The organism is Enterobacter mori, from assembly GCF_025244905.1.
In the GTDB taxonomy this organism is placed as follows: domain Bacteria; phylum Pseudomonadota; class Gammaproteobacteria; order Enterobacterales; family Enterobacteriaceae; genus Enterobacter; species Enterobacter mori_A.
On the sequence record NZ_CP104285.1, the window covers coordinates 1839230 to 2761975 of the forward strand.

843 protein-coding genes, 4 tRNA genes, 1 other RNA gene, 18 pseudogenes, 1 riboswitch and 2 other annotated features (2 of these 869 only partly in view) are annotated in these 922746 nt (G+C 55.0%); of the genes and pseudogenes, 421 read left to right on the forward strand and 445 right to left on the reverse strand.

The features are described 5' to 3' along the window. The 3 genes in view from mnmA to rluE are tightly spaced (at most 40 nt apart) and all read right to left on the reverse strand, a layout consistent with a single transcriptional unit that may run on beyond the window. A protein-coding gene (mnmA, locus tag N2K86_RS08725) for a tRNA 2-thiouridine(34) synthase MnmA (protein WP_260661178.1) crosses the window boundary here: on the reverse strand, nt 1-1004 show its 5' portion. It extends 109 nt beyond the left edge of the window; 1004 of the gene's 1113 nt are visible here — the first part of the coding sequence; it begins with the start codon at nt 1002-1004; its stop codon lies beyond the left edge, outside the window. Nucleotides 1005-1044: 40 nt separating this feature from the next. Then, nucleotides 1045-1518, reverse strand: a complete 474-nt coding sequence (locus tag N2K86_RS08730) for an NUDIX hydrolase (protein WP_260661179.1) — start codon at nt 1516-1518, stop codon at nt 1045-1047. A 9-nt stretch (nt 1519-1527) separates the two neighbouring features. Beyond that, complete coding sequence (gene rluE / locus N2K86_RS08735) at nt 1528-2181, reverse strand: 23S rRNA pseudouridine(2457) synthase RluE (RefSeq protein ID WP_260661180.1); 654 nt, start codon at nt 2179-2181, stop codon at nt 1528-1530. Between the two features lie 117 nt (nt 2182-2298). Between rluE and icd the strand changes: the two genes are divergently transcribed. The 4 genes from icd (at nt 2299) to N2K86_RS08755 (ending at nt 6256) form a co-directional block, all read left to right on the forward strand. After that, on the forward strand, nt 2299-3549 hold the full coding sequence (gene icd / locus N2K86_RS08740; protein ID WP_260661181.1) for an NADP-dependent isocitrate dehydrogenase: 1251 nt from the start codon (nt 2299-2301) through the stop codon (nt 3547-3549). A 134-nt stretch (nt 3550-3683) separates the two neighbouring features. Then, on the forward strand, nt 3684-3929 hold the full coding sequence (locus N2K86_RS08745) for a YmjA family protein (protein ID WP_260661182.1): 246 nt from the start codon (nt 3684-3686) through the stop codon (nt 3927-3929). A 305-nt stretch (nt 3930-4234) separates the two neighbouring features. Continuing rightward, nucleotides 4235-5707: a sensor domain-containing diguanylate cyclase gene (locus N2K86_RS08750; RefSeq protein ID WP_260661183.1), complete on the forward strand. Its 1473-nt coding sequence runs from the start codon at nt 4235-4237 to the stop codon at nt 5705-5707. A gap of 300 nt (nt 5708-6007) precedes the next feature. Then, nucleotides 6008-6256, forward strand: a complete 249-nt coding sequence (locus N2K86_RS08755; RefSeq protein WP_010430025.1) for a GlsB/YeaQ/YmgE family stress response membrane protein — start codon at nt 6008-6010, stop codon at nt 6254-6256. 61 nt (nt 6257-6317) lie between these two features. Here N2K86_RS08755 and N2K86_RS08760 read toward each other — a convergent pair. The 4 genes from N2K86_RS08760 to N2K86_RS08770 form a co-directional block, all read right to left on the reverse strand. Next, nucleotides 6318-7675 (reverse strand): IS3 family transposase gene (locus N2K86_RS08760; protein WP_260661141.1). Its coding sequence is split into 2 segments (ribosomal slippage): nt 6318-7213 and nt 7213-7675, totalling 1359 coding nucleotides; the frame shifts between segments, so codons are not numbered across the junction. Nucleotides 7676-7754: 79 nt separating this feature from the next. Next, nucleotides 7755-7829 carry a protein YoaJ gene (gene yoaJ / locus N2K86_RS22640; protein WP_214597912.1) on the reverse strand — a complete coding sequence of 25 codons (75 nt, stop codon included), beginning with the start codon at nt 7827-7829 and terminating at the stop codon, nt 7755-7757. Then, nucleotides 7830-7928 carry a YoaK family small membrane protein gene (locus N2K86_RS08765; RefSeq protein ID WP_010430030.1) on the reverse strand — a complete coding sequence of 33 codons (99 nt, stop codon included), beginning with the start codon at nt 7926-7928 and terminating at the stop codon, nt 7830-7832. Between the two features lie 45 nt (nt 7929-7973). Then, a complete protein-coding gene (locus N2K86_RS08770; protein WP_260661650.1) occupies nt 7974-9002 on the reverse strand; it encodes a sensor domain-containing diguanylate cyclase in 1029 nt (342 codons plus the stop codon). A 307-nt stretch (nt 9003-9309) separates the two neighbouring features. Between N2K86_RS08770 and N2K86_RS08775 the strand changes: the two genes are divergently transcribed. Both N2K86_RS08775 and N2K86_RS08780 read left to right on the forward strand, forming a co-directional pair. Next, on the forward strand, nt 9310-9564 hold the full coding sequence (locus N2K86_RS08775) for a putative hemolysin (protein WP_260661651.1): 255 nt from the start codon (nt 9310-9312) through the stop codon (nt 9562-9564). An 80-nt stretch (nt 9565-9644) separates the two neighbouring features. After that, nucleotides 9645-9950, forward strand: coding sequence for a hypothetical protein (locus N2K86_RS08780; protein WP_260661184.1), 306 nt, complete (start codon nt 9645-9647; stop codon nt 9948-9950). Here N2K86_RS08780 and N2K86_RS08785 read toward each other — a convergent pair whose 3' ends face one another. Further along, nucleotides 9951-10295: a DUF488 domain-containing protein gene (locus tag N2K86_RS08785; protein ID WP_260661185.1), complete on the reverse strand. Its 345-nt coding sequence runs from the start codon at nt 10293-10295 to the stop codon at nt 9951-9953. A gap of 101 nt (nt 10296-10396) precedes the next feature. Here N2K86_RS08785 and N2K86_RS08790 point away from each other — a divergent pair, with 101 nt between their 5' ends. Beyond that, nucleotides 10397-11104: a CTP synthase C-terminal region-related (seleno)protein gene (locus N2K86_RS08790; RefSeq protein WP_260661186.1), complete on the forward strand. Its 708-nt coding sequence runs from the start codon at nt 10397-10399 to the stop codon at nt 11102-11104. A 33-nt stretch (nt 11105-11137) separates the two neighbouring features. On the opposite strand, the gene N2K86_RS08795 is transcribed toward N2K86_RS08790, so the two are convergent. Continuing rightward, a complete protein-coding gene (locus N2K86_RS08795) occupies nt 11138-12325 on the reverse strand; it encodes a CynX/NimT family MFS transporter (protein WP_260661187.1) in 1188 nt (395 codons plus the stop codon). A gap of 99 nt (nt 12326-12424) precedes the next feature. Between N2K86_RS08795 and N2K86_RS08800 the strand changes: the two genes are divergently transcribed. Continuing rightward, nucleotides 12425-13216 (forward strand): AraC family transcriptional regulator, encoded by a 792-nt coding sequence (locus tag N2K86_RS08800; RefSeq protein ID WP_260661188.1) that lies wholly within the window; start codon nt 12425-12427, stop codon nt 13214-13216. Here N2K86_RS08800 and N2K86_RS08805 read toward each other — a convergent pair. Continuing rightward, nucleotides 13200-13646: a DUF441 domain-containing protein gene (locus tag N2K86_RS08805; protein WP_003857881.1), complete on the reverse strand. Its 447-nt coding sequence runs from the start codon at nt 13644-13646 to the stop codon at nt 13200-13202. The two genes, N2K86_RS08800 and N2K86_RS08805, sit on opposite strands and share 17 nt — an antisense overlap. 144 nt (nt 13647-13790) lie before the next feature. Here N2K86_RS08805 and yoaI point away from each other — a divergent pair, with 144 nt between their 5' ends. Further along, the gene (gene yoaI, locus N2K86_RS08810) at nt 13791-13895 is read left to right on the forward strand and encodes a small membrane protein YoaI (protein WP_260661189.1); all 105 of its coding nucleotides are present in this window, start codon (nt 13791-13793) and stop codon (nt 13893-13895) included. Nucleotides 13896-13916: 21 nt separating this feature from the next. Here the strand turns inward: yoaI and N2K86_RS08815 are convergent, their stop codons facing one another. From N2K86_RS08815 to yeaG, 3 genes are all read right to left on the reverse strand, one after another. Next, nucleotides 13917-14417 carry a YbaK/prolyl-tRNA synthetase associated domain-containing protein gene (locus N2K86_RS08815; RefSeq protein ID WP_042719249.1) on the reverse strand — a complete coding sequence of 167 codons (501 nt, stop codon included), beginning with the start codon at nt 14415-14417 and terminating at the stop codon, nt 13917-13919. A gap of 99 nt (nt 14418-14516) precedes the next feature. Continuing rightward, the gene (locus N2K86_RS08820; protein WP_028012767.1) at nt 14517-15800 is read right to left on the reverse strand and encodes a YeaH/YhbH family protein; all 1284 of its coding nucleotides are present in this window, start codon (nt 15798-15800) and stop codon (nt 14517-14519) included. A 73-nt stretch (nt 15801-15873) separates the two neighbouring features. Further along, nucleotides 15874-17808, reverse strand: coding sequence for a protein kinase YeaG (yeaG, locus tag N2K86_RS08825; RefSeq protein ID WP_260661190.1), 1935 nt, complete (start codon nt 17806-17808; stop codon nt 15874-15876). Between the two features lie 433 nt (nt 17809-18241). On the opposite strand from yeaG, the gene N2K86_RS08830 reads away from it, so the two are divergent. Further along, nucleotides 18242-18988 (forward strand): MipA/OmpV family protein, encoded by a 747-nt coding sequence (locus N2K86_RS08830; RefSeq protein ID WP_260661191.1) that lies wholly within the window; start codon nt 18242-18244, stop codon nt 18986-18988. 78 nt (nt 18989-19066) lie between these two features. Here N2K86_RS08830 and N2K86_RS08835 read toward each other — a convergent pair whose 3' ends face one another. Together N2K86_RS08835 and gapA are read right to left on the reverse strand one after the other, a co-directional pair. Continuing rightward, entirely contained in the window at nt 19067-19951 is an 885-nt protein-coding gene (locus N2K86_RS08835; protein ID WP_260661192.1) for a D-hexose-6-phosphate mutarotase, read from the reverse strand. A gap of 74 nt (nt 19952-20025) precedes the next feature. Further along, nucleotides 20026-21021 (reverse strand): glyceraldehyde-3-phosphate dehydrogenase, encoded by a 996-nt coding sequence (gene gapA / locus N2K86_RS08840; RefSeq protein ID WP_010430074.1) that lies wholly within the window; start codon nt 21019-21021, stop codon nt 20026-20028. 341 nt (nt 21022-21362) lie between these two features. On the opposite strand from gapA, the gene msrB reads away from it, so the two are divergent. Both msrB and N2K86_RS08850 read left to right on the forward strand, forming a co-directional pair. Continuing rightward, entirely contained in the window at nt 21363-21776 is a 414-nt protein-coding gene (msrB, locus tag N2K86_RS08845; RefSeq protein ID WP_010430078.1) for a peptide-methionine (R)-S-oxide reductase MsrB, read from the forward strand. A gap of 41 nt (nt 21777-21817) precedes the next feature. Continuing rightward, nucleotides 21818-22096 carry a YeaC family protein gene (locus tag N2K86_RS08850; RefSeq protein ID WP_260661193.1) on the forward strand — a complete coding sequence of 93 codons (279 nt, stop codon included), beginning with the start codon at nt 21818-21820 and terminating at the stop codon, nt 22094-22096. Nucleotides 22097-22155: 59 nt separating this feature from the next. On the opposite strand, the gene N2K86_RS08855 is transcribed toward N2K86_RS08850, so the two are convergent. The 4 genes from N2K86_RS08855 to sppA all read right to left on the reverse strand — a co-directional run bounded on the left by N2K86_RS08855 (nt 22156) and on the right by sppA (nt 27217). Beyond that, nucleotides 22156-23412, reverse strand: coding sequence for a glycoside hydrolase family 18 protein (locus tag N2K86_RS08855; RefSeq protein WP_260661194.1), 1257 nt, complete (start codon nt 23410-23412; stop codon nt 22156-22158). Between the two features lie 218 nt (nt 23413-23630). Next, nucleotides 23631-24272 (reverse strand): bifunctional nicotinamidase/pyrazinamidase, encoded by a 642-nt coding sequence (gene pncA / locus N2K86_RS08860; protein WP_260661195.1) that lies wholly within the window; start codon nt 24270-24272, stop codon nt 23631-23633. A gap of 9 nt (nt 24273-24281) precedes the next feature. Next, nucleotides 24282-25298 (reverse strand): asparaginase, encoded by a 1017-nt coding sequence (ansA, locus tag N2K86_RS08865; protein WP_010430087.1) that lies wholly within the window; start codon nt 25296-25298, stop codon nt 24282-24284. A gap of 62 nt (nt 25299-25360) precedes the next feature. Then, nucleotides 25361-27217, reverse strand: coding sequence for a signal peptide peptidase SppA (gene sppA / locus N2K86_RS08870; protein WP_260661197.1), 1857 nt, complete (start codon nt 27215-27217; stop codon nt 25361-25363). Between the two features lie 167 nt (nt 27218-27384). On the opposite strand from sppA, the gene N2K86_RS08875 reads away from it, so the two are divergent. The 3 genes from N2K86_RS08875 to N2K86_RS08885 all read left to right on the forward strand — a co-directional run bounded on the left by N2K86_RS08875 (nt 27385) and on the right by N2K86_RS08885 (nt 31014). Further along, nucleotides 27385-27936, forward strand: a complete 552-nt coding sequence (locus N2K86_RS08875; protein WP_260661198.1) for an NAD(P)H nitroreductase — start codon at nt 27385-27387, stop codon at nt 27934-27936. A gap of 116 nt (nt 27937-28052) precedes the next feature. Beyond that, on the forward strand, nt 28053-29096 hold the full coding sequence (gene selD / locus N2K86_RS08880) for a selenide, water dikinase SelD (RefSeq protein WP_260661199.1): 1044 nt from the start codon (nt 28053-28055) through the stop codon (nt 29094-29096). Between the two features lie 4 nt (nt 29097-29100). Next, nucleotides 29101-31014, forward strand: coding sequence for a DNA topoisomerase III (locus N2K86_RS08885; RefSeq protein WP_260661200.1), 1914 nt, complete (start codon nt 29101-29103; stop codon nt 31012-31014). A gap of 739 nt (nt 31015-31753) precedes the next feature. Here the strand turns inward: N2K86_RS08885 and gdhA are convergent. Continuing rightward, nucleotides 31754-33097 carry an NADP-specific glutamate dehydrogenase gene (gene gdhA, locus N2K86_RS08890; RefSeq protein ID WP_260661201.1) on the reverse strand — a complete coding sequence of 448 codons (1344 nt, stop codon included), beginning with the start codon at nt 33095-33097 and terminating at the stop codon, nt 31754-31756. A 228-nt stretch (nt 33098-33325) separates the two neighbouring features. Between gdhA and N2K86_RS08895 the strand changes: the two genes are divergently transcribed. Then, nucleotides 33326-33598, forward strand: coding sequence for a YnjH family protein (locus N2K86_RS08895; protein ID WP_260661202.1), 273 nt, complete (start codon nt 33326-33328; stop codon nt 33596-33598). Here the strand turns inward: N2K86_RS08895 and N2K86_RS08900 are convergent. Further along, the gene (locus N2K86_RS08900) at nt 33558-33974 is read right to left on the reverse strand and encodes a pyrimidine (deoxy)nucleoside triphosphate diphosphatase (RefSeq protein WP_313771642.1); all 417 of its coding nucleotides are present in this window, start codon (nt 33972-33974) and stop codon (nt 33558-33560) included. The two genes, N2K86_RS08895 and N2K86_RS08900, sit on opposite strands and share 41 nt — an antisense overlap. Before the next feature lie 75 nt (nt 33975-34049). Between N2K86_RS08900 and N2K86_RS08905 the strand changes: the two genes are divergently transcribed. Further along, nucleotides 34050-34619 carry a carboxymuconolactone decarboxylase family protein gene (locus tag N2K86_RS08905; RefSeq protein WP_260661203.1) on the forward strand — a complete coding sequence of 190 codons (570 nt, stop codon included), beginning with the start codon at nt 34050-34052 and terminating at the stop codon, nt 34617-34619. After that, nucleotides 34612-35229 carry a CDP-alcohol phosphatidyltransferase family protein gene (locus N2K86_RS08910; RefSeq protein ID WP_260661204.1) on the forward strand — a complete coding sequence of 206 codons (618 nt, stop codon included), beginning with the start codon at nt 34612-34614 and terminating at the stop codon, nt 35227-35229. Before N2K86_RS08905 ends, N2K86_RS08910 begins: the two co-directional genes overlap by 8 nt. Here N2K86_RS08910 and N2K86_RS08915 read toward each other — a convergent pair. The 6 genes from N2K86_RS08915 to xthA form a co-directional block, all read right to left on the reverse strand. Next, a complete protein-coding gene (locus N2K86_RS08915; RefSeq protein WP_260661205.1) occupies nt 35226-36533 on the reverse strand; it encodes a sulfurtransferase in 1308 nt (435 codons plus the stop codon). The two genes, N2K86_RS08910 and N2K86_RS08915, sit on opposite strands and share 4 nt — an antisense overlap. A 73-nt stretch (nt 36534-36606) precedes the next feature. Continuing rightward, nucleotides 36607-37227, reverse strand: a complete 621-nt coding sequence (locus tag N2K86_RS08920; protein WP_260661206.1) for an ATP-binding cassette domain-containing protein — start codon at nt 37225-37227, stop codon at nt 36607-36609. Continuing rightward, a complete protein-coding gene (locus tag N2K86_RS08925) occupies nt 37227-38762 on the reverse strand; it encodes a thiamine ABC transporter permease (RefSeq protein WP_260661207.1) in 1536 nt (511 codons plus the stop codon). The genes N2K86_RS08920 and N2K86_RS08925 overlap by 1 nt, the downstream gene beginning before the upstream one ends. Then, nucleotides 38735-39895, reverse strand: a complete 1161-nt coding sequence (locus N2K86_RS08930; RefSeq protein ID WP_260661653.1) for an ABC transporter substrate-binding protein — start codon at nt 39893-39895, stop codon at nt 38735-38737. The genes N2K86_RS08925 and N2K86_RS08930 overlap by 28 nt, the downstream gene beginning before the upstream one ends. A gap of 15 nt (nt 39896-39910) precedes the next feature. Then, on the reverse strand, nt 39911-40594 hold the full coding sequence (locus tag N2K86_RS08935; protein ID WP_260661208.1) for a TVP38/TMEM64 family protein: 684 nt from the start codon (nt 40592-40594) through the stop codon (nt 39911-39913). Between the two features lie 6 nt (nt 40595-40600). Beyond that, nucleotides 40601-41407, reverse strand: coding sequence for an exodeoxyribonuclease III (gene xthA, locus N2K86_RS08940; protein WP_126543766.1), 807 nt, complete (start codon nt 41405-41407; stop codon nt 40601-40603). 433 nt (nt 41408-41840) lie between these two features. On the opposite strand from xthA, the gene astC reads away from it, so the two are divergent. From astC to ves, 7 genes are all read left to right on the forward strand, one after another. Next, nucleotides 41841-43061 (forward strand): succinylornithine/acetylornithine transaminase, encoded by a 1221-nt coding sequence (astC, locus tag N2K86_RS08945; protein ID WP_260661209.1) that lies wholly within the window; start codon nt 41841-41843, stop codon nt 43059-43061. Beyond that, nucleotides 43058-44092, forward strand: a complete 1035-nt coding sequence (gene astA / locus N2K86_RS08950) for an arginine N-succinyltransferase (protein WP_100166975.1) — start codon at nt 43058-43060, stop codon at nt 44090-44092. The genes astC and astA overlap by 4 nt, the downstream gene beginning before the upstream one ends. Then, complete coding sequence (gene astD, locus N2K86_RS08955) at nt 44089-45576, forward strand: succinylglutamate-semialdehyde dehydrogenase (RefSeq protein ID WP_260661210.1); 1488 nt, start codon at nt 44089-44091, stop codon at nt 45574-45576. The genes astA and astD overlap by 4 nt, the downstream gene beginning before the upstream one ends. Further along, complete coding sequence (astB, locus tag N2K86_RS08960; RefSeq protein WP_260661211.1) at nt 45563-46888, forward strand: N-succinylarginine dihydrolase; 1326 nt, start codon at nt 45563-45565, stop codon at nt 46886-46888. Before astD ends, astB begins: the two co-directional genes overlap by 14 nt. A 9-nt stretch (nt 46889-46897) precedes the next feature. Then, nucleotides 46898-47863 (forward strand): succinylglutamate desuccinylase, encoded by a 966-nt coding sequence (astE, locus tag N2K86_RS08965; RefSeq protein ID WP_260661212.1) that lies wholly within the window; start codon nt 46898-46900, stop codon nt 47861-47863. Nucleotides 47864-48192: 329 nt separating this feature from the next. Continuing rightward, nucleotides 48193-48687 carry an ATP-independent periplasmic protein-refolding chaperone Spy gene (gene spy / locus N2K86_RS08970; RefSeq protein WP_010430133.1) on the forward strand — a complete coding sequence of 165 codons (495 nt, stop codon included), beginning with the start codon at nt 48193-48195 and terminating at the stop codon, nt 48685-48687. 261 nt (nt 48688-48948) lie between these two features. After that, nucleotides 48949-49506: an environmental stress-induced protein Ves gene (ves, locus tag N2K86_RS08975; protein ID WP_108416801.1), complete on the forward strand. Its 558-nt coding sequence runs from the start codon at nt 48949-48951 to the stop codon at nt 49504-49506. On the opposite strand, the gene cho is transcribed toward ves, so the two are convergent. Together cho and nadE are read right to left on the reverse strand one after the other, a co-directional pair. Further along, a complete protein-coding gene (gene cho, locus N2K86_RS08980; protein WP_260661213.1) occupies nt 49484-50362 on the reverse strand; it encodes an excinuclease Cho in 879 nt (292 codons plus the stop codon). The two genes, ves and cho, sit on opposite strands and share 23 nt — an antisense overlap. Before the next feature lie 180 nt (nt 50363-50542). Then, a complete protein-coding gene (gene nadE / locus N2K86_RS08985) occupies nt 50543-51367 on the reverse strand; it encodes an ammonia-dependent NAD(+) synthetase (protein WP_260661214.1) in 825 nt (274 codons plus the stop codon). Between the two features lie 221 nt (nt 51368-51588). Here nadE and osmE point away from each other — a divergent pair, with 221 nt between their 5' ends. The 7 genes and pseudogenes from osmE to chbG all read left to right on the forward strand — a co-directional run bounded on the left by osmE (nt 51589) and on the right by chbG (nt 57444). Further along, complete coding sequence (gene osmE, locus N2K86_RS08990; RefSeq protein WP_010430142.1) at nt 51589-51933, forward strand: osmotically-inducible lipoprotein OsmE; 345 nt, start codon at nt 51589-51591, stop codon at nt 51931-51933. A gap of 281 nt (nt 51934-52214) precedes the next feature. Further along, nucleotides 52215-52532 carry a PTS N,N'-diacetylchitobiose transporter subunit IIB gene (chbB, locus tag N2K86_RS08995; RefSeq protein ID WP_010430144.1) on the forward strand — a complete coding sequence of 106 codons (318 nt, stop codon included), beginning with the start codon at nt 52215-52217 and terminating at the stop codon, nt 52530-52532. Between the two features lie 80 nt (nt 52533-52612). Next, complete coding sequence (gene chbC, locus N2K86_RS09000; RefSeq protein ID WP_260661215.1) at nt 52613-53971, forward strand: PTS N,N'-diacetylchitobiose transporter subunit IIC; 1359 nt, start codon at nt 52613-52615, stop codon at nt 53969-53971. A gap of 47 nt (nt 53972-54018) precedes the next feature. After that, nucleotides 54019-54366 (forward strand): PTS N,N'-diacetylchitobiose transporter subunit IIA, encoded by a 348-nt coding sequence (gene chbA, locus N2K86_RS09005; protein WP_010430147.1) that lies wholly within the window; start codon nt 54019-54021, stop codon nt 54364-54366. Nucleotides 54367-54377: 11 nt separating this feature from the next. Continuing rightward, a pseudogene (chbR, locus tag N2K86_RS09010) lies at nt 54378-55217 on the forward strand (transcriptional regulator ChbR); the annotation flags it as partial. A gap of 110 nt (nt 55218-55327) precedes the next feature. Further along, a complete protein-coding gene (locus N2K86_RS09015) occupies nt 55328-56683 on the forward strand; it encodes a 6-phospho-beta-glucosidase (RefSeq protein WP_089599100.1) in 1356 nt (451 codons plus the stop codon). A gap of 11 nt (nt 56684-56694) precedes the next feature. Next, nucleotides 56695-57444, forward strand: a complete 750-nt coding sequence (gene chbG / locus N2K86_RS09020; RefSeq protein WP_260661216.1) for a chitin disaccharide deacetylase — start codon at nt 56695-56697, stop codon at nt 57442-57444. Nucleotides 57445-57533: 89 nt separating this feature from the next. On the opposite strand, the gene katE is transcribed toward chbG, so the two are convergent. Next, nucleotides 57534-59783 carry a catalase HPII gene (gene katE, locus N2K86_RS09025; protein ID WP_260661217.1) on the reverse strand — a complete coding sequence of 750 codons (2250 nt, stop codon included), beginning with the start codon at nt 59781-59783 and terminating at the stop codon, nt 57534-57536. Nucleotides 59784-59986: 203 nt separating this feature from the next. On the opposite strand from katE, the gene cedA reads away from it, so the two are divergent. Further along, complete coding sequence (cedA, locus tag N2K86_RS09030; protein ID WP_010426120.1) at nt 59987-60226, forward strand: cell division activator CedA; 240 nt, start codon at nt 59987-59989, stop codon at nt 60224-60226. A gap of 75 nt (nt 60227-60301) precedes the next feature. Continuing rightward, nucleotides 60302-61659 (forward strand): IS3 family transposase gene (locus tag N2K86_RS09035; RefSeq protein WP_260661141.1). Its coding sequence is split into 2 segments (ribosomal slippage): nt 60302-60764 and nt 60764-61659, totalling 1359 coding nucleotides; the frame shifts between segments, so codons are not numbered across the junction. A 59-nt stretch (nt 61660-61718) separates the two neighbouring features. Here the strand turns inward: N2K86_RS09035 and tcyP are convergent. From tcyP to hxpB, 4 genes are all read right to left on the reverse strand, one after another. Then, nucleotides 61719-63110, reverse strand: coding sequence for a cystine/sulfocysteine:cation symporter (tcyP, locus tag N2K86_RS09040; protein ID WP_260661218.1), 1392 nt, complete (start codon nt 63108-63110; stop codon nt 61719-61721). Between the two features lie 127 nt (nt 63111-63237). After that, nucleotides 63238-63828: a metal-dependent hydrolase gene (locus N2K86_RS09045; protein ID WP_120158863.1), complete on the reverse strand. Its 591-nt coding sequence runs from the start codon at nt 63826-63828 to the stop codon at nt 63238-63240. Between the two features lie 94 nt (nt 63829-63922). Continuing rightward, the gene (gene kduD, locus N2K86_RS09050; RefSeq protein ID WP_010426114.1) at nt 63923-64684 is read right to left on the reverse strand and encodes a 2-dehydro-3-deoxy-D-gluconate 5-dehydrogenase KduD; all 762 of its coding nucleotides are present in this window, start codon (nt 64682-64684) and stop codon (nt 63923-63925) included. A 129-nt stretch (nt 64685-64813) separates the two neighbouring features. After that, nucleotides 64814-65485, reverse strand: a complete 672-nt coding sequence (gene hxpB, locus N2K86_RS09055) for a hexitol phosphatase HxpB (protein WP_260661220.1) — start codon at nt 65483-65485, stop codon at nt 64814-64816. A gap of 148 nt (nt 65486-65633) precedes the next feature. Here hxpB and N2K86_RS09060 point away from each other — a divergent pair, with 148 nt between their 5' ends. Further along, nucleotides 65634-66170, forward strand: coding sequence for a YniB family protein (locus N2K86_RS09060; protein WP_126543781.1), 537 nt, complete (start codon nt 65634-65636; stop codon nt 66168-66170). A 29-nt stretch (nt 66171-66199) separates the two neighbouring features. Here the strand turns inward: N2K86_RS09060 and N2K86_RS09065 are convergent, their stop codons facing one another. The 3 genes from N2K86_RS09065 to pfkB all read right to left on the reverse strand — a co-directional run bounded on the left by N2K86_RS09065 (nt 66200) and on the right by pfkB (nt 68494). After that, nucleotides 66200-67060: a fructosamine kinase family protein gene (locus N2K86_RS09065; protein ID WP_260661221.1), complete on the reverse strand. Its 861-nt coding sequence runs from the start codon at nt 67058-67060 to the stop codon at nt 66200-66202. Between the two features lie 105 nt (nt 67061-67165). Next, nucleotides 67166-67456 carry a type V toxin-antitoxin system endoribonuclease antitoxin GhoS gene (gene ghoS / locus N2K86_RS09070; RefSeq protein ID WP_108416807.1) on the reverse strand — a complete coding sequence of 97 codons (291 nt, stop codon included), beginning with the start codon at nt 67454-67456 and terminating at the stop codon, nt 67166-67168. A 105-nt stretch (nt 67457-67561) separates the two neighbouring features. Beyond that, the gene (pfkB, locus tag N2K86_RS09075; protein WP_260661654.1) at nt 67562-68494 is read right to left on the reverse strand and encodes a 6-phosphofructokinase II; all 933 of its coding nucleotides are present in this window, start codon (nt 68492-68494) and stop codon (nt 67562-67564) included. A gap of 295 nt (nt 68495-68789) precedes the next feature. Between pfkB and N2K86_RS09080 the strand changes: the two genes are divergently transcribed. Both N2K86_RS09080 and N2K86_RS09085 read left to right on the forward strand, forming a co-directional pair. Then, complete coding sequence (locus N2K86_RS09080; RefSeq protein ID WP_260661222.1) at nt 68790-69548, forward strand: DUF481 domain-containing protein; 759 nt, start codon at nt 68790-68792, stop codon at nt 69546-69548. A gap of 263 nt (nt 69549-69811) precedes the next feature. Next, nucleotides 69812-70012 (forward strand): hypothetical protein, encoded by a 201-nt coding sequence (locus N2K86_RS09085; protein ID WP_211446061.1) that lies wholly within the window; start codon nt 69812-69814, stop codon nt 70010-70012. A gap of 137 nt (nt 70013-70149) precedes the next feature. Here N2K86_RS09085 and yniD read toward each other — a convergent pair whose 3' ends face one another. Both yniD and yncL read right to left on the reverse strand, forming a co-directional pair. Beyond that, the gene (gene yniD, locus N2K86_RS09090) at nt 70150-70257 is read right to left on the reverse strand and encodes a small membrane protein YniD (RefSeq protein ID WP_010426102.1); all 108 of its coding nucleotides are present in this window, start codon (nt 70255-70257) and stop codon (nt 70150-70152) included. A gap of 99 nt (nt 70258-70356) precedes the next feature. Then, nucleotides 70357-70449 carry a stress response membrane protein YncL gene (yncL, locus tag N2K86_RS09095; protein WP_260661223.1) on the reverse strand — a complete coding sequence of 31 codons (93 nt, stop codon included), beginning with the start codon at nt 70447-70449 and terminating at the stop codon, nt 70357-70359. 322 nt (nt 70450-70771) lie between these two features. On the opposite strand from yncL, the gene thrS reads away from it, so the two are divergent. The 14 genes from thrS to selO all read left to right on the forward strand — a co-directional run bounded on the left by thrS (nt 70772) and on the right by selO (nt 83417). Beyond that, nucleotides 70772-72700: a threonine--tRNA ligase gene (gene thrS / locus N2K86_RS09100; RefSeq protein ID WP_126543786.1), complete on the forward strand. Its 1929-nt coding sequence runs from the start codon at nt 70772-70774 to the stop codon at nt 72698-72700. Between the two features lie 3 nt (nt 72701-72703). After that, nucleotides 72704-73246 carry a translation initiation factor IF-3 gene (infC, locus tag N2K86_RS09105; protein WP_014069901.1) on the forward strand — a complete coding sequence of 181 codons (543 nt, stop codon included), beginning with the start codon at nt 72704-72706 and terminating at the stop codon, nt 73244-73246. Between the two features lie 97 nt (nt 73247-73343). Then, nucleotides 73344-73541, forward strand: coding sequence for a 50S ribosomal protein L35 (rpmI, locus tag N2K86_RS09110; protein ID WP_003030583.1), 198 nt, complete (start codon nt 73344-73346; stop codon nt 73539-73541). A gap of 51 nt (nt 73542-73592) precedes the next feature. Beyond that, nucleotides 73593-73949, forward strand: a complete 357-nt coding sequence (gene rplT, locus N2K86_RS09115) for a 50S ribosomal protein L20 (RefSeq protein ID WP_000124850.1) — start codon at nt 73593-73595, stop codon at nt 73947-73949. 117 nt (nt 73950-74066) lie between these two features. Then, nucleotides 74067-74191: a sequence feature (Phe leader region), on the forward strand. Beyond that, complete coding sequence (gene pheM / locus N2K86_RS09120; protein WP_001386830.1) at nt 74072-74116, forward strand: pheST operon leader peptide PheM; 45 nt, start codon at nt 74072-74074, stop codon at nt 74114-74116. Its footprint overlaps the feature before it by 45 nt. Before the next feature lie 62 nt (nt 74192-74253). After that, a complete protein-coding gene (pheS, locus tag N2K86_RS09125) occupies nt 74254-75237 on the forward strand; it encodes a phenylalanine--tRNA ligase subunit alpha (protein WP_032650942.1) in 984 nt (327 codons plus the stop codon). A 15-nt stretch (nt 75238-75252) separates the two neighbouring features. Beyond that, a complete protein-coding gene (gene pheT, locus N2K86_RS09130) occupies nt 75253-77640 on the forward strand; it encodes a phenylalanine--tRNA ligase subunit beta (protein WP_260661228.1) in 2388 nt (795 codons plus the stop codon). Between the two features lie 4 nt (nt 77641-77644). Next, complete coding sequence (ihfA, locus tag N2K86_RS09135; RefSeq protein ID WP_003857805.1) at nt 77645-77944, forward strand: integration host factor subunit alpha; 300 nt, start codon at nt 77645-77647, stop codon at nt 77942-77944. A 103-nt stretch (nt 77945-78047) separates the two neighbouring features. Next, a complete protein-coding gene (gene btuC / locus N2K86_RS09140; protein WP_260661229.1) occupies nt 78048-79028 on the forward strand; it encodes a vitamin B12 ABC transporter permease BtuC in 981 nt (326 codons plus the stop codon). A 33-nt stretch (nt 79029-79061) separates the two neighbouring features. Beyond that, nucleotides 79062-79613 carry a glutathione peroxidase gene (locus N2K86_RS09145; RefSeq protein ID WP_260661230.1) on the forward strand — a complete coding sequence of 184 codons (552 nt, stop codon included), beginning with the start codon at nt 79062-79064 and terminating at the stop codon, nt 79611-79613. Then, complete coding sequence (gene btuD / locus N2K86_RS09150; protein ID WP_260661231.1) at nt 79613-80368, forward strand: vitamin B12 ABC transporter ATP-binding protein BtuD; 756 nt, start codon at nt 79613-79615, stop codon at nt 80366-80368. The genes N2K86_RS09145 and btuD overlap by 1 nt, the downstream gene beginning before the upstream one ends. A gap of 73 nt (nt 80369-80441) precedes the next feature. Then, on the forward strand, nt 80442-80906 hold the full coding sequence (locus N2K86_RS09155; protein ID WP_108416813.1) for a C40 family peptidase: 465 nt from the start codon (nt 80442-80444) through the stop codon (nt 80904-80906). A gap of 293 nt (nt 80907-81199) precedes the next feature. After that, a complete protein-coding gene (locus tag N2K86_RS09160; RefSeq protein WP_042714871.1) occupies nt 81200-81910 on the forward strand; it encodes an EAL domain-containing protein in 711 nt (236 codons plus the stop codon). A 64-nt stretch (nt 81911-81974) separates the two neighbouring features. Continuing rightward, complete coding sequence (selO, locus tag N2K86_RS09165; protein WP_260661233.1) at nt 81975-83417, forward strand: protein adenylyltransferase SelO; 1443 nt, start codon at nt 81975-81977, stop codon at nt 83415-83417. On the opposite strand, the gene N2K86_RS09170 is transcribed toward selO, so the two are convergent. The 8 genes from N2K86_RS09170 to ppsR form a co-directional block, all read right to left on the reverse strand. Then, nucleotides 83414-84193 carry a heme ABC transporter ATP-binding protein gene (locus N2K86_RS09170; RefSeq protein WP_260661235.1) on the reverse strand — a complete coding sequence of 260 codons (780 nt, stop codon included), beginning with the start codon at nt 84191-84193 and terminating at the stop codon, nt 83414-83416. The genes selO and N2K86_RS09170 overlap by 4 nt on opposite strands. Beyond that, nucleotides 84186-85178, reverse strand: a complete 993-nt coding sequence (locus tag N2K86_RS09175) for a FecCD family ABC transporter permease (protein WP_260661236.1) — start codon at nt 85176-85178, stop codon at nt 84186-84188. The genes N2K86_RS09170 and N2K86_RS09175 overlap by 8 nt, the downstream gene beginning before the upstream one ends. Then, nucleotides 85178-85999 (reverse strand): heme/hemin ABC transporter substrate-binding protein, encoded by an 822-nt coding sequence (locus tag N2K86_RS09180; RefSeq protein WP_260661237.1) that lies wholly within the window; start codon nt 85997-85999, stop codon nt 85178-85180. The genes N2K86_RS09175 and N2K86_RS09180 overlap by 1 nt, the downstream gene beginning before the upstream one ends. Next, nucleotides 85996-87024: a hematinate-forming heme oxygenase ChuS gene (gene chuS, locus N2K86_RS09185; RefSeq protein ID WP_260661238.1), complete on the reverse strand. Its 1029-nt coding sequence runs from the start codon at nt 87022-87024 to the stop codon at nt 85996-85998. The genes N2K86_RS09180 and chuS overlap by 4 nt, the downstream gene beginning before the upstream one ends. Nucleotides 87025-87047: 23 nt before the next feature. Beyond that, nucleotides 87048-89033, reverse strand: coding sequence for a TonB-dependent hemoglobin/transferrin/lactoferrin family receptor (locus tag N2K86_RS09190; protein WP_260661239.1), 1986 nt, complete (start codon nt 89031-89033; stop codon nt 87048-87050). A 76-nt stretch (nt 89034-89109) separates the two neighbouring features. Beyond that, nucleotides 89110-89298, reverse strand: a complete 189-nt coding sequence (gene hemP / locus N2K86_RS09195) for a hemin uptake protein HemP (RefSeq protein ID WP_010426061.1) — start codon at nt 89296-89298, stop codon at nt 89110-89112. 208 nt (nt 89299-89506) lie between these two features. Beyond that, nucleotides 89507-90553 (reverse strand): 3-deoxy-7-phosphoheptulonate synthase AroH, encoded by a 1047-nt coding sequence (aroH, locus tag N2K86_RS09200; protein ID WP_260661240.1) that lies wholly within the window; start codon nt 90551-90553, stop codon nt 89507-89509. A gap of 152 nt (nt 90554-90705) precedes the next feature. Beyond that, nucleotides 90706-91539, reverse strand: coding sequence for a posphoenolpyruvate synthetase regulatory kinase/phosphorylase PpsR (gene ppsR / locus N2K86_RS09205; RefSeq protein WP_152084326.1), 834 nt, complete (start codon nt 91537-91539; stop codon nt 90706-90708). 335 nt (nt 91540-91874) lie between these two features. Between ppsR and ppsA the strand changes: the two genes are divergently transcribed. The 3 genes from ppsA to N2K86_RS09220 all read left to right on the forward strand — a co-directional run bounded on the left by ppsA (nt 91875) and on the right by N2K86_RS09220 (nt 98265). After that, nucleotides 91875-94253 carry a phosphoenolpyruvate synthase gene (gene ppsA / locus N2K86_RS09210; RefSeq protein WP_260661242.1) on the forward strand — a complete coding sequence of 793 codons (2379 nt, stop codon included), beginning with the start codon at nt 91875-91877 and terminating at the stop codon, nt 94251-94253. 232 nt (nt 94254-94485) lie between these two features. Next, complete coding sequence (locus N2K86_RS09215) at nt 94486-95886, forward strand: MFS transporter (protein ID WP_260661244.1); 1401 nt, start codon at nt 94486-94488, stop codon at nt 95884-95886. 3 nt (nt 95887-95889) lie between these two features. Further along, the gene (locus tag N2K86_RS09220; RefSeq protein ID WP_260661246.1) at nt 95890-98265 is read left to right on the forward strand and encodes a glycoside hydrolase family 3 N-terminal domain-containing protein; all 2376 of its coding nucleotides are present in this window, start codon (nt 95890-95892) and stop codon (nt 98263-98265) included. Between the two features lie 5 nt (nt 98266-98270). On the opposite strand, the gene rprA is transcribed toward N2K86_RS09220, so the two are convergent. Then, nucleotides 98271-98378, reverse strand: an RNA gene (gene rprA, locus N2K86_RS09225) — antisense sRNA RprA. Between the two features lie 209 nt (nt 98379-98587). Further along, the gene (gene ydiK, locus N2K86_RS09230) at nt 98588-99703 is read right to left on the reverse strand and encodes an AI-2E family transporter YdiK (RefSeq protein WP_221549758.1); all 1116 of its coding nucleotides are present in this window, start codon (nt 99701-99703) and stop codon (nt 98588-98590) included. 199 nt (nt 99704-99902) lie between these two features. On the opposite strand from ydiK, the gene ydiJ reads away from it, so the two are divergent. The 3 genes from ydiJ (at nt 99903) to N2K86_RS09245 (ending at nt 103647) form a co-directional block, all read left to right on the forward strand. Next, nucleotides 99903-102959 carry a D-2-hydroxyglutarate dehydrogenase YdiJ gene (gene ydiJ / locus N2K86_RS09235; RefSeq protein ID WP_260661248.1) on the forward strand — a complete coding sequence of 1019 codons (3057 nt, stop codon included), beginning with the start codon at nt 99903-99905 and terminating at the stop codon, nt 102957-102959. Beyond that, entirely contained in the window at nt 102956-103366 is a 411-nt protein-coding gene (gene menI / locus N2K86_RS09240; protein WP_260661249.1) for a 1,4-dihydroxy-2-naphthoyl-CoA hydrolase, read from the forward strand. Before ydiJ ends, menI begins: the two co-directional genes overlap by 4 nt. Before the next feature lie 86 nt (nt 103367-103452). Further along, entirely contained in the window at nt 103453-103647 is a 195-nt protein-coding gene (locus tag N2K86_RS09245) for a YdiH family protein (RefSeq protein ID WP_010430192.1), read from the forward strand. A 46-nt stretch (nt 103648-103693) separates the two neighbouring features. Here the strand turns inward: N2K86_RS09245 and N2K86_RS09250 are convergent, their stop codons facing one another. Both N2K86_RS09250 and N2K86_RS09255 read right to left on the reverse strand, forming a co-directional pair. Continuing rightward, a complete protein-coding gene (locus tag N2K86_RS09250; RefSeq protein WP_260661252.1) occupies nt 103694-104320 on the reverse strand; it encodes a helix-turn-helix domain-containing protein in 627 nt (208 codons plus the stop codon). 78 nt (nt 104321-104398) lie between these two features. Beyond that, nucleotides 104399-105058, reverse strand: a complete 660-nt coding sequence (locus N2K86_RS09255; RefSeq protein ID WP_260661253.1) for a helix-turn-helix domain-containing protein — start codon at nt 105056-105058, stop codon at nt 104399-104401. Between the two features lie 433 nt (nt 105059-105491). Here N2K86_RS09255 and N2K86_RS09260 point away from each other — a divergent pair, with 433 nt between their 5' ends. From N2K86_RS09260 to fliB, 7 genes are all read left to right on the forward strand, one after another. Beyond that, on the forward strand, nt 105492-106022 hold the full coding sequence (locus N2K86_RS09260; RefSeq protein WP_260661254.1) for a fimbrial protein: 531 nt from the start codon (nt 105492-105494) through the stop codon (nt 106020-106022). Nucleotides 106023-106081: 59 nt separating this feature from the next. Continuing rightward, the gene (locus tag N2K86_RS09265; protein WP_260661255.1) at nt 106082-106759 is read left to right on the forward strand and encodes a fimbrial biogenesis chaperone; all 678 of its coding nucleotides are present in this window, start codon (nt 106082-106084) and stop codon (nt 106757-106759) included. 28 nt (nt 106760-106787) lie between these two features. Further along, on the forward strand, nt 106788-109331 hold the full coding sequence (locus N2K86_RS09270; RefSeq protein ID WP_260661256.1) for a fimbria/pilus outer membrane usher protein: 2544 nt from the start codon (nt 106788-106790) through the stop codon (nt 109329-109331). A 1-nt stretch (nt 109332) separates the two neighbouring features. Continuing rightward, nucleotides 109333-110283 carry a fimbrial protein gene (locus N2K86_RS09275; RefSeq protein ID WP_260661257.1) on the forward strand — a complete coding sequence of 317 codons (951 nt, stop codon included), beginning with the start codon at nt 109333-109335 and terminating at the stop codon, nt 110281-110283. A 10-nt stretch (nt 110284-110293) separates the two neighbouring features. After that, a complete protein-coding gene (locus N2K86_RS09280; protein ID WP_260661655.1) occupies nt 110294-110806 on the forward strand; it encodes a fimbrial protein in 513 nt (170 codons plus the stop codon). Nucleotides 110807-110845: 39 nt separating this feature from the next. Beyond that, the gene (locus tag N2K86_RS09285; protein ID WP_260661258.1) at nt 110846-111487 is read left to right on the forward strand and encodes a helix-turn-helix transcriptional regulator; all 642 of its coding nucleotides are present in this window, start codon (nt 110846-110848) and stop codon (nt 111485-111487) included. Nucleotides 111488-111590: 103 nt separating this feature from the next. Next, nucleotides 111591-112808, forward strand: coding sequence for a flagellin lysine-N-methylase (fliB, locus tag N2K86_RS09290; protein ID WP_260661260.1), 1218 nt, complete (start codon nt 111591-111593; stop codon nt 112806-112808). A gap of 41 nt (nt 112809-112849) precedes the next feature. Here fliB and fdhF read toward each other — a convergent pair whose 3' ends face one another. From fdhF to ycgZ, 4 genes are all read right to left on the reverse strand, one after another. Continuing rightward, nucleotides 112850-115000 (reverse strand): formate dehydrogenase subunit alpha, encoded by a 2151-nt coding sequence (gene fdhF / locus N2K86_RS09295; RefSeq protein ID WP_260661262.1) that lies wholly within the window; start codon nt 114998-115000, stop codon nt 112850-112852. A gap of 188 nt (nt 115001-115188) precedes the next feature. Further along, nucleotides 115189-115467: a biofilm development regulator YmgB/AriR family protein gene (locus tag N2K86_RS09300; protein ID WP_010430215.1), complete on the reverse strand. Its 279-nt coding sequence runs from the start codon at nt 115465-115467 to the stop codon at nt 115189-115191. 29 nt (nt 115468-115496) lie between these two features. Beyond that, complete coding sequence (locus tag N2K86_RS09305; protein ID WP_260661263.1) at nt 115497-115817, reverse strand: hypothetical protein; 321 nt, start codon at nt 115815-115817, stop codon at nt 115497-115499. Between the two features lie 4 nt (nt 115818-115821). Next, on the reverse strand, nt 115822-116061 hold the full coding sequence (gene ycgZ / locus N2K86_RS09310) for a regulatory protein YcgZ (RefSeq protein ID WP_260661264.1): 240 nt from the start codon (nt 116059-116061) through the stop codon (nt 115822-115824). 341 nt (nt 116062-116402) lie between these two features. Here ycgZ and N2K86_RS09315 point away from each other — a divergent pair, with 341 nt between their 5' ends. The 9 genes from N2K86_RS09315 (at nt 116403) to ldtE (ending at nt 125479) form a co-directional block, all read left to right on the forward strand. Beyond that, a complete protein-coding gene (locus N2K86_RS09315) occupies nt 116403-117623 on the forward strand; it encodes a diguanylate phosphodiesterase (protein WP_260661265.1) in 1221 nt (406 codons plus the stop codon). A 185-nt stretch (nt 117624-117808) separates the two neighbouring features. Beyond that, nucleotides 117809-118537 carry a MerR family transcriptional regulator gene (locus tag N2K86_RS09320; RefSeq protein WP_126815380.1) on the forward strand — a complete coding sequence of 243 codons (729 nt, stop codon included), beginning with the start codon at nt 117809-117811 and terminating at the stop codon, nt 118535-118537. A gap of 313 nt (nt 118538-118850) precedes the next feature. Next, the gene (gene sufA / locus N2K86_RS09325) at nt 118851-119219 is read left to right on the forward strand and encodes a Fe-S cluster assembly scaffold SufA (RefSeq protein ID WP_260661266.1); all 369 of its coding nucleotides are present in this window, start codon (nt 118851-118853) and stop codon (nt 119217-119219) included. Between the two features lie 8 nt (nt 119220-119227). Further along, entirely contained in the window at nt 119228-120718 is a 1491-nt protein-coding gene (sufB, locus tag N2K86_RS09330; RefSeq protein WP_260661267.1) for a Fe-S cluster assembly protein SufB, read from the forward strand. Between the two features lie 9 nt (nt 120719-120727). Next, entirely contained in the window at nt 120728-121474 is a 747-nt protein-coding gene (gene sufC, locus N2K86_RS09335) for a Fe-S cluster assembly ATPase SufC (RefSeq protein WP_010430234.1), read from the forward strand. Beyond that, complete coding sequence (gene sufD, locus N2K86_RS09340; RefSeq protein WP_260661268.1) at nt 121449-122720, forward strand: Fe-S cluster assembly protein SufD; 1272 nt, start codon at nt 121449-121451, stop codon at nt 122718-122720. Before sufC ends, sufD begins: the two co-directional genes overlap by 26 nt. Further along, the gene (sufS, locus tag N2K86_RS09345) at nt 122717-123937 is read left to right on the forward strand and encodes a cysteine desulfurase SufS (protein ID WP_260661269.1); all 1221 of its coding nucleotides are present in this window, start codon (nt 122717-122719) and stop codon (nt 123935-123937) included. The genes sufD and sufS overlap by 4 nt, the downstream gene beginning before the upstream one ends. A 14-nt stretch (nt 123938-123951) precedes the next feature. Continuing rightward, nucleotides 123952-124368 carry a cysteine desulfuration protein SufE gene (sufE, locus tag N2K86_RS09350; protein WP_100166932.1) on the forward strand — a complete coding sequence of 139 codons (417 nt, stop codon included), beginning with the start codon at nt 123952-123954 and terminating at the stop codon, nt 124366-124368. Between the two features lie 97 nt (nt 124369-124465). Then, nucleotides 124466-125479, forward strand: a complete 1014-nt coding sequence (gene ldtE / locus N2K86_RS09355) for a L,D-transpeptidase LdtE (RefSeq protein WP_260661270.1) — start codon at nt 124466-124468, stop codon at nt 125477-125479. Nucleotides 125480-125539: 60 nt separating this feature from the next. Here the strand turns inward: ldtE and lpp are convergent, their stop codons facing one another. The 5 genes from lpp to N2K86_RS09375 all read right to left on the reverse strand — a co-directional run bounded on the left by lpp (nt 125540) and on the right by N2K86_RS09375 (nt 130405). Next, nucleotides 125540-125776, reverse strand: a complete 237-nt coding sequence (lpp, locus tag N2K86_RS09360) for a murein lipoprotein Lpp (RefSeq protein WP_010430241.1) — start codon at nt 125774-125776, stop codon at nt 125540-125542. A 311-nt stretch (nt 125777-126087) separates the two neighbouring features. Beyond that, nucleotides 126088-127500, reverse strand: a complete 1413-nt coding sequence (pykF, locus tag N2K86_RS09365) for a pyruvate kinase PykF (protein WP_120158826.1) — start codon at nt 127498-127500, stop codon at nt 126088-126090. Between the two features lie 7 nt (nt 127501-127507). Next, nucleotides 127508-127804: a protein YnhH gene (gene ynhH / locus N2K86_RS22685; protein WP_419716694.1), complete on the reverse strand. Its 297-nt coding sequence runs from the start codon at nt 127802-127804 to the stop codon at nt 127508-127510. Between the two features lie 73 nt (nt 127805-127877). Next, entirely contained in the window at nt 127878-129023 is a 1146-nt protein-coding gene (locus tag N2K86_RS09370; RefSeq protein WP_260661656.1) for a trans-sulfuration enzyme family protein, read from the reverse strand. A gap of 11 nt (nt 129024-129034) precedes the next feature. Continuing rightward, nucleotides 129035-130405, reverse strand: a complete 1371-nt coding sequence (locus N2K86_RS09375) for a pyridoxal-phosphate dependent enzyme (protein WP_260661271.1) — start codon at nt 130403-130405, stop codon at nt 129035-129037. Between the two features lie 400 nt (nt 130406-130805). Here N2K86_RS09375 and N2K86_RS09380 point away from each other — a divergent pair, with 400 nt between their 5' ends. From N2K86_RS09380 to fumD, 4 genes are all read left to right on the forward strand, one after another. Next, nucleotides 130806-131828: a methionine ABC transporter ATP-binding protein gene (locus N2K86_RS09380; RefSeq protein WP_089599778.1), complete on the forward strand. Its 1023-nt coding sequence runs from the start codon at nt 130806-130808 to the stop codon at nt 131826-131828. Further along, nucleotides 131821-132489 carry a methionine ABC transporter permease gene (locus N2K86_RS09385; protein WP_163329006.1) on the forward strand — a complete coding sequence of 223 codons (669 nt, stop codon included), beginning with the start codon at nt 131821-131823 and terminating at the stop codon, nt 132487-132489. Before N2K86_RS09380 ends, N2K86_RS09385 begins: the two co-directional genes overlap by 8 nt. Before the next feature lie 28 nt (nt 132490-132517). Further along, nucleotides 132518-133330: a MetQ/NlpA family ABC transporter substrate-binding protein gene (locus tag N2K86_RS09390; protein ID WP_010430254.1), complete on the forward strand. Its 813-nt coding sequence runs from the start codon at nt 132518-132520 to the stop codon at nt 133328-133330. Nucleotides 133331-133438: 108 nt separating this feature from the next. Continuing rightward, on the forward strand, nt 133439-133648 hold the full coding sequence (fumD, locus tag N2K86_RS09395; protein ID WP_008500615.1) for a fumarate hydratase FumD: 210 nt from the start codon (nt 133439-133441) through the stop codon (nt 133646-133648). On the opposite strand, the gene N2K86_RS09400 is transcribed toward fumD, so the two are convergent. From N2K86_RS09400 to N2K86_RS09415, 4 genes are read right to left on the reverse strand one after another with little or no spacing between them, the layout of a single operon-like run. Beyond that, complete coding sequence (locus N2K86_RS09400; RefSeq protein ID WP_260661272.1) at nt 133629-134315, reverse strand: amino acid ABC transporter permease; 687 nt, start codon at nt 134313-134315, stop codon at nt 133629-133631. The two genes, fumD and N2K86_RS09400, sit on opposite strands and share 20 nt — an antisense overlap. Beyond that, complete coding sequence (locus N2K86_RS09405) at nt 134299-135045, reverse strand: amino acid ABC transporter permease (protein ID WP_260661273.1); 747 nt, start codon at nt 135043-135045, stop codon at nt 134299-134301. The genes N2K86_RS09400 and N2K86_RS09405 overlap by 17 nt, the downstream gene beginning before the upstream one ends. After that, a complete protein-coding gene (locus N2K86_RS09410; protein WP_260661274.1) occupies nt 135045-135860 on the reverse strand; it encodes an amino acid ABC transporter ATP-binding protein in 816 nt (271 codons plus the stop codon). The genes N2K86_RS09405 and N2K86_RS09410 overlap by 1 nt, the downstream gene beginning before the upstream one ends. Nucleotide 135861: 1 nt before the next feature. Then, nucleotides 135862-136692: an ABC transporter substrate-binding protein gene (locus N2K86_RS09415; protein ID WP_260661657.1), complete on the reverse strand. Its 831-nt coding sequence runs from the start codon at nt 136690-136692 to the stop codon at nt 135862-135864. A 247-nt stretch (nt 136693-136939) separates the two neighbouring features. Here N2K86_RS09415 and N2K86_RS09420 point away from each other — a divergent pair, with 247 nt between their 5' ends. The 4 genes from N2K86_RS09420 to N2K86_RS09435 all read left to right on the forward strand — a co-directional run bounded on the left by N2K86_RS09420 (nt 136940) and on the right by N2K86_RS09435 (nt 139717). Next, the gene (locus N2K86_RS09420) at nt 136940-137107 is read left to right on the forward strand and encodes a hypothetical protein (RefSeq protein ID WP_185805585.1); all 168 of its coding nucleotides are present in this window, start codon (nt 136940-136942) and stop codon (nt 137105-137107) included. 106 nt (nt 137108-137213) lie between these two features. Continuing rightward, entirely contained in the window at nt 137214-138539 is a 1326-nt protein-coding gene (locus tag N2K86_RS09425; RefSeq protein WP_260661275.1) for a sensor histidine kinase, read from the forward strand. Further along, nucleotides 138532-139143: a response regulator transcription factor gene (locus N2K86_RS09430; RefSeq protein WP_260661276.1), complete on the forward strand. Its 612-nt coding sequence runs from the start codon at nt 138532-138534 to the stop codon at nt 139141-139143. The genes N2K86_RS09425 and N2K86_RS09430 overlap by 8 nt, the downstream gene beginning before the upstream one ends. 94 nt (nt 139144-139237) lie before the next feature. Beyond that, on the forward strand, nt 139238-139717 hold the full coding sequence (locus tag N2K86_RS09435; protein ID WP_260661277.1) for a GlcG/HbpS family heme-binding protein: 480 nt from the start codon (nt 139238-139240) through the stop codon (nt 139715-139717). Between the two features lie 36 nt (nt 139718-139753). On the opposite strand, the gene N2K86_RS09440 is transcribed toward N2K86_RS09435, so the two are convergent. Continuing rightward, on the reverse strand, nt 139754-139894 hold the full coding sequence (locus tag N2K86_RS09440; protein ID WP_010430278.1) for a hypothetical protein: 141 nt from the start codon (nt 139892-139894) through the stop codon (nt 139754-139756). A 125-nt stretch (nt 139895-140019) separates the two neighbouring features. Here N2K86_RS09440 and N2K86_RS09445 point away from each other — a divergent pair, with 125 nt between their 5' ends. Then, nucleotides 140020-140802 carry an MBL fold metallo-hydrolase gene (locus tag N2K86_RS09445; RefSeq protein WP_260661278.1) on the forward strand — a complete coding sequence of 261 codons (783 nt, stop codon included), beginning with the start codon at nt 140020-140022 and terminating at the stop codon, nt 140800-140802. Nucleotides 140803-140874: 72 nt separating this feature from the next. Then, a complete protein-coding gene (locus N2K86_RS09450; RefSeq protein ID WP_010430283.1) occupies nt 140875-141510 on the forward strand; it encodes a carbonic anhydrase in 636 nt (211 codons plus the stop codon). A gap of 28 nt (nt 141511-141538) precedes the next feature. Here N2K86_RS09450 and N2K86_RS09455 read toward each other — a convergent pair whose 3' ends face one another. The 4 genes from N2K86_RS09455 to mdtK form a co-directional block, all read right to left on the reverse strand. Continuing rightward, complete coding sequence (locus N2K86_RS09455; RefSeq protein WP_260661279.1) at nt 141539-143134, reverse strand: FAD-NAD(P)-binding protein; 1596 nt, start codon at nt 143132-143134, stop codon at nt 141539-141541. Between the two features lie 118 nt (nt 143135-143252). Beyond that, a tRNA-Val gene (locus N2K86_RS09460) sits at nt 143253-143329 on the reverse strand. Between the two features lie 4 nt (nt 143330-143333). Then, nucleotides 143334-143410, reverse strand: a tRNA-Val gene (locus tag N2K86_RS09465). A 153-nt stretch (nt 143411-143563) separates the two neighbouring features. Further along, nucleotides 143564-144937, reverse strand: a complete 1374-nt coding sequence (gene mdtK / locus N2K86_RS09470) for an MdtK family multidrug efflux MATE transporter (protein ID WP_260661280.1) — start codon at nt 144935-144937, stop codon at nt 143564-143566. A 227-nt stretch (nt 144938-145164) separates the two neighbouring features. On the opposite strand from mdtK, the gene N2K86_RS09475 reads away from it, so the two are divergent. Next, nucleotides 145165-145806 (forward strand): riboflavin synthase, encoded by a 642-nt coding sequence (locus N2K86_RS09475; RefSeq protein WP_010430291.1) that lies wholly within the window; start codon nt 145165-145167, stop codon nt 145804-145806. Between the two features lie 30 nt (nt 145807-145836). Here N2K86_RS09475 and cfa read toward each other — a convergent pair whose 3' ends face one another. Together cfa and punC are read right to left on the reverse strand one after the other, a co-directional pair. Next, nucleotides 145837-146985 carry a cyclopropane fatty acyl phospholipid synthase gene (gene cfa, locus N2K86_RS09480; protein ID WP_260661281.1) on the reverse strand — a complete coding sequence of 383 codons (1149 nt, stop codon included), beginning with the start codon at nt 146983-146985 and terminating at the stop codon, nt 145837-145839. 299 nt (nt 146986-147284) lie between these two features. After that, nucleotides 147285-148484: a purine nucleoside transporter PunC gene (punC, locus tag N2K86_RS09485; RefSeq protein ID WP_260661282.1), complete on the reverse strand. Its 1200-nt coding sequence runs from the start codon at nt 148482-148484 to the stop codon at nt 147285-147287. Nucleotides 148485-148598: 114 nt separating this feature from the next. Between punC and punR the strand changes: the two genes are divergently transcribed. Further along, nucleotides 148599-149510 carry a DNA-binding transcriptional activator PunR gene (gene punR, locus N2K86_RS09490; protein WP_260661283.1) on the forward strand — a complete coding sequence of 304 codons (912 nt, stop codon included), beginning with the start codon at nt 148599-148601 and terminating at the stop codon, nt 149508-149510. A gap of 18 nt (nt 149511-149528) precedes the next feature. On the opposite strand, the gene purR is transcribed toward punR, so the two are convergent. Then, the gene (purR, locus tag N2K86_RS09495; RefSeq protein WP_010430302.1) at nt 149529-150554 is read right to left on the reverse strand and encodes an HTH-type transcriptional repressor PurR; all 1026 of its coding nucleotides are present in this window, start codon (nt 150552-150554) and stop codon (nt 149529-149531) included. Between the two features lie 297 nt (nt 150555-150851). On the opposite strand from purR, the gene cydH reads away from it, so the two are divergent. Both cydH and N2K86_RS09505 read left to right on the forward strand, forming a co-directional pair. Further along, complete coding sequence (gene cydH / locus N2K86_RS09500; protein ID WP_042717882.1) at nt 150852-150941, forward strand: cytochrome bd-I oxidase subunit CydH; 90 nt, start codon at nt 150852-150854, stop codon at nt 150939-150941. 165 nt (nt 150942-151106) lie between these two features. Beyond that, nucleotides 151107-152273, forward strand: a complete 1167-nt coding sequence (locus tag N2K86_RS09505) for an MFS transporter (RefSeq protein WP_010430305.1) — start codon at nt 151107-151109, stop codon at nt 152271-152273. A gap of 36 nt (nt 152274-152309) precedes the next feature. Here N2K86_RS09505 and sodB read toward each other — a convergent pair whose 3' ends face one another. Together sodB and N2K86_RS09515 are read right to left on the reverse strand one after the other, a co-directional pair. Continuing rightward, nucleotides 152310-152891 carry a superoxide dismutase [Fe] gene (sodB, locus tag N2K86_RS09510; protein WP_260661284.1) on the reverse strand — a complete coding sequence of 194 codons (582 nt, stop codon included), beginning with the start codon at nt 152889-152891 and terminating at the stop codon, nt 152310-152312. A gap of 123 nt (nt 152892-153014) precedes the next feature. Next, nucleotides 153015-153788 carry a C40 family peptidase gene (locus N2K86_RS09515; RefSeq protein ID WP_260661285.1) on the reverse strand — a complete coding sequence of 258 codons (774 nt, stop codon included), beginning with the start codon at nt 153786-153788 and terminating at the stop codon, nt 153015-153017. Between the two features lie 338 nt (nt 153789-154126). Between N2K86_RS09515 and grxD the strand changes: the two genes are divergently transcribed. Continuing rightward, the gene (grxD, locus tag N2K86_RS09520; RefSeq protein ID WP_010430312.1) at nt 154127-154474 is read left to right on the forward strand and encodes a monothiol glutaredoxin 4; all 348 of its coding nucleotides are present in this window, start codon (nt 154127-154129) and stop codon (nt 154472-154474) included. A gap of 75 nt (nt 154475-154549) precedes the next feature. On the opposite strand, the gene rnt is transcribed toward grxD, so the two are convergent. From rnt to eptA, 5 genes are all read right to left on the reverse strand, one after another. Further along, on the reverse strand, nt 154550-155209 hold the full coding sequence (rnt, locus tag N2K86_RS09525; RefSeq protein ID WP_260661286.1) for a ribonuclease T: 660 nt from the start codon (nt 155207-155209) through the stop codon (nt 154550-154552). A gap of 96 nt (nt 155210-155305) precedes the next feature. Further along, on the reverse strand, nt 155306-155713 hold the full coding sequence (gene gloA, locus N2K86_RS09530; RefSeq protein ID WP_260661287.1) for a lactoylglutathione lyase: 408 nt from the start codon (nt 155711-155713) through the stop codon (nt 155306-155308). Between the two features lie 99 nt (nt 155714-155812). Continuing rightward, nucleotides 155813-156910, reverse strand: a complete 1098-nt coding sequence (locus N2K86_RS09535; protein ID WP_010430318.1) for an alkene reductase — start codon at nt 156908-156910, stop codon at nt 155813-155815. Nucleotides 156911-156963: 53 nt separating this feature from the next. Then, complete coding sequence (locus N2K86_RS09540) at nt 156964-157563, reverse strand: TetR/AcrR family transcriptional regulator (protein ID WP_260661288.1); 600 nt, start codon at nt 157561-157563, stop codon at nt 156964-156966. A gap of 41 nt (nt 157564-157604) precedes the next feature. Then, entirely contained in the window at nt 157605-159230 is a 1626-nt protein-coding gene (gene eptA / locus N2K86_RS09545; RefSeq protein WP_260661658.1) for a phosphoethanolamine transferase EptA, read from the reverse strand. Between the two features lie 148 nt (nt 159231-159378). On the opposite strand from eptA, the gene N2K86_RS09550 reads away from it, so the two are divergent. The 3 genes from N2K86_RS09550 to sodC all read left to right on the forward strand — a co-directional run bounded on the left by N2K86_RS09550 (nt 159379) and on the right by sodC (nt 161162). Beyond that, a complete protein-coding gene (locus tag N2K86_RS09550) occupies nt 159379-159618 on the forward strand; it encodes a DUF1289 domain-containing protein (RefSeq protein WP_010430327.1) in 240 nt (79 codons plus the stop codon). A 48-nt stretch (nt 159619-159666) separates the two neighbouring features. Then, nucleotides 159667-160563 carry an aldo/keto reductase gene (locus N2K86_RS09555; protein WP_260661289.1) on the forward strand — a complete coding sequence of 299 codons (897 nt, stop codon included), beginning with the start codon at nt 159667-159669 and terminating at the stop codon, nt 160561-160563. Between the two features lie 80 nt (nt 160564-160643). Beyond that, complete coding sequence (gene sodC, locus N2K86_RS09560) at nt 160644-161162, forward strand: superoxide dismutase [Cu-Zn] SodC (RefSeq protein WP_094917650.1); 519 nt, start codon at nt 160644-160646, stop codon at nt 161160-161162. On the opposite strand, the gene N2K86_RS09565 is transcribed toward sodC, so the two are convergent. From N2K86_RS09565 to N2K86_RS09575, 3 genes are read right to left on the reverse strand one after another with little or no spacing between them, the layout of a single operon-like run. Beyond that, nucleotides 161141-163174: an FUSC family protein gene (locus N2K86_RS09565; protein WP_260661290.1), complete on the reverse strand. Its 2034-nt coding sequence runs from the start codon at nt 163172-163174 to the stop codon at nt 161141-161143. The genes sodC and N2K86_RS09565 overlap by 22 nt on opposite strands. Then, complete coding sequence (locus tag N2K86_RS09570; RefSeq protein ID WP_260661291.1) at nt 163174-164034, reverse strand: efflux RND transporter periplasmic adaptor subunit; 861 nt, start codon at nt 164032-164034, stop codon at nt 163174-163176. The genes N2K86_RS09565 and N2K86_RS09570 overlap by 1 nt, the downstream gene beginning before the upstream one ends. Before the next feature lie 2 nt (nt 164035-164036). Then, on the reverse strand, nt 164037-164273 hold the full coding sequence (locus N2K86_RS09575) for a DUF1656 domain-containing protein (RefSeq protein WP_260661293.1): 237 nt from the start codon (nt 164271-164273) through the stop codon (nt 164037-164039). A gap of 186 nt (nt 164274-164459) precedes the next feature. Here N2K86_RS09575 and slyA point away from each other — a divergent pair, with 186 nt between their 5' ends. Continuing rightward, the gene (slyA, locus tag N2K86_RS09580) at nt 164460-164900 is read left to right on the forward strand and encodes a transcriptional regulator SlyA (RefSeq protein WP_029485052.1); all 441 of its coding nucleotides are present in this window, start codon (nt 164460-164462) and stop codon (nt 164898-164900) included. Nucleotides 164901-164941: 41 nt separating this feature from the next. Here the strand turns inward: slyA and N2K86_RS09585 are convergent, their stop codons facing one another. Together N2K86_RS09585 and slyB are read right to left on the reverse strand one after the other, a co-directional pair. Beyond that, complete coding sequence (locus tag N2K86_RS09585) at nt 164942-166303, reverse strand: sensor domain-containing diguanylate cyclase (protein WP_260661295.1); 1362 nt, start codon at nt 166301-166303, stop codon at nt 164942-164944. 197 nt (nt 166304-166500) lie between these two features. Continuing rightward, the gene (gene slyB / locus N2K86_RS09590; protein WP_216356911.1) at nt 166501-166968 is read right to left on the reverse strand and encodes an outer membrane lipoprotein SlyB; all 468 of its coding nucleotides are present in this window, start codon (nt 166966-166968) and stop codon (nt 166501-166503) included. A gap of 254 nt (nt 166969-167222) precedes the next feature. Between slyB and anmK the strand changes: the two genes are divergently transcribed. From anmK to pdxY, 5 genes are all read left to right on the forward strand, one after another. Beyond that, nucleotides 167223-168347: an anhydro-N-acetylmuramic acid kinase gene (anmK, locus tag N2K86_RS09595; RefSeq protein WP_260661296.1), complete on the forward strand. Its 1125-nt coding sequence runs from the start codon at nt 167223-167225 to the stop codon at nt 168345-168347. Between the two features lie 93 nt (nt 168348-168440). Further along, nucleotides 168441-168764, forward strand: a complete 324-nt coding sequence (gene mliC / locus N2K86_RS09600) for a C-type lysozyme inhibitor (protein ID WP_221549803.1) — start codon at nt 168441-168443, stop codon at nt 168762-168764. Between the two features lie 57 nt (nt 168765-168821). Continuing rightward, nucleotides 168822-169478 (forward strand): pyridoxamine 5'-phosphate oxidase, encoded by a 657-nt coding sequence (pdxH, locus tag N2K86_RS09605; RefSeq protein ID WP_003857601.1) that lies wholly within the window; start codon nt 168822-168824, stop codon nt 169476-169478. 125 nt (nt 169479-169603) lie between these two features. After that, nucleotides 169604-170878 (forward strand): tyrosine--tRNA ligase, encoded by a 1275-nt coding sequence (gene tyrS, locus N2K86_RS09610; protein ID WP_121423496.1) that lies wholly within the window; start codon nt 169604-169606, stop codon nt 170876-170878. Nucleotides 170879-170943: 65 nt separating this feature from the next. After that, nucleotides 170944-171804: a pyridoxal kinase PdxY gene (gene pdxY / locus N2K86_RS09615; protein WP_260661298.1), complete on the forward strand. Its 861-nt coding sequence runs from the start codon at nt 170944-170946 to the stop codon at nt 171802-171804. A 60-nt stretch (nt 171805-171864) separates the two neighbouring features. Here pdxY and gstA read toward each other — a convergent pair whose 3' ends face one another. The 12 genes from gstA to blr form a co-directional block, all read right to left on the reverse strand. Beyond that, on the reverse strand, nt 171865-172470 hold the full coding sequence (gene gstA, locus N2K86_RS09620) for a glutathione transferase GstA (RefSeq protein ID WP_260661299.1): 606 nt from the start codon (nt 172468-172470) through the stop codon (nt 171865-171867). Between the two features lie 109 nt (nt 172471-172579). Beyond that, nucleotides 172580-174088, reverse strand: coding sequence for a dipeptide/tripeptide permease DtpA (gene dtpA, locus N2K86_RS09625; RefSeq protein ID WP_260661300.1), 1509 nt, complete (start codon nt 174086-174088; stop codon nt 172580-172582). Nucleotides 174089-174700: 612 nt separating this feature from the next. Further along, nucleotides 174701-175336: an endonuclease III gene (nth, locus tag N2K86_RS09630; RefSeq protein ID WP_008500570.1), complete on the reverse strand. Its 636-nt coding sequence runs from the start codon at nt 175334-175336 to the stop codon at nt 174701-174703. After that, a complete protein-coding gene (locus tag N2K86_RS09635) occupies nt 175333-176019 on the reverse strand; it encodes an electron transport complex subunit E (RefSeq protein ID WP_260661301.1) in 687 nt (228 codons plus the stop codon). Before N2K86_RS09635 ends, nth begins: the two co-directional genes overlap by 4 nt. Before the next feature lie 2 nt (nt 176020-176021). Next, nucleotides 176022-176642, reverse strand: a complete 621-nt coding sequence (gene rsxG, locus N2K86_RS09640) for an electron transport complex subunit RsxG (protein ID WP_260661302.1) — start codon at nt 176640-176642, stop codon at nt 176022-176024. A gap of 10 nt (nt 176643-176652) precedes the next feature. Continuing rightward, nucleotides 176653-177705, reverse strand: a complete 1053-nt coding sequence (gene rsxD, locus N2K86_RS09645) for an electron transport complex subunit RsxD (protein WP_260661304.1) — start codon at nt 177703-177705, stop codon at nt 176653-176655. After that, nucleotides 177706-179727: an electron transport complex subunit RsxC gene (rsxC, locus tag N2K86_RS09650; RefSeq protein ID WP_260661306.1), complete on the reverse strand. Its 2022-nt coding sequence runs from the start codon at nt 179725-179727 to the stop codon at nt 177706-177708. Continuing rightward, complete coding sequence (gene rsxB, locus N2K86_RS09655; protein ID WP_042716342.1) at nt 179720-180298, reverse strand: electron transport complex subunit RsxB; 579 nt, start codon at nt 180296-180298, stop codon at nt 179720-179722. The genes rsxC and rsxB overlap by 8 nt, the downstream gene beginning before the upstream one ends. Continuing rightward, nucleotides 180298-180879 carry an electron transport complex subunit RsxA gene (gene rsxA, locus N2K86_RS09660; RefSeq protein WP_010430378.1) on the reverse strand — a complete coding sequence of 194 codons (582 nt, stop codon included), beginning with the start codon at nt 180877-180879 and terminating at the stop codon, nt 180298-180300. The genes rsxB and rsxA overlap by 1 nt, the downstream gene beginning before the upstream one ends. A 76-nt stretch (nt 180880-180955) precedes the next feature. Continuing rightward, nucleotides 180956-181396 (reverse strand): DUF2569 domain-containing protein, encoded by a 441-nt coding sequence (locus N2K86_RS09665; RefSeq protein ID WP_260661307.1) that lies wholly within the window; start codon nt 181394-181396, stop codon nt 180956-180958. Nucleotides 181397-181481: 85 nt separating this feature from the next. After that, nucleotides 181482-181697, reverse strand: coding sequence for a transcription modulator YdgT (gene ydgT, locus N2K86_RS09670; RefSeq protein WP_108416867.1), 216 nt, complete (start codon nt 181695-181697; stop codon nt 181482-181484). 221 nt (nt 181698-181918) lie between these two features. Continuing rightward, the gene (gene blr, locus N2K86_RS09675) at nt 181919-182044 is read right to left on the reverse strand and encodes a division septum protein Blr (protein WP_168112406.1); all 126 of its coding nucleotides are present in this window, start codon (nt 182042-182044) and stop codon (nt 181919-181921) included. Between the two features lie 241 nt (nt 182045-182285). Here blr and N2K86_RS09680 point away from each other — a divergent pair, with 241 nt between their 5' ends. Next, a complete protein-coding gene (locus N2K86_RS09680; RefSeq protein ID WP_260661308.1) occupies nt 182286-183326 on the forward strand; it encodes an oxidoreductase in 1041 nt (346 codons plus the stop codon). 53 nt (nt 183327-183379) lie between these two features. Here the strand turns inward: N2K86_RS09680 and add are convergent, their stop codons facing one another. The 3 genes from add to malX form a co-directional block, all read right to left on the reverse strand. After that, a complete protein-coding gene (gene add, locus N2K86_RS09685; RefSeq protein WP_260661309.1) occupies nt 183380-184381 on the reverse strand; it encodes an adenosine deaminase in 1002 nt (333 codons plus the stop codon). 96 nt (nt 184382-184477) lie between these two features. Next, on the reverse strand, nt 184478-185650 hold the full coding sequence (locus N2K86_RS09690) for a MalY/PatB family protein (protein ID WP_260661310.1): 1173 nt from the start codon (nt 185648-185650) through the stop codon (nt 184478-184480). Nucleotides 185651-185698: 48 nt separating this feature from the next. Further along, complete coding sequence (gene malX, locus N2K86_RS09695) at nt 185699-187291, reverse strand: maltose/glucose-specific PTS transporter subunit IIBC (RefSeq protein WP_260661311.1); 1593 nt, start codon at nt 187289-187291, stop codon at nt 185699-185701. A 178-nt stretch (nt 187292-187469) separates the two neighbouring features. Between malX and N2K86_RS09700 the strand changes: the two genes are divergently transcribed. Continuing rightward, entirely contained in the window at nt 187470-188498 is a 1029-nt protein-coding gene (locus tag N2K86_RS09700; protein WP_260661312.1) for a Mal regulon transcriptional regulator MalI, read from the forward strand. Nucleotides 188499-188623: 125 nt separating this feature from the next. Here N2K86_RS09700 and N2K86_RS09705 read toward each other — a convergent pair whose 3' ends face one another. Together N2K86_RS09705 and manA are read right to left on the reverse strand one after the other, a co-directional pair. Further along, nucleotides 188624-190138 (reverse strand): YdgA family protein, encoded by a 1515-nt coding sequence (locus N2K86_RS09705; protein ID WP_260661313.1) that lies wholly within the window; start codon nt 190136-190138, stop codon nt 188624-188626. A 99-nt stretch (nt 190139-190237) separates the two neighbouring features. Beyond that, entirely contained in the window at nt 190238-191413 is a 1176-nt protein-coding gene (gene manA, locus N2K86_RS09710) for a mannose-6-phosphate isomerase (RefSeq protein WP_260661314.1), read from the reverse strand. Between the two features lie 199 nt (nt 191414-191612). Between manA and fumA the strand changes: the two genes are divergently transcribed. Then, nucleotides 191613-193259 (forward strand): class I fumarate hydratase FumA, encoded by a 1647-nt coding sequence (fumA, locus tag N2K86_RS09715; protein WP_260661316.1) that lies wholly within the window; start codon nt 191613-191615, stop codon nt 193257-193259. A gap of 183 nt (nt 193260-193442) precedes the next feature. Further along, nucleotides 193443-194837: a class II fumarate hydratase gene (gene fumC / locus N2K86_RS09720; protein WP_260661317.1), complete on the forward strand. Its 1395-nt coding sequence runs from the start codon at nt 193443-193445 to the stop codon at nt 194835-194837. On the opposite strand, the gene tus is transcribed toward fumC, so the two are convergent. The 4 genes from tus to rstA all read right to left on the reverse strand — a co-directional run bounded on the left by tus (nt 194838) and on the right by rstA (nt 198840). After that, the gene (tus, locus tag N2K86_RS09725; RefSeq protein WP_260661318.1) at nt 194838-195767 is read right to left on the reverse strand and encodes a DNA replication terminus site-binding protein; all 930 of its coding nucleotides are present in this window, start codon (nt 195765-195767) and stop codon (nt 194838-194840) included. A 73-nt stretch (nt 195768-195840) separates the two neighbouring features. Further along, nucleotides 195841-197139: a two-component system sensor histidine kinase RstB gene (gene rstB / locus N2K86_RS09730; protein ID WP_260661319.1), complete on the reverse strand. Its 1299-nt coding sequence runs from the start codon at nt 197137-197139 to the stop codon at nt 195841-195843. A 166-nt stretch (nt 197140-197305) separates the two neighbouring features. Then, nucleotides 197306-197701, reverse strand: coding sequence for an anti-adapter protein IraM (iraM, locus tag N2K86_RS09735; protein ID WP_313771645.1), 396 nt, complete (start codon nt 197699-197701; stop codon nt 197306-197308). A gap of 422 nt (nt 197702-198123) precedes the next feature. Continuing rightward, nucleotides 198124-198840: a two-component system response regulator RstA gene (rstA, locus tag N2K86_RS09740; protein WP_260661321.1), complete on the reverse strand. Its 717-nt coding sequence runs from the start codon at nt 198838-198840 to the stop codon at nt 198124-198126. Nucleotides 198841-198968: 128 nt separating this feature from the next. Between rstA and N2K86_RS09745 the strand changes: the two genes are divergently transcribed. After that, entirely contained in the window at nt 198969-199304 is a 336-nt protein-coding gene (locus N2K86_RS09745) for a GlpM family protein (protein WP_089599552.1), read from the forward strand. Here N2K86_RS09745 and folM read toward each other — a convergent pair. From folM to ydgH, 3 genes are all read right to left on the reverse strand, one after another. Next, nucleotides 199301-200023, reverse strand: coding sequence for a dihydromonapterin reductase (folM, locus tag N2K86_RS09750; RefSeq protein WP_260661322.1), 723 nt, complete (start codon nt 200021-200023; stop codon nt 199301-199303). The two genes, N2K86_RS09745 and folM, sit on opposite strands and share 4 nt — an antisense overlap. A gap of 39 nt (nt 200024-200062) precedes the next feature. Further along, a complete protein-coding gene (locus N2K86_RS09755) occupies nt 200063-201445 on the reverse strand; it encodes an amino acid permease (protein WP_260661323.1) in 1383 nt (460 codons plus the stop codon). A gap of 185 nt (nt 201446-201630) precedes the next feature. Beyond that, on the reverse strand, nt 201631-202575 hold the full coding sequence (ydgH, locus tag N2K86_RS09760; protein ID WP_010430434.1) for a DUF1471 family protein YdgH: 945 nt from the start codon (nt 202573-202575) through the stop codon (nt 201631-201633). A 535-nt stretch (nt 202576-203110) separates the two neighbouring features. On the opposite strand from ydgH, the gene pntA reads away from it, so the two are divergent. Beyond that, the gene (pntA, locus tag N2K86_RS09765; protein ID WP_260661324.1) at nt 203111-204640 is read left to right on the forward strand and encodes a Re/Si-specific NAD(P)(+) transhydrogenase subunit alpha; all 1530 of its coding nucleotides are present in this window, start codon (nt 203111-203113) and stop codon (nt 204638-204640) included. A 10-nt stretch (nt 204641-204650) separates the two neighbouring features. Then, a complete protein-coding gene (pntB, locus tag N2K86_RS09770; RefSeq protein ID WP_024909329.1) occupies nt 204651-206039 on the forward strand; it encodes a Re/Si-specific NAD(P)(+) transhydrogenase subunit beta in 1389 nt (462 codons plus the stop codon). A gap of 122 nt (nt 206040-206161) precedes the next feature. Here the strand turns inward: pntB and uspE are convergent, their stop codons facing one another. The 6 genes from uspE to N2K86_RS09800 all read right to left on the reverse strand — a co-directional run bounded on the left by uspE (nt 206162) and on the right by N2K86_RS09800 (nt 213328). Continuing rightward, nucleotides 206162-207112 carry a universal stress protein UspE gene (gene uspE, locus N2K86_RS09775; RefSeq protein ID WP_260661325.1) on the reverse strand — a complete coding sequence of 317 codons (951 nt, stop codon included), beginning with the start codon at nt 207110-207112 and terminating at the stop codon, nt 206162-206164. 430 nt (nt 207113-207542) lie between these two features. Next, nucleotides 207543-208295: a fumarate/nitrate reduction transcriptional regulator Fnr gene (gene fnr / locus N2K86_RS09780; RefSeq protein ID WP_006174991.1), complete on the reverse strand. Its 753-nt coding sequence runs from the start codon at nt 208293-208295 to the stop codon at nt 207543-207545. A gap of 183 nt (nt 208296-208478) precedes the next feature. Then, nucleotides 208479-208994, reverse strand: coding sequence for a methylated-DNA--[protein]-cysteine S-methyltransferase (gene ogt, locus N2K86_RS09785; protein WP_260661329.1), 516 nt, complete (start codon nt 208992-208994; stop codon nt 208479-208481). A 10-nt stretch (nt 208995-209004) separates the two neighbouring features. Continuing rightward, nucleotides 209005-210531 carry a p-aminobenzoyl-glutamate transporter gene (abgT, locus tag N2K86_RS09790; RefSeq protein ID WP_260661332.1) on the reverse strand — a complete coding sequence of 509 codons (1527 nt, stop codon included), beginning with the start codon at nt 210529-210531 and terminating at the stop codon, nt 209005-209007. A 41-nt stretch (nt 210532-210572) separates the two neighbouring features. Beyond that, nucleotides 210573-212018: a M20 family metallopeptidase gene (locus N2K86_RS09795; protein ID WP_260661333.1), complete on the reverse strand. Its 1446-nt coding sequence runs from the start codon at nt 212016-212018 to the stop codon at nt 210573-210575. Beyond that, the gene (locus N2K86_RS09800; RefSeq protein ID WP_260661334.1) at nt 212018-213328 is read right to left on the reverse strand and encodes a M20 family metallo-hydrolase; all 1311 of its coding nucleotides are present in this window, start codon (nt 213326-213328) and stop codon (nt 212018-212020) included. The genes N2K86_RS09795 and N2K86_RS09800 overlap by 1 nt, the downstream gene beginning before the upstream one ends. Before the next feature lie 175 nt (nt 213329-213503). On the opposite strand from N2K86_RS09800, the gene N2K86_RS09805 reads away from it, so the two are divergent. Both N2K86_RS09805 and smrA read left to right on the forward strand, forming a co-directional pair. Next, a complete protein-coding gene (locus N2K86_RS09805; protein ID WP_260661335.1) occupies nt 213504-214415 on the forward strand; it encodes a LysR family transcriptional regulator in 912 nt (303 codons plus the stop codon). A 356-nt stretch (nt 214416-214771) separates the two neighbouring features. Beyond that, nucleotides 214772-215335 (forward strand): DNA endonuclease SmrA, encoded by a 564-nt coding sequence (smrA, locus tag N2K86_RS09810; protein WP_089598704.1) that lies wholly within the window; start codon nt 214772-214774, stop codon nt 215333-215335. 9 nt (nt 215336-215344) lie between these two features. Here smrA and tcp read toward each other — a convergent pair whose 3' ends face one another. Beyond that, entirely contained in the window at nt 215345-217003 is a 1659-nt protein-coding gene (tcp, locus tag N2K86_RS09815) for a methyl-accepting chemotaxis citrate transducer (protein ID WP_260661338.1), read from the reverse strand. 143 nt (nt 217004-217146) lie between these two features. On the opposite strand from tcp, the gene N2K86_RS09820 reads away from it, so the two are divergent. Further along, entirely contained in the window at nt 217147-218013 is an 867-nt protein-coding gene (locus N2K86_RS09820) for an aldo/keto reductase family oxidoreductase (protein ID WP_260661339.1), read from the forward strand. 38 nt (nt 218014-218051) lie between these two features. Here N2K86_RS09820 and N2K86_RS09825 read toward each other — a convergent pair whose 3' ends face one another. Next, nucleotides 218052-218261 carry a hypothetical protein gene (locus N2K86_RS09825; RefSeq protein ID WP_174339430.1) on the reverse strand — a complete coding sequence of 70 codons (210 nt, stop codon included), beginning with the start codon at nt 218259-218261 and terminating at the stop codon, nt 218052-218054. A 212-nt stretch (nt 218262-218473) separates the two neighbouring features. Between N2K86_RS09825 and N2K86_RS09830 the strand changes: the two genes are divergently transcribed. The 3 genes from N2K86_RS09830 (at nt 218474) to umuC (ending at nt 221811) form a co-directional block, all read left to right on the forward strand. Continuing rightward, nucleotides 218474-219997 carry an EAL domain-containing protein gene (locus tag N2K86_RS09830; protein WP_260661340.1) on the forward strand — a complete coding sequence of 508 codons (1524 nt, stop codon included), beginning with the start codon at nt 218474-218476 and terminating at the stop codon, nt 219995-219997. A 133-nt stretch (nt 219998-220130) separates the two neighbouring features. After that, a complete protein-coding gene (umuD, locus tag N2K86_RS09835; protein WP_260661341.1) occupies nt 220131-220565 on the forward strand; it encodes a translesion error-prone DNA polymerase V autoproteolytic subunit in 435 nt (144 codons plus the stop codon). After that, nucleotides 220549-221811: a translesion error-prone DNA polymerase V subunit UmuC gene (umuC, locus tag N2K86_RS09840; RefSeq protein WP_260661342.1), complete on the forward strand. Its 1263-nt coding sequence runs from the start codon at nt 220549-220551 to the stop codon at nt 221809-221811. The genes umuD and umuC overlap by 17 nt, the downstream gene beginning before the upstream one ends. 7 nt (nt 221812-221818) lie before the next feature. Here the strand turns inward: umuC and N2K86_RS09845 are convergent, their stop codons facing one another. Continuing rightward, nucleotides 221819-222715: a LysR family transcriptional regulator gene (locus N2K86_RS09845; RefSeq protein ID WP_260661343.1), complete on the reverse strand. Its 897-nt coding sequence runs from the start codon at nt 222713-222715 to the stop codon at nt 221819-221821. 97 nt (nt 222716-222812) lie between these two features. On the opposite strand from N2K86_RS09845, the gene N2K86_RS09850 reads away from it, so the two are divergent. Then, nucleotides 222813-223868 carry an SDR family oxidoreductase gene (locus N2K86_RS09850; RefSeq protein ID WP_260661344.1) on the forward strand — a complete coding sequence of 352 codons (1056 nt, stop codon included), beginning with the start codon at nt 222813-222815 and terminating at the stop codon, nt 223866-223868. A gap of 75 nt (nt 223869-223943) precedes the next feature. Then, nucleotides 223944-224390, forward strand: coding sequence for a hypothetical protein (locus N2K86_RS09855; protein ID WP_260661345.1), 447 nt, complete (start codon nt 223944-223946; stop codon nt 224388-224390). A gap of 66 nt (nt 224391-224456) precedes the next feature. Here the strand turns inward: N2K86_RS09855 and N2K86_RS09860 are convergent. Further along, nucleotides 224457-224606: pseudogene (locus N2K86_RS09860) on the reverse strand (NAD(P)H-dependent flavin oxidoreductase); the annotation flags it as partial. Between the two features lie 4 nt (nt 224607-224610). On the opposite strand from N2K86_RS09860, the pseudogene N2K86_RS09865 reads away from it, so the two are divergent. After that, nucleotides 224611-225066, forward strand: a pseudogene (locus tag N2K86_RS09865) (LysR substrate-binding domain-containing protein); the annotation flags it as partial. 65 nt (nt 225067-225131) lie between these two features. Here the strand turns inward: N2K86_RS09865 and yajD are convergent. Beyond that, the gene (gene yajD / locus N2K86_RS09870; RefSeq protein ID WP_006808895.1) at nt 225132-225479 is read right to left on the reverse strand and encodes an HNH nuclease YajD; all 348 of its coding nucleotides are present in this window, start codon (nt 225477-225479) and stop codon (nt 225132-225134) included. 178 nt (nt 225480-225657) lie between these two features. Between yajD and N2K86_RS09875 the strand changes: the two genes are divergently transcribed. After that, nucleotides 225658-226680: an LLM class flavin-dependent oxidoreductase gene (locus N2K86_RS09875; RefSeq protein WP_260661347.1), complete on the forward strand. Its 1023-nt coding sequence runs from the start codon at nt 225658-225660 to the stop codon at nt 226678-226680. A gap of 63 nt (nt 226681-226743) precedes the next feature. Here N2K86_RS09875 and N2K86_RS09880 read toward each other — a convergent pair whose 3' ends face one another. Continuing rightward, on the reverse strand, nt 226744-227778 hold the full coding sequence (locus N2K86_RS09880) for an AI-2E family transporter (protein ID WP_100166815.1): 1035 nt from the start codon (nt 227776-227778) through the stop codon (nt 226744-226746). A 132-nt stretch (nt 227779-227910) separates the two neighbouring features. On the opposite strand from N2K86_RS09880, the gene N2K86_RS22690 reads away from it, so the two are divergent. The 3 genes from N2K86_RS22690 (at nt 227911) to mdtI (ending at nt 228878) form a co-directional block, all read left to right on the forward strand. Then, entirely contained in the window at nt 227911-228081 is a 171-nt protein-coding gene (locus tag N2K86_RS22690; RefSeq protein ID WP_085928911.1) for a protein YdgV, read from the forward strand. 118 nt (nt 228082-228199) lie between these two features. After that, complete coding sequence (gene mdtJ / locus N2K86_RS09885) at nt 228200-228562, forward strand: multidrug/spermidine efflux SMR transporter subunit MdtJ (RefSeq protein ID WP_260661348.1); 363 nt, start codon at nt 228200-228202, stop codon at nt 228560-228562. Beyond that, a complete protein-coding gene (gene mdtI, locus N2K86_RS09890) occupies nt 228549-228878 on the forward strand; it encodes a multidrug/spermidine efflux SMR transporter subunit MdtI (RefSeq protein ID WP_010430539.1) in 330 nt (109 codons plus the stop codon). Before mdtJ ends, mdtI begins: the two co-directional genes overlap by 14 nt. 20 nt (nt 228879-228898) lie before the next feature. On the opposite strand, the gene N2K86_RS09895 is transcribed toward mdtI, so the two are convergent. The 4 genes from N2K86_RS09895 to N2K86_RS09910 form a co-directional block, all read right to left on the reverse strand. Continuing rightward, complete coding sequence (locus tag N2K86_RS09895) at nt 228899-229720, reverse strand: trypsin-like serine peptidase (RefSeq protein ID WP_260661349.1); 822 nt, start codon at nt 229718-229720, stop codon at nt 228899-228901. 275 nt (nt 229721-229995) lie between these two features. Then, nucleotides 229996-230313, reverse strand: a complete 318-nt coding sequence (gene asr / locus N2K86_RS09900; protein WP_260661659.1) for an acid resistance repetitive basic protein Asr — start codon at nt 230311-230313, stop codon at nt 229996-229998. 148 nt (nt 230314-230461) lie between these two features. After that, on the reverse strand, nt 230462-231946 hold the full coding sequence (locus tag N2K86_RS09905) for a carboxypeptidase M32 (protein WP_260661350.1): 1485 nt from the start codon (nt 231944-231946) through the stop codon (nt 230462-230464). Between the two features lie 74 nt (nt 231947-232020). Continuing rightward, nucleotides 232021-233274, reverse strand: coding sequence for an MFS transporter (locus N2K86_RS09910; protein ID WP_260661351.1), 1254 nt, complete (start codon nt 233272-233274; stop codon nt 232021-232023). A 121-nt stretch (nt 233275-233395) separates the two neighbouring features. On the opposite strand from N2K86_RS09910, the gene N2K86_RS09915 reads away from it, so the two are divergent. From N2K86_RS09915 to bioD, 3 genes are all read left to right on the forward strand, one after another. Further along, on the forward strand, nt 233396-234301 hold the full coding sequence (locus tag N2K86_RS09915) for a LysR family transcriptional regulator (protein ID WP_260661352.1): 906 nt from the start codon (nt 233396-233398) through the stop codon (nt 234299-234301). 121 nt (nt 234302-234422) lie between these two features. Continuing rightward, nucleotides 234423-235643 carry a sugar metabolism global transcriptional regulator Mlc gene (gene mlc, locus N2K86_RS09920; RefSeq protein ID WP_260661353.1) on the forward strand — a complete coding sequence of 407 codons (1221 nt, stop codon included), beginning with the start codon at nt 234423-234425 and terminating at the stop codon, nt 235641-235643. A 130-nt stretch (nt 235644-235773) separates the two neighbouring features. Then, nucleotides 235774-236469: a dethiobiotin synthase gene (gene bioD / locus N2K86_RS09925; RefSeq protein WP_260661354.1), complete on the forward strand. Its 696-nt coding sequence runs from the start codon at nt 235774-235776 to the stop codon at nt 236467-236469. Here the strand turns inward: bioD and clcB are convergent. Then, nucleotides 236404-237714: a voltage-gated ClC-type chloride channel ClcB gene (gene clcB, locus N2K86_RS09930; protein WP_260661355.1), complete on the reverse strand. Its 1311-nt coding sequence runs from the start codon at nt 237712-237714 to the stop codon at nt 236404-236406. The two genes, bioD and clcB, sit on opposite strands and share 66 nt — an antisense overlap. A 166-nt stretch (nt 237715-237880) precedes the next feature. Here clcB and N2K86_RS09935 point away from each other — a divergent pair, with 166 nt between their 5' ends. After that, nucleotides 237881-242653, forward strand: coding sequence for an RHS repeat-associated core domain-containing protein (locus N2K86_RS09935; protein WP_260661356.1), 4773 nt, complete (start codon nt 237881-237883; stop codon nt 242651-242653). Between the two features lie 621 nt (nt 242654-243274). On the opposite strand, the gene N2K86_RS09940 is transcribed toward N2K86_RS09935, so the two are convergent. Further along, complete coding sequence (locus N2K86_RS09940) at nt 243275-243493, reverse strand: hypothetical protein (protein WP_260661357.1); 219 nt, start codon at nt 243491-243493, stop codon at nt 243275-243277. Between the two features lie 258 nt (nt 243494-243751). On the opposite strand from N2K86_RS09940, the pseudogene N2K86_RS22695 reads away from it, so the two are divergent. From N2K86_RS22695 to N2K86_RS22650, 4 genes and pseudogenes are all read left to right on the forward strand, one after another. Then, nucleotides 243752-243808, forward strand: a pseudogene (locus tag N2K86_RS22695) (RHS domain-containing protein); the annotation flags it as partial. Nucleotides 243809-243877: 69 nt separating this feature from the next. After that, nucleotides 243878-244440 (forward strand): annotated as a pseudogene (locus tag N2K86_RS22645) (RHS repeat-associated core domain-containing protein); the annotation flags it as partial. Beyond that, entirely contained in the window at nt 244427-244807 is a 381-nt protein-coding gene (locus N2K86_RS09950; RefSeq protein WP_260661358.1) for a hypothetical protein, read from the forward strand. The pseudogene N2K86_RS22645 and the gene N2K86_RS09950, both read left to right, overlap by 14 nt. Nucleotides 244808-245703: 896 nt before the next feature. Next, entirely contained in the window at nt 245704-245853 is a 150-nt protein-coding gene (locus tag N2K86_RS22650) for an RHS domain-containing protein (protein WP_407065282.1), read from the forward strand. A 9-nt stretch (nt 245854-245862) separates the two neighbouring features. Here N2K86_RS22650 and osmV read toward each other — a convergent pair whose 3' ends face one another. From osmV to N2K86_RS09980, 6 genes are all read right to left on the reverse strand, one after another. After that, nucleotides 245863-247008, reverse strand: a complete 1146-nt coding sequence (gene osmV, locus N2K86_RS09955) for an osmoprotectant ABC transporter ATP-binding protein OsmV (protein ID WP_260661359.1) — start codon at nt 247006-247008, stop codon at nt 245863-245865. Then, nucleotides 247008-247655, reverse strand: coding sequence for an osmoprotectant ABC transporter permease OsmW (gene osmW, locus N2K86_RS09960; protein WP_023311514.1), 648 nt, complete (start codon nt 247653-247655; stop codon nt 247008-247010). The genes osmV and osmW overlap by 1 nt, the downstream gene beginning before the upstream one ends. A gap of 8 nt (nt 247656-247663) precedes the next feature. Beyond that, complete coding sequence (gene osmX / locus N2K86_RS09965) at nt 247664-248563, reverse strand: osmoprotectant ABC transporter substrate-binding protein OsmX (RefSeq protein ID WP_407065279.1); 900 nt, start codon at nt 248561-248563, stop codon at nt 247664-247666. Between the two features lie 18 nt (nt 248564-248581). Beyond that, nucleotides 248582-249292 carry an osmoprotectant ABC transporter permease OsmY gene (osmY, locus tag N2K86_RS09970; protein ID WP_260661360.1) on the reverse strand — a complete coding sequence of 237 codons (711 nt, stop codon included), beginning with the start codon at nt 249290-249292 and terminating at the stop codon, nt 248582-248584. 275 nt (nt 249293-249567) lie between these two features. Beyond that, nucleotides 249568-250305 carry a YoaK family protein gene (locus N2K86_RS09975; RefSeq protein WP_260661661.1) on the reverse strand — a complete coding sequence of 246 codons (738 nt, stop codon included), beginning with the start codon at nt 250303-250305 and terminating at the stop codon, nt 249568-249570. A gap of 159 nt (nt 250306-250464) precedes the next feature. Next, nucleotides 250465-251088: a glutathione S-transferase family protein gene (locus N2K86_RS09980; protein ID WP_260661361.1), complete on the reverse strand. Its 624-nt coding sequence runs from the start codon at nt 251086-251088 to the stop codon at nt 250465-250467. A gap of 427 nt (nt 251089-251515) precedes the next feature. On the opposite strand from N2K86_RS09980, the gene N2K86_RS09985 reads away from it, so the two are divergent. Both N2K86_RS09985 and N2K86_RS09990 read left to right on the forward strand, forming a co-directional pair. After that, nucleotides 251516-251971: a hypothetical protein gene (locus N2K86_RS09985; RefSeq protein ID WP_260661362.1), complete on the forward strand. Its 456-nt coding sequence runs from the start codon at nt 251516-251518 to the stop codon at nt 251969-251971. Nucleotides 251972-252274: 303 nt separating this feature from the next. Then, nucleotides 252275-253075, forward strand: a complete 801-nt coding sequence (locus N2K86_RS09990) for a Cof-type HAD-IIB family hydrolase (RefSeq protein ID WP_260661363.1) — start codon at nt 252275-252277, stop codon at nt 253073-253075. Nucleotides 253076-253127: 52 nt separating this feature from the next. On the opposite strand, the gene N2K86_RS09995 is transcribed toward N2K86_RS09990, so the two are convergent. Then, nucleotides 253128-253892, reverse strand: a complete 765-nt coding sequence (locus N2K86_RS09995) for a DeoR/GlpR family DNA-binding transcription regulator (RefSeq protein ID WP_260661364.1) — start codon at nt 253890-253892, stop codon at nt 253128-253130. A 149-nt stretch (nt 253893-254041) separates the two neighbouring features. Between N2K86_RS09995 and N2K86_RS10000 the strand changes: the two genes are divergently transcribed. From N2K86_RS10000 to N2K86_RS10020, 5 genes are all read left to right on the forward strand, one after another. Beyond that, a complete protein-coding gene (locus N2K86_RS10000) occupies nt 254042-254407 on the forward strand; it encodes a hypothetical protein (protein WP_260661365.1) in 366 nt (121 codons plus the stop codon). 74 nt (nt 254408-254481) lie between these two features. Continuing rightward, nucleotides 254482-254595: a hypothetical protein gene (locus tag N2K86_RS10005; protein WP_313771646.1), complete on the forward strand. Its 114-nt coding sequence runs from the start codon at nt 254482-254484 to the stop codon at nt 254593-254595. Nucleotides 254596-254609: 14 nt separating this feature from the next. Continuing rightward, complete coding sequence (locus N2K86_RS10010; protein WP_260661366.1) at nt 254610-255134, forward strand: phosphoribosyltransferase; 525 nt, start codon at nt 254610-254612, stop codon at nt 255132-255134. Nucleotides 255135-255336: 202 nt separating this feature from the next. Next, a complete protein-coding gene (locus N2K86_RS10015; protein WP_260661368.1) occupies nt 255337-255768 on the forward strand; it encodes a hypothetical protein in 432 nt (143 codons plus the stop codon). A 274-nt stretch (nt 255769-256042) separates the two neighbouring features. Next, nucleotides 256043-256390 carry a DUF6404 family protein gene (locus N2K86_RS10020; protein WP_260661369.1) on the forward strand — a complete coding sequence of 116 codons (348 nt, stop codon included), beginning with the start codon at nt 256043-256045 and terminating at the stop codon, nt 256388-256390. A gap of 157 nt (nt 256391-256547) precedes the next feature. On the opposite strand, the gene N2K86_RS10025 is transcribed toward N2K86_RS10020, so the two are convergent. Next, nucleotides 256548-257207 (reverse strand): DsbA family protein, encoded by a 660-nt coding sequence (locus N2K86_RS10025; protein WP_260661370.1) that lies wholly within the window; start codon nt 257205-257207, stop codon nt 256548-256550. 118 nt (nt 257208-257325) lie between these two features. Beyond that, nucleotides 257326-257652 carry a gamma-glutamylcyclotransferase family protein gene (locus N2K86_RS10030; protein WP_260661371.1) on the reverse strand — a complete coding sequence of 109 codons (327 nt, stop codon included), beginning with the start codon at nt 257650-257652 and terminating at the stop codon, nt 257326-257328. A gap of 118 nt (nt 257653-257770) precedes the next feature. Here N2K86_RS10030 and gcvA point away from each other — a divergent pair, with 118 nt between their 5' ends. Continuing rightward, complete coding sequence (gene gcvA / locus N2K86_RS10035; RefSeq protein WP_260661662.1) at nt 257771-258670, forward strand: transcriptional regulator GcvA; 900 nt, start codon at nt 257771-257773, stop codon at nt 258668-258670. Between the two features lie 83 nt (nt 258671-258753). Here the strand turns inward: gcvA and N2K86_RS10040 are convergent, their stop codons facing one another. Then, nucleotides 258754-259068: a YebG family protein gene (locus N2K86_RS10040; protein WP_260661372.1), complete on the reverse strand. Its 315-nt coding sequence runs from the start codon at nt 259066-259068 to the stop codon at nt 258754-258756. Nucleotides 259069-259138: 70 nt separating this feature from the next. Beyond that, a complete protein-coding gene (locus N2K86_RS10045; protein WP_260661373.1) occupies nt 259139-259492 on the reverse strand; it encodes a helix-turn-helix domain-containing protein in 354 nt (117 codons plus the stop codon). Between the two features lie 336 nt (nt 259493-259828). On the opposite strand from N2K86_RS10045, the gene N2K86_RS10050 reads away from it, so the two are divergent. Further along, nucleotides 259829-261004: an efflux RND transporter periplasmic adaptor subunit gene (locus tag N2K86_RS10050; RefSeq protein ID WP_260661374.1), complete on the forward strand. Its 1176-nt coding sequence runs from the start codon at nt 259829-259831 to the stop codon at nt 261002-261004. Between the two features lie 23 nt (nt 261005-261027). Further along, the gene (gene oqxB / locus N2K86_RS10055) at nt 261028-264186 is read left to right on the forward strand and encodes a multidrug efflux RND transporter permease subunit OqxB (protein WP_260661375.1); all 3159 of its coding nucleotides are present in this window, start codon (nt 261028-261030) and stop codon (nt 264184-264186) included. A gap of 59 nt (nt 264187-264245) precedes the next feature. Here oqxB and N2K86_RS10060 read toward each other — a convergent pair whose 3' ends face one another. The 4 genes and pseudogenes from N2K86_RS10060 to N2K86_RS10080 form a co-directional block, all read right to left on the reverse strand. Beyond that, the gene (locus N2K86_RS10060; protein ID WP_260661376.1) at nt 264246-264725 is read right to left on the reverse strand and encodes an RrF2 family transcriptional regulator; all 480 of its coding nucleotides are present in this window, start codon (nt 264723-264725) and stop codon (nt 264246-264248) included. 208 nt (nt 264726-264933) lie between these two features. Next, nucleotides 264934-265160 (reverse strand): annotated as a pseudogene (locus N2K86_RS10065) (histidine kinase dimerization/phospho-acceptor domain-containing protein); the annotation flags it as partial. Then, nucleotides 265151-265382 (reverse strand): annotated as a pseudogene (locus N2K86_RS10070) (winged helix-turn-helix domain-containing protein); the annotation flags it as partial. The pseudogenes N2K86_RS10065 and N2K86_RS10070, both read right to left, overlap by 10 nt. Nucleotides 265383-265532: 150 nt before the next feature. Next, nucleotides 265533-266327, reverse strand: a complete 795-nt coding sequence (locus N2K86_RS10080; RefSeq protein WP_260661377.1) for an AraC family transcriptional regulator — start codon at nt 266325-266327, stop codon at nt 265533-265535. A 102-nt stretch (nt 266328-266429) separates the two neighbouring features. On the opposite strand from N2K86_RS10080, the gene N2K86_RS10085 reads away from it, so the two are divergent. Then, nucleotides 266430-267557: an MFS transporter gene (locus tag N2K86_RS10085; protein ID WP_260661378.1), complete on the forward strand. Its 1128-nt coding sequence runs from the start codon at nt 266430-266432 to the stop codon at nt 267555-267557. A 313-nt stretch (nt 267558-267870) separates the two neighbouring features. Here the strand turns inward: N2K86_RS10085 and N2K86_RS10090 are convergent, their stop codons facing one another. Then, nucleotides 267871-268278 carry a cell envelope integrity TolA C-terminal domain-containing protein gene (locus N2K86_RS10090; protein ID WP_260661379.1) on the reverse strand — a complete coding sequence of 136 codons (408 nt, stop codon included), beginning with the start codon at nt 268276-268278 and terminating at the stop codon, nt 267871-267873. Nucleotides 268279-268463: 185 nt separating this feature from the next. Between N2K86_RS10090 and N2K86_RS10095 the strand changes: the two genes are divergently transcribed. Beyond that, nucleotides 268464-270179, forward strand: a complete 1716-nt coding sequence (locus N2K86_RS10095; protein ID WP_260661380.1) for a SulP family inorganic anion transporter — start codon at nt 268464-268466, stop codon at nt 270177-270179. A 51-nt stretch (nt 270180-270230) separates the two neighbouring features. Here N2K86_RS10095 and dmsD read toward each other — a convergent pair whose 3' ends face one another. The 4 genes from dmsD to N2K86_RS10115 all read right to left on the reverse strand — a co-directional run bounded on the left by dmsD (nt 270231) and on the right by N2K86_RS10115 (nt 274762). Beyond that, on the reverse strand, nt 270231-270845 hold the full coding sequence (dmsD, locus tag N2K86_RS10100; protein ID WP_260661381.1) for a Tat proofreading chaperone DmsD: 615 nt from the start codon (nt 270843-270845) through the stop codon (nt 270231-270233). Between the two features lie 94 nt (nt 270846-270939). Next, nucleotides 270940-273378, reverse strand: a complete 2439-nt coding sequence (gene ynfE, locus N2K86_RS10105; protein ID WP_260661382.1) for a selenate/tellurate reductase subunit YnfE — start codon at nt 273376-273378, stop codon at nt 270940-270942. Nucleotides 273379-273511: 133 nt separating this feature from the next. Next, nucleotides 273512-273805, reverse strand: a complete 294-nt coding sequence (locus tag N2K86_RS10110; protein WP_260661383.1) for a DUF1161 domain-containing protein — start codon at nt 273803-273805, stop codon at nt 273512-273514. A gap of 102 nt (nt 273806-273907) precedes the next feature. Beyond that, on the reverse strand, nt 273908-274762 hold the full coding sequence (locus N2K86_RS10115) for a benzoate transporter (RefSeq protein WP_260661384.1): 855 nt from the start codon (nt 274760-274762) through the stop codon (nt 273908-273910). Between the two features lie 192 nt (nt 274763-274954). Here N2K86_RS10115 and N2K86_RS10120 point away from each other — a divergent pair, with 192 nt between their 5' ends. Beyond that, nucleotides 274955-275665 (forward strand): YnfC family lipoprotein, encoded by a 711-nt coding sequence (locus N2K86_RS10120; protein ID WP_260661385.1) that lies wholly within the window; start codon nt 274955-274957, stop codon nt 275663-275665. Between the two features lie 179 nt (nt 275666-275844). Here N2K86_RS10120 and speG read toward each other — a convergent pair whose 3' ends face one another. Further along, nucleotides 275845-276405, reverse strand: coding sequence for a spermidine N1-acetyltransferase (speG, locus tag N2K86_RS10125; RefSeq protein ID WP_042714685.1), 561 nt, complete (start codon nt 276403-276405; stop codon nt 275845-275847). Next, nucleotides 276405-276743, reverse strand: coding sequence for a DUF1283 family protein (locus tag N2K86_RS10130; RefSeq protein WP_260661386.1), 339 nt, complete (start codon nt 276741-276743; stop codon nt 276405-276407). Before N2K86_RS10130 ends, speG begins: the two co-directional genes overlap by 1 nt. A 152-nt stretch (nt 276744-276895) precedes the next feature. On the opposite strand from N2K86_RS10130, the gene N2K86_RS10135 reads away from it, so the two are divergent. The 5 genes from N2K86_RS10135 (at nt 276896) to N2K86_RS10155 (ending at nt 282723) form a co-directional block, all read left to right on the forward strand. Further along, nucleotides 276896-277222 carry a YnfA family protein gene (locus N2K86_RS10135; RefSeq protein ID WP_260661387.1) on the forward strand — a complete coding sequence of 109 codons (327 nt, stop codon included), beginning with the start codon at nt 276896-276898 and terminating at the stop codon, nt 277220-277222. 111 nt (nt 277223-277333) lie between these two features. Further along, on the forward strand, nt 277334-278548 hold the full coding sequence (gene manD / locus N2K86_RS10140; RefSeq protein ID WP_260661388.1) for a D-mannonate dehydratase ManD: 1215 nt from the start codon (nt 277334-277336) through the stop codon (nt 278546-278548). Between the two features lie 14 nt (nt 278549-278562). Next, nucleotides 278563-279582: a Zn-dependent oxidoreductase gene (locus N2K86_RS10145; protein ID WP_260661389.1), complete on the forward strand. Its 1020-nt coding sequence runs from the start codon at nt 278563-278565 to the stop codon at nt 279580-279582. A gap of 73 nt (nt 279583-279655) precedes the next feature. Continuing rightward, nucleotides 279656-281035, forward strand: a complete 1380-nt coding sequence (locus N2K86_RS10150) for an MFS transporter (protein ID WP_260661390.1) — start codon at nt 279656-279658, stop codon at nt 281033-281035. 224 nt (nt 281036-281259) lie between these two features. Continuing rightward, nucleotides 281260-282723, forward strand: a complete 1464-nt coding sequence (locus N2K86_RS10155; protein WP_260661391.1) for a mannitol dehydrogenase family protein — start codon at nt 281260-281262, stop codon at nt 282721-282723. 42 nt (nt 282724-282765) lie between these two features. Here N2K86_RS10155 and ydfZ read toward each other — a convergent pair whose 3' ends face one another. Then, on the reverse strand, nt 282766-282969 hold the full coding sequence (gene ydfZ / locus N2K86_RS10160) for a putative selenium delivery protein YdfZ (RefSeq protein ID WP_010430680.1): 204 nt from the start codon (nt 282967-282969) through the stop codon (nt 282766-282768). A gap of 288 nt (nt 282970-283257) precedes the next feature. On the opposite strand from ydfZ, the gene N2K86_RS10165 reads away from it, so the two are divergent. Then, the gene (locus N2K86_RS10165) at nt 283258-283689 is read left to right on the forward strand and encodes a universal stress protein (protein WP_260661392.1); all 432 of its coding nucleotides are present in this window, start codon (nt 283258-283260) and stop codon (nt 283687-283689) included. A 34-nt stretch (nt 283690-283723) separates the two neighbouring features. On the opposite strand, the gene N2K86_RS10170 is transcribed toward N2K86_RS10165, so the two are convergent. Beyond that, complete coding sequence (locus N2K86_RS10170) at nt 283724-284410, reverse strand: GntR family transcriptional regulator (RefSeq protein WP_260661393.1); 687 nt, start codon at nt 284408-284410, stop codon at nt 283724-283726. Between the two features lie 91 nt (nt 284411-284501). After that, entirely contained in the window at nt 284502-285248 is a 747-nt protein-coding gene (gene ydfG, locus N2K86_RS10175) for a bifunctional NADP-dependent 3-hydroxy acid dehydrogenase/3-hydroxypropionate dehydrogenase YdfG (RefSeq protein ID WP_211445753.1), read from the reverse strand. A 143-nt stretch (nt 285249-285391) separates the two neighbouring features. Here ydfG and dcp point away from each other — a divergent pair, with 143 nt between their 5' ends. Further along, nucleotides 285392-287425, forward strand: a complete 2034-nt coding sequence (gene dcp, locus N2K86_RS10180) for a peptidyl-dipeptidase Dcp (RefSeq protein ID WP_260661395.1) — start codon at nt 285392-285394, stop codon at nt 287423-287425. Nucleotides 287426-287513: 88 nt separating this feature from the next. Here the strand turns inward: dcp and uspF are convergent, their stop codons facing one another. Further along, the gene (uspF, locus tag N2K86_RS10185) at nt 287514-287948 is read right to left on the reverse strand and encodes a universal stress protein UspF (RefSeq protein ID WP_260661396.1); all 435 of its coding nucleotides are present in this window, start codon (nt 287946-287948) and stop codon (nt 287514-287516) included. A 256-nt stretch (nt 287949-288204) separates the two neighbouring features. After that, complete coding sequence (locus N2K86_RS10190) at nt 288205-288876, reverse strand: MgtC family protein (RefSeq protein ID WP_260661397.1); 672 nt, start codon at nt 288874-288876, stop codon at nt 288205-288207. 455 nt (nt 288877-289331) lie between these two features. Between N2K86_RS10190 and N2K86_RS10195 the strand changes: the two genes are divergently transcribed. Beyond that, nucleotides 289332-289460, forward strand: a complete 129-nt coding sequence (locus N2K86_RS10195; RefSeq protein ID WP_260661755.1) for a hypothetical protein — start codon at nt 289332-289334, stop codon at nt 289458-289460. Between the two features lie 18 nt (nt 289461-289478). Here the strand turns inward: N2K86_RS10195 and N2K86_RS10200 are convergent, their stop codons facing one another. Continuing rightward, nucleotides 289479-290468 (reverse strand): 2-hydroxyacid dehydrogenase, encoded by a 990-nt coding sequence (locus N2K86_RS10200; RefSeq protein WP_260661398.1) that lies wholly within the window; start codon nt 290466-290468, stop codon nt 289479-289481. A 210-nt stretch (nt 290469-290678) separates the two neighbouring features. Between N2K86_RS10200 and N2K86_RS10205 the strand changes: the two genes are divergently transcribed. The 3 genes from N2K86_RS10205 to N2K86_RS10215 are packed head-to-tail and all read left to right on the forward strand — an operon-like array spanning nt 290679 to nt 293834. Then, complete coding sequence (locus N2K86_RS10205) at nt 290679-293318, forward strand: YdbH family protein (RefSeq protein ID WP_260661399.1); 2640 nt, start codon at nt 290679-290681, stop codon at nt 293316-293318. Beyond that, entirely contained in the window at nt 293315-293506 is a 192-nt protein-coding gene (locus tag N2K86_RS10210) for a YnbE family lipoprotein (RefSeq protein WP_010430706.1), read from the forward strand. Before N2K86_RS10205 ends, N2K86_RS10210 begins: the two co-directional genes overlap by 4 nt. A 7-nt stretch (nt 293507-293513) precedes the next feature. Next, complete coding sequence (locus N2K86_RS10215; protein ID WP_260661400.1) at nt 293514-293834, forward strand: YdbL family protein; 321 nt, start codon at nt 293514-293516, stop codon at nt 293832-293834. Here N2K86_RS10215 and feaR read toward each other — a convergent pair whose 3' ends face one another. Beyond that, the gene (feaR, locus tag N2K86_RS10220) at nt 293835-294743 is read right to left on the reverse strand and encodes a transcriptional regulator FeaR (RefSeq protein WP_260661401.1); all 909 of its coding nucleotides are present in this window, start codon (nt 294741-294743) and stop codon (nt 293835-293837) included. It abuts the gene before it with no gap. Nucleotides 294744-294984: 241 nt separating this feature from the next. Between feaR and N2K86_RS10225 the strand changes: the two genes are divergently transcribed. Beyond that, nucleotides 294985-296484 (forward strand): aldehyde dehydrogenase family protein, encoded by a 1500-nt coding sequence (locus tag N2K86_RS10225; RefSeq protein WP_260661402.1) that lies wholly within the window; start codon nt 294985-294987, stop codon nt 296482-296484. A gap of 82 nt (nt 296485-296566) precedes the next feature. Here N2K86_RS10225 and N2K86_RS10230 read toward each other — a convergent pair whose 3' ends face one another. From N2K86_RS10230 to paaZ, 4 genes are all read right to left on the reverse strand, one after another. After that, complete coding sequence (locus N2K86_RS10230) at nt 296567-297673, reverse strand: GGDEF domain-containing protein (protein ID WP_260661403.1); 1107 nt, start codon at nt 297671-297673, stop codon at nt 296567-296569. A 73-nt stretch (nt 297674-297746) separates the two neighbouring features. After that, a complete protein-coding gene (locus tag N2K86_RS10235) occupies nt 297747-299720 on the reverse strand; it encodes an alkyl/aryl-sulfatase (RefSeq protein WP_260661404.1) in 1974 nt (657 codons plus the stop codon). A gap of 168 nt (nt 299721-299888) precedes the next feature. Continuing rightward, nucleotides 299889-302165, reverse strand: a complete 2277-nt coding sequence (gene tynA / locus N2K86_RS10240) for a primary-amine oxidase (RefSeq protein ID WP_260661405.1) — start codon at nt 302163-302165, stop codon at nt 299889-299891. A 202-nt stretch (nt 302166-302367) separates the two neighbouring features. Continuing rightward, a complete protein-coding gene (paaZ, locus tag N2K86_RS10245) occupies nt 302368-304410 on the reverse strand; it encodes a phenylacetic acid degradation bifunctional protein PaaZ (protein ID WP_260661406.1) in 2043 nt (680 codons plus the stop codon). A 284-nt stretch (nt 304411-304694) separates the two neighbouring features. On the opposite strand from paaZ, the gene paaA reads away from it, so the two are divergent. The 15 genes from paaA to N2K86_RS10320 all read left to right on the forward strand — a co-directional run bounded on the left by paaA (nt 304695) and on the right by N2K86_RS10320 (nt 317318). Further along, the gene (gene paaA, locus N2K86_RS10250) at nt 304695-305624 is read left to right on the forward strand and encodes a 1,2-phenylacetyl-CoA epoxidase subunit PaaA (RefSeq protein ID WP_260661407.1); all 930 of its coding nucleotides are present in this window, start codon (nt 304695-304697) and stop codon (nt 305622-305624) included. 12 nt (nt 305625-305636) lie between these two features. Beyond that, nucleotides 305637-305924 (forward strand): 1,2-phenylacetyl-CoA epoxidase subunit PaaB, encoded by a 288-nt coding sequence (gene paaB, locus N2K86_RS10255; RefSeq protein WP_003857353.1) that lies wholly within the window; start codon nt 305637-305639, stop codon nt 305922-305924. Nucleotides 305925-305932: 8 nt separating this feature from the next. Continuing rightward, nucleotides 305933-306679 carry a 1,2-phenylacetyl-CoA epoxidase subunit PaaC gene (gene paaC, locus N2K86_RS10260; RefSeq protein ID WP_260661409.1) on the forward strand — a complete coding sequence of 249 codons (747 nt, stop codon included), beginning with the start codon at nt 305933-305935 and terminating at the stop codon, nt 306677-306679. A gap of 11 nt (nt 306680-306690) precedes the next feature. Then, nucleotides 306691-307188, forward strand: a complete 498-nt coding sequence (gene paaD, locus N2K86_RS10265) for a 1,2-phenylacetyl-CoA epoxidase subunit PaaD (RefSeq protein WP_260661410.1) — start codon at nt 306691-306693, stop codon at nt 307186-307188. Between the two features lie 7 nt (nt 307189-307195). Next, nucleotides 307196-308266 carry a 1,2-phenylacetyl-CoA epoxidase subunit PaaE gene (gene paaE, locus N2K86_RS10270; RefSeq protein WP_260661411.1) on the forward strand — a complete coding sequence of 357 codons (1071 nt, stop codon included), beginning with the start codon at nt 307196-307198 and terminating at the stop codon, nt 308264-308266. Beyond that, nucleotides 308263-309030, forward strand: a complete 768-nt coding sequence (paaF, locus tag N2K86_RS10275) for a 2,3-dehydroadipyl-CoA hydratase PaaF (protein WP_260661412.1) — start codon at nt 308263-308265, stop codon at nt 309028-309030. The genes paaE and paaF overlap by 4 nt, the downstream gene beginning before the upstream one ends. Next, nucleotides 309030-309818 carry a 2-(1,2-epoxy-1,2-dihydrophenyl)acetyl-CoA isomerase PaaG gene (gene paaG, locus N2K86_RS10280; RefSeq protein ID WP_260661664.1) on the forward strand — a complete coding sequence of 263 codons (789 nt, stop codon included), beginning with the start codon at nt 309030-309032 and terminating at the stop codon, nt 309816-309818. The genes paaF and paaG overlap by 1 nt, the downstream gene beginning before the upstream one ends. Before the next feature lies 1 nt (nt 309819). Beyond that, nucleotides 309820-311244: a 3-hydroxyacyl-CoA dehydrogenase PaaH gene (gene paaH / locus N2K86_RS10285; protein ID WP_260661413.1), complete on the forward strand. Its 1425-nt coding sequence runs from the start codon at nt 309820-309822 to the stop codon at nt 311242-311244. After that, nucleotides 311234-311662: a hydroxyphenylacetyl-CoA thioesterase PaaI gene (paaI, locus tag N2K86_RS10290; protein WP_260661414.1), complete on the forward strand. Its 429-nt coding sequence runs from the start codon at nt 311234-311236 to the stop codon at nt 311660-311662. The genes paaH and paaI overlap by 11 nt, the downstream gene beginning before the upstream one ends. Next, nucleotides 311655-312860 (forward strand): 3-oxoadipyl-CoA thiolase, encoded by a 1206-nt coding sequence (pcaF, locus tag N2K86_RS10295; RefSeq protein ID WP_260661415.1) that lies wholly within the window; start codon nt 311655-311657, stop codon nt 312858-312860. The genes paaI and pcaF overlap by 8 nt, the downstream gene beginning before the upstream one ends. A gap of 27 nt (nt 312861-312887) precedes the next feature. Continuing rightward, nucleotides 312888-314204, forward strand: coding sequence for a phenylacetate--CoA ligase PaaK (paaK, locus tag N2K86_RS10300; RefSeq protein WP_260661416.1), 1317 nt, complete (start codon nt 312888-312890; stop codon nt 314202-314204). 191 nt (nt 314205-314395) lie between these two features. Further along, the gene (gene paaX / locus N2K86_RS10305; protein ID WP_260661417.1) at nt 314396-315331 is read left to right on the forward strand and encodes a phenylacetic acid degradation operon negative regulatory protein PaaX; all 936 of its coding nucleotides are present in this window, start codon (nt 314396-314398) and stop codon (nt 315329-315331) included. Nucleotides 315332-315340: 9 nt separating this feature from the next. Then, a complete protein-coding gene (gene paaY, locus N2K86_RS10310; protein WP_260661418.1) occupies nt 315341-315937 on the forward strand; it encodes a phenylacetic acid degradation protein PaaY in 597 nt (198 codons plus the stop codon). 102 nt (nt 315938-316039) lie between these two features. Continuing rightward, on the forward strand, nt 316040-316783 hold the full coding sequence (locus tag N2K86_RS10315) for an SDR family oxidoreductase (protein ID WP_260661419.1): 744 nt from the start codon (nt 316040-316042) through the stop codon (nt 316781-316783). Nucleotides 316784-316835: 52 nt separating this feature from the next. Next, the gene (locus tag N2K86_RS10320; protein ID WP_248206010.1) at nt 316836-317318 is read left to right on the forward strand and encodes a glutathione peroxidase; all 483 of its coding nucleotides are present in this window, start codon (nt 316836-316838) and stop codon (nt 317316-317318) included. Between the two features lie 152 nt (nt 317319-317470). Here N2K86_RS10320 and N2K86_RS10325 read toward each other — a convergent pair whose 3' ends face one another. From N2K86_RS10325 to N2K86_RS10340, 4 genes are all read right to left on the reverse strand, one after another. Further along, nucleotides 317471-317998 (reverse strand): hypothetical protein, encoded by a 528-nt coding sequence (locus N2K86_RS10325; RefSeq protein WP_260661421.1) that lies wholly within the window; start codon nt 317996-317998, stop codon nt 317471-317473. Nucleotides 317999-318438: 440 nt separating this feature from the next. Further along, on the reverse strand, nt 318439-319353 hold the full coding sequence (locus tag N2K86_RS10330) for an omptin family outer membrane protease (protein ID WP_407065283.1): 915 nt from the start codon (nt 319351-319353) through the stop codon (nt 318439-318441). A gap of 269 nt (nt 319354-319622) precedes the next feature. Then, nucleotides 319623-320060 (reverse strand): VOC family protein, encoded by a 438-nt coding sequence (locus tag N2K86_RS10335; RefSeq protein ID WP_260661422.1) that lies wholly within the window; start codon nt 320058-320060, stop codon nt 319623-319625. An 82-nt stretch (nt 320061-320142) separates the two neighbouring features. Then, nucleotides 320143-321300 carry an MFS transporter gene (locus tag N2K86_RS10340; protein ID WP_260661423.1) on the reverse strand — a complete coding sequence of 386 codons (1158 nt, stop codon included), beginning with the start codon at nt 321298-321300 and terminating at the stop codon, nt 320143-320145. Nucleotides 321301-321433: 133 nt separating this feature from the next. Here N2K86_RS10340 and N2K86_RS10345 point away from each other — a divergent pair, with 133 nt between their 5' ends. Together N2K86_RS10345 and N2K86_RS10350 are read left to right on the forward strand one after the other, a co-directional pair. Continuing rightward, nucleotides 321434-321973 carry a MarR family winged helix-turn-helix transcriptional regulator gene (locus N2K86_RS10345; protein WP_260661424.1) on the forward strand — a complete coding sequence of 180 codons (540 nt, stop codon included), beginning with the start codon at nt 321434-321436 and terminating at the stop codon, nt 321971-321973. A 20-nt stretch (nt 321974-321993) separates the two neighbouring features. Next, nucleotides 321994-322920 carry a LysR substrate-binding domain-containing protein gene (locus N2K86_RS10350; protein WP_260661425.1) on the forward strand — a complete coding sequence of 309 codons (927 nt, stop codon included), beginning with the start codon at nt 321994-321996 and terminating at the stop codon, nt 322918-322920. Between the two features lie 46 nt (nt 322921-322966). On the opposite strand, the gene N2K86_RS10355 is transcribed toward N2K86_RS10350, so the two are convergent. The 7 genes from N2K86_RS10355 to N2K86_RS10385 all read right to left on the reverse strand — a co-directional run bounded on the left by N2K86_RS10355 (nt 322967) and on the right by N2K86_RS10385 (nt 330702). After that, nucleotides 322967-323437, reverse strand: coding sequence for a hypothetical protein (locus N2K86_RS10355; RefSeq protein WP_260661426.1), 471 nt, complete (start codon nt 323435-323437; stop codon nt 322967-322969). Nucleotides 323438-323619: 182 nt separating this feature from the next. Then, the gene (locus tag N2K86_RS10360) at nt 323620-324216 is read right to left on the reverse strand and encodes an NAD(P)H-dependent oxidoreductase (RefSeq protein WP_260661427.1); all 597 of its coding nucleotides are present in this window, start codon (nt 324214-324216) and stop codon (nt 323620-323622) included. Nucleotides 324217-324290: 74 nt separating this feature from the next. Further along, entirely contained in the window at nt 324291-324884 is a 594-nt protein-coding gene (locus N2K86_RS10365; protein ID WP_260661428.1) for a TetR/AcrR family transcriptional regulator, read from the reverse strand. Nucleotides 324885-324918: 34 nt separating this feature from the next. Beyond that, nucleotides 324919-328008: an efflux RND transporter permease subunit gene (locus N2K86_RS10370; RefSeq protein WP_260661429.1), complete on the reverse strand. Its 3090-nt coding sequence runs from the start codon at nt 328006-328008 to the stop codon at nt 324919-324921. Next, nucleotides 328005-329102 carry an efflux RND transporter periplasmic adaptor subunit gene (locus tag N2K86_RS10375; protein ID WP_260661430.1) on the reverse strand — a complete coding sequence of 366 codons (1098 nt, stop codon included), beginning with the start codon at nt 329100-329102 and terminating at the stop codon, nt 328005-328007. The genes N2K86_RS10370 and N2K86_RS10375 overlap by 4 nt, the downstream gene beginning before the upstream one ends. A 75-nt stretch (nt 329103-329177) precedes the next feature. Further along, nucleotides 329178-329792: a TetR/AcrR family transcriptional regulator gene (locus N2K86_RS10380; RefSeq protein WP_260661431.1), complete on the reverse strand. Its 615-nt coding sequence runs from the start codon at nt 329790-329792 to the stop codon at nt 329178-329180. Between the two features lie 442 nt (nt 329793-330234). Beyond that, the gene (locus N2K86_RS10385; RefSeq protein ID WP_260661432.1) at nt 330235-330702 is read right to left on the reverse strand and encodes a nuclear transport factor 2 family protein; all 468 of its coding nucleotides are present in this window, start codon (nt 330700-330702) and stop codon (nt 330235-330237) included. A 103-nt stretch (nt 330703-330805) separates the two neighbouring features. Here N2K86_RS10385 and N2K86_RS10390 point away from each other — a divergent pair, with 103 nt between their 5' ends. Further along, on the forward strand, nt 330806-331384 hold the full coding sequence (locus N2K86_RS10390) for a TetR/AcrR family transcriptional regulator (protein WP_260661433.1): 579 nt from the start codon (nt 330806-330808) through the stop codon (nt 331382-331384). A gap of 50 nt (nt 331385-331434) precedes the next feature. Here N2K86_RS10390 and N2K86_RS10395 read toward each other — a convergent pair whose 3' ends face one another. Next, nucleotides 331435-332214: an SDR family oxidoreductase gene (locus tag N2K86_RS10395; protein ID WP_260661434.1), complete on the reverse strand. Its 780-nt coding sequence runs from the start codon at nt 332212-332214 to the stop codon at nt 331435-331437. Nucleotides 332215-332304: 90 nt separating this feature from the next. On the opposite strand from N2K86_RS10395, the gene N2K86_RS10400 reads away from it, so the two are divergent. Continuing rightward, nucleotides 332305-332643, forward strand: coding sequence for a winged helix-turn-helix transcriptional regulator (locus N2K86_RS10400; protein WP_260661435.1), 339 nt, complete (start codon nt 332305-332307; stop codon nt 332641-332643). A 68-nt stretch (nt 332644-332711) separates the two neighbouring features. Here N2K86_RS10400 and N2K86_RS10405 read toward each other — a convergent pair whose 3' ends face one another. Both N2K86_RS10405 and N2K86_RS10410 read right to left on the reverse strand, forming a co-directional pair. After that, entirely contained in the window at nt 332712-333497 is a 786-nt protein-coding gene (locus tag N2K86_RS10405; protein ID WP_260661436.1) for a hypothetical protein, read from the reverse strand. 1 nt (nt 333498) lies between these two features. Continuing rightward, entirely contained in the window at nt 333499-333696 is a 198-nt protein-coding gene (locus N2K86_RS10410) for a hypothetical protein (protein ID WP_260661437.1), read from the reverse strand. Nucleotides 333697-333953: 257 nt separating this feature from the next. Between N2K86_RS10410 and N2K86_RS10415 the strand changes: the two genes are divergently transcribed. Genes N2K86_RS10415 through N2K86_RS10450 form a run of 8 tightly spaced genes read left to right on the forward strand, consistent with a single transcriptional unit; the run spans nt 333954 to nt 339828 of the window. Then, a complete protein-coding gene (locus N2K86_RS10415) occupies nt 333954-334388 on the forward strand; it encodes a nuclear transport factor 2 family protein (protein ID WP_260661438.1) in 435 nt (144 codons plus the stop codon). Beyond that, entirely contained in the window at nt 334385-335104 is a 720-nt protein-coding gene (locus tag N2K86_RS10420; RefSeq protein WP_260661439.1) for an SDR family NAD(P)-dependent oxidoreductase, read from the forward strand. The genes N2K86_RS10415 and N2K86_RS10420 overlap by 4 nt, the downstream gene beginning before the upstream one ends. Then, on the forward strand, nt 335101-336360 hold the full coding sequence (locus N2K86_RS10425; protein ID WP_260661440.1) for an NAD(P)/FAD-dependent oxidoreductase: 1260 nt from the start codon (nt 335101-335103) through the stop codon (nt 336358-336360). The genes N2K86_RS10420 and N2K86_RS10425 overlap by 4 nt, the downstream gene beginning before the upstream one ends. Nucleotide 336361: 1 nt before the next feature. Continuing rightward, nucleotides 336362-337084, forward strand: a complete 723-nt coding sequence (locus N2K86_RS10430) for a DUF1365 domain-containing protein (protein ID WP_260661441.1) — start codon at nt 336362-336364, stop codon at nt 337082-337084. Beyond that, a complete protein-coding gene (locus N2K86_RS10435; protein WP_260661442.1) occupies nt 337081-338301 on the forward strand; it encodes an SAM-dependent methyltransferase in 1221 nt (406 codons plus the stop codon). Before N2K86_RS10430 ends, N2K86_RS10435 begins: the two co-directional genes overlap by 4 nt. Then, entirely contained in the window at nt 338298-338783 is a 486-nt protein-coding gene (locus N2K86_RS10440; RefSeq protein WP_260661443.1) for a DUF2878 domain-containing protein, read from the forward strand. Before N2K86_RS10435 ends, N2K86_RS10440 begins: the two co-directional genes overlap by 4 nt. After that, nucleotides 338780-339304 carry a hypothetical protein gene (locus tag N2K86_RS10445; protein WP_260661444.1) on the forward strand — a complete coding sequence of 175 codons (525 nt, stop codon included), beginning with the start codon at nt 338780-338782 and terminating at the stop codon, nt 339302-339304. The genes N2K86_RS10440 and N2K86_RS10445 overlap by 4 nt, the downstream gene beginning before the upstream one ends. Further along, on the forward strand, nt 339301-339828 hold the full coding sequence (locus N2K86_RS10450; protein ID WP_260661445.1) for a DUF3833 domain-containing protein: 528 nt from the start codon (nt 339301-339303) through the stop codon (nt 339826-339828). Before N2K86_RS10445 ends, N2K86_RS10450 begins: the two co-directional genes overlap by 4 nt. 2 nt (nt 339829-339830) lie before the next feature. On the opposite strand, the gene N2K86_RS10455 is transcribed toward N2K86_RS10450, so the two are convergent. Both N2K86_RS10455 and N2K86_RS10460 read right to left on the reverse strand, forming a co-directional pair. Beyond that, entirely contained in the window at nt 339831-340289 is a 459-nt protein-coding gene (locus tag N2K86_RS10455; RefSeq protein WP_260661446.1) for a DMT family transporter, read from the reverse strand. 4 nt (nt 340290-340293) lie between these two features. Continuing rightward, a complete protein-coding gene (locus tag N2K86_RS10460; protein ID WP_260661447.1) occupies nt 340294-340728 on the reverse strand; it encodes a DMT family transporter in 435 nt (144 codons plus the stop codon). A gap of 99 nt (nt 340729-340827) precedes the next feature. Between N2K86_RS10460 and N2K86_RS10465 the strand changes: the two genes are divergently transcribed. Next, nucleotides 340828-341760, forward strand: coding sequence for a LysR family transcriptional regulator (locus N2K86_RS10465; protein WP_260661448.1), 933 nt, complete (start codon nt 340828-340830; stop codon nt 341758-341760). 68 nt (nt 341761-341828) lie between these two features. Beyond that, nucleotides 341829-342773, forward strand: a complete 945-nt coding sequence (locus N2K86_RS10470; protein WP_238459688.1) for a LysR family transcriptional regulator — start codon at nt 341829-341831, stop codon at nt 342771-342773. Here the strand turns inward: N2K86_RS10470 and N2K86_RS10475 are convergent. Continuing rightward, nucleotides 342770-343828: an ABC transporter substrate-binding protein gene (locus N2K86_RS10475; RefSeq protein WP_260661449.1), complete on the reverse strand. Its 1059-nt coding sequence runs from the start codon at nt 343826-343828 to the stop codon at nt 342770-342772. The two genes, N2K86_RS10470 and N2K86_RS10475, sit on opposite strands and share 4 nt — an antisense overlap. Nucleotides 343829-344049: 221 nt before the next feature. Here N2K86_RS10475 and N2K86_RS10480 point away from each other — a divergent pair, with 221 nt between their 5' ends. Genes N2K86_RS10480 through N2K86_RS10490 form a run of 3 tightly spaced genes read left to right on the forward strand, consistent with a single transcriptional unit; the run spans nt 344050 to nt 348169 of the window. Further along, nucleotides 344050-345618: an ABC transporter permease gene (locus N2K86_RS10480; protein ID WP_260661450.1), complete on the forward strand. Its 1569-nt coding sequence runs from the start codon at nt 344050-344052 to the stop codon at nt 345616-345618. Continuing rightward, nucleotides 345615-346358, forward strand: coding sequence for an ABC transporter ATP-binding protein (locus N2K86_RS10485; RefSeq protein WP_260661451.1), 744 nt, complete (start codon nt 345615-345617; stop codon nt 346356-346358). Before N2K86_RS10480 ends, N2K86_RS10485 begins: the two co-directional genes overlap by 4 nt. A gap of 23 nt (nt 346359-346381) precedes the next feature. Further along, nucleotides 346382-348169, forward strand: coding sequence for an aryl-sulfate sulfotransferase (locus N2K86_RS10490; protein WP_260661452.1), 1788 nt, complete (start codon nt 346382-346384; stop codon nt 348167-348169). 42 nt (nt 348170-348211) lie between these two features. On the opposite strand, the gene N2K86_RS10495 is transcribed toward N2K86_RS10490, so the two are convergent. Together N2K86_RS10495 and N2K86_RS10500 are read right to left on the reverse strand one after the other, a co-directional pair. Then, complete coding sequence (locus tag N2K86_RS10495) at nt 348212-349243, reverse strand: methionine synthase (RefSeq protein WP_260661453.1); 1032 nt, start codon at nt 349241-349243, stop codon at nt 348212-348214. Nucleotides 349244-349269: 26 nt separating this feature from the next. Then, entirely contained in the window at nt 349270-350244 is a 975-nt protein-coding gene (locus N2K86_RS10500; RefSeq protein ID WP_260661454.1) for a DUF1852 domain-containing protein, read from the reverse strand. Between the two features lie 171 nt (nt 350245-350415). On the opposite strand from N2K86_RS10500, the gene N2K86_RS10505 reads away from it, so the two are divergent. Next, complete coding sequence (locus N2K86_RS10505) at nt 350416-350955, forward strand: DUF2058 domain-containing protein (RefSeq protein ID WP_260661455.1); 540 nt, start codon at nt 350416-350418, stop codon at nt 350953-350955. Nucleotides 350956-350962: 7 nt separating this feature from the next. Here the strand turns inward: N2K86_RS10505 and N2K86_RS10510 are convergent, their stop codons facing one another. Then, complete coding sequence (locus N2K86_RS10510) at nt 350963-351649, reverse strand: RluA family pseudouridine synthase (protein WP_260661456.1); 687 nt, start codon at nt 351647-351649, stop codon at nt 350963-350965. 89 nt (nt 351650-351738) lie between these two features. Then, nucleotides 351739-352344 (reverse strand): FMN-dependent NADH-azoreductase, encoded by a 606-nt coding sequence (gene azoR, locus N2K86_RS10515; protein ID WP_260661457.1) that lies wholly within the window; start codon nt 352342-352344, stop codon nt 351739-351741. Nucleotides 352345-352549: 205 nt separating this feature from the next. On the opposite strand from azoR, the gene hrpA reads away from it, so the two are divergent. Continuing rightward, the gene (gene hrpA, locus N2K86_RS10520; protein ID WP_260661458.1) at nt 352550-356452 is read left to right on the forward strand and encodes an ATP-dependent RNA helicase HrpA; all 3903 of its coding nucleotides are present in this window, start codon (nt 352550-352552) and stop codon (nt 356450-356452) included. 86 nt (nt 356453-356538) lie between these two features. Here the strand turns inward: hrpA and N2K86_RS10525 are convergent, their stop codons facing one another. From N2K86_RS10525 to N2K86_RS10545, 5 genes are all read right to left on the reverse strand, one after another. Next, nucleotides 356539-357198 carry an O-methyltransferase gene (locus tag N2K86_RS10525; RefSeq protein ID WP_260661459.1) on the reverse strand — a complete coding sequence of 220 codons (660 nt, stop codon included), beginning with the start codon at nt 357196-357198 and terminating at the stop codon, nt 356539-356541. A 98-nt stretch (nt 357199-357296) separates the two neighbouring features. Continuing rightward, complete coding sequence (locus N2K86_RS10530; protein ID WP_260661460.1) at nt 357297-358676, reverse strand: efflux transporter outer membrane subunit; 1380 nt, start codon at nt 358674-358676, stop codon at nt 357297-357299. Continuing rightward, on the reverse strand, nt 358673-359755 hold the full coding sequence (locus N2K86_RS10535) for an HlyD family secretion protein (RefSeq protein ID WP_108417011.1): 1083 nt from the start codon (nt 359753-359755) through the stop codon (nt 358673-358675). Before N2K86_RS10535 ends, N2K86_RS10530 begins: the two co-directional genes overlap by 4 nt. 22 nt (nt 359756-359777) lie before the next feature. Next, a complete protein-coding gene (locus N2K86_RS10540; protein WP_260661461.1) occupies nt 359778-361430 on the reverse strand; it encodes an MFS transporter in 1653 nt (550 codons plus the stop codon). A gap of 156 nt (nt 361431-361586) precedes the next feature. Next, on the reverse strand, nt 361587-362906 hold the full coding sequence (locus N2K86_RS10545; protein WP_260661462.1) for an MFS transporter: 1320 nt from the start codon (nt 362904-362906) through the stop codon (nt 361587-361589). Nucleotides 362907-363298: 392 nt separating this feature from the next. Here N2K86_RS10545 and N2K86_RS10550 point away from each other — a divergent pair, with 392 nt between their 5' ends. Together N2K86_RS10550 and aldA are read left to right on the forward strand one after the other, a co-directional pair. Continuing rightward, the gene (locus tag N2K86_RS10550; RefSeq protein WP_260661463.1) at nt 363299-364090 is read left to right on the forward strand and encodes a YdcF family protein; all 792 of its coding nucleotides are present in this window, start codon (nt 363299-363301) and stop codon (nt 364088-364090) included. Nucleotides 364091-364288: 198 nt separating this feature from the next. Continuing rightward, nucleotides 364289-365728, forward strand: coding sequence for an aldehyde dehydrogenase (gene aldA / locus N2K86_RS10555; RefSeq protein WP_260661464.1), 1440 nt, complete (start codon nt 364289-364291; stop codon nt 365726-365728). Between the two features lie 37 nt (nt 365729-365765). On the opposite strand, the gene gap (N2K86_RS10560) is transcribed toward aldA, so the two are convergent. Beyond that, nucleotides 365766-366767: a type I glyceraldehyde-3-phosphate dehydrogenase gene (gene gap, locus N2K86_RS10560; protein ID WP_260661465.1), complete on the reverse strand. Its 1002-nt coding sequence runs from the start codon at nt 366765-366767 to the stop codon at nt 365766-365768. A 189-nt stretch (nt 366768-366956) separates the two neighbouring features. On the opposite strand from gap (N2K86_RS10560), the gene cybB reads away from it, so the two are divergent. Further along, a complete protein-coding gene (gene cybB / locus N2K86_RS10565) occupies nt 366957-367487 on the forward strand; it encodes a cytochrome b561 (protein ID WP_260661466.1) in 531 nt (176 codons plus the stop codon). Nucleotides 367488-367563: 76 nt separating this feature from the next. Here cybB and N2K86_RS10570 read toward each other — a convergent pair whose 3' ends face one another. Together N2K86_RS10570 and N2K86_RS10575 are read right to left on the reverse strand one after the other, a co-directional pair. Next, the gene (locus N2K86_RS10570; protein ID WP_260661467.1) at nt 367564-368631 is read right to left on the reverse strand and encodes an oxidoreductase; all 1068 of its coding nucleotides are present in this window, start codon (nt 368629-368631) and stop codon (nt 367564-367566) included. Between the two features lie 13 nt (nt 368632-368644). Further along, nucleotides 368645-369388, reverse strand: a complete 744-nt coding sequence (locus N2K86_RS10575) for a DeoR/GlpR family DNA-binding transcription regulator (RefSeq protein ID WP_023311644.1) — start codon at nt 369386-369388, stop codon at nt 368645-368647. Nucleotides 369389-370126: 738 nt separating this feature from the next. Between N2K86_RS10575 and N2K86_RS10580 the strand changes: the two genes are divergently transcribed. The 4 genes from N2K86_RS10580 (at nt 370127) to N2K86_RS10595 (ending at nt 396710) form a co-directional block, all read left to right on the forward strand. Further along, nucleotides 370127-371464: a TolC family outer membrane protein gene (locus tag N2K86_RS10580; protein ID WP_260661468.1), complete on the forward strand. Its 1338-nt coding sequence runs from the start codon at nt 370127-370129 to the stop codon at nt 371462-371464. A gap of 120 nt (nt 371465-371584) precedes the next feature. Continuing rightward, nucleotides 371585-393181 (forward strand): Ig-like domain-containing protein, encoded by a 21597-nt coding sequence (locus tag N2K86_RS10585; RefSeq protein WP_260661469.1) that lies wholly within the window; start codon nt 371585-371587, stop codon nt 393179-393181. Between the two features lie 176 nt (nt 393182-393357). Beyond that, nucleotides 393358-395538 (forward strand): type I secretion system permease/ATPase, encoded by a 2181-nt coding sequence (locus tag N2K86_RS10590; protein ID WP_260661470.1) that lies wholly within the window; start codon nt 393358-393360, stop codon nt 395536-395538. Then, nucleotides 395535-396710 (forward strand): HlyD family type I secretion periplasmic adaptor subunit, encoded by a 1176-nt coding sequence (locus N2K86_RS10595; protein ID WP_260661471.1) that lies wholly within the window; start codon nt 395535-395537, stop codon nt 396708-396710. The genes N2K86_RS10590 and N2K86_RS10595 overlap by 4 nt, the downstream gene beginning before the upstream one ends. Before the next feature lie 35 nt (nt 396711-396745). On the opposite strand, the gene N2K86_RS10600 is transcribed toward N2K86_RS10595, so the two are convergent. Continuing rightward, nucleotides 396746-397630 carry a MarR family transcriptional regulator gene (locus tag N2K86_RS10600; RefSeq protein ID WP_260661665.1) on the reverse strand — a complete coding sequence of 295 codons (885 nt, stop codon included), beginning with the start codon at nt 397628-397630 and terminating at the stop codon, nt 396746-396748. A gap of 289 nt (nt 397631-397919) precedes the next feature. On the opposite strand from N2K86_RS10600, the gene N2K86_RS10605 reads away from it, so the two are divergent. Beyond that, entirely contained in the window at nt 397920-399383 is a 1464-nt protein-coding gene (locus N2K86_RS10605; RefSeq protein WP_260661472.1) for an EAL domain-containing protein, read from the forward strand. A gap of 25 nt (nt 399384-399408) precedes the next feature. On the opposite strand, the gene N2K86_RS10610 is transcribed toward N2K86_RS10605, so the two are convergent. Beyond that, complete coding sequence (locus N2K86_RS10610) at nt 399409-399681, reverse strand: DUF883 family protein (RefSeq protein WP_010430933.1); 273 nt, start codon at nt 399679-399681, stop codon at nt 399409-399411. A 134-nt stretch (nt 399682-399815) separates the two neighbouring features. Further along, complete coding sequence (locus tag N2K86_RS10615; RefSeq protein ID WP_260661473.1) at nt 399816-400292, reverse strand: GNAT family N-acetyltransferase; 477 nt, start codon at nt 400290-400292, stop codon at nt 399816-399818. A gap of 89 nt (nt 400293-400381) precedes the next feature. On the opposite strand from N2K86_RS10615, the gene N2K86_RS10620 reads away from it, so the two are divergent. After that, the gene (locus N2K86_RS10620) at nt 400382-401320 is read left to right on the forward strand and encodes a LysR family transcriptional regulator (protein WP_260661474.1); all 939 of its coding nucleotides are present in this window, start codon (nt 400382-400384) and stop codon (nt 401318-401320) included. Nucleotides 401321-401552: 232 nt separating this feature from the next. Here N2K86_RS10620 and N2K86_RS10625 read toward each other — a convergent pair. Beyond that, nucleotides 401553-401670: pseudogene (locus tag N2K86_RS10625) on the reverse strand (ATP cone domain-containing protein); the annotation flags it as partial. 185 nt (nt 401671-401855) lie between these two features. Next, entirely contained in the window at nt 401856-402113 is a 258-nt protein-coding gene (locus tag N2K86_RS10630; protein WP_260661475.1) for a hypothetical protein, read from the reverse strand. A 227-nt stretch (nt 402114-402340) separates the two neighbouring features. Here N2K86_RS10630 and N2K86_RS10635 point away from each other — a divergent pair, with 227 nt between their 5' ends. From N2K86_RS10635 to N2K86_RS10645, 3 genes are all read left to right on the forward strand, one after another. Continuing rightward, on the forward strand, nt 402341-402616 hold the full coding sequence (locus N2K86_RS10635; protein WP_003857256.1) for a metal/formaldehyde-sensitive transcriptional repressor: 276 nt from the start codon (nt 402341-402343) through the stop codon (nt 402614-402616). 30 nt (nt 402617-402646) lie between these two features. Further along, nucleotides 402647-403765 (forward strand): S-(hydroxymethyl)glutathione dehydrogenase/class III alcohol dehydrogenase, encoded by a 1119-nt coding sequence (locus tag N2K86_RS10640; protein ID WP_260661476.1) that lies wholly within the window; start codon nt 402647-402649, stop codon nt 403763-403765. A gap of 285 nt (nt 403766-404050) precedes the next feature. Continuing rightward, nucleotides 404051-405748 carry a methyl-accepting chemotaxis protein gene (locus N2K86_RS10645; protein WP_260661477.1) on the forward strand — a complete coding sequence of 566 codons (1698 nt, stop codon included), beginning with the start codon at nt 404051-404053 and terminating at the stop codon, nt 405746-405748. Nucleotides 405749-405868: 120 nt separating this feature from the next. On the opposite strand, the gene N2K86_RS10650 is transcribed toward N2K86_RS10645, so the two are convergent. Next, the gene (locus N2K86_RS10650) at nt 405869-408253 is read right to left on the reverse strand and encodes a glucose/quinate/shikimate family membrane-bound PQQ-dependent dehydrogenase (RefSeq protein ID WP_260661478.1); all 2385 of its coding nucleotides are present in this window, start codon (nt 408251-408253) and stop codon (nt 405869-405871) included. A gap of 261 nt (nt 408254-408514) precedes the next feature. Then, nucleotides 408515-409438, reverse strand: coding sequence for a LysR substrate-binding domain-containing protein (locus N2K86_RS10655; protein ID WP_260661479.1), 924 nt, complete (start codon nt 409436-409438; stop codon nt 408515-408517). 227 nt (nt 409439-409665) lie between these two features. On the opposite strand from N2K86_RS10655, the gene hglS reads away from it, so the two are divergent. Both hglS and N2K86_RS10665 read left to right on the forward strand, forming a co-directional pair. After that, nucleotides 409666-411009 (forward strand): 2-oxoadipate dioxygenase/decarboxylase HglS, encoded by a 1344-nt coding sequence (hglS, locus tag N2K86_RS10660; protein ID WP_260661480.1) that lies wholly within the window; start codon nt 409666-409668, stop codon nt 411007-411009. Nucleotides 411010-411051: 42 nt separating this feature from the next. Continuing rightward, nucleotides 411052-412557 carry a carboxylesterase/lipase family protein gene (locus N2K86_RS10665; protein WP_260661483.1) on the forward strand — a complete coding sequence of 502 codons (1506 nt, stop codon included), beginning with the start codon at nt 411052-411054 and terminating at the stop codon, nt 412555-412557. Here the strand turns inward: N2K86_RS10665 and N2K86_RS10670 are convergent. Further along, on the reverse strand, nt 412544-413386 hold the full coding sequence (locus N2K86_RS10670; protein ID WP_260661485.1) for a LysR family transcriptional regulator: 843 nt from the start codon (nt 413384-413386) through the stop codon (nt 412544-412546). The two genes, N2K86_RS10665 and N2K86_RS10670, sit on opposite strands and share 14 nt — an antisense overlap. Before the next feature lie 113 nt (nt 413387-413499). On the opposite strand from N2K86_RS10670, the gene N2K86_RS10675 reads away from it, so the two are divergent. From N2K86_RS10675 to rimL, 4 genes are all read left to right on the forward strand, one after another. Continuing rightward, a complete protein-coding gene (locus N2K86_RS10675; protein ID WP_260661486.1) occupies nt 413500-414669 on the forward strand; it encodes a pyridoxal phosphate-dependent aminotransferase in 1170 nt (389 codons plus the stop codon). A gap of 31 nt (nt 414670-414700) precedes the next feature. After that, complete coding sequence (locus N2K86_RS10680) at nt 414701-415474, forward strand: ABC transporter substrate-binding protein (protein WP_260661487.1); 774 nt, start codon at nt 414701-414703, stop codon at nt 415472-415474. Nucleotides 415475-415716: 242 nt separating this feature from the next. Then, nucleotides 415717-417372, forward strand: a complete 1656-nt coding sequence (locus N2K86_RS10685; RefSeq protein WP_260661488.1) for a glucan biosynthesis protein D — start codon at nt 415717-415719, stop codon at nt 417370-417372. A gap of 94 nt (nt 417373-417466) precedes the next feature. Continuing rightward, nucleotides 417467-418006, forward strand: coding sequence for a 50S ribosomal protein L7/L12-serine acetyltransferase (rimL, locus tag N2K86_RS10690; RefSeq protein ID WP_260661489.1), 540 nt, complete (start codon nt 417467-417469; stop codon nt 418004-418006). On the opposite strand, the gene ydcK is transcribed toward rimL, so the two are convergent. Next, complete coding sequence (gene ydcK / locus N2K86_RS10695) at nt 418001-418981, reverse strand: YdcK family protein (RefSeq protein ID WP_260661490.1); 981 nt, start codon at nt 418979-418981, stop codon at nt 418001-418003. The two genes, rimL and ydcK, sit on opposite strands and share 6 nt — an antisense overlap. 122 nt (nt 418982-419103) lie before the next feature. Here ydcK and tehA point away from each other — a divergent pair, with 122 nt between their 5' ends. Both tehA and tehB read left to right on the forward strand, forming a co-directional pair. Beyond that, nucleotides 419104-420096 (forward strand): dicarboxylate transporter/tellurite-resistance protein TehA, encoded by a 993-nt coding sequence (tehA, locus tag N2K86_RS10700; protein WP_260661491.1) that lies wholly within the window; start codon nt 419104-419106, stop codon nt 420094-420096. Continuing rightward, nucleotides 420096-420689 carry a tellurite resistance methyltransferase TehB gene (gene tehB / locus N2K86_RS10705; RefSeq protein ID WP_260661492.1) on the forward strand — a complete coding sequence of 198 codons (594 nt, stop codon included), beginning with the start codon at nt 420096-420098 and terminating at the stop codon, nt 420687-420689. The genes tehA and tehB overlap by 1 nt, the downstream gene beginning before the upstream one ends. Here the strand turns inward: tehB and pepT are convergent. Beyond that, complete coding sequence (gene pepT / locus N2K86_RS10710; protein ID WP_260661493.1) at nt 420686-421915, reverse strand: peptidase T; 1230 nt, start codon at nt 421913-421915, stop codon at nt 420686-420688. The genes tehB and pepT overlap by 4 nt on opposite strands. Before the next feature lie 111 nt (nt 421916-422026). Between pepT and N2K86_RS10715 the strand changes: the two genes are divergently transcribed. Beyond that, on the forward strand, nt 422027-423622 hold the full coding sequence (locus tag N2K86_RS10715; protein WP_260661666.1) for an ABC transporter substrate-binding protein: 1596 nt from the start codon (nt 422027-422029) through the stop codon (nt 423620-423622). A 135-nt stretch (nt 423623-423757) separates the two neighbouring features. Beyond that, on the forward strand, nt 423758-424432 hold the full coding sequence (locus tag N2K86_RS10720; RefSeq protein WP_260661494.1) for a DUF3313 domain-containing protein: 675 nt from the start codon (nt 423758-423760) through the stop codon (nt 424430-424432). Nucleotides 424433-424464: 32 nt separating this feature from the next. On the opposite strand, the gene N2K86_RS10725 is transcribed toward N2K86_RS10720, so the two are convergent. Then, nucleotides 424465-425361 (reverse strand): DMT family transporter, encoded by an 897-nt coding sequence (locus N2K86_RS10725; protein WP_260661495.1) that lies wholly within the window; start codon nt 425359-425361, stop codon nt 424465-424467. Nucleotides 425362-425534: 173 nt separating this feature from the next. Here N2K86_RS10725 and N2K86_RS10730 point away from each other — a divergent pair, with 173 nt between their 5' ends. Beyond that, nucleotides 425535-426407: an AraC family transcriptional regulator gene (locus N2K86_RS10730; protein WP_260661496.1), complete on the forward strand. Its 873-nt coding sequence runs from the start codon at nt 425535-425537 to the stop codon at nt 426405-426407. On the opposite strand, the gene N2K86_RS10735 is transcribed toward N2K86_RS10730, so the two are convergent. Then, nucleotides 426387-427553, reverse strand: a complete 1167-nt coding sequence (locus N2K86_RS10735; protein ID WP_260661497.1) for a benzoate/H(+) symporter BenE family transporter — start codon at nt 427551-427553, stop codon at nt 426387-426389. The two genes, N2K86_RS10730 and N2K86_RS10735, sit on opposite strands and share 21 nt — an antisense overlap. A gap of 94 nt (nt 427554-427647) precedes the next feature. On the opposite strand from N2K86_RS10735, the gene N2K86_RS10740 reads away from it, so the two are divergent. Next, nucleotides 427648-428175 carry a helix-turn-helix domain-containing protein gene (locus N2K86_RS10740; protein WP_260661498.1) on the forward strand — a complete coding sequence of 176 codons (528 nt, stop codon included), beginning with the start codon at nt 427648-427650 and terminating at the stop codon, nt 428173-428175. Nucleotides 428176-428255: 80 nt separating this feature from the next. Then, nucleotides 428256-430220: a peptidase U32 family protein gene (locus tag N2K86_RS10745; RefSeq protein WP_260661499.1), complete on the forward strand. Its 1965-nt coding sequence runs from the start codon at nt 428256-428258 to the stop codon at nt 430218-430220. Here N2K86_RS10745 and N2K86_RS10750 read toward each other — a convergent pair whose 3' ends face one another. Continuing rightward, a complete protein-coding gene (locus tag N2K86_RS10750) occupies nt 430221-430451 on the reverse strand; it encodes a YncJ family protein (RefSeq protein WP_260661500.1) in 231 nt (76 codons plus the stop codon). Nucleotides 430452-430747: 296 nt separating this feature from the next. Between N2K86_RS10750 and N2K86_RS10755 the strand changes: the two genes are divergently transcribed. After that, nucleotides 430748-431110 (forward strand): hypothetical protein, encoded by a 363-nt coding sequence (locus tag N2K86_RS10755; RefSeq protein WP_260661501.1) that lies wholly within the window; start codon nt 430748-430750, stop codon nt 431108-431110. A gap of 151 nt (nt 431111-431261) precedes the next feature. Here N2K86_RS10755 and ftrA read toward each other — a convergent pair whose 3' ends face one another. Next, nucleotides 431262-432260 (reverse strand): transcriptional regulator FtrA, encoded by a 999-nt coding sequence (gene ftrA / locus N2K86_RS10760; protein WP_260661502.1) that lies wholly within the window; start codon nt 432258-432260, stop codon nt 431262-431264. A 73-nt stretch (nt 432261-432333) separates the two neighbouring features. On the opposite strand from ftrA, the gene N2K86_RS10765 reads away from it, so the two are divergent. The 8 genes from N2K86_RS10765 to zinT all read left to right on the forward strand — a co-directional run bounded on the left by N2K86_RS10765 (nt 432334) and on the right by zinT (nt 440345). Then, nucleotides 432334-432747, forward strand: coding sequence for a rhodanese-like domain-containing protein (locus N2K86_RS10765; RefSeq protein WP_182402188.1), 414 nt, complete (start codon nt 432334-432336; stop codon nt 432745-432747). Between the two features lie 155 nt (nt 432748-432902). Further along, the gene (locus N2K86_RS10770; RefSeq protein WP_260661503.1) at nt 432903-434006 is read left to right on the forward strand and encodes a cobalamin-independent methionine synthase II family protein; all 1104 of its coding nucleotides are present in this window, start codon (nt 432903-432905) and stop codon (nt 434004-434006) included. Between the two features lie 199 nt (nt 434007-434205). Next, a complete protein-coding gene (gene urtA, locus N2K86_RS10775) occupies nt 434206-435477 on the forward strand; it encodes an urea ABC transporter substrate-binding protein (protein ID WP_260661504.1) in 1272 nt (423 codons plus the stop codon). Nucleotides 435478-435501: 24 nt separating this feature from the next. Then, a complete protein-coding gene (gene urtB, locus N2K86_RS10780; protein WP_260661505.1) occupies nt 435502-437076 on the forward strand; it encodes an urea ABC transporter permease subunit UrtB in 1575 nt (524 codons plus the stop codon). Continuing rightward, nucleotides 437076-438149 (forward strand): urea ABC transporter permease subunit UrtC, encoded by a 1074-nt coding sequence (gene urtC, locus N2K86_RS10785; protein ID WP_260661506.1) that lies wholly within the window; start codon nt 437076-437078, stop codon nt 438147-438149. The genes urtB and urtC overlap by 1 nt, the downstream gene beginning before the upstream one ends. Beyond that, nucleotides 438149-438946: an urea ABC transporter ATP-binding protein UrtD gene (urtD, locus tag N2K86_RS10790; protein ID WP_260661509.1), complete on the forward strand. Its 798-nt coding sequence runs from the start codon at nt 438149-438151 to the stop codon at nt 438944-438946. Before urtC ends, urtD begins: the two co-directional genes overlap by 1 nt. A 9-nt stretch (nt 438947-438955) precedes the next feature. Further along, nucleotides 438956-439654, forward strand: coding sequence for an urea ABC transporter ATP-binding subunit UrtE (urtE, locus tag N2K86_RS10795; RefSeq protein ID WP_260661510.1), 699 nt, complete (start codon nt 438956-438958; stop codon nt 439652-439654). A 52-nt stretch (nt 439655-439706) separates the two neighbouring features. Beyond that, nucleotides 439707-440345 (forward strand): metal-binding protein ZinT, encoded by a 639-nt coding sequence (zinT, locus tag N2K86_RS10800; protein WP_260661511.1) that lies wholly within the window; start codon nt 439707-439709, stop codon nt 440343-440345. Nucleotides 440346-440390: 45 nt separating this feature from the next. On the opposite strand, the gene ydeE is transcribed toward zinT, so the two are convergent. Then, a complete protein-coding gene (gene ydeE / locus N2K86_RS10805; protein WP_260661512.1) occupies nt 440391-441584 on the reverse strand; it encodes an efflux MFS transporter YdeE in 1194 nt (397 codons plus the stop codon). Between the two features lie 193 nt (nt 441585-441777). On the opposite strand from ydeE, the gene eamA reads away from it, so the two are divergent. After that, nucleotides 441778-442677: an O-acetylserine/cysteine exporter gene (eamA, locus tag N2K86_RS10810; RefSeq protein WP_260661513.1), complete on the forward strand. Its 900-nt coding sequence runs from the start codon at nt 441778-441780 to the stop codon at nt 442675-442677. 37 nt (nt 442678-442714) lie between these two features. Here eamA and marB read toward each other — a convergent pair whose 3' ends face one another. The 3 genes from marB to marR are packed head-to-tail and all read right to left on the reverse strand — an operon-like array spanning nt 442715 to nt 443800. After that, nucleotides 442715-442933, reverse strand: coding sequence for a multiple antibiotic resistance protein MarB (gene marB, locus N2K86_RS10815; protein WP_010431092.1), 219 nt, complete (start codon nt 442931-442933; stop codon nt 442715-442717). Nucleotides 442934-442964: 31 nt separating this feature from the next. Next, complete coding sequence (marA, locus tag N2K86_RS10820) at nt 442965-443345, reverse strand: MDR efflux pump AcrAB transcriptional activator MarA (protein ID WP_001303241.1); 381 nt, start codon at nt 443343-443345, stop codon at nt 442965-442967. Nucleotides 443346-443365: 20 nt separating this feature from the next. Further along, complete coding sequence (gene marR, locus N2K86_RS10825; RefSeq protein ID WP_010431103.1) at nt 443366-443800, reverse strand: multiple antibiotic resistance transcriptional regulator MarR; 435 nt, start codon at nt 443798-443800, stop codon at nt 443366-443368. A 256-nt stretch (nt 443801-444056) separates the two neighbouring features. On the opposite strand from marR, the gene N2K86_RS10830 reads away from it, so the two are divergent. Then, nucleotides 444057-444722, forward strand: coding sequence for a MarC family NAAT transporter (locus N2K86_RS10830; protein ID WP_260661514.1), 666 nt, complete (start codon nt 444057-444059; stop codon nt 444720-444722). An 83-nt stretch (nt 444723-444805) separates the two neighbouring features. Here the strand turns inward: N2K86_RS10830 and N2K86_RS10835 are convergent, their stop codons facing one another. Beyond that, a complete protein-coding gene (locus N2K86_RS10835; RefSeq protein ID WP_260661515.1) occupies nt 444806-446002 on the reverse strand; it encodes a sugar transporter in 1197 nt (398 codons plus the stop codon). Nucleotides 446003-446173: 171 nt separating this feature from the next. Between N2K86_RS10835 and N2K86_RS10840 the strand changes: the two genes are divergently transcribed. The 3 genes from N2K86_RS10840 (at nt 446174) to N2K86_RS10850 (ending at nt 448346) form a co-directional block, all read left to right on the forward strand. Further along, nucleotides 446174-446962, forward strand: a complete 789-nt coding sequence (locus N2K86_RS10840) for a PhzF family phenazine biosynthesis protein (protein WP_260661516.1) — start codon at nt 446174-446176, stop codon at nt 446960-446962. Between the two features lie 17 nt (nt 446963-446979). Next, nucleotides 446980-447771 carry a PhzF family phenazine biosynthesis protein gene (locus N2K86_RS10845; RefSeq protein ID WP_260661517.1) on the forward strand — a complete coding sequence of 264 codons (792 nt, stop codon included), beginning with the start codon at nt 446980-446982 and terminating at the stop codon, nt 447769-447771. A gap of 92 nt (nt 447772-447863) precedes the next feature. Next, nucleotides 447864-448346 carry a GNAT family N-acetyltransferase gene (locus N2K86_RS10850; protein ID WP_260661518.1) on the forward strand — a complete coding sequence of 161 codons (483 nt, stop codon included), beginning with the start codon at nt 447864-447866 and terminating at the stop codon, nt 448344-448346. On the opposite strand, the gene ptrR is transcribed toward N2K86_RS10850, so the two are convergent. Next, nucleotides 448300-449178: a putrescine utilization regulator PtrR gene (ptrR, locus tag N2K86_RS10855; RefSeq protein ID WP_260661519.1), complete on the reverse strand. Its 879-nt coding sequence runs from the start codon at nt 449176-449178 to the stop codon at nt 448300-448302. The genes N2K86_RS10850 and ptrR overlap by 47 nt on opposite strands. 99 nt (nt 449179-449277) lie before the next feature. On the opposite strand from ptrR, the gene sad reads away from it, so the two are divergent. From sad to N2K86_RS10900, 9 genes are all read left to right on the forward strand, one after another. Further along, nucleotides 449278-450666, forward strand: coding sequence for a succinate-semialdehyde dehydrogenase (gene sad, locus N2K86_RS10860; protein ID WP_260661520.1), 1389 nt, complete (start codon nt 449278-449280; stop codon nt 450664-450666). Nucleotides 450667-450801: 135 nt separating this feature from the next. Continuing rightward, complete coding sequence (locus N2K86_RS10865; RefSeq protein WP_260661521.1) at nt 450802-452391, forward strand: methyl-accepting chemotaxis protein; 1590 nt, start codon at nt 450802-450804, stop codon at nt 452389-452391. Between the two features lie 62 nt (nt 452392-452453). Continuing rightward, the gene (glsB, locus tag N2K86_RS10870; RefSeq protein ID WP_260661522.1) at nt 452454-453380 is read left to right on the forward strand and encodes a glutaminase B; all 927 of its coding nucleotides are present in this window, start codon (nt 452454-452456) and stop codon (nt 453378-453380) included. Further along, nucleotides 453380-453736: a DUF4186 domain-containing protein gene (locus N2K86_RS10875; RefSeq protein ID WP_260661523.1), complete on the forward strand. Its 357-nt coding sequence runs from the start codon at nt 453380-453382 to the stop codon at nt 453734-453736. The genes glsB and N2K86_RS10875 overlap by 1 nt, the downstream gene beginning before the upstream one ends. 204 nt (nt 453737-453940) lie before the next feature. Next, entirely contained in the window at nt 453941-454933 is a 993-nt protein-coding gene (locus tag N2K86_RS10880) for a sensor domain-containing diguanylate cyclase (RefSeq protein WP_260661524.1), read from the forward strand. Nucleotides 454934-454986: 53 nt separating this feature from the next. Further along, nucleotides 454987-455952, forward strand: a complete 966-nt coding sequence (locus N2K86_RS10885; protein ID WP_260661525.1) for a sensor domain-containing diguanylate cyclase — start codon at nt 454987-454989, stop codon at nt 455950-455952. A gap of 77 nt (nt 455953-456029) precedes the next feature. Further along, a complete protein-coding gene (locus N2K86_RS10890; RefSeq protein WP_260661526.1) occupies nt 456030-456557 on the forward strand; it encodes a GNAT family N-acetyltransferase in 528 nt (175 codons plus the stop codon). 116 nt (nt 456558-456673) lie between these two features. Further along, a complete protein-coding gene (locus N2K86_RS10895; RefSeq protein ID WP_260661528.1) occupies nt 456674-458125 on the forward strand; it encodes a tagaturonate reductase in 1452 nt (483 codons plus the stop codon). Nucleotides 458126-458326: 201 nt separating this feature from the next. Next, the gene (locus N2K86_RS10900; RefSeq protein WP_260661529.1) at nt 458327-459241 is read left to right on the forward strand and encodes a bestrophin family protein; all 915 of its coding nucleotides are present in this window, start codon (nt 458327-458329) and stop codon (nt 459239-459241) included. On the opposite strand, the gene N2K86_RS10905 is transcribed toward N2K86_RS10900, so the two are convergent. Next, on the reverse strand, nt 459229-459777 hold the full coding sequence (locus N2K86_RS10905) for a GNAT family N-acetyltransferase (protein ID WP_260661530.1): 549 nt from the start codon (nt 459775-459777) through the stop codon (nt 459229-459231). The two genes, N2K86_RS10900 and N2K86_RS10905, sit on opposite strands and share 13 nt — an antisense overlap. Before the next feature lie 138 nt (nt 459778-459915). Here N2K86_RS10905 and N2K86_RS10910 point away from each other — a divergent pair, with 138 nt between their 5' ends. The 7 genes from N2K86_RS10910 to N2K86_RS10940 all read left to right on the forward strand — a co-directional run bounded on the left by N2K86_RS10910 (nt 459916) and on the right by N2K86_RS10940 (nt 465981). Further along, nucleotides 459916-460503 (forward strand): hypothetical protein, encoded by a 588-nt coding sequence (locus N2K86_RS10910; RefSeq protein ID WP_260661531.1) that lies wholly within the window; start codon nt 459916-459918, stop codon nt 460501-460503. Nucleotides 460504-460511: 8 nt separating this feature from the next. Then, nucleotides 460512-460982 carry a GNAT family N-acetyltransferase gene (locus N2K86_RS10915; RefSeq protein ID WP_260661532.1) on the forward strand — a complete coding sequence of 157 codons (471 nt, stop codon included), beginning with the start codon at nt 460512-460514 and terminating at the stop codon, nt 460980-460982. Between the two features lie 12 nt (nt 460983-460994). Continuing rightward, the gene (locus N2K86_RS10920; protein ID WP_260661533.1) at nt 460995-461435 is read left to right on the forward strand and encodes a GNAT family N-acetyltransferase; all 441 of its coding nucleotides are present in this window, start codon (nt 460995-460997) and stop codon (nt 461433-461435) included. 145 nt (nt 461436-461580) lie between these two features. Further along, complete coding sequence (locus N2K86_RS10925) at nt 461581-462576, forward strand: alpha/beta fold hydrolase (RefSeq protein ID WP_260661534.1); 996 nt, start codon at nt 461581-461583, stop codon at nt 462574-462576. A 44-nt stretch (nt 462577-462620) separates the two neighbouring features. After that, complete coding sequence (locus N2K86_RS10930; RefSeq protein WP_042718094.1) at nt 462621-463361, forward strand: response regulator; 741 nt, start codon at nt 462621-462623, stop codon at nt 463359-463361. After that, complete coding sequence (locus N2K86_RS10935) at nt 463358-464653, forward strand: sensor histidine kinase (RefSeq protein WP_260661535.1); 1296 nt, start codon at nt 463358-463360, stop codon at nt 464651-464653. The genes N2K86_RS10930 and N2K86_RS10935 overlap by 4 nt, the downstream gene beginning before the upstream one ends. A gap of 137 nt (nt 464654-464790) precedes the next feature. After that, nucleotides 464791-465981, forward strand: coding sequence for a cytochrome c biogenesis protein/redoxin (locus N2K86_RS10940; RefSeq protein WP_260661536.1), 1191 nt, complete (start codon nt 464791-464793; stop codon nt 465979-465981). An 8-nt stretch (nt 465982-465989) separates the two neighbouring features. Here N2K86_RS10940 and tam read toward each other — a convergent pair whose 3' ends face one another. Both tam and N2K86_RS10950 read right to left on the reverse strand, forming a co-directional pair. After that, nucleotides 465990-466748: a trans-aconitate 2-methyltransferase gene (gene tam, locus N2K86_RS10945; RefSeq protein ID WP_260661537.1), complete on the reverse strand. Its 759-nt coding sequence runs from the start codon at nt 466746-466748 to the stop codon at nt 465990-465992. A gap of 83 nt (nt 466749-466831) precedes the next feature. Then, complete coding sequence (locus N2K86_RS10950; protein WP_260661538.1) at nt 466832-467416, reverse strand: GDP-mannose pyrophosphatase; 585 nt, start codon at nt 467414-467416, stop codon at nt 466832-466834. Nucleotides 467417-467502: 86 nt separating this feature from the next. Between N2K86_RS10950 and N2K86_RS10955 the strand changes: the two genes are divergently transcribed. Continuing rightward, nucleotides 467503-468276 carry a DeoR/GlpR family DNA-binding transcription regulator gene (locus tag N2K86_RS10955; RefSeq protein WP_260661667.1) on the forward strand — a complete coding sequence of 258 codons (774 nt, stop codon included), beginning with the start codon at nt 467503-467505 and terminating at the stop codon, nt 468274-468276. A gap of 100 nt (nt 468277-468376) precedes the next feature. After that, on the forward strand, nt 468377-469669 hold the full coding sequence (locus N2K86_RS10960; protein WP_260661539.1) for a glycoside hydrolase family 28 protein: 1293 nt from the start codon (nt 468377-468379) through the stop codon (nt 469667-469669). An 11-nt stretch (nt 469670-469680) separates the two neighbouring features. Here the strand turns inward: N2K86_RS10960 and N2K86_RS10965 are convergent, their stop codons facing one another. The 4 genes from N2K86_RS10965 to N2K86_RS10980 form a co-directional block, all read right to left on the reverse strand. Continuing rightward, nucleotides 469681-470043 carry a DUF4406 domain-containing protein gene (locus tag N2K86_RS10965; protein WP_010431180.1) on the reverse strand — a complete coding sequence of 121 codons (363 nt, stop codon included), beginning with the start codon at nt 470041-470043 and terminating at the stop codon, nt 469681-469683. Nucleotides 470044-470175: 132 nt separating this feature from the next. After that, entirely contained in the window at nt 470176-470556 is a 381-nt protein-coding gene (locus N2K86_RS10970) for a VOC family protein (protein WP_260661541.1), read from the reverse strand. 227 nt (nt 470557-470783) lie between these two features. Continuing rightward, on the reverse strand, nt 470784-471089 hold the full coding sequence (locus N2K86_RS10975; protein WP_260661542.1) for an OsmC family protein: 306 nt from the start codon (nt 471087-471089) through the stop codon (nt 470784-470786). 45 nt (nt 471090-471134) lie between these two features. Continuing rightward, nucleotides 471135-471911 (reverse strand): SDR family NAD(P)-dependent oxidoreductase, encoded by a 777-nt coding sequence (locus N2K86_RS10980; protein WP_087053304.1) that lies wholly within the window; start codon nt 471909-471911, stop codon nt 471135-471137. 175 nt (nt 471912-472086) lie between these two features. Between N2K86_RS10980 and N2K86_RS10985 the strand changes: the two genes are divergently transcribed. The 4 genes from N2K86_RS10985 to N2K86_RS11000 all read left to right on the forward strand — a co-directional run bounded on the left by N2K86_RS10985 (nt 472087) and on the right by N2K86_RS11000 (nt 474902). Then, the gene (locus N2K86_RS10985; protein WP_087053305.1) at nt 472087-473001 is read left to right on the forward strand and encodes a LysR substrate-binding domain-containing protein; all 915 of its coding nucleotides are present in this window, start codon (nt 472087-472089) and stop codon (nt 472999-473001) included. Between the two features lie 220 nt (nt 473002-473221). After that, entirely contained in the window at nt 473222-473566 is a 345-nt protein-coding gene (locus N2K86_RS10990; protein WP_007712977.1) for a carboxymuconolactone decarboxylase family protein, read from the forward strand. Nucleotides 473567-473598: 32 nt separating this feature from the next. Then, nucleotides 473599-474285: a cupin domain-containing protein gene (locus N2K86_RS10995; RefSeq protein ID WP_260661543.1), complete on the forward strand. Its 687-nt coding sequence runs from the start codon at nt 473599-473601 to the stop codon at nt 474283-474285. Next, nucleotides 474285-474902, forward strand: coding sequence for a flavin monoamine oxidase family protein (locus N2K86_RS11000; protein ID WP_260661544.1), 618 nt, complete (start codon nt 474285-474287; stop codon nt 474900-474902). The genes N2K86_RS10995 and N2K86_RS11000 overlap by 1 nt, the downstream gene beginning before the upstream one ends. 47 nt (nt 474903-474949) lie before the next feature. Here N2K86_RS11000 and N2K86_RS11005 read toward each other — a convergent pair whose 3' ends face one another. Then, a complete protein-coding gene (locus N2K86_RS11005; protein WP_260661545.1) occupies nt 474950-476188 on the reverse strand; it encodes an FAD-dependent monooxygenase in 1239 nt (412 codons plus the stop codon). Nucleotides 476189-476898: 710 nt separating this feature from the next. Here N2K86_RS11005 and fhuA point away from each other — a divergent pair. Genes fhuA through fhuB form a run of 4 tightly spaced genes read left to right on the forward strand, consistent with a single transcriptional unit; the run spans nt 476899 to nt 482790 of the window. Then, the gene (gene fhuA / locus N2K86_RS11010; protein WP_260661547.1) at nt 476899-479103 is read left to right on the forward strand and encodes a ferrichrome porin FhuA; all 2205 of its coding nucleotides are present in this window, start codon (nt 476899-476901) and stop codon (nt 479101-479103) included. A 36-nt stretch (nt 479104-479139) separates the two neighbouring features. After that, nucleotides 479140-479937 carry an ATP-binding cassette domain-containing protein gene (locus N2K86_RS11015; protein WP_407065284.1) on the forward strand — a complete coding sequence of 266 codons (798 nt, stop codon included), beginning with the start codon at nt 479140-479142 and terminating at the stop codon, nt 479935-479937. Further along, nucleotides 479927-480844, forward strand: coding sequence for a Fe(3+)-hydroxamate ABC transporter substrate-binding protein FhuD (gene fhuD / locus N2K86_RS11020; RefSeq protein ID WP_260661548.1), 918 nt, complete (start codon nt 479927-479929; stop codon nt 480842-480844). Before N2K86_RS11015 ends, fhuD begins: the two co-directional genes overlap by 11 nt. Next, nucleotides 480841-482790, forward strand: a complete 1950-nt coding sequence (fhuB, locus tag N2K86_RS11025; protein ID WP_260661549.1) for a Fe(3+)-hydroxamate ABC transporter permease FhuB — start codon at nt 480841-480843, stop codon at nt 482788-482790. The genes fhuD and fhuB overlap by 4 nt, the downstream gene beginning before the upstream one ends. Here the strand turns inward: fhuB and N2K86_RS11030 are convergent. Further along, complete coding sequence (locus tag N2K86_RS11030; RefSeq protein WP_077945297.1) at nt 482773-483564, reverse strand: AraC family transcriptional regulator; 792 nt, start codon at nt 483562-483564, stop codon at nt 482773-482775. The genes fhuB and N2K86_RS11030 overlap by 18 nt on opposite strands. An 86-nt stretch (nt 483565-483650) precedes the next feature. Between N2K86_RS11030 and N2K86_RS11035 the strand changes: the two genes are divergently transcribed. Further along, nucleotides 483651-484838 carry an MFS transporter gene (locus tag N2K86_RS11035; RefSeq protein ID WP_260661550.1) on the forward strand — a complete coding sequence of 396 codons (1188 nt, stop codon included), beginning with the start codon at nt 483651-483653 and terminating at the stop codon, nt 484836-484838. A 100-nt stretch (nt 484839-484938) separates the two neighbouring features. After that, nucleotides 484939-486144 carry an MFS transporter gene (locus N2K86_RS11040; RefSeq protein ID WP_260661551.1) on the forward strand — a complete coding sequence of 402 codons (1206 nt, stop codon included), beginning with the start codon at nt 484939-484941 and terminating at the stop codon, nt 486142-486144. Between the two features lie 51 nt (nt 486145-486195). Here N2K86_RS11040 and N2K86_RS11045 read toward each other — a convergent pair whose 3' ends face one another. Further along, the gene (locus N2K86_RS11045; protein WP_260661552.1) at nt 486196-486561 is read right to left on the reverse strand and encodes a transcriptional repressor; all 366 of its coding nucleotides are present in this window, start codon (nt 486559-486561) and stop codon (nt 486196-486198) included. Between the two features lie 88 nt (nt 486562-486649). On the opposite strand from N2K86_RS11045, the gene N2K86_RS11050 reads away from it, so the two are divergent. Then, on the forward strand, nt 486650-487042 hold the full coding sequence (locus N2K86_RS11050; protein WP_260661553.1) for a transcriptional repressor: 393 nt from the start codon (nt 486650-486652) through the stop codon (nt 487040-487042). A gap of 182 nt (nt 487043-487224) precedes the next feature. Here the strand turns inward: N2K86_RS11050 and N2K86_RS11055 are convergent, their stop codons facing one another. The 7 genes from N2K86_RS11055 to N2K86_RS11085 all read right to left on the reverse strand — a co-directional run bounded on the left by N2K86_RS11055 (nt 487225) and on the right by N2K86_RS11085 (nt 496620). Beyond that, nucleotides 487225-487452 (reverse strand): helix-turn-helix domain-containing protein, encoded by a 228-nt coding sequence (locus N2K86_RS11055; protein ID WP_260661554.1) that lies wholly within the window; start codon nt 487450-487452, stop codon nt 487225-487227. Between the two features lie 74 nt (nt 487453-487526). Beyond that, complete coding sequence (locus N2K86_RS11060; RefSeq protein WP_260661555.1) at nt 487527-488459, reverse strand: PTS transporter subunit EIIC; 933 nt, start codon at nt 488457-488459, stop codon at nt 487527-487529. Between the two features lie 606 nt (nt 488460-489065). Next, nucleotides 489066-490370, reverse strand: a complete 1305-nt coding sequence (gene yjjJ, locus N2K86_RS11065) for a type II toxin-antitoxin system HipA family toxin YjjJ (RefSeq protein WP_260661557.1) — start codon at nt 490368-490370, stop codon at nt 489066-489068. Nucleotides 490371-490414: 44 nt separating this feature from the next. Then, nucleotides 490415-493591 carry a Cu(+)/Ag(+) efflux RND transporter permease subunit SilA gene (gene silA, locus N2K86_RS11070; RefSeq protein ID WP_260661668.1) on the reverse strand — a complete coding sequence of 1059 codons (3177 nt, stop codon included), beginning with the start codon at nt 493589-493591 and terminating at the stop codon, nt 490415-490417. A gap of 10 nt (nt 493592-493601) precedes the next feature. After that, on the reverse strand, nt 493602-494852 hold the full coding sequence (locus N2K86_RS11075; protein WP_260661559.1) for an efflux RND transporter periplasmic adaptor subunit: 1251 nt from the start codon (nt 494850-494852) through the stop codon (nt 493602-493604). An 11-nt stretch (nt 494853-494863) separates the two neighbouring features. After that, complete coding sequence (gene cusF, locus N2K86_RS11080) at nt 494864-495205, reverse strand: cation efflux system protein CusF (protein ID WP_260661561.1); 342 nt, start codon at nt 495203-495205, stop codon at nt 494864-494866. A gap of 29 nt (nt 495206-495234) precedes the next feature. After that, complete coding sequence (locus N2K86_RS11085; RefSeq protein ID WP_260661562.1) at nt 495235-496620, reverse strand: efflux transporter outer membrane subunit; 1386 nt, start codon at nt 496618-496620, stop codon at nt 495235-495237. A 190-nt stretch (nt 496621-496810) separates the two neighbouring features. Between N2K86_RS11085 and N2K86_RS11090 the strand changes: the two genes are divergently transcribed. Both N2K86_RS11090 and N2K86_RS11095 read left to right on the forward strand, forming a co-directional pair. Then, the gene (locus N2K86_RS11090; RefSeq protein WP_260661563.1) at nt 496811-497494 is read left to right on the forward strand and encodes a copper/silver response regulator transcription factor; all 684 of its coding nucleotides are present in this window, start codon (nt 496811-496813) and stop codon (nt 497492-497494) included. Beyond that, nucleotides 497484-498941 (forward strand): Cu(+)/Ag(+) sensor histidine kinase, encoded by a 1458-nt coding sequence (locus N2K86_RS11095; RefSeq protein ID WP_260661564.1) that lies wholly within the window; start codon nt 497484-497486, stop codon nt 498939-498941. The genes N2K86_RS11090 and N2K86_RS11095 overlap by 11 nt, the downstream gene beginning before the upstream one ends. Nucleotides 498942-498944: 3 nt before the next feature. On the opposite strand, the gene N2K86_RS11100 is transcribed toward N2K86_RS11095, so the two are convergent. Beyond that, nucleotides 498945-499850 carry a LysR family transcriptional regulator gene (locus tag N2K86_RS11100; RefSeq protein WP_260661565.1) on the reverse strand — a complete coding sequence of 302 codons (906 nt, stop codon included), beginning with the start codon at nt 499848-499850 and terminating at the stop codon, nt 498945-498947. Between the two features lie 117 nt (nt 499851-499967). Here N2K86_RS11100 and N2K86_RS11105 point away from each other — a divergent pair, with 117 nt between their 5' ends. Then, nucleotides 499968-501353 carry an MFS transporter gene (locus tag N2K86_RS11105; RefSeq protein WP_260661566.1) on the forward strand — a complete coding sequence of 462 codons (1386 nt, stop codon included), beginning with the start codon at nt 499968-499970 and terminating at the stop codon, nt 501351-501353. A 104-nt stretch (nt 501354-501457) separates the two neighbouring features. On the opposite strand, the gene N2K86_RS11110 is transcribed toward N2K86_RS11105, so the two are convergent. From N2K86_RS11110 to N2K86_RS11120, 3 genes are read right to left on the reverse strand one after another with little or no spacing between them, the layout of a single operon-like run. Beyond that, nucleotides 501458-502453, reverse strand: coding sequence for a DUF2891 domain-containing protein (locus N2K86_RS11110; protein ID WP_260661569.1), 996 nt, complete (start codon nt 502451-502453; stop codon nt 501458-501460). Nucleotides 502454-502462: 9 nt separating this feature from the next. After that, nucleotides 502463-503449, reverse strand: a complete 987-nt coding sequence (locus N2K86_RS11115) for a DUF979 domain-containing protein (RefSeq protein WP_100166635.1) — start codon at nt 503447-503449, stop codon at nt 502463-502465. Further along, on the reverse strand, nt 503446-504168 hold the full coding sequence (locus N2K86_RS11120; protein ID WP_260661570.1) for a DUF969 domain-containing protein: 723 nt from the start codon (nt 504166-504168) through the stop codon (nt 503446-503448). Before N2K86_RS11120 ends, N2K86_RS11115 begins: the two co-directional genes overlap by 4 nt. Nucleotides 504169-504369: 201 nt before the next feature. Here N2K86_RS11120 and N2K86_RS11125 point away from each other — a divergent pair, with 201 nt between their 5' ends. Beyond that, entirely contained in the window at nt 504370-504915 is a 546-nt protein-coding gene (locus N2K86_RS11125) for a winged helix DNA-binding protein (RefSeq protein ID WP_260661571.1), read from the forward strand. 1 nt (nt 504916) lies between these two features. Here N2K86_RS11125 and glgX read toward each other — a convergent pair whose 3' ends face one another. The 3 genes from glgX to treZ are packed head-to-tail and all read right to left on the reverse strand — an operon-like array spanning nt 504917 to nt 511260. Then, the gene (gene glgX, locus N2K86_RS11130) at nt 504917-506992 is read right to left on the reverse strand and encodes a glycogen debranching protein GlgX (protein WP_260661572.1); all 2076 of its coding nucleotides are present in this window, start codon (nt 506990-506992) and stop codon (nt 504917-504919) included. Between the two features lie 15 nt (nt 506993-507007). Then, the gene (gene treY, locus N2K86_RS11135; protein ID WP_260661573.1) at nt 507008-509476 is read right to left on the reverse strand and encodes a malto-oligosyltrehalose synthase; all 2469 of its coding nucleotides are present in this window, start codon (nt 509474-509476) and stop codon (nt 507008-507010) included. Next, nucleotides 509473-511260, reverse strand: a complete 1788-nt coding sequence (treZ, locus tag N2K86_RS11140; RefSeq protein ID WP_260661574.1) for a malto-oligosyltrehalose trehalohydrolase — start codon at nt 511258-511260, stop codon at nt 509473-509475. The genes treY and treZ overlap by 4 nt, the downstream gene beginning before the upstream one ends. Nucleotides 511261-511391: 131 nt before the next feature. Between treZ and N2K86_RS11145 the strand changes: the two genes are divergently transcribed. The 4 genes and pseudogenes from N2K86_RS11145 to N2K86_RS11160 all read left to right on the forward strand — a co-directional run bounded on the left by N2K86_RS11145 (nt 511392) and on the right by N2K86_RS11160 (nt 514242). Beyond that, the gene (locus N2K86_RS11145) at nt 511392-511919 is read left to right on the forward strand and encodes a GNAT family N-acetyltransferase (protein ID WP_260661575.1); all 528 of its coding nucleotides are present in this window, start codon (nt 511392-511394) and stop codon (nt 511917-511919) included. A 120-nt stretch (nt 511920-512039) separates the two neighbouring features. Further along, nucleotides 512040-512201, forward strand: a pseudogene (locus N2K86_RS11150) (5'-nucleotidase); the annotation flags it as partial. Nucleotides 512202-512342: 141 nt separating this feature from the next. After that, entirely contained in the window at nt 512343-513329 is a 987-nt protein-coding gene (locus tag N2K86_RS11155; protein ID WP_260661576.1) for an MBL fold metallo-hydrolase, read from the forward strand. A 1-nt stretch (nt 513330) separates the two neighbouring features. After that, entirely contained in the window at nt 513331-514242 is a 912-nt protein-coding gene (locus N2K86_RS11160) for a LysR family transcriptional regulator (RefSeq protein ID WP_260661577.1), read from the forward strand. Here the strand turns inward: N2K86_RS11160 and N2K86_RS11165 are convergent. After that, nucleotides 514233-515117 (reverse strand): LysR substrate-binding domain-containing protein, encoded by an 885-nt coding sequence (locus N2K86_RS11165; protein WP_260661578.1) that lies wholly within the window; start codon nt 515115-515117, stop codon nt 514233-514235. The genes N2K86_RS11160 and N2K86_RS11165 overlap by 10 nt on opposite strands. Before the next feature lie 112 nt (nt 515118-515229). On the opposite strand from N2K86_RS11165, the gene N2K86_RS11170 reads away from it, so the two are divergent. The 3 genes from N2K86_RS11170 (at nt 515230) to N2K86_RS11180 (ending at nt 518432) form a co-directional block, all read left to right on the forward strand. Continuing rightward, nucleotides 515230-516717, forward strand: coding sequence for a UbiD family decarboxylase (locus N2K86_RS11170; protein WP_260661579.1), 1488 nt, complete (start codon nt 515230-515232; stop codon nt 516715-516717). A gap of 127 nt (nt 516718-516844) precedes the next feature. Next, nucleotides 516845-517132 (forward strand): VF530 family DNA-binding protein, encoded by a 288-nt coding sequence (locus N2K86_RS11175; RefSeq protein ID WP_221550101.1) that lies wholly within the window; start codon nt 516845-516847, stop codon nt 517130-517132. A gap of 7 nt (nt 517133-517139) precedes the next feature. Continuing rightward, nucleotides 517140-518432 (forward strand): glycoside hydrolase family 10 protein, encoded by a 1293-nt coding sequence (locus N2K86_RS11180; RefSeq protein WP_260661581.1) that lies wholly within the window; start codon nt 517140-517142, stop codon nt 518430-518432. 44 nt (nt 518433-518476) lie between these two features. Here the strand turns inward: N2K86_RS11180 and dsbG are convergent, their stop codons facing one another. Genes dsbG through N2K86_RS11195 form a run of 3 tightly spaced genes read right to left on the reverse strand, consistent with a single transcriptional unit; the run spans nt 518477 to nt 520274 of the window. After that, nucleotides 518477-519253, reverse strand: a complete 777-nt coding sequence (dsbG, locus tag N2K86_RS11185; protein ID WP_260661582.1) for a thiol:disulfide interchange protein DsbG — start codon at nt 519251-519253, stop codon at nt 518477-518479. Between the two features lie 41 nt (nt 519254-519294). Next, nucleotides 519295-519855: an RNA polymerase sigma factor gene (locus N2K86_RS11190; RefSeq protein ID WP_260661669.1), complete on the reverse strand. Its 561-nt coding sequence runs from the start codon at nt 519853-519855 to the stop codon at nt 519295-519297. A 5-nt stretch (nt 519856-519860) separates the two neighbouring features. Beyond that, a complete protein-coding gene (locus N2K86_RS11195) occupies nt 519861-520274 on the reverse strand; it encodes a hypothetical protein (RefSeq protein WP_260661583.1) in 414 nt (137 codons plus the stop codon). A 467-nt stretch (nt 520275-520741) separates the two neighbouring features. Here N2K86_RS11195 and N2K86_RS11200 point away from each other — a divergent pair, with 467 nt between their 5' ends. Next, a complete protein-coding gene (locus N2K86_RS11200; RefSeq protein ID WP_260661584.1) occupies nt 520742-520921 on the forward strand; it encodes a hypothetical protein in 180 nt (59 codons plus the stop codon). Nucleotides 520922-520951: 30 nt separating this feature from the next. Here N2K86_RS11200 and N2K86_RS11205 read toward each other — a convergent pair whose 3' ends face one another. The 8 genes from N2K86_RS11205 to N2K86_RS11240 all read right to left on the reverse strand — a co-directional run bounded on the left by N2K86_RS11205 (nt 520952) and on the right by N2K86_RS11240 (nt 531945). Then, nucleotides 520952-522502, reverse strand: a complete 1551-nt coding sequence (locus tag N2K86_RS11205) for a methyl-accepting chemotaxis protein (RefSeq protein WP_260661586.1) — start codon at nt 522500-522502, stop codon at nt 520952-520954. A gap of 98 nt (nt 522503-522600) precedes the next feature. Beyond that, nucleotides 522601-523617 (reverse strand): LacI family DNA-binding transcriptional regulator, encoded by a 1017-nt coding sequence (locus tag N2K86_RS11210; protein ID WP_260661587.1) that lies wholly within the window; start codon nt 523615-523617, stop codon nt 522601-522603. A 28-nt stretch (nt 523618-523645) separates the two neighbouring features. Then, nucleotides 523646-525052, reverse strand: a complete 1407-nt coding sequence (locus N2K86_RS11215; RefSeq protein ID WP_260661588.1) for a sucrose-6-phosphate hydrolase — start codon at nt 525050-525052, stop codon at nt 523646-523648. Further along, nucleotides 525052-526422, reverse strand: coding sequence for a sucrose-specific PTS transporter subunit IIBC (locus N2K86_RS11220; RefSeq protein WP_260661589.1), 1371 nt, complete (start codon nt 526420-526422; stop codon nt 525052-525054). Before N2K86_RS11220 ends, N2K86_RS11215 begins: the two co-directional genes overlap by 1 nt. A gap of 67 nt (nt 526423-526489) precedes the next feature. After that, nucleotides 526490-528007 (reverse strand): carbohydrate porin, encoded by a 1518-nt coding sequence (locus N2K86_RS11225; protein WP_260661590.1) that lies wholly within the window; start codon nt 528005-528007, stop codon nt 526490-526492. A gap of 172 nt (nt 528008-528179) precedes the next feature. Then, complete coding sequence (locus N2K86_RS11230; protein ID WP_260661591.1) at nt 528180-529070, reverse strand: aminoimidazole riboside kinase; 891 nt, start codon at nt 529068-529070, stop codon at nt 528180-528182. Nucleotides 529071-529170: 100 nt separating this feature from the next. Continuing rightward, nucleotides 529171-530382, reverse strand: a complete 1212-nt coding sequence (locus N2K86_RS11235) for a diguanylate phosphodiesterase (RefSeq protein ID WP_260661592.1) — start codon at nt 530380-530382, stop codon at nt 529171-529173. Between the two features lie 87 nt (nt 530383-530469). Continuing rightward, complete coding sequence (locus N2K86_RS11240) at nt 530470-531945, reverse strand: alpha/beta hydrolase (RefSeq protein WP_260661593.1); 1476 nt, start codon at nt 531943-531945, stop codon at nt 530470-530472. Between the two features lie 267 nt (nt 531946-532212). Between N2K86_RS11240 and N2K86_RS11245 the strand changes: the two genes are divergently transcribed. From N2K86_RS11245 to N2K86_RS11275, 7 genes are read left to right on the forward strand one after another with little or no spacing between them, the layout of a single operon-like run. Further along, nucleotides 532213-533067 (forward strand): MurR/RpiR family transcriptional regulator, encoded by an 855-nt coding sequence (locus N2K86_RS11245; RefSeq protein ID WP_260661594.1) that lies wholly within the window; start codon nt 532213-532215, stop codon nt 533065-533067. A gap of 12 nt (nt 533068-533079) precedes the next feature. Then, on the forward strand, nt 533080-533655 hold the full coding sequence (ddpX, locus tag N2K86_RS11250) for a D-alanyl-D-alanine dipeptidase (protein WP_260661595.1): 576 nt from the start codon (nt 533080-533082) through the stop codon (nt 533653-533655). 15 nt (nt 533656-533670) lie between these two features. Next, nucleotides 533671-535203: an ABC transporter substrate-binding protein gene (locus N2K86_RS11255; RefSeq protein ID WP_260661596.1), complete on the forward strand. Its 1533-nt coding sequence runs from the start codon at nt 533671-533673 to the stop codon at nt 535201-535203. A gap of 23 nt (nt 535204-535226) precedes the next feature. Continuing rightward, nucleotides 535227-536249: an ABC transporter permease gene (locus tag N2K86_RS11260; RefSeq protein ID WP_260661597.1), complete on the forward strand. Its 1023-nt coding sequence runs from the start codon at nt 535227-535229 to the stop codon at nt 536247-536249. Further along, the gene (gene ddpC, locus N2K86_RS11265; protein ID WP_260661598.1) at nt 536246-537139 is read left to right on the forward strand and encodes a D,D-dipeptide ABC transporter permease; all 894 of its coding nucleotides are present in this window, start codon (nt 536246-536248) and stop codon (nt 537137-537139) included. The genes N2K86_RS11260 and ddpC overlap by 4 nt, the downstream gene beginning before the upstream one ends. Next, nucleotides 537139-538125 carry an ABC transporter ATP-binding protein gene (locus N2K86_RS11270; RefSeq protein WP_260661599.1) on the forward strand — a complete coding sequence of 329 codons (987 nt, stop codon included), beginning with the start codon at nt 537139-537141 and terminating at the stop codon, nt 538123-538125. The genes ddpC and N2K86_RS11270 overlap by 1 nt, the downstream gene beginning before the upstream one ends. Beyond that, the gene (locus N2K86_RS11275) at nt 538118-539047 is read left to right on the forward strand and encodes an ABC transporter ATP-binding protein (RefSeq protein WP_260661600.1); all 930 of its coding nucleotides are present in this window, start codon (nt 538118-538120) and stop codon (nt 539045-539047) included. Before N2K86_RS11270 ends, N2K86_RS11275 begins: the two co-directional genes overlap by 8 nt. Here the strand turns inward: N2K86_RS11275 and N2K86_RS11280 are convergent. After that, complete coding sequence (locus N2K86_RS11280) at nt 539044-539793, reverse strand: SDR family oxidoreductase (RefSeq protein ID WP_260661601.1); 750 nt, start codon at nt 539791-539793, stop codon at nt 539044-539046. The genes N2K86_RS11275 and N2K86_RS11280 overlap by 4 nt on opposite strands. A gap of 117 nt (nt 539794-539910) precedes the next feature. On the opposite strand from N2K86_RS11280, the gene N2K86_RS11285 reads away from it, so the two are divergent. Continuing rightward, a complete protein-coding gene (locus tag N2K86_RS11285) occupies nt 539911-540816 on the forward strand; it encodes a LysR family transcriptional regulator (RefSeq protein WP_260661602.1) in 906 nt (301 codons plus the stop codon). 24 nt (nt 540817-540840) lie between these two features. Here the strand turns inward: N2K86_RS11285 and N2K86_RS11290 are convergent, their stop codons facing one another. Further along, entirely contained in the window at nt 540841-541269 is a 429-nt protein-coding gene (locus N2K86_RS11290) for an OsmC family protein (protein ID WP_108417415.1), read from the reverse strand. A gap of 115 nt (nt 541270-541384) precedes the next feature. On the opposite strand from N2K86_RS11290, the gene N2K86_RS11295 reads away from it, so the two are divergent. Then, complete coding sequence (locus N2K86_RS11295; RefSeq protein WP_260661603.1) at nt 541385-542344, forward strand: hypothetical protein; 960 nt, start codon at nt 541385-541387, stop codon at nt 542342-542344. Here the strand turns inward: N2K86_RS11295 and N2K86_RS11300 are convergent, their stop codons facing one another. Next, nucleotides 542345-543241: a LysR family transcriptional regulator gene (locus N2K86_RS11300; protein ID WP_260661604.1), complete on the reverse strand. Its 897-nt coding sequence runs from the start codon at nt 543239-543241 to the stop codon at nt 542345-542347. 111 nt (nt 543242-543352) lie between these two features. Here N2K86_RS11300 and N2K86_RS11305 point away from each other — a divergent pair, with 111 nt between their 5' ends. The 6 genes from N2K86_RS11305 (at nt 543353) to adhP (ending at nt 550029) form a co-directional block, all read left to right on the forward strand. After that, nucleotides 543353-544204, forward strand: a complete 852-nt coding sequence (locus tag N2K86_RS11305) for a Vmh family MBL fold metallo-hydrolase (RefSeq protein WP_260661605.1) — start codon at nt 543353-543355, stop codon at nt 544202-544204. Nucleotides 544205-544434: 230 nt separating this feature from the next. After that, nucleotides 544435-544650: a biofilm-dependent modulation protein gene (bdm, locus tag N2K86_RS11310; RefSeq protein WP_260661606.1), complete on the forward strand. Its 216-nt coding sequence runs from the start codon at nt 544435-544437 to the stop codon at nt 544648-544650. A gap of 95 nt (nt 544651-544745) precedes the next feature. Next, complete coding sequence (gene sra, locus N2K86_RS11315) at nt 544746-544883, forward strand: stationary-phase-induced ribosome-associated protein (protein ID WP_008501714.1); 138 nt, start codon at nt 544746-544748, stop codon at nt 544881-544883. Nucleotides 544884-545059: 176 nt separating this feature from the next. Further along, on the forward strand, nt 545060-546757 hold the full coding sequence (locus N2K86_RS11320) for an NAD-dependent malic enzyme (protein ID WP_028013235.1): 1698 nt from the start codon (nt 545060-545062) through the stop codon (nt 546755-546757). 350 nt (nt 546758-547107) lie between these two features. Then, entirely contained in the window at nt 547108-548820 is a 1713-nt protein-coding gene (locus N2K86_RS11325) for an ABC-F family ATP-binding cassette domain-containing protein (RefSeq protein ID WP_260661607.1), read from the forward strand. Between the two features lie 198 nt (nt 548821-549018). Beyond that, nucleotides 549019-550029, forward strand: coding sequence for an alcohol dehydrogenase AdhP (gene adhP, locus N2K86_RS11330; protein ID WP_260661608.1), 1011 nt, complete (start codon nt 549019-549021; stop codon nt 550027-550029). Nucleotides 550030-550078: 49 nt separating this feature from the next. Here adhP and N2K86_RS11335 read toward each other — a convergent pair whose 3' ends face one another. Beyond that, nucleotides 550079-551326 carry a hypothetical protein gene (locus tag N2K86_RS11335; RefSeq protein ID WP_260661609.1) on the reverse strand — a complete coding sequence of 416 codons (1248 nt, stop codon included), beginning with the start codon at nt 551324-551326 and terminating at the stop codon, nt 550079-550081. A 164-nt stretch (nt 551327-551490) separates the two neighbouring features. Between N2K86_RS11335 and N2K86_RS11340 the strand changes: the two genes are divergently transcribed. Genes N2K86_RS11340 through N2K86_RS11365 form a run of 6 tightly spaced genes read left to right on the forward strand, consistent with a single transcriptional unit; the run spans nt 551491 to nt 558605 of the window. Continuing rightward, nucleotides 551491-553110, forward strand: coding sequence for a TIGR04028 family ABC transporter substrate-binding protein (locus tag N2K86_RS11340; protein ID WP_260661610.1), 1620 nt, complete (start codon nt 551491-551493; stop codon nt 553108-553110). A gap of 10 nt (nt 553111-553120) precedes the next feature. After that, complete coding sequence (locus N2K86_RS11345) at nt 553121-554065, forward strand: ABC transporter permease (protein ID WP_260661611.1); 945 nt, start codon at nt 553121-553123, stop codon at nt 554063-554065. Further along, nucleotides 554062-554913: an ABC transporter permease gene (locus N2K86_RS11350; protein WP_260661612.1), complete on the forward strand. Its 852-nt coding sequence runs from the start codon at nt 554062-554064 to the stop codon at nt 554911-554913. The genes N2K86_RS11345 and N2K86_RS11350 overlap by 4 nt, the downstream gene beginning before the upstream one ends. Then, on the forward strand, nt 554910-556517 hold the full coding sequence (locus N2K86_RS11355) for a dipeptide ABC transporter ATP-binding protein (RefSeq protein ID WP_260658652.1): 1608 nt from the start codon (nt 554910-554912) through the stop codon (nt 556515-556517). Before N2K86_RS11350 ends, N2K86_RS11355 begins: the two co-directional genes overlap by 4 nt. Next, a complete protein-coding gene (locus tag N2K86_RS11360; protein WP_260658653.1) occupies nt 556514-557503 on the forward strand; it encodes a putative FMN-dependent luciferase-like monooxygenase in 990 nt (329 codons plus the stop codon). Before N2K86_RS11355 ends, N2K86_RS11360 begins: the two co-directional genes overlap by 4 nt. Before the next feature lie 10 nt (nt 557504-557513). After that, the gene (locus N2K86_RS11365; RefSeq protein WP_260658654.1) at nt 557514-558605 is read left to right on the forward strand and encodes an alkylhydroperoxidase domain protein; all 1092 of its coding nucleotides are present in this window, start codon (nt 557514-557516) and stop codon (nt 558603-558605) included. Between the two features lie 5 nt (nt 558606-558610). On the opposite strand, the gene araJ is transcribed toward N2K86_RS11365, so the two are convergent. Further along, complete coding sequence (gene araJ, locus N2K86_RS11370) at nt 558611-559786, reverse strand: MFS transporter AraJ (RefSeq protein WP_260658655.1); 1176 nt, start codon at nt 559784-559786, stop codon at nt 558611-558613. Between the two features lie 167 nt (nt 559787-559953). On the opposite strand from araJ, the gene ppk2 reads away from it, so the two are divergent. Then, nucleotides 559954-560772 carry a polyphosphate kinase 2 gene (gene ppk2 / locus N2K86_RS11375; RefSeq protein WP_260658656.1) on the forward strand — a complete coding sequence of 273 codons (819 nt, stop codon included), beginning with the start codon at nt 559954-559956 and terminating at the stop codon, nt 560770-560772. A gap of 59 nt (nt 560773-560831) precedes the next feature. On the opposite strand, the gene fdnI is transcribed toward ppk2, so the two are convergent. From fdnI to fdnG, 3 genes are read right to left on the reverse strand one after another with little or no spacing between them, the layout of a single operon-like run. Then, nucleotides 560832-561488 carry a formate dehydrogenase-N subunit gamma gene (gene fdnI / locus N2K86_RS11380; RefSeq protein WP_108417402.1) on the reverse strand — a complete coding sequence of 219 codons (657 nt, stop codon included), beginning with the start codon at nt 561486-561488 and terminating at the stop codon, nt 560832-560834. Then, nucleotides 561481-562368 (reverse strand): formate dehydrogenase subunit beta, encoded by an 888-nt coding sequence (gene fdxH, locus N2K86_RS11385; RefSeq protein WP_260658657.1) that lies wholly within the window; start codon nt 562366-562368, stop codon nt 561481-561483. Before fdxH ends, fdnI begins: the two co-directional genes overlap by 8 nt. Before the next feature lie 11 nt (nt 562369-562379). Beyond that, on the reverse strand, nt 562380-565427 hold the full coding sequence (fdnG, locus tag N2K86_RS11390) for a formate dehydrogenase-N subunit alpha (RefSeq protein ID WP_260658658.1): 3048 nt from the start codon (nt 565425-565427) through the stop codon (nt 562380-562382). Nucleotides 565428-565648: 221 nt separating this feature from the next. Here fdnG and yddG point away from each other — a divergent pair, with 221 nt between their 5' ends. Both yddG and ompC (N2K86_RS11400) read left to right on the forward strand, forming a co-directional pair. Continuing rightward, complete coding sequence (gene yddG / locus N2K86_RS11395) at nt 565649-566527, forward strand: aromatic amino acid DMT transporter YddG (RefSeq protein WP_260658659.1); 879 nt, start codon at nt 565649-565651, stop codon at nt 566525-566527. A gap of 626 nt (nt 566528-567153) precedes the next feature. After that, complete coding sequence (ompC, locus tag N2K86_RS11400; protein WP_260658660.1) at nt 567154-568227, forward strand: porin OmpC; 1074 nt, start codon at nt 567154-567156, stop codon at nt 568225-568227. Between the two features lie 43 nt (nt 568228-568270). Here ompC (N2K86_RS11400) and N2K86_RS11405 read toward each other — a convergent pair whose 3' ends face one another. Further along, nucleotides 568271-569215, reverse strand: a complete 945-nt coding sequence (locus N2K86_RS11405; RefSeq protein WP_260658661.1) for a LysR substrate-binding domain-containing protein — start codon at nt 569213-569215, stop codon at nt 568271-568273. Nucleotides 569216-569386: 171 nt separating this feature from the next. Here N2K86_RS11405 and N2K86_RS11410 point away from each other — a divergent pair, with 171 nt between their 5' ends. Genes N2K86_RS11410 through N2K86_RS11440 form a run of 7 tightly spaced genes read left to right on the forward strand, consistent with a single transcriptional unit; the run spans nt 569387 to nt 575837 of the window. Beyond that, a complete protein-coding gene (locus N2K86_RS11410; protein ID WP_260658662.1) occupies nt 569387-570337 on the forward strand; it encodes a branched-chain amino acid ABC transporter permease in 951 nt (316 codons plus the stop codon). An 8-nt stretch (nt 570338-570345) separates the two neighbouring features. Continuing rightward, nucleotides 570346-571452 (forward strand): branched-chain amino acid ABC transporter permease, encoded by a 1107-nt coding sequence (locus N2K86_RS11415; RefSeq protein ID WP_260658663.1) that lies wholly within the window; start codon nt 570346-570348, stop codon nt 571450-571452. After that, a complete protein-coding gene (locus N2K86_RS11420; protein WP_260658664.1) occupies nt 571449-572216 on the forward strand; it encodes an ABC transporter ATP-binding protein in 768 nt (255 codons plus the stop codon). The genes N2K86_RS11415 and N2K86_RS11420 overlap by 4 nt, the downstream gene beginning before the upstream one ends. Beyond that, on the forward strand, nt 572209-572928 hold the full coding sequence (locus tag N2K86_RS11425; protein WP_260658665.1) for an ABC transporter ATP-binding protein: 720 nt from the start codon (nt 572209-572211) through the stop codon (nt 572926-572928). The genes N2K86_RS11420 and N2K86_RS11425 overlap by 8 nt, the downstream gene beginning before the upstream one ends. Before the next feature lie 27 nt (nt 572929-572955). Continuing rightward, nucleotides 572956-574113: a branched-chain amino acid ABC transporter substrate-binding protein gene (locus N2K86_RS11430; protein ID WP_260658666.1), complete on the forward strand. Its 1158-nt coding sequence runs from the start codon at nt 572956-572958 to the stop codon at nt 574111-574113. 18 nt (nt 574114-574131) lie between these two features. After that, nucleotides 574132-574614 (forward strand): L-2-amino-thiazoline-4-carboxylic acid hydrolase, encoded by a 483-nt coding sequence (locus N2K86_RS11435; RefSeq protein WP_260658667.1) that lies wholly within the window; start codon nt 574132-574134, stop codon nt 574612-574614. Beyond that, the gene (locus N2K86_RS11440) at nt 574611-575837 is read left to right on the forward strand and encodes a Zn-dependent hydrolase (protein ID WP_260658668.1); all 1227 of its coding nucleotides are present in this window, start codon (nt 574611-574613) and stop codon (nt 575835-575837) included. Before N2K86_RS11435 ends, N2K86_RS11440 begins: the two co-directional genes overlap by 4 nt. A gap of 75 nt (nt 575838-575912) precedes the next feature. Here the strand turns inward: N2K86_RS11440 and N2K86_RS11445 are convergent, their stop codons facing one another. Beyond that, entirely contained in the window at nt 575913-577400 is a 1488-nt protein-coding gene (locus N2K86_RS11445; RefSeq protein WP_260658669.1) for an MFS transporter, read from the reverse strand. 116 nt (nt 577401-577516) lie between these two features. Here N2K86_RS11445 and N2K86_RS11450 point away from each other — a divergent pair, with 116 nt between their 5' ends. The 6 genes from N2K86_RS11450 (at nt 577517) to narI (N2K86_RS11475) (ending at nt 586405) form a co-directional block, all read left to right on the forward strand. Continuing rightward, a complete protein-coding gene (locus tag N2K86_RS11450; protein WP_260658670.1) occupies nt 577517-578092 on the forward strand; it encodes a TetR family transcriptional regulator in 576 nt (191 codons plus the stop codon). Between the two features lie 206 nt (nt 578093-578298). Continuing rightward, nucleotides 578299-579684 carry a NarK family nitrate/nitrite MFS transporter gene (locus tag N2K86_RS11455; RefSeq protein WP_260658671.1) on the forward strand — a complete coding sequence of 462 codons (1386 nt, stop codon included), beginning with the start codon at nt 578299-578301 and terminating at the stop codon, nt 579682-579684. 67 nt (nt 579685-579751) lie between these two features. Beyond that, a complete protein-coding gene (locus N2K86_RS11460; RefSeq protein WP_260658672.1) occupies nt 579752-583492 on the forward strand; it encodes a nitrate reductase subunit alpha in 3741 nt (1246 codons plus the stop codon). Next, nucleotides 583489-585033 carry a nitrate reductase subunit beta gene (gene narH / locus N2K86_RS11465; RefSeq protein ID WP_260658673.1) on the forward strand — a complete coding sequence of 515 codons (1545 nt, stop codon included), beginning with the start codon at nt 583489-583491 and terminating at the stop codon, nt 585031-585033. The genes N2K86_RS11460 and narH (N2K86_RS11465) overlap by 4 nt, the downstream gene beginning before the upstream one ends. Next, nucleotides 585033-585728: a nitrate reductase molybdenum cofactor assembly chaperone gene (gene narW, locus N2K86_RS11470; protein WP_260658674.1), complete on the forward strand. Its 696-nt coding sequence runs from the start codon at nt 585033-585035 to the stop codon at nt 585726-585728. The genes narH (N2K86_RS11465) and narW overlap by 1 nt, the downstream gene beginning before the upstream one ends. After that, complete coding sequence (gene narI / locus N2K86_RS11475; protein ID WP_260658675.1) at nt 585725-586405, forward strand: respiratory nitrate reductase subunit gamma; 681 nt, start codon at nt 585725-585727, stop codon at nt 586403-586405. The genes narW and narI (N2K86_RS11475) overlap by 4 nt, the downstream gene beginning before the upstream one ends. A gap of 84 nt (nt 586406-586489) precedes the next feature. Here narI (N2K86_RS11475) and nhoA read toward each other — a convergent pair whose 3' ends face one another. Then, a complete protein-coding gene (nhoA, locus tag N2K86_RS11480; protein WP_260658676.1) occupies nt 586490-587335 on the reverse strand; it encodes an N-hydroxyarylamine O-acetyltransferase in 846 nt (281 codons plus the stop codon). A gap of 108 nt (nt 587336-587443) precedes the next feature. On the opposite strand from nhoA, the gene N2K86_RS11485 reads away from it, so the two are divergent. Beyond that, nucleotides 587444-588016 carry a flavin reductase family protein gene (locus tag N2K86_RS11485; protein ID WP_260658677.1) on the forward strand — a complete coding sequence of 191 codons (573 nt, stop codon included), beginning with the start codon at nt 587444-587446 and terminating at the stop codon, nt 588014-588016. A 35-nt stretch (nt 588017-588051) separates the two neighbouring features. On the opposite strand, the gene fusA is transcribed toward N2K86_RS11485, so the two are convergent. After that, on the reverse strand, nt 588052-590151 hold the full coding sequence (fusA, locus tag N2K86_RS11490; RefSeq protein WP_260658678.1) for an elongation factor G: 2100 nt from the start codon (nt 590149-590151) through the stop codon (nt 588052-588054). Nucleotides 590152-590312: 161 nt separating this feature from the next. Between fusA and N2K86_RS11495 the strand changes: the two genes are divergently transcribed. After that, the gene (locus tag N2K86_RS11495) at nt 590313-590612 is read left to right on the forward strand and encodes an ArsR/SmtB family transcription factor (protein WP_260658679.1); all 300 of its coding nucleotides are present in this window, start codon (nt 590313-590315) and stop codon (nt 590610-590612) included. On the opposite strand, the gene N2K86_RS11500 is transcribed toward N2K86_RS11495, so the two are convergent. Continuing rightward, nucleotides 590605-591246, reverse strand: a complete 642-nt coding sequence (locus tag N2K86_RS11500) for a helix-turn-helix domain-containing protein (RefSeq protein WP_260658680.1) — start codon at nt 591244-591246, stop codon at nt 590605-590607. The genes N2K86_RS11495 and N2K86_RS11500 overlap by 8 nt on opposite strands. A gap of 121 nt (nt 591247-591367) precedes the next feature. Further along, nucleotides 591368-592696, reverse strand: coding sequence for a 2-hydroxycarboxylate transporter family protein (locus tag N2K86_RS11505; protein ID WP_260658681.1), 1329 nt, complete (start codon nt 592694-592696; stop codon nt 591368-591370). Nucleotides 592697-593076: 380 nt separating this feature from the next. Here N2K86_RS11505 and N2K86_RS11510 point away from each other — a divergent pair, with 380 nt between their 5' ends. Continuing rightward, nucleotides 593077-594762, forward strand: coding sequence for an NAD-dependent malic enzyme (locus N2K86_RS11510; protein ID WP_260658682.1), 1686 nt, complete (start codon nt 593077-593079; stop codon nt 594760-594762). Nucleotides 594763-594801: 39 nt separating this feature from the next. Here N2K86_RS11510 and pptA read toward each other — a convergent pair whose 3' ends face one another. From pptA to N2K86_RS11560, 10 genes and pseudogenes are all read right to left on the reverse strand, one after another. Beyond that, entirely contained in the window at nt 594802-595032 is a 231-nt protein-coding gene (pptA, locus tag N2K86_RS11515; protein ID WP_260658683.1) for a tautomerase PptA, read from the reverse strand. Nucleotides 595033-595069: 37 nt separating this feature from the next. Further along, a complete protein-coding gene (locus tag N2K86_RS11520) occupies nt 595070-595687 on the reverse strand; it encodes a glutathione S-transferase family protein (protein ID WP_260658684.1) in 618 nt (205 codons plus the stop codon). A gap of 166 nt (nt 595688-595853) precedes the next feature. After that, nucleotides 595854-596741, reverse strand: coding sequence for an ABC transporter substrate-binding protein (locus N2K86_RS11525; protein ID WP_260658685.1), 888 nt, complete (start codon nt 596739-596741; stop codon nt 595854-595856). 9 nt (nt 596742-596750) lie between these two features. Continuing rightward, complete coding sequence (locus tag N2K86_RS11530; RefSeq protein ID WP_260658686.1) at nt 596751-597524, reverse strand: amino acid ABC transporter ATP-binding protein; 774 nt, start codon at nt 597522-597524, stop codon at nt 596751-596753. After that, nucleotides 597508-598434 carry an amino acid ABC transporter permease gene (locus N2K86_RS11535; protein WP_260658687.1) on the reverse strand — a complete coding sequence of 309 codons (927 nt, stop codon included), beginning with the start codon at nt 598432-598434 and terminating at the stop codon, nt 597508-597510. The genes N2K86_RS11530 and N2K86_RS11535 overlap by 17 nt, the downstream gene beginning before the upstream one ends. A 9-nt stretch (nt 598435-598443) precedes the next feature. Further along, a complete protein-coding gene (locus N2K86_RS11540) occupies nt 598444-598953 on the reverse strand; it encodes a GNAT family N-acetyltransferase (protein WP_260658688.1) in 510 nt (169 codons plus the stop codon). 9 nt (nt 598954-598962) lie between these two features. Beyond that, nucleotides 598963-601226 (reverse strand): annotated as a pseudogene (locus tag N2K86_RS11545) (NtaA/DmoA family FMN-dependent monooxygenase). Nucleotides 601227-601242: 16 nt separating this feature from the next. Then, nucleotides 601243-602364, reverse strand: a complete 1122-nt coding sequence (locus N2K86_RS11550; RefSeq protein ID WP_260658689.1) for an amidohydrolase — start codon at nt 602362-602364, stop codon at nt 601243-601245. Beyond that, entirely contained in the window at nt 602361-603362 is a 1002-nt protein-coding gene (locus N2K86_RS11555) for an LLM class flavin-dependent oxidoreductase (RefSeq protein WP_260658690.1), read from the reverse strand. The genes N2K86_RS11550 and N2K86_RS11555 overlap by 4 nt, the downstream gene beginning before the upstream one ends. Nucleotides 603363-603472: 110 nt before the next feature. Continuing rightward, nucleotides 603473-604012, reverse strand: coding sequence for an adenylate kinase (locus N2K86_RS11560; RefSeq protein WP_260658691.1), 540 nt, complete (start codon nt 604010-604012; stop codon nt 603473-603475). A 417-nt stretch (nt 604013-604429) separates the two neighbouring features. On the opposite strand from N2K86_RS11560, the gene ansP reads away from it, so the two are divergent. Next, nucleotides 604430-605926 carry an L-asparagine permease gene (gene ansP, locus N2K86_RS11565; protein ID WP_260658692.1) on the forward strand — a complete coding sequence of 499 codons (1497 nt, stop codon included), beginning with the start codon at nt 604430-604432 and terminating at the stop codon, nt 605924-605926. 91 nt (nt 605927-606017) lie between these two features. Here ansP and yncE read toward each other — a convergent pair whose 3' ends face one another. After that, on the reverse strand, nt 606018-607079 hold the full coding sequence (gene yncE, locus N2K86_RS11570) for a 7-bladed beta-propeller protein YncE (RefSeq protein ID WP_260658693.1): 1062 nt from the start codon (nt 607077-607079) through the stop codon (nt 606018-606020). Between the two features lie 242 nt (nt 607080-607321). On the opposite strand from yncE, the gene pqqU reads away from it, so the two are divergent. Continuing rightward, on the forward strand, nt 607322-609436 hold the full coding sequence (gene pqqU, locus N2K86_RS11575) for a TonB-dependent receptor PqqU (RefSeq protein ID WP_260658694.1): 2115 nt from the start codon (nt 607322-607324) through the stop codon (nt 609434-609436). Between the two features lie 120 nt (nt 609437-609556). Here pqqU and N2K86_RS11580 read toward each other — a convergent pair whose 3' ends face one another. The 3 genes from N2K86_RS11580 to N2K86_RS11590 form a co-directional block, all read right to left on the reverse strand. Further along, the gene (locus N2K86_RS11580; protein WP_260658695.1) at nt 609557-610225 is read right to left on the reverse strand and encodes a GntR family transcriptional regulator; all 669 of its coding nucleotides are present in this window, start codon (nt 610223-610225) and stop codon (nt 609557-609559) included. Between the two features lie 253 nt (nt 610226-610478). After that, a complete protein-coding gene (locus N2K86_RS11585) occupies nt 610479-611519 on the reverse strand; it encodes an NADP-dependent oxidoreductase (RefSeq protein WP_260658696.1) in 1041 nt (346 codons plus the stop codon). A gap of 66 nt (nt 611520-611585) precedes the next feature. After that, nucleotides 611586-612161 (reverse strand): helix-turn-helix domain-containing protein, encoded by a 576-nt coding sequence (locus tag N2K86_RS11590; RefSeq protein ID WP_260658697.1) that lies wholly within the window; start codon nt 612159-612161, stop codon nt 611586-611588. A 151-nt stretch (nt 612162-612312) separates the two neighbouring features. On the opposite strand from N2K86_RS11590, the gene N2K86_RS11595 reads away from it, so the two are divergent. Then, entirely contained in the window at nt 612313-612831 is a 519-nt protein-coding gene (locus N2K86_RS11595; protein WP_260658698.1) for a GNAT family N-acetyltransferase, read from the forward strand. Then, nucleotides 612828-613277: a DMT family transporter gene (locus N2K86_RS11600; RefSeq protein ID WP_260658699.1), complete on the forward strand. Its 450-nt coding sequence runs from the start codon at nt 612828-612830 to the stop codon at nt 613275-613277. Before N2K86_RS11595 ends, N2K86_RS11600 begins: the two co-directional genes overlap by 4 nt. 3 nt (nt 613278-613280) lie before the next feature. On the opposite strand, the gene N2K86_RS11605 is transcribed toward N2K86_RS11600, so the two are convergent. Both N2K86_RS11605 and N2K86_RS11610 read right to left on the reverse strand, forming a co-directional pair. After that, entirely contained in the window at nt 613281-613514 is a 234-nt protein-coding gene (locus N2K86_RS11605) for a YdcY family protein (protein ID WP_010431507.1), read from the reverse strand. 95 nt (nt 613515-613609) lie between these two features. After that, entirely contained in the window at nt 613610-615208 is a 1599-nt protein-coding gene (locus N2K86_RS11610) for an ABC transporter substrate-binding protein (protein ID WP_260658700.1), read from the reverse strand. Between the two features lie 281 nt (nt 615209-615489). On the opposite strand from N2K86_RS11610, the gene N2K86_RS11615 reads away from it, so the two are divergent. The 3 genes from N2K86_RS11615 to N2K86_RS11625 are packed head-to-tail and all read left to right on the forward strand — an operon-like array spanning nt 615490 to nt 621981. Continuing rightward, nucleotides 615490-616824 carry an SrfA family protein gene (locus N2K86_RS11615; RefSeq protein ID WP_260658701.1) on the forward strand — a complete coding sequence of 445 codons (1335 nt, stop codon included), beginning with the start codon at nt 615490-615492 and terminating at the stop codon, nt 616822-616824. A 4-nt stretch (nt 616825-616828) separates the two neighbouring features. Then, nucleotides 616829-619810 (forward strand): virulence factor SrfB, encoded by a 2982-nt coding sequence (locus tag N2K86_RS11620; protein ID WP_260658702.1) that lies wholly within the window; start codon nt 616829-616831, stop codon nt 619808-619810. Continuing rightward, nucleotides 619807-621981 carry a virulence factor SrfC family protein gene (locus N2K86_RS11625; protein ID WP_260658703.1) on the forward strand — a complete coding sequence of 725 codons (2175 nt, stop codon included), beginning with the start codon at nt 619807-619809 and terminating at the stop codon, nt 621979-621981. The genes N2K86_RS11620 and N2K86_RS11625 overlap by 4 nt, the downstream gene beginning before the upstream one ends. A gap of 120 nt (nt 621982-622101) precedes the next feature. Here the strand turns inward: N2K86_RS11625 and N2K86_RS11630 are convergent, their stop codons facing one another. Together N2K86_RS11630 and N2K86_RS11635 are read right to left on the reverse strand one after the other, a co-directional pair. After that, nucleotides 622102-622857: an alpha/beta fold hydrolase gene (locus N2K86_RS11630; protein ID WP_260658704.1), complete on the reverse strand. Its 756-nt coding sequence runs from the start codon at nt 622855-622857 to the stop codon at nt 622102-622104. Between the two features lie 86 nt (nt 622858-622943). Further along, nucleotides 622944-623117, reverse strand: coding sequence for a GhoT/OrtT family toxin (locus N2K86_RS11635; RefSeq protein WP_003856960.1), 174 nt, complete (start codon nt 623115-623117; stop codon nt 622944-622946). A 244-nt stretch (nt 623118-623361) separates the two neighbouring features. On the opposite strand from N2K86_RS11635, the gene N2K86_RS11640 reads away from it, so the two are divergent. The 3 genes from N2K86_RS11640 to N2K86_RS11650 are packed head-to-tail and all read left to right on the forward strand — an operon-like array spanning nt 623362 to nt 624256. Continuing rightward, nucleotides 623362-623688, forward strand: coding sequence for a DUF1971 domain-containing protein (locus N2K86_RS11640; RefSeq protein ID WP_260658705.1), 327 nt, complete (start codon nt 623362-623364; stop codon nt 623686-623688). Between the two features lie 27 nt (nt 623689-623715). Then, entirely contained in the window at nt 623716-624069 is a 354-nt protein-coding gene (locus N2K86_RS11645; protein ID WP_028013302.1) for a DUF1971 domain-containing protein, read from the forward strand. 4 nt (nt 624070-624073) lie between these two features. Then, nucleotides 624074-624256 carry a DUF1869 domain-containing protein gene (locus N2K86_RS11650; RefSeq protein ID WP_003856955.1) on the forward strand — a complete coding sequence of 61 codons (183 nt, stop codon included), beginning with the start codon at nt 624074-624076 and terminating at the stop codon, nt 624254-624256. Nucleotides 624257-624293: 37 nt separating this feature from the next. Here N2K86_RS11650 and patD read toward each other — a convergent pair whose 3' ends face one another. The 7 genes from patD to ymcF form a co-directional block, all read right to left on the reverse strand. Next, entirely contained in the window at nt 624294-625718 is a 1425-nt protein-coding gene (patD, locus tag N2K86_RS11655; protein ID WP_260658706.1) for an aminobutyraldehyde dehydrogenase, read from the reverse strand. Nucleotides 625719-625742: 24 nt separating this feature from the next. Then, nucleotides 625743-626549, reverse strand: coding sequence for an ABC transporter permease (locus tag N2K86_RS11660; protein WP_260658707.1), 807 nt, complete (start codon nt 626547-626549; stop codon nt 625743-625745). Next, nucleotides 626539-627477, reverse strand: a complete 939-nt coding sequence (locus tag N2K86_RS11665) for an ABC transporter permease (protein ID WP_407065285.1) — start codon at nt 627475-627477, stop codon at nt 626539-626541. The genes N2K86_RS11660 and N2K86_RS11665 overlap by 11 nt, the downstream gene beginning before the upstream one ends. 7 nt (nt 627478-627484) lie before the next feature. Then, nucleotides 627485-628498, reverse strand: a complete 1014-nt coding sequence (locus N2K86_RS11670) for an ABC transporter ATP-binding protein (protein WP_260658709.1) — start codon at nt 628496-628498, stop codon at nt 627485-627487. A gap of 17 nt (nt 628499-628515) precedes the next feature. Continuing rightward, nucleotides 628516-629661: a putative ABC transporter substrate-binding protein YdcS gene (ydcS, locus tag N2K86_RS11675; RefSeq protein WP_260658710.1), complete on the reverse strand. Its 1146-nt coding sequence runs from the start codon at nt 629659-629661 to the stop codon at nt 628516-628518. A 272-nt stretch (nt 629662-629933) separates the two neighbouring features. After that, on the reverse strand, nt 629934-631343 hold the full coding sequence (locus N2K86_RS11680) for an aminotransferase-like domain-containing protein (RefSeq protein ID WP_260658711.1): 1410 nt from the start codon (nt 631341-631343) through the stop codon (nt 629934-629936). Nucleotides 631344-631425: 82 nt separating this feature from the next. Continuing rightward, nucleotides 631426-631614, reverse strand: a complete 189-nt coding sequence (gene ymcF / locus N2K86_RS11685) for a cold shock small protein YmcF (RefSeq protein ID WP_260658712.1) — start codon at nt 631612-631614, stop codon at nt 631426-631428. A 393-nt stretch (nt 631615-632007) separates the two neighbouring features. Here ymcF and N2K86_RS11690 point away from each other — a divergent pair, with 393 nt between their 5' ends. From N2K86_RS11690 to hslJ, 4 genes are all read left to right on the forward strand, one after another. Further along, nucleotides 632008-633408: a cytochrome ubiquinol oxidase subunit I gene (locus tag N2K86_RS11690; RefSeq protein WP_260658713.1), complete on the forward strand. Its 1401-nt coding sequence runs from the start codon at nt 632008-632010 to the stop codon at nt 633406-633408. Next, the gene (gene cydB, locus N2K86_RS11695) at nt 633408-634418 is read left to right on the forward strand and encodes a cytochrome d ubiquinol oxidase subunit II (RefSeq protein WP_260658714.1); all 1011 of its coding nucleotides are present in this window, start codon (nt 633408-633410) and stop codon (nt 634416-634418) included. The genes N2K86_RS11690 and cydB overlap by 1 nt, the downstream gene beginning before the upstream one ends. Beyond that, the gene (locus tag N2K86_RS11700) at nt 634418-634546 is read left to right on the forward strand and encodes a DUF2474 domain-containing protein (protein WP_042713512.1); all 129 of its coding nucleotides are present in this window, start codon (nt 634418-634420) and stop codon (nt 634544-634546) included. The genes cydB and N2K86_RS11700 overlap by 1 nt, the downstream gene beginning before the upstream one ends. A gap of 126 nt (nt 634547-634672) precedes the next feature. Then, a complete protein-coding gene (gene hslJ, locus N2K86_RS11705) occupies nt 634673-635110 on the forward strand; it encodes a heat shock protein HslJ (protein WP_260658715.1) in 438 nt (145 codons plus the stop codon). Here hslJ and N2K86_RS11710 read toward each other — a convergent pair whose 3' ends face one another. Then, a complete protein-coding gene (locus tag N2K86_RS11710) occupies nt 635111-635377 on the reverse strand; it encodes a putative hemolysin (RefSeq protein ID WP_010431552.1) in 267 nt (88 codons plus the stop codon). It abuts the gene before it with no gap. 270 nt (nt 635378-635647) lie between these two features. Here N2K86_RS11710 and nifJ point away from each other — a divergent pair, with 270 nt between their 5' ends. After that, on the forward strand, nt 635648-639172 hold the full coding sequence (gene nifJ, locus N2K86_RS11715; protein WP_260658716.1) for a pyruvate:ferredoxin (flavodoxin) oxidoreductase: 3525 nt from the start codon (nt 635648-635650) through the stop codon (nt 639170-639172). A gap of 389 nt (nt 639173-639561) precedes the next feature. Beyond that, nucleotides 639562-640671, forward strand: coding sequence for a porin OmpC (ompC, locus tag N2K86_RS11720; RefSeq protein ID WP_260658717.1), 1110 nt, complete (start codon nt 639562-639564; stop codon nt 640669-640671). A gap of 39 nt (nt 640672-640710) precedes the next feature. On the opposite strand, the gene N2K86_RS11725 is transcribed toward ompC (N2K86_RS11720), so the two are convergent. Then, a complete protein-coding gene (locus N2K86_RS11725; protein WP_260658718.1) occupies nt 640711-640908 on the reverse strand; it encodes a hypothetical protein in 198 nt (65 codons plus the stop codon). 75 nt (nt 640909-640983) lie between these two features. After that, entirely contained in the window at nt 640984-641319 is a 336-nt protein-coding gene (locus tag N2K86_RS11730; protein ID WP_260658719.1) for a DUF1294 domain-containing protein, read from the reverse strand. 135 nt (nt 641320-641454) lie between these two features. Between N2K86_RS11730 and N2K86_RS11735 the strand changes: the two are divergent. Then, nucleotides 641455-641556: pseudogene (locus N2K86_RS11735) on the forward strand (site-specific integrase); the annotation flags it as partial. Nucleotides 641557-641585: 29 nt separating this feature from the next. Continuing rightward, nucleotides 641586-642521, forward strand: a complete 936-nt coding sequence (gene ttcA, locus N2K86_RS11740; protein WP_260658720.1) for a tRNA 2-thiocytidine(32) synthetase TtcA — start codon at nt 641586-641588, stop codon at nt 642519-642521. 41 nt (nt 642522-642562) lie between these two features. On the opposite strand, the gene dbpA is transcribed toward ttcA, so the two are convergent. From dbpA to N2K86_RS11760, 4 genes are all read right to left on the reverse strand, one after another. Then, complete coding sequence (gene dbpA / locus N2K86_RS11745) at nt 642563-643936, reverse strand: ATP-dependent RNA helicase DbpA (RefSeq protein ID WP_108417754.1); 1374 nt, start codon at nt 643934-643936, stop codon at nt 642563-642565. Between the two features lie 27 nt (nt 643937-643963). Further along, nucleotides 643964-644119, reverse strand: coding sequence for a proline-rich small protein YnaL (ynaL, locus tag N2K86_RS11750; RefSeq protein WP_269475491.1), 156 nt, complete (start codon nt 644117-644119; stop codon nt 643964-643966). Between the two features lie 301 nt (nt 644120-644420). Then, nucleotides 644421-645404 carry a zinc transporter ZntB gene (gene zntB / locus N2K86_RS11755; RefSeq protein WP_260658721.1) on the reverse strand — a complete coding sequence of 328 codons (984 nt, stop codon included), beginning with the start codon at nt 645402-645404 and terminating at the stop codon, nt 644421-644423. Between the two features lie 142 nt (nt 645405-645546). Further along, on the reverse strand, nt 645547-646683 hold the full coding sequence (locus tag N2K86_RS11760; RefSeq protein ID WP_260658722.1) for a methyl-accepting chemotaxis protein: 1137 nt from the start codon (nt 646681-646683) through the stop codon (nt 645547-645549). Nucleotides 646684-647043: 360 nt separating this feature from the next. On the opposite strand from N2K86_RS11760, the gene N2K86_RS11765 reads away from it, so the two are divergent. The 3 genes from N2K86_RS11765 (at nt 647044) to N2K86_RS11775 (ending at nt 650714) form a co-directional block, all read left to right on the forward strand. Next, entirely contained in the window at nt 647044-649173 is a 2130-nt protein-coding gene (locus tag N2K86_RS11765) for a putative bifunctional diguanylate cyclase/phosphodiesterase (protein ID WP_260658723.1), read from the forward strand. A gap of 92 nt (nt 649174-649265) precedes the next feature. Continuing rightward, entirely contained in the window at nt 649266-650498 is a 1233-nt protein-coding gene (locus N2K86_RS11770) for a GGDEF domain-containing protein (protein WP_260658724.1), read from the forward strand. Between the two features lie 75 nt (nt 650499-650573). After that, the gene (locus tag N2K86_RS11775) at nt 650574-650714 is read left to right on the forward strand and encodes an Ecr family regulatory small membrane protein (protein WP_260658725.1); all 141 of its coding nucleotides are present in this window, start codon (nt 650574-650576) and stop codon (nt 650712-650714) included. Between the two features lie 73 nt (nt 650715-650787). Here N2K86_RS11775 and N2K86_RS11780 read toward each other — a convergent pair whose 3' ends face one another. Continuing rightward, a complete protein-coding gene (locus N2K86_RS11780; RefSeq protein ID WP_260658726.1) occupies nt 650788-652404 on the reverse strand; it encodes a peptide ABC transporter substrate-binding protein in 1617 nt (538 codons plus the stop codon). Between the two features lie 185 nt (nt 652405-652589). Between N2K86_RS11780 and mpaA the strand changes: the two genes are divergently transcribed. Beyond that, entirely contained in the window at nt 652590-653303 is a 714-nt protein-coding gene (gene mpaA, locus N2K86_RS11785) for a murein tripeptide amidase MpaA (protein ID WP_260658727.1), read from the forward strand. Here mpaA and ycjG read toward each other — a convergent pair. After that, complete coding sequence (ycjG, locus tag N2K86_RS11790; protein WP_260658728.1) at nt 653294-654259, reverse strand: L-Ala-D/L-Glu epimerase; 966 nt, start codon at nt 654257-654259, stop codon at nt 653294-653296. The two genes, mpaA and ycjG, sit on opposite strands and share 10 nt — an antisense overlap. 107 nt (nt 654260-654366) lie before the next feature. On the opposite strand from ycjG, the gene tpx reads away from it, so the two are divergent. Further along, nucleotides 654367-654873 (forward strand): thiol peroxidase, encoded by a 507-nt coding sequence (gene tpx, locus N2K86_RS11795; RefSeq protein ID WP_109081325.1) that lies wholly within the window; start codon nt 654367-654369, stop codon nt 654871-654873. A gap of 283 nt (nt 654874-655156) precedes the next feature. Then, nucleotides 655157-656365: an aldose 1-epimerase family protein gene (locus N2K86_RS11800; RefSeq protein WP_260658729.1), complete on the forward strand. Its 1209-nt coding sequence runs from the start codon at nt 655157-655159 to the stop codon at nt 656363-656365. Nucleotides 656366-656403: 38 nt separating this feature from the next. Here the strand turns inward: N2K86_RS11800 and tyrR are convergent, their stop codons facing one another. The 3 genes from tyrR to N2K86_RS11815 form a co-directional block, all read right to left on the reverse strand. Next, on the reverse strand, nt 656404-657945 hold the full coding sequence (gene tyrR, locus N2K86_RS11805; RefSeq protein WP_260658730.1) for a transcriptional regulator TyrR: 1542 nt from the start codon (nt 657943-657945) through the stop codon (nt 656404-656406). A gap of 113 nt (nt 657946-658058) precedes the next feature. Continuing rightward, complete coding sequence (locus tag N2K86_RS11810; RefSeq protein ID WP_260658731.1) at nt 658059-659111, reverse strand: YcjF family protein; 1053 nt, start codon at nt 659109-659111, stop codon at nt 658059-658061. Then, nucleotides 659108-660505, reverse strand: a complete 1398-nt coding sequence (locus N2K86_RS11815) for a YcjX family protein (RefSeq protein WP_238460112.1) — start codon at nt 660503-660505, stop codon at nt 659108-659110. The genes N2K86_RS11810 and N2K86_RS11815 overlap by 4 nt, the downstream gene beginning before the upstream one ends. Nucleotides 660506-660658: 153 nt before the next feature. Here N2K86_RS11815 and N2K86_RS11820 point away from each other — a divergent pair, with 153 nt between their 5' ends. Further along, nucleotides 660659-661669, forward strand: coding sequence for a LacI family DNA-binding transcriptional regulator (locus N2K86_RS11820; protein WP_260658732.1), 1011 nt, complete (start codon nt 660659-660661; stop codon nt 661667-661669). A gap of 34 nt (nt 661670-661703) precedes the next feature. Here N2K86_RS11820 and N2K86_RS11825 read toward each other — a convergent pair whose 3' ends face one another. The 15 genes from N2K86_RS11825 to pspA form a co-directional block, all read right to left on the reverse strand. Then, entirely contained in the window at nt 661704-662618 is a 915-nt protein-coding gene (locus tag N2K86_RS11825) for an OmpG family monomeric porin (protein WP_260658733.1), read from the reverse strand. Nucleotides 662619-662684: 66 nt separating this feature from the next. Beyond that, nucleotides 662685-663767, reverse strand: coding sequence for an ABC transporter ATP-binding protein (locus N2K86_RS11830; RefSeq protein ID WP_260658734.1), 1083 nt, complete (start codon nt 663765-663767; stop codon nt 662685-662687). A 2-nt stretch (nt 663768-663769) separates the two neighbouring features. Further along, nucleotides 663770-664447 (reverse strand): beta-phosphoglucomutase, encoded by a 678-nt coding sequence (gene pgmB / locus N2K86_RS11835; protein ID WP_260658735.1) that lies wholly within the window; start codon nt 664445-664447, stop codon nt 663770-663772. After that, the gene (locus N2K86_RS11840; protein ID WP_260658736.1) at nt 664437-666719 is read right to left on the reverse strand and encodes a glycoside hydrolase family 65 protein; all 2283 of its coding nucleotides are present in this window, start codon (nt 666717-666719) and stop codon (nt 664437-664439) included. Before N2K86_RS11840 ends, pgmB begins: the two co-directional genes overlap by 11 nt. Then, complete coding sequence (locus N2K86_RS11845; RefSeq protein WP_260658737.1) at nt 666713-667771, reverse strand: Gfo/Idh/MocA family protein; 1059 nt, start codon at nt 667769-667771, stop codon at nt 666713-666715. The genes N2K86_RS11840 and N2K86_RS11845 overlap by 7 nt, the downstream gene beginning before the upstream one ends. Before the next feature lie 11 nt (nt 667772-667782). Then, nucleotides 667783-668571, reverse strand: coding sequence for a sugar phosphate isomerase/epimerase family protein (locus tag N2K86_RS11850; RefSeq protein ID WP_260658738.1), 789 nt, complete (start codon nt 668569-668571; stop codon nt 667783-667785). Nucleotides 668572-668588: 17 nt separating this feature from the next. Then, complete coding sequence (locus N2K86_RS11855) at nt 668589-669641, reverse strand: zinc-dependent alcohol dehydrogenase (RefSeq protein ID WP_260658739.1); 1053 nt, start codon at nt 669639-669641, stop codon at nt 668589-668591. A 28-nt stretch (nt 669642-669669) separates the two neighbouring features. After that, the gene (locus tag N2K86_RS11860) at nt 669670-670512 is read right to left on the reverse strand and encodes a carbohydrate ABC transporter permease (protein ID WP_003856865.1); all 843 of its coding nucleotides are present in this window, start codon (nt 670510-670512) and stop codon (nt 669670-669672) included. Continuing rightward, nucleotides 670499-671380, reverse strand: a complete 882-nt coding sequence (locus tag N2K86_RS11865; protein WP_089600651.1) for a carbohydrate ABC transporter permease — start codon at nt 671378-671380, stop codon at nt 670499-670501. Before N2K86_RS11865 ends, N2K86_RS11860 begins: the two co-directional genes overlap by 14 nt. Before the next feature lie 21 nt (nt 671381-671401). Then, nucleotides 671402-672694, reverse strand: a complete 1293-nt coding sequence (locus tag N2K86_RS11870; protein WP_260658740.1) for an ABC transporter substrate-binding protein — start codon at nt 672692-672694, stop codon at nt 671402-671404. Nucleotides 672695-672708: 14 nt separating this feature from the next. Further along, the gene (locus tag N2K86_RS11875; protein WP_260658741.1) at nt 672709-674406 is read right to left on the reverse strand and encodes a sugar phosphorylase; all 1698 of its coding nucleotides are present in this window, start codon (nt 674404-674406) and stop codon (nt 672709-672711) included. A gap of 200 nt (nt 674407-674606) precedes the next feature. After that, nucleotides 674607-674828, reverse strand: coding sequence for a phage shock protein PspD (gene pspD / locus N2K86_RS11880; RefSeq protein WP_010431696.1), 222 nt, complete (start codon nt 674826-674828; stop codon nt 674607-674609). Nucleotides 674829-674840: 12 nt separating this feature from the next. Beyond that, nucleotides 674841-675200: an envelope stress response membrane protein PspC gene (gene pspC, locus N2K86_RS11885; RefSeq protein ID WP_260658742.1), complete on the reverse strand. Its 360-nt coding sequence runs from the start codon at nt 675198-675200 to the stop codon at nt 674841-674843. Beyond that, nucleotides 675200-675424, reverse strand: a complete 225-nt coding sequence (gene pspB, locus N2K86_RS11890; RefSeq protein WP_260658743.1) for an envelope stress response membrane protein PspB — start codon at nt 675422-675424, stop codon at nt 675200-675202. Before pspB ends, pspC begins: the two co-directional genes overlap by 1 nt. A 49-nt stretch (nt 675425-675473) precedes the next feature. Next, complete coding sequence (gene pspA, locus N2K86_RS11895) at nt 675474-676142, reverse strand: phage shock protein PspA (RefSeq protein WP_260658744.1); 669 nt, start codon at nt 676140-676142, stop codon at nt 675474-675476. Nucleotides 676143-676308: 166 nt separating this feature from the next. On the opposite strand from pspA, the gene pspF reads away from it, so the two are divergent. The 10 genes from pspF (at nt 676309) to pdeR (ending at nt 689038) form a co-directional block, all read left to right on the forward strand. Further along, nucleotides 676309-677286, forward strand: coding sequence for a phage shock protein operon transcriptional activator (gene pspF, locus N2K86_RS11900; RefSeq protein ID WP_260658745.1), 978 nt, complete (start codon nt 676309-676311; stop codon nt 677284-677286). 88 nt (nt 677287-677374) lie between these two features. Beyond that, entirely contained in the window at nt 677375-679015 is a 1641-nt protein-coding gene (gene sapA / locus N2K86_RS11905; RefSeq protein ID WP_260658746.1) for an ABC transporter substrate-binding protein SapA, read from the forward strand. Further along, on the forward strand, nt 679012-679977 hold the full coding sequence (sapB, locus tag N2K86_RS11910; protein ID WP_260658747.1) for a putrescine export ABC transporter permease SapB: 966 nt from the start codon (nt 679012-679014) through the stop codon (nt 679975-679977). Before sapA ends, sapB begins: the two co-directional genes overlap by 4 nt. Next, the gene (gene sapC / locus N2K86_RS11915) at nt 679964-680854 is read left to right on the forward strand and encodes a putrescine export ABC transporter permease SapC (RefSeq protein ID WP_089600639.1); all 891 of its coding nucleotides are present in this window, start codon (nt 679964-679966) and stop codon (nt 680852-680854) included. The genes sapB and sapC overlap by 14 nt, the downstream gene beginning before the upstream one ends. Continuing rightward, nucleotides 680854-681846 carry a putrescine export ABC transporter ATP-binding protein SapD gene (gene sapD / locus N2K86_RS11920; protein ID WP_260658748.1) on the forward strand — a complete coding sequence of 331 codons (993 nt, stop codon included), beginning with the start codon at nt 680854-680856 and terminating at the stop codon, nt 681844-681846. The genes sapC and sapD overlap by 1 nt, the downstream gene beginning before the upstream one ends. Nucleotide 681847: 1 nt before the next feature. Next, on the forward strand, nt 681848-682654 hold the full coding sequence (gene sapF, locus N2K86_RS11925; protein ID WP_089600634.1) for a putrescine export ABC transporter ATP-binding protein SapF: 807 nt from the start codon (nt 681848-681850) through the stop codon (nt 682652-682654). 124 nt (nt 682655-682778) lie between these two features. After that, nucleotides 682779-683567, forward strand: a complete 789-nt coding sequence (gene fabI / locus N2K86_RS11930) for an enoyl-ACP reductase FabI (protein ID WP_126546018.1) — start codon at nt 682779-682781, stop codon at nt 683565-683567. A 156-nt stretch (nt 683568-683723) separates the two neighbouring features. Then, nucleotides 683724-684710, forward strand: a complete 987-nt coding sequence (locus N2K86_RS11935; protein WP_260658749.1) for a CMD domain-containing protein — start codon at nt 683724-683726, stop codon at nt 684708-684710. Nucleotides 684711-684798: 88 nt separating this feature from the next. Further along, nucleotides 684799-686733, forward strand: coding sequence for an exoribonuclease II (locus tag N2K86_RS11940; RefSeq protein WP_260658750.1), 1935 nt, complete (start codon nt 684799-684801; stop codon nt 686731-686733). A 316-nt stretch (nt 686734-687049) separates the two neighbouring features. Further along, nucleotides 687050-689038 (forward strand): cyclic di-GMP phosphodiesterase, encoded by a 1989-nt coding sequence (pdeR, locus tag N2K86_RS11945; RefSeq protein WP_260658751.1) that lies wholly within the window; start codon nt 687050-687052, stop codon nt 689036-689038. On the opposite strand, the gene N2K86_RS11950 is transcribed toward pdeR, so the two are convergent. Continuing rightward, nucleotides 689035-689904, reverse strand: coding sequence for a crotonase/enoyl-CoA hydratase family protein (locus tag N2K86_RS11950; protein WP_260658752.1), 870 nt, complete (start codon nt 689902-689904; stop codon nt 689035-689037). The genes pdeR and N2K86_RS11950 overlap by 4 nt on opposite strands. Nucleotides 689905-690096: 192 nt before the next feature. On the opposite strand from N2K86_RS11950, the gene N2K86_RS11955 reads away from it, so the two are divergent. The 3 genes from N2K86_RS11955 to osmB all read left to right on the forward strand — a co-directional run bounded on the left by N2K86_RS11955 (nt 690097) and on the right by osmB (nt 691556). Then, a complete protein-coding gene (locus N2K86_RS11955) occupies nt 690097-690279 on the forward strand; it encodes a YciZ family protein (protein ID WP_010431733.1) in 183 nt (60 codons plus the stop codon). Nucleotides 690280-690321: 42 nt separating this feature from the next. Then, nucleotides 690322-691074, forward strand: a complete 753-nt coding sequence (gene yciT, locus N2K86_RS11960; protein WP_260658753.1) for a DNA-binding transcriptional regulator YciT — start codon at nt 690322-690324, stop codon at nt 691072-691074. Between the two features lie 263 nt (nt 691075-691337). Next, the gene (gene osmB / locus N2K86_RS11965; RefSeq protein ID WP_010431738.1) at nt 691338-691556 is read left to right on the forward strand and encodes an osmotically-inducible lipoprotein OsmB; all 219 of its coding nucleotides are present in this window, start codon (nt 691338-691340) and stop codon (nt 691554-691556) included. Nucleotides 691557-691658: 102 nt separating this feature from the next. Here osmB and yciH read toward each other — a convergent pair whose 3' ends face one another. The 5 genes from yciH to pgpB form a co-directional block, all read right to left on the reverse strand. Continuing rightward, nucleotides 691659-691985, reverse strand: coding sequence for a stress response translation initiation inhibitor YciH (gene yciH, locus N2K86_RS11970; RefSeq protein WP_260658754.1), 327 nt, complete (start codon nt 691983-691985; stop codon nt 691659-691661). Then, nucleotides 691985-692722, reverse strand: coding sequence for an orotidine-5'-phosphate decarboxylase (pyrF, locus tag N2K86_RS11975; protein ID WP_260658755.1), 738 nt, complete (start codon nt 692720-692722; stop codon nt 691985-691987). The genes yciH and pyrF overlap by 1 nt, the downstream gene beginning before the upstream one ends. A 186-nt stretch (nt 692723-692908) precedes the next feature. Then, nucleotides 692909-694078, reverse strand: a complete 1170-nt coding sequence (gene lapB, locus N2K86_RS11980) for a lipopolysaccharide assembly protein LapB (RefSeq protein WP_211445439.1) — start codon at nt 694076-694078, stop codon at nt 692909-692911. Between the two features lie 6 nt (nt 694079-694084). After that, nucleotides 694085-694393: a LapA family protein gene (locus tag N2K86_RS11985; protein ID WP_010431755.1), complete on the reverse strand. Its 309-nt coding sequence runs from the start codon at nt 694391-694393 to the stop codon at nt 694085-694087. A 148-nt stretch (nt 694394-694541) separates the two neighbouring features. After that, a complete protein-coding gene (gene pgpB / locus N2K86_RS11990; protein ID WP_100166145.1) occupies nt 694542-695309 on the reverse strand; it encodes a phosphatidylglycerophosphatase B in 768 nt (255 codons plus the stop codon). Between the two features lie 197 nt (nt 695310-695506). Between pgpB and ribA the strand changes: the two genes are divergently transcribed. After that, nucleotides 695507-696097 carry a GTP cyclohydrolase II gene (gene ribA, locus N2K86_RS11995; RefSeq protein WP_013096372.1) on the forward strand — a complete coding sequence of 197 codons (591 nt, stop codon included), beginning with the start codon at nt 695507-695509 and terminating at the stop codon, nt 696095-696097. 36 nt (nt 696098-696133) lie between these two features. Here the strand turns inward: ribA and acnA are convergent, their stop codons facing one another. The 5 genes from acnA to topA all read right to left on the reverse strand — a co-directional run bounded on the left by acnA (nt 696134) and on the right by topA (nt 703620). Further along, entirely contained in the window at nt 696134-698809 is a 2676-nt protein-coding gene (gene acnA / locus N2K86_RS12000; RefSeq protein ID WP_260658756.1) for an aconitate hydratase AcnA, read from the reverse strand. 163 nt (nt 698810-698972) lie between these two features. After that, on the reverse strand, nt 698973-699071 hold the full coding sequence (gene ymiC, locus N2K86_RS12005; protein ID WP_260661670.1) for a small membrane protein YmiC: 99 nt from the start codon (nt 699069-699071) through the stop codon (nt 698973-698975). Nucleotides 699072-699382: 311 nt separating this feature from the next. Beyond that, complete coding sequence (locus N2K86_RS12010; protein WP_213327741.1) at nt 699383-699523, reverse strand: YmiA family putative membrane protein; 141 nt, start codon at nt 699521-699523, stop codon at nt 699383-699385. A 336-nt stretch (nt 699524-699859) separates the two neighbouring features. Then, nucleotides 699860-700834: an HTH-type transcriptional regulator CysB gene (cysB, locus tag N2K86_RS12015; protein WP_010431770.1), complete on the reverse strand. Its 975-nt coding sequence runs from the start codon at nt 700832-700834 to the stop codon at nt 699860-699862. Between the two features lie 188 nt (nt 700835-701022). Beyond that, entirely contained in the window at nt 701023-703620 is a 2598-nt protein-coding gene (topA, locus tag N2K86_RS12020) for a type I DNA topoisomerase (protein WP_100166143.1), read from the reverse strand. A gap of 399 nt (nt 703621-704019) precedes the next feature. On the opposite strand from topA, the gene N2K86_RS12025 reads away from it, so the two are divergent. After that, the gene (locus tag N2K86_RS12025) at nt 704020-704271 is read left to right on the forward strand and encodes a YciN family protein (protein ID WP_010431772.1); all 252 of its coding nucleotides are present in this window, start codon (nt 704020-704022) and stop codon (nt 704269-704271) included. A gap of 34 nt (nt 704272-704305) precedes the next feature. Here the strand turns inward: N2K86_RS12025 and sohB are convergent, their stop codons facing one another. Next, the gene (sohB, locus tag N2K86_RS12030; protein ID WP_260658757.1) at nt 704306-705352 is read right to left on the reverse strand and encodes a protease SohB; all 1047 of its coding nucleotides are present in this window, start codon (nt 705350-705352) and stop codon (nt 704306-704308) included. Between the two features lie 252 nt (nt 705353-705604). Between sohB and N2K86_RS12035 the strand changes: the two genes are divergently transcribed. Further along, complete coding sequence (locus N2K86_RS12035) at nt 705605-706366, forward strand: YciK family oxidoreductase (protein ID WP_126546007.1); 762 nt, start codon at nt 705605-705607, stop codon at nt 706364-706366. After that, nucleotides 706363-706953 (forward strand): cob(I)yrinic acid a,c-diamide adenosyltransferase, encoded by a 591-nt coding sequence (cobO, locus tag N2K86_RS12040; RefSeq protein WP_260658758.1) that lies wholly within the window; start codon nt 706363-706365, stop codon nt 706951-706953. Before N2K86_RS12035 ends, cobO begins: the two co-directional genes overlap by 4 nt. Before the next feature lie 35 nt (nt 706954-706988). Here the strand turns inward: cobO and rluB are convergent, their stop codons facing one another. From rluB to rnm, 3 genes are all read right to left on the reverse strand, one after another. Further along, nucleotides 706989-707864 carry a 23S rRNA pseudouridine(2605) synthase RluB gene (gene rluB / locus N2K86_RS12045; protein ID WP_008502809.1) on the reverse strand — a complete coding sequence of 292 codons (876 nt, stop codon included), beginning with the start codon at nt 707862-707864 and terminating at the stop codon, nt 706989-706991. Nucleotides 707865-707960: 96 nt separating this feature from the next. Beyond that, complete coding sequence (locus N2K86_RS12050) at nt 707961-708581, reverse strand: L-threonylcarbamoyladenylate synthase (RefSeq protein ID WP_003856793.1); 621 nt, start codon at nt 708579-708581, stop codon at nt 707961-707963. Continuing rightward, the gene (gene rnm, locus N2K86_RS12055) at nt 708578-709459 is read right to left on the reverse strand and encodes an RNase RNM (protein WP_260658759.1); all 882 of its coding nucleotides are present in this window, start codon (nt 709457-709459) and stop codon (nt 708578-708580) included. The genes N2K86_RS12050 and rnm overlap by 4 nt, the downstream gene beginning before the upstream one ends. A gap of 139 nt (nt 709460-709598) precedes the next feature. On the opposite strand from rnm, the gene trpL reads away from it, so the two are divergent. The 8 genes from trpL to yedF all read left to right on the forward strand — a co-directional run bounded on the left by trpL (nt 709599) and on the right by yedF (nt 717880). Beyond that, complete coding sequence (trpL, locus tag N2K86_RS22655; protein ID WP_106993556.1) at nt 709599-709643, forward strand: trp operon leader peptide; 45 nt, start codon at nt 709599-709601, stop codon at nt 709641-709643. Next, nucleotides 709620-709713: a sequence feature (Trp leader region), on the forward strand. Its footprint overlaps the gene before it by 24 nt. A 23-nt stretch (nt 709714-709736) precedes the next feature. Next, complete coding sequence (locus N2K86_RS12060) at nt 709737-711299, forward strand: anthranilate synthase component 1 (protein WP_260658760.1); 1563 nt, start codon at nt 709737-709739, stop codon at nt 711297-711299. Next, the gene (gene trpD / locus N2K86_RS12065) at nt 711299-712894 is read left to right on the forward strand and encodes a bifunctional anthranilate synthase glutamate amidotransferase component TrpG/anthranilate phosphoribosyltransferase TrpD (protein ID WP_260658761.1); all 1596 of its coding nucleotides are present in this window, start codon (nt 711299-711301) and stop codon (nt 712892-712894) included. The genes N2K86_RS12060 and trpD overlap by 1 nt, the downstream gene beginning before the upstream one ends. A 3-nt stretch (nt 712895-712897) precedes the next feature. After that, entirely contained in the window at nt 712898-714256 is a 1359-nt protein-coding gene (trpCF, locus tag N2K86_RS12070; RefSeq protein ID WP_260658762.1) for a bifunctional indole-3-glycerol-phosphate synthase TrpC/phosphoribosylanthranilate isomerase TrpF, read from the forward strand. Nucleotides 714257-714266: 10 nt separating this feature from the next. Next, the gene (trpB, locus tag N2K86_RS12075) at nt 714267-715460 is read left to right on the forward strand and encodes a tryptophan synthase subunit beta (RefSeq protein ID WP_260658763.1); all 1194 of its coding nucleotides are present in this window, start codon (nt 714267-714269) and stop codon (nt 715458-715460) included. Beyond that, nucleotides 715460-716269, forward strand: coding sequence for a tryptophan synthase subunit alpha (gene trpA, locus N2K86_RS12080; RefSeq protein WP_260658764.1), 810 nt, complete (start codon nt 715460-715462; stop codon nt 716267-716269). Before trpB ends, trpA begins: the two co-directional genes overlap by 1 nt. Before the next feature lie 169 nt (nt 716270-716438). Continuing rightward, on the forward strand, nt 716439-717650 hold the full coding sequence (yedE, locus tag N2K86_RS12085; protein ID WP_260658765.1) for a selenium metabolism membrane protein YedE/FdhT: 1212 nt from the start codon (nt 716439-716441) through the stop codon (nt 717648-717650). Then, on the forward strand, nt 717647-717880 hold the full coding sequence (gene yedF / locus N2K86_RS12090; RefSeq protein WP_003856774.1) for a sulfurtransferase-like selenium metabolism protein YedF: 234 nt from the start codon (nt 717647-717649) through the stop codon (nt 717878-717880). Before yedE ends, yedF begins: the two co-directional genes overlap by 4 nt. A gap of 43 nt (nt 717881-717923) precedes the next feature. Here the strand turns inward: yedF and ompW are convergent, their stop codons facing one another. Continuing rightward, nucleotides 717924-718556 carry an outer membrane protein OmpW gene (gene ompW / locus N2K86_RS12095; protein ID WP_260658766.1) on the reverse strand — a complete coding sequence of 211 codons (633 nt, stop codon included), beginning with the start codon at nt 718554-718556 and terminating at the stop codon, nt 717924-717926. Nucleotides 718557-718739: 183 nt separating this feature from the next. Here ompW and N2K86_RS12100 point away from each other — a divergent pair. From N2K86_RS12100 to yciA, 5 genes and pseudogenes are all read left to right on the forward strand, one after another. Continuing rightward, nucleotides 718740-718829: pseudogene (locus N2K86_RS12100) on the forward strand (YkgJ family cysteine cluster protein); the annotation flags it as partial. Between the two features lie 25 nt (nt 718830-718854). Then, nucleotides 718855-719598 (forward strand): YciC family protein, encoded by a 744-nt coding sequence (locus N2K86_RS12105; protein ID WP_260658767.1) that lies wholly within the window; start codon nt 718855-718857, stop codon nt 719596-719598. 13 nt (nt 719599-719611) lie between these two features. Continuing rightward, on the forward strand, nt 719612-720151 hold the full coding sequence (locus N2K86_RS12110; RefSeq protein ID WP_260658768.1) for a septation protein A: 540 nt from the start codon (nt 719612-719614) through the stop codon (nt 720149-720151). Between the two features lie 180 nt (nt 720152-720331). Further along, nucleotides 720332-722518 carry a TonB-dependent siderophore receptor gene (locus tag N2K86_RS12115; RefSeq protein WP_260658769.1) on the forward strand — a complete coding sequence of 729 codons (2187 nt, stop codon included), beginning with the start codon at nt 720332-720334 and terminating at the stop codon, nt 722516-722518. A 98-nt stretch (nt 722519-722616) separates the two neighbouring features. After that, nucleotides 722617-723012 carry an acyl-CoA thioester hydrolase YciA gene (gene yciA, locus N2K86_RS12120; RefSeq protein WP_119937706.1) on the forward strand — a complete coding sequence of 132 codons (396 nt, stop codon included), beginning with the start codon at nt 722617-722619 and terminating at the stop codon, nt 723010-723012. Nucleotides 723013-723050: 38 nt separating this feature from the next. On the opposite strand, the gene tonB is transcribed toward yciA, so the two are convergent. Next, nucleotides 723051-723773 (reverse strand): TonB system transport protein TonB, encoded by a 723-nt coding sequence (gene tonB, locus N2K86_RS12125; RefSeq protein ID WP_260661671.1) that lies wholly within the window; start codon nt 723771-723773, stop codon nt 723051-723053. Between the two features lie 221 nt (nt 723774-723994). Here tonB and N2K86_RS12130 point away from each other — a divergent pair, with 221 nt between their 5' ends. Then, a complete protein-coding gene (locus N2K86_RS12130) occupies nt 723995-724291 on the forward strand; it encodes a YciI family protein (RefSeq protein ID WP_089600585.1) in 297 nt (98 codons plus the stop codon). Nucleotides 724292-724330: 39 nt separating this feature from the next. On the opposite strand, the gene N2K86_RS12135 is transcribed toward N2K86_RS12130, so the two are convergent. The 4 genes from N2K86_RS12135 to N2K86_RS12150 form a co-directional block, all read right to left on the reverse strand. Further along, on the reverse strand, nt 724331-725284 hold the full coding sequence (locus N2K86_RS12135) for a bifunctional helix-turn-helix transcriptional regulator/GNAT family N-acetyltransferase (protein ID WP_260658770.1): 954 nt from the start codon (nt 725282-725284) through the stop codon (nt 724331-724333). Nucleotides 725285-725375: 91 nt separating this feature from the next. Further along, nucleotides 725376-726011 (reverse strand): leucine efflux protein LeuE, encoded by a 636-nt coding sequence (leuE, locus tag N2K86_RS12140; protein ID WP_260658771.1) that lies wholly within the window; start codon nt 726009-726011, stop codon nt 725376-725378. A gap of 69 nt (nt 726012-726080) precedes the next feature. Next, nucleotides 726081-726491: an Exc2 family lipoprotein gene (locus N2K86_RS12145; RefSeq protein WP_260658772.1), complete on the reverse strand. Its 411-nt coding sequence runs from the start codon at nt 726489-726491 to the stop codon at nt 726081-726083. Nucleotides 726492-726618: 127 nt separating this feature from the next. Next, the gene (locus N2K86_RS12150) at nt 726619-726792 is read right to left on the reverse strand and encodes a YciY family protein (RefSeq protein ID WP_017384232.1); all 174 of its coding nucleotides are present in this window, start codon (nt 726790-726792) and stop codon (nt 726619-726621) included. Between the two features lie 143 nt (nt 726793-726935). Here N2K86_RS12150 and cls point away from each other — a divergent pair, with 143 nt between their 5' ends. Together cls and N2K86_RS12160 are read left to right on the forward strand one after the other, a co-directional pair. Further along, a complete protein-coding gene (cls, locus tag N2K86_RS12155; protein WP_089599052.1) occupies nt 726936-728396 on the forward strand; it encodes a cardiolipin synthase in 1461 nt (486 codons plus the stop codon). 33 nt (nt 728397-728429) lie between these two features. Beyond that, on the forward strand, nt 728430-728759 hold the full coding sequence (locus N2K86_RS12160) for an HI1450 family dsDNA-mimic protein (protein ID WP_003856748.1): 330 nt from the start codon (nt 728430-728432) through the stop codon (nt 728757-728759). 31 nt (nt 728760-728790) lie between these two features. Here N2K86_RS12160 and N2K86_RS12165 read toward each other — a convergent pair whose 3' ends face one another. The 7 genes from N2K86_RS12165 to N2K86_RS12195 form a co-directional block, all read right to left on the reverse strand. Then, the gene (locus N2K86_RS12165; RefSeq protein ID WP_260658773.1) at nt 728791-729660 is read right to left on the reverse strand and encodes an ion transporter; all 870 of its coding nucleotides are present in this window, start codon (nt 729658-729660) and stop codon (nt 728791-728793) included. A gap of 14 nt (nt 729661-729674) precedes the next feature. Then, the gene (oppF, locus tag N2K86_RS12170) at nt 729675-730679 is read right to left on the reverse strand and encodes a murein tripeptide/oligopeptide ABC transporter ATP binding protein OppF (RefSeq protein WP_248191015.1); all 1005 of its coding nucleotides are present in this window, start codon (nt 730677-730679) and stop codon (nt 729675-729677) included. Beyond that, nucleotides 730676-731689: an ABC transporter ATP-binding protein gene (locus N2K86_RS12175; RefSeq protein ID WP_260658774.1), complete on the reverse strand. Its 1014-nt coding sequence runs from the start codon at nt 731687-731689 to the stop codon at nt 730676-730678. The genes oppF and N2K86_RS12175 overlap by 4 nt, the downstream gene beginning before the upstream one ends. Before the next feature lie 11 nt (nt 731690-731700). Continuing rightward, on the reverse strand, nt 731701-732609 hold the full coding sequence (oppC, locus tag N2K86_RS12180; protein WP_047348245.1) for an oligopeptide ABC transporter permease OppC: 909 nt from the start codon (nt 732607-732609) through the stop codon (nt 731701-731703). A gap of 12 nt (nt 732610-732621) precedes the next feature. Further along, entirely contained in the window at nt 732622-733542 is a 921-nt protein-coding gene (gene oppB / locus N2K86_RS12185; protein ID WP_089599049.1) for an oligopeptide ABC transporter permease OppB, read from the reverse strand. Between the two features lie 84 nt (nt 733543-733626). Further along, complete coding sequence (gene oppA / locus N2K86_RS12190; protein WP_010433002.1) at nt 733627-735255, reverse strand: oligopeptide ABC transporter substrate-binding protein OppA; 1629 nt, start codon at nt 735253-735255, stop codon at nt 733627-733629. A 769-nt stretch (nt 735256-736024) separates the two neighbouring features. Next, nucleotides 736025-736672, reverse strand: coding sequence for a YchE family NAAT transporter (locus tag N2K86_RS12195; RefSeq protein WP_010433000.1), 648 nt, complete (start codon nt 736670-736672; stop codon nt 736025-736027). Nucleotides 736673-737150: 478 nt separating this feature from the next. Between N2K86_RS12195 and adhE the strand changes: the two genes are divergently transcribed. Then, nucleotides 737151-739829: a bifunctional acetaldehyde-CoA/alcohol dehydrogenase gene (adhE, locus tag N2K86_RS12200; RefSeq protein ID WP_100166115.1), complete on the forward strand. Its 2679-nt coding sequence runs from the start codon at nt 737151-737153 to the stop codon at nt 739827-739829. 75 nt (nt 739830-739904) lie between these two features. On the opposite strand, the gene tdk is transcribed toward adhE, so the two are convergent. Continuing rightward, a complete protein-coding gene (tdk, locus tag N2K86_RS12205) occupies nt 739905-740519 on the reverse strand; it encodes a thymidine kinase (protein WP_100166114.1) in 615 nt (204 codons plus the stop codon). A 550-nt stretch (nt 740520-741069) separates the two neighbouring features. Here tdk and hns point away from each other — a divergent pair. After that, on the forward strand, nt 741070-741483 hold the full coding sequence (gene hns / locus N2K86_RS12210; RefSeq protein WP_003856724.1) for a histone-like nucleoid-structuring protein H-NS: 414 nt from the start codon (nt 741070-741072) through the stop codon (nt 741481-741483). A gap of 205 nt (nt 741484-741688) precedes the next feature. Here hns and galU read toward each other — a convergent pair whose 3' ends face one another. The 3 genes from galU to rssA form a co-directional block, all read right to left on the reverse strand. Beyond that, the gene (galU, locus tag N2K86_RS12215) at nt 741689-742597 is read right to left on the reverse strand and encodes a UTP--glucose-1-phosphate uridylyltransferase GalU (RefSeq protein ID WP_010432990.1); all 909 of its coding nucleotides are present in this window, start codon (nt 742595-742597) and stop codon (nt 741689-741691) included. A gap of 199 nt (nt 742598-742796) precedes the next feature. Beyond that, on the reverse strand, nt 742797-743810 hold the full coding sequence (rssB, locus tag N2K86_RS12220; RefSeq protein WP_042716774.1) for a two-component system response regulator RssB: 1014 nt from the start codon (nt 743808-743810) through the stop codon (nt 742797-742799). Nucleotides 743811-743902: 92 nt separating this feature from the next. Next, on the reverse strand, nt 743903-744805 hold the full coding sequence (gene rssA, locus N2K86_RS12225; protein WP_260658775.1) for a patatin-like phospholipase RssA: 903 nt from the start codon (nt 744803-744805) through the stop codon (nt 743903-743905). Between the two features lie 114 nt (nt 744806-744919). Here rssA and N2K86_RS12230 point away from each other — a divergent pair, with 114 nt between their 5' ends. From N2K86_RS12230 to N2K86_RS12245, 4 genes are all read left to right on the forward strand, one after another. Continuing rightward, nucleotides 744920-745378, forward strand: coding sequence for a YchJ family protein (locus N2K86_RS12230; RefSeq protein WP_071985429.1), 459 nt, complete (start codon nt 744920-744922; stop codon nt 745376-745378). A gap of 48 nt (nt 745379-745426) precedes the next feature. After that, nucleotides 745427-746269, forward strand: coding sequence for a formyltetrahydrofolate deformylase (gene purU, locus N2K86_RS12235; protein WP_023312104.1), 843 nt, complete (start codon nt 745427-745429; stop codon nt 746267-746269). Between the two features lie 157 nt (nt 746270-746426). Next, nucleotides 746427-746511, forward strand: a tRNA-Tyr gene (locus N2K86_RS12240). A 35-nt stretch (nt 746512-746546) separates the two neighbouring features. Then, nucleotides 746547-746631 (forward strand) — tRNA-Tyr (locus N2K86_RS12245). A gap of 76 nt (nt 746632-746707) precedes the next feature. Here the strand turns inward: N2K86_RS12245 and N2K86_RS12250 are convergent. Then, entirely contained in the window at nt 746708-747151 is a 444-nt protein-coding gene (locus N2K86_RS12250) for an Lrp/AsnC family transcriptional regulator (protein ID WP_260658776.1), read from the reverse strand. Between the two features lie 107 nt (nt 747152-747258). Between N2K86_RS12250 and N2K86_RS12255 the strand changes: the two genes are divergently transcribed. Beyond that, nucleotides 747259-748155: a DMT family transporter gene (locus N2K86_RS12255; protein ID WP_260658777.1), complete on the forward strand. Its 897-nt coding sequence runs from the start codon at nt 747259-747261 to the stop codon at nt 748153-748155. On the opposite strand, the gene narI (N2K86_RS12260) is transcribed toward N2K86_RS12255, so the two are convergent. From narI (N2K86_RS12260) to N2K86_RS12280, 5 genes are all read right to left on the reverse strand, one after another. After that, the gene (gene narI, locus N2K86_RS12260; protein ID WP_010432973.1) at nt 748152-748829 is read right to left on the reverse strand and encodes a respiratory nitrate reductase subunit gamma; all 678 of its coding nucleotides are present in this window, start codon (nt 748827-748829) and stop codon (nt 748152-748154) included. The two genes, N2K86_RS12255 and narI (N2K86_RS12260), sit on opposite strands and share 4 nt — an antisense overlap. Continuing rightward, a complete protein-coding gene (gene narJ / locus N2K86_RS12265) occupies nt 748829-749539 on the reverse strand; it encodes a nitrate reductase molybdenum cofactor assembly chaperone (RefSeq protein WP_260658778.1) in 711 nt (236 codons plus the stop codon). Before narJ ends, narI (N2K86_RS12260) begins: the two co-directional genes overlap by 1 nt. Further along, complete coding sequence (gene narH / locus N2K86_RS12270; RefSeq protein WP_108417808.1) at nt 749536-751071, reverse strand: nitrate reductase subunit beta; 1536 nt, start codon at nt 751069-751071, stop codon at nt 749536-749538. Before narH (N2K86_RS12270) ends, narJ begins: the two co-directional genes overlap by 4 nt. Then, complete coding sequence (locus N2K86_RS12275) at nt 751068-754811, reverse strand: nitrate reductase subunit alpha (protein WP_260658779.1); 3744 nt, start codon at nt 754809-754811, stop codon at nt 751068-751070. Before N2K86_RS12275 ends, narH (N2K86_RS12270) begins: the two co-directional genes overlap by 4 nt. A gap of 381 nt (nt 754812-755192) precedes the next feature. Next, on the reverse strand, nt 755193-756590 hold the full coding sequence (locus N2K86_RS12280) for a NarK family nitrate/nitrite MFS transporter (protein ID WP_260658780.1): 1398 nt from the start codon (nt 756588-756590) through the stop codon (nt 755193-755195). Between the two features lie 309 nt (nt 756591-756899). On the opposite strand from N2K86_RS12280, the gene narX reads away from it, so the two are divergent. Further along, nucleotides 756900-758696 carry a nitrate/nitrite two-component system sensor histidine kinase NarX gene (narX, locus tag N2K86_RS12285; RefSeq protein ID WP_260658781.1) on the forward strand — a complete coding sequence of 599 codons (1797 nt, stop codon included), beginning with the start codon at nt 756900-756902 and terminating at the stop codon, nt 758694-758696. Next, the gene (gene narL, locus N2K86_RS12290; RefSeq protein WP_028018756.1) at nt 758689-759339 is read left to right on the forward strand and encodes a two-component system response regulator NarL; all 651 of its coding nucleotides are present in this window, start codon (nt 758689-758691) and stop codon (nt 759337-759339) included. Before narX ends, narL begins: the two co-directional genes overlap by 8 nt. Nucleotide 759340: 1 nt before the next feature. Here narL and N2K86_RS12295 read toward each other — a convergent pair whose 3' ends face one another. From N2K86_RS12295 to nasR, 7 genes are all read right to left on the reverse strand, one after another. Next, on the reverse strand, nt 759341-760747 hold the full coding sequence (locus N2K86_RS12295; protein WP_260658782.1) for a YchO/YchP family invasin: 1407 nt from the start codon (nt 760745-760747) through the stop codon (nt 759341-759343). Nucleotides 760748-760822: 75 nt separating this feature from the next. Then, on the reverse strand, nt 760823-763321 hold the full coding sequence (locus N2K86_RS12300) for a nitrate reductase (protein WP_260658783.1): 2499 nt from the start codon (nt 763319-763321) through the stop codon (nt 760823-760825). Further along, nucleotides 763318-767304, reverse strand: a complete 3987-nt coding sequence (gene nirB / locus N2K86_RS12305; protein WP_260658784.1) for a nitrite reductase large subunit NirB — start codon at nt 767302-767304, stop codon at nt 763318-763320. Before nirB ends, N2K86_RS12300 begins: the two co-directional genes overlap by 4 nt. Nucleotides 767305-767317: 13 nt before the next feature. Beyond that, complete coding sequence (locus tag N2K86_RS12310) at nt 767318-768106, reverse strand: ABC transporter ATP-binding protein (RefSeq protein ID WP_042715167.1); 789 nt, start codon at nt 768104-768106, stop codon at nt 767318-767320. Between the two features lie 9 nt (nt 768107-768115). Next, nucleotides 768116-768994, reverse strand: a complete 879-nt coding sequence (ntrB, locus tag N2K86_RS12315; RefSeq protein ID WP_260658785.1) for a nitrate ABC transporter permease — start codon at nt 768992-768994, stop codon at nt 768116-768118. Nucleotides 768995-768996: 2 nt separating this feature from the next. After that, nucleotides 768997-770244, reverse strand: coding sequence for a CmpA/NrtA family ABC transporter substrate-binding protein (locus N2K86_RS12320; RefSeq protein WP_260658786.1), 1248 nt, complete (start codon nt 770242-770244; stop codon nt 768997-768999). Nucleotides 770245-770472: 228 nt separating this feature from the next. Then, the gene (gene nasR, locus N2K86_RS12325; RefSeq protein ID WP_260658787.1) at nt 770473-771657 is read right to left on the reverse strand and encodes a nitrate regulatory protein NasR; all 1185 of its coding nucleotides are present in this window, start codon (nt 771655-771657) and stop codon (nt 770473-770475) included. Between the two features lie 73 nt (nt 771658-771730). Here nasR and N2K86_RS12330 point away from each other — a divergent pair, with 73 nt between their 5' ends. The 3 genes from N2K86_RS12330 (at nt 771731) to N2K86_RS12340 (ending at nt 774409) form a co-directional block, all read left to right on the forward strand. Further along, nucleotides 771731-772084, forward strand: coding sequence for a DsrE/DsrF/TusD sulfur relay family protein (locus N2K86_RS12330; RefSeq protein WP_260658788.1), 354 nt, complete (start codon nt 771731-771733; stop codon nt 772082-772084). A gap of 106 nt (nt 772085-772190) precedes the next feature. Further along, nucleotides 772191-773975 carry a methyl-accepting chemotaxis protein gene (locus N2K86_RS12335; RefSeq protein ID WP_260658789.1) on the forward strand — a complete coding sequence of 595 codons (1785 nt, stop codon included), beginning with the start codon at nt 772191-772193 and terminating at the stop codon, nt 773973-773975. 194 nt (nt 773976-774169) lie between these two features. Next, nucleotides 774170-774409 carry a DUF1883 domain-containing protein gene (locus N2K86_RS12340; RefSeq protein WP_260658790.1) on the forward strand — a complete coding sequence of 80 codons (240 nt, stop codon included), beginning with the start codon at nt 774170-774172 and terminating at the stop codon, nt 774407-774409. A 30-nt stretch (nt 774410-774439) separates the two neighbouring features. Here the strand turns inward: N2K86_RS12340 and N2K86_RS12345 are convergent, their stop codons facing one another. Both N2K86_RS12345 and chaB read right to left on the reverse strand, forming a co-directional pair. After that, nucleotides 774440-775135: a gamma-glutamylcyclotransferase gene (locus N2K86_RS12345; RefSeq protein WP_260658791.1), complete on the reverse strand. Its 696-nt coding sequence runs from the start codon at nt 775133-775135 to the stop codon at nt 774440-774442. Nucleotides 775136-775312: 177 nt separating this feature from the next. Beyond that, on the reverse strand, nt 775313-775543 hold the full coding sequence (gene chaB / locus N2K86_RS12350; protein ID WP_032680829.1) for a putative cation transport regulator ChaB: 231 nt from the start codon (nt 775541-775543) through the stop codon (nt 775313-775315). Between the two features lie 270 nt (nt 775544-775813). Here chaB and chaA point away from each other — a divergent pair, with 270 nt between their 5' ends. After that, on the forward strand, nt 775814-776914 hold the full coding sequence (gene chaA, locus N2K86_RS12355; protein ID WP_010432924.1) for a sodium-potassium/proton antiporter ChaA: 1101 nt from the start codon (nt 775814-775816) through the stop codon (nt 776912-776914). A gap of 115 nt (nt 776915-777029) precedes the next feature. Here the strand turns inward: chaA and kdsA are convergent, their stop codons facing one another. From kdsA to hemA, 6 genes and pseudogenes are all read right to left on the reverse strand, one after another. Further along, entirely contained in the window at nt 777030-777884 is an 855-nt protein-coding gene (gene kdsA / locus N2K86_RS12360; protein WP_029741601.1) for a 3-deoxy-8-phosphooctulonate synthase, read from the reverse strand. A gap of 36 nt (nt 777885-777920) precedes the next feature. Further along, nucleotides 777921-778730, reverse strand: a complete 810-nt coding sequence (sirB1, locus tag N2K86_RS12365) for an invasion regulator SirB1 (protein ID WP_089599489.1) — start codon at nt 778728-778730, stop codon at nt 777921-777923. Between the two features lie 14 nt (nt 778731-778744). Then, a pseudogene (locus tag N2K86_RS12370) lies at nt 778745-778888 on the reverse strand (siroheme synthase); the annotation flags it as partial. Then, nucleotides 778864-779694, reverse strand: coding sequence for a peptide chain release factor N(5)-glutamine methyltransferase (prmC, locus tag N2K86_RS12375; RefSeq protein ID WP_260658792.1), 831 nt, complete (start codon nt 779692-779694; stop codon nt 778864-778866). The gene prmC and the pseudogene N2K86_RS12370, both read right to left, overlap by 25 nt. Next, on the reverse strand, nt 779694-780776 hold the full coding sequence (gene prfA / locus N2K86_RS12380) for a peptide chain release factor 1 (protein ID WP_100166092.1): 1083 nt from the start codon (nt 780774-780776) through the stop codon (nt 779694-779696). The genes prmC and prfA overlap by 1 nt, the downstream gene beginning before the upstream one ends. A gap of 41 nt (nt 780777-780817) precedes the next feature. Next, nucleotides 780818-782074 carry a glutamyl-tRNA reductase gene (hemA, locus tag N2K86_RS12385; protein ID WP_010432912.1) on the reverse strand — a complete coding sequence of 419 codons (1257 nt, stop codon included), beginning with the start codon at nt 782072-782074 and terminating at the stop codon, nt 780818-780820. 201 nt (nt 782075-782275) lie between these two features. Between hemA and lolB the strand changes: the two genes are divergently transcribed. The 4 genes from lolB (at nt 782276) to dauA (ending at nt 786630) form a co-directional block, all read left to right on the forward strand. After that, nucleotides 782276-782887 carry a lipoprotein insertase outer membrane protein LolB gene (gene lolB / locus N2K86_RS12390; protein WP_010432909.1) on the forward strand — a complete coding sequence of 204 codons (612 nt, stop codon included), beginning with the start codon at nt 782276-782278 and terminating at the stop codon, nt 782885-782887. Further along, a complete protein-coding gene (gene ispE / locus N2K86_RS12395; protein ID WP_260658793.1) occupies nt 782884-783753 on the forward strand; it encodes a 4-(cytidine 5'-diphospho)-2-C-methyl-D-erythritol kinase in 870 nt (289 codons plus the stop codon). The genes lolB and ispE overlap by 4 nt, the downstream gene beginning before the upstream one ends. 125 nt (nt 783754-783878) lie before the next feature. Further along, the gene (prs, locus tag N2K86_RS12400; RefSeq protein WP_003856663.1) at nt 783879-784826 is read left to right on the forward strand and encodes a ribose-phosphate diphosphokinase; all 948 of its coding nucleotides are present in this window, start codon (nt 783879-783881) and stop codon (nt 784824-784826) included. 124 nt (nt 784827-784950) lie between these two features. Further along, nucleotides 784951-786630, forward strand: coding sequence for a C4-dicarboxylic acid transporter DauA (gene dauA, locus N2K86_RS12405; RefSeq protein ID WP_260658794.1), 1680 nt, complete (start codon nt 784951-784953; stop codon nt 786628-786630). Here dauA and N2K86_RS12410 read toward each other — a convergent pair. Continuing rightward, nucleotides 786616-787674, reverse strand: coding sequence for a MerR family transcriptional regulator (locus N2K86_RS12410; RefSeq protein ID WP_260658795.1), 1059 nt, complete (start codon nt 787672-787674; stop codon nt 786616-786618). The genes dauA and N2K86_RS12410 overlap by 15 nt on opposite strands. Before the next feature lie 119 nt (nt 787675-787793). After that, complete coding sequence (gene ychH / locus N2K86_RS12415) at nt 787794-788069, reverse strand: stress-induced protein YchH (RefSeq protein ID WP_028013466.1); 276 nt, start codon at nt 788067-788069, stop codon at nt 787794-787796. Nucleotides 788070-788343: 274 nt separating this feature from the next. Between ychH and pth the strand changes: the two genes are divergently transcribed. Together pth and ychF are read left to right on the forward strand one after the other, a co-directional pair. Continuing rightward, complete coding sequence (pth, locus tag N2K86_RS12420) at nt 788344-788928, forward strand: aminoacyl-tRNA hydrolase (protein ID WP_260658796.1); 585 nt, start codon at nt 788344-788346, stop codon at nt 788926-788928. A 126-nt stretch (nt 788929-789054) separates the two neighbouring features. Further along, entirely contained in the window at nt 789055-790149 is a 1095-nt protein-coding gene (gene ychF / locus N2K86_RS12425; RefSeq protein WP_010432886.1) for a redox-regulated ATPase YchF, read from the forward strand. 57 nt (nt 790150-790206) lie between these two features. Here the strand turns inward: ychF and N2K86_RS12430 are convergent, their stop codons facing one another. The 4 genes and pseudogenes from N2K86_RS12430 to N2K86_RS12450 all read right to left on the reverse strand — a co-directional run. After that, nucleotides 790207-790680, reverse strand: a complete 474-nt coding sequence (locus N2K86_RS12430; RefSeq protein ID WP_260658797.1) for a hypothetical protein — start codon at nt 790678-790680, stop codon at nt 790207-790209. Continuing rightward, nucleotides 790677-792021, reverse strand: a pseudogene (locus N2K86_RS22660) (RHS repeat domain-containing protein); the annotation flags it as partial. The pseudogene N2K86_RS22660 and the gene N2K86_RS12430, both read right to left, overlap by 4 nt. A gap of 657 nt (nt 792022-792678) precedes the next feature. Then, complete coding sequence (locus N2K86_RS12445; RefSeq protein ID WP_260658798.1) at nt 792679-793155, reverse strand: hypothetical protein; 477 nt, start codon at nt 793153-793155, stop codon at nt 792679-792681. Further along, nucleotides 793152-794294 (reverse strand): annotated as a pseudogene (locus tag N2K86_RS12450) (RHS repeat domain-containing protein); the annotation flags it as partial. The pseudogene N2K86_RS12450 and the gene N2K86_RS12445, both read right to left, overlap by 4 nt. 4 nt (nt 794295-794298) lie before the next feature. Between N2K86_RS12450 and N2K86_RS12455 the strand changes: the two are divergent. Then, nucleotides 794299-794691 (forward strand): annotated as a pseudogene (locus tag N2K86_RS12455) (DUF933 domain-containing protein); the annotation flags it as partial. 60 nt (nt 794692-794751) lie between these two features. Here the strand turns inward: N2K86_RS12455 and N2K86_RS12460 are convergent. The 33 genes and pseudogenes from N2K86_RS12460 to N2K86_RS12620 form a co-directional block, all read right to left on the reverse strand. Next, nucleotides 794752-795177, reverse strand: coding sequence for a hypothetical protein (locus N2K86_RS12460; RefSeq protein WP_260658799.1), 426 nt, complete (start codon nt 795175-795177; stop codon nt 794752-794754). Nucleotides 795178-795191: 14 nt separating this feature from the next. Further along, nucleotides 795192-796046, reverse strand: a pseudogene (locus N2K86_RS12465) (RHS repeat-associated core domain-containing protein); the annotation flags it as partial. A 306-nt stretch (nt 796047-796352) separates the two neighbouring features. Further along, nucleotides 796353-796802, reverse strand: coding sequence for a competence protein ComJ (comJ, locus tag N2K86_RS12470; protein WP_260658800.1), 450 nt, complete (start codon nt 796800-796802; stop codon nt 796353-796355). Then, nucleotides 796802-801145, reverse strand: coding sequence for an RHS repeat-associated core domain-containing protein (locus tag N2K86_RS12475; protein WP_260658801.1), 4344 nt, complete (start codon nt 801143-801145; stop codon nt 796802-796804). The genes comJ and N2K86_RS12475 overlap by 1 nt, the downstream gene beginning before the upstream one ends. A gap of 3 nt (nt 801146-801148) precedes the next feature. Next, on the reverse strand, nt 801149-801589 hold the full coding sequence (locus tag N2K86_RS12480; protein ID WP_260658802.1) for a DUF1795 domain-containing protein: 441 nt from the start codon (nt 801587-801589) through the stop codon (nt 801149-801151). Nucleotides 801590-801663: 74 nt separating this feature from the next. After that, nucleotides 801664-803586: a type VI secretion system Vgr family protein gene (locus N2K86_RS12485; RefSeq protein WP_260658803.1), complete on the reverse strand. Its 1923-nt coding sequence runs from the start codon at nt 803584-803586 to the stop codon at nt 801664-801666. Between the two features lie 74 nt (nt 803587-803660). Continuing rightward, a complete protein-coding gene (locus N2K86_RS12490; protein WP_260658804.1) occupies nt 803661-804116 on the reverse strand; it encodes a hypothetical protein in 456 nt (151 codons plus the stop codon). Then, nucleotides 804113-804841, reverse strand: a complete 729-nt coding sequence (locus tag N2K86_RS12495) for an ankyrin repeat domain-containing protein (protein WP_260661672.1) — start codon at nt 804839-804841, stop codon at nt 804113-804115. The genes N2K86_RS12490 and N2K86_RS12495 overlap by 4 nt, the downstream gene beginning before the upstream one ends. Nucleotides 804842-804882: 41 nt before the next feature. After that, on the reverse strand, nt 804883-806301 hold the full coding sequence (locus tag N2K86_RS12500) for a phospholipase (protein ID WP_260658805.1): 1419 nt from the start codon (nt 806299-806301) through the stop codon (nt 804883-804885). A gap of 25 nt (nt 806302-806326) precedes the next feature. Next, the gene (locus N2K86_RS12505; protein WP_260658806.1) at nt 806327-807754 is read right to left on the reverse strand and encodes a serine/threonine protein kinase; all 1428 of its coding nucleotides are present in this window, start codon (nt 807752-807754) and stop codon (nt 806327-806329) included. Nucleotides 807755-807778: 24 nt separating this feature from the next. Beyond that, nucleotides 807779-810394, reverse strand: coding sequence for a type VI secretion system ATPase TssH (tssH, locus tag N2K86_RS12510; RefSeq protein ID WP_260658807.1), 2616 nt, complete (start codon nt 810392-810394; stop codon nt 807779-807781). Nucleotides 810395-810432: 38 nt separating this feature from the next. Next, the gene (tssG, locus tag N2K86_RS12515; protein ID WP_260658808.1) at nt 810433-811473 is read right to left on the reverse strand and encodes a type VI secretion system baseplate subunit TssG; all 1041 of its coding nucleotides are present in this window, start codon (nt 811471-811473) and stop codon (nt 810433-810435) included. Beyond that, nucleotides 811470-813341 (reverse strand): type VI secretion system baseplate subunit TssF, encoded by a 1872-nt coding sequence (tssF, locus tag N2K86_RS12520; RefSeq protein WP_260658809.1) that lies wholly within the window; start codon nt 813339-813341, stop codon nt 811470-811472. Before tssF ends, tssG begins: the two co-directional genes overlap by 4 nt. Nucleotides 813342-813343: 2 nt before the next feature. Beyond that, a complete protein-coding gene (gene tssE / locus N2K86_RS12525; protein WP_010432861.1) occupies nt 813344-813907 on the reverse strand; it encodes a type VI secretion system baseplate subunit TssE in 564 nt (187 codons plus the stop codon). Continuing rightward, complete coding sequence (locus tag N2K86_RS12530) at nt 813900-814712, reverse strand: type VI secretion system accessory protein TagJ (RefSeq protein WP_260658810.1); 813 nt, start codon at nt 814710-814712, stop codon at nt 813900-813902. Before N2K86_RS12530 ends, tssE begins: the two co-directional genes overlap by 8 nt. Before the next feature lie 9 nt (nt 814713-814721). Then, nucleotides 814722-815708, reverse strand: coding sequence for a hypothetical protein (locus N2K86_RS12535; RefSeq protein WP_260658811.1), 987 nt, complete (start codon nt 815706-815708; stop codon nt 814722-814724). 16 nt (nt 815709-815724) lie between these two features. Next, nucleotides 815725-816522 (reverse strand): PP2C family protein-serine/threonine phosphatase, encoded by a 798-nt coding sequence (locus N2K86_RS12540; protein WP_260658812.1) that lies wholly within the window; start codon nt 816520-816522, stop codon nt 815725-815727. Continuing rightward, on the reverse strand, nt 816519-818282 hold the full coding sequence (tagH, locus tag N2K86_RS12545; RefSeq protein ID WP_260658813.1) for a type VI secretion system-associated FHA domain protein TagH: 1764 nt from the start codon (nt 818280-818282) through the stop codon (nt 816519-816521). Before tagH ends, N2K86_RS12540 begins: the two co-directional genes overlap by 4 nt. An 82-nt stretch (nt 818283-818364) precedes the next feature. Beyond that, on the reverse strand, nt 818365-818772 hold the full coding sequence (locus N2K86_RS12550; RefSeq protein WP_407065230.1) for a putative T6SS immunity periplasmic lipoprotein: 408 nt from the start codon (nt 818770-818772) through the stop codon (nt 818365-818367). Next, nucleotides 818763-819305 carry a hypothetical protein gene (locus N2K86_RS12555; RefSeq protein ID WP_260658815.1) on the reverse strand — a complete coding sequence of 181 codons (543 nt, stop codon included), beginning with the start codon at nt 819303-819305 and terminating at the stop codon, nt 818763-818765. Before N2K86_RS12555 ends, N2K86_RS12550 begins: the two co-directional genes overlap by 10 nt. A gap of 57 nt (nt 819306-819362) precedes the next feature. Continuing rightward, complete coding sequence (locus N2K86_RS12560) at nt 819363-819845, reverse strand: Hcp family type VI secretion system effector (RefSeq protein WP_010432842.1); 483 nt, start codon at nt 819843-819845, stop codon at nt 819363-819365. A 180-nt stretch (nt 819846-820025) separates the two neighbouring features. Then, a complete protein-coding gene (locus tag N2K86_RS12565) occupies nt 820026-820451 on the reverse strand; it encodes a type VI secretion system amidase immunity protein Tai4 (RefSeq protein ID WP_260658816.1) in 426 nt (141 codons plus the stop codon). Between the two features lie 27 nt (nt 820452-820478). Beyond that, the gene (locus N2K86_RS12570; protein ID WP_260658817.1) at nt 820479-820973 is read right to left on the reverse strand and encodes a type VI secretion system amidase effector protein Tae4; all 495 of its coding nucleotides are present in this window, start codon (nt 820971-820973) and stop codon (nt 820479-820481) included. Continuing rightward, nucleotides 820970-821374 carry a Rap1a/Tai family immunity protein gene (locus N2K86_RS12575; RefSeq protein WP_260658818.1) on the reverse strand — a complete coding sequence of 135 codons (405 nt, stop codon included), beginning with the start codon at nt 821372-821374 and terminating at the stop codon, nt 820970-820972. The genes N2K86_RS12570 and N2K86_RS12575 overlap by 4 nt, the downstream gene beginning before the upstream one ends. 348 nt (nt 821375-821722) lie before the next feature. Further along, a complete protein-coding gene (tssC, locus tag N2K86_RS12580) occupies nt 821723-823222 on the reverse strand; it encodes a type VI secretion system contractile sheath large subunit (RefSeq protein WP_028018712.1) in 1500 nt (499 codons plus the stop codon). A gap of 3 nt (nt 823223-823225) precedes the next feature. Beyond that, nucleotides 823226-823750, reverse strand: a complete 525-nt coding sequence (tssB, locus tag N2K86_RS12585) for a type VI secretion system contractile sheath small subunit (RefSeq protein ID WP_010432827.1) — start codon at nt 823748-823750, stop codon at nt 823226-823228. A gap of 75 nt (nt 823751-823825) precedes the next feature. Next, nucleotides 823826-824842 (reverse strand): type VI secretion system protein TssA, encoded by a 1017-nt coding sequence (tssA, locus tag N2K86_RS12590; RefSeq protein ID WP_260658819.1) that lies wholly within the window; start codon nt 824840-824842, stop codon nt 823826-823828. Between the two features lie 11 nt (nt 824843-824853). Next, a complete protein-coding gene (gene tagF / locus N2K86_RS12595; RefSeq protein WP_010432823.1) occupies nt 824854-825570 on the reverse strand; it encodes a type VI secretion system-associated protein TagF in 717 nt (238 codons plus the stop codon). Between the two features lie 16 nt (nt 825571-825586). Then, complete coding sequence (gene tssM, locus N2K86_RS12600) at nt 825587-829207, reverse strand: type VI secretion system membrane subunit TssM (RefSeq protein WP_260658820.1); 3621 nt, start codon at nt 829205-829207, stop codon at nt 825587-825589. Between the two features lie 2 nt (nt 829208-829209). Beyond that, complete coding sequence (locus N2K86_RS12605; RefSeq protein WP_221550356.1) at nt 829210-830448, reverse strand: DotU family type VI secretion system protein; 1239 nt, start codon at nt 830446-830448, stop codon at nt 829210-829212. 17 nt (nt 830449-830465) lie between these two features. Beyond that, nucleotides 830466-831809 (reverse strand): type VI secretion system baseplate subunit TssK, encoded by a 1344-nt coding sequence (gene tssK / locus N2K86_RS12610; RefSeq protein ID WP_260658821.1) that lies wholly within the window; start codon nt 831807-831809, stop codon nt 830466-830468. Nucleotides 831810-831837: 28 nt separating this feature from the next. Then, nucleotides 831838-832341: a type VI secretion system lipoprotein TssJ gene (tssJ, locus tag N2K86_RS12615; RefSeq protein ID WP_260658822.1), complete on the reverse strand. Its 504-nt coding sequence runs from the start codon at nt 832339-832341 to the stop codon at nt 831838-831840. A 24-nt stretch (nt 832342-832365) separates the two neighbouring features. Next, the gene (locus N2K86_RS12620) at nt 832366-832860 is read right to left on the reverse strand and encodes an SH3 domain-containing protein (protein ID WP_260658823.1); all 495 of its coding nucleotides are present in this window, start codon (nt 832858-832860) and stop codon (nt 832366-832368) included. 1004 nt (nt 832861-833864) lie between these two features. On the opposite strand from N2K86_RS12620, the gene N2K86_RS12625 reads away from it, so the two are divergent. Together N2K86_RS12625 and N2K86_RS12630 are read left to right on the forward strand one after the other, a co-directional pair. Beyond that, on the forward strand, nt 833865-836153 hold the full coding sequence (locus tag N2K86_RS12625; RefSeq protein ID WP_260658824.1) for an FdhF/YdeP family oxidoreductase: 2289 nt from the start codon (nt 833865-833867) through the stop codon (nt 836151-836153). 22 nt (nt 836154-836175) lie between these two features. Beyond that, nucleotides 836176-837081, forward strand: a complete 906-nt coding sequence (locus N2K86_RS12630; RefSeq protein ID WP_260661673.1) for a LysR family transcriptional regulator — start codon at nt 836176-836178, stop codon at nt 837079-837081. A gap of 56 nt (nt 837082-837137) precedes the next feature. Here N2K86_RS12630 and rdrB read toward each other — a convergent pair whose 3' ends face one another. The 4 genes from rdrB to N2K86_RS12650 form a co-directional block, all read right to left on the reverse strand. After that, nucleotides 837138-839681: an antiviral RADAR system adenosine deaminase RdrB gene (gene rdrB, locus N2K86_RS12635; protein WP_260658825.1), complete on the reverse strand. Its 2544-nt coding sequence runs from the start codon at nt 839679-839681 to the stop codon at nt 837138-837140. Nucleotides 839682-839689: 8 nt separating this feature from the next. After that, a complete protein-coding gene (gene rdrA, locus N2K86_RS12640) occupies nt 839690-842227 on the reverse strand; it encodes an antiviral RADAR system adenosine triphosphatase RdrA (RefSeq protein ID WP_260658826.1) in 2538 nt (845 codons plus the stop codon). Between the two features lie 158 nt (nt 842228-842385). Then, entirely contained in the window at nt 842386-843156 is a 771-nt protein-coding gene (locus tag N2K86_RS12645; RefSeq protein WP_260658827.1) for a phosphate/phosphite/phosphonate ABC transporter substrate-binding protein, read from the reverse strand. Next, the gene (locus N2K86_RS12650) at nt 843149-844105 is read right to left on the reverse strand and encodes a fatty acid desaturase (protein ID WP_260658828.1); all 957 of its coding nucleotides are present in this window, start codon (nt 844103-844105) and stop codon (nt 843149-843151) included. Before N2K86_RS12650 ends, N2K86_RS12645 begins: the two co-directional genes overlap by 8 nt. A 154-nt stretch (nt 844106-844259) precedes the next feature. Between N2K86_RS12650 and N2K86_RS12655 the strand changes: the two genes are divergently transcribed. Further along, nucleotides 844260-845240 carry a GlxA family transcriptional regulator gene (locus N2K86_RS12655; protein WP_260658829.1) on the forward strand — a complete coding sequence of 327 codons (981 nt, stop codon included), beginning with the start codon at nt 844260-844262 and terminating at the stop codon, nt 845238-845240. A gap of 78 nt (nt 845241-845318) precedes the next feature. Then, a complete protein-coding gene (gap, locus tag N2K86_RS12660; RefSeq protein ID WP_260658830.1) occupies nt 845319-846329 on the forward strand; it encodes a type I glyceraldehyde-3-phosphate dehydrogenase in 1011 nt (336 codons plus the stop codon). Nucleotides 846330-846369: 40 nt separating this feature from the next. On the opposite strand, the gene N2K86_RS12665 is transcribed toward gap (N2K86_RS12660), so the two are convergent. Beyond that, nucleotides 846370-847557: an MFS transporter gene (locus tag N2K86_RS12665; RefSeq protein ID WP_260658831.1), complete on the reverse strand. Its 1188-nt coding sequence runs from the start codon at nt 847555-847557 to the stop codon at nt 846370-846372. 115 nt (nt 847558-847672) lie between these two features. Between N2K86_RS12665 and N2K86_RS12670 the strand changes: the two genes are divergently transcribed. The 3 genes from N2K86_RS12670 (at nt 847673) to N2K86_RS12680 (ending at nt 851753) form a co-directional block, all read left to right on the forward strand. After that, complete coding sequence (locus tag N2K86_RS12670; RefSeq protein WP_260658832.1) at nt 847673-848629, forward strand: AraC family transcriptional regulator; 957 nt, start codon at nt 847673-847675, stop codon at nt 848627-848629. Nucleotides 848630-848731: 102 nt separating this feature from the next. Continuing rightward, complete coding sequence (locus tag N2K86_RS12675; RefSeq protein ID WP_260658833.1) at nt 848732-850417, forward strand: alpha,alpha-trehalase; 1686 nt, start codon at nt 848732-848734, stop codon at nt 850415-850417. 310 nt (nt 850418-850727) lie between these two features. Beyond that, nucleotides 850728-851753 carry an IS110 family transposase gene (locus tag N2K86_RS12680; protein ID WP_260658834.1) on the forward strand — a complete coding sequence of 342 codons (1026 nt, stop codon included), beginning with the start codon at nt 850728-850730 and terminating at the stop codon, nt 851751-851753. Nucleotides 851754-852317: 564 nt separating this feature from the next. Here the strand turns inward: N2K86_RS12680 and N2K86_RS12685 are convergent. Both N2K86_RS12685 and N2K86_RS12690 read right to left on the reverse strand, forming a co-directional pair. Next, entirely contained in the window at nt 852318-854420 is a 2103-nt protein-coding gene (locus N2K86_RS12685) for a TonB-dependent siderophore receptor (protein WP_260658835.1), read from the reverse strand. 116 nt (nt 854421-854536) lie between these two features. Further along, on the reverse strand, nt 854537-854791 hold the full coding sequence (locus N2K86_RS12690) for a GlsB/YeaQ/YmgE family stress response membrane protein (RefSeq protein WP_010432765.1): 255 nt from the start codon (nt 854789-854791) through the stop codon (nt 854537-854539). A gap of 206 nt (nt 854792-854997) precedes the next feature. Here N2K86_RS12690 and ycgR point away from each other — a divergent pair, with 206 nt between their 5' ends. Continuing rightward, nucleotides 854998-855729: a flagellar brake protein YcgR gene (gene ycgR / locus N2K86_RS12695; RefSeq protein WP_260658836.1), complete on the forward strand. Its 732-nt coding sequence runs from the start codon at nt 854998-855000 to the stop codon at nt 855727-855729. A 36-nt stretch (nt 855730-855765) separates the two neighbouring features. On the opposite strand, the gene emtA is transcribed toward ycgR, so the two are convergent. Next, nucleotides 855766-856377 carry a membrane-bound lytic murein transglycosylase EmtA gene (gene emtA / locus N2K86_RS12700; RefSeq protein WP_260658837.1) on the reverse strand — a complete coding sequence of 204 codons (612 nt, stop codon included), beginning with the start codon at nt 856375-856377 and terminating at the stop codon, nt 855766-855768. Nucleotides 856378-856484: 107 nt separating this feature from the next. On the opposite strand from emtA, the gene ldcA reads away from it, so the two are divergent. Further along, entirely contained in the window at nt 856485-857399 is a 915-nt protein-coding gene (ldcA, locus tag N2K86_RS12705; protein ID WP_260658838.1) for a muramoyltetrapeptide carboxypeptidase, read from the forward strand. A 139-nt stretch (nt 857400-857538) separates the two neighbouring features. Beyond that, nucleotides 857539-859164: pseudogene (locus tag N2K86_RS12710) on the forward strand (potassium/proton antiporter); the annotation flags it as partial. A 162-nt stretch (nt 859165-859326) separates the two neighbouring features. Here N2K86_RS12710 and dadX read toward each other — a convergent pair. Beyond that, nucleotides 859327-860397, reverse strand: coding sequence for a catabolic alanine racemase DadX (gene dadX, locus N2K86_RS12715; protein WP_260658840.1), 1071 nt, complete (start codon nt 860395-860397; stop codon nt 859327-859329). A gap of 9 nt (nt 860398-860406) precedes the next feature. Continuing rightward, nucleotides 860407-861705, reverse strand: a complete 1299-nt coding sequence (locus N2K86_RS12720) for a D-amino acid dehydrogenase (protein WP_100166050.1) — start codon at nt 861703-861705, stop codon at nt 860407-860409. 322 nt (nt 861706-862027) lie between these two features. Here N2K86_RS12720 and N2K86_RS12725 point away from each other — a divergent pair, with 322 nt between their 5' ends. After that, nucleotides 862028-863560 (forward strand): SpoVR family protein, encoded by a 1533-nt coding sequence (locus tag N2K86_RS12725; RefSeq protein WP_089601462.1) that lies wholly within the window; start codon nt 862028-862030, stop codon nt 863558-863560. 97 nt (nt 863561-863657) lie between these two features. On the opposite strand, the gene fadR is transcribed toward N2K86_RS12725, so the two are convergent. After that, entirely contained in the window at nt 863658-864377 is a 720-nt protein-coding gene (gene fadR, locus N2K86_RS12730; RefSeq protein WP_010432738.1) for a fatty acid metabolism transcriptional regulator FadR, read from the reverse strand. Nucleotides 864378-864579: 202 nt separating this feature from the next. Between fadR and nhaB the strand changes: the two genes are divergently transcribed. Further along, nucleotides 864580-866118 (forward strand): Na(+)/H(+) antiporter NhaB, encoded by a 1539-nt coding sequence (gene nhaB / locus N2K86_RS12735; RefSeq protein WP_260658841.1) that lies wholly within the window; start codon nt 864580-864582, stop codon nt 866116-866118. Nucleotides 866119-866261: 143 nt separating this feature from the next. Continuing rightward, the gene (gene dsbB / locus N2K86_RS12740; protein WP_260658842.1) at nt 866262-866792 is read left to right on the forward strand and encodes a disulfide bond formation protein DsbB; all 531 of its coding nucleotides are present in this window, start codon (nt 866262-866264) and stop codon (nt 866790-866792) included. A gap of 115 nt (nt 866793-866907) precedes the next feature. Here dsbB and N2K86_RS12745 read toward each other — a convergent pair whose 3' ends face one another. The 3 genes from N2K86_RS12745 to N2K86_RS12755 form a co-directional block, all read right to left on the reverse strand. Then, a complete protein-coding gene (locus tag N2K86_RS12745; protein ID WP_260658843.1) occupies nt 866908-867348 on the reverse strand; it encodes a YcgN family cysteine cluster protein in 441 nt (146 codons plus the stop codon). 93 nt (nt 867349-867441) lie between these two features. After that, on the reverse strand, nt 867442-868101 hold the full coding sequence (locus tag N2K86_RS12750; protein WP_260658844.1) for a fumarylacetoacetate hydrolase family protein: 660 nt from the start codon (nt 868099-868101) through the stop codon (nt 867442-867444). A 47-nt stretch (nt 868102-868148) separates the two neighbouring features. Continuing rightward, complete coding sequence (locus N2K86_RS12755; protein ID WP_089598219.1) at nt 868149-868424, reverse strand: YcgL domain-containing protein; 276 nt, start codon at nt 868422-868424, stop codon at nt 868149-868151. 123 nt (nt 868425-868547) lie between these two features. Between N2K86_RS12755 and minC the strand changes: the two genes are divergently transcribed. The 3 genes from minC to minE are packed head-to-tail and all read left to right on the forward strand — an operon-like array spanning nt 868548 to nt 870361. After that, nucleotides 868548-869255, forward strand: a complete 708-nt coding sequence (minC, locus tag N2K86_RS12760; protein WP_010432720.1) for a septum site-determining protein MinC — start codon at nt 868548-868550, stop codon at nt 869253-869255. Between the two features lie 23 nt (nt 869256-869278). Next, nucleotides 869279-870091, forward strand: coding sequence for a septum site-determining protein MinD (gene minD / locus N2K86_RS12765; protein WP_253377603.1), 813 nt, complete (start codon nt 869279-869281; stop codon nt 870089-870091). Between the two features lie 3 nt (nt 870092-870094). Beyond that, nucleotides 870095-870361: a cell division topological specificity factor MinE gene (minE, locus tag N2K86_RS12770; protein WP_003859937.1), complete on the forward strand. Its 267-nt coding sequence runs from the start codon at nt 870095-870097 to the stop codon at nt 870359-870361. A gap of 84 nt (nt 870362-870445) precedes the next feature. Here the strand turns inward: minE and rnd are convergent, their stop codons facing one another. The 5 genes from rnd to N2K86_RS12795 all read right to left on the reverse strand — a co-directional run bounded on the left by rnd (nt 870446) and on the right by N2K86_RS12795 (nt 876825). After that, nucleotides 870446-871561 carry a ribonuclease D gene (rnd, locus tag N2K86_RS12775; RefSeq protein ID WP_260661674.1) on the reverse strand — a complete coding sequence of 372 codons (1116 nt, stop codon included), beginning with the start codon at nt 871559-871561 and terminating at the stop codon, nt 870446-870448. 83 nt (nt 871562-871644) lie between these two features. Further along, entirely contained in the window at nt 871645-873330 is a 1686-nt protein-coding gene (gene fadD / locus N2K86_RS12780) for a long-chain-fatty-acid--CoA ligase FadD (RefSeq protein ID WP_126816329.1), read from the reverse strand. 203 nt (nt 873331-873533) lie between these two features. Next, on the reverse strand, nt 873534-874115 hold the full coding sequence (locus N2K86_RS12785; RefSeq protein ID WP_260658845.1) for a Slp family lipoprotein: 582 nt from the start codon (nt 874113-874115) through the stop codon (nt 873534-873536). 37 nt (nt 874116-874152) lie between these two features. Then, nucleotides 874153-874848, reverse strand: coding sequence for a tRNA (adenosine(37)-N6)-threonylcarbamoyltransferase complex dimerization subunit type 1 TsaB (gene tsaB / locus N2K86_RS12790; RefSeq protein WP_260658846.1), 696 nt, complete (start codon nt 874846-874848; stop codon nt 874153-874155). Between the two features lie 66 nt (nt 874849-874914). Then, on the reverse strand, nt 874915-876825 hold the full coding sequence (locus tag N2K86_RS12795) for an ATP-dependent DNA helicase (protein WP_260658847.1): 1911 nt from the start codon (nt 876823-876825) through the stop codon (nt 874915-874917). Nucleotides 876826-876958: 133 nt separating this feature from the next. Between N2K86_RS12795 and N2K86_RS12800 the strand changes: the two genes are divergently transcribed. Then, nucleotides 876959-877303 carry a RidA family protein gene (locus N2K86_RS12800; RefSeq protein WP_008500498.1) on the forward strand — a complete coding sequence of 115 codons (345 nt, stop codon included), beginning with the start codon at nt 876959-876961 and terminating at the stop codon, nt 877301-877303. 5 nt (nt 877304-877308) lie between these two features. Here the strand turns inward: N2K86_RS12800 and N2K86_RS12805 are convergent, their stop codons facing one another. Then, entirely contained in the window at nt 877309-877491 is a 183-nt protein-coding gene (locus N2K86_RS12805; RefSeq protein ID WP_025756884.1) for a YoaH family protein, read from the reverse strand. 61 nt (nt 877492-877552) lie between these two features. Here N2K86_RS12805 and pabB point away from each other — a divergent pair, with 61 nt between their 5' ends. From pabB to N2K86_RS12825, 4 genes are all read left to right on the forward strand, one after another. Next, nucleotides 877553-878881 (forward strand): aminodeoxychorismate synthase component 1, encoded by a 1329-nt coding sequence (pabB, locus tag N2K86_RS12810; RefSeq protein WP_260658848.1) that lies wholly within the window; start codon nt 877553-877555, stop codon nt 878879-878881. 3 nt (nt 878882-878884) lie between these two features. Then, entirely contained in the window at nt 878885-879463 is a 579-nt protein-coding gene (locus tag N2K86_RS12815) for a CoA pyrophosphatase (protein ID WP_108417604.1), read from the forward strand. A gap of 184 nt (nt 879464-879647) precedes the next feature. Further along, nucleotides 879648-881012: an L-serine ammonia-lyase gene (sdaA, locus tag N2K86_RS12820; protein ID WP_260658850.1), complete on the forward strand. Its 1365-nt coding sequence runs from the start codon at nt 879648-879650 to the stop codon at nt 881010-881012. 130 nt (nt 881013-881142) lie between these two features. Further along, complete coding sequence (locus N2K86_RS12825) at nt 881143-882741, forward strand: EAL domain-containing protein (protein WP_260658851.1); 1599 nt, start codon at nt 881143-881145, stop codon at nt 882739-882741. A gap of 6 nt (nt 882742-882747) precedes the next feature. Here N2K86_RS12825 and yoaE read toward each other — a convergent pair whose 3' ends face one another. Both yoaE and N2K86_RS22665 read right to left on the reverse strand, forming a co-directional pair. After that, a complete protein-coding gene (gene yoaE, locus N2K86_RS12830; RefSeq protein ID WP_260658852.1) occupies nt 882748-884310 on the reverse strand; it encodes a CNNM family cation transport protein YoaE in 1563 nt (520 codons plus the stop codon). Beyond that, the gene (locus N2K86_RS22665) at nt 884298-884507 is read right to left on the reverse strand and encodes a protein YoaL (protein ID WP_407065231.1); all 210 of its coding nucleotides are present in this window, start codon (nt 884505-884507) and stop codon (nt 884298-884300) included. Before N2K86_RS22665 ends, yoaE begins: the two co-directional genes overlap by 13 nt. A gap of 264 nt (nt 884508-884771) precedes the next feature. On the opposite strand from N2K86_RS22665, the gene manX reads away from it, so the two are divergent. From manX to mntP, 5 genes are all read left to right on the forward strand, one after another. Next, nucleotides 884772-885734: a PTS mannose transporter subunit IIAB gene (manX, locus tag N2K86_RS12835; protein ID WP_010432678.1), complete on the forward strand. Its 963-nt coding sequence runs from the start codon at nt 884772-884774 to the stop codon at nt 885732-885734. 47 nt (nt 885735-885781) lie between these two features. Further along, nucleotides 885782-886582, forward strand: a complete 801-nt coding sequence (gene manY, locus N2K86_RS12840) for a PTS mannose transporter subunit IIC (protein ID WP_008500490.1) — start codon at nt 885782-885784, stop codon at nt 886580-886582. Nucleotides 886583-886594: 12 nt separating this feature from the next. Then, a complete protein-coding gene (locus tag N2K86_RS12845; protein ID WP_023324862.1) occupies nt 886595-887446 on the forward strand; it encodes a PTS mannose transporter subunit IID in 852 nt (283 codons plus the stop codon). Nucleotides 887447-887516: 70 nt separating this feature from the next. Next, nucleotides 887517-887975 carry a DUF986 family protein gene (locus N2K86_RS12850; RefSeq protein WP_260658853.1) on the forward strand — a complete coding sequence of 153 codons (459 nt, stop codon included), beginning with the start codon at nt 887517-887519 and terminating at the stop codon, nt 887973-887975. Between the two features lie 197 nt (nt 887976-888172). Then, nucleotides 888173-888363: riboswitch (yybP-ykoY riboswitch) on the forward strand. Nucleotides 888364-888372: 9 nt separating this feature from the next. Further along, nucleotides 888373-888939, forward strand: a complete 567-nt coding sequence (mntP, locus tag N2K86_RS12855) for a manganese efflux pump MntP (RefSeq protein WP_221550384.1) — start codon at nt 888373-888375, stop codon at nt 888937-888939. Here mntP and rlmA read toward each other — a convergent pair. From rlmA to mgrB, 7 genes are all read right to left on the reverse strand, one after another. After that, entirely contained in the window at nt 888936-889751 is an 816-nt protein-coding gene (rlmA, locus tag N2K86_RS12860) for a 23S rRNA (guanine(745)-N(1))-methyltransferase (protein ID WP_260658854.1), read from the reverse strand. The genes mntP and rlmA overlap by 4 nt on opposite strands. 68 nt (nt 889752-889819) lie before the next feature. Continuing rightward, a complete protein-coding gene (gene ftsI / locus N2K86_RS12865; protein ID WP_407065232.1) occupies nt 889820-891520 on the reverse strand; it encodes a peptidoglycan glycosyltransferase FtsI in 1701 nt (566 codons plus the stop codon). A gap of 236 nt (nt 891521-891756) precedes the next feature. Further along, nucleotides 891757-891966, reverse strand: a complete 210-nt coding sequence (gene cspE, locus N2K86_RS12870) for a transcription antiterminator/RNA stability regulator CspE (RefSeq protein ID WP_001062678.1) — start codon at nt 891964-891966, stop codon at nt 891757-891759. Between the two features lie 12 nt (nt 891967-891978). After that, on the reverse strand, nt 891979-892122 hold the full coding sequence (locus N2K86_RS12875; RefSeq protein ID WP_052302290.1) for a DUF2627 domain-containing protein: 144 nt from the start codon (nt 892120-892122) through the stop codon (nt 891979-891981). Between the two features lie 526 nt (nt 892123-892648). Beyond that, nucleotides 892649-893638: an MBL fold metallo-hydrolase gene (locus tag N2K86_RS12880; protein WP_260658856.1), complete on the reverse strand. Its 990-nt coding sequence runs from the start codon at nt 893636-893638 to the stop codon at nt 892649-892651. Nucleotides 893639-893666: 28 nt separating this feature from the next. Next, nucleotides 893667-893957, reverse strand: coding sequence for a YebO family protein (locus N2K86_RS12885; RefSeq protein ID WP_010432660.1), 291 nt, complete (start codon nt 893955-893957; stop codon nt 893667-893669). A gap of 74 nt (nt 893958-894031) precedes the next feature. After that, nucleotides 894032-894175, reverse strand: coding sequence for a PhoP/PhoQ regulator MgrB (mgrB, locus tag N2K86_RS12890; RefSeq protein WP_221550389.1), 144 nt, complete (start codon nt 894173-894175; stop codon nt 894032-894034). 159 nt (nt 894176-894334) lie between these two features. Between mgrB and N2K86_RS12895 the strand changes: the two genes are divergently transcribed. Next, on the forward strand, nt 894335-894574 hold the full coding sequence (locus N2K86_RS12895; RefSeq protein ID WP_029485125.1) for a YobH family protein: 240 nt from the start codon (nt 894335-894337) through the stop codon (nt 894572-894574). Between the two features lie 63 nt (nt 894575-894637). On the opposite strand, the gene kdgR is transcribed toward N2K86_RS12895, so the two are convergent. Then, on the reverse strand, nt 894638-895429 hold the full coding sequence (gene kdgR / locus N2K86_RS12900) for a DNA-binding transcriptional regulator KdgR (protein WP_010432655.1): 792 nt from the start codon (nt 895427-895429) through the stop codon (nt 894638-894640). Between the two features lie 178 nt (nt 895430-895607). Between kdgR and N2K86_RS12905 the strand changes: the two genes are divergently transcribed. Beyond that, a complete protein-coding gene (locus N2K86_RS12905) occupies nt 895608-896981 on the forward strand; it encodes an MFS transporter (protein WP_260658857.1) in 1374 nt (457 codons plus the stop codon). Nucleotides 896982-897032: 51 nt separating this feature from the next. On the opposite strand, the gene htpX is transcribed toward N2K86_RS12905, so the two are convergent. From htpX to N2K86_RS12925, 4 genes are all read right to left on the reverse strand, one after another. Continuing rightward, nucleotides 897033-897914 (reverse strand): protease HtpX, encoded by an 882-nt coding sequence (htpX, locus tag N2K86_RS12910; RefSeq protein WP_260658858.1) that lies wholly within the window; start codon nt 897912-897914, stop codon nt 897033-897035. 192 nt (nt 897915-898106) lie between these two features. Further along, entirely contained in the window at nt 898107-900155 is a 2049-nt protein-coding gene (gene prc, locus N2K86_RS12915; RefSeq protein WP_260658859.1) for a carboxy terminal-processing peptidase, read from the reverse strand. Nucleotides 900156-900174: 19 nt separating this feature from the next. After that, complete coding sequence (gene proQ, locus N2K86_RS12920) at nt 900175-900861, reverse strand: RNA chaperone ProQ (RefSeq protein ID WP_260658860.1); 687 nt, start codon at nt 900859-900861, stop codon at nt 900175-900177. Between the two features lie 96 nt (nt 900862-900957). Continuing rightward, nucleotides 900958-901455: a GAF domain-containing protein gene (locus tag N2K86_RS12925; RefSeq protein ID WP_010432639.1), complete on the reverse strand. Its 498-nt coding sequence runs from the start codon at nt 901453-901455 to the stop codon at nt 900958-900960. Between the two features lie 132 nt (nt 901456-901587). Between N2K86_RS12925 and yebS the strand changes: the two genes are divergently transcribed. The 4 genes from yebS (at nt 901588) to N2K86_RS12945 (ending at nt 907337) form a co-directional block, all read left to right on the forward strand. Further along, a complete protein-coding gene (yebS, locus tag N2K86_RS12930; RefSeq protein WP_260658861.1) occupies nt 901588-902871 on the forward strand; it encodes a membrane integrity lipid transport subunit YebS in 1284 nt (427 codons plus the stop codon). After that, the gene (locus N2K86_RS12935; protein ID WP_260658862.1) at nt 902840-905473 is read left to right on the forward strand and encodes a PqiB family protein; all 2634 of its coding nucleotides are present in this window, start codon (nt 902840-902842) and stop codon (nt 905471-905473) included. The genes yebS and N2K86_RS12935 overlap by 32 nt, the downstream gene beginning before the upstream one ends. A 77-nt stretch (nt 905474-905550) precedes the next feature. Continuing rightward, nucleotides 905551-906993, forward strand: coding sequence for a 16S rRNA (cytosine(1407)-C(5))-methyltransferase RsmF (rsmF, locus tag N2K86_RS12940; RefSeq protein ID WP_260658863.1), 1443 nt, complete (start codon nt 905551-905553; stop codon nt 906991-906993). A 104-nt stretch (nt 906994-907097) separates the two neighbouring features. Further along, nucleotides 907098-907337 carry a YebV family protein gene (locus N2K86_RS12945; protein ID WP_042717979.1) on the forward strand — a complete coding sequence of 80 codons (240 nt, stop codon included), beginning with the start codon at nt 907098-907100 and terminating at the stop codon, nt 907335-907337. Between the two features lie 34 nt (nt 907338-907371). Here N2K86_RS12945 and pphA read toward each other — a convergent pair whose 3' ends face one another. After that, nucleotides 907372-908010, reverse strand: a complete 639-nt coding sequence (gene pphA, locus N2K86_RS12950) for a protein-serine/threonine phosphatase (RefSeq protein ID WP_260658864.1) — start codon at nt 908008-908010, stop codon at nt 907372-907374. 167 nt (nt 908011-908177) lie between these two features. Here pphA and N2K86_RS12955 point away from each other — a divergent pair, with 167 nt between their 5' ends. Beyond that, on the forward strand, nt 908178-909119 hold the full coding sequence (locus N2K86_RS12955; RefSeq protein ID WP_260658865.1) for a VirK/YbjX family protein: 942 nt from the start codon (nt 908178-908180) through the stop codon (nt 909117-909119). Between the two features lie 405 nt (nt 909120-909524). Here the strand turns inward: N2K86_RS12955 and N2K86_RS12960 are convergent, their stop codons facing one another. From N2K86_RS12960 to yobA, 3 genes are read right to left on the reverse strand one after another with little or no spacing between them, the layout of a single operon-like run. Then, a complete protein-coding gene (locus tag N2K86_RS12960) occupies nt 909525-909863 on the reverse strand; it encodes a YebY family protein (protein WP_010432621.1) in 339 nt (112 codons plus the stop codon). A 16-nt stretch (nt 909864-909879) separates the two neighbouring features. Beyond that, a complete protein-coding gene (gene copD / locus N2K86_RS12965; RefSeq protein WP_260658866.1) occupies nt 909880-910749 on the reverse strand; it encodes a copper homeostasis membrane protein CopD in 870 nt (289 codons plus the stop codon). A 1-nt stretch (nt 910750) separates the two neighbouring features. Further along, nucleotides 910751-911122: a CopC domain-containing protein YobA gene (gene yobA, locus N2K86_RS12970; RefSeq protein ID WP_260661675.1), complete on the reverse strand. Its 372-nt coding sequence runs from the start codon at nt 911120-911122 to the stop codon at nt 910751-910753. 137 nt (nt 911123-911259) lie between these two features. On the opposite strand from yobA, the gene N2K86_RS12975 reads away from it, so the two are divergent. From N2K86_RS12975 to exoX, 3 genes are all read left to right on the forward strand, one after another. Further along, nucleotides 911260-911490: a DNA polymerase III subunit theta gene (locus N2K86_RS12975; protein WP_010432616.1), complete on the forward strand. Its 231-nt coding sequence runs from the start codon at nt 911260-911262 to the stop codon at nt 911488-911490. Between the two features lie 110 nt (nt 911491-911600). Further along, nucleotides 911601-912251, forward strand: a complete 651-nt coding sequence (locus N2K86_RS12980) for a carbon-nitrogen hydrolase family protein (protein WP_260658867.1) — start codon at nt 911601-911603, stop codon at nt 912249-912251. A gap of 24 nt (nt 912252-912275) precedes the next feature. Then, complete coding sequence (exoX, locus tag N2K86_RS12985) at nt 912276-912938, forward strand: exodeoxyribonuclease X (RefSeq protein ID WP_260658868.1); 663 nt, start codon at nt 912276-912278, stop codon at nt 912936-912938. Here exoX and ptrB read toward each other — a convergent pair. Both ptrB and N2K86_RS12995 read right to left on the reverse strand, forming a co-directional pair. Next, entirely contained in the window at nt 912935-914995 is a 2061-nt protein-coding gene (gene ptrB, locus N2K86_RS12990) for an oligopeptidase B (protein WP_260658869.1), read from the reverse strand. The two genes, exoX and ptrB, sit on opposite strands and share 4 nt — an antisense overlap. 83 nt (nt 914996-915078) lie before the next feature. After that, entirely contained in the window at nt 915079-915732 is a 654-nt protein-coding gene (locus N2K86_RS12995) for a tellurite resistance TerB family protein (RefSeq protein ID WP_260658870.1), read from the reverse strand. A gap of 171 nt (nt 915733-915903) precedes the next feature. Between N2K86_RS12995 and purT the strand changes: the two genes are divergently transcribed. Continuing rightward, nucleotides 915904-917082, forward strand: coding sequence for a formate-dependent phosphoribosylglycinamide formyltransferase (gene purT / locus N2K86_RS13000; protein ID WP_260658871.1), 1179 nt, complete (start codon nt 915904-915906; stop codon nt 917080-917082). A gap of 41 nt (nt 917083-917123) precedes the next feature. Here the strand turns inward: purT and kdgA are convergent, their stop codons facing one another. The 3 genes from kdgA to zwf all read right to left on the reverse strand — a co-directional run bounded on the left by kdgA (nt 917124) and on the right by zwf (nt 921326). After that, on the reverse strand, nt 917124-917765 hold the full coding sequence (kdgA, locus tag N2K86_RS13005; RefSeq protein ID WP_006811025.1) for a bifunctional 4-hydroxy-2-oxoglutarate aldolase/2-dehydro-3-deoxy-phosphogluconate aldolase: 642 nt from the start codon (nt 917763-917765) through the stop codon (nt 917124-917126). A 39-nt stretch (nt 917766-917804) separates the two neighbouring features. Then, nucleotides 917805-919616 (reverse strand): phosphogluconate dehydratase, encoded by a 1812-nt coding sequence (gene edd / locus N2K86_RS13010; RefSeq protein WP_260658872.1) that lies wholly within the window; start codon nt 919614-919616, stop codon nt 917805-917807. A 234-nt stretch (nt 919617-919850) separates the two neighbouring features. After that, nucleotides 919851-921326 carry a glucose-6-phosphate dehydrogenase gene (zwf, locus tag N2K86_RS13015; protein WP_089598193.1) on the reverse strand — a complete coding sequence of 492 codons (1476 nt, stop codon included), beginning with the start codon at nt 921324-921326 and terminating at the stop codon, nt 919851-919853. 357 nt (nt 921327-921683) lie between these two features. Here zwf and N2K86_RS13020 point away from each other — a divergent pair, with 357 nt between their 5' ends. Next, nucleotides 921684-922553: a MurR/RpiR family transcriptional regulator gene (locus N2K86_RS13020; protein WP_260658873.1), complete on the forward strand. Its 870-nt coding sequence runs from the start codon at nt 921684-921686 to the stop codon at nt 922551-922553. 114 nt (nt 922554-922667) lie between these two features. Next, nucleotides 922668-922746 carry the start of a pyruvate kinase gene (pyk, locus tag N2K86_RS13025; RefSeq protein WP_010432595.1) on the forward strand. Its footprint extends 1364 nt past the window's final position, so the window shows 79 of its 1443 coding nt (coding positions 1-79); it begins with the start codon at nt 922668-922670; the stop codon falls past the right edge of the window.

The following is a 922746-nucleotide window of genomic DNA, read 5'->3' on the forward strand; positions in this document are numbered from 1 at the left end:
TCGAAACGTACGTCAATGCGATCGTCATCCAGTGCGGTTACGGTGCAAGGGATGTCTGTCTGGCGGTAGCGCGTTTTCACCGTGCAGCGGAGCGTGCCTTTCAATGGTTCGCGATCGACCCAGTGCAGCTGCTGCGCGATAAGCCCAACGGACATCAGACGCGGATGGTCGTGACCCTGAGCAACAACCAGAATATTGTTTTCGACATCTTTGTCGACAACGTACCACGGATCTTCGCTGCCATCTTTGGTCCCGCCGATACCCAGACCTTTACGCTGGCCGAGCGTGTGGTACATCAGACCCTGATGCTGACCAATTTCATCGCCATCAACGGTGACAATTTTGCCCGGCTGTGCGGGCAGGTAGCGACCCAGGAATTCACGGAATTTACGCTCGCCGATGAAGCAGATGCCGGTGGAGTCTTTTTTCTTCGCGGTGATCAGGTCCAGCTCTTCGGCGATTTTACGCACTTCTGGCTTTTCCAGCTCGCCGACCGGGAACAGACTTTGGGCAATCTGTTCGTGGCTCAGCGTGTAAAGGAAGTAGCTCTGGTCTTTATTGCCGTCCAGACCGCGCAGAAGCTGGCTTTTGCCATTCACATCTGCGCGACGCACGTAGTGACCGGTCGCAATGTAGTCTGCGCCCAAATCTTCTGCGGCGAATTCCAGGAAGGCTTTGAATTTGATCTCTTTGTTGCAGAGAATATCGGGGTTCGGCGTGCGGCCCGCTTTGTACTCTTCCAGGAACAGTTCAAAGACGTTGTCCCAGTATTCCGCAGCAAAGTTAACGGTGTGCAGTTCAATGCCGAGCTTGTCACACACGGCCTGCGCATCGGCGAGATCCGCAGCGGCAGTGCAATATTCCTCACCATCATCTTCCTCCCAGTTCTTCATGAACAGGCCCTCCACCTTATAGCCCTGTTGCTGTAACAGGTAGGCGGAAACGGAGGAATCGACACCGCCGGACATGCCGACGATCACTTTTTTCTGGCTATTATCTGACATGGAATACTCACGACATTGAACTTCAAGGCGGCGTATTCTATCACGCCCCCCCACCGTTGACACCCTCTGTAAACGGCCAGTTAAATTCTCCGATGACATCCAGCGGCAGGCGCCCCGCAGACTGCCAGCAGCGGATGCTTTCCGCAACCAGCGGCGAGCGCAGGTTTGGCGCGTTCAGGATCTCGTCGGCGGTCACCCACAGGCAGCGATCGATATCGTCATCGTGCGGTTCAGTGGCGCACGTTTCGCTAAGCTCAACGGTGAATAAAAAACGCAGGAATGGGGTGCTATCGGGCGCAATCCACTGATGCATACGGATGAAGTGCTGGGGCTCAGCGTGAATGCCGGTCTCTTCCCACAGCTCGCGTTTCGCTGCCTGCAGAAGGGTTTCATTGGCTTCAAGATGTCCGGCAGGTTGATTCCACAGCGCTTTGCCGTTGATGCTCTCTTCAACAACAAGGAATTTGCCCCGGGCGTGAACCACACAGGCGACCGTAACATGAGGTTTGAACATCGTTTCTCCTTAAGGGACAGCGTCCCGCCATTCGCCGTTCGCCAGTGAATCCAGCGTGTAGCTGCCCATGGCGTAGCGAATCAGACGCAGGGTTGGGAAGCCAACGAGTGCCGTCATCCGGCGAACCTGACGGTTGCGGCCTTCGTAAAGGGTGATTTTAAGCCAGCTTGTCGGAATGGATTTACGTTCACGAATCGGCGGGTTGCGCGGCCATAGCCATTCCGGCTCATTCACGCGCTCAATACCCGCGGGCAGGGTGGGACCGTCATTTAACGTCACGCCGCTGCGCAACGTCGCCAGCGTCGCTTCATCCGGTTCGCCTTCCACCTGCACAAAGTAAATTTTCCCGGTACGTTTACCCGGTTGAGTGAGCTTTGCCTGCAAGGCGCCGTTGTTGGTTAAGACCAGTAGCCCTTCGCTGTCGCGGTCGAGTCGCCCGGCGGCGTAGACGCCCTGAACGGGAATGTAGTCCTTCAGCGTGCTGCGCCCGGCCTCGTCGGTGAACTGTGGCAAAACATCGTAGGGTTTATTGAACAGAATCACCCGCGTCGGCTGGGTTTCTTGTGGTCTTCTGGTGGCTTGTCGCGAGCTGAATCGCTCAACCCGGTGTTTTGTAAAAGAAGTTTTCTTCATGGTATTTTCAGGCGTTATCAATTGCCGCATTATAGCCTAATAACGAAGACCTTTCATGGCGTCGGACATTCAGGTACTATCGAAGGGCTCATTACAATTTATTAACATAAGATCAGTAACAACCAGAAGCGCTCGAAGGAGAGGTTAATGGAAAGCAAAGTAGTTGTTCCGGCGGAAGGTAAAAAGATCACCCTGCAAAACGGCAAGATTAACGTTCCTCACAATCCGATTATCCCGTTCATTGAAGGCGACGGTATCGGTATAGACGTTACCCCGGCAATGCTGAAAGTGGTTGATGCCGCTGTTGAGAAAGCCTACAAAGGCGAGCGTAAAATTTCCTGGATGGAAATTTACACCGGTGAGAAATCTACTCAAGTTTATGGCCAGGATGTCTGGCTGCCAGCAGAAACGCTGGACCTGATCCGCGACTACCGCGTTGCTATTAAAGGCCCACTGACGACGCCAGTTGGCGGCGGTATCCGTTCCCTGAACGTGGCACTGCGTCAGGAGCTGGACCTGTACGTGTGTCTGCGTCCGGTTCGTTACTATCAGGGCACCCCAAGCCCGGTTAAGCACCCTGAACTGACCGACATGGTTATCTTCCGCGAAAACTCAGAAGACATCTACGCAGGTATCGAATGGAAAGCGGACTCTGCTGACGCAGAAAAAGTGATTAAATTCCTGCGCGAAGAGATGGGCGTGAAGAAAATTCGTTTCCCTGAACATTGCGGTATCGGCATCAAACCATGCTCAGAAGACGGTACCAAGCGTCTGGTGCGTGCGGCCATCGAATACGCGATCACCAACGACCGTGACTCTGTGACCCTGGTTCACAAAGGCAACATCATGAAGTTCACCGAAGGCGCGTTCAAAGACTGGGGCTACCAGTTGGCGACCGAAGAGTTCGGCGGTGAGCTGATCGACGGCGGCCCATGGCAGAAGATCAAGAACCCTAACACCGGAAAAGAGATCATCATCAAAGATGTGATCGCCGATGCGTTCCTGCAGCAGATCCTGCTGCGTCCTGCTGAATACGACGTAATCGCCTGTATGAACCTGAATGGTGACTACATCTCTGACGCCCTGGCAGCGCAGGTTGGCGGTATCGGTATCGCCCCAGGCGCGAACATCGGTGACGAGTGCGCCCTGTTCGAAGCGACCCACGGTACTGCGCCTAAATACGCAGGCCAGGACAAAGTGAACCCAGGCTCTATCATCCTGTCCGCAGAGATGATGCTGCGTCATATGGAATGGTTCGAAGCCGCAGACCTGATCGTTAAAGGTATGGAAGGCGCGATTAACGCCAAAACCGTCACCTATGACTTCGAACGTCTGATGGAAGGCGCTAAGCTGCTGAAATGTTCAGAGTTTGGCGACGCGATTATCGCGAACATGTAATCCAGATTCTGGGTTAAACAAGAGCGGGGGCCTGAGGGTTCCCGTTTTTTTTGCCTTTGCGACGTTGACTCCAGGCTTTGGTCAGGGGATATACTCGCTACAATCCTCTTTAACTGTCAGACTCAAGAATGATTATGAACAACGAAACCCCACTTAAATTTTATGACATCGTCGATGAATACTCGACGGAAGCGGCTGAAGCTGTAAGCGAATCTGAGCGTGACGGCCTGGCTCAGTATTTCCAGCTGTTGCTTACCCGTTTGGCAAATAACGAAGAGATCAGCGAAGAAGCCCAGCAAGAGATGGCCAGCACAGCAGGGATCCGCACGATGCGGATAGATGATGTTGCGAACTTCCTTAACCAGTGGGGCAACGAGTAACGCCGGGGTGCTGTCTGAATGAGGGTTGCATGCCAACGTCATCTATTAATGTTTTAATGTCGGAAGATATTAATTCCCGATAATTAACTTCCTGAATATGCATACGGGCTAACGCATTTTTAATGCGTTAGCCAGTTATCAATGCCTCAGGAATTTTATTCCGTGAATACTTCCAGCTTAAAACCAATACTGGTGGTTTCATTTGCATGGCTTAAGTACAATTTATTTTCCTCTTATACTGACCTTTGTTACAGTGACAAGAGTTGTCAGCCAGGGATATCAGGCGTGATAAGGTGGATTAGCTCGTGCATGTGAAAAACGCGTTTAACACAACAACCATTACCGTCATCATCGTCTCACTGATTATTTCGCTGTCGCTTGTCGTTCAGATCGCCACGTCCAGACAGCAATCAATTCAACAAATTAATACCAGCGTTGCCAACCTCAGCCATACCCTTGATGTGTACACTGAGGGGATTATGCGCCAAAGTGAAATGTTGATTACCACTGTTTCTGACATGATTGAAATTTATGGCATGACGCCGCAGCAGGCTGTGAATATTCAGCGGATAATAACAAATCAGGATGATTTACTTTCTCAGATAAATAATGTCGTCGTTTACGATGCGAAAGGGGATATCTTCACGGCATTGCATGAGGGGTTTTCCGGTTCCCGTAAAGGGGCAGACAGGCCATTTTTTGTGTATCACCAAGAAAATAAAAGTCCGCAGATTTTTATTGGTCAACCTGTGGTGAGCAGAACAAACGGTAAATGGGTGATTACCATCAGTCGACGCCTGGAAACGCACTCGGGGGCCTTTAACGGGGTTGTTGTGGTTACGCTGGGTATCGAAAACTTTCTTGCGCTATACGGACAGATTAACATTGGTCATTCCGGGGTTATTGGTTTAACGACGCAAACAGGTGTATTACTGGTTCGGCACCCTTTTAAAAATAACTATATTGGCGCGATTGTTTCTGACTCCCCCCTCTTTAAGGAGTATCTCAAGGTACAGAATGCCGGGATAGCCAGTTCCGTCTCGCGGTTTGATAAAATCGAACGCATCTACGCGTTTGAGAAAAACAGACGCTACGGTTTGGTGACGACCGTGGCGGTCAGCAAGGAGGAGGCGCTTTCTCCCTGGCGCAAGCAGGCCATTCAGCTCGCCGTTGTAATTGTTATTTTAACCGCCGTGCTGATCGTGGCTTCCTACTTTTTGTATGTAGACTTATCCAGAAAAAACCGGGTTAACAAAGAGCTTCAGATCATTGCCTCCGAAGATGCATTGACCGGGCTTTTCAATCGCCGCGCATTTGATGAAAAGATCCTGTCTGAAATTGCGCGCTGTGCGGCTGACAATTCGCCGATTTCAGTGCTGATTGTGGATGCCGATTTCTTCAAAAAATACAATGACAACTATGGGCACCCGGAAGGGGATCGCTGTCTTAGCCTTCTGGGAGATTGCCTCAGGAAAAGCCTTACCCGGGACAACCAAATTGTGGCGAGATACGGCGGCGAGGAATTTGCGCTCATCTTGCCTGACACCGATATCGAGGAGGCGTGTCGCCTTGGCAAATCGATTATTCGCAATGTCTGTTCCCTGAATATTGAACACGATTTCAGCCCCTTTGGGCGGGTAACGGTAAGCGTAGGGGTCTCCACCGCGCGTGCCGTGGAAATTGCAGGCAGCCAGCAGAACATTATTATCGCTGCCGATCGTGCGCTCTATCAGGCAAAACGGGCCGGACGAAACCAGCATGCCTTTATTGCAGTATGATGTATCTGTCTTGCAGGCAAAAAAAAGCCCACTCAAGAGTGGGCAAGAAATACTGGAAGCAATGTGAGCAATGTCGTACTGAATACCTGAGCATTTCACTCAACTATTCAGTATTGAGAAAGATAATCTTTCTCAACAAAAGATGCAACCCCACACTTCATGTGGAACGGCTTTTTTTATAGGTCAGATTTTACTCAATCAAACCCTGTGATGCTTATCACAAATTTCCTTTCTTAAATCCTGTGCTATCCTTTTCTGTGTCGTTGATTTAATGACAAAAACCATACAGAGAGGAAAGCTATGGGAATTTTATCCTGGATTATCTTTGGGCTGATTGCGGGGATCCTGGCGAAGTGGATTATGCCAGGCAAAGATGGTGGTGGGTTCTTCGTAACCGTAATACTGGGGATCGTGGGTGCAGTCGTTGGCGGCTGGATCAGTACCCTGTTCGGGTTTGGCAAAGTAGATGGCTTCAATTTTGGCAGCTTTGCCGTCGCGGTGATTGGTGCCCTGGTGGTTCTGTTTATCTACAGAAAAATCAAAAGCTAGCTCTGTTATTTGCTAAAAAAGGCTGCCAGATTGAAGTGAACCCCATATATTGGACACTTTCTTAACTGGCGGCTGACATAGCCTGAGTTCGGTATTGTACTGGACTCAGGCCGTTTAGTTTTAGCTTGATTCGTTCGTTGTTGTAATAATGGATGTACTCTTCCACTACTTTTCGTAGATGGTCCGTATTTTCATACTCTTCGTGGTACCAACATTCTGTCTTCAACAGACCAAAAAAGTTTTCTATCACTGCATTGTCCAGACAGTTTCCTTTGCGCGACATGCTTTGCTCTATACCTTTAACCTTAAGCTTTTCCTGATACCGTGCCATCTGATATTGCCAGCCCTGATCAGAGTGCAGTATCGGTCTTTCATCTGGCTTTAGCCGCTGTATGGCCTTGCTGAGCATGTTGTCGACCAGGTTCATTCCCGGATGCGTCGTCATATGCCAGGCTATTATCTCGCTGTTATACAGATCCAGCACTGGTGACAAATATAGCTTTGTCCCTTTTACGTTGAACTCGGTCACGTCTGTAACCCATTTCTGGTTTGGACTGCTGGCCTTAAAATTACGAGACAGGATGTTTGGTGCGATTTTACCGTAGGTACCTTTGTATGACTGATACTTCTTGCTTCTCAGGCATGAGGCCAGCCCCATCTTACGCATCAGTTTTCGTACTGTTTTATGATTTATGCCGTAGCCTTCATTGCGCAACGCCAGGGTAATGCGGCGGTAACCATATCGTCCTTTATGATAATGAAACAGTGCGGCTATTCTTTGCTGTTCGCCCTCATAGCGCTCTCCACTGTCCTCCGCCCTAACGTGCCAGTAGTAAGTGCTGCGAGGCAATCCTGCTATATGAAGCAGCATCCTCAGGTTATGGTTTTGCCTCAATTCGGTAATTATTTTTGCTTTGTCTTCTGCTTTTCCCGAATCAAGGCCTGAAGCTTTTTTAGGTAGGCATTTTCCGCCCTCAAGTATTCAAGCTCTTCTTCAACGCTCTGAAACGCTGGAGGGGAATTTTTAAGTTTTTTATCTGACGTTTCGTTCTTACCAGACTTCACCGGACGCCCTCTGGGTTTATCTTGTAAGGCAATAACACCGCCTTCACGGTAAAGGCGCTCCCACTTGCTGACAGTATAAGCGGTTGCGATGCAAAACTCCGCCGCAGCTTTCCGGGATGACTTGTTATGTTGCTGCATCCAGAGCACAACAGACTCTTTGAACTCAGCAGAGTAAGCTCTGGTAGGAATGGAAAAACCGTTCACCCCGTTCACTTTCCAGTGTTCAGTCCAGCGTCTGACCGCTCCGTGATCGACGCCGAACAGCCTGGCCGTTTTCTTTGCACCGTCACCACTGTTCAGATAGTGGAGAACAACTTGTTGCTTGAATTCAGATGAATATTTTTTTCTGCCCATTGAAACGCAAAACCCCTAATCGTTGGATGTCCAACTTTCGGGGTTCACTTCAAGATGGCGGCCTTTTTACATTGGAGGTTTACCACCAGCCGAACTGTGAACCTGCTACTGCCACGATTGCCACAACCAACATAATGAGGGTAGTTTTTCTCATTTATGCCCCCGGCGCAGCGTAACCGCCAATGAAAAACCAGGCCAAAAAAATCACCGCCGTTATAAAAATAACAACCGGGAAGAGGATCCCTATTCGCATGCCATCACCTTTATCGTTTTACGTAACGCCGTAGAGTGTACGGGGTTAATCTATCGTGAGAAAGCGTGTTTTGCTTTTTCCTTTTTTGTCTTGATACATCGCCATATCTGCCGCCTGTAACGCGCTGTCCGCATCGGTACTGGCGGGATCAACTTCCACGATGCCCAGACTCGCACCCGGATACACAATATGAACCTGACCGAGCCAGTATTCACCCGCAATGCGAGCGCTAAGCTGGGTTTTCAGCAGATTAATTTGCGTCCTTTCGGCTTCTTCTGTGCTTTGACTCAGACAGGCTACCAGAAACTCATCGCCGCCTAATCTTCCGACGATCTCGTCCTCGGTCTGTTCGTCAGTGAGTCGCTTGCCCACTTCGATCAGGAATCGATCGCCCGTCTCATGCCCGAAGCGATCGTTAATCAGTTTGAAATCATCCAAATCGATAAACGCAATAATGGCGTTGCGTTTAAGGTGTTTAGCTAAGGAAAACAGGGTGGTGAGATTCTCGAAAATCGCCCGACGGTTGGGTAACCCTGTGAGAGCATCGGTATAAGAGTGGGCGATAAGGGCTGCATTGGCTTCGCGAAGCTGGGCCACCAGAGATTCTTTCTGAATGTACTGTGCAATTAAACCGGCAAACAGCTTCAGCACTTGTTCACCGCGCTCGCTAAGCTGCTTCTTCTCCGTGCTGGTCGCGCACAGGGTCCCATAAATCGAACCATCAGCCAGGTGAATAGGGATACTCATGTAGGTTGTAATTCCAAGCGCTTTTGCGGCTTCGCACTCAGGCCAGCGACCCGCCACGTCGTTGCTGAACAGCGTATCGCTGTCTATCGCACGCTTGCACAGGGTGTCCCCCCACGAAACGCTCAGCCCTTCAGGGATCTGCATCTGCTTACTGTTGCGGGCATAAAGAATATGCTGCAACCGCGCGTTGATATCCACCTTTGTCAGGTAGGTGGATTCCATTTCGGTCACAATTTCCAGCATCTCCAGCAGCTGGCGTACAAGACTTTCTAAGGATTGCTCGGTGGCGAGTGTTTCAGAAACACGGGCAAGGATGATATCCGACATGACGTGGGTTGACTCCCATACAGAAGACGTCTGCATCTGCATGTTATGCTGAAATTTTCCAATTTCGACATAGTAAAACATGAATATAACAAATTTTATACATTCTCCGGGACGATTCTGGAGACAAAAAGGCCCCGGTGCAGAGACCGGGGCAAAGACATCTTGATTACGGAATGATGTTCTCTGGTCATATCGAGAACACGCAACACTGTAAGGGTAAAAAGTGCAGTTACGATGGAGAAATCATGGAGAAAACCCTCCTGACCCGTTACCCTGACGTTTTCAGGACGCTTTAAGGATCGCGATGATGAAATATCTGTTACTGGCGCTGGCGTTACCGCTCGCGGCATGCACAACAAAAGCCACTCAACCTGACGCCCCAATGCCGCCGCAGGCGGTAGGTATGGCGAACCCGGCCTCCGTTTACTGCCTGGAGAAAGGTGGCGAACAGATCCCGGTGCAAAGTCCGCAGGGGGTGCGTACCGAGTGCAAACTGCCTGGCGGTGAAGTGATTGATGAATGGGACCTCTACCGTCGCGACCACCCGCAACCTGCCAGGTGACAGCGGGCTACTGTCTGCGATACACTTCTCTTTAGGATTATTCTTAGCCAGTTTCTGGCGATATTGACCGCGAGAGAAGTATGTTTCAGTTAAAGCCGGGCAGCCTGGCGATAATCATTGGCGCGCGTACGCCAGCTGGCCGCCGCAATGTTGGAAAATCGGTGGAGCTGTTTGGTCTTTGCCAGCCAGGTCAGCGTTTTGTTAATCCAGTAAACGGCGTGATGACGCAGCTGCCTGCAACGGCGGATCGTGCGCTGTGGCTGGTGACGGGAGATATCTATGCGTTTGATAATCAGCATGGTTTTGCGTTTGTCCGTCCGGAACATCTGCTGCCGCTGACGCCGGACGAAACATCGCAGACCTGTGATGAACTGACGATCGGTTGATTACAGATGGCGCAGCCAGTCAGCCAAAACCAGGGCATGATTTTGCGCCGTGTCTTTAGCGCCGTAGAGCAGAGTTAAGGTCTGCGTGTTTGCCAGAGCTGCCAGACGCTGGCCTTCGTCCTTATGCTGCGCCAGCTCTTCCCGATACGCCTTACTGAAGGCAGTAAAATCAATCGTTTCGCTATGAAATGCTTTGCGCAATTCGTTTGAAGGCGTGAGCGTTTTACACCATTCATCATACGCGAGGTCTGTTTTTTTCACCCCGCGTGGCCACAACCGGTCTACCAGAACCCGATAACCATCCTCCTGACTGGCCCGATCGTACAGGCGCTTGCACTGAATCATATTTCACCCCTCCCAATTTAAGGTATTGTGATAATTGCAGAAGATCGGTAGTCTGAGGTTCCTTATGTTATCTGATAATACTTTGGCATAAGGACTCCCTCATGGAACACCTCCCGGTTAAAACGACGCTGCGCATTGCTCTTGTTGGCGATTATAACGCTAATGTGGTTGCGCATCAGGCGATCCCACTGGCTATTGACGATGCCGCTGCTGTACTGGATCTCACCGCAGATTATGACTGGCTTGCAACAACGGAGCTGACCAGTCCGGAAGACCTGGTAGGCTATGATGCCATCTGGCTGGTGCCTGCAAGTCCCTATAAGAACACCGAGGCGGCCTTCATCGCCGCACGCTACGCCCGTGAAAACAGCATTCCCTTCCTTGGGACCTGCGGTGGGTTCCAGCACGCATTGATTGAGTACGCGCGCAATGTGCTGGGCTGGAGTGATGCGGCTCACGCCGAAACGGACACCGAAGGGACGATGGTGATTGCGCCGCTGGCCTGCTCGCTGGTGGAAAAAACCGATGCCGTTGAACTGCGCAACAATACGCTTATCGCGAAAGCCTACGGAAAGCCGGAAATTGTAGAGGGTTATCACTGCAACTATGGCGTGTCGCCAGAATTTGCACAGCAACTGGAGAGTGGTGATATGCGCGTGACGGGCTGGGACGAACAGGGCGACATTCGCGCAGCCGAACTGGTTACGCACCCGTTCTTTGTGATCACCTTATTCCAGCATGAACGTGCAGCGCTTGAAGGGCGTCCGGTGGTGCTGGTGCAGGCGATGCTGCGCGCGGCACGCGGATAATGCAAGGGCAGACTATCGGGTCTGCCCTTGTTATTAGCGGGGTGTGATCTCCCGGTCACGCCCGGCAAGCACGCCGCAAACCGCCATCACCGCCGCGGCCAGCGCGCAGGCCATCAGTGGAATGCGCCAGTCTCCGGCAGTGTCGTGAATTTTCCCCATCAGCGGTGGTCCGCAGGCGGCCAGCAGATAACCAATCGACTGCGCCATACCGGATAACGCCGCCGCCTGGTGTGCAGAGCTGGCGCGCAGACCGATGAAGGTCAGGCCGAGGATCATGGTCGCACCCGAGCCAAAGCCAAACACCAGCGTCCATATTACCGCCATGTCAGGCGCAAACCAGAACCCCGCCGCGCTCACCGCGCACATCAGTGCCACGATACCGGCGATCCCGCGCTGATCTTTCAGGCGATGGAGGAGCAGTGGGACAACAAGACCCGGCACGGCGGTGGCCAGCTGTAGCAGGCCGTGCATCGAGCCTGCCTGTGTTTCACTGTAGCCATGACTGAGTAAAATCGCTGGCAGCCAGCCGATGATCACATAGTAAATCAGCGAGTTGATTCCCAGAAACAGCGTCACCTGCCAGGCAAGGGCAGAGCGCCAGATGGCGCGATTGTGCAACGCGCCTGCGCCGGTCACGGTGGCAGCAGGAGTCTGACGCCACTGCGGCAGCCACAGCAGCAGGGCGACCAGCGGGAAGATCATCAGCATCAGCAGCGCGCCGTGCCAGCCCGCATCACCCAGCGCCAGGGGAACAATTAGCGCAGAGCCTAACGCAGCAGACGCCCCCATTGTCAGGGAATAAGCCCCGGTGAGCTTAGCCACCTGTCCCGGGAAGTCGCGCTTGATTAACCCCGGTAACAGCACATTGCCCAGTGCGATACCACAGCCAATGACCGCCGTACCGATAAACAGCAGAGAGGCCGAAGGCAGGGAACGCACGCCAATTCCGGCGCAAATCAGCAGCAGGGCGAGAAACAGGCTGCGCTCAATACCGATACGGCGGGCGACACCTGCGGCGAGGGGGGAGATTAACGCAAATGCCAGCAGAGGCAGCGTGGTGAGCAAACCGGTTTGTGCGGTGGTTAAGCCGTAGTCCTGACGGATGGTGTCAAGCAGCGGCGCCGCTCCGGTAAAGGTGACGCGAAGCGTGGTGGCAATCATCAGGATGCCTGCAATCAGCAACGCGCCGTGTTTTCCTGACGTTCGAATAGCTGTAGTCATTATGTTCTCATACGTTCAAGCGAGCGCACACAATACCGATTTTCAGCGTGGTTGAAATCAAGCTAAAATGACAGTTTATCGCTAATATCGGACAACTTTATGATAGGTCTTGGGCTGGATGGCTACGATCCGGATAGCCAGCACGACCCTGCGGTGGCATTTCGCATCCGCGTGGTGGCTGAAGAACAGCATATTCCGCTGCATCATCACCGTAAGGGTCAGCTGATCCTGGCGCTGGGAGGCGCGATCACCTGCGATGTGGAAAACGCTATGCTGATGGTGCCCCCGCAGTATGCCGTATGGGTTCCGGGGCAAATGCCGCACAGCAATAAGGCCACGCCAGGTGCACAGCTGTGCTTTTTGTTTATTGAACCCGGCGCCGTCAGTTTGCCCGATCGCTGTTGCACCCTGAAAATCTCCCCGCTGGTGCGGGAGCTTATTTTGTCGCTGGCGGATAGATCGCGTGAAGAGTTGCTCCTTGCCGCCACATCGCGGCTGGTGGCGGTGCTATTTGATGAGCTGCCGCGTCAGCGTCAGGAGCATTTGCAGCTGCCCGTCTCACCACACCCCAAAATTCGCCTGATGAGCGAGAAGATGGCTGAAGAGCCTGCTGCATGGCAAACGCTGGCGCAGTGGGCGAGTCACTTCGCCATGAGCGAGCGCAACCTGGCGCGGCTGGTCGTAAAAGAGACGGGGTTAAGCTTCAGGCGCTGGCGACACCAGCTGCAGTTGATTGTCGCCCTGCAGTGGCTGATTGGTGGGAACTCCGTGCAGCAGGTGGCACAGTCACTGGGGTATGACTCCACCACCGCCTTTATTACCATGTTTAAGAAAGGGTTGGGGCAGACGCCTGCACGCTATATTGCCAGCCTGACTACGACTTCCCAATAAACAGTGAAACCAGCCCGGCGGCAATCAGCGGTCCCACCGGCACGCCGCGGAACAGGGCGACGCCGAGCACGGTGCCTACCAGCAGGCCCGCCACCAGCGAGGGCTGGCTGCTCATCAACGTAACGCCGCGTCCACCCAGCCACGAGACAAAAACACCCACCGCGATCGCCACCAGCGATTTCCAGTTCACGAAGGAATGCAGCAGCGTCGAGGCGGGAAGCGTGCCGCTGGCGATCGGGGCCATCACGCCGATGGTCAAAATGATAATCCCGATGGTGAGGCCTTGTTTTTCTATCCACGGGAAAAAGGTATTGAGCGGGGTCACGCGAACAATAATCAGCACCAGAATCGAGATGGCGACCGTGGTGTTATGGCTGACAAAGCCGAGCGCGGCGAGTGCCAGCAGAATGAGCAGAGTAGGGTCAAACATAGGGGATCCTTGCCAAAATAATTAACCTGCTTACAGTACGCGCAAACGCGGCGCAGGGCAGTTTTAAAAAGATTTTATTACTGTCATAACCTTGTCATTTACGCGGATTAAAACGGAGGCAGATATCGCAAAAGGGTCGCCATCATGAACGATCACATGTTTGTTGAAACGCTGATTATCTCCTCATCATTTTTCGCGATTGCCGTGATTCTCGTCGTCTCCGTGCTGTTCCTGGAAAGAAAAGGCTGACGGGGGCGCCAGCCGTCGCGATTACGCTTTATGGAAGGTTACCAGCTCTGGACGGGCAATACGCAGGTAATCCTGGGTATCCATAATGACGGATTTCTCCAGCAGGCCAGCGTTAAACGCGATTTCGTCGAAACGCTCGAACAGCAGCGGGTCGGCCACCAGCGCCAGGTCAGGATGGAAGCTAAAGGGCGGGATAGCGCCGAAAACGCAGGCGGTCAGGGTATCGACTTCTGCCGGGCTGGCGAGCGAGGCTTTAAGCCCGCCAAAATGGCTGGCAAGCTGGCTCAGGTCGGCCTGTAGGTCGGCGGCCAGGATCGCCAGAACGTGTTTTTTTACGCCGTTGCCTTTCACTTTGCACACCAGCGCTTTCGCGCCTTGTCTCAGATCGGTTCCGCGAATTTCACTTACCGCTTCACATTTCCCCACCGCCTCGTGCTCCATCACCCGAAACCGTGCACCCTGCTCGGTAAGTAAGGTAATCAGTTGCTGGTGAGTTGCCGTCCCAATAACATCTTCAGACATAACGATTTTCCCGGTAATGAACCCATTTTCAGCTTGCTACATTATCACGGGATGAACGGGGTCGAAAGAAAACAGCCAGCGAATTCGCTGGCTGCTGGGTTATGCATTGCTGGTGGCAGACTGCTTGTGGAACAGTTCCCGGAATACCGGATAGATATCATCCTGATCGCGGATATGCTGCATGGCAAAGTTATCGAACATCGACTGCAGATGCTCATACTCCCGCCACAGGGTCTGGTGCGCGCGGCGGGTGATTTCGATATAGCTGTAGTAACGCACGACGGGCAGAATTTTCTTCGCCAGAATTTCATGACACAGCGGTGAGTCGTCGGCCCAGTTATCACCATCCGACGCCTGCGCGGCATAGATGTTCCACTGCGCCGGGTCATAACGCTCTTTCACCACTTCATCCATCAGCTTCAGGGCGCTCGACACTATGGTCCCACCGGTCTCCTGCGAGTAGAAGAACTCGTGTTCGTCCACCTCTTTCGCCTGAGTGTGGTGGCGGATATAGACCACTTCCACGTTCTTATAGGTTCTGCTCAGGAACAGGTAGAGCAGAATATAAAAACGCTTCGCCATATCTTTGGTGGCCTGGTCCATTGAACCAGAAACGTCCATCAGACAGAACATTACCGCCTGGCTGGATGGCTCTGGACGTTTTTCGTAGTTCTTGTAACGCAGGTCAAACGTGTCAATAAACGGCACGCGGTCGATTTTTGCCCGTAGCTCGGCAATCTCTTTGCGCAGGCGCTCCTCTTCCAGCAGTTGCGCTGGTTCCGTGTTTTCCACGACCTTCAGGCTGCTTTCCAGTTCGCGCAGTTCACGTCGTTTACCGGCCGTCATCGCCGTCCGTCTCGCCAGTGAGTTCTGCAGCGAACGCACGACGCTGATATTGGCGGGCACGCCGTTTGCGGTATAACCCGCGCGATGGGTTTTGTATTCGTTAAGCTGGCGGTGCTGGTTCTTTTTCAGATTCGGCAGGGCCAAATCCTCAAACAGCAGGTCGAGATATTCATCTTTCGAAATCTGAAAGACAAATTCATCCTGACCTTCGCCGTCCTGGCTGGCTTGTCCCTGACCGCTTCCAGAACCGCCGCCACCGCCTTGTGGACGCTCGATGCGGTCATTCTGAACAAAGTGATCGTTACCTGGATGGACGCGATGGCGCAGACCGCCTCGCCCCTGATGAAACATCGGTTCGCTGATGTCATCAGTGGGGATGGAGACAGACTCGCCGCTGTCTACGTCAGTCACCGAGCGTTTGTTGATGGCCTCGGAGATCGACTGTTTAATTTGCGCTTTATAACGACGCAAGAAGCGCTGGCGGTTCACCGTGCTCTTGTTTTTGCCGTTAAGACGCCGGTCAATAAACCAGGTCATATACCCCCCGTACTGCATTTGCCAACTTGCATTTTGTAGGCCCGGTAAACGTTAACGCTACCGGGCACTTGTTTTAAGACGATTTGCGCACGCGCAGGTACCATTCGCAGAGCAGGCGAACCTGTTTGCGGGTATAGCCTTTCTCCATCATACGGTCGACAAAATCGTCGTGCTTTTTCTGCTCGTCGGTTGAGGTTTTGGCGTTAAATGAAATAACCGGCAACAGCTCTTCGGTATTGGAGAACATTTTTTTCTCAATGACCGTGCGCAGTTTTTCGTAGCTGGTCCAGTTCGGGTTACGCCCGTTGTTGTGCGCTCTGGCGCGCAGGACGAAGTTGACAATCTCATTACGGAAGTCTTTCGGGTTGCTGATACCGGCAGGCTTCTCGATTTTTTCCAGCTCCGCGTTCAGGGATTCACGGTCGAACAGCTGGCCGGTATCCGGGTCGCGGTATTCCTGATCCTGGATCCAGAAGTCAGCATAGGTAACGTAACGGTCGAAAATGTTCTGCCCGTATTCTGAATAGGATTCCAGATAGGCCGTCTGGATCTCTTTGCCAATGAACTCGGCGTATTTCGGGATCAGGTAGCCTTTCAGGAACTCAAGGTAGCGCTCAGACTGCTCCTGCGGGAACTGCTCGCGCTCGATTTGCTGCTCAAGGACGTAGAACAGATGCACCGGGTTAGCCGCCACTTCCGCATGGTCGAAGTTAAAGACGCGGGAGAGGATCTTAAACGCGAAACGCGTGGACAGACCGTTCATCCCCTCGTCGACGCCAGCGTAATCGCGGTACTCCTGATACGACTTCGCTTTCGGGTCGGTGTCCTTCAGGCTTTCACCATCATAGACGCGCATTTTCGAGTAGATGCTGGAGTTTTCCGGCTCTTTCAGGCGCGACAGAATGGAGAAGCGAGACAGCGTTTCCAGCGTTCCCGGTGCGCAAGGGGCGTGCACCAGCTCACTGTGGTTAAGCAGTTTCTCGTAAATTTTGATCTCTTCCGAGATCCGCAGGCAATAAGGCACTTTGACAATGTAAACACGGTCGAGGAACGCCTCATTGTTTTTGTTATTACGGAAGGTGACCCACTCTGATTCGTTGGAGTGCGCCAGAATGATGCCGTTAAACGGCAGGGCGGAAATACCTTCCGTCCCGTTGTAGTTCCCTTCCTGGGTAGCGGTCAGCAGCGGATGCAGCACTTTAATCGGTGCTTTAAACATCTCGACGAACTCCATAATTCCCTGGTTTGCGCGGCACAGGGCGCCGGAGTAGCCATAGGCATCCGGGTCGTTTTGCGCGTGATGTTCCAGCTTACGGATATCGACTTTACCGACCAGGGCCGAAATATCCTGGTTGTTCTCGTCGCCGGGCTCCGTTTTGGCGATAGCGATCTGTTCCAGAATTGACGGCCAGACTTTGACGACGCGGAATTTGGTAATATCGCCACCAAACTCGTGCAGGCGTTTTGCCGCCCACGGTGACATAATCGTGCCGAGATAGCGGTGCGGGATGCCAAACTCTTTATCAAGGATCTGCGCATCTTCCTGCGGATTAAACAGGCACAGCGGATGGTCATTGACCGGGCTGCGTTCCCCGTTGGCACTCAGCACGTAAATCGGCACGCGCTGCATCAGTGCTTTCAGGCGCTCAGCAAGCGACGATTTACCGCCACCCACAGGCCCCAGCAAATAGAGGATCTGCTTCTTCTCTTCCAGGCCCTGAGCAGCATGCTTCAGGTAGGAGACGATCTGCTCGATGGCATCTTCCATGCCATAGAACTCTTCAAACGCCGGATATCGGGCGACTACCCGATTCGAAAAGAGACGGGAAAGCCGTGGCTCCAGGGCAGTATCAACCATGTTAGGCTCACCAATAGCCATCAATAGCCGTTCTGCCGCATTGGCATAGGCACTGCGATCTTGCCGACAAATGGTAAGAAACTCCTGCAGTGTGAACTCTTCGTCCTTGGCAGCTTCGTAGCGCTGGCGATAGTGATCGAATATATTCATGGCATGCCGTCCTTTCGTTTTTTAGCACAGGATAAGAGCCGTTCGTATGAGTAGTGGAGGCTCCCGGAAGAGAATTTCTCGCACCTCACTGCCAGAGCAGCAACCTGTGTGCCAGGTCAGACGCTAAGAAGTGCGGGGGTATGCAGCAAAATCTCTTCTTAAATTAAAGCGTAGATGGCATTTGCAAAACTTGCATGCTGAGAAAATCTAATTTCAATGACATATCAATAACTCATCCAAAAATTCCCACGTGCGTAATAAGGCGAAGCCGCGTTTTTCATTCAGGGTTCACATAAATGAAAGCAGCCTGTCATCTGAAAAGTAAAAAATAACGGGTTAATCAGACTCATTAGTCAGCAAAAAATTTTGGGATGAACGGGAATGGCGGTTACACTTCACCCGCTGATTATTTGACTACAGGAAAGAATGGATTGTGACCAAACTCAAACTTCTGGCATTGGGCATCCTTGCCGCTACCGCAGTGAACACCGCACAGGCAGAAAGTCAGTGGACTGTTGGCGCGGGCGCGGGTGTCATTAACAGCCCGTACAAACAGTATGACCGCGACGTGTATCCCGTTCCCGTTGTCACCTATGAAGGCGATAACTTCTGGTTCCGAGGCCTGGGCGGCGGCTACTATCTGTGGAACGATACGGCTGACAAACTGTCGATCATGGCGTATTACGACCCGACGCACTTCAAGCCAGGCGACAGCGACAGTAACGCGCTTCGCCAGCTGGACAAGCGCAGAAGCTCGCTGATGGCGGGTCTTTCTTACGTACATAATACCCAGTATGGCTTCCTGCGTACTGCGCTGGCTGCGGATACGCTCGACAACAGCAACGGCTTTATCTGGGATCTGGCGTGGCTTTATCGGTACACCAACGGCGCGCTGACGCTGACGCCGGGCATTGGTGTGCAGTACAGCAGCGAGAACTACAACGACTACTACTACGGCGTTTCTAAAGCTGAATCTCGCCGTAGCGGTTTGAAAAGCTACAGCGCGGATGATGGCTGGGATCCGTACCTGGAGCTGACCGCGAGCTATAACTTCCTGGGTGACTGGAATGTTTACGGTACAGGCCGTTACACCCGCCTGAGTGATGAAATCAAAGATAGCCCGATGGTCGACAAATCCTGGTCAGGCATCTTCTCTGTGGGTGTGACCTACAAGTTCTGAGTGTGCATCATTAGCGTGCATTCAGTGCATCAAAACGGGGCGCTTGCGCCCCGTTTGCTTTTCTGTGGTGCAGGGCGATTATCGCTTAACAATGCTAATCGTCTGCCCTAAACGAGACGGTTTTTCTTCGCTCGCTTTCTGCGGCGTGGTCACGCATGCTGTTTCCACACAGACGAATGTTTTGTAACCGTCATCGGGAATGTCGGCCATGCTGACAGACAATGCCGGACCTGGGTTCCAGCCCACCACATTGCTGTGATGATGATGAACTACCTCAATGCCGCGGTTCAGGGCACCATCGTGGATCACGCTGCAGGCTTCGGGGTGGAGAAAAACGCGGTCGGTACGATCAGGGAAATCCTGAACGCCGTCGCTCAGTTTGCCTTCTTTCGCGTTATCAACTTTGTCGATAAAGGTATCGCCGAGGCCGCTCACCTTCACTGCGTTGATATCACCCACGTTGAAGTAGGTGTGCAGGGCTGCCGTCGTTTCAAATTCGCCGTGGGCTTCCAGCTCAATTTCGCAGGTTTTCGCCAGCTTGAAGCGGGCGTACAGGGTAAAATCGTGCGGCCACAGGGCGCGAGTTTCATCGTTTGCCTGCAGTTCAAAGGTCAGTACCGCGCCGTTATCATCTTCGTTGTGTGCTTTCAGCGTCCACTGTTGATTACGGGCGAATCCGTGAGACGGTAAACCCGGCTGCGCGGAAGGACCGAACCACGGCCAGCAGATGGGTACGCCGCCGCGGATCGCTGCCCCTTTTTGGAACGAGGTCGCATCGCTCAGCCATAAGCCTTCCACTTCTCCTTCCGGTTTCCAGGAGAGCAGGTGAGCGCCGTTCAGCGCCACGGACGCTTTGACGCGCGGATGGTCAACGACGATAACGTCGGCACCGTCAATCTGACGGCGGGAGAGCACAGGGGTAAGTTGTTCGACTACCGGAAGTGCAAAAATTTTATTAATCATTAAGCAATCCTCTGTCTTAAAACAATAAAAAAGGCGACCGAAGTCGCCTTTTTGGATCAAACACTCATCTCAACTTATTTGGAGATGTGAGCGATCAGGTCCAGTACTTTGTTAGAGTAGCCGGTTTCGTTGTCGTACCAGGAAACCAGTTTAACGAAGTTGTCGTTCAGTGCGATACCTGCTTTAGCATCGAACACGGAAGTGCACACTTCGCCGTTGAAATCGGTAGATACAACGTCGTCTTCGGTGTAGCCCAGAACGCCTTTCATTGCGCCTTCGGAAGCAGCTTTGATTGCTTTCTTAATTTCTTCATAAGAAGCCGCTTTTTCCAGACGAACGGTCAGGTCAACCACGGATACGTTAGGGGTTGGAACGCGGAACGCCATACCAGTCAGTTTACCGTTCAGCTCTGGCAGTACAACGCCTACAGCTTTAGCAGCACCGGTAGAAGATGGGATGATGTTCTGAGCTGCGCCACGGCCGCCGCGCCAGTCTTTGTGAGACGGGCCATCAACAGTTTTCTGAGTAGCGGTAGTTGCGTGAACGGTGGTCATCAGGCCTTCAACGATACCGAAGTTGTCGTTGATAACTTTAGCCAGTGGTGCCAGGCAGTTGGTGGTGCAGGATGCGTTGGAAACGATGTCCTGGCCAGCGTATTTTTCGAAGTTAGCACCACGAACGAACATTGGGGTGTTGTCTTTGGAAGGACCAGTCAGAACAACTTTCTTCGCACCAGCGGTGATGTGTTTACGTGCGGTTTCGTCGGTCAGGAAGATACCGGTAGCTTCAGCTACAACGTCAACACCAATTTCGTTCCATTTCAGGTTAGCTGGGTCTTTCTCAGCAGTAACGCGGATGGTTTTACCGTTAACAACCAGGTGGCCGTCTTTCACTTCAACGGTGCCGTCGAAACGACCGTGAGTTGAGTCGTACTTCAGCATGTACGCCATGTATTCAGCGTCCAGGAGATCGTTGATACCAACGATTTCGATGTCAGAACGTTTCTGAGCAGCACGGAAAACAATACGGCCGATACGGCCAAAACCGTTGATACCTACTTTGATAGTCATATATTCCACCAGCTATTTGTTAGTGAATAAAAGGTTGCCTGTAAAATTACAAAAACCTTACGCAGCGTCAAGCGGAATCGTGTCAATCATTGCGACAAATCAATCCTGTGACTAACGTTTGTGCGACTGACTCGCCTCACTTTCCCTTTGAGCTAGCAACCACATGGGGGCTGCGCCCGGAATTTTAAAGGCCTCGCAGGATTAAAATGTGAAATAGATCACAATTGCCTGACCGCCTTTTCGCGACACATAAGTTTAGAACAAAAGTGCACGCAAGGGTGTTAATGTTTTGTTAGAATTCGGGTCAGAAGATGTCTGTTTCTACAGCGAGATGTAAGCATATGTCGAACCAACGTAACCCCGACGATTTGAAAAAAAACCTCACAGAAATGCAGTTTTACGTGACGCAGAACCACGGAACGGAACCGCCATTTACCGGGCGTTTACTGCACAACAAGCGAGACGGTGTCTATCACTGCCTGGTGTGCGATGCGCCGCTGTTTAATTCCCAAACAAAATATGATTCAGGCTGTGGCTGGCCGAGCTTTTACGAGCCGGTGAGTGATGACGCGATCCGCTATCTGACGGACTCATCGCACGGCATGGTACGCACTGAAATTCGTTGCGGAAACTGTGATGCGCACCTCGGGCATGTCTTCCCGGATGGGCCTCAGCCAACGGGTGAGCGTTTTTGCGTGAATTCAGCCTCGTTAAGCTTCACTGATGACGAAAATGGCGACCACACTAAAGGTTGAAAAATCGATTCAGCAAATTATTCCTTTAAAAGGGAGACATCATGAATATTGATGACATGATTAGCGGTATGACGCCGGAGGTTTATCAGCGTCTGGTGACGGCCGTTGAGCTGGGAAAATGGCCTGATGGTGTGGCGCTCACCCCGGAGCAAAAAGAGAACAGCCTGCAACTGGTGATGTTATGGCAGGCGCGCAATAACACCGACGCGCAGCACATGACCATCGACACCAAAGGCCAGATGGTGATGAAGAGCAAGCGCGAGTTAAAAGAAGACTTTGGCATCACGCCGAAGCCGATTGCGACGATCAAAATGCAATAACGGTGCAGGTTGATGCCCTCACCCAACCCTCTCCCACAGGGAGAGGGTTGGGTGACATACTACTTATGTGGGATCCCGAGCGACTCCGCCAGCTGCTTCGCTAGCTGATTGTTGTCATCAGCCCCGTACTCCCAGAACATCGCTCCTGCCAGACCTTTCTCTTTGATGTAGTCCGCTTTGATCGCCACAGAACGCGGGTTCTCGTAGGAAATCGCAAACAGCGCCTTCCCGTCGGCAGAATTCACCGACAGCCACGGCACCTTCGCCTGGTCGTCCCAGTGCTCGGTAAAGCGCTTCTGCGGATCGTTCAGCAGTTTTTTGACGATATCGTTGTACTTCACGTAGGTATCTTTGGTCAGGTCATAGCCGAGTGACTTGAACAACCCGATCTCCTGAGGCCCGAAGTAGGGTTGTGTCACCGGATTTTTTTGCGCATCGGGTTTGCTCCAGTCTATGCCCGGTTCAACCGCGCGTTTCGGTACGCGACCGTAAAAACCGATCCCAAGGTTCATCTGCTTCGGCTTTAGTCCGGCTGCCAGATAGTTGTTCACCACAAAATCGACGCTGTATTTATCGGCGGCAGCCACTGTCGGCCAGGCGCTGGAGTCATACAGGTTTGCGTTGAAATACTGGGTGCCGTACGCCATGTCGTAGGTCATCAGGTTGATGTAGTCGAGCAGCGGGGCGATGGCTTTGACATCCACCCAGCTTTTCGGACTTTCCGCATTCGCGCCCACCGCAATGGTGACCAGTTTTTTCTGCCCGAACGCCTCACGCATCTCTTTCAGCAGGGCGGTGAAGTTATCCCGGTCGGCAGGCGTGCTGGCAACCAGCCCCCAGGCGCCGTTGACCGGATACTCCCAGTCGAGATCGATCCCGTCCAGGCCGTATTTGTCGACGATCTCCTGCGCGGAGCGGATAAACACCGCGCGCGTCTCTTTGGTTGCCGCTGCGCCAGAGAAGCCACGAGCGCCCCAGCCACCGACAGAAAGCAGCACTTTGAGGTTCGGGTTTTGTTTACGCAGGGTCGGGATGAGGGCCAGGTCGGCGGCGACTTTTGGCGATAGCCAGATCTGATGCAGCTTTGCCGGATCTTTTAGCGCAGCGTTGGTTTCGTCTTTCTCATTGTTGTAAACAAGACCAAACGAGTAGTTCAGGTGGGTGATCTGGCGAACGTCGAGCTTATTGATATCGCCACCCGGTCCGGCGGTGACATCGCCACCCCCGTTAAAGTAGCCCACGGACATCAGGGTACTGGCGGAGGCAACGGACGCGCAAAGCAGGGGTAATGCTGCCAGCAAGGGCAAACGTTTCATACAAGTTCCTCTTTGACTGAATAAAAATAACCACACCACGGAAAAGGCGTGGCGAAAAAACAACCTGAAGAGAATAGCATTGCCGCTTCGCTGGGGATGCGAGGGAGTTCACTTTATGGGGATCGGAGGGGGTGTTTTGCCGGGGGGCGGCTGCGCCTTACCCGGCCTATGGGGAAAGGTAGGCCGGGTAAGCGTCAGCGCCACCCGGCTAAAAAGGCTTACGCCTGCGTCTCCAGCCAGTCTTCCAGCGTATACAGCGTCGCGCCTTCCGCAGCCATGTCCATAAACGCCTGGGCGCTGTCCTGCGGTTGAATGTTCACCCCGCGGCAGCCGTCGGTGATGACGCTGACGGTGTAGCCAAGCTGAAGCGCGTCCAGCACGGTGAACTTCACGCAGTAATCCGTGGCCAGCCCCAGCACAATCAGCTCCGTGATTTCATGGTGACGTAACCACGCGTCCAGCGCCGTTTTCTGGCGATGCCCGTTATCATAAAACGCGCTATAGCTGTCGATAGTCGGGTTTTCGCCTTTGTGGAACACCGCATCGATGGCTTTCTGATTCAGGAGCGGATGCAGCTCCGCGCCTTCCGTCTGCTGTACGCAGTGATCTGGCCAGAAGGTTTGCGCCAGCCCGTCGAGTTCACCCTGGGTGAAGGGCTCGACGTTGTGCTGGCTGGCAAAGCTGCCGTGGTTCGCCGGGTGCCAGTCCTGGCTTGCGACAACTGCTTCACCACGGGCTTTGCACCAGTCAATCAGCGTGTTGGCCACGTCAACGGTGCTGTCACCTTCGGCGACGGCCAGCGCGCCGCCCGCGCAGAAATCATTTTGCAAATCGACCAGTAACAGAGCGCGTTGCTTCATGTGGCCTCCTTATTCGTCCGGGGTCAGTTCGCCGCGCAGGTTTTGCATCATCGCGCTGCGAATGGACTGGATGTCCAGATCCTGGCTCAGTAAATAGTGAAGTTTAGTCAGCGTTGCCTCAACGGTCATATCGAAGCCGCTGATAACACCCGCATGTGCCAGCGCGTTGCCGGTGGCGTAGCCGCCCATGTTGACCTTTCCGGACATACACTGGGTCAGGTTCACTACCACGATCCCGCGCTCGCTGGCCTCCTGTAACTCTTTCAGGAACTCGCCGTTCTGCGGGGCGTTACCGACGCCGTAGGAGCGCAAGATCAGCGCTTTCACCGGCTGTCGCAGGAAGTTGCGCACCACGTCGGCGGAGATCCCCGGGTAAATCGTCACCACGCCAATCGGCTGCGGGGTGATCGGATGCACAATCAGCTCGCCGGCGGTGTTCGGCGCAGGCGGGGTGCCCAGACGACGGATATGAATACCGGCCTCCAGCAGCGGCTGCAGGTTAGGCGAGGCGAAAGCGTCGAAACCGTCGGCATGGGCTTTGGTGGTGCGGTTACCGCGGTACAGACGGTTGTTGAAGAACAACGACACTTCGTTAATCGGGTAATTGGCCGCCACGTAAAGGGAATTCAGCAGGTTGATCTGCCCGTCCGAGCGCAGCTCCGCCAGCGGGATTTGCGAGCCGGTGACGATAACCGGCTTGCCCAGATTCTCCAGCATGAAGGAGAGCGCGGAAGCGGTAAACGCCATAGTGTCGGTGCCGTGCAGGATCACAAAGCCGTCGTACTGGTCGTAATGAGCTTTAATGTCATCCGCGATGTGCTGCCAGTCTTCCGGCGTCATGTCGGAGGAGTCCATCAGCGGCTCGTATTCGTGGATGGTAAAGTCAGGCATTTCCGGGCGGTGGAATTCAGGCATCAGTGCAAGCTGACGCTGCAGGTGGCCGGAGACAGGAATATAGCCGTTTTCAGAGCGCTGCATCCCGATGGTACCGCCAGTGTAGGCTACATAAATCGATTTCTTCTGCATGGGTGTGAGTTCTTGTTCTTCAAAAGAAAAAATCCCCTCTTCACGGGAAGAGGGGACGGTTTTTAACGGACGTTCGCGCAGGTCAGGCAAAACGCGTAACGACTTTGTGGATCGTTAAAGGCCGCGAGTTTATCGCTTTCAGCTTTCATCGCTTTCGCGGCCGTGGCGACAGGGGCAGGCAGGTAAGCCTGCAGCGCCTCAGGCAGCATGGCGCGAACGGAGACAGACATGCTGTCCATCACCATATCGAAGAACGACGGCTCGTCCTGATAATACTCAACGTGCCACTGCTTGAGCTTCGCCAGTTCGGCCGCTTTCTTAACGGCGTCGTCAAAGTCACCCAGGCTGTCCACCAGTCCGTTGTTCTTCGCGTCCTGCCCGGTCCAGACGTGGCCCTGAGCAATCTGGTCAATCTGTTCTGGCGTCTTTTTACGCGAGTCGGCAACCAGCGTAAGGAAGCGTTTATAGCCGTTCTCAATGCTGAGCTGCATCATCTCAGAGACTTCAGGCGGCAGAGATTTCGTCACAGATACATCCGCCAGCGGAGAAGTAGAAACGCCATCGGTATGAACGCCCAGATAGTCCAGACTGTTTTCTACGGTGTTGATCACCCCGAAGATGCCGATGGAGCCGGTCAATGTGCTTGGGTTGGCGACAATATAGTTCGCTGGCGTCGAGATCCAATACCCGCCCGATGCAGCCATTCCGCCCATCGACACCACCACCGGTTTGCCAGCGGCGCGAGCAGCGGCCAGTTCCGCGCGGATCACTTCAGATGCGCTAACGCTGCCGCCAGGGCTGTTTACGCGCAGAACAATCGCTTTCACTTTCGGGTCAAGGCGGGCATCGCGGATTTGCGACGCGGTGGTGTCGCCTCCAACGTTACCCGGCGTTTCCTCACCGTCCATGATGGCACCATTAGCGAAGACCACCGCGACGCTTTCACCGGTGTCATCCGGTTTTTTCGCTGCATAGTCATACATGCTGATGGCGCTGAAGTTTTTATCCTCTTTGCTCCAGCCAAACTGTTTGGTCAGCGCTTTTTCGACATCTGCGCTTGAGCCCAGCGCATCAACGAGCTTGTTGTCGAGTGCATATTTCGCGGTATCGCCGTCGACCTTCCGCAGTCCATCCAGCATGCCGCGAGCGCCCGGGAAGACCTGTTCAGCGGTAATCTGACGGTTTGCGGCAATGGTGCCAAGATAGTTCTGCCACAGTTCGCCAATCCAGCGGCTGTCCGCTTCACGGGCGGCAGGGGACATATCGTCACGGATAAACGGCTCGACGGCAGATTTATAGGTGCCGACGCGGAAGACGTGGGTAGTGACTTTCAGCTTGTCGAGCAGCGACTTGTAATACAGCCCGTTGGTGGCAAAACCATGAAGGTCGACCGTACCCTGCGGCGAGAGCCAAATTTTATTGGCAAAGCTCGCCAGATAATATTGCCCCTGGCTGTAGCTGTCGCCCACGGCAATTACCGGCTTGCCGCTGTCGCGGAACTCGCGCAGCGCTTTACCGATGTACTGCATGGAAGGCTGATCGGCACCGGCGAAATCTTTCAGATCCAGTACGATCCCGGTGATGTTACGGTCTTCTTTGGCCTGTCGAATGGTATCGACGATATCGAACAGCGAGTTTTCCTGCAGACGGTCGGATGTTGCGCCGAACAGCTGGCGGCCAATCACGCCCAGACGGTTGCTGGTGGAAGGCTTATCAACAATGACGCCCGTAATATTGAGCAACAGCGCCCCACGCGTCGAATGTTGAGCCTGGTTGGCGTTGCTGATGTGCATCCAGACGCCTACGCAAACCAGAACCAGGAGGATGAAAAAGATGTTCATCACCAGGTTGCGGACGAAGTTGAGCAGTCGCCACGTCCATTTAAAGAAACCGGCAAAGATTCGCCAAAGGGTTCGCATGTATTCTCCCTAACCAGAAAATGACTGTTTCCGTCGCCACGGGACGGTAATGTTGGGTTATCGTAATGACCCAACCGCCACTTGTCAGCAGGAATCGCCTGGCACGCTGTAACAAAATCTGCCGTCGTGTTAATTTTGTGAGTAAATTTCAAGAAAGGAGTTAACCAATGGATGCACTTGAACTGCTTGTTAACCGCCGTAGCGCGTCGCGTCTGGCCGAGCCTGCTCCTGCGGGCGAGCAGCTGGAAAACATTCTGCGTGCGGGCCTGCGCGCGCCGGATCATGGCACACTGCAGCCCTGGCACTTCTTTGTGATTGAAGCCGAAGGGCGCGACCGCTTCAGTGCGTTGCTGGAAAAAGGCGCGGTTGCCGCAGGCCAGGATGAGAAAGGGATTGATAAAGCCCGCAGTGCGCCATTCCGCGCACCGATGATCATCGCTGTCGTGGCGAAATGTCAGGCCGACCATAAGGTGCCGGTCTGGGAGCAGGAGATGTCCGCAGGCTGCGCGGTGATGGCGATGCAAATGGCCGCCGTCGCGCAGGGCTTCAATGGCATCTGGCGCACCGGGCCGTTGACCGAAAGTCCGGTAGTGCGTGATGGCTTCGCCTGTGGCGAGCACGATAAAATTGTCGGCTTCCTCTATCTTGGCACGCCGCAGCTTAAAGCCTCCAGCACCATCAGCGTGCCGGACACTACGCCTTTCGTCAGCCGTTTCTGATAACCCGCGCTAAACTGTCTGGATTCTGAGCATCCGCCGCAGAATTCAGACAGTCATACTTACCTCTTTATGGAATGAGCGCTACCATAGCGCGATTGAGATGACAGGAGACGTCCATGAGCGAGCAAACCATTCGTTTAACGCAATACAGCCACGGAGCCGGTTGCGGTTGTAAAATTTCCCCGAAAGTGCTGGAGACTATCCTGCACAGTGAACAGGCGAAGTTTGTCGACCCGAACCTGCTTGTCGGTAACGAAACGCGTGACGATGCAGCGGTTTATGACTTAGGTAACGGCACCAGCATTATCAGCACCACTGACTTCTTTATGCCGATTGTTGACAACCCGTTCGACTTCGGGCGCATTGCGGCCACTAACGCCATCAGCGATATCTTCGCGATGGGCGGTAAGCCGATCATGGCGATCGCCATTCTGGGCTGGCCAATAAACACCATTCCACCAGAAGTTGCCCGCGATGTGATTGAGGGCGGTCGCTTTGCCTGTCAGCAGGCGGGTATTGCCCTGGCCGGTGGTCACTCTATCGATGCGCCGGAACCGATCTTCGGCCTGGCCGTTACGGGCGTGGTGCCGACCGAGCGTGTGAAGCGCAACAGTACCGCGCAGGCGGGCTGCAAACTGTTCCTCACCAAGCCGCTGGGCATTGGCGTTCTCACCACAGCCGAGAAAAAATCCCTGCTGAAACCGGAGCATAAAGGTCTGGCGACGGAAGTGATGTGCCAGATGAACCTCGCGGGTGCTGCCTTTGCCAATATTGACGGCGTGAAGGCGATGACCGACGTGACCGGTTTTGGTCTGCTGGGGCACCTGAGTGAGGTCTGCCAGGGCGCTGGCGTGCAGGCGCAGGTCTGGTATCAGGACGTGCCGAAGCTGCCGGGCGTGGAAGAGTACATTGCTCAGGGCGCCGTTCCGGGCGGTACCCAGCGCAACTTCGCCAGCTACGGTCATCTTATGGGCGAAATGCCAGAAGAATGGCGCAACCTGCTGTGCGATCCGCAAACCTCCGGCGGCCTGCTGCTGGCGGTCACGCCGGAATCCGAAGCCGAGGTCCAGGCGACGGCCGCCGAGTTCGGCATTACCCTGACGGCGATCGGCGAGCTGGTGACCGCGCGCGGTGGCCGACCGATGATTGAGATCCGTTAATTCGATGCGGTTGTTTATTGCCGAAAAGCCGAGCCTGGCCCGTGCCATTGCCGATGTGCTGCCTAAGCCGCATCGCAAAGGCGACGGCTTTATCGAATGCGGTAACGGGCAGGTGGTCACCTGGTGTATCGGTCACCTGCTTGAGCAGGCGCAGCCGGACGTCTACGACAGCCGCTACGCCCGCTGGAACCTGAACGATCTGCCCATCGTGCCGGAAAAATGGCGCCTGCAGCCCCGGCCTTCGGTCACCAAACAGCTCAATGTGATCAAGCGCTTCCTGCATGAAGCGGCTGAAATTGTGCATGCGGGTGACCCGGACCGGGAAGGGCAGCTGCTGGTCGATGAAGTGCTGGACTACCTGGAGCTGGCGCCGGAAAAGCGCCAGCAGGTGCAGCGCTGTTTAATTAACGACCTCAACCCGCAGGCCGTCGAGCGGGCAATCTCGCGCCTGCGCGCCAACAGCGAGTTTATTCCGCTGTGCGTTTCCGCGCTGGCGCGTGCGCGTGCGGACTGGCTGTACGGTATCAACATGACCCGCGCGTATACCATTCTTGGGCGTAACGCGGGCTATCAAGGTGTGCTCTCCGTGGGCCGCGTGCAGACGCCGGTGCTGGGGCTGGTGGTACGCCGTGATGAAGAGATTGAAAACTTCGTCGCCAAAGATTTCTTTGAAGTGAAAGCGCATATCGTCACCCCAAAAGACGAGCGCTTTACCGCCGTCTGGCAGCCGAGCGACGCCTGCGAGTCATACCAGGATGAAGAGGGGCGTCTGCTCCATCGTCCGCTGGCCGATCACGTGGTTAATCGCATTACCGGGCAGCCCGCAATCGTCACCAGCTATAACGATAAACGGGAATCAGAACCCGCGCCGCTGCCGTTTTCGCTTTCTGCACTTCAGATTGAGGCGGCCAAAAAGTTTGGCCTGAGCGCGCAGAACGTGCTGGATATCTGCCAGAAGCTCTACGAAACCCATAAGCTCATCACCTATCCGCGTTCGGACAGCCGCTATCTGCCGGAGGAACACTTTGCCGGACGCCACTCGGTGATGAACGCCATCGGCGTGCACGCGCCGGATCTGCTCCCGCAACCGGCGGTAAACCCGGACACGCATAACCGCTGCTGGGATGATAAAAAGGTGGATGCCCACCATGCGATTATCCCAACGGCGCGCGCCAGCAGCGTCAATCTGACCGAGAACGAAGCGAAGGTGTACAACCTGGTTGCCCGTCAGTACCTGATGCAGTTCTGCCCGGACGCGGCGTTCCGCAAATGCGTCATTGAGCTTGAGATCGCCAAAGGCAAGTTTGTCGCCAAAGCGCGTTTCCTCGCGGAAGCGGGCTGGCGCACGCTGCTCGGTAACAAAGAGCGCGACGAGGAGAACGACGGCACGCCGCTGCCGGTGGTCGCTAAAGATGACGAACTGTTGTGCGAGAAGGGCGAGGTGGTTGAGCGTCAGACCCAGCCGCCGCGCCATTTCACCGACGCGACGCTGCTTTCCGCGATGACCGGCATCGCCCGGTTCGTGCAGGATAAAGATCTGAAGAAGATCCTCCGCGCCACTGACGGTTTGGGTACGGAAGCGACGCGTGCAGGGATTATCGAGCTGCTTTTCAAGCGTGGTTTTCTCGAGAAAAAAGGGCGCTATATCCATTCGACAGAGCCGGGCCGGGCACTGATTCATTCGCTGCCGGAGCTGGCCGCGAGGCCGGACATGACGGCGCACTGGGAGTCGATACTGACGCAAATTAGCGAAAAGCAGTGCCGCTATCAGGACTTTATGCAGCCGCTGGTCGGGACGCTTTATCAGCTGATCGATCAGGCGCGCAGCACGCCGGTGAAGACGTTCAGAGGGATGGTGGCTCCCGGCGGTGGGGCGAAGAAACCGTTCAAAAAGAAAAAGAGCGCGGCAGCCTCTTAAACCGTAGGCCGGGTAAGGCGAAGCCGCCACCCGACGAAAAGCCGCTCTGCGGCCTGAAAAAAGCCCGGTGGCGCTAATGCTTACCGGGCCTACAGGGCGAGAACGCAGCGATAGCTTAAATCACACCCTGCCCAATCATCGCATCCGCCACCTTCACAAATCCGGCGATATTCGCCCCATCTCGAGGCTGGCGGTCGCCACGCCTTAAATCGTAGGCCGGGTAAGGCGAAGCCGCCACCCGGCGAAAAGCCGCTCTGCGGCCTGAAAAAAGCCCGGTGGCGCTAACGCTTACCGGGCCTACAGGGCGAGAACGCAGCGATAGCTTAAATCACACCCTGCCCAATCATCGCATCCGCCACCTTCACAAACCCGGCGATATTCGCCCCATCTCGAGGCCGGCGGTCGCCACGCCTTAAACCGTAGGCCGGGTAAGGCGAAGCCGCCACCCGGCGAAAAGCCGCTCTGCGGCCTGAAAAAAGCCCGGTGGCGCTAACGCTTACCGGGCCTACAGGGCGAGAACGCAGCGATAGCTTAAATCACACCCTGCCCAATCATCGCATCCGCCACCTTCACAAACCCGGCGATATTCGCCCCATCTCGAGGCCGGCGGTCGCCACGCCTTAAACCGTAGGCCGGGTAAGGCGAAGCCGCCACCCGACGAAAAGCCGCTCTGCGGCCTGAAAAAAGCCCGGTGGCGCTAATGCTTACCGGGCCTACAGGGCGAGAACGCAGCGATAGCTTAAATCACACCCTGCCCAATCATCGCATCCGCCACCTTCACGAACCCGGCGATATTCGCCCCGCGCACGTAGTTGGTTTGCGATGCTTCACCGCCGTACTCCACGCAGGCATGGTGAATATCCAGCATGATGTGGTGCAGGCGCGCATCCACTTTCTCTGCCTTCCAGCCGAGACGCGCGGCGTTTTGCGCCATCTCCAGGCCGGAGGTCGCTACGCCGCCCGCGTTTGCGGCCTTGCCCGGCGCAAATAGCACGCCCGCGTCAAGGAACAGATCCGTCGCGTCGATGGTGGTCGGCATATTCGCCCCTTCCGCCACCGCTTTCACGCCGTTGCTAATCAACGTACGCGCAGCCTCGACGTCCAGTTCGTTCTGCGTGGCGCACGGCAGGGCGATATCCACCGGCACGCCCCACGGCTGTTTGCCTTCCAGATAGGTCAGGCCAAACTCGCGGGCATAATCCGCCACGCGGCCATCGCGGCTGGCTTTGATTTCACACAGGCGCGCCAGTTTCTCTGCCGTGAAGCCCGCTTCATCCACCACCGTACCGCTGGAGTCAGAGGCGGTTACTACGCGCGCGCCAAACTGCATCGCTTTCTCAATCGCGTACTGCGCCACGTTACCGGAGCCGGACACCGCGACGCGCATCCCTTCAAAACCCAAGCCGTGACGCTTGAGCATGGCCTCGGTGAAGTAAACCAGACCGTATCCGGTCGCTTCCGGGCGGATCAGACTCCCGCCAAACGACAGTCCCTTGCCGGTAAAGACGCAGGCGCTGTTGTTGGAGAGCTTTTTCATCATCCCCGCCATAAAGCCTACTTCTCGCCCGCCGACGCCGATATCACCGGCAGGCACGTCGGTGTCAGGACCAAGATGACGCCAGAGTTCGGTCATCAGCGCCTGGCAGAAGCGCATCACTTCGCCTTCGCTTTTGCCTTTCGGATCGAAATCGCTGCCGCCTTTCCCGCCGCCCATCGGGAGCGTGGTGAGGGCGTTTTTAAAGGTCTGCTCGAAGCCGAGGAACTTCAGAATCGACAGGTTTACGGACGGATGGAAGCGCATGCCGCCCTTAAACGGGCCTATGGCAGAGTTAAACTGTACGCGCCATGCACGATTGACCTGCACCTGATTGCGATCGTCAACCCATGTCACGCGGAACTGAATAACGCGTTCTGGCTCGACAAGGCGTTCAAGCAGAGACATTTGACGGTAGCGCGGATTTTGTTCAAGGAAGGGCCACAGGGTGGTCATGACTTCACGAACGGCCTGCGCGAACTCGCTTTGGTGCGGGTCACGCTGCTGAACATGGGCAAGGAAACTTTCCAGAGAGCGTGTCTGATCCATAGATATAAGAGCCTCTTATATTAATTTATGTATGTTGCTTATGCGATTTGTGTTGTTTTTTTGACTATACCACCCGTACCGCTTTGTGAGGCAAGCAGAAATGTATGCCGAAAGGGAAATTCATGAGAGAGGGTGAGTCATAACTAAAAGCGATGACGAGATAAATTAAAGGTTCTGCTCAGGTTTACCGTTATAGTCAATATCAGGACACAACAGGAAGACAAGTCGATGAACCGTTACGTGATGATCGCGTTATGTTTGATGTTTACCGCTGGTGCCCAGGCGGACCGCATTCGCCCGGATGTGGAAGTGAATGTGCCGCCAGAGGTTTTTAGCTCCAGCGGCCAGCGCGCGCAGCCGTGCAATCAGTGCTGCATTTATCAGGATCAAAACTATTCTGAAGGGGCGGTGGTAAAAGCGGACGGTGTTTTACTGCAGTGCCAGCGTGATGAACGCACCATTAGCACGAATCCGCTGGTCTGGCGTCGCGTAAAAGAATAAAGGCCTCCAGCAGCGGAATATCCGCCGGGGCTAAGTCGTAGGCGAACGCCTCTTCCGGCGTACACCATACCAGCTCGCTGTGGTAGTGCGCCGTGAGCTCTCCACTGAAGACGGGAACATGCCAGGCGTGCAGGTTGATTAACCGCTGCGACACTTCGCGCTGGTGGCTTGCCACGTAGTGCGCAGGCTGAGCCTCAATGCCCAACTCCTCACGCAGTTCGCGGATCAGCGCCTCGGGCTGGGTTTCACCGGCTTCCACCTTCCCGCCTGCCAATTCCCACATTCCCGGCTGGTCGGCATGGGCAGGGCGTTGTGCCAGTAAAATGTTGTCGTCTTTTTCGATAATGGCGGCAACGACATCGAGTGTTTTCAGCATGGTCGTCAATAATTGTTAGCAAAAAAAGACATATTATCGTGCCCTTTCTCAGAGTCCAGCTATCAGGAGAATCAGGTGAAAAAGACCACCACCTGGGTTGCCCCCATCGAATCCCTTCCCGCCAGCCTTAAACCGATTGCCGCCATGCAGAAAAAACATTTTGGCGCGGTGCTTAATCCCACTCGCTGGTGGGGGCGGATGCCGCGTCTGTTCTGGCTGGTGGCGCTGTTTGTCGGTTATCTGGAGCGCCGCAAGGCACGTCTTTCGCCGGTGCTGCGTTCACTGCTGATGACCCGTGTGTCGCAGTTATGTCACTGCGCATTTTGTATTGATGCCAATAGCCTGCGGCTTGCCGAGCGAGCGGGCGCACTGGATAAAGCTCAGGCGGTGAGCCACTGGCGCGAAAGCGATATATTCAGTGACGAGGAATGCGCTGCGCTGGCGTACGCCGAAGCCGTCAGCGCCACGCCGCCTCAGGTGGATGACGTCGTCAAAGCGCAGTTGAAGCGCCACTTTACAGACGACGCGATTACCGAAATGACGGCGTTGATTGCGTTTCAAAACCTCTCGGCACGTTTTAATGCCGCGCTCGACATTCCTGCTCAGGGGCTATGCGCTAGCTTTAAAGAGAATCCCCATGCTTGATAAACATCTGCATCCTCGCCTGAAACCTCTCCTTAACCAGCTCGTGGCCGTGCTGGATAAACCGTTTATTACCCCTGATGGCCTCACGTTAACAGGATTTGCCGTCGGCGTGCTGGCGCTCCCGTTTCTTGCGCTCGGCTGGTATGTTGCTGCGCTGGTCGCTATCGTATTCAACCGCCTTCTGGATGGACTGGACGGTGCGCTGGCGCGCCGAAGAGGATTAACCGATGCGGGCGGGTTTCTGGATATCGCGCTCGATTTTCTGTTCTACGCGCTGGTCCCATTTGGCTTTGCTCTGGCTGCACCCGCCGAGAATGCGCTGGCCGCCGCCTGGCTGTTGTTCGCGTTTATCGGCACCGGCAGCAGTTTTCTGGCGTTTGCGGCACTGGCGGCGAAACACGATATCGACAACCCCGGCTATGCGCACAAGTCGTTTTATTACATCGGTGGGCTAACGGAAGGGACGGAAACCATCGCGCTGTTCTTACTGTGCTGCCTGTTTCCGGCGCACTTTACGCTGTTTGCGTGGATATTCGGCGCGTTGTGCTGGCTGACCACCACAACGCGCATCTGGAGCGGCTATGTGACGCTGAAGTCACTCAACGCTTAGAGGGTACTCTCAGGCCCGCGCTTGCCGGTAGAGACCGGGTTTTGCGGATGACTGCTCCATTCGTACCAGCCGCCGTCATAGACGGCGACGTTCTTCCAGCCCATCGCGCGGGCGTACATAAAGCTTTCTGACGCCCGCCAGCCGGTGCCGCAGTAAAACGCGACGTGCTGCTCAGGCTGGATGTGCCAGGTCTTCCACATAGCGGCTATATCATCGGCGCTGCGCATGGTGCCATCCGGGTTATGGAAATCTTCCATGTGGGTCGCGTCGCTGCCCGCGTGACCCCAGCGCGCTCCGGCAATTTCACCTTTGGGCTTGATGTAGCTGTAGCCGCTGGTTTCACCGATGAACTCCGGCCACGAACGGATGCTGACCAGCGAGGCATCCTGACGGTGCAGCATGCCGCGCGCCTGCTCCATATCCACCATCAGCTGCGGCTGGCCGGGGATCGGTGCACCGAAATCCGGGGCGGGCTTCACGTTTGCGGGCATACCGCGCTCAACCGGCAGGTTGGCCTCTGACCACGCTTTCCAGCCACCGTCGAGAATGCGAACATCCTTCACGCCCGCATACAGCATGATTTGCGCCACGCGCGCGGCGGCGTAAACGTCACGACCATACAGAATAACGGTTGTATCGTGACGGATCCCGTGCTTCGCCAGCACCGCTTTCAGCGCATCGTCAGAGACCTTATTCCACAGCGGCTCGCTTTCCACCTCGTTGGTGTCGATGTAACCCGCGCCGGGGATATGGTTCAGCAGGTAAAACTTCGGTGCGCCCCAGGCGGCTTCAATCACTTTCCAGTCGCCAGCCGGGGCGGCGGCGACCGGTTTGCCTTGTTGCAACTGGTGGATCCACTGAGGGTAGACGAGTTGTTCAAAGTGCGGCAGGCGCTGTAGGCGGTCGGGTGTTTGCAGGGCATCGCTGAGAAGCGACACATGCGCGTATCCGGCCTTCTCCAGACGGGCTTTAACGGCCTGGTTGTCGGCATCGCGACCGTAAAGGGCAAGGGGTGTGGATGGGGTAAGCTGATGCTGTTTTATCCACGCGCCAATCTGCTCGTCGCTCATGGCGCTAAGCCAGGAGGCCGCCAGGTTGAGCGCGGCGGGTTCATGCCCGGAGGGGCCGCTGAGCGTTTGTGGCCAGCCGTTATAGAACGCGCTGGCGCGAGTGTCGATGGCTTTGCCCTGTTGTGCCTGCAGTTCGGCCAGCGTAAGCGAAGAGGACATATCAGCCGCCACGGCGGAGAGTGAGGCGAGGCCGCAAAGCAGGGCCAGCGCGGTCAGTTGAGAAACACGTTTCATCGATAAACCTGACGTCAGTAAAAGAGGGGGGCATTGTCGTCTCTCCCGGATACGAAAACATTGCGTTAGCACATTATTGCCAGCGAGAAATCTCGATCACCTCGCCAGCGGGTGGAATGTCTTCTTCATCATGCGTGACCAGCACCGCTGGAATATTACGTTCCCGGATGACGTCAAACACCCACGCCCGAAACGAGGCGCGAAGCGCTTTATCGAGGCGGCTGAACGGTTCATCAAGCAATAACGCCTGCGGCTCCGCAAGCAGGGCGCGCAGCAGGCTGACCCGGGCGCGTTCTCCGCCGGAAAGCATAGCAGGGTCGCTGGCAGAATGATTTGCCAGCCCGGCAGAACGGAGCGCCTGCTCAACGTGTTCCCGACGCGCCTCGCCTTTAATGCGGGACGGGAGGGCGAGCATCAGGTTTTGCCCGACGCTGAAGTGGTCAAACAGCAGGGCGTCCTGAAAGAGGATCCCTAAACCGCGCGTTTCCACGGGCAAAGTGTCACAGCGGCGTTCATCAAGCCACAGTTCCCCCTGCGCTTTAAAATCAGAAGATAATGCTCCAACCATCCAGGAGAAAAGTGTGGATTTTCCGCTACCGGACGGCCCCATCAGGGTGACTACCTCCCCGCGCGGTACACAAAAATTGACCTGCCGGAAAAGCGGTTCAATGGTGAGATTTTGCACCTTTAACATTAACGTAATCCTCGACGGTAGCGGCCTGCCAGCCTGGATAACAGGGCGGCGATGCTAAAAACGATGCCCGTTACCAGCAGTAACCCCAGCGCGCGGGTAGCCAGGACAGGAACACTTCCTCCACTGCTGAGCGCCACCGTTTCAGTGGTAAGCGTGGCGAAACGTCCGGCCCCTAGCCACAGCGTGGGCATATATTGGGCCATGCTCACCGAAAACCCGGTGGCAAAAGCCAGTAATGCCGGGCGTACCAGTAGCGGGCATTTTACCATCCCAAATATTTTCATCCGTCCCCAGCCAAGCGTTCTGGCGGTGAGGAACAGTCGGGGATCCAGCTTTTGCCAGGCAGGTTGCAGCACCAGCAACGTCCAGGGTAGCACCCACAGCAGGTGCCCCCAGATCACGGCAGCGAACTGCCCGTCAATGCCCAGCGTGAGCGCAATGGCGTATTGCCCGGAGACAAGGGGCAGTGCGGGCAACGCGAGCGGCAGCCAGACCCACAGCGCGCCTCGTCGGGGCCCCCATTCGAGCCAGAGAAAACTCAGCCCAAGCGCCAGCACGCCAGAGAGCAGTCCCAGCGTAAGGCTGGTGATTAACGGGGAAAACGCGGCCTCTTCAGGGCGCGCTAAACCGAGCAGCACGATGGCGCAGAGGATCCCACATCCCGGTAGCCACCAGGCGAGCGATCTTTCCGGTAACGCCAGGGACGCGCGGCGCCTGACGCCGGAGAGGTCCGGCAAGGTGCGTCGCCAGACCTTCCAGATGCCGAAGCCTACTCCGGCCAGCAGAGCCAGAATCAGGAGTAAGAGAAGGCAAACGAGCGCTCCCTGCGCCTGCTGCTGCGCATCCCCCTGGCTGAGCCACTGCCAGGCCAGCACTGCCAGCGTGGGAGGATTACCCGGACCGAGAATAATGGCCACATCCACCACAGACAGCGACCAGGCCAGCACGGCCAGCATCACGGCACCCAGTGCGGGGGCAAGGGTCGGCAGGACCAGCCAGCGCAGGCGCTGAAGGCGTCCGTAACCCAGGGTACGCAAAACCACATCCTTCTGCGCCAGCTGCGCTTCAGGCAGTGCGGCATAGAGTGCCCACAGGACAAACGCGCTCTCTTTGACCGCGAGCGTCAGCCCAAGCCCGATGCCATAGCGATCGAGCTGCGGTGAGCAGAAGGTGCAGACCTGGTAAAACAGCCCTCCTTCAGCAAACAGGAGTAACGCGCTGGTGGCGAAAGCGACGTGGGGCACCGCCAGCATCCAGGGTAGCCGCGAGCACAGGCGACGCCAATGCACGCCGGGCCACAGCAGGGTAATAAAAGCCAGGGCGATTACCAGCGAACCCAGTGTTGCAATCAGCGTTGAGACCAGCGTAGCGGCAAACGCCTGCGGCAACTGGGGATCGTCAGCCAGCGCCTGCCAGCTCTCGAGCGACAGCGCCGGGGTAAACAGCATAGCGACGGCAGGAAGCAGCGGGAGATAAATCACCGCCATTGCCAGCCAGATCGCCCCGCTTAGCGGGTGCCGTAGCGGCGAAGCCATTCCTGCTCCAGCGCGTTAACCCAGGCGGCGTGCGGTTCAGGAAGCACTGCCGGTAACGCTTCTGGCATGTGGCTGAGAAGCTGTTTCGCCTCATCGGCGGGAAGTGTCCCCGCGTCCAGCACGCTCGGGTCACCCCACACGGCCGGGTCGGCTTTGCGGATCTGTGCGTGCGGTGAAAGCAGGAAGTTTGCCACCACTTTCGCCCCCGCACTGGCGCGGGCATTCGCCGGAATGGCGACAAAATGGACGTTACCGATCGTGCCGTTCTTAAACCCGAAGCTATAGCTGTCGGCAGGGAGTTCACCGCTGGCGACCTTTTGCCGGGCATGCGCCGGGTTAAAGGTCAGCGACAGAGCCAGGTTGCCGTTGGCGAGCAGGGCATCCATGCGCGCGGGCGAGGGAGGAAAATCTTGCCCTTTACGCCACAGAAAAGGATGCAGCGTGTCGAGATAGCGCCACAGCGGCGCGGTAACCTGCGGGAAGGTATCATCCGGCGCTTTTTTTAACGCGTCAGGCTGCGTGGTGAGCGTCAGAAGCAGCTGTTCCAGGAACGCGGTGCCGGTAAAGTCAGGCGGGCGCGGATAAGTGACGTTGCCCGGATGCTGCTGCGCCCAGGCCAGCAAAGACTGAGGGCTATCTGGCGGCGCAGGCATGCTTGCTTTACGGGCGATAAAAGTCAGCTGCGCGCCGCCCCACGGCGATTCTGCTCCCTCGGTTGGGATGGCAAAATCCTCCGTAACCGGCTTACGGGTATCAACGTATCGCCAGTTCGGCAACTGCTGTGCCCATCCGGTTTGCAGCAAACCCGCCTCTTTTAGGGTGCGAAAATTTTCCCCGTTAACCCAGAGTAAATCGACCGAGCCGTTGTGGTTTCGCCCTACGGCATGTTCCGTCTGGATGCGTTTTACCGCATCGGCGGCATCCGCCAGACGAACAACCCTGAGGTCTATCGCGTAGTGCGTTTTCATTTCGCCGCTAACCCAGTCCAGATAGCGGTTAACCGCCGGATCGCCACCCCAGGCATTAAACCAGACGGTCTGGCCTTTTGCCTGTTGTTGAAGGGATTGCCAGCTGTCTGCAGAAAAGGCTGGCGTCGCCAGCAGCAGGCTTGTCAGAAACGCGCAAAAACGCACACGGCGCATAATGCCTCACTTTTTGAACGAAGAGGTGTAACGGGAAAAGAGCCAGCGGGTGGCCAGCGGGAATAACCCCAGTAGTGTAAAGGCGAACAGCAGGCCCGGCGACAAAATATCGCGTAGCGATGTCACTCTTCCAAGCTCGCGTCCGGCGTTGAGAAAGACAACCGTTGCAGGCAGCATGGCGACCTGACTTACCCACCAGTAGCGACGCACCGTGATACGGGTCAGCCCCATCAGCAAATTTACCAGGAAAAACGGAAACAGCGGCATCAGGCGAAGGGCAAAAAGGTACCCCGCGCCGTCACGCGCCATCCCGGCATTGACCGTTTTCATCTGTGGCGTAAAACGCCGTTGCACTCCGTCGCGAAGCAGATAACGGCTGGCGAGCATTGCCAGCGTGGCGCCGAGCGTAGACGCAAACGACACCAGCAGTACGCCTTCCCACAAGCTGAAAAGTGCACCACCCAGCAGCGTCAGGATGGCTGCGCCAGGGATCGACAGGGCGCTTATCACGACATAGATGACAAAATAGGTGAGCGCACTTCGCAGGGGGGCCAGTTCGACCTGCGTGAGCAACGTCTGATGGTGCGTTTTTATCACCTCGAGGGATAGCGTACCCGGTGGCAGGAGGATGAGCGCCAGCGCAAAGGCGCCCAGAAGGGCGCACAGGAAAAGTGTTTTTTGAATGTTCACACAGGGTTACAGCTTGAATTTCGCCCATACCGGCGCGTGGTCAGACGGTTTTTCCATGCTACGAATATCGTAGTCAATACCGGTTTCGATGCAGCGTTCGGCCAGCGGCGAGCTGGCCAGCAGCAGGTCGATGCGCAGGCCACGGTTGTCATCAAAGCCCTTTGAGCGATAGTCAAACCACGAGAAGCGATCCTGCGTGTCCGGGTTGGCGGTACGGAAGGTATCCACCAGGCCCCAGTCCAGCAGGCGCTGCATCCACTCGCGCTCTTCCGGCAGGAAGGAACATTTGCCGGTACGCAGCCAGCGTTTGCGGCTGTCTTCACCGATGCCAATATCCAGATCGGTCGGGCTGATGTTCACATCACCCATAATCAGCACCGGATTGTCTTTGTTCAGTTCGGTGGTCAGATAATCCTGCAGATCCTGATAAAACTTGGCTTTGGCCGGGAATTTGGTCGGGTGGTCGCGGCTTTCGCCCTGGGGAAAGTAACCATTGATCACGGTGATGTTCCCCAGCGGGGAAGGCAGCTCCGCCATGATGATGCGGCGTTGTGCTTCTTCGTCATCGCCGGGAAACCCACGGCGCACGGAAACTGGCGTCTCTTTGGTCAACAGCGCAACGCCGTAATGGCCTTTCTGCCCATGATAAAAGACGTTGTAACCGAGTTTCGCCACCTCTTCGAGGGGGAACATGTCGTCGTGAACCTTGGTCTCCTGCAGGCCGATCACATCCGGCTGATGTTGCTCAACAATGGCTTCAAGCTGATGAGGACGGGCGCGCAGGCCGTTGATATTAAAAGAGACAAATTTCATAATCGCTGCCAGTGCAAGGTGAATAGTGCATGGATGGTAGCAGAAATTGTGTCGTCTGTTATCCGCTTCGCCCAATTACTGCGACAGATAATGCCAACGGTGCAATTTTTGCACCATTCTGACGCGCCTTGCCCCCAAACAGAGCGTAAATGGCCAATAAATTTCGCGAGCGATCACAATTCCAGAATTATATTTGGCCTGTGCATACTCTTTCTGATTTTCATGCGGCAAAGCGCCGCCTGTCGTAAAAATATTCACTTTTTATGCAATAACAGTGAATAACTCCATATCGTAACCTGTTGATATTCTGTCCCGCTATCCCGTTTATGCATTTTTATCGCTGGCTGGCACGAAGCGTGCAATCTACATTCACAGTGCAAACACCCAATTATTTAACATTCAAATAACTTTTTATTTACCGGATGAGGTCGCTATGTCTCTGTCAATTACGCGTGAAAATTTCGATGAATGGATGATGCCGGTTTACGCTCCGGCGGCTTTTATTCCGGTACGTGGGGAAGGCTCGCGCCTGTGGGATCAGCAGGGCAAAGAGTATATCGACTTTGCGGGGGGGATTGCGGTGAACGCGCTGGGCCATGCGCACCCGGCGCTGCGTCAGGCGCTGAATGACCAGGCTGCGAAGTTCTGGCATACCGGTAACGGCTTTACCAACGAACCCGCGCTGCGCCTGGCGAAAAAACTGATCGACGCGACCTTTGCCGAAAAAGTCTTTTTCTGTAACTCGGGGGCGGAAGCCAACGAAGCGGCGCTGAAGCTGGCGCGCAAATATGCCCACGACAAATTTGGTACCCATAAGAGCGGGATTGTGGCGTTTAAGAATGCTTTTCACGGGCGCACGCTGTTTACCGTCAGCGCAGGGGGGCAGCCTTCTTACTCTCAGGACTTTGCGCCGCTGCCACCGGATATCCGTCACGCCATCTATAACGATCTGCAGTCCGCCAGCGAGCTGATTGACGACACGACCTGCGCGGTGATCGTCGAGCCAATGCAGGGCGAGGGCGGCGTGCTTCCGGCGCAAAAAGCCTTCCTGCAGGGGCTGCGCGAGCTGTGCGATCGTCATAACGCGGTGCTGATTTTCGATGAAGTGCAGACCGGCGTGGGCCGCACCGGTGAACTGTATGCCTATATGCACTACGGCGTTACCCCGGACGTGCTCTCTACCGCCAAAGCGTTGGGCGGCGGCTTCCCGATTGGGGCAATGCTGACCACCGATAAATTTGCCAGCGTGATGACCGTGGGTACCCATGGCACCACCTACGGCGGCAACCCGCTGGCTACCGCCGTCGCCGGGCAGGTTCTCGACATCATTAACACCCCTGAGGTGCTGAAAGGCGTTAAGCAGCGTCACGACTGGTTTGTTGAGCGTCTGAATGCCATCAACAGCAAATTGGGGCTGTTTAAAGAAATTCGCGGTCTGGGGCTGTTAATCGGCTGCGAACTCACGCCGGAGTTTGCCGGAAAAGCTAAACTTATTTCACAGGAAGCGGCAAAAGTGGGCGTGATGGTGCTGATTGCCGGTGCCAACGTGGTGCGGTTTGCCCCTGCGCTGATCGTCAGCGAAGAAGAGGTGAGAACCGGCTTAGACCGTTTTGCGCTGGCCTGTGAACAGGTGAAATCCGGGGTGTCATCATGATGGTCATCCGTCCCGTTGAGCGCGGCGATCTCGCCGGGCTCATGCAGCTTGCCGGTAAGACAGGAGGCGGGCTGACCTCGCTTCCTGCCGATGAAAAAACGCTGTCGGCGCGCATTGAGCGCGCCCTGCATACCTGGCAGGGGACGTTGCCAAAAAGCGAACAGGGCTATGTGTTCGTGCTGGAAGAGACCGACACGGGCACCGTGGCCGGGATCTGCGCCATTGAAGTGGCCGTCGGGCTTAACGACCCGTGGTACAACTACCGCGTCGGCACCATGGTTCACGCCTCGAAAGAGCTGAACGTCTATAACGCGCTGCCCACGCTGTTTCTCTGTAATGACCACACGGGCGCCAGCGAGCTCTGCACGCTGTTCCTCGACCCGGCGTGGCGCAAAGAGGGCAACGGCTATCTGCTCTCCAAATCGCGCTTTATGTTTATGGCCGCCTTCCGCGATCGCTTTAACGAAAAAGTGGTCGCCGAGATGCGCGGCGTGATTGATGAGACAGGCTACTCACCGTTCTGGGAGAGCCTGGGCGAGCGCTTCTTCTCGATGGAGTTCAGCCGGGCGGATTATCTCTGCGGCACAGGCCAGAAAGCCTTTATTGCCGAACTGATGCCAAAACATCCTATCTATACCCATTTCCTCACCCCGGAAGCGCAGGCTGTGATTGGCGAAGTGCATCCGCAGACCGCGCCCGCCCGCGCGGTGCTCGAGAAAGAGGGGTTCCGCTACCGTAACTACGTCGACATCTTCGACGGCGGCCCAACGCTCGAGTGTGACATCGACCGCGTGCGCGCCATTCGTAAAAGCCGTCTGGTGACGGTCTCCGAAGGACAACCCGCGCCGGGCGAGTGGCCAGCCTGTCTGGTCTCCAACGAAAATTACAATAATTTCCGCGCCATGCTGGTACGTACGGACCCTAAATGTGAGCGTCTGGTACTGACGGCGGCACAGCTGGATGCGTTGAAATGTAACGCGGGCGACACGGTTCGCCTGGTGCGTCTCTGCCCTGAGGAGAAAACAGCATGACTTTATGGATTAACGGTGACTGGGTAACGGGTGAAGGCGACCTGCGGGTAAAAACGAATCCGGTCGGCCAGGCGGTGCTCTGGAAAGGAAATGATGCCAGTGCCGTGCAGGTAGAACAGGCGGGCCAGGCTGCTCGCTGCGCGTTTCCGGCATGGGCAAAACAGCCCTTCGCCGTGCGCCAGGCGATTGTGGAAAAATTTGCCGGGCTGCTGGAGGCGAACAAGACCGAACTGACGCGCATCATTGCGTCCGAAACCAGTAAACCGCGCTGGGAAGCGACCACCGAAGTGAAGGCGATGATCAACAAAATCGCCATTTCGGTGAAGGCCTACCACACCCGCACCGGTGAACAGCATACCGAGATGCCGGACGGCGCGGCCACGCTGCGCCACCGTCCGCACGGCGTGCTGGCGGTATTTGGCCCGTACAACTTCCCGGGGCATCTGCCGAATGGCCATATTGTGCCCGCGCTACTGGCGGGCAATACCGTGATTTTCAAACCGAGTGAACTCACGCCATTAACCGGCGAGGCGGTGGTTAAGCTGTGGGAACAGGCCGGTCTGCCGCCGGGCGTGCTGAACCTGGTGCAGGGCGGGCGCGAAACCGGTCAGGCGCTGAGCGCATTGAGCGATATCGACGGCCTGCTGTTTACCGGCAGCGCCGGGACGGGCTATCAGCTGCACCGCCAGCTGGCAGGGCAGCCGGAGAAAATTCTGGCACTGGAAATGGGCGGCAACAACCCGCTTATTGTCGAAGATCCTGATGATATCGACGCCGCGGTGCACCTGACGATTCAGTCCGCCTTTATTACCGCCGGACAGCGCTGCACCTGCGCCCGCCGCCTGCTGGTCAAGCGGGGCGAGCAGGGAGATACCTTCCTGAAACGTCTGGTAGAGGTGAGCGCACGTCTGGTGCCTGCCGCATGGGATGCCGACCCGCAGCCGTTTATTGGCGGGCTGATTTCCGAACAGGCTGCGCTGAACGTGCTGAAAGCCTGGCAGGAGCACGTCGCACGCGGCGCGAAAACCCTGCTGGAGCCGAAGCAGGTCCAGACAGGTACCTCGCTGCTGACGCCGGGCATTATTGAGATGAGCGGCGCGAGCAACGTGCCGGATGAAGAGGTCTTTGGCCCGCTGCTGTGCGTCTGGCGCTATGACGATTTCGATGCCGCCATTGAAATGGCGAATAACACCCGCTACGGCCTGTCGAGCGGGCTGATTTCGCCGCATCGCGAGAAGTTTGAACAACTGCTGCTGGAAGCGCGCGCCGGGATTGTGAACTGGAATAAACCGCTGACCGGGGCCGCGAGCACTGCGCCGTTCGGCGGCGTGGGGGCGTCAGGCAACCATCGCGCCAGTGCCTGGTATGCCGCGGATTACTGCGCGTGGCCGATGGCGAGCCTGGAAACTCCGGCGCTGACGCTGCCGGAGACGCTCAACCCGGGGCTGGATTTCACGAAGGGAGACGCCCATGAAAGCGCGTGAAGTGAACTTTGACGGGCTGGTGGGGCTGACGCACCACTATGCCGGTCTCTCTTTTGGGAATGAAGCCTCGACGAAGCACCGCTTTCAGGTCTCGAACCCGAAGCTGGCGGCAAAGCAGGGGCTGCTAAAAATGAAGGCGCTGGCGGATGCCGGTTTCCCGCAGGCGGTGATCCCGCCGCAGGAGCGCCCTAACGTGGCTGTCCTGCGTCAGCTCGGTTTTAGCGGTACGGATGAGCAGGTGGTCGAAAAAGCGGGTACGCAGACGCCGCACCTGCTCTCTGCCGCGAGCTCCGCGTCGTCAATGTGGGTGGCAAACGCGGCGACCGTCGCGCCGTCAGCCGATACGCTGGATGGTAAAGTCCATCTGACCGTGGCGAACCTGAATAACAAATTTCACCGCGCCACCGAAGCTGAAACCACCGATCGCGTGTTGCGCGCCATTTTCCAGAATGACGCCCATTTTGAGGTGCATCAGGCCCTGCCGCAGGTGGCGATGTTTGGCGACGAAGGCGCGGCCAACCACAACCGGCTGGGCGGTGATTATGGCGATCCCGCCGTGCAGTTGTTTATCTACGGGCGGGAAGAGGGCGGTCACAACGCGCCAGCGCGCTATCCTGCACGCCAGACGCTGGCGGCGAGCCAGGCGGTTGCCCGGCTGAACCAGGTCAATCCATCCCAGGTGGTTTTTGCCCAGCAAAACCCGCAGGTGATCGACCAGGGCGTATTCCATAACGACGTGATTGCTGTCTCCAACCGTCAGGTACTGTTCTGCCATGAACAGGCGTTTGCGCATCAGGAGAGGCTGCTTGCCACGCTGCATGAGCGCGTACCCGGTTTTACGCCGATTCAGGTACCCACACAGGCGGTGAGCGTGCAAGATGCGGTAGAAACCTACCTCTTCAACAGCCAGCTGCTGAGCCGTGATGATGGCAGCATGACGCTGGTGCTGCCGCAGGAGTCCTGTAACCACCAGGGCGTGTGGCGTTATTTGAGCGAACTGGTGAAAGCCGATAACCCGATTGACGAACTGCGCGTCTTTGACCTGCGTGAAAGCATGGCCAACGGCGGCGGACCAGCCTGTTTACGTCTGCGCGTGGTGTTAACGCAGGACGAAATGCGGGCGGTAAATCCGTCGGTCATGATGAACGATACGCTCTTTACGCAGCTGAACGACTGGGTAGATCGTTACTATCGGGATCGCTTAACCCAGGCCGATCTGGTTGACCCACAGCTTCTGCGCGAAGGACGCGAGGCGCTGGATGCGTTATCGACAATCCTGCAGCTGGGATCGGTTTATCCGTTCCAGCGCTAAGGGGATGATATGGAAAATTTACTGGCGCTGACGCTGGCAGACGAAACGCCCGCACAGAGTGAGGGCGATGGCCCCTCATTCCACTGGCGTTGGCTGGGACGGGGCGTACTTGAATTGACGCCGTTCGCGCAAAGCGACGTATCGCTTCTGCTGTCGAGCGGTATTCACGGCAACGAAACCGCACCCGTTGAGATTGTTGACCTGCTGCTGCGCGCGTTGTACCGGGGAGAGATTAGGCTTACGTGTCGCGTGCTGGTGGTGTTTGGCAATCCGCCAGCGCTGGCGCAAAACAAACGTTACCTGGTGAGTGATATCAACCGGATGTTTGGGGGCCGCTGGTCACAGTTCCCCCCGAGCGATGAAACGGCGCGCGCGCAGTGGCTGGAGAGTGTGGTGACGACGTTTTTTGCCACCGAAGGGGGAACGCGCTGGCACCTCGACCTGCATACGGCTATCCGTGCCTCTTATCATGTGCGTTTTGGCGTACTGCCGCAGCGCAATCAGCCGTGGGATGAAACCTTTCTGAGCTGGCTGGGGGATGCGGGGCTGGAAGCCCTGGTTTTCCATCAGTCTCCGGGCGGCACGTTTACCCATTTTACGTGTGAAAACTTCGGCGCGCTGGCCTGCACGCTGGAGCTGGGAAAAGCGCTGCCTTTTGGGGAAAACGATCTGACGCGCTTTGCTCCGACGCACTCTGCGCTTCGGGCGCTGCTCGGCGGCACCGCACCGGAGCAGGCGAAGGAGCCCGTCGTGCGTTATCGGGTCGTGCAGCAGATCACCCGTCGCAGCGATGCTTTCCTTCTCCATATGGCGGCCCATACGCTGAACTTCACGCCGTTCCGTAAAGGGGTACTGCTGGCAGAAGACGGTGACGAGCGATACGAGGTACAGAGAGCCACAGAGTATGTTTTATTCCCCAATCCGTCAGTGGCATTTGGTCTGCGAGCCGGACTGATGCTGGAAAAAATAGCCTGATCTTTTCCCCTCTTGAAGCGAGAGGGGAAATTATTTTCTTAGCAATGAAGGCGGTTATATCTTTTTTACAGAATATTCCTGGGTAATTGCTTTATTAATACACATCACTTCGTTATACTCCTGTATAATCCCTTTAAAATCAGCTTATTGAATATTTATGTTTCACCTCTCCATGTTTTATCCTTAATTCCTCCACATTTGGCGAAAAATTGTTTTTTACACTTTCATTGTTTTACCGTTGCTCTGACTAATTGACGATAAACCCCGTAAAGTTAATATCGTCAACACGGCATAGCGCCGAAGAATAACTGAAAGTAAGGAAATACATTATGCGTAAGTTAACTGCACTGTTTGTTGCCTCTACCCTGGCTCTGGGCGCTACCAGCATGGCGTTCGCCGCCGATACCGCCACCACGACCGCCGCGCCAACTGAAGGCAAAATGATGATGCATCATAAAGGCAAGCCGGGTATGCACCACGAGATGATGATGTTTAAAGACCTGAATCTGACCGACGCGCAGAAACAGCAGGTTCGTGACATTATGAAAAGCCAGCGTGACCAGATGAAACGTCCTCCGCTGGAAGAGCGCCGCGCGATGCATGACATCATTGCCAGCGACAGCTTCGATAAAGCGAAAGCGGAAGCGCAGATCGACAAAATGGCCGAGCAGCATAAAGCCCGCATGCTTGCCCACATGGAAACCCAGAATAAGATCTACAACATTCTGACCCCGGAACAGAAAAAACAGTTTAATGCCAATTTTGAGAAGCGTCTGACAGAACGTCCGGCGCCGGAAGGTAAAATGCCAGCACCAACCGAATAATCGGTTTACCCTCTTAAGACCGCCGGGATCCTGTTCACATAAGCAAAAACGCTGTGGACAGGACCGGCGGTTTTTTCTTTCTGCCCACCTCTTGCCTGCCACCGCCAGCGCGGTATTCTCCTGTAGTCGCGTCAGAGATTTACTAAGGTTTGCCCACTCTGCTGCCGATAATACGTCTGTAGATTTCCAACGATAATAAACAAGACAGCAATGACAGCAATGTCGTTGCCCTGGCGCAGGTTGCGCCCCTCAGGAGTGGTGATGGAGTTCTTTGATATCCGTAAGATGCCGGTCAGTCTCTGGCGTAATGGCGCTGGCGAAACACGCGAAATATGTTGTTTTCCTCCCGCGACGCGTGATTTTTACTGGCGCGCCAGCATTGCCTCTATAGCCAGCAATGGCGAATTCTCGTCGTTTCCCGGCGTCGACCGGGTGATCACCCTGCTGGAAGGGGGAGAAGTCACGCTGGATGCCGGTCAGGCATTTTTCCATACGCTGAAACATCACCAGCCCTACAGTTTTGCCGGCGATCTGCCGGTAAAAGCGCTGCTGACGGATGGGCAGATGTCGATGGATTTTAATATTATGACGCGGCGGGATTGCTGCCAGGCGAAGGTTCGCGTCGCGGATCGGACCTTCACCACCTATGGCTCCCGCGGCGGCGTGATATTTGTGTTAAGCGGGGCATGGCAGCTTGGTGAAAAATTGCTGACGGCGGATCAGGGAGCCAGTTGGGAGGAGGGCACGCATACCCTCCGGTTGCTGGAATCTACAGGAACGCTGTTGTTCAGTGAAATTACGTGGCTGCCAGGTCATTAAGCGAAATGATCTCGTACTTGCCGGTTAACACGGGTTTACAGAGTATTTTGTAGCCGTCGTGGTCGAACCCGGCGGGGGTACGCAGCAGGGTTGTGGCGTCTTGCAAGGTATCAACGGCGCCCAGCCAAAGCCAGTTGTGAACGATGTGATACTGCGTCATCAATTCACCCACTTCCTTCAGGGCAACGGCGCCCTCCCATGGCCAGCATTTGACGCTGATGGCCGCCAGCCCGGCGAGCAGTCGGGCGTTATGTTCCTCGACGCTCTCTTTCCCACAGCAGGCACCCGCGCAGCGTTTCAGCGCCGAGCGGAAACAGGCGCGACCGCGCGTAGTGCCCTCTAACCCTAAAAGGCTGTAGCAAAGCTGTAAATCGTCGGCGAGCGCCTGCAAAGCCTGCAGTGCCGCACGTTTATTGGCGAACAGGCCATAGAGGTTCGGCTCATGGGAAAAATCTACGTCACGGGCGTACACAACCTGCGGTTTGCCGTTGTTGATCTGCAGGGAACAGAGCTGGCGATTGCGGCGCAGGCGCTTATTGAACAGCGGCTGCTGCTCTTTTATCAATCGGGCTTCCAGCAGCAGCGCGCCCATTTCACCCGCTGTCGGAAACCAGGTGATGCGTCTCGACTGGCGGAGCATGGCGGCTTCATCCGGCGTACGCAGATGGGATAATACACGGCTGCGAATATTCACGCTCTTGCCGATGTAGAGCGGCAGGGTGTCGCTTTCGCCGTGAAAGATGTACACACCCGGCTGTTTAGGCAACGCCTCAAGCCAGGGGCGAAGATGCTCGGGATATTCATAAATTGCCGCCGCTTCAAACTCAAGACGCGGGGCGGATTGACGCCTGCTCACATACTGCTCCATATACTGTTCAGGTATACAGTGTAGCAGGAGTGTGGTGGTTAAAAAAGAGCCGGGTGGCGGCTGCCACTCACCCGGCGATGACGAGCGGCCTGATGCCCTCACCCCACCCCTCTCCCACGGAGAGGGCGCAAACACTAAAAAACGGTAACCTGGGTTACCGTTTTGCTTTTATTTCCAGAAGTCGTCAAACACCGTAATTGGCGTATGGCGCTTGTGCTCGGTTTTCAAATACCAGCCTTCGATAATTTTCGCGGTACCTTCATCCAGCGTTTTGCCTTCCAGATAGTCATCAATGTTGTCATAGGTGACGCCAAGGGCGGCTTCATCCGGCAGGGAAGGGCGATCGTCCTCCAGATCCGCTGTCGGCGCTTTCTTGTACAGATGCTCCGGGCAGCCCAGCGCGGCAAGCAGCTGCTTACCCTGACGCTTGTTCAGACGGAAGATCGGGTTAATGTCGGTGCCGCCATCGCCATATTTGGTGAAGAAACCAGTGATTGCTTCTGCCGCATGGTCGGTACCGACTACGACGCCTTTGGTCATCCCGGCGATGCTGTACTGCGCTTTCATGCGCTCGCGTGCTTTCTCGTTGCCGCGAACAAAATCGCTCAGCTCAATGCCCGCTTCGCGCAGCGCCTGCTCGCTTGCCAGAACCGAGCCCTTAATATTAACGGTGAGCACGCGGTCAGGCTGAATGAAGGCAATCGCATCCTGGCAATCCTGTTCGTCCGCCTGTACGCCATAAGGCAGACGCACGGCGATAAACTGCAGCGTCTCATCGCCCGTCTCTTCGCGAAGCTCTGAGATCGCCATCTGGCAGAGTTTACCGGTCAGAGTTGAGTCCTGCCCGCCACTGATGCCCAGCACCAGGGATTTCAGGAAAGCGTGCTTTTTTAAGTACGATTTTAAAAAATCCACGCTGCGGCGGATCTCATCATTTGCATCTATCGAAGGCTTCGCGCCTAACGCCTGAATAATCTCTTGTTGCAGAGTCATCACGCTCTCCATAAACAGAATGTGTTAACTGTTAAAACTAACCCTTTGGGCGTAAAACGACAAGGATCACAGTTTCGAGTGCGCTAAATTGCGGCACTTTAGCAGCTTATCGTTGTTTTATTAGAATTTTCCGAAATTCGTCTGGCGTAACTCGCAAAGTTGAACAATAGTATTTTTTATCCCATGCTTAGATAACACGCTGATAAACAAGAGGACGGAATATGAACAAGAACGTAGCAGGAATTTTAAGCGCAGCGGCGGTACTGACTATGCTGGCAGGGTGTACGGCTTACGATCGCACCAAGGATCAGTTTACCCAGCCCGTCGTAAAAGACGTCAAAAAAGGGATGACACGTTCGCAGGTTGCCGCAATTGCAGGTAAACCATCTTCTGAAGTCACCATGATTCATGCTAAGGGAACCTGTCAGACCTATATCCTGGGTCAACGTGATGGTAAGGCTGAGACCTACTTTGTCGCCCTGGATGATACCGGTCATGTGATTAACTCCGGTTATCAGACCTGTGCAGAATACGACACCGATCCACAGGCCCCTAAGGCGCAGTAACCGCGCTTGCCTGAGGATGTTAACTAACCGGCCTGTAGGCCGGTTTTTTTATGCATACGCAAATCTTATTTCTTTGCGCGAATTATTTGCCCGAAATGTGAAGAGAGTCAACAAGCCAGGTCAATGAGAGACAATTTAGGCCTGTCCAGAATTATCCCCCCTCTGTACCATTACGTATACTCACTCCAACGATAAACAACAGTCAGCACACTACCTGTCAGCCAGGAGAGCGAGTCGAGTGATAGCGCGACGGCAGGTAGTCATACAAGAGGGAAATTACGATGGAAAAGAAACATATCTACCTGTTCTGCTCAGCGGGCATGTCAACCTCGCTGCTGGTGTCAAAGATGCGTGCGCAGGCTGAAAAGTATGAAGTCCCTGTGGTGATCGAAGCGTTCCCGGAAACGCTGGCGGGCGAAAAAGGTCAGACAGCAGATGTCATTTTACTGGGGCCACAAATCGCTTATATGTTGCCAGAAATTCAGCGTTTGCTCCCACATAAACCGGTCGAAGTCATCGACTCGGGGCTGTACGGTAAGATTGATGGTTTAGGTGTATTAAAAGCTGCTGTTGCAGCCATTAAAAAAGCTGCTAATTAATTATTTATTTTTCCCGTCAAAGAGTTATTTCACACACAATACGCCGTAACCTGCGTTACGGCATTTAAGGGTATTTTCCTATGAGTAAAGTCATTGCTTCACTTGAAAAGGTACTCCTTCCTTTTGCTGTTAAAATAGGAAAGCAGCCTCACGTTAATGCCATCAAAAACGGCTTTATTAAATTAATGCCGTTGACGCTGGCCGGGGCAATGTTCGTTTTAATTAACAACGTTTTTCTGAGCTTTGGTGAAGGTTCCTTCTTTTATTCATTAGGAATTCGGTTAGACGCTTCCACGATTGAAACCCTTAATGGTCTTAAAGCCATCGGCGGCAACGTATACAACGGTACGTTGGGTATTATGTCGCTGATGGCGCCTTTCTTTATCGGAATGGCGCTGGCAGAAGAGCGTAAAGTGGATCCACTGGCCGCAGGTTTACTCTCTGTCGCAGCATTTATGACGGTGACCCCTTACAGCGTCGGCGAGGCTTATGCGGTCGGCGCTAACTGGCTGGGTGGCGCAAATATCATTTCGGGTATTGTTATCGGTCTGGTCGTTGCGGAAATGTTCACGTTCATTATTCGCCGCAACTGGGTTATCCGTCTGCCGGATAGCGTACCGGCATCGGTATCTCGTTCATTTTCCGCGTTGATTCCAGGCTTCATTATTCTCTCCATTATGGGGATTATCGCCTGGGCGCTCTCTCACTGGGGCACAAACTTCCACCAGATCATTATGGACTCTATCTCTACGCCGCTGGCGTCAATGGGTGGAGTGGTGGGTTGGGCGTATGTCATCTTTACCTCCCTGCTGTGGTTCTTCGGCGTGCATGGTTCACTGGCACTGGCGGCGCTGGACAGCGGTATCATGACCCCGTGGGCACTGGAAAACGTTGCGCTTTATCAGCAGTACGGCTCCGTTGATGCGGCGCTGGCAGCCGGTAAAACCTTCCATGTGTGGGCGAAGCCAATGCTCGACTCCTATATCTTCCTGGGGGGGACCGGGGCGACGTTGGGTCTGATCATCGCGGTCTTTATTGTCTCTCGTCGTGCCGATCATCGTCAGGTTGCGAAGCTGGCGCTGCCGTCAGGCATCTTCCAGATTAACGAACCGATTCTGTTTGGTCTGCCAATCATCATGAACCCGGTGATGTTCATTCCATTCATCCTGGTGCAACCGCTGCTGGCGGCAATCACCCTGACCGCGTACTACCTGGGCATTATCCCGCCGGTGACCAACATTGCACCCTGGACCATGCCAGCCGGTCTGGGCGCGTTCTTTAACACCAACGGTAGCGTCGCGGCCTTCCTGCTGGCGATATTCAACCTCGGGATGGCAACCCTGCTTTACATGCCATTCGTGGCAATAGCGAACAAAGCGGCAACCGTTATCGATGAAGAAGAGAGCGAAGAGGATATCGCCCTCGCACTGAAATTCTAAAATTGCACGGCGCGGGGCAACCCGCGCCAGCTAAAAGGAGATTAACGATGTTAGATTTGGATAGTATTGTCGCAGACGAAACCGTAGAAAACGATCTGGAAGAAGTAGTGATGGGGCTTATCATCAACTCTGGACAGGCCCGTAGCCTGGCGTATGCCGCGCTGAAGCAGGCCAAACAGGGTGATTTCGCCGCAGCAAAAACCATGATGGACCAGTCCCGTCTTGCACTGAATGAAGCGCATCTGGTGCAGACGAAGCTCATCGAAGGCGACCAGGGCGAAGGGAAAATGAAGGTGAGCCTGGTGCTGGTCCACGCGCAGGATCATCTCATGACCTCCATGCTGGCGCGCGAGCTGGTGGCAGAGTTAATCGAGCTTCACGAGAAGATGCAGTAAGTCAGGTCAGGCAGCAGGAGGTCAGCACGATGGAAATTAAAACCGCATTTGAGCAGCAGCTGTTTAATGGCAAGAATTTTCACGTGGTGATTTACAACAAGACGGAGAGCGCCAGTGGTCTGCACCAGCATGACTACTACGAGTTCACAATTGTTCTGACCGGCCGCTACTACCAGGAGATCAACGGTAAGCGTGTGTTACTGGAGCGCGGAGATTTTGTCTTCCTGCCGATGGGGTCCTATCACCAGAGCTTTTACGAGTTTGGTGCCACACGCATTCTGAACGTGGGTGTCAGCAGACGCTTCTTTGAGAAACATTATCTTCCGCTGGTACCGTTCTGCTTCGTGGCGTCACAGGTCTATCGCGTCAAAAACGAGTTCATGACCTGGATTGAAACGGTTATCGCCTCGCTTAACTTCCGCGACAATGAGTTCGACGAGTTTATTGAAACCGTGACGTTTTATGTGATGAACCGCCTTCGCCATCATCGCGAAGAACAGCAGCAGGTGAGCGACGATATCCCCCAATGGCTGCGGGGCACCATTGAAATGATGCATGATAAATGTCAATTCAGCGACAATGCCCTGGAAAATATGGTGGCACTTTCCGGTAAATCGCAGGAGTATCTCACTCGTGCGACGCAGCGTTATTATCGTAAAACGCCTGTGCAAATCATTAATGAAATCCGGATTAACTTTGCCAAGAAACAGTTGGAAATCACCAATTACTCTGTCACCGATATTGCTTATGAGTCAGGTTACAGTAGTCCCAGTCTGTTTATTAAAACGTTTAAGAAGTTTACTTCGTTTACACCAAACAGTTACCGCAAAAATTTGACGGTAATTAATTAATACCCGGCGATTTTATTCGCCACGAATATTGACGTAATTGCTTGCCCAAATAGCGGGAAGAGAACGCTATACCTTGCAGGCGGTTAACCTGATACGCTAAGGGAGATATTATGCAACAGAAATTAAAAGTCGTAACCATTGGTGGCGGCAGCAGCTATACCCCGGAATTACTGGAAGGTTTCCTGAAACGTTATCATGAATTACCGGTCAGCGAATTATGGCTGGTGGATGTAGAAGAAGGTCAGGAAAAGCTGAATATTATTTTCGACCTGTGTAAACGTATGGTTGAGAAAGCCGGTGTGCCATTGACCGTACATAAAACGCTGGATCGCCGTCTGGCGCTGAAAGATGCTGATTTCGTCACCACCCAGCTGCGCGTTGGCCAGCTGAAAGCACGCGAGCTGGATGAGCGTATTCCGCTGAGCCACGGCTACCTGGGCCAGGAAACCAACGGTGCGGGCGGTCTGTTTAAAGGCCTGCGTACCATTCCGGTGATTTTCGACATCATCAAAGACGTGGAAGAGATTTGCCCGAATGCGTGGGTGATTAACTTCACCAACCCGGCGGGAATGGTGACTGAGGCAGTCTATCGCCACACCGGTTTCAAACGCTTTATCGGCGTCTGTAATATCCCGATTGGCATGAAGATGTTTATCCGCGACGTGCTGGCACTGACCGACAACGACGAGCTCTCCATCGATCTGTTCGGCCTGAACCACATGGTCTTTATCAAGGATGTGATTGTTAACGGCACGTCGCGCTTTGCCGAACTGCTCGACGGTGTGGCTTCGGGTCGACTGACTGCGGCCTCGGTGAAAAACATCTTCGATCTGCCGTTCAGCGAAGGCCTGATCCGCTCCCTGAACCTGCTGCCGTGTTCGTATCTGCTCTACTATTTCAAGCAGAAAGAGATGCTGGCTATCGAAATGGGCGAGTACTATAAAGGCGGCGCGCGTGCGCAGGTGGTACAAAAAGTTGAGAAGCAGCTGTTTGATTTGTATAAAGATCCAAATCTTAACGTTAAACCGAAAGAGCTGGAGCAGCGCGGCGGGGCATACTATTCCGATGCGGCCTGCGAGGTGATCAACGCCATTTACAACGACAAGCAGGCTGAGCACTACGTCAACGTGCCGCATCATGGCCACATTGATAATATCCCGGCTGACTGGGCCGTTGAGATGACCTGCATTCTGGGTCGCGATGGCGCGAAACCGCACCCGCGCATTACCCACTTTGACGACAAAGTGATGGGCCTGATCCACACCATTAAAGGCTTTGAGGTAGCAGCAAGCAATGCGGCGTTGAGCGGTGAACTGAATGATGTGCTTCTGGCCCTGAACCTCAGTCCGCTGGTGCACTCCGATCGTGACGCTGAGCAGCTCGCGAGTGAGATGATCCTGGCGCATGAAAAATGGCTGCCAAACTTTGCTGCAACGGTTGAGAAACTGAAGTTCACCCACCGTTAAGAGGATGTACGATGGAAAACCTGCTGATCGTAAACGCCGATGATTTTGGCCTGTCGAAAGGGCAGAACTACGGGATCATTGAAGCATGTCGTCGGGGTGTGGTGAGTTCAACCACGGCGTTGATTAACGGCGAGGCAGTTGAACATGCGGCTCAGCTAAGTCGGGACGTTCCCGGGCTGGGGGTGGGCCTGCATTTTGTTCTGACGCTGGGAATGCCGCTTTCACCGATGCCGGGCCTGACGCGTGACGGGCAGTTAGGGAAATGGATTTGGGAAATGGCAGAGCAAGACGCTCTGCCGCTCGAAGAGATTACCCGTGAACTGGATTGCCAGTTCAATCGCTTTGTTGATGTGTTTGGCAAGGAGCCGACGCACATCGACAGCCATCACCACGTGCACATGATCCCGGCGATTTTCCCGATTGTCGCGGAGTTTGCACAGCGTAAAGGCGTCGCGATCCGCGTGGATCGTGAGGTGCCCGGAGTGCCGGACTGCGCTGTGAAATCAACAGATGGGTTCAGCAGTGCATTTTACGGCGACGAGATCGACGAAGCGCTGTTCCTGAAGGTGCTGGATGAGTCCGCCGCTCGCGGTGAAAACTCTGTAGAGGTGATGGCGCACCCGGCATTTGTCGATAATACCGTGCGGAAAAGTGCCTACTGCTGGCCGCGTCTGGTGGAACTGGACGTGCTGACGTCGGCGTCGCTGAAGTATGCGATTGCCGAGCGCGGGTATCGTCTGGGGACGTTTGGGGATCTTTGAGACAAAGCCCAGTGGCGGCTTCGCCTTACCGGGCCTACAAAACCAATCGACATGTAGGCCGGGTAAGCGTAAGCGCCACCCGGCTTGTTTCACGCCGGAATCTGATCGATCTTGCTGCTACGCGACCATACGCGATGCGCGGCGAGTAAATCAAACAGCTTCGTCATAAAGGCATCGTCAACGTTATCGCCCTCGACAATGCCGTCCTCACCCTGATCGGCTACCTTCAACTGCGCCTTAAACTGTCGCGCATCGCCTGCCAGGGCGATCGGTTTCAGGTGCTTATAGGCTTCCAGCAGATAATAGACGGCGTCACCGTTGGTCAGCAGGCTGTCAATGTCCCCGCACGGCACAATCACCGCATCGACGGTCAGTGAAGGCGCCCCGGCAAAGGTCGCCGCCACCGGCAGCACGGAGCCATCATCGGCAGTCACTTCGCCCATACGGGAATAAAGCAGTTTCGCATGCACACCGTGGGTTTTCAGCGCCTGCATAATCCCCAGCACGTCGCTGGCGCGAGTTTTGTCGTTCAGCAGAATGGCAACCACGCGGCCCTTAATTGATCCACCCGGTACGGCGTACAGGCTCAGAGACGGATCCTTTTTCAGCCCGTTAACGTCTTTTGGTGGGGCTGCGTTACGTTGCTCATCGGTCAGGGTAATGCCGAGGTTATCGGCGACGCTCTGCGCAAGCTGGATATCGATTCGCGCCAGCTGATCGACCACGCGCTCGCGGATGTAGGTACGCACCACCTTGCTCAGCTCAAAGCTGAAGCCGCCGATGATATGCTGCTGCTCAATCGGGGTCTGGCTGTTCCAGAACAGGCGAGGATGGGCGTAATACTCACCGAAGGATGGGCTGCGTTCGCGAATTTTGGTTCCCTCGACGCGTTCCTGATACGACTCAAACCCACCACGTTTCGGGCCCGGTGGTGTTTCACGCGGCCAGTTATCGTTGATCGAGTTCGGTTCGTAGTTCGCCGGGTTGGTGTCGATATCCTGGCGATGCATCCCGTCGCGTTGGAAATTGTGATACGGGCAGGTAGGGCGGTTAATGGGGATTTCGTGGAAGTTCGGTCCGCCAAGACGGCTGATCTGCGTATCGGTATAGGAGAACAAACGCCCCTGTAACAGCGGGTCGTTGGTGAAATCCAGTCCCGGCACGATATGCCCTGGGTGGAAGGCGGCCTGTTCGTTCTCGGCAAAGAAATTATCCGGGTTGCGGTTGAGCACCATTTTTCCTACCAGCTGAACCGGCACCAGTTCCTCAGGAATGAGTTTGGTCGGATCAAGCAGGTCGAAATCAAATTTGAACTCGTCTTCTTCCGGGAGCAACTGTAACCCCAGTTCGTATTCCGGGAAGTCTCCGGCTTCAATGGATTCCCACAGCTCGCGGCGGTGGAAATCGGGATCGCGGCCAGTCAGCTTCTGCGCTTCATCCCACACCAGCGACGCTTTACCCGCGACAGGTTTCCAGTGGAAGCGCACGAAAGTGGCTTTGCCTTCCGCATTAATCAGGCGGAAGGTGTGGATGCCAAACCCTTCCATGGTGCGATAGCTGCGTGGAATGCCGCGGTCTGACATCGCCCACATCACGTTGTGTAAGGTTTCAGGCTGCAGGGAGACATAGTCCCAGAAGGTGTCGTGCGCGCTTTGCCCCTGCGGTATGGCCCAGTGGGGCTCCGGTTTTACCGCATGGACAAAGTCAGGAAATTTATGCGCATCCTGAATGAAAAACACCGGGGTATTGTTGCCGACCAGATCGAAAATACCTTCTTCGGTATAAAATTTGGTGGCGAAGCCGCGGATATCGCGCACCGTGTCGGCCGAGCCAGCGCCACCCTGCACGGTAGAAAAGCGCACAAACACCGGGGTAATTTTATCCGGGTCGGAGAGGAAATCCGCTTTGGTAATGTCTTTCAGGCTCTTATAGGGCTGGAAGTACCCGTGCGCAGCCGAGCCGCGCGCGTGAACGATGCGTTCCGGTATGCGCTCGTGGTCAAAATGGGTAATTTTTTCCCGCAGGATGAAATCTTCAAGCAGGGTTGGCCCGCGCGTGCCTGCGCGAAGGGAGTTCTGATCGTCAGCAATACGCACGCCCTGATTGGTCGTGAGCGCAAAACCTTCGCCACCTTTACGGTGTGGCTCAAGCGATTCCAGCTTCTCGTTCCCCGTATCCGGCGATTTCATGCTTCCCGGTGCGGTAGGCTGCTCGCCAGGCGCGGAAGGGCCCGGTGAGGGGCGGTGAGAGCCGTCAGCAGGGGCGAGAGAGTCCATACCCGGTTGAGATTCCTCAGTGCCATGAATCGGTGATTGATGTGTTTTATCTTTGTTCGACATTGCACGCTTCTCCTTTATCCATTGCTAAAAACCCTATTAAGGATAGAACAATGTCGTGAGATGGCTCGCGAACTAAGAGTTTTCACATGCCATCGTTAACGAAAGGAGCCGTCTCACCCACTCGGAGCGCGACGGAAGGTAGCAGGATCGGCTATCATAGAATTTTCCTGCTTCAAGAATTTGCTTTAGTGAACCAGTCGCTTATGAAACCTCTTCGTCAACAAAACCGCCAGGTTATTAGCTATGTACCCCGCGTTGAGCCCGCGCCGCCTGACCATGCCCTGAAAGTGGATGGTTTTCGCGATGTCTGGCAGTTACGGGGTAAATACGTGGCCTTTGTGCTGATCGGCGAACATTTTCGCCGCTCTCCCACGTTTACGGTGCCGGAGTCAGCGCAACGGTGGGCGATGCAGATCCGCCAGGATGAAGAGGTTGAAGAATAACAGCCATAAAAAAACCGCCATCATGAAGTGAACCCCGAAAGTTGGACATCCAACGATTAGGGGTTTTGCGTTTCAATGGGCAGAAAAAAATATTCATCTGAATTCAAGCAACAAGTTGTTCTCCACTATCTGAACAGTGGTGACGGTGCAAAGAAAACGGCCAGGCTGTTCGGCGTCGATCACGGAGCGGTCAGACGCTGGACTGAACACTGGAAAGTGAACGGGGTGAACGGTTTTTCCATTCCTACCAGAGCTTACTCTGCTGAGTTCAAAGAGTCTGTTGTGCTCTGGATGCAGCAACATAACAAGTCATCCCGGAAAGCTGCGGCGGAGTTTTGCATCGCAACCGCTTATACTGTCAGCAAGTGGGAGCGCCTTTACCGTGAAGGCGGTGTTATTGCCTTACAAGATAAACCCAGAGGGCGTCCGGTGAAGTCTGGTAAGAACGAAACGTCAGATAAAAAACTTAAAAATTCCCCTCCAGCGTTTCAGAGCGTTGAAGAAGAGCTTGAATACTTGAGGGCGGAAAATGCCTACCTAAAAAAGCTTCAGGCCTTGATTCGGGAAAAGCAGAAGACAAAGCAAAAATAATTACCGAATTGAGGCAAAACCATAACCTGAGGATGCTGCTTCATATAGCAGGATTGCCTCGCAGCACTTACTACTGGCACGTTAGGGCGGAGGACAGTGGAGAGCGCTATGAGGGCGAACAGCAAAGAATAGCCGCACTGTTTCATTATCATAAAGGACGATATGGTTACCGCCGCATTACCCTGGCGTTGCGCAATGAAGGCTACGGCATAAATCATAAAACAGTACGAAAACTGATGCGTAAGATGGGGCTGGCCTCATGCCTGAGAAGCAAGAAGTATCAGTCATACAAAGGTACCTACGGTAAAATCGCACCAAACATCCTGTCTCGTAATTTTAAGGCCAGCAGTCCAAACCAGAAATGGGTTACAGACGTGACCGAGTTCAACGTAAAAGGGACAAAGCTATATTTGTCACCAGTGCTGGATCTGTATAACAGCGAGATAATAGCCTGGCATATGACGACGCATCCGGGAATGAACCTGGTCGACAACATGCTCAGCAAGGCCATACAGCGGCTAAAGCCAGATGAAAGACCGATACTGCACTCTGATCAGGGCTGGCAATATCAGATGGCACGGTATCAGGAAAAGCTTAAGGTTAAAGGTATAGAGCAAAGCATGTCGCGCAAAGGAAACTGTCTGGACAATGCAGTGATAGAAAACTTTTTTGGTCTGTTGAAGACAGAATGTTGGTACCACGAAGAGTATGAAAATACGGACCATCTACGAAAAGTAGTGGAAGAGTACATCCATTATTACAACAACGAACGAATCAAGCTAAAACTAAACGGCCTGAGTCCAGTACAATACCGAACTCAGGCTATGTCAGCCGCCAGTTAAGAAAGTGTCCAATATATGGGGTTCACTTCAATCAGGCGGTTTTTTTATGTCAACAGTGATTAACGGTGAGCCAGTTCGGCGTCGTCTTCACTATCCAGAATTGCTTTGTCGGTCTGCTTCAGCCACTGGCTGGTCAGCGTACCGGCGGTCATTGAGCCGCTCACGTTCAGCGCGGTACGTCCCATGTCGATCAGCGGTTCAACGGAGATCAGCAGCGCTACCAGCGTCACAGGCAGACCCAGCGCAGGCAGAACAATCAGTGCGGCGAAGGTTGCACCACCACCGACACCCGCAACGCCTGCGGAACTCACGGTAACAATACCCACCAGGGTGGCAATCCAGACCGGATCCAGCGGGTTGATACCCACAGTCGGCGCAACCATTACGGCCAGCATTGCCGGGTACAGACCCGCACAGCCGTTCTGTCCAATGGTGGCACCAAAGGAAGCAGAGAAGCTGGCGATGGACTCAGGTACGCCCAGGCGACGCGTTTGTGCTTCCACGTTCAGCGGAATAGAGGCTGCACTGGAACGGCTGGTAAACGCGAAGGTCAGCACTGGCCACACTTTACGGAAGTATTTCAGCGGGCTGACGCCGTTAACGCCAAGCAGGATGCCGTGCACGACAAACATGATGCCAAGACCCAGGTAAGAGGCGACGACAAAGCTGCCCAGCTTGATGATGTCCTGCAGGTTTGATCCCGCAACCACTTTGGTCATCAGTGCCAGCACGCCGTAAGGTGTCAGCTGCATGACCAGACGGACCAGCTTCATCACCCAGCTCTGCAGGGTATCGATAGCGGTCAGCACGCGTTCACCTTTTGGCGCATCGTCTTTCAGCAGCTTCAACGCAGCCACACCGAGGAATGCGGCGAAGATCACCACGCTGATGATGGAGGTTGGGCTTGCACCGGTCAGGTCAGCAAACGGGTTTTTAGGAATGAAGGAGAGCACCATCTGCGGAACCGTCAGGTCAGCCACTTTGCCAGCATAGTTGGTTTGAATCGCCGTCAGACGCGCGGTTTCAGCGGTACCCTGGACCAGGCCTTCAGCGGTCAGGCCAAACAGGTTGGTCACCAGCACGCCCACCAGCGCGGCAATCAGCGTGGTGAACAGCAGCGTACCGATAGTCAGGAAGCTGATTTTCCCCAGCTGAGTCGCATTGTGCAGACGAGCAACGGCGCTCAAAATAGACGCGAACACCAGCGGCATCACAATCATCTGCAGCAGCTGCACGTAGCCGTTACCGACAATGTTGAACCATTGAATGGAATCTTTCAGTACCGGGTTATCGGAGCCGTAAACAGCGTGTAACGCCAGACCAAAGGCCACACCCATGACCAGACCGACCAGCACTTTTTTCGCCAGGCTCCACTGTTTGTGGCGTGCCTGCGCGAGAAGCAATAGCAATACAACGAACACAATAATGTTCGCGATGAGTGGAAAATTCATCCCCGTTCTCCTGATTTATTATACGGTCGGTTTTTACCGATCCTGATGGCGCAAGGTTAGCAGAAGTGTGATGCAGCGCTTATATCCAAATGGAATGGTTTATGACAAACGTGATTATTTTGTTTGTTTAATGTTCGATCTGGTGATGAATGAAACGATTGAACTGAAATTGCAGCGAATTGATCATCTGCGATGACCAGCGGACTGCACCATTTTCGGGCAACGTCTGCGGCATCCAGACGGCGTACGCGAAGAGTGCCATGCACAAAACGCGCTCCAGCTGATTGCCTTTTTGCGGGGCGAGAATGGGAAAACGGAAACGCCACCGGCAGGGCCACAGGAGGGGGACACCGGCAGGCGTCAGCATATCGGCAAGAATATGGCTTAAATAACCGAGCACCATCCCCTGTATGGCATCTGCCGGCACTATCCAGCTTTCAGGCACTTTTAAATAGAACAGGGTGAGCAGGGCAAACACGGCCAGCAGGCTGTGGGTAAACCCACGATGGCCAAACGCTCTGGCAATGGGTTTGGCGATCCACTTCAACCGTTGTCCAAGAAACGACTTGGGGTGATCGATGTCCGGCAGGAGACAGGTTAATACGGCGGAAGGGACGATATGCCACCAGTCACCCTGTGCCAGCACAGGGGTCAGTTCAGCGTTTTTGGCAAACACTGCGCATGCAATTGAAAAAAGCAGGTGGCCTTCCGCCGTCATGATAAAACCCAACAAACTGTCAATTCATACAGTATAGGGTTTTTATACAGTGTGCGGAAGAGGTGACGGTGTAACTCTTTGTCACAAAGCGGCGTCAGCGCGCCAGCCAGCCACCGTCTACGGCCAGGGTGTGACCGTTGACATAATCCGATGCAGCAGAGGCAAGGAAAACAACCGGACCTTGCAAATCCTCCGGCAATCCCCAACGTCCGGCGGGGATACGCTCCAGGATCGCCTGGCTACGCTGTTCGTCATCGCGCAACTGCTGCGTATTATTGGTCGCCATATAACCCGGCGCAATGGCGTTCACATTGATGCCATGCGTAGCCCATTCGTTGGCGAGCAGGCGCGTGATACCCAGAACGCCACTTTTAGACGCGGTGTAAGAAGGCACGCGGATCCCCCCCTGGAATGAAAGCATCGAGGCAATATTGATGATTTTCCCGCCCTGACCCTGCTGGATAAACTGTTTGGCCACCGCCTGAGAGAGGAAAAAAACCGATTTGAGATTCAGGTTAACAACGTCGTCCCAGTCTTTTTCACTGAATGCCAGGGCATCCTCCCGACGAATGGTGCCAGCGTTATTCACCAGAATATCGACGCGTCCCATCTCAGCAACAGCGCTATCCACTACGCGCTGAATGCTCTCCTGTTGACCGAGATCGGCCCGAATCGCCATAAATCGACGCCCGAGGGCGGTGATGCGCGCGGCCGTTTCGTCGGGAACTTTACGGTTCACGCCAACAATATCGCATCCGGCTTGTGCGAGCGCCACGGCCATGCCCTGTCCCAGCCCGGTATCGCATCCCGTGACGATGGCCACTTTTCCTGAAAGAGTGAAGGACTCCAGTATCATACGCGCCTCAGAAGTAAGGTTATTGTCATTCTGAAGGTAAGAATAGGAGGTGAAAGCGGGAAATGCAATTAAATGAAACGATGTTTTATTTTTATTTTCAGGCAGCGAAGGGCTGCCTGAAAGAGAAGGTTACTCGCCGCGCAGATGGGCAACCCTAAGGTCTTCCAGCGAGGCCAGTTTCACATCTGCCAGGGCAAAGCGGGGATCGTGGCGGCCTTCTTCGGCAGGCACAACGATGGAGCGCATGCGTGCGGCTTTAGAGGCCACCATGCCGTTAACGGAATCTTCCAGCGCCACGCAGGTGAGCGGATCCAGACCCAGTTTTGCGGCGCAGTCCATATAGACCTGAGGGTGCGGCTTGCTGTAGGGCAGCTTCTCGGCTGAGGCCAGCGCGTCGAAGCTGTCGCGCAGTTCGAACAGGGACAGCACTTTCTCCAGCATATGCAGCGGCGAGGCGGAGGCCAGTCCGACCTTCAATCCTTGCGCCTTGCACAGAGCGATTGCATCACGCACGCCCGGAAGCAGGGGCTTTTGCTCTTCAACCAGCGTAATGGCGCGGTTAATAATACGCGCGGTGACTTCGTCACGACCGGGGCCAACCCATGGCTGGTGGGCATACCAGAGGTCCACAACCATATCAATGCGAAGTCCCAGCGTATCGGGAAGTTCGTTCCGGCGGCTGATATCGACGCCGAGGCTCGCCATCACATCCAGTTCAGCCCGATCCCACAGCGGTTCGGAGTCAATCAGTAATCCGTCCATGTCAAAAATGGCGGCAAGTATTTGGCGCGGTGTCGACATCACAACGTCTCCTTATCTCAGGTGTTCGACAGACGATACGTGCTAAGCACAATCTGCAATTTAGCATAATGCTTTTAAAGAACGGGCGAAAATGATGGGCAGCAGGTAGACTTAGGCAAAAATAACGCGTCTTTTTGAAGGGGAACGAATGACGTATCAACAAGCTGGACGCATCGCTGTCTTAAAACGTATTGCCGGTTGGGTCATTTTTATTCCGGCTGTGATTTCCACGCTGATTTCGGTACTCAAATTTATGTACGATCACAGCGAAAAGCAGCCGGGGATCAATGCGGTAATGCTGGATTTCGCGCATGTGATGATTGAAATGATGCGTTTTAACACCCCGTTCTTAAATTTTTTCTGGTTTAACTCACCGACACCGAATTTCCATCAACAGGCGAATGTTGGCTTTTGGGTGATTTACGCGCTGATTTTTATCGCGATGGCATTGCAGGCATCAGGCGCGCGCATGAGTCGCCAGACGCGTTTTTTACGCGAGGGTGTGGAAGACCAGCTCATTCTTGAGCAGGCGAAAGGGCCGGACGGGATGAGCCGTGAGCAAATCGAATCCCGCATTGTTGTTCCGCGTCACACGATTTTCCTGCAGATTTTCCCGCTCTATGTATTACCGGTAGTCATCATCGTGGCCGGTTATTTCTTTTTCTCTCTGCTCGGGTTTATCTAGCGCCACAGCGGGTGGCGCATGACCGCCCGCTACGCCGCCAGTACCCGCTCCAGTGCGCGCTGCGCATTCACCAGATGTTGACCGCCAAACAGAATTGCCCGATTCAACAGGGTATAAAGTTGATACACCGGCTGACGGTCGAGGAAGTCAGGTGGTAAGGGAGAGACCGACTGGTATCCGTCATAAATCTGCGGCAGCTGTTCAGGATGCAGCGGCAGCATGGCGAGGTCGCACTCTCTGTCACCCCAGTAACAGGCAGGGTCGAAGATATAAGGGCCGTTCGGACCCAGCGCACAGTTATCTGACCACAAATCCCCGTGCAACAGTGAAGCCTGAGGCTGGTGCGCGGCAAGACGCTGCTGCACGTGTTCGACAATGGCATCAATGTTGCCAAATTCCAGTCCTTTCTCTGCCGCCAGCTCCAGCTGCCAGCCAATACGTTGCTCTGCAAAGAAGGTCGACCAGCGGCGTTGCCAGGCGTTCGGCTGCGGTGTGGTGGAGAGATCGTTGTCGAAATCGAGTCCAAACTGCGGTTGGTCGCTCCACTGGTGCAATCTCGCTAGCTGCTGGCCAAGAAGAAACGCGTTATGGGCATCCAGTGGGCGAGCGGGGAGATATTCCATGACCAGAAAACTGTAGTCGCGGTCACTGCCCACGGCCCAGACGTGCGGGACGGTGACCGTTTTGCTGCGCGACAGCAGTTCCAGCTGATCGGCTTCGGCAGTGAAGATGGGGAGAAGTTCACGTTCATCGCATTTCACGAAAAGGTCGCGCCCCGCGTAGCGTAAATGCCACGCGGCGTGGATCTCACCGCCAGGCAGTTCATTACGCAGTTCAATTTCACCTTCACCTAATTGCTCGCTCAAAAGATGACTGATAGCCTGCCACATGATTTCTCTCCCATGTTGTCTGCCAGATCATAAAGTTAGCGCAAAACGGCTATTAAAAAATACGAACTAACGCACACCTGAGCGGTTTAAATTCATACAACGCACTTATTGTTCTTTTTTTCGCCAGCTTTCCCAGGTATCTACCTCAATATCCGCATCCTTGTCGGTCACACTCTCGGCCAGGCTGCTTGCCAGGGCGTGAACCTCCTCGTCGCTGAGGGCGCTTATCAGGCCAAATGTCAGCGTGCCTAAATCATGAATATTGCCCTCATCGTCCGTGAGGGTGAGCAGAAAATTTGCCCGTGTAAAAGCGTTGTTGAGTTCATTGAGCTCGGTCAGTGACGCTTCATGAATATTGACGGTAATGACGTAGCGGGTGATGTCACCACTGCTCATAGTTCACCTCATTGTTATCATGAAAGTTTTCTTAGCATAGTCGATAGTGCATTTTTGGCGACTATGGCTCGTCTTTCCCCTCTCCCTGGAAGAGAGAGGGGGCGGTTAATTTTGGGACAGATAATCGACAATTTTCTGGGTGTCAGGCAGCGAACAAAGCCGCGTTCCCTGATTGATGGTTGCAGCGCTACCTGCTGCAACGCCGTAGCGCGTCATCTCCAGCAGCGACGCACCCTGCGCCAGCTTCATCGTCATCGCCCCCACCATACTGTCGCCTGCGCCAACGGTGCTCTGGCTTTTCATGGGGGGTGGCACAACCTGTACATAGCCCGTTCCATCCACGGCCAGCGCACCCTGAGGGCCAAGGGAAACCACCACGCGCAATGCCTTGCCGCTGCGTATCAGTTCTTGCGCGGCGTTACGCACGTCATCGGGCTGGGTGAGTTCACGATTCACCAGCGCGCTTAGCTCTTTCTGATTGGGTTTGACCAGCTCAAGATTACCTGGCTCCAGGGCGGCTTTTAACGCCTCGCCGGAACTGTCGACAATGCACCGGATACCTCGTTGCTGCGCTGCCCGAATTAATGCTGTGAGTTTCTCTGTGCTCACGCCCGGCGGCAGGCTGCCGCTAATCACCAGCAAAGCGCCCCTTTCAATTGTCAGGACCTTCTCCTCAAGCTGACGAAACTCATCATCACTCAATTTTGCCCCCGGCATAACAAAGCGGTACTGCTCGCCGCTGGACTCAACGTGAACGTGCAGGTTTTGTCGCGTCCAGTCGCTGGCCTCGACGGTCTGAACGGCAACCTGTTCATCGGCAAGCAGAGAAACCAGATGTTCACCAGTGGCACCACCGGCAGGAAAAATCGCCGTCGCCTTGCCTCCGAGGTGGGTAATTGCGCGTGCGACGTTTATACCGCCACCACCGGGCTCAAACACCGGGGCGCTACAGCGTAGTTTACCTTCCGGGTAAATCTGTGCGGTTAAGGTAGCGGAATCGAGAGAAGGGGAGAGTGTCAGCGTGTAAACAGGAACCATCATAACCTCCTTTTTGCATGGGTTCCTTTAAGCCTGGCACCAATCGACAGGAAGGCAACGTAAATAACAGTATGATTTTAAATATGAATGCTGACAAAAGAGCGGGAATGTTTTTATAAAATAAAAGTCGTTTTGGGATCGTTCTTATTCAAAAAATGAAATAAGAAAACATTGCTATGTTATTTGCGGCTTTTTATAATTTGTTACCTTTCTCTGGACGCCTTGTCATTGATCCTCAAGAAAGTTTCCGAGACCGTGATGGTCTCTTTTTTTGTTGTATGGACTCCTTAATAAAATGAAGCTTTTGAAGACAGTACCCGCTGCAATGATGCTGGTGGGTGGCGTGTTTGCGTCAATGAATGCAATCGCCGATGATTCCGTTTTTACTGTCATGGACGATCCCTCCACAGCGCAAAAACCTTTTGAAGGTAACCTGAACGCAGGGTATCTGGCGCAATCCGGCAACACGAAAAGCTCTTCCCTGACCGCAGACAGCACCTTGACCTGGTATGGCAACACCACCGCCTGGTCACTGTGGGGGAATGCCAGCAACACCTCAGCGAATGACGAGCGATCGTCCGAGAAATACGCCGTAGGCGGGCGTAGTCGTTACAATATGACCGATTATGATTACCTGTTCGGTCAGGCAAGCTGGCTAACAGACCGCTATAACGGCTACCGGGAGCGTGATGTCTTCACTGCTGGTTATGGTCGCCAGTTCCTCAACGGACCGGTACACAGTCTGCGTTTCGAATTCGGTCCAGGCGTACGTTATGATGAATACACCGACGGTGATACCAAAACCCAACCGCTGGGCTATGCGTCGGGTACTTACGCCTGGCAGATGACCGACAACACCAAATTCACGCAGGGTGTTTCGGTATTCGGTGCTGATGATACGACGCTGAACTCCGAGACGGCGCTGAATGTGGCCATCAATGAACACTTTGGGTTAAAGGTAGCGTACAACGTGACCTGGAACTCAGCACCGCCTGAAACTGCGCCTGATCATACCGACCGCAGGACGACAATTTCTTTGGGCTATAAAATGTAATCTAAAGGGGCCGACATTATTTCGGCCCTTTTTTAATTTTTAGAAATTGTGCTGATTTATATTAAACGGCGTTTTAAAATAATCGGTCCGAAAATATTTCCATACTTTCTTCATAATTACACCATTCTCTGAATGTTCAGATTATTTGACACGAATTGATAAATAAACTGACTATGCAAAAGTGTGATCCAGATCTACACTGTGACTACAGGCAAAATTCAGCCTTAGGTCTTTAAGCTCTAATTAGTATGAGAATAAACATGATGAAAAAAATCAAAACTGCTGCAGCAGCAATGGTGCTTTCGGCACTCTCTTTTGGCGTATTCGCTGCTGACCACACAGGTATTAGCACCGCCTCTGATGTTGAGGCGGGTTCAAACATCGCCCCGGCGTCGCAGTCTACCGGTCAGTCAATGAATGATGCGTTTGACGTGCATACACTGGTAGCCGGTGAGTGGTCCTGATACTTCTTTCGGTTTTAAACCTCACCTTAAAAAACCGGATTTTGATGTACCGGTTTTCATCACATCAATGCTGTAAAGATATTCAAAGATTTTTCAGGGTTTGATGTCTTATTACTTTTCCTTGCAATGCGTTAACACTAACCCCATATCATTGCAGCCCAGCGCAATAACAACATTGCACCGCAGATTGCAATTAATACGACCACCATTTTCCAGTGCTTTGCGGCAAAGCGTTTTGTTGGCATAACCTCTTCCTTGTCAGTTTATTGTTCCAGTCTACCAAAAAAATGCGGTAAAAATCGCATTATTCGGGACAAAGGGTTATGCCACGGCATTGATTCGTGTCAGAACCAATGGAATCTGTCGGCAAGAATCAACACTAAACCGGCAGCGGAAAGGATATTCAATATCAAAACGGTTCTACTGGACACATTCATGTGATGCCCCTTGGGTGTGTAAGGACCTGTTCAAGAATAGCTCAGCACTTTTGAATTGCGAGCCATGTTTTGCGAAAGTTCGTTTACTCATACCGATGAGTGCAGGTTCAAACGGGTCGCAGAGGGTGCATTCGCCCTTTCATTAGTGTTACCATTAGGGTGCTTGCCGTAAATCCGCATTTGTCTGAAATCGGCGGGAGCATGATGACGAGCCAATTTGACGATTGTTGGTCAGATGGTTTCGCAATCTATTGTTAAATAATGATTATTTTCTTTGTATATGCTCTTATGTGTGGGGCATCACTGCAAATAAGGATATAAAATGCCTGTAATTACTCTTCCTGATGGCAGCCAACGCCATTACGACCACGCTGTTAGCCCAATGGATGTTGCCCTGGATATCGGTCCTGGACTCGCGAAAGCGACCATCGCTGGCCGTGTAAATGGTGAGCTGGTTGATGCGTCCGATCTGATTGAGAGCGATGCGAAGCTGTCTATCATCACCGCGAAAGACGAAGAAGGTCTTGAGATCATTCGTCACTCCTGCGCGCACCTGTTAGGTCATGCGATTAAACAGCTGTGGCCAAACACCAAAATGGCGATCGGCCCGGTTATCGACAACGGCTTCTACTATGACGTTGACCTCGATCATACCCTGACCCAGGAAGATATCGACGCGCTCGAAAAACGTATGCACGAGCTCGCCGAAACCAACTATGACGTCATCAAGAAGAAAGTCAGCTGGCACGAAGCGCGTGAAACCTTCGTGAAGCGCGGCGAGAGCTATAAAGTCTCTATTCTTGACGAAAACATTTCGCATGATGACAAGCCTGGCTTGTACCATCACGAAGAATACGTCGACATGTGCCGTGGACCGCACGTGCCGAACATGCGCTTCTGTCATCACTTCAAGCTGATGAAGATCGCAGGCGCCTACTGGCGTGGCGACAGCAACAACAAGATGTTGCAGCGTATTTATGGTACCGCATGGGCAGATAAGAAAGCCCTGAACGCGTACCTGCAGCGCCTGGAAGAGGCTGCGAAACGTGACCACCGTAAAATTGGTAAACAGCTTGACCTGTATCATATGCAGGAAGAAGCGCCGGGTATGGTGTTCTGGCATAACGACGGCTGGACTATCTTCCGTGAACTGGAAACCTTCGTTCGCTCCAAGCTGAAAGAGTACCAGTATCAGGAAGTGAAAGGCCCGTTCATGATGGACCGTGTGCTGTGGGAAAAAACCGGCCACTGGGACAACTACAAAGATGCAATGTTCACCACCTCGTCTGAGAACCGTGAGTACTGCATCAAGCCAATGAACTGCCCGGGTCACGTCCAGATCTTCAACCAGGGTCTAAAATCCTACCGCGACCTGCCGCTGCGTATGGCGGAGTTCGGTAGCTGCCACCGTAACGAGCCATCGGGTGCGCTACACGGTCTGATGCGCGTTCGTGGCTTTACTCAGGATGATGCGCATATCTTCTGTACTGAAGATCAGGTCCGTGACGAAGTTAACGCCTGTATTCGTATGGTCTACGATATGTACAGCACCTTTGGCTTCGAGAAGATCGTGGTCAAACTCTCAACGCGTCCGGAAAAACGTATCGGTAGCGATGAGACATGGGATCGCGCAGAAGCGGATCTCGCCGTGGCGCTGGAAGAGAACGGCATTCCGTTCGAATACCAGCTGGGCGAGGGCGCATTCTACGGTCCGAAAATTGAATTTACCCTGTATGACTGCCTCGATCGCGCATGGCAGTGCGGTACTGTACAGCTGGACTTCTCCCTGCCGCAGCGTTTAAGCGCCTCTTATGTTGGCGAAGACAACGAGCGTCAGGTACCGGTAATGATTCACCGTGCAATTCTCGGTTCTCTGGAGCGCTTCATCGGCATTCTGACCGAAGAGTTTGCTGGCTTCTTCCCAACCTGGCTTGCGCCAGTGCAGGTCGTGGTGATGAACATTACCGATTCTCAGGCGGATTACGTTAAAGAATTGACGCAGAAACTACAAAATGCGGGCATTCGCGTAAAAGCAGACTTGAGAAATGAGAAGATTGGCTTTAAAATCCGCGAGCACACTTTACGTCGTGTCCCGTATATGTTGGTCTGTGGTGATAAAGAGGTGGAAGCAGGCAAAGTTGCCGTTCGCACCCGCCGTGGTAAAGACCTGGGGAGCCTGGACGTAAGTGAAGTGATTGAGAAGCTGCAACAAGAGATTCGCAGCCGCAGTCTTCAACAACTGGAGGAATAAGGTATTAAAGGCGGAAAACGAGTTCAAACGGCACGTCCGAATCGTATCAATGGCGAGATTCGCGCCCAGGAAGTTCGCTTAACAGATCTTGAAGGTGAACCACTGGGGATTGTGAGTCTGAGAGAAGCGATCGAAAAAGCTGAAGAAGCTGGAGTAGATTTAGTTGAAATCAGCCCTAACGCCGAACCGCCAGTTTGTCGTATCATGGACTACGGCAAGTTCCTTTATGAAAAGAGTAAGTCTTCTAAGGAACAGAAGAAGAAGCAAAAAGTTATCCAGGTTAAGGAAATCAAATTCCGTCCTGGTACCGACGATGGCGATTATCAGGTAAAACTCCGCAGCCTGATTCGCTTTCTGGAAGATGGCGATAAGGCCAAGATCACACTGCGTTTCCGCGGTCGTGAGATGGCCCACCAACAGATCGGTATGGAAGTGCTTAACCGCGTCCGTGACGATCTGAGTGAACTGGCAGTAGTCGAATCCTTCCCTACGAAGATCGAAGGCCGCCAGATGATCATGGTGCTCGCTCCTAAGAAGAAACAGTAAGGCCTTCAAGCAGCAAAATCTGTGGAGCCTTCGGGTTTCATAGGTTTTGTTCGCCTATGTTTCGTTTATTTAACAATGCGAAGTGGAAGTTATTAAGATGCCAAAAATTAAGACCGTACGCGGTGCTGCTAAGCGCTTCAAAAAAACCGGTGGTGGTGGATTTAAGCGTAAGCACGCAAACCTGCGTCATATTCTGACCAAAAAATCTACTAAGCGTAAACGTCACCTGCGTCCAAAAGGCCTTGTTTCTAAAGGCGATCTGGGTCTGGTTATCGCGTGCCTGCCGTACGCATAAGCCGTTAACGTTTAATTTTTTTACTAAGAATATAGATACAGGAGAGCACATATGGCTCGCGTAAAACGTGGTGTAATTGCACGTGCACGTCACAAGAAAATTTTGAAACAAGCTAAAGGCTACTACGGTGCGCGTTCACGCGTATACCGCGTTGCCTTCCAGGCTGTTATCAAAGCAGGTCAGTACGCTTACCGTGACCGTCGTCAGCGTAAGCGTCAGTTCCGTCAACTGTGGATTGCGCGTATCAACGCAGCAGCACGTCAGAACGGTATTTCTTACAGCAAATTCATCAACGGCCTGAAAAAAGCCTCTGTTGAAATCGACCGTAAGATCCTGGCTGACATCGCAGTATTCGACAAAGTAGCGTTCACCGCTCTGGTCGAAAAAGCGAAAGCAGCACTGGCATAAGCCAGTTGAGAGAGGGGGCTTTGCTCCCTCTTTTGTTTTAACATCATCAGAACATTGACTTTTACCCGTCCAGGCTTTTCAATAAGGTCTTCACGGTTTTTACCACACAAGGTAACGCAAGCATGAATGCTGCTATTTTCCGCTTCTTCTTTTACTTTAGCACCTGAATTCAGGAGGCTAGCGCGTGAAAGATGAAACGAAAAACAGCGCCAGATAAGCCTCCCAATGGAGGCTTTTTTTGTGTCTAAATTCGAGAGAATAAGTCCACCAAATCGGTGTCTGCACCGACATAATGAGGAAAACCATGTCACATCTCGCAGAGCTGGTTGCTAGTGCAACGGCCGCCATTAACCAGGCCTCAGATGTTGCCGCGTTAGACAATGTCCGCGTCGAATATCTGGGCAAGAAAGGGCATTTAACCCTTCAAATGACTACCCTGCGTGAGCTGCCGCCGGAAGAACGCCCTGCAGCGGGTGCGGTGATTAACGAAGCCAAAGAGCAGGTACAGCAGGCACTGAACGCGCGTAAATCTGAACTTGAAAGCGCGGTGCTGAATGCGCGTCTGGCGGCGGAAACCATCGACGTTTCTCTGCCGGGTCGTCGTATTGAAAACGGTGGTCTGCACCCGGTAACCCGTACCATTGATCGCATTGAAAGTTTCTTCGGTGAGCTCGGCTTTACCGTGGCGACTGGCCCGGAAATTGAAGATGATTATCATAACTTCGATGCCCTGAACATTCCTGGCCATCATCCGGCACGCGCTGACCACGACACTTTCTGGTTCGATGCTACGCGTCTGCTGCGTACCCAGACCTCCGGCGTTCAGATCCGTACCATGAAGGATCAGGAGCCGCCAATCCGCATTATCGCGCCAGGCCGCGTCTATCGTAACGACTACGATCAGACCCACACCCCAATGTTCCACCAGATGGAAGGGCTGATTGTCGATAAAAACATCAGCTTCACCAATCTGAAGGGCACGCTGCACGATTTCCTGAACAACTTCTTTGAGGAAGATCTGCAGGTTCGTTTCCGTCCGTCCTACTTCCCGTTCACCGAACCGTCTGCGGAAGTTGACGTGATGGGCAAAAACGGCAAATGGCTGGAAGTGCTGGGCTGCGGCATGGTGCATCCAAACGTGCTGCGCAACGTGGGTATCGATCCGGAAGTGTACTCCGGCTTCGCCTTCGGTATGGGCATGGAGCGTCTGACCATGCTGCGCTACGGCGTGACCGACTTACGTGCATTCTTCGAAAACGATCTGCGTTTCCTCAAACAGTTTAAATAAGGGCAGGACAGAACAATGAAATTCAGTGAACTGTGGTTACGCGAATGGGTGAACACGACGCTCGACAGCGAAGCACTTTCTAACCAGATCACCATGGCGGGTCTGGAAGTTGATGGCGTCGATCCTGTCTCGGGTGCTTTTACCGGCGTGGTGGTGGGTGAAGTGGTCGAGTGCGGCCAGCACCCTAACGCCGACAAACTGCGTGTGACGAAAGTGAACGTGGGCGGTGAACGTCTGCTGGATATCGTCTGCGGCGCGCCAAACTGCCGTCAGGGGCTTAAGGTGGCCGTGGCGACCGTCGGTGCAGTGCTGCCGGGCGATTTCAAAATTAAAGCGGCTAAGCTGCGCGGCGAGCCGTCTGAAGGCATGCTGTGCTCCTTTTCCGAGCTGGGCATTTCAGACGATCACAACGGTATCATTGAGCTGCCGCTGGATGCGCCAATCGGCACCGATATCCGTGAATACCTGAAGCTTGACGACAACACCATCGAAATCAGCGTCACGCCAAACCGTGCCGACTGCTTAGGTATCATCGGCGTGGCGCGCGACGTTGCCGTGCTGAACCAGACCGAACTGAACGCGCCGGACATTGCGCCGGTAGAAGCGACCATCAGTGACGTGCTGCCAATTCAGGTTGAGGCTGCGGATGCTTGCCCGCGCTACCTCGGTCGTGTGGTGAAAGGCATTAACGTTAAAGCGCAAACCCCGCTGTGGATGAAAGAGAAGCTGCGCCGCTGCGGTATCCGCTCTATCGACGCCGTGGTTGACGTGACCAACTACGTTCTGCTGGAGCTGGGCCAGCCGATGCACGCGTTTGATAAAGATCGTATCGACGGCGGCATCGTTGTGCGCATGGCGAAAGAGGGCGAAACCCTGGTTCTGCTGGACGGCAGCGAAGCCAAACTGAACGCCGACACCCTGGTGATTGCGGATCACAGCAAAGCGCTGGCAATGGGCGGTATCTTCGGGGGTGAACACTCTGGCGTGAACGATGAAACGCAAAATGTTCTGCTGGAATGCGCGTTCTTCAGCCCGCTCTCCATCACTGGCCGCGCGCGCCGCCACGGTCTGCATACCGATGCCTCTCACCGCTACGAGCGCGGCGTTGACCCGGCTCTGCAGTACAAGGCGATGGAACGTGCGACGCGCCTGCTGATCGACATCTGCGGCGGCGAAGCGGGTCCGGTTATCGACGTGACCAACGAAGCGACGCTGCCTAAGCGTGCCACTATTACCCTGCGCCGCAGCAAGCTGGATCGCCTGATTGGTCACCACGTTGCCGATGCACAGGTTACCGACATTCTCACCCGTCTGGGCTGTGAAGTGACCGAAGGCCAGGACGAGTGGAAAGCCGTTGCGCCATCATGGCGTTTTGACATGGAAATTGAAGAAGATCTGGTGGAAGAGGTGGCCCGCGTTTACGGCTACAACAACATCCCTGACGAGCCGGTACAGGCGGGTCTGGTGATGGGTACCCACCGTGAAGCCGACCTGTCTCTGAAGCGTGTGAAAACCATGCTCAACGACAAAGGCTATCAGGAAGTGATCACCTACAGCTTTGTTGATCCTAAGCTGCAGCAGCTGATCCACCCGGGCCAGGAAGCGCTGATCCTGCCAAGCCCGATCTCCAGCGAGATGTCCGCGATGCGTTTGTCCTTGTGGACCGGCCTGCTCGGCACTATCGTGTACAACCAGAATCGCCAGCAAAACCGTGTGCGTATTTTCGAAAGCGGTTTGCGCTTTGTACCGGATAATCAGGCAAATTTAGGCATCCGTCAGGATCTCATGCTGGCTGGCGCCATCAGCGGTAACCGCTATGAAGAGCACTGGGATCTGGCAAAAGGTACGGTTGATTTCTACGATATGAAGGGCGATCTGGAAGCAATTCTCGATCTGACCGGTAAATTATCTGAAATTGAATTCCGAGCAGAAGCGAATCCAGCTCTGCATCCAGGCCAGAGCGCGGCAATTTATTTAGACGGTAAACGCGTTGGTTTCATTGGAGTTGTTCATCCGGAGCTGGAGCGTAAGCTGGACCTGAATGGCCGTACCATCGTGTTCGAGCTGGAGTGGAACCCGGTCGCAGACCGCGTCATTCCTCAGGCGCAGGACGTCTCACGCTTCCCGGCGAACCGCCGTGATATCGCGGTTGTTGTCGCTGAAAACGTGCCCGCAGCAGATATTTTGGCCGAATGTAAGAAAGTTGGCGTAAATCAGGTAGTTGGCGTAAACTTATTTGACGTGTACCGCGGCAAGGGCGTAGCAGAAGGTTTCAAGAGCCTCGCTATTAGCCTTATCCTTCAGGATACCAGCCGTACACTCGAAGAAGAGGAGATTGCCGCTACCGTTGCCAGATGTGTAGAGGCATTAAAAGAGCGATTCCAGGCATCATTGAGGGATTGAACCTATGGCGCTTACAAAAGCTGAAATGTCAGAATATCTGTTTGATAAGCTTGGGCTTAGCAAACGGGATGCCAAAGAGCTGGTAGAGCTGTTTTTCGAAGAGATCCGTCGTGCTCTGGAAAATGGTGAGCAGGTAAAACTCTCCGGTTTTGGCAATTTTGATTTGCGAGACAAAAACCAACGTCCGGGTCGCAACCCGAAGACGGGGGAAGATATTCCCATTACAGCCCGCCGCGTGGTGACCTTCAGACCCGGCCAGAAGTTAAAAAGCCGTGTCGAAAACGCAACGCCTAAAGCAGAGTAATATGAACTAACTAAAAAGGCCGCAATAGCGGCCTTTTTTCTTTGCGCTATTCTGCAAACCCGCCGTAAAATCAATTACATCTCACGTGACTAAAACCATACCCATGCTTGATTTTGCCCATCGCCAGCACCGTTCCGATCGACGTCGCCTGCTTCTGCTTGCGCTGCTGCTCATTGTGGCCGCTGTCGTTAGCCTGTGCGCGGGCGACAGGTGGCTGGGGCCGGAAAGCTGGTTGGGTCCCGATGGCCAGCTTTTCGTCTGGCAAATACGCCTGCCGCGCACGCTGGCGGTGATCCTGGTGGGGGCCGCGCTTGCACTGTGCGGCACCATTATGCAGGCCCTGTTTGAAAATCCGCTGGCGGAGCCCGGGCTGCTTGGCGTGTCGAATGGGGCTGGCGTGGGGCTGATTGCGGCTGTCATGCTGGGGGGCGGGGCACTCTCAGCGTGGAGCATTAGCTTTAGCGCTATTCTCGGTGCCTTGCTGATAACCATCATTCTTCTGCGTTTTGCCAGACGGCATTTATCGACCAGTCGGCTGCTGCTTGCCGGGGTGGCGCTGGGGATCATCTGCAGCGCGTTAATGACCTGGGCGGTCTATTTTTCAACGTCGTTCGATTTGCGCCAGTTGATGTACTGGATGATGGGCGGATTCGGTGGCGTCGACTGGCGGCAGGGCTGGCTGATGGCGCTGCTGATCCCGGTCATACTGTGGACCTCTTTTCAGGCACAGCCGCTGAATATTCTCGCGCTCGGCGAAACGTCGGCTCGCCAGCTCGGCATGCCGATGAGCTTCTGGCGCAACGCGCTGGTGATTGCCATTGGCTGGATGGTGGGGGTGAGCGTGGCGCTGGCGGGGGCGATTGGTTTTATCGGGCTGGTTATCCCACACATGTTGCGTCTGTGCGGTATTACCGACCATCGGACTTTACTTCCTGCCTCGGCGGTTGCCGGGGCGGCAACGCTGCTGGTGGCTGACATCATCGCCCGACTCGCCCTGAGCGCAGCCGAACTGCCGATTGGTGTCGTGACCGCTACGCTGGGCGCGCCGGTATTTATCTGGCTACTCTTAAAAGCTGGACGTTAAATCACTACCCGTAAGACAACCTGAGGGAATGCTATGCAGACTGATATTCTGAATACCGAAGTGACCACCATTGACGGCAAGAAAACCACGCTGGAAGGCTACAAGGGCAACGTGCTGCTCATCGTCAACGTGGCATCTAAATGTGGCCTGACGCCGCAGTACGAACAGCTGGAGAACATTCATAAAGCCTGGGAGAAAGACGGTTTCATCGTACTGGGCTTCCCGTGCAACCAATTTCTGGGTCAGGAGCCGGGCAGCGAAGAGGAAATTAAAACCTTCTGCAGCACCACCTATGGCGTGACGTTCCCGCTCTTCAGCAAGATCGACGTCAACGGTGAAGACCGCCACCCGCTGTATGCGAAGCTGGTAGCCGCAGCGCCGACCGCCGTGGCGCCAGAGGGCAGCGGCTTCTATGAACGTATGGCAAGCAAAGGGCGTGCGCCGCTCTATCCTGACGATATTCTGTGGAATTTTGAAAAATTCCTGATTGGTCGCGACGGCCAGGTTGTCCAGCGTTTCTCACCGGATATGACGCCTGAAGATCCGATCGTCATGGAGTCTATCAAGCTGGCGCTGGCGAAATAATGACGTTGCTGATGCAGCTCACGGACGTCGCCGATAAGGGACGTCTGGAGCCGGTAACCGGAGCTATCAATGCCGGAGAAATCCTGCATCTTGTTGGGCCAAATGGGGCTGGAAAAAGCACACTGCTGGCACGTATGGCGGGGCTGTCCTCTGGTCCGGGCGAGATCGTGCTGCAGGGGCACGCCCTTGCCGACTTGTCACCGGTATCGCTGGCACATCGGCGTAGCTATTTAGTTCAGCAGCAGGTGCCACCGTTTGCAATGCCGGTCTGGCACTATCTGATGCTGCATCTGCATGATAAAAACAGCGCCACGCTGCTCTCGGATGTCGCGACGGCGTTAGGGTTAGACGATAAACTCACCCGTCACGCCAGCCGGCTCTCCGGTGGGGAGTGGCAGCGTGTGCGTCTGGCCGCGGTTATCCTTCAGATCCATCCGGCAGGAAATCCTCACGGACGCTTGCTGCTTCTGGACGAGCCGATGAGCGGTCTGGATGTCGCCCAGCAGGCGGCGCTGGATACCTTGCTAAGCGGGTTGTCCCGTCAGGGGATAGCCGTCGTCATGAGCAGTCATGACCTTAACCACACGCTGCGTCATGCCCACAGGGTCTGGCTGCTGTCGCGAGGCAAAATAATTGCCAGCGGCGCGCGTGACCAGGTCCTTACGCCCCCAAATCTCGCCCGCGCGTACAATATGTCGTTCCGCAGGCTGGACATAGAAGGGCATAAGATGCTGATTTCTACCGCGCAAGAGTAACCGTTTCTTGCCTGGTAGCCTGATTGCACGCTAAATTACAAAAAGAATAAAAAAACAGAGGATTCGTCTGGACATGCGATTCTGGTTTCTCTTTGTGGCGGCGCTCTTTCTTGCGGGATGCAGTAGCCATCGTGCGCCACCCCCTAACGCCCGGCTCTCGGATTCAATCACCGTGATTGCCAGCCTGAACGACCAGTTAAGCAACTGGCGCGGCACGCCTTATCGCTACGGCGGTATGAGCCGCGGCGGCGTGGACTGTTCTGGTTTTGTCCTGATGACCTTCCGCGATAAGTTTGATTTGCAGCTTCCGCGTGAAACGCGTAAGCAAGCTGAAATAGGCACGGAAATCGACAAAGATGAGTTACTGCCTGGAGACCTGGTCTTTTTCAAAACCGGTTCGGGTGAAAGTGGTCTTCATGTTGGCATTTACGATACGGATAACCAGTTTATACATGCTTCGACCAGCCGTGGGGTGATGCGCTCTTCGCTTGATAATGTGTACTGGCGTAAAAATTTCTGGCAGGCGCGGCGTATTTAGTCGCGTCCTGACGGCTTAACGCTGGCGGCAGGGTAACTAATAACTATGCCGCTTTTAATCATATAAGATGATTAAAGTTAAATTTACGAAGAATTAGTTATGTCCAGATGTATCTGTTTTATCTAAAACTGGCTATTACACAGCAACCAGGATAAGATTAATTTAGATTCAGGGATAAATCTGAAAAATATTACGGAACTGATGAAATTAATCTTATTAAAATCAAGACAGTGGAATTGTGTCGTCAATTGCTCCAGGATGTCCTCTCTCATCTTTAATGCGGGGCGAGTGCAATGATTATAACGCTAGATAATGCCTACAAGTCTGAACTTTTGCTGCAGCCTGCGCGTAATAGCGCCGGGGAGCTTAAAGGTTTAGAGCTTGTTGTTAACTTTGCTGGCGTTGACACGGAAGTGAGGATCCCTACTGAACTGGTTATCCCGCGTCTTTCACCCGCAGAAGAGTTAGCGCTGTTTCAAGAGAAACTGCAATTGCTCGACACCTGTAAACTGTTCTTTATTCAGCACCAGTTAATTGCATGGATCAATATTACACCTGTAATAGTTGAGTTTTTATTAACTAATGGAAATGCTGTTTCATTACTTGAGCGCTATCCTTTTCTTGAATTTACTGTTAATGAGAACTATCCAGGTTTAAATAATGGAAAAGATGATCTGAACCTGGCGAGAATGGCAATCCATTTTCCTTTAGTGCTGACAAACTTTGGCGCAGGTGCGGCATCTCTCAAAGCGGTTTATGATGGTTTGTTTAAACGCGTAATACTGGACAAAGGTTTTATCCAGCAGCGGGCTGCAGCGCTTTCTTTTGAGCCCTTTATGCGAGCCATTCTCTGGCAAATCACCCCACACTGTCAGTCGGTTATGGTATCCGGGATTGACGATCACAGCCTGTTGCAGCGTGTGTTAACGTTTAATTTTGGCGCAATGCAGGGAAGTCTCTGGCCTGCCGTACCGGCAGAGCAGGTGACAACGCTCGTTCAATGATAACCCTTCTCTTCGCCCGTGTTTAAGACCCGCTAAACCCTCTACACTAAAAGCAGGAGGACCTATGACCCTGTCTTTTACTGCACACTGGCATGACGAGTTGCCTGGCTTCTATACCGCACTCAAACCTACACCGTTACACCATTCCCGCCTTATCTGGCATAACGCGCCGCTGGCTGACGAACTGGCGATCCCGCCTGACCTGTTCCAGCCTGCAAAAGGGGCTGGCGTCTGGGGCGGCGAAACGCTTTTGCCGGGCATGCAACCCCTGGCTCAGGTCTACAGTGGCCACCAGTTTGGCGTCTGGGCGGGGCAACTGGGTGATGGCAGGGGGATCCTGCTAGGGGAACAACAACGACCTGACGGGCAAACGGTCGACTGGCATCTGAAAGGTGCGGGTCTGACACCTTACTCACGTATGGGAGATGGACGCGCGGTGCTGCGCTCAACGATCCGTGAAAGCCTGGCGTCGGAAGCCATGCATGCGCTGGGGATCCCTACCACGCGCGCGCTGTCGATTGTTACCAGCGACACGCCGGTTGCGCGTGAGACGATGGAGCAGGGGGCAATGCTGGTCCGTATTGCTGAAAGCCATCTGCGCTTTGGTCATTTTGAACACTTTTACTATCGTCGCGAGCCGGAAAAAGTCCGACAGCTTGCAGACTATGCCATTCGCCGCCACTGGCCGCATCTGCAGGGCGAAGCGGATAAGCACGTTCTCTGGTTCCGCGATATCGTCGCCCGTACCGCCTCAATGATTGCCCGCTGGCAGACCGTCGGGTTTGCACACGGGGTCATGAATACCGATAACATGTCCCTTCTGGGACTCACCTTCGATTACGGTCCCTATGGCTTCCTTGATGATTACCAGCCGGGTTACATCTGCAACCATTCGGACTATCAGGGACGCTACAGTTTTGATAATCAGCCTGCTGTAGGGTTGTGGAATCTACAACGCCTTGCGCAAAGCCTGTCGCCTTTTATTGAGGTCGATGCCCTGAACGATGCGCTCGACGGCTATCAGGAGGTCCTGCTGCGGGAGTATGGGGCGCTGATGCGCAACAAGCTGGGCCTGCTGACCCAGGAGAAGGGCGATAACGAATTACTGAACACCTTGTTTGCACTGATGGCGCGGGAAGGGAGCGACTACACCCGCACCTTCCGGATGCTGAGCCAGACGGAGCAGAACAGTGCGGCATCACCGCTGCGCGATGAGTTTATCGACAGGCAGGCGTTTGACGACTGGTTCACGCTCTACCGCTCGCGGCTTCAGCAGGAGCAGGTGGACGATGCGACTCGCCAGGGGAAGATGAAGGCCGCGAACCCCGCAATGGTGTTGCGCAACTGGCTGGCGCAGCGGGCAATTGAGCAGGCAGAGCAGGGGCAGTACGACGAGCTACACCGCCTGCATGTGGCGTTGCGCACGCCGTTTGCCGACCGGGACGATGATTATGTCAGCCGCCCGCCTGACTGGGGCAAGCGGCTGGAGGTGAGCTGCTCAAGCTAGGGGGCGAGAAACACCTGCGGCGCAGCGTGAGCCGGATGTTGACCCACGTGCACCTGAGCGCCATACCAGTGAGCCAGCGCATCGGCCTGCAGGACGGCCTCCGGTGTGCCTCCGGCGACCAGCCTGCCGTTATGCAGCAGCAGGATCCTGTCTGCCCACAGCGCCGCCAGATTGAGATCGTGCAGCACCACGCAGACGTGCAGATCCTTTTGACGGGTCAGCGATCTCAACAGCCGCAGCAGATACTGCTGATGGTAGAGATCCAGCGCGGAGGTGGGTTCATCCAGGAACAGCCAGCCGCGCGGAGCACCGTCGCACCAGAGCTGCGCCAGCGCGCGCGCAAGCTGGACACGCTGCTGTTCGCCACCGGAAAGCGCTGCAAATTGCCTTCCGGCAAGCGGTAAACATTCGGTGATCCGCATGATTTCCTGAATAACTGCCGCTTCAGGCGTGCGCGTCCAGGGGGCCCGACCCATGCCGATAACGGCCTCCACTGGCCAGTCAAATCCCAGCTGCGTGTTTTGTCGCATCACCGCCCGCTGGCGGGAAAGCGCGTCCGGACGCCATGCGCTGAGGGTTTTACCCGCCAGAAGACAGTGCCCGCTGGCTGGCTTGAGATAACCCGTTAACAGCCGTAATAACGTCGATTTCCCGGCACCGTTCGGGCCAATTAACGCAGTCAGTTCACCCTGCGACAACGACAGCGAAATGTCGTTGATTATCGTGCGTCCTCCCGCCTGAAAAACAATATTTTCAGCGCAATAGCGGTCAGCCATGTTGCCCTCCACGACGGAAGATAAGCCAGAGAAACCAGGGCGCGCCAAGAAGGCTGGTCAGTAAACCGACCGGCATTTCTGCTGGCGCGACCAGCGTTCGCGCGGCCGTATCCGCAACCAACAGCAGCGAAGCACCGGCGAGGACCGAACCGGGGATCGCGGCCCGGTGATCCGCGCCCAGCCACATACGCATCAGATGCGGCACCACCAGCCCCACAAAGCCGATCACGCCGCTGACCGCCACTGCGGCAGCAACCAGCAGGGCACTGCACAGCAGCAGGATCCGCTGTACGACGGCGACATCCACACCCAGGTAGTGCGCTTCCTCATCACCCAGTTGCAGCACGTTGAGCGCGTTCGCCAGCCGCCAGATAACCAGAACGGTGGGCACCATCAGCGAGGTGACGGCCAGCAGTGTAGACCACTGCGCCTGACCGAGGCTGCCCATTCCCCAGAGCGAAAGCTGGCGAAGCTGCGCATCGTTACTCACCCAGGAGAGGACGCCGACCGCCGCGCCACACAAGGCGTTTATCGCAATACCAACCAGTAACAGACGTGACAGGGAGCTGTTACGCTGCTGGCTGAGCAGGAAGATCGCAACGGTAGCTGCCAGCGCGCCGAGAAAGGCCGCCAGCATCGGGGCATAGAGCATCACCAGGGCAGGTAACGAGAGCGGAAGTACGACCCACAGCGCAACCGCCAGCGCCGCGCCGCTGCTAATGCCGAGCAAACCCGGATCCGCCAGGGGATTGCGAAACAGTCCTTGCATCACACACCCTGCCAACGCCAGCGACCCGCCGATGACCAGCGCCAGCAGCACGCGAGGCAGGCGGATCGTGAGCCAGATTTGACGCAGCGCCTCGTCGCTACCGTTCCACAGCAGGCTGACCGGCAGGCGCAACGCACCAAAGCCGGTGGCCATGAACGTCAGGAAGGAGAGCAGGGCAGCCAGCAGCCACAGCGAAACCGTAACCCTTCGGGACATCAGGGGAGTCGCTCCGCTTTGGCACGCAGCTGCTGGATCGCTTTTGGCGTTCGCACGCTAAAGCCCAGCAGCGCCATATCATCAATCGCCAGCACCTGCCTGTTCCGCCCCGCAGGCGTTTGCGCCAGACCCGGCAGCGCCCACAGATTTTCTTCACCGCCCAGCGCCCGCACGCCGTCCTGCGAAATCACCACCAGATCGGGTTGGGTGGCGATCACGCCCTCCTGCGACAGCGGCTGATAGCGGGAAAATCCCTGCATTGCGTTCTGTAAACCCGCCGCACGGATGGCGGCATCCGCGCCGGTCTGCTGTCCGGCAGCCATGGCGGTCATCCCGCCGTGGTTAAGAATAAACAGCACCCGCTTGTTCAGCGACGACCCAGGCAGTGCGGCCAGCTCCGCACGTAGCGTTTTGCGCAGGATTTCTCCCTGCGCCTGCTGGTGCGTTGCTTCAGCTATCGTCCGGACTTTCTCGTCAATATCGCTCAGGTCGTTACTGGCGGGAACGGTGACTACCCTGACGCGGCTCTGCTCAACCTGCTTCAGCGCCAGAGAGGGCTGAGCCTGAGCGCTTGCCAGCACCAGCGTGGGACGCACGGACAAAATCCCCTCCGCATTAAGCTGGCGCAGATAGCCCACGTCAGGCAGGTCGTTCGCCGCCTGCGGCCACTGGCTGGTGCTGTCGCGCGCGACCAGAGAAGACTGCGCGCCAAGGGCATAAACGATCTCCGTGACGTCGCCGCCGAGGGTGACAATTCTCTCCTGCGTAGCGGCAAACGCCACCAGAGGCAGGGCGCTCAGCAGGGCAAGCCAGCTTTTCATGCGGCCATCCCTTTTGGCGTCAGGGCATCAATCTGGCTGCGCCACTGGCTCTGCTCCGGTTCGCCTTCCGTACGCTGACCATACAGCTGGGCGATTTGCGTACCGTCGGCGGCAAACAGCTCCAGGCTGGTGACGTGGCCATCTGCGGTCGGCTTGCGCGTCACCCAGCTCTCAGCGATGGTCTCTTCCAGCAGATGCAGCGTAAAGGAGGAGTTAAAGATGTTCAGCCAGCCTTTCATCGGTACGACTTTTTCCACCGCGCCCGTGAAGATCTGCACGCAGCCGCGGTTGCCCACGAAGACCATGATTTCGTTACCGTCCTGACGTGCCGTTTCCAGTAGCTGCGCCAGCGCGCTGTTCTCAACGTTGCAGGCGAGGTCGTCGCCCACCAGACGAAACGCCTGCTGGCGGCTGAGGTTATGGCGTTTCAACAGGCTGAAGAACTGATGAACGTCGGTCATGGCGCGCCACTCTTTATCTACCAGAGTTGCATCTGCATTTTCAGCGTGGGCCGGGGCATCGGCAGTCTTCAGCTCCAGCGGCGGGTTGTCGGCAAAGATAAAACGGGTCAACACGTCGCCCCAGGCTGATACGTCGGTATTGTCTGTGGTATACACCTTCAGCAGGGCGTCGCCCTGATGATCGAAGAACTGAATGCTCTGGCGTTCACCGCGTGCGGTGGTTTCGCTGATGTGAAACACGCTCGCCCACTGGTTGAGGAACAGGCGCAGATCCAGCGCGCGCGGGTTCAGCACCAGCCCGGCGTGGCCGTTCAGGTGCTGGTTGGTAAAGCTCCCGACCTGCTCATGTACGGCGTATTCGTTGCGGCAGATACACTTGGTTTCGCCCACGGCTTCCAGCGCGCCTAAAATCTCGCGGATTTCACCGTGCAGTCGCCAGGCGTCGTGACCCACGCGGGCAAAGGTTAGCTCCGCTTCGCTGATGTTCATTAACCCTGCGATGTCACGCGCGTATTTACCTGGATTGTCTTCTTTTAACTCAAGCCAGCGTGTGTAGTGATTCATTGTCTCTTCCTTCTCAATATTCGTTACCATTGATAACTCACGAAAATCTTACCGTTACGACCGTCCTGCGGGATCCCCTGCGGTGACCAGTATTCTTTGTCGAAGGCGTTGCCCAGCACCAGCGTGGTAGTCACGCCTTTGAGTTGTTCCTGACCTTTATAGCTGACGTAGAAATCATTGACCGCATAGCCCGGCTGTTTACTGTAGCTGCTGCTGATATGCGTTGAGCGATCGACAAAAGTACCGATCCAGCCGACGGAGAATCCGCTTTGCGCCACCGGGACATCCAGCTTGCTGGTGACGGTGTCCGGGTTAATGCTGGAGATATACTCGCCGGTGTTAGTGTCTTTGCCGCGCGTACGGTTGTAGGCCACGTCGAGGTTGAACAGGTCGGCGGAGTATTTCGCCATCACGTCCCAGCCCCAGATTTTAGCGTCGGGGACGTTATAGGACATGGTGGTCGCCGCGGCAAAATCGACGGTGGTGGAGATGTAGTCTTTTGCTTTGGTATCGAAATAGCTGGCCTTAAACTCCAGCGCATCGTTGGCAAGCATCAGATCGTCAAAGCGCAGACCAAAACCGAACTCCTGGGTTTTGTTGGTTTCCGGGCGCAGGTTCGGGTTGGGGACCCAGTAGTTGGTGTAGAAGCTGCCGATGGAGAAGTGTTTCGCATCGTTATACATCTCGCCCATGGTCGGCGCGCGGAAGGCCTGCGCATAAGAGCCGAACAGCATCAACCAGTCGGTTGGGCTGACGGTTAACCCGGCGCGGGATGACCACTTATCGGCATCCACATCGTCGTAACCCTCGCTGCTGCCGCGATAATTGTCGTAGCGCGTACCGCCCAGCAGGGTCACGGGCAGATCGCGCAGGGTGATCTCATCCTGCAGCCAGCCGGAACTGAAATCGATTTTGGCATTCGGGAAGCCAGTTGTCGCACCGCCGGGGCGTTGCTCCTGACGATAGTATTCGCCGCCGTAGGTGAGGAGATGAGACGCAAAGGAGTCGCTGAACAGACGAGTGCGGTTTTCCACTTTGCCACCTTTGGTGGTCTGTTTGCGGAACTCGCCGGTGCCGTCAACGTTCTGGGCGTTAATGCGCGCTTCGGACCAGTAGACTTTTGCATCGGCGTTCAGCCAGTCGTTATCTTCCGGGGCAATGTGGTAGCCAAGCTGCGCATCACGCTGGATGGTGGAGCGGTCGGTCATCGGATTACTGCTGTCGGACGCGTCGGTGGTTTGCGGGTTTTTCGGCTCCTGCGCGTCGTTGTTGTAGTAGCGCAGGGAGCCGCTCAGGGTTTGAGCCGGGTCGATTTTCCAGCTCCCCTTTGCCAGCATGTTATTAATGGATTCGTCGTTAGGCGCCGTTGCACCGTCACTCTGGCGAATATCACCGCGATCGCGGCTGGACCAGGAGACCAGACCATCCAGCGTATCGGTGCGGCCATAGGCGCTGGCACCCATTCCAATACTGTGATCGCCCGTCGCGCCGGTACCAAACACGCGGTAACCGCTGTTCTTGCCCGGCTCGAGCAGATCCTTGGCATCGGCGGTGTCATAGGAAATCACGCCGCCCAACGCGCCGCTGCCGTACAGCAGAGCGGAAGGACCGCGCACCACTTCGATACGTTTGATCAGCGCCGGGTCGAGGAAGGTGCTGTTGAGGTGGCCGGTATCGGTTCCCTGACGCACGCCGTCGACCAGTACCAGCACGCCGCGACGGTCGTAACCGCGCAGGTTAACGTCCTGACCATTCGTACGGCCGGTGCCGTCCAGCGTCAGACCGGGGACCTTGCGCAGCAGGTCGGCGGCAGAGCTGGCGGTCTGGTTTTCCGGGGCGGTGGCGTCAATGACGCTGACCATCATCGGCGCCTCAAAGGCGCTGCGGGCGTTGCCGGTGGCGGTTACGGTGATGTCGTCTGCGGCGGCAAACGCAGCCCCCGGCAGGGTGCTGACAATCGCCAGCGCCAGAAGTGACGGACGTAAAGACGTGGAATGCAGGTGTGGCATAGCAACTCTCCATAAGAATTGAAAAGCGCTGGCTGCCTGGGGATCACCTGGGTGGCTGGCGAAATTATCGTGTTGTTTATTTAGTCAGGATCAGTTTTCCGGCATGGGTCTGGCGCAGAAGATAGTGCTGGCCGTCATGCTCGATAATGACCCGCCCCTCATCACCGAGCAGAGTTTTGCTATCGATACGGCGATCGGTGGAGGTGGGGGAAGGCGCTGTGTGTGTTTTTATTGGCGTTGCCGCGCTGTTATCCGTACGTGACATAATGTTTATAAATAACAATCAATGTAACAATGATAATCATTATCAATAAACTGCAAATTCACGGCAAGCGTTTTTGTGAAAATTGTGTGACGGGATCAAATTTGGGGGAGGTGCGGTCTCATGCCCTCACCCCGCCCCTCAACCCACAGGGAGAGGGAGAAGGGCACGAACCGTAGGCCGGGTAAGCGCAGCGCCACCCGGCAAGATTTTAAAAGCGTGTGTCCACGGCTGCAGCCAGCTTTTCCAGCAGCAGCTCGCTGTCTTCCCAGCTCAGGCACGGGTCGGTGATCGACTGACCGTAAACCATCTGCTGTCCGGTAACGATTTTCTGCGTGCCTTCTTTGAGGAAGCTTTCCGCCATAATGCCTGCCACGGCGGTGGAGCCGCTGCGGATCTGCTGGCAGATCTCATCGCAGACATCCAGCTGGCGGCGATGCTGCTTCTGGCAGTTGCCGTGGCTGAAATCCACCACCAGGTGTTCCGGCAGGTCGAACTCGGCCAGCGTTTCGCAGGCTGCTGCGATATCTTGCGCATGATAGTTCGGTTTTTTGCCGCCACGCATAATGATATGCCCGTACGGATTACCGCTGGTCTGGTAGATGGTCATGTGACCGCTCTTATCCGGCGACAGGAACATATGGCTGGCACGCGAGGCGCGGATCGCGTCGACCGCAATTCGTGTGTTGCCATCGGTCCCGTTTTTAAAGCCAACCGGACAGGAGAGGGCGGAGGCCATCTCACGGTGGATCTGGCTTTCGGTAGTGCGTGCGCCAATTGCGCCCCAGCTAATCAGATCGGCGATAAACTGCCCGGTCACCATATCGAGAAACTCGGTCGCCGTCGGAACGCCCAGCTCGTTGACCTGTAAAAGCAGTTTCCGCGCCAGCTCAATACCGTGGTTCACGCGATAGCTGCCGTTGAGGTCAGGATCGGAAATCAGTCCCTTCCAGCCCACCACGGTGCGTGGTTTTTCAAAGTAGGTGCGCATGACGATCTCAAGGCGATGCTGATACTTCTCACGCATCCCCTGAAGACGTTTTGCATAGTCCATCGCTGCATCCAGGTCGTGAATGGAGCAGGGGCCAATCACCACCAGAAGGCGCTTGTCTTCACCGTTCAGGATTTTTTCAATGCGGCGGCGGGAGGCCGTCACGTGTTCCGCAACGCCTGCGGAAACGGGGTGCCGCTGGGCCAGTTCAGCCGGAGTCACCAGGCTATCAATGCGCGCAGTGCGGAGTTCGTCGGTTTTATTCATGGAATGTCTCAGAATTTTTGTGCTTCATCGGCAGACTACCGGGAAGTGATGGGCATCACCTTAAACCAATCCCTGCTGATTTCAAGTTCGGGGCGACAGCGCCCCGTTTGTGCAGGTGATGATATCTGAATCCGAGCTAATGTACTAGCATATTAGTACATGCGGCGATTCAGCCCCATGATGTCGAGGATTTTGGTGGCGATCTCTTCTACCGAGTAGTTAGTGCTGTTCAGCCACGGGATCTGGTTTTTGCGGTACAGCGCTTCAACCTCGGAAACTTCCATCCGGCACTGGCGCATGGAGGCGTAGCGGCTGTTCTCGCGGCGCTCTTCGCGGATGGCGGCGAGGCGCTCCGGGTTGATCGTCAGGCCGAACAGCTTGTGCTGCAGTGGCTTAAGGGCGGCGGGCAGCACCAGGTTATCCATATCGTCGGCAATAAACGGGTAGTTTGCGGCGCGAATGCCAAACTGCATCGCCAGATAGAGGCTGGTCGGGGTTTTGCCGCAGCGCGACACGCCCAGCAGGATCACCTGCGCCTGGTCGAGATTACGCAGCGAGATCCCGTCGTCATGGGCGAGGGTGTAGTCAATGGCGGCGATACGCGCATCGTACTTGGTCAGGTTGCCGGGGTTAAGCCCGTGTGTACGGTGGGCGATGGGCGTCGGGTCAAGCTTCAACTCGCTCTGGAGCGGAGCCACCAGCGCCTGCACGATGTCCTGGCAGAAGCCTTCACTTTGCAGAATGATGTTACGAATTTCCGGGATAACAATCGAGTAGAACACCAGCGGGCGCACGCCGGTCTGCTGGAAGATGGCGTCAATCTGGTCTTTCACCGCTTTGGCGCGGCTCTCATTTTCCACAAAGGGCAGCGTGATGCTGTTAATCGAAACGGGAAATTGCGACATCACCGCGTGGCCCAGCACCTCGGCGGTGATCGCCGTACCATCAGAAATATAAAAAACGTGGCGATCGACAGCATTATCCATTTTATCCACCCTGAATATCAGACCTAATTGCCTGAAAGCATAAATTAAAAAAGTAAATTAGACAGCAAAGAACTTGTCCTAATTATAAATGAAACGGTGTTTTTGATTTTCCTGAAAAGTGGATTTCACTTTTCAAATAGCGACTTTATTTTTGTGGTTTTTGGCTGAATATATAGGAATCATCGGTTTAGCGAGTGATGGGAAAGTATCCGAAAAGTTGAAAATTTAAATTGCTTACACGATTCACCGTTTTTTTAGCTGAAGTAAATATGCCAGTATAAATACGTAGTCAGGTGTTTCTTACTCCGATCAAATATCACAAAAGGATTGTTTCGATGTCCAACAATGGCTCGTCACCGCTGGTGCTTTGGTATAACCAACTCGGCATGAATGATGTAGACAGAGTTGGGGGCAAAAATGCCTCCCTGGGTGAAATGATTACAAATCTGTCCGGTATGGGTGTTTCCGTACCAAACGGGTTTGCCACCACCGCCGATGCCTTTAACCTGTTTTTAGACCAGAGCGGTGTTAACCAGCGCATTTACGACCTGCTGGATAAAACGGATATTGATGACGTCACCGAGCTTGCCAAAGCCGGGTCACAGATCCGCCAGTGGATCATCGACACACCTTTCCAGCCGGAACTGGAAAAAGCCATTCACGACGCGTACAACCAGCTCTCTGCAGACGACGCGCAGGCATCCTTTGCCGTGCGTTCTTCTGCAACCGCAGAAGATATGCCCGATGCCTCGTTCGCCGGACAACAGGAAACCTTCCTGAACGTTCAGGGTTACGATGCGGTGCTGGTGGCGGTGAAGCACGTGTTTGCTTCCCTGTTTAATGACCGCGCCATCTCCTACCGCGTGCACCAGGGTTACGACCATCGCGGCGTGGCGCTCTCCGCCGGCGTGCAGCGTATGGTGCGCTCGGACGTAGGTTCTTCCGGCGTGATGTTCTCCATTGATACCGAATCCGGTTTTGACCAGGTGGTGTTTATCACCTCCGCGTGGGGCCTGGGTGAGATGGTGGTGCAGGGCGCGGTAAACCCTGACGAATTCTACGTCCACAAGCCTACGCTGGCGGCTAACCGTCCGGCAGTGGTGCGCCGCACCATGGGCTCGAAAAAAATTCGCATGATCTATGCCCCAACCCAGGAGCATGGCAAGCAGGTCAAGATTGAAGATGTGCCGCAGGAGCAGCGCGACCGCTTCTCCCTGACCGACGCCGAAGTGGAAGAGCTGGCGAAGCAGGCGGTGCAGATCGAAAAACACTACGGCCGTCCGATGGATATCGAATGGGCGAAAGACGGTAACACCGGCAAGCTGTTTATCGTGCAGGCGCGTCCGGAAACCGTCCGCTCTCGTGGCCAGGTGATGGAGCGTTATACGCTGCACGCCCAGGGCAAAATCGTGGCGGAAGGCCGCGCTATCGGTCACCGCATCGGTGCCGGTCCGGTGAAAGTGATCCACGACATCAGCGAGATGAACCGCATTGAGCCGGGCGACGTGCTGGTGACCGACATGACCGACCCGGACTGGGAACCGATCATGAAGAAAGCGGCGGCCATCGTCACCAACCGCGGCGGTCGTACCTGTCACGCGGCGATCATCGCCCGCGAGCTGGGTATTCCTGCGGTTGTCGGCTGCGGTGACGCGACCGAGCGCATGAAAGACGGGCAGAACGTGACCGTCTCCTGTGCCGAAGGCGATACCGGCTACGTGTACGCCGATATTCTCGACTTCAGCGTGAAGAGCTCCAGCGTGGATACCATGCCCGACCTGCCGCTGAAGATCATGATGAACGTCGGTAACCCGGACCGCGCGTTTGACTTTGCCTGCCTGCCGAACGAAGGCGTAGGCCTGGCGCGTCTGGAATTTATCATCAACCGTATGATCGGCGTTCACCCGCGCGCGCTGCTGGAGTTTGATGACCAGGATCCGAAACTGCAGAACGAAATCCGCGAGATGATGAAAGGCTACGACTCACCAAGAGAGTTCTACGTCGGCCGTCTGACCGAAGGGATCGCGACGCTGGGTGCGGCGTTCTATCCGAAACGCGTGATTGTGCGTCTGTCAGACTTTAAGTCTAACGAATACGCCAACCTGGTGGGCGGCGAGCGCTACGAGCCGGAAGAAGAGAACCCGATGCTGGGCTTCCGCGGGGCCGGACGCTACGTGTCCGACAGCTTCCGCGACTGCTTCGCGCTGGAGTGTGACGCGGTGAAACGCGTGCGCAACGACATGGGGCTGACCAACGTGGAGATCATGATCCCGTTCGTGCGTACCGTGGACCAGGCGAAAGCGGTGGTGGACGAGCTGGCGCGTCAGGGGCTGAAGCGCGGCGAGAACGGGCTGAAGATCATCATGATGTGTGAGATCCCATCCAACGCCCTCTTGGCCGAGCAGTTCCTGGAACACTTCGACGGCTTCTCTATCGGCTCGAACGACATGACGCAGCTGACGCTGGGTCTGGACCGCGACTCCGGCGTGGTCTCTGAACTGTTCGACGAGCGTAACGAGGCGGTGAAAGCGCTGCTCTCGATGTCCATCCGCGCGGCGAAGAAGCAGGGGAAATACGTCGGGATCTGCGGTCAGGGTCCGTCCGACCATGAAGACTTTGCTGCCTGGCTGATGGAAGAGGGGATTGATAGTCTCTCCCTGAACCCTGACACCGTGGTGCAAACCTGGCTGAGCCTGGCAGAATTGAATAAGTAACCGCTTAAAAACGGATAAAGGCGAGGAGATATTTCCTCGCCTTTTTTATTTCCGCCCAAATATGCTCCCCATCACAAATAAAACAAAAAACCAAATATCATAATTTGTCTGTTAATTTAGACAATTGTTAGCGCGCAAAGCGTTGCTAATACTTGAGCCTTACTGCGCATCTCCAAAGGATGATGCGCAACTGGTTGAAATACGTTTTAACCTGATAAAAAGGCAAATAACAATGACAATCTCCTCTGTATTACGTACGAAAGATAAAATAGGTTATGGCTTAGGCGATATGGCCAGCGCGCTGGTCTGGCAAACGGCGACGTTATTTCTCGCCTATTTTTATACGGACGTTTTTGGTTTGCCCGCCGCGATTATGGGCACCATGTTTTTAGTGGTGCGCGTGGTCGATGCATTTATCGATCCCTGCATTGGTGCACTCGTCGACCGCACGCAAACGCGCCACGGTCGTTTTCGCCCCTGGCTGCTGTGGTTTGCCATACCGTTTGGCGTCAGCTGTCTGATTACCTTCTATGTGCCGGACGTCGGGCCGACCGGGAAAATTGTCTATGCCTGCGTGACTTACGCCGTTCTGAGCCTTATCTACTCGGCAATTAACGTGCCTTACTGCGCCATGCCGGGCGCGCTGACGCTGGATCCGCGCGAACGTCACTCTCTGCAATCCTGGCGCTTTGGGTTGTCGTTTATCGGCGGGCTGATCGTGACGGTGATTGCCCTGCCGCTGGTGTCACAGCTGGGGCAAGGTAACGTACAGAAAGGCTATTTCTATGCCATGAGCCTGATGGGGCTGCTGGGTATTGTTTTATTCTTCTGCTGCTTCCTGATGACCCGCGAGCGTTATTCGCCACGAAATGATACCTCCGGCTCCATGGTGACGGATTTAAAACTGCTGGCCAAAAACAGCCAGTGGCGAATTGTTTTCGTGTTTAATATTTTGCTGTTAACGGCGGTCGTGACGCGTGGCTCTGCAACCATGTATTACGTCAACTATGTGCTGCTGCGCCCGGAGCTGGTCTTTGCCTTTATTGTTTCAGGTATGGTGGCTTCATTAAGCGGGGCATTATTATCTGAACGTCTGCTCGGAAAATTTGATCGCGTTCGCGCCTATCAGTGGACCATTATGACTTTCGTGATTTTCGGCGCGCTGATTTTCTTCATTCCTCCTTCGCAGGTCTGGCTGATATTCGGCGTCAACATCGTTTTTAGCTTTATTCAAAACCTGACCACGCCACTCCAGTGGACCATGTTCTCGGACGTGGTGGATTATGAAGAGCATCGCAGCGGCCGCCGTCTGGACGGTCTGGTCTTCTCTACCGCGCTGTTTGCCATCAAGTTTGGCCTGGCGCTGGGCGGGGCGGTGGTCGGCTGGGTGCTTGGCATGGTGGATTACGCGCCGGGCCAGGCAACCCAGGCGCCGCACGTACTCTCGACCATCAACGCACTTTTCACCCTCATCCCTTGCGCGCTGTTCCTTTGCATGGTGGCGCTTCTTTCCATTTACAAACTCAACAGTCGGCTGGTGGATTCCATTGCCCGTGAACTCGCTGGCAAGCGTGATGTGCGTCCCGACGCGGGGCAGCTCAGCCCGGCAACCCATTCTGCAATACAGGAGTAAAATATGACGGCTATCTATAAGGACGCGGAACGTCCGGTACACGAGCGCGTTGCCGATTTACTGGCGCGTATGACTCCAGAAGAGAAGTTTGCCCAGATGCACGCGTACTGGCTGATCCTCGATGAAAATGGCAATCACCGGGAGCGCAGTGATTTGAGCGATGAGTTCGCGGGCTTGAGCGAGCAGGCCTCGCTCAGCGAACGGCTGAAACTGGGTGTGGGGCAGATCACGCGTCCGCTCGGCACCCACATCGTTGATGCGAAAACCGGCGTGCGCGCGGCGAATCGACTCCAGCGAATGATGATGGAAGAGACGCGGCTCGGCATTCCGGCGCTGTTCCACGAGGAGTGTCTGGTGGGTTTACTGTGCAAAGACGCCACGCTGTTCCCGTCCTCGTTGAACTATGGTTCGACCTGGGACCCGGAGCTGGTGCAGCGCGCGGCGGAGCAGATCGGCAAAGAGGCGCGATCCGTCGGCTGTCAGCAGGGGCTGGCTCCGGTGCTGGATGTTTCCCGCGACGTGCGCTGGGGGCGTACCGAAGAGACCTTCGGCGAAGATCCCTGGCTGGTGGGGGTGATGGCGACCGCCTACGTCAGAGGATTACAGGGTGATAAACGCGACCTGCTGGCGACCCTGAAACATTACGTTGGCCACTCGTTCAGCGAAGGGGCGCGCAACCACGCGCCGGTGCACCTCGGGTTTAGCGAGCTGAACGATACCTTCCTGCTGCCGTTTGAAATGGCGGTGAAACTGGCAAATGCCGGTTCGGTCATGCCCGCCTACCACGATATTGATAATCAGCCGGGGCACAGCGACGGCTTCCTCCTTACCACCGTCCTGCGTGAACAGTGGGGCTTTGACGGGATCGTCGTGGCGGATTACGGCGGCGTCAGCCTGCTGCATCAGCATCACGGAATATCCCACGATGCAGCGGAGTCCGCCGCGCTGGCCTTTAACGCCGGGCTGGACGTTGAGCTGCCGAAAGACGACTGCGCGCGCCATCTGGCGGAAGCGGTAGAGCGTGGACTGATTTCTATGGCGAAAGTGGATGAGATCGTGGCGCGTACGCTGACGGAAAAATTCCGCCTTGGCCTGTTTGAGCGTCCCTATGCCGATGTGCAGGGCAGCGATCTGCAAAATGAGACGACCCGGCAGGTGGCGCGGGATGTCGCGACAAAGTCGATCACGCTTCTGGAAAACAATGGCATCTTGCCCCTCGGCGGAAAACCTCGCGTGGCGCTGGTCGGCCCGACGGCAGACGATCCGCTGGCCTTGCTGAGCGGCTACAGCTTCCCGGTGCACCTGATCATCAGCGACATGGTCGAAGAGACGTCGCAGGTGACGACCCCGCGCGCGGCGCTGGAACACTATCTTGGCGCATCGAACGTGCGCTATGCCAAAGGGTGCCACATCATTGAAAAACGGATGGCAGGCGCGCCGGTCTTCCCCGGCGACAGCGGCGGTAAACCCATGCAGCAGTCGCCGGTTTCACTGAGCACCGCACTTATCCCCGAGGCGGTAAACGTCGCGCAGGAGAGTGACGTGGTGGTGGCCTGCGTCGGCGATCTCGCCGGGCTGTTCCAGAGCGGCACCGTGGGTGAAGGCTCAGATACTGACTCACTGAATCTGCCTGGCGTGCAGCAACAGCTGCTGGAAGCGCTGGTCGCCACCGGTAAACCGGTCATCGTCGTGATGACCGGCGGGCGTCCGTACAACCTTCAGGGCCTGGAAGATAAGGTCGCGGCCCTGATGATGGCCTGGGAACCCGGGCAGGAAGGGGGGTGTGCGATTGCCGATGTGCTGACCGGACGCGCCGAGCCGCAGGGTAGGCTGGTCGTCAGCGTACCAAAAAGCGCTGGCGCAATGCCGTACTACTACAACCACAAGCTGAAAAGCGGGGGTACGCCGTTCGCGTTCCATTTCGGTGCCCGCTATCCGTTTGGTTTCGGCCTCGGCTGGACGTCGTTTAGCTGGGGCGCGGCGCGCCTGGCTGAAAGCCGCGTGCCGGTTGAAGGCGAGGTAGCGTTCAGTATTGACGTGACGAATACCGGGGAACGCAGCGGCAGCGAAGTCGTGCAGGTTTACGTCAGGGATAAGATCGCCACCCAGGTGCGGCCGCTTCAGGAGCTGAAAGCCTTCCAGCGCGTCACGCTTTCGCCGGGTGAAACCGCCACGCTCACCTTTACCTTACCGGTGGACATGTTCAACTTCACCCGTCGGGACGGGAAACGCATCGTCGAGCCAGGTGAGTTTGAGCTACAGATTGGCGCTTCATCGGCGGATATTCGCGAGACGGTGACGGTCAATGTCACCGGAGAGACGCGGGTGCTGCCTGGTGAGTGGCGGATGCTCAGTACCTGTCAGGTTAAACACGCGTAGTCAGGATAAAAAAAAGCCCATCGTGGGAGATGGGCAAAGACTACACACAGCAATTCGTTGTTTCACTCAGGGGATTTCCATGCTTATAAATCAAGGTGTTGATTTATAACCGTGTCCTAATAGTAGGCATGTCGGCTTTTAGCGTCGATCAGATTCGTCTCAATAGTTAAAGAGACGTAAAGATTTCTTGAGGTTAACAGCGGACTTACTGCTGAAATGGAGGGTCTGACCAGTGAGTAATGAATAAATACTTTAGCAGCATTTAAGTATTGTACGAAAGCATGTAGGCCGGGTAAGCGTTAGCGCCACCCGGCCAAAAGGCTTACTGCGTGTTCTTCTCTTCCAGCTCTTCCAGTTCGCTCAGGATCACATCCGGGTCCGTTCCCGGAGGGGGAACTTCATGCACCCAGGCCGAGAAGAGACGCCATGTTACTGCGAGCAGCACCGGGCCAATAAAGAGGCCGATCATCCCAAACGCGATTAACCCGCCGATAACGCCTGACAGGATCAGAATCAACGGCAAATCAGCCCCCATGCGGATCAGGATCGGGCGAATGACGTTGTCCATGGTGCCGACCACGCAGCTCCAGACCAGCAGCACCGTTCCCCAGGTGGTATCACCCGTCCAGTAAAGCCAGATAATGCTGGGAACCAGCACCAGCAATGGCCCCAGTTGCGCAAGGCAGGTCATCAGCATGACCACGGTGAACACGGTGGCGTACGGTACGCCGGAAATCGCCAGACCGATACCGCCCAGCACCGCCTGCACCAGCGCGGTTACCACCACGCCCAGCGCAACGGCACGAACGGCTTGCGCAGCCAGCAGCACGGCGGCATCGCCGCGTTTACCCGCCAGTCGGGTGGCAAAATGACGCACCCCCAGGGCAACCTGCTCACCGCGCCAGTACAGGAGCGCGCTAAAGACCAGCATCAGGGCACAGTGCATCATAAAGCGGCCAATGTGCGCCGCCTGACCGACAAACCAGGTGGTGGTGGTGCCAATATACGGCCGCACTTTCGCGATCAGCGCGCTGCCGCCCATCTCCAGCAGGCTGTGCCAGCCGCTGTAGAGTTTCGCGCCGACCAGTGGAATGCTGTTAAGCCACGCGAGATCCGGCAACGTCAGATCTCCGCTGGTGGCGGCACGGATCACCGGGCCACTGGAGTCGACGAGACTATTTACCAGTAGGGCAATCGGAATAATAAACAGCATGAACAGCAGCAGCGTCATGACCAGTACCGCCAGGCCACGGCGGCCAAACAGCAGTTTCTGCAGCCGTAATAAGAGAGGCCAGGTGGCGACGACAACGGTAGCGGCCCACGCAAAGCCAAGCACGAAGGGTTGAACAATCCACAGACACGCAATAATCATCAGGGCTAAAAACAGCACTGACAGCAAAATTTGCGCAACATCCCTGGGCTGACGAAGATTGACCATAAATGCAACTTTCCTTAAATGAACACCAGCATGGCTGGCGAGAACGTAAACCGCTTCTCTCTAATCATTAGTGACATCAGCGATTTTTGACAGGCGGATTTTGCCCGTAATTCAGCGAAGCACATAAGAAAAAAATGTGATAAAACTTTCCAGACACAACGCAAACGATTTCACACCACTCTAATTAGGGTCGACATTCATGATCCCACAGATTTCTCAGGCACCTGGCGTCGTTCAGCTGGTGCTTAATTTTTTGCAAGCACTGGAGCAACAGGGTTTTACAGGTGATACCGCCACGAACTATGCCGACAGGCTGACGATGGCGACCGATAACAGTATCTACCAGCTTCTCCCCGATGCCGTCGTTTTTCCACGCTCTACGGCGGATGTGGCGCTGATTGCCCGTCTGGCCTCGCAGGAGCGCTTTACCTCTCTGGTTTTCACCCCGCGTGGCGGCGGTACCGGCACCAATGGGCAGGCGCTGAACCAGGGTATCATTATCGATATGTCCCGCTATATGAACCGCATCATTGAAATCAACCCTGAAGAGGGATGGGTGCGCGTGGAAGCGGGGGTTATCAAAGATCAGCTTAATCAATTCTTAAAACCGTACGGCTACTTTTTTGCGCCGGAACTGTCGACCAGCAACCGGGCGACCATTGGCGGGATGATCAATACCGATGCATCCGGTCAGGGCTCGCTGGTCTACGGTAAAACCTCCGACCACGTGCTGGGCGTGCGTGCGGTGCTGCTGGGGGGGGATATCCTCGATACCCAGCCAATGCCGGTTGAACTGGCCGAGACGCTGGGTAAAGAGAGCACGGCGAGCGGGCGGATTTATCGCACCGTGCTGGAACGCTGTCGCGATAACCGTCAGCTTATCCTCGACAAATTCCCGAAACTGAACCGCTTCCTGACGGGTTACGATCTGCGTCACGTCTTTAACGACGACCTGACCCAGTTTGATTTAACCCGCGTGCTGACCGGTTCGGAAGGCACGCTGGCGTTTATTACCGAAGCGCGTCTGGATATCACCCGGCTGCCGAAGGTGCGTCGCCTGGTAAACGTCAAATACAACTCCTTCGATTCTGCCCTGCGCAACGCGCCGTTTATGGTGGATGCGCGGGCGTTGTCGGTGGAAACCGTTGACTCAAAAGTATTGAACCTGGCGAGAGAAGATATCGTCTGGCATTCGGTCAGTGAGCTGATCGCCGATGTCCCCGACAAAGAGATGCTCGGTCTTAACATCGTTGAGTTCGCTGGCGATGACGCCGAACTGATTGAACGTCAGGTGAGCACGCTGTGTCAGCGGCTGGACGAACTGATTGCACGCGGTGAAGGCGGCGTGATCGGCTGGCAGCTGTGCAACGATCTCTCCGGCATTGAGCGTATCTACGCGATGCGTAAAAAAGCGGTGGGGCTGCTCGGGAATGCGAAAGGGGCCGCGAAGCCGATTCCGTTTGCCGAGGATACCTGCGTGCCGCCGGAACATCTGGCGGATTACATCGTTGAATTCCGCGCGCTGCTGGACAGCCACGGCCTGAGCTACGGCATGTTTGGCCACGTGGACGCAGGCGTACTGCATGTGCGTCCGGCGCTGGATATGTGTGACCCGCAACAGGAGATCCTGATGAAGGCGATCTCCGACGACGTGGTGGCCTTAACCGCTAAATATGGCGGCCTGCTGTGGGGTGAGCACGGCAAAGGGTTCCGCGCGGAGTACAGCCCGGCGTTCTTCGGGGAGCAACTCTTTGGTGAACTGCGTAAGGTCAAAGCGGCATTCGACCCGGATAACCGCCTCAATCCCGGTAAGATTTGCCCGCCTGAGGGCGTTGACGCGCCAATGCTGCAGGTGGATGCGGTCAAGCGCGGTACCTATGACCGACAAATTCCGATTGCGGTACGCTCTTCCTGGCGTGGCGCCATGGAGTGCAACGGTAACGGTCTGTGCTTTAACTTCGATGTGAAGAGCCCGATGTGCCCGTCGATGAAAATCACCAGCAACCGTATCCACTCGCCAAAAGGGCGTGCGACGCTGGTGCGCGAGTGGCTGCGACTGCTGGCGGACCGGGGCGTCGACCCGCTCAAGCTCGAGCAGGAACTGCCGGAAAAACGCGCCAGCCTGCGTTCCCTTATCGAACGTACCCGCAACAGCTGGCATGCGAATAAAGGCGAATACGACTTCTCGCATGAAGTGAAAGAGGCCATGTCCGGCTGCCTGGCCTGCAAGGCCTGTTCGACGCAGTGTCCGATCAAAATCGACGTGCCGGAGTTCCGCTCGCGCTTCCTCCAGCTGTATCACACGCGCTATCTGCGACCGATGCGCGACCATCTGGTGGCGACGGTGGAAAGCTACGCCCCGCTGATGGCGCGTGCGCCGAAAACCTTTAACTTCTTTATCAATCAGCCGCTGGTGCGTAAGCTTTCCGAAAAACATATCGGCATGGTGGATCTGCCGCTGCTCTCGACACCGTCGCTGCAACGCCAGCTGGTGGGACACCGCTCGGCAAACATGACGCTGGAACAGCTTGAAGCACTGAGTGATGCGCAAAAAGCGAACGTGGTGCTGGTGGTGCAGGATCCGTTTACCAGTTATTACGATGCGCAGGTGGTGGCCGATTTTATCCGTCTGGCGGAAAAAGTGGGCTACCAGCCGGTTGTGCTGCCGTTCTCCCCGAATGGCAAGGCGCAGCACATTAAGGGCTTCCTGACCCGTTTTGCGAAGACGGCGCAGAAAACGTCTGACTTCCTTAATCGCGTGGCGCAGCTTGGGATACCCATGGTCGGCGTCGATCCGGCGCTGGTACTGTGCTACCGCGATGAGTACAAGCAGACGCTGGGCGAAAAACGCGGTGATTTCCACGTCATGCTCGTACACGAGTGGCTGCCTTTAGCGCTACAGCAAACCGCCGCACGTGAGGCCAGCGGTGAGCCATGGTATCTGTTTGGCCACTGTACTGAAGTCACGGCACTGCCGGGTGCACCTGCCCAGTGGGCCACTATATTCGCCCGTTTTGGCGCGAAGCTGGAAAACGTCAGCGTAGGCTGCTGCGGTATGGCAGGTACCTACGGGCACGAAGTGAAAAACCACGCCAATTCGCTTGGGATCTATGAATTATCGTGGCAACAGGCGATGCAGCGTCTACCGCGTAACCGCTGTCTGGCAACGGGGTATTCGTGTCGCAGCCAGGTGAAACGCGTTGAGGGTAACGGTGTTCGCCACCCATTACAGGCTTTGCTGGAGATTATCGGATGATCTGGAAACGTGCGGTGACGCTGCAGGCGTTAAACGCCATGGGCGAGGGGAATATGGTGGGGCTGCTGGACATCCAGTTTACCCGCATTGGTGAGAGTGAGCTGGAAGCAACGATGCCCGTCGATAGCCGCACGCATCAGCCGTTTGGTTTACTGCACGGCGGCGCGTCCGTTGTGCTGGCCGAAACGCTGGGTTCGGTTGCGGGCTATCTCTGTACCGAAGGGGAGCAGAAGGTTGTCGGGCTGGAGGTGAACGCTAACCATATCCGCTCAGTTCGCCGTGGACGCGTGCGCGGTATTTGCCGCGCGCTTCATGCCGGGAGCCGTCATCAGGTGTGGCAGATCGATATTCTTGATGAGCAGGAACGCCTGTGCTGCTCCTCAAGACTGACGACGGCAGTTGTGTAAAGTTTCCTGATGTTTTTGCCTATGGTCAAAAACTAGCCAGTGCGTTGTGATATACTGGTCAGGATTTGTACATAAGCGAGGACATCATGGATACTGAAATAACCCCAACCCAGCTGGCAATTGAATATTTACGTCGCGATAAGAGCAACCTGTCTCCGGCGCAGTACCTGAAAAAACTGAAACAACTTGAGCTGGAATTTGCAGATTTGCTGGCGCTCTCTTCAAACGAGCTGAAAGAAGAGATCTATTTTGCCTGGCGGTTGGGCGTTCACGTCCATTGAGTGCGAATGAAAAGGCCGCGTATGCGGCCTTTTTTGTGTCTGGAATTCAGTATTTGGCGGGAAGCTTATTGATTTTTATCAGCCTGCCTTCATCGATTTCAATAAACCCGCCTGTTTTTAGATCGGCCAGAATGCGCATAATGCCACTGCGCGAGAGCTGCGTTTTTTCCCTGATATACCTTTCCGCCGTCACGCCGAGCCGATAAGCCTCATCTTCCTCCATCAGCTTGACAAGCTGCTGGCGAATCATCTCATACGCGGTCGGTGCGCCTTGTGGCATCACGTTGTTATACAGTCGGCTATAGACAAACATCAGCTGTTTAGAAAGCAGGCCCCATAGCGCTTTCTCTTTAATAATTTCACTGACCTTCTCGGCAGAGAGAATGCCAATCAGGCATGGACTCACGGTTTTGATGTAATCATTGAAATAAATGTCCGTCAGATTCGCGAGACCTAACAGAGCAGGGCTGCGGGCGGTGGAGAGCAACATGTCATCGCTTCTGCGGTAGATGGCAATTGTCCCCTCCAGAATTAAATAACAGATCCCCTTGCCGTCAACCTGAAGATCGAATTGCTCGCCACGGCCTGTTCTGCGCATGGTGCAGTACGGCTTTAAATAAGAGATCAGCTCCTGGGCGTAGGGAGAGCCACGATGTTGTTGTGCTGAAGACATTGTCTGAAACCTGAAAAAAGACCGGACTTATTATAGTGTCGCTCTTATCCTCTACCTTCTCCAGATATAAATGTGAGGTCAGTACTTTCGGGGTAAGTGATGGATATCCATCAGCACTCCGCGCGCCATAGTGATGTATTTACCCGTTCGTAACTCCGCCAGAATACGCATAATGCCGCTACGGGAAAGATAGGTCCGGCTTTTGATATAGGCTGCGGCGGTCGTGTTGAGCCTTATCGCCTCAGGCTCCTGCATCAGTTCAACAAGCTGAAAGCGGATAATGTCGTAAGCCGACATTTGCGATATCTGGGCACAGTGTTCATAGACGCGTGAGGCGGTATAGATCAGCAGGTTAGAAAAATGCTCCCACAGATTTTGCTGCGCAACGATGCAATTAAAACGCTCCAGTGACACAGCCGCGACTTCGGAGGTTTCCAGCGCCCTGACATAAAGATGCTCAGAGGAGAACTGGCTGCTTACACCCAGAATAAAGGGCGCTGATTCAGAATTTAAGACAATACCATCTCCACGGCGGTGTAATGCCACGCTCCCCTGGAGCAGTAAAAAACACTGGCGAATATCACTCTTGTAATAGTGAACCACTTCCCCTCTGGACAGTATTTTCCTTTCTGCTGAAGGAAGTACGGTATCGATAATTTTTTCAATGTGCTTATAGGGTTTTAGGTGGAGCACGGTGGAATTGTCTTTACTACATTCTGCAGCCATTCGGGTATTCATCAGATGCCTCATTCACTCATGCGATCATTTTTTGATCGACATAAAGAATTATCTTAAAAAACAGCATCTCAGGGAATGATCGAAGCCGGTCTAATAATAGACTGGAGGATATGTAAAATCTAATCTTATGAATTTAAAGGTTTTGCATTAGGAGTCTAAAAGTAGACCTTGATTAATCTGTCTATGATTTAGCCAAAAGATAATGTTTCGTGATTGTTAAGTGCAAGTCCACAGCTAGACCTCAAAAAGATTGTGTGCGGAATAAGGGTTGGTTAAATTTTGACTTGTCGACAGGAGTGCACAGATTTCTATTCTTTAGTCATTTATCTGGTTCCTGACAAAAAATAAAAGGCAACGCTCAGGTTGATTGAAACTTGTGGGGAACGTTTGCCCGGATTTCAGTAATAAATAAAGTGATACAGGGTAGGTTATTATGAATAAGAAAATGATGATGGCAATGCTGGCAGTGAGTTCTGCACTGCCGATGACGCAGGCTTTTGCTGCAGCGGGTACCGTTAATTTTAACGGTAATATTCTGGATTCCGCCTGCGACATTGATGTGGCTTCTCAGAATCAGGTCGTCGTATTGGGCGATTATTATAAAACTGAATTCCCGACAACGGGAGCCAGAACCACTGCCACACCATTCAGTATTGTATTGAAAAACTGTCCGGTCTCTGTGACTAATGCGAAAGTGCGCTTTGACGGTACACCTGATTTAACCAACGCCAGCCTGCTGGCGATTGACTCCTCGGTTGCGGGGGCGGCAACAGGGGTGGCAATCAACCTGATGAGCGCCGATAAGGCCGATCTGCCTCTGAATGGTAGCAACAGCTATTCCTATGCACTGAGCAGCACCGCAGATAATACGCTGAACTTCTATGCGCAGTATATTTCGACCGCCTCATCAGTCACTGCCGGTCCGGCTAACTCGGTCGCGAACTTCTCTGTGGTTTACAACTAAGTTTTTGCAGCAATCAGTAGGGGGCCGACCCGGCCCCTTTGTTTTACGAGGTTTTTACCATGCGTTTTATCAGAACAACAGGACTGGCGGTGGCGCTGTTACCGTTGACATTAATGACGGCCAATGCTGGGGTTATTATTGGTGGTACTCGCGTTATTTTCGAGGGGGCGAAGAAAGAAGCCACAATCAATATTACTAACCCTGACAATACCCCTTATTTGATCCAGTCATGGATAGAGATGCAGGACGGGGGGGAGGGTAAAGCACCGTTTATTATTACGCCGCCGTTGTATCGCCTTGACGGCGGACAAAAAAACCTTGAGCGCATTGTTATGACGGGTTCCCTGCCTCAGGAGAAGGAAAGTTTATTTTGGTTGAATATTAAAGCGATTCCTTCAGCCTCAAAACAGATGAACGCCCTGCAAATTGCGGTAAAGACGCGGATTAAGTTAATTTATCGGCCTGATGGTTTGCGTGCGTCAACCCCGGACGATCACGCGAATAAATTAACCTGGCAACGATCCGGGAATGCGATTCAGGTGAATAACCCCACGCCCTACGTTATCAATTTCAATGAGATTACCCTGGGCGGGCGAAAACTTGATGATGTGACGTATGTTTTACCCGGCGCATCAGCCCGGTTTTTATTACCTGAAGGGGGGAGTGGTCATTCTCTCACATTTAAAGTGATTAATGACTATGGCAGTCCTGGCAGCGCACATCAAGCCAGTTTCTGATGCTCGTGCATTCATTAGATTTCCTGCAATGACAACATCAACGCACAGGATACGGCCTGCTCGTCTGGCGATATTAATCGCCTGCGCACTTGCCGGTTCATCACCGGCACTTTATGCCAGTGAAACGTTTAATACGGAACTGGTTGAGCTGGATAATCCTGGAATGGGCAAAGCAGACCTGTCGGCTTTTGAAACAGGCTCTCAGGCACCGGGAACGTACCATGTTGACATCATTCTTGACGACCAGTTAATGGAGACCCGCGATATCGCCTTTGCCGCAGTTAAAAGCGACAGCGGTAATGAGATATTGCAGCCTTGCCTGAGCATCGACCAGTTAACACAGTGGGGAGTCAAAACCGCGCTATTTCCTCAGCTTGCTTCGGGAAAAAGTGGCTGCGCGGATCTTCAGGCCATTCCGCAAGCCAGTACCGATTTTCAGTTTGGCGCTCAGCGCCTTCTGATCAGCATTCCACAGGCGGCGATTGATCTGCCTGCACGAGGCTATGTGTCTCCAGAGTTGTGGGATGAGGGGATCGCGGCGGCCATGCTCAATTACAGCCTGAGCGGCGCGAACGCCCGGGCGAGCCACGCTGAAGGCAACAACAGCGACAGTCAGTACGCCAACCTGCGTCCTGGGATCAATATCGGTCCGTGGCGTCTGCGCAATTACTCCACGTGGTCGCGGGATGGCTCCGGTCAGGACAGGTGGGACACCGTCTATACCTACGCCCAGCGTGCGGTGATCCCCCTGAAAGCACAGCTGACGCTCGGAGACAGTTCTGCACCTGCTGATGTGTTTGACAGTATGCCGTTTCGCGGTGCTCAGCTGGCATCTGATGACGACATGCTGCCAGACTCCCTGAAGGGCTATGCCCCTGTCGTACGTGGTATCGCGCGTACCAATGCGCAGGTTGTGGTGCGTCAGAATGGTTATCAGATTTACCAAAGCTACGTTTCACCCGGTGCATTCGAGATTACGGATATGTATCCGACCGGAGGGGCAGGCGATCTGGACGTGACGATCAAAGAAGCCGACGGCAGTGAGCAACATTTCATACTGCCGTATGCGTCGTTACCGGTACTGCAGCGCGAGGGTCGTCTGAAATATGCCCTCACCGGGGGGCAATATCGATCCTATAACCACAGCGTGGACAACACGCCTTTCGGGCAACTTACCGGCATTTATGGCCTGAAGCAGGGAGTCACCCTCTATGGCGGAGTGCAGGGCTCAAGTAAATACCGGTCGCTGGCGATGGGGATGGGTAAGAATATGGGCGATTTCGGCGCGCTCTCAGCGGACGTCACGCAGGGCTGGTCAACGCCGGATAACACAGGCAAAACTAGCGGTCAGTCCTTACGCGCGAGGTATAGCAAGAATTTCGTGAATACCGGGACGAACTTTTCCATCGCGGGATACCGCTATTCAACCCGCGGTTATTACGGGATGCAGGAGGTGCTGGATTCTTACGGTGACAGCAGCGCGCTTCAGGAGAGGCGGCGTAACCGTGCAGAGCTGACGATGAGCCAGACGCTGGGCAGCGACCTTGGATCTCTAACCCTTAGCGCGGCGCGGGAAGATTACTGGAACTCCGGCAAGTCGATGGCCTCCTGGAGTGTCGGATATAACAATGACTGGCATAACATCAGCTACGGGGTGACCTGGACATACAGCAAAAATGTCAGCCCTGCGGCATACGGCAGAGGGAGTACGAAAACCGACGATCGCGATCGGTTGCTGGCTTTCAACATCAGCGTGCCGCTGGATACATTCCTGCCCCGGACGTGGGCTAACTATGGCATGAATGCCAGTAAGAATAATGGAACAACACACAATATCGGGATGAACGGTGTCGCGCTCGAAAATAGCGCGCTCAACTGGAACGTTCAACAGGGTTACGGCACAGATGGCGTGGGCTATACCGGCAACGTTAACGGCGACTACAAAGCTACCTACGGTGAACTCTCTGCAGGCTATGGCTACGACAAAAATAGCGAACGCCTCTATTACGGGCTGCAGGGGGGCATACTCGCTCATGCCGACGGCGTCACGTTTTCTCAGCCGCTGGGTGAGACGAATGCCCTGATAAAAGCGCCCGGCGCGCGGGGTGTCGATATTCGAAATCAATCCGGAGTACGTACGGATTATCGCGGTTATACGGTGGTCAGTAATTTGTCCGTGTACCGAAAAAACGATCTCATCCTCGATCCGGAAAATATGCCCGATGATGTTGAGCTGGAGATCAATACCCGTACGGTCACGCCGACGCGCGGGGCGGTGGTGAGAGCTGACTACCTTTCCAGAGTCGGACGTCGGGTGCTGATGACCCTGACAGACAACAATCGTCCCGTCCCGTTTGGGGCCGTGGTCACCCTCGCGGGTGAGCGTAACAACAGTTTCATTGTGGGCGATCGCGGCCAGGTGTATTTGACCGGCATGAGCGAGCAGGGGACGTTGGTTGCGACCTGGGGAAATCAGGACGGCCAACAGTGCCGTGCTGATTTCAGTCTGCCGAAACAATCAGCCTACAGTGGAATAACGGACGTGAGTGCCACGTGTCGCCAGGAGCATTAACATGAAATTACTTCAGGCTATTTTACTGCTCTGTTTACTCATCGGCTGGAATAACAGCGTGCGTGCAGGGACCTGCACGACAATAACGCCGCAAATTTCCACGCTGTCGGTGGGCACGATAAATGTCCAGCGCGATGCGCCTGTCGGGACGGTGATATTCTCCGGCGCGGCGTCCAGTACAGGATCCTATCTTAGCGGGTGCAGTAATCCTTTAATGCTCGGATTTAGCATGCGCTATAACAATGCCACGTTGAGCAGCTATGGCAACCATGTTTACAACACCAATATCAGCGGAATGGGTATTCGTTTTTCTTCGAATAACTATTTTGAAAATCCAGCCAATACGTTTTCTTATAATGCGCAGACCTCTTACGTTGTCTGGTACGGCGGCAAAATTGAACTTGTGGTCACCGGTCCGGTTTCGTCTGGTGCCTTAACGCCAGGAGTCATAGGCGTAGTGACGCTTCAGGGGAGCGACGGCATCTACCGCGACGGCCTGACGACCCAGCTCACCAGCGGGACGATCAATGCGCTTGCCTGCAGTATTACCACGCCTCAGCTGACGTTCCCCATTGGCGATATTTCCGCCTCAGCATTTGGCTCGGCGATCGGCACCACCCCCGCAGCCGCGCAGAATACGCAAAATCTCGGGTTAACCTGCAGCCCCGGAACCAATATTAATGTCTCGCTCAGTGGAATACAGAATCCGGATAGCGCGAACACCAGCGTAATGGCATTAACCGGACAGGGAACTGCCGGTACGGCAAAAGGCGTTGGCGTGCAGCTTTTATATAACGGCACGCCGCTGGTGTTGAATAGCCGCCTGCTATTAAAACAATCTTCGGGTGGACAAGAGACGCTGCCGTTAACGGCAAGATATTACCAGACGTTAACGTCTGTCGAATCCGGCGCGGCCAATGCCTCGGCCACGCTTAATTTGACCTACCAGTAGCAGGTAAATGATGAAAATATCGCACAAGAAATGGGTCTTTCTCGCCTTGCTGAGCTGGAAGGCCTTTTCCGCCGATAACGTGAATCTTGGCGTGACGGGAAATATTGTCGCCTCGCCCTGCGTATTTAATGGCGGGAATACGCAGCAGGATATTAATCTCGGCAATATTCAGGCGACAAACATGATGACGCCGGGTTCATCGTCCGACCCGGTGGCGTTTAATCTGCAGTTTACGCAATGTCCCGCGGGGACGCGCAGCGTAACGGTCTCCTTCACCGGAAACCCCGATCCGGTAGCCGGGGTGGAGTACTACATGAACAACGGCTCGGCAACGAACGTGGCGGTTGCCATGCGTGAGGCAGGGACCGGCATGCTCAAAGGAACGGGCGCCAGCATGACGCAAAATATTGCAGCAGACCGAACGGCCAGCATGCCCATGCTGGCATCGGTGATATCCCGGTCCGGTGGCGCGACGCCGGGAAGCATCAGCGCGGTTGTTGTGATGACGATGCAATACAACTGAATGGCGGAAATCACATTTATAATAAGACGCGGGTGAGCTATGTTGAATATCCTGATTCAGGAAACGGATTTATTTTTTCAGGCCGGGCTGCAGTATTTTTTCGAAGATTTTTTTGAGCATAATTTTCATCGGCCCATCCGTTTTAACGCTGGCCTGACCGAGGGCAACGTCATTCAGGCCGATATTATTGTCCTTTCGCTCTGTCAGGGTGAAACGCTGACCTGTTTTCCTGAATTACAGGTCCGGGAAAAAGGGATTGTGATAGGTCTGGTGGATGATGAGCTACGTTTTTCCGCGTTGCCCTCCTGTTTTCAGGACATCATTTTCCTCTCTCGTCGTGCTTCGCTTGATCGTATAAGCGGCGCACTGTTTCTCGCCTTGTTCAGGACGCAATTACCGGGCTACACCTGGAATAAAAAATCCTGTTTCGAATGCCAGCATAAAGTCTTATCACCGCAACAGATTCGAATTATGGTGAATTTCTATCAGGGACACTCGGTTGTGCAGACCGCCAACATATTAAAGATGAGCGATAAAACAGTCTTTACCCATAAATATATGATGATGCAGAAGTTTAACCTGCGAAGTGATTACGAGTTGATCGTTCTGCTCCGAAGGTTAATGGAGAAAAAGAGTCGGCCAAACCCGCTTCGCGATTACCTGGAAAATAATTATGCGTAACGGCTAATGGTCTGAATAACCCGCTGTTCTGTTGAGTAATGGCGCTATCGACTTCGCCTGAGGTAATGTTATTTTCATTGCTTTTAAATAATGACCTATTCGTATGCAAATTCATAAGACCATCAAACCGATTTTTGTGAGCAAATTCCAGTGTGTCGGGCCAGCGTGCCTGATGTCCTGTTGCCGTGGTTGGCAAATTTCCATTGATAAGAAAACGCATGGAAAATACATCTCCTCAACGCATTCGGACATTTCTCGTCTTGCAAAAGCGAACCTCATTCCGCTGCGCAAAGGGAAAAATAGCTATTCCAGGGTGAAGCTGGATGAGAAGGGCGACTGCCCCTTTATCGACGAAAATAAACTCTGTCTGATACACCGTGAATTAGGGGAAAGCGCGCTGTCCCACACCTGTAGCACCTATCCGCGAGGTTCAACCCGCTACGAAGATGAAACCCGGCACACGATGACGCTCTCCTGTCCTGAAGTGGTTCGGTTGGTGCTCTTCGACCCGGATGCCATGCTGCTTCAGGAGCAGGAAACGCTACGGCCAGTCTACAAAACCAACCTCATCGGACGTCGTCAGTCTATGGCTGACGTTACTCAGGTCATCCATCTTTTTGCCTGGAACTTAATTCAGTCTCCGTCGATTAACGTTGAAGAGAACCTGATGGCGCTGGCGCAGTTTATTTTATGCCTGCAGCACGTAAATTTCGATTTGCATAATAAATTTGAGCAGGTTGAAGATTATTATGAAATGCTGATGGCTGAACTGAAAAATGGCCATTCTCTCTTACAGGCCAATAATATTGGTCAATCAAATGCGATGAAGTATCTTGCCTTGTCCGTTATGGGGACGAATGTTGCACGTTTTTCCGCGAGAGAAGAGACCATCCTCAACGGGCATAAAGCTATTGCAGACTATCTGGATTTCGCTAATCATCATGACACAGTGGAACTGGATAAAAAATTTGCTGACCTCAATCTGCAGTGGCACAGATTATGCGAGAACAGCTGCTTGTCCGAACCGCACGTCTTACGTAATTACTTGTTATATAAACTGTATAGCAGCTACTTCCCGGGCAACAGCGTCGATACTATTTTGCGTCAGTTTTATCGCATTGTTCTGGATTTCTATTATCTGAAAGTATTCCTCAGTGTGAAATCGATGCAGGAAACGATCGACCAGCAGGTGGTAATGAAAACCATCGCAGGCTTTTCGGAAAAGACGATGCATAACCAGAGCATTGATGCACGACTCGATTTTGCGATTGATAAAATTAACGGTGGGGATGATTTGTCCTGCCTGCTGCTGATTGGTTAAACGATCCGTGGTAAGAGGCTCGCGGTGCGAGCCTCATTTCCTCAAACGTTTACCGCACTGATTAACCGCGACTTCATGGACTGGTAGGCCGACGCCGCAAAGTCCTCGGCCCAGCGCTGATCCTCAATCGCCTCCAGCTGCACCGCACAATACTTCGTTTCCGGCGTTTTGGAGACAGGGTCGAGGTTATCCTGGGTCAGCTCGTTGCAGGCGCCAATCCACCATTGATAGGTCATGTAGACGGCTCCGGCGTTGATGCGTTCGCTGATGCTGGCGCGGGTTATCACTTTACCCCGGCGTGAACGTACCCAGACCAGTTGGCCGTCTGCGATTCCCAGGTTATGGGCATCAGCAGGGTTCATCTGGACGCGTCCAGGCTCGTCGGCCAGGCTTTGCAGCGCCGCGCAGTTTCCGGTCATGGAGCGACAGGAGTAGTGCCCCACCTCGCGTACCGTACACAGCACCAGCGGGTAATCCTCATCCGGGGTTTCCGCTGGCGCGCGCCAGGCGGCGGCAAAAAGTTGCCCTTTGCCCGTTGGGGTGTCGAACTGATTGTCCTTGTACAGGTAGGGCGTACCGGGGTGATCGAGCGTCGGGCACGGCCACTGAACATGGCCCATCTCGCCCATTTTTGCGTAGGTCACGCCGTAGAACAGCGGGCACAGTTCGCGCATTTCGTCCCAGATCTGCTGGTTGTCGTCGTAATGCATCGGGTAGCCCATCTCTGTCGCCAGCAGGCTGATGATCTCCCAGTCGCGCTTGACGTTGCCGCGGGCCTCAATGGCTTTCCCGAAACGCTGGAAGCCGCGATCGGCGCAGGTAAAGACGCCGCCGTGTTCACCCCATGACGTGGCCGGTAACAGCACGTCCGCCACTTCCGCCGTTTTGGTCATAAAGATGTCCTGAACCACCACAAAATCGAGCGCGTCGAAACCGCGACGGACCAGACCGAGATCGGCTTCTGTCTGAAGCGGATCTTCCCCCATGATGTAATACGCTTTGACTTTACCTTCCAGCGCAAGATGCGGCACTTCGGTGATGCGCGTCCCGACGCGATCGTCCATTCTTTTGACGTCTATCTTCCATGCGTCGGCAAATTTCTGTCTGACCGCCGGGTCCGTTACCTTCTGATAGCCGGGGAACATATTGGGTAGAACGCCCATATCACATGCGCCCTGAACGTTGTTTTGCCCACGCACCGGGCCAACGCCGACGGCCGGGCGGCCCAGGTTACCCGTCAGCAGCGCCAGGCTGGAAAGGCCTTTCACCACGTCGACCGCCTGACCAAACTGGGTAACACCCATCCCCCACATTACCGTCGCTGACGGTGCCGCCGCGAACGTGCGCATTGCCTGACGCACATCGCGCGCGGGGATGCCCGTCAGATGTTCCACGCGCTCTGGCGCGTAATCTTTGACGATCTGACGGTACGCCTCAAGCCCTTCCGTAAAACGTGCGACGTAGTTTTTATCGTACAGCTCCTCTTCCAGCAGCACATACCCAAAGGCATTCACCAGCGCCATGTTACTGCCGTTTTTCAGCTGAAGATGCTGATCGGCAATGCGAGCCGTTTCGATGCGACGCGGATCGCAGACGATGATCTTTGCGCCATTCTCACGCGCTTTCAGCACGCGTCGGGCGACGATAGGGTGAGAGTCTGCGCAGTTATAGCCGAACACCAGCAGGCATTTTGAGTTTTCAATATCGTTGATTGCGTTACTCATGGCGCCGTTACCGAGCGTCTCCTGCAAACCAGCAACAGAAGGGCCATGGCAGACGCGCGCACAGCAATCGACGTTGTTGGTATTTAGCACGGCACGGGCGAATTTCTGCATGACATAGTTGGTCTCATTACCCGTTCCTCGCGAGGAGCCGGTGGTCATGATTGACCGTGGGCCGAACTGTTCTTTGATGCTCTTGAGCCTGTGGGCGGTATAGCGAATGGCCTCTTCCCAGGTGACGGGGGTAAACGCCTCTCCTTTGTTGTAGCGGATCATGGGCTGCGTCAGACGGGGGGTGAGCAGGCGGGTGTCGTTAAGGAAATCCCAGCCGTAGAATCCTTTCAGGCAAAGCGTGCCCTGATTGGTGACGCCGTCTGCTGCTTCGGCTCGGATAATACGGTTATTTTCAACGACGAGGTTAAGTTTGCAGCCTGCACCGCAGTATGGGCAGACGCTGGCGATTTTTTTCATCAATAACAGACCTGTTAAGAAATGAAGCAATGTTTAACTGGAAAGCCCAGTCCCTTAGTGGGCCTAAGCAGGATCCATGCCACATTTTTTGTGCTTGATTTACAGGATGTTATGGACGAAGGGCGTGTCATCGTCAGGCTGTTCGTCAGAATTGACGATGACACGTTCGCTTTTTTGTGGGGAGGGGGTTAAAGATCGTCCATGGTATAGCCGACGACGATTTCCAGCGTCTTGCGGATCACATCCGCCTGAACGACATCGTCAGTGGCTTCCAGCGTCTGGATCAGCCAGAGGATAATGGCCTTATTGGTCAGATGCCCTTCAGAGGCAAGGACACAGCGTACTGCAGTAGAAAAAACAGCGGACTCTTCAGCAAAACGTTCGCCTGCATGACGGAAGTACTCCGATAACGCACTGTCTAAAAAAGCAGAGTGAAACTCGGGTTGAAGCTGAATATTTTGTCTCATTTGTTCTCACCGTAGCTGTATGGTTGTAGTCAATGTATCTTCTTTGGATCGGACGGTTTTCCATCACCAAATAACGGCACTACATTGTCTCGACTCTCTCTGAGAGATCCCTCTCTTTTTGGTCGTCCGTGTGCGGTTCTGCGACGTTTTAAGGCGAGGTCATTTGAACCGATTTCGGCAATCACCCTCGCAAGTGTCTCCCGCCGCTGGGGATCCTTTTCATGTGCTTTCATATTGCGCAGACGCTGGATGAGACCTTCGGTTGTGACTGGGCCACGCTCTCTCAGAAGAGAAAGAACGGCTTCACCGATTAGCTGGTCGATCAGGCGATCTGCGTCACTACTGTTCATCACGTTACCGTTCGAAAAGCAGTCCAAGCAGCATGTGATAATGCTGTTCCTCTTCCGGGCCTTGGGCCCGTTCGAGGCGACTTAAAAGTTTGGTGCAGAGCGATTTGCGATTGAGATGTCGCCCGTCGCTAAGAATTTCAACAACCACCTGACCCAGCGTCTCCTGCTGAGTAGGTAGCGCGGCTTTCTCGAAGTACTGCGCGATTGCTGCTGCTGAATCTGCGACGTAACCGTTCTGGTTCATGTTTCGCTCCTGTAAATATCCGTAATCAGTAACGTTACAATTAAGGTATACACTTTTTTCAAATCTGTACATTCAAAATGTACAGATTTTTAAATTTTTCTTGATATATTTTATAATTTTTATAAATATCAGTTGGTTGAAAGTGTGTCATTTAACGTTATCGTTGCAGAATATATTGTACAATCTCGATTGTGCTCAGAGAGTTGTACAACACCAAAACCAGGCTTTGTAAATACGCTAAATCATTGACGTGTAAATTATTTGTTAAGTAATGAATGTGCTATAACAACACTCTACCCACGATCTTTTCGTGGCCGAACCTCTAAACCCCCAGGAATAGCATGCTAACAACCATCATTTACCGCAGTCATATCTGCGAGGACGTTCCGGTGAAAGCGCTGGAAGAAATGGTAGCTGCTGCAAATCGTAAAAATCGGCACTCCGATGTCACGGGGATCTTGCTGTTTAACGGCACACATTTTTTCCAGCTACTTGAAGGGCCTGTTGATAATGTGACGGCCATCTATCAGCAAATTTGCCGTGACCCACGACATCATAATGTGGTGGAACTCATGTGCGATCACGGTCCCTCACGACGCTTTGGCAATGTGGGCATGGAGCTTTTCGATTTGCGTCAATTTGATACAGACGAAGTGCTCCAGCAGGTGCTTGATAAAGGGACGACGAAGTACCGGTTGACGTATAACGACCGTGCCTTGCAGTTTTTCCGCACCTTTGTTGAGGCCACAGAAAAAGCCAACTACTTTGAACTGCCTCCGGCGAACAGCTGGGAATTTATTCCCGAAGAGACCCCTTTATCCGCGCAGGCAGAGGTTGTGGCAAAAGGTGCAGATTGCAGCTTTGCATTTCAACCTATCGTCGATCCTTTTATGCAGCAGATTGTCTCCTGGGAAGCGCTGATTCGTACGCCTGAAGGGGATTCACCTGCGGCCTATTTTCAGACTCTGCCGCGAGACGCGCTTTATGACGCCGATCTGAAGAGCAAGCAGGTTGCGCTGTCGATGGCCAGCGCGCTGGGGCTACACACCCAAACGCTGTCCCTCAATCTGCTGCCGATGACGCTGGTTAACGTGCCAAACGCTGTTGATTTCCTGCTTACGGCCATTGAAGCGAGTGGTTTTGTGCCGGAACAGATCGTTGTCGAATTCACGGAGAGTGAAGCGATCTCCCGCTTTGACGAATTTACACATTCAGTCAGGCAGTTAAAGAGCGCGGGTATCAGCGTGACGATCGATCACTTTGGCGCAGGGTTTGCCGGACTGCAGTTGCTGGCGCAGTTCCAGCCGGACAGAATCAAGATTAATCGGGATTTGATCGCCAACGTGCACAAAAGCGGCCCGCGCCAGGCGATTGTACAAGCCATCATCAAATGCTGCACGTCCCTGGAAATACAGTTCTGCGCGGTGGGGGTAGAGCTGGCCGAGGAGTGGATGTGGCTGGAATCCGCCGGGATTTCGCAGTTTCAGGGACATCTGTTCGCCAGCCCGCGTATGGGCGGGATCCCGGCTGTTGCCTGGCCTGAGAAAAAGAACGATTTCTAAAACCTGTACATGACCCTCGAGAGTTAACTGTACGAATAGATAAATTTGGACAACAATAGATTAACGAGTGAAAGGATTTGACACCTTTCACTTGTTCATAATGGGGAGTTGGTTATACAAATGCGTTGTACAATCTGATAAGGTTGGTGCGGTTAGGTATGGAAGTTTTGAGCGTGAGGGAGTTAATGGCCTATTACAGTATCGGCGAAGTCGCCGAACGATGCGGTATCAACCCCGTTACGCTGCGTGCCTGGCAACGCCGTTATGGTTTGTTGAAGCCGCAACGCAGCGAAGGGGGCCATCGTCAGTTTGACGATGAGGATATCCTGCGTATCGAAGAGATCAAGCGCCTGATGAAAACCGGCGTCTCGGTCGGGAAAGTCAAAGCGTTACTGGAAAATAAAGAAGAGCTGACGCAGGGTAACTGGGTCTCTTTCCAGGAAGAGATGATGACGGTTCTGCGTTACGCCAGTCCGGGTAAACTGCGCGCCAAAATCGGCGAGTTCCGCCGCGATCATGCGATGGATGCGCTGATTGATAACATTATTTCTCCGGTCCGACAGCGAATGAACCAGGACCAAAATACCGTGCGTCACATGGCGAGTCTGTTTGACGGCGTACTGATCGAATTCGCGGTTGCAAGCCTCGCGGAATCCCGCAAGAAAGCCGGTAAAGACGCGCTTCTGATCGGCTGGGAATGCGATGACCGAACGCATCTTTGGCTTGAAGCCGCGCGTTTGGCACAGAAGGGCTGGCATATTGACGTGCTGGCTGAACCCATTGATTCGCCACGTCCTGAACTGTTTCCCGGGCAAAAAATCTTTGTCTGGACGGGGAAATCCCCCACGCCTCGCCAGCAGGAACAGCTCGATCACTGGCGTGAGCAGGGTTTTGCTGTTTCATTTCACCACTGATTGTAAGAGGCCTTGAGGGCCTTTTTTGTTTTTTGTTACTTCCTGTGCAAAAACTATCTCAAAAATAGGCATTTCCGATGCATATTTTATTTTTCTCCTCTTCGCCACAACTGCCGCGACGAAATGCACTATTAATCAATGCATTGAACAATTAAATCCATCCTGCCTGCATCCTTCCACAGGGTCTATGCTTAATAAAAGTCACCAAAAAGGGCGGTTTAGCCGGATGCCCCTACTGACAAGGGGTTGAAGTGATAATCGTTATCACTAACATGGTGTTATGCCCTGATGGCTATTCAGATGAGGTGGACCTATGGAACTGCATTCAGAAACCTTTAATCCGGCCGATTTTGCCTGGCGCGGTTTAACGCTCACGCCAGCGGCGGCGGCACATATTCACGAGCTGGTGGCGAAAAAGCCTGAGATCCTCGGCGTGCGTTTAGGCGTCAAACAGACAGGATGCGCAGGTTTCGGTTACGTGCTTGATACCGTCACCGAACCCGACAAAGATGACCTGGTCTTCGAAACCGACGGCGCGAAACTGTTCGTTGCGCTGCAGGCGATGCCCTTTATCGACGGCACCGAAGTGGACTACGTCCGCGAAGGCTTAAACCAGTTATTCAAATTTCATAACCCGAAAGCCCAGAACGAATGCGGCTGCGGCGAAAGCTTTGGGGTATAGGCGGTACTATGTCTCGTAATACTGAAGCAACGAGTGATGTGAACACCTGGAGCGGCGGACACCTGAATTATAAAGAAGGGTTCTTCACGCAGCTGCAGACCGATGAGCTGGCGAAAGGCATCAACGAAGATGTTGTGCGGGCGATCTCGGCCAAACGTAACGAACCCGAGTGGATGCTCGAATTTCGTCTGAGCGCCTTCCGCGCCTGGCTGGAAATGGAAGAGCCGCACTGGCTGAAAGCGCACTACGACAAATTGAACTATCAGGATTACAGCTACTACTCCGCGCCCTCCTGCGGCAGTTGTGACGACACCTGCGCCTCGCAGCCGGGTGCGGTACAGCAAACCGGCGCAGAAAACAGCTTCCTGAGCAAAGAAGTTGAAGAAGCCTTTAACCAGCTTGGCGTGCCCGTGCGCGAAGGGAAAGAGGTGGCGGTGGACGCCATTTTTGACTCCGTCTCGGTGGCAACGACATACCGTGAGAAGCTGGCCGGGCAGGGGATCATCTTCTGTTCCTTTGGTGAAGCTATTCATGAGCACCCTGAACTGGTGAAAAAGTACATCGGTACCGTGGTGCCGAGTAACGATAACTTCTTCGCGGCGCTCAACGCTGCGGTGGCCTCCGACGGCACCTTTATCTATGTACCAAAAGGCGTACGTTGCCCGATGGAGCTGTCGACTTATTTCCGTATCAACGCGGAAAAAACCGGCCAGTTCGAACGTACCATTCTGGTGGCCGATGAAGGCAGCTACGTCAGCTATATCGAAGGCTGTTCCGCCCCTGTACGTGACAGCTATCAACTGCACGCGGCGGTGGTGGAAGTCATCATTCACAAAGACGCCGAGGTGAAATACTCCACGGTGCAAAACTGGTTCCCGGGCGACGGCAATACCGGCGGCATTTTGAACTTCGTTACCAAGCGCGCGCTGTGCGAAGGCGAAAACAGCAAGATGTCCTGGACCCAGTCGGAAACCGGCTCGGCGATTACCTGGAAATACCCGAGCTGCATCCTGCGCGGGGATAACTCCATTGGTGAGTTTTACTCGGTGGCGCTGACCAGCGGGCATCAGCAGGCCGATACCGGCACCAAGATGATCCACATTGGTAAAAACACCAAATCAACCATTATCTCGAAAGGGATCTCCGCCGGGCATAGCCAGAACAGCTATCGCGGGCTGGTGAAAATCATGCCGACGGCCACCAATGCGCGTAACTTTACCCAGTGTGACTCGATGCTGATTGGCGCTGACTGCGGCGCGCATACCTTCCCGTACGTCGAGTGCCGTAATAACACGGCCCAGCTTGAGCACGAAGCGACCACGTCGCGCATCGGGGAAGATCAGCTCTTCTACTGTCTGCAGCGCGGGATCAGTGAAGAAGATGCCATTTCAATGATTGTGAACGGCTTCTGTAAGGACGTGTTCTCTGAACTGCCGCTGGAATTCGCCGTTGAAGCACAAAAACTCCTCGCCATTAGTCTTGAACACAGCGTCGGTTAAGGAAAGCACATGTTAAGCATTAAAGATTTACAGGTTAGCGTGGAAGAGAAAGAGATCCTGCGTGGCCTCAATTTTGACGTCAAGCCGGGTGAAGTTCACGCCATCATGGGGCCGAATGGCTCAGGAAAAAGTACGCTTTCCGCGACGCTGGCAGGACGCGAAGATTACGAAGTCACCCACGGCTCTGTTGAATTTAACGGCAAAGATTTGCTGGAGATGTCGCCGGAAGAGCGGGCTGGGGAGGGCATTTTTATGGCCTTCCAGTACCCGGTAGAAATTCCGGGCGTCAGCAATCAGTTCTTCCTGCAGACGGCGCTGAACGCGGTGCGCAAATATCGCGGTCTCGACGCGCTGGACCGCTTCGACTTCCAGGATCTGATGGAAGAGAAGATCAAGCTGCTGAAAATGCCGGAAGACCTGCTGACCCGTTCGGTCAACGTCGGCTTCTCCGGCGGTGAGAAAAAGCGTAACGACATTCTGCAGATGGCGGTGCTCGAGCCCGAGCTGTGCATTCTTGATGAGACCGATTCAGGCCTGGACATCGACGCCCTGAAGATTGTTGCAGACGGGGTGAACTCCCTGCGTGACGGCAAGCGCTCGTTTATTATCGTCACCCACTACCAGCGCATTCTTGACTACATCAAACCAGACTACGTCCACGTGCTTTACCAGGGGCGCATTGTGAAATCCGGCGATTTCACGCTGGTTAAACAACTGGAGGAGCAGGGTTATGGCTGGCTTACCGAACAGCAGTAATGCACTCCAGCAATGGCACCGGCTGTTTGAAACGCAGGGGCAATCGCGTTCTGAACAGGCCCAGCAGCACCTTCAGCAGATGCTGCGTCTGGGTCTGCCCACCCGTAAGCACGAAAACTGGAAATACACACCGCTCGATGGCCTGCTGAACGGCGAGTTTGTTACGCGTCCGGCGAACGTCACTCAGGCCCAGCGAGACGGGCTGGCGTTACCTGTGGATGCGCTGCGTCTGGTCTTTGTCGACGGCGTGTTTCACCCGGAACTCAGTGACGAGACGCGACACAGCGGCTTTGAGATCGCCGTGAATGACGTTCATCAGAGTCTGGCCGCACCGGTGCAGCCGGAGGTCTTCCTGCATCTCACCGAAAGTCTGGCGCAGTCTGTGACGAATATCCGCGTGAAACGTAACCAGCGTCCGGCGAAGCCGCTGCTGCTGATGCACATCACTCAGGGTCTGGACGGCGACGAAATCAACACCGCGCACTATCGCCACCATCTTGAACTGGCGGAGGGGGCGGAGGCCACGGTGATTGAACATTACGTCAGCCTCAACGAGACGCGCCACTTTACCGGATCGCGTTTGACGGTGAATGTGGCGGCCAATGCCCAGCTTCACCACATCAAGCTGGCGTTTGAGAACCCGCAGAGCCACCACTTTGCCCATAACGACATTTTACTTGGGCAAGATGCCGCGGCGTACAGCCACAGCTTCCTGCTCGGCAGCGCGGTGCTGCGCCACAATACCAGCACCCAGCTTAACGGTGAAAACACGACACTGCGCATCAACAGCCTGGCGATGCCGGTCAAATCTGAAGTGTGCGACACGCGCACCTGGCTTGAGCACAACAAAGGCTATTGCAACAGCCGTCAGCTGCATAAAACCATCGTCAGTGACAAAGGGCGCGCGGTGTTTAACGGCCTGATTAATGTGGCCCAGCACGCCATTAAAACCGACGGGCAAATGACCAACAACAACCTGCTGCTGGGGCGTCTGGCGGAAGTGGACACCAAACCGCAGCTCGAAATTTACGCCGACGATGTGAAATGCAGCCACGGTGCGACGGTCGGGCGGATCGACGACGAGCAGATGTTCTACCTGCGTTCCCGTGGTATCGATCGGCAGGCGGCGCAGAAGATGATTATCTACGCGTTTGCTGCCGAGCTGACGGAAGCGCTGCACGATGGCGCGTTAAAACAGCAGGTGCTGGCCCGTATAGGTCAGCGTCTGCCTGGAGGCGAAGCATGAGTTTTCCCGTCGAGAAAGTACGGGCAGATTTTCCGGTTCTGACCCGTGAAGTGAACGGTCTGCCGCTGGCCTATCTGGACAGCGCGGCCAGCGCGCAGAAACCGAATCAGGTGGTGGATGCAGAAGCCGAATTCTATCGTCACGGCTACGCCGCCGTGCATCGCGGTATTCATACCCTGAGCGCCGAGGCGACCCAGCGCATGGAAAACGTGCGCACGCAGATTGCCGCCTTCCTCAACGCGCAATCGCCTGAAGAGCTGGTCTTCGTGCGCGGCACCACCGAAGGGATCAATCTGGTCGCCAACAGCTGGGGCAACGCACAGGTGCATGCGGGCGATAACATCGTCATCACGCAAATGGAGCACCACGCCAATATCGTGCCGTGGCAAATGCTCTGTGAGCGCGTTGGCGCGCAGCTGCGGGTGATCCCGTTGAATGCCGACGGAACGCTTCAGCTTGAGCAACTCGACGCGTTGCTGGATGAGCGCACGCGGCTGGTGGCGGTCACCCAGGTCTCTAACGTACTGGGGACGGAGAACCCGGTGGCGGAGATTATCGCCAGGGCCCATCAGGCGGGTGCGAAGGTACTGATAGACGGCGCGCAGGCGGTGATGCACCACGCGGTTGATGTCCAGGCGCTGGACTGTGACTTCTACGTCTTTTCCGGCCATAAGCTCTATGGGCCGACCGGGATAGGCGTGCTGTACGTTAAAGAGGCGATCCTGCAGGCGATGCCGCCGTGGGAAGGGGGCGGGTCGATGATCGCCACCGTTAGCCTGTCGGAGGGCACCACCTATGCGCGTGCGCCGTGGCGCTTTGAGGCGGGCACGCCAAACACCGGTGGGATTATTGGCCTGGGGGCGGCCATCTCTTATGTCTCCTCAATTGGCCTTGACGCCATTCAGGAATACGAACAGGTGCTGATGCACTATGCGCTTACGGAGCTTGCCAGCGTACCGGATTTGACCTTATACGGCCCGGCTGACCGACAGGGTGTGATTGCGTTTAATCTGGGTAAACATCACGCCTATGACGTGGGCAGTTTTCTTGATAATTATGGTGTGGCGGTCCGTACCGGGCATCACTGCGCCATGCCCCTGATGGCGTTTTACCAGGTGCCGGCAATGTGTCGCGCGTCGCTGGTGATGTACAACACAACGGAAGAGGTCGACAGGCTGGTGGCGGGGCTTAAACGCATTCACCAGTTGCTGGGCTAACGGAGAGGCGAAAGATGGCAGAACTGCCGGATAAAGATAAATTGCTGCGCAACTTCGGGCGTTGCGCTAACTGGGAAGAGAAATATCTCTATATTATTGAGTTGGGGCAGCGTTTAGCGCCGCTCAGCGAAGAGGCGCATAACCCTGATAATATTATTCAGGGCTGCCAGAGCCAGGTGTGGATTGTGATGAAGCAATCTGACGATGGCACTATCGAATTACACGGCGACAGCGACGCGGCGATTGTGAAAGGGCTTATTGCCGTCGTCTTTATTCTCTATCACCAGATGTCGGCGCAGGACATTGTCGCTTTTGATGTTCGTCCCTGGTTCGAAAAAATGGCATTGACCCAACACCTCACCCCGTCCCGGTCCCAGGGACTGGAAGCGATGATCCGCGGCATTCGCGCCAAAGCTGCAATCCTTAGCTAGACTTACAGAACAGCATTCATTCTGTTTCGCGAGGTGGTTCCCGCCTCGCTGGTTTTTCAGCTTTCTGGCGTTCTGTCAGTGAATAAGGAATCTCAGCATGAAGCGCGCGTCTCTAATAACTCTATTACTCCTTGGTTCGCTCGGTGTGCTTAATTCGGCCCGGGCGGTGGATTATCCGTTGCCGCCCGCAGGCAGTCGTCTGATTGGGCAAAATCAAACCTACACGATTCAGGAAGGCGACAATAAACTGCAGGCCATTGCCCGCCGGTTTAATACGGCTGCGCAGCTTATTCTTGAAACCAATAATACCATTGCTCCGGTGAACCCCGCGCCGGGGACGGTAATCACCATTCCTTCTCAAATGCTGCTGCCGGATACCCCGCGAGAAGGGATCGTAGTCAATCTGGCTGAGCTTCGGCTTTACTATTTCCCGCCGGGGGAGAATATCGTTCAGGTCTTTCCGCTCGGTATCGGGCAACTGGGGCTGGAAACGCCGGTGACGACCACCCGCGTGAGCCAGAAAATCCCTAATCCAACCTGGACACCGACAGCGGGCATTAGGGCGCGCTCTCTGGCGCAAGGAATTAAATTGCCGCCGGTCGTACCAGCAGGGCCAAATAACCCGTTAGGACGCTTTGCGCTGCGTTTAGGCATAGGGAACGGTGAATATCTTATCCACGGCACCAGCGCGCCGGACAGCGTCGGTTTACGAGTCAGTTCAGGCTGTATGCGGATGAACGCACCGGATATCAAAGCGCTGTTTGGACAGGTGCGTGTTGGCACGCGGGTCCAGATTATCAATGAGCCGGTGAAGTTTGCCGTCGAGCCGGACGGGAAACGCTACGTCGAAGTACACCGTCCGTTGGCGCAGGTTGAGGGGGAAAACCCACAGGTTGCGCCCATTAGCCACTCCGAAGACTTCGCGACCTTCGCGGCTCAATCGGACAGTGATAAAGCGCTTATCGATAAAGCCCTGTCACGTCGCGCGGGGATCCCGGTAGTCGTGTCTGCCGGTAATGGCCCATCAGCCAGCAACAGCGTGTTGTCGGTGCAGAACAGTCGGGTGTCAGCTGCGGTAGCCGAAGAGGAAGGGGAGAGGGTGACGCAGTAGGGGTTTGACGAAGGCAAAAAAAATGGCGCACAATGTGCGCCATTTTATTAACAGGTACTATTACTTACGGTATTTAGTAGCCTGGTTGTCCAGACGCTGGTTAGCGCGAGCTGCGTCGTCTTTAGCAGCCTGAACGTCGGAACGGATTGCGTTCACGTCGTTGCTCAGCTGGTCAACTTTAGCGTTCAGAGTCTGAACGTCAGAAGACAGCTGATCGATTTTAGCGTTGCTGGAGCAACCTGCCAGCAGAGTAGAACCCAGGATTACCGCGCCCAGTACCAGTTTAGTACGATTCATTATTAATACCCTCTAGATTGAGTTAATCTCCATGTAGCGTTACAAGTATTACACAAACTTTTTTGGGTTGAGAATATTTTTTTGATGGGAATACGCCTATTTTTGATCGTTCGCTCAAAGAAGCAACGAATTTGGCCTTTTTGTCGAAAAAGCTATGTTAAAAAAGGCATTTTTCATCGGATTCATCTTAGATAAATCGCAATTAAATAGAAAAACCCGATTTGCTTTTTGAATAGATATGGCTAATGGCAGGAATAAAAAAAGCGCCCCGAAGGACGCTTTCTATCAAAAAATAATTCGTTCGGGAATTATTACAGTACGTGAACAGATGCAGTGTTAGTGGTACCTGCTGGAACCAGGGCACCAGAAACCATCACCACAACGTCGCCTTTCTGTGCCAGACCGCTTTCCAGCGCCATCGCTTTACCCTGAATGTAGAAATCATCGGTAGATGCGATCTCTTTCACCAGATGGGCAACCACGCCTTTGCTCAGCACCAGCTGACGCGCGGTAGTTTCATTGGTGGTCAGCGCCAGGATGGTGGCATCCGGGAAGTATTTACGCACTGCACGAGCAGATTTACCGCCCTGGGTCGCGACCACGATCAGCGGTGCGTCCAGTTTCTCAGCGGTTTCAACTGCACCGCGGCATACAGCTTCGGTGATGCGCAGTTTGCGGCTGTCGTTGTTGAAGTCCAGACGGCTGGTCATCACGCGGTCAGTACGCTCGCAGATGGTCGCCATGATGCCGACCGCTTCCAGCGGGTATTTACCCTTCGCTGACTCACCGGACAGCATCACTGCATCGGTACCGTCGAGGATGGCGTTCGCCACGTCGCCTGCTTCCGCGCGGGTAGGGCGTGGGTTTTTGATCATGGAGTCCAGCATCTGCGTTGCGGTGATAACCACTTTACGCGCGCGAACGCATTTCTCGATCATCATCTTCTGCGCGAAGATCACTTCTTCAACCGGGATCTCAACACCCAGGTCGCCACGTGCAACCATGATGCCGTCAGACGCTTCGAGAATTTCGTCGAAGTTGTTCAGGCCTTCCTGGTTTTCGATTTTGGAGATGATCTGGATCTTCTCACCGCCGTGCGCTTTCAGGTGCTCACGGATCTCAACCACGTCAGAACGCTTACGGATGAAGGATGCCGCAACGAAGTCAACGCCTTGCTCGCAACCAAAGATCAGATCCTGTTTGTCTTTTTCAGCCAGTGCTGGCAGCGCGATAGATACGCCCGGCAGGTTAACGCCTTTGTTTTCGCCAAGGTCGCCGTTGTTCAGCACTTTACACACAACGTTTTTGCCTTCGATAGCGGTAACTTCCATGCCGATCAGGCCATCATCCACCAGCACGGTGTTGCCGACGGACAGATCGCTGGTGAAGCCTTCGTAGGTCACTGCAACGATTTCGCTGTTGCCAACAACGGATTTGTCGGTGGTGAAGGTGAAGGTCTGGCCCGCTTTCAGAGAGACGTCGTTACCGCCTTCCAGTTTGATGGTACGGATTTCCGGACCTTTGGTATCCAGCAGAATAGCGGCTTTTTTGCCGGTCTTGCTCATCACGTTGCGCAAGTTCTGGATACGCTGACCGTGCTCTGCATAGTCGCCGTGGGAGAAGTTCAGACGCATCACGTTCATGCCGGCGTCCAGCATTTTGCTCAGCATCTCTTCAGATTCGGTTTTCGGGCCGATAGTACAAACAATTTTCGTCTTTTTCATGACAGTCTTAGTCTTTAAGTTGGGAAGGATATGGAAATCTCGCTCCGGGGGCGCACCGCCGCGGAGTCAAACCTGTGTTGCAAAAGAGTATATGACACGCACTAAGGATAGGAGACATCAAATGAGCGTGCAGAAGAAAGTGTGCCTGAGTGTCAGCCCAACGAAGGAGAGGAGAAGTTGTACGTTGTTTTTTGTATTCCAAGCGCTGAAACCATTCACCAGGGATTTGGCGCGCATTATACGCTGATTTTAAGATAAAAGGAAAATGGAAACAGCGTTTCAAAAATAATCTGTGCAGATTCACATAAGTTTGTTATCAAGGCGTTAAGGCATAATGACAACTTATGGCGGCAGGTGCCTGACCTGCCGCGTTTTGCTTATTTTTGCAGCGCCTGGCTGAGGTCGGCAATGAGGTCTTTCTGATCTTCAATCCCTACTGACAGGCGGATCAGCTGCGGCACAATGCCGTTTGCCAGGCGTTGTTCCAGCGGAATTGACGCGTGGGTCATGCTGTAGGGCTGGCTCACCAGACTCTCCACGCCACCCAGGCTTTCCGCGAGGGTGAACAGCTTCAGGTTGCGGATCACCTCGGTGGCGCGTTGCGCATCGCCTTTCACCACGACAGAAATCATCCCACCGGGCAGCGCCATCTGCGTGCGGGCAAGCGAATATTGCGGATGCGACTCCAGGCCCGGATAGAAAACTTTTTCCACCAGAGGATGCTGCTCCAGCCATTGCGCAATCGCCAGCGCGTTGGTGCTGTGCTTTTCGACGCGCAGCGCAAGGGTGCGGATACCGCGCAGGGTCAGGAAGCTGCTAAACGGATCCAGTACGCCGCCCACCGCGTTTTGCAGATAACCCAGCTTATCCGCCAGTTCCTTGTTGTCCCCGACAATCGCCAGCCCGGCCACCACGTCAGAGTGGCCGTTCAGGTATTTGGTGGCGGAGTGCACCACGATATCGAAACCTGATTCCAGCGGACGGTGGATCACCGGCGACGCGAAGGTGTTATCCGCCACGCTGATGACGTTATGACGTCGGGCAATTTGCGCAATGGCCGCCAGATCTGCCAGCTTCAGCAGCGGGTTGGTTGGCGTTTCGACCCATACCATGCGGGTTTCCGGGCGAATGGCGGCCTCAAGCCCGGCTAAGTCGTCCGGTTTAACCCAGCTGACCTGCAGGCCGGTGCTGCGCTTGCGCACGTTTTCAATCAGGCGATACGTCCCGCCGTAAACGTCATCAATGGCGACAATATGGCTGTCTTTATCGAGCAGTTCGAGCACCGTGGAGATGGCCGCCAGACCGGAGGCAAACGCGTAGCCGCGCGAGCCGCCTTCCAGTTCGGCGATGGCGGTTTCCAGCGCGTGGCGAGTGGGGTTGCCGCTGCGCGAATACTCATAGCCGGTATGCTCGCCGGGTGACGGTTGCGCAAACGTCGAGGTGGCGTAAATCGGTGGCATCACCGCGCCATGCTGGTCGTTGAACTCGCCGCTGTGTACGCTCAGGGTAGCCAGGTTTTTCATCATTTATTCCTTTATTGCTGAAGACGGTTGCGCCAGGCGGTCAGGACGTCGCTGCGCGTGATCAGACCCAAAAAACGGTCGTTGTCATTAATAACGGCCACCAGGCCACGGTCGAAAATAGCGTTCAGGGCGCTCTCAGGGGCGTGTTTATCGAGGAACTCCACCTGACGCGTCATGGCTGCAGTCACCGGAAGGGCGAAGCGATCGCCATCGCCGCTGATATGCCGTAGCAGATCCCACTCGTCGATGATGCCCACGACTTTGCCGTTCTCCAGCACCGGAAGCTGGGAGATGTCATACAGACGCATGCGCGCCAGTACGGTGGAAAGCGTGTCGTCCGGGGCGGCGGTGACGGTGGCACCTTCATCGTGACGCAGGGCGATATAGTCGGAGAGATCGCCGGCCTGAGGGCGCGTGATGAGCCCCTGCTGACGCATCCAGTCGTCGTTGAACATCTTCGAGAGGTACTTATTGCCGCTGTCGCAGGCAAAGGTGACCACGCGTTTCGGCGTGGTCTGCGCCTGGCAATATTTCAGCGCGGCCGCCAGCAGCGTGCCGCTGGAGGAGCCCGCCAGAATGCCTTCCGTTTTCAGCAACTCGCGCGCGGTGGTAAAGGCTTCGCGGTCGGTAATGCGCCAGGCGCGATTCACCCCTTCGATGTGGGCCAGCGGCGGAATAAAGTCTTCGCCAATCCCTTCAACCAGCCATGAGCCTGCATCGTGGTAGCGTCCGGTTTCCACCTGGTCGGCCAGAACCGATCCGGCCGGGTCTGCCAGAACAAACTCCGTATGTGGGGAATGTTCAGCAAACCACGCCTGCAACCCCCCCAGCGTACCGCCAGAGCCCACGCCGACCACAATGGCGTCGATGCGCCCATCAAGCTGCTCAAACAGTTCCGGCGCCGTAGTGGTGCGGTGCGCCAGCGGGTTGGCTTCGTTATTGAACTGGTCGATGTAAAACGCGCCGGGCAGCTCGTTGGCCAAACGCTGGGCGTAATCCTGGTAATAGGCGGGGTGGCCCTTGTTGACGTCGGAGCGGGTCAGCACCACCTGAGCCCCCAGCGCGCGCAGGTGGAAAATCTTCTCGCGGCTCATTTTGTCCGGCACCACCAGAATGAGCGAGTAGCCTTTCTGCGCGGCGATCAGGGCCAGGCCGAGTCCGGTATTGCCCGCCGTCGCTTCAATAATCGTGCCACCCGGCTGCAGCTGGCCGGTACGCTCCGCTTCATTGATCATCGACAGCGCGACGCGATCCTTAATAGAACCGCCCGGATTCTGGTTTTCCAGCTTCAGGAACAGCGAGCAGGGACCGGTATCAAGCTTATGCAGCTGGATAAGCGGGGTACGACCAATCAGTTCAGTGACGGAGTGATAAATCGTCATGATGTTTTCCTTTCTGGATGTCATGACGGGATGATAGGGCGGTGAAATTTTCTCAATAAAGAACCATTCACTGCCCTTTAGAACGGAAAGGAATATAAATGCTATTTTTGGAAGTCAGGATAGCAAGACGTAAAGTTGTCTGGATGTGAGGATGGCTATATCGGGATAAAGTGCTGCAAAAATGACCACTTTTTCAGAGAGGCAGCCATCGAATATGCGTATGGCAGATAATCATTGCTGAAAATGATCTAAATGCTTTCCACCCGTTAAATTCGCTATTTATTCCCTAAAGTTATAACACATTCTTTTTTGTTCATTTAAAACCTGATAACGCCTGTTTACTATCGTTTGGACATCCATACTGCTAAACCGCCATGGGCGGAACGGATAACGAATAAGAATGATTGTACTGAGCAATATTTCGAAGGTTTTCGACAACGGAAAGGTGGCACTGACAGCCGTTGATAATGTCAATTTGACGATAGCACAGGGACAGATTTACGGGATTATTGGGTACAGCGGTGCCGGGAAAAGTACGCTTATCCGCCTGCTGAACGGTCTGGAAAAACCCAGTACCGGCAGCGTAACCATCAACGGGCAGAATATTTCTGCCGCTAAGGGCGAAGCCTTACGTCAGGCGCGTCTGAAGATCAGCATGGTGTTCCAGCATTTCAACCTGCTCTGGTCGCGAACGGTTAACGAGAACATCGCCTTCTCGATGCAAATCGCAGGCGTGCCTAAAGCCAATATCAAGGCGCGCGTTGCTGAGCTGGTGGATCTGGTCGGCCTGAAAGGGCGCGAGAATGCGTACCCGTCCCAGCTGAGCGGCGGGCAAAAACAGCGCGTGGGCATTGCGCGCGCGCTGGCCAATAACCCGGACGTGCTGCTCTGCGACGAAGCCACGTCGGCTCTTGACCCACAGACCACCGATCAGATCCTCGATCTGCTGCTGGATATTAACCGTCGTTTCAAACTCACCATCGTGCTGATCACCCACGAGATGCACGTGGTGCGCAAAATCTGCGACCGCGTGGCGGTGATGGAAAATGGCAAAGTGGTGGAAGAGGGCGACGTCCTGAGCGTTTTCACCCATCCGCAACAGCCAATCACGCAACAGTTTGTTCGTCAGGTGAGCCAGTACGCCGAGGAAGAGACCTTCAATGCTGAGCTGGCAAATGAACTGGAAGGCACGGTTATCAAGCTGACCTTTACCGGACACAGCACGCATAAGCCTGTCGTCGGTGAATTAACGCTGCGTTATGGCCTGCCGTTTAACATTCTGCACGGAAAAATGACGCAAACCGCCCACGGTGTTTTCGGGCAACTCTGGGTGCACGTGGTGGCATCTGATGAACAACTTAACAATATCCTCGCCGACCTGCAGCACAGCGATATTGAAGGCGAGGTGATTAAACATGGCTGAGGATCTCTTTCCGCATCTGAAGTGGGACCAGCTGTGGGCAGCAACCCAGGAGACGCTGTACATGACCGCACTCTCCGGCGTGGCGACCTTTGTTCTGGGGCTCGTGCTCGGTCTGGCGCTGTTTTTAACCGCGCGCGGCGGTCTGTTCCATAACCGAACGGTCTACAGCGTGATTTCGATTGTGGTGAACGTGTTCCGCTCTATTCCGTTCATCATCCTGATTGTATTGCTGATCCCGTTCACGAAAACCATCGTGGGGACCATCCTTGGCGCCAACGCGGCACTCCCGGCGCTGATTGTGGGTGCAGCACCGTTCTACGCTCGCCTGGTGGAAATCGCCCTGCGTGAAGTGGATAAAGGCGTTATAGAAGCAACGCGCTCGATGGGCGCACGACTGAGCACGTTAGTGTTTCGGGTTTTACTGCCGGAATCATCACCTGCACTGGTTTCAGGTATTACGGTGACGCTGATTGCGCTGGTGAGCTACAGCGCAATGGCGGGGGTGATTGGCGCAGGCGGTTTGGGAAATCTGGCTTATCTGGAAGGATTCCAGCGCAACCATGGTGACGTCACGCTGGTGGCAACGGTGACCATTTTAATCATCGTTTTCATTATCCAGTTCTGCGGCGATGTCATTACTTCACTGTTAGACAAAAGATAATCTCTAATAACACACAGGAACCATCATCATGAAAAAGACACTGACACTGATCGCCGCAGCAACCCTGAGCGCCCTGAGCTTCGCCTCCTGGGCTGACACGCTGACCGTAGGCGCGTCCAACACGCCGCACGCCGAAATTCTGGAGCAGGCAAAGCCGATTCTGGCGAAGCAGGGTATCGACCTGGAGATTAAACCGTTCCAGGACTACATTCTGCCGAACACCGCGCTGGCGGGACGTGACATCGATGCGAACTATTTCCAGCACATTCCTTACCTGAACAGCGTGCTGAAAGATCATGCGGGCGATAAGGACTACGATTTTGTCAGTGCGGGCGCGATCCACATTGAGCCAATCGGCATCTACTCTAAAAAATACAAGTCTCTGAAAGACCTGCCGGAAGGCGGCAAGATCATCATGCGTGACGCGGTTTCCGAAGAGGGCCGCATTCTCTCTATCTTCGAGAAAGAGGGCGTGATCAAGCTGAAGCCGGGCATTGATAAAGTGACCGCGCGCATCAGCGATATCGTCGAAAACCCGAAAAAGCTGCAGTTCACGCCTAACGTTGAAGCTTCTCTGCTGCCGCAGATGTACAACAACGACGAAGGCGCTGCGGTGGTGATCAACGCCAACTACGCGATTGATGCAGGTCTGGACCCGGTTCACGATCCGATTGCGGTAGAGAGTGGTGAAAATAACCCGTACGCCAACATCATTACCGTACACCGTGGTGATGAGAAGAAAAAAGATATCGTTGCGCTGGTGAACGTCCTGCACTCCAAAGAGATTCAGGACTGGATCCGCACCAAATATAAAGGCGCGGTCATTCCTGTAAACAACTAATTAGCTGATTTTACAGATGAAGCCCGGCGAGTCTCTCGTCGGGCTTCTTTTTTGTATCCAGCCGATGAATCATTTAAGCTGACGCTTTAGGGCAATGGAGTGAAGGCAATGGGCAATGTGACCAAAGACGAAGCGCTGTACCAGGAGATGTGTCGGGTGGTGGGCAAGGTCGTTCTCGAAATGCGTGATTTAGGACAGGAGCCAAAGCATATTGTCATTGCCGGTGTGCTGCGAACCGCGCTGGCGAACCAGCGCGTCAAACGCAGTGAATTGACAACCGAAGCGATGGAAACGGTGGTTAAAGCGCTGGCCGGGTAATACGCCAGCGCTTCGCAAGTTGCTCAAGAGAGCAGCACAGCAGGTAGTAAACCACTCCCGTAAAGATAAAGATGGCCGCCGGGTAGATTTGCACCCGGTTGTTCACCTGGCCCGCCACGGTGGTCAGTTCAGGTACGTTCACAATAAACGCCAGCGACGTATCCTTCAGCAGGCTGATAAATATCCCCACCAGAGACGGCAGAATATTGCGCATCACCTGCGGGAGCAGCACGCGCCCCAGGGTTTGCTGCGTGCTGAATCCCTGAGTCAGTGCCGCTTCATATTGCCCGGCGGGCAACGCGTTTAGCCCGGCGAGTACCGAATGCATGACCGATGCCGCCGTGAACCAGGCCAGCGCCAGCGTCACGGTGAGGGCGCCAGGCAGATCGCCGCCGGTAATCAGCGGCAGCAGATACCACATCCAGAAAATCACAAAGATGAGCGGAATGCCGCGTATCAACTCTGCCCACAGAAACAGCGCCTTACGCCCAAGCCCGGGATAGCGCCACGCGGCGCACGCCAGCGCAATACCGCAGGGCAGAGCAAGTATGGCGGCACCCGCGGCCATCAGCAGTGAGAGCAACACGCCGCCGGGTTCACCCGCAGCTGCCCGTCCCCACAGCAGATAATCCAGGTTATCAGCAATCACGTTAAATCCGGCAATCATGCGGAGTCCTCCCTGCGCGGGGGCCGAGTCGCGTCAGTAGCATACCCATAAGCACGCCGGTAAGCAGATACAGTGCGGTTCCCACGGTAAAAGCCTCCAGCGCGTGCGCGTTGTAGCTTTCGATCTGCCGCACCTGATAGGTGAGTTCGGCAAAGCCAATGCCGCTGGCGAGAGAGGAGAGCTTCATCAGGTTGAGATACTGACCGACGACAGGTTGCCAGGCATTCGCCAGTCCTTGCGGCAGCAGAATATAGCGAAATAACCGCCAGGCAGAAAACCCCTGCGCCAGCGCCGCCTCCCGCTGTCCGTTGGGGACGGAACGCAGCCCGGACTCAATCTCCTCAATCAAAAAGGCCGAAGTGAACACCCCCAACCCCCAGGCAGAACATAAAAACTCAGGAGTGAACCACCAGACGTCGCCGGGCAAAATCGACCAGGCGTGATCGGCATTCACGACGTCCCGAAACCCGAGCGGTAGCCCGTTCCATGCGGCGAAGTACCAGAACAGAAGCTGCACCAGCAGCGGCGTGTTGCGAAACAGCGAGACCCAGCCGCTGACGACGGCATGACCGAACCCTCCTGCGGAGAGGCGAAGCAGCAAAAAAAACAACGCAAGCAGGGTGGCAAGTACCACGCCCGCGAGCGTGACCCACAGCGTGGTGAGAAAACCGGATAATATCCACTGCAGGGGCTGTCCGGTCAGCACTCCCTGCCAGTCGAGCGCGGGCATTACAGCGGCTCCTGGTGAAGCGGGTCGAGCACTTTTTGCAGGAACCGCTTGGCGCGCGGATGCGACGGCTGGCTGAAAAATTGCGCAGGCGGGGCGGTTTCGAGAATTTGCCCGCCGTCGATAAAGACGATCCGGTCAGCAATCTCCCGGGCAAACTGCATCTCGTGCGTTACCACAATCATGGTGATCCCACTGTGGGCGAGGGCTTTCATCACGTATAACACTTCGCCAATCATCTCCGGATCCAGCGCGGAGGTGGGTTCATCGAACAAAATGATTTGCGGCGACGAGGCCAGCGCGCGAGCAATCGCCACGCGCTGCTGCTGGCCGCCGGAAAGCTGCGCAGGAAAATGATGGGCTTTTTCCCGCATCCCGACCTTTTCCAGTAGCGCCAGCGCGCGCTCCTGGGCAGGCTGCGGCTTCCAGCCGTGCACATGCTCCAGCGCCAGGGTGATGTTCTGGCTGGCGGTGAGGTGGGCGTAAAGGTTAAATTGCTGGAACACAAAACCGACGCGGCTGCGTAACTGGCGCAGGGCCGCAGCGGCAAGCCGGGCGGTGGGTTTGTCATCAATCAGAATATCGCCGTCACTGAGGGTTTCAAGCTGGTTGATAAGACGGATCAACGTCGATTTCCCTGAACCGGATGGACCGAGGATCGCCACCACTTCACCCGGAGAGATGCTGAGGTTAATGCCTTTTAATACCTCGTGGTCGCCGTAGCGTTTAACGACGTCACGAAACTCGACGCTGGCCTGTTCCAGATGTGAAAAATCCGCGGCACCGGCCGCGGAGTGTGAAAATAAACCTGAGAGCATATTACTGGGCTTCTATTTTAAAGGCGCGAGGCTGTGGAGCAGGCGTGTTTGGGCCAAACCAGACATCGTAAATTTTTGCTGCCTGACCGTTTTCCTCGAGATTAACCAGCTCATCGTTTACGGCTTTCAGCAGCGCCGTTTCGCCTTTTTTCACCCCAACGCCAATCTCTTCCTTGCTGAGCAAATCGGGCAGGATTTTAAAGTTCGCTTTATCCGGGGCCTGTGCCAGCAGGCCTGCAAGAATCGTGCTGTCCTGGGTGATGGCCTGCACGTTGCCGTTGCGCAGCGCCGTCAGCGCCAGAGGAATGTCATCATAAGAGAGCACGCGAGACTGCGGGAAACGCTGGTGCAGCGCCTGCTCGCCCGTTGTCCCTTTCACCGCACCAATGCGTGCCCGGCTGTATTCATCCAGCTGATCGGGTGATTTAGCGGGCACCAGGAACTGTTGTCCGGTCACGAAATAGGGGGTGGAGAAATCAATCACCTGTGCGCGTTCCGGGGTGATAGTGATATCCGCCACGATCAGATCTGCTTTACCGGACTGCAGCAGCGGAATTCGGTTCGCCGGATTGGTGGCAACCAGTTCAAGCTTCACGCCGAGTGATTTTGCCAGGGCTTTGGCAAAGTCCACGTCGTAACCCACGATTTCGTGCGTCTTTGCATCAATCGAGCCAAACGGCGGGTTGGCGTCAAAGGTGGCGACTTTCACCACCCCTGCGGCCTTAATATCCGCCAGCTGATCGGCCTGTGCCTGCGCTGAAAGCAGGCTCCCGGCTGCCAGTAACCCCAGAACCAGTGTCCGTTTGTTAAACCCTTTCATTTTTGCTGCCATAGTCATACGTCATCCCGTCGTTTTTTGTTTTGTCCTTCTACGCTCCCATAAGCGAAAGCTATCGCCAAATAAGAAATCGTTCTTTGCTATAAGCAAAAAAGCATTAGTGAACAGGGTGTTATGAACAGGTAAATGAAAGGGGGCGCTATTTGCAGATACTGCACATGAACAGACGATATTGGTATTTCCCACGCGCTGAATTTGAGTGTTTAACTTAGGTCAGGCAAAGCGAAGAGGGGTAAAGACAATGAAAAAATGGATAAGCACGTTACGGCGGTTTTTTGCGACCCGGCGGGTCAATGCGGAGAACAGCGCGCAACGGGTTCTTGAGTCGATACTGCCCGTCGCCAGCCTGTATGGCGTGGACGTTGCCAACATCGATCCGGAGTGGTTCTATGATAAAACGTCACGCTGAATTGCGCCGGACGCGCGAAATGTACTGGAATGAGCTGTGCGCGTTTTTGTTATGACAATCGTTAACTGTTAATGTGACAGGATGTAAAAACCTGCCAGTTAACGGAATGAAAAACACACTGTTCACGCGCGCCATCATTGTTTGGATCACCGTCTGCTTTGTCAGCAGTATCCTGCTCTATGCCGAACAAATCCGCCGTCAGTTCTGGGAGCGCGACCGGGAGTATTCGACGCTCTTTTCTGAGATTAGCGCAGTCCTTACGCAGAACGAGTCTGTATTGCCTCTACTGAGCGGTAATGAAGATATCACGGCACTGAATAAAAAATTCCCCCATCTTCTTGCGCTGGAAAAAACAACCGGACGCGCGCTGGACGCTGTCCGCGTTGAGCCCGCCAGCGATCAACAATACTGGCTCTACAATCCCTGGCGACAAATCCGTGTACGGGTTGATCTTGCCCCGCTACTCAATACGCATCATGCCTTTGAGCGCATCGAAGTCTATTATTCGAAGCGTAGCGAACCACACACTTCAGATGCCTTCTGGCACTGGGCACGCCCCTTCCCACAGGTAACGCAACCCTTCGTGCTTTCAGCCGATGCTCAGCCGGACTGGCTCGGTATTCAGTGGTTTATTTTCCTGGCAGTGTTTCTTGGATGGGGTATGGTCATTGCGGTGGGCAGCGTGGTGCTCTGGCAGCGCAAGGCGAGACGAGATGCAGAGCAGCGCGCCTTGTATTACCAGCATGCCCGACTCAACACGCTGGGGGAGATCACGGCGGGTATAGTCCATGAGATCAACCAGCCGCTCACTGCCGTGCAGAGCTGGATCCAGGGCGCGCAGCGACAGCAAAAGCTGGACAATCCACAGGCAGTGTCCCAGGCACTGGCAGCAGCGCTGGTGCAAACACAGCGTATCAGCGCCCTGTTAACCCGTTTTCGTGAACACGTGGTGCAGGAGAAAGTGACGCTGCGCGAAACCGACCTGGCGCAATGCTGGCAGCAGGTTGTGAATTTACTGGAGCACGAGAGACGCGCTGAACATATCATCGTCATCCATGCGTTTACACCGGAGGCAACGACGGTCCTGGCTGACAGACTCTGGCTTGAGCAGGTACTGCACAATCTGCTTAGCAATGCGATTCAGGCTCAACAGGCGAACGCGCAGGGCTGGGTGCGGATCGAAAGCCGGAAAGACGCAAATGGCATTCAGGTCATCGTGACGGATGGCGGCCCCGGTTTTAGCCCGGAGGCGCTAGAGAATGCCTTTATGCCGTTTTACAGCGGCAGAGAAGAGGGAATTGGCCTGGGGATGACCTTAACGGAGTCACTGATGACGCGCATGAACGGATCGATTACGCTGGGTAATTCGCCGGAAGGGGGCGCGCGGATCGTCCTGCAACTGGCTAATGGAAAGGAGACGACGCATGGATAATATAATCTGGCTGATCGATGACGATGAATCCATCAGAGAGTCGATGGCATTTTTACTTTCGGGCATGGGCTGGGAAGTGAAGACATTCGGGAGTATCGACGCGTTTACCTCGGCCCATGTTAAGGACTCAACGCTCGTTGGCTGCCTGCTGCTGGATATGCGCATGCCGGGAAAAGGGGGGCTGACGTGGCTGGAAGAGGGCGAGTGGCCGTGGCCGCTGCTGCCGGTAATTATCATGACCGGGCACGGAAGCGTCGACGCCTGCCGCCGGGCGTTCCGTAACGGCGTCTTTGAGTTTTTCACCAAGCCGCTGGATGCGGACAAGCTTATCGAATCCGTGGGGCTGGCGTGTGAGGAGAGCCAGCGACGTTTCGCCGCCTGGCAGGCGATCTCACGGATAAAAGCGCGCTTTGAACAACTCACCGCGCGGGAACATGAGGTGTTGGCGGTATTGATGGAAGGGCTCAGCAATAAAGAGGTGGCGGCGCGGCTTAACCTGTCGCCGCGCACGGTGGAAGCGCATCGTGCAGCCGCGTTTGCCAAGCTGGGCGTCACGAGCCTGGTTCAGGCAAGCCGCGAGTACGATAAATTGCAATCCGTATAATTACCAGGTTGCGTGCGTAATCAACCGAATTACGCGTCGTTGGCTGTCCCGGTATCCTCGAATGGTCTTCAGTTATTCTATTCGAGGTTATGCAATGAAAAAGTTAATGATGGCGGCAGCGCTGGTCGCGGGTAGCGTAAGTCTGACTGCGCAGGCAGATTCAGTGAGCCAGAAAAATCTCTCCCTGGCGCAGGCCAATGCGCTGGCAAACTCTGCCGTTCAGGCGTGTCTGGCGAAGAACTATCAGGTTTCGGTTACCGTGGTTGACCGTGCGGGTGTGGTGAAAGCGGTACAGCGTACCGATAATGCGGGCCCACACACGGTCAAAGCCAGTGAAATGAAAGCCTTCACGGCGCTCAGCTCGAAGAATGCCTCAGGCAAAGTGATGGACGCTGCGCAGAATAACGCGGGCGCGCAGAATATGCGTGATATCCCAGGCTTCCTGCTGCTGGCGGGTGGCTTACCCGTTAAAGAGGGCGATGAGGTGATCGGGGCGATTGGTATCGGCGGGGCGCCGGGCGGTCATCTGGATGAAGCCTGTGCTCAGGCAGCCATTGACGGGCTGAAGAAGTAACATAAAAAAAGCACCGGCTTTACCGGTGCTTTGCAATCAGATCTTGCAGGCGTCGCCGCAGTCATCATCGGCAACCATCGCCTGCGCTTTTTTGTCTGCGTCGTCCAGACGTTCGGCGTTACGCTCTTCTGCTTCATCCAGTCCGTTAAAGACCAGGTTATCGAGATCAATTTCCATGTGGCACCTGCTATGTTCAGTTTTTGATACTGGCACAGTATAGGGCAAAAAAAACCAGGAATGTACCTCGCAGCACATAAGGATAATCCCTGCCATACTCAGTGCGTTGTCACTGAGGAAAGCACATGATTATACTCTGTAAAGCCTGCGGGACCTCGTATGCGTATCAACCCAACAGATGCCCTGTCTGCGAGGATGAACGCCAGTATGTTCCAGTTACCGGGCAGGCGTGGACCGAACTCGAAACCGTCACTGCCGCGCATACCAACAAATGGCAGCAGCTGGAACCGCAGCTCCTTAGCATCAAAACGGTGCCCGCCTTTGCTATCAATCAACGGGCACTGCTGCTGCGTACCCCGCACGGCAATATTTTGTGGGATTGCATCGCCAACCTCGACGCGGCAACCCGAACGCTGATCGCCGCGCTCGGTGGGATCAGTGCCATCGCTATTTCACACCCTCACTATTACACCACCATGCAGGACTGGGCGGAGACGTTTGACGCGCCGGTGTATCTTCATGCGAGCGATCGGGAGTGGGTTATGCGCGACAGTCCAGCCATTCACTTCTGGCAAGGCGAAACGCTGGAGATTGTCCCCTCCGTGACGTTGCTGCGTCTCGGCGGCCACTTTGCGGGCGGAACGGTGCTGCACTGGCAGGAGGGCGAAGGGGCTTTGCTGGCGGGGGATATTCTGCAGGTCACTCCTGGGAAAGACGCTGTTTCGTTTATGTGGAGCTATCCGAATATGCTTCCGCTACCCGCCCACACCGTTGCGTCCGTCACCCGTTGCCTTGAGGGCAGAAAATTTGAGCGTCTGTATGGCGCGTTCGAGGGGCAGAACATCCTGACAAACGCGGACGATATTGTGCAGCGGTCGGGCCAAAAATATATTGCTTGTCTGAAGTAAAGCACGGTGGGTAAACTTTACGAGTGTGATCGCGATCATACCTAAACTACAACAGATAAAAGAGAAATTGCTATGCAACATATCATTGAAGGTTTTCTCAGCTTTCAAAAAGAGATTTTCCCGCAACGTAAAGAGCTCTTCCGCAGTTTAGCGTCCAGCCAGAATCCCAAAGCGCTGTTCATCTCCTGCTCCGACAGCCGACTGGTGCCAGAACTGGTCACGCAACAAGAGCCAGGACAACTCTTTGTCATTCGTAATGCTGGCAATATTGTGCCGCCGTTCGGACCAGAGCCAGGCGGCGTCTCCGCCACGATCGAATACGCGGTTGTGGCGCTGGGCGTGACCGACATCGTGATCTGTGGCCACTCTAACTGCGGTGCGATGAAAGCGATTGCCGATAATGCGAACCTCGAGCCGATGCCTGCGGTCTCCCACTGGCTGCGCTACTCTGATGCGGCTAAAGCCGTGGTGGAGAAGAAATCCTGGGACCAGCCAATCGATAAAGTAAATGCGATGGTGCAGGAGAACGTGTTTGCGCAGCTGAGCAACATTAAGACCCACCCGTCCGTCGCGGTGGGCCTGCGCAATAATTCCATCCGACTGCACGGCTGGGTGTACGACATTGAAAGCGGTGACATCCGCGCGCTGGATAAAGCGACGAAAACCTTTATCTCTCTTTCTGAAAACCCGGAGGTTTTCTTCGAGTAATCAGACCGTTCAGGGCAGGGAGGCCCTGTCAGTTATCCATAAAAGGTAACTTTCTGCGCGTAACCGACGCAGGTTTATTTGCTGCTTTTGCCATTGCCTCCCCAATCTCTGCGCACTCTGTCAGCCCCTGGACAAACGGTCGGTCGTGCATCAGCCACGGTATCGCACCAAAGGCAATACGTCCGCGAAGCGTATCGGGCGCCAGCAACGTGTAATCTTCACCAACATCGGGTATGTCGTCGCCTGTCGTTTGTAGCAGTTTACGCAAGGACGGGAAGGGTAAATCTTCTGTCTTGAGCGGTTTCTGCCCGCGCGCGTCAATAAAGACGTCGAAGCGGTAGCGGTTCTCTTTGGTGGTAATGACCGTTTGAGCACTACCGATATCCAGAGCGTAATCCTCACCCAACGCCAGTACGCTTATGATCCCCGCCTCGCGCAGGGCAAGCAGCCTGCGAATAGACTGAGGGGGGATGGCGGCATAGTTATCAATAAAAACGCGCTCCAGCCCGGCTTTGAACCGCGCTCTGTCCTTTTCGTTCAGGGCGGGTACGATTTCTGCAACGATCTCGTGCAGGCGAAGTACGGTATACCGCCAGGCCACGGTGCGCCGTTCGCGTTTGTTTCGCTCGACCTCTTTGAGATTCTCCTCCGCCCAGGTAAAGGGACCGTGCTGTTTACGCTCTTCAAACCACGCATCGCGAAGGCTGTCGGCATCCTGTTGCCTCAGCGATATGGCCTTGCACCACGCCGGATCGGCGAGTTCAAGCTCTTGAACCATCAGGGCAAAGATGCGGTCCAGCAAGCCGTCGGCTCCCCTGGCAATCTCAGTTTGAACCACGCATTCGGTCAATACCGACAGCGGCTCATAAGGAATCGGGCAGTAAAAATCGGCCTCTGGCAAAATGCCGGTCCGGGACATCAGGACAATTTTTAGCGCCTCGCTTCCTTTATCCAGAATGAACGCGTCGTCCACAAACTCACCATGCTGCATCACCACCGCCATGGCCGCGTCCAGACCGCTCAAAGACGTTCCCATAATGCCAACCTTGCAGGGGGGGATTTCGGCATCCATGAGTCCTGACCACGGGCTTGGGAAGAACGTACGCGTGGCTTCATCTTCGTCTGGCCATACGTGGCCGGTGGCGATCACCGCAAGGTCGAAGCGTTCAGGAAAGGCGCTGTCGTTGACGGAAAGCGTGACGCCTTCTTTCGTGGGTACGATATCGGTAACCCGGGCGGATTCATGGACATCAACCTGAAATCCCCGTTTTTTCGCCTCTTTTACGATTGACCGAAAGCTGTCGCGGAAATATTCACCCAGCAGGAGCCGGGGCAGGAACTGCCGGTCATGCAAACGGGCTTTATCAACCTTAAAGCGCGCCAGATGGGCTTCGCTCTGGTCCTTAAGCCAGTCGAGGTAGGTCATGAAAATAGGCGGAATTTCAATGCTTGCGATGTTCGCCAGCATCAGACGAGAGTTTTCGTCGTCGTTATAGGGCATACCCACGCCAGCTTCATCAGCTTGTTCAAAGACGGAGACCGAAAGCGGCTGCGGGTTTTTAAGAAGTGCGTAAAAGGTGTAAATCCCTGTTGGGCCGGAGCCTATAATCGCGATTTTCTTCATCGACGTTCTTCCTGCTTTTTTGTCATGAGAAAAGCGTAGCAGGAGAATAATTAAGAAATCAGGAGATTGGGATAATTCAGAACATAAAGAGAGGATTTGCACCATTTCAGGACTGAAATGGTGCGTCCGAGTGGACTCGAACCACCGACCCCCACCATGTCAAGGTGGTGCTCTAACCAACTGAGCTACGGACGCAGAATGGTGCGTTCAATTGGACTCGAACCAACGACCCCCACCATGTCAAGGTGGTGCTCTAACCAACTGAGCTATGAACGCAACGTGTTGTCGGCGACAACGGGGACGAATATTAGCGGCACAGCATCGTTGAGGCAAGAGGCAAAACGCATTTTTCTCTCTGATTTCACGCGATTGCTTCATTACCGCGCAAAGTGAAGAGAAAGTAGCCGCCAGCTGGCGGCCACTGCCTGTTTAACGTGCGGCGCGTTGCAAAATGACCGTGGAAGGCTGGCGTTGCAGAAAACGCATACGCAGCATCATCATGATGGCCGCAGAGGTCAGACCGATGATAAAGCCCATCCAGAACCCTGCCGGACCCATGCGATCAACCACCAGATCGGTAAGCGCCAGGATGTAGCCTGTCGGCAGTCCCAGTACCCAATAGGCGATAAACGTAATAAAGAAAATAGAACGCGTGTCTTTATATCCGCGCAGCACGCCGCTGCCAATCACCTGGATGGAGTCAGAGATCTGGTAAATCGCGGCCAGCAGCATCAGGTGTGATGCCAGGGTGACGACTTCCGGATTGTCGTTGTAGAGCAGGGCAATCTGCTCGCGTAATGCAACGGTAAAGAGCGCCGTACAAACGGCCATGCACACACCGACGCCCAGCCCGGTTCGGGCGGCCGTTTGCGCATCCAGCGTTGAACCCTGGCCCAGACGGAAGCCTACGCGAATCGTCACCGCCGCGGCCAGCGACATCGGCAGGACGAACATCAGGGAACTGAAGTTCAGCGCAATCTGGTGTCCGGCTACATCAATAATGCCCAGCGGGGAAACCAGCAGAGCCACAACGGCAAACAGGGTCACTTCGAAGAACAGCGCCAGTGCAATCGGCAACCCTAGCTGCACCAGACGTTTCATGATGCTCCAGTCCGGGGTGCTAAATCTGTTCTCGTTGCGAATATCGCGCATGGAACGGGCGCGTTTTACAAAGATGACCATTGAGAAGAACATCACCCAGTAAACGGCTGCAGTCGCCACGCCGCACCCGACGCCACCAAGCTCCGGCATGCCGAAGTGGCCGTAAATAAAGATGTAGTTCACCGGAATATTCACCAGCAGACCGATAAAGCCCATCACCATACCGGGCTTGGTTTTTGCCAGACCTTCACACTGGTTACGTGCGACCTGGAAAAAGAGGTAGCCAGGCGCGCCCCAGAGCAGGGCGCGCAGATAGCCCACGGCTTTATCGGCTAAAGCCGGGTCGATGTTATGCATCGCGCGGATAATATGCCCCGCGTTCCAGAGCACCACCATAATCAGCACGGAGACAAAGCCAGCCAGCCAGAAGCCCTGACGAACCTGATGAGCAATACGCTCGCGTCGTCCCGAGCCGTTTAGCTGAGCAATAACCGGCGTGAGTGCCAGCAGCAGGCCATGACCAAAGAGAATGGCCGGCAGCCAGATCGAGGTGCCAATTGCAACGGCGGCCATATCGGTGGCGCTGTAGCCACCCGCCATTACCGTATCCACAAATCCCATTGCGGTCTGGGCCACTTGCGCGACGATCACCGGTATTGCCAGTGCCAATAACTGACGCGCTTCAATCATGTACTTCTGCACGTGAACACCTTTTGTATTGTTGTTATATGAGAGACTAAAAAAGCCGCCGAAACGGGCAGCAAGAAGAAAATGCAGGGGGATAGCCAGCTATTGTAGCGGGGTTTATCTAATTATCTAGTGAAAAAATCGCCAGAAAATGCGCTCCGCTGGCAACCTGTTTTTCCAACTGTTATTGTGGAGGGATTAAACGGTGTCACCACCGTCCGGAAAAAACAGGAGTTGTAAGCATGTTTACTGGCATTGTGCAGGGCACCGCCAAAGTGGTGTCTATTGATGAAAAACCCAATTTCCGTACTCACGTGGTTGAGCTGCCGGAATATATGCTCGACGGCATAGAGACCGGCGCCTCGATTGCACATAACGGCTGCTGCCTGACGGTGACCGAAATTAACGGTAACCAGATTAGCTTTGATTTAATGAAAGAGACGCTGCGTATCACCAACCTGGGTGAACTGGTGGTGGGGGATACCGTCAACGTTGAGCGCGCGGCGAAGTTCAGCGACGAGATCGGCGGCCATCTGATGTCGGGACACATCATGACCACCGCCGAGGTCGCAAAAATTGTTACCTCGGAAAATAACCGTCAAATCTGGTTTAAAGTTCAGGATCCGGCATTAATGAAATACATCCTGTATAAAGGATTTATTGGTATTGATGGGATTAGTTTGACGGTCGGAGAAGTGACGCCGACGCGCTTTTGCGTGCATTTAATACCCGAGACGCTGCAGCGCACAACGCTGGGCGCAAAAAAACTGGGGCATCGCGTGAATATCGAAATCGATCCGCAAACTCAGGCGGTAGTGGATACCGTTGAACGTGTCCTGGCGGCAAAAGAGGCGGCGATAATAAAAGCCGTTGAGGAAGAATAAAAAACAACCCCGGATATCCGGGGTTATTTTTTAGCGTGCGACACGTAATCCGTGTTCAATGCCGCGACTGAAAACAACCTGCCAGAGCTGAATATCCCGCGCACGGAAAGCACCCGCACAGGCATTCAGATAATAGCTAAACATGCGTTTGAACCGTTCGGAATAGTTGTCTGCAATCTCGGGCCAGGCTTCCTGAAAACGTGAGTGCCATGCCATCAATGTGGTGTCGTAATCCGCGCCGAAGTTATGCCAGTCTTCAACAATGAAGTGGGACTCGCTGGCGTTAGCAATCTGGCGCACGGACGGTAAACAGCCATTCGGAAAGATGTATTTATTGATCCACGGGTCCACGTTATTGTCGGTGCGCTTAGAACCTATGGTATGGAGCAGGAAAATACCGTCAGGCTTCAGGTTTCGGTCGGCAACGTCAAAATAGGTTCTGTAGTTTTTCGGACCCACGTGCTCGAACATGCCAACGGAAACGATGCGGTCGAACTGTTCGTTCAGGTCGCGGTAGTCCTGAAGTCGAATATCTACATCCAGATCCTGGCAACGTGTCTGAGCCATTTTTTGTTGTTCAGCTGAAATCGTCACGCCCACAACGCTGGCACCGTAATGCTTCGCCATGAAATACGCCAGACCGCCCCAGCCGCAGCCGATATCAAGCACGCGCATACCCGGTTTTAGCTGCAGTTTCTCGCAGATTAGACGCAGTTTATCTTGCTGCGCCTCTTCAAGCGTTGTGGCCTTTTTCCAGTAGCCGCAGGAATATTGCATTAAGGGATCCAGCATACGGCTGAACAGGTCATTACCAAGATCGTAGTGCTCTTTACCGACGATCCATGCCCGCTTTTTACTCTGCAGATTGAACAGGCGGGCGGAGGCGATACGCAGCGTGTCTTTGAAGTGGCGGGGGAGCTGATTTTCAAGACCGGCGCGTAATACGCTGGAGAAAAACATGTCCAGCCGTTCACACTCCCACCAGCCGTCCATATAGCTTTCGCCGAGACCTAACGATCCCTCTTGCAAGACGCGTTTAAAAAAATCGGGATGTTTGACCTGCGGATCGGCGGGGGAGGACCCATTAATCGTGATGCCCGCACGTCCCAACAGTTCACTGACGATCCGGGACCAGTTATCGTCCGGAACGCTGACTTCTTCTATACACGATGAACTCATAGCTTCTCCATCACCTTGCTGTGATCAGAACCTTAAAACAGCGTAGACGCTTTTTTGGGTTTGTGAGAAGTCTCACGGTAAATGCCCGCGAGGCTAATATCCGACGTAGAACAGAGGAAGGGAGATAACCCTTGCCGAAAAGCCTTCCATGGTAAAACGGGAGCACTCCGGCTCCCGTTAACACTTAATATTTATCGTATTTCATCGAACCAAATTTAGTATAGGCCTCAAAATTTGGTGATTCAATAGAAAATTCTTAGCAACCTAATCACTGTGTCTTAACATAATTTCTGGCGCGATTATGCGTGCGACGTTTCTACCTGCTGACGCGCATTCTGCTCGCGCTGTGCGGAAAGCTGCATACGGTAGCCAAAGGCAGCCAGCGCAACGGTCACCAGCATCACACTGGTGGTCGTCAGGAGCGGCGTGGAAATCAACGCAGAGACCACCAGACTTGCCAGGAAGCACAGACCCAGCTGTAACGTGTTCTGCAGCGCGGCGGCGCGTCCCGTCGCCTGTGGGAACGGACGTAACGCCTGCGCGACTACGATTGGGTAAATAGCACCGTTAGCGACGGCCATGACGCAGAACGGAATCAAAATTTCTGTCAGGCCCGTACCCGGAATAAACCCGACGGCCCAGGTGCCGAAAACGCTTAACGCGAACAACACCAGTAGCCAGGGCAGCATCTGCTGGCCTTCCCACTTCTGCAGCGCTGCGCGACAGCCGTAGCCGCCGACCAGGAAAGCAATGGTCTGTGGAACATAACTCAGGCCGATTGCCGCCGGGCTGTATCCCATATCGTGCAGAATGAACGGCGAGCCAGTCAGCCACGCGAAGAAACTGGCGGAACAGGCCGCGTAAATCAGGACGTTACCGCGATACGCTTTTGAACGCAGCAGCGAGGCAAAGGTAATCGGCTTCGCGTCAGGATGCGTCTCTTTTTTATGCGCAGGCTTGAGGAAAAACGCAGGCAGCATCAATACCAGCGTGATGGCAAAGAGCGTAGCGAAAATCGCCTGCCAGTCGAAATGGGCCAGGATCCAGCTTCCGAGCAAAGGTGCAAGGGCAGGCGAGAGACCGACCAGCGGCATAATGGTGGCGAAAATTCGGTTAGTGCGTGATGCCGGGTAATAATCGGTCACCAGCGCCTGCCAGGTCACCGCTGCAGCACAGACGCCAACGGCCTGAATGAATCGCAGTACCAGCAGCCAGGTGGCATCGCGTACCCACAGCATGCCCAGACAGCCCACGGCAAAAATAGCCAGACCCAGCAGCAGCACCGGTTTACGACCAAAGCGGTCGGAGAGTGGTCCCCAGAGCAGTTGCGCGAAGGCAAAACCGGCGAGGAACAGGCTCAGGCTGGCGCTGATAGCGGCTGCGGGGGTTTGCAGATCTTCCTGCATCGCGGCAAATGCCGGCAGATACATGTCGGTCGCTAAAAAGCCCAGCACGCTTAAGCCGCCGAGCCAGACCAAAAATCCTTTCCTGGGTTGCATTATTTTATTCTCCTGAGGAGGCAGGTGTACGTTGGCGCAGAGTGTAGGGAGTGCAAAGCGGCTTGTGAAACGCTAATATTTGCTGAGTGCATTCAAATTTTTTGCAGGCAGAACATGTGGTCAGATTATTCTCTTGAAGTTGTCGATGCTGTTGCCCGTAACGGCAGTTTCACCGGTGCCGCGCAGGAGTTACACCGCGTACCCTCGGCCATCAGTTACACCGTGCGTCAGCTGGAAGAGTGGCTGGCGGTTCCGCTGTTCGAGCGGCGTCATCGCGACGTGGAATTAACGCCCGCAGGCGCGTGGTTTTTAAAGGAAGGGCGTTCTGTCATCAAAAAAATGCAGATCACCCGCGAGCAGTGTCAGCAGATCGCTAACGGCTGGCGAGGCCATCTCTCCATCGCGGTGGACAATATCGTCAAGCCGGAACGGACCCGGCAAATGATCGTGGATTTCTATCGTCATTTTTCTGATGTCGAACTACGTGTCTCCCAGGAGGTGTTCAACGGCGTCTGGGATGCGCTGGCGGATGGCAGGGTGGAGATGGCGATTGGGGCAACGCAGGCGATCCCCGTCGGGGGACGCTATGCGTTTCGCGATATGGGGATGCTGAGCTGGACCTGCGTTGTCGCCAGCGATCATCCGCTGGCGGCAATGGAAGGCCCTCTCAGCGATGACACGCTGCGCAACTGGCCGTCGCTGGTGCTGGAAGATACCTCGCGCTCGCTGCCCAAGCGCATCACCTGGCTCCTGGACAACCAGCGTCGCGTGGTGGCTCCTGACTGGGAATCGTCGGCAACCTGTCTTTCTGCGGGGCTGTGCGTGGCGATGGTGCCCGTTCACTTCGCGCGACCGCGCATCGATACCGGGGAGTGGAAAGCGCTGACGCTGGAAAATCCGTTCCCGGATGCGGCCTGCTGTCTGACCTGGCAGCAAAACGACGTATCGCCTGCGATGGCCTGGCTGCTGGATTATCTGGGAGACAGTGAAACCTTGAATCGGGAGTGGCTACGGGAGCCAGCATAACTGGCCCCCGGAATGCGATTAACGGCGATAGTCGCGGAACGGACCGTCCGCCACGGAGCGGCGCTCGATGAGGCGCGGGTGAACTTCAATCGACTGGGATTCTTCACGCTTGTTGACGATCCTGTCCATCAGCATGTTGAAAGCCGTTTCGCCCAGCGAGTCTTTTGGCTGGTGAATGGTGGTCAGCGCCGGGGTGAAGAAGCGCGCGTTACGCACGTTGTCATACCCGATCACGGAAATATCCTGCGGCACCCGCAGGCCCAGCTCGTCGGCGGCGCAGAGCGCGCCCATCGCCATAATATCGCCGCCACAGAAAACAGCCGTCGGGCGATGCGGTTGGGAGACAATCTGTTGCATTGCACGGTAACCCGATTCCGGCTCAAAGTCGCCCTGAACAATCCAGTTTTCCGGCACGGTGATCAGCGCCTCTTCCATTGCCTTCATAAACCCGGCCAGACGGCCCGCACCGGTGTTGCGTTCCAGCGGACCCGGGATCACGCCAATCTCGCGGTGACCGCGTTCGATCAGATAACGACCGGCCATATAGCCGCCTTCAAAGGCATTATCGATAACGGAATCGGTGAAGTCGGCGCGCGCTTCACCCCAGTCCATGACCACCATCGGAATGTGGCGATACTCTTCCAGCATGGACAGCACGGATTCCGGGTACTCGGAACACATTACCAGCAGGCCATCGACGCGCTTTTGCGCCATCATCGACAGGTAGGCGCGCTGCTTCTCGATGCTGTTCCACGCGTTGCCCAGAATCAGGGTATAGCCTTTCTGGAAGCAGTTTTTCTCAACCGCTTCGATGATCTCGGCAAAATAGGCCGCTTCACTGCTGGTTGCCAGCAAGCCAATCGACTTGGTGTGATTCACCTTCAGGCTGCGCGCAACCGCACTTGGGGAGTAATGTAACTCCTTGATCGCCGCCCAGACGGCGTTGCGCGTCTCTTCCGCGACGAAGCGGGTTTTGTTAATTACATGTGATACGGTTGTAGTGGAAACGTTTGCGCGTTTTGCTACGTCTTTTATTGTTGCCATTCAATGTCACTCCAGACCATATCCTAAACTCCTGAAAAACTTGAAGGTAAACGTTTGCCTTCTCTCACCCTTATTACGCAATCTTGAGTTGCGACACGCCGGGAAAACGACACAGGACGTCAGGAGGGGATCAATGGCCGGTACGCTAATAAATTTAGCGTGGAATTTTGTCCTATCTTGATGAAAAGGGGAAGAGCTAAAGTGGATATCAGTTTAAATCCAGGAAGATTTTTGACGTAAACTATGTAAAAATGAGCAAACTCACTTTTCGTGGGGTGATTAAAAGGAGAAAAATTGATGAGTTCCGATCTGAAGTTTTCGCTGGTGACCACCTTTATCGTGCTGGCATTGATTGTTGCCGGTGGTTTGACGGCTGCGCTGCACTGATTTACGCGGGGGGAGAGTCCTCTCCCTCCTCATTTTCTTCCGATTGTTACCTCTCTGGCAAAAATCTTTTGCCAAAATGTTAACTTCTCAAATTTTGTGATTGATGTCATGCTTTTGACTTCTTAGTTCTGTGTCGCGTGATGACACGGCATCCGGAGTTGACTCATGAAAATCAATTTTCCTCTGCTGGCCCTGGCGATTGGCGCCTTTGGGATTGGCACTACTGAATTCTCCCCGATGGGGTTACTGCCTGTTATCGCACGGGGCGTGGACGTCTCTATTCCTGCGGCCGGGATGTTAATCAGCGCCTATGCCATCGGCGTGATGGTCGGGGCCCCACTGATGACGCTGCTGCTGTCGCACCGCGCGCGTCGCAATGCGCTGATATTTCTGATGGCGATCTTTACGCTGGGCAACGTGCTCTCCGCAATTGCGCCGGATTACACCACTTTGATGCTGTCGCGTATTCTGACCAGCCTGAACCACGGCGCATTTTTCGGTCTGGGCTCGGTTGTTGCGGCAAGTGTGGTTCCGAAGCACAAGCAGGCCAGCGCGGTGGCGACCATGTTTATGGGGCTGACTATCGCCAACATAGGCGGTGTGCCTGCGGCCACCTGGCTGGGTGAAGTGATTGGCTGGCGAATGTCTTTCCTGGCGACAGCAGGGCTGGGCGTGGTGGCGATGGTGGCGCTGTTCTTCTCCTTACCGAAAGGGAGCGCCGGTGAACGTCCTGACGTACGTAAAGAGCTGTCGGTGCTGATGCGTCCTCAGGTGCTTTCCGCGCTGCTGACCACGGTGCTGGGGGCCGGTGCGATGTTTACCCTCTACACCTATATCTCACCGGTGCTGCACGATATCACCCACGCGACGCCGATCTTTATTACCGCGATGCTGGTGCTGATTGGCGTGGGGTTCTCTATCGGAAACTATCTGGGCGGGAAACTGGCCGATCGTTCGGTGAGCGGTACGTTGAAAGGCTTTTTAACCCTGCTGATTGTCATCATGATTGCGATCCCGTGGCTGGCACGCAACGAATGGGGTGCTGCGATCGCGATGGTCGTGTGGGGCGCTGCCACCTTTGCCGTGGTACCCCCGCTTCAGATGAGGGTGATGCGTGTCGCCCATGAAGCGCCAGGTCTCTCTTCTTCCGTGAATATCGGTGCGTTTAACCTGGGTAACGCGCTGGGGGCGGCAGCGGGCGGGGCGGTGATTTCCGGTGGTCTGGGATACAGTTTTGTGCCGGTAATGGGGGCAATTATTGCCGCTCTCGGCCTGCTGTTAGTGCTGATGTCCGGTCGTAAACAGCCAGAAGCCGCCTGCGCGGCGGAATAAGCAAAAGCGCAGAAGGGTGAACCCTTCTGCGTTCTCTTACGCGGCGAAGTTCTTCGCCACAAAGTCCCAGTTAGCCAGTGCCCAGAAGTGCTCCAGATAGTTAGGACGCGCGTTACGGTAATCAATGTAGTAAGCGTGTTCCCATACGTCCACGGTCATCAGCGGTTTAGCGCTGGTGGTCAGCGGGGTGCCCGCATTAGAGGTGGAAACGATAGCCAGTTTTCCATCCGCTTCTTTTACCAGCCACGTCCAGCCGGAACCGAAGTTTTTGATGGCCGCATCGGTAAACTTCGCTTTGAAGTCCGCGAAGCTGCCAAAAGCGGCGTTAATGGCGGTCGCCAGTTCACCGGTAGGTTCACCACCGGCATTTGGCGCCAGGCAGTGCCAGTAGAAGGTGTGGTTCCACACTTGAGCCGCGTTGTTGAACACGCCACCTTCTGAGCTACGGACGATCTCTTCCAGCGTTTTGCCTTCGAAATCGGTACCTTTGATCAGGTTGTTCAGATTGGTGACATAGGTTTGATGATGTTTGCCGTAATGGTACTCCAGCGTTTCCGCAGAAATGTGTGGCGCCAGGGCGTCTTTTGCATACGGTAGTGCAGGTAATTCGAACGACATTGCTTCTCTCCTTATTTTATTTGTATGTTGCCAATAACCCTACAGACAACAGGGAAAGGATAGCAAATTGAAAGGGTATGCAAAAGAGGAACTTACCCTGCCACGCGTGCGGCAGGGCAGGGGTTAGCGAATGGTTTTTGGCGTCATCACACGGCGCGCGCCAACGTAATGGCGCACCCAGTAGTCTTCACTGAGAGAGGTAATCTGGATGTCCTGGCCGCTGCGCGGTGACTGAATGAATTTTCCGTTACCGACATAGACCCCGACATGGTCAGCCGTGCCGCGTCCCTGGGTACGGAAGAACACGAGGTCACCGTTCTCCAGTTCACCACGATTGACCGGTGCGGCGTCGCGCAGGTGGTACATTTCATTTGCGGTACGCGGAATACGGAATTTCACCAGGTCTTTATAAGCGTAATAGACCAGGCCACTGCAATCGAAACCCGTTCGCGGAGAAGTGCCACCCCAGTGATAGGGTTTACCAATTTGCCCCATTAATTTATTCATCGCCGTTTTTTGCGCTTTCTGCATACGGACTTTATGCACTTCGGCTAATTTCGTGACTTTCGTGCACTTCGCTTTGTGACCTTTACGCGTAGTGCATTTTTCTGTTACGAGGCTGGCGGCCGTTTGCGAGGCTTTACGTCGGGTAGAATGTGCGGTGTGGGCTGGGGCTGTTTTCGTCTTGCTGGAGGCGGTCTTTTTGGTCGTTGTGGGTGTTTTTTTCTTTACGGTCTTGCTGGTGGTTTTTTTCTTACGTTCTGTGGACTTAACCAGATGCGTTTTTTGTACAGCAGAATGCCGCGCCTGTTCAGAGGCGTTCGCCGCTGGCGTGAAAGTGAGTGATGTAAACAGTAAAGCACAGAGCGTGATCGAGATTTTATTTATCCGCGCCACTGGGCAGTCCCCTGATTAATGCAGGCCATCAATAATACCCGCGTATGATTTACAAAGCCTGTCGATTCTAATCCATAAAAACCCGAGAAGTTAATAGCATTTTTCATTCTAAAATCATGTTTCGTTAGCAAGTGCAAAAAAATTCATCGTTCTGTCGCACTATTGTTCACTCCCTAAGCAAAACCGTACTGCAAACAGGGATAAGCGTCATTTGCAATGCATCTTTTAGCGTTAACCGTTAAAATAGTAAGACGTGACAAAAATGTTATTTTCCGATGTCTGTCTGAACCGCTACAATGTCAGACGAATGCCGTAACAGAAGTTAAAGGAAGCAAGACATGAGCACCACTATTGAAAAAATTCAGCAACAAATCGCTGAAAACCCGATTCTCCTGTACATGAAAGGTTCTCCGAAGCTGCCAAGCTGCGGTTTCTCCGCACAAGCGGTTCAGGCGTTATCTGCCTGTGGTGAGCGTTTTGCTTACGTTGATATCCTGCAGAACCCGGACATCCGCGCTGAGCTGCCAAAATACGCAAACTGGCCGACTTTCCCGCAGCTGTGGGTTGACGGTGAGCTGGTGGGCGGTTGCGACATCCTGATCGAAATGTATCAGCGTGGCGAACTGCAGCAGCTGATCAAAGAGACGGCGGCGAAATACAAAACCGAAGAACCAGACGCAGAGTAAGTTTTCTGCCTAAAGACAAAAAGCGACCTGTCGAGGTCGCTTTTTTTTTGTCGGGTGGCGCTGCGCTTACCCGACCTATGATTGAATATCGGCCTCATCGCCCATCGGCAGCGGCCAGCCGCCCAGACGTTTCCAGCGGTTAACAATTTCACAAAACAGTTCTGCCGTGCGCTCCGTATCGTAGAGCGCCGAGTGCGCCTGCGTGCCGTCAAACTCAATCCCTGCCGTGATGCAGGCTTTGGACAGCACCGTTTGGCCCAGCGCCAGACCGCTTAGTGCTGCGGTGTCAAACGTCACAAACGGATGGAACGGGTTGCGTTTCAGCGAGGCGCGCTCTGCGGCGGCCATGGTAAAGCTGTGATCGAACGTCGCATTGTGGGCCACCATAATGGCGCGGCTACAGTCATTCTCTTTCATGCCTTTGCGCACCATTTTAAAAATGGCGTGCAGCGCGTCATATTCACTGACCGCGCCACGTAGCGGGTTTTTCGGATCGATACCGTTAAAGGCCAGCGCCTCTGGCTGCAGGTTTGCCCCTTCGAAAGGTTCAACATGGAAATGCAGCGTGGTGTCCGGTGTAAGCCAGCCCTGTTCATCCATCTTCAGCGTGATGGCGGCAATTTCAAGCAGCGCATCGGTTTTAGCGTTAAATCCGGCTGTTTCTACATCAATGACAACGGGATAAAAACCACGAAAACGGTCGCACAGACCGGTAAATTGAGCGTTATCGGACATCAGGGTCTCTTACAAGGGGAAAAAAGCAGTGCGCATTATGGCAAATTTTGAGAGGGGATGCAGTAAAACTACGGGCGCATAGTGCGCCCTGCGGGATCAGTTGCCCAGACCGCGGCCAGCGTCTTTGGCTTCGATCAGTTCGATTTTATAACCGTCGGGATCTTCAACAAACGCAATCACGGTGGTGCCGCCTTTTACCGGGCCCGCTTCACGCGTAACGTTGCCGCCGTTGCTGCGGATGCGCTCACAGGCTTCCGCTGCGTTGTCCACTTCCAGCGCGATATGACCGTATGCGGTGCCCAGCTCATAGCTGTCCACGTCCCAGTTATAGGTCAGCTCGATTACGGCTTCATCGGATTCCGGGCCGTAACCCACGAACGCCAGCGAATATTTGTATTCAGGATTTTCGCTGGTGCGCAGCAGCGTCATGCCCAGAACCTTAGTGTAGAAATCGATGGAACGTTGCAGGTCGCCAACGCGCAGCATGGTGTGAAGTAGGCGCATAATTTCCTCATTAACCAATAGAATGGAATATTTTTTTGAACAGAAACGATGTTTTAGTATAGCGGCGAAATGTCGCCGCTATCAATGCACAATGGGGGATTAGAGCGAAGGGTAGTCGGTATAGCCTTCCGCGCCGCCGCCGTAGAAGCTTTCAGGGCGCTGGGGGTTCAGCTCCGCTTTCTTCTGCAGACGGGCAACCAGATCCGGGTTCGCAATAAAGTCACGGCCAAACGCGACTGCGTCGATCAGGCCTTTGCCGATCAGATCTTCCGCTTTTTCTGGGGTATACGCACCCGCACCGATGATCACGCCGTGAAAACGCTCGCGCACTTTCTGCCGGAAGGCTTCTGTGTAAGGCTGGCCGCCTGCCCAGTCCGGCTCGGACATGTGCAGATAAGCAATACCGCGTTTCGCCAGCTCTTCAATCAGATACAGCGCGTCCGCTTCTTCGTTCGGGCCGTTGTCGACGTTCTGGAAAGAGCCAATAGGGGAGACGCGAATGCCAATACGGTCTGCGCTCCACTCTTTACAAACCGCATCCACCACTTCCAGGACCAGACGCGCGCGATTTTCAACGCTGCCGCCGTACTGGTCCGTGCGGTGGTTAGAGGACGGTGACAGGAACTGGTGCAGCAGGTAACCGTGTGCAGAGTGCAGCTCAACCAGGTCGAAACCGGCTTCACGGGCGTTCGCCACGGCCTGACGGAAATCGTTCACAATGCCAGGGATCTCGTTCAGCTCCAGCGCACGCGGCATGGAAGTATCGACGCGAATTGCATTGCCGTTTTCATCGCGCAGGGACGTTCGGGTATTTGCGCTCAGGGCAGAAGCGGACACCGGAGCCTGACCGCCAGGCTGGATGCTGCTGTGCGAGATACGGCCTGTGTGCCACAGTTGAACCGCAATGCGGCCATCTTCTGCGTGCACGCCTGCGGTGATTTTCTTCCACGCGGCAATCTGTTCCGGGCTGTGCAGACCTGGCGCACCGGCATAGCCTTTCGCCTGGGCAGAAATCTGCGTGGCTTCAGAGATGATAAGCCCTGAGCTTGCGCGCTGACGGTAATATTCACCCATCAGAGGCGTTGGAATGTCACCCGGCTCGATGCTGCGAAGACGGGTCAGCGGGGCCATAAACACACGGTTTGGCGCGGTAACAGCGCCCACTTTCAGTGGGGTAAATAACTTTTCAGCGGACATAACGACTCCTGAGTAGACCAGTCGACTAGTAATGACGTAAATAAAAACGCCTGCTAAGCGCCAGGCGCAGTAATACTGCTTTTTACATGTGCCAGCGCGCTTTCGAGCGGCACGGCACTGCGAGAAATCTTGGCCTGCAGGTTGGCCCCTAACCAGAGGGAGTACAAAACCTGAGCCTGTGTTAGCGGGTCGCCGGGGAAGGCGAGCGTGTTTTCATCACGCCCCTTCGCCAGCGCCTGCGCGAGCAGGGCGATAACCCCACTGGCACCTTTATCCATCGCCGCGCGCATATCTTCGGAGAGATCGCACACTTCTGCAGAGAGTTTTACCGTCAGGCAACCGCTGATGATGCCCTGCTGACAGAACTGCGTCAGCGTTTCCTGATAGTAGTTCAGAACCCGATCCCGGTAGTTACCTGCACCGCTGGCGAAGTGGGTGGCAAGACGCTGATGGTAGCTGGCGTAGTGCCGCTCCAGCATGGCCACGCCGAAGGCTTCTTTGGAGCGAAAGTAGTGATAAAACGACCCCTTCGGCACCTCAGCGGTTTTCAGTAACTCACTCAACCCCATACCGGTAAACCCGCGGTGCATGCAAAGACGCTCGCCGGTTGCCAGTAAATGTTCGCGTGTATCGTGTTCAGTGTGTCTGCTCATGGGTGCACTCTAATAGACCGCTCGGTCTAATGCAAGCTTGCTTAGTGACGACATGGCGACAAAATATCCATCTGTTGCTGATAAACCGTTGATTTCACGTCCATCATACCCAGTACGGTGGCGAACAAATTGTCCTGCGATACCGCATCTTTTGCTGCATGGTCACGCAAACACTGCTCGTTGACGCCATAATTTTTCACGTAGTCAGGGGAGAGCCAGAACATAAAGGGAATATGCGTTTGCTGCTCTGGCGCCAGCATGTACGGCGTACCGTGCAGATAAATCCCGCTTTCACCCAGTGATTCACCGTGATCGGAAAGATAAATCAGCGCCGTGTTCATGTTGGTCTGACGGGCTTTTAAGGCGTCAATCGTTCTACTGACCACACTGTCGGTATAGAGGATGGTGTTGTCATAGGTGTTCATCAGCGCCTGATGATCGCAGTCCTGTATTTCATTGGTATCACAGGTTGGCGTAAATTTTCGGAAGCTGTCCGGATAGCGTTTGTTATACGCCGGACCGTGACTGCCCATCAGATGGATAACCAATACCGTGTCTTGCTTCAGACCGTCCAGCACATTATCCAGACGATAGAGATTCACATCATCAATGCAGGTTTTGTCTTTGCAGAATTGATCCAGTTTCCACTGCGTCATATCTGTGTGCGGCACACGGTCGCAGGCACCTTTACAGCCGCCGTCGTTATCACGCCACAGCAGATTGACACCAGCATGGTTAAGCACGTCGAGCAGACCTTCCTGGTGACGCGCGAGGTCAGCATCGTATGTTTTCCGGGTCATGCCGGAAAACATACAAGGGACAGAAACGGCGGTTTCGGTACCACAGGACGAGGCCTGCGGGAAGTTAATGACGTCTTGCTTTTTCAGTTCCGGGTTAGTTTCGCGCCCGTAGCCGTTGAGCGAGTAGTTTGCCGCGCGTGAGGCTTCACCGACGACCAGCACCAGCACGGTTTTCTTTTGCTGCCCGGCAATCAGTGGGCCTTTATGGGCATCTTCACCGATGCGTACCAGCGTTTGGTCGCCCGCAAACCAGCGCATTTTGCTGTACTTCACGACGGCGCTGACGTAGTTCGCCGGAGTGACCATTTTGACAATGCTTTTATTATTGCGAAACAGCGAGGCGTAATCTTTATAAAAGACGGCAGCCACCAGAATAATGACCAGAAGTGCCCCCAGCATTGCGGCAAAGCGCATAAGGAGGGCATACCACCATTTCCCGGTACGGATCCGCGTCAGTGCAAGTATGACGGAAGGGACAATACCGGCAACGGCAATCCACAGGATCATCTGTGGCGTGAGCAGTGCCGTAGCTTCCTGGGAATTGGTTTCAAACACGTTCACAATCATGTTCTGATCGATAACCGCGCCGTAGGTATACATAAAGTAGGTCGCGGCAGCGCATCCGATGGTCAGGACAATCAGCAGCGGCTTACGAATAAAAGGAATATTTAGCAGGCTAAAGACAATTACCCAGCCGCAAAACAGCACCAGGGGTACGGAAGCGGCGAAGAGGATGTCGTGCAGATGTGCAGGGGCGATAATGGCCCAGCTGCGCTGAATAAAAAGTGCATTTAGCGCAGTAAAGAATAGCGCACAACCCAGAGTGAATTTAATATCGTTACAGTGTAACTTTTTTGAAAACCACATCATAAGCAAACCATTCGTTATAGTGATGCGGCGAGTATAGAGAGGGAAGATTAGTGAAACCTTAATGCCACAAAACGGTGGTAAATCTCTTGCACAGTAGGCGCATAACGTCTTCACTGTAAGTGATGGTCGGTTTGTGGAGGTGAGTGTGGCAGAGCAACTGGAATTTTTCCCCATCCAGAGCCCGTGCCGGGGGATTTGTCAGGTTGATGAACGCGGCTATTGCCGTGGGTGCATGCGTACCCGTGACGAGCGGTTTAACTGGCAAAACTTTAGCGATACACAAAAGCAGGACGTGCTTCGCCTCTGCCGACAGCGTTTGCTGCGCAAAATTCGCGCAAACAAAGCGGGGGAAACCGAAGAACCCCAGCAACCTTCACTGTTTTAACACGGTAATTGCGTATACTCATGACATCACGTTCTTGAGGAAAATGTTATGGTTCAGCGTATTACCCTTGCCCCGCAGGGGCCAGAGTTCTCCCGTTTTGTCATGGGCTACTGGCGTTTGATGGACTGGAATATGTCCCCGCTTCAGCTGGCGAGCTTTATTGAAGAGCATCTCGATTTAGGGATCACCACCGTCGATCATGCCGACATTTATGGCGGCTATCAGTGTGAAGCCGCCTTCGGTGAGGCGCTAAAGCTGGTGCCAGCCCTGCGTCAGCGGATGGAGATCGTCACCAAGTGCGGTATCGCCACCACCGCGAAACCTGAAAACGCGCTCGGCCACTACATTACCGACAGCGCACACATTATAAAGAGCGCCGAGCAATCTCTGGTGAATCTGGCAACCGATCATATCGATCTGCTGCTGATCCATCGTCCTGACCCATTGATGGATGCCGATGAGGTGGCGGAAGCGTTTCTGAATCTGCACCAGAGTGGAAAAGTCCGTCATTTTGGCGTGTCGAACTTCACCCCGGCGCAGTTTGCGCTTATGCAATCCCGTCTGCCGTTTACCCTGGCCACTAATCAGGTCGAGATTTCTCCGGTACACCAGCCTCTGCTGCTGGATGGTACGCTCGATCAGCTGCAGCAGCTGCGCATTCGTCCTATGGCGTGGTCGTGCCTGGGCGGCGGTCGTTTGTTCAATGACGATGAATTCCAGCCCCTGCGTGACGAGCTGGAAACCGTTGCCCGCGAACTGAATGCCGAAAGCATTGAGCAGGTGGTCTATGCGTGGATCCTGCGTCTGCCGTCTAAGCCACTGCCGATTATCGGTTCGGGTAAAATTGAGCGTGTGCGGTCCGCGTTGGCGGCCGAAGAGCTGAATATGACCCGTCAGCAGTGGTTCCGCATCCGCAAGGCCGCACTGGGCTACGACGTGCCATAAACCGCCCTAAGGTGACTTTCCGGTGAAATCTTTGCCTCTGGTATACACTTAAGGGGCAAAAAATAACCAGCGGAGGTCATATGAAGCGTTTTGCTCTGGCATTGGTCACGCTGGTTGTTTGCGCAGGGGCGCAGGCAGCCAGCGACGAAGTAGAAATGAATCTCGTCACCTCTCAGGGGGTAGGTCAGTCCATCGGTACGGTGAAGATCACGGAGACCGATAAAGGGCTGGAGTTCGCCCCCAACCTCAAAGCACTTCCTCCCGGTGAACATGGTTTCCATGTCCATGCTAAAGGCAGCTGTCAGCCCGCGTTAAAAGAAGGCAAACCGTCGGCGGCGGAAGCAGCAGGGGGCCACCTCGATCCGCAGCATTCCGGCAAGCATGAAGGCCCGGAGGGAATGGGGCATTTAGGCGATTTGCCTGTGCTGGTGGTGAACAATGACGGTAAAGCCACGGAGCCGGTTGTGGCGCCTCGTCTGAAAAAGCTGGACGAGGTGAAAGGGAAAGCGCTGATGATCCATGTCGGCGGCGACAATATGTCCGATCAGCCTAAACCACTTGGCGGCGGCGGGGCACGCTATGCCTGTGGCGTGATCTGATCCCCAATCGTCCCCGGTGACGGTGCCTGTTCCAGCTGCGACAGCGAGCAGTGCAGGCGCCAGATTATCGAGGCCAAATCACGAGCAGCAGGTTGGTGATGCCGCGCAAGGGTATCGCAGATCCGCTGCAGTTCAGCCAGCGTGGTTACCAGCGGGCGCTGCTGGACACCGCGCTCGCTCATCACATCGCGTAGCAGGGAAAGGCAGACATCACGCACCTGTGACAGCGGATCGGAACGCGTTTCCCACGCACGAAGCTGCCAGACAACGTGTGAGCAGTTCAGCAGCACCACGCCCCAGCGTAACAGCCAGCGGCGGGAAAGAGAGTCCTGGCTATTATTGAGCTGGCTGACATGATGATAGACCAGCGATTCATACTCGCTTTCACGCAGATGCGGTTTACGGCTAAGCTGGTCGACAAATCCCCGTCTTAGTTCACGGATATGTCTACGGCTTTTACGCGCATCAGAACCCGGCCGCAGTACGGCGAACGCCAGCCACGCCAGACCCACACCGAGGATCTTCGCCAGATTGTCATTGAGAAAGTCGGCGTAATCGTAAACCGGGGGATTCGTCACGGAGATAAACGAGCCCATAAAGACAATCAGCTGTCCCCAGAGGCCCGCCAGTTTTGGCATTTGCAGCTTCAGAAGCTGCATGGTGGTTAACAGCGGGAACAGGAACAGCAGGAACTGCCACAGGTCGCTAATCTGAACCATCAATCCGAACTTCACCACAAAGCTGAATAGCGACAGCAACAGCAGCGTGCGTAACAGTAACGTAAGCGAGTTAAACGGTGACGCGGCAACGGAATAGAGCACGCAGCTGATGGCGGCAAGCGTCAGGGCCGCAGAGCCGGATCCCCACTGCGTGGTGATGCTCCACGCGCCAACGAGGGTGAGGGCGCAAAAGGTGCGAAAACCGCTCCACAGCGCTTCCATATAGTCGGTGTGGCGCGCCAGCGCCGGGCTACTGGGAACGGTGAATTCCGTTATTGGACTGGCATTCTCAACCGCGTTGATCCAGCGACTGCTTCGCAGATACAGCCGACAAAAATAGTTCAGGCGCTGCCAGAAAGCGCGGTGACGGTAATCGTACTCATCGACGGGGGCGAGCGGGGCGATGATCCTTGCCACGGTGTAGATGTCCGTTTCCGGGCGGGCGAGGGCCGCAAGCAAGGTATCAATGACGGCGCGCGTGTTGGCAGGCGGCGTGGGCCAGTTGAGCAGCATTCGACGCAGGCTGGAGATAGCGCTGGTCATCCGCAACTGCTGATGCAGCAAATAGTTGAGCAGTTTGTTCTGCCGACGAAAGCGGTAGTGGCTCCAGAAGGCCTGAATGCGCAGCAGATTCATGGTCAGGATCTGACCGATGACCTTTTCGTGTGCCAGACGGATTTCATCGTTAGTATCTGGCTGCCAGAGAAGGCTTGCATGCTCCAGTAAGCGGGCATGCATGGTCTTCAGGGCGGTGATAAGCGCTGTACCGTCGGAGGTACTGGGCAGGATCATCATCATAAACCCACCGCTAAGAATGCCGACAATCACTTCACAGACGCGCGCCTGGGCGATGTCCCATAGCTCGGTGGTGTCGAGTACATTCACCACGGGAAAGGCAATAATGGCGGCGGTATAACCCGCCAGCTGAAATGCGTAGGCAACGTTATTGGTAAAATGCGCGCAGGCCCAGGTACAAAACCCCAGCCAGGCCGCCATGCTCAGTAAAAAGAGCCACGGATCGTTTAGCGTATGCCCCGCAATGATTAACGCAGCGGTGGCTCCCAGCAGGCTTCCGGCCACGCGCCCCAGACTTTTACTGATGACCCCACCGACGGTCGGGAAGCTCACCACCGCCGCAGAGGTCATTGCCCAATATGGCTCATCCAGATTCAGGTAATAGGCGACGGTCAGCGCAAGGCACATGGCAATGCCGTTTCGCAGCGCGTAACGCCACTGAGGGCGCGATGCTTTTACCCACGGTAGGTTTTGCCAGGAGAGCACCCGCAGGTTCATCAGCGCGTTCCGATAGAAACAGTACAGGTCGTGCCTGAGACCAGCGTGAGACTCTGGGGCAGGTTATCAAACTCTACGCGTACCGGAACGCGCTGTGCCAGACGAACCCACGGAACGTTCGGCTTAATGTCCGGCACCAGCCCTGAATCCGTTTCAACGCTTTGATCGTAAATGGCCCGGCCAATGCTGGAAACGTGACCCTGTAACCTGTTCGAACCGCTGTAGAGGGTGATGGTTGCAGGCGCACCTTCCTGAATATGTCGAAGCTTGGTCTCTTCAAAATAGCCTACGACATAAAAAGAGTGGCTGTCGACTAAGGCAAAAACGGGTTGCCCGGTAGTGGCATAGTTCCCCACGCGGGCGGAGAGGTTGGTCACCCATCCATCGACCGGTGCTTCCACCACCGTTTGCGTTAACGCCCACTGCGCCTGCTTGAGCGTAGCTTCCGCCACGTTAACGCTGGCTTGCATAGCCTTAACGTTGATGTTGGCAGTGTCTAAATCTTCGGCAGAAATATAGTTTTGCGACAAATGCCGACGGCGGGTCGCTTCGTTATTGGCTTTCGCGAGATCGGACTGCGCTTTAGCCAGCTGTGCCTGGGCGTTCAGAATCGCAATGTGGTAAGGGGTGTCGTCAATTCGGAATAAAACGTCTCCCTTTTTGACGAACTGATTATCCTTAACCAACAGCGTCGTGATGCTTCCCGACACCTGAGGAGTAATGCTGACCTGCTCAGCGCGAATTTTACCGTCACGGGTCCATGGGGACTGCATATAAAAATTCCACATCCACCAGCCCGCAACCAGTGCGAGGGCAAGAACGAAGAGGGTGGAAAAGTATTTTAGCGTTTTCAGTGACATATTTACCACGCAGTCAAAACGGCAAGGCCCAGGCATACGGAAAGGGCAAACAGGGAAAGATCCATCAGCATGGGATGCCAGATTTCGCCGGAGTACATCCAGTCGCGAAGCAGACGATGCGCGATGAGCCACAGTATAAAGCCCACCAGAACGGCCTTAAACAGGGGAGGAAAGTAGACTGACGCACCGAAGATCAGGTCCTGAAGGGGTAGACCCTCTGAGGGATGAAAAAACGTCACGGGCAGAAATCCTTTGCAGTGAACAGAATGCCGCGTTGGCTTGTCTTAGTATGATGAAGCATCACAATTCAGTGTAAGTCATACTTATAAGTTCGATGAATGCAGTATTGCATTTGTTTTGGCAATACAAATGCTGCACACTATTCTAAAATCAGTATAATAACTTAGCAAGCTAATTATAAGGAGATGAAATTGGAATCGCCACTAGGTTCTGATCTGGCAAGGTTGGTACGCGTCTGGCGTGCTCTGATTGACCATCGCCTGAAACCTCTGGAATTGACACAGACGCATTGGGTTACGCTGCATAACATTCATCAGCTACCGCCCGAGCAGTCGCAAATTCAACTGGCAAAAGCGATCGGTATTGAGCAACCGTCACTGGTGCGCACGCTCGATCAGCTGGAAGAGAAAGGACTCATCTCTCGGCAAACCTGTGCCAGCGATCGTCGCGCGAAGCGGATTAAACTGACGGAAAAAGCGGCGCCTATCATTACTGAGATGGAAGCCGTTATCAGTAAAACGCGAGGTGAAATACTGTCCGGTGTATCACCTGAAGAACTGGAAATGCTCATCAGCCTTATTGGACGCCTTGAGCAAAACATCCATGAGTTGCAGTCACGCGACTGAGAAGTAAAAAAGGCCTTGCATGAGCAAGGCCTTTCTCTTTTTTACTGGAAAATTACCACGCGGTTTCGGCCAGTCTCTTTGGCCTCGTACATTGCCTTATCCGCACTTTCTACACACTTCTCGGCGGTTATGTCCGGCGATATTGCCGTGAAGACGCCCATACTGATCGTAATCGGCTCGGGCAGTTGCCCCTCACTGCTGGCTTTATCAAAGCTGCTTAACTTTATGCGGATGCGTTCAGCGACCAGGAGTGCCTCTTCTGAGGAGGTATTTTCCAGCATCAGGACAAACTCCTCGCCGCCGATACGTGCCGCGATATCTTGCGGTCGCACGGAATCCATCAGCAGGTTAGAGACAAACTGCAGCACTTTGTCGCCCTGCAAGTGGCCGTAGTTGTCGTTGATGCGTTTGAAACGATCGAGATCGCTGACAATCACCGAAACCGGACGACTGGTTTTGGCGATAGCCAGCGCCTGATTTAACGAATCATAAAAATAACTGCGGTTATAGAGACGCGTTAGCGGATCGCGAATCGAGTTCTGATAAGACTGCTGATACTTTAAATGTGATTCACGATACAGATTGAAGACATCGTAAAGCAGTACAAAAATAATAAGCAGCGTAGCGATAGTTTCAAATAAACGGGCGCGATACCAGGAAATATCTTCTGCATGCCCCCCCACTAACAGCATTGACAGCGTGACCACATAACAGACGCAGAGGAAATTTCCCCCTACCCAGAAAAGGTTGCGTATGCGCGTAATAAACATCAGCGTTGCTAATGTCACAATCCACAGGACGATTAATGAAATATTAATGCACTGGCTCCAGAGAACCATAAACTGGCGGGTTTCATTATCCACCAGGTCAATTGATAACAAATCTGAATGACTTGAATAGACCCAGGCCAGAGACACGGCAAAAAAAGTAAAGACAAATAACCCGCTAATAATGGACACATGCGCCAGTCGTGGCAGAGGCCGACTGCGCGTGGTATAGAGTAATGCCGAGACGATGATAAGTACCGCCATTAACAAATGGCGGAACATGTAGTAAATCATCGCATCGTTATAGTTGACGACATTGAACTGATAGAGATCCAGCCAGGCCGGGAAACTCGACAGCGTGCCAATCATCAACAGTGCCGAACCGGCAAAGGCGAAAGCGATCGCAACCAGATACAACCGTTTCTTGTCACACCAGTATTTCATTACCATAAAACAGGCAATAAACAGGTGAAATACCAGCAAGAAAATGGTGAGCGTAGGGAACAAAAGGGGGGAAAAGGACGGAACCCATTCCACCAGTTTAAGAAACAAACCTTGTAATATTCCAATGACAATCACACAACCGAAACAGAACGAGATATAACGGCGTTTTACAGAACGACTCATCGCAAGCATATATGTTTTCAATAAAATGAGAAAAGCTTAAAAAGGGAACTGAGGTGACTCTAATCTATTAATTGAAAAAATACTTTGCGCAGAAACAATATACGGTGGAATTAATAATCAAGGGGGTGAATATATTGTTCTAATATATTCACTGAAGTGATGTGTGATATAAAGGGATGTGGCTTAAGGCCACATCCGCTTTTAGATTAACGTGGGGAAACAGTCACCTGACGTCCATTGCTTGCCAGAACAACGCGCTGGCCTGCAGAGAAGCGGGTGCTGCCTTGTTTCTGTACAACCATGATAGTGCTGCCGTCGTCTTTACGGATTTCCAGTTCCACGCCCTGGGTTTTGTTCATTGCACCCTGAACGCCCTGACCTGCGACACCACCGGCAACGGCGCCTGCTGCTGTCGCCAGCGAACGGCCCGTACCACCGCCTACGGTGTTACCGAGGAAGCCGCCCAGAACCGCACCGCCGATAGCACCCATAACGTTGTTTTCATCGCCACCCTGAATTTGAACAGGACGCGCATTAACAATGGTACCGTAAGTCACGTTCTGAACTTGTTTAGCCTCAGAAGCGCTATAGACGTCGCCAGAAAGTGAACTGTCATTCACACAACCAGCGAGTGTTAAACCAATCAGCGAAACGCCCAGTACACGTAAAATCATTTGAATCTCCTGTTCACCCAAAACGCCCGGTTCGGGCATCCATTATGGCTAAATTATATGGCATAACGGGCCATACTTCATATCTTTGCACTAACTATCAGAAAATTGTACTTGAATATGGCTTAACGGAAGATAAACGGACTTCCCGGGTGCCACCTGTCTGACATTGTTAAAAAATATTATCTCCGCATAGCAAAGCACCGCTGTTTATGGTGGAGTGGTTATCCTTAGCCCACTCAACGTAAGGAAAGCGCATGAAATCGGGTCGCTATATCGGTGTGATGTCTGGAACCAGTCTTGACGGTGTAGATGTCGTTCTGGCCGCCATTGATGAAAACATGGTGGCGCAGCAGGCGAGTCTGACCTGGCCTATCCCCGTTTCGCTCAAAGAAGACATTTTGAGCATTTGCCAGGGTCAACAACTGACGCTTTCGCAGCTGGGACAGCTCGATGTGCGGCTGGGGGCGCTGTTTGCAGAGGCTGTTTTAGCCCTGATGCGAAAAGAGAATCTGCAACCGCAGGATGTGGTCGCCATTGGTTGTCACGGTCAGACCGTCTGGCATGAACCCACCGGCAACGCGCCGCACACCTTGCAAATTGGTGATAACAATCAGATTGTGGCAAAAACAGGGGTCACCGTGGTGGGGGATTTTCGTCGTCGCGATATTGCACTCGGCGGGCAGGGGGCGCCGCTGGTGCCAGCGTTCCATCAGGCGTTGCTGGCGCATCCGGTTGAGCGCCGTATGGTGCTTAACATCGGCGGGATTGCAAACCTGTCGATGCTGATCCCCGGTCAGCCCGTGCGCGGGTACGATACGGGTCCGGGCAATATGCTGATGGATGCCTGGATCTGGCGTCAGTGCGGAAAGCCCTATGATAAAGACGCGGAGTGGGCCAGCGAAGGCAAAGTCATTCTTCCGCTGCTGCAGTCTATGCTAAGCGATCCCTGGTTTGCGCTGCCTGCGCCGAAGAGTACGGGGCGCGAGTATTTCAACTACGGCTGGCTTGAACGCCAACTGGCGCAGTTCCCTGCGCTGGCGCCACAGGATGTTCAGGCCACGCTGACCGAATTGACCGCTGTGTCGATATCGGAACAGGTTCTCCTCAGCGGAGGGTGCGAACGCCTGCTGGTGTGTGGCGGAGGGAGCCGAAATCCGCTGGTGATGGCGCGTCTGGCGGGGCTACTGCCGGGTACTGAAGTCACCACAACGGATGAAGCCGGGATCAGCGGTGATGATATGGAAGCGCTGGCCTTCGCCTGGCTTGCCTGGCGTACCGTTGCCGGTTTGCCAGGTAATTTACCTTCTGTCACCGGCGCGCGGGAGGCAAGCGTCCTTGGGGCTATTTTCCCGGCCAATCCGCGTCATAATCAGAGTTAACTGAAATTCAGCGCGGCGTGTCGTCGTTAGAATGGAACGAAACAGGAGGGCAGCCATGCCCTCCAGGACCAGGAAAGTCTTCGGAATACGCCCATGAAAAAACTTCTTCTTATTGCCGCGCCTTTATTGCTGTCAGGATGCAGCGTCTATAACCAGTTCCTTGAGCGCATGCAGACCGATACGCTGGAGTATCGCTGCGATGAAAAGCCGCTGACCGTGAAGCTGAATAACCCGCGTCAGGAAGCCAGTTTTGTTTACGACAACAAACTGCTGACCCTGAAACAGGGGATGTCGGCTTCCGGGGCACGTTATACCGACGGTATTTACGTGTTCTGGTCGAAAGGTGACAGTGCAACGGTCTACAAACGTGACCGTATTGTGCTGAACAATTGTCAGCTCGAAAATCCGAAGCGTTGAGATTTTTACAGGGGCGGCGCACAATAGCGCCTCCCATTCTCAATGTCAGCTAACGCCATGTCAGATAACGACGAACTGCAGCAAATTGCGCATCTGCGCCGTGAATACACCAAAGGCGGCCTGCGTCGCCAGGATCTTCCCGCTGAACCCCTTGTGCTTTTCGAACGCTGGCTGAAACAGGCCTGCGAAGCGAAACTCGCCGACCCCACCGCCATGGTTGTCGCGACGGTTGATGAAAATGGTCAACCGTATCAGCGCATCGTATTGCTCAAGCATTATGACGAGAAAGGGCTGGTGTTTTATACCAACCTGGGCAGCCGCAAAGCGCACCACCTGGAAAACAATCCTCGCATCAGCCTGCTGTTTCCGTGGCACATGCTGGAGCGTCAGGTGATGGTGACCGGCAAAGCGGAGCGTCTTTCTACGCTTGAAGTAGTGAAGTATTTCCACAGCCGCCCGCGCGACAGCCAGATTGGCGCCTGGGTTTCAAAACAGTCCAGCCGTATTTCTGCCCGCGGCGTGCTGGAAAGCAAATTCCTCGAACTCAAACAGAAGTTCCAGCAGGGTGAAGTGCCTCTGCCAAGCTTCTGGGGCGGTTTCCGCATCCCCATTGAGCAGATGGAATTCTGGCAGGGGGGCGAGCACCGCCTGCACGACCGCTTTTTATACCAGCGCGACAATGGCGGCTGGAAAATCGACAGACTGGCACCGTAATCCCCGAAATTTGTTGATTTAAGCGCTAGCGCACACCGCGCTTGCGCTTTATTCTATGGTCCTTTCGCATCAGGCGAAAAGTCGTGTACCGGCAAAGGTGCAGTCGTTTATACATGGAGAATTTGATGGCAAGCAGTAACTTGATTAAACAATTGCAAGAGCGGGGCCTCGTGGCCCAGGTGACGGACGAGGAAGCGTTAGCAGAGCGACTGGCGCAAGGCCCGATCGCGCTCTATTGCGGCTTCGATCCCACCGCTGACAGCTTGCATTTGGGGCATCTTGTTCCATTGTTATGCCTGAAACGCTTCCAGATGGCGGGGCACAAGCCTGTTGCTCTGGTGGGCGGCGCGACCGGTCTGATTGGTGACCCAAGCTTCAAAGCCGCTGAGCGTAAACTGAACACCGAAGACACCGTGCAGGAGTGGGTGGATAAAATCCGCAAACAGGTGGCACCGTTCCTCGACTTCAACTGTGGCGATAACGCCGCGATTGCCGCGAACAACTACGACTGGTTTGGTGGCATGAACGTGCTGACCTTCCTGCGCGACATCGGCAAGCACTTCTCTGTTAACCAGATGATTAACAAAGAAGCCGTGAAGCAGCGCCTGAACCGTGACGACCAGGGTATTTCCTTTACCGAGTTTTCGTACAACCTGCTACAGGGCTATGACTTTGCCTGTCTGAACAAACTGCACGGCGTGTCCCTGCAGATTGGCGGTTCTGACCAGTGGGGGAACATCACCTCCGGTATCGATCTGACCCGCCGCCTGCATCAGAATCAGGTCTTCGGTCTGACCGTCCCGCTGATCACCAAAGCCGACGGCACCAAGTTCGGTAAGACCGAAGGCGGCGCGGTATGGCTCGATCCGAAGAAAACCAGCCCGTACAAATTCTACCAGTTCTGGATCAACACGGCGGATGCCGATGTTTACCGCTTCCTGAAGTTCTTCACCTTCATGGATATTGAAGAGATCAACGCGCTGGAAGAAGAAGATAAGAACAGCGGTAAAGCGCCACGCGCGCAGTACGTGCTGGCGGATGAAGTGACCAAGCTGGTTCACGGCGAAGAAGGTTTGGCGGCAGCGAAACGCATTACCGCTAGCCTGTTCAACGGTACCCTGAGCGATCTGAGCGAAGCGGACTTCGAACAGCTGGCGCAGGACGGCGTGCCAATGGTTGAGATGGAGAAAGGGGCTGACCTGATGCAGGCGCTGGTGGACTCTGAGCTGCAGCCGTCCCGCGGCCAGGCGCGTAAAACCATCGCCTCTAACGCCATCACCATCAACGGTGAGAAGCAGGCTGACCCGGAATACACCTTCGTTGACGGCGATCGTCTGTACGGACGTTACACGCTGCTGCGTCGCGGTAAGAAAAATTACTGTCTGGTCTGCTGGAAGTAATTAAAAGTACACAGGGGCGTGGGAAACCACGCCCCTTTTGTTTTTACAGGGTTTGGTAAGAAAAAATGAACAACATCCTCGCCATCCAGTCCCACGTTGTTTTTGGGCATGCTGGCAACAGCGCAGCGGAATTCCCGATGCGCCGCCTCGGTGCCAACGTCTGGCCCCTCAATACCGTACAGTTCTCGAACCACACGCAATATGGTAAATGGACCGGCTGCGTGATGCCGCCATCGCATCTGACGGAGGTTGTGCAGGGTATTGCCGAAATCGACCAGCTTAAGCGCTGTGACGCCGTACTGAGCGGCTATCTGGGCTCTGCAGAGCAGGGCGAACACATCCTGGGGATAGTTCGTCAGGTGAAAGCGGCGAATCCGGCGGCAAAGTATTTTTGCGATCCGGTCATGGGCCACCCAGAAAAGGGCTGTATTGTCGCGCCCGGCGTGGCGGAGTTCCACGTCCGCCACGCGCTCCCAGCAAGCGATATTATTGCGCCAAACCTGGTCGAGCTTGAAATCCTCTGCGAGCATCCGGTCAACAGCGTAGAAGAGGCTGTAAGCGCCTCTCGCGAGCTAATTGCTCAGGGACCTGAGATTGTCCTGGTTAAGCATCTTGCGCGTGCAGGCCTGAGCCAGGACCGTTTTGAGATGCTGCTGGTCACCAAAGACGAAGCGTGGCACATCAGCCGTCCGCTGGTGGATTTTGGCACGCGTCAGCCGGTTGGGGTGGGTGATGTCACCAGCGGGTTGCTGCTGGTGAAATTGCTACAGGGCGCGGCCCTGCGCGATGCGCTGGAGCACGTGACCGCAGCGGTGTACGAAATTATGCTTGCGACGAAAAATATGCAGGAATATGAATTACAGGTGGTCGCAGCGCAGGATCGTATCGCGAAGCCGGAGCACTATTTCAGCGCAACCCAATTGTAAGAGCAGGGATATTGTAGGCCGGGTAAGCGCAGCGCCACCCGGCAATACAGAGCGCTCGGATTAATTCAACCCTTCCGCTTTCAGCGCCGCCGCGACAGCAGGGCGTGCCGCTACGCGTTCCATATACGACGTAATATGATCTAACCCTTCCAGGTTCAGCTTAACCGCGCGCGCCCAGCGCAGAACGGTAAACAAATACGCATCAGCAATGGTGAAACGTGCGCCGCAGATCCACTGATCGTCTTTCAGTGATTCATTAACGTACTGCATTTTTTTCTCAAGCAACGCACGTACGGTCGGTTTGTACTCTTCCGGGGTATCCGGGCGGAACAGCGGCGTAAAGCCTTTGTGCAGCTCGGTTGCGATGTAGTTAAGCCACTCAAGGGTTTTATAGCGAGAGATACTGCCTGTTGGTGCCAGCAGCTGACGATCCGGCACGTTGTCGGCCAGGTACTGCATAATCGCCACGCCTTCGGTCAGCAGCGTACCGTCATCCAGCAGCAGAGCCGGAACTTGTCCTTTCGGGTTGATCGCAAAAAAATCATCGCCGTTTTCGAGGCGCTTTTTCATCAGGTCAACGCCGTCCAGCGTGAAATCTTTGCCGCTCTCGCGAAGAGTGATATGGGAAGCAAGAGAACAGGCGCCCGGTTTGTAGAACAGTTTCATCGGTAACTCCTTTTTGCTGAGGTTTCAGCTATGTTAGTGCGCGTTCGGATAAAAAAAAAGCCGCTAATGCTTTAGCGGCTTCTTTCCATTCAGTCGTTTCCCGATGACACTACGCGGTAGCGGTTTCGGTCGCTTTAGACGTTTTGTCGTCGTCCTGAGTCATGCGATTCAGCTTAGGCGCGGTCAGCAACATCAGCGCAGCGATAACCGCCGTGGCGATGCCGATCTGCAGGAAGACAGTACCGTAAACGTTCAGGGAAAGCAGGGGATCGGTAACATTTTCCGGCACCGCCATCAGGTTAGCAATCTTACCTGCAATGATTGCCGCACCCGCAGTGGTCAGGAACCAGCTACCCATGATGAAGCCCATCAGACGCTGTGGCACCAGCTGTGCAACCATTGCCAGGCCCAGACCGGAGATCATCAGCTCACCGATGGACTGCAGGGCGTAGCTCAGGATCAGCCAGTTAACGGAGACGATACCCGCATCAGACGCAAATTTCGTTCCCAGCGGCAGCACCAGGAAGGCGCAAGAACACAGCACCATGCCCACGGCGAACTTGTGCGGCATTGGCAGACGGTCGCCCATCTTGTTATAGATAGCGGCCAGAATCGGGGAACCAATCATGATCCAGAACGGGTTCAGGGCCTGGAACTGCTCAGGTTCAAACGCGATACCGAGGATGGAATGTTCAACGTTACGGATAGCGAAGAAGTTCAGGGAGGTCGGCATCTGGCTGTACAGCACGAAGAAGATAATCGCTTCCAGCATCAGGATGAACGCGACAATCATCTTACGACGTGCAGCGCCCTGCATGGCGAAGGCTTCTTTAGCAAAGATGCAGACGATACCCAGCGCAACCACGCCCAGAACCGCACGTGCAACGCCCTGGTTGTGCAGCAGCCAGGTGGCGATTGCGGCGAGAACGACAACGCCTACGATAGTGGCCAGCAGTTTACCCATGTGAACCGGTTCGAAGTCTGGCTTAGAACCATAGTCTTTAACCCAGCTGCGGCAGAACAGGAAGTTCACAACGGTGATCAGCATACCCACGAAGCTCAGCGCAAAGGCCACGCTCCAGCCGAATTTCGCTGCCAGCCATGGTGTTGCCAGCATGGAGAAGAATGAGCCAATGTTGATGGACATGTAGTACATGGTAAATGCACCATCCAAACGTGGGTCATCTTTGTTGTAGCAGGTAGAGAGCAGGGAGGATGGGTTCGCTTTGAACAGACCGTTACCGACAGCAATCGTTGCCATGCCCATATAGACCACAGCCGCATCGTGTCCAGACCATGCAACCAGACCATAACCAATCGCCAGGACAATGGCGCCCAGCATAATGACGCGTTTGGTGCCGAGGACTTTGTCACCCAGCCAGCCGCCGATAGCAACCAGACCGTACACCAGAGCACTGAAGGAGGAGAACAGCGTGATGGAATCCGCTTCGGACATACCCAGTTGTTTGACCAGGTAAACCGCCATGATCCCTTGCAGGCCGTAATAACCAAAACGCTCCCATAGCTCGATAGAGAAGATGAGATAGAACGCTTTCGGCTGTTTAAAAGCGTTAAGACTCACGCTTTCATTTGTTGGTTTATTGTTTGCAGTAGACACATATACCTCTTTTTTTACATCCCATATTAACGGGGGTGTTCATAGCGTGATGACCGTAGTCCATCCGCTTTATAGTTATATTGGGAGGGGAAACGGCGGGTAATGTTCACTATCCTGACCCATCTGGCAATATGTTTGAAATACTCTGTTACATTTAACTGGGGTGGTATAATCCACGGGTCACGCAAATGTTATTCAGCGTTAAATTTCATCCGTTGCGTTTTACTGGTTTTTTTCACTACCCAAAACCCCTTTTTCGCCCGCAATGGCGATATGTTCTGCTATTTGGCCTTTAATGTAGTGATATAGCCCATAATCCGAAAAATGACTGGTCTTATATGCGGTAAATGAACGATTAATTCTTGTCGGGCAATGGTTTTGCGAGGGGTTTGACAACAAAAATCCAACATGACGTTATCAGAGTGATCTTGATCACAGATGTATAGAAATTTTTGGTGATAAAAAAACTATTAACCTGTTTGGGTGTTAAATGGCCGAACAATCCATAAGGTAGGGTAGCGCAAAAGCGGACAAATTACGGTCAAAAGGAAGGTATGTAGATGGCCTTCCTTTTGTATGGTTTTGATTCAGGAGTGAAAAACGCTAAAGCGATCAGGGATAGACTTTTTCTTTATATTCGCAAAGATCTTCGATGATGCAGGAGCCGCAGCGAGGCTTGCGTGCGATGCAGGTATAGCGGCCATGCAAAATCAGCCAGTGATGGCAGTCGACCTTAAATTCCGCCGGAACGACTTTTAATAACTTCTCTTCTACCTGTTCAACGTTTTTACCTGGCGCAAAGTTGGTGCGGTTAGATACGCGGAAAATGTGCGTATCGACGGCGATAGTCGGCCAGCCGAACGCCGTATTCAGTACCACGTTCGCCGTTTTGCGTCCGACGCCGGGCAGTGCCTCCAGCGCGGCGCGATCCTCCGGCACTTCGCCTCCGTGCTGTTCCAGCAAAATCCGGCAGGTTTTGATCACGTTCTCGGCCTTGCTGTTAAACAGGCCGATGGTTTTGATATACGACTTCACGCCTTCGACGCCTAACTCAAGCATCGCCTTTGGCGTATTGGCCACCGGATAGAGCAGGGCAGTGGCTTTATTGACGCTGACATCGGTAGCCTGCGCAGAGAGCAACACGGCGATCAGCAGCTCAAACGGGGAGGTAAAATTCAGCTCCGTCGTCGGGTGCGGGTTCTCGTCCCGCAGACGGGTCAGGATCGCAATGCGCTTTTCTTTGTTCATGAAGCCTTCTCGGGTGTCCCTTCCAGAACGCTACGCTCAGCCGCGCGGCGCTTACGTTTTTCATCAATCAGGTATTTTATCGCCAGCATCATGCCAAGGCCAATAAAAGCACCTGGCGGCAGCATGGCCAGCAGGAATGGCGTATCGGTGTGGAACACTTCAATACGCAACGCTTTTGCCCAGCCGCCCAGCAGCGCATCTGCACCGTCAAACAGCGTACCGTTGCCGAGGATCTCACGAAGCGAGCCGAGGACAAACATGGCACCTGTCGCCCCCATACCGATGGCGAAACCGTCAAGCGCTGACATCGCCGGGCTGTTCTTCACGGCAAACGCCTCGGCACGCCCGACCACAATACAGTTAGTCACGATCAGCGGAATGAAGATCCCAAGCGATTGATACAGGCCAAACGCGTAAGCGTTAATCAGCATCTGAACGATACTCACCACCGACGCGATGATCATGACGTAAATCGGAATACGGATCTCCGAAGGCGTCCAGCGGCGCAGGGCGGAAATGGAGAGGTTGGTCAGGGTCAGCACCAGGGTGGTTGCCAGCCCCAGTCCGAGTGCGTTGGTCGCAGTAGAGGTGACGGCCAGCAGTGGACACATTCCCAGAAGCTGCACCAGCGCGGAGTTGTTCTTCCACAGTCCCTGAACAATAACGTCTTTAACCTGGCTCATGGTTACTCCTCACAGGCCGGAAGATTGTTAATCTGCGCAGGCAGCGTTTCGGCATACAGCCCGGCGCGTTTTACGGCGTTAACCACGGCGCGCGGCGTGATGGTCGCGCCCGTGAACTGGTCGAACTCACCGCCGTCTTTCTTCACCGCAAACGCTGCGTCATTTTCGCCGTGGATCACTTTACCGGCAAAGTGCAAAATCCAGTCGCTTAAGCGCGTTTCAATTTTATCGCCAAGGCCCGGCGTTTCGTGATGCTCTGTCACACGGGTACCCAGTACGGTACCGGAAAAATCGCTGCCGACGAGCAGTTGAATGGCTCCGGAATAACCGTCGGGTGCGGTGGTTTCCATGACTGCACCCACCGGCCGGTCCCCTTTGCGGGCGATAAAGACGCGGTGCGAGCCCTTCCCAAGCTGCGGCGCTTCTACAACAAAGCAGCTTTTCTGCAGGTTATTATCGTAGAAGTCAGACGGGATCACCTGATCAAACAGCGCTTTTTGCTGCTTCGCCGCCTGCTCATCAATCGTCGATTTGGTCAGTTCGTTCACCAGCGCCGTCAGGCCGGTCAGTACCGCAGCGAAAATAGCCAGCGTGACGCCGTGTTTTTGCATGGTCTTTAACATGGCGAAACCCTTAGCGATGACCGTACACGCGCGGACGCGTGTAGTAGTCGATGAGCGGAACGGTAATGTTGGCGAGCAGGACGGCGAACGCTACCCCATCCGGATAACCGCCAAAGCTGCGAATCAGCCACACCAGCAGACCCGCCAGCGCGCCGAAGATCAGACGGCCACGATTGGTGGTGGACGCCGTAACCGGGTCGGTAAGAATAAAGAATGCACCCAGCATGGTCGCGCCGGAGAGCAGATGCATCTGCGGGCTGGCCAGTGATTCAGGAGAGAAGACCCAGCCCAGCGTCGAACAGACTGCCAGCGTCATGAGAAAGCTCACGGGAATATGCCAGCGGATCGCTTTTTGCTGCAGCAGGAACAGGCCGCCCAGCAGATACGCAAGGTTGACCCACTGCCAGCCAGCACCTGCCAGCACGCCGCTGTAGATGGCGGATTTCATGATCTGCTCAACGCTGTGCCCGGTATGCAGGGACGTTTTAAAGGTATCGAGAGGCGTTGCCTGGCTGATACCGTCCACGCCCATACGCAGCGCGTTCATATCAGCGCCGATCGCGGTATGGCCGGTAAAGATAACGTGTAGGGCATCCATAAAGCCAGGAACCGTGGCGGCAATTTCATGGGGTGGCAACCAGCTGGTCATCTGCACCGGGAAGGAGATCAGTAGAACAACGTAGCCGATCATTGCCGGGTTAAACGGGTTATGCCCGAGTCCGCCATACAGCTGCTTGGCGATAATCACCGCAAACACGGTACCGAGCACCACCATCCACCATGGGGCAAACGGTGGAATACTGATCGCCAGCAGCAGCCCGGTCAGTAACGCGGAGTTGTCAGCGAGAATGCGGGAGACCGCCATTTTTCGCAGCTTCAACACGAGTGCTTCCGCCGCTAACGCACTGGCGCAGCCAAGGACTAACTGGAAAAGGGTTCCCCAGCCGAAAAACCAGAACTGAACGGCGATGCCTGGCAACGCCGCCAGGCAGACCAGCATCATGATGCGCGATGTCTGGCGCTGGTTATGGGTGTAAGGGGAACTTGCGATTCTGAAAACCATTTAATCCTCGTTAACTGCTTGTTGTGCGGCTTTCTTCGCCTGAACGCGCGCAATCGCGGCGGCGACGGCGGCTTTGCGTGGATCATCGTTTGTGGCCTGCGGCTGCTCCTCCTGCTGGGCGGCTTTGCGCGCTTTGGCCCGAGCGATGGCGGCTTCGACAGCGGCTTTGCGAGGGTCAACCGGCACTTCAGGCTCAACTATTTGCGCCTGCTGTGCTGTTTTGCGCGCTTTCGCACGTGCGATGGCCGCTTCGACGGCAGCTTTTCGCGGATCCTCAGCGTCTTTCTCAACAACCACGTCCTGCTGTCCAGCTTTACGGGCTTTGGCACGAGCAATAGCCGCTTCAACCGCCGCTTTACGCGGATCGACGCCCGTTTCCGGCTCGGCAGTTTCTGCTTTCTCTGCCTGACGGGCGCGGGCCTGTGCCTTGCGCGCTTCGCGTGCCGCAATCGCTTCGCTGTTATCCGGTTTCTCGCCGGCCGGGATCATCACAGGCTGCGCCGCGGTCGCTTTTTTCTCGCGAACGCGCGCCAGTGCGGCGTTGATCGCATCCTGATCTTTCTCACCAGGCTGAACAGCGGCCTGCTTATGGCGCTCCTGGCGGGCGATTTTCTCGCGTTCGAGACGCGCCTGACGGGCTTCAAAGCGCGCTTTGGCTTCGGCTGCGCGTTTCTCTTCCATTGAGATGGCATAAATCTCAGCCTTCTCCTGACGGAAGTATTGCACCAGCGGAATATTGCTTGGACAGACCCAGGCGCAGACACCGCATTCAATGCAGTCGGCAAGATTGTGGGCTTGCGCTTTGTCGTGCAGTTGGCCTTTGCTGTACCAGTACAGCTGCTGCGGGAGCAGATCCGCCGGGCAGGCATCAGCACAGGCGCTGCAGCGGATGCAGCCTTTTTCTTCCTGTTCATTACCCATCTCGGTCGGAGAGGGGGCGAGCAGACAGTTAGTAATTTTGACGACCGGGACATCCAGCCACGGCAGGGTAAACCCCATCAGCGGGCCGCCCATGATCACCATCTGGTCGCTGCCAGGGCAAAACTCGGCCTGCTCCAGCAGATGACGCACCGGTGTACCCAGACGCGCCCAGACGTTGCCCGGACGAGAAATCGATTCCCCGGTCAGCGTCACCACGCGCTCGGTTAGCGGCTCGCCGTCAATCACCGCGCGTTTTACCGCATACGCCGTACCGACGTTTTGCATCAGCACGCCGATGTCAGAGGAGCGGCCACCGTGCGGTACTTGTTTACCGGTGAGGATCTGGGTCAGCTGCTTTGCGCCGCCAGACGGGTATTTGGTCGGGATTACGCGCAGGCTAATATCATGGCACCCTGCCAGCACGGCCCGCAGCATGGAAATGGCCTGCGGTTTATTGTCTTCAATGCCGATCAGCACTTCTCGTGGCTGCAGAATATGGGCGAGGATGCGAATACCTTCCACCACCTGGGCGGCACAGTCCTGCATCAAACGGTCATCGGCGGTGATATAAGGTTCGCATTCCGCGGCGTTGATGATCAGCGTGTTAATCTTGTCGCCACCGCCGCGCAGTTTGGTACCCGTCGGGAAACCTGCGCCGCCAAGTCCGGCAACGCCGAACTGATGAACGCGTTCAATCAACTCTTCGCGGCTGCGGGAACGGTAATCACTCCAGCCGTCACGGTCGATCCAGCGGTCTTCGCCGTCGGCTTCAATAATCACGCTCAGTTCAGACAGCGCTGAAGGGTGCGCGACGGTATGTGGGGCGATAGACACCACTTTACCGGAGGTTGGGGCGTGTACCGGCAGCATCCGTCCCCGACCAAAGGTCAGCGGCTGGCCGCGAAGAACGGTATCGCCTTCTTTTACGCAGAGTTCGCCTTCCGCGCCGATATGCTGTTTAAGTGGCATGACGTAACGCGTCGCCAGCGGAGTTTGTCGCAGCGGCGTACCGTTTGACTGGGTTTTCATCTCCGGGGGATGGATACCGCCGTCGAAGTCCCAAATCTTATCTTTTCTGAAAGCAGAAAATAACTTAAGCATGTTGTTCCACAGGAATATTGCGAACCGGAATGGTCTGAAGATCCCATTTCCAGCTTTCGGTAGTCGTTTCAACCGGGCGCAGTTCTATGCACTGCGTTGGGCAGGGGGCCACGCAAAGGTTACAGCCGGTGCACAGATCGGCAACAACGGTGTGCATGGCGCGGGTTGCGCCCACAATGGCATCTACAGGGCAGGCCTGAATACATTTGGTGCAGCCGATGCAGTTCGCTTCGTCGATCACCGCGAGGGCGCGAACCGGCTCCTGCACCTCGGCATCGCCGTCGACAGGCTGCGGATCAACGTTAAGCAGGGCGGCAATTTTGAGCATCACCGCTTCACCACCGGGTGCACAGCGGTTGATTTTTTCACCCTGCACGCCTACCGCCTCGGCGTAAGGCCGGCAGCCGGGGTAGCCACATTGCCCGCACTGGCTTTGTGGCAGCAGCTCGTCAATTTTTTCCACAACGGGATCGTCCTCAACCGCGAAACGGCGGGAGGCGTAGCCCAGAATCAGGCCAAACACCAACCCCAGTACGCTGATGGAGGCGATGGCAATCCAGATAGCACTCATTACAACTTCACCAGACCACTAAAGCCCATAAAGGCCAGAGACATCAAACCTGCCGTCACCAGTGCAATGGCGTTTCCGCGGAAGGGCGCGGGAATATCCGCTGCAGCCAGACGTTCACGAATAGAGGCAAACAGAACCATGACCAGTGAGAAACCGACGGCGGCAGAAAAGCCGTACAGCGCCGATTGCATGAAGTTATGCCCGAGGTTGATGTTAAGCAACGCCACCCCGAGTACGGCACAGTTGGTGGTGATCAGCGGCAGGAAGATACCCAGCAGGCGATAGAGCGCCGGGCTGGTTTTGCGCACCACCATTTCGGTAAATTGCACGACGACCGCAATGACCAGAATAAAGGACAAGGTGCGTAAATAGATCATGTCCAGCGGGATCAGGATCCAGGTATCAATCAACCATGCGCAGATGGACGCCAGCGTCATGACGAAGGTTGTCGCCAGCCCCATGCCCATCGCGGTCTCCAGTTTTTTGGAAACCCCCATAAAAGGACACAGGCCAAGAAACTTCACCAGAACGAAGTTGTTAACCAGCACAGTGCCGACAAAGAGCAGTAAGTAATCGGTCATTATTCAGCCTGAAATAAAAAAGCCGCCTATTATCGGACAAAGCACGACAGGCGACAACAGGTTAACAGTAAGGTTATTACGGGTTCACGAAGGTTTTCTTCACCCGCGTCGAACGCTTGAAGTAAGGGACCAGCAGCGCAGCAGCCAGTAACGGGAATAACAGCTGGCGAAGCGCTAGCGCGTCAGAAACCGGAGAAAAAGCAAAGGCTTTCACCGCCAGCAGCACGGAAATTAGCAGCCAGATAATATAATGTTTTGGCACACTTTTGCGGCGCTTAAAGAACGCAATGGTCAACCAGAGCGTGTAGTACCACATCCCGATGGCGAAGACGAACGAAGCAAACCACAACGCAATATTAAGCACACTTTGCGACATCAGGGTCTGAATGGCATGAGGTGTGATCAGCGCGGTAGTATAGAGTAACAGCGCAAGCGATGCGCTTAATAATGCAACCAGCAGCCATGCCAGTGGGGCGATTAACCAGCCTCCAATTCTTTCTCCAGGCGATACGGTCATGCTTTCTCCCATAGTCTGCGCGAAAGGGTATACAGAAATTTGCAGGGCGGAGAGTATATAACATTTCGCGCGGATGGCTACTTTCTTATAAAACGTAACGCCATACGGACTTCGGCACTTCCCCGACGTTGAACAAACGGCCACCGGAGACCAGTTCAGCCCGGCGATGGTCAGCGGCGCGATACATATTGATAATTTCGTGATTATCCAACAGCGTGTAGTTTAGATGGTCAAACAGTTTTTCCAGGCTCTCAAGGGAATTGATCTTGCGAAATTTTAATAAATAGTCCTGAACTGTCATGTTAATAAGTTTCCATATAAAAGTGAGTAATACCCGTGTCGGTAATTCGTTCGAATAATAAACGGATAAATAAAGACGTAAACAGCCCACTCAGGTAATGTGACGAAATTAGGAGTTTTCTTTGCTGAAAGATTCAGGCATCAGACGATGCCTGGAAGTGAAGGTTAACCCTGTTCAACACGGCTGGCAATATGCAACTGACAGAATGTGTCACGAGGGCGTTACTTCGGTTGTGCGACGGTGACAGGCTCTGGCGGTTGGTAGTTATCGATATGGCTGGCAACGCCAAGCAAAATGACCGAAACCCCAAGGACAATCCATCCCGCTAATTCAATGATTCGATTAATTATTGATGACATGACTCGTGTTTGTGATTTATCCATAAATACAGATTGCAAATGTTACCGTGCAGCACTGACCTCGGCAAGCGGTTTGGGAACGATACCCTTAATCAATCTCAGTGAGTTACATCCTTGTAACAAAAACATCTGGTGCAAGGTGCTATTTTAAGGCATATGACACATTATTAATGTGTAGTAATACCCGTAAAGCCAGTGTGAAATAAGATAATGACAGGAGGGCACTTTGATGAGTGAAAATATCCGTGTCGGGCTGATTGGCTATGGTTACGCGAGTAAAACCTTTCACGCGCCTCTGATTAGCGGGACACCGGGAATGTCGCTGGGGGCGGTTTCGAGCAGTGATGCCGCCAAAGTACATGCCGACTGGCCAGGCGTTCCGGTTGTTTCTGAACCTAAACATCTTTTCAACGATCCTAATATTGACGTCATCGTCATTCCTACCCCAAACGACACGCACTTTCCGTTAGCTAAAGCGGCGCTGGACGCGGGTAAACATGTTGTGGTCGATAAACCCTTTACCGTGACGCTGTCACAGGCGCGTGAGCTGGATGCACTGGCAAGAAGTCTTGGAAGGCTGCTGTCCGTCTTCCATAACCGGCGTTGGGACAGCGATTTCCTGACGGTGAAAGCCCTGCTTAGTGAAGGTACGCTTGGTGAAATAGGCTATTTTGAATCTCATTTTGACCGCTTTCGTCCGCAGGTGCGTAACCGCTGGCGTGAACAGGCGGGCCCCGGAAGCGGTATCTGGTATGACTTAGCGCCGCATTTGCTCGATCAGGCCGTAAATCTGTTTGGTCTGCCGGTAAGTATGACGGTTGATTTGGCGCAGCTTCGGCCTGGCGCGCAGACGACAGATTACTTCCACGCCGTTTTGAGCTATCCGCAGCGTCGTGTCGTACTGCACGGGACGATGCTCGCCGCCGCGGAATCGGCGCGCTATATCCTTCATGGTACGCGCGGCAGCTTCGTGAAGTTTGGTCTGGATCCGCAGGAGGACCGCCTGAAAAACGGTGAGCGTTTGCCGCAAGAGGACTGGGGCTACGACATGCGCGATGGCGTGCTGACGCGCGCGGAAGGCGACGAGTTGGTTCAGGAAACGCTGCTGACCATCCCAGGTAACTATCCGGCTTATTACGCGGCTATCCGTGATGCGCTCAACGGTACGGGGGAGAATCCGGTTCCGGCCAGCCAGGCGATTCAGATCATGGAGTTGATTGAGTTGGGCATTGAGTCTGCCAAACATCGCGCCACGCTCTGTCTGGCATAAGTTCTACATGTTTTTGTAGGCCGGGTAGGGCGTAGCCGCCACCCGGCAAGGGTTTACGCGGTTGCCACCTTATCCCGAAGCGCCTGTTTCTCTTCAGGCGTCAGGAACGCAATTTCCAGCCCGTTAATCTGCGCCTGGCGGATCTGCTCGCGGCTCAGGCCCGCCTGCGGCGCGGCGATGTTGTACTCGTGGATGATATCCACGCCCTGTACCGCCGGATCGTCGGTGTTCAGCGAGGCCAGAACGCCGTGCTCGAGGAACGTTTTTAGCGGGTGATGCGCCAGCGTTGCCACGGTGCTGGTCTGAATGTTAGACGTCAGGCACGACTCTATCCCGATACGCTGCTCCGCCAGGAAATCCATCAGGGCACGATCTTCGACGGCTTTCACCCCGTGGCCGATACGCTCTGCGCCCAGTTCGCGAATGGCCTGCCAGATGCTTTCCGGGCCTGCCGCTTCACCCGCATGAACGGTAATGTGCCAGCCTGCGTCACGTGCGCGATTGAAGTGGGAGAGGAACAGGCTACCCGGGAAGCCCAGTTCATCCCCGGCGAGGTCAACAGCGGTGATCTGGTCACGATGCGCCAGCAATGCGTCCAGCTCCTGAAGGCAAGCCGCTTCACCGAAGGTGCGGCTCATGATGCCAATCAGACGTGCCTGAACGTCGAAAGCTTTACACCCTTCGCGGACGCCTTCAATGACGGCTTCCACCACGCCTGCAACGGGCAGGTTGTGGGTCATCGCCATGTAGCCCGGCGAGAAGCGCAGTTCGACGTAATGCAGGCCGTTACGGGCGGCGTCTTCGATGTTTTCGAACGCCACGCGGCGGCAGGCATCCAGCGAGGCCAGCATTTTCACGCCCCAGTCAAGTTTGCTCAGGAAGCTGACCAGATCCGGCTCATTGGATGTGACCTGAACATGGGGGATCAGGGTTTCAATCGTTTGAGCGGGAAGCGTTAAATTATACTGGCGGCCAAGATCGAGGATGGTTTGGGCACGAATGTTACCGTCAAGGTGACGATGAATATCAGTTAAAGGCAGGCGTGTATCAATCATGGTCGCACTCTTTGCTGGTTAAAGTGCGCCATATTATAAAAACAAAACGGGGTAAAAAGCTATTTGCGCAAGGGAATATTCCGTTGCGCAATAGCATTACAGCAGGGTAGCGATTCCGGCGATGAGGCGTTGCACCCCTTGTTCAAGCTTGCTGCGCGGGCAGCCTGCGTTCAGGCGCACGAAGCCATTACCCTCTTCTCCATAGGTGTATCCCGGCATGATCGCCACTTTTTTCTGTTCAATCAGCACTTTTTGCAGCGCCTTGTCGTCAATGTTCAGCGGGCGCAGGTCAATCCAGGCCAGATAGGTTGCTTCCGGCGGCTGCCAGTTCAGTTTCGGAAAAGCGCGGTTTAATTCCTGCGCGATAAACAACAGATTCTCTTCCAGATAACTCCGCAAGGCATCCAGCCATGGCGCTCCCTGCTGATAGGCGGCGATATGCGCCGTCAGCGCCAGCACGGAAGGGGAAGAGAGTCCGTCACGGCCTTTAAGCGCGCGGAGGTAACCAGTGCGGCTCGCTTCATCGCCGATCAGCCCGTAAGCCCCGGTCAGCGCCGGAATATTAAAGCTTTTCGAGCCGGAGGTGAGGAGCGCCCATTTGCCGCGAGCTACCTCATTCCACGGTGTGTGATGATGTTTTGCCCACACCATGTCCATATGAATTTCATCGCTGATCGCCGCTACGTCATAACGTGCGCACAGTTCCGCCATCTGCGTCAGCTCATCCCGCGTCCAGACCTTACCGGTTGGATTTTGCGGGCTACACAGCAGCAAAATTTTGTTTTCTGGTTTCGCCAGGGCCGTTTCCAGCGCGGCCATATCACCCATCCAGCCGCTCGCCTGTTTCACCATCGCGACCGGAACGACGTGGCGCGCGTTGCCTTCGATGGCGTTATAAAACGCATCGTACGCCGGAGTATGAACCACCACGCCGTCGCCGGGTTGCGACCAGAGACGGATCAGCTCTGACACCATGTAGATGACGGAAGGGCCATAAACGACGGATTCGGTATCGATACGGCTGTTAAAGCGTTGCTGGAACCAGTGCGCGACGGCAGCCAGAAACTCATCGTTTTTCCAGCGGCTGTAGCCAAACACGCCGTGATCGATGCGCTGATGCAGCGCGTCGGTGATACAAGGGGCGGTGGCGAAATCCATATCCGAGATAGTGAAGGGCAGCAGATCGGCCGCGCCAAAGCGGTCGGCAACGTAATCCCACTGGGTGCACCAGGTGCCGTGACGATCCACGACGGTCGAGAAATCAAACATAACGCTCATCCTTAACGTAAAACCCCCTCATGGTGAGGGGGGGAGGCATCAGGCTTCGACTGTTCGCATCAGCGTTGCCAGCTCATCTTTTACCGACTGCACCTGCGGGCCGATAACCACCTGCAAATTATGCTGATTTAACTGTACCACACCGATGGCGCGGTTAGCTTTCAGCGCATGGGTATCCACTTTCGACATATCCGCCACCGACAGGCGCAGGCGGGTAATGCAGTTATCCAGCGAGGTGATGTTATCCGCGCCGCCCAGCGCTGCCAGAATGGCAGGGGTGTTGTAACCCGATTTTCCTACCGTCCCTGCAACCGCTTGTTCAACGCTGGTCGCTGTTTCAGCATCACGGCCCGGTGTTTTCAGGTTAAAGCGGGTGATGGCGAAGCGGAAGATGCCGTAGTACACCGCAAACCAGATTGCCGCCACGACCGGCACCAGATACCACTTAGTGGACAAGCCGTGCAGGATCCCGAACACCACGAAGTCAATCACGTTGCCGTCAGTGTTACCGATGGTGACGCCGAGCACCGCCATCACGGTGAAGCCCAGACCGGTCAGCACGGCGTGAATGAGGTACAGCACCGGCGCGACGAACAGGAACAGGAATTCGATTGGCTCGGTTGTGCCGCCAACGACGCAGGCGATCACGCCGGAAATCAGCAGGCCTTTAATTTTATGACGGTTTTCCGGACGAGCACAGTGGTACATCGCCAGCGCCGCACCCGGCAGGCCGCCGAGGAAGGCAGGCATTTTGCCCTGAGACAGGAAACGGGTTGCGCTCTCAGAGAAGCCGTGGGTGGTTGGGCAGCTCAGCTGCGCCTGGAAGATCGTCAGCGCACCGCTCACGTCGTGACCGCATACATCCATCGTCCCGCCCGCTTCGGTGAAGCGAATCAGGGCTACCAGAATGTGCTGCAGACCAAACGGCAGCAGCAGACGTTCACCGGTACCGAAGATCATCGGACCGAAATCACCCGCGCCGTTAATGATGCGACCAATACCGGTGATACCCATCGCGAAAACAGGCCAGATCAGCGGAATGATCAGACCAAACAGACCCATTACCACGAGGGTGATAATCGGCACAAAGCGGGTGCCGCCGAAAAAGGCCAGAGCATCCGGCAGGCGGATATTGTGGAAACGTTCGTGCAGCATCCAGATAATCACACCCGCGATCACCGCACCGAGGATCCCGGTGTCGATGGACTGAATACCAATCACGCTCTGGATATTATTGGCTTTCAGTACGGCAGCGTCGGTGGTAGGCAGAATGCCTTTTGCGGTCAACCAGAAGTTAACCGCAAGGTTCATCACCGCGTAGCCCACGAAGCCCGCAAAGGCGGCCACGCCTTTATTTTCGCGCGCCAGGCCCAGCGGGATGGCGATGCAGAACATGACGGGCAGGAAGCTAAACGCAAAGGAGCCGACTTTGCTCATCCAGATGAAGATCGCCTGCAGCACCGGGTTGCCGAGGAACGGGATCAGCGTAACAACGTCATGACTGCTCAGGGAGCTGCCGATCCCCAGCATGATCCCGCAGAATGAGAGGAGTGCCACGGGCAGCATAAAGGTTTTACCCAGTTGCTGGAAAAATTCCCACAGCGATATTTTTTGTGCTGCTTTCGCCGTCATAAAACGACTCCTTTATTGTTAAAATCAGTTTATCTGCTTCAATGCTGCGAGAAGATAAAACGTTTTATCAAAGTTTAGTGCGCGCTAAATCACATTCTCAGGCTTTGACTGATAGTATAAAGATATCGTATTGATAAAACGTTTTACCGATCTCATTATCAGGGAGTCACGCCAACCCATGGCTGTAGCGAAAAAGATCACCATCAATGATGTTGCCCTCGCGGCTGGCGTTTCCGTCAGCACGGTGTCGCTGGTTTTAAGCGGGAAGGGGCGTATCTCTCCCGCCACCGGACAGCGGGTCAATGAGGCGGTTGAGCAACTGGGCTTTGTGCGTAACCGCCAGGCTTCAGCGCTGCGCGGCGGGCAAAGCGGGGTGATTGGCCTGATCGTTCGCGACCTGACGTCACCGTTCTATGCCGAGCTGACCGCCGGTCTAACCGAAGCGCTTGAAGCGCAGGGGCGGATGGTCTTTCTGCTGCACGGCGGGCGCGAGGCCGATCAGCTTCTCTCCCGGCTCGATATGCTGCTAAACCAGGGGGTGGACGGGGTGATCGTCGCCGGGGCGTCGGGCGTGGGTAGCGAACTGTGCGAGCGTGCCGCCGAAAAAGGTGTGCCGCTGGTCTTTGCCTCACGTGCCAGCTACCTTGATGAAGCCGACACGCTGCGCCCGGATAATATGCAGGCCGCGCAAATGTTGACCGAGCATCTTATTCGTCGCGGGCATCAGCGCATTGCCTGGCTTGGCGGTAAAAGTTCGTCCCTTACGCGCGCCGAGCGGGTAGGCGGCTACTGTTCGACGCTGATTAAATACGGGCTGCCGTTCCACAGTGAGTGGGTGGTGGAATGTGGATCCAGCCAGAAGATGGCGGCGGAAGCGATAGGCGCGCTACTGCGAAGCAGCCCGACGATCAGCGCCGTGATTTGCTACAACGATGTGATTGCGATGGGTGCCTGGTTTGGCCTGATCCGCGCTGGTCGTCAGAGCGGCGAGGGCGGGGTGGAAACCTTCTTCGGGCACCAGGTGGCGCTGGGGGCGTTCGCCGACGTCGGTGAAAACGCGCTCGACGATCTGCCCATCGTCTGGGCCACTACCCCCGCGCGCGAGATGGGCTACACGCTGGCGGACAGGATCATGCAGCGCATCGACAATACGGATGTGCAGGCCGGGCACCAGATTGTGGCGGCGCGGTTAGTGACGGTGAAATAATCTTCGCTGCACATCGCCCGGCGGCGCTGCGCTTGCACGGGCCTACAACGGCCCGGAATCGTAGGCCGGGTAAGCGTCAGCGCCACCCGGCAATAAAAAACCCCTCATAAGAGGGGTTTTGACGTTTACTGTTGCGGTGCCGCCGGTTCAGCCGGTTCCGGCATCCCCAGAGCTGGCATACCAAACATGCCGACAAAATCTTCAAGCGGCATTTTATCGCCGTTCAGAGTTACCTGGCCGTTGGCATACTGCAGGCTGGTGGAAATCGTGTTGTCTTCCACTTTAGTGATGCGGAACATCTGGCCCATTGCCGCCAGACCTTTCACCTGCTGGTTCGCCAGTTTGCCAGCGTCTTCATCGCCGTAACCTTCAAGCTTCGCAATCTGGGTCATAAACTCGGTCGCCATGTCCATTGGGATGGTCAGCTTGCTCTCGAGTGACTTCACGCTGCGATCCACTTCCTGCGCCAGCGTCTGCGGTTCACCCGTTGCGGTTGCAGGATCTTTCAGGAACAGAGACAGGTTAAAGTTGGTTTCGCCTTTGCTGTTTTTCCAGCTCAGCGGCGCGACGGTTACCACCGGCTCGCCTTTCAGCAGGATCGGCAGGTTGTTGAACAGCACTGCCATCGCCTGCTGCTGGTACACTTCCGGGTTCTGCTGCAGTGCGGCATCGGTCAGCAGCGCCTGGCTCTCTTTGCTGTATTTCTGGCTAAACTCGTGCCACGCCTGGCCGTCGATATTGCCGATCTTCAGCGTTAATTTTCCGGTCCCCAGATCCTGATTTTGCACCTTCATGCTCTTCAGGGCGTAATCCAGCTGCGTATTGATATTCTTACCGTCTTTGGAAATTTCAGATTTGCCGTTCACGTCCATGCCTTCCAGCACGGCCATCTCTTTACCTTCAACCGCGATTGCAATCTTATCGAGAGAGAGCTTCTGATCGCCAATACGCTCTTTAAAATCGGTCATACGGCTGTTGCCGTCGGCTTTCAGGTTGTTGAAACTGAGCTGAACCTTTTGGTTATATTCGTTAACCGCGTTCACCACACCGCTTTCTGCTTCGCCGGTCAGAGAGAACACGTTTCCTTCGCGGTCAGCGTCAAGTTTGAAGTTGCCTCCGCTGAAGGCGACCTTCTCGTTCTCTTTCTCATAGTTCAGCGCTTTCAGCGCAATATCGGAACTCGTGTCACCGGCATAGCTGATGCGAGTATTGATTTCGAAAGGCGAGGTATTTTTTGCCAGATCAAACAGCGGCTTGGTGACGTCGTTATTCACCAGCACCGTGTGAACGGACGCCATTGATGGGATCAGATTAAACGATTTTAACTGCGCCAGCGGGAACGGACCGTGGCTGACCACTTCATCCAGCACCACGCTCTGGCCTGGCTTCAGCCAGGCGTTGGCGTTTCCTGCTACAGGTTTCACCACCATCTGCATATGGCTGGTAAACACGCCGCGCTGATAGTTCTGATAGCTAAGCTCAATGCCTGCCTCTGGCGCGCTGCGCTTAATCTCTCCGTTAGCCTGCGCGACCATCTCAGCCAGACGGCCTTCTAGCTGTTTCCCGGTAAACCAGGAGGCACCCGTCCAGACCACGCCTAACGCTACAATCACTCCAACCGCTACGACCGATTTTTTCATTGCGACTATCCCTAAAATGAAACCAGGCGGTAAAAACCGCCCGGAGATATAAAGCCTAAAACTAGCTTAGCAAGAGTTGTTAAAAAATTCAGTAAGTGCTTATAGCTTATTAAAAACGCGCGCCAGACGACCGGTGCCGCTCACGCTAACCGGCGACTCGTTCGCTGCAACAAAAGCCGATTCGCCCGGCTTGAGCACCAGACGCTGTTGGCCTTTCTGCAGCGTCACTTCGCCTTCAACGCAGAACAGGATTGCCGCGCTCTCCTGCGCGATGGCGGTTTCGGCCTGGCTCAGATCGTGCAGAGAAAACGCAAAATCCTCAACCGGGATCGGGAAGTCCAGCTCTGCGCCGTTTTTCACCGGCTGAGTCAGCAGCTCGTCGGCAGGCTTCGCCACGAACTTCACGTTAGCGACCAGCTCAGGGATATCGATGTATTTTGGCGTCAGGCCCGCGCGCAGCACGTTATCCGAGTTGGCCATCACTTCAAGCGCGACGCCCTGCAGGTAGGCGTGCGGGGTTTCGGCAAACAGGAACATTGCTTCGCCCGGGTTCAGCTTCACCACGTTCAGCAGCAGAGGAGAGAACAGGCCGCTGTCGTCCGGGTAGAATTCGGAAATCAGACGGATAGTCTCCCACGGCTCACCTTGCTGGCTGTTCAGTGCTGCTTTCAGCACTGCCAGCGCGTGGGCTTTTTCTTCGCCCTGCATATTCAGCAGGCTGGCGAACAGCTGGCTCAGCGCGTCCGCGTTCGGGTTTTCCAGGAAGTGGGCGATAGCTTTGTTGGCACCCGCGACAGGTTGCAGCAGAGAAACGATCTCCGAAAACTCGCGGAACGCGTTCATCGCCAGGAAAGGGGTGAGAGCAAATACCAGCTCCGGCTTGTGGTTCGGATCTTTGTAGTTACGTTCAGCCGCGTCTAATGGAATACCCGCCGCGTTCTCTTTCGCAAAGCCGATTTCAGAGGCTTTCTTGTTCGGGTGAACCTGAATGGAGAGCGGCTGGTCGGCGCACAGTACCTTAAACAGGAACGGCAGTTCGCCAAAACGAGTGGCAACCTTGTCGCCCAGCAGTGCGGCTTTATCGGCATCAATCACGTCGCGCAGGCTGCGTACCTGGCCGCTGGCGTCTGTTATTTTTGAGCTGCTCTTCGGGTGCGCGCCCATCCACAGCTCTGCCATCGGCAGGTTGTCCGGGTTGGCGATACCGTAGAGATCCGTTAACGCAGTTTTACTTCCCCAGGCGTAGTTTTGCACTGAGTTGATGAGTTTTTGCATTATCAAGCCCTGATTCAAATGTGGAATTAACTCCGGGTATTAAAGCAATAAACCGCGTGGAAGTAACCTGCGGATGTAAAAAGTCGTACTAGTCTCAGTTTTTGTTAAAAAATTGTGTAGGATAAGCTGACTCGCTTTTAAGCCGGGCAGCGGAACATCTGCCCTGAACAATCAGACCGAAGCAGTAAGTGAGAGAACAATGTCGAACAAACCCTTTCATTATCAGGATCCTTTTCCCCTTAGTAAGGATCACACCGAGTATTATCTGTTAACCCGCGATTACGTTTCTGTCTCTGAGTTTGAGGGACAGGAGATCCTCAAAGTTGACCCGCAGGCGCTGACGCTGATGGCGCAGCAGGCCTTCCACGATGCTTCGTTCATGCTCCGCCCGGCGCATCAGCAGCAGGTTGCCGATATCCTGAGCGATCCGCAGGCCAGCGAGAACGATAAGTACGTTGCGCTGCAGTTCCTGCGTAATTCGGATATCGCGGCGAAGGGCATTCTGCCGACCTGCCAGGATACGGGGACCGCAATTATCACCGGCAAAAAAGGCCAGCGCGTCTGGACCGGCGGCGGAGATGAAGCGGCGCTGGCGCACGGCGTCTACAACACCTATATCGAAGATAACCTGCGCTACTCGCAAAACGCGGCGCTGGATATGTACAAAGAGGTCAACACCGGTACCAACCTGCCTGCTCAGATTGACCTCTACAGCGTCGACGGTGACGAGTACAAATTCCTCTGCATCGCCAAGGGCGGCGGTTCGGCTAACAAAACCTACCTCTACCAGGAAACCAAAGCGCTGCTCACCCCGGGCAAGCTGAAAAACTACCTGGTTGAGAAAATGCGTACCCTCGGCACCGCAGCGTGTCCGCCGTACCATATCGCCTTCGTGATCGGCGGTACCTCGGCGGAAAGCACGCTGAAAACCGTCAAGCTGGCGTCGACCAAATACTACGACGGGCTGCCGACCGAAGGGAACGAACACGGCCAGGCATTTCGCGACGTGCAGCTTGAGCAGGAACTGCTGACCGAAGCGCAGAACCTGGGGCTGGGCGCACAGTTTGGCGGCAAATACTTCGCGCACGACATTCGTGTGATCCGTCTGCCGCGCCACGGCGCGTCCTGCCCGGTGGGCATGGGCGTGTCCTGCTCGGCGGATCGTAACATCAAGGCGAAGATCAACCGTGACGGCATCTGGATCGAGAAGCTGGAGAACAACCCGGGCAAATACATCCCGGAAGAGCTGCGCAAAGCGGGCGAGGGGGAAGCGGTTCGCGTGGACCTGAATCGTCCGATGAAAGAGATTCTGGCGCAGCTTTCGCAGTATCCGGTCTCGACCCGTCTTTCCCTGAACGGCACGATTATCGTGGGCCGCGACATCGCACACGCGAAGCTGAAAGAGCGTCTGGACAACGGCGAAGGGCTGCCGCAGTACATTAAAGATCACCCGATCTACTACGCAGGCCCGGCGAAAACGCCTGAAGGCTATGCCTCCGGCTCGTTAGGTCCAACCACGGCAGGCCGTATGGATTCCTATGTTGACCAGCTGCAGGCTAACGGCGGTAGCATGATCATGCTGGCGAAAGGCAACCGCAGCCAGCAGGTGACGGACGCCTGCCACAAGCACGGCGGCTTCTACCTCGGCAGCATCGGCGGCCCGGCAGCGGTCCTGGCGCAGGGCAGCATCAAGAGCCTGGAGTGCGTGGAATACCCGGAACTGGGTATGGAAGCGATCTGGAAAATAGAAGTGGAAGACTTCCCGGCGTTTATCCTGGTGGATGACAAAGGTAACGACTTCTTTAAGCAGATCCAGTCTTCCCAGTGCTCGGCGTGTGTGAAGTAATTCTGTAAATTGCCGGGTGGCGGCTGCGCCTTACCCGGCCTACGAGTCTGGTAGGTCGGGTAAGCGTCAGCGCCACCCGACACCAAAAAGAGCGCACAAAGCGCCATAACGTTTGTCAGAAGTCATCAATACTTATCTCTTAAGCATGTGAGCAATCCCATCTTTGTTATCAAGGAGAAAGTAATGACCACGGTACGCCATGAGAAAGACTCGATGGGCGCCATCGACGTCCCCGCCGACAAGCTATGGGGCGCGCAAACCCAGCGTTCGCTGGAGCATTTCCGTATCTCGACCGAAAAAATGCCCGTCTCGCTGATCCAGGCGCTGGCGCTGACCAAACGCGCTGCCGCCAAAGTGAATCAGGATTTAGGGCTGCTTGACGCCGACAAAGCCACGGCCATCATCAACGCCGCCGATGAAGTGCTGGCAGGCAAGCATCCCGACGAATTCCCCCTCGCGATCTGGCAGACCGGTTCCGGTACCCAGAGCAATATGAACATGAACGAAGTGCTGGCGAACCGGGCGAGTGAACTGCTGGGCGGCGTACGCGGCATGGAGCGTAAGGTCCATCCGAACGATGACGTCAACAAAAGCCAGAGTTCTAACGACGTCTTCCCGACGGCGATGCACGTGGCGGCGGTGATTGCTATCCGCGAGCAGCTTGTCCCGCAGCTCAACGTGCTCAAAACTACGCTCAACGAGAAGGCGCAGGCCTTCCGCGACATCGTCAAAATTGGCCGTACGCACCTGCAGGACGCCACGCCCCTGACGCTCGGGCAGGAGATTTCCGGCTGGGTGGCGATGCTGGAACACAACCTGAAGCACATCGACTACAGCCTGCCGCATCTGGCGGAGCTGGCGCTCGGCGGTACGGCGGTGGGTACCGGGTTAAATACTCATCCGGAATATGCGGTGCGCGTGGCTGAAGAACTGGCAAACATCACCGGTCAGCCGTTTGTGACGGCACCCAACAAGTTCGAAGCGCTGGCGACCTGCGATGCGCTGGTCCACACCCACGGGGCACTGAAAGGGCTGGCGGCATCATTAATGAAAATCGCCAACGACGTGCGCTGGCTGGCCTCGGGCCCGCGCTGCGGCATCGGTGAAATCAGCATTCCGGAAAACGAGCCGGGCAGCTCCATCATGCCGGGTAAAGTGAACCCGACCCAGTGCGAAGCCATGACCATGCTCTGCTGTCAGGTGATGGGCAACGACGTGGCCGTCAACCTGGGCGGTGCGTCCGGCAACTTTGAGCTAAACGTCTATCGCCCGATGGTGATCCACAACGTTCTGCAATCGATTCGTCTGCTGGCGGACGGGATGGAAAGCTTTAACGAGCACTGCGCGGTAGGGATTGAGCCGAATCGCGAGCGCATCAGCCAGCTGCTCAATGAATCTCTGATGCTGGTGACGGCGCTGAATACCCATATCGGCTACGACAAAGCCGCCGAGATCGCCAAAAAAGCGCATAAAGAGGGATTAACGCTGAAAGCCTCCGCCCTGGCGCTGGGTTATCTGACGGAGGCCGAGTTCGACGCCTGGGTTCGCCCGGAGGCGATGGTTGGCAGCCTGAAATAATTATCCCGCCACATACAGGTGCAGCCGAGGAATAATCAGCTGTAGCGGCTGCGCCTGAGGTCTGTAACGGTGCTGGACATTTTCAGCATCGTAATTCAATAGCTCACCGATATCCGGCACGATAGCCCCCTGATCGGCATCATAGAGCGCTATCAGCGGCGTCGGACAGGCGTACTGCACCTGTTTTTGCTGACCGGAATACCAGACGCGGGCGATAGGCTGAACCTTCACTGGGCGCTTAATTTTGAGGCGCGTATCCGCCGGTAGCGAGGCGATGCTGTGATACTCTTGCTCCAGACGCTCAATCCACTGCTCGCGAGACCAGGGGGCAACGGTACGCGGTGCTTTCAGGCTTTTCTCAAGCTGTGCCAGAATCTCATCCCGGGTGAAGTTTTTAATGATGTGCTTATTGGCCCAGCCGAAGCGCAGCGTGGCGGGATGACGCAGTACCGTCAGCGTGCGATAGGCATTCAGGGTAATCAACCCCGGAAGCTGACGGTGCACCCACTCAAACCGTGCGGCAGGGGCGAGGCCCGACTCTTCGGTGACGATCTTTTCAAATGCCGCTTTCAGGGTGTTGATGTGGGTAATCTGGCCTTCCAGCGCTTCACGCGTTGTCGCATCCGTTTGCAGGCAGATCACGCCAGGCAGCCGCACGGCCGCCTTACTGCTGCGGTTTTCAGACTGCTGCTGGATAAAAAGGTGGCGATAGTGTTTCATCGCCAGCTCAAATGCAGCGTTGCCGATATGTTGCTTCACTTCGATGGTATTCAGCGGATCGTGCTCCGCCCCTTTGGCTACATCAGGCAGAGTAAAGACGCGCGCGGCCAGCAGGCGGCAGGTCTGCAAACGTTCTGTCAGGGCGAGTAGCTCGTGTTCTATTTCGCGAAAGGTACTGTTCAGCCGTTCGAGGAGATCGTAGGTCGCCATAAACACTCTCATTAGTTACAACATACTTATCATATAGCACAGCACGCCAGGTCAGGCCAGCGTGCGGTTGAGGTCAGGCAGGGATGGGAAGGGCGATGTTATGGTACACCGGCCAGCTAAAGCAGAAGCGCGCCCCGCCGAGCTCGCTCTCTTCGCAATGCACCGTGCCGCCCATCGCCTGGGCGATAGAGTAGACAATCGCCAGCCCAAGGCCACAGCCTCCGGTGGCGCGATCGCGGCTGGGATCGAGGCGGACAAAGGGTTCAAACACGGTTTCTCGTGCTTCCGGGGTAATTCCCGGTCCGTCATCCTCTACCGTCAGGCTCGCCTGATTGCCCTGCAAATCCAGGCCAATCCGCAGCGTACTCTCGCTGTAGCGCATGGCGTTATTCATCAGGTTATCCAGCACGCGCTCCATCAGGCGCATATCCAGCGCGCCGTAATCCCCGGGGGTTACCGTCGTCAACAGCGTGCGTTGGGGATTAACGCTCTGCACATCATCAATATGCACCTGTAACCAGACGGGCAGATCCGGCGTGCTGAGGTTCAGTTCGTTTTGCGGGCGATCGAGGCGCGCGTAGGTCAGCAGCTCCTCAATCAGCGCTTCAAGCTGGCCAATGTCGCGATTCAGCGCCTGATTCTCCGCCTCGGTCAGGTTCTCACTCATCTCCAGGCGATAGCGCAGGCGAACCAGCGGGGTACGCAACTCGTGAGCAATCCCGTCGATCAGCTGTTTCTTGCTGGCAATCAAGGCGTTAATGTTATCGGCCATCTGGTTAAACGCAATGCCAAGGCGATCGAAACTGGAACCGCTGTCGAAATGAATCCGCTCGGTAAGATGACCCTCACCAAAACGCTGCGCGGCGGATTCCAGTTTCAGCATGTCCTGCCAGTGAGGACGCATCCAGATAAACACCGGAAAAGCCAGTGAAATGGCAATAAACGCCAGCAGGGCGAGGTCTAACAGGCGCATCTGATGCAGATAATACAGATAAGGCACCGGCCCGACGGCCAGCACGTAATGGCTGCGCGGAATACGCTGGATAAAAGTGTACTTTTCATCCAGCGCCACAATGTCCCCGTCACGCAAACGCTGCATGGTGTGGGCATCTAAATCGAAATCTTTTAATGGCTCGATGCGCAGATCGAACGACAGATTTAAATCCAGCTCTTTGAGGGTTTTCGCCCAGTCGTGCGGGGGAATTTCACGCAATTCGCTGCGCATCAGATAGAGCGAACTTTTCATCAGATCGTCCAGCGACTGCCGGCCCGCACGTTCGGCGGTGAATTTATAGACCAGCCCGACCAGCATGGTCATCACCAGGAAGCAGACAAACAGCAAAAGATAAAACTGCACAAACAGCTTTTTCATGGAATACCACCAACATACACAGGCTTAGTGCCCCCGTTCCGGGAAAGAGCGCTATGGGACACGCTAGTGTAACCCCCGTCTCTTTGGTTCAGAAGCACATTCTGATCCCGGGTAATGTCCATGACTGTCCGACGCAAAGGGTGTTCAGCACGCCTTACGTTCGCAGCTAATGCCCGTTTTTACTTGCGGCCACAATTAATGGATTGGTGACAAATCCGTGCGGACATTTACGTGCGTTGCAATGCAGAGCGTATGAACATATATCCTCCTCGAGGTTTTTATTAAACGGGCAGGCCATTTTGTCTTTTATTTCGCTCCATAGGGTCTCATTGTAAGGTGAAACGTTGTATAGCGCGATTGGGCTATAAGTACCATTAATAAAAATGCCATTCTTTGTCGGGTATATTCTGTCTCCGGGATATAAAAACACATCACTTTCATACCATATGATCAGCTTAAGAAACTTAAGACCCTGAATGCTTGAATAAACAATTCCAGTGTTTGGGCAAATTACCGAGCTAATCACTCTCCATGACATCGCGATACCTCTATCATTAACCATGTTGATGGATATAAGGTTTAGCACGTAAATTAGCTTTCGGCAAACATGTAACCAATTGAAAATGATCACTATTTTTGATTTGTGAAATGTATTTCCTTTTCTTTCATATGGATAATGGCTGATTAAGGAAATTTCAACAAAAAAATGAAATCTAATAATGAATTAAGTGGTGGATTTTTGATCAAAGAAGGATGCTTCACAATGGCGTTATATAGAGCTTCACGGACAGAACGCATTAGATATGTTTTTGTTTACGTTCCTGGATAAGGGAGTAAATAGAAGATTAAGAGGCATTAATGAAAGGTTATTACGGGTTAAATGGCGTAACGCGATGTCAAATTTTATCCCCGTCACGCAAAAAAAATAGTAAAGGGGCGTTACTGTTTCCCCCTTTACTTAGCGCCTTCAGGAGCGCTGGAAAATCAGGTTTCCCAGGCGTGTGGGGCGAACAAATAACCCTTATTACGCACGGTTTTAATGCGGTATGGCTCGGTGGCATTATCCTGCAGCTTTTTACGCAGGCGCGAAATCGCGACGTCCACGCTGCGATCCATTCCGTCATAGCTGACGCCGCGCAGGTTTTTCAGTAGGGCGTCGCGGTCCATGATTTGCCCGGCATGCGTTGCCAGCTCCCACAGCAGGTCAAAGTCCGCGGTGGAGAGAGCGATAAGCTCGCCAGAGAGTAGCACCTGACGGTTAATGGGATCGATGGATAAGGTACCAAACCGCATCGCTTTGTGCGGCGTCAGTGACGGCGCAGGCGTTTCACGTTCGCTGCTGGCGCGCTGGCGCAAATGAAGCCTCAGCCGGGCCAGCAGAACGGCTGGCGGCGTGGTTTTGAGAATGTAGTCGTTAGCGCCCATCTCAAGAGACAGAATATGGTTCATGTCGCTATCCAGAGAGGTCAACAGCACGATAGGCCCTTCCCACTGGCTGCGGAGATCTCGACAGAGCGTCATGCCATCTTTGCCGGGCAGCATAATGTCCAGCAGCACCAGATCCGGGTTTTCGCGTAGCACGACCTCTTCAGCACGATCGCCGCGAGGCTCAACGATGACGTCCATATCGTGTTTACCCAGGTAAGCAGCGATCAATTGTCCCACTTCGGGTTCATCTTCTACATAAACAATCTTATTCATACTGCGTCTGTTATCGCGAAAAAAGCCAACATACACCGCACAACCTTAACCTTCCATTAATCTTTCAAAATTAACGCCAGTTCCGTTATTCTGCCTCATATTGTTTCTTGATTGTTATGGAAAAAATGATGGGGCTGCTGATTAAAGCCGCGCTGGGTGCGCTGGTGGTGTTGTTGATTGGGGTGCTGGCGAAAACGAAGAATTACTACATTGCCGGGTTGATTCCGCTCTTTCCGACCTTTGCGCTAATTGCGCACTACATCGTAGCGTCTGAGCGTGGCATTGAAGCGCTGCGGGCCACCATTGTGTTCGGAATGTGGTCCATCATCCCGTATTTTCTCTACCTGCTGTCGCTGTGGTACTTCACCGGTTTTATGCGGCTTCCGCTGGCGCTGGGCGGGGCAGTGGTCTGCTGGAGCCTCAGCGCCTGGGTACTGATCTTCTTCTGGAGCCGCTTTCACTAGCGAAGCGGGCGTCCTCCGTCCACGGAGAAGGTTCTGCCCGTAACGTAGCAGCTGGTGAGCAGATAATCGATAAGGTCGATCACCTCTTTTTCGCCCGGGGCGATTTTCATCAGCGACTTATTCAACGCCTGCTGGCGATACTCGGCATCATCGTGTTCGTTAAACAGAATCATCGCCGGGGCGATGGCGTTCACTTTCACCTCGGGGGCCAGCTTGCGGGCAAACGAGCGCGTCATGTTATCCAGCGCGGCTTTGCTGGCCGCATAGGCGATGTGCTTGTCGCTCCCGCGCTCCACCACATAATCGGTGAAATGAATAATGTCACCCGCCGCGTGCCCGTGACCGCGCAGCAGATCCTGCAGCGCATGGTTAAGCAAATAGGGGGCGTTAACGTGAATTTGCAGCATGCAGGCGAGCGTGTCGCTCAACGGTGTCGCAGGCGTTTCGGCCTGCCAGGCGCTGGCGTTATGAATTATGGCGCGCAGCCCGTGGGTGGTGGACTTCACCTTTTCAGCAAAGGCAAGAATCCCCTCATCGGTTGAAAAATCGGCCTGAATGCAAACCGCACCGGCTTTTCGTAATCCATCAATCGAGGGATATTCACTGCGGTAACTGACGATAACCGGATGGCGAAGGTTGAGAAAGTGATGGGCAATGGCGAGGCCGATACGACGGCCTCCACCGGTGATCAGTATTGGGCGCTGTTGTGCATTTCCCATCGTATTCTCCTTTTCAGTTCAACAATGGGAAAGGCGATTCTATCCCATTAACATCCACATGGCCGGTACGGCAGCAATCAGTAACAACCCAATCGCGGCCATTTCACGGCGCTTAAGGGCGTTCTCCAGCTGATGCGTGCGACGTGCATAGATAAACACCAGCAGACCCGGCGCATACAACACCACCGACAGCAGCAGATGCATAGGCCCGGAAGCATACAACAACCACAGACCGTAAATACAGGCACCGACGCCGACAATATAGTGTGCCGGGCGCGTCGCGATTTTTAACAAATACGCACCCACTAAGAAATAGGGTACCAGAATCATTTCAGAGGCGATGGTCAACAGGGTGTTATAGTCCGAACCTGTGAGCCAGATCAGCACCAGACAGACCTGTACGCTGATGTTGGTGAGCCAGAGTGAGGCCGACGGCGCATTGTTTTTATTCTGGCGGGCAAACAGGCGAGGAAACGCCTTGTGCGTGGCGGCCAGGAACGGCACTTCTGCCGCCATGATGGTCCAGCTCAGGTAGGCGCCGCAGACGGAAACGATAAGCCCCGCAGCAATCACCACGTCCCCCCATGGGCCGAGCATTTTCACCATCAGTCCGGCCATCGACGGGTTACGCATTTCTGCCAGTTCAGGGCGCGCCACCACGCCCAGCGACAGCAGCGTCACCAGCAGATAGACGCCCAGAGCCGCCAGCACGGCCAGCAGCGTGGCGCGGCCTACGTCACGCTTATTACGCGCCCTGGCCGAGACCACGACGGCGCCTTCGACACCGATGAACACCCACAGGGTGATCAGCATGGTATTTTTGACCTGCTCCCAGACGGGCACGCCCAGCGCGATGCCGGTGAAGTCGAGCTTAAAGACGTCAAGACGAAACGCAATAAATGCCAGCACGACAAACAGGCCCAGCGGGACCAGTTTAGCCAGCGTCGCGACCAGGTTGATGCTGGCCGCCGTCTGGACACCGCGTAACACCAGCCAGTGCACCACCCACAGCAGTACCGAGGCCCCGACAATAGATTGCCAGGTATTGCCGTCCCCGAACAGGCGGAGTTCAGGAGTATCGGTAAAGAAGCTGAGCGCCGAGAAGACAATCACCAGATAGGAGACGTTAGCGATCACCGCACAAAGCCAGTAGCCCCATGCGGAACAGAAGCCAATCAGCTCCCCGAAACCTTCACGGGCGTAAGTGAAAATGCCGCCATCCAGATCGGGGCGAATGCGGGTGAGCAGCAGCATGGCAAATGCCAGCAGCAGGATCCCGACGCCGGTGATAGCCCAACCAATGATTAACGCGGCAGGGCTTGCGACCGCCGCCATGTTCTGCGGCAAACTGAATACACCCGCACCCAGCATTGAGCTTAAAACGAGTGCAGTTAATGCACTCAGGCCTAGTTTCTTTTCCATTGGCTTCCTGTTATGAAAGGTCCAAATCCAGAATAATTATTTCGCATGGGCGCATAAAAATGGTGGATCACACTAAGGCGCGGGATTTTACGGAGTGTCAGGAAAGCATGCAATGATGTGTGGCCGAAATTAGAAAAAAAGTAACAAAAAAGGCGGCATTTCGCCGCCTCGGGTGAACCGTTTTGTTACTTATACAGATCGGCGCTGATGGTCATATTGTTACCACGTTCCTGCCACTGGCGGGTGATGTGGTAGTACTTCGCGCCTTTCTTCGCCGCACGTTTCGCGACCTGATAAGAGACTTCCGTTCCGTTGCCGTAGTTGCCGGTAAACTTGATGCTGTCGAACGGTACCATCTGCGCGGCAGTGGCGTTGTTCAACTCTTCAATTTTGGTTCCGTCCGGCAGGGTAACGGAATAGCGTCCACCTTTGGTGGTTTGCGTTTCAAAGAAACGGCCCACTTCAGCGCTTGGCGCTGCAGAGGTCGCGACGCCCGGGATCTCAACTTTCTTCGCTTCTTCACCGCCTTTTGCTAACGCCGCACGTCCCGCATCGGAATCCGCAGGGATAGCGTCCGGGCTTTGCAGAACGCGTTTTTTCGCATCTTCTTTATAGATGAATGCGGTAATACGCTGGTTGCCACCCTGGTTAGCATCCACCTGACGCACGATATAGAAGGAGTAGGCCCCTTTCTGTTTCGCGGCTTTGGTGATGGCATCGTTCACTTCAGGCTGGCTGCGGTAGAAGCCCTGAACGGTAACGGTGTCATACGGCTCAAGCGCAATCGCCTGATCTTTTGGCAGTTCAACGATGCCGTTAATCACGCGGTTTTTCTGTTCATCCGCTTTAGGCGCATTTTCTTTGTACAGCGCAATGGTGACGCGCTGGTTGCCGCTGTTGCCCTGATCGGACTGATCGAGCACATAAAACGAAGCCGCGCCTTTTTTATCAGCGGCTTTTGACGCGGCGGCAACGCCGTCGCCAATGGAGTTGTAGCGACCCACAATGACCGTCTGGTCAAAAGGTTTTAACGCTGCCGCTTGCTCCGGCGTTAACTCTGTCGCGGCATTCGCAGACAGGGCGGTCGCGGAAAGAAGTGCGGACGCCAGGAGTGTGTTCTTAAGCTTCATAAAAATAATCCTTCGCCTTGCGCAAACCATGTACTGGTATTGTTGTTAATTTGAGACGGTCCCGATTATGGCATTTAAATCCCGTCGCTGTCTGCGCCATTTTTCACAGCCTGTGCTCAGCGCATGACCCGATTCGATAACATTTAGTGATATGTTGAAAAAACAGACGTTTGACAAGTAAAACTGATAAAGCTTATGACTTTTACAAGTTAATTTAATGTTAATAAGTTGTTCTGTTATGGCGCTATATCATGTTTTTGCCGCTTCGCTTGCGCGATTTATCGGTCTCAGCGATGAATTTAAGGTAAATATCTCTGTCAGCGATGCCGATCGCTTATTTTTCACAGATAAAGTAAGAAATAGTGTTTTTGGACGGTAGATCACGGGCGTTATTTTCAGTAGGTTATAGAAAGTTTGTTACTGTTTTATTTTCCGGGGTGGATCATTTTTCGTCGTTATGAGGATGACGAAATCTGCGACCGACCGCGGGCAATTATCGACAAACCATCATCAAAAACCGATGGAAGGGAAAACTATGCGTATTGGGGTACCAAAAGAACGGTTAGCCAATGAAACCCGTGTAGCGGCAACACCGAAAACGGTGGAGCAACTGCTCAAACTGGGTTTTACCGTCGCGGTTGAAAGCGGCGCGGGCAAACTGGCCAGTTTCGATGACGAGGCCTTTATCCAGGCCGGTGCGGAAGTGGTCGAAGGGGCAGAGGTATGGCAGTCACCGATCATTCTGAAAGTCAACGCACCGGAAGAGAACGAGCTTGCGCTGCTGAACGCGGGCACCACGCTGGTGAGCTTCATCTGGCCTGCACAAAATCCAGAGCTGATGGAGAAGCTGGCAGCCCGTGGCGTCACCGTGATGGCGATGGACTCGGTGCCGCGCATTTCGCGCGCCCAGTCTCTGGATGCGCTGAGCTCCATGGCGAACATCGCGGGCTACCGCGCTATCGTTGAAGCGGCTCACGAGTTTGGTCGTTTCTTTACCGGTCAGATCACCGCGGCGGGTAAAGTACCGCCAGCGAAAGTGATGGTGATTGGTGCGGGCGTGGCCGGTCTTGCTGCGATTGGAGCGGCAAATAGCCTGGGCGCTATCGTCCGTGCTTTTGATACCCGTCCGGAAGTGAAGGAGCAGGTCCAGAGTATGGGCGCCGAGTTCCTTGAGCTGGACTTCAAGGAAGAAGCGGGTAGCGGTGATGGTTACGCGAAGGTGATGTCCGAAGCCTTTATCAAAGCCGAAATGGAACTCTTCGCCGCGCAGGCGAAAGAGGTCGACATCATCGTCACCACGGCGCTGATTCCGGGCAAACCGGCACCGAAGCTGATCACCCGCGAGATGGTTGATTCCATGCAGCCGGGCAGCGTGATTGTCGATCTGGCCGCGCAGAACGGCGGTAACTGCGAATATACCGTGCCGAATCAGGTGACCACGACCGCCAACGGTGTGAAGGTCATTGGTTATACCGATCTGCCGGGTCGTCTGCCAACCCAGTCTTCACAGTTGTACGGCACTAACCTCGTCAACCTGCTGAAGCTGCTCTGCAAAGAGAAAGACGGCAACATCACCGTTGATTTTGACGACGTGGTTGTCCGTGGCGTTACCGTGGTCCGTGAAGGTGAAATCACATGGCCTGCACCGCCTATTCAGGTCTCCGCGCAGCCTCAGGCGGCGCCAAAAGCAGCGCCAGAGCCAAAAGAACCGGCTAAACCCGCTTCCCCGTGGCGCAAATACGCGATCATGGCGCTGGTGATTATTCTGTTCGGCTGGCTGGCTGACGTCGCACCAAAAGAGTTCCTTGGTCACTTCACCGTCTTCGCGCTCTCCTGCGTCGTAGGCTACTACGTGGTGTGGAACGTCTCCCATGCGCTGCATACGCCGCTGATGTCGGTGACCAACGCCATCTCCGGGATTATCGTGGTCGGGGCGTTGCTGCAGATTGGTCACGGCGGCTGGATCAGCTTCCTGAGCTTTGTCGCGGTGCTGATCGCCAGTATCAATATTTTCGGTGGTTTCACCGTGACTCAGCGCATGCTGAAAATGTTTCGTAAAGGCTAAGGGGTAGCATATGTCTGGAGGATTAGTGACAGCCGCATACATTGTTGCTGCAATCCTGTTTATTTTCAGTCTGGCGGGACTTTCCAAACACGAAACGTCTCAGCAGGGGAATAACTTTGGTATCGCCGGGATGGCGATTGCGCTGATTGCCACCATCTTCGGGCCGGACACCGGCAACGTTGCGTGGATCCTGGTGGCGATGATCATCGGTGGCGCAATTGGTATTCGCCTGGCAAAACGCGTTGAAATGACCGAGATGCCGGAGCTGGTTGCGATTCTGCACAGCTTCGTGGGTCTGGCGGCGGTGCTGGTGGGCTTCAACAGCTACCTGTATCACGAACCGGGTCTGGAACCGATTCTGGTGAACATTCACCTGACAGAAGTGTTCCTTGGCATCTTTATCGGTGCGGTGACCTTCACCGGTTCGATTGTGGCGTTCGGCAAGCTGCGCGGGAAAATTTCCTCTAAGCCGCTGATGCTGCCAAACCGTCACAAGTTGAACCTGGCGGCGCTGGTGGTCTCATTTGTGCTGCTGGTGGTCTTCGTGCGTACCGAAAGCGTAGGCCTGCAGGTGCTGGCGTTGCTGGTGATGACCATCATTGCGCTGGCGTTCGGCTGGCATCTGGTGGCGTCTATTGGTGGTGCGGATATGCCAGTGGTGGTGTCCATGCTGAACTCCTACTCCGGTTGGGCGGCAGCGGCAGCAGGCTTTATGCTGAGCAACGACCTGCTGATCGTCACCGGTGCGCTGGTGGGTTCTTCGGGTGCGATCCTGTCTTACATCATGTGTAAAGCGATGAACCGCTCGTTCATCAGTGTGATTGCCGGTGGTTTCGGGACCGATGGGTCTTCTTCCAGTGCGGATGAAGAAGTGGGTGAGCACCGTGAAATTTCTGCGGAAGATACCGCTGATATGCTGAAAAACTCGCATTCCGTGATCATCACCCCGGGCTACGGCATGGCGGTGGCGCAGGCGCAGTATCCGGTTGCGGAAATCACCGAGAAGCTGCGCGCGCGCGGCATCAAAGTGCGCTTTGGTATTCACCCGGTGGCAGGGCGTCTGCCGGGCCACATGAACGTGCTGCTGGCGGAAGCGAAAGTGCCTTACGACATCGTGCTGGAAATGGACGAGATTAACGATGATTTCGCCGACACCGACACCGTGCTGGTCATTGGTGCCAACGATACCGTTAACCCTGCTGCACAAGACGATCCGGGTAGCCCAATCGCCGGTATGCCGGTTCTGGAAGTGTGGAAGGCACAGAACGTGATTGTGTTTAAACGCTCCATGAATACCGGCTATGCCGGGGTTCAGAACCCGCTGTTCTTCAAAGAGAACACCCACATGCTGTTTGGTGATGCCAAAGCCAGCGTGGATGCGATTCTGAAATCACTCTGACAGGGTAAAGCCCGGTGGCGCAAGCTTACCGGGCCTACCCAACCCGTAGGCCGGATAAGGCGAAGCCGCCACCCGGCAAAAAAAACCGCCGGTTCCCCGACGGTTTTTTTTCATCTTACTGCTCAATCGTCTTCCGGATCGTCCAGCTCAACCGGCGTCTGGAACTCATCCGGCTTAATGACCAGCAGGTCGCAGCGCAGATGGTCGATCACCTGTTCGGCGGTATTGCCGAGGAACGCGGCTGAAATACCGGTGCGCCCGATGGTTCCCAGCACCACAATCCCCGCCTGCAGATGTTCCGCTAAATCCGGGATCACCTCTTCAGGCAGACCTTTTTCAACGTGCGTCATTTTCTCATCAATGCTGAATTTCTGGCGCAGCGCTTTCATCGCCAGCAGGTGCTGTCCCCGGATCGCGTCGTTATAGACGCTCGGGTCAAATTCAGGCAGCTCAATGGCAATGTTAATCGGCGTGACCGGATACGCGCCCACAAGATGCACTTCGGTGTGATTGACCTGTTCGGCAAGCTGGATGGTTTCCTTCACCAGCTTCTCGTTCAGCGAATTGTGGTAATCCTCTTCGCTCGCGAGGTTTACCGCCACGACAGCTTTCCCGCCCTCAGGCCACGGCTGGTCTTTTACCATCCAGACCGGACAAGGACATTTACGCAGCAGATGCCAGTCGGTCGGGGTGAAAATCACGGATTCCAGCTTGTCATGCTGGTGCGCCATTTTCAGCAGCAGGTCGTGTCCACCGGCGACAACTTCCTGGATAATGGCTTCGAAAGGTCGGTTATGCCAGACCACTTTGATATCAATAGGAACACCCGCTTCCAGGTAATATTTCGCCTGTTCACGGATCCACGCGGTACGCTGGCTGATGACGCCCTGACGCATAGCGGTGCGCTCGTCAGGCGACAGAAGGGTGGTCATCTCATACGAGAAGTCATAGATCGGCAAAAACGCTTTGATTTTGCCACCAATCCGTTGATGTAAATACACAGCACGTCGTAATGCCGGCTGATCGTCCTGATTCGGGTCGATAGCTACCAGCATGTTTTGATACTTGGCCATACAGGTCTCCTTACTACTGTCACCACAGTCTGTAATTAAAAGAGTAACCTATATATCTTGAATGAAACAGGGGGGAGGTTTTGTCAGATCAATAAATCATGCAAATTTATCAAAGAAGCAGAACGGTCACCGTCACCGCGATAAACGCAATCAACAGCAGCACCATCACCGCTATTGCAAAGGTCGTTGAATCCTGCACATAGGTCTTTTCCTCTCCCTTCATAGGGCCGACAAGCATGATCCAGATGAATATGAAGGTGATTGAGGCAATAACGACTGAAACGAAAAATAAACTTTCTCTCAAATCATAACCTCAACGGGAACGTGCCAGGCGTAGACCAGGGAGTGGGAGCGGTTGAAAAGGACAATGTAAAATGCCAGTCCCGTCATCACGAAAATGTACGAAACTGGCATGAATCATTCGGGGATTTTATGCGACGTTGCGGGCGTGCCCGGCGAGAACCGCCAGCGCTTCACCATTTTCGATGGTGATGTACTTACCTTTAACCGCAAGCATGCCGCTTTTCTGGAAACGTCCCAGCAGACGGCTGATGGTTTCAACGGTCAGGCCCAGGTAGTTACCGATATCGCCACGCGTCATCGTCAGACGGAATTCACGCGGGGAGAAACCACGCTCGGCAAAGCGGCGGGAGAGGTTATAGATAAACGCGGCCAGGCGCTCTTCGGCATTCTTTTTGGAAAGCAGCAGGATCATGTCCTGGTCGCCTTTGATCTCACCGCTCATCAGACGCATCATCTGCTGACGCAGGTTAGGCATCTTACCGGACAGATCGTCCAGGGTTTCAAACGGGATTTCACAAACCATTGAGGTTTCGAGTGCCTGAGCAAAGCTCGGGTGATGGCCCGTGCCGATAGCATCAAAGCCCACCAGGTCGCCCGCCAGATGGAAGCCGGTGATCTGCTCATCACCCTGTTCGGTGATGGTGTAGCTCTTGATGGTGCCAGAACGGATAGCATAGAGCGATTTCAGTTCGTCTCCCGCTTTAAACAGCGTCTGCCCTTTCTGAATAGGCTTTTTACGCTCGATGATATTATCAAGCTGATCGAGTTCATGCTCATTCAGGGTAAACGGGATACAGAGCTGGCTGATGCTGCAATCCTGGCAATGGATAGCACAACCGCCAGACTGAATGCGTCGTATAATTCGCTTTTCCGGGATCATAGGTTTGCTCAAGCCTTAATTGATATTGGTCAATTTTAACATCTTTTTGGTAAGTACGTAAGCCTGGCGAACCCTCAATAAGGACAAGTGGCGACATTGTGTCGCCATCTTCTTGAAATTCCACAAATTGCTTATGGATTCTTACCCTAACCGGAAGAAAATTAAGCACTAAAAGCCTGGTTTCTACAGCAAAAGATACCCTTCATGGCGCAGTAGCCACTCTTTTCGCTGCACGCCACCGGCATAGCCCGTCATGGTGCCGTTGCGGCCAATCACGCGGTGGCAGGGAACCACAATGCTGACCGGGTTGGAGCCGTTTGCGGCCCCCACTGCGCGCGCCGCGCCCGCACGGCCTAACTGCTCTGCGAGCTGACCATAATGCATGACGTGTCCGCACGGAATCGACCGCAGGGCCTGCCATACTTCGCGCTGGAAAGGGGTGCCAGCCGTGGCGGTCGGCAGAGTGTCAATGATGCTGAGATCGCCCTCGAAGTACGCCGCAAGCTTGTCGCTCAGCCCACCCGGGTTGACGGCGCTGATACGCTCAAAACCCTGAGCACGATAATGAATGTTCAGCAGCTCTTCCATGCGGTCGCTGTGCTCTTCCCATTCGACGGCGCGAAGATTGAACGCCTCATCAGCGATAACCCACAGCGGTCCCAGCGGCGTTGCAATCTTATCTTCGAGTAATCTCAGCATCCTCATTCCTTTAGTTCAGCCTCGGGTATATTCCCGGTCCAATCGGCAGGCCGACAAGATACCACGCCACCAACATTACCAGCCATACTCCTAAAAAGATAAGCGGATAAGGCAAGACGAGCGAATAGTAGGTACCCAGTTTGGCTTCCGGTTTATAGCGCTGCAGGAAGCCTAAAAACAGCGGAACAAACGGTGAAACCGGTGCCAGCGGAATGACCGAGGAGTCTGCGATGCGGAACAGGATCTGGGCAAAAGCCGGGTGGAAGCCCAGCATCATAAACATCGGCACGAAGATCGGCGCCAGAATTGACCAGATGGCGGAGCCGCTGGCGATAAACATGCACAGCAGTGATGAAAGTAGCGCCAGGCCGACAAACGCCGGTACGCCGCTTAACCCGGCAGCCTCCAGCGCGTCGGTCAGGCCCACGGCCATAAACTTGCCCATGTTGCTCCAGTTAAACATCGCCACGAACTGCGCCAGGGGAAACACCATCACGATGAAGCCCGCCATCTCTTTCATCGGCTCGATCATCAACTGCGGCAGATCGCCCTGACGGCGGATTTTGCCGGTGGCGATACCGTAGGCGAGCGAAACGACAAAGAAGAAGAGGATAATCAGCGGCACGATGCCCTGAATAAACGGCGACGGCAGGACGGTATGTTTAACCGGATCGCGCAATATGCCGTTTTCCGGCACCACCATCAGTGCCACCAGCGCGATAAAGGCCAGCGAGACCACGCCAGCCACGCGCAGGCCGAAGCGCTGCTCTTTGCTCAGGGTTTCCAGCTTTTCATCGCTACGGCCTTCCCATTTACCCAGCCGAGGCTCGATGATCCTATCGGTAATCAGCCCGCCAACAATCGTCAGGACAATCACCGAGCTGGCCATAAAGTACCAGTTGTCGATCACGCTGACGTGCATTGCCGCATCGATGGTTTTCGCCGCCTCCGTGCTGATGCCGGAGAGCAGCACGTCGGTGGTAACGATCAGCAGGTTAGCGGTAAATCCGCAGCCTACGCCCGCAATCGCCGACAGCAGGCCCGCCACGGGGTGGCGCCCGACGGCGAGGAAGATCAGCGCCCCCATCGGCGGCATGATCACCAACGCGGCATCGGAGGAGATATGGCTGAAGAAGGCGATAAACAGCACCATATAGCTCGCGTAGCGCGCGCTGACGTGAGAAGCCATCTTCACCATTAACGCGGGCAGCAAGCCCACGCGTTCCGCCAGCCCGGCACCCAGCACCAGCGCCAGAATGGCGCCCAGCGGGGCGAAACCGCTGAAATTCTTAATCACGTTGGGTAAAAACCAGTGCAACCCGTCAACGCTGAGCAGGTTTTTCACCGCCACCAGGCTGCCGTCAGCCGGACTTCGCACGCTCACGTCAAAGGCGGAGAGTACGGCGGTGGCGAGCATCAAAATCACAATCAGATAGATAAAAAGCAGGAAAGGGTGCGGCACTTTATTGCCGATCCTTTCAACCCAGCCATAGAGCTTACCGGATGGGGAATGCGAAGGTATGGATGACATACTCATGGGCGTTCCTCGGGAGCGTTGTGTTGTTGTGTTGTGTTTTTTTATTTTAAAGGTGACGGTGTCACGCCCTGTGGGATCGGACACACGTACGGTTTTTCTTGTCGTTGTTGTTCAAACTCTTCACGGCATTTTTTCAGCAGCGATGCATCCTGCAGCAGATTGAGCGCGGTCGCGCCCATCACTTTTCCGGCCAGCAGCATGCCTTTGTGGGCAATAGAGGTTCGCCCCTGAGACACCAACTGCCAGGTGTGCAGCGGCGTGCCGACGGTAAAGCAGGGGCTGAAGCACTGGGCGACCGGCATTTTCCAGCTGACGTCGCCCACGTCCGTGGAGCCAGCCAACACGTTGTCGGTGATGGCATAGGGCGCGACTTCATCCACCAGCAGCGTCTCCTGATGACGACGGGCAAAGGCTTTACCTGCATCTCCCCCCGTTGCGGCAATATTTTTCAGGCTGTTTTGCAGATCGTTGGGCGTCAGCGTGGCGCGGATCTCGCGGGCGAAGGCGCGTTCTTCCTCCGTCCAGAGCGGCGTGCCGTAGTGCTGCAGGGCACGATACATCGCCGCCTCGAGCGTGCGGTTCGGCAGGTAGCTGGAGCAGGCTTTATCAAAGCGACACTCGACGCTGGTTTCGGTCATCAGCGCTGCGCCCTGAGCGATTTTCTCGATGCGTTCGTAAATCTGCTGCGCATCGGCCATCTCCGGGGCGCGGATCAGGTACAGCACCTCAGCCTGTGCCTGCACCACGTTGGGCGAAATCCCGCCGGTATCGGTAATGGCATAATGGACGCGCGCTTTTTCGATAATGTGTTCGTTGAGGAAGTTGGTGCCGGTGGTCATCAGCGTCACGGCGTCCAGCGCGCTGCGTCCCAGATGGGGAGAGTTGGCCGCGTGCGCCGCCACGCCGTGAAAACGCCAGGCGGCCTGAATATTCGCCAGCGTGCTGACGTTAAACATCCCGGCGAAGGCTTCCGGATGCCAGGTGACGGCGGCATCAACGTCATCAAACAGACCTTCGCGCACCATAAAGGTTTTCCCTGAGCCGCCTTCTTCACCGGGACAGCCATAAAAACGCACCGTACCGCTGCCGCCGTGCTGTTCCAGCCAGCTTTTCACCGCTACCGCGCCCGCCAGCGCCGCGGTGCCCAAGAGGTTATGCCCGCAGCCGTGGCCATTCGCCCCCGGCGTGGCGGATTGCGCCGTCGCGCAGTGCGCCTGCTGGCTTAATCCGGCCAGCGCGTCGTATTCGCCCAGCAGGGCGATGACCGGTTTCCCGCTGCCGAAGCTGGCGATAAAGGCATTTGGAATACCGCCTGCCTCGCGGGTCAGCGTGAAACCTTCGGCCTCCAGCTCGCTGGCGAGCCGTTCGGCGGACCAGAACTCTTCAAAGCGGGTTTCAGGACGATCCCAGATCGCGTCGGCAATATCGGTTAACGTCCGACATCGCGTGTCGATCGCATCGGCAATAAAAGCGTAGTTCTCCTGCATTACACACCTCGCGTCCACGGGAAATTGAGCGCAGTTCGCGCCAGCGTTTCAATGGCGATAGCCATGACCTGCTCATCGAAGTCGAATTTTTCGTTGTGGTGTCCGGCACTCAAATCCGTGCCAAACACCATATAGGAGGCCATGCCGCCATTCTGCTGCACGCGGGCCATCATCAGCGTGGCGTCTTCGGATCCCGCCGGGGCTTTGACTTTATCAATGGCGTGCACCACGCCGGACACCTGGCTCGCCTGTTCGCGCAGGTAATCAACCCAGGCCGGTGTCGGCGCGCTGGAGGTCGCGGCACCCATCAGGCGCATCTCGGCGCTTACGCCGTAGAGCGCCGCTGCGCCGGTAATGACCGCCTGCGCGCGTTCAAAGACATACTGATTAATGGCTTCGGTTTCGCCGCGGGTCTCAACCTTGATCACGGCACTGGCGGGCACCACGTTGCGTCCGCTGCCCGCCTGCATCACGCCGACGTTCACCCGGGAGGCGCCTTCGCTGTGCGGCGCGATGCTGTGCAGGGCGAGGGCGGCCTGCGCGGCGGCGAGCAGGGCGTTACGCCCGTCCTCCGGTTTACCGCCCGCGTGTGCGGCCACGCCGGTAAAGTTCACGTCAAACTTGGTGGTGGCCATAAAGTTATCGCTGCCGCAGATCGTCGTTCCGGCAGGCACGCCGGTACCAATATGGATGGCGGTGAAATAGTCCACGCCGTCCAGCGCCCCGGCGGCAACCATGGCGCGCGCGCCGCGGGTCCCTTCTTCGGCGGGCTGGAAGATCAGCTTGAGGGTACCGTTGAGTTGCGCTTCATTCTGCTTAAGCACCTGCGCCAGCCCCAGACCAATGGTGGTATGGCCGTCGTGCGCGCAGGCGTGCATCATTCCTGCGTTGCAGGAGGCAAACCCGTCGCGGAACGGGCGATGGCTTTCATCCAGCGCTTCGCTTAGATCAAGGGCATCCATGTCGACGCGAAACGCCAGGGTTGGACCAGGACGCCCGGTATTGAGGGTCGCCACAATGCCGGTAAACCCGCCTTCAAACGGCGTCAGCCATTTCTCAGGCGCGCCCTGCGCCCGCGCGCGGGCAAACTCATGCGCAAGGGTAGCGGCATCGGGCAACCCCATCCGGCTTTCGGCATCGACCACGTCACGACCCATCGCCAGTTCATAACCCAGCGAGTCCAGGATTTCCGCGACTTTCGCGGCGGTACGAAACTCTACCCAGCCGGATTCCGCAAAATGATGAAAATCGCGACGCCATGCGCTCAACTGTGGGGATAATGTCTGGATGTACTGCGCCAGTGTGTCCATATCTGTTCCTGTCATCATTAAAATATGTGAACTGCTTCACGCTGTGATAGTTTTTACTTATCACTAACCGATTTTTCACAGTTTTAACCGTTCAGGAATTACCCTCGCACATCCCTTTCTATTAAAGTAGATGACAGTTTCTTTACTCTGATAAACAACGGTTATCGGTCGGTCTATGACATTCCAGATTAAATTTCATCAAATCCGGGCGTTTGTTGAAGTCGCGCGTCAGGGCAGCATTCGCGGTGCCAGCAGGACGCTGAATCTTTCGCAACCGGCGCTGACCAAATCCATCAAAGAGCTGGAGGAGGGCATAGCGGCGCAGCTTTTCGTGCGCAGGAGTAAGGGGGTCGCGTTGACCGAATGCGGTGAGGGCTTTTACCAGCGCGCCAGGTTGATTCTGGAAGAGCTGCGTGCGGCGCAGGATGATATCCGTCAGCGGCAGGGCGAACTGGCCGGGCAGATCAACATCGGAATGGGGGCCAGCGTTTCACGAAGCCTGATGCCCGCCGTCATCACCCGTTTCCATGCGCAACATCCGCAGGTTAAGGTGCGAATTATGGAAGGGCAGCTGGTGTCGATGATCAATGAATTACGCCAGGGCGAGCTGGATTTCACCATCAATACCTATTATCAGGGGCCTTACGACCATGAGTTTACGTTTGAAAAACTCTTTGAAAAACCGTTTGCAGTATTTTGTCGGGAAGGGCATCCGGCGACGGGGGCAACCTCTATTAATGAACTTTTGCATTATAACTGGACAATGCCGACCCCGCGGGGAAGTTATTATAAGCAATTAGAGGAGGTATTTAGCGATCGCTCGCAAATACCGCGAATTGGTGTCGTCTGCGAAACCTTTTCTTCCTGCATCAGCCTTGTCGCGCAAAGTGATTTTTTAAGCATATTGCCGCAGGAGCTGGGCTGTGACCCTTTGCTGGCGCACCGTCTGGTCATGCTGCCGGTCGTTGAGTCGCTTCCTAAAGCCACCTATTATTTAATTCAGCGCCGTGATTCACGTCAGACGCCCCTTGCCGAATCATTAATTACGCAATTCAGAAGGGAAGCGAGAAAAATAGTCGTTGCGTGAAATATATAATATAAAAAAACAGGATCTGCCCGACATCAGACAGACCCTATAGTACACACAGCAGTACATCCTTTTGCCAGTCCTGAGTATTATATCCATGAGGCAGGTATATTTAGGTATAACACCTTTCCCAAAAAATGAAAGGCGGGCGAGTGATTGATTTTATAAAAATTTAGCGCAAATAACTTATTTTAACTTTACTGAAGTTTTTGTTAAGTATGCTTTAAGTGTTTTTAATAATGGCTATATATATTCATCAGGATAATATGTATCTCGCCCCGCATTCTGCAGGGGGTGATTGAGGCGCCTGTCTGGCGCAGGTATAGTACAAGCCCAGATGTAGCCGGAGGATTTCCATGAACCCTGACGACAAATCCCTTTTTCTTGACGCCATGGAAGATGTTCAGCCCCTGAAACGCTGCACGGATATCCACTGGCAGCAAAGCCGTAATTCACGGGCCCGCCAGGACATTGATACCGAGCAGCTCGACAACTTTCTGACCCTGGGTTTTCTGGAATTGCTGCCGCTCGAAGAGCCGCTGATGTTCCAGCGCGAAGGGGTTCAGCAGGGCGTTATTGATAAGCTGCGTTCCGGTAAATATTCCCGTCAGGCCAGCTTAACCCTTTTACGTCAGCCCGCCGAACGCTGCCGTCAGATGCTGTATTCTTTTATCCGGCAGGCCAGTCGTGACGGGCTGCGTAATCTGATTATCGTGCACGGCAAAGGGCGTGAGCTGAAGTCACACCCTAATGTGGTGCGCAGCTATCTGGCGCGTTGGTTGACGGAGTTCGAGGAAGTGCAGGCCTTCTGCGTGGCGCTGCCGCATCACGGCGGCAGCGGGGCTTGCTATGTTTCACTGCGAAAATCTGACGAAGCGAAACAGGAGACCTGGGAGCGGCACGCCAAGCGCAGCCGCTAGCGTTACGGCTTAGAACGTTTCCCAGTGATTGTCGCCCGACGCACTGGCCGTTGCCGGGCGCAACAGCTGCGGCGTTTTCACATTTTTGGGGCGCGGCGCGGCGCTTTCCTGCACGTTCAGGCGAAATGCGGCCACGGCCTGACGCAATTGCTCGGACTGGTCTTCCAGGGCCGCTGCGGCCGTGGCGGATTCCTGTACCAGCGCGGCGTTTTGCTGCGTTACGCTGTCCATCTGCGATACGGCCAGGCTCACCTGCTCAATACCGCGGCTCTGCTCGTCAGATGCTGACGAAATTTCGCCCATAATATCGGTGACGCGAGTGACTGCTGCGACGATCTCTTTCATCGTTGTACCAGCCTCGCTCACCTGTTCAGAGCCGGTGTTGACCCGGCTGACGGAATTCTCAATCAGTCCTTTGATCTCCTTCGCCGCCTGGGCGCTGCGGCTCGCCAGCGTACGGACTTCACCGGCAACAACCGCAAAGCCACGGCCTTGCTCCCCGGCGCGAGCGGCTTCCACCGCCGCGTTAAGCGCCAGAATATTCGTCTGGAAGGCGATGCTGTCAATTACGCCGGTGATGTGCGCGATTTGCTGCGAACTGTCGGCAATTTCGGTCATCGTGCGAACCACGTTATCCACGACGTGACCGCCGCGTGCGGCCGTTTCTGAGGCATTTTTCGCCAGCAACGTAGCCTGACGCGCGTTATCGGAGTTCTGTTTAACCGTTGCGGTCAGCTCTTCCATACTGGCGGCAGTCTCTTCCAGCGAGGCAGCCTGCTGTTCGGTACGGGCCGAGAGGTCGTTGCTCCCGGCGGCAATTTCACCCGCACCGGTATAGATCGAATCCGTGCTCCCGCGTACGGCACTGACCGTGTTAACCAGCGACTGCTGCATCTCATGCAGGCCAGCCGCCAGCTGTCCCATCTCATTGCGGCCAGAGATATCGACGTTTTGCGTCAGATCGCCGCCCGCGATGGTGCGGATGTGGTTCATGATGGTTTTGAGCGGTTTCAGCAGCAGGTGTTGTAAACCCTGCCAGATCACGACCAGTACGGCGATCACTGCCAGGAAAATGCCTGCCAGCGTCCACTGCATCTGCGTAAAGCTGCTCTGGTTTTCTTGTGTCGCCGCTTTAAGCAGGGTGTTGTTTTCGGCACGCCAGCGGTTATAGACCGCTTCCATCCCGTCCTGCGCCTGCTGGGCATCCAGGTCACCGTAAGCCTGGTAGTTGTCGGCGCGCAGATACTCAATCGACAGACGCATCACCTCGTGCATTTGATTCCAGGATTTCTGCATCTCTTCGGTTAAGGCTGCGTTTTGGCCATTAACCTGCGGCATTTTCTGCCACTCTTTGTTATAGGCTTCGGCTTTCGCCAGAGAGTCATTGGCGGTGCCTAACAGCTTGTTGATCGCCGCGAGGGACGCAGGATCGCGCTGGTTTTTCAGGTAACGGATCGCCACGCGGGTGACGGTAACGCGCGTTTTTATCAGCGTATTGACGCTGTCGCTCAGGCTCTCCTGCTGGGCATTGAGCACCCCGGAGTTCTGGAAGTTATGGCGATCGTTGCTGACGGCAGAGTAGAACAACCCTCCCGTGACAACTTGCAGCAGACAGAATATGGTGAGGGCAAAGATAATACCGGTAATTACGTGCAGATTTTTCAGCATAGCGGTCGTCCGTTAGAGAGATGCAGAGGTACATCAATACTATCGTCGTATAGAATTTAAACTTTAATTTCACTCGTGCTTAACTTAGGGCTCCGATCGGGAACCTGTTGTAAATCCGGATCATTTTCATGAGGAAGGTCAACATGAGCAGCATTGATAAAAGCGGAACGTACGCGCTCGGCACGCGAACGGTTAAACGACTGGGCTATGGCGCGATGCAGCTTGCCGGGCCGGGCGTGTTTGGCCCACCGAAGGATAAGCAGGCCGCGCTGGAGGTGCTCCGCGAAGCGGTGGCCGCGGGTGTGAATCATATCGATACCAGCGATTTTTACGGCCCGCACGTGACTAACCAACTGATCCGCGAGGCGCTTCATCCTTACCGGGACGATCTGACCATCGTGACCAAAATCGGAGCCCGCCGCGACGACAAAGGTGCCTGGCTCCCGGCCTTTTCCGCGCAGGAACTGACTCAGGCGGTGCATGATAATCTGCGCAACCTGCAGCTGGACGTACTGGATGTGGTCAATCTGCGGATCATGTTTAGCGCCCACGGTCCTGCAGAAGGATCGATTGCTGAACCGTTGTCCACGCTGGCGGAGCTGCAACAGCAGGGGCTGGTTCGCCATATTGGATTGAGCAACGTCACTGCCTCTCAGGTCGCCGAGGCGCAGAAAATGGTGTCCGTGGTGTGCGTGCAGAACATGTACAACATTGTGAATCGCGGTGATGATTCGCTGGTGAAAACGCTTGCGCAGCAAGGGATTGCCTATGTGCCATTCTTCCCACTGGGCGGTTTCACGCCGCTGCAATCTTCCGGGCTGCAGACGGTTGCGGATGCGCTGGGGGCAACGGCAATGCAGGTTGCCCTGGCGTGGCTGTTGCAACGTTCTCCGAACATCCTGCTGATCCCCGGAACGTCCTCCGTGGCGCATCTGCAGCAAAACCTTGCCGCCGGGGATCTGGTGTTACCGCCGGACGCGCTGGACACGCTGAATTCACTGGTGGATTAAGCGATAACAGAATACCGCCTGCCAGATGAAGCCCTGGCTTAGTCTGCCGCAGGCGTCATCTGGTTATTCTGCCGGTGAAGCGCTAACGCTTCCGCCACAATCTCTTGCTTACTTTTGCGGGTTTCATAGGCGGTGGTTCTGATGTACTCCATCAGGTCGGGATCGATGCGGGCGCTCAACATCCTGAGATCGGCCTCCTTTGCTAAACCGCGAGCAACGCGTTTGTCGGGATAATCACGGGCTGGCATAGAAAACGTCCTCCAAAAAGTCTTGTTAATTCGTGCTGTAAAATATGCATTAGTCTAAATTTAAAGTCAATCGTTAGTGTTTTTATAGTGATTGTTTTAATTGAATCCCAATGAAAGTCATCGATAAGTCATTTATTTAAAGATAGCATGGTTATTTTTATTATTGTCGACCATGCTATTTATCATCATAACCCTGTAGGGTAGATACGTTGATGCGTAACACTTTTGTGCCTGTCGCAGCAGCAGTAGCCATTTTTATTGCGGGTATTTTTATCCTCAATATTCAACTCTGGTATTCAGCACGGGCCGACAGTCAGTCGGGAGCCCGATACGCTGTAAGCGATATTAATGACATTCTTGACGAGGCGCGTGTTGCCGCCCGAACGGCGACGGAAATTATCGTCAAGGGGTGCGATGCAGAAGGGCAGTACCAGCTGGGTACGGAGGCCGCTCTTCAGCCACATCTCAGAACCATCGTCATCATCAGGCAGGGACAGCCCTGGTGTTCATCTCTGCCGGGAAATCGCGTTTTATTGCGGCATGTTAATACGTTACCCGATGTTCCCTTATTTCTTGTTCCGGCAGGTGATACGGTAAACGGGCAGCCGGTTTTGCTCTTTCAGACCCGGTTTGCAGAAAACCGTATTATCGTGACGATCAGCGATCGCCATATCCGGGATGTGTTAAGCACGCCGTTAAAGCACGTGAATTACTCATTAGTGGTGGGCGGGAACGCAATTGACGCCTCTGGCGAACTGCACGTCACGCCTCCCGGCGAACATCAGGCCAGACAGGTTTATTCTGAACAATATTCCTATAGCATCCGATACAACCCTGCGCCTTTTTTCAGTCTGAAAAGACTTCTTAGCCAGGGGGGAGGCATACTCTTTTTCTTACTGCTGGTTGCCGGTATTGCGGCTTATGTTCTGTATAAGTACCTGAACAAACACACGCTTCCTGAAGAATCACTTCGCAGTGCAATTGCGAAGAGAGAAATCATTCCGTTTTACCAGCCCGTGGTTAACGGCAGGGAGGGCACGCTGCGGGGCGTGGAGGTTCTGGCAAGATGGAAACACCCCAAAGCGGGTTATATTTCACCCGGCGCATTCATTCCGATTGCTGAAAAATCGGGGCTGATTGTTTCCCTCACGCAAAGCCTGATGGCGCAGGTGGTGACGCAAATGAATGCCATCTCCAGTAAGCTTCCGGAAGGTTTTCATATCGGGATTAACTTCAGCGCTTCCCATATCGCGATGCCTGGCTTCGTGGACGAATGCCTGAAATATAAAAATAGCTTCGTCAGAAAGGATTTAAACCTTGTGATTGAGGTGACAGAGCGAGAGCCGCTGGATATTGATGAACGCCTCGTGCAGACCCTGAACGTGCTCCACGAAAATGGTTTTGCCATAGCCCTGGATGACTTTGGTACTGGCTATTCCGGGCTCTCTTATCTGCACGATCTGCATATCGATTACATCAAGATTGACCACAGCTTCGTCAGCAGAGTCAATGAACATGAGGACTCCACCCGGATCCTCGATTGCGTTTTGGATTTGGCGCGTAAGCTCTCCATCAGTATTGTGGCGGAAGGCGTTGAGACGAAGGCGCAGTTAGACTATCTCAACCGGAATAACATCGTATACCAGCAGGGATACTACTTCTTTAGACCGGTCGCCTTTACCGGGCTTATCCATATTTTGCTGTCTAAACCCAACGTGAAGGTCGTGGTGGAGTGACTTGTACAGGCGATGGCTAAATTAAATCCGCTCAAACTTCAACGCGTTTGGGTTCGCCTCCGGAAATGACCTTGATCCTTGTCCATAATCCGTAATACTGTATTTATATACAGTATCTGGCGAGAAAGGCATTATGGACACTCTCTTTTCTTATCACCAAAAACAAATCATTGAATTACCTTTATTTTTAGAACGTGTTGCCTGTGGTTTCCCGAGCCCGGCGCAGGATTACGTGGAGGATCGTCTCGATCTTAACCGGCTGGCAGTGAGACACCCCAGTGCGACCTATTTTATCAAGGTGAGTGGAGACTCCATGATTGGGGCGGGAATTAGCGACGGCGATCTGCTGGTGGTGGATCGTTCGTTAAATGCCGAACATGGGGATATCGTCGTGGCGTCGGTCGCCGGTGAGTTTACGGTGAAAGAGCTACAGACCCGCCCGGTTCTGAGGCTAATGCCACATAATGTCCGCTATCAACCGATCACCTTTCAGTCCGAAGAGGAGCTGCAGATCTTCGGCGTCGTCACCCACACGCTCAAAACGCATAAACATGTTCGCGCTGGTTGATGTGAACAGCTTCTATGCCTCCTGCGAGCGGGTGTTCCGTCCCGATCTGGAAGGGAAACCCATCGTGGTGGTGTCCAATAACGACGGCTGCATTATTTCACTGTCGCGAGAGGCAAAGCAGTTCGGCATCAAAATGGGTGAGCCGTATTTTAAGTTCAAAGAGAAGGGCTACCCGTCGCGGGTTTACGTCTTTAGCTCGAACTATGCGCTGTATGCCGATCTCAGCAGTCGGGTCATGCAGACGCTGACCGATCTCGCCCCGGCAATAGAGATTTACTCCATCGATGAGGCGTTCGTAAACGTTTCAGGGGTAAGCCATTGCCTGTCGCTGGAAACGTTCTGTCACCAGATGCGCACGCAGGTATTTAAAAATACGGGCTTAACCGTTGGCGTCGGTATTGCCCCGACAAAAACGCTGGCAAAGCTGGCTAACTATGCGGCGAAACGGTGGGCCAGCACAGGCGGCGTGGTCGATCTCTCAGGCCGCGAGCGGCAGCGTAAACTGCTGGAAAAGGTTCCGGTAGAGGAGGTGTGGGGGGTAGGGCGACGTATTACGAAAAAACTGAACGCGATGGGCATTACCACGGCGCTGGAGCTGGCGGAGGCCTCCTCGTGGGTCATTCGCAAACATTTTAACGTGGTACTGGAGCGTACGGCGCGCGAGCTTCGCGGTGAGCCCTGTCTTGACCTTGAAGAGTACACCCCCACGAAGCAGCAAATCATCTGTAGCCGTTCGTTTGGTCACCGTATTACGCAATACGAAGAGATGCACCAGGCCATTTGCGCCTACGCGGAACGCGCCGCGGAAAAACTGCGCGGCGAGCATCAGTATTGCCGCTTTATCAGCGTGTTTGTGCGCACCAGCCCGCATGCTGAAAACGAAATTTATTACGGCAATCAGGCTTCTGTCACCTTGATGACGCCCACCAATGACTCGCGCGATATCATCCGCGCCGCCACGGAGGCGCTGGGGCGGATATGGCTCGATGGATATCGCTATATGAAAGCCGGGGTAATGTTGGCGGACTTTTTCAGCAGCGGCGTCGCCCAGCTTAATTTGTTTGACGATAATCGCCTGCGCGCCAACAGCGCGGCGCTGATGGAGATGATCGACAGCCTAAATCATTCCGGCAAAGGGAAGATATGGTTCGCCGGGCAGGGTATTGAGAAATCCTGGGCGATGAAGCGTGAGATGCTGTCACCGGCCTATACGACGCGGTACACCGATTTGCCGGTGGCAAAGTAGAAGGCGGCTATTTTGTGGTTTCATGCGTCGCGATCTCAGGCAGTAACTGCTCAATCACGCTAACGACCTTTCTGACGCGCTGCGGAATAAAGCGGGCGTCAGGATAAACGGCATAGAGGAAGCGATCGGGTAGCCGCCAGTCGGGCAGCACCGGTACCAGCGTGCCCGCTTGCAGCGCGCGGGCCGCGAGCGGTCGCTGCAAGCCGCCGATACCAATACCGGACGCCAGCGCCTGCAGCAGCGCGTCGCTGGTGTTGGCACGGAAAACGGTATTCACGTTGACCTCGACCGTTTCCTCGTCAGAAATCAGACGCAGGGGGGCATCCAGCGGAATACCGCTGAACCGGACGTGTGGCAGCGTCGCCAGCTCGCTGATGGCGTGTACCGCCTGAAAATCGGGAGCGGCAAACAGCGCGGCTTCAATCCGCGCCAGCACGCGAGCCGCGTGCGCCAGCGGAGGTTCACTGCTCAGCCGTATCGCGACATCCACGCCTTCCGTTACCAGATCGGCGAGGCGGTCATCCAGGGAAATCATCAACTGCAGTTCGGGGTGCAGGCGCTGTAGCTCCAGCAGATGCGGCAAAAAGATTTGGCCCAGGCCGCTCGGTAACTGGACATGGACGCGTCCCTGAACGCTATGATCGACAGGATGTAAACGCCTCTCCGCTTCCCCCATGGCGTCCAGCACAAGCTGCATATCACGCCGGTAACGTTCACCCTGTTCGGTCAGCTTCATCGTACGCGTCGTACGGTGCAGCAATACCACACCCAGCGATTCCTCAAGCGCCGCGATCTGTTGACTGACGGCGGACTGCTTAATACCGGTCTGACGGGCGGCCGCAGAAAACGAGCCCGCTTCAGCGACGCGTAGAAAGGTAGAAATGGCAGTGAGCTTGTTATTCATTTAATGATTCTGCTTATAAGTGCCATCGGTTTCAGGGGATATCTTCAGAAAAAATAATATATCACACTGCACCTGTCACCCTTTCCGGAGAAACACCATGAATAAGATGCAGCAACGCAACGTCGCCCTGGTCGCGGGTGCCAGCGGCATTGTCGGCAGACAGCTGGTTAATACACTTCTGCACCATCAGTGGGAGGTGATCGGCCTCAGTCGCCACGCGGTAACCCATCCGGACGGCATTCCCGTGGTGAACGTCGATTTACTGGATGCACAGGACACTGCACGGGCGCTGCACGCCCTGAACGGTGTCACCCACATTTTTTACAGCGCCTGGGCGAACGCGGCGAACTGGACAGATATGGTTGAGCCGAACGTCACCATGCTGCGTAATCTGGTCAGCACCTTCGAAAAAACGGCACCTTTGCAGACGGTAAGCCTGATGCAGGGGTACAAAGTCTACGGTGCGCATCTGGGACCGTTTAAAACCCCGGCGCGGGAAAGCGATCCCGGCGTAGCGGGTGCCGAATTTAACGCCGCGCAGCTCACGTGGCTCAGCCAGTTTCAGCGGGGGAAACGCTGGCACTGGAATGCCATCAGGCCGGGCGTGGTGGGGAGTGGGGTACCGGGCAATGCCATGAACCTTGCGCTGAGCATCGCTCTGTACGCCTCCCTGTGTAAGGCGCTGGGTTTACCGCTGCGTTTTCCCGGTTCGGAACAGACCTGGCACAGCATCGTGGATCATACCGACGCCGGGCTGCTGGCCGAGGCAACGCTGTGGGCCGCCACGTCACCTGAGGCACAGAATCAGGCGTTCAACGTGAATAATGGCGATATCTGGCGCTGGAGCGAGCTGTGGCCGCGTATCGCACGCTGGTTTGAACTGGACTCTGCGCCGCCGGTGAGGTTGTCATTTCATCAGCTTTTTAATGACTATCGCGGCGTATGGCGCGAGCTTGCCGGAGAGCGGCTGGTGGAAGCGGATATTATGCAGCTGAGCGACGGGCGGTTTGCCGATTTTGTCTTTAGCTGGAACTACGACATGTTTGGGGACGGGAGCAAGCTGCGCAGGGCGGGCTTTATGCAAATGCAGGCCACCGATGAGATGTTTTTCCGCCTGTTCGCGCAGCTGAGAGCCGCGCGGATTATTCCCTGACCGTAAGGGTTGTTGTCATAAACGATCGGCGCGTTATACTCACGCGTTAATAAAAAGGTATGGCGGGGCAGAGGGATGCACGAGAGTTTAAAAATGATATCAGTCGCGCTGCCCCTCATTGCGTTTTTCATTCTGTTAAGCTTTTTTGTCAGACGCATTCGCCAGGCAAAACGGATCATTTCAGATCGTAACGGGATGAAAAAGATATCTGCCAACCCCTCACTATTTGGCGGTAATGCAGGTAAAACCTGGTTTTATGATGACCTGTTTTTATATGAAGTTAAAAAAAACGCCACCCGTAAGATCGCACTGGCTAACATCATTAAAATCGGGCCGGGAAATACCGAGATAAATAGCAGAAGGGTCTGGATTGTTATTTACCGTGATGGTGCTAATGAAAAGCAGGTGCAATTTTATAACAATCTTACCCTCTGGAATCACAACTTTACGGCTTTTCTGGCAGCGATAAAAAGTGCCAATCCTGACGCTGTCGTTAAAGAACGCGCAATCCTCAATTTGTGAAAAACAACCGCAGACGGTGTGCGGACGCCGCTCTTGTGCAGCGTCCACAGCATCAGGGTTAAGGGCTTACTCAACCGCTAACGCATTGACGATCTCCGCCACGCTTTTCACGCTGCGGATGTTCCCAATCCCCGTGCCGAGCGCGATATAGCCGTCATCGGTGTTGCCTTCGAGCATGCCAAGACGCAGGCCCCGTAATCCCCCCATCGCTTTTGCGGCGCTGCGGGTGGGCGAACTGGACGACGGCGATTATATCGCGAGAAAAGTGGGGGACATCAAAATTACGACCTGTGCCAGTCCGGCCTGGCTGGCACAACACGGCACGCCAGAAACGCTGGATGATTTACACAAACATCAGGCCATCAACTGGGTGAATAACAACAGCAGACAAATCCATCCGTGGACGTTTACGACGCCGGAAGGCATCGCGGAGATTAAACTTCCCGGTAAACTTGTCGTGGACAACTCCGAAGCCTACATTGCGGCAGGTCTGGCCGGGCTGGGGTTAATGCAGGGGATGAATCTCTTTCTCCAGCCTTACATTGACCGCGGCCTTCTGGTTGAGGTTCTACCAGAGCATCGCTCTCCGGACCGCAAACTGTCGCTTCTCTACCCACACCGTCATCTCTCCCGCAAGGTGCGGGTCTTTACCGAGTGGCTGGAGAGTCTGGTGTGAAAACAGCCGGTTCATGACACAGCGCGCCAATTTGTTCCACGGCGTTCAGCAGGCGGGGCGAAGGATTATTTCTTCTTATTCATCATCGCTTTTAAATCGGCAAACGGGTTAAAGGTGGCGACGCCCACGTCTTTTTGCGCGTCTTCCCCGGCGACCACGGTGGTGCCGTACTGATCCGCTTCGGTGTATTTCGAGTGCTCGTGATCGTGGCAAAACAGGCACAACAGTTCCCAGTTGCTGCCATCTTCCGGATTGTTGGTATGGTCGTGATCGATATGGTGAACCGTAAGTTCACGCAGGTTGGAATAGACAAACTCCCGTGAGCAACGTCCACACACCCATGGGTAGATTTTTAATGCTTTTTCGCGGTAGCCGCTTTCCAGCCGCGCGTAGTTTTTGGGGATCAAAGCCATTGCCGATTTTACCTGCCATGAAAAGAGTGGGGAATATTATATCCCATTATGGCGCGTAATGACGTCCCGCTCAATTCTGTCAATTTATTTGAATCACTCCGTTAAATAAACGCCATTTATTCTCACCCGGTAATGCGTAAAGTAGGTACAACGCAAAGCATTATCAGGACACAGAGCCATGAAAAAGATCGGTTTTTTATCGTTTGGTCACTGGACGCCGTCGCCGCAGTCCGGTACGCGCTCGGCGTCAGACACGCTGCTGCAGTCTATCGATTTGGCCGTGGCGGCCGAAGAGCTGGGAGCAGACGGTGCCTATTTCCGCGTACACCACTTTGCCCGCCAGCTGAGCTCACCGTTCCCCTTACTGGCGGCGATAGGTGCAAAAACCAAACGTATTGAAATCGGTACGGGCGTGATCGACATGCGCTATGAAAACCCGATGTATATGGCGGAGGACGCGGGGGCTGCGGATCTGATTTCCGGCGGTCGCTTGCAGCTTGGCATCAGCCGCGGCTCGCCGGAGCAGGTCATTGATGGCTGGCGTCATTTCGGCTATGTCCCGCAGGAAGGGGAAGACGAATCGGATATGGCGCGCCGTCATACCGAGGTGCTGCTGGAGGTGCTGCGCGGTGAAGGGTTTGCAAAACCGAATCCACAGCCGATGTTTCCGAACCCGCCAGGATTACTTCGTCTGGAGCCGCATTCCGAAGGCTTACGGGACCGTATCTGGTGGGGCGCGGGTTCGAATGCGACCGCGGTATGGGCCGCTAACCTCGGAATGAATTTGCAAAGCTCCACGCTGAAAGACGATGAAACCGGCGAGCCGTTCCATATTCAGCAGGCAAAACAGATCCGCGCGTACCGGCAGGCCTGGGCTGACGCAGGGCATACCCGCCAGCCGCGCGTGTCGGTCAGCCGCAGCATTTTTGCCCTGATGGATGACCGCGACCGGATGTATTTCGGTTCAAGCCGCAATGAGAGTGATAGCGTGGGTTATCTTGATGAGAAAACGCGCGCCATTTTCGGTCGCAGCTACGCCGCAGAGCCTGACGCGCTAATCGAACAGTTGAAAAAGGATGAGGCCATCGCCGAGGCGGATACGCTCTTGCTGACCGTGCCAAACCAGCTGGGCGTGGACTATAACGCGCATGTTATTGAGTCCATTCTGAAGCATGTCGCACCGGAAATGGGCTGGAGATGATGTTCCGGGCACTCTGGATCGCTGATTCGGCGATCCAGAGTCCGGTGCAGGGCAATGGGTGGGCTAGCGATGATCCATATCGCTTAGCAGCACGGCGATGCTTTGCCCGCCCGCCGTTTGCTCAAGGCCAATCTTCACGATGATCGTCAGTGGAACAGAAAGCAGCATTCCCACGGGACCCAGTAGCCAGCCCCAGAATATCAGAGAAAGGAACACCACCAGCGTGGAAAGCCCCAGCCCGCGGCCCATCATGCGTGGTTCAAGAATGTTCCCGAACACCAGGTTGATCGCCAGATAACCTGCTAACAGAACCAGTGCATCATAAAGCCCACTAAACACCAGCGCCTGAAGAATAGGGGGGATCGCCGCCAGCACGGAACCGATGTTAGGAATGTAGTTGAGGGCAAAGGCCAGCAATCCCCAGACGAAAGCGAAGCGGACATCCAGCGCGACGAGCATCCCCCAGACCACCAGGCCAGTCACCAGGCTGATGGCGGTTTTCAGCACCAGATAGCGTGAAACGCTGTCCAGCGCGCGCTGAATCGCCCCCATACCTTCTACCGGACGAACCATGATTTGCTGCAGTTTTGCGGGCAGTTGTGGCACTTCCAGCAGCATAAACACGACCGTCAAAAACAGCAGGAAAATGGATGTCATGGCGTTAGAGAGTTGCGCCAGCAGGCTGGTAACGAGGGTCATGGCGGCATTCGGATCGATATACTTCAGCAGTTCCTCAACCGAGACCTCAATACCTGCCCGCTGCAGCCAGGGCTCGAGTTGCAGGAGCGGGATCGCCAGCGAAGAACGGTATTTTGGCAGCGTACGCGCCAGCTCGTTCAACGATGTCCCGAGATAGGCCACCAGGAGCACCATGACAACGATGATAATGCTGATGAGCAGCGTGATCGCCAGCACGCGGGGAACGCGTAGCCGCACCAGGCGCTGTACCAGTGGGTTCAGGATCACCGCAATAAAAAGCGCCAGAATAAATGGCACAATGATGTCGGCTGCAAAACGAACGCCGGTCAATATGATTACCAGCATGCCCAGCATAATGACAATCTTCAGCCCGTTCAGGGTAATGATGGGTTTAGCCATGGAAGTTCCTGAATAATGTTTTATTTATAATAGATGCATTATCCGTGTAAAAAAACTAACCAAAATCAAACGGAATGGGTAAAGAAATGAAAAGACTTTGAGTAAAATCCTAGCTTATGGTACAAATCTAGCGTGTTCAACTACCGAGGACAATTTTCATCCGCAAAGACGAGAAGCAACAACGCGGATAATTGTAATTTTATGGACAATTTGTTCAGGACGTATTTTTCAACAAACACCGCTGTATTCTCCACTTCCTTCTGCCTTCTGTCTGGTGAGCAACACTGGCGCAACGCGCTGTAGTCACGTCTTCTGCCTGAGCTGGCGCCCTGCGCTTAGCTGTCTGATCTGATTTCATATTTTTTTGGTTTGCTGTCTAAAGCGAGCCACGATGGATTATATTCTCAAGCAGGAGAAGAACATGTTTTACTGGATTTTATTAGCCCTGGCTATTATCGCTGAAATTACCGGCACCCTGTCGATGAAATGGGCAAGCGTGAGCGATGGTCATACCGGTTATATTTTAATGCTGGTGATGATTACCCTTTCCTATATTTTCCTCTCTTTTGCGGTAAAAAAAATCGCGCTGGGTGTCGCGTATGCCCTGTGGGAAGGTATCGGTATTTTATTGATCACGCTGTTCAGCGTCATGATATTTGACGAAACCTTGTCGACAATGAAAATTGCCGGATTAACCACGCTGGTGGTAGGGATCGTGCTGATTAAATCGGGTACACGTAAACCGACGAAACAGCAGAAGGAGCAGGCTCATGCAGCAGTTTGAATGGATCCACGCGGCCTGGCTGGCGCTGGCCATCGTGCTGGAAATCGTGGCTAACGTCTTTTTAAAATTCTCTGACGGTTTTCGCCGTAAGTTTTATGGCCTGATGTCCATTGCCGCCGTTCTGGGGGCATTTAGCGCCCTGTCGCAGGCGGTGAAAGGGATCGATCTTTCCGTGGCCTATGCGCTGTGGGGCGGCTTCGGTATCGCCGCCACCCTGGCAGCAGGCTGGATCCTGTTCGGTCAGCGTTTGAATCACAAAGGCTGGATCGGACTGGTGCTGCTGCTCGCAGGCATGATTATGATAAAACTCGCCTAATCCCAGCCATCAGGGCTGATTTATTGCTGTGCGAGGGCTTCCAGCTTGTCGCGAAAACCGGTAACCGACAGGGCACGGTTATCGGCGCGCCATCTGTCTTTAGCGGATGGCGCGGAGCTTTGAACACCAATCAACTGCCAGCCATTCTCGGTTTTCAACATTAGCGGCGACCCGCTGTCACCCGGAAGCGTGTCGCACTGATGCGAGAGCACGCTGTTTTGCGCCCAGCCAGTGACCGTGCAGTCCGTATGGGTGTAGAGAGAATCAAGATGATCGACCGGATAGCCGGATTGTGTCACTTTTCGGTCGACGGCTTTCAGTGCCGCCGTCAGCGCGGCTTTGTCACCGTCGAATAAGGGCAGGGGTGTGATACCCGATGGCGGATAACGCAGAACAATCAGCCCAAAATCCCAGGATGCGGCGGCAGGGGGCACAATCCAGCCATCACCATCCGGTTTTAAGCGTTTACCCAGAGAGGGATCAACCCGTCCTTCAATGCCGTGGATCTCATAGCGCCAGACGCCTTTTTGCGATACAAAACGCAGGGCGATAGCTTTATCCGGTTTACCGGCTGGCGGCATGAGAAGGCAATGACCGGCCGTCAGTGCCAGTTGAGGCGTAATTAACGTTGCGGTACATAAGTTACCGCTGGCCGTTTCCAGTTGTCCTATTGCATCCCAGGGGGCCTGCGTCGGATCGGTAACCCGCGTGCGGTCATCATGACCAAAAAAAAGGGTCTTGACCTCTTTGGCGCTGATAGCGTCTTCATCACCATCGTCCGCATGTAAGAATCCTGAAAAAAGACCAAACGTTCCCAGTAACAACACAACAGATTTACGCATATCACACTCTGGTGGGGTAATTATGATTATTAAAAGTGAACCCTATGAAAATACTATAGACGGGACAGCGCTAAAGTGGGAGTAAAATCAGCGTGCTACAATCAGGAAAGATAAAACTGGCTTGCGATGAGCGCGCATAAAATAAGCAAGATAAGAATGAGCTCAAACCGATAGCGCCGCAGCATACGCCCTCCGGATAAAAAAACGGCGCGGAACTGGTCGGTTCAGCGCCGGTTTACCAACGTGCCCCGAAGGGCACGGTTAAGCTTGTACTCTTAGGCAGCTGGCTGTGCAGCTGGTTTAGCAGCTTCGTGTTTTACTGCTTTTTTGTGATGCTTTTTAGCAGCCTGTGCTTTCTGCTCTACAGCAGGTTTGGTCGCTTTTTTGTGGTGCTTTTTAGCGGCCTGGGCTTTCTGCTCTGCAGCGGGTTTTGCTGCTTTGTGATGTTTCTTATGGTGAACCGCTTTGGCTGGCGCAGCGGTGGTGGTTGCAGCAGGTGCCGCAGCAGCCGGTGCAGCAGTGGTTTCAGCAGCAAACGCAGCGGAAGACAGACCCATAGCAGCGGCAACAACCAGAGCTAATACTTTTTTCATGTTCATACCCTCGAATTTGGTTTTTCATTTAACCCCACTGCGGGGCCGTTGAAATAACTATATCCCTGTAAACTCGGGGTTTCCGTGAGTGATTGGTATCGGCGTGTAACCATATGTACAACGCCGGGGTTTCCCCCGGCGCGCGTACTTACAGGTAGCGGGAGGTCAGGTGTTCGCGGAAGTAGCGGATATTCAGATCTTCCCCCGTCGCCTGGGTAATCAGCTGAGAGGTGCTAAACCGGCTGCCGTGCTGCCAGACGTTCTGGCGCAGCCAGTCGAACAGCGCTGAGAAATCGCCGTCAGCAATAGACGCCTGCAGACCCGGAAGCGCTGTTTTCGCGGCGTGGAACAGCTGCGCAGCGTACATCGCACCCAGCGTATACGACGGGAAGTAACCAAAGCCGCCGTCGGTCCAGTGGATATCCTGCATACAGCCGTTGCGATAGTTATCTTTGGTCGACAGCCCAAGCCAGGCCTGCATTTTCTCATCCCACAGCGCCGGAATGTCGTCCACTTCAATGTCGCCGTTGATCAACGCGCGTTCAATTTCATACCGCAGCACCACGTGTGCCGGATAGCTCACTTCGTCCGCATCCACGCGGATATAGCCCGGCTTCACGCGCTGGTTCCAGGCGATAAAGTTCTCCTCGCTAAACGCTGCCTGGCTGCCAAAGCGGGCATGAACGGCAGGTAGCAGATGCTTCAGGAAGGCCTCGCTACGCCCGAGCTGCATCTCAAAGAACAGGCTCTGAGATTCGTGGATTGCCGTTGAGCGCGCCAGCGCCACGGGCTGTCCGGCCCAGGCGCGCGGCAGGTTTTGTTCGTAGCGCGCGTGTCCGGTTTCGTGGATCACGCCAAACAGCGCGCTCAGCAGTTCGTCCTCGTCGTAGCGCGTGGTGATACGCACGTCTTCCGGCACGCCGCCGCAGAACGGGTGGGCACTGACGTCCAGGCGACCGCCGTTAAAATCAAAGCCGAGCATCTTCATGGCTTCCAGACCCAGTTCACGCTGCGTCGCGGTCGGGAAGGGGCCCTGCGGCGGAACGAACGACCGCTGAGCCTGTTTTTCCACGACGTTTGCCAGCATGTCCGGCAGCCAGGATTTCATGTCGCCGAACAGCACGTCCAGACGATCGCTGGTCATGTCCGGCTCAAAAATATCGAGCAGCGCGTCGTAGGGCGAACAACCTTTGGCGTCGGCGCGCAGGCGAGCCTCTTCGCGGCTCAGTTTCACCACTTCTTTCAGGTTGGCGGAAAACCCCTGCCAGTCGTTGGCGGGACGCTGGGTACGCCACGCGTGTTCACATTTGCTGCCTGCCAGCGATTTGGCTTCCACCAGCGATTCGGGGAGCAATGTTGCTTGTTGATAATGGCGCGTCATTTCACGCAGGTTGGCCTGTTCGACATCGTTCAGATCTTCAGTTGCCGCTGCAGCCAGCCAGTCACCCACTTTTTTATCGGTCAGGATCTGATGTTGCAGGACGCTCATCTCCGCCAGCGCTTCACCGCGCGCGGCGCTGCCGCCCGGCGGCATCATGGTGAACATGTCCCAACTGGCGATGGAGGAGAGGTGGGAGAAGCGGGAGAGACGCTGGAAGGTGCGGGTGAGTTGCTGGTAGTTATTGTTTTTCATGAAGTCCTCGTGTCTGAATCAGCCGATGACAAAAATTAGCATCGGCTCGATTTAAACACGAAGGCCGCAGAATGTTAATGCAGACGTTTATGCAAACTTGTTCCCACCAGCAGCGCCGCGCACAGCATCAGCGCGATAAACCCGCCCACGCCGTTCCAGCCGTAGTTATGCCAGAACACGCCGCCGAGCGTCCCGGCAATGCTGGAACCCAGGTAATAGCTAAACAGATACAGCGACGATGCCTGGCCTTTGGCGCGACGGGCGCGTGGGCCAATCCAGCTGCTGGCGACCGAGTGGGCGGCGAAAAAGCCTGCGGAGAAGAGCAGCATTCCGGCAAAAATCAGCCACAGGGAGGAGAAAAGCGTCAGCAGCAGGCCGACCAGCATCACCGCCGTGAAGAACAACATTACCGGGCCACGACCGTAGCGTGCGGTCATCGCCCCGGCTTTTGGCGAACTCCAGGTGCCGGTGAGGTACGCTACGGAAAGCAGGCCGACCACCGCCTGGCTGAGATGCCACGGAGAGAGCATCAGGCGATAGCCAATGTAGTTAAACAGCGTGACAAACGACCCCATCAGCAGAAAACCCATCAGGAACAGGCGCGGCAGCCCTTTATCACGCCAGTGCAGGCGGAAGTTGATAAACAGCGTTTTGGGGCGCAGGGACGCCGGGCGGAAGTGACGAGATTCCGGCAGAATTTTCCAGAACATCAGCGCAGAGGCGAGCGCAAAGCAGCCAATCACCGCCAGCGCAATGCGCCAGTTAAAGAAATCCGTAAACACCCCGCTCAGCAGGCGTCCGCTCATCCCGCCGATGGAGTTCCCACTGATGTACAGCCCCATAGAGAAGGCGACAAAGCTCGGGTGGATCTCCTCGCTGAGATAGGTCATCCCGACCGCCGCCACGCCGCTCAGCGATAACCCGATAAGCGCACGCATTATCAGGATACCGTGCCAGCTGGTCATCATCGTCGAAAGCAGTGTACAGACGGAGGCCAGCAACAACGCGGTGACCATGACCGGTTTCCGGCCAATTGCATCTGAGAGCGGCCCGGTGAACAGCAGACCTACCGCCAGCATCCCGGTTGAAATAGAGAGCGAAATACTGCTGCTGGCAGGCGACACGCCAAACTCGTGCGACAACACGGGCAGGATCGGCTGGACGCAATAGAGCAGGGCAAAGGTCGCGAGACCCGCTGAGAAGAGCGCCAGCGTGACGCGCATAAACTGAGGGGTACCACGTTTAATAAACTGCACCGGCTGAGATGCTGCAGGTAAATCATCAATATCATTTGCCGGAGTGATATCAATGGTAGTTGTACGACTCACACATGTTCCTTGCTTAAACATCCCCGTGATTTCTGGTGACGGGTATGACCACAAGATCAGAGTAGGAAAATGTAAATATTCTGTCTAATATATTAATAATCTCAAATGATACTTTAAAAATATGAACATCGAACTGCGTCATCTTCGCTACTTTGTCGCCGTTGCTGAAGAGCTGCATTTTGGGCGCGCGGCGGCACGGCTGAATATCTCTCAGCCACCGTTAAGCCAGCAAATTCAGATCCTCGAACAGCAGATTGGGGCGCGTCTGCTGGCACGAACGAACCGTAGCGTGAGCCTGACCGCCGCGGGTAAGCAGTTCCTGGCCGACAGCAGGCAAATTCTGAGCATGGTGGATGACGCCGCTGCCAGGGCGGAGCGGCTGTATCTGGGGGAGACCGGTGAACTGCGGATCGGTTTTACCTCGTCGGCACCCTTCATCAGCGCCGTCTCAGAAACCCTATCATCGTTCCGCCGCCATTTCCCGGACGTGCATATTCAGACTCGCGAAATAAACACCCGCGAGCAAATTTCGCCGCTCAACGAGGGGGCGCTCGACCTGGGGCTGATGCGTAACACCGCGCTACCGGATACCCTTGCATGGCAGGTTATCCTGCGCGAACCCCTGATGGCGATGGTCCCGCAGGATCACCCACTGGCGTCGCAAACGTCCGTGACGCTGGCAGAGCTGGCAAAAGAGCCCTTTGTCTTTTTTGACCCTCAGGTCGGCACCGGTCTGTATGACGATATTTTGGGCCTGATGCGTCGCCACGATCTCGCTCCGGTGATTACTCAGGAAGTGGGGGAGGCCATGACCATTATTGGTCTGGTTGCCGCCGGACTTGGGGTTTCTATTCTCCCGGCGTCCTTTAAACGGGTACAATTGCAGGAAATGCGCTGGGTGGCGATTGCCGAAAAAGAGGCGGTTTCCGAGATGTGGCTGGTCTGGTCAAAACATCGCGAACAGAGTCAGGCGGCGCAACGGTTTAAAAAGCAGCTCATCACAGCCTCGGCAGGACGATATTTATAGGGAAACTGGGGTAAAAATGTGCGGTAAATCACATGGCTAAGTAAATATTTGACGACGCCTGGTGAAGTGCTTCACCATAGCCAACAGTTTATTTCGAAGCTCGAAAATAAGGGAGTGCGAGGTGGTTGCTGATAGTCAGCCAGGGCATATTGATCAGATTAAGCAGACCAATGCGGGCGCAGTGTATCGCCTGATTGATCAGCTCGGTCCGGTTTCGCGTATTGATCTTTCGCGCCTGGCACAACTGGCACCCGCCAGTATCACCAAGATAGTCCGCGAAATGCTGGAAGCCCACCTGGTCCAGGAGACGGAAATACAGGAGCCGGGCAGCCGTGGACGTCCTGCTGTCGGGCTGGTGGTAGAAACGGAAGCATGGCACTACCTGTCATTGCGCATCAGCCGGGGGGAGATTTTCCTTGCGCTACGCGATCTCAGCAGCAAGCTGGTGGTGGAAGACCGGTTGGAACTCCCCCTTGATGCGGAACAACCGTTTCTTGACGCCATTCTGACCCATATCGATCGCTTCTTTATCCGCCATCAGCAGCGGCTCGAACGGTTAACGGCGATTGCTATCACCATGCCGGGTATCATTGATACCGAGAATGGCATCGTGCACCGCATGCCGTTTTATGACAATGTCAAAGAGATGCCGCTGGGTGAGGTGCTGAAAAACCATACCGGCGTACCCGTCTACATTCAGCATGATATCAGCGCCTGGACCATGGCGGAGGCGCTGTTTGGCGCATCGCGCGGCGCGCGCGACGTTATTCAGGTGGTGATTGATCACAACGTGGGGGCGGGTGTGATTACCGACGGCCGCCTGCTGCACGCCGGAAGCAGCAGCCTGGTGGAAATCGGTCACACGCAGGTCGACCCGTACGGTAAACGTTGCTACTGCGGGAACCACGGCTGCCTGGAGACCATCGCCAGCGTTGAGAGCGTGCTGGAACTGGCGCAGGTGAGGCTCAGCCAGTCGATGAGCTCCTCGCTTCACGGTCAGCCGCTTACCGTGGATTCACTGTGTGCTGCTGCACGACAGGGGGATTTACTGGCGAAAGATATCATCATGGGCGTCGGTAACAACGTGGGCCGTATTCTCGCCATTATGGTCAATCTGTTTAATCCACAAAAAATTCTGATTGGTTCACCGCTCAGCCAGGCGGCGGATATTCTTTTTCCGGCGATTTCTGCCTGCATCAACCAGCAGGCGCTTCCTGCGTACAGTAAAAACATCGTGGTCGAAAGCACCCAGTTTTCGAATCAGGGAACCATGGCCGGCGCCGCGCTGGTGAAAGATGCGATGTATAACGGCTCTTTACTGATCCGTTTGTTGCAGGGTTAACTCTTTTCCATAGATGTAAGAAATATTGCGCTATCTCAAGCCGGGTAGCGCACGCATCCCGTAGACTTCCCCCACTGAATTATTTACCTGGTTTATATTTTCGAAGCATACCCAAGAGGTGGAATGAGTCATGCTTAAGCGTTTCTTTGTTACTGGTACTGATACCTCTGTCGGCAAGACCGTCGTATCCCGCGCATTGCTGCAGTCTCTGGCAGCCAGCGGTAAACGCGTGGCAGGGTACAAACCGGTCGCAAAAGGCAGTAAAGAGACGCCAGACGGATTGCGTAATAAAGACGCCCTGGTTCTGCAAAGCGTTTCGTCCATTGAATTACCTTATCACGCGGTAAATCCTATCGCGCTGAGCGAGGATGAGAGCAGCGTGGCGCACAGCGGTCTGATCAACTACAGCCTGCTTTCCGACGGTCTGGCAAACCTGAGCGAGAAAGTTGACCACGTTGTGGTTGAAGGTACCGGCGGCTGGCGCAGCCTGATGAATGATTTACGCCCGCTTTCCGAGTGGGTAGTGCAGGAACAACTGCCCGTGGTGATGGTGGTTGGCATTCAGGAAGGGTGCATCAACCATGCCCTGCTGACGGCACAGGCTATTGCCAATGACGGCCTGCCGTTGGTGGGCTGGGTCGCTAACCGTATTAACCCGGGTCTTGCGCACTACGCTGAAATCATCGATGTGCTGAGCAAAAAACTCCCCGGGCCTTTAGTCGGTGAATTGCCCTACCTGCCGCGTGCCGAGCAGCGCGAATTAGCGCAATACATCGACCTCTCTGCTTTCAGCAGTATGGGGTCCATAGACAGAGTCGTGGCGTAACGTCCTCGACAGTACCGACGCGACGACGCACGCGACCAGCAAGCCGGGCAGTAAAAAATACTGCCCGGTCATTTCACAGACCATCAGTGCCGACATAATCGGCGCATGCGTTGTGGCAGCCAGCAGAGTTGCCATCCCTGCAAGCCCCAGCAAAATTGCCGTTTCAGTGCCTGGAAACCACAGCGCGAATAGCTGCGCAAACAGCATTCCTGTCGCCATGCCGACAAATAAGGTCGGTGTGAATACCCCGCCGGGCGCGCCCGAGCCGCTGCTTGCCAGTACCGCCAGCAGTTTACAGATAAAGACGCCCGCAATGACCGACAGCAATGGCGGGGCGAGAAGAAAAGCCTGAACCACACTGTAGCCATTCCCCCACACCTTCGGCGTCAGCAGCGACAGCAGCCCGACGATCAGCCCGCCCAGCGCCAGCTGCCATGGCGGCGAAAGCTTAAGGTGCAGAAACAGGGCGTGGCTGAAGGACATCAGCCACATCAGCAGCGGCCCGCACAGCCCGGCCAGCAGGCCCATGCCGACAATCAGGGAATAATCCACCGCGGTAAGGCTCTCGCTGAGGTGGACCTGATAAAGAGTGTTTGCGTCGGGGCTGAGCAGGCGGGTCGTAAGCAGCGCGACCACCGCAGCAATCACCACCGGGCCGAGAGAGGCCAGCATCAGGGTACCGAACAGGATCTCAGCGATAAACAGGCTTCCGGCTAAGGGGGCGTGGTAGGCGCTGGCCATCCCGGCGGCGGCCCCGCAGGCAATCCATAATTTCCATTCAGATTTAGGGGTAAAGCGCCGGGCGAACAGGGACGCAGCGAGGGCGGCAAGCAGGATCATCGCCCCTTCGCGCCCGATGGCGCTGCCGCTGGCGACCACCAGCAAAGAAGCGAGCGATTTCACCAGGCTGGCACCGTAATCAAACTGTCCGTCTTCGGTTTCCAGCGCTTCCATATAGTCGGTGGGCGCATGAGGCCGCTGGGCGGTCAGCCGCTGCCATCCCCACAGCAGCAACCCGGCAGCCAGCCCGCCGAGTGCGGGCGTTACCGCGCGTCGCCAGGGTGAGAGCGAGGCGGCGGCGTTCACCAGACTGCCGCTGTCGTTGCTGAGCAGCAGCCACTCCAGCAGATACATGCTGTGGCGGAATACCGCCACGGCCAGCGCTGCCAGCACGCCGGTGACGGTAGCAATCAGCAGTCGACGAAACATCGCGCGGATGTCGGGGTACGTATGAAGACGTTGCATGGGTTGTAATTTTACGTGGTCGATACGGTATCAGGCACAATTCTGAATTTACATGCAATCTCTTTTTTTGACGATATTCCCTCAATATCATCGATATATGCAGGATTTATATCCACAGCCTGCGGTAGCTATCCCAATATCAAGCACAAATTCACGGATGAAATATATGGGCGCAGAAATCCTGCTTGCCAGCTATGTCGCGGGCATTGAGAACGAGCTTTCTCTGTTTAAAAACAATGAACTCATCACTCAGGAGTACCGGCAGTTCGTGCACGAATGGGCGCGCGCCAGCCATGTCTCTGGCATGCTGAATGGCCCCACGCTGGAGATGGAGCGCGTTATCGCCCTGAACGGCAGCGAAACCGTTGTCGACAACGATGACGGCAGTGCGCTCAGCGCAGCGATCGTCTGCCCGAAAAACCGCACCATTACCGTGGTCCTTAAGCACCAGTCGATAATCGACCTGCCTGTCCCGGACGCCAGTATTGAGCTGTATGAAGACCCCTCGTTTGCCCCTGACAAACGGGTTGACGTAAAAATAACGGATGAAAATGGCAGGGCCGTGTTTACGGATCTGACGATCGGAAAAAGCTATTACGCCCGGGCCGTCGATCCGGAGCTGGAAGCGCACAACGATGCCCTGCTTTCCGCCTATGACGAACTCTCCCGACAGCAGTACGACATCCTGGCCGCCCGGTGGAATGAATACCGTCCGCAGTGGAGGCTGAATGCCGTAACAGCCAGTCTGTCAGCAGCCTTCAGCGAGGGATTATTCAGCTCGCTGACCGGCCTCTGGAGCGACATCAAGCTGGCCTGGAATATCATCTCCAGCCCGGCGCCGTATCTGAGAGACATTGGCGATGCCCTCACGCAGGCCGGCGAATGGGTGTCCGGCCTCACGCTTCCGGATTTTTCAGGGGCCCTTGAGGCCAACAAAGAACGCGCCCGTCAGCTGATGGCGCTGTTTAACGATGAAGCGGCCCTGTATCTGCTCACCCGCGCCACCCTGCTGCGCCTGCGCATGTATCCCTGGGGACACCTGCTCACCCCCCTGGCCGAATTTGCGGGGGAAATCCTGTCCGGCCTGATATTCGGGGCGCTGCTGACCCTGGTTACCGGTCCCGGCGGCCCGGCATTTCTGGCGTATAAAGTGGTCAGTATGCTGACGCGCTACGGCCCCCGCGCCGGACAGTCTGTCCAGAGGTTATGGCACGCGCTGACGGAAATCATGGCGGACATGGCCGGCATCATGTCCGGTTTTCTGGACAGGCATGGCGCCATTAACCATCAGCGCCAGAGTAATGCCCGGCTGGGCCTTAATCATGAAACCGATCTGGGGACGAGCCGTCACACCGAAATCGGCCTGAAAACCCGTGAGGAAAATTCGCCGGCCACAGACCCCGGCGGTAATCCGACAAAAAATACCGACGCCTGCGATACGGACGGCTGCCCTGTTTCCCTGATCAACGGGGAAGAGCTGCTGGCGCTGACGGATTTTACCCTGCCCGATACCGTCCCGTTCAGCGTTGGCCGGCAGTACCGCACCACGGCGGTTGAGGAGGCGTCAACGCTCGGGTTTGGCTGGCGGCATACGCTCGACCATCACATCACCTTCACCGACAGCCATATCCTGTGGCGGGACCATGAAAACGTCACCCTGCGTCTGCCGTTGCCGGACCGCGCGACGCCCGCCTCACGCAACCCGCTGGCCGGTGCCCGGGCCTGGTGTGATAAAGCAGATGATGCGTTTGTGCTGAGCGCGCCGTCACTGAAAGGCTGGCTGATGCATGTCGTCCGGGAGCCGGACGGCACGCAGGGACGCGTGAGCGGATTTTCCCGCCAGCGGCGACGCTGGCAAATCGAGTACGAGGGACCGTTACCCGTCAGACTGTTCAACACCGCGGGGCTGGCGCTGCATCTCCGTTACCGTCAACACGCCAGGGGGCCGCGCCTGAGCGCGCTGGTATTTGAAAATACGCGCCCGGACATGACGCGTGGTGCCGTGACGGTGATGCGCTACGACCACGATGACGAGGGACGCCTCTGCCTGGCCCGGGCACCGGGACAGGAGGCCGAACGGTACCACTACCGGGACGACCATCTTTTTACCTGCCGTGAACTGCCCGGCGGGGCGAAATTTTACTGGGCGTGGTCCGGTTCGGGTAAAACGGCCCGGGCCATTCGCCACTGGAGCAGCCTTCCGGGGCTGTCCCGGGAGTATATCTGGCAGACTGGCGGGCGCGTCACGGTTCGCCATGAAGACGGTGCGGAAGAGCACTGGCGGCACGATCCGGACACCGCCCGGCTGCTCGAACAGACCGGTGCGGATGGTGCCACCACCCGATATGACCATGATACGCGGGGCAACCTTGTCTCACTGACCGATCCGTCGGGCGCGGTGACCCGCTGGCATCATAACCGCGACGGACAGGTCACTGAAGAATACCTGCCGGACGGGCAACGCATTCGTCGCTATTACAGCGCAGGCCGCTGTATTGAGCAGGTTACCTGGCGCGCTGACGGGCTGGAAAAACAGCGGGAGTGCTGGCGCTATGACGCCGACGGATGCCTGCTGGCATCAACCGACGCCGAAGGAAACACCACACGTTATCGCTGGTCGGAAGAGGGAGGGCTGGTCGCAACGGAATGGGTGGACGGGAGTGTTGAAACCCGTCAGCTTAACGCCGCGGGTCTGGTGATACGCCAGAAAGACCGCACCGGGAAAGTCATGACCTTTCGTTACGACCTGCTGTGCCGGCCGGTCTGGCAGGGCAATCCTGAGACCGGCGCCGGCGAACAGATCCACTGGGACGACGCGGGCAATCCGGAACGGATTATCCATGAGGACGGTAGCGAGCGCAGATGGGCGTGGAACGGTGACGGTCAGCTGCTGACGGAGCAGGATGAATCAGGACACATCACCCGCTATACGTATCATCCCGGCACCGCGCTGCTGAGCGAAATCCTTTACCCGGATAATACCCGGGAGACATACCGGTACGATCTTCGAACCGGACAGGTGACAGAGATCGTCGACGGCAACGGCCAGCGCTGGCAGCTTCTTTACACCCGCAGCGGTCTTCTGGCAGAGGAAACCCGCATCGACGGTATCCGCCTTTGCCGGGAATATGATGCCTGTGGCAGGCTTATCACCCTGCGGGAATATGACCTCAGCGGCAGGGAGGAGCGTGTGCGTGTCACCCGGCTGACGCGCGATGTGTCCGGGCGGGTGACGGAGAAAACGCTGCCTGACGGGAAAAAAATCCGCTACGCCTATGACGGTTTCGGGCGGCTGGCTTCAGCTGACGACGGTGGCTGGCCGATCGCATGGCAGTATGACCGCCGGGGCCTGCTCACGGCCGAACATCAGGGGCCGGCAAGCACCCACTACCAGCGGGACAGCACCGGCGCGCTGACCGCCATGCGCCTGCCGGACGGACGGACCGTGTCATGGCAGCGCCACCATGGACTGATTACGCATACCTCGCTGGACGCGCAGATGCTGGTCCGTCATGACTGGCGAAACGGCTCTGAGCGGACCCGGCACAGCGGAGCGTTCCGCCAGCATTTCGCCCGTGACGCCCGCGACCGCCTGATACGTCAGTCCGTCGTGATGGCTGACGACCGCACCGACAGGGCCCGGGAATACACCCCGGACGCCCGGAGCCTGATTTCGCGCATCACCGACACCGCCACCGGGGAGTGGCGTTTCAGCCACGATGAGCGGGGGCGCCTGACCGCCACCGCATTCACGCCGCGCCGGGCGGACGGAATCCTGTCATGGCAGGAATCCTTCACGCACGATGCCGCCGGTAACCTGACCGGCCCCCTGACGGTCGCCCCCGGCAATCGCCTGACGCACGCCGGGGACACCCGTTACGAATACGACGGCTACGGCAACCGCATTCTTGAGGTGACCGGTGAGGAAGAGCAGCACTACGAATGGGACACGGAGCACCGCCTGACCGGCTACCGCTGCCGGGTACGGGGTCAGGAGACCGTGCATTATCGTTATCAGTATGATGCCCTGGGGCGCCGTATTCTGAAGGAGGATTTACTTACCCGCGCCGCCCGCCGCTTTTTCTGGCAGGGCGAGCGCCTGCTCTGCGAGTGTGATGCCGGACGCTTCTGGCCCGGCAGGCTGCCGGATAACCCGCAGCTTCAGGAGGCACTCCGCGATACATCCTGCCGGGTGTGGCTGTATGAGGATGAAGATGACTTTCGCCCGCTGCTCATGCTCTGCGGGCGGGAGACGAACCCCGGGGTGTACCATTACGTCTGCGACCACCTTGGCACGCCGCTTGAGCTGCGCGACGTCCGGGGCCGCGTCGTGTGGTCAGCCATGCTGCGCAGTTATGGTCAGGTGCTTCATGCCGATACGACAGGGATAAATCAGCCGCTGCGCTTTCAGGGGCAGTATCATGACGCAGAAAGCGGGTTATACTACAACAGGCACCGGTATTACGATCCCGGAGTGGGGCGGTACCTGAGTCCGGATCCTGTGGGGCTGGCGGGGGGGCTGAATCTTTATGCGTACGCGCCGAATCCGCTCAGTTGGATCGATCCGTTAGGTCTGTCCTGTAAGTCATCTTATAGTGGTAAACTTTCCAGTAAAGCGTCGGAAATGAATCCGCTAGTTCGTGGTTCTAAAGCGTGGAATCATGCTATTAAGGACATGCAGGCTGCTTTATCAAGAGGCGAGAAATTTCAGGTAAAAACTCAATCCAGCACCGACGCCAAAACTTTCTTACAAGAAGCGCAAGGTAATATGAATCGTTATAAAGCACATACACAAAGCGCTCGTCCTGATGGCGTTCCTAAATATCCTAAAGGATATGAACAGCATATGGGGCTGGAAAGTGGATTTGGCGATTTACCTCATATTAAATGGTACAATAACGGAACGGATGGTCATATATTTTATGCCATCCCTAATTAATTATGAAAAATGAATATTTGTTTAATTCCCTTGTGAAACAGAACCTTCCTTCGGGCGAGGAAGAGGAGCTTGTTTTTTTGAAAATGTTAAATATCATAGAGACAGGAACAATGAAACACTCATTTGATAGTCTAAATGAATTATATAATGATTTTTTTCTAGTGATTATTATATTGCACATAATTTCATTATTAGGAAAGGGAAGCGCAAGATATTTAAAGGTCGTGTTTTTATTTCAAAAAAGGACGATTTGATTTCTTTTTTAAATGAGTCCCGCACTATAAATGATGTAAGAGTTTTTTTGATATCACCTGCTTGTTATAATGAACTGAAATATGTCTTCTATATAGATGAGGAACAAATTCATTTATATTTTGCATGAATAATAAAAGCCGGGGAGACTGTCTGGCCTTCCCGGTTTTTTATTATTTGACATGATTCAGCCCACTAAATATTTCATGGTTAATTTCTTAACTATATTTTTAATCCAATAATGTCCTCGCGTAATATTAAATAACGGAATTTTCATTGGCAATGAAAAATTTGGATTAAAATTAACGCCATCTTAATTCATAAACTTGTAAAGCCACTACTTATCATTTCTATTTAATTGCCCTGTTCTCACTCGTACATCCCTGAAGGGACAACCGCACCGACAGGCCCCTGACGGTCGCCCCCGGCAATCGCCTGACGCACGCCGGGGACACCCGTTACGAATACGACGGCTACGGCAACCGCATTCTTGAGGTGACCGGTGAGGAAGAGCAGCACTACGAATGGGACACGGAGCACCGCCTGACCGGCTACCGCTGCCGGGTACGGGGTCAGGAGACCGTGCATTATCGTTATCAGTACGATGCCCTGGGGCGCCGTATTCTGAAGGAGGATTTACTTACCCGCACCGCCCGCCGTTTTTTCTGGCAGGGCGAGCGCCTGCTCTGCGAGTGTGATGCCGGACGCTTCTGGCCCGGCAGGCTGCCGGATAACCCGCAGCTGCAGGAGGCACTCCACGATGCATCCTGCCGGGTGTGGCTGTATGAGGATGAAGATGACTTTCGCCCGCTGCTCATGCTCTGCGGACGGGAAACGAACCCCGGGATGTACCATTACGTCTGCGACCACCTTGGCACGCCGCTTGAGCTGCGCGATGTCCGGGGCCGCGTCGTATGGTCAGCCATGCTGCGCAGTTATGGTCAGGTGCTTCATGCTGATAAGGCAGGGATAAATCAGCCGCTGCGCTTTCAGGGGCAGTACCATGACGCGGAAAGCGGGTTATACTACAACAGGCACCGGTATTACGATCCGGGAGTGGGGCGGTACCTGAGTCCGGATCCGGTGGGGTTGGCGGGGGGATAAATCTCTACGCTTACGTTAAGAATCCATTAACATGGATAGATCCGTTAGGATTAACTCCATGTTCTGTTAGTAATCAAAAAGCGAATCGTTTATTAGATAGCGGTGAAACAAAAGTTACTGTTAGGTCTAGAAATGACGCTGAACAATTGTTTATGGATAGATATTTAGGCCATAACTATAAAAATATGACAGGTGAGTCAGGTCAAAGTACTAAGAATTTAATGGAGTATCTTACTGGAAATAAAATAAAAGCAGGCTCATATCATTGGGATAATATAAAAGACCCTTCTATAACAAAACCGCCATATAGAGTGTCAGGTCATGGGTCGGGAAATCCTGATGGTGACTTACCACATTTACAAGTTCATCAACATGATGGCAGTGTCATACATATATTCTATCCATGGAGATATAATAGTGAACAATCTTAATACATTATTAAGCGGAAAGCTTTTGCTCAAAGAAATTAGTCCGTTAATGCCTGGGTATAGAACATGGGTTGAAATTTCATTAATCGATGAACTAAAACCATCTTATCCATTTAGAGCAGATGTATATGCTATGATAGGGCATTCACCTTATGCAAATGAATGTAGGAAAAATGAAGCTAAATTTAAACTGAGAATATCATCATTTTTAGCCTCAGACATAGATAATGAATACGATCCATCATATGATTATGTTGGGAAATATGAAATTATTGCATCACTTAATGAGTTGCAAACTAGGTTAAACAGTCTTCATGTAAACTTGGATGAATTTATAAATTCATCGGGAGATGATGAGTATCCATTATAGTAAAGCAGAATAAAAAGCCGGGATAGAACTTAAATAATTCCGGCTTATTTTTTATTTGGCTGCTATCGTTCAGCACACTAAATACACCGTCACGCATCCCCTTAACCATCTGTTTCACCTGATAAAACAGCATGCGTAGTTCCTGCGCCTCGTCACCGTCCACCATCAACACAATACCTCCTTCGAAATCTTAACACTCACGGCCGTTCAGGTCGCAAATCCCATGTCTGGCAGTGAGTTGCCCATAAGGTACATGCTTGAGCATTCAGTTGGAATTTTATAAAAGTAACTTCTGAAAGAATATCTATTCACATTTAAGTTATAATTTCATTTATGTCCTCTCAGTAAATTAAAGCGACATGTAACAGGCTGCCTGATATATATCAGGCACAATTCTGAATTTTCGTGAGCGTCTTTTACTGATCGCGCCTGTCTAATAGTATCAACATATGCAGGGATTATTTCCACAGCCTGCGGTAGCTATCACCTGGTTATCAGTTCGTTCTTGTTTCACATTAGCTACATTCCACGAGTGTTTTCTTATTACTTGCGGGCTGATGGCAAAGAATTCAGTGTCGGCAGGCTGATTAGCGCTGGCGATGGTGGATGACCGCGGTTATGGAATTATGACGGTCGCCCCCGGCAATCGCCTGACGCAAGTCGGGGACACCCGCTATGAGTACGACGGCTACGGCAACCGCATTCTTGAGGTGACCGGTGAGGAAGAGCAGCGCTACGAATGGGACACGGAGCACCGCCTGACCGCCTACCGCTGCCGGGTACGGGGGTCAGGAGACCGTGCATTATCGTTATCAGTACGATGCCCTGGGGCGCCGTATTCTGAAGGAGGATATACTTACCCGCACCGCCCGCTGCTCATGCTCTGCGGGCGGGAAATGAACCCCGGCGTGTACCATTACGTCTGCGACCACCCCGGCACGCCGCTTAAGCTGTGCGACGTCCGGGGCCGCGTCGTGTGGTCAGCCATGCTGCGCAGCTACGGTCAGGTGCATCATGCATCCCCACCATTACATTTAATCCATTAAAATACTGATTTAATCGCTATGAATATTCAGCGCCCGACGCGTACGCCCTGAACTCAGGTACTCTGCAATATAGTCCTGCGAAATCTCGCCGTTGTAGCGACCGTCCTCATCCACAATCGGCATCCAGCTGGTATTACTCTCATACAGACGTGAGAGCACCACGCGCAGGTTGTCTTCCGCTTTGCCGGTCATGCGGAACGGATGCAGGATGTCGGCGCAGTTACCGCTGGCGTTACGCGCTTCGCGACGCTTCACAAAGCCCAGCGGTTTGCCGTGCTCATCGACCACGGTAATCGCGCGAATGTCATTATCATCCATGGTCGCAAAGGCTTCGGGAAGCGGAGTAGAGCCCCGCACCGTAATGGTCGGCTGCTGGTCGGTCACGTCTCCTGCCGATACCAGCAGCAGGCGCTTCAGCGTGCGGTCCTGGCCGACAAACGAGCCGACAAACTCATTCGCCGGTTTCGCCAGCAGTTCATCCGGGCTGGCACACTGCACGATTTTCCCCTGACGGAACACCGCAATACGGTCGCCAAGCTTCAGGGCTTCGTCGATGTCGTGGCTGACCAGCATGACGGTTTTTTTCAGCTTACGCTGCATCTCCAGGAACTGGTTCTGGATCACCTCGCGGTTAATCGGGTCCACCGCGCCGAAGGGTTCATCCATCAGCAGTACCGGAGGATCCGCCGCCAGGGCGCGGATCACGCCGATACGCTGCTGCTGGCCACCGGACATCTCGCGCGGGTAGCGGTTGAGGAACTTATGCGGATCCATCGCCACCATATCCATCAGCTCTTCGGCGCGGGTTTTACAGCGCGCTTTATCCCAGCCCAGCATGCGCGGCACGACGGTGATGTTCTCTTCGATGGTCATATTCGGAAACAGGCCAATCTGCTGGATCACGTAGCCGATGTTGTGGCGCAGGGTGACGGTGTCCATCCCGCTGGTGTCTTCGCCGTTGATCAGGATATTCCCGCTGCTTGGCGTAATAAGGCGGTTAATCATCTTCAGGGTAGTGGTTTTCCCGCAGCCGGACGGGCCGAGCAGAACACACATTTCCCCTTCGGGCACGTTCAGGTTAACGTTGTCGACGGCCTTAAAGGTCTGGCCGTGCTTCTGTGAAAATTGTTTGGTGAGGTTTTCCAGTTTTATCATTATCGAATCCCCTTTGGAGTCAGAACCACCTGCAGACGGTGCAGCAGCCAGTCGAGCACAATCGCTAAAAGACAAATCATCAGCGCGCCCGCAATCAACATGCGAATATCACTTCCGCCGATACCGTTGAGCAGCAGCAGGCCCAGACCGCCCGCGCCAATTACCGCGGCAATCGCCATTACGCCGATATTCATCACCACGGCGGTGCGGATCCCGCCGAAAATCACCGGCAGCGCCATCGGGATCTCGACCCAGCGCAGCCGCTGCCAGAAGGTCATGCCGATGCCGCGTCCGGCTTCACGCAGGCCAGGCGGCAGGCTGTCGAGCGCCGTGTGGGTGTTGCGCACAATCGGCAGCAGCGAGTAGAGAAACACCGCCGTGATCGCGGGCAGGGCACCGATACCCTGACCGATCAGCGAAAACAGCGGGATCATCAGGCCAAACAGGGCGATGGACGGAATGGTCAACACGATGGTGGCAATTCCCAGCACCGGCGTTGCCAGCCACCTGTGGCGGACAATCAGAATGCCCAGCGGTACGCCGATGATGATGGCTAAGCCCACGGCCAGCGCCACCAGCCACAGGTGCTGCAGCGTCAGGGTTAAGAGGTAATCCCAGTTGTCCAGAATGTAGTGAATCGTCTCCATAGCGCCTCCTACAGCAGCTGTTTGCTACGCAGGAAATCTCGGGCGACCTGCTGCGGTGACTGATGGTCGATATCCACCTTCTTATTCAATTCGGTGATAACGTCGTTGTTGAGCTGGGCAGAGAGGGTGTTGAGCGCCTCTTCCAGGCCGGGGTTGGCTTCCAGCGTGTCTTTACGCACCACCGGCGTCACCGCATAGCTCGGGAAGAAGCCTTTATCGTCTTCCAGCACCTTGAGGTCGAAGCCTTTTACTCGCCCATCGGTGGTGTAGATCAGTCCGGCATCGACAAACCCGTCGCGTACAGCGTTATAAACCAGGCCCGGGTCCATCTGGCGAATCTGTGGGCGATCCAGCTCCATGTTGTAGGCCGCCTGCAGCGGCTTCATGCCGTCGCTGCGTCCGGCAAATTCGAGGTCCAGCCCCAGTAGCCAGTTGTTATCCGGATCGGTTTTACGGATCTGCTCAATTTTCGCGACCATCTCTGACATGGTGTTGATGTGTTCCGCCTCGGCGCGCTTGCGCTGCATGGCAAAGGCATAGGTATTGTTCATGTCGGCAGGCTTGAGCCAGACCAGGCCGTGCTTCGCGTCCAGGCGTTTTACCGTTTCGTAGGACTCCTGCGGCGACATGCGCTTGTTGATGTGGTTAAAGATGATCAGCGACGTGCCGGTGTACTCCCAGGTCATATCAATCTGTTTGTTGATCATCGCGTTGCGGGAGATCACCGTGGCAATGTTGGTTTGCGGCTGGACCTGAAAACCTTTCTTTTGCAGGTACTGCACGGTCATTGCCGAAAGAATGTGCTGCTCGGTAAAGCTCTTGGTCGCCAGAATCAGCGGGGCCGCCATCGCCTGGCCGGTGAACAGCGCCGCGGCACACAGCGCCGTCAGGCCGGAAAACAGTCTCATAAAAGCTCCTTGTTATTGTTATCGAGCGAGATGGGGACTCATCGCGCGACCCAGCGCCGCCAGCAGGGTATCGAGGATCAGGGCGAACAGGGCGGTGGCCGCCGCGCCGAGGATCAGCGTCGGGAAGTCGTTCAGATAAATACCGGGGAAAATCAGCTCACCGTAGCTGCTGGCACCAATCAGGAACGCTAGCGGCGCGGTCCCGACGTTGATGGCGGTGGCAATGCGAATGCCGGAGAGCATCACCGGCCAGGCGTTAGGAATTTCAACCTGGCGCAGACGCTGCCATTTTGTCATCCCTATACCGTTTGCCGCTTCCAGTAACGACGCCGGAACGGAGCACAGACCGGCGTAGGTATTGCGCACGATCGGCAGCAGCGAGGCGAGGAAAAGGGCGATAATGGCAGGAGTATCGCCAATACCAATGACCACCATTGCCAGCGCCAGAACGGCCAGCGGCGGCAGGGTGTTGCCCACGTTAAAGATTTGCATGACATATTCGGCGATACCCCGCGCCGCAGGGCGGCTCAGGAGGATCCCACTTGGAATACCCACCAGTAGGGCAAAGAACATGGATGAGAACACCAGAATCAGGTGCTGTTGGCCAAGATAAATCAGGTCAACCTGTCGGGCCTTGATCGTCTCCAGCCCAATACCCCAGGTGAGGAGGGCGAGGACCAGGATAATTGCGCCGACAAACAGCAGCGAACGTTTGAGTAATGGGTGCATTGCGGTGTGTCTCCCTGTGCGCATGCGTTATAGCAACCACCGGTTGCCTGTTGTTATGCCATGTTTCGGCAGGGGTAGATGACCTATAGCAAGGGTTTGGGAAGGGTTCCAGCGAAGGGGTAAAATCTGTAACCCTATGAAAGCTGGTGAAACCTTGAGACAGCCCTTATGGCGTAAGGGCTGAATGTGGCTCGGGCAGAATTGTCCTAAAACGAATTTCAGGAAGTGACATTGTCACGAATAAATAGCCTTTACGCCGAGTATCGGTCGTGTCTTCAGAGAGAGGCTCGAACACGGCGAACACGCACCGAGATGCTGATGATGGAAAAAAGGGCGATAACCGCGAGCATCAACCCCAGCGCCAGCATGGCGTTAAAGCCTATCCACCTGAACAGCAGCAGCCCCGCGATACCGCCCGTAATGAACGAAAACAGGGTGGTCAGGTGGGTTTTCAGCTGGCTTTTTTGTGCCGCCGTATCTTTGGAGTAATCCCTGCGGAGCATTGCCACCAGTACGGAGGCCAGGGATATCCCCGCGTCCGTGAGCGTGCCGGTAATGTGCGTCGATCTCACCCGTCCGCTGGACAGCTGCGTGGAAGTGGAATTATGAATACCCATCAGGCCGCACAGAAAAAGAATAATTTCCCGGTTGCTGGTGAGGGCATGAAAATACATCTCATAGAAGGAAACGCCGGTCAGCAATATCCCCTCGACAAACAGGATCTGGCAAAAAACCAGCCTGACGTTATGGATAATGCCCCATATTACGATCGTGCGCGCAATAATGGCGCCTGCCACAAAGGAGAGAATAATCGAGCCGAAGAAAATAATATCGCTCAGGTCGGTAGAAGAGACTTCGCTGGATAATTGTGAGGTGTTGCCGGTCATGTGTGAGGGGAAAAAGCCAAATGCCCCGAGGGCGATGGCGTTCAGCAAACCTGCCGAGGTCGCCAGCCAGAGAGCAAGCCGACGATCCTCCTTATGCGTTCGTTCTTTCTTGAGTCTAATCAGCAAGAATACCTCCGGGTTGAGCTTTGCCTGAATAGTCAGGCTAGCAAAGCGGTGCAACGGGCTGTCCAGGATATGGCTTAATTATTATTCCCTTTTAAGGTCTTCAGGGTTTAGTAATTAAATAAACAGTCTCGCCGCGGGTATTCATTCAGACACTAACATTTACACCATGCCGTTATTTCCGTGACGCAAAAATGCCGGGCGCTGATTAAGGCGTTCAAACCAGGCCTCAATCGCAGGCACGTCGGGCTTATCAAACGGCGTCATTTTCCAGCGATTCACCGACAGCCCAAGCACCACGTCCGCGAGGGTAAACGTCTCGCCCGCCGCAAAGGCCCCGGTGCGCTGTAGCTGGTTTTCCAGAATGGTGATGCAGTGGTTCCACTCCTTTATTCCCGCCGCAATACGCGCCGGGTCGTTAAAGTCCGGGTTTTTACGCCCCAGCGCCGGGAAGACATAGCGCCAGGCGTTGTTGAATTCGGTCGCCTGCCAGTCCATCCAGCGCTCAACATTGGCGCAGGCCTGCGGTTCTGCGGGCAGCAGATCGTTACATTCGGCCTTGCGCGCCAGATAACGGCAGATGGCATTGGATTCCCACAGCACGAAATCGCCATCCATCAGCACCGGCACCATGGCGTTGGGGTTCAGGGCGCGAAAGGCATCCGTTTCCGTTGAGGCAAAACCGCTGCCGTAATCTTCCTGCTGGTAAGCGATGCCCGCTTCTTCGCAGGTCCAGAGCACTTTACGAACGTTGATGGAGGTGGTTTTACCGAGGATGGTGATCATTGCGCAGGTGTCCTTTAGAGGATGTCATTGTTTAAAAACAATACACCAGATGTGCCAGAGAGGTTGGGGCAAAATTTGGTGGGGCGTGCCTTGCGCGGTTCAACCGAACGTTTCTGGAAGACGCCTCGCAAACCGCAAAGTAACCGCGTGAAATTCAGGGTTATGTCTTTTCTTCAACCGATCGTGGTCGTAAAGTGCCTGCGTTGCGGCACATCCGCAATCGGGCGTAGGAACCCGCATCTACAGAGCGATATTTTTATGTCGCGGCAGCGCCGAACTCGTTAAAATTGCGGTGGCGCTGGCGGAGCAGCCGCAAGGCTGGCCGTTTTCTCTGTGGGCGGCATTCCTACCTCTGTCAGCGCTACCCCCTCGAGCGTAGGAACTCATCGGGTGGTTCAACCAATTTATACACTGAGGATGCCTTACGATGGCTACTATCCCAACCCTGACTTATCTCCCGTCTGACGAAAGCGTCATTCTGCAACTTCTCTCCCGGCCGCTTCCGGCTGATGCCGATCTGTTTGACGTCGCCGACAACTGTACCGCACTGGTGAGCGTGCTGGTCGAAAGCGATGATATCGCGAGCCGTACTGCGCTGTGCGAGCGTCTCCTTCAGACCCTGCGCAGGCTGCGTGAACTCTGCGATGTCGATCTTCCGCCATACCTGATTGAACAGTTGATCATGGGTGAGAAACTGAACTCCTGCGTGCCCGACTGCTGGCAGGACACCTTAACGCAGGTGGATTATGTTCAGGCGCTGACACAGGCGGTGATGGGGGGAACGCTGCCCGCTCACGTAGCGAAAGAGCTGACGGGCCTGCTGCACGATATGGTGTGGCTGCTGGCTGAGTTTGTGAAGGAGCCGCGCATTACTGCGCATTAAGAGGCTGTGGAGGGGCGGCAGCGTCCCTTTGAAACCTGATTAACGTGATGCGTTATCCGTATCCAGAAGCGACGTACCATGGGAGTTGTCGATGGTAAAAAGCCAGCGACCGTCGCTTTCCTGCCGAGTTTGCCAGGAGCGAGAAGCGGCCATTATCTCTTGCTAATTCATTAATACAATGAACACAAGTAAACGTAACTTTGCATGATCTATCATGCGGTGATACTTTGAGTTACGTAAGTCTAAGCGCTCAGATTTATTTGTTCAAAACGACTATTGATGACCAGGCATTCGGGAGGGAACATGATAAAGCTGATTATTACGGATCTTGATGGCACATTTTTAAACAGCCATGGGGACTATGACCGTGATTTATTTGCCAAAACGTGGGCGAATATGTTGTCCCACGGGGTGCATTTTGCTGCATGTACCGGCAAGCAATGCGAGCGGGTGGAAGAGCTTTTCGGAGAATTAAGTCAAGACATCTGGATAGTGGGCGATAGCGCTACGCGCATCAAACATAAGGGTAATTTTGCCTTTCAATCACTGATAGATAATGCTACAGGCAAGGCAATCATTAACACGCTTGAGGAAGTGAGCTCCACGCATGTCATTATTGCCTGTACCCCTGAAGGCGCGATTGTACGCTCTGATGTTCCGCAGCATCTTAAGGACAAAGTCCGACGTTCCTATGCCCGCATGATAGAGACCGTGGACTTTGACAGGGTCAACAGTGATTTTGTCAAAATCACTGTTTTTGATGAGGAGGGAAACTGCCCGCAAACTCGCCCGCACTTGAGCCCGTTTGAGGATGATGTGTACATCGTGGTGTCTGAAGCCTCATGGATCGATATTGCCGGTTATGGCGTGCACAAGGGGAGCACCGTACAAAAACTTCAGGAAATACTGGATGTCAGTCCGGAAGAAACAATGGCCTTTGGTGACGGGTACAACGATCTGGAACTTCTGGCCCAGGCAGAATATAGCTTTGCCATGCGAAACGCTTTTGAAGAGGTGAAGCACGCGGCGCGTTTTGTCACCGGAACCAATGATGACAGTGCGGTAATGGAAACCATCAACCGCCTGCTTGCACTGCAATCCTGACGGGAAAGAAAGGGAAGGCTTAACACCTGCCTTCCCGGAGATTGGGTGCATATCAGCCTGCAATTTCCAGCCGTATATTTGTATGCGCAAGAGAGCCTGTATCCGTCTGGCTGCTTGCCACGACGACATCAAGATCCTCACATAAAGCAACTTTATACCGGGCAACCTGGGGCATTTTGTCCGCAATGACAGCGGCGATAACCTCATTGCTCTGGCGCATCACTTCTTTTTTGAAGCAGGCATCCTCATAGTAAACCGCCGTCAGTCCAGCCTGAAGGTCTAATCCGCAGACGCCGATAAACATCTGGTCAAACAACATCTCCCTGACGTGATTAAGCGGCTCTGACCCCAGAATGCTTCCTGTCTGTGAATTGAGTTTTCCGCCCAGCATAATAACTTCCCCCTGCTTGCGTCCGCTCAGTGCTGCTGCTATTTGTGGGGAATTTGTCACGATAGTGAGATCGTAGTCCTCAGGAATGAAGCTGACCATAGCAAGATATGTCGACCCGCCGTCTATAAAGATACAGGTTCCGGGTCTGATCAATTCCGCACAACGCCTTGCCACCCCTGACTTTTCCTCAATGCTGTGCATAACCCGCGTTTCAAAGCTTGCGGATTGTTTGAACTGGCTGATAGCCCCCCCATAGACCTTTTTACACATCCCCTTGCGAACCATCGCCTGCAAATCTCTGCGTATCGTGTGTTCAGACACGCCCAGCTGGCGGGCAATATCAGCGCCAATCACCCGACCGGTCTGCTGCAGCATCTGGTAAATCACTTCCTGCCTCTGTTCAGGCAGGGCGTCATAATCAATCATTCTACACTCTCAAAATAAACATAACATTGCATAAGTGTACACAATAAAGCATAGTGGGTCTGTGAATATAATACACGTGTGATGTACCGGGCAGGTATCTTTTGACCATGTTGATCAGGAGAGCGGGAAAAATGTGTGGGCCAGTATGTATGAAAAGACTTGAGCAAGACGCTGTGAACCTGGAAAAACTCAGTTCAGCGTGGTTTGACGCTCATAAACATAACGCATTATCAGCAATGCTTGTTCTTTATCTCAAAGAGGCACAATCCGGAGATTTAAAAAATAATTATGCCTGCTTACTGGATGATTCACTGGAATGCTTGATAAGCGTTCTACCGCTGGTTGCAAACAACCTGGCCAGTTCCATCATGCGCGTCCGGCAGGTACCGCAGTACAGACTACGTCCCGCATTAAGTTTAATAATATACTGGTTAATACAGGCTCACACGGGCAAAAAAGACAATCTACCGGAAAGTCATGAGATGCTGGACATTATTGATAACATACTGACCTGACCTCCAGTAATTAATGCCGCACGGACTCATTGAAGAATTTTTACTGTAACGCTGACTGCGTCATTCTTCCGGGAGTGAAGATTGGCAATGATGTTGTTATTGCCGCAGGGAGCGTTGTGACCCGTGATATCCCTGACAGGGTGATAGCCGGTGGGGTACCCGCCAGAGTGTTAAAACATATTCAATAAAGGGGAGTAACTAAATGAACCATCCACATGCAGGAAAAATTATTCTCAACGAATCCGCAATCGCGGAAGGTGTCAATCTTGTTGCCGACAGGCTTAATTCGGACTTCAGTGATGCGGTGATTATTACCGTTACACCAGGGGGGATATTCTTCACCGCTGACTTAACCAGAAAGCTGAAATTTGATGTTGAAATGGATTATATTTCTTGCCCACACACACCGGGAGAACGCAATAACGCGTCAGAGATTGTCTTCCATAATAATATCGGCATTGAAGGACGACATGTGATTGTTATCGATGACGCAATTGAATCCGGGGGGACAATGAAACGGCTTGTTGAACATCTTAACGACAAATATAACCCACAGTCAGTCTCGGTTGCCGTGCTGTTCGTTAAACCCGGCCGTATATCCATTCCTGCGCGCTGTTATTACGCTTATGAGATGGAGAATGACGATCTGCTGATAGGCTACGGCATGCCCTGGCAGAACAAGTTTCGTAATTTTCCCTGCGTATCTCAGTTGATCAAAGATAACTGAGCAATTTTCAGGTTAAAACTAGCAACGTCCGCTCATGGTGCGGAGCGGACCGCTCCAGAAGTATGATGTCCGCTGTGAGCGAGGTGCAGAAGTTACCCCGAGATGATTAATAGCTAATAGGCTGTGCTGCCGACTAAAAGCATTACTACCAAAGCAGTGGTGATTCGGTTATCGTGTTTAATCATTATTAATGGAAAGTAGCATGTGCCACAAAATTATCTGTCGGAAAAGCTTTTTTTTAGCCTGTATCGCCTTACTAGGTGGTTGTGCTACAACTGTTGTCAGTAATGAAGATGCTAAAAATGTTCCTGCGGAACGTATAATTTTAAGGTCTTCCCAAACGAAAAATCCAGGCGAAGCTACCCTGGTAGTCAAACGTGACTCTGGTTTCACTGGAAGTGGTTGTAATATAGTTGTTTATCTTGATGGTAGAGCGATTGCCGAATTGGATACTGGAGAGAAAGTAACATTTTATGCTCAACCCGGGGATCATGTTTTAAGTGCAAAACAGACAAGCATTTGTGTCGCTGGTTTAAAAGAAGTAGGTATAACTCTAAAGGAAAATGAAAGTAAAACTTACCGCATTGGATTCGGTGGGAACGTTGATATGTCGATAAATGCTTCAGCCTTCTAAAAGCATGCGTAGTACTAAGAATAATTTAGACGTGTTGATTCAGCATCCCTATTAACATCTTAGCTTTTGCAACCACTATGGTTATCTGTAACGGAGTCTACTCTTGGAACGAACGAGTCCCCAGGGGCCGGTATGTCTGCTCTGAGCGAAGAGCGGACAGCAACCTTACCCGCAGTAAACCTAAAGAGTGGACTCTTGATGTTTTTAAAGATTAGCTTAAGCAGTCATAATTGAGGTTCAGCTAAAAAAACGTGCGTCATTCAGGGAGAAAAAGATGAGTTTTGAGCGAAAAAAAGAACGTTCGCTTGCCATTATGGAAAGTAAAAAAATGTGGCGCAGCAACTATGCTCCACCTTTGTTGCGTGGATTATGGCGGTTAGGCGTAAAAATTCCGCCATTACCTTTCGTTTCTTTCTGGCGCATCACGTTAATGATGGGACTACTGTATGGTCTTGTATGGGGCCTGATGATGTGGTTTTTCAGTTGGAAAGATATGGGAATGCAGCCTTCGTGGGCAATATTACGGAGTCTCCTGGGTGGCATTCTGTTTGGCGTGATGATGGCAGTGTTTCACAGATGGCGTAAAAAGGCTAATAAACTGCCTGACTGGCAGGATTTGTAAGTAATTTCCAAAGGTCTTAGCATCGCTCATTGCTCTCTCCTGGCACAAAGCTGACCCCCATCTCCTGTCAGTTCGTAAAAATAAAAAACGCCCTTAATGCGGTTAAGTTATTCTCTGATCGTGACGTGGTGATAGGGCGTCATGCTGGAAAATCTATTCAGGCAAGCGTTGATAGTGTAGTGCGTATTTTCTCTGCGCCACCGTAAAGATCATGTCCACTAATCATATGCTCTGTGCCATTAACCGTCGCCAGCAGCACAGGCACCCCTTGGATATCTCGCTGCTCCATAAGACGCTTCACATCCGCGATCCTCTCGTCCGTCATGCGCCGCAACGCTTTATCGGTATCAAGCGCCAGGGGAACCCGTTCATGCTTTAATACGAGGTTGTTTTTCCCGGCCCAGGCTGCGACGATCTCACCCACCACGTCAGGTCTCGAGGTGTCTCGCCCCTCGACATAGCGGGCATGCTGTAGCGTATGAAGAAGATCTGTCTCGGCAGACGGGGTGATGTCACGAACCATTGTCAGGGCACGATTCATAAACGTCGAATCAAACCGCGCGCTGGTCAGCAAAAGCTGATGATAGCACTCGCTGAAAGGCTGCCCGGTGAGTGAAGCGATGCGCCGATCGTTGGACCAGGCGTATTCTGCCCATTGCGCGGTGATGTCCCGGGCCCCCTCATCGCTGAAAAGACCGCTGGGCATCAGCTCAAGTTTTTCTGGGTAATGCTGAGCCAGGTAACTCAGCGCCGGCGCGCTGGCATAGCACCAGCCGCACAGTGGATCAAATAAATACTGCAGTCTCTCAAAACGCATGTTGCCTCCTTCATAACGGAATAGCGCCATCATAATGCGTTCTAATCTCGTTAAAAACGGGCATTCAGTAAATGCAGTGTTGCGTAAAATGAGCGAATAGCGGGGCGTTAAGCCTGAATCATGGCTTAAGCCGGTACACCCACGAATTCATTGTTTGACCGGCAGTCGTCGTTACATCTACCGGTACACGCTCATATTCAGCACCTTCAAACTTATCGAGCACGTCCCAGTGATGATGCAAATTCGCTGAAGTGAAAATAAAACCCTGAACACGATTACCTGAATCATCCAGTTCGATCCCCGGGTACCCCATCTTTGCACCCCAGCCTTTATTTAACAGAGACCCGCCAACGTGTCCTTCCTGCCATGTCCCCCCGATATTCTCAAGAATATGCGCATTAGGTCGACCAGGACCGAGCGTGCCGTACACGAATAAACTCTCCATTATCCCTCCGATAACATGATGAAAATGAAATGGTTGTTTATGACGATTTTGATTTTGGGACGATGGCCTGACAAATCATTTGTTCTCACAATATGTGTGAATTATTATCACGCGTATGATGTTCGATCGCCTTCCACCCTTGCAAACGCTTCGGGCTTTTGAAGCTACTGCCCGGCTCTCCAGCATGACGCTGGCGGCAGCGGAGCTGCACGTTACGCATGGCGCGATAAGCCGGCAAATCCGGAAGCTCGAAGAGCATCTGGGGATAAAGCTATTTCATAGACTGACACGACAGATAATCCTGACGGAGCAGGGGGCTGAATTCCACCAGGCGGTTACCCGACTTCTGGGTGATTTAATGAGAGAGTCTGAGCGTTTACGCGGAAGGAGCCAGGCAAAGAGTTTGCGTATCAGTACGACGGTTTCATTCGCCAGTAAGTGGTTGGCCCCGCGTCTCAGCCGCTTCAGGCAGCGGTATCCTGAATTTGATATTCAGCTGGATGTGACTGACATTAATGTGGATCTTAACGATGAGCAGGTGGATGCCGCGATTCGTTATGGCCGTGGCAATTATCGTGACGTCTGTTCTGAGCGGATCTTGAGTGAAACAGTCACCCCAGTCTGTAGCCCTGACTTTATTAAGGAACATAACGGTCTGAAAGAAATTAAGGATCTTTCAAACTGCGTGCTCCTTCATGAGTACAGAATGATGGCGAACTGGGAGGCATGGTTTGAAATGGCCGGAGAAAACAGTTTCAGCGGCCATCAGGGGACCTTATGGACGCTTGGCAGTATGGCGACAGAAGCCGCTATACGTGGCGAAGGCGTGGCGCTTGGACGGAGTGTGCTGGTTGCAGATGATGTCGCTGCCGGAAGGCTTGTTGTTCCGTTTCCGCAATACAAACTTAAAGCAGAGCGGGGATACGATTTAGTTTACCGTTTCGATAAGAAGGATTCTTTTAAAATACGAATGCTAAAACAATGGCTGTTTGAAGAAATAAGCCTGCTGAAAGATTAACAGGGAACCCGTCAGACAGCTAGAAAGGCCGCAAGCAGGTGTCTGCTTACGGCTACAGGATCGTTAATAACGTTTTCTGGCAATCAGGCCGCTTTCACAGCCCTGATTTTTTTCGTGTCAGCCGCATCTTCTGTTTTATCCGCTGCAGCGGGAGCAGTGAGATCGGGAAGCTTACTGGTACGCAGAATATGCTGCACGGTCTCTTTCTGCTCGGCGAGATACAGCCCAAGATTTTCAGCCTGCGTTTCATCCATCTGCATTCCGCTTTGCAACAGCCAGTCGGTGAACGCGTCGGCCATATCGAGCAGCTTGTCGTGAGCGTCAGCCTCTTTCTTACTGGCAAATGTCATTTTCTCTTCACCTTTTCTTACGACAACAAATTTTGTTTCAACAGCCATCGTGCACCTCGCTATACTGTGTTTATATACAGTATAACAGCTACAGATAGATGGTGCAGCAAAATATGCTTTACTGGCGAAGCTGCTGCGTTCCCGCGCCACCCATATTGCGCCGCCACGCGCCAGGCGCCTGACCGTACTGACGCTTAAAGCTGCGGTTGAAGGACTGTTGGGAGTCAAAGCCCAGCGCGATCGCCACGTTCAGAATGGGTTCGTCGCTGTGGGATAACCGCTCAACCGATTTTTGCAGCTTTTGCGCGCGAATATACCCGGCGAGGGGATAGCCCGTATGCTCTTTGAACAGGCGCTGGAGGTGCCATTTCGAGTAGCCGGAACGCCTGGCGACGGTCTCAATATCCAGGCGGCTGTCCAGGTTGTTGTCGATCCAGTCGAGTAAATCATGCATAAATGCGCCAGTGTTCATCTGGTTACCCCCACGCAGTGGATGAAAAAGTATCTTTATCTGTTGCATTAAAAGGTGGCGCGTTTTTGCAGTAATTGCAAGTTTTATTGTTGCATTTAAATCCCTGGCCGAAACGGGTCTTTTCACATCCGCTCAAATAGCACATAAAGTGCAACAATTATTCTTGCACTTAGTTAAGCGCCTTCCTACAATCGCCGCGAATAGTGTATTCGCAACTGTTACAGTTTTGTGGCGATGAACGACACAAATGGCCTAAGACAGCCCCCGGACAAAGGAAGTGGCGCGGTGCCTCCTGCTGCGTCTTGCCCGGTGGCGACAATTATCGGAATAAAAATAATGAGCCTGCAAAAAACCTGGGGTAACTTTCATCTGAGCGCGCTGGGGGTGATGTTCGCCTCCGTGCTGCTCGTCGGATGCGATAACAGCGTCGCGCAAAACGCTGCGCCACAAGCGCCCGCAGTCAGCGCCGCTAACGTGGTGGTGAAATCGATTAGCCAGTGGGATAGCTTTAACGGCCGGATCGAAGCGGTGGAGAGCGTTCAGCTACGGCCGCGCGTTTCCGGCTACATTGATAAAGTGAATTACACCGACGGCCAGGAAGTGAAGAAGGGTGAGGTGCTGTTCACCATTGATGACCGAACCTATCGTGCGGCGCTGGAGCAGGCGCAGGCGAACCTGGCGAGGGCCAAAACGCAGGCCAGCCTGGCGCAAAGTGAGGCTAACCGTACCGATAAGTTGATCAATACCCATCTGGTCTCACGGGAAGAGTGGGAGCAGCGTCGCTCGGCTGCCGTTCAGGCGCAGGCCGACATCCGCGCCGCGCAGGCTGCGGTTGACGCAGCCCAGCTCAACCTGGATTTCACCAAAGTGACCGCGCCTATCGATGGCCGCGCCAGCCGCGCGTTGATCACCAGCGGTAATCTTGTCACCGCGGGCGACAGCGCCAGCGTACTCACCACGCTGGTGTCGCAGAAGACGGTTTACGTCTACTTTGACGTGGATGAGTCAACCTACCTTCATTATCAAAACCTGGCCCGCAGCGGGCAGGGAGCGTCGAGCAATCACACGGCGCTGCCGGTTGAGATTGGCCTGACGGGCGAGGAGGGCTATCCCCATCAGGGCAAAGTGGATTTTCTGGATAATCAGCTAACGCCGAGTACCGGCACCATCCGCATGCGCGCGTTGATGGATAACGCGCAGCGTCAGTTCACGCCGGGCCTTTTTGCCCGCGTACGCCTGCCGGGCAGCGCGGAATTCAAAGCCACGCTGATCGACGACAAAGCGGTGCTGACCGATCAGGATCGCAAGTATGTTTACGTGGTTGATAAAGAGGGCAAAGCACAGCGTCGCGATATCACGCCGGGACGTCTGGCAGACGGTCTACGCATCGTGCGGCAGGGGTTGAACCCTGGCGATAAAGTGATCGTCGACGGTTTACAAAAAGTGTTTGTGCCGGGAATGCCGGTTAACGCGAAAACCGTTGCCATGACCGCCAGCGCCGCCCTCAACTGATCCCTTACCTGAGAATCCAACCCATGGACTTTTCCCGCTTTTTTATCGACAGGCCGATTTTTGCCGCGGTGCTGTCGATTCTGATTTTTATCACAGGGTTAATCGCCATCCCGCTGCTGCCGGTGAGCGAATATCCTGACGTCGTGCCGCCAAGCGTGCAGGTGCGCGCGGAGTACCCGGGCGCCAACCCGAAAGTGATTGCCGAGACCGTGGCGACGCCGCTGGAAGAGGCGATCAACGGCGTTGAGAACATGATGTACATGAAATCCGTCGCGGGTTCCGACGGCGTGCTGGTAACCACCGTCACCTTCCGTCCGGGAACCGACCCGGATCAGGCGCAGGTTCAGGTGCAAAACCGCGTCGCGCAGGCCGAAGCGCGTCTGCCGGAAGACGTGCGGCGTTTGGGCATTACCACCCAGAAGCAGTCGCCCACGCTGACGCTGGTGGTGCATCTGTTTTCGCCGAACGGTAAGTACGACTCGCTGTATATGCGCAACTACGCCACGCTGAAGGTGAAGGACGAGCTGGCGCGCCTGCCGGGCGTCGGCCAGATCCAGATTTTCGGCTCGGGTGAATACGCGATGCGCGTCTGGCTGGATCCCAACAAGGTGGCGGCCCGCGGGTTGACCGCTTCGGACGTAGTAACAGCGATGCAGGAGCAGAACGTGCAGGTATCCGCCGGGCAGCTTGGTGCCGAGCCGCTGCCGAAAGAGAGCGATTTCCTGATCTCCATTAACGCCCAGGGCCGTCTGCATACCGAAGAAGAGTTCGGCAATATTGTCCTGAAAACAACGCAGGACGGTACGGTTGTGCGCCTGCGCGACGTGGCCCGTATAGAAATGGGGTCCGGCAGCTATGCGCTGCGTTCCCAGTTGAACAACAAAGACGCGGTCGGGATCGGTATCTTCCAGTCTCCAGGGGCGAACGCCATCGATTTGTCTAACGCGGTGCGCGCCAAAATGGACGAACTGTCCACGCGTTTCCCGGAGGATATGAAGTGGGCGGCGCCTTACGATCCGACCGTTTTCGTGCGCGACTCCATTCGTGCAGTCGTGCAAACGCTGCTGGAAGCGGTGGTGCTGGTGGTGCTGGTGGTGATCCTGTTCCTGCAAACCTGGCGCGCGTCGATCATTCCGCTGATCGCGGTGCCGGTCTCGGTGGTGGGGACCTTCAGCATTCTCTATCTGCTGGGCTTCTCGCTGAATACCCTGAGCCTGTTCGGGCTGGTACTGGCCATCGGTATCGTGGTGGATGACGCCATCGTGGTGGTGGAAAACGTCGAGCGAAACATTGAAGAGGGGCTTGCGCCGCTTGCGGCGGCGCATCAGGCGATGCGTGAAGTGTCCGGGCCGATTATCGCGATTGCGCTGGTGCTGTGCGCGGTGTTTGTGCCGATGGCGTTCCTCTCGGGCGTCACCGGCCAGTTCTACAAGCAGTTTGCGGTGACGATCGCGATTTCCACGGTCATCTCCGCCATCAACTCGCTGACGCTCTCTCCGGCGCTGGCGGCACTGCTGTTGAAACCGCACGGCGCGCCGAAAGATTTCCCGACCCGGCTTATCGATCGTCTGTTCGGCTGGATTTTCCGTCCGTTTAACCGCTTTTTCCATCGTAGCTCGAACGGCTATCAGGGGCTGGTGGGCAAAACGCTGGGACGGCGCGGCGCGGTGTTTGTGGTTTATCTGCTGCTGCTCTGTGCCGCAGGCGTCATGTTTAAAGCGGTGCCCGGCGGGTTCATTCCGACGCAGGATAAGCTGTACCTGATTGGCGGTGTCAAAATGCCGGAAGGCTCTTCGCTGGCGCGCACCGACGCGGTGATCCGCAAAATGAGCGAAATCGGGATGAATACCGAAGGCGTGGATTATGCGGTCGCGTTCCCGGGGTTGAACGCGCTGCAGTTCACCAATACGCCGAATACCGGGACGGTCTTCTTCGGCCTGAAGCCGTTCGACCAGCGTAAGCACTCCGCGGCAGAAATAAACGCGGAGATTAACGCGAAAATCGCGCAAATCCAGCAGGGCTTTGGCTTCTCCATTCTGCCGCCGCCGATTTTAGGGCTGGGTCAGGGGTCGGGTTATTCCCTGTACATCCAGGATCGCGGTGGTCTGGGCTATGGCGCGCTGCAAAACGCGGTAAACACCATGTCCGGTGCGATTATGCAGACACCGGGGATGCACTTCCCGATCTCAACCTACCAGGCCAACGTTCCGCAGTTGGACGTGCAGGTTGATCGCGATAAGGCGAAAGCGCAGGGCGTGTCGCTGACCGATCTTTTCGGTACGCTGCAAACCTATCTGGGCTCGTCGTACGTGAATGACTTTAACCAGTTCGGCCGCACCTGGCGCGTGATGGCGCAGGCTGACGGGCAGTTCCGCGACAGCGTGGAAGATATTGCGAACTTACGCACCCGTAATAGCCAGGGCGAAATGGTGCCGATTGGCAGTATGGTGAATATCACGACCACCTACGGGCCCGATCCGGTGATTCGTTACAATGGCTACCCGGCGGCGGATCTGATTGGCGATGCCGACCCGCGCGTGCTCTCATCTGCGCAGGCGATGACGCAGCTGGACGCGATGTCTAAGCAGATCCTGCCGAACGGAATGAACATTGAATGGACCGATCTGAGCTTCCAGCAGGCCACCCAGGGCAATACGGCGCTGATCGTCTTCCCGGTCGCGGTACTGCTGGCGTTCCTGGTGCTGGCGGCGCTGTATGAAAGCTGGACGCTGCCGCTGGCGGTGATCCTCATCGTGCCGATGACGCTGCTCTCCGCGCTGTTCGGCGTCTGGCTGACCGGTGGCGATAACAACGTCTTCGTGCAGGTGGGGTTGGTCGTCCTCATGGGGCTGGCGTGTAAAAATGCGATTCTTATTGTTGAGTTTGCCCGTGAGCTGGAAATGCAGGGCAAAGGCATTATGGAGGCCGCGCTGGAAGCGTGCCGCCTGCGTCTCCGTCCGATTGTGATGACCTCCATCGCGTTTATTGCCGGGACCATTCCCCTTATTCTCGGCCACGGCGCGGGGGCAGAAGTGCGCGGCGTCACTGGTATCACGGTGTTCTCCGGGATGCTGGGCGTAACGCTGTTTGGTCTGTTCCTGACGCCGGTGTTTTACGTGACGCTGCGTAAATTCGTCACGCGCGGCAAAGGCAAAGAGGAAAGGGACGTTCTGCCTGCGTAAGGACGTCGCAGAAAATAAAAAACCGCCTTCAGAGTGAAGGCGGTTTTTTTTTAAGAAAATTAATGGGCTTTTTTATACTGGGCGATAAGTTCTGGTAAGGGATCGCACCCGCTGGTATCGGCTTTTTTGACTTCGTCCAGCGCGCTTGCCACGGTGTGGCGGGCTAATACCGCGAGGGATGCCTGTTCTGCTTCTTCAGAAATTGATTTGAAGTACCAGCAGGCGTTCGCGCTGACCACGCAGCGGGCCGGAACGTCCGGGCGAGAAGCCCACAGTTTTTTATCTTCGGTAACGGAAAGATAAATATCGCGCAGGGTGATCTCTTCCGCCGGGCGGCCAAGATGGATTGAGCCGTTGCGCCCAAGCGTTGAGACGATAATGCCGTCACGCGTGAGAGGAACCATGAGTTTGCGGATAAAGCTCGGGTTCGCTTCCAGGCCGTAGGCCAGAATCGCACTCGTCGAACGTTCTCCTAATTGCTCCGCCATTGCTACGCTGAGAACCATCTGCAAAGCTGTCGGGAAGCGATAATCTAACATTTCTCTGTCCTGGGTTGCGGTGAATCTTGTTCTTTTTGGCACCGCAGAGGTGAATAAGCAATAAACAACAATATAACAAATAGGGTAATTTTTTGAAGCAATCTGCGGCATTTGCGATCAAACCCCCTGTTCTGTTTTAGCTAAACGTGCGGTTCGGGAAGTCAACCGTCACCAGGAGGCCGTCTTCAGTGGAAGTACTGAGTTTTAGGCGGCTGTTGTGCTGCACAATCCCAGCAAGCAGTTGCCGCTGGCTCTCGCTGCTTACCCAGGATTGCAGCGCCTCTACGTTGATTCGCATCGGCGTGAGGGTAGTTCGCAACTCGTGAGCGGCACCCGCGATGAAAACCCGCTCCCGTTCAGCACTTTTAAGGGAGAGAGAGCGTCCGGCGAGCGTAATGATATTTCATTGACCACTTTGCTCCAGGAACGCATCGCACCGTTCGCACATAGCCGTCGCCAATTTTTCGCCGCAAATTTCCAATATGCACATCGAGCGCATTGCTGAGGTTCTCTTTTGTTGCCGAAGCTCCGTTCTTCCAGAAACCGTCGCGTAATCACGCGGTCCGCGCGCTCACTGGCCGTTAAATCTACGTGGCGCGTACTTACCGTTACGCGACGCGTAGGAACATGAAGCGATAAGCCTCGAATTGCCGCCGCGGGCGTGACGTAGCTGAGGGGAGATGCAGCCGACAGCCCGATTGTGCAATGTAAAACATCGCCCACGGAGAGTTTGAAGGCAACGTATAGTTTTTGATTATGGGATGCGGCGGCCTGTGGTTTTGAGTGTGCGATAACGACGTATAGCTGTTAAATCGAAGATACGTCCTGATGTTCAGCAATTGAATGGCGGAGGTAGCGGGTCGGCGTTGTCCCCGTATATTGACGGAAGAAAACAATAAAGGCACTGTCACTGACAAAATCAAGCTGCTGTGCAACCTGACTTAGCGACCAACCGTCGCACAGCATTTCCATCGCTTTCAGCAGCCTCCACTGTTGCCTCCAGCTCTGATAACTCATTCCCGTATCCCGGATGAATATGCGGCTTATGGTGCGTTCACATGCACCGATCTTTTGGACTAACTCTCCCAGTCGTGGGGGTAATTCCCCCTTGCGGACCTTGTCCAACCAGGTGCTCAGGCGACTATCTGAGGGAAACCGCAACGTCCAGTTTTCGCTTTGGGCATTTATAATTTCTTCACAAAAAACAGTAATTAGACTTCTTTGCTGTTCTTCGCTCATTCCCCATTGCCAAAATGCCATCCGCTCGATCACCTCAAAGAACAGTGAATTAACTTCAACGATCTGCAGGGGTAATGCCGATAGCGGTAAAGTATCTGAAAAGTAGAGAGAACGATAGGCCATCGCACCATTCATAATGGCACGGTGAACCGTGCCGGCTGGAATCCAGGCAGCACGCCGGGGCGGAAGCAGGCAAAGGGTATTATCCAGCTCAATGGTGATACTTCCCGCTGCCGAAAAAAGCAACTGATGACGAAGGTGGCTATGCATCCCTGAATCATGTACACCCATATCACATGCAATTCCGATAACCAACTCATCGAACTTATCCGGATCGAAAGAATCTTCTGGGTTTATCTTCATGCTGTGTCCGATTTTAAATATATACAGTCCTTATAATGATAATGCGACAAGAAAATTTCCACAATAATAGCCGCATGTTCTCCTTATTTAATGATGAATGTTATGAATACCTATAAACAGCCACCGTTGTGGCTACTAACATTACTGATTATGTTTCCCCAACTGGTGGAAACCCTATACAGCCCAGCACTGCCAGACATTGCCCGTGCTTTTCAGGTAGGCAGTGACCGTGCTGCGCAGACACTTTCAGTCTATTTTGTCGCGTTTGCCGTTGGCGTTGCGCTCTGGGGCGAGTTAAGCGACCGTATTGGTCGTCGACCAGCGATGATGGCCGGACTACTGTGCTACGGTGCCGGTTCCGCACTGGCGCTTGTTGCAACAGACTTTAGTGTTTTGCTCCTGGCTCGCATGGTGGCGGCCATGGGGGCAGCTGCCGGGTCCGTTGTCGTGCAGACCATGCTACGGGATAGTTACGTATCGACGGCGTTAGCCCGCGTCTTTTCCGTTATGGGAGCGGCGCTGGCAATAAGCCCGGTATTCGGTCTGGTAAGTGGAGGCTGGCTGGTTAGCCTGTACGGACATACCGGCGTGTTTGTCGCGTTGGTGACACTGGCGCTAGTGCTGCTGACACTGACCGCATTCTTGCTGCCTGAAACTCGGTCGGAATATACTTCCAGCGCCCGGTTTGGCGGGCTGGTTAACCGAATGGTGGGTGATGGAAAGCTATGGAAAAATGCAATGCTTGTTGCACTGCTCAATACTATGCTTTTCAGTTACTACAGCCTTGCACCGTTTCTTTTCGGGCAATTGGGATGGAGTCCCAGGGCATTCGGATGGACGGGCATTTTACTGGCTTTAGCTTCTCTGTCGGGCAGCCTCTGGAACCGGAAACTACTGTCTATCGGTTTATCACCAGCGCAACTGGTGAAGAATGCCTGTCTTCTGGCCCTGTTGTCTGGTATCGCTGCATGGATATTACAGCAATCTGTATGGATTCTTTTGCCGATGGCCGGGATTGTGGTTGCCTATGGCATCGCGATTCCAAACGTGCTGAGCCAGGCCCTGAGCCAGTATCGTGAACAGGCAGGGGCAGCCGGAGCGCTGTTTGGATTAGTTTACTATTTGCTGCTGGGAGCGATGCTGGGACTTGCCGGTATCGTGCAGCAACTGGGATTAGTTCTGACCGCTTGTGCGGTGACAGCATGGCTTTGCAGCTTATCACGCCAGTAAGGCTGCTGGCCTTAATATTGACCCGGGAACCTGTTACAGAATGGGTTCCCGGTCCGATATTGAATAGTTTACAACTGCTGCAGGCGCTCTCATAGCTGGCAGCAGCAGCACCCATGTCAACCCAGGAAGTGTTGTCACTTACTCTATCCAGGGGACAGGTTCACCAATATATGTGTGTGTGCAGCAGCGGCAAGTTGCCTCCACGTCCTTTCCCGTAATTGAAGGATTTACCTGTTGCAGAATTCCATTCTCATCAGCAAACAGACCTGGATAAAAACAACTTTCGCCAATGATTCAAAGCATTATCATAGTGCTAACCACGCATGTCGAAACCGGATTTTTGAAAATCTCTATAAATTTCTGGATTGCTGAAGGCCGGGAATTGGGCTTTATGCGCTGCTGATTCTATCGCTTCGCAATAGGCTTTATTGCCGTTGCTGGTTGAGATCTTTAAAGGGGTGCCATCCTGAGCAAATTCAATGTGCAATCTGCATTTTTTCCCTTTCCACTTTTGCGGCTCTTCAAGTTTGGCGTTTATTGCCGCCCTGATTGCCCGCGCTTGCGCCCCCCATTCATCCTGATCATCCCAGCGTCCAGAACTGCAACTACCCGTTGCCGTGGTCTTATGGCAGCCGGAAGGATGTAACGGCGCACATCCCGCGGTCAGGTTCACCAGTATGGCCAACATAGCGATTTTCTTTACTGTTTCAGACATTCCCATTTCTAACCCCGCAATCCATTTAAACGTCAGTCATGTTGGAATATTCTTCCGTAATTCCTGACCGCTTTTCAACTACCAATAACCAGTTACACCGTCAGCGGCCTCAGGCCGGAGCATTTGAAAACCAGAGCCGCACAGAGAAGTGTGCCAACATTACGTGAATCATTCCCCATCCGGAGAATAACGTGTTCGGAAAGCTTTTATTAAACTACATGCCAGGGTTACAGAATTTGCTAGCCTACGATAAAAGCTGGCTAAAAGATGATGTTAAAGCCGGGTTATCCGTTGCGGCTGTAGCGCTACCCGTTGCTATTGCTTATGCTGAGTTAGCGGGTGTAGGGGCAATCGTAGGCCTGTATTCTTGCGTTTTACCGATGATCGCTTATGCGCTGTTTGGTTCTTCACGTCAGCTTATTGTTGGCCCTGATGCAACGACCTGCGCGGTGATTGCGGCCGTCGTGTTTCCTCTTTCTGCAGGGAATCCCGAACTGCACTGGCAACTGACCATCATCATGACATTGATGATGGGCGGGTGGTGCCTGCTTGCCAGTAAATTTCGCCTGGGTGCACTTGCCGATCTGCTTTCTCATCCCATTCTTACAGGGTTGCTTAATGGCGTAGCCGTGACGATCATTGTCGGCCAATTAGGCAAAGTCTTGGGGATCAAGCTTGATGAGGCGGAGGTTATTGAGAAAATAATGGCCCTGCCAGGACGACTTCCAGACAGCCATTTATTAACCGTAGGGATATCACTTTTAACGTTAATTATTTTAATGGTTATTAAAACGTATCGCAGCAACTGGCCTGCACCGTTGATTGCGATTGTGATAACAACATTTCTGGCGTGGGGAATATCTGCACAACATTTCGGTATTGCCACGATTGGGGGCGACGGGTTTCAGTCTGGTTTACCCATCGTTAACTGGGGAACATTCCAGCCCGGCCCGATGCGTGATTTAGTGATCCCTGCGCTGAACCTGGCTTTGGTCAGTTTTGTCAGTTTGATGCTGACCGCCCGCAGTTTCGCCGCGAAAAATGGCTATGAAATCAATGCTGATGCAGAGTTCCGGGCACTGGGTATCGCAAACCTCATGTCGGGATTATCTCAGGGTTTTGCTATCAGTGGAGCCGATTCTCGAACCGCGGTAAATGATTCCGTTGGTGGGAAAAGTCAGCTGGTTTCCATAGTCGCTGCCTTACTCATTGGTATCGTAGTGATATTTTTCACTCAGCCATTACAATTTATTCCCGTATCTGCATTAGGTGTCGTTCTAATGTATGCATCCTGGTCACTGATTGACTTACGGGGTTTATGGAACCTGAGGCGAAGAAATAAACAGGCATTTCGCCTGGCCTTTTTCACGTTTGGCTGTGTTTTAATTATCGGCGTTATCCAGGGGATCGGCCTTGCGGTGTTGCTTGGCCTGTTACAGTTTCTTCGTACCGTATTTCGTCCCTCTGAGCACCTGCTGGGTACTGACGAAAATGGAATGATCCACTCATTAGGAAACACTAACGATATTAAAATGGTCCCGGGCGTGCTGATGTATCGATTTAACTCACCCTTGACCTATTTTAATGTGGCTTATTTCAAACGTCGGGTATTGAACTTAGTTGATGGCGCAGCATTACAACCCAAATGGGTGGTCATCGATGCCGTTGCTTGTTTCACCTATTCAGACATCAGTGTCCTGGCAACCATTAATGAGTTAAAGCGTGACCTGAAAGGTCGCAAGATTACGTTAATCCTTGCGGGCAGGAAAACGGAGTTAACACGCTGGTTTAAAGACAGTCGGCCAACAATGAATGATGATGACATGATAATGGCGCCAGACCTCTATCTGGCACTTCGGTTCATTCAAAGCAAAGAGAGTGCGAGTGAATCAGGTGGAGAGGCATAAACCAAAGCCAGGTTAAAGGCTTGCCCGCCACCCGCGAGCAAGCCACACCCCTTAGCGATACAGCGTCTTTTCCGCAACGGGAACAAGCAATGCAGAACGCCAGTCCGCGAGCGTCAGCTGCGCGAGTTGACCCAGTGCGGTATAAAACGGATGCCCGGCGTTGTCGACAAACACCGACAGGAAGCGGGTGCTCCACGTCAGCAGGTGCCACGCCAGAAGCCGATCGCACTCCGCTTCGCGGCCATTCTCGGCCAGCCACGCCGCCAGCAGCAGCAAGGTGCCGAAATGATCTTCCGGTTCATTTTGCTGCATCTCAAAAGCGATATTATTCTCACGCAACCACTGGCGCAGCGCGAGGGTTGAGTCGCCAAACAGCACGGATTCGCGGTCCAGCCAGACGGAACCCCACGGCGGTGCGGGCAGGGCATAAGGGCCAATAAACAGCCGTTGCCACGCCTCCGTCAGCGGCTCATCGGCAGACGCGGCAAAGGTGTCAGCTACAGGCTGCAACATTTCCGGCGGCAGGGGCCAGTCCTGAATCCATTCGCCAGCGGTAAGCGCCCGCACCAGCGGCGCAGCCTGCTCGCTGTCAGGAGAATAATAAAACAGTGCGCCCAATACCCGGGCGCTAAACGCGAACGATTCACGTGGTGAGACGTCTTTCATTACAACCTTCCTTTCTCGCGCGGAAGATGTCCGCGCGACTGTGTTAACCCATAATACTGACCAAAGAATAAACCATGGTCTCGCGTTTCACCCTCTACACCTTCTCGATCTGAACCAGGTTGGTGTGCTGCGGGTTACCTTTTGCCAATGGTGACGGGCGGTGTGTGGTCAGGGTGTTGATGCACGAACCGTGGTCGATACGATCGCCACTCATATTGGCATCGTGCCACGCTCCCTGGCCCATGGCGCTCACGCCGGGCATGATGCGGGGCGTCACTTTCGCTTCGATTCTCACCTCACCGCGATCGTTAAAGACGCGCACTTTATCGCCATTCTTAATGCCGCGTTTTTCGGCATCGACAGGATTAAGCCAGACTTCCTGACGGCAGGCGGCTTTCAGCACATCAACGTTGCCGTAGCTGGAGTGGGTACGGGCTTTAAAGTGGAAGCCGAACAGCTGAAGTGGGAACTGCGCGCGCTCGGGGGCATCCCATCCGTCAAAGGTCGATGCGTAGACGGGAAGGGGGCTGATGGTCTCATCCTTTTCCAGCTCCCAGGTGGTCGCGATCTCCGCGAGTTTGCTGGAGTAGATTTCAATCTTGCCCGATGGCGTTTTCAGCGGATTGGCCTCCGGGTTTTCGCGGAATTTTTTATAGGCCACAAAGTGTCCGTTCGGATCTTTGCGCTTATAAATGCCCATTTTTTTCAGCTCATCATAGGACGGAAGCTTGGGGTCTTTCTCGAGCATTTTGGCATACAGGAACTGCAGCCACTGTTCCTGCGTCCGTCCTTCGGTGAATTTCTGATGGATATCCGGTCCGAGGCGTTTTGCCACTTCGCTCATGATCCAGTAGATAGGCTTACGCTCAAACTTCGGCGCCGTCACGGGCTGGAGGAAAATCAGGTAGCCCATGTTGCCTGCATAATCATTAGGAATAATGTCTTCCTGCTCGACGGTCATCAGGTCCGGCAACACGATATCGGCGTACTTCGCTGACGAGGTCATGAAGTTGTCGATGACGACAATCATTTCGCACTTGCTTTCGTCTTGCAGGATCTCGTGAGTTTTATTGATATCAGAGTGCTGGTTAATAATGGTGTTGCCCGCATAGTTCCAGATGAACTTAATTGGCACGTCCAGCTTATCCTTACCGCGCACGCCGTCGCGCAGGGCGGTCATCTCCGGCCCGCGGGCGATGGCGTCCGTCCAGCTGAAGCAGGAGATTTGCGTTTTGACCGGGTTTTCCGGGAGCGGCATACGTTCAATGGTGATGGTGTAGGTTGACTCACGCGCGCCGCTGTTCCCGCCGTTAACCCCCACGTTACCGGTGAGGATCGGTAGCATCGCGATGGCGCGGGATGTCAGCTCGCCGTTCGCCTGGCGCTGTGGTCCCCAGCCCTGACAGATATAGGCCGGTTTTGCGGAGCCGATTTCGCGGGCAAGCTTAACGATGCGATCCGCTGGAATGCCGGTGATGCGGGAGGCCCACTCAGGGGTTTTCGCCGTGTGGTCATCACCCTGGCCGAGAATATACGCTTTGTAGTGAGCGTTAGCGGGCGCGCCTTCCGGCAGCGTTTTTTCATCATAGCCGACGCAATATTTATCCAGGAACGGCTGGTCCACCAGGTTTTCGTCGATCAATACCCACGCGATGCCCGCAACCAGGGCGGCATCGGTGCCCGGACGAATAGGGATCCACTCGTCTTCACGTCCGGCGGCGGTGTCCGTGTAGCGCGGATCGATGACGATCATGCGCGCGTTGGAGCGCTCGCGAGCCTGCTCCAGATAATACGTAATCCCACCGCCGCTCATGCGCGTTTCCGCCGGGTTATTGCCGAACATCACCACCAGCCTGGTGTTTTCAATATCCGAGGTGCTGTTCCCGTCGTTGCTGCCGTAGGTATAAGGCATCGCGCAGGCGATTTGCGCCGTGCTGTAGGTGCCGTAGTGGCTCAGAAAGCCGCCGTAGCAGTTCATCAGGCGCGCCACCAGCGAAGCGTAAGGAGAGGAGCGGGTGATATTGCCGCCGACGATGCCGGAAGAGTAGTTGATGTAAACCGCTTCGTTACCGTATCTGGAGACCACGTCTTTCAGGCTGGCGGTGATGGTGTTCAGGGCTTCATCCCATGTGATGCGCTCAAACTTGCCTTCACCGCGTTTGCCTACACGTTTCATCGGGTAGTTCAGACGATCGGGGTGATTGATACGACGGCGGATAGAGCGTCCGCGCAGGCAGGCACGTACCTGATGGTTTCCGTAAATATCCTCGCCGGTGTTGTCCGTTTCAACCCAGTAAACTTCATCGTCGCGGACGTGCAGGCGCAGTGCGCAGCGGCTGCCGCAGTTGACCGAACAGGCTCCCCACACCACTTTATCTTCCGCAGGCTGGACGGCGTTTTGCACTGCAGCAGCGGCAGTTTTCAAACCAAACGGTAGTGAGAGTCCACCCGCGGCAAGCGCCAGAGAACCCATCGCTGTAGATTTAACAAGAGTTCGGCGGCTAATACCGCCGTGATGATCGACCTCAGACATGGCTCACCCCAACATTGAGATTACGTATTATTTTTACCCGTGATTACAACCGGGCTAATGATGGGGTGAGTGTTACTTATTTTGAGGTACTAAATGTTAATCCTTATCAAATCAATGGACATAGAGCGGGAAGTTACTGTGGTTCACTCGGTGCATTGTCCTGGCTGCCAGCGGCAGCGCCACTTCCTGTGCGGGTGTATAAAATTTTAAAGGTGTCGTTGGCACAATGACCCACCACCTGCGCGTCCGGCTGGTCCGCCTGATCGTTTGGCACAATATTTAGCGTAAAGCCTGACTCAGGTACACCGTTGTTAACGATCTTTTGCTGAATGTCGCTTTTGACGCGCTCGCAGGAATCTGGCGCGGCCATGGCGGTCGTCGAGGCACTCACTAACAGCAGGGCGGTAATCCAGGTTAACCGTTTCATCTGTTGCTCCTTTTCTCTGTGTAGATGTTAAGCATAGCAGGGTAATGGTAAGCTTTTGTTTTTAAGCTCATCTTTCTGAATTGTCCTGGTACCAGGCCAACATCACAGAATGAATTGCGAATATTTATGCTGATTCTCAACCAGATAGGAAGGCATAGTGCGTGTTGACACTTCCTGTTTGACCAGTTTTCGGTCACGTCCCCAGATATCTTCTGCGTTGCTGATCACCTTCATAATATGTGCCGGGTTATTGAATTCCGGCAGATCGTATTCAGTATGGGAAATGGTCGACATCTTCTCGGAAATTCTTTCAGGGGTCATCACCCATGAAAAATGCCAGCCGCCATCTCGCACAATCTTATTATTGATTTTTAACCAGTTCCATTTAAACCATGACCAGTTTTTATCTTTGCGGGCACGCTTCCAGTTTCTGAACGATTCAGGCTCACCCTGGAAGAAATGCTTAAGGTTGTAATATGACGTAGCGCGAGGTAGTGTGCATTTTCTCGGCGTATCATCCATGTTGTGAACCTGCAGATTGAACTGATAGTTGAACACATTTTGATGAATAGTGGTGCAGAGAGCTTTCGGATTAATAGCCCGAATCGTTTCTGGGGAGAATATTTCGTCAACGTCTGATATCAAAATCAGATCGTCATCCGCTGCTTCTTTTAATCCATTCATAATGGAGTTGCGCAGTGCTGCTTCATTTGCCCATGCGTCAACCTGGCTATTATCCACTCTATTTAAAATAGGCTGTGCATCGAAAGGCACATAAATGATTTTGTCTTTGAATTTGGCAAATTTCGTAATATCGAAATGTAAGCTGCGCGGAATGCCCGTAAACGAGTGCGTGGCTTCAACAATGACAAAACGGTCAACGACATCAGCAAGAGTATGTAATCTGATGTCGAGCAGCATATCTTCGTCATAGTATAAAAAACAATCGTAAATCATGATGTTAACCCAAAATTTTTAAGAATTTGATTTTGTAATATTATTGATACTGCTGGCCCAAAGTAGTCACTTTGACAAGCCTCGTCAATGCTAACGCGTGATTTATCGAGGGCGAAGAGACAAATGATCTGCTGTTATGTAAGTTGCTGTATTTGCTAATATGATCTTATCTCTCTCAGAACGGTAACAAATGTGAAGAACTACGCAGCGATAACGCTACTGGCAGCAACTCTCGTGGGGTGCGACAACAACTCCGCGCCGCTGTCATATACGCCTGAGATGGCGAGCTTTTCTAATGAATTCGATTTCGACCCGCTGCGCGGTCCGGTGAAAGACTTTACCCAGACGCTGTTTAACGACAAGGGGGAGGTGTCCAAGCGCGTGACCGGTACCCTGTCGACAGAAGGGTGCTTTGATACGCTGGAACTGCACGATCTTGAGAACAACACCGGCGTGGCGCTGGTGCTGGATGCGAATTACTACCTGGATGCCGAAACCCAGCAGCAGAAGGTTAAGCTGCAGGGGAAATGTCAGTTGGCGGAATTACCCTCTGCCGGGGTAACGTGGGAGACCGACGATAATGGATTCGTAGTCGCGGCCCACGGTAAAGAGATGGAAGTAAAGTACCGCTATGATGCGGATGGCTATCCGCTGGGCAAAACCACCGTCTCTGGGGATCAGCACTTATCGGTACAGTCGACACCGTCGAAGGATCTGCGCAAAAGAATGGATTTCTCGGCCGTGAGTTTGTTGAATGACAAGCCGCTCGGCAATGTGAAGCAAAGCTGCGACTACGATAGACATAACAATCCGGTGAGTTGCGATCTGACGATCACCGATGACAGCGTTAAGCCCGCCGTTGAGCGCAAGTTCACCATTCAGAACAGCATCGACTACTACTGAGCGGTCAGACCGCTGACAGCGTGCATTTTGTGCGTTTCGCCCGGCGGCGCTACGCTTGCACGGGCCTACAATGAAACGTGCAATCTATTGATATTTTTGCACAATGTAGGCCGGGTAAGCATAGCGCCACCCGGCAAGAAAGACAGCTCAACTGCCTATAACAGGGTTTATCATTAATCTCATTGCGCGGTAGGTTTCAGCAGGCTGGCGCCTGACGGTTTATGTCCGGCCAGGTGCTGGTGTTGGAAGATGCACATACGGATGGTGTTGCGGTATTCGCCGTTGATAAAGAACTCGTGAATCAGTTCACCTTCCACCATAAAGCCCAGCTTGCGGTAGATATGGATCGCTTTCTCGTTCTCTTTATCCACGATGAGATAAAGCTTGTAGAGGTTCAGGACGTTGAACCCGTAATCCATCGCCAGCTTTGCCGCCCGTGAGGCAAGACCTTTCCCCTGGTGCTCAGGCGAAATGATGATCTGGAACTCCGCCCGGCGGTGAACGTGGTTGATTTCCACCAGCTCGACCAGACCGGCTTTTTCACCTTCACACTCCACCACAAAACGGCGTTCGCTCTGATCGTGAATGTGCTTATCGTATAGATCCGACAGCTCGACGAAGGCCTCGTAAGGCTCTTCGAACCAGTAGCGCATCACGCTGGCATTGTTGTCGAGCTGGTGGACGAAACGGAGATCTTCACGCTCCAGCGGACGAAGCTTAATGTCATACAGTGCAGGCATCAGGGTGCAACCGTGCGGCCAGTACGGCGATCCAGGCAGCGCAAGGTGTTTGGCTCCCAGTAGGCATTGACGTTGGCACTTTGCTGGCACTTATCGCGCGCGTCGAAAGCGACATCTTCTTTGTCCCACTCTTTCTCCACACGTGTGTTGACCTTCTGGCGAAGGCTGCGTGTGTCATTCCATTGTTCTTTGTCCATCGCCGCGTTCTGACGGCTTTGTGCGCTATCGCCGGATTCAATAACCAGCTTGCTGGTTTCGGCGGTAGCCGTCGCGGTGAAAGCAAGCGTTGACAGCGCCAGCGCGGCGGTCAGACAAAGGCGTTTGCTTAATGTAGTCATAGCGTTTCCTTTTTAATGGGGGCAGATAATCACGTAACCCTGTTCAGATTCTACACCAAAGCGAGATGACGTCATACCCGCGTGACCGGCCGGTCAACGTGAACGTTATCATCAGGTATGATGGTTAAATAAATCCTCACATTAAGAGAAATATGATCAAAACCACGCTGGTTTTTTTTGCCACCGCGCTCTGCGAAATCATCGGTTGCTTCTTGCCCTGGCTTTGGCTGAAGAAGGGGGCATCCGTGTTGCTGCTCATCCCCGCGGGTGTTGCGCTGGCGCTTTTCGTCTGGCTGTTAACGCTGCATCCGGCTGCGAGCGGACGCGTCTACGCCGCGTACGGCGGTGTTTATGTCTGTACTGCGTTGCTGTGGCTTCGCGTAGTGGATGGGGTCAAGCTCAGCGTCTACGACTGGGCCGGTGCCCTGGTTGCGCTCTGTGGGATGCTGATCATCGTGGCGGGATGGGGGCGAACCTGAGCGCCCTGTTTTTGTGATCTCTCGCTGATATTATAATCAATATACTTGTATGGTAGTTGCGTAATTGCGTAAATTTCCTGCATCACAACATGCGATGTAAGGAAAGGAATTATGAAGATTGTCGGGGCTGAAGTCTTTGTCACCTGCCCAGGGCGTAACTTTGTCACCCTCAAAATCACCACTGACGAGGGGATCGTGGGTCTTGGCGACGCCACCCTGAACGGACGCGAACTCTCAGTGGCGTCTTATTTGAAAGATCATCTGTGTCCGCAGCTGATTGGCCGCGATGCGCACCGCATCGAAGACATCTGGCAGTTTTTCTATAAAGGTGCTTACTGGCGTCGCGGCCCGGTCACCATGTCGGCCATCTCCGCTGTTGATATGGCGCTTTGGGATATCAAAGCGAAAGCGGCCAACATGCCGCTCTATCAGCTGCTGGGCGGCGCATCCCGTGAAGGGGTGATGGTCTACTGCCACACCACCGGGCACACCATTGACGACGTGCTGGAAGATTACGCCCGTCATAAAGAGATGGGCTTTAAGGCGATCCGCGTGCAGTGCGGCGTGCCGGGCATGAAAACCACCTACGGCATGTCCAAAGTGAAGGGCCTTGCCTACGAACCTGCCACCAAGGGCGACTGGCCAGAAGAGCAGCTCTGGTCCACGGAGAAATACCTCGATTTCACACCAAAGCTGTTCGACGCGGTGCGCAGTCAATTCGGTTTCAACGAACATCTCCTGCACGACATGCACCATCGCCTGACGCCAATCGAAGCGGCGCGCTTCGGCAAAAGCATTGAAGAGTTCCGCATGTTCTGGATGGAAGACCCAACGCCTGCGGAAAATCAGGAATGCTTCCGCCTGATCCGCCAGCATACCGTCACGCCTATCGCAGTGGGTGAGGTGTTCAACAGCATCTGGGATTGTAAGCAGCTGATAGAAGAGCAGCTTATTGACTATATCCGCACCACAATCACTCATGCGGGCGGGATCACCGGGATGCGCCGCATTGCAGATTTCGCCTCGCTCTACCAGGTACGTACCGGCTCGCACGGACCGTCCGATCTGTCGCCAATATGTCACGCCGCCGCGCTGCATTTCGATCTGTGGGTGCCGAATTTCGGCGTGCAGGAATACATGGGCTACTCCGAGCAGATGCTGGACGTCTTCCCGCACAGCTGGCGCTTTGATAACGGCTATATGCATCCGGGCGACAAGCCAGGGCTGGGCATTGAGTTTGATGAAAAACTGGCCGCGAAATACCCCTATGACCCGGCCTATCTGCCGGTGGCCCGTCTTGAAGACGGCACCCTGTGGAACTGGTAACCGAGGAGCAACTGATGAAAAGCGTAGTGATTCAACAGCCGAACCAACTGGTGATTGAAGAGCGGCCACGCCCGGAGCCAGGCGCAGGGGAAGTCCGCGTCAAAATCATGCTGGCGGGGATTTGCGGTTCAGACAGCCATATCTATCGTGGACATAATCCGTTCGCGAAATATCCGCGCGTGATCGGCCACGAGTTCTTCGGTGTGGTTGACGCTGTGGGCGAGGGCATCGACAGCGCACGACTGGGTCAGCGCGTTTCGGTTGATCCGGTGATCAGTTGCGGACACTGCTACCCGTGTTCCGTCGGGAAACCGAACGTCTGCACCTCGCTGGTGGTATTGGGCGTCCATCGCGACGGGGGCTTCAGCGAATATGCGGCAGTGCCCGCTAAAAATGCCTGGCCCATCCCGGATGCGATCCCGGATAAACACGCCGTCATGGTTGAACCCTTCACCATTGCCGCCAACGTGACGGGGCAGGCAAAACCCACGGAACAGGACGTGGCGCTGATTTATGGCGCGGGCCCGATGGGGCTGGTCACCGTGCAGGCGCTGAAGGGTGTTTATAAGGTGAAGCAGGTTATCGTCGTCGACCGCATAGAAGAGCGGCTGGCAATGGCCCAGCGCAGCGGCGCGGACTGGGTCTTTAACAACGGCGAACAGTCGTTGCAGGCCGCGCTGGACGAAAAGGGTATCAAACCGACGTTAATCATTGATGCTGCCTGTCATCCGGCGATTTTACAGGAAGCCGTTACCCTGGCCTCTCCGGCGGCGCGTATTGTGCTGATGGGCTTCTCCAGCGAGCCGAGCCAGGTTGCGCAGCAGGGCATCACCGGCAAAGAGCTGGCGATCTTCTCCTCACGCCTCAATGCCAACAAATTCCCGGTCGTCATCGACTGGCTGAAGAAGGGGCTGATCGACCCGGAAAAACTGATCACCCATACCTTTGACTATCACCATGTAACAGACGCCATTGAACTGTTTGAGAAAGACCAGCGGCAGTGCTGCAAAGTCTTGCTCACGTTCGGCCAATAATCATATACGCGGTTAAGAGCCTGCGCAGACAGGCTCTATGTGGTACGCATCTTACCTTTCAGAGATAGCCATTATGACGCAAGCACAACCTCAAAGAACCACCTCCGATCTGGTGAAAGCCGCCGTTTCCGGTTGGCTGGGCACCGCGCTGGAGTTTATGGATTTCCAGCTTTATTCGCTGGGTGCCGCCCTGGTATTCCACGAAATCTTCTTCCCGGAACAGTCTGCCGCGATGGCGCTGATTCTGGCGATGGGGACCTACGGCGCGGGCTATATCGCGCGTATCGTCGGGGCTTTCATCTTCGGCAGAATGGGTGACAGCATCGGCCGTAAAAAGGTGCTGTTCATTACCATCACCATGATGGGGATCTGCACCACGCTGATTGGCGTCCTGCCGACCTACGCGCAGATTGGGATTTTCGCGCCGGTCCTGCTGGTGACGCTGCGCATTATTCAGGGGCTGGGCGCTGGCGCGGAGATATCTGGCGCTGGCACGATGCTCGCGGAGTACGCTCCGAAGGGGAAACGCGGCATTATCTCCTCGCTGGTGGCGATGGGGACCAACTGCGGAACGCTGAGCGCAACGGCTATCTGGGCTGTCATGTTCTTTGCCCTCGACCGTGAAGAACTTGTCGCCTGGGGCTGGCGCGTACCCTTCCTCGCCAGCGTCGTGGTGATGATCTTCGCCATCTGGCTGCGTATGAATCTCAAAGAAAGCCCGGTCTTTGAGAAAGTGAACGACGCAGAAACTGTCGCTCCGGCGGCTGCCCAGGAAACCTCCCTGGGCGCGATGTTCAAAAGCAAATCCTTCTGGCTGGCAACCGGGCTGCGCTTCGGGCAGGCGGGTAACTCGGGTCTGATCCAGACGTTCCTGGCGGGCTATCTGGTACAGACGCTGCTGTTCGATAAGGCAATTCCCACCGATGCACTGATGATTAGCTCTGTCCTCGGGTTCATCACCATACCTCTGTTGGGCTGGCTGTCTGACAAGGTAGGGCGTCGGCTGCCGTACATCATCGTTAACACCTCAGCCATTCTCCTGGCTTACCCCATGCTGTCGATTATCGTCGATAAGAGCTACGCGCCGGGGACGATCATGCTTTCCATTATTGTCATTCATAATATTTCGGTACTGGGGCTGTTCGCGCTGGAAAACATCACCATGGCTGAGATGTTTGGCTCACGTAATCGCTTTACCCGCATGGCTATCTCCAAAGAGGCGGGCGGGCTGGTGGCGGTGGGCTTTGGTCCGGTACTGGCGGGGATCTTCTGTAACATGACCGGATCCTGGTGGCCGATTGTCGCCATGCTGGTTGCCTATTCCGTGATTGGGCTGGTCTCGGCAATCCTGATGCCGGAAGTGCGTGACCGTGATTTGAGCGCGGCAGAAGATGCGGCGGAAGCGCCGCGGCACGAATCAGTTGGCTATGGCGCACTCTCGTCACGACGCTAATGGTTTATATCCTGAGTGACTTATCACATAACTTTTCGAACGTGTCACACCACATGGACAAAAGTTAATATAAATCAATATCTGAAATTGAAGTATCAGTATGGTTGATGGCAGTTATTTTTTTACCCCAACTGCCATTCTAGTTGGTGTAGTCAGCAGGCGCTGCCGCTTCGAAAGGAGAGCGGCAGCGGATCGCAGCTTTCATTAATTAACGAGTCTCAATCATGGAAAACCGGTTATTACAGGCGAAAGCGACGCTGCCTCAGTACGATCGCGGCAGCCTCAAGGCGCGCATTGTTCATTTAGGGTTTGGCGCATTTCACCGTGCGCATCAGGCCGTTTATACCGATATTCTTGCGGCTGAACACGGCAGCGACTGGGGATACTGCGAAGTGAATCTGATTGGTGGCGAACAGCAAATTGCCGATCTCAATGCGCAGGATAACCTCTACACCGTCGCGGAGATGTCTGCCGATGCATGGACATCGCGCGTCGTCGGCGTGGTCAAAAAAGCACTGCACGCGCAGGTTGATGGGCTGGAAACCGTGCTGGCGGCGATGTGTGAACCTCAGGTCGCGATTGTCTCCCTGACCATCACCGAGAAAGGATACTGCCACTCCCCGGCGACCGGACAACTGATGCTCGATCATCCGTTAATCGTCGCTGACCTGGAAAACCCGCTTCAGCCGAAATCTGCCCCTGGCGTCGTGGTTGAAGCACTGGCGCGTCGTAAAGCGGCAGGTTTGCCTGCTTTCAGCGTAATGTCCTGCGATAACATGCCGGAGAATGGTCACGTCATGCGTAACGTAACCTGCGCCTACGCGCGTGCCGTAGACGGCGAACTGGCGGACTGGATAGAAGCTAACGTCACCTTCCCGTCAACGATGGTGGATCGCATTGTGCCTGCAGTAACCGCCGATACGTTGGATAAAATCGAGCAGCTGACCGGCGTGCGCGATCCGGCGGGCGTGGCCTGCGAGCCGTTCCGCCAGTGGGTTATCGAAGATAACTTTGTAGCTGGGCGTCCGCAGTGGGAAAAAGCAGGTGCCGAGCTGGTTGCAGATGTCATCCCGTTCGAAGAGATGAAGCTGCGTATGCTCAACGGCAGCCACTCGTTCCTGGCCTATCTCGGCTATCTGGCAGGGTATCAGCACATCACCGACTGCATGGAAGATGAAAACTACCGCGCAGCCGCGCACGCGCTGATGCTAAAAGAGCAGGCTCCCACGCTAAAAGTGAAAGGTGTCGATTTAGGCCACTATGCTGACCTGCTGATTGCGCGCTACAGCAACCCGGCACTGCGTCACCGCACCTGGCAGATCGCGATGGACGGCAGCCAGAAGCTCCCGCAACGTATGCTGGACTCCGTGCGCTGGCATCTGGTGCACCGGAAGCCTTTCCCGCTGCTGGCGCTGGGCGTGGCTGGCTGGATGCGTTACGTTGGCGGTGTGGACGAGCAGGGTGATGCCATTGAGGTGAGCGACCCGCAGCTGGCGGTGATTCAGGCGGCAGTAAAGGGAAGCGCAGAGGGGCAAAGTCGCGTTAAGGCGCTGCTGGGCATTGAAGCCATTTTTGGAAACGAACTTCCGCAGGATGCCGTGTTTGTGAATGCGGTGATGGAGGCCTATCAGACGCTGCTGCAGAAAGGGGCAAAAGCCACAGTGGCACAGTACGCGGTTCAACCGTAATTTATTTCATGCCGCCGCTGGCGGCGGCATGAACCTGCACGTTTAGTGCATTCCCAGACGAATCAGTTCGATCGGTTCGTACCTACCTTCACTTCCTTCCACTTCAACCGTTTTGCTGCGTCGCACCTGCGCAGCGTCCAGCCCCTCGCTGTGAATCGCTTTAATCACGCCGGTGCGGCCGGTGCCGCTAATCATGACCCGGCTGCCGGTGGTAATGGCGTTACGGTTACGGTCGTATGTCATCATGGTATTTTCTCCTCTCTTACTCTTCGCAACGGCGCTATTTTACCTTCTGCCGTTCACGGGCATTATTAATACGCCTCTCGCCGCCTACATTATTTGCTTTTGATCAAGGTCACACTTTTTTTATCCTGTGTGTAGCCCGTTGACGGTTCCGGACGGTAATTTACAAAGGCGACAATTATTTTCCTTAATGGATAATTTCACCCTGCAAGCGTTGAGGGTTTGTTTATATTGCCAATGGCACTCTTGAGTCAGGAAATAATCCTCTCATCGGAATAAGGAGTCAGGCTTATGTACAAGAAAATATTGATGCCTGTAGATGTGTTTGAAATGGACTTGAGCGATAAAGCGGTTCGCCACGCGGCCAACCTGGCAAAAGCCGAAGGCGCGTCGATTACCCTGGTCAACATTCTGCCTAACAGCAGCCGCTCGCTGCTGCGCGGGTTCAACGCGGACATAAAGAAGTTTGAAGAGTATATGACCGCAGAGTCTGAGAAAAAAATGACGGCGTTAAAGCGGCTCTTCGATATTTCGCCGAATGATATTCACTGTAAAGTGTGCTTTGGCAACGTACGTGATGAAATTATCAAGCTCAGCAAAGAAGGAGGGTATGACGTTATTGTCATCGGGTCGAAAAACCCAAGCATCACAACCCATCTGCTGGGGTCAAATGCGGAGTCTATTCTACGCTACGCCACGATTCCGGTATTAGTCGTTCGCTAATCACATCGCCGCACCCGAAAGGTGGCGGCGAATATTACTCTTCGCTAAACCACTCGCTATTTTCCTGCCGAATGAGCTGTACCGATTCGCTAATTTCCTGCAGATGCAGCGTCATCGCGTTTTCCACGCCGTCCGCGTCGCGCTTTTGCAGCGCGCTGAAAATATCATGGTGCTGGCGGAGCAGCATTTCCGGCGGGGAGACATGGTCAAGGCTCATGTAGCGCACGCGGTCGATGGTGGCTTTGATGTTTTCGATGGTATCCCACGCCAGCTGACAATCCGCAATTTGCGCCAGTCTCTGATGAAACTCGTCATCAAGCTGGAAGAAGTCGTTGAGCTGCTTACGGTCAATCGCAATACGTTGCTGATGGAGGTTTTGCTCCAACAGGTAACACTGGTTGTCATCGATAAGCGCTGCGGCGCGACGTGCCACTGCGCACTCAATAGCCTGTCGGACGAAACAGCCATTACGGACTTGTGAAAGGGAAATCTTATTCACATAGCTGCCGCGCTGGGGGCGGATCTGAATCAGGCCATTTTCAGCAAGTTTGATAAACGCCTCGCGCACCGGCTGACGGGAAACGTCAAAACGCACCGAGACCTCTTTTTCAGAGAGCGGCGTTCCCGGCGGGATCAGGCAGTGGACGATATCGCGTCGTAAAATACGATAAATTTGCTGGTTAACGGGCTGGGTAGGATTGAGTTGCGATTCAGCGGCCATGGGTTGTGATTTCTCAGAGAGTTAACCTGAACATACTACCATTCTTTTGCCAGCCATCACATACCCGGCCCGCAGGCCGGGAAGGGCGTAATTAGCCTCTATGGACGCTAAGTCCGGCAAAGCTCTGGCTGACTGGCATCATTTCAACGGTGTTGATGTTGACGTGTTTTGGCAGCGTCGCCACCCACCAGACGGTTTCAGTAATGTCTTCTGGCGTCAGGGCATTGGCGTTTTCGTAAGTTTTGTCCGCTTTCGCGTCATCGCCTTTAAAACGCACGTTCGAGAACTCGGTCCCACCCACCAGACCTGGCTCGATATCGGTGACGCGAATGGCGGTGCCGTGCAGGTCGGTGCGCAGGTTAAGGCTGAACTGACGCACAAACGCTTTCGTCGCGCCATAGACGTTGCCGCCCGCGTAAGGCCAGCTCCCGGCAGTCGAGCCGATGTTGATGATGTGACCGCGGTTGCGCTCGACCATACCCGGCAGCACGGCGCGGGTCATATACACCAGCCCTTTGTTGTTGGTGTCGATCATGTTTTCCCAGTCTTCAACGCTGGCTTTGTGGGCGGGCTCCATGCCCAGCGCCAGACCGGCATTGTTAACCAGCACGTCGATGGCGCGCCATTCTGCTGGCAGATTAGCAATCATCTCTTCAATAGCCGCGCGGTTACGCACGTCCAGCTGTGCGGTCAGGATGCTGTCGCCTAATTCGTCTTTCAGCTCCTGCAGGCGCTCCTGACGGCGACCGGTCGCAATCACCTTGTGTCCGTTGGCGACGAAGCGACGCGTGATGCTTTCACCAAAACCCGCTGTCGCCCCGGTAACTAAAATAATCATCTCACTGTTCCTCAACGCTTTTTGTGTTGTATTAACATAGCACGCTCTAAGGCGCGCCGTTAAGGCAACATTTGTATGACGTCATTGCAGACCGGGGCTGCCTGTCCTACTCTGGGGAGATATACCGTTCTCAGGAGTGAAAGATGTCGGCCAATAACCCTTTTTTTGACATTAGCCTGTTGCCTTATCAGGCGCCGCGTTTTGATGAGATTAACGATAGCCATTATCGCCCGGCATTCGATGAAGCGCTTCGCCAGAAGCGAGCGGACATTGCTGCCATTGTTGCCCAGACCGCTGCGCCAGACTTCACTAACACCGTGCTGGCGCTGGAGAAAAGCGGCGCCATGCTCTCCCGCGTCAACAGCGTATTCTTCGCCTTGGCCTCCGCGCACACCAATGCGTACCTGCAGGCGCTGGAGGAGCAGTTCTCTACCGAACTTGCCGCGCTGGCGAACGATATCTGGTTGAGTGAGACCCTTTTCGCCCGCGTGGAGAGCGTCTGGCAGGATCGTGCTGCGCTGGACGCTGAATCTCGTCGTCTGGTCGAGGAGACGTACCAGCGGTTTATTCTGGCCGGTGCGCGCCTGAATGAAACGGAAAAAGCCGAGCTGAAGGCGCTGAATACCGAGGCGGCCTCCCTGACCAGCCAGTTTAATCAGCGCCTGCTGGCTGCCAATAAAGCGGGTGGGCTGGTGGTGGATTACGCGCATCAGCTTGAGGGACTTAGCGCAGATGAGATCGCTACTGCCGCGCAGGCCGCCGCGGAGAAGGGGCTAAACGATCGCTGGCTCATCCCGCTTCTGAACACCACTCAGCAACCCGCGCTATCAGCGCTGCGCAATCGTCAGACGCGCGAAAACCTGTTTAACGCTGGCTGGACGCGCACCCAGAAAGGGGATGAAAACGACACTCGCGAGCTGATCCTCCGTTTGACGACGCTGCGCGCCCGACAGGCCCGGCTGCTGGGGTTCAAGGATTACGCCAGCTGGAGCACTGCCGACCAGATGGCGAAAACGCCCGACGCCGCACTGGCCTTTATGCGCGGAATAGTGCCAGCCGCGCGTGCGCGTGCAGAGCGCGAGCAGGCCGATATTCAGAACGTGATTGATGACGAGCAGGGTGGTTTCGCCGTGCAGGCCTGGGACTGGGCATTTTATGCCGAGCGCGTGCGCCTCGGGAAATACGCGCTGGATGAATCGCAAATCAAGCCGTACTTTGCACTGAACACCGTACTGCACGACGGCGTGTTCTGGGCCACCAGCCAGCTGTTTGGCATCCGTTTTGTCGAGCGTTTTGATATTCCTGTTTATCATCCCGACGTGCGGGTGTGGGAGATTTTCGACCACTCCGGTGAAGGCATGGCGCTGTTCTACGGTGATTTCTTCGCCCGCGATTCCAAGCAGGGTGGGGCATGGATGGGGAATTTCGTCGAGCAATCCTTCGAGTTTGCTTCCCGTCCGGTTATCTACAACGTCTGTAACTACCAAAAACCGGCGAATGGCGGTATCGCGCTTCTCTCCTGGGATGATGTGATAACCCTGTTCCACGAATTTGGTCATACCCTGCACGGACTCTTTGCCAGCCAGCGCTACGCCACGCTCTCCGGGACAAATACCCCGCGTGATTTCGTCGAGTTCCCGTCGCAGATCAACGAGCACTGGGCCAGCCATCCGCAGGTCTTTGCCCACTATGCGCGTCACTATGAAACCAATGAGCCGATGCCGGACGCGCTGCGCGATAAAATGCTTACTGCGACCCAGTTCAATAAAGGGTACGACATGACGGAACTGCTGAGTGCGGCACTGTTGGACATGAACTGGCACGGGATTAGCGAAGCCGTTTCGAGCGTTGACGCTTTTGAAGCGGAAGCGTTGAAAAAAGAGGGGCTGGACCTGCCCGCCGTCCCGCCGCGCTACCGCAGCAGCTATTTTGCGCATATCTTCGGCGGCGGCTACGCTGCAGGCTATTACGCTTATTTGTGGACGCAAATGCTGGCGGACGATGGCTATCAGTGGTTTGTTGAGCAGGGTGGTTTGACTCGCGAAAACGGACAGAAATTCCGCGAGGCGATTTTGTCGCGCGGGAACAGCACTGATTTAGCTGAACTTTATCGCCAGTGGCGTGGGCACGATCCGAGGATTGAACCGATGCTGGAAAATCGCGGGTTGAGCGAATAGCGTCAGTCTCGTCAGAAAAAAACCGGGCTTCTCGCCCGGTTTTTGTTATCCGCTATCCGTTCGTATCCATAAATGTAAACGCCGCTTTCTATCTTACGACCAGGACAGGGCATTTCGCATGCCGCACCACTGCCGCAGCGTTCGAACCCAACAGATACGTCGATATGTCAGGTTTGTGGGAGGCGATGATAATCAGATCTGCGCCGATCGTCTCAGCGAGCTTAAGGATCTGATCCTTTGGGGACCCCGTGACGGCATGCGTCTGTATTTTGTCTGCAGGGATTTTGAATTGTTTAACGATTTCATCCAGTTTCGCTAAGGCCGCGTGCTGAAACTCTTTCATCTTCGGCATTTCTACGGAGTAGGCCAAACCTAATGATGAATAATACGGAAGCGATGGAATAACAGTAAGAAAGTGAACCTTAGCTGTGTTAAGTGCGGTATGTGCCTGAACGAAGGGGATAACCATGTTTGTCAGGCTATCCTCAGAAATGTCAATTGGAACTAAAATTGAGTTATACATTTGTCCCTCCTGAGTGTTTTTCACACAATTCAGGTTAGACCGTTAATTTCAGGAAAACAGCGAGCAAGCTGTCATAATGGGTACAAATTTCGGTTATGTGATATTCGTGCAGTCGAACATGACTGTGATCTCCTCAATGTGGCGTGACGACGAACGTTTCACGAAAAGGGGCATCCTGGGATGAATCTCTCTGCCTCACGGTCTGTTTTCAGCAAAACGGCAAAGCCTCAACCGGGCGCAAGGCCCGGTATCTGGTTCATATTGCGTGACAGCTTACGGATGCCATAATTTTATTTCCGCCAATATTACCCATAATCAGCTCAAGTAATTTCCGGTATTCCTCACGGGTCATTACCTCGGCCCGTATTTCGGTTTTTCCTTCTGCTTGCGCCGCATCGCAATAAATGGCTTTCAGGCTTAACGTCAACTCTTTCGCCATGTTGACAATATTCTGCCGTACCGCATCTTCATGCTCGTCATTACAGGTGATTTTAAGGACATAACATTTTTCGCCTTCATGGAGCGCGGGCAGTTGATTAATCCGCTGCGCAGCTTCGCGAAGCAAGATGTTGGCGCACAGAATAATCACGCTGGCCATGCCGGCATTCCAGAATTGGCCTAAGCCGCATAACACGCCAATTCCGGCCGAACACCACAGCGTCGCGGCGGTATTAAGACCCCGAATATTCATTCCTTCGCGCATAATAACGCCTGCGCCAAGAAAGCCGATGCCGGACACTATCTGCGCTGCAATACGGCCCGGACTATCGGGGGAGGTCGATACTGAACTTAAAATAAACACGGCCGCGCCCGTGGCAACCAGTGCATTGGTACGAAGCCCGGCCATACGCTGGCGCCACTGTCTTTCCGCGCCGATAATTGCGCCCAGCAGCATCGCTGCGAGCAGATGAGAGATATAAGGGAACATCAGCCTGTCGCCTGTTAACATGATTAAACGATAAGCGTCAGCGCTTCACTAAGCACAGTATGACGCCGTTAAAACGCAAAGCATGTCAGCGCGAGGGTGGTGGAAAGAGTGAATGATTAAACATGAACATCGCGTTGCTCCACAAATTTGGTTGTTCTGAATGTTATGGATGCAATCACGTCAAGAGGATTGCTGCCCACCGTTAAGGTAAGCAGCGAGAAAATCGCGTCAGCTTACCTTCGTATCGACGATAAAATAACTTTCCAACGAAGGACTCCTGAGAAAATTTATTGCCAGTATAGTCAGGGCCGATAATGAGTAAAGTGAAAAAACAACGTCCGTTATGAATTGTTTAAGTTCGAAAGGAATGTTTTTAATACGTCATCTGATTTTCTAAAATACCCGATATAATGCATTTCTTTTTTTACAGGCGATAACAGACAAAGGCAGGAAGCATGTCTCTTCGTTCGCTGCGGACGTTATGCCTGACACGTTTTTTCATTGCGGATGTTCGCGATGGCCTGGAGCCTTTTCTCGGTATTTTTCTGACCGAACGCCACTGGACCGCGCCGGGTGAGGCATAGCCCCACCCGGCGAAACGTTTAAGCCAGCTCGTTAGGGGAGGCTTCACCTTTTTCCAGCTGCTGCAGATTCCCCAGCGTGGTTTCCGAAATACTGATCAGCGCTTCGGCAGTCAGAAATGCCTGGTGCCCGGTAAACAGCACGTTATGGCAGGCGGACAGGCGGCGGAACACGTCGTCCTGAATCACATCATTAGACTTGTCTTCAAAGAACAGATCGCGCTCATTCTCATACACGTCCATCCCCAGCGCGCCAATTTTCTGGGTCTTCAGCGCTTCGATAGCGGCCTGAGAGTCAACCAGCCCGCCGCGGCTGGTGTTGATGATCATTACGCCATCTTTCATTTGGTCAAACGCCGCCTGATTAAGCAGGTGGTAGTTTTCCGGCGTCAGCGGACAGTGCAGGGAGATCACGTCGGACTGGGAGAACAGCGTCGGCAGGTCGACGTACTCCACGCCCAGATCCAGCGCTGCGGCGCTTGGATACGGATCGAATGCCAGCAGACGCATGCCGAAGCCTTTCAGAATCCGCAGGGCAGCCACGCCAATTTTACCGGTGCCGATCACGCCTGCGGTTTTGCCGTACATGGTAAAGCCGGTCAGTCCTTCCAGCGAGAAGTTGGCGTCACGGGTGCGCTGATAGGCGCGGTGAATACGACGGTTGAGCGACATCATCATGCCAATCGCATGTTCCGCGACCGCTTCCGGGGAATACGCCGGCACGCGCACCACCTTCAGACCCAGCTCCTTCGCCGCGTCGAGGTCCACGTTATTGAAGCCCGCACAGCGCAGGGCGATATACTTAACCCCTTGCTTTTTCAGCTCTTCCAGCACCGGACGACTGCCATCATCGTTCACAAAAATGCAGACGCCTTCACAGCCGTGCGCCGTTTTGGCGGTTTTTTCGGACAGCAGAAAGTCGAAAAATTCAAGGTCAAACCCGTAAGCCTCGTTAACATGTTGCAGATACTTTTTGTCGTACTGCTTTGTGCTATATACCGCGAGTTTCATAAGACTTTCTCCAGTGATTTTGCATTCACGTTAGCATGATTAAAATAATCTTACAATTTCTAAAATATTATTGAATTCAATAAGTTCTATCAATTATTCTAGAACATCTATCCTTAAAAAAGGCATTGACTTCAACTGACTGGCTAAACATGCGACAATGATCGGCAATGTCGGCTTAATTCTTTCGCTAAATCAGGATATTAACTGCCCATGAAGGGTAAATACAAAGCCGCAATTGCGCTTTTACTGCTGTTGATTTTGGTGCCGCTGACGCTGCTGATGACGCTCGCCCAGTGGGTGCCAACGCTCGCCGGGATCTGGCTCCCCGTCGGAACGCGTATCGCTTTCGAGGAAAGCCCAAAACTCACCCGTCATGCGCTGGTGATCCCCGATCTTCGTTATCTGGTGGATGAGTGTGAAATTGCTCGCATCGATAACGTGACGTTGTCACACCCAAGCCGCTGGAAGCTTGATGTAGGCACCCTTGAGCTTAACTCCGCCTGCCTCAGCAAACTCCCTCAATCTGCGCCGTCGACGGTGGCACCCAAAACGCTGGCCCAGTGGCAGGCGGTGTTACCGAATACCTGGCTGACGGTGCATCGTCTTTCTCTTGCCCCCTGGCAGCAGTGGGAGGGTGAACTTCATGCGTCACTCACTCCTGCAAGTCAGGAAATCACCTATAAAGGCGAGCAGGTAAGCATTAAAGGCCAGTTACGGGGGCAGACCCTCTCTGTCAGTCAGTTCGATATTCACCTTCCAGACCAGCCGCAGCCGGTAAAACTGGTCGGGACATTTACCCTGCCGCTGGTGCCGGACGGCGTACCGGTGAAAGGCCACGCCGTTGCAACCTTTAACGTGCCACAGTTGACCTCTCTGGTCGATGCCGATCTGGACTGGGAAGACAATCAGGGGCAACTGGTGGTGATGGCGCGGGACAATCCCGATCCGCTGCTCGACCTGCCGTGGCAGATTACGGCCGAACAGCTGACTATCAGCGACGGACGCTGGAACTGGGCGCTGCCCGGCCTGCCGCTGAGCGGGCGGGTTGGCCTGCGTATTGATAACTGGCAGCAGGGGCTGGAAAAAGCCACCGTTTCCGGGCGTCTGAATGTGTTAACGCAGGGCGATGCGGGCAAAGGTAATGCGGTGCTGAATATCGGTCCGGGTTCGCTTAGCATGGAAAATAGCGATATGCCGCTGTATTTGAGCGGCGAGGCGAAACAAAACGATCTTATCCTCTACGCCAAACTCCCGGCCAAACTGACCGGAAGCCTCAACGATCCGCAGCTTTCCTTTGAACCCGGCGCGCTATTGCGTTCGCGCGGTCGCATTATCGATTCGCTGGATATTGATGAAATCCGCTGGCCGCTGGCGGGTGTGAAGCTCACGCAAAAAGGCGTAGATGGCCGCCTTCAGGCTATTCTGCGCGCGCATGAAAATGAAATGGGCGATTTCGAACTGCACCTGGACGGTCAGGCCAACGACTTTTTACCTGATAATGGCCTGTGGCAGTGGCGCTACTGGGGTAAAGGGAGCTTTACGCCAATGCACGCGCGCTGGGATGTCGCCGGTAAAGGCGAGTGGCGCGACGCGCTGATTGAGTTAACCGAACTCTCGACCGGCTTCGATAAACTCCAGTACGGCACCATGACGGTAGGCGAACCGCGCCTGGTACTGGATACCCCCGTTCGCTGGAACCGCGATCCGGCTAAACCCTCCTTCAGCGGCGCTCTGGCGCTGAATGCCGGACAAACGACGTTCTCCGGCGGAAGCGTACTGCCGCCTTCGGTACTGAGCTTCAGCGTTGACGGCACCGATCCGACACTCTTTCAGTTTAAGGGCGACCTCCACGCCGACAAAATTGGTCCGGTACAGGTCAATGGACGCTGGGACGGCGAACGCCTTCGTGGTCAGGCCTGGTGGCCGAAACAGTCGCTCACCGTGTTCCAGCCGCTGATCCCACCAGACTGGAAAATGACGCTGCACGACGGCGAACTGTATGCCCAGGTTGCCTTCTCGGCTGCGGCCGGTCAAGGCTTTGAAGCGGGCGGTCACGGGGTGCTGAAATCCGGCAGCGTCTGGATGCCGGATAACCAGATTAACGGTATCGACTTTGTCCTGCCGTTCCGTTTTAGCGAAGGCACATGGTCGCTGGGTACGCGCGGGCCGGTCACACTGCGTATTGGTGAGGTGCAAAACCTGGTCACGGCGAGGAATATCACGGCGGATTTGCAGGGGGACTACCCCTGGAGCGAGGAGAACCCGCTGTTGCTCACCAACGTCAAGGTTGAGGTGCTGGGCGGGAAAATCACCATGCAGCAGTTGAGGATGCCGCAGCACGATCCGGCATTGCTGCGCGTGGACAATATCTCGTCCAGCGAGCTGATCAGCGCCGTCAATCCGAAACAGTTTGCGATGTCCGGGCCGGTCAGCGGTGCGCTACCGTTCTGGCTGGACAATGAAAAATGGATCATCAAAGATGGCTGGCTGACCAACCCGGGGCCGATGACGCTGCGTATCGACAAAGACACGGCTGATGCCATTGTGAAAGACAATATGGTCGCAGGGGCGGCGATTAACTGGTTACGCTATATGGAAATTTCACAATCGTGGACAAAACTGAATGTAGATAATCTGGGGGTATTAACGCTGCAGGCGACCATTAAAGGAACCAGCCGTGTTGATGGCAAAAGCAGTTCCGTGAACCTGAACTACACCCATGAAGAGAACGTTTTTACCCTCTGGCGCAGCCTGCGCTTTGGAGACAACCTGCAAACATGGTTTGAGCAACATGCGGCGATACCGGGTCTCCGCAGTTTGACTGGCAAGGAAAGTGAGGAACAACAATGAAAAAGATGGCTGGTGTGCTCACCGTTGCCGTTGCCGCGCTGATGACAGGCTGTACGCCGCGCATTGAAGTCGCTGCGCCAAAGGAGCCGATTACCATCAACATGAACGTCAAAATCGAACACGAGATCCATATTAAGGTCGATAAAGACGTTGAAACCCTGCTGAAATCGCGCAGCGATCTGTTCTGAGGACGCCATGAAACGAACGTTAGCTCTCATTTTACTGGCGCTGGGAATGCACGTGCAGGCGGCAACGCTTACCCTGAATGACGCTCGTGTACAGGGGCGAGTAGGGGAAACCCTGAGCGGCTATATCGCGCCGATCAAACACGATGCCGAAACGCTGGCGCTGGTTAGCCGCATTAACGCGGCGCGCACGGAAAGCTATCAGCAGCTGGCCGACAGCAATAACTTACCCGTAGATGAAGTGGCAAAAATGGCGGGGCAAAAGCTGGTTGCCCGCGCGCAGCCGGGTGAATACGTGAAGGGCATTAACGGTAAATGGTTGAAGAAGTGATCAGCGGAAGCGCTTGCGATACTCTCCCGGAGACACGCCAAAACGCTGCTTAAACGCCGTTGAAAAATGGCTGTGATCGGCAAAGCCCCAGCTGTAGCCGATCCCCGCCAGCTTTTCATCATCGCTGGCGGAGCGCAACACCTGTGCGCAAAGGTCCAGGCGGCGGTTCTTGATGTACTGCGCCACGACCAGCCCTTTATCGGCAAACATGCGGTACAGGCTACGTACCGACATCCCGCTCTCTGTGGCGATCCACTCCGGACGCAGGGCATCAGACTGAATATGATCGTCAATCAGTGAGAGGACGTGCTGGAACTGGCGTTCCTTTCGCGGCTGGACGACGTCACGTTGCTGAAACGCCGGGCGGAGCAGGCAGACCATTGCCTCCAGCGCCGCTTCACTCTCCCTGTCGCTCAGCTCCGCATTCCCCATACTCTCCTGCAACAGGCGATGGCTCAGCTGTACGGTCGGCAGGCTACGCGAAAGCGTCAGCGCGCAGCTTACCTCCTGAAAACGACACTGTTGCTCAATGATTTGACGCGGCACGAGCAGTGAAATCTGGCGGGATGTATCCTGCCAGGAGATGGAGCAGGGTCGCGACGCGTCGATGAGCGTGATATCGCCGGTATTGAGAATGGAACGTCGGTCATCCTGTTCAATCTCTGCACCGCCTTCAAGCTGAAACACGGCGTAGAACCAGGCATCGTTACTGTTTTTAATTTCCCGGCGGGTACGGAACAGGTTGACGTTGCCTGCGGTCACGGTGCTGAGCTTCAGGCTTCTTGCGTAGCTGGTTTCCAGTTCGCCAGTGAATGTGCCCTCTAACGGGCGAGCGTCAAACCGTCCGCAAACCTGGTTAATTTGCGCCAGCCACTGCTGATACTTTTCCTGTTCGCTCGCACATGCCATCGTTTATCTCGCCACACCGTCAATGTTTTCTCATTGTTGCATTTGTGTTGCAATTTGTCAGAGCCATGAGGCTGACTATAGGAAAGAACACTCACCGGTAACAGCGTTATAAGCGGTAATTATCATGTTTTGCGGAGCCTGTCACAGGTGGCAAAGCGAATGTCACACAGACAAAAGCGCGAATGCGAAACCCTTCGTAGACTGCATTGACACCCTGCGAAGAATAACGAAGGAGTACCCTATGTCTGAATCACAGGTAGCCGTCCTGCCCGAGGTCCAGCGTTTTTTGGATCACCACCACGGCTTGTGGATTGAAGGGCGTCAGGTTGCGTCCGATAGCGAAAAGCGCCTGAACGTTTACAACCCGGCGACGGGAGAGGTGATTGCCTCAACCGCGGATGCCAGCGTCGATGATGTGGATCGTGCAGTGATGTCGGGCTGGCGGGCCTTTGTCGCTCGCAGCTGGGCAGGAAAACTTCCGGCAGAGCGTGAACGCATCTTGCTGCGTTTTGCCGATCTGGTCGAGCAGCACAGCGAGGAACTGGCGCAGCTGGAAACGCTGGAGCAGGGAAAATCGATCAATATTTCCCGCGCCTTTGAAGTGGGCTGTACCCTAAACTGGATGCGCTATACCGCCGGGCTGACCACCAAGATTGCGGGGAAAACCCTCGATCTCTCGATTCCATTGCCTCAGGGCGCACGCTACCAGGCGTGGACGCGCAAAGAGCCGGTTGGCGTCGTGGCCGGGATTGTGCCGTGGAACTTCCCGCTGATGATCGGCATGTGGAAAGTGATGCCAGCGCTGGCGGCGGGCTGTTCTATCGTCATTAAACCTTCTGAGACCACGCCGCTCACCTTGCTGCGCGTTGCGGAGTTAGCGAGTGAGGCGGGTATTCCGGATGGCGTGTTCAACGTGGTGACCGGGAGCGGCGCGGTATGTGGCGCAGCGTTAACCTCGCATCCGCATATTGCGAAAGTGAGTTTCACCGGCTCGACCGCGACGGGGAAACAGATTGCGCGCGCGGCGGCGGATACGTTGACGGGCGTTACCCTGGAGCTGGGCGGCAAAAACCCGGCCATCGTGTTGAAAGATGCAGACCCTGCGTGGGTGATAGAAGGCCTGATGACCGGCAGCTTCCTGAATCAGGGGCAGGTCTGCGCGGCAAGCTCGCGTATCTACATTGAAGCGCCGCTGTTCGACACGCTGGTGAGCGGGTTTGAGCAAGCGGTGAAATCCCTGAGCGTCGGGCCGGGCATGTCGCCGGAAGCGTTTATCAACCCGCTGGTGTCGCGTGCGCACTGCGACAAGGTGCAGACCTTCCTCGATGAGGCGACGGCACGCAACGCAGAGCTTATCACCGGCAATCGCGGTCCGGACGGCAAGGGGTATTACGTATCGCCGACGCTGGTGGTGAACCCGGATGCCGCGCTGCGGCTGACCCGCGAAGAGGTGTTTGGCCCGGTGGTTAATCTGATGCGCGTGTCCGATGCCGAGGAGGCGCTCCAGCTGGCAAACGACACCGAATATGGCCTGACGGCCAGCGTCTGGACGCAGAACATCAGCAAAGCGCTGGAATATACTGACAGGCTTCAGGCGGGAACCGTGTGGGTGAACAGCCATACGCTGATCGACGCCAATCTGCCGTTCGGCGGCATGAAGCAGTCCGGGACAGGGCGTGACTTTGGTCCGGACTGGCTGGACGGCTGGTGCGAGACCAAGTCGGTTTGTGTTCGGTATTAAAAAACAAGCCGGGTGGCGGCTACGCCTTACCCGGCCTACAGGATCGAGTAGGCCGGGTAAGCGCAGCGCCACCCGGCGTTATTCAAAGCGACCACCGATCCCGCCCGGCCTCCTTCGCCCGATACAGCGCCGCATCGGCGCGGGCGATGACCTCGGTGCCCGCTAACCCCTCCGCCATGCCCGCAATCCCCATGCTCACGGTGACATGGTCGCTAACGATTGACGCGCTGTGCGGTATGGACTCCGCGCGCAGGCCGTCCTGAATGCGTAAGGCAACCTTTTCAGCGATGTTTTCCGGGCAATTGAAGAGGATCACCACGAACTCCTCACCGCCGTAGCGTGACACCACATCATCAGGCGTTCTTACAGATTTTTTAAGCACTTCAGCCACGCGAGTCAGGCACTCATCTCCGGCCTGATGGCCATAGGTATCGTTGTAGCGTTTAAAGTAGTCGACATCCAGCATAATCAGGGTAAAGGCTTTTCCCTGCTCAACCGCATTTTCCAGCACCAGTTCCATCGCCCGGCGGTTGGCCGTTTTTGTTAAGGGATCCTGATGCGCCAGTGCATCCAGTCTGGAGATCAGCAGCTGGTTTTGCTGGTTGCGGCGCCAGGCCTCTTCAAACCAGCTCAGCAGGATGAAACGCCCAAAAATGAGAATGAGCGTAAAAACGATCCACAATCCAACAAAGCGAACGTTGATCCCCGCATTCTGCACCATACTGGCAACGGGCATGGTAAGCCAGAGTGGCAGAACAAAGGACACCAGACCTACAGGATGAAAATAGAGCGCCGTCATTCCGGCCATCAGTAGGGTGACAAAAATCGGCCAGGGGTGAGGAAGGTGTACGTCGTGGATGAACCAGTAACAACAGAGCGACCAGAGCACGCTGCAGATAAAGAGAACCACGCTGATACCCGCGATATGACGCCAGGCCATCAGCGTTAGCGCCGCTGACAGAATGATCACGCCCAGCATCGAGGCATCAATCATAAACCGGAGATGCGGTTCGATGTGTAAAAGGTTATCAATGCTGCCGAAAAGGACATTGCGCAGCAGGACCATCAGCGCAAAGCTAAAATTAACAAACGCCAGCCAGGACAAGTTCGTTTCCAGTCCGTGAAGCACCATCGATTTGCGTGAGGGCCAGGTAGCCAACTCTGGCGTGGTGTTGTGTCTTTTTTCCATTGAAGCCATTTCCATTACGTGTGACACGGATATAAAAAAGGGCGGATATTCCGCCCCTGATGCACGCTGACCGTTACGGTGTCACAATGTTAAACCAGAAATCAAATTTATCCATATATCCAAGCATTGAATCCAGTTTAGCGCCGTCACCGGTGAGTTTCACGTCGCCGCTCTGTTCGGCCTGTTTGAGCGTCACTTCTTTGAGGATAATTTTGTTCAGCGTGTTGCGGTTAAGGGTGAGGGTAGCGTCTGCGTCCTTCGCCTCCGCGTTTGCCGTGTGGTTCAGCACGCCGTTTTCCAGCTCGAGTTTGTATTTCCCGCCATCGCTGCCAAGATCGATGTTAAATACCGATTTGGCGTCACCTGCTTTTTGTCCGTTGATGTGGACGGCAAGGTAGTCAAAGAACATCTCCGGCGTCATCGCCCGTACTGTGTCCGGGCTGGCGGTATTCGGCGTTGGACCTTTCACCACGCCGTTACGCAATTCCTGCGCGCCGGTCAGGTAGAAGTTACGCCACGGGCCGGATTCAGCCTGATAACCAAGCTGTTCCAGCGCATCCGCTTCCAGGTTGCGCGCCGCCTGGTTGTTCGGATCGGCAAAGACCACTTTACTTACTACCTGCGCCACCCAGCGGTAGTTCCCCTGGTCGAAGTCGGTTTTCGCTTTGCTCAGGATGGCATCCGCGCCGCCCATATACTCCACGAATTTCTTCGCGCCTTCTTCAGGCGGCAGTTCGTCCAGCGTCGCCGGGTTGCCGTCAAACCAGCCCAAATACAGCACATAGGTGGCTTTCACGTCATGGCTTACCGAGCCGTAATAGCCGCGGTTAGCCCAGGTATGCGCCAGTGAATCCGGGAGTTTGAAGTTAGCGGCGATTTCGTCGCGCGTCAGCCCCTCGTTCGCCATACGCAGCGTCTGGTCGTTGATGTAACGATAGAGGTCACGCTGGCTTTTCAGCAGCTTGACCACGTTTTCGTTGCCCCAGGTCGGCCAGTGGTGCTGTGCCATGATGATTTCGGCTTTGTCACCCCAGCGTACAATCGCCTGGTTGATGTATTTCGACCACGGCAGCGGCTCGCGGATTTTGGCCCCGCGCAGCGAGTAGGTGTTGTGCAGGGTATGGGTAACATCCTCAGCGGATTCAATCAGTTTTTTCTCTTCGATGTACCAGAGCATTTCGGATGGCGCTTCGGAGCCCGGTGCGAGCATAAAATCGTAAGTCAGGCCGTCGATGACCTCTTTCTGCCCATCCTTTTCAATGATGTTGGTCGGGGCAATCAGCGTCACCGTCCCGGCGGAGGTGGTCGTACCCAGGCCCGCGCCCACCTGGCCTTTGGCATCTGGCTTCAGGAGGTTGCCATACATATAGCTGGCGCGGCGGCTCATGACGTTACCCGCCATGATGTTCTCGGCAACGGCCGCCTCCATAAACCCGGCAGGCGCGTAGATTTTCACCTTGCCGGACTTCACGTCGGCTTCATCCACCACGCCGCGCACGCCGCCATAGTGGTCAACGTGGCTGTGGGTATAAATAATGGCGACGACCGGTTTCTTGCCGCGATTTTTAAAATAAAGATCCATCCCGACCTTCGCCGTTTCTGCCGACACCAGAGGGTCAACCACGGTAATACCTTCTTTCCCTTCAATGATGGTCATATTTGACAGGTCAAGATTTCGTATCTGATATACGCCATCGGTCACTTCAAACAGGCCGCTAATATTAATCAGCTGAGATTGACGCCATAAGCTGGGATTAACGGAGTCCGGTGCTTTATCGCCTTCTTTAATAAACGAATATTGCTGTGGATCCCAGATAACATTGCCTTGTTCCCCTTTGATAATGTCCTGAGGAAGAGGCGCAATAAAGCCTTTATGGGCGTCCGTAAAATCGGTGTTGTCGGAGAAGGGAAGCTGATTAAACAGGGCGTTATTGGCCTGTTGCGTGGCGGCCGTGGCATCCTTCGGGGCTTCTGCGGCATACGCGGAACTAACAGAAATAAAAAGTCCAGCCAGAGCAAGACTCCTGACGATCAAATTGAATTTCATCCTAAAACCTCTCGATGATGTATTACGTCGCGTGTGGAAAGTTTGCGTCCTGGCAGAAAGTGATTCAAAAAATGAAATGAAAAAAATGCGGTAGAAATAACTATAATCGTGGAGAGGTATTCAGCAAGTAAATAGATGAAAAACCGGGCATTGCGCCCGGTGCGTTATTTATTTCTGTTCGTCTTTCTTCTTCCCGAGCGTTGGCGTCTCGTCGAAGAAGTTCCACGGTTTAAGCAGGGTATGCACCCATTCCGTCGGCATAATCGGCCACTCTTCCGCGCGAGCGACGTGGGTGGTGCCGGTGGTCATCCACACCACGTCATCCTGGTCGTTCAGCGACTCGTTATCCTTGCTGTACTGTCCGAGGCCCGTGTCATGGATGGAGCGGTTCGGGAATTTGCCTTCCGGGTACAACTCATCCGGATGGTAGCGCGTTACCCACAGCTGTTTGTCCATAAAGCTCAGGCGATGGTAGATCCACTCGTCCGGAGCAAATTTCGCGCCGGTCGCCACCGGGTGTGTGCCGCCCGCGTAAGGGATGATCTGGTACGAGACCGGGTTGCCCATGCGGTTCTCCTTACTGGTGTTGCTCAGCAGGCGAATCGTGCCCGGGTCGAACTTCTGCGCCGCCTGCTGTTCGGTGTCAATGTCGTACTGATTCACCTGCATGGTACTGGTGCGCGGGCCACCGGCGGTATTCGGCTTCACTTCCGGATCCATGGCAACCAGCTTGTTGTTAATGCCGTCCACGTCCATATCAAGACGGAAGTTATAGATGTGCTGGTGCGTGGTGCCCACGATGTTATGGTCGATCAGCGTGCCGTATTTTGTATCGTCTTTGGCGGTGGCATCGTGCATGGTTTTCGCCTGAACGCCTTTCACCGCTTCGATACCCGTCGCGCCGGCGTCAATGCCGATGGTGCCATTTTCATGGAATACCCAGTCGAAGATGTAATCGTAGTTGCCCACGGTACTGACCCAGCGCACCACCAGTTCACGACGTTCGGTGCTGACGTTCGGCTGGCCCATCTCCTGATGCTTATACTCCGGGCCCGCATAGCGTTCGAAAATGGCGATTGCGCGCGGGATCTCCATCGGCGCGCCGGTGTAATCCGGGATGGTTTCATTGAGCATCACGGCGTTGGACGGCACGTCTTTACCTCGCACCAGCGGTGAGGTCAGGGTGCCCATACCATAGTCGCCGGAATCGAGATAGGCTTTAAAGTACCAGCCCACGTCCGGATCGCCGTAAGGAACGATCATGCCGCCGAGTGACCCCTGATACATAATCTGGCGTTTTTTGCCGTTGTCGTTATAGGTGACGGTTGAAATCATCGGGCCCACGCGGGAATCCAGGCTCAGGTGGAAATCCCAGTTCTGCCAGTGCACCATATCGCCGGTGATGGTGTAGTTCTTGCCTTCCGGCTCGACGATCTCCAGGGGTTTTTTCACCGTTTCTACCCGGTCGCGGCCGTCATACGGGCGCGGGGTGAGCGGAACAGGGATGACCGGGCCTTCTTCGATCTTCTGAATTTTCTTCTGCTCAAGATCGACAACCGCCACCAGGTTCTCAATCGGGTGCGCCCAGTAGTTGCCGTCCCCAACGTCCAGATAGCTCACCACCTTCAGCAGGCGATCTTCCTGCTTCAGGCCGTCCTTGCCGTCGAAATAGCCGACGGTCAGCGGGGTGGTAATCACTTTCTTCGTATCGGTGATACCGCGCTTTTTCAGCACTTCGGCAAACTCGGTGCTCTCGTTGATGATCTGCTGTACCGTGGCGAAGTCATCCAACAGCACCATCCCGTGCGCGTCTTTTACCGGCTCCCAGCGCAGAATTTTTTTATCCTTCAGGTCCACCATGCTTTCGATAACGTGCTTTCCATCGAGCATGACGATCTTCGCCTGACGAGGGGCATTTACTGCCGTACCGTTGAGCACAAAGTCCCACACTTTGGCTTTCTCCGGCTCTGCAAGGGCGATCTGGGTAAAGCGGGTATTGGGTTTAAAATCCGCCGAGGTTTTCACAATCTCAACGGCTTGCTTAATTTCGTCCGCCGTTAGCGCGTTTAGCGGATGAGGGCGTTTTTCAACCTGGAAGGTTTGATCGAGGCCGGACTGGAAAACGTCGTTGATGAAGGTCTCAGAGATAAAGGCTTTTTTGCCTTTCATCACCACCGGCACCTCGAGCTTGAGGATTTTACCGTTGACGATGGCGGTTTTTGCGCCCGGTTTGACCTTCACAAAGGCACCGTCTTTCGCAATGGTGAACATCTGTGCGTAATCATCCCACTGAACGTCCGCGCCAAAGTCCTGCAGCGTTTTGTCCATCGGAACCATATGCGCCTCACTGCCGTGGGCGAAAACAGGGGATTGCCAGGCGCAACACAGCGCAACGGCCATGGCCAGCGCCGTTCTACGGGCAGAAAAAGAAGAATTGCTTCCCATCGTAGACCTCATCTTGTTGTGTTTTTAGGGTTTATTGTGTTGTGACAGCCTTATCCTGACAGGCGCCTGAGAAAAGCGTTTGCCTGCATCTGCCAGGTTATTTGTTGGTCTTGCCAGGTTAAAAAAAGAGCGGGGATAAATCACAGAGTCGTGCAGAGCAATCCCCTCTCCCCGTTGGGGAGAGGGTCAAGGTGAGGGGACGTTAGCTGAAATCACCCCGCTGGCGCGCCACCAGCGTCAGGATGGAGTAGAGCGCCACGGCCTGCTGGTGCTGGTTGAAGATCTCAACGGCCCACTCCACCACGCCCGTCGGTTTTTCCTCGGCGGTACGCTGTTTCTTCAGCGTTTTACGCTTGCAGGTCAGGCGCACCTGAATGGTATCGCCCGGTTTAACCGGCTCGATAAAGCGCAGGTTTTCCATGCCGTAGTTGGCAATGACAGGCCCAACGCCCGCATCAACAAAGAGTCCCGCCGCGGCGGATATCAGGAAGTAGCCGTGCACGACGCGCTCGCCGAAGATCGACTCTGCCGCACCGATTTTGTCCATATGGGCGTAGAAGTGGTCGCCGCTCAGGCAGGCAAAGTTCACGATGTCTGCTTCCGTCAGGGTTCGGCGCGGCGTCAGCAGGCTGTCGCCAGGCTGTAGCTCCTCAAAATATTTGCGGAACGGATGCACGCGATCTTCCTGCACCGCTGCGCCACGCACCCACTGTTTGCCAATGGCGGCCAGCATCGTCGGACTGCCCTGGATCGCGGTGCGCTGCAGGTAGTGCTTCACCGCGCGCAGGCCGCCCAGCTCTTCGCCGCCGCCCGCGCGCCCCGGGCCGCCGTGCACCAGCTGAGGAAGCGGGGAGCCGTGGCCGGTAGACTCTTTTGCTGATTCCTCGTTAAGGATCTGAATACGCCCGTGGGCGCGCGCCGCACCGACAATAAACTGGCGGGCAATCCCCAGGTCCGCGGTGACCAGCGTACCCGCCAGGCTGCCGCCGCCCGCGCGGGCAAGCTGCATCGCGTGGTGTGCGTTGCGATACGGCATCAGCGTTGCAACCGGGCCGAAAGCTTCGGTAGAGTGGACGGCTGGGGTTTCGTCCGGCTGCGGGCAGAACAGCAGGGTCGGAGGGAAGAACGCCCCCGCGGCCTGCAAATTCGCTTTGCCGCCCAGACGGATCTCACAGCCTGCGGCGATCAGCTGCTCCACTTTCTCCTGCACGTCCGCACGCTGTTCGGCGTTGACCAGCGCACCCATCTTCACCCCTTCCTGCGCCGGGTCGCCAACCACCACCTTTTCCAGGCGGACAATCAGCGCCTGGCTAACCGCGTCAATTTGGTTTTGCGGGACGATAATCCGACGAATGGCCGTACATTTTTGCCCGGCTTTAGCGGTCATCTCACGGACGACTTCCCGGATGAACAGGGCAAATTCCGGCTGTTCCGGCGTGACGTCATCCCCCAGCACGCAGCAGTTCAGGGAGTCGGCTTCCATGGTGAACGGAATCGAATTCGCGACAATATTCGGATGCACGCGCAGGCTTTGCCCGGTACTGGCGGAGCCGGTAAAGGTCACCACGTCCTGGCTGTCGAGCTGGTTCAGCAGATCGCCCGCGCCGCCGCAGATCAGGCTGATGGCACCGTCCGGCACCAGTCCGCTGTCCACGATGGATTTCACCATCGCCTGTGTCACCTGTGCGGTAGCGGTAGCGGGTTTGATGATGGCGGGCATCCCGGCAAGCCAGGTCGGGGCCAGCTTTTCCAGCATCCCCCAGCAGGGGAAGTTAAAGGCGTTGATGTGCACCGCCACGCCGGATCTTGAGGTCAGGACGTGGCGCGCCGCAAAGCCGCCTTCTTTCGACAGCGCGATTAACTCATCTTCCGGCCATAGCGTGTCATCCGGCAGCTCGCGGCTGCCCAGGCTTGCGTAAGTGAAAAGGGTGCCGATGCCGCCTTCAATATCGACCCAGCTGTCCGCCTTCGTCGCGCCCGTCTGGGCTGATAACGCATAGAACGTCTCTTTCTCGCCAAGCAGGTGCTTTGCCACCGCCTTCAGCATGGCCGCACGTTCGATAAAGGTCATCTCGTGAAGTGCTTCACCGCCGCGCTCAATCGCATAGCGACGGGCGGCCGCCATGTCCAGCCCTTCGCTGGTCACGCTCCACAGCGCTTCGCCACTGATGGCGTGATGAATAGTGCGTTCGCGGCCCCGGCCAGACTGCCAGGTACCGGATAAGAAGCTGGCTAACTGCTGCATCGCTTATCTCCAAATGTTACGTAAATTACTCATTAATAGTTTGATCGTGAATCATAAAAATCAAGCTGAGTTTTAATGAATTGTTAACGATGTGATCCGGCTTGATGAATTGCAGCCCATAAAGAGCTGGTGTAAAGGGCTTTCAGCAAAAGCCTTGCGAGCAACATCACAAAACCAGGAAACAATTCTTGGGGTTATATTTAACCTTTGTGTAACTTTTAAAAAACAAAGTGATTCACAATCACGCTTCAACTTGCAAATAAACGAATCATAAAGGTGACGACGTGACGCAAGAACAACGGTTTGAGCAGCGCATAGCGCAGGAGACGGCGATTGAGCCTCAGGACTGGATGCCTGACGCCTACCGTAAGACGTTGATCCGCCAGATTGGCCAGCATGCGCACTCCGAAATTGTCGGCATGCTGCCGGAAGGGAACTGGATCACCCGCGCGCCGACGCTGCGCCGAAAAGCGATCCTGCTGGCGAAGGTGCAGGACGAAGCCGGACACGGGCTCTACCTCTACAGCGCGGCGGAAACGCTGGGCTGCGCGCGGGAAGACATCTACCAGAAGATGCTCGACGGCAAAATGAAATACTCCTCCATCTTCAACTATCCGACCCTGAGCTGGGCCGATATCGGCGTGATCGGCTGGCTGGTGGACGGCGCGGCCATCGTCAACCAGGTGGCGCTATGCCGGACTTCCTACGGTCCGTATGCCCGCGCGATGGTGAAAATCTGTAAAGAAGAGAGCTTCCACCAGCGTCAGGGCTTTGAAGCCTGCATGGCGCTGGCGCAGGGCAGTGAGGCTCAGCGGCAGATGCTGCAGGACGCCATCAACCGTTTCTGGTGGCCGGCGCTGATGATGTTTGGGCCGAACGACGACAACTCGCCGAACAGCGCGCGCAGTCTGGCCTGGAAAATCAAACGCTTCGGCAATGACGAACTTCGCCAGCGCTTTGTTGACAATACGGTGCCGCAGGTGGAGATGCTGGGCATGACGGTGCCCGACCCCGACCTGCGTTTGGATGAAGAGACCGGTCATTATCGCTTCGGCGAGATCGACTGGCAGGAGTTTGACGAGGTCATTAACGGGCGCGGCATCTGTAACCACGAACGCCTGGCCGCGAAACGTAAAGCCTGGGAAGAGGGCGCGTGGGTGCGCGAAGCCGCACTGGCGCACGCGAAAAAACAGCGCGCCCGTCAGGCCGCATAAGAGGAAATAACCATGAGCAATGTCTACTGGCCGCTGTACGAAGTGTTCGTACGCAGCAAACAGGGGTTGTCCCACCGTCACGTGGGCAGCCTGCATGCCGCGGACGATCGCATGGCGCTGGAAAATGCGCGTGATGCCTACACCCGCCGCAGCGAAGGGTGTTCTATCTGGGTGGTGAAGGCGAGCGAGATTGTCGCCTCCCAGCCTGAAGAGAGCGGTGAGTTCTTCGACCCGGCGGAAAGCAAGGTTTACCGCCATCCGACGTTCTACACCATCCCTGACGGCATCGAGCATATGTGAGGCAAAGAATGAAGACAGTGACGGCCTATGCCCTGCGCCTGGGCGACAACGGTTTGGTGCTTTCCCAGCGTCTGGGCGCCTGGTGCGGTCACGCGCCGGAGCTGGAAATTGACCTTGCGCTCGCCAATATCGGTCTCGACCTTCTGGGCCAGGCGCGCAATTTCCTGACCTATGCCGCGGAGCTGGAAGGCCAGGGCGATGAAGACACGCTGGCATTTGGCCGCGACGAGCGCCAGTTCCGCAACGTCCTGCTGGTGGAGCAGCCGAACGGCAGCTTCGCCGACACGATTGCCCGCCAGTACCTGATGGATGCCTGGAACGTGGCGCTGTACGAGCGGCTGACCCAAAGCCGCGACGGCCAGCTTGCCGCCATTGCCGCCAAAGCGATTAAAGAGGCGCGCTACCACCTGCGCTTCAGCCGCGGCTGGCTGGTGCGTCTGGGCGATGGGACCGAAGCGTCCGCGCAAAAAATGCAGCAGGCCATCGACAACCTGTGGCGTTTTACGGCGGAGCTCTTTGAGGCAGATGACGTTGAGCTGGCGCTGATTGACTCCGGCGTGGCGGTTGACCCGCGGGTCCTGCGCCAGCCGTGGGAATGCGAAATCTATGCCGGTCTGAAGGAAGCCTGCCTGCAGGTTCCCGCAGAGGTGGCATACCGCTCCGGGGGCAAGAAGGGGCTGCATACCGAACATCTGGGCCCGATGCTGGCGGAGATGCAGTATCTCCAGCGCGCGTATCCCGGTCAGCAGTGGTAAAGGAGAACGCTATGCAACGCCTCGTCGACATCGCGCCCGCGCAAATTCCGCAGATCTGGTCGCTGTTAAGCCAGATCCCCGATCCGGAAGTGCCGGTATTAACCATCACCGATTTAGGCATGGTGCGCAGCGTGAAGGCGCAGGGGGAAGGCTGGGTCATCGGCTTCACGCCAACCTACTCGGGCTGTCCGGCAACGGAACACCTGCTGGGGGCGATCCGCGACGCGATGACCGCACACGGCTTTACTCCGGTACACATTGTGCTCCAGCTTGAACCCGCCTGGACCACCGACTGGATGACCGCTGACGCTCGCGAGCGCCTGCGGGCGTACGGCATCAGTCCACCCGTAGGGCATAGCTGTCACGCGCACGCGCCGGTGGAGGTGAGCTGCCCGCGCTGCGCCAGCACCGACACCTCGCTCATCAGTGAGTTTGGTTCGACGGCCTGTAAAGCGCTCTACCGCTGCAATTCCTGCCGCGAGCCTTTCGACTATTTCAAATGTATTTGAGGCTGCCATGACAACGTTTCATTCATTAACAGTGGCAAAAGTGGAACCCGAAACCCGCGACGCGGTCACCATCACCTTCGCGGTGCCGCAGGCGCTGCAGGAGGCCTACCGCTTCCGCCCCGGCCAGCACCTGACCCTGAAAACGACGCTGGGCGAAGACGAGCTGCGCCGCTGCTACTCCATCTGCCGGAGTACCGCCCCGGGCGAGATCAGCGTGGCCGTCAAAGCGATTGAAGGCGGGCGTTTTTCCCGCTATGCCCGGGATGAGATCAAAGCGGGCATGGCGCTGGAGGTGATGGTTCCTCAGGGCCAGTTTGGCTACCAGCCGCAGGCCGAACGCGAAGGCCACTACCTGGCGATTGCGGCAGGCTCTGGGATCACCCCGATGCTGGCGATTATCTCCGCTACGCTGGCGACAGAACCCAACAGCCATTTCACCCTGATCTACGGCAACCGCAGCAGCCAGAGCATGATGTTCCGTCGGGCGCTGGCGGACCTGAAGGACAAATACCCGCAGCGGCTGCAGCTGGTCTCCATCTTCAGCCAGGAGCGGCTGGACAGCGATCTGCTCTATGGCCGTATCGACGGGGAAAAATTGCAGGCGCTGGCGAAAACCCTGATCAACTTCCGCCAGTACGACGAGGCGTTTATCTGCGGTCCGTCGGCGATGATGGACGAGGCCGAAGCCGCGCTGAAAGCGCTGGGGATGCCGGACAAATCCATTCACCTTGAGCGCTTTAACACCTCCGGAATCACCGTTAAGCGCACGGCGCACGTGCAGGCGGAAGGACAGAAAGTGACCGTGCGCCAGGACGGTCGCGACCGTGAAATCACCCTGACGGCGGACGATGAGAGCATCCTCGATGCCGCCCTGCGTCAGGGGGCAGATCTCCCGTATGCCTGTAAGGGCGGCGTGTGCGCCACCTGTAAATGCAAAGTGCTGCGCGGGAAGGTGGACATGGCGACCAACTACAGCCTGGAGCCGGACGAGCTGGCCGCCGGGTATGTGCTGAGCTGTCAGTCTCTGCCGTTAACCGCCGATGTGATTGTCGACTTCGACGCGAAGGGGATGGCATGAGCGAGCTGATTGTTACCCGTCATGACCGCGTGCTGCAGCTGACGCTTAACCGTCCGGCGGCGCGCAACGCCCTCAACAATGCGCTGTTGACGCAGCTTGCTGAACAGCTGGAGGCCGCGGCGGCTGACAGCGATATTTCCGTCTGCGTGATTTACGGCAGCGAGCGCTGCTTTGCCGCCGGGGCCGATCTCAACGAAATGGCGGAGAAAGACCTGCCCGCCACCCTGAACGATATCCGCCCGCAGCTGTGGGCGCGCATTAACGCGTTTAACAAACCGCTGATTGCCGCCGTGAACGGCTTCGCGCTGGGCGCAGGCTGCGAGCTGGCGCTGCTGTGCGACGTGGTGATTGCTGGCGATAGCGCCCGTTTTGGCCTGCCGGAAATCACGCTGGGCATCATGCCCGGTGCGGGCGGCACCCAGCGTCTGATTCGCAGCGTCGGTAAATCCCTTGCCAGCAAAATGGTGCTGACCGGAGAGAGTATCTCCGCAGAGCAGGCGCTGAGCGCCGGGCTGGTGAGCGATGTTTTCCCGGCGACGCTGACGCTGGAGTATGCCCTGAAGCAGGCGGCGCTGATGGCGCGCCACTCGCCGCTGGCGCTGCAGGCGGCTAAACAGGCGCTGCGCCAGTCTCAGGAGGTAACGCTACAGGCCGGGCTCGCACAGGAGCGTCAGCTGTTTACGCTGCTTTCTGCCACCGAAGACCGCCGGGAAGGCATCGACGCCTTCTTACAAAAACGCACCCCCGACTTTAAAGGACGCTAATTGTGGAATGTATTCTGAGTCAAGTAGAGCAAGGCGTGATGACCCTTACGCTGAACCGCCCGGAGCGTCTGAACAGCTTTAACGACGTGATGCACCAGCAGCTTGCCGAGTGCCTGAAACAGGCCGAGCGCGATGACACTGTTCGCTGCTTGCTGATCACCGGTGCGGGACGCGGCTTTTGCGCCGGTCAGGACCTGAACGACCGCAACGTCGACCCCAACGGCCCGGCGCCGGATCTGGGGATGTCCGTTGAAACCTTCTATAACCCGCTGGTGCGCCGACTGGCAAAGCTGCCGAAACCGGTGATTTGCGCGGTTAACGGCGTGGCCGCGGGGGCGGGGGCGACGCTGGCATTAGGCTGCGACATGGTTATTGCCGCGCGTTCCGCCAACTTTGTGATGGCCTTCAGCAAGCTCGGTCTGGTGCCGGACTGCGGCGGCACCTGGCTGCTGCCGCGCGTGGCCGGACGCGCTCGCGCTATGGGGCTGGCGCTGCTGGGTGACAAACTCAGCGCCGAACAGGCGCAGGCGTGGGGGATGATCTGGCAGGTGGTGGATGACGAACAGCTCTCCTCCACGGCGCAACAGATGGCACTGCATTTTGCGTCTCAACCGACCTTCGGGCTGGGGCTGATCAAGCAGGCAATCAACGCCGCGGAAAGCAACACCCTGGACGCCCAGCTCGATCTGGAGCGTGACTATCAGCGCCTGGCCGGGCGCAGCGACGATTACCGCGAGGGCGTCAGCGCCTTCCTGGCGAAGCGCGCGCCGAACTTTACGGGGAAATAAGATGCTGAACATACGGACTGTCGCCGTGATTGGCAGCGGCACGATGGGCGCAGGCATTGCCGAAGTGGCGGCCAGCCACGGTCATCAGGTTCTGATTTACGACATTTCTGCCGACGCCATTTCCCGCGCGATTGACGGCATTCGTCAACGCCTCGCGTCTCGGGTAACGCGCGGAAAGCTTTCTGCGGACGCGAGCGGACAGATCCTCGCCCGACTGCTTCCGGTGACGGATATCGGCGCGCTGGCATCGGCAGATTTGGTTATTGAGGCGGCCTCCGAACGCCTTGACGTCAAAAAGGCACTGTTTGCGAAACTGTCGGAAATCTGCCCGCCGCAGACGCTGTTGACCAGTAACACCTCATCCATCTCCGTCACGGCGATTGCCGCTGATATTCACCACCCGGAGCGCGTCGCCGGACTGCATTTCTTTAATCCGGCACCGGTGATGAAGCTGGTGGAGGTGGTCAGCGGGCTGGCGACGTCGCCGGAAGTGGCAGACGCGCTGTGCGAGCTGGCGCTGAACTGGGGCAAGCAGCCCGTTCGCTGCCAGTCAACGCCGGGGTTCATCGTCAACCGCGTCGCGCGTCCGTTCTATTCCGAAGCCTGGCGCGCGCTGGAAGAGCAGGTGGCCCCGCCGGAGGTGATTGACGCCGCCCTGCGCGAAGGCGGCGGTTTCCCGATGGGGCCGCTGGAGCTGACCGACATGATTGGTCAGGACGTGAATTTCGCGGTGACCTGCTCGGTGTTTAACGCCTTCTGGCAGGAGCGTCGTTTTCTGCCTTCGCTGGTGCAGCAGGAGCTGGTGCTGGCAGGAAGGCTGGGCAAAAAGAGCGGGAAGGGCGTCTACGACTGGCAGGGTGACAAACCTGCCGTGCAGTGGGTGCCAGCCGTGAACGACAGTTACAGCCCGATGCGCGTAGAAAAAAGACGTGACGGTGTCACCGAAATTGATGATGTGTATCTGATTGAAACGCAGGGGGAAACCGCGCAGGCGCTGGCGCTTCGGCTCAACGGCCCGGTGGTGGTGGTGGACCGCATAGAGCACGACGTGGCGGTGATCGCCGCCGCCGCCAGCAACCCGCATACCGCGACGCAAAAGGCCATCCGCTACCTGCAACAGCAGGGACTCCGGGTGGTGCAAATTGCCGATTATCCCGGCCTGCTGATCTGGCGGACGCTGGCGATGATTGCCAACGAGGCGCTGGATGCCCTGCAAAAAGGGGTCGCCAGCGAGAAGGACATCGACACGGCCATGCGTCTGGGCGTGAACTACCCGAGCGGGCCGATCGCCTGGGGCGAGCGCCTGGGGTGGCAGCGCCTGCTGACGCTGCTGGAGAACCTGCAGCGCCATTACGGCGAAGAGCGCTATCGCCCCTGTTCACTGCTGCGCCAGCGCGCGCTTCTGGAGAGTAGCTATGAGTCATAACGCCTGGCATAACGCCCGCGCGATGTACGAACGGGACGCCTGCGCGCAGGCGATGGGGATGGACATTGTCGAGATGGACGAGGGCTACGCGGTGGTGACCATGACCATCACCCCGCAGATGCTGAACGGCCACAAAACCTGCCACGGCGGACAGCTATTTTCGCTGGCGGACACCGCCTTTGCCTACGCCTGCAACAGCCAGGGGCTGTCGGCGGTGGCCTCAGGCTGCTCGATTGATTTTCTGCGTCCGGGCTTTGCCGGGGACAGGCTCACCGCCACCGCGCGGGTGATGCATCAGGGCAAGCTGACGGGCGTGTATGACATTGAAATCCAGAATCAACAACAGAAAACAGTCGCCCTTTTTCGCGGGAAATCTCACCGCATCGGCGGCAGCGTGACAGGAGAAGCAGATGCGTGACGCATTTATATGTGATGGCGTTCGAACCCCGGTGGGGCGCTACGGCGGCGCGCTTGCCGCAGTCAGAACCGACGATCTCGGTGCCGTGCCGCTGCGCGCGCTGCTGGCCCGCTATCCGCAGCTCGACCTCGAGCGGATTGATGATGTGATCTTCGGCTGCGCCAACCAGGCGGGGGAAGATAACCGCAACGTGGCGCGCATGTCGTCCCTGCTGGCCGGGCTGCCGCAGACGGTCTCCGGAACCACCATTAACCGCCTGTGCGGGTCGGGGCTGGACGCGATTGGTTTTGCTGCCCGCACCATTAAGGCGGGCGATGGCGACCTGCTGATCGCGGGCGGCGTGGAGTCGATGTCCCGCGCGCCGTTTGTGATGGGCAAAGCCACCGCCGCGTTTCAGCGTCAGGCGGAAATCTTTGATACCACCATCGGCTGGCGATTTGTGAATCCGCTCATGCATCAGCAATTCGGAACTGACAGCATGCCGGAAACGGCAGAGAATGTAGCTGAATTGTTAAATATCAGCCGTGCCGATCAGGATGCCTTCGCCCTGCGCAGTCAGCAGCGTACCGCGCAGGCGCAGCAGAACGGCATTCTGGCGCAGGAGATTGTGCCGGTACAGGTGCCGGGTAAAAAAGGGGCGATCACGGCGTTGAGCGTGGATGAGCATCCGCGCGCGGACACCACGCTTGAACAGCTTGCCGGTCTGAAAACGCCGTTCCGTAAGAACGGGGTGGTCACGGCGGGAAATGCCTCCGGGGTTAACGATGGCGCTGCGGCGCTGATCGTCGCCAGCGAGAAGATGGCGCTGGCGCAGGGGCTCGTCCCGCGCACGCGGATCGTGGCGATGGCGACCGCAGGCGTGGAGCCACGTCTGATGGGGCTCGGCCCGGTACCTGCCACCCGCAGGGTGCTGGAGCGCGCCGGACTCAGCATTAACGATATGGACGTTGTCGAGCTTAACGAAGCGTTCGCCGCGCAGGCGCTGGGCGTGCTGCGTCAGTTAGGCCTGTCGGATGATGCCGCCCATGTCAACCCGAACGGTGGCGCGATTGCGCTGGGCCACCCGCTGGGAATGAGCGGTGCCAGACTGGCGCTGGCTGCGAGCAACGAACTGCACCGACGCGGCGGGCGCTACGCGCTGTGTACGATGTGCATCGGTGTGGGTCAGGGCATTGCCATGATCCTTGAGCGTGTTTGAGCATAAAAACAATGTGAGTTCCCTACAATGACAAATACAACAAAGCTTGATCCGATTGAAACGGCCTCCCTTGACGAGTTACAGGCGCTGCAGACCGCGCGTCTGAAATGGACGCTGCATCACGCCTACAACAACGTGCCGATGTACAAACGCAAGTTTGACGCCGCGGGCGTTCACCCTGACGATTTCAAAGAGCTGGCGGATATCCGCAAATTCCCGTGCACCACCAAGCAGGATCTGCGGGATAACTATCCGTTCGATACCTTTGCCGTACCGATGGAGCAGGTGGTGCGTATTCACGCGTCATCCGGCACCACCGGCAAACCGACCGTGGTGGGCTACACGCAGGGCGACATCGACAACTGGGCTAATCTGGTGGCCCGCTCCCTGCGCGCCGCTGGCGGCAGCGCGAAGGACAAAATTCACGTGGCGTATGGCTATGGCCTGTTTACCGGCGGGCTGGGGGCGCACTACGGCGCCGAGCGTTTAGGCGCGACGGTGATCCCGATGTCCGGCGGCCAGACGGAGAAACAGGCGCAGCTGATCCGTGACTTCCAGCCGGACATGATCATGGTGACGCCATCCTACTGCCTCAACCTGATTGAAGAGCTGGAGCGCCAGATGGGCGGCGATTCCAGCACCTGTTCCCTGCGCGTGGGCGTCTTTGGCGCCGAGCCGTGGACGCAGGCCATGCGTCGCGAAATTGAAAAACGCTTAGGCATTACGGCGCTGGATATTTATGGCCTTTCCGAAGTGATGGGACCGGGCGTGGCGATGGAGTGTATCGAAACCGCCGACGGCCCAACCATCTGGGAAGATCATTTCTACCCGGAGATCGTCAACCCGAACGACGGCACGCCGCTGGATGATGGCCAGCAGGGCGAACTGCTGTTCACCACGTTGACCAAAGAGGCGCTGCCGGTGATCCGCTACCGCACCCGCGACCTGACGCGTCTGCTGCCGGCGACCGCGCGCAGCATGCGTCGTATGGACCGGATCAGCGGGCGCAGTGACGATATGCTGATCATCCGCGGCGTCAACGTCTTCCCGTCACAGCTGGAAGAGGAGATCGTGAAGTTCGAACACCTTTCTCCGCACTACCAGCTGGAGGTGAACCGTCGTGGCCATCTTGATTCACTTTCGGTGAAGGTCGAGCTGAAAGAGAGCAGCTTAATCCTGACGCACGAGCAGCGCTGCCAGGTGTGCCACCAGCTTCGCCACCGCATTAAGTCGATGGTCGGGATTTCCACCGACGTCATGATCGTGAACTGCGGCAGCATCCCGCGCTCGGAGGGTAAAGCCTGCCGGGTGTTTGATTTGCGTAAAGCGGCGGCCAACGGTTAAAACACCTTATACCCCTCATCCTAACCTTCTCCCCAAAGGGGAGAAGGGACTGCCCGGTGCGGTCTTTTCCTCCTCTCATCTATGGGCAGAAAGGACTGCTCGGTACTGTCTTTTTCCCCTCTCCCCTATGGGGAGAGGGTCAGGGTGAGGGTCCTGTGCTATGATTCATCCAGGCCAAAAAACACAACAGAATGAATCACATGAATAAACTCGACGCCTTCATCCAGCACGCGGTCAGCTCCGTTCCCGTCAGCGGGACCTCGCTTATCTCTTCGTTATACGGTGATGCGCTTTCCCATCGCGGCGGTGAGATTTGGCTCGGCAGCCTTGCCGCTCTGCTGGAAGGCCTGGGGTTTGGTGAACGGTTCGTGCGTACCGCGCTGTTTCGCCTCAATAAAGAGGGCTGGCTGGACGTTTCCCGCATCGGGCGTCGCAGCTTTTACCGCCTGAGCGATAAGGGGCTGCGTCTGACGCGTCGTGCGGAGAATAAGATCTACCGCGCGGAACTGCCCGCCTGGGACGGCAAATGGTTATTGCTGCTCTCAGAAGGGCTGGATAAAACCACCCTTGCCGACGTCAAAAAACAGCTGATCTGGCAGGGGTTTGGCACGCTGGCGCCAAGCCTGATGGCCTCGCCGTCGCAGCATCTGGCAGATGTGCAGTCCTTGCTTCACGATGCCGGTGTAGCAGAAAACGTGATTTTCTTTGAAGCCCACTCGCCGCTGGCGCTTTCGCGCGCGGCGCTGCGTTCGCGAGTGGAAGAGTGCTGGCAGCTGACCGAGCAAAACGCGATGTACGAGACGTTCATCGATTCATTCCGCCCGCTGCTGCCGCTGCTGAAAGAGGCCGCGCCGGAGGAGCTGACGCCGGAACGTTGCTTCCAGATCCAACTGCTGCTGATTCACTTTTATCGTCGCGTGGTGCTGAAAGATCCGCTGTTGCCGGAAGAGTTACTGCCCGCGCACTGGGCGGGACAAAGCGCCCGACAGCTTTGCATTAATATCTACCAGCGCGTGGCACCGGGGGCTCTGGCGTTTGTCAGCGAAAAAGGCGAAACCTCGGTTGGGGAACTGCCTGTGCCCGGCACGCTTTATTATCAACGTTTTGGTGGTCTGAATACTGCGTAAGGAGAGGGTATGCCTGTTTATCAAATTGATGGTCTGACGCCAGTGGTACCTGACGAGAGCTACGTTCACCCAACGGCAGTGCTGATTGGCGACGTGATTCTGGGCAAAGGCGTTTATGTCGGCCCAAACGCCAGCCTGCGCGGCGATTTTGGCCGCATCGTAGTGAAAGACGGGGCGAACATTCAGGATAACTGCGTGATGCACGGTTTCCCGGAGCAGGACACGGTGGTGGAAGAGGACGGGCATATCGGCCACAGCGCTATTCTCCACGGCTGCATTATCCGCCGCAATGCGCTGGTGGGCATGAACGCGGTGGTGATGGACGGCGCGGTCATCGGTGAAAACAGCATCGTCGGTGCGGCGGCGTTCGTGAAGGCCAAAGCGGAGATGCCCGCCAACCATTTGATCATCGGCAGCCCGGCCAGGGCGATCCGTGAGCTGAGCGAGCAGGAGCTGGCCTGGAAGCAGCAGGGCACGCGGGAATATCAGGTACTGGTGGAGCGCTGCAAGCTGACGATGCATCAGGTAGAGCCACTGCGCGAGGTTGAGCCTGAACGCAAGAGGCTGACGTTTGACGAGAATTTACGGCCGAAGTCGGCGGTGTAGGACGGGAAGTTCGCGCCACGGCACTAACGGGAAGATGTTACCCCGCCCCGTCATGCTATAAATCCTCCGACACAGACTCATCACGATAAAGGACGCAGAGTTATGCTGAGAGGAAAACGCGCTGTTATCACGGGTGGCGGCGGGGGATTTGGTCAGGCGCTGTGCGTCTGGCTGGCGCGAGAGGGCGTTGACGTGGATTTTAGCGCCCGTCGGATCGAGGATATAGAAAAAACCTGCGCCCTCATCGCGGCTGAAGGGGGTGTGGCAAGAGGGTATCTTTGCGATTTAGCCCTGTCGGAATCCATTTCTGAGTTTGTTTCGCAGGTTTTAGATTCAGACAGGCCAATCGATATTTTACTACTGAATGCTGCTCAGTGGCTGTCAGGGACTATAGACGAACAATCGAGCACAGAAATCGTCAATACCGTCAGTTCAGGCCTGACAGGTTCAATCCTGCTCACCCAGGCGCTGCTTTCAGGATTGCGATGTTCAGACGGCGCAGACATCATTGCGATTATATCCGCATGCGGTATTCCGAACTTTACAGATTCCATTGCCCATCCCGCTTTTTTTGCCAGCAAACATGGAATGAGCGGCTTTATCACCAAACTGTCAAAACAATTGTCCCGGGAAAATATAAGGGTGACCGGCTTGTATCCACCCGATTTTGAACTTACCGGGTTAGACGCGCTTGTCGACGATCGCTCACGAATGGGGGAGCGCTTAATGAATGGACGATCTGTCTGGGAAATGGTGCGTTTTGTGCTCACTCAGCCCCGTAGCTGCCACATTGGTACCGTCTACTTTCAGGGGCCCACTCGCGAAGATCTGGAATGTCAGTTCTGAACCTCGTATTTTTGTATCCACCTCTCGATTTAGCAGAACAGGGACCACAGAGATGACGCGCTTTTACCAATTTACCGCTACCCGCCTTGATGGCCGACCGATCTCAATGGCCGACTATGCGGGTAAGGTGGTTCTGGTCGTTAATACCGCCAGCCAGTGCGGCTTCACGCCTCAGTACGCTGGGCTTGAAGCGCTATACAAGAAATACGCCGATCGAGGGTTAGTGGTGCTTGGCTTCCCCTGCAACCAGTTCGGTAAACAGGAACCCGGCGGCGCCGACGAAATCGCGAAAACCTGTTACATCAACTACGGCGTGAGTTTCCCGATGTTCGAGAAAGTCGAGGTTAACGGTAGCGCAGCGCACCCGCTGTTTCGTTATCTGAAAAACGAATTGCCCGGCGTACTGGGCGGGCGGATCAAATGGAACTTTACTAAGTTCCTGATTGGCCGCGACGGTAAACCTCTCAAGCGTTTTGCTCCAATGACGACGCCAGAAAAAATAGACCCTGCAGTTCATGCGGCACTGGAAATGTAAGGTTTCTGATAGCCGAACCTTTCTCCTTTAGAGCCGGTCGAAATACTCACACCGGAGAGAAGATAACGTCCGCTCTGTGTGCCTGACGGACTAAACGCTGTTTTTACCGCGTTGTGCCGGGAGCGGACGTTACGAGCTTATAAATTATAACGCTATTTTTTCGACAAGAAAAATGTTTCCTGGATTCGTTGGTTATTATCCTTCACTATTTTGTCTGATGCTTCTAATACGGACTTTAATAGTGAAGTCTCTTTACCAAGTTTTATGGACTGGGTATCTATTGTGAGATTGTACATCGGAATATTTTCAGCGCGATATACATTGTGGATCTTCAGTGTCAGTGTTGCAGGGACTTTTAAAGAAAGTTTGTCGCTAGTTGTTTTTTTATCATCGGATTTGTCTTTATTATAATCATCAATAATTGATTGGATCTCTCTCTTAATGCCGTCTTGATAAGAACCGACAGATAAATCGGTAAGCTTGAAGAGGGTTGAGTTATCACTGTCTGTTTTTAATTCAACATCAATAAATGCATTTTCACTATAAACTTTTCCTAATGATACATGACCGTTATCATTACTTAAAATGTTCTGTTTCTTAAACTCCAGATTTCCTGATAACATCGCAGATGATAACAACACTGACGCGCCAATGATTACACTTGATATGATGATTTTCATTTTTTTATCCTTGATAACTTAAATTCATTTTTTTGGGCGTGACGTTGTGCGTGAACCAGACTCACCAATAACTAACGCCATGTCCGTAATTGACTGTTTTTTGATCTAAAAATTTCGCTAAGAAAACCCTATCCCTCTTTTGACTCGTGGTATTTGAGAAAACATATCACTCCTTTGTTTGTTAGCATTTTGGAACCATATTACAATCTATTATTTTGAGTTAACACTGTTATTTTTTGTAACGCGTCAGCTAAAGGAAATGAAGATGCCAGTAGTGCGGTAAAGAGACAATTATTGTACTTCCAGAATCTGTCGCCAACACCTGGAGTTGGATGGCAGGCGTCCTGGGAGTGTCCCTGGCAAGGCATTCGCTCAACGCAACGAAAAAGGCCCCATCAGGGGCCTGGTCTGCTTTAACTATGGACTGCGTTTCGCCTGAATCAGAAGCGGTATTGCAGACCCGCTGTAATCGTATAGTTATGGTTAGAAATACCTGCCGCATCCCCACCAATAGAGCCGGAGTCACCAGTATTGGTATCAATAATCTGCGTACCGCCTTTACCTTCTTCATAACTGCTATAGGTAAATTCAGCAAAAACTTTGGCGTGCGGAGTAACGTAATACCCGGCATCAACAGACGCACCATAATAGCGGGAGTCTGTTGTCTTCTCGCGGAAAGTCAGATCGCGCATGTAGTGTTCGTCGTTATCATGTGCACGCACCCAGTCACTGAATTTGAACAGGGCATTAAATTCAAAGTCATTAAAGCGGTACTGCCCTGCAAGGCCGATGTAAGGCATAGAGAAACGCTGGCTATAACCAATACCGCGTTCGCCTGCCGGGAAGTTCCCCTGATAGGCGCCGTTATCATAATTATAAGTACCCCCGGTCGCCGTCCAGCTGAAGCGTGTTTCCTGATAACCTGCGGTTACGCCCGCTTTATAATTATCGCCCTGGAAGATCCACCCTTTTAGGTTGAGATCGTATTCATTGGCGTAGTTAACGTTAGTGGCAGGATGGCTTGAATGGTCTGTCCAGGAGGATTGTTTGGCGTTCATCCAGTCATAGTCATCCATATGACCTGAGCCTGATGCCAGGGATGTCCAGCCTCGAGCGTTCAGTGTCAAGAAGGCGTATGCATCCCAGGAAATATCGCCTTTCAAAATAGCGACATTTTTTATTTTCCAGTCCAGCTGGCTAACTTTTCTTCCTGTGACTTCGTCATAAACCATCTCGTGGGATTTTCCGCTCAGCATCCCGGCAGATGCTGAAACCGTGAAGCTTTCCGGTGAGAAATCCGGTGTGGCTTGTAAGGAACCTGCATATACTGCCCCTGAAAACGCGGCCATCATCATTCCCGCAACAATATTTCTTGTCATTTTTATTTCCCTAAAACAAATTAATCAATGAGTTGCAGGGGAATGTTAAAAGTCATACAAATAAGAATCAACTGCCAGTTTTGGTAATTTTTTATAATTTGACGTAAGGAGCAATATTTAACTTTGGGCCGCCTGAAGGAGGCGACCGCTAATATTTACATGACTACTGGCTTGATGCTAAACAACGGTCGTTTGCGGATAAAACGTTGTTTTTCACTGTAACCGGCGCCACAAACACATTCCGTTTACCCGCGCAGCCACGGTGTGATCGTCAATCCGGTCAGCAGTCCCTCCGGACTGAGCAGGCGAGTAACGGTCTGGCCCCACGGTTCGGTGCGGTTGGCCACCAGCAGGCGATAGCCTTTTTCACTCAGAATGCGGGTTGCCGAGTCCAGATCCTGAACCTCGTACTCAACCCATCCCTGCGGTATCGGGTACTCGGTGGGCCACTGTTCTTCTCCAAAGCAGGACGCAGCCGCCTGTGCGAGCGGCCAGATGGCGAAATGCTTCACGCCTGCCAGCTGGCCCTCTTCAGTGAGCAGGTAATCGGTATTCCCCTCCACCGGCTTCAGCGGAAGGCCGAGTGTCTGGACATAAAACGCGGTGCTGGTCTCCGTATCCCGCGAAATGGGCCCGAACCCGGCGACGAACAAGACATCAATTTCTGGTAACGTCTGCGACATATCCACTCCTGAATGAGGTGAGATTCACCCTGAATTTATCTTACGACCGACTGAAATACGACTCTCAATTCTGGTCTCGCATTCACCGTGCCTGCACGTCCACGACGGGTTTAAAATTCAGCGCGATGACGATCAGCAGCACGACTCCCGCACTCATGATCAGCCATGCGCTGGTCAGCGAGACCGTACTGTCACGAACGATCCCCGCAATCAACGGCATTAGCGCGGCAATCATATATCCACCTCCCTGCACTCTAGACAGTAACTTCCCGGCCTGCGCGGGCGTTCGCGCATGATCGAACGTGACGATGAGCGACAGTGGGAAGAGGGCGCCGATCCCGGTGCCAAGCAGCAGCGTGGATAATATAGGCGTCGTACCCGGCGAAAAGACCAGACACAGTAATCCCGCCAGCAGCAGCAACAATACGGCGATCAGCGGCACGCGTCGGTCGGGGAATTTGCCGATCAGTGCGGAGACAACAAACCCAGCGACAACCTCGGTTAACGTCAGCCAGGCCAGCATGTAGCCACTGCTCCGGGCGCTCCATCCCGCCTGAATATAGAGCGGCGGCAGCCAGGCCAATACCAGCGTATAGGCTCCTGTACCCACGCCGAAAAAGAGCAACAGTAGTGCTGTACGAGAGGGCGAGAGCGTAACGGTTTCGTGTGCTGTTTTTTCCCCTTGAGGATGCTTAACCAGGGTTAACCACAGCATCAGCGCCAGCAGCGCTAACAGCCCGGCCATTGCCAGCGCGGGCTTCAGCGTGAGCCATGAAAACAACGGCTCGGCGCTGGCGGCGGCGACTGCCGCACCGGCCATAATGCCCGTGCTGAATAGCGACATTACCGTGCTGGCCGTTTGCGTAAATTCCTTTTTTATCAGGGCAGGCATTAACGCCTGGATCATGCCTATGCTGGCCCCTCCCAGTAATGCGGTACCCATAAGGCTCTCTGATGAGGCGCTAAAACCGCGTAATAAACAGGCCACGAGCAGGATGAAGAGCCCGACCATAATTCCCCGTACGGCGCCGACTCTGGCTAAAAGCCAGGGCCCACATAAGGCGGTCAACCCCATCATCGCGACCGGCAGGGTGGTCAGCAAGCTGAATTGCGTAGCAGTTAGCCCTGCTTCGCGCTGCAGCACGGTAAATAGCGGCCCGACGGAAGCCAGAATTGGCCGCAGGTTAAGCCCGACGATAAAAGCGATAACGGCGAAGAGTAAAGGCGACGTGCGTTTCAACAGGGGATCCTTTTCAGTTGTGAATGGCCCGGGCAAATTGCGACGAGCATTTATCTTAACGTTAAGATAAAATATGTTTTTGCGTAAGATGTACCGCACAACAGGATAAATACCCACGTCACCAGGAGTGAAAATGAAAGACCATGTAGACTTCGTTGTCGACCAGTGGAGCAGCGCCATGCCGGAGCTGGACGCCTCGTCGATGAAAATTTTTGGCCGCATGCTCCGGCTGATGAAGCATCTGGGAAAGGAATGGGGGGAGGCCATGGCGCAGTTTGGCTTTCGCGAGGGCGAATTCGACGTGCTCGCCACGCTGCGTCGCGCCGGAGAGCCTTATTGCCTTTCGCCTACGGAGCTGTACAAATCGTTGCTGATCACATCGGGTGCGATGACGAACCGGGTCAACCATCTGGAAAGGCAGGGGCTTATTCAGCGCGTTGCCGATCGCGCTGACAAGCGCAGCACGCTCGTCAGCCTGACACCCCACGGGAAGGATCTTATCGAAAGGGCGCTGATTGTTCATACGCAAACGCAAAATGCACTCCTGAAAAACCTGTCGGACGCTCAACGTGCGCAGCTTGAATCCCTGCTCAGGGAGTTACTGCTGGCGTTTCCGCCTGAGGAACGGGGTGACAAGCCACTGAGTGACGATAATAAAAATCTGCATGATTAAACCTCACAAAAAGGGAATGTATGTCTTTACCGCCACTGTACGCCCTGCGCGCGTTTGAAGTTGCCGCGCGGCTTAACTCCTTCAGCAAAGCAGCTGAAATACTGAATATCACACCGGGCGCGGTCAGCAGGCATGTCCGGACGCTTGAAGAGTGGTTTGACTGTGCGCTGTTTAAACGTCAAGGTCCGCGAGTAGAGGTCAGTGACGCCGGGCGTATTCTGGCCGGACAGCTGAGCGAAAGTTTTTCGAATATTGAGTGGGCCTGTCGCGCGTTCAGAAGTGAAAACCACCTTCTGCGCCTTAAAGCGCCCAGCACCCTGACGATGCGATGGCTTCTGAATGTGCTCAAATCCTTTCGTGAGAACCATGCAAAACCTAAAATAGAAATTGCCAGCGTCTGGATGGACTTCGACACCGTTGACTTCAGCCGGGAGCCATTTGATTGCGCGATCCTCCTCGGGAATGGCTATTTCGGCGAGTCAACGGAGAGCAGCTTGCTTTTCAGCGAATGGCTTATTCCGGTTTGTACTCCGTCTTTGCTCGAATCTGCCCGGCATCAGCTCGCGAAGTGCGATCTTATCCATCCTTCACCGGACAGGCGGGACTGGAAGCGCTGGCTGAAAAGAACGGGGTTATTCCCCGGACTAGACATGGGCGGCGGGATTGTGTTCGACACCCTGGAGCAGGGAAGTCTCGCCGCCATGAACGGTCACGGCGTGGCGATAGCTGACTTAAGACTCACGCTGGAAGCCCTGAAAAGCGGGCTGCTCGCATTGCCCTTCAGGGAGGCCATCGCGACAGGGGACGGGTACTACCTGGTCTGGCCGAAAAATTCGCTCAGAAGACAGAGCATTGAACGTCTGCTGGCGTGGTTTAACCTGAATTTGCCGGTTGTTCCTTCTCTGGATATCGTCCGTCTTGAGCATAATGAAAAACAGCTTTTTTAAATTAAGCAGGATATTCCTTACGGGATATCCTGCTTAATTAATAAGTTTATGCGTAGGGAATATTGGCCATATTCTTATATCTTTCCGGCAGGGCGCTATTCAGGTTAAGTAATTTATCCAGAATATAAAGCGCGGGCGTCCCTTTTGCGCGCTCTGCATCGATCAGCGCTGCGCGCAACACATTGGCTGCCGAGGTCATTTTACGGAAGTAATCCTCTGATTCCGGCGTTTGTACTTCACCCGATTCGGCATACCGCACCCGGGGCCAGTCCGTGAAGTCAAGCAGGGGGAGGGTTCCATCTTCTTTGGGTAAATGGGCAGAGAGCAGCTGCTCAGCATTACCGGGGGCGCTATGAGCAAACGAGAGCAGATGCAGTCGATGTATCAATGGCGAGAGCGCCTCTGAGCGATTCTTTTCTGACGACAGTAAAGTGATTAGCGCAGATATATTTCCATCAGCGGTATTTTTTTCTGGTGAAAGGGCTTTCATTAAATGAAATAAAACATCGAGTGTCATAGGCGCTCCATATACGCACATACTTTTTATTGTTTTAGCTTCGCTATCTGTTTTCGATAGCTTTATACCAAGGGTGAATGGATGGTATTTCAGTGCGGTTACGTTTGAAAAACGATAAATAGTGTAAATTAATATGAGTTTTACTCAATGTTGCGCTTTAGGCTTCAACATCGCCTGGATTATCACACGCTCCCGATCCCCTGCAGGAATGCCTCAACCTGCTCAGGCGTCGCCGTATCTGCCTGGTAAAGGATATCGAGCTTAACGTTCTTCAGCCCGCAGAAGCCAAATACCCCTTCGATAATCTGCGTATGAATCGCCGTCGAATAGCCATGTTTGTCGAATCCGACGAGATCGCTGCCGCCGGTGGCAATCAGGCGGACGGGAACATCACGTAAATTACCCGCAATCCGGCCATCGTCGGCCACCTTATACGCCCAGTTAAGGGTCAACACGCGATCAAACCAGCCTTTTAACAGTGCGGGGACTGACCACCAGTACACCGGGAAGACAAATACCAGCATATCTGCGCGTTCAACGCGCTGCTGCTCGCGCAGAATATCCTCGGGAAGCGCAGTGGGATCGCCGTGATACAAATCAAGGTCGGGGCGAGACATGGTCGGATTAAAGCCTTCAGCATGGAGATCGGCAATTTCTACCTGCTTCCCTTGCTCTCGTAACGTCGTGGCAATGCGATCCGCCAGTGAATGGGATAATGAATGTTCAACAGGGTGAGCCGTCACGATCAGCGCATTATTGATGACATGTGTAACAGACATAGCAACCTCAGCAGGGAAGTGAATTGACACCTATATTACTATTGGTAACTTAGGTGTCAATCCGCCAGCAACGATCATTTTGTGCTGTTCACGTAGGTATCCAGAACGCCAGACATGGCACCGCTGAGCATATCTTCTGCGACGTTGCGGGCGAGTACCCCATTACCCGCAGCAGTACTGAGCGCGTCCGCGGCACCGATGATGGCCGTCAGTACCGCTTCACCCTGCACGCCTTTCAGCACGATAAACGGAGAAAGCGCCGTGCGCAGGCAGTCGGCACATTCGGCAACGCACGCCTCACGAAACGTCTGCAACGCGCGGGAGCCGGACAGCGCTGCGGCTATCGGACCCGTTTCCGGCCCGGCGGTAATGGCGCAGTCTATATAAGCAGCGCTGAAAAAGCGGATCGTCTTCTCCAGCGTTTTGCTGTCGACCGCCAGCGTCTCGCGGAATTTTGCCAGCTGACTATCGCTATAATCCTGATACAGCGCCATCAGCAAGCCTTCACGATCGCCAAAGTGGTCGTAGGGTATCGGCTTTGTCACGTTGGCCCGCTCGGCCAGATAGCCCAACGTGAGCGCCTCGGTGCCTTGCTGGCGAACAATGCCGCGAGCAACCTCCAGCAACTGCACCCGGCGATCCTCTTTTCTTAAGCGCTTAACAACCATGATGTCCTCGTGTCGTTTATCTACTTATAGTAGTTTACATGCTTTCAGCACGAGGCTGAACGCTTTGTGCCGCAGGACGGATCCTGAACCAGATCGCATACATCGCGGGCAGGAAGACCAGCGTAATGATGGTTCCCCCTAACGTTCCGCCGATCAGCGTCCAGGCGAGCGTTCCCCAGAACACAGAATGCGTCAGGGGAATAAAGGCCAGAACGGCAGCCAACGCCGTCAGTAAGACCGGTCTGGCACGCTGTACTGTCGCTTCGACAACCGCATGGAACGGATCGAGCCCCTCTTTCTGGTTATGATCGATTTGACCAATAAGAATCAGCGTATTACGCATCAGAATGCCCGAAAGGGCGATCAATCCGACGAGGGCGTTGATGCCAAACGGCTGATTGAACAGCAGCAAGGTTGGTACCACGCCGATAAGCCCCAGCGGCGCGGTAAGAAATACCATGACCATGGCCGACATGGATCGCACCTGCAGAATGATGATCAGTAGCGTCAGGGCAATCATAATGGGAAACAACGGCACCATTGCCCGGGTCGCTTTGCCTGATTCCTCAATCGATCCGGCCATTTCAATACGGTATCCTGGCGGTAGCGAATCGACGATTGGCTGGAGCTGTTTCATGATGGCGGTAGACACGTCCGGTGGCTGAAGCGTGTCGGCGATATCGCCCCGCACGGTGATGGTCGGGGTTCGATCGCGACGACGCAGCAGCGGATCTTCCATTCTCACCTCAACATCACCAATTTGTGACAGAGGAATGCGCTGGCCTGCATTGCCAACCAGGGTAAAGCCCGCTATTTTTGCCGGATCCAGGCGAATATCACCCGCGGCGCGGCCAATCACCTGAACAGCGCGAATGTCCTCTCGTACAGACGTAATGGGAACACCAGACAGCAGGAACTGCAGCTGCTGGGCAACGGCATTCGAGGTTAAGCCGGTGGCTTGCAGGCGGTCCTGATCGAGCGTGAAATGCAGTGTGGGTACGCGCGTTCCCCAGTCTGTGTTGACGGTCCGCATCATCGGGCTTGCCTCGAGCACGCCTTTCACCTTGTCAGCGATGCCGCGCAGGGTATCGACATCGGGTCCCATCACTCGCCAGGCGACCGGGAAGGGAGAGTAGGGACCAAACACCAGCTGCGTGACGCGCACGCGCGCTTCGGGCGCAAGGCCTTCGGCAACCGCTTTACGTAGTCGGAACTTGAGTGCTTCACGTGATGCCGGGCTATCCGTCAACACCACTATCTTCGCAAATGACGGATCGGGTAACTCAGGTGCCATGGCCAGATAAAAGCGCGGTGAACCCTGACCAATGTACGATGTGACGATGTTGGCTTCTGGCTGTTTCTTCAGCCAGTCTTCTATTTTCGCTGCGGCGGCGCTGGTCTGCTCAATTGACGTGCCGTAGGGCATCTGCACTTCAACCAGCACTTCGGGGCGATCCGACGTCGGGAAAAATTGTTTTTTCACCAGCTCCATGCCCAGGATCGCCAGGATAAAAATAGCGACAACCGTACTCGCCACGATCCATTTTCTGGCGATGACGTGGGTTAAGAGATGGCGAAAACGGTTATAGCGAGGCGTGCCATAGATGGCGGCATGTCCCCCTTCCACTTTGGGCATATCCGGCAGCATTTTTACGCCCAGATAGGGTGTGAAAACCACGGCGACGACCCACGACGCAATCAGCGCCAGGCCGACAATCCAGAACATATTGCTGGTGTATTCTCCCGCCGTTGACTGGGCGAAACCGTTCGGCATAAAGCCAATGGCCGTTACCAGCGTACCGGCGAGCATCGGGGCCGCAGTATGGCTCCAGGCGTAGGCGGAGGCTTTGAGTCTGTCGTAGCCTTCCTCCATTTTTACCACCATCATTTCGATGGCAATAATGGCATCATCAACCAGCAAGCCCAGGGCAAGAATGAGAGAGCCCAGGGTGATGCGGTCAAAGTTAATGCCGCTGGCTTCCATTACCACAAAGACCACGGCCAGTGTCAGAGGAACCGCCGCCGCGACGACCACGCCCACGCGCCAGCCCATGCTGACAAAACAGACCACCATAACAACCAGCAGGGCGACGAAGAATTTGATCATGAACTCATCCACCGACGAGCTGATGTTTACGGACTGATCCGTGACTTTCGTAAGGGTCATTCCCAGAGGCAGACTGTCATTGATTCTTGTCGTTTCGGCATCGAGCGCTTTCCCCAGCGCCAGGCCGTTCCAGCCTTCACGCATCACAATACCCAGCAGCAGAGCCGGTTCGTGCTGGTTACGAATTTGCAGAACAGGCGGGTCTTCATAACCTCGTTCCACCGTGGCGACGTCGGAGAGCTTGAGCGTTTTGCCCTGCGCAATAAACGGCGTATCGCGGATTTTCCGCAGGGTATCGAAAGCCCCGTCGAGGCGTATAAAGATCTGCGCGCCGCGCGTCTCAATCGAACCCGCAGCCGTCAGTACGTTCTGATTGTTCAGTGCATTAAAAATATCCTGAGGCGACAGGCCCAACGTCGCGAGACGCTCGTGAGAGAAGGAGATATAAATCCGCTCAGCCTGCTCACCGATGATATTGACTTTCTTCACGCCCGGGACGTGCAGGAGCTGCTGGCGCATGGTTTCAGCATCGCGCACGAGCAAACGCTGCGGCTCTCCTTTTGCTTTGAGCGCAAAGAGGGCAAAGGTCACATCGGAGAACTCGTCATTGATCATGGGTCCCGTCACGCCTGCAGGGAGATTTCGGCTCTCATCCCCAAGCTTTTTCCTGGCCTGATAGAACTCCTCCTGCACCTCAGAAGGTGGCGTATTGTCCTGTAATGACAGTGTGATAAAGGCCATGCCGGGACGGGTATAGGTTTCCGTACGGTCATACCATTTAAGCTCCTGCAGGCGTTTTTCCAGCGGTTCGGCCACCTGATCCTGGATCTCCTGCGCGGTCGCGCCGGGCCACACGGCGATTGCGGTCATCTGCTTCACCGTGAAAGGCGGATCTTCTGCACGCCCGAGCCCAAAAAACGAGAGAATACCGGCAATCGTCACCAGAATAATCAGAAACAGCGTGACCGAGCGTTCGCGCACGGCAAGCGCTGACAGGTTGAAGCGTCCTTCGCTCATGGCTGACTCTCCGTGCGCTGTTGAGCGAGGCGGACCACTTCGCCTTCATGCAGAAGATGCACCCCTAACGCGACAATCTTTTCACCGGGCGTCACGTCCCCCGTTACCTGGGCGGAATCATCGCTCACGCTAAGCACCTTGACGGGTTGCCAGGTCACTTTGGCGGGTTGAGCCGAGATCCGCCAGACGCCGGGCCCTTTGCCCGCATCGTAGAGCGCCGCAAGGGGAACCTGCATGACCTGGTTTTTCTCATTATGACTCCCTATGTTCAGCGTGACGGTCGCACCCAGCGGCGCATCTGCCAGCGCGCCTGCCAGAACATAGCGCGCCTCGTAGGTACGGGTGGTGGCATCGGCGGAATCAGAGAGCAGACGAAGCGTTGCGGCAACGGGTTGTTTCTCGTTGCCATAGCGAGTCGCCTGCGCTTCGCTCCCGACGACAGGACGCAGGGTCTCGGGAAGTTGCACCAGCGCCTCACGTTGTCCCGCGCGGGCCAGGCGGATAACTGCCTGTCCGGCGCTCACGACCTGACCTGGCTCAGCAAGGGTCTCCATCACCACACCGTCGGAATCGGCCAACAGTACGGCATAGCCCGTCGCGTTTTGCGCGACGTTGGCCTGCGCCCTGGCGGCACTAAGCTCCGCTCTGGCGGTATCGGCCGCCGCTTTAATTTGGTCGTACTCGGATGCTGACACTGCGCCCGAAGCCACAAGACTCCGGTAGCGCGCTTCGTCACCGATCGCTTTTCTTGCACGCGCCTGGGCGGCATCCACCGTCCGTTGCTGAGCCTGCGCCTGTAACGTCAGGTCAACGGGATCGAGGCGCATTAAAGGCTGGCCTTTTTTTACGCTCTGGCCTGTATCAACAAGGCGCTCAAGGACTTTGCCCTGAACCCTGAAACCGAGATCGCTTTGCGTTCTGGCAACCACCACGCCGGTAAACGCGCGAGACGTTGCGTTCGCGCGTTCAACGGACGCGGATCTGACGAGCGGTGGGTGCGTGCGCGGATCGTCGCTCGCCGCGTTATCGCCGCAGGCCACGAGCGCCAACGGCAGGAGAGAAACGAGACAACGGGCTGAAGTAAGCCTGAGCATGGGAAACCCTTATTAAAATAACAGGACAGTTTCCGCATTCTCTGACTGGTGACCAATAATGTCAATGGTCACAAATCAGGGAGCCAGACTTCTTAAAATCAGTGAGGGGAGAAGGATCGCTGCGGTGGGAGCGGTGTCGAGATTGAATTGCAGTTCAATCGGGTTAATGTAGGGGCACATCACCATAAATATCGCGAGCGTAGCCTCATCGAGCGGGGTTTTCCTTTCGAACTCCCCGGACTGCCTGCCTTCCACAATAATGCTCTCAATCAGTTTTAACAGGTGTTCTAAATACCTTTCTGCTGAAGGCCATTTTTCACGCGCGGCAACGGCAGCGATGTCGTAGAGCTTACGATCGTGGAAAAACAGTTCGCTTCCCGCCTCGGTGAGCGCCCTGAAGAGACGACGTATTTTCTCGCTGGCGGATGGCGCCTCGGCGAGCGCTGAATGCACTGCGGCCATGATCAGCTCCAGGCGGTTAGCGCAGATCACCTCGCCGATAGCCTGTTTGGAGTCAAAAAATTTATAAATGTAGGCCTTTGAAATACCGATGGATTTAGCAAGTTCTGCCACGGTGGTTTTTTCATAGCCGTAGTGACCGAAGTGCTCAAACGCCGCTTCGACGATCTGCTCTCGGACGGAGTGGTCAAGTGGACCACGTGTAACTGGGACGTTCAAATTTTTAGTCATTTTTTAAGCTTAGCGTGACAGGCTTTGAATGACAACGAGTGACCATTTCGTAATTTGGTTACATGCGTTTTCATCATGAACCCTTCAGACGGGACGATAAATCAGACAGGTAAGTGTATCACTGTTTTTCGTGTGCAATGGCATCTATCTGACAGTGATATGCGAAGGTTTCAGCGCAAATCCGCTGCACTGAAGAGCGGCCTGAATTGAACGCAGCGCCAGGCTAAAAACGCCATTAACAAGGTCGGCCAGCCTTGTGTCGATGCGTTTTAATCGGCGGGTGGGAGGAGGCCGCAAAAAAGATGCGGCCTTATATATCAGGCAGCCAGTTCAGGCATCTGCTCCTTCACGAAATTTAACACCTTACTCGCGTCCAAAGACGATAGGGTAAACTCTCAATAATGGCGATAGAACGCGTATTGCCCACCGTTTCTTTATAAAGCTATAAACCCAGATCGCTCAGAGAGGGGTGATCGTCCGGACGTCTCCCCAGCGGCCAGTGGAACAGTCGTTCTGATTGATTAATCGGCATATCGTTTACGCAGGCAAAACGGCGCTTCATCAACCCGTCCGGCTCAAACTCCCAGTTTTCATTACCGTATGAACGGAACCAGTTGCCGGAATCATCATGCCATTCATAGGCATAGCGCACCGCAATTCGGTTATCCGTAAATGCCCAGAGCTCTTTAATCAGACGATACTCCAGCTCTTTTTTCCATTTCCGCGCCAGAAACGCCTGGGCTTCTTCACGGTTGGTCGCGAATTCTGCGCGGTTGCGCCATTGGGTATCGAGCGTATAGGCAAGCGCGACTTTCGCCGGGTCGCGACTGTTCCAGCCATCTTCTGCCAGTCTGACTTTTTCGATAGCGCTTTCACGGGTGAAGGGCGGTAAAGGAGGGCGTGTGTTCATTGCGATTACCTCAGAGTTATATTATGTAGACAGATCTGTCTACATGCAGTAATCTATGCCTGTAAAATAACGCTGTCAACATCCATTTTAAGGCGACGAATAAGTGAAAGCTGAACCTGCAAGTCACGATACAAAAATCAGCGTCAGGGATAAAATATTACTGGCGGCGCACGATCTGTTTTATTCCACAGGCTTCAGGGCAACGGGGGTGGATACGCTGATTAAAGCGTCGAAAGTGACCAAGGTGACTTTCTATCGCCATTTCCCGAGTAAAAGTTTACTTATTCTCGCCTATTTGCACTATCGGCATGAAATATGGATGAACTGGTTTGAGTCCACGCTGCGTCGGCATCTCGATGAAGGCGAAATACCTTCTGATGCGATATCTGCAACGTTTTACGAATGGTTTATTTCACCCGAGTTCCACGGCTGCGCGTTTATTAATGCCAGCGCAGAGGCAAAATCGGAAGATATTGAAAGCGAAATAAAAGAGATATGCCGGGACCATAAATCAGAAACAAAGAAAACAATCGTCACGCTCGCCGGTATCAATGATGAAGAGACCGTCAATGACATGATGATGCTCATTGACGGCGCCATTATTCATGCGCAAATGGGAATGGATCCAGAAAGGGTAGTAAAAGCGTTAAAAACGGGCTTAGAGAAACTGACCGGCCAGTGATATTCCCTGTGATTAATCAGCCATCGCTCCAGGCCGATCAAGCACCCGCGCTACACTGTCGGGATGGTGCCGCCATCAATCACATATTCAGTGCCTGTGATACTTGAAGCATGAGATGAGGCGAGGAAGACGATGAGGTTAGCCACCTCAATCGGTTTGGCAGGGCGTCCGAGCGGTATTCCACCTAACGCCTTCATAACGATCTGTTTGCCACCTTCGTAGTCTGTTCCTGCCTGCTCTGCCAGCCTCTCCGCCAGTGCAACCGCCGCTTCAGTTTCGATCCAGCCGGGCGCAACGCGCACCACTCGAACACCCTTTGGCGAAACTTCCTTTGAAAGACTTTTGCTGTAGGTTGAGAGGGCTGCTTTAGCCGCCGCGTAGCCCGTGGTTGATTCCGGTAACGGCAGTTCGCGCTGAATAGACGTCACGTGAATAATCACCCCATTTCCCTGCGCAAGCATTCCGGGGAGCAAGGCGCGATCTAAGCGTACGGCGGGCAACAGGTTAAGATTAAGCTCCTGCTGCCACTCGTCTTCGCCAAGAGCAGCGAAACCGCCACCGGGTGCGGTTGACCCCCCTGCGACATGAACAATCACGTCGACACCTCCCATCTGTTCCTGCACCGCCGATGCGACGGAGGCACACCCTGCAACTGTCGTCAGGTCAGCGGCGACGAATGTATCGGCGATATTTACCTCTGGCGCGTGGCGTGCCGTGGTGAATACCGTTGCACCGAGCTGTTTTAAAAGTCCGACGACTGCTTTTCCGAGCCCTTTTGTGCCAGCGGTAACAAGCACGCGCTTGCCTTTGAAATCAATATCTAATGACATGGCCTTTCACTCCCGTTATATACAGTACAGGTATATTCAACATAGACTGAGAAATTGACAAGTACGCACGAAAAAGTGAGCTACTGAATTATGAGTAAGTTATATAGTCCGGAATCTGCCGCAAGCGGCGTGGAGCAGGTATTACAGCTGCTGGAAGGCCGCTGGAAATTAATTATTCTTTTTCATCTTTTCGATGGAAAAGTGCAGCGCTACTCCGATTTCGAAAAACTGATCCCCGGTATTTCCCAGAAGATGCTGGCGCAGCAGCTTCGGCAACTGGAATCCGACGGAATTGTTTCGCGGATGGTCTACCCGCAAGTACCACCGAAAGTGGAATATCGACTCACCGAATGGGGGCAGGCATTATGCCCGGCGCTGGATGCCATGCTGAAATGGGCGGAAAAGCGCGAGGCTTACGCAAGCACGTAAACCCGGCGGCCAACCGCTGGGATCTCTTTCAAAATGCCCAGCGGTGAATATCACCAATGGTATGTCATTCACATATCGCCCTGCAGCGCACAAAGCGTGTCATGCTGTGCCAGCGATAGCGCACTGGCGCTGGCGGGATCGAACAGCGAGATGCTCTCAATCTGATTGAGTAAAATCACCTTCCGGAATGACATGGCGCTGCGGGGTTCTGAGTCGAGCGTGATCTTATGCTCCGCATACCACCGGCTGTAGTTATTCTCGATGCGCAGATTCATCGTCTTCGCGTCTCTGTACCCGCTCAACATCGGGATCAGCACAATATTGGCCGTTTTTTCATATTCCAGCGTCGCGGTGTGGATCATCCCGACGTAAATCCGCCTCGACCGAAGCGATACCTGCGCCAGTTCGCCTTCCTCCATGCATTGATACAGCACCTGTTCAATACCGCTCGACTGCGCCAGACGTTTGTAGAGCTTTTTCCGGTTTTCACCGTCCAGCCTGGCGCTGCCTGCCCAGTTAGAGCGGTAGAGACAAAACAGAATGGCAAACGCCAGCATCACGACCACCGGCGCCTGAATGCCTAAAAAGCTCCAGTTCATAAAGTCGATTTGCCAGTCGGTATATTTCGGTGAGGAAAAGTGAAAAGCGTTGTTGGCGGCGGAAAGGGCGAACAGCACCAGCCAGAGCAGACCGGTAGCGATGACTCCCTGAAGAACAAAAATACAGCCATAAAGCGCCACGAGAAAATAGACGTCCCAGCCGAAGGAACGCTTGATTTTAAAGCGGGTGGACAGGTCGCGGCTGGTGTACCAGTACCCGCACACCATCAGCACCATAAAGATTGCCGTTCCCATATCAGACCCTCTTCAGCGCGTCGACGTGACGCAGAAAATCCTGCCGCACCTCGCTGCTTTTGTAGTTCACCGAGGCGTTCCCGTCCTGGTCGATAATGATGCGGTCGCCGTCTTCTACGGCTTCAATGATTTCCTGCTGGCTCATTACCTGAAGCAATGACTCAGGGCTGGAGAAAAGGGAGAGAAAGAAGCGTTTCATGTCAGCCATCCTTATGAATAAAAAGGATAAGCCTGGAAGAAGGGCTGCGAGTTTGCCTTAAGGATATCCTGAAAGTTAAAGCCGGGTGGCGGCTACGCATTATCCGGTCTACAAAACCCATTCATTCCAATTAACCTAAGATATTGATATATAAATAAAATAAAAAATAGACTAACACAAACTTGGACAAATAACAATGATTGTGTAAGTTTTAATTATACGATTACGCCACGTTATTTACCGCCAGGATGTGACCCATGAGCACGTTGCCGCCCGTTGTCAGTCGGTTTGTTGATTACTACGCCACGCTGGACGCTCAGCCGCCGTCGGCGCTGGTGGGGCTTTATCACCCGGATGCCACGCTTGTCGATCCGTTTGGCGAACACAACGGGCTTTTTGCGCTCCAGCGCTATTTCACCCATTTGCTGGCGAATGTCGAAAACTGCCGTTTTACCATTGATGCTCCCCTTCTGAACGAACACCAGTTTGTCGTCACCTGGACAATGCACTGGTCGCACCCGCGCATTGCCGGGGGAGAGCCGCTCGGCCTGCCAGGATGTTCAGTGGTGGACACGGAAAACGATCTCATCACGCGTCAGCGCGACTACTACGACGCGGGGGAGATGATCTACGAACACCTTCCTCTGCTGGGCTGGGCGGTACGCGGCGTCAAGCGGAGGGTCAAATCATGAAAACGGTGCTCATTACCGGCGCCAGCTCGGGCATTGGGGCCGGGCTGGCGAAATCCTTTGCCGCTGATGGCTTCCAGGTTATTGCCTGCGGGCGCGATGCGTCGCGTCTGGACGCTCTTCAGCTGCACAGCCCGAACATCACGGTGCGCCGCTTCGATATGACAGACAGGGAAGCCTGTCGCCAGGCATTGAAGGACTGTCATGCCGAACTGGCGATCCTCTGCGCCGGGACGTGTGAATACCTCGATCGCGGCGTGGTCGATGCCGCGCGGGTGGAGCGGGTGATGAACACCAATTTCCTCGGCCCGGTGAACTGCATTGCTGCAATTCAGCCGCAGCTGGCTGCAGGTCATCGCGTGGTATTGGTCAGTTCGATGGCGCACTGGCTTCATTTTCCGCGAGCCGAAGCCTACGGCGCGTCCAAAGCCGCACTCACCTGGTTCGCCGACACCCTGCGTCTGGACTGGGAGCCGAAAGGGATTGGCGTAACCGTGGTTTCTCCGGGGTTTGTGGATACGCCGCTGACCCAAAAAAATGATTTTGCCATGCCGGGCAGAGTGACCGTTGATGAGGCCGTGAATGCAATACGCGCCGGGCTGGCGAAGAATAAAAACCATATCGCGTTCCCTTCCGGATTCGGCCTGATGCTGCGGCTGCTCTCACGGCTTCCGACCCTGATCCAGAACGCGCTGCTGCGCAGGATGGTGCGCTCATGAGGATCGCGATTATCGGCAGCGGTATTGCCGGGCTGACCTGCGCCTGGCGTCTGGCGGGCCATCATCAGGTCACCCTGTTTGAAGCGGGCGCAACGCCGGGCGGACACACCGCGACGGTTGACGTCTCCACGTCGCAGGGGAACTGGGCCATCGACACCGGGTTTATCGTCTACAACGACCGCACCTATCCGCGCTTTATGGGCCTGCTCAGCGAGCTGGGCATCAGCGGCCAAAAAACGCAGATGAGCTTTTCTGTGCACAACCCGCAGTCCGGCCTGGAGTATAACGGGCACACGCTGACGTCGCTGTTTGCTCAGCGCCGAAACCTGGTGAATCCTGCATTCTGGCGGCTGCTCGGGGAGATCGTCCGCTTCAATCGTCTGGCAAAACAGGCGCTGGATGGGGAGGTGGACCCGAACGCCACGCTGCAAACGTTTCTGGAGGCACACCGGTTCACCCCGTATTTTGCACGCCATTACATTCTGCCGATGGGGGCCGCGATCTGGTCCTCGTCGCTGCAGGAGATGAAACGTTTCCCGCTGCCGCTCTTTTTGCGCTTCTTTCACCACCACGGCCTGCTGGATATTACCCATCGTCCGCAGTGGTACGTTGTGCCCGGCGGCTCGCGGGAGTATATCCGCGCCATGCTCGACAAGCTGGGCGACCGTCTGAACTTGCATCTCAATTCGCCGGTGCAGCGGGTGAGTCGCCACAAGCACGGAGTTACGCTTCAGCTTGAAAACGGCAGCCATACCTTCGAACAAGTGATTTTTGCCTGCCATTCCGGGCAGGCGCTGGCGATGCTGGACGAGCCGACCCCTGCAGAACGTGACGTGCTGGGCGATATCGGCTGGCAGCGCAACGAGGTGGTCTTACACAGCGACAGGCGCTGGCTGCCGGTGCGCGAGCGCGCGTGGGCGAGCTGGAACTATCGCCTGAGTGAACGTGACCAGACCAGCGCCTGCGTCACTTACAACATGAACATTTTGCAGGGGCTCCCTGAGGGGAGTCCGCTGTTCTGCGTCACGCTGAATCCTGAAACGCCGGTTGATGAACGTTTCGTTCTGAAGCGCTTTATCTATGAACACCCGCTGTTCAACCCTAAAAGCTGGCGCGCGCAGGCGCGTCGCGGAGAGATTAACGGTCATAACCGGAGCTGGTTCTGCGGGGCGTACTGGTACAACGGTTTTCATGAGGACGGGGTGCGCAGCGCGCTGGACGTGGTCAATGCGCTAGCCGCCGGGGAGGGGAACTGAGATGAACAGTTGTCTCTACCACGGCGTATTGCGCCACCGCCGTTTTCAGCCGAAAACCCACGCATTCAGCTACAGCGTCTTTATGGCCTGGCTGGATCTTGATGAGCTGGAAACATTGCCCTCGGTGGGGGTACGCCGTAACCGGGTGGCCGCCGCCTCGTTCCACGACGCGGACTATCCGCTCGGCACGCCGCTCAAAGAGAACGTGCTGAGCAGGCTGGAGAGCCTGACCGGGGAACGTCCGCAGGGGCGAGTCATGCTCCTGACGCAGCTGCGCTACTTCGGGTTCCATTTTAATCCGGTCAATTTTTACTACTGCTATGACCAGCACAATGCGCTTCGCTGGGTGCTCGCCGAAGTGCGGAACACGCCGTGGAACGAGCGGCACTACTACGCGGTAGACGGGCAGAATGCCCAGCCCACGGAGAAAGCGTTTCACGTTTCGCCCTTCAACCCGATGGACATGGTCTACCAGTGGCGCTTCAACAACCCGGACAACACGCTGCATATGCACATTGAAAACCATCAGGGAGCGAAGGTCTTTGACGCCACGCTGGCGCTGCGTCGGGAGCCGCTAACCCGCCCGGCGCTGCGTTCGCTGCTGCTGCGCATCCCGCTGATGACCCTGAAAACCGTTTTCGCCATTTACTGGCAGGCGCTGCGGCTGTGGCTTAAGCGCGTGCCGCTGTATAACCATCCCGTCAGCAGGAGTGAACGCTCATGACCGATCCCGTCTTTGCGCTAGAACCCGATATCCCGCGCAACGTCCGCATCGCGCGCTGGCTGCTTTTTCGGCTGCTAAGCGACATTCGCGGCGGCTCGCTTACGCTGCGTGAAGGGGCGCAAACCTTTCATTTTGGTGAGACATCTGCCGCGCTGCATGCCGACGTGCAGATCCTCACGCCAGGCCTTTACTGGCGCATCTTAACGGGCGGCAGCCTCGCGGCAGCAGAGGCCTGGATGGACGGCGAATGGGAGACCACGCACCTGACGCCGCTTCTGGAACTGCTGGCGCTTAACGGCAAGGTGCTTGGCCGTCTCGAGAATGGTTTCCGCCTGCTCGGCAGGCCGCTGGAGCGGCTGCGCCACTGGATGCGGCGCAACTCCCGCGCGCAGGCACGGGAAAATATTGCCGCCCATTACGATCTGGGCAACACCTTTTATGCCCATTTTCTGGATAAAGAGCTGCTCTATTCCAGCGCGCTGTTCACCGCTGACGAGCAGGATCTCACGGCCGCTCAGCAGGCCAAAATGGCGCGTCTGTGCGACCAGCTGGCGCTTAACGCGGGCGACCACCTGCTGGAAATTGGCACCGGCTGGGGGGCGATGGCGGAGTATGCGGCCCGTCACTACGGCTGTCGGGTAACCACCACCACGCTGTCGCAGGAGCAATATATCTGGGCGACCGAGCGCATTGCCCGCGCCGGGTTGCAGGATCGCGTTGAGGTGCTGCTCTGCGACTATCGCGACCTTACCGGGCAGTACGACAAGCTGGTGTCAATAGAGATGATTGAAGCCGTCGGGCAACGCTATCTGCCCACGTTCTTCCGTACCTGCCAGGCGAGGCTGCGCCCGGGGGGACGGATGGCGATTCAGGCCATCACCATTCAGGATCAGCGCTACCGCGATTACAGCAAAAGCGTCGACTTTATCCAGCGCTACATTTTCCCTGGCGGCTTCCTGCCGAGCATTACCGCCATGAACGAATTGATGACGCGCCACACCGATTTCGTGGTGCGCAATCTCTTCGACATGGGACCGGACTACGCCCGCACGCTGGCTCACTGGCGGCAGCGCTTTGTCCATGCCTGGCAGGAGATTGAAGCGCTCGGCTTTGACGAACGTTTCCGCCGGATGTGGCTCTACTACTTTGGCTACTGCGAAGCCGGGTTTAACGCCCGCACCATCAGCGTGGTGCAGCTGACAGCGGAACGCGTATGAGACGTTACGTGCAGGTGTTCCTGATGGCGATCGCGTTCGATCTCTACTGGACGCTGGTGGTGCTGTTTCGCGAGCGGGGGCTGGTCGTCTGGCTCACGCTGGCGATCCTTGCCTGCCTGATGCTGTCGCCTGCACACCGTATTTACGCCATTTTGCTGGCGGCTGTGGGTAGCCTGCTGGACGCCCTCTGGGCGGCGACGGGGCTGATTGCCTTCACGGGCGACTCGCTGATGCCCCTGTGGATGGTGGCGCTGTGGCTGATGTTCGCCACCGTCTGGACCCGGCTGACGTGCAGCACCACCTTGCCGGGCTGGATCTTAACGTTGCTGGCGACCGTCGGCGGACCCGTGGCGTACCTGATCGGTGAGCGGCTGGGGGCCATTACGTTCCTGGAACCTGGTTTTATCGTCGTCAGCTGGATGGTGCCGGGCTGGCTGGTATTAATGCTGTTTTTCCACCTGCTGATGGGGAGACAACAATGAAAACCCTGCTGATGCTTATCTGTCTGAGCATTGCCGTACCGGTCGCGAACGCCGCCGACTGGCTAAGCTGGCGCAAAGTAGGCAGTGCCACGCTCACCTGGGGGCCCTTCACCGTCTACACCTCGCAGCTGTTGACGCCCGATGGACGCTACACTGGCGAAAACAGGGATCAGGCGCTGGTCATTACCTACGCACGCGACATCGACCGAAAGGATCTGGTCGAAGCGACGCGCGATCAGTGGCAGGCGCAGGGAATTTTGCAGCAGGAACCGCTGAGCGAAGCATGGCTTCGCAGGCTGGAATCGCTCTGGCCGGACGTCAAGGCAGGCGCGCAGCTGGCGTTTGTGCTTAAAAACCAGCAGGGACAGTTCTGGTACCGCGCGCCTGACGCGCAGACAGGTTTCACTCCACTGGGGCCACCGCAGTCCGCCGCATTAAGCTCGCGCTTTCTGGCCATCTGGCTCGATCCCCGCACGCAATACCCTGAACTGCGTCAGCAGTTAATTGGAGGCCAAAAATGAAACGTTTCCTGACCCTGGCGCTGGCGCTCACGATGCTGCTGGCAGGCTGCAGTACGGAGGTGACCGAGTATCGCCAGCAGCAGCCACGGCTTGATATCTTCCATTACTTCCAGGGCAAAACCGAAGCGTGGGGCATGGTGCAGGATCGCAGCGGCAAGCAGATCCGCCGTTTCCACGTTGAGATCGCCGGGGACGTGATTGGCGATACGCTGACGCTCAACGAGCACTTTGTTTACGACGATGGTGAAAAACAGCAGCGCGTCTGGCACATCCGCCGCGTGGGGAACGATCGCTACGAGGGAACGGCGGGGGATATTGAAGGGGTTGCCACGGGGCGGGCCGCAGGCAATGCCTTTAACTGGCATTACAGCATGAACGTAAAGGCCAACGGCAAAACCTGGCTGCTGCACTTTGACGACTGGATGTACCTGCAGGATGAGAGCCATCTGTTCAATAAAACCGAAATGAAGAAATTTGGCGTCACCGTTGCCACGGTGACGCTGTTCTTTACCCGTAAGGCCTAACTTTAACCGCGGACGCTGCCGGTTTTGCTGCTGGAGTAGATGAAGTACAGGGCAATCCCCAGGCAGACAACCGCGCTCAGGCGGCTCATCGAGAACGGAATGGCGGGATTGCCCAGCCAGCCAAAGTTATCAATCAACATGCTCATGGTGAGCTGGCCGAAGATCACCGCTACCGTGGCGACGGCGGTGCCGATCCGCTGTACGGCGAGCACCATTATCACGATATAGGGCACGCCAAACATCGCGCCGAGGAGCTGCCATTTCGGCACGTCCAGCAGCGTGACCGTCTGCTTAGGCTCAAAGAAGAAAATGAGCAGGGCGGTCACCAGCGCGCCGACGGAAAACGTCAGAAACGCGCTTTTGAAAACGCCCACGCTGCTGCCGAGCTGCCCGTTAATCGCGGCCTGAATGCTCAGCGTCGCGCCGCCGCAGACGGCCAATAGAATCATCATCAGTGTCATTCGTTTACCCCTGTGCCACCAGAACCAGTGCGGCAATAATAAAAACCAGCGCCACGATGCGTTTCGCGTTTATCTTTCTGTGCGGCGTACCCAACAGACCAAAGTGATCGATGATCAGACTTTTAAAGACCTGACCGGCCAGAATGCCAATCATGGTCATTGCGATGCCGATAGCGGGTGTCGCAACGGTCAGAATGACCACGTACACGGGGCCGAGCACCCCGCCGAGCAGTTGCCAGGACGGCTGTGTAAAAAACGACGGACTGTTGCGCGGGCTGAAAAACAGCATCAGCAGAAACGTCAGCGCGGCACCCACGCCGAAGATGCTGAAGGTGGCCCATAAATCACCCACTTCGCCACCCAGCGGCCCCAGCAGACCTGCCTCGACGGACAGTCCCATCCCGCCTGCAATCACCAGTAAAATTAAAATAAGTTGCATAGCACACACTCTCTCATTGTTCAGGCGACGAAGAATACGGCGTATCAGCAGTGAGAAAAATGCCATAATGCAGGAAACACCCTTGCAGGAAATGCACTAATGATCGATGCCGGAAATATCAGCATTCGCGCGCTGCTGATCTTTATTGCGGTTTACGAATCGCAGAATTTCTCAGTGGTTGCGCGGCGAGAAGGGATCTCCGCCTCGCAGGTTTCACGCGTGATCCACCAGCTTGAGGACGCGCTCGGCCAGCAGCTTTTTTATCGCAATACGCGGGCCGTGATCCCGACGGAAAGCGGGCATCTCTTTATCCGCTACGCCCGGGCGATGGCGGGAAGTCTTGACGAGGCGCGGCGGGAGCTGGATGAGCGATCCATCGAGCCAACTGGGCTAATTCGTATTAACTGCCCGGTATTTTTTGGACAGCGGCACGTCGCACCCGGCCTGGCGGGGCTGTCGGCGCGCTACCCCCGGCTCAACCTGGAATTGACGCTCACCGACGACTTTATCGACCCTCACCGGGACGCCGCCGACGTGCTGTTTCGCATCGGCACGCTGACGGACTCCTCGTTTCACGCGCGGGTGCTTGGGCAGCAGTGGTATTATCTGGCGGCATCGCCGTCCTATCTGCAACGGCACGGTGCGCCCGATGCGCCGGAGGATCTCACGCATCACAGCTGCCTTGTCTATCGCGGATCGTCCGGGCCTAACCGCTGGCTGATTCGCCGCCCAAATGCGGCGTGGGTTCACTATCCCGTTGCGCCGCTGATGACCTCCAACAACGCCGAAACGCTGCTGATTGCCGCGCTGGGCGGAATGGGGATCGTGCTGTTTCCCGACTGGCTGGTGAGTGAAAGGCTGAAAAGCGGCGAGCTGGTGTCGCTCCTGCCGGAGCATGAATGTTCGATCAACACGGAGCCGCAGACCATCGCTGCGATCTACCCGAATGCGCGTCATCCGCCCCTTAACGTCAGGGCGGTGATCGACTATTACGTGGCGCTGTTCGGCACGCCGCCGTACTGGCAAAGATGAACCCGCGATTGCGCGACCTGGCCGCTATCCCGTACTGTAGCGAAAACCTAAAAGGATAATCCGGACCTATGCATCTTGATTTTCGCCAACTGCGCAACTTCGTCGCGCTGGTTGAATACGGCAGTTTTAATCGTGCGGCAGAGGCGGTGTGCCTCTCGCAGTCGGCATTTAGCCGCAGCATTCAGGCGCTGGAGCAGAGCGTCGGGCATCCCTTATTTGACCGGCAAAGCAAGCTCGCCACCTTGACGCTGCACGGCCAAACGCTGCTGCCTTACGCCCGACGATTTCAGGAGCTGAACGTTGAGCTCAGCAGCCAGATGCGCGAAGCGGAGGAGGCGCAGACCGGCGAAGTGACGTTCGGCTGCGGTCCGGCCCCGGCTGCCCGCCTGATCCCCGCCGCCGTGGGGGCGTTTCATCGCAGCATGCCGCAGGCGAAGGTACGCTTTCAGATCGATAACTGGTTTACGCTGCATCAGGCGCTGACCACGCAGCATTATCCGTTTGTCGTGGCCGATAGCTGGCAGGCGGAGCTGGATCCCCAGCTGCGGGTGCAGCCGCTCAGCCCGCAGCGCTGCTTTTTTATCTGCCATGCCGACCACCCGCTGGCGCAGCAGGGCACCGTATCCGTGCAGGCGCTGCTGCGTTACCCTTTTGCGGCACCCTATTTACCGCCGGGCGTACGCAAAGTGCTGGCTACTCTCAGCCAGCAGCAGGATTTTACCCCCGCGATCCAGTGCGATCACGTCTATGCGCTGCTCTCAACGCTCGCCTATACCCACGCGATAAGCTTCGCCAGCGAGGATGGTTTTGCGCTGTGTCAGCACAGCCACAGGCTGGTGAAGCTGGAGATAAGCGACCTGCCGGAAGAGTGGCGGCTGATGCAGACCCGGTTTGCCATTATTTCCCCGGTTCATGCTACCCGGCCTCCGCTGGTGGAAAAGATGATTGAGACGATCCTCCATGCCGACCGCCAGCATCAGAATCAGCTGCTGGCGCAGGAGGAGGGCAGCTAAAGCGGCTCGCCCTGAGGCGAGTACTGCGGCCAGTGATTTTCCCGTTTTTGTGCTTTCAGAGCCTTCTCGACGAAGGATCCCTCCACCCACTCTTTGGCACTAAAGGCGCTGCGGATCAGGCGACCCGAATGTGCCTGTTCAATGCTGCGGGTAAAGCTGTCCGTCAGGAAGGGATCGATGCGCGGTGAGGAGGTGAAGTTAAGATCCTGCGGCTGCAGTTCCTCAAGGAACAGCGCCCTGGGAATTTGGCTTTGCTGCGCCATTTCCGCCGACCAGGCTTCACGATTGTTCGGATCGCTGATTTCTGCCGCGTTCTTCACCAGCACGTCGATAATCTGCTGCGTCGCCTGCGGCCAGGCGTCAATAAAGGTTTGCGTCCCCAGGAACCCCGCCTGCGTGGTGTTCTGACGACCGGAATCGCCGCTCTTCACCACCACGTCGATTTTTTCGCCCCGCAGCGCCAGAAGAGACACGCCGCCCCAGACGGCATCCACGCGGCCCGCTGCCAGCGCCGCTTTCCCGGCATTCCAGTCGAGATTAATAACCTGCAGGTTTCTTTCCGTAAGCCCGGCGGTTTGTAGGGCGCGGTCGAAGGCTAACTGGTCAGCCGTACCGCGATACACCGCGACCCGTTTACCTTTTAAATCTTCCAGGTTTTTTATGCCCGAGGCGCGGGTCACCGCCAGATAAGACTCCGACCCGCGGCTGCCCAACAGCAGGCGCGTGGGAAGGCCGTTCGCTTTGCCGATGATGGCCGCCAGATCGCCAAGGTAGACAAAATCAAGCTGTTGGTTAGCCAGCGCTTCATTCACCGCCGGACCCGCGCCCTTAAAGAACTGCCACTGGATTTCAACGCCCTGGGGTTTGAACACCGCCTCAAGCTGGTGGCGGATGTACGCCATGCCGACCGGGCCCTCAATAAAGGGCTTACTGCCCGCACTTTGATCCGGCACGCCGATGCGAATGGTGTGCAGCGCTTCGGCGCTGGCGTTCCCCATCAGGGCGAAGGCGGCCACGAGCAGCAGCAGAGCGCGACTAAAAAATGCTTTCATCATAACAAGTTACTCCGAGGTTTTTTTCTCACCCTAATGAGCCGCCCGGCCCGCTGTTAAATGCTTTTATTGGAAATGGACAGGTGAAAATGAGCTAAATCAGCACCAGCGAGTCCGGCAGGCTGAAATGCATTTGTTGCATCGGGATTATTCGCGTAACGCAATGACGAAGGGGGACGGGGCGGGGTTTTATAACGGCATGACGGGTTTAAACGTGAAGCACTATGTCGCAGATAATTTTAAAAACGGGCTCATCCGGAAAGCTGAACATTCGCCTCAAAGTCTGGCCGTGGATATTGCCCGCGCTACTGCTGCTGCTGTGGTCCATCGCGGCAGAGCGCCACTGGATGCCGGAACAAATTTTACCCGCGCCTTCGGTGGTTGCCGACACGGCGCTCTCGCTCCTGGGAGGAGACCTTCTCTCCCAGTGGGCGTTTAGTCTGCAGCATTTGCTGCTGGGCCTGCTGGCAGGTGCTTTCGCAGGTACGCTGTTGGGCGCGCTGTTCGGTCTGGTTCCCGGCACGGCGCGGCGCGTGGAGCCGCTGTTTTACGCGCTGGCGCAAATCCCGACCCTGGGGTGGATCCCGCTGTTTATGGTGCTGTTCGGGATCGATAACGGCCTGAAGCTGGCGGTAATCATCAAGACCACCATCGTGCCGATGACGATCAACACGCAGCAGGCGGTTGCTGGCGTGCCCCATACCCTGAGTGAGGCCGCCAGGGTGATGAATTTTTCACGCTGGCAGCGTCTTCGCTGGCTGGTGATCCCCGCGAGCCTGCCGGGCTGGTTCACCGGCCTGCGGCTGGCGCTCTCTCAGGCCTGGGTGTCGCTGATCGTTGTTGAACTGCTCGCCTCGTCAGAGGGCATTGGCTACCTGATGGTTTGGGGGCGTCAGCTGTTCCAGCTGGATATCGTTTTCGTCACCATTGCGGTGGTGGGCTTTAGCGGCATGCTGATGGAGTGGGCGGCGAATCGGGCCTTTTCCCGGCTGGTATTCTGGCCCCAGCCCGCCGTCGGGCGGCTTGCCTGGAAACCGCAGGCCAGCTGGCAGGCGCTGCAGCTGCCGGTGCTGCTGCTGGCGCTGTGGCAGCTGGCTAGCCAGTGGGGATGGATTGACGGGGCGCTGTTCTCTTCGCCGCTGGCGGTCGCCGAGCGCTTTATACAGGGCGCGGCAAGCGGGGAGCTGGCGACGGCGATGCTGGCGAGCCTCGGGCGCGCCTTTGCGGGCGGGGCGGTGGGTATTGCCGGTGGCCTGCTCTGCGGATTACTGCTGGCGCTGCGGCCACGCGCCGGACAGATTGTGACGCCATCGCTCAACGTGCTGCGCCATATTGCCCTTTTTGCATGGCTACCGCTGCTGACCGCGTGGGTGGGCAACGATAACGTCGGCAAAACCGTCTTTATTGCCCTGGCCTCGTTCTTTCCGATGTTCTTTAGCACCCTTCAGGCCGTGCTGCAGCGAAACCCGCAGTTGGACGAAGTGGCGCGCGTGCTGCGTTTAGGGGGCCTGACGCGCCTGCGGATGCTGATCCTTCCCGGCGCGGCGCCCGGTATTTTCGCCGGGCTGCGGCTGGCGATGATCTACGCCTGGCTTGGCAACATTGGCGCGGAATACTTCATGTCTTCGGGGGCCGGGATCGGCAGCCTGATGATCAACGCCCAGCAGCTGCTGGATATGCCCACCATTCTCTGCGGCATGGTGCTGGTCGGTCTCACCGGCGCAGCGCTGGATAAAGCCGGACGTTTACTGGAACTTCGCGCCACCCGCTGGCGCCAACAGGAGCCATCATGACCGCCCAAACTCTGGTCTCATTTCAACATGTGCGTAAAACCTGGCAGCAGGTCACGGCGCTGCAAAATTTTAGTCTCGACATCGCTGCCGGTGAACTGGTGGTGCTGGTGGGCAGCAGCGGCTGCGGTAAGTCGACGCTTCTGAGAATGCTGGTCGGCCTTGAAGAGACGACGCAGGGTGAAATCCGCATCAGCGGCAAGCGGGTCGCCGGGGTGGGTAAAGAACGGGGCATTGTTTTTCAGGAGCCGCGGCTGTTCCCCTGGCTAACCGTGATCGACAACGTCGTGCTGGGGCTGGCGGATGAAAAACTGAGCCGGGCCGCCAAACGCCAGCGTGCGCGGGAGATGCTGGCGCGGGTGCAGCTCACCGAGTTCGAGGGCGCGCTGCCCGCGCAGCTTTCCGGCGGGATGGCCCAGCGCGTCGCTATTGCGCGCGGCCTGGTTGCCCGCCCGCAAATTCTGATGCTGGACGAGCCGTTCGGCGCGCTCGATGCCCTGACGCGGCATACCCTGCAGCAGGCGCTTTTGCATATTCACAAAAGCGAGGGAACCACCACGCTGCTGGTGACCCATGACGTCGAAGAGGCAGTCGCCCTGGCCGACCGGGTCGTGGTGCTTTCCCCACGTCCGGGGCGCATACGCGAAGTGGTGAGCCTTGCGCTGCCGCACCCGCGACAGCGTGACGACGCCGCGTTCGCCGACGCCTGCCGCCATATTCGCAATCTTATTACCTCTGCCTGATAACGTTTACTAAGGAGCAAAACATGGGTCATCCTTCCATTTTTCCGACCGGCGCGACGCTTTATGATCCTGCGCGCGCGTGGAGCGGCTATACCCTTTTCCAGGCCACCGAGCACGGTGCGGTGCTGGTCGATATGAACGGCGCTGTGGTCCGCGAATGGCCTGAGCTCCACGGCTTCCCCAATAAAATTCTACCGGGCGGGGCGATCCTCGGACACAGCGGCGAGCGCGATCCGCGCTACGGCATGCAGGATATGCTCGATCTGATCCAGGTTGACTGGGAAGGCAATGTGACATGGTCCTTCGAGCGCTATGAGAAAGTGAGTGACCCGGGCAATGAAACCCGCTGGATGGCGCGGGCGCATCACGACTATCAGCGTGCGGGCAATCCGGTTGGCTACTACGCGCCAGGGCTGGAGCCGCAGGTAGAAGGGGGGAATACGCTGATCCTCGCCCACACCAACCTGGTCAACGAGGCGATATCGGACAAGGTTCTGCTGGATGACACCATTATTGAGGTCGACTGGGAGGGAAACGTGGTGTGGGAATGGCGCTGCAGCGATCATTTCGAGGAGCTGGGCTTCGACGATGCGGCGCGCACCGCGCTGTACAATAACCCCAACATGCGCGCCAGCGGCGGGGGAATGGGCGACTGGATGCATATCAACTCGATGTCCACGCTGGGGCCGAATAAATGGTATGACGCCGGGGACAGCCGCTTCCACCCGGATAACATCATCTGGGATGCCCGCGAGTCCAACATTATCGCCATCATCGATAAGCAGAGCGGCAACATCGTCTGGCAGCTTGGCCCGGATTACAGCACGCCAGCGCTAAAACACATCGGCTGGATTATCGGCCAGCACCACGCGCACATGATCCCGCAAGGGCTGCCCGGCGCGGGCAATATCCTTATTTTCGATAACGGTGGCTGGGCCGGATACGGCGCGCCGAACCCGGCCTCGGCGGACGGGGTGAAAAACGCCTGGCGCGACTATTCGCGGATCCTCGAAATTAACCCTGTGACGCTGGATATTGAGTGGCGCTACTCGCCGTATGAAGCGGATCTTCCCCAGCCAACCGACTCTTACCGTTTTTATAGCCCCTATATCAGTAATATGCAGCGCCTCGAAAACGGCAATACCCTGATTAATGAAGGCTCCAACGGGCGTATTTTCGAAGTGACCCGCAATCATGAAATTGTCTGGGAATACGTGTCGCCGTTCTGGGGCAAAACGCTCAACAACAACATGGTTTACCGCGCGTACCGCATTCCTTATGCCTGGATCCCGCAGCTTCCTCAGCCGCTGGAAACGCCGATAGTCCCTGTAGATGTTCGAACCTTACGCCAGCCGGGCGCGGCGGCGGCTGGCCCGGCGCAAAGCGTGGTGCGGGTCGAAGGGGTGAAGCCCTACAGTAAAAGCGCCGATGCGCTGTGCGTAGCGACGGATAACGATACCCTTCGCCGCAGTCCAAAACTGTTCCGCGTGGCGGAAAGCGCGTTTAAAACGGTGAGTGCGTCGAGCGAGCTGGAAGGCGATAGCCCGATACTGCTGTTTGTCGGGGCGGAGCGCTGCGTGCACTGCCGCAGGCTTTGGCAACTGCTGGCGAACGAGAAGATTACTCCGCTGACGGCGCGATTTGATACCCGCTATCTGGACGTTGACCTGAACACGGATCTGGCAAGCCAGCTTGGCGTGCGTGGTCTGCCCACGCTGCTGGTGCTCAGGCAGGGCAAGCCTGCCTCGCGTGCGCCTGCGCAGCAATCGGTAGAAAGCGTAAGTGAGTGGTTGAACGGCGTAAGTGAATAATGCGATCCCCGGGAGAGCGAGCCCCTCCCGGGAAGAGCGAGATTATTTTGCCAAAATCTCACGGCGAACGATCTCTGCGCCCGCGCTCAGCGCCTTCAGCTTGCCGTTGGCAACCTGACGGGAGAGGGGAGCCATTCCGCAGTTGGTGGACGGATAAAGCTTGTCGGCATCGACAAACTGCAGCGCTTTACGCAGCGTGTCGGCGACTTCCTCCGGCGTTTCGATATGGTTCGTCGCCACGTCAATCGCACCCACCATCACCTTTTTGCCGCGGATCAGCTCCAGCAGATCCATCGGCACGCGGGAGTTGTGGCACTCCAGGGAAATAATGTCGATGTTTGAGGTCTGCAGCTTAGGGAAGGCCTCTTCGTACTGTCGCCACTCGGAGCCGAGCGTCTTTTTCCAGTCGGTATTGGCCTTGATGCCGTATCCGTAGCAGATGTGTACCGCGGTTTCGCACTTCAGCCCTTCAACGGCGCGTTCCAGCGCGGCGATACCCCAGTCGTTCACCTCGTCGAAAAAGACGTTAAAGGCAGGCTCGTCAAACTGGATAATATCGACACCTGCGGCTTCCAGCTCGCGCGCTTCCTGGTTGAGAATTTTGGCAAATTCCCAGGCCAGCTTCTCGCGGCTTTTATAGTGGGCGTCGTAAAGCGTGTCGATCATCGTCATCGGACCCGGCAGCGCCCATTTGATCGGCTTGTCGGTGAGCTGGCGCAGGTACTTTGCATCGTCAACAAAAACGGGCTTTTGGCGTGCAACGGCATCCACCACGGTCGGCACGCTCGCATCATAGCGGTTGCGAATGCGCACCGTCTGGCGATTCTCAAAATCGACGCCGCTCAGATGCTCAATAAAGGTGGTGACGAAGTGCTGGCGGGTCTGCTCGCCGTCGCTGACGATATCAATGCCCGCGCGGAGCTGTTCGTCGAGGGATAAACGCAGCGCATCCTGTTTACCCGCCAGTAATTCATCATCCTGAAGTTTCCACGGAGACCACAGCGTTTCAGGTTGTGCAAGCCAGGTTGGCTTAGGTAAGCTGCCAGCCGTTGATGTCGGGAGCAATGTTTTCATAATAGAAGACCTTTATTATCGGTTAATTAAAGTGTGAAGTTATGAGACCACTGCTCAAGACGTTGTTTGTAAGGCTTAATAAACTGTTCTTCCGTAAATTTGCCCTGTTGAATCGCTAACTGGCTGCGCTCTTCGCGGTCATAAACGATTTTCGTTAATGAATGATCCTGCTGATTCAGATCGGGCTGATAGCACTGTCCGGCGGTCGAGTTCGCATTATAAATTTCAGGGCGGTAAATCTTCTGGAATGTTTCCATGGTGCTGATCGTTCCAATCAGTTCAAGATTCGTATAATCCGCCAGCAAATCACCGGAATAATAAAAGGCAAAAGGCGCAGCGCTGTTCTCAGGCATGAAATAACGCACCTTCAGGCCCATCTTGCCAAAGTATTGTTCAGTCAGTGATGTACCGTCCGGCTCGTACTCAATCCCCAATACCGGGTGCGTGTTGCCCGTACGATGGTAGGTATCTTTGCTGGAGACACTCAGGCAGATCACCGGCGGTTTTTTGAAGTTTTCTCTGTATTCAGCAGAGCGCGTGAAGTGCTTGAAGATGTTGCCATGCAGTTCACCAAAGTTCTCAGGAATACTAAAGGTGGAACGATCTTTATTATGATCGAGCAGCAATACGCTGAAATCATAGTCGCGCACGTAGGATGAGAAGTTATTCCCGACGATACCTTCGATGCGCTCATTGGTTTTTTTATCGACAATAAACGTTTGCAGTATTTCAATGGCCGGGAAGCTATTTTCTCCATCGATGTTCATATCAACGGAAATAATTTCAAGCTCAACCGCATAACGATCGGCTTTCGGGTTATCCCAACGCGCTAATGCATTGAAGCGGTTGTTGATCATCACCAGCGTATTGCGCAGGTTTTCTTGACGTTTTTCGCCTCGCGCCAGGTTGGCAAAATTGGTGGTGGTACGCGTATTTTCTGACGGGTTGTAATTTTCATCGAAGCAACTGCGCTTAAGGCTAAATGTAAAAGCGTTACTCATTGTGGTTATGCATCCTAAGTTCATGTTGCCAGGAAGTTATCAATGCATAATTTATGCCTGAGCCAGCGGCAGAGGGGAAGTGACTTAATTTCACTGCAACATGAGGGAACTTCATGAACGGCGCGCTTCACGTTATACTGCCCAAAATGTCCAATCGGTTTAGAAACAATCATGACAAAACTCACCTTACAAGAGCAGATGCTGAAAGCGGGCTTAGTCAGCAGCAAGAAAGTGGCGAAAGTGCAGCGCACGGCCAAGAAATCACGCGTTCAGGCGCGTGAGGCCCGCGAAGCGGTCGAAGAGAACAAGAAGGCGCAGATCGAGCGTGACAAGCTGCTGAGCGAGCAGCAGAAACAGGCGGTACTGGCGAAAGAGTTTAAAGCGCAGGTGAAGCAGTTGATTGAGATGAACCGCATCTCCGTGGCGAAAGGCAACATTACCTTTAACTTTACCGACGGTACTCTGATTAAAAAGATTGAAGTCGATAAGCAAACGCAGACCCAGCTGATCAATGGCCGTCTGGCGATTGCGCGCCTGGTACTCAATGCTAACGGTGACTGTGACTACGCGATCATTCCGGCGGTGGTGGCCGACAAAATTGCCCAACGCGATGCCGACAGCATTGTGTTGAACAGCGCGCTGAGTCAGGAAGAGCAGGATGAAGACGATCCGTACGCGGACTTCAAAATCCCTGACGATTTGATGTGGTAAACACTCTTTAAAACGGTGCAGCGTGACGGGCGCTGATTGCCTCTCCGCTCACCGGATGCACAAAATCCAGCCCGCTGGCGTGCAGCATCAGCCGCGGCGTCGCTTCGGCGCCAGGCCATTCAAGGCCGCCATATAAATCGCAGCCCAAAATAGGGTGACCCAGCTGCTGGCAGTGAATGCGCAGCTGATGGGTTCGCCCCGTTTCCGGCGTGAGCGCAACCCGCGTCAACGGTAAGCCCGACGCCCGATAAACACGTTCAATCACCCGGTAGCGGGAGCGCGCCGGTTTGCCCGTGACGGCGCAAATCGACATCAGCGGAAACAGCGCCGGGTCTTTGGCAATCGGCGCGTCAATCACCCCTTCATCGTTTTCAACATGCCCGCAAAGCAGGGCGCTATACACCTTCTTCACGGCACGCTGGCTGAACTGATGACAAAGTGCGGCGTTAATCGCTTTATTGCGCGCAATCACCATTAAGCCGGACGTGCCAAAATCAAGGCGATGCACCAGCGTGCAGCCAGGAAAGTTTTTCACCAGGCGATAATGAACGGAATCAAGGTTTTGCGGATTTTTGCCCGACAGGCTAAGCAGGCCAGAAGGTTTATCGATCAGCAGCAGATGCTCGTCCTGCCAGAGAATTTCAATCTCATCGAGACAAGGTGGGGCAATAAAGTTATCGACGATTACAGACATCAGGCCGCCCGGCTGGAGAGTGGGAGCGGATGATAACGAAAAGCGGGGGAAAGAAAAACCCTCCCACCTGGCGGTGAGAGGGGGAATTCTTAGGCTGCGACGAAGCCGTCGATGGCCGCTTTAGCATCGGTCTGCGCCTTGGTCGCCACTTCAGGACCGTAGGCGATACCTTCAGCGAACACAAAGTTCACATCGGTGATGCCGATGAAGCCGAGGAACACGGTCAGGTACGGTGCAACCAGGTCGGTTGGGGTATCTTTGTGAATACCGCCACGGCTGGTCAGTACAACCGCACGCTTGCCTTTCACCAGACCTTCAGGGCCGTTTTCGGTGTAACGGAAGGTCACGCCAGCACGCGCCACCAGGTCGAAGTAGTTCTTCAGCTGGGTAGGGATGTTGAAGTTGTACATTGGGGCGTTGATGACGATAACGTCATGCGCCTGCAGTTCTGCAATCAGTTCATCAGAGAGTGCCAGGGCTTCCTGCTGACGCGGAGTCAGTGGCGCATCGCTCGGACGCAGAGCGCCAACCAGCTCGCCGTCCAGCACAGGAATCGGGTTTGCCGCCAGGTCACGCACGGTGATTTCGTCCGCCGGATGCTGTTCACGCCACTGTTCAACGAAGTAATCAGACAGCTGACCAGACTGAGAGTACCCTGCCAGAATACTGGATTTCAAAACTAATACTTTGCTCATGGGTGATTCCTGTTGTTGCATTTGATTGAAGGGGGTTGCCCCGTTGCTTGTTGACACTTTATTCACAATCCTGCCGCAGAGATAGCGCAATATATCGAAGCCTATGTTCGAATTTTTTGAATAAGGCGCTGAAAGCGCCAATGTGGTACTCTATAGCAATCATTAAAAAGAGATTTTACCCGGCAGTGCACTGCCCATTAACGCTATGACAGAACAACAAAAATTGACCTTCCCGATGCTCCTGCAACACCTTGATTCCCTGATGCTGCGCGATAAGCAGCGCTTTGCCCGCCGTCTGCACGGGGTGAAGAAGGTTAAAAATCCTGATGCACAACAGGCCATTTACCAGGAGATGGCGAAAGAGATTGAGCAGGCGGCAGGGAAAGTTGTGCTGCGCGAAGCCGCACGTCCGGCGATTACCTACCCGGAAAACCTGCCCGTCAGCCAGAAAAAACAGGACATCCTTGAGGCCGTCCGCGACAACCAGGTGGTGATTGTCGCGGGGGAAACCGGTTCGGGTAAAACCACCCAGCTGCCGAAAATCTGTATGGAGCTGGGACGCGGCCTTAAAGGGCTGATTGGCCACACCCAGCCGCGTCGCCTGGCGGCGCGTACCGTGGCGAACCGTATTGCCGAAGAGTTGCAAACGGAGCCGGGCGGCTGCATTGGTTACAAGGTGCGATTCAGCGACCACGTTAGCGATAACACCATGGTCAAGCTGATGACCGACGGTATTCTGCTGGCGGAAATCCAGCAGGATCGTCTGCTGATGCAGTACGACACCATCATCATTGATGAGGCGCACGAGCGCAGCCTGAATATCGACTTCCTGCTCGGCTACCTGAAAGAGCTGCTGCCGCGCCGACCGGACCTGAAAATCATCATCACCTCCGCGACCATCGATCCGGAACGCTTCTCAAAGCATTTTAACAACGCGCCGATTATTGAAGTCTCCGGCCGTACCTATCCGGTGGAAGTGCGCTATCGCCCGATTGTGGAAGAGGCGGACGACACCGAGCGCGACCAGCTGCAGGCCATTTTTGATGCTGTTGACGAGCTGGGCAACGAAAGCGCGGGCGACATTCTGATCTTTATGAGCGGCGAACGCGAAATCCGTGATACCGCCGATGCGCTCAGCAAGCGCGACCTGCGCCACACGGAGATCCTGCCGCTTTACGCACGCCTGTCAAACAGCGAGCAGAACCGCGTGTTCCAGCCGCACGGCGGACGACGTATCGTTCTGGCGACCAACGTGGCGGAAACCTCGCTGACCGTGCCGGGCATCAAATACGTGATTGACCCGGGCACGGCGCGCATCAGCCGCTACAGCTACCGTACCAAGGTCCAGCGTCTGCCGATTGAGCCGGTCTCTCAGGCATCCGCCAACCAGCGTAAAGGCCGCTGTGGCCGCGTGTCGGAAGGGATCTGTATTCGTCTTTATTCGGAAGACGATTTCCTGTCGCGCCCGGAATTTACCGACCCGGAAATTCTGCGTACCAACCTGGCGTCCGTTATCCTGCAGATGACCGCGCTGGGGCTGGGCGACATCGCGGCGTTCCCGTTTGTGGAGGCGCCGGACAAGCGTAACATTCAGGACGGCGTCCGCCTGCTGGAAGAACTGGGGGCAATTACCACCGACGAGCAGGCGACGGTCTACAAGCTGACGCCGCTGGGCCGCCAGCTAAGTCAGCTGCCGGTCGATCCGCGTCTGGCCCGCATGGTGCTGGAAGCGCAGAAGCACGGCTGCGTGCGCGAGGCGATGATCATCACCTCGGCGCTCTCCATTCAGGACCCGCGCGAGCGCCCGATGGACAAGCAGCAGGCGTCTGACGAGAAGCACCGTCGCTTCCACGACAAAGAGTCCGATTTCCTCGCTTTCGTGAACATGTGGAACTATCTTGGCGAGCAGCAGAAAGCGCTCTCCTCGAACCAGTTCCGCCGCCAGTGCCGCGTCGATTTCCTCAACTACCTGCGCGTGCGCGAATGGCAGGATATCTATACCCAGCTGCGCCAGGTGGTGAAAGAGCTGGGCATTCCTGTTAACAGCGAGCCCGCGGAGTACCGCGAGATTCATATCGCGCTGCTGACCGGCCTGCTGTCTCATATCGGGATGAAAGATGCGGACAAGCAGGAATTTACCGGCGCGCGAAACGCGCGCTTCTCCATCTTCCCGGGTTCCGGCCTGTTCAAAAAGCCGCCGAAGTGGACCATGGTTGCTGAGCTGGTGGAAACCAGCCGCCTGTGGGGACGCATTGCCGCGCGTATCGATCCGGAATGGGTGGAGCCGGTGGCTCAGCACCTGCTGAAACGTTCGTACAGCGAACCGCACTGGGAGCGCGCGCAGGGCGCGGTAATGGCGACCGAGAAAGTGACCGTCTACGGCCTGCCAGTGGTCGCTGCGCGTAAGGTCAACTACAGCCAGATTGACCCTGCGCTCAGCCGCGAGCTGTTTATCCGCCACGCGCTGGTGGAGGGGGACTGGCAGACGCGTCATGCGTTCTTCCGTGAAAACCTGAAGCTGCGCGCCGAAGTGGAGGAGCTTGAGCACAAGTCTCGCCGTCGCGATATTCTGGTGGACGATGAGGCGCTGTTTGAGTTTTACGACCAGCGCATCAGTCACGATGTTATCTCTGCCCGCCATTTCGACAACTGGTGGAAAAAGGCCAGCAAAGAGACGCCGGACTTGCTCAACTTCGAAAAGAGCATGCTGATTAAAGAGGGGGCGGAGTCGGTCAGCAAGCTCGACTACCCGAACTTCTGGCATCAGGGCAACCTCAAGCTGCGGCTGACCTATCAGTTTGAACCGGGTGCCGATGCGGACGGCGTGACCGTTCATATTCCGCTGCCGCTATTAAACCAGGTTGATGAGGGTGGTTTTGAGTGGCAAATTCCTGGCCTGCGTCGCGAGCTGGTGATTTCGCTGATCAAATCCCTGCCCAAGCCGGTGCGCCGTAACTTTGTGCCCGCGCCGAACTATGCGGAAGCCTTTTTAGGCCGCGTCACGCCGCTGGAGCTGCCGCTGCTGGACGCGCTGGAGCGTGAGTTCCGCCGCATGACCGGCACTACCATTGACCGCGACGACTGGAACTGGGATCAGGTGCCCGATCACCTGAAAATCAGCTTCCGCGTGGTGGATGATAAAAACAAAAAGCTGCTGGAAGGCCGTTCGCTAACCGAGCTGAAGGATGCCTTGAAAGGCAAAGTTCAGGAGACGCTTTCTGCGGTGGCGGACGACGGCATTGAGCAGAGCGGGCTGCACATCTGGAGCTTTGGTCAGCTTCCGGAAAGCTACGAACAGAAGCGCGGTAACTACAAGGTCAAAGCCTGGCCTGCGCTGGTGGACGAGCGCGACAGCGTGGCGATCAAGCTCTTTGATAACCCGCTGGAACAGCAGCAGATGATGTGGCGCGGGCTGCGTCGCCTGCTGCTGCTGAACATCCCGTCGCCGATTAAATATCTGCACGAGAAGCTGCCGAACAAGGCCAAGCTGGGGCTCTACTTTAATCCGTACGGCAAGGTGCTGGATCTGATTGATGACTGTATCTCCTGCGGCGTGGACAAGCTGATCCACGAGGCGGGCGGTCCGGTCTGGACGGAAGAAGCCTTTGCTCAGCTTCATGAAAAGGTGCGCGCCGAACTGAACGACACCGTGGTAGAGATTGCCAAACAGGTCGAGCAGATCCTCACCGCCGTGTTCAATATCAACAAACGCCTGAAAGGGCGCGTGGATATGACCATGGCGCTGGGGCTGTCGGACGTGAAGGCGCAGATGGCAGGGCTGGTCTATCGCGGCTTTGTCACCGGCAACGGCTTTAAGCGTCTGGGCGATACCCTGCGCTATCTGCAGGCGATTGAAAAACGTCTGGAGAAGATGGCCATCGACCCACACCGCGACCGCGTTCAGATGCTGAAGGTAGAAAGCGTGCAGCAGTCATGGCAGCAGTGGCTGAACAAGCTGCCGCCCGCGCGCCGCGATGATGAAGATGTGCAGGAGATCCGCTGGATGATCGAGGAGCTGCGCGTCAGCTTCTTTGCCCAGCAGCTCGGTACGCCGTATCCGATTTCCGATAAGCGTATTCTGCAGGCGATGGAGCAGATTTCCGGTTAAAACCCTTGCCCGGTGGCGCTGCGCTTACCGGGCCTACGGGTGCGAAATGTAGGCCGGGTAAGGCGAAGCCGCCACCCGGCTTTTTTTCACCCGTTCACCATCGCCAGCGTAAACCCATCCCACCCCTTAATCCCCACCGTTTGCAGCGCGGTGGCGGTTAAGCGCGGGTTATCTCCAGTCATCTCGATAAAACGCCGCACGCCCATCACGCGCGCGTCGTCGCTTTGCCCGTTAATTACCTCGCCGCCGCGGACCACGTTATCACCGATAATCACCGTACCGGGACGGGAGTAGTGCAGGGCCCATTCCAGATAGCCGGGATTGTTTGGCTTATCGGCATCAATAAAGATCAGGTCGAACGGCGGAACGTCACCGAAATTCTCCAGCGAGCTCAGGGCCGGGCCTTCAATTAATTCAATGCGTTCGTTTAGCCCCGCCAGGTGAATATTCTGGCGCGCAACGCTGGCATGCGTGGGATCGGCCTCAAGCGTAATTAGCTTACCGTCCGGCGGCAGGGCGCGCGCCATCCAGATTGAGCTGTAGGCGCCCAGCGTCCCAATCTCAAGAATGCGTCTTGCCTGCGTCATACGCACGAACAGCGCCAGCAGTTGCCCCTGATTGGCCGCGACATCGTGTTCAGGCAGCCCGGCGCGTTTGTTGTTTTCCAGAACCTGATTCAGTACGTCATCGTCAGGAATAAGGGAAGAAATCATGTAATTATCGACTGCAGACCACTGTTGTTGCATAGAGTGACTCCTGAGGGTAATCGCCGGGTGGCGCTACGCTTACCCGGCCAACATATTCTCCCGTAGGCCCGGTAAGCGTAGCGCCACCGGGCAGGTCTTCAGGCACTGACCCAACCGCCCCCCAGCGCTTTATACAAATCAATCTGCGCCAGCAGCAGGTTATTTTTCACCTGTACCACGCTGGTCTGCACCGAGAACAGTGTTCGCTGCGCGTCCAGCACGTCCAGATAAGAGGAGTAGCCGTTGCGATAGCGATTCTGCGCAATGCGCAGCGTCTCCTGCGCCACATTCTGCTGAGCAAGCAGTTCCGTCAGCTGTTCCTGATAGCGCGTAATAGCATCAAGGCTGTCATTCACCTCAGCAAACGCGTTACGCACGGTTTTTTCGTAGCTGTACAGCGCCTGATTACGCTGGGACTGGGAAATATCCACCTGTGCATTCAGCGCCTGACGGTTCAGCAGCGGCGCAAGAATACTGCCGCCAACGCTCCACAGCTGGAGCGGATTATCCAGTAAGCCTGACAGGGTGCGATCCTGTACCGATCCGGTTGCCGTGAGGTTGATCGACGGCAGCAGGCTGGCGCGGGACGCGGCAAGCGTCGCGTCTGCCGCCACCAGCTGACGTTCAGCCTGGACGATGTCCGGGCGGCGGTTTAACAGCGTGGAAGGCAGTTGTGACGGCAGCTTCAGCGGCGTCAGTAAGTCGAAATTTTCACTGCGGGCCACATCGCCTGGATTGCTTCCGAGCAGCAGGCTTAGCGCGTTTTCCTGTTGCGTAATTTGATGCTGCAACAGTGGAACCTGCGCCCGTGTAGAACGCAGTTCTGAGTCGGATTGCATCAGTTCCAGACGTGAGCTGTAGCCCGTCTCAAACTGGCGTTTAGCGAGATTGAACGCCTCTTCGCGCGACTTTAGAGTGGACTCGGTGACGCGCAGCTGTTCATCCAGCGAGAGCAGGGTGACATACCCGGCGGCCACCGACGACGCAACGGTTAAATCCGCGGCGACGGCAGCGGCTTTTTGCGCCTCCAGCGACGCCTCGGCAGCATTGGCGGTGCTGCGGTTGACGCCCCAGATATCAACATCGTAGCTGGCGGTCAGGCTGCCTTTATACAAGGTGCTGTAAACGGGCAACCCCGTAGCGGCGGATTGCGAGCGGGCGCGTGTGCCCGTTACGCCCGCATCCAGGGACGGGAACAGGCTGCCGTCCGCAGCATAAACTCGCGCCTGATACTCATTAATCCGCTCGCGGGCAATCAGTACGTCGCTGTTGTTTTTAAGCGCCTGCTCTACGTAGCGGTTCAGGTTGCTGTCGTGAAAATTCCGCCACCAGAGCTGCTCGGTCGGGCTGTTCGGCCCCGACGCGGCGCGCCACTGGGCGGGGATTTGCAGTGACGATGTTGCAGGTTCAACGTCAACCGACTGGCATCCGGCCAGCATCGCCGCCACGACCAGGCTGGCTAATGGGCGAAGGGTCATTGCTTCGCCTCCCGCGTATCAATCGTCACCTGCACCGACATGCCGGGGCGCAGCAGTTTGTACTCTTCCGGTTTCCCAAGCACTTCAATACGCACCGGAATACGCTGCGCGATTTTAACAAAGTTGCCCGTGGCGTTATCCGGCGTGATGGCGCTGAACTCCACGCCCGTCGCCGGTGAGATACTCTCCACGCGGCCCTGATACGCTTTGTCGTTCAGGGCATCGACGGTGAATTTTACCGGCTGACCGACGCGTAGCTCCGCCAGCTGCGTCTCTTTGATATTGGCGATCACCCAGTGCTGCGGCGGAACCAGCGTGGTGAGGTGCGTCCCGGCGGTCACATAGGCACCCAGACGAACGGCAATCTGGCCAAGCTGACCGTCGCGCGGGGCGATAATGCGGGTGTTTTGCAGGTCAATCTGCGCCAGCTCCAGCGCCGCTTTGGCGTTTTCAACATCCGCCTCCAGCGCGCCGCGATTGACAATCACCGTCTGCAGATCCTGACGCGACATCTCAAGCGTGGCTTTGGCCTGATCGATATCCGCGCTGCCCTGAGCCGCGCTGGCGAGCGCCGCGTCACGCTCGCGAATAGAAAGGGAACCGTCAGCCGTCAGATCCTTCACGCGCTTTAAATCTGCCTGCGTTTTCAGGCTCTGGGCGCGCGCATTTTTCAGCGCCGCGTCGTTTTTGGCGATCGTCGCTTCGGCGCTTTTACGCTGCTGCAGGTTATTATTGAGTGCGGCAATTTTCATCGCCAGCTGCGCCTCGGCCTGATGGACGCGCTGTCGATAGATACGATCGTCGATCTGAAACAGCACCTCGCCTTTTTTAACCTGCACAAAGTCCTGAACGTTCACCTCGGTGATATAGCCATTCACCTGGGGGCTGATAAACGTCGTCTGGCCGCGCACGTAGGCGTTGTCGGTAAACTGTGCGTGGCGGGTGAACGGCGGCAGCTGCCACGCATAGAGGATCACCAGTACGCCGACAATACCGATGGCAGCGGCGGTGAATACGGAAACAATGCGCACATTTTTGCGGGTGTTGGCCTGCTCTTTGGCGGCATCCTGCTGACTCATAAACTCTCCAGAAATAGTTCAATTATTTGTTGCCGGTGGCATTCTTCAGCGCCATACGGGCAGTGATGCGCAGGCGCAACAGGCGCCATAAAATCCAGACCAGCGTGGCGGCGGCAATGCTCGCCGTCAGCAGATAAGTATCGTTGTAAGCCAGAATGTTTGCTTCCAGGGTGGTGACGGTTTGCAGTTGCGTTATCGCCTGAGTACCCAAAAGCGAGCTGTCGCCGATCAGGCTCTGGTACATCTGGGTGTAAGCCTGAATGCGTTCATTCACCAGCGGGTTCAGCGTGGTGAGCTGATCGGCCAGCAGGCTGGAGTGGTACTTCTCGCGCCAGGTCTGAAAGGTGCCGAGGATAGCGGAGCCCAGCAGGCCGCCAATGTTCTGGCTCATGCCAAACATCACCGAGAAGCTGACCAGATTGCGCGGGTCGGCGATCACCCCACCGATGGCCGCCAGCATCGCGGGCGCCAGGAAGAAGGCGCTGCCGAAGCCGAGCAGGAACTGACTTAACATCAGCTGATCCGGACGCGTCAGGTTGTTGGACTGGCTGTCCAGCAGTGAGGCGATAATCATCAGCGCCAGCGAGGTGATGATTGGCCACGCCAGTTTCGTGGGCTTGATGGTGAGACAGCTGGTGACGATCCCGCAGACGATCCCGGCGAAAATGGACCATGCCAGGTGGGTCATCTGCTCATTCTGTAACCCCACGTACTGCAGCCAGCCGATGACGCCGGTGTTTTGCTCCGCCAGCACGATGCGGATCAGCAGCATGATCAACCCTAAACGGACGATGCTGCCGCTCGAGAGCCAGCGGGTGTTCAGCAGCGGGTTGGCGCGGTTATGTTCGAACACAATGGCGGAAACAATCAGCACCAGCGATAGCGCCAGCGACCAGCCAATCCAGGGGGCTTCAAACCACCAGTCCAGACGGCCCAGGGACAGAACTGCGCACAGCAGCGCCACGCCGGGCGCCAGCAAAAAGAAGGTGATGAAATCTTTCTTCTCGAACACTTTTCGCCTGTCACCCGGCGGCAGCTTCAGCGCCATCACGCAGGCGAGCGAGATCAAGGCCAGACCCAGTTCGAAGAAGTAAAGCCCGCGCCATTCGTCAAGCTGCAACAGTTCGGTAGAAAACAGGCGCGCCAGCGGGATTGCCAGTGACGAGCCGGTGATGCCAATCGTCAGCGCTTTCAGGCGATGCTTCGCGGGCCACGCCTGGATCTGGTAGTAAATACCCAGTGAGCTGAGTGCGGCAGCGACCATGCCGTGCGCGGCGCGTACCATCAGCGCGGTGCTGAGATCGTTCACGAACAGGTGGAAAAAGGTCACCAGCACATACAGCACCAGAAAACCTTCCGTAAAGGCACGCAGGCCGTACTGCTGACGGAATTTTACCAGCAACAGGTTGATGGAAACGTTGGTCATTACATACACGGCGGGCAGCCAGGCGATTTCGGTTGACCACGCCCCGAAAGTGCCCTGAAGGTTTTGCAGATTGGCGGTGACGACCGCGTTACCCAGCGCACCCGTCAGACAGACCAGCAGGCCGACAACGCCGTAAGCAATCCGCTTGGGCGTAGGGTGTTCCGGGGTGGAGGGGGAACCCAGCAGGGCGGGCTTCTCATGTGGCTGCCACTCGCGAGGAGCATAAGGATCGCGTTCGGGCAGGCGCATAACGTTGTTTACCTTAGAAAAAATGTAATGATTAGAGGGCTAATGATTCTACGTCTGACGCAAATCATAATTCAAGTGAATATGATTATCGCATGTTAATCAAATGTTGAGGGGACGCTTGAACAAAAAGAGCGGCCCGGGAGGGCCGCTGGACATTCAGATGTGGTCAGGTTGCGCCTGGACGGCGGGGGTTGGTTTGACCCGGCTGGCGCAGAAAATGGCGATCATCGAAATAACGACCGTTACCGCCAGATACCAGGCTACCGGCACCCAGTCGCCGTCATATTTCGCCAGCAGACCGGTGGCGATCAGCGGGGCGGTTCCGCCTGCCAGCGCGGCACCTAGCTGATACCCGAGGGTGATGCCAGTGTAGCGCACGTTGGCACTGAAAATTTCAGAGCAGAGGGTGCCGAGCACTGCCGTTACCGGCGCCCAGAGCACGCCAAACGCGATGACGGTGGCGAGGACAATGCCCCAGGTCGTGCCGGTATTGAGTAGCATAAACCACGGGACGATAAACAAGCCGAGCATGAAGACGCTGATCGCGTACATGCGCTGACGGCCTATTTTATCGGAGAGCAGCCCCATCAACGGGATCATAATGGTGGCAACCAGCGCGCCCAGCGTCACGGCTTCCAGCGCCTGAGATTTTTGATACGTCAGCGTGGTGGTGGCATAGCTCACCACAAACGTCGAGAAGATATAGAACGGCGCGGTTTCTACCACCTTCAGACCGGCGGCAATTAACACTTCACGCCAGTGGTGTTTCAGGGTATCGCGCAGGGGCGCTTTCGCTACCTGGCCCGATTGTTTTACTTTCTGGAAATCAGGCGTCTCGTCGATGTCCTTACGGATCCACAGCCCGATCAAGACCAGAATTGAGCTGAGCAGGAAAGGGATGCGCCATCCCCAGGAGAGGAAATCTTCCTCACTGAACAGCGTCATCAGCGAGACGATAAAGGTCGCCATCAGCATGCCGATGGTGACGCCCGCCTGCGGAATACTGCCGAAAAAGCCTTTGCGTTTTTCAGGCGCGTATTCGTAGGCCAGCAGCAGCGCGCCGCCCCATTCACCTCCAATGCCCATGCCCTGAATGATGCGCATCAGGATCAGCAGGGCGGGAGCCCACATGCCAATCATGTCATAGGTGGGGAGCAGGCCGATCGTGACGGTTGCACCTCCCATTAATGACAGCGTCAGCACCAGCGTTTTTTTGCGCCCGATACGATCCCCGATGTGGGCGAAGAGAACACCGCCAATAGGGCGGATAAAAAAAGTCAGCGAGAACGAGAGATAAGAGAGGATTAGCCCAATAACCGGGTCAACCATCGGGAAGAAAATTTTGTTAAACACCAGCGCGGCGGCAGTGCCATAGAGAAAATAGTCAAACCATTCAATGGAACTGCCGGTGAGGCTGGCAATCAACACCTTCTTGTTTTTTCGTAAAACCGCTGTCGTACTTTCATGTTGTGTCATGACCCGAAGCTCCGCCACGTAGAGGGTGAAAGCGGTGTCACCTGGCGCGCTTCAGGTGCAACCCGCAGGAATGAAAAAGGTTGTAAAATTGTTAAGCAACTTAGGGTTGGATGTTGTGTTTGGCAAGTGAAGGGCGTGCGTGACTGGTCAGATCACGGTGAATTAAGCAGCGGCTGGTGCTTTTGACGGGGGTTTGACTGGCATGAAGTTTTGTAAGTCGGATAATCAAAAGCATAACATGCAGGTGCAACCCAATTGTTTTTGGATGTTTCTGGTTATTTCAAAAAAATGACAGAAATGCCGAATAACGGGCGTTTTGGCTTTCGGAGAGATCCCCTGTTCAGCCGCGACGCATGCAGTACTCTGAACCAAAACGCTGTAAGGAGGTAACGATGACACTGGCACTTTTTCCTTGTCTGCCTGGATCCACCCTGAATGCCGTCAACACCGTCGGGGCGTGGCTTGCGCAGGACGATCGACGCACCCCGCCTGTTGATATCCTCATTCTGGCGGGGAATGCGGTCATTCCTGCGATTGATGCAGCCTGTAGAATTGCGGCCGAACAGGACGTCCCGCTGCTGATCAGTGGCGGTATCGGGCACTCAACCACCTTCCTTTATGCCGCCGTGGCGAAACATCCGCGTTATAACACCCTTCCCACCACCGGACGGGCCGAGGCGGCAATCCTCGCCGATATCGCACGTGAGTTCTGGAACATTCCGGCAGATAAAATCCTGATAGACGATCAGTCAACGAACTGTGGCGAGAACGCCCGGTTTAGCTGGCACATGATGAAGCAAAAGGGCCTGAACGCCGGGCGCGTCCTCGTGGTACAGGACCCGACCATGCAGCGCCGCACGATGGCCACCTTTGCTCGCGTTTGCCGGGACGAAGCCGTTTCACCGGAATGGATAAGCCATCCCGGCGTGACGCCGGTGCTGCAAAACAGTGAAGACGGCTTAGCATTTAGCGGCGGTGGCGAAGGGCTCTGGCCGGTGGAACGCTATTTGTCGCTGGTGCTGGGGGAACTGCCGCGCCTGCGGGACGACATTAACGGCTACGGCCCGGCGGGGCGTGACTTTATTGCGCACGTGGACATTCCTGATGAGGTGGAGAACGCGTGGGCCATTCTGCGTAATGACGCCATCCTCACCGACGCGCTGGTCAGCCGTTCTCTGCTGTAGCCATCTGCCCGTTTGCGCCAGGTTTTACGCAAACGGGCATTTAATGTTGCCAGTTTGTGATTGCAGAGATTGGCTGACCCGTTTCTTTTTTGAGATATCTCACAAAAACAGCCTAATAGGATAGGAAATCGTCCCTGGAATTATAGTTTTTAACAATGCATTTACTTGTCAAAAACAGTGTAATTACAGGAGCAGGTCATGACAGTACCCGTACAACATCCTATGTATATTGATGGACAGTTTGTTGCCTGGCAGGGTGATGCCTGGATTGATGTGATCAACCCGGCGACAGAGGAGGTCATTTCCCGTATTCCCGATGGTCGTGCTGAAGATGCGCGCAAGGCCATCGACGCCGCTGAGCGTGCCCAGCCTGACTGGGAAGCCTTACCCGCCATCGAACGCGCCAGCTGGCTGCGCAAAATCTCTGCCGGGATCCGCGAACGCGTCAGTGAAATCAGCGCGCTGATTGTCGCCGAGGGCGGCAAAATCCAGCAGCTGGCAGAAGTTGAAGTGAACTTTACCGCAGACTACATCGACTATATGGCCGAATGGGCGCGCCGCTACGAAGGCGAAATTGTCCAGAGCGACCGTCCGGGGGAGAATATCCTGGTCTTTAAACGCGCCCTGGGCGTGACCACCGGGATCTTGCCGTGGAACTTCCCGTTCTTCCTGATTGCCCGCAAGCTGGCTCCGGCACTGATTACCGGCAATACCATCGTGATCAAACCCAGTGAGTTCACGCCGAATAACGCCATCGCGTTCGCCAAAATTGTCGATGAGATCGGTCTGCCGAAAGGCGTCTTCAACCTGGTTCTGGGGCGCGGGGAAACCGTGGGCCAGGAGCTGGCGGGCAACCCGAAGGTGGCGATGGTCAGCATGACCGGCAGCGTGGGGGCGGGTGAGAAGATCATGGCGGCGGCGGCGAAAAACATCACCAAAGTGGCGCTTGAGCTGGGCGGCAAAGCGCCAGCCATTGTGATGGACGATGCGGATCTGGAGCTGGCTGTGAAAGCCATTGTGGACTCCCGCGTCATTAACACCGGGCAGGTTTGCAACTGCGCCGAGCGCGTCTATGTACAAAAAGGCATTTACGACCGTTTCGTCAACCGTCTGGGCGAGGCGATGAAAGCGGTGCAGTTTGGCAACCCGGCTGAACGTGCTGATATTGCAATGGGACCATTGATCAACGCTGCCGCCCTTGAGCGCGTGCAGCAGAAGGTGGCGCGTGCGGTACAGGAAGGGGCGCGAGTCGCGCTCGGCGGCAACGCCGTTGAGGGAAAAGGGTACTACTATCCGCCAACGCTGCTGCTGGATGTACGTCAGGAGATGGCCATCATGCATGAAGAGACCTTTGGTCCGGTGTTGCCGGTCGTGGTCTTCGACACGCTGGAAGAGGCGCTAAAGATGGCTAACGACAGCGACTACGGTTTGACCTCGTCTATTTATACCCGGGATCTGAACGTGGCGATGAAAGCGATTAAGGGGCTGAAATTCGGCGAAACCTATATCAACCGCGAGAACTTCGAAGCCATGCAGGGCTTCCACGCGGGCTGGCGCAAGTCAGGGATTGGCGGGGCGGACGGTAAACATGGTCTGAATGAATATCTGCAGACGCAGGTTGTCTATTTGCAGTCTTAAGATGAACATCCCCTCTCCGGTGAGAGGGGATTTTAGGTTACAGCGACGCGTATTTATCCAGCGTACGCACCAGCTGCGTGACGAAACCGTACTCGTTGTCATACCAGGCAACGGCTTTCACCAGCTGAACATCCCCGGCTTCGGTCACTTCGGTCTGCGTGGCATCAAACACCGAACCATAATGGGAGCCGATCACGTCTGAAGAGACAATCTCTTCATCGGTATACCCAAAGGATTTATTGCCGAGCGTCGCTTTTTTCAGCGCGGCGTGGATCTCCTCAACCGTCACTTTTTTCTCCAGAATCGCCACCAGCTCCGTCACCGAACCGGTTTTCACCGGCACGCGCTGGGCGTGACCCTTCAGTTTGCCGCTGAGCGCGGGGATCACCAGACCAATGGCTTTCGCAGCCCCGGTGGTGTGCGGAATGATATTTTCCGCCGCCGCGCGTGAAGCGCGAAGATCCTTCCCGCGTGGGCCGTCCACCAGCGCCTGCGTCCCGGTGTAGGCGTGAATGGTCGTCATCGTGCCCACCTTAATGCCAAAGGCATCGTTCAGGGCTTTAGCCAGCGGCGCGAGGCAGTTTGTTGTGCAGGAGGCGACAGAGACGATGGTATCGCTGGCATCGAGCGTGTCGTCATTCACGTTGAACACAATGGTTTTCATCTCACCCGCAGGCGCGGAGATCAGCACCTTTTTAGCGCCTGCATCCAGATGGGCGCGGGATTTTTCTTCAGAGGTATAAAAACCGGTGCATTCGACGACGATATCCACGCCTGCCGTTTTCCACGGAATATGTTTAGCCTCTTTTTCGGCGTAAACCGAAATCGATTTTCCATCAACAATCAGCGAGTCTTCCGTGAAATCCACGCTCCATGGAAAACCGCCGTAGTTGGAATCGTGTTTGAGCAGATAGGCAAGCACCTTCGGCGAAGTGAGATCGTTAATAGCGACGACGGTGTTGCTGTCCTGGGTTTCAAGAAGGCGACGCAGGACAAGGCGTCCGATGCGTCCAAAACCGTTAATACCAATTTTACTCATCGTATTCTCCTGGTGGACATGTCGATGCGACAGTTGAACTCATCCAGGCTTAGACTATGAAGGGCCCGGCGGCAATTGAAGATGCTTCATGCGCGGGGAAGTATTTGAAAAACCATACAGAAAACTTAATGAATTTTTAAGGAAAGCGGATTATGTTGGCGCTGTATTTGTCATTTATCAGGAAATCACATGCGCACTAAATATACAGGCCTGCAGATAGGTATTCACTGGCTGGTGTTTCTGTTAGTTATCGTGGCCTACTGCGCCATGGAATTCAGAGGCTTTTTTCCGCGAACCGCTCGCCCGCTGATTAACATGATCCACGTTTCCTGCGGGATCTCCATCCTGGTACTGATGGTGGCACGCCTGCTTATTCGTCTCAAATACCCGGCTCCGCCCATTCAGCCAAGACCGAAAGCGATGATCACCGGCCTGTCGCACCTTGGACACCTGATCGTTTACCTGCTGTTTATTGCATTGCCGCTGATTGGCATTGTGATGATGTACAACCGGGGCAATGACTGGTTTGCCTTTGGTATGGTGATGCCGCATGCGGCGGAAGGGAATTTTGACCTGGTGGATGCGCTGAAAGAGTGGCACGTCACGCTGGCCAATTTGGGCTATTTCGTGATTGGTCTTCACGCCCTTGCGGCGCTGATGCATCACTATTACTGGAAAGATAATACCCTCCTGCGCATGATGCCGAAAAAGCGTTCATAGTCTTTAACGCTTGCCGGGGGCGGCCTACATTTGCATCGTAGGCCGGGTAAGGCGTAGCCGCCACCCGGCTTGTTTTTTAACGCAGCAGAGCACGCTCTTCAGCTGTTAATTCCAGCGTCTGGGTTGACCCTGTTTCAGATGACCTTACCGCCGCTTCCAGCACCGCCATTACCGCCAGCGCTTGAACCGGATGAACCGGGTTCTCGATTTTGCCCGTCAGCGCATCACGCACGTTAATGTAATACTGGCGCTGATCGCCTTTCGGTGTCGTTATCGTCTGCGGTTCGCCATCAGCCCCGAAGAACACCATACTGTCGCTGTCTTCGCCCCAGGTTTCACTGCCGGGCGTCACCCCTGAGAGCAACTGCGCTTCCTGCTGATCGATTCTGGCTTTTACCACGCTGCCCTTGTCCCCGTGGACGGTAAAGCGCGCCGTACCGCCAGCCACCAGCATGCTGGCGTGCAGAACAACCTTATGCTCAGGGTAGTTTAAGACCACGTGCGCCCAGTCATTAATCTCTGCGCCATCACGCAGCGTTGCGATATTCCCCTGAACTGACTCTGGCAGGCCAAAGAGCTGTAGCGTCTGGTCAATCAGGTGAGGACCCAGATCAAACCACAGACCGCTCCCGGGGACGTTCTGCTCACGCCAGCGCACGCGCACTTCCGGGCGGAAGCGGTCAATATGCGATTCCAGGTGTTTAACCTTTCCGAGCGTGCCTTGCTCAATAATCTGCTTAATGCCGAGGAAGTCACTGTCCCAGCGGCGGTTGTGGAAGACGGAGAGCAGAAGCTGCTTTTCATCCGCCAGCGCAATCAGGTCGCGGGCTTCCTGCATGTCGAGGGTAAAAGGCTTATCCACGACCACGTGTTTACCCGAGTTCAGGGCCAGCGTCGCCAGCGGGGCGTGCGTGGCATTGGGGGAGGCAATCACCACCAGATCGATATCAGGATGCTGAATGGCCTCTTCCGGTGTCGCCACCACCTGTACGTCCGGCAGATCGCGTTTAACCTTCTCTTCATCACGAGAAGAGACCACTGCCAGCGTAATCCCGTCCACGGACTGGATCAGCGGGGCATGGAAGGTTTTACCGACAAATCCATACCCGATCAGCGCAATGTTGATTGTTTGAACGTTACTCATGACCTTCTCCACGTTAATTTGCGCACACCGTAACCTGCAATGCGCTATGGTCCCCAAGCTCAGGCCAGGGACGATCTAAAAAGAGTTGTTGAATGCTGGATAACCCGGAAACCAGATACGGCTCGCAGCGGTTAATTTTCAGGTGATCGGCGACAATCCAGTGCGCATGGCTTGCGTCGAGCATCGCGCGTTTCACCTCGGCATCCGCTTCTTTACCGGCGCTCAAGCCGAGTTCAGCATGAATAGCGCACGCCCCAAGAATGGCGATATCTGCCCGATAACGGGACAGCAAAGACAACGTGGCGCTTCCGGCAAACAGTCGCTGCTTATGGTCCCATTTCCCGCCGAGCAGGATCAGTTCAATGTCTTCCCGGTCACTAAAATGCTGGGCGATATCCAGCGAGGGGGTAATAACGGTGAGCGGCCCCTGAAGAAATGTGGCGACGGCCATCACCGTGCTTCCGGCATCCAGAAACAGAGTGGAGCCCGGTGGAACCTGCTGTGCGACCTGTTTACCCAGGCGCTGTTTGGTTTCCGGCAGCAGCGTATTCCGGCCCTGACGATTCATGGCGGAGAGGTTGAGCGCGATGGCTCCGCCGTGGTTCTTCTGCGCAAGGCCCTGGTTTTCCAGGTCGGTCAGATCCCGACGGATGGTATCCGCCGAAACCTGCAGCTTTTCGGCCAGTTCGGTGATGCTGGCCTGGCCTTGCTCGCTGAGGATATCCAGGACGTAGCGTTGACGAGCGGTTTTGTGCATGGGAGTACATTCCTGCAAAATATCGCAATAGTTTGCATAATACAGCATTTTGACGCAGAGAGAAGGGGAATGTGGTCATGACGGTGTACCGCAGGGTGATGATTCAGATGAGTGATTATTAAAATTGTATTAAGCAGGTATAAAAAAGCCGTTTTGAATGTGAAGCATAATGTTATTGTTATGTTTTATTTAACGATTTGGATTATGTAACCAGGTTATTGCCATTGCGTGGTGTTAAAGTCTATTAAAATTAACCAATATAGAGTTTAACTCTTTTAATTTATTTTTATAAAGCTTTTAATTCTGAATATACCCCTTTGGTTACTTAAATTGACACTTCTTTGAAAATCTTTGTGTCTGACCCGCTCCGAAATTAACGCAAAATTGTGCACAGAAAGAATTAAGAATTTTCCTTAGATAACAGGGGGTTTATATGTTTCATCTGAAAGGATACTTTTAGGGTTTTGTCCAGAAACCTCATATTTTTTCTTGCTTGTAACACCACATTAACATTGTGGGTGTAGTGGGCTATACCACATTTTGTTATGCTGCTAACCAGTTTAAGAAATAAGTAAATTCTTAATTAAAATAAGGCGCAGGCAGATCTCATCTCCAATGGAAATGGGTATGGGGATTATTACCTAAATTCAGCACGGTAGCTAAATAAGATATTTGTCTAATTATCTATACCTCTTTTTGGGTATTTGCTTGAGTATCACTCAGAGTCAGGGAGATAACATGACGATATTACGAAAGCCTATGTTACGCCGATTTACAGCAGCACTGGCATTCATTTCATTAGCCATAAATACGGCGTACGCCAATAGTAATCAGGTGGGTATTGCCCCGGTGGCAACAACAACCTTAAAAGAAAGTATTCTTTTTGCTATCGATCGCGACCCGTCAATTAGTCAGCAGGCCGCGCAATTAGGTATTGGCCAGGCACAAATAGATGAAGCGCGCAGCGGCTGGATGCCGCAAATAGCATTGAACGGAAGTACAGGGCACAGCCAGACCACCGATTCCAGCGGGTCGCTGAAGAATTCAGCCGCCTGGGGGCTGAGCCTGACGCAGTTGCTGTACGATTTTGGCAAAACCAATAACAGCATCAGCCAATCTTCCGCCCAGCGTGATAGCTACCGCTATCAGCTGATGGGCACGCTATCGGACGTGGCGGAAAAAACGGCGCTGAGCTATGTAGAGGTCAAACGCTATTCCGATCTGCTGCAGGCGGCAATAGATAACGTGCAGGCGCTCAAAAACGTCGAACAGCTGGCAACGCTGCGCGCAGACGCGGGCGTGAGTTCCACCTCCGATGAGCTCCAGACCCGCACGCGTATTGCCGGCATGCAGGCGACGGTCGCGCAGTATAACGCCGCCTTAAACAGCGCGCGCGCAAGGCTTGCGGTATTAACCGGGATGCAGGCAGACGCCTTTTCGCCAGTGCCTTCGAACCTCGCGGTTGAGCCAGATTCGCTCAATCGTATTGATTATTCGTTAATACCGGCTGTGATGGCCGCGCAGAACATGGAACGTTCGGCCCAGTATGGCGTGGAAACGGCGAAGTCCCAGCACTGGCCGACGTTAAGCCTGAAAGGGGGACGCACCCGTTACGAATCGGACAACCGTTCATACTGGGACGACCAGATACAGCTCAACATCGATGCTCCGCTGTATCAAGGGGGCGCGGTTTCCGCTCGCGTTCGGCAGGCGGAAGGCGCTCGGGCCATGGCCTCCTCTCAGGTCGATCAGGCACGTTTCGATGTTTTGCAAAAAGCCTCCGTCGCACAGGCTGACTGGACCGGCGCCCGGGGAAGAATGGAGGCCGGAAAACAGCAGCTGGAAAATGCCCTGCGCGCCCGCGATGTCTATAAAAATGAATATACCCTGAGCAAGCGGAGCATTAACGATTTGCTCAGCGTTGAACAGGATGTCTGGGCCGCCACCTCCGCAAAAATAATGGCTGAATATGACGGCTGGAGTTCGGCGATTAACTATGCTTCTGCGGTTGATAATTTGATGCCGCTTATCGGAATAGAGAAAAACGCTGCCGCAAAATTACCCGATTTGAGTTAAAAATAGACGCGTCGTTCTGCGCGAAATAAGTCTAACAATAATGGGTGTTTTTTCCCAGGGATAGCTACATCCATCTGGTGGATATATCCACAGGAATCCGTACACCTGCAAGGAGAGAATATGAGTAACGTAAAAGTTGTTGATGTCATCATTCGCAAAACGGCGGAGAAAACGAAATTAACCGGCGAAGGAAATCTGTCGGTATCCATTTCATCGCCGAGCGTGATTGAAATCCAGGGTTCTGCTCAGGACGTGGTGCGTTATGTCCGCCAGGGGAAAGACCTCCTGATTTATATGAAAGACGGCAGCGTGATTCGCTGTAATAACTATTTTGTAGAAGATCCAGAAACGCATAATCAGTCAGAGCTGGTGTTCAACGATAATCAGGAACTGACTCATATTTCTTTTGCCGATGCCGGGGAAGCGTCAGGCATGGCCGCGACTGAATTAACCGCGCAGGCCGCACCTATTAGCAGTATTGAGCCTTTCCTGGAGCAGGAAAGCGTATTAAGCGATGCGCCGTGGGGCTGGATTGCGGGAGCGGCCTTAGGCGGCGGTGCCATTGGCGCGCTGCTGGCTCACGGTGGTGACGGCGAAACTAAAACAAAAGTCATTGATAATACCCAGGAAGTTGAGAGCGCCACGCCGACCTTTTTGCTGACGGATAACGCGGGTGACAAGCAGGGCGTGCTGAGTGCAAAAGAGATCACGGACGACAACACCCCAACCTTTAGCGGTACCGGTCAGCCGGGCGCGACCATCCAGATCAAAGACAGCAGCGGCAGCACCATTGCCAGCACCATGGTCAGCAAAGACGGCACGTGGACGGTAATATTACCGACCCAGACGGACGGGGAGCACACGTGGTCGGTCGTGCAGATCGACGGCAGCAAAACCACCTCTGCGGGCAGCATCACCGTAACCGTATCAACGGCCGATGCCGCCGTGACGCTCGCCACCACGGCGGGCGATAACGTGATCAACGCCAGCGAACAGTCCGCGGGCTTCACGCTTTCCGGTGCCAGCAAAAACCTGGCGCAGGGAACGTCGCTGACCGTCACGCTGAACGGAAAAACCTATACCGCAGAAGTGGGTGCAAACGGCGCATGGAGCGTGAAGGTGCCTGCCGCAGACGCGCAGGCGCTGGGCGACGGCACCTGGACGGTCAACGTGAGCGGCAAAGACGCGGCGGGTAATATCGTGAGCGGCAGTCAGACGATTGGCGTCGATACCGTTGCGCCAGCGCTCTCCGTGAACACAATCGCGCAGGACAACATCATTAACGCCGCTGAACATAATCAGCCGCTGACGATCACCGGTAAAACCGATGCGGAAGCGGGCCAGATTGTGACGGTCACGCTGAACGGTAAAAATCACACGGCTACCGTGGGCAGCGACGGCACCTGGTCCGTCACGCTTCCTGCCAGTGACGTACAGGCGATGGCTAACGGCGGTCACACCCTGACGGTCAACGTCAGCGACAAAGCGGGCAACGGTTCTTCCACCACCGCCGATTTCACGGTTGATACCGCTGCACCCGTTGTGACGATCAACACCGTCGCGGGTGACGACATTCTGAATACCAGCGAGCAGGGCCAGGCGCAGATCATTTCCGGGCAGGCGAGCGGCGCGGCGGCAGGCGACGTGGTGACCGTGACCGTCGGCGGCCAGACCTTCACCGGCGTGGTGCTTGCCGACGGCAGCTGGAGCGTCGGCGTGCCAGCCTCCGTCATCGGCGCGCTCGGTGAGGGCAGCCACACGATTTCTGTCTCCGTTACCGATGCGGCAGGCAACACCGGCAGCACGACGCACGGCGTGACGCTGAGCGGCAGCCCGCCGGAATTCACGATTAACGCTATCAGCCAGGATAACGTCCTGAACGCGCAGGAGGCCATGCAGCCCCTGAGCCTGAGCGGCACCAGCAACCTGCCGAACGGCAGCGCCATCACCGTCACGTTAAACAACGTTAACTATCAGGCCACGGTTGAAAACGGTATCTGGACGGTTAAGGTGCCGGTTTCTGACGTGCTGAATCTGGCGAACACCCTTTATACCGTCAGCGTCAGCGGCACCGACAGCGTGGGTAACAGCGGTTCTGCCGAGGCGAATCTGCTGGTGGACACCGTGCTGCCGCAGGTCATTATCAATACGTTTGCGGGCGACAACCTGGTCAATAATGCCGAAGCGGGCGTCGATCAAACCCTCAGCGGTCGCGTTACCGGCGCGGCGGCGGGCGATACCGTCTCCATCACCGCAGGCGGCAAGAGCTACACCGCAACGGTTGGCAGCGATCTGACCTGGAGCGTGAAAATCCCGTCAGCGGATCTTCAGGCGTTCGGCGACGGTGATTTAACCTTTACCGCATCGGTGACCAATGGGCACGGCAATACCGGTACCGGCGAGCGTGATATCAATATCAACGCTGAACTGCCGGGTCTGCGCGTGAACACCATCTCCGGCGATGACGTCATCAACGCCATTGAACAACAGCAGGATTTGAGCGTCACCGGCTCCAGTAGCCATCTGGCCGCGGGCACGCAGATTATCGTCACCATCAACAACGTTGAGTACGTCACCGCGGTGAACGCCAGCGGTAACTGGCAGATCGGCGTTCCGGCGGCGGACCTGCAGGCCTGGACGGCGGGCGGCATGACGGTTAGCGTCAGTGCTGAAGATGCCTGGGGCAATACCGTTGCGGCTGAACATCCGATTGAACTCGATCTGAACGCCGTGGCGGTCACTATTGATACCGTCTCCGGCGACGACCTGCTGAACGCTGCGGAAAAAGGCGCGGACTTAACCCTGTCCGGCCAGACGCAGGGCGTGGAAGCGGGGCAGACCGTGGTGGTGAAATTCGCCGACCAGACCTTTACTGCACAGGTTCAGCAGGATGGCTCCTGGAGCCTGAAGGTTCCGGCCAGCGCCATGGAAACCCTGACCGACGGGCGCGCGCAGGTAAGCGTCAGCGTTACTAACGTCAGCGGTAACAGTGCCGACGCCGCGCGCGTGGTCACGGTGGATACGCAGCCGCCGGCGATTACGCTCGATAACCTGACCGACGACAACATCATCAATGCGGCTGAAGCGCAGCAGGATTTGGCCTTAAGCGGTACCAGCACTGCGGAAGCGGGACAGACGGTCACCGTGACGCTGAACGGCAAAACGTATCAGACCACGGTTCAGGCGGACGGTACGTGGCAGCTGAGCGTGCCTGCGGCCGACGTGGGGGCCCTCACGGATGGCATCGTTACCGTGACGGCAACCGTCAGCGACGTGGCGGGCAACAGCAGCAGTGCCGATCGCGTGGGACTGGTGGACGCCACCGTACCGCAGGTGACCATTAACGACTTTGTCACCGACACCAACACCGTTAACCAGCTCGCCCATTCGCAGGCGCAGATCCTGAGCGGCTCCGTCACCGGTGCGGCAGCGGGCGATCGGGTGACCATCACTATTAACAGCGTCGATTACACCACCGTGGTGGATGCTGCGGGGAACTGGAGCCTTGGCCTGCCCGCGTCTGTCGTGCAGGGGCTGGCGGACGGCACCTGGACAATCGACGTCTCCGTGACCGACCGTTCCGGCAATACCGGCAGCAGTTCACTGGATGTGGTGGTGAATACCGTGACGCCTGTTATTGGTATCAACACGCTGGCGGCAGACGACGTGATTAACGCGACCGAGAAGGGCGAAGATCTGCTGCTCACCGGCACCAGCAACCAGCCGGAAGGCACACGCGTCAGCGTTAACCTGAACGGCATCAACTACACCGCCACCACCGACGCCAGCGGTAACTGGAGCGTGACCGTACCGGCCTCGGCCTTAAGCGCGCTGGGAGAAGCCCATTACACCGTGACGGCGAGCGTAACGGATAACGTAGGAAACAGCGCCTCAACCTCACACGATGTGCTGGTGGACAGCTCGCTGCCGGTAGTGACGATCAACACCCTGGCGGGCGACAATATCGTTAACGCAGCGGAAGTGGCGGCAGGGCAAACCCTGACCGGTAAGGTGACGAATGCGGCGTCAGGTGACACTGTCACTATTGTCCTCGGCGGCCAGACATACACAGCAACCGTACAGGACGATCTCACCTGGAGCCTGCCGTTAAGCGAGAGCCAGCTAACCGCGCTCGGCAACGGCGATCTCACCGTATCGGCCAGCGTCACCAACGCGCACGGTAATACCGGTTCTTCTTCTCTCGACTTCACCATCGACGCTCAGCTTCCGGGACTGCGTATTGATACCGTGGCGGGCGATGACGTGATTAACGTGATTGAACACGCTCAGAACCTGATTGTCTCCGGTACCAGCACCGATCTGGCGGCGGGCAGCATCGTGACCCTGACCATCAACGGCAAAGATTATTCGGCCACCGTACTGGCGGACGGCACCTGGCAGGCGGCAGTACCGGCGGCCGATGTGTCCCAGTGGGCGGACGGTTCGCTGGATATCAAGGCAAGCGCGCAGGATGTTTCCGGCAACCCGGTGACTATCGGGACCGTCGTGGACGTCGATCTCGCGCCGGTCGCCATCACCATCAGCAGCGTGACCGACGATAACGTGCTCAACGCGGCGGAGAAAGGCCAGGACCTGGTGCTTTCCGGCACCTCCTCCAACGTTGAGGCGGGCCAGACCGTGACCATCACCTTCGCGGGTAAAACATATACCACCACGGTGGAGGCCAACGGCGACTGGACCTACACCGTTCCGGCTGCCGATCTGAGCGGCCTGAAGGACGGCGACGCCAGCGTGCAGGTCAGCGTGACCAACGTGAACGGCAATTCGGCCTCTTCCGCGCAGGAGTTCAGCGTCGATACCACCGCGCCGACGGTGACCATCAACACCATCAGCAATGACAATATGCTGAACGCGGCAGAGGCGGCGCAGGATCTGACCCTGAGTGGCACCTCTACTGCCGAAGCAGGCCAGACGGTCACCGTGACCTTCAACGGCAATCAGTACGCCGCGCAGGTGCAGGCGGACGGCACCTGGACGCTCGACGTCCCGGCAGCTGACATGGCGGGCATTGCGGACGGCAATGCGGCGGTAACGGCGACCGTTTCCGACAAAGCGGGCAACCCGGCAAGCGCGGGTTCTTCCGTGCTGGTCGACACCACCGTGCCGCAAATCAGCTTCAACGTCGTGGCAAGCGACGACATCATTAATATTGCTGAACACGGCCAGGCGCTGATTGTCTCCGGAAATGTGAGCGGCGCGCAGGCGGGTGACGTCATCACCGTGACCCTGAACGGCAAAGATTACACCGCAATGCTGGACGGCTCCGGAAGCTGGAGCATCGGCGTTCCAGCCTCAGACGTTGGCGCACTGGCGAACGGTGACTACACCCTGAGCGCATCCATCACGGATAAAGCGGGTAACAGCACCACCGCAACGCATGACATTGACGTCTCCCTTACCGCGCCGGTTATCGACATCAACACCCTGGCGGGCGACGACGTGATTAACGCCACCGAGAAGGGTCAGGATCTGCTGCTCTCCGGTACCAGCAATCAGCCGGAAGGCACCACCGTTACCGTGACCCTCAACGGTATCAACTACACCGCGACCACCGACGCCAGCGGCAACTGGAGCGTGACCGTTCCGGCGGCAAACGTCTCCGCGCTGGGCGAAGCGAGCTACAGCGTGACGGCCAGCGTGACCGATACCGCAGGCAACAGCGCGAACACCAGCCACAGCGTGCTGGTCGACAGCTCTCTGCCGGTGGTCACCGTTGATACTCTGGCTGGCGATAACATAGTTAACGCGGCGGAAGTCACGGCGGGGCAAACCCTGACAGGTAAGGTCGCCAACGCGGCGGCGGGCGATACAGTCACCATTATCATTGGCGGCCAGACCTATACCGCTACCGTACAGGACGATCTCACCTGGAGCCTGCCGTTAAGCGAAAGCCAGTTAACCGCCCTCGGCAACGGCGATCTGACCGTATCGGCCAGCGTGACCAACGGCCACGGCAATACCAGCTCGTCGTCGCTGGACTTCACCATTGACGCCCAGTTGCCGGGCCTGCGTATTGATACCGTCGCGGGCGACGACGTTATTAACGTTATTGAACATGCGCAGAACCTGATTGTCTCCGGCACCAGCACCGACCTGGCCGCGGGCAGCACCGTTACCGTGACCATCAACGGTAAAGACTACGCAGCAACGATACTGGCGGACGGCACCTGGCAGGCGGTCGTGCCTGCGGCAGACGTGTCCCAGTGGGCTGACGGCTCGCTGACCATCAGCGCCAGCGCGCAGGATACCTCCGGCAACCCGGTCACCATTGGCGCCGTCGTTGATGTGGATCTCTCCGCGGTGGCAATCAGCATCAACAGCGTCACCGCTGACAACGTGCTTAACGCGGCGGAAAAAGGCCAGGACCTGGTGCTGAGCGGCACTTCCAGCAACGTTGAGGCGGGCCAGACCGTGACCGTCACCGTTGGCGGTAAAACATACACCACCACGGTGGACGCGAACGGCGACTGGACAACCACCGTTCCGGCGGCAGATTTGGCCGTCCTGAAGGACGGCGACGCCAGCGTGCAGGTCAGCGTGACCAACGTGAACGGCAATTCGGCCTCTTCCGCGCAGGAATTCAGCGTCGATACCACCGCGCCGACGGTCACCATCAACACCGTCAGCAGCGACAATATGCTGAATGCGGCTGAAGCGGCGCAGGACCTGACCCTGAGCGGCACCTCAAGTGCTGAAGCTGGCCAGACGGTCACCGTGACCTTCAACGGTAACCAGTACACCGCGCAGGTGCAGGCGGACGGCACCTGGACGCTCGACGTCCCGGCAGCTGACATGGCGGGCATTGCGGACGGCAATGCGGCGGTAACGGCGACCGTTTCCGACAAAGCGGGCAACCCGGCAAGCGCGGGTTCTTCCGTGCTGGTCGACACCACCGTGCCGCAGATTAGCTTCAACGTCGTGGCAAGCGACGACATCATTAACATCGCCGAACACGGCCAGGCGCTGATCGTCTCCGGCAGCGTGAGCGGCGCGCAGGCGGGTGACGTCATCACCGTGACCCTGAACGGCAAAGATTACACCGCGATGCTGGATGCATCCGGCAACTGGAGCATGGGTATTCCGGCGGCAGACGTGGGCGCGCTGGCGAACGGTGACCACACTATCTCTGCTACCCTCACCGACAGGGCGGGCAACAGCACCACCGCGACGCACGACGTGGACGTCTCCCTGACGGCACCAGTTATTGCCATCAACACCCTGGCGGGCGATGACGTGATTAACGCCACCGAGAAGGGTCAGGATCTGCTGCTCTCCGGTACCAGCAATCAGCCGGAAGGCACCACCGTTACCGTGACCCTCAACGGTATCAACTACACCGCGACCACCGACGCCAGCGGCAGCTGGAGCGTGACCGTTCCGGCGGCAAACGTCTCCGCGCTGGGCGAAGCGAGCTACAGCGTGACGGCCAGCGTGACCGATACCGCGGGCAACAGCGCAAACACCAGCCACAGCGTGCTGGTCGACAGCTCCCTGCCGGTGGTCACCCTTAATGCTATTGCCACCGACGACGTTATCAACGCAGCAGAAGTGGCCGCAGGCCAGACCCTGAGCGGGAAGGTTAGCGGTGCGGCAAGCGGTGACACTGTCACTATCAACGTTGGCGGCAACGCCTATACCGCCACGGTTCAGGACGATTTAAGCTGGTCGGTAAATGTTCCGTCTGACGTATTAACGGCGCTCGGCAACGGCGATCTGACCGTATCGGCCAGCGTCACCAACGGTCACGGCAACACCGGCACGGGCGAGCGTGACATCACCATTGATGCAAACCTGCCGGGCCTGCGCGTGGATACCGTGGCGGGCGATGATGTGATCAACAGCATCGAGCACGGGCAAAACCTGATCGTTACCGGCTCGAGCGAGGGGCTGGCTACAGGCTCTGCGCTGACCGTAACCATCAACGGTAAAACTTACGCAGCAACCGTTCTGGCGGACGGAACCTGGACGGCAGCGGTACCGGCAGCGGACGTCAGCGCGCTCAATGCGGGCACGGTCACCGTGACCGTTGAAGGGCAAAGCACGGCGGGTAACCCGGTCTCTATCGGCCACGATGTGACGGTGGATCTGGCGACGGTGGCCATCAGCATTGATGCCATTGCCACCGATGACGTGCTGAACGCGGCGGAAAAAGGCGCGGACCTGGTGCTTTCGGGTTCAACCAGCAATGTGGAAGAAAATCAGACCGTTTACATCACCTTCGGCGGAAAGTCCTACACCGCGACGGTGGATGCCAGCGGTAACTGGACGGCGACCGTCCCATCTGCTGATTTAGCTACCCTGAAAGATGGTGATGCCAGCGTGCAGGTCAGCGTGACCAACGTGAACGGCAACAACGCCTCGGCAGGGCGCGAATACAGCGTCGATGCCACCGCGCCAACGGTTTCCATTGAGATCGTCAGCGATAACAACATCATCAACGCGGCTGAAGCCCAGCAGGATCTGGACATCACCGGCGTGACCAACGCCGAAGCGGGCCAGACGGTTACGGTGACCTTGAACGGCGTGGACTACACCACCACCGTGCAGGCGAACGGCAGCTGGAGCGTTACCGTGCCGTCGGCGGATCTGGGCAACATTGTCGATGGAAATTACACCGTGATGGCGACCGTCTCCGATAAGGCGGGCAACCCGGCTTCGGCGGATCGCGATGTGCTGGTTGATACCACGATTCCGCAGCTGACGATCAACGTCGTCTCTGATGATGATGTGATCAACAGCGCAGAGCATGCGCAGGCGCTGATCGTGACTGGCTCCGTGACCGGCGCGGCAGCGGGCGATGTGGTCACCGTGACCATTAACAACAAATCTTACACCGCGACCCTGGACGCTTCCGGAAACTGGAGCGTGGGCGTACCTGCGGCTGACGTCAGCGCGTTGACCGCGGGGGATTACACCATTACCGCCGCGTTGACCGATAAAGCGGGCAACAGCAATAGCGCGACCCATGATGTGGAAGTGAACCTGACCGCGCCTGTACTGACCATCGACACCGTTTCCGGTGATGATGTCATTAACAGCACCGAGAAAACGCAGGATCTGACTATCACCGGTACGGCCTCTGGCCTGGCGGCGGGCGCGATCGTGACCGTGATGCTGAACGGCAAAGCCTACAGCGCTACCGTTGATAGCAACGGCCAGTGGTCTACTACCGTTCCGGCTGAACAGGTGGGCGAACTGGGCGAAGCGCTGTATACCGTGACCGCATCGGCGACGGATAGCGTAGGCAACAGCACCAGCGCGTCGCACATTGTGAACGTGGAGTCGCTCCTGCCTGGCGTCATCATCAACACCGTCGCAGGCGACGATGTGATCAACGCGTCAGAGCTGGCTACCGGCCAGACCATTACGGGTACGGTTGTCAATGCCGAAGCGGGTAACACCGTGACGGTCATCATTGGCGGCAACACCTACACCGCAACGGTGCAGAGCGATCTGTCCTGGTCCGTCGATGTTCCTGAATCGGTCCTGACTGCACTGGGTAACGGCGACCTGACCGTGACCGCGAGCGTAACCAACGGCGTGGGCAACAGCGGCAGCAGCGAGCGTGATATCACTATTGACGCCAACCTGCCGGGCCTGCGCGTCGATACCGTCGCGGGCGATGACGTGATCAACAGCATTGAGCACGGGCAGAATCTCATCGTGACCGGTACCAGCGACGGCCTGGCGGCAGGTAGCCTGCTGACCGTGTCCGTGAACGGTAAAACCTATCCTGCCACCGTACTGGCAGACGGCACCTGGAGTGCGGCGATCCCAGCAGCGGACGTCGGCGCGCTCGCCGCAGGTACCGTGACCGTGACCGTAGAAGGACAAAGCAGCGCGGGTAACCCGGTCACTATCAGCCACGATGTGACTGTAGATCTGGCCACCGTGGCTATCAGCATCGATGCCATTGCCAGCGATGACGTGATTAACGCGGCTGAGAAAGGCGCGGATCTGGTGCTGTCCGGCACCACCATCAACGTGGAAGAAAACCAGACCGTCAGCATCACCTTTGGCGGTAAGAGCTACACTGCGACCGTGGACGTCGACGGCAACTGGACGGCGACAGTCCCGACGGCCGACCTGGCGGGCCTGAAAGACGGCGACGCCAGCGTACAGGTGAGCGTCACCAACGTGAACGGCAACAGCGCGTCTGCGGGCCGCGAGTACAGCGTGGATGCGACCGCACCGTCCGTGACTATCAATACCCTGGCGGCTGACGACATGCTGAATGCTGCCGAGGCGCAGTCTGACCTGACGGTTACCGGCACCAGCACCGCTGAAGCAGGCCAGACGGTCACCGTGAGCCTGAACGGTAAGGACTACACCACAACCGTAGGCGCAAACGGCACCTGGACGCTGGACGTTCCGGCCGCGGATTTGGCGGCGCTCGGCGACGGCAGCGTCACCGTGACCGCAAGCGTGAGCGACAAGGCGGGCAACCCGGCGTCCGTTGACCACAACCTGACGGTAGATGTGACCGTTCCTTCGGTCACCATTAACACCGTGGCGGGCGACGACGTGATTAACGTGGCTGAGCATTCTCAGGCGCAGATCGTCAGCGGCTCCGCGACCGGCGCGGCGGCGGGTGATAAGGTCACCGTCACCATTGGCGGCCAGACCTGGACCACCGTGCTGGACGCGGCGGGTAACTGGAGCGTGGGCGTTCCGGCGAGCGTCATCTCTGCTCTGCAGGACGGAACCGTGACCGTCACGGCGTCAGTGACCGATGCGGCGGGCAACACCGGCTCCGGCACCCATAACGTTACCGTTGATACCGGGCTGCCGTCCGTGGGCTTCGATACCCTCAGCGGCGACAACGTGCTGAACGCAGTGGAAAAAGGCCAGGATCTGAACGTTACTGGCACCAGCGCCAACCTGGCGGAAGGCACAGTGGTGACCGTGACCCTGAACGGTAAAAACTACACCGCGACCACCGCGGCAGACGGCAGCTGGAGCCTGACGGTTCCGGCGGCGGATCTGACTGCACTGGGTGAAGCAAACTACACCCTGAACGCAACGGCGACCAACGCCGTGGGCAACAGCATCAGCAACACCGCGAACCTGCTGGTCGACACCGCGCTGCCGACCGTCACCATTAACACCGTGGCGGGCGACAACGTCATCAACGCGGCCGAAGTGGCTGCAGGCCAGACCCTGAGCGGCACCGTGGCGAATGCCGAAGCGGGCAATACCGTGACCGTGACTATCGGCGGCAACAGCTACACCGCAACGGTGCAGAGCGACCTGACCTGGTCCGTTAACGTGCCGTCTGACGTGCTGACCGCGCTGGGCAACGGCGCCCTGAGCGTGACGGCAACTGTCACCAACGGCCACGGCAACACCGGCACCGGCGAGCGCGATATCACTATTGATGCCAACCTGCCGGGCCTGCGCGTGGACACCGTCGCGGGTGACGACGTAATCAACACCATCGAGCACGGTCAGAACCTGATCGTGACCGGCTCCAGCGACGGCATGACGACGGGCACCGTGCTGACCGTCACCGTCAACGGGAAAGACTATTCCGCGACGGTTCTGGCGGACGGCACCTGGAGTGCGGCGGTTCCGGCGGCAGACGTGAGCGCGTGGCCGGAAGGCACGGTCAAAATCAGCGTTACCGGCGACAGTTCAGCGGGTAACCCGATTACCATCAGCCACGACGTGACCGTGGATCTGGCGACCGTGGCGATCAGCGTTAACGCCATCGCTATCGACGACGTGATCAACGCGGCGGAGAAGGGCGCGGATCTGGTGCTGTCCGGGGAAACCACGAACGTGGAGGCCGGTCAGACCGTGACCCTGAGCATCGGCGGTAAGATTTACACCACCACAGTGGACGCCGACGGCAGCTGGACCTATACCGTGCCGTCTGCCGACCTGGCAGGTCTGAAAGACGGCGACGCCAGCGTGCAGGTGAACGTCACCAACGTGAACGGCAACAGCGCATCTGCGGGCCGCGAGTACAGCGTGGATGCGACCGCGCCGTCCGTGACCATTAATACCCTGGCGAACGACGATATTCTGAACGCAACGGAAGCGCAGGCTGACCTGACGGTGTCGGGCACCAGCACCGCAGAAGCAGGCCAGACGGTCACCGTCTCCCTGAATGGCAAAGACTACACCACAACCGTCGGCGCGGACGGCAGCTGGGCGCTGAACGTCCCGGCGGCGGATCTGGCAGGATTAACCGACGGCAGCGTGACCGTCACCGCATCGGTCAGCGATAAAGCGGGTAACCCGGCGTCGGTCGACCACAACCTGACGGTGGACGTGACCGTTCCTGCGGTGACCATCAATACCGTAGCGGGCGACGACGTGATTAACATCGCAGAACACGGCCAGGCGCAAATCATCAGCGGTACCGCCACCGGCGCGGCAGCGGGTGATAAGGTCACCGTCACGATTGGCGGCCAGACTTACACCACCGTGTTGGACGCGGCGGGTAACTGGTCCGTGGGCGTCCCGGCGAATGTGATTTCCGGCCTCAGCGACGGCACCGTGACCGTCACTGCGTCAGTCACCGACGCGGCGGGCAACACCGGTACCGGCAGCCATGACGTGACCGTCGATACCGGTCTGCCATCGGTGGCCTTCAACGCCATCAGCGATGACAACGTCCTGAACGCGGTAGAGAAAGGTCAGGATCTGAACGTCAGCGGCACCAGCGCCAACCTGGCAGAAGGCACCGTGGTGACCGTGACTCTGAACGGCAAAAACTACACGGCCACGACCGCGGCAGACGGTACCTGGACCCTGACGGTTCCGGCGGCGGATCTGGCCGGTCTCGGCCAGGCCAGTTACACCCTGAATGCAACCGCCACCAACGGCGTGGGCAACAGCGTGAGCAACACCGCGAGCCTGCTGGTCGACACCGCGCTGCCGACCGTCACCATCAACACCGTGGCGGGCGACAACGTCATCAACGCGGCGGAAGTGGCGGCAGGCCAGACCCTGAGCGGTACCGTGGCGAACGCGGAAGCGGGCAACACCGTCACCGTCACCATCGGCGGCAACAGCTACACCGCAACGGTGCAGAGCGATCTGACCTGGTCCGTGAACGTGCCGTCTGACGTGCTGACCGCGCTGGGCAACGGCAGCCTGAGCGTGACGGCGACCGTCACCAACGGCCACGGCAACACCGGCACCGGCGAGCGCGAGATCGCTATCGACGCCAACCTGCCGGGCCTGCGCGTGGATACCGTGGCGGGCGATGACGTGGTGAACAGCATTGAGCATGCGCAGAACCTGATCGTCACCGGCTCCAGCGACGGTCTGGCACCGGGCACGGGGCTGACCGTCACCGTCAACGGTAACGACTATGCGGCGACGGTGCTGGCTGACGGCACCTGGAGTGCGGCGATCCCGTCCTCCGACGTGAGCGCGTGGCCGGAAGGCACCGTGAAAATCAGCGTCACCGGCGACAGCGCGGCGGGCAACCCGATCACCATCAGCCACGACGTGACGGTGGATCTGGCGACCGTGGCTATCAGCATCAACGCCATCGCCACCGACGACGTGATCAACGCGGCGGAGAAAGGGGGGGATCTGGTGCTGTCCGGGGCGACCACCAACGTGGAAGCGGGTCAGACCGTGACCCTGAGCCTGAACGGCAAAATCTACACCACCACCGTGGACGGCAGCGGTAACTGGACGTACACCGTGCCGTCTGCAGATCTGGCGGGCCTGAAGGACGGCGACGCCAGCGTGCAGGTGAGCGTCACCAATGTGAACGGCAACAGCGCCTCGGCGGGTCGTGAATACAGCGTGGATGCGACCGCGCCGTCCGTGACCATTAATACACTTGCCTCAGACGACATCCTGAACGCGACGGAAGCGCAGGCTGACCTGACGGTGTCGGGCACCAGCACCGCCGAAGCGGGCCAGACGGTCACCGTCTCCCTGAACGGCAAGGACTACACCACGACGGTTGCTGCAGACGGCACCTGGACCCTGAACGTCCCGGCGGCGGATCTGGCGGCGCTCGGCGACGGCAGCGTCACGGTTACGGCAAGCGTCAGCGACAAGGCGGGCAACCCGGCGTCGGTTGATCACAACCTGACGGTGGACGTGACCGTTCCCGCGGTAACCATCAACACCGTGGCGGGCGACGACGTCATCAATATCGCCGAGCACGCTCAGGCGCAGATCGTCAGCGGCACCGCCACCGGTGCGGCAGCGGGCGATAAGGTCACCGTCACCATCGGTGGACAGACCTGGACCACCGTGCTGGACGCGGCGGGTAACTGGTCCGTGGGCGTCCCGGCCAGCGTGATTTCCGCGCTGCAGGACGGCACCGTGACCATCACCGCGTCAGTCACCGACGCGGCGGGCAACACCGGGAGCGGCACGCATGACGTGACCGTCGATACCGGCCTGCCGTCCGTGGGCTTTAACGCCATCAGCGACGACAACGTGCTGAACGCGGTAGAGAAAGGTCAGGATCTGAACGTCAGCGGCAACAGCGCCAACCTGGCGGAAGGCACCGTGGTCACCGTGACCCTCAACGGTAAAAACTACACGGCCACGACCGCGGCAGACGGTACCTGGAGCCTGACGGTTCCGGCGGCGGATCTGGTGGCCCTGGGCGAAGCCAACTACACCCTGAGCGCGGCCGCGACCAACGGCGTGGGCAACAGCGTGAGCAACACCGCGAACCTGCAGGTGGATACCGCTCTGCCGGGCGTCACCCTCAACACCATCGCGGGCGACAACGTCATCAACGCGGCGGAAGTGGCCGCGGGCCAGACCATCAGCGGCAAGGTAACGAACGCGGAAGCGGGCAACACCGTGACCGTGACCATTGGCGGCAACAGCTACACGGCAACGGTGCAGAGCGATCTGACCTGGTCCGTGAACGTGCCGGAATCGGTCCTGACCGCGTTGGGCAACGGCGATTTGACCGTGTCGGCGACCGTCACCAACGGCCACGGCAACACGGGAACGGGCGAGCGCGAAATCGTTATAGACGCTAACCTGCCGGGACTGCGCATTGATACCGTGGCGGGCGACGATGTGATCAACAGCATCGAACATACGCAAAACCTGATCGTCACCGGCACCAGCGACGGGCTGGCGGCAGGCACAACGCTCACCGTGACCCTCAATGGCAAAACCTATGCGGCCTCCGTGCTGGCAGACGGCACCTGGAGCGCGGCGATCCCGGCGGCAGACGTCGGGGCGCTGGCAGCAGGCACGGTCAACGTCACCGTTGCGGGCCAGAGCGCGGCGGGCAACCCGGTGACCATCAGCCATGACGTGACCGTCGATCTGGCGGCGGTGGCTATCAGCATCGATGCGATTGCCACCGACGACGTGATTAACGCGGCGGAGAAAGGGGCGGATCTGGTGCTCTCCGGCAGCACCTCGAACGTGGAGGAAAACCAGACCGTCACCATCACCTTCGCCGGTAAGACGTACACCGCGAAAGTGGATGCTGACGGTAACTGGACGGCCACCGTGCCTTCCACCGATCTCGCGGGCCTGAAGGACGGAGACGCCAGCGTGCAGGTGAGCGTCACTAACGTGAACGGCAACAGCGCGTCGGCGGGCCGCGAGTACAGCGTGGACACCACCGCGCCAACCGTGACCATTAATACGGTCGCTGGCGATAACGTGATCAACGGCAGCGAAGCGTCTTCGGGCGTGGCCATTTCCGGCACCACCACGGCGGAAGTCGGCCAGACGGTGACCGTAACCCTCGGCGGTAAGAGCTATAACGCGCAGGTGCAGCAGGGCGGCGTCTGGAGCGTGAACGTGCCGGGCACCGACCTGTCCGCACTGGCGGATAACGGCTACACCGTGCAGGTGAGCGTGAGCGACACCGCGGGTAACCCGGGCAGCGCGGGCAAAGCGATTACGCTCGATACCACGCCGCCGACCGTCAGCTTTAACGTCGTGGCGGGCGATGACGTCATCAACGGCGTGGAGCACGGGCAGGCGCAGGTTGTCAGCGGAACCGCAACCGGCGCGAGCGTCGGCGATAAGCTGGTCATCACCATCGGTTCGAACCAGTACACCACTACCGTTGACGCCAGCGGTAACTGGAGCGTAGGCGTTCCGGCCAGCGTGATTTCCGCGCTGACCGACGGCACCGTGACCCTTAGCGCGACGATTACCGACAGCGCGGGCAACAGCAGCACCCAGACCCACGATGTGGTGGTGAACACTGCCTCCGTGGCGCTGACGGTGAACACCGTTAGCGGTGACGACGTCATCAACGCGGCGGAAGCCGGTTCGTCACTGGTGATTAACGGCTCCAGCGCCCAGTTCGCCAGCGGCACGCAGGTTACCGTGACGCTGAACGGCAAGACCTATACGGCCACCATCCAGAGCGACGGCAGCTGGACGACCACCGTTCCGGCCGCAGACGTGGGCGCCCTGGCCGATGGCGCGAGCTATCAGGTGTCCGTGTCGGCGCAGGACAGCGCGGGCAACAGCGCCTCGGCGACGCACGGCATCAGCGTGGACACCACCGCGCCGGTCATCAGCGTGAATACGCTGTCGGGCGACGATGTACTGAATGCAGTGGAAGCACAGCAGCCGCTGACGGTACACGGCTCTACCAGCGCGGAAGCGGGTCAAACCGTGACCGTCACGCTGGGCGGCAAAACCTACACTGCGCTGGTTGGCAGCGATGGCACCTGGACGCTGGACGTTCCGGCGGCAGACCTGGGCGCGCTGAACGAAGGCGCGCTGACGGTTACCGCCTCGGTCAACGATAAAGCCGGTAACAACGGCCAGACGACGCATACCTTAACGGTCGATACCGTCGCGCCGACAGTGACCATCAGCACCGTGGCCGATGACGATATCGTCAACAACACCGAGCAGCTGGCCGGCCAGACCATCAGCGGTACCACCACTGCGGAACAAGGTCAGACGGTGACCGTCTCCTTTAACGGGCACAGCTATCAGGCGACCGTTGGGGCGGACGGTTCGTGGTCGGTCTTCGTGCCGGGCCGTGATTTCCTCGGCCTGAGCGACGGGGATTACACCATCACCGCAACGGTGAGCGATAAGGCGGGCAACCCGGGCAGCGCAACGCACGACGTGACGCTGAATGGCGATGTCCCAACCATCACCATTAACACCTTTGCGCAGGACGATATCGTCAGCGCCGCCGAGCATGGCACGCCGCTGGTCGTCAGCGGTACCACCGACGCGCCTTCGGGCCAGACGGTGACCATCACGCTGAACGGTAAAACCTACACGGCGACCGTGCAGGCGGACGGCACCTGGAGCTACACGGTCGGCAGCGCAGACGTGACCGCGCTGGCAGACGGCGGTTCGTATGTGATTAACGCGCAGGTCAGCAACACCATCGGCAACAGCGGCAGCGATAACCACACCGTCACGGTGGATCTCACCGCGCCGTCAATGGGGATCAGTATTGATTCGCTGCAAAATGACACCGGCCTGAGCACGAGTGATTTCATCACCAATGACAGCCAGGTTGTGGTCAACGGCTCCCTGACCGCGCAGCTCGGCAATAACGAGAAAGCGCAGATAAGCCTTGATGGCGGCACCACCTGGATTGACCTGACCGTGACCGGCACCACCTGGCGCTACGCCGATGGCCGCACGCTGGCTGAAGGTAATTATCAGTACCAGGTGCGCGTTATCGATAACGCCGGGAACGTGGGGGCAACGGACAGCCAGGACGTAACTATCGACCTGACGAAGCCTGCGGCGGCGACCATCACCGTGGATTCCGTTACGCAGGATACCGGCCTGTCCGGCAGCGACTTTATCACCAGCGACAACCAGATCAGCCTGAAAGGGACGCTCGGCGCGGCGCTGGGCGGCGGCGACCACGCGCAGATCAGCCTCGACGGCGGCGTTACCTGGACAGACGTCAGCGTCAGCGGCCTGACCTGGACCTATGTTGATGGCCGTACGCTGGTCGATGGTGACTATAACTATCAGCTGCGCGTGATTGACGACGCCGGGAATATCAGTGCCACCGCCAGCCAGGTGGTGACCATTGATACGGTTGCACCGGACGCCAGCAAAACCATCGCCATCGACAGCATCAGCGACGATACCGGGTTGAGCAGCAGCGACTTTATTACTAACGATACGTCCCTGACGCTGCACGGCTCGCTCGGCGCAACGCTGGCGGACGGCGAATATGCCCAGATTAGCATCGACGGCGGAGTAACCTGGCAGAACGTGATTGTCACCGGCAACAGCTGGTACTACGTGGACGGTCGCACACTGGGCAACCAGACCTATGACTACTACGTTCGCGTGGTGGATGCGGCGGGCAACGTGGGTTCCAGCGCCCATCAGCAGGTGACCGTCGATACGGTGGCACCGGACGCGGCGATTACGGTGACCGTTGATAACATCACCGTCGATACCGGCTTCGATAACAACGACTTCCTGACCAGTTCGACCTCGTACACCCTGAACGGGACGCTCGGGGCTGAGCTCGGTGCGGGTGAGTATGTGCAGGTGAGCATGGACGGCGGTACCACCTGGGTTTACGCCACCGTAAGCGGTACCCAGTGGAGCTATAACGATACCCGTACTCTGACCGATGGCAGCTACAGCTATCAGGTGCGGGTCGTCGACCAGGCGGGCAACGTCGGAGCCACCACCTCGCAGGCGGTGACGGTGGATACCCAGGCGCCGCAGTACGGCATCACCATCGACAGCATTAGCGAAGATACCGGGCAGTCCGGCAGTGATTTCATCACCATGGATACCACGCTGACCATCAACGGCTCGCTGGGCAGCGCGCTGGCAAACGACGAGCGGGTGCAGATAAGCCTTGACGGCGGCAATACCTGGGTAGACACCACCGTGACTAACCAGCGCTGGAGCTATACCGATACCCGCGATCTGCCTGACGGGGACTACACCTACCAGGTGCGGATCATCGACCAGGCGGGCAACGTTGGATCTACCTCTTCGCAGGTGGTGACGGTCGATACCACGCCGCCAACTACGGTGGGTACCGTGGTGAGCTATACCGACGGTGAAGGCGAGCGTACGGGGACCTTCGGCAGCACCGTTGCTACCGATGACGACTCTCCGGTGATCAACGGTACGCTTAACCGCGCCCCGGACGACGGCGAGATTGTGCAGCTCTATCGGGACGGGGTTCTGCTGGGTCAGGTAACGATGAACGGCACGGCAAGCTGGTCCTTCCAGGACAACGGCCTGCTCGACGGCAATCACACCTACATTGTGCGCGTAACCGATAAAGCCGGTAACTACACGGAATCTGACGGCTTTGTGCTGAATGTTGATACCAGCATTCCAACCACCACGGCGGCAATTACCGCGCAGACTACGTCGGATACCACCCCGATTGTCAGCGGGACGGTCTCTGCGGATCTGGTGAACGGGGAATATCTGGTGGTGACGGTGAACGGCAAAACCTACACGTCGCAGACGGGCGGCGAGGTGGTGATCGATCCGGATCATAACACCTGGTATCTGCAGATCCCAGACAGCGATGCCCTGGGCGTGGCGAGCTACGACGTGACGGCGCAGGTGAAGAGCAGCGCGGGGAACGGGAATACCACCGGTACGGCAACCGGCAGCCTGGTGATTGACACTACTTCGGTGAATACCGACTGGGCAGCTACAGCGGGGAACAGCAACAACTCCACCATGACCCTCGGCATGAACAGCAGCGGTCTGTGGAATATTATTGCTAACGGCCAGTCTTATTCCAGCAGCGATAGCTCGACCTATGCCGGAAATACGCTGACCAACACCCGCGGCTACTACGTGGTGAGCCAGACCGCCGCCGACTTTGACCGTAACGGCACGCAGGATATTTTCGCGACGGAAAATACCTACTCCGGCTCTACGCAGGTGATGTGGACCTATGATGGCAGCACCTATAACGCCAGCCAGCTGGCGATGGGGACCACCATCTGGTACGGCGGCGTGATTGCGTATGACAAAACCGGGGATGGCTATCTGGATCTGGCGTACGGTGATGCCGGTATGGACTCCCTGACCTATCTGGTGAACAACAACGGTGTCCTTTCGCCGGACGGCACGGGTGGGGAAGGTGGTTTCTACGGCCAGTTTGATTCCGGGCGCGAAATCTCCGGTGTTGACCTGAACAACGACGGTACGGTGGATATTGTTCAGCACACCAACCGCAGCGGCGCGTACTCGTTAACCGTGATTAACAACAACGGCAACGGCACGCTCTCCATCGGCCAGAACATGACCAACGTATTTGTGGCCAACGCCTCGAACACGACCACGGCGGCATCCATGACGTGGGCGGACTTCAACGGCGACGGCTACATGGATCTCTACCTGGGCAGCAGCTACAACAATAACGGCGGGGTGATTTACTACAACGACGGTGCCGGGAACCTCTCTGCCACCAAGAGCGCGGTGGAAGCCTCTAACGCCACGGCGGGCTATCTGTCAGTGGCGGTAGACTGGAACGGTGACGGGCAGATGGACATCATCAAGCTCAGCACCTACGGCACGTCACAGACGGCGACCCTGTTCACCAACAACGGCTACGGTTCGACCTGGACCTCAAGTCAGTTGGCGTCTGGCCTGGTGAACGTCACCGGCGTGGCCGCCGTGGACTACAACTGGGACGGTGCGCAGGACCTGCTGGTGTCTCAGCAGAACGGTAAGGTGGTGCTGGTGCAAAACAGCAAAACCATTGCCGACGGCACCGCGATGCACCTGCACATTGTCGACAGTGAGGGGATCAACGCCTACTACGGCAATACGGTTAATCTGTATAACGCGTCGGGCGTGCTGGTTGCCTCGCAGATCATCAACGCCCAGTCCGGTATTGGCTCCAACGACACCTCTGCACTGGTGAGTTTCTACGGACTCGATCCGAACGAAACCTACTCGGCAGAAATTGTGAAAATCACCAACGGCGTGTCCGATAACGTCACCTGGGAAGGCCTGGAAGCGGGCAACGGTAAAGAGGGATACGTCCTGACGGCCGAAGCGGCCACCGGCGGCCACAGCGGGACGATCACCGGTACCGGGTATAACGACACCTTTATCGCAGAGGATGGCACCTATACCTACAACGGCTCCGGCGGCTGGAATACCCATTCCGACTACGACACCTGGAGCAACACCGGTGGGATGGACGTGGTGGATTACCGCAATGCGACCTCCGGTGTTACCGTTGACTTGCGCCTCTCTACCGCGCAGGACACCGGGTTCGGTACGTCACGACTGCTCAACATTGAGGGAATTAACGGCTCGAACTTCGACGACGTCATTACCGGCAACAGCGGTGATAACCAGTTCGAAGGTCGCGGCGGGAACGACACCTTCAACATCGGTAGCGGCGGTCACGACACGTTGCTCTATAAGCTGATCAATGCCTCGGATGCGACCGGCGGCAACGGCAGCGATGTAGTGAACGGCTTTACCGTCGGCACCTGGGAAGGGACGGCGGATACGGACCGTATCGACCTGCGCGATCTGCTTTCCGACAGCGGCTACACCGGCACCGGCTCGGCGAGCTATGTGAACGGCGTGGCGACGCTGGACAGCAGCGCGGGCAACATTGCCGACTACATCCGCGTGGTGCAGAACGGCAGCAACACCGAGATCCAGGTGGACCTGGACGGGACGGGCGGCCAGTTCTCGCCAACCACCCTGGTGACGCTGAACGGCGTGCAGACGGATCTGGCAACGCTGCTGGCGAACCATCAGCTGTTAATTGCATAAAACAACGCCGCGGGGAGCGATCCTCGCGGCTTTTTGCGTTTCTTTACGTGAATAGCCATAACCCTATATTTCACAAGATTATTTTGCGGGCTCGTTTAGAGAGTGTTCGATTTCTAATCATCTCGTAAAGGTATCATTTCAGTGCGTAATTATCGCGCTGGACAGGACGTAGCATTATGAAGACACATCCACAGTACGAACCCTGGCTGCAGGGCATGCTCATCATCGCGAAGCACTATCGGCTGGATTTTTCGGCGGAGCACGTTCGGGTCACGATTAACCATGAAAGCCAGTCTCCGCGCCAATTGGTGCTGGAAGAGATGGCGCGCCAGCTTGGGCTGGGGATGCGTGTGGTGGCGGCTGAAGCGGTATCCCTCGACCCGTGGCGCCTGCCGCTGCTGGCGGAGTTCACCGGCGGACAAATCGCGGTCATTAACCGCATGGACAGCGAAGGCAACGTCAGCCTGCAGTTCAGCGGCGACGCGGGGCTGGAGACCACGCTGACGCGTGACGAACTCGGGGCGCGGTTAAAGGGGCTAATGGTGTTGCGCCCGCTCGAATCCACGCCGGATGCCCGCGTGGACGATTACATCAAACCCTATGAGAAAAACTGGTTCTGGCAGCTGGCGCTGAAAGACTGGCGACGCTACAGCGACATTATGCTGGTGGCGCTGGTCGCTAACGTGCTGGCGCTTTCCGGCATGGTTTTCTCCATGCAGGTCTACGACAGGGTCGTTCCGTCGCAGTCGGAAGCCACGCTGTGGGTGCTGTTTGGCGGCGTGATGATTGCCATCCTGTTTGAATTCATCATGCGCATGCTGCGCGTGCATATTTCTGACGTGGTGGGGAAACGCGCCGACCTGCGTATCTCTGAGCGGGTTTTTGCCCACGCGCTGCGGATTAAAAACGGCGCGCGCTCGAAATCGACCGGATCGTTTATCGCCCAGATCCGCGAGCTGGAGTCGGTGCGTGAACTTATCACCTCGACCACCATTGCGGCCATCTCCGATCTGCCGTTCTTCCTGCTGTTCGTCTTCATTCTGTGGATGATTGGCGGGCCGCTGGTGCTGGTGGTCCTGCTCGCCGTGCCGCTGTTGCTCATCCCCGGCCTGCTGGTGCAGCGCCCGCTGGGGAAACTCTCCAGCGAAGGGATGCGTGAATCCGCCATCCGTAACGCCACGCTGGTGGAAGCGGTGCAGGGCATTGAAGACATCAAGCTGATGCGCGCCGAGCAGCGTTTCCAGAACCAGTGGAATAATACCAATGACGTCGCCGCCAGCGTCGGCATGAAGCAGCGCTGGCTGACGGGCCTGCTGCTCACCTGGACGCAGGAGGTACAGTCAATCGTCTATGCGGTGGTACTGCTGGTCGGCTGTTACCTGGTCATCAGCGGCGACATGACTACCGGTGCGCTGGTAGGGACCTCGATTCTGGCATCGCGTACCATCGCGCCGCTGTCGCAGATCTCAGGCGTGCTCTCGCGCTGGCAGTCGGCAAAAGTGGCGCGCAAGGGGCTGGACGACCTGATGCAGCGCCCGATTGACGATCCGCAGCACGGCAAGAAGGTGCACAAAGCCCACCTGCGCGGTGATTATAGCCTTGATGACGTCGGGTTTTATTACGACGAGGAAGAGAAACTCACCGTGCTTAACATCAGCAAGCTGCAGATCCGCGCCGGGGAGCGCGTGGCGGTGCTTGGGCGTAATGGCTCCGGTAAAAGCACGCTGCTACAGCTTCTGGCAGGTATGCAGGAGCCGCAGCAGGGCAACATCCTGCTCGATGATATTGCCCTCAATCATCTGGATCCGGCCGATGTGCGTCGCGACATGCAGCTGCTTAGCCAGCAGGCGCGGCTGTTCTTTGGCTCCGTACGGGACAACATCCTGATGGGGAATCCGTTAGCCACCGACGACGAGATCCATCAGGCGCTGGTCAACAGCGGCGCGCTGGAGTTTGTACGCAAGCAGAAAATGGGGCTGAACTACATCATCAACGAAGGCGGCGCAGGCCTGTCTGGCGGGCAGCGTCAGGCGCTATTGCTGGCGCGCGCGCTGATCACCTCGCCAAATATCCTGCTGCTGGACGAACCGACCGCCTGGCTGGACGAAATGAGCGAGAAACAGTTTATACAGCATCTCCACAAATGGCTGGGTAAACGCCGGACGCTGGTGGTAGCGACGCATCGTCTGCCGATTCTGGATTTGGTCGACCGCATTATTGTGCTTGAAAACGGCAAGGTGGTGATGGACGGCCCGCGCGATGCCATCCTGAACCAGCACGGTATGGCACCGCAGAAAGCCGCACAGCGCACCGTGACTATGAAGCCAGCGGCGGTCGCAGAGGAGGGCGTGGCATGAATGATTTCTCTCGCTTTAACAGCCGTCTGAAAGAGCCGCGCCTGCCGCGCTCGTCACTGGTGGTATGGTCGCTGTTCGCCCTGCTGGCGGTATTTATCGCGTGGGCGAGCCTGTTCCAGCTGGATGAGGTGACGACCGGCAGCGGTAAGGTGATCCCGTCCTCCCACGAGCAGGTGATCCAGTCCCTTGAAGGGGGGATTATTCACAGCCTGATGGTTCGCGAGGGCGACATCGTTGAACGCGGACAACAGCTCGCGCAGCTTGACCGTACAAAAACCGAGTCCAGCGTGCTGGAGAGCGAGTCTCGGCTGAATGCGGCGCTGGCAACGGCGGCGCGCCTGAAGGCCGAGGTGAACGATACGGCACTTGCGTTCCCGGCAGAGCTGGATGATGACGTTGAGCTGGTTAAACAGGAAACGGCGCTCTACCAGTCCCGTCGTGAAAGCCTTGAAAAAGGGCTGGCCGGTTTACGTCAGGGCGCCGAGCTGGTGCAGCGCGAGCTGTCGTTAACCCGGCCGCTGGTGACTCAGGGGGCGGCCAGCAAGGTTGAGGTGTTACGTCTTGAGCGTCAAAAAAATGAGCTTGAGAATAAAATCACCGAGATGAAAAACCAGTATTACGTTCGCGCACGTGAAGAGCTGGCGAAAGCCAATGCGGAGATTGAAGCCCAGCGTTCGGTGATGAAAGGGCGTGAGGATTCCCTGACCCGGCTGAGCTTTACTGCGCCGGTTCGCGGGATCGTGAAGGATATTGACGTGACAACCGTGGGAGGTGTTATCCCGCCGAACGGCAAGCTGATGAGCCTGGTCCCGCTGGACGATCAGATGGTGGTTGAGGCGAAAATCTCACCGCGTGACGTCGCCTTTATTCATCCCGGTCAGAAAGCGCTGGTGAAAATTACGGCCTACGACTATTCCATTTACGGCGGACTGGAAGGGGAAGTGACCATGATTTCGCCGGACACTCTGCAGGATGAGGTGAAAAGGGATGTCTACTACTACCGCGTCTATATTCGTACCGACAGTAACCATCTGACCAATAAGCAAGGTCATGAATTTCCGGTCTTTCCGGGCATGATTGCCACCGTCGATATTAAAACGGGCAGCAAAACCATTCTGGATTATCTGTTGAAGCCGCTGAACAAGGCGAAAGAGGCGCTGCGGGAACGATAACTGAAGGGCGTTCGGGAAACCGAACGCCTGCTGAATTATACGGTTGACGTCACGTTGTGAGCATGGCGTCGCTCTTTAGGCACCACGTTGATGTAATGCGTAACATAGGCAAAATATAATCCTGCATAATTTTCGACAAGTTCGATGAATGCCGGGTAAATCAACATTCTTCCATCACCCCGATCTTTAAGATAGCCCGCCTCTTGCGCCGTTTTGATAATTCGGTTGACGTGAATGCGTGAAACAAAAAATTCCTTCGCGAGCGTGTTGGCTGAATAATCAATAATAGCGCCATGTGCTGATTTGTTTTTTACCGCCTGCAGATAAAGATACAACATAATCATCCGCCCTCCGTCTTTATCGATAAATAACCCTACCTCCGGTAAAACCTTTTTGAACGTTAATCCCCGGAAAAGGTATTCCGCCGCGCGGCGGAAAAAGTTATTTCTTAAAATGTCATTGTCTAACAAATTGACATCAATCTTAAACGCAGGATACAGAATGCTGACCGGTAAAAATGCTCCGGACATATAGCGTTTAAGTTCATTTAATCCTTTTTCGGTTGGGGTGATTCTTGTTTTTCGCCTGTCTTCCGTACAGCGCCAGGTCCTGATGCGCCCGGTGGTTCGAAGTATCGTAATGATCGCAATGACGCTGTTGGGGCTGGCTATTTTATAGCGAGAACATAACGCTTTGATCTCTGATACGGATTCGGCCTGATTTCCAAAAACAAAACAACACATGGAGAGAATAATATTAAATCGTGATTCCTGAAGCATTGTTTTGTAGAACAAAGGTTGTTTTTTGTAGATGGTATCATTAATTGTGTAGTGCTCTAATATTGCCTCACCGAATCGCGGGTTGTTCTTTATAACATCCCTTCGATGTAGCAAGGCCCTGGATGAGATGTGATTATCCATAGCATTTTTCTCGTGTTTAATGAGCCGATAGATGAAGTATTTAGTCTTCTTTTTCGGAATATTCATTATACCTGAGAAACTGTTATTTGCGGTCGTTATTTGAAAATAAAGATATATTCACAGTCATGATGATGGGCGGGTGATTAACGCAAAGATGTTCCGGTCAAGGGAGTTGATAACGATATCTTAACCACTCACTGTGCTGTAAAATCATTATTCAAGCCAGGTGTATTAAGCTTTTTGCATTTATAAAAAATGAGATTGGCGCTTTCGTGCCCAGGAGCAGGTTATGACTCAAAAAACGTCTCTCAGAAATGCTGCTTGCGATGAGCAAAAATTTGTCATCTCAACCTGCTGTTTCACATTTCAGGGATATTGTCTGCTGCTCAAACAGTATGGGATAAACGCCTCACTTATTCACTTTGAGGAAGATGAGGTGCACCAGCGAGATCTTGAAGATATCGTTAAAAATCAGCATTCTAGCATTTCATTATTCCTTGGAAAAGGCGTTGTGGAACTTCTTGCCAGCCTGAAACGACTGGCATCAGTACTGAACGCGCTGCCCGTTATTCGACGCGTAACCCTGTATGGTGACATCCCCGATGGCTGGCTCTATTGTACGCTGAGAAGTCTTTTAAATAATAGCCAGCAATTGTCATTGATTCGTATATCCAGCGTTGCTGATTTGGCATCCAGCCTCAATATTCTCAGTGAAGATGTTAATGACCGTTCACGATTATTACGCAGCCAATATATGGCATGCGCGCACCAGGGAAAAATAAAGGGATTAACAAAAAGAGAGATTGATGTTTTATTACGTTTCTACCGAGGGATGTCCGTAAAAGAGCAGTGCGAAAGGACGGGGTTATCTAATAAGACTATTTATACCCACCGTAAGGAAGGGATGAATAAATTACATATGATTAGACAATGGCTAAACGATCCGCACAATTTTAGAGCGGAAAGGCATGACGTCCTGCCCAATAAAAATGAAGGGTTTACCGATAAAGAGGTCGATATCTTTAATGCCTTGCTGAAAAGGGAAATATTTCCAGCGTATCAGATCATTACCGATCGTGATAAAAAAGGGGTAGGCTTTGAGATACTTATTCGCTGGAATAAAAATGGTAAAATTGTTAAGCCTGCCAGCTTCCTTAATGATGTCTTACATCATGAAATATGGTTAAAGATTACGGCGCTGGTCATCCACGCCGCCGTTAGTGGAATTAATAAATATAATGGGAAGTTTTATTTTTCCGTGAATATCCCTCCTCGTTTGGCCGCAGGGAATGCCTTGCCGGATATGGCCCGGAAGGCCACCGGCATGTTGCTCAAACCGCAGTGGGCGGAAAAGCTGGTCTTTGAATTCGCGGAAAGCATTGATGTGATGAAGGACAGCAGGATCCCTGAAACCATGCGCCTTCTGCGAAATACGGGGTGTAGATTATTTTTGGACGACTGCTTCTCCAACCATCACACGCTGTTCCCCGTCAGGCAGGTGCATTTTGACGGGCTGAAGCTAGACCGGGATATCGTTGAACATTTTGTGGCAAATGATAATGACTACAATCTCATTAAAGCGATACAAATTTATAGCGACATGACCGGGACGGATTGCATCGCAGAGGGCGTTGACAGTGAAGAGAAGTTTGAAAAATTAGTTGAGCTGGGGGTGAAAAGCTTTCAGGGGTATTATCTGTCACGGGCTGTAAAAGAGGAAGAATTAGACAGGATGGTAAGAATTTTTAGCTAGAAAATAAAGCCCCGAAGGGCCTTTATTATTTGCGTCCCAGCAGCAGGCCGAGAACAATACCCACTGCACCGGCAGCAATGAGCCCTGTCAGGGGATTATTTTTGACCGCTTCCGTTACGTCAGAAACGGCATCGCTGGCCTGCGCGGCATATTTTCTCGCCGCGCCTTTGACCTGATGTTTTGGAGAATCAACGAACTCACCAAACTGCTGCTGTGCTGAGCCTGCAAGTTCATCAAGCTTATTTTTGGCTTTATCTTCAGCGAACTGGGTATTTTTATCGGCATTGATATCAGACATGTTTATCTCCTTTTGTGAGTAATTAAAGGATAGCCGCTCTTTGCCGGTGTGAGAGACGAAATGTTTATTTCGGCCTCCGGCAGGGCTGTTTTCGGATATATCTCTATGCATGGGGCTCGCGCAGCGAGACGCTGTTATTCGGCAAAACTCAGCAGCGCTTCGCCATCAAGACGATAGCGAACCCATTCAGACTGCGGCAGCGCGCCTATGCTCAGGTAAAAATCAATGGCGGGCTGGTTCCAGTCCAGCACGCTCCATTCAAGGCGGCCGCACTGCCGTTTTACCGCGAGCTGCGCGATATGTTTCAGCAGCGCTCTCCCCGCGCCTTTACCGCGATAATCCGGAGAAACGTACAGGTCTTCCATGTAAATACCGTTGCGTCCTAGCCAGGTTGAATAGCTGGTGAAGAACACGGCATAGCCGATGATGTTGCCTTCATACTCAGCGATCAACGCTTCGGTTTTACTTCCCGCGCCAAAGAGCGTTTCACGGATCTCCTCGGGCGTAGTAACCACTTCTTCCGGCGCTTTTTCATAGACTGCCAGCTCGTAGATCATGGTGTAAAAGGCCGCGGCATCTTCGGGACGGGCCTGACGCAGATTAATGCTCATTGTTATTCCTGCTTTTTGTCTGTTTCGCGATTGATGGCGTTAAGCATACGGAGTATTGTCCGAAGAATTAAGTGCAATGAAATCAACAAATGATGAATATTATGCATCCGGCTTTGAGACGTCTTGATTTAAACCTGTTGCCCGTTTTCGACGCGATTTACCGCCATCGTTCTGTTCGTCTGGCAGCCGATGAGCTGGCGATGAGCACATCGGCACTGAGCCATGCGCTTTCGCGTTTGCGCGCGACGCTGAACGATCCGCTCTTTTTTCGGGAAGGGCATCGTATGTCCCCCAGCGTGTATGCTTCTCAGCTCGCACCTTCCATCGCTTCCGCACTGTCATTCCTGAATCATGAGCTGACCCCGCAGCCGGAGTTTGACCCGGCTAGCAGTACCGAAAGCTTACAAATTGGGATTACGGACTTTACCGCGCTTTGCGTTTTTCCGACCCTGATGCACACCTTGCAGTATGCTGCCCCTGGTTTGCGTTTTGAATTGCGTTATTTGCCCCACAGCCCGGCGCTGACGGAGCTGTTAGCGGGCGAAGTGGATCTCGCGCTCGGGTTCAGCACCCAGGATGATATCCGGCACCCGGAACTGGAAGAGATCGACTGGTTTGAAGATGAGTATGTGGTCATCAGCAACGCGTGCCGGACGCGTCTGACGCTGGAGGATTATCTCGCAGCCCGACACCTGGTGGTGACGCCATGGAATGAGAAGCAGGGCGTTCTGGACGTGCGGCTCGAACAACTGGGCTATACCCGGCAAATCGCGATCAAAACGCCGTCGATGCTCAGCGCGCCCTTTATCGTTGCGGAAAGTGACCTGCTGATGGCGATCCCCCGTTTTGCCGCTGAGAAGCTGGCTGCGGCAGCGGACCTGAGGATTTTTCCTTTACCGTTTTCGATACGCACGTTTGAAGTGAAAATTTACTCGCATAAACGCAGCGGCCAGCGGGGAGCGGCGCGCTGGCTTAAGGAGGAGCTGCAAAAACTGGGGCACGTTACGGTGCCGCGTGAAAAAAATTGAAGCGAATTATTTTCAAATGGGGGGGAGCGAGGGAGTTTGCACACCTCGGTCAGCAGTTTGACAAACGACTTCCGTGGCGGTTGCATTGATGGCGTCAGATATATCAAATGCCCGCTTTCTATGTCGCCAATAATCGTAGGGACCACTATGTACTCTGCAAGCGACACTAAGGATTGTGTAACTTCAGATGCAATAGCCCGTGTCGATATGGGAAAATGCCCGCGTTCAATCCTTGATGGCTTAACGTTAGACAAACCTTCAGCTGCCCAGTCAAGAACTCTTTTTATCTTGTCCAGGTTAATACGTTCGGTTCTTCCATCGCGTTTTGTCACTAACAAAGAGTGGTTCAATTACAAGTCCTTTTCTACCCTGACAGAAGCCATAACTGCCAATGGCTTTTGTTTCAATAGAGGAAGCTGGTGGTGCTTCCCCTATGTTGACAGAGGTTAGTTAGATGAGCAGTAAACTGCGTTACATGGCGTTTTATTCATAAGTGCCTCCAAAATTGGCAGAAAATTATAAAAGTGCCGAATAATTAAGCTAATGCGCTAACCGCCTCCTTGATTGCACGCCAAATTCCTTCACCAGATGGAATATAGCCATTCTCCTGGCAGTAACAAAAGAGTCTGTAAACCCGATCAATCAAGGAGGCAATGGTTACCATTTTGGTAACAACTTGCTTCGATGAAATCGAGTGTTCAGAGGTTTCTCTTCTCCTGCCTGCAGAATTAGATGCAATCTTTTTACTTTTACTACGGTGGGTTGAGTTCTGGTTTCGACGTGGCTTTTTCATATCCGGTTTCCTTTTAGGGATATGAAGCGAGCCACCATAACCGTCTGTCGCCCGGGTAGTTTGGCAGAGTAAGAAATGTGGGCATGAACATTGAAATCAATGGTTATGATTCATTAATTACATTTGTTTACATAAGATTTGCTTATTAGATTTCAAGATAAAAGTCTGTTTACTCTGTATGATAATTTAAATACCATACCCCCCTATAGTATCTTAACGGAGGGCGTATGCCGCATTCACCCGAAGATAAAAAACGCATTCTCACGCGCGTCCGTCGCATTCGGGGCCAGGTTGATGCCCTTGAACGTGCGCTGGAATCGGGCGATCCCTGTCTTGCCATCTTGCAGCAAATCGCTGCCGTGCGCGGCGCTGCCAATGGCCTGATGGGCGAAATGGTCGAAATTCACCTCAAAGATGAGCTGGTGACGGGGGAAACAACCCCGGATCAGCGGGCAGTTCGGATGGCGGAAGTCGGCCATTTGCTGCGCTCTTATCTAAAATAAAACCACAGACATCACATAAGGGAAGTCATTATGAAATCACGCGCAGCCGTCGCATTTGGTCCAGGCCAGCCGTTAAAAATCGTTGAAATCGACGTTGCACCGCCAAAAAAAGGCGAAGTGCTGATCAAAATCACCCATACCGGCGTGTGCCATACCGATGCGTTTACTCTGTCCGGTGACGATCCTGAAGGCGTTTTCCCGGCGGTACTCGGCCACGAAGGCGGCGGTATCGTGGTTGAAGTGGGCGAGGGCGTGACCAGCCTGAAGCCGGGCGATCATGTCATTCCCCTCTACACCGCGGAATGCGGCGAGTGTAAGTTCTGTAAATCCGGCAAAACCAACCTCTGTCAGGCCGTTCGCGCCACCCAGGGCAAAGGCCTGATGCCGGACGGTACTACCCGTTTCTCCTACAACGGCGACCCGATTTATCACTACATGGGCACCAGCACGTTTAGCGAGTACACCGTCTGCGCAGAAATTTCACTGGCGAAGGTCAACCCGCAAGCGCCGCTGGATAAAGTCTGCCTGCTGGGCTGCGGCGTGACCACCGGTATCGGTGCGGTACACAACACGGCGAAAGTGAAAGAAGGCGATACCGTTGCGGTGTTCGGTCTCGGTGGGATTGGTCTGGCGGTGATCCAGGGCGCGGTGCAGGCGAAAGCAGGCCGTATCATTGCTGTCGACACCAACCCGGAGAAATTCAAACTGGCGGGTGAAATGGGTGCGACCGATTTCGTGAATCCGAAAGATCACGAAAAGCCGGTGCAGGACGTCATTGTTGAGCTCACCGACGGCGGCGTTGATTTTAGCTTCGAGTGTATCGGCAACGTGAACGTCATGCGTTCCGCGCTGGAGTGCTGCCACAAAGGCTGGGGCGAGAGCATCATCATCGGCGTGGCGGGTGCGGGCCAGGAGATCAAAACGCGTCCATTCCAGCTGGTGACCGGTCGCGTATGGCGCGGTTCGGCGTTTGGCGGCGTGAAAGGGCGTACCCAGTTGCCGGGAATGGTTGAAGATGCGATGGTCGGCAAAATTCAGCTGGATCCGTTCATTACGCACCGTTTGCCGCTGGAGCAGATCAACGACGCCTTCGATCTGATGCATGAAGGTAAATCCATTCGTACCGTCATTCATTTCGGCGACAAGTAACTCTTCTGCCAGCGGTTTTTCGCCGCTGGCATTTCTTTAATAATCTTCTCTAAAGTGTGACCAGTGCGGCGTTTTTAGCCGTAATCTAAATCCCTGCCGTGCCGATGACTATCTATACCCGTCATACTTCAAGTTGCCTGTGCGTTGGCCGCACTCGTTCACCCCAGTCACTTACTTATGTAAGCTCCCGGGGATTCACTCCCTTGCCGCCTTCATGCAACTCGAATTATTTAGGGTATAACACGCATATTTTTACGCATCTTACCTATAAGAGAGTCGACGGTCATGGACAACACAACTTCGATGCAGGCGCAGCGCAAGCTGGGCTTCTTGCATCACATCAGGCTGGTTCCGCTGTTTTCCTCCATTCTCGGTGGCATTATTCTTCTGTTTGCCTTGAGCGCAGGTCTGGCGGGGTATTTCCTGTTGCAGGCTGATACCGATCAGCAGGATGTCACATCAGAAATTCAGGTGCGTATGGGGCTTTCGAACAGCTCCAACCATTTACGTACCGCGCGTATCAATATGATCCATGCCGGTGCGGCGAGCCGTATCGCGGAAATGGAGGCGATGAAGCAAAACATCAGCGAGGCGGAAACACGCATCAAGCAATCGCAGTCAAGCTTTACCGCCTATATGAATCGCGCCGTGCGCACCTCCGCGGACGAGGCGCTGGATGCTGAGCTGAAAGCACGCTACGACGCCTATATTGCGGGGCTGCAGCCGATGGTCAAATTTGCCAAAAATGGCATGTTTGAGGCGATCATTAATCATGAAAACGAAACCGCGCGTCCGCTGGATGATGCCTACAACGCCGTCCTGCTGAAGGCCATCAAAATCCGTACCGATCGTGCCAGCGCGCTGACCACTCAGGCCCACACCCGAACACAGCTTGGGCTGATGTTTATGGTCGGCGCGTTTGCGCTGGCGCTGGTGTTGACGGCCATGACCTTTGTGGTGCTGCGCCGGACGGTGATTAACCCGCTTCAGCGTGCTGCCACCCGCATTGAAAATATCGCGAAAGGGGATTTAACCATGCCGGACGATCCGACAAGCCGGAGCGAAATCGGTCGCCTGACGCGGGATCTGCAAACCATGCAGCATTCGCTGGTGACCACTGTAGGCACCGTGCGCCAGGGGGCAGAAGAGATTTATCGCGGCACCAGCGAGATCTCTGCGGGAAATACCGACCTCTCTTCTCGTACCGAACAGCAGGCTGCCGCAATTGAGCAGACCGCCGCCAGCATGGAGCAGTTGACCGCAACGGTAAAACAGAACGCCGATAATGCCCATCACGCCAGCAAACTGGCAGAAGATGCCTCCGGTAAAGCCAGCCGCGGCGGCGAGATGGTGTCCGGCGTGGTGAAAACCATGGGCAATATCTCGACCAGTTCGAAGAAAATTTCAGAAATTACCGCCGTGATTAACAGTATTGCCTTCCAGACCAACATTCTGGCGCTGAACGCTGCCGTCGAAGCGGCGCGTGCAGGCGAACAGGGTCGAGGCTTTGCGGTGGTGGCGAGTGAAGTGCGCACGCTGGCAAGCCGCAGCGCCAACGCCGCGAAAGAGATTGAAAGCCTGATCAACGAGTCGGTGACCCTGATTGACCAGGGGTCGGGTGAAGTGGTTGCGGCGGGGAACACCATGAATGAAATCGTCGAGGCGGTGAAGCGCGTCACCGATATCATGCTGGAAATTGCTGCCGCATCCGACGAGCAGAGCCGCGGCATTGTGCAGGTGAGCCAGGCCATTTCGGAGATGGATAAAGTCACCCAGCAAAACGCCTCGCTGGTAGAAGAAGCCTCAGCGGCAGCGGCATCGCTGGAAGAACAGGGCGCGCGTCTGACAGAAGCAGTAGGGGCATTTCGGCTGAATGGGGCAACGGCGGGGCGTGCGATAGCGTCAGCGTCAGCGCCAGTGGCGAAGGGCATGCCATTGCGCCAGGCGGCTACGGTTTCCGGGGATAACTGGGAGACGTTCTGAGTTGCCAGCCGTGTCGGGTGGCGCTTCGCTTACCCGACCTACAAAACCGGACCAGTAGGCCCGCGTAATCGCAGCGCCACCGGGCAAAAAAAAGGGACCTTTCGGTCCCTTTTTCACATCTTATTTCTTATCAGGTAACGCGTACGCGATAACGTAATCACCTCGATCCGGCGACTGGCGTGCTCCGCCTGCATTAATGATGATGTACTGTTTACCGGTTTTCGGCGACACGTAAGTCATCGGGCCGGACTGGCTGCCTACCGGCAGACGGTCTTTCCAGATCTCTTTCCCGGTGGCGGTATCAAACGCGCGCAGGTAGAAATCCTGAGTACCGGCGAAGAACAGCAGGCCAGACTGCGTGGAGAGCGATGCGCCAAGGGTTGGCATGCCGATTGGGATTGGCATATGCATACGAATGCCCAACGGACCGGTATCTTCTACGGTGCCGACGGGAACCTGCCACACCAGCTTGCCGGATTTCAGATCGACTGCTGACATGGTGCCAAACGGTGGTTTTTGACACGGAATGCCCAGCGGTGACAGGAAGCGCTCCCGCATCGCACCGAACGGCGTACCGTCCATGGGGACAATCCCCATCTCAATGCCGCTTGCGTTTTTGGCAACATTCGCACGAGGAACCATATAGTTCGCCAGACCCAGACGCATATCGTTGACGAACATCAGGCCATTGTTCGGGTCAACCGACACGCTGCCCCAGTTCATCCCGCCGAGAGAGCCAGGGAACTGCAGGGAACGGTCGAGACCCGGCGGGGTGAAGACGCCCTGATGACGCATCTCTTTAAACTGAATACGGCACAGCAGCAGGTCAACAGGCGTCGCCCCCCACATGTCGGATTCGGTCAGCGTCTGGTTGCCGATCATCGGCATACCAACGGAATACGGCTGGGTCGGGGAGTAGCGTTCACCTTCAACGTTACCCGCCGGAACAGGACGCTCTTCTACCTTCGCCACCGGCTTACCGGTTTCGCGGTTAAGCATGAAGATCATGCCCTGCTTGCTGGTCTGCACCAGCACCGGCGTAGTGCCGCCTTTACCGTCTGGCAGGTCGTACAGCAGCGGCTGGGAAGGCAGGTCAAAGTCCCACAGATCGTGGTGGGTGGTCTGGAAATGCCAACGTACCTGACCGGTCGTTGCATCGACGGCCACGACGGAGGAGCTGTATTTATCGTCCAGCTCGGTACGTTCACCCGCCCAGAAGTCCGGGGTGGCGTTGCCGGTTGGCAGATAAATCAGATTGAGTTTTGCATCGTAAGACATGGCTGACCAGACGTTTGGCGTACCGCGCGTGTAGGTCTGGCCTTCCGGCGGCAGGCCGGTCAGGTTCGGATTACCCGGATCCCACGCCCAGGCCAGCTTGCCGGTGTGAACGTCGTATGCGCGCACCACGCCCGGCGGTTCGCCGGTGGAGAAGTTATCCGCGACGCGACCGCCGACGACAACGACATTCCCGGCCACCAGCGGCGTGGAGGTCTGCTGATAATACCCGGGCTTAATTTCGCCCATGCCGATGCTCAGATCCACGGTGCCGTGGTCGCCGAAGTCTTCGCAGACCTTGCCGTTATCCGCATTGATGGCAATCAGGCGGGCATCGGTAGTCGGCAGGAACAGGCGGCGAGGGCATGCCGCAGGCTGTGTCACTGTCTGTGAGGTTGTCACGCTTGAGCTATCTTCAAAATAGCCCAGACCGCGGCAGCGCTGCCAGTTAGGGGCCGTGGCTTTGGCATCGTAACGCCATTTTTCTTTACCGGAATCTACATCCAGCGCCAGCACTTTGCTGTACGGCGTACAGACATACAGCGTGTCGCCAATCTGTAATGGGGTATTCTGATCTTCCGCGCCCGAGCCGTTGCTCTGCGGGATATCCCCGGTGTGTGCAACCCAGGCGACTTTCAGATCGCTGACGTTTTGCTTGTTAATCTGGTCCAGCGCGGCAAAGCGATCGCCGTGGGTCGTGTTCCCCCAGTGTGCCCAGTTTTTCTGCTGCTCACCTTTGGCGACCGGTTTTACCGGCACCGATTCATTCGCGGCAACCAGCGTCTGCGGCTTAAACATCCAGCCCAGGCTGACCAGCATGACCACGGCCAGCACGGCGGCGATGGCAAAAGCGGGCGCTTTGCTAACCGGCGCATGGGTATTCGCGGCGCGCAGGAAGGGCCAGACGATGGCGCACAGGAACGCCAGCACGGCGAAGGTGAAGAGGCGTGAAAAGAGCGGCCAAAAATCCCAGCCTGCATCGCTTACCGCCCAGAATAACGAGGCGATAAACGCAATACCATACAGCACCATGCCGCTGGTGCGGTTGGTGAATATCAGTATGGCAGCAATCACCATCACCACGCCCATGATCAGGAAGTACAGGCTTCCACCCACTGTAGCGAGCTTTAAGCCCAGCCCGCCGACTGCCAGACCGATGAGCATCATCAGTCCGACAAGGAGCCACTGCAGGATACGAGGTAACCCGCGTGGCGCGCTGCCAAATGCCATGTCTATCTCCTTAAATACGCCCGCCCGTCTGGTGCGCTGTACGCGTCTGTACCAATTGGGTCATGCAGGACGGGCGTTATGATTTTTTTACCGTTTAAATAGCGTGAAATTCACTCGTGAAAATTCGTGTGCGAACCATTTGGTGAATTCGCGGCTATGATAAAACTGTTAAATTGTTTTACGCAATTGTTAATGAATGATTTCGCATTATTTGCCCAGGAGAAGGTAAACCCGCCTTCGCGGCGGGTCAGGGCAGGGACATCAGGCTGGCATGGACTTGCGGATCGCGCTTAACAGAGCTTGTGCGCCTGAGGAGAGCGGGGCATCAACCCGAGTCAGGATCCCAATAGGTTCTCCGGCTCCCGGCGAGGTTACCGGGAGTGCGGTAAGGGTGCCACGGCGTAAATCGTCTTTGACAGCGCCTGAGGGGACGAACCAGACGTAGTCATAGTCCACGGTTAGCTGGCGTGAAAGGGAGGCTGACAGGGTTTCAATGCAGCCCGACGGGAGCTTGCACCCCTGCATTTCGAGTAGCGTTTCGGCACTCTGACGCGGGACCGTACCTTTTGGTGACACGACAACCGGCCACTCCATGACGCGACTCAGGGTCACGGTGTCCTGCAACAGCGGGTGATCGGGACGGACCACCAGCTTGAGTGACTCCAGGAATAACAGTTCGTAATTGAGGCCGCTCATCAGTTCGGGATCGGACATTCTGCCAATACCGAGATCCAGTTCGCCCGCTTTCAGCCCGGCAAGCAGCATTGTGTTATTCATGGTGGCGACCTGAATCGTGGCGTGCTTTTGCAGCTTGTGAAACTGACCGATCACCGCGGGCAAAATACCCAGCGCTGCGGTAGGAAGCGCACCCACGCGCACGATATCGCTGGCAGGTTCCTCTTTCCGGTTCAACGCCTGGCCTGCCGTGTTGAGGGCATCCAGCACTTTTACCGCGTGCGTCAGAAATTGCTCACCCACGAGCGTGAGTTGTGCGCCCAGACGACCGCGATCGAAGAGCCGCGTTCCGGTAAGCTGTTCCAGCTCGTTCAGGGTTTTTGAAAGTGCAGGTTGACTCAGGTTAAGGGTTTCAGCCGCTCGCCCCAGCGTTCCCTGTTGAGCGACGGCCACAAATGTATGCAAATGGCGCAAGCGTATGCGCTGACTGAACAGACCATTTTTTTCCATAGGCGATGTTAAAAACAGAGCGATGCGGGTGACAAGTTAAGTTGTTTAATTTTGATAACTTGATAGCAAAATATTTTTAACATTTGATCTGTTTGAGTTACAACCTGTTTTTGGTAATGCACAGGCTTTGACCACTCGTCTGTCTGGATCACAATTCGTAAATTCTTCCCGCCGGAAGGAACGGGCTTCTCTACACTCCAGGTAATATTCACTGGAGGCATGACATCATGGCGAACACCATCACGGCTGATGATATTCGGGAACACTTTTCGCAGGCTATGTCGGCGATGTACCAGCAGGAAGTTCCGCAGTACGGCACCTTGCTGGAACTGGTGGCGGACGTTAACCTGGCGGTTCTTGAAAACAATCCACTTTTACATGAACAGCTGGCGAACGCGGATGAACTCGCGCGCCTGAATGTCGAACGTCACGGCGCAATTCGCGTCGGCACCGCGCGGGAACTGTCCACCTTGCGCCGCATGTTCGCCATTATGGGAATGTATCCGGTCAGCTATTACGATCTCTCACAGGCGGCGGTGCCTGTTCATTCCACGGCGTTCCGCCCGGTGGACGATGCGGCGCTGTGTCGTAATCCGTTTCGTATTTTTACCTCGCTGCTGCGCCTGGAGCTGATTGACAATGTCGAGCTGCGCGAGCGTGCCGCCGGGATCCTCGCCGGGCGGAACATTTTCACGCCGCGTTGTCTGGAACTGATCGCGCTGCATGAGTCAGAAGGTGCTTTCACTGAAACGCAGGCGCGCGAGTTTGTTCAGGAAGCGCTGGAAACATTCCGCTGGCATAGCCACGCAACGGTCGACCAGGAAACCTATCTGGCGCTGAGCAAAGAACATAAGCTGATTGCTGACGTGGTGTGCTTCCCCGGTTGCCACATCAACCATTTGACCCCGCGCACGCTGGATATTGACCGGGTGCAGGAGCTGATGCCGAAGTACGGCATTGAGCCAAAAATCCTGATTGAAGGGCCGCCGCGCCGTGAGGTGCCGATCCTGCTGCGTCAGACCAGCTTTAAGGCGCTGGAAGAACCGATTCTTTTCGCCGGGGAACATAAGGGAACGCATACCGCCCGCTTCGGTGAAATTGAACAGCGTGGCGTTGCGCTGACGCCGAAAGGCCGGGAGCTGTACGACAGTCTGTTAAGCCAGGCCGGTACCGGTAAAGATAACCTTACGCACCAGCTGCATCTTCGCGAGGTGTTTAGCGCATTTCCGGACAGTGAAATGTTCCTGCGCCGTCAGGAGCTGGCCTATTTCCGCTACCGCCTGACGCCAGCGGGTGAAGCGCATCGCCACGCGTTTCGACCGGGAGACGATCCGCAGCCGCTGATCGAACGCGGCTGGGTGGTTGCCCAACCTATTACTTATGAAGATTTTCTGCCGGTCAGCGCGGCGGGTGTTTTCCAGTCCAACCTTGGAAATGAAACGCAGGCGCGTAGTCAGGGAAATGCCAGCCGCGAGGCCTTTGAAGCGGCGCTGGGCTGTACGGTGTATGACGAATTCACGCTTTATCAGGAGGCGGAAGCGCGCAGCAAACAGCGTTGCGGTTTGCTCTGAAATCGTTACTCTGCAGGGGTGTGATGGAAAAAGAAGGTGGTTATGCAAAATCCCTCCGCCCCTGTGGTTGAAACGCGCCAGGGCGCACTGACTGGTTTCACAGATAACAATATTCATGTGTGGTGTGGGATCCCCTACGCTTCACCGCCCGTGGGCGACTGGCGCTGGCGCTCTCCGCGTCCGCCGGAAAGCTGGGAGGGCGAACGGCAGGCAACGACGTTTTCGCCCTCAGGCTGGCAAAGCATTGAGTACTGCAAAGAGCTGGGCGGCGGCGATCCCGGCCAGTTCTCGGAAGATTGTCTCTATCTTAACGTCTGGTCTCCCGTCGATCGCGCCGGACCGCTTCCGGTCATGGTCTGGCTGCACGGCGGCGGGTTCACGATTGGCGCGGGTAGCCTGCCGCCATACAACGGTAAAGCGCTGGCATCGCGCGGTGTGGTGGTTGTGACGATCAACTACCGTCTGGGTCATCTCGGCTTTTTCGCGCATCCGGCGCTGGAAGGTGAAGAAAGCCGCGTAGTGCATAACTTTGCGCTACTTGACCAGATCGCCGCGCTGGAGTGGGTGCGGGATAACATTGCTGCGTTTGGCGGGGATCCGAACGGCGTCACGCTGTTTGGTGAATCTGCGGGCGCGCGCAGCGTGTTGTCGCTGATGGCATCGCCGCTGGCGGAAGGATTGTTCCATAAAGCGATCGTGCAAAGCGGGTACACCTTGCCGGATACGCCGCGCGAGAAAGCCTTACAAAAAGGGGAAGCCATAGCCGCCCATTTCGGGCTGGAGAATGCCACCGCCGAACAGCTGCGCGCGCTGCCGCCTGAGGCCTTCTGGCCGCTCACGTCACCGCTGAACGTTGCGCCTGCTCCCGTCGTCGGGGATTGCGTCTTGCCGGAAGCGATGCTGGATGTGTTCTTTGCCGCGCGTCAGCATCCCGTTCCGCTAATGATAGGTTCGAATAGCGATGAAGCCAGCGTGATGGCGGTGTTTGGCGTGGATCTGGCCGGGCAAATTCAGAAGCTTCGCCGGGAACGGCGCTTTGGACTGGGGCTGATCAAGCTGCTCTATCCGGGCGTGAAGGGGGATGAAGAGCTGGGCAGACAGGTGTGCCGTGATATGGCCTTTACCACGATGGGCTATGTGGCGATGCAGGCTCAGCAGCGTGTCGGCGGACTGTGCTGGCGCTACTGGTTTGATTATGTCGCGGAAGCGGAACATGCCACCTATATCAACGGTGCCTGGCACGGCAATGAAGTGCCTTACGTATTCGATACCCTGGGCCAGGTGGAACCTTCTCGTCAGTACGTGAACGAACGCGATCTGCAGTTTGCTGCCCAGGTCGCTGATTACTGGGTGAGCTTCGCGCGTGATGCCGGGGCGCAGGACAGCTTATCCGGCCCGGTGCACTGGCCAACCTGTCGCAAAGGACGCGACGTGCTGTTACGCATTGGTGTGAATAAACATGCAGGTTTCAGGCTTGAAAACCGCTTTATGCGCGCCCGCATGAGTCTCTTCAAACGGGTGATGAAGCACCACGTCAGCCTCGATTAAGCAAACAGGCGCGAAACGCCGCCAGACCATTTTCCTCGCCTGGCGTTTCGCGCAGCACCAGCCGGTAGCTCGCGCCGGTTTTGATGCTTGTCTCATAGGGCCGCGTCAGCCTTCCTGCGCGGACATCTTCTTCCACCAGCGTTTCGTCAGCTATGGCGACCCCCAGCCCCTGAATGGCGGCGGTAATGGCGAGGTCCATGGTGTCGAAGTGTTGATTTTTGTGCATAACAAACGCCGGGCCTTCCTGTTTCGCCAGCCACAATGACCAGTCGGTTTTGTCCCGTGTCGGATGAAGAAAGGTCAATGATCCCAGAGCCGTTCCCGCCCGAAGCGGGCTGAGTACGGGCGTCAGGGCCTCTTCAAACAGCAAATCGCCCGCGCTCATGTGGGTGCCGAAAACGATGGCGGCATCGTAAGATTCGGTTTTGAAATTGACGTTGTGATCGGTCGTGGTGGTCAATGCAATTTGCAGATCCGGCTGTTCGCGCTCCACGTCCAGCAGCCGGGGAATGAGCCAGCGCATGGCGCAGGTAGGCGCTTTCAGGCGAATGACGGTCTGGTGCGCCCGCGCCCGTTCCGCGACGTTCAATAACTGCGTAAAGGCCGATTGCATTTCAGGCAGCAGGGCGCTGCCCTGGGGAGAGAGCCGCAGCCCGCGCGCATGGCGTTCGAACAGGGGAAAGCCAAACCACGCTTCGAGTGAGGCAATTTTGCGGCTCACGGCCCCCTGCGTCAGGCAAAGCTCCTGCGCCGCATGGGTAAGGTTCAGATGACGCGCGGTGATTAAAAAGGCGTCGATGGCATTAAGCGGGAATGAACGGCGCGACATAAACGACCTCAGCTATGCATTTTTCTCATGGCTATTATGACAACAATTCGATTGTCCCGACAGCAGAGTTATTGTTTGAATAGTTATGCAACAACCATGAGAAGGGACAGAGGATGACTTTACAGACACCGGTGCAAACCCGTTCAAAATTGCCAGACGTGGGGACCACGATTTTTACCGTTATCGGGCAGCTTTCTGCACAGCATAACGCCATCAACCTTTCTCAGGGCGCACCCAATTTTTCCTGCGACCCAAAGCTTATCGCCGGAGTCACCCGCGCCATGGAGGCGGGGCATAACCAGTACGCGGCAATGACGGGCCTGATCTCCCTGAAAGAACGCATAGTGGAAAAGATTGCCACGCTTTACGGCACCCGGTATGACCCCGGCAGTGAAGTGCTGGTAACGGCCAGCGCCAGTGAAGGGCTCTACTCGGCCATTAGCGGGCTGGTCCATCCTGGCGATGAGGTGATTTACTTCGAACCGTCCTTTGACAGCTACGCGCCGATAGTGCGGCTGCAGGGGGCGACACCCGTTGCCATTAAGCTGACCGTTCCAGATTTTGCCGTTAACTGGGACGAGGTTCGCGCCGCGATTACGCCTCGCACGCGTATGATCATCATCAACACGCCGCATAATCCGAGTGGCCAGGTCTTCTCAGCGAACGATCTGCAACAGCTGGTGGCGGTGACCCGTAATACCGACATCATTATTTTGTCTGACGAAGTGTACGAGCACGTCGTTTTTGACGGCGAGCCGCACCACGGCATGGCGACGCATCCGCAGCTGGCGGAGCGCAGCGTGATTATCTCATCGTTCGGAAAAACCTATCACGTCACCGGCTGGCGAGTGGGTTACTGTGTTGCCCCGGCGGTGCTGATGGACGAGATTTGTAAAGTCCATCAATTTTTAATGTTTTCTGCCGATACGCCAATGCAGCACGCGTTTGCTGAACACATGGTCGATCCGCAAACCTGGCTGTCGCTCTCTGCGTTCTATCAACGCAAGCGCGACCTGCTGCAAAGTTTGCTGGCGGAATCACCGTTCAGGCTACTGCCAAGTGCCGGATCGTTCTTCCTGCTGGCGGATTACAGCCATTTCAGCGACGAGCGCGACAGCGAGATGGTCAAACGGCTGATCGTCGAGTGTGGCGTGGCCACCATTCCGCTGTCGGCGTTTTACGCGGACGGCACGGATAATAAATTGATTCGTCTCTCTTTTGCGAAAGATGAGGCGACGTTACGGGCTGGTGCTCAGGCCCTGTGTCGGGTCAAACCACGCTGAGCCTATCCCATTAGGCTCTGAGGAGTATGAGATGAAATTACGCGCGTTAATAGTCGGCATGGGATTGCTGTGTACGTTTTCTTCCTTTGCCGCCACCGAGTTACGTTACGGCCTTGAGGCGGAATATCCGCCGTTTGAAAGCCGGAATGCGTCTGGTGAACTGGAAGGGTTCGACGTTGAGCTGGGCAATGCTATCTGCAAAGCGGCAGCGCTGAAGTGCACCTGGGTCGAAACGTCGTTTGATGCCCTGATCCCGGGCCTGGTAGCGAAAAAATTCGATGCCATTAACTCGGCGATGAACATCACCGAGCAGCGACGCAAAAGCATTGATTTTACCCAGCCGATTTACCGCATTCCGTCGCAGCTAGTGGGCAAAGCCGGTACGGCGGTAGATACCACCGCTGAAGGGCTGAAGGGGAAAACCATTGGCGTGCTGCAGGGTTCCATTCAGGAAACCTATGCCAAAGAGCACTGGGAAAAACACGGTGTCACCGTGGTGTCTTATAAAGATCAGAATATGGCGTGGGGCGACCTGCTGAATGGCCGTATCGACGCCTCGCTGGTGATGTCCGCGGCCGGACAGGCAGGTTTCCTCAGCAAGCCGCAGGGTAAAGGGTTTGGCTTTATCGGCAAACCGGTGTCTGACGACACTATCCTCGGCAGTGGGATCGGTTTTGGGTTGCGCAAAGGTGACGAGGCCACCAAAAAGCAGCTCGATGCCGCGATTGATAAAGTACGTGCCGACGGCACGATCGCTAAACTCGCTGATAAGTACTTCCCGGGTATCGATGTCAGCGTAAAATAACCGCCTCGTTGGCCCCGTCAGCTGATGTCCTGACGGGGCATTTTTATCTACCCGCATTTACGCTTATTTACACCACTTTCGGGCCGTTCTGGTCGACAGAAAATATTTCTCACTTTGTTCATATATTCACCGGCCAACAATTGGATTCTTAACCATTTTTGTTTAGGCTGTGCGTTCTTTCTTGCCGTCATTTCGCCGAGCGCGAAACACATTCACACGACCATAAGGACGTTTTTCCAGGCATGAATCGCAGACGTTTTCTAAAAGGTTCGCTTGCAATGGCTGCCCTGAGCGGCACATCTGGCCTTGCTTCCCTGTTTTCCAAAGCGGCATACGCGGCTGATTCTGACATTGCAGACGGCCAGAGCCGTCGTTTTGACTTCTCCGTACTGCAATCCATGGCGCATGACCTGGCGAAAACCCCCTGGGGTGGCGCGCCGCGTCCGCTGCCGGAGACGCTGGCAACCATGACGCCGCAGGCGTATAACGCCATCCGCTACGACGAAAAACAGTCTCTGTGGAATAACATCGAAGGCCGCCAGCTGGACGTGCAGTTCTTCCATATGGGGATGGGTTTCCGCCGCCGCGTGCGGATGTTCTCGCTGGATCAGACCACATCTCAGGCGCGTGAGATCCACTTCCGCCCTGAACTGTTCAGCTACGGCGACACGGGTGTTGATACGAAACAGCTTGAAGGCCAGAGCGATCTCGGTTTTGCCGGCTTCCGTGCCTTTAAAGCCCCCGAGCTGGCGCGTCGCGATATCGTCTCGTTCCTCGGTGCGAGCTATTTCCGCGCGGTGGATGATACCTATCAGTACGGCCTTTCCGCACGCGGTCTGGCGGTGGATACCTTCACCGACACGCCGGAAGAGTTCCCGGATTTCACCTCCTTCTGGTTTGAAACCGTTAAGCCGGGCGATACCACCTTTACCGTCTACACGCTGCTGGATAGCCCAAGCATCACCGGGGCGTATAAGTTCGTGATCCACTGCGAGAAGAGCCAGGTGATTATGGAGGTGGAAAACCATCTCTATGCGCGTAAAGACATCAAGCAGTTGGGCATCGCGCCGATGACCAGCATGTTCAGCTGCGGTAATAACGAACGCCGCATGTGCGACACTATTCATCCGCAAATCCACGACTCCGACCGCCTGGCGATGTGGTGCGGCAACGGGGAGTGGATTTGTCGTCCGCTGAATAACCCGCAGAAGCTGCAGTTCAATGCTTTTATGGACAAAAACCCGAAGGGCTTTGGTCTGCTGCAGCTTGATCGCGATTTCTCCCACTATCAGGATGTGATGGGCTGGTATAACAAACGTCCAAGCCTGTGGGTGGAGCCGAGAAACAATTGGGGGAAAGGCTCGGTAGGGCTGATGGAGATCCCAACCACCGGTGAAACGCTGGATAACGTGGTCTGTTTCTGGCAGCCAGAGAAGCCGGTGGAAGCGGGGGATGAGCTGGACTTCAAATACCGCCTTTACTGGAGCGCGCAGCCGCCGGTGCGTTCCCCACTGGCGAACGTCTTCGCCACCCGTACCGGTATGGGGGGCTTCCCGGAAGGCTGGGCACCGGGCGAAAATTACCCGAAAGTGTGGGCGCGTCGTTTTGCCATTGATTTCGTTGGCGGCGACCTGAAGGCCGCTGCGCCAAAAGGCATCGAGCCGGTGATCACGCTCTCCAGCGGTGAAGCGAAGCAGGTTGAGATCCTCTACGTTGAGCCGTTTGACGGGTATCGCATTCTGTTTGACTGGTATCCGACGTCGGACTCAACCGAGCCGGTGGATATGCGCCTGTTCCTGCGCTGTCAGGGCGATGCGATCAGTGAAACCTGGCTGTATCAGTATTTCCCGCCAGCGCCGGATAAGCGTAACTACGTTGACGATCGGATTATGCGTTAGTTCTTGTGCCGGGTGGCGGCTACGCCTTACCCGGCCTACTTTTTCGACACCGTAGGCCCGGTAAGCGTTAGCGCCACCGGCAATGAGAGGCCGCATGACGTCAGAAATCATCCCCGTTTCACAACACATCGAACTGCGTTCCGTCGAAGAGCGCTATACCACCGACCTGCACAACCTCGTCATTAAAAACAAAACCTTTCTGCAAACCGCGTTTGACTGGGCGCAGCACGTGGGCAGCGAAGAGGATACCCGACGCAACGTGCAGAGCAACCACATGCTGCACCAGCGCGGCTACGCCAAAATGTTTTTGATTTTCGCGAGTGATGAACTGGTCGGCGTGCTGTCGTTTAATGCGATTGAACCTGCCAACAAAACCGGGTACATCGGCTACTGGCTGGACGAAAACCACCAGGGGCAGGGCATTCTCTCCCGGTCACTGCAGGCGTTCATGCGCTACTACGTCGAACGCGGTGAGATCCGCCGTTTTGTGATCAAATGTCGGGTGGCGAATTACCACAGCAATAATGTTGCCGTGCGCAACGGTTTTACGCTGGAAGGGTGCCTGCGTGAAGCGGAATACCTGAATGGCCGCTTTGACGATGTGAACATCTACGGCAAGATCTCTACCCTATAGCGCTCCCAGCAGCGGGGTGCGTGTGATGCGCTGGTCGCCATTAACCACTTTTTCGCCGCGCAGGTGAATGCTCTCGCCAGCAAACGCTTCAATGACCGCATCATCGGTGATTTCAACCTGGTGCTCGATGAGCACATCACCACTAATCCGCGCGCGTCCCTGGATCACCACTTTATCATCCAGCATGATCGGCCCACCGCGCAGCCAGGCCTGCCCGCCAATCAGGACGTGGTGCTTGATGACACAATTTCCTTCCACCACCGCATTTTCCGCCACCTGCGAGCTGTAGCGCACGGTGGGGATAGCGTCGTCATCAAAGCCCGCCATAAGACGCGCGTTGCCGTACACTTTGGCGCAGTCACAGACCCAGACGTTATTGAGTTCGTTACCCTCCAGAATGGCCTTGTCGAAGACCTCGGCTCGATGCTCGATAAACGCATAGCTGACCAATGCATCACCGTAGATTTGCGCCTGATGGACAATGCGGGACTCGCTCACCGTGGCCCTGTCATAGATTCTCAGGATCTGTTCGTGGTCGGGCGTTAAGCCTTTCGCGGCAATCACTATGCTGTTGTGGATCACTCGGGCATCACCGTAAATATGGCATTCGCCACGTACGCTGGATTGCTGAATGGTGACGTTGTCACTTATTTTCGCCTCGTGGCTGACCTGCGCATTGTCCAGCCAGCTGTGACCGCCGACGCGGGCATGGTGGCTCACGACGCAAGGCTGGGTAAGACGGGCGTTATCCGTTATCGTCGCGCCCGCAAATACCACGCTGTTCTCGTCGTAGATCCAGCAGTCACCGGCCTGCGCGAGGGCACTCTCATCGTCAATCCAGCCGCCTTTCGTGCCGCTGACGACATCGTTGAAATCGACGAGAGCAATAATTTGCCGCAGGGTCACGGTGCATTTGGTTTCGTCGTTTTGCCACTGCCAGAGGCGGGTTTCATCGCTAAGGCGATATTTTTTCATAGGGTTGTCTCTGATACGCGTCTGTACTAAACGTAGCAAACTTTTCGCTTTTCGAAGTACTGGCATCCGCTGCGGAAACACCTTAAAATGGCATTTAAAATACATTTTAAAAATTCAACAAAATGCACAAAAATCAACGCGTCCTTAACTTGCCCGCAGGCTACTTCGGTATGGTACTTGGGATTATTGGTATGGGGTTCGCCTGGCGTTATGCCAGTACACTCTGGCCCGTGACGCGCTGGCCGGGGGAAATGCTGGTCAGCCTTGCGGTTGTTATCTGGTTCTTACTGACGGTAGCCTTCATCATGCGTGCGGTCCGTTTTCCGCGCAGCGTGCTGGCGGAGATGCGCCATCCGGTGATGAGCAGTTTTGTTAGCCTGTTTCCGGCCACGACGATGCTGGTGTCGATTGGTTTTGTGCCGTGGTGTCGACCTGTTTCGCTGGCGTTGTTTAGTATCGGCGTGGTCATTCAGCTCGGCTATGCGGCCTGGCAAAGTGCCGGGTTGTGGCGGGGTAAACATCCTGAAGAGGCGACGACGCCCGGGTTGTATCTGCCGACGGTCGCGAATAATTTCATCAGCGCCATGGCCTGCGGCGCGCTCGGGTTCACCGATGCGGGACTGGTTTTTCTCGGGGCGGGAGTCTTCTCCTGGCTAAGCCTGGAGCCGGTAATATTGCAGCGCCTGCGAAGCGCCGGAGAGTTACCTGCTGCGCTGAGAACATCGCTTGGCATCCAGCTCGCACCTGCGCTGGTGGCCTGTAGCGCCTGGTTTAGCGTCAACGGCGGAGAAGCCGATACCTTTGCTAAAATGCTCTTTGGCTATGGCCTGTTACAGCTTCTGTTTATGCTGCGTCTGATGCCATGGTATTTGTCTCAGCCGTTTAACGCCTCGTTCTGGAGCTTCTCATTCGGCGTGTCGGCACTGGCGACTACCGGCCTGCACCTGGGGCAGAGCAGCCCGTCAGGATTCTTCCACGCGCTGGCGATTCCGCTGTTTATTTTTACCAACATCATCATTGGGATGCTGTTGATTCGTACGTTTATCCTGTTGATGCAGGGCAAACTTCTCGTTCGCGCTGATAAAGCCCTGCTTATGCAATCTGAGGAAAAATAATGACTGTCGATGCTAACTACTTCACCGAAAAATTTGGCTTAACCCGTACGCACTCGGAGGTGCTGTACAGCGCGGAGATCGTTAAACCGGGTAAAACGCTGGATCTGGGATGCGGTAATGGCCGTAACAGCCTTTACCTGGCCGCCAACGGTTTTGAGGTGACCGCGTGGGACAAGAACCCGATGAGCATCGATAACATCGAGCGCATCAAAGCGGAAGAAGGGATCGCGAATCTGCAAACAGCGATTAAAGACCTTAACAGCCTCAGCTTTGATGGTGAGTATGATTTTATCCTCTCCACCGTAGTGCTGATGTTCCTGGAAGCGAAAACCATCCCTGGTCTTATCGCCAATATGCAGCGCTGCACGAAGCCGGGCGGCTACAACCTGATCGTTGCCGCCATGGATACGGCAGATTACCCGTGCACCGTTGGCTTCCCGTTTGCGTTTAAAGCCGGTGAGTTGAGCAACTACTATGAAGGCTGGGAGTTGCTCAAATACAACGAAGAGGTGGGTGAGCTGCACCGCACCGACGCCAACGGCAACCGCATTAAGCTGCGCTTTGCGACTCTGCTGGCGCGTAAACCCGCTTAGCGGGCGGCCAGCAGGCAGATCTGCAGGGCGGTTTTGTAAGACGCCTCGAACGACGACAGCGGTAAAAACTCGAACGTCGAGTGGAAGTTATGCGCACCGGTGAAGAAGTTCGGGGTGAGCAGCCCTTTAGCAGAAAGCGCTGCGCCGTCGGTACCGCCGCGCATCGGCGTGGGTTTTGGCGTGATCCCGAGCGATTCCATCGCTTCAAACATCAGGTCGATGGCGCGCCTGTCTTCGCCAATCGCATTGCTGATATTGCTGTACGTGTCTTCAATGTGAAAGTCCACTTTCGCGGTGGGATGCTGCGCTGCGATCAGCGCCGCAACGTCGGCAATCTGCTGCTTGCGGGCAGCAAAATGATTCTTGTCAAAGTCGCGGATATTGGCTTTGAGCACCGCTTCGTTCTGCCCGGCCTGAATGCCGTTAAACCAGATATAGCCTTCACGCCCTTCGGTGCACTCCGGCGTTTGCTGGCGGTCAAAATAGCTAATGAAGTCGGTGGCCATCAGTAACGGGTTCACCAGCACGCCTTTGGCGGACATCGGGTGCGCCGTCACGCCGGTAAAGCGGATCTCCGCGGCTGCTGCGTTAAAGTTCTCATAGACGATTTCACCCAGCTCGCAGCAGTCGATGGTCCAGGCGAAGTCGACGTCGAAGCGCTTCAGATCGAGCGCCTTTGCGCCACACAGGCCTATCTCTTCGTCAGGCACAAACGCAACGACAATATCGCCATGCTGATGTTCCGCCGTCAGGTTTTCCAGCACCGTCATTACCACCGTCACCGCAGATTTATTATCTGCGCCTAATACGCTGGTTCCGTCGCTGAAAATAATCTCTTCACCAGGATATGCCAGAATTTCCGGGTGCTCTTTTACACGTAACCAGATGTCTTTCTCTTTATTCAGACAGAGATCTTCACCATGAAAGGTCAATATTTGCGGATGAATATCCGGTGATAAACCCACGTCTACGGTATCAATGTGCGTAATAAAGCCGATACGCGGCGCACCGGGCACGTTGCCTTTTTTTACCGCCGTTACCGTGGCGAATTCATCAATCACAATATCGTCTAGGCCCAGCTGTGCCAGCTCCTGCGCCAGCTCTCGCGCCATATCATGCTGCCCAGGCGTGGAGGGAAGGGTTTTCACTTTTGGGTCGCTCTGGCTGGTGATGGCAAGATAGCGGAAAAAACGCTGGGTTAATTGTCTGGAGAGTTCTGAGCCCATAGTGATTCCTTCTGTATTTATTTTTCAGGTGTTTGCCACATCACTTTAATGTTATTTATGGAATGGCAAAAGAATTAATTAGCCGTCGAATTAAAAAGACAGGAATAAATGATGAAAAGCAAACTCACAATGTTAACGCTCGCGTTTGCTGCGCTGACGGTCAGTTCCACCGTGGCGGCGAAAACGCTGGTGTATTGTTCCGAAGGATCGCCGGAAAACTTTAATCCTCAGTTATATACCTCGGGAACCAGCGTGGATGCCAGCGCCGTGCCGGTCTATAACCGACTGGTCGATTTTAAGCCGGGCACAACGGAGCTGGTGCCGAGCCTGGCGGAGCGCTGGGAGGTGAGCGAGGACGGCAAGGTCTACACCTTCCATCTGCGTAAAGGGGTGAAATTCCAGAGCAACAAAGCGTTCAAGCCGACGCGGGATTTTAACGCCGACGACGTGATTTTTTCGTTTATGCGCCAGAAGGATGTCAATCATCCGTACCATAACGTCTCCAACGGCAGCTATTCCAACTTCGAAAGCCTGGAGTTCGGCAGCCTGATCACCGCGATAGATAAGGTGGATGACCATACCGTGCGCTTTACGCTGGCTCACCCGGAAGCCCCGTTTGTGGCCGATCTGGCGTGGTATTTTGCCTCGATTCTTTCGGCGGAATATGCCGATGCGATGCTCAAAGCCGGTACGCCGGAGAAGGTCGATATGGAGCCCATCGGGACCGGGCCGTTCAGGCTGGCGCAGTATCAGAAAGATTCCCGCATTTTATTCACGGCATTCCCGGAATACTGGCAGGGCAAATCGAAGCTGGACCGCCTGGTCTTCACCATCACGCCGGACGCGTCCGTGCGTTTTGCGAAAATCGAAAAAAATGAGTGTCAGGTCATGCCGTTCCCGAACCCGGCCGATCTGCCGCGCATGAAGGCGAACAAAGACATCACGCTGATGAGCAAGGCGGGGCTGAATACCGGTTTTCTGGCATTCAATACGCAAAAGCCGCCGCTGGATAATGTGAAAGTCCGTCAGGCGCTGGCGATGGCAATCAATAAACCTGCCATTATTGACGCGGTATTTCACGGTACAGGCACTGCGGCGAAAAACCTGCTGCCGCCGGGCGTCTGGAGCGCAGATAGCGAGCTTAAGGATTACGATTACGATCCCGAAAAGGCGAAAGCGCTGTTAAAAGAGGCCGGTTTTGCGAACGGCGTCAGCATCGATTTGTGGGCAATGCCGGTTCAACGTCCGTATAACCCGAATGCAAAGCGGATGGCAGAGATGATTCAGGCCGACTGGGCGAAGGTTGGCGTGCAGGCCAAAATCGTCACCTATGAGTGGGGGGAATATCTCAAGCGTGTGAAAGGGGGCGAACATCAGGCTGCGCTGATGGGCTGGACAACAGCCACGGGCGACCCGGATAACTTCTTTGGCCCACTCTTTACCTGTACGTCCGCCAACGGCGGTTCGAATTCGGCCAAATGGTGCTACAAACCCTTTGATAAGATTATTGCCGAAGCAAAATCGATAACCGATCAGAATAAACGCATTGCCTTGTACAAAGAGGCGCAGCAGATGATGCATGACCAAATGCCAGCCGTCATGATTGCTCATTCCACCATTTTTGAACCGGTGCGTAAGGAAGTGACAGGCTACGAAATAGACCCGTTTGGTAAGCATCTTTTCTGGCAGGTGGATATTAATCCGTGATGTTTCTCTGCCCGGATCGCGTCCGGGCAGTCTTTTCGCAATTTGTGCTATCTGCATCATTTTTTGCCACAACAACGCCCCTCATCTTTTGCTATAACTTCAAATGCATACTTGCAGATAACATGGAATACCATCATGCGTACTCACACTTTTTTTAAAGTTGCAGTGCTTTCAGGTCTGTTGACGTTGGCTGGCTGTGCATCGAAAGTTGCCGCGCCAGAACAATATTCAGGCTTTTTAAAAGATTATTCAGGCTTGCAGCAAACTACGTCAGCGACGGGGAAACCAACGCTGCGTTGGGTTGATCCTTCGTATAACGAAGCCAATTACGACTGCATTCTCTGGACGCCAATTACCTATTATCCGACGCCAAAACCGACGACTCAGATTGGTCAAAAAACGCTTGATGAGCTTCTGGCCTACACCAACACCAAAATGAAAACGGCGATTGGTCAGCGTAAATCTGTTGTAACCACACCGTGCAAACGCAGCCTGATCTTCCGTGGGGCCATCACCGGCGTGAGTTCGCAAAAAGAGGGGCTGCAGTTCTATGAAGTGGTGCCTGTCGCGCTGGTCGTAGCGGGTACGCAGATGGCAACCGGTCACCGTACCATGGATACGCACCTGTTCTTCGAAGGTGAATTGATTGACGCGGCAACGAACAAACCCGTCATGAAAGTGGTGCGTAAAGGCGAAGGGAAAGAGTTGGCTAACGAAAATACGCCAATGGCCTTCGCCACGCTGAAGCAAGTTGTGGATGACATGGCGACAGATGCCACCATGTTTGATGTGCATAAAACAGCGAAATAGTGAATCAGGGCCTGCAGCGATGCAGGCCTTTTTTATGCCGTTCTCAGTCGTCTGTACCAGGTTTCTGGCTTAGTAAACATCACCATATTCCCGCCCAAAATCAGTAATAGCCCGACAATTCCATTCACGTGCCACACGTACCCTTCGTAAATCGTCGAAATAGAGAGCGCAACCAGCGGGAATAACAGGGTGCTGTAGGCGGCTTTACCCGGACCGATACGTCCGACCAGCGTAAAGTAGGCGCCAAAGGCAATCACCGAGCCAAACAGGGCCAGATAGAGCAGCGCACCGATGTAGCTTACCGTCCATTCCGGCATAAAATTGTCCCCTCTGACGAGCGCAATACCGCCCATCACCAGCGTACCGTAGAGCATCGCCCAGGCATTGGTGGTCATGGTCTCCAGACCGTTACGCTGGTGGCGCATGCTGATCATATTACCCAGCGAGAATCCGTAGGTGCCCAGCGCCGACAGGCCAATACCCGTCAGTAAAGAGGTGCTCCAGCCGCTTGCCAGCAGGTCGTCCCAGAAGAGGGTGATGATCCCAACCAGGCCCAGCGCGGCGGCCGTCCAGAAGCGAGCGGGCGGGCGCTGGCCGAAGAAAATAAAGCTGTTAATGGCGTTATACAGCACCGCCATGGAAAAAATCACCGACTCCAGGCCGGTGTTGATGTGCGCGGCGGCGGCGTAAAAGCACCAGAAGTTGAAGCAGAAAACGCAGCATCCCTGCAGCAGGCAAAAGAGGTGATCCCGCAGGGCTATCTTGCGCAAACGGCGAAGGGCAAGTAAGACGATCATTATCGTGGCGGAGGCCACGGCAAAGCGCCAGAAAATCGACACCGGGGCCGCGACCGGTCCCTGCTGCAGGAAAATTGCAATCCAGGTCGTTCCCCATATCACGACCACCAGTCCATAGAGCAATGCGTTCATTGTTTCTCTCTTCTCATACCGCGAAAAGCACAGTCTGACCCGTCCGGCGCTGGGCTGCTTTCATCTCCTTGCGCAGGACTTGCAAATTCTTGCGCTTTTTTGTTGCGCGAAGGCTGGCATCGCGCGACAACACTTCTTAGACTGAGGATCTGATCAACCATCCGTTCACGGCTATGTCTCACGCTTACGATACCTTTGAAACGCTACGTCAACAGAATGCAGTGCTCCGGGAAACGGTTGCGCTCAATTCCGGTATTCAACTGGCGGCGTGGTACAACAAGCACGACACGATCACCGTAAAAAGCAATCACCACACCCTCAGCCTGTACGTGGCCGATGGCTATGAAAGCTACCAAAAAACGCCGGGCGGCTGGAAGAATGGCGGCGGTCCTGACCGTTTCTGCCTGATGCCGAAAGAGAGCGAATCGACGTGGGATATCCGCGATGACCTGTCATTTGTTCATCTGTACTGTACCGATGAACATCTGCGCGATGTTGGCGAAAAAATCTGGGATAAACGCCCGCTGTCGCTGACGCTTGATGAGAAAATCTTCGGCAGCGATCCGAAAATCACCGCGCTTTATCGCCAGTTTTTGCTTGGCTACGACTGGCAGCAAAAAGCGAACCAGCTCGCCCTCAGCACCGCCTCTACGCTTTTACTGACGCATCTGCTCCAGAATTACGCCAGCGTGCAGTGGAAGCTGCCGGTCGTCACCGGCGGGCTGTCGCCGTTTGTGCTGCGAAACGTATTGGCATTTATAGAAGAGCATCTCTCCCAGCCGCTGACACTGGCAGATCTGGCCGATCAGGCTTCGCTGAGTGAGTATCACTTTGCCAGAATGTTTCGTCAGTCGATGGGGCTGGCTCCGCATCAGTACGTTATGCAGCGCCGTATGGAGAGAGCCAAAGCGCTGGTGCAGCATACCAACACACCGCTTACGGATATCGCACTCGCCTGCGGGTTTAACTCCGCCAGCCACTTCAGTAACCGTTTTCGCAGCATCATGGGGATAACCCCGTCACAGCTACGCGCGGCGACGGCGTGAAAACACGGCGTAACAGAGGCCACCCAACACCAGCCCCCAGAAAGCAGAGCCAATCCCCAGGATTGTTGCCCCGCTGGCGGTCATCAGAAAGGTGACAATTGCCGCGTCGCGTTCCGCTTCGTGATTCAATGCCTGATACAAACTCCCGCTGATGGTACCGAGTAGCGCCAGACCGGCAAGCGTCTGGATCCAGCTGAGCGGCAATGCGGCCATTAATCCGGTGATAGAGCCGCCAAAAACGCCCGCCAGGAGATAAAATACGCCCGCAGCCACGGCGGCAAGCCAGCGTTTACCCGCATCCGGATGCGCATCAGGACTCTGGCAAATAGCTGCGGTAATGGCGGCGATACAGATAGAGAACACGCCAAAGGGAGAGAACAGCAACGCCAGCCCGCCTGTCACGATAATCAACGGTGAGACCGCCGGCGGATAGCCCGCTGCTTTCATCGTGGCGAACCCCGGCGCGTTTTGCGAGGCCATGGTGACCAGGAAGAAGGGCACGCCGATGCTCAGCAGGCTGGTGAAGGTAAAGGCCGGTGCGACAAACTGCGGCATAACGACAGAAACGGCGATATCGCCTGTGACAACGTCACCTCCAGCCCATGCTACTGCGCCACCCACCAGCAGTGTGGCAACAATGGCGTACCGGGGAGCAAAGGCTTTAGCCATCAGCCAGGCCGCCAGCATGCTCCCGCACAACAGTAAATGTCCGTCGAGATTGCTGAACGCCTGCAGGCCAAACCGCAGCAGCACGCCTGCCAGCATAGCGGCGGCAAGAGAATGCGGAATGAGCTTCATCAGGCGGGCAAATAGCCCGGTCACGCCGCACAGTAAAATAAGCGCATTCGCAAAGATAAAAATACCGATGGTTTCGGCAAGCGTCACGCCGTTGAGGCTGGTGGCTAACAGCGCCGCGCCGGGCGTTGACCAGGCGGTGAGTACCGGGGCTTTATACCACCAGGATAACGCAAGGGTGCTGGCGCCCATCCCAATGCCCAGCGCGGTCATCCAGCCCGCAATCTGGTGCGCATTTGCGCCCGCCGCCGCAGCGGCCTGCCAGATGATGGCTGCCGAGCTGGCATAACCCACCAGAACGGCAACAAAACCGGCAAGGATGGCAGGAAAGAGATGAGTTGAAGGACGCATAAAAAACTCCGTTGTGCGTTATAACGTCCGGAATAAGATAGCACTGTGCGTTATAGCGTACAAGTGGTATGCTGTGTCGGTATCTGGAGGGACCATGGAAATTACACAACATCTTGCTCATACCTTGAAAACCGAACGCCAGGCGCGCGGCTGGAGCCTGGCGAAACTGGCAGAAGAGACGGGCGTGTCAAAGGCCATGCTGGGCCAAATTGAGCGCAATGAATCCAGCCCGACGGTGTCGACGCTGTGGAAAATCGCTACCGGGTTGAACGTACCCTTTTCTGCCTTCATCGCGCCAGAGGCGGACGGGCAGGCCGTGTTTGATCCCCAACAGCAGGCGATGGTTGTGAAACCGTTATTTCCGTGGGATGAGACGCTGAAGTTTGACCATTTTTCGATCACCCTCGCGCCCGGTGCGCTGAGCGAATCCACGCCGCACGAAGCGGGCGTCATTGAACATGTGGTGGTGATCGGTGGGGAACTGGAGATGAACATTGACGGCGAGTGGCGCACTATCCACGCTGACGCCGGGGTGCGTTTTGCCGGGGATAAACCGCACGCCTACCGCAACAGCAGCGCCCGGACGGTGCATTTTCACTCCCTTATTCATTATCCCCGCTGAGGCTACGCAAAACTGTTTCGCTGTCGCATACTTCTGACTACAATAGCCGCCATTTTGACCATAACGGATAACGACGAAGTATGCGCCTGCAATCCCATCATCTTGAACTTTTAAGCCCGGCCCGTGACGCCGCCATTGCCCGTGAAGCGATCCTTCACGGTGCCGATGCCGTCTACATTGGTGGCCCTGGCTTCGGTGCCCGCCATAACGCCAGCAACAGCCTGAGCGATATTGCCGAGCTGGTGCCGTTCGCCCACCGTTTCGGGGCGAAAGTGTTCGTGACCCTGAACACGATCCTTCATGATGATGAACTGGAGCCTGCGCAGCGTCTTATCACCGATCTCTACCAGACCGGGGTGGATGCGCTGATCGTGCAGGATATGGGCGTTCTGGCGCTGGATATCCCGCCGATTGAACTGCATGCCAGTACCCAGTGCGACATCCGCACGGTAGAAAAAGCGAAATTCCTCTCTGACGTCGGTTTCTCGCAGATCGTGCTGGCGCGCGAGCTGAACCTGAACCAAATCCGCGATATTCACCAGGCCACGGATGCCACCATCGAGTTCTTCATCCACGGCGCGCTGTGCGTAGCGTATTCCGGCCAGTGCAATATTTCTCACGCGCAGACCGGCCGCAGCGCCAACCGCGGCGATTGCTCGCAGGCCTGCCGTTTGCCGTACACCCTGAAAGACGATCAGGGGCGCGTGGTGGCCTTCGAAAAACACCTGCTGTCCATGAAGGATAACGATCAGACCGCTAACCTTGGCGCGCTGATTGACGCGGGCGTGCGCTCCTTCAAGATTGAAGGGCGCTATAAAGACATGAGCTACGTGAAGAATATCACCGCGCACTATCGCCAGATGCTGGACGCCATCATCGACGATCGCGGCGACCTGGCGCGGGCTTCCGCCGGGCGTACAGAGCATTTCTTTATTCCGTCGACGGATAAAACTTTCCATCGCGGCAGCACCGACTACTTTGTGAATGCCCGCAAAGGGGATATCGGCGCGTTCGACTCACCGAAGTTTATCGGTTTACCGGTTGGCGAAGTGCTGAAAGTGGCGAAAGATCATCTGGACGTGGAAGTGACGGAGCCACTGGCGAACGGGGACGGCCTGAACGTGATGATCAAGCGTGAAGTCGTGGGCTTCCGCGCCAATACCGTGGAAAAAACCGGCGAAAATCGCTATCGCGTCTGGCCGAACGAGATGCCAGCGGATCTCTACAAAGCGCGCCCGAACGCGGCGTTGAACCGCAACCTTGACCATAACTGGCAGCAGGCGCTGCTGAAAACCTCCAGCGAGCGTCGCATTGCGGTAGATATTGAGCTCGGCGGCTGGGAAGAACAGCTGATCCTGACCATGACCTGCGAAGACGGTATCAGCGTGACGCATACGCTCGATGGCCTGTTTGAGGTGGCAAATAACGCGGAAAAAGCGCTGAACAGCCTGAAGGACGGCGTGGCGAAACTGGGGCAGACGATCTATTACGCCCGTAACATCGACGTGACTCTCCCGGATGCGCTGTTTGTCCCCAACAGCCTGCTCAATCAGTTCCGCCGTGAAACGGCCGACATGCTGGATGAAGCGCGTCTGGCGAACTACCCGCGCGGTAGCCGTAAAGCCGAAGCGGTGCCCGCGCCGGTCTATCCGGATACGCACTTGTCTTTCCTGGCGAACGTCTACAACCACAAAGCGCGTGAATTCTATCACCGCCACGGCGTGCAGTTGATTGACGCGGCCTATGAAGCGCATGAAGAGAAGGGCGATGTGCCGGTGATGATCACCAAACACTGTCTGCGGTTTGCGTTTAACCTGTGTCCGAAACAGGCGAAGGGGAATATCAAGAGCTGGAAAGCAACGCCAATGCAGCTGGTGAACGGCGACGAGGTATTGACCCTTAAGTTCGACTGCCGCCCGTGTGAAATGCACGTCATCGGTAAAATGAAAAATCACATCTTTAAGATGCCGCAGCCCGGCAGCGTCGTGGCGTCAGTCAGCCCCGATGAACTGATGAAAACCCTGCCTAAGCGTAAAGGCAGCTAGCTAGCGAAAATGGGTGTCTGGTTTGCGCGATTTCTGCCACTGGTGGTGCTCGCGCAAGCCTTCCGCTGATTCCTCCGCTGCGGTACGCAGCTCATCGCTGTCGGCTTCATGCCGCAGCTGATGTTCAACGTTCTTCACATACAGAAATTCATGTCCTTTATGCCCGGCCATCAGCTGCCCGGAAAACAGTGCACAGACCAGAATGATGAGTGATAAGCCTTTTCTAAACATTTTTTCACCGCAGGATGGCAATTCACGGCTATCATGCAGATAATTTCTTTGGGTTATTATTCGGAAGTTCAAATTAACGAAAAGGGATTGTCAATATCCGTACGATATACCCGCAATAAAAGTGCTTAAATAGCGAAGCGGTAACTTCCTGAAAAAAGAAAGGGCAGTTTCGTCTCTATTTTAGGATAAAACTGAATTACATTAATACTGCCAATTTTGATATGTAATAAACGCATCAAAAAGTAGATTAATCCTATATAATGGATTTCCTCTGGCTAAGGAATGAGTCTGATTCAATGAAAAAAATAATACCCATTGTTCTCGCGGTGGTTTCTGTTGGTGCGGTCGCAGGGATGGATTATGCCTGGAACGACGCACCAGAATATATTCAGTCGGCGGAATCCCGTGTAGGTTCCTATTTAACCAGCGACTACGGCAGAGTGGCGTGTATTAGCCGCCAGAAAAGCGAACAGCGCTGGGAATTAAATTGCACTAATCAGGCGAAGGGGAAGTCATTCCAGTTTGCCGTTTATCCTTCCGACCAGGCACCGTATGGCGTATCGCGCTCTTTCTATCTTGAAGCGATTAATGATGATGCTAAACAGAGTGCGGAACAGGGACTGATGCGTTACCTGCAAATAAATACCCAGGCAGGTTAAGCGGTCTGTTTACCTTTCGTTGAGTCTGATGGTGTTAGGTTGTATGGGATCCGCACCCCGGCATGGAATGTCGGGAACGTAGATACCAAAATACAAATCTATCCATGCAAGCATTTACCGCCAGCTTATGGCGGTTTTTTTTTGCCCGTATTCAGCCCGCGCGGGCGAACTGTTTGCGATACCGTGCAGGGGAAAGGGCATAATGCTGACGGAAATGGTGCCTCAGGGTAGCGGCCTGGCCAAACCCGGTCTGTTCAGCGATGCTGTCGATGCTTAATTTACTGTTTTCAAGATAATCTTTGGCGCGCAGCAGGCGTTCATTCAGCAGCCAGCGCGTGGGTGTGGTCCCGGTGGCGTCCTGAAAGCGCCGCAGAAAGGTGCGCTGACTCATGCCAACCCGACGCGCCAGGGAGTCCACGGTGTGTGCCAGAGCCAGATGCTGGTGCAGGAAATCAAACAGCTGGCCCAGACGCTGGCTTTCCCGCAACTGGGCAACCGGACGGCTCAACTGCTGGGTTTGCGAACCGTCCCGATGCGGCGGAATGACCAGACGCCGCGCCACGCGGTTTGCCGCTTCCATGCCGTAATCCCGACGCACCACGTGCAGGCACAAATCGATTCCCGCAGCGCTGCCCGCAGAGGTCAGAATATCGCCCTCGTCCTGATACAGGACATCTTCAACCACGTCGATGGCCGGATAACGGGTTTTAAGCGCCTCAATGTAGCGCCAGTGCGTGGTGGCTTTGCGCCCATCAAGCAGTCCGGTCGCGGCAAGTACAAAGACCCCTGAACAAATGGACAACAGCTGGCACCCGCGCGCGCTGGCCCGACGTAAGGCATCACAAAGCGCGTCCGGTACGGTGGCGTCAATACCGCGCCATCCCGGCACGAGGATTAAATCTGCACGCTCAAGCAGGCTCAGATCGCCATCGGCCAGAATACGGATGCCCCCCGTTGCCCGTAACTCGCCTTCATCCACGCCTGCAACCGCAAACCGATACCAGCTCTCGCCCATTTCCGGGCGCGGCAGACCGAAGATTTCCACGGCCACACCAAACTCAAAGGTGCACAAACCGTCATAGGCCAGGACGACCACGCTGGCGGGAGAAACCTGTCTTAAGTTTGTCATCTTTTTGCTGTTTTCTGGCATACGCGGACGCATTCACTGGCTGAATTTATGGATAGAGTAGTGTTAACACAAACACCCAAGATGAGGAAGGATCATGAGCTATGTTACTGAAATTCCGGCAGCAGAACCGCAAGAAGCCGTTGCCCATTTCCTGCGTCGGCTGAGCGTCGAGACCGATTGCGCTGACGTGCATCATGCCATTGCAAACAATGAACAAGACTTTGTTTTGCTGCACGTAGTCGGTAAAGCGGAACAGTTTTCCCGTCGCCACGTCCCCGGCGCGCTGCATTTGCCCTGGAGCCAGATCTCCGCAGAGCGCATGGCGCAATGGCCTGCAGGCACGCTATTTGTTGTTTACTGCGCCGGGCCTCACTGTAACGGCGCTGACAGGGCTGCGCTTAAGCTCGCACGACTTGGGCTGCCGGTAAAAATCATGCTCGGGGGGATTACCGGGTGGGAAGACGAAGGGTTCACGTTTGCTCATGAGGGATCGCCCGTTTCGCTGTGAAGATGAATTTTTTTCAACACAGGTGAAATTTTCTCGTTTGCCGGAATGCGACAGATATGACATCTTTTTTGGACATTTAGACATCCAGAAGTCTAAAATTCAAATGATGAATTATCACTGTGGGCAACTATCGCCGACAGACAGAGGAGATTTTCATGCAGCGACAACACGCCCCGTACCGCGCCGATGTAGTTGGCAGTTTTTTACGCCCGGATGCCATCAAGCAGGCTCGCCAGAAATTTGCCAACGGTGAGATTGATGCCGGGCAGCTTCGAGCGGTAGAGGATGAGGCCATCCGCCATGTCGTCGAGCAGCAGTGCGCCTGCGGGCTACACGTCGTCACTGACGGTGAGTTTCGCCGCGCCTGGTGGCATTTTGATTTCTTCGACGGCCTGCAGGGCGTGGAGCGTTACGATTCGCAGCAGGGCATTCAGTTCAACGGCGTGCAGACGAAAGCCCACGGCGTTCGCGTGACGGGTAAACTGAGCTTTGGCGAGCACCCAATGCTGGACGATTTCCGCTACCTGAAAAGCATCAGCGGGAACGCGCAGCCAAAAATGACCATTCCAAGCCCGAGCGTGCTGCATTTCCGCGGGGGACGTAAAGATATCGACGCCACGGTTTACCCCGATCTGAAAGAATATTTTGACGATCTGGCGACCACCTGGCGCGATGCCATCCGCGCGTTTTACGACGCGGGTTGCCGCTATCTGCAGCTGGACGATACCGTCTGGGCTTATCTCTGCTCGGACGACCAGCGCCGTCAGATCCGCGAGCGCGGCGATGATGCGGATGAGCTGGCGCGGATCTATGCCCGCGTGCTGAACAAAGCGCTCGAAGGTAAGCCTGACGATCTGACCATCGGGCTGCATGTCTGTCGCGGTAACTTCCGTTCGACCTGGATTTCCGAAGGCGGCTATGAGCCAGTGGCCGACGTACTCTTCGGGACGGTCAACGTTGACGCGTTCTTCCTCGAATACGACAACGATCGTAGCGGCGACTTTGCGCCATTGCGTTTCGTGCGACCGGGCAAGCAGCAGGTGGTACTGGGCCTTATCACCACCAAGAATGGCGAGCTGGAAAACCCGGAAGGCGTGAAGGCGCGTCTGGAAGAAGCGGCGAGATACGTGGCGAAAGAACAAATTTGCCTTAGCCCGCAGTGCGGCTTTGCCTCCACCGAAGAGGGCAACAGCCTGAGCGAATCCCAGCAGTGGGACAAAGTGCGTCTGGTGACGCAGATCGCCAGCGAAGTCTGGTAAGCCTCCTCCAGCGCTGCATTATAAAAGTGCAGCGCTGATTCATTCTGAGTCGTTCTCTTTACAACCCGCGCGTCATCTCCCGCCATTCCGCGTTCTCCATTCTGGCATCCTTTTTGCTCTCCTGAAGCTGACACCTTGTTTATCTGCGTCCCTGCGGTATCGGACGCTTTCGCACAGCTTTCTTTTCAGGAGTGAAAATATGCACCGTCGTACCTTGTTAAAAGCTTTTGCACTGTCGACCTCCATGGTCGCGATGGGAATGAGTTTTGGCGTGCAGGCTGCCGATACCATCAAAGTGGGGATTATGCACTCGCTGTCCGGCACGATGGCGATCTCCGAGACGCCCCTGAAAGATGTTGCCCTGATGACGATTGATGAGATCAACGCCAAAGGCGGCGTGCTGGGCAAGAAACTGGAGCCGGTGGTGGTTGACCCGGCGTCGAACTGGCCGCTGTTTGCCGAGAAAGCCCGTCAGCTCATCAGCCAGGATAAGGTGGCGGTGGTGTTCGGCTGCTGGACGTCAGTGTCGCGCAAATCCGTGCTGCCGGTGTTTGAGGAGCTGAACGGGCTGCTGTTCTACCCGGTCCAGTACGAAGGCGAAGAGATGTCACCCAACGTATTCTATACCGGTGCGGCCCCGAACCAGCAGGCGATCCCGGCAGTGGAGTACCTGATGAGCGAGGACGGGGGCAGTGCCAAACGCTTCTTCCTGCTGGGCACGGACTATGTGTACCCGCGTACGACCAACAAGATCCTGCGTGCCTTCCTGCACTCAAAAGGCGTTGAGGATAAGGACATTGAAGAGGTTTACACCCCGTTTGGTCACAGCGATTACCAGACCATCGTAGCCAACATTAAGAAATTCTCTGCAGGCGGTAAAACGGCGGTGGTGTCGACCATCAACGGCGATTCCAACGTGCCGTTTTACAAGGAGCTTGCTAACCAGGGCCTGAAAGCTACCGATGTCCCGGTGGTGGCGTTCTCTGTCGGCGAAGAGGAACTGCGCGGGATCGACACCAAACCGCTGGTGGGGAACCTGGCGGCGTGGAACTACTTCGAATCCGTGGATAACCCAACCAACCAGACCTTCGTGGCGGATTACAAAGCCTACGCCAAAGCGCACAAGTTGCCGAATGCCGATACCGTCGTAACTAACGATCCGATGGAAGCCACTTATGTGGGCATTCACATGTGGGCGCAGGCAGTCGAAAAAGCAGGCACTACCGACGTGGATAAAGTGCGTGCCGCCATGGCGGGCCAGTCCTTTAAAGCGCCGTCTGGGTTTACGCTCACCATGGATGCCACCAACCACCACCTGCACAAGCCGGTCATGATTGGGGAAATCGAGGGTAACGGCCAGTTTAACGTGGTCTGGCAAACCGACGCGCCGGTGCGCGCTCAGCCGTGGAGCCCGTTCATCGCTGGAAATGACAAAAAGCCTGACCAGCCGATGAAAACCGCCAGTAACTAGGCCATCACCGCAGGGAGAAACGTCATGAACGCCATGCGCATGTTCATCGCTCTTGTATGGCTTACCGGACTGCTGCCAGGGATGGCGCAGGCATCGGATGCCGATAACTTTGTTGCTGCGAACCGCACGCAGCAAGCAGCAATGCTGACCGCATGGGCGGCTGCACCGGATGCGGCAAGGATGCCGCTGCTTCAGGCGCTGCAAACTGAAAGTCTGTTTATCGACGGCCAGAAGCAGGCCTTTGCCAAACACGGCGGCGAGATGGTGCCGCTCGGGGCGGCAACGGCGGCAGAAGGGCCAACCAAAGCCGTACGCCTGACCAACCGACTTCGTGTGCTGGCGGCGACTGCGCTGGCAACGCATCAACTGATAAGTGACAGTGTCACAGAAAGACGGGGCGCTGCCCGGCAGCTCCAGCGGGATATTCAGCCAGATATGCTCGGTTTTCTGCAAAAACGGGTCAGCCTTGAAACGGATGATGTAACGCGACAGTCGCTGCTGCTGGCGCTGGCTAACCTCCAGCTAACCAGTCCTCAGGCGGAGACCCGTCTTCAGGCTGTTGAACTGCTGGGTCAATCCGACGACCCGGACGTGCAGGCAAAAATCACGCCGTTTACCCAGCCGCAGACGGAGCCGGATGCGAAGGTGCGTGCGGCCGCTGCCGAGAGCCTGAGCCACATTCAACACCGTCTGATGTGGGGCGACCTGCTCGGACAGGCATTTATGGGGCTTTCGCTGGGTTCTGTCCTGCTGCTGGCTGCGCTGGGGCTGGCGATCACCTATGGACTGCTTGGCGTCATCAACATGGCGCACGGTGAAATGTTGATGTTAGGGGCGTATGCCACCTGGATGGTGCAGCAGGTGATGGCGCAGTTTCTTCCCCATTGGCTGGCGCTTTATCCGGTTATTGCGCTGCCCGTGGCCTTTTGCCTGACGGCGGGGATCGGGATGATTCTCGAGCGCACGGTGATCCGCCATCTTTACGGTCGTCCACTGGAAACGCTGCTGGCGACATGGGGGATCAGCCTGATGCTTATCCAGCTGGTACGTATGACGTTCGGGGCACAAAACCTGGAGGTGGCAAACCCGTTCTGGCTTTCCGGAGGCGTGCAGGTGTTCGCCAACCTGACGCTGCCGTGGAACCGCATTGTGGTGCTGGGCTTTGTGCTGCTGGTGCTGTTCTTCACCTGGCTGATCCTGAACAAAACCCGTCTTGGCCTGAACGTCCGCGCGGTGACCCAAAACCGCAGCATGGCTGCCTGCTGCGGGGTGCCTACCGGGCGCGTCGACATGCTGGCGTTTGGGCTGGGGTCCGGTATTGCCGGTCTGGGTGGCGTGGCGCTTTCCCAACTGGGGAACGTGGGGCCTGAGCTGGGCCAGGGCTACATCATCGACTCGTTCCTGGTGGTGGTGCTGGGCGGCGTGGGGCAGCTGGCCGGTAGCGTGGCGGCGGCGTTTGGACTGGGGATTTTCAACAAAATCCTCGAACCGCAGATGGGTGCGGTACTCGGCAAGATCCTGATTCTGGTGGCGATCGTTCTGTTTATTCAGAAACGCCCTCAGGGACTCTTTGCCTTAAAAGGGAGGGTTACTGACTGATGAGCCAGCCACTTACCTTAACGATGGCGCGTAAAGCGCCACGTACGACTCAGATTGCGGGCAGCCTGCTGGTGGCGTGTCTGCTTATCCTGCCGTTTTTCGCGTTGCTGCCCGCCACGCATCCCCTGGCGCTTTCGACCTGGATGCTGACGCTGATTGGCAAGATCCTCTGCTATGCCATCGTGGCTGTTGCGCTTGATCTGGTGTGGGGATACGCGGGCATGCTCTCGCTGGGACACGGCATTTTCTTTGCGCTTGGCGGCTATGCGATGGGCATGTACCTGATGCGCCAGACGGCGGGTGACGGTCTGCCTGCGTTCATGTCCTTTCTCTCCTGGAGCGAGCTGCCGTGGTTCTGGTGGGGCACCCAGCACTTTGCCTGGGCGCTGGTCCTGATTGTGATGGTTCCGGGATTGCTGGCGCTGGTGTTTGGCTGGTTTGCCTTTCGCTCAAAAATCAAAGGGGTCTATTTTTCCATCATGACCCAGGCGCTGACCTACGCGGGCATGCTGCTGTTCTTTCGTAACGAGACCGGTTTTGGCGGCAATAACGGCTTTACCGGTTTTACGACCCTGCTCGGATTCCCGGTGACGGAGACCACCACGCGTATCGCGCTGTTTCTGGCGACCGTGTTGCTGCTGGTTCTGGCATTAGGCACGGGATTTGCGCTGGCGAAAAGCAAGTTTGGCCGCATCCTGACGGCGGTGCGTGACGCGGAAAACCGCCTGACGTTCTGCGGTTACGATCCGCGCGGGTTTAAGCTGCTGGTGTGGACGCTGTCCGCGGTGCTGTGCGGTCTGGCGGGGGCGCTGTACGTCCCGCAGGTGGGCATTATCAACCCTGGCGAAATGTCGCCGACCAACTCGATTGAAGCCGCGATCTGGGTGGCACTGGGCGGACGCGGTACGCTGGTCGGTCCGGTGATTGGCGCGGCGCTGGTAAACGGTGCGAAGAGTTTCTTCACCGTCGCGATGCCGGAGTACTGGCAGCTGTTTCTGGGGCTGATTTTCATCGCCGTCACGCTGTTCTTACCGCGCGGCGTCTACGGCCTGTTGCGTAAGGGAGAGAAATAATGCAGCCATCTGACGGATTATTCACCCGGCAACTGCCCGGTGACCGCTACCGGGAACAGACCGATCCCGTGTTGCAGCTTGAGGCTATCAACGTCAATTTTGACGGGTTTCAGGCGTTGACGGATCTCTCGCTCAATATTGGCGTGGGCGAACTGCGCTGCGTAATTGGGCCTAACGGTGCAGGCAAAACCACGTTAATGGACGTTATTACGGGAAAAACGCGGCCTGAAAGCGGCAAAGCGCGCTATGACCAGTCTGTTGATCTGACTCTGCTTGATCCCGCAGCCATTGCCCGACAGGGGATTGGGCGTAAATTCCAGAAACCCACGGTCTTCGAAGCGCTGACGGTGTGGGAAAACCTCGAGATCGCAATGAAAACCGACAAATCCGTCTGGGCGAGTCTGCGGGCAAAGCTAAACGGCGAACAGGTCGATCGTATTGATGAAATGCTGGTGCTTCTGCGGCTCAGTAGCGAACGCGACCGCCGCGCGGGACTGCTTTCTCACGGACAAAAGCAGTTTCTGGAGATCGGTATGCTGCTGGTGCAGGATCCGCACCTGCTGTTGCTTGATGAACCCGCAGCCGGAATGACGGACGCGGAAACCGAATACACCGCAGAATTGTTCAGAACGCTGGCGGGCAAGCACTCTCTGATGGTGGTGGAGCATGACATGGGGTTTGTGGAAACCATCGCTGACCGGGTGACGGTGCTGCATCAGGGGCGCGTACTGGCGGAAGGCTCGCTTCGTGAGGTACAGGCCAACGAGCAGGTGATTGAAGTCTATCTGGGACGCTAAGGAGCCGTAATGCTAGAGGTTAACGAACTGAATCAATACTACGGCGGAAGCCATATTCTGCGCGGTGTGAGCTTTCAGGCTCTTAGCGGTGAGGTCACCTGTCTTTTGGGGCGCAACGGCGTCGGTAAAACCACGCTGCTGAAGTGTCTGATGGGGCTGATCCCGGCGAAAAGTGGCGAAATCGTCTGGCAGGGCAAAAAAATCACCCACAGTAAGCCCCATCAGCGGGTGCATGCTGGCGTGGCGTATGTCCCGCAGGGGCGTGAGATTTTTCCACGCTTAACCGTTGAAGAGAATCTGCTGCTGGGGCTGTCACGCTTTTCCGCCCGCGACGCGAAGCAGGTGCCGGATGAGATCTGGCAGCTGTTTCCGGTGTTAAAAGAGATGAAACACCGCCGCGGGGGGGATCTCTCCGGAGGGCAACAGCAACAGCTGGCGATAGGGCGCGCGCTGGCAAGTCGTCCGCAGCTTCTGATCCTTGATGAACCGACGGAGGGCATTCAGCCATCGGTCATCAAAGAGATTGGGCAGGTGATCCGCGCGCTGGCGGATCGCGGCGATATGGCGATTCTGCTGGTCGAACAGTTTTACGACTTTGCCGCCGAGCTGGCCGACAGCTATCTGCTGATGTCGCGCGGCACCATTATTCAGCAAGGGCGTGGTGCAAATATGGAGCAGGAGGGCGTTCGCGAACTGGTTGCGATTTGAAATGTTATAATATAACATTCTCATTCTTATAAAACGGAATGAGGGTTTTGTTTTGGCTGCACATATTGGGAAAATTGCCATGACTCTGGGGGCGCTGCTGGTCAGCGGCCAGCTGTTTGCCCATTCGCACGGTCACCAGATGACCGAGGCGGAACAGAAGGCGGCGAACGGCGTGTTTGAGGATAAAGACGTGAAGGACAGAGCGCTGTCTGACTGGGACGGCACCTGGCAGTCGGTCTATCCGTTCCTGCTTGACGGTTCGCTCGATCCGGTGTTTAAGAAGAAAGCGGAGAAGGACCACAAATCCGTTGAGGCGGTGAAAGCCTACTATCGGACGGGCTACGCGACGGACGTGGGATCTATCGGTATCGAAAATAACGTGATGGAATTCCACAAAGGGGAAACGGTAAGCCGCTGTCACTATGACTATAGCGGTTACAAAATCCTGACCTATGCCTCAGGTAAGAAAGGCGTTCGCTATCTGTTTGAGTGTAAGGATGCCACCAGCAAGGCACCGAAGTTTGTTCAGTTCAGCGACCATACCATCGGACCGAAGGCTTCTTCGCACTTCCATATCTTCATGGGCAACACCTCCCACGAGGCGCTGCTGAAAGAGATGGATAACTGGCCGACCTATTATCCAAATGAGATGTACAAAGAGCAGGTGGTGGAGGAGATGTTGCACCACTAATGCTTTATTGCCGGGTGGCGGCTTCGCCTTACCCGGCCTACATAGTTATGCGACTTTGGGCCTTTCGCACCACGCTTTCACGCTCATCCCGCGCAAAATCATCAGCCACGCAGCGAAGATGGCGGCCATCATAATGACGAACAGCGACCAGTGCGGCATGTTGGTCAGGATGATACCGGTGATCATCGGGTTTGCCGCCGCGCCGAGCCAGCCCAGCGCCTGGGCGGAGAAATAGCTCGCCTTCATTCCCGGCGGGGCGATGTTGTCGATCAGCATATATTCCCCAGGTGCATAGATAATCTCCCCAAGGGTAAAGATCGCGGCAGCGATGCCCCAGTAAACCAGGTTTTCACCGGAGAGCATAAACCCGCCCAGACCCACGATGAAAAACAGGGTGGCAACGGTCATCAGCGGGCGAATGTTGCTGGCTGAAATCTTACGCCCGAGGGCGTATTGCAGCGTCACCACCACGGCGGCGTTGACGGGGAGCACCACGGCCACCACCTTTTCGGCGAAATCACCGTCCGCGTGCGCGGCAAGCACATACTGTGAAATGCAGGTCGCAAACGATCCCCCGACGTAAGACGCGAGCAGGCCAGACAGCGTGTACCAGAAAAGGGCGCGGTCCTTCAGCAATACCGACGGCTGCCATGGCGCCTTTTCTTCAGCGGTATCTAACGCAACGCTTTTCTGTACAAAGAAATGGATAAAGCCGAGCGGCAGTGCGGCGCAAAAGGCCGCCAGCCAGAACGGGAGTTGCAGGCTGTACATCACCAGCAGGGTTCCAAGCGGTGGCCCGATCGTCCAGCCTATGTTCAGGAAGCTGTAGTTCAGGGAGAAGACGCGGGCTTTCTCGCCTGAGGTCAGCACATCCGCAAACCAGGCTTTGAGTACCGTTGAAAAAACCGAGTAGGCGCAGTTGATCAGCGCAAAAAACAGCACCACCATCGTGACGTTATTTACCAGCGGAATGGCCACAAAGCCCGCAATAAACGCCACAATGGCGATCAGCATATAGCGCTTCTTATCAAACTTATCGGCCAGAATGCCAAACCCTAAGCTGAACACGACGCCAATGGTCAGCGCGATGGTCAGGGCATAACCGATATTCTCGACGCTCATGTTATACACGCGCGTGAGATAAATGGTCATAAACGGCAGCGTTGCCCCTCGACCAATTGTTAATAACAATGACGATGCCAGCAGCGCTGCGGTAGAGCGCCTGAGAGATGGTTTCATATTCCTGCCCGACAAATGCTTATGCTTTTTTTGTTGTGTTATAAAAGGAGTATCACGACATAAGGGGCTTGTATAGCGCCTAATTTTTCCGTAAGTGCTTCGCCTGACTGCCAGAATTAATGATCTTCTCGTGGTGCTATTTTTTCTGTTACCTTGAAGTGTTAACAAATTATTAATATTTCAGGGGCAGGGTATGACGCGTAAAGACGGGCTGCTGGCGTTGCTGGTGGTCGTAGTGTGGGGGCTTAATTTTGTTGTTATCAAGCTGGGGTTGCACAATATGCCCCCGCTGATGCTGGCTGGTTTACGTTTTATGCTGGTGGCGTTCCCGGCGCTATTTTTCGTGGCGCGTCCAAAAATCCCACTGAAACTGCTGCTGGGCTACGGCCTGACCATCAGTTTTGGTCAATTTGCGTTTCTCTTCTGTGCCATTAAGTTCGGCATGCCCGCCGGTCTGGCCTCGCTGGTTCTGCAGGCGCAGGCGTTCTTTACCATTATTCTCGGCGCGTTTGTGTTTGGTGAGCGTTTACAGGGTAAACAGCTGGCGGGGATCACGCTGGCGGTATTTGGCGTGCTGGTGTTGATTGAAGCCAGCCTGAACGGGCAGCATGTGGCCCTGCTGGGCTTTATGCTTACGCTGGCGGCGGGGCTGAGCTGGGCCTGCGGAAACATCTTCAACAAGCTGATTATGCAGCACGAGGCGCGCCCGGCGGTGATGTCTCTGGTGGTGTGGAGTGCGCTGATCCCGATTATCCCGTTTATGGCGGCATCGTTTATTCTGGACGGCCCGGACCTGATGCTGAAAAGCCTGGTCGAGATCGATCTCACGACCATCCTGTCGCTGATTTATCTGGCGTTCGTCGCCACGATTATCGGCTATGGCATTTGGGGTTCGCTGCTGGGTCGCTATGAAACCTGGCGGGTGGCGCCGCTGTCTCTGCTGGTACCCGTGGTGGGGCTGGCGAGCGCGGCGTTGCTGCTGGATGAAAAACTCAGCGCGCTGCAACTCTTTGGTGCGGTGCTGATCATGGGCGGACTCTACATCAACGTGTTTGGTTTGCGCGTGCGTCGGGCGACGCGAGTACGGAATTAGGGCACAAAAAAGCCCCGCAGAGGCGGGGCAAAACGAATCAGAAGCCGTGCTGATTGTAATACGGCACGCCTAATTCGTCGGATTTGTCGCTACCAGCCCCCATATGGTTGAAATCAAAAGGTGACTGGTCATGTGCTGACGGCAAAATCATCGTGTCGCGATTATTTTGCTGCGTTGCACTGGGCGTTTGCTCCGCGAAGGTCTGGCTGGAAAACAGCACCAGCAAGGCGAGGGCGGCGGAGACGGTAACTTTCATGATTTCCTCGGTACGTCTTTACAGGCGTTGTTTAACTACAGTGTTTTAACGGATAGAGATATCGGGACTCACCCGGCATGCTGGTGATTCGATACTTATGAGGCGGCACATCAAAGTAGTTCTTAAACGTGCGCGTCAGGGTTTGTTGCGATTCAAATCCGTAACGCTCCGCCAGGTAAAGGATCGGCTCATTGCTTTCTTTCAATTTCTGGGCAATCTCCGTCAGCTTGCGGCTGCGAATATATTGACCTAATGAATGACCGGTCTCTTTTTTGAACATCCGTTGCAGGTGCCATTTTGAGTAACCTGAACGCTCTGACACTTTTTCAAGGGAGAGCGGTGATTCCAGGTTGTCCTCGATCCAGTCCAAAATGCTATGAATGGTGATAGCGTCAGTATTGCGTCTGGACATCGTCATACCTCTTTTTCTGTTTACGGCAGTATTTTCTTAAGCAAAAGCTCAAGCGTTGCCACTTCATCTGCCGTTAAGTTTTTTGTTAGTTCCTGATGCAGTGTTTGTCCTACGAGTTGATGACATTGCTCACACATGGCCGCGCCGTCGCTGGTCAGTTTGATCAGCACGCCGCGTTTGTCATTCGGGTTAGGGCTTCGTTCTATCCATCCTTTGCAGACGAGGCGATCCAGCATGCGGGTTAACGCACCCAGATCGACAGAGAGCACCTTTTTCAGCTCAACCGGCGTGATACACACTTCGCAGCGAATGGAACACAGCACTTTGAACTGTGTTGCGGTGATATCCAGCGGTGACAGATAGTCATTGAGCAGGCGATCTTTTTTCTGGTTAACCATGTGAATAAGACGGCCCAGTGGAATGATGTCGTTAAAGAGATCGCTGGTGCTTTTCACAATGGTTGCCCTGGCAAGTAGTTTAGTCACGGCAGATATTATTGCTCAGGCAAGTATAAGTCAACTGAATGAATTGGCGGATGCCACGAATTGCTAAAACGTTTCATGAACTTTTTTTGAGTGCTTTCAAATCATATACATAACGCAGGGGTATCATTGCAGTGAGAAAATAATCGTTACGTTGTGGTCATGGCTGGAGGTTACACTTTCACCCTATAATTGCGGTGATGAATATGGATAAGGACAACGACGCACTATGTTGGATTTGATTAAAGCAATTGGCCTCGGGCTGGTGGTGTTGCTACCGTTGGCGAACCCGTTAACGACGGTGGCGCTGTTTCTGGGGTTGGCAGGGAACATGAACAGCGCAGAGCGCAATCAGCAGTCGATGATGGCCTCTGTCTATGTGTTTGCCATCATGATGGTGGCTTACTACGCCGGACAGCTGGTGATGAACACCTTTGGGATTTCGATTCCCGGCCTGCGTATCGCCGGTGGGTTAATTGTGGCCTTTATCGGGTTTCGCATGCTGTTCCCCGCGCAAAAAGCGCATGAATCACCGGAAGCGAAAAGTAAATCTGAAGAGCTGGAAACGGAGCCCAGCGCGAATATCGCCTTTGTCCCATTAGCCATGCCGAGCACGGCGGGGCCGGGAACGATTGCGATGATCATCAGTTCCGCCTCAACGGTGCGTGACAGCTCCACCTTCCCGGACTGGGTTCTGACGGTTGCGCCGCCGCTGATTTTCGCGCTTATCGGTATTATCGTGTGGGCGTCGCTGCGCAGTTCCGGTGCGATTATGCGCTGGGTAGGAAAGGGCGGGATTGAAGCGATTTCCCGTCTGATGGGCTTCCTGCTGGTGTGTATGGGCGTGCAGTTTATTATTAACGGCGTGCTGGAAATTATTAAGACTTACCACTGATTTGCCCGGTGGCGCTTCGCTTGCGCGGGCCTACGGTTTCGTAGGCCGGGTAAGGCGAAGCCGCCACCCGGCACAAACAAACCTCACCCGTGCTGACCCTGTTCCTCGAGCGCCACCGGCCATTTACGGAAGATCAGCAGCGACCAGATAAGCGCCACCAGTGCAGGGATCGCCCCCAGATAGCCAATCGCCGACATCGACACGTGCAGTATTACCTGATTTCCCAGCAGCGCGCCCGCCCCAATGCCCAGATTGAAAATTCCCGAGAACAGCGACATTGCGACGTCCGTGGCATCCGGTGCCAGCGCCAGCACTTTCACCTGCATGCCCAGACCAATAATCATGATCGCCATGCCCCAGAACAGGCTGAGGATCGCCAGATGGGTTTCGCTGCCTGCGGCAGGCATCATCAGCAGCAGGCAGGCCAGCAGCAGACCGATAGCGCTGCTCACCAGCGTAGACGCGTGATGGTTGCCGAGTTTACCAAACAGAATACTGCCGATAATGCCCGCGCCGCCCAGAATCAGCAGCAGAACCGTGGCGAAGTTGGCGCTAAAGCCCGCCACAACCTGCACAAATGGCTCAATGTAGCTGTAGGCGGTGTAATGGGCGGTTACCACAATCACCGTAAGCAAATAAATGCTCATCAGCGCCGGGCGACGCATCAACAGCGGCAGGCTTTTCAGCGAGCCGGAATGTTCGCTCGGCAATGCTGGCAGCAGCTTGATGAGGCAAACCAGCGTGATGAGCGCCCCCATGCCGATGGCAAAGAAGGTAGTACGCCAGCCGAAGTATTGCCCGACAATACGGCCAATCGGCAGGCCGAGGACCATCGCCAGCGCGGTACCGGTGGCAATCAGGCTCAGCGCCTGCGCGCGTTTCCCCGCCGGTGCCAGGCGAATAGCGAGCGACGCGGTAATCGACCAGAACACCGCATGGGCAAAGGCAATGCCGATGCGGCTAATGACCAGCACCGTAAAATTCCACGCCATAAACGACAGTACGTGGCTGACGATAAAGACCACAAACAGGCCAATCAGCAGCTTACGCCGCTCCATCTGGCTGGTCAGCAGCATAAACGGCAGCGACATCAGCGCTACCACCCAGGCGTAGATGGTCAACATAATGCCCACCTGCGCCGTTTCCATCTGGAAGCTGCCAGCTATGTCTGACAGCAGCCCAACCGGAACAAATTCGGTGGTATTGAAAATAAACGCAGCGATGGCGAGCGTGACCACACGTAGCCACGCGACCCTGCGGGAAACCGTGTTTGTTGTCATAAAGATGTCTGGGATTGATTAACGATGAGGAGACGATCTTAAAGCTTTAAACGGCGAAAACTCAACCATAATGTGACCTTAATCACAAAATTTACCGTACCACAGCGGTAGCGGAGGGCGAGGTTTTCCGTGAAGATAAAGAACAACACAACGATAACAGGCGGTAAGTCGATGCAGGAGATTGATTTTTATCTGGTAGATGCGTTTAGTGATACCTCATTTGCGGGCAACCCGGCGGCGGTTTGCTCGCTTAAGGCATGGCTACCGGATGAGACGTTACTCAGCATGGCGCGGCAGCATAACCAGTCCGAAACCGCGTTCTTCGTGTGCAGTAAAGGCGGGATTGAGCTGCGCTGGTTTACTACCTTAACCGAGGTCAATCTCTGTGGACATGCGACGCTTGCCGCTGCGTATGTGCTGTTTAACGAGCTGGACTACCCGGACTCACGCATTCACTTTGAGACCGCCTCGGGCCGCCTGACGGTCAGCCGGGAAGGTGACTGGATGACGCTCGATTTCCCGGCCTGTCCGACGCAGGGATTGACGCCGCCGCCAGAGATGCTCGCAGCGTTAGGGATCAGCCACTACGTTGAAGCCCGAAAGGGGCGCGCCTGGGTGGTGGTACTGGAAAATCGTGAACAGGTTGAAGCCGTGACGCCAGACTATTCCGCTATGACGCCAGGGGAACATAAAGTTGCCGTCACTGCCCGTGGAGAGGGAGAGTACGATTTCGTCAGCCGTTTCTTCTCACCAGGGGTTGCCGTACCTGAAGATCCTGTCACCGGCTCTGCGCATACGATGCTCATTCCTTACTGGAGTGAAACGCTGGGAAAAACGACGCTGTTTGCGCGTCAGGTGTCGGCCCGTGGTGGCGATGTACGCTGCGAACTGAAAGGCTCGCGCGTGATGATGAGCGGCCAGGCATCACTATATCTGAAAGGCACAGTATTTCTGCGCTAAAAAAAGAGGAAGAAACCATGCAGGAAATTGATTTTTATCTGGTAGATGCCTTCAGCGACAGGGCGTTTGGTGGCAATACGGCGGCGGTTTGCCCGCTGGAAGCGTGGCTCCCGGATGAGACGCTGCTCAACATGGCGAAGCAGCATAACCAGTCGGAAACGGCCTTCTTTGTGCGTACGGATAACGGCTTTGAGCTGCGCTGGTTTACCACGCTTGATGAAATTAACCTATGCGGACATGCGACGCTGGCGGCATCCCACGTCATTTTTGAATATCTCGATTACCCGCATACCGAAATTACCTTCTCAACGCGTTTTGTTGGCGACCTGACGGTGAAGCGCAACGGGGACTGGCTGACGCTCAATTTCCCGGCATGGTCGACGGAGGTTGTCGACAATCCTCCCGCGTTACTCTTCAGCGCGCTGGGCATCAGCGGTGCAAAAGAGATCCGCGCAGGGCGCGATTACATGGTGGTGCTGGAAAGCCAGCAGCAGGTGGAAGCCTTAACGCCGGATATCGCGGCAATGATCCCGCTGGATAAAATGGTTTGCGTGACGGCACCGGGGGACTCGTATGACTTTGTCAGCCGCTTCTTCTGTCCGGGTGAAGGCGTGCCGGAAGATCCGGTGACGGGATCGGCGCACAGCATGTTGATTCCGTACTGGAGCGAAAAACTGGGTAAAACTTCACTGAATGCCCGCCAGGTATCAGCCCGTGGCGGGGATCTGCGCTGTGAGCTGAAGGGCGATCGCGTGCTGATTGGCGGCCAGGCTACTCTGTATCTGAAAGGGCGGATCTTTTTGCGCTAACAGGGCGGTGCGATAAGTTAATTGTATGAAGCACCCTGGCAGGCCTGCGCTATGTTGAAGTTTAGTCTCACAAAAAAAACAAGGAGCCTGCCATGTATTCCATCACCTCTGAATCTGCACGTCATCCGGACATTCTCACTCTGATCGCGGCGCTTGACCGGTATCAGAGTGAGCTCTATCCCGCCGAAAGCAATCATCTCCTCGACCTCGCTGCGCTGCCGGAAGCATCGCTTATTCTGATGGTCATTCGTGACCAGCAGTTGCACGCCGTGGGCTGCGGAGCCATCGTTCTCAACGGTGACGGAACGGGGGAGATGAAGCGGGTCTATATCGATCCGGCCCATCGCGGGCAGCATCTGGGAGAGACGCTGCTGGCCGCCCTGGAAGATGAAGCCCTGAGCCGTCATTGCCATACGGTAAGGCTGGAGACGGGCATCAAACAGCGCGCCGCGGTTCGTCTGTATGAGCAGTGCGGATACGATTTACGTCCTGCATTTGCTCCGTACGTTGACGATCCTCTCAGCCTGTTTATGGAGAAGGCGCTGGTTGAAGACGTTCGTTTAGCAGCGCTATAAAGGCTTCAAGCTGACGGGTCATTGCCCCGCGTCGCCACACCAGCCAGGTGGTGAGCCAGCGCCAGTTTTCCACCAGCGGCCACGCTGCAACCTGATGGTGCCCCGGCATGCTTTCCAGCATGGATCGGGGCATTAATGCGATGCCCGCCCCCGCAATCACGCAGGCGAGCATGCCGTGATACGACTCCATCTCATGAATACGCCCCGGCGTGGCTCTGTCGGCGTGAAACCAACTTTCCAGATGTCGGCGATAGGAGCAGTTCGCGCGAAAAGCGTAAACATCGCTGCCGCTGACCTGCATGGCTTTTGAGACTTCAGCATGCCCGGCGGGCGTCACCAGCATCATCTCTTCCCGGTAGACCGGCATACCTTCCAGCTCCGGATGGGATAGCGGCCCGTCGACAAATGCGGCGCTCAGGGTGCCTTCCAGTACCCCATCAATCATCGTCCCTGAGGGCCCGGTGGACAGTGCAAACTGAATGCGTGGATAGCGCTGGTTAAACAGCGCCAGACTCTCCGGGATGCGCACGGCGGCGGTGCTCTCCAGCGCGCCGAGGGCAAACAGCCCCTGCGGTTCGTCCCCGGCGACCACCATCCGCGCCTCGTCAACCAGGGCCAGGATCTGCCTGCTGTAGCGCAGAAAATTATGCCCGGCTGGCGATAAGCGCAAACGCTGGTTCTCGCGGATAAACAGCTCCACGCCGAGATCCGCTTCAAGCTGGCGGATGCGGGTGGTCAGGTTTGACGGCACGCGATGCACCTTTTGCGCCGCCTGGGTGATGCTGCCGGTTTGCGCGACGGCATTAAACATTTCAAGCTGAGTTAAGACCATAGCATTCTCGATTCGTGAATAAGGTGGTTAGTATTATTCATTTTTAAGAAATAGCAGAGTGGGCCACAATGAATCAACTGTTATTGCGAGGAGAACATCATGACCCTTTCATCTGCTACTCATGCACGCTCTGTTAACCCGGCGACGGGCGAAACCCTGGCCACGTATCCCTGGGCGACAGCCGACGATGTAGAACGCGCTATTGCCCAGGCCGATGCGGGCTATCGTCTCTGGCGTCGCGAAAGCGTTTCCCATCGCGCACAGACGCTGCGCGATCTGGGCACCGCTTTGCGCCACCGCGGTGAAGAGATGGCGCGGATGATGTCCCGCGAAATGGGCAAACCCATTCTGCAGGCGCGCGCCGAGGTGGCTAAATCCGCCAGCCTGTGCGACTGGTATGCCGAACATGGCCCGGCAATGCTGAATGCTGAACCCACGCTGGTCGAGGATCGCAACGCGGTCATCGAGTACCGTCCGCTGGGACCGATTCTGGCGGTAATGCCGTGGAACTTCCCCCTCTGGCAGGTGCTGCGCGGCGCGGTCCCCATTCTGCTGGCGGGGAATAGCTACCTGCTGAAGCACGCCCCGAACGTGCTCGGATCCGCGGATTTGATTGCGCAGATTTTTGCCGATGCCGGTTTTCCTCAGGGCGTGTTTGGCTGGGTGAACGCCACCAACGACGGCGTCAGCCAGGCCATTAACGACCGCCGTATCGCTGCGATTACCGTCACGGGAAGCGTGCGTGCCGGGGCGGCAATTGGCGCTCAGGCGGGCGCGGCGCTCAAAAAATGCGTGCTGGAGCTGGGCGGTTCCGATCCCTTTATCGTCCTGAACGATGCCGATCTGGATCTGGCGGTGAAAGCCGCAGTGGCGGGGCGTTATCAAAATACCGGACAGGTTTGCGCAGCGGCGAAGCGTTTTATCGTGGAAGAGGGTGTGGCTGATGCCTTTACCCAACGCTTTGTCGACGCGGTCGCGGCGCTGAAGATGGGCTCGCCGGAGACGGAAGAGAACTATCTTGGCCCGATGGCGCGCTTCGATCTGCGTGATGAACTGGATCAGCAGGTGCAGGCGACGTTGGCGGAAGGGGCAACCCTGCTGCTTGGCGGAGAGAAACTGGCTGGTGAGGGTAACTACTACGCGCCAACCGTACTCGGCAACGTCACCCCGAACATGACCGCGTTCCGCCATGAGTTGTTTGGCCCGGTGGCGGCGATTACGATCGCCAGTAATGCGGAGCATGCTTTAGCGCTGGCTAACGACAGTGATTTCGGTCTGTCTGCCACGGTCTTTACCGCGGACTACGCGCTGGCAGAGAAATTCTCTCGCGAGCTGGAGTGCGGCGGGGTGTTTATCAATGGCTACAGCGCAAGCGATGCCCGGGTGGCTTTTGGCGGTGTGAAGAAGAGCGGCTTCGGTCGCGAGCTTTCACATTTCGGCTTGCACGAGTTCTGTAACGTGCAGACGGTCTGGAAGGATCGCGTGTAAGTTTTTGCCGGGTGGCGACGTCGTCTTACCCGGCATACAAAATCCGCACTGTCCTCTGTCATTATTCTGCAATGGTTCTGTCATTTTCGTTTCGTAGACTCGCTCGCGTCTAACGTATTGTTACAGAAGAAAATTATGAACCTAACGCAAATTTTTCGCCGTATTGCGCAGCGCGTCATCCCCCGTCAATTTGGTCTGCTGGCCGGCATTTTTTGTATTATTGGGCTTTTCTCCGCACTGCAACTCTCCTCCACGCTTCTCCTCACCGCCTCTCTGAAAGAAGCCCAGCGCAACGAACAGCATAACCAGCTGGCGTATCAGCAGCAGGGCAAGCTGGATCAGGCGCGCGTTTCTCTGCTGGCCGCAAGCGATTTGCTTAACCGCTCCGGCGTCTGGTTTATGCAGGATAAAGAGACCGGATCGGAAGGGAGCTGGCACAGTCTGATGGACGAGGCGCAAAAGGCGCTGGACGACTCTCATCAGGCATGGACGGCGTGGCTGGCACTCAATCCGGCGAAAGACGAGGCGCTGGTGAACAGCTATCAGCTTTTCTACGGTGCCATTAAAGAGCAGGCAGAAGGGTTGATTAAAACGAACTCCATTGATGCCTTTTTTGCTGTTCCCGCACAGGCGTTTCAGACCGACTTTAACGATAACTATGCGCGTTACCAGCAGCTGAGTGAGAAACAGGCCCTACAAGGGCGGCAGACGCTGGTGGCGCAGCTTTCAGATCTGCAAACGCTATTCCTGTTCGCGCCCGTCGTCCTGCTGGTGATTGCCATTCTGGTCTGGTTCGGGATGGCGAAGTGGGTCATTACGCCGCTGCGCCGGTTGATTGCACATATCAACCAGCTTTCTGCGGGCGATCTGTCCGGTACACCGCCGGCTGTAGCCTGCTTCAACCGTGAGATTGGTCAGCTCAGCGGCAGTGTTTATACTCTGCAGCATGGGCTACAGCAGCTGGTATCGCAGGTCAGCCAGGCCACGACCTCGATGGTCGAGAACATTGGCTCCCTGGCGCAGGGGAATCAGAAGCTGTATCAGCAGTCTGTACGACAGGCGAAAGAGCTTGAGGATGTTACGGCGAATATCGCCGCGCTGGAAATGCATGTTGAAGGCAACACCGGCTATGCGAAGCTCGCCAGCGCCCGCGCGGATGAGGCGCGGCTGGCGGCGGCAGGCGGCGACCAGATGATGTCTACGGTGAATGCCTCCATGCAGGCGATCGTTGACCGATCCTCTGAGATGCGCGGGATCGTAGCCATGATCGACAGCGTGGCGTTCCAGACCAATATTCTTGCCCTGAACGCGGCCATTGAAGCGGCACATGCGGGCAACCAGGGGCGCGGCTTTGCCGTGGTCGCGCGTGAGGTGGGGCTGCTGGCTCGCAAAAGCAGTCATTCTACGCAGACCATTCAGGAGCTGATCAATCACTCTTTGCAGGGCATTCATGATGGCTCAAAAGCGGTTAACCGTCTGGAAGATAACCTGCAGCAGGTTACCGGGCTGGTGGCGAATTTAAGCGGCCTGCTGAATGACATCTCCGACGCCACGCTGAGCCAGGGGGAGAGTATTCATCAGATGACTCGCCAGCTTCACGCTCTGAATCAGGTATCGCGGCAGACGGATGCGCTGGTGTCTGACGCGTCGGATGCCTCTGCACGTTTGCATCAGGAGTCGGATAATTTGCTGCAAGCCGTCTCGCGTTTTCGTCTTCCTGCCTGACGCAATATATAAGCCTCTGTTATACTCGCAGCCCGTTTTAGCCTGAGGGCAAGGAGCAAAGTGTGGCTGCGGTTATCCATAATGAGATGCTGGACGATATTCTGGCGCAGGTCCGTCCGTTAATCGGAAAAGGTAAGGTTGCCGACTATATTCCGGCACTGGCCTCGGTGAGCGGTAATAAGCTGGGTATCGCCATATGCACGGTAGACGGGCAGCGTTTCCAGGCCGGTGATGCGACCGAGCGATTCTCAATTCAGTCCATCTCAAAGGTGCTGAGCCTGGTAGCGGCAATGCGCCAGTATGAAGAAGACGAGCTCTGGCAGCGTGTGGGGAAAGATCCCTCCGGTCAGCCGTTTAACTCGCTGCTGCAGCTTGAAATGGAACAGGGTAAACCGCGTAACCCTTTTATCAATGCCGGGGCGCTGGTGGTGTGCGATATGCTGCAAAGCCGTCTCAGCGCGCCTCGCCAGCGAATGCTCGAAATCGTGCGCCAGCTTTCTGGCGTGCAGAGCATTGCCTACGATCCGGTGGTCGCTCGCTCTGAGTTTGAACACTCCGCGCGCAATGCGGCGATAGCCTGGCTGATGAAATCCTTTGGCAATTTCCACAACGATGTGGCGACCGTTCTGCAAAACTACTTCCATTACTGTGCGCTTGAAATGAACTGTGTTGAACTGGCGCAAACGTTCCTGTTCCTCGCGCATCAGGGGCATGCGCCGCATCTTGATCAGGAGGTGGTGTCGCCGATGCAGGCCCGTCAGGTGAACGCCCTGATGGCAACCAGCGGGATGTACCAGAATGCCGGTGAGTTCGCCTGGCGTGTCGGCTTACCGGCAAAATCCGGCGTGGGCGGCGGGGTCGTGGCCATCGTTCCCCACGAGATGGCGATTGCCGTCTGGAGCCCGGAACTCGATGAAACGGGAAATTCACTGGCAGGTGTGGCAGTACTGGAACGACTGACCCAACGGTTGGGGCGCTCGGTTTACTGATGTCGAACCTGGATCCTTTATTTGCGCGCCTGTCGCGTTCAACGTTCCGGTCGCGCTTTCGACTGGGGCCGAAAGAGCGGCAATACTGTTGGGAAAAAGGGGCTGAGACCATCGATCGCCATGCGGCGGACTTTGTCGCTCAGCGCCTTGCCTCATCCCATCCCGCGAATGACGGTAAGCAAACGCCGATGCGTGGGCATCCGGTGTTTATTGCTCAGCACGCCACCGCCACGTGCTGTCGTGGCTGCCTGGCTAAATGGCACAGCATTCCGCAGGATGTCGAGCTTACGGCGCAGCAGCAGCACTATATCGTCAGCGTGATCCATCACTGGCTGGTCATACAAATGAATGCATGACGCAAGCGTGGGATTATCTTGTTGTTCATACCCATACAGGGAATATGCGGCCTTGATATATATGATTAAAAGATAAATTGCTTGCTAGGTATTTTTAAGCTCAATAAGATACCGCAAGAAACATATCGGAAAAATCTTAGTATGAATGCCACTGACAAACTTAGTCCCAAGCCTCGCTTACCCGGTCGTCGGTTTGTCAAACGTATGTATCTGATGCGTTTACTCGGCACATTTCTCTGTTTTATTCCTGTCCTGTCCGTATTGATTGAACACCATCGCTCGGTCTGGCTGATGATCCTGCTAGGGGCGAATGCCTTTATTTGGCCAACGGTGGCGTGGATGCGGGCGCGTCATTCACCGACGCCCCTGATCACCGAGCACCAGCACCTGGTGCTGGATGCCGGCGCAGGGGGCTTTTGGATCGCGATGATGGCGGTTAATCCGCTTACGTCGGTGGTGATTGCGACTATTTTGCTTTCAGACAGGCTTTCTGCAGGCGGTATTACGCTGCTGAAAAAGGCCGCCGCTCTGATGCTGGGCGTATTCCTGGTGACGTGGCTGACGCAGGGGATGGCGGTAGACGCGTTCGTTTCCCAGCGGACAATGTTTGCAACCTTACCGCTGATCGCCATTTATCTACTGGCCATGAGCATGCTAACCGACAGTATTGCGCAGCGTTTACGGATAAAAAGCCGTGAGCTGGAACGGATCGCCATGATGGATCCGCTGCTGGATATCGCCAATCGTCGTCTGCTGGAAAAACGTATCGATCATGAACTGAATAAACTTCGTCAGACGTGTCGTGAATCTGCTTTGATGTTTATTGATATCGACAACTTTAAAGATGTAAATGACCGCTTTGGCCATAAGGTGGGCGATGCGATGCTGGCGACGGTATCGAAGATCCTGCATCTGGCCACTCGCCCTACAGATACCCCAGCGCGTCTGGGGGGCGACGAATTTGTCATTTTGCTCCCGGATACCAGCGTGGATGAGGCCCAAATTGTGGCTACCCGCATTATGGACGCGGCGGCAGTAATGAAGGACGTGGCACAAGAGGCCGTGCATTGCACACTCAGTATCGGTATTGCTTGCGCAACGCGAGACACAAGCAGCGTGGCCGACTGGCTGCAGGCCGCCGATAGTGCCCTTTACCATGCCAAGCGTGAAGGCAAGAACAGAATATTCGCACACTGACAATGTCTCTGTTTAAGCTACGCTTTTAATAACGCAAAGCGTCAGGAGACGTTATGAAAGCACCTGTAACCCCCGCTAATGAAACAGAACGCCTGAACTCGCTGCGCGAGTCCGGCCTTCTTGAAATCGACAATTCCGTGGCATTTGACCGGCTGACGCGTCTGGCTAAACGCTTTTTCCAGGTGCCGCTGGCAATGGTCAATCTCATTGATGAACATTCACTTATTGTGAAATCCGCCGACGGTCAGGCTCCTGACACCGTTCCGCGCAATATCTCTTTTTGTGGTCATACGATCCTCAGCGAAGCGCCGCTGGTGGTGAGTGATATGCTTCAGGACGACCGTTTTGCCGATAACCCGCTGGTGGCAGGCGACCCAAGGGTCCGTTTCTACGCGGGTTTTCCGCTGCGTTTACGTGACGGGGCGAGCGTTGGGTCACTGTGCCTTATCGATTTCGCGCCACGTGAATTTTCCGCGGCGGATCTCGCCGTACTCGGGGACCTGGGCGCGCTGGCGGAAGATGAATTTGCCGCAGTCAGCGCGGCAACCACCGACGAACTCACCGGTTTATACAATCGACGCGGCTTTAACCAGTTTGTTCGCTTCACCCTGTCTGTCGCCAGACGTCGGGCGGAGCCGCTAACCCTGGGATGGCTGGATCTCGATCGTTTTAAAGAGATCAACGATCGTCACGGCCACGAGGAGGGTGACAAGGCATTGAAAGCGATGGCTTCGCTCATGCAGGCTTCTTTCCGCGAGGCCGATCTGCTGGTGCGCTTTGGAGGGGACGAATTCGCAGTGCTGTTTGCCGATACGGATGAGCAGGGCGCCTGGATCGCCATGCAGTATTTGATCGAACAGGTAGAGAGCTATAACGCGCGTCAACTGCACCCCTGGTCGTTGCATTTCTCCTGGAGCTTGAGTGAGTTCGACCATAACAGCAACGATATTCAGCAGTGGCTTAACAATGCCGATCGGAAAATGTATGCCATGAAGCAGCAGAGACATACTGAGAGATAACGAAATCCTATGTATTCCGTTATTGCGTTACGGAAATGTTAATAGCAATCTGGAGAGATTCATCAAAAGGACAAAACATGAACTCTCCACTGCATATTAAAACCCTCTCCAGGGACGACATTCTGTCCCACATTGATGCGCTGGCCGATATCCTCGAAAACTGTGTTAACGGCGGCGCATCCGTCAGCTTTATGCTGCCTTTCAGTCACGACAAAGCGCGCACGTTCTGGCGCGGAACTGCTGAAAGCGTTGGCCGCCATGAGCGTACCGTTCTGGCGTGCGTTGATGAGCAGGACGGCATTATTGGAACTGTACAGCTCATCACCGATCAGCCGGAAAATCAGCCGCACCGCGCGGATGTCGCAAAACTGCTGGTTCACGAAAAGGCCCGCCGTAAAGGGGCGGCAATGGCGCTAATGGAGACCCTTGAAGTGATTGCGCGCGAAAGAGGGCTGTCGGTTCTGGTACTGGATACCTCCACCGGTAGCGGCGCGGAGACGTTTTACCAGCGTGCCGGGTGGAAAAAAGTCGGCGAGATCCCGCGCTATGCCTTGATGCCCGATGGTGCGATGACGGCGACATCCGTTTTCTATAAATTCTTATGATTATTTTTCACAATTACCTGATGAGTTGATCCAAACAGGGGTTCTGGTCTGAAAGGTTTGATAAGTTATTACACCAATCTTATCAGGCTGTATGACTAATCGAAAAGGACCCCAATGTGAACACACTCAACCGACGTGATTTCCCCGGTGCTCTCTACCCTGAACGTATCATTCAGTTTGGCGAAGGTAACTTCCTGCGTGCGTTCGTTGACTGGCAAATCGACCTGTTAAACGAGCATACCGATCTTAATTCCGGTGTGGTGATTGTTCGCCCTATCGACAGCGATTTCCCGCCATCGCTCAGTACCCAGGAGGGGTTGTACACCACCATCATTCGGGGTCTGAATGAGAAGGGCGAGGCGGTAAGCGAGGCGCGTCTTATCCGCTCCGTTAACCGTGAAATCAGCGTCTACGGTCAATATGATGAGTTTTTGAAGCTTGCCCACAACCCCGATATGCGTTTTGTCTTCTCGAACACCACGGAAGCCGGTATCAGCTATCACGCCGCTGACAAATTCGACGATGCCCCGGCTGTAAGCTATCCGGCGAAACTGACGCGACTGCTGTTTGAACGCTTTAGTCATTTTAACGGCGCAGCGGACAAAGGCTGGATTATCATCCCGTGCGAGCTTATCGACTACAACGGTGAAGCACTGCGTGAACTGGTGCTGCGTTATGCGCAGGAGTGGGCGTTGCCGCAGGCGTTTATCCAGTGGTTGAACGACGCCAATAGCTTCTGCTCAACGCTGGTTGACCGTATCGTCACCGGTTATCCGCGTGACGAGGTGGCATCGCTGGAAACTCAGCTGGGCTATCACGATGGATTTATCGATACCGCTGAACATTTCTATCTGTTCGTGATTCAGGGGCCAAAATCACTTGCCGCCGAGCTGCGTCTGGATAAATTCCCGCTGAACGTGCTCATCGTTGATGACATTAAGCCGTACAAAGAACGCAAAGTGGCTATCCTGAACGGAGCGCACACCGCGCTGGTACCGGTGGCTTTCCAGGCTGGTCTGGATACGGTTGGTGAAGCGATGAACGATGCAGAGATTTGTGCGTTCGTTGAAAAAGCGATTTACGAGGAAATTATTCCTGTGTTGGATTTGCCGCGCGAAGAGCTGGAGTCGTTCGCCAGTGCGGTGACCGGCCGTTTCCGTAACCCTTACATTAAGCACCAGCTGCTGTCGATTGCCCTGAACGGGATGACCAAATACCGCACGCGTATCCTGCCGCAGCTGCTGGCGGGGCAGCAGGCGACGGGTCAATTACCCGCGCGTCTGACGTTTGCGCTGGCCGCGTTGATTGCGTTTTACCGGGGTGAACGTCATGGTGAACGCTATCCGGTACAGGATGATGCGCACTGGTTGACCCGCTATCAGCAACTATGGGCACAGCACCACGATAAGCAGATCGATACCCGTTCACTGGTGGAAGCGGTGCTGAGTGCAAGCAGTCACTGGGAGCAGGATTTGACGCAGGTGAAAGGATTGGTAGAACAGGTTACGTTAGACCTTGAAACCATTTTGCATCAGGGGATGCGTGAAGCGGTGAAACCACTTTGCTAACGCGGTTACCCGGCTTCGGTCGGGTATTTTTACGATCTTATTTAGTTACAACATACTATTTGCTCCGTTTTTAAAAAAGGACTTCAACTCCGTGCGGTTTACGCTTATCAGTAGAGAAAATGCAATGTTCCATTAACATGCTTGCAACCGTGAGGGGGATCACGTTTAATAGCCACGCTCTTTTCCTTTCTGACACTGACTATGATTGTTCGTCCTAAACAGCACTGGCTACAACTGATATTTGTCTGGCACGGTTCGGTTCTGCCGAAAATCTACACCCGCTTGTTGCTCAACTTCCTGCTTTCCATCGCCGTCATCCTGATGCTGCCGTGGTATACCTCACTTGGCATCAAATTTACCGTCGCACCGTTTAGCATTCTTGGGGTGGCGATCGCTATCTTTCTCGGTTTCAGAAACAACGCCTGCTATTCGCGCTACGTTGAGGCTCGCCAGCTCTGGGGGCAACTGATGATAGCGGCACGCTCGCTGTTTCGCGAGGTAAAAAACACCTTACCCGACGATAAACATCTGGGTGAGTTTGTGCGCCTGCAAATTGCCTTTGCCAACTGTTTACGCATGACGCTGCGCCGGGAAACAAACGCGCAACAGCTTTCACCTTATCTGGCGGCAGAGGATTTACGTAAAGTGATGGACGCCAACTCTCCGGCAAACCGCATTTTACTGATCATGGGGGAGTGGCTTGCCGTACGGCGGCGTAACGGGCAGCTGTCAGATATCCTGTTCCACAGTCTGAATAACCGTCTGAACGATATGTCGATTGTCCTGTCCGGCTGCGAGCGCATTGCGACAACACCAGTGCCGTTTGCGTACACCCTGATTTTGCATCGCACGGTGTATCTGTTCTGCATCATGCTGCCGTTTGCACTGGTTGTGGATCTGCACTACATGACGCCGTTCGTCTCTGCGTTGATTTCCTATACCTTTATCTCGCTGGATACCCTGGCGGAAGAGCTCGAAGATCCGTTTGGCACAGAAGATAACGATCTGCCGCTGGACGCCATCTGCAACATGATGGAACGCGATCTGCTGCAGATGAACGATGAAGAGAACATTCCGGAAAGGTTGTTCCCGGATAAATACTATCAGCTGACCTGACGGGTATTCCACTCGTCACGGGTAATTTCCCACAGCTCGGAATCCAGCATTCCGCTGACGTAGGCTTTCTTTTCGGTCCTGATTAACCGCATGCCGCTGCTGTCTGAAATACGTCGGGAGCGGCTATTGGCGGCAGCCTTCGGGGCGCGTAAAACGGGTTTGTTGAGCGTGTTAAACCAATAATCCGTCGCGGCAATGCTGGCCTCGCGCATAAAACCTTTCCCCTGAAACTCCGGCGCCAGCCAGAACCCACGGTTGTTATCCTCGACATCGTAGAGGCAGATAATCCCCATGAGCCGCTCTGGCGCTTCACGACGCCGAATACTCCAGAACCATGCAATCCCTTTTTCCATATCCGGCAGCGCCACGTTGTTTACATAGCTTTCCGCACCGTTTTCCGGGTAGGGCCAGGGCACCGAAGAAACCATATAGCGTACGATTTCCCAGCGCGGATACAGCTCTTGAATCTGGACGGCATCTTCAGCAACCAACGGTTTCAGCAGCAGGCGTTCTGTCGTTAGCGTCGGTATCGTCATCTGCGGATCTCCATATTTAAGCGTTATGCTTTTGTTTGCGTTCTGGTATTTTCATCACTATCACATTCTAATGAGTTGTGCAGTAACTTATATACTGCCAAAAAGTTGCTCTGCTATTCAGTCGCTGGCGGTATTCTGATGAGATTTCTGAGTTTTTTAACCGGACGTGTATTCCAGGATCTCCTGCAGCATGGCAAAGAGATAGAGGAAGCTATTGCTCGTCGTGATACCCGTCTTTTGCATCATTCCTCTCCCGAGCTGGAACGGTATTTTTCTCGTCCTCTTGACGAGATTCAGCGTCAAAATCCTTACCCGATAGCGGCGCTGTTACCTCTGTTTTTAGTGGCATTTGCGTTAAATCTTCTGCCTTTTCTGCACACGTTGCAGGGGTTGTCTCCCTTACATCATGCACTGAGTTTTTTCGTACCATCATTGATAATCCTTGTCACGCTCATTGTTAGTAGCGTGCTTCTGGCCCGAGGGGTGACGTCAGGTTTGCTGGGCGTTATGGCATTGTTCATCATCCTACTGGTCATGACCCTCGTTCAGGCGCTACACCTCCTGTTTTCTCATGGCGGAAGCCTTTGGCCAATAATCATCGCATGCTTCGCCCTGTTACTTTGCCGGGTGGTGATGAATAGCAGAGGTTTTGTGCTGTTTATCCTCTATTGTCGCACTCAGCGTCTTGCCAGACTGGCACGTGAAATCCGGTTAAAAAGCCGTTAAGGGGAGGTATGACGTTACGAAAAGCTAAACCGCAGGAAGCCGAAATACTTTGGGATATTCGCAATCAGGCGATTCGTCACGGCTGTAAAACCAGTTACGACGCGGATGTGATTGCGCGCTGGACGCCCGATCTTATGCCCGAACACTATCGAAAAATGGTCATAGATTACCCCTTTTTTGTGGTGGAAGATGAAAAGGGTGACATCGCTGCGACGGGTTATCTCGATCTTGATACGCATAGCCTGGAGGCAATATTCACCTTACCTTCAGCATCCGGTAAAGGAATGGCGACACGGATCGTCGAGGCACTGATCAACGAAGCCCGCAGCCGTGGAATTACGCGCTTGCTGCTCGATTCGACGCCAAACGCCCGGTCGTTTTACCATAAGCTCGGATTTGTCACGCTGGGCGAAAAGCATCATCATTCGCGTATGGCGGGTGCTGATTTACTCTGTTTTGAAATGGCAATCACGTTGTAATGTGAGGAACACATGGCTGTCACGGTAAGATCGTTGCACGCAGATGACTATTCCCAGTGGCGACCGCTGTGGGATGGCTATACCCATTTTTATGATTGCTACCTCGATGAATCTGTTACCGCATCGACGTGGGAAAGGGCGCTCTCAGATAGCTCACCCCTATTTTGCCGGGTCGTAGAGAAGGATGGACATGTCATCGGTTTCGCGATGTGTATCCTTCATGAAGGCACCTGGTCAACAGCGCCCATCTGCTACCTGGAAGATCTGTTTGTTAATGCCGCAGAACGCGGGGCGGGGGCAGGAAAGGCGCTGATAGATGCTTTAATTGCGGAAGGCAAGCGCGAAGGCTGGTCAAAACTGTATTGGGTCACCCGGGAGAGCAACCCGGCGCGTAAACTCTATGATAAATATGACGTGGCTGACGATTACGTCCGCTATCGCATTTCCCTTTAATGCCAAATCGCCTGTGTTTGTATCACACTGTATCAACGTCCCGGATACATACACAGGCTTGCAATAAACCCGCTTTCGCACATATCCGCTATACAGTGGCATGTTGTTATATCCCCGTGAAATGTACTTAACTGGAGATATCAACATGTTTAGCAAACTCGCTTACTCGACTCTTGCATTAACCGTTTCTCTAGGCACCGTGATGTCCTGCCAGGCAGAAGCCACGGGCAACGATTTCGCCTCGGCATTTGAACATCCTCAGCAGATTAACGCTGGCGATCTTAATGTCGGCTATGTCGACATCGGACCGAAAACCGGCCAGCCGGTGATTTTATTACACGGCTGGCCCTATGATATCCACAGCTATGCGGAAGTGGCGCCCGCACTCGCGGCAAAAGGCTATCGCGTTATCGTGCCTTCACTGCGCGGATACGGCACCACGCGGTTTATCTCAGATAAGACACCGCGTAACGGTCAGCCTTCCGCATTGGCAAAAGACGTTGTTAACCTGATGGACGCACTGAACATTAAGCAGGCCGTTTTCGCAGGTTACGACTGGGGTGCCCGCACGGCGGATATCGTCGCCGCTTTATGGCCAGAGCGCGTTAAATCGCTCGTTTCGGTGAGCGGTTATCTGATCGGTAGCCAGGCGTTAGGCAAACAGCCCTTGCCACCGAAAGCCGAGGTTCAATGGTGGTATCAGTTCTACTTCGCAACCGAACGCGGCGCGGAAGGCTATGCTAAAAATACCCACGATTTCGCGCGTCTGATCTGGACCCAGGCTTCACCGGACTGGAAATTCAGCGAGGCCACTTTTAACGCCAGCGCCAAATCGCTTGATAACCCAGACCACGTTGCCGTAACGCTCAGCAACTACCGCTGGCGTTTGGGCCTGGAGAAAGGGGAACATAAATACGATCGCTACGAGCAGAAGCTGGCAACGCTGCCAAACATCACCGTGCCTACGATCACCATTGAGGGCGGTAATAACGGCGCGCCGCATCCTGCACCCGCGGCCTATGCCAGCAAATTTACCGGAAAATATGAGCACCGAACCTTTGGGGCCACCGTTGGGCACAATCCTCCTCAGGAAGATCCACAGGATTTCGTTAAAGCTGTCGTCGACGCTGACGCGCTTTAAAATGTGCTATTTTCAATCCGTTACCCTTTATTCTGGAGCCTGCGGTGGAGCATATTGATCATATCCTTGTCGTCGATGACGACAGGGATATTCGTGAACTGATTGTCGCTTATCTCATTAAGTCCGGCTATCACGCCTCCGGCGCGGCGAACGGGAAAGAGATGCATGCGGCGCTCAATAAACAGCACGTCGACCTGGTTGTGCTGGATGTGATGATGCCGGGCGAAGACGGTCTCACGCTGTGTCGACAGCTGCGCAGCAGCAAGCATAAAGATCTGCCGATACTGATGCTGACGGCCCGCAACGAGGAGACGGACCGGATCCTGGGGCTGGAAATGGGCGCCGACGATTACGTGGTTAAACCCTTTGTTGCCCGCGAGCTTCTGGCACGCATCAAAGCCATTATGCGTCGTTTTCGCACTATGCCGCCCAATTTGCAGGTCACCGAAGCAGGGCGGTTGGTTGAGTTTGGCGACTGGCAACTCGACACCGTTGCTCGTCATCTTATCGACCCGGAAGGCACGATCGTGGCGCTCAGCGGTGCGGAATATCGCCTGCTGCGCGTTTTCCTTGACCATCCCCAACGCGTTTTGACGCGCGACCAGCTGCTGAACCTGACTCAGGGGCGAGATGCAGAACTGTTTGAACGTTCGATCGATCTGTTGGTGAGCCGCGTCCGCCAGCGTCTGAATGAAGATGCGCGAACGCCGGCCTACATTAAAACCGTTCGTAGCGAAGGCTACGTTTTCACCATGCCGGTGACCATTAAAGAGGTTAATGAATGACCTTCTGGCCGCGTTCGCTGCTAGCCAGGCTGCTGATCATTGTGCTGCTTGGGCTGCTACTGGCTAATGCGCTCAGCCTGACGCTGGTAATGGTGGAGCGCATGCGCAGCGCCCGGACGGTGATGTTGGGGAACCTGGAATATGATGTTGCTACCAGCGTCGCCATTCTTGACCGTCTTCCGGCGAATGAACGTCCGGCCTGGCTGGCGCGGCTTAACCGGGGAAATTATCACTATATTCTCGGGCCGGGCGAACCAGGTGCAGCCCCGCAGGACAAGCGGTCGCAAGATGCTGTGCGCACCCTCAAAGAGACGCTTTCCGCAGACTACCCCCTTTATTTCACGGCCGTTGCCGGGCCGATGTCACACATTCAGGCGCATATCACCTTAAGCGATGGTGCGCCGCTCACCATTGACCTGATCCCCCGCATGCCGCCCGTCGCCAGTTGGCTGCCCGTGGTGTTGGTACTGCAACTGTTACTTCTGGCTGCCTGCTCATGGGTTGCCGTGCGTCTGGTGATACGCCCGTTTTCGCAGTTTACACGCGCGGTGGATTCTCTTGACCCGGCGGCACATGCGCCAATGAAAGAGCAGGGACCGGTCGAGGTGCAGCGGGCGGCACATGCCTTTAATGCGATGCAGTCTCGAATTCAGGCTTACCTGCGCGAACGCGGGCAGATCCTGGCATCGATTTCGCATGATCTTCAAACCCCGATAACGCGTATGAAGCTGCGCGTCGAAATGGCGGAACAGCCGGAACTTCGTGACAAGCTGCTTAACGATCTCGACAGCATGTCGCGTTTGGTTCGGGAGGGTATTGCCTATGCCCGGTCATCAGAAATTCTGGAAGAAGCTAAGGTGAAGATGGAGTTAAACGCCTGGATAAATACCCTTGCCAGTGATTATCAGGATATCGGTAAAAACGTGCAGTTTCAGGCAAGCAAAGAAAGGCTGCCCATCGTCACTCGCCCCCAGGCGTTGCGGCGGGTAATCACCAATTTATTGGACAATGCGCTTAAATTCGGTGATTACGCCGAGATTGAAATCGAGCCTCAGGCAGAACAGGTTGTTATCCATATCAAAGATGGCGGGCCTGGAATTCCTGAAGCCGAGCTTGATGCGGTATTGCAGCCGTTTTACCGCGTAGAAACGTCCCGTAACCGCGATACGGGAGGAACCGGGCTTGGCCTTGCCATCGCGGCGCAGCTCACCGCGCAGCTGGACGGGAAACTTCACCTGGAGAATCGCACCGAAGGGGGGCTGGAGGTTTCTGTCACGCTGCCGAGGCGTTGATTGTACGGCTTTGTATCTGCGCTCCGTATGAATACGGTGGCATACAAATTGCGCAGATTTGCACATCACCTGAACACATCACTACGTTGAAATAACCTCACTGCAGCTACGCAGCCAATCTGTAACGTGAGGTCTTTATGTTTCTGATTATTGCTTTTTTAGGCGGGATGATTAGCCTGCTGAGCCCCTGTACGCTTCCCGTTATTCCGCTGCTGTTTGCCGGATTTCAGGGGCAACGGCGGCATATTCTGGCACTTCTCGCGGGTATGATTGTGATGTTTACCCTGGTGGCTCTGGCCGTCACGGCAGCCAGCGAGTGGATTGCGGAAGCCACGGTTATTGGCCGCTGGCTCGCGCTTCTTGTTTTGGCTACCGCCGCCCTTGCGCTTATTTTTCCGCAGCTTGCTCAGCGTATTGCCACACCCGCGGTCCATGTCGGAAATGTGCTAAATACGCGCAGCGGTCAATCACGTGGGATGCCTTCCGCCTTTCTGGTGGGGCTGGCGGTTGGCTTGCTCTGGTCTCCCTGTGCCGGTCCAATTCTGGGCGCAATATTCAGCATCAACATTGCCGGTCACTCAACCATCGCCACCGGCGCACTGCTCATCGCTTACGGCAGTGGATGTGCGCTGATGCTGGGCTTGCTTGTTGCGGGAGGTCGTAAGCTAATGCAACCGTTAAGGGCAAAATCGGCTCTCATGGAGCGGTTCCGTCAGGGGGCTGGCGTAATCATGTTGACCGCGGTGGCGTTCAACGTCACCGGAATGACGTCAGCGTTAAAAGGGGCAAACGGCATCGCCGATCGGCTCGAAAACTCACTGTTAAACCTGGCAAAACCGCCGACCTCAACCGCGAAATTGCTACCGGTGGTGGAAACCGCGCCGAGCAGTGAATTACCTTCATTAAGCGGCGGCACGGGATGGCTAAATGGTGACCCTGTCACGTCTGAGTCATTGCGAGGGAAGGTGGTTCTAATCGATTTCTGGACCTGGGACTGCATTAACTGCCAGCATACGCTTCCCCACGTCCGGGACTGGGCCAACAGGTACCAGTCTCAGGGACTCGTGGTGATTGGCGTGCACACGCCAGAATATCCATGGGAAAAACCGCTCTCGTCCGTAAAAAATGCGGTCAATAAATGGCAGCTCCCGTACCGGGTGGTGGCGGATAATCACTATGAAATTTGGAATAGATTTGGAAACCAGTACTGGCCTGCGCATTACTTCTTTGATGCAAAAGGCCAGCTACGCTATACCTCATTCGGCGAGGGTAACTACGACAAACAGGAGCAGGTCATTCAACAGCTTCTGAAAGAAGCCCGCTCCTGAATGCTGCCTCAGGGTTGACGCTGAGCAACGATGAAAAGCCGTGGAAACGCCAGCAGTATCTGCCCATTCTCCTGGAGCGGATACTGTTCTTCCAGCAGTTCCTGATAACGCTTCAGATAGGTTTTCCGCTCACTTTCGTTGAGATCCTGCAACCACGGACGCAATCCCGTGGCGCTGACCCAGTCAATAATGGCCTGGTGCGAGCTCATCTTGTGGAAATAGGTTGTCCGCCAGATATCCACCTCGCATCCGGCCTCCGTCAAAATATCATAATAGGCATGCACGCCGGGCAGCGGCTCACGGCCACGGTCGGGGTATCCTTGTTCGTAAGCCACTTCGCGCATCGAAACATGCGTAGGTTCAAGCCAGTTGTCGGGCATTTGAATCGCCAGCACGCCATTCAGGCGAAGCAGCGAAACCAGGTGCGGCAGCAGATCGTAATGGTCCGGGATCCACTGCAAAGAGGCGTTGGCGTAAATCACATCGAGCGGCTGGCGTGGGGTATACTGGCGCATGTCTGTCTCCACAAAGTGGCATTCTGGCAGCGCGCTGCGCGCTTCCTCCAGCATGGCGGGAGAGTTATCCACCCCTGCTATGTGTGCCGATGGCCAGCGCTGCTTCAGCAATGCGGTACTGTTGCCCGGACCACACCCCAAATCAACGACGGTGGAAACCCCATCTAACGGAACACGCGCCAGAAGTTCGGCGGCAGGGCGCGTGCGTTCCGCGCTGTATTGCAGGTAGAGAGAAGGATTCCAGTCGGCCATGTTCGCAGCTCCATTTCAGGGGATTAAGGAAGAATAGCACAGGCAAATACCCGCACAGCGGCAGGTATCTGACAATGCGATATTTATAAGATCCCTTTCAGGGCGACGTGGTAAATCAGCATGATGGTTTTGCCGTCTACGATTTGGCCGCTCTCAATGCCGCGGAGCGCCTCGTTCAACGTCACTTCAAGCACGTCGATATCTTCACCCTCAGACTTGATTCCGCCACCTTTGCCGGTTTGGTCCCGAGGGTGATATTCCGCCAGGTAGAAATAGAGTTTTTCCGTTACCGAGCCAGGGCTCATATAGGCTTCGAAAATTTTCTCTACGCGCGACACCGTAAACCCGGTCTCTTCTTCGGCTTCCGCTTTGATACGGCTTTCAGGATCCATATTGTCGAGCAGTCCCGCTGCAGCCTCTATCAGATCGCCTTCGTGACCGTTGATAAAGACCGGAAAGCGGAACTGGCGGGTGAGAATGATCGTTTTTTTGTCGCGATTGTAGAGCAGTATGGTGGCCCCGTTGCCCCGATCGTACACTTCGCGGCTTTGGCGCTGCCACTCGCCGTCGCGGCGTCGTTTATCAAAGGTAAATTTTTTCAGGATGTACCAGTTATCGGAAAGAGTTTCACTCTCGATAATCCGGATATCTGCGCGTTTTGATTGCACGTTCGGCTCTCCTTACGTAGAGTTAAGATGACAAAGCGCATTATCGTGCACCATCAAGATAAAACATGCAACATCAGGAAAATCCGATGCTCACCAGTCAGCGAAAACAATTGATTCTGGAAAAACTCGAAGCGGAAGGTCAGGTACAGTCGACGGCACTCAGTGTCTATTTTTCAGTATCTGAAGACACTATCCGGCGCGATCTCCGCGAGCTGGCTGCAGAAGGGCGTTTGCAACGCGTGCACGGCGGAGCGCTGCCGTCATCGTCAGCGGTAGTACCCTTTGCCGAGCGTAAGACCGTGAAAATGGATGCGAAGAAAAACGTTGCGAGAAAAGGCGCTCAGCTCATTTCGGCAGGACAGGTGGTGATCATCGACGGCGGCACGACCACCGCTGAGTTAATCACGTTTTTGCCCCCAGACCTTCAGATTACCGTCGTCACACATAGCCCAAGTATTGCGCTGGGCCTGGTCAGTCACCCGTTGATTGACGTTATCCTGATAGGCGGACGTCTGTACAAGCACTCCATTGTCACCGTGGGTGCTGCCGCCATCGAAGGTATTGGGAATATTCATGCAGATCTCTTCTTTATGGGGGTAACGGGCATTCACCCGGAGGCAGGGCTGACGACCGGCGATTTCGAGGAAGCATGCATCAAACGCGCATTTTCCGGCAGAGCCGCGGAGACCATTGTGCTGGCTTCCCCCGAAAAGATTAATACCGCCTCGTCATTTGCGATCGGCGATGTGTCCCTGGCGAATACGATTGTTGTGGAAGATGGTACGGATAAGGCCTGGATAAATGCGATAACAGAGAAGGGCGTGACGATCGTTAAAACCGCTGATCGGACACATGAATAACCGGTTTTCTGCCAGCTTTTTGGTCAGGCTGTCCCTGCGGTAAAGGTTATTGATTAATCGAGTTCTTATACTGCTGATTTTCAACAGTACAGGGGCTTCCATGACAGACATTTCAATTTTAACGTTCGGGGCAGATCCGAGTGCTGAACGTATTTCAACGGCGTCTATCCAGCAGGCTATTGCGAAAGCGCAGCCTGGCGACAGTGTGGTGATCCCTGCAGGCCGTTATCTTACCGGCGCCATCTTCCTTAAAAGCGATATCACGCTGCATCTGGCGCAAGGTGCGGTGCTTTTAGGAAGCCAGCACCTGGAAGATTACCCCTTAATCGACACTCGGGTTGCCGGCATTGATATGCGGTGGCCAGCAGGCATGATCAATGTGATTAACGCGCAGAACGTAAGCCTCACCGGAACGGGCACCCTTGACGGGCAAGGGCGGATCTGGTGGCAGCGGTTCTGGGGAGATGATGAACACGGCGGCATGATTGCGGACTACAGCGCAAACGGTTTACGCTGGGTGGTGGACTATGATTGCCAGCGGCCCCGCAATGTTCTGGTGTATGAAAGTAAGAATATCCTGCTCAAGGATTTCACCAGTTGCGAGTCCGGTTTCTGGAATGTGCACCTATGTTATTCCCGCAATGTGACAGTCGAGAACGTGAGTATCATTAATTCAGCGGGGCCAAGCACCGATGGAATCGACATTGACTCTTGCGAACAGGTTCTAATTGAACGCTGTACGGTTTCCTGCAATGACGACAATATCTGCATTAAGGCGGGCCGCGGGCGTGAGGCCGCGCAAAAAGCCCGTACGGCCAGGGAAATTGTTATTCGGGAATGCGTGTTAAACAAGGGTTCTGGCATCACCCTGGGCAGTGAAACCTCCGGTGGGATCGAGCACGTACTGATTGAAAGCAACCGTTTTACCGGCACGGGGGTTGGGTTTCGCATTAAGTCAGCCCGCAATCGCGGCGGGTTTATCCGCCACATCACGGTGCGGAATTTGCAGCTCCAGAATGTGCGTTTCCCCGTACTTATCCAATTGAACTGGTTCCCGCAGTACAGCTACGGTGATCGTGGCAACCTGAAGGATAAGCCTGAGCACTGGCGCAAACTGGCTGATGGGGTAGAAGGAGAGGCGGGTCTGACTGAAGTGAGCCATCTAACGCTTAGCAATATCACCGCGCGCCGTTCAGACAGCAGCATATTCTCACGTGCGTTTTTTATCGAAGGCTATCCGGGCCGTCCTGTCTGCGGGTTAACGCTGCACGATATTTCCATCGATGCCACCGAGTTTGGGAAAATATCGGGTGTTGAGGAGTTGCATTTCAATAATGTCCTGGTCACCGCGAGCGAACTCACGCAGGACATTAATGATAGCTACGAACGCTGATGGATATCCCGTCAGGCTTGAGGAATGCTCTCTAAGCTGGTGTAGACCTGAAGGCCACGCTTGCGCGCGACTTCAATATCCATATCTGCGCCTTTTGATGCACCTTCGATGCGATAAATCGCGTCGCACTTACCAATGAGGCGATGGGCAACGGGATACAGCATCGCTTCACTGATTTCATCATGCAACGAGGTTGATCCTGCGGCCTTCGCCAGTGGCAGGGCGAGCCATTCACCAATGACCGGGATGTGCCCACGTTCGTACACGGCAAGCGCTGCGTTTTCTAATCTTGCCAGATTGGCATCGATACGTTCCTGAATACCATCCGTGCCGCTACGATAGGGTCCGGCGATTAAAATCAACTGTTGAGTCATATCTACCTCTGTGAGTGATAGTGCACGTTATTGCACGATAATTACCGTTTTGCAGTGAGGATAAACATATCAGGCATCATCATGCAGGATCAAGTAAAAACATGCATGCAGATCACAGAAGCAGTGGTAGTGTCAGTCCAATAAGTCGCTTTCAGGTGCATGACAAACCGCCTCGATATTATGGCCATCGGGCGCAATGACAAACGCGGCATAATAATTTTTGCCGTAGGATCGTAATCCCGGAGCGCCATTATCTTGCGCACCCGTACGAAGCGCGGCATTGTAAAAGTCATCAACTTGCTGACGCGTTGTTGCTACAAAGGCGATATGTAATGGTGCTGGCTTATCATGTGTCTGATACAGGCAAAGTGAAACATCGCCGGAACTCATTTCGACGCCATAGTCTGGTGTGCCTTCATCGATAATTTTTACGCCAAGCGGCCGCAGGGCTTCGAGGAAGAAGGTTTTGCTTTTTTCATAATCACTTACGCCGAATTTAAGATGGTCAAACATTTTAGCCTCCAGTAAGTAGCGGTGAAATATGGAGTATAGAAGCAGAGCGTGGTTATGATGGATGGATGTGTTGATAATGCGGGTTTGGGCACGGCCGTTGACGAAGACAAGGATGACCATTAAAAGCTGGATTTTGCCTTAATCTATGTTGGTGCGCATAATGTATATTATGTTAAATCACCTACACTGATAAATAAGTTCATAAGACATTTCCACTAGCCGATAAATCAATACGTTAGAATTTTGGATCCCCCTCTCGTTTCTTGCATTATTTCGATATCAAGATGGGTCAGCGTGATGCCCGCCCCAATGGCTTCCTGAACAAAGGCGGCCGTCATGCAGGCGTTAAAAGCTGCCAGCATCAGATCCTGAGGGCCGGGCGCCCGCCCTTCGCCACCCAGCGCGACAGGTTCATCTGAATCGATAACGTGGCTTTGACGCTTGTCCCCCGTCATAGACTGGCAGCGCGTGCGGCTGGCCATGCCCCCCTGCCATGTGGTGACAAGGTCATAGTTTGCGGTCTGGATTTGCATAAGTACTCCAGTGCCGCACGCGGTCGCCCACGTGCGGCAGAGTCATCAGGCGTTACGGCCAGCCATCACGCCACCATCTATATCCCAGATGGCGCCGGTGACCCAGCCAGTCTTGTCAGAAAGCAGGAAGGCAACGGTCTCCGCGATATCGACCGGGGTACCCACACGGCCAATCGGGTGGAAGCTGTCGAAGCTGTTCATCACGTCCTTCACGTCGTCTTTCGGAATGAAGCCTTCGTAAATCGGCGTGTGAACAACGGCCGGAGAAACGGCATTCACGCGGATCCCTTTTTCGCCAAGCTCAATCGCCAGGTTTTTGGTCAGTGCGTGCAGACCGGCTTTCGCCATGGAATAAGCAGCAGAAGGAGTGGCACCGATGGCCTGCTGCGCCCACATTGAACCGATATTAACGATTGAACCTTTAATACCGGCTTCTACCATATTGCGCACCACGTCGCGGGTAATGAAGAAGGTCGCACGGTTAATGTCCATATACATGTCGTAGTCAGACGTTTCATTGTCGACGAAGGGTTTCGGGAAGAACACACCCGCTGCATTCACCAGCAGGCTAATGTCTTTATGTTCAGCGTTGATAGTATTAATAACGTGCTGCATGCCTTCTTCTTTCATCAGGTCAGCAACGATGATGGAGACCTGACCATCAGCAGAAAGCGCCTGACGGGCCTGTTCAGCCTTGTCCTGACGATTGCCAACCAGCACCACGCTGCCACCATTTTTCAGAACCAGTTTCGCCGTTTCGAAACCCATACCGCTCGTACCGCCGACCACTAACAGTTTTTTACCGGAGAAAGATGCGTTCATCGCTAACCTCTTTACATTCATTGGATTGTCATTGATGAGAAGGCAGCCCCCTCATCCTGTGAAATCAGAATGCCACCCTCCCCCGGTATTGACGACTGAGAAGAAATTGCGACACAGGAAAGAAAATCTTTCTCGTTAACGTATACTGAAGAAATAATGAGTCAGGAAATATGAAATGAGATCGCTAAATCGCCTGAAATGGCTGCATGCATTTGAAGCTACAGCCCGGCATGGAAGTTTTACTGGCGCGGCACAGGAGTTGGGCGTCACGCCAGCCGCAGTAGGCCAGCTTGTCCGCGCACTGGAAGACTGGGTGGGACATCCGCTTCTTCACCGCACCCGTTCAGGGAAGGAGCGCCTGACGCTGGTTGATGAAGCACAGGAAGCCCTGCTGGACATCACCCAAGGATTGGACAAACTGGAATCTGGACTGAACAAACTACGCGGACGTCGCGCGCGTTCGGTCGTCGTAGTAACCGCCTCTCAGGTACTGATGATGAACTGGCTAATGGAACGACTGAACCGGTTCTCAGAAACCCATGAAAGTATCGACCTGCGGCTTAACGTTACGGAAAAACTAATGGACGTGTCGCACGGGGAGGCGGATATCGGTATCCGTTGTGGACAGGGGGATTGGCCGGGCGTCAATAAAACCTGGCTGATGGATGAAGAAGCCGTACTGGTTTGCAGTCCGCGTCTTGTTCCGGAAGGCAAAATAACCTGTGGCGAGTGGCTCGCCACGCAAAAGCTTATTTATGATGATACCCCTCACCCCGGCGCAGATTTTCCATCGTGGGACGAGGTGCTCCAGACTGTGAATGCCCCCGAGGCACTTGAAAGCGGACTTCATATCAATTCCACCTCAGCGGTGATTCTGTCCGCTCTGAGCGGTCGTGGTGTAGCTATCGTACGATATGCTCTGGTGAAGAAACTTATCGAAACCGGACAGCTTGCGCAGCTGCAGCCCGACTATCGCTGGCCGCTAAAATGGTCGTATTATCTGGTGACCCCACAGCAGCAGGTTATGCGTAGTGAAGTTAATATTTTTCACGACTGGCTACTTCAGGACGTCCTGTCGGAAAGTGAATAATATCCAGGTACAGGCATCAATCGATCGCGTAATGCCTCTTCCGCTACCAACCTTACGACATAGAATTTCTTCACCGCTTCGCAAGAATATCTGATTTGTTGAAGTTACCGGGCTTTCTGATAATCGTCTCCAGTGAATGATATACAACCTTGCAAATGCGCCAGAGGCGTTGGCCAGGGACGTCATTTTCATCTAAAACCTATACCAACCGGAGCCCGACATGTTTTTAAACTGGAATGAATATCGCAGCGGCCTGCTCGCAACCATCGGTAAATTTGCCAAACTGCAGCCAGAATTTATGAAAGGCTTTCAGCAGATGGACAAAGGCGCATCTGAAAACAAACATCTTGATCCTAAGACACACGAATTAATCGCGCTGGCCGTTGCTGTCACCACGCGCTGCGATGGATGCCTGGCCGTGCATGTTGATGCTGCGGTTAAGCACGGTGCTACCCGTGAAGAGATTGCAGAGGCACTGGCCGTCGCCATTAACCTTAACACTGGTGCAGCGCTGACTTACACTGCACGTGCCCTCGATGTTTACGACAACCTGCCGAACAAATAACCCCCAAAGGGCACCTGAAAGGGTGCCCTAATATGAATATGATGTTACTGAATTCAGATTTCTCACAGCGTGCTGTAATGACGCCTGACCGCTATCAGTGGGTAGCCTCCCCTCAACCTGGTGTCGAGAGAGTGATGCTCGACAGAATCGGTCGAGAGCAGGCTCGCGCGACCAGCCTTGTCAGGTATGCCCCTGACTCTTTGTTTCCCGTACACCATCACCCCGGTGGAGAAGAAATTCTGGTCCTGAGCGGCATCTTTACAGAGAACGGGATTGATTACCCGGCAGGCTGGTACCTGCGCAGCCCGGATGGTCCTTCTCATCAACCTTCGAGTCATGGCGGTACGACCATTTTCGTGAAGCTGCGCCAGATGAATCCTGAAGAACGGCAGCCTTTAAGAATCAATACGAAGGATATGTCGAACTGGCACGGTCAACCGAGAAGACAAGTGTGCCCTCTTTTCTCCAGTGCATCTGAAACCGTCATGCTACTGAAAATCGCCCCAGGCGAGCGTCTCTTTTGTACTCCCCTGACTGGAGGAGCGGAGCTGATGATACTGGAAGGGACCCTCACAGATCCGCAAGATGAATATGAGAAAGGTAGTTGGTTACGGCTGCCGCCAGGAGATATGCCCGCATTGCTGGCCGCTGGGACGGATACTCTTCTCTATTTGAAAACGGGGCATCTTAGCCCTGAAACCCTGATCGGAGTCACTTAATGAGCGGCAAAGTTGTTATTATCGGCGCAGGTGTGAGTGGTTTATACGCCGCGACATTACTTGAAAAGGCGGGTGTGGCCTATACGATACTGGAGGCAAGAGAAAGAGCCGGCGGGCGTGTGCTTTCAAGCCAGATGTTAGCAAACACCCCTGACGGACTTCATGTCGATATGGGTGCTACATGGTTCTGGCCTGATATGCAGCCCGAACTCGCGCGCCTTGTTAATGCGCTCGATCTCTCTCTTATCCCGCAGACTCGCCCGGGAGAAATGATGTTTGAACGCCATCGCTATTCTGCACCACAACGTTATCCATCGTATGAAACATCACCACCATCATTCAGGCTAAAAGGCGGTATGCAGGCCCTGACATCTGCGTTGAAAAGTCAGATCCCGTCCGGGAAAATTATGCTCGGCCAGCAGGTTATGGCAGTCTCCAGTAAGGGTGAAGAAGTACTGGTGCATAGCCGAGCGGAAAATGGTAAAAGCATGGCCTACGCCTGTGATCACCTCCTGCTGGCTCTGCCACCCGCACAGGCGGCAAGAATTGACTTCAAACCGGCGTTGCCAGATGGGCTGCTTACAGGCTGGAGTAAGATCCCAACATTAAATCAATAACAACGCAGTCAGCGACTCGCTTAGATCTCGCTGACTAAATCTATTTCCTACAAAGTTGATTTCTCAGGTGCGCGAATGATGTCTGTGTCGTAAACGATGGGAGCGCCCAAAAAATCCACATGCTCTCTTTTAGGCCCAAAAGGACTCATAAGGAACTGCATGAGCTTCGTCTTTTCTAGTCGCTTCCACCTATAAAATAGCGCAATACCCAGTTTGGTTGAAGGTTGTTCGAGTCGTATAGTCCAGGGTTTTATCGACTGAGCTTGTTGCACATAGGGTCGCATTTTTTGTTCGTACGCTTTGTATGCAGCATGATGATCCTCTCTGGTCAACAGTGACTTGGCCAAAATATATGCACCTACGATTGAAAGAGTGGTACCCATACCACTTACAGGCGTCGCGCAATAAGCCGCATCCCCAAGCAATACGACTCTTCCCCTGGACCATGAGTCCATTCGTATCTGCCCAAGATCTTCAAAGAAGATATCGTCAGTTTTATCAAGTTCTTCAAGTATGCGTGGTGCTTCCCAGCCATCGTTCCTGAAAGTGCTTTTTATGAAGCTATTAACGGCACTTCGGCCTGTAAGGTCAATGCCTCGCTTACTGCTTCTGATATACAGATATGCCCGGGTTGAGCGTCCCTGGTCCGGGCGTAACAGAATAGACTTTCCACCCGTACAATTGCTCCAGCGCACCCATGTCCCATCCTGAGGCTGATAAGGCATCGCAAAATAGGCAGTGTATAGACCAATGTGATGAACAGGAACCTTACCAAAAACGAGTTCGCGCGTGGATGACCGCATCCCTTCAGCAATAACCATAAGGTCAAAAGTTCTCTGAGCATGATTTTTGAAGTTAACAATGACTTCAGCTTCATTCTCATGACAGGAAGTGACGTAATCTCCAAAAATATACTCAACATCATCTTGTGTCGATTTCAGCAGAAGCGTCGATAAGTCAGCTCTGAGTATTTCTATATCTGTAACAAATGACTTCTTCCCACCTGCACTTGGATATTCAGCCTGAATGATATTTTTGCTGTCAACGAAGCGCAAACCCTCTTCATTTGTCATTAATTCTGAAATGTCTTTAAGAAGCCCCATGCGCTCAACCACATCACGGCCTTCATCGCGAATGTCTACAGTTTGCCCCGTTAAGCGTAAGCTTGATGCTCGCTCAACGACAGTGACCTTATGCCCTTGCTTAGCTAACCAAAATGCCAGTGTTGGTCCGGCAATACCTGATCCACAAATGAGAATGTTCTTTTTTTGATCTATCTGTTTCATATTTAAACCATCGTTATCTAATTTTCAATTCCACGCAGAGCGCCAGGAATGATGCAGAGAAAGTGTAGACTGCTTCAAACAGAGCTCAGCAAAAACGAGCAAAACCAGCGTTAGCGTTAAAAAAACCATCTGAGCGGCAACGTTTTCTTTGATTTAATGGAGTCAAAACAGAATGAATAACTGATTTAAATATTACACAGAAACCTGACAGTTGAATTTTCATGAGTATCCTCACATTGCTAATGATTCGACTGAATCATTTAAGGAATGTGCTGAACTATCAGTTCACCTGCACAGTAAGTTAATACTATGTTAAGGCTCCATCTTTATTGGGTCAATCACAAATTGAATGCCCAAATAAAGATTGCCAGACATAACCAATTGATTTGGCGCATATTTATCAATTAATTATTTGTGTCGCTGGCGACAATTAAACATATGATGTCGTAAAACCTACATTCTTAAGCGCTAATTTTTCATTTAACGCCTATTGTACCAAGGTGAAACACTCCCTCTTATCATATAAATCCTTCACCTTTCGTTTTAAAGTTCAGCATGGCGAGATAGCAATGTTATTTGTCGCTTTATCAATATTCTCTGCCAGAACAAAATAATACTGTATCCACGATCAAACCGGGGCCACTCCGCCCTGCGATGTGAATAAAAATCACTCTCATTGGCATTCAGGTTGTTTATATCAGGAACAAAACATGTATCGCTCTTCTGTAAACGCGTCTCGCAAAGTATCTGGACTAAGCCCCCTTTTTGTAACCCTGAAAATCGCCTTACTGTCAGCCCTTACAGCAAACACCGTATACGCAGAAGATAGCATTCTGGTCAGCGCTGATGCTGAAAAAAACAGCAGCGAAGACCCCTGGGGAGCAACTCCTGGGCTGGTATCCAAAAAGTCGGCTACGGGTACAAAAACCAGTTCTGATATAAAAAATATCCCCCAGTCCATTTCCGTGATCACCCGAAAAGAAATCGATATTTTGCAGCCTAAATCGTTAAAGGACGCGCTCGGATATACGCCAGGAGTAACCGTATCTGACAGAGGTAGCTCTAACGCTTTTGATATGGTTAAGATTCGTGGTTTTTCATCCGGACAGGGACAAAACAACTATCTGGATGGCCTCAAACTCACTGGCGACAACTGGAACGAGATGTCGACCGAACCCTATTTGCTCGAACGGATTGAGATACTTCGAGGCCCCGCCTCAGTTCTGTATGGAATGAGTAATCCTGGTGGCATTGTTTCGATGGTAAGCAAGCGCCCGGTCTACACTCCAGTACGCGAAGTGCAGTTTAAAATGGGATCGAATAACCTCATGCAAACTGGCTTTGATTTCGGTGATACGTTGGATGACATGGGGGTCTACGCATTCAGGATTACAGGTATGGCTCGTTCTTCCGATGAGGAACAAAGCCTTTCAAGGCAGCGGCGTTTCGCAATAGCGCCTTCTTTTACCTGGCGTCCGGACGAAAACACAACGTTTACATTCTTGTCCAACATTCAGAACGAACCTGAGGTGGGATATTATGGATGGATGCCAAGACAAGGTACTTTAGATCCGTTGCCTGACGGGGCTAGACTGCCTGACGATTTTGACGACAGCGCACCCAATAATACCTGGTCACGTTACCAGCGATCCGTAGGATATAGCTTCGAACGGGTATTGTCCGACAACTATACGTTCAGGCAGAACCTGCGTTATTCCAGAGTCAAAACGTCACAGCAAAGTGTCTATGGAAGAGGAATTTGCTCCACGACTGATTGCCCTGATGTACCTTCTGCCGATTTAAATCACACGATCTCGCGCGGGCAATTTATTGATAACGAGCGGATGAATAGTTTCTCTGTGGATACTCAGCTTGAGAGTGATTTTCACACAGCGAATATTGACCACACTCTTTTATCAGGTATCGATTACAGAAATTTAAACAATGACATCAGTAACCTGTATGGTTCTGCGACATCTCTGGATTTGTATAACCCAGAGCAGAATGATTTTGCTTTTGGTGACGCAGAACCTTATGCGCATGACAAGACTCGTCAGACAGGTATTTATGTACAGGATCAGGCGCAGTATGAAAACTGGTTGCTCACGCTGGGGGGACGCTATGACTGGTCACATCAGGAAACCTATCTTCGCCAGACAAATACCGGTATCTCCCGAAACGACCATCAGTTTACCTGGCGGGGTGGATTAAATTACCTGTTTGATAATGGCATCACACCTTACATCAGCTACAGCCAGTCATTTGAACCTAACAGCTTCGGGTTATCTTCAACTCCTCCGGTCTCCTATGCACCATCACGAGGTGAACAGTACGAAGCGGGCGTGCGCTATGTGCCACATGGACGTTCTGCCATGCTCAGTGCAGCAGTATATCAACTCACCAAAACGCATAATCTGACAACAGACCCAGATAACCCTCTGTTTAAAGTGGCCGCTGGTGAAATTGAAGTCCAGGGTATTGAACTCGAAGCGAAAGCCGGATTAACGGATAATCTGAACTTAATTTCCTCATATAGCTATACACACGCTGAATATACCAAAGACACACAACTGAAGGGAAAGACGCCTGATCAGGTTCCTGATCATCAGGCTTCCCTCTGGCTCGACTACACCTTCAGTCAGGGAGCACTGAATGGGTTGACCCTTGGAAGCGGAGGGCGTTTTATTGGCTCCAGTTGGGGGGATTCAGAGAATACGTTCAAAGTGGGTAGTGTTGCCGTCTGGAACGGACTGGTTAGCTATGAACTTAGCCAGCTCGGACTGAGAGGGGCAAACATTGCTCTTAACGTTACTAATATTCTGGACCGAAAATACGTTTCAAGCTGTTTTGCCGACTATGGCTGTTTCCGTGGCGCTGGGCGCCAGATGACAGCCACTGCCACGTTCCATTTCTGAGGGTAAACGGGCAGGCACCTGCCCGCTTTACAGGGTCTGATGAACAATACGATAAAACACAATGCGCTATTTCTATTGTCAGAAGCAGCATTTCAAATTAACGGACAACAATTATTATATCCATCCTCGGTCACTATCCCAGGCGGGGAATTTAACGCCCTGATAGGGCATAATGGCTCGGGTAAATCAACGCTGCTGAGGCTATTTGGCAAACATCTTTCTCCTTCAACGGGGAGTCTTATATTTCAGGGACGTCCTGTCGAGCAATGGGGACATGCTGAATTTGCGCGCGAAGTTGCATACCTACCTCAGCACCTCCCTTCCGCACAGGGCATGACAGTCAGGGAGTTGGTTTCATTAGGACGCTATCCCTGGCATGGCGCACTGGGCCGATTTACCCAATACGATATGCAGAAAGTTGATGAAGCAATCGCTGACACAGGACTGTCACGACTCTCTAAGAGGCTGGTTGACTCTTTGTCCGGCGGTGAAAGGCAAAGAGCATGGATTGCGATGACTCTTGCACAAGACACTAAATGTCTTTTACTTGATGAGCCGACCTCAGCGTTGGATATTGCCCAGCAGTCTGAAATATTGTGTCTGCTAAAAAAATTATGCCATCTAAAGGAAATCACAATCATCGCGGTACTGCACGATATAAATATGGCAGCCCGATATTGCAGTAATCTTCTCGCGCTTAAATCCGGACATTTAATTGCTCTGGGTTCGCCCGCTGAGATTGTTACACCGGCGTCATTAAATACTATTTATGGTATTCAGATGGGTACCTTTTCCCATCCGGTTGAAGGGCATCCTGTCTGTTATGTTCAGTAATAACCCCTCCCCTGCAGTGGCAGATTTTAAACGTCGGCAATTTTTAAAGTATCTGGCTGGCTTATCCTTATTCCTGGGGTTACCTGCGGTCGGTAAAAGTCCCGCTCCCTCGCGCGATCTGCAGCGAATAGCAGCCACAGAATGGCTGGCTGTTGAAATGCTTCTGACGCTGGGTGTTATGCCCTTTGCTGTATCAGAAATTGAGAATTACCGATCACTGGTTAAGGAGCCCGTCTTGCCTGATGGCTCCACGGAACTCGGTTTAAGAACAGAGCCAAATACGGAACTTTTAGCCGCGATGCAACCCGATCTTATCGTTTACGCGGAAGGTTACGGCCCTTCACCGTCAGTATATAACTCGATTGCCCCATCCTTTGGTCTTGTATACAGCAATAAAAATGGCAGACCGCTCACAACGTCCTGCCAATCCCTGACGGCGCTCTCTGTCCGATTAGGTCGATACGACAGGGCGAAAGCAATAATTGCTACCATCGAGTCAGAAATCTCTGCACTGAGGCTTAAATATGCTCAAAAGAAAAGAAGACCACTACTTTTAATGTCGCTTGTTGACCAGCGACATGCTCTGGTTTTTGGACAAAATAGCCTGTTTCTTGAGGTTATGAGCAAAGCAGGTATTCCGGGAGGATGGCAGGGAGACACCAGTTTCTGGGGAAGTGCGGTCGTTGGGATAGAACAACTAATAGGTCTGCAAGAAACCGAGGTTATTTGCTTCACTGAAAATGATGATACAACAATGGCAAACCTTGCAGATACCGCACTCTGGAAGATGATGCCTTTTGTAAAAGAAGAGCGTTTCAGACGGGTGCCCGGTATCTGGTATTACGGAGGTCCAGTAACAGCGCTGCGCTTTTGCCATCTGCTTGATGCAATTCTGGAGGAGATATGATTTCTCTTCGCTTATCCGCCTTACCCGTCGCGCTGATAACGGCCAGTATCTTAGTCATTTTCAACGTAAATCACATTTTACCGATAGAGTTGTGGGCTGCTTACAGTCCTTTTAATACACATTACGCGGTTGAAATAACCTTACTTCAGTACAGTTTTTTACCCCGTTCAGCGATGTCTGTGATGATCGGTGCAGGGCTTGGACTGGCCGGTCTGCTTTTCCAGCAGGTGCTACGTAATCCTCTGGCAGAACCCTCAACACTAGGTATTGCTAACGGGGCTCAGCTAGGCATGACAATGGCGACTCTCTGGGGTTGTAATATAATTTCTCCAGGTACGGGTTCGCTCCTTGGCGCTGTTTTTATGGGGGCTGTCATCGCGTTTATGACGCGAGGAAAACAGCTTTCTCCGGTAGGGTTGATTCTTATAGGGTTAGTCCTGACCCTTTACTGCAGCGCTGTCAGCCAACTGATTGGTCTGTATTTTCACGAAAGATTACAGAGCGTTCTTCTGTGGGGAACAGGTTCGCTGACGCAAACTGACTGGGCAGTCGTCCTGCGCCTGCTTCCGCAGTTGTTGATTTCTTTCATCATTATTCTGGCGCTACATCGGCCCCTGACGTTACTTGGCATGGATGAAATGATGTCCAGAAACCTGGGGCTTAAGCTTCAGCTCATACGGCCCTTTGCGCTTCTGGTAGGCATATACCTTACGGCTACTCTGGTGACATCTGTTGGCATCATTGGATTCATCGGGCTATTTGCGCCTCTAATTACAAGGCTACTTGGTGTTAGACGTCTGGTAACGCTGATCTTGACGGTGCCAGTAACCGGCGCGCTGTTGCTTTTCATTTCGGATCAAATCGTCATTTTACTGGCATCTTACTGGAAGGAGATCCCTACTGGCACTGTCACGGCCGTTGTTGGTGCACCAGGGCTCATTTTATTACTTCCCAGGCTCAAAGAGCGTATGTATTCAACAGCCGGGGAATCTGAAAACTATTCAGCTTCCAAAAGAAGCCTGAAAAAATGGCTTTTGTCAGGTGTAATTATACTTTCAGCCCTGACGCTATTAGCATCAGGGCTGGGGAAAAATGCTAACGGCTGGGCCTGGGCTACAGAATCCGTGCTTTCGTTCCGAATCCCACGGGTACTTGGCGCGTTTTCTGCAGGAATCATGCTCGCCCTTGCTGGTTGTATTATTCAACGCCTGACCGGAAACCCGGTAGCCAGCCCGGAGGTCATGGGCGTAAGTACCGGTGCGGCAGCAGGTATGGTGATTGGAATGCTGGCATTTCCTGGAAACATAACAGCCTGGTATTTTCCTGCAGCCTGTCTGGGTTCAGTGGCCACGCTGATCATTATTACCACCATAGCTGGTATCAGAGATTTTTCCCCCCAACGTATGATGTTAACCGGGATGGCACTAAACGCTGCATTTCTGGCTTTACTCATGCTTATGATTTCAGGTGGCGATCCCAGAACCTCCATGCTGCTATCGTGGTTTGCGGGTTCAACATATGGTTTAACGGCTGAAAAAGCTATTAGCGTGTCTCTGGCTGCGCTAGTGCTTACCTTTTGTATTCCGCTGGTTCATCGATGGCTGTCATTACTTCCATTTGGCGGGGTTGTTGCGTGTTCATTAGGAGTGCCCCTGTCACTGAGCCGTCTCGCGTTAATGTCACTTGCGGCTGTGCTAACCGCCCTTTCCACTTTCATTGTCGGCCCACTAAGTTTTGTCGGCCTTATGGCTCCGCATATTGCCAGATATCTGGGCTTCAGGAGAGTGACGGGACAGTTGGCAATAGCAGGCCTGGCAGGAGCCAGTCTGATGGTCGTATCAGACTGGGTAGGTAGAATGGCTGTGTTTCCATGGCAATTACCTGCGGGCTTAATCGCGGCATTAGTTGGCGTTCCATTCTTTTTATGGCTAATTCGAAGCCGCTGATTCAAATCGGAAATAGCGCGATGGCGTAGTGCCAAACATCGCCCGAAAAGAGGCAATAAAGCTTGAGGATGATTCATAGCCTGCCTCAAGTGCGACTCGGGTGACATTTTCACCGTAAGCCAGCCTTTCGACGGCGAACAGCATACGGTGACGGTGTCTCCATGCGCCAAAAGATAGATGCGTTTCCTTTGAGAAAAGGCGCTCAATCGTACGTGCACTCGCCCCCACTTCGCGAGCGAGCACGTTAAGAGGATCCCGGTTTCCCGGGTCTTTTTTTAAGAGCTCTACCACTCTCAGCGCGCGCTCATCTCTGGGAAGATTCAAATCAAGCGGAGAGAGATCAAGCTTTTTGATCTGGTCGATCAAGACTGCAGAAAGCCTGTATTCAGGCGTATTAGTTTCATAATCCCAGGCATGTTGGGAACAGGTTGCAATCAACTCCCGTACCAGGGCGGTGACCTCAACGACACAACATTGAGCAAAGCTAGTGAATGGATAGATAACTGGGTCAATATAAAGAATATTGATTTCTGCCGGGCGCTTGACCGTAAGTGCATGCTTAGTGCCGCCGCTGATCCATAGCGCACGACTCGGTGGCAAGATCCACTCCCCAACAGCAGTAGACATATGAACCACCCCACGGGTGGCATAAATCAATTGATGCCGCTGATGGCTATGTTGTGCCGTTGTGTAAGGTTCACAAATTTCTGTCTGACCTACGATCAGAGCAGCAGCATTATCAGGGTTAGCTGAATTTTGGCGATTTATCGACATATTTCGTCATAACAGATGAATTTTACCAAGCATACAATACGTAGAATCTGTCCTCAATCGAAATGATTATCAGGAACAGAATGATTATGAGTCAAAATGAAAGCAACGTTGATAGCATCAACGACGCTCAGCTTGCTAAAAAGCTGAGTTCCGCGAAATGGTCTACACGTGTAGCATTTTTTATAGCAGGTTTTAGCCTCTCCTGCTGGGCACCTTTAGTACCTTATGCTCAACAACGGATCCATGCTGATTCTGCCATGTTGGGTTCAATTCTTCTTTGCCTGGGACTTGGTGCCGTGGTTGGTATGCCTACTGCGGGTGGGCTCGCAGGTAAAGTCGGCAGCAAAAAAATAATCCTTGCGGGTGCGTGTGGTTTATTTATTGCTTTGCCATTACTTGCAATGGTTTCTACACCAATAGCACTGGGCCTGACCTTGCTTCTTTTCGGAGCGTCAATTGGCGCAACGGACGTCGCAGCTAACATTCATGGCACTGAAGTACAGAATGCAGCTGGCCGTCCAATGATGTCTGGCTTTCACGGCTTCTACAGTATCGGCGGACTTGCGGGCGCAAGCTTTGTTACGTTACTGATTGCTTCAGGACTGGATATCAAAATCGCCGCTGGTGCAGCCGCGCTGGTTGTATTGATTAGTATCTCTTTAGCTGCATCGGGTTTTTTCACCAACCGCTCGACAGAAGATCATCCACTTTTCGTGATGCCAAAAGGCAAGGTTATTGGGATCGGTGTGCTCGCAATGATTATTTTCCTTGCGGAAGGAGCCATGCTTGACTGGGGAGCTATCTTCCTGATTCAAGTGAAAAACGTGGCAGCTGGTGTGGCAGGAACAGGATATGTGGTGTTTGCAATCGCTATGGCGTTAAGCCGCTTTATCGGCGACCGCGTGGTTACCATTATGGGTGAAAAATCCATGCTCCTTTCCGGAGTGGTATTAACCGCTATTGGTATCTACCTTGCGACTGTTTTCAACACTTACGAGTGGGTTCTTGCTGCAATGGCAGTGGCTGGTTTTGCTGCCGGTAATGTCGTCCCTGTACTGTTTTCTTTGGCTGGGCGTCAAAAATCGATGCCAGCAACACTGGCTATATCAGCAGCAAGTATTCTCGGGTACCTGGGGGTATTGCTTGGGCCAGCGTTGATTGGTTATGCAGCGCATTTTATTGGTCTGACGAATGCTTTCATTTCACTCAGCGTCGTTGTTCTGCTTTCAGCTTCCATAGTTACAGTAGTTATGTCGAAAACAGAAGATAACTAAAAGAGTTTCAAAAACTGATTGTCACAGCCAGACGGCCTGATAGGAATCAGGCCTTCTGGTATTGTCATGTTAAACACCATGCCTCTTCGGAAACATGTTAATGAACTCAAGTAAAACCGTCACTGCCGATCCAGTACACATTCCTAAAATAGCGAAGACGTCATTCAAAATATTGGGGGCAATAAGCGCAGCTCATTTATTGAATGACATGATACAGTCGCTACTCCTGGCTCTGTATCCATTGCTACAGCCTGAGTTTTCACTCAGCTTTGTGCAGATTGGCCTGATTACATTAACGTTTCAGGTCACGTCTTCCCTGTTGCAACCTCTTATTGGCATTTATACTGATAAATATCCACAACCGCGTTCTTTACCTGTCGGGATGGGATTTACACTCGTAGGTCTGATTATGCTTTCATTAGCTCAAACCTATCCTGAATTACTGATTGCGGCTGCTTTAGTAGGTACCGGTTCGTCTGTATTCCATCCCGAATCGTCAAGAGTAGCAAGAATGGCTTCAGGCGGCAGACACGGGCTGGCTCAGTCACTATTCCAGGTCGGGGGTAATCTTGGTAGCGCTTTAGGGCCCTTACTGGCTGCGATAATTATTGCACCGTACGGCAAAAGTCATGTGGCATGGTTTGTGCTGGCAGCCTTGCTAGCTATGATTATTTTAATGCAGGTTAGCCGATGGTACAGGGTACAGACTAAAAACACAGGGCCTGCAAATGCTGCACGTGAAATATCACCTTTCCCGAGAAAAACGATTATCACTGGCATCAGTGTCTTGCTGATATTGATATTTTCCAAGTTTGTATACATGTCAAGCTTGAGTAGTTACTACACCTTCTATCTCATCAACAAGTTTAATTTGCCTGTGCAAAAGGCACAGCTCTATCTTTTTGCTTTTCTGTTTGCAGCTGCAGCCGGAACGGTAATTGGAGGGCCACTAGGGGATCGCTTCGGAAGGAAAAAGGTTATATGGTGTTCAATCCTGGGTGCTGCGCCATTTAGTCTTTTCCTGCCATATCTGAACCTGGAAATGACCTGCTTATTTACAATTATAATTGGTCTGGTACTTTCATCTGCATTTTCAGCAATATTAGTATTTGCTCAGGAACTTGTACCTGGCCGCATTGGTATGATCTCGGGTTTGTTCTTTGGGTTTGCATTTGGCATGGGTGGACTTGGTGCTGCAGGGCTAGGTGTTATAGCTGATCATTCTGGAATCGGCACGGTCTTCCAACTATGTTCTTTCCTGCCTCTGATTGGATTAATGACAGTATTTTTGCCAAAGAAAGAGTGAACTAAAAAATATGAGGCAGTACGTTGACACGTTCTGCTTCATATTCTGACTCTACTTAAGAATTAAAGATATTTCATAATCCAGCATTTTCGCATCAAGCTCAGCGGCAATTTGACTTATTAAGGTATCAAGGCGAGTATCAGTAAGTTCAGTGATCTTTCTTGGATAGATGTAAGAGATATGCTTACTCCTTTTTATTTTTTTGATTTCATAAAAAGCATCGTTAGATAAAGTTAGTACTTTTATTAGCACTCCTTTATGTACCAGACGCCTGAGTATATTATACACGGTAGACTGCGCGATTTTATTACTTGACTGTAGAGAATTATAAACATCCATGGCTGTTAATCTTTCCTCTCCAGCTATATCGATGGTATTTACAACCACAACCTCTTGAGCATTTAAATTTATAAACATGATAACACCTACTGAAAGAATTAATTTTAGCAAATCATAAACTTACATTTAAACCTAATTAATTCATTAAAAGCAAGTAAATATTAATATGAAAAAAGCGACAATATATGATCAAATGATATTCAAAGTAATTAATGAACTAGATACAGGAGACTTTACCGTTACAGAAATATTCAAATTTTGCTTAGCAAAAGGATATGATATACCACAATCAATGATATATAAAGCGGTCGCAAACCTTGTTAAATTAGGAAAAATACAAAAAATAACAAGTAATGAAAGATCTTGTCGCTACGAAAAATGTGACGAAGGTAAAAATGTAAAACTCATTTGCACTAAATGCCATAAAGAACTAAAGATTCACGACAAGAGAATAGATGGGTTGTTAGTGACAATAGCAAGTGAAAACAAGAGGAAAGTTGCAGAAAGCAATCTGAAAATATATGTATCTCATATTAGCCGCATATGTCAACATGACTGATATCAAACTGATATATTTCAAACTTACTGTAAAAATTCACGATTGAAGCATATTAAATATATTTATGGCACTTGTATGGTGCATGTAGGAATAATGCACCCATATTAATTTCCAGTATAAAATACGGTGTAATTTATCATTACCCATGGCACACTTTGTAAAAGAAATTATCAAAGAATAATTTAGCCTCGATCCGCAAAGTATCTTCCAGGTGGTTTTCCTGCTAAATTTTTGAACATTGTTATAAATGCATTTACTGAATCATAACCTAAATCATTAGCTACTCTTTGAACTGAGTCCCCTTTAGATAGATTTCGCATAGCAATGCTTAAATGCAATTGTCGATGCCATTTTCCAAAAGTTAATCCTGTCTCTTTCACTACTAATCGTGATAATGTTCTGCTGCTCATACCTAGATATTTACTCCACTCAGCCAATGTTCTTCTGTCTGAAGGATCTGCCAGCCATGTCTCTATTATCTTTGTTAGTCTAGGTTCTTTAGATATTGGTAAAACAACGCCCCCATTATGATACCCGCAACAGCTGGCGCAAACTCATATGCGGCCAGGAAGGCGTTCGCCATTGACTCGCTAAGCCAGGTAGCAATGGGACCGATGAGTAAAAAAGAGAATGGTACGACAACGGCTAGCGCGATAAACGGTGTAAATAAATTTTTTACAGCTGACGGCAGTATTTTATTACAATTCTTCTCGACAAGACTGCTGAGCCAGGATGCGAAAATAACGGGTATAACTGAACCAGCATAATTAATGTATGTCATTGGGATACCAAAAAAGGTGTCTGACGTCCCTCCCAACTGTAGTTGAGCATCAAAAGCCGAAATCATGCTTGGGTGCATTAAAGCGCCACCAATCACCATTGAAAGGAACGGAGAACCACCGAATCTTTTACCCGCCGTATAACCCAGCACCAGAGGAAAGAAATAGAACAAAGCGTCCCCGGCAGCTGAGAAAATCTTAAAGGCTCCACTTGATTCAGACATTACTCCACAGACCTCTGAAAGGGCTAGTAGACCTTTCAGTATACCTGAGGCAGCAAGTACACCCAAAAAAGGCGTAAAAATGCCAGAAACTACGTTAATTAGGCGGGTGAATAAGTTTCCTTTTGATTTATCACCATTGTCCTCAACATAATTAGGAAGTAACTTGTCCGTGGCCCATAAAGCCTCAATTGCCTGATACACCTCGGAAACATTGTTACCGATGACAATCTGTAGCTGGCCACCACTTTCAACAACCATAATTACATCTGCATGATCATGAAGCTCTTTTTTATTAGCATTTGTGTTACTTATCAATTCAAAACGAAGTCTTGTTGCACAATGACTAACACTTTTGATGTTTTCACGCCCACCAACACCATTAATTATGAACTCTGCAAGTGACTGATATTTCATAGGGGTTTTACCTTTCAGAAAACAAAAAAACCCACCCAAACCAGTTAGAACTGGTTAGAAGTAGGTTTTGCCTGCATATGCAGTAACAATCCAATCTGTCACAAAAAAATAAGTTAAAGGAATGCCTGTAAAGTTTTCACTTTTAGGAAACTCATTATTTCTGTCAAATAGTTTATATACCAGTTGTTATCTAAAAAAAAGGTAACAAACTTAATTTGTCGTATTATCACTATATAACGTCGATTTATGAATACTTACCTGCAACACTATAATGAAACCAGTGCTACCCATACTCTGCTCGCTTTTGACATGACCGAAAGCTCTGCTTTATCTTGGAGTTCAACGGGTAGCTGCAACGCTATCCATCGGTTGAACTCATAGCATAGAGTGGATACCCAACATTCATTATCGCCAGTTCATTCAGGGATAAAACTATGCTTTTCTGGTGGCCTCTGCTAACTGTTTCAACTGCAACAAATAATGTTGTTATTCACTCTGCATAATCGAGCCTGGCGCAAGCTAATCATCCAGACTCTCGAAGCTCACACGCCTCGCTAAGCATTCCCCTTAAAAATCCCCGCCATAGCCTGGCGGGATTTATGCGCATTATCCCAGGCGCGATATCCTTGACCTCGCCTCGTCAAGATGTGCGCGTAACGCCATCAAACAAGGTGCAAAGCTGGCAGAAAAACGGTCGCAACCGCTGGCTAAAGCAAAAAATTGCTCCGCCAGTTCCAGCGCTTCACGCCAGGTTTCCCCGCCGATCGCATCGAGGAGCGTTGCCGGACGAAGTGTATTCACTATTTCGCCACCTGACTTAGGCGCAAAGCCCATAGGCAGAATGTCGTAAGCGGGTGCAAGATGATACGGACGGCCATGAGCGCTGATGAACGACAAATTGCCGTGATGCATGTCGGTATTACCGATCAGCATCCCAAATGCCCAAAGTCGTGCCGTTCCGGTCGCCGCGTCAGGGTGCACACACCCCTGCTTTACCAGTTCATTTACCAAAACGGGCCAGGCTTCTCTTGCTCGGCCAACAAATTCTGCCTCCAGAGCCCGCAAAGAAAAAAGACCTTTACGGCCCAGTTGGCCAATACGGTCAAACCGAGGGATCTCAAGGAAGCGCTGTCCTTCGAAATCAAACACCTCGGTTTCTACACCAAGTACGCTTAACGCAAGATGTTCAGCCAGTAACAAATCTCGCCAGCGTTCGCTGATCGGGTTCTCGTTTGCTGCTGTGAATTTCACAATGACGTGACCGCGTTCGGTATAGGTGCAAAATTTGGGTTGTTCACCTCCAGCGGACGAACCCGGTGCCTCTCCTGAACTCACGGCCAGAGCCAAGGACGGGTAAGCCGTCGCCCGTTCCACTGCAACAGGCACCGGCATCTCCACAAAATGATTCTTCGCCTGTTCACCAATTAATACGTTCCCCACCGCATCGTGCCCATGAGCCAGCAAGGCCCTGATCACATCTGAGTCGCTCCAGTTTTCTGGATTTGCCGGCAGGCCAAGCTCGGATGAATACCGGGAAGCATACGCGCGTCCCAGATAACCCTGAGGTCGCATGTCAAATAACCACCAGGGGAGCCCGTCGCTATGAAGACACACGTTGTCCGTTTGCTCCATCACAAACCCGTCTGGATAAACCGGAATGAGCCTACCCAGCGGTTTGACCTGTCCCTCTTCTGTTATGCGGTAAATGGGGGCCGAACTGAACCCCCGAAACGCATCACGTAGCACATAGTGAATAGATGGACCGGTGCCAATTCGAACAACCTCATCACCAAGCGCTTTCATCGCTCGCGAGATGGTTGGCTGACTAATTCCCATAATATCAGTAAGTTGCCTTACTGATGTTGGGCCTTGTCTCAGCAGCTGTCGTATCGTTTCAGAACGGTCTGTCATTATTGTGAATCACTATGTGAATAGGTTATTGAATAGCTAATTTATCAGGTGTTGCGCCTCCTGTCATCTTCACGAAATGCTGTCGCCGCTTTATGCCTGCGCAGCCAGATTAGCTTGTACGCAGCAGGAATAATAAACAGCGATAACAGCGGCGCCGTGATCATTCCACCGATCATGGGGGCCGCGATTCGACTCATGACTTCAGAACCCGCTCCGGTTCCCCAAAGAATCGGTAACAGACCCGCAATGATCACTGCTACGGTCATGGCCTTAGGTCGAACACGCAGCACAGCGCCATGATAAAGCGCTTCATCAAGCCCTTCCGCAGTGAACGTTTCACGACGAGACAACTCCGGGTGCGCTTCAATGGCATGACGCAGATACATCAGCATGACTACCCCAAACTCAGCCGCGACGCCAGCCAGCGCGATAAACCCGGTTCCGGTTGCGACAGACATATGGAAGCCCTGCCAGTACAGGAACCATATCCCTCCGACCAGTGCGAACGGCAGGCTCATCAGAATCAGCAAGGCTTCGTCCACGCGACGGAAGGCCAGATATAACAGAATGAAAATGATCATCACCGTCATCGGTACCATCAGTTTCAGTTTTTTATTGGCATGCTCGAGTAATTCAAACTGTCCAGAGAATGACACGCTGGTTCCCGGTCTCAGTTTTACCTGCTGGCTGATGGCTGTCTTAATGTCGTTCACCACCGACACCATATCCCTGCCCCGCGCATCGATGTAAATCCAGCTGGCGGGACGGGCATTTTCCGTTTTCAACATGGTTGGACCGGAAACGACGTTAATCTCTGCCACATCGCCAAGGGTGATTTGCTGCTTCATCGGCGTCAGGATCGGCATCTCCTTCAATGCCTGCGGGCTGTTCCGATAGTCCTGCGGATAGCGGATATTGATCGGATACCGAGCCACGCCTTCTACCGTTTGCCCTACCGTCGCGCCGCCGATGGCGGAGGAGACGAACAGTTGCACATCGCCCACCGTCATGCCGTAGCGGGACGCTTTTTCACGGTTGATATCCACATCGACGTAGCGTCCCCCTTCCAGACGCTCAGCCAGGGCTGAGACCACGCCCGGCACGGTTTTGGCTACCGCCTCAATGCTCTGCGCCGTTGCGTCGATATCCGACAAAACGGTACCCGACACCTTGATCCCTATCGGACTTTTGATCCCGGTTGAGAGCATATCGATACGGTTACGGATGGGCGGCACCCAGAGATTGGCAAGCCCCGGCAAACGTACCGTCTGATCCAGTTCATCGATAATCTTGTCAATCGTCATGCCTGGCCGCCACCGATCTTCCGGCTTAAGCTGAATGGTCGTTTCAACCATTTCAAGCGGCGCGGAATCTGTTGCGGTTTCAGCCTTACCCGTCTTACCAAACACGGAAGCCACTTCCGGGACGGTTTTGATTAACTTGTCCGTGGTCTGTAACAGCGCCGCCGCTTCTGCCGGAGAGACGCCCGGCAAGGTCGACGGCATATACAGCAGATCGCCCTCATTGATCTTCGGCAGAAACTCACCGCCCACCTGACTCAAAGGCCAGATAACCGTGAAGATGGATAACGCTGCAACCAGCAGTGTAGTTTTAGGCCAGTGGAGCACCCTGAGCAGTAACGGGTGATAGGCTTTGATCAGCAGCCGGTTCAGGGGATTACGGGTTTCCGCAGGGATTCTCCCGCGGATCCAGAACCCCATCAGAATAGGAATAACAATGATGGCCAGCGCGGCAGCACCCGCCATGGAGTACGTTTTGGTAAAGGCCAGCGGGCCAAACAACCGCCCTTCCTGTCCTTCAAGGGTAAATACAGGAATGAACGATAAGGTGATGATCAGCAGGCTGATAAACAGTGCGGGCCCAACCTCCACGGAGGCATGGGTGATCACCTGCCAGCGGGTGGCGTTGTCAATCTGTTCTCCAGGATGCTGATGATACCACTCCTCAAGCCGTTTATGCGCATTTTCAATCATCACAATGGCGGCATCCACCATTGCGCCGACGGCGATGGCGATCCCCCCCAGCGACATAATATTGGCGTTCAGCCCCTGGAAGTGCATGACGATAAAGGCAATGCACAGGCCGAGCGGCAGAGAAATGATGGCGACCAGCGCAGAGCGGATGTGCCAGAGGAACAGGGCGCAGACAATAGCTACCACGATAAACTCTTCAAGCAGTTTGGAACTCAGGTTGTCGATTGCCCGGTCTATTAGCTGGCTGCGATCGTAGGTGGTCACAATCTCAACGCCTTCCGGCAGGCTGGTCTTCAGCGTCTCCAGTTTATCTTTCACCGCAGTGATGACTTCACGCGCATTTTTACCCGAACGCAGGATCACGACGCCCCCGGCGACTTCCCCCTGCCCGTTTAGTTCGGCAATGCCGCGTCGCATTTCCGGCCCCGTCTGCACACGAGCAACATCACGCAAATAAATGGGTACCCCACTTTCCCCGGTTTTCAGGACGATGTTATTGAAGTCATTTAGGCTATGGAGGTAACCGCTGGCGCGAACCATATATTCCGCTTCCGCGATTTCAATGGATGAGCCCCCTGCTTCCTGGTTAGACGATTCAAGGGCCTGCTTAACCTCAGGCAGGCTTACGCCATACTGGGCCAGTTTTAATGGATCGACCTGAATCTGATACTGCTTCACCACGCCGCCGACCGACGCCACCTCGGCCACGTTCGGAATGGTTTTCAGTTCAAACTTGAGGAACCAGTCCTGAAGAGATCGCAGTTCCGCGAGATCGTGTTTTCCGCTGCGATCGACCAGCGCATACTCAAATATCCAGCCCACGCCGGTGGCATCAGGTCCGATTTCAGCGCTCACCCCGGCGGGCAGTTTACCCTGCACCTGATTCAGATACTCCAGCACGCGTGACCTGGCCCAGTAGAGATCTGTCCCATCCTCAAAAATGACATACACGTAGGAATCACCAAACTGGGAAAACCCGCGCACGGTCTTTGCGCCCGGCACCGACAGCATGGTGGTGGTGAGCGGATACGTCACCTGGTTTTCAACTATCTGCGGAGCCTGACCGGGATAGCTGGTTTTAATAATGACCTGGACATCAGACAAATCGGGCAAGGCATCGACCGGCGTGTTGATGATGGTCCAGGTTCCCCAGACGCTGAGAAACAGCGCCCCCATCATCACCAGAAAACGATTGGCGACTGACCGCCGGATAATCCATTCAATCATCATCGTCTCCTTAGTGACCAGCATGCGCGTCGTCAGGTTTTACAGGATGCCGCATGCGCTCCAGCGCACCGGTAATATTGGCCTCCGAATCAATCAGGAACAAACCGCTGACCACCACCGAGTCCCCTTCATTCAGGCCAGAACTGATACCGGACTGTTGCTGAGATTCGTGCAGCACGTGGATCGGTTTCGGCACAAAACGTCCTTCCGCATCGACCGTAATCACGCGCTGTTCTTTGCCGGTATCGATAACGGCCTGAGACGGGATCAGCAGCATGTCCTGGCTTTGGGTATTCAGTTTCAGATAGGCATTCATACCCGGTTTCAGACGTTCATCTTTATTAGAAACCTGCAGGCGCACCTGCAGCGTTCGGGTGGTCGGGTCCACGCTGGGCAGTAGGTTCCATTTTTCAACCGGGAACGAAGTGTCCGGATAAGCCGGTACTGAAACAGCAAACTGCGACGTGTCTTTCAGGAGATACGCGCTGGACTCAGGGACGGCTGCGCTGATCCAGACGGGGTCCATCCCCTGAATCTGCGCCACCACTTTATCTTTTGAGATATTCATTCCGGTGCGCAGGTCAAACGCGGTGATCACCCCGTCGATGGGGGCTTTAATAGTAAATCGGGTCTGAATCGTTCGGCTTGCGCGCAGCCTTTGTATATCGTCGTCTGGCATGCCTGCCAGCCGCAGCCGCTCAAGCACCCCTTTAATCTGGCCAGGCGTTCCGCCGGTGCCGGATAACAGCAAAAACTCACTCTGCGCCTCGACCCAGTCCGGGATCGTGATATCAATCAGCGGCGTGCCTTTCTTCACATGGTCGCCCGTTGTCAGCGGGTACACTTTCTCAACGAAACCTTCAGCGCGTGCCTGCACAATGACAAACTGATAATCGTTATAGCTGACGTTGGCCGGAATGGTCTGGGAATAATTCAGCTTGCCTCGCGTGACTTTTTGCGTTTTTAATCCCAGATTCTGAATCTGTGTCGGATCAATACGAATACCAGCGCTGCTTTTCTCATCGTCTTCATCCGCATACTTCGGCACCAGGTCCATATCCATAAAAGGCGATTTACCGGGCTTATCAAATTTAACGTCTGGTTTCATAGGGTCATACCAGAAAAGTACCTTTCGCTCGGGTACTGTCTTTTCTGTTGTATCCACTGAATCCATCGCCTGCCAGGCCGTCACTGAAATCAGCCCGCCAGCTATGAGACTGGAAATAATCATTGCAGCATATTTTATTTTAAAAGACGCCATGCCATTTCTCGCTATTTAATGCTCTTCAATAAAGAGATATTGCCCTGCTGCACAAAAGAAAAATTAACCTGGCTACCCACTTTTAACGCCGTAATACTCTCGTCAGCCTGGGTAAAGGTGAAGCGCATGGTCATCGCGGGCCAGCCAACCGCCGGGATAGCATCATGAGAAATAGTGATTTTCTTACTGGTAAGATCAATGTCCTTCACAATGCCGGTTCCCTCAATCACCTGCTCTGAAGCGGCGTCGCTGGCAGCAGTCATCTCACCATGCTGGTGAACTTCAGCCTGAAGACCAGCAGAAAACATCACAGAAAGAGCACCCAATACAACGGCTTTAATGGAATTACGCATATTTATTGTCCTGTTAAAAGATAAATAATTTATTCAACCCAGCCGCCACCCAGTGAGGTGTAAAGATTAATTTCATTCACCTGTCGGGAATTGGTCAGGTCGAGAAGGTTTTGCTGCGTGGTGAAAAGAGAACGTTCTGCATCAAGCACTTCGATATAGCTCACCGCGCCGCTGGCATATAATCCTCTGGCGCGCTGAAGGGTAATTTGCAGTGAATCCAGATAACGCTGCTGCGCCTCAATTTGCTTGCTAATGCTGTCACGCAGGGCGAGCGCATCAGCAACATCTTTAAATGCCGACTGAATTTTTTGTTCGTAATTCACAACCGACTGCTGCTGGCGAATTTCAGCCAGCTTCAGGTTGGCCTTATTCTTTCCGGCATTGAAAATAGGAATGTCGATTTTAGGAATAAAATTCCACATCCCGCTCGTCGGTGTGAAAAGGCTGGATAACGCCGTGCTGCTTGTTGAAAGTCCACTTGTCAGCGAAATTGAAGGAAAAAAAGCGGCTCGGGCCGCGCCAATATTGGCATCAGCGGCTTTCAGCTGATACTCCGCCTCCATAATATCCGGGCGCTGAAGCAGAATGTCTGATGACAGATTGGGCGGCAGTATTACGGGTGTCAAAGCGCTATCGCTTGCACCGTTTTCTGACGGGAGCGCGCGATACGTGCCCAGCACAAGTTGCAGGGCATTATTTGCCTGCGCAAGCTTGCCCTCTCTTTTGGCAATCTCTGCGCGGGTACTTTCGATTTGTCCACGGGCCTGCTCCAGCGCGAGGACGTTCGTGCTGCCGGTCACCAGCTGCTGCTCTACAAGGGCATAAGACTGTTGATAATTTTTCAGCGTATCGCGCGCAATACGCAGCTGTTTGTAGGCCAGCTGCTGGCTGAAATAACTCTGCGACACGCTGGAGACAAGCAGAATATGTACCGCCCTGCGGGCTTCTTCGCTGGCAAAATAGTTCTGTCTGTCAGCCTCACTCATGTTTCTGAGCTTGCCGAAAAAATCGAGTTCGTAGCTAAGTTCAAGGCCCGCGTCATACTCTTGTGATGTCGGCTCGTCACTTTTCAGCCCGCCGCTGTAGGTAATACCTGACGACGCATTCAACTGCGGATAGCGGTCCGCATCCGTGACGTTGAACTGCGCACGGGCTTCTTCCACCTTCAGGGCCGCCATGCGCAAATCGCGATTGTTGCTCAGGGCTTCGGCAATCAGCCTTGTCACCTGTGGATCGGCAAAAAAGTTGCGCCACCCGCTGTCCTGATAATTCTGCGCAGCGGGCATCAGACCGTTGCGAGACAGTGAAAACTGCTGCGGGACCGGTGCCGCGGGTCGCTGGTATTCAGGTGCCAGGGAGACGCAGCCTGCAAGAAGGAAAATAGTGCTGATGCTAAGTCGTTTTAAGGTGAACATAACGCTTCTCGTCCAGGCAGACCTGGTAAATGATTCCAATGAAGTCCAGAGTGTTACCAGGGTTACTCTAACGAAATCATCCTGTTTGCCCGGTGACAGGATAATGACAATGTTGTCATTTTTAGCGTAAGCCGTTGATTACGGCCTTCGGCGCAATAGAATGTCGCTAGCAGCCAGTCAGGGGAGCAAGATGAAAATACTGATCGTTGAAGACGAGATTAAAACAGGCGAATACCTTAGCAAGGGGCTGACGGAGGCGGGCTTTGTGGTGGACTACGCTGACAATGGCCTGAACGGATATCATCTCGCTATGACCGCCGGGTATGATCTCCTGATTCTGGATATCATGCTGCCTGATGTGAACGGCTGGGATATCGTGCGCATGCTGCGTTCTGCCGGGAAAGGGATGCCGATACTGTTACTGACGGCCCTCGGCACGATTGAACACCGGGTTAAGGGGCTTGAGCTGGGCGCTGATGACTACCTGGTAAAACCTTTCGCGTTTGCTGAGCTTCTCGCTCGGGTGAGAACGCTCCTAAGGCGTGGTAATACGGCGATAGCCGAGAGCCAGTTCAACGTGGCGGACCTGATGATCGATCTCATCTCCAGGAAGGTCACCCGCGCCGGAAACCGTGTTCTGTTAACCAGCAAAGAGTTCAGCCTGCTGGAGTTTTTCATCCGTCATCAGGGCGAAGTCCTGCCCCGTTCCCTGATTGCTTCGCAGGTGTGGGACATGAACTTTGACAGCGACACCAACGCCATTGACGTCGCGGTTAAGCGCCTGCGCGCCAAAATAGACAATGATTATGAGCCAAAACTGATCCAGACCGTCCGCGGTGTCGGCTATATGCTGGAGGCGCCGGATGCAAAATAAGCCCGCCAGGCGTCCTTTCTCTCTTGCCCTGAGGCTGACGTTTTTTATCAGTCTCTCCACGATCCTCGCTTTTTTCGCCTTTACCTGGTTTATGCTGCATTCGGTTGAAAAGCATTTTGCCGAACAGGATATTAGCGATCTGCAGCAAATCAGTACCGCAATGCACCGCATACTGCAGTCACCGGCCGATCCCGATGAACGAAAGGTCAGTAAAATCAAAGAGTCGATTGCCAGTTACCGCAACGTCGCCGTGCTACTTTTGGATCCTCAGGGGAATGAACTGTTCAGTTCCGCGCAAGGCGCGGCATTACGCCCTGCGGTAAATACGGCGGATTTTGGCACACACCGTCGCGCGCAGGATGTGTTTCTCTGGACGGTAGAAGATCCTGCCATGCCCGCGCATTCCGGCCCCGAAATGAAAATGGAAACCTACCGAATTATCGCCTCTTCTGGAACGGCAGCATTTCAGGGAAAAACGCAGAACTACGTCATGCTTATCGGGCTTTCCATCAATTTTCATCTTCACTACCTCGATGCGCTGAAAAAGAATCTGCTCGCGATTGCTGCTGTTATCAGCGTGCTGATTATTCTGGTCATCCGCATCGCGGTTCGCCAGGGACACCTGCCCCTGCGTAACGTCAGCACCGCTATCAAAAATATCACCTCTGAAAATCTGGATGTGCGGCTGGAGCCGTCCCGCGTGCCTGTTGAGCTGGAACAGCTGGTGATCTCGTTCAACCATATGATTGAAAAAATTGAGGATGTCTTTACCCGTCAGGCCAATTTTTCTGCCGATATCGCGCACGAAATCAGAACCCCCATCACCAACCTGATGACGCAGACCGAGATTGCGCTAAGCCAGAACCGGACGCAGAAAGAGCTTGAAGACGTGCTCTATTCCAGCCTTGAAGAGTACACCCGGATGACCCGCATGGTCAGCGACATGCTGTTTCTCGCGCAGGCGGATAATAACCAGCTGATCCCTGACCGGGTCATGTTTGATTTACGTGCAGAGGTGATGAAAGTTTTCGATTTCTTCGAAGCCTGGGCGGAAGAGCGCAACATCACGCTGAAATTTAACGGGATGCCCTGCCTGCTTGAAGGGGATCCCCAGATGTTCAGGCGAGCGATCAATAACCTGTTGTCCAATGCCCTGCGTTATACGCCGGAAGCACAGGCCGTGACCGTCTCACTCACAGAACAAGAGAGCGATTTTGTTCTGATGATTGAAAACCCCGGAACGCCCATCCCGGAAGAACATTTGCCGAGACTGTTCGACCGTTTCTATCGGGTGGATCCGTCCAGGCAACGTAAAGGCGAAGGCAGCGGGATCGGGCTTGCTATCGTCAAGTCCATTGTGGTTGCCCATCATGGAAAAGTGCGTGTGGAATCTGACGCTCGCTCGACGCGGTTCATCTTGTCTGTGCCAAAGGCGATACCGCGCTAAGGCTCACTGCGCATCCTGACAGACTTCGCGCACTTTTTCTCTCAGCCAACGGTGCCCCGGATCCTGCTCCATGCGCGGGTGCCACATCTGGGAAACCGTGATGATCCGGGCTTTAAACGGCAGTTCGAAGACGTGCAAACTTTCCGTCATGGTTTGATTGCGCAGATACAGTGCGGGAACCATCGCAATGAGATCGGACGCCAGCGCCACGGATAACGCCGTCGGGAAGCCCGGCACCACGCTGGCCACTTTACGTTTCATACCCTGTTCCGCCAGAACGTCATCGACAAAGCCGTGTAACGAACCGTCGGGCGAGGCGACCACATGGCCCCATGACACATAATCGTTGATGCTAATTGTCGACAGCGCGGCCAGCGGATGCCCTTTGCGTACCGCACCCACAAACCGGTCGTGAAATAACCGCTGCAAACGTATCTCCGGTCCCATATTGCTCTGTACGCCAATTTCCAGGTCAACCAGCCCCTCACGCAGATACCGCGACGTTTTTTCAGGCTTTGGTGCGAAGCGTATACAGACCTCAGGGGCAGCCGCGGCAATGGCGGCAATCAGCGAAGGACCAAAGGCCACCACGAAGCCATCATTTGCCCGAATGGTGAAAAGTCGCGCCAGATTTTGGACGTTAAGCGTCTCGGTGGAGGGCTGGAGCACCGCCCTCGCCTCGTGCACGGCGTTTCTGGCCCGGTCCCGGGAGGCTTCTGCCCAGGGCGTCAGCACCATATGACGCCCGGCCCGAACCAGAATCGGATCGCCGGTTACTTCACGCAGCCTGCTCAGCGTTCGGCTCATGGCCGAAGTGCTGAGGTTTAAAAGCCGCGCCGCAGCCGCTACGCTGGCTTCAGCCAGCAAAACGTCGAGGGCAACCAGCAAATTAAAATCAGGGTCGGTCACGTTATCTCCTCATATAAGGCGTTATACGCAACGAATGAGTGCACAGGCTGCGTCTTCCGCCTTGTATACCCCATGATTATAGTTTCGTCATCACTATTCTTTTCTGGAGTAAATATCATGACGCTGTTTTCAAACCAGCCCGGCGATGAGGGATTACCGGGACACGAACGTGCACGGGTCATGGTCGCTCTGATGACCACTACGCTGATGGGCGTCTTCGATGGGACCATGATTAACGTTGCGCTGCCCTCTATGGCAAGCGCGATGCAGGTCTCAGCGAATGTCGCAGTATGGTTTGCCAACAGTTACCTGCTGTCGGCGGCGATGACGCTGGCTATCTTTGCCGCGCTGGCAGCGCGCATGGGCTATCGCCCGGTGTTTCTGGCAGGTCTTGCGACGTTCACGCTGACCTCCCTTGGCTGCGCGATGGCGACGACGCCCGACATGCTGATCGGGATGCGCGTTTTGCAAGGCATAGGGGGGGCGGCCACGTTGAGTATCGCCCCGGCAATACTGCGCTCCGTTTTCCCGGGACGACTGCTTGGCCGCGTTCTGGGGCTGCACGCCCTGCTGATTGCCGCCAGCACGGCCATAGCGCCGGTGCTGGGCGGCACGATCCTGGAGGCACTGCGCTGGGAATGGCTGTTTGCGATTAACATTATTCCGGGAAGTGTCGCACTGCTGCTGGCCTGTAAGGCATTACCGCGCGGTTCGGCTTCCAGTAAAACGCCCTTTGACACCGCAGGTGCTGTGCTCTCGGCGGTTCTGTTAGGTTCGACGATCATGACCGCGAACAGTTTCCAGCACGTCAGCCATGAGGCCGCGTTCTGGGCGAGTATTGCCCTGCTCAGCATCGCCGCGTTCATCTGGCATATTCGCCGCGTCCAAAGTCCCTTGCTGCCCCCCGTTATCTTCCGCAACGGTCGCTTTACGCTCGCCGCACTCACCTCACTTGCGTCGTTTGTCAGCCAGGGCATTACCTTTATCGCGCTGCCGTTTCTGTTTCAAAGCGTGTATGGCTACAGCCCGCTGGAATCGGCCCTTCTGTTCACGCCCTGGCCGATTGGCATCGTGTTGATTGCCCCGCACGCGGGCCGTTGGGCAGATACGATTTCAGCGCCGCTGATTTCGACCATCGGGCTGATGATTTTTGCCGTTGGGTTGATCCTGCTGGCGACGTTACCGGCAAGCCCTCCCACATGGGATATCTGCCTGCGCAGTCTGGTGTGCGGTATTGGGTTTGGCTGCTTCCAGAGCCCCAATAATCGGGAAATGCTCGCTAACGTGGCGCGGGAGAATGCCAGCTATGCATCCGGGGTATTGTCCATCGTCAGGACCTTCGGGCAGTGTCTGGGGGCGGCCGTGGTTGGGGTCTGGCTGGCTGCGACGACGGGCTCGAATCAGGCCGTTCACTTTGCGCTGTGGACTGCGGTGTTAGCCTCGGCCGGGTCGGTGTTGTTTAGCCTGAGCCGACTGCGCCCTGTCGTTCGGGCATCCGCCTGATTCGCCCGGCGGCGCTACGCTTGCACGGACCTACAGGAAATGTGAATTTCACAATGTAGGCCGGTTAAGCGCAGCGCCACCCGGCAAAAAGACGACGCGTTTGTTTACTCCAGCGCCAGCAGCGCAAAGCTCGCCAGCCAGTGCCCGCCGCTGTAGTGGCTGCCCACTACATGCTTCACGCTTGCCGCCAGGTGTTTCGCCACGGCATCACGCATTGCCTGCTGCTCCGGATGGCTCTCCGGCAGCGCCTTTGCAATGTGCTTCATACACCAGGCGCGGCTGAGGTTTAACCCGTCCAGATGGGCAATTTTCGGGTCGGTACGGTCGCTCACCTCCGCCGGGTTCATCAGTGCCGCAACAGTCCCTACATCAGGGAGGAATTTATCAAACCATGCCGGGAAGGTATCCGCTACCTTGCTCATCAGCAGCGCCTCGGTCAGCGCGCCGGAAATATACTCATCGCCGCCCGGTTCGTAGTGCGCAGGATAGCGCGTATCTGCGAGATAAAACCGCTCAGCTGCCGTCAGAATCGCCTGCTCCAGCGCACCGTCTTGCACGGCGCGGGCGTAATCGAGCGCCAGCGCGAGGGCAAACGCCGTGTTGTAATGCGTTCCAACGCGGATCGGATAGGTGAGCTTGCTGAGGTAATCCACCAGCCGGTTGCGAATATCCTGGGTTAACGGCTCAAGCGTTTGGTACCAGACTGCGGCCTGCGGCAGCGCCGACTGTTTCAACTCCTGAGCCAGCGCCAGCAGCCATCCGTAGCCATACGGTCGTTCGAACGACGCGCGGAACGGCGCGGTGAAATAGGCCAGCTCTTTCGCCACATTCTCATCGGTCAGATGCTCGTCAATAAGCGCGACAATTTCATTCCGACACGGTAGCTCTGGGTAGAGGCGCACGCAGCGCAGCAGCAGCCAGTAGCCGTGCACCGCCGAGTGCCAGTCAAAACAGCCGTAGAAAATGGGGTGCAGCTCGCGAGGCGGCAGAACATCGCCATCATCATTCAGCAGGTGCATGATGTGGTTCGGGTATTCCTGGCGCAAATAGGTCAAAGGCATGCGAGCAAACGCGTCTGCCTGATGTTGCGTTAATTCCATATCAGCTCCTTAGCGAAACACGAGGAAATACATTAAGAACACGTTCACCACCAGCAGGGTTAACGCGGTCGGGATCTGGATCTTGATCACCTGATATTTGTCTTTCAGCTCCAGCAGCGCGGCGGGAACGATATTGAAGTTCGCGGCCATCGGCGTCATCAGCGTGCCGCAATAGCCCGCGTACATGCCAATTGCCAGCAGCGGTGCCGGGTTGCCGTGATGCACGTTAATCAGGAACGGTAAGGCGATACCGGCACTTAATACCGGGAAAGCGGCAAAGGCATTACCCATGATCATGGTAAATAGCGCCATACCCACGCAGTAAATCACCACCAGCATGAAGCGGCTATCCGGGTTCACGAACAGGCTGACCACCTTCTGCACCGAATCGCCGGTATTGGCCGCCACGAACACGCCGCCGAGCATCGCCAGCATCTGCGGCAGGATCACCGCCCAGCCGATGGTGTCGACAAGACGACGAGACTGGCGGATAGCGTGCAGCGGCGTACCCTTCGTTAGCCACCATCCGGTGAGGATCGCCGCGACGCAGGCCACGCACAGCGCCGCCAGGGTAAGCTGTTTCTGGTCGAGGAGATAAACGCCGCCAATCGACACGCCCTTCAGGAACAGCGTCCCGATAACCGTCACCACCGGGATCATCAGCGCTGGCAGGAACAGCCAGTTTTTAAGCCGGTTTGACGACGCAACGCGCTCCTCGTCGGAGGCCATTTTATAGTGCCCCTTTCCGACCAGACCAAAGCCCGCCAGCAGCGCAATAGCGATGACGCCGCCGCCAATGATCCGATACGCCAGCGATTTCCCCAGCTCCTGCACCATCAGATCGCCAAACAGGAAGATCCCGCCGAATAAAAACCAGAACAGCGCGGTGGTAAAACGCTTCGGATTGGCGCGATCGCGCAGGGTCATCACGACCAGCAGCATCACGACAAAGCCGATGAGGTAGTACACGCGGTTAATGGTGATAAGCGTCATCATTGCGCCACCTCCTGTTTACCCTGCTCTGCACGCCAGGCCATGACGTCACGACGAATGCTGGCATCCAGGCGCAGCAGGCGAGCCATATGAATAATTAATGCCGCAATGGCGGTGGGAATAGCCCACAGACCGATATGCAGCGGTTCGATCCCCTGGATCCCGTTTTCTTTCAGGAAGGCGTCAATCAGCAGAACCGCACCGAAGGCGATAAAGATGTCCTCGCCAAAAAAGACCGCGATATTGTCGCACGCGGCGGCATGGGCTTTGATTTTGTCGCGGATATGCTGCGGCAGATCGCCGTATTCGTTCAGCGCCGCCCCTTCGGCCATCGGGGCCAGCAGCGGGCGCACCGTCTGGGCATGACCGCCAAGAGACATCAATCCCAGCGCTGCGGTGCCTTCACGGGCGACAAAATAGAGCATCAGAATGCGTGCCGAGGTCGCGCTGGCGATCTTCGCCACCCAGGCCTGGGCGCGCTCTTTCAGCCCGTAATATTCCAGCAGACCAATCACCGGCAGGATCAGAATGAAGGTGGCCAGCGATCGGCTATTCACGAACTTTTCGCCGAAAGTCTCCAGCAGCATGCCGAAATCCATTCCGACCAGCAGACCCGTCGCCAGCCCCGCCACCACGACCACCAGCAGCGGGTTGAAGCGCAGTGCAAAACCAATAACCACGATCGGTATCCCGATCAGCGGCAACAGCGTAGTACCGTCCATAAACGTTTACCCTATCCAAAGTGAGCGTTGCGCGCCGACGGCTATTTTTTTAATTTGCGGCGAGCGATGTTGTGTTTTTTCGTCAGGCTTCGAAAAACCTGCGCTAAAAAGCTATATCTGAACCTCAAAAACATGTAAACAATTTATCAATAAAATGTTCTTATTTTATCGATGAGTTTACATTTCTGGCTAAGGAACGTTATGACCTCAAAAAAGGGTGTTGCCTCAAACCACGACGATATTACGGATGGCCGCATCGTCTCCTCTCGCCACCTGGTGTCGGAACGCTGTGCGGAGCTATCGGAGCTGGAATACGCGCTGATCATGACCAGCAACGCGTTTAACAAATGGATGGTGCGCTGCATGACGGCGGCCGGCGATCCGGATATGGGGGCGTTTGACGTGTCGCTGCTGCATCATGTGAATCATCGCAACCGCAAGAAAAAGCTGGCCGATATCTGCTTCGTGCTGAACGTGGAAGATACGCACGTGGTGACGTATGCTCTGAAAAAGCTGGTTAAGGCGGGCTACGTAACGAGTGAGAAAGCGGGCAAGGAACTCTTCTTCTCCACGACGGAGGAAGGCAAAGCCTTATGCATGAAGTACCGCGACGTGCGGGAAGCCTGCCTGATTAATATTCATGGAGAGAGCGGTATTTCAGGAACGTCTATCGGGGAAACCGCGCAGCTGCTGCGCACGATCTCCTCCCTGTATGATACCGCCGCGCGTGCGGCGGCATCGCTGTGAGTTAAGGACGTCTGAAAAGCGAGATACTGCGTCCGGCCAGTTCGTAATCTACGGCCTGGGTGATAACCGTTCCGGAGGCAGTATCTTCAGCCGTAGACAGCTCAAGCACCCATCCACCTTCCCCAAACAGCGGGATCTGGAAGGGAACCGGGCCTTCAAACGGGTTAAACAACATCAGCACATCGTGCCAGATGCCCTCCTCCTGTTTGAGATCCGGCCTGCTGATGGAAACGCCAAGCGTTGAGCCCTCATCCCACTGCTCGGCCTGCTGCGGCCCCCCTCCGGCATTAAACCAGCGGATCTCCAGCCCGTCGCGCCAGCTTTCACGACGCAGTAACGGCTGCGATGCGCGTAAGGCAATGAGCCGTCGGGTAAACTCGCGCAGCGCCGTGTCGTTTTCGGTTAGCCCCTTCCAGTCGATCCACGAAATCTCACTGTCCTGGCAGTAGCCGTTATTATTACCCTTCTGCGTGCGGCCAAACTCGTCGCCCGCCAGCAGCATCGGCGTGCCGTGGGAGAACAGCAGAGTGGTCAGGAAATTACGTTTCTGCCGCTCGCGCGTGGCAATAATATCCAGGTTCTCCGTCGGCCCCTCTTCGCCATAGTTGTACGAGCGATTATCGTTATGCCCGTCGTTATTGTCCTCGCCGTTGTCGGCGTTGTGCTTCTCGTTGTACGACACCAGGTCGTTCAGTGTAAAGCCGTCATGGGCGGTGATGAAGTTGACGCTGGCCCACGGACGACGTCCGCGCAGATCGTAGAGATCGCCGGAGCCCAGCAGACGGGCGGCAAAATCGTTTGAGACATTATCGCCCTTCCAGTATTCACGCACCGTGTCGCGGTATTTGTCGTTCCACTCGCCCCAGCCCGGCGGGAAACCGCCGACCTGATAGCCGCCGGGACCGATATCCCAGGGTTCACCAATCAGCTTGAGTTTAGAGAGCACCGGATCCTGTGTGACCGCGTCGAAGAAACCGCCGCGCGGATCAAACCCTTCCGGCTCGCGGCCGAGGATGGTCCCTAAGTCAAAGCGGAAACCGTCAATATGCATCGATTCCGCCCAGTAGCGCAGGGAATCCATCACCATCTGCAGCACGCGCGGGTGCGAGGTGTTAACCGTGTTTCCCGTCCCGGTGTCGTTAATGTAATAGCGGTGCTGGCCCGGCAGCGTGCGGTAATAGCTGTAGTTATCAATGCCCTTAAACGAAAGCGTTGGCCCCAGCTCGTTACCTTCCGCCGTATGGTTATACACCACGTCCAGAATCACCTCGATGCCCGCGTCATGATACGCACGCACCATGTTGCGGAAACCCTGGATCCCCGCCGGGCCGTAGTAGCGCGACGCCGGAGCGAAAAAGCCCAGCGTGTTATAGCCCCAGAAGTTTTTCAGCCCGCGGTCAAGCAGATGCTGGTCGTCCGGAAACCAGTGAACCGGGAGCAGCTCAACCGAGGTGATGCCAAGACTTTTGATGTACTCGACCGAGGCTTTGTGTCCCATCCCCTCAAACGTGCCGCGCAGTTCGGGCGGAATGGCCGGGTTCATCTGGGTAAAGCCTTTCACGTGGCTCTCATAGACAACGGTATGCGACCAGGGCACGTTCGGCCGGTTGTTGTCCTGCCAGTCGAAAGCGTCCGGATCGATAACCTTACATTTGGGCGTGAACGGCGCGCTATCGCGGGTATCAAAACTGAGATCGAGTTCATCATGCCCAAGCTCATAGCCAAAATGGGCGTCGTTCCAGTCGATATCGCCCACCAGTTCACGGGCGTAGGGGTCAATAAGCAACTTATGCGGGTTGAAGCGATGTCCGCTTTCCGGGGCGTAGGGACCGTAGACGCGATAGCCGTACAGCGCGCCGGGCTTGAGATCGGGCACGTAGCCGTGCCAGACCTCATGGGTATATTCCGGGAGTTCCAGTCGGGCAATTTCCGTTTTCCCGGACGGGTCAAACAGACAGAGCTCCACCCGCTCTGCGTGCGCGGAGAAGAGCGCAAAGTTCACGCCTTTTCCGTCATAGTTTGCGCCCAACAGCTGGCCATGACCGGCCCGAATTTCAAACCTGTTATCCTTTGCCATTTTTGTTCTCCACGATTATTCGCAGGTAAGCAGAACCAATACACATCCCTTTTCTGACGTTAGATCCAGCGTCTCTTGCAGAACGCGGCTTTCACCGCTGAACACATCGCGATAGCGCTTCCCGACCAGCTCGTCGGGTATGGCTACCGAGGTATTGACCCACAGTTTTTCGTTCCTGGTGACAGTGAAAACCAGGCGCGGCACAGCAACAATCAGCGCCTGGTCGTCCTTAACGCGCGCATACACAATCAGATGCTCCTCGCGCTCACCGGTCACTTTAAGCGGCAGCCAGTCGCCGTAGCGGAACAGCACCGGGTAGTGCGGGCGCAGCCGCAGCAGCGTGGCAGTGACATACTGCTTCACGCGCCCGTCCCGCCAGCACTGCTCGTCGTTAAACACCCTAAGGTCCGCCGTACTGAGGTTTTGCACCAGCGCGGCGAAGTCCGGTTCGCGTCGGTTATCCGGGTCAACCAGGCTAAAGTTGAGCGCTTCGCTGCCCTGATAGATATCCGGTACGCCGGGCGCGGTAAGTTTAATCACCGTCTGGCTCAGGCTGTTCATCAGGCCTGCGCGAATAAAGGGCTGTAAGGTTTCACTGAAATCATGCAGGAACAGCGTGTTGTCGGGCGACAGCAGATGGCGGACGTAGTCCATCACGACGTTTTCGTAACTCTCGTTACTGTCGATCCAGTCGGTTCGCTGCTTGGCCTCGCGCAGCGCTTTTTCAATAAAACCAAGGAAACGCGCTTCAAGGGTTTGCAGCCCGTCCCAGTCGTCAGGTGAGAGCGTGGCAGGCCAGACGCCAGCCAACGCCTGATAAATCATCCAGGTATCAGCGGCGTTCGGCGCGGTGCCGTCGTTAAGGAAGCGCACTTGCGTCTGGTTCATCTGCCGCCAGCGTGCCAGATTCTCGCCCCACTGTTCGGGCGCTTCCGTCAGCGTGTACAGGCGCGCGCGAGCATCCTCCCCGCGCTTGGTGTCGTGAGTCGAGGTACCCAGCAGCGCATCGGGCTGACGGGCAAGACGAATGCGCATCTCCTGATGGAAACGCGACAGCGAGAAGGCGCGCGGCGTCGGGTCGGCCCCCACTTCATTAAGCGCAAGCTCGAGATTGTGGCGAAAGAACAGCGTGTCTTCCACGGACTTCGCCATCAGCGGCCCGGTCAACTGCTGGAAACGGGTCCTGAACAGGGAGGCCGCATCGCGGTCACGCTCCGGCAGATCGCCGGTCAGAATACGCACGATCAGGCTAAGCGCGGGTTCCGAGGTGTTCACACTGGCGACAACACGGCTCAGCAGCGTAACGTCAGAAGGCGTTAACCCCTTAGCAGTCCCGTAGGTGCGGTAAACCGGAAAGGCGATAAGCAGTTCGCGTAACGCATGATGAATATCATCTGTCTGTATCTCAACGTTGTTGTGCTGAGCCAAATCGCGGGCAATGTTGAGAAGCGTGGTGAATTCCCCTTCGAAGTTGCGGTCGGTCATCAGCCCTTTGGCATCCCGCAGCGCGTTTTGCCGATCGACCGTAACGCCCAGCGTCTCGTTATGGACTTTTTCCAGACGCTCCAGGCTATTGTCATCCACCAACACCTCCGCCAGCGACGCGATGAATTCGTACCCCGTCGTGCCGGACACGGGCCACTCGGCCGGGAGCTGTTCTCCCTTCGCGAGGATTTTCTCCACCGTGATGTAACAGTCTGGCCCGGTGGCCTGGCGCAGACGGTGCAGATACCCCAGCGGATCTGCCAGTCCGTCAATATGGTCAATGCGCAGGCCGTCAACGGTCCCGTCGTGAACCAGTTCGAGGATCAGGCGGTGCGTGTCGTTAAAAACCTGTTCGTCTTCTACCCGGACGCCGACCAGCCCGGTAATCTCAAAGAAGCGTCGCCACGAAAGCTGCTTCGGCGCTTCGCGCCATGACATCAGCCGCCAGCTCTGCGCCTCGTGCAGTTCGGCGATGCTTTTGTTCTCTTCCCAGGTACCCGGGTTAAGCGGATAGGCGGTGTCGTAATAGACCAGCGCGGTCTTATTCGTGACACTGTCACGATGAAGCGTAATGGCACCCTTCTCCAGTTCGGCTTCAAAGGTATCGCCAAGAAACGGCAGCGTCAGCGGTCGCGACCAGTCGATATCGAAATAACGCGCGTAGCGGCTCTGTTTGCCGTGCTCAATTACGTCTCGCCACCAGCGGTTTTCCAGCGATGTCGACATATGGTTAGGGACAATATCCAGTATCAACCCCATGTCAGCCTGCCTGAGCGCCGCGGCCATGCGGTTAAAACCTTCTCGCCCACCTATCGCGGGGTCAATTTCATTGGGATCGGTGACGTCATAGCCGTGGGTGGAATCCGCTGTCGCGGTAAAAACAGGTGACGCATAGAGATGGCTAATGCCGAGATCGCGGAAATACGGGATCAGAGCAACCACCCGGTCAAACGTCATGCCATTGCGAAACTGTATGCGGTACGTGGCGGAAGGGATCATAACGCGGCTTCTCCATCAGCAAAGCGAACAACAATGCTGTTCGGCGGCAAAGCGTCACCCGCCTCCGGCCAGCTAAAGAGGGTTTCTCCATCCAGTTCGGGCATTGGGACAGTTTTATTGCCAATATTCAGTGCCAGCGACAGCGTCCCCTGCGGGAACTGCCAGCTCACCGTGACCCTGCCGTGCGCCGTTTGCAGGATCTTGCCCTCAACGGTTCCGCCCTGGCGCAGCAGTGGGACGATATGACGATGCCGCAGCGAAAGCAGGCTTCGGGTAAAGCGCAGCCACGCTGTTCCCTCCTCCTGCGATAGCTTATCCCAGTCGAGCGTTGAGCGGACGAACGTGTTCAGATCGTTAGGATCGGGGACGGTCTCATCGTGCCCGGCATGGCCGGTAAACTCCTTCGCGCGCCCTTCCCGCACGGCTTTTGCCAGCTCGCCATGGAAATCGGTGAAGAACAGAAACGGATGGGTTTCACCGAACTCTTCGCCCATAAACAGCAGCGGGATGTGGGGTGAAAGAAGCAGCGCCGCCAGCAGCACGCGGGTCTTCTCCGCGCCCGCCAGCGTGATGAGCCGCTCCCCCTGGGCGCGATTCCCGGTCTGATCGTGGTTTTGAATAAAATCAACGAAGAACGGTGGCGGCTGGGTGTGGCACTCCACGCCGCGCGATTGACCGGTTTGCAGAGAAACCTCGCCCTGGTAGACAAATCCCTCCGTTAGCGCCCGGGCGAATTTTTTCTCCGGCTCTAAGGCAAAATCCTGGTAGTACGCGTGCGTCTCGCCGGTGGCAAACACGTGAGCGGCATTGTGGAAGTCATCATTCCACTCGGCGGTGAACAGCGGGGTACTGCCCTGTTCATCTCGCGGATGCAGGAAAATCACGTTGCGGCTGTCTTCCGTGGTCAGGTGAACGTGACGGTGCGGGATCGCCTCGCGGATTGTTTCGGCTATCTCCTCAAGAATGTGCGTATCCGAAGTGTCTTTGATCTGGTCGATGGCATCAAACCGTAGGCCATCCAGACGATATTCCGTCAGCCAGTAAAGCGGCGCATCGGTGATGTATTGCCTCACCGGCTCGCGTTCGTAAGCGATGCCGTTGCCCCACGGCGTCATCCGATCCGCATCGAAAAATGCGGGTGACAGCAAGGGCAGATAATTCCCCTCCGGGCCGAAATGGTTGAGCACAATATCCAGTACCACCGAAAGCCCCAGTCCGTGCGCGGCGTCGATAAACGCGTGAAAATCCCCCGGAGAACCGTAGGCTGCGTGCGGCGCGTACAGCAGTACGCCGTCATAGCCCCAGCCGCGGGATCCGCCAAACTGAGAAACGGGCATCACTTCAAGCTGGGTAATACCGAGCTCTGCCAGATACGGCAGCTTGTCGATGGCCGCCCGGAAGGTGCCCTCCGGGGTAAAGGTGCCAATGTGCAGCTCGTAAATGACCGTCTCTTCCCACGGACGCCCCTTCCAGCCACGGTTAACGTGCGCATACCGGCGATGATCGATAACAACCGACGGTCCGTTGACATCCCCTTTCTGAGCGCGTGACGCAGGGTCAGGAACGGTCATGCCGTCCTGTAAAACAAACTGATACTCTGCGCCATGCTTGATGCCCGTAACGTCAGCCTGGAACCAGCCATTGCCGCTGGCGGCCATCGGAATGTCGTTATCGTTTAGACGCAGCGTGAGATTTTTTTGTCCTTCAGCCCAGACGCGAAAGCGGACAACGTCATCGGAAATATACTCAGCACCCCAGTGCCTTTGACACGTTCTGAATTCCATTCCTTGTCCTCGAATGACCGCATTTTACGCGAAACGAAGTACAAGCTTAGTTCAGTATGAAAAGTGTGTTAGCTCAGCGAATTTAACCGCTTCGTCTATTCTTTATGAAATAACTCACTACAGGGAATTCTATGCAGATTCGAAAAGGATTAAATACTGACCTCGTACGTCTTGAATGCTGTGACTTTTCTTTCACCATTAGCCATATTGCGCGAGAACCCTTTATCCATTGCGAGTTGCATATCGACGCCGTCGCCGAACCCTGGACAAAAACCTACGAGCTCGACATTCAAACCCTTGAAAACAACTGCGTTAATCCGGACGCGATATTTCTTATCGCCGAAACGGATGACGGTGAAATAGCCGGATTTATTACCGCGTCAATCAGCTGGAATAAGTTTATCTCAGTGGATTATATTGCTGTTGATCGAACAAAACGCAGAACCGGCGCCGCGCAAAAATTGATGGCCGCCGCACACGTTTGGGCCCGCAGCGTCAATGCCGCCGGGTTACGGCTTGAGACGCAAAACGTAAATGTGTCAGCCTGTCTGTTCTACCGTCAATATGGTTTTACCCTGGGCGGATACGATCGTTATCTGTACAACGCCTTACCGGAAAAAGACGAAGTTGCCCTGTTCTGGTATTACATGCTGGTCTAGCAAGCAGCCTTCATATTTCTGTCATTAGATTTCATTACGCTTTCGGGATTTTAACCACGGTGTTGAGGAAAGAAGTGTGAATTCAATGGCTAAGGCATTACTGCTGGCATTACCTGTTAAGAGCGTCGCCAGAGCATCCTCAAAAAGCAGCAGATCGTGATGCTGTTTGGCGACAGCCTGCCGGATTTCGCCGTGCAGTTTAAAAACAAAAAGCCGAGCGAGCAGCAGCGTGAGCTGGTTAAAGCCACGCTGGACAGCTGGAACGCCCCCCTGAAAAAATAATATCTTATGGCCGGGAAAGGCATCGCCCGCCTTGTCGGCCCTTCGGTTTACTATCCATCCCATTTATAGGTCCTATCATTATTAGGCAGGTTCTTATAATTTTACGGAGAAGTAAGATGAGCGCTTTCAAAGGAGACTCGTATGCTTACCGTGAAAAAACTTGCCCTGTCCATGCTGATTTCCAGTTCAATGCTGTTCTATCCTGCGCTGCAGGCGACGGCACAGACGCCCCAGCACGTCGTTAAACAACCGGCGGGCGGATACAGCGTTCAGGTCGGCGATGTGCTTGTCACCTCGTTTACCGACGGGAGCGTCGCGCAGGATCTGCACAAGCTGCTGCGCCGGACAAAGCCGCAAAACATTGATGCACTGCTGGCGAAAAATTTCCAGACTAACCCGGCTGAGGTGTCCATCAACGCCTTCCTGATTGCGATGCCTGGACATAAAATTCTGGTGGATACCGGCTCAGGCCAGCTGTTTGGCCCCGGCAATGGCGGACGTCTGATTGAGAGCCTCGCCACGCAGGGAATTAAGCCGCAGGACATTACTGAAGTCCTGCTGACTCACGCCCACTCCGACCATTCTGGCGGCCTGGTAAAAGACGGCAAGGCGGTGTTCAGCAACGCCCGCGTTTTCGTGGGCAAACCGGACATCGACTTTTTCTTTAACGACGACAACCAGAAAAAAACCGGCTACGGCAAGAACTACTTTACCGTCGCGCAGAAGACCTTAAAGCCCTATCTGGACGCCGGCAAGGTCGTGCCGTTTAGCGGCACCTCTGAACTTCTGCCGGGTATTACCGGCACGGTTCATCCAGGCCATACGCCGGGTTCAGCGTTTTATACCCTGGAAAGCAAAGGCGAGAAGATCACCTTCGTGGGCGACATTATTCACGCCGCGGCGGTCCAGTTCCCGCAACCTGACGTGACAATCACCTACGATGAAGATCAGAACAAAGCGGCAGGCGTGCGCCAGCACGCGTTTGCGGACTTTGTGAAAAATAAAGATCTGGTGGCTGCGCCCCATCTGCCTTTCCCGGGTATCGGCTACGTGACCAAAGGCGAAAGCAGCGGCTATGCCTGGGTACCGGTAACCTATACCAACCGGGACGCCAGCGGCGCGAAATAAGATGACGCGGGTTACTGAGATGGACATAGACCTGCTCCTGACCCTGGACGCCCTGCTCCAGGACAGGAACATCACCCATGCGGCCGCGCGGCTGGGCATCAGCCAGCCGGCGATGTCCGCCCGTCTCGCGCGCCTGCGTTCGCTCTTTGGCGAACCGCTGTTTATTCCCTCCCCGCATGGACGCGGGGTGTTACCCACACCGAGAGCGGAGGCACTCAGGCCGCAGGTGGAGGGCGTGCTGCGCGGCATCAGCGCGATGTTTGCCCCCACCGCGTTCAAGGCGCAAACCAGCAGCCGGACCTTTGTTATCGCGCTGCATGAAAACCCGGCGCTGATGCTGGGCACCGGGCTGCTTAACCAGGTAGGCGCAGCAGCCCCCGGCGTCCGCCTGCGCTTCGCCCTGCCTGTGATGGCTGAACTGCCGCAGCAGCTGGAAAAGGGGGATGTGGATATCTACATTGGCGTGAGCGCGGGAGCCCATGACGGCTGGGTGAGGCGCAAGCTCATCGACGACGCGTTCGCCACCGCACAGCGCAAAGGCCATCCGCGCGGGACAGGACCGTTAGATCTGGAAAGCTACTGCGCCATTTCTCATCTGGTAGTGTCATCGGCGGGGGATCCGTTTACCGGCTTTGTCGATCAAACCCTCGCAGGGTTGGGCTACCAGCGGCACGTCGCCATGTCGACGCAGAGCTACGCCGTGGCGCCTGCGCTTGTGGCCGGTACCGACCTGGTGTGCACCCTGCCGGAGCGGATGCTGAAACAGTTTGCCAGCACGCTGGATCTCTTCGCGCCGCCGCTGCCGCTCCAGCCGATTACCATCAACATGTACTGGCACCCGAAAAACAGCCATGATCCGGCGAATACCTGGCTGCGCGAGCAGCTGCTGCTGGCCGCCGGACGTCAGGTGTGATCGAGGGTAACCAGAAATTTTTTAAGCACTTCTGAGCGAATAATCCGGTGGCAAACCAGCGTCAACTCGCTTTCCCTGAGCCGGTCGAGGATGTCCACGTAAACCACATTCTCGACGCTCACCGCCTTTGCCGACGCGGGCAGCAGCGCCAGCCCAAACCCCGCCGAGACCAGGCTTATCACAGTGGGCACGTCGGTCGCGTTTTGTACCACGTCCGGCTGAAAACCCGCTCCGCTACAGGCGTCATAAAAGTACTGTTCCAGCCCCATTCCCTCCGGGTCGCGCAGGGAGATCCACTTTTCATCTTTCACCGACGAAAGCGTCAGCGCGGCAGAACCGGCCAGGGGATGCTGACGATACAGCGCCAGCACCGTTTTTTCAGCGGTGAACGGTCGGCTTTGCAGATCGTCAGGCAGCGACGGCAAGGGAGCCCGGATAATGGCCACATCCAGCTGATTGCTCTGCACGGCCGCGTAGAGCGTCTGCACATTTCCCGTCACCAGCGACATGGTGATGTCCGGCCAGCGCGTATGCATCTGGCGCAGCGCGGCGGGCAGCCTGCCGTCGAACATCGCGCTCGACACGCACCCCAGGTTTAACACCCCCTGCTCGCCTCTTGCCGTTTGCCTGGCGTCCAGAACCGCCTGCTCGGTCAGGGAGATGGCAAGCCTGGCTTTCACCAGAAACGCTTCGCCAGCGGGCGTCAGGGTTAAGCGGCGGTTCGCCCGGCTAAAGAGCGTGACGCCTAAACGTTCCTCCAGCGCCTTTATCTGCTGACTCAGCGCCGGTTGCGCCATGTTCAGACGCTCAGCGGCACGGTGCATGTGGAGCTCTTCGGCAACGACGATGAAATGGCGCATCTGACGAAACTGCACGGAACACCTCCTCTTTTGATATTAATTTACTTATCAATTTAACAGTAATGATGCAATTGATGCTATTGGTCATCGCCCTGAGAATGAAGGTATTCAAACGAGGGAGGAAAACATGGAAAACCAGATTAACGATCTCCGCAGCGCCATCGCCCTACTTCAGCGCCACGAAGGGCACTATATTGAAACCGAGCGTCCGGTCGATCCCAACGCAGAGCTGGCGGGGGTCTACCGTCATATCGGCGCGGGCGGTACGGTAAAACGTCCGACCCGTACGGGCCCGGCCATGATGTTCAACAGCGTGAAGGGCTATCCGGGCTCCCGCATTCTGGTGGGCATGCACGCCAGCCGCGATCGTGCGGCGCTCCTTCTGGGCTGCGAGCCTTCTGAACTGGCAAAACACGTCGGACAGGCGGTGAAAAAGCCGGTGGCACCCGTTGTCGTTCCGGCCTCGCAGGCCCCCTGTCAGGAGCAGGTCTTCTACGCGGACGACCCTGATTTCGACCTGCGCAAACTGCTTCCTGCACCGACAAACACACCGATTGATGCGGGCCCGTTCTTCTGTCTGGGGCTGGTGCTGGCAAGCGATCCTGAAGATAGCTCGCTCACGGATGTCACCATCCACCGTCTCTGCGTCCAGGAGCGTGACGAGCTTTCCATGTTCCTTGCCGCCGGTCGTCATATCGAAGTCTTCCGCAAAAAGGCGGAAGAGGCCGGAAAACCATTGCCGGTGACGATCAACATGGGGCTCGATCCCGCCATCTATATCGGCGCGTGCTTTGAGGCCCCTACCACGCCGTTTGGCTACAACGAGCTGGGCGTCGCCGGGGCGCTGCGCGAGCATCCGGTCGAACTGGTGCAGGGCGTGGCGGTGAAAGAGAAAGCGATCGCGCGTGCGGAAATCATCATCGAGGGCGAGCTGCTTCCAGGCGTGCGCGTAAGAGAAGATCAGCACACCAATACCGGCCACGCGATGCCGGAGTTCCCGGGCTACTGCGGTGAGGCGAACCCCTCCCTGCCGGTGATCAAAGTGAAAGCGGTGACCATGCGTCATCACGCAATCCTGCAAACGCTGGTGGGGCCAGGAGAAGAACATACCACGCTGGCCGGTTTGCCGACGGAGGCCAGCATCCGCAATGCCGTTGAGGAGGCGATTCCGGGCTTCCTGCAAAACGTCTATGCGCATACCGCGGGCGGCGGTAAGTTCCTCGGTATTTTGCAGGTGAAAAAACGCCAGCCGTCGGACGAAGGACGTCAGGGCCAGGCGGCACTCATTGCCTTAGCCACCTATTCGGAGCTGAAAAATATTATTCTTGTCGACGAAGACGTGGATATTTTCGACAGCGACGACATCCTGTGGGCGATGACCACCCGTATGCAGGGCGATGTCAGCATCACCAATATCCCGGGGATCCGCGGCCACCAGCTGGATCCGTCTCAGTCGCCGGATTACAGCAACTCAATTCGCGCAAACGGCATTTCCTGCAAGACAATCTTCGACTGCACGGTGCCGTGGGCGTTGAAGGACCGCTTCGAGCGCGCGCCGTTTATGGAGGTGGATCCACGTCCGTGGGCGCCTGAGCTGTTTAACGATAAAAAATAAACGTTTTTTCCTTTTCTTCACCCTTCAGGGGTGAAGAACCTCACGCTTAAATTGCCGCTTCCCCTGCTTTCTTGTACCCTTTCACCGATAACCCTTCCCCCATAAACATTGAGACATCCGGACGCCTATGACTGCACACATTTCTAACGATCCTTTGCATGGCGTAACGCTGGAGATGATGGTCAACGCCCTGGTGGCGAAATATGGCTGGAGCGAACTGGGCGACCGCATCAAAATTAACTGTTTCAGAAAAGATCCCAGCGTTAAATCGAGCCTGAAATTTCTGCGCCGTACACCGTGGGCGCGCGCAGAAGTCGAAGCCCTGTATCTGGATTCCCTCAACGATGAGGTAAGCACAGAGCAGGAAGCGCCCGCCTTTAATCCCTGGGCTAACAGTCGGATTATCAAGAGCTAAAACGCAAATGACGCGACACGTAAAACGGATTGGTGCGCTGGCTGCCTGCGCACTTTTACTTGTGAGTTGCTCCTCAACACCACCTAAATCACTGGTTACCCCTCTCCCCACCGCGAGCAAACCGACGCAGCAGGCGAACGAGCCGATGCGCGGGATTTGGCTGGCGACCGTCTCTCGTCTCGACTGGCCGCCGCTGGCATCGGTGAATGGCCGCAGCGCTGACCAGCGTATTGCGATGCAGAAGCAGGCGCTGACGGACAAACTCGATAAGCTGAAAAGTCTCGGGATTAACACCGTTTTTTTCCAGGTTAAGCCGGACAGCACAGCGCTGTGGTCATCTAAAATCCTGCCCTGGTCGGATACCCTGACGGGAACCATTGGGGAATATCCGGGCTACGATCCGCTCCAGTTCATGCTGGATGAGGCCCACAAGCGCGGTATGAAGGTTCACGCCTGGTTCAATCCATACCGCGTATCCACGAACACCAAACCCTCGACCATTGCCGCGTTAAACCGGACATCGTCACTGCACCCTTCCAGCGTTTACGTACAGCACCCGGAATGGATCCGTACATCAGGCGATCGTTTCGTCCTCGATCCGGGCATTCCGGAGGTGCGTGACTGGATAACCCAGGTTGTGACCGAGGTAGTGAGGCAATATGCGATAGACGGCGTGCAATTCGACGACTATTTCTACACGGAAACGCCCGGGTCGACCCTGAATGATGCCTATACCTACAGGCGATATGGCGAGGGATTTGCCTCAAAAGCAGACTGGCGACGTCACAACACGCAAGAATTGATCGTGCAGGTCTCCCGTGCGATTAAACAGGCAAAACCCAACGTTGAGTTTGGTGTGAGCCCGGCGGGCGTCTGGCGCAACCGCTCCTTTGACCCGGCAGGCTCTGACACGCGCGGTGCTGCCGCTTATGATGAATCCTACGCCGACACCCGCAAATGGGTTCAACAGGGGTTGCTGGATTATATCGCACCGCAGATCTACTGGCCCTTCGCTCGTGACGCCGCGCGTTATGATGTACTGACCAAATGGTGGGCTGACGTGGTGAAACCGACCCATACCCGCCTTTACATCGGCATCGCGTTCTACAAAGTGGGGGCACCCTCTAAAAATGAGCCTGACTGGACGGTTAACGGCGGCGTGCCTGAACTGAAGAAACAGCTTGATTTGAACGATTCACTGCCCAACGTGAATGGCACCATCCTGTTCCGTGAGGACTATCTCAACCAGCCGCAAACACAGGATGCGGTAAGTTATCTCCGTGGGCGCTGGGGTAGCTGAGTGGGCAAACGCGGGCAGGAACACGCCGTTACTGCCCGCTCCTATCAGGGTTTTGGCCCGAACATCTCTACCAGCTGTTTCTCGTTCGGCAGTCCCATCACCTGCTGAAGTTCGTTTTCTTCATTCAGATAATAAATCGCCGGAGTGGCATTCCCCCCGAGGCTGTCCATTAATGCCTGGTGCTTCTGCAGGATCTCGACGGTTTCACGCGTCGCCGCAGCGTCTGGTTTAGGCAATTTTTTCCCACCGGAAAGCTCGTACTCTTTCCAGGCCGAGACCGGGTCTTTCGCATTCAGAATAGCTGAGGCGTTACGCCCGCTGTTGGGGTTGAGAAACGCAACCAGCAGCGTATTCAGCTGGACCTTGCCCGCCTTTACCCACGGCTGTGCTTCGGCCCAGAAGGCTTTGCAGTACGGACAGAACGGATCGGCAAAGACGAAGACTTTACGCGGCGCAGTGTCAGCCCCCTCTTTCAGCGGATGCGCTGCATTGAGCTTTTTCCACATTTCACGCCCCATCGGCGCGTAGATCTCTTTCTGGAAATAGCCCTCACTGAGATTTTTTCCCTTTTCATCATACAGATACCCCGAAACCACGTGCTTTCCGTCAGGGGTTAAAAAAAGGGTGACGCCCATGTCCTGGTATTGTCCCAGCCAGGCAGGTGCACCGCCTGGGGCGTCAATCTTCTTGAGGATCTTGATATCCTGCTGCTCACTGAAGTTCTTCACGGCATCAGGCAGCGTCTCTTCCGCTTTGACCCCTCCTGAAACGATCAGAGCAGCAAGTAACAGCACGTTTTTCTTTGCAGGCAATTGAAGCATAACGATCCCTCTAACATATTGTTTTTCAGAGTGGTCGAACTTCAATCCCCTGTCAACGCTTCATAGATATCCTGCAGGCGACTACGCAGAAATCGCACGGCCTTATGCTTGCGGGATAACAACGCCTGCACCGTGTCACCCGTTTCATCCGCCAGCGCTTTCATGCTGTACCCCTGAAGTTCAGTTTTTTCGAATACCTCACGCTGTGACGGCGGCAGTTCCGACAGGGCCTGCTCGAGTTCTTCCCACAGTAGCGATTTAAGATACTCCTCCTCCGGCGTTTGCGGCACGCCGAATAACGTTTCTGCTAACTCCTCTTCGGGGAAATCCTCGTCGTCGTCAGCGGTAAAGTCGCCAGCGAGCGAAACCTCGCGCTTTTTCCGCGCCCGGTCGGTCATCTCATTGCGTGCCGCGCGAAACAGCCAGGCGGCGACGTTCTCCACCGGCTGTTCCACTTTCATCAGCTGATACGTCACTTCCTGCAGGATATCGTCGGCATCATCGCGAACCGCCGTTCGCCCGCGAATGAATGCCTTCAGGCGGGCGCGGCAGGCATTCAGCGCCGAGACCAGTAGCGATTCACCTGCCTCACCGGCTTTCATATCGTTCACTCTGCTTCCGGTGTTTTCGCCGCATTGTCATCGCGCTTCTCATCACGGTGGTCGCGCCAGCCACAATGGCCATGGCGTCCAAACCCAGCGCGGCGCTGCTGAATAAAGGCTTCACGCTGTTCGGGCGTCATGTTCATCCAGCGCTCGTGCATCCGGCGGTGTGCGCCGAACATGCCAGGCCTGAAGCCCAACCCACCGAACAGGATGCGGCTCAATAGCAGAATGCCCAGCGCCTGCCAGAAGCCGATGGCTTTCACGCCGAGGATGGCGGGAAGTAATGCGTTCCACAGGGTCATCACCAGCAGGCCGAGCACGATGAAAATCACCGCGCCGATGATCAAGCCCTTACCCATACGGTGGCGACCTAATCCGCGTCCGTGACCTCTGCCGTGCATATCAAAATCTCTCATGGTGTTTACCTCATTGTCAGTAACAGATTATGGCTTGTGATGAGGTAGACGGATGAGGGTGGGAAATATTGCTGGGGTGAATATAAAATTTCTGGGCTGACGATTTTGGACTCATAGCAGTAATGGCTGGCGGGCGCTATGAGTCGCTTTCAGGCAAATCATCTCGTACGAAGAATTCGCTTAGCCAATGTGATAGCAATGACGGCCAGTATGATTGACAACAGTGCCAGGAAGATGAGCAAGGATAATAGTGGATTTAACAAGCCACCTAAACTGGTGAAGTCACTGATACGGCCGAGTTGCTCGGACGTGCATACACGCAGAATGATTTCAGGGATAATAAGCAAAAATATAATTACGGTTAGGACATAAATCAGAGCACTCTTGCGCTTTCCCATTTTCGATGTTGCTCCTTTCTCAATCATGATCAATGATCATAAGATAATGATACTGCAAGGTTATATAAAATGGCACAAAACTATTTGCAACTTAAAATGCAGTCGAACAAACAGTTAGCTATTGCACTAACAAACTCGCTTCGAGACATGCATGAAGATCATATGGCAACCCTGGAAAAGGTGAAACAGGGAACACAGCGCCTGGTTAGCTACGGTGCATGCTTAATGCCAGACGAATATAGTAGATAAAAGGCTCCCCAGGGAGCCTCCTCCCATCTATCAAGCCTGCACCGGCAATCTAAAACTCGCAATACTCCGCGAAAGCTGCTGCGCCTGCTCTTCCAGCGAGGCCGCCGCTGCGGCAGACTGCTGCACCAGCGCCGCATTCTGCTGGGTCACGCCGTCCATCTCCGTAACGGCCTGGCCAACCTGCCCAATCCCTCGGCTCTGCTCTTCCGAAGCAACGGAAATCTGTTCCATCAGCGTATTCACTTTATTTACCGAAGAAATAATCGAATCAATAACGTCTCCCGAGCGGTTAACCAACTGCGCACCGTTCTTCACGCTGGAAACAGACTGCGCGATAAGACTTTCAATGTCCTTCGCCGCCACCGCGCTTTTCTGCGCGAGTGTTCGCACTTCGCTGGCAACAACCGCAAAGCCGCGGCCTTGCGTGCCCGCGCGCGCGGCCTCAACCGCAGCGTTGAGCGCCAGAATGTTGGTCTGGAAGGCGATGCTGTTAATGACGCTGGTAATATCCTCGATGCGCTTCGAGTTCGCCGCAATGGTGTTCATCGTTTCGATCACTTCGCGGGTCACCGCTTCGCCGGTGTGGGCATTTTTCACCGCGTCCTGCACCAGCTTCCCGGCCTGGGATACATTATCGGTATTATTCGCCACCGTCGCGCTCAGCTCTTCCATACTGGCGGCGGTCTGGGTCAATGCAGATGCCTGTTGTTCGGTGCGTGAAGCCAGGTCGATATTTCCGGAAGCGATCTCTTGTGCCGCGTGCGTTACGGTATGGCTCGCGTCGCGCACCTGGGCGATAGTGGCGAGTAGCGCCTGGCGCATCTGCTCCATGGAACCCATCAGATGATCGATTTCATTACCGGCGCTGCCCTTCACGGGCACCGGAATGTCCAGCTTGCCCGCCGCAATCTGGCTGCAGTGTTCACGGGCCAGGTTAACCGGCGCGAAGACAAAGCGTTTCATCAGCAGGCTAACGGCGATAATCACCAGCACAAACAGGCTGGCGATAGCGGCAATCATCACCAGGCCAGAAACAAAGTTGCTGCTCGCATCCTCGTTAAGACTTTTGGCATATTTCTGATGAATGGAAAGGACCTGGTCGAGAACGATCTCGTACTGGCGGTCGAGGCGGGAGACTTCCGGGATCAGCGCGTTAAATTTGGCTACATCGTGCGCCTCTGCGGCCTCGATCAGCGGAGCCAGCCCCTGGTTACGGTAGTTTTGCCAGGCATCCTGATAGGCAGTTACCTGCGGGGCTTCATCCGTCAAACGCGGTGAAGCCATAAAGGTCGCAAAGGCGTGGTCCGCTTTGGTCAACGCCTCTTTCACCGCAGAAAGCCTGGCAGCCTCATCGGCAGTATTGCCCACTTCCATCATCTTCACGTACTCCATCGCCCTGACGCGCAGCGTACGGCTATGGTTGATAGGGTCAATAATGGAGAGCACAACCTGGATCTCTTTGTTCACGTTATCCAGGGAATTATTACTTTTAATGATGAGGCCAACGCTGGTAGCAGTGCTGACAACAAAGAAGAAAAGCAGTGAGAACAGGACAATCAGGGACGACTTCTTCAACGACATAAACCAATACCTCAAGGAAAATTATTCCTTATGGTTATCGGCTATTCCAAAACTAAAATTAATTAAAGTTATTGAAGTATCCCCTTTTCGAAACAGGGCTACTCTGACCCTTTAAAGCGCCGCTGAAGGGTGGCATCCAGCTTCCGCTGCACAGGTTGCGGAGCCTCGCCGTCGATCAATTTACCAATCAGATCAAAGCAGTGCCACGCCAGCTGGCGGTTATCCTGGCGAATGGTATCAACCGGTATCGTCAGCGAATCATACAAATAATGATCGTCAAAACTGGCTAACCTGATATCACTTTGCAACAGGTTATGTTGGCCCATATAACGCAATACCCCTTCCAGCAGGCCACAGGCGGCGGTAAAGAGGGCTTTAGGCGGACGGCCTAAGCGCGCGCAAAGCTCAGCGAACATCTCGTAGCCTGAGCTCGGGTGATAGTTGCCGTGAATGATCCACTCCGGTCGTAACTCGACATTGGCCTCACGTAAACCTTGCTTAAAGCCTTCCAGACGGTCCCGCGTCGGGGAAAGGCGTGGCTGCCCGCCGAGGAAATAAATCTCATCAGGATGCTGGCGGGCGATCTCGGCCACCAGTTCCGCCGTGGGGGTAATCGAATCGGTAATGACCAACGGCAGCGAGCTGTCGTTCATATGGCGGTCAAAGAGGACAACGGGCAGTTGCTCGCTCAGTTTCTGGTAGTCCGCATCATTTAGCATGCTGGAGGCAACAATCAATCCGTCCACCTGGCGCGCCACCATGTTATTGACCACCACGGTCTCCTGCCCCGGATTCTCATCGCTACAGGAGATCAGCAGCTGAACACCCGCCTCGCGGCACAGTGTTTCCAGTTCATGAGAAAAGACGGCAAAACCGTAGTTGGTGATCTCCGGGACCACCAGACCAATGGTGTGGCTGCGGTTATCACGCAGTGAACGGGCGTGAATGCTCGGCTGGTAGTGATGCTCTTTGGCAATCGCCAGAACGCGATCGCGGGTCTCTTCCGCCACCCGAAGCTCTTTGCTGCGTCCGTTCAGTACCAGGCTGGCGGTGGCTTTTGAAACCCCCGCCAGCTCCGCGATGTCTTTAATTGTGACGCGTTTTGTTTTTCTCACAACGACTTAGATCCAGCTGCCAAAACCCCTATTCTATCATGCAGCGGCGCAGCGACCAGTAGCGTAATGTGATGTCGGACGCACCTTCGAAGCGCACCTGAGCCGGATGGGCAGGAAAATAGCGGCTGCTCATCACCCCTTCGCCATGATTGATGAAAATCTCAACGCTGGAACGGTCGCACAGAACGCGTACATGGTTAACGTCGCCCTGCCAGTAGCGGGTCAACGTTTCCCCGTTTTTCAGGCTGGCGCGTTCGAGACGCAGCCCCTTCTCATCCCAGCGAAGGCGCATCGCGCCGGCAAAATCCACATTCACACACGACGTTTCCAGCTCAAACTCAAGACTCGTCGCATTCAGAACGGGCGCATTGCGGGCTGTACCCTGCCACTGACATTCAGTCTCGCGCAGCGTTTCCAGTTCGTGAGCGGGCGTTTGCCACAGCCTGCCGTCGCGATACCGCAGTTCACGCGGGCAGGTCATCTGGTGCATCCAGCCATGGGCGCGCGTCGGCTGGAGCATCTCTTCCCCGTCCGGCACGCCCATCCAGCCAATCAGGATACGCCGTCCGTCTTCCGCCAGCGTGGTTTGCGGGGCGTAGAACTCGAACCCGGCGTCCAGTTCGTATAACTCACCGTGATCAAACGTCGCGCGCTGATAGTCGAATGCCCCACTCATCCAGGTCGCCGGATACGTATTGAGGTAACGATGCGGTTCGCGCGCCAGCCCTTGCGGACAGCAGATCAAAACGTGCGTCCCGTCGAGGGCAAACAGGTCCGGGCACTCCCACATATAGCCTGCGTCCGACAGACCGTTGACGCCGTGACCGGCGATCTCCCCGCAGGAGGTCCAGGCGTGCAAATCGGCTGATGTAAACAGCAGCACCTTGCCACGCTTTTGCAGATCCTGCGCGCCGAGCACCATGTACCATAGACCGTCGTGTTGCCACACCTTCGGGTCGCGCACGTGGCCGGTGTAGCCTTCCGGCAGCGGCAGCACCGGGCCCAGTTTTTTAAAGCTTCCATCCGGTTGTTCGACGGCCAGACATTGCCAGGCGGTGCGGCTGCCGTCGTCAAACTTAACGTTGCCGGTGTAGCACAGCGTCAGCACGCCGCTGTTGTCCACGGCGCTGCCGGAGTAGCAGCCGTTGCGGTCATACTCTTCATCCGGCATGAGCGCCAGCGGCTCATGCTGCCAGTGCAGCAGATCCGCTGAACTCCAGTGTCCCCAGCACTTGTAGCGATGATCGCACGCCAGCGGGTTCCACTGATAAAACAGGTGGTAGCGCCCGGCGAACCAGATAAACCCGTTGGGATCGTTCATCAGCCCCGTCGCCGGCGCGGCGTGCCACTCGGGGTAATGGCTGTCGACCAGCGCGCGCGGCTGGCCCTTCATGACGGCCTGCAATATCGCAGGCCAGCGGGAAGCTAAGGTCATTATTCAGAGTCCGTTTTATATTTCAGCAGCAGCGAGACGGTAAACGCCACGCCGAACGCAATCATCATGCCGATAATATAGTTGAGCAGCGAGCTGGCCTGCACAATGGCCATTCCCGGAATAGCGGTCAGCCCAACGGCGGTCATGTAGACATGGACCGATACCACCCAGGCACCGCCCACCGCACCGCCAATCAGCGCGGCGATAAAGGGTTTTACAAAGCGCAGGTTGATACCAAAAATGGCCGCTTCGGTGATGCCCAGCATCGCAGAGAACGCCGAGGGTAAGGTAATGGCTTTGATTTTGGCATCTTTGGTCTTGAACCATACCGCCAGACAGGCACCGCCCTGCGCCACGTTTGCCATGGCCCAGATTGGCAGCAGGAAGTTAACGCCAATCGACGGGTTACCCAGCAGCCCGGCTTCGATGGCGTGGAAGCTGTGGTGAATACCGGTGATCACAATCACCGAATACAGCCCACCAAACAGCAGCCCGGCCAGCCAGCCCGCGTGTTCAATAAGCGTACTCAGGATAAAGGAGATGCCGTCGCCCAGCGCGCGCCCTGCCGGGCCGATAATTAACAGCGCAATAAAGCCGGAGATCACCACGGTCAGAAAAGGCGTCAAAATCAGATCCAGCGCGTCCGGGATCGCGCGGCGCAGGTTTTTCTCGACGATGCTCATAAACCAGACGGCCAGCAGCACCGGGAACACCGTGCCCTGATAGCCAATCATGGCAATCTCAAGCCCGAAGAAGTTCATGGTGTGGAAGCCGGACGCCACGCCCCAGGCGTTGGTCAGCGCCGGGTGCGTCAGGATCCCGCCCAGCGTGGCCCCCAGATAGGGGTTACCGCCAAACTCGCGTGCGGCGGTGAAGCCAATCAGGATAGGCAGGATGATAAACGCCGCCGAGCTGCACATGTCCAGCATGATGTAGAGCGCGTTGTCCGCGTTAACCCAGCCGTAGGTTTTCACCATCCCGAGCAGCCCCATCAGCAGACCCGAGGCCACAATCGCCGGGATAATCGGCACAAAAATATTGGAGAGCAGACGCGCGATGCGCTGGAACGGGTTGAGCTTGCGCGCCGCGATATCCGCCGCTTCCGACTTGCTGGATTCACCGATCCCCGCCGCCTGAATGAACGCCGCGTAAACCTTGTTGACCACGCCCGTGCCAAAAATTACCTGCATCTGCCCGGCGTTACGAAAACAGCCTTTTACACCGTCGACCTTGCCGATAGCCTGCTGATCGGCAAGCGCGTCATCGACCAGTACCAGACGAAGACGCGTTGCACAGTGGGCGGCGCTGGCGATGTTTTCCTTGCCACCGAGCAGCGGAATAAGCTCACGGGCGATTTGATTAAAATCCATAGATACCTCTGCCTGACTTCTTTTTTATGATGTGCGAAACGCTCCCGCCAGGCGGGAGCGTGATGGGTTAAAACCAGGTTTCCATCTGAACCCCAAAGTTCCATTCCCCGCCAGCGTTGAAGCCGCTACTGCCAAAGGCATCATCGCTGGCGTAATTATCCAGTTTGCTGCTCCAGTCCATCCAGGTGGCAAACAGGCGCAGCTCCGGACGGCTGAAGAAATCGCCGATCTTGCCCGCTTTTAACGTCGGGGCGAAGGTCAGCTTGTAGAAGCTGCCGTTGACCGCATTGCGGTCCTTGTAGCCTTCCGGGTTTAAGTCCATGTACTGATAGCTGCCCTCGAACGCAAGGGCGAAATTCTGCGTGACCTCTTTGATCAGGCGCGTATTCAGGGTGACCCACTCATAGCTGTCGCCTTTCACGTAGCGGTCCTTGCTGCTTTGCGCCAGCACGGCAGGAGCGATATGCCAGCCACCACCGAGAGGCGTGACACCGTAACTTGCAAAGCGCCAGGTATCGGCCTCCGACAGCAACGCGCCATCCGAACCGATGCTTTTGACCTCGGCTCCCAGACCGTGGCCGTAGAGCAGCGCCGTTTTGGCGGAACCTTCACGCAGTCCGTAGAAACTGTCGTTATGCAGGCCGACCAGGGCATGCACGCCGTTGTTCGCCGCATCAGTTTTAATCAGATCGCCGCTGCTGTCTTTACGGTCGTCATTATCCTTGGCCCGTAAGCCGCTGACCATGACCTGGAGCGGACCGGCGAAGTGGTTCATGCTGAGGATGTAGTTCTGAACGTTATTGTCGATCTCCTCTTCGCTGCCAAAGTTACGGCCATAAATCGAGAAGTTGCTGCGCAGGGTCTCGTTCCACTTCACGTCATACACGCCGCCGCCGGTTCCGGCGAGAAACACCACGTCGGAGTCCAGCCAGTGAATGTCAAAGTTATCGCGATCGAATCGTTTACCCGCCCAGAAGGTGCTGCCCTTTAGCGCGCCGGTAAAATCCGGCAGATTTCCCAGCTCGGCAAAGGCCTGACGAATGTTGAGATCGCTGGTATCGGCGGACCAGTCGTTATAGGTCTTCTGGCCATCGGCGAGCATTGCCTTGAAGCGGGTGGTTGCCCCGCTGTCGAGCGTCTGTTTGTGCTCCACGTTCAGCTCAACGTAGGTGTCTGCTTCGTTACCCAGACGCCCTACCGCACCACCGGTTTCCCCGGCTGGCGTCAGGTATGGACCACTTTTACTGCTGGAGGCCGCGTCGTTCATCAGCAGCCCGGAACGGGCGTAGCCGTGGAACTCGAACCCGCTGCTCTGGTCGGCTTTTTTCTCCAGCACCGTCGTACGTTGCGCCACCTCCTGAGTCGTGGTTTGCGCCTGCTGCTGAGCCGCCACCAGCTGCTGCGTTTTTTGTTCCGCCGCCGTGGCGCGTTTCTCGGCAACCTGTGCGCGGGTTTCCGCAGCCTGGAGGCGCTGCTCCATCGCGGCAAGGCGCGCTTCGATACTTGTCATATCCGTTTGGGCACAAACAGAGGTACTGCCGGCCAGCATGCCTATCATCACGGCAAGTCTGCGTTTTTTATACATTTTGTCGCATCCCTAAAAGAATTTATTAAAAGTGCTAAATTGCTAAACCGGTTTAGGTTGCTGATACTAAACCTGTGAAATTTAGATCGGCAACGTTTTTTGCTAAACCGATTTAGTTTGTGTGATCGAGGCGACAATTCAGGCCGCCGACGGGCGGCCATGGGAGGGGAAATTACAGATCGTGATGGTAAGGCAGCGCGGTCATTGCGCCTTTCGCCGTCGTGGCTAACGCGCCGCAGCGCTGCGCGAGTCCGATAACCGGGACAAGTTCCTGACCGGCGGCCAGCCCGTAGAGAAGACCGGCCACGAAGGCATCGCCTGCACCGGTCGTATCGACGCACTCCACGGAGGTTGCCGGATAGTGTTTCACGGCGCCATCATGCCAGGCGATAACGCCCTCTTTACCCAGCGTGACCAGCACCAGACGGGCCGGGCAGCGGCGCATGAGTGACTCCAGCCCGGTTTTTACCTGGGCGTCGTGAGTTAAAAACGTCAGTTCCTCAACGGAGAGTTTGACCACGTCTGCGTGCTGCAAAGCCAGTTCGAGGCAGCGGCGAAGTTCGTTCTCATCAGCCCAGAGATCCGGGCGAATATTGGGGTCGAAACTGACGTAACCGTCCGCTGCTCTGATTGAGGCCATCGCCTGAAACGCCGCAGAGCGGCTCGGTTCTGCGCTTAAGGCGATGGAACAAACGTGCAGCCACTCGCCGTCGCTGAACGACGGCAGATCGGCGGGTTCCAGAAACAAATCGGCGCTCGGGCGCACCATAAAGGTAAATGAGCGTTCGCCATGGTCATCCAGATCGACAACCACCGTGGAGGTGCGATGCGACGGGTCAAGGCGCATCTGCTGCACCTCAACCTGCTCATCAGCTAATATCTGATACATAAATCGGCCAAAAGGATCGTCGCCCACTCTGCCGATAAACGCGCTGTTTCCCCCCAGCCGCGCAACACCAACCGCCACGTTTGCCGGTGCGCCGCCGGGGCATTGCAGTAACCTGCCTTCCCCATCTGGCAGGAGATCCACGACGGCATCACCAAGAACCCAGATCTTTTTCATGTCATCCTCTTTGCTAAACAATGTTAAACCGTTTTAGCTATTTAAGCACAGCCTGGCATGAGGGGGAAATAGCCGAGGAGGAATTGTATGGAATGCGTGATCAACGCGTCATATGCGGCCAATTAATATCAGACACGCCATTCAGCTGTGGGCGGGCAAACAAAAAGCCCTGAAAACGGCGTATTCCGGCAGACTCAAGCCAGAACCACTCTTCGAGCTTCTCGATGCCTTCAGCCACCAGGGAAATTTCAAGGTCGGTACAGCAGCTAATGATTGAGCGCACAATCGCCTGCTTCGGACCGCTCAGGTGAATATTGCTGACAATCTCCCGGTCGATTTTAATCTTATCCGGCTGGAACCGGGTCAGCAGAGAAAGTCCGGCATAGCCAGAGCCAAAATCGTCGATGGCCAGACCAATCCCTTCTGCACGCAGCTGTTTAATGGCGCTGTTAAACTTATTGAAACCGGAAATCATCTCGTTTTCGGTCACTTCGATGATGACCTGTTCAGGCTGTAAACCGTACCTGTAAATCTGTTCAACCAGAAACTCAACCGCGCCAGGCACATTCACCAGCGACATTGGCAGCAGGTTCACTGCAATTTTGTGACTCCCGATCCTCAGTTTTTCGGCCAGCGCAAAGGCATAGGCTTTGGTTTGCAGATCGACCTCGTAAATCTTATCCGGATCGAGAGCATTGAAGAAATGCTCCGGGCTTCCGCCGTCATTTCCGCGAATCAGCGCTTCAAAAGAGCTAATTTTGCCTTCCGAGGGCTCGACAATCGGCTGAAGGGCAAACTGGCAGGGTTGATCGGCAAACAGCCCCAGGGCGGGACTAAAAGAGGTGCTCTCGCGGGAAAGCGTCCATTTCTCCGGTTCGTAGTGTGAGCCAGACGATGTCGATTTATTGCCGGTGATAAACGACTGGATAAATTTGAACACCCGATCGTCAGATGTCAGATAACTCTCGAGCTTGCTGTAATGCAGAACCGATTCCAGAACCTCTTTCTGCGACTGGATTTGCAGATCAAACAGCAGCATACCGACGTTGTCGAAACGTCGGCGCGGACCGTAATCACGCATGAGCTCCACCACGCCTGCATGCCGTTTATCTTCACGGATCTTATGGAAGAGTTTCACCACGCTCTCCTCCTTCCCTTCGAGGATTTGCAGAATTTCGCTTCCGTTTGAGAGAAGAATACCGGTGATGTTCTCCCCCGTATTACGGATCCTGGCCTTTTCAACCAGCGCGCTGAGCTCCGCAGAGCTGCAGGATAAATTCAACTGGCTTCGATAAATAAGGGTAGTAAGCACAGAATCGGGTCCGAATTTGAGGTAAACGTCTGGAAGTTATTGTTTAACATACTTCCCCCTTGCGGCCTAATTTATTCATTAAACCAATTAATGCCCGTCGATGCGCCTGTTAATCCGCTCCTGCATGTAGTCGTAAAATGGATTCGACGTGACACGCATGAGCGCATCCTTCCCAACGCTAAGAACCGAAGTCTCACCCCACAGCGCAATGGTCCCCAGGCTGATGCCATAGCGGTTTTTGACCTCCGGATGACGGCCATACAGGTCATCTTCGGGAGGAAACGGGATGGCCACATGCGAGAGAGAATAGACCTCTTGTGGATACGAAGTGGAAAGCGGAACGACCGTTTCACGCGTACTCTCTGCAGGCGTAATCTTAGCAACCGTGTCATTACTGTTTGTCCTGCGGTTGGTTACCACAGTGACACTGTAACGTCTTTTTGCCACAGGCAGGAGATCGGCAAGCGCTGTCCATGAGGAGGGTTTAAACAACGGGCGGAAACTTGCCGCCTGGTTGATATCAAATACCACCAGTTCACTGCCGTTTGCCGGAAGCTGGTCAAACAGCTCCGTCACCACCGCCCGTGTACTGACCGTAGAATCCATGATGGACTGAAACGCAATCGCAGGCGCGAGCTGGGCGAGGCGGTGGTTCTGTGCATCGTGGCTAAGCTGCTGCTGCAACGCCTGCGTCAGTAACCACGACTGTCGCGCCGCATTTACCGGAAACGAATTATATTTGTAAGGGTTATATTCTGGGGCAATGTTGAGCCACGCGGCTTTGGCAAATGCCGGTAACATCGCGGGTAACCCGGCGAATCCGGCAAAACGGGCGAATGCCGTGACGCCAATCATGGGTGACAGCAGAACCAGTTGCTGAGGTTTACGCAACGTCGGGGCGTCGAGCGCATCAAGGGCATACTTCATGGCCAGTGCCCCGCCGTTGGAATACCCCACCAGGTGCAGCGGCACCGCATCACCCGCCAGACGCGTCGCTTCACGTACGGCAAGCCGGGTTGCCGCCAGCCACATCTCCCAGTCGACATCCGTTAACGCACCGGGCGCGGTGCCATGACCGGGCAGGCGCGGAACGACGGCGACAAAGCCGTGCTGCTGATAGTTAACTGCAAGGTGTTTTACGCTGTAAGGCGAATCCGTCAGTCCGTGGAGCAGCACCACCGCCCCGCGCGGCTTCCCTTCCGGCATCAGCACAAATGAACGGTTGGCATCGGGTGAAAACTGTCCGGGCCACACCAGGCTCTGGCGGTTGTAGCGATTGAGGGGGGTCTGCTCTTCTGCTTCCGTTGTGGCCGTCACCTCTTTTTCAAGCGCGTTGAAAATGGCGTTTTCGCGGGCCAGGTACTGGGCGAAATTTGCCTTGTCCATCTCTTGTACAGACATTTCATCCGCGCGCCAGGTGTGCCAGCGGTGGAGTTCCGGGCCCTGCTGCGAGAGATAAACCCGCACGGCGAGCAGTACAAACAGAATAATCCCCAATACCAGGATACATTTCTTTGCGAACGCGATCAGCCGCACGCTGACACGCCAGGGCCAATTCGCCATGCCGATTTTCCTTTCCAGCTCAGTGTCCTTCAATCTTAACAAAAATGTGAGGTCACTGACGTATTCACCAAAATCATTCTTCTCCGCTTCGGCCTATGCACCAAAAGTGAACTACGCTGCACAAATGTTGATCATTAGTTAAATAAATATTGCATTAACTTTGCTGCATAGCGGGTTTTACCCCCACTGTGAACATGGCACGCGTCCTGCATTGTTAATCAGGTAACAAAATATCGGCAATTGACAGCCAGTTAACAGCGAGGCGGTATGACGACACAACCCGAAGTGCTGAGCCGTATCGAAGCGACCTTCAGTCAGCTCACGCCAAGCGAAAAGCGAGTGGCGAGCTGGATGCTGGCGCACGCCGCGCAGATCCCCTTTGAAACGGCAGAAAGCGTGGCGCTGATTACCGGGACCAGCGGGATCACCGTCGGGCGTTTCCTGCGCAAGCTGGGCTACCGCAATCTTGACGATGCCAAAAAAAGCCTGCGCGACCCTTATCAGCCCTGGGGCATGAACGAGCGCCTTGACTCGTGGCAGCAGCAGCAACCGCTGTCGGACCGCGTTCAGCATTCGCTTTCACTGGAAATCGACGCGATTACGCAGGTATACCAGCTGGCGCAAAGCGAGGTCTTCAGACAGGTAGTCCATCAGCTTGCCCGTGCAGACGCGGTATTTGTGCTGGGTATTCAGTCAACGCGCGGGATCGCCAATGCATTCTTCAGCCATCTGGAATATCTGCGCCCGCGCGTGAGCTACTCAGAAGGGTTATCTGGCAGTTGGGTGGAGTCCCTGAACTCCGGGTTTGCGAACCCCTATGTGGTGCTGACCGATACCCGTGCCTACTCCGCTATCGCCCGTCAGTACTGTCGCGTCGCGAGTGAAAAAGGCATTCCGATGGCGCTCATTACCGATATCTGGTGTCCATGGGCGCGGGATTACCCCATCGATTTGCTGCAGGTGAAAACCGATACCGGGCACTTCTGGGATTCACTTGCCCCCGTCAGTTGCCTGTTCAACCTGCTGCTCTCGGGCGTAGTGGAAGCACTGGGTGAAGCGCTGCCGGAACGCCTCGCGGTAAACCGTCAGCTACAACAAGAGTTTGGTCAATTCGAACGCTAAAGGAGTGGATCAATGTCCGACGAGTATCAACTGGTTGATGTGGCGAAGACGTTTCCCGCGCTGCATATCGATCTTAAATACGCCACCGCTGACAACATCACCGGCAGGCCGATTTATCAGGAAGCGCGGTGCTTGCTGCATACCGATGCGGCTACCGCGTTAGCGAAATCAATCGGTATTGCTACCCTGGCAGGACTGAAACTGGTGGTCTATGACGCCTACCGCCCACAAGAAGCTCAGGCGCAGCTGTGGGATGCCTGTCCGAACCCGGAATACGTGGTTGATGTGGCCATTGGCTCGAACCACAGCCGGGGGACCGCCATCGACGTCACCTTGATGGATGAACGGGGTAACGTGCTGGATATGGGCGCCGGGTTTGACGAAATGCACGACCGCTCGCATCCGTATCACCCTTCCGTACCGCCGCAGGCACAGCGCAACCGCCTGCTGCTCAACGCCATTATGTTTGGCGGCGGATTCGTGGGCATCAGCAGCGAATGGTGGCATTTCGAGCTGCCAAACGCCGCGGGCTACCCGCTGTTAGACGATCAATTCCCCTGTTTTTCGACCACACACGCTGCACGTTAATACTGGAGCCCGGCCATGAAAAAAACGCTTCTGACCACGCTGATCGCCGCTACGCTGGCGTTAACTTCTACCGCTGCACTGGCAGCCGTCCCCAAAGATATGCTGGTGATTGGCAAGGCGGCCGACCCGCAAACTCTCGACCCGGCGGTGACGATTGATAACAACGACTGGACGGTCACCTACCCGTCCTACCAACGTCTGGTGAAGTACAAGCCGGGCACGACCGAGGTAGAAGGCGATCTGTCGACGGGCTGGAAAGCGTCCGACGACCAGAGAGAGTGGACATTTACCCTGACGGACAACGCCCGATTCTCCGACGGTACGCCGGTCACCGCCGAGGCGGTCAAGCTATCCTTCGAACGCCTGCTTAAAATCGGTCAGGGTCCGTCGGAAGCTTTCCCGAAAGATCTCAAGATTGATGCGGTCGATGCGCACACGGTGAAATTTACCCTCAGTCAGCCGTTTGCCCCGTTCCTCTATACGCTGGCGAACGACGGTGCCTCCATCATTAACCCGGCAGCCCTGAAAGCCAATGCCGCCGACGATGCACGCGGTTTTCTGGCACAGAACACGGCGGGATCTGGCCCGTTTATGCTGAAAAGCTGGCAGAAAGGCCAGCAGCTGGTGCTGGTACCGAACCCACACTGGCAGGGCAACAAGCCGCACTTTAAGCGCGTGTCAGTGAAGATCATTGGCGAGAGCGCATCGCGCCGCCTGCAGCTTTCCCGTGGCGATCTGGACATCGCCGATGCTCTGCCGGTGGATCAGCTTTCCGCCCTCAAGCAGGAAGGCAAAGTGACCGTCGCGGAATACCCGTCCCTGCGCGTGACCTATCTCTATCTTAACAACAGCAAAGCGCCGATGAACCAGGCTGATTTACGCCGGGCAGTCTCCTGGGCGACGGACTATCAGGGGATGGTGAAAGGTATTCTGAGCGGCAACGGCAAACAGATGCGCGGCCCGATCCCGGACGGCATGTGGGGCTATGACGCCACCGCCATGCAGTACAGCTTTGACGAGGCCAAAGCCAAAGCGGCGCTGGAAAAAGTGAAAGATAAACCCGCCAGCCTGACGTTCCTCTATTCCGACAACGATCCGAACTGGGAGCCGATTGCCCTCTCCACCCAGGCGAGCCTCGGCAAGCTCGGGATTAACGTCAAGCTGGAGAAACTGGCCAACGCCACCATGCGCGACCGCGTGGGCAAAGGCGATTACGACATTGCCATCGGCAACTGGAGCCCGGACTTTGCCGACCCGTATATGTTCATGAACTACTGGTTCGAATCGGACAAGAAAGGGCTGCCGGGCAACCGCTCGTTCTATGAGAACAAAGAGGTCGATGCCCTGCTTCAGGCGGCGCTGAAAACCACTGACCAGGCCGAGCGCACCAAAGATTACCAGCAGGCGCAAAACGTGGTGATTGACGAGGCGGCCTACGTTTATCTGTTCCAGAAAAACTACCAGCTGGCGATGAACAAAGAGGTCAAAGGCTTCACCTTTAATCCGATGCTTGAGCAGGTGTTCAACATCGCCACCATGAGCAAGTAGCGGCTCTCGCCGGGGGAAAATGTATGACGTTCTGGAGCATTTTGCGCCAGCGCTGCTGGGGGTTAATCCTGGTGGTGGCCGGTGTCTGTATTATTACGTTTGTTATTTCACACATGATCCCCGGCGATCCGGCCCGCCTGCTGGCCGGTGACCGCGCCAGCGACGAAATGGTCCAGAGCATCCGCCAGCAGCTGGGGCTGGACCAGCCGCTCTGGGTCCAGTTTGGTCGCTACGTAGACGCGCTGGCGCACGGTGATTTAGGCACCTCCATCCGCACGGGGCGGCCGGTGGCGGAAGATTTGAAGGCCTTTTTTCCCGCCACGCTGGAACTGGCCTTTTGCTCCCTGCTGCTGGCGCTGGTGATTGGCGTGCCGCTGGGCATTTTATCCGCGGTCTATCGTAACCGCTGGCTGGATCATCTGGTGCGGCTGATGGCGATGACCGGCATTTCCACGCCCGCGTTTTGGCTGGGTCTGGGGGTGATTGTGCTGTTTTACGGACAGCTGCAGATCCTGCCCGGCGGCGGCAGGCTGGACGACTGGCTCGATCCGCCCGCGCACGTGACTGGGTTTTACCTGCTGGATGCGCTACTGGAGGGCAACGGCGAGGTGTTCTTCAATGCGCTGCAGCACCTGATTTTACCCTCGCTAACCCTGGCGTTTGTTCACCTTGGCATTGTGGCGCGACAGGTACGCTCGGCAATGCTGGAGCAGCTCAGCGAGGATTACATCCGCACCGCCCGCGCCAGCGGCCTGCCGGGCTGGTACATCGTCCTGCGCTATGCTCTGCCCAATGCGATGATCCCGTCGATTACCGTGCTCGGGCTGGCGCTGGGCGATCTGCTTTACGGTGCGGTGCTGACCGAAACCGTCTTTGCCTGGCCGGGAATGGGTGCCTGGGTGGTGACCTCTATTCAGGCGCTGGATTTTCCGGCTGTAATGGGCTTTGCGGTGGTGGTATCGCTGGCGTATGTCTTCGTCAATCTGGTGGTGGATCTGCTTTATCTGTGGATTGACCCACGAATCGGGCGCGGAGGTGCCGAATGATGTTAACCCAGGAAACATCCGTCCCCGTAAAACCCGCGAAACAGCGCATCAACTGGGCAAAGCTGTTCTGGATGCTGCGCCAAAGCCCGCTCACGCTGATTGGCGGCGTGATTATGCTGCTGATGCTGGCGCTAATGGTGACATCACCGTGGATCGTACCGCACGACCCTAACGCGCTCGACCTGACCGCACGCCTGCAGGCACCGTCTGCGCAACACTGGTTTGGCACCGATGAAGTGGGCCGCGATCTGTTCAGCCGGGTGCTGATTGGCAGCCAGCAATCCATTACCGCAGGGTTAGCCGTAGTGGCGATCGCGGGCGGTATTGGCTCGCTGCTCGGCTGTTTGTCCGGCGTGCTGGGCGGACGCGGTGACGCTATTATCATGCGGATCATGGACATTATGCTCTCCATCCCTTCGCTGGTGCTGACGATGGCGCTGGCCGCCGCGCTCGGCCCGAGCCTGTTTAACGCCATGCTGGCGATTGCGATTGTGCGCATTCCGTTTTATGTCCGTCTGGCGCGGGGGCAAACGCTGGTGGTGCGCCAGTTTACCTATGTGCAGGCCGCACGCACCTTTGGCGCTTCGCGATGGCACTTGATCAGCTGGCACATCCTGCGCAACGCCCTGCCGCCGCTGATTGTGCAGGCCTCGCTGGATATCGGTAGCGCGATCCTGATGGCCGCCACGCTGGGCTTCATTGGTTTAGGCGCGCAGCAGCCCACCGCCGAATGGGGTGCGATGGTCGCCGTTGGCCGCAACTACGTGCTTGACCAGTGGTGGTACTGCGCCTTTCCGGGCGCGGCGATTCTGATCACCGCCGTCGGTTTTAACCTGTTTGGCGATGGGCTCCGCGACCTGCTGGATCCGAAATCGGGAGGAAAACAGTGATGAGTGATTCCGTTTTAGCGATAGAAGATTTACACCTGAGCTTCCCGATTTTTCGCGGTGACGTTCATGCGCTTAACCACGTCTCGCTGGAGATCAAACGTGGGGAGATCGTCGGCGTGGTGGGCGAATCCGGTTCGGGTAAATCGGTGACGGCGATGCTGGCGATGCGCCTGCTGCCGGAAGGCAGTTACCATATTCATCACGGAAAGGTCACTCTGCTGGGTGAAGACGTGCTGAACGCCACGGAAAAACAGCTTCGCCAGTGGCGCGGCGCGAAGGTGGCGATGATTTTTCAGGAGCCGATGACGGCGCTCAATCCCACCCGGCGCATCGGAAAACAGATGGTGGAGGTGATCCGCCAGCATCAGCCGCTCTCCCGGCGGGAGGCGCAGCAAAAAGCCATCAACCTGCTGGAGGAGATGCAAATTCCCGATGCGGCCAGAGTGATGGAGCGCTATCCGTTTGAGCTTTCCGGCGGCATGCGTCAGCGGGTGATGATTGCCCTTGCCTTCTCCTGCGAGCCGGAGCTGATCGTTGCGGATGAGCCAACCACCGCGCTGGATGTGACCGTCCAGCTGCAGGTGCTGCGGTTACTGAAGCATAAAGCACGCGCCAGCGGTACCTCGGTACTGTTTATTAGCCACGATATGGCGGTGGTGTCGCAGCTTTGTGACCGGATGTACGTGATGTATGCAGGGAGCGTGATAGAGAGCGGTGCCACGCAGACGTTAATTCATCATCCCGTTCATCCCTATTCCATCGGCCTGCTGCAGTGCGCACCGGAAAACGGCCAACCTCGCGATGTTCTTCCCGCCATTCCAGGTACGGTACCCAACCTTAGCCAGCTTCCGCGCGGGTGCGCATTTCGCGAGCGCTGTTTTGCCGCAGGCGCGAAATGCGGCGAAACGCCTCGCCTGATGCCCCATGGTGCTGAAGGTCAACAGGCGGCATGCTGGTATCTGCAACAGGAGGCACACCATGTCTGACATTCTGCTGGAACTGGCCAGCGTGCACGTGAACTTTACCGCGCGTAAAAACTGGCTTGGACGCGTTACCGAGCAGGTTCACGCCCTTAACGGGCTGGATCTTCAGCTCCATCGGGGAGAAACGCTGGGCATTGTCGGAGAGTCCGGCTGCGGCAAAAGCACGTTAGCGCAGCTGCTGATGGGGATGCTCAAACCCAGTACCGGCGTTTGCCAGCGGACGGACCATGCTGGGGATATGCAAATGGTGTTTCAGGATCCGCTCTCGTCCCTCGATCCGCGTTTGCCGGTCTGGCGGATTATCACCGAGCCGGTGTGGGTGCAAAAACGCAGCGGCGAACGTGAACGTCGCCAGCTTGCTGAGGACCTGGCGCTGCAGGTAGGGATTCGTCCGGAGTACCTCGATCGGCTCCCCCATGCGTTTTCGGGCGGCCAGCGCCAGCGTATCGCCATCGCCCGTGCGCTCTCCTCCGATCCCGACGTCATCGTGCTGGATGAACCCACAAGCGCACTGGATATCTCCGTGCAGGCGCAGATCCTCAATCTGCTGATCAAGCTACAGCAGCAGCGCAATCTCACTTATGTGCTGATCTCGCATAACGTCTCGGTGGTCCGGCACATGAGCGACCGCGTGGCGGTGATGTATCTGGGGCAAATCGTTGAGCTGGGAAGCGCCGCGCAGGTTCTGGGGGATCCCCTGCACCCTTATACACGGCTGCTGCTGGACTCCGTCCCGAAAACCGGCGTGCCGCTGGATGAGGCGCTGGCGCTGCGTAAAACGGACCTTCCCGGTAACCGCCATCTGCCTGAAGGGTGTTATTTTCTCGACCGCTGCCCGATGGCAACGCAGGGATGTGAACGCCCTCAGCCGTTACAGCCCTCTAGTGAGGGCCGGAACGTGCGCTGCTGGCGAAATGCAGGTTAGATTTGCGCCATCCCGCCATCGACAAACAGTTCGACAGCGTTAATAAAGCTGGCCGCATCGGAGGCCAGAAACGCCACCGCTTTTCCGACTTCTCCTGGAGCCCCTAAGCGTCCCAGCGGAACCTGAGCGGCCAGTGCGTCATATAACCCCTGGCGCTGCGCTTCCGGTACCAGGTCACCCAGTCCCGGAGTTTTGACTGGACCAGGGCTGACGACGTTGACGCGAATGCCCCGCCCCTGCAAATCCAGTGCCCAGGAGCGGGCAAAGTTACGCACGGCGGCTTTACTTGCGCTGTACACGCTGAAGTTGGCGGTCCCTTTCACCGACACGGTCGATCCCGTAAGGATAATGGATGAACCGGTGACCAACAGCGGCAGCGCTTTTTGTACCGTAAACAGTACGCCCCGCACGTTGGTGCCGAAGATCCGGTCAAACTGCTCTTCGGTAATGGCCCCGAGCGGCAGCATGTCCCCGCCGCCTGCGTTAGCAAACAGGATATCCAGATGACCTGCTTCCTGCGCAATTTGGGCGTAGATCCGGTCGAGATCGGCAAGTGAAGAGACGTCTGCACGGATACCCACAGCAGCGGCACCGACGTTGGCCACGGCGGCATCCAGCTCAGCCTGGCGGCGACCGGTGATATAAACTTTGGCACCCTGTGCCGCCAGCTCCTGCGCGGTTGCCAGACCAATACCTGTGCTGCCGCCGGTTACCAGTGCAATTTTTCCTGCGAGTGTTGTGTTCATTTTATTTACCTTTAATGAGGGAGTTGGGTTGAACACACTTTATCGCTGGCGTTATTGGTGAAAAATGGGCAAAAATGAAAATGACTATTCACACAGAGAAATAATCCGGGGGATCGCATGGATCAATTACTGGCGATGCGGGCGTTTACGCGAGTCGTCGAATCCGGCAGCTTCACGCGTGCGGCAGATTCTCTGAACATGCCGATCGCCACCCTGAGTAAACTGGTCAAATCGCTGGAAAAGCATCTGGAAACGAGGCTGCTGCACCGGACGACCCGCCGCGTCGTGACGACGCAGGAGGGGACCGAATACTATGAAAAAGCCCTGCGGGTGCTGATTGATATTGAAGATATCGACACCTCGTTTCGTGCCTCATGTTGTACACCCAAAGGGCATTTGCGCATTGACGTCGGCGGCTCCACCGCCCGCGACGTGCTGATCCCCCTTCTGCCGGACTTTATGCAGCGGTATCCGGATATTCGCATCGATCTGGGCGTGGCTGACCGCCCGGTAGATTTGATAGGCGGAAACGTGGACTGCGTCATTCGCGGTGGCCCGCTCGATGATTCGACGCTGATTGCCCGACATATCGGAGAGGCGGAAAGGGTGACCTGTGCATCACCCGATTATTTGAAGCGTCACGGCATCCCGGCGTACCCGCAAGAGCTGCGCAATGGCCACAAGCTGGTGAGCTATCTCTCACCCGTGACCGGACGGGCGTTTCCTTTTCGTTTCAGAGAAAACGACGAGGCGCTGGAAATCAGCGTGCCGCACTATCTTGGGGTGAACGAAAGCAATGCGCACCTGGCGGCGGCGGTCGCGGGGCTGGGAATTATTCAGACGTTTGGCTACGCGGCCCGTTCCGCTTTGAGAACCGGATCGTTAGTTGAAATCCTTCATGAATGGCGTCCTGCGGATTATCCTTTTCACGTGGTTTATCCGCAGAACCGGCATCTGACGCATCGCCTGCGGGCATTTATTGCGTGGCTGGGTGACGTGTTCCCGACAGCATTGAAGGGCTAGCCGGGCGGGCGCCCGGCTTTTGACTTAGTTGAGCTTATAATCCAGCGTGATTTCCGCTTTCAATACCTGCGATACCGGACAGCCCGCTTTGGCCTTCTGGATGATGCCGTCGAATTTCTGCGGGTCAATACCCGGTACGGTGACCTTACTGGTAAGCGCAATTTTCGTAATCGCAAAACCACCGTCGGTTTTATCCAGTGAGACATCCGCCGTGGTGTCAATGGAATCCGCGGTGAAGCCCGCTTCACCAATCATCAGCGACAGCGCCATTGAGAAACAGGCGGCGTGTGCTGCGCCAATCAACTCTTCCGGGTTCGTGCCTTTAGCGCCTTCAAAACGGGTGTTAAAGCCGTAAGGCTGTTGATTCAGGACGCCACTTTCCGTTGAAACCGTCCCTTTTCCTGATTTGATGTCACCAGACCAGTGTGCCGAACCGTGCTTATGAATCGTCATTCTTGCTCTCCTTTTGGCATACAAAGGGTTAAGTATAGACTATGCCTCTGGCACTCCCCTGAACCCAGACAATTCCGTAACTTACCTCTGCCCTACCGACAACAAGGATAAACAAATGACACTCAAAATCAGGATGGTCCTCGCGGTAACAACGCTTGCTATGTCGCTGTCTCTGCTGGCGAAGACGCCGGAAAACTTTATTTATACCAGTTCAGGCGATCTTGACGCGGCGTTCCCTCTTATTGCGCGAAGCGACATTGGCGGTGTGCAGATCGTCTACAGCTGGCGCGCGCTGGAGAAAGAGAAGGACAGCTATGACTTCTCGCAGATTGAACAGGATTTGGCGCGCCTCAAGGCCGCCAATAAAAAACTCTTTATTCAAATTCAGGATCGTTTTTTCGAAAAAGATGCCCGCTATGTTCCTGACTATCTGATGAAGGATAAGCAATATGGCGGCGGCATTGCGCCGCAGTTTGATAACCCAGGGGAAGGTAAGCCGGTTGGTTCGGGCTGGGTAGCGCAACAGTGGGATCCCGCCGTGCGCCAGCGGTATCAGGCGCTACTGGCGGCCATTGCTAAGCAATTTGATGGCCGGGTGTATGGCGTGAATCTCCCCGAAACGGCGATAGATCTTGACGAGAAAAAACCACCGAAGGGATTTTCATGTGATAACTACTTTGCCGGTGAAATGGAAAACCTGGCCTATGCGCGAAAGGCATTCAGCCAATCCCGTGTCGTGCAGTATGTCAACTTCTGGCCGTGCGAGTGGAATAACGATCGCAATTACATGGGACGCCTGTTTGCCTTCGCCAGCGCCAATAACATCGGCCTTGGCGGCCCGGATATCGTTCCCAACCGCAAGGCGCACATGAAAAACGCTTACCCTTTCTTCAATCAATACAAAGATAAACTGGCACTCGTCGCCATGGCCGTTCAGGAGCCTACCCTGACCTACCGCAACCCGGCGACCGGTAAACCGTTCACCAGGAATGAGTTTGTGCAGTTTGCAGAGAATTATCTCGGCGCTGATATCATCTTCTGGAGCACGTCATCCCCCTGGCTGAATGCGAAATAGCTATCCGTCCTGCCGGGCGTCGTTTGACAGATGACGCGCAATTTCGTCAAGAAAAACGCGCAGTGCTGCGGGCTGATATTCCCGGGACTGATAAATACCGTGGATGGCTAAGGTTTTGGGTTTCAGCCCGCTCAGCAACGGGACCAGCGTACCCTGCTCAATCGCGGTGTGTGCTTCCTGCTCTGGCAGCATCGCAATGCCGCAGTGCTTCTCTGCCGCATCCATCAACAATGATGAGATGCTGGCGCTGAGGTTGCCGCTTACGGCGACGCTGACGTTTTCCCCTTCCGGCGTCATGAAGTGCCACGACTGGCCTGCGAAAAAGCTGTAGTGCAGACAGTTGTGCTGCGCCAAATCATCCGCATGTACTGGCGTGCCGTGGGCAGCGAGATACTGCGGCGATGCACAGAGTACGGAGCAGCACTCCCCCAGCCTGCGGGCAATCATTCCCGGTTCCGGGTTATCCGTGATACGAATCGCCACGTCAATCCGCTCTCCGACAAGGCTTACCGGATGGTTGTTCACGTCCAGCTCAATACGCAGTTGCGGAAACCGGGACAGCAGATCGGGCAGCACCGGAGCGATTATGTGCATAGCGGTAAAATGCGCGCAGGCCACCCGCAGCGTGCCTGAAGGCAAATCTTTTGCCGACTGATCTTCAATTTCTTGCGACAGCTGCGAAAGCGTGCGCGTTTTTTGCAGCACCTTTTCCCCTGCCGCCGTCAGCGTTAGCTTGCGCGTCGAGCGGTTTACCAGCCGCGTTCCCGCCCACTTTTCCATCTGTTCCAGATAGCGACTGACCATTGGGCGAGAAATACCCAGCGCGCGGGCTGCCGCGCTCAGGCTCCCCAGCTCGCATATTCGGTTATAGACCTGAGCAGCAATAACGCGATCCATATAAGACTCCATTTGCTCGATTTATGAAACAAAGCATGTCTTGTTTCAGGAATTCTGGCAAATGCGAATATCCGTACAATAGCGATATTCCTGAACAACAGAGACAACAGCATGAAACTCACTCACCTTGCCCTGCTTTCCACTCTTTTCACTCCGGCTGTGTTTGCCGCGCCGTTGACCATTGATACCTATAACCCGCAGGAAAAAGGCATTTTTGCGGTCTCCTCCACGCTGGTCTCTGGCCCGAAAGAGGCGGTGCTGTTTGACGCGCAGTTCAGCGTGAAAGATGGCGAAGCGCTGGTAGAAAAAATCCGCAAAAGCGGGAAAACGCTGAACAAAATTGTGATCACCTCCGGCGATCCGGATTTCTATTTTGGCCTTCAGCCGCTGGTGAAAGCCTTCCCGAATGCCAAAGTGGTGGCCACCCAGCATGTGGTTGACCATATCAAAGCCACCAAAGACGCCAAGCTCGCCTTCTGGGGTCCGCAGATGAAAGACGGCGCGCCAACGGAGCTGGTCGTCCCGCAGGTGCTCGCGTCCACCACGTTTATGGTTGACGGAGAAAAGATCGATATTGAGGAGCCAGACAGCTACGCGGCCTATGTGTGGATTCCGTCAGCGAAGACTATCCTCGGCGGCACCGGCGTCTCCTGGGGCATTCACGTCTGGACAGCGGATACCCAAACGTCGGATCGTCGTCAGCAGTGGCGGGAAACCCTGGATAATATGGCCGCGCACAAGCCAGAGCGCGTGATCCCGGGCCACTACCTCGGCACGCCGCCAGCCGGAACCGGCGCTATCGACTTTACCCGCACGTATCTGCAGCAGTTTGAACAGGCATTGGCTAAGCATAAGGATTCTGCTGGCGTGATTGCCGCGATGAAAAAACAGCAGCCGGACCTGGCCGAAGTCAGTTCTCTTGAGTTAAGCGCTAAGGTGAATACCGGCGAAATGAAGTGGTAGGTTAACATCTGCTCCTGCTATATTTCCGTGATAGCAGGAGCAACGCGCAAATATCCGCCCACTCTCCCATTAATTTCCCCTCCTTTTTAAAAGCACATAAAAGCATGCACTTATGACTTTTTTAATTCTAAGATGAATCTTACACACAGCGCCGTAAATATTTGCCATTCTGAATGTGAATTATATTTTTGCACGCCGTAACATTAAACAGACAACGACACGGAGGCAGCATGTTTACTTATTACCCGGCAAATACTACAGCAGCACAACCGGAACTCGTTAACGCCATTGCGCAGGGTCTTCACGCCGAGCACGGTGCTGTGACTGAAGATGACATTTTGATGGAACTGACCAAGTGGGTGGAAACCACCGACAATGCCATCCTCAGTGACATCTACCAGCAGACCATTAACTATGTCGTTAGCGGGCGAAACGCACCTTTGTAAAAACCTGCTAAGCTGGATCTGCAACCTAAGGGGTTACATTTCGTTTGCGTAAGCAAACTTGTCCTTAAAACTATCAACAGGATTGAGGAGTTAACATGAAATCGAACCGTCAGGCACGCCATATTCTGGGACTGAACTACAAGCTTTCAAATCAGCGCAAAGTGGTGATTGAAGGCGACCACGAAACGCAAGTCACTCACGCCACCGGCAGAAAACGCCACGCGGGCAAGTAAGTTCCAGACTGAGATCCAGAACACCATCGGCAAAACCGATGGTGTTTTTGTTTATGTGTTGCGGTAATTAATATTTAGCTCCTTTATAATACCGCCCGACCGCACCCCGTAGCACAGGCCAGAAAGATGACAAACAGCAGTGTCAGGGACGGATCTTCAAATAAAGAGTGAGTGACATGGACAACAAACTGAAAAAACATCGTTCCTTATATATCCCTTATGCCGGCCCGGTTTTACTCGAATTCCCCCTGCTCAACAAAGGCAGCGCCTTCAGCATGGAAGAGCGCAGCAGCTTTAACCTGCTTGGCCTGCTGCCGGAAGTGGTTGAAACCATTGAAGAGCAGGCAGAGCGCGCGTGGATCCAGTATCAGGGCTTCAAAACCGAGATCGACAAACACATCTACCTGCGCAACATCCAGGACACCAACGAAACCCTCTTCTATCGCCTGGTGCAAAACCATCTCGAAGAGATGATGCCGGTGATCTACACCCCAACGGTGGGTGCGGCGTGCGAACGCTTCTCTGAGATCTACCGTCGCTCACGCGGCGTCTTTATCTCTTATCAGAACCGTCACAACATGGACGACATTCTGCAGAACGTGCCGAACCACAATATTAAAGTGATTGTGGTGACGGACGGGGAACGTATTCTCGGCCTCGGCGACCAGGGCATTGGCGGGATGGGGATCCCAATCGGTAAACTCTCTCTCTACACCGCCTGCGGCGGCATCAGCCCGGCGTACACCCTGCCGGTGGTGCTGGATGTCGGCACCAACAACCAGCAACTGTTGAACGATCCGCTGTACATGGGCTGGCGTCATCCGCGCATTACCGACGACGAGTACTATCAGTTTGTCGACGATTTCATTCAGGCCGTGAAGCACCGCTGGCCGGACGTTCTGCTGCAGTTTGAAGACTTTGCGCAGAAAAACGCGATGCCGCTGCTGAACCGCTATCGCGATGAGATCTGCTCCTTTAACGACGACATCCAGGGCACCGCAGCGGTGACCGTGGGTACGCTTATCGCCGCCAGCCGCGCAGCCGGCAGCCAGCTGAGCTACCAGAAAATCGTCTTCCTGGGCGCAGGCTCTGCGGGCTGCGGCATCGCCGAGCAGATTATCGCCCAGACGCAGCGCGAAGGCTTAAGCGAAGAGCTGGCCCGCTCCCGCGTCTTTATGGTGGACCGTTTCGGCCTGCTGACCGACGGTATGCCGAACCTGCTGCCGTTCCAGACCAAGCTGGTGCAGAAGCGCGAGAACCTGAAGAACTGGGACACCGACAACGAAGTGCTCTCCCTGCTGGACGTGGTGCGCAACGTGAAGCCGGATATTCTGATCGGCGTTTCCGGGCAAACCGGTCTCTTCACCGAAGAGATTATTCGCGAGATGCACAAGCACTGCGAGCGCCCTATCGTGATGCCGCTTTCTAACCCGACCTCCCGCGTGGAAGCGACGCCGCAGGACATCATCGCCTGGACCGAAGGTAACGCGCTGGTTGCCACCGGCAGCCCGTTCGATCCGGTGGTATGGAAGGATAAAACCTATCCGATCGCCCAGTGCAACAACTCCTATATCTTCCCGGGCATTGGTCTGGGCGTGATCGCCTCCGGCGCGTCCCGCATTACCGATGAGATGCTGATGTCAGCGAGCGAAACCCTTGCGGGCTATTCGCCGCTGGTCAACAACGGCGAAGGGCTGGTGCTGCCGGAACTGAAGGACATTCACAAGGTGTCGCGCGCTATCGCGTTTGCGGTGGGTAAAATGGCGCAGCAGCAGGGCGTGGCGGTGAAAACCTCTGCCGACGCGCTGCAGCAGGCTATCGATGATAACTTCTGGATGCCTGAATACCGCAGCTATCGCCGTACCTCGATTTAATTCTGCGCCCGAACCGTTCCCTCTCTCATTGGGGAGAGGGTTACGATGAGGGGCAACAGACCGCACCATCGAATACCCACTAGCCAAACCCCCTTTCCCCCGCTACACTCCTTTAATCCATTAACCCACTGAATATATAAGGAGGCCAATTATGCTGTATCGTGAAATTTTCAATGTTTCACATACATTTGGTGATCGCACCAGCTCAAGCGTTATCGGTATCGTGCTGCGATAACTTCTGCTTGAGCGAAGACACCAACCCCTGAAATTCCTTCTCTCGGGCTTACTGAGTTATCGTCAGCGATGTTTGACGAGGCATAAACATGCCTGTAACTCTTGGGTAAGCAACAATGAGCACTTTACTCACTGCACAATCTTTACGCGTTGATACGGCGTTTGGCACGCTCTTCGACTCTCTCTCCTTTACGCTGAAAAAAGGCGACCGCATCGGCCTGCTGGGCGACAACGGCTGCGGCAAAAGTACGCTTTTAAAGGTGCTGGACGGAACAAATATCCCAGCCGCCGGAACGGTAGCGCTGGCCGGGCACTGCCTGATGGCGCGCGTGGAGCAACATCTCCCGGACGCCATTTTCCCGCTGACCATGCTGGATGCCGTACTCGCGCAACTGCCTTTAGCTGAGCACGACAGCCTGCGCTGGAAAGCCGAAACGCTGCTGGCGAGCATGGGCTTCACGCCGCAGGATATGACGCTGCAATCCGCCACCCTGAGCGGCGGACAGCACACCCGCCTGCTGCTGGCGCGGGCGTTGATTCACGAGCCGGATCTGCTCCTGCTGGATGAACCCAGCAACCACCTGGATCTGCCGACCATGCTCTGGCTGGAACACTTTTTACAGAACTGGTCAGGCAGCTTCGTGCTGGTTTCGCACGACAGACAGCTGCTGGATGCCGTCACAAACGGCAGCTGGATCCTGCGTGATAAGACGCTGCACTACTTTGCCCTTCCCTGTACGGCCGCCCGTAAAGCGCTTGCAGCAAAAGACGAAAGCGATGCGCAGCGCCACAAGGCGGAGCAAAAGGAGATCGACCGCGTGACCGCCAGCGCCAAACGTCTGGCGACCTGGGGTAAGGTTTATGACAACGAAGACCTGGCCCGCAAAGCCAAGCAGATGGAAAAACAGGTCGAACGACTCAAAGAAAGCCAGACCGCGCTCACGGCGGGCAGTCCATGGACGCTAATCCTGCGCGGCGACGCGCTGCGGGCGGACCGTCTGCTGGAGATGGAAAACCTCAGCGTCCCGCCTGCGCCCGGGCTACCGCCGCTGTTTAACATCGAAACGGCGCGGCTGAAAAGCGGCGATCGCGTGGCAATTGTCGGTCGTAACGGCTGCGGTAAATCGTCGCTGATGAAGCTTATCTGGCGACATTTTGTGGATGAACCGAAGGACAGCGGGCTGAAAATCCATCCGCGCGTCTCGCCGGGCTACTACGACCAGACGCTGCATCAGCTGCCTGATGACGCCACGCTGCTCGACGCGCTGGAACCTTTCGCTCCCGACCCGCAAAACAGGAAGATGGCGCTCATCAGCGCCGGGTTCCCGTGGGCGAGACACGGGCAAAAAGTCAGCACGCTCAGCGGCGGCGAGCGCTCTCGCCTGCTGTTCGTCGGGCTGACGCTTGCCCGATATAGCCTGCTGATGCTGGATGAGCCCACCAACCATCTCGACATGGAAGGCAAAGAGGCACTGGCGGAAACGCTGCAACAGTTCGAAGGCGGCGTGCTGCTGGTTAGCCATGACCGTCAGTTAATTAGCCAAAGCTGTAACCGTTTCTGGCTGATTGAAGAGGGAATGCTGAGCGAGTGGCACGATGCAGAAGCGGTGTTTGAGCGCCTGCGTGAAAGCGCAGGGCTGGTGACATCCACCGCGGCAGTCATCGATACTGCAGCGATTCAATCCTCGCCGCATGACGACCTGCTCGAACGGCTGGTCGCGCTGGAAACGCTGCTGGAAGACGATCTGGCGCGTAAGCCGAAGCATCAAAAGCCGCAGCTGCAGGCACAATGGCGTAAAGAGATTGAGGAGATAGAAGCACTGCTGTAACGCTGCGCCCGGCGAGGATCTCTCGTCGGGCCAGTCGTTTCCCCCTGAATTATTAGAGGAACACCCTTTTCTTAATCTGAAAATGGATTAAATGATGACATTATGTTGCTGCAGCCTTGTATTACCAGGCTAATGTATTAATCCTTAAGGGGTACTACACCTGCTATGCAGATTCTTATCATGAACAAGGAGATACACATGAAGGCTGCTGTTGTTACTCAGGATCACCAGGTCAATGTCACTGAAAAAACGTTACGCCCGCTTAAGCACGGGGAAGCCCTGCTTAAGATGGAGTGCTGTGGCGTATGCCATACCGACCTCCACGTAAAGAACGGTGATTTCGGCGATAAAACCGGGGTGATCCTGGGCCATGAAGGGATTGGCATCGTGAAGGAAATCGGCCCAGGCGTGAAATCACTCAAAGTTGGCGATCGTGCCAGCGTGGCCTGGTTTTTTGAAGGCTGCGGCCACTGCGAATACTGTAATACCGGCAACGAAACCCTGTGCCGCGACGTGAAAAACGCCGGTTACTCCGTTGACGGCGGCATGGCGGAAGAGTGCATCGTTACCGCCGATTACGCCGTAAAAGTCCCGGACGGGCTGGAGTCTGCTGCAGCCAGCAGCATCACCTGCGCTGGCGTCACGACGTACAAAGCGGTGAAAGTCTCTGATATCAAACCGGGCCAGTGGATTGCGATTTATGGTCTGGGCGGTCTGGGCAACCTCGCGCTGCAATACGCAAAAAACGTCTTTAACGCCAAAGTTATCGCGCTTGACGTCAATGACGAACAGCTGAAGCTGGCGGCCAGCATGGGTGCAGATTTAACCATCAACTCCCGCAGCGAAGATGCCGCGAAAATTGTGCAGGAAAAAACCGGCGGCGCACACGCCGCGGTGGTGACCGCCGTAGCGAAAGCGGCATTCAACTCAGCGGTTGATGCCGTGCGTGCCGGTGGCCGCGTGGTCGCGGTTGGCCTGCCGCCGGAAGCGATGAGCCTCGACATTCCGCGTCTGGTGCTGGACGGTATACAGGTGGTGGGTTCGCTGGTTGGCACCCGTCAGGATCTGCAGGAAGCCTTCCAGTTCGCCGCTGAAGGTAAGGTTGTGCCGAAAGTGACGATGCGTCCGCTTGAGGACATCAACGCCATCTTTAAAGAGATGGAACAGGGCCAGATCCGCGGTCGTATGGTTATAGATTTACGTTCATAAGTCCCGAAAGCCGGGTGTGGTTTGGCCTCACCCGGCCGAAATTATCCTCTTACAGTTTATGTTGCTGAAGCGAAATCAGTTTCCAGGGTTTTAAATATTCATGTTCCTGAAGTCTTGGTGCTGAACCTGTTTTATCGAGAACCTCCGTTTCTTGTGAATAAGGAAGCACTACAGCGACCTGAAAATCAAAGGTTGTAAGATATTCTAGTAATTTACGGAAGTTGTTCTTATCATAATTATAAATCATGCCATCAACGATGAAAAAAGTCAGCCGCTGCTTGCTGATTGCCTTTGCTTTCTTAAGCATTAACCCCAGAATTAGACGACTAGACTCGCTTTTTGATAAGTTTTTATAATTAACATATTCACTGTTCACTCCATCACGCTTAAAATATATCCCAATATAATCTGTACCATCTGGCTTTTTCAGCTTGATATCTGTATCAATTTCCTCATCATAATCCCATACCACATCCAATTTAATTGTTCCGGACAAAAGATCGTATGGTCCAGGATTGATTAATGCATAAAGCGTTGATTTATCGATACCAAGAAAGCGCATAAAGAAATCGACATCATCTTCATGTTCCTGATGATACTGGTATCTCTCAGACAGATAAATAACCTCAAGATCGCCGGGAGGAAGCAAACACGGCGTATCATTCTCGATGCGCTTTATAAGTTCATTATCGACAATCAATTCGACGTCTTTAGAAAAGGAATCGACCGTACTGTATGTAATGCGGGCATGCATCTGACTGGTTGAAAAACGCTCTAATGCAAGTGAGTTGCTAATGGCCCCGGCGGCTTCTAATAGTGCACTTTTGCCACTGACATTCCCACTATAAATCAATGAAAAACGAGACAGCTTAATTGAAGGCAGCGTCGCGTGGTGGGAAAATCTTAAATATTCTATTTTATCCACCCATCCTAGCGGAGAAGGGACGTCATCCAGTAATTTTTTTGTTCTTGCCTCAGCCAGGGCCTTCCATGAAAATAATGTTTCAGCGGGATAATCATTACCCTGATTTTTGTCAATCAGGCTTGCATGTTTATCGCAACACCATATCCCGTTTTCTGCGCTTTCTATAAAATCATTACTCTTACCACCTCTACCCCGCGGCCCATTTAGCGCAGCACTATATATATGGCATGCCACGCCGGTGTTAATGGATTCGTCACTTCCAGATGGCCCCATCGTTGGGTTTTTACAACGAGGAACTGAACATTTGTTATTGGCTCGTTTAATAATGATATTTCTGACCGCCGCGGAGAAATTAATTCTCGATGTCGACATTTTATATTCCCTATAAAAAACAAAAGCAATAGTCGCAAACCAAACTTTAGCGTTTTTTATTTGCGTTATCCAGCAATCCTTATCTCAATTCCTTTGTTCCCTTGTTTTCCCCCGCGCCCGATGATGAATCCGACGCTAACAAGAAGATAACAAAGGAATTCACCATGCAAACCCCATTTCGTCTGCCGCTGCTGACGGCGCTGATTCTGGCGACAGCCGCAGCCTGGGCAGCAGATGCGCCCGTCAAAGGCGGCACGCTGATTTATCTGGAGCAACAGGCGCACACCAACCTCTATCCGCCCGCTGGCGGCTTTTACCCGAACGGCGGCATTCTGAATCAAATTACCGACAAGCTGACGTGGCAGAACCCAAAAACCCTGCAGGTTGAACCCTGGGTGGCAGAAAGCTGGACCACCAACGCCGATAAAACCGAATATACCTTTAAACTTCGCCCCGGCATCACCTTCTCCGACGGCACGCCGCTGGACGCCAACGCCGTGGCGAAAAATTTTGATACCTACGGTTTAGGCAATAAGGCGCAGCGCCTGCCGGTATCAGAAGTGATCAATAACTACGATCGTAGCGAAGTCATCGACCCGCTGACCGTGAAGTTCTACTTCAAAAAACCGTCGCCGGGGTTCCTGCAGGGCACCGCCACCATTGGCTCGGGTCTGGTCTCACTCAGCACATTGAAGCGCAACTTCGAAGAACTGGGGGATGCCCGTCATATCATTGGCTCCGGCCCGTTTGTGGTGAAGGACGAGAAGCTGGGTCGTGAAGTGACGCTCGAAGCGCGCAAAGACTATCAGTGGGGTCCCAAAAATCTGGCGCAACAAGGGCCAGCCAATCTCGATGGTATCAAGTTTATCGTGACCCAGGAGGATAGCGTGCGCGTCGGCGCCCTGCTGGCCGGTCAGGCCGACTTTATTCGCCAGGTGCAGGCGTATGACGAAAAGCAGGCGACCGATCAGGGCTATAAAATCTACGCAGCGCCTACGCGCGGGGTGAATGACAGCATCAGCTTCCGCCCGGATAACCCGCTGGTCTCTGATATCCGCGTGCGCCAGGCGCTGCTGCATGCCACCAATGCCAAACAGGTGGTCGAGACCCTTTTCTCGCCTAACTATCCACAGGCCAAATCGGTCATTGCCGATTCCGCCGCAGGCTTTGTCGATCTCAGCGATAAATTGACCTTTGACCCGGCTAAAGCCAACCGGCTGCTGGACGACGCGGGCTGGAAAGCGGGAAGCGACGGGATCCGCGCCAAAGACGGCCAACGTCTGGCACTGACGGTGTATGAATCTCTGCCGCAGCCGCAAAACAAAGAGGTGCTGCAGCTGGTTGCCCAGCAGTGGCGACAGGTGGGCGTGGCGCTGAGCGTCAAAGCCGGTGACGCAGGCAGCCGCACGCTGGATAACCTCGACCCGCTGAAAACCCCGTTAACCGTCTCCGAAGTGGGCCGCGCCGATCCGGACGTGGTGAAAAGCATGTTCTACCCCGCTAACCGCGACGCGCTGCTGCAAAAAGGCGGCTCCAGCGACAAGGTCAAAAACTTCCGCGACGACAAGCTGAATGAGCTGCTGGTGAACATTTCCGCTGAAGTCGATCCGCAAAAACGCCTGCAGCTGACGGGAGACGCCCAGCGCTATCTGCTGGATAACGCCTACGTCATTCCGATTTTCGAAGAGCCGCAGGTCTTTGCCGGTGCGCCGTGGTTAAAAGGTGTGAATTTTGAAGCAGTTGGCCGCCCGTCGTTTTACGGCGCGTGGATTGAGAAACACTGAGGAGCTGACGATGCGCCACGCACTTCTTCACCGTCCTGGGCACGGCCTGCTGGTATTGTGGGCTGCCTTTACCCTCTCGTTCGTGTTGCTCCAGGTGCTGCCGGGTGACGCGGTGCTGATTAAATTTCAGAACCCGGATCTGGGGCTAAGCCCGGCGCAAATCGAGGAAATGCGCGTGGCGTACGGCGCGGACAGCCCGCTATGGCAGCAATATTTTCATACGCTGCTTGCGATGCTGCACGGTGATTTCGGCTACTCCTTGCAGGCTGGCGTACCGGTTAGCGAGTTGATTGCCAGCAACCTGCCAGACACCCTGAGCCTCGCCCTGCCTGCGTTTGCCCTGGCGGTCCTGCTGGCGTTTGCCCTGGCCTTTGCGTCCCGCCTGCCGGGTCTGCGCTGGCTGAGTAATACCCTTCAGTCTTTACCCGTGCTGTTTATTTCGCTGCCCACCTTCTGGCTGGGCATTGCCCTGATTCAGCTTTTCTCTTTTCAATTGCGGCTGATCCCGGTGATTAATCCAACGCCGCTTCAGGGGCTGATCCTGCCGATCGTCACCGTCGCGATCCCGATCTCCGCCCCGCTGGCGCAAATTCTGATGCGCAGTCTGGACCAGGTGGCGACGCAGCCGTTTGTCGCCGTTGCCCGGGCCAAAGGGCTGAGTGAAACCGCCGTCCTGTGGCGTCACGTCACTGGCAACGCCCTGCTGCCGGTCCTGAACATTGCCGGGCTGCTGCTGGGCGAACTGATTGCCGGGGCGCTGATCACCGAAACCGTTTTTGGCCGCAGCGGGCTTGGACAACTGACCCAGCAGGCGGTGAATAACCAGGATATCGCCGTGCTTCAGGCGGTGGTGATGATTTCTGCGCTCGGTTTTGTGCTGATTAACCTGCTGGTGGATCTTCTGATGCCGTTATTCGATCCACGTCTGCAAACCGTTACCGGAGGTGCATCATGAGTCTGGTCGATTACGCTGCCGCCGCGCGAAAACGCGTTCCAGCGTGGAAGGGTATGGAATGGCAACCGGGACTGTGGTTGGCCTGGGCGGTCATTATCGCCGCCGCGCTCGCCGCCGTTGCGCCGGGTCTGTTTACTCACTACAGCCCGATTGAAGGGATTGCCGGTGCACAGCGTCTGGCTCCGCAGGCCGATCACTGGCTCGGAACCGATCAGCTTGGCCGCGACGTGTACGCCCGCATTGTTTACGGCGCGTCGCACTCGCTGAGCGCCGCGCTGGCCGCCGTCACCATGGGGCTGTTGGTCGGTACCGGGCTGGGCGTGGTGGCCGGGGCGTTCGCCGGGCGCGTCGAGTCTCTGCTGATGCGTTTTGTTGATGTATTGCTGTCGATTCCGTCCCTGCTGCTTTCCCTGACCGTGATCATTCTGCTCGGTTTTGGCACCGTCAACGCCGCCATCGCCGTAGGCGTCGCCTCGATTGCCAGCTTTGCCCGCCTCGCGCGCGGTGAAGTCGTGCGCATCCGGCATACCGATTACGTCGAAGCGGCGTACGGCAGCGGCGGAACGTTCTTCGCCGTGCTGTGGCGACACATTTTGCCCAACTCGTTAACCGCCGTTCTGGCGTTCGCCACGCTGCAGTTTGGTCAGGCTATCCTGGCGCTGTCCACGCTGAGCTTCCTCGGTTATGGCACTCCGCCCCCCGTTCCGGAATGGGGCTTACTGATTGCCGAAGGCCGTAACTATCTCTCTACCGCCTGGTGGTTAACGACCTTCCCCGGCGTGGTCGTCATCGCCGTCGTGCTGGCCACCAACCGTATCAGCCAGCAGTTTAGCGGAGGCCTGAAATGACCGTTCTCTCAGTGGAAAATTTGACGATTAGCTACCGCACCGCCCGTCAGTGGCAAGAAGTGGTGCATAACGTCAGCTTTACCCTCCAGCGGGGGGAAATGCTGGCGTTTGTGGGCGAGTCAGGTTCTGGAAAAACGAGCACCGCACAGGCGATCATGGGTTTGCTGGCCGACAACGCCCGGCGTGATGCGGGCAAAATCATCCTCAACGGCGAGGAGATAAGCCAATGGTCAGCTAAACGTCTCGATACCCTTCGTGGCGCGCGGATTAGCCTCGTCCCGCAGGATCCGGGTAATTCACTCAACCCGGTGAAAACCATCGGTGCGCAGGTTGGTGAAATAATTGAACTACACCAAAAAGTGACCCACGCACAGCGTGATGAACAGGTACTCGCCCTGCTGACTAAAGTGGGGTTGAGCCACCCCGAAAAGCGCATGAAACAGTATCCCCATCAACTCTCCGGCGGCATGAAACAGCGCGTGTTGATTGCCATCGCCATTGCCCTGCGACCGGACGTGATCGTTGCCGACGAGCCGACCAGCGCGCTGGATGTGACGGTGCAAAAGCGCATTCTGGATCTGCTGGACGCCCTTCGCCGGGAGTCTGGTACCGCCGTACTGTTTGTGACACATGACCTGGCGCTGGCCGCACAGCGCGCCGACAGGCTGCTGGTGTTCCGCCACGGTGAAGTGCAGGAGCACGGCGCGACCCATGATATCGTACGCGCCCCGCAGCATGCCTATACCCGCCAGCTGTTAAGCGATTTACACGGCCAGCGTCTGACTATCGCTCCGGTTTCGGGACGTCCGCTCGCCTCGCCTGCCATTCGCGCGCTGTCCATCAGCAAGCAGTTCTCGTTGGGTAAAGGGCATCAGCTTCAGGCGCTGGACGACGTCAGTTTTGACGTGACGCGCGGCAGTACACATGCCTTAGTCGGCGAATCGGGATCGGGCAAAACCACCCTTGCCCGCATTTTGCTCGGGTTTGAGCAGGCGGACAGCGGGCGGGTGATTATCGATGATATTGATGCCACCACGCTCAGCCGGGAGGCACGTCGACAACTGCGTCAGAAGATCCAGTTCGTCTACCAGAACCCGTTTGCCTCGCTCGACCCGCATCAGACGCTGTTTGAGATTATTGAAGAGCCATTGAAAAATTTCGCCCGTCTCAGTAAAGCGGAGCGTAAGGTCCGCGTGGAGACGGTTGCGCAGCGGGTGGCTCTGCCGCTCGACGTGCTGGGGCGTAAGGCGCGGGAACTCTCTGGCGGGCAGCGCCAGCGCGTGGCCATTGCCCGGGCGCTGATCCTGGAGCCGACCCTTATCGTTCTGGATGAAGCCACCTCCGCGCTGGACGTTACCGTGCAGGCGCAAATTCTGGCGCTTCTCCAGCAGCTGCAGCAACAGCTTGGGCTGACCTATCTCTTTATCACACACGATCTGGCAACGGTTCGCCGCATAGCCCACACCGTCACCGTGCTGCAAGGCGGTAAAGTCATCGAGCATGGCGCCGTTGAGACGTTGTTCAGCGCCCCGCAGAACGACTATACCCGCGAGCTGATCGACGCTATTCCCCATTTTTCACCCGTTACGGAGGAGTTCGCATGACGCGAAAACGCCTGGGCTTTTTCACTCGCCTGCTTGACGACGCCACGCCAAAGGAGCGCTATCGACTGGCAACCGAACAGATCCGCCACGCCGAGCGCCACGGTTTTGACAGCGCCTGGATTGCACAGCATCACTTTCATGAAAACGAAGGCGGGCTGCCCTCGCCGCTGCTGTTTTTGGCACACGTTGCCGCGCATACCGAAACCATCCGCCTGGGTACGGCCATCATTACCCTGCCGATGGAAAACCCGCTCCGCGTAGCGGAAGATGCCGCCGTGCTCGATTTACTCGCCAATGGACGTCTTGAAGTCGGTTTTGGTTCCGGCGGCACGCCAACCTCTTTTCTGCCGTTTGGCCTGACGTTTGAAGAACGCGGCGCGGTCTTCGCTGACCATTTGCACGCGATCCAAAGCGCCTGGCGCGGGGATTCGCTTACCCATCCGGATAACCACCTTTATCCGCCTGCGCCACAGCTGGCCGACCGTATCTGGATTGCCACGTTCTCCGTCGACGGTGCCGTGCGCGCCGCGCGGGCCGGTCATGGGCTGATGCTGTCTCGTACCCAGCCTCGCCCCGTTGAACAGTTAGATTTAACGCTCGACCAAATCCAAAACCCGATCGTTGACGCCTATCTTGACGCGCTACCCACCGGTATCGCGCCACGCATCCTGGCCTCACGTACGGCGTTCGTCGCCGACAGCGATGACTATGCGCTGAAGGTGGCGACACCGGGCTTAATCCGACAGGCGCAACAACATCGCGCGGCGGGACATAGGGTAACAGGTGACACTGTCACGGATTATCGCAGGCAGTTCGATGCGCATATCGGGTCGCCGGAAACGGTACTGAACTCGCTTAAAGCGGACACCGTCCTGGCGCGCGCCACGGATATCTCATTCCAGGTGCATTCGGTAGAACCTTCTCACCGGGACACCCTGCGATCGATTGAATTGATTGCAGAACACATCGCCCCCCACATTGTTTGAGGAGACACGTATGGCTTTAAGTCAGGATATTCTCGCCGAACTGGCGGAAATCGTGCCCGGTTCGCCGCTGGCAGAGGCGCGGGCCACGCGTGACGCAGCCACGCGTCACGCTCAGGGCAGTTATGAGATTTTATTCAGCCAGCAGGATGCGACATTTGCGCTGGATGAACGCTTTGCCGTGGCGGCGAAGGTCGCAAAATGGCACAACGCAGAGGCGCTGGCGGCGCACTATGCCGGATTTGGGCTGGCCGATCCGACCTCCGGGCGCCTGACCGCTGCGCTGAACTTTGCCCGTCTGCTCACCTTCTCACCTGTCGACGCCACACCCGGCGCATTGCAGGCGCTTGTAAAGGCGGGATGGAGCAAAGACGGCATTGTCACTCTTGCTCAGCTGATCGCTTTCGTCAGCTTCCAGAGCCGACTCATTGCCGGGCTGCGTTTACTGAATGATAAACCCATCGCGGCCAGCGATGCGCCCGTCGTAGCGGGGGCATGGCACACCAACGCCGTCACGGCCACGGGTAAAGCGGCTCCCGTCGCGTTCACCCGGCAGGAACTGGGCTGGGAGCCATGGATTGCCGCTAAGCCTCTGGCAGAATTTAACGATGATGAAGTGGCTATTCTCGCCAAATTTGGCCATACCGAATCTGACTATTTCCGCCTGCTGGGGCGCAACCTGCCGGTTCTTGAACAGCGCACGTTAACGGATAAAGGGATTTTTTACACGCCGGGAGGATTACCGCGTGCTGAACGCGAGCTGGCCGCGACGGTAGCCAGTAAAATCAACGGCTGCATTTACTGCGCATCTGTCCATGCGCGCAAAGCGAGCCAGCTTTCAAAGGATGACGGCGCGGTGGAAACGCTTCTGGCCGTCAGGCCGGGACACTCCCTGAGCGAGGGGCAGTCTGCGCGCTGGCAGGCGGAAATTAATTATGCGGCGGCGCTGTCGGTCACGCCACCGGCCACCACGCCGGGCCATCTGGCTGAGCTGGAAAAACAGAAACTGGATACGCTTGAACAGCTCGACCTGCTTCAATCTGCCGCGTTCTTTGCCTGGGCCAACCGTCTGATGTTGACCCTGGGCGAGCCCTGGCTTCCCTGAGAAAATCAGGCCAGCGCGCGCGCGTTGGCCTGACGCTTTTTGGCGCGCAGATGGCCATACATCAACAGTGAGGTCATCGCCGCGAAGGACAACAACGCCGCAGGAAGCGTGACATAGCTCCAGCTAAAGCCGAGCGTAATCATCATGCCCCCAAAGTATGCCCCTACAGCGCTACCCAGATTAAAGGCCATCTGTCCGCCCGCCGCCCCCAGCATTTCACCCCCTTTCGCATTCTGAAGCAGAAGAATTTGCAGCGGTGCGGAAAGTGCGAACAGGCCTGCACAACAGACAAAGCCCATCAACAGCGAGGCCGTTTTCAGTTCTCCAAAGGCGAAAAGCAGCAACAGTGAGGCGACAATCACCATGTCAGTGGTAGCCGCAATGCGCAGCGGGCTAAACCGCCCCGAGAGTTTACCGCTCAGCAAATTGCCCAACACCATGCCGAACCCCATCAGCATCATAATGACGGTCATCATGCCTTCGGAGAAACCCGATACATTGACCATAAACGGCTTTACGAAGCTGAACCAGGCGAAGACACCGGCGTTGCCAAACATGGTGGCGGCGAAAATAAGCCAGGGCTCTGGTTTCTTCAGGAAATGGAACTGCGCGGTCAATTTGATCTCTGATTTATCGTGCAGTGTTGGTACCCACAGCAACACGGAGAGGATCACCAGCGCATCAAAGGCAGCAATCAGGAAAAAGGTGTAGCGCCAGCTGTATTCATGCCCAAGCCACGTCCCGAGCGGTACGCCAACAAGATTAGCAACGGTCATTCCAGCGATCATTCCGGCCACCGCGACCGTGACTTTTCCCGGCGGCGCAATTTTGGAGAGAATTATCGCCCCTACGCCGAAAATCGCGCCGTGAGGGAATCCGGAAATTAATCGGCCTGTCGCCAGCCCGACGTAAGAATGTGAAATGCTGAATATGGCATTCCCAATGACGCATAACGCCACTAAGAACGATAATGTTGATTTCAGAGAGAACCGGCTGGAAAACAGCGCCACAATCGGTGCGCCGATCACCACGCCGAAGGCGTAAAAGGAGATCATGTTCCCGGCAGAGGGAATCGAAATCCCGGTGTCCTTCGCCAGTTCCGTCAACACGCCCATCACGCCGAATTCGGCCATTCCCAGACCAAACGTACCAAGCGCCAGCGAAAAAATTGTTTTTTTCATACCACGACCACGGGTTAACTATTCGCGACGGGCATTATCAAACAATCTGGTATGGTGAGCCAGTTCAAATCAGGTGGCTGACAGGTTAATCCATTAATTCAGGTGAATTACACTTCATAGTGCGGCCTCGCTTTTTCGCCGCGCCGGACAACCTGAGGATGACAATCATGGGAAGTAAAAAGAAAAGCAGTGTCGCTGTTGATGTCGAAACGAATGCACCGCTGAAGACCAAAGAGTATGAACAAGAGCTTCGTCGCCTCCACGTTGAACTGGTTAAACTCCAGCAGTGGGTTGTCGCCAAAGGATTAAAAGTCTGTATTGTGTTTGAAGGACGCGACGGCGCCGGTAAAGGCGGCACCATCAAAGCGATCACCGAGCGCGTCAGCCCGCGCGTCTTCCGCGTTGTCGCGTTGCCCGCCCCCACCGATAAAGAGAAAAGCCAGCTCTACTTCCAGCGTTACGTGCCGCATCTGCCCTCTGCCGGTGAAATCGTCATCTTCGACCGCAGCTGGTATAACCGCGCGGGCGTCGAGCGCGTGATGGGGTTCTGTACCGAGGAGCAGGTGGAGAAATTTTTGGACGGCACGCCGGTCATGGAAAAAGCGATGGTGGATGCCGGTATTATCCTGCTGAAGTACTGGCTGGAAGTCACCCCCAAAGAACAGGAGCGCCGCCTTCGCGACCGCATTAACGATGGTCGTAAAACCTGGAAGCTGTCCCCGATGGACATTAAATCTTTCAACCTTTGGGACGAATACACGCTCGCGCGCGACGCGATGTTTAAAGCCACCGACACCGCCTGGGCACCGTGGTTTGTGGCACGTTCAGAAGATAAAAAACGCGTGCGGCTAAATATTATTTCGCACCTGCTTTCACAAATCCCGTATAAAGAAATACACGTAGAGAAGGTGGATTTACCGAAGCGCAAAATCGGCAAAGTCAAACCCACAAAATACCCGTTCCGCTATGTGGAAGAGCGGTTCTGATACAGCAGGGTAGGCCCGCGCAAGCGCAGCGCCGCCGGGCAAGGCCGACGGCGCAGGTCTTACTTCATCCCTTCCGTACTTTCCTTTTTCGCTTCCAGCCTTTCCACATCACGATACCAGCGCGGATGGTGTTTCTGCGCCCAGCGGCGGCTCACCTTCCCTTCAATCATCCCTTTAATCGACCCTTTCACCCAGAACGCCATATACATATGGATCAGGATGGCGTGGATCAGAATGATGGCAGACGTGGCGTGGATGAGCAGCGCATAGCGAATCACCTGAATCGGGAAATACTGCGCAAAATACGGACGCCAGATAATCACCCCGGTCACCAGCAGCACAAAAATCATGCTCATGATGGTCCAGAACATCATCTTCTGTCCGGCGTTGTATTTCCCCACCTTCGCGACTTTATGCTCGTTGCCCTTCAGGACTTCAACGATCCCTTTCACCCACGGGATGTCCTGCTTGTCCGGAATGTTGTGATGGACAAAGCGCACGAACATAAACATCAGCACCACGAAAATCAGCACGCCGAAGAACGGATGCAGAATGCGCCCCATCTGCGGCGTACCGAAGGTTTCGGTCAGCCACTGCAGCGTCGGGAAGAAGAACGAAATGCCCGATACCGCCACCAGGAAGAAGCAGATCACCACCGTCCAGTGACAGGCGCGGTCGATAAACTTCGTGCGCACAATCATTTTCGACTTACTCATGGTGTTCCTCCTCGTCGTCGTCATCCACCTCTTTGTTTGGCCCGATCCCGATGTAGTGATAAATCAGCCCCGCGAAGGTGGCGATAAAGCCCGCCGCAGAGAGCGGCTTCAGCGCGCCTTTCCACAGGCTGATCGAGGTATCGATCGCCGGTTCCTTCGGCAGATTGTGGTAAAGCTCCGGCTGGTCGTTATGGTGCAGCACGTACATCACGTGCGTACCGCCCACGCCCTGCGGGTTATAAACGCCCGCATTCTCGTAGCCGCGCGCTTTCAGCTTGTCCACTCGCTCCTGCGCCACATCCAGCATCTCTTTCTTGGTGCCAAAGTGGATAGCCCCGGTGGGACAGGTCTTGACGCAGGCTGGCTCCTGCCCAACGCTGACGCGGTCCACGCACAGGGTGCATTTGTATACCCGGTTATCCTCTTTATTGAGGCGCGGGATATTAAACGGACAGCCCGCAATGCAGTACCCGCAGCCGATGCAGTTGTCCTGCTGGAAGTCGACGATCCCGTTGGCGTACTGAATAATCGCACCGGCAGACGGGCACGCCTTCAGGCAGCCCGGATCTTCACAGTGCATACAGCCGTCTTTGCGGATCAGCCACTCCAGCCTGCCGTTCTGGTCGGTTTCGCTAAAGCGCATCACCGTCCAGGATTTGGCGCTCAGATCGGCCGGATTGTCGTAGACCCCAACGCAGTGCCCGACCTCATCGCGGATATCGTTCCACTCCGAGCAGGCCACCTGGCAGGCTTTACAGCCCACGCAGGAGGAGACATCGATAAGCTTGGCGACTTCTGCCTTGTAGTCCCGCGCGCGAGGCGCGGGCGTTATCGGGTTTGTCGCGGAGCGTTTGATAATGTCTTGTGTTTCCATCGCCATTGAATCGCTCCTTACGCTTTCTCGATGTTGACCAGAAACGCCTTGTACTCCGGCGTTTGCGAGTTGGAATCGCCGACGTTTGGCGTCAGGGTATTGGCGATGTAGCCTTTCTGCGCCACGCCCTCAAAGCCCCAGTGCAGCGGGATACCGACGGTTTCTACCTGCTGACCATGCACGTTCAGGCTTTGAAGACGACGGGTCACCACCGCCACCGCGCGAATAAAGCCGCGCTTGCTGCTCACCTTCACGCGGTCGCCGTTGGCAATACCTTTCGCCTTCGCCAGCGTTTCGCTGATCTCTACAAACTGCTCCGGCTGCGCGATGGCGTTAAGCCGCGCGTGCTTGGTCCAGGTGTGGAAATGCTCGGTCAGACGGTAGGTCGTCCCCACGTACGGGAATTTGTCCTTTTTGCCCAGGCGCAGCACGTCCTCTTCGTAGATACGCACCACCGGACTGGAGACCACGTTCGGGTGCAGCGGGTTGGTGCCTAGCGGCGTTTCCATCGGCTCGTAGTGTTCCGGGAACGGCCCTTCCGCCAGCTTGTCGAGGGCGAACAGGCGTCCCAGCCCTTCCGGCTGCATGATGAACGGCCCGGTGTTGCTGCCCGGTGCGGCGGTGTTGTAGTCCGGAATGTCGTTCCCGGTCCACTTCGCCCCGTTCCACTGGATCAGCATGCGCTTCGGATCCCACGGCTTGCCGTTTACGTCTGCAGACGCGCGGTTGTACAGCACGCGACGGTTAAGCGGCCACGCCCATGCCCAGCCCAGCGTATTGCCCAGCCCGGACGGGTCGGCGTTATCGCGGTTGGCCATCTGGTTACCCTGCTCCGTCCAGCTACCGGCATAGATCCAGCAGGACGACGCCGTCGTGCCGTCATCACGCAGCAGCGCGAAGCTGTTCAGCAACTGGCCTTTCTTCGCCACCAGGTTGCCGCTGGCATCATAGAGATCCGCCAGCGCCACGCCGTTGTTCTCTTTCGCAACCTCTTCAGACTCAGGATGGTCCGGCTGCTTGTAGCCCCAGCCCATTTTCAGCAGCGGCTCAACGCCCTTGCCGCCTTCGGTGCGGTACATCTCGCGCAGGCGATGGTAAATTCCGGCGAGGATCTCGCCGTCGTTACGCGCTTCGCCCGGCGCATCCTGACCTTTCCAGTGCCACTGCAGCCAGCGGCCGGAGTTGGCAATGGAGCCGTCCTCTTCCGCAAAGCAGGTGGACGGCAGGCGGAACACTTCGGTCTGAATCGACGCCGGATCGACATCGTTTGATTCACCGTGGTTCTGCCAGAAGGTGGAGGTCTCGGTCACCAGCGGATCGATAACGACCATGTACTTCAGCTTGCTCAGGCTGCGAACGACTTTATTTTTGTCCGGGAATGACGCCACCGGGTTAAAGCCCTGGCAGATATATCCCGTGACGTTGCCCTTATCCATCATGTTGAAATACTTGATGACGTCGTACGCCTGGTCCCATTTCGGCAGCCACTCAAAGCCCCAGTCGTTCTCTTTCTGCGCCGCATCGCCGTAGAAGGATTTCATCAGGCTGACGTAGAACTTCGGATAGTTACTCCAGTAGTTCACCTGATCCGGCAGCGTCGCTTTTGGCGTATTCGCCGCCAGGTAGGTTTGCAGATCGGTCTGCTTCTCGGACGGCAGCGTCAGGTAGCCCGGCAGGCTGGTCGACAGCAGGCCAAGGTCGGTGAGCCCCTGAATATTAGAGTGACCGCGCAGCGCGTTCACGCCGCCGCCCGCCATGCCCATATTGCCGAGCAGCAGTTGGATCATCGCCATGGTGCGGATGTTCTGCGCGCCAACGGTATGCTGCGTCCAGCCCAGCGCGTACAGGAACGTGGTCGTTCTGTTTGCAGCACTGGTCGAAGCCAGCACTTCACACACTTTCAGGAAATCTGCTTTTGGCGTTCCGCAGATATTCTCCACGACGTCAGGCGTATAGCGGGATACATGCTCTTTCAGAAGATTCCACACGCAGCGCGGGTGCGTCAGCGTTTCGTCACGCATCGCGTAGCCGTTTTCATCGAACTGGTAGTTCCAGGACGATTTATCGTACTGGCGTTTTTCGGCGTCATAGCCGCTAAACAGCCCGTCATCGAAGGCAAAATCATCCCGCACCAGCAGGTTCGCGTTGGTGTAGTGCTTAACGTATTCCGCGTTAATTTTGTTGTTTTCGATCAGATACAACAACACGCCGGAGAGGAACGTGATGTCCGTACCGGAGCGGATTGGCGCATAGATATCGGCCACCGATGCCGTACGCGTAAAGCGCGGATCGACGACGATCAGCGTCGCATCGTTGTTATTTTTCGCTTCCATCGCCCAGCGGAAGCCGACAGGGTGTGCTTCAGCGGCGTTACCGCCCATCACCACCACGACGTTTGCGTTTTTGATATCAACCCAGTGGTTGGTCATCGCACCGCGACCAAATGTTGGAGCAAGACTTGCTACCGTTGGTCCGTGTCAGACGCGCGCCTGGTTGTCTACCGCCAGCATGCCGAGAGAACGCACAAATTTTTGCGTCAGCATGCCGGTTTCATTACTTGCCGCAGATGCGCACAGCATCCCGGTGGAAAGCCAGCGGTTAACCGTTACGCCCTGCTCGTTCTTTTCAATAAAGTTGGCGTCGCGGTCGGCTTTCATTAATTTGGCGATTCGGGAGAAGGCCTCATCCCAGGAGATTCGCTGCCACTTGTCGGAACCCGGCGCGCGGTATTCCGGGTAGCGCAGTCGGTTTTCACTGTGAACGTAATCCAGCAGCCCGGCCCCTTTCGGGCACAGTGCCCCACGGCTCACCGGATGATCCGGATCCCCTTCAATATGGTAAATCGCTTCTCTGGCGTTCTTCGCGCCATCGCCCAGGCTATACATTAAAAGCCCACAACCTACGGAACAGTATGTGCAGGTGTTACGGATCTCTTTCGCGCGCAGCAGCTTATAGTTGCGTGCCTGAGCCAGCGCCATTTTGGGAGCAAATCCCAGCATTGCGGCTGTTGTTCCGGCCATACCGCCCGCGCAGATTTTGAAAAATTGTCTGCGGCTGACGTCCATTGTTGTCCTCGTTTTCGAATAAGACTTCGCGCCGCAAACTAACAGTAATGCCCCTGATTTTTTTGCGTCAAATCAAGGTCGCCTGACTTCGCCCCCTTAATAGTCACCGCTGCCGCGTTTGAATAATCCTTTAGGGTTAAGCGCTTAAGAGAATTATTCGCGGCGGTTGCCGAATTAATGCTATAAGTTTTTCCTTTGATTTTATTAGCGATGAAGACGTAATGGACAGAAAGAGAGCAACGCTCATTGGACTGGCGGCGATACTGTTGTGGAGCACGATGGTGGGCCTGATTCGTAGCGTGAGCGAAGGGTTAGGACCCGTCGGCGGTGCCGCGATGATCTACACCCTTAGCGGATTACTGTGCCTGGCAACGGTAGGATTTCCTGATATTCGACGTTTCTCTCCCCGCTACCTCATTGCGGGCAGCGTGCTGTTTGTCAGCTACGAAATATGCCTGGCGCTGTCGTTAGGCTATGCCGCCACGCGATCGCAGGCGATAGAAGTGGGCATGGTCAATTATCTCTGGCCAAGCCTGACGATTGTATTTGCGATTTTGTTCAACGGGCAGAAATCAAACTTGTGGGTGATCCCCGGGCTCGCGATCTCATTGCTCGGCGTCTGCTGGGTATTAGGCGGTGAACAGGGGTTACACGTGGATGAAATCATCCGCAATATTGTCTCCAGCCCGCTGAGTTATGCTCTGGCATTTGCCGGTGCCTTTATCTGGGCGGCTTACTGCACCGTTACCGCCAAATTTGCCAAAGGACAAAACGGGATCACCCTTTTTGTTTTGCTAACGGCGCTGAGTCTGTGGTTGAAATATGCGCTCAGCGATCAGCCGGAAATGGTGTTCAGCATCCCGGTGGTGGTGAAGCTTGTTATGTGCGGCATCGCGCTGGGGTTTGGCTATGCCGCATGGAATATTGGCATTCTCCACGGCAACGTCACCGTCCTGGCGGCGGTCTCTTATTTCACCCCGGTATTATCCGCCGCCCTGGCGGCCGTGCTGTTAAGTTCCCCGCTGTCGTTCTCTTTCTGGCAAGGTGCGCTGATGGTCTGCGCCGGTTCGCTCCTTTGCTGGTATGCGACACGCAAATAATCCCCCTATGCCGGGAATATTTTCATCCCGGCAACAAAATTAACATTAATTTAAAATGTGAGCCTGCTCTGAATATTTATCAGAATTATAGTGACCTGTTTAAATCCTGTTTATAGTAGCCTCGTGACGTAAACTCACCTCTTCATATATTGACATAAACTGACAACTCGCCGTGACTAGTTCACTGCGTATATTAACGAACTATATAGCACAGAATGCAATAATACATTTCTGGATATGTCAGAAGGCCCGCAATAAATTCGATGCAACAAAATACTTATCTTACTGTTTTAATTGGATTTAAAAACATCACCTCACAATTAATAAATCGTCAATCACGAATATTCCCCTCCTGTACTACAACGTATAAAAACTATTTACCACGCAATATTCATTACGCGTTAATAGTCATTTTATGTGCAAATATTAATCAAATACGGGGCTTTCACGGCAATTATTCCGATCAGGATCACACTAATTGAAATTATCTTTAATATTTTGAAACTTATTATTGAAAGCAGGCTACAAGATTTTTAAAAATAGTCTGCCATTGACGAAATGCCTCGTTTAGAAATCGTTCAAATTGGCTCAGGAAATACCTAAGAAAATTATAAGGAATATTTAAGATGAAACTTAAATTAGTTGCAGTGGCAGTCACTTCTATGCTGGCAGCAGGCGTTGTAAACGCCGCTGAAGTTTTTAACAAAGACGGTAACAAACTGGATCTGTACGGCAAAGTAACAGGTCTGCACTATTTCTCTGATGACGCTGACAACGACGGCGACAAAACTTACGTTCGTCTGGGTTTTAAAGGCGAAACGCAGATCAACGACCAGCTGGCCGGTTACGGTCAGTGGGAATATGAGTTCAAGGGCAACCGCTCTGAAGCTCAGGGCTCTGACGGTAACAAAACCCGTCTGGCATTTGCCGGTCTGAAATTCAACGAATTCGGCTCTTTCGATTATGGTCGTAACTACGGCGTGGCTTACGACATCGGCGCGTGGACTGACGTTCTGCCAGAATTCGGTGGCGATACCTGGACCCAGACCGATGGCTTTATGACTGGCCGTACCACTGGCGTTGCAACCTACCGTAACACCGACTTCTTCGGTCTGGTTGACGGCCTGAACTTTGCGGCACAGTACCAGGGTAAAAACGACCGTAACGACATCACCGAGTCCAACGGTGACGGCTGGGGTCTGTCTTCCAGCTATGAATTCGACGGCTTCGCTGCGGGCGCGACCTATGCGAAATCCGACCGTACTGACCGTCAGGTTCGTGCAGCAAGCGATCTGAACGCCGGTGGCGAAAACGCAGAAGTCTGGGCAGCGGGTCTGAAGTACGATGCGAACAACATCTACCTGGCAACCACCTACTCTGAAACCCGCAACATGACCGCGTTCGGTAACGGTCACGTGGCAAACAAAGCGCAGAACTTCGAAGTGGTCGCACAGTACCAGTTCGACTTCGGCCTGCGTCCATCCATCGCTTACCTGAAATCCAAAGGTAAGGACATCGGTTCTTATGGCGATCAGGATCTGGTTGAATATATCGACGTTGGCGCGAGCTACTACTTCAACAAAAACATGTCCACCTACGTTGATTACAAAATCAACCTGGTTGACGACAGCCAGTTCACCAAAGACGCCAAAGTGGCTACCGACAACATCGTTGCTGTGGGTCTGACCTACCAGTTCTAAGATTTGTCAGTGCGAAAAGGCCAGCCATCGTCGCTGGCCTTTTTTATTCCAGGCTCTGCTCACTGCCCGCCGCCCGACGTAGCCAGTTTTGCAGCAGTTTCCCGTCTTCGGTCATGTCCGAATCAGTACGTACGCAGAGGTAGTAATCCCGCCCGTCGTCGATCGGCAAATCAAAGATCTTCACCAGTTCCCCACTCTCAAGATACGGTGCAATCAGCGGCTCGCGCATCAGGGCACACCCCAGCCCGGCCTGAACGCCTGCCAGCGTCAGCAGGCCATCCTCAAACATCGGTCCACTGCGGCGTACGGGACGCTTTACCCCCTGCTGCATAAACCATTGCGGCCAGGTTGAGCGCTCCTCGTCATGCAGTAGCGGCATTTGCAGCAGCTGTTCGGGCGTATCGATATGGCCGTGAATACGCAAAAACGCCCGGCTGCACACCGGTACCATCTGGCCGGAGATCAGTTTTTCGCTCTGATAGCCAGCCCACTGGCCGTTACCAAAGCGAATCGACATATCGGATGCGTCGCTCAGGTAGTTACGGTGGTTGGCGTAGACGACGTTGATCTCCGTCTGCGGGTTAGCGCGCATAAAGGTCGGCAGACGTGGAATAAACCACCCCATACCAAAAAGCGGGATCAGGCTGATGGTCACCTGACGCGTTTGCGCCTGTTCCACCAGGTGTTCCGTTGCCTGCCGAAGCACGTTGAACGCGGCGCGAATTGAGCGGTAATAATCCCGCCCCTGCTGGCTCAGGATCAGCCTTCTCCCCTGTCGCTCGGTGAGCGGCATCTGCAGATAGGCCTCCAGCACCTTAAGCTGATGGCTAACGGCTGAGGGGGAGATATCCAGCTCCTGTGCGGCCAGTGTTACGCTTCCCAGCCTGGCAATGGCTTCAAATGCCCGTACGGCCCGAAGCGGCGGATCGTTTGCCAGACGGCTTTCGGCATAGGCTGGCATGGCGGGCGACTGTTCTGTTTTATTCATATATTGATTTCTTTAGGCTTTTCACCCTGCTGATGGGTTTTTATATCTTCAAGCAAATCATAAAGATAAAACAATACCGGGTTATCATAAGAAATAATATATGTGTATTTTACAATTTTATTCATTTATTGGATGGTAGCCGCTGAAAGAGCAATTTGTCGGGTACGCACGTTGGACACACTCATACAACAACTGATCAACGGCGTGATGCTGGGAAGCATCTACGCGCTGATCGCGCTGGGCTATACCATGGTGTATGGCATTTTGCGCATTATTAACTTCGCCCATGGCGATATTCTGATGGTCGGCGCGCTGACCACGCTTTCCGCCATTAACGTTCTGAACAACACCTTCCCGCATCTGCCGCTGCTGATGCAGTTGGGCATTGCACTGCTGGTTGCCATGGCGGTCTGCGCTCTGCTGGCGATGGCAGTGGAACGCTTTGCCTACCGACGCCTGCGTAACGCGCCGCGTCTGGCACCGCTAATCTCCGGGATTGGCGTCTCGGTGCTGCTGCAAACCGTGGCGATGATTATCTGGACGCGCAATCCGCTGATGTTCCCGCAGATCCTGCCGATGGACCCAATCGCCGTCACGTCCGGCAGCGAAGCCCATCCCCCAGCGATTGTTACCGTCACCGGCATCGTGACCGTGGCGCTGGCGTTGACCGTCATGACGGGTCTCTGGCTGTTGGTCGAATACAGCCGACTGGGGCGCGGCATGCGCGCCGTGGCGGAAAACCCGCGCGTCGCCATGCTGATGGGCGTGAACCCGAACGCGATTATTACCCTCACGTTTGCCATCGGCGGCATCTTTGCCGCGCTGGCAGGGGTGATGATGGCGAGTAACTATGGTAACGCCAGCTTCTCCATGGGCTTCCTTCCGGGCATTAAAGCGTTCACCGCCGCCGTGCTGGGTGGGATCGGCAACATTCGCGGCGCGATGATTGGCGGGATCCTGCTCGGCATTATTGAAGCGCTGGGCGCGGGCTACCTGGGGGAACTGACACAGGGCGTGTTCGGCAGCAATTATCAGGATGTTTTCGCCTTCATCGTGCTGATTCTGGTGCTGGTCTTCCGTCCGGCAGGCCTGCTCGGCGAACGCGTGGCAAACAGAGCGTAAGGAACACTATGACAACCGTACAACTCCAAACGCCGACCGCGACGCGCAAGTTCTGGTCCGGCATGACGCTGTTCTGCCTCGCGCTGCTGATTGCTCCCGTGGTAGCCACGCAGCTTGGCGGCAACTACTGGGTGCGCGTTATCGACTTTGCCCTGCTCTACATTATGCTGGCGCTGGGGCTTAACATCGTGGTCGGCTATACGGGCCTGCTGGATATGGGCTTTATCGCGTTTTACGCCGTGGGGGCTTATCTGGCTGCTCTGCTGGCCTCACCGCATCTGCTTGACGTTTTCCCGATCCTCGCCGTCTGGTTCCCGGACGGGCTGCACACCTCTTATCTGCTGATTATTCCCATAGCGGCTCTGGTTGCCGCGGTGTGCGGCATTGTGCTTGGCGCACCAACGCTGAAGCTGCGCGGGGATTACCTGGCGATAGTGACCCTCGGCTTTGGCGAAATCATCCGCATCCTGATGCGTAACCTTGACCGTCCGGTGAACATCACCAACGGTGCGAAGGGCATTACCGGCGTCGATACCCTGAACCTGTTCGGCCTGAAGTTCAGCGGCGTCTATCACTGGTTTGGTTTCAAAGTGCCCGCCCTGTGGCTGTGGTACTACCTGCTGATGCTGGTGATTGTGGCGATTGTGTTTGTCTGCCTGCGCCTGCAGCATTCGCGCATCGGTCGCGCCTGGCACGCCATTCGTGAAGATGAAGACGTGGCCCGCGCGATGGGCATCAACGTGCGCAACTACAAGCTTCTGGCCTTTGCCATGGGCGCCTCGTTTGGCGGCGTGGCGGGTGCCCTGTTCGGCGCCTTTCAGGGCTTTGTCTCACCGGAGTCGTTTACCTTACAGGAATCCATTGCCGTGCTGGCGATGGTGGTACTGGGCGGTATGGGGCATATACCCGGCGTGATCCTCGGCGCGATACTGCTGACCGCCCTGCCGGAACTGCTGCGCAGCCAGGCAGCACCGGTTCAGCAGGCGCTGTTCGGTACGGTGCTGATTGACCCGGAAGTGCTGCGTCAGCTGTTTTACGGTCTGGCACTGGTGCTGGTGATGCTGGTGCGCCCGTCCGGCATCTGGCCGGTACGCCACAAGGAGGTGAAAGCATGAGTCTGTTAACCGTACGCAACATGTCAAAACGCTTCGGCGGGGTGACCGCCGTGGATGACGTTTCGCTCATCGTGAACAAAGGCGAAATATACGGCCTGATTGGCCCTAACGGCGCGGGCAAAACCACCTGCTTTAACCTGATTACCGGACTGTATCCGGCGGACAGCGGTGAGTTCGCCATTGCCGATAAGCCCTATTACCCGAAACAGATTGAGAAAGTCACCGCCGCCGGGATCGCCCGCACGTTTCAGAACGTCAGACTCTTTAACGAGATGTCGGTACTGGAAAACGTCATGGTGGGTCGCCACGTGCGCACCCGCAACGGTTTATGGGCGGCGCTGAGCCGCAACGGTCGCGCCCGCCAGGAAGAAGCCGAAACTCGCGAGCAGGCGTGGCGCTGGCTGGAATACACCGGCATTGCAAAGTTTGCCCACTATCGCGCCTGCGACCTGGCCTACGGGCATCAGCGTCGTCTCGAGATTGCCCGCGCACTGGCCACCGACCCGCTGCTGCTGGCGCTCGATGAACCGGCTGCCGGAATGAACGCCGCAGAGAAAGTGGCACTCGGCGAACTGCTTACCCGCATTCGTGACGACGGTAAAACCCTGTTGATGATCGAGCATGACGTCAAGCTGGTGATGGGGATCTGCGACCGTCTGACGGTGCTTGATTATGGCAAAACGCTCGCCAGCGGCACGCCGGATAGCGTGCGTCGCGACCCGGCCGTGATCGCCGCCTGGCTTGGAGGCAATGCCCATGTCTGAATTACTGAAGGTTGAACGTCTGGACGTGCATTACGGCGGTATTCAGGCAGTACGCGATGTCTCTTTTACCCTTCGCGAAGGCGAACAGGCTACGCTGATCGGTGCGAACGGCGCGGGGAAAAGCTCCACCGTGCGCGCCATCACCGGGCTGGAAAGCTTCACCGGCAGTATCACCTTCAGCGGCAAAAATGTGCGTAAACACAAGCCGGAAGCCCTGCTGCGTGACGGGCTGGTGATGGTGCCCGAAGGGCGCGGCATTTTCGCCCGCATGACGGTACTGGAAAATTTGCAGATGGGCGCCTGGTTAAGACGTGACACCGTCACGGTCAGGCATGAGATGAACGCGATATTTGAACGCTTCCCGCGCCTCGGCGAACGTCAGCACCAGCTCGCAGGGCTGCTTTCCGGCGGTGAGCAACAGCTTCTGGCGCTTAACCGCGCCCTGCTCAGCCGCCCGCGCCTGCTGATCCTCGACGAACCGTCGATGGGCCTTGCCCCGAAGATGGTGGAGAACATTTTTGCCGTTATCGCCGGGCTGCGCGAACGCGGCGTCGCCCTCCTTCTGATCGAGCAAAACGCCAGGCTTGCGCTTGAGGTGACCGACAGCGCGTGGGTGATGGACAGCGGCAGCATCGTTCATCACGGCGCATCGAAAGCCATGCTGGACGACGACCAGATAGCACAGATTTATTTGGGCGAAATGCCCGTTTAACCACACCAACCAACATCAGGGAAAACAATGAAAACAGTAAAAATCAGTGCGCTCAGCGCCGCCATTCTGCTCAGTGGTTTTGCCTCAACGGGCGCATGGGCGGCGGATAACGAAACCGTTGTTATTGGCCTGGCAGGCCCGTTAACCGGCCCGTCTGCCCGTATCGGTAAAGATCTGGAAAACGGCGCGCAGCTGGCCATCGACGACATCAACAAACAGCACCCGACCATCGGCGGCAAAGCGGTGACCTTCAAACTGCAGTCCGAAGACGATCAGTCTGACCCGCGCACCGCCGTTGCCGTGGCGCAGCGTCTGGTGGACAGCGGCGTGGCGGGCGTGGTTGGCCACTGGAATACCGGCACCAGCATTCCGGCCGCGCGCGTTTACCACGATGCGGGCATTGCGCAGGTGGCTCCGGTAGCGACCGGTCACGCCTATACCAAACAGGGCTTTGACACCAGCTTCCGCGTAATGGGCCATGACGATGACGGCGGACAGTTTGCCGGACAGTACGCGGTCAATACGCTGAAAGCCAAACGCATTGCGGTGATCGACGACCGTACCGCCTTTGGTCAGGGCCTGGCGGACGAATTTATCAAATCGCTGGAAGCTCAGGGGGTGAAGATTGTCGACCGTCAGTACGTCGATGACAAAACCGTGGACTTCAGTGCCGTACTGACCGCCATTCGCAGCAAAAACGCCGACCTGATCTTCTTTGGCGGCGTCGACAGTCAGGCAGCACCGCTGGCGCGCCGTATCAAACAGCTGGGCATGAACGCCACCCTGATGGGCGCAGGCGGCTTCGTCAGTCAGACATTCCTCCAGCTGGCGCAGAAAGAAGGCGAAGGCGTTGTCGCCCTTGAGCCAGGTCTGCCAGTGGAACAGATGCCGGGCGGCAAAGCATTTGAGCAGGCGTATCAGTCCCGCTACCACACCCATATCGAACTCCATGCGCCGTTCGCCTATGACGCCACCCGCGTACTGGTCGCGGCGATGGAAAAAGCTGACTCTGTTGATCCTTCTGAATACCTGCCCGCCCTGCGCGCCATCAGCTACTCCGGCGTCACCGGTCAGATCGCCTTTGATAAAGAAGGCAACCTGAAATCGCCGTCCTTCACCGTTTACAAAGTCGTTGACGGCAAGTGGCAGCCGCAGACCGTGCTGGGCGGCGCGAAAGACAAGTAACCGCAGTGAGGCAATGTGATGAGTGATAATAACGAGCTGGGCATTCTCGCCCGCCGCAAAATTGAAGCAGAAATTATTAAGCCGATTTATGAAATCCTGGTGCGCGAGATAGGGAAAACCCGCGCCCAGTCGGTGATTGGCGAGGCCATTGAGCAGGCCGCAATTAACGCAGGCAAAGAATTTGCCAGCAAAGAACCGGATGGCGCAGACGTGAAAAGCTTTATCGCCCTGCAGTACCTGTGGGAGAAAGATAACGCTCTGGACGTGAAGGTGATCGACGCGGACGACCAGCAGTACAACTATAACGTGACCCGCTGCCGCTACGCCGAGATGTACCAAGAGATGGGGCTGGGTGAAATCGGTCATCTGCTCTCCTGCGCGCGTGACGAAAAATTCATCGTTGGCTATGCGCCGGACGTGAAGCTGACCCGCACTACCACCATCATGCAGGGCGGTTCGTGCTGTGATTTCCGCTACCGCAGCAGTAAGGACAAGACATGATCCGCATCAACGCCGAACGGCTGTGGACAACGCTGGAGATGATGGCGCAGATCGGCGGTACCCCCGCCGGTGGCGTTACCCGTCTGGCCCTGAGCGAGGAGGATCGCATCGCGCGTAACCTGCTGCGCGACTGGGCGCTGGAGGCAGGTTTCACCTGCGACGTCGACAGCATGGGCAATATGTTTATCCGCCGTGCGGGAAGAAACCCGGCACTTGCGCCGGTGATGACCGGCTCGCACGTCGATTCGCAACCGCTCGGCGGCAACTACGATGGTATCTACGGCGTGCTGGCCGGGCTTGAGCTGCTGCGGACGCTGAACGATAACAACGTACAAACCGAGCGTGACATTGTGCTGGTGAACTGGACCAACGAGGAAGGCGCGCGCTTTGCCCCGGCGATGCTCGCATCAGGCGTCTGGGCAGGCCAGCTTTCCGAAGATTTTGCCTACGCCCGGATGGACAGCAAGCGGGTAACGGTACGGGAGGCGCTTGAGGCGATTGGTTATCGCGGCGAAATCCCGGCCCGCGCTTTTCCGGTTCACGCCTGCTATGAACTGCACATTGAGCAGGGACCGATTCTGGAAGATGAATCCATCGATATCGGTCTGGTGCGTGCGGCTATGGGCCAGCGCTGGTTTACGATCGCACTGGACGGTTTCGCCGCGCATGCGGGCACCACGCCCATGCACAGCCGGCGCGATGCGTTAACCGCATTTGCCGAGCTGGCGCTGAAGGTTGAAGAGATTGGCTATTATCATGCTCCAGACGGTCGCGCGACGATCGGCATGGCGGAAATCACCCCGAACTCGCGCAACGTTGTGCCGTCTCGCGTCGTGTGCAGCGTGGAGTTCCGCCATCCTGAGCAGGACGCGCTGGAAGCGATGGAGGTGGCGCTGCATCAGGCCACGGAGAGCCTGGCCGCCCGCGGCGTGACGGCTAACGTCGAGCGCATTTTTGATTACGCGCCGATTGCGTTTAACGCGGAGTGTCTTGCCCGCACGGAACACGCCGTGGCGGCGCTGGGCTACTCGTCTAAACCGATGGTTTCCGGTGCCGGGCATGACACCTGCTATGTGAGCAAAATCGCCCCGGCCAGCATGATCTTTATCCCCTGCGTGAAAGGCATCAGCCATAACGAAGCGGAAAGGATCCTGCCGGAGTGGTCAGAGAAAGGGGCAAACGTGCTGTTGCACAGCGTGTTGGCTGCAGCGCTGGAAAAATAAGCCGGGTGGCGGCTTCGCCTTGCCCGGCCTGCATTTGACCGTAGGCCCGGTAAGCGCAGCGCCACCGGGCATGTTTTAAGATTTCGGCACCTTCGCCAGGCTAAACCAAATGCCTGTCGCCAGCATCAGCAGCATCGCCCCCGCGCTACCGAGCGCCACGCTGTGGGAGGTGATAAACGCCGTTTTCGCCGCCTCAATCACCGATTCCGCCAGTGACGGCGCCAGATCCTGCGCCACCTTCACCGCTTCACCAATAGAGGACGAGGCTTTATCTGCAAGCGACGGGTTCAGCCCCTGCGGCAGCTCAATCGATGCCGAGAAGCTGCGGGTTAACAGCAGGCCGAAAATCGCGATCCCCAGCCCCGCGCCCAGCTCGTAGGACATGGTTTCAATCGCCCCTGCGGCAGCCGCTTTCTCTTTCGGCGCGGCGGCCATAATCGCAGAGGTCGAGGCCAGCAGCGCGCTGGCCGCGCTAAAGCCGAGCAGAACCATCAGGGCAGACGCCAGCAGTTGCTGAGTGCTGAAATCAAGCATCGACAGGCCGATAAAACTGACCGCGCTCAGCCCCATCCCCCCAGCCGCCACAAGACGCAGACCGAGACGTCCCACCAGTACACCCGCTATCGGGCCGCTAAACCCGCTCGCTACCATAAGCGGCAGCATAAACATACCCGCCTCAAACGGCGTGAAGCCATGAACAAACTGCAGCTCCTGCGCCATCAGCAGTTCAAAGCCCACCAGCGCAATCATCGCCGTCATCGCCATCACCACGCCGCTTAAAATGATGCGGTGGCAGAACAGGCGCATGTCGATCATCGGCACGCGGGCGCGCAGCTGAATGCGCACGAAAATAAACAGCATTACCGCGCCAGTCAGCAGCGTACAGGCCACCAGCCACGGCGACAGCACGCCTTTCAACGCGGTTTTGGCGCTGTAGACCAGCAGTAAAATCGCCACGATCAGCATGATCGCATGGCTAATGTTCAACGGCTGCTCAGGCCGCCCCTGCTGCCGGGGAACAAAACGCGCCGCAAGCGTGACAACAATAAGCACGATTGGCACGTTGATCAAAAACACGGAACCCCAGTAGAAGTGTTCCAGCAACATACCGCCAATCAGCGGGCCAAATGCCGCGCCGCCGGAACCCACTGCCGCCCAGACGCCGAGCGCAATATTACGATCCCGCGCGTCGATAAACAGCGTACGGATCCCAGCAAGCGTAGCCGGAATAATCATCGCCGCACCGATGGCCAGCGACGCACGCGCCGCAATCAGCCAACCTGCCGACGGGGCAAACGCTGCCGCCAGCGACGACAGGCCAAACAGCGTGCTGCCAATCATGAGCAATCGTTTAAAACCAATGCGGTCACCCAGCGCCCCCATCGGCAGTACCATTCCCGCCATCACCAGCGAGTAAATGTCGATGATCCACAGCAATTCATTGCCGCTGGCGCCCAGCGTCATGCTCAATGTCGGCGCCGCCACGTGCAGCACCGTCGCGTCGATCGCCACCGGGATATACACCAGCACGATAATCACTAACGCTAACCACTGACGAAACATAAATTTCCTTTTCTTTTAAAACCTGAACACATGTCCAGGATGCGATCCTACGTAATGTTGAACACATGTCCAGCTTTTTGTTACACTCGTTTCATTGCCATTGAGAGTGAGTAAACATGCGATATCTGAGCAAGGATGAACGGCGTGAAGCCATCTTACAGGCCGCCATGCGCGTGGCGCTGGCTGAAGGGCTGGCGGCAATGACGGTGCGCCGCATTGCCACTGAAGCCGGTGTAGCAACCGGCCAGGTTCACCACCACTTCACCTCCGGCGGGGAGCTAAAGTCTCTGGCGTTTGTTCGCCTGATCCGCGAGTTACTGGATGCCGACGTGGCGGGCGAAGATGCGAGCTGGCGCACACGCCTGCACGCGATGCTCGGCAGCGATGACGGCAGGTTTGAGCCTTATATACGTCTGTGGCGTGAAGCACAAATTCTGGCGATCCGGGATGCCGAGATCAAAGGCGCGTATGTCCTGACCATGGAGATGTGGCACCAGGAAACCGTAGCGATTATCCGTGCCGGGGCTGATGCTAACGCCTTCACGCTGACTGACCGTGCTGAAAATATTGCCTGGCGTTTGATTGGTCTGGTGTGCGGTCTTGACGGGATGTATATCTTAAACATGCCCGAAATGGACGATGCCGCGTTTAATAAGCATCTCGATAAACTTATTTCCCTCGAATTATGTTAATACTCCTAACGGAGTATTCATCATCGCTGCTTTTACAATTAGTAACACATTAAGCGACCCCTTATTTCCTTTCTAAATTCAGGGGTTCGCTTTTTTATCTATCCTTTCAGTTGTAACCAGAACATCCAATAAACCAACCAGCACGCTTACACCTATCTAACTGTTTTCATTTGCTTTCCCTTCATTCTGTCGAGCAAGAGGATGATATGTCACAACAAAGTGAAAAGAGTAATCCGCATCTGTTGAGTAACTGGAAACCGGAAAATGTTCAGTTTTGGGAAAATAAAGGAAAACATATCGCGCGAAGAAACCTGTGGGTTTCTGTCGCGTGTTTACTGTTAGCATTTTGCGTATGGATGTTATTTAGCGCCATTGCCGTCAACCTGAATAAAGTCGGATTTAATTTCACCACCGATCAACTTTTTATGCTAACGGCATTACCTTCTCTCTCCGGCGCAATATTGCGCGTCCCCTATTCGTTTATGGTGCCAATATTTGGCGGTCGATACTGGACGGTATTGAGTACCGTCATCCTGATTATTCCCTGCGTCTGGCTCGGGATTGCCATTCAGGACACCACCACGCCTTACTGGGTCTTTATTGCGATTGCCCTGCTCTGCGGCTTTGCAGGTGCCAACTTTGCCTCCAGCATGGGCAACATCAGCTTCTTCTTCCCCAAGGCAAAACAGGGCAGCGCGCTCGGCATTAACGGCGGGCTCGGCAACCTGGGCGTCAGCGTGATGCAGCTGGTCGCGCCGCTGGTGATCTTCCTGCCGATGTTTACCTTTTTGGGCGTGCAGGGCGTACCGCAGGATGACGGTTCCACCCTGTGGCTGGCAAATGCGGCCTGGATATGGGCTCCGCTTCTGTTACTGGCCACTCTGGCGGCCTTCTTTGGGATGAACGATATTGCCAGCTCTAAGGCCTCTATTGCCAGCCAGCTCCCGGTACTCAAGCGCTTTCACCTCTGGCTGCTGAGCCTGCTCTATCTGGCGACCTTCGGCTCGTTTATCGGCTTCTCGGCGGGCTTTGCCATGCTGTCAAAAACTCAGTTTCCGGACGTCAACATCCTGCACCTCGCCTTCTTTGGCCCACTTATCGGCGCGCTGGCGCGTTCAGCGGGCGGGATGATCTCTGACAAACTGGGCGGCGTGCGGGTCACGCTGATTAACTTCGTCTTTATGGCCGTCTTTAGCGCCCTAATCTTCCTGACGCTGCCCGGCTCTGGCTCCGGCAGCTTTGTCGCGTTCTATCTGGTCTTTATGGGACTGTTCCTCACCGCCGGGCTGGGCAGCGGATCAACCTTCCAGATGATCGCGATTATTTTCCGCCAAATCACTCTCGACCGCGTCAAAAAGCAGGGCGGCACGGACGAGCAGGCGCAGCACGAAGCGGTGACGGAGACCGCCGCCGCGCTGGGCTTTATCTCCGCTATCGGCGCCGTTGGCGGGTTCTTCATTCCCAAAGCCTTTGGCACCTCGCTGGCGATGACCGGATCGCCGGTCGGCGCCATGAAGGTATTCCTCGTGTTTTACATCGTCTGCGTGCTCGTCACCTGGCTGGTGTACGGCCGCAAATCCTCACAAAAATAATAAGTACATCTTCGCCGGAGCGTAATGCAGCACCCTCCGGCCATGCTATCGAAGCAGGAGAAATGTCATGAGCAAACTGCTGGACCGCTTCCGTTACTTCAAAACAAAGGGCGACAGTTTCGCCGATGGGCACGGACAGGTGTACCATACCAACCGCGACTGGGAGGACAGCTACCGTCAGCGCTGGCAGTTCGACAAGATCGTGCGCTCCACCCACGGCGTGAACTGTACCGGCTCCTGCAGCTGGAAGATTTACGTCAAAAACGGCCTGGTGACCTGGGAAACCCAGCAGACCGACTATCCCCGCACCCGCCCTGACCTGCCCAACCACGAACCGCGCGGCTGCCCGCGTGGCGCAAGCTACTCCTGGTACCTCTACAGTGCGAACCGCCTTAAATACCCGCTGGTGCGCCGCAGGCTGATTGAGCTCTGGCGCGAGGCGCTGGCGCAGCATACCGATCCCGTGCTGGCGTGGGATGCCATTCAAAACGATCCGCAAAAGGCGCAAAGCTACCGAAAGGCGCGCGGTAAAGGCGGGTTTATCCGCTCGAACTGGAAAGAGCTAAACCAGCTGATTGCCGCCGCCAACGTCTGGACCATCAAGAACTACGGCCCGGACCGCGTGGCCGGTTTTTCCCCTATTCCGGCGATGTCGATGGTCTCTTATGCCGCCGGTACGCGCTATCTTTCCCTGCTGGGCGGCACCTGCCTGAGCTTCTACGACTGGTACTGCGATCTGCCGCCTGCCTCTCCCATGACCTGGGGCGAGCAGACCGACGTGCCGGAGTCTGCCGACTGGTACAACTCCAGCTACATCATCGCCTGGGGCTCGAACGTGCCGCAGACGCGAACCCCGGACGCCCATTTCTTCACCGAGGTGCGCTATAAAGGGACCAAAACGGTTGCCATTACGCCGGACTTCTCGGAAGTAGCGAAGCTAAGCGATCAGTGGCTGGCTCCCAAACAGGGCACCGACAGCGCCCTCGCCATGGCGATGGGCCACGTGATCCTCAAAGAGTTCCACCTCGATAACCCGAGCGATTACTTCCTCAACTACTGTCGCCGCTACACCGACATGCCGATGCTGGTTCTGCTGGACGAGCAGGCAGAGGGTCGCGTTGTACCCGGGCGGATGCTGCGCGCCTCCGACCTCGTCGACGGACTGGGGGAAGCCAATAACCCAGAGTGGAAGACCGTCGCCTTTGATATTGCCGGGAACCTGGTGGTGCCAAACGGCTCGATTGGCTTCCGCTGGGGCGAAAAAGGCAAATGGAACCTGGAGTCGCTTGCCGCAGGACAGGAAACTGAACTGACGCTTTCTTTGCTCGTTACCCACGACAGCGTTGCCGACGTCGCCTTCCCCTACTTTGGCGGCAACGAAAACCCGCATTTCCGCAGCGTGAAGCAGGAACCGGTGCTGACGCGCCGCGTGCCGAGCAAAACCCTGACGCTCGCCGACGGCAGCCAGAAACGCGTGGTCAGCGTTTACGATCTGGTACTGGCGAACTACGGTCTCGATCGCGGTCTGGAGGACAGTAACGCCGCTGACAGCTATGAGCAGATCAAGGCCTACACGCCCGCCTGGGGCGAGCAGATCACCGGCGTGCCGGCATATCTGATAGAAAAAATCGCCCGCGAGTTTGCCGATACGGCGCACAAAACGCACGGTCGCTCAATGATCATTCTGGGTGCCGGGGTGAACCACTGGTACCACATGGACATGAACTACCGCGGGATGATCAACATGCTGGTCTTCTGCGGCTGCGTCGGGCAGAGCGGCGGCGGCTGGTCGCACTATGTGGGCCAGGAGAAGCTGCGCCCGCAAACCGGCTGGCTGCCGCTGGCCTTCGCGCTGGACTGGAACCGTCCGCCTCGCCAGATGAACAGCACCTCATTCTTCTACAACCACGCCAGCCAGTGGCGCTATGAGAAGCTGACCGCGCAGGAGCTGCTCTCCCCGCTGGCGGACGCGTCGAAATTTACCGGCCACCTGATCGACTTCAACGTCCGCGCGGAACGTATGGGCTGGCTGCCGTCGGCCCCACAGCTCAACCTTAACCCGCTGCACATTAAAGCACGCGCGGAGGCGGCGGGCATGACGCCGCAGGAGTACACCGTGCAGGGGCTAAAATCCGGTGACGTGCGTTTCGCCTGCGAGCAGCCCGACAACGGTAAAAACCATCCCCGCAACCTGTTCGTCTGGCGCTCCAACCTGCTCGGCTCGTCGGGGAAAGGCCACGAATACATGCTGAAATACCTGCTCGGCACCGAGAGCGGGATTCAGGGTGAAGATTTAGGTTCAACGGACGATGTGAAGCCTGAGGAAGTGGAATGGCAGACCGCCGCCATCGAGGGCAAGCTCGACCTGCTGGTGACGCTCGATTTTCGCATGTCCAGCACCTGTCTGTTCTCCGATATCGTCCTGCCGACCGCCACCTGGTATGAAAAAGACGACATGAATACCTCGGACATGCATCCGTTTATTCACCCGCTCTCCGCCGCTGTCGACCCGGCGTGGGAATCGCGCAGCGACTGGGAGATCTACAAGGGCATCGCCAAAGTCTTCTCCGAGGTGTGCGTCGGCCATCTCGGCACCGAAACCGACGTGGTGCTACAGCCGCTCCAGCACGACTCCCCGGCGGAGCTGTCGCAGCCGTTTGATATTCAGGACTGGCGCAAAGGCGAATGCGATCTGATCCCCGGTAAAACGGCGCCGAACATCGTGGTGGTCGAGCGTAATTACCCGGAAACTTACGAACGCTTCACCTCCCTCGGGCCGCTGATGGATAAGCTCGGCAACGGCGGGAAAGGCATTTCGTGGAACACCCAGAACGAGGTGGATTTCCTCGGCAAGCTCAATTACGTCAAGCTCGACGGTCCGGCCAAAGGCCGTCCGCGCATTGAAACGGCGATAGACGCCTCCGAGGTGATCCTCGCCCTGGCGCCGGAAACCAACGGACAGGTGGCGGTTAAGGCCTGGGAGGCCCTCGGTGAACTGACCGGGCGCGACCACACCCATCTGGCGCTCAACAAAGAAGACGAGAAGATCCGCTTCCGCGATATCCAGGCGCAGCCGCGCAAAATCATCTCAAGCCCAACCTGGTCCGGTCTTGAGAGCGAACACGTCTCTTATAACGCGGGGTACACCAACGTTCACGAGCTGATCCCCTGGCGTACCCTTTCTGGCCGCCAGCAGTTGTATCAGGATCACCCGTGGATGCGCGCCTTCGGGGAGAGTCTGGTGGCCTACCGTCCGCCGATTGACACCCGCAGCGTCACGCATATGCGCGAGATCCCGCCGAACGGCTTCCCGGAAAAAGCGCTTAACTTCCTGACGCCGCACCAGAAGTGGGGTATCCATTCCACCTACAGCGAAAACCTGCTAATGCAGACCCTGTCGCGCGGCGGTCCGATTGTCTGGATCAGCGAAACCGACGCGCGCGAGCTGGACATTGAGGACAACGACTGGATCGAGGCCTTCAACGCCAACGGCGCCCTCACCGCCCGCGCGGTGGTCAGCCAGCGCGTGCCGCCGGGCATGACCATGATGTATCACGCCCAGGAGCGCATTCTGAACATTCCGGGGTCAGAGGTGACCGGACGGCGCGGCGGGATCCACAACTCGGTGACGCGCGTGTGCCCGAAACCGACGCACATGATCGGCGGCTACGCCCAGCTGGCGTACAGCTTCAACTATTACGGCACCGTCGGCTCCAACCGCGACGAGTTCATCATGATCCGCAAAATGAAAAACATTAACTGGCTGGACGGCGAAGGTCGGGATCAGGTACAGGAGGCGAAAAAATGAAAATACGCTCACAGGTTGGCATGGTTCTGAATCTCGATAAATGCATTGGCTGCCACACCTGCTCGGTCACCTGTAAGAACGTCTGGACCGGGCGTGAAGGTATGGAATATGCGTGGTTTAACAACGTCGAAACCAAGCCGGGCATCGGCTACCCGAAAAACTGGGAAGACCAGGAGGAGTGGCAAGGCGGCTGGATCCGCGGCATTCACGGCAAGCTGACCCCGCGCCTCGGCGGCAAAATGGGCGTGCTGTCGAAGATTTTCGCTAACCCCGTCCTGCCGCAGATTGACGATTACTATGAACCTTTCACTTTTGACTATCAGGACCTGCATCGTGCGCCGGAGGGGGATCACCTCCCCACCGCCCGCCCCCGCTCGCTGATTGACGGCAAGCGGATGGACAAAATCGTCTGGGGGCCAAACTGGGAGGAGCTGCTGGGCGGCGAGTTCGAGAAACGCGCCCGCGACCGCAACTTCCAGAAGATCCAGAAGGAGATGTACGGCCAGTTCGAAAACACCTTCATGATGTACCTGCCGCGCCTGTGCGAGCACTGCCTGAACCCGAGCTGCGTCGCCACCTGCCCGAGCGGTGCCATCTACAAGCGCGAAGAGGATGGCATTGTGCTGATCGACCAGGACAAATGCCGCGGCTGGCGTCTGTGCATCAGCGGCTGCCCGTACAAAAAAATCTACTTCAACTGGAAAAGCGGCAAGTCAGAGAAATGCATCTTCTGCTATCCGCGCATCGAGTCAGGCCAGCCGACCGTCTGCTCGGAAACCTGCGTCGGGCGCATCCGCTATCTCGGCGTGCTGCTGTACGATGCGGACCGTATCGAAGAGGCAGCCAGCACCGAGCATGAGACCGATCTGTACGAGCGCCAGTGCGACGTGTTCCTTGACCCGCACGATCCGGCGATCGTTGAAGAGGCCGTGAAACAGGGCATTCCGCAGAACGTGATTGACGCCGCCCAGCGTTCACCGGTCTACAAAATGGCGATGGACTGGAAGCTGGCCCTGCCGCTGCACCCGGAATACCGCACCCTGCCGATGGTCTGGTATGTGCCGCCGCTGTCACCGATTCAGTCATACGCGGACGCCGGTGGTCTGCCGCAAAGCGACGGCGTACTTCCCGCGGTCGAAAGCCTGCGCATTCCGGTTCAGTACCTGGCAAACATGCTCAGCGCGGGCGATACCGGCCCGGTGCTGCGCGCCCTGAAACGCATGATGGCGATGCGCCACTACAAACGTTCCCAGACCGTGGAAGGCGTGACCGATACCCGCGCTATTGAAGAAGTGGGCCTGACCGAAGCGCAGGTTGAGGAGATGTATCGCTATCTGGCGATTGCCAACTACGAAGATCGCTTCGTGATCCCGACCAGCCACCGCGAAATGGCGCGCGACGCCTTCCCGGAGAAAAACGGCTGCGGCTTCACCTTTGGCGACGGCTGCCACGGTTCCGACACCAAATTCAACCTTTTCAACAGCAGCCGAATTGACGCGATCAACATCACCGAGGTGCGCGAACATGGGGAGGGAGAGTAATGCAAATCCTCAAAATCATCGCGCTGCTGATTGAGTATCCCGATGAAACCCTGTGGGAAAGCCGTGACGAAGCGCTTTCGTTAATTGAGCAGGACGCGCCCACGCTGCTGCCGTTTACCCGGCAGCACCTGAACGCCCCGCTGCTGGATAAACAGGCCGAATGGTGCGAAGTATTTGAGCGCGGTCGCGCGACGTCGCTGCTGCTGTTCGAGCACGTTCACGCCGAGTCTCGCGATCGCGGCCAGGCGATGGTCGACCTGATGACTCAGTACGAGAAAGCCGGGCTTCAACTGGACTGCCGCGAGCTGCCGGACTATCTGCCGCTCTACCTGGAATACCTCAGCATCGTCAGCGATGACGAGGCGAGCGAAGGGCTGCAAAACGTCGCACCGATCCTGGCGCTGATTGGTGGACGCCTGAAGCAGCGCGGCGTGGCGCATTACCAGCTGTTTGATGCCCTGCTGACGCTGGCGGGAACGCGGCTTTCCAGCGACAGCGTGGCAAAACAGGTGTCCGGTGAAAAACGGGATGATACCCGCCAGGCGCTGGACGCCGTATGGGAAGAGGAACAGGTCAAATTTATCGAAGACAACGCCACATCGTGCGACAGCTCGCCGATGCAGCAATATCAACGACGCTTTAGCCAGGACGTCGCGCCCCAGTACGTGGACGTCAGCGCCGGAGGCACAAAATGATCCATTACCTGAACGTGTTTTTCTATGACATTTACCCCTACATCTGCGCCACCGTCTTTTTCCTCGGCAGCTGGTTGCGCTACGACTACGGGCAATATACCTGGCGCGCCTCGTCGAGCCAGATGCTCAGCAAGCGCGGGATGAACTGGGCTTCGAACCTGTTTCATATCGGCATTCTGGGGATCTTCTTCGGGCACCTGTTCGGCATGCTTACCCCGCACTGGATGTACGCCTGGTTTTTACCCGTCGCGGTGAAACAGCAGCTGGCCATGATTGCCGGTGGGGTTTGTGGCGTATTGACGCTGATTGGCGGTTCTATGCTGCTTTACCGCCGCCTGTTCAATCAGCGCGTGCGTGCCACGTCCACCACGCCGGATATCATCATCATGAGCATTTTGCTGATCCAGTGCATTCTCGGGCTGTCGACCATTCCTTTCTCAGCGCACTACCCTGACGGAAGCGAGATGATGAAGCTGGTTGGCTGGGCGCAGGGAATTGTGACGTTTAAGGGCGGCTCGTCGGAGATGCTGAGCGGCGTCGCGCCGATCTTCCGCGTGCATCTGGTGCTGGGGATGACGATCTTCCTTATCTTCCCGTTCACCCGTCTGGTGCACGTGTGGAGCGCGCCATTTGAGTATTTTACCCGTCGGTATCAGGTGGTGAGATCGCGCCGTTAGTTTTGTCGGGTGGCGGCTACGCCTTACCCGACCTACGAACAGCTTCCTTTCCTGCAGGCCCGGTAAGGCGTAGCCGCCACCGGGCTATTTACCCGCCTGCGGATGCGTATCAAACCCCGCCATTACTGCCGTCAGCTCGGCCAGGGTAAAGCCGTGTTTCGGATCGTCAACGCCCAGGCCAAACCGCTCTTGCATCAGCTGATACAGCGCCTCCGCATTCGGCAAATGGATCTGCTCCTCGACGTGACCATTCTGCCAGTGGGTAAAGTTGAAGTTAGTCAGCGTCAGCTTGCCGCCATCGGGCAGGTGACGACACATCAGCAGATGATGACGGAAATGCGACTGCGGCCAGTGTGCAGACCAGAAATTCCCCATCACGTAATCACTGAAATACTGCGTCGTCAGGTCAAAATGGTACATAGACTGCCAGTGCTCGTGGTGACGGAACTGCAGCACCCAGTCGTTGCCCTCGCTAAGCAGACGATACAGTCCATGCGGCGTCTCTTGTTCTTCATTAGCCAGCAGGCGAATCGGCCCGGTCAGCGTCTGGCCGCCAAACCCCACGTCGGCAATCCAGCGTTCACCGTTAAGCTCAACCAGCAGCAGGCGGTGCGTGCGCGGCGGCATTTGCGGCGGACTTGCTAATACCACGCGTCCCAGCACGCTGCGCACCGTAAACCCGACTTCACGCAAAACCCGCTCAAACAGGCCGTTTTGCTCAAAGCAGTACCCTCCACGGCGTGCCGAGACCAGTTTGTCGACCAGATTCTGATCCTCAAGGTGGATCTCTCGCGGCAGAACGACATCAATATTTTCAAAAGGGATCGCACAGTTGTGATGTAAATGCAGCGCGCGCAGGGTGTCGATATCAACAGCGGTCAGTTGCGTCCAGCCGATGCGAGCGAAATAGGCAGTCAGAAATGAGGACATGCATCAGTTTCCTTTGAGTGTGATGTTCTGTTTATAAACTAATTTTACGCACTCACTTTGATTTACGTGCTTTTTCGTCATACTCATCAAGGTAAATAAGGAGCCTCTATGAATCACTTTCGCCCTGTTGAATTACAACATGCCAGCCGCCTGCTGAACCACGGCCCCACCGTGCTTATCACCAGCCGGGATGACACTATCGGCAGACGCAACGTTATGGCCGCCGCATGGTCAATGCCCGTTGAGTTTGAACCGCCGCGCATCGCGATTGTGGTGGATAAAAGTACCTGGTCACGCGAGCTGATCGAACGCAGCGGGAAGTTTGGCATCGTCATCCCCGGCGTGGCGGCGGCCAACTGGACGTTCGCGGTAGGCAGCGTCAGCGGGCGCGACGAGGACAAATTCAACTGCTATGGGATCCCGGTCGTGAACGGCCCTGAGCTTGGCCTGCCGGTCATTGAAGAAAAATGCCTGGCGTGGATGGAGTGCCGGTTATTACCCGTGACGTCCGCGGCAGAGAAATACGATACGCTGTTTGGTGAAGTGGTTTCAGCGGCAGCAGACGAACGCGCGTTTGTCGCGGGCCGCTGGCAGTTTGACGAGGATAAGCTCAATACGCTGCATCATCTTGGGGCCGGGACGTTTGTGGCAAGTGGAAAGGTTGTGAAGGCGCTGGATTGAGAAAACCCTCCCCCTACAGGGAGAGGGTGACCGTATTACTTCGCGCGCCGTGAAATTATCTCATCCGCAACATTCCGCGGTGCTTCCGCAAAATGATGGAACTCCATCGTATAGGTCGCGCGTCCCTGGGACATCGATCGCAATGTCGTGGCATAGCCAAACATCTCGGCGAGCGGCACATCAGCACGAATAATCTGGCTGCCGTACTGCTCTGCCATCCCCTGCACCATGCCGCGGCGGGAAGAGAGATCGCCCATAATATTACCGGCGTACTCTTCCGGCGTTTCCACCTCCACGTGCATCACAGGCTCCAGGATGACCGGATCCGCTTTACGCGCGCCCTCTTTGAAGCCCAGGATCGCCGCCATGCGGAAGGCCATCTCCGAGGAGTCGACGTCGTGATACGAGCCAAACGTCAGGGTGGCTTTCACATCCACAACCGGATATCCCGCCAGCACGCCGGAGTTCATGGCCTCGCGCAACCCTTTCTCAACGGAAGGAATATACTCGCGCGGCACCACGCCGCCCTTGGTGGCATCTTCAAACGTGAACCCGCTGCCTGGCTCTAACGGCTCAAGGCTGAGTACCACATGGCCGTACTGCCCTTTACCGCCGGACTGACGGACAAATTTGCCTTCGATATCCTTCACCGTTTTACGCAGAGTTTCACGGTAGGTCACCTGCGGACGACCAATATTTGCCTCCACGCCAAACTCACGCTTCATGCGGTCGACGATAATCTCGAGGTGTAGCTCACCCATCCCGGAGATAATCGTCTGACCGGACTCTTCGTCAGTGTGCAGACGGAAAGACGGGTCTTCCGCCGCCAGACGCTGCAGCGCGATCCCCATTTTCTCCTGATCGGCCTTGGTTTTCGGCTCGATCGCCAGAGAAATTACCGGGTCCGGAAACTCCATGCGTTCAAGCGTAATGACCGCATTAGGGTCGGTCAGCGTGTCACCGGTCGTGACATCTTTCAGGCCCACGCAGGCCGCGATATCGCCCGCGCGCAGTTCATCCACCTCGTGGCGATCGTTGGCATGCATCAGCACGATACGCCCGATACGCTCTTTCTTTCCTTTTACCGGGTTATACACCGCGTCGCCTTTGCGCAGCACGCCGGAGTAGACGCGGATAAAGGTCAGCTGTCCGACGTACGGGTCGCTCATCAGCTTGAACGCCAGGGCCGAGAACGGTTCATCATCACTCGGATGACGCTCCGCGTGCTGCCCTTTTTCATCCACGCCATCAATGGCCGGCACGTCCAGCGGCGACGGCATCAGCTCAATCACTGCATCAAGCATGCGCTGCACGCCTTTGTTTTTGAAGGCGCTGCCGCACAGCGTCGGATGGATTTCCCCGGCAATGGTGCGAATACGCAGCCCCCTGATGATTTCAGCTTCATCAAGATTGCCCGTCTCCAGGTACTTATCCATCAGTTCATCGCTGGCTTCCGCCGCCGCAGAAACCATTTTTTCGCGCCACTCCTGCGCGGTACTGAGCAGATCGTCAGGTACCGGCGCATAGCTAAAGGCCATACCCTGGGTGGCATCGTCCCACAAAATGGTGCGCATCTTGATGAGATCCACCACGCCGGTGAAATGTTCTTCCGCACCCACCGGGATCACAATCGGCACCGGATTGGCCTTCAGGCGTTCCTGCATCATCCGCACGACGCGGAAGAAATCGGCACCCGGACGGTCCATTTTGTTGACGAACGCAATGCGCGGAACCTTGTATTTGTTCGCCTGACGCCAGACGGTTTCCGACTGCGGCTGCACGCCACCCACGGAGTCATACACCATTACGGCACCGTCAAGCACGCGCATGGAACGTTCCACCTCTATGGTGAAATCCACGTGACCCGGCGTGTCGATGATGTTGATCCGGTGCGGCTCGAACCCCCGGTCCATACCCGGCCAGAAGCAACTGACCGCCGCGGAGGTAATGGTGATCCCGCGCTCTTGCTCCTGCGCCATCCAGTCGGTGGTTGCCGCGCCATCGTGTACTTCACCCAGCTTGTGGCTCATCCCGGTATAAAACAGGATGCGCTCAGTGGTGGTTGTTTTACCGGCATCGATATGCGCGGAGATACCGATGTTGCGATAACGTTCGAGAGGGATGGGTCGGGGCATGATATTTCCTTAAGTCTTCAAGACTGTAATGTGACGACCGGGATGGTCGCGTGTTTGTTCGTTTGCTATAATAGTCCTATTGTACGAGTATTATCGAACTATTTTTTAACGATTGACCTATTGTTGATATAGCTCAATCTGACATTTCACGCAGGAAAACCATGATCCCAAACCACCCCGAACCTGAACAAATACTCCTGGAAAATGTGCTGTTCGCCCTCGGTAACCCGTTGCGCCTGTCAATAATCCGCAGGCTGGCAGATGGCAGTGAACTGAGCTGTAACGCCCTTCGCCCGGAAGATGTGGTGAAATCGACAATGACGCACCACTGGCGCGTACTGCGCGACAGCGGCGTTATCTGGCAGCGACCGCAGGGGCGGGAGAATATGATTTCATTACGAAGAGACGATCTGGATGCCCGCTTTCCGGGGCTGATGGAGATACTGCTGCAGGTTAAATAGTCCCTGCCCCCTCAAGGCGATAAACAGGGATCCGTCGGGCTGTTTTGGTGAGCGTATCAAACACCTCGGTCTCAGATGTCACAATCCTGATCCCCGTTTTGCGTAACCGTTGCACATCCGCCGCGATGCGCTGAATGCCAAACCAGAAAAGCCCGTCGAGCGCCGTCACGGACAGTCCGTTTTCAAGCGCCAGCTTGAGTCGTTCGCGGGGCGCTTTCACCTGCTGGGCGATTTGTCGGTAAGAGACTTCATTACATCCTGTCGCGTCACTGCGCCGGATCCGCGTTTTCAGCTGATAGGTAAACTCGTCAGGTATTCCGTCGAGATCTTTTTTAAGGCTATAGACGCAGCCAAAGCGCTTGCCGTTAAACAGAACATTTTTCTGACTAAGCTGTAGCTCGGTTCTGACGCCGTCTATCAGCTGCGGTGCGCGGGTGAGGAGCAGCCTGAAGGGAAGCTCGAAGCTGGTCACGTAATCCACATTTAGCAGCGCGAGGCGCAAGCGCTCCTCAGCACCGGATTTTTGCTCACGACACTCTTCCAGCACCTCTGCCCACTGGCGAGTCAGGCGCTCCGGCTCGGCGGCTTCGGTGAGGAGATATTTTTCAATCTGATAATCGACTCTTCCGGTCATAGTAGTGTCTCCGGTCGCTGTGGATGCGGTAATTCTATCCAGCGCGGCGACTTTTATAAAGGACTGAACCGCAACGGCATTCACAAAATGCCGTTGCGATTCAGTCTCCTGATATTGCGGATCAGTGCGCCATAATCCAGCCCATCAGCAGCGTGGCGAAAATCACCGTCGACGCGCCCCCGATACGGGTAGCGATCTGCGCGAACGGCATCAACGACATGCGGTTAGACGCGGACAAAATGGCCACGTCCCCTGTCCCACCCAGCCCGCTGTGGCAGCAGGTAACGATCGCCGCTTCCACGGGATACATATTCAGACGCGATGCAATAAAATAGCCGCTCAACGCCATCGCAATCACGATCGATCCGCACACAACAACGTAGCCCACCGAGAAGACCGCCACCACGCTCTCCAGCGGCACGTACAGCATGCCCAGACCAATCATTAGCGGCCAAACCAGCGCAGCCGAGACAAATTTATAGCAACTGTGCGCCCCCTGCTCCATGGAGCCCGGGATCACCCTGAAATACTTACACAGCACGGCGATGAGGATCATCAGCACCGGACCCGGGATGTGCACCAGTTTTTCAAACAGGCCACCGACGATGAAAAATGCGCACACCATTAGCAGCCCGCCCCCCATCAGGTGGAAATCCGTCTGCTGAACGCTTTGCGCCCCCGCAAACAGATTATGGTCGTCCTTGCTGCGGGTTAGCATGCCGTTTCCCGAAAGCGCAGGACGTTTTGTTCCCAGACGCGCCAGCGTACCGGCACAGATGATGGCAAAGATATTTCCGACGACGGCGGCAGGAGCCAGCTGTGCGACGTAAACGTCAGGCGCTTGTCCGAGTATGGCCGAATACGCCAGCGACAGTGGCAAAATTCCCTCACCAATCCCCCCGCCAATAATCGGCACGATGATAAAGAAAAAGGTATGGTAAGGCGTATAGCCAAACAGCGAGCCGACGATTAACCCGCTCATTACCGCCATCAGCGTCCCGACAACCAGCGGTACAAACATGCGGATCATCCCCTGAATAAGCAGCACCCGGTTCATCCCCAGAATACTCCCCACCACCAGACAGGCGATGACGAAATAGAGCAGATTCGCCTCTTTCATCAGCAGGTGTACGGTATCCAGCGTCTGTTTTTCGAACACGCCAAAATAGACCAGGATGGATGGCACCATCAGGCAGAGAATGGCCGGGCCACCGATGTCCTTCAACAGCGGGATCTGACGACCGATTTTGGCAAAGGCGAAACCGAGCGTCATGATCACCGCCAGTCCACCGATCATATTTTTCGGCAGCAGCCCCGCCCATGCGGACGTCGCCACGATGGTCGCAATGCCCACAAACAACATCAGTGGGACAGCGCCCACTTCGGCATGACTTAACCCTAACGTAAAACGCGAGGAGACCGGAGAAGTCGATACAGGATTATCTTTCATATAATCACCTGATTAGTAGGTTCGGATATAAAAACAGGAGTAAAAACCGATGGCTCCTGTGTTCAAAAATATTCTTTATATTTAATCATTTTAAATCGCCATTTATAAAATGGTTCAGCGTGAAATTAGCACGGGCATTCAGCCAGAAATGTGAAGGCCGCAATGATTTCTTTTAAAAACTTAATTCATCTTTTAGTAAGTAAAGTTATTAAGAAACCATGTATTTTGAAATTAATAAAACCAGACAGAGTGTGACCCTTATCACCACCGCTCTGATTTTTAACCGCTAGATTAGCGCTAAATAAAACATAAGCGCGCTTAAGAACAGACCTGCTTCGCTAATTTCATTTAATCCGTTTTATCTATTTCAGGAGTCAACCATGTCTCGCAAAGAAGTGCTGTACACGCCCTATAACGGCGCGGTACTGCTGGAAAACCCATTACTGAATAAAGGTCTCGCGTTCATAAAAGAAGAACGTGATAATTTTAATCTGCACGGCTTATTACCGCATAATGTCGAAACCATTGAAGAGCAGACCGAACGCGCATGGGGACAATTCTGTCATTTCAAAAGTGATATTTCCCGTCACGTTTACCTGCGCAATATTCAAGACACCAATGAGACCCTATTTTATAATCTGTTGCGAAAACATATGAAGGAGACGCTGCCGATCATATATACCCCAACGGTCGGTGAAGCCTGCGAGCATTTCTCTACCATCTATCGTCGGGCGCGAGGGCTTTTTATTTCATGGCCGAATCGCCATCGCATCGATGAAATGCTGCAAAGTTTCTCGCGTAATGATATCCGCGTGATCGTGGTGACTGACGGAGAACGTATTTTGGGCCTTGGCGACCAGGGGATCGGCGGAATGGGCATTCCGATTGGCAAATTGTCATTGTATACCGCGTGCGGTGGTATTCATCCGGCCACAACGTTGCCGATTATGCTGGATGTCGGCACCAATAATCAGCAACATCTGGACGACCCGCTGTATATGGGCTGGCGTCATCCACGCATCAGCGATGAGCAATACGCTGAATTTATGGATATGTTTATCAGTACCGTCAATGCCCGCTGGCCAACTGTATTACTGCAGTTCGAAGATTTTGCGCAAAAAAATGCGACCCGATTACTCCAGCGTTACCGCGACCAGCTGTGCTGTTTTAATGACGATATTCAGGGAACCGCTGCCGTCACGGCCGGCACGCTGATTGCTGCCGCCCATGCTGCCGGAACCCGCATTCGCGATCAGCGCGTGGTCTTTCTCGGTAGCGGCTCCGCCGGATGCGGTATAGCCGAAAAAATCGTGGCGCTGATGGTCGACGACGGGCTAACCGAGGCCGAGGCCCGCAGCCGGATCTTTATGGTCGATCGTTTTGGCTTACTGACCGACGATATGACCAACCTGCTCGATTTCCAGAAAAACCTGCTTACCGCCCGGGAAGCCATCCGCGACTGGCACGTGGGATCGTGCAATATTTCGCTGATGGAGGTGGTCAGAAATGCCCATCCAACCGTGATGATTGGCGTATCCGGTCAGCCGGGGCTGTTCAGCGAAGCGATAGTTAAAGAGATGCACCGCCACTGCTCGCGGCCTATTATTATGCCTCTCTCTAATCCAACATCGCGCGCAGAGGCACAACCTCAGGATCTGATCGAATGGACGCAGGGTAGCGCTCTGGTTGCGACGGGTAGCCCCTTCTCGCCGGTATTCTGGCAGAACCAACAGTACGACATTGCCCAGTGTAACAATGCCTACATTTTCCCAGGTCTGGGGCTGGGAATACTGGCCTGCAACGCGCGGCGGGTTACCGAAGAGATGTTGATGGTGGCGAGCCGCAGCCTGGCGGCGCAATCGCCGCTGGTCACCACTGAAAAAGGGGGATTACTCCCTCCCGTCGATCGCATTGACACCGTGTCGCGCAGTATCGCGTTTGCAGTCGCCCGGGCAGCGATTGAGCAAGGCGTTGCGGCGGCAATGGATGACGAGACTTTGCTGGCCCAAATCGAAAAAACCTGGTGGCAGGCGGACTATGCGCCGTACCGCAGGTCGGCGCTGTAGTTTCAACGCCGGGTAGCGTTCACGCCTGCCCGGCAAACCTTACATCGAATACCCGGGCTTCTTAATCAGCGCGTCCAGTTTCGGTCCGATCTCGGTATCCCAGACCTGTGCTTTCCAGTCGGCTTCCTGAACTTCATTCAGCGCCACCGAAATGGAGCGGTCTTTGCTGTTCAGATGGCGCGTAATCACCTCGGCGATATCCGCCGCCAGGGCGGTTTTTTGTTCATCGTTTAGATCGCGGGGAAAACATTTGATATCAACGTGTGGCATGTTCAGGCTTCCTGTTGTGGGTGAGCGTTCCACGTTATCAGATAATCTCGTTTGCCTTTAACACCTTGTGCAGTTCCGGCAGCGCACAAACGGAATCGGCAATTGAGGTCATATTTGGCGTATTGGCTGCAAACCATTCGTGACGTGGCCCCCAGGTGCGCGCGACCGCAATATAGACGTCGAGCAGAGTCAGCGGCTCCCCCAGCGCAAAAGGAGACGCGTTAAGTTGGCTATCGAACCACAGATAGAGTGATTTCCGGTATTCAATGCAGTTTTTCTTCAGCTGCTCCGGCGCGTCGGGCACCCAGCGTTCCGGATAATCGGCATAGGTAAAGGTGGGATAGACGTTTGCCACAAACCAGATGAGCAAACGCTGAAACTGCTGGCGTTCGGCCTGGCCGATGGGCGGGGCAAGATCCGGGCAACGGTCGAGCACCATCAGTGCAATTGCCGCGGTTTCCGTCATGATGGCACCATTTTCAAGCTCCAGCGTTGGCACCTGACACAGCGGGTTGAGTTTTTGCAGCAGCTCACGCTGCGGGCCGGGCTGGTCAAACCCGTCCACGTTGATAAATTGATAAGGGATATCAGCCAGGGTTAGCATCACTTCGCTGATTGCCGAGCCCCAGCCGGGTACGCCATAGAGTTTAATCATGTTGCCTCCTCAGGAATGAAAACCCTAAGTGTATACCCGTCATACTTCAAGTTGCAGGTGCGTTGGCTGCACTCACTCACCCCAGTCACGTACTTATGTACGCTCCCGGGGATTCGTTCCCTTGCCGCCTTCCTGCAACTCGAATTATTTAGGGTATAGAGCACCATTAGTAGGTTATCCCAGGCGGGTTGACCTCCGACTGCGCCACCGCTTCGCCCTGTTCACCCCAGCGCGCCAGCACCTTCTGGTACTCTCCCCGCTTAATCGCACCGTCCAGCGCGGCCTGCAGCGCGTACACCAGCTCATTGCCCTTTTTCGTGGTCGTGGCAACAAATGCCTTCTTCGGCCCTAACCCCACGACGCGCGTTTTCCCCGTAAGCGCCGCTTTGTAGGCCGAGACTGACTGAGGCCCGAAGAACACGTCCGCCCTGCCGGACTGAATATAGAGGTTGCCGGAGGCATCGTCCTGGAGATAGACCGGCAGCGCAGGCGTCCTTCCGGCCTTTTTGTTCTCTTCGTTCCAGCCCAGCAGAATGCGCTCCTGATTGGTACCCGAGCCGACAATCACCTTTTTCCCGGCCAGATCTTCCGCGCTTTTGATTGACTGGATCTCGCTGGTGGATTTCACCGAAAACGCCAGCGAGTCGACGCGGTAGGTGGCGAAATCAAACTTCTCTTTTCGCTGTTCGGTCACCGCAATGTTCACCAGCGCCACGTCGTAGCGCCCGGAGCTGATCCCCAGCGGCCAGTCCTCCCACGCTGTCGGCACCAGCTTCAGCTTTAGCCCCAGACTGCCCGCCAGCAGGCGAGCGATATCCGGATCGCTGCCGATGCGCGTTCGGTTATCGCTGGCCAGCAGCGCCAGCGGCGGCGAATTGAGGGCTGAAATGGCCACCGTCAGCGTACCAGGCTCAACGAATTTGTAATTGGCGGGGATCTTCGCCACCGCCTGCCGATCAACCGTCACCGGCAGCGGCTGCTCGTTGGCTTTCACATCAATGCTGGCGTGGCTCACCGTCGTGAAGACCAGCCCCGCCAGAAGTCCATATTTCATCTGCGCTCCTTACAGCACTTTAGACAGAAACTGGCGCGTTCGCGCATGCGACGGGCGGTTCAACACCTCATCGCTACTGCCCTGCTCAACAATTTTCCCGTCAACCATAAACACCACCTGATCCGCGACTTCACGGGCAAAGCCGATCTCATGGGTAACGACCACCAGCGTGGTGCCGGAACGGGCAAGCTTTTTAATCACGTCCAGCACTTCACCCACCAGTTCAGGGTCGAGCGCCGAGGTGGGCTCATCAAACAGCATCACGCGGGGTCGCAGCGCCAGCGCGCGAGCAATCGCGATACGCTGCTGCTGACCGCCGGAAAGATGGCGTGACCAGGCATCGGCTTTATCCCGCAGCCCAACCACGTCCAGCAGGCTGTACGCCCTTTCCACCGCCTCTTTTTTGCTGAGCTTTTTATGCGCGATGGGCGCCTCTATCAGGTTTTCCAGCACCGTCAGATGGGGAAAGAGATTGAAGTTCTGGAACACGTAGCCCACGTTGACGCGCTGTTTGAGGATCTCCTTCTCCTTCATTTCGTAGAGCTTGTCGCCCTGACGGCGATAGCCGATGTAATCTCCGTCAATCTGGATAAAGCCCTCGTCGACGCGCTCCAGGTGGTTAATGGTGCGCAGCAGGGTTGATTTGCCGGAACCGGACGGCCCGAGGATCACCGTCACGGACCCGGGCGGGATCTCAAGCGAAACATTGTCGAGCGCTTTATGGCGGCCAAAAAACTTGCTGACGCCGGTAATCGAAATATGTCCTTCAGGAGAGGCTTGCATGGACGGGCTCCTGTGCTGGCGTGGTGGTGACAGAACGGGTACGACGGGTGGCACGGTTCTGGTTAACGGCAGAGCGGCGTTCGCTGCGGGCAAGCGCGCGTTCAACACCATACTGGATAGCAGACAGGACGGTGGTGATCGCCAGGTACCAGGCAGCACCGACCATCAGCAGCGGGATCACCTCCTGCGTGCGGTTGTAGATCATCTGAATGGTATAGAACAGTTCCGGCATCGCCAGGACGTACACCATCGCCGTACCTTTGGCGAGACTGATGATTTCATTGAACCCCGACGGCAGGATGGTGCGCAGTGCCTGAGGCAGAATGATCCGCACCGTACGACGCCAGGCCGGGAGGCCGAGCGCGGCGGCGGCCTCGTACTGCCCGTGATCGACCCCGAGGAACCCGCCGCGAATGATCTCGGCGGTATAGGCGCTTTGCACCAGCGTCAGCCCCACCACGGCGGTAGAGAACTGCCCCAGCACGTTGATGGTTTCAAAGCTTCTCCAGGTGATGCCGGTGAACGGCACGCCGAGAGAGAGCGTGTCGTAGAGATAGGAAAAGTTGTAGAGAATGATCAGCACCACAATCAGCGGCAGCGACCGAAACAGCCAGATGTAGGCCCACGCCAGGCTGTTCAACAGCCATGACGAGGACAGTCTCGCCAGCGCCAGCAGGCCGCCTAACACTACGCTCAGCGCAGTACCGATCAGGGTCAACAGCAGGGTCTGCCCTACGCCTTCCAGGATCACCGGGTCAAAGAACCAGCGGGCGAATACTGCCCACTCCCAGCGCGGGTTAAAGGCCACCGACTGAATCACAACGGCCAGGACAAACAGCGCCACCGCGGCGCCGACGGCCCGCAGCGGATAACGTGCCGGGACCACCTTAATGGTTTCAACGTTGCTCATCGTCGTTCCTCATGCGGTTTTACTGAACGCTTCGCGTACCAGCGTTTTAGTGAAGCGCAGCCGACCGTCAAACGGCGGCTGGCTGTACTCTTCCGGATCCCGGCTCAGATCGAACTGCGGCTGATAGCCCTGGCTGATATAGAGCCTGACCGCTTCCGGCTGGCGAAAACCGGTTGTCAGGTAGATTTGGCTGTACCCGGCCAGCACCGCCCTACGCTCAAGCTCCTGCACCACGCGCCCGGCAAGCCCCTGCTGACGCAGGGTTTTGTCCGTCCAGATGCGTTTGATTTCCGCGGTGCGTTCGTCGAAGGGTTTGTACGCGCCGGTGGCGATGATCTTCCCGTCGCGCTCCAGCACGATAAACAGGCCCTGCGGCGCTAAATACCACTCGGTAAGTTCCACTTCCGCGTCTTTGGAGAAGTAGTCTCCATAACGGGCGGCGTATTCGCCGAACAGCCCCTCGATGACGGGCTGAAGCTCGGCATCCTCCGGCGAAACGTCACGAAATTGTTCGCTCATGCTGCCTCCTTAATCGCCCAGGCCAGCAGGGTTCACTTCGGACTGAGGAATACGCTCAACGCCTTCCCCCCAGCGGTTCAGCACTTTGTCGTAATCGCCGTTTTTGATGACGCCGTTCAGCGCGGTTTGCACTGGCTCAACCAGCCCGCTGCCTTTTTTCAGCGTCACCGCAATGTGCGCCGCCTTCGGCCAGCCGCCGTCGACGCTCCCCACCAGTTTGGTTTTCCCGTTCAGCGCCGCTTTCCACGCGCCAATCACGTTCGGACCAAAGTAGGCATCCGCGCGTCCGGACTGCAGCGCCAGCGTTTGTGCCGCATCGTCTTTGGTATAGATCGGGGTAAAGGGCTTTAGCCCTTTCTTCAGGTTTTCTGCATTCCATGCCAGCAGGATGGCCTCCTGGTTGGTGCCGGAGCCGACGATAATCCGCAGCCCGGCGATGTCCTCCGCCTTCTCAAGCGACGCGATCGGGCTGGTTGATTTTACGTAGAACCCGAGGGAATCTTTTCGGTAGGTGGCAAAGTCAAACTTCTCTTTACGCTCTTTGGTGACGGTGATGTTGCTGATGGCGGCATCATATTTCCCGGAGGCCACGCCCAGCGGCCAGTCTTCCCAGGAGGTCGGCACCACGTTCAGCTCCAGCCCCAGGCTGTCAGCGACCAGACGGGCGACGTCCACTTCACTCCCCAGCAGCGTTTTGTTGTCATCGGAAAACACCGTCAGCGGAGGTTGATTGAGGCCCGCCACCGCCACGGTGAATTTTCCCGGTACGGCAAAGCGGTAATCTTTCGGCAGCTGTGCGACCGCATCGCCATTTTTGGCCGTGTTGATCGGCGTTTTATTGGCCTCGATGCTCACGCCGGTGCCGTTAATATTCACATTCTCTGCCCAGACGGCAGGGGTAAAGGCCAGCGCGAGCGCCAGAATAAGCGATGTTTTCTGCATAGCGGTGTTCTCTTTTATTGTTGTGTGAATTGGTTTTTAGGTTCGTCTAAGCCCAGACTTTCGCGCAGCGTGGTGCCGGGATAGTCGGTCCGAAACAGTCCGCGCGCCTGTAAAACGGGTACCACCTGGTCAACAAAGCGCGGGAAAGTGTCCGGCGTACCGCCCTGAATGATGAAACCGTCCGCCGCATGGCCTTCAAACCAGGCCTGAAGACCGTCTGCCACCTCTTCCGGCGTGCCGGAAAAGCGCGGGCGCGGTGATGCAGCTTCAAGGGCCACCTGACGCAGGGTTAAGTTGCGCTCTGCGGCATTACGCTTAATTTCATCGGTGGTGCTGCGGAAGCTGTTTTTGCCTAAATCACCGATATCCGGGAACGGCTCGTCGAGCGGATACTGGCTGAAATCGTGATGTTCAAAATAACGCCCGAGGTAGTTGAGGGCATCGTTGATCGACACAAGCGCCGCCGTGGTTTGATACTGGTTTTCCACGTCATCGGCGTCTTTACCCACAATCACGCTGACGCCCTGGAAAATATGTAAATCTGATGCGCGGCGTCCGTTAATTTCCAGCTGCTGCTTCACGTCGCGGTAAAAGGCTTTCGCCTCATCGAGAGTTTCATGATGGGTAAAAATGGCGTCGGCATGTTTCGCCGCCAGCTTTTTGCCGTCGTCCGACGCGCCCGCCTGAAAGACAATCGGTCGCCCTTGTGGCGTTCGACCAATATTCAGCGGACCGGCGACCTGGAAGAAATCACCGTGGTGATCCAGAGTATGCAATTTTGCCGAATCAAAGAATTGGCCGCTCTCTTTATTGCGCACAAAGGCGTCGCCCTCCCAGGAATCCCACAGCCCTTTCACGACGTCGAGATACTCATCCGCAATGCGGTAGCGGAGCGCATGCTCGGGGTGCTTTTCACGGGAAAAATTCTTCGCTGAGCCTTCCAGCGGCGAGGTCACCACGTTCCAGCCCGCGCGTCCGTTGCTCAGGTGATCGAGGCTGGCGAACTGACGTGCCACGGTAAAAGGCTCGCTGTAGGAGGTGGATAAGGTTCCCACCAGGCCAAGGCGTGAGGTAATGCTCGCCAGCGCGGATAATACCGTCAGCGGTTCAAAGCGATTTAAAAAATGCGGGATCGATTTCTCATTAATATAAAGACCGTCGGCGACGAATAAGAAATCGAGTTTGCCTTCTTCCGCTTTTAACGCCGTCTCTTTAACAAAATCAAAATTAATGCTGGCATCCGCGATTGCCGCAGGATGACGCCAGGCTGACATATTTCCGGATGCACCATGCAAAATGGTCCCCAGCCGCAGTTGACGATGTGCAGACATATTCACCTCAAATAAATTAAACGTGTTGCAGGGCTTTTTCCGCAAGCTGTGCAAAATAGCGGGCAGCGGGTTCAATTAAGGCTTCATCCGGATTAAAGGACGGGTGGTGTAAACCAAACGGACTGTTGCTGCCAATGCTGACAAACGCGCCTGGAATAGACTGTAGATAGACCGCAAAATCCTCCCCGCCCATATGCAGCTCCGCGTGCTGGGTTTCGTACCCTGACTCTCTGGCAACAGAGGTGGCGAAATCCGCCCAGCGTTCGTCGTTCACCAGTGCGGTCGGTCCGGCATACCAGGTGATGTCAATCTGCGCGCTGAAAGCGCTGGCAAACCCGGCGGCGATTTCCCCGACGCGGGCCTTCACGTTTTGCTGCACTTCCGTGCGATGGGTGCGCAGCGTGCCTTCCAGTTCCACGCTTTCCGGCAGGACGTTCCAGGTGTTGCCTCCGGCGATACGCGTTACGCTCAACACCACTGAATCCAGCGTGTTGACGTTGCGGCTGGCGACGCTTTGCAGCGCCGTCACCAGCTGGCTCGCCAGCACAATGGCGTCGTTGCCTTCATGTGGACGTGCGGCGTGCGCACCCTTGCCGGTAATGCGGATCACGAAGCGGTCAACGTTGGCATAAAACGGCCCGCCGCGAGTGGCAAACTCGCCTACCGGCAGCCCCGGCTCGTTATGCATACCGAAGATGGCGCTAACGTCACGCAGGGCGCCGGCTCGCACCATGCTTTTTGCGCCGCCAAAGTTCTCTTCCGCAGGCTGGAACAGGATCCGCACCCGCCCGTCGAGCGACGCTTCGCGCTCTTTCAGCTTCAGCGCCGCGCCGAGGATCACGCTGGTGTGGATGTCGTGTCCGCAGGCATGCATCACCCCCGCACGCTGCGAGCTAAACGATACGCCGCTGCGCTCCTCTATCGGCAACGCATCAATGTCTGCGCGCAGCGCAATCAGCTTATTACCCGTCCCGATTTCCGCCACCAGCCCGGTTGTCAGGTCATACGGCAGCGGCGTAATGCCAGCATTCGTCAGCCACTGACGCAGGCGTGCAGTCGTTTCGACCTCCTGACCGGAGAGTTCCGGGTTCTGGTGCAGCTCACGACGCCAGGCAATCAGTTGTTCGCCAAAACTCATACGGTGACCTCCTTGTTGAGACGCGCCTCGGCCAGCAGACGCAGCGACGCGACGCGCGTTGCCCCCTCCGCGACCGGCGTGTCGATGATAAATTCGTCAATGCCCCACTGCTCGTGCAGGGCGTTCAGTTGTTCAAGCACCGACTCAGCGGTGCCCGCCAGAAGGGACTGCGCCCGACGGGCAATACGCACCGGCTCGCTGCCTGCCTGACGTGCAAAGGCATAGGCCTGTTCTTCGCTGGCGACACTCACGCGCTGACCGTTTGCCAGCTCAACGCCCCATACTTCAACCTTCTGCGCCAGCGCGTCGGCCTGCTCCTGCGACTCCGCCACAATAGCCTGCACTGCAACAATCACATCGCGGGTGCTGTTCTGACGCCAGGTTGACACCACCTCTCGCAGCAGTTCCGGATCGCCGTTCAGGTGGGCGGCAAAGACAAAGTGCCAGTCAAGGGATGCGGCGAGTAGCGCGCTTTCGGTACTGGCTCCCAGCAGAAAACCCTGCGCAGGCACCGGCGGCAGCGGCGTGGCGCGAACGGCCTCCTCCTCCGACTGATTTTCAGGGCGGATCCAGCCGTCCAGCTGCGTCAGCTGTTCGGTAAAGCTGCCTTTTTCATGAGGATGTAGTCCGAGCTGCAATGCGCGGGTAGAGAGCGGGAGACCGCCGGGGGCTTTCCCGACGCCCAGATCCACGCGGCCCGGTGCCAGCGCGGCCAGTAGATTAAAGTTTTCCGCGACCTTATAGGGGCTGTAGTGCTGAAGCATGACGCCGCCCGACCCCACACGGATGCGCTTTGTTTGCCCGAGGATCCAGGCAATCAGCAGTTCCGGCGAGGGGCTGGCGAGCTGAGGGGTGTTGTGGTGTTCGGCAATCCAGAAGCGGTGATAACCCAGAGTTTCCGCCTGCTGCGCCAGTGTTAAGGTACGTGCCAGCGCATCGGCGGCGGTTTCGTGTTCTGCGACGGGGCTTTTATCCAGAATGCTGATTCGCCAGGACATGTTGCGTTCTCGTTTGACTTAACATGTCGTCATTATTAAAGGCGCGATTAACCTCTGAGAAACAATTAATTTACATTTAGTTTGCCGGAAATCAGATATGTAAAACCCTGCTAGCGGTGTGATTTTAGGGATGAAATCAGCGCCTCCGCCTCCTGCTGTCGGGTGATACGGACAAAGTGAATGTGGGCATATCGCGGGTTTTGCATATCGGCTTGGTAACGTTTGCGATTGCTGCGCCAGGTTTTGAGGGTCCATATGATGATGGACTCCCGGCTAAAAAACGAGCGGCGGAAGCTTTCACGGTTTCCGGTGCCGGGCCACAACTCCTGCTGGTGCCATGCGCGTTTAAACGCGCGCGTCACCGCCTGCCGGAGCGTGCGGAGGAACCCGCAGTCCACCCACACCACCAGATCTACCTCGCGCCACTTCACGGGACGAGTGCGGTTATAATTGCCGTCAAGCACCCAGCCGGGTGTGGCGGCCAGGGTATTCGCCAGTGTCTCAAGCAGGACGTCGTCAGGCGTGCCCTGCCAGTCGGGCCGCCAGTACAGCCTGTCCATTTCAATATACGGAAGTACCAGCTCCCTGGCGATGCGCCGGGCAAGCGTGCTTTTTCCACTCCCGCTGGTACCGATAATATTTATTTTCACCGTTCCGCCCGGACATGCTGAAGAAAACGGATCGCATCATATCGTTTTAGTTTTGTTAATGAAACGGCAGTGACGTGCTGCTGCCCGAATCTCTACCCCTCAGTAATTATTAAGCAAATCTGATGATTAAAGCACAACGTTAACGCGTGTTTTGACTAAAAAATCACCGCGATTCAGCGCGTTGTGATCCCCGTCTGCTCTGACCACACGATTTCCTTCGACAGGCATCACTTTCGGCACGGTTATATTTTGCGTCGCTTATCAATTGCGGGTAGGATGCCTCGCCATGTTTCGCCTTATCCATACACAGAATGACTGGAAAGGCGGCATGTGTTTGCGCAGAAGCAATCGTTTGTATTGCGTTCTGCCAGGCAGGACTATCACGATAATGGTTCAGACAGGCAAACAGGTAACTCAATGAAAACAAGCAATAAAAGCGCAGCCGATCATCACGCTGCTAAACGTCGCTGGTTGAACTCCCATGAAGAGGGCTATCACAAAGCGATGGGCAACCGTCAGGTTCAAATGATCGCCATCGGCGGCGCTATCGGTACAGGTCTGTTTTTAGGTGCTGGCGCACGTCTGCAAATGGCGGGCCCCGCACTTGCACTGGTCTATCTGGTGTGCGGGATCTTCTCCTTCTTCATCCTTCGTGCCCTGGGCGAACTGGTACTGCACCGCCCGTCCAGCGGCAGTTTTGTCTCCTACGCTCGCGAGTTCCTCGGTGAAAAAGCCGCCTACGTGGCAGGCTGGATGTACTTCGTTAACTGGGCGATGACCGGTATCGTCGACATTACCGCCGTTGCGCTGTACATGCACTACTGGGGCGCGTTCGGCGATGTTCCGCAGTGGGTCTTTGCGCTTGGCGCGCTGGCCATTGTCGGCACCATGAACATGATCGGCGTGAAGTGGTTCGCCGAGATGGAGTTCTGGTTTGCGCTGGTAAAAGTGCTGGCCATCGTGGTGTTCCTGGTAGTCGGTACGGTGTTCCTCGGCAGCGGTAAGCCGCTGGACGGCAATGCCACCGGCTTCCACCTGATAACCGATAACGGCGGCTTCTTCCCGCACGGCTTGCTGCCTGCGCTGGTGCTGGTTCAGGGCGTGGTGTTTGCTTTTGCTTCCATTGAGCTCGTCGGTACCGCGGCGGGTGAATGTAAAGATCCGCAGACGATGGTGCCAAAAGCCATCAACAGCGTGATCTGGCGTATCGGCCTGTTCTACGTCGGCTCCGTGGTGCTGCTGGTTCTGCTGCTGCCGTGGAACGCTTATCAGGCCGGTCAGAGTCCGTTCGTAACCTTCTTCTCTAAGCTGGGCGTCCCTTATGTGGGCAGCATCATGAACATCGTGGTACTGACCGCGGCGCTCTCCAGCCTGAACTCTGGCCTGTATTCCACTGGCCGTATTCTGCGCTCCATGTCGATGGGCGGTTCCGCGCCGAAGTTCATGTCTAAGATGAGCAAGCAGCAGGTTCCCTATGCGGGGATTCTGGCGACGCTGGTGGTTTACGTCTTTGGCGTGTTCCTGAACTATCTGGTGCCGTCCCGGGTATTTGAGATCGTGCTGAACGTCGCTGCACTGGGGATTATCGCCTCCTGGGCCTTTATTGTGGTCTGCCAGATGCGTCTGCGCAAAGCGATCAAAGAAGGCAAAGCGGCTGATGTGAGCTTCAAGATGCCGGGCGCACCGGTGACCTCCTGGCTCACCCTGCTGTTCCTGTTCAGCGTGCTGGTGCTGATGGCGTTTGACTACCCGAACGGTACTTACACCATCGCGACAATTCCGCTGCTGGCAGTACTGCTGATTGCTGGCTGGTTCGGCGTGCGTAAGCGCGTTCACGAGATCCACAGCACCGCGCCGGTTCATCACGACGATGAACACCACGACGCGCCGCTGGTAGAAGAAACCTCGCGTTAATAAAAAAGCCGGGTGGCGGCTTCGCCTTACCCGGCCTACATTTCAGGGTTTTGTAGGCCCGGTAAGCGCAGCGCCACCGGGCTATCCCATACTAGAGCGCAATACGAATCACGTCGTCAGGCTGGGTTGCTTCCTGCTGACGGGTCGACTTCTGTTTCACCGTCACATATAGCGTCTTACCATCGGCAGAGAGTGCCAGGCTGTTCGGGTAGACCGGCGTATCGAACGTTTTGGTCACCTTGTAGGTTTTCGCGTCAATCACGCTCACCTTGCCCGCTTCGCGGTGCGTCACGTAGGCTTCATTGCGCGCTGGGTTAAACAGGACGGCCAGTGATTCAGGCGCGGCGATCTTCTCCATTACGCTGCCGTCTTTCAGGCTAACCACCAGCACTTCAGGCTGTTTTGAATCGGTCAGGAACGCACGCTGACCGGCGGTGTCCAGGCTCAGGTTCAGGTAGAAATGTTCTTTACCGTCGTCCTGCACTTTTTTACGGCTGATGATTTTGTTGGTGGCCGTGTCAATCGACAACAGTTCGCCGTCCGCATTCGTGGTGTAGAGACGTTTCGCCTGCGCATCCAGCGCCAGACCCGTGCTGAAGGTACCGGTGTTGGCGATGGTGTCCTTCAGCTTCAGGGTTGCGCCGTCCACGACCCAAATCACGCTCTCTTTACCTACCCCGGTGATGTAAACGGTGTTGCTCGCGTCATCCGCCACCAGCTGGCGCGGCTGCAACGGTTTGACCGTCTCGCTGCGTTTACGATCGTCGAGCACCAGACGCCCTTTCACGTCCCCCGTTTTGGCATCAATGGCCGTCACCGCACCGTTGATGGTGTTACCCAACCACAGCGTCTGGGTAGCGTTATCGAAGGTTGCCCCGAACGGTTTGAGATCGCTATGGATCGCTTGCGTCACGTCCAGCGTGACCGGGTCAAGGCGATAAACGACGCCGCCTTTATCGGTCTTACGGCTTTGTGATGTCGCCACCCACAGCGCGTTCTCCTGCTGGCTCAACGCCATCTCATAAGCCCCTTTGCCGACCGCTTTACGCAGCATCTCTTCTGCAGCATGAACCTGGAACGTACCGGCGAACAATAACGAGCCTAACAGCAGAGAACCGCGCAGGCGCGGCGAGCACAGATGACGTAAAGACATAACAATTCCTTTTTTGAAAAATAAGTGTACTGCTGACATCGCTTCCAACAGGCAGCGTCATCGCGCCGCCTTTATGATAATGAGAATACTAATCATTAATTATCAAAATGTGGAGTTTTTCTTCCCTTCTCTCCTTTCATTAACGCAATGTGCGGTTATAGTTTTCAAAACATTTACAAAAGATTTAACATGTATGCACATGTTCCATTTGGTTCGTTCCTTCTCCTTAACTGGTTTACTTCATGAAAATCATTACTGCCCGTAAGGCAACTCTCCCGCTGCTGCTGGTTCCTGTTATCCTGGCGCCCCTTGAGGCGATAGGCGCGGACGAGCAGACCATGATCGTCAGCGCCACGCCGCAGACCGTCTCTGAACTGGATACGCCCGCGGCGGTCAGCGTAGTTAACGGCGACGATATGCGTCAGGCAGCGCCACGGATTAACCTGTCTGAATCTCTCGGCAGCGTGCCGGGGCTGCAAATTCAGAATCGCCAGAACTATGCGCAGGATCTGCAGATTTCAATGCGTGGCTTTGGCGCCCGCTCTACCTTCGGCGTGCGCGGTATTCGGATGTACGTGGACGGTATTCCCGCCACCATGCCGGACGGACAGGGCCAGACCTCGAACATCGATCTCACCAGCGTGGAGAGCGTGGAAGTGCTGCGCGGCCCCTTCTCCGCCCTTTACGGCAACGCCTCTGGTGGCGTCATTAACATTAATACGCAGACCGGCCAGCAGCCGCCTACCATTGAGGCCAGCAGCTATTACGGCAGTTACGGCACCTGGCGCTACGGCATGAAAGCCACCGGCGCGATGGGCGACGGTACGCATGCGGGCGATGTGGATTACACCGTTTCGACCACCCGCTTCACCACCCATGGCTATCGCGACCACAGCGGCGCGCGTAAGAATCTCGCCAACGCGAAGCTGGGCGTGCGTATTGATGACGTAAGCAAGCTGACGCTGATTTTCAACAGCGTGGACATGAAAGCCAACGACCCGGGCGGTCTTGACTATCAGGAATGGCGTGACAACCCGCGTCAGTCACCGCGCGGCGACCAGTACAACACCCGCAAAACCATCAAGCAGACCCAGGCCGGGCTGCGCTATGACCGTCAGCTGAGCGAGCAGGACGATCTCAGCGTGATGATGTACGCCGGTGAGCGTGAAATGACGCAGTATCAATCTATTCCGTATCAACCGCAGTTAAGACCAACCCATTCCGGCGGCGTGATTGATATGCAGCGTCACTATCAGGGCGTCGATACCCGCTGGACGCACCGGGGCGAGCTTCTGGTTCCGGTCACCTTTACCACCGGGCTGAACTACGAAAATCTGAGTGAAGATCGTCGCGGGTACGAGAACTTTGTCATGAACAACGGCGTGCCGGATTACGGTGTAAAAGGCGATAAGCGTCGTGACGAACGTAACCTGATGTGGAACCTTGACCCTTACCTGCAAACCAGCTGGCAGTTAACGCAAAAACTCTCTGTCGATGCGGGTGTGCGTTACAGCTCCGTCTGGTTTGATTCCAACGACCACTACGTTACGTCCGCCAACGGCGATGACAGCGGCGAGGCGAGCTACCATAAATGGCTCCCGGCGGGCTCGGTGAAATACGCCGTGACCGACGCGTGGAATCTCTATGCCGCGGCAGGACGTGGATTTGAAACCCCGACCATCAATGAACTCTCCTATCGTCCTGATAACCAGGGTGGGCTGAACATTGGCCTGAAGCCGTCCACCAACAATACCTATGAAGTGGGCAGCAAAACCCGTATCGGCAATGGCCTGCTGACGGCAGCGCTGTTCCGCACCGATACGGATGACGAGATTGTGGTGGATTCCAGCTCTGGAGGCCGAACCAGCTATAAAAATGCCGGTAAAACCCGTCGTCAGGGGGTGGAAGTTTCCCTCGACCAGCAGTTTGCGGAAAACTGGAAGCTGAAAATGGCGTGGACATACCTTGATGCCACCTACCGTACCAACGTATGCGGTGATGATAGCTGCAACGGCAACCGTATGCCGGGTATCGCCCGTAATATGGGCTTCGCATCGTTTGGCTGGCAGCCGGAAGAAGGCTGGTACGCAGGGACAGACGTGCGCTACATGAGCGACATTATGGCCGACGACGAAAACACGGCCAAAGCGCCGTCTTATACGCTTGTCGGACTCAATACCGGGTATAAATTCAACTACGGTAACTGGGGAATGGATCTCTTTGGCCGCGTCGATAACCTGTTCGATAAAGAGTACGCGGGCTCAGTGATTGTCAACGAGTCCAACGGGCGTTATTACGAACCTGCTCCGGGCCGCAACTACGGCGTAGGACTGTCGGTCTCTTATCGCTTCGAGTAAGGATACGCGACACCCTTCTTCTCTTTTTATATTTTAACTCCTGTTGGCTAAATGCCAGCAGGAGTTATTCATCAAAAGAATAAATGGATGCGGTAAATAGTCGCGCGCTTAAATAATCTCTCAGTTGAAATATTGTCGCTGTAGCAGAACGTTTGCTTCATCAATCAGCTTATCTATTGCTTTCTTACTCCCTTCAACATCCCTTCTTTCCAGGGCAGAAAGTAAATCTGCGTAATGATAGGTTGAAGCCCTGATATCATTCAGCTCACGGTGGAGATAGTTAATACAGGGACCAATACGCACCCACAGCTGCTCGATGAGCGCGCTGAGCGTCGGCATCTCCGCGTACTGATACAGCGTAAAGCGGAACACACGGTTTGCGTACAACGCCTGCTGTACATTGCCGTTGGACATGGCGTCATGAAAGGCCTCAGACAGCTTGTGCAGCGTTTCCAGCTTGCTCTCCGTCATGTGCTGACAGGCAGCCGCTACCGCCATTGGCTCAAGCTGTTTTCTGATGGCGTTTATTTCGTTATAGCGATCTAACGTTACCTCAGGCACCAGAAATGCCTGCGCAGGCGTGGCGTGCAGCGCCCCGGCCGACACCAGACGTAAAAGCGCCTCGCGAACCGGGGTGATACTGGTGCCTAATTTATCGGCAATCTCTTTCGTAATCAGACGAGCGCCAGGTTTAAGTGAGCCTGTAATTAACGCCCCTTTTAAACTGATCTCAACTTGCATGGTTAGACTGACTCTGTGCGCTTTTTCTAAATGATCCAAATCAAGCATGTTCAATTCCTGTAGCTAATACTTAACGCTATTTATAAGCGTCGCTTTTTATAACGACGCTGGTTTGATATATCCTGTATCGTCATGCCTGGTGATGGGAAGTGCGTATAAACGCAAAAAAAAATACCTACATTCTGTTTTTATCGCGCTCTGGCCATCTATGCTGATGGCGCTGGCGCGGTGCCGATATAATTAAAGACAATATATCGTATCTTCACAAATAAATATGGCGGGAAACCCGCCATATTGTCGTTTATTTATTGTCCGCCGCGACGCGAATCACGACTTTGCCGAAGTTTTTGCCTTCAAGCAGCCCAATCAACGCCTCGGGGGCGTTTTCGAGACCCTCAGTCACCTGTTCGCGATAATGGATTTTACCTTCCTGTACCCAACGCCCCATCTCGTCCTGGAACTCTTTAATACGGTGTCCGTAGTCCTGGCCGATGATGAACCCCTGCATGCGAATGCGTTTCTTCAGTAGCGTTGCCATCAACAGCGGCAAACGATCCGGGCCGTCCGGCAGACGGGTTGCATTGTAGCCACTGACCAGCCCACATACCGGCACGCGCGCGGCGGTATTCAGTAGCGGCAGTACAGCATCAAAGACTTTCCCGCCAACGTTTTCATAATAAACATCAATTCCCTTCGGGCAGGCAGTTGCCAGCTGCGCGTCAAAATCCGCTGCATGGTGATCCAGGCACTGGTCAAATCCCAGTACCTCGACAGCATGACGGCATTTTTCAGCACCCCCCGCGACACCAATAACCCGGCAGCCTTTAATCTTGCCAATTTGCCCGACCGTTGCACCAACCGGCCCGGTCGCCGCAGCCACCACCAGCGTTTCACCGGCTTTTGGCTGACCGATATCCAGCAGGCCCATATAGGCGGTAAAGCCCGGCATCCCGAGTACGCCAAGCGCCCATGAAGGGTGCGAAGGGTTTTCCCCCAGCTTGACCAGGCCGCTGCCGTCCGAGAGTTCATACTCCTGCCAGCCGCTATAGCCCAGCACCCATTCACCCGGTTTGAAATCCGGGTGGTTCGACTGCTCAACACGGCTCACTGTACCGCCCACCATTACCGCACCAATCTCAACGGGCGGAGAATAGGAAGGCGCATCGCTCATGCGGCCGCGCATATACGGATCCAGCGAGAGCCACACCGTGCGTAATAGCACCTGTCCCTCTGTCAGAGCGGGCAGCGGCTGTTCTTCTAAACGGAAGTTACTCGCCACAGGCGCGCCGTGTGGGCGAGAAGCCAAAAGCCAACGACGGTTTCGCGTGGAAGATTGACTCATAAATCACTCCTTTCTCGTGCAAATGTCTCTAGAGACTAGTCCCTTATCTGGCATGACGCTTTGACATTACGAGCCAGACTGATTGAGGCGGACAACCAGATAAATGCAGGCTTCGTCAGTTTCATTAATAAACCGACAGTCATTGGGCGGCCCCAGCTCGAGACAATCTCCGGCCTTCATTTCATGCCGGGTATCCCCTTCCTGAAACACCAGCTCGCCAGACTGCAGCCAGATCAGCTGACGTGCCAGCGCGTAAGACGATGCGGGCATCGGCACATCGCTGCCGGGGGGAAGTTCCACCTGCACGAGATCGATGGGCAAATCGGTACGCGGCGACACATGACGACGCACGTAATGCGTTTGCGGATCGCGCCAGACCGGTTGATTAGCCAGGCGCAGGAGTTTGCCTTCCTGCATTTCAGCCCGCGCGATTAACGTGGACATGCTGATGCCAAAAGCACCCGATAACCGGGCGAGCAGCGTCGCCGTGGGGCTACTGTCCCCACGCTCTATCTTATGGATCATCGCGCGCGATACGCCGGCCCGGTCGGCCAGATCGCTCAGGGACCAGCCTCGCGACTCGCGTTCGATACGGATCCGCGCGCTGATCCGTTGATTCATATTGTCTGTCATAGTATTCATCACGTCATACTATAGTGTATGAACAGCATTTCAATGGCGGTTTTTATAACAAAAAAATAGGGTTTATACCGTAGCCGTAAGATGGCACTCTTGTATACTATCGTGACATTATCGTACCACTATAGTGAACAACTCAGCCTGAGGGGTAACCATGATCGTTCGTCATGCAAGTAAAGAAGATTGCGCCGCTATCGGTGAAATATACAACCACGCGGTTCTGCATACGGCCGCCATCTGGAACGATAAAACGGTGGATACCGATAACCGAATCGCATGGTTTGAAGCGCGCACGCTGGTGGGATATCCCGTGCTGGTCAGCGAAGACGATGGCGTGGTAACGGGATATGCCTCCTTCGGAGACTGGCGGGCGTTCGACGGTTTTCGCCACACCGTTGAGCACTCCGTCTACGTACATCCGGACCACCAGGGTAAAGGCATCGGGCGGTTGCTGATGAAGGCATTGATTATTGAAGCGCGAAACATTGGCAAACACGTCATGGTGGCGGGGATTGAAGCGCAAAATCATACCTCCATTCATCTTCATGAGACGCTGGGGTTTGTCACCACGGGACAGATGCCGCAGGTGGGGACCAAGTTTGGCCGCTGGCTGGATTTAACCTTCATGCAACTGCAGCTTGACGAGCGCAGCGAACCGGATGCACTCCCATGAATCAATCGCTCACGCTGGCGTTCCTGGTTGCCGCGGGCATTGGGCTGGTGGTGCAAAACACACTGATGGTGCGTATCACCCAAAGCTCTTCCACCATTCTCATCGCTATGCTGTTGAACTCGCTGGTTGGCATTGTGCTGTTTGTCAGCATTTTGTTGATTAAGCAGGGGTTCACCGGCTTTCATGAACTGACGTCAACGATTCGCTGGTGGACGTTGATCCCGGGCCTGCTGGGCTCGTTTTTTGTCTTTGCCAGCATTAGCGGGTATCAGAATGTGGGGGCGGCGACCACCATTGCGGTGCTGGTGGCAAGCCAGCTGATTGGCGGACTGGTACTGGACGTGTTGAGAAGCCACGGCATTCCGCTGCGCGCGCTGATCGGCCCGGTGTGCGGCGCGGTGATGCTGGTGGTGGGCGCCTGGCTGGTGGCCCGACGCCAGTTTTGAACGTTACAGTATGGTGCCGCCTTTAGTTAGCTGTTCCTCACGCGCATCCATCTCTTCTTTGTGCTGCTTACCGTGGTGTGAAATCGCGGTGCGCAGGCGCTGCTGCTGGGTATAGCGGTCTTCGCGGCTCAGCTCTGCATCATCGCTGAGTTCAATCAGCAGTTCGTTCATGTGGGTAATCACGCTTTCTTTGATGGCGGCATCCACACGGGCTGTTACGTCGTTTAAATGTGACATTGTCACTCCTTATTATTGCCGGTTGGCGGCTACGCCTTACCCGGCCTACTTTAGACCTGTAGGCCCGGTAAGCGCAGCGCCACCGGGCAACATTGTCAATTCAGCTTCGCTTTTGAGAAGTCGCTGCCCATCAGGCTCACACTGTAACCCGTCACGTTGCTTCGGGTCGCGTAGAAGGTTTTGCCGTTCGCCAGGGCGATCCACGGTGCCTGCTGGTAGAAAATCTCCTGCGCCTGGCCGTAGAGTTTCGCACGTTCGGCCGGGGTGCTGGTCAGCTTCGCTTTATTCACCAGAGCGTCATAATCCTTGTTGCACCAGCGTGCGGCGTTGGATCCGGTTTTGATGCTGTTACAGCCCAGCAGGACGTCGGCGAAGTTATCCGGGTCGCCGTTGTCGGACATCCAGCCAAACAGCGCGGAGTCGTGCTCGCCTTTACGCATGCCGGAGAGATACTCGCCCCACTCGTAAGAGACAATTTTCGCCTTCACGCCCACTTTCGCCCAGTCGGCCTGAATCATCTCAGCGATACGACGCGAGTTCGGGTTATAAGGACGCTGAACCGGCATTGACCACAGGGTCACTTCTGCGCCCTTCTCCAGTCCGGCCTGTTTCAGTAATGCTTTCGCTTTTTCAGGATCGTAGCTGTAATCCTTCAGATCTTTGTTGAAGCCCAGCATATTTGGCGGGATCGGCGATTTTGCCACCGTACCCGAGCCCATAAACACCGCGTTCACGATCGCTTTTTTGTCGGTCGCATAGTTCAACGCCTGGCGCACCAGCACGTTATCGAACGGTTTTTTCTCGGTGTTGAATGCCAGATAGCCGACGTTAAGCGCGTCGATCGAATGCAGCGTCAGGTCTTTGTTTTTCTTGATGACGTCAAACTGAACCGGCGACGGCGCAGGGATAATCTGGCATTCGTTGGTCTGCAGTTTCGCCAGACGGGTTTCTACGTTTGGCGTGATAGAGAAGATCAGGTGTTTGGTCGGGACCGCACCGTCCCAGTAGTTCGGGTTTGCGACGTAGCGGATAAGCGAGTCCACCTTATACTGCTGAAGCACGTAAGGGCCGGTGCCGATTGGCCACGTATCGACGTTCTCAGGCGTACCCTTTTTCAGCATCGCATCGGCATATTCGGCGGACAGGATAGAGGCAAAATCCATCCCCCAGTCGGCCAGAAACGCGGCGTTCGGTTCGCTTAGGGTAAACTGGACGTGGTAATCATCGACCTTTTTCACGTCCTGAATCAGCTTATCCAGCCCCACGTCGTTGAAGTATTCGTAATTGCCCTGCGACACGTTGTGATAGGGGTGCTTAGGGTCTTTCTGACGCAAGACCGAGAAAATAACGTCATCCGCGTTAAAATCACGGGTCGGCTTAAAGAATTTATTACTGTTAAACTTCACCCCTTTGCGCAGGGTAAAGGTGTAGGTTTTGCCGTCCGGCGAAATGGTCCAGGACTCCGCCAGCGACGGAACCGGGGTGTTTTTCACCGGGTCAAAATTGATCAGGCGGTTATACAGAACCTGAGAGCTGGCGACAAACGACGGGCCCGAGCTGGCGATTTGTGGGTTAAACGACTCGGGTGAAGCCTCGGAGCAGTAAATAAGGGTATCGGTGTTTGCCGCCCATGCGGCCCCTGCTGGTAAAAGCGTGCTCAACGCGAGAGCAAGCAGTGTTTTCCCTGTAGACATGGTTATAACCCTTTCAGTTTTATTATTGTGAACAGTAATAACAGCACAGCTGTTTTGACCTGACAAATAACGAAACACTATCAGGTTATTCTAAAGCAGAGTTTATTGCTGCTTTTCCAGCCAGGAAAAAAAGGCGATTTGCCTTAAGTGCCATTATTCGTCAAGCACAACCGTCGCGATCAATGCCGTAAGAAATCGGCCCTTTTGGCGTCTCCTCAGCCGTTTGTTTGCGTCCCGGTTTCGTTAAAGTAACGGTGTGAAGAAGTCTATGGGACCAAATCGTGGCAAAAACACTTTTACGCAGCGGTAATCTGGATGATTTTCAGGCCGTTGGCGGCGGCGGACAGGCCGTTTTTGAATCAGCGTTGCAAATCCGTGAAGCGCTTCGGCTGCGCAAACAGCAGGCTATTGTCGACTGCCTGGCCATTCCTCAGGTGAACGATGGCGGCGATCGCGTTGACTGGTATTCCCCCGTTGACGGAACGGTATCCAGTTGGAAAGCCGCAGAGGAGGATGAACGATACCGCGCCCTGCGCTACCTGGAGAACACTCTGGCCAGCGTGGAATCGTTGAGTAAAAAGTGTCTGCAATCACCGAAAACCGCGCAACAGCTGTTTGGTTCCCTGCTGTCTAAAACCTTCCAGTTCCCCGGCGAAAACTTCCTCTATCTGGTCGATGGTAAACCGGTGCTCTGCTTTTGGGGCTTTGTGAACCTTAACGAGAACGCCCGTGACGATGTGCTTGATTGCCTGAGGGAATCGCTGATCCCGGAACCTGCGCCCGTTGTCATTGACGATCCCGAGCCGGAGCCCGAGCCCACGCCGGTGATTACCTTTGAACAAGCCGATGAGCCGCTCGTTACGCCCGCGACCAACGTGCGCATCACCGAGGACGACCTGTACGAGCCAGAACCGCCTCGCGTAATTGTGCCACCTGTAACACAAGAACCGGTCCCCGAGATTGTGCCGAAAAAGCGCCGCGTCCCCCTGTGGTCATTGCCCGTCGCAGCGGTAATTGTTGCGGCAATAGCGACCCCATTACTCTGGCCAAAACAGGCCCCCTCTGCTGAACCTGTCGCCGTTCCGGCAGCACCTGTTGCCATTGCGCCAAAACCCATTAAACCGGTGGAACAGCTTGCCATGAACCTTCCTCTGCACCAGGCCGAAGTGCTGGAGCCGAAGGTACAAGCGCCTGTCGCAAAACCAGAGCCTGTCGTGATTGCCGCGATCCCGAAAGATGCCATGGTGATGGAGGCAAATCAGGTTAAAGCGGGCTCGACACGGTTCCTGAACGGGACCTGGCGCGCCCTTCTCGACGTGAAAGATCTGGTCACCGGCAAGCCGCCGTCACTGCGCTACCAAATACAGAATAATAAAGGCACTGCGCGCGTGGTTCACGGTGACAACATCGTTTGCCGCGTCGAGGTGTTTTCCGGGCTGCACAGCAACGGTGAGTTGCTGATTAAAACGCGCGGCAACGCCCGCTGCACGGACGGTTCACGCTATCCCATGCCTGAAGTCGCCTGCAAAGCAGGTACCAGCGATGTGGCGGAATGTAGCGCACGTTATGATGCCAACACCGTCGTTCCACTGACGTTCAAGAAAGCAGGTTCGTGATCCTATGCTGGTAACTCTTTGCGACTATAAACAGAGCGTCACGCTCATTGCTAACAGCGGCGTACAGTTCCTTGATTTTGGCCTGACCCCGCAGGATACCGCCAGCAATGGCCGTTTCGTGCGTAAAACGGCAAATGGCCCGCTGCTGCGTCTTGATTTCGACCTGGTGAACGGCCGTTATACGCTCCCGGCGAGCGGCGGCAGCCAGCCGGAGGTGGTGAAGCCGGAAAGCACCATTCCACTGCATCAGTCTCTGACGGTACTGGACGGCGTCTGGCTCCCGCTGCCGTTCCTGCGCTTTAATCCCCCGCGCACCTTCGTTGATGGCCCGGACAACTGGGCTCGCGTGCAGGTGCGTAAACTGGATACCCCGGATGCGGCAGGCAATACGCATCGCGTAACCCTCGCGCTCGACAGTCAGATTGCAGAACACGCCACTTCCGCGCTGTCTCCTGTCGAAAACGACATTCTGAACGGCACCCGTTTCGCCCTCGCCTGGCGCGATGAGGAAGTGGAAAACTTCCTCGATCAGACCTGGATTGACGGCTGGCTGCGCGAAGCCTTTACCCAGTTTGCGGACGGTGTTGAAAAACGCTCTGAACGCGAGCTGCACCAGGCAATGCGCAGCTTTGAATATCAGGCGCACTGGCTCAATCTCCTGTCGATGCTCGGCGAGCAGTTGACCGTGCCTGAAGTGAAATTTGTCACCCACACGCTCAGCACCCCTGCCATTCCGGTCGACCTGATCCTCGACGTGGGCAACACCCACACCTGCGGCGTCATTATTGAAGATCATGGTGATGCGAACGATGGGCTGCGCCAGACCGCCGAGCTGCAGGTTCGCTCGCTAAGCGAGCCGCAGTTCCTGAATGAGCCGCTCTTCACCAGCCGCCTGGAGTTCTCCGAAGCGCGTTTCGGCAAGCAGCACTTTTCCGTGGAAAGCGGCCGTGAAGATGCCTTCGTCTGGCCGTCAATCGTGCGCGTGGGAGACGAAGCGCGCAAACTGGCGATGCAGCGCCTGGGCACCGAAGGCAACAGCGGCATCTCCAGCCCGCGTCGCTACCTGTGGGACGAAACCCCGGTGGTTCAGGACTGGCGCTTCAGCCAGATGAACAGCAAAACCCAGCGTGAACCGCTCGCGACCGCGTTCCCGCTGATGAACCTGATGAACGATGACGGTGAGCCGCTCTTCACCCTGCCTCAGGATGAACGCCTGCCGGTATTTTCGCCGCAGTATAGCCGCAGCACGTTAATGACCCATATGCTCTGTGAACTGCTGGCACAGGCGCTGGGGCAGATCAACAGCGTTGCCACGCGCTTGCGCCTGGGCTTCCCGGCGTCGCCGCGTCAGCTACGCACGCTCATTCTTACCCTGCCCTCGGCCATGCCGAAACAGGAGCGTGAGATTTTCCGTCGTCGCATGTTTGAAGCCATTGCTATCGTCTGGAAAGCGATGGGCTGGCACCCGCAGGATGAAGATTTTGCCAGCCGCAAACAGCAGGAAAAAAGCGTGGTGCCGGTACCTGAAATTCAGATGGAATGGGACGAAGCCAGCTGCGGCCAGCTGGTCTGGCTATATAACGAAGCCATCTCCCATTTCGGCGGCCAGACGGAAGCGTTCTTCGCCTCCCTCGCCCGTCCGGATCGTGAGCCTGAACCGGGCGTTCAACCCGGGCGTTCGCTGCGCGTGGCCTCCATTGATATTGGCGGCGGTACGACCGATATGGCGATTACACACTATCAGCTAGACGACGGTTCCGGTAACAACGTCAAAATTACCCCGCAGCTGCTGTTCCGCGAAGGGTTTAAGGTAGCGGGAGACGACACGCTGCTGGACGTGATCCAGCGCTATGTGCTGCCTGCGCTGCAAACCCAGCTGCAGAAATCCGGGATTGCGGACGCTTCCCTGCTCATGGCGTCGCTGTTTGGCGATTCCGGACGCATTGACACGCAGGCCGTGCTGCGCCAGCAAACGGCGCTTCAGCTGTTTATGCCGGTTGGTCATGCAATCCTCGCCGCGTGGGAATCCAGCGATATTGACGATCCGCTGGCCGGGCTGCATGCCACCTTTGGCGATCTCCTTGTGCAAAAACCGACGCGCAACGTCCTGAACTATCTACAGCAGGCAATCGACCATGCGCTGCCCACGGGGTCAGAAGCGTTCGATCTCTTTGCCGTTCCGCTGCACGTTAATTTCCGCGAGATGCAGGATGCAATGCTGGCCGGACAGTTCACGCTGGCGTCCCCCCTTCATGCGGTGTGCGAGGCCATTTCCCATTACAGCTGCGATATTTTGCTGATCACGGGCCGCCCGGGCTGCCTTCCGGGTGTTCAGGCGCTCATTCGCCACCTGCAGCCGGTGCCGGTCAACCGCATCGTCTGGCTGGATAAGTATCAGGTGCATGAATGGTATCCGTTCAGCCAGCAGGGGCGTATCGGCAATCCGAAATCTACAGCCGCCGTCGGCGCCATGCTGTGCAGCCTGGCGCTGGATCTGCGCCTGCCGCGCTTTAACTTTAAGGCAGCCGACATTGGCGCATACTCGACAGTTCGCTACCTGGGCGTGCTGGATAACACCATCAATACCCTGCGTGAAGAGAACGTCTGGTACCAGGATATCGATCTCGATAAGCCGGGCGCGAAGCTGGATGCCCGGCTCCATTTCCCGCTGCGCGGGAACGTCACGCTCGGCTTCCGCCAGCTTGCAAACGCCCGCTGGCCAGCGACGCCGCTGTATACCCTGAGCATTAACTCTGCCGAACTGGCAAAAACCATTGCGGGTGACGGCGTGCTGAACGTGCGCCTGAAGCTGCGTGGCGGCAGCAAGCACGAAGGGCCTGAGTCCTTCGAGCTCAGCGACGCCTGGCTGCAGGACGGCACGCCGGTTCCCCCGGATGCACTGACCTTTAAACTGAATACCCTGGCCGATCGCCGACATAGCGGCAGCCACTACTGGATTGACAGCGGGAGCGTATACCTGAAATGACTGCGACGACTGCCACCACTCAGGCCTTAATCGGGTGGATTAACGACACGCGCCTGCACGCTCCCATGCTGGATAACGATGCTGATGCCCTGCTGTCACGGGTCACGTCCGCCCAGGCGCGTGAGCAGGCCATTGATCGTGCCCTCCTGAGCCAGAGCAGCATTGGGCTGTACGGCCATTCACAGGCGGCGAAATCGCATTTACTCACGTCACTGTGCGGCAGCGGTAACGGTCGGCTGAACGTTTCACCCGGCCAGCGCACGTTCGACTATTTTTCACATATCAATCCCGGCCATGCGGCAACGAATATGGCCATTCGCTTCACTCGCGAACAGCGGGATAGTGCCGATGAGGCGTTTCCGCTGCGTCTGCGACTGGTGACCGAAGCCGAACTGGTCCAGCTGTTTATTGCTCGCACCACCCTGCACCCGCAGATCCGCCCGGTGGATAAATCCGTGATTGAAACGAGGCTGGAGAAGTGGCGCGCCTTGCGTCAACCGCAGGGCGTTCCGGGGATCACCGCGCAGGAGGTGGGTGCAATCGCCCGTTTCTGGCAGAGCACCGTTCCCGGTGGGAAACAGCAGATGGACGATGCCCTGTGGCACCAGTTCGCGCAGCTGATCCCGTCGCTCGATCTCAGCACGCGCGCCAGCGTCTGGTCACTGCTGTGGGGAGAGCAACAGGAGTTAACCCAACAGTGGCTTAAGCTCGCCCACATTCTGCATCAAACCAGCCATGCCACGCTGCTTGCGGCCCCCCTTAGCCTGCTGGTGGATAATTTTGGTCTGCCGAGTGAAGGTTTCCTGACTTACGGGGCGTTGACCGCACCGGAGGCGCAGGAAGCGCTGCTGCACCCGATCAGCGAGGGTGACGTGCTAAATGCCATCAGCATTCCCGTTGATATCCTCGCCTTCCTTACCCGTGAGCTGGTGCTGCCGGTAGAGGGATGCGTAATTGATAATGTTGATATTATTGATATTCCTGCGCTGTCTGACGACGGAGCTCCGTTGATGACGCAGGCCAAATGCCTGTGGCTGCTGGAACATTATCGTCAGCAGCTTCAGCCCGATGTACTGGTCATTTGTAACGCCACCGCGCATCATCAGCAGACGGCCAAAACCGCGCGAACCCTTCAGAACTGGGTCAAAGAGACGCAGCCAGCGGAAGAAGCCGCTCTCCCGGGTCTCGTGTGGGCAATTACGCCGCACGACGCGCGTTTTACAACGAAACAGAATCTGGATGAAGCCGTCCAGCACCTGCTCGGCCAGCCGGGAATGCGCTGGGGTACGCTACAGGCGCTGGACAGCCACAGCATGCAGCGCATGATTGAGTGGCTTTCTCAGGCCACGCTGCCGTCTCAGCGTCACAAGCGGCTCCATAAGCTAAAAACACTTTTACAGCAGGATCTGGCGGCGCTCATGCACCCTTACCTTGCGCCCCTCACTCAGGATACAGGCGGAAGACGTTCTCAGGCCGAAAATATGGTGAGAATGCTGCAAAGTAGCGCCGCACGCCACGGTGAACTGCTTGAAGGACTCTTACCACCGCTCAAAGCCTTTGAAACACTGCTTGCAGTTCAGCAGCCGCGCGAGGAGCAGGTCAATGGGTTGTTCACCGACGTTATTGACCTGTTCGCGGAAAATACGCAGGAAAGCACTGGCACCGTTCAGACCAAAGATAAAGCACGCCTCGCGCACAAGGTGTGGATTAGCCATCTGCGTCAATGGAGCCGCAACGATGCCGCCGCCGCCCGGTTAGGCCTTGAATCGGCGGTTTTACAGCAGGTTGCCGATGTGCTCGTCGTCGCCAGTTACCGCCTGGATTTACCTCAGAAGCTGCAGCGGATCGTTGAGACGGATAAAAGCAGCGCTGCGCAACTGCATGCGGTGATGGGCAATTTCATTGGCTGGCTGGGCTACGACAGCATGCCGGTTTCCGAGCGTCCTGCAAGCCGCATCCGTAAAGGCCAGGCAATCTTTGTTACGCCCGTCCCGAGCAGTGCCACCCCACGTCTCGCGCGTCTGGGCGAGCAACCCGTCCATGCCGCAACGGCATATGTGTACGACTGGCTGGTTGCGCTTTATAGCCGCGCGATTGAAAACATCAGCTATCAGCACCCGCATGATGTTCAACCTGGCGCGCGTCAGGCCTTACACGCATTATTGCGCTGAACGCTGATTAACAATGTAGCCGCCTTTCTTGCCGGGTGGCGCTGCGCTTACCCGGCCTACATTATTCACCGTTGTAGGCCCGTGCAAGCGTAGCGCCGCCGGGCGAAACTTTTGCGCTCATCACTCCGTCATACACCCGGCTAACGCCTGCGCCAGTGCGGACGGGTTCTCCCAGGACATGGAATGCCCCGCAGCAGGGATGATTTTCACCTCGACGCCTTTCTGTGAGAGCGCATTAAAATCATCATCAGGCAGAGACAGCTCGCCGAAGATCAACGTAACCGGACAGGCAAGCGACAGGAATTGTGTTGCCCAGTCAGGTTCAACACCGTGCACGAGGCTCGACGCGCCCCGCCAGACGGCATAAGGGGCATTGCTTTTCAGGCAACCCGCCCACGCCGTCGTTTCCGCGCTCAGCATGGCGTCATAGCCCTGCGTCAGAAACTGTTGCTCGGTTTGTGCTGCAATTGACCGGCTGAACATCCCCCCACCCGCATGAAAATTGGGTTCTGAGACCATCAGTCCCTTCACTCGGCCCGCCAGCAGCCCCGCCGTTTCGATAGCAATGCTGCCGCCCATGCTGTGTCCGTATAACCAGAAGGCATCCAGTTTAAGATGATCAATCAGTTCCGCCACAACGTGTGCCTGGTCGGTAGTCTTATAGCTGTAGTGCTCAGGCTTATCGCTGTAGCCGCTGCCGGGCAAATCGATGAGAATTGCTCTACGCGCGCCAAACAGCGGGTCAAGAACGACACGGGGATATTCATAGGAAGAGGCGCAGCCCAGGCCGTGAATGAACACCACGGGATCGCCGGTGCCGGGCAAGTCATGCCAGCGCACGGTGCAACCGGCCTGCTGCGAGTAAAAACTGTTCATAAGCACTCCTTTTACGATGCACTGTGTATTTATACAGTTATCGTATCTGGAATGCCATATTCAACTTTTAAAAATGGAAGCGTGCTTCAGAAAAGCGAGATCAGCAGCGCAACGGGAAAGCTCATTGGCCACGTTGAACCCACCAGAAAAGCACTGAGCAGGCGGATACGTTTGCGGTCTTTGGAGAGGAACCAGGTAATTAATGCGCAGATGGAAGCCATGATTGCGTAAAAAACCAACATCTTTTGATACAACGTCATTCTGTATACCAGAGCCGAAAAAATAACCGCACGCAATATGCGTCATATGTTGATACAGATCAAGTTTTTTCATTACATAATAACCACTTAAATATTAAGGCTAATAACAACTGAGTATTTCGTATAACAAACAGGGAGCGCCCACCATTATCTTTATTGATAACATGCATGCTAAATGCACTTTTTGATAAATTCTCTGTTCAGGAAAGGCGTCTAATAAGGGAAAACATTGATGGGAGGTAATATGCTACGCATTCCGCAGAGTTGTATTCATACCCGCTCCACCCCTTTCTGGAATAAACAAACCGCACCCGCTGGCATCTTTCAGCGTCATCTCGATACGGGCACCCGTCCGGGCGTTTATCCTCGCCTGTCCGTTATGCAGGGTGCCGTCCTCTACCTGGGGTATGCTGATGAACAGGCCCCTGAGCCTGACAGTACCTTGCTTATCAAGGCTGGCCACTTCGGTGTTTTTCCCCCTGAGAAATGGCATCACATCGAGGTGATGAGCGACGACACGCTGTTCAATATTGAATTTTTCGTCGAACCAGAGGTGTTGAAGTCGCTTTAAGCGGCTTTTATTTACGAGGTAACCCATATGCTACGTATCCCTGAGAATTTTGTTCATACTCGCTCCACGCCTTTCTGGAACAAAGATACCGCTCCAAAAGCCCTCTTCACCCACCACAACACGAAAGCCAGCGTATATGGCCGTTTGTCCGTGATGCAGGGGGCGGTGCGCTATTTTGGCTTCCCAAACGCTGATGCGACAGAACCGGATCTAGAGTTGGTGATAGAAGCCGGATCGTTTGGCATCTCACCGCCGGAAAAATGGCACCGCATTGAGCTATTGACTGACGATACCTATTTCAACATCGACTTTTTTGCCGATCCTGACGTTACGCTTCAGGGCGCGGGTATCGGCAAAGTGGTCAATACACATAAGGAGTAACCGCGTGGGTAAGGCAACGTACACAGTGACCGTGACCAACAACAGTAACGGCGTCTCGGTTGATTATGAAACAGAGGCCCCGATGGAGTTGCTCATCCCCGACGTCGCCGCAGATGTGGTGAAAGATCTGGTGAATACCGTCCGCGCTTACGATACGGAAAATGAGCACGAGGTGTGTGGCTGGTAAATAAAACGCCCGGCGATACTGGCCGCCGGGCATGATTTTAGTGTTTTATCATGACGTGCCGGACAACCGTATAATCCTCAAGCCCGTACACCGACATATCCTTTCCATAGCCTGAAAGTTTCATGCCGCCGTGCGGCATTTCACTCACCAGCATAAAATGGGTATTTACCCAGGTGCAGCCGTACTGCAGGCGCGCACTCAGACGATGAGCGCGGCCCACGTCTTTGGTCCAGACCGATGACGCCAGGCCATATTGTGAATCGTTGGCCCAGGCAAGCACCTGCGCTTCGTCGTCAAATTCCGTCACGCTGACGACCGGACCAAACACCTCGCGTTGAACAATTGCATCTTCTTGCTTCGCCCCGGCCAGCAGGGTTGGCTGGAAGTAGTAGCCCGCCCCCTCGTGTTTACTCCCGCCGGTCACCACGCGGATATGGCTCAGCGCTTTTGCCTCGTCAACCGCGGTGCACACGCGTGAAAGGTGTGCGGCAGAGCTGAGTGGGCCAAGTTCTGTCGACGCGTCCTCCGGCGCCCCCATTTTCAGGCTGGCGACGGCGGCCCCCAGCTTCTCAACCAGCGCGGCGTAAATGCCCTTCTGGGCATAGATACGGCAGGCGGCGGTGCAATCTTGTCCGGCGTTGTAAAAACCGAACGTGCGCACACCTTCCACCACGGCATCCAGATCGGCATCGTCAAAAACAATCACCGGGGCTTTGCCACCCAGCTCCATATGCGTGCGCTTAATTGAGGAAGCCGTGTGGCTGATAATATGCTCGCCCGTGGCAATCGACCCGGTGAGTGAGACCATGCGGACTTTTTCATGCCCGATGAGCGGGTCACCGACGGTTTTACCGCGACCAAAGAGAACGTTAAGTACGCCTGCCGGGAAGATGTCTCTGGCCAGCTCGGCCAGCTTTAAGGCCGTCAACGGGGTAATTTCAGAAGGTTTTATCACCACGCAGTTGCCTGCCGCCAGCGCAGGGGCCAGCTTCCAGGCTGCCATCATCAGCGGGTAGTTCCACGGCGCAATGGACGCGACGACGCCTACCGGATCGCGGCGGATCATTGACGTATGCCCTTCAAGATACTCTCCGGCGGCCAGTCCATTCAGGCAGCGCGCCGCGCCCGCAAAGAAGCGAAACACGTCGACCACCGCCGGGATTTCGTCCCCCAGCGCGCAGTGCAAAGGCTTTCCGCAGTTAAGGGATTCGAGCCGGGCGAACTCTTCAGCATGCGCTTCAATGGCATCAGCCAGCTTCAGCAAACACTCGGCGCGGGTTTTAGGCGTCGTTTGCCCCCACTGTGCAAACGCGCGATCCGCAGCCTGAACGGCCGCATCCACCTGCGCCGCTGACGCTTCAGGAATGTCCAGCAGTACGTCGCCAGTGGCAGGGTTATAGACCGGCTGCATTTCCCCTTCACCGGCCACCAGTTCACCATTAATCAGCAGTAGTTTTTGCATAGCATTATCCTGTTGAAATCAATGTTATTTCCCGCTTTCGGCACCGTTTTCGCCGTCGCGGGTTAGCCACCAGGCTCCCAGAATGGGGATGGTTGTGACCAGCATCACCAGCAGTGCAACAACATTGGTGACCGGTACGTCCCGCGGGCGACCGAGCTGGTTCAGCAACCACAGCGGTAACGTGCGCTCGTGTCCCGCCGTAAATGTCGTCACGATAATTTCGTCAAACGATAGCGCAAACGCCAGCATCCCTCCGGCCAGCAGCGCCGAGCCAAGATTAGGCAGCACCACATAGCGAAAGGTTTGCCAGCCGTCTGCACCTAAATCCATCGACGCTTCCACCAGACTCCAGGACGTGCGCCGGAAGCGGGCAATCACGTTGTTGAAAACCACCACCACGCAGAAGGTGGCGTGTCCTACAACGATGGTGAAAAATCCCGGCTCAAGGTTGATGGTTTTGAATGCCGTCAGCAGCGCCAGGCCGGTGATAATCCCCGGCAGTGCAATCGGCAATAGCAGCAGCACAGAGATCGCGTTTTTACCAAAGAACTCGCTGCGCCACAGTGCCGCTGCAGCAAGCGTGCCAAGCACGAGTGCAATGGCGGTGGATAAGCTGGCGATTTTAAGTGACAACGTCACTGATTCGAGAATATCCCCACGCCCTGCCGCCACGCTAAACCACTTAAACGTTAGCCCCTGCGGTGGGAAGCTGAAAGCCGCGTCCTCAGTATTGAACGCATAGATCGCGATAATCAGCAGGGGGAAGTGGAGGAAGATGACCCCACCCCACGCGGCGACTTTCAGGAACAACGGTGCGCGATCAGAGTGCATCGAATGCTCCCAGGCGTTTCACGAACGCCAGATAAAGGGAGATCAGCACAATCGGAACCAGCGTGAACGCAGCAGCCATGGGCATATTCCCGATGGCACCCTGCTGGGCGTAGACCATGTTTCCGATGAAATATCCCGGCGGCCCCACCAGCTGCGGCACGATAAAATCCCCAAGCGTCAGCGAGAAGGTAAATATTGATCCTGCCGCAATCCCCGGAATAGCCAGCGGCAGAACCACGTAGCGGAAGGTTTGGCGCGGACGCGCGCCCAGATCGGCAGACGCCAGTAGCAGAGAAGCGGGTAACCTCTCCAGCGCCGCCTGCACGGGCAGGATCATAAACGGTAGCCAGATATAGACGAAGACCAGAAAGCGCCCCAGCCCTGATGTCGACAACGTGTTACCGCCAATCGCCGGAAGCGTAAGCAGAGAAATCAGGAGCGGCTCAAGCCCCAAATGGCTGAGAAACCACTGCGCCACGCCATCTTTCGCCAGCAGCAGCGTCCAGGCATAAGCCTTAACGATATAACTCGCCCACATAGGTAGCATCACTGCGATGTAGAAAAAGGCTTTCCACTTACCGCGGGTATAACGCGCCATATACCATGCCATCGGAAATGCGAGGATCGCGCTGGCGAAAGTGACCGCAAGAGCCATCACCAGCGTGCGCAAGATGATGTCGTAGTTTGCCGGGTTGAAAAGTGCCTGAATGTTCGCAAAAGTGAGATCGGGCGTCACCGACATGGTGAAGTCATCGAACGTATAGAAACCCTGCCACAGCAAGGTCAGAAGCGAACCCAAATAGACGATGCCAAACCACATCAGCGGCGCGAGCAGGAGCAAGAACAGACCCAGTAAGGGTTTACGCCAGAACACTGCGGTAATACGGCTTAACCTACCCTGTGGCGTGGGCGTGGGTGAAACGCTCATGTCCATTTCACCTCTCCTCATGGAGCAACACCATGGCCTCGCGTGACCACGAGGCCAGCACCTGCTGTCCGGGCGCAACCCCCGCCGGGAGCGCGCCTCCGGTAAGATTCGCCTGGCTGACCAGCAGTTTCGCACCGTCTGCAAGACGCAGTTCAAAACGCGTGGCCGCGCCCTGATACTGTACCGCCTGTACTACGCCCTGCACCTGAACATCACCTCCCTCATTGAGACGAATATGTTCCGGACGCAGCGAATACATCCCCTCCATTCCACAGACCTGGCGGGCCAACGCGGTATCAAAAACGTTAGAGGTGCCAACAAAACTGGCGACAAACGGTGTACGAGGACGCATGTAAAGGTCGCGCGGGGTATCAACCTGCTCGATGCGCCCGTTGTTGAAGACGGCCACCCGATCCGACATGGACAGGGCTTCTCCCTGGTCGTGGGTGACGAAAATAAAGGTAATGCCCAACTCCTGCTGAAGCTTTTTCAGCTCAAACTGCATTTGCTCGCGCAGTTTCAGGTCGAGCGCGCCTAGCGGTTCGTCCAGCAGCAGCACGCGGGGTTCGTTCACCAGCGCGCGGGCAATCGCCACGCGCTGGCGTTGGCCGCCGGAGAGCTGCGAAGGCTTACGCGCGACGGCAAAACTCAGGCCGACCTTCTCCAGCGCCTGACCGGCCAGCGCGTAGCGTTTTTTCTTGTCGACACCTTTAACCATCAGCCCGTACGCCACGTTGTCGAGGATCGACATGTGCGGAAACAGCGCATAATCCTGAAAGACGGTGTTGACGTCACGCTCCCAGGGAGGCAATTCGCTGGCTTCTTTACCGAAGATTTTTATCGCGCCGCCGCTCAGCTGTTCAAAACCGGCAATCAGGCGCAGGCAGGTCGTTTTACCGGAGCCCGAAGGCCCCAGCATGGAGAAAAACTCTCCGTCACGAATGCCAATAGTCACCCCATCAACCGCTCGGACGTCGCCGTACAGACGGGAGACGTCATTAAACTCTACTGCGTACGTCATGTTCTGCTCCCGGACGTTCAACGACCGCCCATGATGGCAATGTAATCCTGCGTCCAGCGGCTGTATGGGACAAATTTACCCCCTTCCGCAATCGGCGTTTTCCAGAACATGATTTTTTCAAAGTTGTTATAACCGTTGGTTTCACACCCTTTATCACCGAGCAGCGTGCTGGCTTTGCAACCTTCCGCAACCACCGGCAGCGAGCCAAACCAGGCCGCCAGATCGCCCTGCACTTTTGGCGTCAGCGACCAGTTCATCCATTTGTAGGCGCACATTGGGTGTTTTGCCTGCGCGTGCAGCATGGTGGTGTCCGCCCAGCCAGTTACGCCTTCTTTTGGGAAGACGGTGGCAACGGGCTGGTTCTCTGCCTTCAGGGCATTCGCCTGATACGGCCAGGCGCTGGAGGCCACCACGCCTTCATTTTTAAAGTCGCTCATCTGAACGGTGGTGTCATGCCAGTAGCGGTGGATAAGCGCGTGCTGATCGCGCAACACCTTGAGCACAGCAGCGTACTGTTCTTCGGTGAGCTGGTACGGGTCTTTGATACCTAACTGCGGTTGAGTGGCTTTGACGAACAGCGCGGCATCGGCGATATAAATCGGGCCGTCGTACGCCTGCACGCGTCCCTGGTTGGTTTTACCGTCAGGCAAATTCTGTTTGGTGAATACCACGCTCCAGCTGTCCGGCGGCGTCGGGAAGGTTTTGGTGTTGTACATTAGCAGGTTTGGCCCCCATTGATACGGCGTGCCGTAAACTTTCCCGTCGACGTTAAACCATTCCCCTTTCACAATCCGTGCGTCGAGGGTTTTCCAGTTGGGGATGAGATCAGGGTTAATCGGCTGAACGCGTTTCCCCATGATCAGGCGCAGCGAGGCGTCACCGGAGGCCGTAACCAGATCATATCCCCCTTTCGCCATCAGGCTGACCATCTCATCGGAAGTGGCCGCCGTTTTGACGTTGACGGTACATCCGGTCTCTTTTTCAAACTGGGTCACCCAGTCATAATTTTTATCCGTCTGACCGCGTTCGATATACCCCGGCCAGGCAATAATATCCAGTCGTCCTTCCCCGTCGCCAATGGCCTTTGGCGGTTCGGCGGCTTGCACGGTCATGATTGTCATGCCAAGCGCATACAGGCTGCTGCGGGCAAAATTTTTGCTCATTAGATTTACTCCAGTCGCAATGAAATTTAGCGGCAGCCTTGCCGTAAAAATATCTCCTTAATTAAACGTAGACCGCGCAAATGCGCCGCACCTTTCGGCTAAAGGAAATTTCATCAAGGTGTGACCGAGGGCGCATTCCCCGTTAACTGGATTATAGACAAGGAGTTAGCGGAGGAAGGGAGTATGCAGATTTCCTATGATGCGGCGCAGAGGGATATTCGCAGCGCCGTCATAAAGATAAGAAAGGATTATTTAAAAGCCGACTACGCGATTTATTCCAGCATCTCGCTAATTAATTTTCCCAACTGAATAACAGCCTGTTCTTCCCGTTCTCCCCACGACCAGGAGGTATTAAACCGGAAAAACGGCGTCCAGCTGTCTGACGTTGAAAACATCTTTCCTGGGGCTATGCTGATGTGGTGGACTAATGCTTTCTCGCTAAGCAACCCGGCATCCAGCTGCGCCGGAAGTTCCAGCCATAAAAAATAGCCGCTGTCGTTGTGATGGATTTTGACGCCAGCAGGCATATGGCGCAAAAGCGACTGCCACCCCTGCTGTTTGCGCTCGGCCAGCGTGCGGCGCAGGCGGCGAAGATGGGCGTCATACCGTTTAGTCGCCAGATAATCCACCAGCGCCAGCTGCATGGGTGAGCTGGTTGATAAGGTGCTCATGAGCTGCAGCTGCTGAATGCGGCGCGCATGTTTTCCCGCCGCCACCCATCCGATGCGAAAACCGGCCACCAGACATTTTGAAAATGAGGAGCAGTGCAGCGTCATGTCCTGCCTGTCCCAGGCCTTGGCTGGAAGCGGTTTTTCACGGCCAAAAAAGAGTTCGCTGTAAACGTCGTCCTCAATCAGGGTGACGTTATGCTTCCTGAGCAGCGCCACCAGCTGCGCCTTTTTCTCCGTGCTCAGCGTGAAGCCAAGCGGGTTTTGACTGTTGGTCATTAACCAGCAGGCTTTTACCGGATAATCATTCAGGGCCTGTTCAAGGGCATTCAGGTCGATCCCCTCGCGCACGTCGGTCGCTATTGACAGGGCCTTCAGCTTCAGGCGTTCCAGCGCCTGGAGAGCACCATAAAAACAAGGATTTTCAACGATCACCCAGTCACCGGGTTCGGTGACGGCCTGCAGGCTAAGATTCAGCGCCTCAAGCGCGCCTGCGGTAATGACAATCTCTTCAGGCGAGATGTTCATCCCCTGCTGCGCGTAGCGGCGGGCAATGGCGTGGCGAAGATCGACGTTACCCGGCGGCAGGTTTTCAATCACGCTCATCGCGGTGGCGGTTTTACTGACGTTCGCCAGCGAGCGATTAAGCTGCTGAAGCGGAAAGAGGCGCGGATCGGGAAATGCGGAAGCAAAGGGCACGACGGAGGGATCGCGGCTGGCCTGCAGCACGTCAAAGATATAGGTGTTGATGTCGACCACTTCATCGCGCATCACCTGAGCCGGAGGAGCAGGCTGTTGAGCAGTCGGGCGCGAGGCAACGTAATAGCCCGATTGCGGTCTGGCGACAATGCGCCCCTGGCTTTCCAGCATCTGATAAGCGTGGCCCACGGTCATAAAACTCATGCCGCTGCTCGCCACCTGCTCTCGCAGCGAAGGCAGCTTATCGCCCGGCAGCCATACGCCAAGCTCAATCTGCGAGATAATTTGTTGCGCCAGACGCTGGTATTTTTTCATCAGATTCTCCTTATTGCCGACAGTGTATATCAGCAGGAGAAAAAGAGAAGATTTTGCTAACTGTTATGGAAAGCGTTGTTGATTACTTTCGGTACTCAGTGTTATGGCTCTGGGCAGAACGTGCTGCGGCCAGATGGTCGAGAGTAACCATCGACGATTTGCAAAAAATGCATTTCGCGCCGTGAGGATTTTTCTCAGACACATCAAAAACTGAAGTACGGTACTGCGAGCCATGACAGCATGGGCAGCGAAAATGGATATAAGAAGTCATAGGATTCTCCTGTAAACGTAAAAACGTAAATTACTCATGAGCCGATCAGACAATAATGGTTTTAAACAAAACTAATCGGAAAGTAGATAAAGACCCAAGAGAGGCTGCGGAGAGGCACAACGTGATGAGAACTGCTTTATAAAACTACGTCAGATATTTATTTGGACTCAAAACCAGAAGACCATTAACGCACGACGTAGACGACAAGGCAAGCAGTTTAATGCGTAAAATTCATAAAAAGAATTTTCTTATTCTTAATTACCGACCTATATCAGATGACTTAAATGTCAAGAGTTAGCAATCTGTTATGCATAAATTTTACTTTTCTGCCTCTGATAGTCGACTTTGCCCCCCTATACCATAACAGCACACCGTTTGACATTGAGGCTGTGCATGTTTGGTTTAGATGCTTTTCACCTTGCGCGGATACAGTTTGCCTTTACCGTATCCTTTCACATTATTTTCCCGGCAATCACCATCGGCCTGGCAAGCTATCTTGCTGTACTCGAAGGGCTGTGGCTTAAAACAAAAAATCCGGTCTGGCGCTCGCTGTACCATTTCTGGTCGAAGATCTTCGCCGTCAACTTTGGTATGGGCGTGGTCTCCGGGCTGGTCATGGCCTACCAGTTTGGCACCAACTGGAGTGGATTTTCACAGTTTGCGGGCAGTATTACCGGCCCGCTGCTGACCTATGAAGTGCTCACCGCCTTCTTCCTTGAGGCCGGTTTCCTTGGCGTGATGCTGTTTGGCTGGAACAAAGTCGGTCCGGGTCTGCACTTCTTTGCGACCTGTATGGTGGCGCTGGGGACAATTATATCGACCTTCTGGATCCTCTCCTCCAACAGCTGGATGCAGACCCCGCAAGGCTATGAGATCGTCAACGGTCAGGTCGTGCCGGTAGACTGGTTTGCCGTGGTATTTAACCCCTCATTCCCGTACCGCCTGCTGCATATGTCGATAGCCGCCTTCCTCAGTAGCGCGCTGTTTGTTGGTGCTTCTGCCGCCTGGCACCTGCTGCGCGATAACAGGACACCTGCCATTCGCGCCATGTTCTCCATGGCACTATGGATGACCCTGATTGTGGCCCCCATTCAGGCGATGGTGGGCGATATGCACGGGCTGAACACCTTAAAGCACCAGCCCGCCAAGATTGCCGCCATTGAAGGCCACTGGGAAAACCCGCCGGGTGAACCGACGCCGCTGCTGCTGTTCGGCTGGCCGGACATGGAGCAGGAGCGCACTCGCTTTGGGCTGGCGATCCCGGCGCTTGGTAGCCTGATCCTGACCCACAGCCTGGAAAAACAGGTTCCCGCGCTCAAGGAGTTTCCGAAAGAAGACCGACCTAACTCAACCATCGTCTTTTGGTCGTTCCGCATTATGGCAGGCCTGGGCATGTTGATGTTGCTGCTGGGGGTTGCGGCCGTCTGGCTGCGCTACAAAAAACGGCTGTATACCTCTCGTCCCTTCCTGTGGTTTGCCCTGCTGATGGGACCATCCGGATTGATTGCCATCCTTGCCGGATGGGTTACTACGGAAGTGGGCCGCCAGCCGTGGGTGGTCTACGGACTGCAGCGCACGAAAGATGCGGTTTCCGCGCACGGCGATCTGCATATGAGCGTCAGCCTGCTGGCCTTCTTCGTGGTTTACACCTCGGTGTTTGGAGTGGGTTACAGCTATATGGTACGCCTGATCAAAAAAGGCCCTCAGCCTCATGAGTCATTTGCCACTGAATCTGATGGTCGCCCTGCTCGCCCCCTATCTGCTGTTACCACTGAACGTAAGGAGAAACCATAATGGGAATCGACCTCTCCCTTATCTGGTTTGTGATCATTGTATTTGCCACGCTGATGTACATCGTGATGGATGGATTTGATCTGGGAATTGGCATCCTGTTCCCCGCGACGCAAAACGGCGACGATCGCGATGTGATGGTCAACAGCGTTGCGCCGGTGTGGGACGGGAACGAAACCTGGCTGGTGCTTGGTGGCGCGGCCTTGTTTGGTGCCTTCCCGTTAGCTTACGCGGTCATCATCGACGCGCTGACCATTCCGCTGACGTTAATGCTGATCGGACTTATTTTCCGGGGCGTGGCGTTTGAGTTTCGCTTCAAAGCCACACCGGCACACCGTCCGTTCTGGGATAAAGCCTTTATTGGTGGCTCGATTCTGGCAACGTTCACCCAGGGCGTGACGGTCGGCGCTGTGATTAACGGTTTCTCCGTCACCGGACGCGCGTACAGCGGCGGCCCTTTTGACTGGTTCACTGCCTTTAACTTTTTCTGTGGCGCAGGTCTGGTCATAGCTTATGCCCTGTTAGGCTCAACATGGCTGGTGATGAAAAGCGAAAATGCCCTGCAACAGCGGATGCGTGAGGTTTCAAAAACGCTGTTAATCGTCCTTCTGGTATTCATTGCGGCAATCAGTATCTGGACGCCTTTGGCGCAACCGGCTATCGCCGCACGCTGGTTTACGCTGCCGAATCTGTTTTATCTGCTGCCCGTCCCAGCGCTGGTGGCGATACTGAGCCTGTGGCAGTGGCGAAGCCTGAAGGATCCTGATAGCCATAACCTGCCGTTTGTCCTCACGCTGGGGTTGATTTTCCTCGGATTCAGCGGGCTTGGGATCAGCATCTGGCCGCACATTATCCCGCCGTCTATTACCTTATGGCAGGCCGCTGCACCACCGCAGAGTCAGGGCTTTATGTTAGTGGGGGCACTGTTGATCATTCCCGTTATTCTGGTCTACACCTTCTGGAGTTATTACGTATTTCGCGGAAAAGTACAGCATGGGGAGGGTTATCACTGATGCAACAACCTGTCTGGAAACGTCTGATGTGGCTGGCCATTATCTGGGGCGGTAGCGTCCTGGCGCTGGCCGCCGTAAGTATGTTCTTCCGCATGCTGATGGCGGCGGCGGGGTTTAAATCTCACTAACACCTTGTTCCGGGCACCATTCTGTTGCCCGGTCTCTTCTCGCACTTTCAGATAAACCCCATTAACTCGCACAGGCGTATCGTTACACTTGAATAGATTCACAGCATTGATACTTTGAGAAGAAAAATGAAAAAGCTCGTCGCAGTAACTTTTCTGAGCCTGGCCCTGGCGGGCTGCGTTAACCCGGGTAAAGCGTCCGTTCAGCCGGAGCAGCTTCAGAACCACCGTTTCGTGCTGGAAAATGTCGACGGTAAAGCCATCACCAAAACAGCAACGCAGCCTGAAATAAGCTTTAGCGCGCTGTCAGATATCAGCCTGGTTAAAAACATCACTGTCTCAGGCGTGATGTGTAACCGCTATAACGGACAGGGGAAATTGTCCGAAGGCGCGCTCACCGTTAAAACGCTGGCGATGACCCGGAAACTGTGCACTGACCCGCAGCTTAACGAACTGGATCAGGCCATTGGCGACATGCTGCGCAAAGGCGCAGAGGTCGACCTGACTGAAGACCAGTTAACGCTGGCGACAGCCGAAAAGACGCTGATGTTTAAACGCGTTGAGTAATCAGTAGTTACCGCAAGATCCCACGGCAAGCGACTGTTCACTGCAGCGCTTGCCATTTGGCAACGCGCACATACCAATCGCAGATCCGTCAAGCTGGCGAGCAACCGATAACGAACCGCCAATCATTGCACAGTTGGCTTGACCGGAGCTTGACATCGCGGCTCTCATACCTGGCGTGACGTGCGCCGCCGTTGCCTGCTGAACAGGTTCACTACTACATGCCGACAACAATAATGCGGCACACCCTACCCAAAACGCTGAGCGCATGTTCTCTCCCCCATGAATAATGACAAACCTATGCATAATAGGCACGCGGCGCCGCATCGTCGAGAGTGGATGTGCGTATTTATGCGCTCCAGAAACAATTTCTCGCAATTTTTCCGGCAAAACTTTGATCTACTCATTGATGCCGGGAATATCGAGGACACAAAAGCGAAAATCGCAAAACCTGAGCTTTGCTAAAATAAAAGGATAATTATCAGGGCTTGTTGCCGTTATACAGGCCCCTCTTTTTGCGCAATGTAAGGGTGTCGTCCTATGCAAACTATTGACGGTAATGGTGCAGTCGCGTCAGTTGCGTTCCGTGCCAGCGAAGTTATCGCCATCTACCCGATTACGCCAAGTTCCACGATGGCCGAACAGGCGGATGCCTGGGCCGGAAACGGGGTAAAAAACGTCTGGGGGGATGTCCCACGCGTGGTTGAAATGCAGTCCGAAGCGGGCGCGATTGCCGCGGTACACGGGGCGCTTCAGACAGGTGCCTTGTCCACGTCGTTTACTTCCTCTCAGGGATTGCTGCTGATGATCCCGACGTTATACAAATTAGCCGGGCAGTTGACGCCATTTGTGCTGCATGTCGCCGCACGCACGGTCGCGACTCACGCCCTCTCCATCTTTGGCGATCACTCAGACGTGATGGCGGTCCGTCAGACGGGCTGCGCCATGCTGTGCGCCAGTAGCGTCCAGGAGGCACAGGACTTCGCGCTGATTTCGCATATCGCGACGCTGAAAAGCCGCGTGCCGTTTATTCATTTCTTTGATGGGTTCCGCACTTCCCACGAAATCAACAAAATCGTTCCGCTGGCTGACGATACGATCCTCAATCTTCTGCCACAGGCTGAGATCGATGCGCACCGTGCTCGCGCCCTAAATCCGGAACATCCTGTGATTCGCGGAACCTCTGCAAACCCGGATACCTATTTCCAGTCTCGTGAAGCGACCAACCCGTGGTACGACGCGGTTTATGACCATGTTGAACAGGCGATGAATGCGTTCGCCACCGCCACCGGACGGGAGTACAAACCGTTCGAATATTATGGCCATCCGCAGGCGGAACGCGTGATCGTGCTGATGGGCTCAGCCATCGGCACCTGTGAAGAAGTGGTGGATGAACTGCTGACCCGCGGCGAAAAGGTCGGCGTGCTTAAAGTGCGGCTTTATCGTCCGTTCTCAGCTAAGCATTTGCTCTCAGCGCTTCCGGAGAGCGTGCGATCCGTTGCTGTTCTTGACCGTACCAAAGAACCGGGTGCGCACGCGGAACCGCTTTATCTGGACGTGATGACGGCCCTGGCGGAAGCGTTTAATAGCGGCGAACGTGAAATGCTGCCGCGTGTCATTGGCGGGCGCTATGGCTTGTCATCCAAAGAGTTTGGCCCGGACTGCGTACTGGCGGTCTTTAACGAGCTGAATGCAGCGAAACCAAAACCGCGCTTTACGGTCGGCATTTATGATGATGTGACTAACTTGTCCCTGTCGCTGCCGGAAAACACCCTGCCCTCGACCGCCAAACTCGAAGCGCTGTTCTATGGTCTGGGCAGCGACGGAAGCGTCTCAGCAACCAAAAACAACATCAAAATCATCGGCAATTCGACGCCGTGGTATGCCCAGGGCTATTTCGTCTATGACTCCAAAAAAGCGGGCGGGCTGACCGTTTCCCACCTGCGCGTGAGCGAACACCCTATTCGCTCGGCTTATCTTATCTCTCAGGCAGATTTTGTGGGCTGCCATCAGCTGCAGTTTATCGACAAATACCAGATGGCGGAGCGCCTGAAACCTGGCGGTATTTTCCTGATTAACACTCCGTACAGCGCTGATGAAGTCTGGGCGCGGCTGCCGCAGGAAGTGCAGGCGGTGCTGAACCAGAAAAAAGCCCGCCTTTTTGTGATTAACGCCGCCAAAATTGCCCGCGAATGTGGCCTGGCGGCACGTATCAACACCGTGATGCAGATGGCCTTCTTCCATCTGACCAACATCCTGCCGGGCGACAGTGCGCTGATGGAGCTGCAGGGGGCGATAGCCAAAAGCTACAGCAGTAAAGGCCAGGAGCTCGTCGAGCGTAACTGGCAGGCGCTGGCGCTGGCGCGCGAATCGCTGTTTGAGGTACCGCTGCAGCAGGTGAATGCGGCCAGCCCGAACCGTCCTCCGGTGGTGTCCGACGCGGCGCCAGATTTCGTGAAAACCGTAACGGCGGCAATGCTGGCCGGTCTGGGCGATGCCCTGCCCGTCTCGGCGCTGCCGCCAGACGGTACCTGGCCAATGGGCACCACCCGTTGGGAAAAACGCAACATCGCCGAAGCGATCCCAATCTGGAAAGAAGAGCTGTGCACGCAGTGCAACCACTGCGTGGCGGCCTGCCCGCACTCGGCCATCCGTGCCAAGGTGGTTTCACCTGAAGAGATGGAAACCGCACCGGCCAGCCTTCACTCCCTGGATGTGAAATCCCGCGACATGCGCGGACAGAAATACGTTCTGCAGGTCGCCCCTGAAGACTGTACAGGCTGTAACCTGTGCGTCGAAGTGTGCCCGGCGAAAGATCGTCAAAACCCGGACATCAAAGCCATCAATATGATGTCGCGCCTCGAACACGTTGAAGAAGAGAAAGTGAATTATGACTTCTTCCTGAACCTGCCGGAAATCGATCGCAGCAAGCTGGAACGTATTGATATTCGCACCTCACAGCTGATTACCCCACTGTTCGAATACTCGGGTGCCTGCTCTGGCTGCGGAGAAACACCGTATATTAAACTGCTTACGCAGCTTTACGGCGACCGAATGCTGATCGCCAACGCTACCGGCTGCTCGTCTATTTACGGTGGTAACCTCCCTTCCACGCCATACACCACCGACGCTAACGGTCGCGGCCCGGCATGGGCGAACTCGCTGTTTGAAGATAACGCCGAGTTTGGCCTTGGCTTCCGGCTGACCGTCGACCAGCACCGCGCGCGCGTGATGCGTCTGCTGGAGCAGTTTGCCGATAAAATCCCTGCGGCACTGAATGATGCACTTCACTCGGAAGCCACGCCGGAAGTGCGGCGCGAGCAGGTCGCTGAACTGCGCAACGCGCTGCAGGGCGTTGAGGGTGCGGAACAAGTGTTGACGGATGCCGATGCGCTGGTTGAGAAATCTATCTGGCTGATCGGCGGCGACGGCTGGGCCTACGATATCGGCTTCGGCGGGCTTGATCATGTTCTGAGTCTGACCGAAAACGTTAATATTCTTGTGCTGGATACGCAGTGTTATTCCAACACGGGCGGTCAGGCCTCTAAAGCGACACCATTAGGCGCTGTCACCAAATTTGGTGAGCACGGTAAACGCAAAGCGCGTAAAGATCTCGGCGTCAGCATGATGATGTACGGCCACGTTTACGTCGCGCAGATTTCACTGGGTGCACAGCTTAATCAGACCGTGAAAGCGATTCAGGAAGCGGAAGCCTACCCTGGCCCATCGCTGATCATTGCCTACAGCCCTTGTGAGGAGCACGGCTATGATCTGGCTCTCAGCCACGATCAGATGCGTCAGCTCACAGCAACCGGCTTCTGGCCGCTGTACCGGTTCGACCCACGCCGTGCGGATGAAGGCAAACTGCCGCTGGCGCTGGATTCACGTCCCCCATCTGATGCTCTTGCCGAGACGCTTATGCAGGAGCAGCGCTTCCGCCGCCTCAACGCGCAACAGCCTGAGGTAGCAGAACAGCTCTGGAAAGATGCCGCCGCGGATTTGCAAAAACGCTATGACTTCCTGGCGCAGATGGCCGGGAAAGCGGATAAAGCGACCAGCGAATAAGTCTACCTGCCCGGCTCGTCCGGGCATTTTTTTGCCATAAAAAAAGCCCGATGTATTCACACCGGGCTAATCCAGATGATCACAGAAAACTATTTAGATAACTAAATAATATTCACATCAATTATGGATGAAGACATCTTAAAGGCATATAACGACGGCAACCTTACCTCTTTCCCCGAGCAATTAATAATTTTAGTTTTGTATATTTTCGGTTAATACATTCATGAAATCTATCAAGATTTCACCGGTATTATTTGGTTGAGAATTTACTTAAAACGTAACAAATATAATTACGACTCCTCATTGGGAGTGATTTAGCATGAGACATCTTTCCAGTGTGGAAAGTTCATCTAGTAATTAAATAAAAATGATTGCAAAGGAATATCACTATGCAAAGAAAAGTACTGGCCCTCATGATTCCTGCGCTGTTAATGGCAGGCGCAGCACATGCAGCAGAAATTTATAATAAAGACGGTAACAAATTAGATCTGTACGGAAAAGTAGATGGTCTCCACTACTTTTCTGACGATGCGTCAAAAGATGGCGATCAAACCTATATGCGTCTGGGCTTCAAAGGCGAAACCCAAATCAACAACTTGATGACCGGCTACGCACAGTGGGAATACAACGTTCAGGCTAACAACACCGAAGGGTCTGATAACCAGTCCTGGACGCGTCTGGCTTTCGCGGGTGTGAAAGTGGGTGATTATGGTTCATTCGATTATGGCCGTAACTATGGTGCGCTTTACGACGTGGAAGGCTGGACAGATATGCTGCCAGAATTCGGTGGCGACTCATACACCTACGCCGATAACTTTATGACCGGCCGTGCAAACGGCGTGGCTACCTACCGTAATACCGACTTTTACGGCCTGGTGCAGGGTCTGAACTTTGCGCTGCAATACCAGGGCAAAAACGAATCCGGCAATAACAATCAGGAAGGGACCAACAACGGTCGTGATACGCGTCATGAGAACGGCGACGGTTTCGGTATCTCTACCACCTATGATTTCGGCATGGGCTTCAGTGCAGGCGCGGCTTACACCTCTTCTGACCGTACCAACGATCAGGTTACACGTACAACCGCGGGCGGTGATAAAGCAGATGCATGGACTGCTGGCCTGAAATATGATGCCAACAATATCTACCTGGCGGCAATGTATTCCGAAACCCGCAATATGACGCCATACGGTGATAACGAAGCTAATGTAGCTAACAAAACTCAGAACTTTGAAGTCACCGCTCAGTATCAGTTCGACTTTGGTCTACGTCCGGCGGTTTCTTACCTGCAGTCCAAAGGTAAAGATCTGGGCAACGGTCAGGGCGATCAGGACCTGGTTAAATATGCTGACGTAGGTGCCACCTACTATTTCAACAAAAACATGTCCACCTATGTTGATTATAAAATCAACCTGTTGGACGAAGACGACAGCTTCTACAAAAATAACGGCATCAGTACTGACGATGTTGTTGCATTAGGCCTGGTTTACCAGTTCTGATCCTACGGGCCCGCAGCTTTCTGCGGGCTCAACACAGCGCTATACACCTTTTCTGACCAGCTCAGCGGCTTTGACGAACACCTCGTCTTCAACGCCATCGCCCTTCTGTCTGCCGAGCCTGACCAGTTCCTCAACTATACTTCCACGGTTGATCGGCTTCTGCGCTGAAACCAGCCCAATAACGGCAGCCCCAATCGCCAGCCCAACCAATCCTGTTTGTTCTTCTTTGTTCTTCATGATCGCGCTCCCTTGTACAACAGAAAAGCGTAGCAGGAATACAGTAAAAAGAATGTTTGTTACGCCAACCGACGCTCATAACGAAGAAAAGTAATAAGCCGCCGCCATCGCTGCGATGCTCATGACAATACTGACTATAAAGTAGGTTTTGAAGGGCTGCTTTTGCGTTTTATGGCGAAAGAGCTGTTGTCCCAAAATGGCGCCAGGCCAACCTCCTGTCACCCCGAACGCCAGCAGAGTGGCTTCCGGGACTCTGCGCATGCCCTTTCGCGCCGCCATTTTATCGGCGCCATATATCGCCATCGTCAGCACATTGATGAATACGAACCACATGACAAGAGGATTCGAGGTAAAAAGGCTGCCAGTCGCAGCGAAAAAAAGAAGCAAATAACAAAAACGATTGAGTGTCATAGCAGTGGCCAGGGGAATGTTGAGCGTATTCAGAGGTCGCATTATACGCAATAACGTGAATGTATTTTGGCTGAAAGGCATCTGGCTTTAGAAAAGTTAAGTCCACTGAAATTTATAAAGACTTTTTATCATTCCAACACCGCTGTAAAACATGCTGGTATTCGTCGCCGGAATCCGTACCATACGCGGCATACTTTTGCCTGCTGGCTTTTATCTGCCAGTTCTAACCCGTCTTTCGACCCTGCTGGCTCCGAAGGTAGTGATAAATGCAAGAAAATCAAGATATTAACAAAAAAGAACAATACAACCTGAATAAGCTGCAAAAGCGTTTGCGCCGTAACGTAGGCGAAGCCATTGCAGACTTCAACATGATTGAAGAAGGCGACCGCATCATGGTTTGTCTGTCAGGGGGTAAAGACAGCTACACCATGCTGGAGATCCTGCGTAATCTTCAGCAAAGCGCACCGGTGAATTTTTCCCTGGTGGCGGTGAATCTCGACCAGAAACAGCCAGGATTCCCTGAGCACATTCTGCCAGAGTATCTGGAGAATCTGGGCGTTGAGTACAAAATAGTCGAAGAAAACACCTACGGGATTGTTAAAGAGAAGATCCCGGAAGGGAAAACGACCTGCTCGCTCTGCTCTCGCTTACGCCGCGGGATCCTATACCGTACCGCGACGGAGCTGGGCGCGACCAAAATTGCGCTCGGTCATCACCGCGACGATATCCTGCAAACGCTGTTCCTGAACATGTTCTACGGCGGCAAGATGAAAGGCATGCCGCCTAAGCTGATGAGCGATGACGGCAAGCACATTGTGATCCGCCCCCTCGCCTACTGCCGTGAAAAAGACATTGAGCGCTTTTCTCAGGCTAAAGGTTTCCCGATCATTCCATGTAACCTGTGCGGCTCGCAGCCGAACCTGCAGCGTCAGGTTATTGGTGACATGCTGCGCGACTGGGACAAACGTTATCCGGGTCGGATCGAAACCATGTTCAGCGCGATGCAGAACGTCGTCCCTTCCCATCTCGCGGATGTAGAGTTATTCGACTTCAAAGGCATAAACCACGAATCAGAAGTGGTTAACGGTGGCGATCTGGCGTTTGACCGGGAAGAGATCCCAATGCAGCCTGCGGGCTGGCAGCCGGAAGAAGATGACAGTCAGTTAGAAGAACTGCGTCTGAATGTGCTGGAAGTGAAATAAAACGAAGCGTCTCAGAGAGATATCTGAGACGCTTTTATCCGTCACTTCAGCAGACGAACGCGGCAGGCTTTGCCTTTAATTTTACCGTTTTGCAGCTGCTTCCAGGCTTTATGCGCCACCGACTGGCGAACCGCCACGTAAACGTGCGCCGGATGAACCGCAATCTTTCCGATATCCGCCCCGTCCAGACCGATATCTCCGGTCAGCGCCCCTAACACATCACCCGGACGCATTTTGGCTTTTTTGCCGCCGTCGATACACAGCGTCGCCATTTCAGCCTCCAGCGGGACAATGCTGATATTACCCGGGGCATTCACCCAGTTCAGTTTAATCTGCAGCATCTCAGAAAGGATATTGGCGCGCTGCGCCTCTTCCGGCGCGCAGAAGCTGATGGCGAGACCGCTGTTGCCCGCACGCGCGGTACGACCAATACGATGGACGTGTACCTCAGGATCCCAGGCCAGTTCAAAGTTAACCACTAGCTCGAGCGATTTAATGTCCAGACCGCGGGCGGCAACATCGGTCGCGACCAAAACGCGCGCACTGCCGTTAGCAAAACGCACCAGCGTCTGATCGCGGTCACGCTGTTCCAAATCCCCGTGCAGAGACAATGCGCTTTGACCAGCGGCATTCAGGGCATCGCAGACCGACTGACAATCCTTTTTTGTGTTGCAAAACACCACGCAGGAAGCAGGCTGATGCTGGCTCAGCAGCTTTTGCAGCAGCGAGATTTTGCCGTGCTGCGACGTTTCAAAAAACTGCTGTTCGATGGCAGGCAGAGCATCAACGCTGTCAATTTCAATGGTCAACGGATTCTTCTGCACACGACCGCTGATTGCCGCAATGGCTTCAGGCCAGGTCGCTGAGAACAAAAGCGTCTGACGATCCTGCGGCGCAAAGCGGATCACCTCATCAATGGCATCGCTAAAGCCCATGTCGAGCATACGATCGGCTTCATCCATCACCAGCGTCTGCAGAGCATCAAGCGAAACAGTCCCCTTTTGCAGGTGATCGAGCAGGCGTCCCGGCGTGGCAACAATAATGTGCGGCGCATGCTGCAACGAATCACGCTGTGCGCCGAAAGGTTGCCCGCCACAGAGGGTTAAAATTTTGGTGTTCGGCAGAAAACGTGCCAGACGGCGCAACTCTCCGGCGACCTGGTCCGCTAGCTCGCGGGTCGGACACAGAATCAGAGACTGGGTCTGGAACAACGCCGCATCAATATGCTGCAGCAGCCCGAGTCCAAATGCAGCCGTCTTCCCACTTCCGGTTTTTGCCTGCACGCGTACGTCACGGCCTTCCAGGATGGCCGGCAGCGCAGCCGCCTGTACAGGGGTCATAGTGAGGTATCCCAACTCGTTAAGGTTATCGAGTTGGGCAGCAGGCAGAACGTTCAGGGTAGAAAAAGCGGTCACAGTATTCTCTCGTGGTCATCTTCGCAGTCAGATGGCGCGTATCCTCGCAGATATCAGGGTTGGATGCGACATTTTAATCGGTTCTTCATCAGGCGGCGGGTCCGGCATAGGCTGAGGACGTGGGATGGGATCGGGCATCGGCGTTGGGTCGGTGGGTACCGGATCGGACTGGCGTGTATTCATGAATTGCAGCGCGAGTAGCATGCTCATCTCTTCCTCCAGGTTTTTTTGTTGACCCTTTTAGGGTAGTCGCTGGGGAACGGCAGGCAAAAAAAAGCCGACTATTAAGTCGGCGTCGTACGAATCAATTGTGCTATGCAGTAATTCAAAAAAAGGAAGTAAGACAATATGGAGCGCAACGCCCATCGCTTGACGTTGCATTCACCTGCGGGAGTAATATTGCACCTTGCGGGGTCGATGTTTATTGACTTCGCTCAATTAAAATGTCGTTTAGAAGCAATCAACTGACCGAAAAAGTGTAAATTTACAACCATTTACTGCGATGCAACCACCATGCAACACCACCAATCAAAACCACTAACATGACGCAAAAGGCCGTAAAGCCATAGTGGTATTCTCCGCCGGGTATTCCGCCAAGATTGACGCCAAACAGCCCCGTCAGAAAAGTGCTGGGTAAAAAGACCATCGCCATGAGCGACATCGTATAAGTTCGTCTCGAGAGTGATTCCTGCATCACCTGCGCAATTTCATCCGCCATCACCGCCGTTCGGGCAATACAGGAGTCGATCTCGTCCAGTCCTCGTCCGAGCCTGTCAGCAATGTCCTGCATTCTTCTACGCTGGTCATCGTTCATCCAGCTCAGGCGCTCGCTGGCCAGTCGCGCGTACACATCCCGCTGTGGCGTCATGTAGCGACGCATGACGATCAGCTGTTTGCGCAAAAGCGCCAGAAAACCGCGTGGGGGGATCTGCTGATCGAGCAGATTGTCTTCCAAATCGATGATCTTATCGTGCAGCTCTTCGATAAACTCGCTGGCATGATCGGTCAGGGCATCGCAGACGTCCACCAGCCAGCTGCCGCAATCCGTTGGGCCCGTGCCCTCTTTCAGATCGTTAACCACGTCATCCAGCGCCAGCACCTTACGCTGGCGGGTAGAGACAATCATCCGCTCATCCATATAAAGGCGCATTGCAACCAGTTGGTCAGGACGTTCATCCGTGCTGCCATTAATGCAGCGCAGCGTAATTAATGTCCCCTCGCCCATTCGGCTGACGCGTGGCCTGAGGCTCTCTCCTGCGAGCGCATCACGCACGTTATTGGGTAAGAGAGGCGTCGATGCCAGCCACTGGGCACTGTCTGGATGGGTGTAGTTCAAATGCAGCCAGCAGGGATGTTCACTATCAATATCATCGTTGTCTTCCAGCGGCCTCGCACCACCACGGCCATCGAACACCCACGCAAAAACTGCGTCAGGCACGTTAACTTCGGACCCTCTAATGCTCTCCACAGCGCCTCCCGTTTTTATCTTAACGGTGTCAGTCTAGCTTTCGTCCATGCTTAAGCAATAGATATGTTCAGCATCGCGCTGAATGCGCTCAGGAATTGTACTTTTCGCATCAAAGAAAAAGCCTGGCAAGCCAGGCTTTTTATCAGAGGGAGGGGATCGGGGAACCTTGACGTCGCGGTGAGGGGTCATCCGCGAGATGTCTCTGGTCAAGCCGGAAATTACGCGTGCGGGTTTGCAGTTCAATCACCTGGTTACGCAGCACATCGGAGGATCCGTTGAGCTCCTCCACCATAGCGACATTGCTCTGCGTCACGCGCTCCAGTTCAGACAGCGCCTGCGTTATCTGCGAAATCCCCTTTTCCTGTTCTGACGTAGAGGCTGAAATATCGTCCATTAACCGGCTGACGTTGTTCGAACCCGCCACGATATCCTGCATATTTCTCTCCGCTTGCGAGACAACGTTAACGCCCTGCGTCACGTTATTGCTGGTCACGTCAATCAGCGACTTGATATTTTTCGCCGCTTCGGCACTTCGGTGTGCGAGATTACGGACTTCACCGGCTACCACAGAAAATCCTTTGCCATGATCGCCCGCGCGTGCAGCCTCTACCGCCGCATTAAGCGCCAGAATATTGGTCTGGAAAGCGATACCATCGATAAGGGAAATAATTTCCGTCATTTGCAGGGCACATTCGGTTATAGACTGCATGTTGTTAGCAACCTGCCCCATTAATTGTCCGCCTTTTTGTGCCTGTACCGTCGCGGCATTCGCTTGCTCACTGGCTAAACGAGTATTGTCTGCATTGTTTCGGGTACTCGCTGCCATTTGTTCCATGCTGGCCGCCGTCTGGATCAATGACGCTGACTGCTGCTCGGTCTTTACCGACAGTTCTGCACTGCGGGACGAGAGCTGCTCCGCAAGCGTCATAGCCGTTTGTGAAGAGGATCTGATCTCGCTGACCAGCGTTGCGATGTTGCTGGACAAGCTATTAATCCCTGGAATCAAACGCCCGGCGCAGTTATTGCCAAATTCAGGGATAGAGACGCCAAGATTGCCCGATGTCACTTCTTCAATGCTTTTTTTCACAGTATTGATCGGCGTCACAAGATATTTTGTCATGTACGCCCAAAGTAAAATCAGTGCGATAAGTTGTGTAGTATTCACGGCAATAAAAAGTGACACGCCATTAGCAAACAATGCAATCACTCCGTTATTAACCAAAAAGAGGCATAAAAGGAAATAGACAATAAAAGTTCTGACACTAATATTTCTTAGCATACATTTTCCTACGGCTTTATATTTTTATCGGCATTAAAATTTATAGCATTGCACGATAACTTTGTCCTCACGATCTGCGCGAGTTTGTTGTTTCGCAGTTTGATTAGCGTGATTTCACTTAAGAAAGAACAAAAGCGGGTTTTACAGGAAATGCATTGCGCGACATGCTGCCGCTCTGGTTTATGCCCTCCGTACGCGATACTCTGTTCTTACGCCGCGCGATAGATATTCATACGTATTTAAGAGGCATTGCATTAAAAGCGGGATACTGTTTAGTCGCACTTAAAAGAGTAATTTGCTTAATATATTTTATATCCTTTATTAATCCATAACTCCGTAACTTTGGCGTGGGATGACATAATGCTCAACGTATCGTGGGACCCTGTTTTAATAGCCATTTCTTATTTGGTGGCGTTTATCGCCTCATTTGTGGCTTTAGACAGCGCGGGTAAAATCCCCCTTGCCAGCCGTAAGGCAGCCCTATTCTGGCGTATCGCCGGTGGCGTAACCTTAGGTATCGGGATCTGGTCGATGCATTTCATCGGCATGCTGTCAATGAAAATGCCGATGATCATGAGTTACCACCTCTGGCTCACCGTCGGCTCGCTGGGTATTGCCGTCGTTGCTTCTACGCTTGCTATTAATATCGCCGTTCCCGGGAAATCGCTTTCCCCCTTTCGACTGATCCTCGCTACCCTGATCCTCAGCACGGGTGTCGTCTCCATGCACTATGTGGGCATGGCTGCATTAATGTTGAAGGGCAGCATTATCTGGGATCGTCGCATTGTCCTCTTATCGGTGCTGATTGCCGTCATCGCCTCCGGCGCGGCACTGTGGTTAGCCTTCCATTTACGGGAAAAGCGTAAAGGCGTATATATCAACCGCCTTGCGGCTGCGTTAGTGATGGCTGCAGCCATTTGCGCCATGCATTACACCGGAATGAACGCCGCCCATTTCCACGAAATGGAAAACACATTACCGGGCGGTATCAGCGAGCTGGGATTATCAATTTGGGTTTCCGTTACCACATTGTGTTTGCTCGGTGTGATGTTAATTATCTCGCTGATAGATTCTCACAGGCGAACTAACCGGCTGACGGATAATTTGCGTCAGCTTAACCGACAGCTGGAGTTGCAGGCACGATTTGATGTGCTAACCGGACTTGCCAATCGTCACCAGATGGACGTACGGATGCAGGACTGCCTGCACAGCGCGCTGCTGAGCAAAAAGCCGTTTGCGGTGATATTTTTCGATATTGATCATTTCAAGCGGATTAACGATATATGGGGTCATCATGTTGGCGATGAACTGCTGATAAACGTGGCTCATCGCGTGACCGCACGGTTAACACGCGAAATGACGCTGGCACGCCTGGGTGGTGATGCTTTCATTTTGCTGGTCCCGGAATGCGATGACGACAAGCTGAACGCTCTGCTTTCCCCCCTGCTGGACGATATCCGCCGTCCCCTTTCCCTGAGCGGGCATACGTTAACTATCACGCTCAGCGCAGGAGTAAGCCTCTATCCTCAACACGGTGAAACGCTGCATGAGCTAAAGCTTAAAGCCGATGCGGCGATGCAGAATGTCAAAAAGCAAGGTCGTAATGGCTGGGCCATTTATCGTACCGAGATGTCCACGGCGGTTCCGGCTGAGCCTGCCTTTTTGCAGGAGCTATCCCTCGCGCTGGAACGCGATCAGTTTGAAATGTGGTATCAGCCAACCTGGCTGGCAGAAGAGAACACCATTCACGGGTTTGAGGCCCTGCTACGCTGGCGTCACCCGGAACAAGGTGTTTTACTGCCTGGTCTCTTTTTACCGTCGCTGGAACAAACCGGGTTGATCATTCCCGTTGGTAACTGGGCGATTGAAGCTGCCTGTAAACAACTGAGCTTCTGGACTGAACAGGGGTTCAGCCAATGGACATTGTCATTCAACCTGTCACCGATGCAATTCGAGCAGCAGGATATCTTTCAGGTTATCTCGTCCATGCTGCAAAAATATGACCTGGCCCCCTCCCGGTTGATCCTTGAAGTGACGGAAAGCACGGCGCTAAAAAACCTCGATCGCAGCATTGAATTGCTCACCGCGTTCAACCAGGCCGGAATTACCGTTTCGATAGATGATTTTGGCACGGGTTATTCGAATCTTCTCATGCTCAGCGTCTTACCGGCGAAAGAGCTGAAAATCGACAAAAGTTTTGTCAGTTCAATGCTTGAAAATGAGAAAAGCAGAAAGCTTGTGGAAACGATAATTACCATCGCCCGGACTCTGGAGATGAATGTCGTAGCAGAAGGAATTGAAACCGAAGCGCAGAAGGCAATGCTGGTGAGTTTGGGTTGTGATTATCTCCAGGGGTTCCTGTACTCCCGCCCTTTACCTGCAGAACAGGTTCCGTGGCTCCTGCTGCAAAAAACGTCTGCAACACAGATTATACCAATCGGTAAAATTCAGGCTGAATCACCTTTTATTTCACAAAAAAACCACGCCTGATGTGATTAAGTAAGGTATGTTTCAAAGGAGCCCACGCGAGTCAATTCCGGCGTGATCGTCAGGTATACCGTGCCGATGTACAGGAATTCCCTATGTCGCAATATTGCTTCGATGCGCTGAATGTTATTAAAAACCCGGTGTGGCTGATTTCACCCGTCGCAGAAAATATTATATTTGCCAATACTGCGGCAACTAAACTTATGCGTGATAGAACGTTGGCCGAGATGCGCGGTGGGATCTATTCCGCTAATGCACAGACCGCTCTCTCAATGTATGTTCCCGATCTTAAAAGCGAACTGGATATCGTCGAAATACTCACCGTCTGGCGAAACAATCAAGAGAGTACGCTGAGCTGTCGTCTGACGCTTACGCATCTGGCACCTTATGGTGATGTGATTGTGTTTGAGGGGCTTTCGCAGCAGGCGCCTTCCGGGCTTAAAGCCAGCCGTTCAGCAACCTATCAGCGAAAAAAACAGGGATTCTACGCGCGCTTTTTTCTTACTAACAGCGCACCAATGTTGTTAATCGATACGGCACGTGATGGCCACATTGTTGACGCCAACCTGGCTGCGCTTAATTTTTATGGCTACACCCATGAGGAAATGAGCCGTAAACATACCTGGGAAATCAACACGCTTGGGCGCGACATTTTGCCTGTTATGACGGAGATCGCCAGCCTGCCCGGAGGACATAAACCGCTTAATTTTGTCCATCGACTGGCGGATGGTTCGACCCGACACGTGCAGACCTACGCCGGACCGATTGAGATCTACGGCGATAAGCTGATGTTGTGCATTATTCACGATATCACTGAACAAAAGCGGCTCGAGCAGGAGCTGGAACATGCCGCCCTGCGTGATTCAATGACCGGTCTGCTTAATCGCCGGCAGTTTTACAACATCACAGAGCAAACCACGCTTTCTCACCTCCCGGCCCAGCAGCAGTTTAGCCTGATGCTGGTAGATACTGACCATTTCAAAAACATCAATGACCTCTTCGGACACCTTAAGGGTGACGAGGTACTCATTTCGCTTTCGCGCATGTTGGAAGCCTGCAGCCGTCCCGATGACTACGTTTTCCGCTGGGGTGGCGAGGAGTTCGTGCTCCTGCTGCCGCGAACTACGCTTGAAACCGCGATGCAGATAGCGGAAACCATTCGCGCCGCGGTAGCGCACATTACAATTCCTGGATTGCCTCGCTTCACCGTCAGCATTGGCGTTGCGCGACACAACCAGGGCGAAAGTATTGATGACCTGTTCAAACGTGTCGATGATGCGCTCTACCGCGCCAAAAATGACGGTCGCAATAAAGTGCTGGCCGCATGAAGCTGGAGTTGTGAAGAAAGCCCCGTTAGAATCCCAGCCAGGGCTGAAACAGACTTCAGGTGGGTAATCGCGTAGATGGGAAAAACAGAAATACTCCTCACCTTAATTATTCTCTGCCTTATTATATTTGGTTTGTGGTTTATTTTTAGTGGTGAAATTTGGGTGCTGGTCGCCTATTTTGAAAATAGCCTGTATCCCACCATTGAAACGCCGTAAGGCTCGTTTAATACCTTGCAGCATAAAAAACTGGCGCTGTAAGCGCCAGCTCAGGTTTAGCGGGAAGCAATGATTAGTGTTTTTCGATATACATCGTCCGGCTATAGGCTACGTCTTCGGGGTTATTAATCGGATAACCTTTCACCCACGGCTTGATCAAACGTCCATTGGTATACTGATAAATCGGGGCTATCGGCGCTTTCTCGGTCAGGATTTTTTCCGCCATGTTGTAATCTTCGTTGCGCGCTTTCTCGGTGGTTTCAAGCGTCGCCTGATTGATAACCTTGTCGTAAGCCGGGTCCTTGAAGCGGGAAATATTGCCGCTGTGGGTTGAGGTCAGCAGCGACAGGAACGTCGACGGCTCGTTGTAATCACCTACCCACGACGCGCGGATCACATCAAAATTTCCGGTGTTGCGGCTGTCAATGTAGGTTTTCCACTCCTGGTTTTGCAATTTGACATCAACACCCAGATTTTTCTTCCACATTGATGCCACGGCGATGGCAATTTTCTGGTGGTTTTCTGATGTGTTGTACAGCAGCGTGAGCTTTAGCGGACGCTGCGGACCGTAACCTGCCGCCTGCAAAAGCGTCCTTGCTTGTGCGTTTAATTCCTGCTGCGACATCTGCTCAAAAGGCGATGTCTCCGGCGTAAAACCTGCCGTGACGTCAGGGGTGAAGTGCCAGGCTGGTTTCTCACCTGTACCCAGCACTTTTTCCGCCATAATACGCCTGTCGATTGTCATGCTCAGCGCCAGGCGCACGCGGGCATCAGCCGTTGGGCCTTTCTGCGTGTTGAACGCATAGTAATAGGTGCCCAGCTGCGGCGGCGTATACACCTGCCCCGGAATATCCTTCAGCAGCTTTTGATACATATTTTTTGGGAATGACTCGGTGATATCAATATCGCCCGCCAGATAACGTTTTGTGGCTGAAGACTCCTGGTTAATGGGCACAAAAGTGACTTTTTTCAGCACCGTTTTGGCGTTATCCCAGTAGTGTTTATTCGGCTCCACCACCAGCTTCTCATTGACCACACGATCTTTCAGCACATACGCACCGTTCCCAACAAGGCTGCCCGGACGCGTCCACTCTTTACCACTCTCAACATTGGCTTTCTGGACTGGATAAAACGCAAAGTTAGCCGTCAGGTTGCTGAACCAGGGCAGCGGCTTATCCAGCTGTACCCGCAACGTTTTGGCATCGACGGCCGTAACGCCAAGCGTATCAGGCGTGGCTTTACCATCAATAATCGCCTGCGCGTTGTTGATACCCGCCAGCGCCGCAAACCACGCGAACGGTGAGGTGGTTTTTGGATCAACCAGACGCTGCCAGCTGTAGACAAAATCCTGCGCCGTCACGGGCGTGCCGTCAGACCATCGGGCGTTATCTCGCAGCGTGAAGGTCCAGACGCGGTTATCGTTGCTCTGCCAGCGCGTTGCCACGCCGGGGGTCAGTTCCCCTTTTTCATTCTGATTCACCAGGCCTTCATAAAGGTCACGGATCACCTGAATTTCAGGCAAACCTACGGCCTTAGCCGGATCGAGCGAAGCCGGTTCGTCTTTAATGTGTCTCACCAGTTCCTGTTTTTGCGCCAGAACAGTCCCCTGCGGCACATCAGCAGCGTACGAAAGTGAAGAAAGTCCGCACAGCCAGAGTGCAGTACAGAGACGCGAAACAGGATGCTTCATAAGATCCCCTTGATTGAATTCAGATAACCAGCAGATGCGTAATTATTTGTTTCACAAATGAGAAAAGCAAATACCTTCATCCGGAAAGTTGATATCTGGCAATTTTCCGCTTATACGGAAACTATTTGATAAACAGCAAGTTTTGCACAACACTGCCAGTAGAGACATTTCTATCAGGATTTCGTATGACAATCACCCGACCAAGAGCGCAACGTGGTGCTTTTCCGCCTGGCGCTGAGCAATATGGCCGTTCTTTTTTTGGTGCATCTTTGATCTGGTTTCCTGCCCCGGAGGCCGATCGTAATAGCGGTCTGATCATTGCCGGTACGCACGGCGATGAGAATTCATCCATTGTCACGCTGTCGTGTGCGCTGAGGACACTGACTCCCGAACTGCGGCGTCATCACGTGATTTTGACCGTTAATCCGGATGGCTGTCAGCTTGGGTTGCGTGCCAATGCGAGGGGGATTGACCTAAACCGTAATTTTCCGGCAGCAAACTGGCGCGCCGGTGAGACGGTGTATCGCTGGAACAGCTCCGCCGAAGAGCGTGATGTGGTCCTGCTCACGGGAGACACCCCCGGCTCGGAGCCGGAGACGCAGGCGTTATGCCAGCTCATTCATAAGATCCACCCGGCCTGGGTTGTCTCGTTCCACGATCCGCTGGCCTGTATTGAAGATCCGCGCCATACGGCGCTGGGTCAGTGGGTGGCTGAGGCATTTGCCCTTCCGCTTGTGACCAGCGTGGGTTACGAAACACCAGGCTCGTTCGGCAGCTGGTGCGCTGACCTCGGGCTGCATTGTATCACCGCAGAATTCCCGCCCATTTCGTCTGATGAAGCCAGCGAAAAGTATCTCAAGGCGATGACAGAACTTCTGCGGTGGGAGCCTCAGAGGTGAAGCACGCCCGTGGTAAAATTCAGCGCTGGTGAGACGTCAACCGCCAGCCATGTCGGGCCATCGAGATCGGCAAAACGCACTTGATTTGCCAGCGGTAACGCCGCGCCAATCGCCCTGGATGTGCACAACATGCATCCCAGCATGAGGGTAAACCCCTGCTCCTGCGCCGCATTCGCCAGCGCAAGCGCTTCGGTTAATCCGCCCGTTTTGTCGAGCTTGATATTAACCATCTCATAGCGGCCTTTAAGGCTGTCCAGGCTGTCGCGGGTGTGACAACTTTCATCCGCACAGACAGGAAGAGGATGAATGAAATTCGCCAGTGCAGCATCCTCATGCGCCGGTAAGGGCTGTTCAAGCATGGCTACGTCAAGATCGGCCAACAGCTGACAGCGTGCGGCCAGTCCCTCGCTATGCCAGGATTCATTCGCATCCACAATCAGCGTTGCCTGCGGCACTGCCGAACGAATGGCCACCATCCGTTCACTGATTAATCGATCGTCGAGCTTAATCTTTAATAACGTCGCGCCGGAGTCGTAGAGCGCTTTTGCACTAGCCGCCATCTGTTCTGGCTCACCGATTACGACCGTCTGCGCGGTCACCACTGCTCCCGGCAACGTAATCCCCAGGAGTGAGGGCAAGGTTGTCTGCCGCTGCGCGGCCTCCAGGCTCCACAGCGCGCAGTCAATCGCGTTGCGCGCTGCACCAGCGGGCAGCCGCTGTTGCAACGCTTCGCGGGTAAGACCCGTTTGCAGATCGGGCACCAGGGTCATGATCTGGGCCATTACCGAAGCAAGGCTTTCACCGTAACGAGGATAAGGCGTGCATTCAGCAACCCCCTTAATGCCGTCCTCCTCTATTTCGACCACCACGACGCAGGCTTCACTGCGACTGCCTCGGGAGATCACAAACGGGGTATGCAATGGCCAGGCTTCTTCATAGACCTTTACGCTTCTCATCACTGACTCCTTGCAGCCCGGTAAGGCATAAAAATTGGTTTGCCGTGTTATCCGCGGATGGCATACACTAGCCCCGACGTTAACTATATGTAAACAGGAAGATATCTATGTCACAACTCGTTCATTTCCAGGGCAACCCGGTCTCTGTTGCAGGTGCCATTCCGCAGGTGGGTAACAAGGCGCAGGCTTTTACGCTGGTGGCTAAAGATCTGTCTGACGTCACGTTGAGCCAGTTTGCTGGCAAGCGCAAAGTCCTGAACATTTTCCCAAGCATCGATACCGGCGTTTGTGCTGCATCCGTGCGTAAGTTCAACCAACTGGCAACAGAAATGGACAACACCGTGGTGCTGTGCATTTCCGCTGACCTGCCGTTTGCCCAGTCTCGCTTCTGCGGTGCTGAAGGTCTGAGCAACGTCATCACCCTGTCTACCCTGCGCAGCCCTGATTTCCTGGAGAAATACGGCGTTGGCATTTCTGAAGGTGCTCTGAAAGGCCTGGCGGCACGTGCGGTTCTGGTCATCGACGAAAACGACAACGTTGTTTTCAGCGAACTGGTAAATGAAATCACCACCGAGCCGGATTACACCGCTGCGCTGGACGCACTGAAAGCATAATGATTGCTTAGCATTCTATAAAGCTTAGCATTGTCCTGAAACCTCGCGTCGGCGGGGTTTTTTATTGCCTGAGAAGCTGAATCGTTAAGGCACAAACACTTTTACTTCACACTTTCCATGCAAATATTGCTTAATTGATAAGCATACAGGAGAGTTAAATCTCATTTCTCAGGTTAAATACTCGTTATTTTCTCACCAGTGAACCGCATCACATTTCCCCTCCCCTTGAAACATTAGATTTGCTGACGAACCAAAATAATCGTTTCAGCAAAAAGGGATAAAGATGAAAATTAAACTGGCGTTGACGGTGGTTGCAGTACTGATTTCGGGTCATGTCTCGGCTAAAACATGGGTGCTCACAAGCGCTGAAAGCGGTGTGGAAAAAGGAAACTGGCGAATTTCGAATGATCAGCTGAACGCTAAAGGGCCGAACTTCAGCATTGAACAAAAAGTTCTCCACGGCGGTAAGCAGGAAGGCAGTAAAATCATTGTTATTAGCAGTAAAAATGGCCTGACAATAACATTGAGTCCAACCCGTGGTATGAATTTACTGCGTGTTGAGGGTTTTGGGTCAAAGTTGGGCTGGGACTCTCCGGTTAAAGAGGTCGTTAACCCGGCATTTATCAATCTGGAAAGTCGAAATGGACTCGGCTGGCTGGAAGGTTTCAACGAAATGATGGTTCGCTGCGGCTATGAGTGGACAGGCCACCCGGTGACAGCGGACGGGCAGATTTACACGCTGCACGGTAAGGCGGGGAATACGCCGGTATCTCAGGTTGAAGTCGAGGTCGCTGATGCGGCACCGCATGAAATCCGCGTTCGCGGTCTGATTAAAGAGAGCACCTTCAAAAAAGCCGATCTGCAAACGATGACCGAACTGCGTTATGTTCCCGGAAGCAACCAGTTCAGCCTGCATGATGTTCTTACCAACCATGCTGACTACCCGCACGACTATCAAATCATCTACCACAGCAATTTTGGCACGCCGATCCTTGAAGAAGGCGCTCGCTTCCTGGCTCCGGCCGCCAGCGTGAGTCCATTCAACGATTACGCCAAAGCGGGTCTGAACGGCTGGCAAACCTATGCCGGTCCGACAAAAGGATTTGATGAGATGGTCTTTAATATCACGCCACTGGCTGACAAAGATCACCAGACGCTTGCTGCGGTGGTCAACAAAGCGGGTGATAAAGGGGCATCAATTCAGTTTGATACTCGCCAGTTGCCGGTTCTGACGTTGTGGAAAAATACCGACACGCTGAAGCAAGGCTATGTCACGGGTATTGAACCCGGCACCAGCTACGCCTACCCGGTCACGATTGAACGCGAGCAGAAACGCGTAAAGCAACTGCAACCTGGCGCAAGTACCCAGTTCGATCTCACCTATACCCTGCTTCATAACCAGGATCAGGTGAAAGAGGTGGAGAACAGGATCGCAACGATTCAGGGTGAGACAAAACCCGACCTCGTTGCCACCCCAATCGCGAAGGAATAAGTGGATATTCAAATGCCTCCACCCGGAGGCTTTTGCTTTTATTCGTCGCCTTTCTTATGGTTCAACCCATACTCACGCAGCTTATTCGCAATCGCAGTATGTGACACCCCAAGCCGCTTGGCCAGCTTGCGGGTGCTTGGATAACTGCGATAAAGCTGCGTCAGCACAGAGCGCTCAAAACGACTGGTGATATCGTCCAGCGAGCCTTCCATCGCCTCTTCACCTACCGACACCGTCCCGGCATCGTAATCCGGCAACAGGATATCCTGAGGCCGCAGCTCGTATCCTTCCAGTTGAGTCAACGCGCGATACACGGCATTTTTCAACTGACGAATATTACCCGGCCAGCCGTAGCGCGTCAGCACCGTGCCCAGATCGGCTGAAAGCTTCGGACGCGGCACTCCCTGCTCGTCCGCAAAGCGGGCTACGAAGAGCTCCGTCAGCGGGATGATGTCTTGTGGACAATCGCGTAGCGGCGGGATGTTGAGCGTCAGTACGTTCAGACGATAATAGAGATCTTCCCTGAACACCCCTTTTTGCACCAGCTCCACCAGGTTTTTCTGGGTGGCGCAAATGACGCGAACGTCGACGTGGACTTCATGGTCCTCACCCACGCGACGGAAAGTCCCGTCATTCAGGAAGCGCAGCAGCTTAGCCTGCATGCGCGCAGACATTTCGCCGATTTCATCCAGCAGGACCGAACCACCGTTGGCCTGTTCGAAGAACCCTTTTTTCCCTTCCGGCGCGTGGCCAAACAGTTCACTTTCAACGGCATCTTCAGGGATCGACGCGCAGTTCAGCGCCAGGTAAGGTTTTGCCGCCCGCGGGCTGGCCATGTGTACGGCATGCGCGAGTAAATCTTTCCCGGTTCCCGTGTCCCCCGTTATCAGCAAGGGTGCAGTCAAACTGGCAAGCTTACGTGCCTGATCGACGACATGACGCATTTTCGGGCTGACGGCAATAATCTGGCTGAATGCGCCGACATCCTGGCTGGAAATATTCTGCAGTTGGCGCCCCATACGGACGGTGGAACGCAGCATGATCACGGCCCCCGTCAGGACGCGACTGTCGTTTTCCCCTTTCAGGTAGACCGGGGTGATCTCCATCAGGAAATTTTGCCCGTTAATAACGACATGTTCGCTGTGGGTGTTTTGCGGGTTGCTGTCCAGCCAGCGCTGGAAGTTAAAGCCGGGGATCAGCTGCGTAGCGTGATGATTGCTGAGTTTCTCCTGACTCTGCGCAAAAAGCTGGCAGCTCGCCTGATTCACGCGCTCGACTTTACTTTTCAAGTCGAGGGATAAGAAAGGTTCAGGCATGGCTTCCAGCAGCGCGCTCAGCGCCAGGTGCTCTCGCTCTGACGGCATCCAGGGAATGGTGCGGACATCCGTAACGCCAGCGATACGACGGATTTCCCCCATCAGGCTACTGAAGGTATTGAATTCAATTTCGGCAAAATTGAGGTAAATTCGCCCCACAGGATCGATCTCAATGCCACGTAAATCAATGCTACGTAAAACAAGAAGATCGAGTAACTCGCGGGTCAGACCGAGACGGTCCTCACAAAAGACTTCCAGACGCATGGGAAATTCACCGTTCTTAGCCAATAACGCTAAAATGATATGTCAGATCACGGTATTCTGGAAGGTGGCTGTCAACAAATATTGACAGCCAGCACGAATAGTAAGCAACGCCTTTACGGGGTCGGTTTTTTATTGAGCGTTTCTTTCAGTTGACCAATTAACTCACGGCGGAAATCGCCCAGACGAGGCTTATCGCCATCGATCCAGGGCAGCGGACGGCACACTTCCATCGCTTTGATACCCAAGCGAGCAGTCAGCAAACCGGCACCAATCCCCTGAGCAGCACGTGCGGACAGACGCGCCGCCAGATCTTGTGACATCCAGTCCATACCCACTTCACGAACCAGCTCACTGGCACCGGCAAACGCGATATTCAGCATCACCAGCTTGAACAGGCGCAGACGGCTGTAATAGCCCAGTTCGATGCCGTACAGATTCGCGATACGGTTAATCAAACGCAGGTTACGCCAGGCGATAAATGCCATATCTACCAGTGCCAGCGGGCTGACGGCTATCATCAGCGTGGACTCCGCCGCCGAACGGCTGATTTCACGTCGCGCCTGCGCATCAAGCACCGGCTGCACCAGGTGAGAATAAAGCGTCACCACTTCACGATCGTTCTGAGTCTCATGAATAGCGGCATGCCAGCGTTGAAGCGCCGGGTGCGACTTGTCTATCCCGGCCTGTGCGGCCAGTTTCTCACAAAAGTCCCGCCCCTTTCCCGTGCCGTGGCTGTGAAGCAGATCCCGGGCGATATCTCGCTCGTGCGCGCGCTGTCGCAAACGCCACAGACGCCGCCACTCGGTAGCAACCGACCCGACACCCGCCCCCACAATCAGCGCACCCGCAGCACATCCACCCAGCGCAACCCAGTCCTGGGTTTGCCAGGCGTTGATCGTCCACTGAACGCCCTGACCCACCACGCTTACACCAAATAACGCCAGCCCGGCAGTGACCATCTTCCGCCACAGGCTACGTTTCGGGCGTAAGGCCGCTTCAACAACCGCTTCAGCCGGGCCGTCCTCGACGCCGGGCTCTTCAGTCAGCACTGGAGCAAAGTTATCAGCCTGCGCGCCGTTAAAGGTTTGCGCCGTTTTAAACGCCTCCTGATGCTCTTTCTCAAGCGTCCCGGTAAAGTCAATGCGCGGTTTTAACGGTTCCGTCATCGCAATTTATCTCCAATCAAAAATTCCAGAGCCGCATCCAGACGAATGTGCGGTAACGGCCGATCGACGCTCATGGTTTGTGGCCGGAAGGCTTCGAACTGGAAGCCCTGATTTTGCCAAAATGCCTGACCCGGCAGACGAGCCGGTACCTCCCCAGGATAGACGGTCAACGGCTCACCGTCGCTGAGACGGTTGCCCCGCAGTGCCGGGATTTTTTCGCCATTAACGTCAATCAATCCGCTCTGTGTCGCCTGTACCGAGGCCAGCCCGAGGCAGTCCATACCGATCCCTTCAAACGCAGCGTTCTGCCAGGCATCCTGCACCAGTTGCTGCAGCAGCGAGACCATATTGGCATGCTGATCGACCGTCACATGGTCGGCCTTTGTGGCGGCAAAGAGCAGTTTATCGATTACCGGCGAGAACAGACGGCGGAACAGCGTGCGCTGTCCATAATGAAAACTTTGCATCAGTTGCGTCAGCGCAAGGCGCATATCGTTAAACGCCTGCGGTCCGCTGTTGAGCGGCTGAAGGCAGTCCACCAGCACGATCTGGCGGTCGAAACGTAAAAAGTGATTTTTGTAGAAACCTTTAACCACTTTTTCGCAGTAGTAATTGTAGCGCTCGCGCAGCATCCCGGCGTTGGTGTGCTTGTCCGCTTGCGCCAGCTTTGATTCCCCGTATGCATCCACATCCGGCCAGGGGAAGAACTGCAATGCAGGTGCCCCCGCTAAGTCGCCCGGCAGAACAAAACGGCCTGGCTGGATGAAATGCAGCCCTTCCTGTTTGCACTGATGCAGATACGCCGTCCAGGCCTCAGCAATCGTTGCCAGCCGGTTTTCATCCGCAGGGGCAAGGGGATCTAACCCCTCGCACAGCTGTCGCCATTTTGCCGACCACCCGGCACGTTGCCCCTGCAATAATCCCGTCATCTGGCGAGACCACGTCAGATAATCCTGGGCCAGCATCGGCAAATCAAGCAACCACTCACCAGGATAATCCACAATTTCCAGATAGAGTGTCGATGTATCCTTGAAGTGGCGCATGAGGGATTCATTGGAGCGAAAACGGAGCGCAAGGCGAATTTCACTCACGCCGCGCGTCGGCGTCGGCCATGTCGGCGGGTCGCCATAAAGCTGTGCCAGCCCTTCATCATAGGTGAAACGAGGAATGCCGAAGTCGCGCTGAGGTACGCGCTTAACGCCCAGCAAACGCTCTTCGCGCACGGCGCTTAGCAGCGGCAGGCGCGCCCCGGCGTGCAGATTCAGCAGCTGGTTCACCATCGCCGTGATGAACGCCGTTTTCCCGCTACGGCTGAGTCCCGTCACCGCCAGACGCAGATGGCGATCAACACCGCGGTTCACCAGAGAGTTGAGTTCGTTTTTAAGTCGCTTCATCGCCGTCCTTCATTGCGTGAAAACCTGAAATGCATGGCTTCAGAATACAATAAATGGGGGCAGATCGTTGATTATCAATTCTTATTTATTGCTATTGCCGTTTTCTCTCCAGTAAGATGAACGACACTGCTGTTTGTCTGGAGTGAGAGGTGTATGTCACCCACTATCTATGATATCGCCCGGGTTGCTGGCGTTTCCAAATCAACCGTGTCGCGCGTTCTGAATAAACAAACGAATATTTCCCCTGAAGCGCGTGACAAAGTGTTGAAGGCGATTGACGAATTAAATTATCAACCCAACAAACTTGCCCGCGCCCTGACCTCTTCTGGCTTCGACGCCATTATGGTGATTTCAACGCGTTCAACCAAAACGACTGCCGGTAACCCTTTCTTCTCTGATGTTCTTCATACCATTACGGCTAAAGCTGAAGAAGAAGGTTTTGACGTTATTTTGCAGACCTCTAAAAGCAGTGAAGACGACCTGCTAAAATGCGTGAGCAAAATAAAACAGAAAATGATTAAAGGGATCATTATGCTGAGCTCACCGGCCGATGAGTCTTTTTTTACTACCCTGGATGCGTATGGCGTACCGGTAGTCGTCATCGGTAAAGTGGAAGGCGATTTTACGAATATTTACTCCGTCGACACGGATAATTTCCATGACAGCGCCACGCTAACAGATAATTTTATTAAAAACGGGCGGCATAAAATTGCCTGCCTGCATGCGCCGCTTGATTATCATGTTTCTATTGATCGTCTTTCAGGCTATAAAGCCAGCCTGGAAAAGAATAATATTGCTATTAATCCAGACTGGATCATCGATGGCGGGTATACCCACGAGAGCGCGCTTGCTGCGGCCATTACATTATTGTCCTCAACCACGCCGCCTGACGCGGTATTTGCGACTGACAGCATGAAGTTACTTGGTCTTTATCGCGCGGCAGATGAGTTGAACCTGATGATCCCAGAGCAGGTTGTGGTTGCGGGATATAGCGATCCGATGCTGTCTCTCATTCTCACGCCTGCACCTGGAGGCTTTGATATCCCTACCCGCAAGCTGGGCGAAGAGAGTTGCGATCTTCTGTTTAAGCGTATCGCCGGCGATCCTGCGCCACAAAAGGTACTTGTTGATACCCATTTTTCACTTGCAGCCTCCCTACGGTAATACCAGGGGCGGTTAGCCCCTGGTATTGTGTCGATCAGAATGCGTAATTCACGCCAACGCCCGCATAGTGGAAGCGGTCGCTTTCACCTTCATCATGGTTTTCCCACTCATAGGCGTATTCCAGCGTCATGGATAAACCATTGTTGAAATCATAAGCGTAGAGGAGACCAAGTCGGTTGAAATCGTGCCCTTCACGCTCAGGATCGTCCTGCCAGTCCCAGTTCGACCAGCGATCAAGCCCAAGGCGGGTATAAGGTGTTAGCGTCGTCTGGCCTAACGAAATGGGCAGATACGCGCGAATTTCCTGCGTCGAAAATTCGCCGTTATCACGGGAACTGTCCATATTAAAACCGCGCTCTAAATAGTAATTCACTTTAGCGGCGAAGGTTTCGTTGAGGGTCCAGGTAAAGCCCGTTTCAGTTTCGACACGGCTGTCAGAATATCCTGTTTTTTCCAGGTCATTGGCAAACTGATACATGGCAAACCAGCCGCCGAAACGCCAGTCATCGGTTAATTTAATATCCCAGTCAGGTTGAATTTTATAGCGCTGCATATTAGCACTGCCATCTTTCGCGCCCTTTTCATCTTTGAAGTGATATCCATAATTACGGAAACCACCCGTCAGGCCGAGTGTGAAATCATCCGATCCAATAAAGCGATAGCGCAATTCAAATTCAGGACGGTCGAAATAGGTTCCGCGTGTCATGCTGCTGTAATCAACTGGCCCTTCCTGATACATCGCCATCGAAATTGTCCACGCATCCCAGGTGGCGTTAAACCACACGGAGGGTTCATATAAACCATCTTTATCGTCGCCCTGACCTTCTACGTTTTCAATTTCATACATTGCACCGATATTAAACGCCCAGTGTTTAGCCGTTTCTTCGGCTTGCGCGCAGCTAACCCCTGCGCACAGCACGAGCGCAGCACTTCGTAGTAGAGTACTCATTAAAATATTCCTTTATAATTAACAAACAAAAAAACCGGAAATTTGCATTTCCGGCAAACACCTTTCTTATCTAATAGCCGCCTCGGTATCCGCGTCGAAGAAATGGCACTTAGTCATATCAAACTGGATGCCGATAGTGTCTCCGGCAACGTAGTCATTGGCCGCACCCGCCCGAACGACCAGTTCATGCCCGCCGACGCTGGCATAAAGCATAAACTCCGCGCCCGTCAGCTCGGCTACGATCACTTTCGCGGCAATGTCTTCCCCTTGGCGTTGAAGTGTCAGAATATCTTCCGGTCGGATCCCAAACACTACGGCTTTACGTTGATAGCCCGCGGCGTTGAGTGCCGCAAGCTTCTCTTCCGGGATTTCCAGACGCAGTGTTTCCGTCACAAAATAACGGTCGTCTACTGCCCCGCGAATGAAGTTCATGGCGGGTGAACCAATAAACCCGGCGACAAACATATTCGCGGGCTCGTTATACACCTGCTTCGGTGCCCCCACCTGCTGAATAAAACCGTCCTTCAGTATCACGATACGGGTAGCCATCGTCATCGCTTCCGTCTGATCGTGGGTCACGTAAATCATCGTGGTATTGAGTTTCTGGTGCAGCTTGCTGATTTCAGCGCGCATCTGCACGCGAAGCTTGGCGTCGAGATTGGAGAGTGGTTCATCCATCAGGAAGACACCGGCTTCACGCACTATTGCCCTGCCTAATGCCACACGCTGCCGCTGGCCGCCGGACAACGCGCCAGGTTTACGCTTGAGATATTCACGCAATCCCAGGATTTGAGCCGCCCAGTTAACGCGCTCTTCGATAACCGCAGGCGCAATTTTTTGCATCTTCAGGCCAAACGCCATGTTGTCGTAGACCGTCATATGTGGATAGAGGGCATAGTTCTGGAAAACCATCGCGATGTCGCGAGACTTGGCGGGAACGTCGTTCATGCAGACACCGTCAATCACCAGTTCACCGGCGCTGATCTCCTCCAGTCCGGCAATCATGCGCAGCGTTGTCGATTTACCGCAGCCAGACGGCCCGACGAAGACGATGAACTCCTTGTCCTCAATTTCGAGGTTGAAATCCTTAACCACGTGGACCTGGTTATCGTAGATTTTCTGAATGTGTTTCAGAGACAGTTGAGCCATTATTAATTCCTTATCAATACCGTCTGGGACGCCCAGAAATCAGTCAGGCATTTCCAGGTCAGTTCCCGCGTTGAATGAAGTTGTAATCCCGCATGGTTCAGACCAGGTCCAATCCCAACCGACAACATCCCTGCCGCATTGATCGCTTCAACGCCCGCCGCCGCATCTTCGATACCGATGGCCTCTTCAGGGCGGACATTCAGCCCTGCGCAGGCAGCGAGGAAAATCTCCGGGTCAGGCTTTGAGCAGGTAATACGAGAAGCATCAGCGCAAAAATCAAAAGCCTTATGAATGCCCAACGCCTGTAATATGCCGGGGGCGTTGAGGGAAACAGAGGCAAGCCCAATTTTGATTTTCGCCGCACGAATATCCGCCAGGACTTCGCGGATACCCGGAAGCAGCGAATCTTGCGTCAACGACGCCAGGGACTGGACATAGAGATCGTTTTTCTTCGCGGCAAGCGCGAGGCATTGCTTGTCGTCAAACGCCCCCTCTTTTCCACCGTGTTGCAGGATCCGCTGCAGGGAATCCATGCGGCTAATTCCCTTTAGCTGCTCGTTAAACGCCTCGTCGATGGTGATGCCAATCTCCTGTGCCACGCTACGCCAGGCCAGGAAATGCAGATGTGCGGTATCGGTGATCACGCCATCCAGATCAAATACAACAGCATTAAGCGTCATAGCGCCCCTCCGTGGTAGCGGTCCCATTCATGGGCGTGAGAAAATCCGTACGTGCAAAGGTCTGCAGCCCCGAGACGTTAAGGGTTTTACCCCATAGCGTTAACGTGACGGGTGCAGAGGATTCAACGGTCAACGCATCATGTTCAAATGAGAAACGCATTTGCGCGTTACGCCACCGCAACGGGAAGCTCAGTTTTCGCCAGTGGGCAGGCAATTTCGGCGCGAGATGAAGTTCCCCTTCCACAATCTGCAACCCGGCAAAACCCTGAATCACACCCGACCAGATGGCACCGGTCGCGGCGGCGTGAATACCGTCATCGCTGCTGTGCGGATCGTCACCCAGGTCGATGGCGACACCGTCACGCCATAAGAGATATGCCCCTTCAGTGTCCCCGCAACGCGCAGTCACGATCCCGTGAATGGCCTTGCTCAGCGAAGAGTCATGTATGGTACGCGGCTCGTAGAAAGCCAGGTTGGCAGCGCACTGTTGTGGGGTAAACCTTTCCGGCAGCAGGTAGTTGAGCATCACCACATCGGCCTGCTTGAGGATCTGCATCTCATTCACTTCAGCGCGAGAGTAATCAAGCAAAATGGTTTGTTTACCCGCTTTCGCTTTATAGCGACTAAGATCGATAGCCGGTTTCGTCATGAAGGTATCATCCTGAGGAAGGACACCTTCGGCATTTGCCTCCGGAAGCCATAAACGCGTCAGAAAACGTGTGGCATTCGTCAGGAAGGCGGCATCTTCCCGACCAAACATCGACATAAACTGGCGGGCACAGGAGACGTTATGCCAGGCCAGATAGTTGGTGTAAGCGTTGTTGTTGACGTGTTCGGTGTATTCATCCGGCCCGATCACATCATGGATTTCCAGACGACCGTTGGCTTCGATGGCACGCCCCATCCAGAACGTTGCCGTCTCCATCAGTAACGTCAAACCTTCATTGCGCATAAAGGCGTCATCCCGTGTCGCCTGCCAGTAAGCGACAACAGCCCACGCGATATCCGCCACAATGTGGTGTTCGGCCAGCGCAGAGGCCACTTTCTGACGTGTGCCCGTACGAATGTTGATTGCCGCGAATTCCGGCGTCTCCTCCTGACCACTCGCGGCGCTTTCCCACGGGAACAGCGCGCCAGGCCAACCGTTACGACGCGCTTTTTCACGTGCTCCACAGAGGTTAAGCCAGCGATAGCGCAGCAGGTTGCGGGCAATCTGTGGACGGGTGAACAGATGGAAAGGCAGCAAGAAAATTTCGGTATCCCAGAAGACGTGACCTTTGTACCCTTCCCCGGTCAAACCTTTGGCGGCGATGCTGCTTCGCTCGTCATGCGCTGGCGTCATGGCTGTCAGATGCCAGACGGCATAATCAAGCGCCATCTGATCCTGTTTGTCCGTGGACGCCACGTCAACCCGCGCGTCACGCCAGACGTTCTCCCAGGCATGCGCGGAGTTCTCCAGCAGCGATGCGTAACCTTTTGCCGCACACACTTTGAGATCGGCCAGCGCATTGCGCGCATAGGTTTCCTGCGAGAGCGTTTTGTCCTTGCGGTGAGCGATCCACACCAACTTTTCAAGTGTGACAGTGTCACCGGCAGGAAGCGTCAGCGAATGGTGTGCCATGACGCGGCGATTTTTCGCGCTAAAGCAGCTGTCGCTGCTATTCGACGACAGACGGCAGCTTGTGGAGATCACCACCTCTGCCTCGCGATCCTGGGTTTCATAGACGCCCTGCAGGTAATGCTGGTCAAAGACTCTGACAGAAACTTCGTCCAGATGCTGTCTGCCGCTGTTGGTTTGTGTCGCATCAATACCTGTTTTTAACATCACCTGCGATGCCGCATCCAGCGGCGTGATCGACAGTTGCATTGCAACCAACGGCAGTTGAGCGAGTGACACAAAGCGACGGCTATCCAGACGATAGCGCTTCCCATCGGGCGCGCGCCAGAGAACCGTGCGACGCAGTTCGCCGTTGGCAAAATCCAGCTCGCGCTGCCAGCTCAGAATCTCCCCTGACAGGAGGGTAAAATTCACACCGTCCAGTTCAATCTCGATGCCTGTAATATCCGGCAGGTTGATCAATTCAGTGGTTTCATTCCGACCCGCGCGATGATACAGCCCCGCCAGATACATGCCTCTGGTTTGCTGGGTATAGTCCTCCTCATGCGCAGCGCGAATGCCCATATAGCCATTGCCGCAGGCCATAATAGAAGCGAATTTGTTCAGGCTGTGTGGACAAAAGCCCGGATCGGTTAATACAGACACGTTCAGCATAACGTCACGCTTTCCCCTGTTTCTGCTGATTCATAGAGCGCGGCAACAAGCTGCTGGATAACCAGCCCCTGCTCCGCATCAGCAATCATGACCGGCTCTCCCTGCACATGACGAACAAAGGCGTCCATGCTGCGCAAATGTCGCCGATCGTCAGCCTCTTCGCGCTGCGTGAGAGTCTGTAATACCCCGGCTTCGTCAGTGTAAATGTGTGCCGGGAAAAGCGTTGCCCCGGCCTTTTCACCGCAGAATGAGACATTCATGATCGACTGCTCGCGAATATTCAGGGCAAACGAGGTGTCCAGACGCAGGATGCCGCCGTTGCAGAATTCAATCGTGCCGAACAGCGCATCTTCAACGGTAAACTGAGCCGGATCCCACTCACCAAACTGGCCGCTGTTTTTCCTGTTTCCCAGTCGCTGGAAGCTGTGCGCCGTGACCCGTTTTACCGCCGGGAACCCCAGTACATACATGGCGGCATCCAGCATATGAATGCCGATATCGATCAACGGTCCGCCGCCCTGCAACGATTTGTTCGTAAAAACGCCCCAGCCCGGCACGCCACATCGACGCAGCGCCTGCGCCGTCGTGAAGTAGATCTCGCCCAGGACGCCATTCAACACGGCCTCACGCAGCAATTGCGTATCGCGTGCAAACCGGTGGTGAAAATCATACGCCAGCACTTTTCCCGCCTTACGGGCAGCAGTACGCATCTGTTCGGCCTGCTGCGGCGTCATGGCAGGCGGCTTTTCACACATGACATGGCATCCGGCGTCGAGCGCCGCCATAACATGTTCAAAGTGAAACCGGTTAGGCGAACAAACGCTCACCACATCCGGTCTGACCGTCTCCAGCATGGTTCGCGCCTCCTGCCATGCAGACGGGATCCCATGACGTTCCGCAAACGCCTGTGCCTGTTCAGGGCGACTGTCCATGACAGCCACCATCTGAACATCACTGCGTGTGGCGTAATACGAGGCATGAACTTTGTCCGCAACCTGTCCGGCGCCAATGATGGCGACGCGCAGAGGCGAAGATGTTGAAGCACTCATCACGCATGTCATCCTTAGCATTCACGCAAATAAGTGAGCGAATCCTGATAAGCCTGCGCAGGATTGTCAGCACGAACACGACACTCATACACCACGTAACCCTGATAATCGTCAGCACGCAGCTGATCGAACAGGCTGGCAAAATCGAGGCTGCCGCTGCCCGGCTGGTAGCGGTGGTTATCTGCGATGTGGACATGACCCAGCAGATCGCGGTTGTGGTGCAGCGCATCCGTTAACGAATCTTCTTCGATGTTCATATGATAGAAATCGCCGATGATCTGCACATGTTTGAGCGCATTCTCTTCAATATAACGACGCGCATCCGCCAGGGTGTTGATCATGTGGTCCTGATAGCGATTCAGCGGCTCCAGGTATACCGTCGTCCCGGTGCGTGCGGCCACTTCATCCAGCCAGCGAAGCGAGGCACTGACAGCTATGCGGTCACCGTCCAGGCTACGCGGAGAGGTCATTGGCGGCAGACGGAAGGTAAACATCCCCCAGGCCGCAGGGACGATAATGCCCTTACCGCCCACTTCTGCAAGCGCTTCCAGAATACGTTCAATCTGCTGTAAACCGTTAAGACGGCGTTCTTCGATAAAGTCACCGATCCAGCCGTCGTATCCGCCGCATGCCGTTGTCACCGGTAGGCCAGTGGCTTTAATGGCGGCTTTCACTTCGTCGAGATTATCGACCAGCAGTCGGCCATCAATTTCGTAGCCATCAAAACCCATCGCTTTGATGTACTCGAATTTTTCCATGATATTGGTCGGGAAAAAGGCCTGGTTTTGTGTTGCGATCTTCATTGCTTGCTCTCCTTAGCTTAAAAAGTGACGCCCATTTTGATGCTCAGTTCAGGGTGCTGATCGACATATTTCATGTAGCTCTCAGCGCTGGTGGTAAAGGTGACAACCGGGTCGATCAGATCCTCGCAATTGAGATAACCGTTCATCAGCAATTCCCAGCAGGTCTCTTCAATACGCTTGCGGCTCCAGCGCGGGTAATCCGGATTGGGTTCACTGCAGGCACGGGAGAAAACAATTTTCGCATTGTTGAAATGCGCTTCGCGACCGAGGTTGAATCCTGCTGCAAACGGTTTGGCGAACGCCACGTAGGAGATGGTTCCACCGTAAGCGAGACCGCGCAGAGCAGATTGCAGCGCATCGGCAAAACCACTGGTTTCGATGATGACATCCGCCCCCTGCTTACCGGTCAGTTTTTTAATTTCAAGACCGACATCAGTACCGATTGGGTTCAGGCAGTGGTCCGCGCCATGGCGGCGAGCAATCTCACAGCGATGTTCGATAGGATCGACACCGATGACCACTGACGCGCCAGCTTTCTTCGCCAGCTGAATCGCGATCTGACCAATCGCCCCCAGCCCGACAACAACCACAAAATCACCCACACGGACATTGGCATCACGTACGCCGCTCATGGCGAATTGCGCCGGATCGTAGCAAACGGCATTTTTCCAGGACGACCCCTGCGGCATTTTGCGCAGTTTGTAATTGTTAACCGCGTTTACGATGACCGTTTCCTGCAATGGACCGTAGCAGCAGACGCTGTCGCCAATCTGGTATTCCGTTACGTCAGCCCCGCATTCGATGATGTCGCCGACGATCATGTTCCCCAACTGGAATTTACCGAACTCAATACCGCGGGCCGCGCCCTCTTCACGTGGCGTGAACATCTGCCACTCGGCGTTGAACTCTTCATCAATAAACGGGCTTGCCGCGCGGAAATCCACCACTTCAGTGCCGTGTTTCGGCGCGCCAAAGCGGGCACGAATTTTCACTTCGTGAACGGCAACAGGACGATCTTCATATTCCACCAGCGCCGCCACGCGGGGTGCTGTCGCAACTAACTTTTTCATGACTGACTCCTTGTTAAAATTGGCCGCCTCAGCCCTTCACGCCACCGGCGGTCAAACCACTTTTAATAAAACGTTCAGACAGCGCGTACATGATGACCACAGGCAGTGCCGTGACCAGCGATGCCGCCATCATGCGACCCCAGATGTAATCTGGCGTGCTAAACAGGGTGTTGAGTCCTACCGGCAGGGTGAAATTGCTGGCGCTGGACAGGAAAATGGAAGCAAACAAATAGTCGTTCCACGCCACCATGAAGCAGTAGACAAACACCGACACCAGACCGGAAATCGCCAGCGGCACGGTGATGCGAAAGATGATTTGCAGACGGTTAAGGCCGTCCATCATCGCGGCTTCTTCTATTTCGTCCGGAATGGTGTCGAAGTAACTGCGCAGCATGAATACCGCCGTCGGCAACGTCTGGGTCACCATGGTGATAATCAGCGCCAGTTCGGTATCGTAGATCCCGAGCGCGGTGATGATTTTGAACAGCGGCACCACCAATAAAATCCCGGAGAACATGTAGACGGTGTAAAAACTCGCATTGATCGTCGTGCGTCCTTTAAACCGCAGTTTGGACAAAGCGTAGGCACCTAATGTACCGAGAAACACCGCTATCACTGATGAGGTCAGCGACACCACCATGCTGTTGCGGAAGTAATCCACAAACGGGAAAATCAGTGGGTTAAAAATGTCGATGTAATGCTGTAACGTCCACTCCTGCGGCAGAATCGTCGGATGCAGCGAGATCGCTTCTTTGGCGCTTTTAAACGACGTCATCAGCATCACGAAGAACGGGAACAGCGTGATGATGAGAAATACCGCCAGCCCCAGATAAAAACCAATACGGCCCAGCACGCGTTTATTTGTTGCCATTGAGGTTTACCCTTTTTCTGGTCAGCAGAATGACGGCGAAGATGATCACGAACAGCACCACTGAGATAGCGGCGGCTTTACCCAGATCGTTGAAGGCAAAGGCCGTTTTATAGAGATAGACGCCCAAAATATCGACCTTCGTAGTCAGCAGATAGACATCCGCAAACATGTAGAACATCCAGATGGTTCGCAGCGTAACCACCGTTGCCAGAACCGGCATGATCGCGGGCAGCGTGACAATGCGAAAACGCTGCCAGGCATTCGCGCCATCCATTTCAGCCGCTTCATATAACGACTTATCAATGGTCTGCAAAATGGCCAGGAACGAGATGAACGCATAGGGGAAATAGCGCCAGATGGCAAACAGCACCACCAGCACAAAACTGCTGCCAGGGTTGTCAAACCACAGCGGTGCCTGGTCATACAGATGCAGCAGGTCAACGCCCAGATAGTTCACAATGCCGTAGCCGTTGTTGAACATGTACTTCCAGGCAAACACCAGCGAAATTGACGGCGTAACGTAGGATAAAATCACCAGTGAACGGGCCGTTTTGCGCAGGCGAAATTCACGGTTAAAGAAGATGGCGACGGCCAGCCCCAGGCCCGTACTGCCCATAACGACCAGCGCGGTGTACCAGAACGTCATCCACAGCGAGTGCCAGAACGCCGCATCACTCAGAATACGGATATAGTTATCCAGCCCAACAAACACGGCATCGATGCGCGGGTTGAGCGGCAAGCGTAAGAAACTGATTTCAATGTTGGAAATCATCGGCCAGGCCACCAGGCCCCCCAGCAAAATCAGGCTGGGGGCCAACAGCAGCATGGCGAAAGGCATATCTGAACGACCAGAAAACAACGTCTTCATAATTCCCTTCGCAAAGCGCTCCTATCGTTGTGAAATCAGGTCAGTCAGTCGCTTCTGGCTGTTGCTTAACGTTGCACTGAGATCTTGTTGACCTACCGTGACGTTATGCACCATAGAACTGATAATGCCGGAACCCGTGACATCGCCCATGCGGGTGAAGTTTTTGTCACCCACGGCACCAAACACCTGCACGTTCGGGAACTGCGCGATCAGCTCGTAAGGCAGTTGCCCAAACGCTTTAATCACATCGTTGTTTTTCCAGGTTTCAGTGCCCACGACCAGTTTGTTCACGGGCAACGCTGCACCAGGCGACATCATGACCCAGTCTGTTGCGTTCTGAGCCTGCTCCATCCAGGTGACAAATTTCTCTGCCGCTTTGGTTTCCTCTTCGGTTTGGCCTGTGGTGATCGTCAGTGATGTGATCATGCCGTAGACCGCCGAGGATTTTTCAGTCGGGACCACAAAGCCCAGGTTCGCAGGATTGCCGTCTTTGAAGACCGCGGGAAGGATGTAAGTGGAGTAAACGGCCATCGGCGCAGAGCCGTTCATAAACGCGTCTTTGATCTCCATGACATCGTTTGACCCAGGCATGGTGGTTGCCGCCAGCGCTTTATAAAAGGCCAGCGCTTTCGTCATCTCTGGCGTATCAATCTCCACGTCACCTTTCGCATCAAAGACGTTTGCGCCACCCGAAAGCGCGAACTGGGAGAATGCCTGTTCCGTCATCACGCTTTCTGCCGTTGGCAACGCAATCCCGTAGTGTTTCTTGCCCGGATCGTTGAGTTTCTGAGTGGCTTGCAGCAACTGCTCCCAGTTATGCGGCTCTTCAATGCCCGCAGCCGCCAGGATGTCTTTGTGATACCAGACGCCGGACAGCCAGGCACTGACAGGCACGCCGGTCCACGCCGTGCCGTCTTCAGTACGCACCACGCGAAAAATGCCATCGTAGAAGGTGTTTTCACCTACGGCTTTAATCGCTTCACCGATCGCATCCCGATCCAGTAACTGCTCTTTGTCCATCACCTTTGCGTAGTCATGGCTGACTTCGATCACTTCCGGCAATGCGCCGGTACGGGCCAGAGTGATGACCTTGGTGTTGTAGGCATCCTCTTCCACCGGTACCTGTTTCACCGTGATGGTTGGATTTTCCTTCTCGAATTTCTCAATCAGTTTCGTGATGACGGCCTGACGTTCCTGCTCCACCGACGAATGCATAAATTCAATGGTGACGTTCGATGGCTTGTCGTCCTTACATCCTGATATCAGGGCGCACGAAACCAGTGCTGACATCAGCACAATTTTGGGCATCTTCATTTTTGAGGTCCTTTTTAGTTTTCTTTAATCCACATCACCTGCCATGGATTAAGGGTCAGAGTCGTACCGCTAATATTCTGTTTCGCAATCAGTTCCGTACCGGATATCCCTTCAGAATTTACGGTCTGAATATGTTGGCTAAAGTTAAATAACGCCGTTATTCGCTCACCATTTTCGGCCACGCGAATAATTTTAAGAACATGTTCACCGGATGTTTCGAAAAGTGCGAGACTATCTGGATGAAATACCTGCTCCGATCTGCGAATCGCAATCAATTCGCTTAGCTGATTAAATATTTTATGGCGGATGCCTGTTTTGTTTGAGAGTTCTGAATCAATCTCACTGGCAATGTATTTTTTACGGTTGATTGCGCGGTTATATCCAAGTCGCTCAACGCCTTCATAATCATTACGTGAACCCAACGCACTTTGAATATAAATGGCAGGTACGCCAGGGAAACTCAACAAGACTGCATGCGCCAGAATAAAACGTGCAATACGTTCGTTATCAGCTGCATTTTTTGGGCTTAATGCATCCAGATAGGTAACATTAATTTCATAAGGACTTCGCGTTCCGTCAGGGTTATTTTTCCAGTTAACCAGAGCCCCTTCCTGCTGAAGTTTTTCCACCAGCGAAAGGATGTCGGATTCAGGTAAAATCCCGCGTAACGGATTCAGGCCGATACCATCATGCGACGCTAAAAAATTGAACCAGGTGGTTTTCGTGGAAGGGAGTTCCAGCGATGAGGCCCACTGGCTCAGGGTGCGGACATCCTGACGATGGATGGCATGCAATACCAGCGGCGGTAAAGAGAACTGATACACCATCTGCGCTTCATTTTCACCGTTACCGAAATAAGAAATGTTGTCTTTGTGCGGAACGTTTGTTTCGGTAATGATGACCGTACCCGGTGCCACAGCCTCGGTAATCGCGCGGAATAGCTGGATGAGCTGGTGGGTTTGTTCCAGATGGATGCAGTGTGTTCCAGGGATTTTCCACATAAAACCCACGGCATCGAGACGGATATAATTCGCCCCTTCCGTCAGGTAATGAAGCAGTACATCCACCATCGCAATTAACACGTCCGGCGAAGCAAAGTTCAGATCGATTTGGTCTTCGCTAAAGGTGGTCCACAGGTGGCGGACAGTGCCGTCATGAAGCGTAAAAGGCGTCAGAAGCGGTAACGCTCGAGGGCGCGTCACGGCGGATAAGTCTGTTTCAGGATCGACAGAGATAAAGAAATCTTCATAGCCAGGAGTTTGCTGTAGATAGTTAGCAAACCATTGGCTTTTTGCCGACATATGATTGCACACGTAATCAAACATCAGGCTGGTGGACTGTTTTAATTCAGCAATGTCACTCCAGGTTCCGGTTTCTGGTGCCACTTCATGATAATCGATAACAGAAAAACCATCGTCAGAGGACCATGGATAAAAAGGCAGAAGATGGACATGAGAAAAGGAACGAGAAAGCCACTTATTATAAAAACGGGTAAACACCGGCAGCGCTTTCTCCCCTGCCGCCGAAAACTGATCGGCATAGGTAATGAGGACGACATCTTTTTCATCCCAGCCAGATTTACGTTTTTCCGTAATAAGAGAAGCGGCATTACCGATTTTTTCTAATAACACCTTGCGATGTGTATCAGTAAAGGTTTCCCCATAAACAAGAACAATGAGTTTATTAATTTTTGCGTTCACTTTATTTTCCATGGTAGCGGTCCCACGGGTTGCAATCTACTCCCATGAAAAATATCTGTCAACGGACCAGGAAGCATAAAATGGCCCTGACAAAGCAGCGCAGAGCAGTAATGTGAGCTACAGCAAAGAAAGAATAAAAAGACGGAGATGCCAGAAAGAAGCGCCGCTAGCCCTCCTCTCGGGTGAGAAAGGGCTAACGCAATCAGGAAGGGTCAGGAAAAGTATCGACGAGAAACGCGTTTTGCCAGTTTCTGCAGCATCGGTTCCAGCGCCACGGCAAGCAGCATTCTGACCGGTTTACGGGCAACAGATTTTATCGCCCAGCCCGCTACACCAGCCGGACCGTAACGCAACGCTGTCAGCAGGACCAGTTTACCTGCGATTTTCAGGCCGGGTTTTACCTTCTGACCGGCCTGTTGCCAGTTTTGTTTCATTAATATTCTCTCTTAAAGCTGACGAAAACGGCTTCTCAGCGTAAAGGTATCAGAGGTGATATAGCGTTCCATTTCCCGTAGCCGCTTCTCCCCTTCAGCCAGCCGATCGTCAACAACGCTGAGCAGATCGCTACTGGTCGGTGCGCCTTCCGACGCCAGTTCACCGTCAGGAATGGGGTCGAGCACAAACGACAGCACGATATAAGCCACCAGGGTAATAAAAGCCAGACCAAAGAAAATTGATAACACCGTCACTACACGCACCAGTTTCACCGGTACATCCAGATAGTGGGCCAATCCAGCACAAACGCCCCGTACCATACCCTGCTGCGGGATGCGCCATAATTTTTTATTCAGGTTCAGTCCAGACATTAACGCTCCCTCCAGTTTGGATGTTCTGCATCCAGGATAGCTTCCAGCGCCTGAATGCGATCGCGCATCTTATTCGCCTGATCGGTAAGCTGCACAAGACGTTGTTGCTCACTCTGAGAAAGCTCCCCACGCGAAGGACGATTACTGTAGTGCAGCCATAACCAAATCGGCAGAACGAACAGCACGAAAATGGTCAGGGGAATTGCCAGAAAAAGCGCGCTCATGTGTACTCCTTGTTTTATGATGCGGCACGCTCAGGTGCCGCACGAATTATTACTGGTTGTCTTGCTTCATTTTGGCTTTCAACGCCGCCAGCTGTTCGCTGATTTCGTCGTCGGCTTTCAAATCGGCAAACTGCTGATCCAGCGTTTTCTGCTTACCGATACTGTGACTTTCAGCTTCCGCTTCCATGTGGTCGATACGGCGTTCGAAGGATTCGAAACGGGCCATTGCTTCGTCCAGCTTACCGCTGTCCAGCTGACGGCGAACGTCACGGGAAGAGCTTGCCGCCTGGTGGCGAAGCGTCAGCGCCTGTTGACGAGCGCGGGTTTCGCTGAGTTTATTCTCAAGTTCGCCGATCTCTTTCTTCATACGAGAGAGCGTGTCATCTACCAGCGTCACTTCGTGTTCGAGCGCGGTCACCACTTCTGACAACTTCTGCTTTTCAATCAGCGCGGCACGCGCGAGGTCTTCTTTATCTTTACGTAACGCCAGCTCGGCTTTTTCCTGCCATTCGTTGAGCTGGGTGGTAGCCTGCTCAATGCGACGCGTGAGCTGCTTTTTCTCAGCCAGCGCACGAGCGGAGGTGGAACGCACTTCAACCAGCGTGTCTTCCATTTCCTGAATCATCAAACGCACCAGCTTCTGCGGATCTTCCGCTTTCTCAAGCAGTGAGTTGATGTTGGCGTTCACGATGTCGGCAAAACGAGAAAAAATACCCATAATCAAATCCTCATATTTCTGTTATCGGGCGATGCCCTGCTACAGAGATAATACAAATCTCATGCCAAGTTTTTATCTCATTGATATTATTAGATGTGATTGATATTTGCACATTATGGCACTATCCTCACCTGGTGAATATCACTAAGGAGTGGTTAATTTCATCATGAGTGGATACAAAGACAACTTACTGGGTGAAGCGAACAGTTTTCTTGAAGTTCTTGAACAGGTTTCGCGCCTGGCCCCCCTCAATAAACCGGTGCTGATCATCGGCGAACGCGGTACGGGTAAGGAACTGATAGCCAATCGTCTCCACTATTTATCCGGGCGCTGGGATGGTCCGTTTATTTCCCTTAACTGCGCGGCGTTGAATGAGAATCTGCTCGACACCGAACTGTTTGGCCATGAAGCGGGTGCGTTTACCGGTGCCCAAAAACGCCATCCCGGACGGTTTGAGCGTGCAGATGGCGGCACACTGTTCCTGGATGAACTGGCCACAGCCCCAATGCTGGTCCAAGAAAAACTGCTGCGCGTCATTGAATATGGCGAACTGGAGCGCGTCGGCGGAAGCCAGCCGCTGCAGGTTAACGTGCGTCTGGTCTGCGCGACCAATGCCAATCTGCCGGAGATGGTCGCAGACGATAAATTTCGCGCAGACCTGCTCGACAGACTGGCGTTTGACGTCGTACAACTGCCGCCGCTGCGTGAAAGGCGCAGCGACATCATGCTGCTGGCAGAGCAGTTTGCCATCCAGATGTGTCGTGAACTGGGTCTGCCTCTTTTCCCCGGCTTCAGCGACTACGCCACAGAAACCCTGCTCGCCTACCCGTGGCCGGGGAATATTCGTGAACTGAAGAATGTGGTGGAGCGTTCGGTTTACCGCCACGGCAGCAGCGAAACCGAACTGGACAACATTATTCTCGACCCGTTTAAGCGCAACATTCAGCCCGCTGTTGTGCCTGTCGATAACACTAACGTGCCGTCTCTGCCGCTCGATTTGCGTCAATTTCAGCATAAGCAGGAACAGCAGTTACTGGAACAGAGCCTCCAGCAGGCGAAATATAACCAGAAACAGGCGGCTGATTTGCTGGGTCTGACCTACCATCAATTAAGGGCGTTGCTCAAAAAGCATCAAATGCGCTGACATTATCAGCACTTATCTGCAGACATTTTTACGAAGCAGGTGTAAGTGCGATACACTTTGCAGATCGAACCTAAAAACCTTAAAAATTATGCGTCTGGTTTTATCGTCCTTGTTGGCACTCGGTCTGTTCAGCAACCTGGCTGTTGCTGCGCCTGAGCGATCTGCGCTCCCTGATATTCGCGATAGCGGATTTGTCTATTGCGTCAGCGGGCAAGTTGACACCTTTAACCCGCAAAAAGCGGGTAGCGGCCTGATTGTCGATACGCTGGCAGCACAGCTGTACGACCGTCTGCTTGATGTTGATCCGTATACCTATCGCCTGGTGCCAGAGCTTGCTGAAAGCTGGGAAGTGCTGGATAACGGCGCAACCTACCGTTTCCATCTCCGCGATGATGTCGACTTCCAGCGCACGCCATGGTTTACACCGACCCGCAAACTGAACGCGGATGACGTGGTATTTACCTTCCAGCGCATTTTTGACCGTAACCATCCGTGGCATAACGTTAACGGCGGAAACTTCCCCTATTTCGACAGCCTGCAGTTTGCCGATACCGTCAAAAGCGTGCGCAAGCTGGATAACCGGACGGTGGAGTTCCGGCTCGTTCGCCCGGATGCCTCTTTCCTCTGGCATCTGGCAACACACTACGCGTCAGTGATGTCAGCAGAATACGCGGCCGCGTTGACGCAAAAAGATCGTCAGGAACTGCTCGACCGCCAGCCTGTCGGTACGGGCCCGTTCCAGCTGGCAGAGTATCGTGCCGGGCAGTTTATTCGCCTGCAGCGTCACGAGCATTTCTGGCGCGGCACGCCGCTGATGCCCCAGGTGGTTGTCGATCTGGGCTCTGGCGGGACGGGACGTCTTTCGAAGCTGTTAACCGGTGAGTGCGATGTGCTCGCCTGGCCTGCAGCCAGCCAGCTGACCATTCTGCGTGACGATCCGCGCCTGCGCCTGACATTGCGTCCCGGAATGAACATTGCCTATCTGGCGTTTAACACCGATAAACCGCCGCTGAACAATCCCGCCGTTCGCCACGCGCTGGCGTTAGCGATCAATAACCAGCGTCTGATGCAGTCGATTTACTACGGTACCGCAGAAACAGCGGCGTCTATTTTACCGAGAGCCTCCTGGGCCTACGACGGCGAAGCTAAAATTACGGAATACAATCCGGCGAAAGCGCGCGAACAGCTCAAGGCGCTGGGAGCGGAAAACCTGACGCTGCAACTCTGGGTGCCAACCAGTTCACAGGCGTGGAACACAAGCCCGCTCAAAACGGCAGAACTGTTGCAGGCCGATATGGCGCAGGTGGGCGTTAAAGTGATCATCGTTCCTGTCGAAGGTCGTTTCCAGGAGGCTCGCCTGATGGATATGAACCATGATTTGACGCTGGCGGGCTGGTCTACCGACAGTAACGACCCGGACAGCTTCTTCCGCCCGTTGCTCAGTTGCGCCGCGATTAACTCACAGACCAACTACGCGCACTGGTGTCATCGGGAATTTGATGCCGTGTTACAAAAAGCGCTGGCCTCACAACAGCTTGCGTCGCGTATTGAAGCCTACGATGAGGCCCAGGATATTCTGGCTCGGGAACTCCCGGTGCTTCCGCTGGCCTCATCCCTGCGTTTGCAGGCCTACCGGTACGATATTAAAGGGCTGGTACTGAGTCCGTTTGGCAACGCCTCCTTCGCAGGGGTCACCCGTGAGAAAGAGCAAGAGGTGAAGAAACCATGATCATATTTACCTTGCGCCGTCTGCTGTTGCTGTTGGTTACGCTGTTCTTTTTGACCTTCGTGGGCTTTAGCCTGAGCTATTTCACGCCCCACGCCCCGCTTCAGGGATCGTCACTGTGGGATGCGTGGCTGTTCTGGCTTAACGGCGTACTGCACTGGGACTTTGGGGTTTCCAGCATTAACGGACAGCTGATTTCAGAACAGTTGAAAGAGGTTTTCCCGGCGACCATGGAGCTGTGCATCCTGGCTTTTAGCTTTGCTTTGATGGTGGGCATTCCCGTGGGGATGCTGGCGGGCATTTATCGCAATAAATGGCAGGATAAATTTATCAGCGCCATTGCCCTGCTCGGCTTCTCAATCCCGGTGTTTTGGCTGGCGCTGCTGCTCACCCTCTTCTTCTCTCTGACGCTGGGTTGGCTGCCGGTTTCCGGGCGATTCGACCTGCTTTATACGGTTAAAACGGTGAGCGGGTTTGCCATCATCGATGCATGGCTTTCGGATTCGGTCTGGCGCGATGAGATGATCATAAGTGCGCTGCGTCATATGGTGCTGCCGGTTCTGACGCTGGCCGTTGCGCCTACCACCGAAGTGATCCGCCTGATGCGCATCAGCACCATTGAGGTGTTCGACCAAAACTACGTCAAAGCTGCCGCCACGCGCGGGCTGTCGCGTCTGACTATTCTGCGTCGTCATGTGCTGCACAATGCGCTGCCGCCGGTGATTCCCCGCCTTGGATTACAATTTTCTACCATGCTGACGCTGGCGATGATCACTGAGATGGTCTTTAGCTGGCCGGGTCTGGGGCGCTGGATGATCAACGCCATTCGCCAGCAGGATTACGCGGCGATCTCCGCCGGTGTGATGGTGATTGGTTCACTGGTGATTATTGTTAACGTTCTTTCCGATATTTTGGGTGCCATGGCCAACCCTCTGAAGCATAAGGAATGGTATGCCTTACGATAGCGTATACAGTGAAAAGCGCACGCCCGGTGCGCTACGTACCGTGTGGCGTAAATTCTATGGTGACACCACGGCTATGATCGGCCTTTACGGCTGCGCTGGCCTGGCCTTGCTGTGCGTGTTGGGTTCGTGGTTTGCCCCGTATGGCATCGATCAGCAGTTCCTTGGCTATCAACTTTTGCCGCCTTCGTGGTCCCGCTATGGTGAAGTCTCCTTCTTCCTCGGGACTGACGATCTTGGACGTGACGTGTTAAGCCGTCTTCTGAGCGGCGCGGCCCCGACGGTGGGCGGTGCGTTTGTGGTTACGCTGGCGGCCACGATCTGCGGCCTGGCGCTGGGCATTTTTGCAGGCTCAACTCACGGCCTGCGTTCGGCGGTGCTGAACCACATTCTGGATACCCTGCTCTCTATTCCGTCTTTGCTACTTGCCATTATCGTCGTCGCTTTCGCTGGTCCACATCTGTCACACGCGATGTTTGCCGTCTGGCTGGCGATCCTGCCGCGCCTGGTTCGCTCGGTATACAGCCTGGTGCATGACGAACTGGAAAAAGAGTACGTTGTCGCGGCCCGTCTGGACGGTGCGACCACGTTTAATATTTTGTGGTTTGCCGTATTGCCGAACATTGCTGCCGGACTGGTCACTGAGATCACCCGTGCTCTGTCGATGGCCATCCTGGACATCGCCGCGCTGGGTTTCCTCGATCTGGGGGCCCAACTACCCTCTCCTGAATGGGGTGCAATGCTCGGTGATGCCCTGGAGCTTATCTATGTCGCACCGTGGACGGTCATGCTGCCTGGTGCGGCCATTATGGTGAGCGTACTGCTGGTCAACCTGCTGGGCGACGGCATTCGCCGTGCGATTAATGCGGGAGTGGAATAATGCCGTTACTTGATATCCGCAACCTGACAATCGAATTCAAGACCAGTGAAGGCTGGGTGAAGGCCGTGGACCGCATTAGCATCACGCTTGCTGAAGGTGAAATCCGTGGACTGGTGGGCGAATCGGGCTCCGGTAAGAGCTTGATCGCCAAAGCCATCTGCGGCGTGGCGAAAGACAACTGGCGCGTCACCGCTGACCGCATGCGCTTTGATGATATTGACCTGCTGCGTCTCTCCCCTCGGGAGCGCCGCAAGCTGGTGGGTCATAACGTGTCGATGATTTTCCAGGAGCCGCAATCCTGTCTCGACCCGTCCGAGCGCGTGGGTAAACAGCTGATGCAGAACATCCCCGGCTGGACCTATAAAGGGCGCTGGTGGCAGCGTTTTGGCTGGCGCAAGCGCCGTGCCATTGAGCTACTGCACCGTGTCGGGATTAAAGATCACAAAGACGCGATGCGCAGTTTCCCTTACGAACTGACCGACGGCGAATGTCAAAAAGTGATGATTGCCATCGCGCTGGCAAACCAGCCTCGACTGCTGATTGCCGATGAACCCACAAATGCGATGGAGCCAACCACGCAGGCACAAATTTTCCGCCTGCTGACGCGTCTTAATCAGAACAATAACACCACCATTTTGCTGATCAGCCATGATCTGCAGATGCTGAGCAAATGGGCGGATAAAATTGACGTAATGTATTGCGGTCAGACGGTCGAAACTGCCGTCAGCGAAGATCTGGTGAATACACCGCATCATCCATACACCCAGGCACTGATCCGCGCGATACCTGATTTCGGTAGCGCGATGCCGCATAAAAGCCGTCTGAATACCTTGCCGGGAGCCATTCCCCTACTGGAGTCGTTGCCTATTGGCTGCCGTCTGGGGCCACGTTGTCCCTACGCTCAGCGTAAATGCATTGAGACGCCGCGTTTGACAGGGGCGAAAAGCCACCTGTATGCCTGTCATTTCCCGCTGAACATGGAGAGAGAGTGAAATGGTCGAAACCTTACTGGAAGTTCGTAACCTGAGTAAGACCTTTCGCTACCGCACAGGGCTCTTTCACCGCCAGACCGTAGAGGCGGTAAAGCCGCTGAGCTTCACGCTGCGCGAGAAACAGACGCTGGCGATCATTGGCGAGAACGGTTCCGGAAAATCCACGCTGGCGAAAATGCTGGCGGGCATGGTTGAGCCCACCGATGGTGAAGTGCTGATTGACGATCACCCGCTAAAATTTGGTGACTACTCTTTCCGCAGCCAGCGCATCCGCATGATCTTTCAGGATCCGTCGACGTCCCTCAATCCGCGTCAGCGAATTTCGCAGATCCTGGATTTCCCGCTGCGTTTGAATACCGACCTTGAGCCTGAAGCCCGGCGTAAACGCATCGTCGAAACGCTGCGTTTAGTCGGACTGCTTCCCGATCATGTGAGCTACTACCCGCACATGCTCGCACCGGGTCAGAAACAACGCCTGGGGCTGGCACGCGCATTGATTCTGCGTCCAAAGGTGATTATTGCCGATGAAGCCCTTGCCTCTCTGGATATGTCGATGCGTTCGCAGTTAATTAACCTGATGCTGGAATTACAGGAAAAACAAGGTATCTCTTATATCTACGTGACCCAGCATCTTGGCATGATGAAACACATCAGCGATCAGGTCATGGTGATGCACCAGGGTGAAGTTGTCGAACGAGGAAGTACGGCTGATGTGCTGGCCTCCCCGCTGCACGATTTGACGAAACGGCTCATCGCAGGTCATTTCGGTGAAGCATTGACCGCCGATGCGTGGAGAAAAGATCGATAAGCACGGGTCAACTGAGTGGTCGGATTAACTAAGCACGCGACACGTGATATTATCGCCGCGTTTTAACGACGATTGCCCCGCTAAGATGGCGATCGCCACAACAATGAATATAAGGATTAAAGCTATGGGTTTTCTTTCCGGTAAGCGCATTCTGGTGACTGGCGTTGCCAGCAAACTGTCCATCGCATACGGCATCGCACAGGCAATGCATCGCGAAGGCGCTGAGCTGGCGTTCACCTACCAGAACGACAAGCTGAAAGGCCGTGTTGAAGAGTTTGCCGCGCAGCTGGGTTCCAGCATTGTTCTGGAATGTGACGTTGCACAAGACGAAAGCATCGATGGCATGTTTGCTGAACTGGCTAAAACGTGGGAGAAATTCGACGGTTTCGTTCACTCCATCGGCTTCGCTCCTGGCGATCAGCTGGACGGCGACTACGTGAACGCGGTTACCCGTGATGGCTTCAAAATCGCTCACGACATCAGCTCTTACAGCTTCGTGGCGATGGCGAAATCTTGCCGCAGCATGCTGAACCCGGGCGCTGCCCTGCTGACCCTGTCCTACCTGGGCGCAGAGCGTGCTATTCCTAACTACAACGTGATGGGTCTGGCTAAAGCCTCTCTGGAAGCCAACGTACGCTACATGGCGAATGCAATGGGTCCTGAAGGCGTGCGCGTTAACGCCATCTCTGCAGGTCCTATCCGCACCCTGGCCGCTTCCGGTATTAAAGATTTCCGTAAAATGCTGGCACACTGCGAAGCGGTTACCCCGATTCGTCGTACTGTTACCATTGAAGATGTGGGTAACTCTGCAGCCTTCCTGTGCTCTGACCTTTCTGCGGGTATCTCCGGCGAAGTGGTTCACGTTGACGGCGGTTTCAACATCGCTGCCATGAACGAGCTGGAAATCAAATAAGCGCGTGACTCTCTTCCCGTCAGGGAAGAGAGTTTCTCTCCCCCTGCGGTGCTCTTCGTTATTCCCTTCTGTTATTTGTTATCACCTAACAATATTTTTCCCCTCATCCGCCTTACGCCAGGATATTGATCGCCATTTTGAGATCAAGGAACGCCCATGGAACAACGCCGCTTTTCCGGCAAAGGCCACTGGTATCATGAAACCCAGTCCAACCACTCGCAAACGGATGTCCTGCCTTTGGTGCCCGAAGCCGCTAACGTCGACGATCGTTTTTTGCTCGATTTAGAACTCCCTGAAAAGATTGTCACCGCCTGCCATGGCTGGCTCGCTCCCGCCAGGGCCTTGTGCCACCTTCTGTTCCCGCTCAATATTGAGGTTAACCGACTACACACACTCAGCGCCTACGACAGACTCAGCACGGCGTTGACGGTCGCTCAGGCGTGTGGTGTTCAGCGACTCTGTAACCACTACGCTGCCCTGCTCGCCCCACTCCCTGGTCCTGACTCCTCACGCGAAAGCAACCGCCGTCTGGCACAAATCACGCAATATGCCCGCCAACTCGCCAGCTCACCAGACGTCATTGACCACAAAGCACAACTACAGCTCGATGAAGTGGGCCTGACAACCTATGACATTGTGCTGATCAACCAGATAATCGGCTTTATTGGCTTTCAGGCGCGCGTTGTGGCGGTGTTTCAGGCGTTACTGGGGCATCCTGTACGCTGGTTACCCGGACACCACATTCCGCCGCATTCCTTACCGCTGACTATTCGTGACTGGACCCCTGCACTGCCCGTCGTCGAACTGCGCTACGCGACCCCACTCCAGCTTGAGTCACTTTCACGCTGGCAAGCGGAGCCTGAACTTCAGGCGCTAACGCCGGTGCTGAGCCACGAACCTGCGCTGCTCAACCTGACGGGCGAGATTTTGATCAATCACCGTCAAAACGAGCCACATACGCACGGGGCGCTTAAGGCGGCAGTAGAGCTCCTGACCCGTTCACCGGATCGTTTTAGCGCGGCACAATTCACTCCGCTGACTGATGTTGGGATCCCCGATATCCGCGCCATCAATCTGCTTACTCAAAGCGCATTTACTGGCTGGCTCGACCGCCTGCGAATGGCGCTTGGCAAAGCGGAATAACCATACTCTTTACCCAAAGAGCGCTTGCTGAAGCAGTAAGATTCGCGTAAAACTGTCAGCCGCTCAATGGCTACGAAAATAGAACATTATGTTTCAGGACAACCCGCTGCTAGCGCAGCTTAAACAGCAACTGCATTCCCAGACGCCGCGTGCAGAAGGGGTCGTAAAAGCCACGGAAAAGGGCTTTGGCTTCCTTGAAGTTGACGGGCAAAAGAGCTATTTCATCCCGCCTCCGCAGATGAAAAAAGTGATGCACGGCGATCGCGTCACAGCGGTTATTCATACGGAAAAGGACCGCGAGTCCGCCGAGCCAGAAGAACTGATTGAACCGTTCCTGACTCGCTTCGTGGGTAAGGTACACAGAAAAGATGACCGTCTTTCCATCGTGCCTGACCATCCCCTGCTGAAAGATGCTATTCAGTGCCGTGCTGCGCGTGGCGTTGAGCATGATTTTAAAGAGGGTGACTGGGCCGTTGCTGAAATGCGCCGCCACCCTCTTAAAGGTGACCGTGGTTTCTATGCAGAGCTGACGCAATTTATCACCTTCGGTGACGACCACTTCGTCCCGTGGTGGGTAACGCTGGCGCGTCACAATCTTGAAAAAGAGGCGCCAGACGGCGTCGCGACAGAAATGCAGGACGAAGGTCTGTCACGCCGTGACCTGACCGGCCTGGACTTTGTCACCATCGACAGTGCCAGCACCGAAGACATGGACGATGCGCTGTTTGCAGAAGAGACTGCGGATGGCAAAGTCCATCTGACCGTCGCGATTGCCGATCCTACCGCCTGGATTGTCGAAGGCAGCAAACTGGACGATATGGCAAAAGTGCGTTCGTTCACCAACTACCTGCCGGGCTTCAATATCCCGATGCTGCCGCGTGAACTCTCTGACGATCTCTGCTCGCTGCGCCCGAATGAAGTGCGCCCGGTACTCGCCTGCCGCATGACTATCGCCGCCGACGGCACGATTGAAGACGATATCGAATTCTTTGCTGCGACCATCGAATCCAAATCCAAGCTGGCCTATGACGACGTGTCCGACTGGCTGGAAAACACGGGCTCCTGGCAACCTGAAAGCGACGCCATTGCCGCGCAAATTCGACTGCTGCATCGAGTGTGTCTGAACCGCAGTGAATGGCGTAAAACCCATGCGCTGGTCTTCAAGGATCGCCCGGACTACCGTTTCGTGTTGGGTGAAAAAGGCGAAGTGCTGGATATCGTTGCTGAACCACGCCGCATCGCAAACCGTATTGTTGAAGAAGCAATGATTTCGGCCAACATTTGTGCCGCCCGCGTATTACGCGACAAGTTAGGCTTCGGCATCTATAACGTGCACACCGGATTCGATCCGGCTAACACCGAGGCGCTGGCTGCCCTGCTGAAAACGCATGACGTGCATGTCGATCCTGAAGAAGTGCTGACGCTGCAAGGATTCTGTAAACTTCGTCGCGAACTGGATGCGCAACCATCCGGCTTCCTCGACAGCCGTATTCGCCGCTTCCAGTCCTTTGCCGAAATCAGCATTGAACCGGGCCCACATTTCGGCCTGGGGCTTGAAGCCTATGCGACCTGGACCTCTCCGATTCGTAAGTACGGCGACATGGTAAACCATCGCCTGCTGAAAGCGATTATCAAAGGGGAATCGGTCGCGCGTCCTCAGGATGATTCCACCGTGCAAATGGCCGAACGCCGCCGCCTGAACCGTATGGCTGAACGCGATGTCGGTGACTGGTTGTACGCGCGCTTCCTGAATGATAAAGCTGGAACGGATGCCCGCTTCCCGGCGGAAATCATTGATATCAGCCGCGGCGGTATGCGCGTACGTCTGGTGGACAACGGCGCCGTTGCTTTCATTCCAGCACCGTTCCTGCATGCTGTACGCGACGAACTGGTTTGTAGCCAGGAAAACGGAACCGTGCAAATCAAAGGCGAAACGGTTTACAAAGTCACGGACGTGATTGATGTGAATATCGCTGAAGTTCGCATGGAAACACGCAGCATTATTGCGCGCCCGGTCGCCTGATAAACTATTAAATTGTCGACCCTTCCTTCATGGTCGGGTCGACAAACTCCTCTCTCATCACAAACCACAAAATCACTGACTATTTTCAGCCTCCTCCCGACCAAAATAGCCATAATTATCTACATTAAAAGAATCTCTTCATATTCGGTTACGTGAATTTTTATACGCTGAGTATCCTTTTTTACCTGACTCGTTTTATTATAAGAAATCAGTGAAAAACAATAAGTTAACTTCGATTCTGCCGTGTATCACAACGGAAAAGTCGACAACAAATGAATGATTTGTGCGCTAATGAGCGGCTGCGGGAGAAAACAGGATGGACGATTTAGAGCAGAATTTGCTGTTTCGTTACATGGGAACTCACAGCCCCTGGTGGCGACTGACCGCTGACAGCAATGCTCTGTATCTCTCCACCAGTGAAAATGCCGATGTGACGCAAGTGATCGCGTTGAATGATGAACAGGCCGAGCTCATCCGCCAGTTAACCGTCATCACCTCCAGCATCTCGATGACCCTCTCTTTGTACGGTGAAGATGTTCCTGTCCATCTGGTCGGGCGCAAAATTACCCGTAACGAGTGGGCCGGTACAGCCTCTGCCTGGCACGATACCCCTTCCGTTGCGCGCGATCTGGCGCAGGGCCTCTCTTTTGCGGAACAGGTTGTCTCAGAAGCCAATTCAGTTATCGTTATCCTGGACCAGAATGGGAATATCCAGCGCTTTAATCGGCTGAGTGAAGAGTACACCGGGCTGAAAGAGCACGAGGTGATCGGGCAAAACGTCTTCAAACTGTTTATGACCCGCAGCGAAGCCGCTGCCTCAAGACGTAATATCGCCGGTTTTTTTCGTAACGGCAGTTCCTACGAAGTTGAACGCTGGGTCAAGACCCGCAAAGGGCAGCGATTGTTTCTGTTCAGAAACAAATTTGTTCACAGCGGCAGCGGTAAAAATGAAATTTATCTTATCTGTTCCGGTACAGATATTACGGAGGAGCGGCGTGCTCAGGAGCGCCTGCGCGTTCTGGCCAATACGGATACCATCACCGGACTACCAAACCGAAACGCGATCCACGAGCTGATTTCCGATGCCATCGACACCCGGGGAGACACTCAGGTCGGCGTGGTCTATCTTGACCTGGATAATTTTAAAAAGATTAACGATGCCTACGGGCACATGTTTGGCGACCAGCTATTGCAGGCCGTTGCCCTTGCCATTCTGAGTTGCCTGGATGAAGGTCAGGTGCTGGCGAGACTCGGTGGCGATGAGTTTATTGTGATGGCAACCGATACCTCGCAAGGTTCACTGGAAGCCATGGCATCGCGTATTTTGAGCCGGTTACGGCAACCCTTCCGTATCGGTTTAATTGAAATTTACACCGGCTGCTCTCTGGGTATCGCCCTTGCCCCGCAGCATGGTAACGACCGCGAGAGCGTCATTCGCAACGCGGATACCGCCATGTATACCGCGAAAGAGAACGGGCGAGGCAAGTTCTGCGTTTTCTCTCCAGAGATGAACCAGCGCGTGTTCGAGTATCTTTGGCTGGATACCAACCTGCGCAAAGCGCTGGATAACGACCAGCTCTTGATCCACTATCAGCCGAAAATGACCTGGCGCGGTGAAGTCAGAAGCCTGGAAGCACTGGTGCGCTGGCAGTCGCCAGAGCGCGGACTTATTCCTCCGCTGGAATTTATCTCTTACGCTGAGGAGTCCGGCTTGATTGTGCCGCTCGGTCGCTGGGTTATGCTGGACGTAGTGCGTCAGGTGGCTAAATGGCGCGATAAAGGCATTAACCTGCGGGTGGCGGTCAACGTATCAGCGCGTCAACTGGCCGACCAGACAATATTCAGCGATCTGAAACAGGCGCTGAAGGATCTGAATTTTGAATATTGCCCTATCGATGTTGAACTGACCGAGAGTTGTCTCATCGAAAATGAAGAGCTGGCCCTTTCGGTCATCCAGCAGTTCAGCCAGCTTGGGGCGCAAATTCATCTGGACGATTTCGGCACAGGCTACTCATCCCTGTCACAACTGGCGCGTTTTCCTATCGATGCCATCAAGCTCGATCAGTCGTTTGTGCGGGATATCCATAAACAATCCATTTCGCAGTCTTTGGTCCGTGCGATTGTGGCCGTTGCTCAGGCACTGAACTTGCAGGTCATTGCGGAAGGTGTGGAGAGTGCAAAAGAAGACGCCTTTCTGACCAAGAACGGCGTCAACGAACGGCAAGGTTTTCTTTTTGCTAAGCCGATGCCCGCTGCCGTTTTCGAGCGATGGCTAAAGCGCTATCAGTCACGAAAGATGCGTTAACTGGCCTGGCGTAACCCCGCCGCCTGATGGCGGTTTTGCAGCATTACCAGACGTTCCATATAAGCGATATCTTTCGGTTCAAGGCAAAACGCGGCATCGACCCAGTCTTCCGTAATATCCATCAGTTCACTACGTGGCAGTTGCAAAACGCGGGTACGGGCGCGCAACATTGCCCTTACACCGTTCAGTTTCGGCTGCAGCGTGTCGATAAATGTTCGGACGGTGACGTAGCTTTGTCCGGGTTCAAACAGCACATCCACCAATCCGTGCTGTTCGTACCACTCAGCCGTATGGGATTCCCCTTTGTAAATGAGCTCCTCTGCCAGCTTCATGCCTGAGCGGCGTGCAACGAGCGAATAGCCCCCCATCCCGGGGAAAAGATTAAAAGCGATCTCCGGGAACCCTAACCGGGCATCGCGCTGAGCCAGGAGAAAATGGTGCGCCAGCGCAGCCTCGAAACCGCCTCCCAAGGCGCTCCCTTCAACCATCGCCAGCGTAATTGCCCCTGTATCAAAACCCCGTGATGCGGCGTGTACGCAATCAACACAGGCACGCGCATATGCACGTAATGCTTCCCGGCGACCGTTTTGAATGCAGTCTACGAAAAACTGCAGGTCCCCACCGGCGTTATACATATCGGGTACCAGCGATCCAGTAACCCAAAAATCGGCCACAAAACCGGACTGGCGAACCAGCCAGGAAAGATTCATGATCTCCTCTATTAATGCGTGGTTGAAGCAAGGGCGCGGTTGCGAACGCAACATCATCCAGACAGTGCGACGATCCGCCTCATAATAGCCCGCCAGCTGAGTGAAACGTTCAGTATCGGTAAACAGTGTGCAGGTTGCTTGATTGATAACGGTCATAGTCTAATTCCTCTTAAAAAAAACGCCTTGCGCGCAGTTTTAGACTAATCCACTCATTAACCCCGCTGCATGAGTGGGAATAAATTTATCACTTTCATTTATGTAATTTAGTTATTGCATTTTTTCCCTTCTCTTTTGTTCCCATTTTCTGCATCATTGAAAATATTAACTTTTCGCTCCTGGGGTGAGATTATGTCTGACATTGATGCACTGGCTGTGGCACGACGTATTGATACGGTGCTGGATATCCTGGTAGCGGGTGATTATCACTCTGCGATCCGTAATCTTGAGATCCTGAAATCAGAGTTACTGGCTCACAAAGATTCCGATTCCGCGCCAGAAAGCGCTCAGCCAAAAGCCCCGTGGGAAGTTTGACTCCACCGTTTCCGACCTCGTTTTGCTTTTTAAATGGATGCTATGAATTCCCGACAACAAATCATTTTGCAGATGGTCATCGATCAGGGGCGCGTAAGCGTGGTCGATCTCGCTAAAACGACCGGCGTTTCTGAAGTCACAATCCGTCAGGATCTTAATCTTCTGGAAAAACAGAGCTACCTGCGTCGTGCGCATGGTTATGCCGTCCCACTGGACAGTGAAGACGTTGAAACCCGCATGATGAACAATTATGCCCTCAAGCGAGAACTGGCAGAATTTGCTGCGTCCTTAGTGAACAATGGTGAAACGGTCTTTATTGAGAATGGCAGCAGTAACGCCCTTCTCGCACGCACCCTGGCCGATCAAAAAGACGTCACCATTATCACCGTCAGCAGCTATATTGCGCACCTGCTGAAGGAGACGCGCTGTGAGGTCATTCTGCTGGGCGGTATTTATCAGAAGAAAAGTGAAAGCATGGTGGGTCCACTCACTCGCCAGTATGTCCAGCAGGTCCATTTCAGCAAAGCGTTCATTGGTATTGATGGCTGGCAACCAGACACCGGTTTCACCGGCCGGGATATGATGCGTTCTGACGTGGTTAATGCTGTGCTGGAAAAAGAGTGTGAAGCAATTGTCCTAACCGACAGTTCTAAATTCGGTTCCGTCCATCCGTATATGATGGGCCCGATAAACCGATTTAGCCGCGTGATCACCGATGAACGGCTGAGTGATGAACATCGCCAGCAGCTTGAGCATGTCGGCCTGACTGTCGATATTGTGAGAAACCCTGCCTGACTCTCCTCTGCGCCTGAATTACGGGCGCAAACCCTTCCCTCTCTCTGAGATGATTCCGAAGCCTGCTTTAAGAGTTTTTACCTGTTTAACCTGGGCTAAAGGGGTAAAATTATTATTAGCGATATAACAGGAAGTGACTATCACTTGCGTGATTACGTAACACCTGCGCGACTAGCTTTCACGGAAACAGAATTTAAGTATGACTATTGTCTATACTTAAAGGGCACTTCTTTCCGTGAATCGATAATTCAGGAGAAAGTATTATGACCTTTACCAGCAAAAAAATCGCTGCCGCTGTTCTGGCAATTACAGTAGCTATGTCCCTGAGCGCCTGCTCTAACTGGTCTAAACGTGACCGTAACACCGCGATTGGTGCGGGTGCCGGTGCTCTTGGTGGTGCGGTATTAACGGATGGTAGTACGCTGGGTACATTAGGTGGTGCTGCTGTCGGCGGTATTATCGGTCACCAGGTGGGCAAATAATCACCAAAACGGCTCTCACCGGTCTAATAATATATTCAGTATTTTTCAGGTCTGACTTACACACGTATAAAGAGCCACGGTTAACCCCGTGGCTCTTTTAATTTAGCCGCCCGCCAGTTTAACTTTCATTCCTTTTGCTTCGAGCAGCGTTTTAATTAAATCGCGTTTGTCGCCCTGAATTTCGATCACGCCATCTTTCACGGCACCGCCGCAACCACATTTCTTTTTTAATTCTGCGGCCAGTTTAGCCAGCTCCGCATCATCCAGCTCGATCCCGGTAATCAGGCACACGCCCTTGCCCTTTCGACCGCTGGTCTGACGCTGGATGCGCACGATACCATCACCTTTAGGACGTTCAGCTTTCTCTTTTGGCTCATCGATACGCCCGGTCCCGGTGGAGTAGACCAGGCGGCTGTTGGAATCGCTCATCAGGCCCCCTTTTTCAATGACGCGTTGATCGCTTTAAGCGTCTGTGCCGGATCCGCAGATTGCGTAACGGGACGGCCGATCACCATATAATCCACACCTGCCGCTAACGCTTGCTCTGGCGTCATAATACGGCGCTGATCGCCAACCTCACTGCCAGCAGGACGGATACCCGGCGTGATAAGCTTAAATTGCTGGCCCAGTTCGGATTTGAAGCGCACCGCCTCCTGGGCTGAACAGACGACCCCGTCGAGACCGCAGTTTTGCGTCAGACGAGCCAGACGTTCTGCTTGTTCGGCAGGTGACAACGTCACGCCAAGATCGCGCAGGTCAGATTCATCCATGCTGGTCAGCACGGTGACCGCAATCAGGAGCGGCGCATCTTTGCCGAAGGGTACCAGCGCCTCGCGTGCGGCGGTCATCATACGCGCCCCGCCCGAAGCATGGACGTTGACCATCCACACGCCAAGCTCGGCAGCAGCAGCGACGGCATGCGCAGTGGTATTAGGAATATCATGGAATTTCAGGTCCAGGAAAACGTCAAACCCACGCTGCTGAAGATCGCGAACAATTTGCGGACCAAACAGCGTAAACATCTCTTTGCCAACTTTCAGACGGCAATCTCGCGGATCGATACCATCGATAAAGGCCAGCGCGGTGTCGCGGTTATTGTAATCAAGCGCAACAACAACAGGAGAATCAGTAATTACGCGGGAAGCGGAGGAAGTAACAGACGTCATAACCAGCCCTTTTCGTCTATGGGCGCGCAGCGGCGCGGAACAGATAAACGGCCTGCATTCTACCTGCCAGCGGTGGAAATTGACAGAATCGATTTCCTTACCTGCCTGACCGAAAAATCGCACGGTGCTAACTCAGTGACAAAAACCCAACAGTATGTTGTAACTAAAAAAGGGCGTTTTAAAAAATTACTGCCCGTCAAGACCACGGATCGGCTTGATGGTTGACCAGGCCCGGCACGACGGACAGTGCCAGTACAGCGTATAGGCGGTAAAACCGCACTTCTGGCAGCGGTAGCGCGGCTTACTGCGTACCTGCTCGCCGACCATATCGCGCAGCACCATCAGGCTCTCTTTAGCACGCCCTTCTTCCGCGTCGTTCAGGTGGTAGTCCATCAGTTTATGGAATACCCGCATCGTCGGGTGGCGCTGCAGTTGACGCGTAATATATACCTGCGCCGTATCGCTGCCCTCGTGTTGCTCAACGATGTCGGAAAGCATCAGTTCAGCCGTCGCACCGGTGTTTTCTTCAACGCAGCGGCGCAGGAAAGCAACCCATTCATCCTGCTTACCTAATTGCTGGTAGCAGGTTTGCAGCATCTCCAGCGTCTCACTCACCAGTTCTTTATCCTGGTCGATGACTCGCAGCAGGCTTTCTACCGCTTTGGCAAACTCGCTGTTTGCCATAAACACGCGCCCCATCATGATTGAAATACGCGCACTGTTTCGGTCCGCTGCGGCACCTTTTTTCAGCAACGTCATGGCCTTATCCATGTCATCGCTGCCCATTTGCTGAAGCGCCAGTTCGCAGTAGAAGTGAGCAATTTCTACGCGTTGCTTATCTTTGCCAAGCTTCACCAGACGTTCAGCTGTATCTATGGCTTTTTGCCAGTCGCTGGTCGCCTGGTAAATCTGCAGTAACTGCTGGAGCGCGCTGATACGGAAGTCGGTCTCATCAACCAGTTGGGTGAACATATCTTCGGCACGGTCGTACAGCCCCGCCGCCATGTAATCACGTCCCAGCTGTTGAACGGCCAGCAAACGTTGATCGTAGGTTAACGACGCGCTTTCCATCAACGTCTGGTGAATACGAATAGCGCGATCAACCTCGCCACGCGAGCGGAACAGGTTGCCCAGGGTGAGATGCGCTTCTACGGTGCCCGTATCCTCTTTCAACATATCAAGGAACAGATCAACCGCCTTATCCTGTTGATTGCTCAGGAGGAAGTTCACCCCCGCAACATAGTCGCGGGAGAGTCGGTTAGCTTCATCCTGTTTTGTTTGTTGCGCACTTCTGCGGCCCATATACCAGCCATAGGCTGCGGCTACAGGCAAAAGCAGAAACAACAACTCCAGCATATTCGATTATTCCTTGGCTACCGGCACACCAGAACTCTCCGGAATGTCAGTCGCGGGCGCAATTTGATGTTCAAGGCGTTTAATTTTACGTTCTGCGCGAACAAGCGAAACACGAACTTTAAGCCAGAAGAGACCACACACCAGCCATCCGATGATAAAACCGGCGGCAAACAGGACCGCGAGCAGGCTCGATACACGGTACTCGCCCTGTGCAAGCAGATAGTTAAAGGTCACCTGCTGATCGTTTTGCGCACCTAAGGTGACGGAAATAACAAAAATCGCCAACACCAGTAAAAAAATGAGTAAATATTTCACATGACTTCCCGTTATGTGGTTCAAGCGAATAAAGTCTGTTCAACTCACCGCAATCAGCCTTATAAACTACCATTTTAGTGACGGGCGCGAAACGGAAAAAGTTGTGCGCCCGTCATGGATTTATGGGCAAAATACTGAAAATCAACCTTCAGACACCGCTTTGCTCACGCTCGGCGATTTCTTCCTTCTCTTCCGGTGGCGGCGTCAGCGGTCCACAGAATCGTTCGGCAAGCCAGGTGGCTAACGTTACCAGCAGCCAGGAAATCAGCGTGGCCACCACTAAATCACGCGGCCAGTGCATTCCCAGCAGTAAACGGCTCCCCATCACACCGGTTGCCCAGACTAACAGAATCGCAATAGTGACCGTCCGGCGTCGCGGCCACAATAGCCCGACGCCGAGTAACGCCCAGCTTGCGGCAAACATCGTGTGCCCGGAAGGAAACGCGAAACCGGTCTCTTTTTGCCAGTGTTTACGCAAAAATGCAGGAATATCCTGTTGTTCTGCAAGCTGCTCTTTTACCAGCGCACCGCGATCTTTACGTTTTAAAGTGTAGAACTCATCCACCGGCACATGGTGCGTTTTTTCCATCCAGATGACGAAAGGACGCGGTTCCTGTACACGATCTTTAACCCAGGATTTTACGCCCTGCCCCACCAGAATGGCCCCGCCGAGAATAGCAAATAAGACCAGTGCTGCGCGCAGACGAAAACGCAGGCACCACAGGAACCAGGCGCAGAGGAGAACATGTGTGATGATCCCCCACGGCTGAGTCACCGTTTCCGTTATCCAGTATAACGTTTTCAGCCACATGGCGTTTTGGCCCGGCTGCCACATCCAGCCGGAGCACCATACGACCAAAGGCATCACAAGTAGCACGGCCGCACCCGCTGCCGTTCGTCTGGCGATTGAAAGCATGTCTTCTCCTTTTACGCTAAGCACCACAATCATAACTGAAATTCATCCATGTGGTGGATATGTCGGATCGTGCGTTTAACGTGCGTATAGCATGGTGGTGATTAGGCGAACGTGAGGAGCTTGTGGCAAAATGAACAGATAGAGAAAGCCAAACAGGCAGACGGCACGAAACGTGTCAGCCGATTCTGGAGAATCACATGCAGCTTAAACGTGTGGCAGAAGCCAAACTGCCAACCCCATGGGGCGATTTCCTGATGGTGGGTTTTGAAGAACTGGCAACCGGACAGGATCACGTCGCGCTGGTCTATGGCGACATTTCAGGGCAGACGCCGGTGTTGTCCCGCGTCCATTCAGAGTGTCTGACCGGCGATGCGCTGTTCAGCTTGCGCTGTGACTGCGGTTTCCAGCTCGAAGCCGCCCTCTCGCACATAGCGGAAGAAGGCCGCGGCGTTCTGCTGTATCACCGTCAGGAGGGTCGTAATATTGGCCTGCTGAATAAAATCCGCGCTTATGCACTACAGGACCAGGGTTACGACACGGTAGAAGCCAACCACCAGCTGGGCTTTGCCGCTGACGAACGCGATTTCACGCTGTGTGCAGATATGTTCAAGCTGCTGGGGGTGGACGAAGTGCGTCTGTTGACCAATAACCCTAAAAAGGTCGAAATCCTGACCGAGGCGGGGATCAATATCGTCGAACGCGTGCCGCTGATTGTCGGACGTAACCCGAAAAACGCGCACTATCTCGACACTAAAGCCGCGAAGATGGGCCATCTGCTGAGCGAGTGATCATGAAAGCCCGGCTCTACAGCCGGGCGTTTTCCATCAATCCAGCATCTTACGAATCACATAGTGCAAAATGCCGTCGTTCTGGTAATAGGTCAGCTCTGTTGCCGTATCGATGCGGCAACGGCATTCCAGCACCTCAACAGTCCCATCTGCCCGCGTTAGCTTCACCGGAACCGTTTTACCCGGCTGCAGGTTTTGCAGACCGCTAATGTCAATCTGCTCCTCCCCGCTCAGGCCCAGCGTTTTACGGGTGACGCCCTGTGGAAATTCGAGAGGCAGGATCCCCATCCCGATCAGATTCGAGCGGTGAATACGTTCGAACGATTCAGCGATGACCACGCGAACCCCGAGCAGGCGCGGACCTTTCGCCGCCCAGTCGCGGCTTGAGCCAGAGCCGTACTCTTTCCCGGCAATGACCGCCAGCGGCGTACCTTCCTGCTGGTATTTGACGGCCGCATCATAAATGGAAATGACCTCTGTATCCGGCAGGTGGCGCGTCATGCCGCCTTCCACGCCGGGCACCATTTCATTACGAATACGAATGTTGGCAAACGTCCCGCGCATCATCACTTCATGGTTACCCCGGCGTGAGCCATAGGAGTTAAAGTCGCGGCGTTCTACACCCCGGCTTTGCAGATAGCGTCCAGCCGGGCTGTCGGCCTTGATGCTGCCTGCCGGTGAGATGTGGTCGGTGGTGACAGAATCCCCGAGCATCGCGAGAATGCGCGCGCCGTGGATATCCTTAAGCGGCGCAGGCTCTGCCAGCATGTCATCGAAGAATGGCGACAGTCGGATATAGGTTGAATCATCCTGCCAGCCATAGGTATCCGAGCCGACGATGTTGATGGCTTTCCATTCCGGCGTGCCTTCAAACACCTCCGCATACTCTTTGCGGAACATTTCGGTCGACACTTTTTCTACCGCACGCGCAATTTCTCGCGACGACGGCCAAATATCTTTCAGATAAACCGGCTCATTCCTGCGATCGTGACCAATCGGGTCGGTAACCAGGTTGATGTTCATATTCCCGGCAAGGGCGTAAGCCACGACCAGCGGCGGTGATGCCAGCCAGTTGGTTTTGACCAGCGGATGAATACGGCCTTCAAAGTTTCGGTTGCCTGAAAGCACTGCGCCAACGGTCAAATCGCCCTGCTTGATCGCCATTTCAATCGGTTCCGGTAGCGGCCCGGAGTTACCGATACAGGTGGTACAGCCATAGCCAACCAGGTTAAACCCGAGTTCATCCAGATACGGGGTCAACCTGGCCTGCGCAAGATAATCGGAAACCACTTTGGAGCCCGGCGCGAGAGAGGCTTTCACCCATGGCTGAGGCTTAAGGCCCAACTCCACCGCTTTTTTCGCCAGCAGCCCGGCGGCCATTAGCACGCTTGGATTGGAGGTGTTGGTGCAGGACGTAATTGCAGCAATGACCACAGCACCATCAGGGAGCTGAAACTGATGTCCGTTCATGACATAGTCGACCGGACGGTGATCTTTTTGTGCCGTATTCACTTCCAGCTCATTGCTGGCCGCGAATGCCTTTGGCACATCGTTTAGGGCAACGCGATCCTGGGGCCGTTTTGGCCCGGCCAAACTCGCTTCAACCGCCCCCATGTCCAGCGCCAGCGTGCTGGTAAAGACCGGTTCATCCCCGGGATTGCGCCACATGCCCTGCGCTTTGGTGTAGGCCTCGACCAGCGCCACCTGTTCTTCGCTGCGTCCACTCAGACGCATATATTCCAGCGTAACATTATCGATCGGGAAAAAGCCGCAGGTTGCGCCATATTCCGGCGCCATATTGGCGATGGTGGCGCGATCCGCCAGCGGCAATGAATCAAGTCCGTCGCCGTAGAATTCAACAAACTTACCAACCACGCCATGCTTACGCAGCATCTGGGTAACCGTCAGCACCAGATCCGTGGCGGTAATCCCTTCTGAGAGCTTCCCTGTCAGTTTGAAACCGACGACATCAGGAATGAGCATGGAGACAGGTTGACCAAGCATCGCCGCTTCCGCTTCGATGCCGCCGACACCCCAGCCCAAAACGCCCAGGCCGTTGATCATGGTGGTATGGGAATCCGTACCGACCAGCGTATCCGGGTAAGCGACCCATTCCTTATCCTGTAATTCGCTCCAGACGGCTTTGCCAAGATATTCGAGGTTCACCTGGTGACAGATACCGGTGCCCGGTGGAACAACGCTGAAGCGGCTGAAAGCCTGCTGTCCCCACTTCAGGAAAACGTAGCGTTCATGATTACGTTCCATCTCCAGACGCACGTTCTCACCAAACGCATCATCATCGCCAAAATGGTCAACGGTCACCGAGTGGTCAATAACGAGATCGACGGGGGAAAGTGGGTTCACTTTTGCCGTATCGCCCCCCAGACGTTTTACCGCTTCACGCATGGCGGCTAAATCAACTACGGCAGGTACGCCGGTGAAATCCTGCATCAGGACCCTTGCCGGGCGATAGGCTATTTCTCTGTCAGCATGGGCGTCCTTGAGCCATCCTGCCAGAGCGTGAATATCCTCAGCGGTGACAGAATCTTCATCCTGCCAGCGCAGAAGGTTTTCCAGTAAAACTTTCAACGACTTGGGTAACCGCGAAATGTCCCCAAGCGTGTTGGCTGCCAGCGGCAAGCTATAGTAGTGCCAGGTTTTATTTTTTGCCTGCAACGTATCCTTACTGGCTTCGCGTAGGGTTAACGACATAAGCTCCTCCTTAATCACAGGGAAACCCTGACAATCATCAGGGCCGTAATTAAAGATAACACAAAGATGTCGTAACGTTTTGATAACAACCCAAATTGATAAATCCAGGAAGGTTCTGGTGAAGCATAAAAACAAAAACCTCGCCGCAGCGAGGTTTTAGCATTTAGTGGGTAGCCAGCCAGATAAGCTGACACCAGAAGAGAATCGACACGGAAAAAACGCCGATCCATGACCAGTATTTGAGAGTTGTCATGTTATTCATCATAGGGACACCAGGCTTTAATTATTAAAGATTCCGAGGTCAGCCCTCAGGTCTATATTGCTGATGTGTATTTATTAAAGAGTACAAAAGCGCAGAGTCATTATTCAGACTATTTGCATCATTACGCAAAAAACTAAATTATTGTTTTTTGGGTTCGTCTTCCGCGAACACATCAATAAATGCTTGCTGCTGTGCTGTCAGTTTCCAGGACGCAGGTACGGTAGTCGCGGGTGCTTTGCGAGCTTTGTGCCCGTTGTCACGGTGTTGACACACTGGTTTTAGCGTTTCTGAACGTACCGTCACTGCCATATTCAACCCCAATATTTCCAGGCCAGGAGAGCAACCACCACCCAAAACAGGGTAGAGACGAGAAAGACCGCCAGCCAGGCTTTACGCTTGAGCGCAGGATCCCTTTGCGGTTCTTCACTTCCTGAAGGCATTGCTAACCTCATACAATCGACATCGCTTATCATTTAGGACCAAACAATTGGTACAATTAATCATCCGATGAGATAAATCCTAAAGAAACTTTAGCCGAAAAGCCAGTGAATTTACGTATCTATTCCCGCGAATATTCAATCTTTTGACAAGAAATAAATAATTGAAAAGAAATATTTGCGAAGGCGTAAAATACTTTCTACTTTTGTCGCCAATTCGCGACATTAAAACCATACAATCTCAATGGATACTGACATTATATGGCACTAAAGTGCAGATGATGATAATTCTGATTTAGGTTTGAGAGGTTATTTCGGTATCTCTCCGCAGGGGAAAGATACCGGGAGTGATTATTTGGCAGGAAGTTTGATGTCTTTAAACATCTCTTCAATATCTTCGTTCGAGCGCAATGCAACGGCGGTATCAACCACGTCGCGGGTTAAATGCGGAGCGAAGCGTTGAATAAAATCATACATATAGCTACGCAGGAAAGTACTACGGCGGAAGCCAATCTTGGTCGTGCTATGGCTGAAAACATCATGCGCATCAAGGCGTACCAAATCCGGGTCGGAAACCGGGTCAACCGCCATGCTGGCAATCACCCCTACCCCCAGCCCAAGCCGCACATAGGTTTTAATCACATCGGCGTCGGTTGCGGTAAAGACGATACGCGGCGTTAAGCCCGCGCGGTTAAATGCCGTATCAAGCTCAGAACGCCCGGTAAAACCGAACGTGTATGTCACAAGCGGATATTGCGCCAGTTCTTCAATCGTCACCGAACCTTTACCCGCCAGCGGGTGGTCGGGCGTCACGACAATAGAGCGGTTCCAGTGGTAGCACGGCAACATCACCAGATCGTCATAAAGATGAAGCGCTTCCGTCGCGATGGCAAAGTCCGCATTGCCCTTGGAAACCGCTTCAGCAATTTGCGTCGGAGAGCCCTGGTGCATATGCAAAGAGACGCGGGGATAACGCTCGATAAAACCTTTTATGACGCCTGGCAGCGCATAACGCGCCTGCGTGTGGGTGGTCGCGATGTAGAGCGAGCCTTTGTCTGGCCAGGTATGCTCCCCCGCCACGGATTTAATCGCATCGACTTTGGAAAGCACTTCCCGGGCAATCCGAATAATTTCCTGCCCGGCTGGCGTCACCTGAGTGAGGTGCTTACCGCTACGGGCAAAGATCTGGATGCCTAACTCATCCTCCAGCATGCGAACCTGTTTGCTGATGCCGGGCTGCGAGGTATAAAGCCCCTCAGCGGTAGAAGAGACATTAAGGTTGTGATTCACCACCTCAACAATATAACGAAGCTGCTGTAATTTCATGCCAGACCATCCGATTTAGCGCACGCGGGTCAATCGCTTAAGACGATTTGATAATAAGAAAAGGGTTAACTATAACCACTATATCATTTATAGCCTGACTGTATAGTACGTAACAAAAAATAATAACAACGTAATAAAAAAGGGCCGGAAGTCCGGCCCTTTCACAGGTAAATTACGGTAAGTGAAGATTATTTCTTGCCTTCAACCCACTTGCCGTCAACAAAGAACGCCGACCAGCCGGTCGCTTTACCCTCTTTCTCCGCAGCCACATACTGCTGCTTCGTTTTACGGCTAAAACGCACAACGGTCTTGTTGCCTTCTGGATCCTGCTGTGGCGCATCGGCCAGATAACGCAGTTTTTCCGGCAGGCGATCGCGGAAGCGATGCAGTTCTTCCACCAGCGGCGCACGCGTTTCACGTGATTTCGGGAAGGTGTTGGCCGCCAGGAACACACCGGCAGCACCGTCACGCAGCACGAAGTACGCGTCTGACTTTTCACACGGCAGCTCTGGCAGCGGAACCGGATCTTCCTTCGGAGGAGCCACTTCACCGTTACGCAGAATTTTACGCGTGTTTTTACAGTCGTCATTGGTGCACGCCATGTACTTACCGAAGCGCCCCATTTTCAGGTGCATTTCAGAACCGCACTTCTCGCACTCAACGATCGGGCCGTCATAGCCCTTAATGCGGAACTCACCTTCTTCGATCTCATATCCGTCGCATGTCGGGTTATTACCGCAGACGTGCAGTTTGCGTTTAGGATCGATCAGGTAGCTGTCCATCGCCGTGCCGCATTTCTGACAGCGGCGCTTGGCGCGCAGGGCGTTGGTTTCTGCATCATCACCTTCCAGCACGTTGAGCACTTCGTTCTCAGGCACCAGGTTGATAGTGGTTTTGCAGCGCTCTTTCGGTGACAGCGCGTAACCGGAGCAGCCCAGGAATACGCCCGTGGTTGCGGTGCGGATCCCCATCTTGCGCCCACAGGTTGGACAGTCAATGCTGGTCAGGACCATCTGGTTAGGCAGCATGCCACCCTCTTCAGGGTCTTTCTCGGCTTTCTCAAGCTGGTCGGTAAAGTCGCTGAAGAAGCTGTCGAGAACCTTCTTCCACTCCGCCTTGTGGCTGGCAACCTCGTCGAGGCTGTCTTCCATCTGCGCGGTGAAGTCGTAGTTCATCAACTCGCGGAAGTTAGCTTCCAGACGGTCGGTGACAATCTCACCCATTTTTTCAGCGTAGAAGCGACGGTTTTCAACACGGACGTAGCCACGATCCTGAATGGTCGAAATGATCGACGCATAGGTCGACGGACGACCGATCCCGCGTTTTTCCAGCTCTTTGACCAGTGAGGCCTCACTGAAGCGTGCAGGCGGCTTGGTGAAGTGCTGTGCCGGAACCAGATCGACAAGCGACAACTCGTCACCTTTATTAACCGCAGGCAGCGTTCTGTCTTCATCGCCTTTACGCAGCGCAGGCATCACTTTGGTCCAGCCATCGAAGCGAAGAATACGACCGCGTGCCTTCAGGCGGAAATCACCCGCGCCGACGGTCAGCGTTGTGGAGTCGTACTTCGCAGGCGTCATCTGACAGGCGACAAACTGGCGCCAGATCAGCTGATACAGCTTCTGCGCATCCGCTTCCATATCTTTTAACGATTCCGCGAGGACAGAGACGTCAGAAGGACGAATTGCTTCGTGCGCTTCCTGGGAATTCTCTTTGCTGGCGTACTGATTCGCACTTTCCGGCAGGTATTTTTTGCCGAAATTGTCACTGATATAGCCGCGAACCATATTAACAGCGTCCTGGCTCAGATTGGTGGAGTCAGTACGCATGTAAGTGATGTAACCCGCTTCATACAAGCGCTGCGCCATCATCATGGTTTTCTTCACGCCGTAACCCAGGCGCGTGCTCGCCGCCTGCTGCAGCGTTGAGGTGATAAACGGCGCGCCAGGCTTGCTGCTGGTCGGTTTATCTTCGCGATCCAGCACCTGATAACGTGCTTTTTCCAGCAGCGCCACCGCAGCCATAGTCTGGTCACGGTTTTCAGGACGGAAAGGTTTGTCGTTGTGATGACTTACCTGTAGCGGCAGGGCATCGCCACCGGGTGTGGTGACATTGGCGTCCACTTCCCAGAACTCTTCTGGAACGAAGGCTTTAATTTCGCGTTCGCGCTCGACGACAAGACGTACGGCTACGGACTGCACTCGACCGGCGGACAGACCACGCGCAACCTTTTTCCATAGCAGTGGCGAAACCATGTAGCCCACGACACGGTCCATAAAGCGACGTGCCTGCTGCGCGTTTACACGGTCAATGTTCAGTTCGCCCGGCTTCTCAAACGCCTGACGAATCGCATTCTTTGTAATTTCGTTAAACACGACACGGCTGTAGCGTTTGTCATCACCCCCGATCACTTCCCGCAGGTGCCAGGCAATGGCTTCCCCTTCGCGGTCAAGGTCGGTTGCGAGATAGATGTGGTCTGCTTTTTCAGCAAGCTGTTTCAGCTCGTTAACGACTTTTTCTTTACCTGGCAGCACTTCATATTGTGCATCCCAGTTATGCCATGGGTTAACACCCATACGGTTGACAAGCGCGCTACGTTCATCCTTTTTAGGCTTTTTAGCCCCTTTGGTGGAGGTAGAGTCTGCGCTCTTTTTGCTGGCTGAGCCACTGGTCGGCAAATCGCGGATATGACCGACGCTGGACTTAACCACGTAGTCATTACCCAGATACTTATTGATCGTTTTGGCTTTTGCCGGGGACTCAACGATGACGAGAGCTTTACCCATATTCACCTTTACCTAATTTAATTCTTCCAGGAATACGCCGCACGTTGATTTCCCTTCCGCTGACGACGAGCCATTGATATTGCGACTGCGCCAGGGGATATCAACCCCTTTGTCTTACCGGACGTCAGAAAGATAACATCCAGGCCATTGACTTATCGGGTATTTTTCTCGCACTTAATATAATTCGTGACGAATTCCCGGTCGAATGTCAAGCAATTCTGTTGCCAGAATGACGAAAGCGCACACTGTACCTGATAAAATTCGTTACGCAACTTTATTAGCATGCAAAAGCAAATCATGCCAGCCAGCCCCCTTCGCCTTACCCTCTCAGATTACAGGGAAAATTTGCCCCCAACGCGCCCCGGGCGTAAACTACTGTCATTGTTTAAGGAGTGGATTATGCACAGTACGACCCAACCTATTGACCGAGCGTCTCTGCTTATTGAAGCAAATAAACTCATTCGCGATCATGAAGACACGCTGGCGGGCATTGAAGCGACTGGCGTGGAACAGCGTAACGGCGTGCTTGTTTTCAGCGGTGAATATTTCCTTGATGAACAGGGTTTACCCACCCCGAAAAGCACCGCGGTATTCAACATGTTTAAATACCTGGCGCACACGCTCTCAGAGAAATATCACCTGATCGATTAATGCAAAACGCGAGGCAATGGCCTCGCGTTTTTGTTTACAGCAGCGGTTTTTGACCGCGCTGTAGCCAACGTAGCAGCAAGCGATCTGCACTTTCTGCGGCACTATTGGTAAAGCGGTCCAGCAGACGCTTGCGTTGACTGAAGCGCACGCCGACCAGTTCGCGCCCTTCCATCAGGTTCAGGAGCAGATCGTCACTGGTCCCTACCTCGTCCACCAGCCCTTTCTCCTGGGCCTGCGTGCCGTACCAGTGTTCGCCCGTTGCGACCTGCTCGATATCAAGCGAAGGGCGCATACGGTGCACATAATCTTTAAACAAGTGGTGTGTTTCATTCAGATCTTCGCGGAATTTTTGACGCCCTTCTTCCGTGTTCTCTCCCAGCAGCGTCAGGGTGCGTTTATACTGCCCCGCGGTGTGAAGTTCGATATCAATCTCTTTATTTTTCAGGAAGCGGTTGAAGTTCGGGATCTGCGCAACCACGCCGATTGAGCCAATGATAGAAAACGGCGCCGCGACAATTTTGTCCGCCACGCAGGCCATCATATATCCCCCGCTCGCGGCCACTTTATCCACGGCTACGGTCAGCGGGATCTGTTTTTCACGCAGGCGCTGCAGCTGCGAAGCAGCCAGTCCGTAACCGTGGACCACACCACCAGGACTCTCAAGACGGACCACCACCTGATCCTGCGGTTTCGCTACCGCTAATACCGCCGTCACTTCTTCGCGCAGGGAGGAGACTTCATGCGCATCCATGCTGCCTTTAAAATCGAGCACATAAACGCGAGGTTTTGCCTCATCCTGCGGCGCGGCGAGCTTCGCTTTTGCCTTAGCCGTTTTTGCTTCCTGTTTATGCTTTTTCTTCTGGGCTTTAACCCACAGCTTTTGTTGATAGCTATCAAGCAGTGCCAGAGACATCTCTTCCTGCATCTCTTTATACTGCTCGCTCAGGCGGGTGATGCGTAATTCCCCACGCTGACGCTTGCGCTGCGTCAGATTCACAATCAGAACGGCGATCGCCGCAATGGCAATCACCACCGTCGCGATTTTGGCCAAAAACAACCCATATTGAGAAAGTAATTCCACGCGTTCCACCTTGATTTAACCATGATTCTTGCACGCCAGTGTACATCAGCCCTGGGCATGCGTCTCGCTCATGACATTACCTCTGCGAGCCGCCTTCCGGAATCCCCCGATTCTGGTTTAAATATTTGCAAATTATTAATTTCACAGCAATGCGTCCTGTAGACTGATTGAATTCTCATCTTATTTCGGGCATAAAGCCGAAAAGTCATGAAAGAAGGCGCCATCAAGCTCCAGTGCGCCAGAGGAGTCACCGTGCATTATCAACCGCAAAAAAATCTGCTCCAGAACCGGATCATACTTGTCACAGGTGCCAGCGACGGGATTGGTCGTGAAGCCGCCCTCACATATGCTGAATATGGCGCCAGCGTCATCCTGACGGGTCGTAACGAAGAAAAACTCCGGGGTGTCGCTCAGGAGATTGAATCTGCTGGGGGCATCGCTGCTTCCTGGTACACCCTCGATTTACTTACCTGCACGCCCGCGAGCTGTCAGGAACTTGCCCAGCGCATCAGCACTCATTATCCCCGTCTGGACGGCGTGTTGCATAACGCTGGCTTACTGGGCGAAGTACGCCCGATGGATGAACAAGATCCTGAAATTTGGCAGCAAGTAATGCAGGTAAACATCAATGGAACCTTTTTCCTCACCCAGGCATTGCTTCCTTTATTGCTCAATTCTGAGTCCGGTTCGCTGGTCTTCACCTCTTCCAGCGTAGGCCGTGAGGGACGCGCCAACTGGGGAGCTTATGCCGTCTCGAAATTTGCGACCGAAGGCATGATGCAGGTGCTGGCGGAGGAGTATCAAAACCGGCATCTGCGCGTTAACTGCATTAACCCTGGCGGAACGCGGACAAAAATGCGCGCCAGCGCTTTCCCGACGGAAGATCCACAAAAGCTGAAAACACCGGCAGACATTATGCCGCTCTATCTCTGGCTGATGGGCGATGACAGTCGCCGTAAAACCGGGATGACTTTTGATGCCCAACCCAACCGCAAGCCGGGGATTTCGCAATGAGTGATGAACGCCATCAGCAGCGCCAGCAGCGTCTGAAAGAACAGGTTGATGCACGCGTTGCCGCAGCCCAGGACGAGCGTGGGATCCTCATCGTCTTTACCGGCAACGGTAAAGGGAAAACCACCGCCGCGTTTGGCACGGCGACACGCGCCGTCGGACACGGACAGAAAGTGGGCGTGATCCAGTTTATCAAAGGCGAATGGCCCAATGGCGAGCGCAATTTACTTGAGCCTCAGGGCGTTGAATTTCAGGTGATGGCCACCGGATTTACCTGGGACACGCAGAACCGGGAAACCGATACAGCCGCCTGCCTCGCCGTCTGGGAGCATGCAAAGCGAATGCTGGCCGATCCCTCTCTCAATATGGTTCTGCTGGATGAGATAACCTACATGGTCGCCTACGACTATCTGCCGCTGGACGCTCTGCTGGACGCACTGAAGAATCGCCCTGCGCACCAGACGGTTATCGTCACAGGACGCGGGTGTCATCGGGATATTATTGAGCTGGCAGATACCGTCAGCGAGCTGCGTCCGGTCAAGCATGCGTTTGATGCAGGTATCAAAGCGCAAATTGGGATTGATTACTAAAGAAAAAAGCCCGGTGCGTTCACCGGGCTTTTAGATTAACCGTTGTTATTCCGGCTGCCAGAGCGACGATTGCTGCTGACCTGGCTGTGACGTTTCACCGCACGGCGGATCTGATTCGCCTTCATGCGACGACGATCTTTTTCAACCGCCACTTTAGACGTGGTTTCCGGCGTCAGGCCGACCAGCTCGCGAAGGTAGTTGGTTTGAGTCAGATCCAGTTCGGTATAACCACCGCGTGGCAGTCCTTTCGGCAGCAGAATGTCACCGTAACGGACACGGATCAGACGGCTCACCTGGACGCCTACCGCTTCCCAGAGACGACGTACCTCGCGGTTACGGCCTTCGGTCAGGGTCACGTTGTACCACTGGTTAATGCCTTCCCCACCGGTAAACTTGATTGTTTTGAACGCCGCAGGGCCGTCTTCCAGCTGAACGCCACGCGACAGGTCGCGCAGTTTATTTTCGTCAACCTGGCCGAAGACGCGCACCGCGTATTCACGTTCTACTTCGCGGCTTGGGTGCATCAGACGGTTTGCCAGTTCCCCATCGGTGGTAAACAGCAGCAGACCGCAGGTGTTCACGTCCAGACGACCCACGGCGATCCAGCGAGCGCCACGCAGCTTAGGCAGACGGTCGAACACCGTCGGGCGACCTTCCGGGTCGTTGCGGGTACACAGCTCGCCTTCCGGCTTGTAGTAAGCCAGCACGCGGCAGATCTGTTCGGCGGACTCTTTCACGGAGATAAGATGACCGTCGATGCGGATCTTCAGCCCCGGGACGATTTCTACGCGGTCACCCAGCGTGGCGATTTTACCGTCCACACTCACGCGACCCGCTTCAATAATGGCTTCGATTTCACGGCGCGAACCGTGGCCAGCACGCGCCAGCACTTTCTGTAACTTCTCGCTCATTGAGCTTCCTCAGGTGTCGCCTTCACAGGCGTCGAATCAGGTCAAAAGAGGGCTGAGCCCTGCTTTGATGGCCGCGTAGTATATCTGCTTACACCTTTACAAGAAAGGCTTAACATCACCCACGCCTTCACGAATTACTTCCGGCGCATCTTCGGTTAAGTCGACCACGGTGGTCGGCTGCTGGCCGAGATAGCCGCCGTGAATAATCAGCTCAACCACCTTCTCCAGACGATCTTTGATCTCTTCCGGATCGGACTCGGTAAACTCACTTCCCGGGAGCATCAGCGAGGTGGAAAGCATCGGTTCGCCGAGGGTTTCCAGCAGCGCCTGCGCAATCGGGTTCGACGGCACGCGCATGCCGATGGTTTTGCGTTTTTCCTGCAGCAGACGACGCGGTACTTCCTTCGTGCCCTTCAGGATAAAGGTGTAGTTACCCGGCGTGTTGTTCTTAATCAGGCGAAACGCCACGTTATCAACATACGCATAGGTCGACAGCTCAGAGAGATCGCGGCACATCAGGGTAAAATTATGGCCGTCCGGCAACTGGCGAATACGGCAGATACGCTCCATCGCCCCTTTATCTTCAATTTTGCAGCCCAGCGCGTAGCCTGAATCGGTCGGGTAGACAATGACGCCGCCTTTGCGGACGATCTCCACGGCCTGGTTAATCAGACGTGGCTGCGGGTTATCCGGATGGATATAGAAAAACTGACTCATACTTCCCTCTCTTCAATTTGCTGCGGCTGTTCCCAGAGCTGCCAGACCGGCTCAACGCCGGCGGGCAACCAGAGCTTGCGTCCCAGTTCGATCCACGCGCAGGGCTGGTGGAAATCAGACCCCTGTGACCCAAGCAGGCCGAACTGACGAGCATAGGTGGCAAGCTGTGCACGCTCATTGGGTGCCTGCTGACACTGGGCAACTTCCATTGCCTCGCCACCGCTTTCGGCAAAGTGTGCCAGCAGTCTTTTCAGCCATTTAGCAGAAAGATTATACCGTCCCGGATGGGCCAGCACCGCCTTACCGCCAGAATGATGAATCACATCAATAGCTTGTTTTATTGTACACCACTGTGGCGGAACGTATCCGGTTTTCCCGCGCGCCAGGTACCGTTTAAAGACATCCGCCATGGTCGTCGCTTTACCTGCCTCAACCAGAAAACGGGCGAAATGACCGCGCGTCACTGCCCCGCCGTTCGCCAGCTTTTGCGCCCCTTCCAGTGCGCCAGGGATGTGGGCCTTTTCCAGACGTTCGCCAATCATCTCTGCACGCTGGTTGCGGCGTGCTTTTTGTTCTTGCAAAAACGCACACATTGCCGGATGGTCTATATCAATGTTCAGGCCAACAATATGAATTTCATGGTTTTCCCAGACGGTCGAGATCTCAACGCCGGTGATCAGGTTCAGCGCCAGCCCGCTGCGGGCAATCTCGGCGCGCGCAGCCGGGATGGCATCTGTCGTATCGTGATCGGTTATCGCCAGCGTGCCGACACGCATTTCAACGGCACGATGAACCAGGGCTTCGGGCGTCAGAAGGCCATCAGAGGCCTGAGTATGGCTGTGTAAATCGTAAATAATGGCGTAGGTGGTATCGCTCAAAGCACTTCCCATAACAGGTTGGAGACATCCGAAACCACTATGATACCGACTTACATTGAAATTCTGAAATCAAGGGTTGACAACTCGCCATCGAACTAGTTAACTAGTACGCAAGTTCACACGAGAAAGGTATCTGAAAATGACAGCACATTTCACTCTGCACGGTTGGTGGCGCACTTCCTGATCTTCGGGCAGTGTCACGCGTCTGCGAAATGCAAACAGATACCCGCCCGCTACTTAGCGGGCTTTTTTTTGAACAGAAAATGAGAACAATATAATGCAAACAGCCAAACCACACCTCGAACTGCTGACCTGCGAGGCGGCCTATCGTCACAACCCCACCGCACTGTTTCATCAGGTTTGCGGAGCGCGTCCGGCAACCCTACTGCTGGAATCTGCGGATATCGACAGTAAAGACGATCTCAAGAGCCTGCTGCTGGTCGACAGCGCGCTGCGCATTACCGCTTTAGGTGACACTGTCACTATTAAGGCGCTATCAGAGAATGGCGCATCTCTGCTGCCACTGCTGGACGCCGCCCTGCCCTCAGGCATTGAAAACGAACGTCATCCAGATATGCGCATTCTGCATTTCCCGCCGGTGAGCCAGCTGCTGGACGAAGACGCGCGCCTCTGCTCCCTCTCCGTTTTCGATGCCTTTCGCCTGCTGCAAAACCTGGTTACCGTGCCGGAAGATGAACGCGAAGCCATGTTCTTCGGTGGGCTGTTTGCTTATGACCTGGTTGCGGGCTTTGAAGCGTTACCCGAAACCGAACAGGGTAACCGCTGCCCGGACTACTGCTTCTACCTTGCCGAAACTCTGCTGGTGATCGACCATCAGAAAAAATACACCCGCGTTCAGGCCAGCCTGTTCACGCCATCGACCACTGAGAAAAACCGTCTTGAGCACCGCATCGCTCAACTGCAGCAGCAGATGACGGAAGCGCCGCCAGCGCTGCCTGTGCAGCGGGTGGAGAAAATGACATGCGACGTTAACCAGACCGACGATCAATACGGCGCCGTGGTTCGCCAGATGCAAAAGGCGATTCGCGCCGGGGAAATTTTCCAGGTGGTACCTTCACGCCGCTTCTCACTGCCCTGCCCGTCGCCGCTCGCAGCCTACGACGTGCTGAAAAAGAGCAATCCAAGCCCGTACATGTTCTTCATGCAGGACAATGATTTCACACTGTTCGGCGCCTCGCCGGAAAGCTCGCTGAAGTACGACGCCACCAGCCGTCAAATTGAGATCTACCCGATTGCCGGAACCCGTCCACGCGGACGCCGCCCTGACGGTTCGCTGGATCGTGATTTGGACAGCCGTATCGAACTCGAGATGCGTACTGACCATAAAGAGTTGTCAGAGCACTTGATGCTGGTTGATCTGGCGCGTAACGATCTGGCACGCATTTGTACCCCTGGCAGCCGCTACGTGGCGGACCTGACCAAAGTTGACCGCTATTCGTTCGTGATGCACCTGGTCTCCCGCGTGGTCGGTGAGCTGCGCCACGACCTCGACGTTCTGCACGCCTACCGCGCCTGCATGAACATGGGCACCCTGAGCGGTGCGCCAAAAGTGCGCGCTATGCAGCTGATCGCCGCCGCCGAAGGGCGTCGTCGCGGCAGCTACGGTGGTGCGGTGGGCTACTTCACGGCTCACGGTGACCTCGACACCTGCATTGTTATTCGCTCTGCCTATGTTGAAGACGGAATTGCCACCGTGCAGGCGGGTGCCGGGATTGTTCTTGATTCTGTTCCGCAGTCCGAAGCTGACGAAACGCGCAGTAAAGCGCGTGCGGTCCTTCGCGCCATTGCGACTGCACACCACGCACAGGAGATTTTCTGATGGCTGACATTCTGCTGCTCGATAATATCGACTCTTTTACCTATAACCTGGCAGATCAGCTGCGTGCGAATGGTCACAACGTCGTTATCTACCGCAACCACGTCCCGGCGCAGACCCTGATTGACCGTCTGGCAACCATGCAAAACCCGGTGCTGATGCTCTCCCCTGGGCCTGGCGCACCGAGCGAAGCAGGCTGTATGCCGGAGCTGCTGACCCGTATGCGCGGCAAACTGCCGATCATCGGCATCTGCCTCGGTCATCAGGCGATTGTTGAAGCGTACGGCGGCTACGTGGGTCAGGCAGGTGAGATCCTCCACGGCAAAGCCTCCAGCATTGAACATGACGGCCAGGCAATGTTTGCCGGGCTGCCGAACCCGCTCCCGGTTGCGCGCTACCACTCTCTGGTGGGCAGCAATATCCCTGCCGGGCTAACCATTAATGCCTCGTTTGAAGGCATGGTGATGGCGGTACGTCATGATGCGGATCGTGTATGCGGTATGCAGTTCCACCCGGAATCGATCCTGACCTCCAACGGCGCGCGCCTGCTGGAGCAGACTCTCGACTGGGCGCTACAGAAGCTGGAGCAGACCAATACCCTGCAACCGATTCTGGAAAAACTTTATCAGGCGCAAGCCCTGAGCCAGCAGGAGAGCCACCAGCTCTTCTCCGCCGTGGTTCGCGGCGAGCTGAAGCCTGAACAGCTGGCGGCCGCGCTGGTCAGCATGAAAGTGCGCGGCGAAAGCCCGCAGGAGATCGCCGGTGCCGCCACGGCCCTGCTGGAAAATGCCGCCCCGTTCCCGCGCCCGGACTATCAGTTTGCAGATATCGTTGGGACCGGCGGTGACGGTAGCAACAGCATCAACATCTCTACAGCCAGTGCCTTTGTCGCCGCGGCGTGTGGGCTGAAAGTGGCGAAACACGGTAACCGCAGCGTCTCCAGCCGGTCAGGCTCTTCCGATCTGCTCGCCGCGTTTGGCATTAACCTGGATATGAAAGCAGAGCGCTCTCGTGAAGCGCTTGATGACCTGGGCGTCTGCTTCCTGTTTGCCCCGAAGTATCACACCGGTTTCCGCCACGCGATGCCGGTGCGTCAGCAGCTTAAAACCCGCACGCTGTTTAACGTGCTCGGCCCGCTGATCAACCCGGCCCATCCGCCGCTGGCGCTGATCGGTGTCTACAGCCCGGAACTGGTCCTGCCGATTGCTGAGACACTGCGCGTGCTGGGTTACAAACGTGCCGCCGTGGTGCACAGCGGCGGTATGGATGAAGTATCGCTGCATGCACCGACGCTGGTTGCCGAACTGCGTGACGGCGAAATTCTGAGCTACCAGCTGGAAGCCGCTGACTTTGGTTTAACCCCGTATCACCAGGAAGCGCTGGCAGGCGGTACGCCGGAAGAAAACCGTGACATTCTCACGCGCTTATTACAAGGTAAGGGAGAGGTCGCTCATGAAGCCGCCGTTGCTGCTAACGTCGCCATGCTGATGCGTTTGCACGGTGAGGAAGACCTGAAGGCCAACGTTCAAAAAGTTCTGGATGTACTGCGCTCCGGCGCAGCTTACGATCGCGTTACCGCACTTGCGGCAAGAGGGTAAAGAATGCAGACCGTTTTAGCGAAAATCGTTGCCGATAAGGCCATCTGGGTAGAAGCCCGCAAGCAACAGCAGCCGCTTGCCAGCTTCCAGAATGACGTCGTACCAAGCCAACGACGTTTCTATGATGCCCTGCAGGGTGCGCGCACCGCGTTTATTCTTGAGTGCAAAAAAGCATCCCCATCGAAAGGCGTTATTCGTGACGATTTTGACCCGGCGCGTATTGCCGGTATTTATAAGCATCATGCGTCCGCCATCTCCGTGCTGACGGATGAGAAATATTTCCAGGGCAGCTTCGATTTTCTGCCGATCGTCAGCGGCATCGCGCCGCAGCCGATCCTGTGCAAAGACTTTATTATCGATCCGTATCAGATCTGGCTGGCGCGTTTCTACCAGGCCGATGCCTGCCTGCTGATGCTCTCGGTGCTTGACGACGAGCAGTATCGCCAGCTCTCCGCCGTCGCGCACAGCCTGAACATGGGCGTGCTGACTGAAGTGAGCAACGAAGAAGAGCTTGAGCGCGCCATCGCGCTGGAAGCCAAAGTGGTCGGCATTAACAACCGCGATCTGCGCGACCTGTCCATTGACCTGAACCGCACGCGCCAGCTGGCACCGCGTCTGGGGTCTGGCGTTACGGTGATCAGCGAATCCGGCATTAACAGCTACGCCCAGGTGCGCGAGTTAAGCCACTTCGCCAACGGTTTCCTGATTGGCTCCGCCATGATGGAGCATGACGATCTCAATGCGGCAGTACGCCGCGTGCTGCTGGGTGAAAACAAAGTCTGCGGCTTAACCCGCGAACAGGATGCCCAGGCCGCGTATGAAGCCGGGGCAATTTATGGCGGGCTGATCTTTGTGGATTCGTCTCCTCGCGCGGTCAGCGAAGAGCAGGCGCGTAAGGTCATCGCTGCGGCTCCGCTCAGCTACGTGGGCGTTTTCCGCAACGCAGATATTGAAGACGTTGCGGCAAAAGCCGAGGCGTTATCCCTGAGCGCGGTACAGCTTCACGGCAGTGAAGATCAGGCGTATATCGATGCCCTGCGCGCAGCGCTGGCGCCTCAGGTACAGATTTGGAAAGCGCAAAGCGTCGGCGAGACCCTGCCCTCGCGTAACCTGAACCATGTGGATAAATACGTACTCGATAACGGCCAGGGCGGCACCGGTCAGCGTTTCGACTGGTCACTGCTGAGCGGCGAAAAGCTGGACAACGTCCTGCTGGCGGGCGGATTAAGCCCGGACAACTGCGTAGAAGCCGCCAAAACCGGCTGTGCAGGCCTCGATTTCAATTCAGGCGTAGAGTCCCAACCGGGTATTAAAGATGCCAACAAACTGGCCTCGGTTTTTAAAACTCTGCGTGCATATTAAGGAAGAGAAGATGACGACATTACTAAACCCGTATTTTGGTGAGTTCGGCGGGATGTACGTCCCGCAAATCCTGATGCCCGCGCTGCGCCAGCTGGAAGAAGCCTTTGTCAGCGCGCAGAAGGATCCGGCGTTTCAGGCGGAATTTACCGACCTGCTGAAAAATTACGCCGGTCGTCCGACCGCGCTGACCAAATGCCGCAACCTGACGGAAGGCACCAACACCACGCTTTATCTGAAGCGTGAAGACCTACTGCACGGCGGTGCGCATAAAACTAACCAGGTGCTGGGCCAGGCGCTGCTCGCAAAGCGTATGGGTAAAACCGAAATCATCGCCGAAACCGGTGCAGGCCAGCACGGCGTGGCCTCTGCGCTTGCCAGCGCCCTGCTCGGCCTGAAATGCCGCATCTATATGGGGGCGAAAGACGTTGAGCGTCAGTCTCCGAACGTCTTCCGTATGCGCCTGATGGGGGCAGAAGTGATCCCGGTGCACAGCGGCTCCGCAACGCTGAAGGATGCCTGTAACGAAGCGCTGCGCGACTGGTCTGGCAGCTACGAAACCGCGCACTATATGCTCGGTACCGCGGCGGGCCCGCACCCGTTCCCGACTATCGTACGCGAATTCCAGCGCATGATTGGTGAAGAGACCAAAGCGCAGATCCTCGAGAAAGAGGGTCGCCTGCCGGATGCTGTGATCGCCTGCGTTGGCGGCGGGTCTAACGCCATCGGCATGTTTGCTGATTTCATTGACGACACCAGCGTCGGTCTGATTGGCGTCGAGCCTGCCGGTCACGGGATCGAATCCGGTGAGCACGGCGCGCCGCTGAAGCACGGTCGCGTAGGGATCTACTTCGGAATGAAATCCCCGATGATGCAAACCGATGAGGGCCAGATTGAAGAGTCTTACTCTATTTCTGCTGGCCTCGACTTCCCGTCCGTCGGGCCACAGCATGCGTATCTGAACAGCACCGGGCGCGCGGACTATGTCTCCATTACCGATGACGAAGCGCTGGAAGCCTTCAAAGCGCTGTGCCGCAGCGAAGGGATCATCCCGGCGCTGGAATCTTCGCACGCGCTGGCGCATGCGCTGAAAATGATTAAAGAAAATCCGGAAAAGGAACAGCTGCTGGTGGTGAACCTTTCCGGTCGCGGTGACAAAGACATCTTCACCGTTCACGATATTCTGAAAGCACGAGGGGAAATCTGATGGAACGCTACGATAATGCATTTGCTGAACTGAAGTCCCGCCAGGAAGGCGCGTTCGTTCCCTTCGTCACTCTGGGCGACCCGGGCCCGGAGCAGTCGCTGAAGATTATCGATACCCTGATTGAAGCCGGTGCCGACGCGCTGGAGCTGGGTATTCCGTTCTCTGACCCGCTGGCGGATGGCCCGACCATCCAGAATGCGACGCTGCGCGCATTCGCCTCCGGCGTGACGCCAACCCAGTGTTTCGAGATGCTGGCAGCGATTCGCCAGAAGCACCCGACCATTCCGATCGGCCTGCTGATGTACGCCAACCTGGTCTTTAACCGCGGTATTGATGAGTTCTATGCAGAGTGCGCGCGCGTGGGCGTCGACTCCGTTCTGGTGGCAGACGTGCCGGTTGAAGAGTCGGCCCCATTCCGCCAGGCGGCGATGCGCCATAACGTTGCGCCGATTTTCATCTGCCCGCCGAACGCCGATGATGAACTGCTGCGCCAGATTGCCTCTTACGGACGCGGGTATACCTACCTGCTCTCCCGCGCGGGCGTGACCGGTGCCGAGAATAAAGCGGCGTTGCCTCTGCATCATCTGGTGGAGAAGCTAGCTGAATACCATGCCGCGCCTCCGCTGCAGGGCTTTGGTATTTCATCCCCGGATCAGGTTACTGCCGCAATCGATGCGAAGGCCGCCGGGGCGATTTCCGGTTCCGCCATCGTAAAAATCATCGAGAAAAACGTGGATAAGCCAGACCAGATGCTGGCGGAGCTAAAGACCTTCGTGACCGAGATGAAAGCGGCAACCCGCAAAGCATGATGCACTCCCCGTCTGGCGTGACTGCCAGACGGTTCCCCTTATCCCCCTTTCGAGTTACGTCAAAATTGATCGCGTCGATATTCTCGGTGCGAATGACTTTTCAAACTCTGCCGTAAGCGTATGATTCGGTTTCTTTCTGTTTATACCTTCTGAGTTCAGAGGCTTACACATGTCATGGCAACATTTCAAACAGACTTACCTGGTTAAGTTCTGGTCACCTGTACCGGCCGTTATCGCGGCGGGTATTCTCTCTACTTATTATTTTGGCATTACCGGCACCTTCTGGGCCGTCACCGGGGAATTTACCCGCTGGGGTGGACAGCTGCTGCAGCTGGCTGGTATCCACGCTGAAGAGTGGGGCTACTTTAAGCTCATTCACCTGGACGGTACCCCGCTCACCCGTATTGACGGGATGATGATTATCGGGATGTTCGGCGGCTGCTTCGCGGCGGCTCTGTGGGCTAACAACGTGAAGCTGCGCATGCCGAAAAGCCGTATCCGCATCCTGCAGGCGGTAGCCGGTGGGATTATCGCAGGGTTTGGCGCGCGTCTGGCGATGGGCTGTAATCTGGCGGCGTTCTTCACCGGGATCCCACAGTTTTCGCTCCACGCCTGGTTTTTTGCCGTGGCAACCGCAATTGGCTCTTACTTTGGCGCAAAATTCACGCTTCTGCCGTTTTTCCGTATTCCGGTAAAAATGACCAAAGTTAGCGCCGCATCGCCATTAACGCAAAAACCCACTCAGGCTCGCCGCCGTTTTCGTCTGGGTATGCTGGTCTTTTTCGCCATGATCGCCTGGGCGCTGTCCACTGCGCTGAATCATCCAAAACTGGGGCTGGCAATGCTGTTTGGCGTTGGCTTTGGTTTGCTGATTGAGCGCGCGCAGATCTGCTTTACCTCAGCGTTTCGCGACATGTGGATCACCGGGCGCACCATGATGGCGAAAGCCATTATTGCCGGGATGGCCGTGAGCGCGATCGGCATCTTCAGCTATGTTCAGCTTGGCGTGGAACCGAAAATCATGTGGGCGGGTCCTAACGCGGTCATCGGCGGGCTGCTGTTTGGCTTCGGCATTGTGCTGGCAGGGGGCTGTGAGACCGGCTGGATGTATCGCGCCGTCGAAGGTCAGGTGCATTACTGGTGGGTGGGAGTCGGAAATGTGATTGGCTCCACCATCCTGGCCTACTACTGGGATGACGTGTCCCCCGTACTGGCCACGAACTGGGACAAGGTTAATCTGCTGAACACCTTTGGCCCACTCGGTGGGCTCGTGGTGACCTATGCCCTGCTGCTTATCGCCTTTTTACTGGTTATTGCACAGGAGAAGCGCTTCTTCCGTCGTGCCACCGTCAAAACTGCAACGCAGGAGAATGCCGCATGAAAGAGATCGTGCCTGACTATCGCCTCGATATGGTGGGTGAACCTTGTCCTTACCCGGCTGTTGCCACGCTTGAGGCACTACCGCAGCTCAAGAAAGGTGAAATTCTGGAAGTGGTGAGCGATTGCCCGCAGTCGATCAATAACATTCCTCTGGACGCCAAAAACCACGGTTATACCGTGCTGGATATTCAGCAGGATGGACCAACCATTCGTTATTTGATTCAGAAATAATCGATAATATGCGCCCTGAACAGGGCGCATTGAAGAGCACGCGTTAGAAACGATAACCCGCTGAGAACATAAATACCCACGGATCCAGACGGGTATTGATACTTTGCTGCTGGCCATTGGCTTTGAAACGAACGTCAGTATCAATGTCCATGTACCAGACTGAGGCGTTGATCAACCAGTCACGGTTAATCAGATAATCAAGACCTACCTGCCCCGCCATACCCCATGAGTCTTTCAGGCTGAGGTCGGAAAGCCCGGCTGCTTTGCCCGTGTCGTTAAACTTCTCGTCAAAGAAGGTCGTGTAGTTTACACCCGCGCCAATATATGGGCGCACCTTGCTGCTGGCATCGCCAAAGTACCACTGCGCCATCAACGTCGGCGGCAGATGGTGCACCGTGGCGATATCGCCGGTCGGCCCAAGGCCAACGCGATGACGGAACGGCGTTGCGGCCAAAAGCTCAACGCCGATGTTTTCTGTCGCCATATAGGTAAAGGTCAAACCTAACTGGGTATTATTGCTGACGTTAAAGCCGCCCATTCCCAGTACGCTATCGGAACCTTCAGTTGGGCGAACCGTTGCCGAACCGGCTCGAATAAAGAATTCGCCTGCTTCATGCGCATACGCGCCACCAGAGAGACTGCTTAAGATAAGGGCTGCCACCGCTAATTTTTTCATATCCGCTCCATCGTTGTGGTTTTAAGTGCGGATGAGAATATACTCACAAAAGAGTATTAAGTGATCTATCACAGATCACATTAAAACCAGTAAGTTAACATTCATTGATCTGGGTTAATTTTTGATAATCAAACTTAACCCGCCAGGTGGGTTCTACATCAAATTTTAGTGATGAGCGAAAAATTACTGCCGCTTTACAAAGATATGCTTTTCCATACAAGCCTTGATGCTGCCACGGCACTCTTATCCGGTGTACAATTGCCGGCTAATTAACACCTGCAATACTCAAGGAGAGTGCATGTCTATCACGGCGAAGTCCGTCTACCGTGACACGGGAAATTTTTTCCGCAATCAGTTCATTACCTTTTTACTGATCGCGTTGCTATGCGCCTTTATCACGGTGGTGCTTGGTCATGCGTTCTCACCGAGTGAAGAACAGATTGCCAGCCTGAGCCAGGGCGACCATCTTGCCGGTAGCGTGGGGTTATTTGAACTGGTGCAAAACATGACGCCAGAGCAACAGCAGATCCTGCTGCGGGCGTCCGCGGCATCCACATTTTCAGGTTTGATCGGTAATGCTGTTCTGGCGGGCGGCGTGCTGCTGATGATTCAGCTCGTTTCAGCGGGTCATCGCGTCAGTGCCCTGCGCGCCATTGGCGCCAGCGCGCCAGTACTCCCTAAGCTTTTCATCCTCATCTTTTTAACCACGCTGCTGGTACAAATGGGGATTATGCTGGTCGTGGTGCCGGGTGTATTACTGGCTATCGTGCTCTCTTTCGCGCCGGTAATGATTGTGCAGGAGAAGATGGGCATCTTTACTGCGATGCGCAGCAGCATCAGGCTTGCGTGGGCGAACATACGTCTGGTGGCACCTGCTGTGATCGGCTGGCTCCTTGCCAAAACGCTACTGTTATTATTTGCACCAAACTTTGCCGTGTTAACGCCGAACGTTGGCGCGGTCGTTGCTAATACGCTGAGCAACCTGATATCAGCAGTTCTGCTGGTCTACTTGTTCCGCCTGTATATGTTAATTCGTCAGTAATTGGGATCGTAGAATGAAGCAGTTTCTTGATTTTTTACCGCTGGTCGTCTTTTTTGCGTTTTACAAGCTGTACGACATTTATGCCGGGACGACGGCGCTGATTATTGCTACCGCTATCGTGCTGATTTACAGCTGGGTGCGTTACCGCAAAGTTGAAAAAATGGCGCTGATCACCTTCATTATGGTGGCTGTATTTGGTGGCCTGACGTTGTTCTTCCACAATGATGAATTCATTAAATGGAAGGTCACGGTGATTTACGCGCTGTTTGCAGGTGCGTTGCTGATCAGCCAGTGGGTGATGAAAAAGCCGTTGATCCAGCGCATGCTGGGCAAAGAGCTTACGCTGCCGCAAGAGGTGTGGTCCCGTCTGAATGTCGCCTGGGCGGTGTTCTTTATTCTCTGTGGCCTCGCCAATATCTACATTGCTTTCTGGCTACCGCAGAACATCTGGGTCAACTTTAAGGTCTTTGGCCTGACCGCGTTGACGCTGATCTTCACGCTGTTGAGCGGTGTCTATATCTATCGACACATGCCTCAGGACGATAAAAACTGATGTTCCTGGCCAGATCGCGGCACGGTCTGGCCTTCTCCTCTTTCCTTTCACAATCTAAACCGTCTTCTTCAAGAATGTCTGAATCATGAAGATTTTGTGGAGATTACTGCCACTTTATTGTAATGAGAATCACTATCATTAATATTCTTCATCGCATTTTTAACAAATGGAAATGAGTTGATGAATAATATAATAAGATTTGCCCCCGCTTCACTTACGTTGGCCATCCTTACGGCATTAAGCCATGGCGCGCATGCAGCAGATGATACCCTCACCGAGGGTGAAACCATGGTCGTTCAGGCGACCGCCGAAGAAGCACTGAAGCAACAGCCCGGGGTTTCCATCATCACGGCAAAGGACATTGAGAAAGATCCACCGGTTAACGACCTGTCAGAAATTATTCGTAAAATGCCCGGTGTTAACCTCACCGGTAACAGCGCGACGGGCAGCCGTGGTAATAACCGTCAGATAGATATTCGCGGCATGGGGCCGGAGAACACCCTGATTCTGATTGATGGTGTTCCGGTAACCTCCCGCAACTCGGTACGCTACAGCTGGCGCGGCGAGCGCGATAGCCGCGGTGATACGAACTGGGTACCGCCAGAAATGGTCGAGCGCATTGAGGTGCTTCGTGGGCCGGCAGCCGCCCGCTATGGTTCGGGCGCTGCCGGGGGCGTCGTCAACATTATTACTAAACGCCCGACCACAGACTGGCACGGATCGCTCTCCCTTTACACCAATCAGCCTGAAAATGACAAAGAGGGGGCGACCAGGCGCGCAAATTTTGATATCAACGGACCGTTAGCAGGCGATGCGCTGACCATGCGCCTATACGGGAACATCAATAAAACCGACGCGGACGCTCAGGATATCAACACGGCACAAAATGGCTCCTATGCCGCCGGGCGAGAAGGCGTACGCAATAAAGACATCAATGCCCTGCTCTCCTGGAAACTCACACCGCAGCAGATTATCGATTTTGACTACGCCTACAGCCGCCAGGGCAACATTTATGCAGGCGATACCCAGTATAGCAACGGCAACCTTAGCCCCAATGGCGTCGTCTCGTCCCTGTATGGGCACGAAACCAACCGCATGTATCGCCAGAGCTATGGCCTGACCCACAACGGGATCTGGGACTGGGGCCAGTCAAAGGTCGGCGTCTATTATGAGAAGACCAATAATACCCGCCTGGAGGAAGGCTCCACGGGCAAAGTTGAGGGGATGATCAATACCGACAAGTACAACACCAGCCGGCTCGAGTCATACCGTACCACCGGCGAGCTGAACATTCCGTTGTTCTGGCTGGTCGAACAGACTCTGACGGTCGGAGCAGAGTGGAACCGCGATGAGCTTAATGATCCGGCCTCCATGCAGGCGACAAACGTCTCCGGGGAAGTGATTAACGGCGTTCCCGGCACGGCGTCCGAGCGTAACAGCAAAAACAGCGCTGACCTCACCGGCATCTATCTTGAAGACAATATTGAAGCACGCCAGGGCACCAACCTCATTCCCGGGATCCGCTTTGATTATCACAACGCATTCGGCAGCAACTGGAGCCCTAGCCTGAACGTTTCCCAGGACCTCGGCGAAATGTTCAAGGTTAAGGCGGGCATCGCCCGGGTGTTTAAAGCGCCTAACCTTTACCAGTCAAGCGAAGGGTATTTACTTTCTACCCGCGGCAACGGCTGCCCGACGAACGTTAGCGAGGGAAGCTGTTACCTGCTAGGTAATCCGGATTTGGATCCTGAAATCAGCGTTAACAAAGAGATTGGCCTGGCCTTTGCGCTGGAAGGATACGAGGCAGGCATCACCTGGTTCCGAAATGATTACAAGAATAAGATCGTTTCAGGCACTGACGTACTGGGCCAGACGAGTAGCGGCGTGAATATTCTCCAGTGGGAGAATGGCGGAAAAGCGGTGGTTGAGGGGCTGGAAGGGAATCTGACCGTACCGGTTATCCGCGACGCGCTTACCTGGCGTACCAATGCGACATATATGATTCAGTCTGAAAATAAAGACACTGGCAACCCGCTGTCGATTATCCCCAAATATACCGTCAACACGATGCTCGACTGGGAGGTTAACAGCAAGCTTTCAGCGAACGTCAGCTGGACAATGTACGGACGCCAGAAGCCGCGTGAAAATGCTGAAATTCGCAATGAGAAAGGCGCCATGTCAGATAAAGAGATCGGCGCATATTCCATCGTCGGGATTGGCAGCCAATATCAGCTCACTAAAAAACTGCGCCTGAACGCCGGGATTAGCAACCTGTTTGATAAGCAAATCTACCGAGAAAATGACGGCGCATCGACCTACAACGAACCCGGCCGCGCATACTATGCAGGCGTAACCCTTTCCTTCTAACCCTCAAGCGCCTGCTGTGCGGGCGCTATACCCTATTCTCTATAGTCACGATTCATAGTAGCATCCCGCCTGAAGTCTTCAGTTACGAGTTAAACATAATGACAATAAACGACGCCCCGCAGGGCGAACTGGTTTTACGCACGCTGGCAATGCCTGCGGATACGAATGCCAACGGCGATATTTTTGGCGGCTGGTTAATGTCGCAAATGGATATGGGAGGCGCAATCCTGGCAAAAGAGATTGCGCACGGGAGAGTGGTGACGGTCCGGGTAGACGGTATGACCTTCCTGCGTCCGGTGGCCGTGGGTGATGTGGTGTGCTGTTATGCGCGATGCGTAAAACGCGGCAACACATCAATCTCCATCAATATCGAAGTGTGGGTGAAGAAGGTTTCATCCGAACCGATTGGACAACGTTACAAAGCTACAGAAGCGCTGTTTATTTACGTGGCGGTCGACAACGAGGGTAAACCTCGGCAGTTCCCTAAAGCCTGATCGTCAGGCAAAAAAAAGCCTCCTTTCGGAGGCTTTTTTTATTCCATCTGTGCCCCGCCGTTCAGGCGGAAAACAATATTCACTATCAATCCACTGCCCGGCTTACCGGCTTCATAGCGCCATTTACGCATCGCTGCCTTTACATCGCGCTCAAACATATTTGAAGGCTGCGCAGAAAGGATTTGCACATTGTCAACGCGGCCATCTGAGGTAACGTCAAACTTCACCCGCACGCGCCCTTCAATACGGAGCGCCTGAGCACGCGCCGGATAGGTAGGCTGGTTGCGGCTGAGCGCCCTTGGCCCCGCAGGCGCTGTAACGGTCGGCTTCGTGGCCGTTGCGGTGTTGTTCATCACCGGACGCGAAGGCGCAGTATTCTCTACCGGCTGTGTTGGCCGCGTCTCGACCGGGCGGACTTCGCGTTTCGGACGCTCTTCGACTTTCTTCACCGGTTTTGGCTTCGGCTTAGGTTTCGGCTTAGGTTCCGGTTTGTGGATCACCACCGGCGCTTCCTTCGGGGGTTCCGGGACAGGCTCGGGTTCAGGCTCAGGTTCCACAACCGGCTGTGGCGGCGGAGGTGCAACCTGCGGCGGCTCAAGATCCGCTGGCGAAACCATGGTCACGGAAATTGGCTGCGCTGGCGCTGGCATTTCAATAACCTGATGAACCGAGGTATAGAGTAAACCCGCCACAACGGCACCGTGAATCACGACAGAAAGCAGCGTCGGCCAGGGAAAGCGGCGAGGTAAATCAAGGGTCATCGAAGTCATAATCATCAACGTTAAAAAACCGAACCCTGATTTTAAATGCAAATAGCAATCATATTCAATAAGACACTTGGTCTAAGCGCAATTTAAGCGCCAGAGCGGCGAAAAAAGGGGCATTTAGATCAGGGTTTTAACATTGTTTTTATCTTTACATTGCAGTCATTTGCCCTTTCACATAACGTAACTGGCACTTTTAACGGTTAAGGAGCTTCGCCGTGCTTTATGTGATTTACTCTGAAGATGTCGCTGAATCCCTGGAAAAACGCCAGTCTGTTCGCCCTGCCCACCTTGCACGCTTACAGCTGCTGCAGGATGAAGGCCGCTTATTGACCGCTGGGCCTATGCCTGCGGTAGACAGCAACGATCCTGGCGCCGCGGGTTTTTCTGGCTCTACGGTCATTGCCGAGTTTGAATCTCTGGAAGCGGCTACCGCCTGGGCTGATGCCGATCCGTATGTGGCTGCCGGTGTGTACGAAAAAGTCACGGTGCGCCCGTACAAAAAAGTCTTTTGATGCCTCAAGGCTCCGCAAGGAGCCTTTTTTATCGCATGGCTAAACCTGTTTGAATCGGGTGAACTGCTGCTCAATGATACGACTGCCCCACTGATCGCCCTCCCACTCTTTCGCTAGCGTAAAGCCAAAGGATTCGTACAGGCGGCGGGCAGCGGTTAATTTATTGAACGTCCAGAGATGCACGGCAGAAAAGCCCTCGCTGTCGCAAAACTTCATGGCCTCGCTCAACAGTTTTTTGCCCACCCCGTGACCCCGGCAGCCGTCGTCCAGAATAAACCAGCGCAGATGCGCCTCACCCGGATCTAAATCTTCACCGTCAATGGCGACAGATCCCACAACTCTGCCGTTCATCACGGCCAGCCAGATCTGATTGCACGGCTTCTCAAGGCGTCCGCTAAATTCAGCAAGCCCGGCAGCAACTTTGGCTTCAAAGAAGCTGCCAAAGTTATGCTCGCGTGCGTAATAGCTGCCGTGCATTTCCGCGATGCGGCCAATCATGCCAGGACGATAGCCTTCGGCAATCACGGGGGCCGCTGGCTGTCGCTCAGCGCCGCTCTCCCGGCAGGCCAGCAGCGCGTTGGCGTAGAGCGACAGTACTTGAGAAATGGTTTCCTGCTGTATGGGATCCAGTGATTGTATCGCTGAAATGACCCGCTCGCTCCCGTAGGCATTAATCTGTTCAACGGTCGTGCGCCCCTTTGCAGTCAGCCGGAGACTTTTGGCACGGGCATCTTGCGCAGAAACAACCTCCTCCAGTTCGCCTGCGGAAATAAGGCGCGACAGCATCCGGCTGACGCTGGATTTTTCCAGACCCAGCAGCTGCACCAGCTGACCTGCGGTCATCTCCTTATGCAGCTCAATTTCCACGAGGGTGTGTACGGCCGAGGGCGAGTAATGTGTAGAGGCCAGCTTTGAGGCCATAAAGCCCAGCTCTCTGACCATCAGACGTGACGCAACGCGAATATCGCTTACTACAGGGGATTCAGTATGCATTCTTTCCTCCGTCATTTGGTTGTACTATACAACTAAATGACGGAGCATTCTCAACGACATTAAAAAGGCTCCCTCAGGAGCCTTTTTTCCGTCAATGCAGCGACGCTAATCTCGCCGCAAAGCCGACAAATAATAGTCCGATCAGCCCATTTCCCAGCTTCGCCAGTTTCTTTTTGGTTTTCAGGTAGCGGGTAACAAACGCGCCAGAGAAGATCAGAAAGCTCATGTACATAAAGCTAATCAGCTCAAGCGTGGTCGCGAGGATCAGGAAAGAGGTTCCTGTGTTTGGCGCATTCACGTCAATAAACTGTACGAAGAATGACACGTAAAACAGAATCGCTTTCGGATTCGTCAGGCTCAATACCAGGGAGCGTTTCATGATCGCGCTGGCAGGCTCGGTTCCACCTTCGTGGGCGTTATTCTGGCGAGTCAGAACGGACCACAGCATTTTGCCGCCGAGCCACAGCAGATAAAACGCACCCAGATAGCGGAAAATATTGAACAGCACCGGCGTGGTCTGGATTAAGGCCGCGACGCCTGCCCATGCCAGAAACATCAAAACCGCATCGCCGATAAACACACCGGTCGCGGCGAGATAGCCTTTTTTGATGCCGTGACCAATACCCGTTTTCAATACAAACAGCGTATTCGGACCGGGTACCAGCACAATGAAAAATGCGCCGACCACGTACGTCCAGAAATTCAGTACACCAAACTCCGCAAACACCTCTCCCTCCTTTTGCTCAAAAACAACGGGAATATCGCTGCAAAAACGATATTCCCGAAAACTGTCGCGTTATTGTACGCCGTTATAGCCGTCAAGATAAGTCATGGCCAGTTCGTTGCCGTATAAAATGGCATCCTTCGGCTCCATTTCCGAGGTCCATTTACTCCCACTATTCCCCGTGAAAGCATGCTCCGTTTTGGCCTCATCCTTTAACCGATCGCGAATAGCCTGTGCATACTGCTGGGCGTAAGACGGCGGTTGCCCCGCGGCGCGGTCTGCTTTCCCCTGCTTATACAGCTCACGAAACTGCGGCACATTGAGACGGTAGTTTTGCGAAATACTGGAGGTATAATTCCCGCCCGTAAAATTGGATTGATGCGAGACGAAATAATAGGCATGTCTTTCAGGTGAGGGTTTGTTGCTGTTGCAACCGCTGAGGACAGCGATCCCCATAAGTACCGCGACCACTTTTCCATTCATCCTTTGTTCCTTTTAAATTCATGAGGTTAGGCAAGTGGAGTATATCGCGGAATGAGGTCGGGAAGAGACTGCGAAAAATGATAGTCTTATAAAATCAGCGGGCACCTTGACGGTGCCCTCATGGTTCTCAGATATCCTGGACGGCGAACAGCAACGCGTTGCGGTGTCTGTTGAGTCCACATTTTCTGATAGCGTGGATACGCATATTGCGACGGGATTGTGCTTCCAGCCAACGAGCCTTACGGCGACTCACCTGTCGCAACATACGCCAGCGCCCTACTTCTGTTCTACTGCGCTTCATATCGACAACTCTTTCACTCACAGAGTCGTCATTATAAGCTCAACCCCGTCGCAAACCAGCGCTTTTATCTGCCGTTTTTATTTGCCAGATGAATCCTGATGCGTACACTCATAACAATACGCTTTCAAAAGGATTTTTTACTTATGACAACCTTCTACACCGTGGTGAGTTGGCTGGTCATTCTGGGATACTGGCTGTTAATCGCGGGGGTGACGTTACGCATCCTGATGAAGCGCAGAGCCGTACCTTCTGCCATGGCCTGGCTTCTGATTATTTACATTCTGCCGCTGGTGGGCATTATTGCGTATCTCTCTTTCGGTGAGCTCCATCTGGGTAAACGCCGCGCCGAGCGCGCCCGCGCGATGTGGCCCTCGACGGCAAAATGGCTCAGCGATCTTAAAGCCTGCAAACATATCTTTGCCGAAGAGAACAGCAGCGTCGCCTCTTCATTATTCAAGCTGTGCGAACGCCGCCAGGGCATTGCTGGCGTTAAGGGTAATCAGCTGCAGTTAATGACCTCCTCCGACGATGTAATGCAGGCGCTGATCCGGGATATTCAACTGGCGCGTCATAACATCGAGATGGTTTTTTATATCTGGCAGCCGGGGGGCATGGCGGATCAGGTTGCTGAATCACTGATGGCCGCCGCTCGTCGCGGTATTCATTGCCGCCTGATGCTGGATTCCGCTGGCAGCGTCGCGTTTTTCCGCAGCCCGTGGGCGGGAATGATGCGCAATGCCGGTATAGAAGTGGTTGAGGCGCTGAAGGTTAATCTGCTGCGTGTCTTCCTGCGGCGCATGGATCTTCGCCAGCACCGCAAAATGATTTTGATTGATAACTATATTGCCTACACCGGCAGTATGAACCTGGTTGACCCGCGCTTCTTCAAGCAGGATTCAGGTGTCGGTCAATGGATCGATCTGATGGCGCGTATGGAAGGCCCGGTCGCCACCTCGATGGGGATCGTCTACTCGTGCGACTGGGAAATAGAAACCGGTAAGCGTATTTTACCGCCGCCCCCAGACGGCAATATTATGCCGTTTGAAGAGGCCAGCGGACATACCATTCATACTATTGCCTCCGGGCCGGGTTTCCCGGAGGACCTCATCCACCAGGCATTACTCACGGCGACCTATTCTGCGCGTGAGTATCTGATTATGACGACGCCCTACTTCGTCCCCAGCGACGATCTGCTGCACGCTATTTGTACTGCCGCGCAGCGTGGTGTAGACGTCAGTATTATTATGCCGCGCAAAAACGATTCTCTGCTGGTCGGCTGGGCAAGCCGCGCATTCTTCAGCGAACTCCTTGCCGCAGGGGTGAAGATTTATCAGTTTGAAGGCGGACTGTTGCATACCAAGAGCGTGCTGGTGGACGGTGAGCTGAGCCTGGTGGGCACAGTCAATCTTGATATGCGCAGCCTGTGGCTTAACTTTGAAATCACCCTCGTGATTGACGATGCCGGGTTTGGTGGCGATCTGGCGGCGGTCCAGGATGATTATATCTCCCGCTCGCGCCTGCTGGATGCCAGACTGTGGGTGAAACGTCCTCTCTGGCAGAGAATTGCTGAACGACTGTTTTACTTCTTTAGTCCGTTGCTGTAAAACGTGCCCAACGATGTTTAACAGGTAGTCATCATGGAAATGGATCTGAACAATCGCCTGACCGAAGACGAAACGCTCGAACAGGCCTATGACATTTTTCTCGAACTGGCGGTTGATAACCTCGATCCCGCAGATGTGATCCTCTTCAATCTGCAGTTTGAAGAGCGCGGCGGTGCCGAGCTGTTCGACCCTGCTGAAGACTGGGCTGAGCATGTTGATTTTGATCTCAATCCGGACTTCTTTGCCGAAGTGGTGATTGGGCTGGCCGATGAAGATGGCGGTGAAATTAACGACATTTTCGCCCGCGTTCTGCTGTGTCGCGAGAAAGACCACAAGCTGTGCCATATCCTCTGGCGCGAATAATAAAAAAGGCTGCGATGGCAGCCTTTTTTATTTAATCCGGTAATTCAGTACCACAGCGGTTACAGAAACGCGCGCTGTGTTCATGCTCACCCTGATGGCAGTTCAGACATTTACGCTGCTGCTTGCGGTTCTGAAAAGCGCTGCTCATGTGGGTGGTAATCAGTCCCGTTGGGATCGCGATCACCGAATAGCCAATCAAAATCAGAACCGATGCCACAATACGCCCAAGCGGCGTATGCGGTGTGATATCGCCGTAGCCAACGGTTGTAACGGTCACAATGGCCCAGTAGACGGACGCATTGAGCGTCGTAAAGCCATATTTGGGCCCTTCTATTAGATACATCAGCGCGCCAAAAACAATCATGACGATGGCAATAAACGAGTAGAACAAAATAAGCTGATGCCGCGCACTGACGATCGCACTCCAGAACACGCGTAATGACGGCATAAAACGCAGTAATTTCAGAATACGTAATACCCGAATCACACGCATCGCTCGCCAGGCGAAGACATAGCTCAGGCTGATCTCCGGCCAAAGCCACATCACATAGAGCGGCAGGATGGTCGCTAAATCGATAAATCCCCAGAAGCTGAAAACATATCTGGCCGGGTTGGGCCAGGCTATCACTCTGAGGAGATATTCGGCGGTAAAGACCAGGGTAATCGCCAGCTCAAGCCAGACAAAGATATGCCATTCGTCAAACGTCAGGTGGTATTGCGTCCCGGCACCCGATTCAATAAAGATGACAACCACGCTGAGCAGCGCAAATAAACCGCAAAGACCTTCGAAGCGTCGTCCGGATACCGTTTCAGGATCGAATAAAAAGTGATAAAGCCGTCGACGGGCTGACGTGAATAAACGCGACACAGTAACCTCGCAATAAATAAGGGCTGACATCATGTCAGCCCTTGCGATTATAACGGGTCTACTTTAAGGCAGGAAACCGCATGTCGGAAACTGCCCTCCAGCACCGGTCGTGTTTTTGCACATTCCGGACCGGCCATCGGACAGCGCGTGCGGAATACGCAGCCGGACGGCGGATTAATCGGCGAAGGCAACTCCCCTTCCAGCAGCTGAATGGTTTTATTTTTTTCAAGATCCGGGTCGGGGATCGGCACTGCCGACATCAGCGCTTTGGTATAAGGATGCAGCGGGTTGTGGTACACCTCGTCATAGGTGCCCAATTCCACCGCGTGCCCCAGATACATCACCAGTACACGGTCTGAAATGTGCTTCACCACGGCCAGATCGTGAGCGATGAAGATCAGCGAGAGCCCCATTTCACGCTGCAGCTTCTGCAGCAGGTTAACCACCTGTGCCTGAATGGACACGTCCAGCGCGGAAACCGGCTCATCGCAAATAATCAGCTTCGGTTCGAGGATCAGCGCACGGGCAATACCAATACGCTGGCACTGACCGCCCGAGAATTCATGCGGATAGCGGTTGATGAGGTTAGGCAACAGGCCGACTTTCATCATCATCGCCTTAACGCGATCGCGCACTTCCTGACGCGACATTTTCGGATGATAGGTTCGCAGCGGCTCGGCAATAATCTCGCCGATGGTCATACGCGGGTTCAGTGACGCTAGCGGGTCCTGGAAAATCATCTGGATATCGCTGCGCACCTCGCGCCACTCGTCGGGTTTCATCCCCAGCAGGTCTTTGCCCAGCCAGGCCACTTTGCCGTCGGTGGCTTTCACCAGACCGATAATGGCACGGGCAAAAGTGGACTTCCCGCAGCCAGACTCACCCACCACGCCCAGCGTTTCGCCCTCGTACAGGCGAAGCGTTACGCCATCAACGGCTTTGAGGGTTTTAGGCGGCTGCCAGAACCACTGTTTGCCGTCTTTGATATCGAAATGGACTTTAAGATCGGCAATTTCGAGCAGCACATTTCTTTTTTCATCTAATGCGTTCATACCAGCTCCTCATGCGACTTAAAGCAGGCGCGCAGGCGGCCTGGTGCAAACTCTTCCAGCGGCGGAGCGCTATTACAAATCTCCATCGCATGCGGACAACGTGGCTGGAATGGACAACCTTTTGGTAAACGCAGCAGGTTTGGCGGGTTACCCGGGATCGTCAGCAGGGATTCACCTTCGGCATCCAGACGCGGTACCGCATTCAGCAGGCCGATAGAATACGGATGTGCAGGCTGATAGAAGACATCACGCGCCTGACCGTACTCCATGGTACGACCGGCATACATCACCAGCACTTTGTCGCAGATACCCGCAACCACGCCCAGGTCATGGGTGATCATGATAATTGCCGTGTTGAATTCCCGCTTAAGCTCGTTCAACAGGGTCATGATCTGTGCCTGAACGGTCACATCCAGCGCAGTGGTCGGCTCATCTGCAATCAGCAGTTTTGGCCGGCAAAGCAGCGCCATCGCAATCATCACGCGCTGACGCATACCGCCAGAGAATTCGTGCGGGAACATGCGCATGCGCTTGCGCGCTTCCGGCATTTTTACCGCATCCAGCATTTTTACCGACTCTTCAAAGGCTTCCGCTTTACCCATACCTTTGTGCAGCATCAGCACTTCCATCAACTGTTCGCCGACGCGCATGTACGGATTTAAAGAGGTCATTGGGTCCTGGAAAATCATCGAAATCTGCTCGGCACGAAGCTTATTCAGCTCGTGTTCCGGCAGGTTGAGGATTTCACGACCGTTGAATTTCGCAGAACCACCAATCACGCCGTTAGACGCCAGCAGGCCCATCAGCGCAAACGCGGTTTGAGATTTACCGGAGCCAGATTCCCCCACGATCCCCAGCGTTTCACCGGCGCGCAGGTTAAAATTAAGGTCGTTTACGGCGGTTACATCACCATCCGGCGTTTTAAAGGTGACACGTAGATCGTTTACATCCAGCAGCATATTGCTCTGCTGTTGCGCCTTTGGCGCAGTGGCCGTTTCAATAATCGTCATGACGGCGCTCCTTAACGGTCTTTCGGGTCGAGGGCATCACGCAGGCCATCGCCGATAAAGTTGAAACAAAACAGGGTGACAACCAGGAAGCCCGCCGGATACAGCAGCAACCACGGTGAAACTTCCATCGAGTTTGCACCGTCACTCAACAACGCGCCCCAGCTACTCAGCGGCTCTTGCGTGCCCAGCCCCAGGAAGCTCAGGAAGGATTCGAACAGGATCATGCTCGGCACCAGCAGTGAGGCATACACCACCACCACGCCCAGAACGTTCGGCACAATGTGGCGAACCACGATATTACCGGTCGATACCCCACCCACCTGTGCCGCTTCGATAAACTCTTTGCGCTTAAGGCTCAGCGTTTGACCACGCACGATACGCGCCATATCCAGCCAGGACACCATCCCGATGGCCACGAAAATCAACAGGATGTTCTGACCAAAGAAGGTCACCAGCAGGATCACGAAGAACATGAACGGGAAGGAGTTGAGGATTTCCAGCAGACGCATCATGACGGAGTCCACTTTCCCGCCGAGATAACCGGAAAGCGATCCGTAGAGCGTGCCGAGGATCACCGCCACCAGCGCGGCAGCAATACCGACCATCAACGAAATGCGGCCACCGATTGCCACGCGTACCAGCAGGTCACGACCGGATGAGTCGGTACCGAAATAGTGCCCGGACTCCATATCTGGCGCACTGGACATCATGCCCCAGTCCGTATCGAAATAGGTGAATTGCGACAGCATCGGTGCCAGCGTCACAAACAGGGCAATGATCACCAGTACGACCAGGCTGGCGACCGCAGCACGGTTGTGCATAAAGCGGCGACGCGCATCCTGCCAGAGGCTACGGCCTTCGACTTCCAGTTTTTCACTGAAGTTTTCCAGCGCCTCGCTGTTTTTCTTACTCAACATCATGGCGTGCTCCAGTTAGTAACGGATTTTAGGGTCGATAACGGCGTACAGCACATCGACAATGGCGTTAAACAGAATGGTCAGCGCACCAACCAAAATCGTCAGGCTCAGCACCAGCGAGTAGTCACGGTTAAGCGCACCATTAACAAACAGCTGACCAATGCCCGGCAGGCCGTATATGGTTTCGATAACCATTGACCCCGTAATGATGCCAACGAAAGCTGGCCCCAGGTAAGACAGGACGGGTAACAGCGCAGGCTTCAGCGCATGCCGTAAAATAATCCGGCGCATCGGTAAGCCTTTCGCGCGCGCGGTACGAATAAAGTTTGAGTGCAGAACCTCAATCATCGACCCGCGCGTGATACGCGCGATACTGGCGATGTACGCCAATGACAATGCCACCATTGGCAGTATCATGAACTGCAGCGCCCCACCGTTCCAGCCGCCGCCGGGCAGCCATTTCAGCGTGATGGCAAATATCATGACCAGCAACGGTGCGACAACGAAGCTTGGGATAACCACCCCGGTCATTGCGACCCCCATGACGGCATAATCCCATTTGGTATTTTGTTTTAAGGCGGCGATAACGCCCGCAGCCACCCCGAGAACGACGGCAAGCAGGAATGCTGCAGCACCCAATTTAGCCGATACCGGGAAGCTTGACGCCACCAGGTCGTTAACGGAGTAGTCTTTATATTTGAATGACGGCCCAAAATCCCCGTGTGCCAGCTGCTTCAGATAGTTGAAGTACTGGGTAGAGATAGGATCGTTCAGATGGTATTTCGCTTCAATGTTGGCCATGACTTCTGGCGGCAGCGTACGTTCACCGGTAAAAGGGCTTCCCGGTGCAAGACGCATCATGAAGAAGGAAATCGTGATGAGAATAAATAGCGTTGGAATCGCTTCAAGACAGCGACGTAGGATAAATTTCAACATTGCCCGTACCTTCTGGCGTGTGCCTATATTATGTGACGTTGGTTAGACACCGTGGGGCGAGTACCCTCGCCCCACTCATTGCCATTAATGCTTGATAATATAAAGATTCTTAACAGAAATATTATCCAACGGGTCTTTACCGGTATAACCCCCTACCCACGGTTTCACCAGACGGGCGTTCACGTAGTAGTAAACCGGTACAATTGCCGAGTCTTTATCGAGTTGTTCTTCTGATTTCGCGTACAGCTCTGCACGTTGCGCATCGTCAGTCACTTTCAGCGTATCGCCGATAATCTTGTCGAAAGCCGGGCTCTTATAGTGTGCAGTGTTATTCGAACTGTCACTGAGCATCGTGTTCAGGAAGGATGTCGGTTCGTTGTAGTCCGCACACCAGCCAGCACGTGCCACGTCGAACGTGCCCTGATGACGGGTATCGAGGAAGGTTTTCCACTCCTGGTTTTCCAGTTTGACGTTCGCCCCCAGGTTTTTCTTCCAGATGGACGCGACGGCAATAGCCAGTTTTTTATGCAGATCTGACGTGTTGTACAGCAGGTTAAACGTCAGAGGCTTGTCGGCGGTATACCCTGCTTCTGCCAACAGTTTTTTGGCTTCTTCGTTACGTTTTTCCTGTGACCATTTGAACCACTCAGGTTCAACCAGTTTCATACCGTCGGTGTAAGGCGGAGTGTAGCTGTAAGCGGGCAGATCGCCCTGGTTTTTCACCTTGTTAACAATGATATCGCGATCCAGCGCCAGCTTCAGCGCGGTACGAACGCGCACGTCGGTGAACGGTGCTTTCTGGTTGTTAATTTCGTAGTAGTACGTGCACAGGTACGGATCGACGTGAACTTCTTTCGGGATCTCTTTTTTCAGTTTCTGGAACAGTTCAATCGGCATGTTGTTATAGGTCATGTCGATCTCGCCGCTGCGGTAGCGGTTAACGTCTGTCACTTCAGAAGAAATTGGCAGGTAAGTCACCTGATTGATCACGGTTTTCGCGTTGTCCCAATACTGCGGGTTACGCTCCAGAACCATACGTTCGTTGACCACCCAGTCTTTCAGCTTATAAGCACCGTTGGTCACGATATTGGCTGGCTGCGTCCATTTCTCACCAAATTTCTCCACGGCGGATTTTGGTACCGGGGAGACGGACGGGTGAACAAGCAGCTTATAGAAGTACGGAACAGGTTCGCTCAACGTCACTTCAAAGGTATTAGCATCAATGGCTTTTACGCCCAGATCGGTAACAGGTTTTTTGCCTGCGATAATGTCATCAATATTGGCGATGTGACCATACTGCAGATAGCTCGCATACGGAGAGGCGGTATTTGGATTCGCCAGGCGCTGCCAGCTATACACGAAATCTTCGGCGGTGACCGGAGTGCCGTCGGACCATTTAGCATCTTTACGCAGATGGAAGGTCCAGACTTTGAAATCTTTGTTTTCCCATTTCTCAGCCACGCCCGGAGCCGGGTGGCCGTCTACGTCAGTGACCAGCAGACCTTCGAACAGATCGCGGTTAACGTTCGACTCAGGAACCCCTTCAATTTTGTGCGGGTCCAGAGACTGAACTTCCGCACCGTTGTTACGCACCAGCGTCTGTTTTTCAGCCAGTTGCACCCCTGCAGGCACATCCGCAGCCATTGCGTTGCCCGCGATTAGCGCAGTTAAAATCCCCGCCGCTACCAGATTTTTTTTTGTGATGATGGTCATTGTGTTGGTACTCCACTCATTATAATTACTGGCCTTCGCCAGCTGTGTAATCCCCTTTTGGGGCCTGTACAGCGCAGGAGTTTTTTTATGCTGCTGCCAGGTTCTTTTTTCTACTTCTTGCTATCACCGACTTTTTTATTACTGACCGCTCGTATGGCCGTCTTGCGTCGATTCTTAACACGCCGCCCCGTCTGCGACGTGTTATGGATTTCTGAGACGAAACTATATGAAAATAATTCTCATCTACTTGTTTAATTCTGCAAAATATAAGGCCGGAAAGTATCAAATGGCGCAAACACCCGCCAATACATTTTGCAAATTTGTTAAGCAATTCTCTTTTACGAAGGATGCAGCTTCTCTGAAAATCGTCTTACCGGACAGCAGTTATCAAAAAATCAATGTATATTCAATAAGATGTAAAAAATCTTCTCTGCACGCACTTCGCTGCGTCACCTTAGTCAGATTTTGCACAAAAATTTAACAACTGGTTATTATTTAGCACATTCTTCTAGGGGAGCATTGAAATTACTAATATCATTTCGGATATCACTCAGCAAGCCCCAGACTATCATGTGAGTAAAATAACAGAGCATTCGAAGGATTTATGTGCAGGCGGGTGGGTAAGAAAGAATTAACTCGTTGAAATACAAGTAAAGTAAATTATTAGTAGAATTTATTATGTCATGTTCACATTTCAACTTTATTATATGATTTGCTGATAATGACGTAAAAAAACGGAGCCCCTGGCTCCGTCCTTTCATATGAAGTTTTAATGCAATAACCCGGGGAAAATGCTTTTAATGCCGGTAACGATAAACTCAATACCCAACGCCATCAGTAGCAGACCCATGATACGGGTAATAACGTTGATGCCTGTTTGCCCTAACAGCCGCACCAGCCAGGGGGCCATGCGGAATACGCCCCAACAGCAGAGCGCGAAAAGCGCAATCGCCACGGAAAAACCGATCAGGTGCATCAGACTGTGATAGCGCGTCCCCCACACTATCGTCGAGCTAATGGCCCCCGGACCCGCCATCAGCGGCAAGGCCAACGGAACGACACCGATACTTTCACGGACCGCCGTTTCTGATTTCTCCTGTTTGTTCTGTTTATCCTCACCCAGCTTACCGCTGATCATCGACATGGCGATGGTGACAACCAGGATCCCGCCCGCAATACGGAAGGAATCAATAGAGATACCGAATAACTGCAGAATGGCGTCACCCAGGTAAAGCGACGTCAGCAGAATAATCGCTACCGATAAGTTTGCCGTCAGGTTGGTTTTATTTCTGGCAACGGCTGTCTGGTAGCTGGTCATACTGATGAAGACAGGAATAATCCCCACTGGGTTCACCAGTGCAAACAAACCAATAAAAAACTTAAAATATGTAGGGAAATCAAAGAGCGTTTGAATCACATTTAGCTCCGCTAATGAGCATGTTCAGGGACAGAAAATATGTCATGATAAAACCGCGCTGAAGATACGCTTTTTTGCAGCATTCTTCACCAGAAATCTGTGCCAAAACGTTATCATTTCATGATGTTAAACATTTGTAGAATCAATGATAGCGTCACTTCCAATAGTTACGTAATTATTTAACAGTGGAAAATTCTTGGCGAAATAGGCTGCTGAAAGGTATCAGCTTAGGGAAAAATTGATGCAGATCATGATTTCCGTACTCAGAAGTGAGTAATCTGATTACGCCGCCAGGGAGATCACCTATCAAAAAGGTATGATGCTAAGGTAAGGCTCTTTTAGTAAATTAGTGAACTGGAGCAAGAAGTAAGCCCTTGTTTTACTGTGTGTTACGCAAGTGGTATCGGGTCTGACTATACTGTGTGACGTATCGAGCGCTGGTTTACTAAAAGAGTTTAAACATTATCAGGAGAGCATTATGGCTGTTACTAATATCGCTGAACTGAACGCACTCGTCGAGCGCGTTAAAAAAGCCCAGCGTGAATATGCCAATTTCACCCAAGAACAGGTTGATAAAATCTTCCGCGCGGCCGCACTGGCTGCTGCAGATGCTCGAATCCCTCTCGCTAAAATGGCCGTTGCCGAATCCGGTATGGGTATCGTTGAAGATAAAGTGATCAAAAACCACTTTGCTTCAGAGTATATCTACAACGCCTATAAAGATGAGAAAACCTGTGGCGTGCTGTCTGAAGACGACACTTTTGGTACCATCACTATTGCAGAACCTATCGGCATCATTTGCGGTATCGTTCCAACCACTAACCCAACGTCTACTGCTATCTTCAAATCACTGATCAGCCTGAAGACCCGTAACGCAATCATCTTCTCCCCGCACCCACGTGCAAAAGACGCGACCAACAAAGCAGCAGATATCGTTCTGCAGGCTGCAATTGCCGCTGGCGCACCAAAAGATTTGATTGGCTGGATTGATCAGCCGTCTGTTGAACTGTCCAATGCACTGATGCATCACCCGGACATTAACCTGATTCTGGCGACCGGTGGTCCTGGTATGGTTAAAGCCGCGTACAGCTCCGGTAAACCAGCCATCGGCGTAGGCGCAGGTAACACCCCTGTTGTTATCGACGAAACGGCGGATATCAAACGTGCCGTTGCGTCTGTACTGATGTCAAAAACCTTCGACAACGGCGTGATCTGTGCGTCCGAGCAGTCTGTTGTGGTTGTTGATTCCGTATACGATGCCGTGCGCGAACGTTTCGCAAGCCACGGCGGCTACCTGCTGCAGGGTAAAGAGCTGAAAGCCGTTCAGGACATCATCCTGAAAAATGGCGCACTGAATGCTGCTATCGTAGGTCAACCAGCATACAAAATTGCTGAGCTGGCAGGCTTCACCGTTCCGGCAACAACCAAGATCCTGATTGGTGAAGTGAAAGTTGTCGATGAAAGCGAACCGTTCGCTCACGAAAAACTGTCTCCAACTCTGGCAATGTACCGTGCGAAAGATTTCGATGACGCGGTTGAGAAAGCAGAGAAACTGGTTGCCATGGGCGGTATCGGTCACACCTCTTGCCTGTACACTGACCAGGATAACCAGCCAGAACGTGTTGCTCACTTCGGTCAGAAGATGAAAACTGCACGTATCCTGATCAACACCCCTGCTTCTCAGGGTGGTATCGGTGACCTGTACAACTTTAAACTCGCACCTTCCCTGACTCTGGGTTGTGGTTCCTGGGGTGGTAACTCCATCTCTGAAAACGTTGGTCCAAAACACCTGATCAACAAGAAAACCGTTGCTAAGCGAGCTGAAAACATGTTGTGGCACAAACTTCCGAAATCTATCTACTTCCGCCGTGGCTCTCTGCCAATCGCGCTGGATGAAGTGATTACTGATGGCCACAAACGTGCGCTCATCGTGACTGACCGTTTCCTGTTCAACAACGGCTACGCAGATCAGATCACCTCTGTGCTGAAAGCCTCTGGCGTTGAAACTGAAGTCTTCTTTGAAGTTGAAGCTGACCCAACCCTGAGCGTTGTTCGTAAAGGTGCTGAACTGGCAAACTCCTTCAAACCAGATGTGATTATCGCACTGGGTGGCGGTTCCCCAATGGACGCCGCGAAAATCATGTGGGTCATGTACGAGCATCCGGAAACCCACTTCGAAGAGCTGGCACTGCGCTTTATGGATATCCGTAAACGTATCTACAAGTTCCCGAAAATGGGCGTGAAAGCGAAAATGATCGCTGTCACCACCACTTCCGGTACCGGTTCAGAAGTGACGCCGTTTGCGGTTGTAACTGATGATGCAACAGGTCAGAAATACCCACTGGCTGACTACGCGCTGACTCCAGATATGGCTATCGTTGATGCCAACCTGGTTATGGATATGCCGAAATCACTGTGTGCCTTCGGTGGTCTGGATGCCGTGACTCACGCCCTGGAAGCTTATGTGTCTGTACTGGCGTCTGAATTCTCCGACGGTCAGGCTCTGCAAGCTCTGAAACTGCTGAAAGAGAACCTGCCAGCCTCTTACAACGAAGGGGCAAAAAACCCGGTAGCGCGTGAGCGTGTACACAGTGCTGCAACCATCGCAGGTATCGCGTTTGCGAACGCCTTCCTGGGTGTTTGTCACTCCATGGCACACAAACTGGGTTCTCAGTTCCACATTCCTCACGGTCTGGCGAACGCCCTGTTGATTAGCAACGTTATCCGTTATAACGCGAACGACAACCCAACCAAGCAGACTGCATTCAGCCAGTACGACCGCCCACAAGCACGTCGTCGTTACGCTGAAATCGCTGACCACCTTGGTCTGAGCGCACCGGGTGACCGCACTGCTGCGAAGATTGAGAAACTGCTGGCATGGCTGGACAGCATCAAAGCTGAGCTGGGTATTCCTAAATCTATCCGTGAAGCAGGCGTTCAGGAAGCTGACTTCCTCGCTCACGTAGATAAGCTGTCTGAAGACGCATTTGATGACCAGTGTACGGGTGCTAACCCGCGCTACCCACTGATCTCCGAGCTGAAACAGATTCTGCTGGATACCTACTACGGTCGCGAGTTCAAAGAAAATGACACTGTCGCTGCAAAAGTTGAAGCGCCTGTTGTTAAAGCTGACAAAAAAGCGAAGAAAAGCGCTTAATTGACAGCCTAATAAAAAACCCGCCAATGGCGGGTTTTTTTATGTCTGCCGATCAGCAAAGAAATCTGTTCAGACCTATTTCCGATTATCACTCTGGATAGCCGTCAGTGAACCTACAACAAGTGCTTCTTTATAGTGCTTGCGGCAGACCGATACATAGCGCTCATTGCCCCCTATAACGACCTGCTCGCCATCCGCGTAGGGTTTCCCCGATTGGTCGAGACGAAGCACCATACTGGCTTTACGGCCGCAGAAACAGATAGTCTTCAGCTCAACGAGCTTATCCGACCATGCGAGCAAATACTGGCTGCCAGCAAATAACTCACCGCGAAAATCGGTACGTAGACCATAACAGAGTACGGGAATATCCAGTTCGTCAACGACGTCAGAAAGCGCATGAACCTGTTCACGCGTCAGGAACTGGCTTTCATCTACCAGAACACAATGGATGGGCTTAGCGGCATGTTCAGTGCGGATATCATCCAGTAAATCCGTTTGCGGGTTATACAGCCTTGCTGGCGACGAAAGTCCTATTCTTGAGCTTACCTTCCCTGCACCAAAGCGATCGTCGATTTCAGCGGTGTATACAACGGTGCGCATCCCCCGCTCTTGATAATTGTATGAGGATTGCAGTAACGCCGTCGATTTCCCTGCATTCATTGCCGAATAGTAGAAATAAAGTTGTGCCATTGGCCGAAGAACCCTAATCAATGTGTAATATTCCCGATGAATCATTGTACCATATTTTGTCCCGTCATCAGCGATACACCGCACAGACTATGCCGCTTAACCCGTGATTAACCCTCGGTAGTTTTAGAAAATAATGCGTTAAAACATACATTAAACGCTTACCGGGCTGCCAATAAGCAACATATGCAGCCAAACATAACACTTCTTTTTATACTGGAATCTACGTTCATTAAAATTCACTATTTATTAACTATTCTTGTCTTAGTCGCGTGTCCCTGAAGTAATACAAAAGGCTGATATTTATCAGCCGCAACTATAATTCCTGAGGGAAATGTCACAAAATCAAACATGCTTACCGCTGGTTTTTGCCGTTCGACGTGAAATCATCAGACCAGACAAACGGCGAAATTTAAGTTAGCGTAATTAATAATAGCGACGACGATTTCGTATTTTTTGAATTCCTTACATTCCCACCTATTGCACAACTCAATTTATCGCTCTATTATTAGGACAACAAACCACCCCCCATTATAAGTTTGAGATTACTACAATGAGCGAAGCACTTAAAATTCTGAACAACATCCGTACTCTTCGTGCGCAGGCAAGAGAATGTACCCTCGAAACGCTTGAAGAAATGCTGGAAAAATTAGAAGTTGTAGTTAATGAGCGTCGTGAAGAAGAAAGCGCAGCTGCTGCTGAAATCGAAGAACGCACTCGTAAACTGCAGCAATATCGCGAAATGCTGATTGCAGATGGTATCGATCCAAACGAATTGCTGAACAGCATGGCTGCGGCTAAAACCGGTACCAAAGCAAAACGCGCTGCTCGTCCAGCTAAATATAGCTACATTGATGAGAACGGCGAAGAGAAAACCTGGACCGGCCAGGGTCGTACTCCAGCTGTTATCAAGAAAGCAATGGATGAGCAGGGTAAACAACTGGATGACTTCCTGATCAAGGATTAATCTGAATCTATTTGCAAAAATCCCGCTAAATGCGGGATTTTTTTTACGCGAAATTCCGCTGAGCAACCCTTTACACTCTGTCATATGTCGCCACAGACTATTTAATGTCTTTTACAATCCCTCTCCAGCGGCCACTGAGCCTCGTTATGGACATAAAAAAACCGGTGGGCATCGCCACACCGGTCTTGTACAACTGAGTATCAGGCTATTTCTTAATACCCACGTTTTCTTTGAGCCAGGCTTTAAACTCTTCGCCCAGCGTATTGTGGCGAATACCATATTCAACGAATGCCTGCATATAACCGAGTTTATTACCGCAGTCATGGCTCTTACCTTTCATATGGTAAGCTTCTACGGTTTCTTTTTCGATCAGCATATCGATGCCATCGGTCAACTGGATTTCATCGCCAGCTCCCGGAGGCGTTTTTGCCAGCAGCGGCCAAATCTCAGCACTCAATACATAACGACCTACAACCGCCAGATTAGATGGCGCGACGTCCGCTTTTGGTTTCTCAACGACACCCACCATCGGAACGCTTTCGCCAGGCTCCAGGTTAACGCCCTTGCAGTCCACAACACCATAAGCAGTAACGTCTTCTACAGGCTCAACCATGATCTGGCTGCTGCCGGTTTCGTCGAAGCGCTTGATCATCTCAGCCAGGTTATCCTGAGACAGATCTGATTCAAATTCGTCCAGAATAACATCCGGCAGAATAACAGCGACCGGCTCATCACCCACAACCGGGTGTGCACACAGCACAGCATGACCCAGACCTTTCGCCAGCCCCTGACGAACCTGCATAATGGTGACGTGTGGAGGACAAATAGACTGAACTTCCGCTAACAGCTGGCGCTTAACACGTTTTTCCAGCATCGCTTCAAGTTCAAAACTTGTATCAAAATGGTTTTCGATAGAGTTTTTAGATGAATGCGTAACCAGCACAATCTCAGTAATCCCTGCCGCGATACATTCATTAACGACGTACTGGATTAATGGCTTATCAACTAAAGGCAGCATCTCTTTAGGGATTGCCTTCGTTGCTGGTAACATCCTGGTCCCCAATCCCGCTACCGGGATGACGGCCTTTCTGACTTTCGAATTTAGGGCAGCCATTCAAATTCTCCTGAGCTGTTCAAGTTTTGAACTTTTATGCATTAAATAACGCGTTGAGTATATCAGCCTCAGCCTTTAGTACGGGTCTGAAATGAACGCGTAGCCGATCAATTAGGATAAATACGCATGAATCTGGCAGCGATAGTAGCACCGCCAACTAAACACTGGAAAAGCAATCTCAAGAATAAAACTCAACTGCTTATTCCGTGGACAACATTAAGCGCAACCGCCCGCCTGCACCCCAAATTTGGCACTGCCAGGAGGAACAGCGATGGCTAATTTGATTGAGGTAAGCCGTCCCCAGTGTTCCCAGCGGTACGCCGTTACTCACCTGAATATGATGCTCCCCAGTATTCAGAGAAGCGTTTAAACCCGCAGAGACAAGAATCAGATTTTTGAGTCCGCTGTGATAATAACCAACGAGAAGCGGAAACTGCCCAGGCAAATTAGCCTGGCGGAAAAGTTGATTTACTTGTTTAAGCAAACTGCCTAACTCAGGAAGCCGCTGTCCCTGATGGGATAACTGCTCCTGCAATAATCCATTAAATAGCGCACGAAGTAACAATGCGGCTAAAACACCATTGTCACCTGCCCGGGTCACGTCCAGACAATAAAAGGCAAGATCGGAATCGGATAACGGCGCAATATCGAGCACCAGACCATGCTGATCTGCCGCCACGAGTTGTCGATAATTTATCCGGCAATGGGAAAGCGTTTGTTGTACCGGCGGCTGAAGCTCTTGTAACAATTTGGCTGCGGCAAGGGGATTACTGACCAACGCATCCCAGTCCTGAAACAGACGCTCTTCTTCCTCAACGCGGGAATTGAACATGTTGGGATAAAGGCAAGCGAGCACCGTCTCACGCAGACGATTCAAATCCTTGACGGGCTTCAGCAGAATATCCTGTACCCCCAGACGTAGAGCTTTCGCGATATCCGCCATATTCTCCGTCGCAGAGATCACCAGTACAGGCATCTGGTTTCCTTCATTGCGAAGATGCTCAACCAGTTTCAGGCCATTCATTCGCGGCATCGCGATGTCGCAGATCATCAAGTCCGGCGCAATAGAGGTCATTTTCTCCAGCGCGTCGATGCCGTCCTCGGCAAGAGAAGTATCCGCACCCAGTGAGGATAACCACGAATCCAGCAAAGAGCGGAAAACGGGCTCGTCTTCAACGATTAAAATGTGTTTTCCGACCAATGGCTGCGTCATGGTTCCTCCCCTGGCTGACAGTTACTCAATAGTGGCATGCTATTGGGACTATCGCCTGTCAGATTTTGCTGAAGTAATCAAATAAAGGATGCTTAAAGTGCTGTTCGCACAAATGGCAACAATTCATCTATTTTCTTTTCGACGGCTAAGGAACCCGCTGAAATCGCGGCCTCAGCTCTATGGAAATCAAGGGTAGAGATTTGAGGACAATAGGGTTGAATCAGAATATCGGGAGGATCGCCAGCCATACGGTTTCGCTTCAGGCGATTCTCAAGTACCTGAATGGACGTGGTCATTATTTCCAGGGCGGTGGGTGCCGTTACTGCTCGGCGAGCTGTCAGGCGGCCAATCCTTCCGCGCAAACGCGCATGCCAGGCGAGCTTCTCACCTTCGGCATCATCACTTTGAAGATTAACGGGCATGAGGTCTTGCTGCATCAGGTGGGCATCATGTTGCAAGTCCACGGCAATCACAATATCCGCCCCCATGGCACGCGTCAGGGATACGGGAACCGGGTTTACTACCCCGCCATCGACCAGCCAGTAGCCGTTATGGGGCACAGGAGCCATTAATCCCGGCATGCTGCAGGACGCACGGACAGCAAGATGAAGATCGCCTTCGGTGAGCCACAGCTCACGTCCTGTACTGAGATTCGTGGCCACCGCGCCAAACGGCAACTGGCAGTGGGTAAAGTCATCAAGAGGCATAATCTGACGGAACTGATTAAACACGCGCTCGCCGCGCAGCAGGCCGCCACGCTGCCAGGAGAGATCCATCAGACGCAGCACATCCCAGTAGCTGAAGGAACGCACCCATCTCTCAAGCTCTGGTAGTTTACCGCAGGCATATGCTGACCCGACCAGCGAACCAATCGAACAGCTTGCAACGATATCAACGTCAATACCCATCTGTTTCAAGGCGTTGATAACGCCAATATGCGACCAGCCTCGGGCTGCACCTGAGCCTAACGCCAGTCCAATTTTTACTTTTCTCATTAGCCCTGTTTTACTTCCACTGGATCCCCAACATAGCGTCAACGCAACAGCTCAGTTAACATAGTGCTACCCTAAGCGTTAAACGCCCTTATTTTTTGTTCCAGGAAGAGAATCGTGTCTCAACTCTGCCCCTGTGGTAGCGCTCTGGAGTATAGCCTATGTTGCCAGCGATATCTTACTGGCGAGCAGGTTGCTCCAGACCCGTCACACCTGATGCGTTCGCGGTATACTGCTTTTGTGATCAAAGACGCAGATTATTTAGTCAAGACCTGGCACCCCACTTGCCATGCAGCTGATTTTCAGCAAGACATTGAAGCGGGCTTCGCCAATACCCACTGGCTCGGTCTCACGGTCTTTGATTCAGCCCCCGGTCGTGATGAAAACGAGGGTTACGTGAGTTTTGTTGCCCGTTTTACCGAGCAGCACAAACCCGGCGCCATTATTGAACGTTCCCGTTTCTTAAAGGAAAGCGGGCAATGGTATTATATTGACGGAACGCGCCCCCAATTCGGTCGTAACGATCCCTGCCCTTGCGGTTCAGGTAAAAAATTTAAAAAGTGTTGCGGGCAGTAGTGCCTGACAACCCAGACTTCGCAAATACACAAACAGGATTTCCCGGCGATGCAATCACTACAACGTAAAGTTCTGCGCACCATCTGTCCCGATCAAAAAGGGCTGATCGCACGAATTACCAACATTTGTTACAAACATGAACTGAATATCGTGCAGAACAACGAGTTCGTTGACCACCGTACCGGTCGCTTCTTTATGCGCACCGAGCTTGAAGGTATTTTCAACGACACGACCCTGCTTGCCGATCTGGATAGCGCCCTGCCGGAAGGTTCCGTGCGTGAGCTGACGCCTGCTGGCCGTCGTCGCATTGTGATCCTGGTGACCAAAGAGGCACACTGCCTGGGCGACCTGCTGATGAAAGCCAACTACGGCGGTCTTGATGTCGAAATTGCCGCTGTTATCGGCAACCACGAGACGCTGCGTACGCTGGTCGAGCGGTTTGATATTCCGTTTGAACTGGTTAGCCACGAAGGTCATACCCGTGAAGAGCACGACGATCTGATGGCGCAGGCGATTGAAGCGCATAATCCAGACTACGTGGTGCTGGCGAAATACATGCGCGTGTTAACCCCCTCCTTCGTGGCGCGTTTCCCGAACAAGATTATCAACATCCACCACTCGTTCCTTCCCGCCTTTATCGGCGCGCGCCCGTACCACCAGGCGTACGAGCGCGGCGTGAAGATCATCGGTGCGACGGCCCACTACGTAAATGACAACCTGGATGAAGGTCCCATCATCATGCAGGACGTGATTCATGTGGATCACACCTATACCGCGGAAGACATGATGCGCGCTGGGCGCGACGTAGAGAAAAACGTCTTAAGCCGTGCGTTGTATCAGGTGCTTGCCCAACGCGTCTTCGTTTACGGCAACAGAACCATCATTCTTTAATCTTTCGGAAAATGAATTGATTAGCTTTGCACCTTTGCGGATAAAAAGCAGGCAAACAGCGTCATTTCCCTAAAGGAATGCTTTACAGGGGCGTCTCATTTGATATGATGCGCCCCGCTTCCAACAGGAAGCAGGCCAATAAAAAGCATTACCCCGTGGTGGGGTTCCCGAGCGGCCAAAGGGAGCAGACTGTAAATCTGCCGTCATCGACTTCGAAGGTTCGAATCCTTCCCCCACCACCATCTCTCAGCATTACCTCAAAATTTGAATTACCCCTGGTGGGGTTCCCGAGCGGCCAAAGGGAGCAGACTGTAAATCTGCCGTCATCGACTTCGAAGGTTCGAATCCTTCCCCCACCACCATCACTTCCCCCAACATAAAAACCGAGTCCGCCTTTGTAGGCCGGGTAAGGCGCAGCCGCCACCCGGCGAAAGATGGCTACATCGGTGGCAAACGACGCCTGACCGGCGAGCTTTTCACAATCGACGTATTACACTGGGCATGCTCTGCCAGGCCGTCCAGCAACACATCCAGTTGCTCTATCGATCTCACCACCAGCCTAATCACAAAACAGTCCTCGCCAGTCACTTTGTCGCTCTCTATACACTCCGGCATTGCCTGAATGTACTTATCCACCTTATGCAACAGGCCCGGCAATGGGCGCACGCGCACCAGCGCCTGTAAGGTGTATCCCAGCGCCACCAGATTCACCCGCGCCCCATACCCCTGAATCACACCGCGCTCTTCCAGCCGCTTCAGGCGCTCTGCCGTACTGGGTGACGTCAAACCGATACGCCCGCTGAGCACCTTCAGGGACATACGTGCATCCTCAACCAGACAGGCTAATATTTGCCGATCGATATCATCAAGCGGGTATTCCATCACTTTCACCTAATTTTAAAAAGTCATTGACCTGTTCCACCTTATCTAACCCCTGTAAAACCTGACAGCTATTTTCGACAATAACGTCACTAATCAGGAGGTGGGTGATGCGTGATTTACATAAAGGCGTCTGGCAAATGAGCCTGGCGATGTTAATTTCCGGCTCTATCGGTGCGTTTGTTTTACTTTCCGGTCTGCCGGTAACGGAAGTGGTGTTCTGGCGCTGCGTCATCGGCGCGGTTACGCTTTATGTGTTCATCCGATTAAGTCGAAAGCCCTTCAGTCCCCTAACCCGCACCACGCTGCTGCTGGCCATTTTTGGCGGCGTGGCATTAGTGGTGAACTGGCTGCTGCTCTTCGCAGCCTATGAACGGATCTCGATTGGCCTGTCCACCGTGGTCTATAACACCCAGCCGTTTATGCTGGTGATGATGGGGATGCTTTTAGGCGAACGCGTCAGTCTGGTGAAGTGGGGTTGGTTGATCCTCGCCTTCGGCGGCGTGGTGATATTGCTTTCCAGCGAGCTGAGCGGCACGCATGGCAGTGAATGGCTCGCAGGTATCGGGCTGTCGCTGAGTGCAGCATTCTTTTACGCGCTGACTGCCATTATCGCCCGAAAACTACAATCCATCGCACCGCAGCATATCGCCTTTATTCAGGTCATGACTGGGGTGGTAATGCTTCTTCCGCTGGCGCATATGCCTTCCCTTTCGGGCGATTTCCCCTGGACGATATTGCTGACGTTGGGCATTGTCCATACCGGCATCATGTACCAGTTGCTGTATAGCGCCATTCAGAAACTCCCCACTCCAGTCACCGGCTCCCTGTCGTTTATCTATCCGGTGGTCGCCATTGTTGTTGATAATCTGGTATTCGGACACTCGATGAACCTGACACAGCTTGCGGGCGGCGCGCTGATTTTGTTTGCCGCAGCGGGCAACAACCTGGGCTGGGGCGAAAAAAAACCCCGCGAGCGCGGGGTGGGTATCAAAACGGCGAATTAGCGACGGGCACGCACAATCTGGTATTTGCGCGTCAGGTACTCTACCGGCGCGCTCCAGATGTGCACCAGGCGGGAGAACGGGAACAGCACAAACAGCGTCATTCCCAGCACCAGGTGCACGCGGAAGATAAAGGCCACGCCGTCCAGGTGTTCAGAAGCGCCGCCGTGGAAGGTCACCACGGACTGCGCCCAGCCGACCAGCTTCATCATTTCGCTGCCGTCCATATGCTGAGCAGAGAACGGAATCGTCAGCAGACCCAGCGCACACTGCACCATCAGCAGGGAGAGGATCAGGATGTCCGCAGCGGTCGTGGTGGCACGCACGCGCGGGCTGAACAGACGACGTTTCAGCAGCAGCAGACCGCCGACCAGACACATCACGCCGCTGGCACCGCCCGCAAACATCGCCATTTTCTGCTTCACTTCAATCGGCAGCCAGGCTTCGTACATCCAGTGCGGTGTCAGCATACCCAGGAAGTGACCGGCAAAAATCCCCAGGATCCCGATATGGAACAGGTTTGAGGCGAGGTTCATCCCCTTGCGGTCCAGCATCTGGCTGGAGGCCGCCCGCCAGGTATACTGGCCATAGTCATAACGCAGCCAGCTTCCCACCAGGAATACGGTGCCCGCGATATACGGGTAAATGTCAAAGAAGAACATATTCAGGAAGTGCATTATTGCCGTCCTCCGTTAGAGATATTCAAATATTGCGGAGCAACGGCCCCGGCAAAACGACGCTGGTGAGCGGAGATTTCAGACTCGCCGCAGTTCTGGTCAGCAAAGAACTTCACCTGCTCTTCTTCCCAGACCGCATCAAGCGCCTGCGGGGTGTCATCGCGAGCTTCATCCGCGATTTTTTCCGCCACTTTTTCGCTATCAACGGCGGCGTTAGCCAGCTTCACCAGCAGGTCAAAGAGCACCGCATAAGCACTTTCGCGCTGCTGAAGACGCGCGGCGAGCAGCGCCAGGATCGGTGCAATATCCTGTAAACCGCCCAGCGCCTCTTCTTTTGGCAGCTGCGCCAGATATTCCAGGTAAAGTGGCAGGTGGTCTGGCAGTTCGCGGCTGTCGAGCTGCAGGCCGTGCTGCTCGTACTGGGACATCAGGTCGACCATCGCCTGACCACGATCGCGGGATTCACCGTGGACGTGTTCAAACAGCAGCAGCGACGTAGCGCGCCCGCGGTCAAACAGCTGGCTGTAGTCCGCCTGCGCGTCCAGGAGATCGCGTGCTAACAAATCGCGGAGGAAAACGCCCAGCTTCTGGGCATCCTCTTTATCCAGGTTTTCAGATGACGCGAGTGCATCAAAGAGTTCCTGCTGATGCTGCGCAAGCGCAGCATCCGGGTACTCGAGCAGACGCGAAACAATGACGAGTTCAATCATTGGTGCGGCTCCGTTTTGCTGGTCACATCCATAGCGTCGATGCGGCGGCTGTTGAACAGGTTGAATTTGGTGTCTGAGCCGTGGCAACCGTCACCGAAGCTAAAACCACATCCGTTTTTCTCCGGGAAGGCATCACGCGCCTGCTCGCGGTGGCTGCTCGGTACGACGAAACGGTCTTCGTAGTTCGCAATCGCCAGATAGCGGTACATCTCCTGCGCCTGTGCTTCGGTCAGACCGACCTCTTCCAGCGCACGGGTATCGGTAACGCCGTCCACGGTCTCTGCACGTTTGAAGTGACGCATTGCCAGCATACGCTTCAGCGCCAGCAGAACCGGCTGGGTATCGCCTGCGGTCAGCAGGTTCGCCAGGTACTGAACCGGAATACGCAGGCTTTCCACATCCGGCAGAATGCCGTTGCCGCCCAGCTCACCCGCGTCGGCAGCAGACTGAATCGGAGACAGCGGCGGCACGTACCAGACCATCGGCAGCGTACGATATTCAGGATGCAGCGGCAGGGCCAGCTTCCAGTCCATCGCCATTTTGTACACCGGAGACTGCTGCGCCGCGTCGATCACGCTCTGCGGCACGCCGTCCTTCAGCGCCTGCTCGATCACTTTCGGATCGTTCGGATCGAGGAAAACGTCCAGCTGACGCTGGTACAGATCTTTTTCGTTTTCGGTGCTTGCTGCCGTTTCAATCGCGTCCGCGTCGTACAGCAGCACGCCGAGGTAGCGAATACGGCCCACGCAGCTTTCTGAACAGACGGTCGGCATACCGGCTTCAATGCGCGGATAGCAGAAGATGCACTTCTCTGACTTGCCGCTCTTCCAGTTGAAGTAGATTTTTTTGTACGGACAGCCGGTGATGCACATGCGCCAGCCGCGGCACTTGTCCTGGTCGATCAGGACGATGCCGTCCTCTTCACGCTTGTAGATGGCACCGCTCGGGCAGGTTGCCACACATGCCGGGTTAAGGCAGTGCTCGCACAGACGCGGCAGGTACATCATGAAGGTATTCTCGAACTGGCCGTACATCGCCTTCTGCATATTCTCGAAGTTTTTGTCTTTCGACAGCTTCTCGAATTCACCGCCCAGATCGTCTTCCCAGTTCGGGCCTTTCTCGATCTTATCCATGCGCTGCCCGGTGATCAGGGAGCGAGGGCGCGCAATCGGCTGATGTTTACCTTCTGCGGCGTTATGCAGGTTCTGATAGTCAAAATCAAACGGCTCGTAGTAATCGTCGATGCCCGGCAGATGCGGGTTAGCGAAGATTTTCCCCAGCAGCATGGCACGGTTACCCATGCGCGGCTGGATTTTGCCGTTGATTTTGCGGATCCAGCCGCCCTTGTATTTCTCCTGGTCTTCCCAGTTGGTCGGGAAACCGGTGCCTGGCTTGGTTTCAACGTTGTTGAACCAGGCATATTCGGTACCTTCACGGCTGGTCCAGACGTTTTTACAGGTGACTGAGCAGGTATGACAGCCGATGCATTTATCCAGATTCAGCACCATGCCGACTTGTGAACGAATTTTCATTTTACGCTCTCCTGTACCTGGTCATTACCTTCGCCGTCTAACCAGTTAATATTCTTCATCTTACGTACCACCACGAACTCATCGCGGTTAGATCCTACGGTGCCGTAGTAGTTAAAGCCGTAGGCCAGTTGCGCATAGCCACCGATCATGTGGGTCGGCTTCGGCGTAATACGGGTGACCGAGTTATGAATACCGCCGCGCTGCTCGGTGATTTCTGAGCCAGGTATGTTCACGATACGTTCCTGCGCGTGGTACATCATGGTCATCCCCGCAGGCACTCGCTGGCTAACCACTGCGCGAGCGGTCAATGAACCGTTGCTGTTGAAGACTTCGATCCAGTCGTTATCCACAATGCCCAGATCTTTGGCATCCGCTTCGCTCATCCAGACAATCGGACCGCCGCGACCCAGCGTCAGCATCAGCAGGTTGTCGCTGTAGGTGGAGTGGATCCCCCACTTCTGGTGCGGCGTCAGGAAGTTCAGCGCTTTCTCAGGGTTACCGTTGGACTTCTCGCCCATCACCGCTTTCACCGAACGGGTGTCGATTGGCGGACGGTAAACCAGCAGGCTCTCACCGAAATCACGCATCCACTGGTGATCCTGATACAGAGACTGACGGCCGGTCAGGGTACGCCATGGGATCAGCTCGTGAACGTTGGTGTAGCCCGCGTTATAGGAGACGTGCTCATCTTCCAGACCAGACCAGGTCGGGCTGGAGATAATTTTGCGCGGCTGGGCCTGAATATCGCGGAAGCGGATTTTCTCGTCTTCTTTGTTCAGGGCCAGATGCTTGTGGTCGCGACCGGTGATTTTACTCAGCGCTTCCCAGGCTTTTACTGCGACCTGGCCGTTGGTTTCCGGTGCCAGGGTCAGGATCATCTCTGCGGCATCAATCGCCGTGTTCAGCATTGGCTGGCCTTTCGCCGGGCCGTCTGCTTTGGTGTAATTGAGCTTACGCAGCAGGTCCATTTCGCTCTGGGTGTTCCAGGCGATCCCTTTCCCGCCGTTGCCGATTTTCTCCATCAGCGGGCCGATAGAGGTAAAGCGTTCGTAGGTCGCCGGGTAGTCACGTTCTACCGGAATGATGTGCGGCGCCGTCACACCCGGGATCAGATCGCACTCACCTTTTTTCCAGTCCTTGACGTCCAGTGGCTGCGCCAGTTCGGCAGCGGAGTCGTGCTGGATTGGCAGCGTCACCACGTCGGTTTCTTTACCCAGGTGCCCCACGCAGACTTCAGAGAATTTCTCGGCGATGCCTTTGTAGATTTCCCAGTCGCTTTTGGATTCCCACGCCGGGTCAACGGCAGCAGACAATGGATGAATAAACGGATGCATATCCGAGGTATTCATGTCATCTTTTTCATACCAGGTTGCCGTCGGCAGAACGATATCAGAGTACAGGCAGGTGCTCGACAGACGGAAATCCAGCGTCACCACCAGATCCAGCTTGCCGTCCAGACCGTTATCTTTCCATTCAACTTCTTCAGGCTTCACGCCGCCCTGCTTGCCGAGATCTTTGCCCTGAATACCGTGTTCCGTACCGAGCAGATACTTCAGCATGAACTCGTGACCTTTACCGGATGAACCCAGCAGGTTTGAGCGCCAGATGAACAGGTTGCGCGGATGGTTTTTACCGTTTTCTGGCTGTTCCGCCGCAAAGCGAATCGAACCTTCCTTCAGCGACTTAACGGTGTAGTCCACCGGGGTCATGCCTGCCTTCTTCGCCGCTTCCGCAATGCGCAGCGGGTTGGTGCCCAGCTGCGGAGCCGACGGCAGCCAGCCCATACGTTCCGCACGCACGTTGAAGTCAATCAGGTGACCGCTGTAGCGGGATTTATCCGCCATTGGCGACAGCAGTTCATCTGCGGTAACCGTCTCGTAGCGCCACTGGCTGGAGTGGTTATAGAAGTAGGAGGTGCTGTTCATGTGGCGTGCCGGACGCTGCCAGTCGAGGGCAAACGCCAGCGGCTGCCAGCCGGTCTGCGGACGCAGTTTTTCCTGGCCAACATAGTGCGCCCAGCCGCCGCCGCTCTGCCCCACGCAGCCGCAGAAAATCAGCATGTTAATCAGGCCGCGGTAGTTCATATCGAGGTGATACCAGTGGTTCAGACCGGCACCGACGATGATCATGGAACGACCGTGAGTCTTGTCAGCGTTTTCCGCGAACTCACGCGCGATGCGGGTGATCTGCGCGCGCGGCACGCCGGTGATCTGCTCCGCCCAGGCCGGGGTGTACGCTTTCACGTCGTCATAGCTGGTTGCGCAGTTTTCGTCGTTCAGACCGCGCTCAAGGCCGTAGTTCGCCATGGTGAGATCGTAAACGGTGGTGACGAGCGCCGTTGAACCATCGGCGAGCTGTAGACGCTTCACCGGCAGTTTGTGCATCAGAACGTTATTCAGTTCAACCTTGTTGAAATGCTCGGTACCTTCGCCGCCGAAGTACGGGAAGCCGACGTCTGCGATCTCATCCTGGCTGCCCAGCATGCTCAGGCGCAGTTCGGTCTCTTCGCCCGTCGTGCCGTTACGCTGCTCCAGGTTCCATTTGCCCTTTTCGCCCCAGCGGAAACCGATAGAGCCGTTTGGCGCAATCAGTTCGCCATTGCTGTTGCAGGCAACGGTTTTCCACTCAGGATTATTCTCCTGGCCCAGAGCATCCACCAGGTCAGCGGCGCGCAGCATGCGGCCCGCAGCATAGTAGCCATCACGCTCTTCGAGCATGACCAGCATCGGGAAATCGGTGTAGCGACGCACGTAGTCAGTGAAGTACTGGCTTGGTTTATCCAGGTGGAACTCGCGCAGCATGACGTGGCCCATCGCCAGCGCCATCGCCGCATCGGTGCCCTGCTTAGGTGCCAGCCACAGGTCGCACAGCTTGGCTATTTCCGCATAGTCAGGGGTAATCGCAACGGTTTTAGTGCCTTTGTAACGCACTTCGGTAAAGAAGTGGGCATCCGGGGTACGGGTCTGCGGAACGTTAGAGCCCCAGGCCAGAATGTAGCTGGAGTTATACCAGTCGGCGGACTCCGGCACGTCGGTCTGCTCGCCCCAGGTCTGTGGGGACGCAGGCGGCAGGTCGCAGTACCAGTCATAGAAGCTCAGGCAGGTCCCGCCAATCAGGGAGAGATAGCGCGCGCCAGATGCGTAGGAGACCATCGACATCGCCGGGATTGGCGAGAAGCCCGCCACGCGGTCCGGGCCGTAGGTTTTGACGGTGTAGACGTTAGACGCCGCAATCAGTTCGTTCACTTCTTTCCAGGAGGAGCGAACGAAACCACCGCGCCCGCGAGCCTGCTTGAAGCTTTTCGCTTTGTCGGCATCTTCAATGATGGATGCCCATGCATCAACCGGATCGCTGTGCTGGACTTTCGCTTCACGCCACATTTTCATCAGGCGCTTACGCATCAGAGGGTATTTCAGGCGGTTAGCGCTGTAGAGATACCAGGAGTAGCTTGCGCCACGCGGACAGCCGCGCGGTTCATGATTCGGCAGGTCTGGACGCGTGCGCGGGTAGTCGGTTTGCTGGACTTCCCAGGTCACCAGACCATTCTTGACGAAAATCTTCCAGCTGCACGAACCCGTGCAGTTGACGCCGTGGGTAGAACGGACCACTTTGTCATGCTGCCAGCGCTGGCGATAGCCATCTTCCCAGTCGCGGTTGGTCTCCAGAAGCTGACCGTGCCCATCGGCAAACGTCTCGCCCTTCTGCTTGAAGTAGCGAAACCGGTCTAAAAATTTGCTCATCGGGTATCTCCTGTGTGGAGCCTGTGGCTCTCTAAATCGACATTGCTGATTTGCTGCGAAGGTAACGCTCTGAAAGCGGAGGAGAATTGATAACGATCAAGGCTGGCGGGGTATGTGAAGGTGGGGGTTACATCAAATACCACCAAAGCGGTATAAATGTAAATTTCTCATCACTATGATTAATATAGATATTTTATATTTATCGTACAAAAAGCAGGGCTAAATTTAACATATCAGGTATTAAGGGGTAGACCCCGCTGGAAAGCGATGGCGATCACAGTGTTACCTGCAGGCTGCCGATGTAAACGGCATCAGTATGTTGTAACTATTTTCAGTGTAAAAAAAACGCGGCCCGAAGGCCGCGCAAACGGATAATCACACTTACTTATTTTTCTTGGTATTACGGCCATATACCAGCCACGTAATCACAACGCAGGCGATATAGAAGACGAGGAATACTTTCATGGCCCCTGCCGGAGAGCCGGTCAGGTCCAGTGAGATACCGAACGCTTTCGGGATGAAGAAGCCACCAATTGCGCCAATCGCAGAGATAAAGCCCAGTGCAGCAGCGGTGTCGGTCGCCGCTTCACGCATGGCCTGCTCTTCGGTGCCGCCCTGCGCTTTTACGCGATCCATGGTCAGCTTACGGAAGATGACGGAGATCATCTGGAACGTGGAGGCACTTCCCAGCCCGGCCGTCAGGAACAGCACCATAAACACGCTGAAGAAGGCGATAAAGTTGCCGCCCTGCCCGTTAGCTGGCAGCGTCAGGAACAGCAGCGCGCAGAAGATTGCCATCACCATGAAGTTCACCAGCGTCACGCGCGTCCCGCCCAGACGGTCGGAGATCATCCCGCCAAGAGAACGTGCCAGCGCGCCAACAAATGGACCAAAGAAGGCAAACTGCAGGATCTGCACGTCCGGGAACTGGGTTTTTGACAGCATGGCGAAACCCGCAGAGAACCCGATAAACGAGCCGAACGTTGCCAGATACAACAGCGCCATAACCCAAAGGTGACCGCGTTTCAGGACCGGTAACTGTTCGCTCAGAGACGCCTTCGACGCGGACAAATCGTTCATAAAGAACCAGGCCGCCAGCGTGAAGACCACCAGGAACGGCACCCAAATCCAGGCCGCGTTCTGCAGGAACAGAGAAGAACCATCCGGCTGGGTCACACCGCCGCCGCCAAAGGCCGCAAAGATGGAAACCGAAATCGCCAGCGGGGCAATCAGCTGCATCACGCTCACGCCCATGTTCCCCAGACCACCGTTAATCCCCAGCGCACCACCCTGCTTCGCTTTTGGGAAGAAGAAGCTGATGTTCGCCATGCTGGAGGCAAAGTTTGCGCCAGCAAAGCCGCACAGCAGAGAGATGATCACAAACACGCTAAACGGCGTGGAGGTATCCTGCACCGCAAAACCGAGCCACACGCACGGCACGATCATGATGCCGGTACTGAAAGCCGTCCAGCGGCGTCCGCCAAACACCGGCACCATAAACGCATAAGGCACACGCAGCAACGCACCGGACAGGGACGGCAGCGCGGTCAACATAAACAGCTGATCGGTCGTAAAGGTAAAACCGACCTTTGGCAGATTTACCGCAACTGCACTAAACAACATCCATACGCAAAACGCTAACAGCAGGCACGGAACGGAAATCCATAGATTACGACTTGCTACACGATGGCCGCGCTGTTGCCAGAACGCCGGATCCTCTGGTCGCCAGTCTGTAATAACGGCACCATTTTCCCTTTCGGGAGCGGATGAGTGACTCATAGACACCTCTGATTCTCGAATGATGCTGCAAACATTAGGGTTTTAGGGCGGCGGTAAGTTGATATAAATCAAAGGAAAAGTGCGGGGTTTTGTGGCGAAAAAAAGGTCATTACTCTTAGTGAGTAGAAGAAAGCGGTAAAAAAGATGTGGTTTTTCACGGTGCTGAGCCATCCTGGCTACCCCCTCCCCCTCATCGTTACCCCTCTGGCAATTTAGAGGTAATCCTTTATTGGTATGGGTATACTCCAGGGTATGCACCAGAATAACGCCATTCCTGCAGTCAGGTCACGTCAGGAGCCCGGCAACACCATGTTAAAAAGATGTCTATCCCCGCTGACGCTGGTTAACCAACTGGCGCTTATTGTCTTGCTGTCCACCGCGATCGGTGTAACCGGCATGGCGATTTCCGGCTGGCTGGTCCAGGGCGTACAGGGTAATGCGCATGCCATTAACGAGGCAGGCTCGCTACGCATGCAGAGTTATCGTCTGCTGGCCTCGGTGCCCTTAACGCAGGACGACCAGAAGCTGATCGACGATATGGAGCATACGGCTTTCAGCCCCGAACTGGAAAGTGCCGCAATTCGCGCTGGTCAGAAATCCCAGCTCAAGGCCCTTCAGGGCTACTGGCACACGCAGTTGGAGCCAGGCTTGAAGCAGGCGAAAAGCCCTGACGCCGTCGCGCGCGACGTTGCCGGTTTCGTCTCACGCATTGATACGCTGGTCTCCTCTTTCGATCAAACCACCGAATTACGCATTGACCGGGTGGTTATGATCCACCGGGTGATGGCGCTGTTTATGGGGCTGTTGCTGATTTTCACCATCGTCTGGCTGCGCGCGCGGCTGCTGAATCCCTGGAAACAGCTGCTGGCAATGGCACGCGCCGTAACGAACAGAGATTTTACCCAGCGCACGCATATTAGTGGGCGTAACGAGATGGCGATGCTCGGCCAGGCGCTCAACACCATGTCGGAAGAGCTGTCTGAAAGCTACGCTGTACTGGAACAACGGGTTCAGGAAAAAACCGCCGGACTCGAACAGAAAAACGAAATTCTCTCTTTCCTGTGGCAGGCCAACCGCCGTTTGCATATGCAGGTACCGCTGTGCGAGCGCCTCTCGCCGGTACTGAACGGTTTGCAAAACCTGACGCTGCTGCACGATCTGGAGCTGCGGGTCTACGACGTTGAAGACGAAGAAAATCATCAGGAATTTACCTGTCAGTCTGACATGTCCTGCGATGATAAAGGCTGTCACCTTTGCCCGCGGGGGATACCATCGCTAACGACGACGGGCACCACGCTGAAATGGCGCCTGATGGACAGCCACACCCAGTACGGCATTCTGCTGGCAACCCTGCCAGCCGGGCGGCATCTCAGTCACGACCAGCAGCAGCTGGTGGACACACTGGTGGAACAGCTGACGGCCACGCTGGCGCTGGACAGGCATCAGGAAAAGCAGCAGCAGCTGATTGTGATGGAAGAGCGCGCCACCATTGCGCGGGAGCTGCATGACTCCATCGCCCAATCGCTCTCCTGCATGAAGATGCAGGTCAGCTGCCTGCAGATGCAGGATGCGGAGATGCCGGAAAGCAATAAACAGCTCCTGAGCCAGATCCGCAACGAGCTGAACACTTCATGGGTTCAGCTTCGTGAACTGTTAACCACTTTCCGACTGCAGCTGACCGAGCCGGGCCTTCGCCCCGCGCTGGAGTCCAGCTGTCACGAATTTAGCGCCCGACTGGGGTTCCCGGTGAAGCTCGACTACCAGCTTCCGCCGCGTTTTGTCCCCTCCCATCAGGCTATTCATTTACTGCAGATCGCTCGCGAGGCCCTGAGCAACGTGCTCAAACACGCCAGCGCGACGGCGGTAAAGGTAACCGTCAGCCAGCACAATAATCAGGTGAAGCTGACGATTCAGGACGACGGCTGCGGCGTGCCGGAAAATGCCGAGAGAACCAACCACTATGGTTTAATTATCATGCGAGACCGCGCGCAGAGCCTGCGCGGTGATTGCCAGGTTCGCCGGAGAGACACGGGTGGCACGGAAGTGGTCGTCACCTTTATTCCCGAAAAACCGCTTACAACTGCCCAAGGAGAACACCATGACTAATCAGGAACCGGCATCCATCCTGTTGATCGACGACCATCCCATGCTGCGCACCGGGGTGAAACAGCTTGTCAGCATGGCGCCCGATATTACCGTCGTTGGCGAAGCCAGCAACGGTGAGCAGGGTATTGAACTTGCCGAAGCGCTCGATCCTGATTTGATCCTGCTCGATCTCAACATGCCGGGCATGAACGGTCTGGAGACGCTGGACAAACTGCGCGAAAAATCCCTGTCTGGCCGCGTGGTGGTATTTAGCGTGTCGAATCATGAAGAAGACGTGGTAACGGCGCTGAAGCGCGGCGCGGACGGCTACCTGCTGAAAGATATGGAGCCGGAAGATCTGCTCAAGGCGCTGCAGCAGGCCGCGGCGGGGGAAATGGTGCTGAGCGAAGCCTTAACGCCGGTACTGGCCGCCAGCCTGCGCGCCAACCGCGCAACCTCGGACCGTGACGTGAGCCAGCTTACCCCGCGCGAGCGCGATATTCTGAAGCTGATTGCCCAGGGTCTGCCGAACAAAATGATCGCCCGCCGTCTGGACATCACCGAAAGCACGGTGAAAGTGCACGTGAAGCACATGCTGAAGAAGATGAAGTTAAAGTCCCGCGTCGAAGCCGCCGTGTGGGTCCATCAGGAACGGATTTTTTAGCTTACTCATCCGGCAGCAGCTTCCACCGTGGATCGTCGTTGGGTAACGCGATGAGCGGTTGCACCACGGAAAGCGTGATCTCATTGGAAGAGACACGCTGCCCATTTTCATCTTCTACCACTGCCGACAGCCGCCACTGATTACTGGCCCCGTCATTGCCATTCCAGGCAGGCATAATCACACTCCAGCCATCACTGCTGTTGCTTTTTGCCGGTGATGTCAGGCTCAGGGCCTGCGTATCGCCCTGCCAGTGGATCTGACGGATCCCATGCTTGCTGCGAATTTGCAGCTTCAGCATTACCGTTTCACCCGGTTTGAGATCCCACGGCGGTGTCGCCAGATAGACCGACAGGGTTTTGCGCTGGCGGAGCTCCATCACCGGCAGGTTATCCCGCTCTGGCGAGTCATAGCGACTGCCGCGCAGTGAACGCGTGGCGGAGACTTCGCTGGCAGAGAGTTGTTTCGCGAGCGGCACACCAAAACGATAGTTAAGCTTCAGGCCGAGATTGTTCTGGCTGACCCCGCTCTCCCCCTGCTTGTGGGCAGCCGTCAGGGTAACCAGCGGCACAGGGGTATAATTTAGCCCCAGATTGACCGCCATCGGGTCGTGGTAGCCGGTACCACTATTGAACAGGTCAACGCTATCGCCAAAATATTGCTCAAAGCTGACGCTGGTGTTCAGATGATGAAACCACGGTAACCAGGCTTTGGCGGTGATGTCATATCCGCGAGCCATGCGCTGCTCCTGAACATCGGAGCTGTCACGCCAGCCGGCGAAAGGCTGGTAGTAATTAGCCGACAGACGCAGATTTTCGCCCCATGCTTCTGCGCCAAGTCCGGCACGCTGAAGGTTTTCATCCAGCAGGTTGTCGTAAAAGGTGTTGTACCCCAGTAGCCATTTCCCGGCGACCCAGCGCTGACCAATCCCGGCATTGCTGACAAGACCGTCCGTCTGTTGCGTCAGGCCAAGCTGGCTCCAGCTCAGATAACGCGTGTTATCATTCCAGGGAATAAACCAGCTCCCGCTGCTGCCGTTGAATTTTCCTTCATCGTCCACCAGCATATTCACACTGGCATTGCCCCAGGGTGAGAGCCAGGACTCAATCTGCTCGTTCACTTCACCACTCACGACATCACGAACCTGGCCCAGCGCGAACTGCCGCGCCTGCTCACCCGTCGTCAGGCCGTTGTCGGTCATGCTGGCTTCGCCAAAGGCTTTTGCCATCTCAGCCAGATGTTTTTCACCTTCGCCCGTTGGGGCCGCCATGCCGAGATCCGGCAGATTATCGCCGTTGTTATCAAACGGGTTTTGCGCCTGCTGAATGAAGGAATGCGGCGCACCGTAAACGGCTCCAGCCGATATAAGGGGGAGGAAATACAGCAAACGGAGAGAAGGTGAAACAGTCATCAATGTCGTAAGTAATACCCGGTGCTTACGTAGGAACACCAGGTACCTTAGCGTTATTCCTCTTCTTTTGCAGCCTTAAGGAGAATTTTCCGGAATATCCTGAAACATCGTTTTGAGCTCAGGCACGCACGAACCGCAGTTCGTCCCGCAGCGTAAACGTTGTCCCAGCGCTGAAACGGAATCACACCCTCCGGCAATCGCCTCGCGTATCGCATTCTCCCCGACGCTGAAGCAGCTACAAATAATGCGTCCCGGATCCACAACCCTCCCCACGCTCTGCCCGTTCAACAACGCGTGACGCTCGGCAAGCAGCACGGGTGGCGACTGGAAAGCGGCTTCAATGACCGGGTGTGCCAGTTCCGGTAACGTCGTTCCCTCCCAGAAGCCGAGCATCAATTGTCCCTCATGCCAGGCCAGCACGCTGCTGCGCTCGCCGGTTTGCGCAACCTGCAGCTGCCAGCCCCGACCGCTGGCGTAATCCATGACCCACGGCAGCAAGGGTTTGTCAGTCGCTAACGTCAGACGAGAGGCTTTGCGCCACCAGTAAACGGAGGACGGCAGCTCCGGCAGCTCACGCGCATAAAGCTCCCCCTGCCAGCCCGGCTGCCAGGGCATGATCCTGACGGCGGTTTGTTTACTCTCCGGCTGGCCTGACGCGGGATCGCAGCGACTTTCCACCAGGGCATTCACCTTCCCCTGCCGCGAAAATGCAGCATTCCAGTGCATCGGAAGAAACACTTCTCCCCTCTTCTGCCCCTCGTTAAGACGGACGCGGGCAACCATCACCCCGCGAGGAGAACTGATCCGCGCCAACTGTCCGTCGCACAGCCCAAACCGCGTGGCATCTGAACGACAAATCTCAACCTGCGGCTCGGCAATATGCTGCATTAATTTTGGGACATATCCCGTGCGGGTCATGGTGTGCCACTGGTCGCGAATACGTCCGGTATTAAGCAGCAGTGGGTAGAGCGCATCGACCCTCGTGCCAGGTAACGACGGGTCAACGGGGACGATCTGCCTGCGGGGAAAATCACCTGCGCGCCATTGATACGGCTCCAGCGCATCCCATTCCTCGTGGTTCAATGCTGCCAGTTCGCCCAGGTTCAGCGCACGTTCGCCGGTATTTTCAAACGCCGTCAGCGCCGCATGTTCACAAAAAATGTCCCGCGGATGTTCCCAGGCAAAGGCTTCGCCATAGCCCAGCCTTTTAGCGACCTGGGCAATAATCCACCAGTCCGGCTTTGCCTCGCCCGGCGCGGGCAGAAACGCGCGCTGGCGCGAAATGCGTCGCTCAGAGTTGGTTACCGTACCGTTTTTCTCGCCCCAGCCCAGCGCCGGAAGACGAATATGGGCAAACCGGCTGGTGTCCGTCTCCTGCATCACTTCAGAAATAATCACCAGCGGACAGGACGCCAGCGCCTGACACACCGCGTGACTGTCCGGCAGCGATACGGCGGGGTTAGTGCCCATAATCCACACCGCCTTCACCTCGCCGCGGGCGATGGCGTCAAACAGTTCTACCGCCATCAGGCCTGGCGTCTGCGCCAGCCGCTCGGTTCCCCAGAAACGCGCCACCCGCGAGAGATCGTCCGGCTCGAAATTCATGTGTGCCGCCAGCTGGTTCGCCAGCCCGCCTACTTCCCGCCCGCCCATGGCGTTTGGCTGTCCGGTCAGCGAAAACGGGCCGCAGCCCTGACGATTGAATTTGCCGCTGGCAAGATGGACGTTGATGATGGCGTTGCACTTGTCGCTGCCGCTGGTGGACTGATTGATCCCCATGGTGTAGAGCGTGATGGCGCGAGGTGCCGTCATAAACCAGTCGTAAAAGGTGCCAATATCCTGCGGCGAAAGACCGCAAAATGCCGCCACGCGCTCAACGGGCCACTCATCCGTTCCCTGAATCAGGTTCAGCAGGCCGACAAATAATCCGGCATCGCTCCCCGCCGCAAGCGCCAGATGCAGGTCAGCAATATCGCAGGTGGCGGTGCTGCGCGGGTCAATCACCACCACCTTCATCTGCGGATTGTTGTGCTTTGCCTGCACCAGCCGCTGATACAGCACCGGATGGGTCCATGCAGCGTTGGATCCCACCAGCACGACCAGATCGCTGTTTTCCACATCCTCATAGCTGCACGGCACCACGTCTTCACCGAAGGCGCGCTTGTAGCCGACCACCGCCGAAGACATGCAGAGCCGGGAGTTGGTATCAATGTTTGCCGCGCCGATAAAACCTTTCATCAGCTTGTTGGCAGCATAGTAGTCCTCGGTTAAGAGCTGGCCGGAGGCGTAAAACGCCACGGCCTGCGGTCCCCATTTATCGATGACCTCCGCGAGTCGCTCGCCTGCCGCCCCCAGCGCCTGCGACCAGCCCACCTCAACACCGTCAACAACGGGGCGCAGCAATCGCCCCTGTAACCCCGTCGTTTCCCCCAGGGCAGACCCTTTCACGCACAGGCGGCCAACGTTCGCAGGATGGGTTTCGTCCCCCCGAACGCTGACCGCTCCACCTTCCACACTGGCGACTACGCCGCAGCCAACCCCGCAGTAGGGGCACGTTGTCCGGGTTTCCGTCATGAGGCCTCCGCACGCATCACTATCGCGTCGTTCCCGACCCACACCTTGCCGTCTTCAATTTTTACCGGCCAGGCGCGCACCGCAGGTTCACCGTTCTCCAGCTGGCAGCCATCGCGCAGGCGAATGCGCTGCTTGTAGAGCGGTGAAATCACCACCGGCTCGCCCGCCGCATCGCCGAGAATGCCGCGTGAAAGCACGTTTGCGCTGCTTCCCGGCTCCCTATCGTCGAGGGCGTAAACTCGCTGTCCGAAACGGAACAGTGCAATCGATTTGCGGCCAAGACGCGCGCCAATGCCCGCCTGCTCAGGAATGTCGTCGATGCCGCAGATTTCCTGCCAGCGCTTGCTTTCATCCGACGGCGCGACATTCACCGCGGTGCGGAACAGCGCCAGACGATTGGGATCGCTGAGCGTGGTTTGCCATTCGCACTGATACGTCTCTACCACCCTCGCCATCTCCTGCTCCAGCTCGTGGGCGATACCCAGGCTGTCGTTGATGATCACCTCGCGCAGATAATCGAGGCCGCCTTCCAGGTTGTCCATCCAGGTGCTGGTGCGCTGCAGGCGATCCGCCGTGCGAATGTAGAACATCAGGAAACGGTCAACGGTGCGGATCAGCGTTTCGTCGTCAAGATCGCTGGCAAAAAGGTCCGCATGGCGCGGCTTCATCCCGCCGTTACCGCACAGATAGAGGTTCCAGCCCTTGTCGGTGGCAATCACCCCTACATCTTTGCTCTGCGCCTCAGCGCACTCGCGGGTACAGCCTGAGACCGCCATTTTGATTTTGTGCGGCGCGCGCAGGCCCTTGTAGCGATGCTCGAGCCTGACCGCGAGGCGGGTGGAATCCTGCACGCCGTAGCGACACCAGGTCGAACCGACACAGGATTTCACCGTGCGCAGGGATTTCCCGTAGGCGTGCCCGGTTTCAAACCCGGCCTCCACCAGCGCCTGCCAGATCTCTGGCAGCTGTTCCAGGGTGGCGCCAAACAGGTCGATTCGCTGCCCGCCGGTGATTTTGCTGTACAGGCCGTAGCGTTTCGCGATCTGGCCGATGGCGATCAGCCCGTCTGCGGTCACTTCCCCGGCGGGCATCCGCGGCACGATGGAATACGTCCCGTCCTTCTGGATGTTGGCGAAGTAGCGGTCGTTGGTGTCCTGCAGCGGCAGGTGCGCCGGTTTCAGCAGATACTCGTTCCAGCAGGATGCGAGCACCGACCCCACCAGTGGCTTACAAATTTCGCACCCGTGCCCCTGACCGTAGCGGCTGATGAGCTGGTCAAAAGTGCGAATATGGTTAACGCGCACGAGGTGGTAAATCTCCTGGCGCGAGTACGGAAAGTGCTCACAGATATCCTTTTTCACCTCCACGCCCTGCTCCGCTAGCTGGAACTCCATCACTTGCTTCACCAGCGCGCTGCAGCCCCCGCAGCCCGTCGCCGCTTTGGTGCACTGCTTGATGGCGCCGATGTCCGTCGCGCCCGCGCTCACCGCCTGGCAAATATCGCCTTTGCTGACGTTATGACACGAACAGATCTGTGCGCTTTCCGGCAGCGCCGCCACGCCGAGCGCTTTTGGCGCACTGCCTGACGACGCGGGTAATATCAGCGTTTCCGGCTCTTTTGGCAGGCTGATGCCGTTAAGCATCATTTGCACCAGCGTGGCATATTCACTGGCATCCCCCACCAGCACGCCGCCGAGCAGCGTTTTGCCATCGTGGCTGACCACGATTTTCTTGTAGATTTGCTTCGGACCGTGCGTCCACTGGTAGCTCAGCGCCCCGGGCGTGCGCCCGTGAGCGTCGCCGAACGAGGCCACGTCCACACCGAGCAGCTTGAGTTTGGTACTCATATCCGCGCCGGTGAAGGTTTTCTCCTCACCTGCCAGCGCGGCGGCGGCCACCCGTGCCATCTGATAACCGGGCGCAACCAGGCCAAAGATTTTTCCTTCCCACAGGGCGCACTCGCCGATGGCAAGCACGTCCGGATCGGAGGTCCGGCAGCCGTCGTCAATGCCGATCCCGCCTCGCTCGCCAATAGCCAGCCCGCAGCTGCGCGCCAGCGCGTCCTGCGGACGAATACCGGCAGAAAAGACCACCATGTCCGTTTCCAGCTGTTCGCCATCGGCAAAGTGCAGCACCAGTCCGCCGTCCGCGGTGGCAATCTCCGTCGTCGCTTTACGGGTGTGAACGCCAACGCCCAGCGCCTCGATTTTCTTGCGCAGCATCGCCGCGCCGTCGTTGTCGAGCTGCACCGCCATCAGATTGGGCGCAAACTCCACTACGTGGGTTTCCAGCCCGAGTTGCTTCAGGGCATTCGCTGCCTCCAGCCCCAGCAGCCCACCGCCAATCACCACTCCGCGGCGCGAACCCGCCGCATGCGCCGCAATCTTGTCCAGGTCGTCAAGGGTGCGGTAGACAAAACAGCCCGGCAGATCGCTGCCCGGTACCGGTGGGACGAACGGATAAGAGCCGGTCGCCAGCACCAGTTTATCCCAGTGGGTTTCGTGCCCGCTGGCGGTGCGCACCACGCGCGCATCGCGGTCGATGGCGACAATCTGCTGCGACAGGCGCAGCTCAATGCCGTTGTCGGCAAAGAAATCCCCTTCCACCAGCGAGAGCGACTCTGCGCTGCGGCCGCCAAAATATTCCGACAGATGCACGCGGTCGTAAGCGGCATAGCGCTCTTCGCCAAAGACGATTATCTGGTACTGTTCATGTAAATTGCGGTTCACGCAATCTTCGAGAAAATGATGGCCGACCATACCGTGCCCAACCACCACCAGAGTAGGTTTTGTCATAGCGTTCTGTCCTGCAACCTGCGGTTGCGTAGTGAAACGATCGAACAGCCAGTCCGCACGTGCGGGCGCAGCCGTTGCCAGTAAATCGGTAAATGTTGCCGCACTGCGGCAGTCCCCCATCAGCAGCACGCCTGCCAGCGCCCCCTGATGGATCAGTAAACGACGATAGTGACGGGTCAGCGGATCCCATGCGCTCCAGACCACATCGCCCTCCTGCTCTGCCGCGCGCCCAAGGCTGAACAACTCCACGCCGGTCACCTTGAGGCGCACGCCGTTGTCGGTGAGGGTAAACGGCACGGTAACGTCTTCGGCCAGCCGCGCGGCGAGGATATCCGCCTGCGCCATGCAGGGGGCGACCAGACCAAACGTCTGGCCGTCAATTTCACAGCACTCGCCAATGGCGTAGACGTTCGGCTCGGAGGTCTGCATCTGGTGATCCACCACGATGCCGCGCGCGCAGCGAATGCCGCTGGCCTGCGCCAGCGAAACGTTCGGCTGCACGCCGGTTGCCAGCACCACGCGCGCGGCGGCGACGCTGTGCCCACTGAGCAGCGTCACGCTGTTGTCGTTAATTGCCGCGATGCCGGAGGAAAGCTCGCAGCGCACGCCCCGCGCCGCCAGCGCCTCTTCCAGCAGCATTCCGGCCTGCTGGTCCAGCTGTTGCTCCATTAGCCACGGACCACGATGAACAACAGTGACGTCGTCACCTTTAAGCGCCAGCGCTGCCGCCGTCTCAACGCCGAGCACGCCGCCCCCCAGCACCACCGCAGGACCGGCAATCGCCTGAATGGCCCGGGTATTCTCCAGGGTACGGAATGTGAATACGTGCGGCGCATCGCCGCCGGGGATGGGCGGAACAAAGGGCGTTGACCCGGTAGCAAACACCAGTGCATCCCAGCCCACCGTGCGGGCGGTGGTTTGCACTTCCCGCGTGTCCACGTTCACGGCGATCGCCTTTTCGCCCCGCAGCACCGTCACGCCGCGCGCCTGGTACCACTCATCATCCTGAAGACAGATGCCCGCCGCCGTTTTCTCACGGCCCAGCACGGGCGAAAGCTGGATGCGGTTATAGGCATGCTCCGGCTCGTCACCGATGACGGTGATAGCGAAACGACCGTCAGCACGCCCGGTGAGCGAGGCAATCAGCCGCGTGGCCGCCATGCCATTTCCGATAATGACCAGTCGCATCAAAGCCCCCTCGCTACGCCGCTTTCGGCTGCTTTTCATAGAGGAAATGCAGGATCTGCTGACGCATGTGGTGATAGCGGCTGTCGTCGGCCAGTTGCACCCGGTTACGCGGGCGCGGCAGGTCTACGCGCAGGATCTCCCCGACGGTGGCCGCCGGGCCGTTGGTCATCATCAGCACGCGATCGGAGAGCAGCACCGCCTCGTCCACGTCGTGGGTAATGAGCACGATGGTAGTGTTCAGCGCCTGCTGGATCTGCATCACCGAGTCCTGCAGGTGGGCGCGCGTCAGCGCATCCAGCGCGCCGAAGGGTTCATCCATCAGCAGCACTTTCGGCTTCATCGCCAGCGCGCGGGCAATGCCGACGCGCTGCTTCATGCCGCCGGAGATCTCCCCCGGGCGTTTGTGCAGCGCGTGCCCCATCTGCACGCGGTCGAGGTTGTGTTCAATCCACTCTTTCCGCTCGGCCTTGCTCATGGTGCGACGAAAGACCTGATCCACCGCCAGCGCAACGTTGTCGAAACAGGTGAGCCACGGCAGCAGCGAATGGTTCTGAAAGACCACGGCACGTTCCGGACCCGGCCCGGCAATTTCACGGTTGTCGCAAATCAGCCCCCCTTCCGTCGGCAGCGTGATCCCTGCGATAAGGTTCAGCAGCGTCGATTTACCGCAGCCGGAATGGCCGATCAGGCTAACGGTTTCGCCCTCATGGATATCAAAAGAGACGTTTTGCAGCGCCAGAAACTCGCCGCTGGCGGTGGAAAAACGCTGGCTCACGGCCTGGACCTGAATTAATGGTTTCATGTTCGCTCCTTATTTTTCCTGCCAGCTAAAGCGACGGGCGATCAGCATCAACCCCTGCTCCAGCAGCAACCCAACCACGCCAATGATGACGATGGCGATGAGAATGTTTTCGACGTTGAGGTTGTTCCACTCGTTCCAGATCCAGAAACCGATCCCCAGCCCCCCGGTGAGCATCTCGGCGGCGACAATCACCAGCCAGGCGATGCCGATGGAGAGGCGCACCCCGGTCAGCACCGCAGGCAGTACCGCCGGGAAGAGGATGCGGCGCATGATGGTCCATTCGGAAAGCTGCAGGACGCGGGCGACATTGAGGTAGTCCTGGGGAATACGGCGCACGCCCTCGGCGGTGTTGATCACCATCGGCCAAATGGAGCAGATAAAAATGGTCCAGCTCGACGCGGGCTCTGCTTTCTGGAAGAGCAATAAACCAATAGGCAGCCAGGCCAGCGGGCTCACCGGGCGTAGCAGCGCAATCAGCGGGTTGAACATGCGCGAGAAAAAAGTAAAACGCCCAATCAGAAAGCCGAGCGGAATACCCGCCAGCGCAGCCAGCCCAAATCCGATGGCGACGCGCTGCAATGAGGCAAGCACGTTCCAGCCGATGCCCATATCGTTAGGCCCGTCGCGATAAAACGGATCGGCAAACAGGGTAATGGCGGAATCAAGCGTGCTGAGCGGCGTCGGGAAGCCTTTGCTGTTTATCGCCGCCAGTTGCCAGAGCACCACCAGCAACCCCAGACCCAGCATTGCCGGAATGATGCGCTGGAGAAGGTCGTTAAGCCGACGCGCAAATGCCGGGGTGCGACGGCGAACCTGCACAGGTGGCAGGGGGATGACTTCCCCACTCGCGGGTGTCTCTTGTGATGTCGTCTTTTGCAGATGCTGCATAATCAGGCCCCTTTACAATGAATGGCGAAGCGGTTGGCGTATCCTTCCGGGTCGGTACCATTCCAGACGGTGCCGTCCATCAATGTGCTGCTGCGTAGTGGTGATGCCGGTGCGATAATGCCCCCCACCGCTGTGGCAGCATCCTGCCAGGTTGCGGTCTGGTTAATCCGTTGCGCAATGCCCGCGTAGTCCGGTGCAGATTTAAGCAAGCCCCAGCGACGGAACTGAGTCAGGAACCACATGCCGTCAGAGAGATACGGATAGCTGACGGCCCCCTCGTTGAAGAAGCGGATCGGGTGCGCGTCCTGCCAGCGCTGGCCCAGGCCATTGTCGTACTCGCCCAGCATCCGTCCGGTGAGGTACTGCTCTTTGCAGTTGAGCCAGGCGCGGCGGGAAAGTATCCGCGCGGTCTCGCGTTTGTTTTCCGGGGAGGCGTCGATCCAGCGCGCGGCTTCCATCACGGCGCTCACCAGCGCCCGGGCGGTATGCGGGTTCCTCTCCACCCAGTCGCGGCGAGTGCCGAGGATTTTTTCCGGATGGTCGGCCCAGATAGACTGCGACGTGGCGGCGGTAAAGCCGATGCGGTCGTTAATCGCCCGCGCGTTCCACGGCTCGCCGACGCAAAAGCCCACCATGTTGCCAATGCGCATGTTCATCACCATCTGCGGCGGCGGCACCACCACGGTCCGGATATCGTCAAAAGGGTTAATGCCCGCACTGGCGAGCCAGTAGTAGAGCCACATGGCGTGTGTCCCGGTCGGGAAGGTGTGCGCGAAGGTGTAGGTGCCCGGCGCGTGCTGCCCAATCAGCTTTTTCAGCCCGTCGAGATCGTGAACCCCCTTCTCCGCCAGATCGCTGGAGAGCGTGATGGCCTGACCGTTCTGGTTAAGGGTCATCAGGTTCGCCATCTGCTGCGGCTTGCCGGCAATGCCCAGTTCCAGCCCGTACAGCAGGCCGTAAAGAATGTGCGCCGCATCCAGCTCTCCCGCCACCAGCTTGTCGCGCACCGCCGCCCAGCTCGCCTCCTTGGTCGGCACGATGCTGATGCCGTATTTTTTATCAAACCCTTTCAGGGCCGCGATAACCACCGGGGCACAGTCGGTCAGCTGGATAAACCCGATGCGCACCGTTTCCTGTTCCGGTTTATCCGAGCCTGCCGCCCACGCGGCCTGCATGACACCCGGTAACAGCATTGCGCCACTCGCCAGCATGCTGGCCTGCAAAAACCGCCGTCTCGACAAATCCGCCATGACCACTCCTGAAAAAAAGACAAAAAAAAGCGCCCGACGGTGCCGGAGCACCGCTGGACGCCTTTATCCCGAAGACGCATGCACCGCCGTTGGCGCATCGTCAAAAATGGTTAAACAGATAATGCAAAGGGAATGCCAGGTTTTAAGGCCCTGCTTTCGGGGCGTTAACCTGGTAGCTGTCGCGTTAGCGCACCTCAATCAGGCATTAAATGCCCACTGATTGTGCATCTACTCCTTTGGTGTTAGCTGCCACAGATTCTTCACTGTGAGCAGGGCGCGCGCGATATCGACCATGCGCTGGTTCTTGTCCATCGCCATTTTGCGCAGTGTCGTCCACGCCTGTTCCTCACTCATGCTCTGATGCGTCATTAGCACGCTTTTGGCTTTATCAATGGTCTTACGCTCCTCCAGCGTATCGCGGAGTGAGGCCAGCTGGCGGGAGAGCTGGTCTATCTCTCGCGCCTGCTGGCGAACCAGCAGCAGCAAGGGTTTATCCGGGTAAAGCGCCAGAGGATCGTCATGCTCTTCGCCACGCATCGTGGCTTCACCGGACGCCTGAATCGCGTCATCCACCGCCACCATCAGATCGGCAATCACCCTTTCTTCAAGCGTGCGCAGATGTTCAAGACGCGAGGTTTGCAAGGCAAACCAGTTCAGCGCGGTATTGCCATTGTCAGCGGCGGGCTGACGGGTGCAGGCGACGCGCCGGAGTTGCTCTGTTTCTCGATCGGGCTGGCAGTTGTGGGCAAAGGTGTTCTGCACCTCAGCGTGGCTGTGGGATAAAAAGATCTCAAAACAGGCCTGCTGCCCGTCAATCCTGTCTACCAGTCGCTGACGGGTTTCATCATTGAAAAACCCCTGCGTGAAGCCTATCGCCCCTAGTGCCCGCTCTTGCCCTACCAGCTCTTTGCCCTGCATCAGGCTATAAAGGGCGACAAAACGGCCCGCGATTTGCGGATCGTCAATGCTGTCATTGAGTTGCGGTACGATACTGAGCAGCTGGCGAAGCATCCGGCAGTAATGCTCCATGGCCTGAGGTGCCGTTATGCTTTGGGTGTCTATCCCGTCACGCTGCAAAGGCAGTGTTTCCAGACTGAGTAACGCACAGGCGATGCGCTCACAAACGCCGCTCCCCGTGACCGGGAACTGTGCTTTCAGCATGGCCTGTAGCGCAGTGAGGTTTTCATCCACCAGCCCACGACTGGCTTTGCATTCGGGGGCATACAGCTTACCCTGAGAGCAGAGCCAGACGTTGGATGCCCCGCGCTCGCACTGGAGCATATGCACAAGGCGGCTGATGCCGTTAACCAGCACGCCCAACGCAGCCAGCCTGCCGAGCTGCTCCCGGCGAAGTAATGTCGCGCGCTGGAACCACTCGGTTGCCGCGGGTGAACTGTCCGCCATCAATGTCATGCTTACTCTCCCGGGTAGCGAATCTTCCGGGGAAATAAGCAATATTCGTGCCTTTCGAACAACAGGAGTCAACATGCAGAAGATTTTGATCGTCGCCAACGGTGCGGCCTACGGCAGTGAATCCCTTTTCAACAGCCTGCGCCTGGCGATAGCGCTGCGTGAAAAAGAGTGCGCGCCTGAGCTGCGTCTTTTTTTGATGTCGGATGCCGTCACCGCCGGACTGAAGGGACAAAAACCCGCCGAGGGGTACAACATCCAGCAGATGCTGGAGATCCTGACCGCGCAAAATGTGCCGGTCAAACTGTGTAAGACCTGCACCGACGGGCGCGGTATCACCGGGCTGCCGCTGATTGATGGCGTCGAGATAGGGACGCTGGTTGAGCTGGCCGACTGGACCCTGACCGCCGATAAAGTATTAACTTTTTAATAATAAACCCGTAAAAATATTATTTTCTTATGGACGCGGTTTCAGCATCAAGTTTACCTGCAAGGCTGCCGATAGGCATGGAAACAACACAGCAGGTATTTCACTTATGTTCAGATCCATTCGTGCCCGTATTATTGCCGCGACGACAGGTTGTCTGATCGTCGCCCTTCTTCTCAATACCGTCATTAATTTCCAGGTCACGCGCCAGGATAACCAGCAGTCGCAGCGCGATATTCTGACCAGCACCAGCGCCAGCCATAACATGGCGATTGCGGACTGGGTTAAAAGCAAAATGACGGTGATCGCCACCGCGCAGACCGTTGCGCTGAATGACGATCCGGTTCCGGTATTCAAACAGCTTGCGCAGGCAGGTGGCTTCACCAACGTCTATGTCGGTTACGCCAGCAAAACGGCCGAGTTCTCCGACCCGGCGGGCGTCCCTGCAGATTACGACCCCACGATCCGTCCCTGGTATCAGCAGGTGGTGAGTACGGATGGCCCGGTCGTGACCGCCCCCTATGTTGACGCGGGCACCGGGAAACTGGTGGTGACCTTTGCGGTGCCGGTGAAGGAGAACGGTGCGCTGAAAGCGGTTGTGGCAGGCGACGTGGCGATGGATAGCGTGGTGGCTAACGTACGCGGTATTCACCCGACGCCTGCCAGCAGCGGCTTACTCCTTGATAGCGATGGCACGGTGATTGCCGCCAGCGATCCGGCGCTCACGCTCAAGCCATTCGCCGAAACCATCAAAGGGACCGATTTTGCGGCGCTTAAAAGCGGTAGCCTGGTTGAGGGGACGTTCAACGGCAGCGAAAAAACCTTCGTGGCGACCGCCGTGCCGGGCACGCACTGGATGTTGGCCGTGGCGCTCGATAACAACGATGCCACCTCCGGCATGCGCTCGCTGCTGAAAGCCTCTGCGCTGTCGCTGGTGATCCTCGCCTTGCTGAGCGGGGCAATTGTTCATTTCCTGATCGCCCGCCTGTTGAAGCGTTTGTCCGATATTCGCGACGCCATGAATAACATCGCTAACGGCACTAATGACCTGTCGCAGCGCCTGCCGGACAGCGGTGATGACGAAGTGGCGCAAATCGCCCAGGCGTTCAACGCTTTTAGCGATAAGCTCTCGGTCGTGATGGTTCAGTTGCGCGACGCCAGCGCCTCGGTGAAAAATGCGGCGCAGGAAATCGCAGCCGGTAACCAGGATCTTTCCGGGCGCACTGAGCAAGCGGCGTCAAGCCTTCGCGAAACCGCCAGCGCCGTCGAAGAGATCACCGCCTCCGTCACCCAGTCAAATGAATCTGCGGCAGAAGCGAACGAGCAGGCAAGCAAAGCCTCTGCGGCAGCTTCACGCGGGGGTGACGTGGTCTCTCAGGCCATCAGCACCATGCAGTCCATTGAGGTGGCCTCGGCGAAAATTGGCGATATCACCAGCGTAATCGACGGCATTGCCTTCCAGACCAACATTCTGGCGCTGAACGCCTCGGTCGAAGCGGCGCGCGCGGGCGAACAAGGCCGTGGTTTCGCGGTGGTGGCAGGAGAAGTGCGTAACCTCGCCAGCCGCAGCGCTCAGGCGGCGAAAGAGATCAAATCCCTTATCGATTCCACAACCGACAGCGTGGCAACGGGTTCGCGCTACGTGCATCTGGCCGGAGAAAGCATGGATGAGATCCGCTCCAGCATCGGTAGCGTCTCGGGGATTATGCGTGAAATCTCGATTGCCACCAGCGAGCAGATGAAAGGCATCCACGAGATCAACCACGCGGTAACGCATCTGGACAGAATGGTGCAGCAGAATGCCGAACTGGTGGTGCAGTCTGCCGCAGCGGCCAGCGCGCTGCAGAGTCAGGCGGGCGACCTTGCTGAAACCGCCGGCCATTTCCGCATTTAATTTTCTTCTGGCGCGGGTTAACCGGGTAAAACACGCGCCAGCTGAATGCTTTCAGGCATTTTGTCATTTTTGTTTAAACGTTATGCCATTTTTTGATCAAAATCATCATCCTTCCCCCTCCCCTTTGGTGTTATGCAATGAGTAAATTGTGAACAATATCACGCTCGGGATGGGCAAAATCGACGGGGTAAAAAATGGCACTGGTGAAGACAAGTTTGAAACTGTTTGGCGGGGATACGGTCGTGGTACGTTGCTCAGAACGCTGCCGCATTCATCTCATGAGTTCAAAAGCGCAGAGGCAATCGCAGGCGGATATTTTGACGGTGCAGGATGACAAGGCGTGGCTGACCGTGCCTTATACCGGCACCTGGGATGTCCTGATTGACAGCCACAGTCAGTCACTGGAGCATTCGGTCAGCTACGTTGCCGCATAAAAGGAACGCCCGGTTTAGCCGGGCGTTTTTTCAGGCAAACCCCGGACGTAGCGGGTTATTAAGCAGGTTCCCTTCCAGCAGCGCTTTCACCTTCAAGACCAGTTCATTCAAACATTCGTCCTGCATGCCCAGACGCGTCAGTTCCTCATCAAGGGAAAACAGATACTGCGCGTTGGTACCCAGCGGCCCGCTGGCCGCGGCAATCAAGGGCGCGATCACCTGCGTACGGGTATCCGCTTCATACAGCGGGTGGCGCGGATCCATAATAAACACCAGCGCATTGACGGTGCGTCCGTCATCCAGTTCCAGCTTGCACCAGCCAGGCATATAGCAGCCGGTGATCATCTCGCGCTTCCAGAGCAGCGTCAGCTCTTCTTCCAGAGTGGCATCCGGCAGGCGGTAAGCGACACCCGTGGTGCGTCCGCCCTCTTTCAATGCAAGCATGCGCCCCGGCTGGCACGCGCTGCCGCGTCCGGCGGTCAGGCGCAGACAAAATGCGCGATGCCAGCCAGGCAGCGTTCCCGTTGCCGATTCGACAAATTCCAGAGCCGGGTTCCACATCAGCGAACCGTAGCCAAAAATCCATACCGGGCCATCATCCGGGCGGCAGGCAAGCGTGGCAGCGAGTGACGCAGCCCGTTGTTCAGCTGACCAGAGAAGCGATTCCTCAATAGCACCAAATGCCGTCTTACAATCTGCCTTCATTAAGAAATCACGCGTTAACACATTACACCTCCGCCACTGCATGCTTCCTTGCGACCTCTGTAATTCGCCTTCCCGGCATTATGTGCTGGTCATTTTGCCAGCAGTGAATTAACGATAAGCAATTCACGGGCCAGTTGCAATACAGCGGAAGTTGAACCGCCTGAAAAGTCAAAATGAAGGCAGCTTATTATTTTGCGGCTATTTCTTTTTGTGCCATTTATCATCGTCGCCTTTCTCGTACTCATGTTTTACGGCGGCCCAGGCGACCTTGTGCGCCGTCTCTTCACGGCTGGCATCATCCCTGCGGTCCTCTTTATCTTTGTATTGATCCCAGGCGCTGTTAAAGGCTTCTTTGTAGATATCCTGCGCGTGGGCAGGGAGGACGTGCTGCACGCTATCGGGTAACTCGCGTTTCGTTTTGTATGGCATCGAAAACCTCTCTTTTTGCTAAAGAGATAAGTGTGGTTGAGGATGCCGCCGCCTGCCAGCTTGATTCCATTTATGCTTAATCAATAAACCTAATTAACTGTAATACAGTACTATTTTATTGATAATTACTCTTTATGAGAGTGATAATAAATATTAACCTGAAACCGTAAAATTAAGTAAAACTTCAGCGGTATTTAACAGATATCTGTTAGTTTAATGCCCTCAAAAATCTATCTATAATTACAAGCACCTGCATTGATGGAGAAGCACATGACAACAACACACGAGGCGGTCAAGACCCGCCACAAGGAGACGTCGCTCATTTTCCCGGTTCTGGCACTGGCTGTGCTGCTCTTCTGGGGAAGCAGTCAGTCACTGCCAGTGGTGGTTGGTATCAATATTCTTGCCCTGGTCGGTATCTTAACCAGCGCATTTAGCGTCGTTCGCCATGCGGACGTATTGGCCCACCGTCTGGGCGAACCCTATGGATCGTTAATTCTTAGCCTTTCCGTTGTTATTCTCGAAGTCAGCCTGATTTCCGCACTCATGGCAACCGGCGATGCCGCGCCGACGCTGATGCGCGACACGCTTTACTCGATCATTATGATCGTGACGGGCGGCCTGGTGGGCTTCTCTCTCCTGCTGGGCGGGCGTAAATTCGCGACCCAGTATATGAACCTGTTCGGCATTAAACAGTATCTGATTGCCCTCTTCCCGCTGGCTATTATCGTGCTGGTGTTTCCGATGGCGCTGCCGGGTGCAAATTTCTCTACCGGTCAGGCGCTGCTGGTCGCACTCATTTCCGCCGCTATGTACGGCGTGTTCCTGTTGATTCAGACCAAAACGCACCAGAGCCTGTTCGTGTACGAGCACGAGGATGACGGCGACGATGATGACCCACACCACGGTAAGCCGTCAGCTCACAGCAGCGCGTGGCATACCGTTTGGCTGATCGTGCATCTGATTGCGGTGATTGCCGTCACCAAGATGAACGCCAACCCGCTGGAGACGCTGTTAACCGAGCTGAACGCACCGGTGGCGTTTACCGGCTTCCTGGTGGCGCTGCTGATCCTGTCGCCTGAAGGGTTGGGCGCGCTGAAAGCGGTGTTGAATAATCAGGTGCAGCGCGCAATGAACCTGTTCTTCGGTTCCGTACTGGCGACGATTTCACTCACCGTTCCGGTGGTGACGCTGATTGCCTTTATGACGGGCAACGAGTTGCAGTTTGCGCTGGGTGCGCCGGAGATGATTGTGATGGTGGCCTCGTTGCTGCTGTGCCAGATTTCGTTCTCCACCGGACGCACCAACGTGCTGAACGGCGCGGCGCATATGGCGTTGTTTATCGCCTATTTGATGACGATTTTTGCGTAACCTTTTTGCCCGGCGGCGCTTCGCCTGCAGGGCCTACGGGTTTTGTAGGCCGTGTAAGCGCAGCGCCACCCGGCAATATGCCCCATAAAAAAACCCGCCGAAGCGGGTTTTTTTATTAGTTGCTGGTATCCAGCTCGTCGAAGCTCTTCACCAGATCGTCAATCGCTTTAATCTGTTTCAGGAACGGCTCCAGCTTATCCAGCGGCAGTGCGGAAGGACCATCGCACTTCGCGTTAGCCGGATCCGGGTGCGCTTCAATGAACAGGCCTGCCAGACCGGTCGCCATACCGGCGCGTGCCAGCTCGGTAACCTGGGCACGACGGCCACCAGAAGCTGCGCCAAACGGGTCGCGGCACTGCAGAGCGTGCGTCACGTCGAAAATCACCGGAGATTGACCGGAAACGTTCTTCATCACGCTAAAGCCCAGCATATCCACAACCAGGTTGTCGTAACCGAAGTTTGCGCCACGGTCACACAGGATCACCTTGTCGTTGCCACCTTCGATGAACTTATCGACGATGTTTCCCATCTGCCCAGGGCTCACGAACTGTGGTTTCTTCACGTTGATGACAGCACCGGTTTTCGCCATTGCCGCAACCAGGTCAGTCTGACGCGCCAGGAATGCCGGAAGCTGAATCACGTCTACCACGTCAGCCACAGGCTGCGCCTGAGAGGCTTCATGCACGTCGGTGATCACTTTCACGCCAAAGGTCTGCTTCAGCTCCTGGAAAATCTTCATCCCCTCTTCCAGGCCCGGGCCACGGTAAGAGTTGATGGAGGAGCGGTTGGCTTTATCAAAAGAGGCCTTAAACACGTACGGGATGCCCAGCTTCTGGGTCACGGTCACGTAGTGCTCGCAGATACGCATGGCGAGATCGCGGGATTCCAGCACGTTCATGCCGCCAAACAGCACGAACGGCAGGTCGTTTGCTACCTTGATATCACCAATGCTAACCACTTTTTGTTTCATAGGATCGCCTTATTCAGGTGTGAATCGGAATTAAGATTAATGCAGTGTAATTTGTTTGTGCGAGATCGCGTTGATCTGCGCACGAATCATTTCGCTAATCGGGTCTTCCGGACATTGCTCGACGAAATAATTCAAATCACTTAGCGCCACATGCTCGCAATCGAGCTGCGCATAAATCAGGCCGCGGTCGCGAATTTCGTACGGATCTTCCGGGTTGAACTGCAACAGCACTTCACTGGCGCGCAACGCCAGTTCCATCTGACGCTCTTCCATTAACGCGGACTTCAGCGTATCCAGCAGCTTGCGGATCACTTCTGCGTTATCCGCCTCGTCGAGATCTTCATTGAAGAGTTCGGCCACCGGGCTAATATTGCCTTTCAGCCACACGTCCAGCGTGTGTTCATCCAGCGTGTCACCGTTGAAGGGATTAATGAGCCACATCTCGCCGTCCAGCCACTCCGCACGCAGTATCATCTGCGTCGGGAAAATGACCGGCACCAGCGGAATATCCAGACGATGGGCAACCCACAGCAAAATGGATCCCAGGGCGACGGCGCTGCCCTGGCGATTCTTCAAGACCTGGTCCAGCCATAATGCATCTGACAGGCGATACACGCCACGCGTGTCGCAGAAACCCCATTCGCCGTAGAAAAGCTCAAGCAGCTTCTCTAATTGCCAGTCCTGCGGACGCGCCTGACTGATCTCCTCCCGCGCCAGGCTGACCAGATTCTCCAGCTCCGCGTGGACGTACTGCGACGTAAAATCATCGCGGATCATTTCAGAAATCAGGATCATGCCTTCACACAGCGGCACTTTGTTAAATTCGAAATCGGCTAAGGACCTCATGACTTACCCCAGTAACGACTGCGCGTACAATGACGTCCAGACGCGATAAAACTCAAAACGATGTAGATGATAACGCCAAACCACTTTTCAGTCAGCCATGCGCCTTTATCAGTTAATGGCAGATAGCGGTGATTCATACCCACTGTCCCAGCGTCAGACGTTCATTGCCGCCGTAATCGCGGCAGGTTGCCACTGCGCGATAACCCGCATTGGTGAACAGCGCGCGCACCGCGTTCCCTTGCGTCCAGCCATGTTCCACCAGCAGCCAGCCACCGGGAAGCAAATGTTGTCGTGACGTTGTCACAATGTGATCAAGATCGGCTAAGCCTTCATTGGCCGCGACCAGTGCAGTCAGTGGTTCGAAACGAACATCGCCCTGCGCAAGGTGCGGATCATGTTCGTCGATGTAAGGCGGGTTGCTGACAATCAGCGCAAATAAGCGATTCTCCAGCGCGGAAAACCAGCTACTTTGCAGTACCGTCACGTTGCCGAGCCCAAGACGTTCCACGTTACGCTGCGCCAGCATCACCGCGTCCGGCATCACATCCACCGCCGTTACCGTGCAATCGGGCCGCTCAGTGGCAAGCGCCAGCGCAATAGCGCCCGTGCCAGTGCCGAGATCGAGAATGCTACAGGCTGCTGTGGGTAAACGCGCCAGCGCTTGCTCCACCAGACACTCGGTGTCAGGACGTGGGATCAGCGTTGCCGCCGAGACGTACAGCGGTAACGACCAGAACTCACGTTCGCCGACAAGGTGCGCCACCGGTTCGCCCGTTTTACGGCGGGCAAGCAGCGCGGCGAGCTGCGCTTCCTGCTCAGCCGTCAGCAGCGTCTCACCAAAAGCCAGCAGGTACGTGCGGGCTTTGCCCGTCACATGCGCAAGCAAAATTTCGGCATCGCGTTTCGGACTTTCGCTTTCTGAAAGCTCACCGACCGCCACACGTAACCAGCGCTGAAAATCCATTATTCCTGCTCGGACAGTGCCGCCAGCTGGTCGGCCTGGTATTCCTGCACGATAGGCTCAATCAGCATATCGAGCTTGCCTTCCATTGCTTCATCCAGACGGTACAGCGTCAGGTTGATGCGGTGGTCGGTCACGCGGCCCTGCGGGAAGTTATAGGTACGGTTACGATCGCTGCGATCGCCGCTGCCCAGCAGGTTACGACGCGTAGACGCCTCCGCCTGCTGACGTTTCGCCACTTCGGCGGCGCGGATACGTGCACCCAGCACAGACAACGCTTTGGCTTTGTTTTTGTGCTGGGAACGTTCGTCCTGACACTCCACCACAATACCGGTTGGCAAGTGGGTAATACGGATCGCGGAGTCGGTGGTGTTAACGTGCTGACCGCCCGCCCCGGAGGAGCGGAACGTATCAATACGCAGGTCAGCCGGATTGATGTCCGGCAGTTCTGCTTCCGGCAGTTCCGGCATCACCGCAACCGTACAGGCTGAGGTGTGAATACGTCCCTGAGATTCTGTCGCAGGCACGCGCTGCACGCGGTGGCCGCCGGATTCAAACTTAAGACGACCGTACACGCCGTCACCGCTGATCTTGGCGATAACTTCTTTAAAGCCACCATGTTCGCCTTCGTTGGCACTCATGATCTCTACGCGCCAGCGACGCGCTTCGGCATAGCGGCTGTACATACGGAACAAGTCACCAGCAAACAGCGCGGCTTCATCACCGCCGGTACCGGCGCGCACTTCCACAAACGCGTTACGCTCATCGTCCGGATCTTTCGGCAGAAGAAGCACCTGGAGCTGTTGTTCCATCTCTTCAGAACGCGCTTTTGCGTCCTGCAGCTCTTCCTGCGCCATCTCGCGCATCTCAGGATCGTCGAGCATCATCTGCGCGGTTTCAATATCTTCCTGAACCTGTCGCCAGTCGGTAAAGCATTTAGACACATCACTCAACTGCGCGTATTCACGCGACAGTGCGCGAAAACGTTCCTGGTCTGCGATGGTCCCGGCATCGCCGAGCAGCGCCTGTACTTCCTCATGGCGCTCATGCAGAGCTTCCAGTTTAGCGACGATAGAAGGCTTCATAGGCGTAAGTGCACCTTGTAATAGAAAATGGGTGTAGGGCGCTATTCCAGCCCGAGGCTGTTGCGCAGAATAGTCAGGCGTTCATCATCCCCGTCACGGGCAGCCTGCTGAAGAGATTTGGTTGGTGCATGGATCAGGCGGTTGGTCAGTTTCCAGGCCAGATCCTGCATGATTGCATTGGCGTCACCGCCCTGTTCCAGGGCCGCTAACGCTTTGGCTGTCAGGTCATCACGCACCTGCTCAGCCTGTCCGCGGTATTCACGGATGGTCTCACTGACGCTTTGCGCGCGCAGCCAGGCCATAAACTCGCTGGTTTCCTGCTCAACAATGGTTTCCGCCTGCACCGCTGCCGCTTTACGCTGGGCAAGGTTGTGCGAAATGATGCTTTGCAGGTCATCCACGCTGTAGAGATAGGCGTTCGCCAGTTTGCCCACTTCGGGTTCAACATCACGCGGGACGGCAATATCTACCAGCAGCATCGGCTGATTACGGCGGGATTTCAGCGCACGCTCCACCATCCCTTTACCGATAATCGGCAGCGGGCTGGCGGTAGAGCTGATAATGATGTCCGCCTCTTTCAGGCGTTCATCGATGTCGCTCAGCGCAACGACTTCTGCGCCCACTTCGTCCGCCAGCACCTGCGCTCGCTCGCGGGTACGGTTGGCGATAATCATCTTTTTCACTTTATGCTCGCGCAGATGGCGCGCCACAAGTTCGATGGTTTCGCCCGCGCCCACCAGCAGCACGGTGACGGTCGACAGGGATTCAAAGATTTGACGAGCGAGAGTACAGGCCGCGAAAGCAACAGAAACCGCACTGGCACCAATGTCGGTTTCGGTTCGCACTCGCTTTGCCACAGAGAACGACTTCTGGAACATACGCTCCAGCTCACTGGCCTTCAGATGCCCTTTTTGTGAATCTGCAAAGGCTTTTTTCACCTGACCCAGGATCTGCGGCTCGCCCAGTACCAGCGAATCCAGCCCGCTGGCCACGCGCATGAGATGGCTGACCGCATCGTTGTCCTGATGCCAGTACAGACTATTGCGCAGTTCTTCTTCGTTAAGGTTGTGGTAGTCGCATAACCAGCGGATCAGCGCCTCGTGCAGGTTATCCTGCTCTTCCACGCTGAGGTACAGTTCAGTACGGTTGCACGTCGAGAGAACCACGCCACCCTGCACCATCGGTTGTGCAAGCAGGCTGTCCAGCGCCAGGTCGAGCGTATCCGGCGAAAACGTCACGCGTTCTCGCAGTGAAACCGGGGCTGTTTTGTGGTTGATGCCGAGTGCTAATAGGGTCATGTTGAGCGGGAGTAGTACCAGCGTTAATAAGGTTAGCAGAACGCATCATACAGGATGCGCGAGATCAATAAAAGGGACTGCCCCCTTTCGGAGTAATAGGTTACACAACGCTTTGAGATAATTTGAACGTAGACGGTAGCACTGTGGGACGCTAGCATTAACAGTTATAACTGCAACGTATCTCAAGGATTTGTCCTCATTATGACCCGACTGATTCGCCTGCTGCCGCTGGCGGCACTGGTTCTGACCGCGTGTACTGTCACCCAACCAAAAGGCCCGGGCAAAAGCCCTGATTCACCGCAGTGGCGTCAGCACCAGCAGGACGTCCGTAACCTGAGCCAGTACCAGACCCGCGGCGCTTTCGCTTATCTCTCTGACGAACAAAAGGTTTATGCCCGCTTCTTCTGGCAGCAAACGGGCCAGGACAACTATCGCCTGCTGCTGCTGAACCCGCTGGGCAGCACCGAACTGGAGCTTATCGCCAAACCGGGCGAAGCGCAGATCACCGATAACAAAGGCCAGCACTATACCGCGACCGATGCCGAAGAGATGATTGGCAAACTGACCGGGATGCCTATCCCGCTCAACAGCCTGCGCCAGTGGATCCTCGGCCTGCCGGGTGAGGCAACAGACTACCAGCTTGACGATCAATACCGTCTCAGCCAGGTGAACTACACTCAGAATGGCAAGACCTGGAAAGTGGTGTACAGCGCCTATGACAGCAAGAGTAAACCGTCGTTGCCGTCGAATATGGAGCTGACGCAAGGTAGCCAGCGCATCAAGCTGAAAATGGACAACTGGATCGTTAAATGATGACCCACTGGCCCTCTCCGGCAAAACTGAACCTGTTTTTATATATCACCGGCCAGCGTGCTGACGGTTATCACACCCTGCAGACGCTGTTTCAGTTTATTGACTATGGCGACACGATCGCCATTGAGCTGCGCCAGGATGGACAGATTTGTCTGCTGACGCCCGTTGAAGGCGTGGCGCATGAGGACAACCTGATCGTGCGCGCCGCGCGTATGCTGATGAAAGCCGCAGCGGAATCGGCCCGTCTGCCCGCTGGAAGCGGTGCAGATATCCGTATCGAGAAGCGTCTGCCGATGGGCGGCGGACTGGGCGGTGGTTCATCTAACGCCGCGACCATACTGGTTGCGCTGAATCATCTCTGGGGCTGCGGGCTGTCAAAGGACGAACTGGCAGCCTTAGGCTTGACGCTGGGGGCTGATGTCCCGGTGTTTGTTCGCGGTCATGCGGCTTTTGCCGAGGGCGTTGGCGAGCTCCTCACGCCGGTCGACCCGCCGGAAAAATGGTATCTGGTTGCCCACCCTGGCGTGAGCATACCAACGCCGGTCATCTTTAAAGATCCTGACCTGAAAAGAAATACCCCGGAACGGTCAATAGAAACGTTATTAAATTGTGAATTCAGCAACGATTGCGAGGATATCGCAAGAAAACGTTTTCGCGAGGTTGATGCGGTGCTTTCCTGGCTGTTAGAATACGCGCCGTCGCGCCTTACGGGTACAGGGGCCTGTGTCTTTGCTGAATTTGACACCGAATCCGCCGCTCGTCAGGTGCTTGAGCAAGCGCCGGTTTGGCTGCATGGTTTTGTAGCACGCGGGATGAACACCTCCCCCCTACAGCAGACCATACTGGCGCAGACTGAGTTTCGGTGACAACGTCACCCTGTTCCAGACGTTGCATCGCGCTCTTTAATACACCGCCTGGATAGCATTTGCCTGGCCCGCACAGTTTGCGGCGAACGCTATCCACCACTGGACGCATGCCTGAGGTTCTTCTCGTGCCTGATATGAAGCTTTTTGCTGGTAACGCCACCCCGGAACTAGCACAACGTATTGCCAACCGCCTGTACACTTCCCTCGGCGACGCCGCCGTAGGTCGCTTTAGCGACGGCGAAGTCAGCGTACAAATTAACGAAAATGTACGCGGTGGTGATATTTTCATCATCCAGTCCACCTGTGCTCCAACAAATGACAACCTGATGGAACTGGTTGTTATGGTCGACGCCCTGCGTCGCGCTTCAGCAGGCCGTATCACTGCTGTAATCCCCTACTTTGGTTATGCCCGCCAGGACCGTCGCGTCCGCTCCGCGCGCGTGCCAATCACTGCCAAAGTTGTCGCTGACTTCCTGTCCAGCGTTGGCGTTGACCGTGTACTGACCGTTGACCTGCACGCTGAGCAGATCCAGGGCTTCTTCGACGTTCCGGTTGATAACGTTTTCGGCAGCCCAATCCTGCTGGAAGACATGCTGCAGCTGAACCTGGACAACCCAATCGTGGTTTCTCCGGACATCGGCGGCGTGGTGCGTGCCCGTGCTATCGCCAAGCTGCTGAACGATACCGACATGGCGATCATCGACAAACGCCGCCCGCGCGCTAACGTTTCTCAGGTGATGCACATCATCGGTGACGTTGCGGGCCGCGACTGCGTACTGGTTGACGACATGATCGATACCGGCGGTACGCTGTGTAAAGCCGCTGAAGCGCTGAAAGAGCGTGGTGCCAAACGCGTGTTCGCTTACGCGACCCACCCGATCTTCTCCGGTAACGCGGTAAACAACCTGCGCAACTCCGTCATTGACGAAGTGGTGGTATGCGATACCATCCCACTGAGCGACGAGATCAAGGCACTGCCAAACGTGCGTACGTTGACCCTGTCCGGGATGCTGGCCGAAGCGATTCGTCGTATCAGCAACGAAGAATCCATCTCTGCAATGTTCGAACACTGATCGAACACGGCCGAAAAACCCGCTGCGGCGGGTTTTTTTGTTTATAGTGTTTATTTGTATGACTTATGCCTCCTTCACCTGCCATTCATATGACAGATGATGCGCACACGGATGATAGATAATTGTGAAAAACGTAACCTCCTCACATGTTCTGCCCTTTCGCGCCCTCATCGACGCCTGCTGGAAAGAGAAGTACACCTCGTCACGCTTTGTACGTGACCTGATTGCCGGGATCACCGTCGGCATTATCGCTATCCCGCTGGCGATGGCGCTGGCGATTGGCAGCGGCGTCGCGCCGCAGTACGGGCTGTACACCTCGGCCGTTGCCGGGATAGTCATTGCCCTGACGGGCGGCTCGCGCTTCAGCGTCTCCGGCCCGACCGCCGCCTTTGTGGTGATCCTCTACCCGGTTTCGCAGCAGTTTGGCCTGGCAGGCCTGCTGGTCGCCACCCTGATGTCCGGCGTCTTTTTGATTCTGTTTGGTCTGGCCCGCTTTGGGCGGCTGATCGAGTACATCCCCCTTTCCGTGACGCTGGGGTTCACTTCAGGGATTGGTATCACTATCGGAACCATGCAGATCAAGGATTTCCTCGGCCTGCAGATGGCTCATATTCCTGAGCACTATTTACAGAAAGTGGGTGCGTTGTTTATGGCGCTGCCGACCGCCAACCTGGGCGACGCCGCCATTGGGATTGTGACGCTGGGCACGCTGATTGTCTGGCCTCGTCTGGGGATCCGTCTGCCGGGCCATCTTCCCGCGCTGCTGCTGGGCTGCGCTGTGATGGCTATCGTCAATATGTTCGGTGGTCATGTCGCGACCATCGGTTCACAGTTCCACTATGTTCTGGCGGACGGTTCACAAGGTAGCGGCATTCCGCAGCTGTTACCGCAGCTAGTGCTGCCGTGGGACATGCCCGGCTCCAGCTTTACCCTAAGCTGGGATTCCCTGCGTGCACTGCTTCCCGCCGCGTTCTCGATGGCGATGCTGGGGGCGATTGAGTCCCTGCTCTGCGCGGTGGTGCTGGACGGTATGACCGGCACCAAACACAAAGCCAACAGCGAGCTGGTCGGTCAGGGATTAGGCAACCTCGTCGCGCCGTTCTTCGGCGGTATTACCGCAACGGCAGCCATCGCCCGTTCTGCGGCAAACGTGCGCGCGGGGGCGACCTCACCCGTTTCGGCGGTGATCCACTCCGTGCTGGTGATCCTCGCCCTGCTCATTCTTGCTCCGTGGCTCTCCTGGCTTCCGCTCTCTGCAATGGCGGCGCTGCTGCTGATGGTGGCCTGGAACATGAGTGAGGCGCACAAGGTGGTGAACCTTCTGCGTCGCGCGCCGAAGGACGACATCATCGTGATGCTGATCTGTATGTCGCTGACCGTGCTGTTCGATATGGTTATCGCCATCAGCGTCGGGATCGTACTGGCGTCCCTGCTGTTTATGCGCCGTATTGCGCAAATGACGCGCCTTTCCCCGGTTAACGTCGAGGTGCCTGACGATGTGCTGGTGCTGCGCGTGATTGGCCCGCTGTTCTTCGCTGCGGCGGAAGGTCTGTTTAGCGATCTGGAGTCCCGCCTCGCGGGCAAACGGATTGTGGTACTGAAGTGGGATGCCGTCCCGGTACTGGATGCAGGCGGCCTGGATGCCTTCCAGCGCTTTGTGGCACGCCTGCCGGAAGGCTGTGAGCTGCGGGTGAGTAACCTGGAATTCCAGCCGCTGCGCACCATGGCGCGGGCGGGCGTGCAGCCGATCCCTGGCCGACTCTCCTTCTACCCTAACCGTGAAGCCGCGCTAGCGGATCTGTGAGTCACCAGATGCAGAGAAACGTCTCTGCATCATCACCCCGATAGCCTGCTGGAGCCACCCAAGTACGGCAGGCGTCATCCATGTTCCCTTCATCAGATGCGGCTCCTGCTGCATGGCCACACGAAACTTTTGCTGGGTCTCCGGGTTCGTACCCGCGTACGACTGGAACAACGCCAGCCAGTTTTCGGCAAGCTTTTGCGCCTCTTCAGAGGTGGGGTCGAGATTTTCCCGCTGCGCCTGGTGCACTTTTGCCACCAGCGGCGGCCACTCCATCATGCGGTCAAAGTAGTGTTTCCGGGTAAAAGCCATCTCTTCGGCAGAGAGATATTTCCCCCAGATAATAAGTTTCGATTCGGCAAACGCCCGCGTAATGTAATCGGTCATCTCCGGCGTAATGCCGGTCTGCACCTGCATCTGCGGTTCAACGCTGTGCATTTCGTTCAGCCGGGTGAGAAATTCCGGCTTGCCTGCCGTGTCCTGCTCCAGACGTTCCATCCAGCGCGTCGCCAGGTCCATCGCCCGCGCGTCCGTAACGGGTATATGTTGCTCCAGAAGCGTTTTGGCCTCTGCAACCAGCCCTGACCATATAGCCGCCAGCGCATCCTTCTTCACCGCAAACGGCAACTGCTGTAACTCTTCTTTGCTAAACCAGCGATCGTACATATTCATTAACTCCAGAGTCTGTAGCCAGGATTCCAGATCCGGCGTCGCATCGTCGATAAGCCCGGTCCGCAGCTCCACCAGCCGGTCGCGCAGCGTATGTATGCTGCGCAGCTGTTTATCCAGCAGCGTGATTTGCGCATCGAGTAACTCGGTTAACGACAGCGACGCCTGTTCCAGAAAATCCCTGATTTCAGCAAGTTCCAGCCCCGCTTTTGCCAGCGCCTGGATCATGTGCAGACGCTGGACATCCGCCAGGTTGTAAAGCCGGTAACCTGCCGCGCTTCTGGCAGAAGGCAGCAACAAACCTGTTTGCTCATAGTGGTGCAATGTCCGCACGGTGATCCCGGCACGTTTCGCCAGCTTACCCACCTGAATCAACATAACTGCTCCTTTTCTTTGCCAGTGACGCCACTCTGGAGCCTTACGTTACGTGAGGGTCAACCTTTGATGCAAAAAAAACGACCCCATGGGAGTCGTTTCGGTATTCATTCGTCCTGGCACTAGCTGTGCTTATGCTGGTCTCGACGGCAGCGTTTATCGTAATGGCGCACCCACCAGTATTTATCACAGACTTCCTCATGTCCGCTCACACGTGCCCCGGCGAGCCACAATACCGCACCAAGGAAGATGCTCAGTACCGCGCCATGCGCGAAGTATTGCGGGAGATCAAGCTGCGGCAGCTGGTTTAAAATGGAATAACCCACGCCGACGACCATCACGAACAGTCCCAACCCCATTAGCACGTTACCGAGCATCGAAGCGTTTTTGCGTTTCATATGTCACCTCCGGAACTTTGGGTTGTCAGGGGAAAACCCCCTAATCCTTGTGTGTAAAGTATAGACAACGCCCCTTTTTTGAGTTGCGTCAATGATCACAATTACAGATAACTCCCAAACAAAAGTTTACAAATAAGACATTGAACAGCTTGAAATTCTAATTGTTCAAACCAGAAATTATTCGTATTTCGCTGCGAAGATCGCAGAATTTTGTCAAGCGGCGCGCCAGACAGTAAACTACGCGCCAGATCTGGAACCCATTAGGAATTGAATCGTGACGATTAAACTGATTGTCGGCCTCGCCAACCCGGGCGCAGAATATGCGGTCACCCGCCACAACGCCGGGGCATGGTACGTCGATCTGCTGGCCGAGCGGTTACGTGCTCCCCTGCGTGAAGAACCTAAATTCTTCGGGTATACCTCACGTATCAACCTTGCTGGCGCGGATGTTCGCTTACTGGTGCCCACCACCTTTATGAACCTGAGCGGTAAAGCCGTGGCGGCAATGGCGACGTTTTATCGCATCAATCCGGATGAAATTCTGGTGGCTCACGATGAGCTGGATCTCCCACCCGGCGTGGCAAAATTCAAACTGGGCGGCGGGCACGGTGGCCACAACGGTCTTAAAGACATCATCAGCAAGCTGGGCAATAACCCGAATTTTCACCGTTTGCGCGTCGGAATCGGCCATCCGGGCGATAAAAACAAAGTTGTCGGTTTCGTACTCGGTAAGCCCCCGGTTTCTGAGCAGAAACTGATTGACGAAGCGGTGGACGAAGCGGCGCGCTGCACTGAAATCTGGCTGAAAGACGGGTTAACCAAAGCGACAAATCGCTTACACGCTTTCAAAGCGCAATAATCCGCCCGATCAGGCTTTTTTACCGCGCGTCATGCGGGTTACGTGTATAATAGGCGTAGTTATTTACTTTTCATCAATCGGTTATCGTTAACGGATTGATTATCAAGAGATTAAGGTGATTTAGAAATGGGATTCAAATGCGGTATCGTCGGTCTGCCAAACGTGGGCAAATCCACCCTGTTTAACGCGCTTACCAAAGCGGGTATCGAAGCGGCGAACTTCCCGTTCTGTACCATCGAACCTAACACCGGCGTTGTGCCAATGCCGGATCCGCGTCTGGACCAGCTCGCGGAAATCGTGAAGCCGCAGCGCATTCTGCCAACCACCATGGAGTTCGTCGACATCGCGGGCCTGGTAAAAGGCGCATCCAAAGGTGAAGGCTTGGGTAACCAGTTCCTGACCAACATTCGTGAAACCGAAGCGATCGGCCACGTTGTGCGCTGCTTCGAGAACGACAATATCATCCACGTGAACAACAAAGTGGATCCGGCTGACGATATCGACGTCATCAACACCGAGCTGGCGCTCTCTGACCTCGACACCTGCGAACGCGCGATTCACCGCGTGCAGAAGAAAGCCAAAGGCGGCGACAAGGACGCGAAAGCGGAACTGGCTGCGCTGGAAAAATGTCTGCCACAGCTGGAAAACGCGGGCATGCTGCGCGCGCTGAAAAACCTGACTGAAGAAGACAAAGCGGCGATCAAATACCTGAGCTTCCTGACCCTGAAGCCAACCATGTACATTGCCAACGTTAACGAAGACGGTTTCGAAAACAACCCGTACCTGGACAAAGTGCGTGAAATCGCAGCGGCTGAAGGTTCTGTGGTTGTGGCTGTGTGCGCTGCCGTTGAATCCGACATCGCTGAGCTGGACGACGCCGACCGTGAAGAGTTCATGGCCGAGCTGGGTCTGGAAGAGCCGGGCCTGAACCGCGTGATCCGCGCGGGCTATGAGCTGCTGAACCTGCAGACCTACTTCACCGCTGGCGTGAAAGAAGTGCGCGCGTGGACGATCCCTGTCGGTGCTACTGCGCCTCAGGCTGCTGGTAAAATCCACACTGACTTCGAGAAAGGCTTTATTCGTGCGCAGACTATCGCGTTTGAAGACTTCATCACCTACAAGGGTGAGCAAGGCGCGAAAGAAGCAGGCAAGATGCGTGCGGAAGGGAAAGATTACATCGTTAAAGATGGCGATGTGATGAACTTCTTGTTTAACGTTTGATTTGTTTTTAATGAAGAAAATCCACGCTTTGGCGTGGATTTTTTTGCGCGTAATCTATCAATAGATAACTAATTTGCCCGCTGGCCAAGTACCTGACCATCCACAGGGCATATGCCCAGCTTCATAAACATTAATTAATCCGTCAAAAAAGAATGGCTTTTGTAGTAAAGAACTATACGCATCTTCAAGCAAGTAATTCACAAGGTCCCATTTTAAGTTCTCAGTCATTGAGCCTTTCTCAGACTCCGGGAAGGTTATTTTCGGAATAATATCATACTCCACAACTTTCTTAGCTTCTTTGACCAAAGAGTTCCAGCATTGATATTTGTTAGTGTGTTTTTTTGCGAGATAACCCGTTATTTCATTACCAGCCTCTAGGGTGGCACTTTCCCATTCATCGCTATTCAAGCCTTTTATAAATAAGCTAAGGGACTGAGCCTGGATAACCCCGGGGAGTGTCGTCGCCACACCAAGGTTAACAAACCAATTAATTTTATTTAACCTGTCCATTGCTAACTGGGATATTTTCATGTTTTAACCTGATTTATTCTTCCTGGGATCCTAGGTACGTTCATGCCACCAAGCGCACCATGCTGTATTCGATTTTGAATACTATACCTGACAGCTTCTTTCACCTGATTTGCTGGTAATCCTGCAGCCTCCAGTGAATGCTTCAACGCCTGAGTATATTGGAGATTGGAAGGCATTTCTCGGTATGAAGCTCCGCCTTTCCTGAATTGATTCCAAAACTGTTCTAAAGATTTATGCGCTTCATAGTGCGGAGTTCCTGGTTGAGTAAATGCATTACCTTCTAATTTGATCGCTGCTCCACTATTAGTAGGAATAATGTCACGGAATGCAGCATCCTGGTTTAAATGATGTGATTGTCCAGGGCGTAAGTCATTTTTTAAACTACCATGAGGCCCTAAAATCGGACCATCTTCAGTAGACTTGCATTTCAACCCCCACGGATCCACCCACCCCAGCGCATTTGGCGCATACTGGTAAAGGTTTATCCCCCCCGCCAGCCCTATCGGGTCCTGCTGCGTAAACCGTCCGCAGTCCGGGTCGAAATACCGGAACAGATTGTAGTGCAGCCCTGTCTCACGGTCCAGGTATTGCCCCAGGCGCTGTTCACTCCTTCCCAGCGCACCTGCCCTTCGATATCCGTCATCCGCTCCGGCGTGCCGTTCGGCTGGCAGTGGAACCAGAAAATCTCCGGCGTTTCCACGCCGTCAATACGCGCCAGTGGGTCATAGCTATCCTGGTCGCTGTAAACGTAGGTGAGCGGCACGTCTCCGTGCAGCTCCTGCAGCAGGCGGAACCCTTCCCAGATAAACCGGGTGGTAACCGGCTTGCCGGTTGGCTGATCGCCCAGCATCTGCTGGCGCGTTTTGCTGATGCGTCGCCCGAGCGGATCGTAGCGGAAGCTGACCTGCGTTTGCGGCCTGTTACGGTCCCGCGGCTGGCTGATAACCTCCGTCAGGCGATGTTCGCCGTCATAGCTGTAGTGCCAACGAGTCTGACGGTTATCTTTCTCCACGGTGCGGCCATGAATGTCATAACGCCAGCGAATACTGTTCAGCTGCGTCAGGCGGTTGGGCGTGATCTTCTCAGCAGATCCGTCGAGCGGGTTCACATCCCAGCGCCACTGCTCCTGACCGGGCAGCGTGCCGACCTGAACCAGCAGGCGCCCGGCGCTGTCGTACTGCCAGCGGCGGGTCCAGCGGCGTGGCGACGGGCGCTGGGCGCTGGGCGTTACTGGTGAAGACATCCCGGCGATGCAGGCGCCTAAGACAGTCGTACTCGCTGCGGGTGGTCAGCAGTCATGGGTCGGCAGTTCTCACGGTGGAGTTCGTCGCAGGCATACTGATAGTCTGTCGAGAGCATGGTGAACAAGGCAGGAAGCTGGAAAATGCGTGCCAGAGGGAATGATTACATAGTTAAAGATGGCGAAATGCTGAACTTCTTGTTTAACGTTTGGTTTGTTTTGAAGGGAATAATTTACTGCTCTTACGCCGTCTTACGCAGATAGAACTCAAGCTATTTTTTAGGTCTATCCTGTAAAGCATGCTCTTTGCCGTAGTTATAAGTATCGTTAAAATATTTATCCGCTTCCTCGAATTGATTGAACTCATAACAGACCATGCCGAGATCGATTAAGGATGCCATGTCTATACCCGATCCACGTGTCCGCAATGTTGTCTCTCCCCATTTATTTGCCTCAGCATATCCGCGAGATCAAAATATACACTTTACATGCAGACAGAGAACCGGTTGGCGAGCTCCCATTCGAGCTTTGGCTCAGGGAGAGCTTGCCAGGTTTTTTGGTATTTATTGCTCTAAAGACTCGGCGTATTTTTTATCATCGTGAAACTTCAACAAAGGAGATACTTTCAGATTGAATTTTATGGTTTCAAAGCCCTTTTATGGAACAATGTTTCTTGATTGGAAATTCTGGCATTTTTCATCCGCAACCCTTGTTCGGGTCTGCTGCGTTACCCTAAGATCCTCCATATATACTAAATTTTAATCTTTCCAATCTATGTATATACCGCAATCAAAAGATCTTTCATTTGATTGCACTGTTAGCTCACCCCATTCAAAATTCCATTTAACTCCATAAGGGGGGGTGCTTATCTTTACCATTTTCTTTTTCGTGATTTTATTTTGAATCCATTCTGTCAAACGCCTTTCTTCATCTTTAAGGTTTTTTAACGATGCTCTAAGCTCCCAATCTTTAAGTGTTTGATAGAAATCCCCATCTTTACTTGTAAGAAAAAGAGATGAATTAAATGAAAAAACAGCTGGTCTAAACTCCACAATAAAGTTCTGACCTTCCCATTCAATATCATCTTTCGCAAAATAAAACTTACCTATCTTGGTGAATTCAGAATGGGTTTTGTAAAATTCAGAAGAAGTAAAATTTTCAAAAGAACTAAGTTCAACAGTGTAGCCATCAATTTTAACACTTCCATCTTTAAAATTTAATGTCATTTTTTTCATATATCTATCACCTTACCAGGAATTAATTTACCACGTGCTTCTTCAGGTATATAAAATTGCATCCCTCCACCTTTCCCGTATAGCGGATTCGCATTAGCACGACCATTAGCAACAAATATATCCTCAGAAACATAATATGCCCTAACTTTTGTTCGCAAAGGGAAATCTGGATTAAGTTTCACCTGTAACGCCTCATGATATCCTAATGAATCACCTTTATATTGCCTAACTGTAGGATGAGTTACGGTATATGCGGGTAACTGATCACCATTTGGATGCAATGCATAAAGGATTGTTCCTTTTTTAAGCGTTCTGTTCGAGTAACTGTCGATTCCTTTATAGTCTTTATTATTAGGGCCTTGCCATTGGGTCGCTTCTTTTGACGGATCCTTACATTTACGGCTCAACCCCCACGGATCCACCCACCCCAGCGCATTCGGCGCATACTGGTAAAGGTTTATCCCCCCCACCAGCCCTATCGGGTCCTGCTGCGTAAACCGCCCGCAGTCCGGGTCGTAATACCGGAACAGATTGTAGTGCAGCCCTGTCTCACGGTCCAGGTATTGCCCCTGCATCCGCAGGTTCTGGGAATATCCTGATAGCTGCGTCTCGCTTTCCCGCAGCAGCTTGCCCCAGGCGCTGTTTACCCCTTCCCAGCGCACCAGCCCTTCGCTATCCGTCATTCGCTCCGGCGTGCCGTTGGGCTGGCAGTGGAACCAGAAGATCTCCGGCGCTTCCACGCCATCAATACGCGCCAGCGGGTCGTAGCTGTCCTGATCGCTATAAACGTAGGTGAGCGGTACATCCCCGTGCACCTCCTGCAGCAGACGGAACCCTTCCCAGACAAACCGGGTGGTGACCGGCTTGCCGGCTGGCTGTCCACCCAGCATCTGGCGTCGCGTTTTGCTGATGCGTCGCCCGAGCGGATCGTAGCTGAAGCTGACCTGCGTTTGCGGCCTGTTGCGGTCCCGAGGCTGGCTGATAACCTCCGTCAGGCGATGTTCACCGTCGTAGCGGTAGTGCCACCGGGTCTGACCGTTATCCTTCTCCACGGTGCGGCCGTGGACGTCATAGCGCCAGCGAATGCCGTTCAGCTGCGTCAGGCGGTTATGCGTGACCTTCTCAGCAGAACATTCAAGCGCTGGAGGTTCGGTAGTGGTAGCGTTTTGGAACGCGGTTGAATCCGATATCGCTGAAATGAACGACGCCGATCGTGAAGATATCATGGCCGAGCCGGGTCTGAAACGCGTGATCCGCGCGGGCTATGAGCTGCTGAATCTGCAAACCTACTTCACCGCTGGTGTAAAAGAAGTGCGTGCGTGGACCATCCCTGTGGGTGCGACCGCGCCTCAGGCGGCCGGTAAGATCCACACTGACTTCGAGAAAGGCTTCATCCGTGTACAGACTATCGCGTTTGAAGACTTTATCACCTACAAGGGTGAGCAAGGCGTGAAAGAAGCAGGCAAGATGCGTGCGGAAGGGAAAGATTACATCGTTAAAGATGGCGACGTGATGAACTTCTTGTTTAACGTTTGATTTGTTTTTAATGGGAAAAATCCACGCTTTGGCGTGGATTTTTTTTATAGAGTAACGAACTTATCCCCTTTTGCGCAGATAGAACTCTAGATATTTTTTAGGTCTATCCTGAAACGCACGCTCTTTGCCGTAGTTATAAGCATCGTTAAAATATTTATACGCTTCCTCGAATTGATTCAACTCATAACAGACCATGCCGAGATCGATTAAGGGTGCAGTGTCTATATCCGATCCACTTGTCCGTAATGTCGTATCTCCCCATTTCTTTGCCTCAGCGTAATCCGCGAGATCAAAATATGCGCTGTACATGCAGGCAGAGATCCAGTTGGCGAGCTCCCATTCGAGCTTTGGCTCAGGAAGAGCTTGCCAGGCTTTTTGGTATTGCTCTAAAGCCTCGACGTATTTTTTATCATCGTGAAACTCGTTTCCTTTTTCAACAAAGGAGTTAATTTCAGATTCAATTTTTGGGTCTTCAAGGTCTTTCATGGAACAATGCTCCTTCATTGGAAATATTGTGATTTTTCCTGTGGGCCAATAAAATCGGCGGAATCTTTATATCTATCAGGTAGCAGAGCTCCCTGAGATCGATTGTGGCCATAATATTCAAGCTCATAATTTCTGGAATCTCTCATAAATGCTCTGACCTCACGAGATTTAGGCCCATAATAACCACCTTTCTGGTTCCAGTATTTAACTGCATCGGTTAAATGAGCCATATCCGCATCCTGAATACGGTACCATTTACCATCAGTTGAACTCTTAAATTGCATCCTATCGCCCGTACCACGAATTCGTCCTTCTCCTCGCATTCGTGCGATTACTTCACGTCCAGTTTTACTGTTTTTTCCCGGGGTTCTTCCCATAAATTTTTTACGGCAACTCAACCCCAGCGGATCGATCCAACCCAGCGCATTCGGCGCATACTGGTAAAGGTTTATCCCCCCCGTCAGCCCTATCGGGTCCTGCTGCGTAAACCTTCCGCAGTCCGGGTCGTAATACCGGAACAGATTGTAGTGCAGCCCTGTCTCACGGTCCAGGTATTGCCCCTGCATACGCAGGTTCTGGGAATATCCTGATAGCTGCGTCTCGCTTTCCCGCAGCAGCTTGCCCCAGGCGCTGTTTACCCCTTCCCAGCGCACCTGCCCTTCGCTATCTGTCATCAGCTCCGGCGTGCCGTTCGGCTGGCAGTGGAACCAGAAGATCTCCGGCGCTTCCACGCCATCAATACGCGCCAGCGGGTCGTAGCTGTCCTGATCGCTATAAACGTAGGTGAGCGGCACATCCCCGTGCACCTCCTGCAGCAGACGGAACCCTTCCCAGACAAACCGGGTGGTGACCGGCTTGCCGGCTGGCTGTTCGTTATCCTTCTCCACGATGATGACCGTGGATGTCATAATGCCAGCGGCGGGACCAGCGGTGCGGCAAAGGAAATTGCCGGCAAGCAGGCGACCAGGCGGTCCTACTCGCTGCGGGTGGTAAGCAGTCCCTGCGTGCGGAAGGGAAAGATTACATCGTTAAAGATATCAATGTGATGAACTTTTTTTAACGTTTGATTTGTTTTAAATGAAAAAATCCACGTCAAAACGTGGATTTTTATTCCGAGAAAAAAATTACTAGTTTTTTTTAAATTTAAAAAACGCCTTCTTTGAGAGGATGATTTTTTATTCCCCCCAAGGATCATCCAGCAAAAACTTCGCAACAATTGCTTCTTTTGTCGGTACAAGAGTGAAATTATAGTAAATTTCATCCCCTTCACAAATCTCATAAAAGAGTGAATAGGTTTGATCATTTAAATCTATGTTTAAATCAAACTTCTCAGTTGCTGAAGCGACTTGCAGCTTATGTTGATCCGTAACGGTAAATGGCACGACAATGCAGCGTTGAGCATTTTCATCTAATTTGAAAATGTTCTCTAGTTTAATATTGACGTTTGCTCCAAATGCATCCTCTGGCAATGGATCGAATATAACATAATCCTTGTGAAGCACAGCACCTTGAGAAATGTTACCTTTCCCCCACTGACTAAGCTTTTCGTCATAGTCTCTAGATCGTAACAATATTTGACTATGCGAAATCAGTAGATCTACTGTTTGTATATATTTATCACTCATTAAATTACCTCAACTTTTATTCTTGTTCCATCTGGCAGTTCTGATAAAACATTACCAATGCTTGAACCTGCACCACGGTTGTCGCTAGGATCTATATATCTTACACTAGCACCATCACCGCCTTCTTTAAACATCGCCATAGGCCATTCATCACGATCGTATCCCGGCTTAGTTTTGATATTTTTAAGACTCGTTTTCCTGTTAGATTTTGCAGTGCCTCGTTGGATTGTTACAACCTTTGCATGTCCTAAATCGATCGCATCTGATATGTGACCAAACGTTGCAGGATATTCAGAGCGTTTCAATTTCAAAACGTATTCGTAATTTTTTGACTTCGATTTTGTTAAAGTGCAACCAGCTAATCCCAGTGGATCTATCCAGGTAAGAGGGTTAACAGTATATTTATATAAGTTTATCCCCCCCGCCAGCCCTATCGGGTCCTGCTGCGTAAACCTTCCGCAGTCCGGGTCGTAATACCGGAACAGATTGTAGTGCAGCCCTGTCTCACGGTCCAGGTATTGCCCCTGCATCCGCAGGTTCTGGGAATATCCTGATAGCTGCGTCTCGCTTTCCCGCAGCAGCTTGCCCCAGGCGCTGTTTACCCCTTCCCAGCGCACCTGCCCTTCGACATCCGTCATCCGCTCCGGCGTGCCGTTCGGCTGGCAGTGGAACCAGAAGATTTCCGGGGCATCAACGCCGTCGATACGCGCCAGCGGATCGTAGCTCTCCTGATCGCTGTAAACGTAGGTGAGCGGCACATCCCCGTGCACCTCCTGCAGCAGACGGAACCCTTCCCAGACAAACCGGGTGGTGACCGGCTTGCCGGCTGGCTGTCCGCCCAGCATCTGGCGTCGCGTTTTGCTGATGCGTCGCCCGAGTGGATCGTAGCGGAAGCTGACCTGCGTTTGCGGCCTGTTGCGGTCCCGCGGCTGGCTGATGACTTCCGTCAGGCGATGCTCGCCGTCGTAGCGGTAGTGCCAGCGCGTCTGGCCGTTATCCTTCTCCACGGTGCGGCCGTGGACGTCATAGCGCCAGCGAATGCCGTTCAGCTGCGTCAGGCGGTTATGCGTGACCTTCTCAGCAGAGCCTTCGAGCGGGTTACCGGCCGCATCCCAGCGCCACTGCTCCTGGCCAGGCAGCGTACCGTCCTGAACGAGCAGACGCCCGGCGCTGTCGTACTGCCAGCGATACCAGCTGAACGGGTTATCGTCCCGCTCTTCCCGCACCAGGTTATTGCGATAGTCGTAATCCCAGCGGCGGGACCAGCGGCGTGGCGACGGACGCTGGGCATTGCCCGTAAAGACGTCCCGACGATGCAGTCGGCCAAGGCGGTCGTATTCGCTGCGGGTGGTCAGCAGCCCCTGGGTGCGGCTGGTCTCGCGGTGGAGTTCGTCACGGGTAAAATCAGAGACCGACAGCTTATCGAGAGCAATGCTGAGCAGATGTCCGCTGCCGTAGTAAAACTGCTTCAGCTCGCGGCCATCAGGGAGCGTGACTGAGGTGCGGTTGCCCAGCGCGTCATACTCCCACGCCAGCTCGCCATGCTCGCCGGCCTCGCGCGTGACGCGACCAAGCGCGTCATAGTCAAAGGCGAGCTCCTGCTCTGCCTCGGTGGTCCATGCGTCGGCTGAAAGCGCAGGGTGCAGCCCAATCCGGCTCAGCAGCCCGGAAGGGGTGTAATGGTAGCGGGTTTGCCCTTCCGGCGTGGTGCGGGCGACCAGCTGGCCGCTCGCGCTCCAGGCGAAGGCGTGGGTGATGGCCTCCGGATGTCCGGCGGCAAACGTGCGCGCTATCGTGTGCCCGCAGGCGTCGTAGCGATACTGCGAGGCCACGCCATCGAGCCCTATCTCTTCCAGCAGCAGAGAGTCTGCACCCCAGCGGAACTGATATGCTTCGCCGTTTTCGTTTTCCAGGGCAATCAGACGCCCGCGGCTGTCCCAGCGGCGACGCACCTCTTCGCCCTGGGTATTACGCGTTGCGGTTAAACGCCCCGCCTCATCGTATCTGAACTCACTTTCTTTCCCGTCAGCGCCTGCATGCTTAACCGGCAGGCCACGTTCGTTCCATTTGAGCGATTCCGTCCAGCCTTCAGGACGATCGAGCTGTACCGGACGCCCTGCGGCGTCGTAGCGGTAACGCGTCTCTTCGCCGTCGGCGCTAACTTCAGCCGCCAGCCAGCCCAGCGGATGATAGCGGTAGCGGGTCATTCGCCCGGAACAGTCCGTCGCACGGACGATCTGCCCGGCCTCATTGTACTCCTGGTAGCGGCTGTTTCCGGCGGCATCGACCTCTTCAACGACCTGGCCGAACGCGTCCCGGCGCAGTTGCGTCGTCTGCCCCATCGGGTCCACCACGCGCTTGAGCCCGTGATGTTCGTCGTACCAGAATCGCGTGGCGCTGCCGTCGGCCTCGATAATGGCCGCGGGAAGCGCGCGATGCTCAAGCCAGGTGGTAGTGCGCGTATTGCCGTCGGCATCGGTCTCCTGCACCCGGTTGCCCATTTCGTCATAGACGAAGGTGACGGCGTTTCCGAGCGGATCGATGCGACGCGTCAGAAGTTCGTTGTCATCCCACTCGTAGCGCCAGTTTTCACCGCGCTCGTCAACGTAGCGGACAATGAGATTTTGCGCGTTCCAGTAGTGGCGGCGCGTCTGACCGTCGTAATGCTCAACGGTCGTCAGCCCGGCGGCTAAATCATAGCTAAAGCGGCAGCCGTCGCCGGTGCTGGTGCGGTTTTCCACCACGCGCCAGTGATCGAGTTTTTTCCAGCGGTATTCGCTCTCCAGACCGCCCGGCATCCGGTGCCAGACCATCAGGCCGTGTTCGTTATAACGGTATTCACGCGTCACCACGCCGGAGGCATCCGTCGCGCTCGCCAGCTGGCCGCGCGCGTCGTAGCCCCACTGCATCAGCGGCCATGTCTGGCTGCCGTCGAAATAGCTGGCAGCGGTAACGCGATGCGGGAAGCGCTCATCTTCATAGCGCAGGGTGACGTCTATCGCCCGCGGCTCGTCGTGAAGACCAACCAGCCTGCCCTGCTCGTCCCACTCCGTCAGCAGCACGTTGCCGTATTCGTCGCTGAGGGAGGCCAGACGCAGAATAGATGGATTCGCCCGGGTCGGTTTATACAGACGCCATACCGCGCCGTCATCGTCAGCAATCGCCACGTCGCCGCTCTCATTGCGGCGGATAATGATGCCTTCGCTGATGCTGTAAAACGCGCGGTCGACAGGCGGCAGCTCGAAGCTCAGCTCGCGCCCGGTTTCGTCGAACCAGGTAGCGTTGGCTTCTTCCAGCGCCAGATAGCTGTCAAAAGTGGTTGCCCAGCCCAGACCAAACAGCCCTTCGCGGGTGGTCAGGCTGTTGTAGCTGCGCTGCCAGCGAAGCGGGAAGCGCCCCGGCAGCGAGAAATCGAGCTCATCGTCGTCATTCAGCACCTTCACGCCGGTGGCGGCGTGGACCGGGTGCGAGGAGCCAAACACGGCGTTGACCGCCATATCGGCCAGCATCCCGCCGCCTGCCGCCGCCAGCGCACAGGGCATGTTTTTCAAAATTTTACCCGGACGCCCGCGCAGCAGAGAGAGCGCAATCATCCCCAGCGCCAGGCCCGGCGTTTTACCGCTTTTGATATCACGGACCGTCAGCGTGTCACCGCCGATGATCACGTTCGGGGAGACATCGTCGGAAACGGTGCCTTCGCATGTGGTGCGATCTTTCGCGCGCACCGCGGGCTGCCCGTTGATAAAGACGCTTTTGGAGCCTTCCGCCAGATACTGCGGCCCGGAGTGTTTATCGCAGGCTACCTTGTCTTCTTCCAGCGGCGAGGTTCCCGCGGCGGCAGAGGCCACGCTCGGCTGCCACATTTCGCTGCCAAACTGTCCGGCAGCGGAAAGCAGCATGCCCGCATAATCCGCGAAGCTGCCCGGCGACTGGGGCTCAGGGGACGGCGTATCGGCGGGCGTCAGCGTGCCAGCCGCACGCGCGGCGGGGATCGCATTGGTCAGAACGTTATTCGAACCGGTGGTGATTTTACCCGCAGGCGACGGCGGGAAAAGCGCATTGCCTAACCCTTCCGCGGCGTTGCTGATATCGTCGGTGATCCCCGCGACGTTCGCCAGCACGCCGCCGATGATGCCGCTTAGCAGACAGCTGGACCCAATCGCCGCCACGCCTGCTGCCGCCGCCCCCGCCCCCAGCAATGGTGCCGCAACGGTTGCTGCTGCGCCTACCGCCGCACCGATCACCGCATAGGCGGCACCTTCCGCCACAATGCTGGTGATGTCCGCAAAAATGCTGGAGTGAATAATCTCGTCGCCCTTACGGGCCGCGTTGTTATCGCTCATACCTTACACATTCCGGCTGTCGTTTAGCGTCAGACTCTGCTTAAGCGCGCTCCACCGCACCTCGTCCTCTTCAGTGAATGCTCTGAGTGCCGAGAGGGTGAAAATCATCAATACCGGTTTGCCCGGCGTCTGAACGGCCAGCTGTTTTTGCCACAGGCGCTGCCCGTTACGGTCAAACGTGGTCTCAACTTCCAGCCCGCTAATTTTTCCGTCAGGCCCGGCTTTGACGTTCCGGAATTCGCTCTGAGCGATCTCACCCATCTGAGGACGCAGCACATCCCACTGGCGGTGAAACTCTTGCTCGTAGTCGCTGCCATCCGGAATAATGCCGCGGCTAACCACCACGGACAGTCCGCTTTCGTCATCGCGAATGATGTTCATGCTGTTATCCTGCCAGGCAGCAGGAAATAGGGAAAACGAACCTTCCTGGAGGGTGTATTTCATCGGTGAACTCGTTTGTATGTTTGCAGAGGGATGTTACGTGCCGTTATGGACGGCCAGGCGGAAGTCATAAACGGTTATTCTTCAGGAGGCGTAAATTTCGCCTGCACTGCCGCATCAATATCCCCTTTATGCCCGGAACCCGGTGCCGTTGTGCCCGGTTTTGTGCCTGACGTATTCAGATGCAGCTTACCGCCCGTCGTGATATGGCCATCCCCCTCCACGAAGAAGTTAAACTCTTTGCCGATCAGGTTAATCTTGCCGTTAGCGTTGAGTTCAATGGCGCTCTCACCGGATACCAGCCGCAGCTTCGTGCCCGAGGCGATCACATACTGTTCCACCGCAGCATCCAGCTTGCCTTTACCCGTCAGGATCTCGGTTCCGCCCTTCACGGCCTGAGTCTGGTTCGCTTCCACACGATGCAGTTCATTTTTCTTCACATAATGGCTGCGCGCCCCGCCGACGCTGTGAGATTCATCATTCTTGACGCTGGTATCGAGATTGCGCTCGGCCTGGATCCACACCTGCTCTGCGCCCGCCTTGTCCTCAAAGCGCAGGGCGTTGGCATTGTCCACGGAACCATCCTTGGTGCGGCTCATAAAGCCCATCTGCGTCGCCGCCGCCGGCAGCGCCCACGGTGGCATGCTCGCGTCGTTGTACACGCGCCCGGTAATAATCGGGCGGTCCGGGTCGCCGTTGATAAAGTCCACCACCACCTCATCGCCGACACGCGGGATTTGTACCCCGCCGTAGCCCTGACCCGCCCAGGCACTCGACACGCGTACCCAGCAGGAGCTGGTGTCATCGCCCTTCGCCAGGCGGTCCCAGTGGAACTTCACCTTCACGCGGCCATACTTATCCGTCCAGATACTCTCCCCCTGCGGCCCGACAACCTTCGCGGTTTGAGGACCGTAGGTGCGAGGCCATGCCGTGCTCTGCGCCGGACGATAAGACACCGATGCCGGGATAACGCTGAAATCGGTGCGGTGAATGGTTTCCCCCTCGCCGCTCGCGTAGCGGTTCTCCTCGAAGTGGTAGCCCACGGCCGTCACCAGATACTCGCCGTTATCGCTGAAGAACGGCGCGTTAGTCAGGGTAAAGATGTGCCCCGGCGCAATGCCTGCCGCGGTGGCCGTCGCCTGAATCTGCTGATGCTCCACCTGCCAGCGCTCCTGACGAATACGGGCATAAAACTCTGCATGTCCCGTCTCGACAAATCTCCCCGGCCAGTCGTACACATCAATGCTGCCCGGCTTCGGCGACGCCGGGTTCTGCTGCGCCTGGAACAGCCACGCGTTCGGCTTGCGGAAGTCGTAATCATCAAGGCTGTAAATCCCCGGCGTGACGCTGTCCTCCAGCGCCCACTGGCTGATGCCCTCTTCATCCGTACTGCCACCGGACGGCGTCTGGTGGTAAGGAATCACCTCGTAGCCGCTGAACGGCTGGTGCTGGGTGGCGGCATCGGTCAGCACCAGGGTGTGTTTGTCCGCCTCGTGGCTGAAGTGATAGGCAATCCCTTCAAGCTCCATCAGGCGGCTGATGAAGTCCAGGCTGGACTCCTGATACTGCACGCAGTAGTCCCACACCCGGTAGCTGCCGGTGAGTTTGTCTTCGAGGTTGACCTGGTGCTCACCCAGCAGGGTTTTCACAATCTGCGGCACCGTCTGACCCTGGAAAATACGCAGGTTACGGTCGCGCTTCATCGGCCACAGGTCAGGCTCCACCGTCAGCTGGTACACCGCATAGCGGGTGCCCGTCAGCTCAACGGCGCTCACCGCCACGCGCGTCACCTTGCCATTGATATAGCGGGGGGTGAGCAGGCTTTGCGTCGGGATGGTCACCGTGACCGGCTGGCCCAGCAGCTTACTGCGGTCGATGCGCGCGTCCGTGCCGAGCAGCGTCAGCGTCAGCGCGAACGACTCGGACATGGCCTCGCGGCCCGTCAGTTTCCAGAACAGAAGCCCCTCCACCGGGAGCTGAACGGTAATTCGGTTGAGCATAATCGTTAATCCATATGGCTTATGCGATGTAAAAGATTGGAATAATGCCAAAGTCTGGGGACGGGCTATTAAAATTAAGCCCCGCTATTGGTGACTGGCTGTTTAAGTATAAATATTAACGATGAAATCTTTAGTACTTCAGAAATAACAAACAAAGCAATATTGAGGGGTATAATGCTTATTCCCAGACCAACGATACTCATAGGGAACAGCGTCACAGAGCAACTCATGGTGAGAAATCGTAGGATTTCCTGCGCAAGAGCAAGTCGGACCACATATCGATGCTTTGTGAAAAAGAACCATGCAGAAAACAATAGTGAAACGGGCCACAGGAGGTAAACGAGATAAAAAGCCCCCGTCATTAAACCCTTTACACCTTCGGCTATCAGCATAAAGATGATAACCCCCAGGTTACCTCCGGTAGCATCCCACCATGACTCGAGTAAACGGAACGGGCCAATCGAGTAAAAGACAATCCCGATGACATCCATAACGCCCCAAAAATAGAAAATTTTAGCAGATTTAATCACTCAGCCTCTCGTCTTACTGGCTCTGGTGGCCATTTCCCGCCGTGTTGTATCAGTGAATCTTTAATTTCGTTAAGTTTCTTGTAGTGCTCGCTACCCTCTTTGGCTCTGCTCAATTCAAGTTGCAATTGATTTCCCATTGTCCAGCCGCTTTCAGCTTTAATCTCAGGGTTTGCTCCACGCTGCAATAAAAGGAGCACATGATCGTAGGCGCTGTAGTCAAGGGCATCAATTAACAACGTTTTGCCTAAAGAATCAATCACATCAATATTACTTCCTTTATCAAGCATAGCTTGCAGCGTTTCAGTATTTTTGGCCTCAATAGTTTGAAATATAATAGGCTCATCAAAAATTTTATCTTTTGCATTTGGTGATAATCCCCCATCAAGCATAGCCTGTATCCAGACACTACTGTCTGCTTTTAACACAAACTCAGCGGGACTACTGCCTCCTTTTGGTCTAGGCTGTAAGGGGTCTGCACCAGACTTAACCAAAATAGTGATGATTTTCAAACGGCTCGGCGTTTTATTCTCGTTTATTGAATTCATGACAGCCCAAAATAACAATGTCATATCTTCTTTACCGGGCTTGTTTAAATCTGTTTCTGAAGCTAATTTAATAACCTTGTCAACCTCGCCGTTTTCGATTGCACGCGCTAATGTAAGCTGCTGCCCGCTAAAATAGTTTTCTGGTTTTAAATCCATGTTTTGTTTACACCCCTGAACCATTAATATCAAACAAAGCACTAACCAGCTTGTTAAAAATGATTTCACACGCGACTCCTGATAATAGAAATGTCTTCATCCTTTTGCTGTTCAATGCAATTTATTGCCTGACCAATTCCATGACGGTCCAAAGGGCCTCCTGTTCCACCAGGGAGATCGTGTACGATCCCAGCCGCGTTAGGCATAATGGCAGAGATTTCTTCTTTGGCGATAAGTGCTGGTATGTGACCTTTCAACATTTTATAGTCTTCCGCAAGATTAACTTCCTGAACTTTTGTAAGCAGTTCTCCTTCAACGCGATAAGCCTGAATGTTGTCTGCATTACCAAGCAAACTTCCGCCATATTTTTCAACAGTGCTTGAATGCAAACCTGCCGCATTAAATGTCCATCCTGCCTGCCCGCTCGCCATTGAGGCAGCTGACGCTAATCCACCTCCCAGAGAGTGGCCTGCAATATCTATTTTTTGACCCGCCCTATATAATTGCTTCCCAATTTGAATGGCTTTTCTATAATAATCAGATTCCATTCCTAATCCTTGCGCGGCATTATTCTTCCAGTCAGCCATATTTTTCATTGGAAAAAACTCTGGTTCCCTGGAGCCTCTAAATACTAACGTAGGATTCATGTCTTTACCAAAAACATCTGGATCAGGCTGATAAACGCGTGAAAGAAAATCAGGTGAGTCGGTTTTATCATAAAGTATATTGCTTTTGAGACCTAATTTGTCCAACGCCCCCGCATCATTACTAATATCCGTCCACCCCTCCGGTACCCCAGGCGTGGCTTCCAGCGGGTTAACGGTCTTATACACATTCTCTGCCAGTTTCGCTTTCTCCACCGCGATATTGTTAGCCGCCAGTCGTTTAGCCGCGATCTGCGCATCCGGGTATAGGCTATTGCTCCCTTTAGCAATAAGATCCTTACGCGCCTGCCAGCGTTCTGCTTTGGTCATCTCCTGCAACTGCGCCGCGTAGGTTTTTCCCTCTTTCCCCGGTGTCGGCTCGTCCGGCACCTGCGCCGCTTTCGATTTCACCACCTGCTTCGGCAATACCGTTGGCGCAGGACGCGAACCATAGGTTCTCACCATGGTTTCGTAACGGTCGATAATCGTACTCACCGGATACCAGCCCAGCCCCGTATTCGAGGCGGCCTGCAATCGCCCGTCAGCATTGATATAAAACATCTCCGTCACTGATGACCAGTTTCGATAACTCTCGTCAATGGCCGCCACCCTACCCATGTCGAGATCCTGCACAATTAGCTTGCGCGTATCGCGTCCAGATTGATATGGATTCGCGCCAGTGATGGAGTGCAGCAAATCATAGCGAGTAAAGAGTGAGCGCAGCGAATTGTCGGGAACCGACATAATCCACTGCCCGGCGACGGACGGGCGGATAATTTTCGCGAACAGCGCTGGCGATACATTCTCGCTAAAAAGATAGACAAACCTGATGTTATACATTCGCTCCGTCCTTTTACCCGCTCGCTTACGGATTCACCAGCCAGGTCCCTGGCTTCGTAATATCCAGCGTCTGGGTACGCGTTCTTCCATTCACTTCCAGGTCAATTCTGATCTCACCCGCGGGTAATTTAAGCGATGCGTAGCCATTATTCCCCGGACGCAGCGCTTTTGGCTCGCCGTTAACCTTCAACGTTTCGCCATCGTGCATGCGGATATAGACCAGCGCGACAGGGCTGGCGTCGACAGGCGGCGCACTCTGTTGCGCGGTGGCAACTGGTGGTGCCGTCTCGCTCACCTTCGCAGCCTCCGGCTTGGTTTCCGGCGCGGTGTCGGTGGTCTCTGGTGGTGGACTCACGGCAGCCGTCTGCTGCGTCGCGTCCTGATCGCTGCCGCCGAACAACATCGCACCCGCAACTACCCCCACCAGCACACCCGCAGCGACCAGCCCCGGTATTTTATAACGCCGCCAGTCGAGTGCAGACGTAGCAGCGTCTTCTTCCACCGGCACCAGCATCGTGCCCGGCTTTTTGGCCACCAGGACATCATCGATTCCTGCCACAGGCATCTCAATCAGCGCCGCGAACTCGTCGATAGACTGCGGACGATCCTCCATGTGCAGCGCCAGCGCGCGGTCAATGGCCTGCAGCAGCGGGATGGAATAACCCTGGGGCATGATTTCCACCAGCGGTTTGCAGGTATCCTGAATAGAGCGCACCACGCTAACCGGCGGTGGAGATCCCACAATCAGGGTACGCAGCACGGCACCAAGGGCGTAAATATCCGTCCACGGACCCTGCTCGCTTTCGTTGTCGTCGGTGTATTGCTCAATCGGCGCAAAGCCCGGGCGCAGCATGGTTTCGGTTTCATCAGAAAGGTTACCGATGGTGCGGCGCGCGGAGCCAAAATCGAGCAGCACAGGCAGGCCGTTATCCTGGATCTGAATGTTATCCAGAGAGATGTCGCGGTGCAGGTAACCTTCGTCGTGGATAGTCTTGATCGCGCCGAACAGCATCGGCAGCGTGCGGCGGATCCACGCCTCGTTGATCAGCTCCGGCTTTTCTTCACGCAGGCGCGAAAGCGTGGTGCCGCTGTAAAACAGCGTCCCCATGTAGGCCGTGTCGTTTTGTACCCAGAAGCGCAGGACGTGCAGAAGGTTCGGGTGGTTAAAGCGCGCCAGCAGACGGGCTTCCTGAATAAAGCTGTTCAGGCCTGCGGAAAACGCTTTGCCGAAGCGCTCGCTGCGCAGCACGAGGGTCATGTCGTCGCCGCGCACGGCGAGCGAGGAAGGCATAAATTCTTTGATAGCGATAGTGCGTTCGAGCTGGTGATCCCACGCGCGATAGACAATGCCAAAACCGCCGCCGCCGATCACCTCTTTAATTTCAAACTCGTTGAAGCGGTACCCGACCGGGAGCGCGTTTGGGACAGTCCGATTGTTATCATTATCCGTCATCTTTTACAGTTCTCTTGATGATTATTACGCGGCAAACTGACAGTGAAACTCGCCCTGCTCGCAGGTGACGTGCAGACGTCGGAACTGCTCATCGCTGCGGCTGGCGGTAAGTAAGATCTGGCTCATCTGAGGCAGTAAGGTGTTGGTCAGGATAGCATCCACCATGCGGCCACCGGACTCCACCTCGGTACAGCGCTGAACAATCTGTTCCACCACGCTGTCGTCAAACTCAGAAATAATGCCGTGATTCTCTTCCAGACGGCGCTGAATGCGCTTGAGCTGCAGGCGAACAATCAGCCCCAGCATCTCGTCGCTGAGCGGGTAGTACGGTACCACCAGCAGGCGACCCAGCAGCGCCGGCGGGAATACCTCCAGCAGCGGCTGGCGCAGCGCGCCGCTTAACGCCTCCGGCTCCGGCATCAGCTCCGGATCGGCGCACATGGCGCTAATCAGCTCGGTGCCAACGTTGGAGGTCAGAATAATAATGGTGTTGCGAAAATCAATGTGCCGCCCCTCGCCGTCTTCCATCCAGCCTTTATCAAAGACCTGGAAGAAGATCTCGTGGACGTCCGGGTGCGCTTTTTCAATTTCGTCCAGCAGCACCACGCTATACGGGCGGCGGCGCACGGCCTCGGTCAACACCCCGCCTTCACCATACCCTACGTACCCCGGAGGCGCACCTTTTAAGGTGGAAACGGTGTGTGCTTCCTGGAACTCACTCATGTTGATGGTGATAACGTTCTGCTCGCCGCCGTACAATGATTCCGCAAGCGCCAGCGCGGTTTCGGTTTTACCGACGCCGGACGGGCCGCACAGCATAAAGACGCCCACCGGTTTGTTCGGGTCGTCAAGCTTCGCCCGGGAGGTTTTCACGCGGCGGGCAATCAGGTCCAGACCGTGACGCTGGCCGATAACGCGCTGGTTCAGCGTGTCGGCGAGGTTCAGCACCGCGTCGATCTCGTTTTTCACCATCCGGCCCAGCGGGATCCCGGTCCAGTCAGAGACCACCGCGGCAACCACGTTTTCATCTACGGCCGCAAACAGCAGCGGCTCGTCACCCTGTAAGGCGTTCAGCGCCTGCTGCTGCTCCGCCAGCTGGAGGCGCAGCTCAGCACTGTCTTCATCGCCCGCCGCAAACAGCGCGGCGCGCAGGCGAATAATCTCCTGCACCAGGCTGCGCTCTTCTTCCCAGCGCTGGGCCAGAGCTTCGCGTTTTGTTTCATACGCCTCGCGTTCGTCATGTAAAGCCGTCACGCGATTGGCGTCACCGGCACCGACGCGCGCTTCGCGCTCAGCAATCTCAATTTCCACGTCCAGCGCGGCAAGATGGCGCAGGCAGTCTTCCAGCTGCGCAGGCGGCGCGCTCTGGCTGACCGCGACGCGGGCGCAGGCGGTGTCGAGCAGCGCAACGGCTTTATCCGGCAGCTGACGCGCCGGGATGTATCGGTGCGACAGCTTCACCGCCGCGCTGACCGCTTCGTCGAGCAGCAGCACCTGGTGGTGCGTCTCAAGCGGTGACACGGTGCTGCGCAGCATCAGAATGGCTTTCGCTTCATCCGGCTCGTGAACCTGCACCGTCTGGAAACGACGGGTCAGCGCCGGGTCTTTCTCGATGTATTTTTTGTACTCCGCCCAGGTGGTGGCCCCGATGGTGCGCAGCTGACCGCGTGCCAGCGCGGGCTTCAGCAGGTTCGCCGCATCGCCGGTTCCCTGCTGGCCGCCTGCGCCAATCAGGGTGTGGATCTCATCAATAAACAGGATAATCGGCGTGGCGCTGGACTGGACTTCGTTAATGAGCGCCTGCAGACGGGCTTCAAACTCACCCTTCATGCCTGCTCCGGCCTGCAGCATGCCGATATCCAGCAGCCACAGCTGAATGTTTTGCAGCGGCTCCGGGACGTCGCCGTCGGCGATACGCAGCGCCAGCCCTTCAACGACGGCAGTTTTGCCGACCCCGGCTTCCCCGGTCAGCAGCGGGTTGTTCTGGCGGCGGCGCATCAGAATATCCACCATCTGGCGGATCTCCTCGTCGCGCCCAACAACCGGGTCAATCTTCCCTTCCCGGGCGCGGGCGGTCAGGTCCTGGCCGTACTGGGCCAGCGTCCCCTGCGCCGCCGGTACCGCACCCGCCGGTGCATCGACGGCGGCAGCGGCCTGCTGCGTCTCTTTGCTGTTGGCGCAGATAGCGTCGAACTGCTCAATCAGCACCTCGACGTTAAGGCGGGTGAACTGCGCCGAGATGCTTTTCAGCACGTTGGCCAGATTCCAGGTTTTAAGCATGCCGATCAGCAAATGGCCGCCGCGGATACGGCTCACGCCAAACTTCAGCGAGCCAAAGACCCAGGCGCGCTCCACGGCGCTGTCGATGTGTTCGGAGAGATCGGAAACGGAACTCGCCCCGCGCGGAAGCACATCCAGCGCCGCAACGATATCGCGCGTCAGCTGCTGTTCATCAAGGGCAAAGTGGCGGATGACCTGCTGCAGATCGCCATCCTGCTGCTGCATGAGCTGATGCAGCCAGTGCACCAGCTCAACGTAGGGGTTGCCGCGCAGCTTGCAGAACGCAGTGGCGCTTTCCAGAGAGGTAAATAACAGCGTATCCAGTTTGCCGAAAAGCACGGCACGGCTAATTTCTGACATGTTAGTTTCCATTAACAATGATTCGGTATACGGAAGGATTACCGCTCTGCGCGATACACCAGATCGCCACGCGGGACAGGCTGCGGCTGAAGGCCCAGCCAGGTGTTATAGCCTAATCGCCCGGCGCTGCCGAGCGTGGTGCCCTGCACCGCGTCTTCACGCAGGATCACCCGTGTTTCCCATTCAAACTCCACCCCGGCGTACTGACGCACCCAGTCGCGCAGCTCGGTGACCCACGCTTCACCCGGCAGAAAACGGTTGTACTCCTCCGCGCTCAGCGGGCCAATTTCGATGCGAAACTTATGCTGCACGTCGCGGACGGCGACGCCGAGAAAAGCGGACTCACCCATGCGCGGCATGCGCCGTCCTGCTCCCAGCTGCGCCTGCTCGCGCGTAGAAAGCGGCATCCACTGCGGCACGTTGCTCACCAGTTTGACCGGCGCTTTAAAATAGTTGCGCAGGATCTTCTCCAGCCCCTCCGGATCCCGCCCGTGACGGGTCAGGTGTCCGGCGTGGGTAAAGCGAGCATGCGCGCTCAGGCTGCCTTTGTTCATCTGACCCGGCTGCCCCATGCCAATCAGCGACGCCAGGTAGCCCTCAAAGCGCCTGTTATCAGCGCGATCCAGAGAGACCGCCGGTTGCGCATCCGCCCAGGCGCGGTAAAACAGCAGCGCAAGGCGGTGGTGGAACAGATCGGCAAACGCGCTGAGGCTGGTGTCCTGATGATGATAAATACGCTCGCGGGCGTACTCGGTCATGTGGACCGGCAGCGGGCCGTTCGGGCCAAACAGGCCGAAGCTGAGGATAGACACCTCATGCAGCCCGCTTTCCTCCCGCTGACGTACCTGGGCCAGCGTCGACGGTGCAAAACTCATCGACGGCTGCTGGCCGATACGCAGCGGCTCAAATTTCGGCAGCGGCGCGCGTCCCAGCGGGTAACGCTCGCCGCCCTGGGCATCAATGCGCCTTAACAGCTGAAACAGATCGTAGCGCCAGGGCGTCTCACGGACCCCGCTCCAGAACGCATCTGGCAGCCTGGTCAGACGATGTATGCGCAGCGGTGTAGCAGTGTCACTCATATCAGCGCCCTTTTACCCATGCGCGGCGCCCAGTAGCCAATCTCGCCGCGCTGCTGACTTTTCAGGGTGAACTCCGTAAAGCTGTTGATGGACACCAGACGGGCAAAGAGACGTTCCATCACGCTGCCGAAAAGCCACGGGCTGGCACCGGAAAAAGCTCGCTCATCGACAGTCAGGGTAATGCCGATCCCGCGGGCGAAGACGACCGGGCCGGGTTCAGGCACGCGGCGGTGAACCGGCTCCAGCACGCAGTGGCGTACCCCCTCCACCTGACGCGCAACGGGCGTTTCGGCCAGGTTGGCGTACAGCCCTAACAGCTGGCGTAGCGCGGCTGCACCCTCTTCGTTTTCGCTGTCCATCAGGCTGAGGTAGTTCATCTGTAGCTGGCTGATGAGCCGCCAGGTGCTGAACCCTTCTGCCAGCGCCGGACGCGGCGGCGTCGGCCCTTTACGCAGGGTCAGGGATTTCACCGGCATGGAGTCGGCCATAATGAACTGCCCGAGCTCCTGCTGCAGCATCAGCGGCAGGTCGCGGCTGGTGCAGAGCACCTCGGCAGAGATATAGCGCAGGTTTTCCTGCCAGGGGGCATGCTGCTCGTCCACCAGCGAGACGAAAACCTCCGAGCCGATATAGCCGGTGCGGGTGCCATAGCGCAGGGCGTGCTCGGATAGCACGCGCTGTTCGCGACGCAGGGAAAAATAGGCACCATAGTTGCCCGCATCGCCGCTCCATGTGCTCCAGAATGGACGAAACGTCTGGTCATCACGCTGACCGTCCGCGCTGCCATGGATTTTTTTGACCGCGTAAATTTCATAATCCAGCGGACGAATGTTATCGACCACCAGATGGTATTCATGCTGGCCTTCATTCAGCTTCTGACGCGCCGCGACCTTAGGGAACAGGTTGATGACCGGCGTACAGTGCAGCACCAGATGGCTGGCATCGACCACCCGCTCCAGCTGTTGATCCGTCTTATCCAGCAGAATGAAGATGTCGAAGGCTTTTTCGCCTTCACAGCGTTCGATAAGCGTGCTCAGGCCGCTCAGGCTAATGAAGCGGAAGCGGGCCGGAAACGCGAAATACTCCTGCAGCAGGCGGTAGCCGTCAAAATTACGCAGATCGTCCGGAAGCAGCGCCTGGTCAGGCTCAAAGCCCTCCTGGCGCAACGCGTCAGACGCCAGCAGCTGTCGCTGCGGCTGCGGGCTAACCGTCTGACAGACGATCCCGGCGTGTTGCTCCATCACCAGTTCCAGCAGCTTCAGCGCTTCAATATCCGGACCGCCGAGGAAGAATTCCAGACGGTCGAAATCCAGGTGCCCGAGGTTTTGCGGGCCGTCGCAGGCGATGCGGATCCGTAAGGCGCTGTTGATCCCCCGCTGGCTTAGCCCCAGCTGCGCGAGCGGCAGATCGGCGGGCACGCCGCCCAGCTCGACCTTGTCGATTTTCAGCGGCAGCAGGTTGACCTCGTGCGCGGTGGTATAGCTGCAGGTCACGCCGGTCTTCTTCAGCGCCAGGCTATCCATCATGGTACCGCGCGGCACAATGAAGCCCTTGCTCAGGTCACCCCGGCTGCTGTCGGGTTCAATCTCCGCGATCGCCATCGACGGCGTGGGCGCGAGATAGTTAGGCGCGATCATCTCCAGCAGACGCTGGGAGAAGCGCGGAAACTCCGCGTCCATTTTCATCTGCACGCGGGAGGTCAGGAAGGCGAACCCCTCCATCAGACGTTCGGTATACGGGTCCGCCACGTCGATGCCGCGCATGCCCAGCCGTCCGGCGACCTTAGGATAGCGTTCGGCGAATTCGGCCCCCATTTCGCGCAGGTAGGCCAGCTCACGGTTGTAATATTCGAGCAGTTTACTTTCCATGATCACCCCGCATCTTTCAGTTCAAAATGGCCGTTTTCCAGATCGACATCGGTACGAAACAGAAACTCCAGCGGGTACGGCACACACCACAAACGCCCTTTGATCTCAATGGAGAGCACGTTGTGCAGATCCAGCGAGGAGGTATCCGACACGCAGCGGACCTGCAGCCCCTGCGGCAAAATGCGCGGCTCAAAATTGATGATGGCCTCGGTGAGCTTGCGCTGAATATCGTGCCATTCGATATCCGACATTCTTTTCCCGGCCAGCGGCGCGACGCCGAAGTTGACCACCGAGCGGTTCACGTGCGGCAAGGCGCTCAAATCACCGGAGGCATCGTGATTGATAGTGTTAAACAGCCACTGTAGATCGCGCAGGACATTGCGGCGCAGCGCAGCGTGAGTAATCAGATTGCTGTTGGCCGACTCGCGTTTTTTTTCCGGGTCGTTATCGGTGAGGCGATCCAGCAGCGAGGGCTGCATTTTATCGCGCGCCCCCACCTTCTCCTGCTTGCTGCGTGCTTGCCAGCCGCTGCGCAGCAAATCGCCTTCGCCAGCGGGATTACTCATCAGCTTCATCCGTCGCAAACGTCACGAGGTTCAGGGAAAGCAGCGGGTATTCGCTTTGCTCGCTCAGCCACGCCTTCTGGCCCCGCCCTTCGTACAGCGTACCGTCAGCCTCGAGCGGCAACCATTCGGTCGTACGCCCGAGCATGACGGCATCCGAAGCGTCTTCAGCAAACGGATAGCGCGCCGGGATCTGACACACCTGCTCCGTACCGTCGGTAAGACGCACCAGCGCGTGACGCCAGACCAGATCGGCGACGCTGGCGGGTGCCTGGAAACGGATCTCGGCGATAGCGCTAAACGGCAGCCAGAAATAACGGCCGTTCACAAGGGTTTCACACACCGGGCCGAGGCGGGCGTCGCCGTCCATCAGCCAGTCAAACGCCTGCGTCTCGTCGTTTTCGAGGATGATGCGGCCTGGGTTGGCCTGAGCCTGGTCAAGCGCGTCCAGACGCAGCGTCTGCGCTCGCTCGCCCTCTTCGCTCAACGCCGCAGCAAGGGTTGTCAGCCACGGCCACAGGGTGTCAGGCATAGCCGGACGCGCTTGCCCCGCCATCACCTGCGCGCGCTGTAGCTCGCCCAGGATGGATTGCTCCAGCAGCGTAACGGTGGGCTTCGCCTGGGGCTTCAGCGCCACCCAGCTTTTCAGCTGGGTCAGGGCGCGCGTCCAGTTCCCGCTGAGGATCAGAAACTGTACAAATGCGGCACGGAGATCGGCATCTGCCGGACGGACTTTGATATCGGCTTCCAGACGACGCAGCGCATCGCTGAGCGGCTCACCCGCCAGGTGTTGATAAAGCGTATTCATCGCCACTCCTTAGTTTGCCGCGCGCCATGCGCCCACTGCGGGATCGCGCAGCTGAGGACGCAGGGTATCAATCAGGACAATATTCAGCGAGGTACCCGGAGTCACCCACGCGCCCCAGGTCTGTTTGGCTTCGGCAATGCGCGCCTGCAGTTTGGCGTCATCACTGGCGATCTCGCGGGAAATCTCTACCGCCACCGTGCCGTTGCTTTTCCAGCCGTTCAGGGCGTTGTCGTAAGGCAGGATCATCCAGCTTTGATCGCTGTTCTGCGTGCTGAACACCATGCGTTCTTTGTTGACGGAGGTGATCAGGGCGTTTTCAGGATCGGCGCTTTTGTTCAGGCCCATGACCGGGAAGCCGTGAACGTAGGTCACCGCCATCTCTTTCTGCTCGCCGTTGCGGGTCTGAGAGATAACGGTATGGCCGCTCAGCCAGCTGCCGTTGCCGCAGCGGGTGGTGTCGGTGTCCGGGATGAACAGTGCGGGCGCAGAGGAACCGCCTTCCCAGAACGTACGCAGATGGCAGCCGTCCTGAAGGGTAAATTCCTGCCAGGGCGTGCGGTCAGCAGCCACGGTACGGGCTTCAGCGTTCTGATCCGGCGGCAGCAGCACGCCGCTGGCGGCGGTACTGGCGGGAGCCGCCTGTTGCTGTTTCACCACCAGCGCCCAATCCTGCGCTTTCCCTGCGGTACCCTCAGCCAGCGTGACGCCGGCCGGGTCGTTAAGCGTCCAGCTGAGAGTATTCACTTTGCTGCACTGGTGTTCCAGCAGTGAGCCAAGGCGCGGCACAAAGTTTTCCAGCACGGAGACGTCTTTCTTACCGTTTGCCACAATACGCAGCGCCACTTCAGGCTTACACCAGCTCTGCGGCGTGTTGTCTTTGATGTTGTCGATCCAGATATCCAGCTTCTGCGCAGGCGACTGCACAATGCGGAAATTATCAGCCTGCGCGGTGGAGGTCACCGCCAGAAGTGCCAAACCCGATAGCCAAAGTTTCATATCGTTCCTTGTGTGTCTAATCAGTTCCGCAGGGAAGAAATTGCGCTGCGTCAGAGAGCGTATGCAGCAAAGTGGTGTCCTGAGGGTTGCCCATCCACACCGCCAGGGCCGTGTAGTTGTCCTGAGCATTCCCCTCCTGCTCACCATTCTTTTGAATGATTTGGTTCATTAAGGTCAGCCACTCCTGCGGCGTATTGACCATATGCAGCGACTGCTTCATTTGCTCTTCGCTGACGCCGTGCCAGAAACCGTCGGTGCAGAGTAAAAAGGCATCGCCGTCTTCCACCTGCACCACGTCGCTGTAGCTCGCTTCCGGCCCACCGTTTTCAATCCCCAGCGCGAGGTACAGCAGGTTGCTGTTGAGATCGTCGGTCTGATGCCCCGCATCCTTCATCTGCTGCACCAGGCTGTGGTCGGTGGTCACATGCCACAGCCAGCCACGGCGAAACAGATACAGGCGGCTGTCTCCGGCGTGCGCCCAGTAGGCCAGACGGTAATCCCGGTCAATAAACAGGCTCACCAGCGTTGTGCCCATTCTACGGTAATCCTGAACCGCCTGCTGTTCGCTGAGAATGGTGCGGTTCGCCGTTTGCACATAGTCGCGAATATGCTGCGCATTCAGGTGCTTGTCGCCATCAAAGCGGGAAATAATGCTGTTACGGGCCAGCTCAGCGGCCACCTCACCGCCCGGCAACCCCGCGATGCCGTCACAGACGACAAAGCAGGCTGAACGTTCCCCTATGGTTTCTCCCGTCTGATCCTGGTTGCTGGCGCGCGTCCCCTGGCGGGAGAGAGAAGCCGTTGCGATATTCATTTCTCTTCCGATCCGCTCTGTGAGTCTTTGTACTGATTCACCTCCATGTCGTACGCATGAAGGAACGCCTCGCCGAACAGGGTGTGGAAGTCATCCTCAATCTCGCCTGCCGTCTCGCCATAGCTGCGAACAAAGTAGTCCCACAGGGCGGCTTTGCGGCTGCCCGGCAGCGCAAGACGGGAGGTCATGCCGTTCTGCTTCGCCTGTTCTTCCAGCTGTTCCGGGTTAAAGGACTGCAGCATTGCGGCGATGATGGCGCGAATACCGGAGATCATCCCCAGCTGGTGCGCCTGCAAATCGATAAGCGCGTCGCGCACGGATTTGGTCGGCGGCATAAAGCCCGGCATCGGCGTACCGAACATCTGGATCAAGACGGTTTTCCCGGTCGGCAGGAGCTTGAACGGGTTGTTGGCATCGTCCAGCACCATGGTCATATCGGCTTTCACGCCGCGTTTGAGGATGGAGCGCGAGGAAAGCAGCGCCACGGTGCCCTGAGAGAACATGCCGAGGATCTGCCCCAGTTGACGCATATTCTCACGGTCAAACTGCGGGACGGGCTGCATTTCGCTCAGGCCCATGCCTTCCAGCAGCGCCTCGAGCAGCTCGCCCTGCAACACGTCGCCTTTCTCGCCGCTGTTAGCGGTGGCGGCTGGAGAGGCCGCATTATTGACCGGGTCGATACGCAGGCGGCCCTTCGGTGCCTGAGCGCTACTGCGCGCAACGGCCTGTGGGGTCGGCATGGTAAACCCTGCGTAATCCGGACGCGCGGGCTCTTCTTCAACAGCACGCGGGGCTTCCTGCGGCTCAGGGGCGAACAGCGGAGAATCGGCGAGTACATCCTCCTCCTCAACTGGCGCAGGCGTTGACTCCGACTTGTCTTCGACAATGTCATCCGGGTGCGTCAACGGTGCACCGCCCATCAGCCCGAGCGGGTCATCATTACGCGCGGCAGGTGCGCTGGCCGTACCGCCAAACAGGGCCAGCGGATCGAGTTCATCCGCCGCCTCTTCTTTAGGCTCGGCTGGCTTAGTTTCAACCGGCGGCACCAGCGTTGAGGGCGTAATGTCGTCAAAGATGCTCTCTTTTTTGAACAATGCTTCATCGCTGAACAGCGTGTCCGGGTCAACGTTCTTCCGCTCAAGCTTCGGATCGCTGTCGTTGAACATCGCCAGCGGATCTTCAGCGTTACGCTCTGGCGCAGCAGGCTGGGAGAACGGATCCTGTGACGCCGCAGGCTGAGGTTTTGTGCGGTTGCTTGAGATGCTGTCGGAGATGGAGAACTCCTGCATCAGGCTATCCCAGATCTCCGTTGGCACGGCGGTCGGCTCGGCTTTCCCGCGCGGTGCGGCACTCGCCGGTTTCGGCTGCGACGCGGGTGCTGGCGCGGCTGGACGAACCTGCTGCTGCATGCTGGCCGCCATGCGGCTCACCGGCTGCGTGTCGTGAATAATTTCAGCCACTTCGATGCGGTAGTCATCAATACCCAGAACGTCTCCATCCTGCAGCTCGACCTGACGCCCGCGCTCCAGTGGAATATCGTTCAACACCACGCGCGTAACGCTGCCGCGGTTAGTGACGCGACATTCGCCATTGGCATCAACGTGAACAATGGCCTGCAGACGCGAGATGGTGCGGTCATTGTCCGGCAATACCAGATTGTTATCCGTACCGCGCCCAATGGTGCCGCCCGGGGCGTAAAAATCACAGCTGCTTTGCGGCGGCTGATGACCGGGTTTCGTAGAAATAATCGTGAATCGCATGGCGTATTCCTGCTGGTATGATTAGCGCTCAAACGCTGCCGCTCTCGGGGCGAGAACGGCGGCGTTTGGGTGGTAACACATTCTATTCGGTCTGAGTGACCTTAAATTGGCCCGCAGCATTTTCTTCCAGAGTGAATCGCGCGGCATAACGCACAGAATCGTTTTTACCTGACACTTTCAGTGTCACATCATATTCTCCGGCTTGCCACGCGATACCACGCCACTGGTTGCACTGTTGAATATTTAACGTCACCGCAGGGCTATAGGTTGACGGTGGCGATATCGTTTTCCATTCATTTCCAGCTCTTTTCATAATGGTTGGAGAATGGCTGATGACCGGCGCTTCTAACCCGGAATTAGCGGGGATAGCAAAGCAGGGTTCATTGTTTTTAAGCGTAACCGAAAGCGGCTGATATTGTGCTGGATGAGACACACAGGCGCTCGCCATTAACGTGACCGCAAATACACCGAATAACTGTTTCATAACCATGCCCGCCGATCCTTAGGGTTCTTGAAATACAGAGATAACACCTGTTGATATTTATCCTTGAGATCCGGTCCGATAATCCCTTCAAATCCGGCAATATTTTGGAAGTCACCCAAGCCGTAATTAACCAGAAAAAAATAATCCGAAATGATAGAAGCCTGCTGTTCCATACCAAAATCCGACAATTTTTTATCCGGGGGTAAGGAATAATTGTAACTTGCAGCCCAACTGAATGCCCCTCGGGTACGAACATTCATTCCAATCTGATGCTGCAGAACATGCACCATCTCGTGAATAAACCAGTGTTTATAACGCGGAACTTCTGTCGAGAAGTCGTCCCGATAATGCGGCTCCCGAAAATAGAGTTCGCCATTGGGTGTCATCGCGACATTGTTTGATTGCATATTAAAGGGCAAATAGCTTTTATTATGCACTTTTACTTCTGAATATTTTATTGCGTCACCAAAAACCGAGCGTGCGAGTGCTATTTCGCCAATGGTGAGAGGACGGGCGCCTCCTTCCTGCAAACTTGCCATGCTATCTTCCTTCCTGGTTGATAAAGACCGGGGAAAACTCCCCGGCCACATGCGCAATTACGCTTCTTTGTTTTCTTTGATGTTCCAGCCAGCGCTGCTTTCAGCACCTTTACCACCGGCAGTGGTCTGCTCCCAGTACTGCTGTTTCACTTTCGCAGCCTGGAATGCGTAGGTCACACCCACAGTATCGCCGTTGTCTGCACCGGTGTACTGAACGGAAGTCACCAGAACGTCTTCCAGGGTGATGCGGGTGTATTCCACCTGCTGACCACCCGCTTTGCAGACGGACAGCTCAACTTTGGTCAGGTGCTTACCGCTTGCGCAGTGTTTCAGGACTGCTGTAGTGGATTTGTCGATCAGGGCATTTACGTGCAGGTCGTTAAAGTTAACTTTACCGGCACCGCCGCCACCGCCAACGCTCATATTACCCGGCTGGGACGCGCCCCAGGAGAAGGAGGTAATATCAGTCCAGCCGGTGTGGTTAGAATCTTTAGATTCGCCAGTAACGCCCTCGACCTTCAGAAACATATCAATAGCCATAATATCTACTCTTCGTGGATGAACAATATTGCTTTCGAAAAAGCACTTATATGGCAAACAGGAAAGCATGGGGCTGAATAAAACCGTCCATATTTTACCTCTGCCTCATATCAAATGACCCGAGCCATTTGACAGTCTTACATCCCCCCGGAATTAACGGTAAGAATGTGAAGTCTTTTACTACTGTGGGTTATCCTGAATCCAGGTACGGTCAGGATCGCCAACTATTACCTGAGGAACCAGTTTATTCAGTTCGTCGCTATGATAGAGACGGAGACAATTTAAAGTTACGCCTTTGATTTTTTGTGAACGTTCAGAGTGAAAGCTGTTCTTTTCGTTTTTATATTTATTTATAACAGCATCAATTTTCTCCATGCCATTTTCAACATCGAAGGGCATCCACTCCAAGAGTGCGCTTGCACTGAGTCCTGCATCAGCAGAAAACTGACCACCTTCATCTGCCACCCCAGCAAAACAGCGTGCCAAAACGTAGTCTTTCATCACCTGCCTGTAAGTTTGTTGATGAAAGAATTGAAGATCCGTGTTAGCAGAATAAGATGAGCAACTAGTCAGAAAAAGAAACAGGCAAAGCGTTTTTTTAAACATGGCAATATCTTTATTTTCGCTATAGCGTTATCTCAGTTCCCAGAACCAAATCTCTTTACAGTCGGTATAACAATCCGAATTGCACTGCATCATGTTATCCCCTATCGGCTCCAATAGGTCGATGTGTCCACCGTTGTAATTAGTTATACGGTTGAAAAAAATCACACCTTTACGGTTACGGAGTTTTTGACCTGCCTCACGAATATCAGTATAGATTTCTGCCTTGCCAAACACACTCGCTTTATAGAGCTGGTCAGCTAAAAGCTTCGCACCAGGTTCAATTTGTTTACCCTTATATGGCCCACTCTTTATAGCCAAACGTCCTTCAAATTTAACATCACACTTTAAAAGAGCAAGGCTCATTCGCACTGCGCAAGTATTCATATACCCTGGATTGGACTTAATGAGCACACTTGCGTCGTAACCTATCTCGTTAAAAAGATCATCCCGAGGTACATAACCCGGACGCGCTTCGTTAGAGGAGTAATGTTGCGCTTTTAACTGTGCATACAACGGTTTCATTGTTGAACTCCTTTTTTACACGGTAAATCCTGCGCCAGAGCCTCTGTGATTAACGATGCTGCAGCTTCTTTCTTACGGTTTTCAGGCAATTTGCTGAAATAGCTGTAAATGCTCTCTCGTAATGAACCAGGCAACGCGACCGTATATCCACACCAGGATTTGCCCTCCGTCGCATCCATTACCCCAAGCAAGTACATATTCGCTTTAAGCTGCTCCTGCTCGTTATCTTTTGCGAGCCACGCTGAAAGAAACTTTTCCCCGCTCAATCGTACATCATTACGGGACAGCGAATTCGGGTCGCGAAGAAGATTTGATGAATCATTCTGGCCATTAGCAGCCCATAGTGGCGTCGCTCCCAACAGACCGGTAAACAGCAAAAGATGTAGGGTATGTAACTTCATTGTTTCTCCTGCTCCAGATTAGATTTCTCTTTCCGCATAACTAAAGTGGTCAGTGAAGGATTAACAACACTTTTTGATTTTGACACCGGTAGCGTATATGCACATCGCGAGAGCAATACATCCGACAAGCAAAAGTACGTGCAATATCGCTCTCAAAACATCCTGTTGCCAGTCAAAGATCAACAGGTAGTAACTGCATGCGGTAAAAAACACCATTGCCGAAATCAAAAGCAATAAATAAGCGATGAAATAGATAATGAATTTTTTCATCAACAATTTCCCTTCAAATTCATTATCTGTTTCATATTAAACGTCATAGTGCCGGCCCTTACGGACCGGCAGCTATCATCACGCGTCTTTCGTCTTCAGCGACGGCAGTTTAGATACCAGACGCAGGGAAACGGTCAGCCCTTCCAGCTGGTAGTGCGGACGCAGGAAGAACTTCGCGGCGTAGTAGCCCGGGTTGTCTTCAATCTCCTGCACCTGCACTTCCGCTGCCGCCAGCGGTTTACGGGACTTGGTCTCCTGAGAGGAGTTTGCCGGGTCGCCGTCCACGTAGTTCATCACCCAGTCGTTCAGCCAGCGCTCCATCTCTTCGCGCTCGCGGAAGGAGCCGATTTTGTCGCGCACGATGCACTTCAGGTAGTGGGCAAAACGGCAGCAGGCGAACAGGTAAGGCAGGCGAGACGCCAGACGCGCGTTGGCGGTGGCATCCGGGTCGTGGTATTCGGCCGGTTTTTGCAGTGACTGCGCGCCAATAAAGGCCGCAAAGTCGGAGTTTTTGCGGTGAACCAGCGGCATAAAGCCGTTTTTCGCCAGCTCGGCTTCACGACGATCGCTGATGGCGATCTCGGTCGGGCATTTCATGTCCACGCCGCCGTCATCGCTCGGGAAGGTGTGGCACGGCAGGTTCTCCACCGCCCCGCCGGACTCCACGCCGCGAATCGAGGTGCACCAGCCGTACTCTTTGAAGGAGCGGTTGATGTTGGCCGCCATTGCATAGGCGGCGTTCGCCCAGGAGTAGCTGTTATGGTTCGCGCCGTCGGTCTGCTCTTCAAAGTCAAAGCTGTCGACCGGGTTGGTGCGAATGCCGTACGGCAGACGCGACAGGAAGCGCGGCATCACCAGACCCAGATAGCGGGCATCTTCGGATTCACGCAGTGAACGCCAGGCCGCGTATTCGGTGTTCTGGAAGATCTTGGTCAGGTCGCGCGGGTTGGCCAGCTCCTGCCAGGACTCCATCTGCATCACGCCCGGTGCGGTACCGGTGATAAACGGACAGTGTGCCGCAGAGCCGATGCGCGCCATTTCACCCAGCAGCTCAACGTCCTGCGGGCTGTGGTCGAAGTAGTAATCGCCGACGATGCAGCCAAACGGCTCGCCGCCGAACTGACCGTACTCCTGCTCGTAGATTTTCTTGAAGATCGGGCTCTGGTCCCAGCCCACGCCCTTGTAGCGCTTCAGGGTGCGTCCCAGCTCCTGCTTGGAGATGCTCATAAAGCGGATCTTCAGCATCTCGTCAGTTTCAGTATTGTTCACCAGGTAGCTCAGGCCGCGCCAGGCGCTCTCCAGCTTCTGAAACTCGTCGTGGTGAATGATCTGGTTCACCTGCTGTGACAGCTGCTCGTCGATACCGGCAATCAGGTTCTGAATAGTACGGTAGGTGTCGTTGGAGAAGGTGACGGTGTTTTCCAGCGCCTGCTGCGCCAGAGTTTTGACCGCGCTTTCTACGGCGGAGCGCGCCTGATCGGTTTTCGGGCGGAACTCTTTGTTCAGCAGCGCGCTGAACTCATCCTGGCTGAACGCCTGACCCGCCTGCTGTTCGTGTTGTTGAGTCTGGTTGCTCATCGATTATTCCTCGCTACCTTTCGCACTTTCGTCATTTTTCGGCAACTGGCTCAGTGATTTGAGCAGCGTCGGATCCTGCAGAATTTTTGCGATCAGCTCTTCTGCACCGTTTTTGCCGTCCATGTAGGTCAGCAGGTTAGAGAGCTGGGTACGCGCCTCCAGAAGCTTGTTCAGCGGCTCAACCTTGCGGGCCACCGCATCCGGCAGGAAGTCGTCCATGCTGTCGAAGGTCAGATCAACATTCAGTTTGCCTTCGCCCGTCAGCGTGTTATCCACGTTAAACGCCACGCGCGGCTTCAGCGCTTTCATGCGTTCATCAAAGTTATCGATGTCGATTTCAAGGAATTTACGCTCATCGACGGCAGGCAGATTTTCTACCGGTTTACCGACCAGATCGGCCATGACGCCCATCACAAACGGCAGCTGAATTTTACGTTCTGCACCGTAGATCTCTACGTCATACTCGATCTGGACGCGGGGAGCACGGTTACGTGCGATGAATTTCTGTCCACTGTTACTCATTGCCATGATGTTCTCCATCAAAGATGCGCGGTGAAGGTGAAACGGCAGGCTCCATGCCTGTCGTCATAATGCCAGGACGCGTTATTCGCGGCGTCCAAAGATGTTTTCCAGTTGGTTAACGCCGTCTGGCGCCAGGTCGCGAATAATGTCCATAAAGTTAAGTTCAGACAGCCGCTGCACCCGCTCAATCATCAGCGGCGCAGGATGGCTCGGTTCGTACTGCGCGAAATACTGTTTCGCTTTTTCCAGCATCAGCTGCGCGTCGGCGCGGCTGGTCACCTGCACGCTGCGCCAGTCAGTGACCTGTTGCACAGGCTGCGCGGCCATCGGTTGCGGCTCGGCATGTTGTTCAACTGTTGCATCGCGGTTCGGCAGCAGCTTGCTGATGTCAGTCACCTGACAGGCGCTGGCGACCAGCCCAACCGTTTTCAGCAGCTGTTCCATCTCCGGTACGCCGCTTTCACCAAGATACCCGGTGAGCAGATCGCGAATGGCCAGCAGGCGTTCGTTAATCACAATGACCGCTGTGGTGCCGGGCTGGTCGCCGCGCGCCAGCTCGTCAATCAGCCTTGGGCGGCCGCCGGGATAATCGGGACATTCCATTTTACTGCCGTCGAGCAGCGCCTGGGCATCCCGAAGCGAAATTTCATCGCCGTTCGAACGCAGCAGCGAGGCATTGCGAACCGCGACGGTGAGGTCAGATTTATCGCTCAGCCCGGCGAGGGCGTTGATGCGGTAGAACGGATCGGTTTCACCATACTCTTCCAGCAGCGGGTAGAGTTGCTCCCAGTAACGGGTCAGCGCCTCCTGCACCAGTAACAGCCCGTCTGCATAACCCGCCAGCCCACGGCGGCGGGTCCAGGCATGGGTTAATGCCAGCAGGACGCGAAGATCTTTGGTGCGGGTCAGCAGGCTGGTAGCGAATTTTTCTACCGTGTTCCAGTCAGCGGGCTCTGCCGGAATAATAGTGTCGCCAAACTGCTGTTCCGCTTTCCCCTGACTGGCCTGATTCATTGCCTGGAAGTCGGCGTCGTACTCCAGGTTTTCGCCACAGGGTTTGTCGGCGCTAATCGGCGCGAGAAATTCTTCAATATTCATGAGATCCCTGCTTATTCAAACATAGGCGGATAAAGACCGTGACGGCCCGGTCGGGCGCCACCTGCCGGATCGAACAGCAGCGTAAAGAGCTGCCCGGTAAAGTTGCCGCTGTGGACGTGCGTGTAGAGCGGGTAGCCGTCGCAGCGGTTCGTCCACCAGAAGCTGGTCTGACGCAGCGGGTCAAAACACTCTGCCGCCTGCGGCCAGCCCAGCGTGCTCTGGCCGTCATCGTCATAGCCAATCACGTCCAGAATGTCGGATCGCTTTTGTGGCTCAACGGGCTGCGGCGCCGGGATACTCATCAACATCTCGTCAAGCTGTGAAGCTGAAAAACCGTTGCGCACCGCGTGCAGGCCCAGACGGCCCAGTTGCTGATACCAGCTTTCGGCCTGGCCAAGCAGACGCGATGACCATTCGGCAGGACTAAAGCTCAGCTGAATGCAGACCGGGTAGTGTCGACCCACGCTATCGCGCCCCGGCAGCAGGCAGCCCATCTGGATCATCTGGCTGCCCAGCATTGGCGGGACGACAAAATTCCACACCGGGGCTTTCGTAAACTGGCGCTCACCGCTGCGCTGCTCTTCCTGTTGCCAGGCCAGCAGGCCGACCTGAAACCAGTGTGACCACTGGCGCTGAAGGGTGTCAGGAAAGCGACGCTGCAAAAAGTCACCGGCGCTGGGTAATTTGCCATACCAGCTGTAGCGGTTCATCGCAGGGGTATTCGTCATACGGCTGTCCTTGCGGTTATGGGCATGAGAAACGGGGAAGCTGGAACGGGTTGCGGATACTGTTTGGCGCAAACTCCAGCGTGACCTGATGACCGTCGACGTTGAAGGTGGCCTGACGGCTCAGGCTACCCGCGCCAGGACTGGTCCGGGCTTTATCGAAAAAGCGGTTCAGCGCCCAGGATCCGTTAGTCACCAGAGATGCCGTACTGCCGTTTGCCAGCCCGAGCTGCATACGCACCTGGTTGGTGCCGCCGGGTCCCGGCCAGTTCATAATCTGCACCGCCTGAGGGCCGTGGCTGTAGCGCAACAGCTGACCGTCAACGTCCAGCGTCAGGTTCAGAATGGTGTTATCCATCCGCACGGTGCGCACCGTGACCTTATAGGACGGCGTTGTCGCCCCATTGGCAAAGAAGGCATCGCGGATTGACTGCGCCTGCTGGAACGGGCGCAGCAGCCCTTCGCTGCCCGGCAGGGTTTTACCGTCGATCCCCGGCATAAAGCGCCAGTTCGCCTGGGTGGTGTCGACTTTGCTGGTCAGGTTATCGCGGAAAAAGGTGTCCATCAGCCCGGTGCCGGGTGCAAACATGCGGGCGAGATCGTCAGGCGTCACCTCCGTGCTGGCGCTGCGCACCAGCGGGTAGCGACCGGCAATCGCCTGACGGCAGAATCCGCCCACTTCCACGTTAATGCGCTTACGCACGTTTTCCAGATCGCGTCGCTGGGTATCGCTGCTGGCACCCACGGCCATATTGCTGAACATGGTTTGCAGCCCGCCCGGCAGACGGCCTGCGCTGGCCTGCAGACGGCTAATTGCGTCGCCGCCCGGCGCAGGCATTCCGCTGTTGGCCGCGTCCTGAACGGCGGTCAGGTAGCGATACAGCTCGTCCACCTGCTTGAGAAAATCGTCAAACACTATGGTCTTTCCGCCTTTCTCCAGCGGCTGCGCCAGCTCAATCATTGGCGCATAGTGGTCAGTCACCAGCTGCTCCGGAGCCTGTACCGCTACCGCACCCTGCGCTGGCGCCGCATCGTTGTTACTGAACAGCGCCTGCAGCGTGCGGGTAGCACGGTTGCTCTGCTCCTCCGCTTTCCCGGCATCTTCTGGCGCAGGCGCATTGCGCGACAGCGTCAGCACCTGGCTCAGGTTCAGCACCAGACGACGCAGCGGTGAGTTTGCCCCGGAGAGCAGGCGCGCGGTGTTGATACGCTGGGAGAGATCGGCACTGTTATTGAGCTGAATGTCGGCGAGAAAGCGATCCCAGTTGGCGATAAAGTCACGCATGTAAAGCTGGCGCACCGCGTTATCGATCTGCTGTTTATCTTCCTGGGCCGTGGTGGCACCTAATACCCAGGCGTCATCTTCATGCAGGGCGGTCGTGACGCTGTCAATCTGGCCGTTAAAGCTCTTCCAGTAGCCGTCTGGGGTATACAGACCCGGCACGCCTTCGCTGACCGGCTTGCCGCTTTTGCGGGAAAAAACCAGCTCGCTCTGCGGGCCGCCAAGATCGGAAAGCGAGACCGGCTTGAGGTTTTCGTCATGCTCCAGCAGGCGCTTCAGACGACCGTAAACGCGTGTCGAGAGCGGCTGCTGGTTGATGAGCGCCCTTTCCCGCGCGACCAGGGATTCATCCAGCGCATAGGGTGAAGCCTGAATTTTGGGTTCCAGCAGCTGGGTCAGATGCCATTCAAGCTGTTGAAGCTGCGCCTGAGTGACGTCCTGCGGCAGGTTGCGCTGAAGGTTGAGCATCACCCAGGAGTGCAGGAATTTGCCGTCGTAGTGCTTCGGCTGATAGAGCATCTGGTAGGCTTTTAGCGCCTCGTAGCTGTATTCCACGTCGCTGCCGTTGTCGTTGCGCAGCCAGGTGGTGATGTGCATCGCCACGGCGGGGAGCAACATCTGATCCAGCGCTTTCTGATACAGAGACTGCGATGCATCGCTGACGTCATCCCCGCGATAAAGTCCCATACGGCGAGATACGGGCGGGTCATTGACATCAAAGGCACCGCTCTTCGGCAGATCGACCAGACCATTTAGCAACGGCAGCAGCGCAAAGAGATCGCGCTGAGGTTGATTTTGCAGCGCTTTACTCTGCTGCTCCAGCACCGGCACTTTGGCGTCAACCTCTTCCAGATACGCCTTGTTTTTGGCGTAACTGGTCAGCCACAGCCCGCCCAGAATCACCAGCAGGGCCAGCAGCGCCGCATAACCGGACCAGATCACCGCCCGGTTGCGCAGCTCCCACCAGCGGTTTTCTCCGGCAATGCCCGCTTCCTGGAAAATGACGTTTTGCAGCAGATTCTTGATAAAGAAACTCTGACCTTTCGCGCCCGGAATGGGGGCTTCTTTGCTGACGGAATCCCAGCTATCGCTTTCGGCCCCTTCCGGCAGAGAAAGCGCGCGGCTGAGCTCGCCCATCACGCGGTCAAACGGCATGCCTTCCTGGGTTCCGCTGGCAAAGTAGATGCCGCGCGGCGAGAATTCGGTTTCAAAGTTTGAACGGGCAAAGACCGTGCTCAGGTAATCCGCCAGCAGCGGGCGCAGCGCGGCGAATTCCTGCGGGAAGAGATAGGCTTCCGCGCGGGTTTTTCCGTCGTGCTCCTTGAGCATGGTCTCCGGCAGCCCGGCATCCAGGCGCTGCTGGAGCAGAGAAAACTCCTGCTGGAAGTTGCCCATCAGGTCGTAATCCGCGTGTTTGGTCTGCTCCCACGGCAGCGTAAAGCCCCAGATCTGGTCGCGCTGCGCTTTGTCGTAATCGGCAAACCAGGCGCGGAAGCCTTTGAGCAGGTCAGCCTTGGTCACCATCACATACACCGGGAAGCGAATACCCAGCTGTTCATGCAGCTCGGAAAGACGCTGGCGCAGGTTCACCGCCTGCTGGCGGGACGCCTCGGCGGACTGCGTAAGCAGGTCGGAAATGCTGATGGTGATAATCACACCGTTGATCGGCTGGCGACGACGATACTTACGCAGCAGATTGATGAACTCCAGCCATTCCCCTGCGTCCTGAACCTGCTCACTCTCCTGCGTGGTGTAGCGTCCGGCGGTATCCAGCAGGACAGCCTCGTTGGTGAACCACCAGTCACAGTTGCGCGTGCCGCCGATGCCCCGCAGCGCGGTTTTACCGAAGCGATCCGCCAGTGGGAACTGCAGCCCGGAGTTGGCCAGCGCGGTGGTTTTCCCGGAGCCCGGCGCGCCGATGATGACGTACCACGGCAGTTGGTAGAGATACTGCGTGCTGAAACGCTGCGTCCACTGCGCGCTGTGGCCCGCTTTACTGAAGTGGGCTTTTTTCAGCATCTGCGCGGCTTCGTCGAAACGACCTGCGAGGATCTGCTCCTCGTTATTCAGGCGTTTCTGCGGATCGGCCGCGTCCGCTTTCGTGGTGTTCTCATTGAGCTTGTCCATCAGCTTGCGGTTCAGCCAGGCGTTATACAGCCGAGGCAGAATGTGGCTCTGGGCCCAGATCAGGTACACCACCGCGATACTGATAACGCGGTTCTGTTCAGATTCAAGCGGGCGGGTATCCACAATGGACAACAGCGGACCAATCATCCAGATCACCGCCGCGAGCGCCGTTACGCCGAGGAAGCTCCACAGAATGCGATTGGTCAGTATGGAAAGAAGAGTAGTCAGCATCCTTAGTTTCCTTGCGGCAATCCGTTCAGCTCAGCCTGCGTATTTTCAGGCGACACCAGCAGAGTAATTTCCACACGGCGGTTACGGGCGCGGTTTTCAGGCGTATTGTTTGGTGCCACCGGATTAATCTCGCCCCGCCCTTCCGCTTTCACGCGTTCAGGCTGCGAGAGGCTTCCCTGCAGCTGCTTTTGCACCGACCGGGCGCGTTCGAGAGAGAGTTCATAGTTGGAGGCAAAGCGCGCGCTGCGGATCGGCACGTTGTCGCTGTAGCCCACCACCAGAATTTTGCCGCTGACGTTATTCATCGCCTGCGCAATGCGGTTGATGACCGGCTCATAGCGATCGCGCACCACCGTCGACGCCGAGGCGAAAAGGCCATCCCCTTTCAGGATCACCACGCTGCGATCCGCTTCATCCTTCACCGCCACCAGACCGGCATCGATTTCAGGCTTCAGGAAGCCACGCAGGTTCAGTACCGCAGGCAGCTGGCGAGCCGGTTGTTGAATGGTGGTTTCCGGCAGCTGAGACTGATAAATCTTCGCCAGCACCGGGCTGGTGTTATCGCCCAGACGCCAGTTCAGCACGATATAAAACAGACAGGCGATAAACCCGACCAGCGCCACGCAGGCCCAGAGGGGGACCATCGGACGCCACAGCTTGCGCAGTACAGGACGATCTTCAGGGTGCACCGAGAGCGGCGGCGCGTAGCTGCCGCGCACGCTGCGGATCATCTGCCACAGTCGCTGTTTGATGGTTTCAAGCTGGGTTCGGCCATTATCCAGCACCCGATAGCGTCCCTCGAATCCGAGCAACAGGCAGTAGTTGATCATCTCCAGCAGCAGGATATGTTCACGCGGGTTCTGAGAGAGGCGCGCCAGCAGCTGGAAGAATTTTTCGCCGCCCCAGGTTTCGTTATGAAACGTTACCAAAAGGCCACTGCTGGACCAGACGCCGCTGCTGCCCCAAGGGGTGAGCGCGGCGGCTTCATCCAGCGCCGTACACAGACAGTAGCGGGCGCCGACGATCACTTCATACGGCAACCCTGCCTGCTGGCATCGCACTTCGAAACGGCGAATTTCGTCGATCAGACGCTGGCGCAACGCCACCTGATCGTCATGAGAAACCGAGTGCCGGATTTGTGGAATGGCATTGAGCAGCGGGTTGGCAGCCGCCACCAGCTGATTATTGCCACTGGCTCCGGTAAACACAGCATCACTGCCGGTATCCTGTCGTTCCTGCATATTTAGTGCTCGCTTTATTATTCTGTCGGGCTACGGATGGCCCAAAACTCCATATCGAGACCCGGAAACTCCCCTGCGAGATGCAGAGCGAACGCACCGGACTTATCCATCTCGTGCCACAGCTCACTGCCCTTCTCCAGCTCGAAATAGCTGTAGCCCGCGTGCCACGGTATTTGCGGCGGCGCGACCGGCATGGCGCGCAGCATAATGCCCGGCAGCTGCAGCTGAACCAGATCGCGAATTTTCGAGACCGGTGCCACCTTCATCTGGGCCGGGAAATGGGTTTGCAGGTGTTCGCCCGGGACGTTGGCTTTCACCGCCAGTACGAAGCCGAACTCGCGCACCATGCTGGTCTCCGGCACCGTAGCGATGTTAAGACCGTGGGAACGCTCGTTGAGCGGCAGTTGGATAGCGTGATCTTCCATCACCAGCGACAGCCCCTGACGCAGCATCAGCATCAGCTTGCTGAAGCAGATCGCCAGATCGTCATGGTCATACACCGGGAGTACGCTCTCCGCTGTGCGTTGAGAGGTCCAGGTAGCAAGTTCTGTCGCAAACGGCAGCCAGCTGCGCCACAGCGTTTCCGGGTGGAGCAACGGCAGGGTTTTTAAATGGGAAATCTCACCAAGATGGCGGTTGACCAGCGAAAGCAGCGTGAACTCAATCAGTTCTGAGGTATTAAAACGCCCAGGCTGGCGCAGACGTCCGCCAATCTGCTGGCTGCGTTGTACCAGTAGCCCATGCAGATCGTTAATCATGCTGTAGAGCTGCGGGCTGTTGTTGGCATTCAGCATCGGCGGAATGTAGCTGTTATCCAGCCGCACGTGGTTGTCGTTACGTTTTTCGCTCACAAAGGCCACGCCGATTGCGGTCCACTCTGCCGTGAGATCTTTTTCCAGCATAAGGGCTAAACGCAGGCGGCCAAACTGTACCGTTGCATCGCCCACAGACATGGCATTATCGTCTTCGACGTCCTGTTCAAAAGCGAGGTAACGCGCCAGCGAGGCCTGCTCTTCACTGAAAATCACCTCTTCACGTTCGCCGCGGCGAACCGGCAGCGCAAGCACCACCTTCTCATTGGTGAGATTGTCAGGGATCTTCAGCGGCACCGGGCCGTTGCGGCCATTGCGCACCTGGAAAAACGTGCCGTCAGGCAATACCCCGCTGCAGTAGCTCAGTGCAATGCAGCCCTGGCGGAGCATCGCTTCGTCCAGTTCAACGTCGAGAAAGCCCCACAGATACGATCGCTGCAGCGCACCCCATTCACGAATGTGGTTCAGCAGGTAACTTTCTGTCCGCTGAAAATGGTGTGGGCGCAGGAACATGCCTTCGGTCCAGACGACCTTTTCTGCTTTCGTCATGATGATGTGTTTCCTGTTATGAAGCGCGTTACTGGCTGATGACCCGGATACCGTTCACGTCCAGGAAGACGTTGGCGATGAGTTCATCTGCGGACCATTTCCAGAACTGGTAGAAATGGTTTTCGCCGGGAACAGGCAATGGGATTGAGACGCGCCATTTTTTCCCGTCCAGCGTCTGATATTCCGCCATCACGCCGATATAGCGTGCCTCGGGCGAGCTTTGTCCACTCAGGGTTTTCGAAAGCTGGCCCGGCATCAGGAAGAACACATCGCTGTTAAGCAGATTCGCGCCAAGCGTGGCTGACGCGTTGTTCTGCAGGGAATAGAAGTCGCTGGACATGAAATCCGCATCGGATTTCAGCAGCAACACTCTGACCTTTAATGGCGCAGAATCATTGATTTGGGGGTGAGCCTGAAACTGCAGATTGTAGCGGGAGGGGTCGCTGTGTGAAGACGACGTACAACCACTCAACAGGGTGAAAATCACCGCGAAAATTGCTAACCCGAGCTGATGAAACGTTTTTGTATTCATAAAAAATACGCTCTTGAAACCCGTTTAGTTCAGGATCCAGGTGCCGTTTGCGCTGTCTTTGCAGGCTTTGCTGTTGCCATCGACATCAACACAGGTTGCTTTCTTACGCGCTTTTGGACGCAGCGCCTGTTTACGCACGGTGGCTTCGTACTGGTCGGCTTTGATGACGGCGCGCATTGGGACGTAGCCAATCAGCTGTTCGTTCCCTTCGTCGGCAAGCGCCATCCAGAAGTGTTCAACCTGACCCAGCACCACGTAGGTTTTGCCGGTCTCGAGCGTGCGGATCACTTTTCCGCCGTAGTCCGGACGGCTCATCAGGGATGCGGGGTACATGGCGCGATAAGGCTCATTCACCTGGGTGAACTCCGCCGGGGGCAGCACAACATGACGGTGAGTTAAGGTGACGCCGTTAACCTGGCTGGTCACGATAGTATCGTCAGTGATCACAGGTTTCTGCGGTGCTTTACAGCCCGCCACCGCCATTACAAACAGAAGTGAAAACAGTACGCGCATTTTCATATGCTTTTCCGTAGCGATATTTCGATGATGGAGATAAGGAGATGAAGTTTGACTTAAGTGCTATTGTTAAAATGGTCAGGATATTTTCGGGGCGTTACTATTTTAAAGGCATAGCTACCGCACGAGCCCTTCAGAATAAGGCCCAGCGTCTTCCTGACATATTTTGACAAACGGTAAACAAGTTTACATGAGCTTCGCATCAATTCAATATTTACCGTTACGTAACTGTTGGTAAATGAAGCAGACGACAGATTATAAGATTAATCTTAATAAAAAATCATACATGGCCTACCCCTCTTTATTTACCCTCCTTTGAAACCTTATAACCACCTGTTTTATAAAACAAAAACCAAAAAGAGAACCACTTTCATTAACGCAATGACGCTATTATCGCCACTACCATAATTAGTAGAATTCGCGTATTGGTGATGTCAGAAGAACATATCGCCGATGAATTATTTGTTGCACTAACAGGGTATCTTTAATATTTCACGTACTTTACGCTCAGAATGGGTCTATTTCACTGATGCGGCCCGGCGTTAATTTCACGGCTCAAAATAACTTTATATTTCACGTTAGGATAATTTCTCTTTAAGGCATAAATTATATCCATGAATCATTAAGCCAGAGTTAACCTTCCTGTCATTAACGCCACCGGAAAATGCATGCAATTACCCGCCCGCTGCGAACCTTGTCTATTTCTAACGCTCAGGCGCTTCATTCGAAATTTTACTGGTGCTACATACTTGCTTGTTCACCACCATCTATCTCACCTACCGGATGATAGATAATATTTATTATTAAAATGATAAAAATTCGTTATAATTTCTTTAAATCTTTAGGTGTAACATCCAATAAAACACTGTAATAAAAAGAATTTAGGAAGAAGCAATTTTCCATTCCGCATGCGCATAGCCATCCGGTCATCATTGCTTTCGCTTATTGCCTGACGCAGTGCTTTTATGGGTTCAGATGTTGTGTGACCGAACAAACCAGGAGTGGGTATGAACACGAAAAGACGCGCAGTTCCCGGTATCAGACACTATGACGGTCCCGCCGGAGGCTGGGGCGCGTTAAAAGCGACGGCCATCGCAGTACGTACCCAAATGGATACTCTGGACGCCCCCGCGACGCTGCTCCGTACAAACCAGCCGGACGGTTTTGACTGCCCGGGCTGCGCGTGGCCTGATAAGGAACATAAATCGACGTTCCAGTTCTGCGAGAATGGCGCGAAGGCGGTGACCTGGGAAGCCACCAGCAAACGCGTCACTCCCGCGTTTCTGGCGGAAAACAGCGTCGCTTCGCTGCTGACAAAATCGGACTTTGAGCTGGAAGGCTACGGTCGCCTGACGCATCCCCTGCGCTACGACCGGGCAAGCGATACCTTCCGCCCTGTCGACTGGGACGAGGCGTTCCAGCGTATCGGTGAAATCTTGCGCGGGCTCGAACCGGACCAGGTCGAGTTCTATACCTCGGGGCGCGCCTCTAACGAAGCGGCATACTTGTTCCAGCTCTTCGCCCGCGAATACGGTACCAATAACTTTCCAGACTGCTCGAATATGTGCCACGAAGCCACCAGCGTCGGTTTGCCGCGATCTATCGGGATCGGGAAAGGCACCGTCTCACTGGACGACTTTGATAAGACCGAACTGGTGATCTCCATCGGCCATAACCCTGGCACCAACCATCCGCGAATGATGGGCACCCTTCATGAGTTGGCACGTCGCAACGTGCCGATTATCGTCTTTAACCCGCTGCGCGAGCGCGCCCTCGAACGTTTTGCGGACCCGCAGAGCGTGATTGAAATGGCGACCTACAGCTCCACGGATATCGCCTCGACCTGGTTCCAGGTGAAAGCCGGGGGCGATGCCGCCGCGCTGAAAGGGATTGCTAAACATCTTCTGGAGATGGAAGCCGAACGCGGTGACGTGCTGGATCGCGAATTTATTGCTGAGCACACCCAGGGCATTGAGGACTTCACCGCCGATATCGCGCAAACCCGCTGGGAGGACATTGAGCGCGAGTCGGGGCTCAGCCCGGCGGCGCTCAAGAAGGTGGCCGAGTCCTATGCCAAATCGAATGCCACCATCATCACCTATGGAATGGGGGTCACCCAGCATAATAAAGGCACGGCGAACGTCCGACTGATTGCCGACGTTCTGCTGCTGCGCGGGAACATCGGCAAGCCCGGCGCGGGTATCTGCCCTCTGCGCGGCCACTCAAACGTGCAGGGAAACCGTACCGTCGGGATTAGCGAGAAACCCACACCGGCCTTCCTGAACCGTCTGAAGGACGTCTTCGGCTTTGAGCCGCCGTCTCACCACGGGCATGACGCCGTGCAGGCAACGCAGGCGATGATTGACGGACATGCGAAGGCGCTTATCTGCCTCGGCGGCAATTTTGCGGTTGCGATGCCCGATCATGAACGGGGCTTTCCGGCGATGGGTAACCTGGATTTGAGCGTGCACGTCGGCACCAAGCTGAACCGTACCCATCTGCTGGTGGGCAAAGAGACCTTTATTTTCCCATGCCTCGGCCGCACCGAGCTGGATCTCCAGGCCACCGGCCGTCAGTCCATTACCGTCGAAGATTCCATGTCGATGGTGCACGCCTCGTCCGGCAAGCTGAAACCCGCCTCACCGTTACTCCGTTCGGAACCCGCCATCGTGGCTGGCCTGGCGAAAGCCACACTGCCGGAAACACGCGTGGACTGGCTGACGCTGGTTGAGGATTACGACCGCATCCGCGATCTGATCGAGCAGACCATTCCGGGCTTTGAGCACTACAACGCGCGGATCCGGGTTCCCGGCGGCTTCCGCATGCCGCTGCCGCCAACGCAACGCATCTGGCCAACCGCAACGGGCAAAGCAATGTTCTCGGTATTCGAGGGGGTTCATGAGAACGCCAGCGGTGAAGGCGAACATGTGCTGCGTCTGATTACGCTGCGCAGCCATGACCAGTACAACACCACCATCTACGCCCTGGATGACCGCTACCGTGGGGTATTTGGCCGCCGCGACGTGCTGTTTATGAACGAAGACGATATGGCACAGTCAGGGCTGGAACACGGCGACCGCGTGGATATCGAAACCGCCCTGCCCGGCAGCGTTCAGCGCCTGGAGGACATTACCGTGGTGGCGTACAGCATCGCCCCAGGATCTGTCGGGGCATACTACCCGGAGGCTAACGTGCTGGTGCCGCTCGATTATCTGGATAAGGACAGCGGTACGCCGTCGTATAAATCCGTTCCGGTTCGCATCACCCTGCGCTCAAAAGAGATCCGCATGCTGTAAGGCTGCCCGCGCAGAGATAATGATGGATATTAAACAGCTTAAATATTTAATCGCACTCGACGAGACCCGGCACTTTGGTAAAGCGGCCTCGCAGTGCAACGTCACCCAGCCAACCCTCTCCATGCGCATCCGCAACCTGGAAGAGGAGCTGGGGCTGGTGCTGATTGTGCGCGGACAGCGCTTTGAAGGGTTTACGCCGGAGGGAGAACGCATCCTCGCGTGGGCGCGTGCCCTGCTGGCCGCGCACGACGGGTTACAGGCGGAAGCCGCGCTGTGCAAAGGCCAGGTGGTGGGTGAACTACGGCTGGGGATGGTGCCGCTGGCGAGCGTGGATCCGATGATCTTCATTCGCCTGCTGACGCAAAAGTACCCGGAGCTGACCTACAGCCTCTATTCCATGTCCTCAGCGCAGATTGCCGATGGCGTCAGCCGCAACCAGCTTGAGCTGGGAATTTGCTATCTCAACAGCATCGATACCAGCCTGTTTGACATTATCCCTCTGCCGAAAACGAAGATGGGCCTGCTGCACGACATTCGCCATTTCCAGCTCGGCCAGTCAACGCTGACCTGGCACGACCTGACGGAATTTCCGCTGGGCTTCCTGACCAAAGGGATGCACTACCGGGCGCATATGGAGGCCAGCTTCAACGCCGCAGGCCTCGATCCGACGGCCGTTTTCGAGAGCGACTCGACGTTCCAGATCATTCAGGCGGTTCAGAGTGGCGTGTGCTGCGCCGTGATGCCGTTGAACAACGGGCTGGAGGCACTGAACAGCAATTTCAGGATCGTCCCCATCGCCGAGGCGAACTTTGAGGCGCCTGTCGGGCTGATTATGCGCAGGCAGAAACCCGTCTCCTCGCTGGCGCTACGCTGTTTTACCGATGCGCAGGAAATTTATAGCCCTGTTGATGAAGGCGATTATTGCTAAAGGAGAGGCATTGATTGCATATCTCTCCTAAAATTAATAATATACCATCATAGTTTTCAATATTGATTCATATGGTTTTTGTTAAATATATCAATCCCTTTCTTTCGAATCGCATCTATCCACATATCAGCCATCCAGGATCCGATACCGAAACTTTGGATGGCTGTCTCTCTCATTAAACGGTGTTCATTTGCGATTGTGGTTGGCATGAGCGCACTATCGTCAGTATTTATGCATACCCCTAATGGACCGCTTCTTAACCCAAAACGATTGCATTTCTCACCGGGTTTTAGCCAATCCGGGTTGGGTGGATTCCAGCGAAATAAAGGATGCTCCTGATATTTTTCAAACCGCCCAATATATATGTTGGACGTCGGGCAAGCTTCAATCACCAGCCCTTTTCTTGAGTATTTTTCCATCAAAAAATCCTGAATGGCCTCATATAATCGCAATTCCCCACAAGAAATGATATCAGTATCGACAGATCCTCCGGTGAATTTATCACCACCATCTGGCTGACAATTTACTGATATTATATGATTAAAAGGATTATTCTCTTCGAGTCCACTATCTAGATACCGTTTCCAAAGCGTTTTCGGACTCAAATCTCTATGATCATCATCATTCATTAACAAATCAGCATCGGGCACCCACTCATAAAAATTAGCGATTTCAGATTGCATCGTATTGAAATCGGGCCAGTTTCGTCTTAATAGCCACGCCTGATATAACAAGCCAGGTGTCGAAACAGTGTTGTAAAGCCGATGCGACCAATAATGAATTTTATCACGTAACTCATGCATTACAGGAATATGCTCAACCGTAAGTTGTGAAAGGTGAACAGCTTGATGATAAGCCCATACTAAATTATCGAGGTGTTGTCCTGCTGTTAAATAAGCCCGCCTTTGACGTTTTGCCCAACTCGCTGGTTTGACCCCAAGCGCCAGACCATGACCTAACCGATCGCCTTCGCTTAGTAAACAATATTCAACGGCTTCATCCAAAGCCCTAAGCCCACTTAGCAAGTGACTATAATCCTCACCAGCATGTACTGTAATAAAGGGACGCTGCAGTCTTGTTGATAATGAAAGTCCTTTCGGGTGTTTTCCTGCCCTGAGTACTCTAAGTACCGGAGAGAATACCTCTATTGGTAATTCATTTTCATTTCCCGCTACATCATAACCCCTGACTAAGCGCCTGACATCTATTGTTTTGGGCATATCGTCAATATTATTTTGGTATGCATCTTCCTGCAATGTCACAGAAGAATTAAACATTTCAAAGCCGCGCACTTGACTCAAAAGATTAGCTCTGTAACTTTCTAACCTTTTGTCGTTTGGTCGTTTTTTATCGGGGTAGCCACGAGTAAAGTGAACAACTAAATGCGATTTTTCGAGAATATTTTCTTCTTCATGCCGGGCATAGAAGTCCGAAATTTTATTATGGTAAATGTTGGGCTTATTTTGACCAAGGACATAATCAGGTGACACACGATATTCTCTATAAACCCCTTCAAGAAAATCATACTTCATCCCTTCGCTTTCGAAATATTTTTTATCTGCCCGTCTGATCCCTGATGTAAAATACTCAACAAATTGTCCTAATCCAACAGAAGATACAACCATATAATTTCGTAAAACATTGCTGCAGCGAACGAAATTCATCAAACAGTTCCGATAGTCTGTATTGTGAGTATCAGTCAGCACGGCAATGCAAAAAAGCAACCAGCGATGATGCCCACGAAAACGCTCGTTAACAGATGCATGTAAGAACCTTTGCTGCATTGTCACACAAGGCAGAAAATGTTTAACTTGCTGTATAGTCCACACATCTTCCTTATGAGAAGAACCATGTAAAGCATCTTCCAACACTCTATATTCTATAGCTTTATTCTCATCAGAATGAGATAAAAATTTAACAAGGCACGATACATAACCAGACAAATAGTCAGGGATTTTGTGTTTATTTAAAAACCCACTTTCAAAAAGAGTATACTCTTCTCTTCGAGGCCATTTAATTTTTCTATTAAGTTTGAAATCACCATCAATGAAACTGAGCATTGATAATGAGGTATAACCATGCCCATTGAAATGAACGTGATTATCGGCATAAGCAGTCTCTTTCCTTTCTCCTGGAAAAGCAAAAGGACATTGTCTCCCCGTCAGTATTGATATCAGATCATCTTCTGACAGAACATTCTGTTTCACTAATTGACTGTAGGCAGTGGATATTATCCATGCTGGATCCAATAAAGAACAGATCATCAACCATGATTCGAGTCGTTCTCCCTTAACTTCAAAACAATCTCCCTGCCATTGTAAAAAATGGTTGGCCAATTCTGTAAGAATATCTAATGCATTGATATATGAATCTTTATATCGCCAATGATTAATATTGTTGACAATGTCTTCGTTTCGAAGTCGTCCTCCAAAATAATGCTGATAATCACGCGCGGCTGAAGCGAGTATATTGTGCTCATTTTGTTGACCAATCGTAAAAGTTGAATGCTGATTTGCATGATTCATCAGATGGTGATAAAAAAGGCGATCTGATGACAAAGTCATCACTGGGATCAACCAATAAGGATCTTGATTAAACATATTATCCTCTAACGGTAATGTTCAGTTGCAAATGTAAGACCATTGTACATTCTGGCAATAAAATTATTACCTTTAATCTTTGATTTCATTTTGGAATTGCTCATTATTTTATCTAAGATTATGTTGGCAATATCTTTTTTATCCCTGGCCCATTCAACCACTTCAGCCGTTATAATACTTTCATTTCCGGAATCCATTCCATACAGAACTCTAATTTCATTAAAAGATGTTGCAGATAAAAAATCATTTTTTAAACTATGACTAGCATCTCCCTCAAAAATAGTATCACCGATAGGATACTCATTAATATTCGAAGAAAAAAATAACGGGTTGCACCACATCGCCTGTATTAATTTTGCATAATCAGAGTCAGTTAATAATTCGATAGTAAGGGCTGTATTCCCACTAGCTGAAACTACTCCGGATATGTTTCTTAACAATGTTCGATCAGCCTTAGAAAATTCCGAGAATTTTCTCACAACGTCAGAACGGGCACCCGTCGCGACATTGGCATTAATGATTAAACCTTCTTTCAAGAAAGTTGTTAGTGCATTAATATAAATATACTGGAATCTACGAGCTAAATCAGAAAGATGTTCATCCTTAATCTTTTTCTTGTCCAGCAAGTTTAATTTTAGCACGTTAAGCTGTGAGAACACCTTATTGAATACCATACTGTTTAGCGGTATTAAATTAAGACCCTGAAGTGATGGCAATCGATTATCATTAAACCATTCGTATAAGTCACTGGAAAATTTAGAAACAGTTTTATCATACTCAACTAAATTGTCATCCGTTCCACTTTCACTGCTATCCTCAGTAATGACTTTCGTTGGATTAACAGCGAATATTGAATAAAAAGGCGCTTTCGAAAATAATGAAATAAAACTCTCCTTGAACTTTTTCTCTTCAAGAAAAATTTCAGGCAAGTTATTTGTAATAGCTAACATGGACCATGACAACAATTCAAATGCACGGCTAAAGAATATATGATACCTTCGATTTTGTTGCTGACTATAGTAATCCCTATGCGTATAAATTGCCAGTAATTCCTTATTACCATGTTTATTTTCCGCTGTCGTTTTACTAATAAACATTGGCTCCATTATAAACTCTAACTCTGGCATACTCCTCAAGATATTAGTTTCCTCTGAAGGGACACCTACCATTGCCTGAGGAAAAACTGTTTCTAAAATTTCAGAGTTTGTATCATGGGCACGTAGTTCTCTTATTTTGGCATGCTGTTGCGAATAAAAATCTTTATCAGCCCAGGCATATCGCTCTTTTTGTAATAATGGATTAAACGCTGGCAAATTGTGAAAATCTAGCTGGCTGGATGAGGACATTTCCATAATTTTCAGATATGATTCAGCGTTTGTGATCGCAACGCCATCTCGACGATCTTCAGCCCAGACATAGAAGTTACGCCATAGCGATTCTGATTTTTCCTTGCCAGAATAAAGTTCTTCAGGAGGCAGTAATCTGACTAGTTGCGAAACGGTTCGCGCGCTATCGGGCTGTGGCCAAATGGTGCTACGTTCGTTTCCGTTGCAAAGTGGGTAGAATACACTTTTGATCAGTTTTTCATAACCCGGATAGCTTATTTTCTGCTTTCCATATTTTATCACTAAATTTGGCAGGAGTTGCTGTACCGGCAGCAACGGCAAGCGATCGTGGAATGGAAAAACTTTAGTCAGATAGGCTGAAGAAAGTTGCTCTGCGGCATTTTTAACTCTCGTTGACGTTCTTCCTGCTGCTAAGGAATTTTCAAATTGCATTGTGGTAATATGTTTATATAACTCATCATCACCACTCACAAGAGGAAGTATTAATGGGCAAGACAGTAAGCATCTGATATCATCAAGAACGCCAAATGCATTATCAATTTTCATATCAACATCGTCGACTGGCAATACTAATGCATCACAATTTAATAAATTTACACTTGCAATTAGAAACTCATGAAAATATCGTTCTATGTGTATTCCAGAACGATATTTTTGAATCCTATCTATCCCCCTTAATTCATTCAATTCTGATGATTCCCCAAGTGAACTGGATAATTTCTTTAAAGTTTCAAAGAAGTTATCCTTATGTAATTGATCGCTTTCCGGCCTTCTTAAAACCTTTTCTACCGAGGCATATACAGAAGCGATAATGACTTCAGAAAATCTGTCGCCAATATTTAAAAGGGTAGGATCGATAACGTCTATAAAATGAAGATTAGGGGAATCATTTTGACTTTTTTCTTTTTTCGACCATACCGCCTGCGCATTACGTAAAAAGACTGTTTTACCGGTACCTCTGGCTCCGCTAACAAAAATTGCATGATGATAACTATGTAATTTCCCGGGAAATTGCGAATATCTAGACTCATGCTCTTTTTTATATTTCCGAGCCTCCTTGCCCATTTTATCTAATAAGGAAACCAAACGTATGTTAGCATCTTGTTGCCAAAGTTCACTTTGCTCATTATTCTCATCTGCTGAGTGAAAGTCATCTTTATATTCAGGTGCGTCAAGATTAAGTATAATACTGCTTAGCATAGTCCCTCACAAAAAAATTATAGTTAAGATTTAGTTGTTTCGCATTTCAACTTAATCTTATCAATTACTTACGTCCATGACCATCTTTAAAGACAATTCTGATTTACAGATTAAAAGAAACAGAAATCTGCATAAGCCCTCATGAAATGGAGGAAAGTTTAGAGAACGAGACTGCCAAGCAGTTGAGAATAATCCTGACGCGTCACCACGCTAAAACCGCCGATGAGCACCGCGTCGCAAACGTCTCGATGTTCCGGCGCATCCACCAGCGCGCGTAGCGCATCGCGAATGGCGTTCAGCGTTTCAGCCGAGGTATTGTGCGAGGTGATGAGCGGCAGCCCCGGCGTCAGAGGGGTACGGTCAATGACCGCCAGCCCCGCAAGCCGTTCCGGCTCATGGCGCTGCAGCAGTGCCCAGGTCACGCAGTCGATGGCCGCGATATCCCCTTCCCCACGCGCTACCTCAATCAACGACTGGCGATGGCTGCCGCTGAAAATCACCTGTGAAAAATAGTCATTGACCGTATCAGGTGCCACTCGTTTTCGCAGCGTGTTGTAGCCGGACTGGGAATCCGGCGAATTACATACCACCCGCCGCCCACGGAAATCATCAACGCGCAGGTGTTTATCTTCCTGGCGCACCACCAGCAGGCTGCGGTAAGCAATCCCTTCGCAGCCCGGCGCCGCATAATGAAAACAGCCAACAACCTGCACGTCCGGCAACTGTGTTACCAGCGGATAACCGCAGGTCTGGCTCAGGATGAGTCCAGGCTGCTGCCAGTGCGTCAGTAACTCCTCTTCCGGGATGCCAGGCACAAGATCGCCCACCGATACACCGCGTGCCAGCAGCAAAGCGTGCACAGCTCGCCACAGCGCGTCGGTATCGGCCCGATTGACGGCATACATCGGAAACGCCAGCAGGTTACTCATGCTCTTCTCGCTTTATGCCCGGATGAACCGTGACGTCCACGGCCTTATCCCAAAACTGTCGCAGCCATTGGCCGTATCCCTTGACCACAAAACCGTGATTTCGCTGTTGATACACCGCCCGGTTTTGCTGGTAGAGCGCCTTCAGACCATACCAGGGCACACCTGGCAGGTCATGATGTACTGAATGGTAGTTGAGATTCAAAAACAGCACCTGCCAGAAGATCCCGGCTTCGTTAATCACCGAGCGCGCAAGAGGATCGTCTGCAGCGCGGTGCTCGAGGAAAGAGCGTACTTTGGTGAGCGCCAGCGCGGGATAGCTCACCGCCAGCACAAACCAGACCGGTGAGAAACCAACATGGCGCATCCAGACAAACAGCCCCGCCAACAGCACGCCATGCACCAGCCACATCAACATCGCCCGCAGGTGCAGTTGGCGAAACGCCGCCACGGCACTTCCCAGCGTCTGGACGATATCCAGCAACGGAGCCAGTAACAACCGCCCCAGAAAAGTATTACGCGCATGAATAATGCGCCTCTGCCAGGCCGTAAAACGCGCCCAGCTCTCTTCGGTAAAATAGTAGGATTCCGGATCGTCCACCGGTACCGTGAGATGATCGTTGCGATGATGGGCCAGATGCGAGTCGCGGTACAGGCCATAGGGATACCAGACCGCCAGCGGCAGCGTACCGAAAAGCTGATTTAACCAGGGAAAACGTGTCGGATGGCCGTGGATCAGCTCATGCTGAAGCGACAGATACCACGCGGTAAACCAGATAAGCAGCGCCGTGGCAGGCAGTAAACCGAGCGTGTGCCAGTAGGCCAGGGTGGTAAACCAGCCGGTATAGATAGCAATCATTAACAGCCAGGTGGGAAGCTCGGTTCGCCACAGAAACCGCGTGGCAAGCTGGTGAATATGCTCTCGCTGTTGCGGGTGTAAATAGTGACTCATTCCTTCCGATGCCGTTCCGCCTGTCATTATGTGTCCTGACGATCCGGGAAAACGGCTGAAATAACAAAGAACTTAAATCACTTTGCTTTGCCAAAAATAGCGTTTAAGCGCTCTACCTGTTGACTTATTTTGTAATAAAGCTACTTTTCAGGACATGAAGAAGATCCTGATTATTGTTCCCGACGGCGGCATGCTGTTTGAAGCCGCCGGTATCGCCGACATTCTGATGCAGGCCAACCGACTGCATCCGGAAGGTCTGTCTCACCCTTGTTACCGCATCATCATCGCCACCACGCAGCCCCATCAGGTGATCCACGGTCAATCGGGATTAAACCTGCTGGCAGATTATCGTCTGCCTGAACTGGACCCGCGTGAGCCGCTTGATACCATCATCATTACCGGCCGCGGCATGAATGAACAGGAGAGCACTGCCGTGGTGGACTGGCTGCATCTTGCAGCGCCCCATGCGCGGCGTATTGCCTCCATCTGCGGCGGCGCGATGCTGCTTGCGCAGAGCGGCTTGCTTGACGGACGGCGGGCAACCACACACTGGCGTCTGCTGGAGACGATGCAGGCCGCTTATCCGGCCATCAGGGTGGAAGGCGGCCCGATCTATGTTCAGGATGGGCCTATCTGGACCTCCGGTGGGGTCAGTTCCGGTTTCGACCTGACGCTGGCCCTGGTTGAAGACGATTATGGTTTCTCTCTCGCCCGCGACGTGGCGCAGGATATGGTGATGTACTTACGCCGCCCGGGCGGGCAGCTGCAGTTTAGCCGCTATAATTTGCAGCAGTCCGGCGCCCAGGGGCCGATTAGCGATCTGCAAAGCTGGATCCTGCAAAACCTGGCCGCCGATCTCTGCGTTGAGAGCCTGGCGGAAAGAGCGGCGATGAGTCCCCGTAATTTCACTCGCGTATTCACGCGGGATGCGGGGGTCTCTCCGGCACGCTACGTGACGGAAGCGCGTCTTGCCGCCGCCCGGCAGTTGCTTGAGCAAACCACCGATCCGCTGGAGCTGATTGCTGAGCAAAGCGGGTTTGGCACCAGCATCAACCTGCGTCGTGTTTTCGAGAAACAGCTTCATCTCACCCCAACGGAATATCGCCAGCGTTTCCACTGCCGTAAGATGGCGTAATGTGATCCTTTTTTGTCATTTACGCCATTCAGACTGACGCTTACAGTGACTCCAGACAACAGAGATAAGGAGTGCATCATGGTTAAGGTCGGTATTAACGGTTTCGGCCGTATCGGACGTAATGTTCTGCGCGCGGCGCTGGGTAACCCGGATCTTCAGATTGTGGCCATTAACGATCTGACGGACAGCCAGACCCTCGCCCATCTGCTCAAATATGATTCCCTGCTCGGCACGCTGCAGGCACCCGTTGAGGCGGCTGACGGCGCGTTACAGGTGGACGGGCAGCGGATCACCGTATTCAGCGAACGCGATCCGGCGAATATCCCGTGGCGTGACGTTGGGGTGGACGTGGTGATTGAAGCCACCGGTTTCTTCACCGAACGCGAAAAGGCGGCGGTACATATCACCCACGGTGGCGCTAAGCGCGTCATCATCTCTGCACCGGGCAAAAACGATGACCTGACGGTGGTGATGGGTGTAAACCACGAGCTGTACGATCCGGCCCAGCACGCCGTCGTGAGTAACGGGAGTTGTACCACTAACGGACTGGCTCCGGCAGCGCAGGTGCTGCATCAGCATTTTGGTATTGAGCACGGCCTGATGAACACCACGCATGCATATACCAACAGCCAGGCGCTGCACGACCAGCCGGAGAAAGATCTGCGCGGTGCACGCGCGGCGGCCCTGTCGATTGTGCCTTACTCCAGCGGCGCGGCGAAGGCGCTGGGGAAAGTGATCCCCTCTCTGGACGGTAAGCTGACCGGGTATTCTCTGCGTGTGCCGGTTCCGGTGGTGTCAATTGTGGATTTGACGGTAACGCTGAGCCGTAACGTGACCGCCGACGAGGTGAATGATGCGTTCCGTCAGGCCGCGGCTAGCGGACCACTGAAAGGGATACTGGGCTATAGCGATGAACCGCTGGTCTCCAGCGATTACCAGGGCGACCCGCGCTCCTCAATTATCGACGGGCTGTCGACGCTGGTGATTGGCGGTAACATGGTCAAAATTCTTGCGTGGTATGACAACGAGTGGGGATTCTCAAACCGCCTGGTGGATCTGGCGGTGCTGATGGATAAGAAAGGGTTGTAACGCTGAAGCCGGGTGGCACTAACGCTCACCCGGCAAAAAATTACTCCGCTTTTACTTTCACACCCATAAACACAATCACCATTGCCGTCACCAGCAGGAAACCGCTGCCCGCAAACACGCCGCTGGCACCGTTGAGGTCGAATACCGCCCCACCACCCGCCGCGCCTGCGCTTATCGCCAGCTGAATAGAGGCCACCAGCAAACCGCCTGCGCTTTCGGCTTCATCAGGGACGGTGGTAGCCAGCCAGGTTGACCAGCCCACCGGTACCAGGCCAAAGGCAAAGCCCCAGAGCGCAACCAGTAACCCATCCAGCATCGCCAGATGACCAAACGCGACCATCATGAGCGCCAGTACGCCCATGGCGAACGGCACCAGCGCCAGCGTCAGGCGCAGATTTCGTGCCAGCAGATGTCCGGCAATGGAGGTGCCGACAAAGTTGGCGATACCAAAGCCAAGCAGGATCAGCGAAATCGTCTCTACGCTTGCCTGACCGACGGTCTCCAGGAACGGGCGCAGATAGGTAAAGAAAGCAAAATGGCCGCTGAAGATCAGAATGGTTGCCAGCATTCCGCCGATCATCCCCGGACGACGCAGCACCCGGAACAGGGTTCCCAGGCTGCCGCTGCTCTCCGGCTTCATCGACGGCAGGACCCAGACCTGCCACAGCAGAGCCGCCACGCTCGGCACTATGCAGAGAATAAAGACATTACGCCAGCCAATCAGGCTGCCCAGATAACTTCCCAGCGGCGCCGCCACAACCGTTGCAATGGATACGCTGGAGAAAATCACCGCAAGCGCTTTCGGCACCTTATCGGCAGGTACCAGCCGCATCGCCGTAGCGGTCGACATCGCCCAGAATCCCCCGATAGCAACGCCCAGCAGCAAGCGCCCCATCAGCAAAACGTGCAGGGTTGGCGCAAAGGCCACCAGCAGACTGGAGATGATTTGCAGCACCGAAAAGAACATCAACACCCAGCGACGGTCGATACTTTTGGTGGCTGGCGTAATCAGTAAACCGGTAACCAGCGCCACCAGCGCAGTCGCCGTGACGGCCTGCCCGGCCATCCCTTCCGTTACGCCCAGACTGGCAGCCATTGGCGTGAGCAAACTGGCGGGCAGAAACTCTGCCGTGATCAAACCAAATACGCCCAGCCCCAGTGAATAAACCGCACGCCAGGCGGGTTTTGCAGGCGCTATCGCCTCGCTCGCTGCGACACATGAACTCATCTGTTGATCTCCCGTTATCAAAATGTGACTAATATCGCAAAATCATAGAGTGTTCCCCATGGACGATCTATGACATATAATCTCCACTTATTGATTATTCGTCCGGAGTTGTGCGATGACCGTTCAGTCACCCGATTTGATCAGCGAGCTTTTACGCGGCATGCGCCTTTCTGGGGTGAAATACCGGCGAATTGAAGCCAGCGCGCCATTTGGTGTGGCGTTCCATCAGGCTCCCGGTAAGGCGCAGTTTCATTTCGTCAGCCACGGCAGCGCGCTGCTGCGTATGGAGAGTGGCGCAACCTTTGAACTGAGCGGCGGCGATGCGCTCTTTATCCCAAACGGCAACGCCCACGCCCTTCTCTCTGACGCGCAGGCTCCCCTTACGCCGGTGAATGCCTTTCCCAGCGAACCTATCTGCAGCTCGGTCTGCGCAATTGCCTGTGAGCCCTGCCCGGACGGCGAGAACACCATTATCTTTAGCGGATGCATGGATTTTGAGCTGGGCGGGATGCAGCCGCTGATCAAGGCTATGCCGGAGGTGATGATGGTGAGCAGGTTGATGTCCACCTGGCCGGAGATCCATCCTTTGCTGGCTGCCATGGAGCGAGAATCAATGACCCGCCAGGTGGGCTTTGCCGGGATCCTGGCGCGTCTCGCAGACGTTGTCGCGGCGCTGATCGTGCGCGGCTGGGTAGAAGCCGGATGCGGTAAAGCCACGGGGTGGGTGCAGGTGCTGCGCGATCCCCGCCTCAGCAGAGCAATTTATGCCATGCACCAGCAGCCCGGCCTGAACTGGAGCGTGGCGGAGCTGGCAAAAGAAGCGGGCACCTCCCGCTCCGTGTTTGCCGAACGGTTTCTGGCCGCGACGGGGACCACCCCGGCAAAGTATCTCAGCGAGCTGAGAATGCGGCTGGCTATTCAGTACATCCGTCATGAAAATCAGCCCATCGAAACGGTCGCGCTGCGGCTGGGATACGGGTCTCTGGCGGCATTTAGCCGGGCATTTAAGCGCATTATTGGACATGCACCGGGCACGCTGCGGGAAGCCAGCCAGACCCCGGAAGAGGCGTAACGGGCCAGCAATATTTCACGCGAAGCGGTCAATATTCGTCTAAGGTTTTCAGGTGATTGACAGCAGCGGTCACGCTGTTTAGTGAAGACAGGAGACGAACTCATGATAAGACCTCGTACACTACGCCCTGCGTTCTTGCAGCTTGCGCTGGGAGGCGCGCTGCTCGGCGTAACAGCATTCGCTTATGCTGACCAGCCCCCTACAACCCAGACAACCTCACCCGATATTTTGCTGGGTCCTCTGTTTAATGATGTGCAAAGTGCCAAACTGTTTCCCGATCAAAAAACTTTTGCTGATGCCGTACCCAAAAGCGACCCGCTGATGATTCTGGCGGATTATCGGATGCAGCACGCCCAGTCCAGCTTTGACTTACGCCACTTTGTCGAGATGAACTTCACGCTCCCTGCGGAAGGTGAAAAATATGTTCCGCCTGCTGGACAAAGTTTGCGTGAGCATATTGACGATCTCTGGCCTGTGCTGACGCGCACCACCGATAAAGCCAGCAACAAGTGGGATTCGCTCCTGCCGCTACCGAAACCTTACGTGGTCCCCGGCGGGCGTTTCCGCGAGGTGTATTACTGGGACAGCTATTTCACCATGTTGGGCCTTGCCGAAAGCGGCCACTGGGACAAAATCAGCGATATGGTAGACAACTTCGCCTATGAAATTGACACCTTCGGCCACATCCCTAACGGCAACCGCAGCTATTACCTGAGCCGTTCGCAGCCGCCGTTCTTTTCCCTGATGGTCGAACTGCTGGCGACGCATGATAAAGATGCATTGAAAAAATACCGTCCGCAGATGGAAAAAGAGTATGCCTACTGGATGGAGGGCGTCGATGGCCTGCAGCCGGGCCAGGCCAACAAACGCGTGGTGAAGCTGGATGACGGGACAATCCTCAACCGCTACTGGGATGACCGCGATACCCCGCGTCCTGAATCCTGGCTCGATGATGTGAACACCGCTAAAAACAACCCTAACCGCCCGGCGACGGAAATTTACCGCGATCTGCGCTCGGCTGCCGCGTCAGGCTGGGACTTTAGCTCCCGCTGGATGGACGATCCGCAAAAGCTTGGCACCATCCGCACCACCAGCATTGTGCCGGTGGACCTGAACGCCCTGATGTTCAAGATGGAGAAGCTGCTGGCACGGGCAAGCCAGGAGGATGGCGATACCGCAGGTGCGAGCAAATATGACGCGCTGGCCGCCTCACGCCAGAAGGCCATCGAGAGCCACCTGTGGAATGAAAAAGAGGGCTGGTACGCGGATTACGATCTCAAGAGTAAAAAGGTGCGTAATCAGCTTACCGCCGCCGCCCTGTTCCCGCTTTACGTGAAGGCTGCGGCACAGGACCGGGCGGATAAAGTTGCTGCAGCGACCGCTTCACGGCTGCTGAAGCCGGGCGGCATTACGACTACCACCATCAACAGCGGCCAGCAGTGGGATGCGCCAAACGGCTGGGCACCGCTGCAGTGGGTCGCAGCGGAAGGATTGCAGAACTATGGACAGGACAAAGTGGCGATGGACGTGACCTGGCGCTTCCTGAAAAACGTTCAGCACACCTATGACCGAGAGAAGAAGCTGGTGGAGAAGTATGATGTCTCATCTACCGGCACCGGCGGGGGCGGCGGTGAATATCCGTTGCAGGATGGATTTGGCTGGAGCAACGGCGTGACGCTCAAGATGCTGGACCTGGTTTGTCCAAAAGAGAAACCGTGCGACAGCGTGCCGGAGAATCAGCCTGCGGCGAATGATGACGCTGCGCCAGCGAAAAGCGCGGCACAGTAAGGCGATTGCCGGGTGACGGCTACGCCTTACCCGGCCTACTCGTGCTACCCCTCTCCCCGCGGGAGGGGATCCCCAGTAATTTTTTTTACCTGAAGCGATGAATGTTGCATCAGAAAATTTAATGCCTTACAGCGACGCCCTGGTCCGGCTGTAAATCGCTGAGGCGTTTCCTGTAGGCCGGGGCAAGGCGCATGGATGCGCCGAGAGGGCGGGCTTTACAGGGATAATGAGATGGACGCTCCAGATTTTGCGGTATCAAAGTACCAGACTGGATCGTTGCAATACGTCCTGAAAAATGAGGAGCGTCCACATGAAAGTATCAACTCTTGGTATCGACCTGGCAAAGAACGTTTTTCAGCTTCATGGTGTCGATCACGAAGGCCATACGGTTTTACGTAAGAAGCTGACCCGGGCTAAATTCGTTCAGTTTGTCATTCAACTGGAACCTTGCCTGATTGGCATGGAGGCCTGCTCGTCCAGCCATCATTTTGCACGATTATTCAGTCGTCACGGCCATGAGGTAAAACTCATCCCTCCGCAATATGTGAAGCCTTATGTGAAAACGAATAAGACGGATGCAGCAGATGCTGAAGCTATCTGCGAAGCGGTAACCCGCCCGAATATGCGTTTTGTGCAGATAAAAACCGAAGAGCAGCAGGCCGTTTTAGCGTTACACACTGAACGGGGAATACTTATCCGTGAGCGCATCGCCTGCTCTAACAGCTTAAGAGCTACACTTGCTGAGTTTGGTATTACGATGGCGACCGGGCAAAGTCATCTGATCTGTGAGCTGCCGGCCATTCTGGAGGACGCCGACAATGGGTTATCTCCCTTTGTCAGAGCCAGTATCCTCAGGCAGGCTAAACATATCAGGGCACTTGAGGAGCAGATAAAAGAGGTAGAAGAGGCCCTGGCCTCCTGGTATAAAACACAGGCGGCCTGCCAGAGACTGGCAAAAATCCCTGGGGTGGGCATGCTAACGGCCACGTATGTGGTAGCAGCAGTGGGTAATGCCCGACAGTTCAGTACTGCAAAACAGTTCGCCTCATGGCTGGGGCTGACACCAAAAGAACATTCCAGTGGCGGTAAACAGCAACTGGGCGGGATAAGCAAACGTGGAGATGGATATTTCCGATACCTTCTGGTTCACGGCGCACGGGCACTTACTGCCTGGGTCAACCGGAAAGGCTCAGTTGAGGAGAATGCCTGGCTTCAGGGATTGCTTGAGCGGAAGCACTACAATGTTGCAGTTGTCGCGATGGCGGCAAAAACAGCGAGGATCATGTGGTCAATGTTGGCACACAATACTGAATATCAACCTCGCCAGCCCGCCTGACACAAGGTCAGTCAATCTGACGAGGTGCTGAAAAATGAGTTAACGTCCTGGTATGTGCAGGTGACTTCAGAAGATGGCAAAACAGGTAAGACCGCAGGCAGGATACACCGAGAGGTAACAAGGGCAAGTTAGCCCGTAGAGGATGATTGGTACCTGCCTGGCGGATTTCATCATGGTTCGGGATAAAAAATCCCATCAGAAACCGGATATATGGCTGCACCTACCCGTTTTATTACCGAACTGAAGAAAACATTGCATTCCGGGAGCGTCCATATACGTTACCTCCGCCCGTCCCCGACAAGCCGGAAGGAATAAGCCGAAGGCACCGCGAAGCGGCGATTTACCGCCGGGAGCCCGGGTCGCCAGGGCGGCGGCGATTGAGCCGCCCTGGCACGTTCACAGGTCATGTCCTTACAGAGTAGCAAGGAACATAAAGTGAACGGAATGACCACCAGACTCGTATGTTCCCCCTCACCCCTGCCCTCTCCCTCAAGGGAGAGGGGGCGTCCGTGCAGGCATTATTTTGTGGGGAACCCTCAGCCCCGCGGGAGAGGGGTAAGGTCATCAGAAACTGTAGCTCGCCCCTAGCTGGAACGTCCGGTCACGCCCAATCCAGCAGTTGGTTGCGTCGTAACAGGTCAGCGTCTCTTTATTGGTGATGTTCTGCGCGCTGGCTTTAACCGTCAGCCCTTCCAGCGACGGCAGGACTTCGCCCATGCGGTAAGAGGCCGCCAGATCGTACTGCGTGGTGCCCCCGAGTTTGCCTGCATCGTTACTCGGTGAAATTTCCATCGGCCCGGTATAGCGCGCGCCCCCTCCCAGCATTAGCCCCTTCAGCAGCGTACTGTCGAAGGTGTAGTCGCCCCAGAGGTTAAAGGCATTCTCCGGCACCTGAGTTGGACGCTTGCCCTGATATTTATCATCTTCCGTATTGATGGCGTGGGTGTAGGCGTAGTTCGCAATCAGCGTCAGGTTGTCCGTCGGGCGACTGACCGCCGACAGCTCAGCCCCTTTGGATTCCACTTCCCCGGTCTGACGGTAGTTGAGGAAGCCGGGATCGGAGGTGACGACATTTTTCTGGCGAATATTAAACACCGATGCGGTAAAGGTGGTGGCGTAGTCCGCCAGCAGGTATTTCACCCCGCCCTCTACCTGCTTGCTGGTCGTTGGCTTCACGTCTTTTGCCGTGAGCGTCCCCTGCGGCGAGACCGGTGCAAAACCTTCCGAGTAGCTGATGAAAGGCGAAATACCGTTGTCGAAGGCGTAAAGCGCCCCCAGACGTTTGGTGACCCGATCCTGAGAGACATACGCTTTGTCGCCGTTTTGCAGGTAATCCGTGGTCACGGAACGGTAATCGTCATAACGCAGGCTGCCCAACAGGTTTAACCCACCGAACTCCACCTGATCCTGCAGGTAGTAGCCGTTCTGCTGATAGCTCAGACGGTTTTTCTGTGCGGTATACAGCCCCAGCGCGCCTTCATCGATCTGCGCGTGGTCAGGATTGTGCATATCAATACCCGGTGTTGAGGAGGCGTATCGGTAGTGGAAGTGCGAGTTCAGCTTCTGATAGTCAAACCCGGCCAGCAGATGATGTTTCCATTCCCCCAGCGCAACCGTTTTGGTGACCTGGTTGTCGATGTTGAAGCTCTGAAGGTCTTCATCCGTGGTGTAAGCAAAGCGATTGAGTTGATAAACCTCGCTGCCTGGCCCGGTTGAATAGACGCTGCGCTGATGGGTATCCACATCGAAATAGCGCGCTTTCTGGTTAAAGCCCCAGCCGCTATCAAACTCATGCTCAAAGCTGTAGCCCAGCATCCACTGGCGCTGTTTGAATCCGCTCCACTCGTCCCCGGCAAAGTCCCGGCGATCGGCGTAGCTCGAGCGCAGATAGGCGAGCGGCAGCGGGTCGGACGGCGACAGGCTCGGGGTATTTTGCGCCAGCGCATCAATGGTGAGACGCGTTTTGCTGTCCGGCTGCCAGGTCACTGACGGTGCCACAAGATAGTTTTCGTAGCGCGTGGTATGCGGCTGGTCGTCATTTTCCGTTGCTTTCCCCAGCAGACGGTAGTTCCAGTCGCTGTCAGCGATTTGACCGGTTGAGTCGAGGTAGCCCTCTTTCAGGTTACGGGTGCCGGTGTTGAAACCCACCTCGGTACGGGACGCTTTTTGCGGCTTCTTACTTTGAATATTCACCAGACCACCCGGTGAGCCGCCGCCGTACAGCACTGAAGAGGGGCCTTTCAGAATATCAACGCTCTCAATCAGCAGCGGATCGATGCGCGCTTTGGTATTACCGGTGACGTTATACGGCAGCTGCAGACCGTTATAGAATTCCTGGTCAACATTAAACCCGCGGATTTTGTATTCGCTCATGTACGAGGTACTGCCCCTCACTTCGGTCGAGACACCCGGGGCATAGCGCAGGATTTCATTCACGGAGTTCGCGTGACGCTTTTCTATCTCCTGCTCAGAGAGGGTATTGATCACCTGCGGCGTTTTACTTTCAGCCACCGCCGATTTGGTCGCACTGTTCGTCCATGAAGGAAGCGCGCTGCCCTGCTCTGCGCCCGAGACTACGATAGTCGATTCTTCGGCTAAAGCCTGTGCCTGCAATGCCAGCGCCACGGCTCCTGCCAACGCACATAACGCAAAACGTGAGCTATTCATAATTGTCGTCTTTGTTATAGGATAATACTGGGAACGACAATTATTATCATTTCGATTAGCAAATCAATATGCGGATAAAAAAAACGGCCCTCCGGTGAGAGCCGCTGGTGAACATGTTATGCCCGTCGTAGTAACCGGAATATGCCCAGTACAACGATTGCGCCGACCACCGCGACCAGGAAACTGTGGAGATCGAAACCGCTGATGCTGCCGCCAAAGCCAAACATCGTTGCCAGCCAACCGCCGACAACCGCCCCGACCACACCGAGTACACAGGTCAGAATAAAGCCGCCACCATCATTTCCCGGCATGATCAATTTGGCGATAGCGCCGGCAATAAGACCAAAGATAATCCAGGCGATGATACCCATAGCGATGCCCTCTTGCAGGTTTAACGCATGCACGGAAAACCTTCCGCGCTGGTGACTTAAGTATAGGTCATCGCCCGAAAATCATTTTCATCTCACCGACTTAAATTACGGCGGCCAGTAAAAAAAATCACCGGTTTGTATTAAGTTTCATTTCAGATTGCCGATAACGCAGAGACAGTCTGTCACATATCAAGGAGCAATCTGGCGTGAGTAATTACAGTGAGCAGTTCCTGAAACAAAATCCGCTGGCTGTATTAGGGGTATTACGCGACCTGCAAAAAGGTGAAGTGCCGCTACGCATGCGTTGGTCAAACAATCAGTTTATCAGCAAGATCCTTGACGTGTCGTCCGACCGTCTGATCGTCGACCTGGGCAGCCAGGAGCATGAAAACCGCGCCGCGCAGCGGGCGGAAAAAATCTCGGTAATGGCTGAAACCCACGGCGCAAAGGTGGAATTTATTCTGCCGCGACTGGAACTGAGCGAATATCTGGGGCTGCCTGCTTTTACTACGCCGCTGCCTGATAACCTCTGGTTTGTACAGCGTCGGGAATATTTCCGCATCAGCGCCCCGCTCCATCCCGCTTATTTTTGTCGGGCAAAAATGCCGGATAAAAAAGAGATCCGCTTCCGCCTTTTTGACCTGTCGTTGGGCGGCATGGGCGCGCTGATGGATACCCCAAAACCTGACGGGCTGGTTGAAGGCATGCGATTCACGCAGATTGAGCTGGATATGGGCGGCTGGGGACGGTTTTATTTCGATGCGCAGCTGATTGCCATCAGCGAGCGTAAAGTGGTGGACAGCAAGAACGAGACCATTTCCACGCCCCGTCTGAGCTTTCGCTTTCTTAACGTGGGGCCGGGTGCAGAGCGCGAACTTCAGCGCATCATCTTCTCTCTGGAGCGAGAGGCACGGGAACGGGCAAATAAAGTCCTATGAGGGGGCGTCGGGCAGCGAGGCCGCCCGACAACGGCGTTACATGGCGTCCATCGCTTTCTGAACCTTCCAGATATACCGAGGTGCCTGCGGTGACGGGTGATTCTTCACTACATGTTCAAAGAACTCGTCTTTGTCCATGTCGTTTATCTCTTCAATCGCCTCTTTACGGTCGGACGAGAAGGTTCTGAGCAGCGCACCCGCACCGTTCACGTAAGAGACCACCAGCGCGTACTGCATCACATCAGGATCTTCAATACCCTTCAGCACGCCGTGTTCCAGAATGCTCAGGTAAGCTGTTCCCATCGAGATGTTGCGTTCCGGGTTTTTCAGCTCGCTGGTCGACGGCTGACCGCTCCAGCCCATATAGCGGTAGACCTCTTTGCCGGCCGTTGATGCTTTAAGCTGCATCAGCCCCACCGCGTTGGATTTACTGACGAGCGTTGGGTTGCCGCCGGATTCTACGGCAATGATCGCCGTGACCAGGCGCGGGCTCACGCCCCAGGCCTTCCCGGCTTGTTCGCTGATCGGCATCCACTGCATGGCCCGTTTCACCGGCACTTCCGGGTTCCAGGGCGGATTTTGATAATCATGTTTTGAACTACAGCCAGCAAGCAACACAATCAAAAAAGCAAACCATCTCAATTTCACGTCATCTATCCTTATAGCCGGTCATCGCAGTGCGCCGCCTCTTGAAGCAGGCGGCGTATAAGCGGCATGATATAGACAATTAGTTTCTCATTCAGCAAGGAATTGCCATGTCTCAGTTTCATCTCATCGCGCCGTCGGGTTATTGCATCAACCAGGATGCTGCACAGCGGGGCGTTCAGCGCTTGCTGGAATCCGGCCATCGGGTAGAAAATCAGACGATTATCCCCCGCCGCCTGCAGCGTTTTGCCGGAACAGAGGCGCAGAGACTGAATGATATCAACAGCCTGGTGAACCTGACGGGCGCTAACCAGATTGTGCTTGCTGTGCGCGGCGGGTATGGCGCGAGCCGGTTGCTGGAGAGTATCGACTGGCAAGGCCTGGCAAAACGCCAGCAGCAGGATCCGCTGCTGATTTGTGGACATAGCGATTTCACGACGATCCAGCTCGGCCTGCTGGCGCTGCACAACGTCATTACCTTCAGCGGCCCGATGCTGGCCGGTAACTTCGGCGCGCCGGAGCTGGATGCATTTACCCAGGAACATTTCTGGCGCGCACTGCAAAATTCGACCTTCAGCGTTGAGTGGCAGGGAAACGGACCGCACTGGGAATGTGAGGGCCGGCTCTGGGGCGGAAACCTGGCGATGCTGGTGTCACTTATCGGCACGCCGTGGCTGCCTCAGATTGAGGATGGCATTCTGGTGCTGGAAGATATCAACGAGCATCCTTTCCGCGTCGAGCGCATGCTGCTGCAGCTTTACCATGCGGGCATTCTCGGGCGCCAGTCCGCCATCGTGCTCGGCAGCTTTAGCGGCTCGGCACCGAATGACTATGATGCAGGCTACACCCTTGAGACGATGGTTGATTTCATCCGCTCGCGGCTGGATATTCCGGTGATTACGGGACTGGATTTTGGCCATGAGCAGCAGACCGTTACCCTGCCGCTGGGTGCTCAGGCGAAGCTGACGCATAATAATTCAGGCAGTCGGCTTACTCTAAGCGGCCATCCGGTCTTAAAAGCATAAAAAAGCGCTTAAACCGCCTCAATAAAACGCTGTTCCTGTCGTTAATATGTTAGGGTTTTAATAACAGCGTTAACATTGAGGTGGGAGTACGACAACATTGGATGCCGCAGCAATAATCAGCCTTTTCATTCTGGGTTCTGTGCTTGTAACCAGCAGTATTTTATTGAGTTCATTTTCATCGCGTCTCGGCATACCTATTCTTGTTATTTTCCTTGCCATTGGCATGTTGGCTGGCATTGATGGCATCGGCGGTATCCCATTCGATAATTACCCTTTCGCTTACATGGTGAGTAACCTCGCGCTGGCGGTGATCCTGCTGGACGGCGGGATGCGCACCCAGGCGAGTTCTTTCCGCGTCGCCTTAGGGCCTGCGCTGTCGCTCGCGACGATCGGCGTGTTGATTACCTCCGGCCTCACCGGGATGATGGCCGCGTGGCTTTTCCATCTCAATCTCATGGAAGGTTTGCTGATCGGCGCGATTGTCGGTTCAACCGACGCCGCAGCGGTATTTTCCCTGCTTGGTGGTAAAGGGCTAAACGAGCGCGTCGGCTCAACGCTTGAAATTGAGTCGGGCAGTAACGATCCGATGGCGGTGTTTCTCACCATCACGCTGATTGAGATGATCCAGCAGCACGAGACGGGCCTGAGCTGGATGTTCGCCTGGCATATTCTGCAGCAGTTCGGGCTGGGGATTGTTATCGGCCTGGCGGGGGGATACCTGTTACAGCAGATGATCAACCGCATCTCGCTGCCCGCGGGGCTTTACCCCCTGCTGGCGCTGAGCGGCGGGATTCTGATTTTTGCCGTCACCACCGCGCTGGACGGAAGCGGCATTCTCGCCGTCTACCTCTGCGGTTTCCTGATGGGCAACCGGCCGATTCGTAACCGCCATGCCATTTTGCAGAACTTCGACGGCCTGGCGTGGCTGGCGCAGATCGGCATGTTCCTGGTGCTGGGTCTTCTGGTCACGCCATCCGATCTGCTGCCGATCGCCGTTCCGGCGCTGTTGCTGTCTGCGTGGATGATTTTCTTCGCCCGTCCGCTGTCGGTATTTGCAGGCCTGCTGCCGTTTCGCGGCTTCAACCTGCGCGAGCGGGTCTTTATCAGTTGGGTGGGCCTGCGCGGTGCGGTGCCGATTATCCTTGCGGTGTTCCCGATGATGGCCGGTCTGGATAACGCGCGGCTGTTCTTTAACGTGGCGTTCTTCGTGGTGCTGATTTCGCTGCTGTTCCAGGGGACGTCGCTCGGGTGGGCAGCGAAAAAGGCTAAGGTGGTGGTGCCACCCGTGGGCTGGCCGGTCTCCCGCGTGGGGCTGGATATTCACCCGGAAAACCCGTGGGAGCAGTTTGTTTACCAGCTCAGCGCCGACAAATGGTGCGTGGGGGCCTCACTGCGCGATCTGCATATGCCCGCCGAAACGCGCATTGCCGCTCTGTTCCGCGATAATGCGCTTCTGCACCCTACCGGCAGCACCCGCCTGCGCGAAGGCGATATTCTGTGCGTGATTGGCCGCGAGCGCGACCTGCCCGCGCTGGGTAAACTGTTCAGCCAGTCGCCTCCGGTAGCGCTTGACCAGCGCTTCTTCGGCGATTTTATTCTCGAAGCCAGCGCTAAATTTGCGGATGTGGCGCTGATTTACGGGCTGGATGAAGGCGCTGAAGACGGTGATAGCCCGCAAACGCTGGGTGAAATCATCCAGCAGCGGCTTGGCGCTGCACCGGTCGTGGGCGATCAGGTGGAGTTTGCCGGGATGATCTGGACCGTTGCCGAAAAAGAAGATAACGCGGTGCGGAAAGTCGGTTTGAGGCCGATGGAAGAGGAAGCGGAGTAGCGGTTTTTTTTGCCGGGTGGCGGCTTCGCCTTACCCGGCCTACAAAACCCTCGAACGTAGGCCGGGTAAGCGTAAGCGCCACCCGGCGAACATACGTTACACCGTCACAACTGGCACCCTCGGTGCCAGCGCGCACATCAATTCATAGCCGACCGTGCCCGCAGCGGAAGCCACATCGTCGATTTTGACCTCATTCCCCCACAGCTCGACCGGCGATCCGATCCCCGCCTGCGGACAGGGGGTTAAATCTATCGCCATCATATCCATTGAGATGGTCCCTACCGTGCCCGTGCGAACCCCATCGACCCAGACTGGCGTGCCGGTTGGTGCCAGACGCGGATAGCCGTCCGCATACCCCCCCGCGACAATCCCGATGCGCTGCTCGCCCTTTGCCCGGTAGCGGCTGCCGTAGCCCACCGTATCACCTGCCTTCAGCGTCTGCACGCCAATGATTTCACTGCGCAGGGTCATGACCGGCTTCAGGCCGCTGTTGGCGATATCCTGCCACTGGCCTGAGGGAGACGCGCCGTACAGAACGATCCCCGGACGCACCCAGTTGTAGTGGGCTTCAGGGTGCCAAAGCGTCGCGGCCGAGTTCGACAGCGAACGTGGGCAATCCAGCCCTTCTGCCGCCTGCTCAATGCGGACCATGGCATCGGTAATGCCGTCCGGCTTTTCAGCATCCGCAAAATGCGCCATCAGCGTCATTTCACCGACATTTTTCAGGGCACGCAGCTGCTGCCAGACCGTATGGACTCGCTCAGGCTGGAAGCCCAGGCGGTTCATGCCGCAGTTGACCTTGAGATAGATATCCAGCGGCGCGTGGAGCTTCGCATCCTGAATCGCCTTAATTTGCCAGTTGCTGTGAACGCTGGTGGTCAGACGGTATTTATCCAGCAGGAGCAAATCGTCGGCGTGGAAAAAGCCTTCCAGCAGCAAGATTGGCCCCTTCCAGCCGCGCTCGCGCAGCAGAATCGCCTCTTCCAGATTGAGTAACGCAAAACCGTCTGTTGCGCTAAGGGCGCTCCAGATGCGGTCAATGCCGTGGCCGTAGGCATTTGCCTTGACTACCGACCAGACGCGTGAACCCGGCGCAGCACGGCGAACAATTTGCAGATTATCCTTCAGGGCCTGCAAATCCAGCTGAGCCAGAATGGGACGGGACATGACGACTCCTTAGTTATGTGCGCCGTGCAGGTGCTGCGGACGCGATGGGGTAAACCCTGATTGATAACGTGCCGCACTTAAATCGTCAAACGGAATTGCTGGCGTGCGGCCGGAGATCAGGTCGCTCAGCAGCTGACCCGAGCCGCAGGCCATCGTCCAGCCGAGCGTGCCGTGCCCGGTATTGGTCCAGAGGTTTTTATACGGCGTGCGGCCGACAATCGGCGTGCCGTCCGGCGTCATGGGGCGCAGACCGGTCCAGAAGGTCGCCTGTTCGACAAAGCCTCCGCGCGGGAAGAGATCGCCCACCACCATTTCGAGGGTTTCGCGACGCGGTTGCAGCAGCTCGGTGTTGAAGCCCACGATCTCCGCCATGCCGCCCACACGGATGCGGTTGTCGAAGCGGGTGATCGCGATTTTGTAGGTTTCGTCCAGAATGGTCGACACGGGCGCGCCGCTCTCTTCTTTCACCGGAATGGTCAGCGAGTAGCCTTTCAGCGGGTAGACCGGAATATCGAGGATGCCTTTCAGCATGGCGGTGGAGTACGAACCAAACGCCATCACGTAGGCATCGGCCTTGATCACCTCTTCGCCACACTTCACGCCGTAAATTTTTTCGCCCTCGGACAGCAGCTTATCGACCGAGGTATTAAAACGGAATTTCACCCCTGCCTGCTCGCACATGTGCGCCAGACGTTGGGTAAAGAGCTGACAGTCGCCGGTTTCGTCGTTAGGCAGGCGCAGCCCGCCCGTCAGCTTGTGCGCCACTTCTGCCAGCGCCGGTTCAACCTGGCCAAGCTGGCTGGCTTCCAGCAGCTGGTACGGTACGCCGGCATCTTCCAGCACGGCGATATCGCGGGTGGCGTTTTCATACTGTTGCTCAGTGCGGAACAGCTGCAGCGTACCGCCCTGACGGCCTTCGTACTCAATCCCCGTCGAGGCGCGCAGCGCTTTCAGACAGTCGCGGCTGTACTCTGCCAGACGCACCATGCGTCCTTTATTTTCCATGTAGTGGCGGGTGTCGCAGTTGCGCAGCATCTGCCACATCCACTTCAGCTGGAACTGCGTGCCGTCGAGACTGATCGCCAGCGGCGCGTGGCGCTGGAACATCCACTTAATCGCCTTTAACGGCACGCCGGGTGCCGCCCACGGCGCCGCATAGCCCGGAGAGATTTGTCCGGCGTTCGCCGCACTGGTTTCAAGCGCCGGGCCAGATTCACGATCGATAACGGTAACCTCATGCCCCGCCTGACTTAAATACCAGGCGCTGGTTACGCCAACGACACCACTTCCCAGTATGACAACACGCATAGCCACTCCATTATGTGCAAAAGAACAATCTTCTAATTACAGATTGATAACCTAGTTGAAAATATTATTCAACATACGACTTTTTTATGGTGACTTACCTCACACATCCCCCTGTATCAGGGGATAGTGCTAATTTGGAATCTCCTGCTGTGCGTTATTTTTAGCCAGCATAAAACTCTGCGGGATCCGCGTTATTTGCCGTATCAAAAACGCGAAATCGCAAAGAAAAAATTTCTGCTTCAGCACGCTTTTTAACGCGTTGATCTATGCTTGAAAGGAGGCTCTCCAGACAGAGAGAGCTCCCAACAACGAGGGCGCGCTAATGGCTACTATTGATTCCATATCCAAGGACAACACACGTCTGAGCGATGGACCCGACTGGACCTTCGAGCTGCTTGATGTCTATCTGGCCGAGATTGACCGGGTAGCAAAATTGTATCGCCTGGATACCTATCCCCATCAAATTGAAGTCATTACGTCCGAACAGATGATGGATGCCTACTCCAGCGTCGGGATGCCGATCAACTATCCGCACTGGTCGTTTGGTAAGAAATTTATTGAAACGGAGCGGCTGTATAAACACGGTCAACAGGGGCTGGCATATGAGATCGTCATTAACTCCAATCCGTGTATTGCCTATCTGATGGAAGAGAACACCATTACCATGCAGGCACTGGTGATGGCGCACGCCTGCTACGGGCACAACTCTTTCTTCAAGAACAACTATCTTTTCCGCAGCTGGACGGATGCCAGCTCGATTGTCGATTACCTGATTTTCGCCCGTAAATACATTACCGAATGCGAAGAGCGCTACGGCGTGGATGAAGTGGAAAAACTGCTCGATTCCTGCCACGCGCTGATGAACTACGGCGTTGACCGCTACAAGCGTCCGCAAAAAATCTCCTTACAGGAGGAGAAGGCCCGGCAGAAAAGCCGCGAGGAGTATCTGCAAAGCCAGGTGAATATGCTGTGGCGTACCCTACCGAAGCGTGAGGAGGAGAAAACGGTCGCCGAAGCGCGTCGTTATCCGTCTGAGCCGCAGGAAAACCTGCTCTACTTTATGGAGAAGAACGCCCCGCTGCTGGAACCGTGGCAGCGCGAGATCCTGCGCATTGTGCGTAAGGTGAGCCAGTATTTCTACCCGCAGAAACAGACACAGGTGATGAACGAAGGCTGGGCGACCTTCTGGCACTACACCATCCTTAACCACCTGTATGACGAAGGGAAAGTCTCCGAACGCTTTATGATGGAGTTTCTGCACAGCCACACCAATGTGGTGTTCCAGCCTGCTTATAACAGCCCATGGTACAGCGGCATTAACCCGTATGCCCTTGGCTTTGCAATGTTCCAGGACATTAAACGTATCTGCCAGTCGCCGACGGAGGAAGATAAATACTGGTTCCCGGACATCGCCGGATCCGACTGGCTGGAAACACTGCATTTCGCGATGCGTGACTTTAAGGATGAAAGCTTCATCAGCCAGTTTATGTCGCCGAAGATCATGCGAGATTTCCGTTTCTTCACCGTGCTGGATGATGACCGTAACAATTATCTGGAAATTTCGGCGATCCATAACGAAGAGGGATACCGCGAGATCCGCTCTCGCCTCTCTTCCCAGTACAACCTGAGCAACCTTGAGCCGAATATTCAGGTATGGAATGTGGATTTACGCGGTGACCGCTCCCTGACGCTGCGCTATATCCCGCACAACCGTGCGCCGCTGGATAAAGGGCGTAAAGAGGTGCTGAAGCACGTGCATCGCCTGTGGGGCTTTGACGTGTTGCTTGAACAGCAGAATGAAGACGGCAGCGTAGAGCTGCTGGAGCGGTGCCCTGCGCGATTGAATACGCTGTAGTGCCGCTTTTTTACCGGGCCTACAAGACCCGTAGGTCGGGTAAGGCGTAGCCGCCACCCGACGAAAAAAAACCTCTCGTACGAGAGGTTTTTTTCTTTCAGCGCGTCTGAATCGCTAAATCCCCCGGCAGCGTTTTCTGCATGCGGTGCCAGATTTCACCGGAATCATGCCCGTAGCGACGCACCGTCTCATAAACCTGATCGTGCAGCCCTTCAGTGCAGAGCTTGCTCAGCTTATGGTAGAAACCCAGCGCCAGGCTGCGGGCCTCAGGGTTAGCAAAGTAGTGGCGACCGATACGGGTATACAGTCCTTTCATCCCGTTCAGGATCAGGCCGTAAATCGGGTTACCGGAGGCAAAGGCCAGGCCGCGGAAGACGTTATAGTCAAGCGTGGCGAAAGCGTCAGCGTGGTCTTCGACCTCGTTCGCGCTGGCCAACACCGCGAGCGCATCTTCAGGATGCTGACGGAATGCGGTGCGGATAAAGATAGTCGCGATGTTGGTACGCACCGAGAGCAGATTGTCGATCAGCTGCGGCACGCTTTCGTGGTCGAGACGCGCCAGCGTTTCAAGAATGTTCAGCCCGGACGTTTCCCAGAAGTTGTTTACTTTCGTTGGCTTGCCGTGCTGAATCGTCAACCAGCCATCACGTGCCAGACGCTGCAGAACTTCACGCAACGTAGTACGGGTGACGCCAATCAGTTCAGAGAGTTCGCGTTCAGCAGGTAGAATTGATCCCGCAGGGAAACGATTATTCCAGATGCTTTCAATGATGTACTCTTCCGCGAAACCCGCCGGGCTCTGCGCCTTAATGACCATAGTGAGATTTCCATTACACAGCTTTAGCAAATTGGACTCATCATACCAGAGGCTCGCAGAGGCAGATAGCGCAGCAAAGAGAGAAAAGAGGGATCGCCGTTTCATTTTTGTGAAATTTTACAATTTGGCCTAATGCCTCTCTACGCCGGCATTTTTGCGTATACTGATGTTTTGCCTTATTTGACGGGGAAGGACGTCTGTCGTGGAAATTTCATTTGGCCGCGCGCTGTGGCGCAACTTTTTAGGCCAGTCACCTGACTGGTACAAACTCATACTTCTGGTATTCCTGGTCGGTAACCCCATCCTGTTTTATGTCAATCCGTTTGTTGCCGGATGGCTGCTGGTGGCGGAGTTTATCTTCACCCTGGCGATGGCGCTGAAATGCTATCCATTACTTCCCGGCGGCCTGCTGGCATTTGAAGCGGTGGTGATTGGCATGACCAGCGCGGAGCATGTTAAACAGGAGCTGGCCTCCAATCTTGAGGTGCTTCTGCTGCTGATGTTTATGGTGGCTGGCATCTACTTTATGAAGCAGCTACTGCTGTTTATCTTTACCCGACTGCTGCTGAGCATTCCTTCGAAAACGATCCTGTCGGTGGCGTTTTGTCTCGCGGCGGCGTTTCTTTCGGCTTTCCTTGATGCCCTGACGGTGGTGGCCGTGGTGATTAGCGTGGCCGTCGGCTTTTACGGCATTTATCATCGCGTCGCCTCCTCTCGACCCGGTGAGGATTTGCAGGACGATAGCCATGTCGACGCGCATAACCGTGAGGTGCTGGAGCAGTTCCGCGCGTTCCTGCGCAGCCTGATGATGCATGCGGGTGTGGGTACGGCGCTGGGCGGCGTAATGACGATGGTGGGGGAACCGCAAAACCTGATTATCGCCAAAGCGGCGGGCTGGCATTTCGGCGAATTCTTCCTGCGCATGGCGCCAGTGAGCGTTCCGGTGCTGATCTGCGGCGTCGTCACCTGTGTTCTTGTCGAGAAATTCAGCGTCTTTGGCTACGGCGCACGGCTGCCTGAAACGGTGCGACAGGAGCTGCATAAATTTGACGAGCAAAGTCGCCGTCAGCGCACACGCCAGGATACGCTACGTCTTATCGCACAAGGCATCATAGGCGTCTGGCTTATCGCTGCGCTGGCTTTCCATCTTGCTGAGGTGGGGTTAATTGGCCTGTCGGTTATTATTCTTGCCACCACCTTTAGCGGCGTGACCGACGAGCACGCTATCGGCAAAGCCTTTACCGAAGCCCTGCCGTTTACCGCACTGCTGGCGGTATTTTTTGCGGTAGTGGCGGTGATTATCGATCAGCACCTGTTTGCGCCGATTATTGCCTTTGTATTACAGGCCGCGCCCGACGCCCAGCTTTCGCTGTTTTACCTGTTTAACGGTTTGCTCTCCTCCATTTCCGATAACGTTTTTGTTGGCACGGTTTATATCAACGAAGCGAAAGCTGCAATGGAGCAAGGCGTTATCAGCGCTCAACAGTTTGAGCTGCTGGCGGTGGCGATCAACACGGGCACCAACCTGCCTTCCGTGGCCACACCTAACGGCCAGGCCGCATTCCTGTTCCTGCTGACCTCGGCACTTGCGCCACTCATACGACTTTCTTATGGAAGAATGGTCTGGATGGCCCTGCCCTATACGCTGGTACTGACGATTGTGGGTTTGCTTTGCGTCAAAATTACCCTCATTCCTTATACGCACTGGCTGATACAAGCGGGTATACTTGCCGCGCATTAAGATGTGTAAATCGGGCAGTTCGCTGCCCGTTTGCCTTTTCGCATGATAAACATCCAATTACGTTTTATTTCGTCAGGTACAGGTGGCGCGGAAAACGAATTCGTTTACACTGCGCTTTCTAAGCATGTTCCAGGGAAATGATTATGTTGAGATTTTTAAACCAGTGCTCTCGCGGTCGCGGAGCGTGGTTGTTAATGGCCCTGACCGCCTTTGCGCTGGAAATGGTCGCGTTGTGGTTCCAGCATGTGATGGGGTTGAAGCCCTGCGTGCTGTGTATCTACGAACGTTGCGCATTGTTCGGCATTATGGGCGCGGGTCTGGTGGGCGCGATTGCCCCGAAATCACCGTTACGCTATGCCGGTATCGCTATCTGGCTGTACAGTGCCTGGAAGGGAATTGAACTCTCCTGGGAGCACACCATGATGCAGCTGCATCCGTCACCGTTTATGACCTGTGATTTTGCCGCCCGTTTCCCAGGCTGGCTGCCGCTGGATAAGTGGCTGCCGCAGGTGTTTGTAGCGTCCGGCGACTGTTCCGTGCGTCAGTGGGAATTCCTGACGCTGGAGATGCCGCAGTGGCTGGTGGGCATTTTCGTGGCCTACTTCGTTGTGGCCCTGCTGGTGCTGATTGCCCAGCCGTTTAAACCAAAGAAACGTGATTTGTTCGGGCGCTAAGTTGCCCGGCGGCGCTTCGCTTGCGCGGGCCTACGGTTTTGTAGGTCGGGTAAGCGCAGCGCCACCCGACACAACAGCGCATAATAAAAAACCCGCCTCGGCGGGTTTTTTATTCTCAACGGTTAGGATGATTCATAATGTGGTCTTCCCAGTCCCGTACCTCGGACTCTTTCACCGCGATATGACGCACAGAAATGCGTTCTCCGTGCATGGCGGCTTTCGAGCCGGTCAGCAGCGGATGCCATGTCGGCAAATCTTTTCCTTCCGCCAGCAGGCGATACGCGCAGGTGTGCGGTAACCACTCAAAAGTCGGTAAATTTTCACGGGTTAACTTGATGCAGTCCGGCTCGTATTCGAAGCGGCGTTCGTAGTTGCGGCACTGGCAGGTTTTGATGTTCAACTGCTTGCAGGCGACGTTGGTGAAATAGATCTCGTCAGAGTCCTCATCCATCAGCTTGTGCAGGCAGCACTGCCCGCAGCCGTCGCACAACGACTCCCACTCCGCGTCGGTCATTTCGTCGAGCGTTTTACTTTGCCAGAAAGGGATGTCGTTCATCAGGATGTCCACACGTCAAAAGAAAGCGCACCTTATAACGAGTCTGGCACGTTGATGCAAGTTTTGCCGCCCATTTCGGGCGGCAAGGTGTTTTTACAGTACGCGTGTTTTCAGTGACAGGCCGTTGAAACCGACCTCAAGCTCATCGCCACCGTTGAGCGGGCCGACGCCCTCCGGCGTACCGGTCAGGATCACATCACCTGGTTTCAGGGTAAAGAAGCGGCTCATATAGGCAATCAGCGGGACGATCTTGTGGATCATGTCTGCCGTGGTGCCCTGCTGGCGAACCTCGCCGTTCACCTTCAGGCTGAGCGGGGTGTTCTGCGGGTCATCCGTAAACTCGCTCACTGGAACAAAACCCGAAATGGGGCAAGAGTTATCAAAGCCTTTGGCTTTTTCCCACGGTTGCCCCGCTTTCTTCATCTTGCCCTGTACATCACGCAGGGTGAGATCCAGGGCGACACCGTAACCGGCTATCGCTTTCTGTACATGCTCTTCAGAAGCCTGGCGCAGCGTGGCGCCTATCAGCACCGCCAGCTCTACTTCGTGGTGCACGGAACCCAGCCCTTGCGGTAACGCCAGCGGCTGGCGAATATCGCAGAGTGCGGTTTCGGGTTTAATAAACAGTACCGGCTCTTCTGGCGTCGCGCTGCCCATTTCCTGAATGTGTTTTGCGTAGTTGCTGCCCACGCAGACGACTTTGCTGACGGGATAATCCAGTAATGCACCTTGCCAGTTATGATGTTGATACATGGTCGACCCCTAAACGGTTGATGTGTTGTTCCCGGAGACGTCCGGGTTTATTTCTTTCCGTTCACCTCAAGATGCTGTTTTAATAAATTCTCGGGTGGTGGCGGAAGCTGTAAATAATAGCCTTGCTCGGTTAATGCCAGCTTCACTTTTTCCAGATCGGCATTCACCAGCGTCTTGCGCCCGTCAAGCGGCAGCAGCATCGCCAGCTGAGGGCGGCCAAAGTTTTTCATTAATTCTTCAGGCACGCGCGAAAAATCGTCTTTCTTTTCGACATAAAGATAGGTCTGGTCACGGCTTGTACTTCGATAGATCACACAAAACATGTTTTTACTCTGAATTAATGGGTGGTTGCTTGCCTCAATATACTCCTGACTATAACATGCCTGATACTCTTCGGAATATCGCAGCGAGTTGCTGCGGTTAATAGCAAATTGAGTAAGGCCAGGATGTCAAACACGCCCATCGAGCTTAAAGGCAGTAGCTTCACCTTATCAGTGGTTCATTTGCATGATGCAAAACCCGAGGTTATTCGTCAGGCGTTAGAAGATAAAATCGCGCAGGCACCCGCCTTTCTGAAACATGCCCCCGTTGTCGTCAATGTGAGCGGTCTGGATGCCCCGGTTAACTGGAAACTTCTCCAGCAGGCGGTTTCATCAACCGGGCTGCGTATTGTCGGTATTAGCGGCTGTAAAGATGCTGAACTGAAAGCCGAGATCGACCGGGCAGGGCTACCGCTTCTGACCGAAGGCAAAGAAAAAGCCCCTCGTTCGGCCCCAGCGGCGGTGCAGACGCCCCCTCCCCCGGTTCAAAACGTTACACCTGTCACAAAAACGCGATTGATTGATGTGCCGGTTCGTTCCGGTCAGCGAATTTATGCGCCAAACTGTGATCTAATTGTTACAAGCCACGTCAGTGCTGGCGCTGAACTGATTGCGGATGGCAATATTCACGTCTACGGTATGATGCGTGGGCGTGCGCTCGCGGGCGCAAGTGGCGATCGGGAAGCACAAATATTTTGTAGTCACCTGACGGCGGAACTGGTGTCCATCGCAGGTGAATATTGGCTGAGCGACAAGATCCCAGCCGAATTTTATGGCAAAGCGGCTCGTCTGCTGCTGGCAGACGACGCGTTGACCGTTCAACCGTTGAATTGATCCCTTTTTAACAAGGAATTTCTATGGCACGCATTATTGTTGTTACTTCGGGTAAAGGAGGCGTTGGCAAGACCACCTCCAGCGCGGCCATCGCTACTGGTTTGGCCCAGAAGGGAAAGAAAACCGTCGTTATCGATTTCGATATCGGCCTGCGTAACCTGGACCTGATCATGGGTTGTGAGCGTCGCGTAGTGTATGACTTCGTAAACGTCATCCAGGGTGATGCCACGCTTAACCAGGCGCTGATTAAAGACAAGCGCACCGAGAACCTCTACATTCTTCCTGCGTCTCAGACCCGTGACAAAGACGCGCTGACCCGTGAAGGCGTGGAAAAGGTCCTCGACGAACTGAAAAAGATGGAGTTCGACTTCGTGGTCTGTGACTCCCCTGCCGGTATCGAAACCGGTGCGCTGATGGCGCTCTACTTCGCGGATGAAGCCATCATCACCACGAACCCTGAAGTCTCGTCCGTGCGTGACTCAGACCGCATTCTCGGTATCCTCGCCTCTAAATCCCGCCGTGCGGAAAATGGTCAGGAACCGATCAAAGAGCACCTGCTGCTGACCCGTTACAATCCGGGCCGCGTGAACAAAGGTGACATGCTGAGCATGGAAGACGTGCTGGAGATCCTGCGCATTAAACTGGTTGGCGTTATCCCGGAAGATCAGTCCGTGTTACGCGCCTCTAACCAGGGTGAGCCAGTGATTCTGGATACGATGGCAGATGCAGGTAAAGCTTACGCCGATACCGTTGACCGTCTGCTGGGAGAAGAACGTCCTTTCCGCTTCATTGAAGAAGAGAAGAAAGGTTTCCTCAAACGCCTGTTCGGAGGATAAGTTATGGCATTACTGGACTTTTTTCTCTCGCGGAAAAAAAGCACCGCCAACATCGCAAAAGAACGTCTGCAAATTATCGTTGCGGAGCGTCGTCGTAGCGACGCCGAGCCTCACTACCTGCCGCAGTTGCGCAAGGACATCCTGGAAGTGATCTGTAAGTACGTGCAGATTGACCCGGAGATGGTCACCGTGCAGCTGGAACAAAAAGATGGGGATATTTCGATTCTGGAGCTGAACGTCACGTTGCCAGAAGCGGAAGAGTCGCGCTAATCGTTTGTGGTTTTGTAGGCCGGGCAAGCATCGCGCCGCCCGGCAATCCCCCGGTGGCGCTGCGCTTACCGGGGCTACAATTCTTTAGCGCGGATACCCTTCCAGCAGGGTATTCAGGCGTTCGGCCATCAGTTCCCCCCGCCATCCGGCGACCAGTTCCGGTAAACCATTTTGCGGTTTCAGCTTCCAGTGCCAGTTCAGCAGCTGGTTAATCTGACGACGTGATGCCAACAGCTCCGCGCTCAGCTTGCTTTCCGTTGCGACATCCAGTACCAGCGCCTTGATATCTTTAAACGCTTTACGATAGCCCGGCATATCCATCAGATTCAGCAGCGGTTCCGGCAGGTCTTCATCCGCCGTTTGCTGTGCCTGCGCCACCAGCGCCAGCAGGGTTTTGCCGTGGAAACGAATTTCGCTACCCGAAAGCCCAATGCTGTCCAACTCGCCCATACTGCCCGGCATATAGCGCGCGACCGCCCAGAGATGCTCTTCACGCACCACAAAGTTCACGGCCAGATCGCGCTCGCGCGCTTTGCGCAAACGCCAGTCCGCTAACAGCTGCAGGCACGCCAGCTGACGCGTGCGAAGCTGCCAGGCGTTCGTGATATCGCGCCAGGCCTCTTTCGGGTCAACCACTTCCTGACGACGCAGCTGGGTCATTCGGCACTCATCCAGCGCAGCAGACAGCCAGCCGGAGTCTTCTGCCTCCTTCATCAGCTGTCCGGCAATCGGCAGCAGGTAGAAGACGTCCGCCGCCGCATATTCCAGCTGACGCTCGGTCAGCGGGCGCGCCAGCCAGTCGGTACGGGATTCGCTTTTATCCAGCGTCAGGCCGGTGTACTCCTCAACCATGGCAGCAAAGCCCCATGAGAGCGGACGCCCGCTGAACGCCGCGAGGATCTGCGTATCAATGAGCGGCTGCGGCATGATGCCAAAGGTATTCATAAACACTTCCAGATCTTCACTGCCCGCATGCAGGTATTTGGTCACGGCCGTATCCAGCAGCAGGTCGCGCATCGGTGCCCAGTCGGTAATACCAAGCGGGTCAATCAGCGAGACATGCTTACCGTCGTACATCTGAATCAGGCCCAGCTGCGGATAATAGGTTCTCGTACGGACAAACTCGGTATCCAGGGCGATGGCGGGATAGTCGCGCGTCACTTCGCACAGCGAAGCCAGCTCGTCGTTGGTCGTGATCATCTGGTAATTCAAATCATTTTCTCTTTTGTTTGCGCCCATAAAAAACGCCGGCTTAACCGGCGTCTGGGCGATTAACGTGAAGCTCAGGCCTTATTGTCTACTTTGGCACGGGCTTCGTCACGTAATTCTCGTCGTAATATCTTCCCGACGTTGGATTTTGGCAGTTCATCGCGGAATTCCACCAGCTTCGGCACCTTGTAGCCCGTTAACTGACGACGGCAGAAGGTTATCAGCTCTTCCTCATTCAGCGAAGGATCTTTCTTGACCACAAATATCTTCACCGCTTCACCGCTGCTGCCGGAAGGGACGCCAACTGCCGCCACTTCGAGCACGCCGCTGTGCTGCATAACCACATCTTCGATTTCGTTCGGGTAGACGTTAAAGCCGGAGACCAGGATCATGTCTTTCTTGCGATCGACAATGCGCAGGAAACCTTCGTCGTCCATCACGGCGATATCGCCGGTATGCAGCCAGCCGTCTTTGATGATCTCGTCCGTAGCATCCGGACGTTGCCAGTAGCCCAGCATCACCTGCGGCCCTCTTACGCACAGCTCGCCAGGCTCCCCATGAGGCACTTCGTTATCCTCATCATCCACCAGCTTCGCTTCGGTCGACGGAACAGGCAGGCCAATGCTGCCGCTGTGGTAGTCAATGTCGTGCGGGTTCACGCTCACCAGCGGCGCGCATTCCGTCAGGCCATAGCCTTCCAGCAGGTACTGGCCGGTAAGCTTCACCCAGCGCTCGGCAACCGCCTGCTGAACCGGCATGCCGCCGCCCGCCGAGAGGTGCAGCGTGGAGAAATCCAGCTGCTGGAACTCTTTGTTATTCAGCAGCGCATTAAACAGGGTATTCACCCCCGTCATGGCGGTGAACGGGTATTTCGCCAGCTCTTTCACCAGGCCCGGGATATCGCGCGGGTTGGTGATGAGTATGTTCTGACCACCCAGCTCAATAAACAGCAGGCAGTTCATGGTCAGCGCAAAGATGTGATACAGCGGAAGCGCGGTGATCACCACCTCTTTGCCCGGATGCAGCAGCGGCCCGTAAGTGGCGTTCACCTGTTCAAGGTTCGCCAGCATGTTCCGGTGCGTCAACATCGCGCCTTTCGCCACGCCGGTGGTACCACCGGTATACTGCAGGAAGGCGAGATCTTCTGACACCACTTCTGGCTTGACGTATTGCATACGGTAGCCCGCGTGCAGCGCACGGCGGAAGGAAATGGCGTCCGGCAGGTGATACTTCGGTACCAGCCGCTTCACGTATTTAACGACAAAGTTAACCAGCGTGCCTTTGGCCGTGGAAAGTTGATCGCCCATGCGCGTCAGGATGACGTGTTTCACCTGGGTTCTGTCGACCACTTTTTCCAGCGTGTGGGCAAAGTTTGAGACAATGACAATTGCGACCGCGCCGCTGTCGTTCAACTGATGCTCAAGTTCACGTGGGGTATACAGCGGGTTAACGTTGACGACAATCATCCCGGCTCGCAGGATGCCGAACAGCGCGACCGGATATTGCAGCAGGTTCGGCATCATCAGCGCGACGCGGTCCCCTTTTTGCAGTCCCAGCCCTTCCTGAAGATATGCCGCAAACGCCCGGCTACGCTCTTCCAGCTTACGGAAGGTCATCACTTCACCCATGTTCACAAACGCAGGCTGGTCAGCGTAGCGCCGCACCGAGTGTTCAAATAATTCAACCAGGGATTGATAACGGTCAGGATTGATCTCCGCAGGCACATCTGCGGGATACCGGTTAAGCCAAACCTTTTTCAATGCATCACCTCTGAAATGAGTATTCGTCGTCATCACAGCCCCGATAATAAACAGTTTGTTAACATTATATTAACTCAGCGTACCAGTTTATTAATTGTTCAGATTGCAGGTTGCGAAGCGCGTCACTCTTTTTTTTCATTTTATCCGTAAAAAAACAGAGACAGCGGCTGAGCCGCTGTCCCTTTCCTAATAATAACAGTTAGTTACTCAGTTACGATCGTTTGAACCTGCGCCGGGCCCGGGTTATACCAGCCCCAGCCGGGGTAACCATAACGGTAAGGATGAGGACCCCACATCCACGGATCGACCGGCTGTGGCGGCATAACCACCTGCTGGGCAATACGCCAGCGTTTATAGCCCGTCACCTGCATGGTCATAAATTTATACGGCGTGCTGCCGATTTTGCCCTGCACCGAACCGGTAATCGGCCCCACAACGGTTACCAGTTGCCCACGGAAATCGACCGGGTCAAGGAAACCGCTGACGTCTGCATAAATGCGCCCGCGAGAGGCTTCTCCCAGAATGGGGCGAGCACCGCTGTCCAGCGGCACCGTCGCAATTTCCAGACGGGTCTTACCCTGCTGGTTAAAGACCTCGATCACCTTGCCGCCGAAGCGCGATTCCTGGCCAACATACAGCTCAGGCGCATTCATAACGCGCACCAGATCCTGCTGTGGCGTTGGGCTACTGCCCTTAATCGCATCAGGAACGGTAACGCAACCGCTCAGTGCTGTGGCAACAACGCCTGCCATTAAAAGGCGAACAACTTTACTTTGAACCGCCATGATGCGACTCCTTTTTCTCAGTTCCTGTTACTGAGATTCACTCGCGGCCTGGAAGTTTCTTCCACGCAACGGTGTTTCGTAAATAAACCGGCTCAGCCTGTTCAACGGCAACGGTTTTTCCTTTCGCGAACAGCTGACAGGCAATGGGAAGCATATCTTCGGCGGCAGGCAGAAGCATATTACCATCGACCAGCGTTACGCCGGTGTCGTTCCCCATCTCCGGCCATGCCGGCCAGCCCGTCCCTACCGTCGCCCACTCACCTGAGAGCTGCTTCAGGCGTTCGGTGACGGCTTCAGGCGTCAACACGGCTTCTGTCTCTTCACCGTGCCAGACGCCGTTTTCATCACGGGTATATTCAGCCCAGTAAACTTCGCCCATGCGGGCATCAATCGCCGCCAGCACGCGGGTTGCGCCAGTGATGCGCCAGGCACCCTGCGCCATGGTGGCGAGGGTTGAGACGCCGATCATCGGCAGTTCAGCGCCCAGCGCCAGCCCCTGCGCGATGCCAATGCCAATGCGTACGCCCGTAAAGCTGCCAGGGCCACGGCCAAAAGCCAGCGCGTCGAGTTCGGTTAAGGAGGTGTTGCCCTGGGTTAACATGGCTTTTACCAGGGGCAGAATACGTTGGGTGTGTTCCCGTGGGCACTCTTCGAAATGAGCAGAAACAGCACCGTCGTTCAACAGAGCGACAGAGCAAGCCTCTGTCGCGGTATCAATAGCCAGAATTCGCATCAGTTGTCGCGCTCTCGCAAGGGTCAGTCACAAAATGGCGCGCATCTTAGCACATTCCGGGGCGAATTACTCCGCCGTTGGGTTTGCCAGGAAACGCACCGCGCGTTTTATGTCCCGCGTCCGCGGCGCGGGCGGCAGGCTGGCGAGGAAAGTGGCGCCGTAAGGGCGCATCACCAGTCGGTTATCACAGATCACCAGCACGCCGCGATCGGTGACGTCGCGGATCAAACGCCCTACCCCTTGCTTGAGGGTAATCACCGCGTCCGGCAGCTGGACCTCGTCAAACGGATCGCCTCCGCGCAGGCGGCAATCTTCCATCCGCGCCTTCAGCAGCGGATCGTCCGGGGAGGTAAACGGCAGTTTGTCGATGATGACCAGCGAGAGGGTATCGCCGCGCACGTCGACCCCTTCCCAGAAGCTGCTGGTCGCCACCAGCAGGGCATTACCGGCGGAAACAAACTGCTGTAACAGCTGGCCTTTGCTGGTTTCGCCCTGCAGCAGAACCGGCAGCGTCATGGTGGCGCGGAACTGCTCGGCGAGGTCACGCATCATGGCGTGAGAGGTGCAGAGCATAAAGCAGCGGCCGTTGTTGGCCTCAATCATCGGTTTTAACATTGCCGCCAGATGGCGCGCCGCGCCCGGCTGATTCGGCAGCGGCAGATTACGGGGAACACAGAGCAGCGCCTGTTTTTCATAATCGAACGGGCTGGGCAGAAGCAGCGATTCCGCCTGCTCAATGCCAAGACGTTCCGTGAAGTGATGCAGATCGTCATTCACCGACAGGGTTGCCGAGGTGAAGATCCAGCTTCCCGGTTTTTGCGCCATCACCTCTTTAAACTTATCCGCCACCGTCAGCGGCGTGAGCGCCAGCGTGAAATGCCGCGAGGTGCACTCATACCAGTAGCTGAACCCTGGCTGGTTAATCTCTTTCAGGCGTTTGAGCCGCCCGCGATAGAGCGTGGCGCGTTCAAACGCCGCATCTAACAGCGCGGAGCGTCCAAGCGACAGTTTCGCCACGTCGTAGCAGAGTTCCAGGGCATCATCGAGCAGCAGCAGCGCGCGCTGGATATTTTTATCCGCCAGCAGTTCGCGCAGGTTGCCGCGATAGCCCGGTTCACCGAGCTGTAAGCGGAAATCCTGCGCGCTTTGCGCCAGTCGGTCGGCGCACTTCTGCAACTGCTGGGTATCTTTTAATTCGGTGCGATAGGCGATGGTGAAGTCTTTGGCCAGGTCCTGAAGCTGGCGGCTGGAGAGAGATTGGCCGAAATACTGGCTGGCGATATCCGGGAGCTGGTGCGCTTCATCGAAGATCATCACGTCAGCCTCGGGGATCAGCTCACCGAAACCGCTGTCCTTGACCGCCATATCCGCGAGAAACAGGTGATGGTTTACTACCACGACGTCAGCGTCCATGGCCGTTTTGCGCGCTTTAACCACAAAGCAGTCTTTATACAGCGGGCAGTCGCTGCCGAGGCAGTTATCGTTGGTGCTGGTCACCAGCGGCCAGGCAGGAGAGTCTTCCGGCACGCTCGCGCAGGTGCTGATGTCCCCCTCTTCGGTCTGGTTCGCCCAGGCACGCAGGATAATGACGTCGCTGAGGGTTTGCACCGGCAGGTCGCCGCCCGCCAGCGCCTGCTGTTCGAGACGCTCAAGGCAAAGGTAGTTAGAACGCCCTTTCAGCAGAGCCAGACGCCCTTTGTATTTCAGCGCTTTCGCCACCGTGGGCAAATCGCGGCTGTAGAGCTGATCCTGCAGCGCCTTCGATCCGGTGGAAATAATCACCTTCTTCTTCGCACGCAGCGCCGGAGCAAGGTAAGCATACGTTTTACCCGTGCCGGTACCGGCTTCGACCACCAGCGGCTGAGCCTTATCGATAGCGTGCGCAACGGCGTGCGCCATCTGCCGCTGCGGCTCGCGCGGTTTAAAGCCGGGGATAGCCTGTGCTAATTGACCTTCAGGGGAAAAATCGTCTGCCACGGTGCTCTCTCACTGTATTTTTGCACAGGGATTATGTCAGCCTGTCTCGTCCTGTGCCACCCCAAATAGTGACGTCAGGTGCACAATATGGCAGTCTTGCCGCCTGAATACGCAAAATAACGAGGAAACGTTTATGACGATTGTGCGCATTGATGCCGAAGCCCGCTGGTCTGATGTGGTGATTCACAACCAGACGCTCTATTACACCGGTGTACCGGCTAATCTGGACGCCGACGCCTTTGAACAGACGGCGAACACCCTGGCGCAAATTGACGCAGTTCTGGAAAAACAGGGCAGCGACAAATCGCGCATTCTGGATGCGACGATTTTCCTGGCAAACAAAGACGATTTCGCGGCAATGAACAAAGCCTGGGATGCATGGGTGGTGGCGGGTCACGCGCCTGTACGCTGCACCGTACAGGCCACGTTGATGAAACCGGAATATAAGGTCGAGATCAAGATTATCGCGGCGGTGTAGGCCCGTTACTCTTCCTCTTCATCCTCAAAGCGCGCCACGATCCGCTCGCCGGTATGGGTGGCGCGCAGTTCTTCCGCCACCTGAGAAATCGCCTGTCCGCTGCTCATCCCCTGGGACATCAGTTCCTGAATTCGCTCGACCGCTTTCTGCTGCTGTTCATGGCTCAGAGAAGGTAAACCTGCAAACATCGTCAACTCCTGCTAAATTATTCGCGCTAATTATTTCACGCTGCCCGGTAGTATGCCACACATGAACATGCGCTTCCCCACTGTTATGACCTTGCCCTGGCGTGCTGATGCCGCTGAGTTCTGGTTTTCTCGCCTGAGCCACCTTCCGTTTGCGATGCTGCTGCACTCCGGCCATGCGGATCACCCCTACAGTCGGTTTGATATTGTAGTGGCCGATCCGGTCAAGACGCTGACAACCGATGACCTGTCGTCAACGGACGATCCGCTGAAGCAGCTTCAGCAAGATATCACCGCGCTGGGCCTCTCCGCCACGCCGCATCCCGACCTGCCTTTTCAGGGGGGCGCGCTGGGCCTGTTTGGTTACGATCTGGGTCGCCGTTTCGAAACGCTACCTGACCTTGCTCAGGATGATATTCCGCTGCCCGATATGGCGGTGGGGCTTTACGACTGGGCATTAATCGTCGATCACCACAGGCAGGTGGTGTCTCTCTTAAGCCATGCTGACGTGAATGCACGCCTGGCCTGGCTGGATGCTCAGGAGCCTGTAACATCGGTTGATTTTCAGCTAACCTCAGGCTGGCACGCCAACATGACCGAGAAGGAGTATGCGGAAAAGTTCGCGCGCGTGCAGGCGTACCTCCAGAGCGGCGATTGTTATCAGGTCAACCTTGCCCAGCGGTTCCAGGCAACCTATCAGGGCGATGAGTGGCAGGCATTTACCCGTCTCAACGCCAGCAACCGCGCCCCGTTCAGCGCATTTGTGCGTCTGGAACGTGGGGCTATCCTGAGTCTTTCCCCCGAGAGGTTCATTCATCTGGCAAATGGCACCATCCAGACCCGCCCGATCAAAGGCACGCTGCCGCGCCTTGCCGATCCGGCAGCTGACCGTCAGCAGGCCGAAAAGCTGGCCGCGTCGCCAAAAGACCGCGCCGAGAATCTGATGATTGTGGATTTAATGCGCAACGATATTGGCCGGGTCGCAGTACCGGGCAGCGTCCGCGTACCTGAACTGTTCGTCGTCGAGCCTTTCCCGGCGGTGCATCATCTTGTGAGCACCGTCACCGCACAGCTGCCCGCCTCGCGCACCGCCTGCGATCTGCTCCGCGCCGCGTTTCCGGGAGGCTCCATCACCGGCGCACCCAAAGTGCGGGCGATGGAGATTATCGATGAGCTGGAGCCGCACCGCCGCAACGCCTGGTGCGGCAGCATCGGCTATGTGAGCCTTTGCGGAACCATGGATACCAGTATCACTATCCGCACGCTAACCGCCTGCGACGGGAATCTGTACTGTTCCGCAGGGGGCGGCATCGTGGCCGACAGCCAGGTCGATGCGGAATATCAGGAAACCTTTGATAAAGTTAACCGTATCCTTCAACAGCTGGAGACCTGACGGGTGGAAAAAGAGAACCTGACGCTGGATGATTTTTTGTCGCGCTTTCAGCTTTTGCGACCTGCGGTGAACCGTGAAGCGCTGAATCAACGTCAGGCAGCGGTGCTGATCCCGGTGGTGCGACGCGAACAGCCGGGCCTGCTGCTCACGCAGCGATCGCCACATATGCGTAAACATGCCGGTCAGGTCGCCTTTCCGGGCGGCGCAGTGGATAGCACCGATGCGTCGCTGATTGCCGCCGCGCTGCGGGAAGCACAGGAAGAGGTCGCGATTCCACCGGAAGCCGTCGAGATCGTTGGTGTATTACCCCCTGTCGACAGCGTTACCGGTTTTCAGGTCACCCCGGTGGTCGGCATTATTCCCCCCGATCTTCAGTATCACGCCAGCGTCGATGAAGTCTCTGCGGTGTTTGAAATGCCGCTGGAGGAAGCCCTCCGACTGAGCCGTTACCACCCGCTGGATATTCAGCGTCGTGGACACGACCATCGAGTGTGGTTGTCCTGGTATCAGCATTATTTTGTCTGGGGCATGACGGCGGGCATTATTCGTGAGCTGGCGTTGCAGATCGGCCTGAAACCTTGACTATACTTTACATTCCACCCTTTTCTGGCAGGTTTGCGATCGCTGTCGCGCTATTAGCAAAACCATCGTTAACCATTAGTTTAATTCATGTGAATAGTTAAGCCGAGGTTGGTGTTCCCTCTTACACTATGCGCAGTTATAACATCGTTACTGGAACCCCGGTAACCCTGTCAGGAGTGTAAAAGTGATTAGTATATTCGACATGTTCAAAGTGGGGATTGGTCCTTCTTCTTCCCACACTGTAGGGCCGATGAAGGCCGGTAAACAGTTCGTCGATGATCTGGTCGAAAAAGGATTACTGGAAAGCGTTACCCGTGTTGCCGTAGACGTGTACGGCTCGCTGTCATTAACGGGTAAAGGCCACCACACCGATATCGCCATTATTATGGGTCTGGCAGGTAATATGCCGGACACCGTTGATATTGATGCCATTCCGGCATTTATCCGCGACGTGGAAACGCGCGGTCGCCTGCTGTTGGCTAACGGCCAGCACGAAGTGGATTTCCCACAGGATGACGGCATGCGTTTTCGCAGCGACAACCTGCCGCTGCATGAAAACGGCATGACCATCCATGCGTGGAACGGCGAAAAAGAGATCTACAGCAAAACCTACTACTCCATCGGCGGGGGTTTTATCGTTGATGAAGAACATTTTGGCAAAGACAGCGTAGGCGACGTTAACGTGCCCTACCCGTTCAAATCGGCTACCGAGATGTTGGGCTACTGCAAAGAGACAGGCCTGTCGCTTTCCGGCATGGTGATGCAGAACGAACTGGCGCTGCACAGCAAGAAAGAGATTGAAGACTATTTTGCAAACGTCTGGCAAACCATGCGTGCCTGTATCGATCGCGGGATGAATACCGAAGGCGTATTGCCGGGCCCGCTTCGCGTGCCGCGCCGTGCCTCCGCGCTGCGCCGTATGCTGGTGACGACGGACAAGTTCTCTAACGATCCAATGAACGTGGTCGACTGGGTGAACATGTTTGCCCTGGCCGTGAACGAAGAGAACGCCGCCGGTGGCCGCGTCGTGACGGCGCCAACCAATGGTGCATGCGGCATTGTGCCAGCGGTACTGGCCTACTATGACCACTTTATCGAACCGGTGACGGCGGATATCTACATCCGTTACTTCCTGGCGGCGGGGGCGATCGGCGCGCTGTACAAGATGAACGCCTCAATTTCTGGCGCGGAAGTAGGCTGCCAGGGTGAAGTGGGCGTAGCCTGCTCCATGGCCGCGGCTGGCCTCGCGGAACTGCTGGGTGCAAGCCCTGAGCAGGTGTGCGTGGCGGCTGAAATCGGCATGGAGCATAACCTGGGGCTGACCTGTGACCCGGTGGCAGGCCAGGTGCAGGTGCCGTGCATCGAACGTAACGCCATTGCCTCGGTGAAAGCGATCAACGCCTCCCGTATGGCGATGCGTCGTACCAGCGAACCTCGCGTTTCGCTGGATAAAGTGATCGAAACCATGTACGAAACCGGCAAGGACATGAACGCCAAATACCGTGAAACCTCACGAGGCGGTCTGGCCATTAAGGTGCAGTGCGACTAATACTTCCCTTCGCCCATCTGCAACGGATGGGCGAATTTTAACGTCACGCCTCGTCTCATGATGTAATCCCCACTACACTTTCTCTGTTGCGTCCGGCTTTTGGGGCTGGTGGCTTACAGAGCGACCGTTCATGCAAAAAGCACAAGCGATCATTAAAGATTATCGCCGAAAACGCGTTATCGTCTGTGTCACGGTTGCGCTCCTTACGCTCATCCTGACGTTGGGCATTCGGTTTATTTCGCAGCGTAATGTCAATCAGGAGCGCATCCAGAATTTTGCCGACCATACGGTACACTCCCTCGAAAAAGTGCTGCTTTCACTGGAAAACCAACGCGATGTGTTACAGGCCCAGGTTGGACAGCCCTGCAGCCAGGCCCAACTGGTATTACGCAAGCAGGCGGCCATTCTGCAGACCGTCCGCTCAATTGCCCTGATTAAAGATGGACTTCTCTACTGCTCGAGTATTTTTGGTTCACGCAGCGTGCCCGTAAGCACGTTCCTGCCGATTTTTCCCGCGCAAGAACCCCGGTTGGTATTGTCGACCGACCAGTGGTTGCTGAAGGGCAGCCCGATCCTCATTCAGTGGTATCCGGCTTCAGGTGACGGCGAGGACGGGGTGATGCAGATTGTCAATATCGACCTTCTCACCAGAATGATCCTTGAACCGCAGCGACCACTGATTACCGATGTGGGTTTATCCGTCGGTAATCATTACCTGCGCTACGGTCAGCAGGTTACGGATACCCTGACGTTTGATGATGGCGATGTGCTTCTGTCGCTGGCATCCACGCGCTACCCCTTCAGCATCACCGTGAGCGGGCCGGGGCCAGGTTCACTAGCACTCAAAAATTTGCCAACACAATTACCGCTGGCACTGATGTTGAGCTTGCTGCTGGGCTACATCGCCTGGCTGGCCACCGCGCGTCGAATGAGCTTTACATGGGAAATAAACATGGGGCTTGCGGCGCGGGAATTTGAGCTGTTTTGCCAACCTCTGGTCAATGCCCGCACCCAGGATTGCGTCGGCGTTGAGATCCTGCTGCGCTGGAATAACCCTCGTCAGGGGTGGATCTCGCCGGACGTATTTATTCCTCTGGCAGAAGAACATAACCTGATTATTCCGCTCACCCGCTATGTCATCAGCGAAACGGTACGTCAGATAGGCTACTTCCCCACCACGTCCGACTTTCAAATCGGTATTAACGTGGCCGCCAGCCACTTCCGCCGCGCCGTCCTGCTGCAGGACCTGAATCAATCGTGGTTCAGTGCAAACCCGCCCCAGCAGCTGGTGGTCGAGCTTACGGAGCGCGACGCCCTGAGGGACGTGGATTATCGCATAGTGCGCGAGCTGCATCGAAAAGGCGTTCAGCTCGCCATTGATGATTTTGGCACCGGCAACAGTTCCCTCTCCTGGCTCGAAAAGCTCCATCCTGACGTGCTGAAAATTGATAAATCTTTTACCACCGCCATCGGGACCGATGCCGTGAACTCGACGGTGACGGATATTATTATTGCGCTGGGCCAGCGGCTGAATATCGAACTGGTGGCGGAAGGGGTAGAAACCGAGGAGCAGTCGCGGTATTTGCGTCGCCACGGGGTGCATATTTTGCAGGGATATTTCTTTGCGCGGCCAATGCCGCTGCGGGAGTTTCCGAAATGGCTGGCGGGAAGTTCTCCCCCGCCAGCACATCACAATGGACACATCGTGCCCTTAATGCCGTTACGCTAAAAAAGTTTACTCTTCTTCGTCGTGTGCAGATTGCTCTTTAACAATACGCACCATATCAACGCGATAGTCGTTGGCTTCCACAATGGTGATATGCAACGGCGGCAGTTCAATCACATCGCCGATACGCGGGATCTGACCGTTAACCGAAATCACAAGCCCTGCCACGGTGGCAATGTCTTCTTCATCGTTAATGACATTTTCCAGCCCCAGCGTGTGCGAGAGCGCGTGCAGGTCAGTAGTACCTTTGACCAACCAACCTTCGCCATCCGCAACGATTTCCGGCGTTTCGTCCGCATCCGGGAATTCACCCGCAATCGCTTCCAGTACGTCCAGCGGGGTGACAAGACCCTGAACCACGCCAAATTCGTTGGTGACGATAACGAAGCTACCGCGTGCGCGACGCAGCACGCCCAGCAGGTTGATGGGATCCAGCGTTTCCGGAACGACAATCGCAGGCGACGAGGCCGCAATGGCTTCCACGTTGACGCCCTCTTCCAGCGCCACCAGCATCTCTTTCGCACGGACCACGCCGATGATTTCATCCAGTTCGCCACGGCACACCGGGAACAGACTGTGCGGTGAAGAGAGGAGCTGCTGACGAATCTCGTCAACGCTCAGGTTGGCATCCACCCAGCTGATTTCACCGCGCGGGGTCATTATCCCACGCAAGGAACGGGAGGCCAGGGAGAGCACGCCGTTGATCATGTAGCGCTCTTCTTCAACAAATGCCCCTTCAGGGACTGGAACCGGGTTGCGGCTCTCGCTATCTGATGACTGCACGCTCACCTGGCGACGCCCCCCCATCAGGCGCAAAATCGCATCAGCGGTACGGGCGCGCAGCGGCTGGTTTGACTGCTGCTTAATGAAGTTGCGGCGCGCAATCTGATTAAACAGCTCAATGATGATCGAGAAACCAATCGCGGCGTACAGGTAGCCTTTCGGAATATGGAAGCCAAAGCCTTCTGCCACCAGGCTGAGACCAATCATCAGCAGGAAGCTCAGACACAGCACGACAACCGTTGGGTGCTGGTTCACAAAACGCGTCAGCGGTTTCGACGCCAGCAGCATCACCGCCATCGCAATGACGACAGCCGCCATCATCACCGGCAGGTGGTTCACCATACCGACTGCGGTAATGACCGCATCCAGCGAGAAGACCGCGTCAAGCACGACAATTTGCAGTACCACGACCCAGAAGCTGGCATAGCCCTTGCCATGCCCATCATCATGCTGCCGGTTTTCAAGCCGTTCGTGTAGCTCTGTCGTCGCTTTGAAGAGCAAGAATATCCCCCCGATCAGCATGATCAAGTCACGGCCGGAGAAGGTGTAATCCATCACGGAGAACAGTGGCTTGGTCAGCGTGACCATCCAGGAGATGACGGACAGCAGGCCCAGGCGCATGATCAATGCCAGCGACAGACCAATCAGACGTGCTTTATCACGCTGTTTTGGCGGCAGTTTGTCTGCAAGGATGGCGATAAACACCAGGTTATCAATACCGAGAACGATCTCCAGTACGACCAGCGTGAGCAATCCTACCCAGATTGACGGGTCCATTAAGAATTCCATGACAAGCTCCTGCTAAAGGAATGACAAAACGGTGCCCCACTCAATGTGGGCAAAACAGAGGCAAACAGAGACGAGATCTGGCGAGGATCGCCGGTGAAAAAGGCGCGGAATGGCCTGGTAGATAACTGACGTCGGTGACGGTCCATATAGCGGGCTGTAGCCCTGTACTCCTGAACAATTAAACGGAGGCTAAACATATCAGAGATAACGTCTTTTTAGCAAAGATTTACTTTCCTTTGCAAAAACGCAATAAGACTCAATTTTTGTTGATATTTTTCTGTATTGCGAAAGCTAAATTACGGATCTTCATCACATAAATTATTTTTTCACTGTCTAAAATAATTCGCGGAAGTCTTAGTTAATTTAACTCTAACCCTTATCTGAATCGATTCGGTTCGCCAATACGATTCTCAGTACGTCTGCCCGACAGGCGTATTAATGATAATAAAAGGAGGTAGCAAGTGACCATTGCTATTGTCATAGGCACACATGGTTGGGCTGCTGAGCAGCTACTCAAAACGGCAGAGATGCTGTTGGGCGAGCAGGAAAACGTCGGCTGGATCGATTTCGTTCCCGGTGAAAACGCCGAGACGCTGATAGAGAAGTACAACGCTCAACTCGCGAAGCTGGATACCAGCAAAGGCGTGCTGTTTCTCGTCGATACATGGGGCGGCAGCCCGTTTAATGCTGCCAGCCGCATTGTCGTCGATAAAGAGCACTATGAAGTTGTCGCCGGGGTGAATATCCCAATGCTGGTGGAAACCTTCATGGCGCGCGACGACAACCCGAGCTTCGATGAACTGGTGGCCCTGGCGGTGGAAACCGGGCGTGAAGGCGTTAAGGCGCTGAAAGCGCAACCGGTTGAAAAACCAGCCCCGGTCGCGGCGGCACCGAAAGCTGCAGCCCCAGCGAAACCGATGGGTCCGAACGATTATATGGTCATCGGCCTTGCGCGTATTGATGACCGTTTAATCCACGGCCAGGTGGCGACACGCTGGACCAAAGAGACCAACGTTCGCCGCATCATCGTCGTCAGTGACGAAGTGGCTGCGGATACCGTACGTAAAACCCTTCTGACTCAGGTTGCCCCTCCAGGCGTTACCGCGCACGTGGTGGATGTGGCCAAGATGATCCGCGTCTACAACAACCCGAAATATGCGGGCGAGCGCGTGATGCTTCTGTTCACTAACCCAACAGACGTCGAGCGCATTGTTGAAGGCGGCGTGAAAATTACCTCCGTAAACATTGGTGGTATGGCTTTCCGTCAGGGCAAAACGCAGGTCAACAACGCGATTTCAGTTGATGAAAAAGATATTGAGGCATTCAACAAGCTGAATGCACGCGGTATTGAGCTGGAAGCCCGTAAGGTTTCCACGGATCAAAAACTGAAAATGATGGATTTGATCGGCAAAGTTGGGAAATAAGCCCGCGCCGGTTTTTCACATAAAGCTTATGCAATAGGAGAAGTACAATGGAGATTACCACTCTTCAGATTGTGCTGGTGTTCGTCGTCGCATGTATTGCGGGTATGGAATCCGTACTTGATGAATTTCAGTTCCACCGTCCGCTGGTGGCCTGTACGTTGATCGGTGCCGTTCTCGGTGATATGAAAACCGGTATCATCATCGGTGGTACCCTGGAAATGATCGCCCTCGGCTGGATGAACATCGGTGCAGCGGTTGCGCCCGATGCCGCGCTGGCATCGATTATCTCAACCGTTCTGGTTATTGCCGGTCATCAAAGTATTGGTGCCGGTATCGCCCTGGCAATCCCACTGGCTGCAGCAGGCCAGGTTCTGACCATTATCGTGCGTACTATCACCGTTGCCTTCCAGCACGCGGCGGATAAGGCGGCCGAAAACGGCAACCTGACGGCGCTATCCTGGATCCACGTGTCGTCCCTGTTCCTGCAGGCGATGCGTATCGCGATCCCGGCGGTTATCGTGGCGATCTCTGTCGGTACGAGTGAAGTCCAGAGCATGCTGAACGCCATTCCAGAAGTGGTCACCGGCGGTCTGAACATTGCGGGCGGCATGATCGTGGTTGTCGGTTACGCGATGGTCATCAACATGATGCGCGCAGGCTACCTGATGCCGTTCTTCTACCTCGGCTTCGTGACCGCAGCCTTCACCAACTTCAACCTGGTTGCTCTGGGTGTGATTGGTGCAGTGATGGCGATTCTCTACATCCAGCTCAGCCCGAAATATAACCGCGTCGCGGGTGCCCCAGCGCAGGCTGCTGGTAACAACGATCTCGATAACGAACTGGACTAGCAGGTGAGCGAAATGGTTGATATGACAAAAACTACCACTGAGAAAAAACTCACTCCGAGTGATATTCGTGGCGTGTTCATTCGTTCTAACCTGTTCCAGGGTTCATGGAACTTCGAACGTATGCAGGCGCTGGGCTTCTGCTTCTCTATGGTACCGGCAATCAAACGCCTGTATCCGGAAAACAACGAAGCACGTCGTCAGGCGATTAAGCGTCACCTGGAATTCTTTAACACCCACCCTTACGTCGCAGCCCCGGTTCTTGGGGTGACACTGGCGATGGAAGAACAGCGTGCGAACGGCGCAGAGATTGACGATGGTGCTATCAACGGTATCAAAGTCGGCCTGATGGGGCCGCTGGCCGGTGTCGGTGACCCGATCTTCTGGGGCACCGTCCGTCCGGTCTTCGCCGCACTGGGTGCCGGTATCGCAATGAGCGGCAGCCTGCTTGGCCCACTGCTGTTCTTCATCCTCTTCAACGCAGTACGTCTGCTGACCCGTTACTACGGCGTGGCTTACGGCTACCGTAAAGGCGTGGATATCGTTAAGGACATGGGCGGCGGCTTCCTGCAAAAACTGACAGAGGGGGCGTCAATCCTCGGCCTGTTTGTGATGGGGGCATTGGTTAACAAGTGGACGCACGTGAACATCCCGCTGGTGGTCTCCACCATCACCGGTCAGGATGGCCAGACGCGTGTGACTACCGTGCAGACAATCCTGGACCAGCTGATGCCGGGCCTGGTACCGCTGCTGCTGACCTTCGCCTGTATGTGGCTGCTGCGTAAGAAAGTGAACCCGCTGTGGATCATCGTTGGCTTCTTCGTCATCGGTATCGCGGGCTACGCTGTCGGTCTGCTCGGCCTGTAAGGAATGACCTAATACCCTGACGGGTATATACACCGGGGGCTTGCCCCCGGTCTTTTTATCTGGAGGATGAATGACTGTCACGGACATCGTACTGGTTTTATTTATTGTTGCCCTTATGGCTTACGCGATCTATGACGAGTTCATCATGCCCCGCCGTCACGGCGAGACGCTGCTTTCCCTTTCCCTTCTGCGACGCGGGCGCGTTGATGGGTTCATCTTCGCGGGCCTCATCGTCATTCTGATTTACAACAACGTAACCAGCAACGGTGCACTATTAACCACATGGTTATTATGTGCGCTGGCATTAATGGCGATTTACCTGTTCTGGATCCGCTCGCCAAAGCTCATTTTTAAAAAACACGGATTCTTCTTCGCCAATGTCTGGATAGAATATAACCGTATTAAAGAGATGAATTTATCCGAAGACGGTGTGTTGGTAATGCAATTAGAACAGCGTCGTCTGCTGATTCGGGTCAAGAATATTGATGACCTTGAAAAGATATCCAGGTTACTCCTTAAAACTCAATAAGTTATTATTATAGCATCGGCTATAAAGTACGATATTCGCGTGCAGACAATATAGCCGTTGCTATATCCATCCTCTTCTTAACTTATATTTATTAACGATATTTTCACGCATAAATCTAAATGAAAATCGTTATCAGAAAAGCAGCTAAATTAAGCCTGCTTCGTTGTTGTTTTATATTCTCAAAATATGTTAAGGTTGCGCCCGTCGTTGGGGAGTAGCCGATTTCCTGTTCTCAGGAAATGTACGTGTCAACATACTCGTTGAAAAACGTGGCGCGTACGGATCGCTTTCAGCACATTTCAGGTGTGTTGCGATCAGGCGAGACCATAGATACATCAACTGCTGTTTACTGGGGGCAGTGATGTGTCATATGGATATCCCCGGTCTGGACGCTGTTATGAACATCTCCGCTACGATCCTTCTTGCTTTTGGCATGTCCATGGACGCATTTGCTGCTTCCATCGGAAAAGGCGCCACGCTCCACAAACCTAAATTCTCAGAAGCCCTGCGTACCGGCCTGATTTTTGGTGCTATCGAAACGCTAACGCCGCTTATTGGCTGGGGACTGGGGATGCTCGCCAGCCAGTTCGTGCTGGAGTGGAACCACTGGATTGCATTCGTCCTGCTGGTGTTCCTGGGGGGGAGAATGGTTATCGAGGGTTTTCGCGGTAACAGCGATGAAGATGATGAGCCACAGCATCGCCACGGCTTCTGGCTGCTGGTCACCACGGCGATTGCCACCAGCCTCGATGCCATGGCGGTCGGTGTCGGTCTGGCGTTCCTGCAGGTCAATATTGTTGCAACTGCACTGGCCATCGGCTGCGCTACGTTAATTATGTCAACGCTGGGGATGATGGTGGGTCGGTTTATCGGCCCGCTGCTGGGCAAGCGAGCCGAAATTTTGGGCGGTATCGTGTTAATCGGTATTGGCGCTCAAATCCTCTGGGCGCATTTCGCCGGTTAAACCTCGCGCTGCCAGACGTGGATACTGAAATCAGTCTGGCAGCGAAAAACGGTCTGCTTTGATAACGTTTCCCACACCTCTGGTTTTGCCCGCCATGCGAACGGCGTCATCTGCAGCAACGCTACGGCCTCCTCCCCATTGAGATCCATTTCATACGCCACAGTGTGTTCCTGTTGCAGCATAAAACCCGGCAGCTGTTCAGAGTGAGGCGCGTGCAAACGTACTTCGTCGTAAATCAGCCCTTTCAATTCCATCAGATGCCGTGGTCCTGGCGTGACGGTGATCACCCAGCCACCCGGTTTCACCACGCGCGCCAGCTCTTCCGCTTTGCAGGGAGCATAGATACGGATAATAGCGTCCATGCTGGCGTCGTCAAACGGCAGCCGGTGGCTGGATGCCACACAAAACGTCACGGCAGAATAGCGTTTTGCCGCCGCGCGAATCGCCACTTTTGCCACATCCAGACCAAACGTCTCCGCGCCCTTCTCGCGGGCAATCTCTGCAAACGTTGCCGTGTAGTAGCCTTCGCCACAGCCGATATCCAGCACAGCGGTAGCATTATCAGGCAGGTGATGCGCCAGTAACTGTGCAACGGTATCACGAAGCGGCTGGTAATGTCCTGCATCCAGAAACGCACGGCGCGCCTGCATCATCTCTGCACTATCACCCGGATCGCGGGAGCGCTTGTGCTGCACAGGGAGAAGATTCACGTACCCTTCCTTCGCCATATCAAACTGATGTCCCTGCGGACAGGTAAAGCTTTTCTCTGAGCGCAGCAGACGCGCATGGCAAAGGGGACAACTGAAGGACATGACAACTCCGGGGGCATAAACCAAAGGGCGAAGTGTACCGCTATTCGCCCGTCTTATAAACGCCTGGGTTAACGCATGACGATAAGGTGGGCAGAATCCGCCGGTAGACCATCCGGTCTCACATTCTCCAGACGCAGCACGTTGCCCATAATTTCGCTGAACACCGGCGCGGAGACGGCACCGCCGTAGTAGGCGCCGTTTTGAGGATCGTTAATGACAACCACCAGCGCAAAGCGCGGATCGCTGGCAGGCGCAACGCCAGCAGTATAGGCGACATATTTATCGACATATTTCCCGCCGTCATCAATCTTCTTCGCCGTCCCGGTTTTCACCGCCACGCGATAATCACGCACTGCGGCCTTAACACCGCCGCCACCCGGCAGTGCAACGCTTTCCATCATATGTTCGACTTCATGCGCAATCGCCTCTGGCATCACCCGGTGCCCCATAACGGGAGGATCAATGCGGGTAATAGAGAGTGGGCGCTCAAGACCAAAGCCACCGATAGTGGCGTAAACATGCGCCAGTTGAAGCGGCGTAACCATCAGGCCATAGCCGAATGCAAACGTCGCCCTGTCGAGCTGGCTCCAGAATTTACGCTGTGGCAATAGCCCCGCACTTTCCCCCGTTAAGCCAAGGCCAGTGTTTGTGCCGAAACCAAAGTTTCGGTAGGTATCGATGAGGTGCTGGACCGGCATCGCAAGAGAGAGGCGTGATACGCCCGTATCGCTCGATTTTTGCAGAATGCCGGTCATCGTCAGTTCCGGGTAGTAGCCCACATCGCGGATACGGTGCCCATCAAGCGTGTACGGGTGGGTGTCAATCACGCTGTCCGGCTGTACCAGCCCCTGCTGCAGCGCCGTCATCAGCACCAGCGGTTTGACGGTCGAACCCGGTTCGAAGGTATCGCTGATCGCACGATTACGAAAATCGTTTAACGTCGCCCCTTCCCGGTTGTTAGGGTTAAAATCCGGATAGCTTGCCATCGCAAGAATTTCGCCCGTCTGAATATTGATTAATACCGACGCCCCCGACTCGGCTTTATTCCACGCCACCGCATTATCGAGCGCATCTTCGGTGATAGTCTGCAGACGCTCATCAATACTCAACTGAATGTTATGGGCAGGTACGGGTGCAACTTCCGTCAGATTTTCAACCACGTGCCCGTAGCGGTCTTCCCTCACCTGTCGGACGCCAGGCTTGCCCATCAACTGGGTATTGAAACTTTTCTCAACACCTTCAATTCCTTGCCCATCAATGTTGGTAAAGCCAATAAGATTGGCCGCCACATGTCCCGCAGGGTAAAAGCGGCGGGATTCATCGCGTAAATTAATGCCAGGCAGGTTGAGTTTGTCGATCCACTGCGCCTGTGAAGGATCGACCTGCCGGGCCAGGTAAATAAACCGTCCCTGCGGATTGCTGTTTATTCGCGACGACAGCGTGCTCAGAGAGAGATGCAGCGCATTGGCCAGCGCCTGCCAGCGGTCGTCAAACCCTACGCCACCTTTTGCCAGTACCGTTTTAGGATCGGCCCATACCGCCCGGACAGGCACGCTCACCGCCAACGGCCTTCCCTCGCGATCCATGATCATTCCGCGCGGAGCATCAATGGCGACCTCACGCAGCGAGCGCATGTCCTCCTGCTTAACCAGATTGTCAGGTTTAACGATTTGCAGCCAGGCCACCCGTCCCAGCAAAAAAGCCAGACTGCAAAAAATAGCAAAACAAAGCAGAGCAAAACGCGCCGGAGTGAAGTTTCCGGTGGTCATTATGGTTTTCTTTTTCACCTGAGCCTCAGGGCTGTTGATCAACGCCCTGATTTAACGGGAAAAACCGATCTGAAGGAGGGGAAACAATGCTAATAACTTCGGAGCTTTGCAACAAGTTACTAACAGGAAGAGGAATGGTAATATTTTGAAAGATAACAGAATAAAAAAGCCCCGCGATAAGCGAGGCTTTATGTCTGAGATTGAAGTGCCAGGCACTTCAGTCAGCAGTGGTTCGATCAGATAGCAGTTACGTTAACTGCAGCTGGGCCTTTCTGGCCGTCCTGAATTTCGAACTCAACGTTCTGGCCTTCAGCCAGAGTTTTGAAGCCATTACCCTGGATTGCAGAGAAGTGTACGAACACATCTTTGCTGCCGTCAGCAGGAGTAATGAAACCAAAACCTTTAGACTCGTTGAACCACTTAACTTGACCTTTAATCTTTGCCATTTGCAAAATTCCTTAGAGTGTTTTCTTAGCCCGCAGGCTTGACTGAGATAAAACTGAGACATTACTGCATGAGGCACTAATATAAGGTTCGGCAGAGAAGCGGTATTCAACGACAACGTGTTTACTCAGGACTTCTTTACTGAAAATGCCACACATAAACAGAACTGTACCTCGTTTGACCCAAAACGTGTTATCACACACAACGATTAATATGGCAAGCCATTTTTAAACGTGTCTCGATCCGCCGCACAAATTCAAACACTGCCCTGGTATGATCCGCACACTTATGCGCAACGATCATGGACAGCGTATGTTCTTTACACCGCCACTGCGCTATTACCGCAAGCGCTGTTATCTAAGACTTTTTTACCATAGACCATACATTTCTTGCCGTCCAGATACAGGGACAACTTTCTTTAGGACATTGATTGATTTAGAACATTTTGTGAAAACTTATGCTCAAATCATTCCAACGCGTCGGTAATGGACAATGCATATTTGGTGTTAATAAACATACTGACACTGCATTAAAAATCACCAGTGAATAAAGAATATGATGCACCAAAATAATGAAATTTTTATGACTCTGCCTCAAAACAAGGCAAGCAAAACGTTTCGATAAAAATAAAACAATCCTGAAGGCCTATAAATACAAAATATATGCAACTGTTACGCGCATTGTTTAAAAGGATAAATATTCGCCAATTTTCAGTATCATGAAGGAATTATTAACCGGTGCTACATTATTAAGTGCCTGAGTTAACGCCTGGACTGGTTCATCAAGGGATTCATCTGCCAGTTCAAACACGCCCCAATGGATGGGAAAGGCCAGGGGTTGGCCGAGCTGCTGCCATAACGCCACGGCAGACTGCGGGTCCATATGATGGACCGCCATGAACCATTCTGGTGCATACGCGCCAATCGGCAACGCGGCGGCGTCAATTTTACCCAAACGTTCGGGTATCGATAACAACTCCGGCGAATAGCCCGTATCACCGCTGAACCAAAAGCGGTGCTTTCGTCCCTCAAAGACCCAACCACACCATAAGGATCGATTCCGGTTCCAGGGGGTACGCATACTCCAGTGCTGCGCCGGAACGGCTGTCAGGGTAATTCCCTGCCAGGTCATGCTCTGCCACCAGTCGAGTTGTACGATGTGCCTGGCTCCGCGACGGCGAAACCAGTCTGCCAGACCTAAAGGAACAAACAGCATTACGTCTGGAAAACGCTTCAGGATACGGCGAATGGTTGCATCGTCGAGATGATCGTAGTGATTATGCGAGATAACCACAGCATCAAGCTGCGCAAGTTGTTCAACAGACAGTGCAGGAGGTGTTTTTCGCAGCGGTCCGGCAAAAGGAAGCGGAGAAGCGCGTCGTGAAAAGACCGGGTCGGTCAGAATGGTGTTGCCATCCATCTGCACCAGCAGACTCGCGTGTCCAAGCCACCAGACGCCGTCGCCTTGTGGCTGGTCCAGTTCGACCGGTTGCCACCACTGGCGTATGAAATCGTCATAACCCAGCGCAGGCGGTTTAGGTAAACCTGCCGCTTTCCGCGCCTTACGCCAGCGCTCAACATCGCCGGGCTGATGTCCTACAGATGTGGTATTGCGAAAGCCATTCGGCGTGTGATGGAGCCGGGAGGGGTCATACCAGGGATTTTTCCAGACCACGGCCACCTCCCGCGAGTTACATTACCGATTATCGTTCAGCCACCAGACGGATAAAGTCGTCTTCATCTTCTTTGTCTGCAACGACCGCTTCTTTAGGGGCTTCTTTCTCTTCTGGTTCGTTTGCTTCGCACAGACGGCGCAGCAGCGCATTTTGGCGCTTTTGCTGATCGAGCAGCGCTTCAAGCAACTCAATTTGCTCGTTCGTGCGCGAGCTGGCACGGTTGACGAAAAACCAAATGACCAGCCCTGCGACAAGAATAACCAACGAGACCATCAGGGATGCCAGATTTAGCAGCCCTGAATTCATTAACTCACCCATTTCACCACCTCAATAAAAACGCCCATTTTACCACTGGCGCGAAGGAAGGAAATGACCTTAGGAAAAAATGCGTCTTACCACGGAATAAACTGGTTGATTGCGCAAACGCCGCTAAAAAACTGTACATCCTGATCGCACATCACGTTGATAGTCTGTGTCCACAGCACCACACATGCCACCAACACGATAACCAGAATTACCCAGCGTATTTTTTTCACTCCACTCTCCGTTTTATGACCCGAGGCAGCCAGGTTATCACGGCTATCTTAAACAGCGTCTAACTGTACCCTCATCAAACTCTTTTCGGAATCGTGCACTTGTTTCAATGAATAAACAGGTTAGGCTAAATGCATGACAACAACGATAAAGAGGCAATGATGCATTTAATCATTCGGACTATTATTGCACTGGCCGTTCTCTGGACTGGCCTTCTGTTAACCGGATATGGCGTGCTTGTGGGGAGCACCGAGAACGCCGCAGGATTAGGTATCAAGTGTAAATATCTGACTGCCCAGGGCATGAGTACCGCGCAGTATATCCACTCGGACAGTGGGATCATCGGTTTGACCAACTGCCCAGTCCTGCGTAAATCGTCCGTTGTGATTGATAATGGCTAAATTTCGCTGAACCACATCCATGAAAAACGCCGCAAATGCGGCGTTTTTTTATCTCTGCCAGGGTTAAAACGGATAATCGTTATAGCCCATCTGCTCAGAGATTTTACGCGCGGCGGTATGAAGAATAGCCACGTACTCATGCAGTCGTTCTTCGGAGAAGCGCAGCGTCGGGAATGAGATACTCAGGCCGGCAATAACAACACCGAAGCGGTCGAACACAGGTACGCCAATGCAACGCAGCCCTTCTTCCTGTTCTTCGTTATCTTCCCCGTATCCCTGCTCACGCACTTTATCCAGCACCGCTAATAGCTCATCAGTGGTGGTGATGGTGCGCTCCGTGCTGCGTTTGTATTCTACGCCAGAGAGGATCTGTTCCACCTCTTCACGGTCGCGCCATGCCAGCAGTACTTTACCAATGGCGGTACTGTAGAGCGGGTTACGGCGACCAATGCGCGAATACATGCGCAGGTTATACATAGAATCAATTTTATGGATGTAAACAATGCTGTCCTCATCCAGTGCGCCAAGGTGGACAGTTTCTTTTGTCAGACGAGAAAGTTCGCGCATTTGAATATCCGCACTGCGGATCAGATCAACGTTTTGCAGGGCACGGGCACCCAGTTCGAACAGCTTCAGCGTCAGCGAGTATTTTTCAGATTCGCCTTCCTGCGCAACATAGCCCAGTGACTTCATGGTTTGCAAAAAGCGATAAACGGTGCTTTTCGACATCATCACACGCTGCGACAACTCTGTAATACCAATTTCACGCTCTTCTCCGAGCGCCTGTAAGATGCCAAACACCTTCAGCACGGAAGAAACAGAATCTGGCTGCTTATCCAAATCTGCAATTGCCATTTATCACCTCATGGAGAGTGTTTTATAAAAATCAGAACCGGTTTTTATTATAAATTCCCCTCATGCTAGCTGCAATCAATCCTCGTTTACTTCGTTACAAATCTGCGACATAAAACGGAATTAACAGTGCTAAAATAGTTACCCTGAGAATAATTTCCTACCGAGCTATTCACCCATAATGCAAAAAATCCTTTCCGATGGTCTGCCTTTGCCCCAGCGTTACGGCGCTATTGCGACGATTATCATCGGCATTTCCATGGCCGTTCTCGACGGTGCCATTGCTAACGTTGCCCTGCCAACAATTGCCAGCGATCTGCAGGCCTCCCCCGCCAGTTCAATCTGGATCGTCAACGCTTACCAGATAGCTATTGTGGTTTCGCTGCTCTCATTCTCTTTTCTGGGCGACATGTTCGGCTATCGCCGGGTTTATCAGTGCGGGCTGATGGTTTTTACCCTGACCTCACTCTTCTGCGCCCTTTCAGATTCGCTGCACACCCTGACGATAGCCCGTATTGCCCAGGGTTTTGGCGGCGCGGCGCTAATGAGCGTCAACACCGCGCTGATCCGCTTAATCTACCCTCAGCGCCATTTAGGGCGCGGTATGGGAATCAACTCCTTTATTGTCGCGGTCTCTTCTGCCGCCGGACCGACTATTGCGGCGGCCATTCTTTCTGTCGCCTCCTGGCAATGGCTTTTCGCCATCAACGTGCCGCTTGGCATCGTCGCGATCGTTTTTGCCCTGCGCTATCTCCCTGGTAATGGCCCGAAAAGCACCATGCCCCGCTTTGATCTGCCCAGTGCGGTAATGAATGCCCTAACCTTTGGCCTGCTGATCACTGCTCTGAGCGGGTTTGCTCAGGGTCAGTCGTTAGCGCTTACCGGCGCAGAACTTGCCGCTCTGCTGGTTGTAGGCTTTTTCTTTGTGCGTCGCCAGCTTGCACTGCCGGTACCATTGTTGCCGGTAGACCTGCTGCGTATTCCCCTTTTTTCACTCTCTATTTGCACCTCGATCTGTTCGTTCTGTGCCCAGATGCTGGCGCTGGTTTCCCTGCCCTTCTTCCTGCAGAGTGTGGTCGGTCGTTCTGAGGTTGAAACCGGGCTGCTGTTAACGCCATGGCCGCTGGCGACGATGGTGATGGCCCCGCTGGCCGGGTATTTGATCGAACGCGTGCATGCCGGACTGCTGGGTGCAATCGGGCTGGCAGTGATGGCAACCGGCTTGTTTGCCCTGGCTCTGCTTCCCTCATCGCCTACGGATCTGGATATTATCTGGCGCATGATCCTGTGCGGTGCGGGTTTTGGTCTGTTCCAGTCGCCAAACAATCACACCATTATCACTTCCGCACCGCCCCATCGCAGCGGGGGAGCCAGCGGCATGCTCGGCACGGCGCGCCTGCTGGGCCAAAGTACCGGTGCTGCACTGGTTGCGCTGATGTTTAACCTTGCCGGGCAGAATGGTAACCACGTTGCGCTCCTGACCGCAGGGTTCCTTGCTACCCTCGCGGGCATAATTAGCGGACTTCGGATCGCCCAGCCCGGCGTGAAGGCATAAAAAAAGCCGGGCGGAGTACTCTCCAGCCCGGCTTTTTTCGGTCTCTTCGCGTTACTTCAGGTATTCGCCACTGCGCAGCGCTTCGATACGTTTATCGAGCGGCGGGTGAGACATAAAGAGCTCACTGAGTGATTTCGATTTACCGTTAATGCAGAAGGCCATCATGCTGCTCGCTTCCTGCGGCTCGTAGCTGGTCTTCAGACGCTGCAGCGCAGCAATCATTTTCTCACGCCCTACCAGTTTTGCAGAGCCCGCATCCGCGTGGAATTCACGGTGACGTGAGAACCACATGGTAATGATGCTTGCCAGAATACCGAACACCAGCTCAAGTACCATCGAAACAGCGAAATAGATCAGCGGGTTGCCGTTGCTCTCTTCACCTTCGTCGCGGTTGCCCCCCATAAAGCCTGCCGCGATTTGCGCCAGGATACGAGAGATGAAGATCACGAAGGTGTTCACCACGCCCTGAATCAGGGTCATGGTTACCATATCACCGTTCGCGATATGGCTGATTTCGTGAGCGATAACCGCTTCGGCTTCGTCACGGCTCATGTTCTGCAGCAGACCGGTGCTGACGGCAACCAGAGACGCATCTCGACGTGCCCCCGTTGCGAAGGCGTTAATGTCCGGTGCATGGTAAATAGCAACCTGAGGCATCGCGATGCCTGCCTGCTTTGACTGCTGAGCCACCGTGCTCATCAGCCACTGTTCCATATCATTACGCGGCTGCTCGATAACTTCACCACCGACTGATTTCAGCGCCATCCACTTCGACATCAGCAGTGAGATGAATGAGCCACCAAAACCAAACAGCAGCGCCATAATCAACAGACCCTGAACGCTGCTCGACTGAATTCCTGTCAGGCTTAGCACCAGCCCGAATACCACCATAACCGCCAGGTTGGTGAGCAGGAAGAGCGCGATTCGCATCATAATTTTCTTTTAACCTCTGTTTAACAAAACGCACTATGCGATTACCCACATCGTATGGGTATTGTGGCTATTTTCAAGGATTCGAGGGGTGTAAGTCACCAGAAAGACACAACTTTACACAATTGAAGATCAGCTTGACGAGAGGAAGCAGAACTAAAAAAACAGGCACAATGTCTTGTGCCTGTTGAGGGATTATTTTGCAGGTGCCGGTTGCACCGCAGGTTTCTCTTTCTCCAGATTCGCCAGGTCGAGGGCGATATGCACCGTCTCGTCCAGATACGGATCCGGCTCCTGGTAATCTTTTGGCAGATCGTCCAGTTTTTTGAGCAGAGGCTTACCTTCACGTTTGAAGCGATCGTTGATACGCGCCAGACGCGTTGCGTCATCCTCATTGTTCTCTTTTTCACGCTGAGCGTAATTGAGAGAAACAATGTTCCGTTTCGCCTTCAGGGCATTGAAACGCGCAATGTCCTTCAGGATGTACTGGAATTCAGGATCTTTCACGATGCGTTCGTTATGGTCTTTCAGCAACGCAGGACCAAATTGAGTCATGTCGCCAGATTTCACGAACGTCGCAGCATTGATGCTATCCCACGGCAGCGCGTTATCTTCAAACTTCTCGCCCGTTTCGGTCTCTTCGGTGCCCGTTGGCATCATGATATCCGGCGTCACGCCTTTACGTTGCGTACTGCCGCCATTCACGCGATAAAACTTTTGAATGGTGTACTGAACAGAGCCCAGTGCAGGCCATTCCGGGCGCAGCATCTGATCGTAAATACGGTTCAGAGAGCGGTATTGCTGAACGGTGCCTTTACCAAAGGTCGGCTCGCCGACGATAAGCGCACGGCCATAGTCCTGCATTGCCGCGGCAAAGATCTCAGAAGCAGACGCACTGAAGCGATCGACTAACACCACCAGCGGACCTTTGTAATAGACCACACCATCGGTATCGGCATCTTCACGCACTTTACCGTTGTTATCACGAACCTGAACAACCGGGCCAGACGGAATAAACAGACCCGACAGGGAAACCGCTTCGGTCAGCGCCCCACCGCCGTTGCTGCGCAGATCGATGATCACGCTGCTGACGTTCTGTTTTTCCAACTTCTGCAACTGCACTTTCACGTCGTCGGTCAGACCAACGTAGAAGCCAGGGATATCCAGAACACCGACTTTCTCTTTACCGACAGTTTTCACCGACATTTTAACGGCACGGTCTTCAAGACGAATGCGTTCGCGCGTCAGAGTAACAATACGGGTTTTCGTCCCTTTCCCTGCAGGCAGAATTTCCAGGCGAACTTTGCTACCTTTCGGCCCTTTAATCAGCGCAACCACATCGTCCAGACGCCAGCCGATCACATCGACCATGTTCTGTCCGGTTTGACCAACACCGACAATGCGGTCGCCTACGCTAATTGCTTTGCTTTTGGAAGCAGGGCCACCTGCCACCATGGAGTTGATCAGGGTATAGTCATCGTCCATCTGCAACACTGCGCCAATACCTTCCAGAGACAGGCTCATTTCGGTATTAAACTGCTCAGTATTACGTGGGGAGAGGTAGTTGGTATGCGGATCGATTTCGTGGGCGAACGCCGTCATTGCCAGGGAGAACACATCTTCGCTGTTGGTCTGCGCCAGGCGACGGATGGCAAATTTGTAGCGACGGTTTAAGGTCTCACGAATTTCTTTCTCGTCTTTGCCGGTGAGCTTGAGGCTCAGTTCGTCATATTTAACTTTTGCGTCCCACAGCGCATTCAGCTCGGCTTCGTCTTTCGGCCATGGCGCTTTGCTGCGATCCAGATTGAAAGTGTCGTTGCCGGTAAAGTCCATTGGACGTTCCAGCACTTTCAGCGCGTATTGATAACGTTCAAAACGACGCTTTTGCGATAAATTATACAGATCGTAGAACAGATCCAGCTTACCGGAGCGCAGTTCGTCACCCACGTCGGATTTACGTTTAGCGAACTGTTCGACGTCGCTGGCCAGCAATACGTTATGGCTGTAATCCAGCAAGTTCAGATAACGGTCGAAGATTTTGGCCGAAAAGGCCTGATCGAGATCGAACTGACGATAGTGCGAACGAGTAAAGCGCGACGTCACGCGCTCACTCACCGTCGCGTGCTGCGTCTCTTCCTTCAATACCGGAATTTGATCAACACGCGTAATATCGTCCACAGCGAAGGCGTGACCTGTTATAGCAAACAGGCCCGCCAGCGCGGTGAGCTTAAAAAAAGTGTTCATGCCAGGCTTGGCCTCCGTTTCAGAACAACAAGTGTTCTGCGCGTACTATCATTGACATACCAGAAGTCAGCTGTACACGAACGCCGTCTTTGGTGATTTCCAGTACGGTGGCGTCCATCGCATTGTTACCCGCTTTGACCTTCAGAGCCTGACCGACGCTCAGTGCGTTAATGTCAGAAACTGGGGTATGGCGCGGCTCTTCACGAGGTGCGCGTGGGGCTTTAGCTGCTGGCTTGTCAGCACGCGGTTTGCGATCGTTATTCTCATTGCGGCGCGGTGCTGGACGCGGTTTACGCTCGCGACGAGGCGCATCATCCTGACCATTTGCCGCAGCGGCTTCGCGTTTTTTCGCTTGCTGTTCGGCACGCTGTGCCTGAACGCGTGCTTTGGCTTCTTCCAGCTGCTTGCGCGCATGTTCAACGTGCTGCTCGTCCAGTTCGCCGCAAGGGTTACCGTCGAGATCAACACGGGTTGCGCCCGGTTTGATACCGTACAGGTAACGCCAGCTAGACGTATAAAGACGTAAGGCAGAACGAAGCTGCGTTTTGCTGAGATTCATCTCACCTTCAACACGCGCGACCAGATCCTGAAAGATACCGACTTTCAGAGGACGAGCCTCACCTTCAGCGCTAAAGCACTGAGGAAAACGCTCGGCCAGAAATGCGATAACTTCTTTACTGCTATTCAACTTAGGTTGATTTTCCATGAAATTTCCTGATTACAACGGACGTTGCCAACTCGCGCAGGCATGAACAGGCGACATTATAATGACGCTATCAGTAATTGCTACGTTATCCGTTGATTATCCTGCGACGCTCGCAAAGAATTTTTGATAATCGGTTGCTGCCAGAACGTTTTCGAGATTCGCCGCCAGCTCGCGCAGGCCCTGCTCGTCTTCGGAGGTAAAGCGACTGAAGGCCGTACTGTCGATGTCCAGAACGCCAATAATCTGATTTTTTACTACCAGCGGCAGTACGATTTCAGAATTACTTGCCGCATCACAAGCAATATGCCCGTCGAAGGCGTGAACATCCTCCACGCGCTGGACCTGGTTTGTGGCCACCGCGGTACCGCATACGCCGCGTCCGACAGGAATACGCACACAGGCCAGTTTTCCCTGGAAAGGCCCCAGCACCAGTGTTTCACCTTCCAGAAGGTAAAAGCCGGCCCAGTTAACCTCGGTCAACCGTTCAAACAATAATGCACTCGTATTTGCCAGAGTGGCTAAGAAGCTGGTTTCACCTGCCATCAATGCCTTAAAATCGCGGTTGAGATCCGCGTAGAATTCTGTTTTGCTCATTCTTCAATCACTTAGTTGTCTTACAAAATTACCGCATAGCCTATTAAAATAAGCATTAAATGCGCTCATGCTCAAGATGAATCAATTCATGAGTTAATATAACTTTCAACAATACACTTTTGTGCGCAGCTGATGGCCTTAAAAACAACCAAAATTACGCCGACGAAGAAGATCACTATCCATACGGTTAGTGAAGCCCTGCCTCGTGCACATTATCAGCGTTGCCCGCAGTGCGATACGCTTTTTATGTTGCCGAAGATGAAATCGCACCAAAGTGCCTTTTGTCCCTGCTGTGACGCCAAAATCCGCGACGGGCGGGACTGGTCATTGACCCGTCTGGCAGCCATGGCCGTGACGATGCTGTTGCTTATGCCCTTTGCCTGGAGCGAGCCGCTGCTGAAGCTTTATCTGCTCGGCGTGCGTATTGATGCCAACGTGCTGCAAGGGATCTGGCAGATGACGCGCCAGGGCGATCCCCTGACCGCCGCAATGGTGCTGTTCTGTACCGTCGGTGCGCCGCTGGTGTTGGTCGCCGCCATTGCCTATCTGTGGCTTGGTAACATTCTTGGGATGAATCTGCGCCCCGTGTTGCTGATGCTCGATAAACTTAAAGAGTGGGTCATGCTGGACATCTACCTGGTCGGGGTCGGTGTGGCGTCAATCAAAGTGCAGGACTACGCATTTTTGCAGCCCGGCGTTGGGCTGTTTGCCTTCATCTGCCTGGTATTGCTCAGTATTCTGACGCTGATCCATCTCAACGTAGAGCAGCTTTGGGAGCGTTTTTATCCCCAGCGCCCTGCCTCGCGTCCGGATGAAAACCTGCGCGTCTGTCTGGGTTGTCACTATACCGGCTTGCCGGACACTCGGGGCCGCTGCCCGCGATGCCATATTCCGCTAAGGCTGAGGCGTAACAACAGCCTGCAAAAATGCTGGGCAGCGCTGATTGCTTCCATGGTATTCCTGCTCCCGGCTAACATGCTGCCGATTTCAATCATTTACGTGAATGGCGCGCGCCAGGAAGACACCATCCTTTCAGGGATTATCTCCCTCGCCCACAGCAACGTGGGCGTGGCGGCAATTGTGTTTATCGCCAGTATCCTGGTGCCGTTCACCAAAGTGGTGGTGATGTTTACGCTACTTATCAGCATCCATTTTAAATGCGAACAGGGTCTGCGCACACGCATCCTGCTTCTGCGGTTTGTTACATGGATTGGTCGCTGGTCGATGTTGGATCTGTTCGTGATTTCGTTGATGATGTCGCTCATCAATCGCGATCAGCTGCTTGCTTTTACGATGGGACCCGCAGCTTTTTATTTCGGCTCTGCGGTGATATTGACTATTCTTGCTGTGGAATGGCTGGATAGCCGCTTACTTTGGGATGCACATGAGTCAGGAAACGCCCGCTTCGCCGACTGAAGCGAGAATTAAAACAAAACGCCGCATTTCGCCATTCTGGTTGCTGCCCGTCATCGCCCTGATGATCGCGGGCTGGCTTATCTGGACGAGTTATGAAGATCGCGGAAGTACTGTCACCATTGACTTCCAGACCGCCGACGGTATCGTCGCCGGGCGCACCCCTGTTCGCTTCCAGGGGGTGGAAGTCGGTACGGTCCAGGACATCACGCTGGGAAAAGGGCTGAACAAAATTCAGGTGCGAGTCAGTATCAAATCTGACATGCAGGATGCCCTGCGCAGCGAAACGCAGTTCTGGCTGGTAACGCCAAAAGCCTCTCTCGCCGGTGTGTCGGGGCTGGATGCCCTGGTTGGCGGTAACTATATCGGCATGATGCCGGGTAAAGGCGAGCCGCAGGATCACTTTGTGGCGCTCGATACGCAGCCGAAGTATCGACTCAATAACGGCGATCTCATGATCCACCTGCAGGCACCTGACCTGGGTTCACTGAGCAGCGGTTCGCTGGTTTACTTCCGAAAAATTCCGGTAGGTCGCGTTTACGATTACGCCATCAACCCGAACAAACAGGGTGTGACCATTGACGTGCTGATCGATCGCCGCTTCACTAACCTGGTGAAAAAAGGCAGCCGCTTCTGGAATGTGTCCGGCGTGGACGCGGACGTTAGCCTGAGCGGTGCAAAAGTGAAGCTGGAAAGCCTGGCGGCGCTGGTGAACGGCGCTATCGCCTTCGATTCCCCGGAAGGGTCCAGTCCTGCCAAAGCCGATGACACCTTTGGACTGTATGCCGATCTGGCCCACAGTCAGCGCGGTGTGATCGTGAAACTTGCCCTCCCCGACGCCAAAGGACTGAAAGCCGGTTCTACACCGCTGATGTATCAAGGGCTTGAGGTCGGACAGCTGACTAAAATGACGTTAAACCCCGGCGGTTCGGTAACCGGTGAAATGACCGTTGATCCAAGCGTGGTCGATCTCCTGCGTGAGAAAACCCGCATTGAAATGCGCAGTCCGAAGCTGTCGCTGCGCGATGCCAGCATCAGCAGCCTGCTCACGGGCAGTACGTTTGAACTTATCCCCGGAGAGGGCCAGCCCAGCAACAGTTTTGTTATTGCCCCGGCGGACAAAGCGCTGCTGCAAAAACCCGGCGTGGTGACCGTCACGCTTAACGCCCCGGAAAGTTACGGCATTGAAGCTGGTCAGCCGCTGATTTTACATGGTGTGCAGGTGGGCCAGGTCCTGGAGCGCACCCTGTCGGAAAAAGGCGTCACCTTCTCGGCCGCTATCGATCCGCAGTACAGCGATTTGGTACATGGTGACAGCAAGTTCGTGGTGAACAGCCGCGTCGATGTGAAGGTCGGGCTGGACGGCGTTGAGTTTCTCGGCGCCAGCGCCAGCGAATGGGTCAACGGCGGGATCCGCATTCTGCCGGGCAATAAAGGCCCCGTACGGGAGAGTTATCCCCTGTATGCCAATCTCGACAAGGCGATTGAAAACAGCCTGAGCGATCTGCCGACCACCACGCTGACGCTGAGCGCCGAGACGCTGCCAGACGTGCAGGCCGGTTCGGTTGTGTTATATCGCAAGTTTGAGGTCGGGGAGGTGATCACCGTACGTCCACGCGCTGACGCCTTTGATATCGAACTGCATATCAAGCCGGAATACCGCAAGCTGCTCACAGCAAATAGCGTGTTCTGGGCGGAAGGCGGCGCGAAGGTCCAGCTTAACGGCAGTGGGTTAACCGTGCAGGCCTCGCCTCTCTCCCGCGCACTGCGCGGCGCGATTAGCTTCGATAATCTGCCCGGTGCGGGTGGCGATATGCGCAAGGGGGATAAGCGTATCCTCTTCCCGTCTGAGACCGCGGCGCGTGCCGTAGGCGGACAGATCACCCTCCATGCCTTCGATGCGGGGAAACTCGCTGAGGGAATGCCAATTCGCTATCTCGGCATTGATATCGGGCAGATCCAGAAGCTGACGCTGATTACATCGCGTAATGAAGTGCAGGCCACCGCCGTGCTCTATCCGGAGTACGTGCAGACCTTCGCCCGTGCGGGGTCGCGATTCTCCGTGGTCACGCCGCAGATTTCTGCCGCAGGCGTAGAGCATCTCGACACGATTTTGCAGCCCTATATCAACGTGGAAGCCGGTCGAGGCAAAGCCCGTCGTGACTTTGAACTGCAGGAAGCGACGATTACCGATTCACGCTACCTTGATGGCCTGAGCATTGTGGTCGAAGTCCCGGAAGCAGGTGGACTGTCCATCGGAACACCGGTGCTGTTCCGCGGTATTGAAGTCGGTACGGTGACGGGTTTGACGCTGGGTACCCTTTCGGACCGCGTAATGGTCGCGCTGCGCATTAGCGATCGTTACCAGCATCTGGTGCGCAACAACTCCGTATTCTGGCTGGCCTCCGGGTATTCACTGGACTTCGGCCTGACGGGCGGCGTGGTGAAAACCGGTACCTTTAACCAGTTCATACGCGGCGGTATCGCCTTTGCAACGCCACCGGGTACACCGCTGGCACCAAAAGCCCAGCCGGGTAAACACTTCCTGCTGCTTGAAAGTGAACCCAAAGAGTGGCGCGAATGGGGAACCGCCCTGCCGCGTTAATCTGAAAGGCTCCGGTGTCAACGCGCCGGAGCCTTTATGTTACACTGCGCGCCTGACTGTTTCCCTGTGGTGTGCCCGTGGCTCAAAACTCCGTATTTCTTCCTGAACAATTCCTGGCGCAGATGCGCGAGGCGCTTCCTTCTCATCTTTCGTTCGATGATTTTATCGCCGCGTGCCAGCGCCCGTTGCGTCGGAGCATCCGCATCAATACGCTCAAAATCAGCGTGGCCGATTTTCTGACGCTGGTGTCGCCGTATGGCTGGCAACTTACGCCGGTGCCATGGTGTGAAGAGGGTTTCTGGATCGAACGCGACGACGAGGACGCTTTACCACTGGGCAGCACCGCTGAACACCTGAGCGGACTGTTTTATATTCAGGAAGCGAGTTCGATGCTGCCGGTTGCCGCCCTGTTCGCTGAGGGTAACGCGCCCGAACGCGTGATGGATGTCGCCGCCGCACCCGGCTCAAAAACCACACAGATTGCCGCACGCATGGGCAACCGCGGGGCGATCCTCGCCAACGAGTTTTCCGCCAGCCGCGTGAAGGTGCTCCACGCCAATATCAGCCGCTGCGGTATCCATAACGTGGCCCTGACCCATTTTGACGGTCGCGTATTCGGTGCCGCCTTGCCGGAGGCATTCGATGCCATTCTGCTGGATGCTCCCTGCTCCGGCGAGGGCGTGGTGCGCAAAGATCCTGATGCACTCAAAAACTGGTCGGTGGAAAGCAATCTGGATATCGCTGCCACACAGCGCGAGCTGATTGAGAGTGCTTTTCACGCGTTGCGTCCTGGCGGCACGCTGGTCTACTCAACGTGCACCTTGAACCGCGATGAGAATGAAGAGGTTTGTCTGTGGTTGAAAGCGCAATACCCGGATGCGGTCGAATTCTTGCCCCTTAATGACTTATTTACCACGGCACATGAGGCGGCCACGCCCGACGGTTTTCTCCACGTGTTCCCGCAAATTTACGACTGCGAAGGGTTCTTTGTCGCACGTCTGAGTAAAACTCAGGCAGTGGCTCCCCTGCCAATACCAAAATTCAAAGTCGGCAATTTCCCGTTTGCGCCGCTTAAAGGTCGCGATGCCGCACAGCTTGAAGCCGCCGCCGAAAAGATTGGGCTGGTCTGGGACGAGAGTTTGCACCTGTGGATACGTGATAAAGAGATATGGCTGTTCCCGGCACACATTGAGCCGCTTATCGGCAAAGTCCGCTTTTCCCGTATCGGTATCCGCCTGGCGGAAGTACACAACAAAGGGTACCGCTGGCAGCACGAGGCGGTTATTGCGCTGGCGGGTCGCGCCAACACCTTTGAGCTGACGCATCAGGAAGCCGAAGAGTGGTATCGCGGCCGTGATGTTTACCCTGAAAGCACCCCGTCGCAGGATGAGGTCATTGTCACATATCAGGGGTTCCCGCTGGGGCTGGCGAAAAAGATCGGGTCACGGCTGAAAAATAATTATCCGCGCGAGCTGGTTCGTGATGGTCGCTTGTTTACGGGTAACACTCGCACCGACTAAAAAAGCGCATTTTTTTACTGGCGATTTTGCTTTCCTTGTCTAGGCTAAAAAATGGATGTCCGTACTGGTCATACCAGATTTTTGCAACGAACCCGGAGAGCATTATGACGAAAACCAGCGTGCGTATTGGCGCTTTTGAAATCGACGACGCAGAATTGCGCGGCGAAGCACAAGGCGATCGAACGTTAAGTATTCCCTGCAAATCCGACCCGGATTTGTGCATGCAACTGGACGCCTGGGATGCCGACACCAGCGTCCCGGCGATCCTTGATGGAGAACATTCAGTCCTTTACCGCGAGCATTACGACCGTAACACCGATGCCTGGGTCTTGCGTCTTGCCTGACCTAAAGTGAACCCGCCCGAAGGCGGGTTATTTATTACTGCAGTTGAACCAGCGTAAGGAAGCCATCGAACACCGCACCGGTGTCGATATAGTGCAGATTGTTAAAGTCATAGCGTTTATCCAGTGGCGTATGCCCGAACCAGAAATGATCCGCCCCCTGGATCCCCTGCCCTTTACCCACCATAAACCCCATTAAACGGTCACGATCCCACAGCACACGCTGCGCATTCACCGGCTTATTCCAGGTATACTCCGTTGCCGGATAATCCGCATGAGCAATAATATTTAGGCCGTTTGCGCAGGTTATTTCAATAATGTGCGGTAAGTTCCGACACGCATCGAGTAATGTCAGTGCGTGTGTCTTGTCTTCACACTCTGAAAACCATATGCCGCCATTTATCATCCAGAGGGCAAAATCATTATTTTCAATCGCATCCAATGCCATTTGTTCGTGATTCCCTCGTACTGCACGAAACCATTTTTCGTCCATAAGCTGTAAACATTTCACGCTATCGGGACCGCGATCGATGATATCCCCGACGGAAATCAGCAGATCCTCGTACGGATTAAAATGCCGACGTTTCAGTTCATCCATAAGGCATTGATAGCAGCCATGAATATCGCTGACAACCCAGACGTGGCGCCAGTGCTTACCCTCAATTTTCTGATACATAACGCCTCCTTTAAAGAGTATAGCGGCAGCAGAAAATGTCCTGAGTCGATTTTCGTTATAACTAATCCAAACAAACCGTCAACCAACCGGAAATAAAGATCGTCGAGCTATTAATCCCTTATTAACGCCCCTCTAAAATAGAGCGAAATAAAATGAGAGGTCTTCACGTGTCAAACATACACCTGCAAAACGATGTGTTATATCCCTATCGCACAAATATCATCTCCGAGTTGGTGAAAGGAAAACGCGTTCCGGGCCCAATCTGGCAAAAGCGCGGCTACCGGCTGAAGTTCCTGTTACGCTCATTGTTATTCTGGTCTTCCACCCATCGCATGCTGGATGCGCTCTCCGGACGCGATGATTTTGACAGGTTGCTGGTTTCTCAAATCACGTTACCTGGCAAAACCCACCGCCAGTATCTGATGCGTGGCCTGCGTGCCGGCGATCGCGCCGACGCCATTGTCAGTCACTATCACTGGATCGATAGTCTGAAAAATCGAGAACTCGCCCACGCCCTGACGAGCCCACATGGACAGTGCGTTGTGCAATTTCAGGCAAAAAATGACGTCACCTATACCGTCAATGCCTCCTCCGCCGGTAAAGCCGAACGTGAAGGCGAAAGCACATTGTGGCTGCATGATAGCGATAACACCTTGCTGGCCAGTCTGACGTTTTGCGTCGCGCGCAGTCATGGTCGGCCAGTATTGGTGATTGGCGGGCTCCAGGGACCGCGCCGCGACGTATCGCGTGAAGTGATTAAGCAGGCCACCCGCGCCTGCCACGGCCTTTTCCCAAAGCGCGTGCTAATGGAAGTGGTTTTTCAGCTGGCAGCGCATTCGAATATCAACGCCATCTTTGCCGCCAGCGATGAAGGACACGTATTCCGCGCATTGCGCTACCGTATGAGCAAAGGCCGCCATTTCCATGCCAGCTACGACGAGTTCTGGGAATCCCTCAACGGCAGAAAACTCTCGCCTTTCTGCTGGCAGTTGCCACTTCAGGTGGAGCGTAAGTCTCTGGAAGAGATTGCCAGTAAAAAGCGGGCAGAATATCGCCGCCGCTTCGAGCTGCTGGATACTCTTGCGGTATCGGTGCGTTCACGCTTTTAGCTCGCCGATGTCTTTCGCTAACTCAGTACAAAAATTTAACAAAACCGTCAAAAAGGGCTGGACTTTGGCCTGCCGTCTTGTGGTATGTTTGAGGCTGTTGCACAGGAAACGTGCTTGCTGCAGAAGTTGATAATCGGATTTTATCGTTTACTTTCATGCAGATAAAAAGAGACCGAATACGATTCCTGTATTCGGTCCAGGGAAATGGCTCTTGGGAGAGAGCCGTGCGCTAAAAGTTGGCATTAATGCAGGCTAAGTCGCCTTGCCTTTTAAGAATAGATGACGACGCCAGGTTTTCCAGTCCACAGCTAAAGTGGCCTGAAAAAAAGCGTCAGAGCATCATTAAATGTAAAAAACCGCAGTGCTTTCGCGAGCATCTGCGGTTTTTTATTGGAAACACTGGCGTTAACAGAGTTTATCCGCGCGCTCGATAAACGGTGCCAGGCTCATCTTTTGTCCCGGTTTTGCGGGATCGTCAATCTGGATGATGCTAATCGGTTGTCCGTTACTCTTACCGCTGGCAACCTGCTGCTCTGCGGTATCGTTCAACGGGTATTGCACCAGCGTGCTTGGGTTGATCGCGTACAGGGCGTGGCCAGGACGACAGGTCAGCATCACCTCTTCGCGATTGAAGGCCCATTTTTCCTTACCCACCTCAAAACGGCTGACGGTAATCACCTGCGGCGCTGCCAGCGCACTGCCGGTGCAGGCCAACAGTAAAAGAGAAAGTAGTGTCTTTTTCATATGTCTTTAAACCTTGTCAAAAGGGTTCCCAGGTCGCAAACAGACTGACCGTGGCCAGTACCAACGCGCCAAGCACCACTTCTGCCTGTGTCATCCTGATAAAAAGGGTTTGCTCCCACCCTGTGTCCGGACGAAAGCGTGGCACCAGAAAATACCGATTCGTCAGCGCAATTACCACCATCAACGTCACCAGCGCACATTTGAACAACAACATTTTTACGTAGCCCGTCTGCCAGGGCACATTGATACCAGAAATAAGCAGCGCGTTAATGATACCCGTGAATATCACGCCAGCCACGGCATAGTGCCCCACGCGGGAAAAACGCATCATGGTATAGACTGCCGCCGTCTTCCAGCGTCCGTTCGAGAGACGCATACAAAACAGCAGCGGCAGCAATCCGCCAAGCCAGGTTGCCGCGCAGAGGAGATGGATCGCATGATTAAGGCGGTGCAGTGCTCCCGGCGCACCGTCATCCATTGCCGCATGCCCGACGCCCGCCAGCAGGACAAACTGCCCCATCGCAAGCAGCAGCAGCCGCGAACCTTTTTGGGGTGCCAACCACGCGGCACCGGCGGTGATGATGGCCAGAATGATTTGCCACAGCCAGACGCCGCCAAACTGCGTCCCCAGGACGCTCCGCCAGACATCCGCACTCAGCACATCAGGCCAGCCGTTGCCCATCATTCCGCTCTGCACCGCAAACATCAAGAGTGCAGTCACAAGGCTGATTAAGGCGGCCATTTTCTGCTGCGTCTGAAAGCGTCGCAACATCAGGCGTTGAAGTGACGACGGCGCAAACCAGACGCTGTAGAGCGCATTGCCAAAAATCAGCATCAACGCGCCGAAATGGATGAAGCGTAACGTCACATAGACCAGCGCCAGCATATTACTTCACGCTAAAGTGATAGCTGCCTTTGGTTTTGTGGCCGTCAACCGAGACCACATGCCAGTCCACCTGATAGGTGCCTGCCGGCAGCGGTTGTTCCAGTGGCACAACAAGCCGGGCGTTGTCTTTTTCATCCCGCTTCACGGTACCGGTTTTCATCACCTGCCGTTGTGCATCGGTCACCACAACGCCGCTAAATGCCGGTTCAATACCTTCGGAGAAGTTCAGCGTCAGGGTCTGCGGGGCCGCTACCTGAGTATTCGCCGCCGGGGATTGCTGTTTGAGATGCGCGTGTGCCAGAACGGCGGGCGTCACTGCCGAAGCGATCAATAGAGTGAGCGCACGCACCGCGCGGGAAGAGGAGAAATCCATCACAATCATTCCTTATTGTTATGCCTGTAAGGTAAAGAATAACGCTGTATAATAAACGAGTCGAGGATCATCCTCCCTTCGCTTGTCATCGTCATCCAATCGCGGTAACGTTGCCGCCGCATAAAAAGGAGAAGGTAATGAACATTAATCTGGCTGCCCTTCCTCAGGACGAGATGGACAAAGTAAATGTCGATCTCGCCGCCGCTGGCGTAGCATTTAAAGAACGCTATAACATGCCCATCGTGGCTGAAGTTGTCGAGCGTGAACAACCCGCGCACCTGCGCGACTGGTTTCGTGAACGCCTGATTGCGCATCGACTGGCCTCGGTTAATCTCTCGCGGCTGCCGTACGAACCTAAAGTTAAATAAGCTTAACGACTCATTACACTTCCTTACGCGGATTATGGCAGGATAAGAAAACCCTTATAAAATTAGGTGTATTCTTAAATCCTGGCGACTCAGTGTATAAGGAAGTCACGATGTCTCGATGGAATATTGCAGCAGCCCAATATGCCGCACAGCACCCCAGTGTCGATAGCCATGTAAAACACCACCTCCGTTTCATTGACGAAGCGGCGCGACAGCAGTGTCAACTGCTGGTGTTTCCTGAACTCTCATTAACAGGCCCCGGCGAGGCTGACCTACCCGCGCCGCCCGACGATCTGCAACTTTCCCCGCTCCTTCACGCCGCGCAGTCATACAATATAACGGTTATTGCAGGGCTGACGCTCGTTCATCAGGGCCAGCGTCATAAAGGACTCGCCCTCTTCACGCCCCACCTTGATACTGTCCTCCGTTATCCTCAGGGACGCGGTGCGAGCCTGATCCCGGGGGATAAACAGCTCACTATTATCGATACCCAGTCAGACACCCCTAACCTCGATCCGCAGGCCACGTTATTAACCAGTTGCCAGGCGGTGGGCGATAACCGTTGGCGGCAGTCCATCAGTAAATTGCAGCGTTTCGCGCATAAGTATGCCATTGCGGTATTAATGGCTAACGCCCGCAGCGGCAGTGCATTGTGGGATGAAAAAGGTCAGTTGATCGTTCGCGCCGACAAAGGCGAGCTGCTCTTGACCGGATCTCTTGGCAGACAGGGTTGGCAAGGCGATATCATTCCTTTAGGCTAAGCGTTTTAGGGTCAGGAGCGATCAATGCTGCGCGTCATCGATACCGAAACCTGCGATCTGCAGGGCGGAATAGTAGAAGTGGCTTCAGTCGATGTGGTTGACGGAAAGATAGTCAACCCAATGAGCCACCTGGTGCGTCCCGACCGTCCGATAAGTCCGCAGGCGATGGCAATCCATCGCATTACGGAGTCGATGGTAGCGGACAAGCCATGGATTGAAGAGATCATACCGAATTATTACGGCAGCCCGTGGTATGTCGCACATAACGCTAGCTTTGATCGCCGTGTTCTTCCGGAAATGCCGGGCGAATGGATTTGCACCATGAAGCTGGCCCGTCGGCTGTGGCCGGGGATTAAATACAGCAATATGGCGCTGTACAAATCCCGCAAGCTCAGCGTCAGGACGCCTGAGGGCCTGCACCATCACCGCGCCCTCTATGACTGCTATATCACCGCCGCGTTGCTGATTGATATTATGAATATCTCTGGCTGGACGCCGGATGATATGGCCACCATCACCGGACGCCCTGCGTTACTGACCACGTTTACCTTTGGGAAATATCGCGGCAAACCGGTGTCGGAAGTGGCGGATAAAGATCCGGGTTATCTGCGCTGGCTGTATAACAACCTCGATAGAATGAGCCCGGAGCTTCGCCTGACGCTGAAGCACTATCTGGGCGACGCCTAACGTTCTGCGCGGCCTGGCAGCGTATCCTGCGCCAGGCCAATCAGGAACGCGTACTCCAGCGCGACGCCTTCATAGGATTTAAATCGCCCTGATTTACCCCCGTGCCCGGAGTCCATGTCGGTACAGAGCAGCAGCAGATTATCGTCGGTTTTCAGTTCACGCAGTTTCGCCACCCATTTTGCAGGTTCCCAGTATTGCACCTGTGAATCATGCAGGCCGGTGGTGACCAGCAGATGCGGATACGCTTTCGCCTCCACGTTATCGTAGGGGCTGTACTCTTTCATGTAGCGATAATAGATTTCGTCCTGAGGATTACCCCATTCTTCAAATTCACCCGTGGTTAACGGAATAGACTCATCGAGCATGGTGGTCACCACATCGACAAACGGTACCTGCGCGATGATGCCTTTAAAGCGCTCGGGGCGCTGATTAATCACGGCCCCCATCAGCATACCGCCCGCGCTTCCCCCCATCCCAAAGCAGAGCGCCGGGTCACCATAGCCTTGTTCGATGAGGGCATCGCAGACGTCGAGATAGTCATTGAAGGTGTTTTTCTTCTTCAGGAATTTACCCTCTTCATACCAGTGCTGGCCCAGTTCACCGCCACCGCGCACGTGGGCAATAGCATAGACAAAGCCGCGGTCGAGAAGGCTCAAACGGCTACCGCTGAAATCCGCATCCATACTGGAGCCGTAGGAGCCGTAGCCGTAAACCAGGAGAGGGTTTTTACCTTTGTTAAAATGCGCCTTGTGATACACCAGGGAGACCGGCACCTCAACGCCATCGCGGGCGGTCACCCACAGGTGTTCGCTGCGGTAGTTATCCGACTCAAATCCTTTCACCTCAGCCTGTTTAATCACCTGGCGCTGCCCGGTGTCCATATCCAGTTCAAACAGGGTGTCCGGCGTCGTCATAGAAGAGTAGCCATAACGCAGGCGCGACGATTCCGGTTCAGGGTTGAAGCCAATCCACGTGACATAGGCCGGATCGTCGAAGGCAATGCCCACGACTTCCCGCGTTTTCCTGTTGATTTGGCGGATACTGGTCAACCCCCGCTGACGCTCTTCCACCACCAGCCAGTCGGTAAACAGCGTAAAGCCTTCCAGCATCACCTGCTCCCGCGCGGGGATCAGCACCTCCCACTTACGCTCATCGCGCACTTTGGTTTTATAGAGGCCGAAGTTTTTACCCTCGCGATTCGACCGCAGGTAAAAACTGTGCTGGAAATGATCAAGACTGTACTCATGATCTTTGCGGCGCGGCAGGAAGCAGAGCGGCTGCGCATCAGGCAGTTCGGCATCCAGCAGCAGGACTTCCGAGGTGGTGGCGCTGGCCAGATAAATGATCACATAGTGACGCGATGAGGTTTTGTGCAGACTGACGTAAAAAGTCTCGTCTTTCTCTTCGTACACCAGTTCATCATCGGCAGAATCCGTCCCTACTGTGTGCCGCCAGACCTGATAAGGCAGCAGCGTGGAAACATGCTTTTTGACGTAGTAGACCGTTTCAGAATCATTCGCCCAGACAAAATCCGGGGAGATATTCTCGAGCATTTCCGGATACCAGTTCCCCGACTCGAGATTGCGAAAGCGCAGGCCGTACTGTCGGCGAGAAAGGTAGTCTTCTGCGAGCGCCATAATGGCGTTATCTGGCGACACCGACATACCGCCCAGCGTATAAAATTCGCTGTGAGCGGCACGCTGATTGGCGTCCAGCAGGATTTCCCATTCATCCCATTCGGCATATAGCACCGACTGGCGCTGATAGATGGGGTATTCATTGCCGGGCTCATAGATATGACGGTAGCGATAACCGTTTTTAGTCCAGGGGGCTGACACATCGCGCTGGGGAATGCGCTGCACCATTTCGTTCAGCAGTTGGTCCTGCAGCGCCTGCTGGCTGGACATGACCTTGCGGCCATAGTCGTTTTCCTGGTGCAGATAGTCGAGCACGTCTGGCTGGGAACGCGAGTCATCCCGCAGCCAGTAATAGTGGTCTATGCGCGTATCACCATGCGTGGTGATCGCATAAGGAGTACGTCGGGCTTTCGGTGGCATGTCATGATTCTTTTGAGTTTTACACCCTATAAGGTTGGCAAAACACGCGCATGATGCAAGCGAAACATGACTACATCAGATGATTACCCGGCCTGTAACGTCTGTTTTTGCTGCTGAATATCCTGCTCAATACCCTCACGAACATCCTGAGGGATCTTCAGCGCATCGCCGAGCGCATTCAGGTAGCTGCGCTCCATAAAGTGATCGACATCGATAGCCGCGCAGCTCAGAAAATAGAGTTCCAGCGCCTCTTCTTCGTTCTTCACGCTTTGCGCCAGACGCAGGGGATCGAGGGGCTGTTCGATGGCCTGTGCAACCAGCGCTCTTCCCTGCTCTTCCACACCGGCCTCACGCATCTGCTGCTCTATCGCCGCACGCTCTTTGCTATCAATATGCCCGTCGCTTTTGGCCGCAAACACCAGCGCCAGAATGAGCCGCTCTGTTCGGAGATCCAGCGGTGTAACCTGCTCGCCGTATTGCGGTTCATCCTGATGCGCGGTACGCACTTTGTCCTTGTATTTGTTCCACAGTACGGTTCCCGCGATGGCTCCGCCCCCCGCCAGGAGCGCACCAGTGCCATATTTTGCCAGTAGCTTACGCGATGACTTATTGGCGACCAGCAGCCCCGCCAGTCCTCCCAGCGCACCCGGCACCAGGAGCTTGCTGAGCCCTTGCTCACCAGACGACACGCCTTTCTGACCCAACATGGATTGTAATTGATTTAACCAGCCTGACATGATTCCCCTCACTTAACCGTGCACATTTCTCACAGCCTAAGCGAGCGGGTGTCAGGAAATGTCTGCCTGCACTAAAGAAGCGCAAATTGTTGTGCGATGAAAGGTCCTACGCGCAAGACAGACGCAAACGTTTTCGTTTATACTGCCCGCAACTTTTTCAGGGGGATTTTTATGACTCGTTTAGGAACCGCGCTGCGACCTGCGGCGACGCGTGTGATGCTTTTGGGTTCGGGTGAACTGGGTAAAGAGGTCGCTATTGAATGCCAGCGTTTGGGCATTGAAGTCATTGCCGTAGACCGTTATGCCGACGCCCCCGCGATGCACGTTGCCCATCGTGCTTATGTCATAAACATGCTGGATGGCGATGCCCTTCGCGAGCTGATTTCGCGCGAGAAACCCGATTTTGTCGTGCCGGAAATTGAAGCCATTGCCACCGACACGCTCATTGCTCTTGAACAGGAAGGTCAGCGCGTGGTGCCCTGCGCCAACGCCGCGAAGCTCACCATGAACCGCGAGGGCATTCGCCGCCTGGCCGCAGAAGAGCTGGGGTTGCCCACGTCGAGCTACCGTTTTGCTGGCGATAAAGCCGCATTTCTGCAGGCCGTAGAAGAGATTGGCTACCCGTGCATCATTAAGCCGGTGATGAGCTCCTCCGGTAAAGGACAGAGCTTTATTCGCGACAGCAGCACGCTGGATTACGCGTGGGATTATGCCCAGCAGGGTGGCCGTGCCGGAGCCGGTCGCGTGATTGTCGAAGGCGTCGTGAAGTTTGATTTCGAAATCACTCTGCTGACCGTAAGCGCCGTCGATGGCGTCCATTTCTGCGACCCGATTGGCCACCGTCAGGAAGACGGCGATTACCGTGAATCCTGGCAGCCGCAGCAGATGAGCGCTCTGGCGCTGGAACGCGCGCAGGAGATCGCCCGCAGGACCGTACTGGCGCTCGGCGGCTATGGTCTCTTCGGCGTAGAGCTGTTTGTTTGCGGCGACGAGGTGATTTTCAGCGAAGTCTCCCCTCGCCCGCATGATACCGGCATGGTCACGCTTATTTCGCAGGATCTCTCCGAGTTCGCCCTGCACGTGCGCGCTTTCCTCGGCCTGCCTGTTGGCGGCATTCGCCAGTACGGCCCTGCGGCATCGGCAGTGATCCTGCCCGAGTTGACCAGCCAGAACGTGACGTTTGATAACGTCGACGGAGCGGTAGGTGCTGGACTGCAGATCCGTTTGTTCGGCAAGCCGGAGATCGACGGAACCCGCCGTCTTGGCGTGGCATTAGCCACCGGGGATAACGTTGACGACGCCGTGGCGAGCGCGAAAGCGGCCGCTGCAAACGTCAAGGTAGAGGGATAAAAAAACGGGCCGAAAGGCCCGTTTTTCATGCTGCGATTAACTTACTGTTTCGCACCTTCAACCGCTTCGCGAGCCAGTTTGGTGATGCGATCCCAGTCACCGGCTTCCAGCGCATCCGCTGGCACCAGCCATGAACCGCCGATACACAGTACGCTTTTCAGCGCCAGGTAATCACGGTAGTTGGCAGGAGAGATACCGCCGGTCGGGCAGAAACGCACCTGAGAGAATGGACCCGCAATCGCCTGCAGCGCTTTGGTGCCGCCGTTGGCTTCAGCCGGGAAGAATTTAAACTCTTTCAGACCGTAATCCATGCCCAGCATCAGTTCAGACACGGTGCTGATACCAGGGATCAGTGGAATAGAGCCTTCAGTTGCCGCTTTCAGCAGAGGCTCAGTCAGTCCCGGGCTGATAGCGAACTGAGCACCGGCTTCGGTCACTTCAGCCAGCTGCTGCGCATTCAGAACGGTACCCGCACCGATGATGGCATCCGGCACTTCTTTGGCGATAGCGCGGATAGCGTCCATCGCACACGCGGTGCGCAGGGTCACTTCCAGAACGCGAACGCCGCCCGCAACCAGCGCTTTTGCCATTGGGACAGCGTGCTCCAGTTTGTTCACCACGATGACCGGCACGACAGGGCCAGTGGTCAGGATTGCTTCAGCACTTGTTTTCCAGTTTTTCATCAGAGTCTTCTCTCGCCAGATCGTTAAAAACACGTCGTCTTAAAACGTAATACAGGTTGCGCCCTGCTCTGCACCGGACAGCTTCTCGCGCAGCGCGCCAAACATTTCGCGTCCGGTACCCACGCGCGATGCGCTCAGGTCAGGAATATGAGGCTGACGTGCTGCCAGCTCTGCATCATCGACCAGCAGGGTTAACTCACCTGTCTGACCGTTCACGCGGATCATGTCACCGTCACGCACTTTCGCCAGCAAACCACCGTCATAGGCTTCCGGGGTCACGTGGATGGCAGAAGGCACTTTACCCGATGCGCCAGAGAGGCGTCCATCGGTCACCAGTGCAATTTTGAAACGGCGGTCCAATAATACACCAAGTGGTGGCATAAGTTTATGTAATTCTGGCATCCCGTTGGCTTTTGGCCCCTGATGACGCACCACCACCACGCAGTCTTTATCAAGCAGGCCCGCGTCAAAAGCAGGCAGCACGTCGTGCTGGCTTTCAAACACCACCGCTGGCGCTTCGATAATCTGGTTTTCTTCCGGGACGGCGGAGGTCTTCATGACTGCACGACCGAGGTTACCGCTCAGCACTTTGGTGCCACCGTGACGCGAGAACGGCTGTTCAAAGGTCGCGATAACCTGAGGATCAAGCGAGTCGCTCGCCCCTTCGCGCCAGTCCAGCTCGCCGTTGTTCAGCCAGGGTTCGAGGGTATAACGCTGCAGGCCAAAGCCCGCCACCGTGTTCACGTCTTCATGCAGCAGACCGCCTTTCAGCAGCTCGCGCATCAGGACAGGAACGCCGCCCGCCGCCTGGAAGTGGTTGATGTCTGCCGGACCGTTCGGGTACAGGCGCGCCAACAGCGGCACCACGGAGGAGATGTCGGAGAAGTCATCCCAGTTGATCAGGATGCCCGCCGCACGCGCCATCGCGACCAGGTGCATGGTGTGGTTGGTTGAACCACCGGTTGCCAGCAGCGCAACAATCCCGTTGACGATGACTTTCTCATCAACCATTTTGCCCATCGGCATCCAGTCGTTGCCGTTCCCGGTCAGACGCGTCACCTGACGCGCCGCGGCTTCGGTCAGCGCCTTACGCAGCGGCGCATCCGGCTGGATAAAGGACGAGCCAGGAAGCTGCATCCCCATAAACTCCACCACCATCTGGTTGGTGTTGGCCGTACCGTAGAAGGTACAAGTGCCAGGCGCATGGTAGGAGGCGGCTTCCGCTTCCAGCAGCGCCTGACGATCGGCTTTGCCTTCCGCATACAGCTGGCGGATACGCACTTTTTCTTTATTTGGCAGACCGCTCGCCATCGGGCCGGACGGCACGAAAATCGCGGGCAGATGACCAAAGGACAGCGCCGCCATCACCAGACCAGGGACGATTTTGTCGCATACGCCCAGATAGAGCGCGCCATCGAACATATTGTGAGACAGGCCCACCGCCGCAGACATCGCAATCACTTCGCGGCTCAACAACGACAGTTCCATTCCGTCCTGTCCCTGCGTCACACCGTCGCACATAGCGGGCACACCGCCTGCCACCTGGCCCACGGCATTTACGCTGTGCAGCGCATTACGGATGATATCGGGATAAACCTCATAAGGCTGGTGCGCAGAGAGCATATCGTTGTAGGAGGTGATGATGGCGATATTGTTACGCAGCATACTTTTCAGCGAATCTTTATCACCCGGCTGGCAGGCGGCGAAACCGTGCGCGAGGTTACCGCAGGCCAACTGCGAACGGTGGACGGTCTCACTCTTTGCTTGTTCAATACGGGCGAGGTAGGCGGAACGGGTCTCTTTCGAGCGTTCAATGATGCGTTGTGTTACGCGTAACAATGTCGGATTCATAAAAGCTCCTCTAATTTATTTGTCTGGGCTCGGGAGTTTACAAAGTCGCTGGCAGTTGTTAACAACGCTGAAACGCCTGCTGTCCGGAGCTCAAGGGCAAAATCGCTTCCAGCAGTGTAATAAAAAAAGCTCCGCGGGTGAATCCACGCGGAGCTTAAAAGTTTAAAAAATATGCCGCTAGCTGTGCTAGATCATGTTACCGGTAAAATAACACCTTTGGGCTAAAGGTTACTGTCACTCAAACTCGTTCCAGGAGCGACCGTCACGGGTGATCATCGCAACCGATGCGACCGGTCCCCAGGTCCCTGCCTGATACGGTTTTGGCGCATCCTGATCGGCAGCCCAGGCTTCGGTGATGGAGTCGACCCATTTCCACGCCTCTTCCACTTCGTCGCGACGCACGAACAGCGCCTGGATACCGCGCATCGTCTCCAGCAGCAGACGCTCGTAAGCATCTGCCAGGTGCGTCTGGTTGAAGGTTTCGGAGTAGCTCAGATCCAGCTTGGTGGTCTGCAGGTTATGTTTGTGATCCAAACCTGGTACTTTGTTCAGGATCTGGATATCCACGCCCTCGTCCGGCTGCAGACGAATGGTCAGTTTGTTCTGCGGCAGCTCCTGCCAGGACTCTTTGAACAGGTTCAGCTCTGGGTTTTTGAAGTAAACCACCACTTCGGAACATTTAGCAGGCAGACGTTTCCCGGTACGCAGGTAGAACGGAACTCCCGCCCAGCGCCAGTCGTCGATATCTACGCGGATCGCCACGAAGGTCTCGGTGTTGCTGGACTTGTTTGCGCCCTCTTCTTCCAGATAGCCAGGCACTTTTTTACCCTGAGCAAACCCGGCGGTGTACTGACCGCGGACGGTCTTCTCACGCACGTTGGAACGGTCGATGCGGCGCAGCGATTTCAGCACTTTCACTTTGGCGTCACGAATGCTGTCCGCCGTCAGGTCAGACGGTGGAGACATGGCAATCATGCACAGAATTTGCAGCAGGTGGTTCTGGATCATGTCGCGCATTTGACCGGCCTGGTCAAAGTAACCCCAGCGACCTTCAATGCCCACCTCTTCCGCCACGGTGATTTCCACGTGGTCGATGGTACGGTTGTCCCAGTTGTTCACAAACAGGGAGTTCGCAAAGCGCAGCGCCAGCAGGTTCAGTACCGTCTCTTTACCGAGGTAGTGGTCAATACGGTAGACCTGACACTCTTCAAAGAACTCGCCCACCTGGTCGTTGATTTCACGTGACGTTGCCAGTGACGTACCCAGCGGTTTTTCCATCACGACGCGTGCCGGTTTGGCGTTCAGCTTCGCTTCGCCCAGACCTTTGCAGATCGCGCCGAAGGTGCTTGGCGGCATCGCAAAATAGTTAATGGTGACGCGATTTTTTTGATCCAGCATCTCGCCCAGACGAGTAAAGGCACTTACGTCGTTCACGTCCAGATTGCAGAAATCAAGGCGTCCGCTCAGCGTGTCCCACAAACTTTCATCAATTTTCTCTTTCATGAACGTTTCGAGCGCTTCGCGCACCACTTTTGTATAAGCGTCCTTGTCCCAGTCGGCGCGCCCAACACCCAGGATACGGGTATCCGGATGAATTTGGCCCGCTTTCTCCAGTTGATACAGGGAAGGCAGCAATTTTCGGCGTGCTAAATCGCCTTTCGCGCCGAAAATGACCAGGTCACATGCCTGGGCTGTTTGCGTTACCGCCATGTCATTCTCCTCAGTTAGATCACCTGGTGCTTCTGCCAGGTATCGTTGTAATTTTATTACAATGCACTGTACTGCTTTTACGTCATTCCTGAAACCATTAGCGCTTAACGTCGCGTGCGATACCGTGATTTTCCGGCTTGCAGACGTTAGCGATGGCGCAATGACGCAACAAACGTCGATTCTTTGCGCAACAGGGTCCCGGCAAAATCCGACATCGATCAAGTAATGAAAAAAAACAACAACATTTCTTGTCGACTGTTACCCTTTAGTAAAACACAGGGGTAATATCGGCTAAATCGAATCTCGATTTCAGCGATTAATGAAATCGTTTCCACCCCCACGAGCGCCCTGTTAACAATGAACATGCTGGAAAAAATCCAGTTTCAACTGGAACACCTTAGCAAATCCGAGCGAAAAGTGGCCGAAGTTATTCTTGCCTCTCCCGCTCAGGCGATTCATTCAAGCATCGCCGCTCTGGCGCAGGAATCGGGCGTCAGCGAACCGACGGTTAATCGATTCTGCCGCAGCCTGGAAACGCGCGGCTTTCCTGATTTTAAACTGCATCTGGCACAAAGTCTGGCAAACGGCACCCCGTATGTTAATCGCAATGTGGATGAAGACGACAGCGTTGATGCATACACAGCGAAAATATTTGAATCCGCCATGGCAACACTGGACCACGTACGCCAGTCGCTGGACATGGGCGCGGTCAATCGTGCGGTCGATTTACTGACACAGGCCAAACGCATTGCATTCTTCGGTCTTGGCTCGTCGGCTGCCGTGGCGCATGATGCCATGAACAAGTTCTTCCGCTTTAACGTGCCGGTGATTTATACCGATGACATTGTGCTGCAACGCATGAGCTGTATGAATTGTAGCGAAGATGATGTCGTGGTACTGATCTCGCACACCGGGCGCACCAAGAGCCAGGTTGAGCTGGCGCAGCTGGCACGTGAGAACGATGCCATGGTGATTGCCCTGACGACAGCAGGTACGCCGCTGGCGCGGGAAGCGACGCTCGCCATCACTCTGGACGTGCCGGAAGACACCGACATGTATATGCCTATGGTGTCACGTCTGGCGCAGCTAACGGTGATTGACGTGCTGGCGACCGGTTTTACCTTGCGCAGGGGTGCAAAATTCAGAGATAACTTGAAGCGTGTCAAGGAAGCGCTCAAGGAATCGCGTTTTGATAAGGAATTGCTTATAAAGAGCGATATTCCCTAATAACTAAGATGTACCACTTACGGCATTCGGTCCCCTCTTTGCTGCCTTGCGGCAGATGAAGGCCGATTTAATGTTCACGCAACACCAAAGTTGTTTCAGTCAACGGAGTATTACATGTCCAGAAGGCTTCGCAGAACCAAGATCGTAACTACATTAGGCCCGGCTACCGATCGCGATAATAATCTCGAAAAGA

What these genes read in the sequence shown, in the direction of transcription:
- N2K86_RS08730 (WP_260661179.1), bottom strand. Translation starts at nt 1,518, where the DNA reads ATGTTCAAACCTCATGTTACGGTCGCCTGTGTGGTTCACGCCCGGGGC.
- rluE (WP_260661180.1), bottom strand. Translation starts at nt 2,181, where the DNA reads ATGCGGCAATTGATAACGCCTGAAAATACCATGAAGAAAACTTCTTTT.
- icd (WP_260661181.1), top strand. Translation starts at nt 2,299, where the DNA reads ATGGAAAGCAAAGTAGTTGTTCCGGCGGAAGGTAAAAAGATCACCCTG.
- N2K86_RS08745 (WP_260661182.1), top strand. Translation starts at nt 3,684, where the DNA reads ATGAACAACGAAACCCCACTTAAATTTTATGACATCGTCGATGAATAC.
- N2K86_RS08755 (WP_010430025.1), top strand. Translation starts at nt 6,008, where the DNA reads ATGGGAATTTTATCCTGGATTATCTTTGGGCTGATTGCGGGGATCCTG.
- N2K86_RS08765 (WP_010430030.1), bottom strand. Translation starts at nt 7,928, where the DNA reads ATGCGAATAGGGATCCTCTTCCCGGTTGTTATTTTTATAACGGCGGTG.
- N2K86_RS08770 (WP_260661650.1), bottom strand. Translation starts at nt 9,002, where the DNA reads ATGTCGGATATCATCCTTGCCCGTGTTTCTGAAACACTCGCCACCGAG.
- N2K86_RS08775 (WP_260661651.1), top strand. Translation starts at nt 9,310, where the DNA reads ATGAAATATCTGTTACTGGCGCTGGCGTTACCGCTCGCGGCATGCACA.
- N2K86_RS08780 (WP_260661184.1), top strand. Translation starts at nt 9,645, where the DNA reads ATGTTTCAGTTAAAGCCGGGCAGCCTGGCGATAATCATTGGCGCGCGT.
- N2K86_RS08785 (WP_260661185.1), bottom strand. Translation starts at nt 10,295, where the DNA reads ATGATTCAGTGCAAGCGCCTGTACGATCGGGCCAGTCAGGAGGATGGT.
- N2K86_RS08790 (WP_260661186.1), top strand. Translation starts at nt 10,397, where the DNA reads ATGGAACACCTCCCGGTTAAAACGACGCTGCGCATTGCTCTTGTTGGC.
- N2K86_RS08795 (WP_260661187.1), bottom strand. Translation starts at nt 12,325, where the DNA reads ATGACTACAGCTATTCGAACGTCAGGAAAACACGGCGCGTTGCTGATT.
- N2K86_RS08800 (WP_260661188.1), top strand. Translation starts at nt 12,425, where the DNA reads ATGATAGGTCTTGGGCTGGATGGCTACGATCCGGATAGCCAGCACGAC.
- N2K86_RS08805 (WP_003857881.1), bottom strand. Translation starts at nt 13,646, where the DNA reads ATGTTTGACCCTACTCTGCTCATTCTGCTGGCACTCGCCGCGCTCGGC.
- yoaI (WP_260661189.1), top strand. Translation starts at nt 13,791, where the DNA reads ATGAACGATCACATGTTTGTTGAAACGCTGATTATCTCCTCATCATTT.
- N2K86_RS08815 (WP_042719249.1), bottom strand. Translation starts at nt 14,417, where the DNA reads ATGTCTGAAGATGTTATTGGGACGGCAACTCACCAGCAACTGATTACC.
- N2K86_RS08820 (WP_028012767.1), bottom strand. Translation starts at nt 15,800, where the DNA reads ATGACCTGGTTTATTGACCGGCGTCTTAACGGCAAAAACAAGAGCACG.
- yeaG (WP_260661190.1), bottom strand. Translation starts at nt 17,808, where the DNA reads ATGAATATATTCGATCACTATCGCCAGCGCTACGAAGCTGCCAAGGAC.
- N2K86_RS08835 (WP_260661192.1), bottom strand. Translation starts at nt 19,951, where the DNA reads ATGATTAATAAAATTTTTGCACTTCCGGTAGTCGAACAACTTACCCCT.
- gapA (WP_010430074.1), bottom strand. Translation starts at nt 21,021, where the DNA reads ATGACTATCAAAGTAGGTATCAACGGTTTTGGCCGTATCGGCCGTATT.
- msrB (WP_010430078.1), top strand. Translation starts at nt 21,363, where the DNA reads ATGTCGAACCAACGTAACCCCGACGATTTGAAAAAAAACCTCACAGAA.
- N2K86_RS08850 (WP_260661193.1), top strand. Translation starts at nt 21,818, where the DNA reads ATGAATATTGATGACATGATTAGCGGTATGACGCCGGAGGTTTATCAG.
- N2K86_RS08855 (WP_260661194.1), bottom strand. Translation starts at nt 23,412, where the DNA reads ATGAAACGTTTGCCCTTGCTGGCAGCATTACCCCTGCTTTGCGCGTCC.
- pncA (WP_260661195.1), bottom strand. Translation starts at nt 24,272, where the DNA reads ATGAAGCAACGCGCTCTGTTACTGGTCGATTTGCAAAATGATTTCTGC.
- ansA (WP_010430087.1), bottom strand. Translation starts at nt 25,298, where the DNA reads ATGCAGAAGAAATCGATTTATGTAGCCTACACTGGCGGTACCATCGGG.
- sppA (WP_260661197.1), bottom strand. Translation starts at nt 27,217, where the DNA reads ATGCGAACCCTTTGGCGAATCTTTGCCGGTTTCTTTAAATGGACGTGG.
- N2K86_RS08875 (WP_260661198.1), top strand. Translation starts at nt 27,385, where the DNA reads ATGGATGCACTTGAACTGCTTGTTAACCGCCGTAGCGCGTCGCGTCTG.
- selD (WP_260661199.1), top strand. Translation starts at nt 28,053, where the DNA reads ATGAGCGAGCAAACCATTCGTTTAACGCAATACAGCCACGGAGCCGGT.
- N2K86_RS08885 (WP_260661200.1), top strand. Translation starts at nt 29,101, where the DNA reads ATGCGGTTGTTTATTGCCGAAAAGCCGAGCCTGGCCCGTGCCATTGCC.
- gdhA (WP_260661201.1), bottom strand. Translation starts at nt 33,097, where the DNA reads ATGGATCAGACACGCTCTCTGGAAAGTTTCCTTGCCCATGTTCAGCAG.
- N2K86_RS08895 (WP_260661202.1), top strand. Translation starts at nt 33,326, where the DNA reads ATGAACCGTTACGTGATGATCGCGTTATGTTTGATGTTTACCGCTGGT.
- N2K86_RS08900 (WP_313771642.1), bottom strand. Translation starts at nt 33,974, where the DNA reads ATGCTGAAAACACTCGATGTCGTTGCCGCCATTATCGAAAAAGACGAC.
- N2K86_RS08910 (WP_260661204.1), top strand. Translation starts at nt 34,612, where the DNA reads ATGCTTGATAAACATCTGCATCCTCGCCTGAAACCTCTCCTTAACCAG.
- N2K86_RS08915 (WP_260661205.1), bottom strand. Translation starts at nt 36,533, where the DNA reads ATGAAACGTGTTTCTCAACTGACCGCGCTGGCCCTGCTTTGCGGCCTC.
- N2K86_RS08920 (WP_260661206.1), bottom strand. Translation starts at nt 37,227, where the DNA reads ATGTTAAAGGTGCAAAATCTCACCATTGAACCGCTTTTCCGGCAGGTC.
- N2K86_RS08925 (WP_260661207.1), bottom strand. Translation starts at nt 38,762, where the DNA reads ATGGCTTCGCCGCTACGGCACCCGCTAAGCGGGGCGATCTGGCTGGCA.
- xthA (WP_126543766.1), bottom strand. Translation starts at nt 41,407, where the DNA reads ATGAAATTTGTCTCTTTTAATATCAACGGCCTGCGCGCCCGTCCTCAT.
- astC (WP_260661209.1), top strand. Translation starts at nt 41,841, where the DNA reads ATGTCTCTGTCAATTACGCGTGAAAATTTCGATGAATGGATGATGCCG.
- astA (WP_100166975.1), top strand. Translation starts at nt 43,058, where the DNA reads ATGATGGTCATCCGTCCCGTTGAGCGCGGCGATCTCGCCGGGCTCATG.
- astD (WP_260661210.1), top strand. Translation starts at nt 44,089, where the DNA reads ATGACTTTATGGATTAACGGTGACTGGGTAACGGGTGAAGGCGACCTG.
- astB (WP_260661211.1), top strand. Translation starts at nt 45,563, where the DNA reads ATGAAAGCGCGTGAAGTGAACTTTGACGGGCTGGTGGGGCTGACGCAC.
- astE (WP_260661212.1), top strand. Translation starts at nt 46,898, where the DNA reads ATGGAAAATTTACTGGCGCTGACGCTGGCAGACGAAACGCCCGCACAG.
- spy (WP_010430133.1), top strand. Translation starts at nt 48,193, where the DNA reads ATGCGTAAGTTAACTGCACTGTTTGTTGCCTCTACCCTGGCTCTGGGC.
- ves (WP_108416801.1), top strand. Translation starts at nt 48,949, where the DNA reads ATGGAGTTCTTTGATATCCGTAAGATGCCGGTCAGTCTCTGGCGTAAT.
- nadE (WP_260661214.1), bottom strand. Translation starts at nt 51,367, where the DNA reads ATGACTCTGCAACAAGAGATTATTCAGGCGTTAGGCGCGAAGCCTTCG.
- osmE (WP_010430142.1), top strand. Translation starts at nt 51,589, where the DNA reads ATGAACAAGAACGTAGCAGGAATTTTAAGCGCAGCGGCGGTACTGACT.
- chbB (WP_010430144.1), top strand. Translation starts at nt 52,215, where the DNA reads ATGGAAAAGAAACATATCTACCTGTTCTGCTCAGCGGGCATGTCAACC.
- chbC (WP_260661215.1), top strand. Translation starts at nt 52,613, where the DNA reads ATGAGTAAAGTCATTGCTTCACTTGAAAAGGTACTCCTTCCTTTTGCT.
- chbA (WP_010430147.1), top strand. Translation starts at nt 54,019, where the DNA reads ATGTTAGATTTGGATAGTATTGTCGCAGACGAAACCGTAGAAAACGAT.
- N2K86_RS09015 (WP_089599100.1), top strand. Translation starts at nt 55,328, where the DNA reads ATGCAACAGAAATTAAAAGTCGTAACCATTGGTGGCGGCAGCAGCTAT.
- chbG (WP_260661216.1), top strand. Translation starts at nt 56,695, where the DNA reads ATGGAAAACCTGCTGATCGTAAACGCCGATGATTTTGGCCTGTCGAAA.
- katE (WP_260661217.1), bottom strand. Translation starts at nt 59,783, where the DNA reads ATGTCGAACAAAGATAAAACACATCAATCACCGATTCATGGCACTGAG.
- cedA (WP_010426120.1), top strand. Translation starts at nt 59,987, where the DNA reads ATGAAACCTCTTCGTCAACAAAACCGCCAGGTTATTAGCTATGTACCC.
- tcyP (WP_260661218.1), bottom strand. Translation starts at nt 63,110, where the DNA reads ATGAATTTTCCACTCATCGCGAACATTATTGTGTTCGTTGTATTGCTA.
- N2K86_RS09045 (WP_120158863.1), bottom strand. Translation starts at nt 63,828, where the DNA reads ATGACGGCGGAAGGCCACCTGCTTTTTTCAATTGCATGCGCAGTGTTT.
- kduD (WP_010426114.1), bottom strand. Translation starts at nt 64,684, where the DNA reads ATGATACTGGAGTCCTTCACTCTTTCAGGAAAAGTGGCCATCGTCACG.
- hxpB (WP_260661220.1), bottom strand. Translation starts at nt 65,485, where the DNA reads ATGTCGACACCGCGCCAAATACTTGCCGCCATTTTTGACATGGACGGA.
- N2K86_RS09060 (WP_126543781.1), top strand. Translation starts at nt 65,634, where the DNA reads ATGACGTATCAACAAGCTGGACGCATCGCTGTCTTAAAACGTATTGCC.
- N2K86_RS09065 (WP_260661221.1), bottom strand. Translation starts at nt 67,060, where the DNA reads ATGTGGCAGGCTATCAGTCATCTTTTGAGCGAGCAATTAGGTGAAGGT.
- ghoS (WP_108416807.1), bottom strand. Translation starts at nt 67,456, where the DNA reads ATGAGCAGTGGTGACATCACCCGCTACGTCATTACCGTCAATATTCAT.
- pfkB (WP_260661654.1), bottom strand. Translation starts at nt 68,494, where the DNA reads ATGGTTCCTGTTTACACGCTGACACTCTCCCCTTCTCTCGATTCCGCT.
- N2K86_RS09080 (WP_260661222.1), top strand. Translation starts at nt 68,790, where the DNA reads ATGAAGCTTTTGAAGACAGTACCCGCTGCAATGATGCTGGTGGGTGGC.
- N2K86_RS09085 (WP_211446061.1), top strand. Translation starts at nt 69,812, where the DNA reads ATGAAAAAAATCAAAACTGCTGCAGCAGCAATGGTGCTTTCGGCACTC.
- yniD (WP_010426102.1), bottom strand. Translation starts at nt 70,257, where the DNA reads ATGCCAACAAAACGCTTTGCCGCAAAGCACTGGAAAATGGTGGTCGTA.
- yncL (WP_260661223.1), bottom strand. Translation starts at nt 70,449, where the DNA reads ATGAATGTGTCCAGTAGAACCGTTTTGATATTGAATATCCTTTCCGCT.
- thrS (WP_126543786.1), top strand. Translation starts at nt 70,772, where the DNA reads ATGCCTGTAATTACTCTTCCTGATGGCAGCCAACGCCATTACGACCAC.
- rpmI (WP_003030583.1), top strand. Translation starts at nt 73,344, where the DNA reads ATGCCAAAAATTAAGACCGTACGCGGTGCTGCTAAGCGCTTCAAAAAA.
- rplT (WP_000124850.1), top strand. Translation starts at nt 73,593, where the DNA reads ATGGCTCGCGTAAAACGTGGTGTAATTGCACGTGCACGTCACAAGAAA.
- pheS (WP_032650942.1), top strand. Translation starts at nt 74,254, where the DNA reads ATGTCACATCTCGCAGAGCTGGTTGCTAGTGCAACGGCCGCCATTAAC.
- pheT (WP_260661228.1), top strand. Translation starts at nt 75,253, where the DNA reads ATGAAATTCAGTGAACTGTGGTTACGCGAATGGGTGAACACGACGCTC.
- ihfA (WP_003857805.1), top strand. Translation starts at nt 77,645, where the DNA reads ATGGCGCTTACAAAAGCTGAAATGTCAGAATATCTGTTTGATAAGCTT.
- btuC (WP_260661229.1), top strand. Translation starts at nt 78,048, where the DNA reads ATGCTTGATTTTGCCCATCGCCAGCACCGTTCCGATCGACGTCGCCTG.
- N2K86_RS09145 (WP_260661230.1), top strand. Translation starts at nt 79,062, where the DNA reads ATGCAGACTGATATTCTGAATACCGAAGTGACCACCATTGACGGCAAG.
- btuD (WP_260661231.1), top strand. Translation starts at nt 79,613, where the DNA reads ATGACGTTGCTGATGCAGCTCACGGACGTCGCCGATAAGGGACGTCTG.
- N2K86_RS09155 (WP_108416813.1), top strand. Translation starts at nt 80,442, where the DNA reads ATGCGATTCTGGTTTCTCTTTGTGGCGGCGCTCTTTCTTGCGGGATGC.
- N2K86_RS09160 (WP_042714871.1), top strand. Translation starts at nt 81,200, where the DNA reads ATGATTATAACGCTAGATAATGCCTACAAGTCTGAACTTTTGCTGCAG.
- selO (WP_260661233.1), top strand. Translation starts at nt 81,975, where the DNA reads ATGACCCTGTCTTTTACTGCACACTGGCATGACGAGTTGCCTGGCTTC.
- N2K86_RS09170 (WP_260661235.1), bottom strand. Translation starts at nt 84,193, where the DNA reads ATGGCTGACCGCTATTGCGCTGAAAATATTGTTTTTCAGGCGGGAGGA.
- N2K86_RS09175 (WP_260661236.1), bottom strand. Translation starts at nt 85,178, where the DNA reads ATGTCCCGAAGGGTTACGGTTTCGCTGTGGCTGCTGGCTGCCCTGCTC.
- N2K86_RS09180 (WP_260661237.1), bottom strand. Translation starts at nt 85,999, where the DNA reads ATGAAAAGCTGGCTTGCCCTGCTGAGCGCCCTGCCTCTGGTGGCGTTT.
- chuS (WP_260661238.1), bottom strand. Translation starts at nt 87,024, where the DNA reads ATGAATCACTACACACGCTGGCTTGAGTTAAAAGAAGACAATCCAGGT.
- N2K86_RS09190 (WP_260661239.1), bottom strand. Translation starts at nt 89,033, where the DNA reads ATGCCACACCTGCATTCCACGTCTTTACGTCCGTCACTTCTGGCGCTG.
- hemP (WP_010426061.1), bottom strand. Translation starts at nt 89,298, where the DNA reads ATGTCACGTACGGATAACAGCGCGGCAACGCCAATAAAAACACACACA.
- aroH (WP_260661240.1), bottom strand. Translation starts at nt 90,553, where the DNA reads ATGAATAAAACCGACGAACTCCGCACTGCGCGCATTGATAGCCTGGTG.
- ppsR (WP_152084326.1), bottom strand. Translation starts at nt 91,539, where the DNA reads ATGGATAATGCTGTCGATCGCCACGTTTTTTATATTTCTGATGGTACG.
- ppsA (WP_260661242.1), top strand. Translation starts at nt 91,875, where the DNA reads ATGTCCAACAATGGCTCGTCACCGCTGGTGCTTTGGTATAACCAACTC.
- N2K86_RS09215 (WP_260661244.1), top strand. Translation starts at nt 94,486, where the DNA reads ATGACAATCTCCTCTGTATTACGTACGAAAGATAAAATAGGTTATGGC.
- N2K86_RS09220 (WP_260661246.1), top strand. Translation starts at nt 95,890, where the DNA reads ATGACGGCTATCTATAAGGACGCGGAACGTCCGGTACACGAGCGCGTT.
- ydiK (WP_221549758.1), bottom strand. Translation starts at nt 99,703, where the DNA reads ATGGTCAATCTTCGTCAGCCCAGGGATGTTGCGCAAATTTTGCTGTCA.
- ydiJ (WP_260661248.1), top strand. Translation starts at nt 99,903, where the DNA reads ATGATCCCACAGATTTCTCAGGCACCTGGCGTCGTTCAGCTGGTGCTT.
- menI (WP_260661249.1), top strand. Translation starts at nt 102,956, where the DNA reads ATGATCTGGAAACGTGCGGTGACGCTGCAGGCGTTAAACGCCATGGGC.
- N2K86_RS09245 (WP_010430192.1), top strand. Translation starts at nt 103,453, where the DNA reads ATGGATACTGAAATAACCCCAACCCAGCTGGCAATTGAATATTTACGT.
- N2K86_RS09250 (WP_260661252.1), bottom strand. Translation starts at nt 104,320, where the DNA reads ATGTCTTCAGCACAACAACATCGTGGCTCTCCCTACGCCCAGGAGCTG.
- N2K86_RS09255 (WP_260661253.1), bottom strand. Translation starts at nt 105,058, where the DNA reads ATGAATACCCGAATGGCTGCAGAATGTAGTAAAGACAATTCCACCGTG.
- N2K86_RS09260 (WP_260661254.1), top strand. Translation starts at nt 105,492, where the DNA reads ATGAATAAGAAAATGATGATGGCAATGCTGGCAGTGAGTTCTGCACTG.
- N2K86_RS09265 (WP_260661255.1), top strand. Translation starts at nt 106,082, where the DNA reads ATGCGTTTTATCAGAACAACAGGACTGGCGGTGGCGCTGTTACCGTTG.
- N2K86_RS09270 (WP_260661256.1), top strand. Translation starts at nt 106,788, where the DNA reads ATGACAACATCAACGCACAGGATACGGCCTGCTCGTCTGGCGATATTA.
- N2K86_RS09275 (WP_260661257.1), top strand. Translation starts at nt 109,333, where the DNA reads ATGAAATTACTTCAGGCTATTTTACTGCTCTGTTTACTCATCGGCTGG.
- N2K86_RS09280 (WP_260661655.1), top strand. Translation starts at nt 110,294, where the DNA reads ATGAAAATATCGCACAAGAAATGGGTCTTTCTCGCCTTGCTGAGCTGG.
- N2K86_RS09285 (WP_260661258.1), top strand. Translation starts at nt 110,846, where the DNA reads ATGTTGAATATCCTGATTCAGGAAACGGATTTATTTTTTCAGGCCGGG.
- fliB (WP_260661260.1), top strand. Translation starts at nt 111,591, where the DNA reads ATGCAAATTCATAAGACCATCAAACCGATTTTTGTGAGCAAATTCCAG.
- fdhF (WP_260661262.1), bottom strand. Translation starts at nt 115,000, where the DNA reads ATGAAAAAAATCGCCAGCGTCTGCCCATACTGCGGTGCAGGCTGCAAA.
- N2K86_RS09300 (WP_010430215.1), bottom strand. Translation starts at nt 115,467, where the DNA reads ATGAGACAAAATATTCAGCTTCAACCCGAGTTTCACTCTGCTTTTTTA.
- N2K86_RS09305 (WP_260661263.1), bottom strand. Translation starts at nt 115,817, where the DNA reads ATGAACAGTAGTGACGCAGATCGCCTGATCGACCAGCTAATCGGTGAA.
- ycgZ (WP_260661264.1), bottom strand. Translation starts at nt 116,061, where the DNA reads ATGAACCAGAACGGTTACGTCGCAGATTCAGCAGCAGCAATCGCGCAG.
- N2K86_RS09315 (WP_260661265.1), top strand. Translation starts at nt 116,403, where the DNA reads ATGCTAACAACCATCATTTACCGCAGTCATATCTGCGAGGACGTTCCG.
- N2K86_RS09320 (WP_126815380.1), top strand. Translation starts at nt 117,809, where the DNA reads ATGGCCTATTACAGTATCGGCGAAGTCGCCGAACGATGCGGTATCAAC.
- sufA (WP_260661266.1), top strand. Translation starts at nt 118,851, where the DNA reads ATGGAACTGCATTCAGAAACCTTTAATCCGGCCGATTTTGCCTGGCGC.
- sufB (WP_260661267.1), top strand. Translation starts at nt 119,228, where the DNA reads ATGTCTCGTAATACTGAAGCAACGAGTGATGTGAACACCTGGAGCGGC.
- sufC (WP_010430234.1), top strand. Translation starts at nt 120,728, where the DNA reads ATGTTAAGCATTAAAGATTTACAGGTTAGCGTGGAAGAGAAAGAGATC.
- sufD (WP_260661268.1), top strand. Translation starts at nt 121,449, where the DNA reads ATGGCTGGCTTACCGAACAGCAGTAATGCACTCCAGCAATGGCACCGG.
- sufS (WP_260661269.1), top strand. Translation starts at nt 122,717, where the DNA reads ATGAGTTTTCCCGTCGAGAAAGTACGGGCAGATTTTCCGGTTCTGACC.
- sufE (WP_100166932.1), top strand. Translation starts at nt 123,952, where the DNA reads ATGGCAGAACTGCCGGATAAAGATAAATTGCTGCGCAACTTCGGGCGT.
- ldtE (WP_260661270.1), top strand. Translation starts at nt 124,466, where the DNA reads ATGAAGCGCGCGTCTCTAATAACTCTATTACTCCTTGGTTCGCTCGGT.
- lpp (WP_010430241.1), bottom strand. Translation starts at nt 125,776, where the DNA reads ATGAATCGTACTAAACTGGTACTGGGCGCGGTAATCCTGGGTTCTACT.
- pykF (WP_120158826.1), bottom strand. Translation starts at nt 127,500, where the DNA reads ATGAAAAAGACGAAAATTGTTTGTACTATCGGCCCGAAAACCGAATCT.
- N2K86_RS09370 (WP_260661656.1), bottom strand. Translation starts at nt 129,023, where the DNA reads ATGAAAAACCTGGCTACCCTGAGCGTACACAGCGGCGAGTTCAACGAC.
- N2K86_RS09375 (WP_260661271.1), bottom strand. Translation starts at nt 130,405, where the DNA reads ATGACGATTTATCACTCCGTCACTGAACTGATTGGTCGTACCCCGCTT.
- N2K86_RS09380 (WP_089599778.1), top strand. Translation starts at nt 130,806, where the DNA reads ATGATTGTACTGAGCAATATTTCGAAGGTTTTCGACAACGGAAAGGTG.
- N2K86_RS09385 (WP_163329006.1), top strand. Translation starts at nt 131,821, where the DNA reads ATGGCTGAGGATCTCTTTCCGCATCTGAAGTGGGACCAGCTGTGGGCA.
- N2K86_RS09390 (WP_010430254.1), top strand. Translation starts at nt 132,518, where the DNA reads ATGAAAAAGACACTGACACTGATCGCCGCAGCAACCCTGAGCGCCCTG.
- fumD (WP_008500615.1), top strand. Translation starts at nt 133,439, where the DNA reads ATGGGCAATGTGACCAAAGACGAAGCGCTGTACCAGGAGATGTGTCGG.
- N2K86_RS09400 (WP_260661272.1), bottom strand. Translation starts at nt 134,315, where the DNA reads ATGATTGCCGGATTTAACGTGATTGCTGATAACCTGGATTATCTGCTG.
- N2K86_RS09405 (WP_260661273.1), bottom strand. Translation starts at nt 135,045, where the DNA reads ATGCCCGCGCTCGACTGGCAGGGAGTGCTGACCGGACAGCCCCTGCAG.
- N2K86_RS09410 (WP_260661274.1), bottom strand. Translation starts at nt 135,860, where the DNA reads ATGCTCTCAGGTTTATTTTCACACTCCGCGGCCGGTGCCGCGGATTTT.
- N2K86_RS09415 (WP_260661657.1), bottom strand. Translation starts at nt 136,692, where the DNA reads ATGGCAGCAAAAATGAAAGGGTTTAACAAACGGACACTGGTTCTGGGG.
- N2K86_RS09420 (WP_185805585.1), top strand. Translation starts at nt 136,940, where the DNA reads ATGAAAAAATGGATAAGCACGTTACGGCGGTTTTTTGCGACCCGGCGG.
- N2K86_RS09425 (WP_260661275.1), top strand. Translation starts at nt 137,214, where the DNA reads ATGAAAAACACACTGTTCACGCGCGCCATCATTGTTTGGATCACCGTC.
- N2K86_RS09430 (WP_260661276.1), top strand. Translation starts at nt 138,532, where the DNA reads ATGGATAATATAATCTGGCTGATCGATGACGATGAATCCATCAGAGAG.
- N2K86_RS09435 (WP_260661277.1), top strand. Translation starts at nt 139,238, where the DNA reads ATGAAAAAGTTAATGATGGCGGCAGCGCTGGTCGCGGGTAGCGTAAGT.
- N2K86_RS09440 (WP_010430278.1), bottom strand. Translation starts at nt 139,894, where the DNA reads ATGGAAATTGATCTCGATAACCTGGTCTTTAACGGACTGGATGAAGCA.
- N2K86_RS09445 (WP_260661278.1), top strand. Translation starts at nt 140,020, where the DNA reads ATGATTATACTCTGTAAAGCCTGCGGGACCTCGTATGCGTATCAACCC.
- N2K86_RS09450 (WP_010430283.1), top strand. Translation starts at nt 140,875, where the DNA reads ATGCAACATATCATTGAAGGTTTTCTCAGCTTTCAAAAAGAGATTTTC.
- N2K86_RS09455 (WP_260661279.1), bottom strand. Translation starts at nt 143,134, where the DNA reads ATGAAGAAAATCGCGATTATAGGCTCCGGCCCAACAGGGATTTACACC.
- N2K86_RS09475 (WP_010430291.1), top strand. Translation starts at nt 145,165, where the DNA reads ATGTTTACTGGCATTGTGCAGGGCACCGCCAAAGTGGTGTCTATTGAT.
- cfa (WP_260661281.1), bottom strand. Translation starts at nt 146,985, where the DNA reads ATGAGTTCATCGTGTATAGAAGAAGTCAGCGTTCCGGACGATAACTGG.
- punC (WP_260661282.1), bottom strand. Translation starts at nt 148,484, where the DNA reads ATGCAACCCAGGAAAGGATTTTTGGTCTGGCTCGGCGGCTTAAGCGTG.
- punR (WP_260661283.1), top strand. Translation starts at nt 148,599, where the DNA reads ATGTGGTCAGATTATTCTCTTGAAGTTGTCGATGCTGTTGCCCGTAAC.
- purR (WP_010430302.1), bottom strand. Translation starts at nt 150,554, where the DNA reads ATGGCAACAATAAAAGACGTAGCAAAACGCGCAAACGTTTCCACTACA.
- cydH (WP_042717882.1), top strand. Translation starts at nt 150,852, where the DNA reads ATGAGTTCCGATCTGAAGTTTTCGCTGGTGACCACCTTTATCGTGCTG.
- N2K86_RS09505 (WP_010430305.1), top strand. Translation starts at nt 151,107, where the DNA reads ATGAAAATCAATTTTCCTCTGCTGGCCCTGGCGATTGGCGCCTTTGGG.
- sodB (WP_260661284.1), bottom strand. Translation starts at nt 152,891, where the DNA reads ATGTCGTTCGAATTACCTGCACTACCGTATGCAAAAGACGCCCTGGCG.
- grxD (WP_010430312.1), top strand. Translation starts at nt 154,127, where the DNA reads ATGAGCACCACTATTGAAAAAATTCAGCAACAAATCGCTGAAAACCCG.
- rnt (WP_260661286.1), bottom strand. Translation starts at nt 155,209, where the DNA reads ATGTCCGATAACGCTCAATTTACCGGTCTGTGCGACCGTTTTCGTGGT.
- gloA (WP_260661287.1), bottom strand. Translation starts at nt 155,713, where the DNA reads ATGCGCCTACTTCACACCATGCTGCGCGTTGGCGACCTGCAACGTTCC.
- N2K86_RS09535 (WP_010430318.1), bottom strand. Translation starts at nt 156,910, where the DNA reads ATGTCCGCTGAAAAGTTATTTACCCCACTGAAAGTGGGCGCTGTTACC.
- N2K86_RS09540 (WP_260661288.1), bottom strand. Translation starts at nt 157,563, where the DNA reads ATGAGCAGACACACTGAACACGATACACGCGAACATTTACTGGCAACC.
- eptA (WP_260661658.1), bottom strand. Translation starts at nt 159,230, where the DNA reads ATGTGGTTTTCAAAAAAGTTACACTGTAACGATATTAAATTCACTCTG.
- N2K86_RS09555 (WP_260661289.1), top strand. Translation starts at nt 159,667, where the DNA reads ATGGTTCAGCGTATTACCCTTGCCCCGCAGGGGCCAGAGTTCTCCCGT.
- sodC (WP_094917650.1), top strand. Translation starts at nt 160,644, where the DNA reads ATGAAGCGTTTTGCTCTGGCATTGGTCACGCTGGTTGTTTGCGCAGGG.
- N2K86_RS09565 (WP_260661290.1), bottom strand. Translation starts at nt 163,174, where the DNA reads ATGAACCTGCGGGTGCTCTCCTGGCAAAACCTACCGTGGGTAAAAGCA.
- N2K86_RS09570 (WP_260661291.1), bottom strand. Translation starts at nt 164,034, where the DNA reads ATGTCACTGAAAACGCTAAAATACTTTTCCACCCTCTTCGTTCTTGCC.
- slyA (WP_029485052.1), top strand. Translation starts at nt 164,460, where the DNA reads ATGAAATTGGAATCGCCACTAGGTTCTGATCTGGCAAGGTTGGTACGC.
- N2K86_RS09585 (WP_260661295.1), bottom strand. Translation starts at nt 166,303, where the DNA reads ATGCTTGCGATGAGTCGTTCTGTAAAACGCCGTTATATCTCGTTCTGT.
- slyB (WP_216356911.1), bottom strand. Translation starts at nt 166,968, where the DNA reads ATGATTTTACGTGTACTGGGCGTTTCGCTGATTGGTTTAACACTCGCT.
- anmK (WP_260661296.1), top strand. Translation starts at nt 167,223, where the DNA reads ATGAAATCGGGTCGCTATATCGGTGTGATGTCTGGAACCAGTCTTGAC.
- mliC (WP_221549803.1), top strand. Translation starts at nt 168,441, where the DNA reads ATGAAAAAACTTCTTCTTATTGCCGCGCCTTTATTGCTGTCAGGATGC.
- pdxH (WP_003857601.1), top strand. Translation starts at nt 168,822, where the DNA reads ATGTCAGATAACGACGAACTGCAGCAAATTGCGCATCTGCGCCGTGAA.
- tyrS (WP_121423496.1), top strand. Translation starts at nt 169,604, where the DNA reads ATGGCAAGCAGTAACTTGATTAAACAATTGCAAGAGCGGGGCCTCGTG.
- pdxY (WP_260661298.1), top strand. Translation starts at nt 170,944, where the DNA reads ATGAACAACATCCTCGCCATCCAGTCCCACGTTGTTTTTGGGCATGCT.
- gstA (WP_260661299.1), bottom strand. Translation starts at nt 172,470, where the DNA reads ATGAAACTGTTCTACAAACCGGGCGCCTGTTCTCTTGCTTCCCATATC.
- nth (WP_008500570.1), bottom strand. Translation starts at nt 175,336, where the DNA reads ATGAACAAAGAAAAGCGCATTGCGATCCTGACCCGTCTGCGGGACGAG.
- N2K86_RS09635 (WP_260661301.1), bottom strand. Translation starts at nt 176,019, where the DNA reads ATGAGCCAGGTTAAAGACGTTATTGTTCAGGGACTGTGGAAGAACAAC.
- rsxG (WP_260661302.1), bottom strand. Translation starts at nt 176,642, where the DNA reads ATGTTAAAGACCATGCAAAAACACGGCGTCACGCTGGCTATTTTCGCT.
- rsxD (WP_260661304.1), bottom strand. Translation starts at nt 177,705, where the DNA reads ATGGTTTTCAGAATCGCAAGTTCCCCTTACACCCATAACCAGCGCCAG.
- rsxC (WP_260661306.1), bottom strand. Translation starts at nt 179,727, where the DNA reads ATGCTTAAGTTATTTTCTGCTTTCAGAAAAGATAAGATTTGGGACTTC.
- rsxB (WP_042716342.1), bottom strand. Translation starts at nt 180,298, where the DNA reads ATGAGTGCTATCTGGATTGCCATCGCCTCCATCAGCGTACTGGGGTTG.
- rsxA (WP_010430378.1), bottom strand. Translation starts at nt 180,879, where the DNA reads ATGACCGATTACTTACTGCTCTTTGTCGGCACTGTGCTGGTTAACAAC.
- N2K86_RS09665 (WP_260661307.1), bottom strand. Translation starts at nt 181,396, where the DNA reads ATGACCGTATCGCCTGGAGAAAGAATTGGAGGCTGGTTAATCGCCCCA.
- ydgT (WP_108416867.1), bottom strand. Translation starts at nt 181,697, where the DNA reads ATGACAGTTCAGGACTATTTATTAAAATTTCGCAAGATCAATTCCCTT.
- N2K86_RS09680 (WP_260661308.1), top strand. Translation starts at nt 182,286, where the DNA reads ATGAGTGAAAATATCCGTGTCGGGCTGATTGGCTATGGTTACGCGAGT.
- add (WP_260661309.1), bottom strand. Translation starts at nt 184,381, where the DNA reads ATGATTGATACACGCCTGCCTTTAACTGATATTCATCGTCACCTTGAC.
- N2K86_RS09690 (WP_260661310.1), bottom strand. Translation starts at nt 185,650, where the DNA reads ATGTTTGATTTCTCGACCGTCGTGGATCGTCACGGCACCTGGTGCACC.
- malX (WP_260661311.1), bottom strand. Translation starts at nt 187,291, where the DNA reads ATGACGGCGAAAGCAGCACAAAAAATATCGCTGTGGGAATTTTTCCAG.
- N2K86_RS09700 (WP_260661312.1), top strand. Translation starts at nt 187,470, where the DNA reads ATGGCTGTAGCGAAAAAGATCACCATCAATGATGTTGCCCTCGCGGCT.
- N2K86_RS09705 (WP_260661313.1), bottom strand. Translation starts at nt 190,138, where the DNA reads ATGAAAAAATCGGTCGTAGCGGTTGGAGTGATTGTAGCGTTAGGCGTG.
- manA (WP_260661314.1), bottom strand. Translation starts at nt 191,413, where the DNA reads ATGCAAAAACTCATCAACTCAGTGCAAAACTACGCCTGGGGAAGTAAA.
- fumA (WP_260661316.1), top strand. Translation starts at nt 191,613, where the DNA reads ATGTCGAACAAACCCTTTCATTATCAGGATCCTTTTCCCCTTAGTAAG.
- fumC (WP_260661317.1), top strand. Translation starts at nt 193,443, where the DNA reads ATGACCACGGTACGCCATGAGAAAGACTCGATGGGCGCCATCGACGTC.
- tus (WP_260661318.1), bottom strand. Translation starts at nt 195,767, where the DNA reads ATGGCGACCTACGATCTCCTCGAACGGCTGAACAGTACCTTTCGCGAA.
- rstB (WP_260661319.1), bottom strand. Translation starts at nt 197,139, where the DNA reads ATGAAAAAGCTGTTTGTGCAGTTTTATCTTTTGCTGTTTGTCTGCTTC.
- iraM (WP_313771645.1), bottom strand. Translation starts at nt 197,701, where the DNA reads ATGGTTAATGATAGAGGTATCGCGATGTCATGGAGAGTGATTAGCTCG.
- rstA (WP_260661321.1), bottom strand. Translation starts at nt 198,840, where the DNA reads ATGAATAAGATTGTTTATGTAGAAGATGAACCCGAAGTGGGACAATTG.
- N2K86_RS09745 (WP_089599552.1), top strand. Translation starts at nt 198,969, where the DNA reads ATGGGGCTGCTGATTAAAGCCGCGCTGGGTGCGCTGGTGGTGTTGTTG.
- folM (WP_260661322.1), bottom strand. Translation starts at nt 200,023, where the DNA reads ATGGGAAATGCACAACAGCGCCCAATACTGATCACCGGTGGAGGCCGT.
- N2K86_RS09755 (WP_260661323.1), bottom strand. Translation starts at nt 201,445, where the DNA reads ATGGAAAAGAAACTAGGCCTGAGTGCATTAACTGCACTCGTTTTAAGC.
- ydgH (WP_010430434.1), bottom strand. Translation starts at nt 202,575, where the DNA reads ATGAAGCTTAAGAACACACTCCTGGCGTCCGCACTTCTTTCCGCGACC.
- pntA (WP_260661324.1), top strand. Translation starts at nt 203,111, where the DNA reads ATGCGTATTGGGGTACCAAAAGAACGGTTAGCCAATGAAACCCGTGTA.
- pntB (WP_024909329.1), top strand. Translation starts at nt 204,651, where the DNA reads ATGTCTGGAGGATTAGTGACAGCCGCATACATTGTTGCTGCAATCCTG.
- uspE (WP_260661325.1), bottom strand. Translation starts at nt 207,112, where the DNA reads ATGGCCAAGTATCAAAACATGCTGGTAGCTATCGACCCGAATCAGGAC.
- fnr (WP_006174991.1), bottom strand. Translation starts at nt 208,295, where the DNA reads ATGATCCCGGAAAAGCGAATTATACGACGCATTCAGTCTGGCGGTTGT.
- ogt (WP_260661329.1), bottom strand. Translation starts at nt 208,994, where the DNA reads ATGCTGAGATTACTCGAAGATAAGATTGCAACGCCGCTGGGACCGCTG.
- abgT (WP_260661332.1), bottom strand. Translation starts at nt 210,531, where the DNA reads ATGAGTATGTCATCCATACCTTCGCATTCCCCATCCGGTAAGCTCTAT.
- N2K86_RS09795 (WP_260661333.1), bottom strand. Translation starts at nt 212,018, where the DNA reads ATGCAGGAGAACTACGCTTTTATTGCCGATGCGATCGACACGCGATGT.
- N2K86_RS09800 (WP_260661334.1), bottom strand. Translation starts at nt 213,328, where the DNA reads ATGGACACACTGGCGCAGTACATCCAGACATTATCCCCACAGTTGAGC.
- N2K86_RS09805 (WP_260661335.1), top strand. Translation starts at nt 213,504, where the DNA reads ATGACATTCCAGATTAAATTTCATCAAATCCGGGCGTTTGTTGAAGTC.
- smrA (WP_089598704.1), top strand. Translation starts at nt 214,772, where the DNA reads ATGAACCCTGACGACAAATCCCTTTTTCTTGACGCCATGGAAGATGTT.
- tcp (WP_260661338.1), bottom strand. Translation starts at nt 217,003, where the DNA reads ATGCTGAAAAATCTGCACGTAATTACCGGTATTATCTTTGCCCTCACC.
- N2K86_RS09820 (WP_260661339.1), top strand. Translation starts at nt 217,147, where the DNA reads ATGAGCAGCATTGATAAAAGCGGAACGTACGCGCTCGGCACGCGAACG.
- N2K86_RS09825 (WP_174339430.1), bottom strand. Translation starts at nt 218,261, where the DNA reads ATGCCAGCCCGTGATTATCCCGACAAACGCGTTGCTCGCGGTTTAGCA.
- N2K86_RS09830 (WP_260661340.1), top strand. Translation starts at nt 218,474, where the DNA reads ATGCGTAACACTTTTGTGCCTGTCGCAGCAGCAGTAGCCATTTTTATT.
- umuD (WP_260661341.1), top strand. Translation starts at nt 220,131, where the DNA reads ATGGACACTCTCTTTTCTTATCACCAAAAACAAATCATTGAATTACCT.
- umuC (WP_260661342.1), top strand. Translation starts at nt 220,549, where the DNA reads ATGTTCGCGCTGGTTGATGTGAACAGCTTCTATGCCTCCTGCGAGCGG.
- N2K86_RS09845 (WP_260661343.1), bottom strand. Translation starts at nt 222,715, where the DNA reads ATGAATAACAAGCTCACTGCCATTTCTACCTTTCTACGCGTCGCTGAA.
- N2K86_RS09850 (WP_260661344.1), top strand. Translation starts at nt 222,813, where the DNA reads ATGAATAAGATGCAGCAACGCAACGTCGCCCTGGTCGCGGGTGCCAGC.
- N2K86_RS09855 (WP_260661345.1), top strand. Translation starts at nt 223,944, where the DNA reads ATGCACGAGAGTTTAAAAATGATATCAGTCGCGCTGCCCCTCATTGCG.
- yajD (WP_006808895.1), bottom strand. Translation starts at nt 225,479, where the DNA reads ATGGCTTTGATCCCCAAAAACTACGCGCGGCTGGAAAGCGGCTACCGC.
- N2K86_RS09875 (WP_260661347.1), top strand. Translation starts at nt 225,658, where the DNA reads ATGAAAAAGATCGGTTTTTTATCGTTTGGTCACTGGACGCCGTCGCCG.
- N2K86_RS09880 (WP_100166815.1), bottom strand. Translation starts at nt 227,778, where the DNA reads ATGGCTAAACCCATCATTACCCTGAACGGGCTGAAGATTGTCATTATG.
- mdtJ (WP_260661348.1), top strand. Translation starts at nt 228,200, where the DNA reads ATGTTTTACTGGATTTTATTAGCCCTGGCTATTATCGCTGAAATTACC.
- mdtI (WP_010430539.1), top strand. Translation starts at nt 228,549, where the DNA reads ATGCAGCAGTTTGAATGGATCCACGCGGCCTGGCTGGCGCTGGCCATC.
- N2K86_RS09895 (WP_260661349.1), bottom strand. Translation starts at nt 229,720, where the DNA reads ATGCGTAAATCTGTTGTGTTGTTACTGGGAACGTTTGGTCTTTTTTCA.
- asr (WP_260661659.1), bottom strand. Translation starts at nt 230,313, where the DNA reads ATGAAAAAAGTATTAGCTCTGGTTGTTGCCGCTGCTATGGGTCTGTCT.
- N2K86_RS09905 (WP_260661350.1), bottom strand. Translation starts at nt 231,946, where the DNA reads ATGAAAAACAATAACTACCAGCAACTCACCCGCACCTTCCAGCGTCTC.
- N2K86_RS09915 (WP_260661352.1), top strand. Translation starts at nt 233,396, where the DNA reads ATGAACATCGAACTGCGTCATCTTCGCTACTTTGTCGCCGTTGCTGAA.
- bioD (WP_260661354.1), top strand. Translation starts at nt 235,774, where the DNA reads ATGCTTAAGCGTTTCTTTGTTACTGGTACTGATACCTCTGTCGGCAAG.
- clcB (WP_260661355.1), bottom strand. Translation starts at nt 237,714, where the DNA reads ATGCAACGTCTTCATACGTACCCCGACATCCGCGCGATGTTTCGTCGA.
- N2K86_RS09935 (WP_260661356.1), top strand. Translation starts at nt 237,881, where the DNA reads ATGGGCGCAGAAATCCTGCTTGCCAGCTATGTCGCGGGCATTGAGAAC.
- N2K86_RS09940 (WP_260661357.1), bottom strand. Translation starts at nt 243,493, where the DNA reads ATGCACGGTCTCCTGACCCCGTACCCGGCAGCGGTAGCCGGTCAGGCG.
- N2K86_RS22650 (WP_407065282.1), top strand. Translation starts at nt 245,704, where the DNA reads ATGAACCCCGGCGTGTACCATTACGTCTGCGACCACCCCGGCACGCCG.
- osmV (WP_260661359.1), bottom strand. Translation starts at nt 247,008, where the DNA reads ATGATAAAACTGGAAAACCTCACCAAACAATTTTCACAGAAGCACGGC.
- osmW (WP_023311514.1), bottom strand. Translation starts at nt 247,655, where the DNA reads ATGGAGACGATTCACTACATTCTGGACAACTGGGATTACCTCTTAACC.
- osmX (WP_407065279.1), bottom strand. Translation starts at nt 248,563, where the DNA reads ATGAGACTGTTTTCCGGCCTGACGGCGCTGTGTGCCGCGGCGCTGTTC.
- osmY (WP_260661360.1), bottom strand. Translation starts at nt 249,292, where the DNA reads ATGCACCCATTACTCAAACGTTCGCTGCTGTTTGTCGGCGCAATTATC.
- N2K86_RS09980 (WP_260661361.1), bottom strand. Translation starts at nt 251,088, where the DNA reads ATGATCACCATCCTCGGTAAAACCACCTCCATCAACGTTCGTAAAGTG.
- N2K86_RS09985 (WP_260661362.1), top strand. Translation starts at nt 251,516, where the DNA reads ATGGCTACTATCCCAACCCTGACTTATCTCCCGTCTGACGAAAGCGTC.
- N2K86_RS09990 (WP_260661363.1), top strand. Translation starts at nt 252,275, where the DNA reads ATGATAAAGCTGATTATTACGGATCTTGATGGCACATTTTTAAACAGC.
- N2K86_RS09995 (WP_260661364.1), bottom strand. Translation starts at nt 253,892, where the DNA reads ATGATTGATTATGACGCCCTGCCTGAACAGAGGCAGGAAGTGATTTAC.
- N2K86_RS10000 (WP_260661365.1), top strand. Translation starts at nt 254,042, where the DNA reads ATGAAAAGACTTGAGCAAGACGCTGTGAACCTGGAAAAACTCAGTTCA.
- N2K86_RS10010 (WP_260661366.1), top strand. Translation starts at nt 254,610, where the DNA reads ATGAACCATCCACATGCAGGAAAAATTATTCTCAACGAATCCGCAATC.
- N2K86_RS10015 (WP_260661368.1), top strand. Translation starts at nt 255,337, where the DNA reads ATGTGCCACAAAATTATCTGTCGGAAAAGCTTTTTTTTAGCCTGTATC.
- N2K86_RS10020 (WP_260661369.1), top strand. Translation starts at nt 256,043, where the DNA reads ATGAGTTTTGAGCGAAAAAAAGAACGTTCGCTTGCCATTATGGAAAGT.
- N2K86_RS10025 (WP_260661370.1), bottom strand. Translation starts at nt 257,207, where the DNA reads ATGCGTTTTGAGAGACTGCAGTATTTATTTGATCCACTGTGCGGCTGG.
- N2K86_RS10030 (WP_260661371.1), bottom strand. Translation starts at nt 257,652, where the DNA reads ATGGAGAGTTTATTCGTGTACGGCACGCTCGGTCCTGGTCGACCTAAT.
- gcvA (WP_260661662.1), top strand. Translation starts at nt 257,771, where the DNA reads ATGTTCGATCGCCTTCCACCCTTGCAAACGCTTCGGGCTTTTGAAGCT.
- N2K86_RS10040 (WP_260661372.1), bottom strand. Translation starts at nt 259,068, where the DNA reads ATGGCTGTTGAAACAAAATTTGTTGTCGTAAGAAAAGGTGAAGAGAAA.
- N2K86_RS10045 (WP_260661373.1), bottom strand. Translation starts at nt 259,492, where the DNA reads ATGAACACTGGCGCATTTATGCATGATTTACTCGACTGGATCGACAAC.
- N2K86_RS10050 (WP_260661374.1), top strand. Translation starts at nt 259,829, where the DNA reads ATGAGCCTGCAAAAAACCTGGGGTAACTTTCATCTGAGCGCGCTGGGG.
- oqxB (WP_260661375.1), top strand. Translation starts at nt 261,028, where the DNA reads ATGGACTTTTCCCGCTTTTTTATCGACAGGCCGATTTTTGCCGCGGTG.
- N2K86_RS10060 (WP_260661376.1), bottom strand. Translation starts at nt 264,725, where the DNA reads ATGTTAGATTATCGCTTCCCGACAGCTTTGCAGATGGTTCTCAGCGTA.
- N2K86_RS10080 (WP_260661377.1), bottom strand. Translation starts at nt 266,327, where the DNA reads ATGAAGATAAACCCAGAAGATTCTTTCGATCCGGATAAGTTCGATGAG.
- N2K86_RS10085 (WP_260661378.1), top strand. Translation starts at nt 266,430, where the DNA reads ATGAATACCTATAAACAGCCACCGTTGTGGCTACTAACATTACTGATT.
- N2K86_RS10090 (WP_260661379.1), bottom strand. Translation starts at nt 268,278, where the DNA reads ATGGGAATGTCTGAAACAGTAAAGAAAATCGCTATGTTGGCCATACTG.
- dmsD (WP_260661381.1), bottom strand. Translation starts at nt 270,845, where the DNA reads ATGAAAGACGTCTCACCACGTGAATCGTTCGCGTTTAGCGCCCGGGTA.
- ynfE (WP_260661382.1), bottom strand. Translation starts at nt 273,378, where the DNA reads ATGTCTGAGGTCGATCATCACGGCGGTATTAGCCGCCGAACTCTTGTT.
- N2K86_RS10110 (WP_260661383.1), bottom strand. Translation starts at nt 273,805, where the DNA reads ATGAAACGGTTAACCTGGATTACCGCCCTGCTGTTAGTGAGTGCCTCG.
- N2K86_RS10115 (WP_260661384.1), bottom strand. Translation starts at nt 274,762, where the DNA reads ATGATTTACGATTGTTTTTTATACTATGACGAAGATATGCTGCTCGAC.
- speG (WP_042714685.1), bottom strand. Translation starts at nt 276,405, where the DNA reads ATGCCTGCACTGTATGACATTAAGCTTCGTCCGCTGGAGCGTGAAGAT.
- N2K86_RS10130 (WP_260661386.1), bottom strand. Translation starts at nt 276,743, where the DNA reads ATGACTACATTAAGCAAACGCCTTTGTCTGACCGCCGCGCTGGCGCTG.
- N2K86_RS10135 (WP_260661387.1), top strand. Translation starts at nt 276,896, where the DNA reads ATGATCAAAACCACGCTGGTTTTTTTTGCCACCGCGCTCTGCGAAATC.
- manD (WP_260661388.1), top strand. Translation starts at nt 277,334, where the DNA reads ATGAAGATTGTCGGGGCTGAAGTCTTTGTCACCTGCCCAGGGCGTAAC.
- N2K86_RS10145 (WP_260661389.1), top strand. Translation starts at nt 278,563, where the DNA reads ATGAAAAGCGTAGTGATTCAACAGCCGAACCAACTGGTGATTGAAGAG.
- N2K86_RS10150 (WP_260661390.1), top strand. Translation starts at nt 279,656, where the DNA reads ATGACGCAAGCACAACCTCAAAGAACCACCTCCGATCTGGTGAAAGCC.
- N2K86_RS10155 (WP_260661391.1), top strand. Translation starts at nt 281,260, where the DNA reads ATGGAAAACCGGTTATTACAGGCGAAAGCGACGCTGCCTCAGTACGAT.
- ydfZ (WP_010430680.1), bottom strand. Translation starts at nt 282,969, where the DNA reads ATGATGACATACGACCGTAACCGTAACGCCATTACCACCGGCAGCCGG.
- N2K86_RS10165 (WP_260661392.1), top strand. Translation starts at nt 283,258, where the DNA reads ATGTACAAGAAAATATTGATGCCTGTAGATGTGTTTGAAATGGACTTG.
- N2K86_RS10170 (WP_260661393.1), bottom strand. Translation starts at nt 284,410, where the DNA reads ATGGCCGCTGAATCGCAACTCAATCCTACCCAGCCCGTTAACCAGCAA.
- ydfG (WP_211445753.1), bottom strand. Translation starts at nt 285,248, where the DNA reads ATGATTATTTTAGTTACCGGGGCGACAGCGGGTTTTGGTGAAAGCATC.
- dcp (WP_260661395.1), top strand. Translation starts at nt 285,392, where the DNA reads ATGTCGGCCAATAACCCTTTTTTTGACATTAGCCTGTTGCCTTATCAG.
- uspF (WP_260661396.1), bottom strand. Translation starts at nt 287,948, where the DNA reads ATGTATAACTCAATTTTAGTTCCAATTGACATTTCTGAGGATAGCCTG.
- N2K86_RS10190 (WP_260661397.1), bottom strand. Translation starts at nt 288,876, where the DNA reads ATGTTCCCTTATATCTCTCATCTGCTCGCAGCGATGCTGCTGGGCGCA.
- N2K86_RS10195 (WP_260661755.1), top strand. Translation starts at nt 289,332, where the DNA reads ATGTCTCTTCGTTCGCTGCGGACGTTATGCCTGACACGTTTTTTCATT.
- N2K86_RS10200 (WP_260661398.1), bottom strand. Translation starts at nt 290,468, where the DNA reads ATGAAACTCGCGGTATATAGCACAAAGCAGTACGACAAAAAGTATCTG.
- N2K86_RS10205 (WP_260661399.1), top strand. Translation starts at nt 290,679, where the DNA reads ATGAAGGGTAAATACAAAGCCGCAATTGCGCTTTTACTGCTGTTGATT.
- N2K86_RS10210 (WP_010430706.1), top strand. Translation starts at nt 293,315, where the DNA reads ATGAAAAAGATGGCTGGTGTGCTCACCGTTGCCGTTGCCGCGCTGATG.
- N2K86_RS10215 (WP_260661400.1), top strand. Translation starts at nt 293,514, where the DNA reads ATGAAACGAACGTTAGCTCTCATTTTACTGGCGCTGGGAATGCACGTG.
- feaR (WP_260661401.1), bottom strand. Translation starts at nt 294,743, where the DNA reads ATGGCATGTGCGAGCGAACAGGAAAAGTATCAGCAGTGGCTGGCGCAA.
- N2K86_RS10225 (WP_260661402.1), top strand. Translation starts at nt 294,985, where the DNA reads ATGTCTGAATCACAGGTAGCCGTCCTGCCCGAGGTCCAGCGTTTTTTG.
- N2K86_RS10230 (WP_260661403.1), bottom strand. Translation starts at nt 297,673, where the DNA reads ATGGAAAAAAGACACAACACCACGCCAGAGTTGGCTACCTGGCCCTCA.
- N2K86_RS10235 (WP_260661404.1), bottom strand. Translation starts at nt 299,720, where the DNA reads ATGAAATTCAATTTGATCGTCAGGAGTCTTGCTCTGGCTGGACTTTTT.
- tynA (WP_260661405.1), bottom strand. Translation starts at nt 302,165, where the DNA reads ATGGGAAGCAATTCTTCTTTTTCTGCCCGTAGAACGGCGCTGGCCATG.
- paaZ (WP_260661406.1), bottom strand. Translation starts at nt 304,410, where the DNA reads ATGCAGCAGTTAGCCAGCTTCTTATCCGGTACCTGGCAGTCTGGCCGG.
- paaB (WP_003857353.1), top strand. Translation starts at nt 305,637, where the DNA reads ATGAGCAATGTCTACTGGCCGCTGTACGAAGTGTTCGTACGCAGCAAA.
- paaC (WP_260661409.1), top strand. Translation starts at nt 305,933, where the DNA reads ATGAAGACAGTGACGGCCTATGCCCTGCGCCTGGGCGACAACGGTTTG.
- paaD (WP_260661410.1), top strand. Translation starts at nt 306,691, where the DNA reads ATGCAACGCCTCGTCGACATCGCGCCCGCGCAAATTCCGCAGATCTGG.
- paaE (WP_260661411.1), top strand. Translation starts at nt 307,196, where the DNA reads ATGACAACGTTTCATTCATTAACAGTGGCAAAAGTGGAACCCGAAACC.
- paaF (WP_260661412.1), top strand. Translation starts at nt 308,263, where the DNA reads ATGAGCGAGCTGATTGTTACCCGTCATGACCGCGTGCTGCAGCTGACG.
- paaH (WP_260661413.1), top strand. Translation starts at nt 309,820, where the DNA reads ATGCTGAACATACGGACTGTCGCCGTGATTGGCAGCGGCACGATGGGC.
- paaI (WP_260661414.1), top strand. Translation starts at nt 311,234, where the DNA reads ATGAGTCATAACGCCTGGCATAACGCCCGCGCGATGTACGAACGGGAC.
- pcaF (WP_260661415.1), top strand. Translation starts at nt 311,655, where the DNA reads ATGCGTGACGCATTTATATGTGATGGCGTTCGAACCCCGGTGGGGCGC.
- paaK (WP_260661416.1), top strand. Translation starts at nt 312,888, where the DNA reads ATGACAAATACAACAAAGCTTGATCCGATTGAAACGGCCTCCCTTGAC.
- paaX (WP_260661417.1), top strand. Translation starts at nt 314,396, where the DNA reads ATGAATCACATGAATAAACTCGACGCCTTCATCCAGCACGCGGTCAGC.
- paaY (WP_260661418.1), top strand. Translation starts at nt 315,341, where the DNA reads ATGCCTGTTTATCAAATTGATGGTCTGACGCCAGTGGTACCTGACGAG.
- N2K86_RS10315 (WP_260661419.1), top strand. Translation starts at nt 316,040, where the DNA reads ATGCTGAGAGGAAAACGCGCTGTTATCACGGGTGGCGGCGGGGGATTT.
- N2K86_RS10320 (WP_248206010.1), top strand. Translation starts at nt 316,836, where the DNA reads ATGACGCGCTTTTACCAATTTACCGCTACCCGCCTTGATGGCCGACCG.
- N2K86_RS10325 (WP_260661421.1), bottom strand. Translation starts at nt 317,998, where the DNA reads ATGAAAATCATCATATCAAGTGTAATCATTGGCGCGTCAGTGTTGTTA.
- N2K86_RS10330 (WP_407065283.1), bottom strand. Translation starts at nt 319,353, where the DNA reads ATGATGATGGCCGCGTTTTCAGGGGCAGTATATGCAGGTTCCTTACAA.
- N2K86_RS10335 (WP_260661422.1), bottom strand. Translation starts at nt 320,060, where the DNA reads ATGTCGCAGACGTTACCAGAAATTGATGTCTTGTTCGTCGCCGGGTTC.
- N2K86_RS10345 (WP_260661424.1), top strand. Translation starts at nt 321,434, where the DNA reads ATGAAAGACCATGTAGACTTCGTTGTCGACCAGTGGAGCAGCGCCATG.
- N2K86_RS10350 (WP_260661425.1), top strand. Translation starts at nt 321,994, where the DNA reads ATGTCTTTACCGCCACTGTACGCCCTGCGCGCGTTTGAAGTTGCCGCG.
- N2K86_RS10355 (WP_260661426.1), bottom strand. Translation starts at nt 323,437, where the DNA reads ATGACACTCGATGTTTTATTTCATTTAATGAAAGCCCTTTCACCAGAA.
- N2K86_RS10360 (WP_260661427.1), bottom strand. Translation starts at nt 324,216, where the DNA reads ATGTCTGTTACACATGTCATCAATAATGCGCTGATCGTGACGGCTCAC.
- N2K86_RS10365 (WP_260661428.1), bottom strand. Translation starts at nt 324,884, where the DNA reads ATGGTTGTTAAGCGCTTAAGAAAAGAGGATCGCCGGGTGCAGTTGCTG.
- N2K86_RS10370 (WP_260661429.1), bottom strand. Translation starts at nt 328,008, where the DNA reads ATGAGCGAAGGACGCTTCAACCTGTCAGCGCTTGCCGTGCGCGAACGC.
- N2K86_RS10375 (WP_260661430.1), bottom strand. Translation starts at nt 329,102, where the DNA reads ATGCTCAGGCTTACTTCAGCCCGTTGTCTCGTTTCTCTCCTGCCGTTG.
- N2K86_RS10380 (WP_260661431.1), bottom strand. Translation starts at nt 329,792, where the DNA reads ATGACTAAAAATTTGAACGTCCCAGTTACACGTGGTCCACTTGACCAC.
- N2K86_RS10385 (WP_260661432.1), bottom strand. Translation starts at nt 330,702, where the DNA reads ATGAACACACGCCCTCCTTTACCGCCCTTCACCCGTGAAAGCGCTATC.
- N2K86_RS10395 (WP_260661434.1), bottom strand. Translation starts at nt 332,214, where the DNA reads ATGTCATTAGATATTGATTTCAAAGGCAAGCGCGTGCTTGTTACCGCT.
- N2K86_RS10400 (WP_260661435.1), top strand. Translation starts at nt 332,305, where the DNA reads ATGAGTAAGTTATATAGTCCGGAATCTGCCGCAAGCGGCGTGGAGCAG.
- N2K86_RS10405 (WP_260661436.1), bottom strand. Translation starts at nt 333,497, where the DNA reads ATGGGAACGGCAATCTTTATGGTGCTGATGGTGTGCGGGTACTGGTAC.
- N2K86_RS10410 (WP_260661437.1), bottom strand. Translation starts at nt 333,696, where the DNA reads ATGAAACGCTTCTTTCTCTCCCTTTTCTCCAGCCCTGAGTCATTGCTT.
- N2K86_RS10415 (WP_260661438.1), top strand. Translation starts at nt 333,954, where the DNA reads ATGAGCACGTTGCCGCCCGTTGTCAGTCGGTTTGTTGATTACTACGCC.
- N2K86_RS10420 (WP_260661439.1), top strand. Translation starts at nt 334,385, where the DNA reads ATGAAAACGGTGCTCATTACCGGCGCCAGCTCGGGCATTGGGGCCGGG.
- N2K86_RS10425 (WP_260661440.1), top strand. Translation starts at nt 335,101, where the DNA reads ATGAGGATCGCGATTATCGGCAGCGGTATTGCCGGGCTGACCTGCGCC.
- N2K86_RS10430 (WP_260661441.1), top strand. Translation starts at nt 336,362, where the DNA reads ATGAACAGTTGTCTCTACCACGGCGTATTGCGCCACCGCCGTTTTCAG.
- N2K86_RS10435 (WP_260661442.1), top strand. Translation starts at nt 337,081, where the DNA reads ATGACCGATCCCGTCTTTGCGCTAGAACCCGATATCCCGCGCAACGTC.
- N2K86_RS10440 (WP_260661443.1), top strand. Translation starts at nt 338,298, where the DNA reads ATGAGACGTTACGTGCAGGTGTTCCTGATGGCGATCGCGTTCGATCTC.
- N2K86_RS10445 (WP_260661444.1), top strand. Translation starts at nt 338,780, where the DNA reads ATGAAAACCCTGCTGATGCTTATCTGTCTGAGCATTGCCGTACCGGTC.
- N2K86_RS10450 (WP_260661445.1), top strand. Translation starts at nt 339,301, where the DNA reads ATGAAACGTTTCCTGACCCTGGCGCTGGCGCTCACGATGCTGCTGGCA.
- N2K86_RS10455 (WP_260661446.1), bottom strand. Translation starts at nt 340,289, where the DNA reads ATGACACTGATGATGATTCTATTGGCCGTCTGCGGCGGCGCGACGCTG.
- N2K86_RS10460 (WP_260661447.1), bottom strand. Translation starts at nt 340,728, where the DNA reads ATGCAACTTATTTTAATTTTACTGGTGATTGCAGGCGGGATGGGACTG.
- N2K86_RS10465 (WP_260661448.1), top strand. Translation starts at nt 340,828, where the DNA reads ATGATCGATGCCGGAAATATCAGCATTCGCGCGCTGCTGATCTTTATT.
- N2K86_RS10470 (WP_238459688.1), top strand. Translation starts at nt 341,829, where the DNA reads ATGCATCTTGATTTTCGCCAACTGCGCAACTTCGTCGCGCTGGTTGAA.
- N2K86_RS10475 (WP_260661449.1), bottom strand. Translation starts at nt 343,828, where the DNA reads ATGATGAAAGCATTTTTTAGTCGCGCTCTGCTGCTGCTCGTGGCCGCC.
- N2K86_RS10480 (WP_260661450.1), top strand. Translation starts at nt 344,050, where the DNA reads ATGTCGCAGATAATTTTAAAAACGGGCTCATCCGGAAAGCTGAACATT.
- N2K86_RS10485 (WP_260661451.1), top strand. Translation starts at nt 345,615, where the DNA reads ATGACCGCCCAAACTCTGGTCTCATTTCAACATGTGCGTAAAACCTGG.
- N2K86_RS10490 (WP_260661452.1), top strand. Translation starts at nt 346,382, where the DNA reads ATGGGTCATCCTTCCATTTTTCCGACCGGCGCGACGCTTTATGATCCT.
- N2K86_RS10495 (WP_260661453.1), bottom strand. Translation starts at nt 349,243, where the DNA reads ATGAAAACATTGCTCCCGACATCAACGGCTGGCAGCTTACCTAAGCCA.
- N2K86_RS10500 (WP_260661454.1), bottom strand. Translation starts at nt 350,244, where the DNA reads ATGAGTAACGCTTTTACATTTAGCCTTAAGCGCAGTTGCTTCGATGAA.
- N2K86_RS10505 (WP_260661455.1), top strand. Translation starts at nt 350,416, where the DNA reads ATGACAAAACTCACCTTACAAGAGCAGATGCTGAAAGCGGGCTTAGTC.
- N2K86_RS10510 (WP_260661456.1), bottom strand. Translation starts at nt 351,649, where the DNA reads ATGTCTGTAATCGTCGATAACTTTATTGCCCCACCTTGTCTCGATGAG.
- azoR (WP_260661457.1), bottom strand. Translation starts at nt 352,344, where the DNA reads ATGAGCAAAGTATTAGTTTTGAAATCCAGTATTCTGGCAGGGTACTCT.
- hrpA (WP_260661458.1), top strand. Translation starts at nt 352,550, where the DNA reads ATGACAGAACAACAAAAATTGACCTTCCCGATGCTCCTGCAACACCTT.
- N2K86_RS10525 (WP_260661459.1), bottom strand. Translation starts at nt 357,198, where the DNA reads ATGCAACAACAGTGGTCTGCAGTCGATAATTACATGATTTCTTCCCTT.
- N2K86_RS10530 (WP_260661460.1), bottom strand. Translation starts at nt 358,676, where the DNA reads ATGACCCTTCGCCCATTAGCCAGCCTGGTCGTGGCGGCGATGCTGGCC.
- N2K86_RS10535 (WP_108417011.1), bottom strand. Translation starts at nt 359,755, where the DNA reads ATGAGTCAGCAGGATGCCGCCAAAGAGCAGGCCAACACCCGCAAAAAT.
- N2K86_RS10540 (WP_260661461.1), bottom strand. Translation starts at nt 361,430, where the DNA reads ATGCGCCTGCCCGAACGCGATCCTTATGCTCCTCGCGAGTGGCAGCCA.
- N2K86_RS10545 (WP_260661462.1), bottom strand. Translation starts at nt 362,906, where the DNA reads ATGACACAACATGAAAGTACGACAGCGGTTTTACGAAAAAACAAGAAG.
- N2K86_RS10550 (WP_260661463.1), top strand. Translation starts at nt 363,299, where the DNA reads ATGACACTGGCACTTTTTCCTTGTCTGCCTGGATCCACCCTGAATGCC.
- aldA (WP_260661464.1), top strand. Translation starts at nt 364,289, where the DNA reads ATGACAGTACCCGTACAACATCCTATGTATATTGATGGACAGTTTGTT.
- gap (WP_260661465.1), bottom strand. Translation starts at nt 366,767, where the DNA reads ATGAGTAAAATTGGTATTAACGGTTTTGGACGCATCGGACGCCTTGTC.
- cybB (WP_260661466.1), top strand. Translation starts at nt 366,957, where the DNA reads ATGCGCACTAAATATACAGGCCTGCAGATAGGTATTCACTGGCTGGTG.
- N2K86_RS10570 (WP_260661467.1), bottom strand. Translation starts at nt 368,631, where the DNA reads ATGAGTAACGTTCAAACAATCAACATTGCGCTGATCGGGTATGGATTT.
- N2K86_RS10575 (WP_023311644.1), bottom strand. Translation starts at nt 369,388, where the DNA reads ATGCACAAAACCGCTCGTCAACGCTACGTCCTGGATATCCTCAGCGAG.
- N2K86_RS10580 (WP_260661468.1), top strand. Translation starts at nt 370,127, where the DNA reads ATGACGATATTACGAAAGCCTATGTTACGCCGATTTACAGCAGCACTG.
- N2K86_RS10585 (WP_260661469.1), top strand. Translation starts at nt 371,585, where the DNA reads ATGAGTAACGTAAAAGTTGTTGATGTCATCATTCGCAAAACGGCGGAG.
- N2K86_RS10590 (WP_260661470.1), top strand. Translation starts at nt 393,358, where the DNA reads ATGAAGACACATCCACAGTACGAACCCTGGCTGCAGGGCATGCTCATC.
- N2K86_RS10595 (WP_260661471.1), top strand. Translation starts at nt 395,535, where the DNA reads ATGAATGATTTCTCTCGCTTTAACAGCCGTCTGAAAGAGCCGCGCCTG.
- N2K86_RS10600 (WP_260661665.1), bottom strand. Translation starts at nt 397,630, where the DNA reads ATGGATAATCACATCTCATCCAGGGCCTTGCTACATCGAAGGGATGTT.
- N2K86_RS10605 (WP_260661472.1), top strand. Translation starts at nt 397,920, where the DNA reads ATGACTCAAAAAACGTCTCTCAGAAATGCTGCTTGCGATGAGCAAAAA.
- N2K86_RS10610 (WP_010430933.1), bottom strand. Translation starts at nt 399,681, where the DNA reads ATGTCTGATATCAATGCCGATAAAAATACCCAGTTCGCTGAAGATAAA.
- N2K86_RS10615 (WP_260661473.1), bottom strand. Translation starts at nt 400,292, where the DNA reads ATGAGCATTAATCTGCGTCAGGCCCGTCCCGAAGATGCCGCGGCCTTT.
- N2K86_RS10620 (WP_260661474.1), top strand. Translation starts at nt 400,382, where the DNA reads ATGATGAATATTATGCATCCGGCTTTGAGACGTCTTGATTTAAACCTG.
- N2K86_RS10630 (WP_260661475.1), bottom strand. Translation starts at nt 402,113, where the DNA reads ATGAAAAAGCCACGTCGAAACCAGAACTCAACCCACCGTAGTAAAAGT.
- N2K86_RS10635 (WP_003857256.1), top strand. Translation starts at nt 402,341, where the DNA reads ATGCCGCATTCACCCGAAGATAAAAAACGCATTCTCACGCGCGTCCGT.
- N2K86_RS10640 (WP_260661476.1), top strand. Translation starts at nt 402,647, where the DNA reads ATGAAATCACGCGCAGCCGTCGCATTTGGTCCAGGCCAGCCGTTAAAA.
- N2K86_RS10645 (WP_260661477.1), top strand. Translation starts at nt 404,051, where the DNA reads ATGGACAACACAACTTCGATGCAGGCGCAGCGCAAGCTGGGCTTCTTG.
- N2K86_RS10650 (WP_260661478.1), bottom strand. Translation starts at nt 408,253, where the DNA reads ATGGCATTTGGCAGCGCGCCACGCGGGTTACCTCGTATCCTGCAGTGG.
- N2K86_RS10655 (WP_260661479.1), bottom strand. Translation starts at nt 409,438, where the DNA reads ATGGAAAAAAATGGTCTGTTCAGTCAGCGCATACGCTTGCGCCATTTG.
- hglS (WP_260661480.1), top strand. Translation starts at nt 409,666, where the DNA reads ATGGCGAACACCATCACGGCTGATGATATTCGGGAACACTTTTCGCAG.
- N2K86_RS10665 (WP_260661483.1), top strand. Translation starts at nt 411,052, where the DNA reads ATGCAAAATCCCTCCGCCCCTGTGGTTGAAACGCGCCAGGGCGCACTG.
- N2K86_RS10670 (WP_260661485.1), bottom strand. Translation starts at nt 413,386, where the DNA reads ATGTCGCGCCGTTCATTCCCGCTTAATGCCATCGACGCCTTTTTAATC.
- N2K86_RS10675 (WP_260661486.1), top strand. Translation starts at nt 413,500, where the DNA reads ATGACTTTACAGACACCGGTGCAAACCCGTTCAAAATTGCCAGACGTG.
- N2K86_RS10680 (WP_260661487.1), top strand. Translation starts at nt 414,701, where the DNA reads ATGAAATTACGCGCGTTAATAGTCGGCATGGGATTGCTGTGTACGTTT.
- N2K86_RS10685 (WP_260661488.1), top strand. Translation starts at nt 415,717, where the DNA reads ATGAATCGCAGACGTTTTCTAAAAGGTTCGCTTGCAATGGCTGCCCTG.
- rimL (WP_260661489.1), top strand. Translation starts at nt 417,467, where the DNA reads ATGACGTCAGAAATCATCCCCGTTTCACAACACATCGAACTGCGTTCC.
- ydcK (WP_260661490.1), bottom strand. Translation starts at nt 418,981, where the DNA reads ATGAAAAAATATCGCCTTAGCGATGAAACCCGCCTCTGGCAGTGGCAA.
- tehA (WP_260661491.1), top strand. Translation starts at nt 419,104, where the DNA reads ATGCACAAAAATCAACGCGTCCTTAACTTGCCCGCAGGCTACTTCGGT.
- tehB (WP_260661492.1), top strand. Translation starts at nt 420,096, where the DNA reads ATGACTGTCGATGCTAACTACTTCACCGAAAAATTTGGCTTAACCCGT.
- pepT (WP_260661493.1), bottom strand. Translation starts at nt 421,915, where the DNA reads ATGGGCTCAGAACTCTCCAGACAATTAACCCAGCGTTTTTTCCGCTAT.
- N2K86_RS10715 (WP_260661666.1), top strand. Translation starts at nt 422,027, where the DNA reads ATGAAAAGCAAACTCACAATGTTAACGCTCGCGTTTGCTGCGCTGACG.
- N2K86_RS10720 (WP_260661494.1), top strand. Translation starts at nt 423,758, where the DNA reads ATGCGTACTCACACTTTTTTTAAAGTTGCAGTGCTTTCAGGTCTGTTG.
- N2K86_RS10725 (WP_260661495.1), bottom strand. Translation starts at nt 425,361, where the DNA reads ATGAACGCATTGCTCTATGGACTGGTGGTCGTGATATGGGGAACGACC.
- N2K86_RS10730 (WP_260661496.1), top strand. Translation starts at nt 425,535, where the DNA reads ATGTCTCACGCTTACGATACCTTTGAAACGCTACGTCAACAGAATGCA.
- N2K86_RS10735 (WP_260661497.1), bottom strand. Translation starts at nt 427,553, where the DNA reads ATGCGTCCTTCAACTCATCTCTTTCCTGCCATCCTTGCCGGTTTTGTT.
- N2K86_RS10740 (WP_260661498.1), top strand. Translation starts at nt 427,648, where the DNA reads ATGGAAATTACACAACATCTTGCTCATACCTTGAAAACCGAACGCCAG.
- N2K86_RS10745 (WP_260661499.1), top strand. Translation starts at nt 428,256, where the DNA reads ATGCGCCTGCAATCCCATCATCTTGAACTTTTAAGCCCGGCCCGTGAC.
- N2K86_RS10750 (WP_260661500.1), bottom strand. Translation starts at nt 430,451, where the DNA reads ATGTTTAGAAAAGGCTTATCACTCATCATTCTGGTCTGTGCACTGTTT.
- N2K86_RS10755 (WP_260661501.1), top strand. Translation starts at nt 430,748, where the DNA reads ATGAAAAAAATAATACCCATTGTTCTCGCGGTGGTTTCTGTTGGTGCG.
- ftrA (WP_260661502.1), bottom strand. Translation starts at nt 432,260, where the DNA reads ATGCCAGAAAACAGCAAAAAGATGACAAACTTAAGACAGGTTTCTCCC.
- N2K86_RS10765 (WP_182402188.1), top strand. Translation starts at nt 432,334, where the DNA reads ATGAGCTATGTTACTGAAATTCCGGCAGCAGAACCGCAAGAAGCCGTT.
- N2K86_RS10770 (WP_260661503.1), top strand. Translation starts at nt 432,903, where the DNA reads ATGCAGCGACAACACGCCCCGTACCGCGCCGATGTAGTTGGCAGTTTT.
- urtA (WP_260661504.1), top strand. Translation starts at nt 434,206, where the DNA reads ATGCACCGTCGTACCTTGTTAAAAGCTTTTGCACTGTCGACCTCCATG.
- urtB (WP_260661505.1), top strand. Translation starts at nt 435,502, where the DNA reads ATGAACGCCATGCGCATGTTCATCGCTCTTGTATGGCTTACCGGACTG.
- urtC (WP_260661506.1), top strand. Translation starts at nt 437,076, where the DNA reads ATGAGCCAGCCACTTACCTTAACGATGGCGCGTAAAGCGCCACGTACG.
- urtD (WP_260661509.1), top strand. Translation starts at nt 438,149, where the DNA reads ATGCAGCCATCTGACGGATTATTCACCCGGCAACTGCCCGGTGACCGC.
- urtE (WP_260661510.1), top strand. Translation starts at nt 438,956, where the DNA reads ATGCTAGAGGTTAACGAACTGAATCAATACTACGGCGGAAGCCATATT.
- ydeE (WP_260661512.1), bottom strand. Translation starts at nt 441,584, where the DNA reads ATGAAACCATCTCTCAGGCGCTCTACCGCAGCGCTGCTGGCATCGTCA.
- eamA (WP_260661513.1), top strand. Translation starts at nt 441,778, where the DNA reads ATGACGCGTAAAGACGGGCTGCTGGCGTTGCTGGTGGTCGTAGTGTGG.
- marB (WP_010431092.1), bottom strand. Translation starts at nt 442,933, where the DNA reads ATGAAAGTTACCGTCTCCGCCGCCCTCGCCTTGCTGGTGCTGTTTTCC.
- marA (WP_001303241.1), bottom strand. Translation starts at nt 443,345, where the DNA reads ATGTCCAGACGCAATACTGACGCTATCACCATTCATAGCATTTTGGAC.
- N2K86_RS10830 (WP_260661514.1), top strand. Translation starts at nt 444,057, where the DNA reads ATGTTGGATTTGATTAAAGCAATTGGCCTCGGGCTGGTGGTGTTGCTA.
- N2K86_RS10835 (WP_260661515.1), bottom strand. Translation starts at nt 446,002, where the DNA reads ATGACAACAAACACGGTTTCCCGCAGGGTCGCGTGGCTACGTGTGGTC.
- N2K86_RS10840 (WP_260661516.1), top strand. Translation starts at nt 446,174, where the DNA reads ATGCAGGAGATTGATTTTTATCTGGTAGATGCGTTTAGTGATACCTCA.
- N2K86_RS10845 (WP_260661517.1), top strand. Translation starts at nt 446,980, where the DNA reads ATGCAGGAAATTGATTTTTATCTGGTAGATGCCTTCAGCGACAGGGCG.
- N2K86_RS10850 (WP_260661518.1), top strand. Translation starts at nt 447,864, where the DNA reads ATGTATTCCATCACCTCTGAATCTGCACGTCATCCGGACATTCTCACT.
- ptrR (WP_260661519.1), bottom strand. Translation starts at nt 449,178, where the DNA reads ATGGTCTTAACTCAGCTTGAAATGTTTAATGCCGTCGCGCAAACCGGC.
- sad (WP_260661520.1), top strand. Translation starts at nt 449,278, where the DNA reads ATGACCCTTTCATCTGCTACTCATGCACGCTCTGTTAACCCGGCGACG.
- N2K86_RS10865 (WP_260661521.1), top strand. Translation starts at nt 450,802, where the DNA reads ATGAACCTAACGCAAATTTTTCGCCGTATTGCGCAGCGCGTCATCCCC.
- N2K86_RS10875 (WP_260661523.1), top strand. Translation starts at nt 453,380, where the DNA reads ATGTCGAACCTGGATCCTTTATTTGCGCGCCTGTCGCGTTCAACGTTC.
- N2K86_RS10880 (WP_260661524.1), top strand. Translation starts at nt 453,941, where the DNA reads ATGTATCTGATGCGTTTACTCGGCACATTTCTCTGTTTTATTCCTGTC.
- N2K86_RS10885 (WP_260661525.1), top strand. Translation starts at nt 454,987, where the DNA reads ATGAAAGCACCTGTAACCCCCGCTAATGAAACAGAACGCCTGAACTCG.
- N2K86_RS10890 (WP_260661526.1), top strand. Translation starts at nt 456,030, where the DNA reads ATGAACTCTCCACTGCATATTAAAACCCTCTCCAGGGACGACATTCTG.
- N2K86_RS10900 (WP_260661529.1), top strand. Translation starts at nt 458,327, where the DNA reads ATGATTGTTCGTCCTAAACAGCACTGGCTACAACTGATATTTGTCTGG.
- N2K86_RS10905 (WP_260661530.1), bottom strand. Translation starts at nt 459,777, where the DNA reads ATGACGATACCGACGCTAACGACAGAACGCCTGCTGCTGAAACCGTTG.
- N2K86_RS10910 (WP_260661531.1), top strand. Translation starts at nt 459,916, where the DNA reads ATGAGATTTCTGAGTTTTTTAACCGGACGTGTATTCCAGGATCTCCTG.
- N2K86_RS10915 (WP_260661532.1), top strand. Translation starts at nt 460,512, where the DNA reads ATGACGTTACGAAAAGCTAAACCGCAGGAAGCCGAAATACTTTGGGAT.
- N2K86_RS10920 (WP_260661533.1), top strand. Translation starts at nt 460,995, where the DNA reads ATGGCTGTCACGGTAAGATCGTTGCACGCAGATGACTATTCCCAGTGG.
- N2K86_RS10925 (WP_260661534.1), top strand. Translation starts at nt 461,581, where the DNA reads ATGTTTAGCAAACTCGCTTACTCGACTCTTGCATTAACCGTTTCTCTA.
- N2K86_RS10935 (WP_260661535.1), top strand. Translation starts at nt 463,358, where the DNA reads ATGACCTTCTGGCCGCGTTCGCTGCTAGCCAGGCTGCTGATCATTGTG.
- N2K86_RS10940 (WP_260661536.1), top strand. Translation starts at nt 464,791, where the DNA reads ATGTTTCTGATTATTGCTTTTTTAGGCGGGATGATTAGCCTGCTGAGC.
- tam (WP_260661537.1), bottom strand. Translation starts at nt 466,748, where the DNA reads ATGGCCGACTGGAATCCTTCTCTCTACCTGCAATACAGCGCGGAACGC.
- N2K86_RS10955 (WP_260661667.1), top strand. Translation starts at nt 467,503, where the DNA reads ATGCTCACCAGTCAGCGAAAACAATTGATTCTGGAAAAACTCGAAGCG.
- N2K86_RS10960 (WP_260661539.1), top strand. Translation starts at nt 468,377, where the DNA reads ATGACAGACATTTCAATTTTAACGTTCGGGGCAGATCCGAGTGCTGAA.
- N2K86_RS10965 (WP_010431180.1), bottom strand. Translation starts at nt 470,043, where the DNA reads ATGACTCAACAGTTGATTTTAATCGCCGGACCCTATCGTAGCGGCACG.
- N2K86_RS10970 (WP_260661541.1), bottom strand. Translation starts at nt 470,556, where the DNA reads ATGTTTGACCATCTTAAATTCGGCGTAAGTGATTATGAAAAAAGCAAA.
- N2K86_RS10975 (WP_260661542.1), bottom strand. Translation starts at nt 471,089, where the DNA reads ATGCAAATCCAGACCGCAAACTATGACCTTGTCACCACATGGCAGGGG.
- N2K86_RS10980 (WP_087053304.1), bottom strand. Translation starts at nt 471,911, where the DNA reads ATGAACGCATCTTTCTCCGGTAAAAAACTGTTAGTGGTCGGCGGTACG.
- N2K86_RS10985 (WP_087053305.1), top strand. Translation starts at nt 472,087, where the DNA reads ATGAGATCGCTAAATCGCCTGAAATGGCTGCATGCATTTGAAGCTACA.
- N2K86_RS10990 (WP_007712977.1), top strand. Translation starts at nt 473,222, where the DNA reads ATGTTTTTAAACTGGAATGAATATCGCAGCGGCCTGCTCGCAACCATC.
- N2K86_RS10995 (WP_260661543.1), top strand. Translation starts at nt 473,599, where the DNA reads ATGAATATGATGTTACTGAATTCAGATTTCTCACAGCGTGCTGTAATG.
- N2K86_RS11000 (WP_260661544.1), top strand. Translation starts at nt 474,285, where the DNA reads ATGAGCGGCAAAGTTGTTATTATCGGCGCAGGTGTGAGTGGTTTATAC.
- N2K86_RS11005 (WP_260661545.1), bottom strand. Translation starts at nt 476,188, where the DNA reads ATGAAACAGATAGATCAAAAAAAGAACATTCTCATTTGTGGATCAGGT.
- fhuA (WP_260661547.1), top strand. Translation starts at nt 476,899, where the DNA reads ATGTATCGCTCTTCTGTAAACGCGTCTCGCAAAGTATCTGGACTAAGC.
- fhuD (WP_260661548.1), top strand. Translation starts at nt 479,927, where the DNA reads ATGTTCAGTAATAACCCCTCCCCTGCAGTGGCAGATTTTAAACGTCGG.
- fhuB (WP_260661549.1), top strand. Translation starts at nt 480,841, where the DNA reads ATGATTTCTCTTCGCTTATCCGCCTTACCCGTCGCGCTGATAACGGCC.
- N2K86_RS11030 (WP_077945297.1), bottom strand. Translation starts at nt 483,564, where the DNA reads ATGTCGATAAATCGCCAAAATTCAGCTAACCCTGATAATGCTGCTGCT.
- N2K86_RS11035 (WP_260661550.1), top strand. Translation starts at nt 483,651, where the DNA reads ATGAGTCAAAATGAAAGCAACGTTGATAGCATCAACGACGCTCAGCTT.
- N2K86_RS11040 (WP_260661551.1), top strand. Translation starts at nt 484,939, where the DNA reads ATGAACTCAAGTAAAACCGTCACTGCCGATCCAGTACACATTCCTAAA.
- N2K86_RS11045 (WP_260661552.1), bottom strand. Translation starts at nt 486,561, where the DNA reads ATGTTTATAAATTTAAATGCTCAAGAGGTTGTGGTTGTAAATACCATC.
- N2K86_RS11050 (WP_260661553.1), top strand. Translation starts at nt 486,650, where the DNA reads ATGAAAAAAGCGACAATATATGATCAAATGATATTCAAAGTAATTAAT.
- N2K86_RS11055 (WP_260661554.1), bottom strand. Translation starts at nt 487,452, where the DNA reads ATGAGCAGCAGAACATTATCACGATTAGTAGTGAAAGAGACAGGATTA.
- N2K86_RS11060 (WP_260661555.1), bottom strand. Translation starts at nt 488,459, where the DNA reads ATGAAATATCAGTCACTTGCAGAGTTCATAATTAATGGTGTTGGTGGG.
- yjjJ (WP_260661557.1), bottom strand. Translation starts at nt 490,370, where the DNA reads ATGACAGACCGTTCTGAAACGATACGACAGCTGCTGAGACAAGGCCCA.
- silA (WP_260661668.1), bottom strand. Translation starts at nt 493,591, where the DNA reads ATGATTGAATGGATTATCCGGCGGTCAGTCGCCAATCGTTTTCTGGTG.
- N2K86_RS11075 (WP_260661559.1), bottom strand. Translation starts at nt 494,852, where the DNA reads ATGGCGTCTTTTAAAATAAAATATGCTGCAATGATTATTTCCAGTCTC.
- cusF (WP_260661561.1), bottom strand. Translation starts at nt 495,205, where the DNA reads ATGCGTAATTCCATTAAAGCCGTTGTATTGGGTGCTCTTTCTGTGATG.
- N2K86_RS11085 (WP_260661562.1), bottom strand. Translation starts at nt 496,620, where the DNA reads ATGTTCACCTTAAAACGACTTAGCATCAGCACTATTTTCCTTCTTGCA.
- N2K86_RS11090 (WP_260661563.1), top strand. Translation starts at nt 496,811, where the DNA reads ATGAAAATACTGATCGTTGAAGACGAGATTAAAACAGGCGAATACCTT.
- N2K86_RS11095 (WP_260661564.1), top strand. Translation starts at nt 497,484, where the DNA reads ATGCAAAATAAGCCCGCCAGGCGTCCTTTCTCTCTTGCCCTGAGGCTG.
- N2K86_RS11105 (WP_260661566.1), top strand. Translation starts at nt 499,968, where the DNA reads ATGACGCTGTTTTCAAACCAGCCCGGCGATGAGGGATTACCGGGACAC.
- N2K86_RS11110 (WP_260661569.1), bottom strand. Translation starts at nt 502,453, where the DNA reads ATGGAATTAACGCAACATCAGGCAGACGCGTTTGCTCGCATGCCTTTG.
- N2K86_RS11115 (WP_100166635.1), bottom strand. Translation starts at nt 503,449, where the DNA reads ATGATGACGCTTATCACCATTAACCGCGTGTACTACCTCATCGGCTTT.
- N2K86_RS11120 (WP_260661570.1), bottom strand. Translation starts at nt 504,168, where the DNA reads ATGGACGGTACTACGCTGTTGCCGCTGATCGGGATACCGATCGTGGTT.
- N2K86_RS11125 (WP_260661571.1), top strand. Translation starts at nt 504,370, where the DNA reads ATGACCTCAAAAAAGGGTGTTGCCTCAAACCACGACGATATTACGGAT.
- glgX (WP_260661572.1), bottom strand. Translation starts at nt 506,992, where the DNA reads ATGGCAAAGGATAACAGGTTTGAAATTCGGGCCGGTCATGGCCAGCTG.
- treY (WP_260661573.1), bottom strand. Translation starts at nt 509,476, where the DNA reads ATGATCCCTTCCGCCACGTACCGCATACAGTTTCGCAATGGCATGACG.
- treZ (WP_260661574.1), bottom strand. Translation starts at nt 511,260, where the DNA reads ATGGAATTCAGAACGTGTCAAAGGCACTGGGGTGCTGAGTATATTTCC.
- N2K86_RS11145 (WP_260661575.1), top strand. Translation starts at nt 511,392, where the DNA reads ATGCAGATTCGAAAAGGATTAAATACTGACCTCGTACGTCTTGAATGC.
- N2K86_RS11155 (WP_260661576.1), top strand. Translation starts at nt 512,343, where the DNA reads ATGCTTACCGTGAAAAAACTTGCCCTGTCCATGCTGATTTCCAGTTCA.
- N2K86_RS11160 (WP_260661577.1), top strand. Translation starts at nt 513,331, where the DNA reads ATGACGCGGGTTACTGAGATGGACATAGACCTGCTCCTGACCCTGGAC.
- N2K86_RS11170 (WP_260661579.1), top strand. Translation starts at nt 515,230, where the DNA reads ATGGAAAACCAGATTAACGATCTCCGCAGCGCCATCGCCCTACTTCAG.
- N2K86_RS11175 (WP_221550101.1), top strand. Translation starts at nt 516,845, where the DNA reads ATGACTGCACACATTTCTAACGATCCTTTGCATGGCGTAACGCTGGAG.
- N2K86_RS11180 (WP_260661581.1), top strand. Translation starts at nt 517,140, where the DNA reads ATGACGCGACACGTAAAACGGATTGGTGCGCTGGCTGCCTGCGCACTT.
- dsbG (WP_260661582.1), bottom strand. Translation starts at nt 519,253, where the DNA reads ATGCTTCAATTGCCTGCAAAGAAAAACGTGCTGTTACTTGCTGCTCTG.
- N2K86_RS11190 (WP_260661669.1), bottom strand. Translation starts at nt 519,855, where the DNA reads ATGAAAGCCGGTGAGGCAGGTGAATCGCTACTGGTCTCGGCGCTGAAT.
- N2K86_RS11195 (WP_260661583.1), bottom strand. Translation starts at nt 520,274, where the DNA reads ATGAGAGATTTTGATATGCACGGCAGAGGTCACGGACGCGGATTAGGT.
- N2K86_RS11200 (WP_260661584.1), top strand. Translation starts at nt 520,742, where the DNA reads ATGGCACAAAACTATTTGCAACTTAAAATGCAGTCGAACAAACAGTTA.
- N2K86_RS11205 (WP_260661586.1), bottom strand. Translation starts at nt 522,502, where the DNA reads ATGTCGTTGAAGAAGTCGTCCCTGATTGTCCTGTTCTCACTGCTTTTC.
- N2K86_RS11215 (WP_260661588.1), bottom strand. Translation starts at nt 525,052, where the DNA reads ATGACCTTAGCTTCCCGCTGGCCTGCGATATTGCAGGCCGTCATGAAG.
- N2K86_RS11220 (WP_260661589.1), bottom strand. Translation starts at nt 526,422, where the DNA reads ATGGATTTTAATCAAATCGCCCGTGAGCTTATTCCGCTGCTCGGTGGC.
- N2K86_RS11225 (WP_260661590.1), bottom strand. Translation starts at nt 528,007, where the DNA reads ATGTATAAAAAACGCAGACTTGCCGTGATGATAGGCATGCTGGCCGGC.
- N2K86_RS11230 (WP_260661591.1), bottom strand. Translation starts at nt 529,070, where the DNA reads ATGAAAAAGATCTGGGTTCTTGGTGATGCCGTCGTGGATCTCCTGCCA.
- N2K86_RS11240 (WP_260661593.1), bottom strand. Translation starts at nt 531,945, where the DNA reads ATGGCGAATTGGCCCTGGCGTGTCAGCGTGCGGCTGATCGCGTTCGCA.
- N2K86_RS11245 (WP_260661594.1), top strand. Translation starts at nt 532,213, where the DNA reads ATGACGACACAACCCGAAGTGCTGAGCCGTATCGAAGCGACCTTCAGT.
- ddpX (WP_260661595.1), top strand. Translation starts at nt 533,080, where the DNA reads ATGTCCGACGAGTATCAACTGGTTGATGTGGCGAAGACGTTTCCCGCG.
- N2K86_RS11255 (WP_260661596.1), top strand. Translation starts at nt 533,671, where the DNA reads ATGAAAAAAACGCTTCTGACCACGCTGATCGCCGCTACGCTGGCGTTA.
- N2K86_RS11260 (WP_260661597.1), top strand. Translation starts at nt 535,227, where the DNA reads ATGACGTTCTGGAGCATTTTGCGCCAGCGCTGCTGGGGGTTAATCCTG.
- ddpC (WP_260661598.1), top strand. Translation starts at nt 536,246, where the DNA reads ATGATGTTAACCCAGGAAACATCCGTCCCCGTAAAACCCGCGAAACAG.
- N2K86_RS11270 (WP_260661599.1), top strand. Translation starts at nt 537,139, where the DNA reads ATGAGTGATTCCGTTTTAGCGATAGAAGATTTACACCTGAGCTTCCCG.
- N2K86_RS11275 (WP_260661600.1), top strand. Translation starts at nt 538,118, where the DNA reads ATGTCTGACATTCTGCTGGAACTGGCCAGCGTGCACGTGAACTTTACC.
- N2K86_RS11280 (WP_260661601.1), bottom strand. Translation starts at nt 539,793, where the DNA reads ATGAACACAACACTCGCAGGAAAAATTGCACTGGTAACCGGCGGCAGC.
- N2K86_RS11285 (WP_260661602.1), top strand. Translation starts at nt 539,911, where the DNA reads ATGGATCAATTACTGGCGATGCGGGCGTTTACGCGAGTCGTCGAATCC.
- N2K86_RS11290 (WP_108417415.1), bottom strand. Translation starts at nt 541,269, where the DNA reads ATGACGATTCATAAGCACGGTTCGGCACACTGGTCTGGTGACATCAAA.
- N2K86_RS11295 (WP_260661603.1), top strand. Translation starts at nt 541,385, where the DNA reads ATGACACTCAAAATCAGGATGGTCCTCGCGGTAACAACGCTTGCTATG.
- N2K86_RS11300 (WP_260661604.1), bottom strand. Translation starts at nt 543,241, where the DNA reads ATGGATCGCGTTATTGCTGCTCAGGTCTATAACCGAATATGCGAGCTG.
- N2K86_RS11305 (WP_260661605.1), top strand. Translation starts at nt 543,353, where the DNA reads ATGAAACTCACTCACCTTGCCCTGCTTTCCACTCTTTTCACTCCGGCT.
- bdm (WP_260661606.1), top strand. Translation starts at nt 544,435, where the DNA reads ATGTTTACTTATTACCCGGCAAATACTACAGCAGCACAACCGGAACTC.
- sra (WP_008501714.1), top strand. Translation starts at nt 544,746, where the DNA reads ATGAAATCGAACCGTCAGGCACGCCATATTCTGGGACTGAACTACAAG.
- N2K86_RS11320 (WP_028013235.1), top strand. Translation starts at nt 545,060, where the DNA reads ATGGACAACAAACTGAAAAAACATCGTTCCTTATATATCCCTTATGCC.
- N2K86_RS11325 (WP_260661607.1), top strand. Translation starts at nt 547,108, where the DNA reads ATGAGCACTTTACTCACTGCACAATCTTTACGCGTTGATACGGCGTTT.
- adhP (WP_260661608.1), top strand. Translation starts at nt 549,019, where the DNA reads ATGAAGGCTGCTGTTGTTACTCAGGATCACCAGGTCAATGTCACTGAA.
- N2K86_RS11335 (WP_260661609.1), bottom strand. Translation starts at nt 551,326, where the DNA reads ATGTCGACATCGAGAATTAATTTCTCCGCGGCGGTCAGAAATATCATT.
- N2K86_RS11340 (WP_260661610.1), top strand. Translation starts at nt 551,491, where the DNA reads ATGCAAACCCCATTTCGTCTGCCGCTGCTGACGGCGCTGATTCTGGCG.
- N2K86_RS11345 (WP_260661611.1), top strand. Translation starts at nt 553,121, where the DNA reads ATGCGCCACGCACTTCTTCACCGTCCTGGGCACGGCCTGCTGGTATTG.
- N2K86_RS11350 (WP_260661612.1), top strand. Translation starts at nt 554,062, where the DNA reads ATGAGTCTGGTCGATTACGCTGCCGCCGCGCGAAAACGCGTTCCAGCG.
- N2K86_RS11355 (WP_260658652.1), top strand. Translation starts at nt 554,910, where the DNA reads ATGACCGTTCTCTCAGTGGAAAATTTGACGATTAGCTACCGCACCGCC.
- N2K86_RS11360 (WP_260658653.1), top strand. Translation starts at nt 556,514, where the DNA reads ATGACGCGAAAACGCCTGGGCTTTTTCACTCGCCTGCTTGACGACGCC.
- N2K86_RS11365 (WP_260658654.1), top strand. Translation starts at nt 557,514, where the DNA reads ATGGCTTTAAGTCAGGATATTCTCGCCGAACTGGCGGAAATCGTGCCC.
- araJ (WP_260658655.1), bottom strand. Translation starts at nt 559,786, where the DNA reads ATGAAAAAAACAATTTTTTCGCTGGCGCTTGGTACGTTTGGTCTGGGA.
- ppk2 (WP_260658656.1), top strand. Translation starts at nt 559,954, where the DNA reads ATGGGAAGTAAAAAGAAAAGCAGTGTCGCTGTTGATGTCGAAACGAAT.
- fdnI (WP_108417402.1), bottom strand. Translation starts at nt 561,488, where the DNA reads ATGAGTAAGTCGAAAATGATTGTGCGCACGAAGTTTATCGACCGCGCC.
- fdxH (WP_260658657.1), bottom strand. Translation starts at nt 562,368, where the DNA reads ATGGCGATGGAAACACAAGACATTATCAAACGCTCCGCGACAAACCCG.
- yddG (WP_260658659.1), top strand. Translation starts at nt 565,649, where the DNA reads ATGGACAGAAAGAGAGCAACGCTCATTGGACTGGCGGCGATACTGTTG.
- ompC (WP_260658660.1), top strand. Translation starts at nt 567,154, where the DNA reads ATGAAACTTAAATTAGTTGCAGTGGCAGTCACTTCTATGCTGGCAGCA.
- N2K86_RS11405 (WP_260658661.1), bottom strand. Translation starts at nt 569,215, where the DNA reads ATGAATAAAACAGAACAGTCGCCCGCCATGCCAGCCTATGCCGAAAGC.
- N2K86_RS11415 (WP_260658663.1), top strand. Translation starts at nt 570,346, where the DNA reads ATGACAACCGTACAACTCCAAACGCCGACCGCGACGCGCAAGTTCTGG.
- N2K86_RS11420 (WP_260658664.1), top strand. Translation starts at nt 571,449, where the DNA reads ATGAGTCTGTTAACCGTACGCAACATGTCAAAACGCTTCGGCGGGGTG.
- N2K86_RS11425 (WP_260658665.1), top strand. Translation starts at nt 572,209, where the DNA reads ATGTCTGAATTACTGAAGGTTGAACGTCTGGACGTGCATTACGGCGGT.
- N2K86_RS11430 (WP_260658666.1), top strand. Translation starts at nt 572,956, where the DNA reads ATGAAAACAGTAAAAATCAGTGCGCTCAGCGCCGCCATTCTGCTCAGT.
- N2K86_RS11435 (WP_260658667.1), top strand. Translation starts at nt 574,132, where the DNA reads ATGAGTGATAATAACGAGCTGGGCATTCTCGCCCGCCGCAAAATTGAA.
- N2K86_RS11440 (WP_260658668.1), top strand. Translation starts at nt 574,611, where the DNA reads ATGATCCGCATCAACGCCGAACGGCTGTGGACAACGCTGGAGATGATG.
- N2K86_RS11445 (WP_260658669.1), bottom strand. Translation starts at nt 577,400, where the DNA reads ATGTTTCGTCAGTGGTTAGCGTTAGTGATTATCGTGCTGGTGTATATC.
- N2K86_RS11450 (WP_260658670.1), top strand. Translation starts at nt 577,517, where the DNA reads ATGCGATATCTGAGCAAGGATGAACGGCGTGAAGCCATCTTACAGGCC.
- N2K86_RS11455 (WP_260658671.1), top strand. Translation starts at nt 578,299, where the DNA reads ATGTCACAACAAAGTGAAAAGAGTAATCCGCATCTGTTGAGTAACTGG.
- N2K86_RS11460 (WP_260658672.1), top strand. Translation starts at nt 579,752, where the DNA reads ATGAGCAAACTGCTGGACCGCTTCCGTTACTTCAAAACAAAGGGCGAC.
- narH (WP_260658673.1), top strand. Translation starts at nt 583,489, where the DNA reads ATGAAAATACGCTCACAGGTTGGCATGGTTCTGAATCTCGATAAATGC.
- narW (WP_260658674.1), top strand. Translation starts at nt 585,033, where the DNA reads ATGCAAATCCTCAAAATCATCGCGCTGCTGATTGAGTATCCCGATGAA.
- narI (WP_260658675.1), top strand. Translation starts at nt 585,725, where the DNA reads ATGATCCATTACCTGAACGTGTTTTTCTATGACATTTACCCCTACATC.
- nhoA (WP_260658676.1), bottom strand. Translation starts at nt 587,335, where the DNA reads ATGTCCTCATTTCTGACTGCCTATTTCGCTCGCATCGGCTGGACGCAA.
- N2K86_RS11485 (WP_260658677.1), top strand. Translation starts at nt 587,444, where the DNA reads ATGAATCACTTTCGCCCTGTTGAATTACAACATGCCAGCCGCCTGCTG.
- fusA (WP_260658678.1), bottom strand. Translation starts at nt 590,151, where the DNA reads ATGCCCCGACCCATCCCTCTCGAACGTTATCGCAACATCGGTATCTCC.
- N2K86_RS11495 (WP_260658679.1), top strand. Translation starts at nt 590,313, where the DNA reads ATGATCCCAAACCACCCCGAACCTGAACAAATACTCCTGGAAAATGTG.
- N2K86_RS11500 (WP_260658680.1), bottom strand. Translation starts at nt 591,246, where the DNA reads ATGACCGGAAGAGTCGATTATCAGATTGAAAAATATCTCCTCACCGAA.
- N2K86_RS11505 (WP_260658681.1), bottom strand. Translation starts at nt 592,696, where the DNA reads ATGAAAGATAATCCTGTATCGACTTCTCCGGTCTCCTCGCGTTTTACG.
- N2K86_RS11510 (WP_260658682.1), top strand. Translation starts at nt 593,077, where the DNA reads ATGTCTCGCAAAGAAGTGCTGTACACGCCCTATAACGGCGCGGTACTG.
- pptA (WP_260658683.1), bottom strand. Translation starts at nt 595,032, where the DNA reads ATGCCACACGTTGATATCAAATGTTTTCCCCGCGATCTAAACGATGAA.
- N2K86_RS11520 (WP_260658684.1), bottom strand. Translation starts at nt 595,687, where the DNA reads ATGATTAAACTCTATGGCGTACCCGGCTGGGGCTCGGCAATCAGCGAA.
- N2K86_RS11525 (WP_260658685.1), bottom strand. Translation starts at nt 596,741, where the DNA reads ATGAAATATGGACTTCTGGCGGGGCTGGTCTTCACGACGGTGAGCCAC.
- N2K86_RS11530 (WP_260658686.1), bottom strand. Translation starts at nt 597,524, where the DNA reads ATGCAAGCCTCTCCTGAAGGACATATTTCGATTACCGGCGTCAGCAAG.
- N2K86_RS11535 (WP_260658687.1), bottom strand. Translation starts at nt 598,434, where the DNA reads ATGAGCAACGTTGAAACCATTAAGGTGGTCCCGGCACGTTATCCGCTG.
- N2K86_RS11540 (WP_260658688.1), bottom strand. Translation starts at nt 598,953, where the DNA reads ATGAGCGAACAATTTCGTGACGTTTCGCCGGAGGATGCCGAGCTTCAG.
- N2K86_RS11550 (WP_260658689.1), bottom strand. Translation starts at nt 602,364, where the DNA reads ATGAGTTTTGGCGAACAACTGATTGCCTGGCGTCGTGAGCTGCACCAG.
- N2K86_RS11555 (WP_260658690.1), bottom strand. Translation starts at nt 603,362, where the DNA reads ATGTCCTGGCGAATCAGCATTCTGGATAAAAGCCCCGTCGCAGAACAC.
- ansP (WP_260658692.1), top strand. Translation starts at nt 604,430, where the DNA reads ATGAAAACAAGCAATAAAAGCGCAGCCGATCATCACGCTGCTAAACGT.
- yncE (WP_260658693.1), bottom strand. Translation starts at nt 607,079, where the DNA reads ATGTCTTTACGTCATCTGTGCTCGCCGCGCCTGCGCGGTTCTCTGCTG.
- pqqU (WP_260658694.1), top strand. Translation starts at nt 607,322, where the DNA reads ATGAAAATCATTACTGCCCGTAAGGCAACTCTCCCGCTGCTGCTGGTT.
- N2K86_RS11580 (WP_260658695.1), bottom strand. Translation starts at nt 610,225, where the DNA reads ATGCTTGATTTGGATCATTTAGAAAAAGCGCACAGAGTCAGTCTAACC.
- N2K86_RS11585 (WP_260658696.1), bottom strand. Translation starts at nt 611,519, where the DNA reads ATGAGTCAATCTTCCACGCGAAACCGTCGTTGGCTTTTGGCTTCTCGC.
- N2K86_RS11590 (WP_260658697.1), bottom strand. Translation starts at nt 612,161, where the DNA reads ATGAATACTATGACAGACAATATGAATCAACGGATCAGCGCGCGGATC.
- N2K86_RS11595 (WP_260658698.1), top strand. Translation starts at nt 612,313, where the DNA reads ATGATCGTTCGTCATGCAAGTAAAGAAGATTGCGCCGCTATCGGTGAA.
- N2K86_RS11600 (WP_260658699.1), top strand. Translation starts at nt 612,828, where the DNA reads ATGAATCAATCGCTCACGCTGGCGTTCCTGGTTGCCGCGGGCATTGGG.
- N2K86_RS11605 (WP_010431507.1), bottom strand. Translation starts at nt 613,514, where the DNA reads ATGTCACATTTAAACGACGTAACAGCCCGTGTGGATGCCGCCATCAAA.
- N2K86_RS11610 (WP_260658700.1), bottom strand. Translation starts at nt 615,208, where the DNA reads ATGTCTACAGGGAAAACACTGCTTGCTCTCGCGTTGAGCACGCTTTTA.
- N2K86_RS11620 (WP_260658702.1), top strand. Translation starts at nt 616,829, where the DNA reads ATGCTGGTAACTCTTTGCGACTATAAACAGAGCGTCACGCTCATTGCT.
- N2K86_RS11625 (WP_260658703.1), top strand. Translation starts at nt 619,807, where the DNA reads ATGACTGCGACGACTGCCACCACTCAGGCCTTAATCGGGTGGATTAAC.
- N2K86_RS11630 (WP_260658704.1), bottom strand. Translation starts at nt 622,857, where the DNA reads ATGAACAGTTTTTACTCGCAGCAGGCCGGTTGCACCGTGCGCTGGCAT.
- N2K86_RS11635 (WP_003856960.1), bottom strand. Translation starts at nt 623,117, where the DNA reads ATGACGTTGTATCAAAAGATGTTGGTTTTTTACGCAATCATGGCTTCC.
- N2K86_RS11640 (WP_260658705.1), top strand. Translation starts at nt 623,362, where the DNA reads ATGCTACGCATTCCGCAGAGTTGTATTCATACCCGCTCCACCCCTTTC.
- N2K86_RS11645 (WP_028013302.1), top strand. Translation starts at nt 623,716, where the DNA reads ATGCTACGTATCCCTGAGAATTTTGTTCATACTCGCTCCACGCCTTTC.
- patD (WP_260658706.1), bottom strand. Translation starts at nt 625,718, where the DNA reads ATGCAAAAACTACTGCTGATTAATGGTGAACTGGTGGCCGGTGAAGGG.
- N2K86_RS11660 (WP_260658707.1), bottom strand. Translation starts at nt 626,549, where the DNA reads ATGCACTCTGATCGCGCACCGTTGTTCCTGAAAGTCGCCGCGTGGGGT.
- N2K86_RS11665 (WP_407065285.1), bottom strand. Translation starts at nt 627,477, where the DNA reads ATGAGCGTTTCACCCACGCCCACGCCACAGGGTAGGTTAAGCCGTATT.
- N2K86_RS11670 (WP_260658709.1), bottom strand. Translation starts at nt 628,498, where the DNA reads ATGACGTACGCAGTAGAGTTTAATGACGTCTCCCGTCTGTACGGCGAC.
- ydcS (WP_260658710.1), bottom strand. Translation starts at nt 629,661, where the DNA reads ATGAGCAAAAATTTTGCCCGCAGCAGCCTGTATGCGCTTGGCATGACA.
- N2K86_RS11680 (WP_260658711.1), bottom strand. Translation starts at nt 631,343, where the DNA reads ATGAAAAAATACCAGCGTCTGGCGCAACAAATTATCTCGCAGATTGAG.
- ymcF (WP_260658712.1), bottom strand. Translation starts at nt 631,614, where the DNA reads ATGACTTCTTATATCCATTTTCGCTGCCCATGCTGTCATGGCTCGCAG.
- N2K86_RS11690 (WP_260658713.1), top strand. Translation starts at nt 632,008, where the DNA reads ATGTTTGGTTTAGATGCTTTTCACCTTGCGCGGATACAGTTTGCCTTT.
- cydB (WP_260658714.1), top strand. Translation starts at nt 633,408, where the DNA reads ATGGGAATCGACCTCTCCCTTATCTGGTTTGTGATCATTGTATTTGCC.
- N2K86_RS11700 (WP_042713512.1), top strand. Translation starts at nt 634,418, where the DNA reads ATGCAACAACCTGTCTGGAAACGTCTGATGTGGCTGGCCATTATCTGG.
- hslJ (WP_260658715.1), top strand. Translation starts at nt 634,673, where the DNA reads ATGAAAAAGCTCGTCGCAGTAACTTTTCTGAGCCTGGCCCTGGCGGGC.
- N2K86_RS11710 (WP_010431552.1), bottom strand. Translation starts at nt 635,377, where the DNA reads ATGCGCTCAGCGTTTTGGGTAGGGTGTGCCGCATTATTGTTGTCGGCA.
- nifJ (WP_260658716.1), top strand. Translation starts at nt 635,648, where the DNA reads ATGCAAACTATTGACGGTAATGGTGCAGTCGCGTCAGTTGCGTTCCGT.
- ompC (WP_260658717.1), top strand. Translation starts at nt 639,562, where the DNA reads ATGCAAAGAAAAGTACTGGCCCTCATGATTCCTGCGCTGTTAATGGCA.
- N2K86_RS11725 (WP_260658718.1), bottom strand. Translation starts at nt 640,908, where the DNA reads ATGAAGAACAAAGAAGAACAAACAGGATTGGTTGGGCTGGCGATTGGG.
- N2K86_RS11730 (WP_260658719.1), bottom strand. Translation starts at nt 641,319, where the DNA reads ATGACACTCAATCGTTTTTGTTATTTGCTTCTTTTTTTCGCTGCGACT.
- ttcA (WP_260658720.1), top strand. Translation starts at nt 641,586, where the DNA reads ATGCAAGAAAATCAAGATATTAACAAAAAAGAACAATACAACCTGAAT.
- ynaL (WP_269475491.1), bottom strand. Translation starts at nt 644,119, where the DNA reads ATGAATACACGCCAGTCCGATCCGGTACCCACCGACCCAACGCCGATG.
- N2K86_RS11760 (WP_260658722.1), bottom strand. Translation starts at nt 646,683, where the DNA reads ATGCTAAGAAATATTAGTGTCAGAACTTTTATTGTCTATTTCCTTTTA.
- N2K86_RS11765 (WP_260658723.1), top strand. Translation starts at nt 647,044, where the DNA reads ATGCTCAACGTATCGTGGGACCCTGTTTTAATAGCCATTTCTTATTTG.
- N2K86_RS11770 (WP_260658724.1), top strand. Translation starts at nt 649,266, where the DNA reads ATGTCGCAATATTGCTTCGATGCGCTGAATGTTATTAAAAACCCGGTG.
- N2K86_RS11775 (WP_260658725.1), top strand. Translation starts at nt 650,574, where the DNA reads ATGGGAAAAACAGAAATACTCCTCACCTTAATTATTCTCTGCCTTATT.
- N2K86_RS11780 (WP_260658726.1), bottom strand. Translation starts at nt 652,404, where the DNA reads ATGAAGCATCCTGTTTCGCGTCTCTGTACTGCACTCTGGCTGTGCGGA.
- mpaA (WP_260658727.1), top strand. Translation starts at nt 652,590, where the DNA reads ATGACAATCACCCGACCAAGAGCGCAACGTGGTGCTTTTCCGCCTGGC.
- ycjG (WP_260658728.1), bottom strand. Translation starts at nt 654,259, where the DNA reads ATGAGAAGCGTAAAGGTCTATGAAGAAGCCTGGCCATTGCATACCCCG.
- tpx (WP_109081325.1), top strand. Translation starts at nt 654,367, where the DNA reads ATGTCACAACTCGTTCATTTCCAGGGCAACCCGGTCTCTGTTGCAGGT.
- N2K86_RS11800 (WP_260658729.1), top strand. Translation starts at nt 655,157, where the DNA reads ATGAAAATTAAACTGGCGTTGACGGTGGTTGCAGTACTGATTTCGGGT.
- tyrR (WP_260658730.1), bottom strand. Translation starts at nt 657,945, where the DNA reads ATGCGTCTGGAAGTCTTTTGTGAGGACCGTCTCGGTCTGACCCGCGAG.
- N2K86_RS11810 (WP_260658731.1), bottom strand. Translation starts at nt 659,111, where the DNA reads ATGACGGAACCGTTAAAACCGCGCATTGACTTTACCGGGACGCTTGAG.
- N2K86_RS11815 (WP_238460112.1), bottom strand. Translation starts at nt 660,505, where the DNA reads ATGAAGCGACTTAAAAACGAACTCAACTCTCTGGTGAACCGCGGTGTT.
- N2K86_RS11820 (WP_260658732.1), top strand. Translation starts at nt 660,659, where the DNA reads ATGTCACCCACTATCTATGATATCGCCCGGGTTGCTGGCGTTTCCAAA.
- N2K86_RS11825 (WP_260658733.1), bottom strand. Translation starts at nt 662,618, where the DNA reads ATGAGTACTCTACTACGAAGTGCTGCGCTCGTGCTGTGCGCAGGGGTT.
- N2K86_RS11830 (WP_260658734.1), bottom strand. Translation starts at nt 663,767, where the DNA reads ATGGCTCAACTGTCTCTGAAACACATTCAGAAAATCTACGATAACCAG.
- pgmB (WP_260658735.1), bottom strand. Translation starts at nt 664,447, where the DNA reads ATGACGCTTAATGCTGTTGTATTTGATCTGGATGGCGTGATCACCGAT.
- N2K86_RS11840 (WP_260658736.1), bottom strand. Translation starts at nt 666,719, where the DNA reads ATGCTGAACGTGTCTGTATTAACCGATCCGGGCTTTTGTCCACACAGC.
- N2K86_RS11850 (WP_260658738.1), bottom strand. Translation starts at nt 668,571, where the DNA reads ATGAAGATCGCAACACAAAACCAGGCCTTTTTCCCGACCAATATCATG.
- N2K86_RS11855 (WP_260658739.1), bottom strand. Translation starts at nt 669,641, where the DNA reads ATGAAAAAGTTAGTTGCGACAGCACCCCGCGTGGCGGCGCTGGTGGAA.
- N2K86_RS11860 (WP_003856865.1), bottom strand. Translation starts at nt 670,512, where the DNA reads ATGGCAACAAATAAACGCGTGCTGGGCCGTATTGGTTTTTATCTGGGG.
- N2K86_RS11865 (WP_089600651.1), bottom strand. Translation starts at nt 671,380, where the DNA reads ATGAAGACGTTGTTTTCTGGTCGTTCAGATATGCCTTTCGCCATGCTG.
- N2K86_RS11870 (WP_260658740.1), bottom strand. Translation starts at nt 672,694, where the DNA reads ATGAAGATGCCCAAAATTGTGCTGATGTCAGCACTGGTTTCGTGCGCC.
- N2K86_RS11875 (WP_260658741.1), bottom strand. Translation starts at nt 674,406, where the DNA reads ATGGAAAATAAAGTGAACGCAAAAATTAATAAACTCATTGTTCTTGTT.
- pspD (WP_010431696.1), bottom strand. Translation starts at nt 674,828, where the DNA reads ATGAAACAAAACTGGCAACAGGCCGGTCAGAAGGTAAAACCCGGCCTG.
- pspC (WP_260658742.1), bottom strand. Translation starts at nt 675,200, where the DNA reads ATGTCTGGACTGAACCTGAATAAAAAATTATGGCGCATCCCGCAGCAG.
- pspB (WP_260658743.1), bottom strand. Translation starts at nt 675,424, where the DNA reads ATGAGCGCGCTTTTTCTGGCAATTCCCCTGACCATTTTCGTGCTGTTC.
- pspA (WP_260658744.1), bottom strand. Translation starts at nt 676,142, where the DNA reads ATGGGTATTTTTTCTCGTTTTGCCGACATCGTGAACGCCAACATCAAC.
- pspF (WP_260658745.1), top strand. Translation starts at nt 676,309, where the DNA reads ATGAGTGGATACAAAGACAACTTACTGGGTGAAGCGAACAGTTTTCTT.
- sapA (WP_260658746.1), top strand. Translation starts at nt 677,375, where the DNA reads ATGCGTCTGGTTTTATCGTCCTTGTTGGCACTCGGTCTGTTCAGCAAC.
- sapB (WP_260658747.1), top strand. Translation starts at nt 679,012, where the DNA reads ATGATCATATTTACCTTGCGCCGTCTGCTGTTGCTGTTGGTTACGCTG.
- sapC (WP_089600639.1), top strand. Translation starts at nt 679,964, where the DNA reads ATGCCTTACGATAGCGTATACAGTGAAAAGCGCACGCCCGGTGCGCTA.
- sapD (WP_260658748.1), top strand. Translation starts at nt 680,854, where the DNA reads ATGCCGTTACTTGATATCCGCAACCTGACAATCGAATTCAAGACCAGT.
- sapF (WP_089600634.1), top strand. Translation starts at nt 681,848, where the DNA reads ATGGTCGAAACCTTACTGGAAGTTCGTAACCTGAGTAAGACCTTTCGC.
- fabI (WP_126546018.1), top strand. Translation starts at nt 682,779, where the DNA reads ATGGGTTTTCTTTCCGGTAAGCGCATTCTGGTGACTGGCGTTGCCAGC.
- N2K86_RS11935 (WP_260658749.1), top strand. Translation starts at nt 683,724, where the DNA reads ATGGAACAACGCCGCTTTTCCGGCAAAGGCCACTGGTATCATGAAACC.
- N2K86_RS11940 (WP_260658750.1), top strand. Translation starts at nt 684,799, where the DNA reads ATGTTTCAGGACAACCCGCTGCTAGCGCAGCTTAAACAGCAACTGCAT.
- pdeR (WP_260658751.1), top strand. Translation starts at nt 687,050, where the DNA reads ATGGACGATTTAGAGCAGAATTTGCTGTTTCGTTACATGGGAACTCAC.
- N2K86_RS11950 (WP_260658752.1), bottom strand. Translation starts at nt 689,904, where the DNA reads ATGACCGTTATCAATCAAGCAACCTGCACACTGTTTACCGATACTGAA.
- N2K86_RS11955 (WP_010431733.1), top strand. Translation starts at nt 690,097, where the DNA reads ATGTCTGACATTGATGCACTGGCTGTGGCACGACGTATTGATACGGTG.
- yciT (WP_260658753.1), top strand. Translation starts at nt 690,322, where the DNA reads ATGAATTCCCGACAACAAATCATTTTGCAGATGGTCATCGATCAGGGG.
- osmB (WP_010431738.1), top strand. Translation starts at nt 691,338, where the DNA reads ATGACCTTTACCAGCAAAAAAATCGCTGCCGCTGTTCTGGCAATTACA.
- yciH (WP_260658754.1), bottom strand. Translation starts at nt 691,985, where the DNA reads ATGAGCGATTCCAACAGCCGCCTGGTCTACTCCACCGGGACCGGGCGT.
- pyrF (WP_260658755.1), bottom strand. Translation starts at nt 692,722, where the DNA reads ATGACGTCTGTTACTTCCTCCGCTTCCCGCGTAATTACTGATTCTCCT.
- lapB (WP_211445439.1), bottom strand. Translation starts at nt 694,078, where the DNA reads ATGCTGGAGTTGTTGTTTCTGCTTTTGCCTGTAGCCGCAGCCTATGGC.
- pgpB (WP_100166145.1), bottom strand. Translation starts at nt 695,309, where the DNA reads ATGCTTTCAATCGCCAGACGAACGGCAGCGGGTGCGGCCGTGCTACTT.
- ribA (WP_013096372.1), top strand. Translation starts at nt 695,507, where the DNA reads ATGCAGCTTAAACGTGTGGCAGAAGCCAAACTGCCAACCCCATGGGGC.
- acnA (WP_260658756.1), bottom strand. Translation starts at nt 698,809, where the DNA reads ATGTCGTTAACCCTACGCGAAGCCAGTAAGGATACGTTGCAGGCAAAA.
- ymiC (WP_260661670.1), bottom strand. Translation starts at nt 699,071, where the DNA reads ATGAATAACATGACAACTCTCAAATACTGGTCATGGATCGGCGTTTTT.
- N2K86_RS12010 (WP_213327741.1), bottom strand. Translation starts at nt 699,523, where the DNA reads ATGAGGTTAGCAATGCCTTCAGGAAGTGAAGAACCGCAAAGGGATCCT.
- cysB (WP_010431770.1), bottom strand. Translation starts at nt 700,834, where the DNA reads ATGAAATTACAGCAGCTTCGTTATATTGTTGAGGTGGTGAATCACAAC.
- topA (WP_100166143.1), bottom strand. Translation starts at nt 703,620, where the DNA reads ATGGGTAAAGCTCTCGTCATCGTTGAGTCCCCGGCAAAAGCCAAAACG.
- N2K86_RS12025 (WP_010431772.1), top strand. Translation starts at nt 704,020, where the DNA reads ATGCACAGTACGACCCAACCTATTGACCGAGCGTCTCTGCTTATTGAA.
- cobO (WP_260658758.1), top strand. Translation starts at nt 706,363, where the DNA reads ATGAGTGATGAACGCCATCAGCAGCGCCAGCAGCGTCTGAAAGAACAG.
- rluB (WP_008502809.1), bottom strand. Translation starts at nt 707,864, where the DNA reads ATGAGCGAGAAGTTACAGAAAGTGCTGGCGCGTGCTGGCCACGGTTCG.
- N2K86_RS12050 (WP_003856793.1), bottom strand. Translation starts at nt 708,581, where the DNA reads ATGAGTCAGTTTTTCTATATCCATCCGGATAACCCGCAGCCACGTCTG.
- N2K86_RS12060 (WP_260658760.1), top strand. Translation starts at nt 709,737, where the DNA reads ATGCAAACAGCCAAACCACACCTCGAACTGCTGACCTGCGAGGCGGCC.
- trpD (WP_260658761.1), top strand. Translation starts at nt 711,299, where the DNA reads ATGGCTGACATTCTGCTGCTCGATAATATCGACTCTTTTACCTATAAC.
- trpCF (WP_260658762.1), top strand. Translation starts at nt 712,898, where the DNA reads ATGCAGACCGTTTTAGCGAAAATCGTTGCCGATAAGGCCATCTGGGTA.
- trpB (WP_260658763.1), top strand. Translation starts at nt 714,267, where the DNA reads ATGACGACATTACTAAACCCGTATTTTGGTGAGTTCGGCGGGATGTAC.
- trpA (WP_260658764.1), top strand. Translation starts at nt 715,460, where the DNA reads ATGGAACGCTACGATAATGCATTTGCTGAACTGAAGTCCCGCCAGGAA.
- yedE (WP_260658765.1), top strand. Translation starts at nt 716,439, where the DNA reads ATGTCATGGCAACATTTCAAACAGACTTACCTGGTTAAGTTCTGGTCA.
- yedF (WP_003856774.1), top strand. Translation starts at nt 717,647, where the DNA reads ATGAAAGAGATCGTGCCTGACTATCGCCTCGATATGGTGGGTGAACCT.
- ompW (WP_260658766.1), bottom strand. Translation starts at nt 718,556, where the DNA reads ATGAAAAAATTAGCGGTGGCAGCCCTTATCTTAAGCAGTCTCTCTGGT.
- N2K86_RS12105 (WP_260658767.1), top strand. Translation starts at nt 718,855, where the DNA reads ATGTCTATCACGGCGAAGTCCGTCTACCGTGACACGGGAAATTTTTTC.
- N2K86_RS12110 (WP_260658768.1), top strand. Translation starts at nt 719,612, where the DNA reads ATGAAGCAGTTTCTTGATTTTTTACCGCTGGTCGTCTTTTTTGCGTTT.
- N2K86_RS12115 (WP_260658769.1), top strand. Translation starts at nt 720,332, where the DNA reads ATGAATAATATAATAAGATTTGCCCCCGCTTCACTTACGTTGGCCATC.
- yciA (WP_119937706.1), top strand. Translation starts at nt 722,617, where the DNA reads ATGACAATAAACGACGCCCCGCAGGGCGAACTGGTTTTACGCACGCTG.
- tonB (WP_260661671.1), bottom strand. Translation starts at nt 723,773, where the DNA reads ATGACCCTTGATTTACCTCGCCGCTTTCCCTGGCCGACGCTGCTTTCT.
- N2K86_RS12135 (WP_260658770.1), bottom strand. Translation starts at nt 725,284, where the DNA reads ATGCATACTGAATCCCCTGTAGTAAGCGATATTCGCGTTGCGTCACGT.
- N2K86_RS12145 (WP_260658772.1), bottom strand. Translation starts at nt 726,491, where the DNA reads ATGAATGGAAAAGTGGTCGCGGTACTTATGGGGATCGCTGTCCTCAGC.
- N2K86_RS12150 (WP_017384232.1), bottom strand. Translation starts at nt 726,792, where the DNA reads ATGAAGCGCAGTAGAACAGAAGTAGGGCGCTGGCGTATGTTGCGACAG.
- cls (WP_089599052.1), top strand. Translation starts at nt 726,936, where the DNA reads ATGACAACCTTCTACACCGTGGTGAGTTGGCTGGTCATTCTGGGATAC.
- N2K86_RS12160 (WP_003856748.1), top strand. Translation starts at nt 728,430, where the DNA reads ATGGAAATGGATCTGAACAATCGCCTGACCGAAGACGAAACGCTCGAA.
- N2K86_RS12165 (WP_260658773.1), bottom strand. Translation starts at nt 729,660, where the DNA reads ATGATGTCAGCCCTTATTTATTGCGAGGTTACTGTGTCGCGTTTATTC.
- oppF (WP_248191015.1), bottom strand. Translation starts at nt 730,679, where the DNA reads ATGAACGCATTAGATGAAAAAAGAAATGTGCTGCTCGAAATTGCCGAT.
- N2K86_RS12175 (WP_260658774.1), bottom strand. Translation starts at nt 731,689, where the DNA reads ATGACGATTATTGAAACGGCCACTGCGCCAAAGGCGCAACAGCAGAGC.
- oppC (WP_047348245.1), bottom strand. Translation starts at nt 732,609, where the DNA reads ATGATGTTGAGTAAGAAAAACAGCGAGGCGCTGGAAAACTTCAGTGAA.
- oppB (WP_089599049.1), bottom strand. Translation starts at nt 733,542, where the DNA reads ATGTTGAAATTTATCCTACGTCGCTGTCTTGAAGCGATTCCAACGCTA.
- oppA (WP_010433002.1), bottom strand. Translation starts at nt 735,255, where the DNA reads ATGACCATCATCACAAAAAAAAATCTGGTAGCGGCGGGGATTTTAACT.
- adhE (WP_100166115.1), top strand. Translation starts at nt 737,151, where the DNA reads ATGGCTGTTACTAATATCGCTGAACTGAACGCACTCGTCGAGCGCGTT.
- tdk (WP_100166114.1), bottom strand. Translation starts at nt 740,519, where the DNA reads ATGGCACAACTTTATTTCTACTATTCGGCAATGAATGCAGGGAAATCG.
- hns (WP_003856724.1), top strand. Translation starts at nt 741,070, where the DNA reads ATGAGCGAAGCACTTAAAATTCTGAACAACATCCGTACTCTTCGTGCG.
- galU (WP_010432990.1), bottom strand. Translation starts at nt 742,597, where the DNA reads ATGGCTGCCCTAAATTCGAAAGTCAGAAAGGCCGTCATCCCGGTAGCG.
- rssB (WP_042716774.1), bottom strand. Translation starts at nt 743,810, where the DNA reads ATGACGCAGCCATTGGTCGGAAAACACATTTTAATCGTTGAAGACGAG.
- rssA (WP_260658775.1), bottom strand. Translation starts at nt 744,805, where the DNA reads ATGAGAAAAGTAAAAATTGGACTGGCGTTAGGCTCAGGTGCAGCCCGA.
- purU (WP_023312104.1), top strand. Translation starts at nt 745,427, where the DNA reads ATGCAATCACTACAACGTAAAGTTCTGCGCACCATCTGTCCCGATCAA.
- N2K86_RS12250 (WP_260658776.1), bottom strand. Translation starts at nt 747,151, where the DNA reads ATGGAATACCCGCTTGATGATATCGATCGGCAAATATTAGCCTGTCTG.
- N2K86_RS12255 (WP_260658777.1), top strand. Translation starts at nt 747,259, where the DNA reads ATGCGTGATTTACATAAAGGCGTCTGGCAAATGAGCCTGGCGATGTTA.
- narI (WP_010432973.1), bottom strand. Translation starts at nt 748,829, where the DNA reads ATGCACTTCCTGAATATGTTCTTCTTTGACATTTACCCGTATATCGCG.
- narJ (WP_260658778.1), bottom strand. Translation starts at nt 749,539, where the DNA reads ATGATTGAACTCGTCATTGTTTCGCGTCTGCTCGAGTACCCGGATGCT.
- narH (WP_108417808.1), bottom strand. Translation starts at nt 751,071, where the DNA reads ATGAAAATTCGTTCACAAGTCGGCATGGTGCTGAATCTGGATAAATGC.
- N2K86_RS12275 (WP_260658779.1), bottom strand. Translation starts at nt 754,811, where the DNA reads ATGAGCAAATTTTTAGACCGGTTTCGCTACTTCAAGCAGAAGGGCGAG.
- N2K86_RS12280 (WP_260658780.1), bottom strand. Translation starts at nt 756,590, where the DNA reads ATGAGTCACTCATCCGCTCCCGAAAGGGAAAATGGTGCCGTTATTACA.
- narX (WP_260658781.1), top strand. Translation starts at nt 756,900, where the DNA reads ATGTTAAAAAGATGTCTATCCCCGCTGACGCTGGTTAACCAACTGGCG.
- narL (WP_028018756.1), top strand. Translation starts at nt 758,689, where the DNA reads ATGACTAATCAGGAACCGGCATCCATCCTGTTGATCGACGACCATCCC.
- N2K86_RS12295 (WP_260658782.1), bottom strand. Translation starts at nt 760,747, where the DNA reads ATGACTGTTTCACCTTCTCTCCGTTTGCTGTATTTCCTCCCCCTTATA.
- N2K86_RS12300 (WP_260658783.1), bottom strand. Translation starts at nt 763,321, where the DNA reads ATGACGGAAACCCGGACAACGTGCCCCTACTGCGGGGTTGGCTGCGGC.
- nirB (WP_260658784.1), bottom strand. Translation starts at nt 767,304, where the DNA reads ATGCGACTGGTCATTATCGGAAATGGCATGGCGGCCACGCGGCTGATT.
- N2K86_RS12310 (WP_042715167.1), bottom strand. Translation starts at nt 768,106, where the DNA reads ATGAAACCATTAATTCAGGTCCAGGCCGTGAGCCAGCGTTTTTCCACC.
- ntrB (WP_260658785.1), bottom strand. Translation starts at nt 768,994, where the DNA reads ATGCAGCATCTGCAAAAGACGACATCACAAGAGACACCCGCGAGTGGG.
- N2K86_RS12320 (WP_260658786.1), bottom strand. Translation starts at nt 770,244, where the DNA reads ATGGCGGATTTGTCGAGACGGCGGTTTTTGCAGGCCAGCATGCTGGCG.
- nasR (WP_260658787.1), bottom strand. Translation starts at nt 771,657, where the DNA reads ATGACATTGATGGCGGACAGTTCACCCGCGGCAACCGAGTGGTTCCAG.
- N2K86_RS12330 (WP_260658788.1), top strand. Translation starts at nt 771,731, where the DNA reads ATGCAGAAGATTTTGATCGTCGCCAACGGTGCGGCCTACGGCAGTGAA.
- N2K86_RS12335 (WP_260658789.1), top strand. Translation starts at nt 772,191, where the DNA reads ATGTTCAGATCCATTCGTGCCCGTATTATTGCCGCGACGACAGGTTGT.
- N2K86_RS12340 (WP_260658790.1), top strand. Translation starts at nt 774,170, where the DNA reads ATGGCACTGGTGAAGACAAGTTTGAAACTGTTTGGCGGGGATACGGTC.
- chaB (WP_032680829.1), bottom strand. Translation starts at nt 775,543, where the DNA reads ATGCCATACAAAACGAAACGCGAGTTACCCGATAGCGTGCAGCACGTC.
- chaA (WP_010432924.1), top strand. Translation starts at nt 775,814, where the DNA reads ATGACAACAACACACGAGGCGGTCAAGACCCGCCACAAGGAGACGTCG.
- kdsA (WP_029741601.1), bottom strand. Translation starts at nt 777,884, where the DNA reads ATGAAACAAAAAGTGGTTAGCATTGGTGATATCAAGGTAGCAAACGAC.
- sirB1 (WP_089599489.1), bottom strand. Translation starts at nt 778,730, where the DNA reads ATGAGGTCCTTAGCCGATTTCGAATTTAACAAAGTGCCGCTGTGTGAA.
- prmC (WP_260658792.1), bottom strand. Translation starts at nt 779,694, where the DNA reads ATGGATTTTCAGCGCTGGTTACGTGTGGCGGTCGGTGAGCTTTCAGAA.
- prfA (WP_100166092.1), bottom strand. Translation starts at nt 780,776, where the DNA reads ATGAAGCCTTCTATCGTCGCTAAACTGGAAGCTCTGCATGAGCGCCAT.
- hemA (WP_010432912.1), bottom strand. Translation starts at nt 782,074, where the DNA reads ATGACCCTATTAGCACTCGGCATCAACCACAAAACAGCCCCGGTTTCA.
- lolB (WP_010432909.1), top strand. Translation starts at nt 782,276, where the DNA reads ATGACCCGACTGATTCGCCTGCTGCCGCTGGCGGCACTGGTTCTGACC.
- ispE (WP_260658793.1), top strand. Translation starts at nt 782,884, where the DNA reads ATGATGACCCACTGGCCCTCTCCGGCAAAACTGAACCTGTTTTTATAT.
- N2K86_RS12410 (WP_260658795.1), bottom strand. Translation starts at nt 787,674, where the DNA reads ATGTTGATTCAGGTGGGTAAGCTGGCGAAACGTGCCGGGATCACCGTG.
- ychH (WP_028013466.1), bottom strand. Translation starts at nt 788,069, where the DNA reads ATGAAACGCAAAAACGCTTCGATGCTCGGTAACGTGCTAATGGGGTTG.
- ychF (WP_010432886.1), top strand. Translation starts at nt 789,055, where the DNA reads ATGGGATTCAAATGCGGTATCGTCGGTCTGCCAAACGTGGGCAAATCC.
- N2K86_RS12430 (WP_260658797.1), bottom strand. Translation starts at nt 790,680, where the DNA reads ATGAAAATATCCCAGTTAGCAATGGACAGGTTAAATAAAATTAATTGG.
- N2K86_RS12445 (WP_260658798.1), bottom strand. Translation starts at nt 793,155, where the DNA reads ATGAAAAAAATGACATTAAATTTTAAAGATGGAAGTGTTAAAATTGAT.
- N2K86_RS12460 (WP_260658799.1), bottom strand. Translation starts at nt 795,177, where the DNA reads ATGAAAGACCTTGAAGACCCAAAAATTGAATCTGAAATTAACTCCTTT.
- comJ (WP_260658800.1), bottom strand. Translation starts at nt 796,802, where the DNA reads ATGAGTGATAAATATATACAAACAGTAGATCTACTGATTTCGCATAGT.
- N2K86_RS12475 (WP_260658801.1), bottom strand. Translation starts at nt 801,145, where the DNA reads ATGAGCGATAACAACGCGGCCCGTAAGGGCGACGAGATTATTCACTCC.
- N2K86_RS12480 (WP_260658802.1), bottom strand. Translation starts at nt 801,589, where the DNA reads ATGAAATACACCCTCCAGGAAGGTTCGTTTTCCCTATTTCCTGCTGCC.
- N2K86_RS12485 (WP_260658803.1), bottom strand. Translation starts at nt 803,586, where the DNA reads ATGCTCAACCGAATTACCGTTCAGCTCCCGGTGGAGGGGCTTCTGTTC.
- N2K86_RS12495 (WP_260661672.1), bottom strand. Translation starts at nt 804,841, where the DNA reads ATGGTTCAGGGGTGTAAACAAAACATGGATTTAAAACCAGAAAACTAT.
- N2K86_RS12500 (WP_260658805.1), bottom strand. Translation starts at nt 806,301, where the DNA reads ATGTATAACATCAGGTTTGTCTATCTTTTTAGCGAGAATGTATCGCCA.
- N2K86_RS12505 (WP_260658806.1), bottom strand. Translation starts at nt 807,754, where the DNA reads ATGACGGATAATGATAACAATCGGACTGTCCCAAACGCGCTCCCGGTC.
- tssH (WP_260658807.1), bottom strand. Translation starts at nt 810,394, where the DNA reads ATGTCAGAAATTAGCCGTGCCGTGCTTTTCGGCAAACTGGATACGCTG.
- tssG (WP_260658808.1), bottom strand. Translation starts at nt 811,473, where the DNA reads ATGAGTGACACTGCTACACCGCTGCGCATACATCGTCTGACCAGGCTG.
- tssF (WP_260658809.1), bottom strand. Translation starts at nt 813,341, where the DNA reads ATGGAAAGTAAACTGCTCGAATATTACAACCGTGAGCTGGCCTACCTG.
- tssE (WP_010432861.1), bottom strand. Translation starts at nt 813,907, where the DNA reads ATGAGTAATCCCGCTGGCGAAGGCGATTTGCTGCGCAGCGGCTGGCAA.
- N2K86_RS12530 (WP_260658810.1), bottom strand. Translation starts at nt 814,712, where the DNA reads ATGAATACGCTTTATCAACACCTGGCGGGTGAGCCGCTCAGCGATGCG.
- N2K86_RS12535 (WP_260658811.1), bottom strand. Translation starts at nt 815,708, where the DNA reads ATGAAACTTTGGCTATCGGGTTTGGCACTTCTGGCGGTGACCTCCACC.
- N2K86_RS12540 (WP_260658812.1), bottom strand. Translation starts at nt 816,522, where the DNA reads ATGAATATCGCAACGGCTTCTCTCTCCCGCCAGGGGACGCGCGCCAGC.
- tagH (WP_260658813.1), bottom strand. Translation starts at nt 818,282, where the DNA reads ATGCGATTCACGATTATTTCTACGAAACCCGGTCATCAGCCGCCGCAA.
- N2K86_RS12550 (WP_407065230.1), bottom strand. Translation starts at nt 818,772, where the DNA reads ATGGTTATGAAACAGTTATTCGGTGTATTTGCGGTCACGTTAATGGCG.
- N2K86_RS12555 (WP_260658815.1), bottom strand. Translation starts at nt 819,305, where the DNA reads ATGGCAAGTTTGCAGGAAGGAGGCGCCCGTCCTCTCACCATTGGCGAA.
- N2K86_RS12560 (WP_010432842.1), bottom strand. Translation starts at nt 819,845, where the DNA reads ATGGCTATTGATATGTTTCTGAAGGTCGAGGGCGTTACTGGCGAATCT.
- N2K86_RS12565 (WP_260658816.1), bottom strand. Translation starts at nt 820,451, where the DNA reads ATGTTTAAAAAAACGCTTTGCCTGTTTCTTTTTCTGACTAGTTGCTCA.
- N2K86_RS12570 (WP_260658817.1), bottom strand. Translation starts at nt 820,973, where the DNA reads ATGAAACCGTTGTATGCACAGTTAAAAGCGCAACATTACTCCTCTAAC.
- N2K86_RS12575 (WP_260658818.1), bottom strand. Translation starts at nt 821,374, where the DNA reads ATGAAGTTACATACCCTACATCTTTTGCTGTTTACCGGTCTGTTGGGA.
- tssC (WP_028018712.1), bottom strand. Translation starts at nt 823,222, where the DNA reads ATGAGCAACCAGACTCAACAACACGAACAGCAGGCGGGTCAGGCGTTC.
- tssB (WP_010432827.1), bottom strand. Translation starts at nt 823,750, where the DNA reads ATGGCAATGAGTAACAGTGGACAGAAATTCATCGCACGTAACCGTGCT.
- tssA (WP_260658819.1), bottom strand. Translation starts at nt 824,842, where the DNA reads ATGAATATTGAAGAATTTCTCGCGCCGATTAGCGCCGACAAACCCTGT.
- tagF (WP_010432823.1), bottom strand. Translation starts at nt 825,570, where the DNA reads ATGACGAATACCCCTGCGATGAACCGCTACAGCTGGTATGGCAAATTA.
- tssM (WP_260658820.1), bottom strand. Translation starts at nt 829,207, where the DNA reads ATGCTGACTACTCTTCTTTCCATACTGACCAATCGCATTCTGTGGAGC.
- N2K86_RS12605 (WP_221550356.1), bottom strand. Translation starts at nt 830,448, where the DNA reads ATGCAGGAACGACAGGATACCGGCAGTGATGCTGTGTTTACCGGAGCC.
- tssK (WP_260658821.1), bottom strand. Translation starts at nt 831,809, where the DNA reads ATGACGAAAGCAGAAAAGGTCGTCTGGACCGAAGGCATGTTCCTGCGC.
- tssJ (WP_260658822.1), bottom strand. Translation starts at nt 832,341, where the DNA reads ATGAATACAAAAACGTTTCATCAGCTCGGGTTAGCAATTTTCGCGGTG.
- N2K86_RS12620 (WP_260658823.1), bottom strand. Translation starts at nt 832,860, where the DNA reads ATGAAAATGCGCGTACTGTTTTCACTTCTGTTTGTAATGGCGGTGGCG.
- N2K86_RS12625 (WP_260658824.1), top strand. Translation starts at nt 833,865, where the DNA reads ATGAACACGAAAAGACGCGCAGTTCCCGGTATCAGACACTATGACGGT.
- N2K86_RS12630 (WP_260661673.1), top strand. Translation starts at nt 836,176, where the DNA reads ATGGATATTAAACAGCTTAAATATTTAATCGCACTCGACGAGACCCGG.
- rdrB (WP_260658825.1), bottom strand. Translation starts at nt 839,681, where the DNA reads ATGTTTAATCAAGATCCTTATTGGTTGATCCCAGTGATGACTTTGTCA.
- rdrA (WP_260658826.1), bottom strand. Translation starts at nt 842,227, where the DNA reads ATGCTAAGCAGTATTATACTTAATCTTGACGCACCTGAATATAAAGAT.
- N2K86_RS12645 (WP_260658827.1), bottom strand. Translation starts at nt 843,156, where the DNA reads ATGAGTAACCTGCTGGCGTTTCCGATGTATGCCGTCAATCGGGCCGAT.
- N2K86_RS12650 (WP_260658828.1), bottom strand. Translation starts at nt 844,105, where the DNA reads ATGAGTCACTATTTACACCCGCAACAGCGAGAGCATATTCACCAGCTT.
- N2K86_RS12655 (WP_260658829.1), top strand. Translation starts at nt 844,260, where the DNA reads ATGAAGAAGATCCTGATTATTGTTCCCGACGGCGGCATGCTGTTTGAA.
- gap (WP_260658830.1), top strand. Translation starts at nt 845,319, where the DNA reads ATGGTTAAGGTCGGTATTAACGGTTTCGGCCGTATCGGACGTAATGTT.
- N2K86_RS12665 (WP_260658831.1), bottom strand. Translation starts at nt 847,557, where the DNA reads ATGAGTTCATGTGTCGCAGCGAGCGAGGCGATAGCGCCTGCAAAACCC.
- N2K86_RS12670 (WP_260658832.1), top strand. Translation starts at nt 847,673, where the DNA reads ATGACCGTTCAGTCACCCGATTTGATCAGCGAGCTTTTACGCGGCATG.
- N2K86_RS12675 (WP_260658833.1), top strand. Translation starts at nt 848,732, where the DNA reads ATGATAAGACCTCGTACACTACGCCCTGCGTTCTTGCAGCTTGCGCTG.
- N2K86_RS12680 (WP_260658834.1), top strand. Translation starts at nt 850,728, where the DNA reads ATGAAAGTATCAACTCTTGGTATCGACCTGGCAAAGAACGTTTTTCAG.
- N2K86_RS12685 (WP_260658835.1), bottom strand. Translation starts at nt 854,420, where the DNA reads ATGAATAGCTCACGTTTTGCGTTATGTGCGTTGGCAGGAGCCGTGGCG.
- N2K86_RS12690 (WP_010432765.1), bottom strand. Translation starts at nt 854,791, where the DNA reads ATGGGTATCATCGCCTGGATTATCTTTGGTCTTATTGCCGGCGCTATC.
- ldcA (WP_260658838.1), top strand. Translation starts at nt 856,485, where the DNA reads ATGTCTCAGTTTCATCTCATCGCGCCGTCGGGTTATTGCATCAACCAG.
- dadX (WP_260658840.1), bottom strand. Translation starts at nt 860,397, where the DNA reads ATGTCCCGTCCCATTCTGGCTCAGCTGGATTTGCAGGCCCTGAAGGAT.
- N2K86_RS12720 (WP_100166050.1), bottom strand. Translation starts at nt 861,705, where the DNA reads ATGCGTGTTGTCATACTGGGAAGTGGTGTCGTTGGCGTAACCAGCGCC.
- N2K86_RS12725 (WP_089601462.1), top strand. Translation starts at nt 862,028, where the DNA reads ATGGCTACTATTGATTCCATATCCAAGGACAACACACGTCTGAGCGAT.
- fadR (WP_010432738.1), bottom strand. Translation starts at nt 864,377, where the DNA reads ATGGTCATTAAGGCGCAGAGCCCGGCGGGTTTCGCGGAAGAGTACATC.
- dsbB (WP_260658842.1), top strand. Translation starts at nt 866,262, where the DNA reads ATGTTGAGATTTTTAAACCAGTGCTCTCGCGGTCGCGGAGCGTGGTTG.
- N2K86_RS12745 (WP_260658843.1), bottom strand. Translation starts at nt 867,348, where the DNA reads ATGAACGACATCCCTTTCTGGCAAAGTAAAACGCTCGACGAAATGACC.
- N2K86_RS12750 (WP_260658844.1), bottom strand. Translation starts at nt 868,101, where the DNA reads ATGTATCAACATCATAACTGGCAAGGTGCATTACTGGATTATCCCGTC.
- N2K86_RS12755 (WP_089598219.1), bottom strand. Translation starts at nt 868,424, where the DNA reads ATGTTTTGTGTGATCTATCGAAGTACAAGCCGTGACCAGACCTATCTT.
- minC (WP_010432720.1), top strand. Translation starts at nt 868,548, where the DNA reads ATGTCAAACACGCCCATCGAGCTTAAAGGCAGTAGCTTCACCTTATCA.
- minD (WP_253377603.1), top strand. Translation starts at nt 869,279, where the DNA reads ATGGCACGCATTATTGTTGTTACTTCGGGTAAAGGAGGCGTTGGCAAG.
- minE (WP_003859937.1), top strand. Translation starts at nt 870,095, where the DNA reads ATGGCATTACTGGACTTTTTTCTCTCGCGGAAAAAAAGCACCGCCAAC.
- rnd (WP_260661674.1), bottom strand. Translation starts at nt 871,561, where the DNA reads ATGATCACGACCAACGACGAGCTGGCTTCGCTGTGCGAAGTGACGCGC.
- N2K86_RS12785 (WP_260658845.1), bottom strand. Translation starts at nt 874,115, where the DNA reads ATGGCGGTTCAAAGTAAAGTTGTTCGCCTTTTAATGGCAGGCGTTGTT.
- tsaB (WP_260658846.1), bottom strand. Translation starts at nt 874,848, where the DNA reads ATGCGAATTCTGGCTATTGATACCGCGACAGAGGCTTGCTCTGTCGCT.
- N2K86_RS12800 (WP_008500498.1), top strand. Translation starts at nt 876,959, where the DNA reads ATGACGATTGTGCGCATTGATGCCGAAGCCCGCTGGTCTGATGTGGTG.
- N2K86_RS12805 (WP_025756884.1), bottom strand. Translation starts at nt 877,491, where the DNA reads ATGTTTGCAGGTTTACCTTCTCTGAGCCATGAACAGCAGCAGAAAGCG.
- pabB (WP_260658848.1), top strand. Translation starts at nt 877,553, where the DNA reads ATGAACATGCGCTTCCCCACTGTTATGACCTTGCCCTGGCGTGCTGAT.
- N2K86_RS12825 (WP_260658851.1), top strand. Translation starts at nt 881,143, where the DNA reads ATGCAAAAAGCACAAGCGATCATTAAAGATTATCGCCGAAAACGCGTT.
- yoaE (WP_260658852.1), bottom strand. Translation starts at nt 884,310, where the DNA reads ATGGAATTCTTAATGGACCCGTCAATCTGGGTAGGATTGCTCACGCTG.
- N2K86_RS22665 (WP_407065231.1), bottom strand. Translation starts at nt 884,507, where the DNA reads ATGTTTAGCCTCCGTTTAATTGTTCAGGAGTACAGGGCTACAGCCCGC.
- manY (WP_008500490.1), top strand. Translation starts at nt 885,782, where the DNA reads ATGGAGATTACCACTCTTCAGATTGTGCTGGTGTTCGTCGTCGCATGT.
- N2K86_RS12845 (WP_023324862.1), top strand. Translation starts at nt 886,595, where the DNA reads ATGGTTGATATGACAAAAACTACCACTGAGAAAAAACTCACTCCGAGT.
- N2K86_RS12850 (WP_260658853.1), top strand. Translation starts at nt 887,517, where the DNA reads ATGACTGTCACGGACATCGTACTGGTTTTATTTATTGTTGCCCTTATG.
- mntP (WP_221550384.1), top strand. Translation starts at nt 888,373, where the DNA reads ATGAACATCTCCGCTACGATCCTTCTTGCTTTTGGCATGTCCATGGAC.
- rlmA (WP_260658854.1), bottom strand. Translation starts at nt 889,751, where the DNA reads ATGTCCTTCAGTTGTCCCCTTTGCCATGCGCGTCTGCTGCGCTCAGAG.
- ftsI (WP_407065232.1), bottom strand. Translation starts at nt 891,520, where the DNA reads ATGACCACCGGAAACTTCACTCCGGCGCGTTTTGCTCTGCTTTGTTTT.
- cspE (WP_001062678.1), bottom strand. Translation starts at nt 891,966, where the DNA reads ATGGCAAAGATTAAAGGTCAAGTTAAGTGGTTCAACGAGTCTAAAGGT.
- N2K86_RS12875 (WP_052302290.1), bottom strand. Translation starts at nt 892,122, where the DNA reads ATGTGTGGCATTTTCAGTAAAGAAGTCCTGAGTAAACACGTTGTCGTT.
- N2K86_RS12885 (WP_010432660.1), bottom strand. Translation starts at nt 893,957, where the DNA reads ATGGGTGAGTTAATGAATTCAGGGCTGCTAAATCTGGCATCCCTGATG.
- N2K86_RS12895 (WP_029485125.1), top strand. Translation starts at nt 894,335, where the DNA reads ATGCATTTAATCATTCGGACTATTATTGCACTGGCCGTTCTCTGGACT.
- kdgR (WP_010432655.1), bottom strand. Translation starts at nt 895,429, where the DNA reads ATGGCAATTGCAGATTTGGATAAGCAGCCAGATTCTGTTTCTTCCGTG.
- N2K86_RS12905 (WP_260658857.1), top strand. Translation starts at nt 895,608, where the DNA reads ATGCAAAAAATCCTTTCCGATGGTCTGCCTTTGCCCCAGCGTTACGGC.
- htpX (WP_260658858.1), bottom strand. Translation starts at nt 897,914, where the DNA reads ATGATGCGAATCGCGCTCTTCCTGCTCACCAACCTGGCGGTTATGGTG.
- prc (WP_260658859.1), bottom strand. Translation starts at nt 900,155, where the DNA reads ATGAACACTTTTTTTAAGCTCACCGCGCTGGCGGGCCTGTTTGCTATA.
- proQ (WP_260658860.1), bottom strand. Translation starts at nt 900,861, where the DNA reads ATGGAAAATCAACCTAAGTTGAATAGCAGTAAAGAAGTTATCGCATTT.
- N2K86_RS12925 (WP_010432639.1), bottom strand. Translation starts at nt 901,455, where the DNA reads ATGAGCAAAACAGAATTCTACGCGGATCTCAACCGCGATTTTAAGGCA.
- yebS (WP_260658861.1), top strand. Translation starts at nt 901,588, where the DNA reads ATGGCCTTAAAAACAACCAAAATTACGCCGACGAAGAAGATCACTATC.
- N2K86_RS12935 (WP_260658862.1), top strand. Translation starts at nt 902,840, where the DNA reads ATGAGTCAGGAAACGCCCGCTTCGCCGACTGAAGCGAGAATTAAAACA.
- N2K86_RS12945 (WP_042717979.1), top strand. Translation starts at nt 907,098, where the DNA reads ATGACGAAAACCAGCGTGCGTATTGGCGCTTTTGAAATCGACGACGCA.
- pphA (WP_260658864.1), bottom strand. Translation starts at nt 908,010, where the DNA reads ATGTATCAGAAAATTGAGGGTAAGCACTGGCGCCACGTCTGGGTTGTC.
- N2K86_RS12960 (WP_010432621.1), bottom strand. Translation starts at nt 909,863, where the DNA reads ATGAAAAAGACACTACTTTCTCTTTTACTGTTGGCCTGCACCGGCAGT.
- copD (WP_260658866.1), bottom strand. Translation starts at nt 910,749, where the DNA reads ATGCTGGCGCTGGTCTATGTGACGTTACGCTTCATCCATTTCGGCGCG.
- yobA (WP_260661675.1), bottom strand. Translation starts at nt 911,122, where the DNA reads ATGGATTTCTCCTCTTCCCGCGCGGTGCGTGCGCTCACTCTATTGATC.
- N2K86_RS12975 (WP_010432616.1), top strand. Translation starts at nt 911,260, where the DNA reads ATGAACATTAATCTGGCTGCCCTTCCTCAGGACGAGATGGACAAAGTA.
- N2K86_RS12980 (WP_260658867.1), top strand. Translation starts at nt 911,601, where the DNA reads ATGTCTCGATGGAATATTGCAGCAGCCCAATATGCCGCACAGCACCCC.
- exoX (WP_260658868.1), top strand. Translation starts at nt 912,276, where the DNA reads ATGCTGCGCGTCATCGATACCGAAACCTGCGATCTGCAGGGCGGAATA.
- ptrB (WP_260658869.1), bottom strand. Translation starts at nt 914,995, where the DNA reads ATGCCACCGAAAGCCCGACGTACTCCTTATGCGATCACCACGCATGGT.
- N2K86_RS12995 (WP_260658870.1), bottom strand. Translation starts at nt 915,732, where the DNA reads ATGTCAGGCTGGTTAAATCAATTACAATCCATGTTGGGTCAGAAAGGC.
- purT (WP_260658871.1), top strand. Translation starts at nt 915,904, where the DNA reads ATGACTCGTTTAGGAACCGCGCTGCGACCTGCGGCGACGCGTGTGATG.
- kdgA (WP_006811025.1), bottom strand. Translation starts at nt 917,765, where the DNA reads ATGAAAAACTGGAAAACAAGTGCTGAAGCAATCCTGACCACTGGCCCT.
- edd (WP_260658872.1), bottom strand. Translation starts at nt 919,616, where the DNA reads ATGAATCCGACATTGTTACGCGTAACACAACGCATCATTGAACGCTCG.
- zwf (WP_089598193.1), bottom strand. Translation starts at nt 921,326, where the DNA reads ATGGCGGTAACGCAAACAGCCCAGGCATGTGACCTGGTCATTTTCGGC.
- N2K86_RS13020 (WP_260658873.1), top strand. Translation starts at nt 921,684, where the DNA reads ATGAACATGCTGGAAAAAATCCAGTTTCAACTGGAACACCTTAGCAAA.